Here is a 922746-nt window from a genome sequence, read left to right on the forward strand (position 1 = left end):
TTCGTTTTTGAATTGTTTAAGTATTTAAAAAATATAAAATAAAATATAAGTAGAATATGCAATCATTAATAGGAACTGGTGTTGCGCTAGTAACGCCATTTAAAAAAGACTTTTCAATTGATATCGAAGCATTGCAACGTATCGTTAATTTTTCGATTGATGGAGGAGTTGAATACCTTGTCGTTATGGGGACAACAGCTGAAAATGCGACCTTGACTCAATCCGAAAAAGAATTGGTTATTCAGACAGTAATAGATACTAATAAAGGTAGATTGCCTTTGGTTCTAGGTGTTGGGGGTAACAATACGATGCAAGTAGTGGAAGAGTTAAAAACAAGAGATTTTGCTGCATTTGAAGCGATACTTTCTGTTTCTCCTTATTATAACAAGCCAACTCAGGAAGGTATTTATCAGCACTTTAAAGCGATTGCAGAAGCTTCTCCAGTACCGGTAATTTTGTATAATGTTCCAGGAAGAACATCAAGTAATATGTTGCCTTCTACAGTGATTCGTTTGGCGAATGATTTTAGTAATGTTGTGGCGATAAAGGAAGCTGCAGGTGATATGGCTCAAGCCTTACAATTACTTAAAAATGCACCAAAAGACTTTTTAGTGATTTCAGGAGATGATATGATTGCTTTACCTATCGTTTTGGCTGGTGGAGCAGGAGTAATTTCTGTAATTGGACAAGGTTTTCCTAAAGAATTTTCAGAAATGATCCGTTTAGGATTGAATAGAAAAGTAAATGAGGCTTTTAAAACGCAATACTTTTTATCGGATTGTATTGATATGATTTTTGAGCAAGGAAATCCTGCTGGAATCAAGCAAGTCTTTCAAGCCCTTGGTATTGCTGACAACACGGTACGTTTGCCATTGGTAGCTGTCGATGATTCATTAGCAGAAAGATTGAACGCCTTTGTTAAAAGCAGTATTAAATTAGAGTAAGATTGTCGGTATTTTATTATACCAAAAAATATTTTGTAGTAGCTAAATTAATAACTAAATTTGCCACCGGAACTTCGGTGTGATTTTGCTTTGGCATAATTTGTCTAAGGGATCATAATAAAAGTAAGAATATGAAAAAAATAATATCTCTGTTAATTGTTGTTGTCCTTTTTAGTGCTTGTAGTGATTACCAAAAGGTATTGAAAAATGAAGACGTTGCGGCAAAATTTGATATGGCCACAAAGATGTATGAAGCTGGGAAATATTCTAAAGCGATTCGTCTTTTTGAACAATTAGCACCGTCGTATAGAGGTAAACCTCAAGCTGAAAAGCTTTTTTATATGTTTTCCCAATCTTACTATAAGACAAAACAGTATTATTTAGCAGGATATCAATTTGAAAGTTTTGCTTCGGGTTATCCTCGTAGTGAAAAAGTGCAAGAGGCGGCTTTTTTAGGTGCATTTTGTTATTCAAAATTAGCTCCGGTATATAGTTTAGATCAAGGGGATACAATAAAAGCTTTAGAGAAATTACAAGCTTTTATTGATAATTATCCTAATTCAGAATATATTGCTCAAGCCAATGAGGTAGTGAAAGTTTTGAATGGTAAGTTAGAGAAAAAAGCCTTTGAAAATGCCAAAGGATACAATACGATTTCAGATTATAAATCGGCATTAGTAGCGTTTGATAATTTTATTGCTGATTTTCCAGGTACACCACTTAAAGAAGATGCATTGTTTTATAAATACGATTCGGCATACCAATTAGCGATTAACAGTATTCCATCAAAAATGGAAGAGCGTTTACAAGTGGCTAAAGTAGCGTACAGTAACTTATTGAAGTTTAATGGTGCTACGAAATACAAAGAAAAGGCAGACGAGATGAATGCTAGGGTTGAAACAGATTTACAAAAATTTACTAAATAAAATAAAGTCATGGATTTAAAAAAGACGAATGCTCCTGTAAATACAATAACTTATAATAAAACCGTTATTGAAGAGCCAACAGGGAATGTGTATGAGGCAATTACCATTATGGCTAAAAGAGCAAATCAAATCAATTCTGAAATTAAAAAGGAATTGACTGAGAAGTTAGAAGAGTTTGCTACTTACAATGACAGTCTTGAAGAAGTTTTTGAAAATAAAGAACAAATTGAAGTGTCTAAATTTTACGAAAAATTACCTAAGCCACACGCTTTAGCAGTTCAAGAATGGTTAGACGGTAAAACTTACCACAGAAGTTCAAACAAATAATATAGTATAATGTCAGTTTTAAACGGGAAGAAAATTTTACTGGGAGTTTCTGGTGGAATTGCAGCCTATAAAACAGCCTCATTAGTACGACTTTTTATAAAAGCAGGTGCACATGTCCAAGTGATCATGACACCTGCTTCTAAGGATTTTGTAACGCCACTTACCTTATCTACCTTATCTAAAAATCCAGTACACTCTAGTTTTTTTAATCAAGATGATCAAGATGCTGTATGGATAAATCATGTTGAATTAGCCCTGTGGGCTGATTTCATGTTGGTTGCACCAGCTACGGCCAATACCTTGTCTAAGATGGCTACTGGGAACTGTGACAATCTTTTAATAGCTACTTATTTATCGGCTAAATGTCCAGTTTATTTTGCGCCTGCAATGGATTTGGATATGTATAAACATCCGTCAACCCTAGCAAGTTTTACCGCTTTACATCAATTTGGGAATGTGATGATTCCTGCTGAAAATGGGGAGTTAGCCAGTGGTTTATCTGGTGAAGGTAGAATGGCAGAGCCGGAAAACATTATCGCTTTTCTTGAAGCTGATTTAGAAAGTAAATTACCCCTAAAGGGAAAAAAAATATTAATTACGGCGGGGCCAACCTATGAAGCCATAGATCCAGTGCGTTTTATCGGAAACCATTCCTCAGGGAAAATGGGATTTGATATTGCCAATGCAGCTGCAGATTTAGGGGCTACTGTAGTTTTGGTTTCAGGACCGACGCACTATAAAGTCAAAAACAAGAGCATTAAGGTAGTGGATGTCGTATCGGCTCAAGAAATGTATGATGCTTGTCATGTATATTTTGAGGGTGTTGATGTGGCTATTGCTGCAGCAGCTGTTGCGGATTATAAGCCTAAAATGGTTGCCGTGCAAAAAATAAAAAAAGCCGCGGATGCCTTTACGATCGAGCTTGAAAAAACGAAAGATATCTTATTGTCATTGGGTGCAATCAAAAAAACACAGTTTTTAATTGGATTTGCATTGGAAACGGAGAATGAAATTGAAAATGCGAAGTTGAAAATTCAGAAAAAAAACTTAGATTTGATTGTTTTAAATTCCTTACAAGACAAAGGTGCTGGTTTTAAAAAAGAAACCAATAAAGTGACTTTTATTGATAAAAATTTTAAAATTGAGCCGATGGAATTAAAATCAAAAGAATCTGTTGCAGTGGATATTTTAAACAAAGTGATTTTGCATTTTACAAAATCCTAAAACAGTATAATTTCCGCTTCTTGTTATTATCGTAATGCTGTTTGTGCTAAAACCTAATATGCTCTTTCGTATGAATAAAATAGTTACTTTTTTAGTATTTTTAATTTTTGGCTTTGCACAAGCACAACAGCTAAATTGTACCGTAACTATTAATACGGATCGACTTCCTAATCCGAATCAACAGGTTTTTAAAACACTTCAGACCTCATTGTCTGAATTTGTCAATAAAACAGATTGGACGGGATCGGTTTTAAAGCAAAACGAACGAATCAATTGTTCGATGTATATTACCTTGTCATCTCAGAGTTCGGATCAATTCTCAGGAACTATTCAAATACAATCCTCAAGATTAATTTTCAATTCAACGTATTCTTCGCCAGTGTTGAATTACAATGATAAAGATTTTAGTTTTAGGTATACAGAATATGAGCCTTTGTTGTTTAATCCGTCGGTCTTTGAGTCTAACCTAGTTTCTGTAGTGTCTTTTTATAGTTACTTAATTTTAGCTATGGATGCGGATACCTTTCAAATGGGAGCAGGGAATCCATTTTTAGAAACAGCTCAGAATATTGCCAATGTGGCGCAACAGGGTAGTTTTAAAGGATGGAGCCAGTCTGATGGGATTCAGAACCGTTATTATTTAATCAATGACATGATTTCGCCTACCTATACCGATTTAAGGCAAAGCAGCTGGATGTATCACAGTGCTATGGATGGAATGAGTCAAGATTTAAAGACGTCAAAAGAAAAGATTAAAACCGCTATACTTTTGGTTGGAAAATTAAATTCAGTCAAGCCCAATGCTTTTTTAACACGGGTATTTTTTGATGCAAAATCTGATGAAATAGTGTCTGTTTTCTCAGGAGGGCCAAGTGTTCCTGTAGCTGATTTAATAGATGTTTTAAATAAAGTATCGCCATTGAATTCTAGTAAATGGTCGCAAATTAAATTTTAGTTGAATTTTTTATAATACATTCTCGTTAACTTTTATATTACAAAATTTCCTTATGATTACTTCGCTGTCAATTAAAAACTATGCCCTGATTGAAAAACTCACTATTGATTTTTCAAAAGGTTTTTCTATAATTACAGGGGAAACAGGTGCTGGTAAGTCTATTATATTAGGCGCAATCGGACTGGTTTTGGGAAAGAGAGCGGATCTTAGTTCGCTAAAGAATAAAGAAGAAAAATGTGTGATCGAGGCGCATTTTGAAATTTCTAAATACAATTTAAAAGAGTTTTTCGAAACAAACGATCTGGACTACGAAGAGGATACAATTATAAGACGTGAGATTTTGCCTTCAGGTAAATCTCGGGCCTTTATAAACGATAGTCCGGTAAACCTTCAAGAGTTACAGGATTTGAGTTTGTTTCTGATTGATATCCATTCGCAACAACAAACACAGGAGTTGTCAGACGAGGGAGTACAATTTAAAATCATAGATGCCATTGCCAATAATGGGGAAACCATTTTGGCTTATCAAAAAGTATTAAAGGCTTATAAGGCGGAGAAATCCAAATGGAATGCTTTGCTCAAAAAGCAAAGTGATTCTGGAAAAGAGCAAGAATACAATACTTTTTTATTGAATGAATTGGTAGTAGCCAAATTAAAGGCAGGAGAGCAAGAAGAGTTGGAGGCTGATTTTGAGAAACTCAATAATGTAGAGGTGATCAAAGAATCGATCGATAAAGCATTAGCTATAGCCAATGAAGAGCAATTCGGGGTATTCCATAATCTCAATGAAATCAAAACCTCATTGCATAAAATTGCGGCATTTTCACCTGACTACCAAAGTATATTTGAACGAATAAGTAGTTTGGCTATTGAGTTCGATGATGTTTCGAAAGAATTGCAAAATGCTACGGAGAAATTATTAAATGATCCAGCGCAATTAGAATTAATCAGTCAAAAACTGCAATTGATTTATAATTTGCAAAAGAAACATCAGGTGGTTAGTGTTGGAGAGTTGATTGAAATTCAACTTAAATTAGAAAGTGCAGTTACGGAATTGGGTAATATTGAGGAAGAAATTGCAGTGCTGTCCAAATCAATTGAACAAAAAACACTGGAGCTAGATGCGTTCTCAGTGGATATACACCAAAATAGAGTAGAGGCGATTCCGGTATTGTCGAATCAATTGATTGCGATATTGGAGACCTTAGGGATGCCAAATGTTCGTTTTAAAATGGAATTAGTACCCTCTGAAACCTATTTTCAAAATGGTAAAGATGAATTGGTATTTTTGTTTTCTGCCAATAAGGGAACTGATTTTGGATTGTTAAAAAAGGTGGCTTCAGGAGGGGAGATGTCCCGTATTATGTTAGCTGTAAAAGCAATCTTAGCGCAGTACTCCAAACTGCCGACTTTGATTTTTGATGAAATTGATACAGGAGTATCTGGAGAGATCGCTATTAGAATGGGAGAGATCATGAAAGAAATGAGTGCTACCATGCAAATTTTTGCCATAACCCATTTACCGCAAATTGCGGCAAAAGGGGATTCTCATTTTAAAGTATTCAAATCTACTGTTGATGATCAGACGCAATCAGAATTGAAGCTTTTATCTCAGGAAGAAAGAATTATAGAAATTGCACAAATGTTATCTGGAGCAGTGGTTTCTGATTCCGCTTTAAATCATGCTAAAGCCTTGTTGAACTAAAGAAATACTTTATATTTGCCAACTCAAAAACGAATTAAACAAACGTAAATAAGTTAAGGATGCGCCTTGATTAGAGGTGAGCTAAATTAACGAATAAACAATAAAGATATGATTATAGAACCTAGAATGAGAGGATTTATTTGTTTGACATCACACCCAAAGGGATGCGAGCAAAATGTAAAAAATCAAATAGCATACGTACAATCAAAAGGGGCTATTGCTGGCGCTAAAAAAGTATTGGTTATTGGTGCTTCAACAGGTTTTGGATTAGCGTCAAGAATTACAAGTGCTTTTGGATCTGATGCAGCTACTATTGGAGTGTTTTTTGAAAAGCCACCAGTAGAAGGTAAAACGGCATCACCAGGATGGTACAATTCTGCTGCTTTTGAAACGGAAGCTCATAAAGCAGGTTTGTATGCAAAAAGTATCAATGGAGATGCTTTTTCAAATGAAGTAAAAAGACAAACACTAGATTTAATTAAAGCAGACTTAGGTCAGATTGATTTGGTGATCTATAGTTTAGCATCCCCAGTTCGTTTGCACCCAGTTACAGGTGTGTTGCACCGTTCGGTTTTGAAACCAATTGGACAAACTTTTACCAATAAAACAGTTGATTTTCATACTGGAAAAGTTTCTGATGTATCTATCGAGCCTTGTACTGATGAAGATATTGCCAATACCATTGCGGTAATGGGAGGTGAAGATTGGTCGATGTGGATGGATGCTTTGAAAAGTGAAAATTTATTAGCAGAAGGCGCTACAACAGTTGCTTATTCTTATATTGGACCATCACTTACAGAAGCGGTTTATCGTAAAGGAACAATTGGACGTGCAAAAGATGATTTGGAAGCTACTGCATTTTCAATTACAGAAAGCTTAAAAGCAATCGGAGGTCAAGCTTATGTTTCAGTTAACAAAGCCTTAGTTACACAAGCAAGTTCTGCTATTCCGGTTATTCCTTTATATATCTCTCTTTTGTATAAAATCATGAAAGAAGAAGGAATCCACGAAGGTTGTATCGAGCAAATTCAACGTTTGTTTCAAGATAGATTATACAATGGATCAACTGTTCCTACAGATGATAAAGGTAGAATCAGAATCGACGATTGGGAAATGCGTGAGGATGTTCAAGCAAAAGTAGCTCAACTATGGTTGGATGCAACTACTGAGACTTTGCCAGCTATTGGTGATTTAGCAGGATATAAAAATGATTTCTTGAATTTATTTGGATTTGAATTTGCTGGAGTAGACTACGCGGCAGAATCAAATGAAGTCGTTAATATTGAAAGTATCAAATAAGAGACTTATATAGCATTAAAAATGAAAACCATCAATCAAAAGTTGATGGTTTTTTTATGGATATACCTTATCTTTGTTAAAATTTTGAGTTTAAAAAAATTGCCACTTTAATACTGCATATCCCACTATGGTTTTTTCTTTAATTATACCCGTGTATAATCGTCCAGATGAAGTTGATGAACTTTTAGAAAGTTTGTCAAAATCTGATTATAATGAAGCTTTTGAAATTGTTCTTGTTGAAGATGGATCTTCCATTCCTTGTAAAGATGTCGTAATGACCTATCAAGGAAAATTGAATATTTCTTATTATTTTAAAGAAAATTCAGGTCCTGGAGATTCAAGAAATTTTGGTATGCAAAAAGCCAGAGGAGATTATTTTATCATTTTTGATTCTGATTGTATTATTCCGTCTCAGTATTTAACAGAGGTACGAAAAGCATTAAATGAAAATTATGTGGATTGTTTTGGAGGACCTGATAAAGCTTTGGATAGTTTTTCGGATGTTCAAAAAGCCATCAATTTCGCCATGACATCATTTTTGACCACAGGAGGGATTCGTGGAGGTTCTGAAAAAATCAATAAATTTCAGCCACGTAGTTTTAATATGGGAATTTCCAAAAAAGCTTTTGAGGCTTCAAAAGGATTTGGAAATATTCATCCAGGTGAGGATCCTGATTTGTCGATTCGTTTGTGGAATTTAGGATTTGAAACGCGATTGTTTACCGAAGCTTATGTGTATCACAAACGCAGAATTGATTGGGAGAAATTTTCTATCCAGGTCAATAAATTTGGAAAAGCTAGACCGATACTAAATAGTTGGTATCCGGAACACAATAAATTAACGTTTTTCTTTCCTACGGCTTTCATACTTGGATTGGTATTGGCTTTTGTGTTATTAATATTCAATATTGATCTGTTTTTACAATTATATGTCGTATATTTCATAGTAATATTTCTTACAGCAAGTATTCAGAATAAAAGCCTTAAAATAGGCTATCTCTCTGTAATTGCCGTTTGGAAACAATTTTATGGTTATGGAACTGGTTTCTTAGAATCATTTATAAAAATTATTCTATTAAAGAAAAAACCGCAAGAGGCTTTTCCAGGAATGTTTTTTAAATTATAGTATGACAAAAGTTATTGGTTTAACAGGGGGGATAGGTAGTGGAAAAACAACCATTGCGAACTATTTCAAGGAAATGGGCGTTCCTGTTTACATCGCAGATGACCAAGCTAAGAATGTCATGCAGTCAGACGATATTGTAAATGCAATCAAAACGGTTTTTGGAACCCATCTTTTTGAAAATGATATTTTAAACAGAGCCAAATTAGCGGAGATTGTTTTTAATGATGCTGACCAATTAAGTAAGTTAAATGCCATTGTACACCCAGCCGTAAAAAAAGACTTTGAGGTATGGTTGTCAAAGAATACAAATTACCCCTATGTGATTTATGAAGCGGCCATTTTGTTTGAAAGTGGTCGATATAAAGAATGTGATGTTATTATAACCGTTACTGCCCCTGAAGAAATTAGAATTGAGAGAGTCTTAAAGCGTGATCATACTACACGTGAGCAAGTTTTAAGCCGTATGCAAATGCAATGGAAAGACGAAGATCGTATTTCTAGAAGCAATTTTGTAATTAATAACACAAATCTTAAAATCGCTAAAGAAGAAACTGTTAAAATTCTTAAAATTTTAAATATAAAACAAAATCAGTCTTAAATGTTAATATTTGGTTAATGTATTATTTAGTATATTGTTAAAATATTAATTTTGTTTCGATGAATAAATTATTTTTTAGAATACTTGTTTTACTGATGAGTTTATCCCTAATTGGGATTATTCTTGTTCAGGTGTTTTGGTTCAACTCCTCGTTTAAGAACAATGATGAACAGTTTAAATACCACGTTACCCAAGTTATAGGGAATGTTGCTGATAAGCTGGAAAAATTGGAAGAGTATAGTTACTATGCAGACTACAATCGTCTTAAGGAGAGTACAGGAAAGACGCCTAAAAAAGAAGATTTGTTAGAGGTTTATTATGTTCAAAGAAATTCAAAAACGAAACAAACCATAATATATAGTAATACGCTGTCTTCTGAAGATTATGGGATAAATAATTTATTGTTTAATAAGAAGTTTTCTAATGACAGGTTTAAAAGTTTTAATTCTAAAAGAGTAACTGAAGTTTACAATAATAATAATCTAATTGATCAAAGTTCATTAAATCAAACGGTTATTCCTGATTTGAAAATTGAAAAGTCTGGAAGTTTGGATATTTTGAGTAAGGTTCAGAGAGAAATTTCGGTTAAAGACTATGCAGATGCATTGCCTATAGACGAAAGAATTTCTAAAGAAAAGCTTCAAAGTTTATTAAAAAAAGAGCTTGCGGAATATGGTGTGAATACCAAGTTTGAATTTGGAGTGCTCAATAATGGATTGGCCACGAAGATCAAATCAGAAAGCTTTCATTATGATAAAGATGCTAGTTATCATGTGCCCATTTATACTGATAACGAAGGGAATAGCAAATATGAGTTATATGTTACTTTTCCTCACAAGAAGAAATTTTTATTGTCTGAATTATTGAGTATTACAATTTTATCAATAGTTTTTACATTAATTATAATAGTTGCCTATACAAGTGCGTTAAATCAATTATTACGTCAAAAGCATATTTCTGAAATTAAAACGGATTTTATTAATAATATGACGCATGAGTTTAAGACTCCTATTGCGACCATAAATTTAGCACTAGATGCCATTAAGAATCCGAAGATTATTGAAGACAAGGAAAAGGTCTTTCGATATCTGCAAATGATTCGGGACGAGAATAAAAGAATGCACGCTCAGGTTGAAAATGTACTTCGAATCTCTAAACTAGAAAAAAGGGAACTCGATATAAGTAAGGAACCAACTGCTATTCATGATATCATTGAGGACGCAATTGAGCATGTAAATTTAATTTTAGAAGACAAGCAGGGAACAGTGGTGAAACATTTAAATGCTTCTAGAACAACTTGTTTGCTTAATGAAGTGCATTTCACTAATGTGTTGGTTAATATTTTAGAAAATGCAATAAAATATTCACCGAATACTCCTGAGATTGAAATTTTTACAGAGAATGTGAAAGACATGATTTTGATAAAAGTAAAGGATAATGGAGTAGGAATGAGTAAGATAGCTCAGAAACGAGTTTTTGAGAAATTTTATAGAGAGCATACAGGAGATTTACATAACGTAAAAGGACATGGTTTAGGTCTTGCTTATGTAAAGAGAATAGTAGAGGATCACAATGGTCAAGTATATGTTGAAAGCGAAAAAGGAAAAGGTAGCACCTTTATAATAAAAATACCATTAATAAATTAAAATATGGAAAATAATAACAAAAGAATACTTTTAGTAGAAGATGACCTTAATTTTGGGGCAGTTCTTAAAGATTATCTAATGTTAAATGACTTTGAAGTTACTTTAGCTAAAAACGGTATGGAAGGTTTTGAGAAATTCAAGAAAGATGTATATGATTTATGTATTCTTGACGTAATGATGCCTTATAAAGATGGTTACACTTTAGCCAAAGAAATTAGAGAAAAGAACAGCGAAGTGCCTATTATATTCTTAACTGCAAAATCGATGAAAGAGGATGTGTTAAAAGGATATAAAGCAGGTGCTGATGATTATTTGAATAAACCTTTTGATTCAGAAGTATTGTTGATGAAAATCAAAGCAATTATTCAAAGAAAATCGGCTGATACAAAAGCAGAACAAGTTCAATTTGAATTCAATATTGGTAAATTCCATTTGAATTCTAAATTGAGATTCTTAACTTTTGAAAATGATGAGCCAATAAAATTGTCTCCAAAAGAAAATGAATTGCTTAAAATGTTGATTCTTCATGAGAATGATTTAATGCCAAGAGAATTAGCATTAACAAAAATCTGGAGAGATGATAACTACTTCACATCAAGAAGTATGGACGTTTACATCGCTAAACTTAGAAAATATCTAAAAGCAGATGAAGATGTTGAAATTTTAAACATCCATGGTGAAGGTTTCAGATTAGTTGTGAAAAGCAAAGTATCGGAATAACCCATCCATTTCAATAAAATATAAGCCCTGAGAGATCAGGGCTTTTTTTGTGGCTGAGTATTTTTGGCGGTCATAGGGGTGTAGGAAATAAAAACATTTGGCAAAGGGTAAGGGGGAATATAGTATTTAGTCTTTTTCTTCTAATTAGTTGTTGTCAAGAGATCTTGCCGTGGAATGTGAGGTTAGTTTATTCGATACTGTATGTTTTGGCCCTTTTAAGGCTAAGTTTTTGATTTTCGGAAATAGGTATTCAGTCAAACATTATTGAGGTTATTTTTAAGTTAGACTTCTAGTTGTTGCACTAGATACTTAAGAGTACTTAGCTGTTGATTTTATTTTAGCCTTTTGTATTTTTAATGGCACTTTTATACTCAAAACAGAAGTGCTTTTTCCAAATGTGTTTTTAATATTTGTACTAGATCTTCCGATGGGAATATTGGGAACCTGATTAAAGAAGGTGCGATAGCGATTTTTTTTCAAAAAAAAGCAAGAGTTATGTGGTCATAATAGAGGATCCTTTATGGTTTTTTTTGTTGGATTTTGAATCAATACAGGAGTGAAGTAGGAATTTTTGTAGGTTTTTTAAAATTATTTTTAAAAGAAAATAGTGTAAAATCTAAGTCGTTTTAAGGTAAAACTAATGGCGAAAAGGGAGTGTTTGATATTCGACCGATTTGTGATAAGTTAGTTGTAATTTTATTCTAAATCAGAGAGATAGGATTTGTTTAGATGGGGAAGGAGTAAAGAGAATCCCTTTGGGAGGAAGGCCTAAGAGAGGGAAGGATAGCGAGCGAAAGTATTTAAAGAATTATTTTTTTTAAAAAAATATTCGCAAGAATTTTAAAAAAGTATTTCAAATGTCAAAATTAATTGTACTTTTGCAACCGCAATAACAAAGCAGGCCCGTTCGTCTATCGGTTAGGACGCATGGTTTTCATCCATGTAAGAGCGGTTCGATTCCGCTACGGGCTACAGAGATTAAAACAAAAAAAAATGAGCACAAAGTTGCTCATTTTTTTTGTTTTAATATTTCCCCTCGGTATTGGATCAGTTGCAAAAATTGGGAATGAGAGCTCAAAAAGAGCTTTGATTCAGATTCTCTCTAAACATCTTTCTCAAAGTACAAATGAATGTAAATTGCCACGCCAAAACTTGTTGAAGTGGAGGATGTAAATTTGTACCCCTTTGACGTATATTCATCTAATTTTTCCTGAATTTCTTTTTTTGAATCTTTGGCAATGTGTGCTGAATCTAAGGTTAATTTTGAGTAGTACATTAGGCACTCTACTTTGTAATCCTTCATAATAGTTGATTGTTTAGTGTTTTTGGTTCAAATGATGGCTAACACAGAACGATGTGTTGATCTTGATGTTATGGTAGCTCTTTAGAGCTAAAGTACAAAAGGGTAAAGAATTACACAACAGAACTTTTGTAATTCTTTCTTTATTTTGTCAGAGTAAAGCCATTTTTTAACTTCGTTTTCTAGATTGTTTTTTTGTTACGTTTTTTTTTCTTCTGTCCATTATAGGGAATTGAATCCTCTAGTGTTATTATTTTTTAAAGCTGACTTTCTACTTTCGATAGTTATGTTATTACTATCTATGCTTAGAGGCATTGTCGTCACTATACTAATTTAAATAATTGTAGCGGTGATGAATGGAAAGTTCCTCGATATTATTGGTCTCTATGCTAAAAACGACGAGGGTGTGGAACTGGAGGATAGGGGAGAAAGTAACTTCATTTAAAATTATAGTTTCAAGATTATCCTAAAGCTTTCAGAAATGAGGGCTTTTTTATTGGTTTTATCTGATAAATGATTAGGAAAATAGTTAAACTAACTCTATTTTCGTGTTCTTTAAAAATACAAAGAAATTTTCTTTAAAAGAAAAACTTTTACTAGGGAGCACTGTTTGTCCTAAAAATGGCTCCCTGCCAGCTAAATGTAAGCGTATAATGAGAAGGAATTTCATGAGGTTATGGTAGCTTTTAACTAAATCGATTAAGTGATAGGTGGTATAACTTTTAAAGATTGGAGATCAAGTGTATACTTTGAAAATAAAATTAAACGGAATATAAATATAATGATAACAAAAACAATGGAAGGTAAAAGGACTGAACTACAGCAGAGGGACGGGCTAACCGTTTTAAGGAACGTGAAAAAAGTGAAATTGGCAATCATTGCCTTGTTATTAACTGTAAATGTCTTTGCGCAGTTACCTGCTGAACTGCTAAATCCAGAAATTGTTTCCTTGAACAGAATGCCAATGCGCAATACGGCTTTTAGTTTTGAAAATAAGGAAAAAGCCAAGCAATACGATAGAGAAAAATCGACTAACTTTTTCTCATTAAATGGTAGTTGGAAATTCAATTGGGTGCAAGATCCTAACCAGCGTCCTCAGAATTTTTTCGAACTTAGTTATGATGATACCAAGTGGACCAATTTTCGCATACCAGCTAGTTGGGAAGTGAATGGGTATGGTTTACCTATTTATGTTAACCAACCCTATGATTTTGCGGGCCATAATTTACGTTATGAAAAGATGAATCCACCTTTTGATATTCCAGTGAATAATAATCCTGTAGGTTCGTATCGTAAAAAAATTAATTTGCCTGCGAATTGGAAAGGGAAGCAGGTTTTTATTCATGTGGGGAATGCTAAATCCTGTCTGTTTGTTTGGGTAAACGGAAAAAAAGTAGGATACAGTGAAGACAGTAAAATGGCTGCCGAGTTTGATATTACCAATTTTGTGAAACCAGGAGAGAATTTAATTGCTTTTCAAGTATATCGTTGGAGTGATGCTAGTTATTTGGAGTGTCAAGACATGTTCCGTTTTTCTGGAATTGAAAGAGATGTTTTTTTATATGCCACTGAAAAGTTGAATATTCGTGATACTAAAATTATCAGCACACTAGACAATTCCTATACTAATGGATTACTGAGCATCAATGCAGAAATTGATAGTTATAAAAGAGAAAAAGGGCTATACAGTAAAAAAGACAGCATAACGGTTGAAGTGAGCTTGGAAGATGCTAAAGGAAATATAGTATATCAAGATAAAACAAAGGATTTTAAAACCGTATTAGGAAAATATAAAACCAATGTAGCGTTTGAAGGAGTTATAAAAAATGTTCAAAAATGGACAGCTGAAACGCCTTATTTGTATCGTTTGTATCTTACTTTAAAAGATGCTAAGGGAGCAGTATTGGAAGTGGTGCCACTTCGTATTGGTTTCAAAAAGATCGAAATTAAGGGAACTGACTTTTTAGTCAATGGTAAAAGAGTTTACATAAAAGGAGTTAACCGCCATGAACATCATCCAACAAATGGGCATACGCTTAGTAAAGAGGATATGCGCAAAGATATGGAGATGATGAAGAAGCTTAATGTCAATGCAGTTCGTCATTCGCATTATCCACCAGATCCTTATTGGATGGAGCTTTGTGATGAATACGGTTTGTATGTGGTAGATGAAGCCAATATTGAATCACATGGTCTGGGGTATGATTTAGATGTTACCTTGGCTAATAATCCACTTTGGAAAGAATCGCATTTGCAACGTATACAGCGTATGTATGAAAGAGATAAAAATCATGCAAGTGTGGTGACCTGGTCTTTAGGAAATGAAGCAGGTGATGGTACTAATTTTTATGCTGCTTACGATTGGTTGAGACAACAAACGACTTTGCCTATTCAATATGAAAGGGATATCAATTACGAAAAACCAAATGAAACGCATTATTCAGAGATTTTTTGCCCGCAATATATGACTCCAGATGAGTTGTTACGCTACTCAAAAAGTGATGCAAAATTACCGAATATCCAAAGTGAATATGCTCATATTATGGGGAATAGCTTAGGGAATTTTCAAGACTATTGGGATGTGGTAGAAAACAATCCTAAATTACAGGGAGGATTTATTTGGGAATGGATAGATCAATCTATTGATACCCTTAAGAATGGTAAGCGCATTAAAGCGTACGGTGGTGATTTCCCATTGGAAGGACCAGTTGATGAAAATTTAAGTGATAATGACTTCTGTGTTAAAGGAGTGGTTACGGCCTACAGAGAGATAACACCAATGGCTTTGGAGGTGAAAAAAGTACACCAAAACATTAAAACAAAATTCATTGGAGACAACAGCATCTCGATTAAGAACGCTTTTTTCTTTAAGAATTTGGATAATGTAATGTTGCGTTGGGTACTTATGGAAAATGGAATTGCCAAAGAAAAGGGAAGTATTACTACTATTTCATTGGAGCCACAAGAGCAGAAAGACTTCAAATTGGCAATCAAAACGGTTCAGAAAGCCGATAAAGAGTACCAATTGAATGTTTATTATGCACTAAAAACCGAAGAACCATTCTTGCCTAAAGGTTATGAAATTGCAGAAGAGCAATTGGTATTGAAAACATTGCCTTCTACTGTTTTTACACCAAGTTCAAAAAAGGCGCTACAAGTGAAAGAAACCAAAGAGCAGTGTGTGATTACAGGAGATAAATTTGAAGTAACATTTGATTTGAAAAAAGGAACTTTATCAGGTTATAGTGTCAAAGGGGAGCAATTTATAGAACAAGGGCCTAAACCTTCTTTTTGGAGAGCGCCCACAGATAATGACATTGGTGCTGGGTTTAATACCAAGTTAAGAAAATGGAGAGATGCCTATGATAATGGTACTGAAATGCAAGCGGCAGTTTCAAAGAATACGGACGGTTCGGTTCAAGTAAAATTCACTACTAAATTGGTGGAGGGCGAAGCCTCACATCAACAAGTATTCACTCTATACGGTGATGGAAATATCAAAGTAGATAATGAGTTTACAGCCATCACGGGGAAAAACAGCTTGTTGTTAAGGGCCGGAAATGATTTGGTGATCAATAAAAATTTCAATACCATCAATTGGTATGGTCGTGGTCCAGGGGAGAACTATTGGGACAGAAAGACCAATACGTTTATTGGTCAATTTAAACAATCAGTAGATGAACAGTATTTTCCTTATGCCAGACCGCAAGAAAGTGGAAACAAAACAGAAGTACGATGGGTAACTTTTGCTAATGCAAAGGGTAGAAAAATACAATTTGCCTTTATAGACAATTTATTGAGTTTTTCAGCCTTGCCTTATAATTTGGATGATTTAGATCCAGAAGCGCAAAAGAAACAATACCACAGTGGGGAATTGAACAAAAGAAATGAAATTTATTTGCATATGGATTTACAACAAACAGGAATGCAAGGAATGGACAGTTGGGGAGCTATGCCGCTAGAAAAATATAGAATTCCTTTTAAAAATTACAGTTACAGCTATTGGATGAAATGTGAGTAATTCATTTTGTAAATCTAAAATAGTGTACGTAAAGACAGTACAAACCAAGATAGAGTAAAGAGTCATAGAGACAATTGTTAATACAGGGGATTTTGAGAAAGATACTTTTTAATAAAAAGAATCCATTTCAAAGTCCTCAAAATAAAACCAATATTTTAAAAATGAAGAATATTTTTTTATTAGTTGTCCTTTTGGTAGGATTAACTTCAGAGGCACAAAATAAAGTCTCAACCAAAGGACAAAGTCCTGTGCTAGTTAGTTTTGCTAGCAGTAATGCTCGTTTTGCAAAAGAGGTAAAGCCAACGATTTCACCAGTTAGTACTTGGGCAACTACAGCCTGGAAAGGTGAAAAAGTGCATACGCAAATATTGGTTTGGGTGGATAAAGATTTGGCTAAATTAACGGTAAGTACCACTGATCTTAAAGCCAAAGATGGAAAGCAGATTGCTAAAACCAATGTGAAAACAGGTTTTGTACATTATGTGATTACAGATGAATTTGGTGGTGGTTGCGGTCACCGTAAACCAGAAAATTTTAAATCTTCATTAGTGGCTGATCCTATTGATTTAACTTCTAGCGTTGCTGTGAAGAAGAATGAACTACAGCCAATTTGGGTGAGCATAAGTGTTCCTGCTAATACCGTAGCTGGGCAATACAAAGGAACAATTACGATTAATGCTGAGAAAAAACACACTTTAGCTTTCTCTGTAAATGTGCTCGAGCACGTTCTACCGACTGCTGATAAATGGAAATTTGATTTGGATCTTTGGCAACATCCTGCTGCTATTGCTAGAGTGCATAAGGTAGATTTATGGAGTGCTGAACATTTCGAAAAAATGCGCCCGTATTACACCATGTTGGCCAGTGCAGGTCAAAAATGTATTACAGCCAGTATTATGAACGAACCATGGGGACATCAAACCTATGATGATTTTCCAAGTCTTATAAAATGGGTTAAGAAAAAAGATGGTAGCTGGGAATATGATTACAAACTGTTTGATCAATATGTTTCTTTCGTAATGAGTTGCGGAATTACTAAGCGTATCAATTGTTATAGTATGGTGCCGTGGAAATTATCTTTTCAGTATTATGATGAGACCCTTGCTAAAAACATGGAAATGGAAGCTAAAATTGGTTCGGACGAGTACAATGCATACTGGTCATCCATGTTAAAAGATTTTACGAAACATCTAAAGGAGAAAGGCTGGTTTGGTATCAGTACTATTGCGATGGATGAGAGACCGATGAAAGACATGCAATCGGTTATCAAACTATTAAAAGGTATTGATCCAGATTGGAAAATTGCCTTAGCTGGAAATTACCATCCAGAAATTGAAAAAGACATTTATGACTATTGTGTGGCCTCTAAATTTGAATTTGAGCCAGAAACGTTGAAAGCACGTATTGCCGCAGGAAAACCAAGTACTTGGTATACCTGTTGTGAAGAAAATTATCCGAATGGTTTTACTTTTTCTCCTCCTGCTGAACATGTATGGATGGGCTGGTATGCTGCTGCAAAAGGATTCACAGGTTATTTACGTTGGGCTTATAATAGTTGGCCTCAAAACCCAATGACGGACAGTCGTTTTACGGCTTGGCCAGCAGGGGATACGTATCAGGTGTATCCAGGTCCAATGACATCTATTCGATTTGAAAAGTTAATAGAGGGTATACAGGATTTTGAAAAAATACACTTACTACAGGAAGGTTTTAAGCAATCTGGAAATCAAGCCAAGTTAGAAGAACTCAATAAAATGTTAAGCACTTTTGACTTGAAAGCATTAAAAGATACGCCTTCAGAAAAAATAATTGATCAGGCCAAAGCAAAGTTCAATCGCTTCTAAATTGAAGCTTTGGCTCGGCTTTTTGTGATAGGTAATGGAGATAAATACCAATGCTTTTTACGAGTCAATAGAATATGTTTTCACAATTACAATTTGCTTTTAATATGGGCCTTTAGTAAATACCTACTAAAGGCCTATTTTTTTAGACGCTTTTGATTAAAGATAGTATAGCGCTATATTGGGACTTTGTTTTTGAAAATATTCTTAAAAAGTCGAGGTTAGGACAATGCAATTTTAAAAGCTATAAAAAGTTTTAGATTAGCTACTCATAAAGATCAATCATTTACTATTTCAGTGGATGAAAATTGTAATCGATATTGTGTAGGGGAGACTCCCATTTGTGAATTAAATAGCCGCGAGAAATAGTAAGGATCTTCAATACCAGAAAGCTCCGAAATTTCTTTGATCCGTAAATTTGTAAATTGAAGATTTTGACAGGCAATCTGTATTTTGAGATGATTTACATATTCTATTGGAGTATAGCCCGTCTTATTTTTGAATAGCATAGAGAAATGTGATAAAGATAAGTTGGCTTGACTGCTGATCATTTCCAATGTCAGACGATGTTGAATGTTTTCGCTGATATAGGCTATGGCTTTTTCTACGGGATCAGACTGTTGTTGCATCAGGCTTGCGCCAAAACGTTCGTCATAAAGGAAGGAACCTAAAATTTGCCATAATAAAATAGAGGCATAACCTGTGGTTGATTTTCCATAACCGAGTTGTAGGTTCTGATATAATTCATCAAAAAGGTTATTTCGTACATCACTGATGTAGATCATATTGTTCCCTGTGATTAATTTCTCATACAAACTACGGGCTAGATGAAAGCCACCTTCTCCTTTGAAATGGATCCAATAAATAGTCCATGGATCATCCTTATCGGCAGAGTAGGTGTGAGCCATTCCTAAGGGTACTATCAAGAATTGGTTAGGCATGATGGTATAGACTTTATCCTCAATTTTGCACCAGCCTTGTCCGGCGATACAATAAATCAGTATATTTTCCAGTGAACCTTGTTTTCTTTGTCGATAATGATTAGTCGCATGAGGATAGAATCCAATGTCGGTAGCATATAAAAATCCATTGATTGGATTAGAGGAGAGACGATCGATCACTAAATTAGGGAGTACAATGCTCTTTTGACCAGTAAATCCCTCCTTTTTTCGGACTGAAGTTTCCTTTCTTTTCATTTTTGCTTAAATCAGATAATTGTCCAGCAATATAGTGAGTTTTTCCATTTCATTCCAGGAGTTACAGTATTAATTTTATTTTCTGAAAAGAATTTGATCTTGATAGAGAAAGAGTAGTTTAAAGTTCTCTTTTGTTTTTAAATTCATTTCAGCAGGATTCTCAGTATAGCGTTTAATGAAAATATATGAAATGAAAAAAAAATGGTTTTTTATCTTTCCGTACTTGATAGTACTATTAGTTTCGACATTTGGGAGTGAGTCAATCTCGGCACAGCAAAATCCCGATACTTCAAATAAGAGTAATCTTTGGGGTAAATGGGGGTTCCAAGTTGATTCTCTTGATATAGGGATAAAGGAACAATGGTTTAATAAAAGATTGGCAGATGAAGTGGTATTACCTGGTTCCATGACCACCAATGGAAAAGGGAATGATGTGGATATACATACACCATGGACAGGGAGTATTGTTGATTCTTCTTGGTTTAAAAAAGACCAATATGCTTCCTATCGAAAGAAAGGAAATATCAAAATTCCATTTTGGTTGCAACCCGTAAAATACTATAAGGGAGCCGCATGGTATCAAAAAAAAATAAAGATACCAGTTGGCTGGAAAAATAAGAATATAGAGTTGTTTATTGAAAGGAGCCATTGGGAAACAACAGTCTGGATTGATGATCAAAAGTTAGGAATGGAAAATAGTCTTAGTACGGCCCATGTCTTTAATTTGCCCCAAACAATTACTTCTGGAGAACATGTAATCACGATACGCGTTGATAATCGTGTCAAAAATATTGATTTTGGACAAAATTCACATAGTATATCCGACCATACCCAAAGCAATTGGAATGGAATAATTGGTGAAATATCTCTTTCTGCCCGTTCAGGGGTGTTTGTGAAGGAGGTTCAGTTGTTTCCTGATGTGAAAAACAAACAGGTATTGGCTCGCGTACAGCTTACCAATACAACAGGGCAGGCCTACAAATGTACTATGGAGTTGAATGCGACCATACAAAATGGAAAGGGTGAAAAACTAAGTCCATTGCGTAAAGCTTTGGATGTAAAAGAAGGGAATACAACTCTTGAATTGGTTTATCCAATGGGCAAAAAACCTTTGTTATGGGATGAGTTTAATCCTAACGTTTATACGATGAAGGTTGCACTTTTGGAGGGAACTAAAAACAAGGATAGTAAGAGTACATCATTTGGCATGCGCAGTTTTTCCAAAGAAGGAACCCAATTTACCATCAATGGCAAACTAACTTTTCTTAGAGGCACTTTAGAGTGCGCTATTTTTCCAAAAACCGGATATCCGCCAACAGATCTAGAATCTTGGATGCGTATATTTCGTATTTGCAGATCTTATGGTTTAAATCATGTACGTTTTCATTCCTGGTGTCCGCCGGAGGCTGCTTTTGCAGCTGCTGATCTTTCTGGTTTTTACCTTCAAATTGAATGTGGCTCTTGGGCAAACCAAGGAGCTGTGATAGGTGATGGAGCTCCTCTGGATCAATATATTTACGAAGAAAGCGAAAGAATTGTTGAAGCTTATGGAAATCATCCCTCTTTTTGTATGATGGTTTATGGTAATGAACCCGATGGAAAGAATTCTACAAAATATCTTACTAATTTTGTGACGTATTGGAAAAACAAAGATGCTAGGAGACTCTATACATCTGGTTCGGGTTGGCCTGTAATAACAGAAAGTGATTATAACAGCACGGATAATCCACGTGTTCAGAGATGGGGAGAGGGTTTAAAAAGCATCATTAATGGTCAAGCACCTTCAGCTAATTATGATTGGAGAGATAATATTAAACAATGGAAAAACCCATCAGTGAGTCATGAAGTGGGGCAATGGTGTGTGTATCCTGATTTTAAAGAAATACAAAAATATACAGGTGTACTGAAAGCCAAAAATTTCGAAATTTTTCAGGAAACGCTAATGAATCATGGCATGAAAGATTTGGCGGATAGTTTTTTGATGGCCTCTGGGAAATTACAAACACTTTGTTATAAGGCGGATATAGAAGCAGCCTTACGTACACCTGGTTTTGCTGGTTTTCAGTTGTTGGATTTACATGATTTTCCTGGTCAGGGAACCGCACTTGTTGGTGTTCTGAATCCTTTTTGGGAAGATAAAGGATATGTAACAGGTAAAGAATTCAGTAGGTTTTGTAACGCGGTTGTTCCATTGGCAAGATTGAAAAAGATGGTTTATCAAAATGACGAAGCCATCAACGCAGAGGTGCAAATTGCAAATTTTGGAGAAAGGGCATTGAATGAAAATGTACGTTGGAACATTAAAGATGTAAAAGGAAAAATTATAGCGCAAGGAGAATTTGCAAAAAAAATAATTCCTCTAGGGAATTCCTTTATAGCAGGAGAGATAAATCAGTCCTTATCCTCTATAAATGAGGCAGGAAGATTTATAGTAAATGTTGCCGTTGGAAGTTATGAGAACTCATGGGATATATTTGTTTATCCTGCGGTTCAAAAAGAGATAAACAGTGCCGTATTGATCACGCAACAATTGAACGATAAAGCACTGGAAGTATTGAATAATGGCGGAAAAGTATTGCTTACAGTACCAAAAGGATCAGTAAGTAAGGATAAAGGAGGTGACGTAAAGATTGGTTTCTCTAGCATTTTTTGGAATACTGCTTGGACCAATAGCCAGCCTCCAACGACACTAGGAGTTTTATGTGATCCAAAACATTCGGCTTTCGATGAGTTTCCTACGCAGTTTCATAGTAATTACCAATGGCAAGATGCGATGAGTCATTCTAATGCGATTTATTTGGATAAAGTATCTCCAACAATGAAACCCATTGTTAGGGTAATAGATGATTGGGTAACGGCACGTCCTTTAACTTTGATTTTTGAGTGTAATGTAGGAAAAGGAAAATTGCTTGTTTCAGGAATTGATTTGCTTTCAGATAAGGAAAATAGACTTGAAGCTAGGCAATTGTTGTACAGTTTGAAAAAATACATGGCAAGTGAAAAATTCAAACCCAATGAGGAGGTTTCAATTCAAGTTATAGAATCCTTATTCGCGGCAAGTAAATAATGGAATAGATTCGCTTTCTCATGCAAATAATAAAATAATAACCCCTTAAGTTTTAGTTTTAAAACTTTAATAACATACAAATGAAACAAATATTAACAGCTGTCTTACTTTTATTTTTACTTTGTTCATGGGACTCTAAGGATAAGTTGGCAATGGATATAGCCGGAGAATGGACAGTGCAGTTAGATAGTACAGGCATTGGGCTGCAAAATGGATGGCAAAATAAAGCCTTTAAGCAAGTAATGCAATTACCGGGTACTACTGATGATGCTAGACTAGGAGTTCCTAACAAACTAAAGCCAAGTTTGAAGAGACCTCAATTGAGTCATTTAACTCGAAAAAACAGTTATTTAGGTGCAGCATGGTATACCCGTGAAATAACAATTCCTGATAATTGGAAAGGAAAAGAATTTATATTGAAATTGGAGCGTGTAATCTGGAAAACCAATGTTTGGATTGATGGCAAAGAGTTAGGAAGTGAGCAACATAGTCTAATTGCACCTCATTATTTTGACCTTACAAAATATCTAATTCCCGGTCAAACACACCGACTGACTATTCGTGTTGACAATCGAAAACAGTTTGATATCAGTGGAGATAATATGGGGCATGCTTATACCAATGACACACAGATTATTTGGAACGGTATCATAGGCGATATGAAAATAGAAGCCTTGGATCCTATTCGAATTACTAATTTGCAAGTAAATCCGGATATTGATTTAAGTACAGCGAAATTAACCATTACCCTAAATAATAATACGGACAAAACGGAAAAGGGAGTTTTAAATATTGTTGCGGTTAATAAAAAGAGTAAAATTGCTATCAATGCCCTTAAACAGAGTATTCAAATAAAATCAGGGCAATCTGAAATTGAAGTTGATTATAATATGGGCGAGAATGTAAAACTTTGGAGTGAATTTTCTCCAGAATTATACGAATTAAAAGCCCAGTTGAAAACAACAAAAAATAAATCATTCAGCTCAGTGGATTTTGGGATGCGTAAGTTTTCTAAAAAAGGTTCTGTACTTACGATAAATGATAAACCTGTGTTTTTAAGAGGAACATTAGAATGTGATATTTTTCCGCTTACAGGGCATGCGCCAATGGACAAAGAAGGGTGGAAAAAAGTATTTGTAACGGCTAAAGAATGGGGGTTAAATCATCTTCGTTTTCACTCATGGTGTCCCCCTAAAGCAGCTTTTGAAGTAGCTGACGAAATGGGTTTTTACCTGCAGGTAGAGTTACCGGTTTGGGTTCTTACTATCGGAGAAGATCAAAGAGTAACTGATTTTTTGTATGATGAAGCGCAACATATGATAGATGAATATGGTAATCATCCCTCTTTTTGTATGTGGTCCATGGGTAACGAATTGCAAGGAGATATGACTGTATTGACTAAAATGATGAACAGTTTAAAGAGTAAAGACCCAAGGCATCTTTACACCACTACTTCTTTTACTTTCCAAGAAGGATATGGGGCTTTTCCTGAACCAGGTGATGATTTTTTTATTACCCAAAGGACTAAAAAAGGATGGGTACGTGGACAAGGTGTTTTTAATAGTGAGTCTCCCACATTCAACAAGGATTATTCAACTTCAGTAGAAGGTATGAATGTGCCTTTGATTACACATGAAATAGGGCAGTATGCCGTTTATCCTAAGCTAGACGAAATTTCCAAATATACAGGCGTTTTAGAACCGCTCAACTTTAAGGCGGTAAAAGAAGATTTGGAAAGTAAAGGAATGATTAGTAAGGCAGCAGATTATACCAAAGCTTCAGGTAAATTGGCCGTAATACTCTATAAAGAGGAGATAGAAAGAGCCTTAAAAACCGCTGGAATTAGTGGTTTTCAATTGCTAGACTTACACGATTTCCCAGGTCAAGGAACAGCTTTGGTAGGCTTGTTGGACGCTTTTTGGGATAGTAAAAATCTAATTTCTGCTGCAGAATTCAGACAATTTTCCTCCCAAGTTGTACCTGTTATTCGTATGCCAAAAGCCACTTATATGAACAATGAACCTTTTGTGGCCAGTGTAGACGTGAGTAACTATTCTGCAACTGACTTAAATGATCAAATAATAGAATGGAGTGTCATGGATAATGCTACTATTTTGGCTTCGGGTACGACAACAACGACAATCTCTTTAGGATATAATCAAAAAGTTATTGATATCAATGAGAGTCTCCAAAAAATAACTAAGGCGACTAAATTAAAAATCCTTGTATCTCTAAAAGGAACTGATTATAGAAATCAATGGAATGTATGGGTCTATCCACAAAAGCAGACATTAGATTATGGAAAAGTAGTATACACTCAAAGTCTTAAGGAAGCTTACACACTTCTTAATGCAGGTCGTAGGGTATTACTGAATCCAGATTGGAAGAAAATTAAGGGCATCCAAGGGAAGTTTGTTCCTGTATTTTGGAGTCCTGTCCATTTCCCTAAACAAGCTGGTACTATGGGAGTACTTTGCGATCCAACGCACAAAGCTTTGGCTGCTTTCCCAACAGATATGCATACTGATTGGCAATGGTGGGATTTAAATATCCATTCTACAACTCTTATTATGGATAGTATTATCGGTGGTAGTCCCATTGTGGAGATGGTAGACAACTTTACAAACAACCGTAAATTGGCCTCACTTTTCGAAGGTACTGTAGGATCAGGAAAACTTGTAATTGCATCCTTTGATTTAGCTACGGATTTAGATAAACGTCCGGTTGCTAAACAAATGCTAATTTCCATACTTGATTACATGAATAGTGATTCATTTAAGCCTAAAACGATTAAAAACCCAGATGCTTTGAAATTAATTTTGATGGATGAAAAAGAAAAAGAATCGGCTGGGGGTTTTTATTAGTATAATTTAAATTTGGTCGCTCACATCCATTCCATTGGAAGAAATGGGGAATAATTTAACAGCGCGTTAAAGGAAATATTTTTTGTTAATTCCGAACATTTTTAATACATCAAAATATAGTTATCAATCAGATAATTTTAAATTTAATACGAATGAAAATTAAACTAATACTTGCAGCCTGTCTTTTTTTCTTGGCAGTAGATCGTACTTTTTCTCAAGATAAGAATGTTGATTTATCTGGTTCTTGGAACTTCAGATTAGATCGAGACAACAGAGGAGAAAAAGAAAATTGGTCAACGACCAAATTCTCAGAGACTATTCAATTACCCGGTACTACAGATCAAGGACATAAGGGAACAAAGACAATTGGACCCGATTACGGCATTCTTTCCCGTGTATACAAGTACGTGGGGCCAGCTTGGTATAGCCGTGAAATAAATGTGCCAGTAAAATGGAAAGGAAAAGATATCGAGCTTTTTCTGGAAAGAGTAATGTGGGAATCGAAAGTTTGGGTCGATGGAAAATTGTTGACCAAGCAAGACGCATTGGCTGTGCCACATTTGCATCGCTTAGGGAAGTTAAATCCAGGGAAGCATGTGATCACTATGAGAATCAACAATGATTTAATTTATAACATTGGAGATAAAGGTCATGTTTATACTGAATATACCCAAAGTATTTGGAATGGAGCTGTTGGGAAAATAGAATTGCGTCCAATAGAAAAGGTGCATATCGAAAATATGCAGTTGTTTGCGGATGCAGATAAAAAGGAATTGGAGCTAAAATTAAAACTTAAAAACCCGGCTCCAGTTAAAGTTGTATATGTAATTACTGATTTACAAACGGGAAAAAAAGTATTTACGACGCAAAAAATGCTTTCCAATACCGAAGAACAGACCCAAACATTGAAGATGGGGTTTCCAATCAAATTATGGGATGAATTCACCCCCAATCGATATGAAATCAAGGCTACACTTGGGAACGGAGATGAACAAAGTGCCAATTTTGGTTTTAGAAGTGTGAGTACTTCTGCCTCAAAGATTCTCATCAACAAGGCTCCCGTATTTATGCGGGGGAATCTCGATTGTGTACATTTTCCCCTAACAGGATATCCTTCCTGTGATGTTAAAGAGTGGGAGCGAATTTTTAAAATTTATAAATCCTACGGTCTTAATCATGTACGATTCCATTCCTGGTGTCCACCTGAAGCGGCTTTTGAAGCGGCGGATAGATTAGGTATTTATATTCAAGCCGAAACCATCTGGATTGACTACTGGATGACCGCAACACCTAAAGATCGTCCAGACATGTTAACAAAAGGGCTGCCAGAAGGTTTGGGTAAAAATCCTTCTGCTGATCAGTTTGTTCAACAGGAGTTACAACGCATGTTGGATGCCTATGGTAATCATCCCTCTTTTGTAATGCTTTGTATTGGAAATGAGTTGGGTAATTCCAATTTTGATGTGATGCAGCAATGGATTAAAAAGCTAAAAGAAAAAGATAGTAGAAGATTGTATGCTGTGTCAACGGCTAGAAAAATTATGCCAGTGGATGACTTTAGTGTTACCCATAATATTCCAGGAGTGGGAGGAACGTATGGAATTCAGGGACCAAATACAGATTATGATTTGGAAAAGAATTACTCCAAAAGTACTATTCCCATCATTGCCCATGAAGTGGGACAATTTCCTGTTTATCCTTTGTGGAGTGAAATAGATAAATATAAGGGAGTTTTGAAAGCCCGCAATCTAGAGAAATGCCGCGAATCAGCCATAGCGAATGGACTGGTAAATAAAGATGTCGAATTTCATGCCGCAAGTGGTGCTCAACAAAGAGAGTTATACAAAGCACTGATTGAAAATTTCTACAGAACGAAGTCTTGTGCTGGTTTTGAGATGCTCAGTATGCAGGATTATCAAGGACAGGGTGAAGCTTTGGTGGGCTGGCTTGATGTGTTTTATGATGACAAAGGGACTACTTCCCCAGAATATTTTAGACAGTACAATAATGCAATAGTCCCATTGGCAAGATTTAAAAAATTTGTATGGGAGAACAAAGAAAAGTTTACAGCAACAATTCAGATTGCCAATTACAGCGCTGCAGACTTGAAGAATGACGTACAATGGGAATTAATAACGACCGATGGGAGATCAATCGGTAAGGGAGTAATACAGCAAGCAATAATAAAAAGAGGTCAACTTCAAAGCATTCAAGAGATCAATGTTCCCCTAGCTGCTGTTTCGCAAGCGGTGGAAGCAAAACTAAAAATCAACATTCCCGGTACTTCCTACCGCAATGAATGGTCGCTGTGGATTTATCCATCAAATCTTCCTGAGATAGCCGCTTCGAAAGTTTTTGAAACGAATAAAATTGATGACATAACAATGGCAGCCTTGAAAAAAGGAGAGACAGTTGTGTTATATGCCGCTAAATTGGGTAAACCAGAATCCTTTAGACCATTGTTTTTTGAACCGCTATTTTGGTCCAATATATTTTTTCCTGGACAGGAAAATACAACTCTTGGTCTGAGTGTAAACGAAAAGCATCCTGCGTTTAAAAATTTCCCTTCGGCTTTCTATGGAGATTGGCAATGGGAATCAATAAGCAAGGGTAGGGCTTTTAAATTAGAGAATTGGCCAGCAGGCATAAAGCCTTTTGCGCAACCCATCAGTGATTTTCATATTAACGAAAAGTTGGGTTCTTTGTTTGAGTGTCGTGTTGGTAAGGGACGTTTGTTGGTTTGTGGTTATGATATTGAGAATAATAAGGGTGCTGTAGCAAAACAACTTCGATATAGCCTTTTGCAATATGTCAATAGCCGTGATTTTAATCCAGAGATTGCTGTAGAATTACCTCTTTTGCAAGCGACATTTCCTTTAATAAAGGAAGCCCAAAGCAAAGTTCCGGTGCCGGAAGAATTTGCCAATGCACTACTTTATGTAAAAGCGGGAATCAATGTATCAAAGGAAACGGGTGAATATCCTTGGAAGAAAGAAATGGATGTTTCGGTCTTGAAACGAAAAATGCAATACAATTTTAAGAATAATGAAAACCCTTCAATCTGGCGATGGGATGATAAAGCGGCTTGGTTTGCAAAAGAAATAGAAATAGAAATGAATGTACCTCAAGGCTTAATAGGGGATTTGTATGTGCATTTTTCTGATTGGAATAAGGAAGGAAGAGAGGCTAAAATCTGGATAGAAGGAAGAGAATCGGTTACTGGTCTATTGGATAAAAAAGGGAAGTGGGTTAAGTTATTTGTGATGCGTGAAGATACTAATGATGGTAAATTGATTTTACGCACTAATAGTCTTGCTGGCAGCAATGTGATGATTGATGAGTTAATTTTTGTGGAAAATAAATAACGGTAGTTTAAGTGTAAATATGCCGAGTAGTACTACTGTTTTAATAAGAAATATTAGTCTCCTGATGTGATTTTTGTGCATCGTAAAATCGCCAATAATGATGATGAGATTTTCCTGTAGAAATGCATGAAGAAACTCTGACTTTAAATGGAGAAGATGCTGTATTAATAGTTGAAATTTCTTGACCTATTTCAGGGATAAATGGCGACCATTGGAAAGCGGTGAAGAGCAATAAGAGTAACTTATAATCATAAGGTACTTTTTATCTTAAATCAGCCTACTGAGTTAAAAATTCACTCTGAAACTAATATTAGGGGTTAAGCCAAGTGATTTGTTGTCTACTTGGACGGCATCATTAGAATCATTTGGGTTGACTTTGTAATAGCGATTAATCACATTATCCTCATTCGTAAGGTTAAGTACACCCGCTGTTAAGGAAGCTTTGATTACAGATGATAAATTGAAATTATATTGTAATGAAGCATCTAAACGCATAAAATTATCTAGATTTTCGCTGTTGGGAGAAGCATAGTTGACCGTAGTCTGATTTCCGGTTTCTACGGTTTCATGACCCTCAACTGGTTTGGTGTACGGCTGACCATTTCTCCAATTATAACCTACAGATACTTTTATGTTTTTAAGAATGTCGTAATAAAAACCAAGCGACACAGAATGTCTTATGTCTACATTATTAGGGAAGGTAGAGGGGGTAAAAGCATCAAATTTGTAGTCATTTGTACTAAAGGTATAACTCAGCCAAACGCTATATTGACTGGCCGTTTTATTGGCTAAAAATTCAAGACCTTTAGCGGTATAACTTCCATTGGCACGAGTATATTGAAAGCTGTTATAAAAACCCTGATTGGAAGCTGTAATACCATCTACAATTTTGTAAAAGCCCGTCGCTTCGATATTGAGTTTGTTTTTATTGAATTCGACTCCAAAAGAAGCTTGCTTGCTCTTGGCAATAGGAATGTCTTTGTTGGTTACTAAAACCCAATGTCTTTTTTCAACACCTAAAAAATCATCTTCAAAATCGACAATCTGAGTAGTGGATTGATTTTTAAATTCCCCTTCTAGTTTTAAAGCAAATTCATCTGATAATTTTTGTCGAATGTTTATTCTAGGTTCTACCAATAGTGTTTCAAATTTTTGAAAATAGTTTAAACGCAAGCCCACTCTGAAATACGTGTTCTTTTTACTATATTCCATCTCTGAGAATACCGCATGGTTTAATAAAACATCTTTTTTAGTATTGGAGTAAAATGGATTACTGACCGTGGTTTGGCTTAACATCCCCGTCTCATTAAATTGATAACCAAGCAAGAAATTTAAGTGATCATCAACTTTGTAATACGTATTGAGTTTGACTCCTGTTTCCAGCACTTCATTTCCTTCCGTTAAACGCTGGTCTTCTTCCACTCGGTGATCCGTAGCCTCAATATTGTATCGGGACAAATAAGAGATCAAGTTTGTACTTAATTTTGAATTCCATTGTGCTTTCCAATTACCACCATAACCAATGTTTTTTTGTGATAGCGTACTGGTTTTAGACTGGGTTTCGCTTGAATGGGTAAGACGTTCTGAATAATCTAAAGCGTTGTTAATACCAATAATATTCGCTCTGAATTGATGTTTTTCATTCAAATCGAAAAGTAGTTTTGCGGTATAATCATAAAAGTAAAAATCGGAGGAGGCATTATGCTGATCGTTATCTGCATAGATTTCTGTATCCTGAAAACTACGGTCAAAATATTTAGTGTAAGTAGGGGATTTATACAAATCCGTAATAGAACGACGTCCAGAAATATGAAGTTCTACTTTTTTAGTGATAGGAATTTCTAAAAAAGCATCAGCACTAATACCATTAACACCTGCACCGCCAGAAAAAGTATTACTTATTAAATCTTTGGTGTACATATTAATCGTACTGGAAACGCCATCACTGTATTGCGCACTGGTTCCATTTTTAGTGACCACAACTTTGTTGGTAAGGTTAGGGTTGTAAGCAGATATTAGCCCAAAAAAATGGCCGGAGTGATACATTTTGATATTGTCCCAAAGTACCAAATTTTGATCATTAGTTCCCCCGCGCACATTTATATTGGCAATGCTTTCATTAGTGCTTTCAACACCAGGAAGTATTTGGACGGATTGTAAAATATCGGGATCGATGAGTCCAGGAAGTATGCCAAATTTTTTAGTATTTAAAACCGTGCTTCCATCGAGATATTTTTGTAATCCAGGAGTTAAGTAAACGGGTATTAAAACCTGATTTAACTCCTCGTTTTTGGTACAAAGTACTATTTTCTTGCACTTGTTTTGTTCCGAAAACAGTTCATTAGCTGGAAATTGAATCGATTCAAAACCCATATAGGAAATAATCAGGGAGGCTGTTATAGGGATATCTTGAAGGCTAAATTTACCGTTTTGATCTGTTATGATACTGCTACCATTGTTACCAACAACGACGGAAGCACCAACTAAAGGAGTTTTGTTTTCATCGGATAAAACAGTTCCACAGACGGATATCGTTTTGTTTAGCACCGAAACAGTAACATAGCGAGCATCTAGGGCTTTAAAGTTTAAAAGTGTTTTTGAATTTAGATACTCAATTGTTTCCGGTAAGGTAAAAGAAGTACTTGGTTTTTCCAGGGAGACAGCCGCTACATCTTCAACGGCATAGGAAAACTTAATGTTAAATTGCTTTTCAATCGAAAGAATTAGCTCAGTCAAAGGAACTTTTTTAGCCGTGTTTTGTCCATAACAAAAACTGCCTACGCACAATAGTAAACAAATTAGCCATTTATTTAAGACCATAGTTGTAAAATATAATAGTTTTCCCTTGCAGTTTGTAACTTAATTTAAGCGGAATGGTAACGGCTTGAAGTGCGATTTGCTCATTAGTATGTGTAAAACTTCCGGTAAACAGTTTGGAAGTATCTACTCCTTCCACTTTGATTTTGATATCATATTGGCGCTCCAGTTCTGCAATAACCTGGTCTAACGGAATTTTATCAAAACTAGATTCTTGTTGGAGCCATGAAGGGTTCTGTGCGCTAAAATCTTCAACAGTTTCGATCTTACCATTAAGAACTCTAAAGGTTTTGCCAGGGGGTAATTTAATAGTAGTATGGCCATAGGAGACACTTACCAAACCTTCGTAACACTTAACCTCGAAATAGTTTTTACGCTCTTTTACATTAAATTGTGTTCCTAAAACTTTAACGACTCCCGACGTGGTGTGTACACTAAAAGTTTGTCCTTTCTTTACTTTGAAAAAAGCCTCCCCTTCTAAAGTTAAATCCCTTTTGTCAGCCCATTTTTTGTCGTTATAACTTAGTTTTGAAGCGGCATTTAAGATCACTTGAGAGTGATCCGGTAGGCTAACTGATTTTGTTTGCGCTATTTGGGTTTCAATAGAGGTAATGGTATTAAAAAACAAGAAATAAGCGGTAGTGAATAGTACCAGCAGAGCAGCAGCTACACTGTACACTACTTTAAAGTTTAACGTTCTGATTTTTGTTTTCTTTTTAGTAAGATTCCTAGCTTCGAAAGCCTCCAAGGCAGCATGGGGATCTACTTTTGGAGTTTCCAATTGTGTTGCATAATGATTAATCTTTTCAAGTGTGCGCAAATCTTCCGATTTTTTCAAATCTTCAATTTCAGTACTTGAAAGCTCATTATTGAACCATTTTAATATTTCTTTTTCCTTTTTCATTTTTCCTCTCTATGTTTATAAGACAATTAACTTGTAAATTACCCTATACCTAAATGAATAAATTATATATTTTCTATTTGAGCTTTTAGTATTTGTAGCGCTCCAGACATTCTTTTTTCTACTGTTTTTTGAGAAATATCAAGTAAGTCTGCTATTTCCCTGTATTTTTTACCTTCTATTCTATTGAGTAAAAATACCTCTCGCTGTAGTTCACTTAAGGAGGCGATAGCTTTAGTGAGTTTAAGTTTGAATTCTTCTTCTTCGAGTAAGTATTCAGGACTTTGATTATGGGTGTCTAAGTTAGGGGTGTCCTTGGCATATCGGAACACCACTTTCTGATGTTTTACGGTATTTAGAAATAAATTAGAAATACTGGTAAACAAATAGGTTTTGACTTTTGTGATGTCAATTTTAGCACAATTCTCCCAAATTTTGGTAAAGGCATCTTGTACCAAATCTAATGCAGCCTGGTCATCACCACATTTGTAATAAGCAAAATTATTTGCTGATTGTACGTGTTTTAAATAAAAGTCTCTAAAGTGATTTTCTTCGCAAAGTGTACTTTTTTCGTCGCTCATAGAATATTACTTCATTTTTGTTGTTTGTAAATGTAAAATATTTTTCCAGAAAAAGAGAGGTGTTCATTATTATTGCTTTTAATTGAAAACCTTACGCAATATAGTGGTGAATTTTAGAGTTTTATGAGTTTGTTTGTAGTATGTTATGTTTTTTTTAAATTTTTTGGTAGGGTAAAAATGAACATGGTTGTCTTACTAGTAGAAAGGCGCTAAAACATCGCTTGTCAATTTAAAAATACATTAAATTTGAAGATTATGAAAAAATTAAAAATGGTTACGGGAATTGCATTGGTGGCGATCTTAGGTTTGACATCATGTCAAAATGAAATTGATGATCAGCAAGGAGATAATCCCAATACAAATTCAGTAAATTCAACCACTACAAAGAATCTTAAACGTACTTCGATGTATGATGGCTCATTTGATGATTTCTTAGACGGAGCATCATGTTCTTCCATTATATTACCGGTTACTGTTAAAGTAAATGGCGTTCAGGTTGCGGTCTTAAGCCAATTAGATTATCAACAAGTTATTTCTATTTTTGGACAATTTAATGATGATCAAGATACCGCTGTACTACAATTCCCTGTAAAAGTTAAATTAAGTGACTATACAGAGGTTACGGTTAACAGTCAAACGGAATATAATGCCATTCTTACTGCCTGTACATCAGCGGGATCTTCAAGTCAAGCTGCCATTTCTTCAGTAAGTATCGACTTCCCCATTACCATTCTAACGTATAATTTAAGTTTGCAACAAACGGGAAGTATTGTCATCACTTCAGAACAACAATTATATGCGTATATGGCTAATGTCAGCAGTACAGAATTATTCTCTGTTAAGTACCCTATTTCTGTGACAATTGGTGATGGAACTAAAATAACAATTTCTAGTGATGCTGAATTGCAAGCTGCGATCAATAGCTCTTTAAAAGTAGAAGAAACGATGGCCCTAGCAATTCAAAATGCCAAAAAATTAGAGCCTATTTTAGTTAACGGAAAATTTAAAATAGATTCATTTGTGAGCGCAGGAGTAAATTCAGCAGCGAACTACAAAGATTTTACTTTAGACTTTGCAAATAATTTGGCCATAACCGCTTCTAATGCATTGAGCACAACGGTCAATGGGACCTATGCGGTAAGTTCTGAATTAGAGGTGCTGCTAAAACTTAATTTCTCAGCGAATGCTTCCTTTGTTTTATTGAATAATACATGGAAAGTAACCAGTTTTACTGCTACAACACTCACGCTACAAAGTACAACTAATGCTGCCGTAACATTGGTATTGAAACAAATATAAAAGGATTTAATTGGTGATCTGTTAAGAACAGCTAAGAGTATTTGGCTGTTCTTAATTAAATTTAATAATAAAGATAATGATGAAAAAAACAATTTCTCTATTGGCAATTAGTTTGTTCCTCTCAGTGGTATCATGTTCAAAGGAAGATGATGGCTCAGATAATCCAGTGGCCATAAATCCGAATACCAATAAACAGCCAACGGGAAGTTCAGCTAACAATTTATTATCTGATAACAAGTTTAAGAGCATGGTGATCGAAGTGGTGTATGTAGAAGGTTTTGAACCAAGTGCTACAGCGATCAATAATTTTGTATCCTTTGTTACAGCGCGAACCTATAAGCCAAACGGTGTCCATGTTATAAAACGTGCGATACCCTCTACAGGGAATTCACCTTACACTAATGAAGAAATTGTAAGTATTGAAGATGCCAATCGAACCAAATACAACAATGCTGATGAAATAGCCGTCTGGGCATTTTTTGCAGATGGAAAATCCTCGAAGGATACGGACACAGCTGTTATTCTTGGGACGGCCTACAGAAATACTTCTTTTGTTATTTTTGAACAAACCATTCAGGGTTTAAGTGATAGTCCATTGGAGCCAAGCAGAAGTTTATTGGAGACTGGAGTTATTACTCATGAGTTTGGTCATATCTTAGGATTAACGAACCTTGGTACTGCTATGCAAAGTAATCATGAAGATGCAGAACATGCAAAACATTGTACTGAAAAAACATGTTTAATGTATTGGGCGTCAGAAACAGCCAGTGGTATGTCTAATATGATATCGGGCGGTGCTGCACCACAATTAGATGCCCAATGCATTGCGGATCTCCGTGCCAATGGAGGGAAATAAAATTTAAACAATTAGTTATATATGAAACAGATAAAAAGAATTTTTGGGGTAATCGCGTTATTTTTAGGTGTAATAACGACAATACAGGCACAACATAACCGTGTTCCTAAATCAAACGCGGGGATAAAAGGAGGTTATAGCTTAGCGGCCGTAAATTTTGATGGAGATGGAGAGACGGGACAACGCCACGGTTTTCATATTGGAGTTTATGGAGAGTCCTTTATCAGTGAAAGTTTTTCTATCCAGCCTGAACTGATGTACTCGCAGCAAGGATATAAAATAACCAATAGTGGAGGTACTTTTACACAAAAATTAGATTATATCAATTTACCTGTAATGCTTAAAGCCTATCCTTCTAGAAATTTCTTTTTGGAAGCAGGTCCTCAAATTGGATTAGCGGTTTCGCATAAAGAGGAATATGATGGGGTTTTTAGCGGTTCACAAGAATATGATCCTGATAGTTTTGATTGGGGGATGAACTTTGGAGGAGGATTCAAAACTGATTCAGGTATCAGTTTAGGAGTGCGTTACCACTTAGGTTTAGGAGATTTATATGAGGAAGGAAGAGCACAAAATAGAGTTTGGCAATTCTCTGTAGGTTTTGATTTTTAAGCTTCTTATCAAAAAAAGGAATAAAGAACCAGATGCTGGCATACATATTGCTAAATTTAGGTTTTACTATCATTTTCTAACTTAATAATTTGCTATGGTTTTACAAAATACCAATTCTCCAAGAAATATTTATTTAGCAGATGATGACGAGGATGATCGCGGAATGTTTGCCGATGCCTTATTTGAAATCGACAGTACGGCAGTCTTAACTCAAGCTCAAGATGGAAAACAGTTGATGGATATTATTTATGATCAGCAAGTTGATTTTCCAGAAGTTATTTTTTTGGACATTAATATGCCTAAACAGGATGGGCTTAAATGTTTGGAGGAAATAAGAAGTCAAGACGGGGATTTGAAAAAAACGAATGTTATCATACTTTCAACTTGTAATGATCCTCTAATTATAGAGAAAGCATTTGATCTTGGGGCAACATTTTATGCCGTAAAGCCTAGTACATTCAACGAACTGAAGTCGCTTATTGAAAATGTTTTACAAATGGATTGGTTTTCATTCGAAAAAAGTAATGCTAATTTTAGATTAATCTAGATTAGTGCGCAAATTTATCCTGCCCTTTGCGATGCAGAGGGCGGTAACTCAAATTCTCAAAGGAAAGCATATTGTTTTATTTTGCGATTTTTAAGGGTTTGATTATAAAGTAACTATACTAAAAAAGCTTCAGAGAAATCTGAAGCTTTTCTAATAATAATGGGTGAGTATTCGAAGACCTAAGCCGTTTGTTGCGTATACCTATAGGGATGTAACTTGAGGTATGCCCACCCGGTAGTGTTTACCTGTGATGGCTACTTCAAAGGCTTCGGACAACTCTTTCAGTTTGAATTCTTGACCTACTAAAAGGTCAAAAGGGTATTTGTGATGGCTATTTTTGATGAAATCAAGCGCAAAGGATAGATCTTCAGGAGTGTAATTGTGTAATCCTCTAATAGTAAGAAGATTTCGTACGATTAGTTCCGCATTGACCTGCGTTTTGGGTTGCGTGAATACGGCTCCTACCCACACTGCTGTACCACCAATGGATAGTAGCTCAAGTCCTTTTTCCATAACCTGAGGGATTCCTGTTGTGTCGATTACAACATCAATCTTCTGTTTGTTGGAAAGTTGTTTGTTTATTTGGTCTACAGTAAAACTCCCGTCAAATAATACTGTTGCTCCAAATTTTTTAGAAATAGCCAAACGTTCTAAATTGATGTCCAAAGTGTATACATTTGAAGCGCCCTTTTCTTTAGCCATTGCGCAAGCAGATAACCCAAGCATACCAGTTCCGGTGATCAGTACGTTTTTGTTGACCAGGTTTCCTGCCAAGCGAAGGGCTCCAGCAATTGTTGCGTGCGTGCAGTTTATAGGAGCGGCAACTCGGTTGCTTAAATATTCAGGTAGTTTGTAAACAGCGGTGCCTTCTTTTAATAAGCAGTGGGTAGCAAAGCCTCCGTTAAGACCATCTTCTGGAGTAAATTTACTATGACCATATTTATGAAGACCCTCTGATTTTTGGGGAATTCCTTTTTTAGACATTTCACTGTCGTGGCTGTAGGCATATACGCTCCAAGTTACGCGGTCACCTAGACTTAGGTTGGAATTGTTAAAATCTGTTTTTATGTTTTTTCCCATGTTTATAATGGTGCCTATGATTTCATGACCTAAGACACATGGACTAGGAGTGCTGCGTCGTCCTGTGTAGGTATGGATGTCGCTAGTGCAAATAGTGGTATAGGTAATTTGTACTAATATCTCTTGGTCCTCCACAGTTGGAAGAAGTAAGGATTCTTCTTTCATTGGTACGCCACTTTGGTTGAAAACGATAGCTGTGGCACAATTATTTTTCATATGCATATTTTATTATTTGTAACTATTTGGGTTTAAATATGTGTTTCTGTTTTGTTGAATCAAAAAAAAGGTAAAAATTTTTCAATGGAATTGTTATTATTTTAAGTTTTAAATAATTGTTACATTGAAGATATTCTTTTTTTTGGTTACTTTATGCTTCAAAATTAATTTTTTTAAATATAATATAAAAAAAAGTTTACTATTTGTAAACAATGATAACTTTATTTTTACCTTTGCGTAACATTTAAGGCTGTTTAATAGGTTATTTTTGCATGTATTAAACACTTTTTGATCATGATGATAAAGAAAATAAAATTTACAAATAGTAAAAATTTATCCACTGCATTACTCATAATAGCAGTATTTGTTTGTTATACGGGAATGTATGCGGTGAGGAAATCGTTTCTGGCTGGGAAATACATGGATTTGTCTTTTGGTTATGGTCTTGATGCAAAAGTCGTTCTGGTTATAAGTCAGGTTTTGGGCTATATGTTTTCAAAATTTATAGGGATAAAAGTAATCTCTGAAATGAAAAAAGAAAAAAGAGCAGTATGGCTTTTGGGCTTTATTACTTTTGGACTGGTAATGTTGGGTATGTTTGCTATCCTGCCCCCAAAACTAAAGGTATTGGCAATGTTTTTAAATGGTTTGCCATTGGGGATGGTATTCGGTATTGTATTTTCATTTATTGAGGGTAGAAAGAATACGGAGTTACTGGCCGCCGCCCTTAGTGCTACTTTTATTTTTTCTACTGGATTTGTAAAAACCATTGGACTTGTTCTGATGCAGGATTTTGGTGTAGACGAATATAATATGCCTTTTTTGACAGGCTTATTGTTTTTTCCTTTATTCTTAATTTCTGTATTTGTATTAAGTAGGTCTAAAGGGCCTAGTGAAAGTGATATTGCGGCACGATCAGAAAGACGACCTATGTTTAAGTCAGAGCGAAAAGCATTTCTTCTAGAGAATGGATGGGGGTATTTTGGGTTGGTATCTATTTATATACTACTTACTATTATAAGAGATTTCAGAGATAATTTTATTATAGAGTTTTGGGCTGAGCAGGGTTTTTCGGGTGCGCCACAAATTGTAACACTTACGGAAATTCCAGTAGCGATAGTAGTATTGATCATTGCTGCTGCTGGTATCCTTATCAAAAAAAACAGTACGGCTTTTAACACGGGTATGTACCTTACGGGCTTTGGAGCTATTATGGTTTTGGTCAGTACAATTTTGTTTGAGAAACACCTTATTTCTCCGGTAATATGGATGGTTATTTCGGGAATAGGGGTGTATTTACCCTATATATTGTTTCATTGTTTGATTTTTGAAAGGCTTATTGCGATGTTAAGTTTTAAAGGGAATGTTGGTTTTTTATTCTACACCGCTGATGCAGTAGGTTATCTAGGGAGTTTAATGGTCCTTATTCTTAAGGAAATATCAGGATTTAAACAAAGCTGGGTGCATTTCTTTATCAAGTTAAACATAGAATCAGCTGCGGCTTTACTAGTGATGACCATTTTTTGTTTAGGGTATTTCAATAGGCGCTTTGCTAAAAAGAGAGCAAGCAGTGGCTATGATTTATCCTTGGAGTATAAATAAATTTAAAAAGGAGAATGAAAAATAAATTTGATTTGATTGTTATCGGTGGTGGAGTTCTTGGGGCTTTTCATGCCTATCATGCAATTAATGAAGGACTCACTGTGGCTGTAATTGAAAAAGACAAGCAGCCTGTAAGTGCAACTGTAAGAAATTTTGGTCAAGTAGTACCATCAGGGATGGATTCCAAATGGCAAAAATTAGGTAGAGAAAGTTTGACGATATATAAGGATATTCAAAGTCAATTTGATATTTCTGTACGCAATAACGGTTCGGTTTACCTGGCTTCAAATGAGCAGGAGCTCCAATTGATTGAAGAGTTGCATAACATCAATAAAGGCAATGATTATCAATCGCAGTTGCTTAGCAAAGCGGACTGCTTGGAAAGGTATCCAGGTTTGAAGAGTGATTATGTGAAAGCAGGGCTTTTTTATCCGCAGGAAATAACCGTAGAACCACGCGTGATGATCAACCGTCTGTTGGACTATCTTACTGCTGAAAAAGGACTGGATTATCGTCCGGATACTAAAGTGGTGCAATGTGTGCGTAAAGAGGATGGAGTAGAAGTAACAGCGGCAAGTGGTGCCGTTTTTAAGGCCGCCAAAGTCATTTTGTGCTGTGGTTCTGAATTTAAAACTTTATATCCAGCACTATTTGCACAGAGCGACCTTGAGGTGAGTAAGTTGCAAATGTTGCAAACCAAACCCCAGCCAGGATATACATTGAAGGGATCAATACTTACTGGGCTTTCCATTCGTCGTTATGAGGCTTTTTATGAGTGTCCTTCTTTTGCAGGGATCAAAGCAACGGAAGTCCCCGATTCTTTTGAAAAGAAGTGGGGGATCCATATACTGTTCAAACAGGCTATGGATGGTTCTGTTATCATTGGAGATTCTCATCAGTACGCTGATGCTGCCAATATAGATGATCTTGACTTTGATCTTCGAGGGGATATTGATGATTTTATGATACAGGAAGCCAAGAAGATCTTCGACTTGCCGACATTTGAAATTCAGAACAGGTGGTTTGGGATGTATTCACAGTGTAAGGAGAACGATATATTTGAGCATACTATCGATGATCATATTCATGTGGTTACCGGTATAGGAGGGAAAGGTATGACAGGAAGTGCTGGTTTTTCAAAAGAGAATATTAAGAATATATTTAATTTACAATAGATGACGGATATAAAAATGGTCGTTTTTGATATGGCAGGAACGACAGTAAATGAAGACAACCTAGTATATAAAACAGTGCAGAAGGTGATTAATGAGCAAGGGTTTGAAGTAACTCTCGATGAGGTTTTAAAATATGGGGCTGGTAAGGAGAAGCATAAAGCGATAACGGATGTGCTTACCGCATGTACCAATACTCCGAATTTAGCGGTTGTGGCTGATGCTGCTTTTGCTCATTTTAAAATGGCATTGGAACTGGCTTATGATAAAAGCAGTGTTGTTACATTTGATGGTGTCGAGCAATTGTTCGATCTGTTAAGGGAAAAGAATATTAAAATTGTATTGAACACAGGCTATGATGCTAAAACAGCTAATAAGCTCATGGATAAGCTTGGCTGGATAGTAGGAAAACAAGTTGATGCGCTGATCACTTCCGACGATGTACAAAACGGACGTCCAAGTCCAGATATGATACAATTGGCTATGGTCAAGTTTGGAATTGTGGATGGAGCGCAGGTACTTAAGGCTGGTGACTCTGAAATTGATATCATAGAGGGTAAAAATTCTGGATGCGGAATTACCGTAGGTGTGCTTAGTGGAGCCCAAACAAAAGAACAGTTGGAGGTGGCTAACCCAGACTATATACTACAAGATGTGACGGAGCTTGAATCTATTTTATTCGGTTAGTTTACGCCCATTTTTGTGCTAAAAAAAAGAGTCAGTCTGTATTTAGGCTGACTCTTTTTTTTACATTGAAATAAAATAGATGACAAGGAATATGGAGTCACCATCGTAAATGTTTTTCGGTACATGGTTCAGACGTCCATCAAAAAATAAAGAATCGCCTTCCTCCATATCAAATTTATGAGTTTCTAGTTCATAGCGAACAGCTCCTTTGATCAGATAAATGTATTCAAATCCCTCAGTGGTCACCATTTTTCTTTTTGCTCCTTTATTTAAGGTCAATAGAGAAACCTGCATGGAGGACTTTTGTAAAGAATACGATAATACTTCTTCATAATTAAATCCCTCAGCAGCTTCTTCTTTGTCTATTGGCTTGTACGCTGCGCGTTTTCTAAAGATATAGCCAGGAAATTTATCGTTCTTGTAAAAATCATTAAAAAAGCTATTTAAATCAATCTCTAAAGAACTGAAAAGTTGTAATAACGAGGGAAGTGTTGGGAAGACTCTGCCATTTTCAATTTTTGAAATCATAGCAATGCTGATTCCTGATTTCTCAGAAAGGTCATTCAAATTCAGGTTTTGCTCTTTTCTGATGTCTTTTATTTTCGATCCAATCCAAATAGCAATAAATTCTGAGTCACTCATAGAGTCTTGGTTTAAAGATGATGCAAATATATTCTTATTTGGTGAAATTCATTAACATTATCAGTAAATCAAATAGGAATTAATAGAGGAATAATCTTAAATAAAATGGGTTTATTGTTTTAGTTTACCTATTTCCTTGTTTCTTATTTTAGGAGCAATTTCATCTCCAAAAGTAAGATCTGGGAGTAAATTAGCACCTAGTTCGTTAGGAGCTGTTCCCACCCATTCACTTTGTTTTCCTTCTATTTTTACGGTGAAGGTGATGGGATTAATTGTTAAAAAGGAATATAAGGAATCTCGGTAGGGACAAGTAGAAGAAATCCATGGATGTTCGTCGTGTATTTTTTGTGAATACATTTGGTGTTTATACTTTTCACCTACCCAATAATAAGATGCTGAATTAATATGAACGTAGGTTATTCCCTTGGTTTTTAGTAACGCATCTATATGGGTGTGTCCGTTGATGGCCACTAGGATTTTATTGGAAAACTTGGACAGAATGTCTTGAACTTCTTCGGCATTGTCTACCGCTAAAGGACCTAACAAAGGTTGGTGCGAAACAATTACAATAGGTGTATTAATAGTTTCTAATTGGTTTTTAAGCCAGCTTATTTGTGCTTCTCCTATATAGGCAGGATAACCTCCTTTGCGCGTTGGAGATCCTTTTTCGTTGCCGTTTAAAAAGATGAAGCTAATACCCTCTATTTCTTTGGTGTAATAAGGTGCCGGCATCCCCCAATAATCGACACATTGCTGATGCGTATATCCTGAATCGGTATCGTGATTTCCAATAACGTGTAAAGCGGTAGGATGCGCGTTGTTGAAATGATCAATGATTTCTTTGTTCTTTTTACCTGGATAGGCAAAATCACCTAGTTGAAAAATGGCATCAACATGATGCTTTTTAGCCTCTTTGGTAAAGGCCTGCAAGCGTTGAAGGCCATCATGCATCACATCATGATGAAGATCGGTAATTAATCCAATTCTTATTGCTGCTGCTGGCGCTGTATTTTTAAAGTTACTAAAAGCAATTTCAGGTAATGAAAAAGCCAAACAGGAAACGGCAGTTGTCTTGATAAAGTTTCTGCGGCTGTTGTTGTTTTGTTTTAATTCTTCTTTATTCTTTGTCATCTCTGCAGCTTTTTATGAATTAATTTGGGTTATAAATACTAATGGCGAATATAAACAAAATTTTCTTTTAAGGAAAAATTTTTATTTTAAAGAAAAAACAATACTTTAGTAACCTTAACTTTAACTAGTTGTTGTTGCTTTGTGGAAGTTAATCGATTAGTGTTGATGGTTTTTTAAACTAGAAGAAATAGCGCCATGAGGCTTATAGAAAAATTTAATAATACGGTCCAAGAACACCCTGAGCAAATAAGGGTGGATGATCCAGTTGTTTTTAATCAATTATATACAGACTATTGGCAAAAGCTATATGTCTATGCCTTTAAAGTTTTGCAAGATCAACGGATTTGTGAAGATATGGTGCAGGAGATTTTTTTAGCCTTATGGAAAAACCGACAACATATAGTAATTGATAATGCCTCGGCTTATTTCTACCAGGCGGTAAGATTTCAATTGTATAAAAATTTTAGGGATAAAAAATTAAAGCCACTCGATATCGATAAATTTAACGACTATCACGCTGCTAATGATCTCTGTCAATCTTTGGATAGAGAAGATTTGGAACGCGAGGTGGTCAGTAAAATCGAAACACTTCCTGTAAAGTGCAAGGAAATATTTTATTTAAGTAGGTTTGAAGAACTCACCCATGATGAAATCGCCCAAAAACTCAATATATCAACCCGTACGGTAAAAAATCAAGTAAGCCGAGCGCTTAGTTATTTAAGATTGAATTTTCGCGATGCCTTTTTTCTTTTGACTTACCTACTATGGCGCCAGCTATAATGCTGCTTAGCGCTGCAAATTTCAAAATAATTTAAATTTTTTATTAGATGTTATGGTACCTCCTCTTTTAAAAGGGTACTACCTATATAAACATCTAATAGATTTCATAAAAAAATCTCTTCTGTTTTTAAAGCATATAAAAAAGAATCATGACACATTTAGAAATACAAAAGCTTATCGATAACTATTTAGAGGGAAATTGCTCTGAGGAAGAAAAAAAGCTCCTAGATGGTTTTTTGGATTCCTATCAAGAGGAATCCATAATTGGTCATGTAACTGAGGAATCCAAAACCGCAATGGATCTGCGTATGAGGAAAGCTTTGGACGAACAAATGAAGGATGAAAATGAGGGCAATAGGCTGTCATTTAAAAAGGGTGTAAAGCAGTGGTATAAGTATGCTGCTGTTTTGGCAGTAGGAATGATTAGCTTGTTGGGTATAGTGTATTTTCCGAATCAAAATAGGTCACAAACATCCTCTGAAACCAGTCAAAAGGAGGTTGTTTTGCAGTTAAGTGATGGTACAAAAAAGGTTATTACGGGAGCGGGAAGTGAGGACCTAAAAGGGGAAAAAGGAATAGCGATAACTATTGCTAAAAACAATACAGTAGTGTATCAAAATAGTGGATTGGATTCAAATAAAAGCTTGATGTATAATACTTTGGTTGTTCCCTATGGTAAGCGATTTAATATTGAACTTTCTGACGGCACCAAGGTGTATTTAAATGCAGGAACGACGTTTAGATATCCAGTTCAGTTTATAGGGGGAAAATCACGTCAAGTTTTTCTTGATGGAGAGGCCTTTTTTAAAGTAACCCACAACAAAAAAGATGCTTTTTTGGTGCAGTCGGGAGATTTACAAACCAAAGTGTACGGGACCCAATTTAATATATCGTCTTATAAAAATGATCCGGTTCAAGATGTTGTTTTGGTGGAAGGCTCTGTTGGGGTAAAAGTGATAAAAGCAGCCCATAAGGAATCAGAAGTTTTGTTAAAGCCCAATATGCTGGCTTCTCATGTGCAACAAAACGGAACTCTAGTAACGCAGGCGGTAAAAGTGGATAAATATATTGCTTGGACAACTGGAGTATTGTTCTTTAAGGAAGAGCGTTTTGGCGATATTCTTAGGCGTTTACAAAGGCATTATGATGTGGAAATAAACAATAAAAATACCACACTTGAAGAAGTTCGTTTTACGGGCACTTTTGATGTGGAGAGCATCACTCAAGTGCTGGATGTTTTTCGCACCTATGGCAGTATGCATTACTGTGTAAAAGGAAATAAAATTACAATTACTAATTAACTAACCAACCAAAAAAAAACAAGAAAACATGACATGAAAAAAGAAAAAAGAATTGGAAAATGCGACAACATTCCCCAATTCTGAAAATTGATTTAAAACGATTGCGAACCATTAAAAATCAAGCAAAAATATGAAAAAAATTACAATTGATATATTGCAGAGATGTAGTATTACTCAACTAAATTTAAAAAGGAGACTAACACTATTTTGTTTGTTGATTTCTTTTTTTAAAATTCAAGCCAATAGTTACTCACAGAATGTAAAAGTAAGTTTGAATCTTCAAAACACAACGGTGCAAAAGGTGTTTGAAGAAATAGAAGGAAAAACAGACTTTAAGTTTTTTTACAAGAAAGAAGCTGTCGATTTAAATAGAACAGTCTCTATAGCGGTCAGCAAAAAGGATTTGTCTTATGTTTTACAATTGTTGTTTAAAGGCACCAATACCTCTTATGAGGTGCTCAACAAGCAAATTATGATTAAACAGGGATCAAAAGTAAATGCTGTCAAGGAAGACAATACAAAATCAAAAAGTGAGAATCTTCAAAAGACGGTTTCAGGAAAGGTTGTGGACGCAAAGGGCTTACCCTTACCAGGAGCAAGTGTGATGATCAAAGGAACTACAAAAGGAATCCAAACCGATTTTGAAGGAAGTTTTGCCATTAATGTTGACAAGGGAGAAACTTTGGTGTTCTCTTATGTAGGCTATATATCACAGAGTTATGTAGTGGGAGAGTCAAATGTTGTAAAAATTATTTTAAAGGAAAACTCTAGTGAATTAACCGAGGTGGTGGTAACGGCCTATGGTAAGGTAAAAAAGTCTACTTTGACAGATGCTGTATCTTCCATTAATGTGGATAAACTTCAAGATAGACCCATTAGAACGCTAACTGAAGGATTAATAGGATTGGCTCCAGGGCTTAATATTAGAATGCCTAGTGGTGCCCCTGAGAGTAATCCTACTATAAATATTCGTGGGTTTACAGCCATTAACAGTAGTGGATCACCCTTAATTCTAGTAGATGGTATAGAAAGACCTATTGAAGATGTGAATCCAAACGATGTAGTGAATGTTTCTATATTAAAAGATGGAGCTGCAACGGCTATTTATGGATCTAGAGCGCCTTATGGAATTATTTTGATTACCACCAAAAATGGAAAAAAAGGAAAGCTGTCTGTTGATTATAGAAACAATGTTAAGATTGGTAGGTTAGTAATGGCCCCAACACAGCCAGATTCTCCAACATGGGCACGCTACATCAATGAAGCGCAATTGAATGGAAGACCAGATGGTACGGGTACTGTAGGAGTGGATGATTTAACCATACAACGTATGGGGGCTTGGTTAAAGCAAGATTGGAACAATACTGCTTTTGACGAATTAAGAACTCAATTTGGTGATAAGGCTCAGCAGTATATCGAAAATGGTCAATTTCCCACTACTAATGCTGGATTTAAGTTTTGGACAAGAGAACAATCCTTTGCCACCAATAAGCTGTACGATTCTTATTTGAAAAAGTCCTCCATTAGTTCTCAGCATGACGTAAGCTTCTCTGGTGGAGGTGATAGGGTTAATTATTACTCCAGTTTTGGTTTCACCGGTACAGATGGTATGCTTCAAGGAGATACCAATTTCAATAACCGTTATAATTACCATGTTAAATTAAATTTTGAAGCTGCAGATTGGTTGGATCTTCGAACTGATGTTAGTTATGTACGCCAAGAAAACCAAGGACCTAATTATAAGGGAGCCTCTGCAGGGGATGCAGGTAGTGGTAGTGCCATTGCCGACTACGGTGGAATTTTTAGTTCGATGACTCAATATTTTGCTACTCCTTTAAAAGTGCCTTCAGGAAGTACCTATTCGTGGATTTTAGGTGCTGCCGGAATCTTGGGAGAAGGAGGACTGATCAATAATACACGTAATGATCTAACATTATCGGCCGGAGCTACTATAAAATTAGCAAAAGGGTTAGAATTAAGCGGTGATTATACCTTTAGAAATAGAAATTCAGAATTTGCTAAAGTAGATAAGATCGTTTTTGTTGAACAACCAGACGGATCCTTGGTACAAAATAGCCGTTCAGCCAATGTGAGCCGAACAACAAAATCATATAGTATAGAAAATTATGACTTTATTAAGTTCAATGCGCAATACCAAAGAACTTTTGCAGATAATCATAATTTATTTGTGCAAGTGGGTATGCAGGCAGAAGAGAATGGTTATAAATCTTTGACGGGAAGTCGCGACGGCTTGTTTGCTCCAGATGTAAGCACCTCATTGAGCACGGCCTCCGCTAACCCACAGGTGAGAGATAATTTGTATTCTTGGTCTACTTTAGGATACTACGCGGTATTGACCTATGATTACAAGCAAAAATACTTAATTAAATTCGCGGGTCGTAGGGATGCCAGTTCCCGTTTTTCACCTGATGCGCGCTGGGGAGCTTTTCCTTCGGTTTCAGGAGCTTGGAATGTTGCCAAAGAAGACTTTTGGCCACTTAAAAACGTAATTTCTATTTTTAAGCCTAGAGCGTCTTGGTCTACTTCTGGAGATTTGGCCTCTGCTGGTGGAGGTAATTATTATACCTATTTACCAACCTTATCTTTAGGGACAAGTGGTGGAACTTTGTTAGGGGGGAATTTTGCTAATGTGGCAACACCACCAGGATTAATCAGTTCCACGCTAACTTGGGCTAAACCGGAAACGATAGATTTTGGATTGGATATCACGGGATTTAATAACCGTCTAACAGTGGGATATGATTGGTACCAACGTACCGTTAAAGATCAGGTAGGACCACCTAATCCACTTCCTCTTACTTTAGGTACAGGAGCGCCAAGACTTAATAACTCTGTTTCAGAGACCAGAGGTTGGGAGTTGTCATTGTCTTGGAACGATCAATTTAATTTAGGAAAAAGCCCTCTTCGTTATAACGTAGGATTTCAGATGAGTGATTACATCGGTTATGTTACAGAATACTCCGAAAATAAAACAGGTGTGCGATCTGGTGTTTGGACTCCAGGGGAATTATTTGGACAAAATTATGTGTATAAATCAGCTGGTGTTGCCCAATCACTTTCGGACTTAAAGAAGGGAACTTTGACAGGTACTTACAATTACCCTGGTTATATACAATACAAAGATTTAAATGGAGACGGGTATATTAATTCAGGTAATGGAGGATTTTGGTATTCTCAAGGAGATAGCCAGCCAAATGGATTTAGTTATCCGAGAAAAAGTTATTCCATTACACCGTCGGTTAGCTGGAAAAACTTTTCCTTCTCTGCTGTTTTGGATGGTGTTTTACAGTGGAAAGTCTACAACAGTACAGAATATGTTTGGGGTACTAGAGCAGGTGCCGATTTGGCCTATTTCTATACACCCGCTTTTAAGGAGAGTACTGATTTAGGGTATTGGAGACCAGATAATACCAACGCTTTTTTCCCTTCTTTTAATACAGGGAAAGACCTTGCTACGGACCAATATAGTTTAGACTTATCTCATTTGAGAATCAGAAATATAACCATTGGTTATGATTTCCCAGAACAAATGTTGAAAAAGGCAAACCTAAACAAGTTAAGATTCTACGTGAGTGGTGAAAATCTAGGCTTTGTGTATAGTAAATCGTTCATTAAATATGATCCAGAATTATTGAGTTCAGGGGTTAATGGTTATCCTCCTTTGAGATACTATTCTTTTGGAATTAATGTCGGTTTATAGCGTAAAGAAATTGTTGATATAAAAATATAAAACATGAAAAATAGTAATAATGAAATGAAGTGGTTAGGAAGGCCAAAAGTATGGTTAGTCCTTATGCTAGGTGTATTGCTTACGGCTTGTTCTGAAGATTTTTTAGATAAAAGCCCTCAAGATTCAGTAGCTGCAGAAAGTTTTTTTCATACAGCTGCTGATTTGCAGACTTATGTAAACGGTATGTATTCTAGATTGGCTCCCCAGTACAATACACAGGGGGGAACTGGTTTTTTAGGAGGAGGAAATAGTAATATCGGATTGGATTTAAATTCGGATATGATGATTTTTCAGACCACCATCACCAGTAGTTTGAATAGATGGTCTACGGCTTCTGTGGCCCCTGATACAGATAGTAATTGGAGCAGTCGTTACACCAATATTCGCCAAGACAATTATTTCTTGCATTATGCTGATTTAAATGCAGAGAAAACCGATGCCGCTAAGCATTATATTGGGGAAGCCTATTTTTTTAGAGCTTTTGACTATTTTAATTTACTGACTCGTTATGGAGATGTTCCCCTTGTGACAAAATTGCTTACCGATAGTGATACTGATCAATTGTTCAAACCTAGGGATTCCAGATATGATGTAGCCAAACAAATTATTAGTGATTTGGATAAGGCGATAAGTATGCTGTATTGGAAAGGCAGTGGAGAGGCAGCCATTGAAGGAAGAATAAACAAAGAATCCGCCATTACATTAAAAGCCAGAGTAGCCCTATTCGAAGGAACATGGGAGTACTATCATGGGAAGAAAAGTACGGCTTTTGCTGTTTCAGGACGTAATGGAGTGGAGTTTCTAGAAATGGTTGAACCTGCTGTACAAGAGTTAATCAATCATCAAGGAACTGCAATATATACCGCAGGGGGGAATAAAACCAAAGCCTACAACCAACTTTTTGCGCAGGATAATGTCTCTAAAATAGATGGCGTGTTTCTGTACAAGGTGTACGACGCTTCTAAACTTACATTAAGCCATAACTTTTTCTTTAAAATTTTAGATTCAGGTCCTTCTATTACCAACCATTTGGTGGATATGTATTTAAATAATGATGGTTCCCAACAGCTATTGACTGGGGCTTATGCAAAAACATTAAATACTTTATCGACTTCTTTGGATCCTAGGTTTAGACAAACCGTATGGACTCCTGATAGAGGACCTCAAAATAAATTAGAAGGACGTGGAGGAGATGGAGATCCATTTAGATATCCAATTATTGCTTCTCAAGCCCCTTATACTTCTATTGGTTTTACATCAACAGGCTATAGAAATTTCAAAGGAGCAGTTCTAGCGCAACAAGCAACCAAAGGAGAAACGGATGATATACTAATGCGATATGAAGAACCATTGCTTTGCTATGCTGAAGCAAAGGCGATGTTAGGAAAGTTAACGCAGGCAGATTTAGATAAAACCGTGAATTTAATTCGCAGTCGTGTAGGGATGGTTCCTATGAATTTGAGTGCAGGTAGTACTTTTACGTATGATGAAACCTACGGATTTGACCTTGCAGAAAGCCCATTAGTAAATGAAATACGTAGAGAGCGATCTGTTGAATTTGCATTGGAAGGTTTTAGATTGGATGATTTAAAGCGTTGGGCAGTATATGATAAAGTAATAAATGGATATCAACCTAAAGGGGCAATGCTTCAGGAATTTGTGGATTATTTTAAGCGAACTCCAGCGCAAGTAGCACTTGATGCAGGAACCAATGAAGCCTTGTGGAGTCAGATTAGAAAAGATGGCTACTTGAAAAATGAGTTTAGTTTGGTTTTGGGAACCAATATTCAATCCCATGCCAATGGACGTATGAATCCTTGGTTTAAAAATATTGATTTTCAGCCAGGAGGAAGAGGTTTGTTTATCGAACCAAAGAGGGATTATTTGAGTCCTATTCCACTCCAAGAAATAAAATTATATGGAGCCAACAATGCCCAACTAGCACAAAACCCAGGTTGGAATTAAGATGAATTTAAAAACACTAATTATGAGATTAAATATAAAATATCCGGCCATTTACATCACCATATTGTCTCTGTTCTTTTTTTCTTGTGATCCACGAGTGGACTTAGATGATTCTGTATGGGGGAATACTGCCGAAATTACAGCCGTTTCTTTATTTGAATATATAGAAGTGACCAATCAATTAGGCTTAAACGAACCCGTAACAGGTATTCAACAGCGAAGTGTATCGGCTACCGTTGTCATTAATAAGGATAATGCAGGTATTAGCGGTACTATAGGAGAGAATCCGACGGTTACCATTACGGTGGCTTCAACTGTGGATCTAACCAAAATCGGGATTCGGTTTTCGCATTTTGCTAAAAACATTACACCTGTTGAGGGAGCAGTAGCTGCGGGAGTCATAGGGGATTTTTCTAAAGGTCCTTATAAGTATAAATTATTGTCGGCAGATGGTTCCGTACGGTATTGGACGATAAAATTTGTAAAACTTTAAAACTTTAAAATTTGGTTTTGGGTTTGTTTTTAAAGGCTGAAAGTTCCTCAGGGAGCTTTCAGCTTTTTCCCTGTTATATTCCTTAGGTAAAAGAAGTGTAATAGGAATGTATTAAAAAAAAAATGGTGTGTCAATTTATAATCTATTAATGAAATGAAAAAATGTTTTCTGGCTTTAATGTTAAGTCTTTTGTTTTGCAATGTTTATGCTCAATACTCAGGTATAGTGTATCATGATGCAAATGGAAATGGAGTGCAAGATAAAAATGAAAAAGGGCTAATAAATGCGGTGGTATCTAATGGATTCCAGGTGGTGAAAACCAACCAGAGTGGGCGTTTCACACTTCCCTTTTGGGAGAAAGCAAGGTTTATTACCTTGTATACCAGCCAAAATCAAATAAGTGATCACTATTTTGTTCCCATCAAAAAACAAAAGCAAACCTATACATTTGCCGTAAAGCTGGTTCCTAAAAAAGAAAAAGTATCGTTAGTTCAAATTTCAGATACCGAAACCTTTGAGCATGGGGACTGGTTGGAAAACATAAAAGCCTATAGCGCCATAGAATCGCCTGATTTTATAGTACACACAGGGGATATCTGTTATAAATCGGGTATGAAATGGCATGCACAAGAAGTAAATGCTAAAAAATTAGGAGTACCGATCTATTATTGTTTAGGGAATCACGATTTGATTGAAGGGAGCTATGGAGAACAATACTTCGAGGAAAAATTTGGCCCTGCTTGGTATGCTTTTCAAAAAGGAAATGCCTTATTTGTCATTACGCCCATGATGGGAGGGGACTATAAACCAAGTTTTACCCAAGAAGAAATAGGAGGGTGGTTACAAAATCTACTCAACGCTTATCCAAAGAATATGCCTAAATATTTTTTCAACCATGATATTCTATCCAATGGAGAACAATTTGAATTTAAAATTAATGACACTAAATCAATAAGTCTTAATGATTATAATTTGAAAGCTTGGGTTTTTGGGCACTTGCATTGCAATTATACCAAAACTCTGGAAAAGAGCAATATCAAATCATATGGGACTTCAACTACTGCAAAAGGAGGAATTGACCATTCACCTTCTTCCTTTAGGGTAATAGATGTGGATAAAGAAGGAAACAGCAAATCTCATTTGACTTGGACCAATGTGGACGATGCGGTGCAAATTGTATCACCTAATGAACATACGGTTAGAAAAACGGAATCAGGTCTTATACCTATTTCAGTAAATGCCTATAGTTCCAATGCTAAAGTCGATAGTATTAAATACACGATGTATGATGTAGCAAAACGTGCCTGGGATGTAGCGGTAACGGATGAAGTAATGGAACATTTACAACCACAATCCGATTGGAATTGGACAGCCAAATTTAAACCGGCAGCCAATGTTCTAGAGTATCGAATGGTGCTTAATGTCTATTTTAAAAATGGCAGGATTGTCAAAAAACAGCACTATTTTTCTATTAAAGCTTCCGCTGAAAAAAGTATAGATTTGACAGCCGATTGGAGTAATCTTGCTGGAAACCCGGAGCATGATGCCGTTTCAAAGTTCAAGCATACTCCAGAATACGAATTAAAATGGGTGAGTAACATTGGAAGTAATATTTTTATGAGTTCTCCCGTAATTCGTAATAATTATGTTTACACGGCTAGTTTTGATGATGGAAATGGGACCAATAATCATATCGCATGTTATAATACCCATGATGGTAAAGAAGTCTGGAAGTTCCGAACTAAAAATGGAATTAAGAACCAAATAGTACTTTCAAATCAGCACATTATTGGTACCGATTCACAAGGAATTACCTATGCATTAGATTTAGAAACGGGTAAACTAAAGTGGGAGAAAGACCTCAATTACAAAAGAGCACCAGGTTTTGTTTCGGGATTAGTAACCGATGGAGCAGTAGTGTATACGGGTTTCGGAAAATCTTTAGAAGCCATAGATGCTCAAACTGGGGTAACTATTTGGAGAAATATGGATTGGGATGGAGGCATGGGATCTACCCCTACGATGACAATAGCTGGTGATGTACTGATCGCTTCAGCGAATTGGGGCGCTTTGTATGCACATGATATAAAGACTGGAAAATTAGTATGGAAAAGAAGCGATAATGGTCTTCGATTTAGAAATGGGAATGTACTATACAAAGACAATAGTTTATGGGTGTCGGAAAATTTGGAAGGTAAAGCAGGTGCTTTACATCAATTGGATGTCAAGACAGGTAAAACTGTTAAGACTATGACAGTTCCATTACAAACAAGAGCAACGACTACACCTATTATTACAAAGGATAAGGTATATATCGCTGGATCAGAATCCGGAATAGCATCATTTAAAAGAGATAATGGCGAAAGAATATGGAACTTTGATGTATTGCCAGCTATTTTTTATACACCGCAATATTATGAGAATGAAGAACAAAGTATTGAAACCACACCGATATTAATTAATGATGCACTACTCTTTGGAGCTATGGATGGTTGGATCTATAATTTGGATGCTAACTCAGGAAAGGTGCTATGGAAAAATTATGTAGGTGCTCCTATACTAACTAGTGCGGCGGTAACAGCAGCGGGTTTCTATATCTGTGATTTTGCAGGTAACCTTTATCATTTTGTAAATAAATAAAAAAAAATAGCCTCCCTAGTACCAAAAGGAGGAAACGCACTATTAGTTAACCATAAATAAAGAATAAATAAAAATGAAGAAGAAGAATTTAAAACGAGGGGGCGTAGTGTTGTCTCTTTTTACCGTATTTTTTTTAATGGGATGTAACGCGCAAAAAGCAACATTGTCAGAGAGAGGAAAAGCAAATAAATTAGCCAAAAGAATAATTGTTATTGGCTTGGACGGATTAAGTATTGATGGTTATAAAACAGCTAGGCATCCGAATTTAGATCAGTTAATGGCCAATGGAACATTGTCATTGAGTACCCGACCAGTAATGCCGTCGGTTACGCTTCCTAATTGGACGAGTCATTTAACCGGAAGTGGACCCGAACAACACGGAGTAGATAGTAACTCATGGACGGTTAAGGAACATATATTAGCTCCAATTGAACAGGACAGTGAGGGATATTACCCTTCTGTTTTTAAAATTTTAAAAGAGAGGATACCCAATATGCATATTGGATATTACTACAATTGGGGAAATTTGATCAATTCAATCAATCGAAAATATTTGGATGAAGTTAACTTTGAAGAAGATGACAAGTTTCAAAAAAATTATAATTTAGCTTTTGAATTTGCAAAAAAGCATCAAGATACCCCTTCTTTAATTTTTCTTTATAGTGTACATACTGATCATGCAGGTCATAATCATAAATGGATGTCAACAGAGTATATTACGGCTATAGAAGAAGCGGACAAAGGAATAGGAGAGTTGATCAACAAATTGAAAGCTCAAGGCTTGTATGACGATACTCATTTCATGTTGATTACAGATCATGGTGGAAAAGGGTATGGGCACGGCGGAATGAGTCCTGTAGAGATGCAAGTACCTTGGGCGGTGACCGGACCAGGAATACAAAAAGGACAAATATTAGCTGAACCTAGTAATAATAATGATACAGCTGTGGTGATAGTACGCCTTTTTGGTATTACAGAAAAACCAAAAGCATGGACAGGTGAAGTGCCAGAATCTATTTTTGAAATCAATCAAGTAAATAAAAAAAAATAAAAACAAATGAAATCTAGTTATCGCAATATATACATTGTACTGTTCTCTTTTTTTATTTTTGGTAAAAGCTATGCCAATTTATCCTTGCCTTCTATTTTATCCGATAATATGGTTTTGCAACAAAAATCAAAGGCAACGATATGGGGATGGACCACAGTTTTAGAGGAAACCATCACCGTAAGTGGTTCTTGGAATAATGTAGAAGTAAAGGGGAAAGCTAAAAATGGAGTTTGGTCCATACAATTACCTACGCCAATTGCCGGAGGACCTTATAAGATTACCATTAAAGGACATGAGGCTATAGTGCTTAAGGAAGTTATGATCGGGGAGGTTTGGCTGTGTTCAGGGCAATCCAATATGGAGTGGGCTGCAGCAGCGGGAATAGATAACGGTAAAGAGGAGATCAGTAAGGCTAATCATCCTAATATTCGATTTTTTATAGTGCCAAGAAAAATAGATACGATTGCTCAAAAAGATGTACAATCGAAATGGGAAATATGTACTCCAGCAACCATGAAAGATTTTAGTGCGGTAGGTTATTTCTTTGGAGAGGAATTAGAAAAAAAGCTACAGGTTCCTATTGGATTGATTGGTTCCTATTGGGGTGGAACATCAGTTGAGGTGTGGACAAGAAAAGATTTAATTACAAACGATACTGAATTGGCTACGGCAGTTAATGATCTTTTGGAACCTAATTGTTGCCCTCAAAAGCAAGTAGGTCAAGTCTATAATGGTATGATATACCCTATAATCAATTATGATATAGCTGGAGTTTTGTGGTATCAAGGTGAAGCCAATAGAATGAATACCACTTATTACAGAACGCTTCCCTTATTAATTGATTCTTGGAGGAAAGATTGGAAGAAACCATTTCCTTTTTACCTAGTGCAATTAGCCCCTTTTAAATACGAAGATAATGAGTTTTATGCCCCTCTAGTTAGAGATGCCCAGTTTCAGACGATGCTTACTGTGCCTAATACAGGGATGGTGGTGACTAATGACATTGGAAATGTGAAAAATGTACATCCCACAAATAAAAAGGAAGTGGGTAGACGCTTATCACTTTGGGCATTAGCAAAGACCTATGGCGTAGAGAATTTGACCTATAGTGGACCTGTTTATGAATCAATAAAGGTATCTAAGGATAAAGCAATAGTGAAGTTCACTCAAACAGGGACTGGTTTAACAAAAAAAGGAGAAGAGCTAAAAGAATTCTATATTGCAGGAGAGGATAAAGTATTTTATCCTGCTAAAGCAGAAATTAAAGGAAAAACGGTAATAGTTTATTCTTCAAAGGTAAAGAAACCAGTAGCAGTCCGTTTTGCGTTTTCAGATACCGCTTTGCCTAATTTGTATAACAAGGAAGGGCTTCCTGCCTCTGCTTTTCGTACAGATAAGTGGTCCCTTAAAAAGAGGTAACAAAAACAGTATTTAGTCAATCACAAAAAAGCCTGAGAAATCTTATTTCTCAGGCTTTTAATTATTCTAGTAGCCCTTAGGAAATGATTCACGAACCATTTTGTGGATGATTTAAGGATCGTAAAGGGCAAGATGATTAATTCAAAATTTTTAGATTCTCCAAGAAATGATGAGTTAATATATTTAGGATATAGCTTGTAAAACGTTTTGATAGAATTATTACGTTTTAGAAAAAGAAATAACCAACAGATAATTGAAAAACTCCGTTTTTATTTTTACTAGAAAAATTATCTAAATCATTAATATCAGTTAATCCCAGATTATATCGTACCCCAAAATTAAGTCCGTTGTCAAGTTTATAGCCTAAGCCAAAATTAACACCAAAATCCACAGTTTTAAATGAATCTTTTACATCTATCTTTTCATTTTTAGCAGAAAGTAAAAAACCTATTTGCGGTCCAGCTTCAACACTCAATCCTTTTGTTAAGTAATATTTTCCCATTAAAGGAATGTTCAGATAACTTAAGGCAATTGTATTATCATTGAAACCGTATCCCTGACCAGAATACATTAATTCAGGTTGAAAAGAAAATTTATCTGAAATGGGAATTTCTGATAAAACACCAAAATTAAATGCTGTTACAACATCAATACCTTTGGTATTGTCTCCGCTGATAGTTGCAAAGTTTAAACCTCCTTTAGCACCAAATTTAATTTCTTGGGCAGTAACATTTGCAAATCCTAAAACTGTAACAACAGCTAGTAATAAAATTTTTTTCATAAAAAGTGATTTGAATTATTTAGCTCCAAAATTCGCATAAGAAAAGTTAGAAAAGGTGTCAAAAGCTTAAAACTGTCTAAATTGGCACCTATTTACGGGTGTTTTTATATTCATTTGGAGTTTGACCCGTAACTTTTTTAAAGGCTTTATAAAAAGTGGTTTTTGAAGTAAACCCAGATTCTAATCCCATCGTCAATAAATTGTAGTTTTCATATTCGGAATTTGCGATCATTTCCTTGACAGCTTCAACCCGATAGTTATTTATATAATGGGCAAAGTTGTCTTCTGTTATCGTGTTTATAATTTGTGAAACATATCCCGCGCTTATGCCAAGTTTTTCCGCGACTTTTTCTCTGTTTAATGTACTGTCCGTATAAATGTGCTGCTCTTTGCAAAGAAGTTCCAGTTTTTGAAAATAAAGATTATCTGATGTAATAGATTCCCTATATTCTTCAGCTGTACTATTTTCCTCCATTTGCAGATTGCTGTACGAAATAGCGAAATCATGATTTAGAAAATTATAAACAGCATCTTTGTTTTTGACCAGTTTGTATTTGTAAATACCTATGTAAGCTGTCCAATGGATTATGAAGGTTACAGCCAAAGCCAGAACATTGATAGTAGGAGAGATGTCAAATTGAAAAAATAAGCCGGCCAGACAGGTAATAAGATAAGCGAATACCAATGAAGAAATAATGGTCAATAAGGTAATTACCCATTTTTTTTCCTGTGAATCTTTTAAATATCTTGCCATAAAATAAGAGTAAAGCAGTAAGAACGGAATGAATGTAAGAGCTAAAGTAAGATGGACAAAACCAAGTATTTTGATTACATCAATGCCAGACTCAGGAATAGTATAAATTCCTGCAACATAATCAAGATCTTGTGAAATAGTAAGGACAGCGGAATAAGCAAATGGAATAAAACACCAATAAAATTTTGGCTTGTTTTGTACAGGATCATCAATCCGGTTTATGATAAACAGGAATAGGAAAGCAGGGATTAGAAAAACCCATTCAATATGGACAATAAAGCATAGAAATGGATAGGGAGTGCATGCATCTTCAACCTCAAAAACGTGATTCAGTAAAATTATAGAAAGTGTAAATAGTAAGTAGGCTAGATATTTATTTGAATTACTATTGAATAAGGAAGACTTTAAAATAATGAAGCCTAAGACTATTCCCTGAAAAATCGCAATATTTAAAAGTGTTGTATAAATCAATTTTTTAATTTAAAAGTTGTGTTTAAAATTTATTTTGGGATATCACAGTAATGAGTCATTTTTTAAAACATAGCTTATTTCATACGAATTTGTAAGGCGAATTTATAGTAATACTGCTGAACTTTCTTAAGGGATTAAGAAATGATTAACTAAAATAACCCGCTTCCCAATGCATTCTTATGCAGGCAGTGTGGATGTCTTCTGACTTGAACCCGCAATCTGAATCAGACATTGTTATGTAAAATCAAATTAACAAAAAAGCTCCAGATTTCTCTGAAGCTTTCTATTGGTTGTGGAAAGTAAAAAAAACGAAATTATTTTACTTTTATAAGTTTAAGGGTAAATTCCATTTGCGTATCCTTATGTTGGAAGTAATCATCTAAAGAGGGCCATACTTCATGGTCTGGTATAATACCATGACCTTCTGGTTGATTATCCTTTTTGGGTGCGTCTTGTACTAGATTTACAATTGAAAATTGCGTTTTTATCTTTGAATTGGGAAGCTCATAGACTAGTGGTGAATGTCCATTGTGAACATAGTAGCCGCCAGCGGTCTCTACACCAACTATGGTAACATTTTGAACATACCCTTTTACCAGAGAAGCAAAATGTGAAGCAGCTGATGCTACATTTTCATTAATCAAAAGATACAGATTGCCTTTAAAAACAGGTGACTTAGGATGATAAACCGGATTGTATTTTTGATTTTGCAGGCTTATATTGTTTTTGAAAACCGGATACACATCTTTTAGGTATTCTTTTCCCTTTTTTATGGAAAGACTATCCATTGGTTGCGATGTTGAAACACCCCAGAAATATTTTTCGAAAGGTAAAAAGTTGGGATCAAAGATTATAGTAGCCTTTACATTTTCTTTGAAAGGTTTATCCGTAAGATACATTACAGGCTGTTCAAAGTTAGGATCACTGCCTCCAGGATTATTTCTAACATCAATTACCAGATTAGGAATCTTGTTTTTATCCAGCCCGCTAAAAACGCTATCTAAAAATTGAACATACGTTTCGAACTTAGGATCGTCCGATCCGTATGCCATACCAAACCATCTTAGATTTAACAAACCTATAGTCGGATTAAGCATCTGAAAGCTATATGGAGGCTGCTTTTTGAAATCTATCAAATCAGAAACGGGAGCACTAAATCTATTTTTAATGTTTGTTTCTCTTTGAGACAGGCTTACCGCAGGAAGTATCTTTTTTTCAAGAGATGTAGATTTTGGTGAGTGGTATTCTATAATGAATTCATTACAAAGACCATATTCTAGCAGATAGTTTATCCCAAATGATTTATCTACACTTGACGATAACTTTTCTGTAATGGTATAACCATCTGCGGTATAATATTTATAAAAAGATCGCATCAATTGTACATCATTTACGCCGTTTATACTTTTTATCCTCGAACCGGCTGGTATATCCGATGATTGACCATCGAAAATAATTTGCCCGTTAATATAGATAAGTGGATAAGGGAAAAATGATTTTTGTCGATTCAGAAAATGTATTAAATCAAGATCAGGGATGGTATAGTTATGTACACTTCCTTCATAATCGGCCAGGTGTAGTAGTATTTTGTAAAATTCGATAACGCTCAGAGGCTTTTTAATACTTTTAATGGTCGTGTTGTAAAGGCTGTCTATTTGTTTTTTAGAGTGATATTGGTATAAGCCGGAATTTGCTTTTTCGTGTATGCTAAGAAGTACTTTAAGATCCTTTTGCAGCTGTTTTTTTGAAAGCATTTTATTGTACAGCATTATGCTATCCTTCATGTCCTGATCAAAACTTTGTGCCTGAATTTTACAGGACAAGAAAAAGAACAATAGGATTGTAAAAATGGATATCAGATTTTTATTATTCATAAACACTTAGGTATAGGTTATACAATTATGAGAGCAGATCTGGACATAATTAATTTATGATGAACGCTAAATTTGAGACTTTAAGCTACTATTGTTTAATGTTATTTGCATTAAAAAAAAATAGTAATAGGTCTACTTTTTTAGAGTTTAATCCAAAGTCCATCATATTATTGAAATCTATTTTTAAGGACTCCTGATTGTTAAGATATCTTTCTAAAGTCAACAATTTTTCTTGAATTTAAGATCTCAATTTTGCTATAGATCTAATTTTTCAAAATCTACAATTAGGTGTACGTCATTTTTATTATTGAGTTGGTCTATTAAAATCGAACCAAATGCATACAAAGACTTTACTTTGTGTGTTTTACATAAGTTTACTTTGTCTTTAGTATGATTTTCTATTAAGTTCATTTAGATTATTTATATTTCCAAAATTACATAAAAAAAATACATTTCTATTTTCTACGGATTAGTTTGGCCTTTTTCAACGTCAGTTTTGAAGAAAAAACAAAGCAATAATAAAGATCTATACTAGCTAGCACAATTGATTTGTCAAGTCCAAATAAGGGGATTAATTAAGCCTTAAAGTCGCCGTAGTCACAGAACGTTAAGCTAGATTACTATATTAACGATAAATAACGACTTATAATTCTGACTTTTTTAAGTAGTAATTCTAACATAAACTTTAGAATTTAAAACTGAATTTGTATATTGTTCTGCTAAAATTAACGATGCCAAGCACATACATTTTAAAATATCTGGCTTCAAAGTCTTTCAGTTCATTTTAATAGAAATCATCTAGATTATGAAAAATTCATTAATGCTCTTCATTGCATTCTTAGCTTTTACAGCCTGCTCAAAACATCAAGGAAAAAAAAATAGTGCGATCACTGGAATAGATTCCACATTGCGACCTGGTGATGATTTTTTTAAATATGTAAATGGAAAATGGTACGATTCTGTACCAATACCGGCATCTCAAGCTGGAGTTGGTGTTTATATGTTTATGAATTACCCACAACGAATGCGCCTACAAGGAATATTGGACAGTATTTCGCAAAGTAAGAATCCAGCAGGAAGTATAGCACAAAAGGTAGGAGACTTTTATGCATCAGGTATGGATACTGTAACCATTGACAAACGCGGTTATGCACCTATCAAACCCCTACTTGCCAAAATAGAAGCCATTAGCGATTTACCGTCCTTAATGAACTTTGTAGTTAATGAAGTAAAAGTGAACAATTCTTCTATTATAGGTTTTGGAGTGTCACCCGATGATAAAAACAGCAGTATGAACATTGCTCAAATCTATCAAACGGGTATAGGTTTGCCTGACAGGGACTATTATTTCAAATCAGATTCATCAACTGTTGCCATACAGGAATCGTACAAAAAATACATAGCGACATTATTTCAACAAACAGGGAGCAATGCCAAAGAGGCTAAAAAGAATGCTAATTTGGTTTACGATATGGACAAACAACTCGCCGTTTCGCATAAAACAAAAGTGGAACTTCGGGATGTGCAAGCAAATTATAATAAAATGGCTGTGAGTGATCTTGTAAAAAGACATCCCAACATAGACTGGACTAGTTTTTTAAATAATTTAGGTGCTCAAACCGATTTCATTAATGTAAGCCAACCTGCCTATTATGACGCCCTTAATAAGCTCTTAAAAAGCATCCCTATTGCTAATTGGAAAATTTACTTGAAAGCAAATTCGATAGAAAGATATGCAGATGATTTGAGTAAACCTTTTGTAGATGCCGCATTTGAGTATACCAAAGTACTTTCCGGTCAAGCTGTTCAAAAATCACGTGGCGAAAAAATGGCTAATGTCGTTGACAATTACTTAGGCGAAGCGTTAGGTGAACTATATGTGAAGAAATATTTTTCAGAAGATGCCAAAAAAAGGATGTTAATCTTGGTGAATAATGTGCAAAAAGCCTATGCAAAAAGAATTGATAAATTGGAATGGATGAGTCCTAGTACCAAACAAAAAGCTAAAGAAAAATTGTTCGCCATTACTAAAAAAATAGGATATCCAGATAAATGGAAAGATTATAGCAATGTACGTATAGCTAGGGATACCTATTTTGAGAATATGGTTTCGGCCGCTACAGCTGCGTATCAATTTCAATTGGCAAAATTGGGCAAGCCAGTCGATAAATCAGAATGGTATACTACACCTCCAACAGTTACCGCATATAATAACCCTACTGCAAATGAAATTGTTTTTCCTGCAGGTATTTTACAACCCCCATATTTTGATAACAATGCAGATGATGCACTTAACTATGGAGGAATTGGAATGGTTATAGGTCACGAAATAACCCATACTTTTGATGATCAAGGTGCTCAATATGATAAGGATGGCAACTTAAAAAACTGGTGGACAAAAGAGGATTATGCAAAGTTTAAGTCAAGAATACAACAGGTTATTAATTTGTACAGTACCTATACCGTTTTAGGCGATTTACACATTAATGGCGCTATGACAGTTGGCGAAAATACGGCAGATATTGCTGGAATAGCAGTTGCCTATGATGCTTTTAAAATGACCAAAGAAGGACAGGGGAACACCAAAATTGACGGTTTTACTCCAGATCAACGCTTTTTTATCTCTTTAGCCAAAATATGGAAAGTAAAAATGAAAGACGAGTACCTGCGTTTGTGGATTAACAATAATCCACATTCTCCACCAAATTGGCGTGTTAATGGTCCTCTAATGAATACTACACCGTTTTACGAAGCATTTAATGTACAAGCTGGAGATAAAATGTTTTTGCCCAAGAAAGACAGAATAACAATTTGGTAGTGGCCTAGCGCTCCGAAGTGTTTCCATGAAAAGATGCGCAAATGTCGCTGTGACCTTTGCGCATCTTTTTTTGGTTTCTTAGAAATTGTAAATTTTATAAAAGCCTCCTAACTTTATATGTTTATTAAATATCACAAATCTCAATTGCCTTTTTTAAAGAGGCTATTTTGTTTTTTTGTTTTGGAATAAATTCTTGCCCAACAAAACCAGTAAAACCAGTATCGGCAATAGCTTTCATTATGGTACCGTAATTAAGTTCTTGTGTTTCGTCAATTTCATTACGTCCAGGAACTCCGCCAGTATGATAATGTGCAATGTATTTGTGATTTTCTTTGATCGTTCTAATTACATCTCCTTCATCGATTTGCATATGGTAAATATCATAAAGCAGTTTGAAATTTTCCGAATTGATTCGTTTTGCTAATTCAACTCCCCAAGATGTTTTATCACATTGATAATCCTTGTGGTCAATTTTACTGTTTAGTAATTCCATTACTAAGGTCACCTGATGTTTTTCTGCTAAAGGAATTAATTTTTGAAGACCAAGCACACAATTATTCCAACCTTCTTCATCTGTTTTTTCTCTTTTGTTTCCGCTAAAACAAATTAGGTTTTTATAACCAGCTTTAGCAACGATTGGAATCATTTCTGTATAATTTTTAATCAGTTGCTCATGAAATTTCGTATCATTGAAGCCATCCGCAAGATTTAGTTCGGCACCATTACACATAGTGGAAACAAGGTTGTATTTTTTTAATATTGGCCACTCTTTAGGACCAACCAGATCAATGCCGGTAATTCCAATTTTTGTAGCTTCCAGGCAGAGCGTTTCAATATCAAAATCGCTAAAGCACCAACGGGCTACCGAATGATTAATTTTTCCCTTCAACGTATTCGAATTTAAGTTAATTTCTTCTTGAGGATTGGCCAAAGCCAATAAATCTTGCGGGATTCCAAAAGCCACAGTTCCTGCAATAATACTTTTTATGGCAGTTCTTCTATCAAAAGTTACACTCATTTTTTTGTTTTTTTAAGTCAGTATTGCTATTTACGAATGTCTTTTTAATACGTATTAATTGAAAATGCTTCTCTTCTTTCCATTTACAAAATATTAAAATAATCCCCTTGTTATTATTGATGATTTAATTATCAATGACTTACAATAATAATGAAAAAATTATATATTTGGAAATAAATAATGTGTGATATTTATTACACATATCTACCCAAATTTGGATGGCTCTGTCTGGTTTTGTCGAAAATCAAGGGTATCTGTGTTTATCCGACAGTGATTATAGGCGAAATTAAGCGAATTTTGGTATATTTAGAAGCACCATTTAAAGTTGAAATCGGGACTATTTTATCGTTCGAAGAGTATCAAAGGAAACTAAAAGAAAAACCGAACTGAAAAGGGGCAACACGTTAGAGATTATCTTAAAAAAAGGCGTTTATAGAAAAAAATGTATAAAAAGAAACTTTACCAAAAATAATAAAACCTAAATGTTGTAAAAATGGCAGAAAGTAAAATTATAGTAAGAATGTCTAAAAGTACTGGAGTTTATAATAAAAGGAATAAGTATGAAATACTCTTAAATAATGATTCTAAAGCTGAACTTGATTATGTAAATAGCAAACAAATATTTAGGGCAGAAAGCGGAAGAAATATTATCAAGATTAAAAATGAAAATACTACAATTGTAAAAGAGATAAATATGAAAAAGGGTCAAGATGTAACTTTTACGATTAATGCAAGTGTAACATATAAATTAAGTTTAGCAATTATGGTTGGAATTGCAATTACAGGATTAATTATCCAATTGGTAATTGCGAAAAAAGTAATATTACCTTTAATTTTTATTCCATTAATCCCGTTGCTTTTCGTAAAAAAAGAAAATTTCCCAAATAGTTTTGAGATAACAAGTAGTAAATAAGACATTCGCTAACTGCTGTTTGATGATGTGGCGGGTTTAGTCTTAATTTAAAGGAGGTTTTGCACTTGGAAAATTAGTGTTTAACCGAAAATTTTGGCTTCCTTAATCCGGTAGTGTCTCAGAGTTAGGGATATATGATTTTGCATTTCTAATATGTTCAAATAGAATAAATATTCGTAAGAAATAAGTTTAAGATGAACAGTAATGCTCATTTTTTTTTGTTTTAATATCGTCTTAAAAGAACTAAAATGAGCACAAATACTATCTCGTGTTCCAGAGTTAGTGATGGTAGGTATGAAATCCCATTTAGAAATATTTGTCACTAAAACTTAACTTGTTTTTCTTTACACTGAATTATCATAATTAAATTTTTTGATAAAGTTTTATTTGATTTTTTTATATTTATACCTTTTACTTCTTAATCTAATGAATAACACAGAAGAACCTATACCACATAATGAACTAGCGCGTCTAGCAGCATTAAAACGTTATAATATCCTTGACAGCTTACCTGAAAATGCATTTGATGATGCAACTAAACTCGTTTCTTATATCTGCGGTGTACCAATCGCCCATATTTCTTTCATAGATGAGAGCCGACAGTGGTTTAAATCTGAAATTGGAATAGGCGTATCGGAGGTACCAAGGGAAATTTCTTTTTGCAGGTACACCATTATGAATTCGCATATGGTTGAAATACCGGATACCTATTTAAACGAACGATTTAAAGATGATCCCAACGTTACTGGTGGGTTTAAGGTAAGATTCTACGCAGGAATTCCGCTAACAACTCCCGACGGTTATAATATAGGGACTATTTGTGCAATAGATCATGTTTGTAAAGAACTTAATGATAATCAACGCAATGCACTATCAATAGTTGCAAAACACGTAATAAACCAGTTAGAATTAAGAACAAAAAATATTGAACTAGACGCACAGAAGAAAATTGCCGAAAGGGCAGTGTTGGCAAAAGATAATTTCTTAGCCAATATGAGTCATGAAATCAGAACTCCTTTAAATGCCATAATTGGTTTTACAGACCTTCTGGTTCAGACCAAGCTAGATTCTATTCAGCAGGATTATATTGGCAGTGTTCAAATAGCAGGAGAAAATCTGCTTTTGATAGTGAATGATATTTTAGATCTTTCGAAAATCGAATCAGGAAATTTGGTTATTGAAGCGCAGCCATTCAGTTTAAAAAAGACCCTAAAACATATTTATAAGTTATTAAAAGTAAAGGTTCCGAAAGGGATTGAATTTAATCTTTTTCTAGATGCGGATATGCCTGACATTGTAGTTGGTGATCAGGGAAGATTAAACCAGATAATAGTGAATCTTACAGGGAATGCACTCAAATTTACAGAAGAAGGTGAAGTAACGGTCTCTGTAAAATTGGTAGAAGAAACAGATGATCATTATTCGCTCCGATTTTCAGTTAAAGATACTGGTATCGGTGTACCTGAGGATAAGCTTGTAACTATTTTTGAACGATTTAAGCAGGCGGAAGAAAGCACCACGAGAAGATTTGGCGGTACAGGACTTGGTCTGAACATTGTTAAGCAATTAGTTAAATTGCATGATGCTGAAATTCAGGTAAAAAGTAAAGAGGGTAGAGGTTCAGAATTTTTCTTTGTGTTTAATTATAAAAAAGTAAAATTGACTGAAACAAAAGATGATACATTTTCCGAAGAGAAATTGGGTAAACTTAAAATACTTCTTTGTGAAGACAACTTTCTAAACCAGAAATTGGTCAGGAGCGTTATTCATAATTTTGGTTTTGAATTGGATATTGCCGAAAATGGTGAAGCAGGAATAGAATTTTTATCGAAAAACAACTATGATCTTGTTCTAATGGATCTTCAAATGCCTTTTAAAGATGGTTATCAAACTACAGAATTTATACGGAATGAAATGAATCTAACCATTCCAATTATTGCTATGACAGCACACTCTCTTGTGGGCGAGCAGGAACGTTGTTTTGATGCCGGAATGGATGATTATGTATCAAAACCGTTTAAGCAAGCAAGGCTTTTACAGGCTATTAAAACTGTGATGAAGAAAGATGTCAACGCTCTAAAGAAAAGAAAAATAGATTTTTCTTATTTAGATGAGATGGCATGTGGTGATCCAGAGTTTAAAAAAGAAATGGTAACTCTTTTTATAGAAAAAATCCCCATTGAATTTGTACAATTAGAAGAAGCATTTAATGGTAACAACAGCGATAAAGTAAAGAAACTGGTACATAATATGAAGTCTAGCTTAGATATATTTATGCTTAACGATCTTAGTAATGGTTTGTCTATTATTGAGGATGAAGCTAGACTGGGGCAGTTTACTGCCAAAGCTGAAGATCAGATAAATATATTAAATTGTGGAATTACTGAGGTAGTTAAAATTCTAAATGAGCTATGATAAAAGAGAAATATACTCTAGCTTTACGTTAAATCCAAAATTTATAAAATTAAATCTGCCTCAAAATTAAATAACCTATGAGAATCATTTTATCTGAGGATAATGATATGCTACGTAAATCATTGTCCTTTTTCTTAGAGTCTAAGGGGTTTACTGTTGATCAGTTTTCTGATGGAAAAGAAGCTTTAGACGCAATTGAAACAAATAATTACGACTTGATCCTGACAGATATCAACATGCCAGGAATAAGCGGTATGGAAATCACACAATATGTTAGAAAAACGATAGGGTCTGATATTCCAATCATTATATTTACTTCGTCAGGGGTAGAACAAACTGAATTGGATTCATTCGATATTGGTGCAAACGAATTTATTGCCAAACCTATTAGTCCAGCGGTGCTTTTAGTGAGAATTAATAAATTACTAAAAACACACGTTTAATGAAGTTTCTATATTATATAATTGGATGCCTCTTTATTTCGCCTCTTGTATTTGGACAGGATATTAACATTGATGAAGTCATTGCTCGCTCAAAAAGTGAAGTTGAAAAAGGCAACTATGATACTGCTCTATCGTTAATTGAACCATTGAGTGCAAAGTTTCCTGAGAATGAAGAAATAAAAGTTTACACGGGACGCATTTACAGTTGGAAAAAAGACTACAATACCTCCATAAAAATATTATTGCCCATGGCAGACCGGACTAATCCTAGCCCTGATGCTTTATTGGCCATTATTAATACTTATTTTTGGTCGGAACAATTTGATAGATGTATTAATTATTGCGATCGCTATTTAGTTATTGAACCAAATTCGCTTGATGTTTTAAAGATTAAAGTAAATTGTCTTGAAAAACTCAATCGTGATAAAGAAGCATTGGCTATTATAGAAAAAGTATCCATTACGGATAACAGCACTCAGGCCTTTAGAGGATTTCGAACACTTATTGGCAGGAAGGCAAAAGATGCAATATCGGTTTCTTATTTAAATATTTCTACATCTGAGCCCGGACAATCGCCATTGCATTATGGTTATGTTGAATATTCTCATAAGTATACTAAATCAGCACTTGTTGGGCGTGCTAATGTAGGGCATGTAAATGGCGGTACACAAATGTTGTTTGAAGCAGATTATTATCAAACTTTTTCAAAAAAAAACTATTTATATGTAAATGGAGGTTTTTCAACTGGAGAGACTGTATTTCCTGTAGCAAAAGCTGGTGTTGAATATTATTTTGTTCCGCATAAAATATTTGATTATGCCTTGGGTGTGAGGTATATGCATTTTGAAACAGGAGACGTAACCTTGCTAACGGGGCAGATGGCATATCATATTGGAGCCAATACGATTGCCTATAGACCTTATTACGATACAAGAAATGAGTTATTTTCTCATGTTTTGAGCTTTCAGAATACAAATGAAGAAAAAGAAAGGATCATAAGGTTAGAGCTGCAATATGGAAATGTCCCATACCTTTATCTTTATAATAGTCTTACACAGCCTCTAAAGTCTTACAGAGTCGGTGTACAATATCAACATCGTTTAGGGGATTCTTTTTTTGTCAGACCTATTTTTCTTTATGAGTATGAAGAATATGTACCTGATCAATACAGAAATAGATTTAATTTTCAGGTAATCCTAACTAAACGCTTCTGATATTATGAAATTATGGGAATTTTATAAGAGCGGAACCTGGATAGAGCCATTTCTAACGCTGTCAATATGCGTGTTTATACTAACTTCATTTATTCTTTATCTCTTGATTATTATTAGTCGAAGTAGAAACATTAGAAGAAACAGGTTTGTTACCCAATACAATAAAGTTATTGAAAATTTAATGTCTTCAGTAGTTTTTCTTGGGACGCCTTTTTCAGAAATAAAAAAGGATGAAAATTTTAGCAAGCTTTTTTATAATACTTTTTTCAAACAACTTATGATCGACTCTATTATGAATCTTCATAAAAACTACGAAGGGAATTATGCACAAAAGTTGGAGCAATTTTATAAAGATTCAGGATTAATAGATGACTCCTTTAAAAAACTTAAAAGCCTGAAATGGGAAGTAAAATGTAAGGGAATTACTGAACTTGCCGAAATGAAATGTATTGAAGCTTTAGACATAATATTAAATGCATCAAAAGCACGAAATAAAATTTTAAAAATTACAGCCATAAATGCCTCTATTAAATTAGCAGGTGCAAAAAGTATGGCATATCTCACAGCGCATCCTTATCCTATAGATGAGTGGACTCAGATAAATATAATAAATGCTTTCAAAAAGCATGATATTGGCGATACTAAAGGAGTTGAATTATTGCTTGAATCTCAGAATACAACTGTGATTGCATTGGGATTAAAGCTTATTAAAGAGCTTAAATTGACACAAAAAATTCCTTATGTAACAAAGTTAGTAGCCAATACTCCAGATACATTAATAAAGTACGAAGCACAAAACGTACTACAGATATTAACCGTTTAATAGAATAAACGAATGACTTTTTTTACTACCGAACTATCATTGTTTTTTGAGGGGTATCTATTGCTTATCATTGGTTATGCGGTACTGATTATGTCTTCTTATCTTATATTAGCCTATCTTTCTACTAGAGAGCTTAGGGAATATCTCAAAAAGAATAGTTTTGTTGATTATGATGTGCTTCTTACAAGTGAATTTGCGCCAAGCCTTTCCCTAATTGCTCCTGCTTATAATGAGGGCTTTACTATTGAAGAAAATGTAAAATCGCTACTTTCCCTTAATTATAATAATTATCAGGTTATTGTGGTGAACGATGGAAGCAAGGATAATTCTATGGAAATCCTGGTTAAAACCTACGATCTTGTTGTGACAGAACTTAATATTCATCCAAAAATAACAACAAAAAAGGTTAAAAGTATTTATGTTTCCAGAAATGCTGCTTTCAAAAAACTGATCGTAGTGGATAAGGAAAATGGAGGTAAAGCCGACGCGCTGAATGTTGGGCTTAATATCGCCCAGAATCAATATGTGGTTTGTATTGATGTTGATTGTATTCTGGATAAAAACGCATTGCTTAAGTTGGCAAAACCTTTTTTGGAATCTTATGGCAAACGTACTATCGCTACTGGTGGGGTAGTTAGGATAGCAAACCAGTGTGTTATTAAAAATGGTCGTCTAGTTGAGGTAAATATTCCGGATGTGATGCTTCCCAGAATACAGGTTTTAGAATATTTAAGAGCATTTCTTTTGGGGAGAATGGCATGGAGTAGGCTAGATGGGTTATTACTCATAAGTGGTGCGTTTGGTGCATTTGACAAAGAGATCGCTTTACTGGCTGGGGGTTATAGTACAAAAACTGTGGGAGAAGATATGGAACTTGTGGTGAGAATGCGCCGTTATATGCTTGAGAATAAAATACCCTACGGGGTTAGTTATATACCTGACCCTCTTTGTTGGACAGAAGCCCCCGAAGATTTTAAAATTTTCAAGAAACAGCGTAGCCGCTGGATGAGAGGAACAATTGAAACACTTAGTTTACACAAAACAATGTTTCTGAATCCTAAATACAAATTGTTGGGCATGATTAGTGTACCCTACTGGACATTGTTTGAATTCCTGGCTCCAGGAATTGAATTTATAGGTCTTGTAATAACAATTGTATTTATTTTATTGGGTTTACTTAATTGGCATTTTTTCATATTGCTTGTCCTATTTGTTTACTTTTTTGCTATCATGTTTTCGGTTATCGCTCTCTACAGTGAAGAGCGTAGCTACCATAAATACCCAAAGCAAACTGATTTTTTCAAACTTTTGATAGCGGCTTTCATAGAACCATTGTATTTTCATCCTCTAACGGTATACGCCGCCCTTATGGGTTATAAAGAAAAAATTATGGGAACAAAAGGTTGGGGAGAAATGACTAGAAAAGGTTTTACAAAGAAATAAAAATAGGAATTTCGTGAACTCTAAAAGAGAACATGGAAAAGTTTTTTTTAAGTTAAGTTTAAATAAATATATAATTAATTTTTGTTCATTTATTTCGTTTGTTCATGTTACATGAACAGTCTTATATTATGAACATTAATTATAATTTATAAAAATTAACTATTATATTTTGCTTTAATTCCAATGATTACAGGAGGTGAGTCAAATGGTAAAAATAAAGAACATCGAAAAGGTGATGGATTATTCTCAGTAGCTCTAAAAGGACAATTCTCGAACCATTTTCAAGATGATTTGAAGAAATTGAATCTACTAATATATTAACTAGTGAAATTAAAAAATTAGCTTAACCTTTAATGCACTTTTAGTTTGCATATCCACACTATAAAACTATTGAAAGAATTTGGCCAATTTGCAAATTATAAAAATACGGATGGTGACGAGGAATACCAGTGATAAGTTATATTCTTAAAAACACGAAAAATCCTGTTGTAGCACTACTGTTTTACTATATTTGTTTCTAACCAAACAGAAGTTTTTTTACAAACTGATGTTGGTGGTAATTATAACAAACATACTACAATGACAATAAGACAAGTAATAATTATAGTTTTGACAATTTCAATTTTGACAAGTTGTAGGCGTGGTTACAAAGTTGAAGGGGACAAAGTTTATTATGAATATTGGAATGAAGGAAGTGGACAGAATAAGCAATTGATTGAACAAGGAGACGCAAAGACTTTTCAAAAGTTAACTTTTGACTGTGATTGTGACTTTGAATTCGGGAAAGACAAAAACCACTTGTTTATAAATGGAGAGCTTATCAAAAGCATTGACCCAAACACTTTCAAATTTGTTGGGAACTATATTTTTAGAGACAAAGACTCAGCTTATTTTTTTGGATTTTACAACAACTTGAATGATTGTGCTATTAAAGGAGTTAATCCAGACAAAATAGAGTTGATTAAATATCCTTGGGCAAAAGCAGGAAATGTACTAATTAATGGAAGAAACACAATCTATCTTGATGACATCAGTGATTTTGACCCTCTTGACGATGATTGGGGTAAGACACAAAAACACATTATAAATAACAACAAAATTTTATACGGAGCTGACGTAGCAACTTTTAAATTCACTAGTTCTTTTCAAGGAAAAGATAAAAATTACAATTATGAATTTGGGGCTATTAATGAAGATGATTTTAAAAAAACAGATTTTAAAACGTTTGATTTTGATAAGAAAGATATCTGCGAAACTGAACCTATCGTGTTTATTGATATTTACGACAGTTTAGTTTCATATATCGAAGATAAAAATAAAACAATTGCGACTGTAGAAAAACTGAAACAAAAGGGTTTCATAATAAATAATATTAGAGATTTAGATTGGACAGGAGAATCAAAAATTATCAGAGTTTCTTTGACAAATACTAAATGTAATTGCATTGTGGAGAAACTTTACCGTTACGATTATTCAAAACCTTCTGAAACAAAAAACATGTTTAAAGTGACAGAAAGAATACACTGTGAACCGAAAGTGAAATAGTATATCAAATAACTGCCACCAACCGCTACTACCACGGATTAGGGCAATTGGCTTAATTGAAATATTGTTTTGTATTTGGGATGATTTGGCAAATCCAAAGAATGAGCTTAATTTAGTCCCAATCCTGGTGTAGTACCAGAATGTAAGCGGTCATTGTATATCACACTCAAGAATCAAACCCAATTTTTATATCAGTCACATTACGCACTACAGTAAATAAATATACCTTGTATTTTATAGTTCACTAATTTCAAGCCTGTATCCTTTGCCGCGTACAACAACAATTTTTATATTGGGATCAAATTCCAGTTTTTTTCTAAGTTTTGATATGAACATATCTAGACTACGTCCCACAATAACGCCTTCATCTTCCCATATCTCTTTTTGAATTCGGCTTTTCTCTATAATCTCGTTGGGAGATAATGCAAGAATGAGCAGTAAACGGGTTTCCTTTCCCGTTAGGTCTATTGTCTTTCCATTTGCAATAAGTTTCTTGTTTACCGTATCAAACAACGCCGAGCCCAAAGTGATCATATTGGTATGCTCACAGTAAGATAAAGTCTTTTGCGGCTTTAAAGATCTCAAAAAAATAAAACCGAAAAATCCTAAAAAAGATAGGCTGCCCAGAAGATATCCATTATTAACTATATTTATGCTTGTTGGTTTAAATTTAATAGTAATCCTATAACAGGCTTTGGGCTGCTTTCTTCCTATACAGGCTACAATATTATCTTTCTTGTTTTCGGATATAGCATATCCATAGACTACACTTGAATCGCTACAGTTCAAAACGTTAACAATGTAATTACTTGCAAACGGGACTTTGTCCAAAAAACGACTGGTCGTATTCATTAAACTGTCCGGTTGAAAAGTAAAGTCATTCTCAAAACTAATCAGATATTCATTTTCCGCAATTTTTTTCACTGGTAGCACTCTTGATGTACTATCGCCTGACTGTAGAAGTATTTCATGTCCAATTCTGCGGAGCAAAACTTCTCTTCTAGCAAAGTTGAAGTCATCACTTTCCTCACCACTAAAAGCAGCACAGAGTACACAAATAAATGAGAGAAATAGTAATCCGAACACGTATTTGCGTTTTCCTGAAAGGAGATTTCTGCTATTAAACATAGTGTCAAGTTTTTATTTACAAAGTTTACATTTTTATTTACAATTTTAAGCTCACAATCAGCAAAATAGTAAAGTAATTTTGCTTGATAAACTTAAAAAAGAGATAAAACGATATTATTAATTAAAACAACAAGATCATGAAAAAAATCATTTATGTGCTGATCTTATCGCTGGTTGTGGTAAGCGGGGTGGTATTTGCCAATCGTGAAATTAAAAATGAAACTCCAAAAAAGTCAATCCCAAAGGCGCTAGCTGTTGCTGAAAGGAAAGCTGCATTAAAAAAATGGGAAGCTACACCTGATGGTATAATGTACAAAAAATGGGAAGCATCTGCTGCAGGTAAAAAAGTGCATGCCAGTGTTACTAAAATAAGCAAGTCCATTAAGGATTATACCAATATGGACGCAGTTGTAACCTCTCTTTCTCTTCCACCAGGCTCAAGATTAGGTTTTGGTATGATGGTCAGGATTAATGGTGAGGATTATATTCTTGCTTTTGGAACAGAAAAGCTTGGCAAGAATATTTTGAATATTAACAATGAATTTGAGCAATTACATAGACTAAAAGTTAACGACAAAATAATTATAAGAAGCCATCACATATCGCAAGCGCCAAAGTATTCATATCCAATAATATCGGGTGACTATGTAGAACTAGATAGTAAAATAATTTATAAACGTGCACCTCACAAAGGCGGTTGCTAAATAAATAAATTATGAAATACGTTTTCATATATATACAAATTGCTTATTGAATATATGTAAAATAACAAGCCCCTAAATGGGGCTTGTCGAATCTAAAATTTTAGACTTTATTTATTTCTTTTTTAATGATACATATGACTGCATGGCGACAGAACTTAGTATGAAAAATATTCCAGCATAAAAAGATGCATTTACAGACTGGCTTTCGTTAAAAAAAGTAAAAGCAATCACAATAGCGTAAATCGGCTCTAAATTAAAAGTAAGGTTTACAGTAAAAGCAGGGATCTTTTTTAATACTTCGGCAAATAGAACATACAATCCCACTGTGCAGAATAATGACAGTAAGATAAGATAAACAAAATCTGTTATATTTGGAAACACAGTTTCAGCTGGAAAAAAATAAAGATACAAGGGCATTACAATTAGCAAAATAATTGAGCCGGCAGCCATTTGATAATAATTGATGATTCTGCTGTCATACAAATGAACCATCCTTTCATTATAAATAGTATAAAGAGCTGCAAATGCTGAAGAAATCACTCCCAGAATAATACCTAGCTGGTAAGATGCATCAAAATGGAATATAAGGCTGATCCCTACCAGTGTAAGGACACTTAGCAGCAGCTCAGTAAATTTAAATTTAGTTTTGTCGATCAGAGGCTTGAAAATTGCCGTAAAAAAACTTGTCAGACAATAACAGATCACACCAATAGAAATATTTGAATATTTAATGCTGGCGTAAAAAAATACCCAGTGGACAGTTATTAATATTCCAATTTTGCCAATGGAAAATTTTTCGACATACTTGATTTCCCTGCCAATTTTTAAAAATTTTACAATAATAAATAATATAGCTGTTGAAAAAAGAACTCTATAGAATGTCAACAGACCTTCGTTTAGAGTTATAAGTTTGCCAAATACGCCAGTAAATCCTGCTAAAAATACAGCAAGATGTAATAAGAAATATGAATTTTTCATGAATTTTTGTGCCAGTTATGGCAGATTTTAATATTATCAATAAAGCATACAAAAGCTTTCGGCAATTTTGCCGAAAGTATGCTCCGTTAAATCAAGAGATACTATTAAAATCGAGGTGGAGGAAGACAGCCTTTTCTGTTCATAGTTGCAAATATAATTTAAATTATAAAAGACGAAATGAGACTTAGGTATAATTTTAAAAGTTAGAGTAAAATATAGAAACTGCAAATTAGGTTTTCAACATATATCTAACTTAGTGATAGGGTCCGAATCCCATCTAGTCAAGTTAACGGGATTTTTGAATCACTTTATTTTTCTAAGATAAACTTTCTTATGTATAGAAAAAGGGCATAAAAGAAGACCTATCTCATAAAAATATAGGTCATTTATCTTGTAGCGCGGGAAGCATTCAAATATCTAACCAGTTTTGCGAGGATTATTATAGTATTATAGCATGAGCATCTTAATTTTAAACTATTATGATAATCTGTTTGAAGAAAAAAAATAAAGTACTCTGCTTTGTACTATAAAACTATTGAAAGAATTTGAGTAAATCACAGATTAGAAAAATGTAAATGGTAAATACCTGTGATATGTTGCATTCTTAAAAACACGAAAAATCCTGTTATCATACTACTGTTTTGCTATATTTGTTTCTAACCAAAGGGAAGTTTTTTCACAGACTGAGGTTGTAGGCAATGCAAAGTAAGACTATTCAAAACAATTTTTAAATTAAACCAAAATGAGCATTAACTTTTTTTCTAACTTATTTCTTTGGTTATTATTAATAATTTTGCCAGAAATGGTATTTTCCCAATCGGCCGACTATACCATTCAATATGTAAAGTTTGAAAGTCAGGGAGTCACTCTTGCAGGATCGATTTTAGTGCCTAAAAAAACATTTGCAGCAGTTGTAATTGTTCATGGATCTGATCCTGTAAAAAGAGAAATGGAGTTCGCTAAACGTCTTGCTAAAGAAGGTATTGCTGTATTGACATATGATAAACGAGGAGTTGGAGAATCTGGTGGTGTATATGTAGGACCATCTGTTGGTACGAATAATATTGACACTACTAATCTTACTTTATTATCTCAGGATGCAAATGTGGCAGTAAATATATTTAGAACCTATCTGAATGATAAAAAAATACCTATTGGATTAGTCGGCTTCAGTCAGGCAGGATGGATAATGCCAATTACGGCAAGCAAAAATCCGCAAATAGAATTTATGATTTTATTTAGTTGCCCCACAATTACGACTTTAGAGCAACTTAGATTTCAATTTTATACTAATGGAAACAATAATTTTTGGGAAAATCACACAGAATCAGATGCTCGTGAGCATATTAAAAATGATCCTGACAAATATCAATTTACTGCTACTGACCCTAAAACTTCCTTGAATACGCTTTCAATTCCAGGGCTTTGGCTTTTTGGTGAGAAAGATATTCAAATTCCCGTAAAATTGTGCATAGAGCAATTAAATGCATTTAAAGTTCAAGGCAAGCCTTTCGAATATACCTTGTTTTCAACATTAGGACACAATACTGTTTCTGGGGATAGTACAGTACCTTTTGATATTTCAATTCAATGGATTAAACAGAAAGCTTTGAATATTGCGAAGGCTAAAGTAAAATAAAGCGCGGTTTACAATAACTACTATAGTAGAGTTGGGTAAGTAGCTTAATGCAAATTACAATTTAATATTGAGTTTTTTGCGGCTCTTTAAAAAACTTTTTAGAGACGGGCATTGTTTAATAAAGGCGCTTATCCAGTTAGTGAGACACTACCATAAAAAAGGATTCCGCTCTATTTTATCAAAAAAATCATAAAACATATTAAAATAGTTATCAGCTTGATTAATGCCAAACTTACTAACTCCATAATAATAAATTCTTCTTAAATCTTCTTTTGCTTCGCTACTTAGATAATAGCTATAGATTAGGCAAATCTTTTTTAAGTTCGGCTAACATTTCTTCTTTAGTTTGTTTTTTTACAAAACCACTTTTTTCTCCCTTATCTATTTTAGCTCTAACAAACTCATAGTATTCTTCTTGTGAACGAGCTTGTTTAATCAAATAGTTAATAGCTTCACTTTTACTACTAAACTCTTCGTTATTAACCTGATTTTTTAACCACTCTTCATTAGGGGCAGTTAATGATATACTTTGTCGTGTCATAATAATAATAGTAATAATTGTAGTTTGGTGTAAATTTGCACCAAAATTTTGAATTTGAAAGCATATTTCTAGATGAACTAGTTTTTTTAATTGTTTGGTAAGTTTTATTTTGCAAAAAATAAAGATTTGTAAAATGAGACCACAATAGTCAAAATAGTTGACGTTTTTCCTCGGTATCTATTTTGGTGGGATATAGATGGATGGATTATAGTATACTTGATATTGAAAATAATAAAGTTATTGTAATAACTTATAAATGATTTGAAAATGTTTAGACGAGAAAGCGAGTTTCAAATTAGATAAGATTTTTTTACACTTTGAGAGTTGGTTTTTATGTTAAAATATTCATTGGTAGTAGGATAAGATTTAAAAAGAAAATCAAAATTTCTTAACTTTGTTTTGTATGAGTAAAAATCTTTACATAATTGCTGGTTGTAATGAGTGGGGAAAACTACAACTTCATTTACCATATTACCAGAAATTCTAAATTGTAAAGAATTTGTGAATGCTGATGAAATCGCAAAGGGACTTTCGCCATTTCAACCTGAGCATGTCGCTTTTGAGGCGGGGAGAATAATGTTGAATAGAATATGAATTATTGTCGAATAATGAAGTATTTGCGTTTGAAACAACCTTGGTACCAAAAGTTATAAATCAAAGGTTCTCCTAGCTCAGGAAAAGGGATATAAAGTAATACTGTTGTTTTTTTGGTTGAATGATGTTGATTTAGCTATTGAAAGGGTGAGAACGAGGGTTAGAGAAGGTGGGCATAACATTGAAACAGATGTTGTTAAGCGGAGATATATAAATGGAATTACAAATTTATTTAATATATATTTGCCAATAGTTGATGAAGCTATAATTTTTGATAATACAAATAGTAAAGCAGAATTAATTGCTCAAAAAACATTAGGGAATAATATTGAAATCGAGGATAACATTAAGTTTGAGAAACTAAAAAATAACGAGACATGGAAAAAGGTCACAAAACAACACCGACTCAGAAGAAGATTATAGACGCAATGGATAAGGTTTATGAGGATTTAATAGCGTTCAAAAAAAGAAAAAATAGCGATTTAGTCGTTATGAAGGATGGTAAAATTGTGAGAATAAATCCTCATTCATTGTAGGTGATATTTCAATGTAAAGCGATAGCTCTCAGAAATGAGGGCTTTTTTTTTAAAAAGAAATGTGCTTCTTCTTTATTTGCGCTTTACCCAATATTGATCTTCCGATATCTTGTTATAACGGAAAATGATAATGAGCAAAATAAAAAAGCTCCAGATTTCTCTGAAGTTTTTTGTCTGAGTAGCCCTAACGGGACAATTCTCGAACCATTTTCAAGACGATTTGAAGAAATTGAATCTAATTTTTTAATTTGCGAAACTAAAAAATTGGCTTAAGCTTTAATGCACTTTTAGTTTGTATATCAAGAGTATAAAAGATTTTTTAGCTAAATTTGTGATATGGGAATAATTGACAAGAATATAGATAACTTAAAAAAACTTTGTATAATATACAATGTGGAGAAAATGTATCTATTTGGTTCGGCAGTAAATTCTAATTTTAATGACAAAAGTGATGTTGATTTACTAGTTAAATTCAAACCAATTGAATTATCACTCTATTTTGACAATTATATAAATTTCAAAGAGAAACTCGAATCTTTGTTTGGTCGTGAAGTAGATTTACTGGAAGAACAAACTTTAAAAAATCCAATCTTGATTAAATCAATCGATAACTCAAAAGAACTAATTTATGGATGAAAGAATTCTCAAATGGTTATTTGATATAAAATGTCCATTGATGAAATAAATGAATTCTTCCAGAACGAAGAAAAAGATTTTTTTAAATATAAAAATAACATAATGCTCAAAAGAGCTGTTGAAAGAAATCTTGAAATTATTGGTGAAGCAATTAACCGAATAGTTACTCGTGACAACTCTTACAATGAGAAAATCACAAACTCAAAATCCATAATTGGCCTCAGAAATCACGTAATTCATGCTTATGATAATATTTCTGATGAAAACATTTGGTCTATTTTGACTAATCACTTGCCAAAATTAAAAATCGAAATTGAGAATTTAATTCAAGAAGCTGAATAAGTACTGCTAACAGTTACAATAGATTTTGGCAATTGGCGTAATTGGAAGTTGGTTTTGTATTTGAAATAATTTACTTCGCCTTTCGTTATCGCTTGGGTGACAATTTGAAAACAGGACTATTTTTTTTATTTTTTCATACAACCGATTTATTACCACGAACTTAGTGTGAACAATCGCACTGCAAAAAAACTTAACGGGACTCGAATCAATTTTCCTTGAAAACACTGATAGTTTGTGTTCTTTTTAAAATTAAACAAAATTTATCGAACCAAAAAAAGCCTGAAAAATCTAGTTTTCTCAAGCTTTAGTTTTTTATAGTAGCGGGAAGCATTCAAATATCTAACCAGTTTGTAGAAGATTATTATGGTATTATAGCATGCGTATGTTAGTTGTAAAATATTACCATATTTAATATGAAAAAGAAAAGTACTCTGCTTTGAATTATAAAACTATTGAAAGAGTTAGAGCAATTCACAAGTTATAAAAATGTAGATGATGGATACCTTTGATATGTTGCATTCTTAAAAACACGAAAAATCCTATTATAACACTACTGTTTTACTATATTTGTTTCTAAGCAAACAGAAGTTTTTTCACAAACAGAAGTTAACAATCAGCTTTGGAATCATGCTAAAAAAACTCAAAGAAATTTAAATATGATTAAACGGGTTTTTATACTTGGATTCGTATTGACTCTAGGCCAAACTTTACTGTACTTCATTTTTGTAAAATTAGTTCAGTTAGCAGAGACAAAGTTAGCAGCAGAAAATAGCGGACAAATTACTGATGCAATATTTCCATATATAGTTCTTATCTTTTTTGAAATTGTTTTGATCCAAAATATATTGTCTTCAATAGTTAACAGAAAATTGTTTACTTGGACTATGTATGTGCTATCAACAATATTTTTGTTAGCATCATTTTTCAAGCCGTTTAGTATATGGCCATCTTTGCCATTTTGTTTAATAGTTACTTTACTTTTATTAAGTTATGTAATTGTAGAGAAGCATTATGAAAGAGTAATCAATAAGCTCATAACATAACAAGCGTATGACTTCTATATCTCAACACCTTGCAAATAACTTAAAACTTGGAAAAAATGAAAAAGATATTAAAATCATTCACAATTATCTTTTTGTTTATAAATATTAGTTGCGAAGCACAACAAATGGTTCTAACAACAAAGGATGTTTTTAAGCTAAAAGAACAGGGACAACAATTTATTAACAAGCCGTTAAAAAATCTTTTGAAGGAAATAAAGCCTGAGATAAAAATGGGTTATGGGAATAATGAAGAAGGTCATTCTTATTTTGCTTTTAAATTTATAACATTGGAGCAAAGAAAAAAAAATGAAGGAAGTAAAGAAGATCATGTGTCATTATATGTTTATGTAAAAGAGGCTCCTATTGGCTGGGATTTTAATAAAAGGCCGAAAGGGAAAGAAATTGAATGGACAAAAGAAGATATTGAAAAATATGGTAATCTTACCGTAATCCGAATTAAAGTAATTCAGCCAATAGAGGATTAATAAAATTCAACATTAAGATTCTAGCTCTCCAAAGTGTTCTTATGAAAAGCTCTGTGAATGTTTGCTGTCTTCGCATCCACAATGAATCAGTTTTTTTTAATGCACCTGATCCGTTTTTGTTTTTTTAAAGAAATATAAACGAAAAAAACTCCAGATTTCTCTGAAGCTTTGTCTTAGTAGCGGGAACAGGACTCGAACCACTTTAATTTACTTCCAGTGCAATTCCAATGCGAAACAAGTTTTTTCTCCTTTAGTGATGCTGAATGTTGCTGTGGTGTGATCATCGTCTTCACTTTCATGAATGACTACTTGATCATTTAATGAAAGCTCTTTCATGAAATTCATCTCGAAGCTTTTCACCTCTTGTTTGAGTATTCGTTTTGCATCTACGTGGTCTAGACACCATTCCAAATATTTGACATTATTAACGTGATTAACAATGTCTAGATCAGATAAATAAACTGTTTTTTCGAAAACGGCTTCCTTATCATGATTTATGTTAATTTTAGAAAATCCTTCCGTCGTTGCTCTTTTTTCGGGATACAATTCAAAATGTTCATAGGGTAGAGCCAATGCTTCTGGGCGACGCGCTTGTGTATTGAATACCGCCCAATAGGTTTCGCATCCTACTATTTTTTTTCCGTTAACGTACATTTCTAATGCACGAACCGATCGTGAATTTTCTAAGCTATTGATCCAGGTTTTTACCGTAACAACATCCTGCCATTTTGGTAAAGCTATTACTTCGACACGCATGCGACTCAATACCCAGGCTTGGTGGAATTCTTGCATGTCATAAAAACTGATACCACCAACTTCAGAATGTGCTGCAGCAGTTAATTGTAAAATATTACAGAGATCCGTATATTTTAGGTATCCAGTTGGTGTACATTGGGTGAAATTAATTTCCCACTCTTTGCTTAGAATTGAGGTAAAATCGGGTGATATTGGCATTTTGTAATTTTTAGATGATAGGTAATCGATGGTATAGTTGTTACTTCAATAGACCTTCTATATAGTGTATAATTTCTTTTCTATCCGCAGCATAATTAAACCATTTAGTACTTTCGTTTCGTTTGAACCAAGTAAGTTGGCGTTTGGCAAAACGTCTGGTATTTTTTTTAATTTCTTCAATGGCAAACGGTAATGTGAATTCTTGGTCAAAATAACTAAATAATTCTCTATATCCGACCGTTTGTAGCGCATTTAACGCTTTGTTAGGATACAATGCTTCAGCTTCTTCTAATAAGCCTTGTTGTATCATAATATCGACACGCTGATTGATTCGATCGTACATCAGTTTGCGATCTGCTTCTAATCCTATTATAATAGGAGTGAAGTTTCGGTTGTTTTTTTTCTGATTTAGAAAAGAGGAATAGGCTTTTTGAGTTCCGATACAGACCTCTACAAACCGCATCATGCGCTGTGGATTTAGTAAAGTTTGTGGATTCTCTAAAGTGATTTTTTCAAAATAAGCAGGGTCTAAATATTGTAATTGCTCTTGTAAATAAGTAATTCCTAACTTCTCATAATTAGCGTTTACTTCGGTTCTGACGTCAGGGTTTATTTCTGGAAATTCATCAAAGCCTCTTAAAACAGCATCAACATATAGTCCTGATCCTCCAATGAGCACGGCAAAGTCATTTTCTTGGAACAATTCTTCCAGTGTACCTAAAGCTTCCTTTTCATAATCGCCCACGGTATAGTTCTCGAAAATTGATTTATTTTGGATAAAGTGATGTTTTGCTGCTTGTAATTCGTCTGGGTTAGGTACAGCAGTACCAATAGTCATTTCTGTGAAAAACTGACGGCTGTCACAGGATACAATTTCGCAGTTGAAACGCTGTGCTAAAGCAATACTTAAGGCTGTTTTTCCTATTGCTGTTGGTCCGACGATGGTGATTAAGTATTTCATATATTTTAGTCCAGATGAAACTGGATTGTGCTATTTGTATTGGTTGGGGTTTATGAGAACAAAGGTAATAGTTCTTTTTGGGTCTTTGTTTCCTATTGGTATCAAGTAATGGTGTAGATCCAGCTGGCAGTTGGGTCACAGCTTTTCTATTGGGGCAATGTCTCTCCACATTCATAACAATATTTTGCCTTGTCAAAATGTACTTGTGACTGGCATTTAGTACAGGTCTTTTGGTTACTCACTGCATTGTTTTTGAGGCTGCTTTTGGCAAATTCAGCTGTCACAATTCCAGTGGGTACAGCGATGATGCCATAACCCATAATCATGACCAAGGAAGCTAAAAATTGGCCTAGAGGTGAAGCAGGTGAGATATCACCATATCCTACTGTAGTTAGGGTAACAATAGCCCAGTAGATCCCCGTCGGAATGCTGGTAAAACCACTTTCTTTCCCTTCTACAACATACATTAAGGCGCCTATAATTACAGCACTAATCACCACAAAGTAAATAAATACCAGTATTTTTTCCTTACTCGCTTCTAAAGCCTCTTTAAGCTGGAAGGATTGTTGAGAAATTTGTGGAATATGTAGGATCTTGAACAACCGGAAGAAACGCAGTACTCTGACGATGGTTAAAACATTGGTGGCTGGAAAAAAGATCGATAAATACATAGGCAGTATGGCCATTAAATCGATAATACCATAAAAGCTAAAAGTATACTTTATGGGTTTTTGTATAGAAATGATTCTCAGTATATACTCTATAGTAAAGAATATGGTGATAATCCATTCAAAAACCACTAGGTAGGAGTGGTACTTTTGGTTGATGCCTTCTACTGTATCGAGCATCACCAATAGGACGCTTAATAAAATCAAACCCAATAGCACTAAATCAAACATTCGGCCCCAAATGGTATTGGTACCATAAAGGACAATTAGCGTCTTTTGTCTAAAAAGGTCGTATTTGGTTTTAATTTTTGTCATACCCACGAAGATAGGGAAAGTTATGCTGTATTAAAAATGAAGTATTTTTAGTGATTTGCTTTTACGGATGTAGTTTTGAATAATGTTTCGTACATCACGGTTGTTTTGCATCGGGATTAAAATATTTTTTAGAATGTCAATATTGGTGATTTGATAATTCAAATCATAATAGGCGTATCCCTTATACACCCCGTTTTCAATCAAAACAGCACTACGTTCATTTATGTTTCTACCTCGGTCAAGGAGAATCATACTTTTGTTTTCAAAACTGTTTTCTGAAATAAATTGCTGAACACGCGCATTGTATACTTCAGGTGTTACTTCGCCAATACAGGCGCCGTCACATTCTTTTATTTTATACTGAAAACATTCTTTTTTGGTCTGGTATAATCCAGTGAGTTTTTGGCACAAATGATATTTAGAACTGTATCTAAAGAGCATGTTTTTACCCTCTTGTAAGGTGGTAAAAGAGGTGATTTCTTTTTTGCGACCGTCTGCTTTCTCGAGCTTCAGAATCATATAACCATTAGCATCTTTTTCAGCATATAAGGCATAGTGAAAGATGGTTTTTCGCTGTGAACGATTGTATTTGGGTCTATTAATTTTGATCTCTTCGCTTTCTTTCAAAAGCGCAATTAATTCACTACCTGTTTCATCATAGGTTATGGTGAAAACTTCGGCTTGGATTTTCTTGCTTTTGGTGGTGATTCCAGTAAAATGTTGATTAATTCTCTTTTTGATGTTTTGGCTTTTCCCAATGTAGATCAACGTTCCATTTTCATTATGGATGTAATAGATACCTGTTTTAGCTGGCATTTGGGCTAAAAGATCTTGCAATTTGGGTGCAATTCCTTTTTCGACTTCTAGTTTTATAAAATCTTTTACGATCGTTTTTTCTAAGTCTTTTTCTAAAAGCATTTTGAATAACTTAATGGTCGCCATAGCATCACCACTTGCACGATGTCTGTCTGCCATTGGTATTCCCAATGCGCGAACTAGTTTTCCAAGACTATAGGAGGGTTGTTCTGGGATTAATCTCTTCGCCAATTCAACCGTACAAAGGGTTCTGGCCTCAAAATTATAGCCCAAACGTCTGAATTCCGTACGTAAAATACGGTAGTCGAATGAGGCATTGTGCGCCACAATAATACAATCGGAAGTGATTTCTATAATGCGTTTGGCAATTTCGAAAAACTTAGGAGCCGTTTGCAACATGGCATTATTGATTCCTGTTAATTTAACCACGAAAGGCTGAATCGGAATTTCAGGGTTCACCAAAGTAATGAACTGGTCGACTACTTCATGGCCATCAAATTTATAAATGGCGATTTCAGTAATTCCTTCCTCATTAAACTGGCCTCCAGTGGTTTCTATGTCGAGTATTGCGTACAAATTAAGTGTTCAGTTATGGGTAAAGAAGTTTTATGATGCTTCTTTACAATCGTTATTTACTATTAGCGTCCTCCAAAAATACTACTTCCAATGCGGACCATAGTGCTACCTGATGCAATAGCCAATTGATAATCACCAGACATTCCCATCGATAGCGTTGAAAATTGATCCATGGTAAAAGGGTACTGTTGCGCCTCTTTACTTTTTTGTATGGAATCAAAAATAGCTTTTAAATGGCTAAACTCTTTTGTGACCTGATTCTGATCGTCTGTAAAAGTGGCCATTCCCATCAGCCCTAAAATACGAATATTTTTTAATTCTTTAAAATCGGATGCAGTCAATAGGTTGTTTAATTCGTTTTGGTCCAGACCAAACTTAGTTTCCTCCTCAGCAATATGGATTTGAAGCAAACAATCTATCGTTCTGTTGTTTTTGAGAGCTTGTTTGTTGATTTCCTGTAATAATTTCAAACTATCTACTCCATGAATCAAACTAACAAATGGAGCCATGAATTTGACTTTGTTCGATTGAACATGTCCGATCATGTGCCACTGAATGTCTTTGGGCATTTGTTCATATTTGTCTAACATTTCCTGGATTTTGTTTTCTCCAAAAATGCGCTGACCTGCCTCGTAGGCTTGCATAAGATCTGAAACAGGTTTTGTTTTAGAAACCGCAACTAAAGTTACGTGTGGCGGTAAGCTAGACTTAATAGTATGTAAATTGGATGCTATGGACATGGTGTTTCTTTTTTAGGAAAGCATAAATTGTTTCGCAATTTTCTCTGCTTTTTTGCTCTCGCTATAATCATAAAAACCTTCTCCAGATTTTACGCCTAGTTTTCCGGCTCTCACCATATTGACTAGTAGTGGGCAAGGTGCATATTTAGGGTTTTTGAAACCGTCATACATAACGTTTAAAATGGCAAGACAAACATCAAGACCAATGAAATCAGCTAATTGAAGAGGTCCCATTGGGTGGCCCATTCCTAATTTCATCACAGTGTCAATCTCATACACTCCAGCTACTTTATTGTATAGGGTTTCGATGGCTTCATTTAACATCGGCATCAAAATTCTGTTGGCTACAAAGCCTGGGTAATCGTGGACTTCAACAGGCGTTTTACCTAATTTTTCCGATAAATCCATAATGATTTTAGTCACTTCGTCGCTGGTATTGTACCCACGAATGATTTCGACCAATTTCATAATAGGCACCGGATTCATAAAATGCATCCCAATAACACGTTCTGGGTGTGCCACTACGGCTCCGATTTGCGTAATCGAAATCGAAGAGGTATTGGTAGCTAAAATGGTACTATGAGAACAAGCTTCGTTTAGTTGCTTGAAGATATTGAGTTTTAATTCTACATTTTCAGTAGCCGCTTCAATTACTAAATCAACACCCACTACACCATCTTTAATATCGGTATAAGTGATAATGTTGGTAATGGTTTTGGCAACATCTTCTTGAGTAATGGTTCCTTTGGAAAGCATTCGGTCTAAGTTGGCAGCAATAGTAGCCATTCCTTTATCTAATGATTTCTCAGAAACATCAATTAGTTTTACCACAAAACCACTTTGTGCAAAGGTATGAGCAATTCCATTACCCATTGTTCCTGCACCAATTACAGCTATAGTCTTCATATAATTTTGGTATTTGAATTTTAAAAGTTAAGGTTTAAAGCTACTTAGAAATAGACTTTAAACCTTAAATATAATGCGTTTATATTGCTCTTTATTTGTCGAAACAATCGATAATTTGATACGCTACTCGTAAGGCATCTGTCGCTTGTTCAAGGGTAACCACTGGCGTAGTATCGGTTTGTATGGCATTGGCAAATGATTCTAATTCGTCCAATATAGCATTGTTTTGCTCTACATCTGGATTGGTAAAATAAATTTGTTTTTTTATACCTTCTGCATTTTGAAGGATCATATCAAAATCTCCTGGAATTTCCGGTGCATCTTTCATGCGAACCACTTCACATTTCTTTTCTAAAAAGTCAACTGAAATGTAAGCATCTCTTTGAAAAAAACGTGTTTTACGCATGTTTTTCATTGAAATTCTACTGGCAGTTAAATTCGCCACACAGCCATTTTCGAATTCAATTCTGGCATTGGCAATATCAGGAGTTTCGCTAATTACAGAAACACCGCTGGCGTTAATGTTTTTTACTTTTGATTTCACAACGCTCAAAATGGCATCTATATCATGTATCATTAAATCCAGTACTACAGGAACATCTGTACCACGAGGATTAAACTCCGCTAGACGATGTGTTTCAATAAACATGGGATTTTCGATCATGTTTTTGGTGGCAATGAACGCAGGGTTAAAACGTTCCACATGACCTACCTGGCCTTTTACATTATATTGATTGGCTAAAGCAATAATTTCTTCAGCTTCTTCAACAGTGTTGGCGATTGGTTTTTCTATGAAAATATGTTTTCCTGATTTGATGGCCACTTTTGCACACTTATAGTGTGAAAGTGTTGGGGTTACAATATCGATTACATCAACAGCGTGGATTAATTTTGCAATAGTACTGAAGTTTGTATAACCAAATTCCTTTGAAATTCTTTCGGCATTTTCCTGATTTTCGTCGTAAAATCCAACTAATTCATATTTGTCAGATTGTTGTAATAAACGTAAATGTATTTTACCAAGATGACCAGCACCTAAAACTCCCACTTTTAACATGATATGTATTTTAAAACAAAAATATAATTTATTTGTTGAAAGTAAAAGTTTAGTTACCACAAAGTCTAATATTATTTTAACAATTACAAGCAACAGGATACACTTCCTTTTTCTGGCAAGGTAGTAGACTGGGTTTTAGTTCATTCTATTTTTGGCTTTTTTTTGAAGTGCTAGCTGAAGCTAGTCGTGAAAGTAAGACCGATTTTTGGATTTTATTTTGAAGTGGGGTAATTGGATTTTAATTGGGCTTTATTCAAAAAGAGAGGACTTATTCGGAAGGAATAATTTTAAAAAATGGACTAAGGGATAATCAAACCATTTGAGTGGTAATTCATTGGCGTTTTGTTAGGTTTTATGGGAGATTCTCCGTTGAAAACATTCTTAGAGAAAGCATTTAAAATTGATTTTCTTTCTTATTTTTGCTAAAATAAATTAAACCAATTTTGAAAGATACAGCCAAACATCAAGGACTTCGCAATCAGTTAGTAAGCACTTTAGAACAAAAAGGAATTACAGATAAGGCGGTTTTAGATGCGATAAAAAAAATCCCAAGACACCTTTTTCTGAACTCCAGTTTTGAAGATTATGCTTATCAGGATAAGGCTTTTCCGATAGGAGCGGGGCAGACTATTTCCCAGCCTTATACGGTAGCTTTTCAAACGCAGTTGTTAGAAGTAAAAAAAGAGCATAAAGTTTTGGAAATTGGTACCGGGTCAGGATACCAAACGGCTGTTTTATGCATGCTTGGAGCTAAGGTGTATAGTATAGAAAGACAAAATGAGCTTTTCAAACAAACATCCAATTTGTTTCCAAAATTAAACATTCGTCCCAAACACTTGTCTTTTGGAGATGGTTACAAAGGTTTGCCTAGTTATGCACCCTTTGACAGTATTATTGTGACCGCTGGCGCACCCTTTATCCCACAGCCTTTAATGGCTCAGCTTAAAATAGGAGGTCGATTGGTTATTCCTTTAGGAGAAGACGTTCAGATCATGACTTTATTAATTCGTAAAAATGAAACGCAATTCGAAAAACACGAGTTTGGAGAGTTTCGATTTGTTCCTTTATTAGAAGATAAAAATTAAAATAAAAGCCCGTTAATTCGGGCTTTTATTTTGAAACCAATTCTATCGCTCTGAGTAAATTTGCTTTTTCGATTTGCAGTATGTACTGAACGAAGAATGATTTATCATGGGTACTTTGACATTGTTCTAGTACGGATAAATAGTGGTTTAACTGTATTTCATCCCCTTGTATGGTCGCAAAAACATAGCCGTTTTGTAACAATATCCAGTTCATTAATACCGTTGCGATTTGCACATTTCCATGTTCAAAGGGGTAAATAGTCATGATTTTTAAATGGGCCTCGGAAGCTAAAACTATCGGATGCACATTGTTTTTGTGGGTTTCGTACCAAGTGAAAAAGGAACTCATTTCACGTGCGATTAAAGGATCGCTTTTATATTTTCCCGAGTTTTCAGGCTTGATCCCTCTTAAAATCACAGAGTGAATGCTGAGGAATTCTTTTTCGGTTAGCGGAGCTTTTTTCTGATTGAGGTCTTTGATATACCCTACGGCTTCTTGCAGATTGACCGCTTCAAGGTGCTCTTGCATGCTTTTTCTAGGGATGGTCAATCCTTCATTGATGACTGATTTTGTTTCTTGTAAACTTAGAGAGTTGCCGTTTAAACGGTTGCTTTCCGCAATAAATTCTAATTCCAATATTTTGGATATGCGGTGTAAGTCGAACTGTTGAAAAGAGAGGATTTGATTTTTTAAATCTTCAATTTCATCTAAGGCGGATTGGATGGTGGATAAAACCGCCGAGTTCATTCTTTTTTTGTTGTTTTGGATCTCTTGTTCGACCAGGAGCAAGGCCTTTAATGCAAATTCTTCTTCGCCAATTTCGGATAAGATTTTTTCTTTGAGCCAAGCTACCATTAAAGTTTCATAATCGATGGCTAAAAGTTGAGCCAGTTTTGCAATTTGGTCTTTGGTAGGTTTTCTAGTTCCCGATTCAAACTTGCTGATGAGTGCTTGGTCGATACTGAGTATTTGGGCCACCTCACGCGTTTTTAACCCTTTTTGCTCTCTTGCGTTTTTAAGAAGTGATTTCATTTATATGATTGAAATTGTCTTGACTAATTTAGTCATAAAATTTTAGATAAAAAAAGCAATACGGTTGAGGATTGCTTTTTTGACTGTTATTTTGGTGGCAGTGAGCCATCTTTTCTCATTTCAGCTACTACGGCTTGCATGATGGCATCTACGGTCTGTCCTACATCGGTTACGTGCTGTGATTTGGTAGTTCCGGTCCAAATTAATTTATTTTCTTTCAATGAGAAAACATTGGTTTCTACTAGATACGAAAGTGTTTCCTGATAATAACCTGGATCATAAAAGTTAGGCGAGTACATACCGTACCAGTTTCCAAAACCATAACCATACATTCCTGCATATAATCCATCGAATCCACCATAATATAGTCCTGTATAGGTCCCAGGTACATAATGGGTTTCTTTTTCGGTGCTCACTAAACGCAGGGTAACAACACCATCAAAATTTTCATTTTGCAAAATTTTCAATTTTTCTTCTTTAGTAAGATGTGCCGTTGTCTCGTTTAGGAAAGGATATGACGTTTTGAAGATAGGATTACTAGCGGCAATTCGATTTTCAGAAGTTCTTCTGGTGGCTTCGTCTTTTACTAAAACAACAACTAAAACTTTTTTAAAATTTTCTTTAGCGACGGTAATTGCTGGATCCCTCCAGCTGTTTACGATATACGTATTGCTACCGCAACTAGAAAGAGCCAAGGATACGATGAACAAAAAGAAGTAGTTTTTCATGTTTTCTAGTTAAGTTGTTTGTAGTAAAAATAACTATAAAATGAATACACTATTTAGTTGTACGCTTTTTTTATTCGATCTAAGTCCCGTTTGGTGTCTTGTTCTTTTAATGATTCACGTTTGTCGAAATTTTTCTTTCCTTTACAAAGACCAATTTGCAATTTAGCAAGTCCTTTCTCGTTGGTGAAAAGTTTTAAGGGAACGATAGTTAGTCCTTTGGCTTGAACACTTTTTTGAAGTGTTTTTAACTCTTTTTTATTCAAGAGTAATTTTCTTTCGCTTCTGGATTTATGGTTGAATTGATTTCCAAAGGTATACTCTTCGATATAGGTATTGATAGCAAAAAGTTCATTATTGCTAAATTCACAAAAACTCTCGGTAATATTCGCTTTGCCTAATCGTATCGATTTGATTTCGGTTCCGGCTAAAACAATTCCAGCAGTATAAGTATCGATTATCTCAAAATCGAATCGAGCTCTTTTATTAAGTATATTGACTGTTTTTAACATAGGGCACAAATGTAAAACAAAAATGAAAAACTTTAGTGAAATATAATATAATTAAAGGCTATTTTGCGCTATTCTGCTGTTAATTTATATGAAAAGTCTCCTGAATTGTGTGTTGCAGACAACCAGATAAACCAAGGCAGAAGAAAATGAAAAGGAGTATACATAGTGGAAGCTCGCTTTCAAGTTAGGCTCACTAGTGTGAAATAGGGTATAGGTATAGCCCATCAGAATTAGCGACTTGTGTTTTCTTTTGGATTTAAAATTTTATTCTCCTAAGGAGTGAAGTGATTTAGATGGCAATTGCCTAATTTTGCAAAAAAAAAGACCGTACTTTTTGAGTATGGTCTTTTTGGTATCATTAAAAAAAAAACAGAAAATGCAAAATCAGTCTAAAGATCCTTTACATGGAATAACACTTCAAAAAATAGTAGAAGCATTAGTGGCTCTTTATGGTTTTGATACTTTAGCAGAATTAATTCCGATAAAATGTTTTACTTCAAACCCTAGTGTGAAGTCAAGTTTAACTTTTTTAAGAAAAACGGATTGGGCGCGTAAGAAAGTAGAAGAATTATATGTAAAATCGCTTCCTAAATTCCCAGTATAAATTAATTTAATTTATACGAGATCATGATTCCACCACCATAAGGTAACCATTCACCGCTTTTATTGAAATTTTTGGCTTTTTCGTAACGTCCAGGTGTTCCATCATTGTAGTAACCATGATAAAAACCTTGATGCCAACCTCCGCTAACAAAGCAATCCAACATAAATTTGTCGCTTAGCTTTTTTTGGTAGCCTAGTGTAGCTCCTAATCTGTAGCCAATTCCTTTTTCGTATTTGTTGGTGTCCCAATAGTTCCATTTTTGAATTTCGTACACATCGCCTCCAATATGACCACCAAAGTAAACACCGTTGAACTTTTCATTGAAATGGTAACGTACTTCAGGAGTGAACGTAGCTAGTTTCATTGGTTTTTTTCCGTCAAAGGATTCCCAGAAAGAGGCTAGTACATCAACGTTAAAAGTTAATTTCTCGCCAATACTGGTTTCAACTGCTATATTTGGAGCTCCGACTAAAGCAGTAAGCGCGTTTGCTTTTATGTATGTTTGACTTTGGGATTGAATTGAAAATAAAAGAACGATTAGGGCAAATACTTTTTTCATAAAATCGAGTAATCACTAGCAGTTAGTTAGTTTAGTTTGCTAGTTTCGGGTGCAAATATAACGTAACGAAGTAAATTGTATTGCTGGAAAATTAAATTTTAACAGGAATTGATTGAAATGATCTATCCAGCTTAATTATTTTCGGTCTAGTAAGGAATAAATAACCTTATCAAGGAAAGTGCCCTCATAAAATTCAGCTTCTTTTAAATGGGCTTCTTTTACAAAACCACATTTTTGCAACACCTTTTCTGAAGCAAAATTTTCAGGATCAATAACAGCTTCTATAGAATGCAATTGCAAAACCTCAAAACCATACGTAATGAGTCGATTGACTGCTTCTGGAATAATACCTTTGCCATGAAATTCAGGTAATAACATATAGCCAATTTCAGCGCGATAATTTTCGGGTTGTATACGGTAGTAGCCAATAATACCCAGTAACTTAGGATCGTCTTTTAAGCTGATTCCCCAATTGATGCCGATATTGTTTACGATTTTATCTTCAATCATAGCAATATGTTCCAAAGCCTCTTGGGCTGTGGTCACCAAAGGTCTAGGGATGTATTTCATGGTTTCAGGATTGGAACGCAATTCGAAAACTTCATGAATATCGTTGTCTGTAATTCTTCTTAAGACCAAACGTTCTGATTCAAGAACAGGGAAGGGTGTAAAATTGAATGTTAGCATTTTCTAAAGTTATAAGAGGTGGATACTGAATTTTGCTTGGAAGGATTGGTTTGCATCTAAAATTAAAATGCCTTCTTTTTGAAATAAATCACCTGACTGTTCAGTAGTATCCGAGTAGCCGAACCAGGGTTCGATACAGATAAAGTCAGCTTGTTCTACAGTCCAGATTCCTAAGCTTGGAAAATCTTCAAAATCCACCTTTAGATAGGGGATTGAATTTTCGACTAGAGTGAGGGAATTGGAGGTTAAGGTTTTAAAAATCAAGGCGTCATTTTTGAATAATTCATAAGCCAAAGGCACTTGATTGTCAGTAGTTTTTAAGGTTTTTGTTTTATCTGAAATCAGGCCATCCTCTAAAAGATGAAATTGTAAAACTTCGTCTTTTTCAAATACCATCGCATAATTTTCAAAACCTTTAGGTAAGGCAATGGCGGGATGTGCCCCTAAAGAAAAAGGCATTTTGCCGCTGTTTTTATTGAGCACTGTATAGTGTATAGTCAAGGCTTTTTCTTCAAGGGTATAGCGAAGTTGTAATTCAAATTCAAAAGGATATTTTTTTAGCGTTTCGGCATTGGATTCTAATGAAAAAGTAGCGCTGTTTGGGGTCTGATCAATCAGTTGGAATTCCATATCACGAGCAAAACCGTGTCGAGGCAACTGGTATTGTTTTCCGTTAATAGTATAAGTGTTGTTTTTTAAAGTACCGACAATAGGAAAAAGGACCGGTGAATGTTTGCCCCAAAAATCAGGATGACCCGACCAGATGTATTCTTTGTTTTGATTATCTTGTAAAGAAAATAATTCTGCACCTGCCTGTTTTATAGACGCTTTTAATCCTGAATTTGCTATAGTTGTAATCAAAATAATATGTTTGAAATATGTTAATGGAAAGGAGTGGTAAATATATTTGATATATTTTATTTTTTTAGGAAAAACGCTTAAATCTTTTTTTGATTGGATTTGTATTAAAATTGAATTAAAGGTTTCTGTTTTCTCTGTAAATAGCTTTTTTTTTCATTAATTTGCTAGATAAACAGCTAAAAAATATGAAAATTAAATCCTCGAAAGCCTTATTGACCATGGCTTTGTTTGTTGGGGTTTCTTCTGTTTGGGCGCAGCAAACGCCTGCCACAACAGCAGCAAATCCAGTTAATAATTATAATTACCACGATGCCTTTGCGCCGAATTTTTATACTAAAAATGGAACAAGTACGCGCTCTGCTAGCGGTCAGCCAGGGGTTGAATACTGGCAAAACAGAGCGGATTACCAGATTTCGGTACGATTAAATGCAGCGACAAACGAGATTGTAGGTACAGATGAAATTACCTATACCAATAATAGTCCAGATAAGATGTCGTTTGTTTGGCTGAATTTAGATCAGAATTTATTCAAAAGCGATTCAAGAGGAAGTGCTGTAGTACCTTTAACGGGAAGTCGTAACGGTGCCCAGGGTCAGGTTTTCGATGGTGGGAATAAGATTAAATCAGTAAAAGTGGTTTCCGTTGGAAAGAAAAAAACGGATATCGAAGCAAAATATGTCATTAGCGATAGCAGAATGCAAATTTTTCTACCTGAAGAATTAGCATCAAAAGGAGCGGCTGTAAAAATTAAAATAGAATTTTCATTTATTGCGCCTTTTGAAGGTTCAGATAGAATGGGCGTTTTGGAGACTAAAAACGGTAAAATTTTCACCATTGCACAATGGTACCCACGTATGTGTGTGTACGATGATGTCAGAGGATGGAACACAGCGCCTTATTTAGGAGCTTCTGAGTTTTATTTGGAGTATGGGGATTTTGATGTGAAAATTACAGCTCCAGCCAATCATTATGTAGTAGGATCTGGCGCCTTGTTAAACGGTTCAGAGGTTTTGTCTGCAGAAGAGTTTAAACGTTACAAAGAAGCTTCTTTGAGCGATAAAACCGTTATGATTCGCTCGGCTGACCAAGTGAATGCTGCCGCTGGTGCTGCTGCCGCTGGCGAAAAAACATGGCATTATCAAATGAAAAATTCTCGTGATTTTTCTTGGGCATCTTCACCTGCTTTTATCTTAGATGGAGCAAAAATAAACTTACCAAGTGGTAAGAAATCATTGGCTTTATCTGCTTATCCAGTGGAGAGCGCAGGTACTGCTGCTTGGGGACGTTCTACAGAATATGTAAAAGCGTCCATAGAAAATTACTCTAAAAGATGGTTTGAATACCCTTATCCAGCAGCGACAAACGTAGCAGGAAATGAAGGTGGAATGGAATACCCTGGGATTGTTTTTTGTGGATGGGAATCTAAAGGACAAGATTTGTGGGGGGTGACCGATCATGAATTTGGTCATATTTGGTTTCCTATGATTGTAGGATCAAACGAGCGTTTGTTTGCTTGGATGGATGAAGGTTTTAATACCTTTATTAATTCATTAAGTACAGCAGAATTCAATAATGGTGAATATAAAGAAGAAGCTACGGACTTGCATAAAGCCGCGGAATCTTTTACAAGACCTGATTTAGAAACCATCATGAGTTCTCCTGATAATATGAAGGAGGCGAATATTGGGATGTTGTGTTATTTCAAACCAAGTTCAGGTTTGGTTATTTTAAGAGAACAAGTATTAGGAAAAGAGCGTTTTGATATCGCTTTCCGTACCTACATTGAACGTTGGGCTTACAAGCATCCAACACCAGATGACTTTTTCAGATCTATGGAAAATGTCGCGGGAGAGGATTTGAGTTGGTTCTGGAGAAGCTGGTATGTAAACAACTGGAGTTTTAATCAAGGGATCAATTCCATTAAATATGTGAAAAACGATCCATCTAAAGGGGTTGTGATTACAGTTGAAAATTTCGATAAAATGCCGATGCCAATTGTTTTGGATGTTAAAACCAAAAGCGGAAAAGTCACCAGAGTGAATTTACCGGTAGAAATTTGGCAACGTAATACGGTTTGGTCATTTAAACATAAGTCAACGGAAGAAATTGAGAGTATTACTTTAGATCCAGATCATGTTTTTCCAGATCATGACCAGACCAATAATGTTTGGACTGCGGCAACGGGTACTATTGAGAAAGATGTAGTATTAGATGCTTATTTAGGCTCTTTTATGACGTCAAGAGCACCGATAAAAATTGATTTTACAGAAAAGAACAGTGTGCTGAATGTCGAAATCACTGATTTTCCAAAATTTTCTGTGACCGCTGTGGAAAATGAAAAAGACACTTTTCAGTCAACAAGTGCTGGATTGAAGTTTAAATTCAATGAAAATAAAACAGGATTTGATATGATTATTCTAGGGAATGGGGAGAAAATACCTTTTACTAGAAAATAGAATATACCCCCGTAGATGATTTGTAACCCGTTAATTAGTAATGATTAACGGGTTTTTTAATGCGGTAAAACTAACATTTAGCTAAAAAAATGTTAGAATTTTTATTTTTTGTTTTGTGAATTAAAAAATAGTGTACTTTTGCACCAATGAATAAGACAAGTTTACATATAACTTCTTTGTCACGGACAAAATTACCTGCTACTTCTCCCGAAGTACGGATACTATCTCTATAGTATTCACAGAGTTTTTCGTCGCGTATTTATTTATTACCATTTTTCATTTTGAAATCAACTCATTTGTCCATAGGACAAACATATCCTAAAAGTTTTAATTATTGTTATTTTTTTCTTAATCAAATGTCTGATTCAGAGAAAGTAAGCTATGTTTTATTTAATTTTATGGGATTGATTTTTGGATTTCAAAAAAAACAATTTGTTTTTATTTTTAACTCTAACTTCAACTATTGAAATGAAGATCTCTATTGTTGTAACTCAAGAAGAACATTATAAGTATGCGCAGGAAATTTGCGATACGATAGAATCATCTGCCTTGTTAAGAGGTACGGGGATTGCTAAAAGAACTCCTGAGTACATTCAGAAAAAAATGTCCAACGGTGATGCAATGATTGCTTTGGCGGACGATAAGTTTGCTGGATTTTGTTATATCGAAAGTTGGCAACACGGAAAGTTTGTAGCGCATTCAGGCTTAATTGTACACCCAGATTATAGAAACTTAGGCTTGGCCAAAAAGATAAAATCAAAGGTTTTTGATTACTCGTTGAAAAAATACCCAGAGGCTAAAATCTTTGGTATCACCACAGGTTTGGCGGTAATGAAAATCAATTCTGATTTAGGGTACAAACCAGTTCCGTTCTCTGAGCTTACTACGGATCCGAGTTTTTGGTCGGGTTGTAAGACTTGTACGAATTATGAAATTCTGCAAAGCAAAGAAAACAAAATGTGTCTGTGCACCGGTATGTTATACGATCCAAAAGAAAAACAAAAAGATCCACCAAGACATCCTTTTAATGAAGCAGTCTTGAATAGATTAAGAAAAATTAAACAAGCATTATTCTTAAATAAATCACTGTTTTTCGGTTTTTTATCGTAGAAAATGGAATAAAAAAGAAATCTCAAACTTGCTAAATACGAAAGTATTGGCCTAAATTATAAAAAATGAAAAAAGTTGTATTAGCTTATAGTGGAGGATTAGATACCTCGTATTGTTTGAAATATTTAAAAAATGAAAAGGGTTACGAAGTGCATACTGTACTAGTAGATACCGGAGGGTTTGATGCAGAGGAATTAAAAGCTATTGAAGAAAGAGCTTACGAATTAGGAAGTGCGCAACATGCGAACTTAACTATCGTAGATAAATATTATGACAAAGCGATTAAGTATTTGATTTTCGGAAATGTATTAAAAAACAATACCTATCCATTATCAGTAAGTGCAGAGCGTGTTTTTCAAGCTATTGAGGCGATTAAATACGCTAAAAAAGTAGGAGCTAGTGCTATTGCTCACGGAAGTACAGGAGCTGGAAATGATCAGATTCGTTTTGATTTGATTTTTCAGACCATCGCTCCAGAAATTGAAATCATTACACCGATTAGAGATTTGAAACTTTCTAGACAAGAAGAAGTTGATTATTTGTCTAAAAATGGGGTACACTATTCTTGGGAAAAAGCGCAGTACTCTATCAATAAAGGACTTTGGGGAACTAGTGTTGGAGGAAAAGAAACTTTAACATCAAGCGAGCCTCTACCAAGTGAAGCTTATCCTTCACAATTACAAAAAGAAGGAGAAGAAAAAGTGACTTTGCATTTTGAGCAGGGAGAATTGGTTGGGGTAAATGGTAAAACAGATAAACCTTCTAATAATATCGTTGCTCTTGAGAAATTAGCCAATGCTTACGCAATTGGAAGAGATATTCATGTTGGAGATACTATTATTGGAATTAAAGGTAGAGTTGGGTTTGAAGCAGCAGCGCCTTTAATCATCATCAAAGCGCACCATTTATTAGAGAAACATACTTTAGGTAAATGGCAACAATACTGGAAAGAGCAGTTAGGAAACTGGTACGGGATGTTGTTTCATGAAGGTCAGTTTTTAGATCCAGTGATGCGTAATATCGAAACCTTTTTGCAAGACACTCAGAAAACAGTAAACGGTACCGTTACTGTTTCTTTAAAACCATACCATTTTTCATTAGATGGAATCGAGTCTAAAAATGACTTGATGAACACTGGTTTTGGTCAGTACGGAGAAATGAATAATGCTTGGACATCTGATGATGCCAAAGGATTTATTAAGATACTTGGAAATGCACAAAATATATTTTCATCAGTAAATCATTTAGATCATGATTAATGTAGGGATCATTGGTGGTTCTGGTTATACAGCCGGTGAACTCATCAGAATTTTAATGTATCATCCCCATGTAAACATCGATTTTGTTTACAGTACAACCAATGCAGGTAAATCCCTTTCGGTGGCACACCAGGATTTGATGGGGGATATCGAAATGAATTTCACCGATACGGTGAACCCGAATGTCAATGTTGTTTTTTTATGTTTGGGTCACGGAAAATCCATTTCGTTTCTAAAAGCAAATCAATTCGCAAGCCACACTAAAATCATCGATTTAGGAAATGATTTTAGATTGAATAAAGATGCTCATTTCGAGGGGAAAGATTTTGTTTATGGATTACCGGAATTGAATAAAGCGGACATTAAAAAAGCCAACTTTATTGCCAATCCAGGTTGTTTTGCTACAGCAATTCAGTTGGCTTTATTGCCTTTGGCTCAAGCGAACTTACTTAATAATGATGTGCATATTAATGCGACAACTGGAAGTACTGGAGCTGGAGTTTCATTATCTGAGACTTCGCATTTTAGTTGGAGAAACAACAATATGTCACATTACAAAGCCTTTGAGCACCAGCATTTAGGGGAGATTGGGGAGAGTTTAGTACAGTTGCAGGACGACTTTGATAGTGAATTGCTTTTTATTCCCAACAGAGGCGATTTTCCAAGAGGAATTTTTGCCACGATGTATACTGTTTTAGATGAAAGTCTAGAGTCTACTGTTGCTAGATACCAGAAATTTTACAAAAATGAGCCTTTTGTAACGGTGACCACGACCAACATCAATATGAAACAAGTCGTTCAAACCAACAAATGTATTATTAGTTTATTGAAAAAAGGGAACCGGATTTTGATTACCTCAGTGATTGATAACTTAACCAAAGGAGCTTCTGGACAAGCCATTCAAAACATGAATTTAATGTTTGGATTAGAAGAAACTACTGGTTTGCACTTGAAACCAAGCGGGTTTTAAAGCGTAATCAACACGATTAATCGAGTAAACAAACAAACGTTCAAAACATTAAACGAAGAAAAAATGAATTTATTTAACGTATACCCACTTTACGATATTACTCCTGTAAAAGCATTAGATTGTACCATTACAGATGATAAAGGAGTGGAATATTTAGACTTATATAGCGGACATGGCGTTATTTCGATTGGCCATACGCAACCTGATTATGTAGCCAAATTGAAAAATCAATTGGATAATCTTGGATTTTATTCCAATGCGATTCAGAATCCTTTACAGGTGGAATTGGCGCAAAAGTTAGGAAAATTGTCAGGATTAGAGGACTATGAATTGTTTTTGTGTAGTTCGGGAGCGGAAGCCAACGAAAATGCTTTGAAACTGGCTTCTTTTCACAACGGAAAATCAAGGGTAGTCGCTTTTGATAATTCGTTTCATGGAAGAACCTCTGCAGCTGTGGCGGTTACCGACAATAAAAAGATAGTAGCGCCGATTAACGCACAACAAGAGGTTACTTTTTTACCACTTAATCAAATTGAATTAGTAGAAGCGGAACTGGCTAAAGGGGACGTGACGGCTGTAATCATTGAAGGAATTCAAGGGGTTGGAGGTTTAGATGAGGGAACTACGGAGTTTTTTCAGGCTTTAGAAAAAGCGTGTAAAAAACACGAGGTGGTTTTGATTTTGGACGAAGTACAATCAGGATACGGAAGAAGCGGAAAATTTTTCGCCTTCCAACATCACGGTATCAAAGCAGATATTATTTCAGTGGCCAAAGGAATGGGGAACGGTTTTCCAGTGGGAGCGATATTAATTGCACCACATTTTGAAGCAAGTTTTGGCTTGTTAGGAACCACTTTCGGAGGAAGTCATTTGTCTTGTGCTGCTGCCATTGCGGTTTTAGATGTTATCGAAGGACTGAAATTACAAGAGAATGTAAAAGAAGTTTCGGCTTATTTCTCAGAGCAAATCAAACAAGTGCCTGGAATCAAAAAAGTAAAAGGAAAAGGTTTGATGTTGGGTATTGAATTTGATTTCGACGTGAGTGCGTTGAGAAAAAAACTAATCATCGAGAAGCATATTTTTACAGGAAGTGCCAATAACAAAAATCTGTTGAGAATTTTGCCACCGCTTACTGTGAAAAAAGCGGATATAGATACTTTTATTGTAGCTTTAAACGAAAGTTTAATAGAGCTAAAAAATTAAGTAAAGATAGTAATCCCGCCCGAAGGTTTTGAAATCACCTTTGGGTTGGTGATAGGCTATGATTGCTGCATACAACCAAAAAAACAACCACTATACCTTATGAATCCATTATCAATTGAAAAGCGCAATCTGGTTTTGCGCTCCATGGCAAAGCTGGTCGAGCAGGAGAGGACCCATCTTATTTTAACCAATAAGGAGGATTTAACAGCATATGCCGGCGAAGATCTAGCAATGGAAGAACGCTTAAAAGTAGATGATAAAAAAGTCGATGAGATGATTTTATCGTTAAACCAATTGGCTTCTCAAGAAGATCCTGTAGGGGTGGAACGTTTTCATTTTGTTCATGATAATGGCATCAGAGTGAGTAATAAAACGGCCGCTTTTGGTACGATTTTGATTATTTATGAATCCCGTCCTGATGTAACCATTGAGGCTGGTGGAATTGCTTTTAAATCTGGAAATAAAATTTTATTAAAAGGTGGAAAAGAATCGTTAAAATCAAATCTAAAGATTGTCAGTTTATGGCATCAGGCTTTAGAGGAGAATGGTGTTTCAAAAGATTGGGTGGAGTATTTGAATTTTAATCGCGCCCAGACCCAAGCTTTTTTAGAAAAGCCAAGTCAGAAAGTGGATTTAATTGTGCCTCGTGGTGGTGAGCAGCTTATTGCTTTTGTAAAAGCACATGCTTCTTGTCCGGTAATTGTCAGTGGACGTGGTAATAATTTTGTTTACGTTCATGAAAAAGCGGATACGGATTTGGCATTGAAAATAATTTTGAATGGGAAAACGTCTAAAATTTCAGCTTGTAATGCAGTTGATAAAGTTTTAATAGATGCTAAATTACCCAATTTCGAGGGTTTTGTGGCGATTTTAATCGAAGGGTTAAAAGAGTTTAATGTGACTGTTGTTGTGGACCAATCCTTAGCGCAATTTGAACATACGGAGCCTATAGAAAATGAGGATATTTGGTACGAAGAGTTCCTAGATTATAAAATAGTCATTGGCAGCATTGAATCAGAGGAAAAGGCTATTGAAAAAATTAACAAATATTGTGGAGGACACTCTGCTGTTATTGTGACAAAAGAGGATCAGGCCGCCCAAGAATTTATGGACGCTGTAGATACTGCAGCAGTTTATCACAATGCATCAACGCGTTTTACAGATGGAGGACAATTTGGTTTAGGCGGAGAATTAGCCATCAGTACTGATAAGCTACATCAAAGAGGCCCGATTGGTTTACAACATTTGGTAACCAATAAATGGTACGTTTACGGAGAAGGACAAATTAGATAGCGATTTTTATTTTGAAATTGATGGTATAAAAATTCAGATTCTTAGCCACTTAGAATCTAAAGAATAAAACGAAATGAGTAAAAAAAGGATTTTATTAAAAATAGGAAGTAATACCTTAACCAAAGAAACCAATCATATTTCTAGAGGAAAAATTGAGGATATTGGAATGCAGATTGCGGCGCTGAACAAAGACTATGAATTTGTTATTGTGAGTTCTGGAGCTATTGCCGCTGCTAAGCAGTTTGTGAAATTGGAAAGTAAGGGGAAGGAAATAATAGTAAAGCAAGCTTTGGCTTCAATTGGACAACCTCATTTAATGCGGATTTTTCACGAGAATTTTAGTGATCTAGGTTTGTTGACTTCACAATGTTTATTGTCGTATTCGGATTTCGAAAAAGAACAATCCAAAGTGAACATTGTCAATACCATTAATGTTTTAGTAGAGAACAATTATATTCCGATTATCAATGAAAATGACACGGTAGCTACCGATGAGATTCAGTTTGGAGATAATGATAAATTAGCGGCATTAGCAGCTGTTTTATTAAAGGTAGATATTTTGATCATTGCCACCAATACAAGTGGTATTTATACCAAAGCTTCTATTGATGATGACGTTCCTCAAACCATATCTTTGGTGGATGATTTGCAACTGTTGGAAAAGGAAATCGGAACCTCAAAATCATCACACGGTACGGGCGGCATGCAATCAAAAATTGAAGCAGCAGCCATTGCTAAAGCAGCCAATATTGAAACCTGGATCGTCAATGGGCTAGAAGATAATTTTATTTTGAAAGCTTTAAAAAACGAAATTCCTTTTACAAAGATTGTGTAATGCAAAAGAGTAGGATTCCTAATCTTTAATAAAAAACAGAAAACGATGAACTATATTTCAATTCAAGATATTAACTCATTATCAAAATGGGTAAAAAGTGCGTTAAAAATCAAAAAGAACCCACTAAAAAATCAAAACTTAGGAAAAAATAAAACACTGGGAATGCTTTTCTTTAACCCCAGTTTAAGAACGCGTTTGAGTACTCAAAAAGCGGCAATAAACTTAGGGATGAACGTTATGGTAATGAATTTTACCAACGAAGGCTGGACCTTGGAGTTCGAAGACGGAGCGATCATGAATTCGGGCGCTTCAGAGCATATTAAAGAAGCGGCTGAAGTAGTGTCACAGTATTGTGATATTATAGCCATTCGTGCTTTTGCTGGTTTGGTGGATAAAGAAAAAGATTATGCTGAAACAGTAATTTCAGGATTTTTAAAACATGCTACCGTGCCTATAGTCAATATGGAAAGTGCTGTTCGTCATCCATTACAATCTTTGGCTGATGCCATTACAATGGAAGAGTACAAAACCAAGCACAAAGCAAAAGTGGTGCTTTCATGGGCGCCACATCCAAAAGCTTTGCCTCAGGCAGTAGCGAATTCTTTTGTGGAAATGATGCAAATGCAAAAAGATATGGACTTTGTCATTACACATCCAGAAGGTTATGAGTTGAGTCCGGAGATCACTAAAGATTGCCAGATCGAATACGATCAAAATAAGGCATTTGAAAATGCTGATTTTGTGTATGTGAAAAACTGGAGTAATTTCAACGATTATGGAAAAGTAACCAACTTAGATCCAAGTTGGACCGTTACGGCTGAAAAAATGGCTTTAACCAATAATGGGAAATTCATGCATTGTCTTCCTGTTCGTCGTAATGTAATTGTGAGTGATGAAGTGATCGATAGTGAAAATTCTATTGTGATTCAACAAGCCAATAACAGAACGTATTCAGCTCAATTAGTTTTACAGAAGATCTTAAAAAAGTTGTAATTAGAGAGGTTAAAGTTTCAGAGGCTGTGCAAGCGAATATTTTGAATGAAAAAGGGGTGACGCCTGATAATTTTAACAGTTCATAACCTTAAAGTATGCAAGTTACAGTAATAAAAATAGGCGGAAACATAATCGATAATCCAAGTGAATTAGAACAGTTCTTAACGGACTTCTCTAAAATAGAAGGCTATAAAGTTTTGGTTCACGGTGGTGGAAAATCGGCTACAAAAATGGCGCAAAGTATCGGTTTAGCTCCTCAAATGATAGAGGGGCGACGTATTACTGATGCGGCCATGCTCGAAGTGGTTGTGATGATCTATGCCGGACAAATCAATAAGGATATAGTGGCTCAATTACAGGCAAAAGGGGCTAACGCTCTTGGCTTGTCAGGAGCAGATGGGAATTTGATTCAGTCCACCAAACGCAATCATCCTACAATTGATTACGGTTTTGTTGGGGATGTAAAGCAGGTGAATGTGGCTTTATTGAAAACCTTGTTGGAAATTGGAATTGTACCGGTTTGTTGTGCTATAACGCACGATAAAAACGGACAATTATTGAATACCAATGCCGATACCATAGCTAGTGAATTAGCTATTGCCTTGGCTGAAGTTTTTGATGTGACCTTGACCTATTGTTTTGAAAAACAAGGTGTTTTGCAGGACTCCGAAGATGATACATCTGTGATTACGGCTATAAATGAAGCTTTGTACAAGGAGTTAAAAGAGCAAAAGGTTATCCATTCAGGCATGATTCCTAAATTGGATAATTGTTTCAATAGTTTAGCAAAAGGCGTTCAGCGAATCAAAATAGGACACCATAGAATGTTGCAAGACCCAGCTGTTTTGCATACAACCATTACATTATAGCAGAAAAAAGTTGCTAAGTTTACAAGAAACTAAGACTTTTGCAGTCTTAGAACTTCATAGTCTAAGCACCTCAGACTTAATAAAAAATGAAAAACATAAAAACCCTTACCCAAGAGGCCATTATATTATTAAAAAATCTAATTGAGACCCCTTCGTTTTCGAGTGAAGAGGAGCAAACAGCACTTTTAATTGAAAATTGGTTCCATCAAAACGAAATTCCTTTTAAAAGAGAAAATAATAATGTGTGGGCTTTCAATAAATATTTTGATCAAAACAAACCTACACTTTTACTGAATTCGCATCACGATACGGTAAAACCCAATCAAGCTTATACTAATGATCCGTTTAAACCCATCGAAAAAGACGGTAAATTATTCGGTTTGGGAAGTAATGATGCGGGAGGATGTTTGGTCTCTTTATTGGCTACTTTCGTTCATTTTTACGAAAATCAACAGCTGCCTTATAACTTGGTTATCGTGGCCTCTGCTGAAGAAGAAAGCAGTGGAAAAAACGGTTTAAACAGTGTTTTAAAACATTTGCCAGAATTGGATTGCGCTATAGTGGGGGAACCTACTTTGATGCAATTGGCAGTAGCTGAAAAAGGCTTATTGGTTCTGGATGTAAAAGTAAAAGGAACAGCTAGTCATGCTGCACATCAAAACGAAGATAATGCCTTATACAAATCAATTCCAGTAATGGAATGGTTTAAAAATTATAAATTCGATAAAATTTCTGAAGTGTTAGGTCCTGTAAAAATGACCGTAACACAGATTAATGCTGGAAAACAGCACAATGTAGTACCTTCAGAATGTGATTTAGTGATTGATATTCGCGTAAACGATTGTTACTCGAATGCCGAAATACTTGAAGTAGTAAAAGCCAATGTAGCGGCTGAAGTTACACCTCGATCCATGCATTTGAATGCGTCATCTATTCCAATAGCACATGATTTGGTTCAAGCCGGTATCGCTTTAGGAAGAACAACTTATGGTTCGCCAACGCTTTCTGATCAGTCCGTTTTAAGTTGTCAATCTCTAAAACTAGGACCAGGGGAAACCTTACGCTCACATTCGGCTGACGAATTTATTTTTATCAACGAAATAGAAGAAGGAGTCGCTTTGTATATTCAAATACTAACTGATTTCTTTAAAATATAATTTCACCAATTGATCCTTAGCGGGTTTAATAAACCTTTGGGATTTTGAAAAAAAAATGACCTATGAAACTTTGGGAAAAAGGAATTGCAACAGATAAACAGATCGAACACTTTACCGTTGGAAACGATAGAGAACTTGATTTAGTACTGGCTAAATATGATGCATTAGGATCTATTGCACATGCAAAAATGCTAGGACAAATTGGACTTCTAACGGCTGATGAAACCAATTCATTAGTAGAAGCTTTACAGGAAATTATTACCGATGCCGAAAAAGGAAATTTCGTGATCGAAGATAGTTTTGAAGATGTGCATTCTAAAATTGAATACCTACTTACGGTAAAACTAGGCGATGCTGGAAAGAAAATCCATACCGCTCGTTCGCGTAACGATCAAGTTTTAGTTGATGTGCATTTATACTTGAAAGACGAGGTAAAAGCATTAAAGGAACAGGTAAAAAGTCTGTTTGATTTGTTAATGCAATCTGCAGAGAAACATCAAAATGTCCTATTGCCAGGGTATACGCATTTGCAAATTGCCATGCCTTCTTCATTTGGAATGTGGTTCTCCGCTTATGCCGAAAGCCTTATCGATGATATTACGATGCTTAATGCAGCGGCAAAAATTGTAGATCAAAACCCATTGGGATCGGCTGCAGGTTATGGTAGTTCGTTTCCAATCAATAGAACCTTCACTACAAAAGAATTAGGTTTTGAGACTTTAAAGTACAATGCTGTTGCCGCACAAATGAGTCGTGGTAAAGCAGAAAAAACTGTCGCTTTTGCAATGAGCAGTGTGGCGGCTACCTTGTCTAAATTTGCTATGGATGTTTGTTTGTATATGAGTCAGAATTTTGATTTCATCAGTTTGCCATCGCATTTGACAACAGGTTCAAGCATTATGCCTCATAAGAAGAACCCAGATGTGTTTGAGTTAATTCGTGGAAAATGCAACAAAATTCAAGCTCTACCGTACGAAATTACATTGATCACCAATAATTTACCAAGTGGTTATCATAGAGATTTACAACTTTTAAAAGAAGGATTGTTTCCAGCGATTCAAAACTTAAAAGCCTGTTTGGATATTGCTATTTTCTCTATAAAAGACATTACGGTAAAAGACCATATCCTAGACGATAAAAAATACGATTATCTCTTTACGGTGGATACTTTAAATGAAATGGTGGTGGCAGGTATGCCTTTTAGAGATGCTTATAAAGAAGTAGCCGAACAACTAGAAAACGGGACCTTTACCTCTCCAAAAGAAACCAAGCACACACATGAAGGAAGTATCAATAACTTGTGCTTAGAAGCGATAAAAGAGAAGATGATGAAATCTTACTAATGAGAAAATGCGTTATGAGTTTCATAACGCATTTTTTTTGTTCCTATAATGCTTTATTTGTAAGACAGAAAAATCAGCATAAATACATTATATTTGATACTCTTTATTATAATGTAATGCTATGACACAATTTGAAGAACAAGCTACTGAGAAGCTTTTTGAGAAAGGCCTCATTACGCAAGAACAGTTGGTGCAAGTAAAGGCCTATCGCAGTTTAGGTATTTTTTCGTTGCATGCTGAATTACAGGCATTGCTGTATTTGTCGGTTGTATTGTTCACCACTGGAATCGGAATCTTGATTTATCAGAACATCGATACCATAGGGCATATGGCTATTTTAGGCTTGTTGTTCCTAGTCATGTTAAGTTGTTTTTATTTTTGCTTTACCCGATCTAAGGGATTTCAAAAAGCAGAAACTACCTTTGAGAGTCCCATTTTATCCTACCTGGTTCTGGCTGCTAGTATACTGAGTTGTATTTTTATAGGCTATTTGCAATTTCAATACAAAACCTTCGGGACACATTATGGTTTGGCTACTCTCATTCCCACAATAGTCAGTTTCTTTTGCGCTTACTATTTTGACAACAAGAGTGTTTTGACCATAGCCATTACGGGTTTAGCTGCCTATGTTGGGCTTTCTGTTAGACCTCAGGATCTACTAAATAATACTACTTTTTATTCGGATCAAAGTCTAGCTTATTGGGCTGTACTATTGGGAATCTTATTGATTCTTTGGACCATCTATAGTACAAGAATAGCGCTAAAAACGCATTTTAGCCTTATTTTTTTAACTTTTGCTTTGCACCTCATTAGTCTTGCAGCGCTTAGTAATTTAATAAACTCCTATATCGGTATTGGGCTGGTTTTTGCCGTGGTTTTGGCTGGTTCCTCCTATTATTTTTATAAAGTGAGTCACGAGCTTGAAGCAATTTCGTTATATATCTTCATGATTATTTATGGGTATGTTGGTTTGAATATTGTTTTATTTAGAATCTTTGAGAATATTGATTTTTCGGCTATTTGGGAGTTATTTGTTTTCTTATTGCCTGTTTATTTCATTGGTTCTATCGTATTGTTTATTAAACTCATTAAGAACTTCAATAAAGAGCTAGCCAAATGATTGCACACGAAAAACAATTTTTAGATGATTTGGCTTTGCTGGAAGAAGCAGACTCTTTACAAAAAGGAGGATTTATAACTAAAGAACAAAGAGAGTCCATTAAAAAGAATTTAGCGCATTTTAAAATGCACCATAATATTTTGGTGCGTTTGGGATTCTTTTTGTTGGGGTCCTTTTTATACGGATCAATTTGCGGGGCGATTTCTTTATTTGGACTCAGTGGAGAGCAGTTTTTTTTCAATATTTGCTGTTATCTTTTTGCTGGAGTTGGTTTTGCCGGTGCAGAATTTTTAACCCAACGAAAATACTACAGTCATGGATTGGATGACGCTTTTATTTTGGGGGCCATTTTGAATGTAGCTATAGCGGTTGGTATTACAACAGATGGGCATGAATTAACGGTTGCCTTTTTCGCCTCATTGGCATCTTTTGTATGTTATAAGAGGTATTTGCATTTAGGAGCGATGCTTGTTTTTTGTTTGGCTTGCAGCGCTGTACTGTGTTTGGGCTTATTGGAGTGGGGAAGCCTGGGAAAAATGATTTTGCCATTTGTTGTTTTAGTGGTTTCTGGTGTTTTTTATTTTTTTACCAAAAAAGCAATGAACCACTTGAAACAAAGTTACCATTACAAAGGTCTTTTATTGGCCAACAGTTTTTGTTTGATACTGTTTTATCTTTCCTGCAACTATTTAGTAGTCAGAGAGCTTTCAGTAGTGCTTTTAGGAAATGAAATTCTTCCAGGAAATGATATTGCTTTTGCAGTTTTCTTTTATGCTTTCACAGCTATAATTCCAATTGTTTATTTGTTTCAGGCTTTAAAAACAAAAGATAGAATACTGCTTTGGATCAGTTTTTTGGCTATAGGATTTTCGATGTACAGCATCCGATTTTATTATTCCGTATTGCCCATAGAGGTAGTGTTAACATTGGGCGGATTAGTTTTGTTCGCCATAGCCTATTTTATGATAAAAAAGTTAAAAGATAAGGAAACAGGATTGACCTTTACACCCGATAGACTCCATGAGTCAAATGCCTTTTTAAATGCCGAAGCTTTAATTGTTGCTTCAACATTCGGAATGAAACCAGAAGTAAAACCAGTCAATCCGATGGAATTTGGAGGTGGAGGTTTTAGTGGTGGAGGTTCAGAAGGAAGTTTTTAAAATAGAAGTCACAGATTAAAAAGAGAGTGTTGCTTTTAATCTGTGACCAAAATACAATTAGACTTTAGCTTTTAAAGCCTCTGCGTCAATATCGCTATGAGAAACATGATAAACGGCTTTTTCGTTTTTGATTAAGATCAATTGTGGCGATTCGTGATAGACATCAAATCGGCTCGCAATTTCGTTGGAGATATCGCGGTGCTCGATTAAGTCTAGAAAATAAGCCTTAACTTTATTGTCCAAAGCAAATTCTCTTTCGAATTGTTTTAGCGCCATTCTACTAATACTGCAACGCGTACTGTGTTTAAATATAAAGCTAGGGCTATCGTTAGATTCCGTTTGAATTTGGTCTAATTGTGTTAAATTAGTTAAGGGAATCCAGTTTATTTTTGATTCTGCTGCTTTATTTTGGTCAGAATCTCCAAATAGTGAAGTTAGAAAACTCATATTTTGTCGTTATTTATGACTTTTTGGCGTTTAAAATTGCTGAAATGTGAATTTATAGCGCCATTTTGTCTGTTTTTATACTGTGGAATGTAATTTGAGAAATAATAAACAAAGTTACTTATTAAAATAGAATCATAAATCATAAATCAAATAAAGATGAACATAAATAAATTTACAATCAAATCGCAAGAAGCTATACAGCTTTCTCAGCAGTTGGCTCAACAGTATGGTCAACAGCAAATAGAGAATGAGCATATCTTCAAAGCTATTTTTGAAGTTGATGAAAATGTGGCACCATTTATTTTGAAAAAACTCAATGTAAACGTGCCTTTGTTTCTTCAAATTCTAGATAGCACCATTCAGAGCTTTCCAAAAGTTTCTGGAGGAGATGTTATGCTTTCTAGAGGAGCAAATACCACTTTGAACGAAGCGGAAATCATTGCACAAAAAATGAACGATGAGTTCGTTTCTATTGAGCATTTAATGCTGGCTATTTTTGCTTCGAAAAGCAAAGTGGCGCAAATTTTAAAAGACCAAGGTGTTACCGATAAAGGATTAAGAGCGGCTATTGATGAATTGCGTAAAGGAGAACGCGTTACTTCTGCCTCTGCTGAAGAAACGTATAATTCATTGAATAAATACGCCAAGAATCTAAATGAATTAGCCCGTACAGGAAAATTAGATCCTGTTATTGGACGAGATGAAGAAATTAGACGAGTATTGCAAATTTTAACGCGTCGAACTAAAAACAACCCGATGTTAATTGGGGAACCTGGAGTGGGTAAAACCGCAATTGCTGAAGGTTTGGCACGAAGAATCGTCAATGGTGACGTGCCAGAAAACCTAAAGGATAAAATTGTGTTTTCATTGGATATGGGAGCCTTGATTGCGGGTGCTAAATACAAAGGAGAATTCGAAGAACGATTGAAATCGGTGGTAAAAGAAGTGACGGCAGCCGAAGGCGATATCGTCTTGTTTATAGATGAGATTCATACTTTAGTAGGTGCAGGTGGAGGAGAGGGCGCAATGGATGCGGCTAATATTCTAAAACCTGCCTTAGCTCGTGGAGAATTAAGAGCTATTGGAGCTACTACTTTGGATGAATATCAAAAATACTTTGAAAAAGATAAGGCGCTTGAACGTCGTTTCCAAAAAATTGTCATTGATGAGCCTGATACCGAAAGTGCGATTTCCATCTTACGTGGAATCAAGGAAAAATATGAGACACATCATAAAGTTCAGATAAAAGACGAGGCAATTATTGCAGCAGTTGAGCTTTCTCAACGTTATATTACCAATCGTTTCCTACCGGATAAAGCGATTGATTTAATGGATGAAGCTGCTTCTAAATTGCGTATGGAAATCAATTCAAAACCAGAAGAATTGGATGTTTTGGATCGAAAAATTATGCAATTAGAAATTGAAATCGAGGCCATAAAACGTGAGAAAGAAGAAAGCAAGCTCAAAGTTTTGCATATGGACTTGGCTAATTTGAAAGAAGAACGAAATGAGATCTACGTGAAGTGGAAATCGGAAAAAGATGTGGTAGATGGAATTCAGGCTGTCAAATTAGAGCTTGAAGACTTTAAACACCAGGCCGATCGTGCCGAACGTGATGGTGATTACGGAAAAGTAGCCGAGATTCGTTACGGAAAAATTAAAGAAGCGCAAGAAAGACTAGAAGGCTTGTTGAAAGAGCTGCACGAATATCAATCAGGACATTCTTTGATCAAAGAAGAAGTAACCCGAGAAGATATAGCAGAAGTTGTAGCCAAGTGGACTGGTATTCCAGTGATGAAAATGCTGCAAACCGAAAGAGAAAAACTCTTGCATTTGGAGGATGAGTTACACCGACGTGTAGTAGGTCAAGAAGAAGCCATCGAAGCAGTAAGTGATGCTGTAAGGCGAAGTAGAGCTGGTTTACAGGATATGAAAAAACCGGTGGGTACCTTCCTGTTTTTAGGAACTACGGGAGTCGGTAAAACGGAGCTAGCAAAAGCTTTGGCGGAATATTTATTCGATGATGAAAATGCGATGACCAGAATTGATATGAGTGAATATCAAGAACGTCATAGTGTGAGTAGATTAGTTGGTGCACCTCCAGGATATGTAGGTTATGATGAAGGTGGACAATTAACGGAGGCGGTACGTAGAAAACCCTATTCTGTAATTCTGTTAGATGAGATTGAGAAAGCGCATCCAGATACCTTTAATATTTTATTACAAGTATTGGATGAAGGGCGATTGACCGATAACAAAGGTCGTTTGGCTGATTTTAAAAATACGATTATCATCATGACTTCTAATATGGGAAGTCAGATTATACAAGAGAAATTTGAAAATTTAAAAGGGGGTATTGAAGCTGCTACGGAGGCAGCCAAAGTAGAAGTGCTTGGGTTGTTGAAACAAACCGTGCGTCCGGAATTTATAAACCGTATTGACGAAATTGTATTGTTCCCACCTTTAACAGTGGCTAATATTACTCAAATTGTCGGTTTACAATTGAAAAGTGTGACTAAAATGTTGGCTTTACAAGGTATCACCATGGATGCAACTCCGGAAGCAATTACCTATCTAGCCGATAAAGGATTTGATCCGCAATTCGGAGCAAGACCCGTAAAACGTGTGATACAAAGAGACGTTTTAAACCAATTGTCGAAAGAAATTTTGGCAGGGCACATTACAACCGATAGTATTATTTTATTAGACGCTTTTGATGGTCAGTTGGTTTTTAGAAACCAGACACCAGAAGTAGCCCAATAAGGTTTCATTTTTGATAGTTTAGAAGCATCAGTCGTAAGGCTGGTGCTTTTTTTTTTAGCTATTAACTGTAAATCAGTAAAATACTACTTATTTTTTGAAAGAATTTGTATGTATTTTGGAATTAAGTTCAGATCTTTACATAAACCGACTTAGGTAAAAAGAGCGTCGGGTATAAAACAAATTAAAATCAAATCATATGAACAATATATTTAGAGGTTTAATAGCAGGTTATGGTGCGAAAAAGTTAGGTGGTGGTTGCTTTGGAACTATTTTCGTTTTTATTATCATTTGGGTAATTTTAGGGCAATGTAGTTAAAATGGAATACAGAAAGTCTCATAGGAATATTTGCTTAAATTGGTATAAAGAGAATCGAACAAAAAGTGTTAGATTCGCATAAAATAACAATATGCATTAATTCTATTGGGGTAGAGCCCAGACTGTCTTAGTGTAATTCCAAAAACAAATAGAATGGCGTCAGGGTTTTTCGTTTTATTAGATGATATTGCAGCAATTATGGATGATGTTGCTGTAATGAGTAAGGTTGCCGTAAAAAAAACAGCAGGTATTTTAGGGGATGATTTGGCAGTGAACGCCGAAAAAGCTTCAGGCTTTATTTCTTCCAGAGAACTTCCTGTATTGTGGGCCATTGGTAAAGGTTCTTTTATCAATAAATTAATCATTTTGCCTATAGCCTTTTTACTGAGTGCTTTTTTGCCTGTGGCTATTATTGTGATCTTAGTATTGGGTGGGCTTTTTTTAGCCTATGAAGGAGCAGAGAAGATATTTGAATTTTTCTTTCCTCACCCTCATGCGAAAGTACACCTAAGCACAGAGCACCTAACAGAAGAAGAAATTTTAGCTACCGAAAAAGAAAAAATAAAATCTGCGATTGTGACTGATTTTATATTATCAGTGGAAATCGTCATTATTGCCCTAGGGACTGTCATTGGACAACCGATTTTATCACAGATTATGGTGGTGTCCATTATTGCAATAGTAGCAACTATTGGGGTTTATGGAATCGTAGCGCTTATCGTAAGAATGGATGAATTGGGTTTAAAACTTATTCAAATGAGTAAAAAAGAACGCAGTATATCCAAAACAATAGGGAATCTACTGGTACAAGCCCTTCCAAAAGTGATTCAGAGTTTATCAGTAATTGGGACCATCGCTTTACTCTTAGTGGCGGGGGGTATTTTTGTTCATAATATAGAATTCTTCCATCATTTAGTTCCGCAATTGCCAGCTGTGGTAAAAGAATTTATCATAGGACTTGTTATTGGCTTTTTAGTTTTGGGGGTAGTAACTCTAATAAAGAAAATATTGCCTAAAAAAGAAACAGCGGCCTAAGGTTGTTGTTATGTACTACTATAACACCAGTTGTGAGGCTGGTGTTTTTTTTGTTTTATACCCAAGCGGCCTGCTGATTTTTAACCACTGTTTTACGGATTATAGTCTCGGGCAATAGTTGAGTATTTTGGGAGTAGAAAAAGCGAAAGAAAAAGAGTTTTAGTAGAGAGTCAAGACCTGAAGAATGTCGTTTTTATTAAAAAAAGGTAGGGGTTGCGTGAATTTTTTTGATGAAATAACCTCTTGGTTTATAGTTGTTTATCGGTTGGTGTAAAATATTTAACATTTTTTAAAAGCAACCAAAGCAATCCTTCTTCATCTTCATAGTAATTAATAACAAATAATTATTTTATGAAAAAGTTTAAATTAAAATCAGTTTTAGTGGTATTGTTCTTGGCAACAGCATTGGTTTCATGCAGTAATGATGATGATAAAGTAACGGCTCCAGGAGAAAGTACAAAAAATGCTTTAGTGACAGAAATTAAAGGACCAGAAACTGGAAAAGTAAACGAAGAGTTGAGTTATGATGTGACTTTTATCGTGGACAACGCTTGTGGAGAATTCAATAAATTCACAGAAGTAACTTTAGGTACTGAAAAAGGATGGCAAGTTGAAGTTAAATACCCAGGTGGAGTTTGTACACAACAAGTGCCAGATCCTAAAAAAACCGTTTACAAATTCAAATCGGCTACAGCAGGAACTTTTGAAATTAAATTCAGAAAATCAGAAACTGAATTCATAACACAAAAAGTGATTATTGAATAGTCTGTAAAAATATAATAAGTGGCTTACTAATCTACTGTTCTTGGCTTTGCCAATTTTTAAACCGTTTTATTCTTGTTTCTTTTGATCAAAAACCATTGAAAAGAAATATTTATAAAACGGTTTTTCGGTTACTATCTAGAAAATTAACTATTTTTGCAATCTAAAAATTTTAAGTCATGCCGAATAAGAAATATAAAATTGCTGTTATTCAGTTGAACCTAAATGATGTTGCTGAAAACAACTTGAAAAAATGTATCAGTTGGGTTCGAGATGCAGCAACTAAAGGTGCTGAAGTTATTTTGTTACCAGAATTGTATAGTAGCCACTACTTTTGTCAAAGTGAAGATGTTGATAATTTTGCTTTAGCGGAACCTTTATATAGTACTTCATTTATAGCTTTTAGCGCTTTAGCTAAGGAATTGGGAGTGGTAATTATTGTTCCTTTCTTTGAAAAAAGAATGGCAGGAATATATCATAACAGTGCTTATATTATCGATACAGATGGATCGGAAGCAGGATTGTACCGTAAGATGCATATTCCAGATGATCCTCATTTTTATGAAAAATTCTATTTCACACCTGGGGATTTAGGATTTCAAGCTATTGAAACAAAAAAAGGAAAAATAGGAACGTTGATCTGTTGGGATCAATGGTATCCAGAAGCAGCTCGTATTACTGCTTTAAAAGGGGCAGAGGTGTTGTTTTACCCAACGGCAATTGGATGGCATCCTAAAGAAAAAGAGCAATATGGTGAAAATCAATATGGCGCTTGGATGAACGTGATGAAAGGACATGCTGTTGCAAATGGTGTATTCGTAGCTGCTGCCAATAGAATTGGTTTAGAGCAATATATAGACGGTACCGATGGAATTCAGTTTTGGGGAGCTTCATTTATTGCAGGGCCTCAAGGTGAAATTTTAGCACAGGCTTCACACGATAAAGAAGAAATTTTGATTGCTGAAGTAGATTTAGATTTACAAGAAAATGTGCGTCAAAACTGGCCTTTTTTCAGAGACAGAAGAATTGACGCCTTTGGAGATATTACCAAAAGAGCGATTGATTAATTCAGTTTAGTTCATTCGTATAAAAGTAAAAAGGGGCTATTTCAAATGAAACGGCCCCTTTTTGCTTGGTTTATCTCGTTGTGAAAAAGGAGAACTTATAGAGCAAAAAAAAAACAGTAGTAAACTCTCGCTTACTACTGTTTAAAAATGTGTACTGTATTGTTGTTAATCCTGTATTACTTTTCAGGACTAGACACTATAGTAATTAGTTTACTTTGAAAGTAACTCTTCTTACGATTTGACGTGCTTCTTTTGATTTTTTGTTCACAGAAGTATCTTCACCGTTTCCACTAACACTTAATCTAGACTCATCGATTCCAGCGTTAACTACAATTTTCTTCACTGCTTCAGCTCTTTTTTGAGACAAAGTTTGGTTGTATGAAGTGTTTCCAATTTCGTCAGCATATCCGATGATAGAAGCCGATTTTGATGGATTGTTTTTTAGGTATTTCACTAAGAAATCAACACCAGATAAAGAAGTATTGGTTGGTTTTGATGAGTTAAAATCGAAGTATACATTTACGTATCCACTGTTAATTAATTCTTCAACTGTACTATTAGTTGCTCCTTTACCATTTTGACCATAAGTCTTTTCTAAGTAGCCTTCTAATTCATCTGGAACACCATTTTGATTGGTATCAATAGATTGTCCTTTTGTGTTTACTGCTACTCCAGTGATAGAGTTTGGCTCTAAATCATATAAATCCGCTACACCATCTTTATCTGTATCTATAAGACCGGTTTCGATTAGTTCAACTCTTTGTTCTAATGCATCGTATTTGTCTTCTTCTCCAACCCAGTCAGCATGTTTCTGATTTTTACCTAAGTAAACAGTCAAACCAACAGAAGCATTAAGTAAAACACCATCGAATGAACCCGTTGTTGTTTGACCCATTCCGTCAAAATTCCAGTTTTGTCTTCCGTTAACGATTCCACTAAGATCTCCAGTTAAAGCAACACGATTGCTAAGTTTAACTTGTCCTGTCAAACCAACGATTCCGTGTGCTATGTAGTCTAGTCCATTAAAACCATCGTCAGATCTTAATTGTGAAACTCCAAATCCACCGTGAGCTAATAAACCAATAGTGTTGGTCCAAGTTTCAAAGTTTAATGCTCTACCAATGTTTACAACCCCTTGTAAGCTTGTTCTAAAAGCTTTAGTGTCAAAAGGTGCTGTATTGTCGCGTTCTTGAAATTGATCGTATCCAAGGTCTAATTTCAAACCAAATTTAGGGCTAAACATATAGCGTACTCCTAAATCAGCATGAAAAGGATTTAATGTTGACGTAGAGTAACCAGGAGTCAATGCTCTAGTTGGTTTGTTAAGACCGCCATTAAGTTCGATAGACCATTTATTAAAAGTAGGTTGATCAATAGTACTTGCAGTGGTCTTTGCCATGTTCTGTGCACTTGCCGTAACTGCCAGTAATAAAAGTGATAAGGAAGCTAATTTCTTCTTCATAATATCTGAATTTTAAGTTGATTTTTATTGTTAAACTTAAGGCAAAAATAGAATTCAGCTTTTAGATACTGTTGTATTTGGTCTTACATAATTCCCATCTTTTGGGTTTTATTTAGGTAAATTAGTTAATGAAATCAAAACGTTTGAACAAAAATAAGGGCTAAATGCAAAATTTAGCCCTTATTGATTGGATGAGTAGAGGGTTATTTTAAATCGGGTTGGTATATTTTTAGAGTGCCATCTCCCTCATTACTAACGACTAACAAACTTCTCTTGGTCGGACTTTTAGAGGCGGGAATAAAAAGAATTCCCTCTGGAGCATCACCGGTTTTTACCGTTTGTAAATATTGTGGTGAAGTTGGATTTGTCACGTCGTAAGTCATAAAAGCGTCAGATCTTTCTAAACCAACAAACAATATATTGCGATTTCCCATAGTAACGGCAACTACCGCTTCTGGTTCAGAGCCTTTATCATCGCTACGTTTGTCATCGTAGGTTCCCAATTCGGTTGTTTTTTTGTCGACCTCATTTTTACTATCGTACACTATTTTTCCAGTATTCCCGTTCCATATAGAGAAAGAACGCCCTCCAAAAGCGACCATTTGATCAAGATCTCCATCGTTGTCCGTATCACCCATATCGGCAATAAGATTCAATCTTCCTAAATTAGGTTCTAGTTTTAAAGTGGCCGCATCAGGAAAAGCTGTGGCATCCAGTTTCATGTCTTTCATTCTCTTAATGTCAGTGTAAGCAGTATATTCTCTGGCGTCACCTTCATTTGCTGTTACAAAATAAGGAACGTTATTGGTAGAAAAATGACTAATTCCATCGGGCATAAACATTCCTTTTACTTTCCATGGATTAAAAGCGATTTTGTCATCTTTGTCACTAACATCAATGGCGTTTTCAGCAGTATTAAAATCTTTAAAACCTAGTGGATAAATGGCGGTAATGGTTTTTGAGGCCAAATCTACTTTGGCTACTCCATTATTTTCTTGTAAAGTGATCCAAGCTGTTTTTGAATCATCAGAAATAGTGACATATTCTGGTTCGATGTCCTGAGCGAAGCTTTTTGCAAACTTTGAAATTCTAAACCCCTCTTTTTGTAAAGTTGCGGCCTGATTGCTAAAAGAACTAAAATCTAATGTGGTAACCGTATAATTATTGGCCACTTCAATAATCGATATGGTTCCGTTTGGATCTTGTGAATAATCGGTATTGGGTTCGCCTTCATTAGCGGTCATTATATATTTTCCGTCTGCTGAAAAAGTAATCATATCAGGTAGAGCGCCTACTGTAATTTGTTTGATTAGGCTATAATCTGAAGTGTTAAAAAGAACTACTTTTCCATTTCCTTGTTTGTTGAGGGTTGATTCTAGTGCTACAGCTAATTTCCCATCATGTACAGCAACGCTATTAGAGGCTCCTTCATAAGGACTTAAATCAATTTTTCCGATTTTAGTTGGTTTTGTTGGGTCGGATATATCAATGACATCAATTTGGTTGGTTCCGCTATTGTTTACTGTGAAAAGTTTTTTGGTCTTTTGGTCATAAGCTGAGATTTCTGCAGCCGCTTCACCTCCAATGGTTATGGAACCGATTTCTTTAAAGGTTGCCGGGTCTTCATTTATAACGACTTCAGGTTCCTGGTTGTTTGAGTTTTCATCCGTATTACAACTTGTTGTAAGTGCTAAGAGGGCTAGTAATGAAATGCTTATTTTTTTCATTTTTATGTTTTTTGTGTTTTGCCAAATGTAATTAGCAGAACTTACGCCCACATTAAGGCTTCATTATTTAATCTTTAACTTAATTTTTGTCAGTTTTAATTACATATTTTTAATTTGAGCTCATTGGACTATTTTATAATCCTTTTGAATGATTATCTTTGTGCACTTTCAAATTTAGAACCTCTTTATGTCAACAAATAATAGAAGATTTCCAGCAGAATGGGAAAAACAACAAGGAATTGTATTGTGTTTTCCGCATAATGGTAACGACTGGCCAGGAAAATACGAAGCTGTTCAATGGGCTTTTGTAGAATTTATAAAAAAAGTAGCCACTTTTGAAACTGTTTTTTTGGTGGTAGCCGACGAAAAATTAAAAGAAAAAGTGAATGAAATGTTGGATAGAGCACGTGTTAATCTTGCCAATATTTCGTATGTTATTCATAAAACCAACAGAAGCTGGATGCGTGATTCTGGGCCAATAGTGGTTAAAAATGGAGAGGGGAGAGAAGCGTTGAATTTCAATTTTAACGGTTGGGCAAAATACAAAAATTACCAATTGGATAAATTTGTTCCAGGTAAAATAGCCGATTGTATTGATGTTCCCTTAACACAAGTAATGTACAAGGGTAAACCTGTAATTGTAGAAGGTGGAGCGATAGATGTGAACGGAAGAGGGACCCTATTGACTTCGGAAGAATGTTTAATGCATCCAACTATTCAAGTGCGAAATAAAAATTTCACTAAAGAAGATTACGAAGCTGTTTTTAAAGAATATTTAGGGGTGACCAATGTAATTTGGTTAGGTGATGGAATAGAAGGAGACGATACCCATGGACATATTGACGATTTATGTCGTTTCGTTAATGAAGATACTATTGTGACCATTGTAGAAACAGATCCAACGGATGCTAATTACAAACCCTTACAAGACAATTTGAAACGTTTGCAGAATGCGAAGTTGGAAGACGGGAAGTCGCCAGTGATTGTAGCATTACCAATGCCAAAACGTGTGGATTTTGAAGATTTGAGATTGCCAGCGAGTTATGCTAATTTCTTGATTTTAAATAATTGTGTTTTGGTTCCTACCTTTAATGATAGTAATGATCGCGTGGCGTTGAATATATTGTCAGAATGTTTCCCTGATCGAGAAGTAATCGGTATTAGCTGTATCGATTTTATCTGGGGATTTGGAACTTTACATTGTTTAAGTCAACAGATTCCAGCCTAATGATAAAGCAATAGAGTATTAAAAATAGTATTGCTATGTGCAATAATATATAGGTATAAAAAAAAATCTTGTTAGTTGCCTAACAAGATTTTTTTGTTGTTATATCGGTTAAGATAAGTCATCTGCTCTTCATTGTCTCACAAAAGGAGGAAGTAGTTGGCTGGAAACTTCTCCAAAACCAATACGGACTTCATTGCTAGTGCAATATCCTCTCATGATCACAGTGTCATTATCTTCTATGAATTTACGTTCGCTACCGTCGTTTAATTGTATTGGATTTTTTCCGCCCCAAGTGAGTTCTAGCATAGAACCAAAGCTATCTGGAGTAGGTCCTGATATAGTGCCTGAACCCATCATGTCACCAGAATTAACACGACAACCATTTGAAGTATGATGTGCTAATTGTTGGCTCATGGACCAGTACATATATTTAAAATTCGATTTAGAGATTAGCGTTTCCTCTTTGTCCAATGGTTTAATGGAAACTTCTAAATTGATATCAAAAGCTTTTTTTCCTTTGGTTTGTAAATAAGGAAGTGGTGCTGGGTCTTGTTTAGGTCCTTTTGTTCTAAACGGCTCTAAAGCATCCATAGTAACAATCCATGGCGAAATAGAAGACGCAAAGTTTTTGGCTAAGAATGGTCCTAAAGGCACATATTCCCATTTTTGAATATCTCTAGCACTCCAATCATTGAGTAAAACCATCCCGAAAATATAATCTTCGGCTTCATAAGCAGGGATAGGTTCTCCCATTATGTTCGCGTCGGTGGTAATAAAGGCGGTTTCAAGTTCAAAGTCAATTGATCTTGAAGGACCAAAAACTGGAGAGCTTTCTCCATTGGGAAGTGTTTGTCCCATTGGTCTGTGTACCGGTATTCCAGAAGGAATAATAGTGGAGCTTCTTCCATGGTAGCCCACAGGAATGTGCAGCCAATTAGGTAATAAAGCATTTTCTGGGTCACGGAACATTTTTCCAACATTGGTCGCATGCTCTCTACTGGAGTAAAAATCGGTATAATCACCAATTAAAACCGGCAATTGCATCTCAACATCCGTAATTTTAAAAATAACAATATCTCTATCTTTTGTAGAATCTCTTAATTGAGCATTGTTACTATCGAATATATCAGCGATACGGTTTCGAACCAGTCGCCACGTTTTTTTGCCATCTGAAATGAAGTCGTTCAGCGTGTCTTGCATAAACATATCATCAGTTAAATCAATACCTGAAAAATAGTTTAATTGTTGCAAGGCCCCTAAATCTATAGCGTAGTCGCCAATTCGTGTACCAACAGTCACTATATTTTCTTTGGTAAGAAAAACACCGAAGGGGATGTTCTGAATAGGGAAATCGCTATTCTCTGGTACATCTAACCATGATTTTCTTTTGGTATCGTTGGCTGTTATCGGCATGTGAATGTTAATTATTTGTTGAAAAATTACTTGTCAAATATATCATAATCTAACTGTATGACAAACGTTTTTTTGTATTTTTGCAGGAAATTAACGAAAAACGAAAAAATGCAACGCGACGAACAAATTTTTGATCTTATCCTAGAGGAACAAGATAGACAAATTCACGGATTAGAACTTATCGCTTCAGAGAATTTTGTAAGTGATGAAGTAATGGAAGCAGCTGGTTCTGTTTTAACTAACAAATATGCTGAGGGATATCCTGGCAAAAGATACTACGGCGGTTGTGAAGTAGTTGACGTTATTGAGCAGATTGCTATTGACAGAGCTAAAGAGTTATTTGGTGCTGAATATGCAAACGTTCAACCTCACTCAGGTTCTCAAGCCAATACTTCAGTGTACCATGCTTGTTTGAATCCTGGTGATACGATTTTAGGTTTCGATTTATCTCATGGTGGTCACTTGACTCACGGTTCTCCAGTAAACTTTTCAGGTCGTTTATATCGTCCAGTTTTTTACGGTGTTGATGCTGAAACAGGTCGTTTGGATTACGATAAAATTCAAGAAATTGCGACTAAAGAACAACCAAAATTAATCATCGCTGGAGCTTCGGCTTATTCTCGTGATATGGATTTTGAGCGTTTCAGAGTAATTGCAGATAGCGTAGGAGCTATTTTATTTGCTGATATCTCGCATCCTGCAGGACTTATCGCTAAAGGATTAATGAACGATCCAATTCCTCACTGTCATATTGTTTCTACAACAACGCACAAAACCTTACGTGGACCACGTGGAGGTTTGATTTTGATGGGGAAAGATTTTGAAAACCCACAAGGATTGAAAAATCCAAAAGGTGAAATCAGAATGATGTCTTCATTGTTAGACCTTGCGGTTTTCCCTGGAAATCAAGGTGGACCTTTAATGCACATCATCGCGGCTAAGGCAGTTGCTTTTGGTGAAGCCTTAAAAGATGAGTTCTTTACTTATGCTATGCAATTGAAAAAGAACGCAAATGCAATGGCAGATGCTTTTGTAAAAAGAGGATACAATCTTATTTCTGGTGGAACGGATAATCACATGATGTTGATTGACTTAAGAAATAAAAATATTTCTGGTAAAGAAGCTGAAAACGCTCTAGTAAAAGCAGAAATTACAGTTAACAAAAACATGGTACCATTTGATGATAAATCACCATTTGTTACTTCAGGAATTCGTGTTGGAACAGCGGCAATCACTACACGTGGTTTAGTTGAAGAAGATATGGAGACTATCGTAGCTTTAATTGATAGAGTACTTTCTGATCATACTAATGAAGCAGTTATCGAAGAGGTAGCTAATGAAGTGAATGAAATGATGAGCGAAAGACCAATTTTCGTTTTCTAAATAAAAAAACAGTTCAATTCCGATCACTATCGGGATTAAAGTTTCAAGTTTAAGGTTTTGTGATTGCGGAAATAACGTAGGGCAAAACTTTAAACTTTTTTTAGTTCTATCCGAACTGAAAAAGGAAGCAAAAAAATATAATAAAATACAAAGACATGGGAGTACTTCGATTACAATTACCAACGGACCCAAGATGGGTAAATATTGTAGAGAAAAATATTGAGGAGATTTTGACTGATCACGCTTGGTGCGAGCAAAAAGCGGCCACAAATGCGATCACCATTATTACCAATAACTCGGAGCATCAGGATTTGGTAAAAGACTTATTGGCTCTAGCCAAAGAAGAAATCGATCATTTTGAGCAGGTACACAATATCATTATCAAAAGAGGGTTAAAACTGGGGCGGGAGCGAAAAGACGATTATGTGAATGAGTTGTATCAGTACATGAAAAAAAGCAGTGACGGAAGCAGAGTCTCGAGCTTAGTGGAACGATTATTATTCTCTGCCATGATCGAAGCCAGAAGTTGTGAGCGTTTTAAAGTTTTATCTGAAAATATCAAAGACGAAGAATTATCGGTATTTTATAGAGAGCTAATGGAAAGTGAAGCAGGTCATTATACCACTTTTATTACCTATGCTCGTAAATATGGAGTTGGAATTGATGTTGAAAAACGTTGGAGAGAATGGTTGGCTTACGAAGAATCCATCATTGCCAATTACGGAAAAGGGGAAACCATTCATGGTTAGTCTTTAAAAGGTTGATCAACAGCGAATCAAGTTGGGAAGTATAACTCAAATAAAATATAAAGTAATATGATGACAATTGTAGAGGCAACGGTTAGTGATATTCCTAAAATTCAAGAAATAACAAGGCAAACTTGGCCAGTGGCCTATGGTGAAATTTTATCAGAAGCCCAATTAAAGTACATGTTGGATTTGTTTTATTCCGATGAGGCTTTAACTGCATCTATTACCAATAGAGAGCAATTGTTTTATTTGATTTCGGATGCCGGATCCATAGTAGGATTTGTTGGAATCGAACATCAGTATAAAGGAGAGGCCATAACCAAAATTCACAAAATATACCTGTTACCCCAAACCCAAGGAAAAGGAATCGGTAAAAAAGTGATCGAGGCGATAGAGAAACTAGCTTTAGAACAACACTCAAAAGCGTTATTACTAAATGTAAACCGTTTCAATACTGCTTTACACTTCTATAAGAAAATAGGTTTCGAAATGATCGAGGAAGTCAATATTGCTATTGGCAATGGGTATTTAATGGAAGATTATATCATGCAAAAGCAATTATAAAAAATAGAGATTCTATTTGACTTTTACCCTTTGTTATCCTTTTTGAATAAGGAGCAAGCCAATTAAAATAGAGTCTTTTAAAGAGAGTACCAATTAGAGCCAGTTTTGTACTGGCTTTTTTTTAGGTCTTTAACTCACGATGATATCATGGGTGAACAATAATCCTTTTACTTCTTGTAAAGCAAAAACAGCCTTCTTTACTTTAGTTTTGGATGGGTCGATGGTATAATGGTAACTCGTGCTAAAATCAGCTTTGTTGGCGATGGCTTTAGTGAACTCTGCACGGTATAAATCGCACTGATCAAATAAGACAGAGGTAAGATCCGTTGCCATAAAGTCCACAGCAACCAAACTGCAGTGGTTAAAGGTGGTTCCTTTAATCTTTAAGGTATAAAACTTAGAGAAATCTAATATACAATCGTAAAAATGAACTTCAAAAATGAGTTTATCACACATGGCGAAATTCACTTCTTTGATTTCGCAACGATTAAAAGTGACTGTTCTAAAAGCCACATAATTGATTTTAGCTTCACTAAAAATACAATCATTAAAAACGCAATCAATAAAGGTAACGGCTAAAAAAGTACAGGCGGAAAAATTACAATTAGTAAACGTACAGCATTCAAAATCCTTGAAATTGACCTCGTCTCTGGTATAGATAATGCTGTTGTATGCTTTGTCAAGGAGATATTCCGATTCTTTTTTCAAGGCTGCTTTTGCTAATTAATTGAGCGTGAAAAGATACTAAATAAGGAAGTATTTAATAGCAAAAAAACGAATAATTTGGGTGTTGAAAAACGCTTGTTTTTAAAATTATAGGAAAAATAGGGTAACAATTTTACTAAATCCTAACGCTGCTTAAAAGTCTTATTTTTGTGAATTTGATATTTTTGAGGTCTTTAAATGATAAGTGCTTAATTTTAGGCCCTATATTTTATTAAAACTTATTGATTTTTGATTTGATTTATTTTGTTATACTATTATTTTGATATAGCTTTACACTAATTTAAAATTAAAACGTAACAATTTATATTATATGGAATCAACAAGAAAAGAACATGATTTTTTAGGAGAATTAGACATTCCAAATCATTTATATTATGGGATCCAAACTTTCAGAGCTGTAGAGAATTTTAATATTACAGGAATTCCAATTTCAAGAGAGCCTTTGTTTATTAAAGCCTTGGGATATGTAAAAAAAGCCGCTGCTTTAGCCAATAGAGATTGTGGTGCCATTGATCCAAAAATTGCAGAAGCGATTTGTTACGGAAGTGATCAGTTGATTGCGGGTAAATTCGATCAAGAATTTGTGAGTGATTTGATTCAAGGAGGAGCAGGAACCTCGGTTAATATGAATGCCAATGAGGTAATTGCCAATATTGGATTAGAATACCTAGGTCATAAAAAAGGGGAGTATAACTTTTTACACCCTAATAATCATGTCAACTGTTCTCAGTCTACCAATGATGCGTACCCGTCGGCTTTTAGAATAGCGCTCTATATGAAAATGGAAAGCTTCATTAAAACCTTAGAAGGTTTAGAAGTTGCTTTTGCTGCAAAGGGAGAAGAGTTTAAAACTGTTTTAAAAATGGGAAGAACGCAATTACAAGATGCGGTTCCGATGACTTTAGGACAAGAATTCAGATCGTACGCCACTACAATTGGTGAGGATGTTCGACGATTGAGAGAAGCGCAAAGTTTGGTTTTAGAGATCAATATGGGAGCTACTGCCATTGGTACTCGAGTAAATGCACCTGAAGGATACCCAGAGATTTGTGTTAGTTATTTAGCTAAAGAAGTAGGGATTCCATTAACGCTTTCTCCAGATTTAATTGAAGCTACTGTAGATACGGGAGCTTATGTACAAATTATGGGAACCCTTAAAAGAACGGCCGTAAAAATTTCTAAGATCTGTAATGATTTAAGACTGTTAAGTTCTGGGCCAAGAACTGGTTTCAATGAAATCAATTTACCAGCGCGTCAGCCAGGTTCTTCGATTATGCCAGGTAAAGTAAATCCGGTGATTCCAGAAGTAGTGAACCAAACCTGTTTTTATGTTATTGGACAAGATTTAACCGTTACTATGGCGGCTGAAGCAGGACAATTGCAGTTAAATGTAATGGAACCTGTTATAGCTTTTGCGATGTTTACTTCTTTAGATTACCTATCTAATGCGATTCAGACCTTAGTTGACAAATGTATTAATGGTATCACTGCTAATGTGGATCATTGCTACAATATGGTCATGAACAGTATTGGTATTGTAACGCAATTGAATCCTATCTTAGGCTATGAGGAAAGTGCTAGTATCGCTGGTGAAGCCTTAAAATTGAACAAAAGTGTACATCAAATTGCTGTGGTCGAAAGAAAGTTAATCACACAAGAAAAATGGGACGAAATTTATGCATTGGATAATTTAATCCATCCTAAGTTTATCACAAAATAGAGAATACCATTCTTTGAGTAAAAGCCATCAATTTTTGATGGCTTTTTTTACGTTTATCCTTTTTTGCCCCAATTTTCTTTTAAGAATTTTTAAAAGAAAGTTGGGGCTTGTTTTTTGTTTCATAGAGATCATTATACAAAACCAAAGTAATAGTTTGGCAATTTGTTCCGTCGATCACGACTACTTTTCTTTTAAGGAGCAGTTTTGAATTTTATTTTGGTTTGATTTTTTTAAGTGTTTTAAAATCAAAAACATACAGGGTGTTTGTTCTTGTTTTGAGTGTTTTTTTGCTTTGGAATAAGATTCCAATGATCATAATAAAATCATAATTATAAAATTTTCTGAATTGTTTTTTCAAGTCAATTCCTATTTTTGTTTGCTATAGATCAATTAATATGAAATTACTGATAGTCGAAGACGAACCTAGTCTTTTATCCATTTTACGTAAAGGATTTGCGGAGAATAATAACGAAGTAAGCGTTGCTCTTGATGGTAAAACAGCTCTTGAGATGATTCATAATTATACTTTTGATGTGGTCATTTTAGATGTAATGTTACCGGATATAAACGGTATTGAAATCTGTAGAAGATTACGTGCAAGCAAGAATTTTGTGCCCGTTTTACTTTTAACAGCCTTAGGAACATCAGAGAATATTGTAACAGGACTTAATGCTGGAGCTGATGATTATTTGGTTAAACCCTTTAAATTTGGTGAACTCGATGCAAGAATAAATGCATTGCATCGCAGAGCAAATCAAGAAACGGAAAAAATAGATATGATAACCATTAGTGATCTAGAAATTAATGGACGTACCAAGACGGTGAAAAGAGATGGGGAATCGATCATTTTAACGGCTAAGGAATTCAAATTACTATATTATTTGTCTAAAAACAGCGGTAGAATAGTCTCTCGTGATCAAATTTTAGACAATGTTTGGGATATTAATTTTGATATGAATACCAATGTTGTAGATGTATATATCACTTATTTAAGAAAAAAAATAGATAAACCTTTTGACACCAAACTTATTCATACGATGAAAGGTTTAGGTTATGTTATAAAACCATAAAATGGATATTAGAAAAAAAATTACTTTTACTTATGTAGCTCTTTCTACTTTTAGTACCCTATTGTTGTGTATCATAATCTTTGCGTTGTTCAGAGAAAATAATCGATATTATTTTTTAAAACGATTAGAAGATAGAGCGAAGATTGTCTCTTCCATTCATTTTCAAAAAGATCCTGAAAAAATTAAATATTACAGCAATCTTAAAAAGAACGGGCTTGAAGAACTTATTGAAGAAGAAGAATTTGTTCTTAGGATAAATAGTGAGAATAGTTTTGACTACAACACCAATCTAAATTTGCCCAATGCGTTTTATACTAATGTTTTAAAAACAGGAAAAGATTTTTTTGAAATTGATAATAAGTATTATCTAGGACAAGTCTTCACAGAAAACAATCAAAAATACATTGTTATCGTTGGTGCTAGAGATAGAAAAGGAACAGCCACCACCATTTATATTGTGAAAATAATGCTTTTTGGAGGTATTGGTTTTGTGTTATTGACTTTCTTTTTAGGTCGATTTTTAGCCAAACGTGTTATTAATCCTGTGGCAAGAATTACAAGAGAGGTAAATAGAATTAGTGCTTCTAATCTTCATAACCGATTGCCAGAAGTAGAAAATTCAGATGAAATTTCAGATCTGACGGCAACATTTAATGATATGTTAGATCGATTAGAGACTTCTTTTGAGATACAGGCCAATTTTATCAATAATGCTTCACATGAATTAAAAACGCCAATCACCACTATAATTGCCGAATCTGAAATTATGCTTTTGAAAGAAAGAGGTGTTCCGGATTATATTCAATCGTTGGAAAATATTCACAGCCAGGCTTCAAGATTAGGGAATTTAACCGAAAGTTTGCTAAAGTTGACTCAAACAGGCTATGATGGGAAAAAGCAAGTGTTGGATATTGCGAGAATTGATGAATTGTTATTAGAGGTGAAATCGGATTTGGATAAGATTTATCCTGATAATCGTGTGAGCATCAAACTCAATTTTGCTCCAAAGGACTCTAATTTGCTATTAATTCCTTGTAATAAGCCCTTACTAGAGTTGGCCATTAATAATATTATTACAAATGGAGTAAAATACTCGGATAATAATGAGGTATTTGTCATGCTTTCTGCGAATCAAGAAATGATTAAAATTGCCATTAATGATATCGGAATAGGTATTCCTCCAGAAGATATCCCTCACTTATACGAACCTTTCTTCAGAGGAAAAATAGCCGCCAAATATATCGGATATGGCTTAGGACTTCCTTTGGCTTCAAAAATTATCCGCATGCATGATGGTGAAATTCAAGTGCAATCGGAGCAGAACAAAGGGACTATAGTGACTATTATTTTTAAGAAGGAAAAAAATAAAAAATTCAACATTAAAAATTCTAATGTTGAATCTTAGGAAATTCTAATCTTAACTTAAGATAGTCCTAATCTTGGAGAAGTTATTTTGTAGGTATAAACTAAACAATTGTACTTATGAAAAATTTCTTAATACCTACAACCTTAAAAGAGGATACTATTAGTGCTGTAAAGTCAGCGATTAATCAAGCGAAAGAAACGCCTTTCGAGATTATTTTAATGTTGGTTTCCGATACGCCTGATACCTTTTCGTCTTCACATTTTTTGCGTGAAATGAGAACTGGATTGACCACAAGTCAGGAGGAGGTTTTGGAAACCTGTAGATACATTATCGAATACACCCCTAATTGTAAAATAAAGGTTCACAATCAGTACGGACTTTCCTCTCCCATTTTCAAACATATAATCGATGCTTTTGATGTTAAATTGGTTATTATGAGTCAGTCATATAAACAAGAAACAAAAAGAATTCATCAGTATTTGTTGCAATTAGCAGCAAATCATAAATGTCCCATTTTGCATTTAGGCACTGAAGTAAACAAAGACGATTTTAATAAAGCACTTTATATTGAAAATGGCAGCGCCAATATGCATGTCAAAGATGTTCAACAATTTTTGAGCAAAAATTTTTCCTATGAAATTGTAAGCCAAACGGCCAATTTTGACGATAATTTTGATGAGTTTGCCCCTTGTTTATCTGAGGCCATTTCAAAATATGATATCGATTTGTTGGTAGAAACTCGTAAGGGCGAAAAAATCAAATTCAAAAAAACAAAAAAATTAAATGTAAATGAGCAATTAGGACTTCCGGTTTTGTCGCTCTATGAAGAATTGGTATAAGGCCGAATTCTTTAAAAAAGTAAGTTTAATTTAAAGCGGGAAAATATGCTATTAAAGAAGAACATTCCAATGAAATATGTGCTTGGAAAAATTAAAGTAGAATTAGGGCTGGTGATGGCTTATACCATATTGTTTGAGCTTTTTCATCATTATTTCATCAATATTGCTGTTGATATTCCTATTGCCATCCCTACTATGATTGGTACGATTATATCTTTGTTATTGGCTTTTAAATCGAACCAAGCCTACGATAGATGGTGGGAAGCCCGAATTGTTTGGGGAGCAATTGTAAACGATTCCAGAACATTGATTCGCCAAATGTTGACTTTTTATAAGGATTCGGATTTTTCTGTAGAGGCAAGCGAATTCAGGGAAAATTTCACCAAAAGGCAAATAGCATGGTGTTATAGTTTAGGAGAGTCTTTACGACATAAAGATGCTATAAAACCGATTAAAGATTGGATTAGTAAGGAGGAATTACAGTTTGTGAAAAATCATCAAAACATTCCTAATGCCATATTATTGCTGCATGCAAAAGACCTAAAAATGGCCAGAAAGGATAAAAAACTTAACCCATATCAACAAGTTGAAATAGACAAGACCTTGACAAGATTATGTGATGCAATGGGAAAATGTGAGCGTATTAAAAACACCATTTTCCCAACAACATACAGTATGTATATCAGAATGACTTTGTGTTTATTTGTCTTGTTACTGCCTTTCGGATTAATTGATTTGTTGAGTTGGTTTGCAATTCCATTGATTACCATTATTGGAGGTGCTTTCTTTTTGATTGAAAAAATGGCTATTCATTTGCAGGATCCTTTTGAAAATAGACCAACAGATACACCGGTCACAGCAATTTCAAATACGATCGAAAAGAATTTAATGCAAATGTTAATCGAGTATCAAAGTGAATTTGATATTATTAAAGAATTTGATCTTAAACCTGAACCTAAAAAAGTGGAAAGCAACGCTTACTTTGTTTTATAAATGAATTGATTTTGGTTGGTCAATTTTGTTAGCTGGACAACACTTATTAAAAGTGTTGTTCAGCTTTTTATATAGGGAACTAATGAAGTAATTTGCCTAAAATTTGTATCGATTGTCTGAGCTCGTTGGACCACGGCAATCCAAAACTCAATCGCATGCAATTTGAAAATTGATTTTGAAGGGAAAAGATACGACCAGGGGCAATACTAATGTGATGTTTCATCGCCAAGTGGTAGAAAACGGCTGTATCTATTTTTTGATCCAGTTCGACCCATAGGAAAAAACCACCCTGAGGCTGGCTTACTTTGGTTCCCTTTGGAAAAGATTCTAAGATGGTATTGATGTAGTTGTTACAGTTGTGATTCAATATTTGCCTAATTTTTCGAAGATGATTCTCGTATCGACCGTTTTTCAGGAAATCCCCCACGACTTCATGAGTAATAGTAGGAGAGGAGAGTGTATGGTAAATTTTATTTCGAAGTATTTCTTTTTTGAATTTCCCAGGAGAGACCCATCCCACGCGGTAGCCTGGCGCCAAAGTTTTGGATACCGAACTACAGCAAAGCACGATCCCGCTTTCATCATAGGTTTTACAGTTGGTAGGTCGGCTAGAGCCAAAATATAAATCACCGTGAATATCGTCCTCAATTAAGGGGATGTTGTAAAACTCCATGAGCTTCACGACCTCTTTTTTATGTTCGTTAGGCATCATGCTTCCAGAGGGGTTGCTAAAATTACTCACGAGCAAACAAAGGCTTACTTTTTTAGAAGAAAGTGCTTTTTTTAAGGCTTCTAACTCGATTCCGGTGGTCATATTGGTAGGTAATTCCATAATGTACAAACCTAAAGATTTTGCCAATTGCAAGATTCCAAAATAAACAGGGCTCTCGGTAATAATGGTATCACCGGGTTTGGTCAAAGTCATTAAACAATGCGATATGGCACTGGTACAGCCAGGCATGGTAATGATATCCTCTTCTTGTAAAGTACCGCCCCAGGTAAAAGACCAGCGTGCAATTTCTCTTCTTAAGTTCGGATTACCCTGTATTTCTTCATAGCTAGTACCACTATTGGGAAGTGATCGCATCGCTTGAATCATTCCTTTATTTAGTTTGGCAATAGGCAAAAGGGCATTGGAGGGGAAGCCCAAAGAAAGCATGGTAATGTTTTTGTCTGTCATATTGCCGTAAACTTGATCGATCAAGTCCTGCCTGTCAATATTTTCGGATCGTAAAATAGGACTGCTTGATGAAGGTTCTGTTATGATTCTTGACGATGTATTACTCACGTAATAGCCCGATTGGGGTCTTGATTCAATGAGCGATCTGCTTTCTACTTCGTAATACGCCTTACTTACGGTACTCATACTATAGCCTGTTTCAGCACAGACTTCCCGAATTGAAGGTAGCTTGTCTCCAACATTTAAGACGCCTGATTTTATTTGTTTTTCAATTCGATCCGCAAACTGTAGGTATAAGTAATTTGAATTTTTCATAAAAAAAATAAACTGTTATGCTGCAATTTACAAAAACTGTATCTGTATTGCTGTTTTATTTTTAAGAAATTTGCTTCAATAGAAAAACAACCCAAAAAGAAACCGCCTTGAAAACAACAAAATATTATATCGCTGCCATTACCTGCTTCATCATCTGGGGATTTTTTAGTTTGGTCTTAAGGCCAATTCATGACTATGCTTCTTTGGATATTTTATTTTATCGTGTCTTTAGTTGCAGTATCCTGATGTTGTTTATTGCTTTTACTTTTAAAAGAAAAAGAATAAAAGAAGCCATTGCAACGTTTAAAACGTTTTCTCCATCAGAAAAGCGCAAAACCATTTTATTGAATATAGGGGGAAGTGTTTTTTTAATGGCCAATTGGTTTACCTTTATTTATGTCATGAATCACGTAAGTGTAAAAGCCACATCTTTGGCCTATTTGGTTTGCCCTATTTTAACCACCTTATTGGCTTATTTTATTTTACATGAAAAACTATCTAAAACGCAGTGGATGGCTGTGGGATTAAGTATTTCAGGTTGTTTACTTTTATCCTATGCCAATATTATGGACATGCTTTTCAGCATCATTATAGGCTTTACCTATGCCTCTTATCTAGTGAGTCAACGTGTCAATAAAGGTTTTGATAAATTTATTATTTTGACTTTTCATATCACTTTGGCGGCTTTGTGTTTGTTGCCCTTTTATCCAGCCTATAGTGGCCCCGTGCCAACAGCATTCAAATTTTATTTCTGTATTGAAACCATAGCCATTTTGTTTACGATTTTCCCCTTGTTTTTAAATTTGTATGCACTCTCAGGGATCAATTCTTCAACAGTTGGTATGTTATTAAATATTAATCCTATAATTGCTTTTGCCTTGGCTACCTTGGTATACAAAGAGCAAATTGGCCCTTTGCAAGTTGCGGCTTACGGCATTATTTTACTGGCTGTTTTGGTCTTTAACTCGCATCATCTTTTGGCAATCAAAGGCAAAAGCAAGTTCTTATCAAAAAGTTCTTTATAAGAAAAGGCTTAAAATTATCAGAATCTTAACAGCATCATAAGACAGGAATGAGTATTTTTCATTGCTGTTTTTTTGTTTAACGGCATTCGTGTTTACGTTTAATTTTCGATCTGATTCCCTATTGCCATGAAAAATACCAAACTCCAAGCTTTTATTCCCTTATTCTATTTAGTGTGGTCTGATGATTTGTTAACGCAACAAGAGTTTGTCACGATTCAAGAATTTATACCTACACTTACTTGGCTTTCTGCTGAGGAAAAAGAGCAACTTATTTCTAAAGTAGATGTGGGAAATCCACCTTCTCGCCATGAGCTTGAGCAGTGGAAATTAGATATAGAAAAAAGCCTTCTAAATCAGTCGGATGTACTGTCTCTCTTTGATGTTGTGCGAGTATTATCCCAGCAGGATCAAGATATAGTATCAGCAGCCACCGCTTTTGCAAAATTAGAAAATGACTTAGGTATTTTAGGAGAGGAAGTCATTCAGAATTTTAAAACAAAAGAAAGCTCACTTACCGCAAACTCGCTAAGCAGCAGCCATTTTGATACGACCCAATTAACGGCCATTTTAGATGGTAAAGAAGCGGCTATCATTAAAAGAGTAAAGGCGATTATTTCCCGACCGGAATTTGCCTATGAAACCTCGACCTCTACGGAGGTTTACCGTGAAAAGGTGTACCACTGGTGTAAAATCCTAGCAGCAGAAAATTTAGGGAATATGGCCTATCCCAAGCAATATGGAGGAGGAGAAAACATAGCGGATTATTTTGCCATTATGGAAACCTTAAGTTATCACGATTTAAGTTTGGTAATCAAATTTGGTGTTCAGTTTGGACTTTGGGGAATGAGTGTGCAATCATTAGGAACGGAAAAACATTATGCTAAATATTTAGAAGATATTGGTTCTCTAAAACTACCTGGTTGTTTTGCTATGACCGAAACTCATCATGGCTCTAATGTAAAAGGCCTCGAAACGACGGCTACTTACCATCATCAAGATCAAAGTTTTACCATACATACCCCTAATAAAAATGCGCAAAAAGAGTTTATTGGTAATGCTGCGCTTCATGGGCAAATGGCCACGGTTTTTGCCAAACTCATCATTGATGATCATGATTATGGGGTAAATGCTTTTGTGGTGCCCTTACGAGATGCCAATGGGAATACCTTAAAAGGTGTGACCATAGGAGATTGTGGACATAAAATGGGCTTAAATGGAGTGGATAATGGGACCATTAGTTTTGATCAAGTGGTCATTCCAAAAGACAATATGTTGGATCGTTTTGCCTCAGTGAACGATAAAGGAGCATTTGAAAGTCCAATTCCCAGTGATAACAGACGCTTTTTTACGATGTTGGGTACTTTGGTGGGTGGGCGAATTGGTATTCCACGTTCGGCTTTATCGGCTGCGAAATCAGGCTTAACTATTGCTATTCGATATAGCGATGAGCGCAGGCAATTTGGACCAGAAGGCGGATCAGAAGTACCGATATTAAATTATAGAATGCAGCAGCGTCGACTGCTTCCTCATTTAGCCACGACTTATGCCGTGCATTTTGGTCTGCAGTACCTCACCAATCGTTTTTTGAAGAAAACCGAAGCAGAAATGCAAGAAATTGAAGCGCTTGCCGCTGGAATGAAAGCGTATTCGACCTGGAGTACCCGAGCGATTTTGCAAGAATGTCGCGAAGCCTGTGGGGGTAAAGGTTATTTATCTGAAAACAGAATTAATGCCCTTAAAAATGACACTGAAATTTACACCACCTTTGAAGGGGATAATACGGTTTTGATGCAATTGGTGGCGAAGAATCGATTGGCTGAATTTAGAAAATCATTTGGAGAAATGGGCTCTTTAGGGCTGATTCAGTATGTGTATGAAAATGCCAAAACGGCTATTGCCGAGAAGAATCCCTTAGCAACACGTAAGACGGATGATGAGCATTTACTTGATGGCGCCTTTCATTTACAGGCTTTTCAGCATAGAGAAAAAACCATTTTGGCATCGGCTGCCAAACGCATTAAAAAATTAATTGACGATGGCCTAGCGGCTTATGATGCTTTTAATGTGGTGCAACATCAGATGATAGATGTGGCTCAGGCCTATTTGGAAAGAGTTATTTTGGAGCAATTTCAAATCGCGATAGAAAAAGTGCAAGATCCGGCCTCCAAGGAAGTATTGACCAAACTAAGTCAATTATATGCGCTTTCACAGCTTGAAAAAAATAAAGCTTGGTATCTGGAAGATGGTTATATGGAAGGGGTGAAAACCAAAGCCATTCGTAAAATGGTCAATCAGCTTTGTTGGGATATTAGACCAGCTGCGGTTTCTTTGGTGAATGCTTTTGATATTCCGGAGTCTTGCTTAGCGGCGCCAATTGCAGTACGATAATTTTCATTTTATAGGTAGCGTTTGTTATATTTGTCTACTTCAAAATTTATGTAGCCCAACTTGAAAAATTATATTCCTTTCCTTTTACTAGTTTTAGTGCAGCTTCCTTTTTCTGTTTATGCAGCGGATAATACAACTACTGTCATGGCGGAGTTAAACGAGGCTTTGAAGAATAAAGAGCATTATGTGCAATTAAAAGAAGAACGTATTCTAAACTTCAAGAAAATCAAGTCAGCTGATTTAACGAAACAACAAGTATACAATTACAATAAGACTCTTTATACGGAATATCAAAAGTTCAATTCAGATTCGGCTATCTTTTATGTAAAAAAGAACCTGAAAATTGCCAATGAGCTTCAAAATAAAGATTTACAAGATTTGGCCCAATTGCAATTGGCTACACTATATTCTTCAACAGGAAAGTACTTGGAATCTGAAGCCATTTTAAAAAGTCTACATAAAAAACAATTGTCTGCGAATTTACTTCCGGACTATTATCAGGCCAATACAGAATTTTATGAGCATTATGTGGCCAACAGTTATGATCAAAAGTATATAAAGAAAATAGAGCGTTATCGAGATTCTTTACTAGGGGTATTGAATCCAGAAACATTACCCTATAAGATAGCCAATATTCAGCGGCATATTTTTCATAAACAGTTGGGTATTGCAGAGAAGGAATTGCTGTATCTGCAAAAGACCAGTAGTGAAGATAGTCCGCAATTTGCGATGATCGGCTACCTTTTAGGAAGTCTTTATCAGCGACCAGATCAATTGGAATTAAGGAAAAAATATTATGCGCTCTCGGCTATATCGGATATTAAACATGCTATTAAAGACAATGCCTCCCTACAAGAGCTGGCTTTGATTTTTTACAAAATTGGAGATGTGGATATGGCCTATAAATTGACACAGTCGGCTGTTGCAGATGCACTTTTTTGTAATGTGCAATTCCGTACGCTACAAATGTCTCAAGTGTACACTATCATCAATACTGCTTATTTAGATAAAGAGGCCAAAAGAAAGCAACAACTTCAATTGTATCTTTTATGTATTAGTATACTTTCCGTTTTTTTGATCATCGCGGTGGTGTATGTCTACAAACAAATGAAAAGGGTCTCGAGAATTCGGGAAGAACTTTTTAAGACGAGTGAAAAGTTGGTTCAATTAAATCAAGATATTACCGCAGCGAACAATCAATTACAGGAACGCAATGCCCAATTATCAGAATCAAACCATGTCAAAGAGGAGTATATTGCGCATTTTTTTAATCTCTGTTCCACCTATATCAATAAGTTGGAGAATTATCGCATTAGCTTAAACAAAAAGGCGACTGCCAAACAATTTGATGAACTCTATAAAATTCTTAAATCAACTACTTTGGTGGATAATGAATTAGAGGAATTGTATAAAAACTTCGATAGTATCTTTCTCAATTTATATCCTAGCTTCGTGAAAGACTTCAACGCCCTGCTGATTCAGGACGAACAAATTGTCATCAAACAAGGTGAATTATTGAATACAGAACTTCGAATTTTTGCTTTGATCCGTCTGGGCATAACCGATAGTGTAAAAATTGCAGCCTTTCTGCGTTACTCTTTAAGTACCATTTATAATTACCGAACCAGAGCGCGAAATAAAGCGATAGTTTCTCGAGGTGATTTTGAAGAAATGGTCATGAAAATCGGCTTAATTAGCTTAAAAAACGAATAAAATATTGTGAAACCACTACTTTTTCAGTGGTTTATTTTTAGTTAATAATCTGTTGGTTAGTCTGTTGTGGTTTTATTTTGCTACTTTTTTTTCTGTGGAATTAAAACACGAGCGATATCGTTTTAGCTTTACAATCTTATTAAAAGCAATTTTTGATTGTACATTACCCTAAGGGGAAATCAAATGCTTATTAAATTAAAAAGTTATGTATAAAAATGTTAAAGCGATTGTGGTTTTGCTTTTGTTGAATTCATTCGGTGTTTATGCTCAGCACAAAGTTCCCGTCTATCTAGATGATCAAAAACCGATTGATGTGCGTGTTGAAGATGCTCTTTCAAGAATGACTATCGATGAGAAAATTGCCATGATTCATGCCCAATCAAAATTCAGCTCACCAGGGGTGCCGCGTTTGGGAATTCCTGAAAATTGGATGACCGATGGACCTCACGGAATTCGTACAGAGGTTTTGTGGGACGAGTGGGATCAGGCAGGCTGGACCAATGATTCTTGTATTGCCTTTCCAGCGCTTACTGCTTTATCAGCCACTTGGAATAAAGAATTGGCTCATTTATATGGAAAATCACTAGGGGAGGAAGCGCGTTATCGTAATAAAAATGTACTATTAGGACCAGGGGTTAATATTTATAGAACCCCACTCAACGGTCGTAATTTTGAATATATGGGAGAAGATCCTTTCTTGACTTCCAAAATGGTAGTGCCCTATATTAAAGGAGTACAAACCAATGGGGTGGCGGCTTGTGTCAAACATTTTGCGCTTAATAATCAGGAAACCAATCGAAATACAGTAAATGTGGTGGTGGATGATCGCGCGTTATATGAAATTTATCTGCCAGCATTTAAAGCGGCAGTTCAAGAAGGTGATGCCTGGGCCATTATGGGAGCCTATAATAAATACAAAGGACAGCAATGTTGTCACAATGAGTTTTTGTTGAATGATATTCTTCGAGGAGAATGGGGATTCAAAGGGGTGGTAGTTTCGGATTGGGGAGGTGTTAATGACACTAAACAATCCATTTTTAATGGTTTGGATATGGAATTTGGTTCTTGGACCAACGGACTTTCTTTAGGAGCTAGTAATGCTTATGATAGCTATTATTTAGCAAAGCCTTATGAAACGATGATTAAAAATGGAACGGTAGGGACCAAAGAACTAGATGAAAAGGTACGTCGTATTTTGCGTCTGTCTTTTTTAACTACAATGGACAAAAACCGACCTTTTGGATCGTTTGGTACCCAGGAGCATGCTCAAGCAGGTTTGAAAATTGCTGAAGAAGGAATTGTATTGCTTCAAAACAAGCAAGCTATTTTACCTATAGACCTTTCTAAAACCAAAAAAATCGCAGTTATAGGAGAGAATGCCATCAAGATGATGACCGTCGGAGGAGGAAGTTCTTCTTTGAAGGCGCGCTATGAAATTACACCGCTTGAAGGATTAAAGAAAAGAATAGGGAATCAGGCTCAAATCCTGTATGCGCGTGGTTATGTTGGAGACCCAACCAGTAATTATAATGGGGTTGTGGCAAAAGTGAGTTTAGAAGACAAACGTACTGCAGCTGAATTAACGGCTGAAGCGGTACAAGTAGCCAAAGAGGCTGATATCGTTCTTTTTATTGGAGGAACAAATAAAAGTGACTTTCAAGATGCAGAAGGCTATGATCGTAAAGATTTAGGACTTTCGTACGGTCAGGATCAGTTGATTAGCGCCTTGCTTAAAGTCAATAAGAAGATTGTTTTTGTAAATATCTCTGGAAATGCTGTGGCTATGCCGTGGGTAAAAGAGGTGCCAGGAATTGTTCAAGGCTGGTTTTTGGGTACAGAAGCAGGGACTGCTTTGGCCGCTGTTTTGGTAGGAGATGTGAACCCTTCAGGAAAACTATCCTTTACTTTTCCTGTAAAATTATCCGATAATGGCGCGCATGCTTTAGGGGAGTTTCCAGGTGGTGATGAGGTGGTCTATAAAGAAAGTATTTTTGTCGGTTACCGTTGGGCGGACAAGCAAAAGGCAAAACCTTTGTTTTCTTTTGGTCACGGTTTAAGTTATACCACTTTTGAATATGGAAAAGTAACGGCTGATAAAAAACAAATGAGCGCTGGAGATCAGATTACTTTCTCTGTTCAAGTAAAAAACACTGGAAACCGTGAAGGGGCTGAAGTAGTTCAATTGTATATCAGTGATTTAAAATCTTCACTGCCTCGTCCGATTAAAGAATTAAAAGGTTTCGAGAAAATTTCGCTTAAGGCAGGCGAAGAAAAAACAGTACGTTTTACTGTAGACAAAACGGCTCTTAGCTTTTTTGATGATAAAAAACATGATTGGGTTGCTGAGCCAGGTGTCTTTGAAGCGCTTGTGGGAGCCTCTTCTACTGCAATACAATCTAAAGTGAGTTTTTCACTTCAATAATTTTATTCTTTTGGGAATTGTTTTTGGTCGTAAAGCTGCAATAGTAAAAATTGCAGCTTTTTTTTTAAGCCAGCTTTTGAATGGTGGATTAATAGTGTAATTTTAGTAAAAAGTGTATCAGATCAACGAAGTAGTAGAATGGTTTAGAAAATCATCAAGGCCAAAAGAAGTAGTTTAAATAAAAACAGCTGTGGTATAAGTGTGGGATTAGGGTTATTTTGTTAAATGACAATAGGGTGTTTTTAAAACTTAGAATAATATTCTTACTTTAGCTGAAATCAAAAAAGTAAAATCAACCCTTAACGACCATAAGAATCTTATGAGCTTAATTTCTTCGGATATTCAACCCAAAAAACATTATGAAATTTTAGACGGTCTACGTGGAGTAGCCGCCATTATTGTAGTAGCATTCCATGCTTTAGAGGCCTTTGCAGGTGGAAATCGCTTCGTGCAACTCATTAATCACGGTTACCTAGCTGTAGATTTCTTCTTTCTATTATCAGGATTTGTGGTGGCGTACGCCTACGATGATCGCTGGGAGAGAATGACGCAATGGGACTTTTATAAACGACGTTTGATTCGTTTGCAACCTATGGTGATTATGGGAATGGTTATTGGCGCAGCCCTGTATTATTTTCAGGCTTCAGATATACTGTTTCCACAAATTGCAGGAACGCCTTTATGGAAATTACTCTTAGTGCTGGTGATTGGTTGTACTTTGCTTCCGATTCCCGTTTCAATGGATATTAGAGGTTGGAGTGAAATGCATCCACTAGACGGACCTGCATGGTCGCTGTTTTTTGAATATATTGCCAATATTTTATATGCTTTATTCGTTCGTAAATTCTCTAACACCGTACTGGCTATTTTTGTTTTTATCTTTGCGTGTTTACTGCTTAATTATACGGTTATGGGACCAAAAGGAGATGTTATAGGCGGCTGGACCTTAAGTTGGGAGCAGATGAACATTGGTTTCACCCGTTTATTATATCCGTTCTTTGCGGGCGTTTTATTGTCTCGTTTAGGAAAATTAATTCACTTAAAAGGAGCTTTCTGGATTTGTACTATTTTAATCACGACCATTCTTTTTATTCCTAGAATAGGGGATGAGAATAGTTTGTGGATGAATGGTTTATACGAGTCGTTTTGTATTATCTTACTGTTTCCTCTGATTGTGGTTATTGGTGCTGGAGGAGAAATTAAAAACGCCTTTTCACTTAAAATATGCAAAGTTTTTGGTGCGATCTCTTACCCAATTTACATCATACATTATCCGTTAATCTATTGGTTTACGGCTTGGGTAGTGGATAATAAAGTTTCTTTAGCAGATGGATATCTTATGGCAATTGGTGTGCTGGTAGCCAGTATTGTAATCGCCTATTTGTGTTTGAAATTATATGACGAACCAGTACGCAATTGGCTTCAAAGTAAAGTTCAAAAAAGAAAAGCCTTGGTGACTCAATAACCAGCGGATTACGGCATTTGGTTATCGATAGATACTAGAAAAGGGATAAAACTTCAACTGAAGTTTTATCCCTTTTTTTTATTTTTGCATTGCCTTTACAGCGCTGCAGGAGGTCTTATTCTAAAATCAATTGTCCCAAAGCTTCTTTGCTGAATCCTTTTAATTGATCAGTCTGGCCTGCTTTGATTTTAGCCACCCAATTTGGATCAGATAAAAGAGGTCTTCCAACGGCAACTAAATCAAAATCACCTCTATCAAAACGTCTGTTTAATTCTTCTAAGGAAGTAGGTTCTGAGCTTTCTCCAGCAAAAGCGCCAAAGAAATCACTTGAAAGTCCTACTGAACCCACGGTAATAGTTGGTTTTCCAGTTAGTTTTTTAGCCCAACCAGCAAAGTTTAAATCAGATGCTTCGAATTCTGGTTCCCAGAATCTACGTTGAGAACAATGTAAAATATCCACTCCAGCGTCAACAAGAGGGGTAAGCCAAGCTTCCATTTCTTGCGGATTTTTAGCTAATTTATAGTGGTAGTCCGAAGGCTTAAATTGCGAAAATCTCATGATGATGGCAAAATCCTCACCGACTTGTTTTCTAATTTCTTTTACCACTTCAATAGCGAAGCGATTGCGCTCTGGTAATGTTTTTCCACCGTAGATATCAGTTCGTAAATTGGTTTCTGCTCTAAAGAACTGGTCAATTAAATAACCGTGTGCCCCATGAATTTCAATGGTATCATAACCTAATCTTTTGGCATCAGCTGCTGCTTGTCCAAAAGCCAGTATAGTGGCTTCTATATCTTTTACCGTCATGGTATTTCCGTTATTGAAATCAGGTCTGTTTAGGCCAGATGGACCTTCAAAGGGAACAGGTGGTACCCATCCAGAATGATGATTGTCCATGATCCCCATATGCCAAATTTGTGGTCCCATTTGACCACCTGCAGCATGTACCTTATCAATAACTTTTTTCCATCCTTGTAAAGCCTGATCCCCATGGAAATGAGGAACATTGGCATCGTTTGATGAAGAAGCTCTGTCGATCACAGTTCCTTCTGATAATATCAATCCTACTTCACCTTGTGCTCTTTTTTCATAGTAAGAGGCTACTTGGTCCGTTGGAATTCCGTTTGGAGAAAAAGAGCGCGTCATAGGCGCCATTACGATTCTATTTTTAAGATTTAACGTTTTTAAGTTAAATGGCGAAAACAGGTTGTTTGTACTCATAGTAATTTACAAATTAGATTGAATTAATTTACTAAGTGCTTCAAAGGCACCTTCGTTGCGTTTGTAATAAGTCCATTGTCCAACACGTTTGGATTCTATAAATCCAGCACGTTGTAAAATAGACAGGTATTCAGAAACAGTCGATTGTGTAAGGCCTGCTTTGGCTTGTATTTGTCCTACGCAAACACCGTGTTCAAATCCTGAATGCTGGAGTTGTTCCGGAAAGTTTATTTCGGGTTCTTTTAACCATTCCAGCATTTGTAATCTGGATTTATTGGAGAGTGCCTTAAAGATTTCGATATGTTCCATGGGGCAAAGATATCGACTTTTCCCGATATGTCAATTTAAAGAAGATTATTTAGCAAAATTTTATGATCAGGGGTAGAGCCTCTTGCGTTTTTAAAATGAACAGACAAGCTTGAAACTATAGTGGGAAGGTGTTATATTTGCTTGGAAAAAGCTATTTGTAAACAAGGAGATAATAGGAGATTAGAAAGGATTGTGTTTTAAAACTCATCAGGTGAATAAGGTTGAGATCTTATCATTGTAATTCTTGAGCGTTCCACTCCAGGTTTAAAATAGCCTTAGTCCATAAACAGTTAGCCCCAATCTAACGTATTAAACTTAATCATTTATGAAAAAAACAGTACTTATTTTAGGATTTTTATGTGCAGTCAGTATCAGTTCAAAAGCACAGGTGGTGGGAACGGATGTTGGAGATATTGCGCCGGAAATAGATTTACCCGATACAAAAGGAAATAAAGTAGCCCTGTCTTCTTTAAGGGGAGAATTGGTATTGGTGGATTTTTGGGCCTCTTGGTGTGGACCTTGTCTTAAAGAACAGCCAGAGTTATTGAAATTGTACCACACTTATCCGAATCAACTATCGATTTATGGCGTTTCAATGGATACGAAAAAACCAGCATGGATAGCGGCCATAAGCAAGAAAAAATTGCCCTGGACTCAAGTAAGCGATTTGAAATATTGGAGTTCTCCAGTGGTTAACGATTATCAACTACAATCGGTACCCTTAAACTTTTTGGTAGATAAAAATGGTATTATTCTCGCCAAAAATATTCATGGAAATGCCTTGAGTGACCTGGTTAAAAGTTTGCTTGTGCCCTAAAGAAATAAAACTGCTTTTAGAAAAGGATAAAAAGTCGATGGCTTTGAGCTAAAAAAAAGCTTCTCATTGGAGAAGCTAGTTTAATCGGTCCATAGGATCTCGAACTCCACCGTAACTTGTTTTTAACATTTCTCTTATTTGAAATTGCGTTTTATTTCTAGTGACACTGCTCCATTGGTTAAAATCAAAAATATGGATTTGTTGCGCATTGGGATTGGTCACAAAAGAAAGTCTGGAAATTGAATATTTGTAAGGCTTTAATTCATGTGAAATATGACGATTGGGCACTACAACCAGTATGGTTTCCCAAGTCAAAAAATCCTTAGGAACATCCTCCCTTTGGGTTAAACCAAGTGATTCAAAAAAAGCAACTATTTTTTGATCATTCAGTTTATCAATTTTTTTATCAATTTGCTTAATAGTGCTATGAAGCAAATTTTCATCTTTTATAACACTCATAACAGTAGGGTTTAATTGAAATTTAAGATAAAATTACATTAAAAGACAATAATTTTTTGCGCTAGTGTCCGTAGAATGATTCTAAATGTTAGAGGCTGTTTTTAACTCAATGTGTTTCAGTCTGAAAGTTAATTTTTAACGCATTTTTAAAAGACTAGAAATAGGACAATGATTGTAGTCTTGATTGTTTAGCATTTTCGTCTAGGAGAGATATGGTGTTTTATGTTTGATTTTCATAACTTTGTATTATGAATGATCAAATCCCTGCTCAGATTGTTGATTCTCCTGCTTCAGATTTAAAGTTAAAAGGCTTTAAGGTATACAAGGCAAATGGTGATGATAATAATATTCCGACTTATAATCGTCGTGATTATTACAAGATTTGTATTATTACCAGTGAAAGTTTCGTGCACTATGGAAATAGAAGTGTAGCAATCAATGGAACCGTATTGTTTTTTGGAAATCCTCATATTCCCTATTCTTGGGAGCTTATTTCACCTTCTTATCATGGATATGCTTGTGTTTTTACTGAAGGATTTTTAAATAAAAATGAGCGCTTAGAACGGCTTCAAGAAACTCCTTTTTTTAAAAGTGGGGGAACCCCAGTTTTTCCTTTGTCAGCTGATCAAAAGGTATTTGTGGATTCCTTGTTTGAAAAGATGATTGAAGAACAAGAAACGGATTATGTATTTAAGGACGATTTAATTCGCAATTATATCAATCTGATTTTGCATGAATCCATGAAAATGCAACCTACAGAAATTTTCTTTAAACACAAGAATGCTTCTGCACGAATTACTTCCTTGTTTTTAACTTTGTTGGAAAGACAATTTCCTATAGAAGCTAAAAATGAACCTTTGGTCTTAAAAACACCACAAGATTATGCACAAAGTCTTTCGGTGCATGTAAATCACCTGAATCGCTCTGTCAAGGAAGTAACAGGTAAATCGACTACAGCTCATATTTCGGAAAGAATTATTAACGAAGCTAAAGCTTTGTTACAGCATACAGATTGGAGTATTTCAGATGTAGGGTATTCCCTTGGTTTTGAATATCCAAGCTATTTTAATAACTACTTTAAAAGGCTCACCGGTACAGTTCCTAAATCACTAAGGGGCTAAATTGTTTCATATTCTTAAGTTTTTGTTTGATTATTGTTATTTCTGGAGGTTTTATCAGAAGTACATTTGCCTGAAAATTAGGTAGTAGTAATTCCGGATCGGGTTTTTAGAGCGAAATACAACCTTAAAGGCATATTCTTGCTTTTTAGATAGAGTTCTAAGCGGATTGTAAAAACAAAAAAGTATGAAAGCTTCAGAAAATCAAAACACAGCAAGCATCTTTCCAAAAGGTGATTTGGCTCCCGCTGCTTACTTTACAGGAAAAGCATGGGTACAGATGTTAGTACCGAATGATCCCATCTTAGATACGGCCGTTGGTCATGTCGTTTTTGAAGCGGCAGCGCGGAACAATTGGCATACGCATCCTGGTGGTCAAATCTTAATCGTGACACAGGGAACAGGTTTTTATCAGGAAGAGGGAAAGCCAATTCAATTGTTGAAAGTAGGTGATGTGGTCAACATTCAGCCTGAAGTCAAACATTGGCATGGAGCTACTCCAGAGGGTGAATTTGCCCATATAGCCATTAGTTCCCATACGGAGAAAGGGATAGTGGACTGGTTGGAGCCTGTAACGGATAAGCAATACGACAACTTTAAATAAATTAAATAATAAAAGCGCTGTTCTGGTTTGCTTCTGTACAGAGCGTTGCAGCTGTTAGCCTATTTTAAATAAAAAATCAATCAAAAAAAAACAATTTTATGACAACATTTGATACTGCAGTGATTGAAGAGGGGAAAATTCCTAGTGAGTATATAACAGGTGATGTTTCGTATAAAAAACAAAGTAGCAATATACATCCAGAGAATACGGTAATAAAGGAAGTGTCTTTTGTAGCTGGCTCGAGATGCAATTGGCATATTAATCGAAGCTTACAATTATTTATTGTAACCGATGGTATTGGTTATTTTCAAGAGAAAGGGAGTGCTATGAGGTTGGTTCATAAGGATGAGGTGGTAACAGTTTTACCAGGTATGGAGCATTGGTATGGTGCTACACCCTATAGTCGCTATGCGCATATCGCGATTGTAACAGAGATCGATAAAGGACCAGGTATCTGGTTAGAAAAAGTAACCGATGAGCAGTACGATAGTTTCGGGAAATAAATAGTAAATAATTGATAATTAATGAACTAGATATTTGTTTTGGATTGCCTCCACTTTTTTGAAGTACCAGAATGCTATGGTGGTACTTTGGACGTGGAGACCAGCTCGAGCGCTTATAACGCCATAAAAAAGCTAATTTCATAGAGGAGGACTGACTTTAAGTAAAAGGCAGTCCTCTTTTTTTTGTTTTCTTTTGAAGGATTTTGAAGAAAAAAAATGTAGCAATCATTAAAACTTTATACAATTAAAAACTATATTTTTGGAAGTGCATAATTAACAGCGCTATCCCTTGAATAAACACTCGATTCCTACTTTAACCGTTGGTCATATACTTGGAGAAGAAACTCTAGGCATTACTTTATTTCGCCATAGTGTCAAGGGACGAAACGCTTTTGAACAACCACATAAACATGATTTTTTTATGGTGTTTTTTGTGGAGAAGGGTTCAGGGGTGCATAATGTTGATTTTACCCAGCATATCGTAGCGGATAATCAGGTTTATTTTATTCGACCAGGTCAGGTGCACAATTGGTTGCTGCATGTAGAAACAAGTGGTTTTCAACTGATGCTTTCTCCTGAGGTGATGACTGTTTTTTCTAATTTATCTCCTTTTTCCTTTTATGAGCAAAGTGTTGCTTCTTGTCTTTCTTTGTCTGATAAAGAGTTTCAAGAATTCAAAAGTCATCTGTTGGAATTAGAATTGGTGTTGGATCATGAGGGGGTACTGGTAAAAGAAATTGCACTACTTCGCTTGCATTTACTGCTTAAATTACTACAAAACGATTATTTGAAGGCATTTCCCGAGTATGAATGTGCGACTAAACCTGAGAAAATGATCAACCGATTTAACGCTTTAATTGATACTTATTTTAAAGAAGAATCTTCTGTTCAATTCTATGCCGATAAATTAAATATTACCCCTAATTACCTCAATATTCTTTGTCAGAAGTATGTAAAGATGCCTGCTGGAGATTTAATCAAAGAAAGAACAATACTCGAAGCGAAGCGTTTGTTGAGTAGTACTGACTTGTCTATTAAAGAAATAGCGTACCAACTCGGTTTTAATGATAATGGATACTTCAGTAAAGTATTTAAAAAATACACAGGAAAAACACCTGGAGATTTTAAAGAAAGTTATAATTTTTACCATCCTTATCATCAATAGTACAGTTCTGTTGTAAATTTCTAAACGATTTTTGTAAAACTAAAAAAGAAGAATTGTTCTAGAGTAAAATGAGCTCAGGGCAAGCGCTAAGGTTTATGAAAAAAGGACAAAAAAGAAGTACGGTAATAAGTTGTTTGATTTTGAATGTGCTATTGGTCGTAGGCTGCTCTTCTAAACAAACGGAAATAAACCTAGTTCCAATGAACAATCAAACACTTTTTGAAGCAGTGGGTGCTGGAGATCTTGAGGGAGTGGTAACTCTTTTGAAGCATAAGCCAGCCTTGGAACAAAAAAATAATCAAGGGCAGACCCCCTTAATGAAAGCACTTTATAGCCATCATAATGCAATTTCTGTACTGTTAATTCAGGCAGGAGCTGATGTAAATGCGCAAGATAAAATGCTCAATAGTCCCTTTTTATATGCGGGAGCAGAAGGTAATCTAGAAATAGTAAAATTAGCTTTGGATCATGGAGCCCGATTTGATGTTTATAATAGATATGGTGGAACAGCACTCATTCCCGCTGCTGAGAGAGGGCATTTAGAAGTAGTAAAACTCTTAGTGAACACACCAAATTTCCCCAAAGATCATATCAATAATTTGCAATGGACCGCTTTATTAGAGGCTGTTTTATTGGGTGATGGCGGTGCGAACCAGCTAGGGGTGGTGAAAGCATTGATTGCGGGAGGTTGTCGGGTGAATATAGCTGATAAAGAAGGGATAACGCCTTTGGGTCATGCCAGAAAACTCGGTTATAAGGAAATGATAAAAGTATTAGAACAAGCAGGAGGAAAATAAAATACACTTTATGGAAGATAATAAAATTAGTAGAAAGAAATTCTTAGGATTAGGAGCTGCTGCTACAGGGGCAGCATTGTTTTCAGGTATTGGTGGGAATGCGGTTGCGCAAGTATTACCTGAGAGTAAGGAAGCAGCGGTTTTAAAGGATTATCTTTTAATCAATGTGAGATTGGAAGATGGCTTTGAATACAATGAAAAAAATGAAGTGGTAGCTACTAAAACAGCCCTGTATACTATTCATATTGCTGATGGTAAGATTAAAAGTATCAGTACGACAAAACCTGCTTTAAAATTAAAGACGGTGGATGCTAAAGGACTTTTGATGCTTCCAGGTTTTAGAGATATGCATATTCACATTGACAAAACCTATTACGGTGGAAGTTGGAATGCCGCGCCAAGAAAGGGATACACTATAAAAGATATGATCGTGTTGGAGCAAAAAATCCTCCCACAGTTATTAGTTGATTCTCAACATAAAGCAGAAGAAGCCATTAAGCTTATGCAAAGTCAAGGGAGTTATTTTGCTCGTTGTCAATGCAATATTGATCCTGTTAGTGGATTGAAAAGTTTGGAGCATTTATTGGCTGCTTTGGATAAAAACAAAGATAGTTTTGGTTGGGAAATTGTTGCGTTTCCACAACACGGAATTTTGTATTCACAGTCAGAGTCTTTATTGAGAGAGGCAGCTAGCATGGGGGTCGATTTTATTGGTGGATTGGATCCTACTAATGTAGACGCTAATTTGGAGAAATCACTCGATACAATGTTTCAAATCGCTTTGGATACCAATAAAGGGATCGATATACATTTGCACGAGTCACCACCCTCTGGTCAAGCGGCCATTGAATACATTATTAAAAAAACAGCAGAAAACAAGCAATTACAAGGGAAAACCTATATCAGCCACGGTTTTGCTTTGGCAAAAATGGAGCAGAAAGAGCTAGAAAAAGTGGCGGAACAAATGGGAGCTCTGGGCATAGGAGTGGTATCAACAATTCCATTTGGAAGAACAATCATGCCAATTCCGACCTTGAAAAAGTATGGCGTAAAACTGATGACTGGAACCGATAGTATAGTGGATCACTGGGGGCCTTTTGGGGATTGTGATATGCTAGAAAAGGCTAAATTAAGCGCACAGCTTTATGGTTGGACAGATGAGTTTGGTTTGAGTCGTGCTTTGCATATTGCTACTACAAACGAAATATTGCCACTAAATGATGCAGGAAAACGCGTATGGCCAGCAGTGGATAATGAGGCTACTTTTGTTTTGGTAAAAGCAAGTTGTTCTGCTGAAGCTGTAGCGCGCGTACCGAAAAGAGAAGGGGTGTTTTATAAAGGAAAAAGGATTGCTGGGCCCATGGAAGTTTAGTGGTGTTTTTGTTCTTGAATAAGGAAAATACGGAATTTTAAGGTTCTATTATTACCAATAAATAAAGCTAAGTCGTAAGAGGTCAGTATCTTCGATTTAGCTTTTTTTTGTATGCTTTTTTATATTTAATATTAGGTTCAATATATTGATTTATATATGTTAATGTTATTTGTATTAAAGTGTAAGTTTAAGTTTTTTTTGTTATTGAAAAGAGTGATGCTTATCTTGATTTTTTTTAAATTAAAGGATGAAATTTTATTAGAAGAAAGTGTTATTATCAAAGTAGCCACAGCGGCAGATTTAAAAGGGATATTAAAATTACAAGCTAAAAATCAAACGGCACAAGGAGGAAGTTTATCTGATGAGCTAAAACCGGAACAGATCGAGGAAATGATAAGTGATACGCCGCAAATTGTAGCACTGGCTGAGGGAGAGGTTGTGTTTTTTTTGTTAACTACTTTTCTATCAGTTAATCAAAGGTAAGATGTGTCTATGGTAGATGCTATGTTTGCGTCTTATGGAGGTGGGAGAGATGTTTGTATATATGGACCGATATGTGTGAGTAGTACACAACGCGGTCAAGGTTTGGCGCGATTGATGTATAAAGAGCTGTTGCATCAGGAGCCAAATCGTGAAGGAATTCTTTTTATAAAAAGTGACGATGAGGCTTCATTAAGAGCGCATGAAAAAATGGGGATTAATAAGGTGAGCAGCTTTGTTTTTAATACCGCGAATTTTGAGGAGTTTGCCTATTCTTTTTCCTTGAAAAAAGAGTGATTTATGCCATAGATATAATCGATAGTGGAATTATAAAGTATTCTTAATGAAGATGTTTGCGTTGTTTTACTGAAGTAGATGTTTAATTAGTGTTTTTGAAGGTGATACTTGGTTTGAGTAGGTAGAAATTAAGAGAAAAGTCACTTTGTTAGCCCTATTTTGAGGTAGGAAATCTGCTGTAATTTTAAAATGATAAAGAGAAAAGCACCAAGAAAAAGCAGTTTAATGTTACTCTTTTTGTAGCATAGGAATCTGCCTAATTTAGTTTTTATATAAAATAAAGAGTACTTTTGTCCTTGTGAAATGGATGTCCATCATATTGTCAATTTATCTACTAGCAGTTTCAAATATGCCTTGTGCGGATTTGGAAGTGAATAGTGCTGCCCATCAAACAGCTCAATTTTCAGCGGATAAAAATCATTTACACGATAAAGAAAACGATTTGTGTTCGCCATTTTGTGCCTGTAATTGCTGTGGTGCTCAAATTTTGACGCATCAATTAGCGGAAACGTTTAATTTTCAAGTAGTTTATGCTATTATCAGCATACAATTGCCAACCTATAAGTCAATTTATACTTCTAATTTCTTCGGAAGTATTTGGCAACCACCTCAAATAGCATAATGATACTCGAGTAATTTCGAGTTAGAGAGTTGTGGGCTTTCCACAGTATTAAATAGACAAAAAGTTGTCTCATTTCTCACGTCATTATATTTTTAAAATGTTAGATAAAATCATACAGTTTAGTATAAAGAATAAGTTCATTATACTATTGTTTACCCTTGCCTTAATTGCTTGGGGAAGTTACTCAATAAAAAATTTACCGCTCGATGCCCTGCCTGATGTTACCAATAATCAGGTTCAAATCATTACTACAGCACCAACTTTGGCTAGTCAAGAGGTTGAGCAATTAATCACCTATCCCTTAGAGCAGGCTGTCAAAACGGTGCCTAAAATTATTGAACTTCGTAGTATTTCTCGATTTGGACTGTCCGTGGTAACGGTTGTCTTTGAAGATGATGCCGATATTTACTGGGCCAGAGAGCAGATATTTCAGCGCATAAAAGAAGCGGAGGAAAATATTCCGGATTATGCAGGTTCGCCAGAATTGGCACCAATTTCCACAGGTTTAGGCGAAGTGTATCAATATGATGTTTATGCTAAAAAAGGCTATGAACAGAAGTACGATGCCATTAAGTTGCGCACCATTCAGGATTGGATCATCATTCCGCAATTACAAGGGGTGAAGGGAATTGCAGAGGTGAGTACCTGGGGAGGGAAATTGAAGCAATATGAGATTGCAGTGAATCCAAATGCCCTAAATAGTTTGGGGGTTACCATTACAGAGATTTTTGAATCCTTAGAGAAAAACAACCAAAATACGGGGGGCGCTTATATTGAAAAAGATCAATATGCTTACTTCATTCGCGGGGTGGGAATGGCCAAAGGAATTAAGGATTTGGAAAATGTAGTGGTAAAGAACCGTAATGGTGCTCCCGTGCTAATCCGTGATGTAGCAGAGGTTCGTGAGGGAATAGCCTTGCGTTATGGTGCTTCGACCAAAGATGGAAAAGGGGAGATTGTATCTGGTTTGGTTTTGATGCTAAAAGGTGAAAATTCCAGTGCTGTCGTGCATAGAATCAAAGAAAAAATGATTCAGATTAATAAAAGCTTACCCGAAGGAGTGGTGGCTGAAGCCTTTATCGATCGAGAGAAATTGGTCGATAATGCGATGGGGACAGTGACCAAAAACTTGTTAGAGGGGGCTTTGATTGTTATTTTTGTATTGATATTGTTTTTAGGAAATCTAAGAGCAGGTTTAATTGTAGCCTCTGTGATTCCTTTAGCGATGCTTTTTGCTGTGATTCTCATGAATGCTTTTGGGGTCAGTGGTAATTTAATGAGTTTGGGGGCTATTGATTTTGGAATCATAGTCGATGGGGCTGTGATTATAGTGGAAGCGACCATGCATCATTTGCAAAAACTCAAACGTAAAAAAGAGCTTTCACAAGAGGAAATGGATACTGAGGTATATAACTCAGCTTCAAAAATTAGAAATAGTGCGGCCTTCGGAGAGATTATCATTTTGATTGTGTATCTACCTATTTTAGCCCTGGTGGGCACCGAAGGAAAAATGTTTAAGCCTATGGCTATGACCGTTGGTTTTGCGGTCATAGGAGCCTTTATTCTGTCCTTAACTTATGTACCGATGATGAGTGCGCTGTTTTTATCGAAAAACACAGTGCATAAAGAAAACTTCAGTGATCGAATGATGGCTTGGTTTGAGCGTTTGTATACTCCTTTTTTAGTAAAAGCATTGCAATTTAAAAAAGTAGTCTTGGGGCTTGCTTTAAGTTTGTTTGCTTTAAGTCTTGTTATTTTTCAGCATATGGGAGGTGAATTTATTCCCACGATCGAAGAAGGAGATTTGGCTATTAATGCGACAATAATGACCGGTAGTTCCCTTACTCAAATGATCAAAACCACTACGGAATATGAAAAGATATTAAAGGCAAGATTTCCAGAGATCAAAACAATTGTCTCTAAGATTGGTAGTGGTGAAATTCCCACGGATCCGATGCCTATTGAAAGTGCCGATTTGATTATTGTGCTAAAAGATAAGAAGGATTGGTCGGGAAAATATGATAACTGGGAAGATTTAGCGCATGCCATGAAAGAAGAAATGGAAGTGATTCCAGGGGCAAATATTGAGATCTCCCAACCGATTCAAATGCGTTTTAATGAACTCATGACAGGAAGTCGAAGTGATATCGCTATCAAGATTTTTGGAGATGATCTTGAGGTCTTGGACGCTAAGGCCAATGAGTTGATTTCGAAAATTAAGGGTATTGAAGGAATAGGTGATTTGAAAGCTGATAAGGTAACTGGTTTGCCACAGATTACCATAAAATACGATTACGATAAAATTGCATTATACGGATTGAATATTTTCGATATTAATCGAATTATTCGTTCTTCATTTGCAGGAGAAAGTGCAGGGAAAATCTACGAAGACAACAAAAGATTTGATGTGGTGGTTCGTATGAATCAGGAAAACCGAAGCGATATTAATGATGTCAGTAATTTGTTTATTCCGCTTCCAAGTGGACAGCAAGTTCCCTTAGCGCAAGTGGCGACTGTCGAGTATGAACAAGGTCCTGTGCAAGTGAGTCGTGAAGATGGGAAACGAAGGATTTCAGTCGGTTTGAATGTTCGTGGTCGCGACATTAAAAGTGTGGTAGAAGAAATCCAGCAAAAATTAGATAAAGAATTAAAACTTCCGGCAGGTTATTACGTGACCTACGGGGGACAATTTGAGAATCTAGTAGAAGCTACACAACGACTTTCAGTGGCTTTACCGATTGCTTTAGGATTGATCTTGGTCTTGTTGTATTTTACTTTTAATAGTTTTAAACAAGCAGCTTTAATTTTTACGGCTATTCCTTTATCGGCTATTGGAGGTGTTTTAGCGCTTTCCATGCGCGGTATGCCTTTTAGTATTTCTGCGGGGATTGGTTTTATTGCCTTATTTGGAATTGCGGTATTAAACGGAATCGTGTTAATAACCTATTTCAATCAGCTCAAAACAGAAGGAATAACCGATCCTTTGCAAAGAGTCTTGATTGGAACCAAAACCAGATTACGCCCAGTGCTTATGACAGCGGCTGTGGCTTCTTTAGGATTTCTGCCTATGGCCTTATCTACAAGTGGAGGAGCAGAGGTACAAAAGCCTTTAGCCACTGTAGTTATTGGAGGTTTGGTCTCGGCGACCTTATTGACGCTAATTGTTTTACCAATTTTGTATTTACTATTGGAAAAAGGGATCAGCCGTAAAGGGGGAAAAGAGTTGAAAGAAGGAGAGCAAGAAATTTAAAAAGTAAAAAATGAAGAACACCGTATATGGTTTAAACACCAAAAGCTTAGCAAATTTTAGGGTAATTCCTTTGCAAGGACTAGCCTTAATAGCTTTTTTGTTAATCTCTACTTTTTCGTGGGCACAAACCAAGGAAGCGATCAGTTTAGAAAGAGCAATAGCAATGGCCAAATCGAATAGCATCGATTTAAAGATGGCCGATAAAGAAATCGAAAAACAAATCGTACTAAAAAAGACAGCCTTTGAGCCAGAACCTCTGGAGGTGCAATATCAGGGAGGGCAATTCAATAGTAGTGATTATGATCACAACATATCGATTCAACAGTACTTCCCTGTGGGCAAAATAACCAAAGCCAATAGACAGTTGCAGGAAGAGCTTGTCAAATTAGCGGAAAAACAAAAGGCATTGTCGGCTTATGAAATAGAAAAAGCCGTAACCTTGGCATACTATCAATATTTGTATGGACTTTCAATCCAGCGATTAAACTCGGAATTAAATGCTATTTATACCAGGTTTTTAAAAAATGCTGAATTGCGTTTTCAAACAGGAGAGAGTGGTCATATTGAGGTGATTAGTGCCAAGGTAAAAGTAAAGGAGATTGAAACTCAAAAAGCCCAATTAGACTATGATTTGGCTATTTATCAAAAACAGTTGCAATTTTTTATGCAAACCGATCAAAATATAGTACCCGATGATAAGACAGCCTTACAGTATACGCTTTTAGAAGGGCAGGGAAATGGCAAAGCGGAAGCTTTGGTGTCGGATTATTACCAACAACAAATTTCGGTTTACCAAAAAGAAGCCAATACTTTTAAAGCCATGAGAACGCCAAAAGTAGGCTTGGGTTATTTCGCACAGACTATCGATACAAAAGGCTTGTTTCAAGGTTTTACAGCTGGTCTACAGATTCCTTTGTTTGGAGGTGTAAACACAGCCAAGGCAGAGGCCTCTGCTATTAGTATTGCCCAATCGCAATTGGCTTTGGATAAAAGTAAGTTGACCTTAGGTCTGCAAATGCAGGAATTGGAAAACAATTTTGAAAAGCAGAAAAAAGCGCTTGAGTATTACCAAAAGGAGGGTTTGCAGTATGCCGATCAAATCATCACTACGGCTCAGAAAAGTTATGCTAATGGGGATATGAGTTACTGGTCTTACATTAGTTTTTTAAATCAAGCTATTGATATTAAAAAGCAGCATGCAGAGGCCACACACAACTTTAACCAAAGTGCTATAGAATTCCAATTTCCATCCATCAAAAACAATTAAAATGAAAAATAGTTCAACTTATATAACACCAATATCAGTTCCTTCAAATTCTAAGGGAGCAAAATCGATACTACAGACTGTGTGCTCAATTCGAACACTAGCTTTGTTTTGTGTTACTTCTTTGGTTTTTACCCTAGGGAGTTGTAAAGAAAAGAAAGAAGAAGTCCATGAAGAAGAAAAGTCTCAGACAGAAGTAGTACTGACTACCTCTCAGTTTAAAACCGTTGGAATCGAAACGGGAGCCATAGAAAATAGAAACTTAAATAAAGTCATAAAGGCAAGTGGATATACCACAGTTCCGCCTCAAAACTCAGCGGAAGTAGCGACTTTAATAGGAGGGACGGTGAAAGATATTTTGGTTTTAGAAGGCACTTATGTAAACAAAGGAAAAGTTTTGGCTACGATTCAAAACCTAGAAGTGATCGAAATGCAGGAAGATTATCATTCCGCTATGGCCAATATTGAATATTTGCAATTGGAATTTAATCGTCAAAAAACATTAAGTGATGAAAATGTCAATCCTAGAAAGACATTTCAAGAAGTAAAATCAAAATTAGCAGCTGAAAGAGCTAGAGCGCAAGCGGCTAAAAATAAGCTGGAAGCTTTACATGTTGGTACCAAAGGCAGTTCTTCTGTAGTGCCTATAGTGGCACCAATCAGTGGTTATGTAGGTAAAATTAATATTGCCAAAGGCGCTTACGCTCAAACGGGAGTTTCCTTGTTTGAGGTAGTAGACAACAGTCAAATGCACTTGGATCTCAATGTTTACGAAAAAGACTTGGGGGCTATTTCTATTGGCCAAGTCATTGATTTTGTATTGACCAATCAATCCAATAAGTCGATCAAAGGAAAGATTTTTGGAATCAATAAGTCATTTTCGAATGAAAGCAAAACCGTAGCGGTACATGCTAAGATTGATCCAGCAGATGCCAAAGATCTAATTTCAGGAATGTATGTTTCGGCTAATATTAATATTTTGAACGCAACGGTTCCTTCTTTACCAAAAGATGCTGTAGTAAGAAATGCGGATAAGTATTTTGTCTACATTCAAGAAGAGGGACATAAAGCGCATGATGATCATCAAGACCACAAAACAGCAGCAAAAGAAGAGACGCATGACGAAATACATTTTCGAGCAATTGAAGTGGTGCCAGGAACGACAGATTTAGGTTTTACAGAAGTAAAATTTGTAGAAGCAATTCCAGCTGATGCTAAAATTGTCGTGAAAGGAGCTTTCTATTTGCTTTCTGCTATGAAAGGTGGAGGAGAGCATAGTCATTAAAAAGAGCTTTTCCAGTAGAGGAAAAGTACGAAAAAAGAGGTAACTTTAGAAAGTGTTTACGGGGCGATAGTCAGTCCTAAGCAGAGTAGAAATACCCCACTTACATTGAGTGTAAGTGGGAAAACTTGAAATTAAAAATTTGAAACCTTTTTTATGGAACAGCAACAAATAAATGGAAAGAGCATCAAACAGCAAAAGATCCATGCGGCATGTTGTTCGACTCATGAGGATCATAATGATGTTGATGATCACGGACATCAACATGAGCAGCATAATGACCAAGGGATGTTTAAAATGTTTTTACCGGCCCTGATTTCATTTGCTTTATTAGGCATAGGTCTTGGGTTTGATCACTATTTTCCTCAAAACTGGTTTTCAGGATATCTCAGAGTGGGCTGGTATGTCATGGCGTACTTACCCGTTGGAATTCCAGTTTTGCAGGAGGCATTTCAAAGTATTAGAAAAGGCGATGTGTTTTCGGAATTTTTTCTCATGGGTATTGCTACCATTGGGGCTTTTGCTATTGGTCAGTATCCAGAAGGCGTTGCCGTTATGTTGTTTTATGCCGTTGGAGAACTGTTTCAAACGTTGGCTGTTAGCCGAGCAAAATCCAATATTAAAAGTTTATTGGATCAGCGCCCTGATGAAGTGAGTATTCTCGTAAATAATGTGGTGACCCGAGTAAAAGCGGCCGAAGTATCCATAGGAGCCATTATTCAGCTTAAATCAGGAGAGAAGTTGGGTTTAGATGGTCTATTACTCTCGGATAGGGGTTCGTTCAATACCGCTGCTCTTACAGGTGAAAGCAAGCCTGATACCAAAGTAAAAGGAGAAACGGTTTTAGCTGGAATGATCAATGGAAATACCATGACGCAAGTGAAAGTTACGACCGCCTATAATGACAGTAAACTTTCTAAAATTCTAGAGTTGGTTCAAAATGCGACGACTCAAAAAGCGCCAACGGAATTATTCATCCGAAAATTTGCGAAAGTATATACCCCAATTGTAGTGTATCTAGCTCTAGCGATTTGTCTTTTACCGGTATTTTTTGTGGCCAATTATGTTTTTAGTGAGTGGTTGTATCGTGCCTTGGTATTTTTGGTTATTTCATGTCCCTGTGCTTTGGTGATTAGTATTCCCTTGGGGTATTTTGGAGGAATTGGTGCTGCGAGTAAAAACGGAATCTTATTTAAAGGAAGTAATTTTCTAGACAGTATGGCTAGCATCCAAAACGTAGTAATGGACAAAACAGGTACCATGACCGAGGGTGTCTTTAAAGTGCAGGAGGTGGTTATTTCAGCTGATTTTGATCAAAAAGAAATACTGCAACTGGTCAATGCACTGGAAAGTCATAGCACACATCCAGTGGCCACGGCTATTCATGATTTTGTAGGGGAGCTTAATCCTGAAATTGTGTTGGTAGATGTGGAAGAAATTGCTGGGCATGGATTAAAAGCCCGTATTATGGAAAAAGAATTGCATGTAGGGAATTTTAAGCTCTTAGATAAATTCAACATTGCCTATGACATAGATCCCAATACCATTGTGTACACCACCATTGCCATTGCCTACGATCAAAAATTCGTTGGCTATTTGACCATTGCCGATACGATCAAAGAAGATGCGCTCCAAGCCGTTAACCAACTAAAGGCTTTAGGGGTTAAACTAACAATGCTTAGTGGAGATAAGGCTAGTGTGGTGCAATTTGTGGCCAAACAGCTCGGTATTGTAAATGCCTTGGGAGATTTACTACCAGAGGACAAAGTACAGGTGATCAATACTATAAAAGAAAAAAAGCAGACTGTTGCTTTTGTTGGAGATGGTGTTAATGATGCTCCAGTGATTGCTTTGAGTACGGTAGGCATAGCTATGGGAGGGTTAGGGAGTGATGCTACTATCGAAACTGCTGATGTAGTGATCCAAGATGATAGGCCCAGTAAAATTCCTATGGCTATAAACATTGGCAAACAAACCAAAAAAATTGTTTGGCAAAATATTACTTTGGCGTTTGTGATCAAAGCGGTCGTTTTGATCTTGGGGGCTGGAGGACTTGCCACAATGTGGGAAGCCGTTTTTGCAGATGTCGGTGTAGCTTTGTTGGCGATAGTAAATGCCGTCCGAATTCAAAAAATGAAGTTTTAAATTCATTGCGATAGACAAAGGCCCAATTTCTAGTGAAATTGGGCCTTTGCATTTTAAGTGATCGGCTGTAAAACGCTGCGCTGAAACTAGGACTAGCTCACAGATTTAGCTAAAAATTTAAAATTGTAGTGATCTGGTTGTGGAGTAGCCGTACGACTGTTTGATTGCTTTTCGCCGGTATTTGGGTGGGGTACCAATTTCGATTTGGAGGGACAATAATGAGTAAGCCTTCATCAGTCCCTAGAGCAGAAAAAGCGGTACTATTGTCGTTCTTAGCAAAGAAGGAAAAGTGGTGTTTTTGGATCAGTTCTTTTCCTAAGGCTAAAGGGTTTTCATGAACGATGCCAATTTCGCTGAGGTTCAATATGGAAGTAGAATCAAATGGTTTTGTTTGTGCATTGTTCAGCGTATGTCTGGCGATGAGCTCTAATAAATTACCATTATTGTCGTAGAAGTAAACGGCATTAGCATTCCAGTTTTCAAATGTAGCGATGACGTTTTGGTCTTCGATGGGGATTAATTCAACTTTATGGGAGCACCAGTCAATGGCTTGGCTGAGCTTATTCATAGGAATAGTGAAGGCAAAATGATACAGGGAGTCAAAATCGGGATTTTCAACAAATTTTAAAATGGAGGTGCCTGCCTCAAATGAGACGAAAGCAGTGTCTTTTTCTATAATGGAAAAACCAAGTGTCTTTTGATAAAAGGCCGTGGTAGCGATTAGGTCTTTTGTTTGGATTTCGAGTTTTTCTATTTTCATAGTATTGGTTTTAGGGTTTAGGTGGAGTATTTAAAAGTCTTGTTGTGATAGTGCTTTTGAAAAAATGCTGTACACAAATTTAATAAATGAACTTAGCGGTGCTGCGTCAAGATCATTCTATACTTCTATGTGGCCATCAAAAATGAGTATGGAAAAATCTCATTTTTGAACCGATAAAGTATAGTTTAAAGCTGTTCGACTCTTAAATTAAAGAGGTGTAAGGCAAAAAAAAAGTGCTAAATCTTTTGATTTAGCACTTTTAAGAGTGATGTTGATCGTAAAAGTTACACTTTTAGAGGACTCAATATTAATTGTTTTGCTCTGCTATGGAAGCTTTGTTAAGCTTAATGATTCTTATTTTTTTATTGGTGTTATCTGCTAAAAATAGACGGTCATTAAGTTGGGCTACACTGACAATACTTCCAAAAGGCTGCACTCCCATTACATCGGACGTATTGAGTACGGGATTGAAGTTACGATTGAGAAAATCTGATTTTTTATAAAGACGAAGGTAATTGGCACTACCAACATTTTCCGTGCTGATAGCCCAATCCAAACTAAAGTTAAGGGCAATTGGCTTAGCTTGAAAAGGGGCTGTAACGGGTTTCATTGGTTCGACAAGGGAAGCTGCGGCATGTTTTTTAATAGCAGCAATGTCATAATATAAAAAGCTTTTAGCATCTCTTCCAGCTACAACTAAATTTCCAGCTTCTACATCCATAGAATAAGTTTCCTTGTAACCATTTAGTGTATTTAATTTGGCAATTGGCGTTAAATTCCAGATGCTTGTTTCGGTAATTTGTGATGTTTGAAATACTTTTATCGAAGTATTTTGTTCTTTAACAAATAGTAATCCATCTTTTACCGTAACACCATAAACACCCACAAAAGTTTGCCACCATTGACCGTTTCCAACGGTACTAATTCCTATGTTTGTGATTTCATCAAATACAAAAAGCCTTGATTCCCCTCCAAGATAAATTCTTCCATTATCAATACAAACTGACGTAAGATTTGTTAGCGGAATGGTGGTTGCCTCTTTGGTATAGGCTGTAATGGTTTTGATATGATCCAAAGTGACGGCATTGAAAATTTCCAATACATTACCATTACAGATGTAAAGTTTGTTGTTGGCTATGGTGATGCCTTTAGGATCGAATGTTCCGCTACCATTTCCAATTTGACTGGCTGTAATGGATGTTTCTTCGGTTGGATAGTAATAAGCATAATTGGTCGATTCACCCTCTGCATTGTCCTTGCTACAATTGGTAAAAAGACAAAGTAATAATAGTAAAAACGGTATTTTGTTCATGATAGTTTTATAGGTTATTTCCATGTTCCTTCTCCTTTATATTTTACTAAAAATGGATTTTTAGGATCAACGGTAAAGACAGGTTTTTTATAAGTACCGCTTAGGTAAGCGGTCTTGGTGTATCCTTTAAGAATGTCTGGATCTGTAAAGGGAAGATCATGGATATGAATAAGGTATTTGTAGAACTGCGTTAACATTTCTTGTTGACCTCCACCTTGGCCACTATTGGCTAGGTTACTACTGTGATTATAACCAGAATGATGTGAATATTCATGAGACCAAACCGACATATCACCTTTCCAGTGACCCGTTACATAACCCGATTCCCATTGCGAGGCCAAAGCACCACCGCCCCAAGCAGAATCTCCACCAACCATGGCCATATTCAGGTTTCTGGTATCTATATAGGTTTTATAAGCTTGCTCAATTTGTTCTTTGGTGAGATAATCGTAAACACCATCCACATCGTCAGCATTTCCGTGCCAGTTTAATGCACCATTGATTGCTGTTCCAGCTGTTGCGGCCTGTTCTTTTTTGTATCGATCAAAATTCATGAAAGTATCATAATACAAAGGATGGCTAATGGCGTAGGAATAATTGATAATCATAGCAATAGCTTCTTTAGCCAGAACAGGGTTCATTGGTAAATATTTACCATACTCGTTGATGTGATATTGAGCACTGAATTGTACCAATCGCGATGATTTTATTTTTTGGAATTTAGCAAATAAAGGATCCGTTGACTCCACTGAAAATTCAATAGCGCCAGAAGAGAAGCCTGAAATTTGATCAATAGTAACGGTTTTGCCATTTTCTAATAGATAATCATTTTTTCCTGCTACTAAAGGAATCTGATGAAAAGAACGATGGAAAGCAGGAACGTTTGTGAAATTGTAAATCAAAAAACGCTTGTCATAATTAGGCAATTTGGCATAGATTCTCACATCAGTTAGACCAACAGGAGAATAAAGGGATACTTGTACAGAATCTTTTCCTTTTTGAATAATTTGCATGGGCTGGTTCACACGAAACCAACGATCCTTATTGTCATACATTCTCGAAGAAGGCTCATCATCTTCAAACATGGTCATCGGTTGATTGCCAGCGGGTAGGTTTGTGGCATCGATGCTAGGCAAATAATTGGGCTTGTAATTGTCTCCTTCACTTCCATTATCACTACAGCCAAAAAGGACCGTGGAGAGTAGGACAAAGAGGAGAAAATTGAAATTGTTTTTTCTCATTTTGTTTTGTTAATGTTAAATTTGGGGCTTATTTTTAATAAGCTGCAAAAGTACCAATAAACTGTATAAAACAATAGAGTTTATTAAAAAAGATAAAGAAAATTCGTGCTTATTTTAGATTGGTTTAATGCTCCAGATCTTGGTAAACGGCAGCTGCTTCGTCCTCTATATGTCCTTGGAGGTGAGGTGAAATAACGAAGACTTACTACCACTAAAGGGGCCCGTGCGTAAAGCGTTGTAGAGCTGTTTACTGAAAACAGTTCTAAAATCTTTTTAAGATTACCGCGGGCAGCTCAAGTGAAAAGGGCTTCTACTTCAATAGAAGTAGGCCAAAGGGAAGGGGGGGATTAAGATCCCATTGGAGGCAACTGTCACCAATGGGAACTTGGTAGGTCCTAGTGAATTTTAAATCCTCTAGGTTTTAGCGCTAATAGTGGCTTGGAGAATCCCTATTAGCTTTTATGATGTTCAAGTGTTGGATGCATTTTATTTTTTTTCAATGGTAAGGCTGGTGTACAAACCGATGATAACCAAGATTACACCTAATAAAGTATACCAACTAAGGGGTTCATTTACCATGAAATAAGCAATTAAAAAGCCGAATATCGGACATAAAAAAAGCCAGTAAGAAGCTTTGATGGGGTTAATTTTTAAGAGGTACAACCAAAATTGTACCGCCCCAATAGAAACCGCTAAGGCCAACCAAGAAGTAGAGAACCAAAAATCGCTATCAAAAATATTTTTAGCAGGTTCGTAGGTAAACCATAACACTGGAAGTAGAAATACAGCCCCAATGATGGTTTGCCATCCATTGATGGTCAGTATGTGTAGCCCATTCCAGTTTTGACTGGAATAATATAGGGTACCCAGTGAATACGCGATCATACTGATTACTAAAATAAGGATACCGCTGGGGGTTGCATAACTGCTTTGTAAAAGGGGATAGGCCGCTAAAAAAACACCTGCTAGACAAAGAATTAAACTAAGTATATTTTTAAACTTGATTTTGTGAGATAACCAAATCGCCGAAATCAAAACAATAAATACAGGATTAGTGGCTACAGCTAAACTTCCCAAACCAGCGGATACTTTTTGCATGGCTACCACATATAAACCCAGATAAAAGGTAATATTGAACAAACCATAAATACTAATTTGCACCCATTCTTTTTTCTGTGGAAGGCGTTTTGCCATTAACAGATGTGAGATAATAAGCATAATGCTTCCGGCCATTATAAATCTAAAAATCGAAATCACAAAGGGCTGGGCAGATTGTAATCCTATTTTGGTAGCCGTGGAGGCCGATGCCCATAAAAAGGCAAAAACAATTCCTGCAAAAATGATTTTCCATTCTTTGACTTTACGGCCAAGAGGGATCCTTTTTTCTGTGGTCAACATTTTAGGTGGTAGTGTTTTTTTCTTTAGTAAAAAGTAAGGTTTCTATCTGTGATAAATCAGGATTGAATTGCACAAAAGAGGCTGGAAAGCCAGGTTTTATTTTTCCAAATTTGTTCTCCATACCAATAGCGCTGGCTACACGTGAAGTTGCCATCTGAATAGCTTCATCTGCCGAAACGGCTAAATGGTTATAGGCATTTTGTACCGCTTCTAACATCGAGATGGTGGCTCCGGCCAAATTTCCATCCTCATTTCTATAAAAACCATTGTCTAAATGAGCATCAAAATTGTCCCATTTAAAGTTGGCTACTTTACGACCTAAAAACGTAGCATCACTAATCAAGAAGAATTTATCTTGTTTTAACGTATAGGCTATTTTAGCAGCAGCGTAATCACAATGCGCACCATCTAGAATAACTGGAGCGTATACCTTTTCATTTTCAAAAGTAGCTCCAACCAAACCAGGTTCACGATGTCCAAATTGAGTCATGGCATTAAATAAATGGGTAACGAGTTTGATTCCTTTCGAGAAATAAGCTTGCGCTTCTTTATAAGTAACAGTGGAATGTCCTATTGAAAGGACAATGTCGCTATCAAGTAACATTTGAAGTTGTTTGTCTGTAAAACATTCTGGAGCAATGGTCATGACTTTGATGACATCTTTACCCAATCGAATAATCTCTTCGAGTTCTTGGTCTGTAGGTTTGCGTACCTGATCAATACTATGAGCCCCACGTTTTAATGGATTCAAAAAAGGACCTTCCAAATGCATACCAATGACCCCATTGTCATGTTTTTTCATATAAGCACGAACGGCTTCAATTCCCTGAAGAATGGTTTCGTGAGAAGAGGATATCAAACAAGGAAGCATATGGGTAGTACCATACTGAAGACTTGTTTGATAGATGTCTTCGATAGTGGCTTCAGTAGGCGTTTGACTAAAATAATGCTTTTCTCCACCGTTGATTTGAATATCTATAAATCCGGCGGCAATATGGTTTCCTTTTAAATCAATCGTTTCAATATCATTTGGGATTTCTTCTTGTATTGAAAGTATAATTCCGTTCTCGACAATAATGACTCCGTTACTAATGATTTCATCACCAGTATGTACAGTAGTATTGATAATCGCTTTTTTCATTTTGATTCAGTATGTAAAATAAAGCCCTTGGGAATGGAAGATCCACAAGGGCTAATAGGGTTCTTTATTTCTTTATTGATTTTCTTTTTTTGGTAGGTTTTTTGAAAGTATCTTTTCCGTCAGTTAACCATTTTAGAGAAAAGCTCACAAATTCATTTTTAGTGTATTCATCCTTTTCGAAGAAAAGACCGATGTCTCCATTTTTCAGAACAGTAAGAGACGAATAAGCTGAAGGACCCGCATATATTGTTTTTCCTTCTGTCCATGTTTTCCCTTCGTCATAACTAACACGAACAGTCATGTTCATTCTGTTTTTTTCCATTTTAGCATTTGAAAAAAGGAGGCGGTTTTTGTCAGATCCATCTGCTTTGGCGCTGTATCGAATGATTTCCCCATTGCAACCTGGATCCACTAAGTTGGGTGCTGCTTTTGAGTCCCACGTTTTTCCTTGATCTGTTGAAGTATGCACATAGCGCATTCCACCTTTGTTCACTCTGGCGTTGATCATCCAAGTTCCATCTGCTAATTCGATAATTTTTGATTCATCAGCGGGTTTTATAGGGGTATCGATCAAAGACCATGTTTTTCCGTGATCATCACTACTAAAAATATGCAAGCCCTGTTTTAAATTCACCAAAGTATGGATCAGCTTTCCACTTTTCGTTTGCGCACCACGTCCCGAGGTGATGAATTTAAAATCATTATGCCATTCTGGTTTACTGATTTGACTGGTGATATCTTGTGCTTTACTCCAGGTTTTACCATTATCCGCACTCTTTACTACGTGTAAGTAAAAAACATCTTTTTCCTTATCTAAGTCCATATAATTATAGAACAAGAAGATTTCATTGGTTTGATGATCCACAATCATAGAAGGATCTGAGGCAGATTGACCAAAAGGATAATTCACTACCGTTTCAATGGCAGACCAAGTTTTACCATTATCGGTACTTCTGCGTTGTACGATGTTAATGTCTTTGCTAAATTTTAAGTCTCCACAACCCGGTACACGTTCGTCAATGGCTGCGATAAGATCACCATTAGGAGCGGTCACGATCGAAGGGATTCTAAAGCATTGAACATCTTTCACCATAGAGGTGTTGAATAAATCTTGATGTGAGATTACCCCATCTGCAATTTTATAGGTTTCATTTTGAGCATAAAGTCCTGTAGCAGCAATTAGTAAAAAGGATATGAAAATTTTTTTCATGATAAAACGGGTTTATGATTATGTTGTATTTCTATATAGGGGAGATGAAATTCCTCTGCATAAGGTTTCCTATACATTCTGTAGTATTGGTACAGGCAAAGAACTGTTGAAAGCCTTAGTTCCAATAATTAGACCAATATATTAATTTTATTTATTTAAGTGTTCATTTAATAGTTGTAAACAGTACCATTCCTGACGTGGTAGGTGGAAGGGGCCTTTAAAAAGATTACCCTTTGCTGTTTGAGCTACAGTTCCATCTCGGTGAAGGTACCCAAACCATTCACCCTTTTCTTTATCATGGAATTTGCTATAAGCGTAATCATGAATCATTTTGTGCCACTGAGCATATTTTTCATCTCCTGTAAGGGTATAAGCCAATAGAGTGGCAATAATAACTTCATTATGAGGCCACCAAAATTTCATGTCTTGCCAGTATTCCTGAACAGGTTTACCGTATACGTCGACAAAGTACATGATTCCCCCGTGTTCTTTGTCCCAACCGCGTTCCCACATATAATCCAACATCTTACAACCTAATGCAATCAAATGAGGATCATTGTTTCTGTATTTAGCTTCATGCAATATAAACCAAGCGCCCTCTATCGCATGACCAGGATTCAAGGTGCGTCCGTCGATATGATCAATTATGGAACCGTCTGGAGCTACTTGTTCCATGACACATTTAATATCGTCCTTGACAAAATCTCGTTCTATTTCGGCGATCCATTTGCTAATCCATTCATCGCAACGTGGGTCTCCAATATTTTCTCTTAACTGTTGGGCTGTATTGATCATGATCATCGGTGCTCCAATTCCTTTTGAGGGGCGTACCGCTGTATATTTGGGTTCTAGTAAACCTGGAATACTGGTGTATTTGATGCATTCTCCAAACAACTGACGTGCTTGCTTCGCAATGGCTTGATCTCCACTGGCCTTGGCATAGGCACTCATGGCGATCGCTGCAAAAGTTTCGGAAAAATAATAACGACGTTTGCGAATTGGTCTCCCGTCACGCGTAACATGAAAGAACATTCTGCCATCGGTATCAAAACAATGTTTGTTCATGAAATCAATTCCAGATTTGGCTCCTTCCAACCATTCTTGTTTGGGTTCGATTGTATTGTAAAGAGTCCCCAACATCCAAGCAGCTCTTCCTTGAAACCATACTGATTTGTCGTCATCAATTAAATCACCATTTCGATCACGCATTAATAAATAGCCTCCATGAATGGGGTCCACTGATTGAGGAAACCAAAAAGGTATAGTGTTGTTTAGTAATTGGTTCTGGTAGAAATCTTTTAGATTTAACAGATCAGTTTTTGAATAGCTCATTTTAGTATATTTTTAGACTGGTGCTTTTTGTTCACCAAGTGTTGATAGTTTGTTGTTTGTTCGTGATTTTAATGACTGTGCCAATGGGTTTCTTTTTTTAAGATTAATTTAAAAAGAGCTTACTTTTTTATAGGGACACCAGAGTCCACTTCTATTGAAAAAGTAGAACAAGGAAGCTGGGCTTCATTGACTAAATTTGCTGTGGTATAGGGTTTCCATGCGTATAAAACGGTTTTTATGGTTTGGTTTTCAGCAATAGAGAGTACCACTTGGTTCTTACTAATGCGGGCTTTGGATTCGATTCGGTTGCCTTTTTCGGTGACTAGTTCAAAACCTAGTACTTCCTTCTCATTGGCTGTCGCTAATTGTTTGGCATTGGAAAAAGAAAGTAGAATTTCATTTCCTTTTTGTATGGCTTTTAAAGGAGTTGGGCCATTGGCTGTCACTGCTTTTCCATAGCTGCCTTTTAAGGCGAGTAAAGCCAAGCGCTCTGCAACTTGTTTTTTCCTGATGGGATGAACATCGGTAGGATCTCCAAAATCCATACTCACAGCCATACCACTATTGGGAATTTTCTTTTGTATATTGTTTTGTGCTGCTCTAAAGCCAGGCCAGGTTGGTCGGTCTATACTCGACAATTGTACATAGTAAAAGGGTAGGCTAGTGCCCCAAGCTTTACGCCAGCTTTGGACCAATGTGGGCATTAAATGTTCATATAATTCTATGTTATGAGCATTGCTTTCTCCTTGATACCAAAGGAATCCTTTAATAGGAAAGTCGGTAAATTGGGTGACGCCGGCTTCATAATTATAAGCGGGTCCATAAGGATGTCTCTGTTTGGAATTAGTAGCATTTTTTAGGTTCATATCAGCACGAGAGCGCACCCATGGCATCAGAAAATCCGATTTTCGCCAATTGCTTAACACATCCACTACTTTGTCATCATGTTCTAAGGTGTAACGATCGATCCAAGATTCAATTGGTGAACCGCCAACGGCTACCTCTATTAAACCTACCGGTACGTTTTCTTCTTGGATGATGCGTTGACCGAAGTAAAAGGCTATGGCTGAAAAATCTTTGGCACTGATAGAATCACAGTTGGCCCAATTTCCAGAAAAGTACTTCAATTGATTGGTCTTAGCCAAAGTAAGAGAATCCCATGGTATGTCATCGGTTTCTTGAATGGCTTTAAAATGGAACAAGCGCAGTTTAATATTTTGCTTGGCGTTTTTCACTTCAGCGGCTCCATGCTCTGATTTAAGTAATGGAAAAGCCATATTCGATTGACCTGAGCAAAACCACACATCACCAATTAAAATATTTTTTAGTACGATATGTTTGTCCTTAGAGGAAATCGCTATTTGATGAGTGCCACCAGATTTAAGGGCGGGAAAAATAGCTTTCCATTTGCCATAGTTACTGGTTGTAACTACTTTTTTAATCGTATTGAAGGTAATTTCCACTGGGTCACCACCATTGGCAGTACCATAGATGACAATGGGTTGGTTCCTTTGTAATACCATATTATCACTAAAGACAGTAGCCAATTTTAATCCCCCGAAATCCTGCGTTATATTGCTATAAACGGTTTGAGCCAATATACTTGCGCCTTCTTTTATGGGATGCAAGGCATCTGGAAAAAGATCAGGACGTGGGTATAAATTTTCATGTAGATCAATTAGACCTACAGCATTTGCTTTAGCGACCGCTGTGATATGTTCTTGAATTTGCCAGAACCAATCGCGAGTACCTGATTTAAATCGCGGATGCTCATTAAATATAGGGGTCATGCGACAGATGTATAATTTTACATTTGGATTTTGTTTTTTTAAAGTATCCAACAACCAAGAGTAATCGGCATCAAAATCTTCTTTGTAGTTAGGCCAGTTTCTAGGATCAGTATCATTTAATCCTAAATGAATAATAGCAATATCTGGTTTATAGGCAATAGCACGGGCACATGCTTCTGTTTTATAATAGGGTGTACTTCCTTTTTTCAAAAGAGTGGCTCCACTATGACCAAAGTTTTTTACCTCATATTTACTGCCCATCAATACCTGAAGTTGCGAAGGATAGGATTCCGTAGTGGCGTCGGTCAGTAAATAACCAGCGGTCACAGAATCTCCTATACACGCTATCTTGGTCAGGGGCTGTTGGGCGAACATTTCAAGATTGAGAAACATTGAAATGAAAAATAGGGATAAAAAGATACTTTGTTTTCTTTTACTCATTTTTTCCTAGAATAGTGTTACAAATAAGGCATTTTAAAAGCTGGGCAAAACCAATGGTTTTGCCCTAGCTTAAAAAAACCAAAGCCAACTAAAAATTTCTTATATCAAAAAAAGATGTTATTTATTATTGTTTATACGCCTGCAAAATCATTGACTTTTGGACGCAGAAAACTAATTTGAACGATTAAGGCAACCAGTACAACTCCGGCCATCAAGGCAAAACCAGAACCCAAAGTTCCTGAATCTGCTGATTTACCTAATAAGGAAGTGACCAAGGCTCCACAACCCACTCCTGTCATATTGAGTATTCCGTAGGCCGTTGCACGGTGTTTAGAAGAAACGAATTGACAGATGATCGGCATATTATTAGCATCGAACATACCATATCCGATACCAAAACATAAAACGGCGCCCACCACATGAAATAAGGAACTTCCAAAACCAATCAGTAGTAAGGCTGGAATGGTTAAACTCAAACCAATAGCACTGGTATAAACTCTTCCTTTTATATTTTTTTGTACCCATTTATCGGATAAAATACCACCAAAAATTACCCCAATTAAAGAAGAAAGTGAAATGGTAATGGTGGCTATAGGACCAGCCTGATCCATGGAAATACCTAAGTTGTCTGAAAATAGGGTAGGTAGCCAATTTTTGGTTGCCCATCCTGGTAAACTGATGATCGCGAAATAAAATAAAATGACCCAAAAAGAAAGGTTGGTAAAAAGCAAGGCCAATCCTTTAAAGAGAGAATCCTTTTGTTGCTGAGATACCGCAGTTTTTACTTCCTTTACTTTTTTCTCACTTAAAAGGAATACTAAAACAACAGAATAAATAACTCCTATAATTCCAAAATAATGAAAGGTTGTATGCCAAGAAAATTTTGCAGCGATAGTAGCACCAAAACCTCCTAAAGCAGATCCTACATAAAGTCCAGTCATATGAATTCCAATGGCAAGAGACCGTGTTTTCTGCTGATGGTAATCGGCAATTAACGATAAACCTGCTGGAATATACAGCGCTTCACTAACTCCCATAAGTGCTCTTAACCAATAAACTTGATTATAGGTTGTTGCATAACCCATGGCATAGGTAACGGCTGACCAAACAAATAAACTGCCTATGATTAACCATTTTCTATTTAATTTGTCTGCGACAATTCCTGATATGGGACTCATTAAAGCATAAATCCATAGAAAGATAGCCATCAAACGTCCAAAATTTTCACCGGAAACTAATTCAGGTATGTCTGCTTCCATAGATGGTCTCATGGTCGCTAACATTTGCCTATCCATATAGTTCAGTAAGGCTACAATCCACAACAAGGCGACTACTAACCAAGGATAATATTTAGAGTTTTTCATATTTTGGTATGCTTTAAAAATTTATTAATAGCGCTGCTCTTTTAATGTCCCTTAGTGGATAGTACCTAGCATTACATCAGGGGTACGAATTCCGGGCTTTATTTCTCCATTTGATAAAACAATTTTACCATTCCATAGCGTTGCTGTTGTAGTTACTTGGGCAAGAAAGGGTAATTCGCCTATCTTTGACCATGTATTGGTACGGGTGTTGTATAATAAAATAGCGTTGTAAAATCCTTTATGCGTGGTGTTTAATATGTTTTTATCGGCAATAAGCCTTGATTTTTCTTCTTCTGAAGTGGCTTTTGCGATTTGCGATAAATAGGTTTCAATTTTATGAAATGTAGTACCGTTATCACCACCTACTATTAAAATATTTTCTTTTCCTATGGCTACTCCAGCACCGGCTGAAAAGCAGGTTGTGCCTTTGTCATCTTTTATGTTGGCCTTATTCTCCCAAACTTGTTTTTGTAAATCAAAAGCCAAAGTAGTATTGTGTAAATCGCTGATGCCCGAAGGTGTTTTTGTTCTACCTCCAATAACATAGATGGACGCTGCTTCAGAATCATTTTGTACCACTACAAGCGCATTTGCTAAAGCAAAAGGCAAGTTGGGTAAGACTTTCCATACTGGTTTTTCTGCCTTTAAATCTAGGCTGAAAACAGCATCCGAGGATGTTGTAGCAAGATCTCCACCAAGGGCATAAACAACATTGTCCTTATGAGTAAGGGCTATATTGGTTATGGCTAGTGGAAAATCAGGTAAAGTTTTAGTTTCCACTTCATTTTTATCGCAATTCCAAGTGAGTAAATACGCTTTATTGGAAAAACCATTTTGATTTTCACCGCCTACATAAACGATACCCGAGTTTGTAGTGGTAGTACCTGCATAGGCGATAGGTTCGGCTAATCTAGCCTGTACTTTTTTATTCCAAGTATAGTGATTCCCTTTTTTTTGCAAGACATGAATTTCATCTGAATAATGTTTTTTTCCACCCTCCCAAGGCATTTTATCTTGAAAATTGGCTCCGCCTGCAACGATTAAAACATCGTTACTTACACCATTAATTGGCCCCGCGAATCCCAAGGAAAGACTTCCATCTGCATTTTGCAAGTGAGCAGCTTTTTTCCATTCGACTTTTGAGATAGTAGCTTTTTGAGAAAACCCAACTGTTGTTGACATAATAAAAAGAGTAAGGATTAGGTAAGAAAATGATGTATTCATAGTGTTTGTTTTAGAGAAAACGAACTAAGATTATTTTGATTTAAAAGCATCGAAATCTAAGCTTGCCACATCTTTTTTGAATAACTCAAATTGTTCGGCTGACATGTTTTTAACGGGTAATCTAAATTCCCCTAAATTTTGACCTACTAATTTCATATAGGCTTTACCTACTGAGATACCACCATATTTACCTAAAAAGCGAATCATATCAATTGATTTTTGTTGAAGCTTACGTGCTTTAACCAAATCGTTCGCATTAAAGGCATCAATTAAATCATAATATAAAGGAGCGGCATAGTTAAAAGTACTTCCTACTGCACCTTTAGCACCCAATACTAAGGCCGATAACATGTTTTCATCACGTCCCCAAAGCATATCGAATTTTCCGTCTTGATAACTCATACAGCTTTGGAAGTCCATGAAATCTTCGTGTGTATATTTTACTCCTGCAAAGTTTGGAAGTTTACCATCTAAGGCTCTTACCAAATCATACATAGCAATGTTCACTCCTGTTAATACTGGGATGTGATAATAATAGAAAGGCATATTAGGAACACTTTCGCCCACTTTAATACAAATTTCAGCTAGTGTATCTACATTTGATGGTTTAAAGTAAAAGGCTCCTGTTAAAGAAACAGCGTACAAACCAATTTCGTAAGCATGTTTAGCTAAATCAATACAATCTGCTAAGCAAGTTCCTCCAAGAAAAACCATTACTTTAAAATCAGCATCGTGATTGGAACAGTCTGCCCAAGCTTGTGCTACTGCTTTCTTTTCTTCTAAGGTAATGGATACACCTTCTCCTGTAGAACCATTAATGAATGCTCCAGTAACTTTGTTTCTTTTTAAAAAAGCATAGTAAGCAGGAATTAAGCTAACATCTAATTTTCCGTTACTATCAAATGGGGTGAAAGGAGCTGAAATAAGACCTTGTAAGTGTTCGATTTTCATGATGTTTTGTTTTTTTGTTTGTTTTTTTTATTTTGATTTATAGAACTGGAAATTTATAAAATCACCAATCTAATGTTTAAATTTAATGAGACTAAAACGCATTAACGCAGTTTTTTTGTAGAATAATCATACTCTTGAAATACTCTGGTTAATTATACTATTGTTAAAAACTTATTTAGTCCTTTACTATTGCTTGTTCCTGTGCTAGGAGTTTAGCAGCGATGCGTATCACATGGCTGTTTTTTTAGCAATGAAAAAATATTTTTTTAATAATGAATTGGTATTGCCGTCTGCTATCTTGATAGGATGTCTTTTACTACCGTGCTGCACTTATTTTTCGGACTATTCTTTAGATTCGCTTTTTTTCCAACAACTTGTTTAGGGCTGTTTTGTTTTTAGATTTGAAAGCTACAGCATTAAAAGCAGGCTATTTGTAGCTGCAGATAAAAGCTGTTTTGTTTGTACATAATATGTATAAACAATTTCATTACTAAAAGAAACTAAAAGTAAAAGAAAGTTTAATAAGTACTGTTTGGTAGAATAATCAGCGAAACAATTTATTATAACATTGTAAAGATATAAAATATTTTAATATGAAAACAAACGTTATTAAAATATTTTAATAATTAAATACATTATAATGAAATTTAACTGTTAATATAGGGAGATAACATCTTTTCTTTTATCACGCAACATGCGCCAATAACACCAGCACGACGGCCTAAAGTAGATTTTTTAAGTTTCATATCACGATTAACCAGTCCTAAAGAATATTTTTTTAAGGCTGATTGTATAGGTAGGAGGGCAAAGTCGCCTAATTGGGCAAAATCACCACCCACCACTAATAAATCGGGATTGAATATGTTGAGTAATATGGATAGGTAACGTCCCATATTTTCACTCTGTTTGGTAATTAAATCGATACATAAAGTATCTTCCAGTTTAACAGCTCCAGTAATAATGGCATGGTGCTGAAGGATAGGAGAGTTATCATCGAGGACTACTTTGGATTGTTTTCCTTCTGCGATAGCTTCTTTGAATTGATTGATGAGGGCCCAGCCAGAAATTTCGGTTTCTAAACAACCTAATTTCCCACATTGACACATAATGTTGTTATTGAAAATCGTACTATGTCCAAATTCTCCAGAATAACCCGATTTTCCATAATACAGCTTTCCATCGGTAATCATTCCGATGGCCACACCCCAACTATAATTGACAAAGATGATGTTTTGTTCATCGTCTACGACACCCTCACAGTATTCACCAAAAGTCATGGCACGAGTATCATTTTCTAAATGAACAGGTAAATCTAATTGCTCAGAGATAATTTCGGTCAAGGGTCTGTTTTCGCTAAAGAAATAGTTGTAGCTAAAACCTTCCATAGAATTGATACGACCAGAGAAGTTGATGCAAACACCCACTATCATTTTTTTCTCAACGGAACTATCCTCTATAAAGGAGTTGATTAGTTCACAAAAGGTAAGTAAAGATTTTTGGGTATTCTCTAAGATAAACGAAGTGCCGAGTTCAACACTAACCAATTCGTTTTTTATATTTTGTAGTCCAATAGACATACTTGAAATTCCTACTTCTACACCTAAAAAGTAGGCACAGGTCGGGTTGATACTATATAGAGAAGGTCTTCTTCCTCCACTATTGGTAATTTTCCCCATATCCACCACATAACCTTCAGCTAACAATTCATTTACAGCTTTGGTGATTGTAGGTACACTAGATTGTAGTTCAGTACTTAATTCAGCCATAGTAGAATTACCGCCAGACAATAAACGTTTGGTAATGGATTGCCTTAGCATATGCCATTTTTGACCAGATAGGGTTTTATCTTTACTAACGTCTAATAAATCTTTTAAGCTCATCGTTCTGTTGTTTAGTAGTTTCTGGGTATGTCTTGCAAATCTAAGGTATTTTTTAAATAATAATACAAATTAACTTGCAATATTAAAATATTTTTCTATTTAAAGCGATATAATAAAAATCAAATAGCAGAAAAAGGATTTGCTAGTAAGTGTTTGTATTAGATATTTAAGAAGAGGAGGAAGATAGGTAAATATTTTTAGGAATCAAGCCAGTTTTTGAAATTACTAATTTCTTTTTTGCTTAGTATAATAGGTTCAGTATCAGGTAAAGATACATTGAGTAGTAGTTCTATTTTTTGGCTAGAGTGCTTCACGATTTCTTGAATCGTATTTCTGTTGAGGATATATTTTCTGTTTATTTTAAAGAAAAGCTTGGGGTCTAGTTTGTACTTTAGGTCTTTAAGATTGCTATTGTATAAGTAACTGTTACCGGAATCGGTACTGATAAAAAGGTGCTTTCCAGTGGCAAAAAAGTACGTAATGCTGCTGTCATTAATCGATAGGAGTTTGTCTCTATGATTAACTAAAAAGTGATGTTGTATATTGTTTTGGTTTTCAATTTCAACCAAAGACTCCACAATGGGGTTGGGGTTAAAGCTTTCTTTTATGTTTTTGTATTTGGCTAAGGCTTCTAATAAATCTTCTTCTTCATAGGGTTTAAGAAGGTAATCAATGGTGAAATGCTTAAAGACTTTAACGGCATAAGAATCATAAGCCGTTACAAAAATCACTGGACATGAAACAGTAGTTTTTTCGAAAATATCAAGACTCTTACCGTCTCCCAGATGAATATCCATGAAGGCGAGATCAACCGTGTTCTCATTGAAAAACACCACCGCATCTTTCACTGATTTAATTAGTGTGATGGCACTAATAGGAATGATACTTTGCTGTTCGAGAATTGATTTTAGATAGTTTGAAGCGAGGTATTCGTCTTCAATAATGACTATTTTCATTTCGATTTTTTTCTGGCAAAGGTAAAAAAAAGCTCCGTTAAAAAACGGAGCTAGTATTCTTATAAATCGGGATTGTTTAATTTGGCATCTTTAGGGAAGGGTAGTGTATATCTCGGATCATTTTGGATCAAGGTATAAGCATCTCCATCGACAGTATGTATGATTTGTTTTTGAGAAGTTCTTCTTAAATCAAACCAACGATGTCCCTCTACAGCAAACTCACGTTGTCTTTCTTGACCTATAAAATCAAGAAGTTGCGTTTGTGTCATGGTAGCAAGCGAATTACTTAACTGATCATAAGCGGTAGCATTGTATCTGTTTTTGATAAAAGCCAACACAGTTGTTCTTGCATTAGGAAGATCACTTAATTGCGCTGCTGCTTCCGCTTTTGTTAGGTACAATTCAGAAGTTCTAAGCGTACTTTTTTGGGAGATTTCACCTCCTTTTTTAAAGGTGAATCTACTTCCGCTTGCTTGATAATATAACGTAAAACGTAAGTCATTTACTTTATCATATGCTCCTGTTAAACTAGGGGATGCATAAGAACCTCCCTTTAAACGGTTTTCAAAAGTATCCTCTAGAGCCAATATAGATTCTGCTCCATCATAATTGCTAGGCATTGTAGCTTTAGTGTTTAAGTCGATTAACGCATTTTTATAGCTCAGTGCTTTATCTGCCGCCTCGATTGCTTTAGCCCACTGATTTTGATACAAGTAAACACGAGATTCAAAAGCATATAGTGCCGCTTTTGAGAAACGGTAGTTCAGTCCTTTTATTTGCGTATCTAAGTTGAGCAGTTTTTGAGCTTCTTGGTTATCAGAGATTACCTGGCTGTAAATTACCGCTACACTTTCAGGGATGTAAGCTTGCTCTAAATCTATTTCTAAAGCTAGTGGTACCCCTTTGTCCGTTGCAGCAGTAGCGGCATTATAAGGTTTACCGAATAAGTTTACCAAATCAAAGTAGGTTAGTGCTCTTAAAGCATAAGCCTCTCCAATTAATTGATCTCTTTCCGCAGAAGCACTTAATTTTTGACTTGCTTCGTTGATAATTACATTGGTATAAAAAATAACATTGTATAAGTCTGCGTACTGAAAACTCTTGGTGATTTTATCAGGGTTGGCATCTTTCCAGATATGGACATCTCTGTAGAATACAAAATCATCTGTAAATTCACTAAGAATCAATTCGTCTGTACGTACAGCAGTCAGTGATTTGTGTTTTGGATAAACAGAATAGGCTTTGGTCAATACGGCTCTGAAGTCTGGAAGTGTTTCCGGAATTACAATACCCACTGGTTGTACTTCAAGATAGTCATCACAACTTACTGTGGCGATGGCTGCACCAAAAAAGAATATGTATTTTAATATATTTTTCATTTTGAATCAATTTAAAAAGTTAGATTACATCCTAAAGTGAATGATCTTGGGATTGGTTGAGCGTAGATGTTTCCAAAAGTTTCAGGATCAAAATAACCTTTGTAATCAGAGCTAATTACAAATAAGTTTCTTCCTTCGATACTGAATCTAACATTATCCATAAACATTTTCTGACTTGCTTTTTTAGGTAATGAATATCCTAAACGAACACTGCTTAAACGCATATAACTCATTTCATGTACCCAAGTATCTAAATAATTGTAAAAATCTATTGGAGTGGCATCAGCGAACCATTGATTGGCCATCCATGAATCTCCAGTCCCAGAGTCTTTACCTGTAATGCCTGGTAGATTTGATCCCGTATTAGAAGGTGACCATGCATTTAAAATGTCTGTAGTATAATTTTGACCACGGTCTACTTTTGTTCCGTTATAATTAGGTCTTTCCACAACAGTTTGCTTAAGGTTGAAAGTAGTAGCAATAGTCAGATCAAAATCATGAATTTTAAAAGTATTGGTAAAACCTCCGGTGAATTTAGGATCTAAATCACCTACATAAGTAAACAAATCTCTTGTTTGCTCAGCAGTAAGTGTTGATGTCGCTAATTCTCCTGGTAAGAAATCTGCATAAGGATCATATAAACCAAAGAAGGTTTGTGCATTTACTGTTTCCCCTTTTTTATTTACAAATAAAGGATAACCATTTTCATCAATTCCATTGGTTTTTAAAGCAAAAACAGCGTTAACCGGAAGTCCTTCTCTTGAGGGTAAAAAACTATTTGATCTTACTTGGATACGATCAACATTGCTCTTGTTATGAGCAAAATTAAGGGTAGTATTCCATTTAAAATTAGGGTGATTAATATTGGTAGTCGACAAGGCAATTTCATATCCTTTATTGGTTACTTGTGCCCAGTTGGCATTTGTAAATTCAAAACCGTTTTCAAGAGCAAGAGATTGCAAACCGATTAGATCAGTACTTTTTCTTCCGTAAACATCGGTAACGATATTGATGCGATTATTAAACAAACCAAGATCCATTCCCATATTGGTATTGGCAGTTTTTTCCCATCTCAATTTATTATTTGGAGGTGAAATTACCGTAATAATAGGTTCTGATTGTCCTGGTAAAATAGTAGTTGTTTTGTATTCTCCAACAACAAAAGGGGATGTGCCTTTATCGATGTTTCCTTGTAAACCGTAAGAAGCACGTAATCTTAAGTTAGATACTGTTTCATTATCTTTTAAGAACTCCTCTTGAGATACTAACCAAGATCCAGAAGCGGCCCATAATGGAAGGTATCTGTATTTAGGATCTACACCAAATAAGTTGGAGCCATCGTAGCGAACACTTCCAAAGAAAGTATATTTTTTATCGTATGTATATGATGCAGTAGCAAAAAAGGAAGCAAATGCATTTTCACCTTCATTTTTTAAGTAGGATCTGTATGTGGCATTATTGGCAAAATCTTCATTAGGGAAGATAATTGGAATAGTGGTCAATGTTTTGGGATCAAAACCAAAACCTTTCGTATTGATAGCCGTGCTTTTGTTTCTTCTCATTTCACTTCCGACCATAACTTCTAACTCATGTTTTTCTGCAAAAACAGTGTTGTAGTTCAACATGGTTTTCCAGTTGTATTGGAAAAAGTCAGAGTTTGAATTTTGAATAATTCCACCATTAGGAAGAAAGTAAGAAGCCACTCCATTTTTAAAGTAACGCGATTTTTCTCTTTCTTTTCTAGTGAAATAAGTTTCTTTACCAGCATATTTTTCAGAAGAATTATTATCAAGCTGTAAACCCACTTGTGAGCTTAATTTCAAGCCTCTTGTAATCGTATAATCGATATCAAGTACGGCTTTTATAGACCTTGCATTTAATTCATAATTCGTATTTTCTCTTTCCTCTAAGATATTAAAAGGTACGTAGCGACCTGAATATCCACTAATGTCTTGATCATATTTGTAAGTTCCATCAGCATTAAATGGAGTCAAATAAGGGTTTACATTTCTGGAGTAGTTGGCAGGATTGGTAAAGGCATCCGTATCGGTAATGTATGATTTCGTTTTACTTTGGGTACCAAATATTCCAATACCAACACGTAATTTATCGGTTACATCAAAGTTGTTTTTTAAAGTAAGGTTGTATCTGTCGAAACCAGTTCCGATAGAAGCTCCTTCTTCATTATAAGTTCCCAACGAGAAGTAATAATCTGATTTTTCTCCACCGCCTGACATGCTTAAACCGTATTGTTTGTTTATAGCACTTTGATACAATAAGTTTCCCCAATTGGTATTGTTGTTTCTTAAAGCATTAATCGCATTTTGTGTTTGTCCACTTAGCGATGAAAATCCTCCTGCTCTAAAGGTGTCTAATTCATTATTCTTGTTCAGAATACGAGCAATTTCACCGTTTGTATCTCTATAGGTTAAATCCTCTCTAGCAGCCATTGATAGTTCTAGGTCTACTTTCTGTGAAGCATTTAATAAGTTTAATTTTGAAAAGTCAGGTTTTTGAGTCACGAAAGTATTGGCCGTGAAATTAACTTTCATACTCCCTTTTTTTCCTTTTTTGGTCGTTACCACAATTACACCATTTGCAGCTCTTGCTCCATAAATAGCAGTAGCAGCAGCATCTTTTAGGATGGTAATGTCTTTAATATCATCTGGGTTTAATCCCGCAATAGAAAAGTTAGTCAATACATCAATATTGTCCTTGTCATAATTTTTAGGAACATCATTACTTTCTAATGGCAAACCATCCAGAACCCATAAAGGATCTTGAGCACCGTTAAGTGAAGCCGTACCACGAATTCTAATTTTGGCTGCCGTTCCAGGTGCTCCTGTTTGCTGCGTAACCGCTACACCAGCAACCTGTCCAATTAACATTTGGTCTAAACTTCCAACACCGGCTTGTTTGATATCGGTCATATCGACTTTAGCCACAGCAGAAGTCAATTTTCTTTTTTCAATTTTTTGGTAACCTGTTACCACTACTTCTTTTAGTTCACTTAAGTCTGCTTTTAAAGCAACATTATAGTTGTTTTGTCCAGTGATTTCGATGGTATAGGCTTGGTATCCCATATAGGTAACTCGAATACTAGTAGTTGCATTGTTTATTTTTAATTCAAAATTTCCATCAAAATCAGTAACCGTTCCGATACTAGCGCTTTCGATAACACCTTTTTGTTGGGTACTATTGGAAACCGAAGAATTCTCCACATAAACAGTGGCACCAGGAATGGGTAACTTGTCTTGCGCATCGATTACTTTTCCGGTAATCGTTCGTGTTTCTTGGGCATACCCAACCACCGTCAGGAAAAAGCTCAAGATGTAAAATAATTGTTTCATTTTATGGTTTTAATTAGGATGATGTATTATAGTGTGCTGCTTAAAGCTCTTTCGATGCGTTGAATCAAATCAACATAATGGTTTTGTGTTTCTTGATTACCAATATTCTTCTTTGTTCTCAACAATTGTAAAACTTGTCTTAATTCTCCTTTTTTATCAGAGGTAACTTCTGAAACCCTCTTCAATGAAGATTGATTGATATTACGTGCCATTTTGGATTCCTCTAGTGTATTACACAACTGAGGCATGTTTAGGTTGTCTTGTAATTCAATAATTCTTTTACCATCTGTTTTTTCAAAAAGCTTGTTAGTTGACACAATCAACACATCCACATAATTTTTTTGTGTCATACGTTCCATGATTGTCAACGATTTGTTTTGGATCGTAGGAGCAAAAATGTGCTGATGTAGTGTTTTGAATAATTGTGTTACCGTAAAGACAGTTTCTTTGGCTTGATTGCGTTGGTATAATTCATTTTCCGTAATGCGCAATAAACGATCATCTCCAAGCATACTGTATAAAATACCGTATTGTAATTCTCTAGCTAGGGTATAAGGGGTATACTCATAAGGTCCCATTGGAGAATCCTTTAAGGGATTCGTTTTGTCTAATATTGGATTAAAAAACAACCACTGAGGAATAGTGATACTGTTTTTCAATAAATAGGCTACAGCTCTTTTTTGGATGTCAGCCGGAACTGGGGTATAACTTGCTTTATGATCACCGTGAACAGTAGTGTTCAAATAGACGCCTCCAATATTATTTAAGACGTGTCTGTTGTAAAGTTGCCATTGTCCTATCGTTCCAATATACAGTTTACCTGTTTCATAATAAGACTCGTCTTTATCGTAAGTCCAATCTAAAATGTTATTGACAACACGTTTCAAGTTTTTAAGACCGTATTCACTTGCTTTCATCGCATCGTTACCTAAATCTTCTGATTGTGAGCGGGGATCGATAGTACCGTCACCGTCTTGTTGTTCTCCATAGAAATAAATAGGATCATCTTGATGTTTGCTAATTAGGCTGTTTAAGGCTGTGTGTTCTTCTTTTTGGTCCCCAAACCATCTGTATCCCCATTCGATAGCATATTTATCATATTCACCAATTTTTGGTGTAATGGCTTCTACATGATCTTCAGGTTGAGCGATGTAGTTGTAACGAGCGTAATCCATGATCGATGGAGCTGTTCCACCCATTTTAGCCGTAAATTCTTTAGAACGAAGCGATTCAACGTCATAAGCAAATGAAGAACCCATATTGTGTTTTAAACCAAAAGTGTGTCCTACTTCGTGAGAAGATACAAATCGAATGGCTTCACCCATATGTTCATCACTAAATTTATTACCTCTTGCTTTAGGATCAATTACGCCAGTTTGGATGCGCATCCAACTGTGTAAAGAGGTCATTACATTGTGCCACCAGATAATATCTGATTCAATGATTTCTCCACTTCTCGGATCTACAACTGCAGGTCCCATAGCATTCGATTTTGGAGAGGCTACATAGGTAATTACAGAGTAACGTACGTCATCAATATCAAAATCAGTATCTTTTTCTGTAGGTTCTATAGCGATCACCGCATTTTTAAATCCCGCTTTTTCAAAAGCAACTTGCCAATCACGAACTCCTTCTATAATATAAGAGCGCCATTGTTTAGGTGTTGAGGGATCGATATAATAAACGATTTGTTTTTTTGGTTCTACCAGTTCCCCTTTGCGGTATCTTTCGATATCTTCGGTTTTAGGTTCTAATCGCCAACGAGTGATCAATTTCTTTTCACGCATAGCATGTTGGTCATCACTAAAATACCAGTGTTTTTCGGTAAAATATCCGATACGATTATCCGAAAAACGAGCTTGCATTGGCACTTTATCTAATAATATGATATTACTAGTAACACCAAGGGTTACCGATAGAGCAGGTCCTCCACCTTCACTGATAGAGGTAGTCAATTGTGATTTAACGACTATGTTTTTTGGGAACGATTTAGCGTACTCTATATAGGATAGATCTGATTTTACTGAACCACCAAAACCAATATTGCTCAAAACATCGTTAAAACTTTTTTGTTTTCCGTCAAAAATTTTGTTGGCTTTGATTACCACTGAAGTGGAATCATTGTTTTTAGTTTCGATATCAAAGACCTCTATAATAGATTCTGAGAAGTTATTATGAACAGAGGTGGTGATGGCATCTCCTTTTGGAGAGGAAACACTAGGAACTGAAGATTTTACCCATACTTTTTTGGCTACAAGGTCTTTATGAAAAGTAATGACTTTGTTTTCATAATTCATTCCTTTATTAAGTCCGGCCTCATTGACTTGCATTGGGACATTTGAAATTTTATTAACCACAAGAAATTCTCTTTGAAAAAGAGAATCATTTATTTCAAGATAAAGATCAGTTTTAACTTGTATGATGTTAAATAGGCCTTTTTTAACGGTACCGTCTTTTAAAAGATCGTTATATTTTTTGCCTTTTTTGTTGCTTGTTGAATCCTTAACTTGTTCCGTTTTAGTTTCTTTGCTTTTTTTGTCTTTTTTCTGCGCAATAATTGTACAACTATTAATCAATAATAGGAGTATAAATGTGTTTTTCAAATTTTTCATTAATGCCTTTTCCCTCATTTGGAGTTAAGTTTAGGTTAATTTTTCGCCTAAAATATTGTATCCATTACGTTAAAAAAAACAAAATGGAGTGAGTGGCTTTTTTTTGGGAGTGAATGCTTTTTTTATTCAATTAAGGGTAAAATACAGACAAAAAAATCATCCGTTTTATAGGTCTCAAAATCAGCTTTTGAATAGTAGCTATAAATACTTTGTAGGTACTTATGACCGAACTTAGACGGCTTGTCGAAGTTTTGTTTTTCATTTAGATTATTGGTAATCACCACCTTGTTTTGATCAATGATCACATTTATTTTTAATGGAGTTTCATCAGAAGCAATATTGTGCTTGATGGCATTTTCTATTGCAATCTGGAAAGATAAGTAGGGTACTTTTTTGGTCAAGACACTATCGTCTTCTATTTCAATAGTAAAATCAAATTCGTCTTTAAATCGGGTTTGTTGTAGAAAAATGTATTTTTCTATAAAAAGAAGTTCTTCTTTTAAGGGTACAATATTTTGTTCGGGTGGATGAATTAAATACCGATAGATTTTAGATAGATTCAAAGTGAATTTTCGCGCTAAAGCGGTATTGCTATCAATTAACATATACAGCGAATTCAAGGAATTAAATAGAAAATGTGGATTGATCTGCTCTTTTAATTGTTGGAGTTGCATCAAGGCTTTTTCTTTCTTTATTTTTTCATTCTCCAGCCGTAGTTTGTTCTGTTCTTTGGATAAAGCTTCTTTTTCTAGGAAACTTTTACGCTTAAAAAGGGTAAATAGGTAGAAGAAGACAAGCAGAATAATCGTGGTAATCAAATAAATGAAGGAGGCATATTTTTTTATGGCATAGACATCTTCGTTGGAAATTTTTTCAGGTAAATTAACCGCTATATACCAGTTAGTGTCTTTAACCTGCAGGGGTGTGGTATAGCGAACAATGTCGACACCTAAATATTCAGATAGCGTTATTTTTTTTGTAAAGTTTTCTGGAGCTGAAGCCGTTAGGGTGTCTTGAGCAGCTAGATGAGCCATTTTGAAAGCATTCTGCTTTAAAAATTTTGCTTCGGGATGATAAAGAATTGTACCTTTTTTGTCAAAGACAAAAGCGTAGTTGGTTGCTTTTTGATCAACGGTTGAAAAATACAATTGTAGGGCGACTAAATCTACATCATAACCATAGCGCACTAGGGTCCCATTTTGGGTGTGATACGTAAAAGAGAGGCGCCAAAAGAAGTTTTGACTGTCTTTAATGATCGTATTGATTTTTGTCGTCGCTTTATTCTGGGCGATAAAATCGCGTATATTCCCCTTTTGACTGGGGGTGTTTACTAAGTTAGTGAACACTATTTGACCGTCACTGATCTGGAACCAGTTGTTTTTGATGAGTTGATGATCATCATGGATGGCACTGATCACTTTTAAATTATCGGCTAAGTTTTCAGGGGTACTAATGGCAATAACTCGCGCTACTTCTTTTTCAGTTTCCAAAAAGCGTGAAAACTCTTGGGAAACGACTTCTTGCTTTTTAACCAAGTTACGTCGGGCCACATCAGCATTCGATTTTTCGGTGATTTGCGTGATTAGGTTGCTTAATATGTAAATAGAAAATAGGGTAACAATAATAAAAGCAATTCCTAAAATAAAGAAGTTACGTCCAGAAAGACTATGTTTTAATGTAAAATTCAAGGGTGTTTTTTAAAAATAAAGAAGGCAAAAACCTTAGGCCAATGGGCTATTAATTTTTTTGCAAAGATACCTTTTTTATTTAGGGGCTTTTTAGTGTATTATAAATCGTATCTATCAGTGTATCAGTTATTTTTATAAATCAACTAAGTCTTGTTAATTAAGGTGTAATTTGGAGGTGTTCCATTTTTTTACCCACTAAAGTTTTTTCTCCAATAGCTTTGAATCCTAATTTTAGGTATAGTTTTTTAGCTGCTGGTTTTGATTCCTCTACTAGTAAACCGATAGGCTGCTTCTTTTGATGGACGTAATGCTCGATGAGAAACTGCAATAATGCGGAGCCTATACCTTTCCCTTGGCATTTAGGATCAACACCTAAGGTGTCAATATAATATTCTCCCGGCTGTGTTTCATCTTCGGGATTAAAGTCTTTATTGAAATGTGTTCTTACATAATCAATGACAGGGGCTCTTAAGGTGCCTAGTTGGGCTCCATCATAGACATTAACTGCTGCTACAATTTCGTTGTCTTGTTCCACAACAAAACAATTTTGATAGGAATATTGATTGTTTTCTCTTGCTACAAAGTGCAATAGAAACGCTTGGGCTTTGGTATAATTTTCTTCACAAATGAATTGATAAACAATTTCTTCCATTGCTAAAAGTAAATAGGTTGCAATAGATGGAGAATCCTCAAGGGTAGCTTTTCTAATGGTCATAATAGGAATTTTTAGAAGGGTTAAATCAACCGAAATTTTATTTTTATCTGATGTGAGAATGTTTTTGTTTGTTGACGTTAAAATTATTGGAATCCTAGACAGCAGACTACGACCATTAAAAACCTTTTTTAGCCATGTTGGGTATCATAAGGCTGTTTTACTTGCTGCAAATTTATTAAATATAGCCTGCATTAACTATACTTGGCTTTAAATTAATGCTTGTTAAAAATAGTATAGAAGTACAATGGACGTGACTAAGTTTAAAAAAAAACCGTCTCCCATTTATATTGAGAGACGGTGAACTTCTGTTATAACTGAGCAGTCCAGCTCAAACCGCTGATATCGGTTAAGGTAAGCGTATAGGACCCTTTTTGAGTCTTAGGTAAAGTATCTAGGGGAATTTGAATGGTGGCTTTTGCCCCAAGGGGAATAATCAAACTATGCGCTCCAGGTTTTACTTTGGCCACATAATTATTGTGGATAAAGCTAAGAGGGAGTTTGGCTAAATCACTTCCCTGATAGTCGAGTAGTTTTTTTCCGGTAGCGTCTTGAAGGCTAATGCCAATCAAAAACGATCCATAAACATCGGCACCCTCTACGCGATACACTTGAAAGCTCAACTCTTTTTGATCTACTTTTAATTGGCTGATTTCAAGCTTAGGTTTTACAGATTTATTATGTAATGTTCCAAAAACACCTCCATGAAAATATTGGTTGGTGTAGAGCGTAAGACCAAAAATAAAAACAACAATGGTCAATAGTATACCTTTATAAGCGTTCAATTGTAAAGGACCAGAGCCTAGAAATCGGAACCATTTTGTTTGTGTAAAAGGGTACTTTTTTTCAAGAAGATAGGCGTCTAAAGACCAATAACTACTGCCGGTTAGAAATAAACTAAATCCAGCTGCTAGACCTAAAATACCGATTTGCCATTCGTCTAAACAAGTAGTGCCAATCCAGCCAGAAGCCAATAGAATACCTAAGGCCAATAAGAAAATTCCAATACTCATTAGTCGCGTAAAAAGACCTAGAATCATGGCTAAGCCTACAATCCCTTCAATGATGGTAAAAGCTACCATGTTAATCCATAAGGCATCAGGATGTGTAACCAGATATTCGATAACGGGTTTTAAACCTAGAGAATTCGGTAGAAAATGATTAAACTTTTCGCCTATATAACCAGCTTCTTCCGGAATTAATTTGTTTTCTAAGATAAGTCGCCTCCAAAAGGCAGAGAAATAGGTCCAGCCCACGACCAAACGCAGTGCTAAAGTGGTAATAGAAGCTGCGTCAAAAGTTTTTTGATGTTGCATATTGTTGTATGTATTTTAAAAATAATAGAAATTGTTTTAAACCCAAATCGAAGTGATAGGTGGAGCAATTTTCAAATTTTTAAATACGATAAACAGGGCAGGGTAGGTAATGGATTTTTTATTGAAGTGCAAAATAGGATCGATACGTTCTTTTGGAAAAACGATATTTTCTACCACTTGATAAAAGGACGATTGAACTGGAGGGAGTATAGGTGCTTGAGGTGCTGTAAAAGCTTTTTTAGTCAGAGTGTTTTTCTTTAGTACGCTATGGCTACATGACTCTTGAGTAGGTAACGGGCTTTGGCTCTTTTGAGAAACTTCTACAATTTCAACAGAGACAAAATGTAAAATTGATTTTTTAACCTGACAATTAGAAAAAGCATATACCAAACCCACCACCAACAAAAGTTGTTTGAGATAGCCTAGGAAAATAGTAGTGCCTTTTAATTTCATGCCATAAAAATAAGACTAAAAATAATTTTTTGTACTATTTTTATAGAAGATTAACAGTAAACGTTTTTAGAAGGCAGTAGTTGTGGAGGAGATAAGAAGCTCTTAATTTTCCTAAATAAAGGATTCATAGTGTAAAAAAGAAGTCATAAGTCCGTTTGAAAAAAGGTGGCCACAAAAAAGGGACAGCATGCTACAAAGAAGTTTTTAAAATTGGACCCAGCTAAAGAAAGTAATTTATGAAGCAATTGTATCTAAAAATGCTCGTATTATCGTTAAGCTTGACTTTGTTTTCGTGTGAAAAGAAACCACCAAAACCAGTAGAGAAACCTTATCAGGCAGGCGTGATTTTATCTTTTGATGACGCTTATGTAGACCAGTGGTATGAAGCAGATCTGGCGTTGAAAAAGTATGGATGGAAGGCTACTTTTAATGTGTGCAAAATTGATTCCATAGGGGCTCCACAAATTCAAAAACTCCTTCAAATGCAAAAAGAAGGACACGAAATTGCAGGTCATGGGTACCATCATTACAATGCCTTTAAGTTTGTGAATCAATTTGGGATCGATGCCTATATGAAACAAGAAATTGAGCCCATGATGGCTTCCATGAAAGAAAAGGGCTTTAAAGTAAGCTCATTTGCTTACCCTTATGGGGAAAGGACCGATGCACTGGATAAGGTCCTATCGAGTAAATTTAAAGTGATTAGGGGAAGAGCCTTTGGTGGTGAAGTACCAGAGAAACAAGACAGCTTTTTTAAGAATTCAAAGATTGTATTTGCTTTTGATATTGATAATAGTCACCTCCATTTTAGTATTCCCTATCTTTTGGAATTATTGGACTATGCTAAAAAGAACAATAAAATTCTGCTCTTATGTGGCCACAAACCCGTAAAAAATGTGACACAAAATTATCAAACTAAAATTGAGACCTTAGCGTTTATTTGCAAATACATGAAACTTAACGATCTTAAGTTTTATAGACAATCGGATTTGGATGATTTACTCAGTGAAAAGAAACAGAGCAAAGTACTGGCTCGCCAGTAAGTAAGAACAACAACGGCTATGAAAAGGGGGATTTGTTGTCTGCTGATAAAGATCCCTTTGGTAAAAAACGTAAAAGAGTATTGGTTTTTAGTGTTTCAAGGATGTTGTTCTTACTTAAACGAGTATTATTCCTTAATCAGCACAATGGTTGCTTTATAACCGGTACCCACATTCCATTGACTAGACTCAATAACCACTCCTTTCTCATCATACACCTGAAATTCGGCAGTATTAGGTGAAGCAAAACCCTCGTTAAGTGCTTCAAAGTCAATTTTATTTACACCAGGTACTAATTTTATTTTAAAACCTTTAAAATCGCCATCCAAACTCACTTCAGGTTCAATGACCTGATCATTCAAATATACTTTGATTCTATCACCGTCTACATAAGCCGCATCTCGATAACGGATCGTAGAGGTAAAGGATTGCGTTTTAAAACTTCCTAAAAATTGGTTGCGTCTATAAAAGATACCTTCAGCATTTGACTCTTTTTTATATAACTTACTGTCCTTGAACAATTCCTCAGGATTGACTTGCAAAGGGTCTGCTTCTTTGATAGGAGCAGGTGGGTTTATTTTTGGTGAGAGAACTAAAGGGGGGATAACTTCTTTAACCTTGGAGCGTTTAGCCGGAATAGCTTTTCTTTTATTATTAAGTTCGTTCTGTGCATGCCCTTGTAGTGCTAATGCCATCATAATCATTACAAACAATATCCTTTTCATAGTAATTCAATATTAATATACTAGTTCAGCTTTAAGTAGCGTAACCCTTATGTAGTAAAACATTTAATTGTGAAAAATATTGCATTAATTATCAAAAAAAAGTAGGCTAAATTTAGGGTGTTTTAATTTCCGGTCGTCTTAGGATCCGATAAATTTTCACTATATCGGGTGACTAAAAAAAAAGAGGAAGCCTCCACTTATGGAGACTCCCTCTTTAGAGTTGTAGTTTGGCACCCCAAAAAGGGTCCTTATAGAAAAACGTTTAGTTGTGTTTTTGCTACGGTTTAGTTGATTGCTCCTCCCAAAGCTTTGTATAACAAAACTTGTGAGTCCGCATTCTTTAGTTGGATGTCCACAAAGTCTAGTTCAGCCTGAAGTTTATCTTTTTGTGCGCTAATGATTTCAAGGTAATTAGCATAACCACTCAAATACAGATCATTGGAAACGTTTACTGCTATTTCAAGGTGTTCGATCTCTTTTGATTTATAGGCCAAAACATCCTGAAAAGCTTCCGTTCGGTGTAATAAGGCACTTAATTCATTGTACGCCGTAGTGATGGTGTTCTGATATTGCAAAAAGCTAATCTGTTGTTTTTTGTTGCTGACAAAAAACTCATGTTTGATTTGGCCCTTGTTAAATATAGGAGCTGAAAGACCACCAAGGAGTTGCCAGGCAATGGATTCGCTGTTAAAAAAGGTGGAGAACGAAAAGGAGTTCAGTCCAGCATAAGCGCCCAGATTTAAAGTGGGGAAAAAAGCAGCACGAGCAGCCTTGGCATCTGCCTGGCTTGCTGCTAATTCAAAATACGCCTCCGCCACATCGGGTCTTTTATGAATGATGGAGTCAACACTTATTTTTTGATTTAATACTTCTAGATGTCCAGATAAAAAGGCTTTGCTTCTTTCAACAGTACCACCATATTCTCCCAAAAGGTTCAATAAGGCTTTTTCTGTTTGATCAATGCTTAGGTCTAATTGTTTAGCCTCTGCCAGAATGTTGTTGTTCTGCGCATTGAACTGCTGTACCGCCAATTCTGTTGCTTTACCAACCGATCTTTGGGCAGAAATAATATCAAGAGCGCGTTGTTGGGTCACGAGATTCCTTTTATAAATAACCGCTTGGTTGTCCAAAGCGATTAGTTTGTAATAAAGCGAGGCAATATCGCTAAGAAGTCTGGTTTGTAATAATCGCATTCCTTCTTGTGAAGCAAAAAAACGTTGATGAGCGGCTTTTTTTCGATTGCTCAGTTTTCCCCATAGGTCCGCTTCCCAAGATACTTTTCCAGCCAAAAACAAATTTGGGGTAAGATCAGTGGCAATTCTTTGTTTGTCGCTAATGTTCTGGGACAAATTAGTATCGAAGTTTCCTACGCCGTCCATAGTGTATTTACCATAGTGCGTTCCGGTCATATCGGCCAGAATATCAAAAGAAGGCAATAAGGCCAGCTTGGCTACTTTCAAATGCGAATTGGCAATGGCTATTCTTTCCTGCATGATTAAATAGTCAGGATTTTGAGCAACAGCTTTGTCTAGTAATTGCTCTAATAGCGGATCTTTAAAATAAGTATCTGTTCTTAAGGCAATAAAAGCTTCCTGAGATGCTGCTTCTTTTTTGCGTTGCGCATCAAAATGCTCCGGAAGTGCTTTGGGTTTTTGCTGCTCTGCCACCTTAGGGACAGAACAGCTTGATAGAGCTAAAGCAAAAGTCATCATTACAATTGACTTCGCTTTGATGCTCTTACCATAGCGTAAAACATTTTTTATGGTAAGAGGTGTATTAAGTGAATTTTTCATTATTTAAATTTATTTTTTCATAGCTTTTTCCATTTTCGCGAACAGGATATAAAGACCAGGTATAATCAGAAGTCCAAAAACAGTTCCGATAAACATTCCTCCAGCAGCAGCAGTACCAATAGAACGGTTACCAATAGCACCGGCTCCAGAGGCAATACAAAGAGGGATAAGTCCAGATATAAAAGCAAATGAAGTCATTAAAATGGGTCTGAAACGAAGTCTAGCACCTTCAATAGCGGCTTCGGTAATGTCTTGTCCTGCCTTGTTTTGTGCCATGGCAAATTCCACAATCAAAATGGCATTTTTGGCCAGTAGTCCTATCAGCATGACTAAGGCTACCTGAGCATAAATGTTATTGTCTAATCCTACTGCTAGTAGAGCAAGGTAAGAACCAAAAACACCAACTGGGAGTGATAAAAGTACAGGGAATGGTAGTAATAAACTCTCGTATTGGGCTGCAAGTAATAAATACACAAACAGTAAGCACAAGGCAAAAATGTAAATGGTTTGGTTTCCAGAGAGGATTTCCTCTCGGGTCATACCCGACCATTCCAGTTCAAACTTGTTAGGGAGTTTTTCGGCCGCGATTTTCTCAACAGCTGCAATGGCTTCTCCCGAGCTAACGCCATCGGCAGGTTCTCCATTGATCATCGCTGACATGTACATATTGTAACGGGTTAAGACTTCTGGACCATAAACACGTTCTAGTTTCACGAAGGTTGAAAAAGGCACCATTTCGCCAGCATCATTTTTAAGATACATATCCAAAATACTTTCTGGATTTTTTCTAAATTGTGGACTGGCCTGGACCATTACTTTATACATTTGAGAAAAACGAATAAAGTTGGTGGCATAAAAGGATCCCAACATGGTCTGTAGGGTGGACATCGCATTGTCTACAGAAACACCTTTTTTGGCAGCCAGATCATAATCAATATGGATTAAATACTGAGGGAAAGTGGCGTCAAAACTCGTAAAGGAATTTTGTATTTCAGGGGAAGCGTTTAATTCTTTGATAAAGTTTTTAGTCACTTCATCTGTGTTGGTAATCGAACCTCCTGATTTATCAAGTAAACGCAATTCAAAACCACTGGTATTTCCAAATCCAGGAACAGTAGGTGGAGCGAAGATTTCGATCTGTGCATCCGATATACCCTTGGTTTTTTCATTTAATAGGGCGATAAGTTCATCGACAGAAATATCTCGATCTTTCCAACCTTTCAAGTTGATCATACCCATTCCATAAGAAGCTCCAGCAATTTCAGTAACAATACTATAACCAGCAAGAGTCGTAACGTTGTCTACTCCTTCAATTCCTTTGGCAATACGGGTTACTTCATCGAGTACTTTTTCGGTACGTTCTACCGTAGCACCTTGTGGTGTGGTAACACTAACATAAACCATTCCCTGATCTTCAGAAGGTATAAATCCTGAAGGTAAGAATACCGAGGTTCCCCAAGTAAGAAGGCAGAATAAAACCAATAGTCCTATGGTCATAGAGCTTCGGTCTGCAAATTTAGAAAGTACTCGGATGTATTTGGTGGTGATATTGTCAAACCACGCGTTGAATCTTGCAAAGAAACGATCCAGTAGCGAGGTTTTCTTTTTATTAGGGTCGTGCGCTCTAAGCATAATGGCACATAGAGCCGGAGTCAATGTAAGAGCATTGATCCCTGAAATAACAATACTGATGGCCATGGTGAGCGAGAATTGTCTATAGAAAACACCAACGGGTCCACTAAGGAAAGCTACTGGTATAAAAACAGCCGCCATTACAATAGTAATAGCAATTACAGCGCCTGTAATTTCTTTCATGGCGCTTATAGTGGCCGGTAGCGGTTCCATATGCTCTTCGGTAATTTTAACGTGCACGGCTTCCACCACCACAATGGCGTTGTCGACGACAATTCCGATCGATAGTACCAAAGCAAATAAGGTAAGTAGGTTGATCGAGAATCCCATCATGGACATAAAGGTAAACGAACCAATCAGGGCTACTGGTACAGCCAATACAGGAATAAGGGTAGAACGCCAGTCCTGAAGGAATAAGAACACAACAAAAGCCACAAGAAGAAAGGCTTCTATAAGGGTTTTGATTACTTCATCAATGGAAGCATCTAGGAAACGAGATACATCGTAAGCAATATTGTAATTCATTCCTGGAGGAAAAGAAGTTTGTTCTAATTCCGCCATTTTTGCTTTGACGCTGGCAATCACCTCTGAGGCATTAGAGCCTGGGCGTTGTTTCAACATAATAGAAGCCGATGGTTTTCCATCTGTTTTGGAAACCATACCGTAGCTCATAGAGCCCAATTCGATTTTAGAAATGTCTTTTAATCGTAGGATAGTACCATCTTGATTGGCTCTTAAAGGAATTTCTTCATACTGTTTAGGTTCGAAGAATTTTCCTGAGTACTTGATTACATATTGAAGTTGACTGTCTAGTTGTCCTGAGGCTTCACCCACTTTACCTGGAGCGGCAGAAATGTTTTGCTTCTGTAGTGAAGCGATCACTTCATTGGCGGCGATGTTATACGAAAGCATTTTTTGTGGATCAAGCCATACTCGCATTGAATACTCTTTTTGCCCCATGATTTCGGCACGTCCTACACCATCAATACGTTTTAGTTCTTGAAGAATGTTGATATCCGTGAAATTGAATATAAATTGTTCGTCTTGAACTTTATCAGTACTGGTTACATTGAGGTACATCAACATACTGTTGACCTCCTTTTCAGTGGTAACCCCAGCGCGTATAACCTCTTCGGGAAGTTCATCCAGGATAGTTGTTACTCTGTTCTGGACGTTTACCGCTGCCAGATCGGGATCCGTTCCTACCTCGAAGAATACTTGGATAAGAGTTAGACCATCGTTTGAGGTAACCGTTGACATATAGGTCATTCCCGGTACACCATTAATGGCTCGTTCTAAAGGCAGTGCCACCGCATCGGCGGATACTTCAGCGTTTGCACCAGTATATTTTGCTGTTACGGTTACCGATGGTGGAACAATATCAGGGAATTGTGTAATGGGCAGCTGGAATAAGGCTAATAGTCCCAGCAATACGATCATAACCGAAATGATTAATGACAATATTTTTCTTTTGATAAATAACTCTATCATTTTAATTTTGTTTTTTTAAGGGTACTTAACTAGAAGATTACAAACTCGCGCTTTCAATTTGTTTCATAGCGATCTTGTCTCCATCTCTTAATGATTGTGTGCCTTCTTGCACAATAACATCATCTTTCTTTAATCCTTTGTGCAGTATGTACACATCGTCAAGGGTGCTGGCAATACTAATGTTGGTCATTTTTACGATACCTTGTTTGTTTACCACAAAAACAAATTGCTTGTCTTGAATGGAGAATACAGCCTTTTGAGGGATCAGCATGACATTGGTTCTCGGCTCAGAAATAATTAATTTCCCTGATGTTCCATGTTTAATAAAACCATCTGGGTTATGAAACTTAGCTTTAAATTGAATAGAACCTGTCTCTCTGTCAATTTCTCCATCAGCACTTTTTAGTTCTCCTTTTCGATCATACACCACACCGTTTGGTAATACTAGTTTGATATCTCCATTGGTATTAAAGCTTTTGTCGGTCATCATTTGAAAATAGATATTTTCAGGGATAGAGAAATAAGCATAAACATCATCTAACTGGGAAAGGGTGGTCAGTAGAGAACCATTTTCTACTAGACTTCCTTCTTTGAAAGGAATTCGGTCTATGGTTCCTTCAAAAGGTGCTCTTATTGCCGTAAAACCGATTTGCTGACTGATAGATTTTTTTTCTGCCACAGCATGAGCAACTTTAGCCGATGCAGCATCGTGTTTTGCTTTAGATAATTCCAATTCTTGATTGGCAATTACTTTTTTAGTGAAAAGCGTTTGGGCTTGCTCGAGCTCTACAGTCGCAATTCTCAGGTCAGCGATCGTGCTTTTATATACGGCTTGGGCTTTGATTAGTTGTATTTGTAGTTCGGCATCGCTGATCTTAAAAAGAAGCTGTCCTTTTTTTACTTTTTGACCCTCACTAACAAAAACTTTGTCTAATAATCCTGGTATGCGGACGTGAATTTCAACATTGTTTTTGGCGTGTACATCGGCAACAAATCGATTGGATACGATGGTGTCAGTTAAGCTGATCTTGTACACCGGTAGTGTTTTGATATCGCTAATGTCTTTCTTGGCTTTGTCAGCACAAGAGGTAAGAAATAAAATGGATAAACCATACAATAGAAATTGCTTTTTGTAAATGTTCATAATGAATTTTTAAAGTATTATATAGAAATAGATGCTCCCTAAACATCAGGAATAGGGAGTGGTAAAACGTTAAATTTTGAAAATGGAATAGGCGGCAGTGCTCCCCTTGAAAGGGCTGCCGTTTTGCAGAAGTTTTTTTTACAAGACTATAAGCTCTTTTGCAGGAGGCTTATATAGGCCATGCAAAAGGGTTTAGGGTATAAAAAGAACGAGACTAAAATCTAGAAAAGTTGGTATAAATGTAAATGAGAATGTAGCTGAACCTGGTACAGATTAGCCATACCGTAGATTAGCCCATTTTTTAAGATCTTGAAAGGAACCAGTTCAATGCAGTAAAGACTCTTTAGTATAGAACTAATGGAACCTGCAGTACGATTTTTGAGATTGTTTTTCGATACAAAATGAATGTCTAGATCACCAGACATCGAGAGCGTATACGATTCTATTTGAGGTATTTCTAAAGCTAGAAAAAGCTCTTGTGCCTGACCACTACTTCGTTCAGAAGGATATTTATAGAATTCTGAGCTGCCTAGAAAGGAGAGCAAGAATAATAAAATAATAGAGATGAACTTAAAGTGTTTCATGGTTCGGTAGACAGATTCTTTTCTTTTTACGAGCTAAATAAAGGGTTAAAAATAGGATATGGCGCCAAATATAGTAATTTACGAAGTTAATGTTTATTAAAATTTCTTTAAATAATTGGTCTTGAAAAGAATATAATAACTAGTTGCTTTATTTGCAGTGCTTTAGTTTATTATTATTGTGGGATTGATTTCTTAGTGTTTCCAGAAAGAGTTATAACGCACTGATCTAGAAGTAGCCGTATTTTGCTCTCTAGCAAGAGAAAGCCTTCTTATTATAGGGGTTTGTGACCTAATTCAAATAGACTTAAGGCAACTGAGTTTTGTTTTGCGGGAGGACTTCATCCTTGTTTTTTTGATGGAATGTCACCCTATTACAGGTCAATTTATTTACAATGTTTTAATGTTTTGCTAGGCTACAGTTTTACGGATTAGTTTAATTTGCGCCCTGTTTCTGTGAGTTTGCAAGTGTCAGAGGCAGTTCATTCTCTGAAAAGAGCTAAGACTTAGTGAAAGAGATCAGAATCTGAGGGTAATAAAATTCGTGCTATTTGTTTCTAATAAATTATTATCTTTCTTTTCTAATAAAATGAAATTCTTTTAAAATAATTAAATATGAAAGGTAAAAGGTGGGTTGTTTTGTTTGTAGTTCTTTTTAGTGTGGGGGCATTTGCTCAAAAAAACAGAAAAGTGGTTTTTATCATTGCCGATGGTATTCCTTATGATGTGATTCAGTCGCATAGTATGCCCAATTTGAAAAAAATGGTAAAAAAAGGAGCTTTGGTTGAGGCTTATGTAGGGGGTGAAAAGAATGGCTATTCTCAAACACCAACTATTTCTGCCGTTGGTTATAATAGTTTGCTAACGGGAACCTGGGTAAACAAGCACAATATATGGGATAATGATATTGCAGCGCCAAATTATAATTATTGGAATGTCTATCGTTTTTTTAAAGCACAATATCCAAACAAAAAAACAGCCATTTTTTCTACTTGGGAAGACAATAGAACCAAATTAGTGGGGAGTGCGGTAAAAGAGGCTGGTAATTTACAACCTGATTTCGTTTTTGACGGTTACGAACACGATAAGGTTCAATTTCCACATGATAAAGACGGGCATTTTTATAATAAAATTGATAATTTTGTGATCGAAAAGGCCTGTGAGACTTTTAAGAGTTCAGCTCCAGACCTGTCTTGGATTTACCTAGAGTATACAGATGAGATGGGACATCGTCATGGGGATAGCCCAGAGTTTTTCAATGCGTTGAATCAACTCGATGCGCAGATCGGAAAATTGTATAGTACGATCGAACAAAGGGAGAAAAACAATAACGAAGAATGGATGGTCATTTTAACAACAGATCACGGACGTGATACTTTTGGTTTTCATCATGGAGGACAAACCAATAGAGAACGCAATACCTGGATGGCGACCAATTATGCGGGGATGAACCCTTATTTTAAGAAACAACAACCCGGAATTGTAGATATTGCACCAACCATTTTGCGATTTTTAGACGTGGCCATCACTCCAGATCAGCAATTTGAAATCGATGGTGTACCGATGATGGGAGAGCTATCGGCTATTAATCTTTCCATGAAAAAGAAAGACAATAAATTAGTCTTGAATTGGACACCTATAACGGGCACTGGAAAGGCAAAAATAAAACTAGCTACCACGAATAAGTTTAAAGAAGGTGGTGCAGATGAGTATAAAGATGTTCAGGAAGTGGATGTAAAATCAGGACATGCAGAAATCGATATCACCACTGCTCAATCTGATTTTTATAAAGTGGTGGTAGAAATGCCCTATAACACATTAAATCGCTGGTTGTTTACTAAATAGTAGTTTACTGCTGTCTATACTATAGGGGTATCGTATACTGCATGATTTATAAAAAAGGATTTAAAATTTAAAAGGAAAAGAAGTGAATAGGATTAAAAAGACGGTGGTCATGATTATGGGATTATTTTTTGTGGCTATGTATGGCCAAGCACAAAAGAAAGAGGTTGCGGCTAATTTCAATGTGCTTAGTAAAGCACAAAAAAAGGAAGGTTGGCAATTGTTGTTTGATGGTAAAACGACCAAAGGATGGCATACTTACAACAAAACGGCTTTAGGATCTGCTTGGAAAATTGAGGATGGGACTTTACATCTGGATGCTTCTCAAAAAGACGGTTGGCAAACCGCAAATGGAGGGGATATCGTATATGACAAAGTTTATAAAGATTTTGCGCTAAAAATGCAATGGAAGGTTGCTAAGGGCGGGAACAGTGGTGTGATGCTTTATGTGCAAGAAGAAAAACAATATGAGTATCCTTGGCAAACAGGGATAGAATGTCAAGTGCTCGACAATCAATACCATGGAGACGGTAAAATTGACAAATGCCGAGCGGGAGATCTGTATGCATTAGTGGGCTGTAGTGAAGATGTGTCCAAAGGAGCCAACCAGTGGAATGAATTAGAGATCATCAGTAATCATGGTAAAATAGAGGTGACTTTGAATGGAAAAAAGGTAATTTCTACTTCAGTGTGGGATGAGAATTGGAAGCAATTAATAGCGAAGAGTAAATTTAAAGACATGCCCGGATTTGGCAGTTTTCAAATGGGAAAGATTTCTCTTCAGGATCATAATGCGGAGGTTTGGTATCGAAACATCATGATTAAAGAACTACCATAAAGGACTATAAGACGGCGGCCTAATTCTAGGAGAATAGCGGAATATGCCCCAAATGAATTGAGCCTAGTGTTATCTCTTTGGAGATAATACTAGGCTCAAAATGTTTTATAAAACGTCGCTTTTAATTCTCTGAGAAAGCTCCTATTTGTTGTAAATGTTTCTCTGTTTGGTATTTATTGAAATTATCCCAAGTTGGAGCAGCAGTTGTTTTTTGTCCGTACATGGCATCCAAGCAAATATTGTTGTCTTTGTATTTATCGTGTAAAACAGCTAAAATTTTAAAGAAAAATTGGTCTAGCATAACAATAGCTTCAAATTCAGACTTTAAGGTGTTGTACTGCGGATCCGATGAATTTAATAGCTGTAAGAGATCAAGTACTTCTTTCTTTTCTTCTTCATTGATTGTAGTGGTGTAGCCTGATTTTAAAGTTTTAAAAACCAAGTTGTTCCAAATCACACTGTCGTGTCCCCATTGTATATCGGGTAAATGCAAGGAGTGCTCACAAATGAGAATAATTGCAAAAAGAACATCGTTTAAGTAGGCGGCAGGAAACTCGTCAAAACTTCTGAATTCAAAACCGCTTTGGTACATTTTTTCTTGATTAAAATCAAGACCTACGTCAGAAAGTAATTCGTATTCCATTTCTGCTTCAATCTGATCGCGCCACCAAATGTTTTGCTCTTTATCAAATTTCAGTAGTTTTCTAAAATCATCCACATTATAGGTTAAGATTTTACCTTTTGGCATGGCTTTATTATAAGTACCTACGCCTATATAGCGAGACATGGCATTTCTCATCGAACCCAAAGTGAATTTTTTATCTAAACTGTAGGTGTCACTTATAACGCCCATAATGTCTGGACTGCCCAAAGTAGCGATGAAAAACGGCTCAAACCATTGCAATAAATAAATGGCATTGGCATGTGTCTTTTCAAAAGCATCATAATCTACAATCCTGCTATCTTGTGTTAGAGTGGGTAAGGTAATATGAAAATGGTAGGTTCCATTGTTAAATAAAACTAGGTTTTCTTGATTGGTCATGAACATATTAAGTCCATTGTTGTACTCAGGGAAACTTAATTTTCCACTTAGTACGGAGGATTCATTGATTTTATCAAGGAATAATTTTTTGGTGGCTTTTAATTCTTTACAAGAATCAATAACGGTTCGATTTTCAAAGTATTTGGTTACAAATTCGATAGCATCACCATCAAAATGAACAGCCCCCATCGTTTTGTTTCTTTGGGTAATCATGCTTTGAATGTTGTAGGGTTGCTGCTCAAGGAAATGTTCCATGATGGACTTTCCTAGGTATTGAGGGTTTTCGATTGGCTCTGGAGCCTGCTCAATAATTGCCGCGTCCTCAACTAATGGTTTTTCTACCGATAATGTTTTGTGCTGGTAATTGATATCCAGCTTTTCCAGCGAGTGACTGTTGATCATTCGACTTACTTTATAGTTTTTAGCCAAATCAAATGCTTTTTCGAGCACTGGGGCTAAACTATCTGGTTTGTAACATTTTCTATAATCAATACTGTATTTCTCAAAACCAATTTGTTCTTGTATAAATTCACCAGAAACTATTAGGGATTCTTCAAATTGCATGTAAGTTTCATTTTCTAATCCTATTCCCCAATAATATTTTGTTGTCTGATTGTCTTTCATTTATACTAGTTTTCTTTTTAAGGTTAATTAAAATTATGTAAAGGCATTGTTTTTTTTTAATCGGAAACAAGAGTTTAATTCATTGTAAGCCAATGATTAAAGTCTTTTGAGGGATGAAACCGTAGGGTTCGCATCCATGAAAAAAGTTTTTTTTACTTTTAAAATTGAAGGAGTCTATACGTTAGTCTCAGAAATTTGTACCTGTATCGACTGAAAGATTGATAAAAGAGTAAAATTTTATAATGGGGTTATAAAATCACTATTGTTATTAATTACTTTTATATCAATAATTTAAATAGAAGGATAGCTTAATTATGACTTTTGCTATGCTTGTTTTCCCAAGTTGCAAAAGTAGTACTTTTTTTTGTTATTCGCAAGTGCTTAATGTGTTGATTATCAATAAGGGGGATAAAGCCTTTGTGTAATCAGGGATTGTTTTTATTTAAGGATGGTAATAAAACACATATGACGAGTATAATTCATCTTTCCACCAGTCTTTTCTAAGTTCTGAGAAGTAGTTGTAATTCAGCTTTCCTGCCTGCGATTGCAGGGGGTAGACTACCAGACCGTTCTCTCGATAGGCTTGGTGTTCATCTGTTTCGGGAACAATAGGAACAATATGTCCAGAGAGTCCTTTTTCTCTTCTTTTGGCACAAATAATTCCGATGCCCCCATGGGTATTTACTTTATTTTGTATTTCATCAGCTGTAGCGATTTCTTCCCATCCAAAAAAACCTCCCCATTGTGGAAACCAATCGGTAAGGGCACTGGAGTAAATGCGGTCAACAGTCTGTCCGAAAATAGCTACTTGTTCCTGTCCCGAGGCCAACTTTTCTAGAGCGGTCTTGTTCCACCAAACTGTTGGGAGGTATACTTTACTGTAATAACAATAATCATAGGCATACACATTACAATAGGTGTCGTCAACCGTTCTCTGGTATCGGAGATTATGAGCAACATCGAGTTTATCAATGAGTCGGCCTAAACTTTCTTTTTTACTAGCAACATTAGTCAAATCTCTATAGGGAATACTAGGATCTACCATAGGATGTTGTTTTCTTTTTACAGAACCTAATTGAGAATCTATATGAGGGAATAAATCAGCTTTTATTATTGGATTATTGGATATAATATGATTCGTTAGTGGTAACGATGTTGTTGGTAGGGTATGTTTTTCCATCTTGACTACTTAAAATTAATTGGCCTAACGTTATTAATATTGACAATTTGTCTAACGAAATTTGATTAACCAAAAAGTAAATATAAGGATTTTAAGTTTTACCCAAAAAGTTAAAGTTAAAGTTATTGGCATTTTTTGCGGTATTTTGAAGATTATTACTGCTGTTTTTTGTACAAAGAAAGTCAAGGTTAGCGCCTGATCCTTGGGTTTATTTGGCTTTTAAATATTCTTTCGAAATTTTTCTCTGGATCACATCACCCCAATAAACCGAACGTTTGTAATTTTTTTCATTCCCTAAAAACAAACTATGGAAGACTTTGTTTCGGACTTTGCGAAATTGAGGAAACAGATTGGGCAGTGGAATTTTAGCGATCTGCAGTCGGTCGCTGGTTTCTTTGTCCAATAGAAAGCGAACAAAACTCGTATGTAAGTAGTGCAGCGTTTTCTTTTGATAGACTTTTTGAAAAACATTAGAAACCAAGGATTCTTCCTCTAGGGCTTTGGCAAGTGTTCTGGAGTCTTCGTCAGCAGAAAGCTGAGTGGCGGTCCATAAGTAAAATAGTTCAGTAGCCTCTTTTTTATTGTTAGGAAGATAATCTGCAGGGATTCCTAGCAGGTACCCGACATATTTCCAGAGATGAAAAACACCAAGTTCTTCTTTCTCAGAAATACGAAGGCCGAGTTGGTGTAATCCATGCATATAGATTAAGCTAAATCCGATACTAGTGGCGACCATGTCTGCAAAGTTGATCGGTTCTCCCCATGTTTCTTTATCCCAGTCTGGACACTTTTCTTTGATCATGATTCTGGAAAAGGAATGCATCATTCGCGTTCTGAAGATATACTGATAGCCTTCTTGATCGGGCTGTAAAGCTCCATTTCGAGTGACTTGAATCCAGAAGTCTAATGTATCGGTTATTCTTTTGGCAGCTCCTTTTTTTAAAGCTCCTGTATAGATTAAGGGTTTGTTGAGATAAGCATAATCATAGCCCCCCATAAGACTATAATCGCGTAGTGCGATTAAGGCATTGGTTCCACTGCGCATGGATAAAGCACTGCCGTGAGTAACGAGCTCTTGATCTAACCAATCGGGAATTTCCTGCATCTGTAGCATCATTTTCTTTGTGCTTTGTGGAAAATCATCCTCAGCTGAAATGGTCGTTTTGGACAATTCTCGAATAGTGGTATAGGCTTGTTGAAAATCCTTTCCATAAAAGATTTCTTTGGAGGCCTGATCCCCCAAAAGATCATATTGGGTTCTTATGAATTGGTAATGATCAAGCGCTTTAGGATTGATAGTGGCTCCAGACCATTTTATGAGTTCATTACCATTGCCTTTTTTCCAAAAATACGTAAAGTGCTCCTCCATATGAAATCGGGATTAGGGCCGCTCGCTTGAGTCAGCCTATGATTTATCTAAAAATACAAAAAAAAGCAAGCGCAGGACAGTCTTAAATATTTTTTTATTGATTCACTTGAATTGGGTGCTTTGCAAGGGAGAGCGCTGTAGTTTTTGTAATACCTAGGCTTTTGTTTTTCATGGAAAGGCTGCTTTTAAAATGCACTAGTAGGCCAAGGTTATTGTTTTAAAATGGTAGAGAGTTGAATTGCTGATCTTTAGTGTTTTGTAGTAAAAATAGTTTTATATTAGCCCATGGAACAGCTTAAGTTCGCAACCATGTAGATCAATTGGGATAGATACCTTGTTTTGTAAGGGGAGTAAAACCGTACGCTAACTGAAGTGTCATCCTAGCTTGAAAATAAATAAACCAAAATTAAAATGCGATCCCAATGAAAATAGTTTTGAATTTCATGTTTCTAATTCTAATAGTTTGTAATACTTCTGGACAACAGACTAAAAGGATAAAATCAGAAGATGTACAAAGTAATTACAATATTCAAGACAGTGTTTTGGTAAAAACAAAAGATGGAACCATAATCTCTGTCATGGTGGTGCGCAAAAAAGGAGATGAAAGTGCAAAACCAGTAATACTTCAATCCACCATATACGTAAGAGATAAGGGCAGAGATCTGGTTAAATTAAAGGAAGCTGTCGATCATGGATACATCGGCGTAATAGCTTATGCAAGAGGAAAAAGATTTAGTCCCGATGAAATATTTCCATACGAGAATGATGGAAATGATACCTACGACGTGATTGATTGGATTAGTAAACAAAAATGGTGTAACGGAAGTGTGGGTATGTATGGGGGGAGTTACAACGGTTTTACCCAATGGGCTTCTTGTAAAAAGAAAGTGCATCCAGCTCTTAAAACTATCGTGCCTGCAGTAGCTGCAAGACCAGGGCAGGGGCTACCCATTGAAAATAATGTTTTCATAAATCCCAATTATGAATGGGCCTTTTATGTGGGGAATAACAAATCCCTAGATACGATAGCGGGTAATGATAGACAGCGTTTTAGAACCATGCAAAACAAATGGTGGGAGACAGGAGCAGCATATCGTAAATTAGACAGCATTGATGGAGCTCCCAACAAATGGTTTCAGCGGTGGATTAAACATCCTTCTTTTGACCAATATTGGCAAAGTATGACGCCCTACCAAGAAGATTTTGCCCATATAAACATTCCTGTTTTGGCATTTGAAGGGTATTATAACGATGGACAAAGTTCAGGTTTGTATTATCTACGAGAACTTCAAAAGTATAGCCCGCAAACGCAAGCTTATCTCATTATTGGACCCTATGGACACTTTGGTACCCAAGTAGGAGGAGAGGCTATTTTAAATGACTACAAAGTGGATTCGGTGGCCTTATTCAATATCACTAAAATTACCTATGAGTGGTTTGATTACATTTTAAAGAAAGGAATAAAGCCATCGATGTTAAAAGACAAAATTAATTATCAAGTGATGGGGGCCAATGAGTGGAGAAGTGCTCCATCCATTGATAAAATGAGTAATGGTTTTCTACACTTTTATTTGAGTACCAGTAAAACGGGAGAGTTCTTTGCTTTGGATGCCAAAAAGCCCATTAAAAAAGCTTATCTCTCACAAGAAGTTGATTTTAAAGACAGGGAAAATAGTACCAATGCTTATTATTATCCCGACCCTATGATAAATAAAGGAGCAGATAGCAGTAGTGGTTTTAATTTTGTCAGCGAGCCTTTGAAAGAAGCTCTACTACTAAATGGTTCTTTTTTAGGGGAGATAAAAGCGAGTATCAATAAAAAAGATTTCGATTATGGGGTAACCTTATATGAAATAATGCCAAATGGGGACTATTTTCATTTGTCTTATTATATTGGTAGGGCCAGTTATTCAAAGGATATTACTAAAAGAACATTACTTGCACCCAATACTATTGAAACGATTCCCTTCTCCAATACCCATTTGGTCAGTAAAAAATTAAATAAAGGAAGTCGATTGCTCATTCATCTTGACGTAAACAAAAATTCATTTTCAGAGCTCAATTATGGAACAGGTAAAACAGTTACCGAAGAAACCATCAAAGATGCGAAAGAACCCTTAAAAGTAAAGTGGTATAACGATAGTTTTGTGAAGATTCCGGTATTGAAGATTCCCTAACAAAAACAATAGGCTTACCTCTTAGTTTATGTACTAGTAGAAGCATACCTTGACTAATAAGAAGCAGGTAGGGTGATCTACAATTAATTTCCTCGAATTATCTTTTCAACGTTTTCTTTTGTATGCTCTGTCTGACCAGAACAATTAAAGGTCGGGCAAGCTTTATGCTATTTCACTAATCCTTATCCTTGATTCAAAACAAATTCAAACAGTTGTTTGTTTTGAGGATAAAGAACATTTCTCTTTTGCCTTTTAGTTGCTCAAATAGTCGTTAAAAAAGTTTACTATTTGTAAACAATGAAGTTTTGGTAGCATCGCTTTATTAACCACTACAAGCGAAGGGTTCCCTTGTTGGCTAATTAAAATCCCACTTTAAAATTGGCAATTTCTCCTGTATTTAAAGGGATGCCGCTATGCTTTAGGTCTACTTGTATCGGGAGTCTTTTTACAAATCCTTAACAAAGGAGTACTTGGAATTTCCTTTTCTTTAACAATTAGATAATTTTCATTTATTTACTATTTATAAAAATCATTGTTTATTTGCTGTGATAAATTTAATATTTGTAAACAAAATAACAATGAAAACATTTTTTAAAGCAATTTTCATTTTTTCAGTTGCACTTTTTACATCAAACATGTTTGCTCAAAAGGCTACGATAAGTGGTACGGTAACCGACGCGCAATCGCCATTGCCAGGAGCCACTATTATACTCTCTAATAATCAAAAAGCCACAACGGATTTCAACGGTTACTTTACCATACAAGATGTAAGAACGGGGAGTTTTGAATTAGAGATCTCCTATATAGGCTACGAAGTAAAGCGTATTAAAGTAGCGCTTAAAGACGGTCAGAAATTGGATTTAGGGACTATTGCTTTAGCAGCAAATTCAAAAGAATTAACGGAAGTTGTGGTAAAGGGGATGAGTCTTCGAAATAGTGAAGCCAGAGCCTTGAGTATGCAAAAAAAATCAATGAGCATTGTCAATGTAATTGCTGCCGATGGGATTGGAAAACTTCCGGATCGTAATGCTGCAGAAACAGTGCAACGTATGCCAGGAGTTTCTATTGAAAGAGACCAAGGGGAAGGACGTTTTGTTTCAGTGCGTGGATTGCCGCCTTTTTGGTCTTCCACCACTATTAATGGTAACAGAATACCAACAGCCGAAGAAGAAACTACTTCAAGAGCTACGGCCTTTGACTTTTTTCCTTCAGATCTGATTGCCTATGTGACCGCTACAAAGGCCCTTACTCCTGATATGGATGGGGATGCCATTGGAGGTAGTGTCAATTTTATTACCCAAACAGCTCCCGCTAAAAAAACATTTAAAGCAAGTGTTTTTAGTGGCTACAATCAAAAGGCCGATAAAGGAATTTATAGTGGATCTGTCACCATTGGTAATAAAAGTAAAAATGGAAAATTTGGATATATTTTAAATGGTACCTATTGGGATAGGAATTGGGCAACGGATAATTACGAGGCCAGAAGACAAGGAGATCAAGGGGTTTACCGCTTAGAACTTAGAGATTATACGGGTATTAGAAAAACCACAGGTTTGAATGGAGCTATGGAATTCAATCCTTCATCCAAAGATAAAATATATCTAAAAGCTACTTACGGGGGACTTTCGGATACGGAAACACATTACAAACACAGAATTAGATTTGACAAATTCAATAAGGATACCAATGCGCTAACAGTGGAGCAACAGAATATTCACAACGAATTAAAAACGCAATTTATTGGCCTGGATTTAGGAGGGAAACATCAATTGACCAAGGGTACTTTGGATTGGAATCTAGCTTCTTATAGAAATAGTTTTAGATACGGGAATATTCCCAATGCAGAAGACAACAGTTATTTTTTAATTCAATTCAACCAAACTGGAGTTGGGGTTAAACCAGAATACTTTAATACGGTGCCTTCATCCAGTGGAGGAGCAGGTGGACCAAGAGCCTATTGGGCAGCGGATGGAGGAATGTTAGATCCTAAAAATCCAAAATCAGTATTTGATTTTTATGCTGATCCGAACTTTAAAACAGATCCTACAAAAATGAAGTTCTCCACTTTGGAACTCTATAAAATTAGTATTGTTGAAAGAGATAATATTATTGCGGGTGTCAACTATGAGCATAATTTTAATGAAAATCTTAAAATGAAGTTTGGAGCTAAATTAACCGATAAAGATCGTATCGCTACTTTTAGAGATGAGTATTACAGTTGGACCGGATCGGCTAACCCTTATTTATCAAACTACAGTCAGGACTTAATCCAACAGCCTGGAGGAGTAGATTATTTTAGAAAAGAAACAGGAACGACCATAGGAAATAGTTTTGGTCCGGTGTTATCGCCCAATGGTATGAATAATTTATACAATACATCGCAAGCTAATTTGGTTTTAAACACGGCAGATTCTCAAATTCCAGAATTAGGGAAAGGTTTAGGAAGGAACTTTAATGTTGGGGAAACAACTTCTTCTGTGTATGCGATGTCTACATATTCTATTTCGGATAAATGGACCGTATTAGGAGGAGTAAGACTAACCAATACCATTACACAAGTAACTGGGAAAACGGTTGAAAATGATAAGGTAGTGGATGCTAATAACACCAAAACCTACACCTCGGTACTTCCGATGCTACATGTGAAATATGCTCCAATGGAGAATTTAAATGTTCGTTTTGCTACGACCAGAACATTTGCGAGACCGAACTTTGGAGATATCTCTCCTGCGGGTTCGCTTAACACCATTGATGGGGAATACGCCGGAGGAAATCCAAATTTGAATCCGACTTATTCGTGGAACTTCGATATGTTAGGAGAGTATTTTCTTGATGAGGTAGGGGTGATTAATGCAGGGGTTTTCTATAAATCCATTACGGATCCTATTTTTGATGATACTTATCAAGGGACCATAAACGGAATTTCGGATATCGAAATTAGTTCTCCTAAAAATGGGGGTAATGCCTGGATAGGCGGAATAGAATTTGGAATTACAAAACGATTCAGCTTCTTACCAGGATTTTTAAAATATTTGGGAACGCAGTTTAATGCTACACTGATGAATTCGGAGATGACTCTTGGTCAAAATACGAATAATCCAAGTGGAAGAAAAGTGTCTACTCCTTATCAAGCCAAAGAACTTTACAATTTGCAATTGTTCTATGAAAAGGGAGGTTTTAACGTAAGAGCTGCTTTTAATCATAAGGGAGCCTATGCCGTAAGTTTTGATGCCAATGCAAAAAATACAGATATAAACGATATTTATTATGGTAAGTACAATTCTCTTGATTTTTCAGCCTCTTACAAAATAGGGGATCATTTCACCCTATTCAGCGATGTAAATAACGTTCTAAATGAACCGTTGATGTATCACTTTGGAGAAACGCCAAATCGACCAAAACAAGTAGAGTATTACGGAATGAAGTTTAATCTAGGTCTTAAATATAATCTTTAGACAACTTTAAGTTAACCCTTTGAATGTAAGTAGGTTTTATTTTTACAGTTTATTTTTTTTAAATCGACTATGTTCAAGGGTTTTTAAACCACAGCTTCTTCGCTCAATTTCACATCACAATTATCACACTAATAGAAAGAAACTAATGTCCAAAAAAGCATCTAATTTCAGGTTCGTCTTAAAAACATCTATAGCAGCGTTTGGCACCTATTTTTGTATGTACGCCTTCAGAAAGCCCTTTACGGTGGCTACATTTGACCATATGGCTTTTTGGGGAATTGATTATAAAATATTATTGATTTTGGCCCAGGTTTTAGGGTATACTTTTTCTAAGTTTTTAGGAATCAAAATCATATCAGAGCTAAAATCATCTAAAAGAATTTTGTGTTTGATCAGTTTTATTGCTATTTCTGAGTTAGCCTTATTGGGGTTTGCGCTGGTGCCAGCACCTTATAATATTGCGTTCCTCTTCATAAATGGACTGCCATTGGGAATGATTTGGGGAATTGTTTTCTCTTATATAGAAGGAAGAAAAACCACAGAGTTATTAGGTGTTATTTTATGCTCCAGTTTTATTGTATCCTCAGGCGCAGCAAAATCAGTTGGGACCTTTGTGCTGCAGGTATTGGGATGCAACGAGTTTTGGATGCCATTTGTTTCAGGATTGATTTTTGTAATTCCTTTGGTGCTTTTTGCTTTATTTCTAGAAAAAATTCCAAGCCCTGACGCTGAGGATTTAGCTTTAAAATCAAAAAGAAAGCCCCTAGGGAAAAAAGAGCGTGCTAAATTGTTCCAACAGTTTGCTTTTCCGCTAACGATCATTATTGTATTTTATGCGATGCTAACAGCCATGAGGGAATTCAGAGATAATTTTGCTAGAGAACTTTGGGATATGTTAGGGTATAAAGAGAGTATCTCGATCTATATGTATTCGGAGATTCCTATTGCTATATTGGTACTGGTTATTTTAGGGTTTTTAGGAAGTATGAAGAACAATTATAAGGCTTTCAAAAATTATCATTTAGTATTATTTTTAGGTTCAGTACTCATCGGAATAACGACCTTTTTGTTTCAAAAGCATCTCTTGTCTCCATTGCCGTGGATGATCATTTCGGGATTTGGGATGTATGTTTGTTACATACCGTTTAACGGATTGTTTTTTGATCGCATGATCGCCACATACAAAATTGATGGAAATGCAGGATTTCTGATTTATATCGCCGATGCATTTGGTTATCTAGGAAGTGTTTTGGTTCTGTTTTTCAAAAATTTTGCCGACAAGAAAATTTCCTTATTAAGTTTTTTTACCACTTGTATTTATCTGTTATCTTTTGTGGGCATAGTAACGACAATTATGTCCTACCATTATTTTAAGAAGAAATTCAAGAAAACAATTAAAATTAACACCAGCCCTTTATACAGCTAAATAAAGGAAGAATTAAAATAAAAATAAATGACACACATGAAAAAGAAATATGATTTAATCATAGTTGGATCAGGAGTTTTAGGCACATTCCATGCTTATCATGCCTTATTAAAAGGAATGTCGGTAGCTATACTGGAAAAAAACAGCAAACCTGAAGGCGCTACTGTTAGAAATTTTGGACAGGTAGTACCATCAGGAATGGATCAGAAATGGCAAAATTTCGGAAAAGAAAGTCTTGCTATATATAAAGATATTCAATCCAAGTTTGATATAAATCTGCGTCAAAACGGTACTGTTTATTTGGCATCCAATGAAGAGGAAATGCAATTAATAGAAGAGTTAAATCAAATTAATATCGCCAATGATTATACGTCAAATTTGCTGACAAAGGAGCAATGTTTGGCAAAATACGATGGTTTGCGTGCGGATTATTGTATGGGAGGTTTGTTTTTTCCACAAGAGGTGACCGTGGAGCCTTCGACGATGATTCACAAATTGCATCAATACATGATCGCGAATCTGGGACTAGATTTATATACCAATACGACCATTGTCAATACCGAAAACCGATTGGATGAGGTAGTAGCGACTACAGCCATTGGATTGGAATACCACGCTTCAAAAATCATTATTTGTAACGGTAGTGATTTTAAAATATTATATCCTGAAATTTATAACAATAGCGACTTGGTGGTTTCTAAACTTCAAATGTTGCAAACCAAGGGTCAAAAGAATTATAAATTAGATGGGTCTATACTCACGGGATTAACCATTAGAAGATACGAATGTTTTGAGGAATGTCAATCGTATGCTGGAATCAAGGCAAAAGAAGATCCCAATAGTTTTGAGAAAAAGTATGGTATTCATATCTTGTTCAAGCAAGCCATGGACGGATCGGTAATTTTGGGAGATTCGCATGAGTACGCTCCTGCAAAAGATATCGATTCATTGGGATTTGATTTGAATATGGATATTGATAATTTCATGATTGAGGAAGCCAAAAAAATAATTGATTTGCCTACTTACGAAATACAGAACAGGTGGTTTGGTATGTATTCTCAATGTAAAACCAAAGATATTTTCGAGCATACCATTGGAGATAACATTCATATCATCACCGGTATTGGAGGTAAAGGAATGACTGGAAGCGCAGGATTTGCTAAACACAATATCGATAAGCTTTTTAATCTTAGATAAACATAATTTTTACTACTCGCCGAGCATGTAATGCACATGTAAATAAAAAAAAATAAATACGATAGAAAATGAAAATTAATGAAATTGAAATGGTTGTTTTTGATATGGCCGGAACCACAATTGATGAGCAAAACATAGTTTACAAATCCTTGCATAAAGCGATTACTAAATTTGGTTTTGATGTTTCTCTTGAAGAGGTATTGGCTGTAGGAGCAGGAAAGGAAAAACATCAGGCTATAACCGATATAGTAAAACACCTGAATAACCACGACACTCAAATAGTCAATTTAATCTTTGATTATTTTAAAGAAATATTAGATCAGGAATACCTCACGGCTACTGTTTTACCCATTGATGGAATTGAATTGGTGCTGGAACATCTTAAAAAAGATGGGATAAAAATAGTTTTGAACACGGGCTACAATAGTCATGTGGCCAATACCTTATTGGAAAAATTAAATTGGCAAAAAGGACTTCAGTTTGATGCCTTAATAACGGCCAGTGATGTGAAACAGGGACGACCTTTCCCAGATATGATTTTTAAAGCCATGCAATTATTTGGGATTGTAGATGCTTCTAAAGTGCTTAAGGCAGGGGATTCTGCTGTGGACATTGAAGAGGGGAAAAATGCCAAATGTGGTATTACTATTGGCGTTTTATCGGGTGCACAAACAAGAATACAATTAGAGGAGGCAAAACCAGATTATATACTGGATTCTCTTGCATCATTCTATACTATATTGAATTAGCAATAAAAAATATTGAATTAGTGTTTTGTTTTTTCTAGAAGGTTATCTCTTTTTTTAGGAGGTAACCTTTTTTAACTACTACTTTCAGAATAAAAATACAATACCAACATAATACAATTCTCAGTAGTTCTATTTTCTGGGACATGGGGAAGTCTTCCATTAAAACATAAGGAATCGCCTTCGTTAACCAGTACTTCGACATCGTCGATAAGGTAAGTGACGCTTCCTTTGATAATGTATTTAAATTCCCAAGCGTCGGTAATCACCTTTTCACGTTTGCAATTGGGTTCAACCTCCAGAATGACCGCTTCAAAACCTATAGAATTAATGCTTTTACTAAAAATGTGATGGTAGTTAAAACCTTTCGTTTCCGCCTTGTCTTCTTTTTCTATTTTTTGGTAATCCTCTTTTTGAATATGAATGTACTTGGCATTTTTGGTATTCTCAACCCCTTCAAAAAAGAAACTTACATCGGTGTTTAGAGATTGTATCAGTTCAATTAAAACGGGTAAGGAGGGAATGGTTCTGCCGTTTTCAATTCTTGAAATCAAACCATTACTAACACCAGCTCTATTGGCAACCTCGTGTATGGTTAAGGCATTTTTTTTTCTAATTTCTTTTAACCTTTTTCCAATACCAATTAAAAAATCGTCCATAATAAATTCTTCAGTTTAAAACGTAAATATAATACAATTAGAACTAAAGGTTCTGTAGTATCTAAGAATAAAATTGGGTTTAATTTTTTTCAGTTGTAACCAAATTAAGGGGCACTAAGGAAAACAAAAAAGCAAATGAACAAGACTAAGGTTGCCATTATTTTTATGGATGTTTGCCTTCGTGTCAAATAATGATTTGCAGTAGTGTTATTCCTTCTTCTTACTGAAATTTTGGTATCTTTGTGAATATCAGTGCCAAGTCCATGAGGGCTGCTGAGAACAGACAGTAGGTTGTACACAATTATTCACATCTAAAAATAGAAAGCATGGAATCAACTTCTCCTCAATTCGATCCTGCCAAGTACAAAAAAACGACTCATGACCAATGGCAAGAAGCTGCAGCAGCTTGGTGTCGTTGGAGCCCTACGCTAAACAACTGGCTTGGAAAAGCAACAGAGAAAATGTTAGAAATGGCTGAAATTAGTAATGGACAACAAGTACTTGATGTGGCTGCTGGTGCTGGAGAGCCCTCGATTACCACGGCTAAAAAAGTGGGCGTTGCAGGTCGTGTTTTAGCTACAGACATCTCTTCTAATATTTTAGATTTTGCTAGAAAAATGGCTCAGGAAGCCGGAGTAAGCAATATCGAGACAAAAGTGATGGATGGTGAAAACCTTACACTTGATGATGCAACATTTGATGCGGTTATTTCTAGAGTGGGACTCATTTATTTTCCGGATCAACAAAAGGCCTTGAAAGAAATGTTGCGGGTATTAAAGCCTGGTGGAAAAGTAGCCGCAATTGTTTATTCAACCCCTGATAAGAATTTATTTTTCTCTGTTCCTGTAGGTATTATTCGCAACCGTGCTAAATTACCAGCTCCATTGCCTGGTCAACCAGGACCTTTTAGTTTAGGTGGGCCTGGTGTAATTGAAAATGCATTTTTGCAGGCAGGTTTCAAAAATGTGAAGGTGGAGTTTATAGATGCACCGTTGATGTTTCCATCAGCAAAAGAGTGTGTGCAGTTTGAAAAAGAATCATTTGGCGCTTTGCATCAGATGATGAGTAGTTTATCCGACTTGGAGAAAGAGGCAGTTTGGAAAGATATTGAAAGAGAATTGGAGCGATTTGAGGGAGAAAAAGGTTTTATTGGTCCTTGCGAAATGGTGGTGGCTGTTGGCGAAAAAAGTAACTAACCCGTATTTATAAAACTTGTATATGAAATTATTACTTCAGTGGACAATTATTATTCCGGCGCTAGCTTGGATTCTTTTTTTTAGTGGACTTATCAACCAGAGTAGCTTTTTTCAAATTGTAGCGAGCATACTGCTTATACTCAGTGTGATGTCAGCTGTACATCATTCTGAAATTATAGCCGAGCGAGTAGGAGAGCCCTATGGAACCATTATTTTGGCCATATCAATAACTGTAATTGAAGTTTCCATCATTGTATCTCTTATGATCTCAGAGGGAGCTGAAGCTGCTTCATTAGCAAGAGATACTGTATATGCTGCAACTATGTTGATTCTTAATGGGATCATTGGACTCTGTCTTTTAATTGGAGGTCTGAAACATTACGAACAGAATTTTTCTGCCTCTTCTGTAACCATTGGCTTGGTTTCACTGGTTTCGATTATCGTGTTTACCTTGGTGTTCCCGACCTTTACTGAAAGTGTTGCAGGATCTTATTATTCCATACCCCAACTTGTTTTTGCCTCTATTGCCTGCTTGGTTATTTATTGTTCCTTTTTATTTGCACAAACCAGTAGATACAGGCAATATTTCTTGACCATTGGGGCTGATGAAAATGAAGAGGTAGCTGAGCCAATAAGCATCAATAACAGTCTTTTTGCGACCAGCTTTGTTTTTTTGATCATCAGCTTGGGTATTGTGGTATTATTGGCTAAAACGCTTTCTCCTACTATTGAAAGTATTATTACCAGTTATAATCTACCAAAGACTTTGGTAGGGGTGGCCATTGCAGCCATTATTTTATTACCAGAAGCCATTGCGGCCATCATAGCAGCAAGAAAAAACAGATTGCAAACCAGTATCAATTTGGCCTTGGGTTCTGCTTTGGCGAGTATTGGATTGACCATTCCTAGTGTTGCAGTAGTTTGTATCCTTACGGATATGCCTATTATTCTTGGACTTGATATCAAATCTATTGTATTATTAGGGTTGTCCGTGTTTACTGTAATGTTGTCGTTAAGTAGCGGGAAATCCAATATTGTGTACGGAGTTGTGTTGCTTGTAAATTTGTTTGCTTTTGTATTCTTGATGATCTATCCTTGATACATAAAGAAAAATGGTGTACCTAAAAAGGGCTACAAGGATATATTTTATGCTGTACCACCAGATTAGAACGATTAAGAAACAACAGTAAAGTTTATAAATACCTATGGAAGGAGTTGAATTCAATTCGCTCATCATGGGAATAACCAGATTCTAAGAAAAATATAAAGAACAAAAAGAAGCCCATTTCCAAAAAAGGAATGGGCTTCTCAACTTGTGACTAACAGCATTAGTACTTAAATCATTTAGGCTATTAAAAAAAAGAACCGGCCAAATTTCTTTGCCGGTTCTTCAAAAAACGAATATTTAAGTTCCTTTGTAACCTGGATTTTGTGCATCCAATAAAGTTTGATCACTAGTTAAAGTGCTTAAATCTATTGGCCAAAGTATTTTGTGGTTTTGACCAGAAATATTATCCAATACACCAGTTAAAGGCAAATCTTTTCTGAATACTAAAGGATTTCCGGAAGCATCTTGCATACGACGTAAGTCATACCAAATTTTAGCTTCGGCAACAAATTCTTTTTGTCTTTCAGCGAAAATAGCCAATTCGTTTTGTTCGAATGAACCATTTGTGTAAACGGGAGCAACGCCTCCACCACCAGCATAAGCACGGGTTCTAATGGTATTAATATCTGCAGATGGGTCTTGACCTTGTTTGTTTTTAATCTCGGCCAACATTAAGTAAGCTTCTGATAAACGGTATATAGGGAAATCATCTGTGAAGGCACGAGCGCCGTCAACAACTGTACCGATAAATTTACGCAAGTTAGTGGCGTGAACCGCTCCTTTGTTGAAGTTTAAGAAGGTAACATTAGCTCTGGTATCCGCCGCATCGTATTTTTGATATAAAGCGTATTTGTATTCGTAGCGAATAATAGTTCCACCTCCATTTACCTTTAATGGATCACTGGCAGGGATGGCTACTCCTTTGTCGTCAACATAACCCGATAATGGATCTGTAATAGCATAAATGAATTGGCCATAACTATTAGATGCCTCCCCAAAACCATATCTCAAGGCAAAAATAATTTCATTATTTCCTTTAATGGCAGCTGTAGCAGCTGAATTAAACACATTTGCAAAGCTTGGTTGTAAACTATATTTTGGAATAACCGCTTCTACCGCAGCTCTAGCAATTGCTAAATCAGCCGTAGTAGTTGCTGGTGCTGCTCCGTCAATCTTAACTTTAGCAGACCATAAGTATACTTCAGCCTGCAACATTTGAGAAGCTCCTAACGACCATTGCGCTTTTTGCATTTTGTTGGTATAATCTCCAGCAAAACTAGCAACTGATTTATTAACGTCCTCTTTGATGAAGTCTAAAGTCTCTTTTTCAGTCGCTGTACGTGGCAAATAAGCCTCTTGAGCAGTTGTAGGCGTGCTAATGGCTACTTTCGGTTCTTTCGCTAGTGGCACTCTTCCAAAAGTGCGATACAATTGAAAATAGTAAAATGCTCTTAAACCATAAGCTTGTCCTAAATAGTAATTTTTGTCTGAAGACGCTAAATATTCTGCTTTTTCTACTTGGTAAATGAAGTTGTTTACTTGATATATAGCGAAATATAATCCTGCCCAGCTAGAGATACCAGGTGAAGATTCTCTTAAATCTTGAATGATAATAGATCCTGAGTTCAAAGAAGCAGTTCCAGTAAAACTAGTACCGTCTCTTAAAGTACCTCCTCTAAGTTCTCCTAAGTTAAACAATGTAAACTGAAAACTTCTAAGTTGGTTGTGTAAGCCTACCATAGCTCCATCTACTTGTGAAGGAGTTTTCCAAAAACTTTCACCAGCGTAATAATCTTCTGGAGCCAAATCCAGTTTATCGCAAGCATTAAACGTAATTGATAACGTCACTAATGCAATTCCTATTAATATCTTTTTCATGGTTTTTTTTTATAAAGTAAATTGAGCACCTAAAATTACTGTACGTGGCAATGGATAACCTCCTGCAACGGATGTTCCATTTACAGTTGTCTCTGGTGAGAATAGAGTTGATTTACTGAAGTAGCCTAAATTTTGTCCTGTCAAAGTAAGTCTAATGCCTTCAATTTTTAACTTAGTTAATAAATCAGCAGGTAGTGAATAAGATAAACTCACTTCACGGAAAGCTAAATAATCAGCTTTGTTATAGAACATACTTGAGGTACGGAACGTATTGTTTTTGAATAACTGATCCGCCCAGTAGTAAGTTGGATATTTAGCATTAGGGTTCTCAGGGCTCCAAGTATCTTTTACATCTTGTGTTGTATTGAATGTTCCTTGGGCATTACTTAAGAACCAAGATTTAGGTCCGTCGTATTGAACAAATCCTAAAGCATAGTCAAATCGAGAACTAAGTGTGAAACCTTTGTATTTAGCATGGAAACCAAAACCACCTGTTACTTTTGGTACCGTACGACCCATATACTGTCTGTCAAAACTATTGATAATACCATCTCCATTGACATCTTTCCATTTTACATCACCTAATGCAATTGGATAAGCTAAGGCTTTTTGAGCAGGAGTCATAGCGTTAAAAACATCTGGATGTACCAAAGTTTTAGCACCCATTAAATCTTTTAGTTGTAAGGCGTAATCGTCTAATTCAGCCTGAGTTCTGATGATCCCTTCGGCAACAAAAGCATAAGCTACATTTGGATCTTGACCTTCTTGTAAACCATTAACCCAAACTAAATTACCATTGGCATCATACACTTGAGTAGCATTAGTAACATTGTTACCAGGATTTACTACTCTATTGTTTTCTAATCCATTGCTAGGTAATTTTAATATTTTGTTTGTATTGTAGGCAACGTTTGCAGAAACATCTAAAGAGAAATCAGCAGTTTTAACAGCCTTAAAGTTCAATTCTGCCTCAAGACCTCTGTTTTGCATGCTTCCAAGGTTGGTCGTAATGGACGTTAAACCTGAAGTTGCTGGAAGACTAAAAGTAGAAATCTTATCTGTTGTTTTTCTGTTGTAAAAAGCAACAGTAAGATCAAGTTTATTGAATAAACGAGTATCTACACCAAACTCATAAGTCGCTGAACGTTCCCATTTTAAATCAGGAAAAGGAAGGCCGCTTTGTTGAAAACCTACAATTCCGTCATATTTAGCTGGTAAATCGGTAGTGCTATTATACAATTTCCCTGGGCCGTAAATTCCTTGTAAGTCGTAAGCACCAATACTGGCAACATTTCCATTTTCACCGTAACTAGCTCTTAATTTCAAAGTGTTTACTATTTTAGAATCACGTAGGAAGCTTTCCTTATGCATATTCCAACCCACAGATACACCAGGGAAATTACCCCAACGGTTGTTTAGTAATTTAGAGTAACCGTCTCGTCTAGCTGTTAAGGTTAACAGGTATGTTTCGTTAAAATCATAGTTGATACGCGTAAAGAAAGATATGATAGTTTGTTCTGTGTGGAAGGTATCTATTCTTCTTTTGTCTTTATCAGCACTGGTGTATTGTAAATCCATAAAATCATCAGATGGAGCACCTGAACCTGAGGCAGACAATCCTTTTTGATAAATGTTATAATATTCTGTACCCACCATGGCATCCATATGATGTTTGTTGTAGGAAGCATTGTAACTTAAGGCGCCATTATAGGTTTGACTAAAGTCTTTTGCATAGGCTGCACTTGAAGAACGGGTTTTGTTGATGTTGCCTGGACTTTGTAAATAATCTTTGTCGAAAGCTTCATTAAAACTTTCATTATAAAACCAGTTAGCACTAGTTCTGAAGCTTAGGTTTTTTAATAAATCAAATTTGAAAGCCTGAGTCAAAGTAAATTTGTCTGAATTATTTTTACGGATAAATTTGCCATCATTAACCAGAGGGTTACCGTCAGCAGCATCACGCCCAATTAATAGCTCTCCATTAGCATTGGTACCTCTCATTGTAGGAGGGGCTCCTAAAGCACGAGTCAAATAGTTTGCTTCGGTATCAGCTGTGCTTAGACCAGGCCTAGTGGCATCTCTCCATTTGGCATCTGCAAAGTTTACACCAGAAGTAGAAGTTAACCAAGATTTGATTTTATATTCGCCATTAAAAACAAAGGTAAGTCTCTTGTAAAAAGTGTTAATTGGTAAGCCTTGTTCGTCATAAGAACCGAAACCAGCATAATAACTACCTTTCTCATTACCACCAGTCATGGCAATATTTAGATCTTTGGTGATACCTTGAGGTCTAAGTGCATAGTCTTTATAGTTAAAGTCTTTGTACAGAATTTCTTTGTTGGTACCGTTTGGATCGTAAGCTCCCGCTGCATTTGTTTTAACCGGATCGATCATGCTCTGCCATCCTTGACCCAATAGTTCTTGATTGGCAGCATTTCTAAACATCGGGCTCCAAACCGCAGAGGCAGTTTTATTACCATCAAGAATGTTTCCGTTTGCATCTTTATAAAGATTTCCAGTACCAAAAGGACCAGTGGAGTTAAGTTGCGTCAGACGGCTAGGATCATAAGATCCTGAAGTTTGAATAGCTTTTCTGGAGTAAGCTAAATAGTCGCGAGCATCTAGAAAGTCAAAAGGAGTATTTAATGTATTTACACCCAATTTTGAATTTATAGTGATGTTAGAAACACCCGCCTTTCCTTTTTTAGTGGTAATCAAAATTACTCCATTATTGGCTCTAGCACCATAGATAGCAGTCGCCGAAGCGTCTTTTAAAACTTCGATTGAGGCAATATCGTCTTGGTTGATATCACTAAATCCAGTTCTTACAAAACCATCAACCATTACCAAAGGGGATCCTGTACCATTGTATTCTGTACCACCACGTAGAACAATAGTAGGTGAAGCACCTGGTCTTCCTGAAGCCTGCTGTACTCTTAAACCAGGTACAGTTCCAGCTAAAGCCGAAGCAGGATTAGAACGTGTTCCCGTTTCTAATACTCTATTGTCTAGTTTAGATACGGAACCTGTTATTTTTGATTTTTTTTGCGTGCCGTAACCTACGACAATTACTTCATTTAAGTTTTGTCCTGATTCTTTTAAAATAACAGTAATGGTTCCATTTCCAATATTTACTTCTTGCGCATCCATACCAATATAGGAAACAACAATTTTTGTCGCATTATCAGGAACTTCAAGGGTAAAATTACCCGCAAAATCTGTCTGTGTTGAAATAGTAGTTCCTTTGACAATAATATTAGCTCCTGGTAAAGGGTTTCCTGTTGCATCAACTACTGTACCTTTAATTTGTTTTTGTATCAAGGACAATTTAGTTGTAACTGCTTCGTTTTCTACTTTAACTATTCCGTTTATTTCGGATAAATTAAGCGCATGCGTGGACTCTGATGCCGATACCTGTATAGTAAAAGGTATTAAAAATAGGGGAGTCAATTTGATAACGTTCCCGAATTTCGGCGCAAGCCAATAACTTTTCGGCTTGCCTTTTGGTAGTAAATTCATACTTTTGTCATGGTTTGGTTAATAATAATTTTCCTTCGTGGTCATGTTTATTTGTTTTTCCAGTCTATATCCTTAATCTTTAAGGAACTAGCCAGCGATGTTCGTAGCATCTGCTGGTTTTTTTTTGTGAAACAAAAAATATTTGTAAAAGGGGGTTTCCCTTTTTTGTCAAACTAGGGCGCTATTGCGTTTAAAATTTATTTTAATTTTAAACAAGATTCATCTTTTTTCTCTCTCATGTTTTGCTCTTATTTGGTTAATAATTATAAATTTCATTTAAAGTGTTCAGATAAAAACTTCCTTCTTTATATGTATTTGTACTTACTATTATTATTTCTAATGATGTAATAATGTTCAAGACTAACTATTGTTAAAAGGTTGGGGATCCCTTTTTTTGATAGCACTGGTATTTCCATTTTTGTTCTATTGAACTAAAACAATTTCTTAACATTTTAATTAGAAGAAAAGGCGGATGATTTTGAAATAAACCGAGCTATTTGATCTAAAAGATTGTTATCATGTTGTAAAAGTATAAATTTTTTTAATAAATCAAATTAATTATTAAAAAAATTTATTAATTAATATTTAACATTGCTTTTAGTTGCTGAATACGTTGGATAGTAGAGAATTTGTTGAACAATCAGATTTTATTGAAAAAACATTTATATATGTTTTTCCTTACATAGATATACCTATATATCATGTGCACGAGCACATTTTTACTATTTGGGTTGTTTAATTAAAATATTTGGTATAGCTTCGTCAGTATTAAGACAGCAACAAGATTTCGTAAATTTAACTAAATATTAGCTGTTTTTTTTGGACGATTGGGAACAAATGAAAGTGATGAAATGCCTAATTTATTAACGTTTCAAGGTTTGGTAAAGAATTTCATTTGATGAAAAACATCAAAATGATGAGCTGTAAAAAGAGGTATAATCGATAACCTTTTGGTTCTTGGTTTTCTTTATTTCTTATAATAAGGGACACATAACGAATTTGGCTTCTTATGACGACAATGGAGATGCGGTTACCCATTAAGGATAGGATAAACTAAAAGGATTTAGCCTTATGAGTAAGTTAGTACTTACAAAATAACCTTTGAAAAGCTAGGCCATTATGGACTGAAATCCGCTTTTTTAAATGTTTGGACGTACTTTTGGGATAGCTATTTTAAACAGGGTAAATCTTACAATTTAAAATTATAAATAGCTTGGTAATGAGTTTGTTGAGTATAAGAAAGAGTGTTTGTTTACATTATGAGTCACTATATAAATGCATAATGTTACCTAATGCATTTTCTTTTTTGACTAAAACGATAGAGTAAGCTGATCAATAGGTTAAAGATATTCTAACAACTAAATCTGTAAAAGGAATATAATAATTTGTAAAAAATATAAGTATGAAAGATTTTAAAAAAGGCAATTGGTTTTATTTGGTACAGTGTGCGATACTCTTGTTTGCAGGGGTGAATGCCTATGCACAAATTAAATTAAAAATAGTGCCCGATAGTTTGTTTTCTACTTACTATGAACAGCGAGTTTCTCATTTTAGAAGCTTGCCCGAAACAAAAGGGGATATTATTTTTCTTGGAAATAGCATCAGTGATGGAGCAGAATGGGCAGAATTATTTTCTGACCATCGTGTGAAGAATCGTGGTATAAGCGGAGACGTAAGCGCTGGGGTTTTGAACAGAATAGATGAAGTTGTCAATAGAAAACCAGCAAAGGTTTTTTTACTCATCGGTGTTAATGATTTGTCTAGGAATATTTCCACCGATACCATTTTTAAAAATATTACCAAAATCGCTTCTTACTTGAAACAGGAATCTCCTGCGACAAAATTGTATGTGCAAAGTTTGTTACCTGTAAATGAGTATTATAAGAAATTTGGAAGCCATACCAATAAAGGAGAGCAAATCAGGCAGTTAAATGCTAATTTGAAACAACATGCAAACGATTTTCAGTATACCTATATAGATCTACATACTTCCTTTTGTGATGAAAATGGAAAGTTTAAAAAAGAATTGACCAATGATGGTTTGCACCTCAAAGGCGAAGCTTATTTAAAATGGAAGCATTTAGTTTTCCCCTATGTGTTTGATTTGGAAGCAAAACCTGCTTTATTGCCCAAGCCACAGCAGTTAAAATGGAATGCAGGCACTTTTTCCCTGGCTTCACCAACCACAATTCTGGTGGATGATTCGGCTTTAGCCAAGGAAGGTTTGGTTTTGAAAAAAGCTATGGAGGAAAAAGGATTGCAGGTGAAATTAGGAAAGAAAGGCTCGGGAGCAGCTCATTATATAGAACTTCGTTTAGGAACTGTAACGACAGCTGTAAATCAATCAGAGGCCTACGAGTTGGAAGCAACTGTGGATAAAATAATACTTACCGCCAATACGGCTCAGGGCGTATATAATGGTATTCAAACTTTATTGCAGTTAATGCGTGACAATACTTATGTAGATGCTGTTGAAATCAAGGATTGGCCTGCCTTTGCGTGGCGCGGATTTATGGTTGATGTTGGAAGAAATTTTCAATCGATGAAACTCTTAAAACAACAAATTGATGTGATGGCCGCTTATAAATTAAACGTTTTTCATTTTCATTTTACCGAGGATATTGCTTGGCGTTTGGAAAGTAAGTTGTATCCGCAGTTAACGGCACCAGAAAATATGCTTCGAGATAAAGGCGAGTATTATACCGAGAGTGATTTAAAAGAGTTAATTGCTTATTGTAAAGAACGTCACATCACTTTAATTCCTGAAATTGATGTACCGGGGCATAGTGCAGCATTTGAACGTGCGATGAAAGTGGGAATGCAAAGTGATGCGGGCTTAGAAATTGTAAAAAACATCATGAAAGAATTTTGTGCTACTTATGATGTACCGTATTTGCATTTAGGTGCTGATGAAGTAAAAATCACCAATCAGAAATTTTTGCCAGAAGTGATTGCTCTAGTAGAGCGTTTAGGAAAAAAAGTGATTGGATGGGAACCAGGGGGAAATTTTAGTGATGGGGTCATTCGTCAGCTTTGGATGGAAGGTGCAACAAGTGTGAGTAAGAATAAAAATATAAAGTATGTCGATTCAAGACATTTGTATTTAAACCATATGGATCCCTTAGAAAGTGTAGTGACTATTTTTAATCGCCAAATATGTAATTTAACACAGGGTAACGAAAATGCATTAGGGGGAATTGTATGTGTATGGAATGATAGAGCCGTGGCCAATGAAGAAGATGTAATGACGATGAATCCGGTCTATCCTGGTATGTTGGCTTTTGCAGAACGTAGTTGGCAAGGCGGTGGATACGCGGGTTGGACGGCAATCATCGGGCAACTGGAAAGCGAAAAGGCTAAAGCCTTTATCGAATTTGAAAACCGTTTGTTGGATCAAAAAAAGCAATATTTTAAAAACTTAGCTTTTAATTATGTGAAGCAATCCAATTTAGTTTGGGATCTTTATGGACCTTTTGACAACAAAGGTGATTTAAGTAAAACTTTTGCACCTGAAAAAGGAAACTTTAATGCCTCAAAAGAAAAAGCAACGTACAAAGTTACGGGAGGGACCATAGTGATGAGACATTGGTGGGCGCCACTAATTTCGGGTGTGATCGAACAACCAAAAGAAAACACCACTTGGTACGCTCAAACACAAATTTGGAGTGAAGAAGATAAAGAACAAGAATTTTGGATTGGTTTTAATAATTTTTCTCGTTCCATGAACACCGATTCTCCAAATGCTGGCACTTGGAATACTTTAAATAGTGCAGTTAGGGTAAATGGTAAGTTGATGAGTCCTCCACTTTGGAAACACGCAGGTCAAAAAGGAAATTTAGAAATACCTTTAATTGATGAAGGATATGAATTTAGAGAACCAATGAAAATTAGCTTAAAAAAGGGATGGAATTTGGTTCAAGTAAAATTGCCAGTAGCTTCGTTTAAAGGACAAAATTGGCAGAATCCAGTAAAATGGATGTTCACTTTTGTACCTATAAGTGAATAAGTGATTTTCTTGAAAAAACCTGTACTTCATGAGGTTATATGTGATATCGGTAAAATTACTTGTTTGAACTTGTAAAATTACGTAAATTTGATCAAAAACAAAACTATGGCAACTTTACAAGGCACTAAGAAAGCTGCAAAGCTTGAAATTCCAAAAATTGGTAACCCGAGAACTGTGCGTCATTTTTTAGAAGAACATACTATCGGTTCTACTTACTTCAATGCATTGAAATCCGTTTCAACTTTGAATGATAGTGTAGTTTCTGATTGGTTGCATATTAGTTCTAAAACATATCAAACTTATAGAAAGGAAGGAGTTCTGTCTAAAGAAAACACTCAAGAGCATGTCGTTTTGTTACTTGCCTTGTATCAACATGGTGAAGAAGTTTTCGAAACAAGTGAGAATTTTGATAAATGGTTAATTTCGCCCAATTTTTATTTATACAATAAAGCACCTAAAGATTATTTAGGAACGATCACAGGAATTAAAATTATTGACGATCGACTAACTGCAATAGAATTTGGTGATAATATTTAGGCTATGAATGTATATAGAATAAGTAGCACTAAATATTTGAAAGAATTGACTGCATCAGGAGCAGAAAATAGGTGGAATAAAGAAAATGAATATGTAATATATACTGGTGGCAGTCGTTCTCTGTCTACCCTTGAACTTGTTGTTCATAGAGCAGCAATAAAAATTACAATTCCATATAAACTAATGGTGATTTCTATTGCAGATGAACCCGAATTAATAAAAGAGGTAGGAAGTGACTTGCCTAGCAATTGGAGAACGGAGGCTGCTTATAGTGTTCTTCAGGAATTAGGGTCGAAGTGGTATCAAGAGAAAGAAAGTTTAGTTTTGAAAGTGCCCTCAGCACTAATTCCCCAGGAGAGTAATTTTGTAATAAATACTAGGCATCCTTTATTCTTCTCAAAAGTTTTATTGGTAGAACAAGAAGATTATATTTGGGACGCTAGGCTTTTGTAAAGAACAAATACGTAAAGATGGATAATCCAAAGACATATTTGATCAGTGGTTCAATCCAAAATAATCTTACGTACTGTATTTGGTCCTGTAATTAGATCAATGTAATCAATATCCGCTATAAAAAACAGGGAGAATCTTGCTTAAGTTTTACAGTAAGCGTTTCTTTGACTGGTAAAAGTAGTATTATAACCTGTATGTAATATTTAAATTTAATTATGTGCCTGTCCCAGTTCCTATATCATTGATTATTGGCAGGGCGCATAAAAGAAAATCATATGCTCAAACTCGGAGTAATAAGTGGTGTTTGTCGTAGATCAGTCTTAGTCGTTAATTAAAAGTACAGTAGAATGGCTTTAACTTTGGGAAAATGTAAGGCGGTCTATTATAACAACTATTTTATGATGTTAGTGATGGAAAACTGTGTCAATACGACAGATTTAGTTAAATAAGAAATAATAAGATAATCCATCATAATAATTGAATTGTCCATTCTTTTTTATGAATGCTTGAAATAATTTCGATTGTGCGAAATAACTTAAATTATTCCCTTGTGAATAAGGATAAAAAAGAGCGCAAGCAGGTATTCTATAATAACAAACGTCGAAGTTAGGTGAGAGACAATGTCGTTTTATTGCAGAAAAAAAATGATTATTTTTTAATGAAAAAAGCAATTAATGATTGAAGATGCCAACCAACAGATTTTGTTGTATTTACCCAAAGATTTTAAAAGAAAAGAAGAGACTCGTATCCACGTAAGTTCCTTCGAAAGAGATCTCATTAGAAAAAGTAAAATTTTTGATGTGATCGATCAGTGATGTCTACCAAAAAACAGCTGTTACGTAGCCATGGTATAGTGCTCTTTATAGGTAAGTTCTCTTAGTTATAAATAGGCGACTGTCTGTGCTGTGTATCGGTAAGCCCCTATCGTATTTCCCTATTTTTTTTCAGCATTAAAGCATTGGATGATTTTCTATGTTTTAAAGTTAAACGCGTGTAATGCAGTGATGTATAATGCGATTATAAACCAAAAAAACTAACTAATTAACGAGCGTCAATTAAATTTTGAAACAATTTTTATGAATAGAACAATTACATTTATGAAGTTTACAACCAGCAGTAAAGTCTATCTTTTGCTTATGTTTTGCTTTTTTAGCCTTTTGGGAAATGCGCAAAGTAAAATAACCATTAAGGGAAAACTTATTGACAAAGAAACGTCAAGACCAATAGAGGAAGCAACAGTCTATATTACGACAGTTAAAGATTCCACCATTATAGATTATACCGTTACCGATAAAAGTGGAATTTTTAAGTTCGAAATTAAAAAGATTGGCGTTCCTTTCTTTTTGAAAACAGATGCTTTAGGTTATAAAACGCATAAAATCAAAGAAAACGCTCTTGGCGAAAGCAAGGACTTTGGTGTTTTTTCTCTTTTGAAAGAAGAAATAGTACTTTCGGAAGTGGTGATTAAAAGCGAAGCACCGCCGGTTAGAATCAAGAAAGATACTTTGGAATTTAATGCAAAATCGTTTAAAGTTCGCCCTGATGCGAATGTGGAGGCTTTAATTCGACAGTTGCCAGGTGCGTCTATTGATGAGAATAAGAAAATTACCATCAATGGAAAAGAAGTAGATAAGATTTTGGTTAATGGGAAACCGTTTTTTAGCGAAGACGGAAAAATAGCACTTCAAAATCTATCAGCGGATATGATTAAGAAAGTGCAGGTTTCCAATACCAAAACCAAGGAAGAAGAAATGAGTAAACAAGCGTCAACTTCGAATACTGCGACAATCAACTTAACTTTGGCGGAAGATAAAAACAAAGGAATTTTCGGAAAATTCATGGGGGGCTACGGTACTGATGACCGTTATGAAACTAGCGGAATTGGTAGTTACTTCAAAAACAAGCGACGTATTACGGCTATTGCATCATCGAACAATATCAATGCAACTGGATTTTCGATGGATGATGTTTTTGACAATATGGGAGGAGGTCGAAATAATGGGGGTATGAGATATAGCGGTAGTTATGGTAATAATGCTCCTCCATCGGGGATTACTCGTTCGACTACCTTTGGGGTGAACTATGATGACGAATGGATAAAAAATTTGAATACGCATACCTCTTATAATTATAAGAATTTGAACAATGAAAATAGCAATAGAACCTCTAGGTCAGATTTTTTGCCAACAGGAAACATTTTCACCACTTCAGAGAGCAAAAGTAATCAAGAGACAGAATCGCATAATGTGGCAACGGAATTTGAGTATAAGGTCAATGACAAGACCACAATTTACATGAATCCTAGTTTTGCAAAATCAACTGGTACTAGTAATGCTAGCTATGAGGGGACTGCACGAGATGATAACAATAATTTGCTGAATGAGAACAGTAATAAAACAAGTTCTTCTACTGATTCAGGAAATTTTAATAACTGGATGGGCCTTTACAAAGGATTCAAGAAAAAAGGACGATATCTTAATGTTGGCATGAACAATAGTAACTCGAAATCTGACGGTAATTCCATCAACAATTCACAAACCTTATTTTTTCAAGACACAACACCTGATGATATCCGAAACCAAAATGTGCTTTCGAAAAGAACAAGTGATAATATCGGTTTCAATGCGCAATTTTCGGAACCTGTAAGCGATTCTTTGTCGTTAATGGTTGGGGTTAGGACAAGTTTCAATAAGAGCAAAGAAGAGATCAATACTTTTGATTTTGATACGGCAACGGATAGGTATTCGGATAAAAATGACCTGTTGTCTAATCATTTTGATTCGAAATCAAACCGCGTTTCTCCCTTTGCTGGATTGATGGTGCGTAAAAAGAATCTTTGGATGTATCTGTCGGTAGGAACTTATTTTCTTCAGGCTGATTATCATTCTAATTATTTAAATAAGAACACTAATTTAACCAGAAACTTTGGTCTTCCAGAAGCAAATATCAACTTGAACTATACTTTCCAGAAAACAAAAAACTTTTATGGATACTATTCTCGAAATTATACTTTACCTACTGCTGCTCAGATTTTGCCTGTAGAAAATCTGGCTAATCCCTTAAATACGGTGATAGGAAATAGTGATTTGGAGATAGGAAAAAACCACTATGCCAATATTAATTTTGGAAGTCGTAATACGGCAAACCAAACAAACCTTTCGATCTTTTCAAATGTAAACTATAGGGACCGTGACATTGCTTCTAGTACCGTTTATGATGAAAATGGAAAGCAAAAAACAACTTATGTTAATATTTCAGGAAATTACAATGTTAACCTTGGCAGTAACTGGGATAAGACAGTGAAGAAAGAAAGCAATACTTACAAATATTCATTTAGACTTAATGGAGGCTTTGATTATCAAAAAGGATTTACCAATGCAGAATTGTTTACAGCTCAAATAAAAAGTTTATCTCCAACAGTTTCTTTCTCCTATGATTATGGAACATTTTTCACGCTTCGTCCTTCTTATACTTTTGCCTACAGAAAAACGGATTATAGCAATTATAGAATAGAAGAGACTTCAAACAGGGAACACAATATTAAGTTAGAGGCGACCAATTACATTTACAAACAATGGGTGTTTGGAAATGATTTTAGCTATAATTACAACTCGAATATATCGGGAGGTTTCAAAAAGGATTTTTATCTATGGAACACTAGTTTGTCGTATAAAACCAAAGAGGATACCTGGATTTTCAAATGCAAAGTTTATGATATTCTAGACCAAAACCAAAGCGCTACGCGTACCATAACAGCAACCTCGATAGTGGATGCTCAAAACACTGTTTTAAAGCGCTATGCTATGTTTTCAGTGACGTTCAAATTCAAGAAATTTGGAACTAAACTAGAACCAGTAGAGGTGAAATAAATAGGTTCTTTACTAAAATAAATAGGGTTTGACTTTTCATTAAAGTTAAACCCTATTTTGTTATCATTTATTTTAGAATAAGCTAAAAAGAACGATTAAATTTCGATTTCACTTCCCATTAAGGGAACACGGCATTTAAAGCCGTAGGTGTTTTGAATTTTAATTCGCAATTCGTCAGCTGGTAGGTTTTCCCCATGTACTAAATAAACGCATTTTGGAGCATTTTCAAGGGCAGAAAGCCAGTTCAGTAGGTCTTGTTGATCCCCATGAGCGGAGAGTCCTTCTATTTGAAAAATGTTGGCCTTTACATTATAATATTTTCCATATATTTTTATGGCATCAGTACCTTCTAAGAGTTTTCTTCCACGTGTACCTTCGGCTTGATAACCTACAAATATGACCGTCGTATTTTTAATGCCAATATAATGTTCAAAGTACGATAGTACACGTCCTCCGGTCACCATACCACTAGCTGCAATGATTACTTTGGGTTGTGGATCTCCAATAATTCGGACGGTTTCATCGTACTCAGAGACAATGCTAAACATGCTACACATTTCATGACAGTCATTAACCGAGAGTTTATGCCATTGTAAATTTTCTAAAAATACGTGCAAGGCATTAGCGCCCATTGGTGTATCCAATATATATGGAATATTGGGAATTCTCCCTTCTTTTTTAAGTTGCCATATTAAAAACATGATCGATTGCGCACGCTCTACCGCAAATCCCGGAATGATTACCGTTCCTTTCTGCTCTATAGTGGTATTGATAAGTTTCGCTAGTTCTTGCTTTACATCTAGATCAGGATGTAATCGATCTCCATAGGTGCTCTCCAGAAAGAGATAATCACCCTTAGTAGGTTTTGTTGGAGGAAACATCAAAACATCATCATCTCGACCGATGTCACCAGAGAAAACCAAAGTTTTGCCTTCAAGAGTCACGGTAATGGTACAGGCACCTATGATATGCCCTGCCGTTTCAAAAACGGCGGAGATATCTGGGGCAACCTCTATAGATTTCTTTGGTGGTATGTCTTTGAAAAAAGGAAAAACGTTTTGAGCTTGCTCTACCGTGTAGAGTGGTTCTGGGTGCTCATGTTTGGAATACTGTTCCTCGTTGGCTTTACTAGCTTCCTCTTCTTGAATTTTAGCACTGTCTAACAGGACTAATTTAGCAATGGACTTGGTCGGACTCGTGCAATATATTTTCCCAGTAAAGCCTTGATCTATAAGGCGAGGTAGCCAACCACAGTGGTCTAGGTGACCATGGGTCAGTAGGACACAATCTATGGTGGAGGGTAAAATGGGTAAGGGGTCCCAGTTGTATTCTCTTAGGGATTTAATACCTTGAAAAAGTCCACAATCAATTAGTATTCTAGTGTCGTTGCTTTCTATGAGGGTTTTTGAACCGGTAACAGTTCCTGCACCTCCTATAAATTTAATTTTCATCTTAAATAAGTTTACAAATTTGTGAGGCTTCGCGCAATACATTTTTGATCCGGTTTTCACTAAGTCCAATTTGATAAAGGCTTTGTGAATTGTCAGTAAGATCTTTTACCAGTATTTGGTCCAGCATAAGCAATTGCTCTTTTTCAACCATAGATAAAGTAGTGAGACAGGTGATTGGATATAGGGCTCCTTTGTCTATTTTGTCCTTAATGTTGTTGTATTGGGGATAATCCCAACTTAAGAGTGAGAGTCCGCTGCAAGTAGCAAAATCTTGGGCATCTTTTGTAAATCGGTTGTTGGTTACAATAATGCAGGAACTAATGATTTCACTATTGGAAAAAATAGTGTGCTGCCTTGCTTTAAGATCATTAAAACGAGAGAGAATGTACATGGGAACTTTTACATCTGAAGAGCCATCTCTACTACCATGAAATTTACATTCCACCATGGCTATCATATCATCCTTTAGAATAGCAATATCAACTTCATGTGATACACATCTTCCCTGCAGGGTTAAGTTAGTTTTGGTGCTAAATCCATCTGCTTCAAATAATCTGGCGATGAATTTTTCAAAGTAAAATCCTGCTGGTCCAAGCATTTGTAATGCCAATCTAATATTGTAGCGTGCTGCATGTCCCTTCGATCCTTTTTTTAAAGTAGAAAAAGCCAGTTTGTATATTTCTTTGGTGGTAATACCATCATACATGCGCTTTTCTATTTCAGCCAAGGATTCATTTATAAGATCTGCAGTGGCTCCCGATTTTTCAAGAGACAGTCTTAGTTTTCTTTTATCGAAAGGTACTTTGTGGCCTGAATGCTTCGTTATTTTCATAATTGACAATAGGTTATGTCAACTGATCTGGTTTACTTGATTTGGATCAGTTGATGTTGAATTATACTTGTTGTATGTAACAATAAAACTTGCTTTTGGCATTTGATCATTACAATTCAGTTCATCAGTACGCTAGGATTTCTATTTATGGATTACATAGTAATAGTCCTTTTTTGTTACAAACACCAATCTTAATTGGTTGATTCTTTGTTAGTAGGCAAAATCGGTCAGGGCGTAAACAATAGAAACAGATTTATTTTAAACTTATACAAGCCTGGTTACGATTTAGGTAGTCTGTTTGTAAAACAATGGAGGTAATCTTCTTTCTTTTGATTGTGCTGATTCCATTGCTTTTATTTTTAATAACTTTTTGAAAATGGACGGTTTTTCTGGTGAAAACAAATCATTGTACTAACAAATTTCGGAAAATGTTTTTGATAATCAATGTTTTATAGGCTTGATTTTATGTGATAGCGTTATTTCAACCCAATGATTAAGCATTTCATTGCGCTAGAGGAGTTTTGTGTTAGATAGGGATATAGTACAATGCTATCGAATATGGGTTATGCCGGAGAGAAAACACTAGTTTAGGCATGCAAATTAGGATTTAAATGTTAAGATTTGTAAATTAGATTGTAGTTTTAACGCATTGAAGGTTAGATTTATACATGATGAATTAGTAGGGGTAGAGAAAACTTAACGATTTTAATAATTTACGCAATGAAAACAAAATTAAATTTAAGGATTGGTCTGCTTTTTCTAATGATAATTATTCTTTCGTTAGTAAGTGCGTATTATAATTTTTCGATTGAAAAAAATACAAAAAACATTTTAGAGGCCAATTATAATACTTTGGAGTACTCAAGAAACATGCTTCTTTCCCTAGATGAAATTAATTTGGATAAAGAAAAAGCTATCGTTGTATTTGAAGCTAATCTGAATAAGCAAATAGGGAATATTACGGAATCCGGTGAAGATAAGGTAACCTATAATGTACGGAATCGTTTCAATTCTTTGAAGAAAAACCAGAATGATGAACTCTTAAAAAGTCAAATTCGTCAAGATATTTTTCAAATTATGAAATTGAATATGACGGCTATCGAAAAGAAAAATGATTTGGTCAAACATACTACTGAAACGGCTAATTTTTGGATCGCCATTTTAGGTATTTTTAGTTTCTTAATTGCTTTTAGTGTGGTGATGCAGTTGCGAGATGCTCTCGATAAAAAAACATATCTTAAAAAATAAATAGTAGGGTGCCAAATTTGATTAGACGTTATTAAGTATCTAAATTTAGCGTTATAGATAACCGTATTTCTCTTTCTTATTAAGGGGGGATTTTAACCAAATCTCTTTGATTTGGAAACGACGTGGTATGTGCAAACTTTTGAAGTATTTGATCAATCTTTTCTTGATTGATTTTTTTTATTCTTCTATTTTTTTGATTGCCCTAAGTGCTAATCCAAAAGCATGGGTAAAGGTCCTTTGTTCGGTTTCTTCTATCGCCTATTCTTTTCTGCCTATGTCTATTTTAAGGGACTAGACAAGTGGGTGAGCTGTTTCTTATATCCAACTCGGTTTGTATTGATTTTGCATAATGGCAATTATTAAGTAGATAAAGATAATATTGAATTATTAAATATAGTTTGGTTATTCTAATTTTCAATTTGCAAAACTGAGTTAATTTAATAAAATAATTATGAATTTGGTAGTGCAGTAAAATGCTTTGAAGAGTAGTTGATTTAGAAAACAAAGGGAGAGATTTCAATCAAGTATAGGCAAAAGCGTGGTTAGTATTCTAATTTATAAAAAAACCAAAAAACCAACAGAACATGAAAGCAAAACTTATTACCTTATTAATAGCGGTTTTAATCAGCTCGCAGGCAATAGCGCAAAAGGACTTTTTAAAAGAAAGTAAAGTCGATAAAGACAAACGAATGGAATGGTGGAAAGATGGAACTTTCGGTATGTTTATCCATTGGGGATTATACTCGGTACCTGCAGGACGCTATCAGGGAAAAGTTTCCACAGCGGAGTGCGCAGAATGGATTATGAATGACGAGAAAATACCAGTTTCGGAGTACGAGAAGTTTGCGGATGTGTTTGATCCGGTTAAGTTTGATGCTAAAAAATGGGTGTCCATCGCTAAAAAAGCAGGTGTAAAGTATATTGTTATAACTTCGAAACACCATGATGGTTTTTCTTTGTGGGACTCCAAGGTATCGGATTATACGATGACAAAAGCCACGCCTTTTAAACGTGACATTTTAAAAGAGTTGAGTGCTGAGTGTAAAAAGCAAGGAATCCGTTTTTGTACTTATCATTCTATTATGGATTGGCATCATCCGGATGCTAACGGGAAGAATCCAACTGACTGGGTTAAATACAGAGAAGAATTTCTTAAACCGCAATTGGCTGAAATTATCAACAACTATCATCCAGGTGTTATGTGGTTCGATGGGGAATGGACTGATAAATGGACTGAGGATCAGGGAAAAGACTTGTATAACTTTTTAAGGAATTTGGATCCCAATCTAATTGTCAATAATCGAGTAGGAAAGGGACGCAGCGGAATGCAAGGCATGAATAAAACTGAGGATGCTGTAGGGGATTTTGGAACTCCTGAGCAAGAGATTTTAGGGAAAGCCAGTGACCTAGATTGGGAATCATGTATGACCATGAATAAATCGTGGGGCTTTAAGCAGGATGATCATAATTGGAAATCGGCAGATATGCTTATTCACAACATTACTGAAATTGTGGGTAAAGGGGGAAATTATTTACTAAACGTTGGCCCAACAGCTCTAGGAGAAATACCTGCAGAAAGCGTTGAACGTCTGGCAGAAATAGGGAAGTGGTTGGACAAAAACGGGGAAGCTGTTTATGGAAACAAAAAAGGCTTGTCAAAAGAGAACTATCAGGGGTATTCGACAATCTCAAAAGATGGAGGCAATCTTTATTTGTTCGTTGACTCTAAATCTACCCAACCAGTGGTATTGAAAGGATTAACGGATAAGGTTGTATCTGTAAAAGTGCTATCCAACAATAGCCAATTGAAATTTAGTAAATCCGGTGATGCATTATCGACAGTCATTCCTGGGAAGGACTTAGGACAGTACATTACTGTATTGAAAGTTAAATTGCAGAAATAAGCAGTGTTCTTATTATCGAAAAAACGGTAAAAAAAACACTAATGATGAATCTATGATAATTAGTACTCAATGGGTTTGATGAATTTTGTGTCCAATAAGGGAACCATAAGCGGGGGTTGTTTGGTATACCAAGAAAGAGACGAAAGATTGAACCCAGTAGTACTATGTTTTTGCTGGAAAGGCGGAAAGAACACAAATGAATAATCATAAAAAATAAGACGCATATGAGGAAGATAGTATTAGCGCTCTTGATTGGACTCGGATTTGCGATGGGGACTCCAAGTAGTTTGGTAAAAAGAAAAGCAACTTTAGTGACGTCAACTCAAAAGGCCCCTTGGGTATACCAACCTTCAGTGAATAGTAGTAACAACACTATCGATGTCGCAATTACTATTGATACAAAAAATACGCAGCAAACCATTAATGGTTTTGGTACTTGTTTTAATGAACAAGGATGGACATCGCTCTCTGAACTTAATGATAGGGACCGAAAGGCAATATTCAATGAGCTTTTTGCTCCTGGTGTCGGAGCCAATTTTACCATCTGCAGGATGCCTTTGGGAGCAAATGATTTCTCTTTAGATTGGTATTCTTACAATGAAAAAGCAGGTGATTTCAATATGGAAAATTTTTCAATAGAGAATGATACCAGAACTTTAATTCCTTTTATAAAAAGTGCACAACAAGTAAATCCAAATCTTAAAATTTGGGCATCACCTTGGAGTCCTCCTTCCTGGATGAAGACCAATAAACATTATGCCTCAGTTTCGCTTAAGAAGGAAGTGAATACCCAATACAACAATGGACTGCCAGTTGAACGACAAGGTAAAGAGGGAACAGATATGTTTATTCAACAAGATCAATATTTGAAAGCTTACGCGTTATATTTTTCTAAATTTATTGATGCTTATAAAGCTCAGGGCATTAAAATATTCGCTGTAATGCCGCAAAACGAATTTAATTCACCTCAGGTTTTTCCAAGTTGTTGTTGGACCCCCAAAGGATTATCTACTTTTATAGGTCGTTATCTAGGTCCGGCGATGAGTAAAAAAGGGGTGGACGTGTTATTAGGTACGATGGAACGTCCTGATCCGACTTTGGTAGAAACGATTTTAAAGGACTCAAAAAGCCGTCAGTATATTAAAGGTGTCGGTTTTCAGTGGGCTGGCAAGGAGGCATTGCCTTTTATTAATGAAAAATATCCTAATCTTAAATTGTATCAATCAGAACAAGAGTGTGGTGATGGCGCCAATAACTGGGCAGGTACACTTCATTCTTGGGATTTGATGAAACAATACTTGAATAATGGTGTTTCGGTCTATGAATATTGGAATACTTCTTTACTTAAAGGAGGAATCAGCCGTTGGGGATGGGCTCAAAATTCTTTGGTAGTGGTGGATAGTGTGACGCAGTCATTCTTTTATACACCGGAATATTATTTAATGAAACATGTGAGTCATTTCGTTAAACCGGGAGCGAAGAAGATTAAAACTGGCGGTACAAATAGTGAGGTTTTGGCATTTATTAATCTGGATAAAAGTGTAGCAATTGTTTTGGCTAACCGTTTAAATGTGGATAAACAGCTAAAAATACAAGTAGATAAACAATCCTATTTGGTGGATTTAAAGGCTAATTCATTCAGCACACTTAGTATTAAGTAAAATCAATAAGCAGATATGTATTCTCTTTGTTTTAATTGTACCTGTTGTTGGAGCGTCAAATTGGTTAATGTATGGTAATTTTTGGTTAGCAATTTTAGTTATATTTGAAGAGAGGTTGACAAATCAGGGAGAATAGTTTTTTAAATAAAAGTATATAAAGAGATTTCATGAATATTAAAAATTTTGCAATACTACTATTGGTGGCTGGAGCTGTTTTTTCAGCAAATGCACAGACTTTCAAGGCTGTAAATGAGTTAGCACAGAGACGTACGCCGTGGTTATCAAAAAAACTGATTTTTTCGGCCATACCAAAAGAAGACGACAAAGATGTCTTTGAATTATCTACTAAAAATAACAAAGTATATATTGCCGCAACAGATGCCAACACAGCTTCCTCTGGATTAAACTGGTATCTGAAATATTATTGTCACCGCAATATGTCACATATGGGAGACAATCTTGCAGCGGTTGAAAAATTACCAGAAGTAAATAAAAAAGTAAGGATTACATCTGCTTTTCCTGTTCGATATGCGTTAAACTATTGTACCATCAGTTATACGATGAGTTTCTATACATGGAAAGATTGGGAGCGTGAATTAGATTGGATGGCGCTAAATGGAGTGAATCTGATGTTAGCTCCTGTAGGAATGGAAGCGGTTTGGCAAAACACCATGAACCAATTGGGATTTACTAAAAAAGAGGTGTCGGACTTTATACCAGGGCCTGCTTTTGATGCTTGGTGGTTGATGGGAAATATTGAAGGCTGGGGAGGCCCGATCTCACAAACGATGATTGACCAACAAGCCACATTAGAAAAAAAGATTCTGGGGCGTATGAAAGAACTTGGAATTCAACCCGTAATGCAAGGATTTTATGGAATGGTTCCCACTACTTTGAAAAACAAAATGAAAGTGGATGTTATCGATCAAGGCAAATGGGTGTCTGAAGGTTTTCAGAGACCTGATTTTTTATTGCCTGCTGATCCGATGTTTAAGAAAATAGCAGGCGTTTATTATACGGAAATGAAAAAACTCTATGGGAATGATCTTCATTTCTTTGGAGGGGATCCTTTTCACGAAGGGGGAAGTTCAAAAGGAGCCGATCTTTCCGCTTCTGCCAGAGAAATTCAGCAACAAATGAACCAATACTTTCCTGGCAGTACGTGGGTACTTCAAGGGTGGCAGCAGAATCCTTCCAAGGGATTATTGGATGGATTGGACAAATCCAAAACGTTGGTAATTGAACTATTTGGTGAGAATACAGCTAATTGGGAAGAACGCAAGGGATACGATGGTACTCCTTTTGTTTGGAGTAATGTGAGTAATTTTGGAGAAAAAGTAGGGTTGTATGGTAAATTACAACGTTTCGCCAATGAAGTACATAGAGCTAAAAACAGTCCTTATGGTACTTTTTTGAAAGGGATTGGGATCATACCAGAAGGGATCAACAACAATCCAGTAGCCTATGATTTCATGCTGGAGATAGGTTGGCATAAGGATAAAGTAGAAGCTAAGGAGTGGATAAAAGATTATGTAAAATATCGTTACGGTAAAAGTAATGAGACATTGCAAAAGGCTTGGCAAGTATTTTTAGAAACAGCCTACAGCAGTCCAGAAATTTATCAAGAAGGCCCCTCGGAATCTATTTTTTGTGCCAGACCTTCACTTAAAATAGAAACTGTTTCGTCTTGGGGAACCCGAAAAAGAAATTATGATATCCAAAAATTTGCGAAAGCAGTCCAACTTTTTTGCTCAGTCTCGAAAGAATTTGAACAAAGTGAAACCTATCAGGTGGATAAAATTGATTTCGTAAGACAAGTGCAAGCCAATAATGGCGATCTAGTTTATCAGAAAATGATTGACGCGATTAGGGCCAAAGAGGTGAATGCTTTTGTAGGCGCTTCTAATCAGTTTCAAAAAATGATTATTCAGCAGGATGCTTTATTGAATTGTAATACTCGATTTTCGCTCTATACTTGGTTGAAACAGGCCCATGATTTTGGAAATTCAGCAGTAGATAAGGAAGTAGCCTTGCGAAATGCTAAACAGCAAATTACCTTTTGGGGACCTATTGATCCGAAAACAGCTTTACATGAATACGCCCACAAAGAATGGGGAGGCTTATTAGGGTCTTTATATCTGGATAGATGGAAATCATTTACAACAGAACAGCTACAGCTACTCAAGAATCAAGCAGCCGTTGCGCCAAATTATTTTAGTATGGAAAAGCAGTGGACAGAGACGAAAGATTTGTTTTTGCCAAAAGTATTAGGGCCGAAGCAGCAAGACGAGTTAATAGATACTATTTTATCTCAGCAAATTTAAGAGACTGCTGTATTGTCTATAGGCGAATCAGGAGCTGTTATTTTGTGGACACCAGGCGAGGGCAAAGGCTTGATGCGAAAAAATAAGGTTTAAAGCAGCGATCGGATTTTACTTTTTTTGTAAGTTTACAGTCCTTTTATTTTTAGAGAAGAAAAATCTAAGAAAAAAGCTAAAACGTACCTACCTTATAAAATTGTTGGAAACAAAAAAACACTTTAAACTCTCAGAACTTAGCAGTCTTATATTGGAGACGATTAAAAATAAGTTCGACAGTATTACCTATTGGATAATAGCTGATGTGACCAACCATTCCTATAAAGTAGATAAAAGATATCATAATTTTGATTTGGTTGAAAAGGATAGTCATTCCAATAATATAATTGCCAAAATATCCGGCAAGGCATGGGGAAATGGTTCTACAGCTATTTCCAATTTTGAAATGAATACAGGTCAAAAATTCACTAATAATATTAATGTTTTAGCACAAGTAGCTGTTGAATACCATCCGCTGTATGGTCTATCTGTTGTTTTAATTGATGTAGACCCCAATTTTACGATCGGTGTCTTAGAGCAGAGAAGAAATGAAACCCTTCGCCGATTGGTAGCTCAAAATGAGTACATAGAAAAGGTAGGAGATGGTTATCAAACTAGAAATAGTGGGTTAAAGCTAAATGCGGTAATTCAGAGAATTGCCTTGTTGTCCTCGGTAAACTCTGCCGGAAGTGAAGATTTTAAACATACCCTTAAAGCGAATGATTTTGGTTATCAATTTTTCATAGACGATTATAATACCATAGTGCAGGGTGAGAATAATGCCAAATTATTTTTGAATAAACTTATTGAAATTTATAACTCCGAAGTCCAATATGATGCAGTAGTGATCACTAGAGGTGGAGGAGCTCAGACCGATTTTCTAATGTTTGATGATTATGAAATAGGAAGAGCTGTTGCCAAATTTCCAATTCCCATCATAACGGGTATTGGCCACCAGAAAAATACCAGTATTGTAGATTTAATGGCTCATACGCAAACCAAAACGCCAACCAAAGTGGCCGAGTTTATTATAGCGCATAACAGAAGTTTTGAGCAAAATATTCTTTCTTTTCAAAAAACAATTGTCATTAAATCACAACAATTATTTTTACATAATTTTCAATTGCTGGGGTATTTGAACGGTGCTATTGTAAATAACACTAGAGATATAATCGCTCAAAGAAAAGATGAAATTGTTGCTGTAAATCAAATTACAATTAACAGTTCGAAGTCCATCCTTTTTAATAATCACAAGCTGCTGGTACAAACCGGTTCACAGATACTCTCTAAGCCTAAAATTATTTTATACAACCGGATCAATGATATAAAAAATACGATCCAAAATTTAAAAACATTCAGTACCCTTTATCAAAAGAATAAAAAAGGAGAGTTAGGGCATTATGTTTCCATAATCAAAATGATGTCTCCTGAAAATATATTGAAGAAGGGGTATGCGATTATAAAAGTCAATAATGAAATTACAAGCAATCCTGATGACTTAGAAATAGGAAAGGATATTGAGATCCTACTTGCTAATACAATTATTAAATCAACCGTTAAACAAAAAACAAAATACGATGGAAAAGAAAATAACCATAACCTATGAAGAGGCTTATAAAGAATTAGCAGCAATTGCATCTGAAATTGAAAATGAAACCATCTCTGTTGATGTACTAGCGGTCAAAGTAAAAAGAGCGGCAGAGTTAATAACCTTCTGCCAGACAAAGCTTAAATCAACGGAATCGGAGGTAAATAAAATCATTGCGCACATGGAAAATTCCAATCAATAATCAAATGATGTAATTGACTTGAGTTTGTTATTAATTATTGCAAAAACTCAAGGTGTTTCTTTTAGCAAAAAAAAAGTTTATGCTTTTCAACATAAACTTTTTAGTGTGGGAATAAATATATTTTTTTAATTCGTACCCGCTGCACTTTTATCTACCAGAAATAATAGTTCGCCTGAAACTGGTTTGATTAATTGCATTGGATAAGTCGCAGGATTGTAAGCTCCTTTGGTTACTTCTTTCAAAGCTGGCGCTTTTTTCTCACCAAAAGCGACCACAACAATCTTTTCAGCTTTATTGATTAGTGGCGCAGTAAGGGTAATACGGTGCATTTTTTGAGGTTCTAGGTAATAGGCAGCAACCCATTTATTTTGTTCCTCTAAAACGGCCTGACCAGGAAAGAGTGAGGCAGTGTGTCCGTCATCTCCCATTCCTAATAAGATAAGATCAAATTTTCCTTCATCTCCTAAGACTTCTCTAATGGACTGTTCATAGGTAAGGGCATACTCTTCAGGTGTCACACCCTCTTTATACATCTCAAAAATATTAGCTTTTGAAATAGGGACATGGCTCAGTAAGGAAGCGTAAGACATTTTCGCATTACTAAGATCATCATTAAGTGGTACCCAGCGTTCGTCACCCCAGAAAATAAAAACTTTACTCCAGTCTATCTTATTTTTGTAATCGTCAGAAGCTAATAATTTGTAAATTCCTGCAGGAGATGAACCTCCTGTAAGCACGGCTGTGAATTGGCCTTTTTTAGCAATTGCTTGCTGAGCTGCTGCTACAAAAAGATCCGCAGCTACAGTGTTAATTTCGGCTGTATTATTGTATATCTGTATCATCTAAAACTTCTTCTTTTATGTGGTTTTGTATGTTCGGAATCCAAGCATGTCCCTGTCGAGCTAATAGTTCGTCAGCTGCCTGAGGACCCCAACTTCCTGCTTTATAATTTGGAAAATTGGCTGGTGCTGTATTTTTCCATACCTGTTGGATGGTATCAATAGCATCCCATGCTTGTTCCACCTGATCCCAACGCATGAATAGTGTAGGATCACCTGCTAAAGCATCAGCGATTAAGGTTTCATAAGCTTCTGGTGACATGGTAGAGCAGGCGAAATAATCAAATACCATTTCTGCTGGTCTCAAAGAAAGTGACAGACCTGGTTTTTTGGTCATAAACTGCAGCTTGATATCCATTGCAGGTTGAATATTGATAATCAATCTGTTTGGCGTCATACCTTCTTTTCCGTAAGAGAAAGAGGAATGCGGAACAGGTTTAAATTGTATAATAATAGAAGACTGTCTTTCTTCCATTCTTTTACCTGTGCGCAGATAAAAAGGAATCCCTTGCCATCTCCAGTTATCCAAATAAACCTTCATGGCCACGTAGGTTTCGGTATTAGAATCAGGAGCAATTCCTTTATCCTCACGATATCCAGCAATTGGACTTCCTTTTATTTCTCCTGAATCGTATTGCCCTCTTACGACATAGCGATCAACTTCTTCCGGTTTGATGCGGCGAATCGATTTTAAGACATCGGCTTTACGGTTTCGGATATCATCGGCTTGTAATGAAGCCGGCGCTTCCATAGCGGTCATACATAAAATTTGAAGCAGATGGTTCTGAATCATATCTTTTAATGCACCAACTCCTTCGTAAAACCCGCCGCGTTCTTCAACACCTACTTCTTCTGCTACTGTAATCTGAACAAAATCAATGTAGTTACGGCTCCATAAAGGTTCAAACATCGAATTTCCAAAACGGAAAGCAAGGATATTTTGAACGGTTTCTTTACCTAAATAATGATCGATTCTGTAAATCTGTTCCTCTTTGAAAGTCTGTGAAAGCATTTCATTAAGTTCAATCGCAGAAGTTTTGTCGTAGCCGAAAGGTTTTTCAATAATAATTCGATCTTGTTTGGCATTAGCAGCAAGACCTATTTTTTTAATATTATTGGAAATTGTCCTGATGAAAGAAGGGGTGATCGAAAGGTAAAAAAGACGATTGGCACGTTCTCCAAAACTCTCTTCAATACCCTGTATCTTCTCATTTAATCTTTGGTAAGATTCTTCTTTGTCAATATCCAGACTGTGATAGCTAATGTTCGAAAGGAATTTTTCTGTTTTAGGGTCAGCAAGACCTTTTCTTCTTGAAAAGGTATCTAGATTTTCTAAAACATAGTCGCGGAATTCATTATCACTTTTTTCAGCTCTTCCAAGTGCGATGATCTGAAACTTCTTCGACATGCGGCCGTCAAGGTACAGATTTTGAAATGCAGGAAAAAGCTTTCTCTTTGCTAGGTCTCCGGTTCCTCCAAAAATAACAATGATTGTTGGATTTATATTTTTGAGCTTACTCATTTGTGTGTTGCGTTGCTTAAAGTTCTTTATTCAGACCATTGGGTGTGAAAAACACCTGTGGTATCAATACGTTCGTAGGTATGAGCTCCAAAATAATCACGCTGTGCTTGAATTAGATTTGTTGGAAGGCTTTCAGATCTGTAGGCATCAAAATAAGCTAATGAATTCATAAGCCCAGCTACTGGTAATCCTTTTTGAACCGCAAATTGAATTACAGCTCTCATTCCTGCTTGACTGTCTGTTAATTTTGAAGCGATTCCAGCATCTAAAAGGATATTAGGTAAATCTGCTTTAGTGGCATATGCTTTTCTAAAGTCTTCTAAAACAGTAGCACGAATAATACAGCCTCCACGCCAAATTTTGGCAACAGTTTCTAAATTTAATCCGTAGTTGTATTCTTTAGAAGCGGTATGAAGCTGTGCTAATCCTTGTGCGTAAGTGATCAATATAGAGAAGTGTAAAGCTGATTTTAAGGCCGCAATTGCTTCATTTGTATTGACATCAGTCTGCTTAGTGTTCCAAACTAATTTCGTAGCAGCTTCAATTCTTTCAGGTTTAGTTTTAGACATATCACGCATAAAAACGGCTGCATCGATAGTCGGAACCGGTACTTGTAAATCCATAGCGTTCTGAGAAGTCCATTTCCCTGTCCCTTTAGATTTAGCCCAGTCCGAAATTTTATTAATTAGCCTGCTTCCGTCTTCGTCTTTTTCTTTTAAGATACTTGCCGTAATTTCGATCAAATAGGATTTAAGGTCGGTTTGATTCCACTGTTCAAAAGTTTTTTGAATAGTATCCTCATCCAAATTATACCCTCTTTTCATTAGGTCATATATCTCAGAAATCAGCTGCATGATACCGTATTCGATTCCATTGTGAACCATTTTTACATAGTTTCCAGCAGATCCGTTTCCTAAATATTCAACACATGGTTCTCCATCCACTTTTGCGGCAATCGCTTCAAAAATAGGACGAAGTCTTTCGTATGCTTTCTGATCTCCACCAGGCATCATAGCAGGACCGAATCTCGCTCCTTTTTCACCACCTGAAATTCCCATTCCAAAGAAATGGATTCCCTTGGCAGATAATTCCAAAAATCTTCTGTCTGTATCGGTGAAATAAGTATTACCACCATCGATTATAATATCTCCTTTATCTAAATGAGGAAGTAAGCTTGCTATTGCGCTGTCCACAGGTTTTCCTGCAGGAACGAGTAACATAATAGCTCTTGGCTGTTGGATAAGCCCAACAAAGTGTTTAACATCTGTTGTAGCTTCAATGATATGATTAGGGTCGGTTTCCTGCTGAAGAGAGTTAACCTTTTCGGTATCTAAATCTAGACCTGCTGCCGCAAAGTTATGGCTTGCAATATTTAATAGTAAGTTACGGCCCATTACACCAAGTCCTACAATTCCAAAATCAAATTTGCTCATAGTTTTCAATTAACTAAAATTATTATAAAATGCTTTTCCAAAAAAAGAGTAAGAATAAAAAAGGTAATCCTTTTTTATTCAGCTGTTTGGAGAAAGAAAAGTTTGTTTTAATCTTATACTTTAAGATCTACCGCGCGAAGTTAAAGAAAATTGCTGAAACATTATAAGATTAACAAGGTTCTGTGCGATCTAAATATAAGTTTTGGCTTTGCATTTTTTTAATTCTTATTGAGATTCTCATAAAAATAGTATCGTTAATGGAAGTGTGGTATGTGGTCAGTTTGGATAAGAGAAGTTAAATTAGAGATGGAGGAAAAACACTTCGTCTTTTTAAATTTACCTGCCCTTGCAATTTTATGTTTGGTTCTGAAAAAGGAAAGGTTATTCTAAGAAATATGCGGGATAGTTTTTTTGATCTTATTTCAAATCTATTTTAAAGATAGGATCAAGTAATTTTAGATTAAAGGTACATAAATTGACTGATTAGGGGCGTTTCTTTATGGCTATTAGAGGTGTTTTGCCTTGGAAAAGAATATAAGAAACAGATCAAAATTGGTTGAAATCAACCGTACAATAGGGTACAGTTAACTATAAAAAGTATTGTTCTGAGAATGTATTTCCTTTTTTATAGAATAAAACAGCAACAATAGCGTTTTTAAACAAAACGATATTATGGGCTTATTTGATTTTATGACAGTGGAAATCGCTATGGATTTAGGAACAGCGAATACATTAATAATATATAATGGAAAAATTGTAGTAGACAGCCCTTCGATTGTGGCTAGAGATATAAGAAATGGAAAAATTATCGCTGTAGGCAAAGAAGCTAGTTTAATGCAGGGAAAAACGCATGAGAATATTAAAACAATACGACCATTGAAGGATGGTGTTATTGCAGATTTTGATGCCTCAGAGAAAATGATCAGCTGGTTTATAAAAAATATACCTGAAATAAAAAAGAGTTATTTCAGTCCAGCACTGCGAATGATAGTTTGTATACCCAGTGGTATTACTGAGGTGGAAATGAGAGCCGTAAAAGAGTCTTGTGAACGGGTAAACGGTAAAGAAGTGTATTTAATTCATGAACCTATGGCTGCTGCCATTGGAATGGGTTTGGACGTTATGGAACCCAAAGGAAACATCATCGTTGATATTGGAGGAGGAACTACAGAAATTGCTGTTATCGCTCTAGGAGGGATCATTTGTGATAGATCTATAAAAATCGCTGGTGATGTTTTTACCAATGATATTCTTTATTATATGAGAACGCAGCACAATTTGTATATAGGAGATGCTTCCGCAGAGATGATAAAAATAGAGGTTGGAGCTGCTATGGAAGAACTCGAGGATGCACCAGATGATTTAACGGTTCGTGGAAGAGATTTACTTACTGGGAAACCAAAAGAAATACTGGTTAACTATAGGGAAATAGCCAAAGCTCTTGATAAATCCATACTGAGAATTGAAGATGCTATTATGGTAACACTTTCAGTAACTCCTCCAGAACTCGCTGCGGATATTTACAATACGGGTTTGTATCTAGCAGGAGGAGGAGCAATGCTTCGTGGTCTTGATAAACGTATTTCACAGAAAACGGATTTACCAGTCTTTATCGCAGAAGATCCGTTAAGGGCCGTGGTTAGAGGAACTGGAATTGTATTAAAAGATATGGTTAAGTATAAAAGTGTATTGATCAAATAGCTTGCTAGAGGAGAACAAAGGTAATTTGTTGGGGAGTACAAGCTTTTTAATTTTGATAAAGTGGAGTAGATTAAAAGTTTATGAAATAGAATTGAGGGATAAAGTGAAATTCGTAGGCAGCGTTAAGAGAAATATTTTGAATTTGCTATCTGTTTTGTTAATATATTCCATGTTTGCAAATAAAATCAGAGTATCTTTGGCAACTATTTAAGATAAAGAATCTGCAGAGATCCAACGGCTCTCCTTTTTATAACACACCATCCCAGTTTAGATTTATGAAGTTGTAATAGACAAAACTTCATCGTAAACAATAACGATTGCTAATGCTAATTCTTTTTAGGTTTTGCATTAGCATTCACAACCCACCTTAACAGCTATACCTTATGACATTGATATCTAAAGAAAAATTTTCTGAAGTTACGGGCCTTTCTAAAATTCCTATTCCTGGATTATCTTCTTATTTAATGAAAGTATTAAAAATTAATAATTTAAATACTATTGTAGAAGAAGGTGGTACCCTAGAAGGGGCAGACTTTGCTAATTATGTTTTAGGGAAAATTGGTGTAAAGGTGCAATTTGATGCTGGTGAAATGCTCAATATTCCTAGTGAAGGAGCTTTTATAGTGGTAGCCAATCATCCCTATGGAGGTATTGAATCATTAGCTTTATTAAGTACACTTGCCAAAGTTCGTCCCGATACCCTGTACATGGGGAATTTTTTATTAACGGAAATACCCAATCTTAAAAAATGCATTATTGCGGTAAATCCATTTGAAAACGTACAAAACTCTGCCAGTATTACGGGATTAAAAATGACGCTAAAGGCATTGGCAGAAGGTATTCCTGTTGCCATATTTCCAGCGGGAGAGGTTTCTTCTTATGATTTTAAGGCTAGTGAAATTACAGATCCAGAATGGCATCCCGTAGTGGGGAAAATTATCTCCAAGGCTGACGTACCTATTTTACCGATTTATTTTCATGGAAATAATGGTTTGTTCTTTAGTATGTTAAAATCAGTTCATCCGATGTTACAAACATCAAAATTGATTTCGGAACTCTTCAATAAGCAAGGACATGCACTAAAGATGACTATCGGAAAGCCTATTTTATTAGCTAGGGAAAGAGGTAAGGCTTTCGATCCTTCACTATTAAGTAGTCTTAGAAGCAAACTGTATGCACTCAAAAATCAATCCCATAATTGATCGGTTGACGCATGAAAATGCAATAGATCTTGTCAAATCGTTTTTAAATAAGCATAAATGATAAAAATCTATTGTTTTGGGGATTGACACCGGGCTACTTTGGCTATGAAAAAATATATAATATTTAGTACAAGTAGTTCTAATTTACTGATACTGAATATAAATAGGTTTCGGTGCGAATTGCAATAACTCCTCAGGAGTATATAAACTCTGTCCGTTTTTGGTGTCATTTTTATAGAATAGCTTAAAACCCGTAAATTGAACGGGCTCCGCATAAATCGCCCTTTGGTACGTTGCACGTTTTAGTGCTTTGCTGCCAAAACCATCCATATTCATGACGATTTGAACCTCTGGAGAAGTTTTTATGTTTTGATAATCAGTTACCATTGCTTTGGTGAATCGGTGGATCACTACTATTTTAGGAGGCAGATGATTTTCTTTTACAATTTTAATTAGAATGTCAATGGCTTCATTAATTTCGTTTGCGGACAATGTTCCTATTTTGCTTCCAGGTATTTTTCCATTTTTCATAGCAAATTCTGGGTCAATGCCTAAATGTACATTTGGTTTTTTAAGATAGTCTATCAAAGTAGAGACTTCTTCTTTCACAGTACTTTGGCCTATTTGAACATCCAAAAACACTAGACCGTTTATGGATTTAGCCCAAGTCATAATAGTATCTATTTGACTAAATGGCATTCGTAGGCGGTATTTATTGTTTTTACCCGGTTGGCCTTGAGCAGTAATGGCAATATAATGTAAGGCTGGGATGCTAGGGGTGCCCTTATCGGCAAGTTCCCATTGGGCTGCTTCTTGTTGTAGTTTTTGTAACATTTGATCTTTAGGTAGTTCTCCAAGGATTCCCATTCTTTTGGAATAGAGGTTGCCATAAAAGGCTATGACTCTTTTATAAGGTAGTATAGCCCCAGGTAGCGGATAAGGGGCTTTGTTTTTCCATTTTCCAGAGGTATCGGTATGCTTTAGCGCGTGTACTCTCTTGTTGTAATCGGCGGTATCGACAAGAGAACTGTCTTTTTTGAGAACGGGGCTAATTGTTGTGGTAGGGATCGGCTTTTGTGTTTTTTGCTTTTCTTGTTTTTGCTGACAGCCTGAACTAAAAAGAGCCAATAGGCCTAAAAATGAGATACAAAACAAAAAGGTATAGCGATTTTTCATGGTGTTATAAAATAATGGTGATCGATCTTGATCGTTTCAAATTAGTGGCCTTTTCAAAAGAAGTGAAATTGTTCTATTTTGTCGTTGGTACGACCAAAGGATAATACTTCATTTCAGACCCTTTACAATGGTTACTTTTATTTAGTTTCCTTTCAATAAATTGATACTTACCGTAGCGATATCAGCTTCTGGAAATCGTTTAAAAATGGATTTATCAGGGAATAATTCCGCTTCAGCAGCCACTTTATTAAAGACTTCTATCTCTACGATATACTGGTCGGAAAAACCATGAGTGGCATCATAAGCTGTTGCAGGCGTCTTTCCTAAATTACCAGCAGCAAGTTTTGGATCTATGGTATGTAATTCAATCAAGAGCAAACCAAATTTGCGAACATAGGGGGACCATTTTTGTAAATGCTCCAAGAGATTATCTTCTACTAGATTGTTGCTGATTCTTTGCCCTCTGTAGGCAAAGGCACCAGTAGAAGTACTGATTCGATTCTCGTTGATCTTTTTTGGATTTTTCCAAATGCGGTTGTGATCTAAAAAAGTCCTAACGTTAAGTAAATCTTTGAGGTCAATATTATAATTTTCTCTCAAGTCATCTGAAAGCAAATCAGGTCTTCCAATATCTCCCCAAATCACCTTTGCCCAAATGTCGGCCTTTATGAGATTAGCTCTTGTTACTCGTAGGGCAGCTTGATTATAATCGGCTCCAACTAGAAACAATGGATATTCATCAAGCAGTTGTCCTCGTAAGGTTTGCCTGTCGATTACTTCAAAAATATGTTGCAAAAAAGCGCCATTACCACAGCCCATATCCAAGATTCCTTTAGGCTGTTGCTCAATAGGGAGGTTAAAAAGACCAATAATAATATCATCAACAACTTTAAAATAAGTGTCGTGAGCACCGCCGCTTCCCCATACGTTCATTTCGCGATCAACATGAATTTCGTTTTCGCCATCGGCTACCATTCTTAAGACCGCTGGATCGCCAAAAATTAATTCTTCGATTTTGGCAAATGTGGGTAAATAAGAAACGGTAACCCCATAGGCACTGGCTCTTTTGGCAAAAAACAAACCCTCTTCGGTAAATTGATAATTGCCGTTTTTTTCCAAGAACCACCCCAGGTGTACAAAAAAGTCTAATATTTTTTTAAAATTTTCAGGAGATTTATGAAACTCTTCTGGCTTGAAAGAGGTCTCCATAAAATATTTGTGAAACATCCCATTCATGGCCAAACGCACTATGGTTGGACCGATCAAATAACCTTCTATATGTTTTAAAATCTGGTCCTGAATACTATTGGTCAAGGGATCATCGGAGGGGATAATACCATATTTTTGTTTGTATTTTTCAAATATGACATTGAGTTTTTCAAAGGGTACATCTTCAAAGAGTCGCCCATGATACGCAATAGAAAAATGAAGTAAATCCACAACATCCTCATAGAGATGAAACAATGAAAAGGCAATTTCGGTCTTTTCATTTACGGAGATCATAATTTCCTGAGTACGGTTATCGATCTGATAATCTAAAAAACCTTGTGAAGCCAAAATCCGCAAACCAACATTGAGATAACCTTCATTAGCCTTTGAAGCCGTTACAAGTTCCTTCAATTGTACATGCTTTTTGTTCAGAATAAATTCTAAAATGGCATGTTTCTTTAGTGCTATGGCTACTGGCGCAACAGCTAAACCATCAAGATGCTTAAAAATGGAACTACGGAGTTCGGATTTATTGATCATAGTAAAAGAATGAAGGTTTGTTAAAAATAGTGATTTTTTTTAAATGGGGACCTTTCAGTTTTGCCCTATTTAGATACTCGGCTTTATTTTTATGATTTGGCAGTATCGCTTTAAAGTATTGTTAAAAATACGAAATTTAAATGTGCCTTTATTAGCATTTATCCATTGATAATGCAGTTTGTTTTGCTTATAAAGGATTTTTAAAAATAGTGTTATTTCAAAAACAACCTTTGTTGTTTATGAAAAATCTTACATTACCAAAAAGGAAGTGTAAGTCTTAATCCTCTTGTTTTTAGTAAATTAAAAATTAGAATTAATTTAATTAACATTTTTTTTGCAAAAAAAACTCTTAAAGTTTTTGGGTTAAAATTTTTGATATACTTTTGTCCTATCAAACTACTAGGATTAATGGAGTTATTGACATTCAAGGCCATTTTGATTTTGAAAGAGCTTGAACTCTTTAGGAATCTATTCCAAATAAAAAGTGCTGCCAAAAAATCTTCAGTCTGTAAATCATAGCTGTTTTGATCAAGATGAATCCTTAATCTTAGGGATGAAATTTTATAAAGACCAATCTAAAAAATAGTAATTCAAAAATAAGTGAAGATGAAAAAACGAATGCGTTGCCGTTAAAAAAATACCATTTCTGTGGGAACAGAAATGGCGAAGTTTAAAGAAATTGTACATCTCTATAAGGAAAGTAAGAGTGGAGTAAATCCATTTTCGACTCCCTTATTTATTAAACCAAAATAAAGTAATGATAAAAATAATAAATAGTTATGCATGGTTTTGCATTTTGTTAATTTCCATAGGGATTAACGCTCAAGAGACCAAAGCGTCAAGTCAATCCAAACTGGACGGAACCGTTATCGATGCAATTACAAAGGAGCCTGTTATTGGGGCTTCCGTTAACATTAAAGGGACTACACAGGGGGCTGTAACCGATACACAGGGAAAATTTCACCTCCAAACACCACAAAAATTTCCTTTTACGCTGGTGGTAAGTTATATGGGGTATAAAAAATCGGAAGTGGTTGTCAATGGAAATTCTGTTACCGTAACGCTTTCTGAAGATCAAAATGTATTGTCTGAAGTAGTGGTTACTGCACTTGGGATTTCAAAAGAAAAGAAATCATTAGGATACACTACCCAGTCCCTTAAGGCGAAGGATTTAGAGAATACAAAAGAAACCAATTTTTTGAATGGTTTAACAGGTAAATTGGCGGGAGTGCGTATTACCAATTCGCAAGGTGATATGGGATCTTCCCGTATCGTTATTCGCGGTGAAACTTCTATTTCTGGAAATAACCAACCCTTATTTGTAGTGGATGGAGTTCCGGTAGATAACTCGCAATTGAACTTTGGTGGAGCTACCCGAGATTTTAAAAATGCGATTGCCGATTTAAACCCTAATGATATTGAATCATTAAGTGTGCTAAAAGGACCTAATGCTGCTGCGCTTTACGGATCCCGTGCTGCTCATGGTGTTGTATTGATTACTACAAAATCAGGGAGAGGTCAAAAAGGACTAGGCATAAGCTTTAGTTCAGGAATAACGATCTCTAAAGTAACCACTTTACCTGATTTTCAAAACTCATTTGGACAAGGGGCAAACGGAAAATTTAGCTATGTAGATGGTAAAGGTGGCGGTATTAATGATGGAGTTGATGAAAGCTGGGGACCTAAACTGGATGGGCGCCTTATTCCTCAATTTTATTCAAATGGTCAAGCAGTGCCTTTTGTGGCTCATCCGGATAACGTGAAGGATTTCTTTAATACAGGACTAACTTTTGATAATAGTATTGCCGTGGCCAAATCAGATGAAAAATCAGATTTCCGTTTAGGGGTAAACAATCAAAAGCAATTAGGGACAGTACCTAACAGTGAAGTAAATAAAACCAACTTTACGATTAATTCGAATTATCAAATATCCAAAAATATAAAAGTAGGGGTAACGGCTAACTATATAGTTACCGACGCTCCAGCCTTGCCAGGTGGTCCATCGGGTAACCGTGCTGCTGGTGTAATGCTACAGTTTCTTTGGTTCGGACGCCAGGTAGATATCAATCAGCTTAAAAACAATAGAGATGTGAACTGGAACAATAGTTATTATAGCAACCCGTATTGGAATGCTTATTATAACACTACTAGTCAGCAGCGTAACCGTATCATAGGGGATATCCATTTGGATGCCAAGATTATGGATGGATTACATTTCAAATTTCGCACTGGAGTGGACTATTATAACGATCGTAGAAAATACACCATTAAATATGGTACAAATGGAACTCCTTTTGGATCATATGCGGAAGATGCTTATACGGTAAACGAAAGAAACACAGAGGGAATTTTCCACTATACCAAAAAACTAAGTGAAGATTTTAGTTTGGACGCTCTTGCTGGATTCAATGTGCGTAATCATAGCGATGCCAATAATTATCAAAAAGCACCTCGTTTGGCTGTGCCTGACTTGTACACCTTAACCAATTCACGTGATCCATTGACTTCATCGAACTCATTCTCAAAATTGAGAGTGTACAGTGGATATGCTTCAGCTCAACTGGGGTATAGAAATTATGCCTTTTTGAACTTGACCGCTCGTAATGACTGGTCATCGACATTGCCAAGCAGTAATCGTTCTTATTTCTATCCTTCTGTTAATGGTAGTTTAGTTCTATCGGATGCTTTGAATATCAAAAGCAATACACTGGACTTCTTAAAGCTACGTGGTGGTTGGTCAGAAGTAGGTAATGATGCCGATCCGTATCAATTGGCTACGGTTTATAATTTTCAAACCGCATTTGACGGGAATCCTATTCAAACCTCTTCGCAGAAGAAGCTCAATGAGAATTTGAAACCAGAAACAACTCGCTCTACCGAATTGGGTATCGAATCTTCCTTCTGGAAAAACAGATTGCATTTTGATGTCGCTTATTATAACACCAATAGTTTTGACCAGATTTTAGAAATCAAAACCACTAGTGCCAGCGGTTATAATTCACAGTTAATCAATGCAGGAAAAATAAACAATCATGGTGTAGAAGTTCAATTGGACGGAAGTCCTATTCAAACCCAAGATTTCAAATGGAATGTAGGGGTAAATTATGCAAAGAACATCAGCAAAGTGGAGGTTCTTGACTATGATGGTCAGATTCAAAACTATACTATCGGATCTTCTGGAGGTGTTGATGTATTGGCATCGGTTGGACAAGCCTATGGTGCACTTTATGGAACGGCTTATCTGCGTGACGCGAATGGAAACATAGTAGTGGGTACTAATGGATTGCCGAAAGCGGATCCACAAAAAAGAGTATTGGGACATTATACCCCAGACTATTTAGCAGGTGTTACCAATACATTGACTTATAAAAATCTTGAATTATCATTTCTTATTGATGCTAGTGTAGGTGGGGAGATTTTCTCGGGTACGAACAGAACAGGAAATTATACAGGTGTGCTAGAGCAAACTCTTCCAGGTCGAGATGCAGCCAATGGTGGATTAAGTTATTATTATCCAGGGAACAATACCGCCAATGGGAAAAGCTTGTTGACAGGGGCATCGGCTCCAAGTGGTGTAACGCTATATGATGACGGAATGATCTTTCAAGGCGTATATGCCGATGGAGCTCCCAACAGTCAAGTAATTAGTGCACAGGAATATTACAAAGGTTCTTATAATATCAGCGAAGCTTATATTTACAGTTCTACTTTTGTGAAACTAAGAGAAGTAAAACTGACCTACAATTTCAATAAGAAGCTAATTAAGAAGCTTGGATTTGAAGGAGCAAGTGTTACCGCTGCAGGTCGTAATCTTTTATTTATCTACAAAGACGTGCCCAACATTGATCCTGAATCTGCCTTCAGTACAGGAAATGCTCAAGGCTTGGAGAGCTTAGCTTTACCAACGACTAGAAGTTTCAGCCTTAATGTTAATCTTAAATTTTAAACACACATCATCATGCTAAAAAAACTAGCCTATATAACGCTATTTGCAGTGGCTTTGAGCTCCTGCAGTGAGAACTTGGATGAAATTAATAAAAATCCAAATGCCACGGAAAAACCACTGGCGCCTTTCCTTTTAACAGGAACCTTAAAACAGGGAGCTGACTTGTATTGGGGGTCAGAGAGTAATTTTAATTCCTCTTTGTTATTTGTTCAGCACTGGGCAAAAATTCAATATACCGAACCAGATCGATTCGACTTGTCCAACAATTCTTTTACATCTTTGTGGAATACAGGCTATGCCACCTTGATTACGGATTTGAATACGATTCTGAATTTCTCAGATCAGCAGGCCAATTCAAATTATAAAGGGATCGCACTGACCTTACGCTCATGGACGTTTTTATTGTTGACTGATGCTTATGGTAGCATTCCGTATAAGGAAGCAGGTCTAAAAGTAACACCGGCCTATGACACACAAAAAGAAGTTTATGTGGGATTGCTTGAAGATTTGAAAAAAGCTCAATCCTTATTAAGTACCACAAATGGTGAAGTAGTCGGAGACTTGGCTTATAAAGGGGATATTACAAAATGGAAAAAATTAGTCAATTCACTTCGTTTGCGTATCGCCTTGAGAATTTCGGACAAAGAACCTGCTTTAGCTAAACAAGCCGTGATAGAAGCTACAAGCGATGCTGCAGGAGTAATTAGCAGTAATAGTGAAACTTTTAAATTTGTTTATACCAGTTCACCACAACAAAACCCTGCCTCAGCCTGGTTCGAAACACGTGATGATTTTCGTATTTCGAAGACCATAGTGGACAAATTAAATGAGTTATCCGATCCACGTTTAGCGGTTTACGCGCAGTTGCCATCAGATCCAAGTGTAGGTAAATACGTTGGAGGGGCTAATGGATTGTCCAATAGTGATGCCAATAGTCAAGGTTTTGCGAAAACGTCAAAACCGGGTACTTACTTTTTGACTTCGTCTTCACCGGCTGTAATGGTTTCGTATTCCGAAGTATTGTTCAATCTTTCTGAAGCAGCAGCCCGAGGGTATATTGCGCAAGATGCAGAGCAACTTTATAAAAATGCCATTACAGCATCGTTTAACCAATTTGGTATTACTGATGCCACCATAATTGCTAATTATCTAAATCAAGCAACAGTGAAGTACGATGCAAGTAATTATGCCAAATCAATAGGTACACAAAAATGGATTGCATTCTTTGGACAAGGTCTTGATGCCTATGTGGAGTGGAGAAGACTGGACTACCCAGTATTAAAAGCGGGTCCAGCTACTGTTTTGGATGGACAGATTCCTTCACGTTTCTTTTATCCAGGTACAGAACAGTCCTTGAACGGTCAAAGTTACCAAGCAGCCGTAGCGGCGCAAGGAAAGGACCTGTTGACGACAAAACTATGGTTTGATGTCAAATAAATAGGATTCCGAGAGGGATACGTATTCAAACAGCTGGTTTTTGAATAGTAAAATAAGGCCAGTAAGGGATTGAACTCCCTACAGTTCAGCATAAGAAAAAAGACAACTCAATATATTTTTGAGTTGTCTTTTTTTTATTTTAAAGGTCTAAAGGTTTATTAATTGTACGGGGCTTAGAATACGTTTTTGTAAAGCACAGCGCACAACATTTTTAAAAGCTTTAGGATTAATTGGGAGCAGTAATTAAACAGGGAAATTACTTTTCTTGCGAGTTAAAAAATGCATCACTATCCATGCTAATAAATAAGCAGAACCACACATGATAAAGATAATATTGTAACCAGCGGTTATATTTCCTAACAGTTTATAATGATCTAGGATCATACCAATTGCCAAAGGAAAAAGGATGCCTCCAACACAGCCTGCCATACCCCCAATACCCACAACCGAACTGATATCCTTTTTGGGAAAATAATCGGATACGGTTGTAAAAATATTAGCACTCCACGCTTGATGTGCCGCTGCGGCCAAACTGATTAAACCAACGGCTACCCATACATTTTTGGTGAATTGTGCCAGCATAATAGGCAGCACACAAACGGCAATAAAAAACATAGAAGTTTTACGAGCTCTATGTATGTTCCATCCTTTTTTGATCAAATAAGAAGATAAAAAACCACCACCAATACTACCAATAGTTGTGGCTGTATACACAATGACCAAAGGTAAACTTGGTTTCTTTAAATCAAGATTAAAAGTATCGGAAAAATAGGAAGGTAACCAGAACAAAAAGAACCACCAAACAGGATCGGTTAATAGTTTTCCAAAGATAAAAGCCCAGGTTTGCTTTATCTTAAACAAAGCAATCCATTTAACTGGCGCTTCAGTTTCGACAACGAGTTCATTATCACTGTGAATATAATCGAATTCTTCTTTGGATAATTTTTTATGTCGGCTAGGGCTTTCATAGTATTTCCACCAGAAAATCAACCATATAAAACCAATACCTCCTGTAATAATAAAAGCTTCTGGCCAACCATAAGCGCCTAAAATGGCAGGAACCATGATAGGAGCCACCACGGCACCTACATTGGCCCCCGAATTAAAAATTCCAGTGGCCAGAGCACGTTCTTTTTTAGGAAACCATTCGGCTACCGATTTTATGGCTGCAGGAAAATTACCAGCTTCGGCTACGCCTAGACCAACTCTTGCTAAACCAAAACCAAAAGTACTTTTAGCAAAGGCATGTGCCACTGCCGCAACACTCCAAAAGAATACCGATACCGAATACCCTAATTTAGTTCCTATTTTATCAATCCATCTTCCAAAACCGATAAGACCAATGGCATAGGCAGCAGAAAAAGCCATGACGATATTACTATAATCGGTTTCTGTCCAATGGAATTCTTTTTCTAATGTTGGTTTTAGCAAACCAATTACTTGCCTGTCGATATAATTAATAGTGGTCCCAAAAAACAGTAAGACCAGTATACCATAGCGAACTCTTTTTTCTGAAGGTATATTCATTTTAAGAATTTTTACAAGATTGAATTAGCATAGTGACCTTTTTGATATAATTGGAAAGGGCTTCAAAATGGCTTCCTTCAATCATATCAGTTTTCAAAAGTTTACTTCCCATACCCACAGCGCAAACTCCGGCATCAAACCAAGATTTTAGGTTTTGCACCTCTGGCTCTACACCGCCAGTAGGCATCAATAGAAGGTCTGGAAAAATGTCTTTTATAGATTGAATATAAGAGGGACCAACTAAATTTCCTGGAAATATTTTCACTAATGTGGCGCCTAAAGTTTGTGCTTGATGAATCTCAGTAGGGGTTAAACAACCCGGTATCCAGGCCAGGTTGTGCTCTAAAACTATATTGGATACTTCTGGAGAAACAATAGGACTTACCACAAAATCGGCTCCTAAGGCTATAAAATCTTTAGCAGATTCAGCGGTTTTTATCGTACCAATACCCAACAATAAATCGGGCATTTCTGTTGCGGCAATAGTTTTTAATGCTTTAAAATTAGTTAAGGCATTTTCACCACGATTGGTATATTCCAGTACACGTATACCGGATTGATATAAAGCTTTCAATATATCGATACTTACCACTTTACTGTCATTATAATATAAAGGCAACAATCCAGTTTGACTGATTTGTTGAATAACTAGTTCTTTTTTATTCATTTTGATGTATTAACTGTTCAATTTCTTCTGCCTTAGATGTGGTAGCATCTCCTTTTATGAATAATTTTTGATAGGCCGCTCTTGCCGCAAAGTCCACTATTTCTTGAGGGTTTTGTTGATGAACCATTCCATAGATAAGCCCTGCCATAAAACAATCCCCAGTTCCCACTTTATCTATGGTAGCAGTAGTAAACAAAGTTTCGCTTTTATAAAGATTCTCATGCTGATACAAAGTCGCAAAATACTTTACACTTTCTTGTTCGTTAAAACGAAAGGTATTGGCAACAGTATGGCAGTTGGAATATTTTTCTAAAATTTTCTCAGAAGAATCACGGGCTTGTTTTTCTAAATAAAGATCCTCACCAGCTGCTATTAATTCTGGGTCAATGGCGATGCCCAGCATTTTTTCTGCGGCCCAGATATTACCCATAATAACATGTGCGTAATGCGCCAGCTTAGGCATTACTTCTATGGGATCAACACCGTATTTCCAAAGTTTTTCTCTGTAGTTTAAATCCAAAGAAATGGTAATTCCTTTTTTTGTTGCTACCCTTAGTGCTTCTTCACATAGCGCTGCGATAGTGCTATTTATGGCAGGTGATATGGCAGTAAAATGAAACCAAGAAACGCCTTCAAAAATTTCTTCCCAGTTGATACTCGAGAGTTGTAGCTCTGAGAAAGAAGAATACTTACGGTCATAAATAACCCCTGCATTTTTAACATCTGCTCCTTGACTCAGATAATACGTTCCAATTCTATCCCCAGATTTAACTATAGCGGCCGTATCAACACCCATTTCCTTATAGTAATCCAGAATTTTATCCGATAGAAAATGGTCGGGTAGGGCGGTGCAATAGGCTACAGGAACATTCCATTTGGCCAGCGCTAGTGCAACATTACTTTCCGCTCCGCCTACATAAGCAGACATATGTTGTTGATGGGGGAAATTCCCCCCCATACTATATCTCAACAGGATTTCCCCAAAACAAAGTACTTTACCCATGATCAGTTAGGCTTCGTTACTTGGTTTTCCAATCGTAGCCAAGATTCCTCCGTCTACATAGACTATATGTCCGTTTACAAAATCACTGGCTTTAGAACTTAAAAAGATGGCAGCCCCTTGTAAATCCTCAGGATCTCCCCAACGACCAGCTGGTGTTCGGCCCATGATAAACTCGTTAAAAGGATGTCCGTTTACACGAATAGGTGCAGTTTGACTTGTAGCGAAATAGCCTGGGCCAATTCCATTGGTTTGGATATTGAATTTAGCCCATTCCGTAGCCATATTTTTAGTTAACATTTTTAGCCCTCCTTTTGCAGAGGCATAAGCACTAACAGAATCTCTACCCAATTCACTCATCATAGAGCACATATTGATAATTTTTCCACCTCCACGGCTAATCATTCCCTTTGCGACATTTTTAGAAACAATAAACGGTCCTGTTAAATCAACTTTTATTACCGCTTCAAAATCGGCCACTTCCATTTCGATAATAGGGGTTCTCTTGATGATTCCTGCGTTGTTGATTAAGATATCAATAGGACCTACTTCGGCTTCTATTTTGTTGATTGCAGCAATTACAGCGCTTTCATCAGTTACGTCAAATATATAACCGAAGGCTTCAATTCCTTCCGCTTTATATTCGGCAACAGCATTCTCTACAGCTTCTACAGAGGAATGATCGTTGACAACAATTTTGGCTCCTGCATGTCCAAGTCCTTTGGCCATAGCCATTCCAAGACCGTGTACTCCTCCGGTAATAAGGGCTGTTTTTCCGGTTAAATCAAATAAGTTAATTGACATTTTTTTCTTTTTTTTTGTTAATAGTTCTTTTCTTTTTTTGTGATATAATGGTAGACTACATACTCAGTGGCTATTGGTTTAAATAAAGACATAGGTATAGCCGTCAACACCATAAAATGGGTTGATCAGAGGATGTTGATCTAAAATTTTAGAGGTAGGTTACTCGGATTTTATTTTACATTGATCAGTAGGGGTGATTGAGTTTCTTTATAAAAACGATCTAAATAATCAAACCATTGTTTGGCAGAGGTAATTGTTCCTGCTCTATCCCAAGCTGCTCCAGTGTAGTAAACAATTGGTTGGTTGTTGGTAACGGTGGTTTGAGCTAATATTTGTTCTTTATCAATCCACATTTTGCTTACTGCTGTGGTCAAGATGGATCCTACTCCTGTAGTACCATATTCAGTAGAGGTTGGTTCCCAATACCCCATAACGCCTTGTTGCTCATTTAAGGCAATAACCCCTGTTTGCGGTCGTCTAATGATACCTACAACTACAGGCATGGGTTTGTTGTCATCAAATGTATAGGTGTTTTCGATACGATTAAGCTGTGAACCAGCATCTAAAGAAATCGTTTTTACCGCTTTTGCTTTTGTTCCTCCGGCATTCCAAGTATCATAGATAAGTTGAAATGTAGTTCGTAAAGGGCCATTGTCTAACACTTTCCACTGATGATAATTGGCCGAATAACGAATGGTATCTTTGATGTAGGGAGCCATATTTCCGGCACCTAAAGAAAAACCGACATGGTAGTAATCCATTCCGTCTCCATGATCGATGTGATAGTCAGCGCGTTTATAGCGATCATTAAGGACCATTTTAGGGCTTCTTTTGACCCATACATCAAAACCATAGGCATCTTCTTTACTATTTTCGATGGCTTTACCGTACGCACGAAAGGCTATTTTGTCGTTTTCCCAAGCAAAATCATCTTTGCGCTCGGGTACATAACGACCATAGGTCTTGGTAGTGAACGTTTGCGACTTTCCTTTTTGGATGAAAAGGTTTAGTGAAGATTTAGCTTTAACAGTAACTTGTACTAATAGGTTTTGAATCGAAGGAAGCCCACGATGTTCCAATTGAAAGGGAAGTTGCTTTTTCGTTAAGGGATCGATCACCACAAAATTAGCAGTGTCTATTTGGGGATAACGGGCGATAACCGTTTCCCATTTTACGGCAATAATTGCGTCTTTTCGTTCCAGTTCCGAATGGTTCTCAATGGTAATGCTTGCTTTTGTTTGTGCCAATATTCCCAGAGGAAATATAAAGGCACTACAGATAAAAAGTTTGATCAATTTCATAGTCAATTATTTTAAATCGTTAATAGCGCAATGGTCCATATCTCCGTAATCTAAATTTTCTCCAGCCATTCCCCAAATAAAAGTATAATTGGAGGTTCCTGCTCCTGAATGTATCGACCAGTTCGGCGAAATCACGGCTTGTTCATTTTGCATCCAGATGTGTCTGGTTTCTTGAGGTTGTCCCATAAAGTGACAAACGCTTTGATTTTCAGGAACTTCAAAATAGAAATAGGCTTCCATGCGTCTGTCGTGGGTATGGGCTGGCATCGTATTCCAAACACTGCCCGATTTTAGTTCGGTCATACCCATTTGTACTTGACAAGTTTGCACCACACTGTTGACTATTAATTTGTTGATGATCCGATGATTGGCCGTTTCCATTGTGCCTAATTCTACAATTTCAGCATCGGCTTTGGTTATTTTTTTAGATGGGTATTGATGATGAGCGGGAGCAGAGTTCAAATAAAATTTAGCAGGAGCACTAGGATCCACCGATTCAAAGAAAACTTCTTTGACACCTTTTCCAAGGTACAAGGCTTCTTTATAATCGAGTTCAAATCGTGCTCCATCAGCGGTCACAATTCCCTTTCCCCCAACGTTTATCATCCCAATTTCTCTTCTTTCTAGAAAGTAATTTGCTTTTAAGTCAGTAGGATTAGGTAGGGTCAGTTGTTGGTTGACAGGCATGGCACCCCCTATGATATAACGGTCAAAATGAGATAAAGTCAATCGTAGCTCATCTGCTTTAAAAACAGTTTCAATTAAAAAATTTTCACGTAGGTTTTCAGTGTTCATTTGTTTTGCTTCGGTGGGGCTTACCGCAAAACGACTTTCAAAAGTGGAATTCATAAGTATTATTTTGTAATGATTAAGGTGTTATTTTTGGTCATTATTTAGGTGAAAAACTGCAATAAAAGTGTTGCTTTATCGCGTTTTTGTTCGGTATTCTAAAGATGTAAAAAAGAGTTTAAGTGGACATTCGCCTAATTAATTGTACGGGTATAGTAGTTGTCTCACTGACCACTGTAGTCTGGATTTCATCTGTTTTTTGGGTTAGTTTTTTGATCAATTCTTCCACTACTGTAGTGGCCACTAAAGCAGGGAATTGTTCTATTGTTGTGATAGAGGGTCTGATGATTGCGGTTTTGGAATCATTGGAATAGCCTACAATCTTTAGCTGATCAGGGACCGTAATATTGTTTTCACGGGCAAATTCTAGCACGGCAATGGCACTAGCATCATTGGATGTGAAAACGCCATCAGGTTTATTTTCACCTTTGAAGAGTATTTGCATGACGTTGCGAGCGTTTTCGTGTGTTAGTTCCTGATAGAAAATCAGGTCCTCCTTAACGGGAATGTTGAACTGCGTCAACGCTTTTTTGTATCCAGAGGAGCGTTCGATATACAGGTTAGAAGTCAAGGGGCCAGAGATATGGGCAATTTTTTTGCAGCCCAATTCCAATAAATGTTGGGTGGCTAAATAACCGCCTCTGAAGTCATCTCCCTTAATAGAACTGGCTTGATAAGGTTTTGTAGGAACCCTATCATAAAAGAGCAGCGGAATATTATTATTGACAAACACATCAAAATGACTAAAGTCTTCCGTATGAAGGGTGCAGGCAACGATTAAAGCATCCACTCTATAGGAAAACATAATGTCAGCCTGTTCTTTTTCTACGGCTATAGCATCATTAGACTGGCAAATAATTAAGTTGTAGCCCAGTTGATGCAATTTGATTTGCAGGGTAGTGGCCACTTCAGCATGGAAAGACATCGATATGCAAGGTACAATTAAGCCTATGGTATTGGTTTTGTTACTGCGTAGACTTGAAGCCATTAAATTGCGACGATAATCTAATTTTTCAGCCATCTCCAATACGCGTTTTTTCGTAGCCGCTTTTACATAGGTACCATTGTTTAATGCTCTTGATATAGTCGAAGGCGAGAGGTTTAAGGCCTCTGCGATATCAATTATAGTGTTGTTGTCTTTATGTTTTTTTTCTTTTGACATGAGCTGTTAGCTAACTATTTTGTTGTGCAAATAGATTATTTAGATTTTCTTTTTTTAGTAGTTGGAAAGCCTTCTTATGGCTTAGGGTCTTCTAGTTTGGCTAAATACTCACTAGGCATGCAACCATAATGTTGTTTAAAGGCTGTTGAAAAATAAGAAGGCGAGTTAAAACCACACATATAGGTGATTTGGGCAATCGTATAACGCTTACTCTGCATGAGTTCAACCGCTTTTTTAAAGCGTATTCTCTTTATAAAATCCATAGCGGATTCACCGGTGATGGCTTTGAGTTTTAAATAAAGATTAGAGCGACTCATGCCTATTTTTTTGCTAAACTGATCTACTGAAAATTCAGAATCAGCCAAATGATCTTCCACTATATGGATGGCCTGTTTTAGAAATTCTTCATCAAGGGTATTGAAAGCAATATTCTCAGGAACCATTTCTTTTCCCACAGAATAATATTCTTTAAGCCGTTTACGAGAACGCAAGAGGTTCGTAACCTTTGCGGCTAATAAAGGAGTTGAAAACGGCTTCGTAATATAATCGTCAGCGCCCATTTCCAATCCTTTTATTTGCTGACTGGTTTCAGTTCGGGCCGTTAAAAGCATGAACGGGATATGGGATGTATTGATATTTTGCTTGACACGTTTGCAAAAATGAAGACCGTCGAGTTCAGGCATCATAACATCACTAATAATGATATCAAAGGGTTGCATTTCCAATAGTTCTAAGGCCATTTGACCATCATAAGCTACGGTGACCTCATATATTTTGCTAAAATAATCCTGTAAATAATCTATAATCTCTTTATTATCATCTACAATAAGTAGTTTAATAGGTTGATCCCTTTCAATGATTTCACTTTGCTGCATGAGCAAAGAATCTTCTGTAGCCAATTCATTATCTGTTATAATAGATAATTCATATAAAGAGCTTTCGACTTGCTGATCATTTTTGTAAACTTGGTCAAGGGTCGGAATCGTTACGGTAAAAGTGCTTCCTTTTTCTTGGGTACTTTCGGCCGAAATCTCGCCATGATGTAATTCAACCAAACGTTTGGTAAAAGCCAAACCAACGCCTGAACCTAGATTCATTTCACGATTGTTTACTTGGTAAAAACGGTCAAATACTTTAGATAAATCTTCTTCGCTAATTCCGACACCTGTATCGGCAACTTTTATTTGTATGGTATCATTTTTCTTTTCCAATTCCACATGAATATGCTGACCGGCTTTGGTGTACTTAAAGGCATTGGATAAAAGATTGAATAAAATCTTCTCCATGGCATCTTTATCAAAATAAAATAAGAGTTGTGGTTCAGTAGAGTGGTAGCTGTATTGAACGCCATTTTTCTCAGAAAGCGGTTTAAAGGATTCGAAAATTTCCTGAGTAAAACTCACGATATCTCCTTTGCCTACTTTAAGTTGTCGCGTTCCCATTTCGGTTTTTCTGAACTCAAACAACTGATCTACCAAATTATAAAGCCTTTTAGCGTTAATAAACATCAATTCATGTTTCTTTTTGGTTGTTTTATCTGCAAATGGCATCTTTAATAACTCTTCTAAAGGAGCTAAAATCAAGGTTAATGGCGTGCGTAACTCGTGTGAGACATTAGTGAAAAAGTCCATTTTAACCTGGTTGATATAACTCACTCGTTCTTTATCGATTCGTTCGAGTTTTAATTGTTGCAAGGCTTTTATACGCTCGGTTATCATTCTAAAGCCAATATAGATCGCTGTACCCACTATGGCGATCAGCAGTAAGTAAAACCATGCTGTTTTATACCAAGGCGCCAGGATTATTATTTTTAAACTTCTAAGGGTACTCATTTCTCCATTAGGACCAACGGCTTTAATTTGGAAGTTGTATTTTCCTGCAGGTAAATTGCTATAGCTGATCTTCAATTCGTCCGTACGCTGCCAATCCTTATCAATACCATCCAATTTATAATAGTAATAAGTACGATTGGAAGAGATATAATTGAAGGTATTAAAGAAGATACTGAACTGTTTGAATTCCGGTCCAATTTCCAATTCTTTGCTTTGATCAATATGTTCTTCGAGTATATTAGTATCATCGCCAACGGCAACCGTTTTATTTAAAACTTCTAATGCAGTAAAGCTTAGTTTTAAGGGAAGTGGCTTTTGTTTGATCATGGACGGATAGAAATAAGAAATTCCTTTTATCCCCCCAAAAAGCAGCATACCGTCTTTAGCTTTGCAAAAGGCATATTCATTAAATTGTTTATTCTGTAAACCATCACTTTTATCAAAAGTTTGCACTGTACTCTTGTCGGGGTTAAATTTGATCAGTCCTTTGTTGGTTGAAATCCATAGATTTCCATCCTCATCGGGAATGATACCGTAAATCGTTTCTTTTATGAAATTCTTTCTGGCATTTAAACTCATAAAGGATTCTTGTGTTTCATCGTACAAACGCAATCCTTCTCGGGTACCAATCCAGATTCTATGCTGTTGATCTTCGGTAATGCAATTGACAATGTCATCACTTAGTTTTCCTCGTTCAATAGTACCGAATAACATCGTATCAGGATAAAAAAGCGTAACGCCGTTGGTGGTTCCAATCCAGATGCGGTGTTTACTGTCCTCAAATAGAAAAGTAATATCATCGGAACTAGGACGTTTACCAGCCTTGTCTAAATGGATGTGGGTAAAAGATTTTGTTTCTGGATGAAATTGATCCAAGCCTGATCGAGTTCCCACCCAAATGCGTCCTTTACTATCTTTTAGAATGCTATAGACCAAATCGCCAGCAATACTGTTGGCGTTATTTTCATCGTGAAGAAAGCGCTGTACAGAACCCCCATTAGGGTTGAGTACATTCAATCCTCCGTTATGGGTTCCAATTAATACATTACCATTATCATCAAATTCGATGGCTTTGATATTGTTAGAACTTAAACTGTTGGGATTGCTTTCGCTATTAGAAAAATAGCTAATGGTATTGGCATTTTTATTCCAATAATTTACCCCTTTATCATTGCTTCCAATCCAAAAATTACCTTTAGCATCCTGCTTGATGACCCCAATAACTTCATCATTTAAAGAAGGTTTTCCGGAGTTTTGACTCAAAAGGTTAAATTTGATATCGTTTTTATGATAGTAGTTAAGACCGCCATAATAGGTCCCTAACCAAATACCATTTTGTTTGTCCTTAAAAAAACAACGCACTGAATTTTGACTGATCGTATAAGGCTGCGATATTTGATGGTTGTAATTGGTAAAAGAATTAGTCTTTGGATTAAAAATAGTAAGTCCTTTAAAACTTCCCATCCAAATATTGCCCTCGGTATCTTTCCCTATACATCGGATATTATTATCGGCGATACTATTGGTTCCAGCATGATGTAAAAGAGTAGAGATTTGTCCATTTTCAGCATTATAGCGGATAACACCATCGCCTTCAGTGGCCACCCATAGTTTTTTGCCCTCAATATAAACGGTGTTGATATACGGCTTTTTAGGACCAAGATCAATTTTGGTTAATTGATGTGTATTGGACTTTAGCTTAAAGAGACCCACATCGGTACCTAGGATAATTTGGCCTTGCCAAAGTCCGATGTACGCAATTTTTTTAATTTCATGCGATGAAGCATTAAATTTAATGGGAGTAAAATTTTCGTCTTTAGGAGACAAAACAAAGACATCTCCTGTAATGGATGTAGCCCAGATTCGATGCGCGCTATCCTCTGTTATAGAAGAGATAAACCATTCTCCTAGATCACGAGGCAGTTGGTAATTGATAAAGCTATCGGTATTGTAATTGTAAACACTAATACCTTTATTGCCACCTACCCATAATTGTCCTTTATGGTCTGTAAATAAACTTCGGATGTAATAGGATTGTAGACTTGTTTTAATATTCTTAACAGGTCGATATACTTTAAAACCTTTACTATCATAGCGATTCAAACCGTCTTGGGTTCCAATCCAGATAAAACCGAGCGTATCTTGCTGAATGGCAAAAACCGAGCTTTGCGACAAACCTTTGTCGACCGAGATATTTCGGAAATAGCGATCCTGAACTTGTGCATGACTTTTGTCTGCGAAAAGTACAAGGTAGAAAAACGCTATAAAAGCAATCGTTTTTTTCATAAAAGTTAGCATTACAATGATTTTGTTTGTTTTATCTCTTTACAAAGGAAATGATCCTCTAAATTAAGCAAAAAGAAATTTATTTAGTTGTTTTAATTTTTGTCATATTTAGCGACATCTGGCAACTCGTCTATTGTTTCTTGTTTTTGTACTTTAGTGCCATCCATTTCTAACAACATGGAACTTCCTATAACTTTAGGAGCATATTTTTTCCCCTCAAATTCAATAGGTAAGGTACCGTAGTTGAACAAAGATTTTGTGCTTTTATTAGCTACTTGTAAGGTTGCGATTTGATCACCGTCTAATTGGGCTTGAATCTCCCAATTGCCAACTTGAAAATGGGCTAACCCATCTTTATTGGAAAGGGTTTTAATGACTACTGTTTTACCGTCCTTAACTTGTATAATGGTAAGGAATCTGAATTTTTGTTTGGCCTCTGAAGTAATTCCAGCATGCCATTGATCTTTAAATTCTTTGATCTGACCTTCATCATTGGTGACTTTATTCCAGTTAACGGCCGCTTGGTAAAATTGGTTATGGACAACCATTTTTAAGGGACTGTTTGCAAATACGCTAGCCGTTACGTTTCCTAAATCGGTTTGTACCGAGAAATTTTGCTGCAGGGCATTGGCTGAATTTTCTCCTACTATGGTATAATAAGGGCAATGAAATTGAGTCGTCCATTTTACAGGATTTTTGGCTTCTAATTCATCGTACAATACAATGTATCCATCTTTTAGTTGCAACATATGTCTGCGATATAAAGTGACGCCAGATTCTCCATAACCATTGGCTTTACTAGGGACAACATTGATTTGTTTGAATCGGTCTAACCAAAAATCGCTCTTAATAGCACCATAAGCATTACTAGCATCACCTAAGGCATATTGAATATGTTGGCCTGAAATAGCTCTAGGAATCCATCCGTAACCTTCTTCTCCAAGTTTTTGATTCAGACTATCGGCCAAAATGGTATTATAGGCTTTTGATGATCGGTAATATAGAAGGTTGTGTTTGTCGCTAAAATTGCTGTAATAACCAGTTCCTCCAAAGATGACTTTACCTTTAAAATTGATGGTAAAGGCATTTTGCGACGCATGACCGTGACCTGAAGAGCCGAAGGGACTGCTGAACAAATAGCTACTAAGACTTTTATCGCCATGAGCCAAATCTTCGTGCATGGCCACTACACCAACATCGCTAAATTTGCGTGTTTTAGGCAAAGTAGTGGGTGAGGTAGCGGGTAAATTTCTATTGGGTTTATAGTTCAATAATCTAAAGAACAAGAAATCGTCAGTACCGTGATAGTAGCTCGGATAATCCCTTTTGATTTCACCTACATACCAGTTTAGGTATGGATTGTTCATTTTGTAAGTTAGGGCATCTGCAAACCACGCTTCACCTTTTACGATATAGGGAATATTTTCCCACATATCACCAATAGCTGTACTTGCGGCAGCATTTGGATGTGTATAGAGCATATAATACGGAAGATTTTCCATCCACGGCAGTTTAAAATAATCCACTCCGCTAAAATCGCCAAACATTTGTGATAGGTATACAATGGATTTAAAATTGACTCTGAAATATCCATTTCCTTCGTGCCATCCGCCATCGGTAGTACCTAAAACAGGAAAACGTGCTGACCATACTTCATACATATAGGTTAACCATTCCTTGGCCTCGGGAACATCGTTAATTACGGCCACTGTTGCAATGGCTAAGTTGCGTAAAGTGATTTGCCAAACGTGATTATCACTTACATGTAGTTCAAAACGGTTGGGTAAATGATTGTAAACGCGCTTTGCTCTTAGGGTAATGATATTTTTAAAAAGATTTTTTTCTGCTGGGCTTAAAAAGGCATAACCCGCATCGTAAAACCATCCTAAAGCTTCTAGTACGGCACCACTTGTAAAATCATCCCCTGTAGCCAAACCATCAGGGTTCATGTTGGCAATGTTTAAGGCTCTGCGTTTAGCGTCTAAAATAAAACGTTCGTCTTTTGTTAGTTGATAAGCGATGCATAAATTGCGAATAGGATTACCCACTGCATCACCAAAACCGTGATACATTCTTTCAATTATGATTTTTTTCTCTAACTTATTTTTACCCGTGGTATCGATTACCCTTTGTGGTTTCTCTGTTGGGAGTGGAGCCAGCATAAGTTTTTCAGCATAAGTGATAAACTTTTTAGCCTCAGGATTGTTTAAATTATTGCGATAGAAATCTTCTCCAATGGTATGCATGTTCCATAAAAGGGGATGTGATCCTTCGTTGCGTTTTAAAACTGCACTTATAGGTGGGGCTACTTTTTCATTGGCGAATTTGGCATCCACGACAAAATCGTAAACAGGTGACCAGGTCCACTGGGAGGAGCCTTTTAAGGCATACGCATATTTCCAAAACCATTTTCCAGGTTTTAAAGCCTGATGTAAGGGGTAAACAGCCCAACGTTGTTCCTCACTCTTGATAAGGTCTTTTTTGAAGTTTTGATCGCTAGCCAACATGACTTTGTAGCGCACCTTACCAATATTTGGATCTTCGGGTACTTCGCTACCGCTTTCCATAGGTTTTACCATTTCTTTACCATTAGTAGCTGGCCAAAGAAGAGCAGGAGCATTAGTTGGAACGGTTATGCCGTTAACAGGGTAAGGCCATTCACGTACTCTAGAGTGTAATTTTTCCGCTGTTAACTTGATCACAGCTGGCTGTTGCTGCGCGAAAACAGTAAGAGCGATGAAGGATATCAATACGGTATATAGATTTTTCATAAAATTATTCTTTAGCTAAATTATAGTCCTGAATTAAAGGAATCACCATTGCTTTTACACCACTTTTTTAAGTAACGACGCAGGGCTATTAGTTCTTTTTTGTGTGTTTTATTTACCGCCAGATTGGTGATTTCTCCAGGATCTGTTGATAGATTGAAAAGTTGTTCTTTTAGATCTCCTTTGTTGTAGACAATGTATTTGTAATCCTTGGTGATAACAGCTCGTCCACTAATGTTTAAAAGGGTTTCATTATCGGCGAAATCAGTTTCAATAACTAAAGTATCGCGTAGTTTTTCAGAGGGATTGCTTATTTTTTTACTGATATCAATTCCTTTTAAGTAAACGGGTTTTGGAACTCCTGTGAAACCACAAATCGTTGGAATAATGTCAGTACCATTACAAACTAACATATCGTCTGTTCGGCCATTCCATTGTCCAATTTTAGAAATAATAAAAGGGATTTTGGCGGACTCTTCATATAAAACCTGTTTCTGATTCCAACTGTGACCCGCATATCCATCACCATGATCGGCTGTAAAAATGATAATAGTATTTTTTTCCATATCATATTTTTTTAACGAAGCCAGTACCATTTCGATATAACGGTCTACTTTTTCAACTAAGCGATTGTAAGCCCAACGGTATTGACGCCATTGATCGGGAGTCCAATTCACAGAAGGGTAGGTTCTAGGACTTACTTTTTGTTGATCGCGGACAATTTTAGGTTCATTTGCGGGGATTTGCCAGTTGGCAGGTAAGGGGGGACATTGATCAGCGGGGGGAGCACTTTGTAAAACATCCATTTTTAAATCTTCTCCGCGTGCCCATTCACAAATATCATGCGGATTCAAAAAGGACGCTACCAGTAAAAAAGGGGTGTTTTTATTTTCTTTTATAAAGCGAGCACAAAATGAAGGTGTCGCTGCATCGTTATAATCTTGGAAATTGGTATTTTCGATGAATTCAAAACCATGTTGACTTTTTTTGGACGTAGGAACTGGTAAATGCCATTTGCCTACATAGCCTGTTTTATAACCTCCGTTTTGGAAAATCTTACCCATCATCAGTAGTTCATCTGGCCATTGTCCATCCTTTTCAGGAGCGTTTCCAATAAAACCATTTTCAAAAGGCATTTTCCCACTCATGATTGAAGAGCGAGAGGGTGAACACAAAGGTTGAGCACAATAGGCTTTGGTAAAACGAACGCCATTTTGAGCGAGCTTATCCATCGCTGGTGTGTGCAAATCTTTGTTGCCGGCAATACTCATCGCGTCAGCAGTTTGCTGATCGGTCATAATGATTAGAATATTGGGACGCTCAGCGGTTTGTGCCCAGCTCAAAGTAGGCATATAGAACACTGCTAAAAGTCCTATAAAGAATATGTTTTTTTGAAACTTCATAGCGACCTATTTAATAGATTATTTTTAGGTTTGTACACTCTTAAATACAAAACGAATTTAATCATCTAGGTTATAGGAAGGTTTAGATTTTGTACAAAATGCTATTAAATTTAGCTAAATTCCATAAAAAACTGCTGATTATAACTATGATTGTCAATAGTTTTAATCAGCAGCTTACTAATTGATGCAAATATTCTTGCAAAGTTTTATATAGTGACGTATTGGGCCTTTTGGAACTTTTGAAAAGCATTGGCACAGGCGCCTAACAAACCGGCTCTATTGCCAAGAGTTGCTGCTACGATCTCCGTATTGGAGAACGAAACTGGAATGGCAGCCGTTTTTACCCTTTGTGTTAATTGATCAATATAAAATTGACCTGCTTCGCTGATTCCTCCGCCAATGATTACTTTTTGCGGACTAAATATGTTGACACAATTGACAATTCCCGCGGCTAAATAATCAAAATGATGTTCCATTGTTTGGATAGCATGGTTCTCATTTTCTAGGTATTTTTCGATAATCGTTTTACCGTCTATGTCTTCTGCAGCATTCAGATTCAACGATTTGTAATATTTGATTAAGGCCGTAACGGAAGCATAGGTTTCTAAACAACCACGTCCACCACAAGCGCAGGGTATTCCGTTTTGCTGAATTACAGTGTGTCCTAATTCTGCACCTCGGTTTTTATAACCGCCAAATAGTTTTTTATCGATCATAATAGCTCCGCCAATTCCAGTTCCAATCGTTAGAAAAATAGCATCATCACTATCTTTGGCTGCACCGTACATCAGTTCGGCAAGTCCCATTAAGTTAGCATCATTGTCAATGACGATATCATATCCCGTTAATTCGTTTAGAATTTTTCCTAAGGGTAATTGTTCAAATCCAGGTAAATTCACTCCGCCACCCACAATAACATCATTTTCGATAAGCCCAGGGAAACCAATTCCGATACCCACTATAGGTTCGTCTAATTGATCCGTACATTGTGTAATTGCGCCGACAATTAGGTTGATAATTTCTTCTTCGGTTTTAGCTTCACTAAGTGAAACTAAAAAAGAGAATAGAATTTCTCCCAGTTCATTAACAACGCCACATTTAAGTGAAGTACCACCAATATCGATCCCGATTGCATACGATTTTGATATTTGTGTATCGTGTAAGGTATTCATAATGTTAACTTTAATTTGTTATTATCTTCTTCTACAAACAATTAATGCAGAACGGCAAGTTCTGCATTAATGTCCAAAAAAGGACTAATTTTATAAAAAAAATAAAGGCTTATTTTAAGCTAATCCGTATTAGGATTTAGGTTTATTTACAGATTTTGCAAAATCCCTCCACAATTGAAATTGCTTCGGATTCAAAATTGCTTTCTCTCTAATGGTTATTTCTTTTTTCCAAGCTTCTAGCTTCTCTTGTCTTTGGTCATAAAAAAGTGCTGGGTCCTCTTTAATAGCCTTTTGAGCTTTACCGTTTTCAGCAATAAGATCATGCATTTTTTGTCTGTTGATAGGACTCAGTTTCATCACCGTAAAGATAGAGTCTCTTAGCACTTTCATATTTTTAGGCTTGTCTTGTCCAAAAGAAAAAGTACTAATCAATATCATGCTCAACACGATTATAATTTTTTTCATCATTTTAGGTTTTTAGCTAATTAGTTAATTATTTTAAAAAGCAAAGGCTATGGCAGCTGTTTGATTTCCGATCAATTCTTTTGGTGTTTCGATCACAACAGAATCTCCTTCTTGCTTCCAATTTAGGTTTTTACCAGTAGAAAGCAATGTAAGTTTTTTTCCTTTTGCTGGTATATTTCCTTTCCATTGTAGGGTTGCGGGTATGCTTGTTCCTTCTTTAATGCAAAAAATGGCGTATTTCTTTTTCCCATCTTTTGATTGTGTAAACCAAGTTAAACCATCGTTATAGTTTTCGGTAATTCGGGTTCCATAAATAGCTTCTCCATTTACTTTGAGCCAAGCGCCAATTTCTTGTAGCGGTTGATCAACATACTGCGGAAACTCGCCTTCAGGTGTTGGTCCCCAGCCTAAAAGTAAATTGCCGCCTTTAGCAACTACCTCGGCCAAAGTGTGTATGATCCAAGTGCCAGATTTTATCTGGTTTTTTTTTGTATACCCCCAACCTTTAGCCAGAGTAAGACAGGTTTCCCATGGATCTTTTAACTGTTCTTTAGGTATGGTCAACTCCGGTGTACGGTAGTTTTCATAAGGTCCATGTATCGTTCTATCGACTACTAAAATACCTGGTTGTTTTTCTCTAGCCATTTTGGCTATGCGCGGTACATCTACATCTTGCGGGTAAGGTGGATAATTGGATTTGCTACTTTGTACATAGGCTTTTTCCATTTCACCTGGCTGAGGATTACGTACCCAGCCTCCATCTAACCATAAAATATCTACTTTGCCATAATTGCCCAAAATTTCACCGATTTGATTATAAGTAAAATCTTTGAATTTTTGCCATTGCTTTGGAAATTCGTTAGTATTATAATTGGCATTGCGATTTACCGTTGCAAAACGAGGCCACCAAAAGTACGCTGAATGCCAATCGGGCTTAGAAAAGTAGGTACCAATCATCATCCCTTGTTTGCGGTAGGCATCAAAAATATATTTGGTTACATCGGCTTTTGGATTACTGGCAAATGGACCATTGGTAATTTTAAAGTCATCCTGTTGGGTATCAAACATAGAAAAACCTTCGTGATGCTTAGTGGTAAACACCAGATATTTCATCCCTGCATTTTTTGAAATCTCAGCCCATTTTTCAGGATTAAACTTAACTGGATTGAATTTTTTGGATTGGTCCCAGTACCATTTTTTATATTCCTCGTACGTTAGTGTAGTGTCTCTTCGTTTCCAAAGTTCGTTAACCAGTGGCCAGGATTCGTTCATGGCTTTTAGACTGTAAAGTCCCCAGTGTAAAATAACCCCAAATTTTAAATCCTGCCATTTGTCTAGTTTTTCGCGAACTAATGGATCTGTAGGATACTCGTATTGGGTAGAAGCAGCATGAATATCTACTTGAGCAGTCGCCGATATAGAAATGACTATTAAAAGAGATAAAAAAAGTTTTTTTAACATGATTTTATAGGCTGATTTTTACAGTTAATGTTTAATAACCAGGGTTTTGACGAGTAATCCCTTTGTTTACATCTGTTTCGTTTGTCGGAAAAGGATATAATTCGTGTTTGTTTTTTATAAAGTTGTCCGATGCAGGGTAAGGATAAGTAGGACGAATTAGTAGCACTGCTGCTTTCGTTTCTGCTATCTTCTCCGCTAAGATCCCCCAACGAACTAAATCGGCTCTACGCATTCCTTCGCCAGAAAGTTCCCAAGCTCTTTCTTGTTGTATGGCTTTTAGAAAACTCGTTTTATCTAAGCCAGTAAGATTAACTTGTACAGCGGTTGGTTTGGTTAAAAGTGTTGCTGTTGCAGTGGCTCCTGAGCCTTTTCCGTCAGTACTTGTAATGGTTACGGTCGGTACAGAAGTATAACCATCACCAGGGCGCATTATCGCAATTGTGCCAATAGCACCACCAGTTGCTAGTGTTACTACACCCGCTGCAGCATCCGTACCGCCACCACCGGTAATTTGAATAAGAACATTAGCAGCAGCTGAATATCCTGTCCCTTTATTTCCGATAGTGATAGCAATACCGCTACCTGCGATATCTGTACCAAAACCTCTTCTTCTTACTTGATTAATGGCATCGTATGCAATTGCATTTGGACCTTCATTTAACTCATTTTCGACTTCAGCACGCATTAATAACAAATCAGAATAACGCATAATGACCCAATTGATGTTAGTACTAATCCTCTCTTGAGGCGAATTGGTTTGATATTCTCTACTCCATTTGGCTGTTGTCCACGATTGATCTTGGTTGGTGGTGACACGAGGAAGCTTATTTCCAAGGGCATCAATAATATAAGTTGCAATTGAAAAATCTCTACGCTTATCAGCTGTATTAAAGCTAGTATAGAATGGTTTAGGGACTATACATCTAGCTGCAGTACCACCATAGAAACTATTACTAGCAGTAGGTGCAGCTGGCGCATTGAAATAACCAGACCAAGAAGTGTTCGCTAAATTGGTTCCTATTGCAGGATTGTAAAAAGCAACTTGAAAAATGTTTTCACTAGGTTCTAAAACGTGTTGACACTGATTTTTAAACACTTTAGAATAAGATGGGTTTAACTTATATGGATTTTGAGCCATAACATCATTAATCTGTTTTTGTGCCAATAGGTAGTAATCTTTGTAATTGTCCGGACGTTTGATGGTTCCGTCTGCTCTTAATGAATATCCTCCTGCAAAAAGGGCAACTCTGGCTAACATGGCTTTTGCTCCCCATTTATTGATACGTTCATCTACAGGTGTAGCGTCTGGTAATACAAGAGATGCTTCCTGCATGTCTTGTAAAATTTGTGTATAGATTTCATATCGATCCACAAGACCTTCTGTAAAATTATCTCCTGTTTGTGAGCTTTTAGTTTTAAAAGGAACATCTCCCCATAAACGTACTAATTCAGAATAGTAAAAACCACGTAAAAATTTGGCTTCTCCGACCATTCTATTTAATTGGCTTTTTTCACTTTCGGTACCAGTGGTATAAAGCTTCATTTGTGGTATTTTTTCAATCACTACGTTTGCCCTGTCTATCCCACTGTACAATTGACTCCATACCGTGTAAAAAGTTACCGTTTTGGAAATACCTTTGTAGTGTGGTATTGTTCTCCAATCAACATCGGTATCTCCACTAATTTGGATAATGTCAGTATCTGTATCAAAAACTTGAGGAATATTCCATCCATAGGTATCTTGAAGTGACATAGTTTGATATACTCCTAAGGTTGCCATATAGGCTTCATCTACACTGGAGAAAAAATTAGCTGATGTAAAATAAGAATATGGAGTTGTTTCTATCTGATTATCACAAGAACTAAGAGGAAGCAGCAGAGAAGCTACAGCAGTAGCTAAAATTGCGTTTAGGGAAAATATTTTATTTTTCATTTTCTTTAAATTTTGAATTATAGTGAAATATTTAAACCTGTAATAAAAGATTTAGATTTTGGATAAGCGCTAAAATCAACTCCAGGAGTTAAGGCATTATTGATGATACTTACTTCAGGATCGTAACCTGAATATTTAGTAAATACATATAAATTATAGGCAGTGAAATAAAATCTCATATTTGAAATTTTTGTTGCATTTAGCCATTTTTTAGGTATAGTATACCCCAAGCTTATATTATTGATACGTAAAAAAGAACCATCTTCAATAATATCGCTATACAAACGACCTGTAGCATTTCCAGTGTACACCGGATTGGTTTTTCCTGCGTTTAAAGCCGTTAACTCGGTTGGGTCCGTTACGACTTGTCCAGCGGCATTAATGGTAGACCATCTGTCTGCAAATATGGCTAATGTATTTAAGTTTTCTTGATTAAGACTCGCGTTGTTCAATACATTGGCATTATAAATATCATTGCCTACAGTAAAGTTTAGGAACACACTTAAATCGATTCCTTTGTAGGTAAAGGTATTATTTAAACCACCTGAAAATTTAGGATTAGCATTACCTATTGCAGTTCTGTCTAGATCGTTTATTACTCCATCTGGCACACCTTGTGGACCACTAATATCTTTGAATTTTATAAATCCAGGTTGGACTATGACATTATCTTTAACAGCATCTGATTTTAAAGCATATGTTTTATTTGTTGTATTGTAATCAAAATCACTTACTTGATACAAACCATCACGAACATAACCGTACATGATACCTACTGGTTTTCCTACTTCTAATATATAGTCGTTGACATTAGGAGCATAACTATTGGTTAATAATGACGTTTCACCATCACTCAAACTAAGCACCTTGGTTTTGTTAAAAGCGATGTTAAAACTGGTATTCCAAGTGAAATCTTTTCTCTTAATATTGGCAGTATTTAAAGTAAATTCGAGGCCACGGCTAGAGGTGGATCCAATATTTTGGAACTGATTTGTAAAACCGGCATTGGCAGGGATACGAGTGTTATAAAGTAAATCTTTAGAACGATTATCATACCATTCGGTAGTAAGAGTGATTCGTTGTTTGAAAAATCCTAAATCTAAACCTAGGTTAGTGGACTGTGTTGATTCCCATTTCAAGTTTGGGTTAGGGAGATTTTTCTGAAATGCAGTTATGATTGTTTTATTATTGAGAGGATAAGATCCGGAATCGAAAATACCTAATGCGGCATAATTAGCTATTCTATTATTTCCTGCCTGACCATAACTTACACGAAGTTTTAAGTCAGAAACGGCTGTTACATTTTTCATGAAATCCTCATTTATGACTCTCCATGCTGCAGATACGGCTGGAAAATAACCCCATCGGTTCTGAGTACCAAATTTAGAAGAACCATCCGTTCTGATGCTTGCTGAGAATAAATATTTATTGTTAAAGGAATAGTTTGATCTGGCGAAAAATGACATTATTTTATCATCTTGCGTAAGTGATGTTGGAATTCCCGGAACAGTACCTAGATCTAATCTATCCCAACCTAAATTTACTGTAGGAAAGGCTGAAGCACTAACTGACAACGCTTCAGAATAATTATAAATATACTCTTGACCAGCAGTGATGTCAAACTTATGTTTTTTGTTGAACGTATTGCTGTAGGTAAGTGTATTGTTATAATTAAAACGATCTGAAAGGATACTGGTAATTCCACCATTTGGACCACCACTTCTGATCGCTTGAATACCTGAACTGTCATTGAAATATTTGCTTTTAGTAGTATTATCCGTAAAACTGGCTAATCCTCTATACACTAAATGCGGAGTAAGGTTGTATTGAAGTTGAACACTTGCATTGAGAGACTTATTCACTGATTCTCTATGTTGACTCGATATGGTAACCAATGGGCTTTGTAACGCAAGACTGGTATCCAATGGATCCAATAAATAATCTTCAAGATCATCATCTGATCCTAATAGGCCATTAATAGTACGATATCTGAAAACGTTTTGTAACATGCTTAATCTTGGATTTCCACCTTCGCCTGTATCTAATCCTGTAACTTTTTGAGTGGAATAATTAACAATACCACTAATCGAAAACTTTTTACTTACGTTATGGTTAATCGATAATTTGGCAATATTTTTTCTTGAGGCACTTCCTATCATAACACCCTCATCGTCATTAAGAGAATAGAAAATATTAAATTTAGTTTCATTTGAACCGCCATTAATACTCAATTTATGGTACTGGCTCACTACTGGGCTTCCAAAGATTTCTTTTTGCCAGTTTTTACCAGGTCTATTGGTATAAAGTGATGGTAGCTGATCAAAAGCACCATAATTTTTTGTAAATGCGGCTAGTTTTATAGGATCACTTGCAACTCTTTCATAGGTTAGTAGAGCAAAATCATATGGATTCAGTACTGGAATTTCAGATGTAACTTGTTTTATACCTGCATAGGTATCGTAATTAATACTCACTTTTCCTGATTTTATTGACTTGGTTGTAACTAAGATTACTCCGTTTCCACCTTGGGCTCCATAGATAGATGTTGATGAAGCATCTTTTAATACATCTATCGATTCAATATCCATCGGGTCTAAAAAACCTAATCCATTTGTTTGAGGCACACCATCAATAACATATAAGGGTTCATTACTTTGTGTGATAGACATTCCACCTCTAATTTTAATTGAAGGTTGTGATCCAGGTGTTCCATCAGACATCGTTACTTGCATACCTGCTATACGACCTTGTAAAGCCTCGGCGACATTTTGTACGGGAGTTTTTGCGAGTTCTTCACCTTTGACAGAAGATATAGCTCCGGTAAGGTCTTTTCTGGATTTTGTTCCGTAACCGATTACAACTACCTCATCAAGATTATTGGTATCGTCGAGTAATTTAGTATTGATAGTGGTTCTATTATTAACAGGTACTTGAGTAGATTTGGTACCAATAAAGCTAAATACCAAGGTGGCATTGGCTTTTACTTTAATTTGATAATCACCATCCATAGAAGTAACGGTGCTATTTTTGGTTCCTTTTTCAGAAACGGTTGCCCCAGGCAGCGGCATACTTTGAGCATCCGTTACTACACCTTTTACGGTAATAATATCTTGCCCATACATCACTTTACAAGTGGCCAGTAGCAAAAATAAAAATATAGTCTTTTTCATGATTTTTTGTTTAAATCGGACTAAGCTTTAGCTTACTTCCTATTTGATGTTATTTCAGTTGAATTTTCGTCTAGCTAAATAATCTGTTACTCTTTTTTATTGCCCTCTCAAGAGGTATTGATCAAATGATCTAGGCAAATGGATGAGTGAAATTTCAAAATTGCTTTTGTAATAAAATGATTCAATGTACTGGATAGTATCATTGCCTCAAATACTCAATTGTTAATTTTGTAGAAAATTATAACATTTTATTAACGTGAGAAAGGGGCAGGGGTATTTTCCGCTTGTTGAATAAAAATAGATTTTGTTGGGTGTGGTTCGGTTGTTTTAACATGGTCATGTTTTTTTTTGATTTAATTAAAACAAATGTATAAATCGGGTCCAGATGACAGTTTTGAATACGTCCAGAATGCTATTGATTTTGATTAATATAACGTTTTCGTTAATTGAATATTTGTTGTTAGTCAGTATTTTAGGCTTTTTTCTAGAATTTTTTTTTTAAAGAAAGTACCGTAAATACTAATGTTTTTTGAAATAGGAGGTGTTTTATAAAGGTTAATTGATGGAAAATATAAAGTTAAGTTCCGCAGTTGTTTTTAAAGGGGATCGGTAGCTAAAAATAAAGCGTTACTTTTTAATGATTAGGATAAAACGTATTAAAACTTTGAGGGTAATACATTTTGAGATTCCGTCAGAGAGGTGTTTCCAATAAATGAAGATAGAGAGGCTTCTTTTGGTTACTCACCTTGAGGGAGGAGCTTCTTTTTTTGTTCATCCGGATTATAGGGACAAAAAAAACGGCATCTAAAATTGCTTTTAAATGCCGTTTGGGTGGGGAATTTTACTCGAAGCTAAAGTTTCTTAGTTCTTCAGATCGGTTTTAATTTGCGTTTTTTTGCCATCAATGCTGATTTCTAAGCTAATGATTCCCTTTTCGAAATCATTACCAAGATTGGCTTTAATGCTGATTTCGGGTGCTTTTTCACCATCGTACGGATAAACGATACTAACAAATTGTTGTGTTTTATCATCGTTTTTAGGTTTTTCGAAAACAAAAGCCGGTCTTTTTGATTCTTTTTGGTAAGTATAAGAGACCTTTCCTTCTTCTTCGTTAAGCACTACTTTGTCTGTATTTAAGGATTGTATCAAAAGGTTGTTACCATCCGCATAAGTGGTATAAACTCTATTTTTAGCTTTATCAAAAACGGGATTGCTGTCTTCTTTTAACTGAAAATGAGTACCTATATTTCCGGTGGCTTTTCCAATAGCTTTATCTATGATGACAAAATACTTCTGGTCGATGAAAATCACAGTGCGCTGGTGGTTTAAATCTTCATAACTAGGGTTGGTATAGGTTAATACATCTAAATTCTTACTGGTTTTCCAGTTGTTTTCTTGGGCTTTGGTAATGATCATATCACGGTTGTCCAATGTAAGGGTAGTATGTACCCTTGTTTGACGGTACCAGTTTCTCATTTTTGTAATTTCGGCATCTCCGCTGTACACATATGATCCAGCATCAGGCGTGAAATTGCGTCCTTTAACCCAAAGCTCGAAAGTACCATTATCCGGTTGGGCATGAAACTCTCCCGGAGGGCTGGCTTTTAAGATTAAAATGGTCGATTTTTCATCCCAGCCATTTCGGAAAGTGTAAAATCCTGCAGTATGCAACGCATTAGAAAACCAGTTTGGTTTTTGTCCAGATTTACCTTCTGTGGAGAAATATTGGATGAACTGATTTTGTGGAAACAGTTCAGACCAGGAGCTGAATTGTTTTATCCTCAATTCTTTTTTTGCCAACCAAGAATCTCCAAACATGGGTTGGTTGTAATTTGGAAAAGTTATATTAATGAACGCCATGACCATTTTTTCTACAGTTTCCTTATAGCTAGTAGGAAATTCGCTTTCAATGCCTGCTTTTTGGGCTCCTTTAAAGGCTTTTGCAAAAATATCAATGCTAGCAGCGTGGTATACTGGGGATAATTCGAACTGCAGACCATCGGGATAAACTTGTTTCTTGATTTCAGTGGTAAGTACCTCTATACCCACTTTGCGCCAGTTGGCTGCGTTTTTAAATTCAGGGAAGGTTGCCCCTGCAAATAAAGTACGCTGGGCTTCAAATAGGCGATGGTTACCCTCGCTGGCAAAATGATTAGATAAGTAATCCGCTTGTAGGTGGTAATTTCTTAAGAATTCCATTAAGAAATCAGGCGTAAAATGAGGTGAATTAATAAATATACTCACTATAGGGACCAGGCTTTGGATCCTGTCTGATACTTCTAAGGGTCTCCAAGCAAACTTGTCATTATCAGAAGATAATCCTAAGGGATTTTTCTTTGACCAATCTGAAAATTGAGCGATCCATTCTTGAGCATATGCTTCGTTTTTAGTGTTTTTGTAAGTCAAAGCCATGGGTAACCACCATTTTAATCGGTGTAGTTGCCAACGTACTTCGTTATCTTTTATAGGCCAAAGCTGCCAGTTGATGTCTTTACCGAAATCAAAAAATCCGTAAGCTTCCTGCGTTTTAAAACGGTGTAACAGGGCGTTGGCTACAATCTCTTGGTTTTTGGCATCAAGTGGACCCTTTGTATCCACCGGTACTTCCAAATTGCTAAAATCAGGTTGTTTTGAACCTATTTTGGTTCGATAATACTGTAATAAAGCTGTAGCTGCTTCTTGATATTGAGCTGTTTCAACGGCTAGTTTTACTTTTTCTAGGCCTACATAAGAAAGATTGATCGCATCAAAACTGGATTGGGTAAGAGTTGAGGGCTGCTGCGCCTTTATAGGTAGGACAAAAAGTAAAAAACTAGAAAGAGTCAATACTTTTATTGATTTATAAAATGTTGGTTTCATAACTTTAATGTTCTTAGTAGGTTGCCTATTATTTGAGGTCGTCTTCCCACGTTAGTTATACAAATTAGCTTTTATTTCGCTTTTTTTGCCATCTATGATTAGGCTAAGATCGAGGTTCCCTTTTTCAAAATCATTGCCAGCATTTACTTTAATGCTGATTTTTGGAACTTTATTACCATCGTATGGATACACTATACTTACAAATTGTTGCGTTTTATCATCGTTTTTAGGTTTTTCGAAAACAAAAGCAGGTCTAGGTATTTCTTTGGCATACACATAGGATACTTTTCCCTCTTCTTGATTGAGTACTACTTTGTCTGTGTTTAAAGACTGTATCAAAAGATTGTTGCCGTCTTCATAAGTGGTATAAACGCTATTATTTGCACGATCAAAAACAGGATTACTATCTTCTTTTAATTGAAAATGAACGCCTAAATTTCCGGTAGCTTTTCCAATAGCTTTATCTATGATGACAAAATACTTCTGGTCTACGAAAAGCACAGAGCGTTGATGGTTTAAATCAGTATAACTTGGATTGGTATAGGTTAGTACGTCTAGGTTTACACTCGTTTTCCATTGATTTTGGTTGGCTTTGGTAATGACCATATTCTGATTGTCTAAGGTCAAAGTCGTATGTACTCTTGTCTGACGGTACCAATTTCTCATTTTTGTCACTTCAGCATCGCCACTGTAGATGTAACAGCCTGTATCGGGTGTGAAATTTCGTCCTTTTATCCAAAGTTCAAAAGTTCCATTATCGGGTTGGGCATGAAACTCTGCAGGAGGACCAGCCTTTACAATCATTACGGTCGATTTATCGTTCCATCCGTTTCTGAAAGTATAAAATCCCGCGTTTTCCAGTGCAGTTGACAAGTAAGGAGTAGCATCTTCTTTGCCGTCGGTAGCGAAATATCTTAGTAATTGATTATCCGGAAATAGTTTTGCCCAAGTTTGAAATTGCTTTATACGTGACTCTTTAGTGGTAAGCCATGAATCGCCAAACATAGGGTTGTTATAATCAGGAAAAGAAATTTTTGCTGTTGCCACCGCCATATTTTCGATGGTTTTTACATAGCTTTCCGGAAACTCATTGGCTACACCTGCCATTTTAGCTGAGTTATAAGCTCTCAGGAAAATTTCAATACTGGCTACATGATAAGTTGGCGAAAGCTCCCATTGTATCCCATCAGCAAAGACCTGTAATTTTATTTCACGGTTAAGGACTTCGATACCACTTTTACGCCAAGTTTCTGCATTTTTAAGTTCTGGAAAAATACTGCCAGCACCTAAAACTCTTTGTGCTTCGAATAACAAGTGATTGCCCTCTTTGCTATAATGGGCAGGGATGTAATTGGCATGTTGGTTAAAAAGGTTTAGAAACTCCAATAAAAAGGCGGGTGTGAAGTTTGGCGAATTCACAAATAAATTAAAAGTTCCCGGCAAACTTTGTACACGCTCAGAAACTTCTAAGGCACGCCAGGCATAACGATCATTTTCTTTGGATAAGCCTAAAGCATTTTTTTTAGCCCAATCCCTGAACTGAAAAATCCACTCTTTGGCATATTTTTCATCACCGCTACTGCGATAGGCCATTCCCATTGGTTGCCACCAGGTTACACGATGGAGTTGCCAACGTACTTCATTGTCTTTTACAGGCCAATATTCCCAGTTGATGTCTTTTCCGTAATCATAAAAGCCATATCCCTTTTGTGGCTTAAACAGATGTAATAAAGCATTATCAGCTTTTTCCTGATTGGCTTTTCCAATATCTTTTCCTCTAAAACGCGCTTGATCACCTATATTAAAATCAGGATTTTTAATGTTTTTTCGATTGCGATAGTAGGTAAGTAAGGCTGTAGCAGCATCATCGTACTTAGCTTGAGAAACGAGACTGTTTACTTTTTCCAATCCGGGAAAAGAGAGGTTTATGGTGCTGAAACTTTCTTTCTTTATACCGATTTGCTGTGCCTGGCTCAACCAAACAGTGCTTAGTATAAAAAAAAGGAGGATTATATTTTTTGATTGTGTCATCGGTTTGTCGTTAAAAGAAGTTTGTTTTTTTTCTTTAAAGGTTTAGGTTTTCCTTTATATAATTGGTTTTACCATTAATGACTACTGTGATATCAATGATTCCTTTAGCGAGATCATGCTGAGGATTTTCAGTGATTTTTACTGTAGGGACAACGCTACCTTGGTAGGGATAAAGTAAAGAAATAAAACCTTGAGTGGTGGTGTTATTTTTGGGTTTTTCGAATACAAAAGCGGGACGACTAGTTTCATTTTGGTATTGGTAGGATACAAAACTAGGCTCTTCCATTAGCCTTACCTGAGCTGGATTTAGGATTTGTATCAAAAGATTATTGCCATCACTATACTGAGTGTTGATACTATGGTTTGAAGTATTGATAATCGCTTTGCTATCTTCTTTTAGATTATAATGAATCCCCAAATTGCCTTTACCCGTTCCCAGGGCTCTATCAATAATGATAAAGAAATTTTCATCAATAAAAAAGAAGCTGCGTTGATGACTTAAGTCCTGGTAGCTTGGGTTTACATAAGAAAGCAACTGTTGTGCACCCTTTGGTTGCCATTGGAGTACTTTTGCATCATTAAGGATGTTTTTGTTGTCAAGGGTTAGGGTTTGATGTGCTTTGGTGGAACGGTACCAATCTCTTTTTGCATTTTCTTGATTGCCAACATTGGCATATATAAAGCTACCGGAATCAGGAGTAAAATCACGTCCGTTAACCCATAGGACAAAATTGCCATTATCGGGATGGGAGTGAAACTCGGCAGGAGGTCCCGCTTTTATTTGCATTACCGTGGACTGGGTGCTCCAACCACTTCTGAAGGCATAAAATCCTGCATTGGGTAGGCTACTTGAAAGATAGTCAGGTTGTTCACCAGATTTTCCAGCCGTAGCGTAATATTGAATGATTTTATTCTTTGGGAAAACTTTTGACCATTGCTCGTAGCTCTTGACCATTGCAGTTTTGGTGGTAGAAAAAGAATTGCCATAAAGAGGAATGGTATAATCGGGGAAGGAATATTTTCCTACTGCTACTATCATTTTCTGAGTTAAATCACGGTAACGCTCTGGAAACTCTTTTTCTGCATGATTCAATTGTGCAATTTGCAAGGCATTTAAAAAGATGCCAATGGTACCAATATGATAGGAAGGCGATAGTTCAAACTGTACACCATCTGCTAATACCTGTTTGTTTATTTCTTCATTTAAAATCGTTATCCCACTTTTGCGCCAAGTTAAGGCTTGTTTCATTTCAGGGAATGAACTACCAGCATACATCATATGAAGGGCCTCATACAATCGATGATTGCCAATATCAGTATAGTTGGACATTACATAATTGGCCTGCTGGTTGTATGAGTTTAGAAACTCCATTAAAAAAGCGGGTGTGAAATGGGGAGAATTTAGGAACATATTAAAATATCCCGACCAATGTTTAAGTCTAAAGGATACTACAAATGCCTTCCAAGCATAGTCTTTATCATCTGGGTAGGCTCCTTGTTTGTTTTTCTTAATCCAATCGCCCAGTTCAAATACCCATTCTTTGGCATATTGCTCATCACCAGTGTTGCAATATACAATTCCTAAAGACTCCCAAAAAGCAGTTCGATGTAAAAAGGTGGTAAGGAGTTGATCTTGTACAGGACGATATTGCCAATTGATATCTTTGCCATAATCATAGCTAGGGTACCCTTTATGAGGTTTAAACTGGTGCTGTAATATTGCATTGGCTAATGCTAAGGTGTTAGCATTAGGTTTTTTATTGGAAAGGTTTTTTATATCGGAGGTGTTAAAATCCAAATGTTTGACATCGCTTCGTTTACGATAGTATTGCAATAGTTCTTCACCGGCTTGCTGATACTTTTTAGTTGCCACCAAGGCTTTTACATTTTCAAGACCTTTATAATCGAGGTTGATCCCATCGAAACTCGATGGGTCTATTTGTGCTTCTTGTGCAAAAATGTTTTGAGCAAGAAGCAAGATCAATGTAAAAAAGAAAGCACTTTTTTTTGGAATCATCTCTATCGTATGTATTATGATTTTGTAGAAAAATCAATTTTTTTAATAGTAGCGTACCTTTTCAGAGCCTCTAAATAGTAATAATCGGCGTAATCAAGAGGTGTATCTATTTCTGAATTATATAAAAAAGCACCGACGCTGTGTTTTAGAAGAAAATAATTATTCTCACCTGGCTTAGCCAAATAAGTATCGGATGATAATGATTTTAAAATGTCTTCAGCATAATCAGCATATTTTTTACCGTCTTTTACCTGAGTACTTAAATCCAATAAAGCCGAAGCTATAACTGCCGCTGCCGAAGCATCTCTTGGTGCTAGTTCTGCAGTATCCATGGCATTATGCACATCAAAATCCCAAACAGGTACCTTATCTTTAGGCATACGAGGATGGTTCATGATAAAAGAGGCAATATGTTCAGCCTGTGCTAAAAATTTAGGATTTTTGGTTTTGGTGTAACAGACCGTATAGCCATAAAGTCCCCATGCTTGACCACGAGCCCAAGCAGAATCGTCGGTAACACCTTGATGCGTTGCTTTACGCAATACTTTACCTGTTTTAGGATCATAGTCTACGAGATGATATGAACTATAATCTTTTCTAAAATGATTTTTCATAGTAGTTAAAGCATGTGTGCTGGCGGATTTAGCATAGTCTGGTTTGTTAAACTCATTGGCACTCCAATACAAATACTCCAGATTCATCATATTGTCTATAATGACAGGATAATGCCACCAAGGGAAATCCCAAGAACGTATGGTTCCTACTGTTGGGCTAAAGCGGGCATTAAGATTGGCCGCACCATCTGCTAACACGGGAAGATAAATTTTATCGCCCGTAATTCTGTAGGCATTACCATAAGAACAATACAACATAAACCCTACATCATGTGTGTTTTTTATATTTCGGATAGAATCCAGAGCAAGGGTGAATTTTTTAGCCTCTTGAGCCAAGTTCTTATCTCCGGTGAGTTCATAACCGTACCAAAGACTTCCTGGAAAAAAACCAGTGGTCCAATCGGTTAAACCTGCTAATCTTACCGTTCCATTTGGATTGACAGAACGTGGGTTTTTACCTGGTTGGTAAGTTTGAGCTGCTTTGTTTAATTGGAACTGAATTACTTCGGTTGTTTTTTTAAACCAAGTCAAAGAGGGATCATTCTCAATGGGTTTTGCAAAAGAACTTAAGCTAATGGTACAAATAGCTAAAAAGAGGTTTAAGGTTTTTTTCATAGTTTAATTGTTTATATCTACATTCAGTTTGTTTGAATATTTAATAAAGCGAAGTTAAACTGGAGTTCAAAAACGGTCTTTCAAATTCTGGTATAAATGTTTTGAATTTGTGCAAACATAGTAGGCGAACCTTTATTTGGCACCATTGGAATGTTATTTACTTCTCATGAAGTATGATTTATATGTTTTCGTTTGGGAGGTCAAGAGGAGATTGTGTATAGTGGTTAAGGAATAGTAAAGCACAGTCCATTTGATGCGAATACTTCTATAGTAACTATCTGTACTCTTGATAGTGCGAGTTTTAAGGAATTTAATCCGGACTATCTATAATATCAAAACCGGTACCTTTTAGTCATCCGGTGATGCAGTACATTTGCTTGATAAAATTAAAATCTATGGAATTCTATAGTCTACTCGAAAGAATTGTACAGGATCACGAAGTACATGCCAAATGGTTGAACACACTTTCTTTTATGGAAAATGCTGGAGCCAGAAAAATATCAGCTTGCGAACATCCTACAAAGGTAAGTTTAATACAATTGAAGCATGCTGCCGAGGAGCATCGTCACGCTTATTATTTAAAAAAGCAGATAGGAAAAATTAATTCCAACTTTTGCAAAACCTATGAAAGTTCAGAACTACTTGCACCAATCGGTACGAGACAATATCTAGACGCCTTAGATATAAAAGCCTGCCGCTATCTTCGAAAAGCTTTTGAGCTTAGCAAAGAAGAGTTAAAATTTGCGGCCTATCTTTTTGTGACCTATGCCATTGAAGTACGTGCAGATGAATTGTATCCTGTTTATCAAGAGGTACTGGAAAAAAAATCGTCTAAAATCATGGTAAAATCCATCATTTTGGAAGAAGAAGGTCATTTAGAAGAAATGATCCATCAACTCAATGAATTTGCAGAAGATTGGACGATTCATGCGGAGCATATTCTGGAAATTGAAAAAGAATTACATCAGCAGTGGATCAAAGCCATTACTAAAGAAGTCACGCAGCTCAAGTATGCCTAACTCTTTTCGATAATGATTCCTGATTTTTGAGCTATGAACTTCAAAATACTTGAATTGTAGAAGGAACAGCAAAAAACAAAAACAAAACAAAGTAAGTAGTACAAAACAACTAATAATTTAAAGATAATGGATCAAAAAGCAGCAATTAGAAATGATTGGACCAAAGAAGAAATAGAGCAAATTTATCATCAACCTTTAATGGAATTGATCTATAAAGCAGCAACAGTTCATCGTCAATGGCACAATCCCGAAGAAATACAGATGTCTACCTTGTTGTCTATTAAAACGGGTGGTTGTGTGGAAGATTGTTCCTACTGTGGTCAGGCTGCACGTTATCATACCAATATTAAAGTGCAAGCTTTATTACCCACAGAAACCGTAATTGCCCATGCCCAAAAAGCAAAAGACAATGGTTCTTCTCGTTTTTGTATGGCTGCGGCTTGGAGAGAAGTAAGAGATAACCGTGATTTTGACAGGGTTATTGATATGGTAAAAGGGGTTAATGAATTAGGATTGGAAGTGTGTTGTACCCTAGGGATGTTGACCGAAAACCAAGCGGTTCGTTTACAAGAAGCAGGTTTGTATGCTTACAACCACAATTTGGATACTTCAGAACAATATTATGAGGAAATCATTTCTACACGAACTTTTGACAATAGAATCAACACCATCAATAATGTTAGAAAAGCCGGGATGACGGTTTGTTCAGGCGGAATTATTGGATTGGGAGAAACACATATAGATAGAATCTCGATGCTTTTAACCTTAGCCACGATGCCTAAACATCCGGAATCAGTGCCGATCAATGCCTTGGCAAGAGTGGCAGGAACTCCGCTTGAGGATAATGAGAAAGTGGACAGCTGGGAAATGGTAAGGATGATCGCTACGGCCAGAATCGTTATGCCTTCCTCTATGGTTCGTCTGAGTGCAGGACGTATAGAAATGACAGAATTTGAGCAGGGCTGGTGTTTTATGGCAGGAGCTAACTCTATTTTCACAGGAGAAAGAGAAACCTTACTGGTTACACCAAATCCTGGAGTTTCTGAAGACATGCAAATGTTGAAAACATTAGGGTTAAAACCAATGAAAAGAGAAACTTCAGCCTGTTAAAAGGGAGCTGTTTCCTATATTCTTTAAAAAAATCACCGATTGTAGGCATTCGTATACGAATCTACAGCCAGCAGATGAAGCCGTCAAGTGACGTTTTTGTGGAATAGGGGGTGTGTTGGCTTTTTCAATCTAGATATAATGTTATATTTGTTTTTAAAATTTTCTGCAACGACTAGTACGTTTTAAATTAAAAATAAATGAATCTCTGCTTGAGAATCAATGTTGAGCCACAAGCAGAGATTATAACCCACTACATTATAGTATGAATTCTTCTTCTTCTTTAAACCAGCAGCGTATTATTTGGGCTGATGTTCTTCGTTTCATTGCCATGTTTATGGTAATTTGTGTGCATTGTACCGATCCTTTTAATATTTCACCTGCTGCCAGATTGAACCCTGAGTATAATTTCTGGGGGACCATTTACGGATCTCTATTGCGTCCGTGTGTTCCCTTATTTGTGATGCTAACTGGAATGTTACTACTACCGGTTAAAGAAGAAATGGGGGTTTTTTATAAGAAAAGAATAAGCAGAGTGGTCTTTCCTTTTTTAATTTGGTCCGTGCTCTATAATTTGTTTCCTTGGTTTACTGGTATACTGGGGTTTGAACCGTCTATGGTAACTAAGTTTTTTGTGTATGCTGGAGATTCGCCTTCACAGGCTTTGGGAGATAGTTTGCGCAATATTGCCATGATCCCTTTTACCTTTACCGCCTTATGTACCCATATGTGGTATATTTATTTGCTAATTGGACTTTATCTTTTTATGCCTGTTTTCTCGGCTTGGGTGAAAGGGGCTACTGATAAGCAAAAAAGGATGTATCTATATATTTGGGGTATTACACTCTTTTTACCCTATCTGTATGAATCTTTGACGACTTATATCTTTGGCGCTTGTCCTTGGAATGGTAGATTTGACCTGTTTTATTATTTTGCTGGATTCAATGGTTATTTACTTCTAGGACATTATTTAGCAAAAGGAAACAATTGGAGTGTTTCTAAAACCATGTTGATCAGTATCGTATTGTTTGCTGTTGGTTATGTGGTGACCTACATTGGTTTTGGACGTAAAGTTGCGGATCCAAACTCAACTGAGGAGCAAATTGAATTATTTTTTCTGTATTGTACACCAAATGTATTCTTGATGACCATTGCCGTTTTCCTAATGGCTCAGAAAATTAAAATAAATAGTCCGTTTTGGATCAATATATTTACCAACTTGACCAAATGCGGATTTGGGATTTATATGGTGCATTATTTTTTAGTAGGGCCAAGTTTTATCCTTATTGATTTATTACATGTACCGGTTCCCATACAAATTCCAGTAGCGGCAATTATAACTTTTGGTTTTGCTTGGTTGTTCACAGTACTTGTATATAAAGTACTACCAACAAAAGCGAAATGGATAATGGGATAGTGAGCAGTATAAAAAGCTTTCGCCGTTGAGGATGAGTTAGCATTAGGCTTTTAAAATTATAAAGTAAAAGACAGACAAAAGATAGGCAGTGTATATAGTATATAACTGCCTATCTTTTTTTATGGTTTGTTGCTAATTTCCTTGGATGTACCTTTGCTCAGTTATGGTCATAATGAGACGCGTTTACATCGAGTTCAAACAAATAGGGTACCTTGTAGGCTTAAGTATATAATTAAGGGATAAAAACAATTTATATGCTTTAGCGTATAATGAAGATTCTGGAGGGTATTTCCTCTATGAATGCGATAGGGAAAATTAAAACGAGTTAGGTTTTACAAAAGTCTTCGCTGTTTAGAAAAGTACTAATTTAATGAGTATACCAAGGACAGCCGCGATAAGAATAATATAGGGTTCCTGAATTTTTTTTATATAAAGTAAAGCTAAAATACTAAAAATGGCAATTAGTGTAGTGGGTATATCAATTAGGCTTCTTTTGGCTATGACAATGACTGATCCTACTAGAGCGCCAACGACTGTAGCTGTAATACCTTCAACAAAGGCTTTGACCGGTCTGTTTTGTGCAATTTTTTTGAAAGAGGGGGCCATGGCAATGGTAAAGAGGTAGCAAGGTAAAAAGGTGGCTAATGCCGCTACTAAAGCGCCGAGAAATCCATTTACCAGATAGCCAATAAAACCTACTGTGATCACCACCGGACCAGGTGTGATCATGGCCACGGCAACAGCATCCAAAAATTGCTGTTCTGTTAGCCATTGATTTTCGATGACAACACCAGCATGCAAGAACGGAACTATGGCCAGCCCACTTCCAAAGACAAAGGTACCGGCTTTGGCAAAGAAAATGGCAATTTTAACAAGTGCGCTACTTTCATAATGCCAAAAGGCGAATTGAAATAACACTATGGAATTCACGGTTTTACCGTTCCACCATTTTGGAGGTGCTTTAACCATCATGTATAAAAGTCCAGCGGCTATAAATAATAAGACTTGTTCTTGTTCGGTACCATAGGTTATGATTATGGCTAAGGCAAAAAACAGCCACAGTAACCATTTAGATTTAAAAGAGGTTAGGTTGAATTGACCAATCGATTTTATCGTGAGTCTATAAGAACTCAGGGCTATAATTCCAATAACTGCCGCACCTACGCCGTAAAAAACGGCTTGGATCCACGACAGCCCTCCATATAATTGGTACACCATCCCTAAGAGCACTACCATTACAAATGAAGGCAATACAAAGGCAAAACCGACCAATGTAGCGCCAAGAATTCGGTAATGTACGAATCCAAGATAGATACCCAATTGAGCTGCCAAAGGGCCTGGGGCCAATTGAGCGAGTGCCAAACCTTCTTTGTATTCTTCCTCTGAGATCCACTGACGGTTTTCTACTAGATCTTTGTGCATATAGCCCACTAAAGCTACTGGTCCACCAAAGCCAATAGTGCCTAATTTTAGGAAGTAAAGCACTAAGGCTCTTAAACTGTATTTTTGATTTTCTTCCATAATTTTTTTAAAAAGCAATTCCCAATTGTAAACCAACGGTGAATGTTGCAGGATGATCATTTCCAAAACGTAGAGGTAAAGGAACTGCAACAAAGTAGCTGCTGCTTTTATTTTTTATTACCGTTTTGTTGATTACAGGTGTTAGACCATATCGGCCAGAGCTCTCAAAAGCCATTCTACCGGCAAAGGTATATCCATGGCCTAAAGCCACTAAAACACCTGGATGAAACACAATGTGTGTTACTTTATCGCTATTCCCCTGAATTTTAATTTGGGGTACGATTTCAAAGGAAAAACCAATTTTATCACTTTTCCAGATGTTAATTCCAGTGGGGAAACCAACGGCATAATAATCTCTGAAATTTAAATTGGTCTGCTCACTGCTAGTGGTAAGTAGGGGATGATAAATCCCAAAATAGCCTGTTATTTTACGATAAGTTTCTTGAGAAATAGCTGTCTGGCTTAAAAGCAGGAGTACAAAAAGGTGGATAGGTTTCATAGCAATACTATAGTTTTGATTCAAAGAACAAAACTAGGTAGGGTGAACCGCTATAAATAGAAGCTTATTTACCTTTTGTATCAGGATTACTTTTTTGTGCTTTTTTACGGTAAGAAGATGGTTTTTTGCCAGTGTGAAGTTTAAAAATCCTCGTAAAATGACTTTGGTCTGAGAAACCGGTCATATAGGCGATTTCAGTTAAACTATAATTCGAATTTTCAATATATTCAATGGCTTTTTCAATTCTTAATTTTCTGACGTATTCACCAAAATTTAAATCTTCAAAGTATTTGGAGAATTCCCTTGACAAATAGGAAGGGTTTAGTTCTAAATCACTTGAAATTTGTTTTAAATCGAAAGTAAATTGGGTATCAATTTGGTCCTGAATCATTTCTTTTAATTCCTTAACCCAGGATGGTGTTTTTTTGTTTTCAGATTTTTTATCATCTAAGAACTTGTGATAAACTTGATGCAATAGATTTTCAAAAGGACTGTTTTGAAGATGATTCTGTTTGTACAAATGTGTGGCCCAACTGTAGAGTGCATCGTACAGCATCATGCCTGTGTCTAGAAGCTCATTGTCGTTGGTAATGTTATAAGATAGTCCAGCTGAAATGGCCCATAGTCCAGCAGACTCTTTTGCAATATCATGTCTGTCTGTGTCCGCGCCACGGACAATCCCTGCTATAATTTTTATGGCAGGATCATCAATTTTATATTTTTTGACAATATAGTCAAAAGTGCTGTGCCCGTCATAATGTGTATATTCGACATTAGGAAAATCAAAGGGTATGGCATCAAGTTCTTTTGCCATGGGTATGACTTTATTATAAGAAACATAAATGAATTCAGCTTCTTTGTCGATAAATTTTCTGATGAGCCAAGGAGAGGCTATGCGGTCTATTTTAGGTCTTTCTCTTGTGATCCATTTCATAATATCTTCTTATGCTTTTAAAATAATACCAATATAAAGTGATACTAATTTACAGTTCTTTTTTGAACTTTTATCAAAACGATACAATGTTATCATTTTGATAAGGATATGAAAAGGTGATCAATACGGTTATGTTTCCTAAACAGAGTGTATACGGGCTTTAACGCATGTATTTAACTGTAAAGTTAATAGTGGTATGTAATTTGGATATAGTGTTTTGTATTTCTAATAATAAAACATTTAATAGTATTAATAATAAAGGAAATGCGTTAAATCAAATATGAAAACCAAACAACACACTATAGAATTTTCAGGAAAAAACGTTCAGTTGTCTGCTCTGTTTTCAGAGAAAACAGCCTTATTGCTTAAAGGTCAATCTTCTGAGAAGCAACCAGACTTTGCCATAGAAGTCGCTAATACCAGCCATGTTTTTTGGGTAAAAGAAATTTGCGAGGTGACTTTGTTATCTGCTGTGGCTAGGGGAACAGGTATCTCGGGGCGTTCCCCTGAGACCCTTGAGGCAAAAATGAACAAAGGTGAAGCGGTCATTGCTTTTGCATCAGATGGTAAGTGGGCCGGTTTCTCTTTTATCTCTGCCTGGGATCACGATCGTTATGTATCTAATTCTGGATTGATAATAGCACCTCAATTTAGAAATACAGGTCTTGCCAAGAGGATTAAAAGAAAAATTTTTGAGTTGAGTCAGCAAAAATATCCCGACGCAAAAATATTTAGTCTGACCACTGGGTTGGCGGTAATGAAAGTGAACCATGAACTCGGTTTTCAGCCAGTAACTTATAATGAGTTAACTACTGATGAGGTTTTCTGGGAGAGCTGTAAATCTTGTGTCAATTGCGCAATACTTATGAGTAAAGAAAGAAAGAATTGTTTATGCACAGCGATGTTGTATGATCCAAAACATGATACAACTGCATAGGATAAGAGTAGTTTTTTGAAGAGAAAGTGCAGCCTACGAAAAGAAAAATGTGGTGTGCTCTGTTAAAAGCACACCACATTTTAGCCATTGCTATCTATTTAATTAAATAGGGTGCTATTTTTTTACTGTACTCACATTGATACCAATCTCGATATCTTTACTGATCATCCATTCTGCAGGATCAGCTTCTGATGCTCCAAATTTGATATTCCAAGCAGTACGGTCAACAGTAAATTTTGCTTGTAGAGTCAAAACGCCGTCTACTATAACCACTTTTGCAGGGAAACTCACATTAAGGGCTTTTCCTTTAAGAGTAAGGTTTCCGCTGACGGTTTTGTTGGCTCCTTCGATAGCGTTTTTAGCAGCAGGGTCTAAGGAAGTAACTTTAGTAATTTTAAAATCGGCAGTTGGATTTTTCTCTACATCAAAAAAATCAGCGCTTTTTAAGTGTGCTTCTAATTCTGAATATTTTTTATCTTTTTCTGTTACTGAAGCAGGGTCTACTTTAATGGATTTCATGTCGATTACAAAGTCCCCTGCAGTAAGTTCTTCACCTTCGACGGATACCTCACCTGATTTAAGGGAAAGTGTTCCCCAACGTGGTGCAAAACCTCCTTTGTGAAATGCTTTCCAGTCTACTTTAGAGGTTTCCAAATTCACGGCTACTATTTCTCCCTTTTTTTCGGCAACCTCTTGTTCCTCCTGAGTTGTTGTTTCTTTTGAAGATTTCCCTCCACATGCCGTCAAGAATAATGTAAGAGCTGTTAATGTCAATACATTTAATTTTTTCATGTTAATGTGTTTAATTAATAATGAGTTACTAAATAATTTCAAAGGTTTAAATTATGGAAATTTTCCGACTTGTTTAGCTGTAGCATGCAATTTTTTTAAAATTATTATATTTTACAAGCCAGTTTTTGATCAGAAACACACCATTGGTTAAGCTCAATTTCTCCTATTCTTAACACTCAAAAGCAGTAGCGTTATTGGAAGTTGATAGAAACAAAGCCTAAGAAATAACTTGACAACTACTTAATACTTTTGGCCTCGCCACATTAGCTGTAATAAGGAGTAAAATAAAGAAGACTGGCTTTGGCAAAGAGGAGTTATAGGAAACAATAAATAAGTACAGTTTCTGATGAAAGAGTTTTAGTAGTAAAAAAATGTGCTATAGTTAGTAGCACATTTTAGGTTAATATTTATGGGATTAGATAAAATTACATCCCCTGCTCATCATTGAGCTCTATTTCTTCAGATTTCTTGGTGTGGTTTAATTTTTTCTTTAATTTTTTTTCGTCTTTTCTATTGAAATTCATTAGTATAAATAGGAGTACAATAGCACAAAAGACGACCACAGATACTATAAACCAATTGATTTCCATGATGTTTTTATTTAAGTGAATCGCATAAAAAAATTAGAATCAATATTTATAATTAAACGTTCTAAGACTTAAAAATACTGCTTATTTTATCAGCATCATAATGTTGTATGATGTCCTTACAGCTTGTCAATTGAATCAACAGTAGTAAGTAGAGTTCGGGCTTAAAAAAACAATCTTTTTACTAAAAAAACATAAACTTTAAGCTAAATACTTGGTTTTAGTAAAGTTACAAAAAAACAATAGAGAGTGCTATCTAATTAGCATATTGTTAAGTAGTTATGTGTATATAGGACGGCTTATAAGTACTCTTGAACAATGGTCACGGCTTTGATCATTTCTTTTTTAGTAAATCGAAAAGCGGGACCGGAAACACCTATAGTGGCGACAATTCTTTTGTTTTCAAAAACCGGTAAAGCAATACAGTTGAGTTCTTTTTCCAGGCGCTCAAAATCATCTGCGTAACCATTGTGAAGAACGGCCTTGAGTTTAGTGGCAAGCTGTCCTGCTGCATCGGCATCCAATGAACGCAGGATGTAATCCTTTAAATGTGCTGAGTGAGCCATAAAAACATTACCAATGGCAGAATGTGTAATCATAAATTCTTTTCCTAATTCAAGACTAATTCGAACACTACGGTCAGGATCACACTTTAACTCATGACGTATGTGTGAGCCCATTTGTATAGATAAATAGGATGTTTCCCCTGTACGTTCTGTTATACGTTGTAAAAGGGGTTTAAAGCGTTGTTTGAGTAAAGGTACGGACACCGTAGGAGGCATAAGCATATGCATCTTATCGGTAAGTTGGTAACGAGGAGTGAGTTCATCCTGCTCTATATAACCCAATTCGAGGAGGGATTTAAGGAAATGATGAGCCGTAGTTTTTTTGATCTGTAAGTGATCTGCAACATCCTGTAAGCGAACCTTATTTCCGTTTTGGGCAATATACAGGAGGATTTCCATTGTTTTTTGTACCGATTGCAGCATAAGTTCATTTATATGAAACAAATGTACTTTAAAAAGCCAAGTACTTGTATACAAGTTCAATTTTTTTGAATTTTGTAGTATAATTAATAAACATAAGATGGAATCATTAATAGGAAGAACGGCCCTTATTACCGGTGCAGGAAAAGGACTTGGTAAAGCTATGGCTTTAGCCTTGGCGGCAGAAGGAGTAAATTTAGGTCTAATAGGGAGAACCACTGCAGATCTGGAAAAGTTAGTTAAAGAATTGAATACAGTAAACTCTAATATAACCGTTGTACATGCAACTGCTGATGTCGGAAATTACAAAGAGGTTAAAGCTGCGGTAGCTAGCGTTACAACAGCCTTACAAACAATCGATATTCTAATCAACAATGCTGGTATATTTAAAAACGGTGGGATTTTAGAATTGCCCGTAGAAGAGTGGGAGCAGGTTTTTCAAATCAATGTTTTGGGAACCTATTATATGCTTCATGAGGTGTTACCTTTTATTAAACTACAAGGAAAAGGAGACATTATAAACATAGCCTCTACGGCTGGCTTAAAAGGGAGCGCTGGTATGAGTGCTTATGGAGCTTCAAAAGCGGCGGTGATCAATCTTACGGAGTCTGTGATGCAGGAAGTTCGTAAATCCAATATTAGGGTTACTACTGTAAACCCAAGTACTATTGCAACCGATATGACACTAACTGCCGGATTTACCGATGGTAATGTAGAAAAAGTGCTTCAGCCCGAAGACTTGGCCTATTTAGTGGTCAACCACTTAAAATTACCACAGCGGGCTTTTGTAAAAGAAATAGGATTATGGTCTACCAATCCATAATTGTTTAGGGCATCTTATTTAATAAAAACCATTTTACGAACGAGTAAAATGGTTTTTTAGCTTTTGACCCCATGCTAAATATAGCGTAATTTCTCTTCTTCGATATCTAGATAATGCATTTGTCTTCTAATGACAGATTCGTCTAAAGTTTGATCTTCTTTGTTCTTATTTCGTAGCCATTGTCTTTGCTGGTTTAATAAATCCAGATAGATCACCTTTAGCTCTTCTCCAATGGATTCATCGTCGATTCCGTTACTATGCTGCTCCCATTTTAGAATTAACTGTTGCAGTGAAGGATTGCTTTCTATCTGATCGTTATAATTAGCCTTTAAATACTGGGAAGCATGTTCGGCTAATTCTTTTCGCAGGGCATTGTACGCTTCATCTCGAGGTAAGGCATCGTCAAGAGTAGGAAATGTAATTTTTCTAATAAAATAGGGTAAGGTCAATCCCTGAATTAATAAAGTCAAAAGAATAACAATAAAAGTAATGAATAAAATAAGGTTGCGTTGGGGAAAACCGTTACCATTATTGAGATACACCGGTATGGATAAGGCAGCGGCCAATGAAACCACCCCTCGCATTCCGGTCCAACCGAGTATAAAAGGTGTTTTTAAACCAGGATTTCTATCATCAGCTACCGTTATAAAATTACGAGCAATTAGTGTAACAAGTACAGCACCATAGGAAGACAATATTCGACTCACCATCAAAACAACTGTAATCACAACGCCATACCCAATTGCGGTTGTGATACTCACTTCTTCAAGACCTTTAGTAATTTGAGGTAAATCCAATCCGATGAGCATAAATACTAATCCGTTTAAGATAAAACAAAGACTTTCCCAAACATTTATTCCCTGCAAACGGGATTTGCTACTTAGGAATCGATGTCGGTTATTAGACAAAAGTAAACCACCACTTACGACGGCCAAAACACCCGAACTATGTACTTCTTCAGCAGCCATGTATATAATGTAGGGGGTAAGGAGTGACAAAACGATATCGGCATTAGCATCGGTTGGCAAGTATTTGTGCGCTTTCATAAACAACCATCCAATCAATAAACCAATGCCTACACCTCCAATAATCATCCAGCTAAAGCTCATAGCGGCTTTGTAAAAGATAAATTGCTCAGTGGCTACTGCAATCATGGCAAATCTGAAAATGATTAAGGAAGAGGCATCGTTGAGTAAACTTTCTCCTTCTAAAATAGAGGAGATGGTTTTGGGTACTTTAACGAATTTCAAAATAGCTCCAGCACTTACCGCGTCTGGTGGTGATACAATTCCGCCCAATACAAAACCTAGAGCCAATGAAAATCCTGGAATAATATAATTAGCTACTAAGGCTACAGAAAGTGCCGAGACAAAAACTACGACAAAAGCAAAACTGGTAATAATACGACGCCAACGCCACATTTCTTTCCACGAAACGGTCCAAGCTGCTTCATATAATAGTGGAGGTAGGAAAATAAAGAAGATGAGTTCGGGTTCGATGTTTATAATGGGTACACCGGGAATAAAACTTATGACTAATCCTGCTAAAACTAATAGTATAGGATAGGCTACCTTTATTTTATTGGCCAGCATAATGAGCAATAAAATGAGGAGTAGTATAGCGAGATAAAAGGGGAAGTTTTCAAGCATTCTTTTTGGTTTCTATTTAATAGTAAATACCTTGTGACCGTTTGCTAATCGGGTGGAGTATCACTTTAAGGACGTTTAGTTATTGATTTTAAATGTTATAGTTGGTCTATTCTTTGATAAATAGTAGGGTCGTGTTTTTTAATTTTAATTTTCACATATTTTGAGGCAGGCATATTACTGTCCGCGACCACATTGTTAACCGAGACCAAAACGTTCGTTTCAGGAAAATAAGTAACCGTATTTTTTTCAGGAATTTGATAAGAAACAATAATAAATAAAGGAGCAATTCGTTCGATATCATCATCGTAGTTGAATAAATCGACCTTGTCACCAGGTATGAATCCTGCTTTTTCAATATCGGTTTGATTCATAAAAATTACTCTGCGCTCATTTTTTATACCACGGTAGCGATCATCAAGACCATAAATAGTGGTATTAAACTGATCGTGTGTTCGAGTAGTGGCCATCATATACTCGTCGGAAGCCAGTTGATTGTTTGGTATTTCGGTTAAGGTAAAAGGTGCCCGATCTCCAAATTCTTTGGTGATAAATTGTCCATCACGTGCTGCATTGGGCAAATAAAACCCTCCTTTTTCTCGTACTCTGCTATTATAATTTTCAAAGCCTGGAATGCATTTTTCAATGTCATCTCTCACGGCATCATAACTATCATGATAGGCTTGCCAGTTAATAACCGATTTTTTCCCAAGTGTTTCCATGGCCATTTTACAGACAATCTGCGTTTCATTGATGAGGTTATCCGATACAGGTTTAAGGATTCCTTTGGAGGATTGTACCACACCCATAGAATTTTCAGTCGTTATAAATTGCGCTTGACCATTAACCATATCCAGGTCGCTTCGTGAAAGCGTAGGTAATATGATCGCTTCTTGTCCATGAATAAGATGAGTGCGATTGAGTTTAGTGGACACACATACCGTTAAGTTGAGTTTTCGTAATGCACTGGCTGTATAGGTCGTGTCTGGTGTTGCCGATAGGAAGTTACCTCCCATGCAGAATAGTAATTTTATTTTTTCTTCCTGCATGGCTTTAATAGCACGAACCACATCATAACCATGTTTACGAGGAGGATTAAAACCATAGAAATCCTGTAAACGATCCAGTTGTTCGTCAGTAGGTTTTTCATCAATCATCATGGTTCTGTTTCCTTGAACATTACTATGACCTCGAACAGGGCATACCCCAGCACCTTGTTTACCAATACTTCCTTTAAGTAATAAAATGTTTAGAATTTCTCTAATCATGGCTACGCCATTGGGTTGCTGTGTAAGCCCCATTCCCCAACAAACAATAATTCGTTTTTTGAAGGCTATTATTTCAGCTGCTTCATAAAGCGCCTCTTTAGTAACACCCGAAAGCGCTGCAAGCTGATCCAGGTTATATGTTTCAAATTGTTTAAGAAAGGTTTCATATCCGGTCGTTTTTTCTTGAATGAAATCATGATCAAATACTTCTCCTGGATTTTTCTTTTCAAATTCAATTAATATAATTTCAAGGGCTTTTAATAGCGCCATATCCCCATTTATTTTTACAGGTAGAAAAAGATCTGCCAGTTTGCCACCGTTTCCAATAATCCCGTTGATTTCCTGGGGATTACGAAATCCCATTAAACCGGCTTCAGGTAAGGGATTGATCGCAATAATTTTGGCTCCATTTTTTTTGCCTTTCGCTAAGGCACTCATCATTCTTGGTGCATTGGTTCCGGGATTTTGACCAATAATTATAATAACGTCTGTATCATAAAAATCGTCCAATGTGACCGTACCCTTTCCAATTCCAATGGTAGGGCGTAGCGCTGAGCCAGAGGTTTCGTGGCACATATTAGAGCAGTCCGGCATATTGTTGGTGCCATATTCTTTTGCAAAGAGTTGGTAGAGAAAGGAGGCTTCATTACTAGTTCTTCCAGAGGTATAAAACGCTGCTTGGTCGGGGGAGGCTAATGCGTTGAGGTGTTCAGCTATTTTTTTAAAGGCATTGTCCCAACTTATGGGTTGATAGTGCGTACCCTTTTTAGGTAAATACATGGGCTGGGTGAGTCTGCCCATCTTACCAATTTGATAATCGTCTAATTGGGCAAGATCATAGACGGAATTTTCTTTGAAAAAGGCCGCTGTAACTTTTTTGGTAGTGGCTTCTTCAGCCAGAGCCTTAGCTCCATTTTCACAGTATTCGCCCAGAGCTGATCGGTCGTCATCTGGGTCAGGCCATGCACAACTGGAACAGTCAAAACCGCCAACCTGATTCATTTTAAACAACGCTTTTGTTCCACGAACAAGCGTTTTTTCTTCAATAAGATCACTAAAAGCCGCTAAAACAGCAGGTACACCAGCGGCCCATTTTTCAACTTTTGTTAATCTAAGATCTAAAAGCCTATAGGGATTTTCAGCGTTGGGTTCTTTTTTTAATTGATCATCAGTATTCTCTTGGTTTTGATCTTCTTTCATGGCTGTTGTTTTTAATTGGCATGTTAGTAGAGATTTTGAATCATTTTGATTTTATTTTTTGAATCATTTTCTAGTGTGAATTCACCCTAAATGTTTTTAATTCTTATTTGAAGTCGGTATGATTACTCCATCGGTGCAGTGGTATATATTAACTCGATCTTCTTTAAGAAATCCCAAAAGGGTAATATTCAGTTCGATGGCCAATTCTAGAGCAAGGCTTGACGGGGCGCCAATAGCCGCTACAATGGAGATGCCAGCCATAGCTGCTTTTTGAATTAACTCAAAACTGGCTCGACCGCTAAGAAGTAAAATATGATGATTCAATGGCAGTAAGTTAGTAGCCAGAGCGGAACCGATTAGTTTGTCCAGAGCATTATGTCTCCCAACATCTTCTTGCAAAAATAAAAGTTCACCTTCAGTGCTAAAAAGCCCGGCTGCATGAATACCTCCCGTAATAGCAAAACTGCTTTGAGCGGTTTTTAATTTTTTGGGTAGTTGATACAGTATTGCTGTTGAAATAGTTAGTGTGGGATGGTCTAAAAGATTAAAAGCACTAACGGTTTTGATGGATTCAATAGAGCTTTTTCCACAAACGCCACAGCTCGAGCTGGTATAAAAATTTCGGTCTGATTGCATCAAATGTGGAATGAAATTTTCGATGAGGTCTATCTGAACAATATTCTTTTTTTGAAAGGTGCAGTCCGTTTTTGTATGATAGGCTTTTTTTACGTCTTGATAGGAAGTAATAATCCCTTCTGTGAATAAAAAACCAACTGCAAGATGTAAATCATTTCCAGGGGTGCGCATGGTAACAGAGATATTCTTTTGTGTTTTTTCAGTCTCCGTTCCGTAGCAGATTCTTATTTCGAGGGGTTCTTCTACAGAAAGAACATCTGAGAAGGACAAACTTTGGGTTCCACTTACCTTTCTAATGGATACATCTTTAATGGAAACTAATTCCGAGTCCTTCATTTCCATAAAAAGTCATTAAAAGTTGATACGTAAATTTAATAAAAAAATCAATATAAAAGGAGGTCCATATTGGTGACTTAATTGGTTTAATTTAAGCTGGAAAATTTATCCTTTATGAGAATTATTTCAAAAGGAAATTGTGTATTAGTAGATTATGTAGAGGTATATCCCTGTTATTTTAATTGAGATGATCCTTACAGTAAGATAAAATGAGCCTCATAACAAAGCAATACTAAAATATAAATTTTACTTTTATAGGATAATAAGCCAGTAGTACAAAATCATGGAAGAGGAACAAGACGATAAATTAAAAACAATAAGCTATTCAGGAATATTTCTCTCCTGCTTTGCTGATTATAGTGAGAAGTGTATCCATTCTACGCCTGAGCACGTTTTGGTTTACTTGTACTCCGGCGAACAGCTGATAGAGGATAGAAACAAAAAAATAATACTGCAGGCCGGTGAATGTGCTTTTATCCGAAGAGACCACCGTTTGAAAATGTACAAAAACAGTAAAGGCGAAGAGTTATACAAAGGCATTTCGTTAACATTCAAACGAAATGTGTTACGTGATTTTTACAGCAAAATGAACAAATCAGATATGCCTACAGCTGCTAAAGTCTCTGATGAAAAGGTTTTTAAGTTAGAGCCAAGTCCTGCAATAGAAAGTTTATTTCAATCCCTGACACCATATTTTGACAGCAACATACAACCAACAGAAGGTGTTACTCATTTGAAACTATTGGAAGGGATTTATGCTTTATTAAACAGCAACGAACAACTCTATCCAATACTTTTTGATTTTGCGGAACCGTGGAAAATTGACCTTTTGGAATTTCTCAGCAGCAATTATATGGAAGAACTTTCAATGCAACAAATTGCTTCGTTTACAGGACGAAGTTTAGCCACTTTTAAAAGAGATTTCAAAAAAATAAGCAAGCTCACACCTCAAAAATGGCTGATCAAAAAACGCTTAGAAATGGCGTACATAAAACTAAAAGAAGAAAAGAAAAAAGTTAAAGACGTTTATATGGAAGTGGGCTTTACAAACCCTTCTCATTTTTCAACCGCATTTAAAAAGCAATATGGTGTTTCACCAACAGAAGTTTAGTTAATTAACTTCTTTGTCCTTTTTTAATCTCCCAGAAGGCTGTTCGTTTTTAATTTTTTCGCGATGCTGCATGCCCCATTTTGTCATAGCCCCGACGACTTCTTCAAGAGTATGACTGTAGGGTAGGAGTTCGTATTCTATGGTTACCGGATAACCATTTTCTACTTTTTTGATGATAAAACCATTCATCTCCAATTCTTTTAATTCGCTGGAAAGAACCCGTGCAGAGATTCCTGTGACCTGCCTTTGAATTTCGGTAAAACGTTTGTTTCCTCTTGCCATGGCAATGATAATCATCAGTTTCCATTTACCGCCAATGACATATAATGCATCTGAAACCGCCATTAAAACTTTATTGCATTCTTCTGTGAATGCTTTGTTATCTGCTTGATTTTCTTTTACTTCATCCATAGCTATACTGTTGGTTACTCGCTAACCTTTAGGTAACGACTAATAAATTGTAAGTAAATATAATATAATTTTGGCTTGTAATAATTACAGGAAATAAATTTTCAAGTTTAAATTAAAAAACAAAATTATGACGTTAGAAATGTTAAAAACAAAAGAAGATTTAAGAAACTTAATTGACGATTATGCTTATTTAAGTGATGACAAAAAAATCACCGAAGTGATGGATCTATTTACTCCAGATGTTAGGTATAAAGTTTTTATGGGTGGTGTTTTGGTGGCCGATGTTGCCGGAAGGGAAAGTATGGAAAAAGATTTCAACTATCATGCTTCTCTTGTAAAAACCTATTTTACACTCAATGGTCAACATACTGTAAAAATCAATAGCGAAATGGCTACCGGAGTTTCTTTTACTCAAATCAAGATGATCAGGGAGGTTGAAGGAAAGGCTATTTTGACGGATTACAGTGTAAAATATGATGATTGTTATGTGTTTCTAAATGGAAAATGGTTGATTAAAGACCGTGTGGCTCATTTTCTGATTATAGAAGCAAGAACTATTTCCTAGTTTGTTGAGCTTTTCAGAAAGATTCTATGAGCCTCGCAGTAAAGCCACTGCGAGGCTTTGTTTTTAACTTTGCATTGTTAATCTTAATAGACAATGAAAACAGCAACAATATTCGAACGATTAAAAAAAGGAGAAATCATTTTGTCAACTGATAATGAAGCATACAAAATGCTTGAAGCTTCATTTGTAACAAAGAAATTAACGCTTCAAATGAATAACGCATCAGATCCTGCCGAAATCAGAAATTTGTTAAGCCAAATTACCAATACTGAAATAGACCAAAGTGTAACGGTATTTACACCATTGCATATCAATTATGGAAAACATACCAAGATTGGTAAAAATGTATTTATAAACTTCGATTGTGTTTTTCTTGATTTAGGAGGTATTACTATAGAAGACAATGTCTTGATAGCGCCGAGGGTTAATTTATTATCCGAAGGACATCCCACTTCAATCCAAGACAGACATGCTTTGATTCCAAAACCAATTCTCATTAAAAAAAATGCTTGGATTGGTGCCAATGCAACCATTTTACAAGGCGTAACGATTGGCGAAAATGCTATTGTAGCAGCGGGATCGGTGGTTTCAAAAGATGTTCCTGACAATAGCATCGTGGGAGGGATTCCTGCGAAAATTTTAAAAACAATTTAATTTAATGAAAATGAAAAAAACGTTGGTAATCGCAATACTTCTTCTTTTAACAGGGCAAGTATTTTCACAAGACAAAAAATCAAAACCAAAAAAAATGGAAACAGCAGCACATTATACCTTTCAATTAAGTGATAAGGTAAGCCGTCAAAAAGTATCATTCAAAAACCGCTATGGGATTACACTTTCAGGTGATTTATATCTTCCAAAAAATGCTGGAAAGGGACCACTTCCAGCTCTAGCCATTAGCGGGCCTTTTGGAGCAGTGAAAGAACAATCTTCAGGATTATATGCGAACCAAATGGCAGAGCGCGGATTTTTAGTTTTGGCTTTTGATCCATCTTATACAGGAGAAAGCAGTGGTGAACCAAGAAATGTAGCTTCTCCAGAAATCAATACTGAGGATTTTAGTGCTGCAGTTGATTTTTTAGGATTGCAGAAAAACGTTGACAGGAATAAAATGGGTATCATCGGGATTTGTGGATTTGGCGGTTTTGCATTGAATGCAACGGCTATTGATAAGCGAGTGAAAGCCGTTGCTACGACAAGTTTGTATGATATGACCCGAGTAATGTCGAAAGGTTACAATGATGCTGTTACGCCTGAACAGCGTACCAAAACCTTGGAAAGTTTGAGCCAGCAACGCTGGAAAGATGCTGAAAAAGGAAAACCTGCCGCTGGTCCAAGAAATTTACCTGAAATATTGAAAGGTGACGAGCCGCAATTTGTAAAAGAATATTTTGATTATTACAGAACGCTACGTGGTTTTCATGCTAACTCTGTGAACTCAAATGGAGCTTGGTTGGTAACCAATCCAATATCCTTTATGAATATGCCGATACTATCGTATGTAAAAGAAATTTCACCAAGACCAATGCTTTTAATCGCAGGAGAAAATGCGCATTCTAGGTATTTTAGTGAAGATATTTTTAAAGAGGCAAATGAACCAAAAGAGTTAGTAATTATCCCAAATGCTGTACACGTAGATTTGTATGATAAAGTAGATGTTATTCCTTTTAATAAATTAGATGCTTTCTTTAAAGAATATTTGAAATAATAATAGATACCTGAAATTTTATCAAACGGAGTATAAAACCCATCCATCGTTTTTAGGTGGATGGGATGTAAGCGACACATTAACCTTGATAAAGTTTGTCTTTTGATTTAAAGAACAGCCTGATGATGCAAAAAGTACAGTCAGGCTCTAACGAATAGATCTTACCATTTCATTTCTCCAGTATTCACTTTTGCACCAATCATTAAGGCAGTTTCAAAAGTAAGTGCTGGGTATTTTGTTTTCAAAGCAGTAATTAAAGCTTCTGATGTTTTATTGGTTTTTAAAGATTCTTCGTAGAGTTGAATGTAACTTTTGGTATGATTAACAGCGGATATATCAAATGGAGAATCGGAATTAGCATGAGCCGGAATTACAATTTCAGGTTTCAAAGCGGCGATTTTATCTAAAACGGAAATCCAGTTTTTGCGGGCTTCAGTAGTTTGAGCATCAGCCATCCATAAATGAAAAGTTGTTCCAAAAACATTGATTCCGCCTACAACTGCTTTGATAGAAGGAATCCATATAAAAGTCTTGTTCGGGAATTCTTCCAAACCGATGATCTCTAATTTTTTGCCTTCCAATTCAATACTATTTCCTTTTAAAACCTGTGGTAAAACAACATTAGAGGTAATGGCTTTTCCTAATCGCTCTCCCCAGACATCTAATTTTTTTTGAGCTGTAGCCTTGATAGCTTCTACTGAAGCAGGTGAAGCATATGCGACTACTTCTGGAAAATATTTTTTGAATATTTCCAAGCCAAAATAGTAATCAGGGTCAGCATGAGATACATAAATAGAGGTTAATTTTTTGCCACTTTCTTTAATTTCTTGGGCAACTTTTTCGGCATCCTCCAAAGTAAATTGGGCATCAATTAGAATCGCATCTGTTTTTCCTGATACAATTACCGATGCTACACCAAAACTATTTTCTGCTGCGTTATAAACTTGAAGTTTAAAATCGTTAGTTTCGATTTTTTTGAAACTTTGTGCTTGTGATTTCATACTAATTAAAGTTAAGGTTGTTACAAATAATATTGAATAATTCGTTTCATTTTTCTCGGATTTTAAAATGAATAGAGCAAAGTTGTCGTTATCTACTGCATCTACTATCCGAAAAACATTAAACTAGTTTAATAAATTAGATTATATATGAATTAGTCTTATTTTGTTTGTTTAAATAATTGAATATTAAATGTATAGAATAATAATGTAAAGTTGGTAGAAAATGAGATACAAAAACATTAAACTAGTTAAATAAAAAGTAGTCATCAAAATAAAGTAAAACAGTAAGAGTGAAATTGTAGTGATGCAGCTGTGTAGAGAAAATCAGCTGATTAATCCTAGGTGAAATGCTGTAAACAGAAAACGTAAATTTAGAACACTCCAATATCTTGGAAATTAAGGTACAAGAACAACAGATTAAGCAATAGACTTGTAGGGGGTAGCATAAAAAAATGCTAGACTCTTAAAGGAATCTAGCATTTTTACCACTAAAGAAGTTTGTTTTATTTCTTGACTATTTTATCAGTAAAGAGTACTTTGTTGTTGGCACTTAAAGCATAAATATAAACGCCTCTTCTAAGGTGGCTTACATTTATTTGCACAGTGCTTTCAGTTGTGTTACCCGTTATTTCAACTGGTACCGTAGCTAAAAAGCCAAAGATATCGTATAATTTTAGGGACATGTTTTTTGGGCTATCTGTTTTGATGGTAAAATAGACAAAGTCAGTTGCAGGGTTAGGGAATGCTTTGACTGAAAGTCCCGGGTTTGTTTGTTCATCTTTTGGTGATAAAGCTTGTACAATAGTTACGGTAAAAGAACAACTGCTTGTATTACCTGCGGCATCAAGTACTTTAAAAGTATTGGTTGTAGAGCCTAATGGGAAAATACTTCCCGATGGCAACCCGGATGTTTGTATAACCGTGAATTCAGAACAATTATCAGTTCCGACTGGAGTGGAATAGGTTACTATTGCACCATGTAATTTACCCTCTTTTTTCTGGGTAATGTTTTCAGGGCAACTCAGCGTTGGTAATTCATTGTCCGTTACAATTACATTAAATGAACAGTTTGCTGTATTTCCAGAGGCATCGGTTACTTGAAATGTATTGGTTGTTATTCCAATTGGGAATACATCGCCTGAGGCCAATCCTGTGGTTTGAACTGTGGTTGCCCCGGGGAAATTGTCAGTTCCTATTGGGCTTATATAGACAACTTTGGCGCCACAAATTCCTGTATCATTACTTTGTGATAGTGTTGGCGGTGCTATAATAACAGGTGCTTTTGTATCTGTTATGGTGAGAGATTGACTAACATCAGCGGCGGCTAAATAATAGTCATTTCCTAATTGAGAAGCCGTAATGGTCACAATCCCAGCGCTAAGTATTTGCATTTTTCCATTAATAATTTTTGCAATAGCTTCATCAGAACTCGCATAAGTTATCCCTAGCCCAGATGTGGCCCCTGCATTTAGATCATAAGTTGTAGCATCATCAGTAATAGTAATGGAAGGGAAGTTGATGTTTTGCGCTGCTTTTTTAAGATCAAAACGGGCAATAACAGGTCCGTGATCAGATGTGGTATTGATATAATTGGAAATATCCAAACGGGGATCGTAAACAGCAACAGAATTGGGGATGTAATCGTTTGTCAATTCATTAGAAATAATAATGTGATCTAAAAAGCCTCCAGATGCCAAGTAGCTATAAGCTCCTGATCTGCTGATTTCTAAAGTTAGAGCATTGTAACGATCTGTGTCTTCGACCATTTTTTGATAGGAGGAAGGGTTAGGTGTAATAACAGATACATCCACATCATCATTATAATCGCCTAAAATCATAAAGTTGGCATTGGGATATTCTACATCTAAACTGTCCTTTAAAAGTTCAGCATCGTATTTACGCATATTGTATTTTGAAATATCACTTCCACTATTGGCACGGCCATGAAGATCAATAATGTTCATTTCCTTTTTAACCCCATTAATATTGGTTTCAATATTCACTAAATAAGGCAAACGTCCTGAAGCAAAAAAACTAGAGCTGTTACCCCCGGGATAATTTGGTAAACTGGCGTTTCCTGCACGAATATTATCATATAAATTGTTAAACATAACATGGGTTTTGTTTACTTTGGTTGTTTGAGTATTGTAAATAACAACCAATTTTTGAGCAGGGAAAAGAGGATCTGGTGGCGTAAAGGAATAAGACCAAGCTGGCGAAATACTTTTGTCAAATGTTTTACCGTTGACGCTTATTTTTTGTATTAAACTATCCAAAGCAGACTCATCGGATACTTCCTGAACGACATAAACATCGGCATTTAATTTATTCATTACTTTGGCTACATTCTCCACTTGCAAAGCATCATCAATTGGACCAAATTCTCCGCTTGTTCCCACTACATTACTTCCAAAAAATTCTAAGTTGTAACTTACAATGTCAAAGGTTTCAGATTTAGGAAAAGACGAACCGGTCAAAAAACCTATTTGCTGGTTGAGTCCAGTAGAGGTAACCGTTAGCGAGCCTTCTAAATTTAAGGCTTTTACAGTAGGGGCAAAACGGGTGTAGACCGTTTTCCCTGCTAAGGCATCGTTTGCTGAAATAATAAGACTTGATTGAAAATTGATATTGTCAATAGCTAATTGATAGTTGGATGGTGCTGTGATGGTAAAGTCACTAAAACCTCCAGCCATGAAAATAAAAGATTGACTATCTGAGGTTGAATTTGGGTTTGTTTCGCTAAAATTTAAATTAGGATTTGAGGCTAAAAATGTTGCTTCATTGGTTATAGTTACATCATCTATTGTCCATTCGGCAGCATTTTCTCCACCGGAGGCGGTAGTTTCATATACCCAGGCCACATAAGTATTATTGGTTTTATAAGCCTGTAAGTTGATAAAGTTAGAGGATTTAAATACCCCAGTGGTGGAAGGGAAATCACCTTCAAGTTCTGTCCAGGTGGCCGTTTCAGGGCTACTTGTTCCATCATAATTAACAGAAACCATTAATTTTAAGTTTGGACCAGAGTAGAATTTACGGGCATAAAATGACAATAATGGAAATTTATCAAAACTATCCAAACGTAATTTAGGCGAAATCAACCAATCCTTACTAGGGCCATTTTCGGAGTAACCGTTTATTAATACAGCTGCAGGTGAACTATTAAAACGACTACTGGTACTGGCCCATTTAATTTTATCGCCTACAACACTGTAAGACGTCCAGCCACTGTTGGTCAGTACATTTACATCATTAAAATTTTGAAAATAAGGATTGATTCCAACACCGGATAATCCAATCGTTTTAGTACTCGCACCAAGGGTTTGATTGGTTATTTGTCCTGAAAAATTACCCGTAGTATTTGGTGTAAATCGGACATAAACCGTAGGAGTATTGTCAGCATCAAAATCTTGCTTGTCAAAAATTATAGAAGATTGAAAACTATCGTTTGGATTTTTTGAAAGGGTAAAATTATTTGTGGCAGTTACTGTAACGCCATCATTGAGGTGAAGTCCTTGAATTTGATAGCTAGTGGTTTTGGATTCAAAGTTTTGTTCTATAAAGCCAAAATCCAATGCGTTTTTTGATATTAATAGAGAAGGAACAACAGTATTAGACGTTCTTACATTCAATTGATTGCCGTCGGTTTGAAGATTACCGAAAAAATCCTCTGAGATAGAATAAAGGATGTAAGGAGTATCAATTGTTAAACCGGATATGTTTTTACTATAAATCAAGCTGGGGTCAGTTACCTCAAAAAGACCCGATTGAAAAGCGGCATTTCCATTGGCATCGAGACCAGATTTGATTTGGGCAGCACTAGGTTTTGAATTACCAGAGGCTACCAAGACAAAATAAGTTTTCCCGATTTCGTTTAGTTGAATTGAAAAATCAAAACCATTAGATAAAATGTTTTCTATTTTTGGATACCCTTCAGTGTAAGTGGGAGGGGTAAGATCATTTTGAATGCTAATATTGTCAATGGCAAAAGAAGGACGAGATCCAGCTCCTGAATTTTGTTTAGAAATCCATCTCAACTGAACAAGTTCTTTATTATCGCAGTCTGCTGGCAAAATGATATTGATGGTTATTGGGTTTAAAGCTGCAGTTACGCCTGAAGTTATTTGTTTAACAGTAGTACTTAAATAGGAGGTTGCGGGCAGTGTATTAAAAACAGCTGCATCGCCTATTCGATATTGTAAAACCATTTCATTGATACGAGTATTGTTTAGGCCATCATAAGGATTGCGAATGACCATTGCATCATATTGTACTGCAATACCGGACTTTCCCAGAGTATTAATCGCTAAAGCAATCGTTAGGTCTAAGGATCCGGAGTTTAAAAATCCAATTTTGCCATTATAATTGTGGATATTCCCACTTGTAGTAGAAGCTGAGCTACTTGCGTTTAAGAGTTTATCTCCCAGTAAAATCGCATTTGTACTGTATGAACTTCCCGGTGCAGTACTAGCAGTCCATCCTTGAAATCCTGTGGGATAGGTAGTTGAACTGTGTGCTAATGAAGAAAAATCTTGTACATAGGGTAAATTTTGCGGTACTGGCGCTGTTCCTTGGGCAAAGAAGGAGGTGGAGAAGCAACAAAAAAGCAGTAAAAAAGCCATTAGATGGCGAGTTTGGTAAAAGTGTTTCATATGGTTAAGAGTTTGGTTTCATAAATCAAATATAACTGCTTTAAAGTTAAGTCATTATTATAAAATTTATATGTTTGTTGCTTTGATTAATTGCTTTTATTTCTGATAAATATCCAAAACGAGCAAGATCTCCATTTGGTGAGAATGCTAGAACAGCCAGTTATTACTAAAGAAAAATAGTGCAAAAATTAGAAAAAAGGTTTAGAATGCTTCACATTAAATCTATGTTAAAAGTGTTTCTGCATTTTAATATTAATTTGAACTTTGTAAAACTGTTTAATTAATAAAGGATGATTATGGAAACGCAAATTATTGAACTGGAAAAAAAATATTGGCAGGGAATGGAAAACCACGATTATGAAACGGTAAAGAAACTCACTCATTTTCCTTGTATAGTGGCCGGAAAAAATGGGGTACGTACTGTGGATGAGGCTAATTTTAAAAAAATGTTTGAATCAGGGGAGGGCGGCAAAATAAAAATATTGAATTTTTCTGAGATCACTTCGCAATTAATTGCCGAAAATACTGCGGTGGTAGCATACGCAATAGAATTAGGGGTAGCTGATGACAAACAAAAAGCGATGAAATGTGCCTGTACTTCGACTTGGATAAAAGAAAATAACAATTGGGCTTGCGTATTGCATAGTGAAACTGAATTGTCTCCATCACCAATTGTGTGATAGCTGTGATAGAACCATGTTTTGTACCATTCCTTTTTTAACTTATCTTCGCTCTTTATACATATGTGAGTACGTTTACTCATTTAAAAATCTAATTTGTGAAGAAAATACAGGAAGACGTAGAAGAGAATCAACTTAAACGTGGGTTGACTAACCGCCACATTCAGTTAATAGCCTTAGGCGGATCAATAGGAACAGGTCTTTTCCTCGGCATTGGTCCAGCGGCTGTATTAGCAGGACCATCTGTTATTTTAGGATATACTGTTGCAGGAATTATCGCTTTTTTTATTATGAGACAACTTGGTGAAATGGTTGTTGAAGAACCTGTGTCAGGAAGCTTTAGTCACTTTGCCTATAAGTATTGTGGTTCTTTTGCAGGTTTTGCATCAGGTTGGAATTATTGGATTTTATATATTTTAGTTAGTATGGCTGAGCTTACAGCCATTGGTGTTTATGTGCAGTTTTGGTGGCCTGAAATTCCATTGTGGGCATCCAGTTTATTTTTCTTCCTGGTGATTAATGCTTTGAATTTTGCCTCCGTAAAAGTTTATGGAGAAACTGAATTTTGGTTTTCAATAATAAAAGTTGTCGCAATTATTGCCATGATCCTCTTTGGTACTTACTTACTAATAAGTGGTACGGGAGGAGAGCAAGCTACAATTCATAATTTATATAACGATGGAGGCTTCTTTCCAAAAGGTTTCTTTGAAAAAACGACAGCTGGTAGTTTTCAAGGTTTATTAGCCGCAATGGCGCTAATTATGTTTTCGTTTGGCGGTTTAGAACTAATTGGAATTACCGCTGCTGAGGCAGAAAATCCAGAAAAAAATATTCCAAAAGCAACCAATCAGGTGATCTATAGAATCCTAATATTTTATGTCGGTGCATTGGTGATTTTATTTGCTTTGTCGCCCTGGCAACAAATTACTACAGATAGTAGTCCATTTGTAATGGTTTTTCAAAATTTAAATGGAATGGAATTTGAGTTGTTTGGGAACAAAATATTTTTTACACGCCTTATTGCCAATGTGCTTAATTTAATTGTATTAACCGCAGCTTTATCCGTTTATAATAGTAGTGTATATAGTAACTCCCGTATGTTATATGGTTTAGCAGATCAAGGTAATGCTCCTAAGTTTTTAAAGAAGCTAAACAAACAATCGGTACCAATTAATGCCATTTTAATTTCTTCTTGCTTTGCAGCCATCTGTATTTTGGTAAATAAAGTAATTCCAAAAGAGGCTTTTAGTATTTTAATGTCTTTAGTGGTGTCTTCTTTAATTATTAACTGGGTTATGATTTCTTATACACATCTAAAATTTAGACGATCGAAAGACAAGGAAAACACAAAAACTAAGTTTCCTTCATTATTTTATCCGGTAAGTAATTACATCTGTTTGTTCTTTTTATTGGGTATTTTATCAATCATGTGGATCACTAACATGAAGTTATCCGTAGAATTAATTCCTATCTGGTTGGGTATTCTTTTTGTATGTTATAAAGTCTTTAAAACAAAACAATAAGTAGTTTTTACTACATCATTCATTAGTAGGTATTGATTGTCAATTTGTAGTTGATTTTCAATACCTTTTTTGATACTATGTTTTCGTTTTTAGGGTCAACAGTAGGTCTTTTTACCGTCATCCATAAAAACTATGACAAGGGTCGCGCTGTTTGTACTATGTGGTAGTCAGTTTTGATCCCTCTCGTAGATCCTCCTCGATTGGGAAGTTTTCGCAGAGACGGTATTTAATCGGCAGCTGTTCCATATAAAGATACGACCCACCTCCGGGGAAGTATCCGAATAAAAAAGGAACTGATCTTCGCAAGAGTTCCAGGAATGATCATCATTTTTCCTCGCAGTGTACCGCGAACTGCAATTTCACCAACTCTTTCCGGTGGAACTGCCATCTTCATACCAAACCAGCCAAGTTGTTCCTTCGTGTATTCAACAATCTCTGGTTTGGTAAACACGGGACCAGGACTCAGACAACTCACACTAATGTCTTTTTTTCTCAACTGATGGCGCAAGCCATAACTGAAAAAGATGACCGCCGATTTAGTTGCTGAATACATGTTTTTGCTAGGAATAGGGGCAAGTCCCGCCATACTTGCAACATTGAGTATATAAGACGGTTTATTTTTTTCTAGAAGTGGCAACAAGGTAAGAGTCAAGGCCATGCACGACTCCACATTAAGACGTACCATATACCGCAATGAATCAAGAGGTAGGGATAAGTAATCCTTTGGCCCACCCAACCCGGCTACATTGCAAAGCATTTTTAAGTGTATATTTTTGCTTGTACACCATCTAGCGATTGAATCGGCAGTTGATTCGTGCTCTAAATCTAGTTTTAATAATTCAACATGAACGTTGTAATCTTTTTCTAATCTTTCTTTTGCCTTATCCAACGCATCCTGATGACGCGCAATGAGGATTAGGTTAAATTTCCTTTTTGCCAGAGCCTCGGCAATGCTATAACCAATTCCCTTGCTACCACCAGCAACAAGAGCATAATCTGAATGTTCAGTACTTATGTTGGTCGGCTTCACATAAGACATGGAATCAATATTTGCTTGCAGAAGGCGCAACTCCTCTTTCTGTGCACTGACAGGTAAAGCGGTTAAGAGCAGCCCGATGAATAAAATAATAGTTTTCATTTACTTATTTCTATATCAGCAATTTAAGTATTATTTCGGCAAGTTTTAAGGAAAGGCTAAGAAATTTATCTAAGTAGATAAATGGGGATTATTATTGGCTCTATTTCTCTCAGATTATTAGGAAAGGATAATATGTGATGGTATTTAATGATCTTATTTTTGCTTTTCTCTGAGCGCTTTTTCTGAGGCCTATCATCATTTTCCGATTGTGCAAGTACCACTTGCACAAATTGCTTGGTATCAATATATAAGCCTTGTTAACCAAAGGGAAAAATTTAGCAGAAAGGGCTTTTATATAGGAGAAACAGCCAAAAAGCAATGGAGTAGAAGAGATACAAACTGCTTGTTTCTAGGGTAAAAGCTGATTAAATGACACCAAGAAGACATAAAAACCGTTGCTTATCAAAATGGCATGTATTGGTAATGCATTGGTATCTGGTATCATTAGTCTAGGTTTTAATTTTGTCAGATAAAAATTTTAAAATTAAAGTAAATGAATAAGGCATTATTATTAATTGATATACAGAAAGAATATTTTGAAAATGGGGCATTAGAACTTGTAAAACCAATTGCTGCGAGTGAAAACGCCAAGAAACTGCTTGAGCATTTTAGAAAAGAAAATAGTACTGTTGTTCATATCCAGCATATATCCGCAGAAGGGGTTCCCTTTTTTGTTTCTGGAACAAAAGGGATTGAAATCCATGAAAATGTAAAACCTTTAGTAGGGGAAAAGGTAATCACTAAACAGTTTCCTAATAGTTTTAGAGATACTGATTTACTGGAATATCTTCAGTCAAAGGAGATAACGCATTTGGTAATCGCGGGAATGATGACTCACATGTGCATCGACGCAGGGACAAGGGCTGCTGTTGACTTTGGATTTGAATGTACAGTTATTGGAGATGCTTGCGCTACAATGAATCTTCAGATCAATGGTCAGGATGTCAAGTCTGCAGATGTTCATAATGCATTTTTGGCGGCACTAGAATTCTTTTATGCAAAAGTCACATCAACAGAAGAGTATTTGCTGTCATAAAATAAAGGGTAAATAAGGAATCACTTGATAAGGAGCTGTAATTTATTATGGCTCCTTTTTTTGATATGAAGTAATTTGTAAATGAAGTTGTAAATTTGCTTTAATTATAATATTCGATCATACGTTAAAAAAGTAGAAGAAACGGATTTCAATAGGTTAACTAATTGAATAAAATGAAAACAGTTAAATTTCATAAAACAGAATGTGGTGTTGAAGTGCTTCTCAATGTGTTGCATGGCGATATGCTGAGTGATAGGTATTTGGAGCGCGATACTTATAATGCTGATTTTTTTGAAATATTGCTTTTCAAAACGGCCAAGGGATCCCTGATTTTAAATCAGCAGAAAATCAATATAACGGACAATACAATTGTTTTTATTTCTCCTTTTCAAAAAAGACAATGGGCTTTGGAGAAAGAGGGATTGGATTTTACTGTTCTGGTTTTTCAGGAAAATTTCCTTAATGACTTTTTTTCAGACAAATTCTTTACGTACCGCCTTCTGTATTTCTATCAGTTGAATTATCCTTTACATATTAGTATTAAAAAGGAAGAACTTGAAAAAGCACTTGACCAGCTGATGGAAATCAAATCTGAACTAGTCAATAGCAGGACAGACAGTATTCATATTATACGATCTCTTACTTATTACCTACTTTTGAAGTTTAATAGAATATATGCTGATGCAAATAATCTTTCAATTGACAGGGCAGAAAATAATTTCGCTTACCAGTTTAAACAATTACTGGAAGTAAATATCAGGGAGAAGCAACGGATTGATTATTATGCAGGCTTGTTAAATGTGAGCAGGATTACAATTAATACTTCTATAAAAAAGCAGTTTAACGTTACTGCAACAGAACTCTTAAAACAGAGATTGCTTTTTGAAATTAAAAATGACCTAATACACTCTGGAAAGACTATTGCTGAGATTGCTTATGATCTTAATTTTTCTGAACCAGGACATATGATGCGATTTTTTAAAACTCAGACGGGGATAACCAGTAGCCAGTTCCTCTCAGATTACCAAAATGGTATATTTTCATAGTATTTTATAAGGGTGTTGCAGAATAAGATAAATTTGCAACAAAAGAATTGCTGTTCTTTAAATGAAAGTTTACAGCATGGCCAATACATTTAAATCTGCCTCGAGGCAGTCAATTTTTTATTATGTTCAAAAAATACAAGTCCAATAAGATATATTATCAAAGTACAATAGCACTTGCAGGGCCTATTGTAATTTCTCAGCTCGGACATACTCTGGTGCAGACCGTCGACACAGTTATAATAGGGCATTATGCAGGAACTATATCATTGGCAGCAGTCTCGTTGGTCCATTCTGTTTTCATGGTGGTTTTGGTAATTGGATTAGGGATTGCCTACGGCTTAACACCTTTAATTGCACAAGAGAATGGAAAATCAAATTTTAAGAAATGTGCCGAGCTTCTTTCAAACAGCCTGTGGCTTAATATAGCATCAGCAATTTTACTTTTTTTAGCAGTGTATTATGGTTCTATGTTTGCTATGCAGCATGCAGATCAGGATCCTCAGGTTGTAGAAACAGCAAAACCATATTTACTTATTTTAAGTTTATCTATTGTGCCTTTAATGATATTTCAAACTTTCAAACAGTTTGCAGAAGGGCTGGGTTTTACAAAACAAGCAATGTCCATAACGATATGGGGAAATGTGCTCAACGTAATTATCGCAGTGATTCTGGTAAAAGGAATGTTTGGGATTGAGCCGATGGGAGTTCGCGGGGTAGGAATTGCAACATTGGTAGATCGGGTTTTAATGATGCTGGTTATGATATGGTATGTACTTCGATCAGAGAATTTTAGAGTTTATATACAGCATTTCTCGGTTAAGTTTGTTGATTTTTCAAAAATTGTAAAAGTGGTAAAAATAGGATTGCCCGTGGCTATGCAGTATGTATTTGAAATTGGAGCATTTGCAGTTGCTGCTTTAATGGCCGGTCACATTGGTGCAATTGAACAGGCTGCTCATCAGACAGCAATAACCCTTGCAGCAATGACCTATATGATGGCAGGAGGAATTGCATCGGCGGCAACAATTAAAGTCGGAAATAGTTTTGGAAATCAAAACTACAAAAGACTCCAAAGCTTTGCTTATTCATCGTATCATTTAGTTATCATTTTTATGATGTTTTTTGCTGTAATTTTTACACTCTTTAATCAATATTTACCTTATTTAATAACAAATGACATAAGTGTTGTATCGCTTGCTTCACAATTATTGATAATTGCTGCGCTATTCCAGCTCTTTGATGGTACACAAGTGGTTGGACTAGGAACATTAAGGGGAATGGGAGATGTAAACATTCCTACTTTTATAACCTTTGTTGCTTATTGGCTTGTTGGCTTGCCTGCAGCTTATATTTTAGGTATTTATTTCAATTCAGGAGTAAAAGGAATCTGGTATGGCCTGACACTTGGTTTGTTAACATCATCTGCCTTGCTGTATTTAAGATTCAGATATGTAATGAAGAAAACCTTGGAAAAATAATCTAAGAACAATAATTAATTAACTTGATTATAGTCAACTTTTTTTAGGACAAGGCAGATTGTTTATCCAAAATGAGAAAGTAAGCTAATATCGTAGCTTTTTGGATGATATATACTCGATGCATATTTCTATTTGATCGTAAAAACACATATAGTTGATTAATCAAGAAGCAGTTGTGTTGCAAAGCCAGAGCAAGTATTTTTTTAATTAAGTTAAATCTATTTTTCTTTAGTCTAAATAAGGCTTAATGTTTTATATTTGCACGAAATTATAAAACACACTTTAAAGTGAAGCATTTCGTTCTATTATTTCTCCTGATAACCAGTACTATTTCTGCGCAGCAACATTTAGTAAAAGGGCGTGTTATCGAAAGTATAACCCAAAAACCACTGCAAAGTGTCACGGTTTTGGATGTAAAATCAAATAAGTGGACTATTACGGACGAGGATGGAAATTTTGAGATCAAATTAAATGACACTAAAGAGTTTAATTTGAATTTTAGATTGTTAGGAAAACAGGAGGAAAATGTAACCTACACCGTAGAACAAATATCCAGACCAATACTTGTAGAACTTGAGAATGACGATTTGAGATTAAAAGAAATTATAGTTTCTGCCCGAAAAGGTAAAAATTTCTCAGAAATTACCATGGGTAGAGAGGTAATTAATCAGGTTCAGGCTTTTTCAATTAGTGACGTTTTGGAACAATTACCAGGGCAGGCTACCACTAATTTCGATATGAACGAATTCAAAACAATTGCTTTTCGAACCGTTAAGCCAAATCAGATTGCTAATACTGCTTATGGCAATAAATCCTTTGGTACTGCTATTGTTGTAGATGGAATTCCGATTTCAAACAACGAAAATATGCAGTCCTATGGAGGGAATTACGGAGACCCTTTCTCTCCAAATACGCTTGGTTTTGGTGATTCTTCAGGCAGTGATTTTAACGGTTATTTTTCTAATGCAAATTACGGAGCCGATCTAAGGCAAATCTCAACAGGAAACATAGAAAAAATAGAAGTCGTTCAGGGTATTCCATCTGCAAAATATGGTGATTTAACTTCTGGATTAATTAAAGTGGAACAAAAAGCCGGAAGATCCCCCTATAGAATTTATACTTCTTTAAGAGACGGTACAAGTGAATACGGATTTTCAAAAGGATTTAAAATCAGTGATAAAGCAGGGTTTTTAAATACCACAGTAAATTTCACAAAATCGAATTCAGAGCCACGTGTTTCTTATACGAAGTACAATAGAGTGAATACTAATTTTATGTGGAGCTGGTCTAATAAAAACATTCGAAATTCATTTTCAGTAGATTACGGTTTTAATAATGATGATGTTAATTATGAGGCTGAAGGGACGGATGATAAAATTGTAAAAAACAAAAAAACGGATATTTCGATTTCGAACCGATTCAAAATCAATTTTTCTAAAGGTTATTTTGATAATTTAGACATCAACTTTAACTTAAAATATGGTGAACAATTAACCTACGAATCAAAGCTTGTAAATATTGGCGGAACAATAGTAGGCACAAGTACAACTGAAGGAGTTTATAATGGAACCTATACATTACCGAGCTATACCTCAGTTAAAGAGGTTGAAGGTATTCCAATTTCATCTTTTTTATCTGCTGATTTATATAAAACATTCTCCACGGGTACCTGGATGCACAATATGGCATACGGAACTTCTATTAGAATGAGCGACAACAAAGGGCGTGGCCGTTTAGGAAATCCGGAGACAATGAATAGTACTTTTACCAATGGTAATGGTGGTTCAGGACAAGCCTTCCGACCTTATAATTATGGGGACAATATATTGGCGGAATATCAACTTTCCTTTTATGCCGAAGATAATCTTGTGAAAAATTGGGATCGCAGCGCGTTAAATATTAATGCCGGTTTGCGTTATGACAATCAATATGGTTATTCTTTTTTGGCACCACGTATTAATGCCTTTTATGCGCAGGATAATTTTAAGATCCGAGGAGGTTTCGGATTAACCTCTAAAGCACCTTCTTTAAATCAGGTTTATACAGGGCCGCGTTATTACGATGCTGTTTTGGGAGATTATCGTTTGCCAGGTTATTACAACTTAGGGGTTGTTCAAACCTTTATTGATTATTCGAATAATGAAAATTTGAAACCTACAAAAAGTTTGCGTTCAGAAGTTGGGTTCGATTATAAACTGCCTTTTGGAAATATAAGCATCACCGGATTTTATAATAATTTATATGACGGAATCACCAGTCAAATGCTTCCAACAACGCGTCAGGTTGCCGATTTGCAAATTAATTACAATGGAAATCAGACTCCTACCTATGCCATTACAGGATATTCTCCTTTTTACTATTTACAGACACAGTTAGTAAATAAGTATTTATCTACAGATAAAGGAGCTGAATTTTTTATGAGTTTTGACAAATTGCCCATCAAAAATGTCACTTTTGATCTTAATGGTAGTTATATAGAAACAACAAACAGAAATGATATTGATCGTTATTACCGTTCTACAAATACAACCAGTAAAGAAAAATATGGCGTTTACCAGCCTTATGATGAATTTTACAGAAGCTTTAGTTTAGCCGCAAATCTTAGTTATCATTTGCCTAAAGTAGGGTTGGTGATTGCAATGAGAAGTGAGCATTTTATTATAAGTGATAGTAATTATAACAAGGATAATATATTGTATGCTTATCTGGATGAAAATTTAAATAAGGTTATGATTCCTGTGCAGGACCAGACTAATACAGCGCTTTACGGGCATCTTTTAAGTCCTAAGTCGGTTTATGATACTGAACTTCAAAAAGTGTATCATAATTTTAATCTGCGTATTTCAAAAGATTTTCTTAATGGCTTTCGATTCTCATTTTATGCCAATAACTTTTTAGATCTGAAACAAACAGAGATTGCGCTTGTTAATGGCAGTTATGTAAATCGAATAAAGCCTGATATGGTTCAGTTATCATTTGGAACCAAAATCGAATACCAATTTTAAATCTAATTTTATGAAAAATGTAATACTCTTGTTTGTTATTGCAACTACGCTTTTCTCCTGTACGATCAATGATGATTTTGGTAGTGGTACAAATTTGCAGCCTGTTTCTTTTACGGTAAATTTAAAATACGATAGTGATCAGTACAATGGTTTAGTGGTTGCTGAAGGAAGCGTTGTTTTAACCAATACCAACACAGGAGATAGCTATACTGCAATTTCAGATGTTTCAGGAATTGCCAGTTTTGCCAATATTCTTCCCGGTACGTATAATGTAACTGCTACTAAATCGCTGACAAGGAGTGAGTTTTTGAACTTATTTCAGTTTGCACCAACAACAGCCACAGTATTATTTAACGGGTCACAGGAAAAAGTAATTGTTAATGCTAATATTAGCTCAACAAATCTAGAGTTAAAGTCTGCAAGAATAGGAGACCTGGTCATAAAGCAAATCTATTATTCCGGTTCACACGCTTCACAAGGTGCTGTTTTTAGGGATCAATTTATTGAAATCTACAACAATTCCAATGAAGTCATTTATGCTGATGGATTGTATATCGGACAGCTTTATGGTAAAATCAATACAACAGTAAGCTCTTATACATTAGCAAATGGACAATATGATTGGAGCAAATCAATTGGAATGACTTCCGGATCAGATGCCAATACTAAGAATGTTTATGCTGATTATGTAATGAAAATACCAGGTTTAGGAACTCAATATCCAATTAAGCCTGGAGAGAGTATTGTTATTGCACAAACAGCCATAAATCACCAATCACCTTTGGTTGATAATACAGGAATTCCTTTGAGTGTTAAAAATCCTGAGCTGACACTAGATTTAAGTACTGCTGATTTTGAAGTGTATTTAGGAGATTATCTCTTGTCAAGAGGTAAAGATGTTTTTCGATATGATATTCAGAATCCTGCTGTTAAAGATATGGAAATTGCCTATTGGGGACGCGCCGGATATGAGAGCGGTAACCAGGATTTTTTAATAGATAATCCGGGAAGAGACAGTTTTGTTATTTTCCGTGCTGACGATTTTGATAAATTTTTAGATTATTCAGATCCTTCGATTACAGTAATAGACAGTAAAACGAAATTTTTTGTTCAAATTCCGACAAAGGATATTATAGATGGTGTTGATTTACAGCATTTCAGTCTGAGTACGCAGAGGCCAAAAATGTTGCCATCGGAAATAGATGCTTCTTTTACGAATTGTGATGCTTCGTATAATTCTCAATCTGTGATTAGAAAAACAAAAAGTACGGTCAACGGGCGTATCATTTTAGAAGATACCAATAACTCGGCTGCTGATTTTGTAAAATTGGCAAAGGCAAATCCAAAGGGTTTTGCCAACTAAATTATTAATGTAGAAATTAAATAACAGTGTGTTATTTTTATTTTCAAACCATTTAGAATCTTAAAAATGATTTCAAAAAAAAGTTTACTATTTTTTCTACTACTAGTAAGTTTCGCTGTTCAGGCGCAGCTTACAGATAGTTTATTGGTAAAGCAAAACTCATTCTACAGCGATATTCAAGTTCGATTATTTGAAACACCGTTATTTTTTACTTCCGAGAATTTAAGCGATTTTACGCAGACTCAAATTGATTTTGAGCAAAAAGCAATGCCTTTTAAACGTGTACAAACTGCTGACAAATCAACACAATATACTTTTTCAACTCAAGGGATTTTCAATATAAAAGCCCGACTAAGACTCTTTGGGGATTTTACATTTAATCAAAAGACGGAAGATGGACTTGGATATAATCTCACCACTGAACGCACTGAGAATCAAAATGTACTTTCACCTAATTATTTTTTTGCTCCCAAAAAAGGAAACTGGGAAATTCAAAATTATTCTTTAAACGGAGGATTGTCTTATCAATTAGAGAATAATATGCTCTTGGGCGCAACGGTTTTTTATACCAACAGTAAAAATTATCGAAAGATAGATCCTCGTCCACAAATTGCACTGAGTAACTATGGCGGAGAACTTCATGGAGGATATGTTTACCAGAATCATCGTGTTTTTGGCTCTGTGGGAATGTCCAAAAAAACAGAAACTACTGATATTACTTATGTAGATGCTACTCAAAATGCACCGGCATATCCGGATACCTTTACGACTTTTTCTTCAGGGTACGGGCGGGTTGTTTTTAACTCCTCTTACAATAAATATATCTTTAATACCATCGATAAAAATTTTGGTTTAGGCTATCAATATCAAAATGATAGAAACAGTCTGAGTCTGGCTTACAAATTCAATAAATCGATGCAGGATTTTTATGGAAAAGATGCCAACGGCAATATTTATATAGAGAAGGATTTGATTCAGTACCGTTACCGTTATTATTCCAATACGGCAAAACTGAATTTTTACCACGATGGAGAATCAAAAGATTACAAATTGCAATTGGAATACAGTTCTGGCCAGGGAGATAATTTTTCAGTGGCTGAAAATGGACAAAACTTTCGAATGAATCTGGATCGTTTACAATTCAACAGCGGGATTATTAAAAAAGAAAACGATCGTGTGCTTTATAATTTTGAACTCAATGCTGCTTATTCGAAACAAAAGTATGTTGATCTATTAGGCAGTACCCATAAAAAGCTGAATACTTTAGAGCTTCAAGGAGTGTTCAATAAAGATATTTTCGCTAATGAAAACAATAAATTAAATCTTGAGTTTGGTATTGTCTATTACATACCGCTTGATGAAGAACTAATCTATGAACCCATTTCGTCGAATACTTCATTTGCTGATAATGTGATCATTCCGGATCATGCTTATGACAGTACTTCAAAATTACAATCGAACTTAGTTGCCAATTATTATATCAAACTGCCTAAGAAAAAAACACTTCAGCTATTTTTGAATTGTAAGACCTTAACGGCATTAGATACAAAATATCTGCAGTATTCACCTGAATTGAATACTAAAGCCAGTACTTATTTTAATGGCGGTATTTCAATAAATTATTAAGTTTTATAGTCAATCAAAGGGGAATAAATAATATTTTTGTATTCCACTTGATCTAATAGTCAATAGTACCACAATGAAAAAAATTCCTGCTCTAATCCTTCTTTTATTACTAAGTATAACATTTGTTTCTTTAAGAAATTATAATCCGGACAATGGAGCCTATTATTCTATATCCGAATTAAAAAAATTATACAGCAGTGGTGATCACAGCAAATGGCCTAAGGCTACCCTTGATAGTTCAGTGGTAGATTTTGAAGATATTGGCGTGCTTCCAGAAGTGACATTTCCGGCTAATAATCCTTATACAAAGGCCAAGAGAGAGTTGGGTAAAATGCTCTTTTTTGATCCAAGACTCTCTGGTTCACAACAAATTTCCTGTGCTTCCTGTCATGATCCTGAATTAGGCTGGGGAGATGGAAAACGTGTTTCTAATGGGCATGATCGAACAGCAGGTACCCGAAATTCGAAGCCTATTATCAATGTGGCTTTTTCTAAAATGCTTTTCTGGGACGGACGCGCTGCAACTTTAGAAGAGCAGGCAAAATTTCCTATTGCCGATGTTAAAGAAATGAACAATCACATGGATATTGCGGTGAAGAATATTCAAAAAATAGAAGGATATAAAAAGTTTTTTAATAGTGCTTACGGGGATGAAAAGGTAACAGAGGAAAAAATTCTCCAAGCAATTGCAACTTTTGAGCGTACGGTAGTAAGTCGAAAAAGCCGTTTCGATAAATTTATCGAAGGCGATACTACGCAGCTTTCTGATAAAGAGATTAATGGATTGCATTTGTTTAGAACAAAAGCAAGGTGTATTAATTGTCATAATTCTTCTTATTTTTCAGACAATCAATTTCATAATGCAGGATTGACGTATTACAAAAGAAAATATGAAGATTTGGGCAGGTACAATATTACGCAAAACCTAGCAGATGTTGGAAGTTTTAAAACGCCTTCATTAAGAGAAATTGTGCATACTGGCCCCTATATGCACAACGGTTTATTTCCGCAGCTAAGAGGTGTTTTAAATCTATACAATGCCGGAATGCCTAATCTTAAACCAAAAGGTGATCAGGTTAACGACAAATTATTTCCGGTAACATCGCCTTTATTGAAAAAACTAAATTTGAATGAAGAAGAATTGCAAGATTTAGAAGCTTTTCTAAAAAGTATAAGTCCAGGAATTTACCGAGAACCGGCCCCTGAAGAATTTCCTAAAAGGAAAGAAAAAAAGGAGGTTAAAAGTAAAAATAGTTCCGTTGCTATAAAAGCCCCTATCGAATCTGTGGATGAAAAATCGATATAATTTAGAAAGAAGATAAGAGCTTGTTTTGTTGTAGTTCAAATATTATTTATTTGGCTTGCCCTCTTCTTGCTTCTGAAGATGCGTCTTCGGCTTGTCCGTATTTCCAATAAGAATAGGTTTGCCATTGGTTTCTGGGTAAGTCATTATCATTTCTGAGTTTTTCCTGAATTGCGCCTGCAACTTGATATTCAGCCGCTGCGAAAATAAATTTGCTTCCAGAAGGAAAATCTTCGGTTTTAAAAGAACTCGCGAGTTCTGAGGTTTTACCAGGGTGGCTATTGAATTTCCATACAATTTCAACTTTTTCAGGTTTCTTTAAATCAAGTACGTCCTCTGAACTAAAAACTTCAATAATTGCTTTTCCTTTGGCATCAGAAGGTAAAGATTCCAATATTACACTAATAACAGGAAGGGCAGTATGATCACCTATAAGTAAATACCAGTCTGACACCACAAATAAAGGCTTTGTTTTTACTTTCATAAAAACGCCAAGTTCATCTCCGCTTTGAGCATTACCTGCCCATTTTGAAGCGGGTCCGCTGTCTCCATGTGATACAAAATCAACAGTCATTAAATTTTGTTTGATATCAAGATCACGAACGGTATAAGTACGGGTTAATCCGCGGTTTTCTGCATTTCGAATCCCAGGTTCAGGCAAAAGAATCGCTTGTTCTTTATTCTGTGGTATTAAAATTTTATTATTGTCACCAACTCGTGCATCAGAAAAAACAGCCATATCTTCACCTTCAAGAATAATTCGGATATAGTTTGGGGTTAAAAATGTTTTTGTCTTCACTTTTAAGACTCCCTGCATCATCTTAGGCTTTTCATTATTTTTGTTTTCAAGCATAATTATTTGATTTTATGTTTATTAATTCAATATTGTATTATTAGGACTGTAATACTCGTACTTTTAGTTTGAAGTAGATTTAAACAGCAATTTACGCTTTATTTGAAGTGTTAAATGAACTAATCTACCAAAATGAGTTTACAACTGATATATAGAGATTTTCAATCGATTAGTTTTCTATTAAAGTGGCATTTAGTGTTTTCGACCAAAAAACTACGGTGTGGGTAATCCGGTGTGTTTTCTAGAAAAAACGCAAAACAATTATCCGGTCTGCGTTTGTTATTAAATAGAAGGTAGTGAGCCTAATAAATAGCTCCATTCCTTTAGATTGGCATATATACTTAGAGCAGTGTAGAAACTATTGTTTGTTGTTATAATTAAAATTTTCAGCAGACTCATCAGCTCTTTGATTTAGAAGGGTTTAAGTTTAGTTATACAAAATAAGCAATAAAAATCCAGATATTTGCAAACTATAGTTATATTTGTAACCGTTATAATTATAACTAAATTAAAAATGGAAAGAAAAATAGCTGTTGAACTCAATAGCACAGATCTTATAAAATATGCCTTGTTTAAAGATTATTCATTGCCAGAAGAATTAGCATTTCTGAATCTTACCCAGGAAAGAATTTTAATGACCGTAAAAAAATCTGTTAATGTGTCAATGGTGTCTATTTCCAGAGCTATAGGTTTGGAGAAAGGGCCATTTTCTCAAACCGTTGATAAACTGGAAGAACTTGGATTGTTAGAAAGAGTAAGATCTTCTTCTGATAAAAGAATAGTTTGTTTGTTTTTGACAAAAAAAGGAGAGTTGCTTGCTGAAAAAGTAGAAGAGAGTATGGAGAATCATTTTTCTGACAATATAAAGACACTTTCCGATAAAGAACTAAACGATTTATACCAGTCACTGGATACCTTAAAAAAAATTGCTGAAACTTTAATATCTAAATAAGAATATGAATAAAATGCCAATTAACAAAACGGAACACTTAGTATATACATTTTTAATGGTTGTATTTATGGCCAGTGTAATGACAACTTACAATGTAATATTGCATAATGGTTTTACATTGGAAAGTTTAAAAATTGCCTGGTTAATGTTTCCTTTTACTTTTGTTACCGCTTTTTTATGTGAATGGTTTCTGGTTGGCAGGCTGGCGATGACGCTTGCGGATAAAATCTTAAAAGAAGAGGATTTACTGCTTAAAAAAATACTAATAACAGCTTTTTGTTTTGTTACAGGGATGGTTGTATTGATGTCATTTTTCGGTCCCTTACTTGCAAACGGCTTGTCATCAAATTTAGTTGAAATATGGATAAAATCGATTCCTGTTAACTTTGCAATGGCTTTTCCTCTTCAGGTAATTATTGCTGGTCCTTTGGTAGGGTTTGTATTTAGGAAATTTTTTCCAATAGGTACAATAGTTGTTCCTGGTGAAGATGCCTAATTAGGGTATTAAAAAATGTATTTTTTGAATTAAAAGCGTTACATATAGGGATCTTGATATACTAACTTAGTCTTCAAAGAAAGTTAAGAAATAAACTCTAATTTTAACCAACGCGAGAACTGCTTGCGGCTATAAAAAATTAGTATGAATACAACGACCTTAAAGCAAAATGATGAGAAGACTAAAAAAGTTCTGCCTATTATTTTAGCTACTTCTATTTTTATGCAAATGCTCGATTCAACCATCTTGAATACGTCATTAACTTCTATAGCTAAGGATTTAAATGAATCGCCTCTGGATATGCAGAATGCAATTATTAGCTATGTTCTGACTCTGGCACTTTTTATGCCGGTCAGTGGTTTTTTATCGGATAAATTTGGTACGAAAAAAGTTTTTATTTTCGCTTTATTTCTCTTTAGCGTTGGATCTATATTTTGTTCGCTTTCTGAAAATTTAACGCATTTGATTTTTGCCCGTATCGTTCAGGGTATAGGAGGAAGTTTAATGACACCAGTTGGGAAGCTGGCGCTCATTAGAACGTTTCCCAAAAAAGAATTGTTAAAGGCTATGAATTTTGCGATTATTCCCGCTTTAATTGGGCCTGTCTTAGGCCCTTTGGTTGGGGGATATATGGTCGATTATTTATCCTGGCACTGGATTTTTTTAATCAATATTCCATTTGGTATTATTGGTATTATTTTAAGTCTGAAATTTATGCCCGATTATAGGTCTAAAATAATCGATTTTGACTTAAAAGGTTTTCTCATTTTTGCATCAGCTTCATTGCTATTGTCTATTTCGTTGGAGCTATTTGGCAGTAGCATTCGTATCTCACCCGTTTTAATGCTATTAATGGGCGGTTTTTTGATGTTTTATTGGTATTATCGACATGCAGCAAAAGACAACAATCCAATTTTTCCTTTGAATTTATTTCAGGTACGGACCTTTCGAGTCGGTATAGTGGGCAATTTAGTTACCCGTTTGGGGTTTAGTTCTATCCCTTTGTTATTGCCAATGATGATTCAGATTGCTTATGGACAGTCGGCGGTTACCTCGGGATGGATTATTGCGCCTATGGCTCTGACAGCCATGTTCGGAAAATCGGCAGTGATTAAAATTTTAAACACATATGGATATCGAAAAACGTTAATGTTAAATACTTTTATAATAGGTGTTTTAATTTGCTTTTTGGCTATTCCATCAATTCATACATCAATTTATTGGTATGTGCCAATCATATCAGCATTAGGTTTTTTTAACTCTATACAGTTTACTTCTATGAACTCGATTTCTATTGCTGATTTAAGATCATATCATACCAGCAGTGGTAATTCTTTGGTTTCTGTTAATCAGCAGTTGGCTATTGGTTTTGGTATTGCTTTTGGACTCTTGATACTTAAAATTTTTCAAGGTGATGTAAAACTTATTCATAACGAAATTCATAATGCTTTTAGGTATACCTTTTTGGTTGTAGGGTTTTTAACTATTTTGTCGGGATTGGTTTTTAGAAGGCTGCATTTTAAAGACGGTGATAATTTAAAATCAAGTAATTAATGAAAATGGGAGTAGATTACAAGATGATGAAAGAAGACTACAATGGACGAATTAGAAACATGGAAAGAGAATTTTCGTTGGTTGTTAATGAAAAGGATAGTTTGAAGGACTACTAGTTAAGGGCATTGACAACCTTATTTAGCTTAATGAAACTTATGTAGATAGGGATTTATCAGATAAAAGGAGTCTGATTGGTTTAGTTTATCCTGAAAATTTCACGATTCGAGAAAATAAAATACAAACCACTACAGTAAACAAAATCGACTGCCTTTATTTGTTTGATTAATAGTGAGTTGAAGTGTAAAAAAAAACGGGACAAAAGATGATTTATATCTTTTGTCCCGTAAAGTGAAAATATGGGACAAATTTCACATCATTTTATGGAGGATTTAAAGAAATTGACTTACTAGATTTAGTGTCTGTCTTTCATTGGCTTTATGAATTTGGTTTGGATGTCCTGCTGGGGATTGATGGATTTTTTTTTAGTCTATTTCAAAACCAATCTTTAGTCTTTTAGTAATCGATTGTAAAAACTATTTGATAAGTAAATTTTTATAAATAACTCCGTCTTTTATAATCAGTAGTAAAGTTTTGTCATAGTCTTCTAGTATATTCAAATTAATAAGCGGATTACCGTCTACCAATAAAACATCGGCATAAGCACCTTCTTCTATAACACCCAGCTTTTTGGGATAGGGATTACGTGGGCCACTCATGGCCAGCAATTCCGCATTTGTAGAGGTAGCCATTTTTAATATTTCATAAGGGGTATAGAAGCGCAATAACTTTACAAGATCACCTGCTCTTTTTACCGAATGTTCAGGCTCGAAAAGGCAATCGGTTCCAAATGCAGTTTTAATGTTATATTTTTTTGCAAAATTATAGGCTTTCTCAGTACCGCTCATCATAGTTTGCTGTTTTATGCGGTTAGGTGAACCATCAGCATAAAGGCTCTTACCTTCGTCGATAAAAGGCTGCAGACTTAGCCATGCTTTTTTTTCGGACAGCATTTTTGCTGTTTCATCATCAATAAGCTGGGCATGATCTATACAGCGCACCCCGGCGCGTAATGCAGTTTGTATGGCTCTTGGCGTGTAAGCGTGTACGGTAACATAGGTACCCCAGTTTTCAGCTGCATCAACAGCAGCCTTCATTTCTGCTTCTGTAAACTGAGAGACATCCAAAGGGTCATACGTTGAAGAAACACCACCGCCGGCGGCCAGTTTTATTTGTGTAGCACCAAGGCGCAACTGCTCACGTACACGTTTCAATACCTGATCTGCTCCATCAGCGATTATGCCAAAATTGTAACGTTCAGTAAAGTCAAGGCTTGCCGTCATATCTTTTGGAACAGCGTTTGGACTAAGGAAGTCGCCGTGGCCTCCGGTTTGGGAAATCATCGCACCGGAGGGATAAATACGCGGACCTATAATCAAACCCCTGTCTATTGCTTTTTGCAGGCCGACTGCTGGACCGGCAAGGTCCCTGAAAGTAGTAAAACCCTGCATCAGGTCTTTTTCCGCGGACTTCATAGCAATGGCAGTAATGTATTGTATATCGCTATTCATGAGTTCTGCGACGCTCATGGATTCCATCATGATATGGGTATGGGCATCAATAAGGCCCGGCATCAAAAATTTTCCTTTACCATCGATAATGGTTGTATTTGTACTTTTATCGGTTGGGATTGGCGCCGTGGAAATTTTGCTGATCAGATTATTGACAATCAAAATATTGCCAGTAATTGTTTTCTGGTCTTTGCCGTTAAAAATCTGGGTGTTGTTGATAAGGATTGTTTTTTGAGCGGTTGCATAAAATGAACTCAGAAGAATTGCAATTGTCACTAATTTTAATTTTGTAGTGGTCATATTTATGGTGGTTTGTTAAAATTAAAAAGTACTAATATAGTAAATATTTTATTACATTTTTGAATTGCTCTGGGAGTTTTCTGCTTGAAGAATGTACAAAAGCTAATCTATTATTTAATAAATTTTTTAACGAAAAATGGCGCCAATTGAAGACAATTGACGCCATTTGGCTGTAGTGACGAATAAGTGACAAATTACGCATCATTTTATGAAGGATTTAAAGAAATTGACTTCCTACAGGTAGACGCTGTCTTTATATGTCTGCAGTATTTTGGTTTGGATGTCCTGTTGGGGATTGCTATGTTTTTCGGCATATGACAATGAGCGGATGAAAATTTTTTCTATTCAAAATTTATTGATCTGAGAGTAATTAAAAAAATATAACCATAGTTCTATTTAATCCATTTTTCGATTGTTTCAATAAATTCTTTTTGCTGGTCTACAAATAAGTAATGTGAACAATTGTTAATAATTTTGAAGTTTTGACTTTTGACTATTTTCCTCAAATCACTTATTTGCTTGCTTGAAAATATGTTGTCTTGTTGACCGTAGATTGCAAATAATCTTACATTACCCTTTTCCAATTCTTTTAAAATCGTTTTTGTATCAATATTGTTTTTGGCTTCATTTTTATAGAACAAAATTGGCGCTTGTTGATTTCTAATGTTATTTTTATAAAATTTACTTTCCTCGTAATGTCTACGTAGTTTCTCCGCTTCAATTGTCGGAAAAGGCATTTTGAAAAAGTTATTTAGACTTGCTATTTCAAAGCATTGTTTTCTATATTCGGCGGAATTTTTATTTGAATTTTCTATTTCGTAGATTTTTGAAAACATCAAAGTGTCTTTTTTTTCTTGAGAAATAATTTTGGTTGATTTCAGAATGTGGTCATACGTTTCTTGTTGAGAAATCAATGCTCCTGCGAGTATTAAAGCATTTACTTTTTCGGGGTTTTGTTCTGTGTAAAGTGTCCCAATTAGGCCTCCAAAACTATGTGCAATCAGATTTGCTTTTTTTATTTTATACTTCTGAAAAATTTGGTTTAAGTCTTTAATTGCTTCTTGATAAGTGAAAGTTGCAGTTGTATCGATTGATCGACCTTCTCCACGTCTATCATAAACGATGACATAAAATCCTTTTTCTGCTAATTTTTGAGCAGTTGTTTCTTCAAAAAGTGTTGAATTTCCACTCGGTCCACCATGGATGAAGATAACTGAAGGATTTTTACTTTGTCCATATGATTTTGAGTAAATGCTTTTTGTTTGACCACATATTGAAAGTGATGTTAGGAAAGAAAATAGAAGTAAATATATTTTTATCTTAATAATTAACATATATTAATAAACTTTCGTTATCATTTCATCTATAGGCAAACGAACTTTTTTCGTAGCTGCCATATAGTCTTTTTCTGAATCACGATATCCTAAAGCGAGGATAACTACGGAATGCAGCCCTTTCTCTTTCAAACCCAAAACCTCATCGATAATGGAAGCACTAAAACCTTCTATAGGAGTGGCGTCTACTTTTAATTCTGCTGCAGCAATAAGTGCAGTTCCTAGTGCAATATAAGCCTGTTTGGCCGCCCAAAGTGCTTTTTGATCAGCATCAATAGCAGTAAAATAGGCACGCAATCCATTTCCAAATCCTGATAAGGCACCAGCATCAAGACCTCTTTGTTTTTCTGTCATTGCCATGTAATCGTCAATGTAACGCGAAGTCATGTCAGTGAATGCAGCAAAAACCAACAAATGAGAGCAAGAGCTAATCTGTCCATTATACGAATCAGCACCTAATTTCTTTTGGATTTCTGGATTGCTTACAACAAAAACGCGGTAAGATTGCAGACCACAGGAAGATGCTGAAAGATTTATAGCCTCTAAGATCTGATCGACCTTGTCTTCTGTTACTTTAATGTTATTGTAAGCTTTTGTGGCGTAGCGCCATTTTAAATTTTCTATCAAATTCATTACTATGTCTATCTTAAATTTTGGCAAAGATAAATTATATTGTTTTCTTTTTCGAGTTTTTGAAGTGCTCTAGGTAACTCCAAATCAATCATCTTAGTTCACTAAAGAATATTTATCTGTTTTCCTTCATTATTATATTTGTTTAAGGATTAATATTCTTTAAAAATATTTCTTAAAAGAATATTTATCTGATTTTAAGTGTAAATAAAAATATTTAATCTTTTATTTTTAAATTTGCAGGGTAAAAAAACTAAATATTATCATCAGATGAAAGCGAACATACAAGAAGATAGGGGAATAAACGAAAAGCAGGATATTGAAAACACCCAAAATACAATCCACAATGATTTTGCATTCACACTAAAGAGCACTTGTTTAGATGAAAACTATCACCCCTCAAGTCAAACGCGTATGACAACCAATTTTGCAAACTTGGCTAGAGGAGCTAATCGCCAACAAAATTTACGTAATGCCTTAAATATGATTAACAATCGATTCAATGCATTGGCTCATTTGGATAATCCAAAAGCTGATCGTTACCTTGTAGAACTTGAAATCATCACAGTAACGATGAGTATTGATGATAAGAATGGTATTAACAATCTGCCGTTGATTGAAGTTTTAAAAACGAATATTTTTGACCACAAGACTAGCCAGCGTATCGAAGGTATCGCCGGAAATAATTTTTCTTCTTATGTTCGTGATTATGATTTCAGTATTTTATTGATCGAGCACAATAAAAATAAATCCAATTTTTGTATTCCTGAAAATTTTGGTGATTTGCACGGAAAACTTTATAAATGCTTTGTGAGTTCAGCCACTTATAAAGAGCACTTTAAGATGTCACCAATCATTTGTCTAAGTGTATCGAGCAACAAAACTTATACTCGCACTGAATATCAGCATCCGGTTCTGGGTTTTGAGTATCTGCAGGATCAGTATTCTATCACTGATGAATATTTCTCTAAAATGGGCTTAAAAGTTCGTTTTTTCATGCCTGCGAATAGTGTGGCACCGATGGCTTTTTATCATTCCGGAGATCTACTTGCTGATTATACTGATCTTGGACTAATCAGCTCAATCAGCACGATGGAGACTTTCCAGAAGATTTATCGCCCTGAAATTTACAATGCAAATTCAGTGGCTGGAAAAATCTATCAACCTGCTCTTAAACACGAAGATTATTCGCTGACTCGCGTGGTTTACGACCGCGAAGAGCGCGGCCGACTGGCTGTTGAACAGGGTAAATATGCAGAAGAGCATTTCATTAAGCCTTACAAAAGTCTCCTAGAACAATGGTCTGCTAATTTTACCCTTTAATTGATTACAACGCATTAAAATTATACTATTATGAAGAAATTATTATTACCCACCTCTATTGTTGGAAGTTTACCCAAACCTGCCTGGCTTGCACCACCCGAAAAACTTTGGTCACCATGGAAATTAGAAGGCGATCAGCTACTTGAAGGGAAACAAGATGCGTTGCGCATTTCTCTGCAGGAACAGCAATTGGCAGATCTAGATATCATTTGTGACGGTGAGCAGACACGCCAGCATTTTGTAACGACTTTTATCGAGCATTTAAGCGGTGTAGATTTTGAAAATCGTAAAACAGTGAAAATCCGTAACCGTTATGATGCGAGTGTTCCAGTGGTTGTAGGTGAGGTTACACGTCAAAAAGCAGTTTTTGTTGAAGATGCTAAATTTTTACGTAAACAGACTAACAAGCCTATAAAATGGGCATTGCCAGGCCCACTGACAATGGTTGATACCTTGTACGACGACCATTATAAAAGCCGGGAAAAATTGGCGTGGGAATTTGCGAAAGCACTCAATGAAGAAGCAAGAGAACTTCAAGACGCGGGGGTAGATATTATCCAGTTTGATGAACCTGCATTTAATGTGTTCTTTGATGAAGTAAACGATTGGGGAATGGCAGCATTAGAAAGAGCCATTGAAGGTTTACACTGTCAAACTGCGGTTCATATTTGCTATGGTTATGGAATACAGGCAAATACTGATTGGAAAAAGACATTAGGTTCAGAGTGGCGACAATATGAAGAAATTTTCCCGAAAATTCAAAAATCTAAAATTGATGTGGTGTCTTTAGAATGTCACAACTCCAATGTGCCTTTAAATTTAATGGAACTTGTTCGCGGTAAAAAAGTAATGGTAGGTGCCATTGATGTGGCAACCAACACTATAGAAACACCAGAAGAAGTAGCTAATACCCTGCGTAAAGCCCTTGAGTTTGTAGATGCCGAAAATCTTTACCCTTCTACAAACTGCGGTATGGCCCCGCTATCTCGAAACGTAGCTAGAGGCAAGTTAAGTGCTTTAAGCGCAGGAGCAGAAATTATACGTAAAGAACTTGGGATTTAGTCTCAATGTATTAATTAGAATATGGTTTCCTTGTTTGAAGCCTGCTATCCGTAGAATTAAACAGAACGACTCTGCGGACAGACTAATGAATCTAGAGAATCCACGTTTATCTGCGTAAGATATTTTTGTAATCTTGACTCTACGGAGGAATAATATTTAAAACACATTGAAGAAATTATTAGAAGTATTTAAAAAAGCAGGTTTCGACGGTTTCCTGTTAATGATAGCCACCATGATTCTGATGGCTTATTTTTTACCAAAGCCAGGCATGGTCAAAGAACCTGTTTCGCTGGAGGAGATTGCCAATGCAGGCGTTTCCTTGATTTTCTTGTTTTATGGCATGCGACTGAGTGTTGAGAAACTAAAAGCAGGACTTTTCAATTGGAAAATGCACATTGTCGTCCAGTTGACAACCTTTTTATTTTTTCCGCTCATTGTTTTGGCATTTCGCCCGTTGTTTGTCAATAACGGCTTCGAGCTGCTTTGGCTGGGTGTATTTTTTCTGGCAGCTTTACCGTCTACAGTATCCTCTTCTGTGGTCATGGTTTCCATCGCCAAGGGAAACATTCCCGCAGCCATTTTCAATGCGAGTATTTCCAGTTTGATCGGAGTAGTGGTTACGCCGCTCTGGGTTGGGCTGTTTATAGCTTCTGTAACAGGTGATTTTGATGTCACTCAAATCGGCTTAAAGTTGATTCTACAAGTCTTGCTGCCTGTCATCATTGGCATAAGCCTCAATTCCCGTTTCGGGGCCATTGCCGAAAAATACAAGAAACAGCTCAAATATTTTGATCAGACAGTTATTCTAACGATTATTTACACGTCGTTTTGCAAGTCATTTTCCGAACATCTTTTTGAAGGGTTCACCGCCCTTGAACTTGCTGGACTCGCTGCAGGGATGATGGCGTTGTTTTTTGCCGTATTCTTTTGTGTCGGACTACTCAGCCGCTTGCTTGGCTTTTCAGATGAAGATCGTATTACTGTCTTATTTTGCGGGTCTAAAAAGTCATTGGTGCACGGCACCGTCATGTCAAAAGTACTTTTTCAGCACAGTACCATTACCGGCATCGTATTGCTGCCGCTCATGCTTTATCATGCCTTGCAATTGATTGCCGCTAGTATCATCGCTCAGGGTATGGCTCGACGAAAAGAAGTATAATTTTATTTATGACGTGGCCCTTTATCTTTTTTCGATAAAGGGCACCAAGGATAACGCTCCCTGAAATAAAATAATGCCTTTTAGATTTTTATACTTTGAAAATAAACTTTTCAGCATGTTATGTTTTTAATTTCTGTAAAATAAGATTTTTGTGTTGTTTTTGGTTATATTTGAAGAATTTTATTCTGTTTTTTGGAGTAAATTAAACCTGTTTAAAGTAAAATATTCTATGGAACAAATAGACGATATTGATCTTCAGTTATTAAATATACTACACGATAATTCTAAATACACTGTAAAAGAGCTTGCTAAAATGGTAAATCTTTCAGCATCGCCTGTTTTTGAGCGGATTAAAAGATTAGAGAACAGCGGTTACATTAAGAAATATATAGCCTTGTTGGATGCAGAAAAACTAAACAGAGGGTTTATTGTTTTCTGTAATATTAAACTTAAACAGCACGATCGTAATATCGGGAATCAGTTTGTTAGTGATATTATGAAAATAGAAGAAGTTGTAGAATGTTATAATATCTCAGGTGATTACGATTTTTTAATGAAAGTTTCTGCCAAAGATATGAAGCATTATCAGGATTTTGTGTTTAATAAATTGGGATCAGTGGAAAGTATAGGCAGTACCCAAAGTACCTTTGTTATGTCGGAGATAAAAAATCTGTACGGATAGTTCCGCGACGGCTTATTTATTTGAAATTCGCCATAGCTTTTGTGACAGCAAATGTATTAAGTCGATTTTGGAATTATTTTATATTTAATATCAAAAAACTGCAATAAACCAAAAGAGAAAAAAAAATCTATATCCTTAACGGGACTTCGAATCATCGTTCAGCTTCGATTAAATATTTAATGAAGCCACTTTTAGATTGTTTATTTCAAACAGTCTAAGGATTTCTTATGAAAAATTCGAACCATGAAATGTTAGCTTGTAAAGGCTTGAAAAATCTACATATTAGTGCATAAAAAAAGAGACAACTATATAATAGTTGTCTCCTTAAGTGACCATAAAGAACAAATTACGCACCATTTTATGGAGGATTTAAAGAGATTGGCTTCTTGGAAGTAGAGGCTGTCTTTCTATGTCTTTACTATTTTGGTTTGGATGTCCCGTTGGGGATCGATATGAAATTGTCTCAAATTTTTAAATTTGTTTGATGTGTTTGATATATCCGAACCTAAATTCGTCAGGCCTTGATTTTGTTATATTTCAGTTTTTCATAATCATCATGTGCTACGATTTTGACACAGAACTTAAATTAGTTTTTTTCCTATAATCTACCTGGTAATTTCCATAGTCAGTTAACCACAATATTTAATTAACGCATTATCATATGCGAGCACTTACTGATCAATTGTATTTATTGTCATATTTCTAATTGTGTCTGCATTGCGGACCCAATTAGAAATGTTTTTTTATTATCACTATCTGTAAATAGATTCGATTAAATATATTTTATCATTACTTAAAGTTGCTTTTTATTATTTTTGTCTTTAGCGGATATTTAATGGAATTATTATTTATAAAGACTAAACTTTAAAAAAAAGATAATTTAGTTTGATTATAATGGCATACTATGGAGAAAAATAATAATATAACAATTATTGAAACTGATTTACTTAACGAGCTATCTCAACTTGTTGAGCAAACTCAGCAAAAAGTTATCGTTCAAAATAATAGTACTTTAACATTGCTTTTTTGGGAAATTGGTTTCCGAATTAATGAAACGATACTTCAAAACAAACGTGCAGAATACGGAAAACAAATTGTGCCGACAGTGTCGGCACAATTGGAAAACAAATACGGAAGAAACTTCGAAGAAAAAAATCTTCGGAGAATGATGCAATTTGCAGATCAATTTACAGACAAGGAAATTGTCGTGACACTGTCACGACAATTAAGCTGGTCCCACTTTTTAGCTATAATACCTATCAAAAATACAGAAGCCAAATTATTCTATGCAAACCAGGTGTGCGATCAATTAATGAGTGTTAGAGATTTACGCAAGCAAATAGCAACAAAAGCTTTCGAACGTACCACGATAGCAAACATTCAAACAACCCCATCATCCGATAATTTACAATACACATTTAAAGATCCATATTTATTAGATTTTCTAAATTTAGGAAATGCTTATTTAGAAAAAGACTTAGAGCAGGCGATATTGGATGAATTAGAAAAATTCATTCTTGAATTAGGAAAGGGATTTACTTTTGTAGAACGTCAAAAAAGAATGATTATAGATGGTGAAGATTTTAATTTAGATTTACTTTTTTACCATCGAAAGCTAAAACGGTTAGTAGCCATAGAATTAAAATTAGGAAAGTTTCAAGCTAAACATAAAGGACAAATGGAGTTGTATTTACGGTGGCTAGATAAATACGAAAAACAAGATGGAGAAAAGACACCAATTGGGTTAATTCTTTGTGCAGAAAGTAGTCGTGAACAAATAGAACTGCTTGAAATGCATAAAGATGGCATAATGGTTGCTGAATATTGGACAGATCTACCTCCTAAAAAACAGTTTGAAGAAAAAATACATTCGTTGTTAGCTGAGGCTAAAGAAAGAATAGAAAGGAAATATCTGTCAGAATGAAAAATTAAATTTATCTCAATTGTGTCCGCAGTGTGGACACAATTGAGATAAAAAAAGGGACTATATAACTTTCCTGACTCAAAATTCAGTTTACTGATGATTATTTAATTTTTTAGTTAAAGAATTTTGGTTCTGTCGCATCTGGAATACCTTTTTAACTTTGGTTATTTAAAACTAACAAAAAATGAATACGAAAGGTTATTGCTATCCAAAGTCTATCATTCTGCAGGCAGTATATTTTAAGCTTAGGTTTACTTTAAGTTATCGAGATGTTGCAGAAATAATGAAGATTAGGGGCGTGATTCTGGATCATGCTACGATCCAACGGTGGGTTTATAGATTTACGCCTTTCATTGAATCAGAGATGAAGAAGAGAAAGGTCAAAGTGGGGGCAAGCTGGAGATTGGATGAAACCTATATCAAGGTAAAAGGTATTTGGTGTTATTTGTACAGGGCAGTAGATAAATTAGGTAATACGGTTGACTTTCTTTTGACTAAAAAAAGACAGAGAATGAGCGCTCAGTCTTTTCTAATTAAAGCAATTGGTAATAACTACAAACCAAGAGTAATAAACATTGATAAAAGCGGTTCTAATACCGCAGCGATCAAAGTATATAACAAACGTTCATTTTCAAAGATTGAGATCCGACAGTGTAAATATCTCAATAATATTATTGGACAGGATCATCGTTTTATCAAGTGGCGAATACAAAATGGATTAGGCTTTAAAAGCTTTGAATCGGCAAGACGAACATTGGGTGGAATTGAAGTTGTGAATATGTTGAGAAAGAATCAGATGATTGAACCAGGGATAACTATGTTTAAATCATTCTGTAAATTGGCAGGCTAACTTTTAAATTACTTAAATTCTTATATTTGATTTTGATAGATGCGACAGAACCAAAGAGAAAAAAATCCTATATCCTTAACGGGATTTCGAACCATCGTTCAGCTTCGATTAAATCTTTGATAGCGCCACTTTAAGACTGTTTATTTCAAACAGACTGAGAATTTCTTGTGAAAAAATCGAACCACAAATATTATTATGCTGTGAAGGCTTGAAAAATCTACACATTAAGGAATAAAAAAAGAGACAACTATTTGATAGTTGTCTCCTTAAGTGACGAAAAAGGGACAAATTACGCATCATTTTATGGAGGATTTAAAGAAATTGACTTACTACAGATAGTGGCTGTCTTTGAATGTCTTAAGGAATTTGGTTTGGATGTCCTGTTGGGGATTGAAGTAAAAATCTAATTAATTTTATTTATAATTTTGCAATGCAAAATATAATTGGATAATTTAAAATTTATTTAAAGTATAGAAACATTAGCTAATAAGCTTTAAGTCATAATCATTTTTAATATATAATATGATTTGAGTTTCTACCGTTTATAAAGTTCTTAAACAGGACACTATGAAAACTATTAGCTTTACCCGTTAAGAATTATATGATCTGGTTTGGAAAAAAAATCTGGGGCAGATCAACTCCTTATATGGTCTCTCAAGTTACGGTGTTCGACAGGCTTGTGCCACACTTAAAGTTCCACTGCCTCATGCGAGTTATTGGATACAGCTCAAACATGGCTATAGTTGGGTTGCAAAACTCTCAGAGCCTTATCAGGGGCCTGAATCAGTGGAGATTCTTAAGAAGAAATACGAAACGAACATACCTTTGCCCATTGCTTCACCAATAGTTTTACTAACAAAAGAAATTGAAAAGGATTCCAATGCGCCGCTGAAGGTTCCCGACAAGCTCATTAAACCTCACAGGCTTATAAAGATTACTAAAGACAGTTGGGATAAACGTAAAAAAAATAAAAACTACAAAGAGCAGGATCCTGATGTACTTTTTTTAAATGTGGACGACGCGCATATGTCAAGAGCATTACGCTTTATGGATGCACTGATAAAATTACTTCAATATAGAGGACATGATTTTATTAAGAACCGGTATGGGGATACAGTGGCAGTGGTCGATGGGATTGAAATCGAATTATATCTCAGGGAAGCCACCAAACGCATACCAGCCAAAGATCGCTACAGTAGTTCGGAGCTGGTGCGCACGGGCGCTTTTATTTTTCAGATAGGAAAATATTCCGAGCAGAAGGAGTGGAAAGACGGAGCGACTGTATTGGAAGAACTGCTTGCCAGAATTGTGGCTAAGCTGGAGCTCATTGCCAAGAAGAAAAAACAATGGAAGGAAGATTACCTTATTAGCCAGATTGAGCGTGAAAAGCAAGAAGCCGTTAAGAGGGCTATTGTCGAACGAAAGCAAAAAGAGGTTAGGGACTTCAAGGCGCTGCTTGAAGGGGCTGGGCGATTTGATGAAGTGACCAAACTCCGAAATTACGTAAACGCAGTTCAAGAAAGTGCAGATCCTTTAAATGAGCAGCTCCAGTAATGGATCAGCTGGGCTAGTGCAAAGATCAACTGGATGGATCCGTTGATGGGTAGCCCTGATGAAATTTTTACTCAGGAGGATCTTGAGCACTATAGAAAATGGTAAATGGCGCTTATAACGCGAAAATAGATGCAAACTGTTTTAGTAATTTTGCATCACTTTCTATTTTTATTGATATAATTCAATGCTTCTTTTTTAATATCATTATTTGTTTTTATCCTATTTGAAAATATCCATTGGTTTGTTTCAGACTTCTTAAAATAGAGTCTTCTACCGTTTTTAAAATGTGGAATATCGTTAGAGAAGTCATTTTATAAATAGATGATCTACTCATTTTTAAATATGTTGAAAGTTCTTTAATATCCATTGCATGGTCTTCTTCCACAATTGGCTCAATTGTATTGAGTTTTGCAATGGCTTTTTCAATTCCATTTAGTTTTTCTAAAATTAGTTCAAAAGGATTTACCATTTTTAAAAGAAAAATCGAACAAATAAAAGTGGCTGCAAAGAGACTTTGTATGATGAATGGATATTCCGCTACAAAGTCCATTTGTATAGCTTAATTTTTCGTGCTTTTTTATGTTACTTATTCACTCTCTGTACTTTGAAGTTGTTTTGATGAAGATAACTGCCTATTTATTGTTAAATTATTATTAAACTGACGGAACATATGGAGTAAACATGAACATATTGAGTGTTTTATGTGTATATTCGTTCAAAAAAAATAAAGACATAAAAAAGGCTGAAATTTAATTATTCAACCTATTGTACTACTTAATTTTTTACATCTTCTATTAATATTATTTAACAGCTTTATTTGAACACTTTATAAAAAAAAACGAAACACTTTAATAATCATGAAAGACAGTAAAACTCAGGTTTCTTCGTTGTCAGGGCAATTCTTTGTCATTCTTTTTTCTCTATGCCTTTCTTTTTCAGTCTTTGCACAGAAAGTCACAATTAAGGGATTCTTTGAAAAGGTACCAGATGGCGCCTATATCTTTCTGCCAAACAAAAATTTTGATAGCAAAGAAGAAAATTGTGCTTTTCCAATTCCTATAGATTCAAAAGGAAATTTTAATCTTAAAATTGACATTTCGGATCCTCAAATAGCCGCTCTTGCCTATTACATTGAAAGTACGAGGACCTTTATGTCATGCGATTTATTCTTATCACCTGGAGATGATTTTCGTATTGTAATTGATTCATCACTAAAAGTCGAAAATGTTAAAATTACGGGTACACATCAAGAGAATAATCAGCTGCTAAATTCTTTGTCACGGTTTGATCAGGGAAAATTTAAAGGAGATACTCTTCCAGATAGGGTTTATAAAGAAATTGAAGGCATTGTATTGTATAATAAAAGTGTTCTAGATAAATATATTAAAACACACAAGCCTTCAAAGGAATTTATAAAAACATGGCATATTAATCTGGATTATTTAGCTCCTGAAGCTTTCTACTTCTTTGAACAAAACAATAAATACAGTAATCAAGAGGCTTATGCCCGTAATTTGGATAAATGGAAAGAACGTCGCGAGCAATTATTTTCCAAAATTAAAATAAGTAACGATCAAGCTATGAACGCTCCATTTTATCTGCAATTTGTTTATGATATTCTGGGACGTAAGAAGGAAGAACTTTGGAAAGAGGCTTCAGGAACTAATCAAGAGGTCTTTTTTAAAGAATGGTATAATGCTTCAGTGGAAGAAGGTGGTAAGCTTTTGCGTGATGATATGACCAATATATTGACCGAGAAAATTATCCAAAAATATTATACAGGGAAATCTGCTGAATATGCCTATGCGGTCTTTTTTACAAAATCTCTTCATGATGAAAACAATAAAAATTTACCACAAATTTTCGAGAATTTCAAAAAGCAGTTTCCTAATAGCAAATATATTGTTCAATTTGAACCCGTAATTAATAAGATCATTGAAAACAATAAAAAAACGCTGAATAATAAAATGCTTTTTGTCGACAAAGGGAGTCAGTTAAAAACCTTTGAAGAAGTTATCAGCCAGTTTAAAGGGAAAACTGTTTTGATTGATATGTGGGGAACTTGGTGTGCACCTTGTCGACAACAAATCACTGAGCACAGCCAAGCTTTGCATGAGTATTTCAAAGGTAAGGACATGCAATTCCTATATGTAGCCAATCATGATAGCCATAATTCTGAAAACTGGAAAAAGTTCATAGCATATGAAAGTTTGGAAGGGTTCCACATTCTTGCCAATGAAGCCTTGACTCAAGATATTATGACTAAAGCCAAAGGGGAGGGGTTTCCAACATATATAGTGCTAAATAAAGACGGCAGTTACGAACTTTCGAAAGCAGGATATCCTATGAATAGGGAAGTACTGATACAGCAGTTGGAATCCGCAATTGCCAAGTAAAACTTTAAACTTATAAGATTTGTAAAAAGTAGATAATGTCACACAATTTTTTCGGATATGTATAAAAAAGTAAAATCGAGTACCTATTTGCTTTCATAATTTGATAAGACAAATTGTGCACCAAGTACTAGGGGGATTAAATCGGCAACAATCCTCCGGAATTTCCCACAGTAATCTTTGACAATTTGCAAGATCTTGTACCTAAAATGGGGTCAAGTACAGAAGGAAAAATAAATGCGATTGTTGCAACTTTAGACAAGTATAAATCGGGAATATCTATCTTAAAAAAAGAATCAGGTGATGGTTCATATGTAAAAATAGCAATTAAGCAAACCACAATAAATGGAATTACAAATTATCAACTAATTAATTGTCCATGACTATAAATAATTTACAATGAAAAAAATAATTAGATTTTTAATGCTATTTTTAATAGCAACATTTCTCTATAGTTGTAAGGGAGTGCCAATGGTACAAACGACAAGAGAGATGAAAGAATTAAAAGTTAATGAATCAAAATTTGTAAATAAACCACTTAAATATTTGCTTAAAGAAATAGGTCCTCAAATAAAAACCGGTATAGGACAAAATGAGGATCAATTCTTTTTTAGTTTTAGATTTACCACTTTAGAACAACAAAAACTAAAGCAAGGAAGTTTAGATGATAGAGTATCTCTATATGTTTATGTAAAGGAACGTATTGACTGGCAATGGGAAAAAAGACCTAAAGGAATTGAAAGCGTTTGGACAAAAGAAGATGTCAAAAAATATGGGGATCTTATTGTAGTTAGAATAAAAATAATTAAAAAAAATAATATTCAATAGGCATTAGATTAACATGATCATTAAGATTGTACTAAGAAAACAGAAACAAGCTACAACCCCAAAAAAGTTGTAGTTTGTTTTATACAAAATGGCTAACAGGTTCTGGTGGTTAACCTTTGAATAAATTTGAAGGTGATACGCTTTTGTAAGAGAAAATGGAAAGTCAAATACTAGCGTTTTTGGTATTGGGTTTTCTATTTTTGTTGGTTTTTCCTGAAAATAGTTAGCTATTGTTTTTAATTTTTGGCTTAACCTAAATGTGAACAATAACCCTAATTCTAATAGAAGCTACATCATACCCATACTGATATTGGCAGAAGTTTTTTTCAACATCTAACTTTTCTATTTCATCAACTCCAAAATTTTACATTCCGTGAATAATGAAAATGGTTATAATTCAACATTCTTCTTTGATATTCAATAATTCCAAACCAACTATCTCTTGTAGTAACTCTTTGGGATGTTTTTTTATTTATCAATTGTTTCCATAATCCAATTTAAACAAACTTCGGAATCCATAATTGACCAAGAATGTGGGTTTTTTGAACCGTCTAATCTAATTCCTTTTCCTTGACTAACTATTACTTTTGCATTTTCATTCCCCATTATTTTTAATTGGTTTATCATTGAGATTATGTCAATGCCATTCCAGTCATTTAAATCACGATGTCTTTGATTTATTAGCCAGTCAGTGTCCAAATCGGTAAACATTAAAAGAGGCATTTTTTTTAAGTATTTTGCATTTCCACCATCTTTTGCTCCAAAGGAATAAATAGAATGTTCTATGTACTTTTTAGGAAATTTTTCTGGTGAACCACCATAAATACTGTCACAATTATTTTTAATCCATTTTGCTTCATCTACTGCTGGTTGATAAATATTTCTTTCTATTTCTCTTTCACAATATTTATAAAATCTTGCTTGGTCTAAAGGAGCATCTAATGCAAAAACACCTTTAGGGATTAGAAAAAAAATCTCAGGATTTTTAATTGCTCTTTCAGCATAAGTTAAAGAAATCATTGCACCGCTGGAAAGTCCACCGATTATAAATTTTTCTTTTGATACTTTATGCTTTTCAACAATTTCATTGAAAATTTTATCTAACAATTTGAATTCTGCTTCTCGATTATCTGTTCCCCAATTTATTGATGGAACAATTACCATAATTCCTTTTTCAACTGCTGTTTTTTGAAGAGTTATTTGTTTTAATGTATTTTCAACAAGTTCTCCACCAGAAGGAATAATGACTAAAACTCCTTTAATGTTAATTTTTGGAAGATATTTATAATAAAATAGTTCTGTAGAGTTTTCATCATTAATGTACAATTCGGAAATATCAGTTTTTGAAACAGATATTTTCTCAAATTCTTGTGCTTTACAAGACAAAAAATTAAAAATTAAGGCAAAAATTAGTATGTTTTTCATTTTTCGGGTTTTTCGGTCAAAATATCGCACAACTTATTTTTTGGAGCTATACAATGACTCAAATAACATCATTTTTAACTGACTTTATGCCATAAGTTAGTATTTATTTCAGATAAATATAGGAAATATCTTTATTAATTTATACTGTTGTAAAGATAAAATATACTAATTATTTATATAACATATTTTCGGTTCTGTCACATCTAAAACTAAGTTTTATCTTTTTTAAATTCTTAAACTCATCAATACGAAAGGTCATTTCTATGTAAAATCTATTATACTGCAGGCAGTATATTTTAAGCTTAGGTTTACATTAAGCTATCGGGATGTTGATGAGATCATGAAAATGCGAGGAGTACTTGTGGATCATGCCATGATCCAACGCTGGGTTTATAAGTTTACACCTTTGTTTTATTCAGAGATGAAAAAGAGAAAAGGCAGAGTAGGGAAGAGTTGGAGAATGGATGAGACGTATATCAAAGTAAAAGGTATTTGTTGTTATTTATATCGAGTGGTAGATAAATTAGGTCATACAGTAGATTTTCTTTTGACCAGAAAAAGAAAGAGAATGAGCGCTCAGTCTTTTCTAATTAAAGCAATTAGTAACAACTGCAGGCCAAGAGTAATAAAGATTGATAAAAGCAGTTCTAATACGGCAGCGATCAAAGTTTATAACAAGTGTTGGTTCTCAAAGATTAAAATCCGACAGTGTAAATATCTCAACAATATTGTAGAACAGGATCATCGTTTTATCAAGTAGCGAATACAAAACGGATTAGGTTTTAAAAGCTTTGAATCGGCAAGATGAACATTGAGCGGAATTGAAGTTGTTCATATGTTGAGAAAGAATCAGATGATTGGACCAGGGATAACTATGTTTAAATCATTCTGCAAATTGGCGGGCTAACTTTTAAATTACTTAAATTCTTATATTTGATTCTGACAGATGCGACAGAACTAAATATTAACTTAATAAAAAATTTAAATGCATAAAAAAATATTTTTTTTAGTTGGAGTGTTTGTATTATTTGGGTATGGATATAATAGCCAAAATGACAAATGGATTGTTGATATGAAGCAAGAAACAAACGATTCTATAATTCTTAATTTTAGTTATGTAAACCCAAACTTATATTCAATTGATAGAGTTCCTCTTTTTAAAGAAAAAACAATACGAAATTATACCGGAGTACCTATTAATGACTCTATAGCATATTATGTTAATAATGAGGAAGGTTTACAGTTTTATTGGGATTTGTATAAAGCGAATGAGTATAGTAAAAGTGATTTTTTGAAATTAGTTAAAGAGATTGATATAGATACTCTAAAGTTTTCCAAAAAACCTATAAAACAAGGTTTTGTTTCTATCGTTGGATTTTATAAAAACAAACAGTTTATTATTGCAGATGCCAATAGAAATCAAAGATTTGATGATGACGTTAAATATGAATTTGATATAAATTTCAGAAACCATGCATCAGATAGCTTGGATGTTTTAAATAAACTGCCTCTTACTGAATACAGCTATGAATTTTATCATAAAGGTAATATTCAAACTTATAAAAGAAAAATAATTTTATTTCCTAGCAAGTATCTGATACGTTACCAACAAAATGGAAAACAATTAGAATATCTATCAAGTTATAGATTCAAAGATTATTGGAAAGGAGAACAACTAATAAATAATAAGATTTACGAATTTTATTACCAAGCTCGTGACAACAATTTTGGAGCAATATATATTAAACCAAAAAATGTTCCTTTTAGTAAAGATGAATATTTTAACAACCAGTTTATGCACTATTCTAATGATACTATTGCAATTGGAGATGGTTATTTTAAAATAGATAGTATCAATAAAAATATATCAAAGCTATATTTAAGAAAAGTAAAAGAGAATAAAGGAAAATATGGGCAAGAAATCGGAAGCTATTTTAAAAACAGAGTTATTGAGGATTTAAATAATGGTCATTTTACTACAGACTCGATATTTAAAAAACGAAAATATACATTAATCGACTTTTGGGGTACTTGGTGTGTTCCTTGTCTAAAAATGAATCCAAAATTAGTAGAGCTCCAAAATAAATTCCCTACGAAATTAAGTATTATAAGTATAGCAAGTGATGTAGATAAAAAGAAAGTTAAAGAACATGTACTAAAAAATAGAATGAATTGGACACATGGATTTATAAACATGAATAAAAAAAGTTTACTTTTTAAGGATTTATCCATACAAGCATATCCGACTTATATTCTGCTAGATTCTAATGGGAAAATTTTAATGAGAGGAAGTAGTTTAAAAGAATTTGAGAAAATTGAAAATAGTATAAAATAATTTTTCATGAGCATTAATTCAAAGTCTCTTTTTCAGTATTTGGAAAAAGAAGGAATATAAGTTGATAAAAAGGAGTTTCTATTCCACATTGAATTGTATGATAGACAAGCTTTTTCTATGCATCAGGAATTTTAAGGTGCATTCATTATAAATTGCCTGAGGTGAGAAATCAGTTCACAAAAAGACATTCACTTCTACTGTCGAGAAAGTCTTTTTACATTACAATAGGTAGAGCCTCTTTGACAAAATGCCATGCTACATCATTTTATCAAACAGGCTGTGATTTAGTTTGTAAGGGATATTGGTCATCCCTTTGGTTGTTTTGTATGGAGTTCTTTTCTTTGTGAGAGGTTGACCAAAGAAAAGAAGCAAAAGAATTAGGGTTTTATCATATACTTTAAGATTAATATTTACTCAAATATTCTTGGGTAGACATATTGTTGGTTTTGACTTTATCTGGCATAGGAGTTTTCCAATAATCCAATCCCTGCGTTTTCTTCCATGTTAAAATCTCGGTTTAATGTTGTGGCTATCTTTTAAGTCTTTAAAAATGCGGTTAGAAGGCTTTTTTTTGCACTCCTGGAAGTTTTCTAGCTTGTGCTAATCAATAAAGATATACTACTTCTTTGATTTTTTGTCTAAAATTTATATGGATAATCTCTCCTTTCTTCCCTAACATCTATCCAAGTCAGCGTATTGCGTTCAGACCATCTTGTTTGCTACCATTTAAACAATGACTTTCTGGTTAAGAATATTTAAGCTTAAGCTTTTTTCTTTTTTAAATTAAAATAATAATTAAAACCAAGACCTATAGTCCATTTCGTAGTAACTGTACTTTTATTCTCATTAAGTTTATTAATAGCTTTCCCCAGTTCAGTTCCTTGAAGATCTAAAATAAAACACAAAGAATCAGGGTTGTTATCAGATAGATCAAAATTATAACCAATTCCAATACCAAAAGATTTGCTCCACTCCTTAACAATTTTTCGCTGATTCGTAATTAAATTGCCCGTATTGGAAAAAGTGCTAAAATTTCCATGTGCTTCCATATTTGAAATTAAAAACTTAGGAAGAATTACAAAATAAGAATCAAGTTCTTCTATATTGCCTAATATTATTTTAGGGCAAATACTAAAATTAACAGAAGTCACGGATCTAGTATACTCTTCAGTAATCCTATTATTCTCATCTCTTTTTGTAAAATCTTGTAAAGCACCAATTATCCCGCTAATTTCTATTTCCGGCCTAACATGTTTATGTAATCTAAACTCTCCACCAGATTTAAAATTTAAAAAAACTGAATTGGAAAAATCTGTGTGAATAAAAGTTGCAATACCAATATAAGACCTAACTACTTGGGCATTAGTCCACGTAAAACAAAATAGAAATATGATTGCTATAACTTTTTTTTTCATATTTGGGTTTGAATTAGTCGTCTCAAAGATAATATTATAACAATGCAAACAAATTAAAAAGATATATTTTCTTACAACAATAAAAGTTTGGTTTTTAGGGGCAATATGAGATTTAAATTTGTACTAAATCATTAATTAACCACTATGTTTCATCAATGTAGTTGACACTTTCCTGACACTGAAAAAAAGTATGTAGGTTGAAAAGTTAAGGATTGGTTTTATAATCTAAGTCTTTTTTCAACTTGCAGAGTTAGTAGGACACTGACCTTTTTAGATTTCACATGGCAGTTTTGAAATTAGAATAAGGCTTGTTTTTATTATTGGCTTGTGTTAGTGTACCTTACTACAAGCAATTATGACAAATTAATCGATAAATTTCTGATAGTAGTGGTGTACAATTCGTATCCAATTATAACTAGAATTGATAAGTGCACTTAAATCCTAAACTTGTACTAGCAATTTGATTAGATTCGATAATAGGCATGAAAGACAATTGCTCATTTACATTAAACTGTGATAAGGCGGCGTCGATATTTGCATCAATTATATTCAAAACATAAAACCCTACTACAAACAAAGCAGATAAATCTCTATTTCTTTGAAATTGTTTTTGAGCATTTATTAATTGACTTTCAGTTAATCTATTTAAAGATACTTGATCGCTTGTATATCCTTCGAGTCTTCTTTTATATTCATCTCGATAAATGTTATAATTCTTTTGACTATCTATATAAAAATAAAGACTGGTCCCTATTGCGCCATATACAAGAGGCATTTTCCAATATTTCTTATTATATGCTTGCCCCAATCCGGGTAAGATCGCAGAATAAAAGGCTGCCTTGGCAGGTCGCAGGGGATCAATAGGTTTATACTGTAAAGTATCATTTGTAATAATGTTATTTTTATTTTGTGCCATTAGAGGATTTAAACTAATATTTGCAAAAAAGAGTAAGAAAAGAAAGTGTTTTATCATTAAGATTTTTTAACGTGAACTTTGATTAGAATTTAGAGTTTGGCAATTTTTGAGTTAGCAAAGAAACTGCATTTTTATTATAAAACTGCTTTTATTGGTAGTAGATGTAAGAAAAGTTATTATGAAAAATGTTCTGTAAATTTAAAAGCGCTAGTTTATTTTTGGAAATAACTATTCAACTCTCATTTTTAATAGGGTGTATTAGGAGCCATTATTTTTTAATTATTCCATTTTCAAAATTTACAACATCTACGAGATTTCCGCTTATATTATATGAGTTTAAACTTCCATTCCCACTTTTTAATGTCCCTTTTTGTAAAACTTTACCATTCCCATCAAAACATGAGATAATTTCCATTAGTTTTCCATTTTCGTAAAGTCTTTCTGTAAAAATATTTCCATTAGAATGATACCATAGCCATGTTCCAATCATTTTACCTGATGATAAACTTCCAATTCCTTCTTTATTACCGTTATCATGAAAAAAAAGCCATTGACCATCTTGTTTACCTTCTTTAAATTTTCCAATTTGCCATAATGTTCCATTTTCATGATAATTTTTCCAAAGACCTACCTCTTTATTATTTTTGAACGAGCCAATTTCATAGATTTTTCCACTTTTATAATAATTTCTCCATTGACCATTTTTTAAATTTTTGACAACTCTAAATTTAGCTTCTAATTCGCCAGTTTCATAGTAGGTTCTGGTTGTATTACAGGAAGTTAATGAAACAAACATTAAAATAATTAGAAGAATTTTTCTCATTGTTTTTATAGATATTGGAGTTTATGCCTACTAATTACTAGCTAGTTTAATGTTGTATATTTCTATTGTACTAATTGGTTATCAAATTTGTAATGTTCTTGATTACCATGAACAAAATTTTATCAGAACTCTTTATTTAGGCTTTCAAAATTGAAATAGAATTAACAGACAAACTTAATGAGAATGATTTAAAATTAAGTACGGAAACCCGTAAAGTAAGTTTTAAGTGTTAGGGTGATGTTTATTTTAGGATTACTGCTATTACGTCGATCACAACAGGAATTAGATCACTTAAAGAAACCTGATTTATTTCCTGAATAAAAAGTACACTTTGATGCGGAATCGTGGAGTATTTCAGTCGGAATAAATGAATATCATAGTGTTTAAATATTGGAGGAGAAAATGCATTATCAAGTCAAGCTAGAAATAAGCTTCCAATTAGTGACAAATAACCTCAGTAAATATTTTAAAAGCATTTAAAAAATAATTTTCCTCTATAATTTTTTAAAGTTAAATGTTATAGAGAAAGATATTGACTACAGTGAATCTAAATTGACAACTGAAAGGGTTTTACAGATGTTAAGGTAAGAGGGCCTAGATGTAACTCATGAACAAGCAGAGCAAATTTTGGATTTCCTGATAAAAATTGCTAATATAGTCGTGTTGAAGCATTTAATGGGTACAAGATGAGCAGGGTAGCAGATTTATATGTAAGGGTTAGTACAGATGTGCAGGCTGAGAAGGGGTTTTCACAACGTAATCAGGAGGAAATGCTGCGAAAATATTGTGTTATTAATCATATAGTGATACGAAACGTTATTTATGAAGATCATTCAGCAAAAACTTTCAATAGGCCACAATGCAAAAATTTCTGGGTAATGTGAAAAAATATAAAAACAAAATTAATCTAGTTCTTTTTATTAAATGAGACAGGTTTGTCGTAATGCTGGAGACGCTTATCAAATGATAAATCTGTTAAGAAAACTTGACTAGAGTCCCAAGGCATATAGTAGCCACTCGATTTGGGTGTCCCTAAAACAAGTTGATTTTCGTATTTTATCTTTCTGCACCTGAAGTTGAGATCGAAGTTAGAAATGTAAAATTCTTCGTTTTAGACTATCTAATATATATGCTTGATTTTTGCTGTTCCACAGGTTTTTGTATTGATCCGAATTTAGGTTGTAATCCAGGTATAAAAAAATAAATCCCTATATATCAAATATATAGGGATTTTAGTGACCCTTACTGAACAATTTACAAACCATTTTATGAATGATTTAAGGAAATTGGCTTATTTTTCTATCCATTTGTAAGATAATTATCTTTAATTTTTGTTCCGAAGCGGTTTGTTTGTATTGTTGGGGTTTAATGTTAAAAAATCTTAAGAATGTGATTTCACTAATTCAATAATGAAGCTATTACTTATAATTAAATCAGATTATATGTCTTAAGTATTTAAACGAAGAATCTTAATCAGTTTTTAGTAAAATTAAATAATAGTAGTGAGATTATTCAGGTCAAAATGCGATAATCATTTTTGTTAATTTTCGATGTAGATAGATACGTTTAAGCTCAGTTGGTAATTGTGGTTCTTGTGATGTCAATAATTGGTTTATTTCGAAAACTAATTAGCTAATTCTTAACTATAATATAAAACAGGCTATAAATGAAGATTTGTAATCTTTACAGTTCAGGGATTTAAACTATAGAAAATGATTTAATTATTCTTTAGTAATGTTGTTGATTTAATAGTCGTAAAAGAGGATTTGTAACTATAAATTTATATATACAAATTTGCATATATGCAAATTTGTATATATATTTGTATATGTAAAATTTAAAGTCATGATAAATAATATAACAGGCTCTCCAGTGGAAGGAAGTAATTTCTTTGGGCGAGAAAAAGATTTAGAATATATATGGAAACACATTCAAAAAGGGAATTCAGTAATACTTTCCGCTCCAAGAAGAGTTGGTAAATCCTCTTTAGCAAAAAAAATAATACAGCAGGCTAAAGATGCCGGGTGGAATACATTGGAAATAAATTTAGAAGAAATTAAGTCCGAAGAGGGATTTTTAAGAGTTTTTATAACAGAATTACAAAATCAGGACTGGTGGGAAAAGACAAAAAACAAATCATCTGCAATAATTGAAAATTTATTATCTGGCTTCAAGATGTCAGGAGAGGCATTTGGTGTAAAAGCTAGTTTTGAATATCAGAAAGGCAAAGAAGATTCTTATGATAGTTTAAAGAAGCTACTAAATCATGGAGAGGATACATTGATAATGGTAGATGAAGTAACCGTTTTGTTAAATAGCTTTATCGAAAGTGATCCCGTTAATGGAAAGAGAAATGCCGAGTTTTTTTTGAATTGGCTGCGCAGTTTTCGACAGACTTCAGGAACTAAAATTCGCTGGATATTTTGCAGTTCTGTAGGCATTGATAATTTTACAAGTCAACATCAGCTGAGCCATACTTTTAATGATGTTGATCCTTATCCAATTGGTGCATTTAAAAGAGATAAGGCAAAACAATTACTACAAGAGCTTGGTAAATCTGATAACATGGTATTACTAGATGAAATAATTGAATATAAATTAGATAAGTTAGGCTGGTTACTACCTTATTTTATACAGATTTTGTTTTTTAAATTTTTTCATTTAATAGAAGTCGAGGGGCGAGAAATTAAAATTGGAACCGTCGATGAAGCTTACAACTTATTATTAAATGAAAAGCATCTTAATACTTGGGAAGAAAGACTAAAAGAGTACAAAGAACTAGAGGATTATGCTCGTAAATTATTAAAACGACTTTCTAATATTCCAGAAGGGGAAAGCAGAAATGTACTGCTGTCTTTTTTAAACTCAATAATTAATGATCAAGAAAAAGCAGAAGGTATATTAAGTCAACTGATATATATGTTAAAAAATGATGGTTATTTAATTGAAGAAAATTCTAAATATAGTTTTCGCTCTCCTCTCTTAAGAGATTTTTGGTATAATAGATTTTCGAAATAATGGATAAAATTAAACACATATCATTAAGCCAATTAGGCTTATATAATCCACAGAGATTGGATGATGAAACAGTAGAAAGTTTATTTGTTGTAAGGCAAAAATATTTTCAATTATTAATGGATAAAATTAATAAAGAAAAGCCTAATAGTATTCCGCAGCACCATTTGTTTATTGGTCAAAGAGGAATGGGAAAAAGTACTTTATTAAAAAGATTGGAAGTAGAACTAAGAAAACAGAACTCAACATTTATTCCGTTACTTTTTCCGGAAGAACAATACAACTTAAATAAACTCTCTGAATTTTGGTTAAATAGTTTAGACGCGATGGCTGATGTTTTGGAGTTGCTAAGGCGAAAAGAGGAAGTTCAGTTAATTGATTCAAAAGTTAAAGAACTTGAAAACATCAAAAATGATGAAGATTTAGCTAAACAAGCTTTTCAATTTTTGATAGAAATGTCAAAAAAAATTAATAAAAGAGCAGTATTGTTAATTGACAACATGAGTTTTATTTTTGACAGACTTGATAAAAATGAGCAGCACGTTCTGCGTGCTTGGCTAATGCAGAATGATGCGCCAATTCTTATTGGAGCAAGTGCAGTAGAAATTGAAGATACCTTTGATTATGGAGCCCCATTTTATGATGCATTTCAAATTAGCTATTTAAACAAATTAAGTTTTGAAGAACTTTTAGAAGTTTTGAATAATTTGGCAAAAATCACCAATGCGCAGGAAGTTATAATAAATATCCACGAAGAAATAGCACGCTTAAAGACTATACATCAGCTTACGGGAGGAAATCCAAGAACAGCTGTAATGCTTTTTAAAATTATTGTAAAAGGATTTTCAAAAGAAATCAATGATGATTTAGAAGCGCTACTTGATGAAATAACACCATTATATAAAGCTAGATTTGAAGAATTATCTGTTCAAATGCAAATAATCGTGGATGCAATCGCTTTAAATTGGGATCCAATAAATCTGGAACAATTAAGAAGCGAGACTAGATTAGAGAATAATCAGCTTTCGCCTCAATTAAAGCGATTAGTAGAATTAGGGTGGATTGAAAAATTAGATGCATACAAATCTAAAGGTAATGCTTATCAAATTAGTGAGCGTTTTTTTAATATTTGGTTTCTAATGCGTCGAAGCAGCAGAAGACAAAAAAAAGAACTTTATTGCCTCTCTAAATTTTTAGAAACTTTTTATGGAGACGATCTTCATTCCGTTGCAATTAAGAGTTTATCAAGAGAAAGCAGAAGTCTTAATGATATTACTTATAAATTGGCATTAGCAGAAGTAGTGAAAGATATAGACTTAAAAAATCAGCTTAAAGATAAATGTCAGAAAGATTTAAGAGATGAAGCGAAAGAAAACTCCAGCATATATGAGCAGTTTGGCTTGGAAAGAGATCCAAATGTAGAGAGTCAAAACCATCAAACGTATTTAGAACTTGAAAAGCACTTCCTAGAGTTTACTACTAAAGAGAAAACTAATGCAGAAGCTTGGTATAATTTAGCGTTTACCTATCAACATTTAAATAAAAATCAAGATGCTAAAAATGCGTATCTAAAAGCAATCGAATTAAATGGCAAATTGGGAGCCGCCTGGAATAATTTAGGAAACATCTACTGGCATGAATTCTTGCTTAAGGATAAGGCAGAGGAAGCTTATTTAAAAGCCATAGAAATTAATAAAACTTCAATTGACCCACTTTTTAATTTAGCATTATTCTATCATTCAGAATTAGAAAAGTACGAAGAAGCTGAAAAACTTTACTTGAATGTCATTAAGCTCAATGCAAATGATTCAGAAGCCTGGTATAATTTAGGGACTTTATACCTTCTTAATCTACAAGATTATGAAAAAGCATTGAAATCCTATTTAAAAGCAATTGAACTTGATCAAAATAATCCACTTGCTTGGAATGTTTTAGGGAATTTATATCTTGACCATTCGCAGGATTATCAAAAGGCCGAGAAGGCATATAAAAAAGCAATTGAATTAGATCCCGGTGCAAATTCACCAAAATATAATTTAGTTTTTTTGTATAGGGATAAAATGGATAAGGTTGTTGAGGCGCAGAAGTACTTTAGTAAATTAGAAATTGATAAAAAAGCCGCGGATAGTTACTGGCTGAATAAAACCTTATTTGAACTATATAAAAGAAATGAAGGTACTGCGGGAGAACACCTTGAAAATGCATTTAATGAAGTAGAACAATGTCTTCCTCTTTTAACCCAAGATGACTGGTGGCGTTTCGGTGCGGTTGTAATTAAATTAGGATACGGTAATTGGCTTACAAATATCCTTGAATCTAAAGGATTGAATATTATATTAGCACCTTATTATACAGCCATTAAAGCATTGACAGAAAAGGATATTGAAGGTTATTTAAACAGCAGAGCTGTTGAAATACGAGAACCAGCAAGAAAGATATTGCAGATAATGAAAAAATATTAAAAAACACTTGCTACAGGAGATTTACGAAGTAGACTTATTTAAACATTGCTTTGAATTTGGAAAGTTTAGGTAAATCCGAAAATTAAGTTCAATCTAACTCAAAAACTCTTCTAGAGACTAGCGTTAGCAAAAATTATAAAAAAATGAATTTCACAAAAGAGCAATTACTTGCAATAAATGAACTAACCCAATATATTGTTGATTTTGATAATTATTTTGGCGATTATAAAGATGAGTTTGTATTTACAGATGAAAGAGTAAAAGAAATAATTGATAATAACGAAGATTCCGATCGCGCAGATCAATTTACATAACGATCGCGCAGATTTGTAATCTGTGCCCGCAAAGCAATTCCGCATTAATGAGCATAGTTTTACAGCATAAAAAAAAAGCTCATTTCATTTTGAAATGAGCTTTTTTTGTGATCTCAACGGGACAAATTTCCATAAATTTTATTGAGGATTTGAAGAGATTGGCTCAATACATGGAGTGCACGTCTTTGTTTGGTATTGTAAATTTGGTCTAGATGTCCTGTTGGGGATTGAGGGAAAATTATGGAGTAATTCCTATTTGTTTGATACTCTTTTAGTTTTTTATAAAGTTTTACACTATAATCGTATCTTTTTATTATTAACATTTAGTAGGCAGTGATTGGCGGCGTTTAGCTATATGATCACAAGAAAACGGTTGCAATAGCTAATCTAAAAATTATTTGATACAGTTTAGAAACAGGTATTTATATTGGATGTGTTTTTTTATTTAAAAACTAATTTGCCGCTTAAAATGTGCAATTATGGAAAACCATAAAATATCTTAAGAAGAGTTTTATATGTTTGGCAAAAGTGACATCAATTATCAAAAAATATCATGAATTTATAACAGATTAATTATTAAGTATGGCAACAACAGTCAATAATGCTTTTGATACATTTATGAAAGATATTGTTCGTTTGGATAACGATCGAAATAATGTAGCCAAGAAAAGTAAAAATAATTTGGTTGCAGAGATAGAAAAGTTCCCAAATGATGGAAAATTTCTAGACTTTTATACTGATTATATGAGTATTGATTACGGTTCTTTCTCACGTAAGACCAAAATAAGACCTTTGGATGACATTGATTTAATGATTGTGTTACATGCAAAAGGTAACTGGAGAGAAGAAATTGAAGTAGGTTATAGAATTCGAGTCAAACAAGAAGCTAATAAACAATTGGCACTCTGTAATCCTGGAACTGACGTACTCAATTCTATAAAGGTTATCAATAAATTTAAAGAATACTTAGCAAATGTTCATTCGTATAAGAAAGCAGATATTAAAAGAAATCAAGAAGCTATAACTTTAGAGTTAAACTCCTACGAATGGGTATATGATATTGTTCCATGCTTTTTAACAGCTCCCGATCTCGGTAAGACATTTTTCCTAATTCCAGATGGAACTGGAAATTGGAAAGCTACTGATCCTAGAATTGATAAGGAAAGAACTTTAAAAATTAATAATAAACAACAAATCTCTGTTCTTGACGCAATCCGAATTATGAAATACTGGACTAAACGCCGTACGGCATCTACGATGGGGTCTTATTTTCTTGAATGTATGATTTTAAATTATTATGATGCTGTAAATGTCACTAGTACTATATACATTGACCGGGAATTACCTAATTTGTTTGCATATGTATATAATCAAATACACAAAACTTTGTATGACCCTAAAGGATTTCAAGGTGACCTAAATACACTAAATTTGACCGAAAGAAATTCAATCCAAGAAAGAGCAGAACTGGACTATAATCGTTCTAAAGAAGCAATTGATTTAGAAACTAACGGAAAGCAAAAAGAATCTATCGAAAAATGGAGAGAAATTTTTGGTCCTGAATTTCCAACTTATACAAATTAAAAAATGAATACAATAAAAAAAAATCAGGAATTGCCTCAAAATTTACTATTACTGAAAGCGCAAAGGGTAATATATGCTACTGCTAAAAAAATATATAGATGGCAGCTTACTGTTACAATTATTGTAGTAGTCATTTTAAACTTTCTGAAGCTAAATCAAAAGAACTTTACTGATATTGACTTAACATCTTATATAGCTTTAGTTTCTGTCTCTATAACTTTAATTGATTTACTTTTTTTATCAGGTTATTTATCAAAGTTTAAAACAAACGGTGCAAAAGTTCAAGAATTATTTGACTGCCGTATATACAATATGGAATGGAATGAAACAAATAGTGGAGATATGCCCGAAAACTGGGTTATAGAAGAAGCTGAAAAGAATTATGTCCATAATCCCAAAGCTCCCGTGACTAATTGGTATCATATTGATCTTGATAATCTAAAAGAGGAGGAGGCAATACTCCGTTGTCAAGAAACAAATTTGGAGTATGATCGAAAGTTGAGATTTCATTTCAAAAATGATTGTATAATAATATGTTTAGTAATTGTCGTCAGTTCTTTTATCATAGCGACAATAGTTAATGCTTCATTAAAAGGTTACCTAACTAATTTTATTGCACCTACCTTACCTTTAATTGTAATTTTAATAAAACTAATTTTAGACAATCAAAAAGCAGTTAAATCATTGGAAGAAGTAAGGAAAGCAGCTAGAAAACTTCGTAACTCAGAGAATCCAACAATGAATCAGTTAAGACAAGTGCAGGATAAGTTGTATTGCAGTAGAAAGGACAGCACATTGATACCTGAGAATTATTATCAATATCGCAGAACAAAATTGGAAGAATCAACAAAAAGTAATGTTGCAAAACAATTATAAAATACCACTTTTGCATTGTAGAGTATGCTTGAAATTAAACCGTAGTGCAAACTAAATATAAAGAAAAACTATTCATTCAAGAGTCAGCAGGTTTAATTTCTAAGTTGGATCCATTTTATTGAAAACTGATCTTCAATGGATGTTTCAGCAAATGTATTTGTAATAGGTGAAAAAACGCAATCTTTAATTTGTTATAAAGCTGCATATTTTTCTACTAATTTTTTAGAATTAGTTTTTGCAAACTTCATTTCCCATAATTCTGTAACAGTCTCAATAAGGTTAGCCAAAAAATAAGAATTATATTTGATTACTAATGAAAGTATTATAATATCAACATTAGATCGCTGGTCGACTCCTTATGTATAAACTAAGTTTGTAATTGCTGTCGGTGATGAATGTGTATGAACTGACATAAGTTTATAATACGCTTTAAAATCGGGTAAATTTATTCCACGTTTTTCGGCAATTTCGAATTGTGTTAATATTGTACTTTTTTTTCCATTCACTATTAAATTCATTGAGTTTTTATCTAATAATTGAAAATTTGGATTATTCTCAATTTTGATTTTGTATTCATTCTTTTTTTTATTCAGATAATTTGCACTTTCATTTTCAAAAAGTAGTTGATTAAATATGATCTCGATTGAAATATAATCGTGATATTTTAAAATATCTGTTCTAAGTTCAAATTCAAGGTCTGAATTTTTTTCTGCAATTAAATACCAAAATATATTGGAAGTTTCTATCAAATTTCGCGACAACGATAGAATTGAAGATACATCTAAATATTTTTCATTTTCAGTTGAATATTTATTTTCTGGAATAAGTTTAAGAATTGAGAAACAATTGTCAATTATTTTGGCGAGATAATGAGTAGATCGAGTCTTTCTTTCATCATGGACATACAAACCGCCAAAATGCTGAGATAAATCGCAGCCAATCTCTGTCAAAACTATAAAATCATCTAATACAGTTTTTATTTCTTTCAAAATTATTTCTTTTTAATGTTAATATGAAATTGTAAAATAATAGCAGTTAACATGTCTTCTCATTCTTTAAAACAAGTTAAGCATTGATAATCAATGTTTTAAATACAATTGTGGAATATTTGATTTCCACATCTTACATTCAGACAAGATATTATAGATTCGATCATCAATTTTTTCTTCCGCATAAACATCAATCTCTATTATCCTTCAGACAGAGTCAATTTTTTTCTCAATTTCTACATTGAAATTTGATTGTTTTAATATTACTCCAACTTTATTCTGCAAATCTTTCCAATCATGGGGATCCTCAGTTATATTCATTGTTTTTTGCATTTTAGGTTATATACTTAATCTTATGAATTGAAAAACACACTTTTAAATCTAATGAATTAAAAATAAGTTTTGTATTTTCTTAAGAAAATCAAATTCACATTGCATTTGATTTCAACTTTTTTATACGAGTTATAGTTAGAGTAAAAAAGGAAAATCAGAAGAAGGAAATTTAGTGTACAAATAAAGGGAAGGTCACTTTTTCAGTGTTCAGGTGACCTCTAGTAATTTTACATTCGATATAATGATGCCCAAGAAAGGCAGCATCTACTGAACATTCTGTCATATTGTCGAAATAATTATCGAAATTTAAGTTCAATTGTTTAAGATCTTCCGCTTCTTTACCTGAGTTTCGTCCAAACCATTCTATTTTTTCAAAATCTAATTTTATATAGGATCTCTCATTTTTCAACAATTTAAAATGAATTTTTTTTCCTCTTGGAATTGATGTTGAATTAGGATAATATCTCTGCATACCTGACCTGTCTTCGTTGGATATAAAACATTGTAAAGTTATTTCTTTCTCTTTAATTTCTAAAGATTCGGAAGCGCTTACTTTAGATATAAAAGGCAGAGAGTGCAAATATTCTCTCCAGTTGAAAACAAAAAAGGGGTAGGTCAGATTAGAAGTTATTTCATAGACCATTTCTTTGTTTTGTGAGTTTTGATAAAACGAATAGAATTCTTTTTTTAAATCGAGTAGTTTTTTAATATTATAGCCAATTAAAATACAGTTATCATCAGCTTTCGCTTGAAGTTTAGCCGCCATATCAGTATGTAAACTCGTAGTTGTAAGTTCCTCACATCCTGCGATTCCATAATATGACCATAAAACTTTTTCATCTTCGCCATAATCAATTCCTGCTCTAATTTTAAGAGGCTTTAATTCATACTGAGTCATAATCTTTGATAGTTCGACCGAAACGAATTGTGTTAAAACAGAAACTGCATTAAGAGCATTTATTACAGCATCATTTGGAGTTTGGTCTCTTCTTACAAACTGGAGAAAAATTCCATCACCCTGAAGCCTATGAACATGACCTCCAAATTGATTAGCAACTTGAATTGCTAAAGTCAGAAGCGAATCTTTTATAAGTCTGACTTCCAGTAAAGTGTATTTGTCAATTAATCGTGTTGACCCTTTTATGTCTACAAATGCTGAGACACAATGATGAGTAAGGTAATCAGTGTTGGTTAGAGTAGAAAAATCCGGATGTGAACCAATTGTTATAGTTGAAAAAGCATCTTTATTTTCTCCGAAATATTTTTTTAAATATTCTTTGTCATAATTAAATAGCACTTTAGGACCGTCTATTGGAGTGGGCATATTTAGACTGTTAGAGTAGGATCTTTCATTGATAGCAACAACATTTTGGGTACTAAAAAAAACAGTTTGCCGACCTTTCATTAATTCAGGTGTGATTTTAACTTTTTTAGACAATACGGCTTCAAAATCTTCTTTATAATTTTCGAATAAGTTCATAATTAAAATAATATGATAAATAATAATAAAATAGCGATTAATATCAGTTCAGCATATATGCATTTCATGGCCGTTTCCAAATTTTTATATTTGGTCTGGAGTCCTTTAGCTAAGTAAAATGCCTGATTGGACATGTCATGTTCAACATTTAAATCAGTCTGCTTTAAAAATGATTTTCGAAAATTCTCTGGGTTTTTAAATTCTGATACAGAGTTAAAGAAAATATGGGAGTGATATCCGTCACTGCTTGAATTTCCAGATAAAATAAAAGGATAAACAGATTTTAAAATAAAGACCATGGCAGAGATACAAAGAAGCGTTAGTAATACAATTCCAATATCAAAAAAAATAGTGTAACCGCAACCAATTAAATCTTTAACCTTGGAATAGTTAGCCACTATTGCACCGATTAAAAAAGTATTCATGGCAAGAAGAAAATTTCCTTTGGTATTTGCCCCTGTAATATAAATATCAAATCGCTGTATTATAAATTTGGAATGATCTCGTTCATTTGTCATTTGTACTGGTATCTTTTGTGGATCTTCAGGTTTGGTTTTCATAATGGGTAATATTAAATTAGTTAATAATAGGAATTAAGGCAAAATTGGCTTTTTAAAGATTAGTGATCTTACGGAAATCCATAATCCATTAGAAATTGGCGTAGGCAAGTGTAATCAAAAATAAAAATTAACCAATAAGTAATTATACGTGTTTTACAAGAACTCTTACAACACAGTATAAAATTTTGATTTCAATTCTTTCTAGGCTAGAATAAGTAGGAGATTACGTTGCTTTCTGTTTACTTTATTGCTGAAGAATTTTCCAATGAGTAGATAATCTTTTTATTGTGTATGACGTTTTACTTAATACTGTATGAAATACTTTTTAATTAATTATTTCATTTGTATAAAATATTCATTAGAAAATCAAATACCTTAAATTATATGAAGTCAGCCTATTTATACGTTCGTGTAAGTACGGACGAACAAAAAAGAAAAGGTTACTCCTTGCCAGAACAGGAGGACAGACTACTGAAGTATTGTAAATATAAAATGGGCTTTTAATCAAGTTGCCAAGAACGATCATAAAATATCCGAAATAATTAAAATAGTTAATGATAAAGGATTAGTATGCTCAAGGTCACACTTTTCAGGATTTTACATAATCCTGTTTATTGCGGGCTTATTCCAGTCACACTAGATTCTGGTGAAGAGTATATGGTAAAAGCATTACACGAGCCATTGATATCTGAGTCTTTGTTTAATCAGATTCAGTCTGTTATTAATATAAGAAGAAAAACTACTTCAAAAAGAGATGATTTACAATCAATGTTTTTTCTTAGAGGTTTTTTAACCTGTCCTGGTTGTGATCGAAAACTGGGCGGAAGTTTTTCAAATGGGAGATCAAAAAAAAAAATATCCATATTATCATTGCCATAATGGTTGTAGAACAAGGATAAATGCAAGATTTCTTAATGATTGCTATGAAAATAAGCTTCAACAATTGGTTCTTTCAAATAACGTTATAGAATTATTTAAAGGAATTTTGGAAGACCGAAATATAAAGACACAGAAAGCAAGTTATTTATATGCTCAAAAAGTATTAGAGAGGAAAATAAATGAGGAGAAGCTGACCCTTTCTCGAGGCAGAAAAGGGTTTATAGCTGGAATATTAAAAATTGATGACTATAACGAATTAAAAAAAGAGAATCAAGTCAGCACCAAAAACCTTAAAAAGGAAGCGCGTGATATTACTGTTAAATTAAAAGCTTATGATAGAAAAAATCAAATAGAAGAAAAAGCATTAGTTGAAATCTTTCAAAGATTTTCTGAATTTGAGACTTCAGATAAAAGACATCTTGTAAATCTTATTCCGCCGACTGATATTGATTTTAAAACAGGAGATCTATCTTTAGATTTAAATCTAGCATTTTTAAAAATACTATCAAAAAAAAGAAACCGAAAAACTAATAGAAAAAATGAATTTCATTGAGAGGACTGTTTCAGTAGAGAAAGCCGTTATTATTCTTTCCAAGAACAGCATTCAGGTAGATGAGAAAGAAACTAAAATTATTTTGGAGTTATTATATTTATTATCAAAAAATTACGATAAACCAAAAGAGAAAAAAAACTATATCCTTAACGGGATTTCGAACCATCGTTCAGCTTCGATTAAATCTCTAATAGCGCCACTTTAGGACTGTTTATTTCAAACAGTCTAAAAATTCCCTGTGAAAAAATTGAACCGTAAATGTTAGGCTGTAGAGGCTTGAAAAACCTACAAATTTGTGTATAAAAAAAGAGACAACTATTTGCTAGTTGTCTCCTTAAGTGACCTCGACTGGATTCAAACCAGTAACCTCTTGAGCCGTAATCAAGTGCGCTATTCAGTTGCGCCACGAGGCCATTTCTTAATCTTTCTACATTAGGCTAATTTTTTCAGCTTTAATGTGTGTTGATTGCGGGTGCAAAGATAGACATAAAAATGAAACACACAAGTCTAATAAGGGATATAATCTGTTTAATTTTTATGTGTTATTGTTATTGTATTGATAATGTACAAGTTGGTTGAAATAGTAAATAAGATCTATTTCTTTCGAAAAATCACGTAGAGCAAGTTCGTTCTTTTTTATGATGGATTTCTGTTTCGAATCTTAGAAAATAACGACCATTCTAAGTACAACAAAATAAAACCTAATGAAAAAGCAATGAGCCCGATACAATATCGAGCTCATTAATATCAAACGTAATTATAAATCCGTTTAACATTTTGGGTGTGGTCTATTTGTTTTTGGAGATTTTTAGTTCATATTACTACACACCTGCTGTTAAAAAAAATGTAGAAACTGCTACAGATAGGTATATTTGATGTTGACCATCACAGCATTTTTTAGTTAATAACTAAAATCAGCGTACTTATGTTTAAGAAAATCAAGACTCCCTATGGCTAATTCGTCGGCATCGTGTAAGGAGTTCTGCCATAAAGAAACGGCTTGTTGCATGCCGGGAACGGAGGAAGAAAAATTCTCTAGGACAAGATTACCTTCAAAATCAATCTCTTTTAGGGCTTTAAAGAGCTCATCCCAGTTTATAGTTCCTTCTCCTGGCATGCCTCGGTTACTCTCAGTAATATGCATATGTTTTAGTAATTTGCCTGATGCTATTACAGGATCATAAAAATTATTTTCTTCAATATTCATATGAAAAGTATCAAGATGAACTGCCAGATTTGGCATGTTTGTTTTTTCAATGAGTGCTAAAACATTTGCAGCCGTATTACAGATATAACTTTCATAACGATTTATGGGCTCTATCCCAATTGTTATTCCAAGTTTTTGTGCATAAACGGCAGCTTGTTCCCATACTTCTACAATAATATTTTTTTCATTATCAGTAACGGGCTTTCCTGTAAATACACCAATACCGCCATGTAATACACCTCCTAAAAAAACGGAATCCAAAGTAGCTGTTTTATCCAGAGCTTTGCAAATTAAGGTTAAAGCTTCTTTGGGATAAAAGGGAATATGTGCTTCTTTGGGAAGATTGAGAGAACAGACGACATCAAGGTTATTTTTCCTAAGTTGTTTTTTTACCGCTTGTGCATCAAATTCCATACTATTAGGCAAAAGGATTTCGATGAGATCAAAACCGTTTTGAGCCGTTTTTTCTATAGCATATTGTCCGGCTTCGGCGGTCCACAAAGGCGGTATCCAAGAAAGGAGCGAAGCCCCGAATTTTATTTTCATAGTATTGTTTTTAAGTTAAAATACCCACCACTCTGAGCGTACACCAAAGTAAGTCCCAATCCTTTTTTGTCCGGCTTGTTGTAAAAACGGGGAATACATGGCATTTTTTGCATAATCATTATAACGCGATACTTCGGCGATAAATCTTATATGTGGCCGTGCCCATGGACTGCGTTCGGCAGTAGGTACAATAGTAGGGGCAAGGGCAAATTTGACCAAGGAAGCAGTTGGGTTGTCACTATCTTTTCGCGCTGTGTAATGAAGCTCAGAGACCAGATGAAACCAATTAGTAAGATAATAAATTAGTCTGGTACCTACCGCGAGATCCGTTTTATAATTGTAGATGGACCTGTTATAAAAGTCTAGAGCCTTACCGCTGGTGTCAGCTCCCCCTTTACTTTGGGTGTAAACAGCATAAGGATTAATACTGATCCTGTCTGAAAGATTGAGCATCAGATGTTCTACCATGGTTAGGGAATAAGCACCTTTATAGGTTTGGTCTTCCAAACTTGGCGCACCAAAAGTACGCCAAGTTTGTGTATTGCCATTGTCACCGCCATTAGCAATACCCGTTCCATAACGAATAGCGAATTGGTTAAAAGATCCCTTTTTACTTGTTTGAAGTTCGGAGTTTATTTTAATTCCTGCTACGAATCCATGATCAGCGGGAAAGGCTGGATTGGCATTTTTGTGTACCTCTGGGACATGATGGTATTCGGCCAGTAATTTTATAAGGTGTTTTTTTGATATCGTAAAACTATGCTCGGCTACGATAACTTCGCGCTGTCGATAGGTAAGGTTCTTACTTCCTGATATAATATTAGAATACGAATAAGGAGGTGTAACACTGGCTGATGTTGTATCTATGGCTGCAGGGAAAAACATAGAGAAGGACGAGTTCTTATATTTTATACCAAACCCTTGTGAGGAATGATCATCAAAATAAAAATAGTCAGCAATGTGCACATCATCATAACGCATGTATCTTGCTCCAGCCCATACAGTCCATGGACTTCCTGCAATATTACGAGCTTCCACAAAAGCTTCGGGTAAACTAACAATCATACCGTCCGTAGAGCCCGAGTTTACATTTCCCAAAAATGTACCATTGGAGGAGTAAAAAGCAAGTCTTACCTGAAAATCAATTTCCGTACTGTCTTTATTGGCCGTGACAGGCATAAAATGAAAGGATGGAAGCAAGTCTACATAATCACCTTGATCCATTCTTCCTCCGAGGGAACCCTGATTCAAAAGGTTTAATTGACGCCCTGTATGGCCTTCAATATTAGGAGAATACCCAAATCCTATTCTTCCTGTAGTTCCAAAGGAGAAATTTTTATTTTTGATGACAATCTGACTTGTTACCGAGAGCGTATACAGTAGTAAAACAGCCGTAGTTATAGACTTGCAAAAAGCATTGGATATCATAGACTGATTTCATTTAGAACTTTAGTTGGGATACCTAATGTTTTGGGTTTGTAATATTTTGTAGCAAATAAGAGGATCACTAGATAACAAACAATAGGCAACAAGTAAGCATAAGCAATGTTGGTATTGGCCACAAATCCCATAATAGGAGGGAATACCGCACCACCAAACATAGCCATAACTAAAAAAGAAGAGGCTTGTTCAGTTTTGGTTCCTAATTTTTTCAGACCAAGACTAAAAATAGTGGGATACATAACACTTAAAAAGAAATTCAACATAATTAGTGCTGCGAAAGATACCCATCCAAAACTTTGAGAAATAACAATACAAAGGACCATATTACAAATGCTATATAAGGCCAATAGTTTATTAGGAGCGACATAACGCATTAAAAAAGTTCCTATAAAACGCCCCACCATCATCATGGCCATACTTAGTGAAAAATAGTAAGCAACCTGATTATCTGCAAGCCCCGTTTTTTCTACTCCATAATTAATAAAATAAGCCCATGTACCCCCTTGTGCGCCAATGTTAAAAAATTGGGCGGCTACGGCCCACATAAAATGACGCTGACGGTATAAAGGAGCATTTGTTATTACATCAGGATGCTGCAAGTCAGTGGTGTTTTTTCCATGCTCACTGTGAGGATCTTTTAATGAAGGTACTTTTACAAACCAGAAAGCAAGTGCAATAGTAAGAATTACGGCTCCAATGATCATGTATAATGTTTTAACCGATTCCAGACCTTCAGTCCCTTTGGTATTGAGTATAAAAAAACCACCTAAGAGAGGTCCAATAATAGCACCTAATCCGTTAAATGATTGAGCGAAATTAATACGTTGATCGCTAGTACGTTCATCACCTAATGATGCCACAAAAGGATGTGCAACGGTTTCAAGAGTAGCAAGACCCGATGCGAGTATAAATAAAGCTACTCTGAAATAAGTAAAAGATTCGTTTTGTGCTGCGGGTATAAATAAAAATGCGCCAAGAGCATAAAGCAGCAGCCCTAGTAGTACACCTTTTTTATAACCATATCTTTTCATGAAAAGTCCTGCGGGAATGCCCATAACGGCATAAGCGCCAAAAATAGATAATTGTACCAATCCCGATTCTGATTTACTAATGTGCAATACATTCTGAAAATGTTTATTAAGTACATCACCCATGGTAATGGCAATGGCCCAAAATAGAAACAATGAGGTTACAAATATGAAGGTAATGGTGTATTTTTTCTCGGTAAATTTAGCTTGTGACATGTTTATAGCGATTATTTTGTGGTTAGTTGTTTAAAGTTGAAGGCAAGCCATTTCATTCTCATGTCGAAAAGCTTCAAAATCATTTAGGTTATAAGAAGGGCAGGCTCCTTCTTTAGAGGTAATAAAACCGCCCAAAGCGGTAGCCTGTTTCATGATTTCCTGCGGATTTGAATTGGTTATTCGTCTAGAAAGAAATCCTGCTAAAAAGGCATCTCCACTTCCTACCGTGTCGGCTATTTTTACAGGTACGGCGGGAGCTTGATAATGATGCTCTCCATTATAATAGATAGCGCCTTTGCTGCCTTTACTGATCAATACTTCTTTAATATTAAAAGTGTCTTGTATATAACGAATACTGTCGTCCTCGGTCAAATAATCTTTAGCTAAAAAATCTAAAATAAGCCTAAGTTCTGCTTTATTCATTTTGACAAGATCGGCCTTGAAAAGTAGTTCTTTAAGAACAGGAAGCAAATAGAAAGGAGGTCTTAAATTGACATCGAATACTTTAAATTTGGCAATTTCCAAAAGCTCAAAAAGGGTGTTACGTGATACTTCACCTCTGGTGATAAGACTTCCAAAAACAAAAGCATCAGCATCACGCACTTTGTTGATGTAATCCTCTTTGAATTCGATAAAATCCCAAGCAACCGGTTTGATAATATCATAATGAGCTTCATTGTGCTCGTCTATACTAGCAATTACAGTTCCGGTAGGGTATAGGTGATCTATTTGGGTATTTTCAGTCGAAATATTCCAATTGTTAAGTTGCTTCATAAGGTCGCTTCCGAGTTCATCATCTCCAATACGGCTTATCATATGGGCATCAATTCCCATTCTCATTAGATTGTAAGCCACATTAAAAGGAGCTCCGCCAGCGCGTGCTCCAGAGGGAAAGATATCCCATAATACTTCTCCATAACAATATATAGATGACTTGGTTGGTGTTTGTTGTTTCATAATTAATACAGGTTAAACGTTTAAGCAAATTAATAAATAAAAAAAGTGTGGTTAATTTCTAAGTTGTGAAGAATCCTTAATATGCATTTGGGCATCTAGTACAATGCTTTGAAAAGGCAGTAAGGGATCTGTAATTTTATTGTGTAGCAGTTCTACAGCAGCAATCCCAATATCGGTTAAGGGCTGGCTTACATAAGACAAGGGTACACTAAAGAGTTCATAGGCTTCGGTCTCATCAAAAGCCACAACTGCAACATCAGCTGGAATAGCTACGCCCAATTTCATAAGTTTTTTCAAGCCAGATATGGCCAGTTTATTACTGGTAAAAAAAACAGCATCAGGTTTAGCATCTGATTCAAACAAATTGCTAAAACCATTGTCAATACCCTGATCTATATGATCTTTATGAATAGTCAGTATATTACTGCTGGAAAATTGTAAATTATTTTTTATTAAGGCATCTTTAAATCCCTCAGTTCTTTGAATCAAATGATCCAACATCGTTTCATAAGCCACCAGAAGTATGTTTTTACGTTTCTGCTCTATAAGATGCTCCGTAACTTGATAACTGATTTCATAATTATTGATTCGAATGTTGTCAGCTTGTATCTTTGGGAGGTAACGATCTATGAAAACAAAAGGTATATTTTGCTTTTGTAATTTTAGCAGACAAGCTTGGGAATTTTCAACAGGCGCAATAATCAAACCCTCGGCCTGGCGATGGTAAAACATGTTAATAAGGCTTTCAAATTTCTCTTTATTTTCGTCAGAACTTCCAATAATGAGTGTGTACCCTTTTTTATTGGCTTCGTTTTCAATTATTCGTGCTATTTGCGAGAAGTAAGGATTCGCAATATCGGCCACAATTAATCCGATGATGTTCGTACGTTGTGTTTTTAGATTTTTGGCCGCTATGTTGGCACGATAGTTAAGTTCTTCGGCTGCTTTAGTGACTTTATCTGCAGTTTCTTTCCCGATGCGGCTTCCTACTTTATTATTAAGCACATAAGAGACTGAGGCGATAGATACCCCTGCTTTTAATGCTACATCTTTTATGGAAACTTTTTTCACTATAACGTTTTCTTGAGGGCAAATATAATAAAGTTAAACGTTTAAGCAAATTTTTTGATAATTTTTTCGAATAATTTTTATGCATTACATTAATTAAAGGGTAAAAATAGTTGGATATGTAAAAAAAATAGGTAAAAAATTAAATGTTTCGCATACGTTAAAGACTACAATTTGAAATTGTACTTTCAAATTATAGCCAACGTACTAGTTTAATTAATAGGTTCAGGTATAAAAAAGGGGGGGGTAAGGCGGGAGTCAAGTGGAGAAAGAAAAATTGATATGTACGGGTACTTTGACCATTGGAAGGCCAAAGTAAATTTATTGATTCTTGTAAGCTATTTAAAAGAGGAGCAGCCCCGATTTGGTACAGCTGGTATGTCAAAGCAAAGTAAGTGAAAAGGGTAAAAGCTTACTTTAATTTACTTCAGTCCTAGCTTGTACAAAATCGATGTTAACTGCTTGTCTTTCTGTTATTGGCGCAAATATTTCTCGTTTTCTAGTAAGTACACCATCGCCTCTTTAACAGCTTGTGTGGAGTTTTTAGGATTAAAGCCCAATTCTTTCCTTGCTTTTGAGATATCAAAGTCTTGTTGAAGTCCTGAAAACATGGCAATATCTTTGGTACTCAACAAAGGAGCTTTACCATTTATCCGACTTCCAATTTCCATGAACCAAGCAATTGTAAATAACATCGATCTTGGAACTGTCATAGGAAGTTTTATTTTTAAGTTTGGAAATAACTCCTGTGCAATTTGAGTGGTCTCTTTTATGGAGGTACACTTTTCATTTGCTAATATATAACGTTCTCCATTTTTTCCTTTTGTGGCTGCTAGATAACAGCCTTGGGCGACATCCTTTACATCAATCCAATTTAAAGTAATCTTTGTTTCGACGGGTATTTGCTTGTTCAGGATTAAAGAGATAATATTATAAGAAACACTTAAAGGTCTAAAAGCTGTGCTGCCAATCATTGCAGATGGTAAAACGGCAACCAACTCTATCTTGTGCTTTTTAGCCAGTTCAAAAGCTAACTTTTCACCGTCATTTTTTGAATTGTAATACATGTCCCTTCGGTCAGGATTTTGACCATAGCTTTCTTTGGTAGGTAGCTTTGAATAATTTAGAGCTGCAATAGAACTGACGTACACGATTCGTTTTACGCCCGCTTCCGCTGCGGCTTCAACCATATTTCTTGTGCCTTCAAGATTGACATCATAAATTTCTTTTTTCGGGTCTTTGGCCCACAGTTTAAAGACAGCTCCAACGGCATAAAAGGTTTCTACACCTTGTAAAGCTTTTACAAGGGATTGTTTGTCGGAAATATCGGATTGAACTACCTCGCAATTTAAACCAAGAAAAGGTTCTTTGTTTTTGATGTTGCGAACCGAAGCTCTTACTGGAATGCCTTTACTAATAAGTAATCTAATCAAGTTGTTGCCAAGGTGCCCATTTGCACCTGTAACCAATGCTAAATTTTTCTGTGCCATTTTATTGTTTTATTAGGACACAAAGTTGCGAAGTGATTACTTTAATCTACTTCACAAATGTTACTTAATGATTTGCTTCCTGATTCTACTCAAGCTTTTAGGGTTCATTCCTAAAAACGAAGCAATGTATTGAAGAGGAACATTGTAGAGGATTTCAGGGTAATTATCTACTAATTTTTGGTAACGTTGTTCTGCTGTTAAGGTTGCTAGATCTTTTGAGCGGTTTTCGTTATAGGTAAGGGATTGTTCAAATACCCAAATACTAAAATCTTTGAAGGCCACACTACTTTGAAGAAGAAAATCCAAGTCTATTTTGGTAATTCTCAAAAGCTCGCATTCCGTAATACATTCTACATTTTCAATAGCTGGTGTCTGGTTGATAAAATTGGAATAGGACGTAAAAAATCCTGGTGGGCAGTTTATATGTGTGGTAATTTCATCACCTAATTTATTGTAATGAAACAGTCGCATAAAACCAGATAGAACAAAGTAAAGATGCTTAGGGATTTTGCCTTGCTCTTCGATAATTCGATTTTTAGGAAATAATACGGGTTCAAAGTACTTTTCGCATAATTCTTTGTCGTGCGTGCTAAGTACAATTTTTTCACTTATCAGGTTCAATAATTGATCGTGCATTTGATAGTATTAGAAGGAATCCTGCTATTTTAGGCTATTGTTTGATTTGTGGCTAATTTATTTACCATAGTGTTAAAATGGTATAATTACATCCTTCCTTATTGGGTTTGTGAGGAAAACGATTTTCTTCAAGCGAAGGTAAGAAATATATTGAGTACACTTAATTCGTTTTTCTGAAAAAGAAAAAGTGTTACTTAAAAATAGAAGTCATTCCCGTTTTTAAAATGAAAGGGTAGTGCTGTTAAAGCGCATAAAAACAGGGGTTTAACGGGTTTATGATCGCTTAAACGAGTTATTTTTTTTTATAGCATTTTGTGTTTTAACTTCGTGCAATATTCCCGCTTCTGCCTATTTAATCTTACTCATATTGTATGGCAATTTTTAATTTATTAATTAAATATTTGACAAAATGAAACGATTAATTTTACTAGCGATTGTACTTTTTTTTACATTTAGTTGCAGCAACGAGCCTGTAAGTGAAAATTCAGAAGTTTCTACATCTTCAACACCTTCAGCATCTAGTGCCAAGCCTTCATCTGCTTCTACAAGTCAATGGGGGGATTATAGTATATCTGTTACTGTTAGTGCAGATGGAACAACTTGGACGTATACTATAACACGTCTTAAAGCAAATGCAAAAGATTTAAGCCATTTTATCATCGACTTAAATAATTGCGGAGATCAAAGCCCGAGTTTTGGAGATATTATTTGGGCAACTGTAAACGGAAGCCCTGCCAATTTAGAAGCCACAGAAGGCTCAGGTACAACCTGTAACCCACAAGCTATAACAAACAATTTTGTTAAATTCAATGATCTTCAGTCCGCAACATCTTGGGTATTGGTTTTAAAATTTGATCGAGGTTATAGTATTGATACGACCACCATTGCGTGGATTAAAGCCGGTACTTCGTGTAATCAAGGAACTATTTCTGGACCTGGATGTCCTATTGAACAATATTGTTCATTTTCACAAGGATATTTCTTTGCCAATGGAGCATTAAATAATGGATCAAGCTTGTTATGGGTAAATGGTCTTACTATTGGTGGAATTACCTATACACAAGCCCAAGGTATGACTGCATGGGATATTGATAAAGGTCAAGGTGGAGATCAGACGATGAATGGTTTCTTCCAGCTTGGAGCAGCACGTTTAAGTGGTGTTGCAAGTCAAGTTGCTACTGAAGCTACAACCATAGATGCTTATTTTGCAGGATTAGATATTTTTACAACGGATGTAACAACAACGGGCAATAATCCTTATACTTATTTTGATTTACCTGACGTATCTAATGGTATTACTAAAAACCAGGTTATTGCAGCCGGTAGTAGCATAGGTTCATTTATTGACGCTAACCATTGTCAAGACTAATTAATTATTTTGTGCCTTGGTGCTTGTAAGGAAATAATTAGGATCTGAAAAATGATGTCACCTATAACTGATCAAGTAGCTTATACAGATATCGTTAGCTATGTTTCTTGCTGAACTAAGACAAGTAAAAACCTCCAAAACGTTAATTTTGGAGGTTTTTAGTTTTAATTCCATAGGTTAAAAGTAAAAAAAACATAAAAAAAGACAAAACGTTGATCGTTTTACCTTTTTAGTAGCGTGATCTTTTTTGTTTTTTCAACCTAGAGGAAAATAGTTCTAGTAGCTACTTTTCAAGATCATGGGATTTATCTTCAGGTGAAACAGAATCTAAATTAGTTTACTTGCTTTTGCTTCCTGTCTCTTTAAGAAATAAGGTAAATAGGATGGCAAAACAGATTCCGATTATCCAAAACCAAACAGATTGCTCGAAGTGACCGATTTTATCGGTTACCTCGGGTAATTTATTACCATAAATTTTAGCAAAAAGCGGCCCAAGTAAAGAGGTTACCCCAAAAGTAATAAAATTCTGTACCCCTGTAGCACTTCCTTTAACGTAGTCCGGATTAGCCTCTTTAATTACCGAGTAAGGGATCATAGCCACTCCTGAAAAGACGCCAAAAAGTAGCAGTGAAATTTTAGGAATGATCAATTGTGGAGCATATAAAATTTGTAATAATATAAGTACCATTGCTATACAGCCAAATAGAATTACAGGTTTTCGTTTGCCAATTTTATCGGTTAACATACCCATCAATGGACAACCAATGACCCATCCTAGTGATGCCATGGCGGCGGTCATAGCGGCTTCATTTACTGTATACCCTAAATCAAGTTTAAAATAAGGAACAGCCCAAGTCATAGCAAAAATGGTGGTAGGGACAAATAATAAGCCAGAAATCAATCCACTTAACCAAGAATCTTTATTGGTAAAGATAATTTTAAAAGGCTCAAAAAAAGAAGTTTGTTTATGATCACTGTTTTCCTCTATGGTGTGTTTTGGCGTAACGATAAGCATAGCAAAGGCAGGAATAATACATAAAACTCCCGAAATAATCCAAAAACTAGAAAAAGACATGCCATTCTCTAACATTGGAGCAACGATAAATTGACCAGCTGAACCACCTAGCATTCCAATACATTGCGTAAATCCGATGGCCGTTGCTAAGTATTTAGATGGAAATCCTTTACTGGCCAAATACACACAACCAGGAAAAGCAAAAGCGCTTCCAGCTCCTTGTAATAAACGGCCCGTCTCACCGACAAAACTAGAGGAAACCACAAATAATAGGCATCCTATTCCTAGTATGAAACAACCTGCAAACATAGAATATCTAGATCCAAATTTATCTAAACAAATTCCAGCTATCAAAGCGCAAATGGCATAGGTATAATAATAGCTACCCACTAAAGAAATAACATCGATTTTTGAAATAGAAAATAATTGAGATAAATCGCTAATCATTAATGAAGGAGCAGATCGGGTGGCGTAATCGATGAAATAAAACACTAATCCCAATATCCAAGACCAGATAAAAAGTTTTTTTGAAGTTTGCATTATTCTGTTTTTTTGATGCGTTACGACGACAATTTCTGAAGAATATTTATTGATATTCACATTAGCGTTGTAATCGATTGCAAAATTACAAATAATTTTGAAGAGAACGAGATTAAAAAGAATGGAATATTCAACATACTTTCCTCAGGTTTTAAATGATCATTGAAGTAGTTCATATTCAAAGATTTTGAGTTATACATTGTATATAGTATGTTGCCAAGTGTTTTCATTTGTTTAAAAATGGTGAAACCCTTCTCAAGCGGTAAAGTTGTATTTATGGTATCTTCTCCCAAAGAATTCACAAACCAATTAGGACGTGAATAGTTTTATTTGACTTTTACTTATTCTATTATGATAAATAGATAATTGTCAATTCTATGAATTTGCTGTTTATCACATTATGACTCATCTTTCTGTAGTAAAGCTTGTTTGTCCTAATTTTTTGGGCATATGTTTTTTTTATATTTAAAGACGTTGTAAACAAATAGTTATGTTTTTTACCTATTTGTTTGATTTGTCTCATTAATAGAGAATTAATCCAATTTTAGACTCTGCTTTTACCTATAAATTTGTGATAATCAAACAGTAAGTGAGTGCTTAGTTTTTTATGAGTGAGTACTTACTTCTGATATAATCAAATAATTTAGATACTAAGAAATGAATAATCCTATTATTGAAAAAATTGAAGCTATTCTGGTTGATTTACCCACAATTCGCCCGCATCATCTCTCGATGACCGTTATGCAAAAACAAACTATGGTGATCATTCGTTTGTTTTGTAGTGATGGCATTGAAGGAATTGGAGAAGCAACGACAATTGGTGGATTGAGTTACGGAGAGGAATCTCCTGAGAGTATGAAACTCAACATCGATAGGTATTTTGCCCCCTTATTAGTTGGTCAGGATGCTACTAATATTCACAAAGCAATGTTTTGGATCGAGAAAAACATCAAAGGCAATCGAATCGCAAAATCAGGAATTGAAACAGCTCTTTTGGATGCACATGGAAAACGATTGGGGGTTTCTGTCGCTACATTATTAGGAGGCGCAATTACCGATACTTTACCCGTTTTATGGACATTGGCTAGCGGGAATACACAACAGGATATTGAAGAAGCCGAACATCTTTTAGCTATTGGAAGACACCATACTTTTAAATTAAAAATTGGATGGCAAGCACCGGAAATTTCAATTGCCCACGTTGCCGCTATCAAAAAAGCAATGGGAGACCGAGCAAAAATAACGGTAGATGTAAATCAGGCTTGGGATGAAAGTACGGCAAAAATAAGTATTGCTAAACTTCAAGAAGCAGGAATTGATTTGATCGAGCAACCTATAGTGAAAGAAAATTTTGAAGGGTTGGCCCGTTTGACCAAAATGTTTACCGTACCTATTATGGCCGATGAAGCTTTGAATGATAGCACAGATGCTTACAAATTGGCCAAAATAAGAGGAGGAGATGTTTTTGCATTAAAAATTGGAAAATCAGGAGGATTACATAATGTATTAAAAGTGGCTGCGATTGCAGAAGCTGCTGATATTGGTTTGTATGGCGGTACTTTATTAGAAGGAACAATTGGTTCTGTGGCGTCGGCACATGCTTTTAGTACTTTGAAAACAATGTCATGGGGAACGGAACTTTTTGGTCCCTTATTATTGACAGATGATATTGTAAAAACTAAAGTAGAATTTTCGAATGCTTCAATGAAGATTCCACAAGGTCCGGGCTTAGGCTTGGAATTAGATTTAGAAAAACTCAACCAATATAAACGTAAATAAAAATTAGCAGCATGTTATTCCACGTAGAAATGACCGTAAAAATTCCACATGATTTAGATGTGAATTTTGTGAATGAATTAAAAGCAGAAGAAAAAGCAATGTCCCAAGATTTACAGCGAAGTGGAAAATGGGTAGACATTTGGAGAATTGTAGGAAAGTATTCGAATATCAGTATTTTTAATGTAGAAACCCCTGCAGAGCTTCATGAGATTCTAAGCAAATTACCCCTTTTTCCTTTTATGGAAATAGAAGTAAAATCATTATGTAAACACTATTCTTCTATTAAAGAAGGAGAATTGTAAAGCAATTATAATCAACCAAAAAGAAACTATAATAAATTAAAAAATCAATATCATGACTAGAGCACAAATAGATGAAGTACTTCAAAAAATTGAAAGTACAGAAAAGATTGAAGGTGGAAGCGATAGAGCAAAAGTGATTGTCAATAGAATACTACGCGATTTGTTTTATACCATCGAAGATTTAGACATCCAAGCAGATGAAGTTTGGACAGCTGTTAATTTCTTAACGCAAGCGGGACAAAATGGGGAATATGGCTTAATTGCAGCTGGTCTGGGATTAGAACATTTTTTAGACTTACGCATGGATGAAGAAGAGGAAAAAGCTGGAATGACAGGAGGAACGCCAAGAACGATTGAGGGACCACTTTATGTTGCAGGCGCTCCAAAATCAAAAGGATTTGCTCGTTTGGACGACGGAACTGAAGTAGAACAAGGAGAAATTCTTTTTATGCAAGGAAAAGTTTTAGATGATAAAAACAATCCAATTCCGAATGCATTAGTAGAAGTTTGGCATGCTAATTTAAAAGGGAATTATTCTTATTTTGATCAATCGCAAAGTGACTTTAATTTACGAGGGACAATTGAAACAGATGAAAACGGAAGTTATCAATTTCGTAGCATCCTTCCTTCCGGCTATGCAGTTCCTCCCGGAGGATCAACGGAATTACTTTTAAGCGCTATTGGCCGCCACGGAAATCGTCCATCTCACATTCATTTCTTTGTTTCAGCGCCAGGCTGTAGAAAATTAACCACACAAATTAACTTTGAAGGAGATCCCTACTTATGGGACGATTTCGCTTTCGCAACTCGTGAGGGTTTGGTTCCTGATCTTACTATAATTTCTGATCCAGAAAAAATCAGAGAAAAAGGCTTAACTAAGTCTTTCTCCTCAATCGATTTCGACTTCACATTACACAGTGAAATTGAAGGTATTCACGATGCAGATGTAGAGCGATTGAGAGCCGAAGCTGTAGCATAATATAAAAATAAGGGGTCTATTGCTATTTTCCGAAATCTTTTTGGACATATAGAATCTTCTTGAGAAGGAGCAAATTGAATCGATTTACTTCACTAGTCTCATGAGGCTTTTATCCGAAAATGACTCCGGAGCGGGTGAGCTATGACTACGAAATAACAAGACTAATGGAAAAATTAAACAAAGAATACGTAGAGAGTCTGCTTCAACACGATGTCGCAAAAGGTTTGTATCGTCATAAAAGAGAATCCTTTACCGATCCAGATTTATTCGAATTGGAAATGAAATACATTTTCGAAAATAATTGGATTTATTTGGCACACGAGAGTCAGATAACTGAATTGAACGATTATTTCACGACATACATTGGCAGACAATCCATCTTTATTTCACGTAATAAAGAAGGCGAATTGAATGCTTTTATCAATGCATGTAGTCATAGAGGAGCACAGCTTTGCCGTTATAAAAAAGGAAATAAATCAACTTATACTTGTCCGTTTCACGGTTGGACTTTTAATAATTCTGGAAAACTATTGAAAGTAAAAGACGGAAAAGATGCCGGATATCCCCAGGGATTTAATACTAATGGCTCTCATGATTTAAAAAAAATTGCGCGATTTGAATCTTATAAAGGATTCTTATTCGGCAGTTTAAATCCAGATTCTTCCTCACTAGAAGAATATCTGGGAGATACCGTAAAGATTATTGATCAAATGGTAGATCAGTCTGAATTTGGATTGGAAGTAGTGAAAGGATCTTCTACATATACCTACGACGCCAACTGGAAATTACAAATGGAAAATGGTGCCGATGGTTACCATGTGAGTTCTGTGCATTGGAATTATGTGGCAACAATGGGCAACCGTAAAGAAGAAGGGGTTCAAGCCGTAGATCCTAACGGATGGTCAAAAAGTGTGGGCGGTGTATATGGTTTTGAAAATGGACATATGCTGCTTTGGACCAAAATGCTAAACCCAGAAGTGCGCCCCTTGTACAGCCAGCTTGAAAGGCTAAATAGTACACTTGGTGAAGAAAAAACAAATTTTATTATCAACGAGACACGTAATCTGGCAATTTATCCAAATGTATATCTAATGGATCAGTTCTCTACTCAAATTCGTGTGCTTCGTCCTATTGCTGTAAATAAAACAGAAGTGACTATTTACTGCTTTGCCCCGAAAAACGAACCTGCGGCTGATCGTGCGTTACGTCTTCGTCAATATGAGGATTTCTTTAACGTAACGGGAATGGGGACACCTGATGACCTGGAAGAATTTAGATCTTGTCAGGAAAGTTATTTATCAAAAGCGATGCCTTGGAACGACGTTAGCCGTGGTGCTGAGCATTGGGTTTATGGTCCGGACGAGCATGCTGATGCCATGGGAATAAAGCCAAAAATAAGCGGAAATAGAAGTGAAGATGAAGGTTTGTTTCTGATGCAACACCATTATTGGGCTGAAGTGATGAAAGAAGCCTTGGATAGCGAGGAATTGATTAACCAAGAAAGCAATTTGTAAAATGACTAATTACGATAAAATACAAGCATTTCTTTATCAAGAGGCCAGACATCTGGATGACAAGCAGTGGGATGAATGGCTGGAGTTATATGATGATAAAGTAGAATTTTGGATGCCGTGCTGGGATGACGAAGATAATTTGACAACAAATCACCAGACCGAGGTTTCCTTGATTTATTATCCAAATCGACACGGTTTAGAGGATCGCATCTTTAGAATAAGAACCGAGCGTTCCAGTGCTACGCTGCCCGATACGAGAACAAATCACATGATTTCGAATATTGAAATTATTGAAGAAAATAATGAAGAAGTTAAAATACGTTTTAACTGGAATACATTGAGTTTTAGATATAATATAGTAGATCAGTTTTTTGGATGTTCTCTCTATACTTTGAAAAAAGTAGGAGATTCATTTTTAATCACAAATAAAAAAGTCATTCTGAAGAACGATTACATTCGACAGATTTTTGACATATATCACATTTAATACATAAAAGTAATGGCGAAAATAGCATTAAACTTTGAGGACGGAGTTACCCGATTTATAGATAGTTTGTCCAATGAAACTTTAGCAGAAACGGCTTATCGTGTAGGGATAAATATTCCATTAGATTGCGCTGACGGCGCTTGTGGTACTTGTAAATGTAAAATGAGATCAGGAAATTTCGATGCGGGAGACTATATCGAGGAAGCTTTATCTGATGAAGAATTTGATGCAGGTTTCGCCCTTGCTTGTCAAGTAAGACCAAAATCTGATCTTGTGGTAGATATTTTGGCGAGTTCTGTTGCTTGTAAAGTTAAATCTACAGCTGTCGGTACAGAAATCACGGAACTAAACCAATTATCTTCGGAAATATACCAATTAAAGTTGCGTGCTACAGATGGCAGCTCCTTTGAATTTCTTCCGGGACAATATGTAAATATTCAGGTTCCGGGAACTTCACAAACCAGATCGTATTCGTACAGTTCACAACCCAATACAGCTACGGGGGAGTTTTTAATCAAACTAGTACCGGGAGGATTGATGAGTACCTATCTAAAAGAAGAGGCAAGTATCGGAGGTGAATTAAATATTATTACGCCATTGGGAAGCTTTTATTTAAGAGATGCTAAACGTGATTTAATTTTTATTGCAGGCGGAACAGGTATTGCCCCTTTTATGGCGATGCTTGAAAAACTAAAAGCCGAAAAGAATACAACGCCAATTCATTTGTTTTACGGAGCAACCACTGGAGAAAACGTAGTAGAGCTGGAGCGTTTAAAAGCATTTAGTGAAATTATGCCCTTACAATTATTCACCTGTACTTCCGACGAGCAGGTAGAAGGCCATGATAAGGGTTTTGTTACACAGTGGATTAACAAAGAGAATTTGGGTAACAAAGCCTATGATATTTATATCTGTGGACCAAATGCCATGGTAGAAGCAGTAAAAACTACGTTGGATAAAGAGTCCATTCAACATGTTAATTTTTACATGGAAAAATTTGTTCCAACAGGCCAAGAAAATGTGCAATTATAATTTTTTAAAAAGAAAATATGCTTCATCCCAATAGATTTTTAGGAAAAGTGGCTCTGGTTACTGGTGCCGCCCAAGGAATAGGAAAAACGGTTGCATTGCAACTTTTAGAAGAAGGGGGTTCGGTTGTATTAATTGATCGTTCGCCAATAGTAAATGAGATCGTCTCACAATTAAGTGAGGAGCAAAGAAATAAAGTACTCCCAGTAGTGGCTGATTTAGAGCAATTTTCAGGATTTCAGTCGGTAGTAGCACAAGCCGTTGTAAAGTTTGGAAGAATAGATATTTTGATTAACAATGTAGGGGGGACCATTTGGATGAAACCTTTTGCTACCTACGAAGAAGATCAAATCGAAAAGGAGATTCGGCGTTCACTATTCCCCACTTTATGGGGCTGTCGTGCAGTTCTGCCGGTAATGTTAGATCAAAAAGGAGGTGTAATCGTGAATGTTTCTTCCGTGGCAACCAGAGGAATTAATCGTGTTCCTTATGCTGCGGCAAAAGGTGGGGTTAATGCACTTACCGCAGCGATGGCATTTGAGTATGCTGAAAAAAACATACGGGTAAATGCTGTTGCGCCAGGAGGAACCGAAGCTCCAGAACGCTTGATTCCACGAAATGAAACGCCAGATTCGGATCAAGAAAAAATATGGAAACAAGAAGTAGCCAATCAAACTACCGAATCGAGTTTAATGAAACGCTACGGAACAATTGAAGAGCAAGTCTCAGCGATACTTTTTTTAGCATCGGATGAAGCTTCTTATATCACAGGAATTACCATTCCGGTTGCGGGTGGTGACTTGGGTTAATAAAAATCAGAAAAATGTCAAAAATAAAAATTGGGAACACCGAACTGAATTATGTCCTTGATGATTTCAAAAAGGAACAAACAGTAGTTTTTTCTAACTCATTAGGAACTGATTTGAGTATGTGGGATAAACAGGTAAAACTACTTGGACAGGAGTTTAATATCCTACGATACGACACTAGAGGTCATGGAGAAAGCGAAAATACGGGAGGGGAGTATTCTATTGAAACGCTCGGCAATGATGTATTGGATTTATTAGATTACCTAAAAATAGACCAGGTAATTTTTTGTGGATTATCAATTGGCGGATTGACGGGACAATGGTTAGGAATTCATGCACCAGAGCGGTTAGAAAAGCTGATTCTTTGTAATACGGCGGTGAAAATTGGAAACAAGGAAGGTTGGAATAGCCGAATAGAAACGGTTCAGGAAAACGGCTTGGAAAGTATTCTTTTAGGGACTAAAGAGCGTTGGTTCACAGCTGATTATGTAGTTTTAAATAAAGAAGAAGTTGATGTCGTTTTATCGAAATTTGTGCAAACCCCATTAGCCGGATATATTGCTTGTTGCGCTGCAGTTCGGGATGCTGATTTTACGGCTGAAGTTTCAGAAATTTCGACACCAACTTTAATTATTTCCGGAACCGAGGATTTGGTTACAACCGTAAAAGATGGTGATTTTTTAATGGAAAAAATCACGAATTCGTTTTTGGCTGTTCTAGAAACGGCTCATATTTCAAACATTGAAAAGGCCGATGATTTTACAGAATTACTTATTGAATTTATTAAAAATTAAACTATGAAACAAGTTCCACAAATAACAACAGAACAAGCCGCGGCATTAGTAAAAGATGGTGATACCTTATTACAAGGTGGTTTTGGGATGACAGGAAATCCAGTCCATTTGATGAATGCTCTATCAAAAACAGCAACTAAAAATATCACTTTTATAGGAAACAACGTAGGGGAAGCAGGAATTGGAGGCGGACGTTTGTTGCGCAATGGACAGTTAAAAAAAATGATTGGTTCTTTTTTTACCAGTAATCCTGAAGCGGTAAAAGCAGCTCAGGACGGAGTTGTGGAATATGAATTAATACCGCAAGGTACTTTGGCCGAAGCTTTAAGAGCAGGGGGAGCAGGTATAGGAGGTTTTTATACGCCAACAGCCGCAGGAACACCAATTGCGAAAGGCAAAGAAATGAAAGTTATTGATGGTGTGGAACAGGTTTTTGTAAAAGGAATCCGTGGAAACGTAGCTTTTATCAGAGCATGGAAAGCGGATACAGCTGGAAATTTAATCTATCGCATGACGGAACAAAATTTCAATCGTGCAATGGCCACAGCAGCTGATTTAGTTATTGCTGAAGTGGAAGAAATAGTACCAGAAGGTAGTTTAGATCCAAATTACATTCACACACCTGGATGTTTTATAGATTACTTGGTTCAGGCTACACTTACTCTAGAGGATTTAGGTTCGTCGGCATCAGTTAGTAAAGGCAAAAAAGTGAGCGAAGATCGTATGAATATGGCCAAACGCGCCTTAGAGGAATTAAAAAAAGGTGATGTAGTTAATTTGGGTATTGGAATTCCAACTTTAGTTGCTGATTTAATTACACCACAACATGGTGTTATTTTACATACTGAAAACGGAATGTTAGGCGTTGGTCCAGAGCCCGTAGATGGAGGAGGAGCAATGCATTATCCGGTTAATGCGGGAAAAATTCCAGTTACGGCATTAGCAGGAAGCAGTTATTTTGACAGTGCAGATTCTTTTGCCATGATTCGTGGAAAACATGTGGATATTGCTGTAATGGGCGGTTTAGAAGTGGATGAGCATGCGAATCTGGCCAATTGGGCTGTGCCGGGACAACCTTTATTAGGCGTTGGCGGAGCGATGGATTTGGCCTCAGGTGCAAAAACACTGATTATCACAATGAATCACAATAACAGAGACGGAAGTTCTAAAATTGTGCCTACTTGTACGTTGCCCTTAACAACATTGGGCTCAGTTGATATGGTGATTACAGAATTGGCTGTTTTTAAATATATTGATGATAAATTAACTTTAATAGAATTAATGCCAGGTGCTACATTAGAAGAAGTTAGAGAAAAAACAGAAGCAAAATTCGTTGAGCAATTATCATGATAACGGCAATGCTTCATTACTGGAGCAAAAAGCAAATCTTCCAATAGAAGAACTATAATTTAAAACCAAGAAAAAATGAGTATAGAAGCCTATATAATTGATGGAATCAGAACTCCCATAGGAAGTTTTGGAGGTACACTTTCAGCTGTGAGAGCGGATGATTTGGCCGCAATTGTCATTCAAGAATTAGTTCATAGAAATCCAAATATTCCAGTTGAGGCCATTGATGATGTCATCTTAGGCTGTCACAATCAGGCAGGAGAAGACAATCGTAATGTGGCGCGTATGGCAGCATTACTGGCAGGATTACCTGTTACAGTTCCAGGTGAAACAGTTAATCGATTATGTGCATCAGGGATGTCTGCCATTATAGGTGCAGCAAGAGCGATTAAAGCCGGAGATGGTGATGTTTTTATTGCAGGCGGTGTAGAACATATGACACGCGGTCCATTAGTGATTTCAAAATCATCAAAACCATATGGAACTGATTCTAAAATGGAAGATTCCAGTTTTGGATGGCGTTTTGTAAATCCTAAAATGAAAGAATTGTATGGGGTAGATCCTATGGGAATTACAGCTGAAAATTTAGTGGATTTGTATAATATTAGTCGTGAAGATCAAGATATTTTCGCTTACAACTCACAGGTAAAAGCAGCTAAAGCCCAAGAGAATGGTATTTTGGCGCAAGAAATTATTCCAGTTAATATCCCTCAACGTAAAGGAGAACCCATTGTTTTTTCTAAAGATGAATTCATTAGAGCCGGTACAACTATAGAAACATTGGGTAAACTAAAACCAGCTTTTAAAACAGACGGAACGGTTACCGCAGGAAATGCTTCGGGATTGAATGACGGTGCTGCGGCTACTTTTATAGCTTCTGAGAAGGCAGTAAAAAAATACAATTTGAAACCATTAGCTCGAATCGTAAGTTCGGCTGTGGTGGGTGTTGAACCACGAATTATGGGAATTGGGCCCGTTACAGCAACACAAAAAGCATTGTCCAAAGCTGGATTAACTTTGAATGATATTGATATTATTGAATTAAATGAAGCCTTTGCAGCGCAGAGTCTTGCATGTACAAGAGCTCTAGGACTAGATGATAATGATTCGAGAATTAATGTCAACGGAGGTGCAATCGCTTTGGGGCATCCATTAGGAGTTTCAGGAGCCAGAATTCTATACAGTGCCGCTTTATCGTTAAAACGTTTGCAAAAACGATATGCTCTGGCAACCATGTGTATTGGCGTGGGACAAGGATACGCGGTAATTATTGAAAGAGTGTAAAACTATAAAAGGCTCGTAATCTAAATAATTTCAAGATGAGCAAAAAGAAAGACATACTTGAGGCCGCTCTAAAGCTGTTTACAGAAAATGGCGCGCGAGCTACTTCTACAAAATCAATTGCTTCTGAAGCAGAAACTTCAGAAGCCTTGATCTTTAAGCATTTTGGAACCAAAGAAAAATTGCTCGAGGAAATTATTAAACAGGGCTATCAAGAGGCAACAAAAATAATTGCCAATTACTTGAATGACCAAAAGGGATTGGAATATATATTAAAAATTGTTGAAGTTCCCCGAGTTTTGGTCGATTCACATCCGGATTTTTGGAAAATGCAACATAAAATCATGGCGTTAAATTTGGTTTCTCAAAGATACCACGACATTTTCATGAGGCCTTGTTCCGAAAAGCTGACAGTAGCTTTTTCGGAATTACACTATAAAAATCCAATTTTGGAAGCCGAATTACTACTGCTTTATATCGATGGAATGTGGAAACGTTTTGCGTCGCAACAATTAGATTCTAAAACTGAAAGGGCCTTAACAGTACTGCTACAACAGAAATATAGAGAGGCGAATTAAGTTTAAAAAACAATAAGATACAGATAGAATAAATTAAGTTTTGTTGTTAGGAACGTTGCTAAGCTGACTAATTATGAAACATAAACTAAATCCCCATGAAGAATAACGATCAAATTACGAAATCAATTTCATTAGAAAAATACGGTATTAAAGGGGTTCACGAAATCATTCATAATCCATCCTACGAACAGTTAGCCCATAGTGAGTTAGACTGTAAATTAAAGGGGTGTGAGAAAGGACAAATTTCTGAACTTGGAGCGATAAATGTGATGACAGGGGATTTTACCGGTAGGTCACCTAAAGACAAATATATTGTCAAAGATCAACTTACTGAAAATACAATTTGGTGGACTTCTGAAAAGGCAAAGAATGACAATAAACCTATTACACAAAATACTTGGAATGCCTTAAAAGAAACAACTATTAAGCAATTATCTGAAAAAAGAATATATGTAGTGGATGCTTTTTGTGGCGCCAATGAAAATTCACGTCTAAAAGTTCGTTTTATTATGGAAGTGGCATGGCAAGCGCATTTTGTGACCAATATGTTTATTCGTCCGACGAAAGCTGAATTGGAAAATTTTGGTGAGCCCGATTTTATTGTCATGAATGCTTCTAAAACAACATTCAAAGATTATGCAAATCATGGATTGAATTCGGAAGTATATGTCGCTTTTAATTTAACGGAGAAAATACAATTAATAGGAGGAACTTGGTATGGAGGGGAAATGAAAAAAGGAATGTTTTCTATGATGAATTACTATTTGCCTTTACAAGGAATCGCCTCAATGCATTGCTCCGCTAACAAGGGAAAAGAAGGTGATGTTGCTGTTTTCTTTGGACTATCAGGTACAGGAAAAACGACATTGTCAACCGATCCGAAACGTGAATTAATTGGAGATGATGAGCATGGCTGGGATAATGAGGGTGTTTTCAATTTTGAAGGCGGGTGTTATGCGAAAACAATTGATTTAAGCAAAGAAAACGAGCCTGATATTTACGCTGCTATCAAACCAAATGCTTTATTGGAAAATGTAAGCTTAGATGCCACAGGTATCATCGATTTTAAAGATGTGTCCGTTACGCAAAACACGAGAGTTTCCTATCCAATTGAGCATATCCAAAATATAGTAAAACCGGTTTCTAAAGCGGGACACGCAAACAAAGTGATCTTTTTAACGGCTGACGCTTTCGGAGTATTGCCAGCAGTAGCAAAATTGACCGCCGAACAAACCAAATATTACTTTCTTTCAGGCTTTACTTCAAAATTAGCAGGAACAGAATTAGGCGTTACCCAACCGGAGCCCACATTTTCAGCTTGCTTCGGAAAAGCATTTTTATCCTTGCATCCAACAAAATATGGAGAAGAGCTAGTAAAGAAAATGAAAGAGCACCATTCAACGGCTTATATGGTAAATACTGGTTGGAATGGAACTGGAAAAAGAATCTCAATAAAAGATACCCGAGCCATTATTGATGCGATCCTCGATGGTTCCATTGAGAAAGCACAAACTAAAGTAATTCCCTTTTTCAATTTAGAAGTGCCAACCTCCTTAGAGTACGTAAACCCTACTATTTTAGATCCTAGAAATACGTATGCTGCTGAATCACAATGGTCTGATAAAGCAATTGATTTAGCGACTCGTTTTATCCAAAACTTTGCGCAATACACTGATAATGAAAAAGGTGCTGGATTGCTAAATGCCGGTCCACAACTTGAAAAAGTAGAAAGTTAGATTTTTTTTGATTACATAACCGCTATTAAAACAAACAGGAAATTAAGTAAAAGCCAAATTCGATAGAATTTGGCTTTTACGCTTATAAAACTCACTTGCTTCTAAAGTTTAGTTAACCAGTATGATGTCTTGCACAAGGTCATTCTTATCTTAAGTAAAGGATAAACTTAGCTCTAAGTTAAGCGATGGGAATAAGCAAGAACTAACAATTATTGTGAATTCAGGTTGCCCCTTCAACAAGCTAACGTTGGGAACGTATTTGGAGATCGGGAAGTGTTAAACGGTATTGTACACTATAATACATTATTCATTTAACATAAAGATAATTCGATAATTAAAGTAGTTAAAATAGAACTTGAATATAAAATAGAAAAGCCTTGACAAAATGCAAGGCTTTCCAATGTATTGCTTGTCGCAATTATTTACCAATTACCCAGCCTAAGGTAAGATTGCCAATAGGTGCAAATTCCGTATTGTATTTATCTATATTTATTCCTGCTCCTAAATGGATTTCAAGATTAAAATTTCCTTTATAAGTACGTTGAAATCCCCAAAGTGGAGCTACTGTAAAAGATGAAGAATAGTCGCCATATTCTTCATTTGTCGAAATTGATTTAAAATTATAATATGCAGATAAAGCCACAAAATTTCCTGAATTGTGAGCGGTTCTTTTTCCTTTAGAAGCTCTTTTTTCAAGATTATAATAATGACGAACCTGCTCATTAATCATAGGGAATAGATATACATTTGATTCATTATAATAACTATTTTTACGGTAACCCGCTCCTAAAGAGGCTTCAGAGTACAAGGTGTTTTTATCTGATAAGCCATGTTCGAAAACGAACCCTGGAAATAAGATGTTAATTTTAAATTGATTTTTGGTAACAGTTGTCGGAGCTTCATCTTGAGCTTGAATAGCATTGGCAAAAAGGACTGATAAAAATAAGAATAGGTATTTTTTTTTCATATTTGGGTTTGAATTAGTTACCTCAAAGATAATATTATAACATTGCAAACAAATGAAAAATATATATTTTCTTACAATAATAAAAGTTTGAATTTTAGCATATATGAGATTTAAATTTGTACTAAACCATTGATTAAAAATAGGTGTAGTCTATTAGGTCTGCGTGAAAAAATCGAACGATAAAAAGTCAAACTTTGAAAGCTTGATAAAGAAGTTTTTTTGGGGATAAAAAACGGGACAACTATATAATAGTTGTCCCGTTAAGTAACTTTACAGGATAATTTATAAACCATTTTATGCAAGATTTAAAAGAAATTGGCTTACTTTCAATTGAATTTGTATAATAAGTTATTGTACTTTAATTCTAAAAGAGGTTTAATATTCTGTTGGGGTTAAAATGTTAAATAATGTTTTAAGAAAAGAGATGTGAGAGAACTTAAAATAACGCATTTAACTTTTTTAAATGCCTAAATCTATAGTTATTTCTTTTAAACGCGTCTGATAAGCCTGCAGGTAATTTCTTTTTGTAGTATCATTAAGGAAAGAAGCTGCAGTTAATTCCGTAATCTTATCTGACTGCGAAAGCATCAAATCAAAAATGCCATTCAAAACGTTATTACTGATTCCCGCTTTTTCCGCTAGAAGGGAAAATTGATGTTTTATTTTTCCCTGTGCCCATTTTTTTGGAAGCAGTCCTTCATCTAAGGCGAAAATTTTATCTTCAATATGAATACGGCTGTTGAGCAGATCATAAGCTGGGCTTAAGCGATAATCTCCCATCGGAGTTTCTAGTATAGAGAAATTTTTATAATGGGCGTCACCATTAGAGAAAAGATAATTAAAAATAAGAATCTTTAAAAGTTTTGGTGCTTCAAGTTTATAAGCTGGTATATATTGGTGCATTAATTCAAAAAGCTCTAAATAATTTCCCAGATATTTATAATGTTCATCATGAGTTTGGGGTGTTCTTCCTGCTAAAGAGGCAAAGTCATCCTGTGCAAGTTTTGTACCGTCTTCTTTTACATCAAATCGTTTGGTAATATAGGCAGGAGATCCGTCATTAAAGAAAATCAATGCATTCTCTGCTGTCTCAATTCCATAGACTTGACGTGCAATTTGCATAGTTAGATGTTCATTTGCAGGCATTTGATCTGAAAATCTGGCGGCATTTGGAATAGGTTTCAGAATATAGGTACCTCGTTCCTGTTCACCAATGAGTCTAAGTTTATTTTTATCAAGTAGGACAGAAAATTTTTCCTGTACTCCAGAGATAGACATTCGCTGACGGTTTTCTTCAAAGAGCTGATTCATTTCCAAACTCGAAGCAGGTGAGCTATATGGTAATATATGTGATACTTTTTTGCCACGAAATACCCTAGTTAAAGCAGTTCTGCTGTATGTGGAAAAACCCTCTGCTAGGGTGCCTGGACAATTTTTTATTTCGGGTAAACTCATTACTTTTATATTTTTATTACTCTCACTGCACCTATACTATCATTTTTTGCGGTTGTCATTAACAGTCCAAAATAATCATTAAGATCAATTTTGTTATATCGGCATACAACTTGTTTATTTGATCCTTCTGGAAGTATATTGTAAAAAAAAGCAAATAAGAAATCTGAATGATATTCTCTTTTATTTTTGGGCAGGGTGAGACTTATTGCAGGTTTATTATTGTCGGCAAACCAAGAATCATCATATTGAAATGTAAAGCTTCCATTATCATGCTGAGTCAATACCCCAGCTTTCTCATCTTTGAACAATATGGCTGCACTTCTCATTTAGCTGTTTTTGTATTTTTAAGTGTTAGACTAATTTCCATTCCTAATACATCTGCAAGTTTTGAGAGAGTTAGAAGAGTGGGGTTGCCTTTTCCACTCTCAAACTGTTTAAGAGTTCTCAGTCCTACACCAGAGAGTTCTGCTAGGGTATCTTGAGTGACTTGAAGCATCTCTCTTCGTTCTTTTATAGCTCGTATAAGTTTAGTAAAGTGCATTGTATTACTCTTTTTTATGTAAAAATAGCACTTTTTTTGAAATCACAATAAAAAGAGCTTTAAATGGCACTATTTAACGTGTTTTTACTTTGGGATCGATGTTTTACTTTAAAAGTGCTATTTACTGCACTATTTTGAAGGTTTTTACAATAACTAATATCTAATTATTGAAGCTTTTGATACTTTTTTCTTTTGAGACTAACTATATATGTTTAATTTTTGCTATTCTACAGGTTTTCATGTTGGTCAAAAAAAAATAGAACCATAATAAATTTAAGCTTTAAAAGATTGATAAATAGTTATTTAGAGTCGATTAATAAATCGTTTTTTGGAAGACTGGAAGAGATTGGCTTACTGCATGTAGGTATTGTCTTTGATTGGCTTTATGAATTTGGTTTGGATGTCCTGTCGGTGATTGAAGGAAAATCTACTTGATTTCGCAGATGATTTTAAAGAAAATTTTATTTAATAATTTATTTAAAGTATAAACAGAGACCGTTAACTTTTTTGGTAAAAAAGCTATCCTCTTCAATATTTGCCAGGGTACGTTTTCTTCCTTAGGTAATTACAAATTTAGTAATCGCAGCAAATGCAAAAAAAAAGAGAGACAGTCCCAATAATGTTTCTGAATATCATCTGAATCAGTATCAGCGTAATGTATCAAGATTTTCTGTGTTCGAGATTGAAAATTATTAAAAAAATATGATAAAAAAAGAAGGAAAGCTCATCTTGGCAAGCACTACCAGATGATTTGGTTTAAAAAGGCACGCGACAGGTATTTTGTTAATTTTAAAGCGTACGATATTGACCTAAATACTCTCTTCAGGCACTTATGGTATCGATACAGATTTCAAATGAAAAGATCAAAACAGTACTCTTTAGAACCATTATAAAATATGAAATCTCGAAGAAACAAGGGGTAAATGATTATTAATAAGCACAGTACTACTAATAATTTTATAGGGAATTAGTAATAATTATGTTATTTTTTGTGAAGACAGGCCAAGTCGGTTTTATTTTTTGTAAATTAAAAATCTAACAAATAATATTATGACGACAAAATTGCGAATTTCACTTATCAATATTCATGGGCTTTTAAAAGCTTCAGGACTTGAGATTGGTCGAGATGCTGATAATGGAGGACAAACTAAATATGTTTATGAACTGGCTGAATTTTTATCACAACATGATGATGTCGAACATGTAGATTTATTTACAAGGCTAATTGACGATAAAAATCTTTCTCCGGAATATGCAGTACCTATTGAAGCAGTTAATAAAAAATTAGACATACGAAGAATTCCTTTTTTAGGGAAAAAATATAAATCAAAAGAAGAATTATGGGAAGGGCTTGATACTTTTGTTAGTGGAGTGGTGCAGCACATTAAAATCCATGATATATTTCCAAACTGGATTCATTCCCATTATGGTGATGCCGGATACGCGGCAAGCGAATTATCTGCAATATTAAATATTCCATTTGCTCATACGGGACATTCTCTGGGTTTTTATAAAAAGAAAAAATTGTTGGAAAGCGGAAGGAGTGAAGAAGAACTTGAAAAGAAATTCAAGTTTAAACAAAGGATAGAGGCTGAGGAAAAAACACTTGAATTGTCTGAATTTATAGTTACTTCAACAGAGCAGGAAATTGAAACTTATAAACCCTATAAAAATTTTGCGTTAGCCAAATATCATGCTATTTCACCGGGAATAGATACCAGTAAATTTGTTCCGTATTATCATATTGAACAAGATTCAAATAAACAGATGAAGGAGGAGCAAAGAAAATATTGGGTTGCCGAAACCATCTCTAAGTTTCTTACTAATCCGCACAAACCTTTTATTCTGGCTCTTTCAAGGCCTGATCGTCATAAAAACCTTCATACACTAATTGAGGTTTATGGTAAAGATAAAGAACTTCAAAGTATTGCCAATTTGGTCATTTTTGCTGGTATTCGTAAAGATATTTCGCAAATGCCTGAGTCTGAAAAAGAGGTCCTAACGGATTTACTATTGTTAATGGACAAATATGATTTGTATGGAAAAATGGCAATTCCGAAAAAACATGATGTAGAAAATGAAGTTTCGATTATTTACCGTTATGCAGCCGAAAAACGAGGCGTATTTGTAAATTTGGCCTTACACGAAAACTTCGGATTAACAGTTATCGAATCTGCAAGTTCTGGATTACCTGTTGTAGTTACTAAAAACGGCGGTCCATCAGAAATTATTCCAACTTGTCAGAATGGAGAATTAGTAAACCCTCAGGATGAAAACGAAATAAAAAAAGCACTTAGGAATATCTTAACCAATGAAAATCAATGGAAATATTATTCGAATAATGGAGCCATTAATATTCAAAAACATTATAGTTGGTTAAGCCATGTCGATCAATATATTGATCTTGTGAATGAAAATTTGTCGTTATCTTCAGGTTCAGGTATCAAAAAGCAACATTATCCTAATATCAATATTGGAAGATTAAAACGAGAGGTTGAAAACCTATTAGTTTCAGATATAGACGGTACACTAATCGAGCCTAAACTGAATAATCCAGGTCTGGCAGAGTTGAATTCACTCCTGACTAATCGCACCGATAAAATGGCTTTTGCTTTAGCATCAGGAAGAAATTTAACGCTGATTAAAAAAGTGATTAAGGAAGAGAAATTGCCAGTGCCGGATTTTATTATCTGTTCGGTAGGAACTGAGATTTATTATACAAACGGTACCGATTATATTTTAGACAAAGGTTGGGCTACATTTTTGTCAGGCCGCTGGAAAAGAGAGGATGTTGAGAATCGTATAAAAGGAATTTCCTGGATGCGATTGCAGGAAGAAGAAGCTCAGAATCCTTTTAAAATTTCATTTTATTATGATCATGAAAAATACAATCATGAGGAATTAATAAATGCTCTGGGTAATGGATGGTATAAAATAAATATTATTCCGAGTCACGGACAGTTTATAGATTTTATTCCCAAACGAGCTTCGAAAGGAAATGCTATTAAATTTTTATGCCGTAAATGGGCCATTCCTTTATCGAGTGTAATTGCAGCAGGAGATTCAGGAAATGATGTCGATATGTTCAGAGGTTCTATTAAAGGAATTATAGTAGGTAACCGAAGTTTAGAATTGGCTAATTATGAAACAACAAAAAGCATTTATGTCGCAAAAGAGCCAGCCTCTTCCGGTATTATAGAAGGATTAAAACATTATAAGATAATTAAATAGATCATAATATGTATTCAGGTTCAGGATTTAGTAATTGGGAAATAGGAGACGTTGATGTATTTATTGATGAAAATGGAATGCATCATTTATTTCATTTGATTATTCCAAATCATGATTATATTGCCCATGCAGTATCAAAAGATGGCCTTTCTTGGAAAAGGGTAAAAAACGCCCTGTTTGTTGGAGATCCCGGAGAATGGGATGACGATATGTTATGGACCATGAATGTCAGTAAAAAATCGGAAGGCACAGGATATGAAATGTACTATACAGGTCTAAAACGCAAGGATAAAGGAATTATGCAAAAAGTGGGCAGAGCAGTTTCTCCTGACTTAATTCATTGGACAAAAGACAATCAGTATGGTTTACCCCTAAAAAGTAACGCTCCTTATTATGAAAGCAGAGATAACAACCCGCGAGAATGGCTCAGTTTCAGGGATCCTTATAAATATCAATTTGAAGGAGAAGATTACTTACTAATTTGTGCCCGCAGCGCAATAGGGCCAACATATAGAAGAGGCTGTATTGGTGTAGCCAAAAGGGGTGAAAATGGTTTTGTACTTCAAAAACCATTGCATATTGCCTATGTATATGATGATATTGAATGTCCTTGTGTGGTAGAAATAAAAGGAATGCATTACCTGCTTGGTTCCATTCGGGAAGATGTAAAAGTGCGTTATTGGTTTTCTCCGGATTTTAAAGGAGAGTATCATGCCTTTCATAATAATGTACTAATGCCACAAGGGAATTATGCAGCAAGAATTGTAAAAGAAGGAGAGCATTATCTGATTTACAACTTTTATTTCGTGGGAGGAAACGTCAATACACTCCGCGTAATTCCGCCACCAAAACAGCTCGATATTGATAGTAATGGAAGATTATTGTTAAAAACCTATCACCATTGGAAAACTCTTTATCAGAGAACAATTCACCAAAAAAACTTACCCATTCCGGGTCCTATTTTAGGAAACCCTACGGCAAATTTTGTTGTTGAAAATGAAAATAAATGGCGAATTGGCTGTCGAAGCGGATATGAAGTTTTTTGCTTTGAAAAACCGTCAAATAATTTTGTTTGGGAAGGTAAATTGGCCGTTGAAGGAATGGGAAAAACAGGCTTTGTTATTGAATGTGACAAGGAGGGAACGGCCTATTATATATCAATTGATTTTGTAAACGGTTTTGTTCAGTTCAGGGCCTGGGGCTTTAATGAAAAGGATGTAAAGAATAATTTTGTTTTTGAAGATATTCAAACCAACCAATTTGAAATAGTCGAAAATAGGGAAATTTATTTTAAGATTATTCGTTACGGAAATTATTATGAACTCTCTATTAATGAAGTGGTGAAATTAACATTGCTGGATTTTAAATATAGTGAGGGCAAGATTGGAATATATGTTTGTTCGGCAATAGTATCATTAAGTGACTCAAAAATTCATGTCATTCCTGAACCGGAAAATGAATATGCCACCGCAGATCCTAATAAATCATTAGATGAATATAATAAAATAGCGCAAGCCTAACAGGTTCTTAGCTACTCTCACTATTCTTTTATAAAAAAGTGGACCATTTATGGGATTACATTTACAAATGAGTTGGTATGGTTTTGTTCAATATTTAATGATGTTCAATGTTTTTGTAATAGAAAATGGAAAGTGAAATCTAGCGTTTTTGGTATTGGGATTTTCTATTTTTGTTGGTTTTGCCTGCAAATAGTTTGCTGTTGTTTTTAATTTTATACTATTGTAAGATTTTTTATGATCTATTCCTCTTCTCGAATTTCATGGGATACAAATGGCAAACATTACATCCGAAACGGATTATACGATAACTTACCCAATACCGCGTTGAAAATAGTTCCAAGCCAAAAGGGATTAGAGATTTGTTGGAACAAGCCTATTTGAAACACAAAAATAAAGGCCCCATCACTTTTGTTAACGATGGTGGTGTTGAAAATGTAAACACCACGGTTCAAGATTTTATTGATACAAACAATCAGACATCAAACACTTAATTGCTCAAAAACACATTCCTTTTTCTAATTCTAAAATTGAGGCGTTCAATATAATCATCAAACACCAGTTTTTGATGCTAAAGGGATTAATGTCTCAACATTATACAATGAAATTGATAATATTTGATTTTTTTAGTGAACAGATGATTGGCAAGATTGGGGTTTTGGCATTATTTAAAAACTGTTTTTGTATTTGAGAGATTTGGCAAATCCAAATAATGCGCTTAATTTAGTCCCCATGATCACCAAGTCGTAAACCGTTAACGGATATTTTTAAGATACAAATCATAATATTGACACATAATAAACAATATGTCCAGCGAATTTATATTTTTTTTCAGCGCTTTAGGAGCTTTTAATGGTTTACTACTTTCAGGTTATTTTGCCTACAATGCTAAAAAGAAAAAATTTTCAAATTATTTCTTATCACTTCTTTTTTTTGTATTAAGTATTCGGGTTATAAAATCTGTATTTTTCTATTTTAATCCTCATCTATCAAACATTTTTATTCAGATTGGACTTTCAGCCTGCGTACTTATTGGTCCATTTCTTTATTTATTTCTAAAATCAAATTTAGATAATAAAAAATCAAATTGGCTTATTCATATTTTACCATACATAACAATTATAAGTATAGTGGGTATTTTGTATCCTTATCTTGATCATCGTGTTGTTTGGACTAAATGGATCGTAAAAGCTATTTATTGGCAATGGTTCATTTATGTTGTTTTATCTTTTAAATACAACCTACCAATACTAAAAAAAATAAAAACTAAAGAAAGTCTAAAAAAAATAGATGTTTGGCATATTAGTATTTATTTGGGAACATTCCTTATTTGGTTGGCATATTATATCGCAGCATATACTTCTTATATTGTTGGGGCTTTATCATTCACATTTATTTTTTACTTAATGGCTTTGCTTTTGATTTTTAGAAGCAGCAAAGAATCTACTTTTTTTCAGGAAAAAGAGAAATACAAAGACAAAGAAATTGACATTGATACATTGGAGCTGATTGGTCATAATCTTTCTATTATTGTTAAGAAAGAGTTATACTTAAAATCTAATTTTACACTTGACGAAGCCGCAAAAGAACTGAATGTAACAAAACATCTATTATCTCAATATCTGAATGTGATACTCGGTAAATCCTTCACCAATCTCATAAATGAGTATAGGATTGAAAAAGCAAAAAAGTTATTGGAAACTGAAAACAACCTTACTGTGGAAGGTATTGGATATGAAAGTGGTTTTAATTCAAAATCAACTTTTTTTACCACATTTAAAAAAATCACAGGAAAAACTCCAACCGAATACCAAAAAATGCCTGTAAAATGAGTTCGTTTTTATAACATCGTACTCCTTTATTATAAACCAAAACCTCTAAGTTATTTCTTCGGCACATATTTGCATGTAATTTAAAAATTAAAAAACGCAAATATGTACAAAGTAATATCAAAGTTCAGACTACCGCTTTTAATAAGCACTTGTTTATGCTTATTCTCTCCCTTTGTTTTTTCGCAAAACAAAATCCTATTTGTAGTTTCTAATCAGGACTACTATGGAACTTCACAGATCAAAACTGCTAATCACTTTGGGGAGATTGTTGTGCCCTACGACGTATTTTCAAAATCAGGATTTACTATAGATTTTGTAAGCCCAAAAGGCGGAGCTGTTCCAATCGGCTATATCAATGCTTCGGATAGTATTCATAAAAAATTCCTATACAATAATTTTTTTATGAATAAACTCAAGACTACAATGAAACCTGCCGAAGTCGTTCCTGAAAATTATAGTGCGATTTTTTATGGCGGCGGCGGCGCAGCTATGTATGGCGTAGCAGAAAACATTATCATTCAAAACCTTGCAAGACAGATTTTTGTAAATAACGGGGTAGTTTCGGCTATTTGTCACGGTACGGCAGGCTTGGCGTATTTGAAAGACGAGGCAGGTAAATCACTCTACAAAGACAAAAAAATAACTGGTTTTGCGGATAAATTTGAAGACAAACAAGGGGAATATTACAAAACATTTCCTTTTTCCATTGACGAGGCTATTAAAAAGAATGAGGGCAACTTTGTGCATTCTGATAAATTAGGAGGAGGTTTTTATGTGGTTGATGGCCGGTTTGTAACAGGGCAAGACCCTAGTGCTGCCTCAAAAATGGCTTCCGAAATAATCACTCTTATAGAAAAAAACAAACCTGTTATACAACAAGAATCCATTAGAAATTTGGATAAAGTATTCTCTGAGTGGGATAATTCTAAGTCTAAACCGGGCGTAGCAGCAGGTCTTCTAAAAGAGGGCCAAATTGTCTATGTAAAAGGTTTTGGCCGTGCAGATATAACCCACGAAATTCCCATCAATACAGATACCAGATTTCAAATAGGGGCTATGACTAAGCAATTTACGGCCTTTACTATTTTATTGCTGGAAGAACAAGGGAAATTATCTTTGTCTGATGATGTGCGTAAATATATTCCACAACTTCCTGATTTTGGTTCTAAAATTACCATAAAACATTTACTAAGTCAATCCAGTGGTTTGCACGACTTTTTGGCTCTAAAAGAAATTGCAGGTTGGCAAGAAAAAGATATTTTTACGCAAAAAGACGCTTTGGATTTAATTTTCCGACAAGAAGTATTGGATTATGAACCAGGAACAAAATTTTCGCAGACTTCATCAGGGCTTATTTTATTAGCTGAAGTAGTTAAACAAGCGACAGGTCAAACACTTGCTGAATTTTCTCAGCAAGTTATTTTTCAACCTTTGGGGATGACCAATACCTTGTTTTACGATGATAATGAAATGATAATACCTAATGTAGCTGTTTCGTATCAAGTATCTAAAAACGGATTCAAGAATAATCTTATCAATCATTCTATTTTCGGGACTACCAATCTTTATACTTCGGCGGCAGATTTGGGCCGTTGGTATCTCAATTTTGAGAAACCCAAAGTAGGCAGTAAAAAATTGATAGAAAAATTGGCTTCCCCGGTTACTTTAAATGATGGTAAAACTACTTTTAATCCAACCTCAGGAAGACTTTTGTATGGGCAACAGTACGTACATGCAAAACGTGGCGTTCCAAAAATTTGGACGTATGGTTTAGAAGGCGGTTATGCAAGCAATATTTTCATATTTCCCAATCAAAATGTTACTTCGTTTGTGCTTGGAAATAACAATCGATATAACGGTAGTCTTGCTATGAACATGGCTATTGAAGTACTTGGAAATGTTTTTCCACAACCGGCAAGTATTGACTTTAGTAAGCTTAAAAGCATAAAAATGACACCTCAACAATTAGCAGCATACAATGGCTTTTATTGGGATAATGATAGAATGTCAGGGCGCAGGGTTTTTGTAAAAAATGACACTTTACGCTATCAAATATTGGGCAGTGCAACTGAAAGTTTGTTAGTACCTGTTAAAGACAAAAAATTTCAAATGGTGGTTGATGGAGACGATGTAATTATGGTCGAATTTCGTAAGGAAGGTGACCATTTTAAAATGATTTATACTTCTGGTGAAAGCGACCAGTATGCCTATGAATACTACAACCCAAAAACATATTCTACAACAGATTTAAATGAGTTTTCAGGTAACTATTATTGTAGAACTTTAGGAGCAAGCTATACACTGGCTCAAAATGAAAAAGGCTTACTCACAAGTAATAAGAATCAATCCATCATCAATTTTACTCCCATTAAGTCAGATTTGTTTCTGTGTAGTGTAAGAAATTTGGGAGGCATTCGGTTTGTTCGTGATAAGCAACAAAAAATTACAGGATTTTATATAAATTCTGATAAGATTAAGAATTTACTTTTCGAAAAAATCTAATAATAATTTTAAAAATTTAAAGCTATGAAATTCTCTAAAATTGTATTAATACTATTAACGATAATTTTCCAAAGTACTGTCTTTGCACAAACAGCAAATAAGAAATCTGAAAAAGGACAGATTGAAGAAACTTTGATGCACTACATTGATGGGACTGCAAATGCAGAACCTGAAAGGCTACAAAAAGCCTTTCATCCCGATTTCAACCTTTATTCTGTTGCAAAAGATAGTCTGAGAATTTGGAAAGGACAAGAGTATGTCGGCAACTTCAAAGATGGTAAAAAATCAAACCGTATTGGACGCATCCTATTTATTGATATTGAAAATGATGCGGCTATTGCAAAAGTGGAGATTCTCATGCCAGAAAATCAGCGTAATTATACCGACTATTTTTTATTATTAAAATATGAAGACCAATGGAAAATTATTCACAAAAGTTTCTCTTGGAAAGTTTTAAATAAAGAAGGCAAAAAATAAAAGCAAAATAAACAAAATGAATAGACATGTTATAAGTTTGACATTACGATTGGTATTAGGATCGAACTTTTTATCTGCTTCTGTTGCACACTTAAAATTGTGGAAATTTTATGTAAAAGAACCATCAAAATAACCTCCTGGATTACAAATAATTGGTTCTGTCGCATCTGAGAATAACTTTTATCTTTGGAATTTTATCCAGGCGAAAAATGAATACGAAAGGTCATTGCTATCCGAGGTCTATTATATTGCAGACAGTATATTTTAAGCTTAGGTTTACATTAAGTTATCGGGATGTTGAAGAGATCATGAAAATGCGAGGAGTTCATGTTGATCATGCTACCATTCAGCGCTGGGTATATAAGTTTGCCCCGTTAATGGAGATGCAAATGAAGAAACGTAAAGTACTGTTAGTGGTAGTTGGAGAATGAACGAGACTTATATTAAGATTAAAGGGCAATGGTGTTATTTATATAGGGCAGTTGATAGGTCTGGCTATACAGTTGATTTCTTATTAACTAAGAGAAGGCGGAGGATGAGTGCCCAGTCATTTCTAATTAAGGCAATAAGTAATAATTGTCGCCCAAGAGTAATAAACATTGATAAAAGCGGTTCTAATACTGCAGCGATCAAAGTCTATAACAAACGTTCTTTCTCAAAGATTAAAATCCGACAGTGTAAATATCTCAGCAATATTGTCGAACAGGACCATCGTTTCATCAAGTGGCGCATACAAAACGGATTAGGTTTTAAAAATTTTGAATCGGCCAAACGAACGTTAAGCGGAATTGAAGTTGTGCATATGCTTAGAAAGAATCAAATGATTAGACCAGAGATATCTATGTTTAAATCATTCTGTAAATTGGCAAGCTAATTTTTAAATTACTTAAATTTTTATATTTTATTCTGACAGTTGCGACAGAACCCTATTTCCTAATAAAAGATAGCTGTAAAGCTTATTTAAAAATTACGCTTCGGAATTACGGGAACAAGCTTTAAAAGCAGGAGCGGGTATGTCTCGAAAGATTGCTAGGGACAATATAATTCGTCATTTGGGAGAAATTTATGAGCTATCAGATGTCTTAATGAAACAAAGAATTGCAAGGTTATTTTTTCCTGAGAAAGTAATAGTGTATGAAAATATTCTGAATATGCTGCCAGAATATATAAAAGAAATATTTGGGATGAAATTAATAAAAAATAGTTCAATTACAGAGGAAGATATATCTACTGATGAGATGATAAACCATTTTCTAAATGAGATCGCTTTATTAGCATTTGAACAATAGTTAAAAATACTTTAAGGAAATATAAAACTTTATATCTTTTCTATTTTTGGTGTTCGAATCCTGTTAAGTTATCGAAGGCTAATTTTAAATTTATCTAATTTTTCATGTAAATACTTATTTTTTGATGTGTTTTTCTTGTTTCAATATGATAAAAAAAAAGAAAAATACTTCAAAAATAAGTCAAACTCATTTATTAATAGGGATATATGAAAAAAAAGGCGCCAATTGTCTTCAATTGGCGCCATTTGGCTTGTCACCCATAAGGGACAAATTACGCATCATTTTATAAAGGATTTAAAGAAATTGACTTACTACAGGTAGTGGCTGTCTTTCTATGTCTTAAGTAATTTGGTTTGGATGTCCTGTTGGGGATGGTGTACATTTTATATCTAATTTTTATTTTTTAGATATTCGATCCATGTTTGCCACAAAATTAATAATATACCCCGGCTTGTATTTAAATATATAAGGCGGGATTTTTGTTTTTATTTTGAATATTTTTTTTAAAAATAATTAAATTAAAATACGTTTACTGCTTATGAAAGATTGATCTTGTATGTTTCTTGAATTTGCGAAGAAGCTTGTGTTGGTGAAAGCTGTCCAATTTGAAATACTTTTTCAATAAAGTCAATACTTTCATCCAAGCAAGTATTTTCATTTTTCAAGTGGCTTGCAAAGTGGTTTGTTATTTTTTGAATAATCCTGGCGCTGATTAAATCAACCTGAGCGACATCAAAATTGCTTGTTTTCTTTCTCTGAAAAGCCAATTCGCTTGCCGCAATATCATTTAATTTAGCTTTTAACGCGTGGATAGTTGGGGCATATTTTCGACCATTTATCCATGTATTGAATTCTAATTTAATATCCTCAATAATAGCTTCTGCAGCAGGAATATGTTGTTTTCTTCTCTCAAGCGTATCATCTGTAACCTGAGACAGATAATCGAGATGTATTAAAGTTATTCCTGGAATTTGCGCTACATCTGGATTTACATTCCGTGGAATCGATAAGTCCAAAATCAGTAAGGGTTTCTTTCTGTTAAGTAGTACTTTGTCTATAGTTGGATTTTGTGCACCTGTTGCGACTATCAACACATCTGTCTGTTTTATTTCTTCTTGTAAATTCAGAAAATCCTTTACAATAACGTTTAGTTTTCCAGCTAATTCTATGGCCTTGTTCTTTGTTCTGTTTATAAGGGTAATATGGGTATTCTTTGTATGTTTTACTAAATTTTCGCACGTATTCCTGCCAATTTTCCCTGTTCCGAATAGTAAGATATTTTTATTTCTAATATCTTCTATATTTCGGATAATATATTGAACCGATGCAAATGAAACTGATGTGGCACCGGATGAAATTTCAGTATCTGTTTTGACTTTTTTGCTAGCCTGTATAACCGCGTTTATTAAACGATCCAGGAATGTATTTATCAATCCCTCACGTTTACTATTATTAAAAGCGATTTTAATTTGACTAACGATTTCAAAATCACCTAAAATCTGGCTATCCAACCCTGTTCCAACTCGAAACATATGGTTCACAGCTTCCTGATTCTTGTATATATAAGCAACTTGCTGAAATTCTTCTACCGAACCTTTGCTGTTCTCACAAAGTAGTTTGATTAATTCATATGGATGATTGGCAAAGCCATATATTTCGGTTCTATTACAAGTAGAAGTAACAATTAATGATTCTATACCTTCTGCCTTTGCTTGTAGCAAAACATCAGATTGTGCTTTACGATCCAAACTAAACTTCCCTCTAATTGTTGCATCTGCTTTTTTATAACTTAAGCCTAAAGCATAAAAAGTGGTATTTTTGGACATGCTATATTTTTCCATATTATGCTTTTCTTAAAGTTCAAAAAATTATTAATAGGTTATTGTAAAGAACACGCTGAAACTTCCTTTAATCCTAAAGAATAATGGATTCACACATAATTGCATTATAAGTTGCCAGCAGGATTTAAATATAAAACGCTACCTGAAAAATAGGTAGCGTTTAAGAGAAATTATTTTTGAACTATTGGAGTTCTAAGTGATTCTAAGACCGCAACAATATCTGTATAAAGCTCTGTATTTGAAGCCACACCATTTGCATTTGCAGCTGCTCCTACATATCCTTCAAATTTGGTATAATCCGCAGTACTTGATTTTGTCCCCATACGAGGATTTTTCGCAGGATCGTGCGCAGCTACCATATTCAAACCAGAATAGGTATTTACGGCATTTGTACCACCGGTGTTAAACGAAAAGAAATCAGTCAGATTGTCTGATAGTTTAGCAATATTTGTAGACTGGGTAGTTCCTGTTTCGGCTAATACCGGGGCAAAATGCGCTTGTAGATTCCCCGCTGCATTCGACTGAACATCGGCAACAATTAATCCTATAGTTGAATTTACCACCTTGCGGAAACTCAAACGCCCCTGCTCGATCATTTGGCCAGCGTTATCTGGATCTGAAACCATTTTAGTTCCGCCTAATCTTTCGTAAATAGATGCCTTTACAGGAGGAGTTACCGGGGCGTCATCATCATTACTACTGCACGAAGCCAGGGTTGCAGAAGCTGCGAGTAATACACTAAGTGTAATTTTGGAATAAATTTTCATAATAAAAATATTAAAGGTTAATTAAAAAAACGGTTTAGTTTTTGAGACAATCTGTAGCTCAAACTATTTTGATTCACTGGACAAACTTCTTTGCCAGCCAAATTTTCTGGTAAAATATAACGCTGAGCATCATAATGTCCTAGGGCTATCAACTGGTCAAATACTTTTTTAGAATTAGTGATCTTGTTGTTATGGAAGTAAACAACCACATTTCTTTTTACGATTATAGAATCAGAGGTTAATCCCTTGATAGATCTCAAATCTGAACATATTTGTTTGGCTTGCACCGAATCTATATTTGTTTTAAAATCAATTCGGCTTACCTGCAGATTTGGGCTTTCATAAACAGCAGGCTTAGCAGTAATAATGTGGAATAGAAAAATGGCAAAAAATAGTACCAAAATGATCAATCCCGTCCAAAGGCCTTTTTTAATAAATTTGTTAATTTTCATAAAGCTGATTTTTAAAATGATTTTAGGTTTTCTAGATCATATACGAACCCTTTTTTTGCTTGGTTTTATTTAAATCGATGAAATAGTAGTTTAGATTTATTTTAAATAACAACACGCTGAATTACAGAGTATTTTAGAAAACTCTCGCCAAATTAAACCCAAAGAAAATATCGCCCTTGGTCCAGTCTCCCGTAGTTCTTCCAAGATATCCGGCTTCATCAATGGCTTGAGAACTGGTAAAATGCATTTGAAAAACGTGTCCGCCGGTTTCCAGGTCAAAACCAATGGATAATGGATTTTTATAAATAGAATTTGACGCCCTGTTTAAGTGTGCCGCATAATCCATATTCAATGACCAGCGTTTTGCAAACTTGTATCTACCACCAAAGCCAATGGCATATTGTGAATTGCTCTGTTCGGGGTCGAGCACAAAATTTTCATGGAAAAATGATGGAACTATTTCTAAAGATAATTTTTCGGAGAATTTTCTGGAAATTAAAAGCTGGGCTACATAGGTGAGCCTATTTTTAAATTCAAGTTTAGGATATAGACTTTCCTTTAGCGTGTTGTTGATAGACAAACTATTAAACCCTGCAATAGTCACCGGAAATCCGTCTTTTATTTGCGGCAATAACATATATTTTGTTGCAAAGTCATAAGCAAATTCACTTCTGGCGGCACTTATATTAATCCCCGGGGTCAATCCGTATATGAATTTTATTTGAGTGTTGGCATTATCCAGTCCATAGAATCCCTCAAAGCCGTCTTTTATAGAACCAAATCGGTGTGCTACAACAAAATACAAATCTCCTTTTGCCGCCAGTTTGGTCGATTCGAGATTGACAATCTTCAGAGCTTTAAATGCAGATGTCACCTTTTCTTTTGTGATTGGCGCTTCAACTCCGGATAATAGGTCGTCTTGCGAATAGGTTAGTAATGGAAATAAAAACAATAATAGAATGAGCTTTTTCATGTGGTTAATTTTAATTGTTATTTGTTTTGGTGTACAAGGGAGGATTGATCTATTTTAAATTCTTGTAAGAGCTCATCATATCCTAAAAACCGTCCTTTAATTTTTAGCATTCTGCCAATTGCAATGTCTTTGGGCAAACTGTCTTTGAAGGTTGCAAATATCTTTTCGCCAATAACGATTCCCTTACTCGCGGGTTCAACAGCTGTTACAATTGCAGTTACTTCAATTGTTTTGTCCTGATATTTGACAGTAGCAAGGCTGTCATTGAAAGTAAATTCTTTTTCGAGTCCTTTAACCGTTACAGTATAATCTGCAGTTTCTGATTCGATATTTCTATGACCTTTGTAACTGTAGAGGTAAATTGAGATCCCAGTTATCAGGAAGAGGGGAATAATAATAAGTATTTTTTTTCTCATGGCTGGTTTTTAGTATTTGGATTATCTACGTTAAAAAATACCTATTGGATTTAAATGATCAAATATGACTGTTATTAAATCTGTATGATCCATTTCACCGTATATGATTTCAAAATGCTTTAAATATTAAAATCATTTAGCCTTTCTAAAACTAAAAACCAATCCCATGAATTTAAAAACTCGTTTGCTTATTCCATCATTTGCTTTACTATTAGTAAGTTGTACAGATGATAATCCCAGTACTTTAATTGACACTCCACCAATTACCGGCGTTGCCGCATACAATCAGAATGTGAAATCCATCATTGATAATAATTGTGTTGTCTGCCATGCAGCTGTTCCCAAAAATGGGGCACCTATGTCCCTGGTTACTTATGACCAGGTTAAAAATGCGGTCTTAAATCGCGGGCTGCTCAATCGGATTTCTTTAGAAAATGGAAATAGTTCATTAATGCCACAGGGAGGGCCAAGATTGCCTCAAACCACAATTGATGTTATTAAAAAATGGGAACAAGATGGATTATTAGAGCAATAATCCATAGTAAAAAACATGAAAAAAATCATAGTAATGCCAATGATATTGGCTTCGTTCCTTGTTTTTTCGCAGGAAAAAATATTAACTAAATCATCAACAATCACTTTTGAAGCTTCGGTCCCGTCTTTTCAGCCGGTTTTAGGAACCAATACCAATGTAACTTTTGTTTTAAATCCGGCAACAGGTGAAATTGCATCCTTAGCCATGATAAAAGGATTTCAGTTTGAAATGCCTTTAATGGAAGAACATTTCAATGAAAATTACATGGAGACCGATAAATATCCGAAAGCTATTTTTAGAGGGAAAATAGAAAAGTTTGATTCGAATAATTTAACTGAAGATTATAAAGATTACCTAATAAAAGGAAATTTAGAACTTCATGGGAAATCAAGAGATATAATTGCCAGTGCAAAAATCACCAGGACAGGTTCCCGAATTACTATTATTTCAGATTTTACTGTTAATGCGAGTGATTTTGGTATTCCAATTCCATCGCTTATCAAGTATAAACTTGATGATAGAGTAAAAGTTCAAATTATTGCTGTTTTAAAATAAGCGAAAAAAATTAAAAGGATTTTAAAACTAACATAATATAAAAGAAAACCATGAAAAAAATTATACTCTTTGCAATGCTTTATGTTTGCTCTATTGGTCTCGCGCAAGAAAAAATGATCAGTAAAGCAGGTAAAATAACTTTTGAAGCATCTGTTGCTTCTTTTGAAGAAGTAAAGGCAGTGAATACTAATGTCACTTTTGTATTAAATCCGAAAACAGGGGAAATTGCAGCTTTAGCCCTAATGAAAGGATTTCGCTTTAAAGTAGCCTTAATGGAAGAACATTTTAATGAAAATTATATGGAGAGCGATCAGTATCCAAAAGCAACATTCAAAGGGAAAATAGAGGCCTTTGACCTGGATAACCTTAGCGCAAATCCTAAAGATTTTATCATAAAAGGTAAATTAGAACTTCACGGAAAATTCAAAGACATATACATCCAGGCAAAGGTAAGCAAGTCTATATTAGGAATTAGTATTCTATCAAATTTTACCGTAATAGCCAGTGATTTTAATATAGAAATTCCAAGTCTGGTTAAAGGTAAGCTATCCAATAAGGTAAACATCTTAGTCGATGCAGTTTTAAAATAAAAAATCTAAGATGGAACAAGAAATAAAAGTTGAAGAGGACTTTACTATTGTCTGTTTTCAGAATGACAGTTCAGAACCTTTTTTTACGCGCTGTCAATTAAACAGTGCTCTAATACAGTTTCATTTCGTACTGAAGGGTAATGCCAAATTTTCGTCCAATGATGTTAATTATGATTTGGAATTGAATGAAGAAAAATCATTGCTGTTGTACAATGCACAATGGGATTTGCCACTTCATTTAGAGCTTTCTCCAAATTCGTGGGTCATTTCTGTTATTGTTTCGATTAACAAATTTCATGCACTGTTTTCTGTTGACACAAGTTTAATTACTTTTTTAAGTCCTGACAATAAAGTTAAAAATTATTATAAAAAAGCAAATATCAGTCCGTCAATGGCAATTGTTTTAAGTCAGCTTTTTCATTATAACCTTCATCCCTCTATAAAAAAACTTTATTATAAAGGAAAAGCATATGAATTGCTAAGTCTGTATTTTAACCGAAACGAAGATCCAAATGCAGAACAATGTCCATTTTTGATTGATGGCGATAGTGTTTTAAAAATAAGAAAAGCAAAAGAAATCATTATTGAGAATATGGCTGAACCACCTGGTTTACAGGAATTGGCTGATGAAATTGGCCTAAATTTGAAGAAACTAAAAATGGGTTTCAAACAAATTTATGGCGATACTGTATATGGCTTTCTATTTGATTACAAAATGGATTTCGCCAGAAAGTTATTGGATAGTGGCTCTTATAATGTAAATGAAGTGGGCTTGAAGATAGGTTACAGTACAGGAAGCCACTTCATTGCGGGATTCAAGAAAAAATTTGCCACAACTCCGAAAAAATATCTGATGTCGATTAATACGAATTTTTAAAAGACATAGAGTATATTGATTAAAGCCAAGTGCTTAAAACATAAAGAAAAAAATAATGAAAGGCATACTATTAGTAAACTTAGGATCACCGGAAAGCCCAACTACAAAAGATGTAAAACCATATTTAGACGAATTTTTAATGGACAAACACGTGATCGATGTTCCGTATTTGTTGCGAGCTTTTTTAGTTCGTGGCATTATCCTGAGAAAAAGACCGGAAGAATCTGCACATGCTTATGCTAAAATTTGGTGGGAAGAAGGTTCTCCGTTAGTGGTGCTATCTGAAAGAATGCAGAAAAAAGTACAGTCTTTAGTAAATGTTCCGGTTTCGTTGGCAATGCGCTACGGAAGTATGACAATTGAAAAAGGGCTACAGGAATTGCATGATAAAGGAGTCACAGAAGTATTACTTTTCCCTTTGTATCCGCAACATGCAATGGCTTCAACATTGACAATTTTGGTTAAAGCAGAAGAAATTCGTAAAAAGAAATTTCCACAAATGACTTTTACCGATGTTCCTGCGTTTTATAACAAACCCGATTACATCAAGAATCTGGCTGATTCTATCCAGAAACATCTAGTTGGATTCGACTACGATCATCTGTTATTCTCGTATCATGGAATTCCGGAGCGTCACATTCGCAAAACCGATGTAACCAAATCACATTGTAAAATTGACGGCTCTTGCTGTAACACACCTTCGCCGGCACACGATTTCTGCTACCGTCATCAATGTTATGAAACAACAAGGCAAGTCGTAGAATTATTAGGACTTCCAGCTGATAAATACAGTTTGACTTTTCAATCGCGTTTAGCTGGAGATAAATGGTTAGAACCTTATACCGATGTTGAAATTGATAAAATGCCAGCAAAAGGGCTCAAGAAATTAGCAGTGGTAACTCCGGCTTTCGTTTCAGATTGTTTAGAAACGCTGGAAGAAATCGCCATGCGCGCCAAAGAAGATTTTGAAGCAAAAGGGGGAGAGAATTTCTTAGCGATTCCGTGTTTGAATGATGATGATGAATGGTGTCAGACCGTGAGTAATTGGATTAATGACTGGGCTAGATAAATCTAAAATAAGAGCATAGAACATTACATTTACTATTTCTAGCTAGATTATCTAATCTTTTGGTTAAATCCCCCAACTTTTGCAACTGATCTGTAAAGGCTTTAAAAATCTACATATTAGTGCATAAAAAAAGAGACAACTATTATATAGTTGTCTCCTTAAGTGACCTCGACTGGATTCAAACCAGTAACCTCTTGAGCCGTAATCAAGTGCGCTATTCAGTTGCGCCACGAGGCCAATATTTTTAATCTTTCTACATTAGGCTAAATTTCGTAGCTTTAATGTGTCTTGATTGCGGGTGCAAAGATAGGCGTAAATGTGAGATAAACAAGCATAAAATAACATAAAAACAAAAAAAATGAACATTAAAAACTATATACGTGATATTCAAGGTTTTCCGAAAGAAGGGATTTTATTTAAAGATATAACGCCTTTGTTAAATGACCCTGCAGCAAGGGCAGCAAGTTTGTTGATCTTAAAAAATGCTTTAAAAGAGCAGCAAATCGATAAAGTTGTAGGAGTGGAAAGTCGTGGTTTTTTCTTTGGGGTATTACTGGCTCAAGAGCTGAATGCAGGATTTGTACCAGTGCGTAAACGGAATAAGCTTCCCTACGAAAGAATTTCAGCTTCATATGAGTTGGAATACGGTTCGGACACTTTAGAGATGCATAAAGACGCAATTAAGCCGGGAGAACGTGTTTTGGTTCATGATGATGTTTTGGCTACGGGAGGAACAGCAAAAGCGGTTTGTCAACTAGTGGAGCAATTAGGAGGAGAAATTGTGCAATGCAATTTTTTAATGGAATTAAGCTTTTTGAGTGGAAGAGAAAAAATAAAAGACTATCCCATATTCGCTGCGATTACCTATTGAAAAGTGATTTAAAAAAAAAATCCCAATTCTGAAATGATTCAGAATTGGGATTTATAAGTATGCGTATGATTTTATCTTAAACTTGCTCCAAGCTCAGTCTCAAATGCGGTTTGCAATTTTGACATGATTTTGTCGATTTGAGTATCGGTAAGTGTTTTTGTATTGTCCTGAATGGTAAAACTCAAGGCATACGATTTTTTACCCTCTGGAAGTTTCTCTCCTTCGTATACATCAAATAGATTGATATCTTTTAATAACGATTTTTCGGTTTGTTTAGCCAAATTGTAAATGCTCTCATAAGTGGTGTTGTGGTCAATTAACAACGCTAAATCTCTGCGAACTTCAGGGTACTTAGGAATTTCACTGTATTTGATTTTTCCAGTGATGATTTTTAAAACTAGATCCCAGTTAAAATCTGCATAATATACATCCTGCTTAATTCCAAAATGTTTTAATATCGATTTTTTAATAACACCCATTTCCACTAAGATGTCATTGTTGTAAGTAATGGCCGACCCTTCTGAAAAGATATCAGACTGAACAGGAGTATTTGAAATTTTTTCAATTCCTAAACGTGATAAAATACCCTTAACATATCCTTTTAATAAAAAGAAATCAGTGCTTTTTTGTGGATTGGTCCAGCTTTCTTTGTTTCTGTTTCCAGAAATCATTAAAGTTAAATGTTTGTGCTCTTCATGTCCATTAAGGTACTTATGATAGGACTTCCCAAATTCAAAAAGCTTTAAATCAGCGTTTTTTCTGTTGATGTTGTATGAAATCGCTTCTAGTCCTGAAAATAATAATGATTGGCGCATTGTAGCCAAATCACCACTCAAAGGATTAAGAATGGTTACATTGTTTTCTTCTTTTAAGACAGCTGATAATTTGGTATAGGTAGCTGTAGTCAAAGAATTGGCCATCATTTCATGAAAACCTTGCGAGTTTAACTGTGAAGCGATGGTATTCTGTACTTTATAATCTTCTGTTCTTGGTGAATTAGCCACTGTTGCATTTAATTTCTTAGAGAAATTAATATTGTTGTAGCCATACACTCTTAAAATCTCTTCAATTACATCAATCTCGCGTTGTACATCAACACGGTAGGCTGGAATTGTTAAACCTAATCCTGATTCAGAAACACTATTTACTTTAATATCTAAAGAAACTAGGATCTTTTTGATCGTATCTTTTGGAATTTCTTGTCCAATGATTTTGTAAACATTAGCGAAATTCAATAGAACAGGGAAATCCTCTATTTTTTTAGGATATACTTCTACAACATCAGACGTTAATTTTCCACCCGCTACTTCGATAATCAAAAGTGCTGCTCTTTTTAAAGCGTATTCGGTTATAGTAGGGTCAATTCCTCTTTCGAATCTAAAAGAAGCATCTGTGTTCAATTGATGTCTTTTAGCAGTTTTACGAATGCTAACAGCATCAAAGTAAGCACTTTCTAAAAAGATAGAAGTGGTTCCTTCAGTTACTCCAGATTTTTTTCCTCCGAAAACTCCTGCAATACAAAGTGGTCCTTTTTCGTCGCAAATCATCAAATCTTCTTTGTGAAGTGTTCGTTCAACATCATCTAAAGTTGTGAACTTAGTTCCTTCAGGAAGCGTTTTTACAAGTATTTTTCCGTTGATTTTTGCGGCATCAAAGGCATGAAGTGGTTGACCTAATTCATGTAAAACATAATTAGTAACATCTACAACATTGTTTTTTGGTGTTAATCCAATCGCTTTTAAGCGATCTTGCAGCCAACTAGGTGATTCCTGAACGGATATACCAGAAATCGTTACACCGCAATATCTAGGAGCCAATGTCGGTTCTTCGACTACAACATCAATTTTTAAAGTACGCATATCGACTCTAAAATTGCTCACCGAAGGCGTGATTAATTCAATGTTTACGCCACGTTGTAACATACCTGCTCTTAGATCACGAGCAGTTCCAAAATGACTCATCGCATCGGCACGATTGGGTGTTAGTCCAATTTCAAAAACTTCATCATTTACGACTTTAAATACCTTAGCAGCTGGAGTTCCTGGCGCTAAGCTGCTATCTAAAACTAGAATACCATCATGACCAGTACCAAGACCTAATTCGTCTTCGGCGCAGATCATACCATGGCTTTCTTGTCCTCTAATTTTTCCTTTTTTAATGGTGAATTCAGCACCGTCTTTATCATATAAAACGGTTCCGATAGTGGCAACTGGTACTTTTTGTCCTGCCGCAACATTTGCTGCACCACAAACAATTTGAATAGGTTGATCCAAACCAATGTTTACCGTAGTAACTTTTAGTCGATCTGCATCAGGATGTTTTTCACAAGTAAGTACGTGTCCTACAACAATTCCTTCTAAACCGCCTTTAATCGACTGGTATTTTTCGACAACTTCTACTTCCAGACCTAAATCTGTCAGTAATTCAGAAGTTTGCTCCGATGGCCAGTCTGTTTTAATGAATTGTTTTAACCAGTTGTAAGATATTTTCATGTTAACTATTATTATTCTTAAATGAGGATACAAATATAAGGATTGCGTATTGGAGTAAGAAACAATTTATTTGGTTTTTTTGCCCTGATTTTATTAAAAAATAGAAGCAAGAGAAATCCACAAATTTCGTTCTGTTGGAGGCTTTTTTAAGGCTCTACTTAGTAAAAAAATCACAGTGATAGTGAGGGTTTGATTTAGACCTAACAAGGAGATGAGAATAACGCTCGGGCTGCCATATCTCAAAAGCAGAGACAAGGAAACTAAAAAAAACTGATTTAACCAGGAGTTAAATCAGTTCTTCAACATGTTTTTTAATGTTTTCGGCTATTTTTTTAGTCGGTAAATCATTTTCATCCTCTCCAAACGGGTCTTCAATTTCTTCGGCAATAAGCTCTAAACTCGCCAGTACGTAAAAAATAAAAACCACTACAGGAGCCACATAGTAGCCAAGACTAATGGAATAGCCAAAAGGCAAGGTCATGATATAAAAGAAAATAAATTTTTTGATAAAAGCGCTGTAAGAGTAGGGAATAGGGGTGTTTTTTATTCTTTCGCAGGCACCACAAATATCAGTAAAAGATTGTAATTCTTCATTGAGAATGATGAGTTGTTCACCAGTAATCTTTTTTGAATTATATAAATCATTGATCCTATGAAACATCATTCTCTTTACCTGATTGGGTTTGTGTTTGTGATGATCAATTTCTAGGTCTACATCATCAAAAAGCTGTTTTCCGGTTTCAGAATCGTGAAGATGCTTGTGTAAAATAGCAGCGTAGGTAGGGATGAATTTTCTGAAAAATTTTCGATCATTTTCATCTTTCAGCATAGCGGAGAGTTTAATAGCCAGATTGCGACTATTATTGACAAGGCCTCCCCATAACTTTCTTCCTTCCCACCAGCGATCATAAGCAGTATTGGTTCTAAAAACAAGTAATAATGAAATAACAAAACCTAACATTCCGTGCATAATTGGAATATTCTGTATGTAATCATTCTTCCCGATTTTAAAATATTCTACTTCGAGATAACCCACAGTTGCCGAGTATATGCCTATAGCAATCATCACCGGAAATAATTTTCTAACGGTATCTGATTTATGAAAATGAAAAATAAATGTAAACCAGTCTTTGGTGTTATACGAAATCATTACGGTTTGTTTTTAAACAAATTTAAATTAAAAATTAATAGTACCTGCAAGTTCTTTTAAAGCAATTTCAGATAATTTAGCCTGATATTGTGCATTGCTATAACGCACTTTGGCATTGACATAGTTTAATTGTGCTGTTCTAAAATCAAGTGTAGTGATCGTTCCTATTCTAAATTTGTCTAAAGTAATGTCTAAGTTTTGCTTGGCAATAATCTGATTGTCTTCTTCTAAAGTAATCAATTCTAAATTGGTTAAGTAGGTTTGAAAAGCAGTACTTAATTGGGAGTTCAACATCATGTTTTGTTGTTCAATAGCCATTTGCGAATTCTCAATTTCTAATTTCGCTACTTTTTCATTTCGGTGTTGATTAAAACCATCAAAAATGTTTAGTGATGCATTAAAACCGTAGTTTAAACCTCTTGCGGATGCTTGACTTGTAAAGCCTAAGCTAGATTGACTTTCTGAAAAATTGTATCCAGAGGTTAGATTTACAACAGGATAGCGGTCCGCTTTTACCTGCTTCAGCTGTAATTCAGCGATACGCTTGTTGATGATTTGAGATTCTAAAGCAGGATTTTGCTTTTGAGCTAATTCCATCAAATCGAGTAAAACTAGTTGATTGTCTACTCTAACCAAATCCACTACTTTGAAATTGATTTTAGGATCTCTCGCTAAATATTGGTTCAATAAAATCTTAGCATTGGCATAGGATTCTTTTTGTCTTAATAAAGCAACTTGGTCTGAATTTAAGTCAACTTGAGCGTTTAAAACTTCAAGTTTTGAGGCTTTACCAATACTGAAACGGTTTCTAGCCAAGGTTAATCGTTGGTTCGAAATCACTATAGTCGTATCTAAAGCAGCTAATTGTTGTTGTTGCTGAACCAGATCATAATAGGCAGAATTTACCTGGCCAATTTTCACTAAAATGACTCTTTTTAATTCTGAATCTCCTAATTTTTGGAGTTCTTTTAACTGATCCAATTTGGCAAACATTTTCATTCCATCGAAAACAGTCCAACCTAAGCTGACACCATAATTTAAACTGTTATTTTTGGCATTATTCAAAGAGGTGGTTGTTCCGTCTTGACGCGTTTGCGAGGAGTTTTGGATGCTATTATTGTCGGTAATTGATGCCGTTGCCGTTGGAAGCATTCCGGCATTTCCAAGGGTGGTATTGGTTTGGTTTATCTTAGAATTGTTTTTAGCGATCTTAATTTCAAAATTATTTTCTAAGGCTATATGCATAGCTTCTTCGATAGTTAAGACTTCTTGAGCGCTTGCTTTTGTTATACAAAACAAAAACAAAACGAGACTTGTTATGATAGATTTAGTTTTCATGTGATCAGATGGTGTGCTGTGAAGTCCCTTTTATAACGGAATTCACAGCTTCTATATTATTTCAAAATTTACAATCAATTACTTACTTGCTTTTTCATATTCTTCAATATGATCAAATTCAGGATAATGTTTTCTAGCTTTAGACCACATCAAATAAATAGCTGGAATGACAAATAGAGTCAAGGCTAAGGAGAAAATAGTTCCTCCAACAATTACAACTCCCATTCCAATTCTACTAGTAGAAGCGGCACCAAGTGACATGGCAATTGGTAAGGCTCCTAAGGCAATGGCCAAACTGGTCATTAAAATCGGACGTAAACGTGCTTCTGAGGCTTCTAGAATAGCGTCTAGTTTTGGTTTTCCTTGCTCTCGCAATTGATTGGCAAATTCCACAATCAGAATTCCGTTTTTGGTTACCAATCCGATTAGCATCACGGTTCCAATTTGACTAAAGATATTCCAAGTTTGATTGAATAACCACAGTGAAAATAAGGCTCCTGCTACTGCCATTGGTACTGTTAAGATGATAATCAGTGGATCAATAAAACTTTCGAATTGCGCTGCTAAAATCAAAAAGATCAACAACAAAGCCAGTCCAAAAGCAAAAGAAGTATTGGAACTACTTTCAACGAAATCTCGGGATTCACCACTTAAATCAGTAGTAAAGCTTTCGTCCAAAACTTTTGTTTTTATTTGGTCCATGGCTTCAATACCATCACTAATACTTTTTCCAGGGGCTAAACCTGCTGAAACTGTGGCCGACATATAACGATTGTTATGGTAGAGTTGTGGAGGATTACTTTGTTCTTCGATCGTAACCACATTGTCCATTTGGATCAATTCCCCATTTTTGTTTTTGACGAACATCGAGGTTAAATCCAGCGGTTTAGAACGGTCTTTTTGATCAAACTGTCCAATCACCTGATATTGCTTTCCGTTTTTAATAAAGTAACCAAAACGTTGTCCACTCAAGGAAAGTTGCAAGGTTTGGGCAATATCAATAATGGAAATGCCTAAGCTTTCGGCTTTAGCACGATCAATACTAACATTTATTTCGGGTTTATTAAATTTTAAGTTGACATCCGTAACGGAAAAAACATCGCTTTTGGCTACTTCGTCCATGAAAACCGGAATCTTTTCTCTTAGTTTTTCAAAATTGGGTGCTTGAATAATGTATTGAATAGGCAAGCCACCACGTCTGTTTACGGCAATGGTCGGTTGTTGAATTACCGAAGTTTTGGCGTCTGGGTATTGCTTGGTTAATTTGGTTAATTGATCGGCTATGTCCTTTTGAGATCGCGTTCTTTCACCTGGTTGTTTTAGTGAAAGTCTGATAAAACCAGTGTTTACAGCAGAAGCTCCAAAACCTGGTGCTGTGATCACTAAACTTACTTTTTTCTCTGGAATAGAATCATCCACCAATTTTGAAATTTCCTGCATAAAGCGGTCGGTGTATTCGTAAGAAGAGCCTTCTGGCATGGTCATACGCATGGTCACTGAACTACGATCATCATAAGGAGCAGTTTCTTTTGGAAGTATAGTGTAAAACAAATAGATCAAGCCAAAACAGACAATTAAAATAGGGAAACTAAGCCATTTCTTGGCCATGAAACGATTTAAAGCATCAGCATAGCCACTGTTTAATTTTTCAAAGAAAGGCTCAGTTCGAACGTAGAATTTTGATTTTTTTTGCTCGCCACCTTTCATTAAATACGCATTTAACATAGGAGTTAAAGTCAGTGATACGAAGGCCGAAATTAATACCGCGGCTCCGATGACTACACCAAATTCCCGGAAGAGTCGTCCCACAAAACCTTCTAAGAAGATCACAGGTAGAAAAACCGCTGCCAAGGTTACCGAAATAGAGATAACAGCATAGAAAATTTCATTAGAACCTTTGATGGCTGCCTCAATAGGTGACATACCTTCTTCTACTTTTTTGAAGATGTTCTCCGTTACTACGATTCCATCATCCACTACTAGCCCCGTAGCTAAGACAATAGCTAACAAGGTTAAGACGTTGATCGAGAATCCAAAAAGCCACATGATGAAGAACGTCGCAATTAAGGAAACGGGGATATCAATTAAGGGCCTGAAGGCGATAGCCCAGTCTCTAAAGAACAAATAGATAATGATGATTACCAAAAGGATTGAAATTCCTAAGGTTTCTGCTACTTCGAGTACCGATTTTTTTACGAAAATCGTATTGTCCAGCGCTATGTTTAGTTTGATATCTTTGGGTAAATCCTTTTTTAAGGCTTCGTACTTTTTATAAAACTCAGTCGAAATATCCAGATAGTTAGCTCCCGGCATCGGGACAATAGCCAAACCAATCATCGGAAGTCCCGATTGACTCAGTTTGGTTTCGATGTTTTCGGGGCCTAGTTCAGCGCCACCAACATCGCTTAGACGAACAATTTTGTCTCCATCAGTTCGAATGATTATGTTGTTGAATTCTTCTGGTTTGGATAGATTTCCAATGGTTTTTACTGTTAGTTCAGTATTATTTCCAGTTAATTTACCAGAGGGTAATTCAACGTTTTGTGCATTCAAAGCATTTCGCACTTCGGCAACAGTGCAACCATAAGCAGCTAATTTAACGGGGTCAATCCACAAACGCATGGCGTAACGTTTTTGTCCCCAAATTTGTACTCCACTAACCCCTGGGATCGTTTCTAAGCGCTGAGAAATTACGTTTTCAGCATAATCACTTAATTCTAGGGAGCTTCGACTATCACTTTGAATGGTCATTGAAATAATAGCATCACTATCCGCATCGGCCTTAGAGACCACTGGAGGTGCATCAATATCTTGTGGTAAACTTCGAATGGCTTGTGATACTTTGTCACGTACATCGTTTGCTGCTTCTTCTAAATCTTTATCTAGATTAAACTCTATGGTAATATTACTGCTTCCTTGATTACTCGAAGAAGTAATGTTTCGAATTCCATCAATAGCATTAACAGCTTTTTCTAGAGGCTCTGTAATCTGTGATTCAATAATGTCGGCATTGGCTCCCGTGTAATTGGTTCGAATAGAGACTTGCGCTGGATCAATCGAAGGGAATTCTCGAACCCCTAAGAATGTATACCCAATCATACCAAATAAAATAATTAAAAGGTTCAGTACAATGGTTAAAACAGGTCTTTTTATACTTGTAGTGGATAAACTCATTATGATGTTGGATTTTTGATTTTCAGTAGGAAATAGCAATTTTTTTTTAACTTAAATTGGGCTATTTTGACACTGTAAAATCAATAATTATTTTATTTTAACTTTTATAGGAGCATCGTTCTTTAAAGACATTACACCGCTAGTGATTAAGGTATCACCTGCTTTTAGTCCTGATAAAATTAAAATAGAAGCATCTGTTCTTGTTGTTGCTTCTACCATAACCTCTTTGGCTTTGCCCATATTGGCGATGTATACTTTTTTACCATCTTTCACCGGTACGATGGATTCTGAAGGCACTACAATAGCATCTTGGATGATATCTAAAGGTAGCTTTACATCGGCAAATGTACCTGGTAAAAGTGTGCCATCCACATTTTCGGCAATGGCACGAATTTGTAAAGTACGAGTGGCTACAGCTACTTCAGGCTCAATGGCATATATTCTTGCGGTATAGGTCTTGGTCGATCCAGAAACCATAAATTCTATAGTAGAACCTGTTTTTACTTGTGTTGCGTATTTTTCTGGGATAGAAAAAGTGATTTTTAGTTTTCCACTATTGACTAGTTTTGCGACCAATATACTTGGTGTGATATAGGTTCCTGGAGAGATATAGCGTAAACCAATTTTTCCTGAGAAAGGAGCTTTTACTGCGGTTTTTGCAATTTGAGCTCGAATCAATTGGCTTTGGGCTTGGGCAGAGGCATGATCTGCTCTTGCTATATCAAATTCTTCTTGGCTAATGGCCTCTTTTTGAAGTAATAATTTTGCTCTTCTTTCGTTTTCAGCAGCCAAACCTTCTCTAGTCGCGGCTTGTCTTAATTGCGCTTTTAGTTCTAAGTCATTGACCTTGAAAAGGACTTGGCCTTTATTGACATAACTACCTTCATTAAAGTAAATGCCTTCAACGATTCCTGATACTTCACTGTGTATTTCTACCTGTTCATTAGCTTCAATTGATCCGGATAAGGATAAATTGTTATCAAAGGTGGCTGTTTTTACGACAATACCAGTGACCGTAGTAGGTGAACCTTTATCTCCAAACTTTTTCGATTCTTCATTTTTACTTTTGTTAGATATAACTCTGTAGCCAATAAATCCTGCGAGTCCAATGATAAGTAGAGCGTAAACTAGATTTTTTACTTTCATAAAATTGAGGTAATTTTTCTTTAAGGTTTTGTTTTAGTAAGCTTACAAATTTAACTTTTTGAACCGAAAACGAAAGAGCTTCGCTTTTATTTAACGTTTGTAGGTGTAAATCTTTGTTTTGGCCGTATAAATGTAAATTTGGGTGGTTGATTATTTGTTTTTCGCAAAAAATTAACGGTTTTTGGATTTGAGGGTAGAAGAAATGAAAACGTTTTTGTTACATCCTAGATATTGGTGGTTTTATGGGTTTCTTTTTTTTAGGTATTTGAATTTAATTTTTTCTTGGAGAGACTAAGTATTCATTTGGTCTGAAAAATAGAAGGTTAAAAAAACAGCTTGATAATTGTGAGAATATTTCCCTGTATTTCCTCCGTTTTACTTGTGGTTTATCTATTTTATTTGTAATATTGATAAGATTAAACAGAACGATCTCTGTTTTGTGAGAATTAGACGTGTTTAAAAGAGATGCTCCTGAAATATGTAGGTTTTTTGGTTGCTTTTCGGTTGTGAAGACTAATTTTTAGAATAGATTAATTAACAAATGTTTAGGTGTTTCTTTTGTTTTAACCCCAAAAATGCCACTCTATGAAGAAAAAAATACTAGTTAGTTTGTGGATTACCTTATTATTCTGTGCCGTTTGTTTATTGTTTTGGAATAATGAATATAAGTATAGTCTTCCTACACCAGTTCCTAAAAATCATCACGATGTGGCTATGGGGAGTACAATTGATTTAGGGAAATGGGGGCTTGTTAAGAATAAAGCCGTTTTTATTCATTTTTTTAATCCTGATTGTCCTTGTTCTCGTTTTAATGTACCGCATGTAAGTGGGTTAATTAAAAAATATGGAGATAAAATTGATTTCAAAATTGTGGTACTCAATAAAGAGAAATATTTTACAGTAGAGGAAATCCAGAAAAAGTTTAAGGCTAAGATACCCGTATTTTTTGAGGAAGATATGGCCAAGCAATGTGGTGTTTTTTCGACTCCTCAGGCTGTGTTAATTGATGCTTCTCATAAATTGTACTTTAGGGGAAATTACAATAAAACGCGTTATTGTACCGATGCTAGTAGCAATTACGCGCAAATGGCTATTGATTCTTTATTGGGGCAAACGGCTGCTCCATCGTTTGATTTTTTGGCACTAAGAGCTTACGGCTGTTCTTTGCCAAAATGTACTAAATAAGATTGATCTAATATTATTACTATTAATTTATGAAAAGAAAATCCAATTTGAACGAGCAAGATTACTTGTATAACTTCAGCTCTTCGATGAAAGAGAAATCGGATAGTATTATTCATTTTGTTCTTATTATCTATTTCCTTTTCGGTGTGGCTATATCCTTTAAATACGATACTTTTGAGGTTGGAGTAGGAGTAGGTACCTTGAATTTGTTAATGTTTTACTCAGCAAAAATTCTGCTCAAAGATTCTAACTTTTATCAGTACGTCTTAGGGGTGGTACTGGCTATTTTTATGGCCCAGTATATTTACCAGATGCACGGTTTGTTTGAGATGCACTTCACTGTTTTTGTTGCTAGTTCGATTTTAATTATCTATCAAAACTGGAAATTGCAAATCCCCCTTACTATATTAGTGATCCTACATCATACGATTTTGGCTTATGTTCAAAATGTAATGTTTAGTGATATAAATGGGCCACAAATCTATTTTTCTCAGGTTAATTTTGATTTAGAAACCCTCATCATTCACCTTGTATTGGCTGTGGCTGTTTTTTTTATGAATGGCTATTGGGCGTATTATTTTAAAGAACACAGCCAGAGTCATATTTCAAAAATATCGGATGACTATGAGTTGGAAAACAGTAAATTAGCTTCGGATACCTACAGCTCATTAGCGGCGACTAAAGATTATCATGATTTTGTTCATAAAGCATCTATAGATTTAAAATCACCTGTAAACTCTGTTTTACAACTCATTGACGTAACCAAAGGGCAGACGGATAATGATCATCTATTGAGTTATTTAGAGATGATGAGAGAAAGTGCTAAAAAAATTGATGCCTTAGTCAATGACATTCATGTGAAGGCAAACGATAGGAACAGTGGCAGGAAATAAAGAAAACAGAGGATTTTTGTTAGCTAATGTAATTCCATATGTTTTTCTTCTTAGTTAATTCAAGAAAAATGAGTTTTAAAACCGCATGTTCTGGTTTTTGCAAAGCAGCATCTTCTTTTAAAATTTTCATAGCATAATTTCGTGCTAAGAGTAAAAGATCGCGATCACGGACAATATCGGCTATTTGAAGATTTAAAACACCACTTTGTTGGGTACCCATTAAATCACCAGGACCGCGAAGTTTCAGATCCACTTCGGCAATTTCAAAACCATCATTGGTTTGGACCATAGTTTCCATACGAGTTTTACTGTCGGTGCTTAATTTATGACTGGTCATTAAGATACAATAACTTTGCTCTGCGCCGCGACCAACACGACCTCGGAGCTGATGAAGTTGTGATAGACCAAAACGCTCGGCACTTTCAATAATCATTACACTGGCATTGGGTACGTTTACCCCAACTTCAATAACTGTTGTGGCCACCATAATGTTGGTTTTTCCCTCAGAGAATCGTTTCATTTCAGCATCTTTATCGGCTGGTTTCATTTTACCGTGTAAGATGGAAATAGCATATTGTGGCAACGGAAAATCACGTGAAATACTTTCGTAGCCATCCATCAAATCTTTAAAATCCATTTTTTCTGATTCTTGGATCAAGGGATAGACAATATAAATTTGTCTTCCGATGGCAATTTCATCTCGTAGGAATTTCCAAACTTTCAGTCGGTTGCTATCAAAGCGGTGTACCGTTTGAATGGGTTTTCTACCCGGAGGCAATTCGTCAATAACTGAAATGTCTAAATCCCCATACAAACTCATGGCTAGGGTTCTGGGAATAGGAGTAGCGGTCATGACTAAAACGTGTGGAGGAATTTGGTTTTTCTTCCATAATTTGGAACGTTGTTCAACACCAAAACGATGTTGCTCATCAATGACGGCCAAACCTAAATTATGAAAAACTACTTTGTCTTCTAAAAGTGCATGTGTTCCGATTAGGATATGTAAACTACCATTTTCCAGTTCTTCATGAATGATTCTTCGGGCCGCCGTTTTGGTGGAACCCGTGAGTATTTTAATATTGATGTTTAGGGTTTGTGCTAATTCGGATAAACCAATAAAATGTTGATTGGCGAGTATTTCTGTGGGAGCCATCAAACAAGCTTGAAAACCGTTATCAAGAGCAAGTAACATGCTTAGAAAGGCTACGATTGTTTTTCCTGAGCCCACATCACCTTGCAATAAGCGGTTCATTTGAGCATTACTTCCCATGTCTGAACGGATTTCCTTAACCACTCTTTTTTGCGCACCAGTAAGTTGAAAGGGCAAATGATTTTGGTAAAATTCGTTAAAATAATTACCTACTGTGGTAAAGGGATGTCCCTTTATTTTGTGCTTGCGAATTAAGTTTTTAGTGATTAATTGTAACTGAATAAAGAACAATTCTTCAAATTTCAATCGGAATTGTGCTTTGGCTAATACAGCGGTGCTTTTAGGGAAATGGATGTTGAATAAAGCAGCTCTCTTGGAAATGAGGCTTAATTCTTCAATTAAATAAGATGGAAAGGTTTCCGTAAATAAAGCTTGAGTTTCGATAAACAACTGCTCCATCAATTTATTAATCGTTCGATTTGAAATTCCTCTATTGGCTAAGGTTTCTGTTGAGGGGTAAACTGGTTGCATGGCTGAACGAAGACTTTTTTCGTGTTCAGTCAACAATTCAATTTCGGGATGCGCCATACTGAACTGGCTGCCGTATAAAGCACATTTTCCAAAAATGACAATAACTTCATTAAGTTTTAAGCTCTCGCGTACCCATTTGTGTCCTTGGAACCAATTCAGGTCAATTTGTCCAGTATCGTCTACAAAGGTAGCGACCAAACGTTTTTTATTTTTGGCAAACTCAACGGTCTTTATATTGATGATCTTGCCGATAATTTGAACTTCGGTACCTGTGTTCTGGAGTTCATTTATTTTGTAATAACGAGTCCTGTCAATGTATCTATTGGGAAAAAAATTAACTAAGTCCAGGTAATTATGAATCCCTAATTCCTTACGAAGCAATTGACCGCGATTCGGACCAACGCCTTTTAAGTATTCTATTGGGGTTTCAAGGAGATTATTAGACATTTTAAGACTTCTTAGGTTTTTAGATGGTTGGATTTTAGAAAATACTGTATAGGGTTTTGGCTCCTTTTTTAGTAGTTGGCATTCTTTTGTCTTTTGGAAAAGCGAAGATAGATTTTAATTGGGAAATTTGAAAATCTATTCTGTACTCCGTTTTTTTTATTTCAAGCTAAAGCTTTACTGTTTTGCATATTAACTAATCGTTAACTTAACGAAATAAGGCGCAACTATTTTATGAAGATAGTATCTTCATACTATTAACCCTAAAATTAAAAAAATGAAAAACTTTACATTTTTAATTGGATGCTTTCTGATGCTTGCTTCTTGTTCGTCTAAGGATTCGGATGACAAAGCAATAGTTTCAGATTACCACGGAAAATGGACTAATGTTATCGCAGTTAAAGATCTTACTAATCCTTACGTTTGGCGGGAGTCTTATGAGTTTAATAGCGATAATACGTTTACAAAGACTAGAATATATAAAAATGTTACCACAGCAGCAGCTGGAACCTTCCAAAACTATGCTGATGAACGAGGAATTAATTTAGTGTTGACCTATACTACTGCTAGTACTTTAATATTGAATTGTTCATCTGGTCTGGTAGAAAGTTTGACTATAAATAAAGCGGGCTACTTAGACAATAACGGACGTATGTGTGACGCTGAGGCAACTTACGAGAAAACGAAATAAAAAGTGTAAATTTGCTACACTCAAAAAGTATTTAATGGTATAAATTAAATACTTTTTGTTTTTAAAATTAAACAATTAAAATGACAACACACTTAGCACTTTTACGCGGTATCAATGTATCGGGACACAATATGATGAAAATGGATGCACTCAAAACGATGTTGGAAAACATGGGGTTTCAAAATGTGGTGACCTATGTGCAATCTGGAAATGTTTTTGTAGATACAGAAGAAGAAAGCGCTTCGAAAGTGAGCTTTATGATCAAACAGGAAATTTTTAAGGTTTTTGGACATGATGTACCCGCTGTAGTGATTGCCAAAGAAGATTTAGAAGCTTGTTTTAAAAATAGTCCCTTTTTGAAAGAAAAAGAGGTAGATACCAAAAAACTATATGTGGCTTTTGTTTCTGTGGCTTTGAAAAGTGAAAACATAAACGACCTTAAAATTAGTCAGTTTAAACCTGATGAAGCCAGTCTTGATGGCAATAGGATTTTTATTAAATATGCAGTAGGTGCTGGAAAAACAAGGTTTGACCAGAAGTACATCGAGAAAAAACTAAATGTAACCGCGACCATTAGAAACTGGAATACGGTTACCAATTTGTTGCAAATGTATTCGGAGCGCTAAAATAGTAACGTACCCGTAGCCTTAGTACAGTCTAAGGCTTTTGGCACTACAAGGAATTGTCTTTTGAGATACTTAAAAAAAATTAAGAGGCTATTTGGGTAGTAGATCACAATACCAAAATCCAAAATCAAAGGTATCGCTGGCCGTAGTATCACAGGCGGTATTGGATGAATCTTCGTTTTTGGGTTTTTCATATTTTCGATAAACAGTTTCTCCTATTTCAAATGCGATAGGTTCTGAGAAAATAGGACCGTCAAAGGTAAAGGTGTGAAATTCACCATTTTCTCCACAAACATCCACATTTTCAGGTAAATCATTAATGAAATTTTGATCGATAATTCGACCGACAAAACTTTGATCTAAGTAGCGTTCGTTGACGCAAACCACTATGGTTTTGAAGCCCAAAGCAATAAATTCCTCAATAAGATTGTGAGTAGGAATCTTCCAAAGTGGAAAAACACCTTCAAAGCCTATTTTAGCTAATTGCTCTTCACGATATTTTCGTAAGTCTTCTAAGAAGATATCACCAAAGATAGAATGAGTAACGCCTCGTTGTTTTATTTCTGTCAAGGTTTCCGTCATCACCTCCTCGTACATTTCCATGGTAGGCATTTCTGGAATTTGCATAATTTTTAATGGGATACCAATGCTTTTTGCTTGAGCCTCCAGTAATTCAACACGAACACCATGCATGGAAATTCGTTGAAATTGCGCATTGACACTCGTTAACAAACAGTCAATTTGGTAAGCTGGATTTTGTGAAATTTTGTATAAGGCGAGAGCGGAATCTTTTCCACTGCTCCAATTAAATAAGGCTTTTATAGGTGTTGACACGCTGTTGTAATTTTATGAGGTAAACTTACGAATTTCATTCGATTTGTTGATGAAACCTTTGTAACTTTGAAAATTGCGTCCAAATTTATTTCCATGAAATACCTCTTTTTATTTATTAGCAGTTTTGTTTTCGCGCAGCAAACTCAATTTGTCGATTTCAAATCGGTTAAGGGAGATTTGGTGCTAAATGCACAGGAAAAATCGGTCTCAGGATCGGTGCACTATGAGTTTGAGGTTTTGAAAGGGGTGGATACACTTAAAATGGATGCTAAAAACATGGAGTTTTTCCAAGTCCAAATCAATGAGAAAGAAGTGATTTTTGTCAATACGGGCAAGGAATTACAGTTTGTATATCCCTTTAAAAAGGGGCAGTATCGTTTGACTTTTACCTATAGAGCCAAACCCAAACAAGCGTTGTACTTTGTGGGTGTTGAAAACGGAGAAGCGCAAATCTGGACACAAGGGCAAGGAAGATATACCAGCAATTGGTTTCCTAGTTTTGATGATGTGAATGAAAAAATGATTTTTAGTTTAGGGATTACCTATGATAAAGGCTATGAGGTGGTTTCTAATGGTGTTTTAAAGGAAAAGACTGCCAGAGGGAACGACATGCATTGGCAATATGAAATGAAGCAGCCAATGAGTTCCTATTTGCTCATGCTTGCTGTGGGGAAGTATACTAAAAAGGAAGGACTTGCCAAATCTAAGATTCCGTTAGAGTACTATTTGGAGCAGAAAGACGAAAGTTGTTTTGAACCAACCTATCGAAATTCAAAGCGTATTTTTGATTTTTTGGAGAAGGAAATAGGGGTGAAGTATCCTTGGGGAATCTATAGAGAGATTCCGGTTCGTGACTTTTTGTATGCTGGAATGGAAAATACGACTACCACATTATTTGCTACACGTTTTGTAGTGGATTCAATAGGTATTGAAGATCGAGATTATAGCAATGTTGATGCCCACGAATTAGCGCATCATTGGTTTGGGGATTTGATAACCGCCAAAAGCAGTACGCATCATTGGCTTCAGGAAGGTTTTGCAACCTATTACGCTTTATTGGCTGAAAGGACTATTTATGGTGATGATTACTTTTATTCAAAATTATACAATACGGCCCAACAGTTAAAATTTGCATCGAGAACAGACACAGTTCCGGTGTTAAATGCTAAAGCTAGTTCCTTAACTTTTTATGAAAAAGGAGCTTGGGCACTGTTTGTTTTGCACGAAGCAATTGGAGACAAAGCTTTTAAGAAAGCGATAAAAAGTTACCTGAAAAAATACAGTTATCAGACGGTGGAGACGCAAAATTTCTTTGATGAAATTAAAAAGGTATCCCGTTTTGACTTGGATAAATTTCAGAAAATCTGGTTGGAATCTACGGCATTTGATACCGAAACAGCAAATGTTTTGTTGTCGAAAAATAAAGCCATTCAAGTTCGTCTAGAAGTGGATAAAGTAAAGAAGCTACCTTTGGTTGAAAAAGAAGCCTTCTTGAGAAAGACATTAGAATCCGATGTTTATCAGTCGGTGAAAGAGGCTGTGGTGGAGCAATTAGAAGCAGAAAAATATGAGGCAAAAAAGCCGCTCTTGCAACTAGCTTTGCAGACTCAAAAACCACAAGTGCGACAAGCTGTTGCGAGCACTTTAACCAAAATACCTGAAGATTTTAGAGTAACCTACGAAACGCTACTAGAGGATCCATCTTATCAGACCCAGGAAATTGCCTTGTATTGGCTGTGGAAAAATTTTCCGGATCATCGGATTGAATACCTCAATAAAGCTAAAAATTGGATTGGTTTCAACGACTTTAATCTGCGTACCTTATGGCTGTCTTTAGTGATATCAACACCAAATTACAGCAATGACTCACAGGCGCTAATGGCCGAATTAATAGCTTTTTCATCTACTAAGTATGAGGCTATAACGCGACAAAATGCACTGGAGAAATTAATTGCTTTTAAAATCATTAACGATCAGGTTTTAACTAACTTAGTCAATGCAACAACACATCATATGTGGCAATTCTCTAAATTTGGACGAGATACAATCCGATTTTTATTAAAAAAATCAGAGATGCGTGCTTCGTTTGAAAGAATTTTGCCTAATTTGACCCCTGATGAGCAGTTGCAATTGAACCGTTTATTAAAAGAATAAAGGAGTAAGATAGTACCTCCAATAAAACACTTTAAGAGCAGGCGGTATAGCAGGTTTTATGGTGGTTTGCAGCGGACTATTTTTGAATAATAAAAATCCAAAAACTAAACCTACAATAAATTTATGAGAGCATTGGTTATTTCTGGTGGTGGTAGTAAGGGCGCATTTGCCGGAGGTGTAGCACAGTATCTAATAGAAGAAAAAAATCACGAATACGATTTGTTTTTGGGAACTTCTACGGGAAGCTTGCTGATACCACATTTGGCATTGGGTCATATCAAAAAAATCCATTCCGTTTATACTAATGTGACGATGAACGGTATTTTTAATATTTGTCCGTTTGTGGTTAAAAGTAAAGATGGAGTTGAAATCGTAACGATTAACCATTTTAATGTGTTGCGTCAATTCTTTAGAGGAAAAAGAACTTTTGGAGAGAGTAAAGGTTTGCAGAAGTACATTAAAAATAATTTTTTATTATCCGACTTCAATAAACTTAAAAAACTCAATAGCGACGTAGTGGTTACGGTGACCAATTTGACCAAAAATGAAGCGGAGTACAAATCGGTTAAAGATTGTACTTACGAAGAATTCTGTGATTGGTCTTGGATTTCGAGCAATTATATTCCGTTTATGAGTTTGGTAACCAAAAACAATTACGAGTATGGTGATGGTGGGTTTTCGAGTTTGGTGCCCATCCGAGAAGCAATCAATCGCGGTGCCACGGAAATTGATGTGATTATTCTAGAGACCGAAGTAAACATGAATAAAACGGTTATTGGTAAAAATCCATTTTCACTAATGATTGATTTGTTTCGAATAGCCTTAGATCAAGTGGAGAAGCACGATATTGCAATAGGGAAGCTAATGGCTAATAATAAAAATGTAAAACTAAATTTGTATTATACGCCCACAAAACTGACCAATAATGCACTGATTTTTAATAAAGAAGTGATGAAGCAGTGGTGGGAGCAAGGCTTTGAATACGCTCAGAATAAATCTGAGATTATGAGTGACAATAGGTAGTAAAAAAAAAAGGGATTAACGGTTTTTGATTTGAATTAAGATCAATCAAAAACCGTTAGCTATAGAGTTGTTTTTACCACAATTGGGCTACCTCATTTTTGATATAACTCAAAGCAGCATTACTAGGGGATTGTTTTTCTAATAAATCATTCAAAATTACTTCACGTAATTTATCAGCACTGTCTACACGTTCACTCATTGCCGCTTTGCGAATGATTTGAATGGTAGAGTTCTTGGCTGCTGTAATGATAGTCCAACAGTCTTCAGACAGGTAAATTTGCTGTGTTAAATTGTGTTCAAATTCTTGCTCGATTTGGTCGATTACAAAGTTTTCGTAGTCGTGTTTCTCGTTAGAGATCGGTACAATTCTAATGAGTAATTTAGTCAAATTGATTCGCTCTAAATACAGGGTCATACGTTCGTAAGCTTGTAAACGAATCGGTAAAGATTCCTTATGCGCTTCTCTGTTTAATAAAAAATTGCGCTTTTTGTCATTGTTTTTAATGTGCAGTTCAAAAAAACTGTAGGCCACAAATCCAGTAACGATTGCAGGTAACGTATAACTGGCTAATTCAATAATTTTTGTAAAATCCATTGGGTGTCATTTTTCAACAAAAATATACTTTTTGTAGAGAAATCCACTTTAAAATTATTGTAATAACCAAAAGGGAAGGTTACTTTTGTACTCCGCTTTAAAAGAAGCGTGAAACACATAGTGATGGAGTCGTATATTATATTTTTTCTTTGTTTAGCAGCTTTCGCTGCAGGGTTTATTGATGCTATTGTAGGAGGAGGAGGTTTGATTCAGACTCCGTTGGGCTTGATACTATTGCCTAATTTACCTGTTTCAACGGTCATTGGTACTTTAAAAATTCCCGCTTTCAGCGGAACCGCATTTGCCGCCTTTCAGTATATGAAAAAAGTGGTAATTCAATGGAGGTTGTTGCTGATTATGATGGTTTTAGCTGTTCCCTCAGCCGTTTTGGGGTCTACTTTATTGATTTATGTGAGTAATGATTTTATGAAACCACTTTTACTTGTGGTTTTGTCTCTTTTATTGATCTATACCTATGTAAAGAAAAATTTTGGACAACAGGTCGTTAAAGAGCATTCACCTAAAACTCAGATTTTCTATGCTGTTAGTATTAGTATGATTGTGGGCTTTTATGATGGATTTATTGGTCCTGGAACTGGAAGTTTTTTAGTGGTGGCTTTTATTGCCTTAATGGGGTTCGATTTTTTACAGGCTTCTGCAAATGCAAAAATGGTCAATTTGGCTACTAATTTTGGTTCGATTGGACTGTTTGTGATAAAAGGTAAAATCATTTGGTCCATCGCTTTGCCCATGGCAGCAAGCAATGCTTTTGGAGGTTGGCTGGGGGCAAAATTGGCGATCAATAAAGGGAATGGTTTTATTCGGGTTTTCTTTTTGGTGGTCGTGATGTGTACACTAATTCGATTTGCGTATGACGTATTTTATAAATAGGCTGTCAAAAGCAGCAAGTTGTTGATTTAAAAGAAAAAGGAATCTTAAGCAGTGAGGCTTAAGTAAAACTTAGTAGCTAATTAAACGATTAATTCTTAATTTTGCATAAAAGGAAAAAAATTCATGCGTAAATATATTGACCAGCTCAACGAAGCACAACGAGAACCCGTTTTACAAAAGGACGGGCCAATGATTATTATTGCTGGTGCAGGTTCGGGTAAAACTCGTGTTTTGACGATTAGAATTGCCTATTTAATGAGTTTGGGTGTTGATGCTTTTAGTATTCTATCCCTTACCTTTACCAATAAGGCTGCTCGTGAGATGAAACACAGAATTTCTGATATTGTAGGAGCTAGCGAGGCCAAAAATCTTTGGATGGGAACTTTTCACTCGATTTTTGCGCGTATTCTTCGTTCAGAGTCAGAGCATTTAGGGTATCCCTCTAATTTTACTATTTATGATTCACAGGATTCCGCTCGATTGATTTCTTCGATTATCAAAGAAATGCAATTAGATCGTGATGTATATAAACCAAAACAAATTTTAGGACGTATTTCAAATTATAAAAACAGTTTGATTACGGTAAAAGCCTATTTCAATGATCCTGAGCTACAAGAGGCTGATGCTATGGCTAAAAAGCCGAGACTAGGGGAAATCTATCAACAATACGTAGATCGTTGTTTTAAAGCAGGAGCTATGGATTTTGATGACTTGTTGTTGAAAACAAATGAGTTGCTAACTCGTTTTCCAGAGGTCTTAGCAAAATATCAAAACCGCTTTCGTTATATATTAGTAGATGAGTACCAAGATACCAATCACTCGCAGTATTTGATTGTAAGGGCTTTGTCTGATAAATTTCAGAACATCTGTGTGGTAGGGGATGATGCGCAGAGTATTTATGCTTTCCGTGGAGCCAATATCAACAATATTTTGAATTTCCAAAAGGATTATGAGGGGGTAAAGATGTTCCGATTGGAGCAAAATTACCGTTCAACTCGAAATATAGTAGAAGCTGCTAATACCATTATTGATCATAATAAAACCAAACTGGATAAAATTGTTTGGACGGCCAATGATTTTGGTCCCAAAATTAAAGTACACCGCAGTTTGACTGATGCGGAAGAAGGTCGATTTGTGGCCAGTACTATTTTTGAGCAGAAGATGCAAAATCAACTGCACAATGGTTCCTTTGCTATTTTGTATCGTACCAATGCACAGTCACGTGCAATGGAGGATGCTTTGAGAAAAAGGGATATTCCGTATCGAATTTATGGAGGATTGTCTTTTTATCAGCGTAAAGAAATCAAAGATGTTTTGTGTTATTTGCGTTTGGTGATTAATCCTAAAGATGAAGAGGCATTGATTCGTGTGATTAATTATCCAGCTCGTGGAATTGGGGATACTACAGTTGAAAAACTGACCATTGCAGCCAATCATTACAAACGTTCGATTTGGGAAGTAATGGTGAACATTGATAAAATCGATTTGAAGTTGAATTCAGGTACGAAACAGAAACTTAAAGATTTTGTGACGATGATTCAGAATTTTCAAGTCATTGATCAGAATCAAGATGCTTTTTATGTTACAGATTATGTAGCTAAAAAAACAGGATTGGTTCAAGAACTTAAAAAAGATGCTACCCCAGAGGGGATGGCAAAAGTGCAGAATATCGAAGAGCTTTTAAATGGTTTGAAAGATTTTACTGATGGTCAGAAAGAAATTGACGGCGCTAGAGGAGCTTTAGCGGAGTTTATGGAAGATGTTGCCTTGGCCACTGATCTAGATAATGATACCTCGGATGAAGATAGAGTAGCCTTGATGACCATTCACTTGGCAAAAGGCCTTGAATTCCCGCATGTTTTTGTGGTAGGAATGGAAGAGGATTTGTTTCCTAGTGCTATGAGTATGAGTACTAGAAGTGAATTAGAAGAGGAACGTCGTTTGTTTTACGTAGCTTTGACAAGAGCAGAGCACCAGGCATATTTAACCTATGCGCAATCTCGTTACCGTTGGGGAAAACTAACCGATAGTGAGCCGTCTCGTTTTATTGAAGAAATCGATGGTCAATATTTGGAATACATGACCCCACCAGAGAGTAACTATCGTTACAAATCGCCTATTGATGGCGATATATTTGGAGATGTCGATAAATCGAAATTGCGATTGGCAAAACCAGTAGCCACTGCGCCACCCAAACAAAGCAGTGCTAATGAGCCAAGATTGGATAGTAATCTTCGTAAATTAAAACCAGTAGTGGGGGCTAATCCCAATAATGCAGCTCCTAATTTGTTTGATAACAAATTAACCATCGGAAATATTGTGATGCACGAACGTTTTGGAAAGGGAGAGGTAGTCAATCTTGAAGGGGTTGGAGGAGATAAAAAAGCCGAAATCAAATTTGAAGTGGGTGGGCTTAAAAAGCTGTTACTTCGATTTGCTAAATTGGATGTTGTAGGTTAGGAAATGTTTTCCGTTTCAGGGGTAAGGATGTTAAGATATCGTGATCTTGGAAATAAATTAAACTTTAAACGAATAACGAAATGGCTGAATTTATAAAAATATACCCGGATAAACCTAGCGAAGCTGCAATAGCGAAAGTGGTAAAAGTACTTCAGAATGGTGGTTTAGTAATTTATCCGACTGATACCGTGTATGGATTGGGTTGTGATATTACCAATTCGCGTGCTTTGGAAAAAATTGCTAAAATAAAAGGTGTTAAATTAGAAAAAGCTAATTTCTCCTTTATCTGTCATGACTTGAGTAATCTTTCTGACTATGTGAGGCAAATTGATACGGCGACATTTAAAATTTTGAAGAGAGCTTTACCAGGGCCTTATACTTTTATTTTGCCAGGAAATAATAATCTGCCAAAGGAATTTAAAAAGAAAACCACCGTTGGTATTCGTGTACCGGATAATAGTATTGCTTTAGAAATTGTAAGACAATTGGGTAATCCAATCGTTTCCACCTCGATTCGTGACGAAGATGATGTAATTGAGTATACTACAGATCCAGAATTGATTTTTGAAAAATGGCAGAATCTTGTTGATCTTGTTATTGATGGAGGTTATGGAGATAACGTGGGTTCAACGATTATTGATCTTTCAGAGCATGAACCGGTTGTGATAAGAGAAGGAAAAGGAGATCTTAGTATATTGTAAATTACTGATTATTAGATTGTTATATTGTTAAGGGTTGGTTTTGTTTTTAACAGGTAAGAAGATTGTAGAAGAAAAGTATAATTTGGCCTATTTTTTGTAAATAAAAACTTAATTTGTCTGAAATTAAAAAATAAATTACTAATTTTATTCATAGTTAAAATTTAGTTAGTTAATTTAAAAATAATGCTATTCTTAGTTATATTTAATTGGTTATTAAAAAAAAATTAAGGATACATAGAAGCAGGTCAATTTGGCCTGCTTTTTCTGTTTAATAAAGTAGGTATAGAGATAGCTTCAGTTATTTTCATTGTAAAAAATAAGAGCATAAAAAAAAGCAGGTCATGTAGACCTGCTTTTTCTATTTAATAAAGTATGTGAAAAACGTCGATTATTATTTCGATTGTTTTTTCATTTCTTTTTCAATCATATCATAGAATTGATCGATTTTTGGCATAACAACAATACGAGTTCTTCTGTTACGACCTCTATCTTCTGCAGTATCATTAGATACTAAAGGTACATAAGAACTTCTACCAGCTGCAATTAATTTTGCTGGATTAACTCCAAGTTCATTTGTTAATACACGTACAATAGAAGTAGAACGTTTAACACTTAAATCCCAGTTGTCTAACAAAACACCATTGCTTTTGTATGGAACAGTGTCAGTGTGACCTTCAACCATACATTCGAAATCAGGTTTGTCATTTACTACTTTTGCAACTTTAGCTAAAACACTTTTCGCTTTATCGTTTACATCATAGCTTCCGCTTTTGAATAATAATTTATCTGCAATTGAAATAAATACAACTCCTTTTTCTACATTGATTTCGATGTCTGGATCATTAATTCCAACAGCTCCTTTTAAGCTAGTAACTAAAGCTAAAGTAACACTGTCTTTTTTAGTTAAAGCATCTTGAAGTCTAGATATTTTTAAATCTTTTTCTTTTAGGCTTTCTAAAGATTTTTCAAGATTTTCAGCTCCTTTTGTTGTCAATACAGTTAAATCTTTCGAAGTACTGATTAAGTCTTGATTGTGTTCTTTGTAACTTGCAGCAGTAGCAGCTAATCCCGCTTTTTCTTCTAAACAAGAATTTAATTTTACTGTACAAGAGTTTAATAAATCCTGTGTTTCTTTGTTTTTAGCTTCTAAATCAGCATATTTCTTTTTCGAAACACACGAAGTTAAGGCCATTAATACGGATAGTGCAATTACTATTTTTCTCATAGATTTTAAATTTAATATTAGTTGTTGATTTACAAATTTAGTTTTTAATATTTTGATAAGTGTTAAAGATTTCTTTAAATACGCCTATTTTCTTGACGTAATGCAAGTATACAATGCTTTTTACACTATAATATTGTTGCAGTTGAAAGTCCTTCCTTTTTTTTAGGTAAAGTAGTGATACCTTATAAAATGAAAAATGTGCTTGAACGATGGCCCAGGTATGTTTGAATTTGCCTTGGGTTAAAAAACGAACGCCGGCAATTCCATCGAGAACCATTCGGGTTAAGATGATAAAAAATAATCCTTTTTTCGGTAAATTTTTCACCAACATTAATAAGGAGTTTCTAAAATTTAAATACGTTTTTCTAGGATTTCCTTGTTGCAAAGTTGCTCCGCCAACATGGTAAACAACAGATTGTGAATTGTATTTAATAATATGTCCTTCGTTTAAGGCACGCCAGCATAAATCAATTTCTTCTTGATGCGCAAAAAAGCTTTCGTCAAAACCTTCTAGTTCGCGATACACTTCTTTTCGGATAAAGAAACAGGCTCCTGATGCCCAGAAAAGCTCGCAATTGTCATCATATTGGCCGTTGTCCTTTTCGATGGAATCAAAAATTCGTCCACGACAATAAGGAAAACCATATTTATCAATAAATCCACCTGCTGCACCGGCATATTCAAAGTATTCTTTATTTTTGAAATCAAGAATTTTAGGTTGAATGATAGCGGTTTGTTTTTCAGAATCAAATGTGTGAAGGATGGGTTTAAGCCAATTTTCAGTGACTTCAATATCGGAATTGACTAAGGCATAAATTTCAGCATCAATATGTTTTAAAGCATCATTGTAGCCTTTTGCAAAGCCATGATTACCACTGTTTACAATGATTGTAATGCTTGGAAAATGTTCTTTGATAAAATTGATAGAATCGTCTGTAGAAGCATTATCGGCAACATAGACCGTAGCTTCTTGGGAAAATTGAACCACAGAAGGTAAAAATTGTTCTAACAATTTTACGCCGTTCCAATTTAAAATGACAACTGCTATTTTATCCAAAAGTATGTATTTAATTTAGTTTGTTTATTTCTTATAATCAGGCAATTCTCTTAGGAATTGATATCGTTCATTTTCAAAATCCATCTGGCAAAAAAAATGACTCAATCCGTTCGTTACATACAAAAACCGTGCCTGCATTGTCATATTATAGCGGGCGATTTGATCGAAAGTAGCTTGTGAGATTTTAACCTCAGGGGCCTTGCACTCTACTAATATATGTATAGAACCATCAGAGTTAAACACCACTACATCATATCTTTTTCGTAATCCGTTGACTGTTAAAACTTTTTCAACGTTAACGAGTGATTTTGGATATTTTTTCTCATTCATTAAAAAATGAACGACATGTTGGCGAACCCATTCTTCTGGGGTAAGAATGATAAATTTTTTCCTGATTTCATCAAAAATAGACACTTTATTTTCGCTATTTTTGAATCGAAAAGTATAGGTAGGAAAATTTAACTGCTGCATGGCGCAAAAATATAAAATAGTTTTTAGGTTTCTGGGGTAAAGTTTTAAGTTATTGAAACAACAACAGCCTGAAACGTTAAACTTGAAACAAAAATAGATGGACGAAGTTGTAAAAATTGTTAATGATATAAAAGCGGGAAACATAAAACCTATTTATTTTTTAATGGGAGAAGAGCCGTATTATATTGACAAATTAGCTGAGTATATGGAGCAGCATATACTATCAGAAGAAGAAAAGGGATTCAATCAGACAGTGTTGTACGGAAGAGATGTAACGGTAGAAGAGATTGTTTCAACGGCCAAGCGCTATCCTATGATGGCTGATCGTCAAGTAGTTATTGTGAAAGAGGCTCAAGACTTATCCCGAACGATAGATAAAATAGAATCCTATGTGATTAATCCAATGCCTACTACAGTGCTGGTTTTTTGTTACAAATACAAAACTCTTGACAAACGTAAAAAGGTCACCAAGCTGTTGGCTCAAAATGGCATCGTATATGAAAGTAAAAAACTTTACGAAAACCAAGTGGGTGATTGGATCAAACGTGTGTTGGCGGGAAAAAAGTATACAATTGATCCTAAGGCAAATGCAATGTTGGTGGAGTTTCTGGGAACGGATTTGAGTAAAATAAATAATGAGTTAGAAAAATTACAGATTATTTTACCCCAAGGCACGGTCATTACGCCACAACATATTGAAGAAAACATCGGGTTTAGTAAGGATTACAATGTTTTCGAACTTCGAAAAGCTATTGGAGAGCGCAATCAACTCAAAGCGTATAAAATTGCGGAAAATTTTGCTCATAATCCCAAAGAATACCCAATTGTAATGACTACTGGATTGGTTTTTGGTTTTTTCGTACAGCTTTTAAAATACCACGGACTTAAAGATAAAAATCCTAAAACTGTAGCAGCTGCAATTGGTGTCAATCCCTTTTTCTTAAAAGAGTATGATTTGGCAATAAAGAATTATCCGATGAGAAAAGTCAGTCAAATTGTAGGGGCTTTGCGTGATGTTGATGTTAAAAGTAAAGGAGTTGGCGCCAATGCCTTACCTCAGTCGGATTTGTTAAAAGAAATGCTGTACAAAATATTCAATTAAGCCGTAAATATTCACGATATTTGCATTTCTAAAAATGAATGACATTAAAAAATAATTACGCAATTTATGGGAATGAATAAAAATACCATTTTAGGATGGGCTACTTTTATAATGGTACTTATGGGTTTGTTGCTTATAGGTCTTGGAGCTTTTAGATACAGAGATGTTTCAGGCTGGGGATTTGTAGCGGTTGGTGTTGGTTTTTTTGCTAATGCCTGGGTTTTTAATGCTTTGAAAGGTAGGGTTTAACTAAATCAATTGCCTTACGATTAGCGGAATTTAATAAAGAATAGAATAATTAAAATAAAAAATAAATTAGTATGTCAGACGATAAGAAAGTAATTTTTTCGATGTCAAAATTGAGTAAAACATACTCAAGCAGTGATAAACAAGTACTGAAAAATATCTATTTAAGCTTTTTCTATGGAGCTAAAATTGGTATTCTAGGTTTAAATGGTTCTGGAAAATCTTCTTTATTGAAGATTATTGCAGGAGTAGATAAAAATTATCAAGGAGATGTTGTTTTTGCTCCAGGGTATACCGTTGGGTATTTAGAGCAAGAACCACAGTTAGATGATGAAAAAACGGTTATTGAGATTGTTCGTGAAGGTGTTGCTGAAACAATGGCAGTTCTAGAAGAATTCAATCAAATCAACGATAGTTTTGGTTTGCCAGAGGTGTACGAAGATGCAGAGAAGATGGAAAAACTAATGGATCGTCAAGCACTTTTGCAAGATAAAATTGATGCATTAGGCGCTTGGGAAATCGATACCAAATTAGAAATTGCTATGGATGCTTTACGTACTCCAGATGGAGATACGCCAATTAAAAACCTTTCAGGAGGTGAGCGTCGTCGTGTAGCTTTGTGTCGTTTGTTATTGCAACAACCTGATGTATTGCTTCTTGATGAGCCTACCAACCACTTGGATGCGGAAAGTGTGCTTTGGTTGGAGCAGCATCTAGCACAATATGCAGGAACTGTAATTGCAGTAACGCACGATAGGTATTTCTTGGATAATGTGGCAGGTTGGATTTTAGAGTTAGATAGAGGAGAGGGTATTCCATGGAAAGGGAATTATTCTTCTTGGTTAGATCAAAAATCAAGCAGAATGGCATTGGAAGAAAAAGTAGCTTCAAAACGTCGTAAAAACTTAGAGCGTGAGCTTGACTGGGTTCGTCAAGGTGCAAAAGGTCGTCAGACCAAGCAAAAAGCGCGTTTACAGAATTACGACAAATTATTAAACGAAGATCAAAAACAACTGGATGAAAATCTAGAAATTTATATTCCGAACGGCCCTCGTTTAGGAACCAATGTGATTGAAGCTAAAAATGTTGCCAAAGCTTTTGGAGATAAATTATTGTATGATAATTTAAATTTCACTTTGCCACAAGCTGGAATTGTTGGGGTTATCGGACCAAACGGTGCTGGTAAGTCTACTATTTTCAGAATGATTATGGGAGAGCAAGAGCCAGATAGCGGTGAATTTTCAATTGGAGAAACAGTAAAGATTGCTTATGTAGATCAAGCGCACTCTAATATTGATCCAAACAAATCGATCTGGGAGAATTTTGCAGATGGTCAAGAATTAATCATGATGGGTGGACGCCAAGTAAATTCTCGTGCTTATTTAAGTCGTTTTAATTTTGGAGGAAGCGATCAAAATAAAAAAGTATCTATGCTTTCTGGAGGGGAACGTAACCGTTTGCACCTTGCGATGACTTTGAAAGAAGAAGGAAACGTACTTTTGTTAGATGAGCCTACCAATGATTTAGATGTCAATACGCTTCGTGCACTTGAAGAAGGTCTTGAAAACTTTGCAGGTTGTGCGGTGGTTATTTCTCACGACAGATGGTTCTTAGATAGAATTTGTACACACATTCTAGCTTTCGAAGGAGATTCTGAAGTGTATTATTTCGAAGGTGGTTTCTCTGAATACGAAGAAAACAAAAAGAAACGTTTAGGTGGTGATTTAACGCCTAAGCGTCTGAAATACAAAAAATTAATCAGAAGTTAATTAACTGATTGATCCTAAAAAGGAAGCCTCAAACTTAAAAGTTGAGGCTTTTTTTATGGGGTATCTAAAGAGAAATTTAGGATTATAAAAACTTTGATTTTACTTCCGAAGTAGGACTCATGCAGCTTTCTTTTTTTCCATACCAACTGTACCTATTTTTAGCGATGTAGTCGTATGTCAAATTGCGGATCTTTTCGGGTAGAATTTTACAAATGGAAGCTAAAGTAAAAAATCCGCCTAAATCTTTTGCAATTTCGATTACTGCTGAGGATTTGTAAAAATACGCAACACCGGGATGGTATAAAATAATGCTGTCTATTTTATTGGGATCGACTCCTATATAGTTACAGATTTTATTTCCCAATTCTGATTGTAAAGGAACAAAGCGAAAAATATCCTTTTGATCATGTTTGATAATAAACTGCACAGCGCTGTTGCATAAATTGCAAACGCCATCAAAGAGAATTATTTTTTTATTTGCAGGTAAGTCGATCATGGTTGTCAAGTTTCGGATTTAGATTTCAAATTCTTTGGAAATACTGGCTATTGATTTTATCTATCAAAAACAAATACGTGATCAATTTTAAGGATTAAAAGTAGCTTCTATAGTTAATCTTTAAGCGATTATTTTTAATTTTCGATCTTGAGAGCTGTTTGGGGAAATATTTCCCATACAATCGCTTTATTTTAATTCTTGATCTTTTTTTTCTTTTTTTAAGTCAAAATATCCGAGCTTGAATAGAGATGCAGCTGATAATTATTTTTTAGCGGCTTCTACTAATTCCAATTCATCCAAACTTACCTTTGAGGTAAATACGCCGTAATTGACAGTGGCTTTATTTTTTTCAATAACATCGATACTACCGACAGCTCTTCCATCTAACATTCTTACTCGATCACCTACTTTTAAAATAGGTTTAGGTTTCTCGATAACAGGTTTTAGTTTCTTCTCTTTCTTCTCTTTTCGGATCTCTTCTACTTGAACGGAAACTTCAGCAATCACTTCTTTTTTCTTTTCAACTATGGCCTTGGCTTCCTTCGGAGTTGCTTTTTTGCGTTTTGAATTTTCAATTTCAATAATTTTTAAAAACTCTCCGATCAGCTCTTTTTTATTTTTATTATTGAAGTACTTTTCTGAGATGTCTTCTATTTTTTGTCCAATGTAAATGGTTTTCTGATTGCTGTCGTATAATTCTTGATAGCTTTCTAGTTTTTGTTTGATTTTTACATTGATGTTTTCCATTTTTTTACTTTCCTCACGAGCTCTGGTTTCTTCTTCTTTTAAATTGATAGAAGTTTTTTCAAGTTTAGAACGCTCTTTTTGAAGGGTTGCAATGGTCTTGTCAAAGCGAACTTTTCCGACTTCAATTTTCTTTTTAGCACGATTAATTAAACCAAAAGGAATACCATTTTTAAGGGCTACTTCAAAAGTAAAAGAACTTCCGGCCTGACCTAAAGCTAGCTTATACATCGGTTCTAATGATTTTTCATCAAACATCATGTTGGCATTTGTAGCAAAAGGTAATTCGTTAGCTAGAATTTTTAGATTGGAGTAATGGGTGGTAATGATCCCGAATGCTTCACGATGATAAAATTCTTCTAAGAAAATTTCCGCTAAGGCACCTCCTAATTCTGGGTCAGAACCCGTTCCAAATTCATCAATTAAAAACATGGTTTTCTTATTGCATTTCTTTAAGAAGTAATTCATGTTTTTTAAACGATAGCTATAGGTACTTAGGTGATTTTCAATAGATTGATTGTCTCCAATATCAGTCAAAATGCGATCAAACAAAAAGGTTTCACTGCGTTCGTGAACCGGTATTAGCATACCTGATTGCAGCATTAATTGCAGTAAACCAACTGTTTTTAGCGAGATTGTTTTTCCTCCTGCGTTAGGTCCAGAAATTACAATAATTCGATTGTCTTGTTTTAATTCTATGGTTTGAGGATGCGTGATGGCATTCTTCTCTTTGTTGTTTAGGTATAAAATTGGATGATAAGCCTCTCTAAAAAACAAACGACGTTCCTCGGTTATAGTAGGTAATATTCCATTTATTCTATTGGCGTATTTGGCCTTTGCAGCAACGACATCAATATCGCTTAAAAACTCTTGGTATTCAATCAAAAGCGGTAAAAAAGGACGGATGGCGTTGGATAATTGTTTTAGTATTTTGGTGATTTCTTCTTTTTCTTCGTACTCTAAGTTGCTTAGTTCTCGAGAATATTGAAGCGTAGTTTCCGGTTCGATGTACGCAATACTTCCCGTTTTTGAACTGCCTAAGATAGAACCTTTTACCTTACGGCGATACATAGCTAAAACCGCTAAAACTCTACGGTTTTGCACAAAACTTTCTTTGATGTCATCGAGATAGCCAAGACTGTTGTACTGGGTTAGGGCCGAACCAAAACTTTGGTTTACTTTTCCGCGGACGATATTCATGCTCTTGCGAATATCGAGTAATTCCGGTGAAGCGTTATCTTTTATCTCTCCATATTTATCAACTATGGCATCTATTAGAGTGACAATCTCTTTGGTGTATTCTACTCTAGAGGCTCTGGTGTTTAAATTCGGGTAATAATCATCAAATTTTTTAAGGAAATTCAATAAAAAGTTGGCCGTTGAGGAAAGTGTAGCGATTTTTCTAAAACTACCTACTTCTAGGAAGCTGTCTTCAATAGCTAAAAATTTAATTTCGTGTGATATGGCGTCAAACCCGTGATTGGGAATGGCGTTATTATTTTGAAATGAAGAAACGTACTCTGAGGTTTGCATTAAGGCTTGCATCAGGGTTTCTTTATCTCTAAAGGGGGTGATTTCTAGTGCTTTTTGTTTTCCAATATCGGTATTACAGCTCGCTGAGATAGTTTCTAGAACGGTTGGAAATTGTAAGTCTTGTAAAGTTTTTTCGGTAATGGATATCATTATATATCTTAAGTTGTAAAGTTCAAAGTTACAAAGTTTTAAAACTAAATAGCAGTATTAATGGGGACTTTGAGAAAAACTTTGCGTAATTTGTATAAAGTTTACAAAAAATGAAAATTAATCTTTCGCCAGAGTGGCAAATTGTTTTAAAGGATGAAATTGAAAAGGCCTATTTCAAGGAATTGTTATTGAATTTGGACCAGGAATATCAAAAGCATAGCTGTTATCCACCGACAGACTTAATTTTTTCAGCCTTTAATCAATGTAGTTTTACTGATTTGAAAGTGGTGATTATTGGGCAGGATCCTTATCATGGGGTAGGTGAAGCCAATGGATTGAGTTTTTCTGTCAATGAGGGAGTTCGGATTCCTCCTTCCTTGCGTAATATTTATAGAGAATTAAACGATGATATGGATTCTGTTTTTATGCCTAGTTCGGGTAACTTAGAAAAATGGGCCAAACAAGGAGTGTTGCTTTTGAATGCGTCCCTAACCGTTCGAAAAGATAGTCCCAATAGTCATAAACATTTGAAATGGAATCTTTTTACCGACGCGGTTATTCAGGCCATTTCAGAGCAAAATGAGAATATTGTTTTTCTATTGTGGGGAGGTTTTGCGCAAAAGAAGGGGCTAAAGATCGATCGTTTGAAACATTTTGTTTTAACATCGGGTCATCCTTCGCCTATGAGCGCGAATCAAGGAAAATGGTTCGGGAATAAACATTTTAGCCAAACCAATACTTTTTTAAAATCCAAAGGGATTACCACAATCGACTGGTTGTAGTGTATATGAGGTAAAACGATACCGCTTTTTATAATGGCATCCGGACTAATAGTCAAAGGCGTGATCTTCCATTATAAAAAGCGGTATTTTTTTTATTTTTGAATATCTTTCTTAATAATCTCGTCTAAAACAGCTTTGTTTTCGTAGTTGATTACTTTTAGGATTACTTCTTGATTTTTTACTGTTTTTCCTTCTATAATGTATAATTTTCCTTTTTTGAAAGGAACATTACTTTGGTCAAAATCAACATCACCAAATTTTAAAGTATTTTTAATGTCTGCAGTATCAATCCATTTTTCATTTAAAGTTTGGATGGCTTTATCTGAATATTGAAAAGGTTTTGTGCTTAGGTTATTCAAAACTCTTGCGTTTGGAAAATAGTTGCAACGGGTATCTTTTCCACTGAAAACAAGACCTACAAAAAAAGAACCGATAACCAAACCAATTAAATAATAAGCAAAACGATGTACGAATTTCATGGAATATTTTTTTTGCAAAGGTACATTAAAGTTCCTTTAGAATACAAGTAAATTAATATCGTTATCTGGTAAATCAAACCATTCGGCAATCGCTTTGTTGGTTAAGATTCCATGATACAAATAGATTCCATTTTTAAGTCCTTTATCGCATCTAATTGCGTTTTCTAACCCGCCATCTTCGGAAATCTGAAGTAAGTAAGGGGTGAGAATGTTGCTAATGGAAAGAGAAGCTGTTTTGGAATATCTAGAAGGGATATTGGGTACACAATAGTGTAAAACATTGTTTTTGATAAAAGTGGGTTTCTCATGAGTTGTAACTTCCGAACTTTCAAAACAACCTCCTGTATCGATACTTACATCTACAATGACTGCACCTTTTTTCATGTGTTCCACCATAGTTTCAGTAACGACTATGGGACAACGCTCGTTACCACGCATCGCACCAATGGCAACATCACAACGTCTTAAGGCCTTTAATAAGGCTTTTTGCTGGATGGTAGAAGTAAAAATGCGTTGGGGTAGATTATTTTGTAAACGGCGTAATTTGGTGATAGAGTTGTCAAACACTTTAACGTTTGCACCTAAGCCAATGGCTGTTTTGGCAGCAAATTCACCAACAGTGCCAGCGCCTAAGATTACCACTTCAGTAGGAGGGACTCCGGTTATATTGCCAAATAGAAGCCCTTTTCCAAATTCATCTGTAATCATCAATTCTGCTGCGATGAGTATGGAGGCTGTACCGGCAATTTCACTTAAGGATTTTACAGCTGGATAGGATCCGTCTTCATCTTTAATGTATTCAAATGCGAGTGCGGTTATTTTTTTTAAGGCCAAAGCTTCAAAATAAGACTTTTTCTTGGTCTTTAATTGTATGGCCGAAATAATAATGGTTTCCGGATTGATCATCTCTATTTCAGCCAAAGTAGGCGGTTCTACTTTGAGTAATAAAGGACAGCCAAAAACTTTTTTAGTATCTTTTGTTACTTCTGCACCTGCATCACTGTATTCTTTGTCGGAATAACTGGAGCTTTCTCCAGCTCCTGATTCGATCATTACGCGATGTCCTTCATAGGTTAAGGAATTCACAGCATCTGGAGTCAAACAAATACGACGCTCTTGATAACTAGTTTCTTTAGGTATTCCTATGAAAAGTTCCCTCCTAAATCGGCCAATTTCCAGTTTTTCTTCCTGTGGCAGCAATTGTTGTTTCGTAAATGGAGTTAAGGTTATTGACATGGTTGGTGCAAAATATTAAGAGTACAAATTACGTAAAAAGTTTTAAAAACACTGTGAATATTCTGCTAATAGTGCATTAAAAATTAGGCTATTATTTTTTTCATTTTAATGTCGGCTCTTTCGTAAACTGCTGCTTCTAGAGGAACTTCAATAAAACCAAATTTTCGATACAAATGAAGAGCTGGTAATAAGCTTCGGTTGGAATACAATAGTAATTTTTTAATGTTGTTTTTTTGAGCCACATCCATACAATGTAACAACAATTGATTGCCTATCCCTAAGCCTTGTGCTCGGTCTGAAACGGCCATTTTACTCAATTCAAAAGTAGTGTCGTCTATTTTTAATAAGGAAACAGTTCCGAGAATCTCGTTGTTGTATTTGGCGTAAAAAATCATCCCACCTTTATCAATGATCTCTTCTTGGGGATTCGAAAGGGTTAAGTGGTCTTTTTCTTCTACTTTAAAATACTTGCTGAGCCATTGGAGGTTCAAGGTTTTAATAGCGTCCTTTAAATGGGGGGCAAAAGGAATTATTTCTACGGTGTTTTCTGGAGTCATTAGCTAATAAATGGAGTGGTTTTACAGGAACTTAGAAGTACTGTGCTTGGGCTATCTCAAAGAGAACAGCTTGTTTGTTATTTTAAACTTAGGTTAGTTGTAGTGCTCTTTTTCCATCAGCCAATAGTGAAATGGTAATCACTGCATGCTCCTCAGGGATTAAACTGGCGATTTTCTCTGACCATTCAATGAAACACCAGTTTCCAGAATACAAATAATCATCCACACCCATGTCAAGAGCTTCTGTTTCTTTGTTGATACGGTAAAAATCAAAATGATAAACGATTTGATTGTTTGCAGCGTCGTATTCATTAACTAAAGAAAAAGTTGGACTACTTGTGGCGTCTTGAACGCCTAGAGTTTTACACAATTGTTTGATTAAGGTAGTTTTTCCAACACCCATATCTCCATTAAAAAGGATGATTTTTTTTGGATTTTGTGCCAGAATTTGTTCGGCTACTTCTTGAATTTGATCTAATGAAAAAACGATATTCATTCTTACTTTTGTTAAATTTTATTTTCTTTTGGCCATTGATTTCATTGATTTATGCAGCGAAAGCAGCTTGATTTTAATAAAAATCAATGAAATCTATGGTTTCATACTAAAGCTTTATTTTGGGTTAAAAACCAAAAAGGGGATAATCATTTCTTCTAAAGAAATACCACCATGTTGATAGGTGTTTTTGTAATAACTGACATAGTGATTGTAGTTGTTTACATAGGCTAGAAAGAAATCATTTTTAGCAAAAATAAACGAACTACTCATGTTGATGGCAGGGAGTCCAATTGTTTTAGGTTCCTTTACTACATAGACATCTTTTTGTTCATAGGTTAAACTACGACCTGTTTTGTAGCGCAAATTTAAACTTGTATTTTTATCTCCAACTACTTTTGAAGGGTTTTTTACATTAATAGTACCGTGATCTGTGGTGAGGATTAATTTGAAACCTAGGAGTTGAGCTTGTTGAATGATTTCTAAAAGAGGTGAGTTTTTGAACCAACTCAAGGTCAAGGAGCGATACGCTTTGTCGTCTGAAGCCAGTTCCTTTACCACTTCCATCTCGGTTTTGGCGTGCGAAAGCATATCCACAAAGTTATAGACCACTGTGACCAAATCATTTCCTTTTAAGGCTTTGAAGTTTTCGGCTAGTTTTTTACCGCCAGCGTAATTAGTAATTTTAAAATAGTCCTCCTTAATATTTAAGCCTAAACGTTTTAATTGAGCGGAAAGGAATTCAGCCTCATAAAGGTTTTTTCCTCCATCTTCAACGTCATTTTTCCAATATTGTGGAAATTGCTTTTCCATCTCAGTAGGTAATAAACCAGAGAAAATGGCATTTCTAGCATATTGAGTAGCCGTAGGTAGTATTGAATAATACGGAACCTCTTTTTCTAATTTGTAATAATTAGCCACTACTTTTTCAAAAGACTTCCATTGGTCGTAGCGCAAATTATCAATTACGACAAACAAAATAGGTTTGTCCTTCTTTTTGATTTCCGGAACAACTAATTCTTTGAATAAGGTGTGTGATTGCACGGGTTTGTCTGCTTTTGGAGCAAACCAATCTTCATAATTTCTTTCGATGAATTTACCGAATTGTGAATTGGCTTCTACTTTTTGAGATTCTAGAATTTCGACCATGGCTTGATCGTTGATGTTTTCTAATTCCAACTCCCAGAAAACTAGCTTTTTGTATAGTTCTATCCAATCTTCATAGGAGTTGACCATAGCCATTTCCATAGAGATTTTACGGAATTCTTTCTGGTAATCTAATGTTGTTTTTTCAGAGATTAACCTCGAATGGTCCAAGTTCTTTTTTAAGCTCAATAAGATTTGATTCGGATTGACCGGTTTGATCAAATAATCTGCGATTTTAGAACCAATGGCTTCTTCCATGATGTATTCTTCTTCGCTTTTGGTAATCATAATCATGGGTATAGCCGACTTTTTTTCCTTCATTTCTGAAAGCGTTTCTAAGCCGCTCATTCCGGGCATATTTTCATCAAGAAAAACAATATCAAAATTGTCTTCTTCAAATAAAGCAATTGCGTCTAAGCCATTGTTACAAGTGGTTATTGTGTAGTTTTTTTTCTCTAGAAATAATATATGTGGTTTCAAAAGATCGATTTCATCGTCGACCCAAAGTATTTTAATTTTATCCATAAACAATCTTAATTTTAATGCAATTTAAAAGTATAGAACTTAAAAAGTATTAAAAATAGTATAAAATTCAGAATAAGAAATGGTGTTTTTTTTGTGAAGGAATAAAAGGTGATTTGTGGGGGCTTAAAAGGGTGTTAAAGAGGGCTTGTTTTTTAAATTAAAAACGCAAAGCTCTTTATAGTTATTTACTTATATTTGTTGACCTAAAAAAAGAACCAAATAGTGACTCATATCAATAAGTTAAAAATATTCAATGATCCCATTTATGGGTTCATTTCCATTCCGAACGAACTTATTTACGACCTAATCCAGCATCCGTATTTTCAGCGTTTACGCCGTATTTCGCAAATGGGTTTATCGTATTTGGTTTATCCTGGGGCTAATCATACTCGTTTTCATCATGCTTTGGGCTGCATGCATTTGATGCAGAAAGCAGTAGAAACGCTTCGTTTTAAAGGGGTAGCCATTTCAGCTGAGGAAGAAAATGCTTTATATATTGCTATTTTATTGCACGATATCGGGCACGGGCCGTTTTCGCATGCGATGGAAAAAAGTATAGTGGAAGATGTCAATCATGAGGCGATCTCGTTATTGTTTATGAATCAGTTGAATGCGGAATTTGACGGAAGACTTAGTTTGGCGATTCAGGTCTTTAAAGGAGATTATCACAGGAAATTTATGTTACAATTGATCTCTAGTCAATTGGATATGGATCGAATGGATTATTTAAAAAGAGATAGTTTTTATACAGGGGTTGCCGAAGGAAATGTAAATTCTGAACGTTTGATTCAGATGATGAATGTAGTGGACGGGACTTTGGTTATAGAAGAGAAAGGAATTTATTCCGTAGAGAAATTCCTACTGTCTAGACGATTGATGTATTGGCAAGCTTATTTGCATAAAACAAGTTTAGTCGCAGAGTTAATTTTGATGAAGGTTTTAAAGAGGGCTAGAGAATTAACCTTAAAAGGTGTTACTTTAACCTGTAGTGAGCCTCTTTTGTATTTTATGCAAAACAAAGTAGCTCTGGAGGATTTTAACGCTGAGAAGTTAGATTTATTTGCTCAATTAGATGATTTTGATATTATTAGCGCTTTAAAAGCCTGGCAAAAACAAGATGATTTTATTCTTTCTACCTTGAGTAAAATGCTGATCAATAGAGACCTGTTGAAAATTAAATTGAGTGCGGATAAGATTCCAATGGAAGAATCACAATCTTTGAAAGAAGAATTCGCTAACGAGCATCATATTACACAATTAGAAGCGGGCTATTTCATATTCAGAGGTAAAATAAAAAACCAGGCGTATAGTAAAGAAGCAGAACCAATACGAATTTTGAAAAAAGATAAAACTATTGAGGATGTTGTAGAAGCATCTGACCAGCTGAATTTGAAATCGTTATCTAAATTGGTGACAAAATATTACATCTGTTTTCCAAAACAACTTATCTAAAATTAATATTTAAAATCTATTTTTTATATTTTTGTCGCAATGAAATTTACAGCAGAACAAATAGCAGGAATTTTAGAAGGAGAAGTTGTTGGGAATCCCCATGCAGAAGTTTCTCGGTTATCTAAAATAGAGGAGGGAGAAGAAGGATCACTTACTTTTTTGGCTAATCCCAAATATATCAATTACATATATACTACAAAAGCGTCAGTAACGATTGTGAATGACAGCTTTATACCTGAACAGGAAATCACCACCACTTTAATAAAAGTAGAAGATGCTTATGCCTCTTTTTCTAAGCTTTTACAGTTTTACAATCAAGTAAAATTGAATAAGAACGGAATAGAGACCCATTCTTTTATGTCTGAAGGGACTAAGTATGGCGAAAATTTGTACTTAGGAAGCTTCAGTTATATTGGACAAAACGTAGTTTTAGGGGACAACGTAAAGATCTATCCGAACAGTTTTGTCGGAGATAATGTTGTTATTGGAGATAATGTGTATATTTTTGCAGGCGCTAAAATTTATTCTGAAACTATCATTGGAAACAATTGTACCATTCATTCCGGGACTATTATTGGTGCGGACGGTTTTGGTTTTGTACCCAATGAAGAGGGAGAATACAGTAAGGTTCCTCAAATCGGGAACGTGGTTATTGAAGACAATGTTGATATTGGAGCCAATACGACCATAGATAGAGCGACTCTTGGTTCAACGATCATCAGAAAAGGAGTTAAATTAGACAATCAAATTCAGATTGCGCATAATGTAGAAATTGGGAAAAACACGGTTATTGCAGCGCAATCAGGTGTTGCTGGTTCTACAAAAATTGGCGAAAACTGTATGATTGGCGGGCAAGTAGGTATCGCAGGTCATTTAATTATAGGGAATAATGTTAGACTGCAGGCTCAATCAGGGGTAGCAAGAAACATTAAAGACGATGAAATATTGCAAGGGACACCGTCTCTTGCCTATACTGATTTTAACAAATCGTATGTGCATTTCAAAAATCTACCTAAAATTGTTGCCGAAATTGATGAATTAAAAAAACAAATAATAAACCCAAAAAATGGAAATAATGGTTAAACAGAAGACCATCAAAAATGAAATTTCACTAACAGGAGTTGGATTACATACTGGGAAAGAAGTTACCATGACTTTTAAACCAGCTCCAATTAATAATGGTTTCACTTTTGTAAGAGTAGATTTGCAAGGCCAACCAGTCATTGAGGCTGATGCTAATTATGTGGTTAATACGCAAAGAGGTACTAATTTAGAGAAATTAGGTGTAAAAATTCAAACTCCAGAGCACGTTTTAGCGGCTTTAGTAGGTTGTGATTTAGACAACGTTATTATAGAATTAGATGCTTCAGAACTTCCAATTATGGATGGTTCTTCAAAGTATTTTGTTGAAGCTATTGAAAATGCTGGTATCGAAGAGCAAGAGGCTAAACGTAATGTTTATGTGGTAAAAGAAGTTATTTCCTTTACTGACGAAACTACAGGTAGCGAAATTTTGGTGATGCCAAGCGATGATTATCAAGTAACTGCAATGGTTGATTTTGGTACTAAAGTTTTAGGTACACAAAATGCAACGATGAAAAGTATAGCCGATTTTAAAGACGAAATTGCAAATTCTAGAACTTTTAGTTTTTTACATGAATTAGAGTCTTTATTAGAGCATGGATTAATAAAAGGTGGAGATTTAAATAACGCTATTGTGTACGTAGATAAGGAAATCTCGGATGCTACGATGGAGAATTTAAAGAAAGCCTTTGGGAAAGATCAAATTTCAGTTAAACCAAATGGTGTTCTAGATAATCTTACTTTGCATTATCCAAACGAAGCAGCCAGACACAAATTATTAGATGTGGTTGGAGATTTGTCTTTGATTGGTGTGCGAATTCAAGGAAAAATTATTGCGAACAAACCAGGACATTATGTGAACACTCAGTTTGCTAAAAAGCTGGCGAAAATTATTAAAATAGAGCAAAGAAACCATGTGCCTGTTTATGATTTAAATCAAGAGCCCTTGATGGATATTCATAAAATTATGGCTGTTTTACCTCACAGACCTCCATTTTTATTGATTGATAGAATTATTGAGATGTCTGATAATCACGTAGTGGGAATGAAAAATGTAACGATGAATGAAAATTTCTTCGTAGGACATTTTCCAGAAGCACCAGTGATGCCAGGGGTTTTAATTGTAGAAGCAATGGCACAAACAGGAGGGATTTTAGTGTTAAGCACGGTTCCAGATCCTGAAAATTATTTGACCTATTTTATGAAAATAGACAATGTCAAATTCAAACATAAAGTGTTGCCTGGTGATACTTTAATTTTTAAATGTGAATTGATTTCTCCTATCAGAAGAGGAATTTGTCACATGCAGGCCAATGCGTACGCAAACGGTAAATTAGTAACTGAGGCAGAATTAATGGCTCAAATAGCTAGAAAACAATAATAAATTAATCATTTTTATTGTTTACGTTTGTTGCCCAAATTAGATTATTTTAATTTAAAATATAAAACTTACAGATGAATCAACCATTAGCATATGTTCATCCCGGCGCGAAAATCGCTAAAAATGTTGTAATTGAGCCCTTTACGACAATCCATAACAATGTTGTTATTGGAGATGGTACTTGGATTGGTTCAAATGTGACCATCATGGAAGGTGCTCGAATTGGTAAAAATTGTAATATTTTTCCAGGAGCAGTAATCTCTGCTGTGCCACAGGATTTAAAATTTGGTGGAGAAGATTCACTTGCTATCATTGGTGATAATTGTACCATTAGAGAGTGTGTGACCATCAATAGAGGTACTGTTGCATCTGGGCAAACGATATTAGGAAATAACTGTTTGGTTATGGCTTATGCGCACATTGCACACGATTGTGAAATCGGAAACAATGCCATTATTGTAAATGGAGTTGCTTTAGCAGGTCACGTTGTGGTGGGTAACCACGCCGTTATTGGAGGTTTGGCTGCTATTCATCAATTTATTCACATTGGAGATCATGCTATGATTTCAGGTGGTTCTTTGGTGAGAAAAGATGTGCCGCCTTATACAAAAGCAGCAAAAGAGCCGTTATCTTATGTAGGAATCAATTCAGTTGGTTTAAGAAGAAGAGGATTTAGTACTGAAAAAATAAGAGAAATTCAGGAAATTTACAGAATTTTATACCAAAAAAATTACAATACAACACAAGCTTTAAGTATTATTGAAGCAGAAATGGAAGCCACTCCTGAGAGAGATGAAATTTTAGATTTTATTCGAAATTCGTCAAGAGGAATTATGAAAGGGTATTCTGGAAATTATTAAATTTCAGGAGCAATTTTTATAATAAAAAAACAAAACATTAATTAAAATATACAATATAATGGCATCTACATCAGATATTAGAAACGGATTATGTATTAAATTCAATCACGATATATATAAAATCGTTGAATTTCTTCACGTAAAACCAGGAAAAGGTCCAGCTTTCGTAAGAACAAAATTAAGAAGTTTAACTACAGGAAGAGTATTAGATAATACCTTTTCTGCAGGACATAAAATTGACGATGTTCGTGTAGAAACGCATACATATCAATTTTTATATGCTGAGGGAGACGAATTTCATTTTATGAATACAGAGTCTTTTGAGCAGATTTCTTTGAATAAGGCCATTTTAGATGCGCCTGGATTGTTGAAAGAAGGAACAAATGTAATGGTTCAAGTGAATACAGAAACAGATTTACCGTTATCAGTAGATATGCCAGCATCTGTAATTCTTGAAGTTACTTATGCAGAACCTGGTGTTAAAGGAAACACAGCTACAAACGCAACTAAATCAGCTACTGTAGAAACAGGAGCAAGTGTGAATGTACCTTTGTTTATCAACGAAGGAGATAAAATTAAAATTGATACTGCTTCAGGTTCATACATGGAGCGCGTAAAAGAGTAGTTTATTGATTAGATCATTTGTCAATGGGTCAATTAGAAATGGGAGCACAGCAACATTTTGAGTATTCCTTTTCTAATTGACACATTTTCTAATTGACACGTTTTCTGATTGATAAATTTTCTAATTAAAATATATGAAATTTCCAAAAGTTCACTCTTTACGAGAAATTGCAAATTTGCTTGATTGCGAATTTATAGGCGACGAAAATTTTCCAGTTCTAGGCATGAATGAAATTCATGTTGTAGAAGCGGGTGATATTGTTTTTGTTGACCATCCAAAATATTATGATAAAGCTTTACAATCGGCAGCTACTATTGTTTTAATCAACAAAAAGGTAGATTGTCCAGAAGGTAAAGCTCTTTTAGTTTCTGACGATCCGTTTAGAGATTTCAATACCCTAACCAAACACTTTAAGCCTTTTCAAGCAACCAATGTGGCCATAGCAGTATCGGCTACTATCGGAGAAGGAACGGTAATTCAACCCAATTCTTTTGTGGGAAACCATGTAACAATTGGAAAAAATTGTGTGATTCATTCTAATGTTTCTATCTACGATTATACGGTAATTGGAGATAATGTGATTATTCACGCGGGAACGATCTTGGGAGCTGATGCTTTTTATTATAAAAAAAGAGCGGATGGTTTTGATCAATTGATCTCTGGAGGTAGAGTAGTAATTGAGGACAATGTTGGAATTGGTGCGTTATGTACCATTGACAAAGGAGTTACGGGGGATACCACTATTGGTGCAGGAACAAAGATTGACAATCAGGTGCATGTTGGACACGATACCGTAATTGGAAAGAAATGTCTGATTGCTTCGCAAACCGGTATTGCAGGTTGTGTGATTATTGAGGATGAAGTAACACTTTGGGGACAAGTAGGGACTACCAGTGGTATCACTATTGGAACAAAGGCTGTTATTATGGGACAGACAGGGGTAACCAAATCGGTTGAAGGAGGAAAATCTTATTTTGGAACACCTATCCAAGAATCAAGAGAAAAGTTAAAACAGTTGGCTAATATCAAAAAGATTCCTGAAATTCTAAATAAATTGAAATAATATGTCTATTAAAGAATTTGTTCAAAAATTTTATAAGTCTGATGCCTTAATTGATTGCGAAGTAATGAAAACTTATTTGCATCCAGAGGTCATCGTGGAATGGAATAGTAGCAAAGGATTGATTCAGATGGATTATGATGCATTGCTAGAAATGGCCAATGAATTAAGTCGTGCATATGTGCGCTCAAAAGTTAGGATTAGCCATATTTTGGCGGAGGAAGATTTGGTATCGATACGATATTCACATTTTGTGAAAACTATCGAAAATCCAAGGGAAGAGATGTTGCTGGCTCATTTTTCGACAATTTGGCAAATAAAAGACGATAAATTGTATCGTGGTTATCAAATGAGTCAATTTTCTTAATATTTTTTGATGACAAAAAGGTTAGAATAAGTTACAAAACCTTACTTTTGCATCACAATTTAAAAAACTACATAAAATATATATCATGAGTGTATTAGTTAATAAAGATTCCAAAATAATTGTTCAAGGATTTACAGGAAGTGAAGGAACTTTCCACGCTTCTCAAATGATTGAGTACGGTACTAATGTTGTGGGTGGTGTAACTCCAGGTAAAGGAGGAACTAGCCATTTAGATCGTCCAGTTTTTAATACAGTAAAAGATGCTGTTGATCAAGCTGGAGCTGATACATCTATTATTTTTGTACCACCAGCTTTTGCAGCTGATGCAATTATGGAAGCTGCTGATGCTGGAATTAAAGTAATTATTGCTATTACAGAAGGAATTCCTGTAGCAGATATGATTAAAGCAAATAGTTATGTTAAAGAAAGAAATTCTAGATTAATTGGACCTAACTGTCCAGGAGTAATTACTCCAGGTGAAGCTAAAGTTGGTATTATGCCAGGTTTTGTTTTCAAAAAAGGAACAGTTGGTATTGTTTCTAAATCTGGAACTTTAACTTATGAGGCTGCTGACCAAGTGGTAAAACAAGGTTTAGGAATTACGACAGCGATCGGAATTGGTGGAGATCCAATTATTGGAACTACAACTAAAGAAGCTGTTGAATTGTTAATGAATGACCCAGAAACTGAATTGATCATTATGATTGGTGAAATTGGAGGTCAATTAGAAGCTGATGCTGCTAAATGGGTTAAAGCTGATGGTAACCGTAAGCCAGTTGTTGGTTTTATCGCTGGAGAAACTGCTCCTGCTGGTAGAACAATGGGGCATGCAGGTGCTATTGTTGGTGGTTCTGATGATACTGCTGCTGCTAAAAAACAAATCATGAGAGACAACGGAATTCATGTTGTTGATTCGCCAGCTGAAATTGGTAAAAAAGTAAAAGAAATATTAGGATAATCTCCGATATTTAAAATAAAAAATTCCAAAAAAGTCTCAATATTTTGTTGAGACTTTTTTTACATTAATAGAATGTTGGGAATCAATAGACACTTAGGGGTTTCGTATTTTGAAAACGCGGCAGCTTGGTAATAAAAAATAAAAATTATGTACAAAGAATTAGAAAAGTTTAAAGTAAGCAACAGTTTTACTTTTACTATTGAAGACAGTTTAGAACAAGTTTGTAATGCTCCAGAAGCAGGTGCAGGTGTTTTTGTTGTTTATGCAGTTGAAGGTGATGCAAAAGAACTAATCATGGTAGCTTCTACTGGAACTGTTCAAAATGATGGCACTTTAAAAAGTAAAAACGGTGGTTTATATGATAAAATCGTAAACGGACATCAATTTGCAAAGACAGGAAGAAAATATTCTTGGCCAGCACAAATGAAATTAGAAGGTATTGCAGCACTTGAAGTAGTTTGGCATGAAACTTTCAATGCTGATGTAAAAGCAATTCCAACTGCTGTTGAAGGACAAGTTCTGCAAAATTTCTTAGATGAAAACGCAAGATTACCAAGATGGAATGTAGCTTTCTAAGCTGTATTTTGATAAAAATTCAAAAGCCTTACTAGTAATAGTAAGGCTTTTTTTATGGCTGAATGCTACTCCAATCTCTTTCGTTACAAGTTCATAAGATTTTTTACTATAGAATAGTTGTTGTTTGTAGGTAATAACTTATGAAAATAAGCTTTCAAGTGAAGTTTAAAAAAACAAAGAATAGTCTAGATCCCTATGACCGCCGTAGTTTAGGTGGTTTTTAGATTATGAAAAGGCTTCTTTAGTGTAAAAAAATTGGTTTTAAAGGTTTGCTTTTATATATTTATCGAACAGAATGAAAATATAATGTTAAAAAATTATATTCTCTTCATTCGTATGATTGTACTGTTATAAGAATACCTGACCCCAACTAATTATGAAAAGCCAAACGTTACCATTGAGTTCTTTTGATGATCTTTCCCTTTGGGGAAATCTGAAGGAAGGAGACGAGAAATCATTTTCGATGTTATTTGAAAGATATTATGGAGATTTAGTGCGTTATGGAAATTCGCTTTCACCTTATACAGAAAAAGTACAGGATTGTGTACAAGATGTATTTGCCGATATTTGGGTTTATAGAAATTCTCTGCAAGCTACTGTTGTGGTAAAAGCGTATTTATTGGCTAGTGTTCGTAAACGAATAGCCCGTTTGCAAGAGCGGGATCATATTTTTCGAAAAGTAGCCAGTACTGATTCTATCGCTTTTTTATTAGAATTTTCAGTAGAACATAATCTTATCGATGACGATTATGCAACCAAGGAAAAGGTCAATCATCTCAATCGTTTATTGAATGAGCTACCAGCACGTCAAAAGGAAGCATTGTACTTAAGGTATCATCAAGGGCTAACTGTGGAACAAATCGCAGAAATGCTAGAAGTAAACTATCAATCCGCCAGTAACTTGCTGCATCGTGGTTTACTCAACTTGCGTAAAGAATGGAAGGGGAGTTTGCCGTTATTGGTGCTCCTATCTTCAGGTAGTTTTTAGTTTTTTGAAAAAAAAAGTAAAAAAAATCACCATCAGCTGAGTATGGAATCAAAAAGCTGTCCTCTATGTTTTTGTAACCTTATCTTTAGATGCAAAAACGCAATACATATATCGAACTAGAAGATTTTTTAGCCGACGAATCATTTCAGAAGTGGATTTTATTACAAATCGACGAAAATGGTTGGGAGGAATGGACTTTAGAAGAGCTGCATCGAGCCAAATTGGTTCAGGAGGCCAGATTGTTGTTGCTAGCTATGAAAGTCTCAGATACGGCTTTGTCTTCAGCTGATATCCACAGGGCGTTACAAGCGACCTGGGTTAAAATTGAACAAAAGGAAAATCAGAACAATTTAACACTGCACTCCAAAAAGAAATTTTTTAAGAGGTACATACTCAGTGGTGTTGCCGCAAGCTTATTTTTATGCTCGATGTCGGTTTGGTTGTATCAAAACCATTTCAGTGCAGCTCATAAAGAGGTGACGTACAAGGAGCTTATTGATGAAAATAGAGAGGGCTTGGTAGAACAAACTAATAATTCAAATAAGCCACAGATTATCACCCTATCTGATGGTAGTTCTGTATTGTTACAACCCAATAGTAAATTAAGTTATCCTAAAATCTTTATTGGAAACGAAAGAAAAGTGTATTTGTCGGGAGAAGGTTTTTTTGAAATTAGTAAAAATCCTAAAAAACCTTTTTACGTTTATGCTAACGAGATTATTACCAAAGTAGTGGGGACTAGTTTTAGGGTTAGAGCCTATGAGGATCAAGAAGATGTAGAAGTACTTGTTCGTACCGGTAAAGTAAAGGTCATATCTAATGATTTGGTGGCCAAACCCAATCATGAAGTGATTGTTTTACTCCCTAATCAAGCACTGCGTTTCGTTCGCAGTGAATTAAGCTTTAGCAAAATCACCAATATTACACAGGACCAAGCCTTAGTGCGCAGTGTGGGTAACATTGAACAATTGAGTTTTGAGTTTACCGATATTCCGATAGCTCAAATTTTCGAAACCATTGAACAAGCTTATTTGGTTGATATAGATTATCCTAAAGATAAATTAAAAGATTGTCATCTAACGACTTCACTTAGCGATCAACCACTGACTGAAAAACTGAAGATTTTATGTCAGAGCTTAGGAAATAATACCACTTTTGAAATGAATGGGAATCAAATTATAATCAGCTCTAACGGATGTAATTAAGGATCTATCTAACTGTAATTAGATGGGGAAATTAGGGCTTAAACGAACTTTTTTGATGTAAATTCCTTAAAAATTAATTATAAATGTAAGTATTTTACTTTTATTGTAGATTGAGTTAAGTTAAAATAAATAAGAATTGCCTATGTAAAAGTCAGTACAAAAAAAAAGTGTCGAAATGCTGTAACATTATCGACACTTATAAATTGAATTGCTCTCTGTAAAGAGTAAGTCATTGTGTTTCTTAGAATACGCTTGTAATAGTATTAATCAAAACAAACCAAAATTATGAAAAAACCAGTTGTTAAACAACGATTACTCCATCGAATCATGAAAATAACACTATTTCAGTTTGTCTTAGCACTTGTGTTTTCAAGTGTCACTATGGCAAATAATGTGAATGGGCAAAAAAAATTGGATACCAAAGTGACTATTAGGGTAGAGAATTTGACTTTAGACAATACCTTGTCAAAAATCGAGAAATCTGCACATGTCAAATTTTCCTATAATTCAAGATTACCGCAGCTCAGTAATAAAGTGAGTATAGAGGCTAATCAAGAAACACTCTCTAGTATATTGAGCCGAATTTTGGCGCCATTTAATATTACCTATTCAGAGATTAGTAATCAGATTATTTTACAAAAAAGTAACGCTTCAGATCCCTTTGCTGATGTAGATAATCATGAATCATTGTTTAGCGTATTATCGGCAGGGCCAACGATTAAAGGAAGAGTAATGGATGCTAGTGGAAGTCCTTTGCCTGGAGCTACGGTAATGGCCAAAGGAACTAAAATAGCTGTATTAACTGATTTTGACGGTAATTTTTCCATTGAAATGCCAGCCAATACAGATCGATTGGTGATTTCTTATGTAGGTATGGAAACTAAGGAAATTGGGATCGAAAATACATCTGCAACGATTGTTTTAAATGAGATAGGACAAAATCTAAAGGAGGTTGTGGTTACCACAGGTTATGAGAAAACCTCAAAAAGAACCTTTACAGGGGCTATCAGTAAAATCTCTGGATCAGAATTGAAAGTAGATGGAGTAGTGGATGTGAGTAGAATGATTGAAGGTAAGGCTGCAGGAGTAACGGTACAAAATGTTACAGGAACTTTTGGAACTGCACCTAAAATTACCGTTCGTGGATCTTCTTCCATTTTTGGAGATACTAAACCTTTATGGGTAATTGATGGTGTAGTTCAAGAAGATATTATTAATATTTCTTTCGCGGATTTAGCATCTGGGAACTCAGAGACTTTATTGAGTTCTTCTGTTGCGGGTTTGAATTCGAATGATATTCAAAGCATTGAAATTCTGAAAGATGCATCAGCTACTTCTATTTATGGTTCAAGATCATTAAATGGTGTAGTGGTGGTCAATACAAAGCAAGGACGTAGAGATGCGCCATTAAAAGTGAGTTATTCTGTGGAAAACACGGTAAGAAGTGTCCCTAATTATGCTCAGTATGATATTTTGAATTCGCAAGAATCCATGAGTATTTTGAAAGAATTAGAAGGATTTAGCGGAGATGGTAAAGGTTTCTTGGATATTGCTTCATCATTGAATGGAAGATTTGGAGGAGTGTATAACATCATGTCCAAACAAATTGATACCTATAATAAAACAGGCGGTAAGTTTGGGGTTCGAAATGACGAAGTGAGCCGTAATCAATTTTTAAAGAAGTACGAATTGGGTAATACTGATTGGTTTGGTGTTTTATTTAGACCTTCTATTACTCAGAATCATTCCTTGAGCTTTTCTGGTGGAGGAAAAAACAACACCTTTTACGCTTCACTTGGTTATTATACAGATCCGGGATGGACTGTAGCGGATAATGTAAAGCAGTTGACCTCGAATATAAAAGGAACCTTTTTTATCAATGATAAATTAAATATTACCTTATCTACTATGGGGTCAGTACGTAATCAAGTGGCTCCAGGAAGTTACGAAAGTAAGTCAGATCCTGTTTATGGAAGTGTGAATAGGGAGTTTGATATCAATCCTTTCAAATACGTTTTAAATACTAGTAGAACCTTAAGACCTTACGATGAAAATGGAAATTTAGAGTATTACAGAAATAACTGGGCTCCTATGAATATCCTTAATGAGCTTAAGAATAATACACTGGATATTAAAGTAAATGATATCCGTTTTCAAATGGATCTAGATTATAAGGTAAACAAACATTTAACCTATAATCTGACGGGATCTGCGCGTTATGCTAGTACTTCAAGAGAACATAAAGTGTATGAAGATTCCAATGTGGCTGCGGCTTATAAAGCAGGTACTTCTTTGAGTTCAGAAGGTGAGAATTCAATAGTTCAAGAGGCTAATATTTTTCTATACCAAGATCCAAATAATTTGACAGCACCAAAAGTATCGGTATTGCCTAATGGCGGATTTTTAAGGAAATTCACCAATGACATGACCTCTTATAATATTAGAAATAGTATTAGCTACAGAAATACTTTAAATGAGAAGCATGAGTTAGAAGGCTTCTTTGGTACGGAATTGAGATCAGTAGATAGAAGCAGTGATAATTTTACTGCAGCTGGACTTCAGTTCGATAGAGGGCTTACGGCTTTTATTGACCCAAGGCTGATTGAGAAGATGGTAAATGACGGAGATTCCTATTATGGATTTGATGCGGAAAGAGAAAGAACAGTTGGTTTCTTTGGAAAGATGGGTTATACCTATGATCGTCGTTATACTGCTTCTCTTACGGGACGTTATGATGGTTCGAATAGACAAGGAAATAGTGGTTCTAATCGCTGGTTACCAACTTATACGGTTAGTGGAAAATGGAATGTGACGGAAGAGAACTTCATGAAAGATGTTAAAGTAATTAACAATTTAGCTTTAAGAGGTTCTTATGGGTTAACTGCTACGGCTGGGCCGGCTACCAATTCACTAGCGATTTACAAAAGTTTTATTGCCAATCGTTTGTTTTTGGCCAACAGAGAATCTGCCATATCGATTGAAGAACTACAAAATGGAGATTTAACTTGGGAAAAACAATTTGAAACCAATATCGGTTTGGATCTAGGTATGTTTAATAACAGAGTACAATTTGTAACCGATGTTTACAGACGTAAAGCTTTTGATTTGGTTGATTTTGTGACCACCTCAGGAGTTGGAGGAGAAAGCATTAAACAAGGGAACAATGCGGATATGGAAACAAAAGGTCTTGAAATAGGATTCACGACTCAGAATATAGTGACCAACAATTTTAAATGGTCGACTTCGCTTAATTTCTCTGTTTATGATCAGAAAATTACCAAATTACAAAACAAACCATCTGCCTTTAGTTTGGTAAATGGAAACGGTGGAAATGCCTTAGGAAGCCCTAGAAACTCGATTTATTCGTATGAGTTCACAGGACTAAATAATCAAGGTTTGCCAACTTTTAAATTGCAAGACGGAGCTGAGAACAATATGACAGATGCGGATTTTCAAGATACAGAAAATGTGACTAAATACTTGAAGTATGAGGGGTCTATTGAGCCTAATAAATCTATTGGTTTGTCGAATACTTTTACTTACAAAAGTTGGTCGCTATATGTGTTTGTAGTGGGATCAGGAGGAAATAAAGTTCGTTTGAATCCAGTCTATGATAGCGTTTACGATGATTTAACAGTGTTTACAAAAGATTTTACCAACCGTTGGATAAATCCTGGTGATGAGAACAGCACCAATGTACCGGTGATCGCGGATAAGCGATTAATACAAAACAATGGGGGAGAGCGCACCTTAGCAAAAGCTTATAACACCTATAACTATTCAGATGCTAGAATTGCAGATGGTGATTTTGTAAGATTGAAAAATGTATCCTTAAGTTGGGAGTTTCCTAAGGATTTTAAGAAAAAGTTAGGTGTAAGTGCATTTGCAGTAAAAGGATCAGCAGTGAACCCTTGGTTGATATATTCGGATAAAAAACTCAATGGTCAAGATCCAGAATTCCGTAACACAGGAGGTGTAGCTTTTCCAATTACATCACAATACACTTTTACTCTAAACGTATCATTCTAATATAATTGATTATGAGAAATATAAAAATAGTTTTATCTCTATTACTACTTGTTGGAGTTAGTAGTTGCGATGAGTTTCTTTCGGAAACACCTGATAATAGATTGCAAATTGACACACCAGATAAAATTTCAGAACTTTTGGTAGACGCCTATCCAGACGGTACTTATATGGAGATTGCTGAAACGATGACCGACAACGTATCGGACAATAAAAGTAGCTTGGTTAATATTAATAATGTTCAAAACTATAATTGGGAATTACAAGACGATCAAACTGGTAGAGATACACAGGGATTTTATTGGAATGCTTGTTATAAAGCCATTGCTACAGCAAATCAGGCCTTGGTAGCTATAACGGAACTTGGAGATACACCTGAGTTAAATCCTCAAAAGGGAGAGGCTTTGTTGGCTAGGGCATATGCTCATTTTATGTTAGTGTCCTTATGGTCTAATCGTTATAATCCCGCTACGGCCGCTACGGATTTAGGAGTTCCTTATATGACCAAGCCAGAAACTGTTTTACTAGGTAGTTATAAGCGACATTCAGTAGAAGAAGTTTTTAATTTCATACAAGCAGATATTGAAGAAGGACTACGTTATGTGACTAACGATTACAGAACAGACTATTTGAAGTATCACTTTAACAAAGAAGCTGCTAAGGCTTTTGCAGCTCGCTTTTATGTAGCTAAAGGAGATTGGAAAAGAGTACTTGAACTTACCGAAGGACTAGGGAATAAGCCGGTTGGAAAACTAAGAGACTGGGTAGCATTTAATGCGTATGATTTTCCAAATAAGCCAATAGAATATGCGAAAAATACTCAAGTTACTAACCTGTTAGTAGGATTTCCAAGTTCTATTTGGGGTAGAGGAATTTCGGGTAATCGATTTTATTTCACTAGAGCTAATGAGAACGATCGTATACTAGGAGCTCCTACTAATATTTTTAATAAAAGATGGCTGATTAGCATCGCGATACAAGGCGCAAGTGGGGCTAATGTTGGTGTGTTTAAATTTGATGAATATTTTAAGTATTCTAATCTGACGGCACAAATTGGACGTCCTTTCACAGGAATGGTGCTTTTCTCTAACGATGAAATGTTTTTAAATCGTATCGAGGCTCATGTGATGACCAATCAATTAGCAATTGCCAACGAAGAACTGCAATATTTTTTAGGAACCAGAACAGATCAGTTTAGTGCCACGGATGTATTGACCAAAGAAAAAGTGTTTGCTAAATACCCTGTTATTGCTGATGAATATACCCCTTTCTATACTATGACCCCAGAACAAACTTCTTATATCAAAGCAATTGCTGAGGCAAGAAGAAGAGAGTTTTTACATGAAGGACTTAGATGGTTTGATATTAAGAGATTTAATTTAGTCGTAGAACACAATACGTATAATCAACAAGGCCAAATATCTAGAAATAACATTTTGGTTAAGGATGATAAGCGTCGTGCGATTCAGATACCACTAAATGCTTCTAATAATGGAATTGAAAAAAATCCGAGATAAATTTAATTTAAATCACTATGAAATTAAGTAAACAATATAAAAATATAGTACTGGTAGTTGGATTTTTGACACTAGTGTCCTGTTCTCATGAAGATCAGCCAAAAGAGAGTATGCTGAATTTTACACCACGCGAAAAAACGGATTTAGACAGATGGATTGATCAAAATTATATTGATCCGTACAATATTAGCGTGCAATACGAGTGGAATCAAAATGTAGTAGATAACAAGAGATATTTGTATCCACCAGCAGTGAATAAAGTGCAACCAGCGCTAGAGATAATCAAAAAAATATGGATTGATAGTTATACGGCTGTTGGAGGGAAAGATTTTGTTAAAATCATTGCACCAAGAGATTTTGTATTAGTGGGAGGAGTGAATGTGAATCCAGACGATGTCTCTAATACGTTAGGATTAGCGGAAGGAGGAAAGAGAATTTCGCTTTTTCAAGTAGATTTTGTGAATCCTAAGAGTCGAAGTAGTGTTTCTCGATTTGTACACACTATTCAACACGAATATGTACATATTTTGAATCAAACGAAAACTTTTGATGTGGAATCATGGTCAAAAATAACTCCTAAAGACTATAGTTCAGATCCTTTTAGTATGTCGGATGCTGAGGCGAGAGATCTTGGATTTATCAGCGCTTATGCCCGATCAAATTATATGGAGGATTTTGCTGAAACCGCTGCTATAATTTTGCTTAGTTCAAAGTCAGAGTATGAGGCTTTATTGAACAGTGTAGCCACTGAGGAAGCTTATGATGCTTTGAAGAAGAAAGAAGCTTTAGTGGTACAGTATTATAGAGATGCCTTTAATATGGATTTTTATGCCTTGCGAGATGAAGCTCAAAAGAATACCACGGCAGTCCTAAATAATTAAAAATTTAAAAAAGAGAGAGTTATGAAAACTACATATATAGGGAAGTATTTGATGCTTATTTTTTTGATGTTGCAATTAAATAGTTGTGTGAGTACAGATGCTGAACAAAAGTTTGATCTAACGCCAACGGAGCGCTTGAATAAACAAAAAAAAGAATTAAATGATTTGTTGCTTTCCTCTGAAAATGGATGGAAAGCGGTTTACTATACAGATGATAATCAATTGGGTGGGTTTACCCATTTGTTTAAATTTTTACCTAATGGAGAAGTAAGCATGGCTTCTGATTTTGATAAAGATACTGCGGTGTACAAAAGTCAGTATGAAATTCAACTGGGAAGTACAGTAAGTGTTGTTTTTACGACAAAAAACAGAATTCATCTGCTTTCAGATGCTAATAATTCGCCTCTGGCAGCAGGGAAAGGATTTTTGGGTGATTTTCAGTTTTTGTACTATGGTCAGGAGAACAGCGATCTTGTTTTTAAAACCAATAGAACCATTAAAGAGGTTCGTTTTGTAAAAGCTACTGCACAAGACTGGACTGATTTAGCAAAAAACACGCTAATGAGTGAGAATATGGTGGGTACTATTACTAGTCCGCTATTCAGAACACTTGAAACTACAGATGGCGGAACAGTTAAAAAATATGAGTTTAATTTTAATTCAGTTACGCGATTTGGATCTGCTGTTCCTTTAGGAGATGGAAATTCAGGTACTCTTAAAACAGCTATTGCTTATACTCCTGCAGGGATAACAGTAAAACCGGCAGTGGTTGTGGGAAGTCAAAGTTTGACGGATTTTGTTTATAATGCCACGGATAAAAGTTTTGTTGCTACTGGAGCAAACGGTGCAACTGCAGCGATAAAATTTACAAATGCACCTCCTAGATTAACAGACGATTATAAATTATTGTTGGATGGAAATCCTCGAATAGGATTATCCTACATCGCGGCTAATCTTTATACGGCTGCTAGTACTTCACCTTATTGTAGATCTCTCTTAGATAAGGCTAATGCAACCTTACCAGCTAATCAAAAAATAGCTAGGATTGAAATTATATTTAATGATCCAGTGAATGGGGACTACATAGCCTACCAATTCACTGGAGGGAAATCTCCGATATATCATTTTATTCAAAAAACTGAAGATGCAGCCAATAAAACCTTAATCTTAAGTGATGATGGTTGGATAGGTACTGCGGCAGCTAGAGCTTTTTTGAAAGAACTGGATAATGAGATTACAAATTCTAAGGGATTATATATTAAAAAAGAAAGTTTCACTATTACGTATAGCAATGTGATTTACACCTATGCAAGTGCAGCAAGCTCTTTTAGAATTACTAATTATAGAACATAGTTTTTACTTTGGTTTGTTTTTAATTTTGGATGAAAAGCGACTCTAATTGAGTCGCTTTTTGTATTATTATAGGGGAAGGTGTAACTGTTTTGTAAAGAAAATTATCAAATAATAAAGGCTACGTTAGGATTGTTTAAAGGTAATTGCAATACTTATTTTTTTAAAAAGGGAATTATCATATATTTGACATGTCATTCAGAGGTCTGGTAAAACGCTATATTTTGTCTTGCTGCTCAAGCAAGGGAAAGATAACGGGGACACAGCAAGAGCTACATAGGAGCGGAGCGAACTGGCGAAGAAAACAAATATTAAAATTAATTTTGAATATGAAATTACTAGAAGGAAAAGTTGCCATTATTACAGGTGCTAGTCGTGGAATTGGAAAAGGAATTGCGGAAGTTTTTGCTAAACATGGAGCAAATGTTGCTTTTACGTACAGTTCATCTGTTGCTTCTGCAGAGGCTTTAGAGGCTGAATTGAACAGTTTAGGAGTTAAAGCAAAAGGATACCAATCCAATGCAGCAGATTTTAACGAAGCGCAGACTTTTGTTGATGCTGTTTTAGCTGATTTTGGAACAGTTGATATTTTGATTAACAATGCCGGAATTACGAAAGACAATTTATTGATGCGTATGTCTGAGGCTGATTTTGATCAAGTTATTGATGTGAATTTGAAGTCTGTATTTAATATGACTAAAGCGATTCAAAAAACTTTCTTAAAACAACGTTCAGGTTCTATTATCAATATTAGTTCGGTAGTGGGTGTTTCTGGAAATGCAGGACAAACGAATTATGCTGCCTCAAAAGCAGGTGCAATTGGTTTTACTAAATCAGTAGCTTTAGAGTTAGGTTCTCGTAATATTCGTTGTAATGCTATTGCTCCAGGTTTTATCGAAACGGAGATGACTGCGAAATTAAATGAGGATGTAGTAAAAGGATGGAGAGATGGAATTCCATTGAAACGTGGAGGAACTGCTGAGGATGTAGCTAATGCTTGTCTTTTCTTAGCTTCAGATATGAGTGCTTATGTTACAGGGCAAGTACTTAATGTTTGTGGAGGAATGTTAACTTAAGAAGTTAAGAACTTCTAAGTTTTTTGTATATTGTAATAGCAATAGTACACATTTCCCAATTATTACACTTTAAATATGACCACAAACACGATTCTATTATTAGTGCTTTCTTTAGTAATAGCGGGCGGTTTGTCGTATTTACAATATTTTTATAAAGCCAAAAACAAATCCAATGTGATTTGGTTTTTGGCTTTTTTGCGTTTTCTAGCTATTTTTGGTCTGTTGGTTTTATTGATTAACCCTATCATCACCAAGAGTACACTGGAAATAACCAAGCCTCCTTTGGCTATTGCGGTAGATAACTCGAGTTCAATAACCGCGCTAAAAGCAGACAAAAAGGTTTCGGAACTGTACCAAAAGATAATATCAAATCCTGCTCTTAAGGAAAAATTTGATATGCAATCCTATCAATTTGACGCTGAGTTTAAAACTTCGGATCGATTTGATTTTAAAGGAAAGCAAACCAATTTAGATGAAGTTGCAAAGAATTTAAAAAGCATCAATAAAAATCTGATTTTCCCAACGGTTATTATAACCGATGGAAATCAAACTACAGGAAACGATTATGTATATCGTTTTGATCCTGTCAATAAAGTTTATCCTTTGGTTGTGGGAGATACAACTACTTTTTTTGATTTAAAAATCAATCAGCTTAATGTCAATAAGTACGCTTTTCATAAAAATAAATTTCCAGTTGAAGTTTTTCTACAGTATGCTGGGGATAAAAGTGTAAACGCGGATTTTAGCATTTCACAGGGTAATATGGTGGTAGCCAAAGAAAAAGTTGCTTTTTCAGCAGCAAAAAAAACAGCGACCTTAAATTTACTTTTACCTGCGGATAAAATAGGACTACAGGTTTTTAAAGCGACTATTTCATCTCAAGCAAAGGAGATAAATAGTTACAATAACAGCAAGAATTTTGCTGTTGAAATCATCGATCAAAAATCAACAATTGCCATAGTATCATCGATTAATCATCCTGATATAGCAGCTTTAAAGCGGTCGATTGAAGTGAATGCACAGCGTAAGGTGATCTTGGTCAAGCCTAACGATATTAGCGCCTTACAGGAGGCTGCTGTTTTGGTTCTCTATCAGCCAACAACTGCTTTTAAGGCTGTTTTTGACAACAATAAATTAGCGGGAAGAAATACCTTTATCATAACAGGTAGTAATACCGACTTTAGTTTTCTCAACCAGCAACAAAATAGTTTGGTTTTTAAAATGAGCGGGCAAAGAGAAGATTATTTAGCTGAATTTCAATCGCAATTTAATTTGTTTGCGATAGATAATATGGGTTTTGAAAATTTTCCTCCCTTGCAAAATTTGTTTGGGACCATAAGCACCAATGGGAACGTATCGGTTTTGCTTTCCTCTAAAATCAGAAGTGTCTCAACAAATGCACCATTATTGGCTTTTGTTGAGAATCAAGGAAAACGTACTGCTTTTCTTTTAGGAGAAAACAGTTGGAAATGGCGCTTACAGAGTCATATAGATAATCAGTCCTTTGAAAAATACGATGTTTTTATCGATAAAATAATTCAGTATTTGGCCTCAACAACTTCTAAAAAATCATTGGTGGTCACGCATGAGAGTTTTTATAATTCAGGAGAAGCGATCGTAATCAGTGCGCAATATTTTAATAAAAATTATGAGTTTGATGAAAAAGCCAGATTGAGTATTACCCTTACCAATGCAGAAACCAAACAGGCTAAAAACTATGATTTACTAAAAGGAAACAATTCTTTTTCTGCAAATTTAGATGGTTTAGCGGCAGGGAAGTATAATTTTTCAGTAAAAGAATTAAATTCAAATAACGTTTATTCGAGTCATTTTGAAATCTTGGATTTTGATATTGAGAAACAATTTGTAAATCCAGATGTTTTAAAATTGAAGCAATTGGCTCTACAAACCAAGGGGAAAGCCTTTTTTGAGAATCAAGTAGATGATTTAATGGCTAACCTTCTAGAGAATAAAGAGTATAAAGCTATAGAAAAGTATGTGCTTACCAAAACACCGGTAATTGATTGGGTTTGGTTGCTAGTTCTAATTGCTGTTTTCTTAACTACGGAATGGTTTGTTAGGAAATATAATGGGTTGTTGTAGGCTAAGTATAATTGTCATAAGAAGAGTTGCAAACGAACTACCCTTTAGGCCGGTTGTAGTGACACCTTAGAAAAACAATCGAAAAAGATAAATCTTAAAAATTATATAGTGGATTTTAGGCTAAAAGTATTTTACACCGTTGCGCTCCGTCTTAACTTTACTAAGGCGGCAACGGAGCTATATATTTCACAGCCTGCAGTCTCTAAACATATTCAAGAGCTTGAGGAAACTTATAAGATCAAGCTTTTTGAGCGAAACGGCGCTAAGATTGCTTTAACGCCCGCTGGAGAGATACTTCTAAAACATACCAAAGACATTTTTGAAATTTACCGAGAAATTGACTTTGATATGAGCTCTTTCATTAGCGAACGCCAAGGTTCTTTGAGGTTAGGGGCTAGTACGACCATTTCGCAGTATATTATTTCTCCTGTTTTGGCGAGATTTCATCAAAAGCAAAAAGATATTAAAGTGAATTTGCTTAATGCCAATACAGAACAAATTGAAACGGCTTTAATTAACAAGGAAATTGAAATTGGTATTGTGGAAGGGCAATCTAAAAATCAGGCCATTAAGTATATACCGTTTTTAAAAGACGAGCTGGTTTTGGTTTGTAATACGCATAACCCTTTAGTCAAGCAAAAGGAAATTTCGTTAGAAGATTTAAAGCGCATGAAATTTATAACAAGAGAACGTGGTTCTGGAACACTTGAAGTTATAGAGTTTGTTTTGAAACAAGTTGATTTTAAGTTAACTGATTTGCAAATTGAAATGCAATTAGGTAGTACAGAGAGTATAAAATCATATTTGCTCAATTCGGATTGTCTTGCCTTTATGTCTATACATGCTGTAAATAAGGAGCTTAAGAATAATGAATTGATGGTTTTAGATGTAGAAGGTTTAACAGTGGAAAGGTATTTTTACATCATTACTTTACAGGGAAAATCAGATCCTTTGTCAGAGTTGTTTATCCAGAGTATTTCATCTTACTATAACTTGAAGTTATAATCGATTGTATTTTACGATTGGTAAATGAGGGATAAAGAGTAGACCTTTGTAGTAGAAATTTTAAATTCTTTATTTTGAAAACGAAACCGTATTCTGGCGCACATTTATTCGAAGTTCACACCTATATGCAGCAAGCAATTTTTGCTTTGGTTGTGGTGTTGTGTTTGTTTTCCGTAATCTCACCGCCAATTGCTTTATTATTGGGTGTGGTTATGGTAAATGTGTTTGGAAATCCATTTGTAGCATTCAACAATAGAGCCATTACTTTTCTGCTGCAATTTTCGGTTATAGGATTAGGATTTGGGATGAATGCTTCGACTGCCTTAACCGCGGGAAAAGAAGGTTTTTTATTAACGGTCTTTTCTATTTTTAGCACCTTACTATTAGGAACATATTTGGGAAAATGGCTGAAGACGGATCGAAAAACTTCGCATTTAATTTCTTGTGGTACGGCAATTTGTGGAGGAAGTGCTATTGCGGCGATTTCACCGGTAATCAAATCGAACGAAAATCAAACCTCTATCGCATTGGGTGTTATTTTTATCTTGAATTCGGTTGCCTTGTTCGTTTTTCCTTTTATTGGACATCAGCTTGATTTATCACAAAAAGAGTTTGGACTATGGTGTGCTCTTGCTATTCATGATACGAGCTCCGTTGTCGGTGCTGCTAATAAATATGGAGTTGAAGCATTGCAAATTGCCACAACAGTAAAATTAGCCAGAGCTTTATGGATTATTCCAATATCGCTGCTGACCGCCTTACTTTTTAAAAGTAAAGATGCTAAAATTAAGATCCCTTATTTTATTGGATTGTTTGTTTTGGCTATGCTTTTAAATACTTACGTTCCTCAAACGGCAATGATCGCACCGCAAATAGTATCGATTGCTAAAATTGGATTGACGGTGACTTTGTTTTTAATTGGAGCCACCTTAAATGTTAGTACTTTAAAAGCAGTAGGAGTGAAGCCATTATTGCAGGGGATTTTTTTATGGGTGTTTATTGCGGGTTTGGGTTTGGCTGCCATATTGTATGTAGGTTGAATTTGTGAATACATAATTTATGGGGTGAAATAAAAAGAAAAATTAAATTAACATAATCTTCATCAGTATTCCTTTGAATTATCCTTAAATAAAATAAATTTGCAGCCTAATAAAATTTGTAAATGAAAAACTTTAAAATGAAACCAAAACTAATCGCATTTTTTGCATTGGGAATAGGATTTTTGACATTATCATGGGGGATAGTAGGGCACGAAAGGATTAATAAAGCTGCTGTTATGGCTTTACCTCAACCCTTGCAGCTGTTTTTTTATAATCACATTGATTTTATAACGCAAGAGGCTTCAGTTCCAGATATTCGTAAATATGCTTTGAATTATAAGGATGAAAATCCGAGGCATTATTTTGACATGGAAAATTTTGGTGCGGTAGACAGTATACCTAAAACTTTAGAAGAAGCCAAGAAAAAATACGATGCCAAATTCTTAAATGACAATGGGATTTTACCTTGGTATATTGAAGATATGATGGTGAAGCTTACCAAAGCTTTTAAAGATAAAAACAGAGCTGAAATCTTGTTTTTGGCGGCTGACTTAGGACATTATATTGGAGATGCTCATATGCCTTTGCATACGTCTAAAAATCATGACGGACAATTGAGTGATCAAAAAGGGATACATTCACTTTGGGAAAGTAGATTGCCGGAATTATTTGCTAAAGATTATAAATTAAATGTACCACAGGCGCAATATTATAAAGATGTTCATAAGGCAACTTGGGATATGATTAATGATACTCATAGCTTAGTTGACGTTTTGTTAGCTGTAGATAAAAGACTAAGAACTTTACCTGGAAGCAAAGTTTTTGTTGTTGATTCTAGCGGAAAAGTGGTTAAGAATAAATATAATTCAGCTAAATTCACAGATGAGTATGCCGCGAAATTGCATAACGATTTAAATGGAATGGTGGAAAGTCAGATGAAAAAAGCCATTACCGCAACAGCTAGTTTTTGGTTTACTGCATGGGTAAATGCTGGAAAACCAGATCTAAGTAATTTAGATTCAAAAGAATTGACTAAGCGAAACAGTAAAGCACTGAAAAAAGACATGAAATTGTTTCATGAAGGAAAGCTTTTTGGAATGAAAAATCAAAATGATTAAGGTCTTTTTTTAGTTTCCATTTTAGCTATTGTTATAAAAGTAAAAGCCTCAAATTCATTTGAATTTGAGGCTTTTCTGATTTAAGATATGGCTTATTGTTTTTTACTTTTGGTATTTCTTTTGTTTGAGCATTTCTGACGCAGTTTGATAAAAAGAAATCGTCGCGTTTACCAAATCAGTTCTCTCGGTTTTTACCGGGATTTCATCATAGAAAATTTGATACTCTGGAGCAATCCCTGCTTTTGGTTTTAGTCTTAAATCAAACTGTTTTACCTCTTGTTTAGGGGATAAAATGGTTAAGACATTGTCTTTTATCAGTCCTAAATCTTGATAAGTAGCGATAAAAGCCCTTGGTTTATAATCAGGTTTTAGCACATCTTGACCAAAGAATTTGCTTTCGTAGTTGAAATGCAATAATCCAAATAGGGTGGGCATCACGTCAATTTGTGACATCAACTGATTGAATTTTGCAGGTTTTGCATTTGGTGTATAAATGAATCCTGGAATTCTGTATTTGTCCATTGGTAATTCTGTTTTTCCGGCGCTTGAAGCGCAGTGATCGGCAACGATTACAAAGACAGTGTTGTTGAACCAAGATTGTTTACGGGCCATATTAAAGAATTTTCGCAAGGAATAATCCGTGTATTTTACGCCACCATCTCTCGATTTACTATCACCTGGAATATCAATCGTATTGTTTGGATAAGTAAAGGGCCTGTGATTGCTCACAGTCATGATGTGATTAAAGAAAGGTTTCTTTTCTTTAGCCTGAGCATTCATGATACGTATGGCTTTGTTGGCCATGTCTTGGTCACAAACACCCCAAACGTTCGAAAAGGTAACTTCGTTTTTTGTGAAATTGGACTTGTCAATAATATTATAACCGTTACCGGAAAAGAAATCCTTCATATTGTCAAAGAAAGAATCTCCGCCATAGAGGTAGTTGACGCTGTATCCTTTTTTGCTAAAGATGGCTCCAGTGGAGAATTTATTTTTATTGTCTATTCTTTTTACCACACTTTCTCCTGCAGTTGGGGGTAAGCATAAAGTCACGGCTTCAAGACCACGTACAGTACGGTTTCCTGCGGCATATAAATTAGTGAACTGCAAGCTTTCTTGTGCTAAACTATCTAAAAACGGTGTGATGTTTTGTTCGTTGCCATAGGCTTTCATAAATTCAGCACTATAGCTTTCTATGGTGATTAAAACAACATTCTTATGGACTTCAAGGGAATCACTCGTGATTTTACGTGTGGTGTAGGCATTGGATATACCAGGAAGTTGCTCTTTTAAAATAGCATGGGCTTTTTCATCAGGAAGTGTTCTGTAGAATTTTAGATAATCTAAATTTTTATTCACAAAAGCTAAGTAAAACTTATGTAATCCATTTGCTTCTAATTCATTGACGAAAACGTTTTTAGAGTCTTCTGTTTTAGCTAGGCTCGGAATAGCGATCAAAGAGAGGATAAACAAAGCGGCGTAGATCAGGGTAATTTTTACCTTCTGGTTAAAAGTAGGTATCTTATCGATATAGTCGGTTGATCTTTTAAGGATAAAATAGGTAACTACGGCTGTTATCAAAAACAGGGCAGAAAATAAAGGGATAACGGGATAAGACTGCATGATGTTTCCAATGACCTCATTGGTATAGATCAAGTAATTTACGGCTATAAAGTTATACCTCACGCCAAACTCATTCCAAAAGAAGTACTCGCTAAGTCCATTTTGCAATATTAATAAGACATATAGAAAGATGACAAAGGCAAACAGCCAAAATCTAATTTTGTCTCTTCGTTTTGGAAGAAAGAGTAAAAGAGCAAATAAAGCGGTTTTAATCCCGATAAAAATTAAAACAATTTTAGGTAAGGCACCACCATATTCATCAACTATACTTTTGCCTGAAGCCACATATAAAAACAAGACAAGAAGCAAGCCTAGTATAATATAACCAGAAGGTTTGTTGTATTTCGTATTGGAGATAAAAATGAGGTACAGCCATAAAAAAGCACTCGCTATGACAAAGACAAAGGCATCAGAAATGAGACCTAAACCGAAGATTTTGACAGTTTCAAGAAAGGTAAAAGAACTTTGTGTAATGGGATGAAAAAGCAATACAATTCGTATAATAAGGCTTACTGCAAAATAGAAAAGGGCTAAATTGTAAAATGGGGATAGTTTCTTGTATAGGCTCATGAATGTAATATTTATTTTTTGGCAAAATTAACGCAATAGATTAGTTCTATATTAAGTAAGGATTTACGTTCGCTTAATGGTTTCTTAATATTTGGTTAAGATAATGTAATTTTGGATTATTCAAAATGTATTAATCATTTTTGGACTACAAAATATATATCTTTGACTATTAAATAATCATTAAACAGGGAGGTCAATGCATATTTTAATCGTCGAAGATGAGTTGGGTATCGTTCAGTTTTTGCAACAAGGATTGGAAGAAGAGGGATATCGAATTACTGCTGCAAATGATGGACTGAAAGGCTTTGAGTTAACTCAAAAGCATCAATATGATCTGATTTTACTCGATTGGATGTTGCCTAAGATTAATGGTTTGGATTTGTGTAAAGCCATTAGAATTACGGATCAAAAGACACCTATTATTTTTTTGACTGCTAAAGATACGGTGCAAGAAACTGTTAAGGGACTCAGGGCAGGTGCAAATGATTATATAAAAAAACCATTTAGTTTTGAAGAGTTGGTGGAGCGAATTAAAATCCATTTTAGAACTGAAAAAACAGTGCAAACTCTTGTGTTAGGAAATATACAAATAGATTTAGCTAAACATATTGTTTTGAGTAAGGAAACTGAGGTATCGCTGACCCAGCGGGAATTTGAGTTGTTGACTTATTTAATTAAAAACAAAGGAAAGGTTTGTACGCGAAACCAGATTTTGAAAGATGTATGGGGGATTCATTTTGAGTACGATACGGGTGTTATTGATGTTTTTATGAATGCCATTCGAAAAAAACTCAATCTAAAGATTGAAGAAGATTATATAAAAACAATCCGTGGTATTGGTTATATCGCTAACGACCTATAGATGATGCAACTTTCTTTTAAAAATAGAATTGCTTTAAATTATATTGTGACTACAGGCTTGTTGGTTTTTGTGGTTTTCGCCCTTATTTATTCTATTGTAAGACATACAGTCTATAGGCATATTGATGATAATATTAAAGTTGAAGTACAGAATCATCTCAGTGAAATTAGAATTGAGAAAGGAAAAATAGTCCTCATTGATCAGGAAGAATGGAATGAACGCGAACATAATGCAGTAGATGTTAATCCTGTTTTTGTTGAGTTTTTGGATTTGAACAAAAAAATTATTGAAAAATCACCCAATCTGAAAACTCAGAACCTATTTTTTGCTGATACAGTAGAAAGCTTAGAGTTGTTCGATACAAAAATGGGAGATAATAGCATCAGGCAAATACAGGTTCCACTTTATATTGAGTCAAAAAAGATTGGGTATTTGGTCGTGGCAATGTCTCTAGCAGACTCTCAACTGGTGCTTAATAATTTGTTTGACACCTTGAGTTTTGCGTTTCCTGTTATTCTTATACTGTTGTTTTTTATTGCCCGTTTCTTTGCTGGAAGAAGTATAAAACCAATAAATACCATCATTAAAACATCAGATATTATTACAAAGGATAATCTGAAAATAAGAATTCCCTTGCCTGAGACTCGAGATGAATTGTATACGCTTTCCACAACCATCAATAATCTTTTAAATCGTATTGAAGAGGCCATGGAACGAGAAAAACAATTCACTTCAGATGCCTCACATGAATTAAGAACTCCTTTAACCGTTATTAAAGGGACACTTGAAGTACTGGTTCGTAAACCTCGAGAAAGCTGGGAGTATGAAGAAAAAATTAATTTTTGTGTAGTAGAAGTGGACCATTTAAGTATAGTGGTAGATCAACTTTTATTGTTGGCGCGTTTTGAAAATCACAATCAAAATAGACAAACAGAATCGGTCTATTTAAATGCCTTAATTCTGGATGTAATGACCTTGAATTCGGAGAAAATAAACAAACGAAAAATTAATTTTAAATTAATGGCCGATAATGATTATTATATTGATTCGGATAATTATTTAGTGGTCACTATTCTTAGGAATATTATTTCGAATGCTTTAAAATATTCGAATGACAATGGAGAAATTTTAATTGCTCTTTTCAAAGAGAACAATCAGATCGTTTGCTCTATTTCGGATAAAGGGATCGGTATTGTTGCGGAAGATTTGGAGTCGATTCTAAATCCTTTTTTTAGATCAAATTCAACAGAGCATCCAGAGATCAAAGGAACTGGATTAGGATTGTCCATTGTGCAACGTATCACAGCATTACTTCATATTGCCTTTGAAATTGAGAGTGAGATTGGCCATGGAACCACGGTAAAGTTGCGCTTTGATGAAAATTAAAAAAAGTAATCTCAGCATTAAAATCCTTGTAGAAAGCAGGCTCAGACCTTTTATTTAACAATAAACTATCGTTAAGTTAAATTAAAAATTGCTTTTTTATGAAATTAACTAGTATATTTGCAAACGAATCAAAGAATTACAAAACAAACCCAATCATGATTTCTATTCAATTACATCATCATCATTTCCATTATTGCTCTCAAGCGATGTGTTAATGATATGCATGTAAATCATCATATTTTAAAACCCGTTTGAGTACATCAAACGGGTTTTTTAATTCCAATTCTTTGTGCTCAAACTATTAATCCAACTAAACTAAAAAAAAATGAGTACGTTAAAAATTGCCATTCAAAAATCAGGTCGCCTTAATGAAGACAGCATTCAAATTCTAAGGGATTGCGGTATTTCAATTAACAACGGGAACGATCAACTAAAAGCGGAAGCGTCTAACTTCCCTTTAGAGGTTTTGTATTTGAGAAATTCAGACATTCCACAATATTTAATTGATGGAGTAGTAGATTTGGCTATAGTAGGAGATAATTTATTGGTTGAAAAAGGCAAACACATTGAAGTAATTCAGAAGTTAGGATTTTCGAAATGTAAAGTTTCTGTAGCTGTTCCTAAGGCTTTTGAGTACAATTCGATTCAAGATTTAGCAGGTTTACGCATTGCTACTTCTTACCCTAATACCGTTAATGAATATTTTAATTCTTTCGGTTTAACAGTCGATATTCACCAAATCTCAGGTTCGGTAGAAATTGCACCCAATATTGGTCTTGCAGATGCTATTGTGGATATTGTTTCAAGCGGAAGTACCCTGTTTAAAAATAATTTAAGAGAAGTAGAAGTGATTTTGAAAAGCGAGGCTGTTTTGGCGGTTTCACCAAAGGTTTCTCCGGAAATTCAAAAACACATCGATACTTTGAAATTCAGAATCCAATCGGTTTTAAGAGCTAGAAATTCAAAGTACATTCTTATGAATGTCCCTAACGATAAAATAGAGGAAATTGGAAAAATCTTACCGGTGTTACGTAGTTTGACTGTTTTGCCATTGGCACAAGAGGGTTGGAGTAGTGTGCACTCAGTAATTGATAAAGATACTTTCTGGGATGTAATCGATCGATTGAAGGAAGCCGGTGCTGAAGGAATTTTAGTTTGTCCAATCGAGAAGATGGTTCTGTAGGTTTACCTTCAAAATAAACAGTAAAAGTCCAGAATCAAAATGCTAGAGAGCATGTTGATATTTGAGAGTCAGGACATTTAATTAAAGCTATAATTGACATGAATAAAATAGATAATCCAAAACCAAATGTTTGGTCAGAAATATTAAGAAGACCAACCAAAACGATAGATGATGTTGAAGTTACGGTTAAAGAGATCTTCAAAGAAGTACAGAAAAAAGGCGATGAAGCTGTCGCTAAATACACCTCAATATTCGACGGAATCACTTTAGATACGTACGAGGTTACTGAAGAGGAAGTCCAAGAAGCGATTAAAGAGATTTCAAGCGAACTTAAAGAAGCCATTGCGTTAGCAAAGGAAAATATTTATAAATTTCACAGCGCTCAGAAAACAGAGCGAATTTTTGTTGAAACGACTAATGGGGTGAAATGTTGGCAGGAAAAAAGACCTATTCAAAAAATTGGTCTGTACATTCCTGGAGGAACAGCGCCTTTGTTTTCGACTGTTTTAATGCTTGCCGTTCCCGCTGAAATTGCAGGTTGCAAAGAAATTGTATTGTGTTCTCCACCAGATAAAACCGGGAAAATTAATCCCGCTATTTTGTACGCGGCTCAGTTATGCGGCGTTACTAAAATAGTAAAAGTAGGGGGGATTCAAGCTATTGCAGCGATGACCTTCGGAACAGAGTCCATACCCAAAGTATATAAAATTTTTGGACCAGGAAATCAATTTGTAACGGTAGCCAAACAACTGGCGACTCAGTTTGGAGTAGCTATAGATATGCCAGCGGGTCCTTCAGAACTATTGATCGTTGCAGATGATACAGCAGTTCCTGCTTTTGTCGCTTCAGACTTATTGTCACAGGCAGAACACGGTGCAGATAGTCAGGTGATTTTAGTTTCGACTTCAAAAAAACTAATTGAGGCTGTCGAAAAAGAAATTCAAACACAAATTGAAGTGCTTCCAAGAAAAGAGATAGCGCAAAAAGCCATCGAGAACTCTAAATTAATTTTTGTTGAAAACGATAAAATTGCCTTAGATTTAATCAATGAATATGGTCCAGAGCACTTTATTATTTGTTCCGAATTTGATGATTTTTATAGTAATGGGATTATAAACGCAGGTTCCGTTTTTATTGGGAATTATACGCCAGAAAGCGCAGGAGATTACGCCTCGGGGACCAATCACACTTTGCCTACTAATGGATATGCTAAGAATTACAGTGGTGTGAATTTGGATAGTTTTGTAAAGTCAATGACGTTTCAAAAAATATCAGAAACGGGAATTCAGGCTATTGGAAAAGCTATTGAAATTATGGCTGAAGCAGAGGGCTTACAAGCACATAAAAATGCGGTAACACTGAGATTGGCGAGTTTAGAATCCAAATAATTTTAAAAATGAAAACAATGATTTCCTTTGATATAAATACCATAACACGTGAAAACGTAAAAACATTAAAACCGTATTCTTCGGCACGTGATGAGTTTGAAGATTTTGATACAGCTGAAATGATTTTCTTAGATGCCAACGAAAACCCATTTCAAAATGGCGTAAATCGATATCCAGATCCACAACAAAATTCGGTTAAGGCTATTTTGGCCAAACGCAATGAGGTGAAACCAAGTCAGATTTTGCTAGGAAACGGAAGTGATGAAGTACTAGATTTACTTTTTAGAGCTTTTTGTGAGCCGAAGATTGACAATATAATTTCGTTGCCACCGACCTACGGAATGTATAGTGTACTGGCTAATATAAATGCAGTAGAAAATAGAGAAGTTTTACTTTCTACCGATTTTCAACCACAAGTTGAAAAGATTTTAGATACGGTTGATGAACGTACAAAAATTATTTTTCTTTGTTCTCCCAACAATCCAACAGGGAATTCTTTCTCAGATGAAAGCGTGGTAAAATTGCTTCAAAACTTCAATGGTTTAGTGGTTATTGATGAAGCGTATATTGACTTTTCAGCTAAGGAAAGTTGGTTGATAGAAATAGACGAATATCCCAATTTAGTGATTACACAAACACTTTCAAAAGCCTATGGATTAGCGGGAATTCGTTTGGGAATTTGTTATGCTTCTGAGGCGGTAATTGCGGTTTTAAATAAAATTAAACCACCTTACAATGTCAACGAGTTAACACAGCAAAGAGCGATTTTACGTTTAAATGATTCGGATAAAATACAAGAGGAAATAGCTGCTATTATTGAGCAAAGAGAAGAATTACTTAAAGTTTTGCTTGAGGTTAGTTTTGTAGAAAAAGTATATCCGACAGAAGCCAATTTTGTCTTGGTAAAAGTGGATGATGCCAATAAAAGATATGATGAATTAATTGCCAAAGGAATTGTAATTAGAAACAGAACGACCCAACCTCTATGTGAAAATTGTTTGCGTTTCACTATTGGAAATCCAGAGGAGAATACAGTGTTAATTAAAGAACTAAAGTTGTTGAAATAATAAGTAAAAGTTCCGACAGTGTGTAATGGACGGTCAGGACTAGAATAGAATAAATTATGAAAAAAGTACTTTTTATCGATCGTGACGGAACGATGGTTTTAGAACCAGAAAATTATCAATTAGATAGCTTGGATAAAGTTGAATTTTATCCGAAAGCTTTTCAATATTTGGCTAAGATTGCCAATGAATTAGATTACGAATTGGCAATGGTAACCAATCAGGATGGTTTAGGAACCGATAGTTTTCCTGAAGATACCTTTTGGCCTACACAAAATTTCATTATTAAAGCTTTTGAAAACGAAGGGGTTTCCTTTAATGAAATTTTCATAGACCGATCATTTCCTGAGGATAATGCGCCAACGCGCAAACCGAGAACGGGGATGTTAACCAAATATTTAAATAATCCAGAATATGATCTAGCCAATTCATTTGTTTTAGGGGATCGTTTGACTGATGTAGAGTTGGCTAAAAACCTAGGAGCAAAAGCTGTTTTTATCAATGATAATGATGGGATTGGTAGTAATGAAATTTCAACTAAACGTGAGGAATTAAACGATACAATTATACTTCAAACGATGAGTTGGAAGGAGATCTATGAGTTTTTAAAATTAGAAGAACGTTCGGCTAACATTACGCGTAAAACCAACGAAACCGATATTTTTATCAATTTAAACTTAGACGGTACTGGAAAAAGTAAAATTGAAACGGGTATTGCGTTTTTTGATCATATGTTAGATCAAATTGCGCGTCACGGACAAATGGATCTAGAAATCCTTGTTAAAGGAGATTTAGAGGTAGATGAGCACCATACAATCGAGGATACGGCTATTGCTTTAGGAGAAGTTTTTGCCAAGGCTTTGGGCAATAAATTAGGGATCGAACGTTATGGCTTCTGTTTGCCAATGGATGATTGTTTGTCGCAAGTAGCCATTGATTTTGGAGGTAGAAACTGGTTAGTGTGGGAAACGGAATTTAAACGTGAGATGGTGGGTAAAATGCCTACAGAGATGTTTTACCATTTCTTCAAATCTTTCTCAGACGGAGCAAAAGCCAATATCAATATCAAGGCTGAAGGAACCAACGAGCATCACAAAATTGAAGCGATTTTCAAAGCTTTTGCTAAAGCGATAAAAGTCGCGGTAAAAAGAGATACAGAGAAAATGATTTTGCCTTCGACAAAAGGAATGTTGTAGAAGGTTACGAATAGGTTTAGGTTGTTTGAAAAATTAAAACTTTGAAATTAAAAAGAATATGGATGCTGAAAAGTTTGCAGAAATGTGGATACAGTCTTGGAATTCACATGATTTAGTTGATGTCTTAAAACATTATTCAGAAGACATTGAAATTACCACACCAATGATAAAATTAGCCGGTGGAATTGAAAGCGGTTCTCTTCAAGGAAAAGAGCAGGTGGGAGCCTATTGGGCTAAAGCTTTAGAGAAGGTTCCAGATTTGCATTTTGAACTGATTGAGGTAACTTCTGGGATTAATTCGGTTGCCCTTTATTATAAGTCCATTATGAATAAAAAGGCTATTGAAGTGATGTTTTTTAATGAACAAGGATTGGTCAATAGAATGCATGCCTATTATACGGATCTATAAAATAGAAATTGTTTCAAATTAAACTCAAGTGGATAATTTGAAATGTGAAAGATAAGTAAATGAAAATTGTTATTATAAATTACGGAGCAGGAAATATTCAGAGCATAATGTTTGCCATTGAAAGGCTTGGATTTAAAGCTATTTTGAGCAATAATGTTGCAGAAATTAAGTCGGCAGATAAGGTTATTTTTCCTGGTGTAGGCGAGGCAAGTTCTGCTATGAAAAAATTACAGGAAAGTGGTTTGGATCAATTGATTCCGAGTTTGAAACAGCCTGTATTAGGAATATGTCTGGGGATGCAATTGATGTGTAGATCAACTGAAGAAGGTCATACCAGAGGTTTGGGGATTTTTGACATTGATGTGATTAAATTCACTTCAAAAGTAAAAGTACCACAGATGGGCTGGAATCAGATCTATAATTTGAAAACTGATTTGTTTAAGGGGATACCGGAAAATGAATTCATGTATTTAGTGCATAGTTTTTATGCTCCAAATTGCCCTGAAGCAATCGCTACTACTAATTATGAACTAGAGTATGCATCCGCTTTGCAAAAAGATAATTTTTACGGAACACAATTTCATCCGGAAAAAAGTGGCGCTGTGGGGGAGAAAATATTAGAAAACTTTTTAAAAATATAATTTGAAATCTAAAGTCCTATTGATTTTAGGATTTCAAACATTTAAGACTTAATGAAATGAGAATAATACCAGCTATAGATATCATTGACGGAAAATGTGTTCGTTTATCAAAAGGAGATTATGATACTAAAATCATTTACAACGAGAATCCACTTGAAGTAGCCAAATCATTCGAAGCGCACGGAATTGAATACCTGCATTTAGTTGATTTAGATGGAGCAAAATCAAGTAAGATTGTCAACTATAAAATATTGGAGCAAATTGCTTCAAAAACAAAGTTGAAGATTGATTTTGGTGGTGGATTAAAATCAGATTCCGATTTAAAAATCGCTTTCGAGAGTGGTGCTAACCAGATTACAGGAGGAAGTATTGCAGTTAAAAATAGAGCTATTTTTGAAAAATGGATTGCGGAATATGGATCGGATAAAATTATCCTTGGAGCAGATGCTAAAGACGAAAAAATTGCTGTGTCAGGTTGGTTGGAAGATTCAGATGAAGATTTAATCCCTTTTATTGAGGCGTATCAAACCAAAGGAATTCAGTATGTTATTTGCACGGATATTGCCAAAGACGGTATGTTGGAAGGGCCGAGTTTTGATTTGTATGGTAAAATTTTGGAACAGGCAAAGGGTGTAAAACTAATTGCTTCTGGTGGAATCTCCACTTTTGATGAATTGCCAAAATTAGCAGAATTAGGTTGTGAGGGGACGATCATTGGAAAAGCGATCTATGAAGGAAGAATCAGCTTAAAACAATTGGAAAATTATATCATAGGGAAATAAGAAAGTTAGAAGATTAGAGTGGGTTATACCTGATCTAAAAAACTAATGATCTACTTAATACATTTAGAAAAATGTTAGCAAAAAGAATTATACCGTGTTTGGATATAAAAAATGGAAGAACGGTAAAAGGAGTAAATTTTGTAGATTTACGCGATGCAGGAGATCCAGTTGAATTAGCAGAAATTTATTCGGCAGAAGGTGCTGATGAATTGGTTTTTCTGGATATTTCGGCCACCGAAGAAAGGCGTAAAACCTTGGTCAATATGGTGCGAAGTGTTGCAGAGAAAATCAACATCCCTTTTACGGTTGGCGGGGGAATTTCCTCTGTTGAAGATGTTGAAATTCTGTTGAACAATGGAGCAGATAAAGTTTCGATCAATTCATCGGCAGTAAAAAATCCGCAGTTGATTAATGAGTTGGCTCAGAAGTTCGGAAGTCAATGTGTAGTGGTTGCTATTGATGCAAAACAAATTGACGGACAATGGATCGTACATCTAGTAGGCGGTAAAGTACCAACAGCGCTCAACTTATTTGATTGGGCTGTGGAAGTGGCTCAGCGTGGTGCAGGTGAGATATTATTCACTTCGATGGATAATGATGGTACAAAAAACGGTTTTGCCAATGAAGCTTTGGCTAAATTGTCTGAATTGATTAATATTCCTATTATTGCCTCTGGAGGTGCTGGAAACATACAGCATTTTGTAGATTCATTTAAAATCGGAAAAGCAGATGCAGCTTTGGCTGCTAGTGTTTTTCATTTTAAAGAAATCGAAATCAAAACCTTAAAGGAAGAATTGAAAAACAACAATATAGAAGTCAGAATCTAAGTCTAGGTACTAGAGCAAAGAGAATAAACTATAGCACTGAAAGTAAAAATGTAGTATTCCCGATGTACAATCGGAATCCTAAAATCTAAAATAAAAATGAAAGTAGATTTCACAAAAAGCGCACACGGATTAATTCCGGCAATCATTCAGGATTCTGAAACAAAAAATGTTTTGATGTTGGGATATATGAACGAAGAATCCCTTCAAAAAACATTAGAAACTCAAAAGGTTACTTTTTTCAGTCGTTCCAAACAAAGACTTTGGACTAAAGGTGAGGAGAGTGGAAACTTTTTGAATTTGGTAGATATCAAAAACGACTGTGATGGCGATACACTTTTAATTCAGGCAAAACCTGTAGGTCCAACTTGTCATACCGGAGCTGACACTTGTTGGCAAGAAGAAAATAAAGAGAACTTTGGTTTTATTTCAAGTTTAGAGCAAACTATCAAAGTTAGAAGAGAAAATGCTGATTCTGAGAAGAGTTATGTGGCTTCTTTATTTGAAAAAGGAATCAATAAAATTGCACAGAAAGTAGGTGAGGAAGCTGTAGAAGTGGTAATTGAAGCTAAAGATGATAACGACGATTTGTTTTTGAGTGAAAGTGCAGATTTATTATTTCATTACTTGATTCTACTTCAAGCTAAAGGCTTTGAGTTAAATGATGTTGTAGAAGTTTTGAAGAAACGTCAGAAGTAGTTTTTAAATTATAATTGATTATACATTGCTAAGCCTTCATGAATGAAGGCTTTTTTTATTCCTATAGATTAAAGTTTACTGAGAAATGAATTAGAACGTTCTTTGCAAAGAGGTTTTTTAAATGGCGTTGTTTTGCATGAAAAAGGTTTGCAGAACCCTATAATTATTATGGGAAAGAATTGCAGAACGATCGGGGACTAAATAGGACGGCGATGGATTATCGTCAATATGGGCAACATCCTATTAAGGGGTGAGTTAAAAAGTTATGCTAAGAAAAAGTTGAGTTTTTAATTTTAAATAGATAACGGTTGGATAATGAATAGAGAATAAATTTGCCGAATACCACTTACAATAATTTAATAAGATTAATCCAAATGTGTACATTTGTTAAAGATTAGTTGGTTTAAGTACCTTATTTATTATAAATATATATATGTAATGAAAAAATACTTTGGTAGCGTTTTTATCGCTTTTTTGGTTGGTTGTAATGCCAATGCACAAGGACTTCTTAATAAGTCAGAAACTATTTTCACACATCAGGATTCTTTAAGAGGAAGTATTACAAAAGAAAGAGCATGGTGGGATTTAAAACATTATCACTTAAGTGTAAAAGTAAATCCGGCAGATAAAACAATTACGGGTTCTAATACGGTTCGTTACACTGTTTTAACTCCGTATGATAAAATGCAAATCGATTTGCAGGAACCTATGCAAATCTACAAAGTAACTCAAGAGGGTAAAGAATTGAAGTTTGAGAGAGACGGAAACGCTTTCTTTATTCAATTAACAGCAGCTCAAAAAGTAGGTGAAACCAAAGAAATCATCATTTCTTTTGGAGGAAAACCAAAAGAAGCCATTAACCCTCCATGGGATGGTGGAATTACCTGGAAAAAAGATAAAAACGGAAATGATTTTATTGCATCCTCCTGTCAGGGTTTAGGAGCTAGTGTTTGGTGGCCTAACAAAGATCATATGTATGATGAAGTGGAAAATATGCTCATTAGTGTAAACGTGCCAGGAAATCTAACAGATGTTTCCAATGGAAGGTTACAAAGTGTCAAAAAAGAAAAAGACGGAACCAAAACCTTTAATTGGTATGTTTCAAATCCAATTAATAATTATGGTGTTAATATCAATGTTGGTGATTACGTAAATTTTTCTGAGAAATTCAAAGGAGAAAAAGGCGATTTGGATTGTAATTACTATGTCTTAAGGGATAATTTAGCTGTTGCTAAAGAGCAATTTAAAGATGTTCCAAGAATGTTAAAAGCTTTTGAAAGTTGGTTTGGCCCATATCCGTTTTACGAAGACAGTTATAAATTGGTAGAGGCACCTTACTTAGGTATGGAGCACCAAAGTAGTGTTACGTATGGTAATGCGTTTAAAAATGGATATTTAGGCCGTGATTTGAGTGGAACTGGTTGGGGGTTAAAATTTGATTTTATTATTATTCACGAATCGGGACACGAATGGTTTGCCAACAATATCACCTATAAAGATATTGCCGATATGTGGATTCATGAGAGTTTTACCAACTACTCAGAAAGTCTTTTTGTGGAGTATTATTACGGAAAAGATGCTGGTGCCGAATATGTAAGAGGATGTAGAAAAGGCATTAGTAATGATAAACCAATCATTGGAAATTATGATGTAAACAATGAAGGATCTGGTGATATGTATCCCAAAGGTGCTAATATGTTGCATACTATCCGTCAAATTGTAAAAGATGATCAGAAATGGAAAACAATTTTAAGAGGTTTAAACAGTACTTTTTATCATCAAACAGTTACAACAAAACAGATTGAGGATTATATGAGTGCCCAGGTAGGAATAGATTTGAATAAAGTTTTCTCGCAATATTTAAGAACAACTGATATTCCAACTTTTGAATATTATTTTAAAGATGGGCGTTTAGGGTATCGTTGGTCCAATTGTGTCAAAAAGTTTGATATGCCAGTAAAAGTAATTTTAAATGGCGTAGAAACCTGGTTGAAACCTACAACGGCTTGGAAATCAGAAAAAATAACGGCTGATGAATCAACATTAGAAGTAGATAAAGACTTTTATGTCGCGAGCTATAATATTACACAGTAAGCTTCTTTTAGTTTAATAGTTATAAAAAAATCCCAAAAGCCAAGTTATTGGCGTTTGGGATTTTATCGTTATAGTGTCCTATGAATTAGATCTGGCGGGAGTTAAGTTACTGTTCTCTTAACAACTGTGTTATTTAACGACTATTTAATTGCGCTTTTTCTTTGATTATATCCGCAATTTTTCGGTTTTCAATTTTACTTTCTAACCATGAAATAATATCTAAGTATAAGAAAGCCCTTTTCTCGTAGGTGTTTTTCTCTAGTTCAATAAAACGCAAACGCATCTTAATGAATTCCTTTTTAATATCGGTAGGGTAAAGGTTGTTTAAGTTTTTTAAGAACTTGATGATTTCCTTTTGAACCTCATGCAAGTCGTTCATTTTTAATAAAAACTTGTAGGTGTTTTTAAGATGATTCTCTAAGTAATAATCTTTCCCTAACTCATAATGCGCAATCAACGACAATAGTCTAGCAAAACACATTAAATCTTCGCGCATGCTTAGATTTTTATTGTTGATGATTTTATCTAAGTAATTAATACACTCTGTGTACTTTTCACTTCCAAAATAAATAGAGGCAAATTTATAATAGAACAACATTTCGTGATGCTCATCAAGATGCTCATTGTGAAGCTTTATCTTATTTAAAATTTCAGGAATCAAGTATTCGCTTTCTGCAAAAGTTCCTTCTAGTATATGCAGGTTAAGCTTGTTGTTGTATACATATAAGAAAGATAGGGAAGCTACGTTGTCGTTTACCGGAAATTTAGGGTCTTGAATTGTTTCTTCTAATAGGGTTAAATACTTTTTGAAATTCGATTTGTATTTCAGCATATAAAGCGACTCTAAGAAGTAGTGGTTTCCTTTTAAGAAGAATACAGGGTTCTGATAAATCATATTGGGATGATCATAAAAAAGAGTCACCCACTTATAGGCGTATTTGTAACTGGCCAAGAAATCCTGTACCAAGAAACTGCGCCAAAGGTTAGCATTGTAAAACCAATACTTTTCACGGAATCCAAATTTACTTTCGTCTAATTTGGCAATGTGTTTATTGAAATAATCATCTATATACTTATATTCTTCATCACTTTTTACATAACCCGTTTTTAACATGATGCCGTATAGTTGAAGCGACAAATTAGACAACTTACTTGAGATGGTATTGCGGTAATTCAATTCTTTGGCCTGAATGACCAATTCATCAGCACGACCTTGAATACTGCGGGTAATGTACTGTGATTCGATGAGTTTTTCGAATTCGACTATCTCATAAGCCATTAATTTTTCATCATTTTCAAGAGCAATGATTTTGGTCTTATCTAGAATTTTTAAACTCTGTTTGTATAATCCTTTATTGTATAGAATAACGGCAAAATCTATTTGTTCACGCAATTGATAACGAATGTTCTGGCTAGGAATATTCAATCTGATGCTGACTAATATTTGCTTGTATAGGTATGATTTTAAGTTAGATAACTGCACTTTCTTAATGATACCACTCTTTAAAATTAGTTTCTCATCATAGTGTTCGGACTTATCTAAAATATTAAATAACTCGATAAATTTAGTATTCGAGCTCGTTTCTAAACGACTAGCAAAAATTTTAAACTGCCTTTTTTCGGACTTGGAAAGTGATTTTATTAATACAAATAAAAAATCTTTTTGATGGTTAGCCATTGTAAAATATAATAATGTAACTTATTGATTTTTAGATTGTTAACATGTTATAAATTGTTTTATGAACAGTATAATTTCATTAAAATGAATTTCATAATGAAGTAGTACAATATATATTTGTTATCAAGATGTGAAATTACATTAAATAAATGAATATGAATAGAGAGAAAGTTCAAATTTTTGACACCACTTTGCGCGACGGTGAACAAGTTCCAGGATGTAAGTTAGATACTAAGCAAAAATTAGTAATCGCAGAAAGACTTGATAAAATGGGAGTTGATATCATCGAAGCTGGTTTTCCAGTGTCAAGTCCGGGCGATTTTTTATCGGTCTCTGAGATTTGTAAAATTGTGGAAAATGCGACGGTCTGCGGACTAACGAGAGCCGTGAAAAACGACATTGATGTTGCTGCAGCTGCTTTAAAGCACGCTAAGAAACCTAGAATCCATACCGGAATCGGAACCTCAGAATCTCATATACTCCATAAATTAAATACCACTAGAGAAGATATTATCGCTAGAGCAAAATTTGCAGTATCTCATGCTAAATCTTATGTAGAAGATGTTGAGTTTTACGCAGAAGATGCCGGTAGAACGGATAATGCTTTCTTAGCAAGAGTTTGCGAAGAAGTGATTAAATCTGGTGCTACAGTATTGAATATTCCTGATACAACAGGGTATTGCTTGCCAGATGAATACGGGGCAAAAATTAAGTATTTAAAAGAAAACGTAAAAGGTATCGAAAACGTGATCCTTTCTTGTCACTGTCATAACGATTTAGGAATGGCAACTGCTAACTCTATTGCAGGAGCAATTAATGGAGCACGTCAAATAGAATGTACTATTAATGGTATTGGTGAAAGAGCAGGTAATACGGCTCTTGAAGAAGTGGTGATGATTTTTAAACAACATCCTTATTTAAACTTAGATACCAATATTAATACAAGAGAGTTAAATGAAATGAGTCGATTGGTTTCTGAAAGTATGGGAATGATCGTTCAACCAAATAAAGCTATTGTTGGAGCGAATGCATTTGCGCACAGTTCTGGAATTCACCAAGATGGTGTAATTAAAAACAGAGCGACTTACGAGATTATGGATCCATTAGATGTGGGTGTTAATGAATCTTCGATTATTTTGACAGCAAGAAGCGGAAGAGCTGCATTGGCATACCGTGCAAAAAAGGTAGGATACGAACTTACTAAAGTGCAATTAGATATTGTATATGTTGAGTTTTTGAAATTCGCCGATATTAAAAAAGAAGTAATAGATGCTGATATACATCAAATCATTGAAGCAGCTAAAATCCAGGGAGAATTAATTAGAAGCTAGGTTTAGAAAAAAAAGAAGATTTAAATACATAAAGAACGAGACGTTATGAATTTGAAAATAGCAGTTTTACCAGGAGATGGTATTGGACCAGAAGTAATTTTACAAGCCAAAAAGGCATTATATGCCATTGGTGAAATGTACAACCATGAATTTGTTTTTGAAGAGGCGCTTATGGGAGCGATCGCTATCGAAAAAACAGGGAGTCCACTACCAGAGCAAACTTTAAACCTTTGTTTGAATACGGATGCCGTTTTATTCGGGGCCATTGGGGATCCTAAATATGATAATAATCCAAATGCAAAAGTTCGTCCAGAGCAAGGATTGTTAAAGCTTCGTAAGGAATTAGGCTTGTTTGCTAATATTCGTCCTATAAAACCGTATAGATCGTTACTAGAGTCTTCTCCTTTAAAAAGAGAAATTATCGAGGGAGCTGATTTTACTATTTTCAGAGAATTAACAGGAGGTGCTTATTTTGGAGACAAAACATTAAACGAAGCAGGAACACATGCTTCTGATTTATGTGAGTATTCAGAAGAAGAAATCTCTAGAATAGCCCATTTAGCTTTCAAATCGGCTCAAAACCGACGCAAGAAGTTAACTATGGTGGATAAAGCAAATGTTTTAGAGACCTCAAGATTATGGAGAAAAGTAGTTCAGAAAGTGGGCGAAGGGTATCCAGATGTGGCTTTAGACTTTTTATTTGTGGATAACGCAGCGATGCAAATCATCTTAAATCCAAAACAATTTGATGTGATTTTGACAGAAAATTTATTTGGAGATATTCTATCTGATGAGGCAAGTGTTATTACAGGTTCTATAGGTTTATTGGCTTCAGCTTCTTTAGGAGAAAAAAATGCGCTTTTTGAACCAATTCATGGTTCTTATCCGCAGGCAAAAGGAAAGAATATTGCCAATCCAATTGCGTCGATTTTATCGGCAGCAATGTTGTTAGAGCATTTTGGTTTATTCAAAGAAGCTAACGTCATTTATAAAGCAGTGGAGAAAGCAATAGAGTTTAAGGTAGTTACGGAAGATTTGCATCCAGAGTCAAGCTTTGGTACAAATGAAGTAGGGGAGTTTGTTTCTAATTTTATTTTAAGCAAAGATGACCTACTATATTTTAATAATGACAATGTTCATATCGGACAATCGACAATAGTTTAAGGTTTTTATTAAATTAATGTTATTAATAACAAGAAGTAAGTGAAATGTTGAGATTTTATTTTTTTTGTACTAGAAGTTTTTATACTTTTGTGACACTAAAAATTAAAAGATGCAAATCTCAATTATTATTACTTCTGTCGTTGTTGTCAATGTGATTCACACATCTGCATCGGGAATGGTATAAATATAATTGAAAAACTATATAGAAAACCTTCCAAATACTGGAAGGTTTTTTTTTGAATTAAAATTAAAATAAAAAATACATAATGGAATTAAATAAGTACAGCAAAACCATCACTCAAGATCAAACACAACCTGCAGCTCAAGCGATGTTGTATGGTATTGGTTTAACTGAAGAAGATTTGAAAAAAGCACAAGTAGGTATTGTTAGTATGGGTTACGATGGTAACACGTGTAATATGCACTTGAACGATTTAGCAAAGGATGTTAAAAAAGGTGTTTGGGATGCAGATCTAGTTGGACTTATTTTTAATACTATTGGTGTAAGTGACGGAATTTCAAACGGTACGGAAGGAATGCGTTTTTCATTGGTTTCTCGTGATGTAATTGCAGATTCTATTGAAACCGTTATGGGAGCGCAATGGTATGACAGTTTGATTGCAATTCCAGGTTGTGATAAAAATATGCCGGGAGCTTTAATTGCAATGGGAAGAGTAAATCGCCCTGCGATTATGGTCTACGGAGGAACAATACACTCTGGAAAATGGAAAGGGGAATCTTTGAATATTGTTTCGGCTTTTGAGGCATTAGGAAAAAAGTTTAACAATACCATTTCTCCTGAAGATTACAAAGGGGTTATTCAAAATTCATGTCCAGGTGCTGGTGCTTGTGGTGGTATGTATACAGCCAATACGATGTCTTCAGCAATTGAGGCATTAGGAATGAGTTTACCGTATAGTTCTTCAAACCCTGCTTTGAGTCAGGAAAAAAGAGACGAATGTATTGCTGCTGGAAAAGCCATTAGAAACTTATTGGAAAAAGACATTAAGCCAAGAGACATTATGACTCGTGAAGCTTTTGAAAATGCGATTACATTAGTAGCGGTTTTAGGAGGTTCAACAAATGCCGTAATGCACTTAATTGCCATGGCACATTCAGTTGATGTGGAAATTACCATAGATGATTTCCAAAAAATTAGTGATAAAACCCCGGTGCTTGCAGATTTAAAGCCAAGTGGTAAATATATGATGGAAGATTTACATGCTGTTGGAGGAGTTCCTGCAGTAATGAAATATTTATTGAAAGAAGGATTGATTCATGGAGATTGTTTAACGGTAACAGGAAAAACAGTTGCTGAAAATTTAGCTGCAGTTCCAGATTTACAAGACGGACAAGAAGTGATTCATGAAATTCAAAAAGCATTAAAAACAACTGGAAATATTCAGATTTTGTATGGTAACCTTGCTTCTGAAGGATGTGTTGCTAAAATTAGTGGAAAAGAAGGGGAATATTTTGAAGGACCTGCTGTAATTTTTGAAGGTGAATTTGATGTTATTCCTGGTATTCAAGCCGGAAAAGTAAAACCAGGTGATGTAGTCGTCATTAGGAACTGTGGACCAAAAGGTGGTCCAGGGATGCCTGAGATGCTCAAGCCTACATCAGCGATTATTGGTGCTGGATTAGGAAGTAGTGTTGCGCTAATTACAGATGGTAGGTTCTCTGGAGGTTCACATGGATTTGTGGTTGGACACATAACACCAGAGGCTTATGACGGTGGTGGTATTGCACTAGTAAAAGATGGTGATTTAATCGCTATTGATGCTGTGAAGAACACTATCGATCTTAAAATATCAGATGCAGAATTTGCCGAAAGAAAAGCCAACTGGGTACAGCCAGCTTTAAAAGCGACAAAAGGAGTTTTACTAAAATATGCGAGATCGGTTTCAAGCGCTTCTACAGGTTGCGTTACCGATAAATAATTATTCAATAACCATATCAAAAATCAAGGGTAAGGCAAGAGATAAAAAAAGAGAAAACCCAGGTTTGATTTTTTAGGCTCGAGATAACCAACGAAATTGATTTTTGAAAAAACATATATATTATGAAAATATCAGGCGCTGAGGCTGTTATTAGATGTTTGTTAGCAGAAGGAGTAGACTTGGTTTATGGATATCCAGGAGGTGCTATAATGCCAGTTTATGACGAACTATATAAATTTCAAGATCAACTGCACCATGTTTTAGTACGTCACGAACAAGGGGCGACACATGCTGCACAAGGATATGCACGTGCTACTGGAAAAGTAGGGGTAGCTATCGCTACTTCTGGACCAGGGGCAACTAATTTAGTTACTGGAATTGCAGATGCTCAAATAGATTCTACTCCAATGGTATGTATTACCGGACAAGTAGGAAAGCATTTATTGGGTTCTGACGCTTTTCAAGAAACTGATATTATTGGAATTTCAACTCCAGTAACCAAATGGAATTACCAAGTGACGGAAGCGTCTGAAATTCCAGAGATTATTGCCAAAGCGTTTTATATTGCGCGTTCTGGTCGTCCAGGTCCTGTTTTGATTGATATTACTAAAAATGCTCAGTTTGATGAGTTTGATTTTAGTTATGAAAAATGTACTGGAATTAGAAGTTATATTCCAGTTCCGAAATTAAAATTAGATAAAGTGGCTGAGGCTGCTGCTCTTATTAATAGTGCTAAAAAACCTTTTATTGTTTTTGGACAAGGAATTATTTTAGGTCAGGCTGAAGAGCAACTAAAGGCTTTAATTGAGAAGTCTGGAATTCCTGCAGCTTGGACTATATTGGGACTTTCTGCTTTGCCAACTGATCATCCACTGAATGTTGGAATGTTGGGAATGCACGGAAATTACGGTCCAAATTTACTGACTAACGAATGTGACGTCTTAATTGCATTGGGAATGCGTTTTGATGATCGTGTGACGGGAGATTTAAAGACTTACGCTAAGCAAGCCAAAGTAATTCACTTTGAAATTGATCCAGCGGAAGTGGATAAAAATGTTAAAACAGAAGTTGCTGTTTTAGGAGATGTAAAAGAAGCTTTAAGTGCTTTATTGCCGCTTCTTAATCAAAATTCTCACGATGCTTGGCATAATGAATTCAAAGCCAAACATGAGATAGAATTTGACTCTGTTATAAAAGAAGAGTTAAATCCAACCAATAATAAAGGTATTTCTATGGGTGAAACTATGGAGATGATCAACAAACACTCTAAAGGAGATGCTATTATCGTATCAGATGTTGGGCAACACCAAATGTTTGCTTGTCGATATGCTAAATTCAATTCGACAAAAAGTAATATTACCTCTGGAGGTTTGGGAACAATGGGATTTGCTTTACCAGCTGCAATTGGAGCTAAAATGGGAAGACCAGATCGTGAAGTTGTAGCTATTATTGGAGATGGAGGTTTTCAGATGACCATCCAGGAATTAGGGACTATTTTTCAAACAAAGGTACCCGTGAAAATTGTTATTTTAAATAATGAGTTCTTAGGAATGGTACGTCAATGGCAGGAATTGTTTTTTGATAATCGCTATGCGTCAACCAAAATGATCAATCCAAATTTTGTTGCCATCGCTGAAGGGTATCACATTAAATCTAAAAAAGTAACGCAAAGGGAAGATCTAGATGCTGCTGTAGCGGAAATGATGGCTTCAAAAGATTCTTATTTCTTAGAGGTTATGGTAGAGAAAGAGAATAATGTATTTCCAATGATTCCAACAGGAGCCTGTGTTTCTCAAATTAGATTAAGCTAATAAAAAGTTTCGGATTTTTAAGTTTTAGGTTGCGAAACCGGACTCTTGAAATCAGATAACCTTTAAACAAAACAACATGGAAAATAAAATGTTTACCATATCGGTATACTCAGAAAACAACGTGGGATTGTTGAATAGAATATCGGGAATATTCTTAAAGCGTCACATTAATATATTAAGTCTAAATGTTTCAGAATCAGAGATAGAGAATGTTTCTAAATTCATTATTGTAGTAAATACTACGGAAAAATGGGCACAGAATATTGTAGGGCAAATCGAAAAACAAATTGAAGTAATTAAAGCGTTTTATCATTTAGATGAGGAAACTATTTTCTTAGAAAATGCGTTATTCAAAATACAATCAAGTCTGTTGTTTGATGAGAAACAGATTCAAAATATCATCAAAGAAAGTCAGTCGCAAATTGTGACGGTTTCTCGTGATTTCTTTGTGATTTCAAAATCAGGAAGACGTTCAGAAATTGAAGAATTGTACGCAAAGCTAAAACCTTACGGGATCATGCAATTTGTACGTTCAGGTAGAATTTCGGTTTCCAAAGAAAAAATGGAAATTTCAACATTGTTAGATTCATTTCAATAATATCACTGGTAGGGTTGGTATTATACGATCGCAACTCCACTAAAAATTAATCAATTATTAAATTACACATTCATTAAATATTTTTAAAAAAAATGGCAAATTATTTCAACACATTACCACTTAGATTACAATTAGAACAATTAGGCGTTTGCGAATTTATGGAGCAATCAGAATTTGCAAATGGAATTGCTGCTCTTGCAGGGAAAAAAGTTGTCATTGTAGGTTGTGGTGCACAAGGTTTGAATCAAGGTTTAAACATGAGAGATTCTGGCTTAGATATTTCATATGCATTGCGTGCAGATGCTATCGCTGAAAAGAGAGCTTCTTATAAAAATGCTACTGAAAATGGTTTTACTGTAGGTACTTATGAAGAATTAATTCCAACTGCTGATTTAGTGTGTAATCTTACACCAGATAAACAACATACTGCTGTAGTGACTGCTATTATGCCATTAATGAAAAACGGTTCTACTTTGGCTTATTCTCACGGTTTTAATATCGTAGAAGAAGGAATGCAGATTCGTAAAGATATTACTGTTATTATGTGTGCTCCTAAATGTCCAGGTTCAGAAGTACGCGAAGAATATAAAAGAGGTTTTGGTGTACCAACTCTTATTGCTGTTCACCCAGAAAATGATCCAAACGGTTTAGGTTTAGATCAAGCAAAAGCTTACGCTGTAGCTACTGGAGGACATAAAGCAGGAGTTTTGAAATCATCATTTGTAGCTGAAGTAAAATCAGATTTAATGGGTGAGCAAACTATTCTTTGTGGTTTGTTACAAACTGGTTCTATTTTATGTTTCGATAAAATGGTAGAAAAAGGAATCGAGGCTGGATATGCTTCAAAATTGATTCAATACGGATGGGAAACTATTACAGAAGCGTTGAAACATGGAGGTATTACCAATATGATGGATCGTCTTTCTAATCCTGCAAAAATTGAGGCTTATGAAATTGCTGAAGAATTAAAAGACATTATGCGTCCATTATTCCAAAAGCACCAAGATGATATCATGTCAGGCGAATTCTCTAAAAACATGATGATTGACTGGGCTAATGATGATGTTAATTTATTGACTTGGAGAGCTGCAACAGGACAAACTAACTTCGAGAAAACTGCTCCACAAGAAGCTGCAATTACAGAACAAGAATATTTTGACAATGGTGTTTTAATGATTGCTATGGTTAAAGCTGGTGTTGAGTTGGCTTTTGAAACAATGACTGAAGCAGGAATTATTGAAGAATCTGCTTATTATGAGTCATTACATGAATTGCCTTTGATTGCGAACACTATTGCAAGAAAGAAATTGTTTGAAATGAATCGTGTTATTTCGGATACAGCAGAATATGGTTGTTATTTATTTGACCATGCTTGTAAGCCATTATTGACTGATTATATGAAAACTGTTGAAACAAACGTGATTGGAAAATCATTCTCAAGTTCAACTGGAGTAGATAACGCTATTTTAATTGCTGTAAACAAGGAAATTCGTCAACATCCTATCGAAGAAGTAGGAGCGTGGTTGAGAGAATCTATGACAGCAATGAAAAAGATTGGATAATAATAAATTAGGAATTACCACACATTTGGGTGTGATGGAATTTGCACTGTATCTCTGTTTTAGGTAATATTTTGAATTAGTAAGCACTTATTAAAAAAAACGATATAGCGGCATATTGCATTCACTTAACTTCGACTGCGTTGTGAGTTAGGTGAAGGTAATCCTAAGATTAGGAGTGTGTTTAGTTTTAAGGACACTTGTCATAATTTTGATTTTAATTAATAAAGATGCTGCTATTTTCAAAATAGACTAAAGCAGGGTAATGTCGAATTACAGAGTTAATTGTTATTGAAATTGTTAAAAATGAAAAGGCCTGATATTTATTTATCAGGCCTTTTTTGCGATTAGTCTATTTGGGGGAAAATATAAAAATTTATATTAAATACATTAAAAGATAATATTTTATTTATTATGTGTTTTTTTTTGGTAAAATTTATGAATTAAATAATTTCAAGAATACGATGAGATTTAATACATTTATAGAAAAATTCAACAAACTATGAGTTATTATAAAATTGAAAATTTAGAACAATATTTTAAACATTACAATAAGTCAATAAGAGAACCAAGAAAATTTTGGGGAAAAATAGCTGAAGAAAATTTTACTTGGTACCAACAGTGGGAAAAAGTAGTTGATTTTAATATGGCAGAAGCAGAAGTAAAGTGGTTTACTGAAGCAAAAGTTAACATTACCAAAAATTGCATTGATAGACATTTAAGCAAAAGAGGAGAGAAAACGGCAATCATTTTTGAGCCAAACGAACCTTCTGAAAGCGCACTACATATTACATATAACGAATTGTACGAAAGAGTTTCTAGAATGTCGAATGTTTTGCGTGAGCAAGGTGTTCGAAAAGGAGACCGTGTTTGTATTTATTTGCCAATGATTCCTGAATTAGCGGTTGCTGTTTTGGCTTGTGCCAGAATAGGAGCAATTCACTCGGTTGTTTTTGCAGGATTTTCAGCTTCTGCTGTTGCTGCTAGAATTAACGATTGTGAGTGTAAAATGGTGATTACTTCTGATGGAGGTTATAGAGGAAACAAAACAATTGATCTAAAAGGAATTGTTGATGAAGCCTTAGATACTTGTCCTACTGTTTCTACAGTTTTGGTGGTAAAAAGAACTAAAACTGAAATCAAAATGAAAGAAGGTCGCGATGTTTGGTTGCAACCCTTGTTAGACGCAGCATTAGATAATAGTGTGGCTGAAATCATGGACGCTGAAGATCCTTTGTTTATTTTGTATACTTCAGGATCTACAGGAAAACCAAAAGGAATGGTTCACACTACCGCAGGGTATATGGTGTATACCGCTTATACTTTTAAAAATGTATTTAATCACGAAGAAAATGATATTTTCTGGTGTACAGCTGATATTGGTTGGATTACAGGTCACTCTTATATTTTATACGGACCACTATTAAATGGTGGAACTACTGTGATTTTTGAAGGAGTACCATCATATCCAGATTTCAGCCGTTTTTGGGAAGTTATTGAAAAACACAAGATTACGCAATTCTATACAGCGCCAACAGCGATTCGTTCATTGGCAAAAGAAAGTTTAGATTATGTTCAAAAATACCCTCTAAAATCACTTAAGGTTATCGGGTCGGTTGGAGAACCAATCAATGAAGAAGCATGGCACTGGTTTAATGACCATGTAGGGGATAAGAGATGTCCAGTTGTGGATACTTGGTGGCAAACGGAAACAGGTGGAATTATGCTTTCACCGATTGCTTTTGTAACACCAACAAAACCAACCTATGCGACTTTACCACTTCCTGGAATTCAGCCTGTTTTAATGGATGAAAAACGCAATGAAATTGAAGGAAATCAAGTAGTAGGTAGTTTGTGTATTAAATTTCCGTGGCCAGGAATTGCCAGAACGATTTGGGGAGATCACCAAAGATATAAAGACACTTATTTCTCTGCTTTTCCAGGTAAATATTTTACAGGAGATGGTGCATTAAGAGATGAAGTAGGTTATTACAGAATTACCGGTAGAGTGGATGATGTGGTGATTGTTTCTGGACACAATCTAGGAACGGCTCCAATAGAAGATGCTATCAATGAGCATCCTGCAGTAGCAGAATCGGCTATCGTTGGATTCCCGCATCCGATCAAAGGAAATGCTTTATATGGTTTTGTAATTTTGAAAGAAACAGGAGAATATAGAGATAGAACTAATTTAAGTAAAGAAATCAATCAACATATTTCAGATCACATTGGACCAATTGCTAAGTTGGATAAAATTCAGTTTGTTTCTGGTTTGCCAAAAACACGTTCTGGAAAAATCATGCGTAGAATTTTACGTAAGATAGCTGAAGGAGATTTTTCTAATTTTGGAGACACTTCAACTTTGTTGAATCCTGAAGTTGTCGAAGTGATTATGAACGAAAGAATTTCTTAATTCAGATACTAGTTAAAAACAAAATGCCTCTTAAATTTTTAAGAGGCATTTTTATTTCTATCGAAAAGGATTTTATTTGATTCCTAACCTTGATTTTAGTTTTAAAAACAAAAGTGAAATTCTATAAGCATCCTCAGAGGAAGAATTTCTGTCGCTTTTTGGGATTTTATAAATTTCACATAAATCGTCTAGTGAAAACTGTTTGTCATTGATATCCGTTAATTTTCTATACATGACATCAACGTCTAAGGCTTCATTTTTTAATCGACCACAATCAAGACGTTCTAATGCGGCATTCAACATTTCGATATCAAAATTAATATGGTGACCAATTAAAACCGCATTACCTAAAAAATTCACAAACGCTTCTATGGCATTTGGTTCGGGCATTTTTACCATTTTACTCTCAATGATGAATTCATTGGAAAGTCCGTTATCGTGTAAAAATTTGTATTGCAATAAAACAGCTTCAAAACTCTCTTTAATAACAATGCTGTCTTCAATTACTGAAAAAGCACCCAACGACAGGATTACATCCTTGTTGGGATTTAAGCCAGAAGTCTCTGTAGATAAAATTACGAATCTATTGGGTTTTGTTTCGAATTTATTAAGGTAGTCTTTCCAAAACTCCGGATACTCTTTATTAATATTTTTGAGCCAGTCTAGCATATTTACGAGAATTGGGTGAGTTGAAATTTACTCTTAATTAATTCCTCAAGGTCTTTCATTGGGGTTAAAGCATTTTTTAATTTCTCACGATCAGTTTTTGACATTTCAGTAATGTTGATATACTGTCCTGAGTCATCATTCTTTAAACCTTCAACAGTTCTGAATTTTGATAAAGTTAAAAAAGCTTCCGCACAACTTAAGTATATTTCAGCGTTTTTAGAGTCTGTAATGGCTAATTGTTTGAATCGTAAATTGGTGTTTTTTATTCCTTTGATGTTGGCATTCAAAATCAGTAATCTTGCAGCGTCAATTAAAGGCATTAAAGCGCGCGTTTTGATGTCAAACTTTGTTTTATGAGGACCTTCTTCTTCAACGATGAATTTTTTGAAGAAACTTAAAGGTGAATTCTTTTTCAAGGCATCATTGCCTAAAAAATCAAAAAACAAAGTATTGTTAACGGCATTTTTGAAAATAACATTTTCTATAACTTCTTCAATTTTAGGCTCTCCAAAAATGATCTCATAATCAAAGAAAATGCTGCTTAAGTCATTGCTGTTCTCACCTGGAGTATTCATCCAGCTGTTGTATTGTTTGGTCCAGTCAGTTAGTGATTTACACCAAAGCATATTGCTTCCCATATGTCCGTTTGGACAAAGCTCATATCCTACTTTTTCCAATATAGAAGTGGTTCTTTTGGCTAATCTTAAAAAATAATCTTTTACTTCTCTGTATTTTTCAGGTGTGACATCTTCAAAAATTAAGATGCTATCTTGATCAGTTAATAAAAGTTGTTCTTTACGTCCTTGACTACCAATACTTAACCAAGCAAATCGAGCAGGGGGTGAGCCTAGGTCTAAAATAGATAATTCGACAGCACGCTTAATAATGGCTAGGTTGATTTCACTAGCGATATTGCCAATATGTGATATTGGAATGTTTTTCTGAATCGAATTTTGGATTAAATCCGACAAGCGATCTCTGATCTGTTTTAAGTCCTTAGGAAGTTGTGAGCGCTTAATTTCTTTTATTAAAACACCAGGGTTACTAGCTTGAGCAACAATTAGATCATGCTCGGAAATAATTCCTTTAACAGCAGATTTATTGGTACCATCTTTAGTTACACATAGGTGCGTTACATTGTGTTTTAACATTAGCAATTGCGCCTCTGCCAAAGATACATTTTCAATAACAGTAACCACAGGAGACGACATGATTTTATCTATCGTTTCTGTGATTGGAAAACGTCCAGTGGCTATTTTTGATGATAAGTCAGCGTGAGTGACAATACCAATAGGGTTATTTTTTGCGCATACAATAATATTGTCTACCATGGAATCAGTCATTAACAGCGCAACATCTTTTACGATTTTATCTGCCTCAGTAGTCAATGGTGAATTGTTGTAGCTTAGTGATTGTATGTATTGCATTTCTGATTGCTGATCGACATAAAAGTCGTTATCAGTAAGCATTTTTCCATTAGAGCCGACATTGTCTTTTGTATGTCTTGAATTGGTTGCAAAACTCTCCAACAAAAAGTTCAAAACATCAGAATTATTAGCAACAAACGGTCTGAAAACAGCGATTGGAATAGCATAAATGATACTTTCTTCACGCGCTTTGGCCGTCATCATGTAATTGTTCTTTGCGAAAAAAGGTCTCAAACCAAAAATATCACCTTCGTGGCATTTGTTGATGATCGTTTCTTCTGCATCAGCAATAGTGGTTAAATTGATAACCCCAGAGGCTACCACATAAAAACTATCATGAAGCATGTCATTGTTTTGAAATAGCACAGTGTGTTTCTCTAAATTGATAACACGAATGTTTGTAGCTATGTCAGATAATTCCTGAAAAGTTAAATTATCAAATGGCGGGTATTCTTTTAAAAAATCGGCTATATGCTCAGCAATTGTATTCATACGTTTGATAATTTTTTTAAAGTATCGATTGTAAAAATAATAAAATAAAGTCGTACAATGAAAGCATCTTTATTAGAATCTGATTATTTTGTGGAAATGCAAAATTTTATGAAATTAAAGGCTTTTAATTGTCTTTTTTCCATTTTCTAGGCGGCATAATGCGTTTAAATACTTTTTCACCAACGACGACATTCGTTTTTTAAGCTAAAAAGCAATGAATGAGTAGGTTCTAAAATATTCTATTTTACATAATATAAATTATGTGTCAAAATATATACATTATTAAGGTAGGTTTAAGTTGACTTTTTGATACCTTTTCGGAATAAAAAAAAAGCATCACGATTTGTGATGCTTTTCCTTTAATTCTTTATTTTATTTTAATTTTTTCAAATAAACAGATTTACCGTTTAGCATCACGCTAATTTCTTTGTTTTTTTCTGAAAAAGTGGTTCTTAGTGCATTTCCTTTGAAAACCGTAATGTCTCCGTAAACTTTTCCAGTTTCATCAGAAACGTATTCATACAATACTTTTTTATTATCAGGTTCAATGCCCAGTTTATAACTTGAAAATTTTGTTCCAGTTAAATTAAATTCTTGCTGAGTGTCGATAATTTTGTCATCAGCGTAAAAATTAGTTACCGTTTTATTTAAAGTGATGTCTGGATAATATTTATTGACTTTTTTAAGAAGTTCATATTGCTCGATGCTGGCTTCTTCTTTTTTTGAGGTAATGGTTTGAGCAAATGTTGCTGTGGTAAAAATAACCGATAATACTAAGATGTACTTTTTCATAATTCAATAATTTAAGATTAGTGTTTTTAAATGTTTGTCAGAATTCAATGAATGCGTAATCCATCATGGCCTTTGTTAAAAAGACTATTAATAGTACAACAAGATATGAAATCTTTACCTTTGCAGAAAATTAAAAGCACTTTTTTAAGAAAATGACAACAAAAAAATATATTAAGCTAATTCTGATTTTAGGTTCATTAACAGCACTTGGCCCTTTTTCTATTGATATGTATTTGCCTGGTTTCTCGGGTATTGCTAAAGATTTACACACTACAGTTGCCAAAGTTTCGATGAGTTTATCGAGTTATTTTATTGGAATTTCAGCTGGACAATTACTTTATGGACCACTATTGGATCGTTTTGGAAGAAAAAAACCTTTGTTTATAGGTTTGATGGTATACATTTTAGCATCTTTAGGATGTGTTTATGTTGCTGATATAGATTCTTTTATCTTCTTGCGTTTTGTTCAGGCTGTGGGTAGCTGCGCTGCAACAGTGGCTTCTGTGGCCATGGTAAGGGACTTGTTTCCGGTAAAAGATATTCCCAAAGTATTTTCTTTATTAATGCTTGTTGTGGGGCTTTCACCAATGCTAGCGCCGACAATTGGAGGTTATGTTACTGAAGATTATGGTTGGCATATGGTTTTTTTAATTCTGATGTGTATGGGGATTTTAATTTTAATCGCTTCACAAGTTGGTTTGCCTAATACGTACAAACCGGATACCTCTATATCCTTAAAACCAAGACCGATCATTTTGAATTTTCTAAAAGTGCTTAAAGAGCCTCAGTTCTATACTTATGCCTTTACAGGTGCTGTAGCTTTCTCTGGTTTGTTTTCGTACGTAGCAGCCTCCCCTATCGTTTTTATGGATATTTATCATGTGGATGCTAAAACTTACGGTTGGATTTTTGCTTTTATGTCTCTTAGTTTTATTGGTTCAAGTCAGTTGAATAATATCTTATTAAAGAAATATACGAGTGAACAGATGATTTTCGGAGCGTTAATTTCGCAATCCTTTATTAGTATTGTCTTTTTAATACTCTCACTTAATAATCTATTGGGCTTATATGAAACAATTGGTATGTTGTTTTTATTCTTGGCATGTTTGGGTATTTCTAATCCTAATACTGCAGGACTAACCATGGCACCTTTTGCGAAAAATACAGGAAGTGCTTCGGCTTTAATGGGGGCTATTCAACTAGGTTTAGGAGCTTTGGCTTCATTTGCTGTTGGGGTTTTTGTTAAAGATACTGTAGCACCAATGGTGGCTATTATGTGTACAACCACTATTGTGGCTTTTATTATTTTAAATGTAGGAAGACGTTCTATCAAAGAAAAAGTGGAAGTTGGTTCGGGTGATGATGTAATGATTGGACATTAATACATTAGTGTATCTCGTTAAAAATCAATTAATAACGTTTTTAGTATTCTTTATTTTATTAATTTTATAGTGTTTAAAAGAGATGGAATCCAGAGACCATTTGAAAAACGGGGCGAAACTGAAAAGCCACACGAGTAGGAAATAAATACTTATGTATTATGCCGAAGTATGTTATTGAAAGAGAAATCCCAAATTTAGGTGAACTGACAGCGGATCAATTAAAAGGTGTTTCGCAGGCTTCCTGTGGTGTACTGAATCAATTGGGGACACAAATTCAATGGTTAAATAGTTATGTTACCAAAGATAAATTGTACTGTGTCTACATTGCACCAAATGAAGAAATGGTTTATGAACATGCTAAATTGGGTGGTTTTCCAGCCAATTCAGTAAGTCAGGTTTTAGGGACTATAGATCCTACAACCGCTGAATAATAATGATAGTTAAAGTAAAAAAGAGCCAATTGGCTCTTTTTTTATTGTCTTTTATTGGGTCTGATAATCATTCTCAGTGATTGATCTCTGGCGAAATAAGCCACCATCCAGTTGTAGAAAGTGTTTAGTCTATTGCGGTACGTGATCAAAGAGATTAAATGTATAAACAGCCAAATGATCCAAGCAAAAAATCCTTTAAAATGCCATTTGGGACTTGGTAAATCCACTACAGCCTTGTTCTTTCCAATAATTGCCATAGAGCCTTTATCGTTGTAAACAAAGGGTTTTAGGTCTTTGTTTTGAACCCTTGCTTTAAAGTTCTTAGCCAAATTCACTCCCTGTTGAATAGCTACTTGAGCCACTTGTGGGTGCCCATCAGGAAAGTGTGGGTCACCAGCTAAGATGGCTGTATCACCAATAGCATAGATGTTTTCAAAGTCGTTTACTTTGTTAAAAGCATCTGTAGCCATACGTTTTCCACGTCCATAACTTGTTTGAGGTATTCCTTCAAAAGCTTTGGCGGAAACCCCTGCGGCCCAAATAAGATTTTTCGTTTTGATGGTTTCACCATTGGCAAAATGTACGGTATCGTCTATGTAGTCTGTAACGCGGGTGTGTAGTTTAACTACAACCCCTAATTGTGTAAGTGCTTCTAGTGTATCTTCTTGTGAAGCTTTACTCATCGGAGAGAGTAGTGCGTCTCCCCCATCAACTAAATAAATATTACTGGCGGTTGTGTCTAATTCAGGGTATTCCTTAAGTAGAATATTTTTTCTCATTTCGGCAAACATACCCGAAACCTCTACTCCTGTTGGTCCTCCACCCGCCACGACTATAGTCAACAATTTACGGCGCTTTCTAATGTCTTTCGTTATGGAGGCTTTTTCGAGATTTTTGAGTAGGGTATTTCGCATTTCGATGGCATCATTTAAGGTTTTCATCGGAATGGCGTTTTTCATTACGTTTTCCATGCCAAAGTAGCTGGTTTCAGCGCCAGTGGCAAAGACCAAATGATCATAGGGTAATTCTCCATTGCTGAGGATTACTTTATTTTCCGCGGGCACTACAGAGAGTAGTTCTCCCAAGCGAAATTGCAGGTTTTTTTTACCTGCAAAAAACTTTCTGAAAGGATAACTGATACTAGAGGGTTCTAGAAATGCAGTGGCTACCTGATATATAAGTGGTGGGAAAAAATTATAATTATTCTTATCTACAAGGGTGACTTGAATTTGAGGATGGTTTACAAGCTCTTTTGCTAGATTGATGCCTGCAAAACCACCTCCTATGATGACTATTTTCATATAGCGTTGTTTATAGGTATGTCTTATTTAAAATAAATACCTTATAAAAGTACAACATTAATGTTCAAAGTCAAAAGTTGAAATAATTACTTTTTGAATTTTTTAACAGGTTTTTCCGTTACTTCAACTTTGTTCTGTAAAACGTAATTGGCTAATAATTTTTCGATTAATTCCTCTTTGGTAAGATGATGAAAAACAGTTTTAACTTTTGTCTTTAAGTCAGTTGAAATATCGTGATTGGGTTTTGTTTTGAAGATTTGTTTCGCCCATAAAAGTGTATTGTTTTCTTCTAAACTCGCTACAGTAGGTTTTTTAAATTCAGTAAATTTTAATCCTAATTCTCTTTCAAATTCAGGAATTTCTGCTACTTCTTCTTGTTGTAAAACCGTCAATGAAAGTCCTTTCGCCCCTGCCCTAGCCGTTCTTCCACTACGGTGAACGTAAGTTTCATAAGCGTCCGGTAAGTGGTAATTTATTACGTAAGAAATTTCTTTAACATCTATTCCTCTAGCGGCTAAATCAGTCGCTACTAGAATATTGATATGACCCTCACGAAACTGCTCCATGATTCTATCTCTAATTCCCTGAGATAAACTTCCGTGGATGGCTCCTGAAGAAAAGCGGTTTATGGCTAGATTTTTAGCTAATTTGTTGACTGCTGCTTTTGTTTTGCAGAAAATAATACCGCGTTCACCGTCTCTTGAATTTAAAAAATGCATTAAAACATCTAGTTTTTCAATTGCATCCACCACGATGTATTCGTGATCAATTCCTTGGTTACCAACTGTTTCCATATTGGCGCTCACTTGAACTACATTTTTATTTAAGTAATTCTGAATCAACTGCTTGATTGTTCCTGGCAAAGTAGCAGAGAACAATAAAGTACGGTGTTTTTTAGGAAGTTCAGCTACGATTTCATCTAAGCTTTCTTTTAGAATCGACACCATTTCATCGGCTTCGTCTAATACTAAAAACTGTGTTTGTTTTAAGTCAATTGCCTTGCGTTGTAATAAATCAATTAAACGTCCTGGAGTAGCTACCACGATATGTGTTGGAGCGCTAAGGCGTTCAATTTGTGGTTTTATTGGAATTCCTCCGCAAGTTGCTGCAATAGAAATGTTAGGAATGTGTTTTCCAAAATCTTCTAAACTTCGAAAAATTTGATGACCTAATTCTCTAGTGGGAACTAAAATAATGGCTTGTACAACTGGTGATGTAGTATCAATCAATTGTAATAATGGCAATCCGAAAGCGGCTGTTTTACCGGTCCCTGTTTTGGCTAAACCAACAAAATCATGGGTTTCAGTTAAAAGTAATGGAATTGTTTTTTGTTGAATTTCTGTTGGTTCAACAATGTTCAATTCGCTTAACGCTTTTAAAATTGGTGCTGAAATTCCTAATTCTGAGAATTGTTTAGACATTGTTTTTTATTTTATGTTGTACAGCTCTTATTTAGTGCTGTATGTTGTTTTGTTAAAATGGTTCTTAGCGACCCATTAAGTTTATTGAAATACTATATTTCAACGTTGCTGCTTTGCTTATAACTAACTTACTCTTTGTTCAAGCTTTAGACTTGGACAAAGAGCAAGTAATTTTTGAAACCATTTTAAGATAATCAATCTGGTTCATTCATGATTTTCTCACGATATTTTTTACCGATCAATAAAACCATTTTTAATTTATAGTCGTCAATTAACCATTCACGGTAGTTTTTACTACACTGGCTCAAACATTTTGCATAACGTTTGATACGGCAATCAATATCATCGTCTAGTTCTTTTCCTAACGATTTTGCTTCTTGCAAGGTTTCTGTATTGTCGACACACATCGATGCATGTTGTTCAAGTGACTTATCTAAAACTACTTTCGAACGTAAATTTTGTTTGATAATAAGTTTGTGTTCTTCATCAACATCAAAAGTAACGTCAGCAGTTTTACTGAATTTCGCACGTAATTCGGGCGGCATGCTGTATTTAAAGTACAATTCGATTTCGGTATCATCACGAAGATTCTCGAGATAGAATTCAGGTGATTTAAAGATGTGTTGCCAGTTAACAGGCTCGCTCCACAAACCAAAACGTGCTGCATTATTACCTAAATCAATCACAGTAAACTCGTCTTTACCAGGTAATTTACGAGAACCACGACCAATCATTTGGTAGTATAAAGTTAACGATTTTGTTGCTCTGTTTAAGATAATCGTTTCCACTGTTGGTTCGTCAAAACCAGTGGTTAAGATTCCTACAGAAGTTAAGATAGCATCTGGTGTTTTTTTGAACCAATGTAGAATGTCTTTTCGCTCTTCTGCACTGCTGGTATTATCTAAGTGTCTAATGTCATAACCTGCTTCTCTAAAGGTTTCATATACATACAATGACGTATGGATACCGTTGTTGAAGATTAAGGTCTTTTTACCCAAAGAACGCTCGGTATAGGCATGCAATAATTTTTCTTGCATGATGGTGTTGGTATACAAATCATCAGATGATTTAACGGTATAATCACCATTAATACCTACCTTTAAAGAGGTTAAACCTACGTCATAACTATAGGTAGTGGCTCTAGCCAAGAAACCTTGAGCAATCAATGAACTAATGGTATCACCCACTATAAGTTCATCGTAGCTTTGGTGCATGGGTAATTTTATATTTGAACTCAAAGGTGTTGCTGTTACTCCAAGAATAAAAGCGTTTTTGAATGAGTTTAATAATTTACGGAATGAATTGTAATGTGCCTCATCAATAATCACTAAACCAATATTGTCTAGATGCAGTTTTTCATCATTAATACGGTTTTTTAAAGTTTCTACCATCGCCACAAAACAAGAGTACTCATTTTGATCTGGAAGTTCCTTTACCTTACTATTGATGATTTTATTGGTAACGCCAAACCCTTTTAACATTTTTGAGGTTTGTTTACATAGTTCGATACGGTGTGTTAAAACCACCACTTTTTTATCGTTATTGGCTAAATAACGACGAACGATTTCAGAAAAGATAACGGTTTTTCCCCCTCCTGTTGGTAATTGGTACAATAAGTGATGTTTCTGAGGAGCATTGTCTAAACGCTCAAAAATGGCATCAATATCGCCCTTTTGGTATGCATAAAGTTCTTTTTTCTCTTCTCTTTCTATTTCTAAAGTGTTTTGAGACATTTTTGATTTTTGGATTTTTGCAAAAATACACCTAAAAAACAGTTATTCGTGTTATTTTAACCAAAAATAAATGATTTTTTTAAATAAGATTTTTTATGAGAAGTACTTTTAGAAGTCAATTTTGTCTGAAATTGCTTCGAATTCGTGCTTGTTTTTCCACTTTTGCTCGACTGTTTCTTCCTGAATGGTTTGTATGCGGCCTTTAAATTCGGACAAAAGGCCATTCGAAATAATAAAAGTGATGGCCTGCTCAAAGGAGTTCAGCATGCTCTTATAGAATAAATCTTGTTTAATATAATTTTGGGAGGAATAGGTTTGCGCTATTTCGATATTATATAACATTATATCAGCAATGACAAAAGGATCAACTCCCAACGAAAGGAAATGTTTAATGTATTTTTGAGCGACCGAACGACGCATTTTTGCCTTTGGTCGTGATTTGGTATTTTCCTTTTTGATAGGGAAATATTCGTGCGAGATTTTGATTTTAGCCTCCTGCAAGAGCTTGTCTTCTTTAGGATTAAAAACAAAATCGTAATACACTTTTACCGGACTAAATTTTTCATACAACTCAATAATTTGTTCTTCCAGTTGCGCTTTGTTTAAATCCCCTAAATATTTTTTTAAATCACGTTTACTCATTATCAAAGTTTAAGTACACAAAAGTAAATTACTTTCTTGATTCATACCTCAAAAACCAACGATATTACTTAATTTTGCCTCCATAAACTCAAAAAAATATATTCATGCTCAAGATTTTTAAAGTTACCGCAATTTTAGAAGGAATTTCTTATTTAGCTTTGTTTGCCAATATGTTTGTAATTAAAACGAATAATCCAGAGCTCTACCATACTATATTACGTCCGTTAGGAATGACGCACGGTGTCTTATTTATAGGATATGTGATTTTGGCTATCTTGCTTAGAAAATCTCAAAATTGGAATTTAAATACATTTGGAATTATCTTGATTGCTTCTCTAATTCCTTTTGGAACTTTTTATGTGGAGAAGAAATATTTAGAAAATAATGCATAAGCTTTTGGATAAAATATTCAACTTTTTATACCCTCTTTTTAGAGATTGGGGAATGAGTCGCAATTTTGCGTCTTATGCTAGTCTCATTTTTAATATTGTTATTTTAATCGCATTTGCTTACGGTATTTATTACTTAGCCAAGTTCGTTTTGGTTACGCTGACGGCTGTTTTTGCGCAACGGACCAAAACTAAATTTGACGATTATTTAATTCATAATAAAACAACCAAATACACTGCCTATTTAATTCCGTTTTTCTTTATTTATAAAGCTGTCCCTATTATCTTAGATAAATATGAGTACTGGGAAGCTATTTTTGGAAAAATAGTCGGGGTGTATATTGTTTTGATCAGTTTGTGGATCATTAGAACTATTTTTAATGCTTTACGAGATTACTTAAAGCAAAAACCAGAATACAGTGATAAACCTATTGATAGTTTCATTCAGGTAATCATGATTGTGCTTTGGATTTTTGGAATTGTCTTAATCATTTCTAAATTGTTTGGAATAGAAAAAGGCGAATTACTGACCATTTTAGGAACGTTATCGGCTATTATTATCTTGATTTTTAGAGATACAATTTTAGGATTTGTATCCAGTGTTCAGGTAGCGATAAATGATATGGTTCGTATTGGCGACTGGATTACCATGGAGAAATTCGGTGCCGATGGAGATGTGATTGAAATCAATTTAACCACCGTTAAAGTGCGGAATTTTGACAATACCATTACCACGATTCCTACTTACGCCTTAAGTTCCGATTCATTTCAGAACTGGCGTGGTATGCAGAAATCGGACGGAAGACGTATCAAAAGACATATTTTGATCAAAAGCAGCAGTATTCGTTTTTTGAATAATGATGATTTAAATCATATGAAAAGGGTACAATTGATCAGTTCTTATATTGAAAGCAGACAGGCTGAGATTGAGAAATACAATGGTGTTCACGACATAGATAAAAGTCTATCGCTTAACGGACGCAACATGACCAATTTAGGCTTGTTTAGAAAATACATCATTCAATATTTAGTAACGCATCCAGGTTTGAATAAAGATATGCACATGATGTGTCGTCAATTGCAGTCTACTGCACATGGAGTTCCCTTGGAAATTTATGCTTTTTCTAGTGATAAACGTTGGGCGAATTACGAATACATTATGGCTGATATTTTTGACCATATCATGGCTTCTGTCATCTATTTTGATTTGGAAATCTTTGAATTACCTTCTCAAATTGGAAAATTAGATTAGGTTTCAGATTTCAAGTGTATAGTTTGGGCAATTAAACTGCTAGTAGTAGTGGTAGCACCTACTGTAAACTTGAAATCTGAAACTTTTTTTTTACTATTTTTTCACTTCTTCAAAAACAAACTTTGTTTTATCGTAATCAATAGTACCTGGCATAAAACAAGGTAAATTCATATAGGTTCCTACTACCCCATTTCCTAGGAATAGTTTGTTTTCTTTTTCTAACAAAGCCAAAGGGATTCTTTTCCAACTACCGCCATTTGAAATATAATGGTAATCTCCTCTTAGGGTATTTCCTTTTATATCTCCTCTTACATCACCGGAATCTTTTCCGATCTTATAATACGCTATTTCGTAGCGACCATAGAAACGTTTATCGTTTCTGTTGATCACAAGTGTTGCGGTATCTTTATTATGTACAGCACGATAATAAACCTGATTATATTGGTTTTTTTCGTCTTTCGAATGACAAGAAACAAGAAGAAGCAGTACTAAAGCAAGCGGTAGTATTTTTTGAGTCATTGGTTTGTTATTTTGTTTTTCTAAAGGGCACTACTGTACGCATTTTTAGCATTGAGGATAGGATGACTTTAGAGACGGTTTTTAACGTATTCAATTTGTGTTTTTCCGTGGGCTTTCGGTTTTCCGTCTTCTCCTAAATTAACCATGGTCACGTGATCAATGGTAATGATGGTTTCTCGGGTCATCATATTTCTCACGGCACATTTTAAAACCAGTGAAGTAGTACCAAATTTTACGACATCAAGTCCAATTTCTATAATATCTCCTTGTCTTGCGGAGCTTTTGAAATTGATTTCCGACAGGTGTTTGGTCACTACTCTAGGATTTTCTAGTTGAATGATGGTATATAAGGCAAGCTCTTCATCGATCCAAGCCAATAATTTTCCGCCAAATAAAGTTCCGTTTGGATTTAAATCTTCGGGTTTTACCCACTTTCTAGTGTGAAATCGCATATTTTTATTTTATATAAACAAATGTAGGTTTTTCGTACGGGATTTTTTTTTAAATTTAAAAGAAAAACCATGGAAGATAGAGACCAATTTTTAGCAGAGTTTAGAGGCGGAATTTTAGGCACGGTTAACGCTCAATCTTCAGCAGATGAGCTGTTCCAAAATCAAACCATCAGGCCTATTTTGAAACTCCAAAATGATTTATTTATTGCTGTTTTTCTTAACTACATCAATAAAAATAAAGCTGACTTTTATTCCTATACGGTTGAAAAGAAAATGCAAACTATTGAGAACTCCATTCAAAAAGATATCAAGTTCCGAAATTCTCTCAAAGGAATTATTATGGGGCTTTTTACCCTTGAGGAATACACCATCTACATTCAAAATTCATCGAGTTTAAATAAGAGGATGATGAATCTGCTTATTGATCGTTTAAAAAGTCAGGTTCAACTATTTGAAATGCAATCCAATTCTAATTGATTTTAGAATGAAAAAGCACGATTTAATACTAAGGTGGGTTGCTGCAGAGCTACTTGCCTTAGTTTTCTTGAGTATGATTCTTAGTTGGGCTACTAAATTAAGCTTACTGTTCGGTGCGCTATCTTGAAAATCAATTGAGTATCACCAGTTGTGTTCGCCATTGATTTTTTTCTACTTTTTAAGTACTTTTATGGGGTATTATTTTATTAGTTCATATGATTATAAAAGAAAAGAATAATTGGTTTAAGATGCTTTTTGAATGGAAAGGTTCCGTTTTACCACAACTTTTGCCAAGACTGTCGTTATTATTGCTTTTTTCGCTATTGGTAGTCTATTTTAGACCATATCTATTGCAATACGATCTACACATCAATCCCGCTATCTTTACCTTATTCGGAATAGCATTGGCGATCTTTTTGGGTTTCCGCAATAGCGTGAGTTACGATAGGTTCTGGGAGAGCAGAAAACTTTGGGGCGCATTGCTCAATGATACACGATCTTTAGCTAGGCAGTGTTTAACACTAATCCCTGATAAAGACTATGAAGTCCAGCGTGTGAACTTCATTAATTTGTTGATTGCCTTTGTATATGCCTTAAAACACCAACTGAGGAAGACCAATTCGGATCAGGATATGGAACGCCTGCTTTCAAAAGAGCTTAAAGCAACTCTTGAGCAGGTCCATTATAAACCGATCATTATTTTGAAGGAATTAGGAATTTGGGTGCAAAACGCAAAATCTGAAGGTAAAATTGACAGTGTCACTCAGTTGGCTTTTGAAGAGAATTTGAATAAACTCTCCGATATAGTAGGTGGATGTGAACGAATTGCCGGTACACCAATCCCTTATACTTACAGTGTGTTATTACACCGAACGGTTTATATCTATTGTTTTTTATTGACTTTTGGTTTTGTAGAAACCATGGGATGGATTACCCCATTTATCATCGTTTTTATAGCCTATACTTTTGTAGCCTTGGAGGCTATAGCGGATGAATTAGAAAAACCATTTGGACTACAACCTAATGCGTTGGCTTTAGATGCGATGTCAGTGATGATTGAAAATACACTTTTGGAATTAAACGGTAAAAAAATAAGTCCACTAGTTCCTCCTGCAGATTATTATATTACTTAAAGTTTAATTTTTTTGTCTCAAAGGAACTACGGCTGGATCAATAAAACGTAGAGGGTTATCGAAAGCATAGTTGTATGGACTAAATCTTCTCATTTTTCCGCCATCGGGTATATGTTCATCCAACGACAGATCGCAGGGTCATAATTAAGGTCTTCTTAGTCGTAAAAGTTCAGCACCAGCTTGTCTTAGATATCTTTGCCATTGTACTTATACTTATAGGGTTCTGTAAACCTTTTTTATATAAAATAACTCCTTGCTAAAAATCTCAATATAAAGAACGTCCAGTTGTATTTCCCTGTAGTACGAAAGTAGATTTAGTTCGGTTATTTTTCTAATAAAATAATCTGCTTATTTTTGCCCACAAAAAAAGCCCTCAGAAATGAGGGCTTTTTTTGTTATTGCCTTGTCCTAAAAAAAGTTGACTATAATTAAGTTAATTATGTCAACAGAAAAGAAAGGTCTAAAAAGACCGTTACCTCCACAAACTTTCAGTGAAGTCTTTAAAAGGCTAGTTATAAAAGAATTTGAACAGGGTTTATCTACTAAAGCAGAACTTCGCAGAAGGTATAATATCCGTGGACATGCTTGTATTGATAGATGGTTAAAAAAATATGGTAAATTTACCTATCATAACAAGTTAACCCGTGGAAGACCTATGAAAGACCCTCAATCTCAACGCATCAAGGAACTAGAAGCACAAGTGGCTATAAAAGAGCAGGAATTATTGGTTTATAAAAAGTTTGTAGAAATAGCTGAACGTGAGCTGAAAATAGAAATTGTAAAAAAGTCTGGTTCCAAGCAGTCCAAGAAATAGGTCATATTTACAGAATTAGTCCTGGTAAAATATGCCGATTGTTTGGTTATAGTAAACAAGCCTATTACAAACGAAAAGCGCATGAGGAAAAGTCCAGTATTAATAAAGAACATCTTAAATCTTTGGTACTATCCATACGTCAAAAACTACCAAAAACGGGAAGCAAAAAGCTTTACTTTATGCTAAAAGATGATCTTAAGAGATATGAGATAAAAATAGGCAGGGATAAATTAATTAATTTTTTAAGAGAAGAATATTTATTAGTTCCTAAAGCTAGGAGGTATTATAAGACCACTAATTCTAGACATTGGATGCGTAAATATCCGAATTTAATTAAAGAAATTAAGCTTAGTGCACCAGAACAAGTTTGGGTAGCAGATATTACATATCTAAGAATTAAAGATAAAACATATTACCTGCATTTAATAACTGATGCATATTCTAAGAAAATTGTAGGTTATTGTTTAGCGGATAATTTAATGGCATCTTCTACATTGGAAGCGTTAAAAATGGCTGTTAGTAATAGAAAATACAGTGAGAATCTTATACATCATTCAGATAGAGGACTTCAATATTGCAGTAATGAGTATACCCAATATTTAACTCAAAACAATATTCTTATAAGCATGACGCAAAGCTATGACCCTTATGAAAATGCAATCGCAGAAAGGGTCAATGGAATTTTAAAAGAAGAGTTCGGGCTATTCGAAATCTTTGAAAATTTTGAGAACCTAAAGAAACAAGTCGAAGAATCTATTTTAAACTACAATCAAATTAGAGTGCATTTATCTATAAATATGTTAACTCCAAATCAGGCACATTTACAAAATCAAATCAAACTAAAAAGTTGGAAAAAAATAAATCGGAACAAAACTAATTCTATTCCGATTTAGCTAATTTTACATTACTAATCAGTCAACTATTTTCAGGACTAGACATATTGAAATAATATTTTATAAAGAACTAGCTTTAATTCTTACGATTTTACCGTCCTTCATGACAACTAAATCACTGTTAGTTTTCTTTTTAGACTCAATCAATTTTTCATAAACTTTATCCATTGCGTCTATAATCTTCTTCTGAGTCGGTGTTGTTGTGTGTTCTCCCATGATTCATTATTTTTGAGTTTATCGAACTTGATTTTATGTATAACTTCAATATCGTTACCTAACGTTTTTTGTGCAATCAATTCAGCCTTGCCAGCTGTATTATCAAAAATCAATGCCTCATTAACTATCGGCAAATATATATCAAATAAATTTGTAATTCCATTTTTATACCGTCGCTTAATAACATCGGTTTCAATATTATGCCCACCATCCTGAACCCGGAGCTTAACCCTCTCAATAGCCAGGTCAACATTATTCAGCCAGAAAAACAAAAGTACAACTTTATAATCTTTTTGCTGAGCTGTAATAACTTTCTGTTTATAGCTTTTCGTTGCTAAAGTTGTTTCAAAGGCAAACACTTCGTTATTCGCTAATAATTCATTTATTCTGTGAAGCATTATTCTGCCCGCTTCAAAAGCTACCTCTTCAGGCTGAAATGGCGAAAGCCCTTTGGCTATTTCATCAGCATTTACAAACTCCTTACAATTTAATATTTCAGGAAGTATTGTAAACGAAGCAGTTGTTTTACCCGCTCCATTGCAACCTGCGATTATATAAAGATTTTTACTCATTACTACAAAGATAAGAAATTTCAAATTTAATAAATACTATTTTTAGAAACTTGGAAAATAACGATTATTCATCTCCCGTTGGTGTGAACGATGTCTTAAACCAAAAGGATAGTAATTGTTTTCTTACGTGACTTAAAGAACGTGTATTCTACGGCTTTTAATTTAAGTAAAACACATTATAGGCATAATCGTCTCCAGATTTAGTAAAATTATTAAATATTTTGAAGGCAAAAAAAAGCGCATTAAGTCCTAAGATTTAATACGCTTTATAATTATAAGAAAGAATAGTTACTCTTTAGACAACATCAATTCTTTGATGTATTTCACTGGAGCACTTCCAAAACTTAGGAATTTTTCATGAAATTGTTTCAAGTTGAATTTAGCGCCTTCCTGTTTTTTAAGCTCTTCTCTTAAGTTGTAAATTTCAGTATAGCCTGTGAAATACGAACATAATTGCACCTGTGATAAAGTAACACGTTTCCATTTCCCATCGGCTTCCGCTTGTTGTTGAAAAGCTTCTCTTGTCAATAGTGTTAGTGCTGCTTCTTTAGACATCTCCTTAGTGTGAACACTAATGTCTAGGATCGTATTACAAGTGGCTCTTAAATTCCATTTATAGTACATTAACCACATTTCATCAGAGTTTTTATAACCACTTTCCAACATCATTTTCTCAGCATAAACAGCCCAGCCTTCTACCATAGCACCGTTTCCTAGGATTGATTTAATGATACTTGGTGATTGATTGCTGTATACCAATTGGGTATAATGTCCAGGTACTGCTTCGTGGATGTTTAGGATTTGAAGAATGTAATCGTTGTATTCTCGTAAATAACTCTCAGCATTTTCGGCAGTCCAACCTGCCATACTTCCTACGTTATAGTACGTATTAGCGTTTTTATCATATGGTCCTGGTGCAGAAATAGACGCACCAGCAACACCGGCCATATAGGCAGGTTCTTTGCGAACCACTAATGGTTTTGAGGGATCAATATATAGTAAATCTTTAGCTTTTACATAAGCGGTTAACTCTGGAATTTGTTTTTCAATTTCAGATTGAAATTTCTCAGGAGTGGTATGTTGCAAAGAAATTTTATCGATTACTTGTTTGATTAAATCAAGTTTGTCAGTTGGTTTAGAGGCATTTCCTTTGTACTTGGTCCAAAGTTTATCCGCTAATACAAACATTTTATCGTGCAAGTCCTTTTTGTGATCTACAGCAATTTTAAAAATTTCATCGGCTGTATAGCTAGATTGTATATCAAAATTGAATTTTTTAGCATATAAAGCAGATCCTAATCGGAAAGAACGAGGCGTTTTATTAGGTAAAGCTTTCAGCCAAGCTGCATAGTCAGCGATAGTTTTGGTGGCCACTGCAGCTCTATCGAGCATTTGTTTTTTCTCAGTAGCAGTAAGTTTACTTTTCTCTAATGCGGCTTTTAAATCGGCATCAAAAACAGTAGAACCGCCTAAGTTCTGAGCAATGGCCAATTCGGTGTGTTCAATAGTAGGGTTTTTGATGTTCTTTTTAGCGGCTTGATAATAAGCTGGAATGGCGCTCATTTTGGCATTAAAGGCACGTAAACGAACTTCTAAAGTTTCGTATTTTCCATTCAAAATTTCTGAGAAAGCCCCGCATACATTGTATTCTGCAGGATTCCATTCTCCTGATTTCATTTCCTTGATGCTGAAAATGGTACCTTCTAGTTGGTTTTTAATCAAATGAAAGTCCGTCTTGTTATTGTCGGATAAATTTTCAACGTCAAATTGTTTTAAAGAATCGAGTTGCGCTTGAATAAATTCAAGTTGTTTTTTTTCTTCATTAGGATTTGGAATGGATAAGATACTATCGTATTTATGATAGCCCACTCCAGAAGCCCAACCTGGATTAATTTTCCATAAAGAGGTTACAAAGCCATCTTTGTAGTGGTCAAATTTACCGTCTAAGGCTTTATCTTCGTTATACTTAGTACTTTTATTACAAGAAAAAAGTAAGCTAATCGCAAAAACCGAAACAAATAGTTTTTTCATAAGTTGATTTTTTTATGGTTTAAAGATAAAAAAAATGTTCTTTATGCAAAACTGTTTATGATTTGTAATTAATATTTCAATAAATTTAATAAAACTTCTTCGAAACGATTTTTTGGTAAAAACTGATCTTCTAAGGCTTTGGTAAAAGGAATAGGAGAATCTAAACTAGCCACTCTTTTTACTGGAGCATCTAAATGTTCGAAACATTCTTCCATAATCAACGCAGAAATATCGCTAGCGATTCCGCCGAATAGTGTGTCTTCTTGATAGATAATGACTCTACCTGTTTTTCTTGCTGATGCAAAAATAGTTTCGGTATCCAAAGGTTGTAAGGTTCTTAAGTCAATTAAATCCGCCTGTATTACGGGGAATTTAGCCAAAGTGGCCAAGGCCCAATGTACAGCAGCTCCAAAAGCAATAATGGTTACCGAGTTCCCCTCTTTTAATAAAGCTGCTTTACCCAGTGGAAGTGTATAGTAATCCTTTGGGACATCCTGATAGATACTGCGGTACAATTGTTTGTGTTCAAAGAACAGTACCGGATTGGGATCGTTTATTGCGGCATTGAGCAGTCCTTTCGCATCGTAAGGAAAAGCAGGATAGACCACTTTTAAACCGGGTGTTTTAGTGAACCAAGCTTCATTGGTTTGGGAATGAAACGGTCCTGCTTGAGTGCCTCCGCCACAAGGCATACGAACTACTACATCGGCCTTTTCGCCCCAACGGTAATGCGATTTAGCCAACAGGTTAACAATAGGGTTAAAACCAGTAGAAACAAAATCAGCGAACTGCATCTCGACTATGGCTTTGTAACCGTTAATGGATAGTCCCATAGCCGCGGAAACCACAGCGCTTTCACAGATCGGTGTATTGCGTACGCGTTCTTTACCAAATAAGTTCACAAAACCATCGGTTATTTTAAAAGCACCACCGTATTCGGCGATGTCTTGTCCCATAATGATCAGGTTTTCATGGCGTTGCATGGATTCTTTTAGACTGTTGCTTATGGCATCAATAAAACGAATATTTTCAGTAGGAGATTTTGGTTTAATCTCTTGATCTATAAACTCTTTGTATACATCATTTAATTCTTCGCTATAGCTTGGTACAATGTCGGGTTCGTCATTAGCCAAAAGCAGATGTTCGTCTATTTCTTTTTTAATTTCACTGTGTAAAGCAGTATCTTCAGCTTCAGTAAGTACTCCTTGTTCAATTAAAAATTGTCTGTAATTTTCCACGGGATCTTTGGCAGCCCATGCTTTCATAAGTTCTTCGGGGACATATTTAGTGCCGCTAGCTTCTTCATGTCCACGCATTCTGAAGGTTTTAAACTCTAATAAAACAGGTTTTGGATTTTCCTGCATCTCGGCTTTAAGCTGTACTATTTTGTTATAAACTTCTAAAATATTATTGCCGTCCATAATGTAGCTCTCTATGCCGTAACCTATGCCTTTATCGGCCAGGTTTTCACAAGCGTATTGCTCGTTTGTAGGGGTTGAAAGGCCATAGCCATTATTTTCTATGATAAACAATACAGGCAACTGCCAAACGGCTGCAATATTTAATGCTTCATGGAAATCCCCTTCACTGGTTCCTCCCTCACCGGTAAAAACAGCTGTGATTTTTTTATTGTGCTGTAGTTTATTGGCCAAAGCAATTCCGGCAGCCACTCCCATTTGCGGTCCCAAATGAGAAATCATCCCGATAATATTATATTGCTGTGTTCCGAAGTGAAAACTACGGTCTCTACCTTTTGTGAAACCATTGGCCTTTCCTTGCCATTGTGAAAAAAGCCGATACAAAGGAATGTCTCTAGAGGTAAAAACTCCTAGATTTCGATGCATCGGCAATATATATTCCGAAGGATCTAAAGCGGCAGTAACACCAACAGAAATGGCTTCCTGCCCTATTCCAGAAAACCATTTTGATACTTTACCTTGTCGAATAAGAATAAGCATCTTTTCTTCTACTAGGCGAGGTTTTAAAAGTCTCTTGTATAAATCGAGTAATTGAGTATCGGTGAGGTTTTGTCTGTAAAAGATCATTTGGTTATCGTTTTTTAGTATTTCAAAGATAGAAAAATATAACAAAATGAATTAGTTTTGTTAGATATTTTACAAACTAAATAGCGCTAGTAAGCTGAACCAAAAAGAGATAAAGTGTTTGGCTAAAAAAACGGAGTCACAAGCATCAAAGCTCTTCCTGAATTTTACCAATCAAAGTGATCTTTTTTGTTGCGATCCTAGTGCACAAAATAAGGGGCTAAAATATCTTCAAAATGGTAGAGCCCTTCTTTTTTATCAGCTAAATTTTCCGCCACAAATACCACTCCACTACCAAAAGCTTCGCGGGATATGCTTTCGTGGATGATGCGGACAGTTTGAAAGGGAAAGCCAAAAACAACTTCATGTTTCCCTACAATGCCTCCAGCTCTTACGGAATTAATGTCTTCTTTCTCTACATCAAGCACTTCGGCAATTTTCAGTGCTGTCCCCGATACACCATCTTTGCCTTTGAAGTGCTCTTCAATGATTTCAATATCCACCCAGGGTGCAATTTTCTTTAAAAACTTAGAGGCAAATAGTAAATAGTTTACGCCTAGAGTGATATTGGGACTCCAAAATACAGTGGTTCGTTGCGAAAGAAATTTTAAAAATTCCTTTTCTTTAGTCGTGTAATGGGATATGGCCGATATAATTTTTATTTTTCGCTCCGTTGCGGCCTCGCCATAAGTGTGTATTCCAGCGCTGGATGAAAAATCAATGATTATGTCTACGGGTTGCTCGTCTAAAAGTGTGGTAATGGGGGTAGATTCGCTGGAGTATATCTTCCCTCCTTTGGTGGTATCGATGCCTAAAAAATCGGCGATGCCGCGATGCTCTAAAACCATGCTCTTTTTTAAAACCCATTCCAGGGAAAAAGTGGGGTGTTGTAAAAGTACTGAAGCTACTGCTTTTCCTGTTTTTCCAAATCCGATTAATCCTATTTTCATAAGTATGTTTTTTATAAAACTAGTGATTTTTGAAAGTATATTGGCCGATTTATAGAATTATTAACATGTATTTACGCTGTAATGGTTCTTAAAATTCAGAATTGTCAAAATAAATTATTGTTACATTTTTATTAAATAGTGGTGGATAAATTTATTTTTCTGTTAAAAATTAAAATTCCAATATAAAATATTCTCTACCTTTGTTTTGGAAAGGATTTCTAAATCCTTTTATCTTTAAATAAAAAATGTAAAGTATGCAAAACATTCCTAGTGTAGACTTACGTGATTTCCTTTCGGACGACCCGAAACGTAAACAAAAATTTGTAAATGAAATCGGCAGTGCATTTGAAAACATTGGCTTCGTAGCCCTAAAAGGTCATTTTTTAGACGATCAATTAGTAGACGAACTTTATGGTGAAATTAGAAAATTTTTCGCCTTGCCAGTAGCTACTAAGCATGACTATGAAATTCCCGGAATTGGTGGTCAAAGAGGTTATGTTTCTTTTGGTAAAGAACATGCTAAAGGACGAAAAGAAGGAGATTTGAAAGAATTTTGGCATTTTGGACAGTATGTGGACCAAGATTCAAAATATGCGGCGCAATATCCAGACAATGTTGAAGTAAAAGAACTCCCTCGTTTTAATGTAGTGGGTAAAGAAGCTTATCAAATGCTTGAGAAAACAGGTATTTATGTGTTAAGAGCCTTGGCCTTGCATTTAGGTTTAGATGAGTTTTACTTTGACCAATACGCCAAAGAAGGAAACTCTATTTTAAGACCTATTCACTATCCTCCTATTACTTCAGAGCCGGAAAATGCCATTCGTGCTGCTGCTCACGGAGATATTAATTTGATTACCCTTTTAATGGGGGCTCAAGGAAAAGGATTGCAAGTTCAAAATCATGACGGAGATTGGATTGATGCTATTGCAGAAGACGATCAGTTAGTGATCAATGTTGGTGATATGTTGTCAAGACATACCAATAATAAGCTAAAATCAACGATTCATCAAGTTGTTAACCCACCAAGAGAATTATGGGGAACTTCACGTTATTCGATCCCGTTTTTTATGCATCCTGTGAGCGATATGCGCTTAGATTGTTTAGAAAACTGTATTGATGCTGAACATCCAAAGAAATTTGAAGATATTACAGCAGGAGACTTTTTATACGAACGTTTAGTAGATTTAGGTTTGATAAAAAAATAAAAGTTTAGCACTCAATTTTTTAAATTCCAAATTCCAAGCTATCAAATTGGGATTTGGAATTTAATTTTTTTATACGATAATTTAAAGTTTAATTATGGACTTACACGAACAATTAAAAAAATTATTTCCAGATCATGTTGCCTCTAATGAACCAGAAGAAGTTCATCAGGAAGACCATGTGCTTTATATTCAGAAGGAGCCTATGATTTGCAAATTCGAAAAAAGAAAAGGAAAAGCCACCACAATCATTGAAGGTTATGAAGGCTCTGACGAAGATTTTAAAATTCTAGCCAAAGAGATTAAAACAAAATTAAGTGTTGGCGGTACTTTTAAGGATGCTGCTATTATCATTCAAGGTGATTATAGAGATAAAATTATGGCTATTTTAAAAGAAAAAGGATTTAAAACAAAACGTGTGGGAGGATAGAAAGTTTTAGGCAGTTTAAAATTTTACAATGCTATTTTTTAGTAAAGTTTTTTTTACCTTAGAACCTTAGTACTTCAAAACCTGATAAGCTTAATAAAATGATACAAAAATCAGAATTAATACTGAATCCAGACGGAAGTGTTTATCACTTAAACCTACTTCCTGAACATATAGCCCACGATATAATTTTTGTTGGAGATCAGAACAGGGTGGAAAAAATTACACAGTTTTTTGACTCCATTGAATATTCTACTCAAAAAAGGGAATTTAAAACCCAAACGGGGATTTATAAAGGGAAAAGAATAACGGTAATGTCTACCGGAATCGGTCCCGATAATATTGATATTGTTTTGAACGAGTTAGATGCTTTGGTAAACATCAATTTAGAAACTCGTGAACCCAAAGAAGAGTTAACTTCGTTAAATATAATTCGAATTGGAACTTCAGGTTCCCTGCAAGCGGATATTCCTGTGGATAGCTTTGTGATGTCTAAATTTGGATTGGGACTTGATAATATGCTCCGCTCCTATTTGATCGACCAAGTATCCCATGTGGACATAGAAGAGGCTTTTGTAAAACATACCCAATGGGATAGTAAAAAAGGAAGACCTTATGCAATTGCTTGTTCTGAAACCTTAGAAAAAATTATCGAATCGGATCAAATGTTTAAAGGAATTACGGCGACAGCTGGTGGTTTTTACGGACCCCAAGGCAGAATCCTGCGTTTGGATATCCAAGACGATCAATTGAATGCTAAAATGGATAATTTTAACTTTGATGATCATCGCATTACCAACTTAGAGATGGAGACGGCTGCTATTTATGGTCTATCGGCACTTTTAGGACATAATGCCTTGTCATTAAATGCTATTATTGCCAATCGGGCTTCTGGAACTTTTAGTGAAGATCCGTATAAAGCCGTAGATGCGCTTATTGCCTATACGTTGAATAAATTGGTTGCCAATAAGTAGGATGTAAAGGCATGGTGTAAAGTACGTTTGGAAACGTTTTAGGTTCATTTTTATAGGTTTATTTTTTTAATTTAAAAACTAATATTATGTATTTAAGAGTTGCAAGGCACACGAATAACTTGGAGAAAATAGAAGATTTTTATGTGAATATTCTTGGTTTTCAACTTTTAGGTGTTTTCCAAAATCATCACAAACACGATGGATTGTTTATTGGAAAAGTTGGATTAGACTGGCATTTTGAATTCACCAAATCTGATAAAGCAGGCCATCAGGTCTTTGATCAAGATGATGTGATAGTGCTTTATCCTAAAACAATTTTAGATTATAATGAGTTGGTAGATAGATTAGAACATCATCATATTTCAAGTATAACTGGACCTCATAATTTTTGGAACGAAAGTGGAAAAATGTTTCTGGATCCAGATGGTTATCGCATTGTTTTATCGCCATTGAAAGCCGTAATAGATGAAATTAATTAGTAAATTTAAGAATGCAAGAAACACACAAAAAAATTGTATTTAAATATTTTAGTGAGTATTTAAAAGAAACGGTTATTGAGACCATGTGGGCAGAAATTATTGATTTAGAAAAAGGTCTTTTTAAATTGGATAATATTCCTTTTTTTGGTCCACTAGTGGCTACCGACGATCTTTTTTATGCTCAATATAATGAGACGGAAAAACGTTTAGAATATAAAGAAACAATTGAAACCTCTGGAAATTCAATTGTTCAGATTTTAATTTTAGAGGAAGGTTTTGATAAAGAAATCATCAGAGATAAACTCAAAGCCATCAATTGTTTGTCTGAGGCCTTAAACGATACTTTTCTTGCTGCTGAAATAGCCAGAGATATTGATTACTCAATTGTAAAAAGTGTCTTAAATGACTATGAATCCCATTCAATAATAGAATTTGCGGAACCTTGTCTCTCTGAAAAACATCGAACTGATTTAGTAAAAAATTAATCCCAACCCACTTAGATAGGTGTATCTAACTCAATAAAAAAGAAAACCATAATGAAAACTGTAAAAATTGTAGGTGTTCCAGAGCACTTTAATTTACCATGGCATTTGTGTCTTGAGAATGGCGAATTTGAAGCAGAAGCCATTGATTTACAATGGAAAGATGTTCCTGAAGGTACCGGTAAAATGTGTCAACTACTTCGTGAGGGGCAGGCGGATATAGCTGTTATTTTAACTGAAGGAATTATAAAAGATATCGCAGCGGGTAACCCTAGTAAAATTGTGCAAATTTATGTGCAATCTCCTTTGATTTGGGGAATTCACGTGGCAGCACAATCAGATTTTCATAGTGTAAAGGAGCTTAAAGATAAAAAAGTGGCTATTTCTAGACTTGGTTCTGGCTCTCAATTGATGGCTTATGTCAATGCGCACGAAAATGGATGGGATACCACTAATTTGAGCTTTGAAATTATCAATACCATTGATGGTGCTGTGGAAGCCTTAACTAAGGGAACTGCGGATTACTTTATGTGGGAACGTTTTATGACCAAACCCCTAGTGGATCAAGGGATTTTCAGACGTGTAGGCGATTGCCCTACTCCATGGCCTTCGTTTGTGATTGCCGTGCGCGACGAATTCTTAAAAGAGAATCCAACTGCTATGGAGAAAATCTTAGCGGTCATCAATAAAAAGACGACTCATTTTAAGCAAATACCTGATATTGATACCACTCTATCCCAACTTTTTAAGCAAAAGAGAGCCGATATCCAAGAGTGGTTAGGTTTAACGCAATGGGCGCAAAAAAATCTAGAAGAGAAAGCCTTTATAGAAATTCAAAATCAATTATTTGATCTGGGAATTATTGATAAAAAAGCTACTTTTGTTCAAACTGTAAAAGCACTGTAAATACTGCTTTTGATTCTTATGATAAATTTTCCTAAAATTGACTTTCCGCAATTAAAATCCAAATTACAGGTGAAATCACCTTGGGATAGGGTGATTATTATGGTGTTGAGTCTTTTGATTACCATTCCTATTTTTATCATCTTGCATCAAAATCTAATTGATTTGCATTGGGCGTTCAATTTAGATCGTATTTTTATTTTTATACTTGTCTTTGCTGTTGTTTTCTTCCTTTTAATGTTATTACGAACGATCATCATAGTGTGTATTGCCTTGTATCTATTGGTTTTGTTTTATGGAACGGTGATTGGTAATTATGGTTTTAATGAGATCTCGGAAGATTATAATTCGATGATCTATACCATGTCAGACAACCCTTTTCCACAAGATATTATTGTGGCCAAATTGTTGCCGTTTCCCAATAAAACCAAAATCATCAATGCCATAGAATATCAAAATCCCAAAGTGAGGAATTTCGCTATTATGGCAACTACCAAACACTTTAAAGGGTTAAAGGGATACGCTGACTATAGAACCATTATTCAGTGTTTTGCCGTTTTTAAAGAAATTAATGGTCGCTGGAATTATGTGAACGATCCCAAAGAAGGAGATTATATTGCTACGGCTAGCGAGTCATTAGAGTATTATTCAGGAGACTGTGATGATCATTCTATTTTGATGGCAGCGGCCATTCGTTCTATTGGAGGAACGCCAAGGCTGATACACACCAAAGGACATATTTATCCTGAGATATTGATAGGTTCTTTAATTGATCTAGAAAAAGTCAATTATTTGATTAAAAATGTGCTTTTTGTAAAAGAAAGTTATGATAAGAAGATTCATTATCATATTGATGAACGCGGTCAAGTATGGATGAATCTTGATTATACGGCGAAATACCCTGGTGGTCCTTTTCTATCGGAAGAAATTTTAGGAGCGTTAACACTCAATTAATGCGAGCGATATATTTCATAACTATTTGGTTGTTAAAATTTTGGGACTATTAATATTAAGTTAATATATTTTTTTGTAACTTTTCATCATTAACTTTTAATCCAAAAACCATGAAAAGATCAAACTTATTTATCTTAGGAGTTGTATTGCTAACCGTCGTAATGATTTCGTGCCATAAGGGACGAAATAAATTAGTAGATACCTGGAAAATTACTGCAGTTGAAGCGAAAATGCCGCTTTCAGATTCTGCTAAAAATGTAATGTTAACCAAGGGGACTCTTACCTTTACAGAGGATGGACACGTAAGTGGATACATGCAAAGTGAAATAAATAATGGTACATACGCTTTAACAAAAGGGGGGAAAAGTTTAGTCATTAAAGATGAAACAGGAACGCCTTATCCTGCTGCAAGTACCATAACAGCTGATAAGTTGATACTGGACATGAAAGAGATGAAAATAACGCTGGACAAAAAATAATTTAAAAGTTGATGTTATTACGCTTTACATAATTAGATAAACCTTCAAAAGTAATTTTTTGAAGGTTTTCTTATTTTAAGTACTGCCCTGAACGAAATATATAAAATTGAAAAAATCCATGAAAAAAGAATTGTTACCCAAAGAGCAAGAAGAATTATTGAGTCTATTGAAAAAGCGATTTGAGAAAAACAGCCAGCGTCATGAAGGTTTAGACTGGTATAAAGTACAAACCAAATTGGAAGCCCATCCACAAAAGCTATATGCGCTGCACGAAATGGAAGCCACTGGTGGGGAGCCCGACGTAGTGGGTCATGATCAAAAAACAGATGAATACCTATTTTTTGACTGCGTATCAGAAAGTCCTAAAGGACGAAGAAGTGTGTGTTATGACCATCAAGCATTAGAATCAAGGAAAGAGCATAAACCTAAAGATAGTGCGCTTCATATGGCTCAGACTATGGGTGTCGAGCTTCTGACAGAACAAGAGTATCGCCAGTTGCAGCAATTGGGAAAATTTGATGCAAAGTCCTCAAGCTGGATCCAAACGCCAGAGGCCATTCGAAAGCTCGGAGGCGCTATTTTTTGTGATTTCCGCTATGATCATGTCTTCGTATATCATAATGGTGCTGAGTCTTATTATGCTGTTCGTGGATTCCGAGCTTCACTAAGGGTATAAGGGCTAAAAGCAGAGTAGCGTGTACCACTAAAGCATTGAGGTGTCGAACAGTTAAGAATTAATATATTGTTTAAAATACTGTATAGCAGCGTGTTAGTTGTGTTAAAATTAGAATTATCTTAGCAGTAGCAAATTATTGGTGTGTAACATTGATAAAAAAGCGGATAAGCCGAAAACCGAACAGAGTAGGCAATAATTTTTTTACAACATAAAATGGAACAGCAAAACACCGCACCTACCCCAGCGACTATTATGGAAATTGGATCAGGATTTTGGGCCTCAAAAGTTCTTTTGTCCGCATTAAAATTTGAATTGTTTACCGTTCTGGCTTCCAAGGGGGCTTTGACGGCAGCACAGATTAAAAAAGACTTTAATTGGAAGTGTACTGAAAGAAATGTTTACGATTTTTTGGATACGCTAACCGGTTTTGGTTTTCTTAGCCGAGAAGGTATTTTGGAAACCGCTAGCTACTCCAATGGTAGGGATACCAACGTTTTCTTAGATAAAAACAAACCCTCGTATATAGGAGGAATTCTCGAAATGATGAACGACAGACTCTATGAGTTCTGGGGGAACCTAGAAGAAGGATTGCTGACGGGAGCTCCACAGAACGAATCAAAAGTAGGGGGAAATCTTTTTGAAAATCTCTATAATGATACAGCACGATTAAAGGGATTTGTTCATGCCATGACGGGCGCTCAATTAGGAGGATTTATTGCCTTTGCTGAGAAGTTTGATTTCTCAAAGTATAAAACCCTTACCGATGTGGGGGGGTCAGCAGCTATGTTATCACTGATGGTGGTGCAACGTCACCCTGATATAGCTTGTACTACCTTTGATTTACCCGCCATTGCCCCTATTGCCAACGAAACTATTGACCAATATGGATTGAGTAGTAGTGTAAAAGTGGTTAGTGGTGATTTTTTTACTGATGCTATTCCGTCTGCGGATATCGTCACTATGGGTAATATTCTTCACGATTGGAATGAGGAGATCAAATTGAACTTAATGCAAAAAGCGTATGATGCCTTGCCAACTGGTGGGGCCTTTGTGGTTATTGAGAGTATTATCGATGAGCAAAGGAATCAAAATGTCTTTGGTATGATGATGAGTATTAATATGCTTATAGAAACGGGTGATGGTTTTAATTTCACCTTTGAGGACTTCAAAAAATGGGCAAAAATAATCGGTTTTGCCTCGACTGAACTTTTACCATTGGCAGGAGCGACAAGTGCTGCTATAGCCTATAAGTAGAACGGTACAGGCTCATTTAGAAGCTTTTTCTTTCGAGCGCTTTGCGCTTAATTATAAATGGTTTGTTTTTCTGAGATTTTACAAAGGTAAAGGCAAGAAAAACAAACCATCAATAAAAGGCTTTTAAACTTATAAAAGCATGCTTAATAAAAAGCCTGAGGCTATAGTGACGGCAATAGTTACCAGGCCGGGAATCATAAAACTGTGGTTCACTACATATTTACCAATTCGTGTGGTACCGGTACGATCAAAATCCATGGCGGCCACTAAGGTCGGATAACCAGGTAATATGAAATCGCCATTTACCCCTGGAAACATGGCTATCAAATGGGGTTGACCAATTCCTAAAGACAAGCCTATGGGCATCATGATTCGAGTAGTGGCTGCCTGAGAAAAGGTTAGTGCACTCATGATCACCAAAGCCAAAGCAAATGTAAAAGGGTATTCCGAAGTAATATCTCTAAAGGTGCTTTCTATTAAAGCATCGTTGGCGGACATAAAAGTAGCGCTCATCCAAACCACACCCAATACCGAGATCACCGCAGTGGCCATCGCGGTAAATAAACTCATTTTGGAGACTAAGACAGGAGATGTTTTGGTAATGAGCATGATCAAGGCTGAGGCGGATAGGGTAACCATGATAATCAAGCCCGTCAGGTTGATAACTCCGTCAGCCCCTACTGCAAATCCAGCCTCTCCTTCTCCGACATGGGGAAGAAATTGTGGAAAAGCACCAAAAAAGATAATCAGTAGTATCGCAAGAGCAAAAATCAAAACAGCCGTTTTAGCACCTGGTTTTATTTCTCTATTGGATTCAGATGTTTTATCGATACTCTCTGCAAATTCAGGATCTTTCATTTTCGCAAGGAACTCTGGGTCTTCATTGAGTTCTTTGCCTTTTTTCCATACCGATATGACTCCAGCAATAATACCAATCAAACAAGCCGGTATGCAAACTTTCATGATGTCCACCACCGCCGTGGAATATGCTAACACCGCAGCTAATGATGCTGTTGCTGCGCTCATGGGACTTCCGGTAAGTGCCATATGAGAGGCCACAACCGATATACTCATGGGCCGCTCAGGTCGTATTCTTTTTTTGGCTGATACTTCGGCTATAATAGGAAGTAGTGAATATACAATATGCGCTGTACCTGCAAACAAGCATAAGAAATAAACCGTGAAAGGAGCAATAAAGGTGATGTGCTTGGGATTACGGCGAATAATTTTTTCGGCTATACTGACCAAATAATCTAGGCCTCCTGCGGCCTGTAAGGTGGCCGCTGTGGTGACGATGGCTAAAATGATAAGTAGTACCGCTATAGGAGGTTCGGCTGGGCGCATATTGAAAAATAGCACAAAAATGAGTAGTCCTATCATTCCCATTACCCCTAGTCCAATTCCTTTGAGCCTAGACCCAATCAAGATCATTGCCAATAGTATGGCAAATTGTACCAGGATCATGAAGTGATGAATTTAGGGTTTATCAGATTATCAATGGAATAAATTTCATCCCATTTTTCTTGTGTGATTACTTTTCGCTCTATCACGGCAATTTGATGCACACTTTTATTCATTTTTAAGGCCTCACCTGCTATACTAGCACTTTCTTCATAACCTAAGATAGGGTTTAATTGGGTTACAATGCCAATACTGTTCATCACCATATTGTAACAATGATCTACATTAGCGGTGATACCGTTGATGCATTTATCAATTAAGGTTTGAATCGCATTGGATAGGTAATCTAAAGAGGTGAACATGGCAAAAGCAATAACAGGCTCCATTACATTCAACTGCAGTTGTCCTGCTTCGGCGGCCATAGTCACGGTTAAATCTTGCCCAATCACATAAAAACAAGTTTGGTTCACCACTTCTGGAATTACGGGATTTACTTTTCCTGGCATGATCGAAGAACCTGGTTGACGCGCTGGTAAATTGATCTCATTAAGACCTGTTCTTGGTCCAGAGCTTAACAGTCTTAAATCGTTACAAATCTTAGAGATTTTCACGGCTGTTCTTTTGAGGGTTCCCATAATTTGTACATAAGCACCTGTATCCACAGTAGCCTCAATTAAATCAGGAGAAAGCGTTAAAGGGATCCCTACTTCTTTAGCCAAATAACTAACACAAATCTCCGGGTATCCTTCTGGTGCATTTACTCTAGTACCAATGGCAGTGGCACCCATATTGATCTCTAAAACCAAACTTTGAGCGTCTTTTAATCGTCGAACATCCTCGCCGATGGTGGTGGCATAGGCTCTGAATTCTTGTCCTAAAGTCATCGGAACTGCATCTTGTAATTGCGTTCTTCCCATTTTTAAAACAGTATTAAACTCTTCCCCTTTTGCTCGAAAAGCGGCTTCTAAGCCTTCTAAGGTTTTAATAAAATGTTCCATTTTGTAATAAAGAGCAATTCTAAAAGCAGATGGATAAGCATCATTGGTACTTTGGGAAAGGTTTACATGGTTATTGGGATGCAGATGTTCGTAAGCTCCTTTTGGGTGTCCTAAATATTCCAAGCCCAAATTGGCAATGACTTCATTAGCATTCATATTGGTAGAGGTTCCTGCCCCACCTTGAATAAGATCACTGATAAACTGATCGGTAAACTCTCCAGCAATTAATCGGTCGCATGCATGTAGGATGGCTTCGGCTTTTTTAGGCTCCAAAGCGCCAAGATCTCTGTTGGCCATTGCTGCCGCCTTTTTTACATAGCCAAAAGCTTTAATAAATAAGGGTTCTGATCCGATAGGAATCCCTGTTATGTTAAAGTTTTCTTTGGCGCGTAAGGTTTGTACACCATAATAAAAACGGTTTGGTATTTCTTTTTCTCCAAGAAAGTCATGTTCTGTACGGAAGTCACTCATAATGTTATGGATTAAATTAGTAATAGCGCTTTAAAAACGGAAGAAAAAATCCTGTAATTCTTTTTTGTTTTTTGTTTTGGTAAGTCCAAGCATCAGTAATATTCGTGCTTTTTGCGGGTTGAGATCATCAGATACGATAGTGCCCAGCTCGTCATCACTAGTTTCACCATCCAGTACTACTCTGCCTTCTAAACATCGACTCGAACGGCATACAGCTATATTGGCCTTAGTGGCTCTTTTAATAGCTTCAGTAAAAGCCTTTGAGAAATTACCATTCCCTACTCCTGCTATGACGATCCCATCTACCTTCTGCTTTACCAAATAATCGATATAGTCTGCTGACGCATCGGCATACATAGATACAATTTCGATGGTAGGCAATTTTGTCGTATTGTTTACTTCAAAAGGGCCTCCTTGAGCGGCTTCTCTTAGCGATGATTTATAATATTCCACATGTCCATCATAGACTTCACCTAGCGGACCAGAATTGGGCGATCTAAAGGCGTTGACTTTAGTGGTGCTGGTTTTGGTTACTTCTCTAGAATCATATATAGACTCATTGAAGGAAACCAATACCCCGCGCCCTTTGCTCTTGGGATTAGCTGCCACCGTAATAGCATCAAAAAGATTTTTCGGGCCATCAGCACTGATAGCTGTTGCAGGACGCATAGAACCCGTAATAACAACTGGTAAATTATGGGGAACTACTAAATCGAGAAAATAAGCTGTTTCTTCTTGGGTATCGGTACCATGAGTAATCACGATACCATCGGCCTGGTCTTTACTAAATATTTCATTAATACGACTGGCTAACTTTTTCCATATGTCAATACTCATATCCTGACTACCGACTGAGGATATTTGTTCTCCGCTGATCGTGGCGATTGAATTTACACTAGGGATACTTCCAATAAGATCGGATACCGGAATTTTACCTGCGGTATAGCCCGCTCTATCGGAAGCTTTTCCTTGACCAGCAATGGTACCACCTGTGGCCAGTATGATGATTCTTGGTTTTTGTTGCGAAGTAGCTACTGTTGTTACGAAGCACAACAAGAAGAGGAATAGTAATTTTTTCATTTTTTGATTGTTTATTGCATTAATGTTGTTAGAAATTAAAGAGCATACCAAAATTGAGACGAATTGCATTGGCTCCTTGTGTACTACCGTTATTGTATTGCAGTTCTTTGTAACCAAACTGAGGCTCCAGTCCTATGGTGAGGGAATCAAAGAAATCGTACGAAGCGTTAAAAGTAAATTGGTAATTGGTCATTTGATCCCATCCTGCTTGCGTAGTTCCTCCCTCTGAGAAATGGTTATAAGAGGTCATCAGCATGGTATGGAATTTTTTATTCCAATAACGTTGATAAGATATAAAACCTGCATGAACTGGCAGCAGATTTAGTTTTCCTGAAAGATCCGCTCTTGCAAAACCATCGAGTCCAGAGCCTCCCACTGCTAGAAAATAATCGGCGATCCCCTTGCCTATTGACCATTGTGCTTGTAGGTTATTGACTAGTCCTGATTTTTTTCTAAAAAATATACTGGTAATGGCGGTAAGCCCACCAGCATTTTTGGAAGCAAAGTCAAAATCGGCTTCTCCAGCGGCTATATTTTTTGAATCATAAGCGATACTGCGATAAAGACCTGCTAATTTCATAAAGCCAGTATTATCGAAGGTATATCGTATACCTGCTACAGCATCAGGAACTCTAGAGGGCGCATAGTCGACTCCAGCGGCAGGGCTTAGTGTATAGTCATACAAGCGACGGGGTTCCATATGTTCTGCGGAAATTTCAAAAGCAGTGTGTCCGTTTTCTTTGAATTTTGCGGTATAGCGAATCTGTATCCTACGCGATAGAACCATTCCAGTAGGTCCATCCCAATCTAGTAAAGAGGCAGGCCAGAGAGAAGAATCTCCGAAATTAGACCAATTCTGTCCCACCATCCAATGTTCGTATTGTATCCAAGCGTGTCGTAACCTGAATTGAGAGGTTTTGTTTGCCCCTTCAAAATCAGCTTCTAGCATTGATTTTAATTCTTTTCCATTTTGAAGTTGTATGGTGCTTACAAACCGCAATTGCGATTGTCTCATATCCATACTAAAAGCGGGTATGTCCTTTCCTAATACATCATTTTGATGAATAAGGAATGAACTATTACCATCTAGGTTTCCTTTGAGGTCATAAATTCCATTTAATTTAAGCCTACCGGTAAGTCTAGCAGTTACTTTTGCCTTTCCATTTAAAGAGTCCTTTGAAGATACGGCCATTAACTGTGCGCTTAAGTTGGGGCTTAGTAGCATAAAACAACAAAAAAAGCCAAGTAATAAAAGTTTGTTTTGCTTCATAACGTATTAAAATTATTGCGGGGATAATACTAACGGTTTACTTACTTCTTTTTGATGTGGTGAATGCTGCTCTTAATAGTTTAACAACTTGTCTATAGTCCTTGGCTGTAATTTTTTCCAAATTAACAGCGGGATTGCTTTTGTGGTGATGAGGATAGGTCTAAAAGGTTGGGAGAAATTGGTTTTATTACATACGATCCCTTTAAAGGAAACCAAAACTTCAGTTGTAGCCCAAGTAGTCTTATTACATAATGAAAGTAGTCTGTAAGATAATGTCTTTCTCATGCTATTTCTTTGTATTAAAGTGAAGCTATAATAAGCTGGCCTACACAAATATAAGCAAAATAACTTCTTAAATCTTACAAAAAAATGCAAGAAGTGTTAAATTTTCTTAATTAGTCTTACAAATTCGTAAAGTAATTAGTACTAATATGTAACGCAAAGCAGTTTTGTTTGTCTAACTATAGACGATGGCTATTTTAACGATGTTTTTTATTCTTAATGAGATTTCCTGTCTGTTTGCCTTAGTAGTGAGAGATAGACCTTGAAAATGTGCAGAGACTTAGTTTCATATTAAGAGGAAATCGATTTATGTTCTAGAATAAAGATTATTCTTATATTAGCGAACTGTTTTAAAAAAAGTTAAAACATGTAATTCGTTTACTAGTGGTCTTTTATGATTATTGGTGACCATTATGCCAAGTTAACGACAAACCAAAGAAACCAAAAAATACCTAATCTATATCAATATGAAAAAAAGACCGGTTTTATTAACATCTTTACTCTTTATTTGTTTTTCAGCTACCACTAGCTTTGCTCAACTCAGTTCGTCAAAAATTGATTCCTTGATGGAAGATGCCTTATTAAAATTCAAAGTAGCTGGCGCCTCAATTGCCGTGGTTAAAGATGGAAAAGTAATTCATCTAAAAGGATACGGAGTTTCTTCCATTGATTCGAAGAAAGCAGTAGATCAAAACACTAATTTCCAAATTGCTTCCAATAGTAAGGCCTTCACTACGGCGGCACTTTCTATTTTGGAAGATGAAGGCAAATTGAAATGGACTGATAAAGTAAAAGAGCACCTGCCTGAGTTTAAAATGTACAATGATTATGTAACCGAGAATTTTAATATACAGGATTTGTTAACGCATCGCAGTGGTCTTGGATTAGGTGTGGGGGATTTGATGTTTTTTCCTGACGGTTCGGACTTTACTATTAAAGATATCATGAATAGTTTTCAATATTTCAAACCAGTTTCTGCTTTTCGTACCAAATTCGATTATGACAACCTACTTTATATAGTGGCAGGAGAAGTAATTGCCCGAACAAGCGGTATGAGTTATGAAGCCTTTGTTCAAAAACGAATTCTTACCCCTTTACAAATGAATCATAGTTACGCAGGTAAAAGTTTGATGACCGATAAAAACAATTTGGCTATCTCCCATTCATCCGAGTCCGGAACAATAAAAGCGATTGACTGCATGGATGTTCAGATCAATAGTGCTGCAGGAGGGATTTATTCTAATGTAGAAGACATGGCCAAATGGATGATCGTACGCTTGAATAAAGGGAAATATGGAACAGATTTGAAATCGGAGTTGTTTTCTTTAAAAAATCACAATGAAATGTGGCGTATACACACGGTTGAAGAAACGGATCAAAACCCAAGATACAATTCTCATTTCAGAGGTTATGGATTAGGTTGGGAATTGACAGATCAGAAAGGAAATCTACAAGTATCACATACAGGTGGTCTGCCTGGAATGTTATCCGTAGTGACGATGTATCCGGATTTGAATTTAGGGATTGTTATTTTAACCAATACCGAAAATGGCGGTGCAGGTGTTTTCTCTGCAGTGAACAATACAATTTCTGATAGTTACTTAGGTTTAGACGATTTTGGTTGGACTGATAAAATGGTAGAATGGATGAAGGAAGGTAAAAATGAAGGAGATGCGGTAACTAAAAAAGTATGGGAAAAAGTAAAAGCCTCAAAAAACATAAAGGTGAGAAACCTGGACTTTATAGGTGTTTATGAAGATAAATGGTTTGGTAAAATGGAAGTGTTTGAAAAAGATAAACAGTTATGGCTTAAATCCTATCGATCACCTAAACTCAATGGCCCTATGGCTTTCTATAATGCCAATACCTTTGCAATAAAATGGGAATATCAAGCTATGAATTGTGATGCCTTTGCGATGTTCTCGCTAGATGAAACTGGTAGGGCACAATCCATTAAAATGAAAGGGATATCGCCAAATATTGATTTTAGTTTTGACTTCCAAGATTTAGATTTAAAAAGGGTTGAGAAGTAAGTTTTAAAAGAAAAGGGGTTTAGGAGTTGATCCAGCCAAGAAAATACTAAGTAATGATTTAAAGCCAAGAAAAACATGAAAAAAATAATTCTAATAACTCTTATCTTAATCGCGCAATTCTTTTATGGGCAAGAGAAAGTGGTTAGAAAACCTGAATATGTAATTCTGATTAACAATGAGGTTACTTCAATGGAAAAACTTAATAAATATGCCGCCGATGGTTATGTTAAATCCATGAGTAAAGGTGTCTCTGATCAGGAAAGAGATGAATTAGCGAAGAAGCATGGAGATAAGATTGGTGATAAGGAGTTAGTAATCATCGTTACTCTTCTTACGGAGCAAGAAAAAATTGAAAGCGATAAAAAAATCCGTGTCCTACCAGTAGTAAGTAAAAATACCGTGGTTGATGAGGGATATATTTTGAAAGTAAATGATAAGGCAAAAGATTTTGTCTTAAAACTTATCGACGGAAAAGAAGTAAAACTTTCTGATTTAAAAGGCAAGGTTGTTCTGGTGCATTTCTGGGCTACTTGGTGCGGACCTTGTTTAATGGAGTTTTATGATATCCCATCGAAAATCATCGAACCCAATAAAAATAATAATTTTGTGTTTTTGGCTATTTCTAGAGGGGAAACACAAGAGGTTGTCTTAAACAAAGTACTGAAATTAAGAAAAGACGGAATGGATTTTAATTTTGGTATTGATCCAAATTTGAAAATCTGGAAGGAATATGCGACCCATTCAATTCCAAAAAATTATTTGATAGACCAAGAAGGTGTGATCAGATTTGTATCAACAGGGAATGCTCCTGGAAATGTAGATAAAATTGCAACCGAAATAGAAAAATTGCTATCTAAATAAAACAAAAATAGCAGCTATTAATTGTGTGGAAAGGGTTTACGTAAAACAGTCCGTGCTCCGTATCGAAAAGCTAGTGCTATCACAACAACATAAAACACAATCAAACTCCATTAGAAATAGTGGAGTTTTTTTATTTCTCATAGCTAGCTGTTGACCAAGCTAATCAATAATTCATTGAGAGAGTTTTTGGTGTTTCATCCAATAATGCAAAAGTAGTTGGCTACTGGCAATCTTTTGTCTTAAATTTGCACCGCTGCTAAAAATAGCAAAGTACTGAAATAGAATATACTTCGTAACTCTGAGGATAGAGAACTAAAGCAAGAATTAATGGTTAATTTACCATTAGGATTAGTAGTATAGTTATTGGTTTAGTTTTTTATATAAAGAAAGTGAAGATTGAGTTAAATAAAAGGAAGTGAATAGAATGGGAAATGAACAAGCCAGCTGGATTAGCTGTCACGAATGTAGAGGACGCGGTAAAAAAAGTCGCGGACTCACCAAGAAAGCGCGACTGCAATACCAGAGGGCATTGGAACAGTTTGAGGTAAACAAAGGTAAAGGAACAACACCTGTTCAGCCTAAGGGTCATCTGTATACTTGTTTGAAGTGCAATGGATCTGGCTTGCTTAGCTCCACCACTGCCCCACTAGCCGATAAAGAAAACCTTCCGCATCTCGCGATTATTGGAGCTGGTATAGGTGGCGTGGCTCTTGCGGTGGCTTGTTTACATCGCGGAATCCCTTTTACACTTTATGAGCGTGATAATAACTTCGAAGCTCGATCGCAAGGCTACGGACTCACTTTGCAACAAGCAAGTAAAGCTATTGAAGGATTAGGTATTTTTTCTCTAGATGAAGGAGTAATTTCCACCAGACATGTGGTTCATACCACTGAAGGGAAAGTAATTGGGGAATGGGGAATTAGAAAGTGGATACTGTCTGATACGCAATCGACTCTTAAGCGTACCAATGTACATATCGCCCGACAATCTTTACGTTTAGCTTTACTGGAACAACTCGGTGGTCATCAAAGGGTACAATGGGGACATCAATTAATGGATTTTCAGGAATCTGAAAATGGCAGTATTATTTTAAACTTTCAAGTAAACGGAGATGTAAAAAATGCCAAGGCCGACCTTGTGATTGGAGCTGATGGAATTCGTAGTGCTGTACGTCGATTGCTTATCGGGGAGGATACTACTCCTTTGCGTTATCTAGGTTGCATTGTGATATTGGGTATTTGTCCGTTAGAGGCTCTTGAAGGTCTTGATAGTCCACTACTCGACTCGGCTACTGTATTTCAAACAGCCAATGGCAATGAGCGGATTTATATGATGCCTTATGCGTCAGATTCGGTCATGTGGCAACTTAGTTTTCCAATGACGGAAATGGAGGCAAAAGAATTAAGTGCCAAAGGAGCTCAAGCGCTAAAAGAAGAAGCTTGTCGTAGAACGCAATGGCACAGTCCTATTCCTGAAATTTTAGCCAATACCTTGGAAGCACAGATTTCTGGTTACCCTGTTTATGATCGAGAATTATTAACATCAGAATTGTTGGCAAAAGCCAAGCAAGTGACACTGATCGGAGATGCTGCCCACCCTATGAGTCCATTCAAAGGACAAGGTGCCAATCAAGCGCTGTTAGATGCACTCACGTTGGCTCGAGGTATATCAAAAGAATGCAGGGCTTCATCTGACTGGCGAATAGCGGGATTGCGAAAAAGTGTACTCGCAGACTTCGAATCAGAAATGTTAGAACGAAGTGCTACTAAAGTGAAAGATTCAGCAGAGGCTGCACAATTCCTACATTCTGAAATTGCGCTTCACGAAGGTGATGAGCCCAGAGGGCGTTGTCTCAAGAGAAAAGAGTTGTAAAAGGGGTTAAATAGAATAGGCATAAACCCCATGAATGAACAATAAAAACATTCTAAATTTTCACAATAAAGTATTTCTGTCTAAGCCAAAAGGCAACATTCACTAATGCAATTAAAGCAGGTACTTCTACTAAAGGACCAATAACGCCTGCAAATGCTTGTCCACTATTAATTCCAAAAACTCCGATGGCTACGGCAATAGCTAATTCAAAATTATTACCTGTGGCTGTGAAGGCTATGGCTGTGGTTTTTGAATAATCGGCACCTAAGTATTTTCCAATACCAAAACTAATCACAAACATAATTACAAAATAAATAAGCAGTGGTAGGGCAATACGTACAACATCCATAGGGATTTGAAGCATCAGTTTTCCTTTAAGACTAAACATAAGGATGATGGTAAAAAGTAATGCAACTAAGGTTATGGGTGAAATAAAAGGAACATATTTGGTTTCGAACCACGTTGTCCCTTTCCATTTAATAAGTGTGTAGCGACTGATAATACCAAGAGCAAAAGGAATGCCTAAGTAAATGCCTACGCTCTGAGCGATTTGCCCCATACTAATGTTAACCTCAAAACGATCATATCCAAAATAAGAAGGAAGAATACTAATAAATAGATAGGCATAGACGCTATAGAGTAAAACCTGAAAAATACTATTGAGGGCAATAAGTCCTGCAGCATATTCCCTGTTTCCGTCCGCCAAGTCATTCCAGACGATCACCATGGCAATACAACGTGCCAGCCCAATTAGAATAACCCCTATCATATATTCTGGGTAACCATTTAAAAAGAGTAAGGCTAGTGAAAACATTAAAATAGGTCCCACTATCCAGTTTAGAAATAATGATGCACCCAATACTTTAGTGTTTTTAAAAACTTGTCCCATTTGCTCGTATTTTACTTTTGCTAATGGTGGATACATCATTAGGATCAATCCAATGGCCAGCGGGACATTGGTTGTTCCACTAGAAAAAGAATTGATAAATGCAGTACTCGATGGGATAAAATAACCTATGGTAACGCCAAGTACCATTGCCAGAAAAATCCATAGGGTTAAAAATCGGTCGAGGAAGCCTAATTGCTTTGGTGGCACTAAGAGGGCGGTGTTTTTTACTAACATACTAATGCTTGATTTGTGAGAAAACATAAAACATTTCAGTTCCAATTTGAATACTGCGTTCTCGATATACTAGTTTTTGCTGCGGGGTTCCATCCGAAATTTTCGGATCTTCAAAAGTAACGGGAATACGTTTTTCTGCACCTGGAATATAGGGACATCCTCCATCGGCTTGAGAACAAGTCAGTATAGCAGCAAACTCATTTTGGGGGTTAAAAGTAGCATCATACACCTTAGAAAAACCAATGATAGGATGCTGGTCGGCTGAGAATTTTATGGAATAAACAGGGTTTTTACCTTCCGCTAGGGTTTCGATTTTAAATCCGCTATCCCCTAATGTTTCAATGACCATCGGGAATAAAGCGGTAGTTTCTGTTCCTCCAGAGTAGCAAAACACATTTTTTACTTGATAAAAAGCACTGGCCGTTTGAGCCCATACCTGAGACAAATGACTTCTTCTCGAATTGTGGGTGCAAATTAGATTGAGTCTTATTTCTTGTTGGCAGTTTACTTTCTCTTGAATGTAGTCAATTAAAGGTTGCAAGATCACTTTTCTTTCTGTTGAGATTTGATTAAAATCAAAAGAGCGAACTAAATCTTGTATTTCGGTATATAACATGGTATTGGTTGTAAAAGTTTTTATGATCGTCTTACTCCTTAACAACAACTTCCTCCTGGTGTGCAAGAATTAGCACTGTCGGTATGTAATTGCGTTAGTTTTAACTTTGGTTTCTCTGAAGGCACGCCACATTGTTCTTGAGCTAAACAAGCGGTATGTTTATTTAATAAAGTGAAATGCTGCCCATTAAAATCGAGGTCATATTTACCAATTGTAGTATCCTGATATTCCACTTCAATTTCAAGATCTTCGATCCCTAAAACTTTTTGGGAAAGTTCAATGATGTGAATAAGTTTTTGAGGTTTTAGCCTGTGTTCATAATCATTGGCATCCCAAAGTTGAAAATTGGCCACCGTCTCTTTTCTCACTACCCCTCCGCAGTCAATGAAATTCTTAGTAATCAAACCCACTTCCGTTACGTGGAAATATTCAGGAACAAAGGTTCCGTTTGGCAATTCAAAGTTTACAGCTTCTACTGTTTTTAGTACTTCTTTAATTTGTGAAAGTTTCATAATTGGTGTGTTTAAAATTTAACAACATTCATTTCTTTTTTTCTGTAGATGATGGGTAATGTGTTCAAAAAAGCCCTTTATTTTGTCTAATCCAGGTTCGTTGATACAATAGCAGATAGCATTACCCTCAATGTTTCCCTTAATCAGACCTGCATTTTTCAATTCTTTCAAGTGTTGTGATACCGTCGGCTGAGAAAGAGGTAATTCATTTACGATATCTCCACAAATGCAAGTATCTACTTTTAAGAGATATTCCATAATGGCTATTCGGGCAGGATGACCTAAAGCTTTGGCTAGAATAGCCAACTCGTTTTGATTTTCTGTAAAATGATCTGTTTTAGTAGCTCCCATTGTTTTATATTTATATTGCAATATTACGATAAAGATAGAAATAAATACAACTTTTAACATTTATTTTAATTTGGAAAAAAGTATTTTAGGTCTTTAGTGATAAAAAGTCCTCTGTTTGTTAAGGGAAAAGGGGATTTCTTTTTCTACGACATTAGACAATTACAGTACTGGTAAAAATAGCAAAACTACACCATTTAACGGTGTAGTTTTGTTTGCAAAGCCTTGTTAATTAGAGTAATATATAGGGTTGTTTCAATGAATAATACTAATCCAGATAGAGTTACTTTTTAAATTTGATTTGCCATTTAATTATTTGACTTTCTTTACTTCTTATGAGTACTCTTAACCAACCCTTTTCTGTTTGTGGTAAAACTTCAATGGTGGTATTTTTTGGATTTCCAATCAACTTAGCTACTTCCACCTTCCAATTTGCTCCATCATTTAATCCAGCAATTCGTAGTTCATAAGGATCACCTCCAATAATTTTACTAGAGCCAAACAAGCTGTTTTCTTTCCATTCTTCCTTTGTTAAATCAATCATTCCTTGAGTGATATGTTGCGAAGTAGAAACAACTACAGGATGATTTGTTTTAGCACGAACCGCTATCACTTTACAAGATTCTGCAGGTAATTCCCCTGAAATACTAGTGGTAATGTCAGCAATTGGTTTGTTCTCCCAAAAATCGAACGCATAATATCCTGATTTTGATTTCAACTCTGCCCAGGCGGTACTACATTCAATTTTTTTAGGCGTTAATTCCCAATTATATAAGCCGATGACATTTCTTTCGGTTCCAGATTTCGCATCCGAAGCCTTCCATATTGAAGGCAATGATTTTTCAAAAGCATCTACAGGACGAGCAATTCCCGTGTGAGAAGCCATGCAGCGTTTCATAATTTCAATACGTTCGGTCGGTAAATCGGGTACCCAGTCACTGCTTAAGAAAAACTGTCCCGAAACGGCCACAAATGAAGGAAGTAATCGAGCTCTAGTAAGTGAACCTATTCCTTTGGCTGAACCATCTGCTGTAGAGGTGCCACTCTCTCTTAACATAGAAGGGTCTGGATCATTCCACCAAATTCTGCCATTTAAAAAATACAATCGTGAAGCACGGATGGCTCCAGTTCGAATACTTTCTCCATCGTGATTGAAATCAGGTCCTATGCGCATAGCGTCGACCAAACCTATGGATGCCCCAAAGGATCTCATGTTTTGACTTACACAACAGCCAGATAAAAAGACCTTGTTAGCTGTGGCATTTCTGATAAGCTTTAATCCGTTTCGAAAAGCCTGAATCTGGCTGATTAAGGGATCAAATAAGGGTTTGCTATTCCCGATAGTATCATTCTTATACCCATCATTGATATAAACCTGTTCTGTGACTGTACCAGTCCATAATCCGTCCATTTTAAAGTAGTTATACCCCCAACCTTGAAGTGTTTTAGAAACATAGGAAATATGGTCTTGAACTTTAGGATTAGTTAAATCCAATGAGGTTCCGCCCCATTTAGTTTCATATGGTTTTCCGTTGGTGCGATAAGCAAACCAATCCTGCCTGTCTTTATATTCTGGATCTTGATGATTTCTGGCAAAGGGCATCCACCAAATACCGGCCGATAAACCAGCATTCATAATGGCTTTTGCAGTAGGAGCCATTCCGTTAGGATAGCCCCCTATTTTTTTGCCTTCACTTGTTCCTCGCACTCTATCAAAACCACGTCGAGGACCATTAAAATTACCTCCATCTTGCCATTCGTCGTCAATCTGAATTACGCCAAGACCATAGGACTTTAAATTATCCTGAACATATTTGGCCATTTCAATTGATGATGCTTCACTTCCAGCACCACCATTTTTCTCAGAGTACCAGGTACAATAGACGGCGGAGCGTTCACGGAGTTTAATTTTATTTTGTATTGCCAGTGCATCTGCAAATTGTTCCTCCCCTAAACGCGCATCGTCGAAGTAGCCAACCACTAAGGTTTCTGTGATTTCTTTCTTTCCGCTAGGCAATCGTAAATGACCATAATCAATCTGAGCTTTTATTTCAACAGCATTATTCTTGATTCCTGAGAATAAAACACCACTACCCTTCTCATTGGTTAGCCAACCTGTAACTACACCATTTCTAGAAGAAGGATCAACTGTCGTTAAAAAGACATAACTTCCTGGGTTTTTATCCGCATCAAGCAGTCCACCAGTCCCTAATGTTTTTAATTGATCTGCATTTTTGCCCAAATCCGCTACAAAAGAAAGAGGGTTTAATTTTTGGATGTCCAAAAGCTCTTTCCCTTGATTATTTAGGGTCTGACTTACAAATAAAAAAGGGGATGACGGATAAAGAGCGAATGAAAATTCCCCTCCATCTGCTGTCATAATATATAATGCAGTTCCTTTTCCAAAGGCGGGATTTGTAATTTCTTTTTTCTTAGCAAGACCAACAATTCCATTAGGGAGAACATTCTTTAAAAATGTTTTCTTGGTCGATTGCGAAGCAACCTCGAGGCTTTTAGTTAGTGGATTATAGTTTACAGAAATGAATTTGTTAGCAATCGAACTATTGGTTTCATTGAATGGTCTCTTTACTGTTTTGGAGAAGGTAGTATTGGGTATTGGAGGTAAATGATCACACAATCCCACTGCAGGGAATGCTAATAGTGCCAATCCTATAAAAATTGATTTTTTCATTTTAGGTTAGTTAGGTATTACTAATTTTATTAATATTTATGAATGTTCTTTTTTAAATTACAATGCCGTACTGTGGGGCAATTTCTTGCGGGTCGCTTAATTTTACTTCAAAAATATCCTGTTGAACGTATTCATATAGAATCATTGCTTCTTCCTTGCCTTTATTCTTGACATTTTAAAAATGTTCAGATAAACATAGCAGTTCACTCTTCTCATCTTAATTATGTGTTATGTTCTGTTCTGGTATGTATGTCAAAATAAATATAAAACTTTTATCTATAAAATCAGCTCCACTATCTATGATTTTTATAACAATTTATTCTATAATAGTGTTTTATGAGTTGATTAGCAGTCGTAGATAAAAAACGGCTGATGTAATAAAAAGACATAAAAAAAAACTCCGGTTTGGGAGTTTTTAGATGGTTCTTACTAAATTATATATTGTTAAAGCTGTAATGAGCTCATACTTTTTTCTTTTTCCTCATTATTTTAGTAGCCGCAATATAGAGGCCTACTAGTACTAAAAAATGAATTAAATAATACTTAGGTTCTCACTTTCCATTTACCACTGAGAATACACGATTCCTTCTTACTTTGTTTAAGCCGGAGACGTCAATTCGCTTTTACTTTTCTTCCTTTTTCTTCTATAATCAGTAGTAAGACCGCGTTTATAGTTATCGTATTAGTTTGAGATAGGCACTATAAACATCATCCTTAATAGAGGTACGAAGATAAAGTTCGTTTTCGTCTTTTGTTTTAAATTCAAATTGAATTAAAGCTGCCTCAGAATAATAAAACAGGTAATCGTCTTCCGCAAACTCAAGATTCGAAATAGGTTTGGTTGTTAATTTAATTTCGAATGCTATTTCACCATTGGTTATGTCTAATTGAAAAAGTTTTCCTTTACGAGTATATCCCCAAATATTATCACTTTCCTCAATAATGTATTCTATAATCTCATCTTTAAAGTCCGTTTTCCAAATCTGAGTTCCCGTTTTTGAATCTACAGCATAAATAGATGAAACTGTTGGACCTTGTGCTGCAAAATATACTTTTTTGTCTTTGCAGAATATACGTTCCTTAATGTTGTGCTGATTTTCTTCTAGTTTAAATTGCCATAAAATTTCTGGCTTATTTGGACTTAAGGCAAAAACGACATCTTTTTCATTTGCTACAAATACATTTTCGCCATCAGTAACGGGTTTTCCTTGTATAGCTTCCTCAAAGTTTTTTTGATAAATCAATTTTCCTGTATTGGCTTCAAAGCTATATAAACTTGTCGCGCTTTGGGTAAAAACTTTGTTGTCAAAATAGAGAACAGGAGTATGATTATCTGAAGGATCTAGCTTGTAGTTCCATATTGAACTTCCATCTTTTATGTTCAGAGCATAAATGGTATTATTTGGATTTTGGGTGGTGATATATAGTTTTCCATCGTTTATCACTGGAAGCTGATCTTTTAATATAATTTGATCTGTACTATTGCCTAACCTTGATTTCCAAAAAACAGCTCCGGTTTGGTTGTTAATTGCGAAGATTTCACCATTAATAAAGGGAACATATACAACTCCATCCTGTAAAGTTACTTGATTTGCGCACATTTCTGTGTTTGAATCAGTAGCTTTTACGGTCCAATTGATTACTTCGGATTCTAAATTAAATGAGATTAGGGCGCCGTCGTAGTCATATATAAGGATTGATTTTTCGTCTAATGGTACCTTTTTAAGCGGACTAATAGCTTTATTAGAGACCATATCATTAGCGGTTAAGACGGTGTTATTAGAATCATTAGTTTTGCTGGGTTTTGATATAGTTGGCGTTTGCCCAAACATATTGATAGCAGTAAATACAGATAAAAGAGTGATTAGGTTTTTTTTCATTTTTAAAATTTGGGTTCTTTGATTTATTTCTTAGCCATAAAGAAGCCAAGGAAAACATTATCAAAGTCAAATGTAGTAAAAAATTACTACAGCATTTTAGAAGTGTTAGGTCTTTGAATTGTGAATTTGAGTTCCAAAGAGAAGAAATAGAAAAGAAAAAAATGAGGATATATAACAACTTTGAATTTTACATGATTTCCATTTTATAAAAAAAAAGGATAAAAAATTGCGCAACCAAATAATTGCACATATATTTGCAACCATATAGTAGCGAATAAATTAATAATGGAAATAAGACGAGATATTTTTCAAGCAATTGCTGACCCAACTCGACGAGCAATTATAGGACTTATCGCTATACAAGCCATGACTCCTAATACTATTGCAGAACATTTTGAAAACAGTCGGCAAGCAGTTTCCAAACATTTACGCATACTGACAGAATGCGAATTAGTAAAGAAAGAATTTAGGGGAAGAGAAATATACTACTCTTTAGAAATAGAAAAAATGAAAGAGATTGACAAATGGCTGGAACAATACCGAAAAATTTGGGAAATCCAATTTAATCAACTCGACAATGTATTATCAACACTTAAAAAAAATATAAAATGAAAAACAATTTGCTATTTGATTTTACCGTTGACAAAACAACAAAAACGGTAGTCATAAACAGAGAATTTGCAGCTGAACTTCCACTTGTTTGGGATGCGTTTACCAAAGCAGAATTACTGGACCAGTGGGTTGCGCCTAAACCCTGGACATCCAAAACAAAATACATGAATTTTGAAGTTGGTGGACGAAGATTTTATGCCATGGTAAGTCCAGAGGGACAAGAGCGTTGGTCTATACAGCAGTATACCTCCATTACTCCAAGAACTAATTTTAAAATGCATAATGCTTTTGCGGACCAGGATGAAAATCCTGAATTGCCAGGTTCTGATTGGGATTATAATTTTAGTGAACTAAACGGCCTAACTAAAGTGAATATTGTTATTTACAATGAATCTCTTACCCGTTTAGAGAAAATGATTGAAATGGGCTTTAAAGAAGGTTTTACAATGTCTATTGATAACTTAGAAAAATTATTGACAACTTTGTAGAAAAGACAGTTGAAAATAGATCCGTAGGAGAAACGGAGTAATAAAAAAAATACTGAATAAAATAAGAAAAGCAGAAACGAAAGTTTCGGCTTTTCTTATGGACTGTCAGGGACAACAATCAAACACTTACTGTCCATCTTTGTGTTTTTTGAAAGTATAAAACTAAATATTTGGTAAAATAGCGTTTGTGATTGATCTAATATTTTCTTTCGAAAGAAATACCATTGAATCTATATACACCGCTTGGACTTGCAGCTCCAAGCCACAATTCATAAGACATAAAAAAACTCCTTAATTTCTTAAGGAGTTTCTTGGTGGGCGATGAGGGGTTCGAACCCCCGACCCCCTCGGTGTAAACGAGGTGCTCTGAACCAGCTGAGCTAATCGCCCTATTTTACTAGGTTGCTATCGTTTGTGATTGCGAGTGCAAATATACAGTTAGATTTCGTAATTCCAAGCATATTTTGCAGCAATTTTTAAATAAAAGTGTTTTAATGATTTCTGGTCACTTAGAAAATGTAATTAAAAATATCATTAGTTCTGATCCTGAATATGATAAGAAAAATAGAAACAGAGTGTATTTCTTAGATTGTTAACCTAAATTAAATAGTTTTTGATTAAAAGTAGATCAGAATTTACTAAATCTTGGAAAAAAAGGAGTTGATTGGTAAAACGAAAGAGCTGAAAATAATCAATTATTGCAAAATGCTGTAATTTCTAAATGAGGATACGGGTAGTTGTGAAGAGTTTGTTTAGGAGTTGACTTTGTAAAGATTGTATAGAAATTTAATGATATAGCTCCAAGAAGTGCTTTTTATTTTATTTTTAAATGTACTATTTAATTGTAATAAAATATTTGTTATATTCGTTTTGGAGAAAGATAATCGTTTGATACAAAGTACGTCATGAAAAGTGATGGTAATACTATTTAATCATTGACGAATGCTACGATCCAAAAAAACAAAACATTAAAAAAAATAACCAATGCAGGAAAAAGAACTTACTGAATTAAATGATCAAGAATTATTAGACAAAAGAAAAAAGATAAAATCTGCTCATACTACAAATTCAGTGATCATTGGTGTACTTATGGGGGTTATAGTGTATAGTGTAGTAAAAAACGGTTTTGGCTTTTTTATTTTGTTTCCTTTGATTCTAATCTTTATCATTATTAAAAATTCAAAAAAAGACAAAGAGATAGGAAATAAGGTAGAGGAAATAGTGAAATCTAGAAATTTATAATATAAAATGAATAATAGCTGTCAAAATTGTAATCAGATTATTAGTACCAACTTCTGCGGTAATTGTGGACAAAAGAAATACAAAAGAATTGATAGAAAATATATTTGGGATGAGATTCAATACACTTTTTTGCATACCAATAAAGGGTTTCTCTATTCCATAAAAAGTATTCTGAAAAATCCTGGAAAAACGGCAAAAGAATTTGTTGACGGAAATAGAGTAAATCATTACAAACCTATTTTATTGGCCTTTGTTTTGAGTGGTATTTCAGCGTTTATATCTTATAAAGTATTAGGGATTTATGATATGATGGGTACGTATTATGCGGAGCAATCGATTAATTCTGCCTTTATGAATGACTATATGACGATAACATCAAGTTATAGTTCTTTCATAATGCTACTGTTAATTCCCTTTTTTGCATTTTTTACAAAATTAGGTTTTAGAAAATGGGGACATAATTATTATGAACACATAGTTTTAAATTCCTACGTCCTCTGCTATTATACCCTATTCTATATTCTTTTAGTCTATCCTTTGATGTTTATATTTAAAGGGAATATTGGGTTTTTTATATCATTGACAAGTTTGTCAATGTTGGCTATTCTTTTTATTTTAGTTTGGTTTTTTAAAGAATTATATCCTGATAAGTCTTTAAAAAGTGTAATTGGTCGAGTTGCCTTAACAATTGTGCTGATGACTATAGGTTTTGCGTTACTTATAGTTTTAATAGCAAGTGGAGTGTCAATTTACGCTGCGAATAATGGACCTGCAGGATTAGAGTATATAAAGGCCAAATAGTACTTAGTTAATCACATAGATTTAATAAGCGTTATTTGTTTTAAAATATTGCTTTCTAAACAAGCTAAACTTTAGTGAAGAGGCTGTCTAAAAATTATTTTTTTGGACAGCCTCTTTCTATAACAAATCCCTCTCATCTTTAAAAACACACAAATTCAAAATGTAAATACTGATAATTATATAATTACAAGTTTGAATTCTATAAAAACAATCAGTTTATAGCCTTTACTTTTAATACAACTAATATCTAGATTAGGCTAATGTGCAGTGCATTTTTTTCGTTGCCTGTTTTAACAGAAAATAGTACATATGGATTTTTACACTTTTATTCAGTTAGTCGTTGTTTCCATCGCAGCAACATCAGCAATGACATTATTTAGTTACGCTGCATCGACAAGATTCCGGGAGTTGTATAAAGAACCCGTTCTATTAGCATATGTGCTAATAAGATTAAAATTTGACTTGCCAATTAAATCGACTATTGGGTGGTTATTGCATTATGTAATTGGATTTTTATTTGTACTGGGATATCATATACTATGGCATAAAAATATATTGCCAATATCTATTTTAAGTGCTTTATTATTAGGTGTTGTTAGTGGAATCATTGGCATATTAAGTTGGACGTTTATTTTTAAAATAACAAATCATGAGCCTACTGTTGATTTTAAAGGATATTATCTTCAGTTATTTGTTTCTCATATTATTTTTGCTGCTGTAGCCACAGCAATGTATTCTCTTTTCTTAACCATCTTATTTTTAGTAAAATCTAGTTTCATTATATAATCATGATGCGAAAAGAGGTTCTAACAAGCCAAAGATGTATAGTACCAAAAATTATAAGTCAAGTATAAGAGGTTTAAAATGCTATACAGCCTTATGAAGTCTTTGAAATACTAAAATTTACAGTTGTTAAATTTTTGTAGGCCCGATCTATAGATTTTGAAAACGTAATTGCGTCTGAGATGCCTTGGTTTTAACAGTCTTGAAAATGAGATTGTTATATTTTGTTGTGAATATTTGCGTAGTTAAATAACTACGTATATATTTGTAGTCAAATAACTTCATAATGAATTTAAGACGAGACGTTTTTCAAGCCATATCAGACCCGACAAGAAGGGCTATACTCCTATTGGTAACTTCGCAATCAATGACAGCAGGCGCAATAGCCTCTAATTTTGACACCGCTAGGCCAACAGTTTCGAAACACCTGCAAATACTCACAGAATGCGAATTGCTTAAGCAAGAGCAAAACGGAAGAGAAATACACTACCATTTAAATCCTCTAAAGATGAAAGAAGTAGCCGACTTCATTGAACCATTCCGTGAAATGTGGGAAGAGCGATTTAATAAATTAGAAATCATAATGAAAAATTATAAACCAAAAGAATAGATGAACTATGGAGAAAAAAACAAAAATAAATGCCCAAGACGGTAAGCAGGAAATAGTAATTACAAGGGAGTTCGATTTGCCATTGGAGTTGCTTTTTAAGGCCTATGTAGAGCCCGAAATTGTTGAGCAGTGGATGGGAACGAAAGTATTGAAATTAGAAAATAAAAAACACGGCAGTTACGAATTTGAAACAACCGACACTAAAGGAAATGTGGTTTTTAAGTGCAATGGTGTAATGCACGAGTTTTTTCCGAATCAGAAAATCACAAGGACATTTGAAATGGAAAATACGCCTTTTCCTGTTCAGCTTGAGTTTTTAGAATTTGAAAAACTAACTGATGTCACTAGTAAACTCACTATACAAATCGTATATAAATCAGTTGCACATAGAGATCAAATATTAAAGTTACCCTTTGCTGAGGGTGTTAATATGGCTCATAATCGATTACAAGAAATAGTAAACAAATTAAAATAACACATTATGACAAAAAGAATTAAAATTATCTATTGGATTGCTACGCTCTGGTTAGCATTAGGAATGCTGTCAACTGGTTTGGTGCAATTATTAAAGCTGAAAGAGTATTCAGATATGATGGCACATTTGGGGTATCCGCTTTATTTCTTAACAATAATTGGCATATGGAAGATATTAGGTGTTGTAATTGTGCTTATTCCTAAATTTCCATTGCTAAAGGAATGGGCTTATGCAGGCTTCTTTTTTGCTATGTCGGGAGCTGTTTTTTCTCATTTAGCCATTTCGGATGATGTTAAAGAATTATTCGGACCTGTTTTGTTGTTGATTTTAACTGTTATATCTTGGTATTTCAGACCAGAAAACAGAAAATTGAACGCACTTGCTGTTGTGACGGCTGCCAAATGAATGTACGATAAAGACCAAAAAAAAACTCCTTAATTTCTTAAGGAGTTTCCTGGTGGGCGATGAGGGGTTCGAACCCCCGACCCCCTCGGTGTAAACGAGGTGCTCTGAACCAGCTGAGCTAATCGCCCTATTTTACTAGGTTGCTATCATATGTGATTGCGAGTGCAAATATACAGCTAGATTTCGTATTTCCAAGGGTATTTTGAAAAAAAATGAAATATTTTTTACCGATTTTACTTACTGATCTCTTTTACAGCTTTTTAATATTAATGAAAAAGCAGCTCTTTTTTTAATTTTTCTTTCAAATCTTAAACTTGAGGCCTAATTTGGAATATTCTTTTGTATTCACTGGCTATAGTCATACATTTGCAAACCTTAATTGTATATACAAATGGCAAGATATAAAGAGAATGATTTACCAAAAGCGAAGTTGAATTCCAATTCACTACAAAAAGCTTTGAAAATATTTAAGTACGGTAAAAACCATAAATGGAAGTTTTTTGTGGGGCTTGTTTTTTTACTGCTAACTAGTGCCACTGCCCTAGCCTTTCCAAAGTTAATGGGGATGTTGGTTGATTGCGTGACCAACAAAGATTTAGATAAAGCAAATCAGATTGCGATAGCCCTTATGGGAATACTTGTATTGCAAGCTATTTTTTCTTTCTTCAGAATTTCTCTTTTTGTGAACTTTACAGAGAATTCCTTATCAAACATTCGTTTTGCCTTATATGAAAATTTGGTAAAATTGCCAATGTCATTTTACTCACAAAAGCGTGTTGGTGAATTAAATAGTAGAATCAGTGCAGATATCTCACAATTACAAGACACTTTTACCACAACCATTGCCGAATTTCTTCGTCAATTGATTCTAATTATTGGCGGTTTTATTATTCTAGGAAATATTAGTCCAAAACTAACTTTAATGATGTTGGCTATTGTGCCTATTGTGGCTGTAGCTGCGGTAATCTTTGGAAGATTTATTCGCAAGTACGGTAAAAAAACACAAGACAAAGTAGCAGAAAGTCAAGTTATTGTGGAAGAAACATTACAAGGAATCAGTAATGTAAAAGCATTTGCAAACGAATGGTACGAAATCGAACGTTACAAAAGCAAAATTAGAGAAATTGTTAAAATAGCCATCAAGGGTGGTCAATACCGTGGGTATTTCGCTTCTTTTATTATCCTTTGTCTTTTTGGTTGTGTTGTAGCGGTAGTTTGGTACGGTATTACTTTGACTATTAAAGGAGAGGTACAAGGTGTTGGAGATTTAATTTCATTTGTGCTTTATACGACATTTATTGGTGCTTCTTTCGGAGGTATCGCTGAGATGTATGCTCAGATTCAAAAAGCGGTTGGGGCAACCGAGCGTGTTTTTGAGTTATTAGAAGAGGTTCCTGAAAAGATCAATTCGACTTCAAAAATCTCAACCCAAAAAATCAAAGGAAACGTTACATTTAAGAATGTAGCTTTTAGTTATCCTTCTCGTAAAGAAATTGAGGTTTTAAAGAATGTAAACTTTAGTGCTGAATTTGGTCAAAAAATTGCCATTGTTGGGCCGAGCGGAGCTGGAAAATCGACGATATCTTCTCTTTTACTACGTTTTTATGATATTTCTTCTGGGGAAATTATCATTGATGGAAAAAATATTTATGATTACGAATTGGAAAATCTTCGTGGTAATATGAGCATCGTACCTCAGGATGTTATCTTATTTGGTGGAACCATAAAAGAAAACATTGCCTACGGAAAACCTGAAGCCACAAACGAAGAAATTATGCTAGCAGCCAAACAAGCAAATGCATTGAACTTTATTGAAGGTTTTCCTGAGAAATTCGAAACTTTGGTTGGGGAACGTGGTATCAAATTATCGGGAGGACAACGTCAGCGTATCGCTATCGCACGAGCCTTGCTTAAAAATCCAAGTATTTTGATTTTGGATGAAGCTACATCTTCATTAGATAGTGAGAGTGAAAAATTAGTTCAGGAAGCTCTAGAGGTTTTAATGGAAGGAAGAACGAGTATTATTATTGCGCACCGTCTATCCACTATTAGAAACGCGGATAAAATTTTAGTATTAGATAACGGAAAGATTACCGAGGAAGGAACCCATCAGGAATTAATTAACCTTGAAAACGGAACTTATAAAAACTTGAGTAATCTTCAGTTTAGCAATTCTTAATTAAAACAATCATAAACAACTATTTTTTTAATGAACAAATCTTTGCAGAAAAGCATTCTAGCGGCAGTGTTAGTAATGTTAAACGTATGTAGTGTCCTTGGGCAAGAAAAACCTTTTAACGTCGTAAATTTAAAACCAGACGGTTCACAGTATATTAAATTCGGAATGAATCTTCAGGTTTGGGGAAGATATTCAGAATTAAATCCAGGAAGTAAAATTGGAACTACTCAGGTAGATGAAGCCTATGATATTGTCATCAGACGTTTGCGTTTACAGGCTATGGGAATGTTGACAGAGAATATTTTCTTTCATCTTCAATTGGGTCAGAATAATATTAATTTTCAGCAAAATGCTGGTCCTTCTAATGCACCTCTTTCTATTTTAGATGCAGTAGGGGAATATCATTTTAGTAAAAAGCTGCATATTGGTGGAGGTCTAACTTCATGGGGATCTGGAACAACGCGTTATTCTTCAAATAGCTCTTCAGCTCAACTTACTTTAGATACGCCAATGTATCAACAAGTTATTAATACGTCATCAACTTTTGGGAATAGAAATTTAAGTATATATGCTAAAGGAGACTTAGGAAAATTTAATTATCGTGCTGCCATTACCAATCCGTATAGAAATTCAGCGAATAATTTCGGAGCCAATTCAACACTAAGTACAGAAACGCCAAGAGCCCAGTATTCTGGGATTTTGACCTATAACTTCTTAGAGAAAGAATCAAGTGAAGATGCGTACCATAAAGGAACATACTTAGGAACAAAGAAGGTATTTAATTTAGGATTAGGGTATTTAACACAAGCTAAAGCGATGTGGCATTCTACTCCGGAGGCAACGGTTGCGTATAATGATATGAAAGTTTTAGGTTTTGATGTTTTCTACGATAGTCCAATAGGTACCGATGGTTCTGCTATTACGGCTTATGCTGCTTACAATAATGCTGATTATGGTAAGAATTATATTCAGCCCGTTTCAGTACCTAATCCTGCTATAACAGACAATACACTTTTGAATGGTTCTGGAAATGGCTTTATTGGTGTGGGTACCGGAAATATCTATTATGCACAAGTGGGTTATTTGTTTAAAAAATCAGCTGACGGAGCCAATAAAGGACGTTTTCAGCCGTATGCAGCGACTCAGATTGCTGCTTTAGAAGCTTTAGATACGCCGATGACCATGTATGAATTAGGAGCGAACTATTATACAACTGGTACTTTTGGTCCTAAGTTCAGTATCAATTATCAAAATAGAGCTATTTTTGATAAATCAGTAGCGACAACAAAATACGCACAAACAGACCGATTAGGAATGGTTGTGTTACAATGCCAAGTTTCTTTCTAAACAAGATGGTGTAAATAAACATCAATAAAAATAATATGCCCCCAAAAAGTGAATTACTATTTGGGGGCATTTTTATATTAATCGAAGATTGAGGTCAAAAACTATTTTCCTTTTCTTCTATTACGCTCTGCTTTAATCATCGATAATTCGCGGCTAGTTTGACCAGCTACCGAAGTGTTTTCTTCAGCACGACGAATCAAGTACGGCATAACATCTTTTACGGGGCCAAATGGTAAGTATTTAGCAACGTTGTATCCGTTTGCAGCTAAATTGTAGCTGATATTATCACTCATTCCATACAATTGACCGAACCAAATTTTAGGGGTGTTCTTTTCGATTCCTCTCTCTTGCATCATTTCCATCAATTTATAAGAGCTCAACTCATTGTGAGTTCCTGCAAAAATAGACATCATCTCTAAGTGCTCTAACATATACTGCACAGCAGCATCATAATTGATATCAGTAGCTTCTTTAGATACACAAATAGGAGAAACGTAATTCTTTTCTTCAGCCCTTTTGTTTTCTTTTTCCATATAAGCACCACGAACTAATTTCATTCCAATAAAAAAGCCTTCTTTTTTAGCAATTTCATGTAATTGTTTTAAATAGTCCAAACGGTCCCAACGGTACATTTGTAAGGTATTAAAAACAATGGCTTTCTCTTTGTTGTATTTACGCATCATATCGGTAACCAATTCGTCAGCGGCATCTTGCATCCAACTTTCTTCACCATCTATTAATAAAGCCACATCTTTTTTGTGTGCTTCGCTACAAACTTGATCAAAACGAGCCACTACTCTATCCCACTCTGCCTGTTCTGCTACAGTTAAAGTTTGTTTCTCTCCTAATTTCTCATATAATTCAAAACGGCCAAAACCAGTTGGTTTAAAAACGGCAAATGGAATTGCTAAACGCTCTTTTGCAAATTCTATCGTTTTTAAAGTCATTTCTAAGGCAGCATCAAACTGCTCTTCTTCTTCTTTTCCTTCAACAGAATAATCTAAAACAGAGGAAACTCCTTTAGTGAACATTTTATCCACTACTGTAATACAGTCGTCTTCGTTTACACCACCACAAAAATGGTCAAATACAGTTGCACGAATTAATCCTTCTACGGGAAGGTTTGCTTTGATGGCAAAATTTGTAACAGCAGTCCCTATTCTTACCAAGGGTTGACTGTCGATCATTTTAAAAAGAAAGTAAGCTCTATCAAGTTCTGTATCGCTTTTTAACGAAAATGCAACTTGAGTGTTATCGAATATTTTTTCCATTAAGGTCAGTTTTTTATGCAAATATAGAGAGAGTTTTGAATATTGTTTACTAAATGATATCATATTTTTGAATATCACTAACTAGAATTGTCAAATATGAGAAATGGATTAAGCCAGAGTTTAGTCCTTTCTAAAAAAGGTAGACTTTCAAAATTTAAAACAATTGGAGCTAAACTTCTCTAGTTTGATATGTTTTAAAACAAATTAGACCAAAAGTTTGAATATTATTTAGTGAAAAATGCCTTATTTTGCGCTTTCAATTAACTACAGAAATATGCAATCTATTCAAGCCAATAATTACCTCGTTCATTTTAATGAAAATGCTTACGGAGCTTTAAATACACATTTAAAAGAAAATAAATACTCTAATTTGTTCATTATAGTAGATAACGAAACAAATGAGCATTGTTTGCCTAAGCTTTTACCCTTACTTGAAACGGATTTAGCTATCGAAATTATTGAATTTGAAGCAGGAGAAGTTAATAAAAATATTGAAACTTGTATTCAAATCTGGAATGTACTTACAGAGTTAGGTGCTGATAGAAAATCACTGGTGATTAATCTGGGTGGTGGTGTTGTGACTGATTTAGGAGGATTTGTAGCTTCTACTTTTAAACGTGGAGTCGATTTTATACATATACCCACTACTCTATTGTCTATGGTAGACGCTTCAGTGGGTGGAAAAACGGGTGTGGATCTTGGAAATCTTAAAAATCAAATTGGGGTTATTAACGTACCGCAAATGGTTTTAATAGATACACAATACCTTGAAACCTTACCACAAAGTGAAATGCGTTCTGGTTTGGCTGAAATGCTCAAGCATGGTTTGATCTACGATGCTGCGTATTGGAAACAGTTTTTAGATTTAACGGCAATCGATTATGCAGATTTTGATGAGTTAATTTATCGTTCTGTTGAAATTAAAAACGAAATTGTGATGCAGGATCCAACAGAAAAAAACATCCGAAAAGCATTAAATTTTGGCCATACTTTGGGGCACGCTATAGAAAGTTACTTTTTAGAAAGCGAAACTAAAAAAACATTATTGCACGGAGAAGCGATTGCCATTGGGATGATTTTGGAAAGTTATATCTCTTTGCATAAAAATTTAATCTCTCAGAGGGAGTATACAGAAATTAAGACAGCCATTCAAGGTATTTATGATGATGTGAAGTTTGAAGAAAGTGACATCGATCCGATCTTAGAATTGCTGATTCACGACAAAAAAAATGAATACGGTTTAATTCAATTTGCGTTAATCGAAGGCATCGGAAAGATTAAAATTAACCAATCGGTTGAAAATAAATTGATTCTAGACGCGTTTCAGGATTATAAATCTTAAACTTTTTTTAATAAAAAGCATTGCATTGGGTATATATTATTTTTTACATTTGCCGCATGAAAACAAACACTAGTCAAAGACGTTTTAGCTCTTATAGAAACCGCCTCAATAGTTCCTTATTAAGGATGTTGAATCGTTTTTATAATAGTAAAGGTCCGTTTTGTTTTGATGTTTTTCAATATTCGAAGGCAGAACATGAAAAACTGGAAATTAGATTTGCCAATATCAGGGTATGATTTTTAGATTTAGCACCGTTTACTAAATTTAAAATATCACTTAAAACATTCACAAATAAATGAATACTAAATATTCTGATTTAATCAATCAAACCTACTATTTCCCACAAGAAGAATTCAAATTAAATAAAGACAACTTACAATTTCACAATATCGATTTGATGAAGTTGGTTGAACAATATGGTACACCATTAAAGTTTACTTATTTACCACAGATCTCGAACAATATCAACAAGGCAAAAGCTTGGTTCAGAAAATCGATGGAGAAGAATAAATACGAAGCGAAATATTATTATTGCTATTGTACTAAGAGTTCTCATTTTGAATACATCATGAATGAGGCATTTAAAAATAACATACACGTAGAGACGTCATCTGCTTTTGATATCAATATCGTTGAGAATTTGTTGGAAAACGGTAAAATCAACAAAAGTACTTATGTGATTTGTAATGGATTTAAGAGAGATGAATACATCACTAATATTGCACGATTAATCAATAACGGACATAAAAACACTATTCCAATTATTGATAATTATGAAGAGCTTGATTTACTTCAAGCAGAAATTAAAGGGAAATTCAAAATTGGAATTCGTATTGCTGCTGAAGAAGAGCCTAAATTTGAGTTTTACACTTCAAGATTAGGTATTGGATATAAAAATATTGTTTCGTTTTATAAAAAACAAATTCAGGAAAATGATAAGTTAGAGCTTAAAATGCTTCACTTTTTTATCAATACTGGAATCAACGATACCTCTTATTACTGGAATGAGTTGGTAAAGTGTATTAAAGTATACATTGCCCTTAAAAAGGAATGTCCTACTCTAGACGGTTTGAATATTGGAGGTGGTTTTCCGATTAAAAACTCGTTAGCATTTGAATATGATTACCAATATATGATTGATGAAATTATCAATCAAATTAAAATTGCTTGTGATGAAGCTGAAGTGGATGTTCCAAATATCTTTACTGAATTTGGATCTTTTACAGTAGGTGAAAGCGGTGGAGCGATCTATCAGATTTTGTATCAAAAACAACAAAATGACAGAGAAAAATGGAATATGATTGATTCTTCATTCATTACCACTTTACCAGACACTTGGGCGATAAACAAACGTTTTATTATGCTAGCCATAAACCGTTGGAATGATACCTACGAGCGGGTTCTATTGGGAGGTTTGACTTGTGATAGTGATGATTATTACAATTCTGAGCAAAATATGAACGCGATTTATTTGCCGAAATATAATAAGGAAAAACCCTTGTATATTGGTTTCTTTAATACAGGAGCATACCAGGAGACCATTGGAGGTTACGGTGGGTTGCACCACTGTTTAATTCCGCAACCTAAACATATCTTAATTGATCGAGACGAAAACGGTATTATTGGTACTGAAGTTTTCTCAGAACAGCAAACTTCTGACGATGTTTTAAAGATTTTAGGGTATACAAAAAAAATATAAAAAAAAGCTGCAAATTGAAAAGCTACTAGCTATAAAATTATTAATTTGCATAACATCTTAAAAGAGGTAAAAACTTTTAATTCAAAAAAAAAACAAAAAAAAAATAGAAGAAAATGAAAGGACCAATCAGTCAATTTATTGAAAAACATTATTTACACTTTAACTCTGCTTCGTTGGTTGATGCTGCTAAGGCATACGAACAACAATTGGCAAATGGTGCAAAAATGATGGTAAGTATGGCTGGCGCTATGAGTACAGCAGAAATTGGTAAAATTTTTGCCGAAATAATTAGACAAGATAAAGTACAGATTATTTCTTGTACCGGAGCCAATCTAGAAGAAGATATCATGAATTTAGTTGCGCACTCTCACTATGAAAGAGTACCTAACTACCGTGATTTAACGCCAGAGGATGAATGGGCTTTGCTAGAAAGAGGATTAAATCGTGTAACTGATACTTGTATTCCTGAGCATGAAGCGTTTCGTCGTTTGCAAAAACATATTTATAAAATCTGGAAAGATGCTGATGATGCAGGAGAACGTTATTTTCCACATGAATTCATGTATAAAATGTTGTTATCTGGTGTTCTAGAAGAATACTACGAAATAGATCTAAAAGATAGCTGGATGTACGCTGCAGCGGAGAAAAACTTGCCTATTATCGTACCAGGATGGGAAGATAGTACAATGGGGAATATTTTTGCTTCATACGTAATTAAAGGTGATTTAAAAGCTTCTACTATGAAGTCTGGAATTGAGTACATGGTATTCTTATCAGACTGGTATCCAAAGAATAGCACTAATGGTATTGGATTTTTCCAAATTGGTGGTGGTATTGCTGGAGATTTTCCAATCTGCGTGGTGCCTATGTTGTACCAAGATATGGAAATGCATGACATCCCGTTTTGGAGCTATTTCTGTCAAATTTCTGATTCAACAACTAGTTATGGTTCTTACTCTGGAGCAGTTCCGAATGAGAAAATTACTTGGGGTAAGTTAGATATTAAAACTCCAAAATTTATTATTGAATCGGATGCAACAATTGTGGCACCGTTAATTTTTGCTTATTTATTAGATTTATAATATAATTTATGAAAAGAGTTATAGTTGATTACGCTAAACTTACCAATGAAATTTTAAACCTTTTAGTAGAAAAATTTCCTGATGGTTATGATGATTCGGACGTGATCCGTTTTAGAAACGCTAAAAACGAATTGATCGAGGCTGTTGAAGTTCGTACTGAGGATACTATTTATTTAGTAAAAATTAGTACTAAACTTGCAGATAGAATTGAAAATTACGATGAAGATGATGATATTGACGTAGATGTTGATACGATAGTACCGGTAAAAGGACTTGATCTTGATGAGGAAATTGATGAAGATGAGGATGAGGACACACTTGACAAGCCAGATACTGATGGTGGAGATGATGAAGATGACGATCATGACAAAGAGGATATTGCTGATGAAGATGATGATGAAGACGACGAAGAGTAATTGATTTCGTTCAAAATAAACTAAAGGAACTCCTACTGGAGTTCCTTTTTTATTGATTTAAAATGTTACCCTTGTATAGTGTTTCTCCTAAAATACCCGGCCAATGAATTCAGCAACATTACACGCTCAATTAAAAGAAAATTTCGGATTTGAAAAATTCAGACCCAATCAGGAAACCATCATCAATACGGTACTTTCGGGACAGGACACTTTGGCTATTATGCCTACTGGTGGTGGAAAATCGATTTGTTTTCAATTGCCTGCCTTAATTTTGCCAGGAATCACCATCGTGATCTCCCCTTTGATTGCACTGATGAAAGATCAGGTGGATAGTTTAAAAACAAATGGGATCTCTGCTTGTTACATCAATAGCAGTCAATCTAGCGAAGAGCAACAGTTTTATATTGAAAATTTAAAAAACAATACTTTTAAACTGGTTTATATAGCACCAGAAAGCCTGTCCTATTTAGATGTTGTTTTCAATGAGTTAATTGTTAGTTTGATAGCGATTGATGAAGCCCATTGTATCTCCTCTTGGGGTCATGATTTCAGACCAGCTTATACTAACTTAGGTTATTTAAAAAGTCGCTTCCCTTCTACTCCAATCTTAGCTTTGACTGCTACAGCAGATAAAGCAACGCGTACGGATATTACCAAACAATTGAATTTAAGAAATCCCAAAACTTTTGTGGCTTCGTTTGATCGAAAAAATTTGAGTCTTGAAGTGCGACCTGCGTTGGATCGCGTCAAACAAATTGTAGATTTTATAGCCAAGAAACCAAATGAATCGGGTATTGTTTATTGTTTGAGCCGAAAAACGACGGAAGAACTAGCAGGGAAATTGAAAAAAATTGGCGTTAATGCCAAAGCGTATCATGCAGGTTTAGATAATAAAATTCGTTCTAAAACCCAAGATGAGTTTATAAATGATGATTGTCAGGTGGTTTGTGCTACGATTGCATTTGGAATGGGAATAGACAAATCTAACGTTCGTTGGGTTATTCATTATAATTTACCTAAAAATATAGAAGGCTATTACCAGGAGATTGGACGTGCCGGACGAGACGGACTACCAGCAGAAACCGTTTTGTTTGAAAGTTATGCAGATGTTATTCAGCTTCAAAAATTCGCTTCTGACGGGTTGAACTCAGAGGTACAGCTGGCCAAATTAGAGCGTATGAAACAATATGCCGATGCGCTGAGTTGCAGACGGAAAATTTTGCTTTCTTATTTTGGTGAATTGGTGAAGGAAAATTGTGGCAATTGTGATATTTGCAAAAATCCTCCGATTTTTTTCGATGGTACTATTCTCGCACAAAAAGCACTATCGGCAATTAGTCGTTTAGATCAGTCGGAACCCCTAGCGGTTATTATTGATTTTTTAAGAGGCTCGAAAAACGCATATATCCACGAAAAAAATTATCAAAGCTTAAAAACCTACGGAATTGGCGCTGATATTTCCTGGTACGACTGGAATCAGTATTTGATTCAGCTGATTAACCTAGGCTATTTGGAAATTGCCTTTCATCAGCATAATAAAATACTATTGACTTCTTTTGCCCAGAAAGTTTTGTTCGAAGGGGAAAAAGTGCAATTGACCGCTGTTGTGAAAAAAGCAGTAGACAAAGATGAAATGAAAGAGTTGGCCGTCAAATCCACAAAAAACTCCCTTTTTGAAACACTTCGAAAACTGCGTTATGAAATTGCGCAGGAAGAAGAAGTGCCGGCTTATGTTATTTTTAGTGATGTTGCTTTAAGACAGATGGAAAGTTTGAGACCAATGAGCGATGAAGAATTGATTTCCATCGATGGTGTTGGGAAAGCAAAATTAGAAAAATATGGCCCCGAATTTATAAAAACGATTATTGCCTTTGAGAAAGCAAAAAAAACGAAGACGAAACCAAAAAAAGAAAGTAGTACCTACAGAACGACTTTAGATCTTTTTCAAACCGGTCTTCCTCTAAACGAAATTGCCAAAAGAAGAAAGTTAGGGGTTTCCACTATTACCTCACATTTGGCTAAATTATATGTGGATGGAAATGATATTGATTTGGATCAATTTGTTTCCAAAGAAGAAGTCATGCAATTGCATAAAGCACAAATTGAGCTAGATTACCCAGTGGCCTTAAAACCGTATTATGACCATTTTAAAGAAAAGTTGTCGTATGAAAAAATTAGACTAGGTTTGGCCATCGTGGAGCGGAATAAATAAAAAGTGAACTAGAGAATTCTCACCTTTAAATAAAAAGGAAAATCCTGTGAAATTATAATTCCACAGGATTTTTTTATACTTAAAAAGGAAGCCTTTTTACAGATAACGCTCTTGAAATACTTTTTGATGGTGTTTTTGATGACCGATAGTCACCACACCCAAAGCACGAACAGAGATTTGATTATTAGAAGCGGTTCCCATTCTTTTGAGTTGTTCATCTGAAAAACTTTTAAAAAGTAATAAAGTAGAATGTCTTAGCGCTGAAAATTCAGTCAGTAAACTTTGGATACTTCTGCTGTTGGCATTGGTTTGGTCTACATAATCATTCTCTTCAAAACCAGGAAGCGGCGTTTTGTCATTTCTGGAAAAACGCAAAGCACGGTATGCAAAAATACGTTCAGCATCCATTAGGTGTTGAATGATATCTTTGATCGTCCATTTTCCTTCTGCATAACGATAATCAAATTTATCCATGGGAATATTTTGAACAAACTTGATAAAATCATGTAGAGAGATCTCTAATTCTTCGATCAAATTAATATTTCCAGCTTCTTTTACATAAGTTGCAAAACCACCTGAATATTCATTTTCTAATAATTGCTCTGAATTCATATCCTACTCTTTATATTATACTTTTAAAAATCGAACTTTTAAGCTGAATTTCTACTGGCATTTGTGTTACCGAAAAGTGATCTTGTTACGATTTTCTCATATACTTTAATCAACTCTTCGTTTTCTGCTTTGTCTTTGTTTAATTCATTAATTCGCAACAAAGCATATTGTTGTATTGTTAACAATGGCAGTACAATACGCTCTCTTATTTGAATCGATGCTATACCATCAGGATAATTTTCCATTAAGGTCTTATGTCCAGCGATTTTCAATAATAGACGTTTGGTTTCCATGAACTCATCGTAGATGATTTGCCAGAATTCACCAAACTCAGGATCTTTTCTCATATAGGCTGTTAAAGGTAAAAAAGATTTTGCCAATGACATCATACTGTTTTCTAAAAGCGTTTTAAAGAAAAGTGAATTGTGATAGAGATCATGTACTTTATCCCATTGATTGGTATCTTCAAAATGTTTTAAAGCAGCTCCTACTCCGAAGAATCCAGGTACATTTTGTTTCAATTGACTCCAAGAACCTACGAAAGGAATCGCTCGTAAATCAGCAAAATCTAAAGATTCCGATTTGCTTCTTTTAGAGGGGCGGCTTCCAATGTTTGTTTTAGAGTAATACTTCAATGTACTCATCTTTTCTAAATACGGGATGAATTTAGGATGATTTTTAAAACTCAAGTATTTCTCATACCCTAAATCAGCCAATTGCGTTAGAATTTGCGTTTCATCAGCACTTAATTCATTTTTCTCTTTGCTGAAAACTTGATTGGTTACCCCTGCAGTCAATAGGTTTTCAATATTGTAACGACAAGACTCTAAAGTTCCAAAATTTGAACTAATCGTTTGTCCTTGTACTGTGATCTGAATTTCGTTATTTTCAATTTTTGGACCTAAAGAAGCATAGAATTTATGTGTTTTTCCACCACCTCTTGCTGGAGGTCCTCCACGACCGTCAAAGAAAATAGCTTTTACGCCATATTTTCTAGACATTTCGGTTAGGGCAATTTTAGCTTGATAAATACTCCAGTTAGCCATTAAGTATCCACCATCTTTAGTTCCGTCAGAGAATCCTAGCATGATGGTTTGTTTGTTGCCTCTTTCTTGTAAATGTGCAGCGTACTCTGGATTAGTATATAATTGCTCCATGATTTCATGTGCTTTTTGTAAATCATCAACTGATTCAAAAAGCGGAATGATATCAACAGTTGGGTTTTCCCAATCGTTTAAACGGATCATAGCAAAAGTTTCCATTACGTTTAATGCGCTTTCATTATTACTAATGATATAACGATTGGCACCAAACTCACCATTGCGTTCTTGAATCGTTTTTATAGCTTGAATAGATTCTAAAGTAGATTTAGTGATATCATCGTTAAAATCAGCAGGATTTAATTGCCCTTTAACCTTGGATAAAACAACTAATTTTTCGGTCTCTGATAATTCAAAATAATTCGCAGGGAATATATTAGAACCAGAATTCAAATAAAACTTGACCACATCATTAAAAACAGCATCATGAATTTTACTGTTTTGACGAATGTCTAAAGTAGCAAAATGAAATCCGAATAAATTGATTTTTACTAAAAACGCTTCCAATTCATCCAAATATAAAGACTGATGTTTCTCAATAATTATAGTGCGAATTTTATTTAATTGTGTCAGTAATTCCTCCAAGGTGATGTAAATCTCTCCTTTTGAATAAAAGACTGAACGGTAAAGCTTGTGTTCAAGTTCAGCAACTAAAGTGTCTACTCCTGAGAAAGTTAGTTTTCGTTTTAGATTTCTCATTTCAACATAATAACACTTCAAAATAGACGTGCGCAAACGCTCTGCTACTTTTAGGGTTATTTCTGTAGTGACAAAAGGATTTCCATCACGATCTCCACCTGGCCAAAAACCAAGTTTGATTAATTGATTCTGGATGGCTTTTCCTTGCAGAATATTTTTTTGTAAATAATGGACAATTTCTCCAGAAGTGGCATAAAAGACATTTTCCAAATACCAGATCAAACTCACCGCTTCATCATAAGGATTTGGTTTTTCATTCTGGATGAATGGTGTTTTACCCAATTGTGCTAATAATTCTTTAATCTTCAATAAATCATTAGAGCGAATGGCTTCCGTTAAGTCGTTAATGATTCCTAAAACGGGACCAGGGTAAAACTGCGTAGGATGAGCCGTTAAAACGGTTCTTACATTGAAGTTCTCTAGGAATTCAATTAGTTCGTCGTCTTTTTCCTTAGCGTCTGATTTTTCTTTAATATCGCGTAAAGAACCACGTCCTTCCATATTGTTAACGGAAGAAAAAGCAGCATCTTCAATGGCATCAAATAATACAATTTGACGTTCTATGTATTGAATAAATCGAAACATTAAATCGATTTTTTCCGTTTCAGAAGCGTCATTTAAGAATTTATTAGAAAAGAAATCCAAAATCTCTTTTGGTGTTTCTTGTTTTTTAAATCCTGTTTCGCAAGTCTCTGTAAACAAAGGCAGTAGTACACCTGTGTTGTCAATAGAGTCAAATGGTAATGTTATAAAAACACTATTATAAATGTGGTATTTTGAGAGAACATCCTGATTAAAGCGTTCAATTTTTGGTAACGTGTACATAATCGTGTTGTAGTTGGTTAATTAGTCATAAAAAAACCCCAAGAATAAACTTGAGGTTATATTTTGATATAGCATTCAAGAAAAAATTACATATTTTTAAAAATAGTATGCATCAAACGCTTCTTATCGTTGATACTTTCTTCAAGAGAAATCATTGTTTCTGTTCTATACACGCCTTCGATATCATCAATCATGAAGATAACCTCTTTTGCATGTTTTGTATCTTTTGCTCTAATTTTGCAAAAAATATTAAATTTCCCTGTCGTTACAGAAGCTACTGTTACGAATGGAATCTGATTGATTCGCTCCAATACAAATTTAGTTTGAGACGTATTGTTAAGGAATACACCCACATAAGCAATAAATGAATACCCTAATTTATCATAATCTAAGGCTAATGAAGATCCCATTATTATTCCTGCGTCTTCCATTTTTTTTACTCTAACATGTACTGTTCCAGCAGATATCAATAGTTTTTTCGCAATGTCAGTAAACGGAACTCTCGTATTGTCTATTAACATATCTAAAATCTGGTGATCTACTTCATCTAAACGAAATTTACTCATAATTCTTTAATTAATATTACTAATTGCTATTACAAAGTATAAAAATATATATAAAAAACAACAAATTCACATAAAAATTAACTTTTTATCAATCCGTTAACAAATTTAACATTTTTATTTAAATAAAAATCTGCCTTTTGATTCAATTTCGGAAAGTTACTGTGATCATCGGAATAAATAGCTTCTTTACCATCATATTCGTAATGCCCAAAATAATTTTCTAATTCGCCTACTTGAACTATGTAAGCATTAAATTGAATCTTATTTTCAATCAATTCTTCTTTGTATTGTGCGGCAAAATTCGTTATAATTTCAATACCATCATAATTTATTTTGATATTTTTATACATAAAATCATAAAAAACGACTTTATTTTGTGAAATATTCAAATAATCATCAATTCTATTGCCAACTAAATCGTTTTCGCTAAGGAGCTTAAAACTCGCTACAAGCGAGAAGAAAATGTACTTTCGAGTGATTTCACGCTCGTAATCATTCGCAAAATGACCTGCTTCGAATAAGATGGTCGGTACTCCTAAATATTGGAACGTATCCCCTATACAATTGAGGTTAAATGAATCATCGAAACGTCCTACTTGATTAGGGATGTACTTTTGTAAAACATCATTAATACCCGCGATGAGATTAATTGCTTTTAATCTGTTTTCATTTATTTCTCTTGCTTCATTGTAAGAAGGTGCTAAGAATGAAACAGTTGCTGGTTTTCCAGTTGACCCTGCGCCAAAAATGGTACGTTGATCGTGTAGGTTAAAGCAGTAGTGAGGTTTGAAAGACTCGAATTCCTCTCTTAAGATCTTGCTTTCTGGTTGAGTAAGGTTTTGGGAATCACGATTAAGATCTACTTTGTTAGCGTTCTCACGCGTATAAAGTGTGGCACCGTCTGGATTTAAAATCGGAATAGCATAAAAAGTAAAGGTTTTAAGTAATTTTTCTGCTAAATCTGAACCACTGTTCAATACGTTGATGAAGTCAAAAAGCGCTTTTGTTGTAGTGCTTTCATTTCCGTGCATTTGTGACCAAAGGTAGATACGGGTTTCTCCTGTACCGATTTTGTAACTGTATATAGGTTTGTCTAAAACCGATTTACCTATAATTTTAACGTGATCGTTTTGATTAATTTTATCTAATAAAGGTTCAATATGATCCAAAGTCAAGTAACGTCCTGATATTGATTCTTCCTTGTATTGGTTAAATAATTCTTCTAAATTCATTGTCTTTTGATTAGTTTACAAAAGTAAACATCTTTATTTTTACAATTGTAAACAAGTAATAATTAAGATAATTTAGAAATGTAAACATCCTTTTAGCTTTATAAGAGGTGTTTTTAATGGAAAGTGTTAACAATTGTTACCGTTGTTAAACTTAAGAGTCAATTTACTATATATTAGATAGTTGGAATTGACTACCTCTAGTTTTAAATTACATTAATTAGTGAGCGATTTCCGATTTACAACTGTAAAATAGGTTATTCAATTCCTTTTAATTACATTTGTAAACACTCAATTTGATAACAATAATTTACAATGGTAAACATCGATGATTTTGTAAAACGATTAGAAATTATTCTGGATTATTACGGTTTAAACGCTTCTTCTTTTGCCGATAAAATTGGTGTGCAACGCTCTAGCATGTCTCACCTACTTTCAGGTAGAAACAAACCTAGTTTAGATTTTGTATTAAAAATTCTAGATGTTTTCCCAGAGGTAGATCTCTATTGGATATTAATAGGTAAAGGAAGTTTTCCTAAACGAAGTGAAGAAAGTACCGTAGAAAAAACAAGTCCTATTTCAGAAATGGTCAATCCGATTGCTCCTACTTCACCAAATGAAAATTTGGTTGCAGGAGATCTGTTTTCTGAAATTCCATTGAGGGAAGAAATAAAGCCACAAGTTAGAAATGTAGCTGAGGCTAAAAACTCAAATTCAAACACTCAAGAAAGCGAAATTGAGAAAATTGTTTTTTTTTATAAAAACGGGACATTCAAGGTGTATATCCCGTAATTTGAAAATTAGCGCGTTTTTGAAGAATTTTAAAAATAAATTTCATTTAAGCGATTCTCAGGCAAATGAAAAAAAACAAGAAATTAAAGTTGAAATCCGTTTTCTGGTATTTTTCCGACCACCCCTTCGTAATGATTTTTTAAAATCAATAAATCTGCAGAGTAATCACCAGTTGGAAAAAAGGGCTTGCCTAAGTTGACTTCTTTTCTTCCCCAATCAAAAGCTACCGGTACTATAGGTACATTTGCCTTAAGGGCGATAAAATAAAATCCAGATTTTAGTTCATTCACTTTTTTACGTGTCCCTTCTGGAGCAACAGCTAAACGAAAAACTTCCTTTCTAGCAAAAATAGCCGCAATAGAGTCTACTTTATTCAAACCACCTGATCGATCTAAAGGCTCACCTCCTACGCTTCTAAAATAGTAGCCAAAAGGAAATCGGAACAATTCTTTTTTTCCTACCCAGTTCATTTCCACGCCAGAAATACCACGAGTAAAAATTCCCAAATAAAAATCGTGATTACTCGTATGTGGCATCACCATCATCACACATTTTTTTACTTCAGCATTTTCAATACCCACTATTTTCCAGCCCATTAGCTTTAAAAAGATGAATTTGTATAATTGTTTCTTCATTAATATTCCATGTTTACTGCAAAATAAAAGATTTAAAATGTAAATTTGAGTAAAAGCCGTACAAAATGATGCAAAAAATACTCAGTTATCTGATTCCTATAAAAATATTCAAGAAAAAATCGGCTAGGAGCAAAATTATTGAAGTTACTTGGGCTAATGGTGAGTTGGTTTTAGATTCGCAAAACACTAATTATTCTTATGGAAGTTTGCAACGTATATTAAGATACGGACTTCGTAATATTGGTTACAACTCGATTCTTAATATGCAACATATTTTATTGTTGGGAGTTGCTGGCGGAAGTGTGATTAAAACCTTAGTGGATGAGATTGGATATAAAGGTAAAATTACCGGAGTGGAAATAGACGCCGATATGATTCAAATTGCAAATGAGTACTTTAATCTTAATCAAATAAAGCAATTAGAGATTGTTATCGATGATGCTTTCGAATTTGTTTTAAAAACGAAGAACCAATATGATTTGATCATTATAGATGTTTTTGAAGATATTAAAATGCCTAATTTTTTATTCGAACGCTTTTTTAGCGAGCGAATTTGTGCTCTTTTGAAAAACAAAGGATTTGTACTTTTTAATACCATGATTTTGGATGAAACGCATAATGTTCGAAACAGAAACTATATGGCAGAAATTAATGCTAAACTGTTTAGGTCAAAAATGTTGCCCCGAATTGAAGTACATAATGAACTGATCATCATTGAAAAAATTGACTAAATCTGAAACCCTATGAAACGCCTTGCTTCCATTTTAAAAGCACTACCTGCTACTAAAGTACTGGATTCGACTCTAGAATATTCACAGTACATTCCATTGGACTTATCGACTGCCAATGAGGAATTAGTGCAATCAAAGCCTAAAAACGCTACTGAATTTGAAGGTTTTATCACTGATTTTTTAGAAAAAAACCAGGCTAAAGTAGCCTTTGGAGGGTACATAGAGGGACGAACTTTGTATCAGCGAAGTACAATTTTTAAAAATGAGTCCATTCCTGAACGTAACATTCATATTGGTTTGGATTTATGGACAAAAGAAGGAACGGCTGTTTTGGCAGCCCTTGATGGTAAGGTACATAGTTTTAAAAACAATATTGGTTTAGGAGACTATGGTCCGACTATTATTTTGGAACATGAAATTGAAAATGAAAAGTTTCATACTTTATACGGACATTTATCGTTTGAAAGTATAGAAGATCTTACCGTTGGGGCATTCTTTAAAAAAGGAGAGCAAATAGCGGCTCTAGGAAATTCAGCTGTTAATGGTGATTATGCACCACATGTTCATTTTCAAATTATACGAAATATGCAAGAATTTTGGGGTGATTATCCTGGTGTTTGTAATTCGAATGATTTGAATTTTTATATAGAGAATTGTCCCGACCCCAACTTATTATTAAAAATAACATAAATAGTTATGAAGAAAGCAGGATTGATTATATGTTTGTTGTTGTTAATTGGATGTAAATCCAAAAACGTTAGTAGAGACACCGAAAGTCTTAAAATTAAGAAGCTAGCGGCTACTGAGGTTAGTGCAAATCAACAAAAAAAGGCCTATGAATTAGGTAAACGAGTTTTAGCTACGTGCAACACCTCTAAGTTTAAACCTTTTAATGAAACGGAAGTGACCAAGTCGGTGATGGAAAACACCACTGAAGAGCGTTTGACTAAAACTTGTCAAAGATTTAGACAGTATTATGGAAGTTTTATTGATTTAAAATTAGATGGTGTATACAAAACTAAGCATGAGGTGATTTACCGTTACCATGCGTTGTATACTAAAAAAATTGCCAACAAAGAACTACGTGTTTTTGTAGATGAGAACAACTTAATATCGGCTATAAAATCAATGGATTGGGATCAAAGTTTTGATGCTAAAATAACTGAATAATAAATTAACTATGAAGATAAAAATACCGCTGTTTGTATTACTATTTGTTTCCACCTTCGGAACTGCTCAAGAAACCATAACGGTGAAAGATTCAAAACCTTTTCGGGCAACCCCAAGTTATACTTTCATTTGTGAAAAATATGCTTTTAGTGGTGAAACAAATGTTCAAATTGGTAAAACAGACAAAGGGGGTATTTTAAAATTGACTATTGCCACGGCTAATGACAAGATGAGAATTTCGGGTGGGGTTTATGTAGATTTAGCCAACGGAGATGTTATTGCCTGTGTGGATAAAAAGATCAATGAAGCGGCTGATGGTAAAACCTCTAGCTATTATTACTTTACTCCATTGGAAATGAATAAGCTAAAACAAACCGATATCAAGGCTATTCGATTTATTATTACAGGTAGTTCAAATGTCTTTGGCAATCAAACGGGTTACTTTACAACCGAGAACAAAATGGCTTATTTTTCGACAGCCTTCGATAAATCAAAAAAAACATACGATACGGCCAAAGAAATTAGCCTTTTATAAATTGCGGATTACAGACTACTCCTGTGACTACACCTTAATACTATTGCTATGAATGCTAACGAAAGCTTAATTACAAAATTCTATACTGCATTTTCAAAGGGTGATGCTAAAACCATGATAGAATGTTATCATCCAAAGGTTCAATTTAAGGATCCAGTTTTTGGCTTGTTAAAAGAAAAACAAGTTTCGAAGATGTGGGAGATGCTGATCTTAAAAAGTAAAGGCCAGATAAAAATCGAATTTTCCAATATAAAAGCTACAGAGACTACTGGTTCTGCGAATTGGGTGGCAACCTACCATTTTAGTAAAACCAATAGAAAGGTTATTAATGCAATTTCAGCGGAATTTGTTTTTCAAGACGGTTTAATCATTAAACATGTGGACCACTTTGATCTTTGGAATTGGTCCAAACAAGCATTTGGAATCTCTGGTTATTTAATGGGGTGGACCGGTTTTTTTCAAAATAAAGTACAAGAACAAGCTTTATTGTCATTGAAGAAATTCCAGGAATCTTAAGTATTCCTCCTTACTAATGCGATAAAACACTAGAATTAAAAGAGTACTAAAAGCAAACCCAGCAAATTTTAAAAACATGCTGGGTTTATTTTTAACTGTTGTCTTGTATTTAGCTTTTAAACCAGCCTTTCACTAGTTCATCTTCAAATGAATTCGCGTTTTTGTGCACGAACTCATTAGTGTCTTTGTTGTAGCTATAATCTAAAGCCCAAGTGGTATGGTGTTTCGCTAATTCTTTTATACTTTCACATACAAAGGCAATTTCTTCATTTGTCGTGGTGGGATGTATTGACATTCTGATCCATCCTGGTTTTTTGATCAAATCGCCAATGGTAATTTCATCAACCAATTTATTGGAGGTTTCCTGATCAACGTGTAATAAAAAGTGACCATAGGTTCCCGCACAACTGCATCCTCCTCTAGTCTGAATACCAAATTTATCATTTAGTAATTTTACGCCTAAATTAAAATGAAGGTCTTCAATAAAAAAGGAAACTACTCCTAAGCGCTCTTTGTGTTGTCCTGCTAGAATTTTAATATTGGGTACAGCTCCCAATTCGTCAAAAATGAAGGTTACAATCTCGTGTTCTCGTTGCAAAATGTTCTCAATTCCCATTTCTTCTTTCAGCTCAATTGCTAGAGCTGTTTTGATGACTTGCAAGAAACCTGGAGTTCCTCCGTCTTCACGATCCTCAATATTGTCTACATATTTGTGTTCTCCCCAAGGATTAGTCCAACTTACGGTTCCTCCTCCAGGACAATCTGGAATGATATTGTGGTATAGTTTTTTATTAAAAATTAAAACTCCTGATGTACCTGGTCCTCCTAAAAATTTATGCGGAGAAAAGAAAATAGCATCCAAATACGATTCCGAATCTTCTGGGTGCATATCGATCGGTACGTAAGGTCCTGAACAAGCAAAATCTACGAAACAAAGCCCATTGTGCTGATGCATTAATTTGGCAGCTTCATGAAATGGTGTCTTTAAACCCGTTACATTGGAGCAAGAAGTGATCGAAGCAATTTTAATGGTTCTATTTTTATATTGCTCTAATAGTATTTCTAAATTGTCTAAACTAAAAAGTCCTTTTTCACAGGAAGGAATAATCTCAACATCGGCAATAGTCTCTAACCATGAGGTTTGGTTGGAATGATGCTCCATATGAGAAATGAAAACCACTGGTTTTTTCTCTGCTGGGACTATCGTGCAATTTTTTAAGTTTTCAGGAATTTTTAATCCTAAAATACGTTGGAATTTATTGATTACTCCGGTCATTCCAGTTCCGTCAGTAATTAAAACATCATCTTCATTAGCATTGGCGTGTCGCTTGATAATGTTTCTGGCATGATGGTACGCTTTTGTCATGGCCGTACCTGACACTGTCGTTTCGGTATGTGTATTGGCTACAAAAGGACCGAAATCATTAAGAAGTTTCTCTTCAATAGGGCGATATAGTCTTCCGCTGGCAGTCCAATCAGTGTAAATAATCTTTTTCTTTCCATATGGAGAGGTAAATTCCTGATTAACCCCGACTATATTTTTTCTAAAGTCTTGAAAATAAGTTTCTAAAGTGATGGTATTATTTTTGCTATTCATTATGATGCCTGTGTTTGATTGCAAATATATTGCTTTTTTCTAGAATTGCGAATTTATCAATTATAAACTATAAACGGTAAACAAGCCTTCGATATTTTTAATTAAATACTCTTTTTATTAAGTAATTTAGCAGAATATTCTATCGGATTAATAGGCAATTAAAAGTTTAACAATACTATTTATGGAAAATGTATCAGTAGCTACTTTTGGTGGTGGGTGTTTTTGGTGTATAGAAGCTGTCATGCAGCGTTTGAAAGGGGTAGCGGCTCTAAAATCGGGATATGCTGGAGGTTTTATCAAGAATCCTCCTTATCGAGAGGTCTGTACAGGCCGAACGGGTCATGCAGAGGTGATCCAAGTAACGTTTGACCCTGCCATAATTTCATATCATGACTTAATTTTCATCTTTATGACTAGTCATGACCCTACAACATTAAATCGTCAAGGGGCCGATAGCGGTACGCAATACCGTTCTATTGTTTTATATCATGACCAGGAACAAAAGGCCATTGCACAACAGGTATTTGTGGAAGTAAAGCCTTTTTATTCAGATCCCATTGTAACGGAATTAATTCCTTTTGAAGTCTTTTATGAGGCTGAACAGGATCATCAGAACTATTATAATAACAATCAGGAGGCGCGTTACTGTCAAATTGTAATTGATCCGAAAATAGAGAAGTTAACTAAGATGTATGCCGATAGGTTAGCGGACTAATCGATGTAATTATTTAACTATTTTGGCTCTATTATAGCTCGTACAGCCTTAAAGAAAGAAAAAATTGGAATGAAAAACTTAAAAATACAAAACAGGTTTACGGCTGAATTACCGGCGGATCCTAAGGAAACAAATGAAGTTCGACAAGTTTCTAATGTGCTTTTCTCCTATGTAGATCCAACAAAAACAGCCCAGCCCAAATTAATTCACGCCTCTGAAAGTGTAGCAGAAATGGTGGGTATCTCAGCAGAAGAAATAGGGTCCAAATCCTTTTTGAATGTTTTTTCAGGTAATGAAATTCTGGAAGGAACGCGTCCTTATGCCATGTGTTATGCAGGACATCAGTTTGGTAACTGGGCTGGACAGTTAGGAGACGGTCGTGCCATCAATTTGACGGAAGTAGAACATGATAAAGCCTTTTTTACCCTTCAATTAAAAGGAGCAGGAAAAACACCTTATTCCAGAACAGCGGATGGCTTGGCGGTGCTGCGTTCCTCTGTTAGAGAATATCTATGTGCTGAAGCCATGTTTCATTTAGGGGTACCTACTACTCGATCGCTTTCCTTAATGCTTTCTGGGGATCAAGTTTTACGTGATGTTTTATACGACGGAAATCCCGCGTACGAAAAAGGTGCTATTGTCTGTCGTGTTGCGCCTTCCTTTATTCGTTTTGGTAGCTTTGAAATGTTAACAGCCAGAAATGAACTTAAAAATTTGCAACAACTTGTTGACTATACTATAAAATATTACTTTCCTGAAATCAAAGGAGAACCTAAGGAACAGTATATAGAATTGTTTAAAAAGGTAGCGGATCAAACCCGCGAGATGATACTGCATTGGCAGCGTGTTGGTTTTGTACATGGGGTAATGAATACAGACAATATGTCGATTCATGGTATCACCATTGATTATGGACCATACGGCTGGTTAGATAACTATGATTCCAATTGGACACCCAATACAACTGATAGGCAATTTAGACGATACCGATTCGGGAATCAACCTCAAATTGCACAGTGGAATTTGTATCAATTAGCCAATGCTCTTTATCCATTAATTAATGAAGCAGCGCCACTGGAAAAAATATTGGAATCGTTTATGATCGATTTTGATTCCGAGTATAAGGAGATGTTTTTAAGTAAATTAGGACTCTTTACCTCTACTGAAAACGATGGTGAATTGATAAAGAATCTAGAAGCTGCTTTTGAGTTAACAGAGACCGATATGACTCTGTTTTTTAGAAATTTGAGTAATGTCACAAAATCTGACTCTACAGTAAAAGCAATGGAGAAGATTCAAGATTCTTTTTACATACCCGAAGAAATTAAAGGACCTATTTTAGAAAGCTGGCAAAAATGGTTTTCTCTTTATAGTGAAAGATTGCAAGGGGAAAAATTGGATGACAGCACACGTGCTAGTAAAATGAATCAGATCAATCCAAAGTATGTACTGCGAAATTATATGGCTCAGTTGGCTATAGAGGCAGCAGATCAAGATGATTTTTCGTTGTTAAACGAGCTTTACGTACTGCTTCAAAAACCTTATGACGAGCAACCTGAATATCAAAAATGGTTTGCAAAACGACCTGATTGGGCTCGCTCAAAAGTAGGTTGTTCTATGCTTTCCTGTAGTTCTTAAGGAGAGTAAAAAACATAAAAAAAAGGATCAATCAAGCGAATTCGAGAGTGTTTCATTAGTGCACTTGAATTCGCTTGAAGGGATCCTAGTATAATTTAGGCGATCTTACAATTGGCTTTTTCTGTAATATGATTGACAATCATACTAGCGTGAATACGAGAGTTTTCAATAAACCATTTATGAGTTTGCATTCCTCCACAAACCACTCCTGCTAGAAACAATCCTTCTAAATTGGTCTCCATAGTTTGGGGATTGTAGCTAGGTGTCTTTAGTTCGTCATTAGAGAGGTGAATCCCCATTTTTTCTAGAAAACTTAAATCAGGTTTATAGCCTGTTAGCGCCAGGACAAAATCGTTTTCCAATTCTATTGCACCAGTTGGTGTTTCGATAATAACTTGATCTTCTCTGATTGAGGTAATATTGGATTCAAAATACGCCTGTATGCTTCCTTCAGAAATTCTATTTTCAATATCAGGTTTTACCCAGTATTTGACTCTGTCGTTGATGGCGTTTTTACGAATAACCATAGTGACATTGGCTCCTTTTCGCCAGCATTCTAAAGCGGCATCCACAGAAGAATTATTAGCTCCTACCACCACTATATTTCTAAAAGCAAATTCATGTGCTTCTTTGTAATAATGACGCACTTTGGGAAGCTCTTCTCCTTCTACCTTCATTTCAAGGGGAATATCGTAGAAACCCGTAGCAATGATCACGTTCTTGGCTTGGTAAGAGCTTTTACTAGTAGTAATCTTAAAAGAATCATGCCCAATTTTAACCACCTGCCTCACCTCTTCAAACAAATGAATTGAAAATTTAAAATAACGATGAATATTTCGATAGTATTCTAAAGCTTCCTGACGTCCTGGCTTTGGTGCTAAACAATTAAAAGGGATGTCTCCAATTTCTAAGCGCTCAGCAGTCGAAAAAAAAGTCATGTACAAAGGGTAATTGAAAATACTGTTTACAATAGCGCCTTTTTCGATAATCAGATATCGTAAATTTTTCTTTTGAGCTTCAATGGCACAAGCGAGTCCAATAGGACCGCCTCCGACAATAATCAAATCATAATCTGTCATAAGTGCTTTATTTTTCCCAATCTTTAAAAGGAGTTTTACTCAGATAGGCATTGTAATATCTTGGATCATTGGTTACTTCCTCCCCTAACCAACTCGGTTTTTCGAAAGCCTCTGTTTCTGACTCTAATTCAATCTCTGCCATGACTAGGCCTTCATTTTCACCGTAGAATTCGTCTATTTCAATTACATGTTTCCCTGCTTGTACTTCAAAACGCGTTTTTTCTATCTTTCCTTTTTCGCAGAGCGCCAATAAGGCTTGTGCTTCAACAAGTGGAATTTCATTCTCCCATTCAAAACGAGACATGCCACCTTGATGGCTAATTCCTTTGATGGTTATAAAGCCTTTATTTCCCTTAATTCGAACACGAACAGTTCTTTCAGGAACTGAACTCAGATATCCTTGGGCAATGCTATTTTGAGTAAAAGCATATTCTTTAAAATCATTTGATTTTACCAGAAACTTTCTTTCAATTTCTATCATTTTTGGATCTAAATTAATTTTTCATTGCAAGTTACTCAATTTAATTTAGTCTTAAAATCCAGAAGAGCTAATGTTATCGATTTTAATAGAATCCGACATAAATAACTAAAAACTAGATGAATAACATTAAAATAACCAATTCGTAATGTATTATGTATTTATTTTTTTGTTAAATTTGATAGAATCTTAATTTCATAACTTATGTCTAAAAAAGCACTTTATCTATTAGGCATTGCAATAACGATCATTTTAGGTACTTTTTTGTATGAAAAATTTTGTTGCAATTGCTGTATGAAAACACCTGCTGTCGATACTGAAAAAGTAGTAGTAGCGGTGGCTCAGGACGCTGATTTTGTCCCTTTTATTTTAAATGGTACAGGAATTGACTATCATAGCCATGATAACATCAAGTTTCTGAAAAGTAGTTCGATGGTTATTATGCCTCTTCGCGATTCTGTAGCTATAGGTATTGAAAATCTAAAAACATTCTTAGCAGCGAACCCAAAACAAAAAGTGACCATTACGGGCTATGCAACAACGGATGAAAAAAACACCACTACTTTTGAGAATTTGGGTTTAGCAAGGGCAAATGATGTCAAGAGGTACTTTATCTCAAAAGGGTTGATTGCTTCTCAATTTGATACAAAAGGTCAAATTATAGATAAGTTAAAAATGGATTTGGACACACTCTTAGGGCCTGTTGAATACAAATTTGAGGCCATAGACACAACTTCAGTCGCATCAGATCAGTGGAGTGCTCTGAAAGACAAAATCAACGCAGAAGCGCTAATTTTGCATTTTAGCACTAATAAAAGTAGTGATCAGTTGAGTGGTCTTGAAAAACAAAAAGTGGCTGACATAGCCAAGTATATGGATCATGTAAAAGATGCCGTTGTTTTAATAGTTGGACATACAGACAATGTAGGTAACCGTGAGGCTAATGTTGTCTTGGGACAAAAACGTGCAGAGTTTTCTAAAAACTATTTATCTAAAAATGGTATCGAAGCTGCTCGTATTACAACCGAATCAAAAGGCCCTGATGAGCCAATTGGTGAGAATACAACCTCTGAAGGTAAAGCCAACAACAGAAGAACTGTTATTACTATAAAATAATTAATCAAAAACATACTATTATGAATATACCTTGTATCTTAATACCTGCTCTAGTGGGTTTAATCTGTGGAATTTTAGGCTATTTATTAGGGAAAATGAACGCAAAAGGAGATGATTCACTTGCCTTGTCACTACAAGCTGATTTAGATGCCTGTAAAGCCAATACCAAGAGTTTAAATGCTAAAATAGCATCTTTAGAAACAGATTTGGCGAATCAATCAAAAGGATCTATACAATCCTTTGCTGGTAGCCTTGCACCTGCTGTACTTTTTGATGGCGCTTTGGCCGCAAAAGTGTTGGGACGTAAAATAAAAGAAAATGATTTGAAAATAGTAGAAGGAATTGGGCCAAAAATAGAAGAGCTTTACCATAAAGCGGGTATTAAGACCTGGTTGCAGTTAGCCGAGACCCCTATTTCAAAATCACAAGCTATTTTAGATGCTGCAGGAGAGAACTATGCTATTCACAATCCAGGTACCTGGGCTAAGCAAGCATTATTAGCTCATGAAGGGAAATGGCAAGAGTTAAAAGATTGGCAAGAGACTTTAGATGGAGGAAAAGAATAAAACCAAACATGACTATAACCAAAAGAACTGGCCTCAAAAGCCAGTTTTTTTATGCCTTGTTTAGAAAAGTGGACGCCCAGTCTTTAGTTGAATTATACCATAACTGCCCATGAGAAACTTCCAGTGGACAATCAAAATTATTGGTATAAAGAGCGCCAGTACCTAAACCTTGTGGCATTGGACTGTTTTGCATATAGGTCCATTGAGCGATAGCGTTTAATCCAATATTACTTTCTAGAGCCGATGTAATCCACCATCCAATATTGTATTTATTAGCCAAGGTGATCCATTGTTGAGTTCCACGAAAACCTCCAATGAAGCTTGGTTTTAGAATTATGTATTGCGGCTTAATTTGCTGCAACAATTTTTCTTTGTCCTCAAAGGAAAATACGCCGATTAATTCTTCGTCCAATGCAATTGGAAAAGGACTATTGGCGCACAGATCCGCCATGGCTTCTGTATGGCCTTTTTTAATTGGTTGTTCAATGCTATGTAATTGAAATTGATTCAACTGACTTAACTTGTCTAAAGCTTGATTTAAAGCAAATGCCCCATTAGCATCCACTCTTATTTCGATTTGTTCAGCCGAAAAGTGACTGCGTATAAACGCCAATAAGGCTAATTCTTTTTCAAAATCGATGGCGCCAATTTTGAGTTTAATACACTTAAAGCCGTCTCTTATTTTTTCTTCAATTTGCTCTTTCATGAAAGTGGCCTCCCCCATCCAAACCAGTCCATTTATCGTAATTGACTTTGAGTATTGGGTAAAATCAGAGGGAAATAAGACGTAAGGGGCTTCGCTCTTTAGCGACAGAAAAGCCATTTCTATTCCAAATTGTATAGAAGGAAATTCCAATAGAGCTTCCCACAGTGCTTTTTCTCCTAGATGGATATTCTGGCAAGCCCAAGCCAATTTCTCTTGGTAATCGTCTCGATCATCAGCGCTCAAACCACGTAGTATACCGCACTCTCCTATTCCTTTTTTACCATTTTCTTCCAGAACAATAAACCAAGTTTCTTTCTGAGTCAAAATGCCTCTTGAAGTTCCTGAAGGGCGTTTAAACTCGAGCATGTATTGATGGTAAGTTGCTTTCAAAGGGATAGGTATTTAGGTTAATTGGATCGGCAAGGATCTTATGATATGGTGCTGCGTCTGTTGTAATTGTTCTTATAGCTCCCAAATGCGAAGCATCAGTAAATACTATTGAAGTAATTTAGTCGTATAGTTTTAATATTTTATCAAAATCTGTGGATGGTAAACCTGCTTTTTGGAAAACCGTAAAGTCTTGTTTTGTTTTTTCTTTCCAGCTCAAGCTATCGGTCACGTTTTGAGTTTGATATTTCTTATAGATGTTTTTTGCCTCACTAAAATTATCATAGAGCAAGTAAACATGCGCTAAGTTTAGTTTTACCAATAACTCTGTATCATCTAGCTTTTCGCCTTCTTTCAAAAACTTAAGTGCTTTTGCAAATTGTTTGGTTAAAATGTAGCAGTACCCCAAATTACTATAATCTAGCGCAGTGGCCTTGCCATCATTAATGATGGTATTGATTTTAGGTATTGCTTCGTTGTACTTTTGCAATTTGATCAAAGTAGCCACTTGAGATCGTAAATCATTATACACATTCTTAGAGATACTCACATCGTTATAACACAGATTTCCAAAATCTTTGTAGGCTTTAGTTTTTTCTATAGCCAATAATTTCTGGAACTCATTATAACGATACTGTTTGGTAATCTTATCGAGAATACAAACACAAAAATCATCTGAATTGGCCATTTTTTGCGCCATGTTAGAAGTCTTGCACAAGCTAATAATTTCCTTTTTATTGTCTTGATTCCAACCGCGATTAAGTTTAATGTCTACCCAAGGTACTACCTCTAGAACTACTTTTTGTTTCAGGATCCAATTTTTACTTTCAAAACCAAACCAAATGGCCGTTGTGTTTTGTTTCAAACAAGACGATTTGTCTAGTGATAGTCGTTTTGCATCTTTTCCTAGTGGCTCTGCCTGAGCATAACAGGCTTGATCTGTTTTACCATCCACAATGTATTTTTGAGCTTCTTCTTTGGAAGTAAAAAGCGCATAGGTACAGGTGTCATCGCCAGAGATTTTGGACATTAGGAATACAGCACCTGCTGAACCTTGTCCAATACCATAAGGGTCTGGAATAGCTTTTAATATGGAGACCAGGCTATTGGTCATTTGTTGATTTTCATCTAGAAGGGTAATTCTGTAAACAATTTCAGTGGTACCAACAGGAAGATCTTCCGCTTTAAAGGTAACACGATCACCAGCAGCAACAATAAGTTCCTTTGTGGTAGCACGCGCCTTGTCCCAATAACCATCTTTTTGCGCAAAAGTGTTGAAGGAAAGGGTGATAAAAAGAAATAAGAGTACTCTTTTTAAACTCATGTTGAAAAATTTAATTGGCAATAAGGTCAGCTGTTTTTATCTGCTTCTAGTCTTTTTTTAGCTTCTTTTTTGATGTTTTCCTCCTTAAAAACGACTTGTAAAAGAAGCCTAACTATTTCTAAGAAGGAAAATTATTATTCCAGATAATGAACTATTTTATAGTTCGATGGACTCTCCTATTTTCAGAAGCATTAAGTCTTTCCCTTTATCGAAAAACTGACGAATAGCTTCTTCGTGATTGATTTCGATATAACCGAAAGTATCAAAATGACAACCGACAATTTTATCACATTCAATGAAATCAGAAGCAATAATAGCGTCTTCTATATCCATAGTAAAATTATTTCCAATGGGAAGAATGGCTAGGTCTAATTTAGTACGCAACGGAATCAGTTTCATATCCATTGTTAGGGCTGTATCACCCGCTATGTATATGTTTTTGTGTTCTCCTTCTATCACAAAACCACCAGGATTTCCACCGTTGCTTCCGTCAGGAAATGAGCTCGAGTGAATAGCGTTTACATATTTCACTTTTCCAAAATCGAATTTCCAGCTTCCACCGTGATTCATAGGGTGCGACTGAAAACCAAGATTGGCGTAATAAGTAGCAATTTCATAATTGGAAACAATAGTAGCGCCAGTTCTTTTGGCAATAGCTTCAACGTCTAAAACGTGATCTCCATGCGCATGTGTTAGTAAAATATAGTCCGCTTTTAAGGTATTTATGTCTATAGCTGCAGCCTGAGGATTTTCAGTGATAAAGGGATCAACAATAATATGTTTTCCTCCAACTTCTATTCCTAAAGAAGCGTGTCCGTAAAAAGTAATTTTCATATTTGATACAATTTTAAAGTTGAACTTATCTTTTATCTACCTCCCATAAAAAGATTAACAATAATGTCTGAAATCAAGGAAACCATACATAAGGTTAGTAGCAAAGAAAGTAAAAATGTACTTAGCGCTAATTTCTTTAACTCAGGATCCAACAGCTTAGGGTTTTGGTTTTTATAAACGGTAATTAAATGTTTAGTTAAAGGGATATAAGCCAATAAAAACAAGTACTGATCAAAGTGGTACTCACTTAAAATAGCAAAAGCCACAACCAAAATCATTGCCCCTACGATTAAAAAATAGTGGTATTTTTTTGCTACTTGGCCTCCCATTTGCACCACGATGGTATTTTTTCCTGATTTTCTGTCTGATTCCTCATCACGCATATTGTTTAGGTTTAAAACCCCAACACTCAACAAACCGATCGCAATCGCTGGCAAGATCAAAAGTGGATCTACTTCTTTTGAATATAAGAAGTTTACTCCTAAGGTACTCACTAAGCCAAAGAAAATAAAAACAAATAAGTCTCCAAATCCTCTATATCCATAAGCAGAGTTTCCTACTGTATAGCGAATAGCTGAAATAATTGCCGCGATTCCAAGGAACAAGAAAAAGAGGGAATAGGTAAAATTGGTTTCACCAAAAGCGAAGTAGATTAAGATAATTGCCGATAATAAAGTCAGTAAAGAAGTTATTATGATGGCCTTTTTCATGGCTTGAGGTGTAATTACCCCACTCTGAATAGCGCGTTGTGGTCCTACTCGATCTGCATTATCTGTTCCTTTTACACCATCTCCATAGTCATTAGCAAAATTAGACAAGACTTGTAAGCCCAACGTTGTAAGCAGGGCAAATCCAAAAATCTTCCAGCTAAAAACTTCAGTTGGAGTATTGATAGTTGCCGTTGGGTTAGATAAAGCATAAATACTTCCCACTATGATTCCAGAAACGGATAAAGGTAATGTGCGCAATCTAGCGGCTTCAATCCAATGTTTCATTATATTTTCTTTTGTTTAATTTCTATTTCAGCATGCTGAGTCTCCAATATTGTATTTTGCTACTGCAATTCAAAAAAAAGAATCTCAAAACGATGTTTTTTTTAGCTGCTTATGGCAACCATTTATTTTCTCCGAAATTGGGTTTTCTTTTCTCTAAAAAGGCATTTCTACCTTCTTTTGCCTCTTCGGTCATATAAGCCAAACGAGTAGCTTCACCTGCAAAAACTTGTTGTCCTACCATACCATCATCAGTTAAATTCATCGCGAATTTTAGCATTTTGATAGAAGTCGGTGATTTCTGCAAAATCTCTTGTGCCCATTCGAAAGCTGTATCCTCTAACTCATCGTGTGGAATAACTGCATTGACCATCCCCATATCCATGGCTTCCTGAGCGGAATAATTTCTTCCTAAAAAGAAAATTTCACGGGCTTTTTTCTGCCCCACCATTTTGGCTAAGTAAGCAGATCCATATCCACCGTCAAAACTAGTGACATCAGCATCTGTTTGTTTAAAAATGGCATGTTCTTTACTCGCTAAAGTCATATCACAAACCACATGTAAACTATGTCCACCACCTACAGCCCAGCCTGGTACTACTGCAATGACTACTTTTGGCATAAAACGAATTAAACGTTGTACTTCAAGAATATTGAGGCGATGTTGACCATCTTCCCCTACGTAACCTTGGTGTCCACGTGCATTTTGATCACCACCACTACAGAAAGAGTATACACCATCCTTTGTTGACGGCCCTTCAGCAGAAAGTAAAACCACTCCTATAGAAGTATCTTCTTGTGCATCGTAAAAAGCTTGGTAGAGTTCTGAAGTGGTTTTTGGGCGAAAAGCATTTCTAACATTAGGTCTGTTAAATGCGATTCTCGCAACTCCGTTACATTTTTTATAGGTGATATCTTCAAATTCTTTGGCAGTTATCCAATCCATTTCTATTTGTTTTATTTTAATAATTATAGTGTAAAATTAAAGCATTTTTACATTTTTACCTACTCATTTTGTGCGAAGTCTTTTGTAAAACAACTTTAGATCGTGACAATTCCAAATTACTTACAAAAAATAACTTTTTTTAACATAGGGATTAAAAAAAAAGAAGTACTTTTACAACCTAGTAATCAACGAGATACATTTTATTTTGTTGGTTTAAGATTGATTTTCTTTCACTGATTTATTAACCTAAAAAATGATTTTTTTGAGAAAATTTAAAAAATTTGTCGCTCATTTTTTCATGGTATTTATTAGTACACCTTTAATTAATGAGCAAATGATTTATTCATTTGTTGAAACTTCAAAAAGTAAATAGTAACACCTAAGGTTAACGGATAGAATTGTTTACAGTATTAGTATAGAAATGATTACGAAAAAAGGAAAGCATGCTAATTAAAACTTTCTATAAGTTATTTTATACAACCAATGGAATAGCCGTGAAATTGACTTTTTGCTCTTAGGATTGATGATATAGATTATTTAAAGACATACCATGTAAAGAAGTAAACTCTAAAATTTTTAAGGCCTTTGCTTTTTTAATGGATTCAAGTTATTTTATTTCTGTTTTTTTTAATTACAATTTTTTTAAAACTGAATAAAAAAGAGAAAGGCTACTCGTAATGGGTAGCCTTTCTTGTATGTCTTGTTAGTTATCCTTGATCAGATAAATTCCGTCTTCTTTTATTTCGATAAGTTTATCTCTATACAAAGCGCCAACGGCTTTTTTAAAGGTCTTCTTACTCATTTTTAAAACGGTTTTAATATCTTCAGGGTGAGAGTTGTCATTTAAACGTAAAAAACCACGATTCGCTCGCAACTCATCTAATATCTTCTCGGCATTTGGTTCGATACTTTGGTATCCTTGTACCTGTAAGGCAACGTCTATTTTATTATCAGGACGGATATTTTTGATGTAACCGCGCATTCTATCACCTGTTCTAATGGCGTCATCATATACTTCATCTTTATATAACAAACCTTTATGCTGCTCGTTGATGATCACATTGATACCAATTTCGGTAATATGCGAAACGATCAAATCAACTTCTTCGCCTTTCTCTACAGTCAAATGATCATTGCTTAAAAACTGATTGGTCTTACTAGATGCTACCAAACGATTGGTTTTTTCATCCATATACAGATAAACCAAATAGCGTTTGCCTTTTTCCATTGGACGTGCTTGTTCTTTAAAAGGAACCAGTATATCTTTTTCCATACCCCAATCCATAAAAGCACCTACCTGATTGATGTAATTCACTCTCAATAGTGCAAATTCATTCAATAAAATATAAGGCTCAAGTGTTGTAGCAACCGGACGTTGTTCGTGGTCTAAATAAACAAAAACGACAAGCTCTTCGCCTATCTCAAATTCGTTTGGAACGTATTTATTGGGTAATAATATATCGTGAATTCCTTCTGGGTCTTTTTCAGGATTACCTAAAAATAAACCAACTTTAGTATCACGTAGTATGGTAAGTGTATTGTATTTTCCTATTTCAATCATATTCTTGAGTTTCAAAGTTGAAAAGCAACTGAGTTTCTAAGCGGCAAAGGTACGAAGTTTGGAAATGGAACAAAGAAAAATGTGTTATATAAAAAACAAGTGTGTGTCATTTTCTTGCTTTGTCTTTTTTTGATTAGATTTGAGATACTAAAATCAATACCCAACCAATGAAAAAAACGACTTTCTATTGCCTACTGAGCTTTCTATGTTTTACACAAGTTTCCATTGCTCAAGTTGCGGAGGATCTGGAAATAAAAAAAATGATCACAGAGATCAAGTCAGAAAACCTTGAAGCAACAGTAAGAAAGCTTGTCTCTTTCGGAACAAGACACACTTTAAGTGATACCAAGAGTAAAACCAGAGGTATTGGTGCGGCGCAACAATGGGTAATATCTCAATTTGACCAATATGCGCTTGCCTCTAATGGAAGATTAAGTGCAACTATCGATTATTTCAGCGTTAAAGCAGATGGAAAACGAATCAAAAACGATAGTCAACTTGGTAATGTAATGGCTACCCTAAAAGGAACTGATCCTACTGATGATCGCGTACTGATCATTAGTGGTCATTTGGATTCTCGTGTTTCTGATGTGATGAATGTAAAAGCGGATGCTCCAGGAGCCAATGATGACGGATCTGGTGTGGCTGCAGTTATGGAACTGGCCAAAATAATGAGTAAAAGAGCGTTTCCAGTTACTATTATTTTTGTGGCTGTAACTGGCGAAGAGCAAGGATTGTATGGCGCTAGACATCTGGCTGAATTGGCTAAAGCCGCCAATTGGAATATCATAGCGATGCTAAATAATGATATGATTGGAAATAGTTTATCCAGTGGAACTCATTTGAGAGACAATACACAAATAAGAGTTTTTAGTGAGACAATCCCGTATCTAGAAACCGAAGAAGAAGCTAAAATGCGAAAAGCAACCAATCGGGATAATGATAGCCCGTCTCGTTTATTGGCCCGATATATTAAAATGGTGACCGAGCAGTACGTCGATCAATTGAAAGTGAAACTAGTCTACCGTAATGATCGTTTTTTACGAGGTGGTGATCATACCCCCTTTAGTCAAAATGGCTTTACAGCGGTTCGCTTCTGTGAAATGAATGAAAATTTTGATCATCAACATCAAGATTTAAGAACAGAGAATAATACCCAATTTGGAGATCTGCCTGAATTTATGGATTTTGACTATCTAAGGAAAAACACCTGTGCTAACTTAGCAACTTTAGCCAATCTTGCCTGGTCCCCTAGAGCCCCAGAAAAGGTAGGTATAGAAGTAAAAAACCTCTCTAATTCATCCACTTTTTCCTGGTCTGCACCTCAAGGGAAACCCCAATACGGTTATCAGATTCTAATGCGTGAAACGTCTTCCGCTGCTTGGGAAAAAACCTTTTTTGTAAAGGATACTCAGGTAGAAATCCCTTATTCTAAAGACAATTATTTCTTTGCTATTCAAACTGTAGATGCTTTAGGACATGGCAGTTTGCCGGTCTTCCCTACTCCGATTCGTTAGGAATAAAAATATAGTGTAAAAATAAAGCGTCTACATAATGTAGACGCTTTATTTTTTTATTGAAACAAGAGCTGGTCGCTAGAAAGATGCTGTTTGATAAGATAAACTGTAGGGCAAGCCTAGCTTTATTTACATCATTAGGTCAGCTCCTTAAAATATTGTTTCAAAATGACATCGTTCACCGCCGTTGGAGTGAAAATTTCTAAAATACTTGGAGCCTCATTTGAAGCATATAATGAAGAGAGATTTTGCTCTAAGGAAGCCTCGTTCTTAGCTGAAAAATAGTTCATTTGGTACATTTTGGCCAAATGTTCTGCCGTTAGCTGATGCGAAGTTTCAAAATAAGTATTAAAAACAGGCTTTTCTTCATGACCGGGTAAAATTCTAAAGATACCCCCCCCTCCATTATTAATCAAGATGATTTTGAAGTTTTTGGGGATATAGGAGTTCCACAGGGCATTACTATCGTATAAAAAACTAATATCACCAGTGATGAAGACATTTTGTTTTTTGTTGGCAACAGCAGCGCCAATTGCCGTTGAAGTACTGCCATCAATTCCGCTAGTGCCGCGATTACAAAAGACTTCAATAGAAGGATCTATGTCAATTAACTGTGCGTAACGAATAGCTGAACTGTTGCTAATTTGCAATTGACTATTTTTCGGTAAAGAAACCAGTACTTTTTCGAAAACTTTAAAATCTGAAAAAGGTATTTTACTTAAATAAGCCACCTTTTTACTTTTTCGTAATTGGTAAATCTGGTCTATAGTAGAAAAGTAATCGCTTTCTACAAAAGCAGTTTTAGATAACAGTTCCTTAAAAAAAGTATTGGGCTGCATAACCAAATGCTGTGTTAGCGCATTGAAGGTATCATAGGCACGCAATGTATCGATATGCCAATGTTCTTTGGGTTTGTACTTTCGTAAAAAAGCTTTGACGCGTTTGGATACAATCATCCCACCAAAGGTTAACAATACTTCTGGTTGAAAGCGCTTGAAATCAACCTCTTCGAAAGGCGTAATTAAAGTATCAATACTATTGATAAAAGTGGAATGGTGTACATTAGACGTGGTTTCTGTAAGTACTACAACAGAGGGATCTTGGGCTAATTTCTCGATAATTTCCTGATCAATACTAGCGGCTTCATTTACTCCAATTAAGACTAATTTACTCTTGGAAGTATTCCAGATGTTTACAAAATCATCTCTATTTTCGAAGTTTTTTACTTCTTCTACGACCACTGCATCACTTATTTTTGGTTGAACAGAAAGGGTGTCTACAGTTTCATACAAAGGTTCTTCAAAAGGAGCATTAATATGAACAGGACCTTTTTTGATCATAGCCATTTCAATGGCTGTATTGATTTTTAAATCATTTTCATCGGAAGCTTCTTCATTCAAATTGGCATTGAAAACACTATGGTTTTCAAAAACGTTTTGTTGGCGAATGGTTTGACCATCACCAATATCAATTTTGCTTTGAGGACGATCAGCTGAAATCACAATTAAGGGAATCTGACTATAAAAGGCTTCCGCTACGGCTGGATAGTAGTTTAATAAGGCAGAACCTGAAGTACAAACCACTGCTGTGGGTACTTTGGTTTGTTGTGCGATACCCAAGGCAAAAAAGGCCGCACAACGTTCATCTGCTATACTATAACAGGTGAAATGAGGGTTTTGGGCAAAACCTATCGTTAACGGGGCATTTCTGGATCCAGGAGAGATAATGATATTAGTTATTCCTTTTGCTAAACAAACTTCAATTATGCTTTGTGCAAGCGGTATTTTGGGGTAAATCATTCGGTTACAATATTTTTACGTCTATACTGTTGGATAGAGGTTTATTTTTTTATGTTTACGGACTAAACATTTTTTTACAAACACAAAGTTACAAACTTCGCACTTGATTTTGCTTATAAATGCTGACATATTAAGGTCGCTTTTAGAAAAAGGGAATATATTTGTAAAAACTAATTTTTGGTCCAAATAAACTCAGTATGCGTTTTTTATATCTTTTTTTCATCTTCCTTTCACTGCAAACTATTCATGCTCAAAATCAGTTTGTTCCTGATGACACACCATATAAAACAGCCTTAGAAACGAGTAAAAGACAAGGGAAGCCACTTTTTGTCATGCTTTATGCGGATTGGTGTCCGCATTGTAATGAAATGAAAAAGCAGGTTTTCAGCGATCCAACAGTAATGGACTTTTTAACGAAGAATTATGTCTGCGTTTGGAAAAATGTTGAAAAAGAAGAAGGAATGGCACTCAAAAACAAATTCAAGACCACGTCCTTACCGGCCATCTTATTTCTAGACAGCAACGAAACACTGGTCTATGCTTTAAAAGGAGAACTAAAAAAGGAAGAGTTTATGACTGAGGCTAATTATGCCATGAATCCAAAAATGCAATTGCCTTATGTAGAAAAAGAGTTTCTTGCTGATCCGAGTAATGTAATGAAGTATTTCACTTATTTAAATATACTAAAAAAAGGAAGGGATAGAATCGAGTTATCATCTCCCACACACCTTTATCTCAAAACACAGTCAGAAGCGCAATTAGTAAGTGAAACCAATTGGCGTGCTATCGCCAATGGGGTAACCGATATCAATTCTAGAGAATTTCAGTACGTACTGAATCATCAAAAAGATTTTGCTGCTGTAGCTTCTCAAGAGCGTATTGATCGTAAAATCGAGAGTATAGTTCATGAATTACTTCGTCCCTTAGTTGACAATCTAGACACAATAAACTACGATAAACAAAGAAAAGTAGCCAAATCAATTCGTTTGCAAAAAATTGATGCGATCGTTTTTAAATATGATTTGACTTTAGCTGAAAGAACTGAGAATTGGTCGCGTTACAAAAAAGTGAGCCTTGAAGATACACAACAATTAGTTTGGAATGATGCTAATTTTTTAAAAGACATTGGGCAGGCTTATTTAAAACACATTAGCGATACCAATAGCTTAAAACAAAGTATTTCGTGGGTAAAACATTCTTTAGAGTTGAACAATGCTTATGACGGAAACTTGCTTGTCGCACGACTTTATGCTAAAATAGAAGATAAAAAGCTAGCCTTGCAATATGCTCAAGACGCTAAAGAGATCTGTACGGAAATGACATGGAATACCAAGGAAGTAGATACCTTGCTGACTGAATTAGGTGCCCAATAATAGCCCTATAAGATAAAGACAATAATTCGCTTACCAATACTATTACAAATTACTATGAGCTTACTCCTTAGACCCGCTGCATCAAACGATCTAGAAAAAATCCTAGATATCGTCAATTATTCGATTAAACATACTACTGCCAATTATAGCTATGATATTCAGACACTAGAAGTTCAGACCAAATGGTTTGAAGACAAAAAAGAGAAGAATTTACCCGTGGTTGTGGCTGAATTGGACGGTGAAGTAGTTGGTTTTGGAAGTTATGGACAATTTAGAGAGAAAATTGGGTACCAATTTACGGTTGAACATTCCGTTTATGTGGTGGAAGACATCATAGGGAAAGGAATCGGATCAAAATTACTAACAGAATTGATTCGCTTAGCAAAAGAGCAAGGTTATCATGTGATGATTGGTGCCATTGATGCCGATAACGCAGGAAGTATCGCTTTTCATGAAAAGTTCGGTTTTGTAGCCACTGGAAGAATTCGTGAGGTAGGTTATAAATTTGATCATTGGCTTGATTTAGTTTTCATGCAATTGATGCTCAAATAAGCTCAATTCTACAATTGAACTATGCGATAGTACTCCTAAAAAACGTTATCAGAAGCATAATGAAAAAAAATCCACAACCTTGACTATTATGTTCAAGATTGTGGATTTATATCTTCTTTAGTTTTTTTTTAACTAGCTTTTGATCCAGTTGATAATGGCTGGGTCAGTTGGCAATGTTTTAGGTTTGATTACTTTTACCAACTCCCCTTTTTCATTGATTAGGTATTTTTGAAAATTCCATTCTACTTCAGAATCTTCTAAACCATTTTTAGATTTTTGCGTTAAGAATTTATAGACTTCACACATATCATCTCCTTTTACAGAAACCTTGTCCATCATTGGAAAAGTTACCCCATAATTTTGTTGGCAAAAAGTTTCAATTTCTTTATTGGTACCTGGCTCTTGTGATGCAAAATTGTTTGCTGGAAAACCTACAATTACGAATCCTTTATCTTTGTATTCTTTGTAGATCGCTTCAAGATCTTTGTATTGAGGAGTTAATCCGCACTTTGAAGCCGTATTGACAATCATAACTTTTTTGCCCTTTAGGGAAGCAAAATCAAAAGGATTCCCAGATAAATCTTCAACCTTGAATTGGTAAATTGTTTCTTTTGCCATGACTTTATCTTTTTTAGATAATTTACTTGTTTTAGTTTGCGCTTCCAGCTGTGTTCCTAATAAGCAGAAGAGGCTACAAACTATAAATGTTATTTTTTTCATTGTGTTATTTTTTATAAAATTAATCAAAATCTGTTGGACGGAAAGTGTTTGAGTGCATTATTTTTATTAAACATACGTTAAATAAAAAACTGAAGCCTAACGTTAATCAGACGTTAGGCTTCCCCCCCAATTCAAACAAATCAAATCATAAATAAAACTATACAATTGAAAAAAGAATTCAATATTAAATGAATTCTAGCCATACTCATCTCGAAAACGCTTAAAAATGACGTTTGTATGAAATCCCTTTTTCCCTTGATATTAAATCTCTCCTTACGGAGAAGGTGCAACATTCACAGATTGATATTGAACTAATCCTTTACGAAGAGCACTAGAGCAAAAACTAGAAACGGCCAAAACACCACTTAAGGCAACAATCAAAATTTTTAGTTGATTTAGGTTTTTCATATTGATTTTTCTTTTGTTAAAACTTTATTTCTATATTTTTCCTGTAAATAACCAATACACTATCCTCTTCTGCAGAACGCATTTATAGAGACAAAGTGCTAAATACCAAAGGATTTTATTTTTTTATGCTATTTTAAGTGATATTATTATTGCATTACAATAGCAGATACGTAAAGTGTACTCTTTTGGTTTTGAAAAAGGTATTTTTTTTTTGTTTTTTCTTCACGAACTCTTATTTTACTAGGTTTTATGCTGTTAAATAATCTGTGATTATCAAAAAAAAATAATTTATCTTTATCACGAGGTACGAAAAAAGTTTATCAGAATAGTGTTTCAATTTAAAAAAAACAACCTATGACTCAAGAAGAATTGTTAGTATTAATTTACAAGAAAGACGAAAGAGCTTTTACCCATTTATATGATATGTACTCCAAAAGTCTTTTTTCGGTAATCAACGTATTGATTAAAAATCGAGAAGAAGCCGAAGATGTTTTACAAGACGTTTTTGTAAAGATTTGGAAAAACATCGATACTTATAATGAGAGTAAGGGACGTTTTTATACCTGGATTCTCAATATTGCCAGAAATAGCTCTATCGATCAATTGCGATCTAAAAATTATAACAACAGTCAAAAAAACCTTTCCTCTGATAATTTCGTAAATCTATTAGAAGACAGTAATAAACTAGTTAATAAAATCGATACCATTGGGATTCAAGAATTCGTAAAAAAATTGAAGCCAAAATGTATTGAAATTATCGATTTATTATTTTTTAAAGGATATACCCAACAGGAAGCCTCTGAAGAATTAGCCATTCCTTTGGGAACAATTAAAACACAAAACAGAAACTGTATTAACGATTTACGTAATTATTTAAAAATATAATGGAAGCAAAAGAATACATAGAATCCGGAATTCTAGAACTATATGTTTACGGCTTATTAACCGAAACTGAAAACCTAGAAGTTGCTCAAATGGCCAAAAGCCATCCTGAAGTAGCAGATGAAATTCTTTCTATTGAAAAAGCTATAGTGGCCTTATCCTCTAGTTTCTCTCCTTTTCATTCCGTAGCCAATTTCGAGAGAATTAAAGCTCGTTTGGCACTAAAACACACTCAAGTAGTCGAGATGAAACCTACTTCAAGCTGGACCCAATACGTGGGTTGGGCTGCTGCCGTAGTGATGTTATTAGGTCTTGGGTACCAAACCGTAGAAATAACTAAAACCAAAGCTGCTATCGCAACTGTGGGTCAAGAAAAAAATAAGATAGAGAGAGATTATGCTTTTTTGGACCAAAAAAGCGCTCAAATGGAGAAAAGTCTAAGTATTGTTAGAGATATTAAAAACACCGGAGTAACGCTGGGTGGTCAAGCAGTTTCTCCAAAATCTTTTGCCAGAGTATATTGGAATAAAGAAACTAAAACCACGTATATAGATGCTGCTGGTTTACCAGAGCCTCCAAAAGGTATGGTGTATCAGGTTTGGGCGCTTAAATTAAGTCCTGTTCTTACCCCTACCAGTATTGGTTTATTGAGTGATTTTGACAAAAATGAACAAAAAATATTTGTGGTAGATCCAACCATTTCAGCAGAGGCCTTTGGAATTACCTTGGAACCTGCTGGAGGAAGTCTAACTCCTACCATGACACAATTGTATACTTTAGGAAAAGTGTAAATTAAGTCTTATCCCCTGTAAAACGCATATTAATTTATTTTAATGTGCGTTTTTTTATTACTTTTAATTCATATAAATCCTTAACAACAAGTATTTTATGAGCGGAATTTTACTTTTAAGAATCGCAGTAGCGATTATATTGCTCACGCATTCTGTTTTCGGAATGTTTAATAATGGTATTCAAGATTTCGGAAATCTATATCTCAATCAGATTGGCTTCGCTCCTTTTGGCGTGTTATTGGCTTGGTTGATTAAATTATCGCATGTCGTTGCTGCCGTCCTTTTGATTCTAAATAAATACATCAAACTCGCCGGATTTGTCACCATCTTCATTTTAATTATGGGTATTATTTTGGTTCATTATCCAGAAGGTTGGTTTGTCGTAGGTGGCGGAAGAAATGGCGCTGAGTATAATTTTCTGCTCATTTGCACCCTCTTGGCCATCATGTATCCCAATGGCTATCAAAAAAATAAGTAAGCTATAGTATTTGAGTGATCACTAATAGGGCATTTCTCTTTGCGTTACCCAATCAGGTAAATTAGAGATTCAAAGTTTTATAAACAAAAAAAAATAGGTTCAACGAAAGTTGAACCTATTTGATTATACAATTGACTGTTTATTTTTTATAATACTTTCGGTATTTAGGATAGGTAATGATCCCTATTAAACTCATCGTTCCTAATGAATACCAGATCCAGCTTAGTGAATGTGCTTCTCCACTGGCGTAAGAGTGTAGGCCTACTAAGTGGAAGTTTACTCCGTAATAAGTAAATAAGATAGAAACAAACCCAAACATACTCGCTAAATTAAAGAACCACTTGCCTCTTAACGAAGGCACAAAACGTGCGTGAATGATAAAAGCATAGACCATAATAGAGATTAATGCCCAAGTTTCTTTTGGATCCCATCCCCAGTAACGTCCCCAACTTTCGTTAGCCCATTGTCCTCCTAGGAAGTTCCCAATGCTTAACATGATCAAACCAATGGTCAAAGACATTTCGTTGATATAGGTAATTTCTTTAATGTTTAAACTCATTTTAGCTTTGTTCTTTTCATTGGTAAAGAAAATCAATATCAAGGCTACAAAACCTAAAATCATTCCCAGAGCGAAAGGCCCGTAACTTGCTACGATAACCGCTACGTGAATCATTAACCAGTATGAGTTAAGAACAGGTTGTAGATTAGCAATTTCTGGATCGATCCAGTTCGCGTTTGCGGCCATAAAAATCATTGAAGTAACAAAGGCAGCTGATGCTACAGTAAGTTTTGATTTTCGATCAAAAGCCAATCCGAAGAACATGGTTGCCCAAGCTACGTATACTATCGCTTCGTAAGCATTACTCCATGGTGCATGTCCTGAAATATACCAACGAGCAATTAAAGCTAGTGTATGAAAACCAAATATGATTCCAATTAAAATATGAAAACCGTTTACCGTGATACGTAAAAACTTTTTCTCAAAGAAGATATTAAACAAGGTAAAGATCAACATAAAAATACCCGCAAGAGAATACCAATAAAACATTTTTGGTAAAATGTTATAGGTATTATAGGCTATCTCCAAATCGATTTTCTTTTCGCTTGGTCGTACTTTACTTCCAAATTTCTTTTGAAAGCCATTGATACTTTCTACTAATTGATCGGCATTTTTGAAATCTTTAGAAATAGAACCACTATTTAAGGCACTAAAATACAAAGGTAAAACCTGCTTTACATAGATAGAATCCATGCCTTTTAATCCAGCGTTATGCAATTCAAGATAAGAAATCCATTTATTGTTGGGATCATTTGGAATAGGGAATATTTTAAGGATACTTCCACTTAAAGCCGATTCCATTAAGTTTACTTTTTTATCAGTTTCGATAAAACCCTTTTCAAAATTATTTGGATTGGCTGCTTTATAAGCAGCATCTAAATAAGGTGAAAGTTTGTAATTTCCATTAGCATCAAAAAACTTAACAAAAGGAGCATATTTTGCAGCTTTGTCAATACCGATAATCTTACGAATACTATCATTCTCTGGTTTGATATAGATAATAGGCACCTGGATCCAAACTTGAGCATATTGAGTCATCGATAAAAAAACCTGATCAGAATTCATCCCATTGTAATTATCTTCATGACTTACTTTACGAAGTAATTCAGAAGAGAACGTATTGATAGGCTTCATTCTTCCTCCAGCATCTTGAATAATCAAACGACCGAATTTAGCTGCATGTTCTTTTGGTGCTTTATATATAGACAATAAAGAGTCTATTTGTTTTTCACTTGGTGGAGCTGTAACGTGATTAGCGTGATCGTTAGGATCAGCAGCGTGATCATGATCGTGACCAGGTGTGTGCACGTGTGGTGCTTGCGCAAAACCACTCAAACCGATCATTAAAACCAAAATGGTAATCAGTTTTTCTTTTTTCTTTTTCACCACTTCTAATTTGCGTTTCAAATCAGCAAAACGAGAATATTTGGTGAACATAATAGCCATTAATCCGAGATACAACAAGAAGTATCCTAAATACGTAATGGAAGTCCCCCAGAAATCATGGTTAACGGACAATACAGTTCCTTTTTCATCTGGATCAAAGGACGATTGAAAAAAGCGATATCCTTTGTAATCTAATACGTTATTCATAAAAATATGGGCATCAAAACTTTCTGTTGAATCGATAACAGTCACTTTACTCTCAAAAGACGAGTAACTTTTTTCTGTTCCAGGATACTTAGTGGCAATAAAATCGTTCAATTTTACTTTAAAAGGCAAAATATAGGCTTTACTTCCGTAAAATAAAGAATATTCGATGTTGCCAATTTTAACTGTCTTGGGCTCACCAATACTACCTTTAGAACCTAAAAGGCGTACTTCTTTTTCTTGACCATCTGCTTTGATTTTTACAATTAAAGCATCATCATGAGTTTTAGCCTTATAATCATTGTTGGATTCATAGTCAATAATTCCTTTTACAGCAGGATCTGGAAATACAATTCTAATATCACCAATACTATATAAGGAACGCATCATCAAAGGTTGTACATTATCTTTGGTTACATTTCCTTGGAATTTATCGGCCATTCTCATAAAACTTCCTTCAAAAGGCGTTTGAATGGTGTATTTTTCGCCAGTGGTGTTGATGTTAATCGCACCATCAGTCGGTTTGTTCAAAGCAAATAAAACGTTGTGGATGTTTTGAACTTCTCCATCTTTTAAGAAATGTTCCTCACGTCCACCAGATCCAGCTTCCACTAACTTCAAGTACAGCGTCCCCTTAGGATCAGGTTTCACTATTTCTTTAGCCCCCATGATGTAGTTTTCGTAGGTTACTTCGAAAGGAGTCTCGTCAAACTTACCTGAAATCGTAAAGTCATTATTGGTTACCGGTGATAACAAAAGGCTTTTTTCAAAAACTCTACGTTTCATTTCTCCTTTGTATTCACCATCAGCAAAGACCGTCAAAAATGTTTTATCAGAATAAATTTGATTTTCAGCAGCACCTTCACGAATAGGCATCATTCCTTCATAGCTGATGTAGCGTGTAAAGAAAGCACCAAGAAGAATGAAAATAAAAGCAATATGAAGCAATAAAGTAGCCCATTTTTCCTTTTTTAATAATTGATAGCGTTTGATATTTCCGATGAAATTGATCATAAAAAAGACCATTATCGCCTCAAACCACCAGGTATTGTAAATTAAAATTCTGGCTGTATCAGTATTATACTTGCTTTCGACAAAAGTACCAATACCCATGGTGATCGCAAATGTTAAAAAAAGAACGGCCATTAATCGTGTAGAAAACAAAAAAGAGAATATTTTTTTATCCATTTTTAAGGAATTACAGTGTATAAAAGTGGCACAAAAGTACTTAAAAATGTTGAGTTTCAATATTTGCCATTTGTTAATTAAAACCAAAAATATCCACTGATTTCAGCCAAATTCTTAAAAACTTGCCTTTGTAAATCTAAAATTATGATTAATGATTTATTTGTTGTTGTTTTTACAGAACATACAAGAGGTGTTATGAGAATTCATTATAATGAAAAATATGGGCATACGGCTCTATTGCATATTTATGTCCTGTTTGGATAAGTTCTTGTTGTTTTTATGGATTTAATCAATTTTATATCCTTCATCAGTAGTTTTGTCCCGCCTAACCGCCAATTTCTTTCTTTTCTAGATCTCAGTCCTACTTAAGTAATGCATATAATATATATATATTAGCCCCACCTCCTTTGTTTATTGGTATTGTGTTAGTTAACCACTAAAAAGTAAGATTTTTTATAGGCAAAAATTTGTTTTATCTATAAAAAAATCCTTACTTTGTGTACTACTTAACTAGTACACTAAAAAACTATACTATGATCAACATTCAACACTTAACATTTCAGTACAAAAAACAAGATCCCTTGTTTACCGATTTGTCCTTTCAGCAAGATTGTGGTTGCATTACTGGCTTACTTGGCAAGAACGGTGCTGGGAAATCAACCTTACTCAAGCTGATATCAGGTTTATTACAACCACAGACAGGTATCGTAAGCATCAACGGCTTCAAACCTTTTGACCGTTTGCCAGACTTCTTATCTGATGTGTATATGGTCCCTGAAGAGTTTTCTTTTCCGTCGGTCTCCATTGCTCGGTATTTGAAGGCTTCTGCCCCATTGTATCCAAAATTCGATTATGAAAAAATGGATAAAATTCTTAACGAATTTGAATTAGATCGCAAAAAAAATCTCAATGCACTTTCTCATGGGCAACGTAAAAAATTTCTAATTGCCTTTGCTTTATCCACGAATTGTAGTCTATTGATTTTAGACGAACCTACCAATGGTCTAGATATTCCATCTAAAAGTCTGTTCAGAAAAATTCTTGCTAGTTCAGTTTCTGAGGAACAATTGGTTATTATTTCGACTCATCAGGTAAAAGATGTTGAGACAATAATTGATAAAATTGTAGTACTCGACCAGGGAAAAATTGTTTTTAATGAAGATATTTCTAATATCAGTCAGCAATGGCAGTTTAAAACCGTTCCGAGTTTGACTGGTATAACAACGCCAATCTATCAGGAAAAATGTTTAGGAGGGTATCGTATACTTCAAGTGACTGATCATCAAGAGGAAACAGAGATAGATATTGAACTTCTTTTTAATGCTATAGTCAATAAAGTAACCTTAAAATCTGAAAGCCATGCAGTTTAATAACTATTTCAATTGGGGGCGTTTTTCCCGTTTGTTAAAGCAAGATTTAGTAATAAACAAGACAAAGTATTTTCTTACTATTCTTGGACTAGGCTTTATAACCTACGTTTTATCCTATTGGTTTTTTAATGAGAGTAAGGATAATATGATTCGGTCCAGTTTTTTGGTTTATTCCTGTTATCAGACTTGCTTTTGGTTTTATATTATAGCTGTTTTACTTTTTGTAGGTACTGCGTTTCCTGATTTGGGTGATCAAATCAAGACTAATAACTTTTTACTTACTCCTGGCTCTACACTTGAAAAAGTGATGCTTCAGTTTCTAATTAGAATCGTTTTTTTTATTCCAATAGCATTGTGCCTGTTTTGGATAGCGATCCGTTTGGCAAAAGCATCCTTGACTCCCGGGGATTCAGGATTAGACCCGTCTTCAATCCCTAATTTCCAGTACTGCTTTTTGCAAGCTCAAGATGTTACGCGCGAAATTATTCGTATTGAGGGGATAATTTTTATTATTTTTGGACCTTTTTCTTATGCTTGCTTTCTTTTTGCAGGAGCAACTTATTTTAAACGCTATGCGTTACTTAAAACAGTAATTACTTCAGTGATGCTGTGGGGTATTTGTGTGCTAATCATGATACTACTCTCTCATGTTTTTTACCCAATGGAGACCAATGGTTTTCATGTCAATTTAGGGCCCTTTCCTATTACGGAGCATTTTGATGGTTACCGATTAGCTTTCATATTACTATATATATCTTCTTGGATATTCTTTTTGTCTTTTGCTTATTTTAAATTAAAGGAAAAGGAAGCTTAAAATGGATTTTAAATCAACAAAAGGGATTTACCTACAAATAGTAGATAACCTCTGTAGACAAATTCTCGAGGGGCAATTACAGTCAGGTGAGAGGGTCGCTTCGGTTAGGGATTTGGCTGCCGAATTTGAAGTGAATCACAATACAGTGATGCGTGCTTATACTCATTTACAGGAAGCTAATATTTTTGATAATAAACGAGGCGTCGGTTTTTTTATATCCGAGAATGCCTTTGAACTTATAAAGGCTAGTGAGAGAGCTAGTTTTTTCAAGCAAGACTTACCTGATTTTCTCGTTAAGGTAAAACTTTTAAAACTAAACAGTACTGATCTAAACGAATTAATATTAGCTATTAAAAACAACGACTATGAAAACAAGTAACTATATACTTTCTATTTTTTTAATTTTTATTTTTGGTGGTATACTCTTCCTTTTTATAGGAGCAAAGTATTTCAATGATACTACAAATGAAAATGTGATTTCAGAAAAAAAAGCTTTGAAGCCTTTTTCTGTTGTTGTTGCTGAGTCCGGATCTCATTTTATTTTAAAAAACGGACCTCAAAATAGTATAAGTCATAGTTATATGAAAGCCAACGTTCCTAACAAAGTACGTTTTACTGTTCGCAATGATACCCTTTTCGTTTACGCTGTAAAAGAGCAGGAGTTAAATAAAAAAGCCATATCCAAAGAAGGGAATTTTACATCAACTAGTTTTATTTTTTGCAAAAATTTAAAAAGCATAGTAGCTAAGGAAAACGCTAGAGTCTATTTAGATAAATTTGAATCTGACAACCTAAATATTCATTCGAATAGGGCAAAAGTAAGTTCGATTTACAACAAAAACGCTACTGTATTTGTACAAGCCAAAGATTCAGATATTAATTTTAGTGGAGGATATATTGATAATTTAAATATTAAATTGGATCATTCAAGGCTAAGTGTAGCATTGAAAAAAAGAACACTTCGTTTATCGGGTAGTTTGAAAAATAACACTGGAGCTACTTTTACCATTTGTAATAGCATTGATCTTGATGTTGATCCAACAAGTAATTATGATTTTGTCAATACTATAAAGTAAAAATACCTTTGTCTTTTATAGTTTGATTTTAAAAGATGAACAGAGATGAGTTTATTAAAATAAATATACTGCTTTAGGATTCAATTGAGTTATGAGCAAAGTCTGTGTCATCGTCTAGTGACACCGGCTTTGTTCTTTTTATAAAATAATTAAAGTACAGTTTGTTTTTAATAGGCTATTATGGCGTTTTCTTTGGTGGTTTAATTCAATTCCAAGTTCAGTTAATATCTGGCAAGTCTTATAGAAAACATCATTTAAAAAGGACAAAGCCCCTAAAAGCAATCAACTTTAAAAAAAATAATACTAATTTTGCACTATGATTCGGATAACGTTAATTGGTTCTGGAAATGTTGCGCAACATTTAATAAAAGCATTCACTACATGTGAACTTGTGGAGGTCGTACAAGTTTTTTCCAGAAAAAAAGAAGCGCTAACTCACCTACTCGATGAGCGTAAAATTATAACTGATTTTACTTCTTTAAAAGAATCTGATTTATGCATTATAGCGGTTTCTGACAATGCTATTGCAGAGGTTTCTGAAGAATTACCCTTTGATAATCAGTTAATAGTTCACACCTCTGGAACTACTTCTATGGATAGTTTAGATGCTAAGAACCGTAGAGGGGTATTTTATCCTCTACAAACTTTTTCTAAAAATGCAGCTGTCGATTTTTCTGTAATCCCCATTTGTTTAGAAGTTGAAAATCAATCCGATTACGCTGTTCTGCAAACCGTGGCTAAAAGTATTTCTAATGCCGTTTTTCCAATAAGCTCCGAACAACGAAAAGCCTTACATGTTGCCGCTGTTTTTGTCAATAACTTTACAAATCACTTGTATCAATTGGGTCAGGAAATTTGCCAAGAGCATCAAGTTCCATTTGAGATTCTAAAGCCTTTGATACAGGAAACTGCAAAAAAAATAAATACACTCGATCCTATTGATGCTCAAACGGGTCCGGCAAAACGTGATGACAGTAGTACAATTGAAGCACATCTTGCCTATTTAACTCATGAAAATCAACAAAATATCTATAAAATAATAACCCAATCTATACAAAATAATGGCAAAAAGTTATAAAGAAATAATGAATGACATCACTACGTTTGTTTTTGATGTTGATGGCGTACTAACAGACAGTTCCGTTTTTGTAACCAATGAAGGAGAAATTCTTCGTACGATGAATATTCGTGATGGTTACGCTATGAAAGCGGCGGTTGAAAGTGGCTATAACGTATGCATTATTTCTGGAGGAAGTAACGAAGGCGTTCGCGTTAGACTACGCAACTTAGGAATAACAGATATTCATTTGGGTACTCCCGATAAAGTAGAAACCTTTAAGGAGTATACTGAAGTTTACAATATTAAACCAGAGCAGGTATTGTATATGGGCGATGATATTCCTGATTATCATGTAATGAAATTAGTAGGGCTACCAAGTTGTCCCCAAGATGCAAGTCCTGAAATTAAAGGAATTTGCCGTTATATTTCACATGTGAAAGGTGGAAAAGGTGCTGCCCGAGATGTGATCGAGCAAGTGATGAAAGTACAAGGTAAATGGATGGAACATTTTAGCGGAAAACACGACTAAAACTAGCTTTTAAGCGTCGTTTCTAAATAAAAACCTCCCTTTTAAACCCTCTTTGTTGAAGTACATCATTTTAGCAAAGAGGGTTGTCTCTTAAAAAGTAGAACCTTAACCACTACGAACTTTATAAAAAATGAAATTCCTCAAACTCATTCAATACCAAAACCTACTACTGCTAGCAAGTATGCAGCTTTTATTTCGATATGCCTTTCTAGAACAACAAAATATTCCTTTAGCCTTAACCGATTGGCAATATGCACTACTGGTTTTAAGTAGTCTTTTATTAGCGGCAGCGGCCTATGTTATCCATGCTATATTTGATAATGGAACCGATTTGATTAACAAGCCACATCAGGCTGACAACGGTAAAGGAATATCCGAAGCGACTGCTTATAACCTTTATATTGGATTAAATATTAGTGGTGTGCCCATTGGTTTTTATTTAGCGAATGTCATTTTAAAACCTAGTTTTGCTTGCTTTTTTATCTTAGTGGCTTCACTATTCTACTTTTATGCTACTAGCTTAAGACAGATCATGATTCTTGCTAATTTTATTATCGCTTTATTAGTTGCGCTCAGTATTATTGTCATTGGTGTTTTTGATCTTTTTCCAGTGATTAATACGGAAAATCAGGCACAGATGGCAAGCCTGTTTTCTATCTTAACTGATTATGCTTTATTTGCTTTTATGATTACATTCATTCGAGAAATAGTTAAAGATCTAGAGGAAGTAAACACACATTACAACAAAGGAATCAATACTTTACCAATTTCCATAGGAATTGGACGTACCATAAAAATTACCATAGCCATGGCTATAATTCCTTTTATTTTATCCTTATTATATATCAATACGTATTTTTTGCAAAACGGTCTTCTACTGAGCACCTTATATGCATTTGCCTTTGTTTTAGCTCCTCTATTGTATTTTATAGTAAAAATATTTGGCGCGAAATCCAAGTCAGAATTCCACCATTTAAGTACCGTTTTAAATCTTATTCTTTTCTTCGGTCTATTATCCGTTCTAGTGATCACCCTTAATATTATGTACAATGCTTAAAGAAAAACTAAAGAAATACACCCTAATTCTAGCTTCAGGTTCTCCGCGCAGACAACAGTTTTTCAAAGACTTAGATTTGGATTTTGAAATCCGATTAAAAGAAATTGAAGAAGTATATCCTCCGGAATTAAAAGCTGTTGAAATCACCAACTATTTAGCAGAGTTAAAAGCAGCTGCTTTTGATGGAGAACTGCAAGAAAACGAAATTTTGGTGACCAGTGATACCATTGTTTGGCACCAAAACAAAGCTCTAGGAAAACCAAAAGATGCTCAGGAAGCCTTTGATATGATCAAATCCTTGTCCAATACGACGCACGATGTGATTACTTCGGTTTGTTTTAAGACTAACACTACTTCGACCCTATTAAGCGATGTTACCCAAGTAACCTTTAATAACCTATCGGACGAAGCTATTTTATATTATATAGAAAATTATAAACCTTATGACAAAGCGGGTGCTTATGGTATTCAGGAATGGTTTGGTTTTATGGCAGTTGCGAAAGTAGAAGGTTCTTATACCAATGTTATGGGCCTACCGACAGCTAAAGTTTACGAATATTTGAGTACTTTAGTCTAAAAATAAATTTATGTTTTCTTTCAAAGAATATAGCCAGGAAATACTGGCTACAGGAATTCTGCTTTTCTCTCTAGTTTGTCTTCGAGTGATTATTGCCAAATTAATACGTAGCTATGCCAATAGTACACATTTACTAGAGCATCGCACTACCTTAGTGATTAAGTATATTCATTTGCTAATTAATATATTAGTTATCATTAGTCTAATTGTAATTTGGGGAGTGGAAACGAAAGACATCTTTATGTACCTTTCTTCCATTATGACCGTAATTGGGGTAGCTATGTTTGCACAATGGTCCATACTGAGTAATATAACCTCTGGGATGATTTTGTTTTTTTCTTTTCCTTTTCGCATTGGAGATACGATAAAAATTCATGATAAAGACTTCCCTATTGAAGCAGAAATTGAAGATATCAGTGCTTTTCATGTCAATTTAAAAACCAAGGATGGCGAGAGAATCATTTTTCCAAATAATTTATTGCTACAAAAAGGCATTTCCATTATGACCGTGCCTTACGAAGAGAAGGAGTTTTTTGATTAAAAAGAACTGATACAACCCTAAGGAACTTCCTGTATGAAGATCCTTAGGGATTTTTTACGCAGTATCCTTAAGACCTAGAACTAATATAAGGATTCGTCCTTAGTACAAAAAACGTTAACTGATTTTGATCCTGTAAATTAGTCTGCATTCCTTCTAATGCTGTTGTTATTTTGCGTATATTCATATCAGGATTATCTGTTCATAAGTCAAAGCAAAGTGGATGTTTAGAAACAAAAAAATAGTGTTTTTTATTTTGTTATGCTTTTGCATACAAAGCATTCATGCCCAAGTTAATAAACCAAAAAAAGACAGCACAGAAGTCTATAATAAGATTAAAAATTATTCCAAAAAGAATAAATTCACCCAGACTGTACACAAACTTTTTTTCCGATCCATTCGTCCTAAAAAGAAAGATGTTTCCCTCCTACCTATTGATACTACTAGCTATGATGGGAAAATTATTCGAAAAATAAACATCGTCACTTTAGATCCATTTGGACACTCTATTTCCGATACGACTATCATGCCTCGGAATTGGGGAGAAAGGACAGGGAATAAACTTCATTTAAAAACAAAAAAAATTGCCATTTATAATTTGTTGTTATTTCGAAAAAACACACCCTATGATGCCTATAAAGTTCAAGAATCGGAACGTTTAATACGTGCTCAGAAATATGTTACCGCTGTTAGAACCTCAAGCAAGGTAGTGGGAATAGCTGCTGATTCAGTGGATGTAACCATTCGCGTTTTAGATTCTTGGAGTACCATTCCTAGGTTTTCTATATCCAGTAACAAAATGGCTATTGGAGTCAAAGAAAAGGACTTTTTTGGAACTGGGCAGCAACTCGATTATCGTTTTAGCCATCGGTTTTCTGATGGAGCTCAAGGCAATGATTTTACCTACACCGTTCCTAATATTGCCAACACCTATATCGGTACCGTCTTAAGGTATCAAAATGATCTAGACCAGAATTATACCAAAAGTATTAATATCGAAAGAGTTTTTTACTCCCCTTTAACCAAATGGGCAGGAGGTGTTTATGTCGGTCAGAATTTTAGAAGAGATACTTTGCAGGGGGCAGATCTCAAGTATGCTCGACAACCTTTTAAATACAATTTTCAGGACTTTTGGATAGGTAAGGCAACCAAAGTCTTAGAAAACGAAAATCACGAAATCACTAATTTAATTATCTCTGGACGGTTTTTAAATATCAATTATAAAGAAAAGCCATCGATAGCTTATGACTCCATAGCGTTCTATAGTGATGAAAAATTACTCTTAACCGGTATTGGGTTCAATACTCGTAAGTTTGTTAAAGACAGTTATATTTTTAGAAATGGAATGGTTGAAGACGTACCTGTTGGACGAATATACGGTATGACGGTGGGCTACCAATACAAGAACAACTTATGGAGACCGTATTTAGGAGCACAATTTTCATTTGGGAATTACTATAAATATGGCTTCCTTAGTACCAATTTTGAGATGGGGAGCTTTTTCTATAAATCCAAAAGTTATCAAACGGCCTTTGCTTTTGAATCAAATTATTTCACCAAGCTCTTCAGTATCGGCAATTGGAAACTAAGACAATTTATAAACCCTAGATTCGTTTTAGGAATCAATCGTCAAGCTTCCATAGGAGATGCATTAAATATCAATGAAGATAACGGATTAGCTGGATTTAACAGTGCTCTTTATGGTACTAACAAAATACTTTTATCCTTGCAAACTCAAACCTATTCCCCACATGCGGTTTTAGGATTTCGTCTGAATCCTTTCCTTAATTATTCGATTGCCGTTTTAGGGAACTCAAATGATGTCCTCGCGCGAAACAAAGCCTATTCTAAATTTACTATTGGTTTATTGGTGAGCAATGACTACTTAGTATTTAGTTCTTTTCAAATTTCACTCTCCTACTATCCAACTATTCCCCTACAAGGAGATAACCTGTTTAAAACCAATACTTTTCAAACTTCTGATTTTGGAATGCAGAAATTTGACCTCACAAAACCCAAAATTGTGGATTATAGATAAAGGTAAAAAACAGGAGTTTGATCTTCTTCTCTAGAAAAAATGATTATTTTTTTTTCTTACTGCAAAGTCTACATAATGCGCTAATAATCTAGATATTACCTAGAATTATAAAAAATCAACACTCGTTAAAACACCTGTTTCATCGACGAAATACATTTGCTATTTCATTTTTGGCACAGTATATGAATATCACTAAACAACATTAAAAATTCAAAACAATGAAAACAATTAAAATAGCAATCGCCGGATTATTCCTTTTGGTTGCAAATGCCACACAAGCTCAGGTATCCGTTAGCGTTAATATAGGAACGCCTCCAGCTTGGGGACCTGTAGGATATGCCCAAACAGAGTATTATTACCTACCAGACATTGAAGCGTATTATGATGTTAGGGCTTCACAATTTATTTATTTTGGTGGGAACACCTGGATTAGAGCAAATCGTTTACCAAGACAGTACCGTAATTATGATTTATATGGTGGTTATAAAGTAGTGTTGAACGATTATCACGGTAGAACTCCTTATGCTTATTTTGATAGACATAAAGTAAGATACTATAAAGGATACCATGGAGCTCCTCAAAGACCTCACAGACCAAGTCCTTCTAGACCTTCTTATGGTTATAATGATCGTTATGATAACAATAGATACGATAAACACAATAATAAACACAATAATAAACATTATGACAAACACGATAAACACGATCGTCATGATGATCATCACGGAAGAAGATAACTAGTGATGAAATACAGTTAAAAAGCTGTCTGAGAAATAAAATTTTCAGGCAGTTTTTTTTGCTTTAAAAATTCTTAAAAAAGCGAGCGAATAACTAAATATTAACAGTTCATTTAAATACTCTTCAAAGATATAATTAGTATTTTTGAAGCTCTTTCCAAAATTCTAAACCATTATGCAAAAAAAACGAGTACAAATACTTCTTCTATTTTTAATAGGTTTTCAAATTACTTTTGCGCAACAACCCCAAAAACCAAGTTCTGTAGAGATTTACAATCAAATCAAAAAATTAAATTTCTTAGGGTCCATTCTGTATTTAGCGGCACATCCTGATGATGAAAATACCCGTTTAATCTCCTACTTTTCAAACGAAATAAACGCACGAACAGGGTATTTATCCTTAACTCGTGGAGATGGTGGTCAGAATTTAATAGGTCCTCAATTACGTGAATTATTAGGGGTGATCAGAACACAAGAATTAATTGAAGCAAGAAAAATAGACGGAGGTGAGCAGTTTTTTTCGCGTGCTAACGATTTTGGTTTCTCCAAGACAGCAGACGAAACTTTAGAAATTTGGGATAAAGACAAAATTCTTTCTGATGTGGTTTGGACCATTCGAAAGTTTCAACCCGATGTGATCATCAATCGATTCGATCATCGCTCTTCAGGTACCACTCATGGGCACCATACCTCTTCGGCCATGTTGAGTGTGGAGAGTTTCGATCTAACCAATAATCCTAACGTATACCCTGAACAATTAAAATATGTACAACCTTGGCAGGTAAAACGCCAGTTTTTTAATCCGTCTTGGTGGTTTTATGGAAGCCAGGAAAAATTTGATGCAGCTAATAAATCTACTTTTAGCAAATTAGAAACAGGGGTTTATTATACAGGAATCGGGAAATCAAATCAAGAGATAGCAGCTCTAAGTCGAAGCCGTCATCAGTCTCAAGGTTTTGGTAGCACGGGAGCTCGTGGCCAGGAAACCGAATATTTGGAATTGATTAATGGAGATCGTCCTAAAGAACGCGACCAATTGTTTGACGGAATAGATACCAGTTGGAACCGTGTTAAAAACGGTAAAGCGATTGGAGAACTGGTTGCTAAAATTATTGCCCATTATGACTTCAATACTCCATCGGCTAGTATACCGGATTTAGTAAAAGCTTATACCTTGATAGAATCTTTAGAAGATGAGCACTGGAAATCGGTCAAATCAACAGCCATCAAAAATATAATTGCCTCATGTGCAGGCTTATATTTGGAAGCTGTAGCCAGTGAACAAGAAGCAACTCCAGGTAGTGTTATATCACTAAGGCTAGAGGCTATTAATAGAAGCCCTATTGCTGTGCAATGGATCAGTACCACCACACTACCCGATCAGAAAACGACGCTGCAAAACACTCCTTTGCAAAACAATATAGGGCAGAAGATAAATGCTCAAATTCAACTTCCAAGTTCCCTTGACTATACACAGCCCTATTGGCTAAAGGAAAAAGCCACCATTGGGATGTATACCGTCTCTAATCAAGAAAACATTGGCATTGCCGATATTATCAGAGAAGTTAAAGTCGTTTTTAAAGTTAAAATTAGTGGTGTTGAAATTCCGTTTGAACGTACAGTTGTCTATAAATACAATGATGACGTAAAAGGAGAAATGTATAATTTTCTGGATATTGTGCCAGAAGTAACCACCACAATTTTAGAAAAGGTACTCCTTTTTAAGGACGCTAAAAGCAAAATGATTCCAGTAAAAGTACGCGCTGGAAAAGATGGTGTTCAAGGTAATTTACAACTTGAATTACCTAAAAGTTGGATGGTTTCTCCCAAGCAAATTCCTTTTGCCTTAGATCGAAAAGGATCTGAACAAACCTTTTACTTTGAAGTAACACCTCCTGTGAATCCAGAGCAAGTGATGGTCAGAAGTGTTGCTGTAGTAGACAATAAACGTTTTGACAAGGATCAAACTATTATTGACTATAGTCATATCACCAAACAAATGGTTTTAAAACCAGCAGAATCAAAATGCATCAGAATGGATTTAAAAACCAGCGGAGATGCCATAGGTTATATTATGGGTGCAGGAGATGAAGTTCCAGAAAGCTTAGCGCAAATGGGCTACAAAGTAAGTATTTTAAAACCGGAAGAAATCACGCCTGAAAAACTAGATTCTTTTGCGGTAGTCATTACAGGAATTCGTGCTTACAATACGGTAAATGCCTTGGCGAACAAGCAAAAAATACTATTTGATTTTGTGAAAAGTGGTAAAAACATGATCGTACAATACAACACCCCTGGCGGATTGGTTACCGATAAAATTGCCCCTTACTCTTTAAAAATATCCAATGATCGTGTGACAGAAGAAAATGCAAAAATTACGTTTCTAGCACCCAATCATCCTGTTTTAAATAGTCCAAACCAAATCAGCAGCAAAGATTTTGAAGGATGGACACAAGAACAAGGTTTATATTATCCAAATCAATACGATTCGGCCTTCACACCTATTCTATCGGCGCATGATAAAGGAGAGTCTCCAAAAAATGGTGCTCTTTTAGTAGCGCCATACGGAAAAGGATATTATATTTATACGGGTTTAAGTCTCTTTAGAGAGTTACCTGAAGGTGTTGCTGGAGCTTATCGTCTGCTTTCCAACATCATTTCGTTAAAGCAACCTATTGAAGCGCCTAAACCACCTATAAAAAAATAAACTCCTCTCTATATGGAAGCTAAAAAAACTAAAAAATGGAAAAAAAGCTACACCTACGTTTTGGTAGCCAATGCAATTTACATTTTGATTTTCTTCTTAATCATGGAATTATACTCATAACCTATGCAACTATTTGATTGGATTGTACTGATTGTTACCCTTTTGTTTATCGTTGGATATGGCTCTTGGAAAACCAAAGGGAGTAAAAACGTCGAAGATTTTATTTTAGGAAATAACGAAACGCCTTGGTACACCGTGGGGCTTTCGGTAATGGCCACACAAGCCAGTGCCATTACTTTTTTGTCTACACCAGGACAAGCCTATCACGATGGAATGGGTTTTGTACAATTTTATTTTGGATTGCCCATTGCTATGATTGTCATCTGTGTGACTTTTATTCCGCTCTATCATAAAAATAAGGTCTTTACAGCTTATGAATTCTTGGAAAAGAGATTTGACCTTAAAACACGTTCTCTAGCGGCCATCTTATTTTTGGTGCAAAGAGGTTTAGGAACTGGTTTGACTATTTATGCTCCTGCTATTATTTTATCGGCTCTTTTAGGTTGGAACTTAACCCTCATGAACATTATCATTGGGGTTCTGGTGATCATTTATACCTTTTCAGGAGGAACCAAGGCGGTAAACGTCACCCAAAAGCAGCAGATGTTTGTGATCATGTCTGGAATGTTCATCACCTTTTTCTTGATTTTACATTATTTACCCAACGATATGACTTTCAGCAGTGCTTTGCACATCGCTGGGGCTAATGACAAAATGAATATCGTTGATTTCTCCTACAATCCAGAGGAAAAATATACCTTCTGGAGTGGAATTACGGGAGGTTTTTTCCTAGCTCTTGCTTATTTTGGAACGGATCAATCTCAGGTTGGCCGTTATTTATCAGGAAAATCCATTCGTGAGAGTCAAATGGGATTGATCATGAATGGCCTTTTAAAAGTGCCGATGCAATTCTTCATTTTGCTCACAGGAGTAATGGTTTTTGTTTTTTTTCAATTCAATCCTGTTCCCTTAAATTTCAATCCGAACAACAAAATTGTGATTGAAAAATCACCCTTTAAAAATGAGTACCACGCCCTAGAGAAAAAACTAGAAACGCTTTCAGAGGACAAAAAAGTAATCAATTTGTTGTACATCGATCAGTTGAATCAAGATTTTGACAATCCAATCTTGCGCAAAGAACTCGTTACTTTATCCAACAAGGAGAAAGATTTACGAGACAGGGCCAAAGAAATCATTTTAAGAGCGGACAGCAACAGTGAAACCAACGATAAAGATTATGTCTTTTTCCATTTTATCCTGCATTATTTACCAAAAGGACTAATTGGGTTATTGTTGGCGGTAATCCTATCGGCTGCCATGTCCTCTACTGCCTCAGGCTTAAATGCCTTAGCTTCTACCACTGCTATTGATATTTATAAGAGAAATTTAAAGTCTGAAAAATCAGAGAAACATTATCTTCATGCTACCAAATTTTTCACTTTGTTTTGGGGAATAGTGGCCATTCTTTTTGCCTGTGTGGGGACCTTGTTTGAGAATTTAATCCAGTTGGTCAATATTATCGGTTCTATTTTCTACGGAACGGTACTAGGGATCTTTTTGGTCGGATTTTATTTCCGACGCGTACAGGCTAAAGCGATGTTCTATAGTGCCATTATCAGTCAGATTACCATTTTTGTGATCTATTATTTCATGATTTACATCTATCCGAGTGGACAAGAAAAACTGGGGTATTTATGGCTGAATTTCATAGGTGCTATGCTAACTATTATACTAGGGCTGTTGATGCAATTTGCTTTTTTCAGATCCAACCAGGATCCTAATGAAATTGTAGTGGACTATGTTGAATCTTAAACAAGAAGAAATTTGGCATTATCAAACAGATCCTATTAGAACGGCCCTAAAAATAAGTGCTCATTCCTACCGAAATACCACTTAAAACATTCGTTATTTTAAGTGGTTGTATAGGGTTGTATTCTTGGTTTGGCGTATAGTTTGTTTTGGAACTATTTTTCTATCTTTGAGTACCTAACTATTTATAATTTAGCACCTAAAAAGCATCATTATGAAAGATTTAAAGAATTACAGCAATAAAACAAAAGCCGCTTTTATTTTACTTATTGTTATGTTGCTGATCATTTTGAGTAATTTTAATACGCTCCAAAACTCTAAAAAGGTAAACGAGAATATTAATGCCATTTATAAAGATCGTTTGGTTGTTGCTCATTATATCTTTCAGTATGCTAAAGAGCTGCACTATATTCAAACGGAATCTCAGAAAGTAAATCTTAGCGATAATGTAAAACAAGCAGAAATTGGCAAGGCGTTACAGACCATTCGTACCCTTGACGATTTGTATGTAAAAACCGTCTTAACGCCAAACGAAAAAGCACACTTTGAGTCTTTCTTGAATCTATGCAAAAGCGTCGCTACACACACTCAAAATAAAAACTGGAATCAAATCGGCATAACTAGTGATCAAGCTTTAAAAACACTTGACCAATTATCCGATATTCAAATAAAGGAAGGAAAACTGAAACTAGCTAGTGCTAACGCTATGTATTCAGGTAATAACAGTTTGGGGCAATTACAGATTGCTTTACTGATTATTCTCGGAGGCATAACCTGTTATTTGTTAATCATAAAGAAAACAAAGAAGACTATCAAAATTCCTGAGCCTCCAAGCATGAATTAATTATCTATTTCTGCTAGTTTAGCAATCCTTTTTTAGCTCAGCATCAAGCTTTGTTTTACGTTACTGTTCTCTCTATGTATTACAATAGGCATAAAAAAAATCCAAATTTCAATGTTCTATTGAAATTTGGATTCCTTAAGGTACCTCCTAGTGTCTGAGTATTATCTACTCCACTCTGCAATACTCTCTTTATTCATTTTTACATAATCTTGATTGTTTGCAGCTTCAGCAGCAGCTAAGGAAACTTTTGCAGTTTCAACTGCACCGGCCTTATCACCTTGTTTGGCTTGAATCAATGATTTCAATCTTGTTAAGTAATACGGTTTGTCTGTACTCATATCGACTGCTTTATCTACATATGTTCTAGCTGTATCTAGGTTACCATTTGATTGAAATAAATATTGTGCTGCAGCAAAGTAATCATTCCAAGTTGGTCCAGCCAAAACTTTTTCGATACTAGCCGTAGCATTTTTTGCCGTAGGAACTTCAAATTTTAAAGCTACATGAGAGTTTTCCCAAGCCATTTCTAAGTAAGCAAAATTTGGATCTAAACCATTAATTCCAATAGTAAAAGTATCTAAAGGAGTTGGTAAAGCATCTTCTTTTACTGTCGTTCTTAAGGCAACATAAGAATCACTCCAGTTTTCAGGTAACCCCCAATTGTCAGTAGACAGATAAAAAATCACTTCCCAGCTTTCAATTTTAGGAATGGTATAAATTGCATATTTTCCTTTTTTCAAGGTTTTACCATCAATGACCACGTCATCACTAAAGTTAATGATGGTATTTTCATTAGCGCCTGTTCTCCATAATTTTCCAAAAGGAACTAAATTTCCAAAAACAGCTCTACCTCTAGCCGACGGCCTTGAGTAGGTTACTTCAACATCTGTCAAACCAACAGTTTGTTTAATATTAGCCTTTGGACTGGCTTGTGGTGTTCTTATTTGCGCTTCAGTAGCAAAAGGTGCCAAGATTATGGCCAATGCAATAAGTACTTTTTTCATTTTATCAGTTTATTTATTTTGACCAAATTTACAAATTCAATTAGCGAACAAATGTTAAAATTTACATAATTCAAGCAACTAATTCTGATATTTTTTTTGCATTCAGCTCCTCGAAATGATTGATAATCAGATCTGCACCTGAGAGATCTTGCATTTTAGAATGAAGACTATTATATCCTACGCAATAAATACCCGCAGCTTTAGCTGCTTTTACACCATTTGTGCTGTCTTCGATGATAATGCAATTTTCTTTTGGAGCTACAGACAGTGAAGCGGCATGCACAAAAATGGCAGGATTGGGTTTGGATTGCGGAAAATCTTCACCACTGACAATATGCGAAAAATAGGGATGTAAATTGAATCGGGTAAAAACACGCTCAATGGTTACTTTAGATGCCGAAGAAGCCAAAATTAATTGGATTCCGTTAGCATACAGTTCTTTGATCAAATTCTCAACCCCTTCTAACAAATGCAAATCATCCTTAGTGTCAAACGCATCGTTAAAAATATTTCTTTTTCTCTGAATCAAATCCTCCACCTCATGCTCAATGGTTGGAAAAAATCCCTTCAAGGTTTGAAAGGTATTTCGAGTAGAGAATCCCGTGAAGGAGGTATACATTTCTTCGGATACCTCTATGTTTAATTCTGAAAACTGTTGGTAATAAGCGTAACGGTGAACGGGTTCTGTATCTACAATTACACCATCCATATCAAAAATTACTGTCTTTATCATTTTTAAGATTCTTTTTTAAGTAAATGGCGAATTACGGTTTCGGCCATATGCAAACCAAACAAACCTGGCATATAACTGTTAGTACCGTAAAAGGACTTTTTAAAGTTTTTACCGTCGGTTAATTTCAAACTCTTTTCATCCTGAATTTCAGAAGAAAAAACCACTTTCAATTTGTTGATCTTCATTTCTTTTAAACGCTTGCGAATCGCTTTTGAAAAATAGCAATTCACGGTTTTAGAAATATCAGCCACTTTTACTTTTGAGGCCAACATTTTACCACCAGCGCCCATGCTGCTAATGATTTTAACTCTTTGACGTTTTGCTCCAGCGATTAAGTTTAATTTTGGCGTAATACTATCGATACAATCCAAAACGTAATCAAATTCTGGTGTCACGATCTCAAAAGCTCTTTCTGGTGACAAAAATTCTTGAACCCTAATCAGTTTTAGCTCCGGATTAATATCGATCAAGCGATCCCCTACTATGGTTATTTTTGGTGCCCCTACTGTGGAATGCAAGGCTGGCAATTGTCTGTTAATATTGGTAATATCAACCACATCTCCATCGACAATAGTCATACTCCCTACTCCTGCTCTTGCTAAGAACTCAGCTGCAAATGATCCAACACCACCTAAACCTACCACCAAAACATTTGCATTTTGCAAGTTTTCTAATCCTTCTTTTGTAAACAAAAGCTCGGCTCTTTCCGTCCACTCTGCCATATATTTCTTTTTGTTATATTTTTAAATATTGTTTCAAATTTGTTTTATCATCACTTTTAAACTAGCGCTTCGTTTTGAAATACCACTTTAAAATTACTTGAGATAATATCGTTTAATTCACTACTACACAATTCTTTATAGTTTGATGCTGCATCATAAACGTCACCTATGGTTCTGTTCATGATATCAGTTTCCAAGAAAAATCGATCATTGGGCGTATTTTTAAAAACACTTTGCAGTGCTGGGTTCTGCATCAAATCTTTTCCAAAGGAAAGATAAAAGCCTTCTTTGATCAGCTGCGCTGCAAGTGGTGCTTTTTTAGCAAAACCATGAATGATCATCGGCACCGAGATCTTCATTTTTTTCTTCAAGGTAATCAGTTCTTGAAAAGCAGCCACGCAATGAATCACTACAGGTTTTTTATATTTTTGCGCCAAGGCCAATTGTTTTTCAAAAACCAAAAGCTGTAGCGCCAATGGTTGTTCTATTTTTTTATCTAAACCGCATTCTCCTATGGCCAGGCAATTTGGGGTTTGTATTTTTTCTTCAATAATCTTCAGATCGAGTTCCAATCGATTCTCTTCTATATACCAGGGATGAATTCCAATAGAATAATAGGCAATAGCCGAGTCGAATTCATGTGGATATTGATTGACCAGCTCTAGAACGTTCCCTTGATTGGTAACTTGATGTGTATGTAAATTAAAGAACTCCATTAATGAAAGTTTTTAACACCCGCTTTAATTTCAGTTTTCAAATCGTTTTCTAAAGGAACAAGCGGACAAGAATATTTATGATTATAGGCGCAATACGGATTATATGCCTGATTAAAATCGATAGCCATTTTAGTCCCTTTAGGAATTTTTAATTCAATATATCGCCCCCCTATATAACTTTCTTTACCTGAGGTTAAATCTGAAAAAGGCAAAAACAAATAATCTTTAAATTCTTCCGTTTTAGTTAGCTCGATGTTTTGATAAATATTCAATTTATGTGCAGTTCCCTCTAGGGTAAAGTATAAAGTACCGTATTTAATATATTTGGGGGTTCTTGCTCCGGTGGTTTTCATTTCAAACACTTTTTCATTCTTCGCCTTCTTAAATTTTGCGATCACGAAATACTTGCTATTGATTGGATAAAAATCTAAGCCCTTAAAATTCTTAAAATCTTCCTCCATCAATGGACTCTTCTTTGAATCAGCATATTCACTGTTTATTTTGGTCTGAAATTTTTCTGCATCCGCTTGTGAAAATTTATGTTGAGCAAAAGAAGAGCTTACCATTAACAAAGCGAAAAAAGCGACTATATTTTTCATCATAGAAATTTTTAGCAAAAATAGCTTAAAACTAACAAAGCAACAACTGCTGTTCCTTACAAAGTTTTCTAACTTTGTGGCAAATAACTCTTTTATATGCTCAAAAGCGCTTTTCACCACTACCTCAATAATTTTAAAGGATTTTCAAGAGAAATCTGGATACTGACCATCGTTACATTTATCAACCGTGCCGGCACTATGGTACTCCCATTTTTAAGTAAATATTTGAAAGAAGATCTTGGTTTTTCTTACAATCAAGTGGGTTGGATTATGGTGGCCTTTGGTTTAGGCTCGATGCTTGGATCCTGGTTAGGTGGAAAACTATCGGACAAAATAGGTTTTTATAAAATTATGGTTTTTAGCCTATTTACCACAGGAGTGTCGTTGTTTTTTGTACAATTCATTACCTCTTTTGTGGGGCTTTGTATCGCCATGTTTGTTTTAATGGTGATCGCGGATATGTTCAGACCTGCCATGTTTGTTTCTTTGGGCGCTTATGCTAAACCCGAAAACAGAACGCGTGCTTTAACCTTGGTGCGTTTAGCGGTTAATTTAGGTTTTGCTGCTGGACCAGCCTTAGGGGGTTTGATTATTATGGGAATGGGATACTCTGGTTTGTTTTGGGTCGATGGTGCCTCTTGTATTATTTCCATTACCATTTTTGCTTTATTGGTAAAGGAGAAGAAAAAAGTTGCCTATGAGGATAAACAAGAAAGTGCTCCCCAGACCAAATCTGTTTTTCAGGATCGTATCTTTTGGGTTTTCCTATTTGTGAGTTTTGTTACCGCCATGATTTTCTTCCAGCTATTCACTACTCTACCTTTGTATCACAATGAAAAGTTTGGTTTGTCTGAGTTACAAACGGGCTTACTAATGACTTTAAACGGACTCTTGATCTTTGCTTTAGAGATGCCAACAGTGGGCTATATGGAGCGTAAAGGTTTTCCTAAAATCAAAATCATTATTATCGGCTCCTTTATTATGGCCTCAAGTTTCTTTTTGCTTTTAATCAATGTTTGGGCCGGAATCTTAGTCATTAGCATGGTGTGCATTTCCATTGGTGAAATTCTAACTTTCCCCTTTTCGAATGCTTTTGCTTTAAGTAGAGCTCCACATGGGCAAGAAGGTCGTTATATGGCCCTGTATACCATGAGTTTTAGTTTAGCTCATATCGTGAGCTCTAAAGTTGGCTTCGAAATTATTACCCGTCTAGGCTATCAAATGAACTGGTCTTTCATGGCTTGTATCGGTGTTTTGGCTACGATTTGTTGTCTCTGGATTCGAAAAGCTTTAGTCGCGGAAAAAATGATTTAAATTTAACGATCTATTTAAAATACTAATCTTCAATTTATTACCTTTATATTGAAGATTTTTTTACGCCTAATTCTATCTAAACTTGTTTTATAGTTAAATAACTGCTTTTATAGTTGTGTAACTATAAAAATAGTTGTAAGTTTGATTTAAAATTAGAAAACATGCAGAAGTTAACCAACAAAGAAGAAGAAATCATGCACATTCTATGGAAGCTTAAAAAAGCTTTCGTAAAGGAAATACAGGCAGAAATCACCGAAGATCAGCCGCATTACAATACCCTTTCAACTATTGTCCGCAATCTGGAAGAAAAAGGTTTTGTTGGACATAATGCTTTTGGAAATACACACCAATATTACCCGAAAATATCCTTAGAAGCCTATAGCAAAAAGTATATCAATACGGCGATCGACAATTACTTTAATAGTTCTTATAAAAATATGGTTTCGTTTTTTGCTAAAGAAGAAAAAATCTCAGCAGCGGAGTTACGTGAAATCCTAGCCATGATTGAATCACCAAAAGAAGAAAAATAATCATTTATGGAAGCACTTTTTATCTATATCGCCAAATCCAGTGGACTAGTTGTTTTATTTTATTGTGCTTACCATTTTTTATTAAGGAAAGAAACCTTCTTTACTAGCAATAGATGGTTTCTGTTGAGTGGTTTGTTCACCTCTGTGCTCTTACCGTTTCTTGTTTACACCAAAATTATTTGGCTTAATCCTTCCCCCATTGAAGCTGTAGATTATGCCCCCCCTTTTATTTCACAAACGATAGAACAAGAACATTTCGAGGTGAATTGGAATTATGTCTTAGTGGCTATTTACGCATTAGGTTTAGTCCTTTTTCTGGTAAAATTTGCCCTAGACTTTTACAGTTTGCGTTCGGTTCTAAAAAGCAAAAAAATACAACAACAGGCTGATTTTAAATTTATCGATACCCATGAAAACATTGCTCCTTTTTCTTATTTCGATTATATAGTGTACAACTCATCAATGTACACGGCAGTAGAATTAGAGAGTATTATTGAACATGAAAAAGTGCACAGCCAACAAAATCATACCCTAGATGTATTGATTTCAAGAACGTTCTGCATACTGTTTTGGTTCAATCCGATTGCTTGGTTGTATAAAAAAGCCATAACTCAAAATTTAGAGTTCATTGCCGATAAAGAAGCTGCACAAAAAATAGCCGATAAAAGAGCATATCAATACACGCTTTTAAAAATAACTACACATGAAAATTGTATCCCCATTACCAATCATTTCTATCAATCATTAATCAAAAAACGAATCATCATGTTAAACAAAAATCAATCAAAGAACAGTAACTGCTGGAAGTATATTGTGGTAGCTCCTGCACTCGTTGGGTTTGTGCTTTTATTTCAAGTAGAAGTCATAGCAAAAGAGAAAGTGTTAGTAACAAAAGTAATTTCTAACAGACTAACTAAAGAGCTAAATACTTCCACGGAAGTGTATAAAATTAGAAAGAATACCACGGATCAGGAACTAAAACTGATGGCGGAAAACTTAAAAACAAACCATAACATTGAGGCTGTTGTATCGGATTTAAAACGTAATTCCAAAGGAGAACTAACTGGAATTAAATTAGTAATGAAAAATGGCTCAGGTGAAGCAAAAACGGTAAAAATTAACGGAGACCTAGCCATAAAAGATTGTGAAATTATCATTGAAACTGATGAGACTGGGATTAAAAACATCAGCATCGTTAGTGATGGTAATATGGAGAATTCTAAAACACTTCAAGTAGTAAATACTGAAGTAAAAAATATTCAAAACTCTAATACTAATAATGATGTTCAAACTAATCATAATGTTGACACAGATCATAATTCTAATGTTAGTACAAATACTACTGTAAACACTACTACAAATTCAAACGAAAATACCGTTCAAGTAAGCACGAAAAAGATTGGCTTCTCCAATTCAATCATAGTAGTTAATGGAAATAGAGTAAGTTCTGATATAAACATTAACCATATCGATCCAAACAAAATAAGTAGCATTACCATTGTAAAAGGAGCCAATGCTTATGCAAAATACGGAAACATTGGGAACAATTCCGTTGTTGAAGTGATAACAAAGACTGCAACAACAAAGAATGACACGGAACCAGCTCAGGAAAAAGTGGCTAATCAAACTAAAAGCTCTTGGTCGGTAGGTTATGGGGCAAATTCCCCTACTAATGTGGTAAAAGTCATAAAAGACGACAAAAGTACGGACGCCAAAAAAGCACTCATTATCATTGATGGTAAAGAAAGTAACTTTTCAGACCTAGAGAAAATTAATCCTGAGAATATTAACTCGGTTACCAATCTTGTTAGTAAAAGTCAGCCAGATCAAATACGAAAAGAAGCTTTGGCAAAATATGGCGAAAAGGCGGAAAATGGGATTATTGTAATAGAAACAAAAGAATATTTCGATAAAAAACATAATTCTTCAAAAAAGTAAGCACCATTTTAATCCGTAGAAATCATGCAAAAGTTAACCAATAAAGAAGAAGAGATCATGCATATCTTATGGAAGCTTAAAAAAGCATTCGTGAAAGAAATTCAGGCCGAAATAACAGAAGAACAGCCGCATTATAATACACTTTCCACTATTGTGCGCAATCTCGAAGAAAAAGGTTTTGTGAGACATAATGCCTTTGGAAACACCCATCAATATTATCCAATGGTAAGTATCGAAGAGTACAGTAAAGGATTTATGAGTACAGCAATTGATCATTATTTCAATAGCTCTTATAAAACTATGGTTTCTTTTTTTGCTAAAGAAGAGAAAATCTCCGCAGCAGAATTACGAGAAATCTTAGCTATGATCGAATCGCCAAAAGAACAAAAATAAGGATTATGGAAGCAGTATTCATTTTTATAGCGAAATCAAGTGGATTGTTAGTGATGTTTTACTTTGCCTATTTTTTACTATTGCGCAAAGAGACCTTTTTCAATAGCAACAGATGGTTTTTATTAGCTGGTTTAATAACGTCTGTGGTTTTACCATTTTTAGTGTACACCAAAGTGATTTGGGTGGACCCTACTCCACTACCAGCAATGCAGTATGCAACAGTTGGTCTGCCACAAACAATGGAAAAAGCATCTTATGAAATCAATTGGTACTTAGTTGCATTGGGTATTTATTCCATTGGATTTCTGGCGCTTATAATCAAATTTGCCATCGATTTTTATAGTTTAAACTCCGTTTTAAAAGGGAAAAATATCAAACAACAAGCTGATTTTAAATTCATCGATATTCAAGAAAATATTGCACCCTTCTCTTATTTTGACTATATCGTATACAACTCATCAATGTATACTGCCACAGAATTAGAAAGCATTATCGAACACGAAAAAGTGCACAGCGATCAAAACCACACTATGGATGTTTTGATTGCGAGAATATTCTGTGTTCTATTCTGGTTCAATCCTATTATTTGGTTGTACAAAAAAGCCATTCTTCAAAACCTTGAATTTATAGCCGATAATGAAGCCTCCAAAAAAATAGCCGACAAAAAAGCGTACCAATACACGCTTTTAAAAATAACAGCTCATGAGAGTTGCGTTTCAATCACCAATCACTTTTATCAATCATTAATCAAAAAACGAATCGTCATGTTAAACAAAAATCAATCAAAAAAGCGAAATTACTGGAAGTTTTATGCTATTATTCCAGCGCTTGTAGCCTTTGTGTTACTGTTTCAAATTGAAACCATTGCGCAAGAGAAAAAAGAAAACCAGCAAGTTACTGAAAAAGAAAATCCAAGAGATGTATTTAAAATTCAGAAAAACACCACAGATCAGCAGCTAAAAGATATTGCGGAAGAATTAAAACAAAAATACGATATTGATGTAGCTATTTCTGATTTAAAAAGGAATTCAAAGAACGAATTAACAGGTATTAAAGTAGATATTAAAAGAGGAGCCTGGCAAAATCAAACGATTAATATTCAAAGTTCAGAAGCCATTAAAAATTGTGGAATTATCATTACAACGCAGCCTAATGGAACCAAACTGATCAACGTAGTGACTGATGGAGAAATGGATAGACCAATACATACTAAAGGTAAAATAGCACAAGCGGATTATCTATACTCGCCTAAGGAAGAGCGCTCATCAATAGCGCCCCCAGCCCCACCAGTTCCACCCGTACCTCCAGTGTTTCCGAATGGTCCACTACCAAAAGCACCAGAGCCAGATATGTCAAAAATGCCAAAGGCTCCAGCGTCTCCTGCCAATCCAAATGACAAAACAGCCATGAAAAAGTTTGAAAAAGAGATGGCTGCCTTTGAGAAAAAAATGGAAGCTTATGAACCTGATATGTCAGCTTATGAGAAACAAGTAGACGAAATAATGGAAAAACGTTCTGCTATTTTTGATAAAGAAATGGAAAAATTTGAGCTTGCTATGGAGAAATACAATCAAGAGATGGAACAGTTTGGTCAATCCATAGGTGAGCACTTCCAAGGCAATGAAAGGGATTATAACCTAAACATGAGACAGTACGAGAAAAACATGAAGATTTATGAGAAAAACATGAAGTTACATGAGAGAGAGATGAAAAAACTGGAAAGATTAAACAAACGAACCTAGTTTTTTCTTCCTGCATACACACCTAGAAGACTTTGCCTAATCGCAAGGTCTTTTTTTATATCTTTGCCCCTAAATAAATAGGATATGTATAAAATATTGGCCAAAATCAATAAGCTTCTTTTACCCAACTTCACCAAACAAGGTTTAGATATTGCTAAAGCAAAAAAATGGCAAATGGCAATTATTGGATACCGCTATTTTGTTACCACCCGTGCCTTAGGATAGTCTTAGTAATCTATAATTTTAGACTCTACAACAATTACAAAAAGTTTTTTTTTGCACTGCTATCTGAAAAGAAAAAAAACAATAATTACCCGCTTAAAAACACAGTTTTTTTTGCTCCACCACTCTTTTCCATGAAAAATAAAGATTTTAATATCCCTCCTATTTACGCCGTATTGTTAGCCATTATCAGTGTACAATGTGGTGCCGCTATTGCCAAAACTCTATTCCCTACTATTGGAGCCGCTGGAACAGCCTCCATTCGAATCGGGGTTTCTGCCATCATCTTAGCTTTGGTTTACCGACCAAATTTAAAAGCCATTACAGCGAGCCAATGGAAAATAGTAGCTCCCTATGGTTTGTCTTTAGGGGCGATGAATTTGATCTTTTATATGGCTATAGAACGGATTCCAATTGGACTTGCAGTTACTCTAGAATTCATTGGTCCTTTATTAGTAGCAATAATTGGCTCTAAACGACTCGTTGATTACTGCTGGGTTCTACTAGCTGGAGCAGGCATTGTTTTAATCGCTCCCTGGTCAAATGACAACGTCGATATTTTAGGGGTTACTTTTGCATTTTTGGCGGGTGCCTTTTGGGCCGCTTATATTGTCTTAGGAGGAAAGATTTCTCAAATTATGAATGGTGGTCAAGCCGTATCCACTGGAATGTTATTTGCTGCCGTTTTAATTCTGCCTTTTGGTTTGTATGAAAACGGATTAGCCAATCTAACACCAAAACTTTTTGGAATGGGCGTTGCCCTTGCTCTTCTATCAAGTGCTATCCCTTTTAGTTTAGAGATGAAAGCATTAGGACAGCTTCCTGCTCGCACCTTTAGTATTTTAATGAGTTTAGAACCGGCCGCAGCTTCTATTTGTGCTTTTATATTTTTACAAGAACATTTGACTTTTTATGAAATACTAGCTGTACTATGTGTCGTTATCGCTTCAGCAGGATCTACTTTAACAGCAAAAAGATAAAAAATACCCCCTAATAGGGTTAAAACAAAAAAAGTCCTTAAAAACAAGGACTTTTTTTGAAGGCATAAGTTTGTACCTATATTAGCTTTTTGGCAATAAAACGGTATCAATAACATGTATTACGCCATTAGACTGATGTACATTAGCAATCGTTACCTTAGCAGCATTTCCACTTTCGTCACTGATATATAAATCTTTCCCTTTCATCCAAGCAGTTAAAGTACCACCACTAACTGTTTTTAGAGTTGCTTTCCCTTTACCCATTTTAATTGCTTTAGCAACATCAGCAGAGTTCATATTTCCAGCTACCACGTGATAGGTCAAAATATTTTGCAACATTTTGCTATTTTCAGGTTTTAATAAGGTTTCCACTGTTCCGGCTGGTAATTTATCGAACGCAGCATTTGTTGGGGCAAAAACTGTAAATGGTCCTTTACTTTGTAATGTTTCCACTAAGCCAGCAGCTTTTACAGCAGCAACCAAAGTAGTGTGGTCTTTTGAGTTGACTGCATTTTCAATAATATTTTTGTTAGGATACATTGCTGCTCCACCAACCATTACTGTTTTTTGAGCAAATGATGTAAATCCAAATCCTAGGGCCAAAATCGCTACAGCCAAAAATTTTCTAGTTTTCATAATAAATGTTTTAAGTTATAAGCTCATTTACGGTCTAACTTTCCTTTTGGTTTTTGATAAAGCGCAAAAAGAACACATAAAAAACAAAAAACAGTCAGATACAACTGTCAAACAAGCTATTATAGAATATTTTTATTTTGAGTTATTTATTAAATAGGTCATGCTGCTGTATTAATTTTATTACTAACTTTAGATATAAATGGAATCGTTATGGGAAATCTACCTATGAAAATAAGAAGTAAAAAGTTAACTACAAGAGTTGATTTAACGGCTATGGTGAGTGTTTCTTTCTTGCTTATTATTTTTTTTATGGTAACTCTTGAGCTTAGTAAACCGAAAATTATGGAATATCATTTGCCTAACTGTAATGGAGAGCCTCCAATAAGAGAATGCAATAAACCCGATGAAAACAGAATTTTAACTCTATTACTAGATGGTAACAATACAATAGTAAGTTATATGGGATTATTATATGCTCCTATTGAAAATCCTAAGAATGTAGCCTATGGCAAGGACGGAGTTAGAAAGGAGTTACTAAATATTAATAAAAGAGTTAAAGAATATTCGTCCAATATTGGTTACCCAGGAATTGGAGTTACCGTAATTATAAAACCAAGTAAAAAATCCAATTACGGAAATTTAGTAAGTATTCTTGATGAAATGGACATAACAGGTATTAGGTCCTACTCTATTGTAGATTATTACACTCCAGAAGAAGCGAAATTACTAGCAGCAAATAAAAAATAAATTCTATTCTCAAAATATCTTTTCAAGCCTAGGTAGAAGAGGAAATATTCAGATTTCCGATTCAATACACGCTAAAAAAATCCAAAAAAAAATCCCACATTGCTGTGGGATTTTCTATTTAGAGGAAACTAAGAATTATTTTTTCTCAGTTTTTTCCATTTTAGCTTTTAATGCAGCTAATACATCATTACTATCACCTAAAGTTGCAGCTGGTGCGTTTGTAGATGTAGAAGAAGTATTTTCAGTAGCTGTTTTCACATTTTTCTCTTCTTCTTCACGGAAGATAGCAGTGTGAGAAGCAACAACTCTTTTGAATTCTTTGTTAAATTCGATTACTTTGAAATCAGCAGATTCTCCTTTTTTCAATTTCTTTCCGTCTTCTTTTTCAAGGTGACGAGTAGGAATGAAAGCAACGATATCATCTCCGAATTCTACAGTAGCTCCTTTGTCAACGATTTCAGAAATTTCACCATTGTGGATAGTTCCTACAGCGAAAGAATCTTCGTATTGATCCCAAGGATTAGCAGTAGTTTGTTTGTGACCTAAAGATAATTTACGTCCATCAACATCTAATTCTAATACTACTACATCAAGTTTCTCACCAACATTTACAAATTCAGATGGGTGTTTGATTTTCTTAGTCCAAGATAAGTCAGAGATGTAGATTAATCCATCAATTCCTTCTTCTAATTCTACGAAAATACCAAAGTTTGTAAAGTTTCTAACGATACCTGTATGTTTAGAACCTACTGGGTATTTAGAAGTAATGTCAGTCCATGGATCTTGACTTAATTGTTTGATACCTAATGACATTTTACGGTCATCTCTATCTAAAGTTAAGATAACAGCTTCAACAACATCTCCAACTTTTACGAAATCTTGAGCAGAACGTAAATGAGTTGACCATGACATTTCAGAAACGTGGATTAAACCTTCAACACCTTCAGCAACTTCGATAAATGCACCGTAATCAGCGATTACAACTACTTTACCTTTTACTTTATCACCAATAGTTAAATTAGCATCTAAAGCATCCCATGGGTGAGCGTTTAATTGTTTCAATCCTAATTGAATTCTTGTTTTCTCATCATCGAAATCAAGGATTACAACGTTTAATTTTTGGTCTAATTCAAGAACTTCACTTGGGTGGTTGATTCTACTCCAAGAAAGGTCAGTAATGTGAATTAATCCATCAACACCACCTAAGTCAATAAATACACCGTAAGAAGTAATGTTTTTAACAACACCTTCTAATACTTGTCCTTTTTGTAATTGACCGATGATTTCTTTTTTCTGTACTTCGATATCAGCTTCGATAAGCGCTTTATGAGATACAACAACGTTTTTGAATTCGTGGTTAATTTTTACCACTTTGAATTCCATCATTTTGTTTACATATACATCGTAGTCTCTAATTGGCTTAACATCAATTTGAGAACCAGGTAAGAAAGCTTCAATTCCGAAAACGTCAACGATCATACCACCTTTAGTTCTGCATTTTACAAAACCATTAACGATTTCTCCTGTTTCGTTTGCAGAAATAACTCTATCCCATGATTTGATAGTACGTGCTTTTCTGTGAGATAATACTAATTGACCTGTTTTGTCCTCACGGATGTCAATTAATACTTCTACTTTGTCACCTACTTTTAAGTTTGGGTTGTAACGGAATTCGTTCAATGAAATAACACCTTCCGATTTTGCGTTGATATCAACGATAACGTCTCTATCTGTAATTCTAACAACTACACCTTCAACTACTTCTTCTTGATCTGTAGCGATGAAAGTTTTTGATACTAAGTCTTCGAATTCTTGTAAGTTTTTCTCATCTACTGCATCGATACCTTCTTCGAAGTTATGCCAGTTAAAATTTGCTAAAAACTCTTCTTGTGATTTTAATTGTTCAGACATGCTGATAAAAAATTTGTATTCTGTTTTTCTTGAGTTTCTTAAAGCGATAGAAAAAACAGAAGTTGTTTTACATAAATAGTTGATACCTAAAGGAAACTCTTCTCTGCCAAAAGGTGTGCAAAATTAACACATTTATCTGAAATAGCAAAATAAATCTAAATGATTATCAGTCAATCCTTCAGGAGTAGCTCTTTTTGGGTGATTAGGCATTAAAAGTCTTGATTTTGACCCTAGTATATAAAATCCTATAGCGTGTTAAGTCGCAGCCTATTTTTCTTTATTTTTACCTTATGACAATAACATTAGACGAGATTAAGGCAAAAATAGAGGACTTCCATAAAAACGGGCAAGTCATCAATGCTATGTATTGGCTTTTAAAAAAGTACAGACTAAAAAACACCAACCTTAAAGCCATAGTCTTTAGGGAAAAAGCAGAACCTAGTTTTATACTAATGACCACTGAAGGCGACTTTGGCAAGCCACAGATCATCCGAATTCCAGAAAACACTTTCGAATTCCCCTTAGAATTAATGCTGATTCTTATTGCCCATGAAATGGTTCACGTTCATCAAAAGACTGTAAAACCCTATGTATTAGACAAAAACGAAAGAGAATGGCAGGCGTATTATGAAATGAATTTTCATGTTTTATTTCCACAAGTTCCCGAAATCTCTAATTTCCATAAACGATTCTTTGCCAATAAAGGATTAGAATACTATGAGCGAATGGGTAAAGGCTCTGAGCTACAACTGAAGTACGCCGATCAGAAAAAGCAAGTCGAAGATTTGATTGCTAGATTAGGCTAGACAGTAAAAACAACAAACCCGACAGCTTAAAAAATTAGGCTAGTCGGGCTTGTGATCAAAATATCTTTGTTTTAATGACTCAAATTCTCTATTTCCTTTGGATCATGTTTATGCTTAAATAATACGGCAAAAGCAATCGCAATCACTAAGGCATAGGCTGCAAACGACAACCAGATCATATGCCAGTCTTTCATTAAAATTGGATTGGTGAAAATCCCATCAGTAGAGATAGCATTGCCTTGTCCTTTTACGAATTCTAGCATTTTAGAATTTGTGGCATCAGTTTGCAAGAATCCAGCTAATTCAGCTGTATTGGAGAACGACTTTGTAAAGAAACGATCAATCGCCCAACCTGAAGTTAAACTTCCTAGAACCGCTCCTACTCCATTGGTCATCATCATAAATAAACCTTGAGCAGAAGAACGTATCTTAGAATCTGTATTGCTTTCTACAAATAAAGAACCTGAAATGTTAAAGAAGTCAAAGGCCATTCCGTAAACGACGCAAGACATAATAATCATCCATAAACCTGATATAGGATCCCCAAAAGCAAAGAGTCCGAAACGCAGCACCCAAGCTAACATACTAATCAACATTACTTGTTTGATTCCAAAACGTCTTAAGAAAAATGGAATAGCTAAGATGAATAGTGTTTCTGATACCTGAGAAATCGACATAATAATAGTCGAATACTGAATCACAAAAGAATCCGCATATTTTGGAAAATGTTTGAATTCATCTAAGAAAACATCTCCATAGGCATTCGTTAATTGTAAAGCGCCTCCTAAAAACATAGAGAATACAAAAAACAAAGCCATTTTATAATCTCCAAATAATTTAAAAGCTTCCAGACCTAGAGTTTCCACTAAAGAAGCATCCTCTTTCGTTAAACGCTGTGGTTTACATTTAGGTAATGTAAAGGCATAAACCCCTAAGATCAAGGCTCCTATACCAGCGATGTAAAACTGATATTCAGTAGCTTTACTACCACTCAAATTCGTGATCCACATCGCTACAATAAAACCAATAGTTCCCCAAACACGAATAGGCGGAAAATCCTTTACTATGTTTTTATTATTTAATTTTAATGAAGTATACGAAATGGAATTACTCAAGGCAATAGTGGGCATATAACAACACATGGCTATAAACATCACATAGATAAAATTGTCTGGAGTGGTAACATGAGCAATACCAAATAAAACTAAACCATATAGGATATGTAAAGCTCCATATAATTTTTCGGCATTTATCCATCTATCAGCAATAATACCTGTCAAAGTAGGCATAAACAAAGAAGCAATTCCCATGGTTCCGAAAACAAGACCAAATTGAGTACCTTCCCAATTTTTAGTTCCAAACCAATAATTTCCAATTGTAATAAGCCACGCTCCCCAAACAAAGAACTGAAGAAAGCTCATTATAATTAACCTGTTTTTAATTCCCATATGATGAAATTGTCTTTTTAATAAAAATGAAGCGGTAAAACTACCATTAAAAATAATATCTACAAAAAATTACGCTGTTTTTACAACATCGTTTACTAATTCTAATACAGCTGCAAACTGCTCTTCCCTACTTAAGTAAGAATTATCTATCTCAATGGCATCATCAGCAATCACCAAAGGAGAATCTTCACGGTGTGTGTCAATATAATCTCTTTCCATTACATTTTTTAAAACATCTTCATAAGATACATCGTCGCCTTTTTGTTGCAATTCATCAAAACGTCTTTGTGCGCGCGTTTCTGCACTGGCTGTCATGAATATTTTTAGTTCCGCGTCGGGAAAAACAACCGTACCTATATCTCTTCCATCCATTACGATGGCTTTATTTTTTCCCATTTCCTGTTGTTGCTCAACTAATTTAGAACGCACCTGAGAAACTTCAGCCACTTTACTCACGAAATTGGAGACCGTAATTGTTCTAATTTCTTTCTCAACGTTTTCACCATTTAAAAACATCTCAGCAAAACCCAAGTCAGTATTAAATTTAAATTCCAATTGAATATTGGGTAACGCATCGATTAAGGCTTTTTTATCAAAAAGATCAACTCCTATAAATTGATTTTGCATAGCAAAATAGGCAACAGCACGATACATCGCACCAGTGTCTACATACACATATTCTAATTCTTTTGCTAACTGTTTTGCTAAAGTACTTTTTCCTGTCGATGAGAATCCATCTATTGCAATAGTAATTTTCTTCAATTTATTCTATTTTAATTTCTACTTGTCTACTGTTTTTATTTCTTCCTTGATCTAAGCCTCTTAAGACAATTTAATCTCAGGTCCTCCAATCTTCTGCTTGTACATATAATAATGCCTTTAAGACACATTGTAGACACAAAACAGTTGCAAAGATAACCTTCTTAGTTGTTATATGGAAGATTAAAATCAGAATGAAAACCATTATTTTAATCCCATAGGCTGGCTTTTAAAACCCCCTATCCCTCGTCTTTTTACAACTTCTACGATCCTTCTTTCTCTATAGATGAAAGTACAACAATATTTTCATACTAAATTCATTAGGAAATTAAACTTAAGCATTACTTTAACAAGACGATCCGATCAAACCATCAAACGACTCTAGGACGACCTAGTACTTCGGAGGTATTTTACCCTTCATAAAGGCACTACTTTCTAAAGCTCACCTTATGGATTAGGACATCAAAAGACCAAAATAAGTACAACAAAATCTCATAACAATCTGTATCACTTATTTCCTTAAAACAACAAAAACCGCTCTAGCAAGACAGAACGGTTTTTGTTTACCACGGTTAAGAGGTTTCTAATAATAAATATCCAGGATGATATTTGATTTAGAAGTATCGACTATTTTTTCAATTTTTTTAAAAAAGTGTTCATTTATCATCGGGCATCCATGACTATTGCTAATATAATAATCCTGCTCCTCTTCTGGAACGGCGGAATAATGATGTAAAACAATAGCTCTTTTAATAGCATTGCTGTTGGTTTCATCTAAACCAGCCAGCCGATAGGCTTTTCCAAATATGCCACTATATGATTTTCCAACCGAATACCTACCCAATGAAGTAGAGTTGGAATTGGGTATATTACTAAATTTTAGACTTCCCTTTATTCCAGTCTCTGACCCAGATCCATGTGCTACCAATCCTTGATCCAAAATTTTGTTATTTACCAGATCATAGACAAAAAAGCGATTTTTACCAGATGGTATTCTCATATCCACTAAAAAGGCAATTTTAGTATTGTATTTAGTACCCGAATTAATTAAATCCTTTAGTACATCTACTCTAGTATTAATTCTCTCAATATCTACACTGGTAATCGTGGTTTCTTTTTTACTATAGGCTTTGGAGCCTCCTAAAAAACCGGCCGTTACAAATAAAAATAAATAAAGTATTTTCATATATTAATTCTTGAAAATTTAAAACTCAATTAGGAAGACGGTTTTACTACTTTGGCACATTTCACATTAGGACTCTTTAAATTTCAATCCATTCTTTTCAAAATCTAATCCTACTGAAACTCCTCAGCATTCATACCTTCTCTCCACTTTCAACTCACTCCCAATTAACCTTATATCCTAAGCATTACTAAAATGCATTTTCAGGAAAAAGTACTACACTTAAAACAACCTACCATAAAGTCTTATGCTCTATCGGAACTATTTCTTTACGCGTTGATCCCGCACTCCTTATCCGCACAATGGTCTCTTACAAGAAAACACCACTGATGACCTCGGTTATTTTCTATCAAAATCGACTACCTTATAAATCCCATTCTACTTCTTGAAAAATCGGAGCAGGTCTAAGTAGCTCCTTTTCACTATACAAAGGTATTATAATTTACATAATATGCTTCAAAATTTTACATAATTTACTGTTATGTAAGTATTTACAGATTTTTTTAAGCCTTAGAACCTCATTCCACCTAGGTACAACACTTCCTTTTAATTTGTCGCAAAGAAACCAAAACGTCTTCAAAATAAAAAAACATAAACCACTGTTTAACACATTTTTAAGTTGATTTTATAATTACTAAACGCTTTGTGCAAAATAATAGTACAAAAAGCGCTAAATTTAAGACACAAAAAAACCAAAGTCCAAGATGAAGAAACTCAAATTGGACTTTGGCAGGTATAAAGTAAGTCGTTAAACCAAACTTTTTATTTCAGTTGTTTTGCATTTTTTACGCTTTGATCAGTCAAAGCCAATGCCAACACTTCACTCATTTCTTTTACATAATGAAAAGTCAAGCCTTCTAGGTATTCCGGTTTGATTTCATCAATATCACTTTTATTTTCGTGACATAAAATAATTTCTTTAATATTGGCTCTTTTGGCAGCAAGGATTTTTTCTTTAATTCCACCCACTGGTAAAACCTTTCCACGAAGCGTGATCTCCCCTGTCATGGCCAAACTTTTCTTTACTTTCTTTTGCGTTAACAAAGAAACCAATGAAGTCAACATGGCAATACCTGCACTTGGTCCATCTTTTGGTGTCGCTCCTTCTGGAACGTGCAAGTGGATATTGTATTTCTGAAATAACTCAACACTAAGGCCTAACTTTTTCGCATTGGCCTTGATGTATTCTAAAGCAATCGTTGCTGATTCTTTCATAACATTTCCAAGGTTTCCAGTAATAGTCAAAGAACCTTTCCCTTCAGAGATTAAAGACTCAATGAATAAGATATCTCCTCCAACACTGGTCCATGCTAAACCGGTAACTACTCCAGCAACATCATTGTTTTCGTATTTATCACGTTCTAATCTAGGCACTCCTAAAACCTTAACAATATCTTCGTCTGTGACTTTTTTATTGTATTCCTCTTCCATAGCAACCGATTTGGCAGCATTACGAATCACTTGAGCAATTTTAGTTTCTAAGTTACGAACTCCTGATTCACGAGTATAGCCCTCTACAATTTTTTCCAATTGTTTCTTTCCAATGCTCAAATCTTTAGTGGTTAATCCATGCGCTTCTAACTGCTTTGGTAAAAGATGTCTTTTGGCAATCTCCACTTTTTCTTCAATGGTATACCCAGACATTTTGATAACTTCCATTCTATCACGCAAGGCAGGCTGAATGGCCGACATATTGTTGGAAGTGGCAATAAACATTACTTTAGACAAATCGTAACCCATCTCTAGGAAATTATCATAGAAAGAACTGTTTTGTTCTGGATCTAAAACTTCCAATAAAGCAGAAGAAGGATCTCCACTATTTCCACTAGATAGTTTATCTATTTCATCTAATATAAAAACAGGATTGGAAGTCCCCGCCTTTTTTAAACTCTGTATAATACGCCCTGGCATGGCTCCAATATAGGTCTTTCTGTGTCCACGGATCTCCGCTTCGTCACGTAAACCACCCAACGAAATACGTACGTATTCACGGCCTAAAGCTTCTGCCACTGAACGACCGATAGAGGTTTTACCAACTCCCGGAGGTCCTGTCAAACAGATAATAGGAGACTTCATATCGTTACGAAGTTTCAATACTGCCAAATGCTCGATCATTCTCTTTTTCACTTCTTCAAGTCCAAAATGATCTTTATCTAATATTTTTTGTGCAAATTTTAAATCAAATTTATCTTTAGAATACTCACCCCAAGGCAATTCTAAAAACAATTCTAAATAGTTACGCTGAATACCAAAATCAGGTGATTGTGGATTCATTCGACGCATTTTAGACAATTCCTTCTCGAAATGTTTTTGCGTTTTTTCGTCCCATTTTTTAGTTTTGGCTTTCAAGCCCATTTCGTCCATTTCTTCCTCTTGCGAAACGCCTCCCAATTCTTCTTGAATGGTCTTCATTTGCTGATGTAAGAAATACTCACGTTGTTGTTGGTCTAAATCAAAACGAACCTTAGACTGAATGTCATTTTTCAATTCTAATTTTTGCAACTCTACGTTCATATAACGTAACGTTTCAAGTGCTCTTTCTTTCAATCCGTTTATTGAAAGCAAACCTTGCTTTTCTTTCACCGATAAATTCATATTGGATGAAACGAAATTGATCAAAAACGATTGGCTTTCAATGTTTTTAATTGCAAAAGTCGCTTCTGAAGGGATATTCGGACTCTCTTTGATGATTTGTATCGCCAAATCTTTAACAGAGTCTAAAATAGCCGTAAACTCGCTATCATCCTCTTCTGGACGCTCTTCCACCACCTCTTTTACAGTGGCAGTGATATAAGGTTCTTCCGAAACTACTTCGTCAATTTCGAAACGTTTTTTCCCCTGTAGTATTACAGTAACATTACCGTCTGGCATTTTTAAAACACGCAGAATTCTGGCTACAGTACCAATTTTATGAATATCATCTTTTGATGGATCCTCGTCTTCTTCATTAATCTGAGACACCACTCCAATGATTTTTCCAGCAGCATTGGCGTCATTAATTAATTTTATCGATTTGTCTCTACCTGCTGAGATCGGAATAACCACTCCAGGAAATAAAACAGTATTACGTAAAGGTAAAATAGGTAACGAAGGCGGTAGCTCCTCGTTATTCATTTCCTCCTCATCTTCGGGAGTTAATAATGGAATTAATTCGGCTTCTGAATCGAATTCTTGAAGTGACAGATTGTCAATAGTAAGTATTTTATGATTTGACATAATAATATATAAGTCGTTTTGTCATTAAAAGTTTAATCCTAACTGTAAATACACCCTTGTATTACTGTGCTTTTATTTAAAACTCAATAAGAACCTCATTTACAAGATAGGCCATAAAATTAGACAATCATTATGCCAAATCCAACAAAGACGCTTTTGAAATTTGGTCATGACACCAATTAACTTATGAAAACACTCGGTTTAAAAAAAAATACAATTATTTTTATCAAAAGTGTAACAAAGCCAAAAAAGTAAAGTCCTTATAGAAAACTAGCCAACCCAATTTGAATATAAACAACCAAAATATCGAAGAATTAATCGCTCTTTGTAAACAATACGATCAAAAAGCGCAGTTTGAGGTGTACAATCGCTACTGTAAAGCCATGTATAACGTCGCCTATCGTATTGTAAAGGATGAGCATTTTGCGCAAGACGTCATGCAAGAAGCGTTCTTGAGGGCTTTTACCAAAATAAACGACTACAAACAAGAAGTAGCCTTTGGGGCCTGGCTAAAAAAAATTATGATCAATTATAGTATTGATTTTTATAAAAAGAATACGGCCTTTCATATCGAAGATTTAAGCAAGACACTGTATAAAATAGAAGAAAATGACAGTTTCTTTTCTGAAGACATCGATTTTAATTCGCTTAAAGTCAAACAAGTTTTAGAAGCCATCTCCCTCTTAAAGGACAGCTACCGTATGGTCTTGACTCTTTTTTACATTGAAGGTTATGATCAAGAGGAGATTAGTGAGATTTTAAACATCAGTTACGCCAATTGTAGAACAACCCTGAGCAGAGCCAAAGAAAATTTACGGAAAAAATTAGAGGAATATGAGAGCTCCAGTAGTAAAATTCCAATCTCTTTAAAGGTAGAAAACCAACAAAATTAGGATATATGAAAAAGGAAAATGACAATTTAGATCCCTTATTTAACCACTTTAAGGACCAGTGGGACATACAAGAATTAGCTGCTGATCATCAAATGGACTTCTTAGCTAAATTAAGTCAAAAGCAACCGAGTAAGAAATATGGCTGGATAACCGCTATAGCAGCTTCCATTGTTTTGCTGTTCGGTATCACTGTCTTTTACACCAATGAAAAACCCAAAGAATTTAAGTTTGCCTCTAACGAAACCAAACGGACGGATTCTATTTTCAATGTGCTCATAGATGATGAATTAGTCAAATTAAAAGAAAAAAGTTCACCAGCAAATGAGCAAATTATCAACGATGCACTCCAACAAATGAAAGTGTTTGATGCCGATTATACTAAAATCATCAAAGAACTTCAAAAGAATGGGGAGAACAAACAAATCATTTATGCTATGATCAGCAACCTACAGACCAGAATTTCCTTTTTACAAACAGTATTACAGCGAATTGAAGAAAACGAAAACTTAAAAAACACCACCCATGAAAAAACATTATAACCTGTTTATTGTACTCCTTTTGATTCCTTTTCTAGGATTTTCAAATGATGACACTTTTATTTCAAAGCAAAAAAACATCAAAAAAACCTATATCGTTAATTCAGATGCAGGGATCAATATCGACAACAAATACGGAAATGTCTCTATCAGTACTTGGAACGAAGATAAAATTGACCTGGATATCATCATCAAAGTAAGTGGTGGAAATGAAAACTGGGTCAATGAGAAATTAAATAGTATAGATGTCGATATTACGGCCCTAAAATCTATGGTTACTGCTCTTACTAAAATAGGTAACTCTGCGCTGAAAAGCAAAGGCAGTAGCAATAGTTTTGAGATTAACTATGTGCTAAAAATTCCAAAAAACGGAACTGTAAAAATTAATAATAAGTACGGCAATGTTACGGCACTTGATTTGCAATCTACTACAGATATCAGCTGTAGGTATGGAAAAATTAATCTAGCCAGACTCAATGGTCCTACTAACCGCATTCAGATAGATTATTGCCAAAACTCTTCTATTGAATATATTAAAAGTGGAACAATTGAAGCGCGTTATTCCAACTTAAAAATCAACACTGCTGGTCATTTAAACCTAGACACTAATTATAGCGATCTAAACTTAATAGAAGGCCAAGACATTAAATACGATTGCAATTATAGTACTTTTAAATTCCAACGAATTGGTTCCATCAATGGTACTGGAAATTATTTAACCATCGGCATTGCGGAGATTTCAAACAGCCTAGCTATCGGAACCAACTACAGCAAAATAAATATTGGAGCAGTAACCGAAAAAGCAAATAACATCAACATTACTTCCGGATATTCCGATGTTTCATTAGGTTATGCACCTAACTATGCCTTTGATTTCATCATCAGTACAAAATACGGAAACATCAAAAAGGATAATGACTTGCAAATTGGCCTGAATGAAACGAAAAGTAGTTCAAAAAAAATAAGCGGCTATTACAAGAATAAAGGGCAAAATAAAGTAACGGTAGCCTCCAATTATGGCAACGTAAGTTTACTCAAAAAAAACATCAATCAATAAGCTTGCTTGCTTTAGAAAGAAGACCAAAAGCTAAATCCACTAAAGGCGTTTCATTTATTGAAGCGCCTTTTTTGGTATTCTTCTTAATAGAATAACGGCAGCTACAAAAAACACACCTAAAATTACAAATGCCGTACGCGGACTTCCCGTTACTTGATCAATGATTCCGTAAATACACATTCCAATCACAATACCGATTTTTTCCGTCACATCATAAAAGCTAAAAAACGAAGCAGTATCTTCTGTTTCAGGCAATAATTTTGAATAAGTAGAACGAGATAACGCCTGAATTCCTCCCATTACAAATCCCGCAGCGGTTGCCATAGCGTAAAAATGTATCGGTAATACAATTAAGAATGCCAAAGCACAAAAAATAGCCCACAGACAGTTAATAAAAATAAGCGTTGGAATATTTCCAAATTTAGCTGAAGCTCTTGAAGTTAAAACGGCTCCAACCACCGCTACTAATTGAATAATCAAAATACAAATAATCAATCCAATAGTACCTTCTTCTTTAGAAGACCATTGAATTTCCTGAGCACCAAAATAAGTGGCGACCAACATTACGGTTTGTACGGCCAAACTCGAAACAAAAAAACCTCCTAAATATCGTTTTAACGGAACATTTTCTTTCAATATTGCCCAAACTTTCTTCAACTCTTTGAAACCATTAAAAATAACCGATTTCGTTAATCTATCGTCCGTTTCTTTATTTCCCTTTGGCAAATAATAATAGGTATATTGACTGAATAAAATCCACCAAACTCCTACCATTACAAACGAATACCGCATTGCCTTCATAGCCGCTTCTCCGTCTGTACCACTAATTCCAAAAAGCTTAGGTTTCATGATCATCGCTAAATTGATAATCAATAAAATTACGCTCCCTATATACCCTAATGAATATCCTTTGGCACTAATTTTATCTTGTTGCTCTACAAAAGCAATATCGGGTAAATATGAATTATAGAAAACTAAACTTCCCCAATACCCTATTAATCCAAGGAAATAGAGAGCTAAACCAACATAAATATTTTCTAAATCAAACCAATATAACCCCATACAAGATAGAGCACCAACATAGCAGAAAAATTTCATAAAGGCTTTTTTATTTCCCACATAATCGGCAATACCCGATAATAAAGGCGATATAAAAGAAACCACCAAAAAGGCCATAGCGGTAATAAAACTAATCAAGGCTGAGTTTTTAAGATGCAAACCAAAAACATCAATATAATGGTCACGTTCAGCAAACAAAGCTTCGTAGAAAATAGGAAATACTGCCGAAGCAATCGTTAGGGTATATACAGAATTGGCCCAATCATAAAATGCCCAAGCATTTAACAATTTTTTATCTCCTTTAGGTAAATTTTTCATAAAACACTTTGTTAATAAGCTGCGAATTTATCTCTTTTTTATTAAGAATTGATTATTTAAGCGTTAAGAACGGTCTCTTTTTTCAAAAAAAAAGCCATCCTAAAAAGAATAGCTTTTACAATTATATATCAATCAGCGCGATAGAAATAATTCTATCTCACAATGCCTACTTTTAGTGCTGTGGCTTTTGCCTGAGGAATTAACGCTTTTAAATTAGCAATTCTGGTAGCATCAGAGGGATGCGTACTCATGAATTCAGGTTGTGCTGCCCCTCCTGACTTGGCCGCCATTCTGCTCCAGAAGGCAATGGCATCATCTGGATTGTATCCTGCAATGGCCATAAGGGTCAGTCCTATCTTATCGGCTTCACTTTCATTATTTCTGCTAAAAGGAAGCATCACTCCTACTTCAGACCCAACGCCGTAAGCTTGTGCAAATATTTGTCTGGTCGCTTCTGATTTATTACTGGTCACTGCTCCTAAAGCTACTCCTCCCAACTGTTGCAATTGTGCGGCACTCATTCGCTGTGCACCGTGATTGGCTAAAGCATGCGACACCTCGTGACCTAAAACGGTGGCTAAACCTGCTTCATTTTGAGTAATAGGCAATATACCGGAGTAAACCACAATTTTACCTCCTGGTAAACACCAAGCATTTACTTCTTTATTGTCTACTAATTTATACTCCCAGCGGTAATCTTTTAAATATTGAGTTTGACCTAAATAGGTTAAGTATTTTTCGGCAGCAGCTTTGATTCTCATCCCCACTGTTTCAACCCTTTTAGCATCTGCAGTCCCTGTAATAACCTTGTTTTCTGTTAAAAACGTGTTGTACTGTTGAAAAGAAGAAGGAAACAACTCATTGTTTGAAACAAAATTTAAATCTTTTTTTCCTGTAACAGGATTTGTAGCACAACCAACAAGAACAGCTACTGAAACCCCTACTAATAGATATTTTTTCATGATTTCGATTTTTTAGACCTAACAAAAATACAACTAATTATTATTTTTGACTTTACATAATCCCCATAAAAATTCACATGAATTTACTTACTCCCCAATAATATGAAGTTCCGTAAATTCTTTATCTATTATTAAAAACTGATTCGCTTCAAATGCTAGTGCATCAAAGACTACTTTTTCATTGTCAATCTCTATTTGAGTCACCTTAAAAGGCAATCCAATTAAATTGATTATGTACTTCGTATATGGCGTATCGTATTTTCCTTCCTTATGCAGTTGCACGATCAGTTCCTTATCCTTGCCTATGGTGGCGAAAGATAAAAAGCTGTAACGTCCTTTTTTATAATCGTAACCATCTTGAGCGTCTTCATAAACAACGGATTTTTCTTTACCAAGCTTGAAGTACAAATCGAGCGTTAGTTCATCAAAAGCCAATTCTCCAACATATTGTTGTACAGGGTATTTGGGAATGATGGCACCTGCTTTGACAAAAAGCGGAATTTCATCAAACTTAGTATCTACCCATACTTCTCGGCCTCCAGTCGTTAACTCATTGGTCCAATAGTTATACCATTCTCCTCGGGGAATGTACATACGTCTTCCCAGTGCATTAGGTTCGAGTATAGGACAAACCAATATTTGATTTCCAAAAATAAATTCATCATTGCGATAATGGGTTTGAGTGTCCTCTTGATCGTAATACACCAAGGGCTTCAGCATCGGAATTCCTTCGACGATATATTGCCAAAACATTGTATACAAATAAGGTAGTAATTGGTAGCGCAAACTCACAAATTTTCGGGTAATGGTAATCACTTCTTCATCAAATGCCCAAGGTTCTTGATTGCCATGATCCCCTGAAGAATGTGTTCGACAAAAAGGATGAAACACCCCCAACTGAATCCAACGGGCATATAATTCACCTGTGGGTTGTTCTGCAAACCCTCCAATATCCGAACCAGTAAAGCCCATTCCTGAAATAGACATGCGCTGTACTTGAATATTGGCAATCCATAAGTGCTCCCAAGTCGCTACATTATCCCCCGTCCAAGAAGAGGTATAACGCTGCGCTCCCGAATAAGCCGATCTTGTAATGACAAAAGGACGTTTGGGATAAGCGTATCGTTTTACCCCTCTATAGGTGGCTCTAGCCATCTGAGTGCCGTATATGTTATGCGCTTTTCTATGACTGCAGGGATTTCCATCGTACACATGGCGTACATCCATGGGGAAGGTTTTATTAGGAACCTCCATTACGGCTGGTTCATTCATATCGTTCCAAACCCCTTTGACTCCGATATCTGAAATTAATTCTTTAAACAAACCTGCCCACCATTCTCTAACTGCGGGATTTGTATAATCTGGAAAATTACATTCGCCAGGCCAAACTTTTCCTTTCATATACGGTCCATCTGCTCTTTTACAGAAATAATCTTTCTCTAGAGCCTCTTGATAAACCCAATAATTTTCGTCTATTTTAATTCCAGGATCAATGATTACCACCGTTTTAAAACCGTCTTGTGCTAGCTCAGCCACCATTCGTTTAGGATCAGGAAAATACTCTTTACTCCACGTAAAACAGCGAAAGCCTTCCATATAATCAATATCCAAATAAATAGCATCACAAGGAATTTTAAGCTCCCTGAATTTTGAAGTAATCTCCTTTACTTTGCTCTCGGGATAATAACTCCATTTGCATTGATGATAGCCTAATGCCCAAAGAGGCGGGAGCTCCGGTTTCCCAGTTAAGTCCGTATAGGTTACCACCACATCCTGCATTTGTGGACCGTATATAAAGTAGTAATTCATCTCACCGCCTTCAGCCCAAAAACTAGTCACATTTCTTCTCTCTTGACAAAAATCAAAAAAACTTCTAAAGGTATTGTCGAAGAAAATACCATAGGATTGTTTGTTTTGTAAACCGATATAAAAGGGAACCACTTTATACAAGGGATCTTGATCTTTTTGATACGCATATTGATCCGTAGCAAAATTCTCTAATCTTTTTCCCTTCAAATTCATTTGAGTGGCCTTGTCTCCAAGTCCGTAAAAACATTCTCCATCTTTCGAAGATTTACTCATTTTTACAATGTTCCCACCGTATTCATAGCTCTCTTCCCAATGAAACCCTAATTCATCTTCTAGAATCAACTGATCGCTTAGATCATATATAGACAGACGAAGATCTGCTTTTTGGATTTTGCATTTTACTTTACTGGTTTGAATCTGGAAATAAGTATCTTCCTCTGTTAATGCTAAGGCATTATAACCATGAAGCTGTCTTTTATCAATAGCATAAGAAAAGTCACTGCTAAAATAGCCCTTGGTTGTAAAACGGAACCGAAGTAAACTATCTCGAAGAATAGTGACTTTTAAAATTACTTTATTGGCGGTACGAAAAAAAATTGCATCCCCTTCTTGCTCATAGGAAACAATATTGGATGGATATAAATCGCCTTTGTATTCTAGTGAAGTATTGGTAATCATAATGCTAATAATTAAGTTACAAGAACACTGACTCGTTCTCTCAAACATACAAAAAAAGAACCTAAACGACTCGTTATAAAAGGATTATTCACGAAAACGTTTTTTCTGCTAAGCTGATCAATTCGGCTGCTAAAAATTATCAATTCTATAATTTAAACCGATTAAATTATAGAATTGATAGTATAAAAAACTAGACTTATTTTGAGACAAAAGAATAAACTGTCACCCCTAGAGGAGGTAAGGTTAATTCAATTGAATAATCCCTTCCATCATAAGGCGAAGCCTCTATTTTTAAACTTTCCCTATGGCCTACGCCGCTTCCTCCATAAAGAATAGCGTCGCTATTAAATAATTCCACTAAACTCCCTTTTTGTGGCATTCCAATACGGTATTTCTCTCGAACTACTTGCGTAAAATTACAAACCACTACTAAGTACTCTTTTGGATTATTTCCTTTTCTGATGTATGATAAAACCGCATTTTGATGATCGGAATAGTTAATCCATTCAAAGCCATCCCCTGAAAATTGTTTTTCATACAAAGCGGGCTGCGTTTTATACAATTGATTCAAATCGGTAATAATTCTTTTGATCCCTGAGTGACTGCCGTACTCTAGTAAATGCCAATCGAGGCTTTTCTCAAAGCTCCACTCATCACTTTGTCCGAATTCACAGCCCATAAACAATAACTTGGTTCCGGGATGCGTAAACATATACCCGTACAACAATCGTAAATTGGCAAATTTTTGCCATTCATCGCCCGGTAATTTATTCGCTATTGCTCTTTTCCCATAGACCACTTCATCATGCGAAAACGGTAACATGAAATTTTCGGTGAAGGCATACGTCATGGAAAAAGTCAACTCATTTTGGTGGTATTTACGATACACCGTTTCCTTCTGAAAGTAAGCTAAGGTATCATGCATCCAACCCATCATCCATTTCATACCAAAACCTAAACCTCCAACTGAAGTGGGTCTTGACACCATTGGAAAAGAAGTACTTTCTTCAGCAATGGTCTGAACTCCTTCGAAATTAGAATAAATTACTTCATTAAACTCTTTAAGAAAACTCATGCTGTCCAAATTCTCTCTTCCACCATAAATATTGGGTTCCCATTCCCCGTCCTTTCTGGAATAATCAAGATATAACATGGAAGCAACCGCGTCCACTCTTAATCCATCCACATGATAGTGTTGCAGCCAAAAAACAGCATTACTAATCAAAAAAGCACGAACTTCATTACGTCCATAATTAAAAACGAGACTTTTCCAATCCGGATGATACCCCTTACGACGGTCTGGATGTTCATACAAATGTGACCCATCAAAATAACCCAAACCATGGGCATCATCAGGAAAATGAGACGGTACCCAGTCTAAGATTACCCCTATGCCGGCTTGATGAAATTTATCCACTAAAACCATAAAGTCTTGTGGTTTACCAAAGCGAGAGGTCGGTGCAAAATAGCCGGTCAATTGATAACCCCATGAAGGATCATAAGGATATTCCATAATAGGCATAAATTCAACATGCGTAAAGCCTGTTTCTTTAACATACTGCACTAGATCATCCGCAAGTTCTAAATAAGTTAAAAAACGATTATTAGGACCGCGTTTCCATGAACCTAGATGTACTTCATATACGGAATAAGGTCTGGTTAAAGCGTTATGTTCTTCACGAGATTGCATCCACTGCTCGTCTTTCCACTTATAATCTAAATCCCATACCACAGAAGCCGTATGAGGTGGTTTCTCACAATATAAAGAAAATGGATCTGCTTTTTCTGTGACTACTCCATCGATATTCGATTGGATTTTATATTTGTACAAGGTTCCTTTTTCAATATTGGGAATAAAGCCTTCCCAAATGCCCGAGGAATCCCAGCGAACCTGCAATAAATGCTCACCTTGCGTCCAATAATTAAAGTCCCCTACAACAGAAACGGCTTGAGCCGTAGGCGCCCAAACTGCAAAATAAACGCCCTTTACGCCTTGAACTTCAATTAAATGTGCGCCTAATTTTTCATACAACTTAAAATGCTTTCCAGCTTTAAATAAGTCGATATCAAAATCAGTAAAAAGAGAATGCGTGATGACGTTGCTCATATTTGGTTTTTAAGGCAATAATTATTATTTTCTTTTATTCAATTCTAAAGTTATCCATCAGGCAGACGCCTTTTTTAATCACAACAATCCCGTCTTTTATACTGTACAATTCATTGGTGAAATTATCCAAATGTTTGCCCCCGTTGATATGAACATTATTGCCAATGCGGACATTCTTATCGACCAAAGCGTTTTTTATAAAACAATTCTCACCGATTCCCACATGATTTCTATTACTAGTACTGTCCTGACTCATCTCCTCCAAATCTTGATAAAAATCATTCCCCATCACATAACAATTCTCTAAGATTGTTCCCTCTCCTATTCGGGCACGAATACCAATCACAGAACCCCTAATCTCTTTAGCATTAATAACACAACCTTCGGATATTAAGGATTGATCTATAATGGAATTTTTGAATTTTGATGGTGGTAGTAGACGTGGTCGGGTAAAAATTTTATTGTTGTTATCAAACAAATTAAACTCCGGAACATCAGCGGTCAACCCTATATTGGCTTCAAAGAAAGACTCAATGTTTCCAATATCTGTCCAATAACCTTCGTATTGATAACTTAAAATTTTATGTTTGCCCACGGCTTGAGGAATGATTTCTTTTCCAAAGTCTTTGGTTTCTGGATCTGCCATTAACTCTTGCAATAGGTTTTTGTTGAAAATATAAATCCCCATGGAGGCCAAATACTTTTTCCCTTTGGCTTGCATCTCCTCACTTACTTCCGATTCCCAGTCCGGTAAAAGAGAGGCGTCTGGTTTCTCAACAAAAGCTTCTATACAGCTTTCATGATTGGTCTTAAGAATACCAAACTCTGGTGCGTCTTTAGCGTTTACGGGTAAAGTGGCTATGGAAATTTCCGCATCAGCGGCAATATGTGCTTCTAACATCTCGTTAAAATCCATCTGATACAACTGATCGCCTGATAAAATCAAGGCATAATCAAATTCATGTTTGAGAAAATGCGACATACATTGTCGCACTGCATCTGCGGTACCTTGAAACCAAGTTGGATTATCTGGTGTTTGTTCAGCAGCTAAAATATCGACGAAAGACTGGCTTAGAATACTAAAATTAAAAGTGTTTTTAATATGCGCATTTAATGAAGCAGAATTAAACTGCGTCAATACAAAAATTTTAAAAATATCAGAATTAATACAATTCGATATCGGAATATCGACCAGCCTATACTTTCCTCCAATGGGCACTGCTGGTTTTGATCTTGTTTCTGTTAATGGATACAAACGGGACCCTTGTCCTCCTCCTAAAATAATAGCAATTACATTTTTCTTTTTAAATCTCATTTTTCTCAATAATTAGGTTGTATATGTCGATATATTCTTGGCAAACTCTTTCCCAGGAATGGTCAGTTCCCATTCCTACTGCTCTAATTTTATTGAAATTACTTTTATCCTCGTATAAATGAATTCCTCGATTTATGGAATAACAGATATCCCCAACCGAAGCTTGATCATGGCAAATACCATTACCGTTATCCCCATAATCTATTACAGTGTCCTGTAAGCCTCCTGTCCTTCTCACTATAGGAATCGTACCATAACGCAAAGCATAAAGCTGATTTAAACCGCATGGTTCTACTCTAGAAGGCATTAAAATAAAATCTGAACCCGCATAGATCAAATGCGCTAATTCTTCATTATAACCAATAAAAACATTGTAATTTCCTATATGGTCCTCCCTTAATCGTACTAATTGTGATTCAATTTCCGAATTTCCTGATCCTAGAATCAAGATATTGATATTTTGAAAGTTTTCAGACAAAGCCAATGCAGCAGCTTGAGGCAATAAATCCCCTCCCTTTTCTTCAAACAAACGACCAATAAAACTAAACAGTGGTTTTGTCGGATCTAGTTCAAATTGCTCGCAGAGTACTTCTTTGTTTTTTTGTTTTCCATATGTTGCGTTTTCTATGGAATAATGCTCCTTGATCATTTGATCTTTAGAAGGATTCCAAACTTCAGTATCAATACCATTTAAAATCCCTTTGGATTTGTGGCGCACCGATTGAAACAAGCTTTCCAAGCCATTGGCTGATCGATTAATTTCATTCAAATAGCTTGGAGAAACGGTAGTCACAGCCCCGGCACATTTAATTCCCACAGCCAAAGAGTTGATGCAAGATCCCCATTCCAAAAAGCCAACATGTCTCAAATCAAATTGAGGTAGATAATGCAATTTGTCAAATCCAAACCAACCTTGGTACAAACCATTGTGAATGGTCAATACGGTTTTGATATTGCTTAAACGTTCATATTGATAGCTATACTTGAGCAGGAATGGTATTAGTCCAGTATGATGATCATGACAATTGATTATCTCCGGAAGACTATCACGAGTTGAAATCCAGTCTAAAGTGGCAATTTGAAACGAAACAAACCGTTCAATGTCATCTTCATAACCATAAACGTTTGGACGATCAAACAATTCTTTGATGTCAATTAGATATAATTCGTATCCGAGTTGATCGCTCGTTTCTTTTAATACGCTATAGGGAAATTCAAAATTCCCCAAGCGAATTGTTCCCCAGTGTACTGGCTCAAAACCGTGCTCCTTTTTAAACTTTGTATCATATCCTGGTACGACAACACCAACTTGATGGCCTGCCTTAGTCTGGTACTTTGGCAAGGCACCCACGACATCGGCTAGACCACCAACTTTTGCCATGGGGTAACATTCTGCACTTACATGAAATATTTCCATTCTTTAATTTTATAGACTAACATTTAGAACCTATCACGAATTGTCTTTTTTAAGCAAACATCTATTAATTGTATTACTTTTATGTTTTTTAAAATTAGGTGAAAAAACTGTAGCATCAAGGCTTCAAAAAAAATTTAATGATATGGTAAAAAAGGCTCCCAATCCTACTCAAAGTTTAAAAATTCCTCAGTTTATCATATTCACAAGTAAAGTATGCGTTTTTATTTCCAAAAAATTGGTTACTTCCTATGCGTCAAGGCTTTTCACAACACCTATAAAACATAAGGTTCCCAAAAGAGAATTGGATATGGATCGTAAAAGCCTTCAAAAAACGCTCTACGTATCTGCCATTAAAAAGAGTATCACAACCTATGAATACGGGAAAAGTGAGCGAAAAATACTACTGGTACATGGGTGGTCAGGACGCGGAACACAGCTATTTAAAATCGCCGATGAATTGTTAAAAAATGGTTACGCAGTGGTTAGTTTTGATGCTCCAGCACATGGAAAATCTAAAGGAAGCACTACGATTATGTCCGACTTCATTACCTCTATTCTTGAAATACAAAACCAATATGGTCCTTTTGATATCGCTATTGGTCATTCCTTGGGAGGTATGTCAGTACTTAATGCCATAAAAGATGGTTTAGTCGTTGATAAAGCTATTATTATTGGTAGTGGTGATATAGTCCAAGACATACTAGACGATTTTATTTCAAAACTAGGTTTGAAACCTGAAATAAGTCAACGCCTATGTGCTTATTTTGAAAACAAATACCAACTCAAAATGGATGATTTTTCTGCCTACAGAGCCGCTCAAAAAGTCGAAATTCCTGTTTTGGTTATCCATGACAAGGACGATCCGGAAGTACCTGTAAAAGCAGGTCTTCACATCCATGAGCATCTTAAAAACGGGAGTTTATACCTCACAGAAGGTTTAGGGCATAGAAAAATCTTAGGAAACCACAATGTGATCCAAAAAATCATCGCCTTTATTAAAAAATCTTAAATTTGTTATTCGTAAAGTAATCACTTCTAAAGAAAACGACAATGGATTTATTTGGAGAAACAGTAAACTGGGAAGTTAAACTAGAACCCATACTAACGAAATACACGGGAAGAAAGCATCCTTTGGACTATCAAAACACCTATCAATTATTAGTGATGGTCGTGTTATCGGCACAAGATTCAGATGCGAACATCAATGCTATAGCACCGGCCTTATTTGAAAAATTCCCTACTCTTAAAAGTTTGTCTGAGGCCACTACTGAGACCTTTACACCTTATATTACTAAAGTTCGAAATTATACAACAAAAGCGCAGTGGTTATTGGAAATTGCTAAAACCCTCCAAGAAGATAAAAACATTCCACTAAACATGCAGGGATTAACAGCCTTAAAAGGGATAGGACGAAAATCCGCTAATGTCATTTTAAGAGAAACCCATCAACCCGCTGAAGGCATTACTGCCGATTTACATGTAATTCGAGTAGCGCCGAGAATCGGAATCATTAAGGAAAGCAAAGACGGTATTAAAGTAGAGAAAGACCTCATGCAGGTACTACCCAAAAGCATTTGGTCTGAAGTAGGTATGGCTATTTCTTTTTTAGGAAGAGAAACATGTAGACCAAAACCCAAATGCGAAGAGTGTATAATGGCTGATTCTTGTCATTATTACGCAACAGTAGTCTGTTAATAGCCCTATTTTCTTCTGGTGTCAATCAAATAAATAATCTTCCACCCCTTTTCGTCTTCAAACAATGTGAAGCTATTTACCCCAGAGTGACTGAGTTTATCATTAATATAAAATTCATAAGGTGTCCAAACTTGAGCCATAGTACCATCGAGGGCTATAGTATAGCCTAGAATTTTCTCGTAAAACTTAGTGGTTGCAGGAATTTGGGCAATGGATTTACAAAATTCGTCGACACTTTCCTCTACTAAACTATTTCCCTTAGTAGTGCTTTCGCTAATAGACTGTAGAATAATTTTATCCGCACACACTAATTTTAGCCTACTTGTATCTCTTTGATGAAAGGCTTCAAAAAACAATTCAATTGTCTTTTGTACTTCCTGTTTCTGCGCATGAGAAAAAAATCCCAATAACAAACAAGCCATTACCATATATCCTTTCATATCCACAGAATTAAATTTTTAAAAACTATAGCTTTTAAATTGATTCACAATACTATACACCAAACTGACTCAAGTGATGCTCTAGATGTTTGGCAAACATATTATTCCACTCAATCGCTGTCAACTTTCCAAAAGAATCAGACTCTTTTCCCTCAAATTCATTAGTCCCCAATTCCTGAGTTCTATTGATATAATCAATTAGTCTCTTTTTTTCCACTTCAAAATCTTTAGAGGTAGTAATGATAAACTGGGGAGCAGTATGCTTGTTTTTTCCATAGGGTTTTTCCCCTACCACACTATTTTTGACCATTAATTTTAAAATAAATTTTACAAAAGCATTCGGTATTGGATGTATATTCTCATACGCCATTTCGTAGGATACATTGCAATGTGCCAACATTTTTCCCGCATCCATTTTACCCCAAAGTGCTGGTGAACTTGGAGAAAGCTGATTAATTCTATTGATCAATACTGTACAATCGTCTTTTGAAAAAACATTTTTCATACCCTATTACTTATTTAAATTTAAAAGAAGAACAAATGTATCAAATTTCCCATTACAACATAATCCAGACCCTATTTAATCTCCAAAGCAGTAAATATCTTAAGCTTATTTCACTAAAAACTCATTAGGTCTTTTGTTTAGGATCTGAAAGAAACTAGAACTGAAGGCTGGCAAACTTTTGTAACCTACCAAATAGCCGACTTCTGAAACCGTATAGTTTCCTGTACTTAAGTACTCTACTCCTTTAATGATTCGAACTAATTGAACGTACTTAGCAATGGTAATGGCGGTCTCTTTTTTAAATAATCGCTCTAAAGATCGCAATGACATATTATTTCTTTCTGCGATTTCATGGACCAATAAATCACCACCAATATGATCGATGATAAAATTACTTATTGCTACTAAACGTTCATCATTGGGAACGGGAATATTTAGAGAAATAGCCTCTTTAAAAAAAGTAGGCAATCCCACTAGAACGGCATTTAGAAAAGCTTCTTCCTCGAGAGAATGTTCCGATATTTTACTCCACTTGGCTGCGTAGGATATAATTTCTCGTAGCACGGATGGAACGGAAAATATCCTCAATTGGTCATAGAAATTTCCCTCTTCAGCAATGGAGTAAAAAATGGTTCTCAAGTTGATCGTTTCAGAAACCGCTGTCGTTCTATGCGGTACATTAGATGGTATCCACGCCGCATGGTTTTGTGGTAGCAGATAAATACGCTCCCCCACATGCAAGTATTGAAACCCTTTTATCACATAGACTAGCTGCGCTCTTTTATGTACGTGTTCTTCGGTATCGTGTATCCAATTATCCTCAAACCACACATAGGCTTTTTTGGGAATATAATCGACTAATTCACTTGGCTTCACAAACTGTTTTTCCTCTTTCATGTTTTGTCGTTTTAGATTAAACATATGGCAAATTTAATCATAACAATCATCTTAAATTTGCCTAATAAAAAAATAATGATGAAAAATAGTGAAATAAACAGCCCAAACAAGACAGGCTTTTCTTTCGGACTCTTGTTACCATTCTTAGGAATACTACTACTTGCCTCTACCTTACGCGCCCCTATAACAGCACTTGGACCAGTTTTAACCGAGATTAGTAAGGCTTTGCAACTCTCCAATAGTGTAGCTGGATTACTAACTACCATCCCCTTAACCGCCTTTGCCTTATTATCTATTTTTGTAGGACAGTTATCTAGAAAACTGAACATAGAGAAGTTTATTCTATCCTCTATTATCCTATTACTTATTGGATTGTACGTAAGAATAATGGGGACTGTCACGACTTTGTTTTTAGGCTCAGCAATACTCGGTATTGCTATTTGTATCGGGAATGTTTTAGCTCCAGGCTACATCAAGAAAATATTTCCTAATCAATCAGGAATGGTGATCGGTTTCTATTCTGTTGCAATGAATCTTACAGCAGCACTTGCCTCTGGACTGAGTATTAGTATCGGCAAAACGACGGGCCTTGGTTGGAAGGGGTCTTTAGGAATATGGATCTTAGTGGGTTTCTGTTGTTTAGTATTATGGACTCCCCTCGCCTTTAGAAAATCAACCAAGCTTGAAAAAAAAGAAATAACAAAAATCAGCCAAAATATATTCAAATCATCTTTAGCCTGGCAGATAAGTATTTTTATGGGACTCCAATCTTTATTATACTATTGCATTGTAACTTGGCTTCCTATGATGTTACAGCAATATGGTATGGTAAAAGAAGAAAGCGGATGGGTTTTGTCTTATATGCAAATGGCCATGCTTCCCGTTACTTTTCTTGGTTCAATAATTGCCTCCAAGCTCGCTAATCAAAAAATCTTAGTGACCATTGTTGGGGCCGCAATGTCCAGCAGCCTATTGTTGATACTCTTTTTTCACTTGCAATATATTTATGCTGCAGCTGTCCTTTTTGGAATGGCTTCAGGATTGGCATTCAGTCTTTCCATGATGTTCTTTGTACTGCGAACCAGAGAAAGTCACATCGCCACTAGAGTATCAGGTATGGCGCAATCCATTGGCTATCTTTTAGCGGCATTTGGACCTCCTATATTTGGTAGCTTATATCAGTATACAAAAAACTGGGACTTCTCCTTATATTTCCTCTTACTTATTGTAATCATAATGATTTTCAGCGGTTTAAAAGCAGCTGCTAATCGATTTATAGAAAAATAAAAAAGAATAAGCTGAACTCCCCCCAAATAGTATTTTATTAATTGGGGGGAGTTCCATTTCTTACTATGTATTTTTCATGTGCTTTGAGTAGTTATTAAAACAGACCATCGTCTAGCACCTATTCTTCTTTAGATCGTTATTGATTGTGTCACTTCCTGAGCATGCATTGGATTTTTCCAATTAAAGGCTACCCATTTTTTGAACCATGAAAAGAGAAAATCAATATTACAAACATGTTTTATTTGTGCTTGATAAAACCAATTGGATAAAAGGGCCCCTGCACCCACTGGAACGAAAAAAGTACGAATAGCTATAAGCACATCAATAAAATAGTTTGACGGTGTAATATTTCGCACTACTTAAAAAACATATATTAGCCGTTAAAAAACCAAGTTCTGAGAATTACTTAAAACAAAAAATATATTTAGAATTTTCAAATAACAGATTCTCATCAAGCTATAATACTACCCTTAATAATCACGCTAATTCTGATTCAATAAATATACCCTTGAGATTTTCTCTTACTTCAAAACACTATAGTACAGACAATAAATAACAACTCTCTGAGAATTGGGTAAAACGTAATTTTCATTTACAATTCCTAAATAACGGATTTTTGAACCAGTGTATGCAGTGGTACTCCAATGGTGATAATTCTTCTTGGGTAAGAATTTTAGCCCTTTGGATTTAAGATTTCCAAACTGGGCAGAAAACAAAAAACCCCGTTTCGTTAGAAACAGGGTTTTCAAAAGAAAGGCGACGACATACTCTCCCACATAACTGCAGTACCATCTGCGCAGGCGGGCTTAACTACTCTGTTCGGGATGGGAAGAGGTGAGCCCCGCCGCAATAACCACCTTAAGGTCGTTTTGCAATGGGTGATTAACTTATTGTCAATCAACATTACACAATATCTTAACATACTGAGATAAAGAAAAAAGTATTTTTTAGAAAGTTTCTCCCCCTGACCGGAGTCAGGGGAAAAGGTGTACATAAGCTTACGGATTATTAGTACTACTCGACTATGACATTACTGCCTTTACATCTATAGCCTATCAACGTGGTCATCTTCCACGATCCTTAAAAGAAATCTCATCTTGTGGTGGGTTTCGCGCTTATATGCTTTCAGCGCTTATCCCTTCCAAACGTAGCTACTCTGCGATGCTCCTGGCGGAACAACAGATACACTAGAGGTTTGTCCAATTCGGTCCTCTCGTACTAGAATCAGATCCACTCAAATTTCTTGCGCCCACAGTAGATAGAGACCGAACTGTCTCACGACGTTCTGAACCCAGCTCGCGTGCCACTTTAATGGGCGAACAGCCCAACCCTTGGGACCTTCTCCAGCCCCAGGATGTGACGAGCCGACATCGAGGTGCCAAACCCCCCCGTCGATATGAGCTCTTGGGGGAGATCAGCCTGTTATCCCCGGCGTACCTTTTATCCTTTGAGCGATGGCCCTTCCATGCGGAACCACCGGATCACTATGCTCTACTTTCGTACCTGATCGACCTGTATGTCTCTCAGTCAAGCTCCCTTATGCCATTGCACTCTACGCACGGTTACCAAGCGTACTGAGGGAACCTTTAGAAGCCTCCGTTACTCTTTTGGAGGCGACCACCCCAGTCAAACTACCCACCAAGCAATGTCCCCCGCAATCGCGGGGTTAGGCCTCAGATAAACAAAGGGTTGTATTTCAACAATGACTCCACAACGCCTAGCGACGCCACTTCACAGTCTCCAACCTATCCTACACATCATTTATCCAAGGTCAATACTAAGCTATAGTAAAGGTGCACAGGGTCTTTTCGTCCCACTGCGGGTAAACGGCATCTTCACCGTTACTACAATTTCACCGAGCTCATGGCTGAGACAGTGTCCAGATCGTTACACCATTCGTGCAGGTCGGAACTTACCCGACAAGGAATTTCGCTACCTTAGGACCGTTATAGTTACGGCCGCCGTTTACTGGGGCTTCAATTCAATGCTTCTCCGAAGATAACATCTCCTCTTAACCTTCCAGCACCGGGCAGGTGTCAGGCCCTATACTTCATCTTACGATTTTGCAGAGCCCTGTGTTTTTGATAAACAGTCGCCTGGACCTCTTCACTGCGGCCAGCTTGCGCTGGCGACCTTTCTCCCGAAGTTACAGGTCTATTTTGCCTAATTCCTTAGCCATGAATCTCTCGAGCACCTTAGGATTCTCTCCTCGACTACCTGTGTCGGTTTGCGGTACGGGTACTTATTACCTGAAGTTTAGAGGTTTTTCTTGGAAGCCCTTAGGCGCACTATCTCTTTGTCCGAAGACTCCGAGTACTATCGTATTTCCCCAAGCCGCGTGGATTTGCCTGCGCAGCTTATAGGTAGGTACTTCAACGAACTATTCCGTCAGTTCGCGGCGCTTTCATCACTCCGTCACCCCATCACAGTAATAAGTAGTACGGGAATATTAACCCGTGGTCCATCGACTGTCCCTTTCGGGTTCGCCTTAGGTCCCGACTAACCCACAGCTGATTAGCATAGCTGTGGAAACCTTAGTCTTTCGGTGTGCGGGTTTCTCGCCCGCATTATCGTTACTTATGCCTACATTTTCTTTTCTAACCGGTCCAGCAGGCCTTACGACTCACCTTCAACCCTGTTAGAATGCTCCCCTACCACTCCGTAAATAAATACGAAATCCATAGCTTCGGTAATATGTTTATGCCCGATTATTATCCATGCTCGTCCGCTCGACTAGTGAGCTGTTACGCACTCTTTAAATGAATGGCTGCTTCCAAGCCAACATCCTAGCTGTCTGGGCAGACAAACCTCGTTCTTTCAACTTAACATATATTTGGGGACCTTAGCTGATGGTCTGGGTTCTTTCCCTCTCGGACTTGGACCTTAGCACCCAAGCCCTCACTGTTGTGAAACATTATATAGCATTCGGAGTTTGTCAGGAATTGGTAGGCGGTGAAGCCCCCGCATCCAATCAGTAGCTCTACCTCTATATAACTTTGTGCACAACGCTGCACCTAAATGCATTTCGGGGAGTACGAGCTATTTCCGAGTTTGATTGGCCTTTCACCCCTACCCACAGGTCATCCGAAGACTTTTCAACGTCAACCGGTTCGGTCCTCCACTGTGTGTTACCACAGCTTCAACCTGCCCATGGGTAGATCACACGGTTTCGCGTCTAACACTACTGACTAAAGCGCCCTATTCAGACTCGCTTTCGCTACGGATCCGTGGCTTAACCACTTATCCTTGCCAGCAACGTTAACTCGTAGGCTCATTATGCAAAAGGCACGCCGTCACCCCACTAAAGGGCTCCGACCGCTTGTAAGCGTATGGTTTCAGGATCTATTTCACTCCGTTATTCACGGTTCTTTTCACCTTTCCCTCACGGTACTGGTTCACTATCGGTCTCTCAGGAGTATTTAGCCTTAGCGGATGGTCCCGCCAAATTCAGACAGGATTTCTCGTGTCCCGCCCTACTCAGGATACCACTATCTATTATACTCGTTACCCATACGGGACTATCACCCTCTATGGTGTCACTTTCCAGTAACTTCCGGTTCCTTGTACATAAAATCTCGTGGTCCTACAACCCCAACATTGCCGTAACAACATTGGTTTGGGCTAATCCGCGTTCGCTCGCCACTACTTACGGAATCACTTTTGTTTTCTTCTCCTCCGCCTACTTAGATGTTTCAGTTCAGCGGGTTTGCCCACCTATCGGTGTACTATGTCTTCAACATAGTGGGTTGCCCCATTCAGGTATTTACGGATCAATTCGTGTGTGCCGATCCCCGTAACTTTTCGCAGCTTATCACGCCTTTCATCGCCTCTGAGAGCCAAGGCATCCCCCATACGCCCTTATTTTGCTTATTGTACCAATCATAAATTAATATGACCGTTTTTTTTTATCTCCTGTTACGTATAACAGAAAATGCTTTCTACTTTTTATTATTTTCTTATCTCAATATGTCAATGAACTTTTATCCAAAACTTTCGTATCGAATCAGTGGAGAATAACGGAGTCGAACCGTTGACCTCCTGCGTGCAAGGCAGGCGCTCTAGCCAGCTGAGCTAATCCCCCATTTCAATTGTAGAAACTGAATTCAGATCTTAGACCTGTATTCCATCTAATCTCTTTTGGTGAATTCCAACTTCTAGAATTTCCTTTTTCTTAAGTTTAAATAGTTGTCTCGGACAGACTCGAACTGTCGACCCCTACATTATCAGTGTAGTACTCTAACCAGCTGAGCTACGAGACACTCTTATTCTTAAAAATTTATTATTTGAACTAACAGCAAGAGTAAAATAGTCTTAAAATCATGACCTATAAAGCTTCTTCTTTTTTCCTTACCGTGTTGATAAATCAACTAACACTAAGGCTCTAGAAAGGAGGTGTTCCAGCCGCACCTTCCGGTACGGCTACCTTGTTACGACTTAGCCCTAGTTACCAGTTTTACCCTAGGCAGCTCCTTGCGGTCACCGACTTCAGGCACCCCCAGCTTCCATGGCTTGACGGGCGGTGTGTACAAGGCCCGGGAACGTATTCACCGGATCATGGCTGATATCCGATTACTAGCGATTCCAGCTTCACGGAGTCGAGTTGCAGACTCCGATCCGAACTGTGACCGGTTTTATAGATTCGCTCCTGGTCGCCCAGTGGCTGCTCTCTGTACCGGCCATTGTAGCACGTGTGTAGCCCAAGGCGTAAGGGCCGTGATGATTTGACGTCATCCCCACCTTCCTCACAGTTTGCACTGGCAGTCTTGTTAGAGTTCCCGACATGACTCGCTGGCAACTAACAACAGGGGTTGCGCTCGTTATAGGACTTAACCTGACACCTCACGGCACGAGCTGACGACAACCATGCAGCACCTTGTAAATTGTCTTGCGAAAGATCTGTTTCCAAACCGGTCAATCTACATTTAAGCCTTGGTAAGGTTCCTCGCGTATCATCGAATTAAACCACATGCTCCACCGCTTGTGCGGGCCCCCGTCAATTCCTTTGAGTTTCATTCTTGCGAACGTACTCCCCAGGTGGGATACTTATCACTTTCGCTTAGCCACTGAGATTGCTCCCAACAGCTAGTATCCATCGTTTACGGCGTGGACTACCAGGGTATCTAATCCTGTTCGCTACCCACGCTTTCGTCCATCAGCGTCAATCAATTAGTAGTAACCTGCCTTCGCAATTGGTATTCCATGTAATCTCTAAGCATTTCACCGCTACACTACATATTCTAGTTACTTCCTAATAATTCAAGTTTAACAGTATCAATGGCCGTTCCACCGTTGAGCGATGGGCTTTCACCACTGACTTATTAAACCGCCTACGGACCCTTTAAACCCAATGATTCCGGATAACGCTTGGATCCTCCGTATTACCGCGGCTGCTGGCACGGAGTTAGCCGATCCTTATTCTTACAGTACCGTCAAGCTGGTTCACGAACCAGTGTTTCTTCCTGTATAAAAGCAGTTTACAATCCATAGGACCGTCATCCTGCACGCGGCATGGCTGGATCAGGCTTGCGCCCATTGTCCAATATTCCTCACTGCTGCCTCCCGTAGGAGTCTGGTCCGTGTCTCAGTACCAGTGTGGGGGATCTCCCTCTCAGGACCCCTACCCATCGTAGCCTTGGTAAGCCGTTACCTTACCAACTAGCTAATGGGACGCATGCTCATCTTTTACCGTTGTGACTTTAATTATAAAATGATGCCATTTCATAATACTATGAGGTATTAATCCAAATTTCTCTGGGCTATCCCTCTGTAAAAGGTAGATTGCATACGCGTTACGCACCCGTGCGCCGGTCTCTAGTTCCGAAGAACTATACCCCTCGACTTGCATGTGTTAAGCCTGCCGCTAGCGTTCATCCTGAGCCAGGATCAAACTCTTCATCGTATATTGTTGATCTAATAAATTAGATCGTATTGTTATTCGAATCAGTCTCTATCGGTTCATTTAATTAATCTCTCGATTATCTTACTCTTTGTTATTTGTTTTAACATCTCTGTTAAAACGGCTGTCAATTCAATATGTCTACGAACGTGTCTTTTTTGTTTGTCGCTTATATCTCAAAGCGGCTGCAAAAGTAGAAAAGTTATTTACAACTGGCAAGAAAAATGTGAAGTTTTTTTTGAAGACTTTCGTCTCATTTAAACTTCTCTTTCCAACCAATCTCTCAATGAACTTTCGCATGTCTTGCGGGCTGCAAAACTACTCCTTTTATTGGGTTATTCAAGCTTTTAATTGAGTTAATTTGCAATTATTTTGCAGACGGACCCTAAGGCACTGACTAGGTGTTTTTTACAATTCATTTATTTTTCACCTCTTTTGGTCTTATTCCTATTGTACATCCCTTTTTTGAGTAATACCAACAACCCACCTACCTGTTTTCACCCGAAGATCTTCCTGATTCCTCCCTCTTTCACTCCCAACACCATCCAAAATACGTTTAAAAATACCTTCATCTTGCCACATTTTTCAATCCAGAACCAACAACCTAGAAAATGATCATCAAAAAAGAGTACTAAAATTGCTAAATACACAGTCGCCGTCATCAAAATGGGTCGACAAAACAACCTGGCGTTATTCCTATCGAGAGAAGAAAATAAAATCAGAATGCCTTATGAGAAAAGAAAACTGATTTGATCTCAATTATCCTAATCCTATCATCCCAATAAAATGCCCACTGATTTTTTTAAATTCGACTATACAAAAAACAGAAGTAACACTCCACTGCTACCCAAGCTAAGAAAACAATTCACAAACACTAACATTCACATGATTTCTTACCATCTGTTTAACAGCTGCTACTTCTCTTTAAGCATTTTGATTGTACTGAAAATTATAAACCCACTAAAAACTATAATACTCCCTAAAAAAGACAAACACAACACAACACAACACAACACAACTGGAACATACAACACTTCCCACTTGTAAGCTATTGGATTTGTTAGATAATAATCAGGATTATTATGATTTATAAAATCTGAAAAAACACAATAAAGAAACGGAATACAAAACATTAAAAACTGAGCAAACTGAACGGCATATCGTATATATTTTCCAATAAAAACATAACCTAAACCAATTACGAGGTAAATCACCATAACAAAAAATGCAAAATCTCTAGCTGAAACAACAAAGTATGTATCCTTAACATTTAATATCTGTGTATTTTCACTAATTAGTAAATACAAACAAATAAGTAATCCAACCATAAAATACAAATACGATATACCCCTTAGCCTTTTCATGTTTTATAATTCAGCGTTTCTTATAATTTAGATCTAAAACTCTTCCATTTCTAACTGGTTCACTTTTTCAAAATAAATACTTTAAACAAAACGAAGATACTAACCATTTTACTAGTATTTTCCATCATCGATACGTATAATTTTAAATCGCCCTATGATCCCATCAATAGACAGGCCAATATTCAAAGCCACTCAACCATATAAGAATACACCAAATGAGATTCATTCACAAGAAAAATTTCATCTGTAATTTTCAAATAACAGATTCTCATCAAGCTATAATACTACCCTTAATAATCACGCTAATTCTGATTCAATAAATATACCCTTGAGATTTTCTCTTACTTCAAAACACTATAGTACAGACAATAAATAACAACTCTCTGAGAATTGGGTAAAACGTAATTTTCATTTACAATTCCTAAATAACGGATTTTTGAACCAGTGTATGCAGTGGTACTCCAATGGTGATAATTCTTCTTGGGTAAGAATTTTAGCCCTTTGGATTTAAGATTTCCAAACTGGGCAGAAAACAAAAAACCCCGTTTCGTTAGAAACAGGGTTTTCAAAAGAAAGGCGACGACATACTCTCCCACATAACTGCAGTACCATCTGCGCAGGCGGGCTTAACTACTCTGTTCGGGATGGGAAGAGGTGAGCCCCGCCGCAATAACCACCTTAAGGTCGTTTTGCAATGGGTGATTAACTTATTGTCAATCAACATTACACAATATCTTAACATACTGAGATAAAGAAAAAAGTATTTTTTAGAAAGTTTCTCCCCCTGACCGGAGTCAGGGGAAAAGGTGTACATAAGCTTACGGATTATTAGTACTACTCGACTATGACATTACTGCCTTTACATCTATAGCCTATCAACGTGGTCATCTTCCACGATCCTTAAAAGAAATCTCATCTTGTGGTGGGTTTCGCGCTTATATGCTTTCAGCGCTTATCCCTTCCAAACGTAGCTACTCTGCGATGCTCCTGGCGGAACAACAGATACACTAGAGGTTTGTCCAATTCGGTCCTCTCGTACTAGAATCAGATCCACTCAAATTTCTTGCGCCCACAGTAGATAGAGACCGAACTGTCTCACGACGTTCTGAACCCAGCTCGCGTGCCACTTTAATGGGCGAACAGCCCAACCCTTGGGACCTTCTCCAGCCCCAGGATGTGACGAGCCGACATCGAGGTGCCAAACCCCCCCGTCGATATGAGCTCTTGGGGGAGATCAGCCTGTTATCCCCGGCGTACCTTTTATCCTTTGAGCGATGGCCCTTCCATGCGGAACCACCGGATCACTATGCTCTACTTTCGTACCTGATCGACCTGTATGTCTCTCAGTCAAGCTCCCTTATGCCATTGCACTCTACGCACGGTTACCAAGCGTACTGAGGGAACCTTTAGAAGCCTCCGTTACTCTTTTGGAGGCGACCACCCCAGTCAAACTACCCACCAAGCAATGTCCCCCGCAATCGCGGGGTTAGGCCTCAGATAAACAAAGGGTTGTATTTCAACAATGACTCCACAACGCCTAGCGACGCCACTTCACAGTCTCCAACCTATCCTACACATCATTTATCCAAGGTCAATACTAAGCTATAGTAAAGGTGCACAGGGTCTTTTCGTCCCACTGCGGGTAAACGGCATCTTCACCGTTACTACAATTTCACCGAGCTCATGGCTGAGACAGTGTCCAGATCGTTACACCATTCGTGCAGGTCGGAACTTACCCGACAAGGAATTTCGCTACCTTAGGACCGTTATAGTTACGGCCGCCGTTTACTGGGGCTTCAATTCAATGCTTCTCCGAAGATAACATCTCCTCTTAACCTTCCAGCACCGGGCAGGTGTCAGGCCCTATACTTCATCTTACGATTTTGCAGAGCCCTGTGTTTTTGATAAACAGTCGCCTGGACCTCTTCACTGCGGCCAGCTTGCGCTGGCGACCTTTCTCCCGAAGTTACAGGTCTATTTTGCCTAATTCCTTAGCCATGAATCTCTCGAGCACCTTAGGATTCTCTCCTCGACTACCTGTGTCGGTTTGCGGTACGGGTACTTATTACCTGAAGTTTAGAGGTTTTTCTTGGAAGCCCTTAGGCGCACTATCTCTTTGTCCGAAGACTCCGAGTACTATCGTATTTCCCCAAGCCGCGTGGATTTGCCTGCGCAGCTTATAGGTAGGTACTTCAACGAACTATTCCGTCAGTTCGCGGCGCTTTCATCACTCCGTCACCCCATCACAGTAATAAGTAGTACGGGAATATTAACCCGTGGTCCATCGACTGTCCCTTTCGGGTTCGCCTTAGGTCCCGACTAACCCACAGCTGATTAGCATAGCTGTGGAAACCTTAGTCTTTCGGTGTGCGGGTTTCTCGCCCGCATTATCGTTACTTATGCCTACATTTTCTTTTCTAACCGGTCCAGCAGGCCTTACGACTCACCTTCAACCCTGTTAGAATGCTCCCCTACCACTCCGTAAATAAATACGAAATCCATAGCTTCGGTAATATGTTTATGCCCGATTATTATCCATGCTCGTCCGCTCGACTAGTGAGCTGTTACGCACTCTTTAAATGAATGGCTGCTTCCAAGCCAACATCCTAGCTGTCTGGGCAGACAAACCTCGTTCTTTCAACTTAACATATATTTGGGGACCTTAGCTGATGGTCTGGGTTCTTTCCCTCTCGGACTTGGACCTTAGCACCCAAGCCCTCACTGTTGTGAAACATTATATAGCATTCGGAGTTTGTCAGGAATTGGTAGGCGGTGAAGCCCCCGCATCCAATCAGTAGCTCTACCTCTATATAACTTTGTGCACAACGCTGCACCTAAATGCATTTCGGGGAGTACGAGCTATTTCCGAGTTTGATTGGCCTTTCACCCCTACCCACAGGTCATCCGAAGACTTTTCAACGTCAACCGGTTCGGTCCTCCACTGTGTGTTACCACAGCTTCAACCTGCCCATGGGTAGATCACACGGTTTCGCGTCTAACACTACTGACTAAAGCGCCCTATTCAGACTCGCTTTCGCTACGGATCCGTGGCTTAACCACTTATCCTTGCCAGCAACGTTAACTCGTAGGCTCATTATGCAAAAGGCACGCCGTCACCCCACTAAAGGGCTCCGACCGCTTGTAAGCGTATGGTTTCAGGATCTATTTCACTCCGTTATTCACGGTTCTTTTCACCTTTCCCTCACGGTACTGGTTCACTATCGGTCTCTCAGGAGTATTTAGCCTTAGCGGATGGTCCCGCCAAATTCAGACAGGATTTCTCGTGTCCCGCCCTACTCAGGATACCACTATCTATTATACTCGTTACCCATACGGGACTATCACCCTCTATGGTGTCACTTTCCAGTAACTTCCGGTTCCTTGTACATAAAATCTCGTGGTCCTACAACCCCAACATTGCCGTAACAACATTGGTTTGGGCTAATCCGCGTTCGCTCGCCACTACTTACGGAATCACTTTTGTTTTCTTCTCCTCCGCCTACTTAGATGTTTCAGTTCAGCGGGTTTGCCCACCTATCGGTGTACTATGTCTTCAACATAGTGGGTTGCCCCATTCAGGTATTTACGGATCAATTCGTGTGTGCCGATCCCCGTAACTTTTCGCAGCTTATCACGCCTTTCATCGCCTCTGAGAGCCAAGGCATCCCCCATACGCCCTTATTTTGCTTATTGTACCAATCATAAATTAATATGACCGTTTTTTTTTATTTCCTGTTACGTATAACAGAAAATGCTTTCTACTTTTTATTATTTTCTTATCTCAATATGTCAATGAACTTTTATCCAAAACTTTCGTCTCGAATCAGTGGAGAATAACGGAGTCGAACCGTTGACCTCCTGCGTGCAAGGCAGGCGCTCTAGCCAGCTGAGCTAATCCCCCATTTCAATTGTAGAAACTGAATTCAGATCTTAGATCTGTATTCCATCTAATTTCTTTTGGTGAATTCCAACTTCTAGAATTTCCTTTTTTTTTAAGTTTAAATAGTTGTCTCGGACAGACTCGAACTGTCGACCCCTACATTATCAGTGTAGTACTCTAACCAGCTGAGCTACGAGACACTCTTATTCTTAAAAATTTATTATTTGAACTAACAGCAAGAGTAAAATAGTCTTAAAATCATGACCTATAAAGCTTCTTCTTTTTTCCTCAGCGTGTTGATAAATCAACTAACACTAAGGCTCTAGAAAGGAGGTGTTCCAGCCGCACCTTCCGGTACGGCTACCTTGTTACGACTTAGCCCTAGTTACCAGTTTTACCCTAGGCAGCTCCTTGCGGTCACCGACTTCAGGCACCCCCAGCTTCCATGGCTTGACGGGCGGTGTGTACAAGGCCCGGGAACGTATTCACCGGATCATGGCTGATATCCGATTACTAGCGATTCCAGCTTCACGGAGTCGAGTTGCAGACTCCGATCCGAACTGTGACCGGTTTTATAGATTCGCTCCTGGTCGCCCAGTGGCTGCTCTCTGTACCGGCCATTGTAGCACGTGTGTAGCCCAAGGCGTAAGGGCCGTGATGATTTGACGTCATCCCCACCTTCCTCACAGTTTGCACTGGCAGTCTTGTTAGAGTTCCCGACATGACTCGCTGGCAACTAACAACAGGGGTTGCGCTCGTTATAGGACTTAACCTGACACCTCACGGCACGAGCTGACGACAACCATGCAGCACCTTGTAAATTGTCTTGCGAAAGATCTGTTTCCAAACCGGTCAATCTACATTTAAGCCTTGGTAAGGTTCCTCGCGTATCATCGAATTAAACCACATGCTCCACCGCTTGTGCGGGCCCCCGTCAATTCCTTTGAGTTTCATTCTTGCGAACGTACTCCCCAGGTGGGATACTTATCACTTTCGCTTAGCCACTGAGATTGCTCCCAACAGCTAGTATCCATCGTTTACGGCGTGGACTACCAGGGTATCTAATCCTGTTCGCTACCCACGCTTTCGTCCATCAGCGTCAATCCATTAGTAGTAACCTGCCTTCGCAATTGGTATTCCATGTAATCTCTAAGCATTTCACCGCTACACTACATATTCTAGTTACTTCCTAATAATTCAAGTTTAACAGTATCAATGGCCGTTCCACCGTTGAGCGATGGGCTTTCACCACTGACTTATTAAACCGCCTACGGACCCTTTAAACCCAATGATTCCGGATAACGCTTGGATCCTCCGTATTACCGCGGCTGCTGGCACGGAGTTAGCCGATCCTTATTCTTACAGTACCGTCAAGCTGGTTCACGAACCAGTGTTTCTTCCTGTATAAAAGCAGTTTACAATCCATAGGACCGTCATCCTGCACGCGGCATGGCTGGATCAGGCTTGCGCCCATTGTCCAATATTCCTCACTGCTGCCTCCCGTAGGAGTCTGGTCCGTGTCTCAGTACCAGTGTGGGGGATCTCCCTCTCAGGACCCCTACCCATCGTAGCCTTGGTAAGCCGTTACCTTACCAACTAGCTAATGGGACGCATGCTCATCTTTTACCGTTGTGACTTTAATTATAAAATGATGCCATTTCATAATACTATGAGGTATTAATCCAAATTTCTCTGGGCTATCCCTCTGTAAAAGGTAGATTGCATACGCGTTACGCACCCGTGCGCCGGTCTCTAGTTCCGAAGAACTATACCCCTCGACTTGCATGTGTTAAGCCTGCCGCTAGCGTTCATCCTGAGCCAGGATCAAACTCTTCATCGTATATTGTTGATCTAATAAATTAGATCGTATTGTTATTCGAATCAGTCTCTATCGGTTCATTTAATTAATCTCTCGATTATCTTACTCTTTATTATTTGTTTTAACATCTCTGTTAAAACGGCTGTCAATTCAATATGTCTACGAACGTGTCTTTTTTGTTTGTCGCTTATGTCTCAAAGCGGCTGCAAAAGTAGAAAAGTTATTTACAACTGGCAAGAAAAATGTGAAGTTTTTTTTTAAGACTTTCGTCTCATTTAAACTTCTCTTTCCAACCAATCTCTCAATGAACTTCTGCGCTGTTGCGGGTGCAAAACTACTCCTTTTATTGGGTTACTCAAGCTTTTTATTGAGTTAATTTGCAATTATTTTACAGACGAGCCCTAAGGTACTGACTAGGTGTTTTTTACAATTCATTTATTTTTCACCTCTTTTACTCTTATTCCTATTGTACATCCCTTTTTTGAGTAATACCAACAACCCACCTACCTGTTTTCACCCGAAGACCCTCCTGATTTCATTCCCTTTTACCCCCTCCACCATCCAAAACACATTTAAAAATACCTTCATCTTCCGGTATTTTTAAATCCAGAACCAACAACCTAGAAAATGATCATCAAAAAAGAGTACTAAAATCACTAAAGACACAGTCGCCGTCATCAAAATTGATCGGTAAAACAACCTGGCATTATGCCTATCGAGAGAAGAAAATAAAATCAGAATGCCTTATGAGAAAAGAAAACTGATTTCATCTCAATTATCCTAATGCTATCATCCCAATAAAATGCCTACTGATTTTTTTTAATTCGACTATACAAAAAACAGAAGTAACATTCCACTGCTACCCAAGCTGAGAAAACAATTCACAAACACTAACATTCACATGATTTCTTGCCGTCTGTTTAACAGCTGCTACTTCTCTTTAAGCATTTTGATTGTACTGAAAATTATAAATCCACTAAAAACTATAATACTCCCTAAAAAAGACAAACACAACACAACTGGAACATACAAGACTTCCCACTTGTAAGCTATTGGATTTGTTAGATAATAATCAGGATTATTATGATTTATAAAATCTGAAAAAACATAATAAAGAAACGGAATACAAAACATTAAAAACTGAGCCAACTGAACGGCATATCGTATATATTTTCCAATAAAAACATAACCTAAACCAATTACGAGGTAAATCACCATAACAAAAAATGCAAAATCTCTACCTAAAACAACAAAGTATGTATCCTTAACATTTAATGTCTGTGTATTTTCACTAATTAGTAAATACAAACAAATAAGTAATCCAACCATAAAATACAAATACGATATACCCCTTAGTCTTTTCATGTTTTATAATTCAGCGTTTCTTATAATTTAAATCTAAAATTCTTCCATTTCTAACTGGTTCACTTTTTTCAAAATAAACACTTTAAATAAAACGAAGATACTAACCGTTTTACTAGTATTTTTCATCATCGATACATAAAATTTTAAATCACCCTATGATCCCATCAATAGACAGGCCAATATTAAAAAGCCACTCAACCAAAGAAGAATACACCACAAGTTAACAACAATTTAAAATTTTGACAAAATACCAACCAATGAGATTCATTCACAAGAGAAATTTTATCTGCAATTTTCAAATAATAGATTCTCACTGAGCTACTAATAGCAGCTTATGGATCACGCTAATTCTAGATTAATATATTCTTACAGGAAAATCCACACTTTAATCCAAAGCACTATAGTATAGACAATGAATAACAATCCTCTGAGAATTGGGTAAAACGCAAATTTTATTTATAATTCCTAAATAACGGAATTTTAAACCAGTGTATGCAGTGGTACTCCAATGGTAATAATTCTTCTTGGGTAAGAATCTAAGCCCTTTGGATTAAAGATTTCCAAAACGGCTGAAAACAAAAAACCCCGTTTCGTTAGAAACAGGGTTTTCAAAAGAAAGGCGACGACATACTCTCCCACATAACTGCAGTACCATCTGCGCAGGCGGGCTTAACTACTCTGTTCGGGATGGGAAGAGGTGAGCCCCGCCGCAATAACCACCTTAAGGTCGTTTTGCAATGGGTGATTAACTTGAGCTAATCAACATTACACAATATCTTAACATACTGAGATAAAGAAAAAAGTATTTTTTAGAAAGTTTCTCCCCCTGACCGGAGTCAGGGGAAAAGATGTACATAAGCTTACGGATTATTAGTACTACTCGACTATGACATTACTGCCTTTACATCTATAGCCTATCAACGTGGTCATCTTCCACGATCCTTAAAAGAAATCTCATCTTGTGGTGGGTTTCGCGCTTATATGCTTTCAGCGCTTATCCCTTCCAAACGTAGCTACTCTGCGATGCTCCTGGCGGAACAACAGATACACTAGAGGTTTGTCCAATTCGGTCCTCTCGTACTAGAATCAGATCCACTCAAATTTCTTGCGCCCACAGTAGATAGAGACCGAACTGTCTCACGACGTTCTGAACCCAGCTCGCGTGCCACTTTAATGGGCGAACAGCCCAACCCTTGGGACCTTCTCCAGCCCCAGGATGTGACGAGCCGACATCGAGGTGCCAAACCCCCCCGTCGATATGAGCTCTTGGGGGAGATCAGCCTGTTATCCCCGGCGTACCTTTTATCCTTTGAGCGATGGCCCTTCCATGCGGAACCACCGGATCACTATGCTCTACTTTCGTACCTGATCGACCTGTATGTCTCTCAGTCAAGCTCCCTTATGCCATTGCACTCTACGCACGGTTACCAAGCGTACTGAGGGAACCTTTAGAAGCCTCCGTTACTCTTTTGGAGGCGACCACCCCAGTCAAACTACCCACCAAGCAATGTCCCCCGCAATCGCGGGGTTAGGCCTCAGATAAACAAAGGGTTGTATTTCAACAATGACTCCACAACGCCTAGCGACGCCACTTCACAGTCTCCAACCTATCCTACACATCATTTATCCAAGGTCAATACTAAGCTATAGTAAAGGTGCACAGGGTCTTTTCGTCCCACTGCGGGTAAACGGCATCTTCACCGTTACTACAATTTCACCGAGCTCATGGCTGAGACAGTGTCCAGATCGTTACACCATTCGTGCAGGTCGGAACTTACCCGACAAGGAATTTCGCTACCTTAGGACCGTTATAGTTACGGCCGCCGTTTACTGGGGCTTCAATTCAATGCTTCTCCGAAGATAACATCTCCTCTTAACCTTCCAGCACCGGGCAGGTGTCAGGCCCTATACTTCATCTTACGATTTTGCAGAGCCCTGTGTTTTTGATAAACAGTCGCCTGGACCTCTTCACTGCGGCCAGCTTGCGCTGGCGACCTTTCTCCCGAAGTTACAGGTCTATTTTGCCTAATTCCTTAGCCATGAATCTCTCGAGCACCTTAGGATTCTCTCCTCGACTACCTGTGTCGGTTTGCGGTACGGGTACTTATTACCTGAAGTTTAGAGGTTTTTCTTGGAAGCCCTTAGGCGCACTATCTCTTTGTCCGAAGACTCCGAGTACTATCGTATTTCCCCAAGCCGCGTGGATTTGCCTGCGCAGCTTATAGGTAGGTACTTCAACGAACTATTCCGTCAGTTCGCGGCGCTTTCATCACTCCGTCACCCCATCACAGTAATAAGTAGTACGGGAATATTAACCCGTGGTCCATCGACTGTCCCTTTCGGGTTCGCCTTAGGTCCCGACTAACCCACAGCTGATTAGCATAGCTGTGGAAACCTTAGTCTTTCGGTGTGCGGGTTTCTCGCCCGCATTATCGTTACTTATGCCTACATTTTCTTTTCTAACCGGTCCAGCAGGCCTTACGACTCACCTTCAACCCTGTTAGAATGCTCCCCTACCACTCCGTAAATAAATACGAAATCCATAGCTTCGGTAATATGTTTATGCCCGATTATTATCCATGCTCGTCCGCTCGACTAGTGAGCTGTTACGCACTCTTTAAATGAATGGCTGCTTCCAAGCCAACATCCTAGCTGTCTGGGCAGACAAACCTCGTTCTTTCAACTTAACATATATTTGGGGACCTTAGCTGATGGTCTGGGTTCTTTCCCTCTCGGACTTGGACCTTAGCACCCAAGCCCTCACTGTTGTGAAACATTATATAGCATTCGGAGTTTGTCAGGAATTGGTAGGCGGTGAAGCCCCCGCATCCAATCAGTAGCTCTACCTCTATATAACTTTGTGCACAACGCTGCACCTAAATGCATTTCGGGGAGTACGAGCTATTTCCGAGTTTGATTGGCCTTTCACCCCTACCCACAGGTCATCCGAAGACTTTTCAACGTCAACCGGTTCGGTCCTCCACTGTGTGTTACCACAGCTTCAACCTGCCCATGGGTAGATCACACGGTTTCGCGTCTAACACTACTGACTAAAGCGCCCTATTCAGACTCGCTTTCGCTACGGATCCGTGGCTTAACCACTTATCCTTGCCAGCAACGTTAACTCGTAGGCTCATTATGCAAAAGGCACGCCGTCACCCCACTAAAGGGCTCCGACCGCTTGTAAGCGTATGGTTTCAGGATCTATTTCACTCCGTTATTCACGGTTCTTTTCACCTTTCCCTCACGGTACTGGTTCACTATCGGTCTCTCAGGAGTATTTAGCCTTAGCGGATGGTCCCGCCAAATTCAGACAGGATTTCTCGTGTCCCGCCCTACTCAGGATACCACTATCTATTATACTCGTTACCCATACGGGACTATCACCCTCTATGGTGTCACTTTCCAGTAACTTCCGGTTCCTTGTACATAAAATCTCGTGGTCCTACAACCCCAACATTGCCGTAACAACATTGGTTTGGGCTAATCCGCGTTCGCTCGCCACTACTTACGGAATCACTTTTGTTTTCTTCTCCTCCGCCTACTTAGATGTTTCAGTTCAGCGGGTTTGCCCACCTATCGGTGTACTATGTCTTCAACATAGTGGGTTGCCCCATTCAGGTATTTACGGATCAATTCGTGTGTGCCGATCCCCGTAACTTTTCGCAGCTTATCACGCCTTTCATCGCCTCTGAGAGCCAAGGCATCCCCCATACGCCCTTATTTTGCTTATTGTACCAATCATAAATTAATATGACCGTTTTTTTTTATTTCCTGTTACGTATAACAGAAAATGCTTTCTACTTTTTATTATTTTCTTATCTCAATATGTCAATGAACTTTTATCCAAAACTTTCGTCTGGAATCAGTGGAGAATAACGGAGTCGAACCGTTGACCTCCTGCGTGCAAGGCAGGCGCTCTAGCCAGCTGAGCTAATCCCCCATTTCAATTGTAGAAACTGAATTCAGATCTTAGATCTGTATTCCATCTAATTTCTTTTGGTGAATTCCAACTTCTAGAATTTCCTTTTTTTTCAAGTTTAAATAGTTGTCTCGGACAGACTCGAACTGTCGACCCCTACATTATCAGTGTAGTACTCTAACCAGCTGAGCTACGAGACACTCTTATTCTTAAAAATTTATTATTTGAACTAACAGCAAGAGTAAAATAGTCTTAAAATCATGACCTATAAAGCTTCTTCTTTTTTCCTCAGCGTGTTGATAAATCAACTAACACTAAGGCTCTAGAAAGGAGGTGTTCCAGCCGCACCTTCCGGTACGGCTACCTTGTTACGACTTAGCCCTAGTTACCAGTTTTACCCTAGGCAGCTCCTTGCGGTCACCGACTTCAGGCACCCCCAGCTTCCATGGCTTGACGGGCGGTGTGTACAAGGCCCGGGAACGTATTCACCGGATCATGGCTGATATCCGATTACTAGCGATTCCAGCTTCACGGAGTCGAGTTGCAGACTCCGATCCGAACTGTGACCGGTTTTATAGATTCGCTCCTGGTCGCCCAGTGGCTGCTCTCTGTACCGGCCATTGTAGCACGTGTGTAGCCCAAGGCGTAAGGGCCGTGATGATTTGACGTCATCCCCACCTTCCTCACAGTTTGCACTGGCAGTCTTGTTAGAGTTCCCGACATGACTCGCTGGCAACTAACAACAGGGGTTGCGCTCGTTATAGGACTTAACCTGACACCTCACGGCACGAGCTGACGACAACCATGCAGCACCTTGTAAATTGTCTTGCGAAAGATCTGTTTCCAAACCGGTCAATCTACATTTAAGCCTTGGTAAGGTTCCTCGCGTATCATCGAATTAAACCACATGCTCCACCGCTTGTGCGGGCCCCCGTCAATTCCTTTGAGTTTCATTCTTGCGAACGTACTCCCCAGGTGGGATACTTATCACTTTCGCTTAGCCACTGAGATTGCTCCCAACAGCTAGTATCCATCGTTTACGGCGTGGACTACCAGGGTATCTAATCCTGTTCGCTACCCACGCTTTCGTCCATCAGCGTCAATCAATTAGTAGTAACCTGCCTTCGCAATTGGTATTCCATGTAATCTCTAAGCATTTCACCGCTACACTACATATTCTAGTTACTTCCTAATAATTCAAGTTTAACAGTATCAATGGCCGTTCCACCGTTGAGCGATGGGCTTTCACCACTGACTTATTAAACCGCCTACGGACCCTTTAAACCCAATGATTCCGGATAACGCTTGGATCCTCCGTATTACCGCGGCTGCTGGCACGGAGTTAGCCGATCCTTATTCTTACAGTACCGTCAAGCTGGTTCACGAACCAGTGTTTCTTCCTGTATAAAAGCAGTTTACAATCCATAGGACCGTCATCCTGCACGCGGCATGGCTGGATCAGGCTTGCGCCCATTGTCCAATATTCCTCACTGCTGCCTCCCGTAGGAGTCTGGTCCGTGTCTCAGTACCAGTGTGGGGGATCTCCCTCTCAGGACCCCTACCCATCGTAGCCTTGGTAAGCCGTTACCTTACCAACTAGCTAATGGGACGCATGCTCATCTTTTACCGTTGTGACTTTAATTATAAAATGATGCCATTTCATAATACTATGAGGTATTAATCCAAATTTCTCTGGGCTATCCCTCTGTAAAAGGTAGATTGCATACGCGTTACGCACCCGTGCGCCGGTCTCTAGTTCCGAAGAACTATACCCCTCGACTTGCATGTGTTAAGCCTGCCGCTAGCGTTCATCCTGAGCCAGGATCAAACTCTTCATCGTATATTGTTGACCTAATTACTTAGATCGTATTGTTATTCGAATCAGTCTCTATCGGTTCATTTAATTAATCTCTCGATTATCTTACTCTTTATTCTTTTGTTTTAACATCTCTGTTAAAACGGCTGTCAATTCAATATGTCTACGAACGTGTCTTTTTTGTTTGTCGCTTATATCTCAAAGCGGCTGCAAAAGTAGAAAAGTTATTTACAACTGGCAAGAAAAATGTGAAGTTTTTTTTGAAGACTTTCGTCTCATTTAAACTTCTCTCTCTAACCAATCTCTCAATGAACTTTCGCATGTCTTGCGGGCTGCAAAACTACTCCTTTTATTGGGTTATTCAAGCTTTTTATTGAGTTAATTTGCAATTATTTTGCAGACGGACCCTAAGGCACTGACTAGGTGTTTTTTACAATTCATTTATTTTTCACCTCTTTTGGTCTTATTCCTATTGTACATCCCTTTTTTGAGTAATACCAACAACCCACCTACCTGTTTTCACCCGAAGATCTTCCTGATTCCTCCCTCTTTCACTCCCAACACCATCCAAAATACGTTTAAAAATACCTTCATCTTGCCACATTTTTCAATCCAGAACCAACAACCTAGAAAATGATCATCAAAAAAGAGTACTAAAATTGCTAAATACACAGTCGCCGTCATCAAAATGGGTCGACAAAACAACCTGGCGTTATTCCTATCGAGAGAAGAAAATAAAATCAGAATGCCTTGAAATCTATAGATCTTTAAAAACCTTTCTCGTTTGAAGATTTTACAACAATCCTAACAGGGATTAACAAACAAAAACTCGACTCCATATAATTCCAGAACTCTAGACCATAAAGCAGACAACACCAAAGAATATTCCTATTTACAGCTAATTAAAAGCTGTTTTTTCTAAATAATCATTTATATACTATTTATCCTACAAATAAAAACAACTCAAGAAGTTTAATCATTCCTAAGATTACTCTTCAATAAAAAACACAGTTACCATTAATCCATTATTTCCATACAAAACCACAACAACACCTACAGTATCATGTAAAAAGAAAAAAAAAGAAAAAATCAACAACTAATAGAATTACAATCTCAATTGTACAGATAGGATACGAAAAATAATTTTTAAATCAATCTTTACAAAACACAGCACAACAAGCCAAACAATAGAATGATTTCACTTCCCCTAAAATAGAGATCTTTAAAACAAAAGACGATTAAACGATAGTTGACGTTTTTTTTAAAAACGAAAGCATACCAACCAACCAATACCCATTTTCTGATTTATTTCAAACACGCTGAGATTTACTCACAACCGAGTTTTTATTTTCAATTCCCAATAACTGATTTTTAAGCAGGAGCTCTAACAATAAAGAAACACCTGTAATCCTGAAGCAATATATTGTTACGATTTTCTCTTACTTCAAAACACTATACCATAGACAGTAAATAACAACCCTCTGAGAATTGGGTAAAACGGAAATTTCATTTACAATTCCTAAATAACGGATTTTTGAACCAGTGTATGCAGCGTTACTCCAATGGTAATAATTCTTCTTGGGTAAGAATTTTAGCCCTTTGGATTTAAGATTCCCAAAACGGCAGAAAACAAAAAACCCCGTTTCGTTAGAAACAGGGTTTTCAAAAGAAAGGCGACGACATACTCTCCCACATAACTGCAGTACCATCTGCGCAGGCGGGCTTAACTACTCTGTTCGGGATGGGAAGAGGTGAGCCCCGCCGCAATAACCACCTTAAGGTCGTTTTGCAATGGGTGATTAACTTGAGCTAATCAACATTACACAATATCTTAACATACTGAGATAAAGAAAAAAGTATTTATTAGAAAGTTTCTCCCCCTGACCGAAGTCAGGGGAAAAGGTGTACATAAGCTTACGGATTATTAGTACTACTCGACTATGACATTACTGCCTTTACATCTATAGCCTATCAACGTGGTCATCTTCCACGATCCTTAAAAGAAATCTCATCTTGTGGTGGGTTTCGCGCTTATATGCTTTCAGCGCTTATCCCTTCCAAACGTAGCTACTCTGCGATGCTCCTGGCGGAACAACAGATACACTAGAGGTTTGTCCAATTCGGTCCTCTCGTACTAGAATCAGATCCACTCAAATTTCTTGCGCCCACAGTAGATAGAGACCGAACTGTCTCACGACGTTCTGAACCCAGCTCGCGTGCCACTTTAATGGGCGAACAGCCCAACCCTTGGGACCTTCTCCAGCCCCAGGATGTGACGAGCCGACATCGAGGTGCCAAACCCCCCCGTCGATATGAGCTCTTGGGGGAGATCAGCCTGTTATCCCCGGCGTACCTTTTATCCTTTGAGCGATGGCCCTTCCATGCGGAACCACCGGATCACTATGCTCTACTTTCGTACCTGATCGACCTGTATGTCTCTCAGTCAAGCTCCCTTATGCCATTGCACTCTACGCACGGTTACCAAGCGTACTGAGGGAACCTTTAGAAGCCTCCGTTACTCTTTTGGAGGCGACCACCCCAGTCAAACTACCCACCAAGCAATGTCCCCCGCAATCGCGGGGTTAGGCCTCAGATAAACAAAGGGTTGTATTTCAACAATGACTCCACAACGCCTAGCGACGCCACTTCACAGTCTCCAACCTATCCTACACATCATTTATCCAAGGTCAATACTAAGCTATAGTAAAGGTGCACAGGGTCTTTTCGTCCCACTGCGGGTAAACGGCATCTTCACCGTTACTACAATTTCACCGAGCTCATGGCTGAGACAGTGTCCAGATCGTTACACCATTCGTGCAGGTCGGAACTTACCCGACAAGGAATTTCGCTACCTTAGGACCGTTATAGTTACGGCCGCCGTTTACTGGGGCTTCAATTCAATGCTTCTCCGAAGATAACATCTCCTCTTAACCTTCCAGCACCGGGCAGGTGTCAGGCCCTATACTTCATCTTACGATTTTGCAGAGCCCTGTGTTTTTGATAAACAGTCGCCTGGACCTCTTCACTGCGGCCAGCTTGCGCTGGCGACCTTTCTCCCGAAGTTACAGGTCTATTTTGCCTAATTCCTTAGCCATGAATCTCTCGAGCACCTTAGGATTCTCTCCTCGACTACCTGTGTCGGTTTGCGGTACGGGTACTTATTACCTGAAGTTTAGAGGTTTTTCTTGGAAGCCCTTAGGCGCACTATCTCTTTGTCCGAAGACTCCGAGTACTATCGTATTTCCCCAAGCCGCGTGGATTTGCCTGCGCAGCTTATAGGTAGGTACTTCAACGAACTATTCCGTCAGTTCGCGGCGCTTTCATCACTCCGTCACCCCATCACAGTAATAAGTAGTACGGGAATATTAACCCGTGGTCCATCGACTGTCCCTTTCGGGTTCGCCTTAGGTCCCGACTAACCCACAGCTGATTAGCATAGCTGTGGAAACCTTAGTCTTTCGGTGTGCGGGTTTCTCGCCCGCATTATCGTTACTTATGCCTACATTTTCTTTTCTAACCGGTCCAGCAGGCCTTACGACTCACCTTCAACCCTGTTAGAATGCTCCCCTACCACTCCGTAAATAAATACGAAATCCATAGCTTCGGTAATATGTTTATGCCCGATTATTATCCATGCTCGTCCGCTCGACTAGTGAGCTGTTACGCACTCTTTAAATGAATGGCTGCTTCCAAGCCAACATCCTAGCTGTCTGGGCAGACAAACCTCGTTCTTTCAACTTAACATATATTTGGGGACCTTAGCTGATGGTCTGGGTTCTTTCCCTCTCGGACTTGGACCTTAGCACCCAAGCCCTCACTGTTGTGAAACATTATATAGCATTCGGAGTTTGTCAGGAATTGGTAGGCGGTGAAGCCCCCGCATCCAATCAGTAGCTCTACCTCTATATAACTTTGTGCACAACGCTGCACCTAAATGCATTTCGGGGAGTACGAGCTATTTCCGAGTTTGATTGGCCTTTCACCCCTACCCACAGGTCATCCGAAGACTTTTCAACGTCAACCGGTTCGGTCCTCCACTGTGTGTTACCACAGCTTCAACCTGCCCATGGGTAGATCACACGGTTTCGCGTCTAACACTACTGACTAAAGCGCCCTATTCAGACTCGCTTTCGCTACGGATCCGTGGCTTAACCACTTATCCTTGCCAGCAACGTTAACTCGTAGGCTCATTATGCAAAAGGCACGCCGTCACCCCACTAAAGGGCTCCGACCGCTTGTAAGCGTATGGTTTCAGGATCTATTTCACTCCGTTATTCACGGTTCTTTTCACCTTTCCCTCACGGTACTGGTTCACTATCGGTCTCTCAGGAGTATTTAGCCTTAGCGGATGGTCCCGCCAAATTCAGACAGGATTTCTCGTGTCCCGCCCTACTCAGGATACCACTATCTATTATACTCGTTACCCATACGGGACTATCACCCTCTATGGTGTCACTTTCCAGTAACTTCCGGTTCCTTGTACATAAAATGTCGTGGTCCTACAACCCCAACATTGCCGTAACAACATTGGTTTGGGCTAATCCGCGTTCGCTCGCCACTACTTACGGAATCACTTTTGTTTTCTTCTCCTCCGCCTACTTAGATGTTTCAGTTCAGCGGGTTTGCCCACCTATCGGTGTACTATGTCTTCAACATAGTGGGTTGCCCCATTCAGGTATTTACGGATCAATTCGTGTGTGCCGATCCCCGTAACTTTTCGCAGCTTATCACGCCTTTCATCGCCTCTGAGAGCCAAGGCATCCCCCATACGCCCTTATTTTGCTTATTGTACCAATCATAAATTAATATGACCGTTTTTTTTATTTCCTGTTACGTATAACAGAAAATGCTTTCTACTTTTTATTATTTTCTTATCTCAATATGTCAATGAACTTTTATCCAAAACTTTCGCTTCGAATCAGTGGAGAATAACGGAGTCGAACCGTTGACCTCCTGCGTGCAAGGCAGGCGCTCTAGCCAGCTGAGCTAATCCCCCATTTCAATTGTAGAAACTGAATTCAGATCTTAGATCTGTATTCTATCTAATTTCTTTTGGTGAATTCCAACTTCTAGAATTTCCTTTTTTTTCAAGTTTAAATAGTTGTCTCGGACAGACTCGAACTGTCGACCCCTACATTATCAGTGTAGTACTCTAACCAGCTGAGCTACGAGACACTCTTATTCTTAAAAATTTATTATTTGAACTAACAGCAAGAGTAAAATAGTCTTAAAATCATGACCTATAAAGCTTCTTCTTTTTTCCTCAGCGTGTTGATAAATCAACTAACACTAAGGCTCTAGAAAGGAGGTGTTCCAGCCGCACCTTCCGGTACGGCTACCTTGTTACGACTTAGCCCTAGTTACCAGTTTTACCCTAGGCAGCTCCTTGCGGTCACCGACTTCAGGCACCCCCAGCTTCCATGGCTTGACGGGCGGTGTGTACAAGGCCCGGGAACGTATTCACCGGATCATGGCTGATATCCGATTACTAGCGATTCCAGCTTCACGGAGTCGAGTTGCAGACTCCGATCCGAACTGTGACCGGTTTTATAGATTCGCTCCTGGTCGCCCAGTGGCTGCTCTCTGTACCGGCCATTGTAGCACGTGTGTAGCCCAAGGCGTAAGGGCCGTGATGATTTGACGTCATCCCCACCTTCCTCACAGTTTGCACTGGCAGTCTTGTTAGAGTTCCCGACATGACTCGCTGGCAACTAACAACAGGGGTTGCGCTCGTTATAGGACTTAACCTGACACCTCACGGCACGAGCTGACGACAACCATGCAGCACCTTGTAAATTGTCTTGCGAAAGATCTGTTTCCAAACCGGTCAATCTACATTTAAGCCTTGGTAAGGTTCCTCGCGTATCATCGAATTAAACCACATGCTCCACCGCTTGTGCGGGCCCCCGTCAATTCCTTTGAGTTTCATTCTTGCGAACGTACTCCCCAGGTGGGATACTTATCACTTTCGCTTAGCCACTGAGATTGCTCCCAACAGCTAGTATCCATCGTTTACGGCGTGGACTACCAGGGTATCTAATCCTGTTCGCTACCCACGCTTTCGTCCATCAGCGTCAATCAATTAGTAGTAACCTGCCTTCGCAATTGGTATTCCATGTAATCTCTAAGCATTTCACCGCTACACTACATATTCTAGTTACTTCCTAATAATTCAAGTTTAACAGTATCAATGGCCGTTCCACCGTTGAGCGATGGGCTTTCACCACTGACTTATTAAACCGCCTACGGACCCTTTAAACCCAATGATTCCGGATAACGCTTGGATCCTCCGTATTACCGCGGCTGCTGGCACGGAGTTAGCCGATCCTTATTCTTACAGTACCGTCAAGCTGGTTCACGAACCAGTGTTTCTTCCTGTATAAAAGCAGTTTACAATCCATAGGACCGTCATCCTGCACGCGGCATGGCTGGATCAGGCTTGCGCCCATTGTCCAATATTCCTCACTGCTGCCTCCCGTAGGAGTCTGGTCCGTGTCTCAGTACCAGTGTGGGGGATCTCCCTCTCAGGACCCCTACCCATCGTAGCCTTGGTAAGCCGTTACCTTACCAACTAGCTAATGGGACGCATGCTCATCTTTTACCGTTGTGACTTTAATTATAAAATGATGCCATTTCATAATACTATGAGGTATTAATCCAAATTTCTCTGGGCTATCCCTCTGTAAAAGGTAGATTGCATACGCGTTACGCACCCGTGCGCCGGTCTCTAGTTCCGAAGAACTATACCCCTCGACTTGCATGTGTTAAGCCTGCCGCTAGCGTTCATCCTGAGCCAGGATCAAACTCTTCATCGTATATTGTTGATCTAATAAATTAGATCGTATTGTTATTCGAATCAGTCTCTATCGGTTCATTTAATTAATCTCTCGATTATCTTACTCTTTATTATTTGTTTTAACATCTCTGTTAAAACGGCTGTCAATTCAATATGTCTACGAACGTGTCTTTTTTGTTTGTCGCTTATGTCTCAAAGCGGCTGCAAAAGTAGAAAAGTTATTTACAACTGGCAAGAAAAATGTGAAGTTTTTTTTGAAGACTTTCGTCTCATTTAAACTTCTCTTTCCAACCAATCTCTCAATGAACTTCTGCGCTGTTGCGGGTGCAAAACTACAACCTTTATACGGGTAAACAAGCTTTTTAAACCACTTTCTGCTTTCTTTTTTACGCTTTTTTCTTAACGCACTGATAACACTAAACTTACCCTTAGTCCTGTTTTCTATTTTATACGAATTTTCCCTAGCGACCTACGGTTATCACAACAACACTACTAAGAAAACGTCCCGTTTTATTGAGTTCGCAGCTCATTCGCCCCTTTCTTAGCAATTTTTCAATACTGCTATTACAGCATTTCTTCAGTTTCAGCCCCTATGAATCTCTTTTACCCCTCCTTCACTCCCTTTCACCCCTTCAAAAACTCATAGCCGCTTCTTATACTCAGTGTCACTCCTTATTATATACTTCCAAAATGGTTAACTGAATAAAAAACTCCTTATATGTCTTATATAGTAAATACTATAAAACACCCTACCTATATATAGCACGAAACCCAACAGCTTTTACAAACTGTTGGGCTTTCTATACTATATAGTAGGACTACTTTTTATTAATCACTTTGGCCTTTGCTTGCCAATGATTCATCAGCTCATCGTAGTTCACTGGATTGGCTGGTTTCTGATTCACCAATCGACCCGATTCAAATCCTCGCAAAAGAATAGTCTCTATCAAATAATCCTCATTAGATTCAAACGGCTTGTATTCCGTTTTCAAACTGATATCGAACAAATTCGCCGTCGTATTGGATACAAAAGCCTTAAAACCGCTCTTCAAGGTTCTAATTAATTCATAAGTGGTTATTCCAGTTTGTCGATGAACCAACTTCACCAAGATTTGACCTTGTTTACGCGAAAGCTTTTTAAGCCTAGCTTCAAACTCATTATTCAAGTAGTCTTCCACAATTTTAAAATACTTTTTCTTTTCACGATTGGTTTGTAAACGTGCCATTCCTCTATTCAAAGCTGTCAAACGATCTGCAGCTAACTTCGCATACGGATACACTTTGTATACTCGGTTTTGCAGAATCAAGAATTGCTTCTGTGCTTCTGGATCCAACTTTTCTTTAGAAATGATAATCTCCGGCAATTCAATAGTGTCACTTAAAATAGAATCTTGCTCCGTAAGAACGTAACCCATCTCTTGACTCTTTTTAGGTGTGACTTGCGCTTGACTTGCAAAAGAAATCAATACAAGGAATAATATACAGTAGGATAATCTCATTGAATCATAATTTAAGTGTAAAATTATATATTTATATACAACTCTAATACCAAATTTATAAATTAGCAAAAAAATATTTTATGAATACTAAATCTATCTTAAAAGATACCTCAATGGCTTTCCTAGAAAGCTACCTTAATAACGCCTCTCCTACCGGATACGAAAGTGAAGGGCAAAAGCTTTGGATGAATTACCTTAAACCTTATGTAGATACTTTTATTACCGATACTTATGGAACGGCAGTTGGAGTCATCAATCCTGATGCACCTTTTAAAGTGGTGATCGAAGGTCATGCCGATGAAATTTCCTGGTATGTTAACTACATTACAGATGATGGATTATTATATGTAATACGAAACGGTGGTTCTGATCACCAGATTGCTCCTTCTAAAAGAGTACATATTCACACTAAAAAAGGAATTGTTAAAGGCGTTTTTGGCTGGCCAGCGATCCACACAAGATTACGCGACAAAGAAGAAGCACCAAAAATCAGCAATATCTTTATTGATCTAGGTTGCGAAACCAAAGAACAGGTTGAAGAAATGGGTGTTCACGTAGGCTGTGTGATTACCTATCCAGATGAATTTATGATCCTTAACGAAAACAAATTTGTTTGTCGTGCTATAGACAACAGAATGGGTGGTTTTATGATTGCCGAAGTAGCACGTTTGCTTCATGAAAACAAACAAAAATTACCTTTCGGATTGTACATTGTCAATTCAGTACAAGAAGAAATTGGTTTACGTGGTGCAGAAATGATTGCACAAACCATCAAACCTAATGTTGCTATTGTTACGGATGTTTGCCACGATACTACTACTCCGATGATTGATAAAAAAGTCGAAGGTGATCTTAAAATGGGAAAAGGTCCAGTGATCGCTTATGCTCCAGCGGTTCAAAACAGATTGCGTGACTTAATTGTGGCTACTGCTGAGGAAAATAAAATTCCATTTCAGCGTCATGCTACTTCACGAGCAACTGGAACTGATACCGATGCATTTGCTTACAGCAATGGTGGTGTAGCCTCTGCTTTGATTTCATTACCTTTGCGTTATATGCATACCACTGTAGAAATGGTACATAGAGAAGACGTTGAAAATGTAATTCAATTAATTTACGAATCACTTTTGAAGATTGAAAACAACGAAACTTTCTCTTATTTCAAATAAGACATCATTATAACATTTAATTCGGCTATTAGAAATAATAGCCGAATTACTTAATAGAACAAAACATGAAGATATTATTACTCGAAGACGATTTTACTTTATCTAAAGAGATTTCAGCATTTTTTGTTTCCAAACAATTCCAATGTTTCCCTTATTATGATGGCTCTTTATTACTAAAGAAGTATTTTCCATACGAATATGATTTGATTGTCCTGGACATTAATGTTCCCGGAATAAATGGTATCGAAGTGTGTAAAAGCATACGTGAAGTAGACAAAAAGACCCCCATCATCATGTTAACTGCTTTTAGCGACATCGAAGATAAATTGACCTCTTTTGCTAATGGTGCAGATGATTATTTGGTTAAACCTTTTCACTTTGAAGAATTATACGCTAGAATCACCTCTCTACTAAGACGAAAGGAAATCCCGCAGCAAACGGAGAAGAAAATCAGCATACATACTTTGGATATTTTTGAAGACGATATGAAAGTGTATCGTATGGGACAAGAAATCAAACTCACCCCAAAAGAATTCAAACTCATCCTTACCTTAGCACATGCTAAAGGGAAAGTTTTGTCCAAACAATTCATTGCGGAGAAACTTTGGGATTACCATATCGAAACCAATCAGAATACTATTGAAGTATATATTAATTTTCTAAGAAAGAAAATCGATAAAGATCACCAAACCAAACTGATTCGCACCAAAATTGGCTACGGATATTATCTAAGCGATCAGGAATGACTTTAAATAATCGAATATCACTTTTAGTAAGCTTACTCTTTACCATCCTTTTCGGGTTGGCTTCTACTTTGATATTTGTTTTATATTCTAATTTTAGAAAAGAAGAATTTAGGGATCGTCTGGAAATCAAAGCGCTTTCAAACATCAAGCTTTTAGTCAATGTTAAAGAACTTGACGATCAGCTTTTGAAAATGATTGACCAAAACTCCATCAATAAGTTATATGACGAAAAAACCTTAGTCTTTGATTCCAATTACAAACTAATCTATAGTAGTATTGATGATGCAAAAATCAATTGGTCCATTGAGGATTTAAAGTACTTAAAAAAGCACAAAACCTTTTTCAAACAACAAGGCGACTATGAAGTGTATGGTGTTTTTTATGATACCAAAGACAAAGATTTTTATGCCTTAATATCCGCTACGGATGATTATGGTAAAAGGAAACTACTCTTTCTTCGTTATACTTTAATCATCTCCTATATCTTTTTCACTTGTATTTGCTGGGTCCTAACCTCCTTTATGGTAAAAAAGGCTATGAATCCCTTACGTGCATTTCATCAAAAGATTAAAAAAATCAACGAGAACAATCTTGACACTCGTATCCAAGCCAAGTCAAATAAAGACGAAATTGATTTAATTGCTAATGAATTCAACTTCATGATGGATCGAATTGAGATCTCCTACCAAAAGCAAAAAGAATTTACCGCACATGCGTCACACGAATTAAGAACGCCCCTTTCGAGAATTACCTCTCAAATAGAAAATGTGGTAGCAGACCCAAAAACAACTTCAGAAGGTAAAACGTTTTTACAAACCATACTAACAGACATCAATCAATTAACAGCCCTTATTAACTCCTTACTGATCTTATCTAAGATCGACAATAAAAACGATGAAAATAAAGAGTTCCATCGTATGGATGAAATTCTATTTTCAGCCATCGAAAAACTAAACAAAAGTTTTCCTGACTTTGTTATTTTATTTGAAATAGAAGAAAGTGAAAATTTAGATACCGCTTTAGAAATTGAAGGCAATAAAAACCTATTGGAAATCGCCTTGAGTAATGTGTTAAAAAATGCTTGTGTGTACGCTGATAACAAGCAAGCCAAAGTAAAAATTAGCACAGCAGAAAATCAGTTAATCCTCTCTATCTCTAATACAGGAAAGACATTAAGTAAAACAGAACAAGAACATCTTTTTCAACCTTTTATGCGTGGAGAAAATGCCAAAGGCATCACTGGATTTGGACTAGGATTACGAATTGTTAACCGCATTTTAGTACTTCATAATGCTAAAATTATATATCGTATACCTGAAGAAAACACTAACCTTTTTCAGTTGTTTTTCCACTAATCACCTTCCATTTACCAATAGCCCAGCAACCTTTTTTAAGTGCTTTTTAAGGCTAATGTTAAGGCGTCTTAAAGTCAACAGCTAGCATCTTTGTATCAAATTAAAATGATACAATGAAACAGCTATTTGCCTTATTACTCCTGATTTCTCTAAATCAAGTAATCTCAGCTCAGAAGTCCCTCACCCTACAAGACTGCGAGAGTCAATTCTTAAAAAAGAATCTTTTTCTATTGGCCTCTCAATACAATATTGATGGCGCCAAAGCACTCACCATTCAGGCTCGTATTTGGGACAACCCTACCCTTACCGCTGCATTAAATGCCTATAATCCGGAACGCAATCACTATTTTGATGTTGGAAAAGAAGGCCAAAAAGCTTTTGGTATTGAACAATTAATCTATTTAGGAGGTAAAAAGCGCAATGAAGTAAAACTCGCCCAAACCAATGAGCAATTAGCAGAACTACAATTCAACGACTTATTAAGAACTTTAAAACTACAATTACGCAAGAGTTTTTATACTGTTTATTACAACAGTAGGAGTCTGGAAACCACCGACCATCAACTGGCTCACATCGAGGATTTAATTAACTCCTATTCAGCTCAAGAACAAAAAGGCAACATTCCCTTAAAAGACGTTGTACGCTTGCAATCCTTGTACCTCAATTTTAAGAATGAACGTTTGCAAGTTGTTGCCGACAACATTGAAGAACAAGCCAACTTAAAACTGTTACTCAATGAGACCGAAACAGTAATTCCGACTGCTACGGATGTCGATTTCAATAAATATTTGATCAGCATTCCTTTTGATCTCAAAAACATGGAAAATATAGCGATAACCAATCGCCCAGATTACTTAGCCAAACAAAAAGACATTGAGGCCAATGCTTTAAATGTCAAATGGCAAAAGTCACTTTCTATTCCTGATATTACCCTAGGGGCCACCTATGATCAACGCTCTGGTGCCTTTAACAAGGAAGCCAATTTAACCTTGGGTATTCCTTTGCCGCTCTGGAACAAAAACAAAGGAAACATCAAACACGCTCAAAGCATTTTAGAGCAATCAAAAGTGGAAAAGCAAAACTTTGATTTGCAATTGGAAACAGAAATCACTTCAGCATGGAACAAATGGGAGGAATGTCGCAAAAACTATGCGGTAATAAAACCAACCATTAATACCGACTTTGATGCCGTTTATAATGGCATGTTAACCAACTTCCAGAAGCGAAATGTCCCCTTATTGGAATTCACTGATTTCATGGAAAGCTACAATCAAGCCTCGATTCAAGTAAACGAAATCAAGAAAAAGCTTGTCCTTTCTGGAGAAGAACTCAATAGCACTATCAACAAAGACTTATTCTAAATTCTAAAACATAATGAAACATCAACTAATTATAGTACTTGCTTTAGCATCCCTATCCCTTGCTAGCTGCAAAAAGGACGTCGATAATCCACAAACCAATACCTCTTTTGTCTTAAGTGATGCCATGCTCAAAACCACAACAACAGCTGTGGCACAAAAACAAGCCGTCAAAAATGAATTGAGCTTCTACGGAAAAATTACCGCCGACAACAACAAAGCCATAGACGTCTATCCACTAGTGGGTGGAAATGTACTCAAAGTAAATGTAGAATTAGGGGACTATGTCAAAAAGGGACAGGTTTTAGCCACCATTAGAAGTACCGATATTGCAGACTTTGAAAAGCAAGCCATTGATGCCAAGAGTGATCTGTTGGTCGCTAGAAATAATTTACGAGTGGCTCAAGAATTATTTGAAGGTAAATTAAATTCTGAGAGCGATGTATTACAAGCCAAATCAGAGGTAAACAAAGCGCAATCGCAATTGGCAAAAATTCAAGAAACCTATAAGATCTACAATATTAAGGCAGGATCTATCTATGAAGTCACAGCCCCTATTAGTGGTTTTATCATTCAAAAAAGTATTAATCAAGACATGCTTTTACGCAATGACCGATCTGAAAACATCTTTGATATTGCCGAAATAAGCGAAGTTTGGGCGATGGCCAATATCAATGAAATAGATATCAATAAAGTAAAGCTAGGTATAGACGCTGCGGTAACCACCTTGAGTTATCCTGATAAAGTTTTCAAAGGAAAAGTAGATAAGATTTTTAATGTTATTGATCCCGAAACCAAAGCGATGCAAGCTCGTATCAAATTAGCCAACCCTGGTTATTTATTAAAACCAGATATGAATGCCAGCATCAAATTATCCTTTAATGAGGATAAAGAACTCATCGCTATACCAAGTAAAGCCATCGTTTTTGATAAAAGCAAAAATTTTGTCATGATTTACAAAGATCGTCATAATATTGAAACCCGACAGGTTGATGTATATAACGTGGTGGGAGATACAACCTATCTCAGCAGTGGTTTACAGCAGGATGAGAAAGTCATTACCAACAACCAGTTATTTATTTATCGCGCACTAAACGATTAAGACATGAACAGATTCATACGAAATATTATTGCTTTTTCACTCAAGAATAAAGCCTTTACCTTTTTTTGGGTCGGAGTATTAGCCGTTGCAGGTTTTATCTCTTTTAAAAACATGCCTATTGACGCTTTTCCTGATGTCACCAATACCCAAATTATCATCATTACGCAGTGGAATGGAAAAAGCGCTGAGGAAGTTGAGCGTTTTGTAACCTCACCTATTGAAATATCGATGAACTCCGTACAAAAAAAGACGAGTGTTCGCAGTATAACCATGTTTGGTCTGTCGGTGATTAAAATCATTTTTGACGATGGCGTTGATGATACTTTTGCCCGTATGCAGGTCAACAATTTATTGAAAAACGTTTCGCTTCCTGAGGATGTAGAACCCGATGTCCAACCCCCTTATGGACCTACTGGAGAAATATTCCGCTATATCGTTAAAAGCGATAGCAGAGATAGTAGAGAATTATTAACCTATCAAAACTGGATCATCGACAAACAACTTCGCGCGGTTCCAGGTGTGGCTGATTTAAATGTATTTGGAGGCCAAGTAAAAACCTATGAAGTAGGTGTTGATCCTATAAAACTAGCCAAATACAACATTACCCCTCTTCAAGTATACAATGCTGTGAATACAGGCAATTTAAATGTGGGAGGTGATGTTATTGAAAAAAATGGGCAATCCTTTGTGGTTCGTGGTGTTGGTCTTTTAAAATCCATTCCGGATATTGAAAATATCATTGTAGATGATGCTCACGGTAATCCTATTTTAGTAAAAAATGTCGCCACGGTATACCAGAGCTCCATGCCTCGAGTGGGGCAAACCGGCATCGGTACCAATGATGATGCTGTTGAAGGAATAGTGGTAATGCGAAAAGGAGAAAACGCTCAAGAAACTTTAGCTTTAATTAAGGATAAAATAAAAGATCTAAACGACCATATTCTTCCCAAAGACATCAAAATTGACACCTTTTACGATCGCGACAATTTAATGAATTTCACCACCCAAACGGTGATGCATAATTTATTTGAAGGGATTATTTTGGTGACTTGTGTGGTGTTTCTGTTCATGGCCGATTGGCGAACTACCTTTACGGTTTCGATTGTGATTCCCTTATCACTATTATTTGCCTTTTTGTGTCTAAAAATGATGGGGATGAACGCCAATTTACTGAGTTTAGGAGCGGTGGATTTCGGAATTATCATTGATGGTGCCGTGGTGATGGTCGAAGGCTTATTTGTGGTTCTAGATCATCGGGCTCATCAACTGGGGATGACCGCCTATAATAAAATCGCCAAAGGGAGTTTAATTAAAAGAACAGGAACTGAAATGGGAAAAGCCATCTTCTTTTCTAAACTGATCATCATCACAGCCTTACTCCCTATCTTCTCTTTTCAAAAAGTAGAAGGTAAGATGTTCTCTCCCTTAGCCTTTACATTAGGATTCGCCTTGATGGGAGCCTTACTTTTCACTTTGACGCTAGTACCTGTTTTATCGCACATACTACTCAATAAAAATGTAAAAGAAAAAAACAATCCCTTTGTGAATTTCTGGAATCGAATCGTCAGTACAGGATTCGCATGGACTTTTAAACATAAAATAAAATCATTAGTGGTTTCGATATCGATCATCGTCATCACTTTCTTTTCAGCTACTTTTCTAGGAACTGAATTTTTACCACAGTTAAACGAAGGAGCATTATGGGTAACAGCTGAATTACCCATGAGCACCTCTCTGGCTGAAAGTGTTAAAACAGCGGCCATGATTCGAAAAGAACTACAGGAATTTCCAGAAGTAAAAAATGTTTTATCCCAAACCGGTAGAAGTAACGACGGAACAGACCCTAATGGATTTGGTTTTATACAATTACAAGTAGATTTAAAACCAAAAGCCCAGTGGAAGCGAAAAATCAATATGGATGAGCTCATCAATGAAATGGACCAAAAGCTAAAAGTACATCAAGGAATCACCTATAACTATTCCCAGCCCGTAATTGATAATGTTGCTGAATCTGTAGCGGGCTTCAAAGCTTCCAATGCCGTTAAAATATACGGAGATGACCTCGATAAACTAGATGAATTGTCCAATGAAGTTTTAGCCAAAATCAAAACGATACCAGGTATAAAAGACGTCGGCATTCTTAGAAATGTGGGACAACCTGAAATAAGTGTAATATTAGATCGAGAAAAAATGGCCGCCTATGGCGTTACCTTAGGAGATGCCCAGGCTGTTCTTGAACTGGCCTTTGGAGGAAAGACAGCAACTCAGAAATACGAAGAGGAGAAAAAGTTTGACGTTAGAGTTCGCTTTTCCAAAGAATACCGTAAAGATGAAAAAGATCTAGCAGAACTTAAAGTACCCACTATTAGTGGCGTAAAAATTCCTTTAAAAGAAATCTGTGACATCAAAACCGTCACTGGACCTGCTTTCATTTACAGAGACAATACCAAACGTTTTATCGGCGTAAAATTCTCTGTGCGTGATCGAGATCTAGGAAGTACAATAGCCGAGGCACAGAAGAAAGTCGCTGAGCTCAAACTTCCAACAGGTTATAGTGTCGGCTGGACAGGCGAGTTTGAAAACCAAGTACGAGCCAGTGCTCGTTTGGCTCAAGTGGTCCCTATTAGTTTAATTGGAATTTTTGTACTGTTGTTTGTGTTATTTGGTAACATTAAAGATTCCTTACTTGTTTTAACGAATGTTCCCTTTGCCATCATTGGAGGGATCATGGCCTTGCATTTGACCGGTATGAATTTCGGTATTTCAGCAGGAGTTGGATTTATTGCCTTATTGGGGATTTGTATCCAAAATGGGGTGATCCTTATATCGGAGTTTCATCACAATTTAAAGGCCAAATTCTCTCTCGAAGAATCCATTTTCAGAGGGGTAAAAGCCCGAACAAGAGCCGTGGTGATGACTGCGCTAATGGCCTCAATAGGTTTAATGCCAGCAGCCATATCTACAGGAATTGGTTCAGAATCTCAAAAGCCATTGGCCATTGTTATTATTGGAGGATTAGTCACAGCAACCATTTTAACCTTGATGGTTTTTCCCATACTTTTCTGGATCTTTAATCGCAAAAAGCACGCTCCTATCGCGTAATACTAAAAAACAGAAAGAATGATTGATTAGGTTATTGTATTAATTCATGTTTAAAGCGAAAAGCACCATTTTTTAAATGGTGCTTTCTCATTTTATAACTTTAAAGTAGCAGTCTTCATCACGAACACCAAAAGTGTGTAAAAGCAGAAACGACCTTCTGCTCAGGAAGATCGTCTCAAATACTAACTCAAAAACTATTTTATTCTAAACTATTTCTTTTTTTTTATTTGTAGGCTTTCAAAATGGCAATAGCTTCCGTTGCATTGGATAATTCGGCATATTTTAAAGCAGTAAGGCCTTTATCATTTTTATTTTCTGGACGAGCTCCGTTGGCCAATAAAACTTTAATAATCTCCACTTTATTATAACGAGCCGCAGTCATCAAAGGTGACATATCTATCGTTAATTCATTTACATCCGCTCCGTACTCTATAAATTTTTTCACTATTTCAATATCGCCTTTACTAATAGCCACATTTAATGGTGTTGCGCTATATTTTGAGAATACAACTTGTTCTTTTCCTACTACTTTGTGATTTGAAGCCATTGAAACATTTGCAAAGGCTACTAAAGCTAGTCCTAAATAAATAACTGATTTTTTCATGATGATTGTGTTTTTTGATTGATTAATGATGATTTTTAAATTCTTATGTAAATGTACTGTAATTTTCGTATTATGCATTACATAGTACTGTGTTTTAACTATTTCTTAACATTCAATTAAAACACGCTCCTTAAAACAAAAACTACTCAATACAGTATAACTAAGAACTTACTATACAAGACGGCATAAAATCAAAAATGTTACACTTATTCGAAAAAATTATTATTAATTTTATTAAATTACTTCGAAAAACAAAATTTAAAGCTTTTGTTTTTTAACTTTACTTTATAAAACGACTACACTATTGTATCGTCATTCATCCACGTTCATTAGCATCTAATACCAAAAAACCAATTAATAACTTAAAACCACTTTGTTATGGGAATCATCAAAAAAATTCTTATTCTATTAATTTTAGTTTTGGCCATAGTATTGATTTCGGCTTATTTCATGCCCAAAAATTATGCTATTGAAAGAGAAATTACCATCAACAAACCTGTTGATAGTGTATTCAATTATGTGAGGTTCCTCAAAAATCAAAATGAATTTAGCGTTTGGGCTAATATGGATCCCAAAATGAAATCCACATTTCAAGGAGATGACGGTTCGGTTGGAGCGATATCTGCTTGGGAAAGTGAGGTAAAAGAAGTTGGAGTTGGTGAACAAGAAATTACCAAAATAATCGAAGGTAAACGGATCGATTTTGCGCTTCGCTTCAAAAAACCTATGGACGATACTGCTATTGGATTCATGTCAACACAAGCCGTTTCAATCAATCAAACCAAAGTAAAATGGGGTATCAGCGGTGTCATTCCTTATCCTATGAATATTATGTTACCCATGATGAAAATGGATCAAATGATTGGTAATGATCTTCAAAAAGGATTGGATAATCTAAAAACCAAAATGGAACAATAAAGCGCAAAAAAAAGCCACAGCTTAAAAGAAGGATAAAAACCTTTATCTCTTTAAACTGTGGCTTACATTATTTTTTTTATTACACTTTATCCGAAAGATAAGCTTCTACATTTTTCTCAATGCGCGAATCAATCTGATCAATATCTGCTTTTACAAATTTCTCTCCTAAGATTTTCTCGTATAATTCGATGTATCTTTCAGAAACAGAGGCTATGTATTCTTCATTCATGTCTGGAATCTGTTGTCCTTCTTGACCTTGGAAACCATTTTCGATTAACCAACGACGAACAAACTCTTTAGACAATTGTTTTTGCTCCTCACCCTTGTCTTGTCTTTCTTGGTATCCATCAGCATAAAAATAACGAGAAGAATCTGGTGTATGAATTTCATCAATTAATACAATCACACCTTCTTTAGTTTTACCGAATTCATATTTAGTATCGACTAAGATCAAACCACGACTTGCCGCTATTTCTGTTCCTCTTTGAAACAAAGCACGTGTATATTTCTCTAATACAATATAATCTTCTTCACTTACAATTCCTTTTGATAATATGTCTTCACGAGAAATATCTTCATCATGAGAACCATTATCGGCTTTGGTAGTTGGTGTTATGATCGGCTCAGGAAATTGATCATTTTCCTTCAAACCTTCTACCATAGTTACCCCACAGATTTGTCTTTTTCCTAAAGCGTACTCACGAGCGGCATGTCCTGAAACATATCCACGAATAACCATTTCCACTTTAAAAGGTTCACATAAGTGTCCAACAGCAACGTTTGGATCTGGAGTAGCGATCAACCAATTCGGTACAATATCTTGGGTTAATTCCATGAATTTTGTAGCGATTTGATTCAAGATTTGTCCTTTATAAGGAATTCCCTTTGGTAAAACCACATCAAAAGCAGAAAGTCTATCTGTAGCAACCATTACTAGAAGGTTGTCATTGATATTGTAAACTTCTCTAACTTTCCCACGGTAAACTGATTTTTGATTCGGGAAATTAAAATTTGTAGTTGTAATTGTATTGCTCATTATCCTTAGTTGTGTTGTGTTTTACGAATGCAAATTTAAAACTATTTAAAAGAGCAAACAAAGAAAAAAAAGAACTATTCCGTATTCGTTTTAGGGTTTATTTATAAAATGACTAGGGGACGTTAAACGTCCCCTGTAAATTATGGTTTTAAAAGAGTCGAATTAAATAAATTCAAGATTCGACTATATTCATCAATCCAAGAATAGGTTTCCTTAAACCCATGTGCTTCAACAGGGAAAGAAGCTAACGTCCAATTCTTCTTTTGCAACTCAATAAAACGTTGTGATAAACGAACAATGTCTTTGTATTCTACGTTATCATCCACCATTCCATGTAACATCACTAAATTCCCTTTTAAATTGTCCGCATAATAAATCGGTGAGCTTTTCTTGTAAGCCTCTGGATCTGTTTCAGGGAAGTTCAAAATATTACCAGTATACCCATGATTATAGTGTGCCCAGTCCGTAACCGAACGTAAGGCCGCTCCTGATGCGAATTCACCCGGAGTAGTTAACATCCCCATCAACGTAATAAAACCTCCATAAGAACCTCCATAAATTCCTACTCTGCTAGTCTCAATTCCATAATGGTCCACCAAGAATTTCTTCCCATCTAATTGATCACTTAAATCTTTTCCCCCCATGAAACGATAAATCCCCGTTCTAAAATCTCTACCATATCCATCGCTACCTCTATAATCAATATCCAAAACCGTATAGCCCAGGTCAGCTAACATATTATAAAACATATACTCTCTGTGGTATGTACTCCAATAGTTATGGGCATTTTGTAAATAACCAGCTCCGTGAACAAAGATCACCGCAGCTTTATTAGCATTTTCTGCTTTAGGTGTATATAATCTAGCGTTTACAGCCGTACCATCTTGCGCTTTAAATGTAATCACTTCAGGAGTTCTCCATTGGTATTTTTTGAAGCTTTCAGACACAGACGATGTAATTTGTTGCAAAGCTGTATTCTTTTTATTGTCTGCTATATAAAAATCCCAAGGAATGTTTTTATACGAATAACGCACTAAAAGTGTTTTTTCATCAGGAGACAACACCACTTCATGCGCACCATCCTTGGTTAAAAGAGGCTGTAATACCCCATCTTGAACCGCTAGCTTATAAAAATTTCTATTTCCGGGATGCGTAGTATTGGTCGTTAAATAAAATGTTTTTTTATCTTGAGACAATACCACATCGCGAACTTCCCAATTGCCACTAGTGAGTTGGCTTTTCTTATTACTTTTTAGGTTATAGGTATACAAATGTGAATAACCTGTAGCTTCCGATTGAAAATAAACTGTTTCATTGTCTGCTAAAAAACCTAATACACCCGAATCAAAAGCATACGAAGGAATTCCGGGGCCAGCAATCCAAGCTTCATCATGCTGATGCTCAATCTCTTTAAAACTTCCATTTTCAAGATTCAAACTCACCAACCATCTGTCTTTGTTGTCCTGACTTCTGATTTCAACAATAGCCAATGAACCGCTTTCATTATACACTGGCGCCTGAGCAACAATGAGTTTATCTTCTTTCTCTTTACCTTTTAGATTATCGTAGTTTTCATAATACTTAGGTAAATCCTGAATATGACTCAATTTAGAAAAATCAACATAATACACCGAATCTTGAACTATATCATAGATCCCGAATTTCGTTTTAACCAAATTAGCCGTAGATACCTTCTCTTTGGTATCAGGAGTTTGATTGTACCCATCATCGGTAATAAACACCTCCATTTTTTCTCTTTTCACATCTGCTTCTTCCACTAAACTAAAAGTAGCAAACTTACCATTTGGATTGCCCTTAAGATTATAAAAGTTATCTTTTCCATAGAAATACTCCTTTGCAAAATCGGACTTAACAGTTCTACTTTTAGCAACATTCCATTGCTTTTTTGCTTCCTTGTCTCTAATAAACTGAAACAATTCTTTTTGTTGGGTCTTCAAATAAGAATCTTTTTCAGCCGTTTTATCTTTTTTAATCCCTTTGCTAAAATTCGTTAGCTGCAATACTGTTCCTTCCTTAGCATTGTATTGAAAGAGATTATCATTTTGTTGAAAAAATAAGATACCAGAGCCAGCACCCACCTCTAGATTAGAAATACGCGTACTTTGCTGAATGATCTTTTTAACCACCTTAGTACTGATGGTATACGAGTATAAACCACCGTTATCCACGTAATAAACCAAATCAGATCCTGCCTTTCTTTTAAAATCAAGTTTAGAAAAAACCGCTTCTTTCGCTTCAACCAAAACCGGTTTTAGCCCTCCTTTTTGCCAAGAATAGGTACTGGCTCCAATGTCTTCGGTAGGATTCCATTCAAAATACACTTTTTTACCATCTAAGGACCAACGTCCATTTGTGGGTTGATTTCCAATAAAAGATTCTCCTTTCATTATCTCTTCTAATTTCAGGCTTTGGCTATTTACTGAAATGGAAAAAACAAAAAAGGCAAGGATAGAAATAGTTTTTTTCATGCTAGTGGTTTGTTTAAGAAAACAAAAATACACTTTGAAAATTACTAAAAAAATGTTTTTATCATTTACAATTGAATTCCTTTGCGCTATGTGTATCAAACAAAAAAAATCCTTGAAGAATTATCTCCAAGGACCTTATTTTTTTTATAAAAGTCTAAAATTTTAGCACATGGCTACCAATTTTATGATTAACTGACAGCTAATTCTTTATTTAAAATTTTAGCAGCAATATAATTCGCTACACCGTCCTCAGCATTGGTCTTAATAACTTCTAAATGAGGTAAGGTTTCTTTTAGCAAAGCAGGAGCATTACCCATGATCAAGCCTTTTCCAGTTAAAGATAACATCTCCACATCATTAAAACCATCCCCAAAAGAAACGACTTCTTCCAAAGAAAACCCTACTCTTTCTAATACTTTTTCAATGGCTGCTGCTTTGTTGACAGATTTATCCATAAACTCTAAACAAGTTGGTAAACTGAAAGCATGGTGCAATTCATCTGAAGATTGCTCCAAAACAGCCTCTTTTAAAGTGACTAATTTTTCATGATCGTCATGAGAAAAGAATATTTTAATGGCGCTAAAGTCTTCAAGTGTTTTATAATCTACCAATTCGGGAAGATATTTTAAATCCGCTTGATAAGCATTTAACTTTTCGTTCATTCTGTTGGTTTGCCAAACATTTTCCTTGAATAAAACCACGGTGATTTCAGGGTCAATTTCCACGTTTAAAGCTGCTTTTACCACATCACTTTTTAAGTCAAATGCAAAGAGCTCTTCCTTTTCAGGTGAATGTACTCTGGCGCCGTTTGAACTTACCAGGTAAACGGGAACCTCTAGAGTATCAATAATAGCCATCGCATCTAGATGATGACGACCTGTAGCTACAATTAATAGGTAATTTTGACTGTGAAGCTCTTGAAAAATGGATTTGGTGTAAGCTGATATTCTGTGTTGTGGATTCAGTAAAGTACCGTCTAAGTCACTTACCACCACTTTTATATTTTTAAGTTTAGTCATATTAAAAATCAAATATTTATGATGCGCAAATTTACGGTTTTAGTCGCAGAAGAACAAAGATTGGCTATTGATAAACCCCAAAATAGCCTAAGTTTATTATTTATTTAACGATTAGACTAACAATTGATTTCAAATTACTTAAATTTTAACAATCCTCATTTCACCCTACTTACAGTTCATAGCACTATCCTTACTTTCAATCTTCATTGCTTCTAATATCGAAGCACAAATTGTTCGCTTTTTTCTTTCTTGCTTCACTACACTTACCATCCTTTTTTACTTTAATCGAAACCTGAAGACATTGTTTCAAACTCCTATTTTAAAAAACGATATCCCTTACGAATCAAAAAAAATATTCGTTTTATCCCTTTCTATAATAGAACTGAACAAAACGAATATGATCTGTTTTAGTATTAAAAACCACAGATTAAAAAATTAAAGTGATCATTGCGCATCAGCAAAAAATATTTTAATCTGTGGTTAAATCCCTTCACGATATTAATCGTGATTTTCTATTTGTTTATAAGCGTCAATCACTTTTTTCACTAATCGGTGACGTACAATATCTTTATCATCAAGATAAATAATACCGATACCATCGACATCTTTCAAAACTAGAATTGCTTCTTTTAGTCCTGATATAGTCCTGCGAGGTAAGTCCACCTGACCTGGATCCCCTGTAATCATAAACTTAGCATTTTTCCCCATACGGGTTAAAAACATTTTCATTTGAGAATGCGTCGTGTTTTGCGCTTCATCTAGAATTACAAAGGCATTATCAAGAGTACGCCCACGCATAAAGGCCAAGGGGGCAATCTGAATAATCCCTTTCAAAATATAATCTTCGAGCTTCTCGTTGGGTAACATATCGCGCAAAGCATCATAAAGCGGTTGCATATAGGGATCTAATTTTTCTTTCATATCACCGGGTAAAAAACCTAGATTTTCTCCTGCTTCTACCGCTGGTCTTGTTAATATGATCCTTTTAACTTCCTTATCTTTAAGTGCCTTAACAGCCATAGCCACCCCTGTGTAGGTTTTCCCTGTTCCAGCGGGTCCAACAGCAAATACCATGTCATTTTTTTTAATGGTATCCACTAGCAGTTGCTGGTTAGGAGTCATGGCTTTTATAATTTTACCACCAACGCCATGAACCAATATTTTGTCATGATCTAATGATTTTCTATCATCTAGACCATCACTCATTATTACACGTTCAATTACATTATCATCAATGTTATTGTATCGGGTAAAATGAAGCATAAGCCTTTGAAATCTCTTTTCGAATTCATCTAAAACTTCTTTTTCGCCAAATGCCTTCAAGGTCGTCCCTCTTGCTACTATTTTAAGCTTTGGGTAATACCTTTTAATTATTTCAAGATGAGTGTCTTGAGCGCCCCAAAAGTCTTTTGGAGCGATGTCTATGAGCTCGATTATTCTTTCGTTCAAATGAGGTAGTTTTAAATTAAAATTAAATCTTTTCTATAAATAAAGGCTGTCGGGTATCTTTTCATTTGCCAATGTTTTCAGTAGCAGTCACAGTAGGGTTCATTTCCATCTACTTCATTCTTTTTCTCACAGGAAATTGAAACCAATAACTGAGACATTTATTATAATTTGTCTTTTCTTTCTTGTATTTTTGAATTTACTATTACTAGCTTTGCACTTCTCAAATTTAATAAAAATTAGATTTAAATACTACCAATAGTTATAAACAAAATGATGTCAATAATTACCCTTACTACTGATTACGGCTTAAAAGACCACTTTGTTGGTTCGCTCAAGGGTAAAATTCTATCCGAGTCTTTGGATGCAACAATTATTGATATTTCACATGATATTGATCCATTCAACACAGCCGAAGCCAGTTACGTTATCGGAGCCGCTTATTTGAGTTTCCCAAAAGGAACCGTTCACTTAATTGGGGTTGATATTGAACGCAATAAAGAGAATCAACACATTGCCATGCAATGGAATGATCACTACTTCATTTGCGCGGATAATGGTATTCTAAGCATGTTGACACAAAAGATAGTGCCACAAAAAATCGTAGCCATTAACATCCACGATCGCTTTCCGCCAGAATCAAGTGATCTAGATATCTTTATCAAAGTAGCTTGTCATATCGCAAAAGGAGGTCTATTGAATGTCATTGGTAAAGAGATACAGCAAATCAAACAAATCACCGAATTACAAGCCGTACTTTCCAATGATGGAAATTCATTAAAAGGTTATGTCATTTATATCGATCATTTTGGAAATATTGTGACCAATATCTCTAAGAAGCACTTTTTGGAAGTAGCCAAAGGGCGTCGCTATGAAATTGTAATGAAACCTAAAAACATCAAAACAATCTTACCGAATTACTCTTCCATTGCTACCTCTGAGAAATACCCCATAAAAACCTATGAGGGTGAAAAACTAGCGGTTTTTAATGAAGCTGGTTTTCTAGAAATTGCCATTTTCAGAAGTAACCCTTCTAAAGTAGGTTCAGCCTCTAGTCTTTTAGGATTGAACTATAGAGATGTTATTACCATTAATTTCTTGGCTTAAGACTACCCCGAGAGCTCTTAACCTGGACCAACCATCCTATTATTTTCTTCAGCCAACGCAAACGGTTTTTAGCCCATTGCCTACTCTATTACCTCGATCCTAACGAAGAAACGACAACTACAAAAGAAGAAGCCTTATTTTGCAGCTGCCCCCTATGGGCTCTACTAGCCATTTGTTTTTCCCTAAAAGGACCCACCCAAGACAAAACAGCAACCAATAAGCTTTTATAAAATTTTCATTTTTGCTAAAAAGAACAATCTATTTTGGTATTTTTGCGCCCTTATAAGCCCATTTTCAAACAAAAAATTAAACTCAAAAATCTAAACCCCCTAAAGATGCTTGTTCGAATAGTAAAAATGAGTTTTCATGAAGAAAAAATTCCTGACTTTTTAGCGAATTTTGAAATTGTGAAAGAAAAAATACGAAATGCCGATGGAAATCGTTTTTTAGAATTGTATCAGGATAAAAATGACCCATGTATATTTTTCACTTATAGCTATTGGGAAACCGAGGCCGATTTAGAAAACTACAGGCAATCAGCACTTTTTGATAGTGTTTGGACCTATACTAAAACACTATTCAATGCCAAGCCTGAAGCGTGGAGCGTAGATAAGTTAGTTACTTTGGCTTAAAAATAGCAAGCTACCCCGCTTGGCTAAAACAACAAACAGCGACCCCAGCTACAAACAAATATACCTTACACATGAAATCAATTATTTTTCGAGAAATAAAATCCTTTTTTGGCTCTCCTATTGGCTATTTGGTTATTGCCATTTTCCTAGTGAGCAACGGACTCTTTTTATGGGTCTTCGAAGGAGACTACAATATCTTAAATTCAGGTTATGCAGATTTAACCCCCTTCTTCACTTTAGCGCCTTGGATTTTAATCTTCTTAATTCCGGCTGTAACGATGAGAAGTTTCTCTGATGAGAAAAAACAAGGAACCCTAGAATTGCTTTTAACCAAACCTTTATCGATTTGGGAAATTGTAAACGGAAAATTTTTAGGCTCACTCCTGCTTATCATCCTAGCCATCATCCCAACTTTTATCTATGTAAAAGTAATTTCGAACCTAGGATCTCCTGTAGGGAATATTGATATGGGCAGCACCATCGGTTCTTATTTTGGATTGTTGTTCCTGGTAGCAGCCTATAGCGCTATTGGAATCTTTACTTCTACCCTATCTGAAAATCAGATTGTCGCTTTTATCCTTTCGGTTTTCTTGTGTTTTTTCTTTTATTTTGGTTTTGAAGGTATCGCAACACTGCTTCCTTCAGCAGCTGGTATAATCTCAGCCTTTGGCATGCAAGACCACTTCAAAAGTATGAGTCGAGGCGTTATCGATACACGTGATGTGATCTATTTTTTAAGCATTACCGTATTGTTTCTTTCCTTTACCGTTTACCAATTAAAATCTTTTAAAGCCTAATGAAAGTAGCTACTCAAAACAACATCAAGACATTAGGGATTACCGTATTTGTTTTAATCGCTTTAAACCTCTTAGGAACTTTGTTTTTTCATCGCTTTGATTTAACCAAAGACAAACGATATACCCTATCAGAAACCTCACTTCAGATCATCCAACAGGTTAAAAACCCCTTATCGATTAAGATTTATATGCAAGGTGACTTGCCAGCGGATTTTAGACGCCTGCAACAAGAAACAAAACAATTAGTAGAAGAGTTTCAGGCCTATAATAAAAACATCGTTTTCGAATTCGTAAACCCAATGGAAAACGAAGACCAAAGCATGGATATAGCCAAATCACTTTTCCAAAAAGGACTTACCCCTATCAACATTACCGTTGACGATAAAGGCAAACAATCCCAAGCCATGGTTTTTCCTTGGGCAATTGCGGTATACAACAATAAAGAAGTCAATATCCCATTGCTAAAGAACAGAATGGGCGCTTCTACTACAGAAAAAGTGATGGGATCAATTCAGCACTTAGAGTATTCTATTGCCGATGGGATCAACAAAATCACCAAAGACAGACAAAAGAAAGTAGCCATCTTAAAAGGTAACGGTGAGATGCGTGAAATTCACCTTGACAAGATCCTAAGACAAATTCGCGAAAGCTATTATATAGGACCTTTCACCTTAGATTCGGTTTCCAACAATTCAACAGCCACTCTAGAAGCATTAAAAAAATACGATTTAGCGATCATCACTAAACCAACCGAGACTTTTTCCGATGAAGAGAAACAGGTTTTAGATCAGTTTATCATGGGTGGAGGTAAAACCTTGTGGTTAATTGATCAGGTGGCAGCCGATATGGACAGCTTATACAATCAGTCTGGGGCTACTTTGGCTTACCCCAGAGATTTGAACCTAAACGATATGTTCTTTAAATATGGATTCAGAATTAATCCTGATTTAGTCAAAGACGAAAACGGTAGTCCAATTAAGTTGGCTACTGGAGAACAAGGTACTGCTACCCAATACCAAGACTTCATTTGGAAATACGCGCCACAGGTAATTCCTACTGGTCACCATCCAATTGTCAAAAATTTGGGAGGCATAAAATTTGATTTTGCCAATCCAATCGACACCTTAAGAAATGGTATCAAAAAAACAGTCTTATTACAATCCTCCGCCTATTCAACAAAAGTAGGAACCCCTGCTGAGATCAATTTGAATATAGTAACAGAGAAAACTTCACCTGAGGATTATCTTAATAAAGGAAATTTAGCATTATCGGTTTTACTAGAAGGTAATTTTCATTCGGCTTTCGAAAACCGTGTACTCCCTTTCAAAGAGGCTAACTTTATAGCCGTAGGCAAACCAAGCAAAATGATCGTGATTGCCGATGGAGACTTGGCCCGAAATCAACTAGACAAAAATATGATGCCAGTGGAATTAGGTTACGATCAACGTACCGGAAACTTATACGACAACAAAGATTTCATGATGAATTGCATCAATTATTTGTTAGATGATACTGGACTTATTAACATTAGAAGTAAAGATGTGGACTTGCCCTTATTGGATAAAGAGAAGGTTTTTGAACATTACAACCTAACACAATTCATAACTATCGGACTTCCAATTCTTATTTTATTGGTTTTCGGATTGGCATTTACCTACATCAGAAAAAAGAAATACAGCAAATAGATGTTAATAAAAAATTTGCGAAACTAAGATTGTTTACGATATATTTGTAAAATCTAGCGTAGTTGAGAAAAAACTAAAGAAAAGAGCAAAAAAATAAAACAAAAGAGATGAAATTTATAGTATCGAGTTCGTACTTACTAAAACAATTACAGGTATTAGGTAGTGTTATTAACAGTAACAATACGTTACCTATTTTAGATAATTTTTTATTTGAACTAGACCATAATGAGTTGACAGTTTCGGCATCGGATCTTGAAACCACAATGTCTGCTACATTATCAATCGATTCTACAAGCAAAGGAAGTGTAGCTGTTCCAGCTAAACTTTTACTTGAAATTTTAAAAACGTTTCCAGAACAACCTTTAACCTTTACTGTTGAAGACAACAATACCGTTGAAATTAGTTCTAATTCAGGGAAGTATGCTTTGGCTTATGCAGCTGGAGAAGAGTTCCCTAAATCAGTACACTTAGAAGATCCATCTGTAACCTTGGTTCCTGCTGATGTATTGGCAACGGCAGTAAGCAAAACTATTTTTGCTGCTGGAAATGATGATTTACGTCCGGTAATGTCTGGAGTTTTCTTCCAGTTCTCACCAGAAGGATTAACTTTTGTAGCTACAGATGCTCATAAGCTAGTAAAATATGCTCGTACGGATGTGAAAGCCTCTCAAGTAGCGGATTTCATTATGCCAAAGAAACCTTTAAATATCTTAAAAAGTATCCTAGGAAGTTCTGACGCTGAAGTAAAAATTGAATACAATGATTCAAATGCGACTTTCTCATTTGATAATTATATTTTGATGTGTCGTTTAATCGACGGAAAATACCCTAATTACGAAGCGGTAATTCCTAAAGAGAATCCTAATAAATTAATGATTGACCGTTCTTTATTTTTAAGTTCAGTGAAACGTGTTGCGATTTTCTCAAACAAAACTACACACCAAATTCGTTTAAAAATTGCTGGAGCTGAATTAAACGTTTCTGCAGAAGATATTGATTACTCTAACAAAGCAGAAGAAAGATTGACATGTGATTATCAAGGAGATGATTTACAAATTGGTTTCAACTCTCGTTTCTTAACAGAGATGTTGACTAACTTGCAATCAGACACTATTATGTTAGAAATGTCATTACCGAACCGAGCTGGAATTTTAACTCCAGTAGATGGTTTAGAAGAAGGAGAAACTGTTACCATGTTGGTAATGCCTGTAATGTTAAACAGTTAACATCAAAACTCATTTTTGTTACAAAGAATATTTTTAGTTTCAAATTAAAAACATATCATTGTAAAAGAAATACAATACGCTATTAACCAACCATTTTTTATACCTAGAAACCGCAATTCTTTCAAAAGAGTTGCGGTTTTTTAGTTAGACCATAATCCCTTCTGCCTAAAGCAAAAACTAAAGTCAAGTTAAACTTTAACAAAACTTTCCAAAACCTCAAAGCTCTGATAAAACCTACTTTGCAAATATTTATTTAATTTTGCAGTATGAAAATAGAAATTTGGTCGGACATCATGTGTCCGTTTTGTTATATCGGAAAAAGACAATTGGAAACGGCTTTAGCGGAATTTCCAAATGGTGAATTTGAAATTGAATGGAAAAGCTTTCAGCTTGATCCATCTATTGAACCACAATCGGATAAAGACGTTTATACGTTCTTAGCCGAACGAAAAGGTATTTCAGTGGAACAATCCAAAGAAATGCACAAAGGAGTCACAGAACGCGCAAAAGAGGTTGGTTTGGACTATCGTTTTGACAAAGCTATTATCTCAAACTCTTTCACCGCACATCGTATCATTCAATTGGCAAAAACCAAAAAATTAGGCGATCAGATGGAAGAAATCTTCTTTAAGGCATATTTCACGGACGGAAAAGATTTAAACGATGCTCCAACCTTGATTGCATTAGCAGCGCAGGCTGGTTTAGATCAAAAAGAAGTACAAGAAGTAGTGGAAAACGAAACGCTGCACGCTAACGACGTTCAAAGAGATATAACCGAAGCACAGCAAATTGGAGTGCAAGGTGTTCCTTTTTTTGTTTTTGATCGCAAATACGCTGTTTCAGGAGCTCAACCAGTAGAAGCTTTTGTACAAACCATTACAGAAGCACAGAAAAAATAATTATTCCCACCGCTTTGACTTCGCTCAGCAAGACTCGCACTACTCTTTAGTATCAGCTCTAAACGAAGTCAAAGCAGTGTTATCAGCTACTTTAACTAGCATCCTTTACCTTAACAACAAAAAGTAGGATCACTAACAAGTAAGACTAAAAGAAAAACAACACTTAAAGGCCGTATTAAATCACGCCCATTTTCTGCATTAAAAACGTAGCACTTTTATTTTTACAAATTCCATCTCGTAGTCTGTAATCAAAATGCAGATCATTATCCTTAATTTCAACTTCAAAACATTGATTCTTTAAGATAGTCGGATACTCATTAGTGGTTAAACAAACTTCAATATCGTGCGTGGCAATCGCACCAATAGCCTTCTGTCCAATCACCTTTTTAACCACTTCAATAGTGCCGTTTCGTTTATCATCCGAGTTCGTTCCTCTCAAAATTTCATCTAATAAAACAAAAGCAGGTCCACCTTCTAGTGCGTCCATGATTTGCTTCAATCGCTTAATTTCTGCAAAAAAGTACGACTCACTATCGGCTAAAGAATCCGACAAACGCATTGAAACCAATACTGGCAATGGATGGATGTTAGCCTCTGATGCACAAACAACAGAACCAATACCTCCTAAAACCATATTCACTCCCAAAGTTCTTAAAAAAGTACTTTTACCTGACATATTAGAACCTGTTAAAATCACAAAGGATTGCGGGTAAAAATGAGTATCATTCCCTACTCTAGTAGCTGGATTCAATAAAGGGTGCCCCAAATTGGCAAACCCAATTTTATAATCAGTATTAATTTTAGGGAAAACAAAATCAGAATTATTATAGGCCAAATTAGCTAAGCTATTCAAAGCTTCAAATTCACCAATTATGGCAATCCATTTTTCAAGCTCCGTAGAATAATTATCCTTCCATTTCAAAAGCGCTTTTAAAACATGTAGATTATACAAAAACACGCCATTAAAGACCGTTGCGGTAACAAAATTATTTATGGTATCCATTCTAGCAAACAATTCAGACAAATCTTTTAAATGGGTACTCGCTGAAGCATTTTTAAAAATAAGCTGCTGTTGCAACTCTTTCAATTTTTTGGATTCAAAAGTTTCTGTTTCAATTTTCGCTACCAGCAAACTGTATTGTTTGATGATTTTATCCACATGATCAGCTTTTGCGATTTCGGATTGAATTCGTTTAACTGCTTTTCCTAACACGATCAAATTGGCTATAAAAACATAGCTCAAATACGATAACAAAATAATTTTAGAAGTAATCAAATAGGCCGTTAATAACCCAAAAAACAAAGCAGGCATAGCTATTGAAAGTACAACTAAGACTTTAGGTAGTGCATTATTTTTAAATGAATTCCAATAAATTAAAGCATCAAAAGAAGCTTTAGTGTCTTGACTAATGGTTGCTAATGCTAAAAAGTCGTGACGCCAATCCAATTTCGTTTTTAGCTCATTGATAGCCTCCTGGTTCTCTACTATATTTTCATTAGGAAGCAAGGCCAATAGTTGATGAGCCAGGGTTCTTTTCCCCACAAAAGTTGCCGTCCTATTCAAATTCTGAAACAAGGAATTTTCGCCGAACACATCCAAATCATAGGCATAGGGATGATGAAAATCATTGAATTCTATTCCATTTTCAAAAGGTGTTTTTTCTCTATTTAAATAGGCAATCTCCTTTTTGTTGATATTTAAAAGTGCTGTTGTAAGCTGTTTTTCAAAAGACAGCCGAGAATGAATTCGCATTAAAAAAAGAAAACCTACAAAGGACAAAAAAGCAAAAGCCACATACAGTATATCATCTGTTTTGATGTAGTTGTACATCAAAAACAAACATAGAAACACACTTAAAAGACGTAAAATACTTATAGCATTAAACCTCTTATTGATTTTCTGATACACTACTGTATAATGAGCAACCCGGCTTTGATATAGATTCATTTTTAAAATTTGATGAACTACAAATATAGATCATAACGTTAAAAAACTGCCATTAAAAGCTACAAGAATTAAGTCTCATGCATCACTAATATAGGAATCGCCACTTCTTTGGTTATTTTTTTACTAAAACTAGATTCGAAAATACTCTCAAAGAAGCTTTTCTTATGAGTAATGGTGGTTAAAACATCCACATCTTTATATAGAATAAAATCAAGAATAGTCTCTTTCACTTCATCGCTCGGTAATACCAAAAACTCTACATTATCACTAGCAAACTCCTTTTCCCATTCTTTTACGGTAACATCCGAAACATCCGAATTAGAAGTTTTGACATACAAGCTTCTCACCTTTGCATTGGTTTTTTGGGCTATTTCTAATACTTTTCGAAGTTCCGCCTTATCTTTTTCACGATAACGTGTGGTAAATCCAATCGTTTTAATTTTCTTAAATTTAGCATTATAAGGGATACACAAAACAGGAACTTCAACTCCAGAAATCACAGAGTTTGTATTGGAACCAAGGAAAAACCGAGTCCAATCTGACGCGCCAGAGGTCCCCATAATCACAAAATCAATTTTATCTTCTGCAACAGCATTTTTAATATTAAAGAGCAAATCACCATCCATTAAACGGTGCTTGATGATAATCTCTTCTAATTTACGTTCAGCGGCAATAGCTCTGAGTTTAGGAATCTCATCTTTAAACATTTCAAATTTTGCTAATTCGATCGAACTATAAATGGCCGCATAGTTTTCAGGAAAAAATTGACTATCATAAACTGGAATCTCAAAAGTATGTAACAAAACAAGCTCAGCATTGACAATTTTCGCAAATTCCAAAGCATGTACGAAGGCATTTGTTGCGGCTTCGGAAAAATCAGTGGGAAACAATATCTTTTTCATTTGATTATTCTGTTTAGAGGTTCGTTTCTCAAATTTAATCATTCTACAAACAAAACAAGCTGATAATTATCAGTATTTTAACATTAAATAATCTTGTTAAAATGAAATCGTGAAATTTTAAAGTTCAATTCTATCCCTAGTTCAAATTCGCAATTTTCCTCCTTTTTTTATACCTTTGCCCCATGATAAATCAAGATTCTATAGTTGCATTGGCTACTCCATCAGGAGCTGGCGCTATTGCTATAATTCGAATTTCAGGTGCTGAAGCCATCACTATCGGAAATTCGGTTTTTAAATCCATAAAAGACAAAGACTTAACCAAGCAAAAAACACATACTTTGCATTTAGGTCATATTGTAGATGATACAAAAACCCTTGATGAAGTTTTAGTTTCGGTATTTAAAGGCCCTAACTCCTATACAGGTGAAAACACCATTGAAATATCATGTCACGGTTCTACTTATATTCAACAGCAAATCATACAGTTATTACTCCGTAAAGGGTGTCGTATGGCCGATGCTGGAGAATTTACGCTACGTGCTTTTTTGAACGGAAAACTTGATTTATCTCAAGCAGAAGCGGTTGCCGATTTAATCTCGTCTGATAATGAAGCTTCTCATCAAATTGCTATGCAACAAATGCGCGGTGGTTTTAGTAATGAAATAGCTAAACTACGTGAAGAACTTTTAAACTTCGCATCGCTGATCGAACTAGAATTAGACTTTGCAGAAGAAGATGTTGAATTTGCAGACAGAACACAGTTCTATGAACTTTTAAATAGAATTGAGTTTGTGTTAAAACGTTTAATTGACTCATTTGCAGTTGGAAACGTTATTAAAAACGGTATACCAGTAGCTATTGTTGGAGAACCAAACGTTGGTAAATCTACACTACTTAATGCTTTATTAAATGAAGAACGCGCCATTGTTTCTGACATAGCAGGAACTACTCGAGATACCATTGAAGATGAACTCGTGATTGGCGGAATTGGATTTAGATTTATTGATACAGCGGGTATACGTGAAACGACTGATGTTGTAGAAAGCATTGGTATCAAAAAGACGTTCGAGAAAATCGAACAAGCACAGGTTGTTATATTTTTGTTTGATAGTGTTGAGTTTAAAACTTCAGGATTGAAGTTAAAAGTCGAACTAGAGAAAATAAAAAATCAATTTCCGCTAAAGCCACTGATTATTATTGGTAACAAATCTGACAGATTAACTAACCATGAAATTACAAACTTAAAATCTGAAATTCCAGAAATTTTAATGCTTTCTGCAAAAGAAAACATTGGTGTTGATGATCTGAAGAGTATATTACTTTCCTTTGTCAACACTGGAGCACTTCGTAACAATGAAACTATAGTGACTAACACAAGGCATTATGACTCCCTACTAAAAGCGCTAGACGAAATTATGAAAGTAAAATTCGGACTAGAAACGAATCTTTCAAGCGACCTAATTGCTTTAGATATTCGTGAAGCTTTATACCAGTTTGGGTTGATCACAGGCCAGGTCTCCAATGATGAATTACTAGGAAACATCTTCGCAAACTTTTGCATCGGGAAGTAACTTCTTTTTAATTTAATAGGATTTAAGGCTTTACTCTTTTTATCATATTACTAAAATTCTATTGGAAGAAAGCAAATCACTTAAGTAAAAGAAACAACAAGTGCATAGTTTGCACAAGTTCAAACCAAAGGAGAATAAAATTGAAGACACAATATTGAATACTGCAAAATTAGAAACTAATATTTCCGTTATCCATTGTATACATATAACCGCCCCTAAAAGTTATAGTGACACTCTACCTAAATAAAAACACGCTTCAATAAAAAAAAACTCTATAAATAATTACTATCCTTTATCTTTACAGTAGTAATATAATAATTAACTTTATTAAAGCATAAAAACAATGGAAGCCATAATATTACATCCTAAGAACAAAACACAATTATCTCTTTTAAAAAATTTAGCAAAAGAAATGGGAATGCCCTTTGAAACAAAAAAAGAAGATGAAATAATAGTCGGTTATACTCCAAACGGCCAGGCTTTTTCTGTTTCTGAATATAACAAAAATACACAGAATCGTATTGATGATATAAAAGGTGGAACCGCTAAAACGTCTACTTCTGAACAAGTATTAAACCATATCCTTAAAAGATAATTGTTTGGTAATCTAGAGCTAGACAAGAGTTCCAAGATAGTTATGATTATATCTTTTAAATAGGTAGTGTCTCACTAACTGTCTAAGTGGAAAACGTTATTACTGAATTAGTTTCTATTGTGGAAAGTATTTCGAATATGCCTTTTAAACATCCTAAAGAACATTATTTTTATTCCAAAATGGAGTTACAAAATAATCTACCTGATTGGTGATATTGACATTACAATATTATCTATTTTTAGTACTTCTCAAAACTCAATGAAAATTAGTATCTAACTAAAAGATAAAAATCCTGTTCAGAATGAATTTTCTATCTGTTTGGATTTGCAAATTAAAAGCACTTTAAAGCTTAAGCTTTATTTTTGAGTCTTTTGAAAAATATCTCTTTGTTTTAGTTTGCGATATTTTACTTGGATTTGTACCTAGATTGTACCTCTCCATCTGTACACCTTGAAAATATTAGTGTATTAATTTCTGCATCGAAAACAAATCTTACAGGGTGTTGTTTTTCCAGAGGGTGCAAGTCCCTTATGAGCGGATTGAAATAATGCTGTCTGATGTGAATAAATGGTTAAAAAAAGAAAACTAGAGATATCCTAATAAAAAAATAGCCACTGGAGGTGCACTTTATATCTTTTTTTTGATTACTAACTTTATTATTCTAATTATTTTGACAGCATGGTGTCTCGATTTTTCATGATATACAAACCATCCTCCAATGGCACCAATCAAACTTCCAATCAAAACATCTATTAAACGACTTGTTATCAGTTCTGTAGGACTTTGAGCTAATGGATTGGATGCATCAGCTAACAGAATCGTCAAAGGTGTAATAAACAGTACTGCAAGTGTGTAATTTCTTGTTACGGTCGACTCTATAATAAATTGAAGGATTACAATAGCTATACATATTCCTAAAGGATCTTTTAAAGTAGATAAAATTATCCAACACAATCCCATACCCAGCGCAGTTCCTAAAACCCTATAAAACCCTCTTCTCCAAATATGATGAGCGGTAGCTCCCTGCATGACTGCCAGACATGAAATAGGTATCCAATAAGGCTTGTTAAATCCACACAAGTGACCAATCAGTAAAGAGGCAAACATAAAAAATCCTACTATGAAAGACTCCGCATAATCCGCATCTTTTTTGAAATGAACTTCCTTGAGCATGCCCGAAGTTTCTTTTATAATATCAGGTTTTCTTATAATTAAACTATAAGTCAATGCAAGAAAACATGCCAAAATTGTTCCTATCGCTATTAACCCAATTTTTTCAGGTATTTTTTCTAAATTAAAAGGTATCCCACTTGCCAGAGCAGCTAACATGATGAAAAAGAAATTGCCTGGAGGACTCATTTTAAGCCATAATGAAAACCAATGAATTATAATACTAAAAATACCGAAAACAAGACACGAAATAATAGGGTTAAAACTAAATATGATTCCAATACCAAAAGAAATCAAAAAGACAAAGGAACAGATAAGCATCTTTGCCATTCTAGCTACAAAATTTGAATTTGTTGGCATATAAAGTATTACCAAACCTGCCAAGCTGACCGTGAGTGCCGATGAGAACATATTCATACCATACCCAACAAACATAGGAATGCCCACGCATAATGAGGCCAAAACCGGAATAGACCAATGCCTATTGTTAGGTTTAAGCTTAAATACTTCTTTTAATTCCTGTTTCAGAAATTCTTTTTTGTTACTGGACTCGCTCATGCTACTTTATTCTGCTTATTTTTAGGGGATTTCGAATTCATAATCCCACGTTATGGATGTGGTGATTATTTTTCCTTTGATGTTATTCGTTTCGCACTGTCTGCGGCGCAAATTAGTCCGGCTGTCAACATAATAACGTCTTTCAAGACTAATCGTCCTGCACCTGATAAATAGGGAAACTACGAACTAAATGACTACTTACGTCCTAACTGACTTCTGAATTCTTTGGGGGTAAGTTCAGTTCTTTTTTTAAATAAACGCGTAAAATAAGCTGGATCTTCAATATCCAGTTCGTACGAGATTTCGGCAATTGACATTTCAAAATTACGCAGGTAAATTTTAGCTTCATCAATAAAAAAATTAATAATAACGTCTTTTGGTGATATGCCAGAAACATCCTTACAAATTCGGTTAAGATGTCCACTTGAAAGATCTAAACGGGAAGCATAATCTTCAACGCTTATCTTAAAAGATTTCATTTCCTTTATCAATTGAACAAAGCGTCGGTAATAAATTTTATTCTTATTATTAGAAAGATGAACTGCAGATGAAGTGACAAATATTCTATACAAACGCAACAACATCATTCCCACCAGGTATTGTAAAGCGAGTTGCTTACCCGGTAATTCAGAATAATATTCATCGATGCATTTATGAATCGTCGCCAGCGCATCATTAATTAATTTATCATTTTCATCCAGCTTTGAAATATGGATTTCGTCTATCTTATTGATAATATCCGTATCAAGCTTTAACATATTCTCCAAAGATTTATCATAAAGGGAGATTACCCATCCTTTGGCATCCGCATTCATACGTAAACCATGACTAATATTTTTTGGCATTGAAAAAAAAGAAAGGCCTTCCACAATTTGACTTTCGCCATCAATAATTAGTTCCAGAGAGCCACTTTCAAGCACAAAAATTTGAAAAAGATCACTGTGAATATGAGGTTTTATGAACCATTCGTGGCGTTTACCAGTTATCTCCATAGGTGTAATATGAATAATATCCCTAACCATATCGATAGAGTTATCACCATAAATTCCCTTAAAAAATAATTTATTTCCCATATAGTCTTTAAATTCAAAAGCTCATTCGTCACCTATCAAAGATACTACAAATACAACTATATCGTTTGAGCGCTGTTTCACAATTTTTAGATAGAAGAAAAATACTTTGTGATATTCTAAGACACATTGGTCGTATTCAATTTTGAAAGTCGGCTTAAAAATAGGGCCACAAAAACCAAATAGACGATCGCCATACTCATAGCAATAGTATAACCGTCTAAACCTTTTTTTAAACTATAAAAAAATAAGCTCCCAATGATCGTGATGCCAAATGCGGATGAAAATTGTTGCACGGTTGAATATACACCTCCAGCCAATGCAGCATACTCTGCAGGAATTTTTTTAAGTGCATAATTTAAAATAGACGGTAAAAGTGTCCCTTGTCCCAATCCATACAATAAAAGAAACCAAGGAATATAATCCACATTTGCTTGGTCTCCCAAAGTAAGTACCTGCAGAACCAAAGAAACAATCATTAGAATACAGCCTATAATCAATAACTTTATACCATATTTATGCAATAATTTTAAAGCAATAAAGGAAGACATTAAAAAACCAATACCATTAAAAGTAAAATACTGGCTGGCCACATAAGGATCCAGATGTAAGGTGTTTTGGAACTGAACTGCACATATTAATAAATAAGAATTGTGCGCTCCAAAAAAAAATAAGGCTACTAGCAAAACCAAATTGAAACTTTTTATTTTAAAAAGATTCATATTCATTAAAGGACTGCTTTGATCTTGTGTTTTCTTTTTTTGATAGATCCAAAATAGATATAATAGCATCCCAGACAAAAACAGCAAAAACATTATTAAAAGGGAAAGCCCTTGCTCAGGCACTAAAGTAAGCCCGTAAATTAAACTTCCCAAAGCAATGGTCAATAACAGTACGCCAAGCAAATCAAATTTACCTTCTTTATGTAAGCTCGTCTCTTGCAAAAAGAAAAAAGAAAGAACAACAGTAACTAAACCAAAGGGGACATTAATCAAGAATATCAAGCGCCAACTTTCTTCAATAAAATGGTGTGCCACAAAATACCCCCCTAAAAATTGTCCCAAAATAGATGCAATACCCAACGTAATTCCGAAAAAACCGAATGCCAAGTTTCTCTCTTTGGCTTCGCGAAAAGTAACTTGTATTATCGTCAAGGTTTGCGGAATCATAAAGGCTGCAGCCACACCTTGAAAGAACCTAAAAAGTATTAATTGAAAAATGGTACCCGCGTAGCCACATAAAGCTGACGTAATGGTGAACGAAAGCATTCCAATTATGAATATTTTCTTTCGTCCAAAAAAATCTCCAGCTCTTCCTCCTGTGACGAGAAAAACACAATATCCTAACAGATAAGAACTGATCACTAATTCTGTATTACTGTCCGATGTCAAATACTGCTGTTTGATTTCCGGCAAAGCCATATTCACAATATATACATCGATTACCGAAAGTAAGGGAGCTATAAGTACAATAAGTAATGCTAGCCATTTATTGGTCTGCTTCATATTCACAAAAAAAATATTGAGTGCAATTCATTATTGAACTACACTCAACATGTTTAAAAAAAATTAAAATTTAAGAACCGTTGCAAACAAAACTCTCCATGTTCCTATCAAATTGAGATTACTTATTGCTCTTCCGCTATTATCAGCATTACCCCATTGGGCAGCTGAATATTCTACTTCTAAACCGAATTTTAAATTTTTAATGGGCGCTTCAATTCGTGGTGCTAATCGATAAATATAATTAATGGTTCTGGTCGATGTATTTCCTGATGCCGCCACACCCCCAACCATGTTCGAAAATCCATACACAACCGCTTTTCCTGAAATCGGATTATTAGCACCATCGTTTTGGCTAAACCCAGCAAAGAAACCAGGAATTATTTTTTTTGTTTTTCCGGTAAAATCAATCCAATAAGACTGTGTTGCCATTGTCGAATATGTTTCTAAGCCAGGACCAGAAGTGGGTGTATATCCTACATAGCCGCCAAGCATAATAAAGGATGTTGCGTTTTCACCATACATCGCTTCTGCTTTTACCGTCATTGACTTCGTTTCAAAACGTCCATACGCCATAACGGAAACACTATTGAGTCTTTCATTAGAAAAATCATTCGCTGACCCAGAACTTGTTTTAGGACGAATTTGTTCAAAATTCCCCGCTACACCTATGAGTGTATTTTTACTTTTATAACTGAACTGAACGTGCCCAGAAGGAAGCGAACTGTTTCTGTATGGAGCAGTATTCGATGTGAAATCTCTTTGTGAAACGGCTGCTACCATAAGATTAAAATTCGCATCTAATTTTTGAGTAAAACGGATCTGAGGATTTCTGTTGTACGGCATATAAGGTGCGCCTCCACTGAAATTAACTACTCCAGGAAACATTTCCGGAATGGTTAGCGGATGCCAAAATTGACCTATCCCTATTTGGGTTTTCTTCCAATCTAATGTAATCCAAGCATGTCTCAAACGAAATTCATTGATTCCTCCTTCTGCATTACCAAAAAAATCACCTTCGAGGAATCCTGCAGTTTTTGCTCCCAAAACATCAGGAGCACTTACCCTCACCCCTACTCTGGATAGCACATTCAGCATTTGAAACTTAGAGGCAGCGTTTCTGTCTTTGCCATTGGCATCAAAATCAACATCTTTTCCCCAAAGCACCACTGCCGCTTCTCTTACATCAACGGTCTGACGAGAATCAAATATCGCGTCATGTCGAATAAAACCCGAGAACTTAACATCAAAAAGGGGCTCTTTTTTCTCTGGTTGAATAGCCACTATACTATCCTTTTTTTTATTGATTTCTTGAGCATTAAGCAACACGGTTGTCCATAGCAAACCAGTAATTGCTACTATTTTTTTTAACTTCATTTCTTTGCTTTTTATTTTAAAAACCCCATTTATGGCGGATAAATACTCCAATTATAGATTTATTCGTTGGCTACAATGGGATCTAATTGAATCGGTTCTTTTTTATGAAACACTACTTTATTGTCCTGACTGTGTTTCACATTGATAAAACAAACCGCCAACGCTCCTATTACTCCAGGAACAGCAAATGCAACAAAATTCAATTCAAAAGGCAATCCTAAACTCAGCAAAGCGCCTCCTAAAATTGGGCCTAAAATAGCACCTGTTCTCCCTACTCCAGAGGCCCAGCCAATTCCGGAAGACCTAATATTTATGGGATAAAATTGTGCTACATAAGCATAACAAAGTATTTGGGTCCCAATAGTTGTTGCTCCTGCAATTGCAATTAAAAGGTATAATACAAGCGTAGAATTTTTGAAACCAAGTAAACTCAACGAGATTGCAGCAACAGCAAAAAAAGAAATCAAAACCGTTTTTAAATTAAATTTATCCCCAAGCCATCCACCACCTACTGCTCCTATCATCGCTCCAAAATTCAGTACTAATAAAAAAGTAAGACTGGATCCTAATTCATAGCCGGCTTTGCTCATTAGTTTTGGCAACCAGGAATTTAGACCATACACCATCAAAAGACAGGTAAAAAAAGCAATCCAAAACATAATAGTACTTGTTGTCCTATTTTGTTTAAAAAGTTGTGAAACACTGGCTCCAGCTGCTTTTGATTCTCCTGAATCTAAAACATCACCAGTTGCGGGAAGATAAGTTGGCTCAATAAGCGAAAGTATTTTTTTAGCCTCATCAGTTCTTTTTTGTTTCACCAAAAAACCTACAGAATCGGGTAAAAATTTAATAATCAAAGGCAATAAAAGCATGGGCAATAATCCCACATAAAAAACCGATTGCCATCCAAAATTTGGTATCAAAAAGATTCCTAATCCAGCCGAAAGCATTCCTCCTACAGAATAACCACTAAACATGAGTGTTACCAGCGTACTTCTGATTTTCTTAGGTGAATATTCGGTCATTAAAGCCACAACATTGGGCATCACTCCCCCAATTCCCAATCCTGCAATAAAACGACAAATTCCAAATTGTAAAGGCGTCTCTACAAATCCATTTATAAAAGTGAATCCACTGAAAATGGATACACACATAATAATTGCTTTTTTTCGTCCAATACGATCCGATAGTGTTCCAAATATCAAAGCTCCAAACATCATCCCAAAGAGCGCGTAACTCCCCAAAGTCCCCGCTTCTAGGGGTGATAAATTCCACTTTTCCATAAGCAATGGTAACACTACGCCATAAATAACAAGATCGTACCCATCAAAAATGATGATTAAAGAGCACCAGAATAGTACGGTCCAGTGAAATCGATTAAATTTAGCGTTATCGATTAAGTTATGAATATCAATTTTTTGCATAATTTTTTTGGTTATTGGTTAGTTGGTTAATTCGATATTATAAATAATAGACTGTTATTATGGTTAAGCCTTTTTCACAAATTTCTCCATATAAAAATTTGTATGTTTTAACTGGATTTATGCCAAGTCATCCTTTGGATTCGTCCACTATATTTAATGCATCATTTCATGATGCTGTTTGTCATTTAAAGAACAAGTTAATTGCTAATCATCAGGAATTCATCAATCAAACACGATACATATTATTCAGCATCTTTACAACATAACAACAAGATCATTAATAAAACTTAATAATAATTACACAAAACACAATTATTACCTGTTTTTTATATTGATATACAAATATTGAAATTATTCAAGATGAAAAATTGTTCTTTTGCATCAATAACAGGACAAATCAAATGTTTTGTAGAAATTGATGGTAAAAAAAAGTTTTAAATCTATTCTTTACCAATAATGAAGAGGAAAACTAAAAAAACAAAGGAGGGAATAACACTTTATAAATCAGACTCATAAAAATAGTCTTGATATAAAATGTATACATCAACAATTGGATTAATGCGGTCTTGAAATGGAAAAATTAAATATTATTTATTTGGTCCTATTTTGCATCGAAATAAATAACTCCTAAAAGTGATTTTAGTCGAAATCTCTTTTACTTTTGCCAAATGTTAGAAATTCTTTACCAAGACGAATATATTATAGCCATTAATAAACCAAGTGGATTATTGGTTCATAAATCATTTTACGCGCGAGATGCAAAAGTTTATGCAATTCAAGAATTGAGAAATCAAATAGGAGGACAACATGTTTACCCTATTCATCGGTTAGATCGCAAAACATCAGGTGTCTTGTTATTTGCATTAAATAAAGAGGTTTTGAAAATTATGAATGATCGTTTCGCCACTCGCGAAGTCGAAAAAAAATATTTAGCTATTTTACGTGGTTGGTCACCTGAAGAACAAACAATTGATTATGATCTAACAAATGATGATGACATTACACAAAATGCCATAACATACTTTCATCGTTTGCAAAATGCCGAAGTTGAGTTAGAATTTAATAATCGACCAACGTCTCGATATTGTTTGGTAGAGGCAATTCCTGAAACTGGACGTATGCATCAATTACGAAAACATTTTAAACATATTTTTCATCCCATTTTAGGAAGTCGTCCACATGGATGTAACAAGCAGAATAAATTATGGTTGGAGAATTATGAACTGAAAGGAATGATGCTTCATGCACATCAGTTAATTTTTAATCATCCAATAAAAAATGAACAACTAATTTTGAATGCAAAAATTAATGAAGAGTTTAGCAGAGTAGGTACTATTCTTAATCTCGATTTGAGTAAATATAAATAGTATAATAATTAGTGAGTTATTGTTCTAACGAAAGTAATTTTTCGAGTGCATATAACACTGACATCTTCTAAAAAACCTTTTCGACAAGTCCTGCAAAAAGCCCAATCTTATCCTCGATTCATCACTCTTTAATTCCATTACATAAAAATAGACTGATCAAAATTTTTTATTAAAATTCATGCAAATAGATTTAAATTATATTTCTATTTAAATCTATTTCTTTTTTCTTTTTTTATAAGACGGTAAGTACTCCATTAACTCGGAAACAGGGCTAATAAAATAACATGATCTGATTTCTGGACATTCTTTTTCAAGACTATTAATCACGCACTTCCAATTCAAAACAAGCATTCGGTTGTGGTCTAAATCAGTTAAATCCCATTCCCAAATTTAAATCATAATTGATTATTATTTTAAACTTTACTTCATAGGGCCACAATGAGTGATCTCAACGAAATCACTTATAACTATTTAGTAAAATTAATTGCTCCTTTTAAATTGAAAAGTGGTGACCAAATACTTTAAAAACAAAAAACTCCAAATGGTACTCTATGATTCATTAGTTTGAATCATCTGTACCTTCCCACTCCCTATTTAATTTTGATAACTACTTTCCCTTTCGCACGTCCGCTTTCTACATAGGCTAAAGCTTCATTCGTATTTTCGAAAGAAAATATTTTATCAAGAACTGGTTTAATTATTCCAGATTCAATAAGTGTTGTTATACTACCTAATTGCTCGCCATTGGCTTTCATAAATAAAAAGGAATAATCTACATTTTTATTCTTCGCTTTTTTACGAATACCTGAACTTAACAATGACAATACTATTTTTACAAACCAGGGTGCTTTAATTTCTTTGGCAAAATCTAACGTTGGCGGCCCTGAAATCGAAACAAGTTTACCTCCAGATTTTAGAACACTCAATGATTTTTCGAGAGTCTTTTGATCCTGACTATTCAAAACAACATCGTAATTGCTCAACCTCTTTTCGAAATCACTATTCTTATAATCAATAATAAGATCAGCGCCAAGTGTGGTAAGGAAATCGAAACTATTGACACTTGCAGTAGTTGCCACTATAGCGCCCAAATGCTTGGCCAACTGAATCGCAATTGTCCCTACGCCTCCTGAACCCGCCTGAATAAATACTTTTTGACCTTCTTTGATTTGTGCTCTTTCTACCAAAAACTGCCAAGCGGTCAATGCCACTAACGGAATAGAGGCTGCTTCTTCCATAGAAATATTTTTAGGCTTAAGAGCAATATCTCTTTGGTCTATCGAAATAAATTCAGCAAATGTCCCAATCCTTTGATCTGCAGCTCTGGCATAGACTTCGTCTCCAACTTTGAACTTTTTTACATTTTTCCCAACTTTTGTAACGACTCCAGCTACATCATGTCCTAAAATTAAGGGCAGTTTATACGGTAAAATGAGTTTAAATTCTCCTGTTTTTATTTTGGAGTCTAAAAGATTAACTCCTGCTGCATGAATAGCAACTAAAACATCATTATCGTTTACCTCTGGCACAGGCCTTTCGGCAAGCTGCAAACTTCCCTTTTTACTATACTTATTAATTATAAATGCTTTCATTTTAACTGTTTTGGAGTTCATATTATTGCTTTAAGCTCGCGTATATCTTTTTCGGATTTACCAAATCGAAAGCCAGTTTTGGGAAAAACCTACTTACGTAGTACAATATTTTTGCATCACCCACCCGAATGGTAAATTGATCTTTTTTAATTCCTGATATAAGTGCTTTTACCAATTGTTCAGCAGTCATTTTCTTATCGTTTCTTTGAGCCGTCATCTCTGTTGCGACAACAGGTGGTAGTAACTCAAACACTTTAACATTGCTGTCTAGTATCTGTAAATTCTTTCTTAGTGTTCGTGTATAAAAACTTAAGGCTACTTTTGTTGCCGAATAAGTTGGTTCTTCTAAAGCGGGTACCAAACTCAAAATAGATGTGGTATTTATTATAGCACTTTCTTTTCTTGATTTCAGCATATCGATAAACAGTGTATTGAGACGTATAACGCCAAAATAATTAATGTTCATTTCATACATCGCATTCTTTAAAATTTGCTCATTTGCAATTCCTAGATTGAGCATCGGACTTCCAACGCCTGCATTATGGTATAGAATATCAATTCCGCCCAAAGAAGTTACTTTCTCAAAAAGCGCTACAGCATCATCTGGATTCTCAACATCACTTTTTATAACGATCAATGATGAAAGCATTTCTTTTGCCGCATCTAGTTTAACCTGATTTCTCCCTGTGATCATAACCTTAGCTCCTTCTGCTAAAAATTGTTTTGCCGATTCTAAGCCAATACCAGAAGCTCCTCCAGTAATTAATATCGTTTTTCCTTTTATATTCATATCTAAAGTTATTTAAAAAATTGCTTTGAATCACCCACTGGAACATCAAACTGATTTTTTTCTAAAGCCAGTAATAACTCATCCGCAACTTCCTCTGGCGCAATACCATTAGCACCGCCTATTTCCGCTGAAAACTCTGTATTGACCAATGGAGGATAGACTTCATATATCTGAAGATTTTTCTCTTCTTCATACGTATATCTTAAAGCGACTGTATAGCTGTGCAATGCCGCCTTGGTAGCTCCATATGTTGGTACTAATTTATGACTGCCGAAAACAGCAATTGATGAAACGTTTACAACTGCAGCTTCACTTTTTTGAATTAGATGTGGTAATAAAAGTTCAGTGAAATGAATTACGCTCAAATAGTTTGTATTGATCTCTATAGCAGCTTTTTCGTGCGCGTTTACAGTTTCATTTAATAGATAACTAAAAGCAGCACCTGCATTATTGATAATGATATTTACCTCAGGATAGTTTTCCTTTAATTGTTTTGCAATTCGAATTCTATCTGCCTCTAAAGATAGATCACCTTGTAGGGCCACAGCATTATCCAATTGTTCTAAAGCACTTTGTAAACGCTGCTCATTACGTCCGTTTATAATTATTTTATTGCCTGTAGCATTCAGTTTTTTCGCTATTGCCAATCCTATTCCAGCGCTTCCACCACTGATAAATACAGTATTTCCAGTTGTTTTCATTATATCATTATTTAAATTGAAATTCTTACTACACTAATTTTCTATTTGGATATCAAGTAGTCTTTTCTATTTATTTCAGACTTTTTAGTCTATTCTTAAATATACTTTTTAGTCTATTTTACGGTAAAAAAAATCATATTACGTATTGTTCAAGTTCAGATTTTAGACTCTTAATAAGTCCTTGCATGGGTTTCGCTGTACCCATCACTCTACACATTACAATCCCGCCTTCAACTGAAGCAACTAATTTAAAGGCAAAAACTACTGGATCAAGAGTATTCGAAAATTCACCATTACTAATTCCTGCCTGAAGCAAAGCTGTTATTTCTTCCTGTCCATTTCTAAATACTTTGGCCACTTTTTCTTTTATAAACGGATAATTATCATCAGCCTCTACAGCTGTATTAAATATTGGACATCCACCACTAATATAGGTTTGAATAGGATTCTTGTAAAAATCCAGAAAGGCAAATATCTTAGCTTTTACCGTTTTTCCATTGTAAACTGCTGATCTAATTTTGTCTGACACCATCTTAAGCGATAAGTCAATCACTTGTTCGGACAAATCTTCTTTATTTTCAAAATGGCCGTACAAACATCCCTTTGTAAGTTTTGTCGCCTCAAGTACATCATCAATACTTACTCCTGAAATACCTTTTTCATTGTAAAGTGGTACTGCAGTTTCGAGTATAAATTGTTTAGTTCTTTCAGCCTTTGTCAACATCATCTTTTAAATTTGATTACAAATATACTAAATAGTATATTTTAAAAACAAAAACATTAAGATAACTTTATAATTTATCTCCAATCCCTATACCTCTAATAAAACGCTTATGACATAATTGTTTCGTATTAATACTCGTTATAATACTATAACCATTTTATAAAAAAATGGAGGCGTCCATAGTTTCATTCTAATAACTTTAGTATTCGTTTTACCGTAAGGATCCTTAAATCATTTAAATAACATGCAACTAACTGAAATCATAATAGAAAAAATTAGAAATAAAGGCCCTATTTCTTTCTGTGATTTCATGGAAATGGCATTGTATTACCCCACATTGGGATATTACACTTCACAAAAAGATAAGATAGGAACCCAGGGGGATTATTATACAAGCTCCAACCTTACTCCACTCTTTGGTGCTATCATAGGACGCCAGCTTGAAGAAATGTGGGAAATGACCCAAAGAGAAGCCTTTACTATTGTCGAATATGGAGCAGGTACAGGAAAACTTTGCCATGACATCCTGAATTACCTTAAAAGCAATCCTGAATTTTACGACAAGTTGCAATACTGCATTATAGAAAAAAGCCCTCAGCTACGCCAAAAGGAAAAAGCTCTGCTATATGAAAAAGTAAATTGGTACAATTCCATCGGTGACATCCCTAAATTTACCGGCTGCATCCTCTCCAATGAATTAGTAGACAATTTTGCTGTACACCAAGTACTCATGCAAGAGGAACTAAAGGAAATCTTTGTCGATTATAAAGCTGGTTTTATAGAATTACTTAGGCCTGCCCCAAAAGAACTCAGGGAATATCTGGATGAACTCGGTGTGGTATTACCAAAAGGATTTCGCACAGAAATAAACTTGCAAGCTACTGAGTGGATACAAGAGATTTCCTTGTCTTTAAAGAAAGGGTTTATCATTACTATAGATTATGGTTATCCTTCATCAGGCTTATATTGTAAAGACAAAAGTTGCGGCACTCTAGTATGTTATAACAAGCACACCATAAACGAGAATCCTTATTATGATATCGGGAATCAAGATATCACATCACATGTTAATTTTTCCGCTCTTTGCCATTGGGGCCTAAAAAATGGGTTAGAATGTTGCGGATTCACAAATCACGCTGACTTTCTATTGAGACTGGGATTTAAAGAACTTCTTAGAAAATCGGTCTCCTCAGATGAGGACCCTGTAAGCGCCATCAGAAAAGAAATTTTACTTACACACACACTGCTAATGGATATGGGACAAAAATTCAAAGTTCTTATCCAAAAAAAGGGAATACCAGATCGCCTGCTTTTAGGCATGAATCTCCTATCCACTAAATAAAGCATTACATTAGAACTATGCTCCATACCGCTTATTAATCTAGTAAGCAGCGAATAGACTGCTACTGTTAAATTGGTCAGTTTGAAACTCTAGGATCACTTTGTTGGGAATTTTTAAAGAAATTCTGTAAATGGTGCAAAATGATTACAACACTTATTCTTCTGAAACAAATACAGAAACAAGCGTTATTCAAATCCTCCATTATTTAAAACGGCTTGTATTTAGTCGGCTTTGAATTTGCTGTTCCAATGTAACATCAGTAACAACGTTACAATTACGCAAGAAGCTACACCTTCAAAAAATATGCAAATCGCATAGGTAGATACAGAGGGATTTCCTCCAAACATAAAAGTCTTAGATAATGTTTTAACATAAACATCCCCACCTCTTGCATAACTGTAAATAACCAATCCTATTATACTAAATACGACACTTAAAAAAGAAGTTACCATTGCAGATACAGCATTGGAAACAAAAACGTTTTTGCCCTCTGCAATATTCATTTTTATTGTTCTGTTAACACCGTACAAAATGAAAAATACGTTTAACAATCGTAAATAAAATAGATGGGAAAGACCTAACAATTCCATTAATAAAAAGAAGATAGCGATTCCCGAAAAGATATAAAATCCATTAAGTATTTCTTTAGGTATTTTCATGACAGACCTTGTTTAAATTCATTGAATTTGACATTGAAGATAAACAAAATAAAGATTAAAAAGTTCTACTATTTCAAGATAAGATTATAACATTTCCATGGTCTATTCAAAATACTTGAACTTAGGAGCTAAAATAGCAAGTATAGGTGTGTCCTATCATTACCAGTAATGACAAATGTTCTAATTGCGATTTAACTTGAAAACTATGGCAGAACGGACGCTATACCCTATATAAATTAGAGGTTGTCTTTTGACAACCTCTAATTTTAGAACAACCTGCTTAAGGAACCTAACGATAATGCGCCAACTATTAGATAACCTTCCTCAACTAAGCCCTTTTCTATTACTCCTCTCCACCATTCATAAAAGTCATCAAAAGGGTATAAGCGTTTTTAATCACAATCTTTGAAGATTTATTTATAGCTGAAGATTTAATTTGTCTAAAACCATCACTGGTCGTTCCAGAATCAACCTGTACCATTTTGAATTTATTTTTTCCTATACCTGAAAAAACAAAAAACTTACCTTGCCATCTTACTACTGCATCTTCTGGAACTGTAATGGCCTTTTCGTTATCAAATTCAGCTTCTGCATTAATGAAAAGCCCGGGTATTAAGGCCTTGTCATATTGGTTTACTTTGCAAATAACCTCTGCTGCACGATCATCATTAAGACTTTGATTGATATAAGCAATTTTGGCTACATATTTTTTTGACGGATTACCATTAGTAAAAGCTGTAACGTTTTGTCCCACTGATAGTAAATGAATATCTTTTTCAAAAGCATTCATCACAAGAACCACATCACTCATTTCCATAAGTTCAAACATCATGTCGGTTGGGGAGATGTACTTTCCAACATTGACATTGATCTTCGAAACCAAACCATTTACTGGTGAAACAATACGCACTGTTTTACTAATATTGGTGGCGGTTAGTGATTTGGCATTAATACCAACTAAGGCCAATTTCTGAGATAGTGACGCCATGTCAATACGTTGGGTTTGCATCTCTGTCTGCGTTTGCTCATACAATTTATCACTGCTTGCTTTTTTAGCATTCAGTTCTTTTTGTCTGTTAAATTCGCTTTGTGCCAATTGAAATTTTTCTTTAGCTGTTAGATAATCCTGTTGTAGTTGTATGTATTGCATATCTTCTACAACGGCTAACAACTGACCTTTTCTAACATGCATACCTGCCATTAAATCAGTCTTCTTGACATAACCTCCTAAAGGAATACTAATACTCACCACACTTTTGGGCGGTACCGTTACTGTTCCTTGAAGTTGCAATATGCCCCTAACATTTCTTTCCTCGGGATTGCCCACAACCAAATCCGCATTCTTAATTTGTTGGGCACTTAATTGAATCGTGTTTTCTTGCCTCTGTGCTTCTGCACTATTGGCTTGCTCTTTTTGATCTCCTTTGCAAGAAACCAAGAATAAAAGCCCAACTATCGTGATAATATATGTTTTCATTATGTTATAAATTAGTAAGAGTTTGGAAATTAATAACCGCCTTATTGTAATCATTAATACTATCGAGATATTCATTTTTTATAGTGATGGCCTGGTTCACCACCAAAACCCATTGCAGGTAATCAATATCTCCATTTTCTAACTGACTGTTGGCCGCATCGATGATAACCGACGCATTCTTAAGTCCTTCGTTTTCATAATAACTCAGGCTTTCTTTATACTTTTCGACTTCACTTATCGCATTGGCTATTTCAGTGTTCATTTCGATTTGCACCGTTTCAGCCATCATCTTAACATTTTCATATTCCATTTTCGTCGCTTTATTACGTGCAGACTGACTCGAAAAGAATAAAGGAACAGACAATCCCAGATTCACATAACTAAACCTATGACTGCTGTCATAATAAACTTCTTGTCCCGCAGCAGTTGTTTGTGCTCCCGTAATACTTAGATTGTTATAACCTACGGTAATGTCCGGCATCATCTTGGCCTGTTCCGTTTTCCATTTCCATTTAGAGGCTTCGGCTTCGTGATTTGAAAGTTGGATCTGCGGAAGTTCCGCTGTATTTACTTTTTCGTTAGACGAAACCGTAAAATCATTCTTGATAGTACTTGCTGAGGGCACATGAATAACGCCGTTATCCTGAAGGACAGTATTAAATGATTTCAAGGTAATGGCAATGTCTTTATGGACCATTGTGAGTTGATTGGTATAAAATTGTCTAGCAGACTGAGAAGCGCTTTTTTCAAGCACATTGGTTTCTCCCGCCTTATACCGTAAATCCGATTTTTGTTCCATCAACCTGTAAATAGAATCGGCGTACGTCAGTAATTCCTTTTTACTATTGAGCCAGATATAATAGTAAAACAAGTTTCTCACATTCGACTTAATTTGTTGTGCCGTTAACTGAGAGTTCGCTTTTGCCACCTGATAGTTTTCTATCAAAACTTTCTTCTGATTACGGTACAAGGTTGGAAAAGCAAAAGTCTGACTCACACCAAAACGCGTATCATTAATCCCACTGTTAAACTGCCCATAATCCGCATCTAAAGCCAATTTTGGAATATCATAGCCTGATTTTTGTAAGTGTTCTTTTGATTGTTCGTTCAGTCGAGCTGACTTTACTCTTTTATTATTCCCAATGGCTATTGATAACGATTCCTCAAGAGAGACAGGACTCTGTTGTGCCTGTACTGAAATGGTAAGCAACAAAGCCACCACTACTAAAGTCAATTTATCCATTTTATGTTTTTTGATTTTTTTAGAAAATACTTTGGTATGAAACGTCATTAAATAAATAGCCGGTAGCACAAATAAAGTCAGCAAAGTAGCCGTTATCAATCCACCAATAACTACCGTTGCTAGTGGTCGTTGCACCTCTGCTCCTGCACCATTACTTAAAGCCATGGGTAAGAATCCCAAGGAGGCCACAGCAGCAGTCATCAACACGGGACGCAATCTGTTTTTTGTTCCAGTAAGGATAATTTGAAACGGGTCTGTTATGCCCTCCTGTTTCTGTATTCGGTTGAATTCGGATATCAAAACAATACCGTTCAATACCGCTACTCCAAAGAGCGCAATAAAACCAACTCCAGCAGAAATACTAAAAGGCATATCGCGCAAGGCCAACCCAAATACGCCTCCAATGGCTGACAATGGAATTGCGGTAAAAATGATAATACCTTCTTTAAAAGATCGAAACGCAAAATACAACAAGGCCAAAATCATAAATAAAGCAGCAGGTACAGCAATCCCAAGACGTGATTTTGCCTGTTGTAGATTTTCAAAGGTACCGCCATAGGTAATATAATAACCCGGATCAAACTTGATCTGACTCTCGACCTTTTTCTGCAATTCTTCGACTATAGATTCTACATCACGTCCTCTTACATTAAAGCCCACTATAATTCTTCTTTTCGCATTTTCACGTTGGATCTGATTGGGACCTTCTACTTCTTTGACTGATGCTACTTGATACAGTGGGATCTGCGTTCCAGAACGTGTCGCAATTAATAGATTACGAACATCCGAAATATCTTTTCGTCCGCTCGCTTCAACTCTCACCACCATATCAAAGCGTTTTTCTCCTTCATAAATACGTCCAGCTACCGCCCCTGCAAAAGCTGCATTAACCGTTTGATTGATATCGGATACATAGATGCCATATTTGGCCATTTCAGCCCAATCGTAATCAATAACGATTTGTGGCATTCCGGTCACCTTTTCCACATACAGATCGGTTGCACCATCGACCGTTTGGCTAATCGCTCCTAATTGCTCTGCATATTGGGCTAACTTATCTAAATCTTCTCCATAGATCTTACAAACCAGATCCTGTTTGGCTCCCGTCATCAATTCATTAAAACGCATTTGCACCGGAAATTGAAAGCCTGTGGTCACCCCTGGAGCCACCTCTTTCACAGTTGCCGTCATTTTATCTGCCAACTCCTGAAAAGAGGAAGCGCTTGTCCATTCTGATTTATCCTTGAGTACAATAATCATATCTCCACCTTCAATGGGCATTGGATCCGTCGGTATCTCCGCACTTCCAATCCTGGAGACTACTTTTTCTACTTCAGGATATTTGTTTTTAAGTGCCCTTGATATTTTTTGGATGGTTTCGGTTGTGGTCGAAAGGTTGGTTCCCAGTAATAGTCGCGTTTCTACAGCAAAATCTCCTTCTTCGAGTTGTGGAATAAACTCTCCTCCCATTCTGCTAAAGAGCACTAAGGCAAGTCCAAACAACAACACTGCGCCCATCACGATACCTTTTCGAACTTGCAGTGCTTTGGACAACCAAATCTCATAGAAGCCTTCTAATTTAGCCATGATTCTATCGGATAGATTTGGTTTATGGCTTACTTTTTTGCTGATCAGCAAAGCACTCACCATAGGTACATAAGTAAGCGATAATATAAAGGCTCCTAAAATAGCAAAGGCAACGGTTTGAGCCATAGGCTTGAACATCTTACCTTCAATTCCTTCAAGCGATAGAATAGGAAGATAGACAATCAAAATAATGATTTGTCCAAATACGGCCGCATTCATCATTCTTCCTGCTGAACCCGTAACCTCCTTATCCATTTCCTCTTGTGAAATCGTATTGACTCCTTTGTACTTTTTAGCACTATGTAAATGATGTAATATGGCTTCGACAATAATCACGGCGCCATCGACGATCAAACCAAAATCAAGCGCACCAAGACTCATTAAATTACCACTTACGCCAAAGGTGTTCATCATAATAATGGCAAACAACATCGCCAGTGGAATAACCGAAGCCACGATAAACCCTGCTCGTAAATTCCCTAAGAAAAGTACCAATACTAAAACCACAATCAATGCGCCTTCAATTAGGTTTTTCTCCACAGTACCAATAGCGTTGTCTACCATTTTCGTGCGATCCAAAAAGGGTTCTATTTTTAAACCTTTTGGGAGCATCTTTTCGATTTCAGCAACACGTTTTTTTACATTTACAATGACGTTACTGGCATTTTCTCCTTTCAACATCATGACAATTCCCCCTACTGCCTCTCCTATGTCATTTGTGGTTAAGGCGCCATACCGTATAGCAGAAGACATTTTGACCTCGGCAATATCTTTGATTAAAATCGGTGTTCCGGCTTGGGTATTTTTGACAATGATATTCTCGATATCCTTTATGTTGCGAGTAAGGCCGACACTGCGGATGTACAGCACCGTTGGTCCTTTTTCAATATACGCCCCTCCCGTATTTTCATTATTACTGCTTAGTGCGGTAAATACTTCTTTGATGGTAAGGTTTTGCGCTTTTAACCTCGAAGGATTCACGGCAATTTCATATTGCTTTAGCTTGCCACCAAAAGTAGCCACATCTGCAATACCAGGGGTACCTAAAAGTTGTCTACGAACGGTCCAATCCTGAATTGTACGCAAATCTTCTAGAGAATATTTGGTTTCGTAACCCGGATCTGGTTTTAGCACATATTGATAGATTTCGCCTAATCCAGTAGTGGCTGGCGCCATTTCGGGAATACTAGCGTTCTCCGCAATTTCTACTTTCTGTAAACGTTCCGCCACTTGCTGACGAGCCCAATACACATCGGTATCATCATCAAAAACAATGGTTACAAGGGAGAGCCCAAAACGAGAAATACTACGACTTTCTTTTAGTTGTGGAATATTACTAATGGCCTGTTCGATCGGAAAAGTGATCAGACGTTCCACATCTTCTGCTCCCAAAGACGGAGCTGTTGTGATAATCTGTACCTGATTGTTAGTGATGTCAGGAACGGCATCAATGGGTAAACGGGTTACTTCAAACACGCCATAGATGATCCATAGCAATGTGAAGACTCCAATTACCAGTTTATTGTTAACTGAGAATTGTATGATCTTATTGAGCATAATATGATTTAATTTTTTGAAATAGTATTGGGATGGCTAAAACATAGAAATGACTTAACCACAATAAAAAATCGTAGAAAATTAAATTAAGCTACAGGAGGTCTGAATACTGAAAAGAAAGCAGGATTTGAGAACAAATTAGTGGTATACGGAATACCATTGAATGGATCGTATCCTACCCTAAAAGGAATATAAAAGGAAGGTTTATCTGCTGGAACAAAAACAAGTTGAAAGGAAGCGCTTGAAATATGCTTAAAAGGAAGCTGCATATCACGGTCAGTATCATCATCATTTAGATCTTCTCCCCAATAATGCATTTCTAGAAAATCAATAAAAGAAACATTACCTCTTTGTTGATGCTCACTAAAGTGCTCAAGTAATACAGGCAATTTATAAAATTGCTGAAAGAACCCAATATTGGATACAATTAAAAAAATGAATATGTAGATAATAACTTTACGCACATCACAAATTTAGTCGATACCTCAAAATAATCCGACATTTTAAACACGATCCAAGCCATTTTTATCATTTAACCCCCATAACCAAAGGTAAAATCATTTTATGCTATCAAAACTCATAAAATATTGAAGTCTTATCAAGACAATAACCTTTTTAAAAATGATTTTAACATAGACTAATAAATTAGTAGATAGTATACAGAAGTAACTCAAAACAAAGAGCTGTCTTTTCATTGCTATTTTACGAATGCTACCTTGTCTTCATAGATTCCATCATATCAATCTTAATAAGTTCCTATGATGTTTCAAATTTCAGTAACTTAAAAAAAATGATGGGTTAACTTATAAATCAAAGCAGACATTAAAGAGGTTATGGGTATGGTAATAATCCAAGCGATGACAATGTTTCTTGTTAGTCCCCATCGAACAGCTGATAATCGTTTTACCGAGCCTACTCCAACGATACCTCCAGTAATGGTATGAGTAGTGCTTACCGGAATTCCCAACATGCTGGTTGAAAACAACGTAATGGCTCCTCCTGTTTCGGCACAGAAACCTTGAAAAGATCCAATATGGGTCAATTTAGAAGCCATTGTTTTTACAATTCGCCACCCTCCAAGCAAGGTACCTATTGCCATGGCCGAATGTGATGCAATCACAACCCAAAGTGGAATGGCATCCTCAGTAGTCAGCTTTTCTGCAGCAATGAGTGAAACAAAAATAATTCCCATTATTTTTTGCGCATCGTTTGAGCCGTGGCCAATGCTATAAGCAGCAGCCGAAATCAACTGTAATCTTCTAAACACCATATTTACAGGTTTCCAAGCCATATTTTTACAGACATGCATTAGAATTATGGACAATGTTATGGAGATAAAAGCTCCTATTAGCGGTGCCAGCACAATAAAAATAATAATCTTACCTATGCCCGAATAAAAAACAGAGTCAAAGCCAGCAGCTGCAATAGCCGCACCAACAAAACCTCCTATCAACGTATGAGAAGAACTTGAGGGAATACCCAATAACCAAGTTAACAGATTCCAAATAATCGCTCCAATAAGTCCACACATCACCACTTCTAAGGTCACAATCTCTGGATGAACAATTCCTTTACCTATGGTATTAGCCACATGTAATCCAAAAATTAAAAAAGCAATAAAATTAAAAAAAGCTGCCCATACTACTGCCTGAAAAGGCGTTAATACTTTTGTTGCCACAATAGTTGCAATTGAATTTGCAGCATCATGAAAGCCATTGATAACATCAAACACCAAGGCTAATGCTATTACAATAATTAAGAGTGTCATCATTAAATTTTTAAAAATTATTCAATAACAAAAAGAAAGACTTTATACTTTAATAAAGAGCTCAATCATAAATTTTATTGCTAAGAAGTAATTTTAAATTTAATTATTTAGAGAGTAAAGTTAAGATGGGAGTAAAATGTAAAAAACTACATTTTTGTTTGTCGAATTTTATGGTTAAAGTATAAAGAGAGATTATCCAATTCTATTTACAAAGTTATCTAGATTTTGACATTTACGACAAGAACATTTTCTATTTAGTACATTTTAACAGGATAGTGTTTATATATTAAAATATCCGATTAAATCGAATTATAATTCAACAGAAAATTCTGATTTTAACGGAACATTTAGGTTAGACCGAAAATTTAAAAATACCCCAAAAGACATTGCGTTATTTATAAGAGTTATTCTTTCTCATAATAAATAATGAAATAAACCATTACTAAATTGAGGCAAAAAGAAACACTATTAGTGATTATTATGGGAAGGTCATTTCTCAAAACACCATAAATAATCCAGACCAAAATTCCAAAGGTTAGAATACTAAAGGTTTTAAGTGAAATTTCTTTTACTTTTTTGGTTTTCCAAACTTTCAGAATTTGAGGGATGACCGATAGAGTCACACAAGTTCCCGCAAAGAGTCCAACGATATCTATAAAGTTCATAATTTTAAATTTGATGAGTTATCACCCTCTCTTCGCCTAAATTGTTTGCTGCTCTAGTAAACTAAAAATATAGATTCAAGCACAAATACAGCCTCTTATCGTTTGATACTTTTTTATATTCAATTAGCTTTTTTACCCGCTGCTAGTTGAGCAAAACTTGTCATGATCAAGCGTGCACCACAATTTAAAGATTAACAGAACAGCCAATCTTCTGCTTTTTCAGAGTGTAAAAAAATAGCCAAACAAACCATACACCAGACTAAGCAATATAAGATTTACTATTTTGAATTTATACTTTATAAGTAAAAGTAGAGAAATTAAACTCCAACCTAATGCCATCCCATTAAAATTATTTAAAGAAATCACTTTATTAGAAAATAAAATCCCTTCCCCTAAATAAAAGGCAAGATTCACAATAACTCCAACAACAGTTGCAGTCACTAGCGATAAAACTGCTTGAACTGTTTCACTTTTTTGAGACTTCTCAATCAATGGAGCTCCCATGAAAATCATTATAAAATTAGGCAGAAATGTAAAATAACTCGCTGCCAGTAAACCAATAGTTCCCATCAGTAGAGAGTTATTAAAATGATTAAACCCTGCCATAAAACCAACATATGATAATACAATAACCAAGGGCCCCGGAGTCGTTTCTGCCAAAGCAAATCCATCTATCATTTGTGTTTTAGAAAGCCAGGCTAATTTATTGGTTACCAAATTGGCTACATAAGGAATCACTGTATAAGAGCCACCGATGGTAAGGAATGCCGTTTGGGTAAAAAGCAATGAAAGTTTATGCCAAAACAATTTATCGGCAAGAAAGAATGTTATCCCTAAAAACGGAATAAGCCATAGAACTATAAAAACAACAAGTTGCTTAATTGTTGTTCTTAAAGATTTTTTAGGTGAGGTTTGATCACTATTTACATAATATAATTCCTCATGATTTTCAGATACCTTCTTCCCTTTCTTGAAGCACATAAACGATGGAGCAACCACACTAATTAGTACACCTAAAATGATAACCCCCACCAATAACAATGGTGTTGAAACATGAAGGAAATAAGAGAAAATAAATGCAGAAAACGCAACAAAATAATGTAAAAAACTAAGGAGTGATTTATGTCCTACTTTCCATGTGGCGTAAACAATAATAGCCAATACTGCAGGTTTTAAACCATCAAAAATAGCTATTAGTAAAGGCGTATTCCCGTAGAGTGCGTAGATAATACTCAAACATAGAAGAATGAGCATCGATGGCAAAATAAAAAATACCCCAGCTAGAATACCTCCTCTAATTCCATGTAACTTCCATCCAAGGTAAATCGCTAATTGATGCGCTTCAGGACCTGGCAGAATCATGCAAGTATTAAGTGAACTAAAAAACTTACTTTCACTTACCCATTTCTTTTTTTCTACCAAAAAGTCGTGCATGATCGTAATATGACCAGTTGTTCCTCCAAAACTTATCCAACCTAGTATAAACCAAAAACGAATTGCTTCTGAAAAATTGGGCTGCTGAATTTTACTTTCTTGTACTTTGTGCATTTAAGATTGGATTTCAACTTGGTTTGCTAATTTGCATCCAAGCATTTTTACATAATGTAAAAAACAGATCTAGAGAAAATTAATCAAAATTCTGCAATGTCTTACTTGACTATATGCATAAAAAAAGTCTTCAGATATCGTAGCGTATTGGGCTAGTAAGCTTATGTTTTACGAACGTGGTTTAGATAAGGTTCTATCGTACATAATAATACTTCCTGCCACAGCCACGTTTAAACTTTTCTCTGATTTAAACTTTACTAAATGATGGCATTTATCCATAGCTTTTGTAGACAAACCATGGTCTTCAGCTCCCAATAAATAAACACAACGTCTTGGATGTTCGAAGGTTTCTAAATCTGAAGCTTTATCATCTAATTCAACACCTACCAACCGCGCACCTTTGGGTAAGTTTTCAAAAAAAGCTTCAAAAGTGTCGTAATGAAAATAAGGAATTGATTTTACAGCATTATGCGTATCACAGGCTTGTTTGGCATATCGATTACCGATAGTAAATATGAAAGTAGCACCTAAGTTTTGAGCTGATCTCCACAGCACACCTAAATTTTCTGGTGTTTTACCATTTTGTATCCCTATCCCGAAGTATTCATTTATAAAATTATCATTCATAAAGGCAAAAGTACAAACTGTAAGTACATAAATCAATTGTTTATTGAGGTAAAACCGCTCTTTTATCCTTATTCACTTTCTTCAGCTTGCTTAAAAATGAATTTTGTCACACTTTTACTATTTGCAAAAAGTAAATAACCAATCAAAGCTTTCACGAAATAAGCAACAATCCACTTTGAATTTTCAAAATCTATAAATAAAGCGCTTTGTTTCAAAAATTCAAAAATAGTTTCACATAGTATTGGAATACTACCTACTAACATTAATCCTCCAATCACGGCAACTGAAATATTAAGTATTGTTGAAGCTTTGATATTCAAATCAATCTTTTCCTCCATATTTCTTTCAAGTTTCAGCTTAGTAATTATCCACTCAGGCCTAAAGACCAATAATCTTACTATCAACAAATACACTACCAAGATAAAAATTAAAAGAAATGCTATTTCTATATAATTAGTATTTCCATTCTTAAATGTTGCATAAATTGTTGAGCAGAATTGCGGAACAACCGTCAAGCTTGAAAATAATATTGATATTCCCAAAATCTTTATTAATATTATCCAGAATGTATTTGTTTTCATAGGATGGTGTAAATGGTGTAAATAGATAGAAATGTTCAATTATAATTCGGAAAGAAAAGTATCTCTTGTTTATGGTTTGTTTTAGTTGAAATTCTACTCTCTTTCAAACAAATCCCTTCTTCATCTTTGGCTGTACAGTAAATTAGAAATTCATCAATAAGTTTATTGTTTTTGTCTCTGATCGCGATTTTGGAGAGTTCTCTGTTGGTATAATAAAAATACTGCGTGTCGAAAGTCGTAAAATTATCTACTATTTTTTCAATAGTTCCATCCGTATGATAATGATAAATGGCCTCACTTTGCTTGTATTGCTTTTTAGTATAACAGCTGATTCGTTCACGGTTTTTAGGTTTCCAGCGCGTTTTACAATAACAAGGTTCTTTATCGGGATATGATTCCACGACAAACCATAATTTCTTTTGAGTTTCTTGCAATACATTCCCCAACGAATCAACCGTTTTGGAGTATTTAATGCGACCATTTCTAGTGAAGACCATCTGCTTTTTATGCAGTAGCTTTTTCTGATTATTTACTATTAAATACACTTCTTCCGTTGCCGCTTTTATTCCTTCAGGCAACAGTCGTTTCTTAGTGTCCTTTTTGGTAGCACAGGCTTGTATCGCAAAGAGCACCATTAAAACAAATAAAACTCTCATAATTCTACAGTTTAGTTTTATACTAAGTTACGGATTTAAAAAAATTTACGACAGCAGCGAAATTCCTCACTTTTATGTTGGACCAATAGTAAATACAATACGCGCGCTATAGTTATCGACAGGAGTTGTAACAGAAACGCCCCTAAGTCGAAGGTTTAAAGTAATATTAGTCACAGTAGCTAATGACAAAACAGCAGTCATTCTGAATAGCTCGGAATCAATTGTTGTAAGCTCCTTAACGGGCCCTGCCATATTTGGGGTCATACTACATAACACACATAAACCGGATCCATTATCTATTTTTTGCACATCAATTTTTAAAGAACTATGCCATATTGGATAGTCTTCATATCTAACTGAAACCTTACCCGTACCCAAAAGAAGCGGTACAGTCACGTTTAATTTGAACTGACCAGAGGGGCTTGCATAAGTCCCCCCATAATCAGATCCTGCTTCAGTAATTGCTGGAACAACTGGTGCCCAATCTGAACCTGTTACGGTCAGCGTCTGAGATTGAACTATAACGCATAGTAACAAAGCGCCCACTACAGACCATACTCTTACAGGTGATTTTATTCTATTTCTGATATGGGATTGTTTCATCATCTTTTTAATCACTAAAAGTATAGGTTATGGTAATGATTTTACTAGTCGTTTTTACCAATTTCGCGTAATCATCAACTTCTAAAGAAATCGTCAATAAATGTCCATTACTACTACCCATTCCCGTAAAAGCGCCACCAATACCACTTATAATTGTAGTCGGTGAAGAGCTTAGTGTCGTTATACCTGTTGAAGTCCCTAAGGTTCCTCCACCACTACCGCTAGCCGCCGCCGCCTCAAGCTTTATCAATAATCCCGGGAATGGCGGATCAATTTGAGCCTTAACAGTTCTTCTAGTAACTCCTTTTACAGCAGATGTATAGTTTAACCATTTTGTAGCATTTACAGTGGGAATGATTAATGACCTACCTGCCTCTGAGGGAACTACAAAACTAAAAGAAACAATACTCGTATTAGGCTCAATATCAAGCATGGCCACTTCCGAAAGATTTAAATTAATAGCACGACTTCCAGTTGTAGTTGTTTGTGCTGAAAGCAAGAAACTGCCACTAAAAAAAAGGAATACCCCCAAACCAAATTGAATCGAACTGAAAATCATTTTTTTTCTTTTGAAGTGTTAAAACCTACTCGCATTGGTTTTTGTAAATATTTTATCTCTTTTTCTTTTTTACTAATTTTGATCTGAATTTCCTTATCTTCATTGGGATTGAGTGTTACATTTAATTCGTCCGTATGAATTTTATATTTACGATCTAATCCGTTCCGATATACTTTTAACTTCCATTCCCCTGGTCTTAGATATGTAAAATCAAAAGGCTTTGTGATATCACATATTTTCCTAAAAACTTCACTATCTGATGTTATCTCAATAATTACACTTTCTCCTTTGGCCTCATGATCTTTGTCATCAAGTAACATACTTCCTTTCATACTGGAGGCTTTTGTAATCCCAAAATCAAAATAATTTGCCCCTTCTTCTATGGCTACTTTAGCAGGAATAGTAATGTTCGTAATATCTTTTATATCCAATGTCTTTTGTTCGACTTCGAGAAAATAAGCATCTGGTTTTACATCTTTAAACAGAAAATGCCCTTTACGATCAACAACAGTAGAATAAGGCCCCAAATGAAGTTTAATACCCTCTGATTGTGTACTTCCTAAATTAGCGATATTTCCTTCAAGAAAACCATACTCTTTGATTTTTTTTATCGGGGCATTGATGTCCAAAATATAGCGTAATGAAAAGGAAAAATCTTTATTGGCAATTTGTCGCTGCGCCATAGCATATCGAGAAACAAGATTGATTTGCTGATTTGGAGAAACTCTATAATTTAAGGAGAGTTCAAAAAGATTTCTATCGGCATAATAGTCCTCCAAATAATAGGTGTTTTGATAAAATACTGACGCATCCCATTTATTGTAAATTAGCGCATTGATCCGTCCTCCATATAAAAATTGCTGTTCATCCTTCATCGCATAGCGATTCACTTTGGAATAACTACCAAAAAGACTTATCGAGTTTCCTTTGTTGTTATAACTAAAGTTTGTCGTATACATCGAAGATCTACCTGTTGAATTAATCAAAAAATTGTTTGTTTCCGCAAAAAACATTTGATAATTGATGGAAAACTTGCCGATATCTTGCAATAGTTCAATACGATTAAATCTTTCTTTATAAAAGAACTGTTTTTTATCCATTCGATCTTCATATTCTTGATTTCCGCTAAAGAAAGAAATCGAACCCTTTTTTAAATAATTATAACGTAGTCCTACTTGAGAACTTTCACGATAGGGAGCTGCACCATAGAGTGTGTCTCTTTCAAAGTTTCTAGCATCTTTTTGATAATTAGCAGACAGGTTTAGTTTGGGCAGAATTTGGTAATTAAGGTTAGTCGTGAAAAATCGAGTATTAGTATAATACCCTGCAAAATGAGGCGAGGCATAGATATAACTCACATTGATATTGACATTTTTAAAATAAGATTGCGCTTGCAGTTGATAGGCGTCTCCCCTTGTTTTATCATTACTACTTATAGCATATTCTCCTTGTATATCCACCTTTTTAAAAACATTAGTCTCACCAGCCACATAATGCAAATGATTAACCTCTAAGACATCTCTTCGTTTAAATAAATAGCCGTAGCGAATGTTATTTTTGGCATTAAAATTCACTTTAGTATAAACATTAAATTCTTCATCAATATCTTTGAAAAAGCGTGGCCGAGTATAAAAACTTCCAACTTCCAACTTGTTGAATTTTTGTTTCAATTCTATACCTCTGCCATATCTTGAGAATTCAGTTAAAAATGATGAATGAAATACCTTATCCCCCAGATGAATATAAAAGTCCTTCGATTGATAATTGATAAAATACTCTTCATACTGTGAAAAGGCTGTAAATCCAAAGCGGTCCGGACCTACAGCTCGGAATTCAAGAAATTTAGAATTTTCTTCATTCAAAGATCCCTTCCCATGAATTTCTCCCTGAAAACCCGTTTTAAAATCCTTCTCCCCTTGCCTACCCATATAGGTTGCGATGACCTTAATAGGAAAGCGCAGCCAGATATCTTCATTTACTTGAAAAACAGGAATAACGTCTGTTCGCTGCGAGGCAAAAACAGGCGCAATCGTGTCATTTTGTAAAGCAGCCGTAAGTTTGATCAGATTTTGTGAGGGTTTCGGCTGTTTACGCTCCGTGAGTTGATAGGCACTTATTGTGGTAGACATTCCCGGTAGTAGCCCAATGGGATTATCACCTTTTATAAAAGTCCCAACGGAAGGGGTAATAAAAACATTCTCTTTAAGATTTCCTTCATTTTTTACAGCAAAAAAACTATGAATAGTATCTCCTGCTTTGACGTAGCTTGAGGTTGAAATAGCTTCAATTGAGATTCGTTGTACTTGATTAACCTTGACTATTAAATCTTGTGAATAAACACTCTTATTGGTTTTATCGTTCAGCTTTAGGCTGATGCTGTATTCCCCTTTTGATGAATTAATCGGTATTTGTATAGAAACTAAATATATCTTGGTTTCATTTGCTGCTATAGTAAATTCATAAGGGACGGCAGCTAACCCCCAACCTTTCGGCAACGTATTTTGTGGAGTGATGCCAATTTCTTTAGGGGATGGATTGGTAATCTTAAACACCAAAGTCTGTACCTTACCAGGGGTAAGAAACTCATACTGATTAACAAAATCAACTTTGAGTTGTTGCGCCTGAAAAATATAAGGAATAATAAAAAATAATATTACAATTATTGTTTTATTCATTAGGGATCTTTAATTCAATATTGATTCCAAAAACATGGTCTTCCGCACTATTGGCCAGTATCGAAGCATTATATTTCCCAGGAGGTATTGAACTTAAATCTATTTTAAATAGTTTAGAATTGTTTGGCAGTAAACTCAGTAAATCACTTTTTAACGTTCCTTTTTTACTCCCGTCCTTACTATCAAATAATTCAATGCTTGCTTCAACGGTATGAAAAAGTTCTCCATTATTTGAAATAGCAATTTCTAAGAAATGCTTTCCTTCGGCTTTACTTAAATTAATAGCTTCAAAAGTCATCAAAGCATTCGCTGGTTTTTCATTCGTGGTAATGATTTGAATACTATAACGAATCATTGTTTTTAACTCAATTCCTCCCTTACTATTAGTGGGTACAATATCATCAACAGGTTCCACCATGACCACACTCCAAAAACTACCGGCTAGGGTATTCTCAGGAATAATAATCTCATACGAAACATTCATTTTACCCTTACCTTCTATTTTTAATAAATTGGTATTTAATTTGATCCATTTTAAATTACTTCTCTCATTTTTTCCGTACTCTTCATAAAAGGAAGCACCTGTTGCATTGTAGCTATAATCTTGTTGATAAAGCTTTACATTTTGAGCAACCTCAGAAGTGTTTTCAATGGTAATCACTCCTTTTTGCAAGGTTCCCTCTTTTAGCTTGTAATTATGTGTCAAACCATTCGTAATCACAATACTTGCGAACAAATTACTATAGACGAAGAAAAGGGTAATAAAAAAGATTGTTTTTTTAAAAGTCATTGTTTAGTAGGTAAAATATTTTCGAGATGGAACTAAACAAAAAAAGTGCCTCCTGATTTTATATAAGCGACACTCTTTTTATTTAAAGTATAATTTTAATCCATACAATTTTTAGTTTTCAGCAATGGTATATGTAATGGTTGCTACGGGTACCGACGCAAACAAACCTGCGTAACTACCAGCTACTAATGAATACGTTAAATTATGTCCGTTGGCAACATCTCCTGTATATGACGCTCCAATAGCCGTTACAATATCTTGATCGGCAGCAGTAAGTGTAATAGCATTTCCAGCAACAGCCCCACGTGTTCCTCCTCCTAATCCAGATGCTGCAGCGGCTTGAACGTTTACACTTAATCCAGGTATTACTGCACCTATTTTAACAGATACTTTAGCAGTTTTTAAGGCTACCGACGGAATGTAAGAATAGTTAAGCCATAAACTTGTATTGTTAGCTGGGGCTACAATAGGTAAACCTGCCTCTATAGGAGCTGTAAAAGGCATCAAAATACTTTTTGATCCAGCTGGTTCAATATCTACTATAGCAACGGTAGGTATTGTAATTCCTATTGTGTGCGAATCTGTAGCAAGGTCTTGCGCATGTGTTTTTCCAACAATAGCTATTAAAAATACAGCAGATAGAATTTTAAATGTTTTCATACGAATTTATTTATGTTTCATACAAAAATATGCAATAAATAAATACGTTTAACTAAAACACTTGAATTATAATCAACTTTTTCTGAACAATATTTATCTAATTTTTTATAATTATACAGAATCTCGACACTTAATTTGCACTATTGAGTTAGTGTTTAGTTTAAAAATTCAGCCTTTTTTTCTTGATATGTAGCCTTGAAGTCTGGCTACTTTATGCTATCTGGTAATACTTGCCTTTTTAAAGTTCAAACACTCCCTCATTCCGATTCAAGATATAAAAGAAAGCAATTGCATTACTACAATTGCTTTCTTCAGTATTGAGAAATAACTTGTTTCTCAATACCTATTAAACACTATTAATCATGAAATCATTCATTTTAATATTCAAAGTAACAATTTGAATAACATTCCAGCAAGTACAACTTAAAGTTGTACCCCTATTGGACCCTAATCCCTCCTTATTCTTTCTTAAGAAACTATTCGGTTTATACTTTTCCACTTGGAGCTATTTTCATATTCATCACTCATAGGTTTTTCTTTCCATCCCTTCCACTTCATTGTTTCCAACCTGCTCTGATAGTATTAAGAATTTTTCGCATTTACTTAAGAGAAAATCATTATCCTCTTTATTCTTGTTTTTCAAATCTTTATGCAGAATCATCGCGCTGCTGGCTGATAGCAGTTGATAGCAAACTCTTTCTTTCTCAATACTTAAATCAAATGGAAGCTCAATAATATCCAAATAGTAAAGCAGAGAAAAGAGATAGTTTATAGTATTCTTATTGGGATGATATCCTAAAAACAAATCAATAAGTCCTACTATAACCTGTTTAACACCTTGCTGAAGTATTGAATTGGTAATGAGAGGTACTTCTGGTTCATGGTGTTCTTGAGCGAGAACTAGATAACGTTTTGCTGCTAGAATACGATTCTGCCAATACTTTTTTGAAAACTCTAAATCTCGTGCAGCGCCAGAAGTTTTCCAGCTTATGGGATGTAATGAATTATAATAGGTCAAAACCCCATTGGTAGTAATAGCATCAAAAAAATGTTTTTGATTTTGACTTTGCTTGCGCAAGTTTTGCATTCTATGATGTAGAATTGTTAGTTGATATTGATTATCAAAATTATCACGGATAATGGATTGTATTATGGATATCGCATTTTCCTTATATTCCTCTGTAAGCACTAACAAGTAAAAATGGTAGCGAGGAAGCCTTTTTCTGAAATACGTGCCATTGTCTTCTCTTTTTGTCTCATGAACTATATTGTAACCAAAACAATAGATGACACGTGTTTTTAAAGTGCCCGTTATTAGGTTACTTATATTCGATAATGCCAAATCCATTATATAATGAGATTGAACTTTTTCAGTAAAAATGGATTTCCCCAGAAAACGTGGATTACGGAACACTTCCATTTTCTTCTCGCAATATATAGTCCATTCTGAAAACAGCCTATCGAATTCATTACTCAATAATTCAAACTTCTGCTTTACTAGCTCAAGTTCTTCAGAGCTTATTTCAACCCTACCGAATTTTTGATCTTTATACTCATGGGCATTAACAAGCATGCCTAGCATTTCCAGGTCTTCTAATTTCTCCAAATCCAACAGCTCTTTTAAATGCGGTGCATAGGCAGTGATTCTTTTATAATCTGCAAGTATACTCCCAAAAGAAGTATCCGTTTCTTCTCCAAATTTTCCTCCCAACAGTGCTATATAGCAACTGATAAGCGACCAAAATGCACGATACATTTCTACCGCAGCTTTAAGATTCTCTTTATTTTTCATATGGAATACTGCGAACTGAAAAACTTCCATAGTAATTTCTTTATCTTCTTTCAAACTAAGCGTAGCTTTTATAAGCAGCTCTTTTGAATTAGGATTAACAGGACAGAATACTTTATTGTCTGATTCATAATAAACCAATTCATTAACTGTACAATGACGAATGAGATAAGGATCTCCATTTTTAAATCCATGGGAAGCATGAGTAGCGTTAATGAATCTAAAAACAAAATGAGAATAGGTCTTTAGTACTTTCTTGGCATTGTGCTCCATAACATTACTATCTTGTCCACAATTCTTTTTCAGGATAAATGTGATGACAATAGGCGTCTGCTGTTGTTTATCAAAACTGATGTAAATAGTCCCTGCCTCGACAAAAACGAGCAGGTCAGTAATCGCCTTTTCCAATTGCTCCCGCATTGGATAGGATTCTGGAATTCTTAATTGATGCTCCATAATTTTACTTTTTTGATTGTTACATGTCCGAAAATTTGTATTTTTGTTAAACACACAGCAAGTACGTAATAGATTGTACCGTACCGAACCAATCGGACTTGTATCTTACCAATGCGCGCTTGTATTTTACCAACACTGAAAATTTTTCAAGAATTTTAAATATCTTTGAACTATGAGCACAGCAGCAAAACCAAAACATATCGGAAGGAATATAAGCCGAATTAGAGAGCTTAAAGGAATGAAACAAGAAGCATTGGCTATTGCAATTGGTGTTAGCCAACAGTCTGTTTCTCATATTGAAGGGAGTGAGAATGTTGACGACGATAAATTAAATGCTATTGCTGAGGTTTTAGGAGTCACAGCAGAAGCTATTAAAAGCTATAGTGATGAAGGTGTCATTAATTATTTTAATAATTTCCATGATAATAGTTTTACACATGGTGCATTCAATGCAAATCATTGCACATTTAGTCCATTGGATAAATTAATCCAATCTCACGAAGAACAGATCAAACTTTACGAGCGTCTGGTTCAAGCAGAAAAAGATAAAGTGGAATATTTAGAAAAATTACTAAAAGTGAAATAAGCTTTTATAAAAGACATATTAATTCCAAAGAAGAGGCTCGCAAGATCCTCTTTCTTGTTTTTAGAACATAAATTATATCAAGTCTCACAAAAATAGAACATCATGTGATGGCTCAACTGTAAATCAAAAACTCAATTTAATTTTTTGGCACAAAAAAACCTGCCGATGGCAGGTACTTCTTGTACTTTATTCAGTATGTTAAACTACTTCAACATTTACTGCATTCGGGCCTTTTTTACCTTCTGCTACTTCATAACGAACTTCGTCATTCTCACGAATATTTTCTGTTAAACCAGAAACGTGAACAAAAATTTCATTTCCACCGTTTTTTGGTGTAATAAATCCAAAACCTTTTTCTTCATTGAAGAATTTTACCGTACCTTCTTGCATCTTAATATATTTTTATTGGACGTAAATATACTAGAATTAATTTCACAACACAGAAAAATAAGCAATTACACCTAAAAAAAATAACTAATCCCCAAATTACCTACCTATTTAACCGTTTTTTTCGGTCTTTTTTGGATATCCATGTCCCTAAACAATACTTTAATCAGTACTGTTAAATCAGATTTTAGGTCATTTTTGTTCTAGTTTGTACGTTTTCTTTCTTCTTTTCCTGTGAAATATCCTAGTATGCCAGCACCGCACCATTTTTTTTTTCACTCCCTACTAATTCCTCTTGCATTCTATTAGAAAACATTAAGGACATATTATAAAAACACCAACAAAATAGTTATTTATCTGTACTATATTCATTGTTGTTGTTTTCTCTCTCTTTATCAAAATACAATCCCATTTCAGCTAATGTCGGTTCTAATCTAGCTGATAAAAAGCGTAATCTTACTTTCGATGTCGTAATAGTAGGAAACTCTAGTAATCGTTTAAAACCAATCGTCGTTCCTTCGGTTGCCTTTTGCCATTGCTTGCCATTCCAATACTCAAACACAAACTTCTCTACCCTTTGTCCAATACTGATGTTTTCCTGAAGCAGTAAAACGTTAAATGTTTTTTTCTCCTTTAAATTGATCTCTATCTTATTATTACTTCCCTTCATTGAAAAGGAAATATGTGAACCATCATTATTATCAAGCAAAGGTTTTATGTTTTTTACTAGTCCAGCTCCTTTAGAACCATTTAAAAGATTCACTTTAAAAATTGCATCCAATTGCTCTTTCCATGCTTTTAGGGCAGTAATATCAAAATCAGATATCAACCCTCGTGTATCTGGTGGAATATTTAATAAAAGCACTCCATTTCTCCCCACAGAATGAAAGTAAATTTCTTTAAGATACTCTGGTGTCTTAACTTTATTGTCCTCTGCTTCATGATAAAACCACCCTGGCCGAATTGATACATCCATTTCGGCCGGATACCATTTTAATGCATCTCCATCTTTTAGTTGACTACGGCTTCCTAAAACTTGGCCTCTATTATTTCCAGATGGTGGCTCATCAGCTTTAGTTTGTGAACCTTCATTAAATTTATTGTTTTTTCCAACAGGTACTACGCTCCATTCTTGCTCACGACCGTGGCCCGTCTCTGTTCCTACCCAACGTACATCTGGTCCCGAAACAGCAATCACTGTTTGCGGTTGTAATTTTCGGATATGCGCATACCATCTTTCAAAATCATATACTTGCTTTTTACCATTCGGCCCTTCACCATTAGCGCCATCAAACCAAACTTCATCTACTTTCCCGTATTGAGTCAGTAATTCCGTTAATTGATCGATAAAAAAATCATTGTAAGCTTCTGTTCCGTAAGAGGCATTGTTTCTGTCCCAAGGCGATAAATACACGCCAAACCCAACTCCTAACTCCCTACACGCATCGGCCACTTCTTTAACTACATCTCCCTTGCCATCCCTCCAAGGACTACTTTGCACAGAATAGGATGTGGTCTTAGTGGGCCATAAACAAAAACCATCGTGATGTTTTGCCGTTAGAATAACCTGTTTGATTCCAGCATCTTTGCAAGCCTTTACCCACTGTTTTGCATTCAAAGCCGTAGGATTAAACAATTTAGGATCGTCTTTCCCTTCTCCCCATTCTCTACCGGTAAAAGTATTGATCCCAAAATGGATAAAGCCTGTTAACTCCAAACGCTGCCAACGTAATTGCTGAGGAGAAGGGGTAATAGTAGCTGCAATTTTTACCACTTCTTCCTCCGACATAGATTGATGGATAGGCACAAAATTTTTTGTTTGTGCAAAACCACTCGTAATGATCATACTTATTAAAAACACCAATTCACTTCTCGTTGTCATTATATATTCTATTAGATTATTCGAAAATTTTAAATAAAGCCCACAAATAAAAATTACATTTTATTCAATAATCAGTTTAGCTGACTTCACCTTGCCCATCTCATCTGAGTAGCTTATTACATAAATACCTGATTTAAATTTACTGATATTAACGTCCAACTTTTTCTGATTCATTAAAGGTTGTGTCAGTACTTGTTGACCACTTAAATCAAATATTTTAAGAGTGCCTTTTCTTTCTATGGTAAAATCCACTGTAAAAACGCCATGAGCTGGATTAGGATATACAGCAAGATTAGTACTCTTTTCTGTGCTTACTTTCTCATCAATGACCTCATTAAACATGCTCATCCTAGCACCAATAAGTTCTTCTTGAACATTGGCATTCATCACGGTATTTAATGCTCTTAAAAGGGACAATTGGTTGGTATAATCAACATCCGTTGCCGTATCCCAATACATGATACCAGCCAAGGCCATATCCCTTACATATTTCGTTTTGGCAATGATGGTTTGTTGCCCATTGAAAGTCATATCTTTTACTGGAGGTACATTCATACTGATTTGATCTAGTGAAGGATTTAGCGTTGGATATTGGGTAACTATCGCTCTGTAACTCGCCGTACTTTTAGAATTATCGGTGGCCGCAGCAAAAAATGGTACTCCCATAATAAGTTTTTGCGCTGGGAAACCATAAGTTAGCATGGCGCTCACATTATTGACAAATTCAGCATAAGGAAAACGGTCAGGACTCGGTCCGTAGGACTGGATTGAAACATAATCTAGCGCTGAGATGGCCGCAGAACTGATATTATAATACAAGGGGTGCAAGGTCACACTAAAAGTGGAAGTGGAAGACAGAGCAGTATTCAAAGCCAAAATGGTAGCATTATAATTCGACCATTCCTGAGTGGTTAAACACCACTCAAAATCTAAATCAACGCCATCAAAACCATAGGTATCTACTATATCTTTTACCTTATTAGCAAAATTTGTTCTCGCTGCGCTTGTTGTCATCATGGTTTTCCAATCACCACCACTAATACCTAATCGAATTTCTGCCCCATTATATCCCGTCATGGTTTGCTTGAGACCATCCAATACGCCTAACCAGGTTCGTGAATCTTTTCCAGGTTGTAGGGCATCATCGTATTTCCAATATGCACAAGTTTTCGTTTCATTCCAACTATCCACCACAATTGGATTATTCTTAATGTTCGTAATCTCCCCGCTACTTAATGACAATAAACTTATGCTCGTTTCATCAAGTTTACCGTCAAAATTTACTCCTAATTCAAAATTGGATCTACTAAAAGGCCCCGATGTAGGGAGCAAACCATCACCATTTTTATATGAAAGGGGAACTGAAATTCCATCAACGTATAGTTTAACTTGTTGATTTGCTCCTGCGTTTCCAGCGTAGGTCACCGCAACGTGGTGCCATCCACCAGCAGCAATTCCTGAATTATCCGCCGTTACATAATTATCTGCACCATTGGAAAGATGAAAAATCAATTGATTCGTAGCGACATCTCCTAATTGCAAATCAAAATTTTTAGTTGCTGATTCATATTTTCTAAAAATACTACTGTTCTGAACCCACTGATCAATATACACCCATGAGGCAAAAGAAAAAGTACCAACTCCTCCATTGGCTTTATTGAGTAAGTCAGCTCCACAGTTCATCGAAGCACCCGAACCTGAAAAATCCATAAGGCCATCTCTAGAAGCATAACTATCTAGATAGACCGCGTTTGTCAGTACGCCATCGTTAATGGGATAATCAAAAAACAGATCTCCATTGGCATAAGGACTGGTTGTTAAATACACAAGATCATTATTGTTTCGAACATACTCTTCACTCACTTGTCCGCTCTCATAAAAATTAGATCGTATATAGCTACTTACAATTTTGTATTGAAAGGTACTATTATCCGTAACGGGTACAAGGGAAGCACCAATTAGCGTACCTGGATAAAGATTTTTTGTATCCACTAGGTTACTAGCATCCTTATCCATCTTCCAATAGGAAATCAGATTGGCATATAAGGGATGGTATTTATTAATGGTGTTCTTCCTTTCAATGTCATTTGTTGTGAGCGCAAAATTCCATATTTTGACTTCGTCTATACGACCATTAAAGCTTTTCCCAACTTCAAAAGCTCCAGTGGTATTGGCGGTTGTCGTCGGAAGAGTACCATTTCCGGAAGAATAAGTAATACCCGTTGTAACTTGAGTTCCGTTGATATAAATTCGCACCATATTATACGCTGTTTTCGTCCCATCATAAGCCATGACGATATGATTCCATTGTCCCACTGCTATAGCCGAATTATCCACTTGAGCATAACTATTGCCATTATTCGCCACGTGGAAATACAATCTTTTTGTTGAGGATTGTCCCAGTTGGATATCTATTCTATTTTGAGCAGGAAGGGTCGCAGCCGTTTTGCTGAAGATATAACTGTTGACACTCCAAGAACTTATATAAACCCAAGCTTCAAAAGAAAACTGATTTACTCCATTTAATTCACTAATATTACCAAAGGTAGCATAACTACTTGTTGTCCCCGAAAGGGCAATACTCTGGTTGGTTGTCTGGCTTTTTACTACCTGGTTAATGGTCAATAAAAAAGCAATAAGTAATACTCTCTTCATAAGAAGTTATTGTTTTTGGTTAGTAATTGTTGTTTTTTAATTCATCTATAACTATTCTATTTTAATTAGTATTCTCTAAGATCAAATCGCCGAACTGATCCTGATATTAAAAGTCCCATCTTTTTTATTACTGTCACTATTTTAGGCAAAAAAAAAGACTTGTTGGGACAAAAATGCAATAGGAGTTGTTACCCCTTTTCCTTCTTTATTTCTTTAGCATTATAGTAGTAGTTTCACTTTTCAAATCTTTAGAAGCAGCTGTCAATACAAATTCTCCCTCTTTCTCTGGAGCTTGTATGATGATTTGACATTTTCCGTTAAACAACGAACGTTTCCAATTACCATCCAGACAATTATCCGCTTCATGGGAACTCGGATCTCCGTTACCTACACCCAAAATACGTCCCTCGCCAGCAAGAGTAAACTCAACCAAATTCATGGCATCAGGAACCTCTCTACCTTTAGCGTCTAGAACAGTCACATTGACAACCGACACATCATTCCCGTCAGCCTGAATCGTTTTACGGTCTGGAGTCAAAACAATTTGATAGGCTTTATCTGTGGTTTCCACAGCCGTACGAATCGTCTTGCCGCCTTTAAAACCAATAGCTTCTAATTTTCCTGCTTCATACACCACATCCCATTCTAAATGTCCATTTCTTGGCATCGTCTTTTTACCCAAACTTTTGCCGTTTAGCAATAGTTCTACTTCATCGGCATTACTATTACACCATACGTTTACTTTATCTCCTTTTTGATGACCATTCCAATGCGGATAGATCTTGATCACATCTTTATCAGTCCACCAACTTTGATAATAGTAGTAGGTGTTTTTTGGAAAACCACAAACATCCATTATTCCAAAATGAGAATTAACATTAGGCCAAGTAAAGGGAGTCGGTTCACCACGATAGTCAAAACCAGTCCAAACAAAACCTCCCATTAGCCAAGGACGTTCTACAGTAAATTTCCACCATTCTTCAGCTCGCTGTCCCCAAGCAGGTTTGTTCAAATCATAATCGGGCAAATAGCCTTTTATGGAATCTTTGGCATACATCCCTCTAGAGCTTACCATACTGGATACTTCACTAAAAATGATCGGTTGTGTGGGATGTTCTTTATGATAATCGTCTAATTCTTTAATGTGATAATTAAAACCTCTTACATCCATCTCTTGGTTAATACCCTGAAATTTAATCCCGTTATTTCCTCCGTATGTACTTAGTCTTGATGGATCCAGCTCTCTTTGACGTTGCACTAAAGTATGGGCCATACGTCTTCCCAAATCAGTATTTTGAACTCCGGTCTCTTCATTTCCAAGACTCCAAAGCATAATACTGGCATGGTTACGATCTCTTAAAATTAATTTTTCAAATTGTTCTAAATATTCTTTACCTGTACCAATTACTCGAATTTCATCTAAGACCATCATCCCTAATTTATCACAGGCTTCTAGAACAGATTTTGAGGGTGGGTTATGGCTACAACGGTAGGCGTTTACCCCCATTTCTTTGAGTAATTTTATGCGGTAGTACACTAAGGCATCTGGTACTGCAGTCCCAACACCTGCATGGTCCTGATGCACGCACATCCCTTTGACTTTCATGGATTTTCCGTTGAGAGCAAAACCTTTTTCTGCATCATAAGTAAAAGTTCGAACACCAAACTGGGTTTGTGTACTATCTGTGGTGACACCATTCTTTTTTACAATAGAAACCAATCGGTATAAATGAGGAGCTTCCACATCCCATAATTCAGGTTTATTGATCGATAACTGCTGAACGGTTTGACCCACTTCATTATTTTTAACGGTAAGTTTATCGGTCACTGATTTGGTGACTTTCACTCCATTGGCATTGATCACATAAGACTCCACTGCGCAATCTACTGTGCTACCCTCTTGATTCTTTACAGAAGTTTGGGCTTGCACCACCGCTTTTGCTTTTTCAACTTTAGCCGATACGTAAACACCATACTCGGCAATATGCAAAGGATTAGATGTTTCTAAGAAAACATTCCTGTAAATACCCGCCCCTTCATAAAACCAACCTTCGTATTGAGTTGCATCCACGCGAACAACAATAACATTGTCTTTTGAGAATTCAATAAAATCTGTAATATCAAAAGAACTTTCACTATAACCACTAAAATTGCTACCGATGTAATTGTTATTTACCCAGATCTTAAAATCTCTATAAACCCCTTCAAAACGAATGACAAATCGCTGCCCTTCTTTGTCCTTATCTACAGAAAAGTGTTTTCTATACCAACCAATACTATTATCTGGATAAAAACCACCAACGGGTCTATACCCGTGACTTTGAACATCAAAATGATCCTTATACTCAAAAGGCAATTCTACCGCCCAATCATGAGGAACGTTAACTGTGCGCCAATTATCATCCTTGAATCCTGGTACAATACAACCACCTCCACCTCCAGCAATGGTGAAATTACGAACGATCCCATAGTCAAAATCTTTAGCAGGATTGTTAGCGCTTCCTAAATGGAATTTCCAATTTTTATTTAATGAAACGACTTCTCTTGTTATTAAGCCCTTTTTTTGCTGCGCGCTAATAGTGGACATAAAAAGACATAACATAAAGAGGGTGATACTAAAAGCGATTCGATTCCTTATCATTTTATTTTTATTTATTATATTATTAAACTTCTATTAGTTTGGCCCACCTCCTTTTCAAGAATTTCATATCATCCACTCCCTTTTTACATAAAAAATTTTTTATTGGATCTCCGCAGCTGGCCAAAATAGTTCTCCATACTGTCCTTATCGGTACAGAGATACTTGAGAGTATGATCTTGGAGTACACAAGGCCAGTCTAATGTGACTGCCTTTCTTGCCTCTCTGTATTCTAGTTAATTAATCAAGAACATCAGACATTATGCTGTTGGGTGTTAGTACTGTTCTATAAGAACACAAAGACTAAACTTGTATTCCAAAACTAGCTATTAAATTGATCCTAAAGAATTTATACGGGTTACAAATACGTTACTGAGGTACTACATTTAAGTTACATCAATAGCTAATAACAAACGCAATCAACTGATAACATACTAGTTAAACAAAAAGCCAAGGTTAACATTGAGTCAATTGTAACCAAGGCTACTTTTACGCCGATACCCCTCCTATATGATTCAAGTTGTAATCAAAAACAGGCCGAAATCCCTCTCGTCTAATCTTTAGAATGCCTCTCCAGAGCAAAGCTGTCCATGCCGTGTTTTCATTTTTCAACTTCCCGTTGCCTACAAGGCTGACTGTAGCTCCCAATAGTTGTTTTTAAATTTAGGATCGGTTGAGGAGCTTCTTAACCGAAGACTAAAATTTTATTCTGTCCCTCTTGTGTTGCATTTTCCGTAAACAAAAAAAGTTCATTGAAACGAATTTCAATAAACTTTTTTAAACGGTATCAACCATCCCTACCTACTTATGCTGCCTTATTCACCCGATATGTCTTGCATAAACTGTTTTCCAGAGGTATCTGTAGGTATATCTAATTTCTTTCGCAGTCGGTGTCTTGCTACTTTTACTGAGGTCAAAGAAATCCCGAAAAGAGTTGCGATATGTTGAGACGAAAAATCAATTAAAATCAAGGCACATAATCTAATCTCACGCTCACTTAAGTTAGGATACTTATGCTTTAAACTTTTAATAAATGTTGGATGCACTTGATTAAAAAGACTATAGAAACTTTCCCAATCTGCATCCAGTATAAAACTATCATTTATATGATCGACAATATTTTCTAAACTCTTTTTATCTATACTTTTATTTTTTAATTCTGTTTTGAGTTTATCTTTAATATCGGTCAACAAATTGTTTTTATGCATAGCACGTAAGGTATTGTTAGTAAGCTCGTCAATTTTAAAATTCAATTCATCTTCTAATTTTCTTTGTTTTAGTGTTTGGTTCTGTTTTTCAAATTCTAACATCGAAATTTTATCTTGGGAGATTCGTTGTTCTTGCTCTTTCACCTCAATGGTTTTCAGATCCAAAAGTTTCTGAAGCTTTTCTCTTTGTAATTGAATCGTAGAGGTCCTTAAACGGTAAACAAATATTAACATCCAAATAAACCCAGCAAATAAAATAATCTTAACAATAGTCCGTTGCCAAAAAGTCGGTTTAACTACTATTTCTAATGTAGAATACTTAGAACTCCACAACTGTGCATTATTAGTTGCACGAACTTTCAGTTGGTATGTTCCTGGATCTAAATTAGAGAACGATATTTTATTTTGACTACCTAGCTTTTGCCAATTATCATCCAATCCAACCATCAGAAACTGATATTTAATACTACTTCTTGAATACAATTCAGCGGAACTAAAATTGACATTCACTAATTTACTTCCCGCCTCTATAACCACCGTATCGTCAGTAATTTCAGAAAATGAGGTAGTTGATTCGCTTTTTTCGTTTACAGAATTAACTGAAGTAAAATAAACATGAGGAAAATAGTTGACATCTTGTAGTTTTTCAGGATTAAAGTAAGATAAGCCAAATACCCCTGCCATCATAATTTGTCCTTTAGCATCTAAACTCGCAGCACCCCCATTAAAAGGAAACACTCCATCGGCAATTCCGAAATTCGTGATATTGTTTTTCAAATCTATTTTTGTTAATCCTACATTGGTACTAAGCCAAATATTTTTCTGATTATCCTTTACTATACCGCGTATTAGTGCTCCTTTAATATTCTCTCCATTAACGATCTTTTCAAACTTCCCTGTCTTCCTTATATACTTCGTTAATCCGTACCCATAGGTACCGATCAAAATGGAAAAATCATCGGTTTCACCTATAGACAATATGTTGTTCCCAACAAGAGAATTAGCATTCCCTTCCACATGTTTATAGCTAAACTTAACAAAACCACTCCCCTTCTTTTCAAATCTAAAAAGTCCGTCTATTGTTCCAATCCACATACTTCCCGCTATGTCTTTATAAATACAAATAACCTGATTGGAATTGGATAATCGATTGGAAGACAATACTATTCTATGGATTAATCTTAACTCTTTATTGTAGACATGAATGCCTGCCCTATGCCCTACCCATATATTGCCATCAGCATCTTCAGCAATTGAAAAAACGCCTTTAACATCCCTCGCACCAGCTAAGGTTAGAAATTGCCCTCGTTTTAAATCATATACATTTACTCCTTCTCTAAGGGTACCCGACCAAACTCTTTTAGCACTATCTTCAAATAGAGAAAGCACAATGTCCCCTTTAAATCCAGCACTAGACCCATTATCTAAAAATACACTTAAGGCTTTTGTTCTAGGATTATAGCGACGAAGACCTGTTCGTCCAGCTGTCAACCATATATTTTGATCACTATCTTCAATTACCTTTGATCCTTGAGGGTCTTGGGTTAGAAACTGAAAGTTTTTGGCTGGAATATTTTCTATTTTATAATTCTTGCGAAAAATAGAAACGCCACCGTGTACGGTCCCTAACAAGATAGCTCCATTTAATGCGGGTTGGATGTCGATAATGGAATTATCTGATATAGAGTACTCATTACCGAAGTCAAACATATAATAATCGAAACTCTTTTTATCTTGAACATATAAATTTAGTCCCCCACCATCGGTACCAATCCAAACGTTTTTACCCTCCGCATACACTCGGGTTACCACATTATTATTAATAGTCTGCCCGTTGCCTTTTTCCCCTTTTTCAAAATGTAAATTAGTACTATTTTTAATTGTGTAACGATAAAGACCATTGCCATTGGTGGCTACCCAGAGATTACCAAACGGATCCATTGACATATCATTGATAGGGCCAGCTTTTCCCGATTGTACAAAACCAGTTACTTTAACCACATTATTGGCTAGATTCAATATTTCCCCCTGATCGGTCGCCAACCAAAATATAGCATCACGGCCTTTTACTATTTTGGTCACATATCCTTTATCTTTAGGTAGGGATATGATGGCAATGGAAGAGGCTATAATCTGACCTTTGCTATCTACTTTCATCCGAACCACAAAATCTTTCATTCCACTTATCAAAAGTTCATTTCCTTGGCTCGCGGTGATACACAAAATATTAGCACTTAACAGCTGGTTAGCCTTTTTTACAGGACTGATCACCTTCACAAAATGATCCGTTTTTCGATCTAGAAAATAAAGTCCATACTCTGTACCTACCCAAATATTCTTATGTACATCTTCAAAAAACTGATTAATATTATTGTTTCGTCCCACCTCATATACTTTAGCAACTTCCCCATCAAATTGATTGATTGCAATTCTATTTCCTACCCAAAGTATCCCCTCTGCATCTTGCATTACAGCAGTAGTTCTATTGGCTAACAATCCCTGTTGTGAAGTAATATGCTTAAATCGTAAAGCATGAGTTTGTGCATATAAAGCACTTAACTGTATAAAAAACAAACCAATCAACCATTTTGTTAACCTTAATTGTAGTATCATATTTTATATCATGTATTGATTATCAAGGAATTAACTATTTATATGTAACCTTAAAGTTTCGTATATGTAACCCTGTTGTACCCCTGTAATATTAACAATTATTTAATACATATTTTAAATTTGTGGTAAATATTTTCTATTCGTAATACCTATTACACAAAAAAAATTACAAAAGATGAATTTTATCACAATCCCTTTAATTCCTAAATCAAAGTCAAGAAAGAGTAAATTACCTACTTGTTCAAAAGTAGTTATAGGCGCTTTGCTTTTCGCAACAGTTTCTTGTTCGATCAACCAAAAGCAGGTGATTAAAAAGCAAAAGCCCAACATAGTCTTCATTATGTCTGATGATCATGCCTATCAAGCCATTAGCGCCTATGACAATAAATTATTACAAACCCCCAACATAGACCGCATAGCAAAAGAAGGAATGTTATTTACTAATGCTTGCGTCACCAATTCCATTTGTGGGCCATCAAGAGCGGTAATTCTTACAGGAAAACACAGTCATATCAACGGAAAAATTGATAACCTAAGTAAATTTGACACCACCAATGTCACCTTTCCACAATTACTTCAAAAAGCAGGTTATCAAACGGCTATGTTTGGCAAGTTGCATTTTGGGAACAATCCCGAAGGATTTGATGAATTTAAGATTCTACCCGATCAGGGCGATTACTATAATCCACAGTTTATCACCACAAAAGGAGATACCACCATTACAGGTTATGTTACCGACATTACCACAGATTTAACCTTAGACTGGTTACAGCACCGTCGAGATAAAAACAAACCCTTTTTATTGATGTACTTGCATAAAGCACCGCACCGTCCATGGCTACCTAAAGAGAAGTATTATAAAGAATTTACTAAAAAGAAATTTCCTTTACCCGAAACCTTCTTTGATGATTACAGTACACGCTCCTCTGCTGCCCAATCTGCAGAAATGAATATCCTAAGGGATATGCTACTGACCTATGACACTAAAATCGAGCGATCTGTACTTGATCGTCTTGGCATAGAGGAACGAAGCTTAAATACAGGCTTAAACAGAATGACCAAAGCCGAACGTGCAGCATGGGATGCCGTCTATGGACCAATCAATGACGAGTTCTTAAAAAACTATCCAAGCATGAGCCCTAAGGAGCTAATGACATGGAAATACCAACGTTATATGCAAGATTACTTGGCTACTATTGCCTCTGTAGATGAAAATGTAGGCAGGCTTTTAAACTATTTAGATACAGAAAAACTTTCCGAAAATACTGTGGTGGTCTATACCTCTGATCAAGGTTTTTACCTTGGCGAACACGGTTGGTTCGACAAACGTTTTATGTACAACGAATCCTTTAGAACACCACTATTAATCAAATGGCCAAATAAAATCACCCCTGGCACTACAGAGAATGAAATGGTTCAAAATCTAGATTTTGCACAAACCTTCTTAGAAATAGCAGGTGTTAAAGCTCCCACTGACATGCAAGGAAAGAGTTTGGTCCCCTTATTGACAGGCAAAAAAGAAAAATGGGATCGAGATGCTGTATACTACCACTACTACGAATACCCAGCAGAACATGCGGTAAAAAGACACTACGGTATTGCAACAAAAGAATACAAATTGATGCATTTCTATTACGATATCGACGCTTGGGAATTATACGATAGGGCTAAGGATCCTAATGAGCTTCATAATGTATTTGCCGATCCAGCGTACCAAGATATAGCAAAAATGATGAAAACTAAACTACTAAAGCTACGCGCTAAATATAAAGATTCCGAAACTTTAGACAATCACTATATCCAAATCTATAATGATCGGAAATCAGCAAAAAAAACAAATCACAGTGACTTTTTAGAATAATCATTTTAACTCTTGAAATATTAATTAACCAAATACATTTTTTTTAAACTAACTAAATCACAAATTTATGAGCAAAAGAAGTTTGATTCTATCATTTCTTTTTATTCTTACCGCTAGCAGTACATTGCTAGCACAAGTAAAAGTGGTAACCGGAAAGGTTACAGATGAGAAAGGATCGCCAATACCTGGCGTAAATATACTTAGTAAAAACACTCCTAAAGGAGCGGTGTTAACTGACTTTGACGGTAAATACAAAATAAATGTCAATAAAGGTGATGTCTTGCTTTTTACATACTTAGGTTTTATAAACCAAGAAAAAACGGTTGGTACACACCAAATCCTAAACGTATTGCTTAAACAAGATAACCAGGAATTACAAGAAGTGGTCGTAGTTGGGTATGGTTCTATGCGTAAAAAAGACCTTACAGGTGCTATTGTTTCCTTTAAACCCTCACGAAATGAAGCCGCTATTGCGACCTCTTTTGATGACTTATTACAAGGAAAAGTTGCAGGGGTTAGCATCTCAACAGGTGGTTCAACTCCTGGTTCAGCAGGTTCTATCATTATTCGTGGGGCCAACTCACTTCAAGGAGACAGCCAACCTTTGTATGTTATTGATAACGTGCCTCAATCCGCTACTGGTCAAACCATGCGTAATTCAAGTGGAGATTATCAGCCTACACTGGATCCATTGGCAGGAATAAACCCTAAAGACATTGAAGATGTTCAGATCTTAAAGGATGCCTCTGCCACGGCAATTTACGGCTCTCGTGGTGCTAATGGTGTTATTTTAATCACCACCAAAAAAGGAAAAGCTGGAAAAGCAACCATTCGCGTCAGTGCCAATTTTTCTGTTGCTGAACCAACCAAATTTTTGGATCTAATGGATGTGCGAGAATATGCTACTTTCTGGAATACAAAGTACCCATCCGACCAAAGATTTGTTATCGGTGACGACGTCAAATACGTTTATACTGGTGTTGACGCCAATGGCGTAAATACAAGAAAAGAAACAGTCATTCCTAATAGAGATTGGCAAAAAGAAGCCACTCGAGCCGCTTTCTCTCAAGATTACAATTTGAACATAAGTGGAGGCTCTGAAAATACAAAATATAATTTTTCCACTTCTTTAAAAAATGTAGAGGGTATTGTTAAAAATACCGGTTTGAAACACGGCGATTTTCGATTAAATTTAAATACAAATATCAACGATAGACTGTCCTTAGGATTTCAGCTTAGTGGTTACCTAAGAAAAAACAACATGATGTCGGGTGGAAATACCGTTGGTAGAGTTTCTGGAGGCCTTTTATCCACAGCGGTAAGTTCAGCTCCATTTGATAGACCTCAAGATGATATTACTTTTGCTACAGATGTCGACACTAGAGCTACCGTATTAAGTTGGATCACCGATTATGACGATATTACTAATGAAAACCGATTCTCAGGGGCTTTTGATGCTAACTATAAAATTTCTAAAAGTCTTAAATATACCTTTAGAACTGGTGGTAACTTAAACAATGTCGAAAGAAAAAATTGGTATGGCTTACCTTTATATAATGGTTTCATATACAATGGATATTTAACACAAGACAATTTAAAACGCAGCAATTATAATGTTGAAAATCTACTATTCTTTAATAAAGCTTTTGGAGCAGTCAACATCGATGCTACAGCAGGTGTAACTTATGATGCCTATCAATTAGCAAGTACAGGTGCTGTAGGAAAAGGTTTTGCTTACACTAATTTACGTTCAAATGGATTACACACAGCATCGAGTATTCAAATTTTGCAACCTGGTCAAAGCGATTACCAATTATTATCTTATTTAGCGCGATTAAATGCCTCTTTTTTCAATGGTAAATATGTGCTTACTGGTACGATGCGTGCCGACGGAACTAGTAAATTTAGCCCAGAAAACAGATGGGGATATTTTCCATCATTTGCCTTGGCATGGAATGTTACTCAAGAGAATTTTGTAGCCAATCACCTTGCCTGGTTAAACCAATTTAAACTACGTGCAGGATACGGAGCCACGGGAAGCCAAAACATAAGCCCTTATTCCACCATATTTGGCTATGGCGCTCCAGGTGTAGGTTATGCAACAGTTGCTGGAGCTCAAATCCAGGGCTTAGGTGTTAACGGAATCACGAACCCTAATTTAAAATGGGAAAGCACACAATCAGTAAATGCAGGGGCTGACTTTGGTTTTTTAAACAACAGAATTTCTGGATCAGTAGATCTTTACAACAAAACAACAAAAGATTTATTAATCAATATTGACATCCCAGGTTCTACTGCTTTTGGTCAACTAACGGTTAACAGAGGAGAAATCGAAAACAAAGGAATTGAGGCTGCTTTAAATATTGAGGTTATCCGTAAGGAAGATTTCAAATGGAGTATTGGTGGAAATGTTGCCTTCAACAAATCTACTATTAATAAAATAGGAAGTGCGGCAGGAACTTGGGGTGCTCTCGGAACACAAACCGCCTTTTTGGGTAACACTGCAGGAGATCACTTCGGAGCGGCCAATATCTTTATTGAGGGCGAAGCTCCTGGGCTTTTCTACGGGTTTAAGACAGATGGCATTGTACAAACAGGAGATACTTATACTGTAGGGGCCCCTTTTGCAAGTTCCACTGCCCCAGGAAATCTTAAAGTGGTAGATGCTAACGGAGATGGAGTGGTTAATATTACGGACAAAACCATTATTGGAGATCCTAACCCAGACTATACCTATGGATTTCAAACTAGTGTCAACTATAAGCAATTAAGTTTAAGAGCTTCGTTCTCTGGTGTACAAGGAGGTGATATTTTAAATGCCAATAATCGTTATACCAACTTTGCTAATTTTCAAAACGGAGACAGAAACATGAATCCTGAAGCCATTGCCAATGCTTGGACCACTACAAATCCATCCAACCAGTATCCTTCTATTAGCAGTACTGTTGTTAATGGAAATATTTATGACAAATATCTGGAAGACGGAAGTTACTTAAGATGCACGGATATCACTTTAGGATTTACTTTCGACCAAGACATCGCTAAACAATTAGGATTAAGTAGTATCGACATATTTGCCGCTGCAAAAAATCCATTTACTATTAGCCATTATAATGGTTATGACCCTAGCAGCCGATCTTTCAACTTTGATCCCCTAAGAAGAGGACTTGATCTTTATTCTTTCCCAGTACAAAGACAAATTATTCTAGGTCTAAATTTAACGTTTTAAAAAATTAAGCTATGAAAATGAAATTCAATATAGTGAACTTAGTACTTGTTTTAGTATCCATCATGAGCACATCCTGCTCTTTAGATGAAGATCCTAAATACAGTTTAACTTCCACCACTGTTTTCAACAGTCAAACCACCGCCGAGTCCGTTATCATGCAAAACTATGGTTGGTTAGGAAATAGTAGTCTTTATGGGCAACAATTACATGAAGCCACCTTAAATAATGGTATTTATTGGGGAAGAAGTGATGGTGATCGTTTAGAAACTACGGCTAGATTTAATATTTACGCAGCAAATGCCTCGGTAAGTCTTGTATGGGGAGGATTCTATAAAGTAATCGCAGAAAGCAATTATTTAATGGATGGAATGGCGGGTTCTACGCTATCGGCGGCCTATAAAACTAGAGCCATTGCACATGCTCACTTTTTAAGAGGATTTGCTTATTTTCAATTAGCCAACTTGTTTGGAAAAGCCGTTATCATCACCGAAACGCTTTCAACAGACAACCTACAAAATCCACTAAGTGAAAGAACGGCGGTATATGATCAAGCCGTTAGTGATTTAGTATTTGCAGCAGAAAACCTACCCTTAACCGAAAGTATGAAAGGGCTAGCAACAAAAGATGCCGCTAATGCCTATCTTGCTAAATGTTATTGGATGATGGCCAACCACGCTCAAGCAGATGGAACAGATGCAACTGCATTGTATAAATTAGCAAAGACTTATGGTGATAAAGCCATTGGAAAATTCACTCTTGCCACTAAATATTCCGATTTATGGGTGACACATAGTAATTCTACAGAATCGATATTCCAAGTTAACTTTACCGATGCTATTGGTATCAACCTACGTGCCTCCTTCAATTTTGGACCAAGTAATGGTGTTAGAATTGCTGCACTTCAACCGTCATTTGGTAACATAAAAATGGACCGAGCATTTTATGACCTTCATCGTGGTACTTACCCTGATGATCCACGTATGGCTTCTACCTATTTATCGAAATTTGTAAATGGTTCCAATACGGCCCAAACCTATTGTGCTTATCCTTTGTTTAACACCGGAACTCCTACGGCTCCAGTTATTTACGATGTATATGCTTCAGCTGCTCGAAATGCAGGAAGTACACCGACAAATCCGGATTATGACTTTAACGATACTAACATTCCTCTTTCGGTTCGAAACACTTGGAAAAACACTACGGCTAATGAAAAATCATTAAATCCGTTGAATAACAAGATGCTCTCTACTGTAATTGCCAATGCGCAATACGATCCAAAAAACTTAATTCTATTCCGTTATGCCGATTTACTGCTATTGATGGCAGATGTTGAAAATGAATTAAACAATAGTGGACAGGCACTAATTTATTTAAATCAAGTTTTGACCCGTGCAAGAACATCTGTTGTAGGAGCTACCTATCCACGAGTTCAAAGTGCCTTGAGTCAAAGTGAGATGCGCGATAAAATCTTTTTTGAAAGAATGTTCGAAATGGCTGGAGAACCAAACATGTTTGAAGAGATTCGTCGCAGAGGAACTACTTATTTGAAAAAAGTACTTGATCTTCATAATAACAATAAAAACATTCTCTTTAGATACAATTTAGAAGTTACCAATGGTGTTACTTCTGGACAATTCAGAGATTACATTTATAATAATGGTGCGATCACAGAAGATTTCCTAAAAAAGAATTTGTTCCTTCCAATACCATTGGGTGAGATAAACTCTAATGAAAAAGTAGCTCCAGAAGATCAAAACTTTGGTTATTAACGTCTTTTTGTCCCAAAACAACCTATAAAATTCAACTGTCCTCAACTAGTGTTTCACTTATTGAGGACAGTATCTATTTGAACCATTGATAATCCAAAGAGTCCAATTGTAAAATAACTTTAATCAAGGTATTTTCTTCCTCCTTTGGCAATAAATGCTTCTGATTTTATTACGAAGTAATTGAAGATAAGCACGGCTTGCGGAGTAGATTCATTGTTCTTTATTGAGATTGCTAAATGCTTTGACCTAATTGATATTCACTTTACTAGTCAGCTATCTATATGGATAGTCATTATTATAATAGCTCAATGCTAAATAATTATTGTGCTTTTTAATTTTGATAAAATGACATCGCAATATGTAACATTGGACTGCTTAAGGTTGAAATATTGTCTTCGTGGTGATATTCCCGTATTGTAAACGTTGACTTAATGAATTTTAAAAAAACAGTATGATTTACAAAATTTGGTTTGTTTATAAAAATTAGCTTCATGTACGACGATCAACTACCGTCAATGCTGGAATGAACTGGGATTTATTCTTTCTTAGTTTTTGTTGCACTTTCTATAAAAAGATCAAATAAAAAAATATTTTAATATTTAAGGATATTTTTTACTAATTATTTAAAAACTATGTTAGTTTTGTAAGTATATACTTTAATTACATTAAGAAGCACAATAATGAGTTTAAAAGATTTATTAGACGTTAGTAAAAACAAAACACTTTCAGGTCAAAAATGGCACCTGTTAAGGCAATCCATCACCAAGCGTTTATTATCTCAAGGTAATTTGACAATTGCTGAATTAAGTATCGAGCTACAATCCAGTGTCCCTACTGTAACCAAAGCTATAAATGCATTATTAGTCGAAGGCTACGTATTGGATATGGGAAAAATTACCAATAGTGCAGGAAGAAGACCTTCTCTGTACAGTATCAACCCAACTTGTGCTTACTTTTTAGGGGTCGAAGTAGGTCTTTCAAGTATCTCGTTTGGATTGCAAAATATAAAAAACGAACTAGTCACCGTGGAACTAGGAACTTCTTTTACTTTAGAAAACACTCAAAGTTCTCTATTGGAGTTTTGCAACTTAATCAATTCCTTTATAAAAGATAGTTCGGTAGAGAAAAAAATGATTATTGGTGTTTGCATCAACTTCTCAGGCCGTATCAACTCAAAGGAAGGTTTTAGTTACAATTATTTCTTTGACGAAAACAGACCTTTAACCGAAATCATTTCCGAACAAATAGATCTTCCCGTTCATTTGGAGAATGATACCCGTGCCATGACTTTTGGGGAATACTGTGAAGGTGTAGTCGATGACGAGCAAAACATCATATTTGTTAATTATAGCTGGGGTGTCGCCATTGGAATGATTACAGATGGAAAACTATCTTATGGTAAATCAGGCTACTCTGGAGAATTTGGCCACAGTACAATTTTCAACAACAATATTATCTGTCAATGCGGAAAAATGGGTTGCTTAGAAACAGAAATTTCTGGCTGGTCTTTAATCAATCAATTCAAAGAAGCTATAATACAAGGAAGACAGTCAAAAGTACAACTCGACGATAACTCTCCCATCCTACAGCACCAAGCCATTATAAAGGGAGCTCTCCATTTAGAAGATAGTCTGTGTATCGATTTAATCACCCAACAAAGCGAAAAAATGGGTCGCTATTTATCCATACTGCTTAACATATTCAATCCCGATTTATTAGTCGTAGGTGGTGATTTTGCCCAACTGGGTGATTTTGCTTTATTTCCTATTCAATCTTCCTTGAAAAAATATTCTTTAGTTCTGGTCAATCGTGATATGAAATTAAAAAAATCTACATTAGGTAGTCATGCTGGTGTCATTGGTGCCTGTTGCCTTATCAAAGAAAGGATACTATCTCCCTACATCAGCAATTAAATTTCACTTTATTTAAAAAACTTATTAAAACTTTTTAATAAGTTTAGTGTAGATGTTAAAATATTATGTATATTTACAATGCTTAAATAAATTATTTTACTATAATTTCCCTAGTTATATTTATTTAACTCCTTTTTATCTTGATCTGTTTCGTATATCAAAAGGGTATTACTCGCATATCGTAAAATAACACAACGACTGTAAGTAGCATTTAAAACCGCTTATTACCCTCGAATATTTTTTTAAATAAAAAAATAAAACAGCCCTAACCAAGTTGCTTTGAAAAGAGTTCTGTCAAAAAAGGAAAAACCAGAATAGCAGGAAAATTAAGTTCTTATTGTAGTAAAAATTGAAGATCAAGATATTAAATATCAATACAAATTCATTTGTAACAAAATTTTATTTTCTAATCATAAAAAAAGCCAGTCAATGCTGGAAACATTGCTGGCCAGTTCCTTTTAAGGGAACAGTGATTCGGAAATGAATAAATAGACCTTTAACTAAGTTATTATTAACCAAACCATTACAAAAGTATGAAATTATTACCAAAAGGCAAACCTAAGACTTATAGGTTTACTAAACCCGGAAAAGTTATTCAGTTAACTTCTACGTTGCTCTTACTGTTTACTATGCAACTAGTTGTTGCGAAAACCGGAAAAAACAATGTCATTACGTATAAAAATGTAACGAAAAATAACCTAGCTCAGAAAAAAGTTACGGGACGAGTAACCAACGAAAAAGGAGAATCTTTGCCTGGTGTAAATATTGTCGCCAAGGGAACTACAATTAGTACATCAACGGACTTTGATGGAAATTTCGCTATTGAAGTACCTGATAATGTCACTACTTTAGTCGTTAGTTATATTGGTCTTCAAGAACAAGAAGTGGCCATTGGTTCTACGCCGCTTACTATTGTTTTGAAAGAAATAGGTCAACAAATGAATGAAGTTATCGTCGTAGGATACGGTACTCAAAATAGAAGAACCTTAAGTACTGCCGTTTCTAAACTAGATAAAAAAGTACTTGAAAACGTTCCGTATTCCAACGTAACCCAATCCCTACAAGGAAACGTTACTGGGTTAGTCGTTAAAACAGCTTCTGGACAACCTGGTAAAGCCTCTAATATTTTAGTTCGTGGAGGAACCTCTATCGATAATCCAGCGGGAGCTACTCCATTGTACATCGTAGATGGTGTTCTTCGTAATCAAATAGATGATATTAACTCTTTTGATATTGCATCTCTTCAAGTGTTAAAAGATGCCGCTGCTACTTCTATTTATGGAGCGCGCGCTTCAAATGGTGTTATTATCATCACCACTAATACTGGTAAAGCGGGCAAACTTAAGGTCACTTATAATGTCTCTACGCAACACAGTCAAATTAATAAAAAATATGACTTTATGAATGGTGGCGATTATATCAAATTCCAACGTTCAGGTATCTACAATGCTGCCGAACTTGCAGGGCTTACCACTACAACAGGTATTGCAAGATTAGGGCAATTAACAGGAGCAACACCTGCTGGAACAGGGAACAACCTGCAAAACAATACGCCATTTGCTACTTTGCTAAAATCCAATCTATCATCTGATACCGTTGGACAATTGCAAGCCAAAGGCTGGCAAGAAGTAGCTGACCCTCTAAATCCTGCTAATACCATCATGTACAAAAGTACCAATTGGAATGATGTATTGTTTCAAAATGCCGTTACTCAAAGTCATAATCTTGGTTTTAGTGGCGGTAGCGATACTGGCGTTTTTGATTTGAGTTTAGGCTATCTAAAAGGAGATGGTATCACCATATTTACCGGTTACCAACGATTTACGGGTAAATTAAATGCATCACTGAAAATTGCAGATAATTTCACGATAAACGGTCGCGTTTTATATTCCAAATCAAGCAACAATCAAGTAGTAGCCAATAGCGTTGTTTTCAACAGGTATTTAGGAAACTCCCCAACTACCAAATTATACTTAGAAGATGGTAGCTTGGCCCCTGGTCAAAATAACATCAACGGAAATCCATTGTATCAAATGGGTAAAGTCAAAGGGATCAATGAAAACAATAAATTGCAGATGGGTGTAGATGGTGATTTAAAAATTACTAAAGATTTAACGTTCACTCCTTCCCTATCTCTTTATAGTGAGAATGAAAATGATAATACTTTCCAACAAGCCTTTTTGAGTGGAAGTAGTGGTTTAGTAGACAATACACGTATGGCTACTCGTTTAAGTAATCAAATTGAACAAGTGCAATACGAAGGGGTTTTCACTTACAACAAAATTTGGGAACAAGTTGGTGACTTCAATGCAAAATTGGGAGTGTCTAAATTCGATAGAACCATAAAAACGTTTAATGCCTCAGGAAAAGGAAGTCCATCTGATTTGGCACAAACTTTAGATTCCTCTCCAATTCCGGTTTCTGTGTACAGCAACAATACCAAACTGGTCTTAAACAGTGTTTTTGGCCGTGTTAATTACGATTATAAAGGTCGTTATTTTGCTACAGCCTCTTTCCGATACGATGGAGCATCAAGTCTCGGACCTGATAATAAATACGGTTTCTTCCCTGGAATATCAGCAGGATGGAACCTACAAGAAGAAAAGTTTTGGAGCCATGTAATGCCTAAATTTGCAACCTCTTTCAAACTTCGTGGAAGTTATGGAGTAAATGGTAACTTGGGTACTTTAGGCGATTTTCAAGCTGGAGGATTATATTCTGGTACAACAAATGGCCTTCCAAATAGTTACAATGGACAATCGGCCATAATCAATTCGCAAATTGCCAATCCAGGTTTAAAATGGGAACAATCAGAAACGGTAAATGCTGGTTTTGATTTGGGAATAAACGAAGATAAAATTAGAGTAATTGGAGATTTCTACAACAAACTTACCTCTGACCTATTAACCAATTTAACGCTTCCTTCTAACAGTGGTTTCTCTACCGTTTTAACCAATCTTGGAGGATTAAGAAGTAAAGGTTTCGAATTAGAAGTTATTGCTAATGTTTATAACCGAAATGATCTAAAAATTAATGTGGGAGCAAACGTTTCTCATAATACCAACGTAATTGAGCAGCTTCCATCTAATGGTAATATCAACAATAGAATTGGTGGAACTGAAATTTGGGATGCTAAAAGCGGTGCCTACACTTATGTGGGAGGTTTGCAAGAAGGACAAAAAATTGGTAATTTTTATGCCCACAAACAACTATCGATTCTTTCTACTCAAGCCCAAGCAGATGCTTATAACGCAACTACTCATGATACCTATGTAACCAAAACGGCTGCTGGAGGTGGTAATCCAACTGGCAAAAAATTCCCTGGAGATGCTATATTTGAAGATACCGATAAGAATGGTGTGATCGATAGTAGAGATAGATCCTATATGGGAAATATGTTCCCTAAATTCGTAGGAGGTTTTAATTTTGATGCGGCTTATAAAGGATTTGCTCTAACAGTAAGAACAGATTACTCTTTAGGAGCGACAATCTACAATGAGGCTAGAGCTCGTTTCTTAGGTCAATTTCAAGGAAACTACGGATTATTGGCAGAAAGTGCGCAATCTTGGCAAAAAGAAGGTGATGTTACCAATGTACCTCGTTACCGTTGGGCAGATCAAACCAATCAAAACAATTTATTTAGATCAGAAGCCAGCGGTGCTGCATACAATACCAATATGTTTCAAGGAAACAGCCGTTATTATGAAAGCGGAGATTATTTGTGTATAAGAGAAATTACTTTTAGCTATAATTTCCCTAAATCAATAATAGAAAAAGCAAAATTAAACTCATTGCGTGTATATGTAACAGGAAGTAACTTGTTCTACTTTACTAAGTACAGCGGTTTAAGCCCTGAAGTACAAGGAATAGATGGAGGATCTAGTTTAGCACTTAGTGCTGCAGGATCTACTGGTACTTATCCAGTTCCTAGAAACATTATCCTTGGTTTAAATATCAGTTTGTAAATTTTAATACTAAAATCATGAAAAAGAAATTTCTTTTATATACCATACTTTTTGCAGGCCTCTCCCTATTGAACTCGTGTCAAGATAACTTGGAATTATCCTCTGAAAGTGTGATCACCTCTGATAGTTTTTGGAAAACCGAAGACGATGCTAAAGCTGGGGTAAACGGCATGTATGTTAATTTTAGAGTCCAAACCCAACAAAATTATTATTTATTGGGTGGCGCTAGAAGTGCTGAAATAACCAGTGGCGTTCAATCACCACTAACGCTAGCCAATTATTACAACAACAACTTAACACCTCAAAACATTGATGTGGATTGGGCTGGCTTGTATACGGTAGTTCACCAAGCTAATTTGATTTTAAAATATGTTCCAAAAATTGCTTTCAGTCCAACAACAGCAAAAGAACAAAAAAGGTATTTAGCACAGGCATATTCCATGCGTGCTTTATGTTACTTTATCATGGCTCGTTCTTGGGGTGGAGTTCCAGTGGTTACCGAACCAACTGAAAACACCAATCAATCGCAATATATTGTTCCCCGTAACACCTTAGCAGAAACCTTTGCTTTTATAAAAGCAGATATCGATTTGGCTATTGCTAATTTTCCAGATTCAGGAACCAATACTACCCAATTATCCCTATCGTCAATTTATGCCTTAAAAGCGGACGTCAATTTATGGACTGCTAAACAATTAGGCGGAGGGGCAACTGATTTGAACCTCGCTTTAGCGGCTATCAATGCAATCCCTTCCACTCCAACTTTATTACCTAATTTTAAAGATGTTTTCGCTTATGACAAAAAGGGCAACGCGGAAGTTCTGTTCGCTGTTCGTTATTCTGTAGCGGATTTACCATCTAATTTAGCGGATAACTGGAATTCTTTTATGTTTGTTGGTCCAAGTGATTTTGCGCCTTTAAGTGCTGCACAAGCAACCGCTACTTTTGGAACTTTAGGAACTGGAGCAGGAAATGCGGGTATTTCTAGAGTACAACCGGATATCACACGATTTAACTTTGCGACCACAGACAGTAGAAAAAATGCGACTTATTTAACCCTTTACAACGGTACGGTTCCTGTAGTAACAGGTTTAGTGAAATACAACGGAACAGTAGATGGCACCACTAGAAGATTTGTGAGTGATATTATTATCTACCGCTGGGCAGATGTTTTATTGATGAAAGCAGAAATCAAAAACGCTTTAGGGCAAGACCCAACAGCGGAAATGAATTTGGTGATGAAAAGAGCGGATGCTTCGGCTTCTTTCACCAATGTTTCACCAGCTGCTAACGACAATGTTATCTTAAATGAGCGTTTAAAGGAATTAGCCTTTGAAGGTAAAGCTTGGTGGGATTTAGTTCGTTTTAATAAAACCAACTTGGTTCCTTCTATGACAGCCAATAAAGAAGTATTGTTCCCAATCTCTCAAAATACGATTAACTTTAATCCAAAAATCGTTCAAAATCCACTTAGCAAATAGGCAATAGTACTATTCGATTTAAAATTAGACTGGGAATCTTTAAAATTCCTAGTCTAATCAATCAAACTTTATAAACGTCCAGTGCAAGCTGAAAAAGATAAAATAGTCTATTTAGAAAAAGTATTAAAGGAAAAGTGACCTTTATAAACACATTAATCCCGAAGAAGAGGCTCGTAAGATCCTCTTCTTTGTTTTTAGGACATAAGGTATTAAGTATCCTCAAGTTTCAGACAAAGCAGCCTACATCCCTTATTTAAAATTTAATTTTATAATCCGATATCTCTGCTGAGTATACTAATCCTTCAATGCCTTTAGGCATTCCCATCTCATAGGGTGAAGGTGAAATCCATTGACTTTTAACTCCCTCAATGGCCATAGTTCCCTTGTTATCCAAAGTAACAAAGGCGTACAATGGATCTTTGTAAGCGGCGATGTTGGGTAAATTGGGATAGTCTTTATAAAAAGCTTCTGCAAAACGCTCCTTGCTGGCAAATTTGCTAGACATCCATTGATAAGACATACTATTGATTTCTATATAATCAATCCCATTTTGATGATGGTGATAATCAAGGTGATTGTGTCCATTGAGACAACAGATCACTTTGTCTTTCTGAGCTTCCATTATTCTTTGCAAAGTCAAACGGTTTTTAACGCCCCATTGATAATGCCATAAGCTTTGATGAGAAAAAACAATAGTGGGTAATTTGGTCGCTTCTAGATCGGCTTTAAACCACTCTATTTGCTCATCGTTTATAAAAGTGGAAATACTATCATCCACGTAAAAATTAGCCTTATTATAGTTGATAAACTTTCCGTCCTCATATAAGAAATTAGCATCCAAAACAATGAAGTGATAATTATCAAAGTCATAGGAATAATAGGTTTTGGGCATACCCCAAAAATCCAACATCTCTGCTTTGGAGTGTCGGTCCATATCGTGATTCCCCAGCACATGGTATTTAGGTCCTTTGTAGGTTTCCCATATCCTTAGAAAGTCTTTATTTTTATTATCTGCCATACAAAAATCCCCCATTTGAATAATGAAATCCACTTTTCGATCCATGGCTTCCTTAATAAAGGTTTCCAAGCGGGCGTCCGCATCAGGCATTAAGTCCTTGTGCACATCAGTCGCGATACCAAACCTCAACGTTTTAGATTTCATTTCTGAGACAATAGGCGGAGTAAAAGACAATAAAGTGGTGGGTACCATCGTGGCTAAAGCTCCAACACCCATTTGATTTATAAATTTTCTGCGTTCCATAGAAAAAACAGTGTTTGTCGTTTTCAATAATAAAAAATAATTTCATACCACCAGCCCTCTAAACCAGTGATATGAAATCAATAAATTGTAGTAAGAATAAAGTCATCATTAGACTTCTTTAAAAACTATAAAGTCTATTTAAAACTATCCAGTACTGCTTTACCTCTCCAGCTCTGAGGTGCCTTCAAACCTAGAATCCAGGCCATAGTAGCTGCCGTATCATAAGTGATGATCACATCTTTTATTTCATGGTTCTTTTTTACTCCTGGACCACTGATTACCCACGGAATCTCTACCTCAGCTAAAGATTTACCACCATGACCTTTTCCTGTTCCTCCGTGATCTGCCGATAAGATAACAATCGTTTCCTCTTCAATACCGGCCTCTTTAATCGCTTGTAAAACTTTTCCAATTCTAGCGTCCACTTTCTGAAGTTGCGCGTAATACTCTGGTGTATTGTGACCTATTCCATGTCCTGTATTGTCTGGTTCACTTAAGTGAATAAACGTTAATAAAGGTTTCTCTTTTTTAATCACCTCAGCGGTCTGCTCTGTGGTAAAATCATCATCTCCTTTTCCCGGAATGACGAAACTAATAGCGTCTTTTTCAATTAGTGGTCCAATACCATCCCATGAATATACTACTGATGTTTTAGCCGAAGCACGTTGCTCTCTAATTACACTAAAAATAGAAGGAAATAATCCGTACTGCGTGACAACAGCAGAAGGGATTTCTGGTGTAGCACTACCCCATTCTGTATAACCATGTTCCGTAGATCCTGCTCCCATAATCATCGAAGCCCAATTCACGGCACTTGATGAAGGCAATACTGCTCTGGCTTTTAAAGACCATGAACCTCCTTCCATTAATTTCTTTAAGTTGGGCATATTAGCCTGTGGTACTGCGTAGGCACCAAAACCATCACAGCCTATTAAGACGATGTGTTTGGCTTTTTTTATTTGAGCATCTACTTGAAAAGACAAGCAAAGTATACAAAGTGCAATAAGTTTATTTTTCATTCGGATTTTTTTGGGTTTAAATTTGAAATCTATTTTGTTATGATTTGAAAAAACACAAGCTCTAATATCTGCATTTACTACTAGATAGTCCGAAAAAATATGGAGTTCTGTTTAAAACTCACATAATCTTACCTTCTTGTTAAATAATAGCAGCATCTACCTTTAGGCCCTATCTGAGAAAAGAGCCCTGTTATCGTATCGCTTTCTCTAATGCCAAAGAAGACTACCCTTATGGGCAGCCTCTCTTTACTTTCTAATTCTCTAATGTTTAACTGTTTCTTTTAGTTACCATCCTGGTGCTTGTTTTAAATTTGGATTCACCACTATAGCACTATTGGGTATTGGGTAGTAATAATATTTGGGATCAATAAAGGATTTGGGTTGACTGATATCAGCATTCATTCCGATAAAACCATGATCTCCTTCTGTGAGATAAAAACCACCATCACTAACATAATATTTAATTAAGGCATCTTTATTAGGAAGGGCTGCAATTGGTGCAGTTTCTGTTGGAGAATTTAATATGGCAATATCTGCTTTACCATCCCCCGTTACATCTATTGCTCCAAAAGCGGGCACATACATACCGAATTGTGCCTTTGCTAAAGTAGGACCAGCTGCCCAACGATACATATCAGTCTCTCTAAATCCTTCGCAGGCCAATTCAACTCTACGTTCTCTTCTAATTTCTAAGATTACCCCTTTATTAGCCCCTTTCACGTTTGGATAATAATTGGCTTGAATGGCATCTGGATTTGTATTGGCCGTAGCCATATTAAGATTGGGAATGTTCACACGATCCCTAATCAACTTAATGCTTTTATCCACGTCCATTTGTGTGATCGTACCTAGTTCTGCTTTCGCTTCTGCATAATTTAATAAGATCTCTGCATAGCGATACAAAGCCATATCAGTTGGTGCATCCCATTGTGATTTATCCTTATCATCATGGAGGAACTTTTGTTGGGTATACCCGCCATAGGTCGCTCTCACTAAAAATTCACTAGAGGTATTGGGTTTAATATAACCTGGAGCCATAAAGGTTTGTTTCATTCTAGGATCTCTGTTGGCAAACACCTCTGTATAGTTCTTTTTATCAAAGTTCGTGATGTCCGTAAATTTAGAACCGTCTTTCATTAAATAACTATCTGCTAATGACTTGGTTAAACCCCAATAAGCATCTACTACAACTCCATGAGTCTTCCCTAGTGTTTTATCAAAATCCAATTGTAGTATAACTTCTGGATTAGAGCTCAAATCTTCTGATTTAAACAAGTTGTTATAATCATTATCGAATTTTCCTGTGCTATAGATCGCAAATTTATTGCTATTGATAATCTCCATACTAGCAGCAGCCGATTTAGCATAAAAGACATCAGCATCCGCTAATCCCAGTTCTGTATGGTATTTTCTAAACGAACCTTCATAAAGACAGAATCTTGAGATTTCAGCCAAAGCTGCCCATTTGGAGATTTTCTCTCTAGTGTTAGTCGCCTTACAATGTTGCGCTGCAAATTCTAGATCTTCCATAATTTTATTCACTACAAACACTCTAGAGTCTTGTGTTTTGTATAACAGATCGGTGTCCGATGTTTCCAAAGGTTGATCGTACCAAGGCGCCATTCCATTGGCTTTAATTTTCTCAATATAAATACGCGCTCTAGTATACCGTGCAAATCCAACAAAATGATTGATCTCTGCTTCAGGACCTACTACTTTTTTATACTGAGCCAAGAAGTAATTGACGTTTCGTAGAGAACCCCAACTCCAGGAACCACTGTTGGCAGAGCTCATCATTCCCTTTAGTTTACTGGCTAATTGATCCCCTTCCGAATACCTAGTTTGATCATCGGTAGATAAATCTCTAGAACTAGCACTCATATAATCATAAAAACCGTTGGTATAGGTTTCTAAATCTTTTACTGAATTAAAAAAAACAGGTTCACTGATATCTGTAGTAGGAAACTTTTCTAAAAAGTCCTCTGTGCAACTTAGACAAGAGAAGACCAAGACCGTTAAAATTGAAATATATTTTTTCATTATGTTGTTTGATTAAAAGGTTAAGGAAAGCCCTAATGAAAAGGTTCTTTGAAATGGATACCCATCTCCTTCTAGATTCTCAGGATCCAAATACTTGAACAATTTGGTAAATTCAAATAAATTCTCCCCACTAAAATAAATTCTCAGATTGTCCACACCCACTTTCTGTAATGTTTCACCAGGAAGCGTATAACCAAGGGTAATGTTTTTCATTCTGATATAAGAGGCGTCTTGCAACCAACGTGTTTGTGTCAAACCTGCTTCAGCAAAAGGTCCTTCCGCTACATATGATTTAGGTCTTGGATAAAACGCATCTCTGTTTGTTGGCGTCCAGTGGTTGTTATAATTCTCTTTGGTCACACTACCCCATGGCGTAGCAAAGGCAGACCAAAAATATTGTCTAGAACCACCCCAGCCTTCAGGATAATAATCTCTTTTTCCAACACCTTGAAAAAAAGCTCTTAAATCGAAATTTTTCCAACTACCATTTAAATCAATACCAAAATTATAGTGTGCCGCTCCATTCCCTATTATCTTACGATCTCCAGGATTGGCCAAGGTCTTATCCCCAAAGCTTATTTTACCATCCCCATTTAAATCCGTGAATTTATTATCTCCAGGTAAAGTAGGACGTGTACTTGGGTAAGAAGCTACGTCTGTATTGTCTGGACCAAAATCAATTTCTTCTTGTGTCTGGTAATAGCCATCAGTAACAAATCCCCATATCTCACCAATTTCTTGTCCTACATAATACTGGCCAAGACTGCCTGTTGGATTGTCAAACTTTTTAATAATCGATTTACTATCACTTAAGTTCACTTTTATCCCATACTTAAAATCACTACCGGCTACAGCAAATTGATCACGCCATCCCAATTCAAACTCCCATCCTTTAGTGAGTAAGTCGGCTGCATTTTCTGTAGGCACTCCTGTTCCAAGTACTCCTGGTAATTCCTTTCCTGAAGTTAACATGTCAAGAGTATATCGGTGGTAGTAATCAAAACTGGAGGTTAATCTATTGTGAAGAAAAGCTAAGTCAACTCCACCATTAATTGTTTTGATAGTCTCCCAGGTTAACGTAGGAGATACCAAACCAGGGCTGGATACATAGGTTACCGGCTTACCCCCAATTAAGGCAGATGTTTGAGCGCTTTTTAAATTAGCGATATACGGATAAGCTCCCACATTTTGGTTCCCCAAGGTTCCATAAGAACCTCTGAACTTCAACAATTCAATAGTTGAATTCTCTTTTAAGAAATTCTCTTTGGAAACAATCCAAGACAAAGAAGCGGATTGATTAAATACCCAACGGTCCTTTTTAGGAAAACGAGAACTTCCATCATAACGTCCATTGTACTCAAAGATATATTTATCATCATAAATATAATTCAATCGATAAAAAAGCCCTTGTACAGCCCAAGCCGATTTGGATTGCCCTACTACAGGTATACCCGTTGCCAAATTCACTGTAGGTAAATCTGTTGAAATCAACTCTGTTTTACTTCCATTGATATTGTTATAACTAAAATCTTCTTGATTGTATCCCCCTAGTATATCGAAATAATGCTTGCCTTTGAAAGTATGGGTAAAGGTTCCAAAAAGGTTATAAGTGTTGGTGTTTTCATACCAATTGTTAAAACTTGCCCAAGGCGTGGTGCTTCCCGTTATTAACGTACGACCCGGACCATCTGAATAACTCACAGGAGTATCATAGGCCTCACGCAAACGGTTTAATCTTTTAAAACTTGCATCAGCTGTTATTTTTAATTTATCTTTAAAAAACTTCATGTCCGCTGCAAACTTCGATTGATAGGTATTTTCCGCAGTATCATAATTTCCAGCTTCTAAACGTCCAATAGTACGGGCGTAACTGTAAGTATGAGAGCCGTCGGGATTAAATAAGGGATCTAAAGTAAAGCGGGTATTCACTTCCCCTATAAATCCAGAACCCGTTGCATTAGACTCGTCGTAATCATTGCTATAAATCCAAGTGTTATTACTTAAGGTAAGCCAATCCGCTAGTTGATAAGTCCCTTTGGTTCTTAGATTGTATCTTTTAAGAATATCGGTATTGTAGGCATACAATCCTTCGCTGTTGACACTCTCCACGCCAATATAAAAACTCCCCTTCTCTGTCTTCTGCGATATGTTCATATTCATCGTTTTAGTAAAGGCTGTTTTCTTAAGCAGTATATCCCTCCAATTGGTCTGATGAAAATATTGATACAGTTCTGGTTTAGACGGATCGATTCGAGTAGCCGGAACCAATCCTTCACTTACTTTTTTGGCATAATCCAAAGACTCATCAGAGTATAAATCGTACCACGGCACTGCCATAACATCTTTAAAACTCGCCACCTTAAAAGGATCCATTTCATATTCTGGCCCTCTACCAATAGTTCTCATACTGGTATTGGTATTGATGGTCACCTTCAACTTATCCGTTGTGGCATTTTTGGTGGTCACTAAAATCACCCCAAAAGAAGCTCTAGATCCGTAAATAGAAGCAGAAGCAGCATCTTTTAAAACCGATACCGAAGCAATGTCGTTTGGATTCATTCTCCCCAAATCATTTTGAGTAGCGGCTATCCCATCAATCACAATCAAAGGCTCACCCCCTGAAAGGGAATTAATCCCTCTAATATTAAAACTAGCCGTAGCCCCTGGATTTCCTGCTGGCGTAACATTTAAATTTCCAACGGCACCTTGCAAGGCTTGTCCCACACTTAGTACAGGTCTACTCTCAAAATACTCCGTACCTACTTGGGCTACTGCTCCTGAAAGATTCACTTTCTTTTTAACACCATAACCTACTACCACCACCTCATCTAGTTGGTTGTCGTCTTCTAGTACGATATTGACCAAAGCGGCGCTGCCTACGACCACTTTTTGTGTTTTGGTCCCCATATAAGAGAAAACCAAAACATTCCCTTTAGTCGCCTTAATGTTATATCTACCGTCTAAATCCGTAGTCACAACATTTTTGGTCCCCTCCACCAGGATATTGACTCCTGGTAATGGCATTCCAGCTTTATCGGTCACAATACCCGAAATTTCATTTTGTTGTTGCTGTTGTATTGTATTACTTTTTTTGCTTCGAACTGCAATTGTAGCATTGGCTTGCGTCTGCAACAGCATAGCGCAGAACACAAAACCTATAGTTTTGGCTTTTAAATGATACACTTCTAGTGGACTACACCTAAAATTATTTGTTTTTTTCATAGTAAGATTTTAGCTTTATTAATTAAAGTACTTATTGAAATAAGCTGATCCTGTTATAAATTAATCAGATCATTATCTTAATTTTAAATAAGTGCTTCTTATCGTCTTTTTAATGGATTAAAATTGCACTCCAACCTTTGGAAACTTTTTAATATGATCCCCAATAAACCCTTTGTTAAACAGCATCACTTGAGACACTTTGATCGGATAATCTTCTCCACCATTATCGGCAAACAATAAAAGCTTAGCTGTACTTAAAGCATTTTTACCATCTAGAGATCCCAGAGTCGGACTCGACATAATTTCTACGCCATCCACATACAAAAGAAGATTAGGTGATTCTTTAGAGATTACAATTCTATGCCATGTATTCACTCTTATAGTCCCGGCCCAACTACTTGGTCCTCCATTGAACCAGAAGCCTAAGGATGGATTAATATAAAGAGAACCATCTGCATCATTAGCTTCCCTTGGTTGTAGTAGATTCACATAGTGACCTGCTGAAGTAGAAGGCACATTAATGTCCATTATTAAAGTATAATCGTTCACCTTTGTTCCTCCGCCTGTAGCCGAAAGACCATGATTCATTTCATACCAACTTCCTAGGTCAATTAATGATGCTCCATCTGTTGCTGTTATTCCTTCAACTGCCGTTTGTATCTTACCACCAGCTAACACTAGATTCTTGCCTTTAGTTGCTTTGGTTAAATCAGTAGCCAAATCAAATCGCCAATCCCCTACCAAATCTTTATTGAGATCGATACAGGCCTTACCATCATCGTAATAACTAATTTTAAAAGTGGTGCTTCTTACCGATGGCGTCATAAAGCCATCAATCCCCACATCATTATAAGTTACGGTAATATCGTAAGTAGCCGATTCATTTGCTTTTATCCCTAAGGAAGCTGGAGTGGTAATCCAAGTACCCTCATATCCGTATCCTTCTTTATAGTCGGATGCCTCAGGGCGGTCATTTCTGATGAAGTTCACGATGTTGGTTACTTCTTCTTTGCTGCCTTGTTTGGTTACGACAATCTTTTCTGGTTTTTGCTGGGTCCAGATCGCTAGTTTGATTGGTTGACATTGATTGTAACGTTCTTCTTTTGCAGGATCATAGCTTATAGAATTGGTTTCCGTCGACGTATAAGGTTTAGTAGTGTTAGGATTGTTGTGAAAAACAAGCACTTTGTCCTTTCCCTCTAAGCGGGTATCGGGTCCTGTCACTGCAGCTCCATTGTCCGCACTACAGGATAAAACTACTACCGCTACAACGAGCAATAGAGAAACAAGACTAATTCTTAATTTAATTTGTCCCATAATTTGTTTTACTTTCATCTTTTTATTCTTGGTTTGATTACTATTCATATGGTTATTCCTTTTTTAATTCTTCTCCTTTTATTATTAATCTAATTCGTTAGGATTATCCAAAACAACAGTATAGTAGAGTGGCTTATTTAAATGCTTTATTTAACACTATAAGAACTCCCCCTGTTCTACTATACCTGATGCTAAACTCACTCTAACTATAGCTTGTTGATTACCTCTGGTCTCCCGAACTAGATCTCTTTATACGGCCTGTTGCGATCTTAATAGACACAATAATCCTCTTAACATTCCCATATCTTTTTTTTTAAGATTCAGGAACACTTTACTTAATACTACTGTTTGGACTATTGATTGGAGCATCCAAGCTGGAAGATCATAGAGACTTCCTTATTGCGGATGTACTACTCGAGGACTATATCGTAAGAGAGAAGAATTAGTTTATACATCTGTGAATTAGTTTACGCTTTATTATTTTTAATTATCAATCACCCTTTAGAATCGGAAAGTGTTATCATCTTTTTCCGGTTTTTTGTTAACTAGTGATTCCTCAATTTTGAAAAAAATTACTTCATAGGCTTTTTTATTTGGTTCGTTTATAGTGTGGTTTTATGTTTAATTACTTTAGCAGGGACTTGCTTCAAAACAGCGAATACTTCCCTTTTGTTATTTTCATTCTTTATTTTTTATCCTGCTCTTCCTTTAGGGGTTCTAAATCGATCTGCAACTCTGGAGTCTTGGTTCTACGTTATGGATGCTCTCCACTGCTCTTCTTGTCATCGACCAATACTTTTTTACTATTTGTAAATTTTTCATTTTCCCTTGGCATCCGATTCATATTAATTTTTAGCAAAAATAGTACGCTTATTGAACAATCAAATTAACTAAATGTAAAATAACCATTAATAAAGTTTACAAATAGTGAATATTTTTTTCTACTAACAAAAAACCCAGTATTTTTGAAAAGGAGAACCATACAGCTTGTTGACTCTTCTTTATTCCTGTCTAAAGCATTGTTTTTGGTGGGGTTTACACGGAGAATAAAATAAAACTTAGGATAGTAATCTTACAGAAACAAAGCGTAGGCATACGGATCCTATTAAAAAGCCAATTATTACAAATAGTAAATAAATATCAAACTTAATGACAACAGAAGCCAGAGCAATGGTGTTTACTGCCCAAGGCCAACCATTCGAAAATAAGCCTATCCAGCTAAACAATATTGGCATCAATGAAGTACTGGTCCGTATTGTTTATACCACAATCTGCACCAGCGATCTCCATGTCTACACCGGAAAACACAGTTCGAATCATCCCTGTATTTTAGGTCATGAGATCATCGGAGAAATTGTCTCTAAAGGAAAAAAAATCAATATCGATTATAACGGTCATCTATTGAGCAAAGGAGATCTCATTACCTGGAGCCTATATACTCATGACACAAAAAAGGACAGGAGTAAAAAAGGACAGGCTGCAAAATCAGAGACCCTTTACCATTACCCAGATAACAGTACCTCAGCTCAGAACGAATTATATGGAGGATTTGCGACCCATTGTGTATTAAAGAAAGGAACCATCATTTTCAAACTACCCTCCTTTTTAAGTCCCAAGCAAGCAGCCCCATTAAACTGTGCCCACGCCACCATTGCAGCAGCCTTGCGACTCACTGGCTACTTAAAAGATAAAAATGTACTCATTACGGGAACCGGTATACTGGGTTTATCCGCCAGCGCCATGGCCAAGGAAGGTGGTGCTCGACATGTTATGGTGATGGATAACCATCAAGAGCGTTTGGAGTTTGCTAAAAGATTTGGTGCCAACAAACTTATTGATAGTAGATTATCGACCTCTGAAATCAAATCTGCATTTCTTTTCAGAGAAAAAATTGATGTTGTTATCGATACTAGTGGCAACTCTTCCTTCATGGAAAAAGGACTTGAGCTACTCAGTACTGCTGGAACCGCTGTATGGGTTGGTAGTTCCTATGAACAGATGGCCACACCAATAAATGCCGAACTAATCCAAAAGCATCTTTTGACTGTAAAAGGGCTGCAACATTATACGCCCAATGATCTTGGCTTTGCTATGGACTTTGTGGCGAATCACCATGCCCAGTATCCTTTTGAGCTATTGGTTGGGCAAGAGTTTTATTTAGAAGAACTCTGCTCTGCCTTTCAAACGGCCAATTCGGAAAAACATTATCGCGTAGGGGTAAAACAATAGCATGAGATTTATACCTTTAAGTAAAGCTGTAGATAAGGCACTCTTATTATCTATAAAAAAGAGTTTTAAAAACTAATAGGATTAGCTTTTTTTTATACTAAGGACTGCTCACAAAAAAACCAGGACTTGTTTTTTAGTCCTGGTTTTGTGATTAAGAAACCTTAATCTGTTTTTTTGGTTGAGACAAGCTTACGTCTTTTTTGTTAATGGTTACTTGTAGCACTCCATTGTCATATTTTGCATTGATTTTATTTTCATCTGCATTATCGGGTAAAGTAAAGCTTCTCGAAAAACTACTGTAAGAAAACTCTTGACGTTTATACTCTTTAGTATTTTCAGTATGTTCTTCTTCCCGCTCACTACTAATGGTGAGTATACCTTGTTCAATATCTACCTTAAAATCGTCTTTATTCATCCCTGGAACAGAAAGCTCTAATCTGAATTGATCATGGGTCTCGGCGATATTCACTGGCGGAACATTCATCCTGCCATTAAAAAAAGCATCATCAAAATCAAATAGGTCTGAAGTAAAAGACCTGTTGGTTAGGAAATCGTTTCTTAGAAATGGAAATGCTCCATCTCCATTTCTTCTTTTTGCTATTTGTGTCATCGTTTTTACTGTTACATTTAATACCTAGTTCTTAAATACCTAAAAACACCAGAAAACCGTTTTTCTGTGCTTTACCTATCCTAGTAGAACCTAATAAAATTACAGTACTTATGTCTTGAATTATTACAGAATTTCACATCGATTTTACAACTTTATAACAAGCTGTAATCCCTTGTAAAACAACTCTTATAGCCCTCCCTTAAAACGAGTTAAAAAACTAATATTCGCACTTAGACAGTGCCTCTTTACTACTCAAAACGCACTGGTTTGTAGGCGGCAAGCGGACCTGGTTTTCTCACGATAAGCTGCCAGAGATTCAGACGACGAGATCGGAAAGAAGCAGCCGAGCTACAGAGGTAGTAGTTCCACATTCTATAAAAAACAGCACTGTACTTTCCTTGGAGTGTCTCCCAAGCGCTTACAAAATTTTGCTGCCATGCCATTAGTGTATTGTCATAGTGTAGTCCTATATTTTGCAAATCTTCGAAGATTAATTGTTTTTCCATGGCTTTACCTATCTGGGCCATCGAAGGGATCACGCCATTAGGAAAAATATATTTATGAATCCAAGGGTCAATGGCCAGTTCTGTTTCATTACCTGCAATAAAATGCAACAAGCAAATGCCTTCATCAGTTAGGTTCCGGCTCACTACTTCCATAAAGGCTTTGTAGTTTTTATAGCCCACATGTTCCAACATCCCAATGGATACGATACGATCAAATTGCTCCTGCACATCTCTGTAATCCTGAAATCTAATCTCGACTTCCAAACCCTCACAGCGTTGGATAGCGATTTCTTGCTGTTCTTTGGACAAGGTAATGCCAATAACCTTTACCTGATAATGCTTGGCTGCATAATAGGCAAAACCTCCCCATCCACAACCGATATCCAATACCCTTTGACCGGGTTGGAGATGCATTTTCTCGCAGATCAGTTTTAATTTTTGCTCTTGTGCCTCTTTTAATGTGGTCACCCCATTCCAATAGCCGCAGGAATACATCATTAAGGGATCCAGCATTTTGGAGAATAAATCGTTCCCAATATCATAATGACTCGCTATAGCGCTAAGCGCTTTTGACTTGGTCTGAAGATTAAAAAGTTTGGCTTTGATGATATGCAACTTAAGCAGAAATCCAGAGGAGAATTCCTTTTCGGTTTGTTTAGAAAAAAGCAGAAAGAAAAATTGATCCAGCGCTTGACACTCCCACCAACCTTCCATATAACTTTCCCCTAAGCCGATTGAACCATCACGTATCACACGACTGTAAAACTTTGGGTTTTGCACTTGGATGTCATAGGACTCGGGACCGTTTATGGTAATGCCTGCTCCCGATAACAACTTTTCGATTATGGCTCTATCTGCGCTCATAAACCTGTATCTTAAATTAATTATACTTGCATTTCAATTAATTTTTACAACCTCATTGATCATCATTGCTTTCTACTACAAAATTAAGAACTAATTACAAATCTACAGTATCTAACAAGGCTAAGATTACAACACAAAATATTTATTTTCAAGACTTTAAACAAATCCCTAGAACCGATTTTAGATCAGATGTCCATTATGGAAGCAACTCGCATCGTTATTTTGTAATATTTAGCCCTTAAAATGTAACAAAAAATAGCTCCTAACTATTTACATTTAAGCGTAGTATAACTCTTGTGAAGGGATGACCGTTTTGTCGTTTTTCACTACTTATAGCAATTAGTAATATTTATTAGCAACATCATGATACAAGTAATTAGCGCACCAGATAATGTCGCTGCTTTCAGAGCCATGGGAGCAGTAACCAAAGATGATTACCAATCTACCATCATTCCCGTAGTGGAACGCTTGGAATCACAATTGAAGAAAATTAATTTTTTATTGGTAGTAGAAGACGAAATTGACAGTTTTACCACCAGCGAATGGATGGAAGATGCCCTGTTGAGACTCAAAAGCATTGGCAAATGGGATCGGGCAGCTATCGTTTCTGATTCAGACAATATCCTTTCCTTTACCAATAGCTTTAGCTATATCGTTCCGGGAGAATTCCGTGGTTTTAAAACCGCTAAATTTAACGAAGCCTTAAACTGGGTAGAAGGCAATTGACCTCATTTGATCTCTATTACTGAGCCCATACAGCAGCTACATATCCAAAAGAAAAAAAAAGAGCAGGATAAGATCGTTTTGATTCCTATCCTGCTCTTGTTAATTTAAGCAATACAATGTCTTGATTCTCCTTTTCATTTAATCCAAAAGAACCAGACGTCTTGAACTTCTCTCTTTTGAGTAGTCCCTATTTCCTTTATTCTAGATCCGCTTGCACTTTTTTTTGAAACGAGAGTATCGCAAATAAAAGTAATGGCAAACACCAATTGGCAGACCGCTCTATAAACTCCACAAAGGGTTCTCCTGAAATTGGACGGCTCAGAGCAGTAAGGAAAGCCCATAAGGCGGCCCAAAGCAACACTTCTCTAATGGGATAAACCAAGACAATAAGAGCTATAACAATATCTAATATCCCTATAAAAGGCATTAAAAAAATGGCCTGCTCAGCAGTAAATCCAAAGCCCTTAAATAAGGGTATCCATTTGGGATTCATCCCAAATGCTACAATACCATGACCTAAAAAAGTCCCAAAAACCCCCAGACGTGCAATCCATTGCAACAGGTTTACCCCTGAATTCCAGCGTGCGATTTCCCCTGATTCTATATTTTTTATTTTCATTTTTACTTTATTTTTTAGAATTAAAAAAGCTAAGCTATTCGCTTAATCATTTTCTAAGCACCTGGTTTCAATATCAACAAGGAACTGTCTTTCTGTCCACCAACCGTTATTTCTACGGTATATACCTCTTTCTTGTATTTTGACATATTTTGGGTGAACTTAAATCCTTCATCCGTTTTGCTCGTCTTTTGCTTGATAATTACTTTTCCTTTTTTATCGTAAATTTTAATTAGCGCTTCACCTTGATAAGGAGATTTATATTCCAAATCAAATCCATCAAGTGTGGGGTAAGGGGTAATCAGCATCGGATAAAACTCCTTCACAACGGATTTTTCTCCTGCTGCGCTTTCCTGTTTATCATCGCTGCCTTTAGTCAAATAAAAGCTATCTAAAATATTCCCATTATTATCATAGGTGGTATTGCGAATACTATTCTTAGTCACATCAAATTTGCAAAGGTTGTATTTACTTTGGAACACTTCTATGAACCAATTGGCTTTCCCTGAATAAAGAGGTGCACCAGCTCCACCGCAAACAATTTCGCAACGTCCCTGACCTGGCTCACTTCCATATTGTGCAACAGGAACCGTTGTACTTACATTCCTGTTCAAGGGCTTAGTGCGTTCATACATATGATCATGTCCGTTCACAATTAAATCTACTCCATAATCGTCAAAGGCTTTCCACCAAGTACCAAAATATGGATCCATTTCTCCTGCATGTGCTCCTATGGTGTAAAAAGGTCTATGGAAGAAAATAATCTTCCATTTCATATCGGCATTGTCCTTCAATGTTTTCACCAACCACTTGTATTGCTCCTCATTGCCGGCATCTTCTGAATTCAACGAGATAAAAAGCGCCTCTCCATAGGTAAAGGAGTAATACAGATTGGTTCCCTTTTCTGGTGCTGATTTTGGCAATTCAAAAACATTTTGATAGGTCGGTACACTTGCTGCATCGTGATTACCCATAGAATGAAAAATCAAATTGTTTTCTATAAATGTTTTTCCATTTTTAAACCAATTCTCCCAATCGGCTGTTGACCCGCCATTGTTTACAATATCACCACTGAAAATGGTAAAATCAGGTGTTATATTATTGGCAAGACTAGCCACTTGGTTCCAGATTTTCATACCCGAACGACTATCCCCAATGGCTAAAAAGGAAAAGTTCGTGGAAGAAATTCGCGGAGCGGTTTTGTATATTTTTTTTGTACTCCAAAGCCCTGATTGGGAATCAAATAATTGATAATAAATAGTGGCATTGGCTTTTGCTTTTGGAAACGTATAATTGAAAAAATTATCACTATACCCTTTTCTTACTACTGCTGTAAAAATACCCTTCTCATAACTTTGGGTATACCCCCATTTAATTTTGTCGGCCGTACCCGAACTGCTCCAAGTGACCGTTAATCCTTCTAAGGGGTTCTTGCTACTTCCCCAACGGATGTGCTCTATAGACATCACAGCTTTATTAGTTGCACTAGCCGTTGATCCTGCTTGTGCATACATGTTTGGGCTAAGAACGCCAAACACTACAGTGCATAAAATAGATTTTAAAATTTTCATCCTTATTCCTTTTAATTCTTTTATTTGTTTCTTACTTACTAATCCTGTCCATCGAAAGTTCTTCGACTTTGCACATAGACCTAATACGCTAGTTTCAACACACCCCCTTTTACCAATAGCGCATGGTCTAGCCTAAAATCAGCTACGCTATTTCCATTAAATTCCACGGATTTAATCTTATCATCCGTCGCTTTTCTGTTGTGTGTTCGAATCTTCAACTTCTTACCGTCTCCAAGTTTTACCACTACCTTATCAAACAAAGGCGAGGTGACCTCATACCAAGGTTCTCCAACCGATACAGGAAAAAGCCCCATTGAAGCCAATACATACCACGAACTCATCGTTCCGTCATCTTCATCCATCTCAGGCAGGAAACCTTTAGGATCCCTTTTAAAAATTCTACTCACAATGGGTTGAGGATATTCTGCGTTCCCACCATACAAATGTTTAGTCTCTTTGGTCAGCATCGTCGTTACCACCTGTTGTGCTAAATCAGGACGTCCTAAACTATTAAAAATAAAAGGAGCGTGAAGCGATACTTCGTTACCTTGATTATTGAGACTGTTGGTGAAAAAATACTCCAGTTGCGCTGCTAACTTCTCTTTTCCTCCTACACTTTTAGCCATTTCTTCTAAGTATTGAGGTAGCAACCAGCGGTATTGCCAACGCGATCCCTGATACAAACCGTTATCTCTCATCTTGCTATATGAATTATCAGGAGTCATAAACTCTTTTTCCCAAGTAGTCTTAAACAAACGATCTGCTTTTTCACCATAAGCATGAGCATCTTCTGTTTTTCCTTCGATTTTAGCAATCTGACTCATGGACCATAAATCAACACAAGTCTCGAAGGCCTGATCGGGTCTTTTGATTTCTAAGGCATCCACCTCTTTTTTAAGGCCATTGTAAGCCAATCCCAAATCAATATCCGTAATTCCTTTGTTGTACGCATCCAGTAAAGTAGCGATGGTATGCTCCGTTCGCACTGTAGGGGAAGATTCAAACGGAGTCGCCCATGACTTTTTTCCATACACATAAAGACGACTAAGTGACTTACACATGTCTTTCATCTTTTCTGGTTCTAGTAAAGTAATAACCGGAAACTTCGTTCGATACGAATCCCACATGGACCACGAACTATAATAGGTAAAATCTTGTGCCGATTGAATGCTTCCATCGGTAGCCAAAAACTTTTTATTCCAAGAAGTAGCGTTCATCGGACTCAAAAAAGTGCGGTATAATGAAGTATAAAAAAGAACTTTATCATCGGCTGTTCCTCCCCTTACCTCAACCTTACCCAGTAAATCTTCCCATAGATTATGGGCCGTTGCTTTTATTTTTTCAAAACTCAAAGGACGAACTCTTTCGTTTTCCTCTCGAGCCGTTACCATATCAATAGGAGATACAGCCAATCGAATCTCTATGGCTTTAGTCTTATCACTATCAAAAGAAAACTCCAACAACTCTTTGGTACGTGCTATTTCTTTAAAGGGACAGCTGGTTTTGAGATTAAAATAGAGTTTGTATTCCCCAGCATCACAGGTGGTACCCGTTTTGACGAAACCTTCAATTTCCGTATCGGAAACCACTTTAAATTCGGTCTCACGGATACCCGTAAAAGAAGAGGCTACATTCAATGTCATCACACCTTCTTTTCCTTTTGGAAAATAAAACCGTTCTGCTGCCACATTTTGAGTGGCCGTCAATTCTGATTTCACGCCGTTGTCTAAAGCAACAGTATAATAACCCGGACTAGCCTTTTCAGTTGTTTTTATCAACTTAAGCTCTGTATCCTTTGCTGCAGGTTTAATACTTAAATTTCCCCCGTTACCTCCACAGCCAATTCCCGATAGACGGTTCATGGAGAATCCAGATATAGTATTGACACTATAATCGTAACCACTGTGACTTCTGGGTTTTGTGTCTGGGCAAACCCGAACCATACCATAAGGTACGCAGGCGGCTGGATCGACTTGTCCATTGTCTCCGCTGGTTCCAATAAACAAATCTACATACTTATTGTGTTGCGCTTGAAGGGTAGCCAAGGGCGCGAACAATATTCCATAAAGGAATAAATGCTTATATTTCATTAGTGTAATTCGTTAGATCATTAATTACATAGTATTGCAATTCTTTTGATTAATCATTTAATTCTATCAGGGGGTATTCCCTTTTAAAAAAACTACTTCTCCTTAGTAACCTTTAGCTCTTTTAAGTACAATGGGATTGGTTTTCTCTCCATTGACTTTTTGCCACAACTTCCAACTATTGTTATCGAGTCTCTCTAGCGTCCAATCTTTTTTTGGATCAACCAATTTTTTCTTTACGGATAAAGGAAAAGCATTGGCGGCACGAGCATCTTCCCAAGTTCTGATCACTTTGAAAATAGCTTCTTTCTGAGGACAACTTTCAACATCTTTTTGGTTTAGAGTCAATGAATATGTCGAACCAATCCCTACTGAAATGGCCTGTACATGTTCGTATTGTTGCACTGTAGAATTGGCTGTAATTGGAAAATTACCTCCCATACCTACTGGAAAAAAGTTGGCATAAGTTACATCACGTAAATCCTTACCTTGACTCGTAGCGCTTCCCCACTCTCTGGTATCAATATCGTATAGGTTTTTACCCCCTCCGACATTCCAGATGCTTTGATAATGCCATGAACCTTCGGATAAAGTAGCCCCTGTAAATCGGATATCAGCAATTTTGTGTTCTGCTGCTCTTTCAAACATTTTTCTAAAAAAACGTTTTGCAGAATAATAACCGTGTCCATTGTTAAACAAAAACTCTTGACCGTCAAAATCATAATAACCTAATCCATTGATATAAGCAACATCAGCATAATACTGGGCTATTTTATCTTGCAACTGCATATTTGGAATAAGTCCATCGTATCCGTAATTGATCGTCACCTGAAGTTTATATACTGTATCTTTCACTTGATGACTTGTTGGAGTCGTTTTCCAATAGCCTCGTTTTACATTTAAAAGGCGATATGGTTTTTGATCAGAAACACCCAAATAATGAATCAGTTCTTTTCCGATTTTGATCATATTCAAATTTTTGCTATGACCTTCCCAACTACCGATTTCTTCAAGATGCTTAGGGTCATCCACTGTAATGATAGTATCCGTTGCACTAAGACTATTAGCCAACAAACGCTTTTGTTGATAGCATAAACTATCGCTTGGAATCGGACTTGCATCTTTGGTACCAGGAGCCAACGCATTTGTAATGGGTGTTCTTCCTATGGTAATGCCGTATTTCGCAGCCATATCAGAGAACTCCTTATGTGATTTATTACCAGCTGTTAACTTCAAAGACTTTTTTTCAAAATTCTTTCCATCAATGTACCCTTTATTACCACGATCAGGTCTTAAAAATTCTTGATCATATAAACTGATGGCCTTAAAACCTAACCTAGAAGTATACGATATAATACTATCATACAAACCACCACTAGTGATCGCATCGGGAACAAAAGCAGCAGGATCTTTCACCCATTTGCCTTTAATGGTAGGATGAGGCAAGCCTTCGGATACTACTATGTTTTGTACCACATCCATCAAAGCGGTATGATCTGGACTTCCCCATAAGGCTACCGAAGAACCTATATAGTCCACTCCTGGCAATGGCTGCACTTGTATGTGGTTTGGAATATTGGCTGGCATATGGGGAATTAAGGAATAAAATACTTCCCTGTTGAAAGTTCTGTCTCGCGAATGGTAGTTTAGTGATACTCTTCCTTTGTTGTCCACCATAGCGGCATTACCATACAAAATTCTGTAATAAGGCTCCTTATGGGCATAAAAAGCAACATCACTGATTCCATCTCCACCAAGAGAGAAAACTTGACCTTCGCGTAAATGAGCAGGTAATGGAAAACGCTTAGCATCTGGACTGTGGATAATATATTGAAAAGGCGCTGCATCGGCTATCGTTTCTGAGGTACCTCCAAGTGTATTGTCATTTAAAGCCAACATACCAATAGCGTAATTCCCTACTTCAGTGGTATCACGAGCCACCCCTATGATCTCTCCAAATAAATTAGTGATATTGGTATGAATGCTTCCCCATTGAACATCATCAACCCCGTTACGAGGACTTAGCGATTGTAAAGTCAATTTAAAATACTTTGCTTTGGCTACTAATAAAATCTTAGCCGTTGAACCATTAGGATAACTAAGAGTAAGCACATTACTGGTCTTATTGTAAAGGGCTTTATTGGGTTTGAAATACACATTTTTCTTAGTGTTATACAGAGACAATAATGGTGAAGGCTTATCGGTCGGACTAAACTCTTTGTTGGGCGTAACGGTGGTGTTTTTCATACTACTGATAAATCCCTTATCGTTGATATGAATTTTAAAATAATTCGTTTTAAAGTCCCATTGTGCTTTTGCAGAAAAATTAAAAACGACTAGTAGTACCACTAGCATCGCTTTAAAATTTCTATCGGTTTTTAATTTCATGTTTTTTAATTTAAGTAGTTTAATAGCATTCTATGGTTGAAGAGTTTTAATCATTTATCACATTAAGGCACAATTGGACCACTATTTTAAGGTGCTGGTAAAAATTCCAATAGTCCTCCTTTTAAAATTTCACCAACAGCTACAAAGGGTTGATTTAATGTTTTTCCATTCCATTTCACTGTTGTCAATAGTTTGTTTTGTGCTGGATCTTTAGCCGTTATTTTCAATCGCTTATTTCCTGGCAATTTCAATGTGACTTCTTTAAAATGAGGTATCCCTAAGGCATATTCCCCTGAGGCTGGAGTAAGCGGATAAAAACCCAATGAGCTGAATAAATACCAAGCTGACATCTGTCCGCAATCATCATTACCCGATAAACCATCTGGCTTATTTTTGTAATTGGCCGCTAGTATTTCAGCAATGCGTTCTTGTACTTTATCCAAGCGGTCGGCATAATCATACAGATAGACATAATGGTGGCCGGGCTCATTATCATGACGATAATGCCCTTTGTCAAAATTTTCGTCTAGTTTTTTTACAAATTGCTCTTTACCTCCCATTAGGTCAATCATCCCTGGAGCATCCTGCATCACACAGAATCTATAAGTCCAGCTTCCTCCTTCAGTAAATCCAGCGTCAGCTTGGTCCCAAGAACCATCTGATTTACGCGCCTGAAAGAACCCAGTGGCAGGGTTAAACAGCTTTTTATAGTTTTTAGAGCGTTGCATTAACAGCTCATAATCCTCCATATAACCAAGTCCTTTGGCCATTTGAGCAATACAATAGTCGTCCATAGCAAATTCCAAGGTAACCGCAACGGATTCATTCGTTTTATCTGAGGCTACATAGCCAGACTTGATATAGTTGGTTAATCCCCCTCGTGCTTCATAATTACCATTCCAAAGATGACGGTCTCCCCACCGATAACTTTCATCATTACCAGGAGGGGAAAAGGCATTTTTGCGAATAGCCTTATAGGCCTCTTGTACATCATATTTTCTAAAGCCGTTTACATAAGCATCGCCGATCACAGCATCGGCATGCGTACCGATCATGATATTGGTATAAGTAGGATTGGGCCATTTTGGTATCCAGCCCCCTTCTTGGTACATTTGTGTCAAAGAAGCCATCATATCATCAACTCTCTCGGGATTCGTCAATAAGAGCCAAGGGTGCTCCGCACGAAACGTATCCCATAAAGAATAGGCACTGTATGAAACTCCAGCATGAATTTTCTCGTCAAAAGGACTGTAATAATGTCCATATTCCGAGAATTCACGCGGATACTGCATGGTCCTAAAATAAGCGGTATAAAAGATCGTTAAGTCATCCTTTGATGCGCCCTTTATAGTTATTTTATCTAATTTTTTGGCCCATGCTTTTTTTACTTTTTCTTTTATGGTTTCAAAAGAAGCCCTTTGAGGTATTTCAGTATTTAAGTTGATTTCGGCCTGTGTCTCACTGATGAAGGAGGAACCAATTTTGATTTCTACTAATTCCGTTCCAGGGGCAAATTCGATATAACCTCCAACATGAGCGCCTGCTTCACTTTTTTTGTTTTCAGAGATTAGATTCCCATTCCAAGTACCATAGGCCACAAAATCTTTAGAGAATTTGAGTACATAACAGCCTTTGAAATTGTTCAATTTGGGGCCTAGATGACTGTCCTGACGCTCTTTATTATAGATGCGTATCTCCTTTTTGTCAGGGAAAATTTCAATACTACCACCCTCTTTTTCTCTTCCCGCTTCAAGGAACAAAATAGCTTTTTCCTTTTGCGGGTAATGTATCTTAAAATAGGAACTTCTTGATGTAGCAGTAAACTCAGTGGTCACGGTACTGCCTCCCTTATCTTTATACCCATTCTTATAGTAATAGGGCGTAGCTATCTCACTGGATCGCTCTAGTTGTACAGCACGCTCTTTAGATGCAATTTTCAGTTTCTGCGTTTGAGGCATCAAAGTCATAAACCCATAATCCCCCATCCATACCGCAGGTTGATGTGTAGCCATGAAACCCAACAACTGCGTATCCTTATAATGGTACATTGTCCTAGAAATACCGTTGATACGAGTCATCGCACACCACTGTGTCATCCCAAAGGGTTCTGTCACCGCTGGCGTGGTTCCTCCGTACTCGGTAGCGTCCTCACCAGTGGTACCAATAAACATATTGACATAGTCAATGGGCTTTTGTGCATAGTTCACCCCTACACTCAATAAAAGTAAAAGCAAAGCAGTATGAATTGTTTTAAATTTCATTTTATAGGAGCGTTAAATTTTTGTTTTTTTGTTTACTCCGGTCATTTCAAACACCAACTCTCCTCCCTTTAACAATTCATCAAAGGTGATGTAGGTACGATTGAGTTTAGTTCCATTCAAAGACACTTCTTTTACATAAATATTTTTAGCAGACAGTTGATTGGCTTTTACCGTAAACTTTTTACCAGAAGGTAATTTTATGGTGGCTTTATCAAATAGTGGTGCTCCTAATTCGTATTGTCCAGAAACCGGATCCATTGGATAAAAACCCAAAGCGCTAAACACATACCAGGCGCTCATTTGTCCTGTATCTTCGTTACCACATATCCCCTCTGGGGTATTGTCGTATAAGGTAGTCAGTACTTGATTGATGTACTTCTGGGTTTTATGAGGTTGTCCTACTTTGTTGTACATATAAATAGTGTGATGTCCTGGCTCATTTCCGTGAGCGTATTGCCCAATCAAACCCGATATATCACCCGAAGTATCTTTACCGTGCAATTTAGACGACATCCCAAACAAAGCATCAAGACGTGAAGCCAATACTTGTTTTCCGCCCATCAGAGAACCTAATCCGTCCACATCATGAGGTACAAAAAAAGTCCATTGCCAAGCATTCCCTTCACAATAGTCATCCTTCCTGTGTTCAGAACTTAAAGGATTAAAAGGAGTACGCCAACTTCCATCCTTTGTTTTTCCTCTAGCGAAAAGGCTACCAGGATCAATCACATTTTTGTAATTGGAAGCTCTTTTGCTGAAATAATCGAATTCTTTAGGATGATTCGTCAGTTGAGCAAATCGTGCAACAGCCCAATCATCATAAGCATATTCCAAAGTACGCGCCACCGATTCCATTTCTAGATCCGAAGGTACATAACCGTATTTTTTATAATTCTTCAAACCGACAAAGTAGCCCATTGAAGTACCGCAACTGTCTTTCATCATGGACTGGGTCATGGCCTCCATCGCCAATTGCGTATCAAAATCTTTAATGTCATTCAAATAGCAGTTGGTGATCATGGGCATGGAATGCAGGCCTATCATTTGATAGGTTTCCTGACCAGAAAGTGTCCAAATAGGCAATTGACCTGCATATTTATAATGTTCTAAAGTCGTCTTTACATAATCTTGCATCACAGTGGGCTGCAAAACAGCCGTTAAAGGACAAGCTGCACGAAAGGTATCCCACAAGCCAATCACTCCACCATAATAAGGAAAACCATTGGTTTGATGTACTTTTTTATCGGGGCCTCTAAAGCGATAATCCACATCCGAAGATAACACAGGATACATCATGACATTGCGAAAGGAAGTATAAAACAGTTCCTTTTTCTTTGCATCTGGCGTTTCTATTTCTATTTGTCCCAATACCGAATTCCATTGATTGGAAGCTTCTTCTTTCACCTGATCAAAGTCTTTCTCTTTTACTTCGGCTTCTAAATTTTTACGAGCTCCCTCCATATCCACCCCTGAGATGGCAGTTTTAGATACTAGAACACCTTTTTCATCTTCAAAGGACAATATCGCTTTTACATTCCTTCCTTGAGTAGCCGTTATGCCGTCCTTTCTCTGGTTATCGAGATAAAGCGTACATTTTTTGATGGGAGAAGAGAACTTGGTGTAGAAATACACATGTTGCTCCGGCGCCCAACCATTTGAAATTCGGCTTCCTCTAATGGTATATTCATCTACTTGTTCAAAATTGGAAGTATAAACCGTATCCACATCATGCTCTGGTTGAATAGTACAGGCACTTTGAGAGCCATACTTTAAATCAATAATTACAGGTATTGTTCCCCCTTTTTTGTAACTATAACGTTGAATACCGCAACGAAGAGAAGCGGTGAGCTCTACTGCCAGTTGTTTATTGTATAAATCTACCGAATAATAACCCGGCTCCGCCTTCTCGTCCTGATGGTTAAAAGGCGATTGGAATTGCTGTGAATTTAAAATTTTGATACTGTCAGTGTTCTGATTCAAACGCAACGGCATAAACAATATATCCAAAAAATCGGCACAACCCCCTCCACTTTTGTGGAGGTGACTAAAGCCTAAAATTGTTTTATCATCGTAATGGTAACCTGAACCCGATGCACGTGTATCAGCCCCTATTTGCATCATGCCAAATGGAACCGAGGCCACGGGAGCAACACGACCATTGCCCCCCGTACCTACAAACATATTGACCTGACCTGTAAGATCGCCCTTTTTATCACAGGCTATTAATACGCTCATGCATACACAGCCTAAAACCAATTTTGATAGTATTTTTTTCATTAGAAAACTTTATAGGAATCCCCTTGAATGGTTAAAGAATTAAAACTTCCTGTAGACTTATTAGGTTGTCCACCACCTACATAGATTTTAACCTCCTTAGCTGTCTGCGTCAAATTTCCTAGATTGTCCGTTAAAGCCAGTTCTTCAGGACTAAGGGTGAAACTTACTTTTGTAGATTCCCCCTTTTTCAAATGAATTCTTTTGAATCCCTTTAACGATTGAATAGGCACACGTGTGCTGTTATCTTGACCGTGTATCAAATACAATTGCACCACTTCATCTCCATCCATTTTACCCGTATTGGTCACTGTTGTGCTCACTTGGATATCAATTCCTGTTTGAACTGTTTGAGCATGCTCCAAAGGACCATAGCTAAATTTAGTATAACTCAAGCCGTAACCAAACGGATATCTAACCTCCCCTTTAAAATAACGGTAAGTACGGTTGGCCATTGAATAATCTTCAAAGGCTGGCAAATCTTTATCGCTTTTATAAGTCGTCAATGGCATACGTCCTCCTGGGTTGTATTGACCAAAAAGCACATCCACTATCGCGTCTCCTCCAGCTTGTCCGCCATACCATGCTTGCAAGATCGCATCCACATTTTGACTTTCCCATTGAAAATCCATAATAGAACCCGACATATTCACTACAATCACAGGACGTCCCGTCTTTTTCAAGGCTTTTAAAAGTTCGGTTTGTACTGCTGGTAATGAAATAGAAGTACGGTCTCCACTAGCAAATCCAGAGAAACCACCAGCTCCAGCATCCCCAGCTTCTCCTTCAAAGTCGGCACTAATACCTCCCACAAATACGATCACATCAGATTTTTTAGCCTGTGCAGCCACCGCTTCAAATGAAGGTGCGTCTTTCAACTTATCCACAAAACCCACCCCTTTGGTATACTCGATTTTAATTTTATCCCCAAAACGTTTTTTCAAACTAGTATAAGGCGTACTAATTTCACTTGGCGTACCAAAATAATTGGCTAACTGTGTATGACCATTATCTGCATTGGGGCCAATTAAAGCGATACTTTTTATTTTTGAACTAGATAACGGCAATATGTTCTTTTTGTTTTCCAACAGCACCATGGACTCCTGCGCCATAGTGTAGGCGTGTTTTTTGTGTGCAGGACTTTCAATCACTTCCCTACCAATTGAAGCATAAGGCACTTTATCGGCTGGATCAAACATGCCTATTTTAAATAAGATCTTGAATAAACGCGTTAACGACACATTGATGTCACGTTCTGAAAGAAGACCTTGTTTTACACCATCTTCAAGCAGTTGATATAAATCTCCACATTCTAAGTCTGTCCCCTTTAACAAAGCGTCACTAACAGCCGCCGTATTGTTAGCATGTGTTTTGTGATTATTGGCAAAATCATTAACTGCCCAACAATCTGAAGTCACATACCCCTCAAACTTCCATTGGTTGTGCAATATATTAGACAATAATAAACTGTTTCCACAACAAGGTTCTCCATCCAAACGATTGTAGGCGCACATCACCCCATGAACCTTGGCTTTGGTAATAAGTTCTCGAAAAGCAGGTAAATAAGTATCCCAAAGATCAAAAGCTGAAGCTTCTACATCGAAAGAATGACGATTGTATTCTGGACCACTGTGTACTGCATAATGTTTGGCACAAGCTACAGCCTTCAGGTATTTTGGGTCATTTCCTTCCAATCCATGTACAATAGCTGATCCCATCTTAGCGGTCAAATAAGGGTCTTCCCCATAAGTTTCCTGCCCTCTACCCCATCTAGGATCACGAAATATATTGATATTTGGTGTCCAATACGTCAGTCCACGGTAGATTGATCCTGTTTTACCATTGCGCATATCTTCGTTAAAAAGGGCACGTCCTTCCGAAGAAGCAATATCGCCCATTTTCTGAAGTGCGGCTGTATCAAAAGTCGCAGCCATACCAATGGCTTGTGGAAAAACGGTCACTTTTTCACTAGTACGCGCAACACCATGCAAGGCTTCATTCCACCAATTGTATGCCGGTACGCCTAGTCGAGCAATAGCTGGAGACTGATGTTTCATCATACGTACTTTCTCCTCCAAGGTCAATCTTGATATCAAATCTTTAATTCTTACTTCCATATCCAAGTCTGGATTACGAAAAGGAAAATTCATGTTTTGTGCTTGAAGACTTCCTATAAAAAATAGGCTCATTACTAAACTCACATAAATCCATTTGGTCTTAATCGTCATTTTTGTATTATTTAATTGGTAGTATATAATAGCGTATCGTTATTTTTATTTAGGGTTTCGGCACTTTGAGGATAAGGCATCACTTCGATCGCTTTTATAGTGGCTCCACTGGCTGTTTGACGCAATCCAAAAACCAAAACATTCTTTTTCTTATTCCCAAAATTCAACCAACATTCCGGTAAGTAAAACTCACGTTGTGGTCCTGCTTCCCAGTGACGTCCTATATTGTGACCATTGAGCCACATGTATCCGTTACCCGATGCATTAATTTTGGCCAACCATGGCATCCAAACTTTAGGATCTATTTCAGGTAAGGAGAATTCTACGCGATACCAAGTCAAAAGTCCGGTAGGTTCACTTTGAGGCTGAATTCCATTTCCTTTTCGAGGAATTTCACTCACTACATCCAATTCTATTTGTTCCCAATTCTTTGGCGAGAATCCCGCTTCTGTCCACCCCTTGCTTACCCCTGCAAGCTCAGCAGCATATTCCCATGTTAAACGATGCGTGATACTGGCTTCTACAGAAGAAAGTCCTCCCTGACGAATTCCATTCAATTCTTCCATCGGTACATAACCATGGGCGTGACCAAGGCTTTCATAAACCACTACAATTTCATTATCCCCTTCTTTGAGTAATCCTGATACATCGAATCGATTATCAAATTCATTGGGACGTATGCGATCAAAGGCACCACGAGTCAACCAGGTTTGCGCGTCAGCCTTGTCTGGAAAAAGACGTTTGGCCAGTTTCCCATTAATCTGAGCCGTCACGATATCACGTGTAAACATATTGAACAACAAAAAGTTTTCCTTAGCTGCTTCCACTGCACTGAGTTTCACTTTAGCGCGATACAGACTGTATCTGAAATCATTAATCCCCAACTCAGCTAAAGAAACTTCAGTAGGCAAAGGTTTCCATTTGGCCTCTGATACGGGATCTTGAGTTCGTAGTGCAGTAGCGATACGAATCGGTGTTATATTAACCACTGGTCGAACAGGCTCCTTGGGATCCAATAGATACCATTTACCCTCTTCGGGCTTACTCCCTGGAGGAATAACCAATACTCCAGACCCTAGACCTGATAAATTAAAATCAACTTCAAAAGGGGCTATAGCTGATGTAGCGCTATTAACGGCATCTCCCGCTTTGATGAGCACTTTTTCACCATTTTGATTTACATTGTACATGGGTTCTGTTGATTGAGCAACCTTACTTGGTACTATAGTCGTTCTACCACTGATCCCTTTATCAGGATCGGTATTGTGCAAAAAGACAAACTTCGTTCCATCCGCTGCGATTCGTACTCCCCCGAATAGTTTCTCAGGAGCGGATTGCAGTTCACAAGGTCCCCCTACAGATCGCGCTAATTTGGGCTCATATTCTTTGATGAATTCGCCTAAGGCTTTTGCTGCAAAATATTTAGCACTAGTAGCACCACTTTCTCTAATAGCTGCATTATAGTCATAACTAGTAGTCATTCCTCTGGCTCCCCAACCGTCAAAATGCGTTCCTCCAAAAAACATATAATAATTGATTCCAGTACCACCACCGAGCATGGTCATTAAACCTATAGCTTTAAAATGACGTGCATCTGAGTAGTGTTCCTCGCTCAATCTCCCGGTTACTGTTGAAAACCAACCTCCTTGCAATTCCGTTACAAAACCCGGCGCATCTGATTGTCTTTTGCGAAGATCCACCATACGACGTGCACAACTTGGAGCATCACTCTGATCTACATAGTAGTTATCACAATCAAATACCTGAGACAGAACAGCATCCTTACTTGCTCTAGTTTCCCCTGTAAGACAAGTAAAAATAGGAACGTCTATCCCATTATTTTTTGCAGAATGGTACAAAGCCTTTAGAAAATCAGCTTTGTTTTTAGTACCGTGCGCATCGTATTCGTTTTCAATTTGGAACATGATAATTCCTTTTTTTCCTTTTGGCTTACGCGTAATTTGCTCCTTGGCCAATACTTTAGAAACCGCATCATACCAATGTACGGACCACTTAACATGCTCAGGATCGGCTCCACGAAGCCAAAATTCTCCTTTACCAGGACCAAACTTGGCCAACCAACGTGGGTATCCTCCCCCAGACCATTCCGCACAGAGAAAAGGACCTGGACGCACTATGGTATACAAACCAAACTCTTCTTGAGCCATTTTCAACCAGGCTTTTAAATCTTTAAAATCGAACTTCGAAACATCCTTAATACTGGATGGCATAGTACGTTCATGCCAGTTCCATGGGATATACGTCTCTACGGTATTGAACCCTGCTTCTTTTATTTTTTTGAAACGATCGCGCCACAACTCTTGTGGGCATCGGAAATAATGAAAAGCAGCACTATAAATAAAAACGTCCTTCCCTTCAATGGTCATGCAAGATCCATCGTATCGGACACGATCAGGGTGTGGAAATAATTTAGTGGTAATGGGATCCTGAGTAATGGTGTTGCTGTTGCTTGCACTCGACAAATTACTACTCAAAACCATTAAAATAACGATCGTTATTATTTTTTTCATGGCTTACTTATTTGGTTTCTTCTTTTTCTGTGTTGATCAATTATATTTTCCAGATCGTCGATCCATTGGCTTTTACCTTCACTTTTTTCCACTTTAGAAAACTTGTAGTCCCAAGTGCTTTACTGGCCTGTTCCTTATTTTCAGCGAGTATGGATACCTCTGCATCAAAAGACGTAGGATTAGTGATTTCAAGTGTCACTCCTGACTTAGTACGTTCGAGGACTTTCGCTTGAACATGGTCAAAAACATAGGTGCGATCAATATCTGTACGCACATAAATACCTGGAATTTCAATGGCCATTAAGGCACCGTTGGTCTCGTTCCATCCCGTCTTCCCTCCATCCCCACGTGAGCCACGACTGTCAGCATCACAATAGGTAAGACGTTCGGTAATCTGTCCATTAGGTTGAATTCCTTCGGCATGCGCATGTATAACATCACGCATCAATTCCGCATAACGCTCATCCCCTGTGGCACGGTAAATCTTAAATAAGGGATCACCTGAGGATGTACAGAATCCAGGCGCACCGTGTTTATTTTGGGTACTGGCCCAAACGGCTCCAGCCAATTTTGCTCCTAGTTTTGCTAGCGGAGTATCTGGAGGCAATACATAGTCAAAGGAAACCGTCCAAGTGGCACAAAGATTGGCTAGATTACGGCTCTTTTCCAACCAGTTTTTATCTCCTGTTAATTCGTACATACTCATCAATGAAGTCATCAGGGCAGCAGCCGTTTCTGAATCAGAGTTTTGTAAAATATCGGCACAGGCTCCTGTGGTCATTCCATTTTTTAAGAAGTCTGTATAATAATAATCAGCAGCCTTTTGTGCCATTTTCATGTATTCTGGTTGTTGATAATATTCTGCTGCCAGTGCTAATCCTCCAATAGCCATCACGCCGCTAGAGGAATTGAAAACCGCAATATCTCCTGTTTTAGTATTGACAAAATTCCCCCATTGTCCATTTTTATTCCAAGTCGTCACAAAGGCATCTGCCAATTTTTCAACTCGTTTTTCCCAATCTGGATTTATTTCGCTTCCATGTCCTTGTTCTTTCATCAAATTAAACTGTTTGATCATCCAGTACAACACATCGGCATTTTTACGTGTTAAGGCCACCTCTGGCATTTCATCGTACCCTTCACGGCCAAATACTTTCCCATCATGATTCAAGGCTCCATAGAAATAACCCGATTCCCCTTGTCCTAAGGTTAATCCAAAGTCAAAGGTTTGCTTTACACGAGTACGGTGCATTTCATCTCCTAATGCCAACATCGGATACGTATTCATTAAACCACCAATCCATCCAAAAGAAATCCAATTGGCATTTTCAGGACAATAGAATTGATATTTATCGTCCGAGTAAAAACGTTTGTCTATATCGTTACACATCAAGCGAGATACCTCACTAGAAGGCATCAAGTTACGTGGCGAATTTTTTCCTGTTACGTCCTTTCGCACACTCATAAATTTCTCCATCAAATCAGCCACATTATTAGCCGGGAACTGATAGATACGCAGGCGAATGGTTCTTTCTTCTCCAGCTTTCCAAGTGATACCACGATCAGGACTTTTGCTGAATCCAATAAATTCAGGTTTTTTTTCTCTTACCCCAGGTGCACTAATCACCAATGAAGCAAGCGTACGATCCGTATTTTCTTCTACAATAAAACCATTGTCGATGATTTGATCTTTGTTAGGAATTCCTTGTTCACTTAAAACAATAAACCCTTTTTTGTTCTTTCTGTCAAAAAAACAGATTCCAGGGGTGGTAGTATTACTGGTATGGACGTCCAATCGAGAACGCTCACCCCCTATTGGTGATAGTTGCGGTACCGCTGTGGTGGTTTGTGGCAGATCCTTTTTGTACATATCGCTTCTGTCCATCCCTGTACCATAACCTCTGTCCACAATTCTATTTCTATTTCCATCATAAACCGATGCGGGAATCATTACATAATTATCAGCACTCCAATTGTAAAAATCAAAGGCCACTGCTACTCCGGCAGCACTCACTTCACCTTGTTTAAGCTTGTAGGTAATGACCAAATCAACCGCTTCTTTATCCCCTTTGACAGGCTTAGCATCCATTTTATAGTCCCAACTTCCCTTTGCCTTTGTAGCCCCATCGGTTCCAATCAAATTTTTCTCTGCCAGTTTAGCTTCATCGTATTGACAACTTAAAATTCTAAAACGTCCGTTTAACTTAGTCAGTAGTTTATTTACTTCTGCATTTGTACTAGACTCCTTGGCCTTGGAAGGCAACCAAGAAGATGTGCTTTGAGCATTCATTAATCCAACTGTGGATACAAAAGCGGTAATCAGAATAAAATTCTTCATTTTTTGTGTCATCATTATTTTTTAATACTTTCTTAGTCTACTCCAAAATTTTTATTCGGGGTTGGCCCCATAAAAAGCAACAGTTTTCCACCTGATTTGATATCTTTATAATCGAGATAACATTTAGTATATCCTTTTCCATTTAACTCTGCTCGCTGTATGTAGCGATTCACCAAAGAATTGTTTTTCGCTTCGATCACAAATTTTTTCTCTGCTGCATGATTATCATCAACCCCCATACTTATTTTATCAAATACTGGACTTGTTATTTCAAAACGAGGATCCCCTGGACAAACCGGATGTATACCTGAAGCGGCCAGTACATACCAGGCCGACATTTGTCCTACATCTTCATTCCCTACCAATCCTTCCACTGAGTTGTGATAGGCACGGGCACAAATTTCACGCGTCCATTTTTGAGTAAGCCAAGGCGCTCCCAGACGGTTAAACAGAAAAGGAACGTGGTGTACGGGTTCGTTGGCGTGATTATAATAATCGTTCCACATCATGTTCTCCGGTGTTTGTTCGAAGAAGTACCTTAGGTCTTCAATCACTTTTTCTCTACCTCCCATTAATTCTGCCATCCCTTTCACATCCTGAGGCACAAACCATCCTTGCTGATAGGGATTACTTTCAACACAACCATAACCTTGAGCGGTTCTACCTTCCTTAGGCCATTGCCCCCAACTTCCATCATTATTTTTAGCTTTAAACCAATTCACTGAAGGATCAAATATATTGCGGTAATTTTGTCCCTTCTGCGCATATATTTTTTCATCTTCCGTTTTATTCATCAACTGTGCAAATCGAGACATACACCAATCTGAATAAGCATATTCCAAGGTTTCCGATATAGCGCCATTCACATAACCCTTTTCTCCATTACCCAATTTATCGACTGTTTGTTTTGACAATTGATACGCTCTATCCACATCGTAGTTTCGTATGCCTTTAACATAGGCATCCGTGATGACCGACACGGCGGGATTACCAACCATACACCCACTATAGGCATTTAAAAACTCCCATCTTTCTAAATAGTCATGCCCACTCTCATCGGCTAGAGTCACCAAAGAATTGACCATATCATTAACCACATCAGGTCGAATAATAGTCAATAGTGGAAATTGACTTCGAAAAACATCCCACCCACTAAAAACGGTTCGTTTGACAAATTTATTGGTCTGATGAATTTGTCCATCTCCTCCTGTATACTTCCCGTCCACATCAGTAAAACAACGCGGATCAATCATGGTATGATAGAGCGCAGTATAAAATATTGTTTTATCGGTAACACTACCACCTTCAACCGTCATCTTGCCCAATGCCTTATTCCATAAAGCAGTGGCGTTTTGTTGCACCTTCTTAAAATTAAAATCTTTAATTTCTGAGTTAAGATTTTTTCGAGCGCCTTCCATACTGACAAAAGAGATCCCTACTTTCAAGAGAACTTCTTCCTGCTCTTGGGTGGCAAACTCCGAAAAGAAACCAAGATGTTTACCTCTTTTTTCTTTACAGCCTTTCAGGATTTCTGCTTTGGCCACCTGATCTCTAAAAAGATCACTTTCTATGTCTTCTCTTTTTCTTTTCCAATCATCAGGAATATGGGCTGACCATACCCCATAATTCAGCAGAGGTTTACTAAACTCCGCATAAAAATAAACGGTGTAATCGGCTTTACCATCTCCATTACCCCAACCACCACCCTCCGGTGTACATTTCATCCATCCTTGTATGCTATGATCCCCCAACACTTTTACATATTGCTCGGTGGAAGTGCCACCCACTCTTCTGGCCAGATCTATCTGAATACGAGATTGCTGATGCTTTGGAAAAGTAAATTTTAAAATTCCACTGTGTGCAGCTGCTGTTGCTTCTGCACGAATATGATAATCCGTCAAGGTAGCAGCATAATAACCTGCCTTAGCTACTTCATCTTCCTTTGCATAACGAGACCGATAGCCTTCTTCGGGATGAGAAGCCCTACCCGAGGATGTTTTTAATGCGCCAACAGTCGGCATCACCAAAAAATTGCCCAAATCACCATACCAACCAATACCACTCATCTGAGTAAAGGCAAATCCTTCCAAAGTAGCATGCTCATAACTGTAACCAGGACCATTATCCCCTCCCGTAATGGTATTGGGACTGATCTGCACCAGACCAAATGGCGTTGTAGCGCCAGGAAAAGTTTTTCCCAAGCCATGAGAAGCACCAGCCTTTTTAGCCGAAGTACTAGCTCCGATAAAGGGGTTTACAAAGTCAGCAGGCTTCTTTTGCGCCTGGCCTTGGTACACTATTGAAATAAAAAAAAGAGACAGATAAATTATCTTCATATTTTTAATTTGTCATTTAACTTTTACTACTCAAGCTGCTTTTGTTTTATGGATCTAACGGCCTATTTTTTTTGAAGGGGCAATTTTACCCCTTTTTTTTATCATATAATCATCACTAATGTTAAGAAAAAAACGTGTTTTACACCAGGTTCTATTTCCCGAATAAGGTGATTTCAGAAATTCCAGCATTCCCACCTGATACTTTATTAATGGTAATTCTAAAGTATTTTACTTTCTTGCGATTAATTTCTACCGGTTTAAAATCCCAGCCAGTTGATTCACGCTCATATACAACGATCCAATTGGTACCATCTTCTGAGAGCTCTACCCTATGTCCGTATAACGAACTATCTTTCTCGAAAACAATTCTGCTCGCTTTGATATGTACGGGGTTATTAAATTTTAAAGTTACGCTCTGAGGCATAGCAGCAGTTGCTGCCATCCACCAACTACGATCATCTGCGTCGCTTACATTCGCTACCGGATAAGAGGCATGTGTACTGCTTGCTATAATACTATCTGGCGCTAATTTAGGAAGCGTTAATAATTCTCTCTCTCTAGAATTTAATTTTTGCACCACACCATCTTCTTCATTACCTAAGTACGGATTATGACTACCGTCGGCCAATAAAACACCTGTAAAGGGAATACTGTTTACAGACGCCTCACCCTCTTGCAATCCTTCACCTTTGGCTTTGATTGTAATTTTCCCTGCCTGCTTGCTAACTCTAATAAAGGCAAAACCAACTCCAGCTTCCACCACTTGATGGCTGATTCCTAGGCGCTCTATTCCTTCACCTATTAATTGCCCCTCTCCACTTACTGAAAGATCAATTGTTGCCGAAGAATTTTGTACCAACGTACCGTTCTGGTCGCAAACTTTAAAGTAAACCGGAATCATATCACTACCGTCGGCAATCGGTATAATACCATTGTCTTGAATCACTACTTCTATATGATGAGGCTTCTCAGCAGTATGCACCACATGAGTGGCAACCACTTTACCATTCACGATTCCCTCAGCTTTTAATTCACCTGCTTCATAACCATCCACTTTAAATACAAATTCAGGACTTCCTCCTTTACTCACTACATTTGGTCGTATAAGAGCGCGTTCGGTACGTGTTTGTACACCAATCAAGCGCTTATTTCTGTACAATACAACTTGATCACAATTGGAAAAAACTGTAATTTCACGAGCGGCCGTTTTCATGGCTGCGCTACTGTTATGCGAAGCAATAAAAACCATTGGCCCTGAATATAAGCCCTCTTGATTGATATTTTTATCCCTCATACTTTGCAACATATAGTAACTAAATTTTGGATAACGGTTCACGTCCACTTCTCCCGATAACATAGTATCTTCACAACATCCACGGTTATAATCATTGTAACTCCAAAGGAAGTGCCCTCCACTTCGTGGATTGGCATCAAGCATACACCAATCAAAATACCCTCTTCCTTCTAAATGCTCATAACGTGTCGTACATTGTTTTAATAATTCTTCTTCATTCTCTGCCAAACTCACACGTGGTTTTTCTCCAACACCATCTCCCCATTCACGAGAGAAAAGCGGCGCTATAGCAATCTGATCCTCCAGATAATTACTCATCACATCACCGTCTTTAGGCGAACGTCCCACTTGCTTATAAAAGACGTCATAATGTCCTAATACATCTTTATATCCAAAATAATCACCAGCGGTATACATTTGATCCCCTGGGTATTCTTGATGGGCTATATCATATAATTTTTTAGAAACTGCTCCAGCAATCGCGTCTGGATAATGGGTTTCGTTTAGTGCGGTTTCCCATAATATAATCGAAGGATGATTTCTGTCACGTCTAATCATAGAACTTCCCAACGCATACATACGATCCATAAAAGTGGGGCTCTCATTAAAGTATTGCCAACCCGGGATACATTCCACTACCAACAAACCATATTTATCGCAGGCATCCAAAAAGGCAGGGTCATTAGGATAGTGCGCTGCTCTCACTGCATTAAATCCACCTCGTTTCATATCCATTACCTCTCTCTCCTGCATCGAATTAGAAGCCGCATCACCCACATAAGCAAACGACTGATGACGGTTTGCCCCTCTTAGATATAAATGTTCACCATTTATAAAAAACCCTTCGTCTCTGGTAAATCGTATGGTGCGGATACCCACTAGCTGTTGTACTTCATCGATCACTCGATTCCCTAGCTTTACTTGTACTTTCAAACTATAACGATTAGGGTTATAAGGATGCCACAGGCGAGGATTTTTAACGCTCATTTCCGAATCTATGTAAGCACCTGAATTGGCTTGTACGATGGCTTTGGTTTCTTTTCGGCTGACAAGCTTTCCTTTCTCATCTAGTAATGAACTTACCACAACAGCCTTTTGAGCCATTGGAGACTCATTGCGTAAATGCGTCACTACTTTCACCTCTGCTTGCTTTTTACTAACTTTAGGATAGGTTACAAACACCCCTCCTGATTGAGCTCCATTACCCGATACCGGATCTGTTATATACACAGGATCTGTAATCATCAAAGAAACATCACGATAAATACCGCTATAGTAGTAAAAATCTAGATTTTTTTGTGGTTTTCCCGGTGGTGTGAAAGGATCCGGTTCTGCAGATACTCGTACCGCTAGTACGTTATCTCCACCGTAATTGATGTTGTCGGTCAAATCGGCCACAAAACCAATATAGCCACCGTGGTTCGTCGCGACCTCTTTTCCATTGAGGTAAACTTTACAAGAGGTCATGACCCCTTCAAAGGATACCCAAATTTTCTTGCCTTTATTTTTTGGTGCAATAGTAAAATGACGGCGGTACCATCCTATTCCGTTATAGATTACGTCTCCTCCACAATGTTTTCTCTCCAATTGCATAATGTGCGGAATGCTCGCTGGTATCCATTTAGATTCATCAAAACCAATTGACTCACCTCCTTTAATGTCACCTCTATAAAAGCCCCAATCAGTATTCATACCGTACTGAACTCGAGGACTATTTTGGGAATAGGTCTGCTGTGCAGCGCAAAGAGTTATTAAACAAAAAATAAAAAATGTCTTCAATTTAAACATAACCTTTTTGTAATTCTATTTATTAATTTTATGTAATCCTTAGTATTATTGGAAACTCAATACTTTGATGACGAATATGTAAATCGTTTTAGTATTGTATTCAACAGGACGATTTTTTCTCTTATTCTAGAAGCCAACTTCCTAACTAACAAGTCAATACTACTGCCAACTAAATTAAATTTTTTACCTGATCGATAAAAATACATTATTCTATAGTATTCCCTAAAATAAATAGTAAAACAACTCGTTTTCCACAAAATCGCCAACCAATATTCCAATTCATACCCTCCCTCAATAAAACCAACAAAATCAATAGTTTACTGAGTTACTTATACTTAATTTTTGACTTAAAAAACCTTACTTAAAGGTTTACGTAAATTCTCCTTAATCTCTTAATTTATCCCCTAACTTTTTGGGACTATACACTAGATAAAATTTAAATGTTCAAAAAAATATCTAGTGCTGTCTGGTTTCCTTTTTTTAAACTAAAAACAATTCCTAAAATTTTAAATTCTTTTTTATCGTTTGTCCATTCTACTTCCCTTTCGTAATTCCGCTTTCGTTAAAAGCATCCACTGTATAAACATATTGCGCATTTTTATCCAAACTCAAAATGGTTGCCGAAGTATCTGCATACACCTGATGGTTCAAATACATTTTGTCTTTAGTCAAACCATAGCGAACGATATAACCAGTGGCGTTTGGTACTTTATCCCAACTCACGGTTACTTGTTTGCGATCTGTCTCTTTCCTTTCTACTTTAATGTTGACTACACGATTGGGTAATTTGTCATTTCCTTTTCCGAAAATGCGAAAACCACTGATAGCAAACTTCCCATCAGGTGTATGGTGATTGGTTATTTTGAAATAGCGTCCTTTCACAGCCTTAGGTAATTCAAAATAATCGTGTGAGTAATCATTAACGTTATTTCTTTTGTCAACCAAAACCGTCCAATTTTTCTTGTCGTTTGAATATTCAATTACATATTGATAAGGTGTATACTCCGCTCTACCCAATAACTCGGTATCTTTATCTGCAAAATTGATTTGAATCGCACGAACGCTATAGGCTTTTTCTAAATCTAAACTTAACCATTCGTTTTTCTCCCCTGTTTTAGCGCTCCAAAAAGATCGAATATTTTCATCGACTGCATTTTGCTGATTATAACTGCCTAAAACCGATGAAGCTTCTACCTTTTTATTATACGAAAGCAGCATCCATCCCGTAAATAAATCGGTATTCCCTTTTAGATCTTTATTGGGTATGTAATGGGGATAATCCGCCAAATAGGAATTGGAATACAAATTATTCTCTTTATCAAAACCAGCTGGAATCATGTTAATTCGTCGCTCAAAGAGATGGTAAATATTCACGCCAACGGTTCCAGTATGCCAATAATTGCCATAATTATCTTGAAAAGTGTTACCGTGTCCGGCACCAAAAGCAAAACCAGTTGCTTTGTAGGCATACGGATTGTGTTTGGCTATGGTATAAGGTCCTAGGGGATGATCACCAATATAAACTGCATCGTTATATTCTTTTCCCTGTAAAGGCGAAGCATATTGAAAATAGTACTTTCCTTTGTATTTATTCACCCAAGCACCTTCCAACCAAGGATTAGGTATATCCAACAATCGATCCTCTCCTTTGTTTTCCCAACCGTATTGGTCTAGTTTTAATTTCATCATAGGCTTAATTTTACCTATAGGCTCAAAGTTATTCTTAGTATCCAATTCAATCCCATATAGAGGTAAATTATCAGCGCTACCATAATACAAATACATTTTTTTATCGTCATCCAAATACAAACAAGGATCTGTAAAACTGCTGAAACTATAGTTTCGGATATAGGTCCATTTTCCAGATTTTGGATCAGCCGTTTTATATAATTTTTGACCAGCCGCCATAAAATAAACTTCACCATTCATTACAACGGCAGTGGGTGCATATTCTTCCCAGGGCAAATCATTTGTGGTGATAAAATCCCAAGCAATCATATCTTTCGAATGCCAATACCCTCCTGATTTAGAAACAAACAAATAGTATTCTTTTTTGAACACTAATATAGTGGGATCAGCTCCTTCACGATAGGACTGAGTTCCTGAAATCCTTCCCCAATTGTCTTTTTTAATACAAAAACGGTAATTAATATTGATGGGGTTACAATACGTTGTTTGTGCATAGAAATCATTTGCTAAACCTAACGAAAGTGCTCCGATCAAGAGGAGCTTCAATCTCATTTCTTTTATTTTCGAAACTGCTATTTTCATTTTTATCTTTTAATTATTATCCCCTACAGTGGGAGTCATGCTTTGTTCTATTTCTTTTTCAAAAGCAAACAGGCACCTCCACCTGGAGCTAAATTCACTGTGATCGTTGCTGATTTAGTAACATTCTTTTTATCAACCTGAAAGGCTTCACGATTGGTCAAATAATGCGCCTCTTTACCGTCTTGCACCAAAGTCAATTCATAATTCCCTTTTGGCAAAAAGGAAAGCGGGATTGTAAGTGTTCTTGCCTCCTCATTGGTTGCTGCACCAACTAGGAACACATCATTTTGGTTCTGTCGCATCATGACGATGTACTCTCCAATTTTTCCGTCTAAAGTTTTACTCTCTTTCCACGGCATTTTTTCCTCCGAAATAAAACGAAGTAAATCTGGATACTTTTTATAAAATTCAGGAATATCTGGAATGATGGTTGCCCCTGAAAAGACAATTAATGTACGAGCCGCTTCAGAAACTACTGTCGACGGAACTTCTTGACTATTATCAACCCTAGTGGTTTTCCCTTGACGAAGATCGAACATCCCGTTATTCATATCAATTGGACCTGCTAGCATATTAACAAAAACGGTAGTCACAAAAGTTTTGGGTTCAAAAACATGATGTCCATCCAACTGAGCGAAACAGAATTCTCTGGTTACAGCATTGGGCCAGGTTCTCATTTGTCCATAAGGATGAACAGGTCCATCATGGAAATCAACTAGTAGATGGTTCTTAGCGCACAACGCCGTAATCTTTTGTGTCCAAATGTTCTTCTCTTTGGGTGATCCTTGCATAAAACCATATTTAACTCCGGAAGCTCCCCATTCTCCATATTGTCTCAAGGTTTGCTCAATGTCATACTTCTTTCCCCCCACATCATTAAGATACACCCAAACCCCAACATTCTTTGACTTTCCATATGCAATTATTTTTTTTACATCTGTAGCCTTATCTCCTTTTGTCGGATCCGAATTTGCTCCAAATTCTGGACCGTACCAATTGGCGTCTAAAACCAAATGTTTAAGCCCTTCAGCCGAGGCAAAGTCAATCATCTTAACCCATGAAGGATAGGACATTTCATATTTAAAATCCCCAGCTATGGCACCATCAATGCGCCAATCCCATACGGCTACTCCAGGTTTTACCCACGAAAAATCGTAGTCGGATGAAGGATCTGGATTTAATAATTCGATCAAGTGTGAATCCACCAAAGCCCCAGGGGTTCTACCAAAAAGGATTACTCGCCATCCTGATACATACTCCCCATCCACCTCATCTGAGGCCGGTGCAACCGAGAAAATATTTGTTCCTTTTTGGGTAGTTAAAACCAAGGGTGTACCCCTGATGAGCTCTGCTTCGTGTAAGGCCATATAATGATTTTTATCAGCCTCAACAGTCATCACTGGTAGGTAATTTCCTTGACAATCTGATATTTTTTTCGGCCCTATATTATGATTCTCACCATTGTAAAACCATGAGGTATAGTCTCCATTGAAATGGTAAGTAGTCATTTCTGAAACCGTTTTTACATTCTTGTCAGTAAAAACGTAACGAAAAGCCATTCCTTCATCATACAATCTGAAGATAATTTTTAAGTTGGAAGCCGAATTGTCTTTCCCTAAGAATAAGGTCATTTCATCAAATTTGTCGGCAACTATAGCACGTTTCCCCCAGACAGGTTTCCAAATAGTATTGATTTTTCGGTTTTCAACCTTATGGATCATCCAGCCTTTTGAGGAGGCCTTTCCATCAAAATTTAAGCCTATCTCTGATGGTTTAAGCAGTATTTTTCCATCAGCAGTAAACCAATACGTCAATCCCTTTGTTGGGGATTCTGATACATTTATTTTTAACTTTTTACTAGGTGACATCAAGACATAACTTTTCTGTGCATAGTTTGATCCGCTAAGCAACATAAAAAAGCAACACACTAAAAAAGACATTTTTACAAGGATATTTTTTTTCATTCTAAACTTATTTACATTCTCTAATTACGATATCTTTTAGTCGGGACTTTGGGAATACTTTTAAATCTTTAATAATCCCTTCCTCAACCCGACCTTCCACGGTGGTATTTTTTGGAGCGTTCAATTTAAACTTTACATTCCAACTTTTACTCCAAGCTGGCAGCAGTACAATTTTATCTCCTTCACACTGCATGATCATAAACTGTAAAGCAGTCATCATATTGGTAGCATGGCATTGCTCAGGAGTCCAATCGTAATTGGGACCAAAAAAACCAGGAAAGCGATAATTCTTAGCTGTATTTCTAGCTCTTTCACCAACCATCTTTTGTGCCTGGTCACTTAAACCTAATACAGCCGCCTGAATTACATTTTGCTGCCATCCATAATCTTCTGGATGCTGACGTTTTACCCACGTATTGCGTCCTATTTCCAATGTTTTATCATCCGAAAGACAACTATAGGCGCGATAAGGAAATATTGGATAGAGTTCAGGATTCTCGGAATTGGCTAGATTTGAAAATTTTTCTGCGGGTAATAAACGCGTTGCTCCGTTTTCTGTTATCATGGGTACAGCAGGTAAATCATTCATTGTTTTAAGCCACTGCTTTTTCTGTTTTGCGTTTTGTGTTAAAGGCAATAAGCGATTTCCAATAGAGCGGATACCCACAATTTCAGGAATGGGATTAACAGCAGAATGCCAGGTTTCTAATGATTGGGCAGGATCAAAAAGAATTTTTCCATCGCTTCCCCTTTTCCAATGCTGATCAAAAAATGTCATGATTTCGGCGGCGAAGGGTAAAAGCGTCTTGGAGAGAAAATCTTTATTTTGAGTAGCATCATAATAGTCCAACATCATAGCTACCACTTCTATGCCTCCTTGCCAGTAATATCGTATATACGTATTATCCGTTAGGCCATCAGGTTTTCCTTTTCGGTCAAAACCATAATTTACATCGGTGTAATTACCCCAAAAATACATCGTCTCTGGAAAGAAAGCTCCTTGGTGTCCATAATAGTTTTTCGTAGCTGCTTTCCTCAATGCAAGCGCTTTACTATACATCTCAAAAACGGGAAGCATCATCTCATAGTCACCACTAGCTAACATGGGCCAATACGCCAAGCGTGTGTTTTGCCACCAGTAAGCACCACCCCATGCCCTATAATCAGGATCGAGTCCTTCAACCGTAAATAGGGATCCATTGAACTTGATGGGTAGGTTACCTCTTCCTGCACAAGCCGTTACAAAACGCTGTAAATTGTATGCCCTAGAAACCTCAAAAGCCGTTTTATCAGTAGAAGCAGTTACTTCCATTTGATTCCTATTCCAGAAAATATGCCACCAATTTTGATGTTGTTCATAACGCTGGTCTGAAGTCATTTTAATCGTATTGGCTATCTTCTCAGTAGCCTTCAACCAATCCTGAATATTTTCGGATTGATTGGTCACTGCATAAATTTGAACGCTAAAAGAGGATGACGCTTTTTGGGATTCTAACTCCGTATTTGAAACAGCTTTCATCTTGTCTGCTCTGATTATCGCTCCAAAATTACGGTTCAAAATCGGATCAGTCCCCTTTGCAATTTCGCTCCCCAAACCTGTTAGTTTTAGGTTCCGTTCCCATTGCGATTCGACATTATGATGACACCACGCCAATTGTCCCTCTTTGAATGGAAAAAAGACATCCGCATTCACCCGAATTTTATCGGTTTGATTCCCATAGGCTGATTTTATTTCATTTAAATCTCCTATTGTATTTAGTTCACGATTCTTAGTTCTCCAGTTCTCCACCATTACTGTAGCCTTTATGGGCTTATCGCTCTGACAATCCACTTGAACTACTGGATGATTGGCATCCACCCAAATGCGCAGTTTAGATGTAGCTGTTTTGATTTCGATCACCCCGTCAGCAAGATTTAACCTTTGCGAAAACAACTGACCTTCAGTAAAAATGGAAGGAGTCGTTTTGATACGAATACGTCCAATTTTTAATAAACGATTAAATTCATCAAAGGAATCCGATTTCCCCAGCAACAATAACAAATCTCCATTGGGTTCCACCCACACATTGGTTCCAATATCTCCATTTCCTAAAGGCATAGAACCCATTGCATTTTTACTTGGTGAATCCCAGCTAACCTCATATTGACTAACATTCCACCCTACCTCCTTTTGAGAATGATGAGCTGAATTAGATTTTCTTTCCTTTATACTTTGTCCTATTATTGTACAGCTACTGTACAATAGGATGCTTAAAAACAGTCTTCTTTTATTCATATTAGAAATCTTAACTTTTTTAGGCTACTATTAGTTAAAAATAAACCACTCTAAATTGCACAAGGTGGTTGTTTTTTCTGCTTCGTTTGTGTTTTTAAAAACCAAAACTATGGCATGTTTACCACTGATACTCTTAATCTTTGAAGAATGAATGGAATAAGCTACACTGTCTTTCATCTCTTTCATTTCACAAGTACCTATTAGCTCACCGTCTGCTTTATCCAAACGGATTTCAATAATTCCTGCTGCATTATTTCCCCAGGTTTTACAACTAAAAGAGCTTGCTTTTTTAGTGGAAAAATCAAAATATTTCCAGGTTGCTGTATCACCATTTCGAATATCAGCCAAGTATTCTACCACTAGATCATTGGCCGGTCGGCGGTCTGTTACGTATACATTTCCAGACATTAAGCAGGCACGAGCAGCATCCATTCTCAAGGTTGGATCAATCACACTGCCAATTCCTTGTGTAGTCATTTCCACTTCGTCGATTGTACCATCAGCATTAAAAGTAATGGGTTCCACACAAGCTTTGCGCATCGTAGCCATTCCGTGGGTCGGTCGGTGATAAAATACATACCATTTTCCGTTGATTTCGGTTATACAACCGTGATTATTTACAAGGTTTTTTCCACTTCCAAAATTGTCAATAATCACACCTTTGTAGGTGTACGGCCCTAATGGATTTCTACTTGTTGCATACGATAATGTTGGACAGGCAGCCTCACCATGTCTTTGATGGCTTGGATAAACGAAGTAGTAAATCCCATTTCGCTTTCGAACGGAACTCCCTTCATTAAAAAAATGTTTATCATAAGTAACCAAATTTTTGTGAATCTCTCCTTCAATAGCTGTCATATCTTTATTCAATCTTGCACCATTTGCATTGGCTTGCCCCCAAAACAAGTAGCCTTGACCATCATCATCAATAAAAACGGACGGATCAATTCCAAAAGCACCTTTGATTTTTTTTCCCTCTTTGAAAGGTCCATAAGGTGAATCTGAAGTGGCAACCCCTTCGATCTCATCCTCATTTCCACCATCTAAACAATAGTACAGGTAATATTTCCCATCCTTGTAAATACAATCCGGTGCATACAAAAATTTGCTTGTATAATCTGTTTGCTTACCTAATCCTTGTGTGGCAAATGAATTTTGATCGACTTCCCAATTAATCAAATTAGAAGAAGAAAGTACATTGTACGAATGCGAACACCACCCGCTTCCCAATTCATCTCGAGAACCATATATATACACTCTCCCATCTGGCATTTGTCGAGCTTCTGGATCCGCGATATATACTCCAGGTGGACAAATTGGATTTAAAATTCGAGCTGATAGCCCTTTATCTAAAACTGCCACTTTCTTTTTTTTAGTGTTTTGCGCTTGCCCACTGAGCACCGTAAACACTAAGCCTAATAACAAAAAATTAATCTTCCTCATCCTTAATTTTGTCTGTTCAAACTTGCCAAAGCAAAGCTTTTAAATTCGAAATATTGGTTACCCTTTTTATCTTTATGCTTCTTATGCCTATCACTACCTTACTTGTTGAGTTTCTCAAACATAGTAATGGCGGTATATAGTACTCCTGCTTCTCCTCTAAAAGTTCCAGATCCTCTTGGTTTATTATCTACAGAATACCATTCGTAGAAACCATTATTATCCTTCACTCTTTTGACCATAGGCAACATTTGTTCATAGGCCTCTTGTACAAAACCGTATTTAATTAACTGCTGAATCATACGTGCTCCAAACCAAGTCCAATCCCCTCCATTTTGATAGGTGTACATTGGATTCATTTCTTTGCTTACAAAATAACCATTGGGATAAGGCGGATACAAAGTCAATCCTATGGATCCAGCTCCCGCTTCTTTGACCCTTTTAATCATTTCATCTATAGATACTTTTACTTCTTTCTTGCTTAATAATCCTGCTTCAATAGCAATGGCCGTTCCTCCGAAATAATAAATACTATTTTCATCAAAACTAGCAGGGAAAGGAGAATCTTTAAGATAAATATGAGGGATAAATTTTTGTGCTTTTGCGTCCCACAAATGTTTTCTCACATTTTGGGCTATTTGTTTTTTAATTGGATTCCATTTTTTTTGAGTTGTTGGAATGATTTCCACTAGATTATTCAAGGCAATGACAAACATGGCATTATCGTAGATGTCAATTGCCATATGAGTATTGTGATCTAATTTAACACCCCATCCATGCTCGGGCTGTATGTCTCCCCAGTCTGCAGTAGTGGCACCTGTAATCAATCCATATTGAGAATTAAACCTATTTTTCATGAGGAAATCCATAGCCCATTCCAATCGTTCTGCCACCGTTTTATCCCCCACTTTCTCAGTCAAAATGGTTGTATCGTCTGTTAGTTTTATGTATTTATAAACCGCCTGTACCAAAGAACTCTCTTGATCTGTTTCCACGGTGTTTTTATGAGCGGCATATCGCGTTTCTAATTTGGAATAGGAAAACTCATAAGCTACTTCACCTGCTTTTTCTTTAGGAGTAAAGCCATCGATAATGTTTCCATCTTCTCCTTGCATTCTACAAAAAACCAATAGGTTTTCTTTCAAAACTTCTTTGGAATTAACGTGAGCGGCCAATTCAATAAAAGTATTGTAATCTCGAATCCAAACCTCACTGTAGCCATCTCCTGCATTGAATCCGGTTTTCATTACCGCTGTGGCCTTGGCTTTTACAAAGGAAAAATACATTTCATTTTTTGCTTTGGCCGACTCTAGTTTTGCAGCAGCATTTTTTATTTGTGCATTGCTTGAACAAGCAAACATTATTCCCAATAGGGAGGCTTGATATTTATTCATCTTTTAGTCCTTTTGTTAGTTAATAGCCATAACTATTTCGAAATAATTATGAGATCACTTCTGGTTCAGAAGCTGAATCGGTTGGTTAATTCCTTTTCTTGTTGAAACTGAAAATTCAATATAGGATATGCTCATAAAGCCTTAATCATTCACTCGAATGATTAAGGCAAAATATAAAAAACAGTCTTATGGTAATTCTTCGGCCTTTTATTTAATTACCGATGTAATGGTTTTGATTTCTCCATTTACCTTTACTTTTACTTGGGTTGGATTTGCAGAACTTACTTTGTAAGAAGTTACTTTGCCATCACGCCATTTACAATCCACTGTAAAACCGCCACGCGCTTTTAATCCTGAAAAAGACCCCTCTGTAGCCATACTTTTAGAAATGGCTGGTAACAGTTGTATTTCACCAGCATGACTCTGCAATAACATTTCTGCAATGGCACCGCTGATGCCTAAATTTCCATCTATTTGAAAAGGCGGATGAGTAGTGAACAAATTGGACATTGTATTATACGTCAGTAATCCTCTTATCATCATACCTGCTTTCTCTCCTTCACCCAGTCTTGCCCATAAGGCACAACGCCAAGGCCATGTCCAAGAACGTCGACTGTCCCCAACAGTTGATTCTACCGTGAAGGGAGTGTTTTCATTTTTTCCGTAATTACCACTTCTACTGCGTAAGGATATAGTAGCTGCCTTAGCAAATTCAGGTGTTTTGTTTACACTAATTTGACGGCCTGGATAAACAGCAAACAAATGTGAGGTATGACGATGTTGATCATCTGCATCATCCCTGTCTGTTTGCCATTCTTGCAACTGTCCCCACTTACCAATTTTGTTCGGAGCAAGCTGCGTTTGCATTTGAGCCACTCTTGTTTGATATTCATTGTCGATGTTCAGTGCTTTGGCAGCTTCTAGGTAATTCTCAAAAAGATCCCAAACCAATTGCTGATCGTGCATTACGCCATCTTCTCTTGGACCATGCTCAGGTGACCAACCATCTGGAACCATTAGGCTACCATCAGGCATTTTCTTTAAACGATCTTCCCAATATTGACATAATTCTTTCAAAATAGGATAGGCTGTTTTTTCTAGATAGGATTTGTCCTTTGTAAAAGCCCAGTGTTCAAATACGTGCTGTGCATACCAGGCATTAGCAGGGATGTTCCATTCCCAACCATTCCCACCAAAAATACTTTGGCTGGTGCGTGCGGTCCATCCTCGTGTTTTATCTCCAAAGGCTTTACGAGTGGCAATGCGACAAGGTTCCTGTGCAGCCACAATAAAATCAATTAACGGAAGCTGACACTCAGATAAATTAGTCGACTCTGCAGCCCAATAGTTCATTTGAATATTGATATTGTTGTGATAATCACTAGCCCAAGCTGGTGAATTGCTATTGTTCCATAAGCCTTGTAAATTAGCTGGTAAACCTCCAGGTCGTGAAGAACTCACTAGTAAATAACGACCATATTGAAAGATGGTTTCTTCAAGATCTGGATCAATACCTCCTGCTGCATATTTTTTCAAACGAATATCGGTAGGCAATGTCAACAGTGCTGCGCTTGTTTTCCCTATATCCATTTTTGCAGCACCCGTAAGTCTCGTAATATCTTTGGTATGTCTTTCTAACAATTTTGCATAACCCAATTTTTGAGCAGTCGCCACTTCTTTTTCAATTTGTGGCATAGGATCTGCACCTCGCCAACCTGCAGTGTAATCGGGTTTGTAATTAGTTCGCGCATCTACCATTAAAATCAGCGTATTACAATTGCTAAATACTAGGTTATTGCCTTCTACATGAGATTCACCGCCTTCTTTTACGAGTCGCAACTTTGCCGCATATCTTAAGTGATTGGGCATCTCTCCAATAAAACTTACGCCATTTGCATCGGCTACACTAATAGCGCCCTGTGCTGATTCCAGCGAAATTTTCCCCGAGAAAGCACCCTTTTTACTTGCGGTATACTTGAAAACCATGACCTGATCTGGATGAGAAGCAAAGGCTTCACGAGTAAACTTTGTACCATTTATTTCAAAAGAGGTAGTATGAATTCCAGTGGTGATATTCAATGAACGTTGGTAGGCTTTTGCTTCATCACTATGATTAAAGCTTAGTACAAACTCGCCAAAGTTTCGGTAACTACCAAAACCATGATCACCTGTTTCATATCCTCCATCCCAATTGTTATCACCGCTCCAAAGACTTTGTTCGTTGAACTGAATATGCTCGGTTTTAACATTGCCAAACAACATAGCTCCTATTCTACCATTACCAATAGGTAAAGCTTCTGCATCCCATTTTTTTGCCGCTTGCGTATACCACAGTTTTAATGGTGGGTTTTCGATTGCTTGCGAACTACTCGTGATCAAGACCATCAGGCTAACGAGTATCAATTTCCTCTTTATCATTTCTGTTTTTTTGTAGATTATTTCGTGCACAATTTACATTAATTTACCACACTCTTATTTTTTGCCTACCAGTTTTCACGATCTCTAATGGACCTGGTGAAGGATTTTTTACATTGCGTTTCTTTCCTAAATAATCGGTATCAATTTTTAAGGGCGAACCGTCCACATTTTCAAAAGCTAGGTTAGGAATAATCGCTTTGGTCAAAGATCCTGTACTCACCAGATTTCTCTTTTGCTTACTTAACCAATCTTTATCCATCGTAATTTCCAAATACATTTTATCCCCTTCCGAAATCAACTTAGCCCCCGTATCAAAAGTTTCATTGGTTATGAAATTCTTTTCCACTGCTTCTGTGTCTGGTACATTTTTCAACTTTTCTTTGGCCTCAGCACTGATCTCACCAAAACTTCTTTGTTTATTTCCTGCCACTGCTCTTACGGCTCCTTTTGTATAGACATTACCATCAAAAACTACCGGCAAAATATTTTTCTTATACTGGCTAGCATTCCCTCCATCTACAAACAAATTGTTTACGAATTGAATATCCCCAGCTGGGTTGTCGTGCAAGGCTTCAACATTGGTATCATGCGCTTTATGGTAAGGAGTTAAACGGCTGTCGTAGGATACTACATCCATTTTTCCTCCAAAAATATTGTGGACAAAAGCCGCTCCACTTGAATTCATCAGCAAACTTGTTTTCGATAGCAAGATATTATTGCTCACTAACATTGGGCCATGATCTACCTCTAGAAAAATATCCAAGCCATTATCGTGCATCACATTGCTTTTTACTTGTACCCCTTGAGCCATCCAATCGAGCCAAATCCCCATATTAGTTTTGTAAATATGATTATTGTTGATCTGAACATCTACAGCTCCATGGAATTTAATACCGGCCATTTCAGCCCCATCAAACAATCTTCTGACGTGAATATCGTGAATGGTATTCCCCTCAATGGTGCTATAGGCACAGCCCATGCTTCCCACTATACCCGTTTGTTCACAATACGCAATGGTGTTATTACGCACTTGGTGTCCACCAATACTTCCTTTGTTCCATCCAAACTTTAAAGCTCTATTGATTGTTCCCACATAACCTTCTGCCGACTCGGTATCTTTATTATCAAAAGCATCTCCGTATTTTCCCAAGGCAATCCCTACACATTTGGAATATAGTATCGTATTGTTTTCAATCACCCAACCTTTACTCCAATTGGTTCCAATAAGTCCCATTTGTTCTGCTGTTGGTGGTGCCCAATTGGTAGCGGCTTGCTGCATCACAAAACCACGAACTGTTACAAAATTAGTAAAGGGCTTTTCAGGATAAAACACTTTTTGACGCACATTGATTTCTACTGTTTCATTATTAGGATCTTTATCTTTAAACTGGGCCCATATCGTGGTAGTATTACCGTCTACTTCTGCCCACCAAAGTGTATTTTTTGCATCGGCGGCTTTCATAACAGGTTCTTTGGTCAATCCTTCCATCAACCAATCTCCGTTGAGGTATACAGCTCCAGTATGATAAGTGCTCCCTTTAGGTCCCCAATACCAATCTCCACGGATCAAGTCACTATACGGATTAAATTGTCCAAAAAAACTATTGGGTATTTTCACCATCCAAGTATCATTGGCTTGTTTTACCCATCCTTTAATAATTTCCGAACCCTTGATCTCTACTTTCTCTCCTTTGGCTGCTTGATAAACAATTCGCTCATTATCGGAATTCCCCCCGCGTGGTGGTGTAATTTGTTCACGATAAATACCCGCATGAACAGTAACTACGTCACCTGGCATAGCCAACTTAGCCGCTGCTCCTATCGTTTTTAGCGGTTTTGAAATTGATCCTACATTCTTATCGTCCCCATTAACGGAAACGTGATACTCTTGATGAATTACTTCTAAGGCGGAAAATTTGTCTTTTGCAAAAACAGCAAGACTACATAAAACAACTGCTGCAATGATTATTTTTTTCATACTTTTTTTATCGTTATTAATAGCTACTTTTTTTAGCAATTCCCACAGAGACTCTTCTTATTTTACCTTGATTTCGATTTCTCCGTCCTCTAATCCTTTGGACTCCACCTTTAAAATTATTTTGCCATTTTTAGCTGATTTTGCTTTTACAATCGCCAACATCAATCCACTGAAAGCTGGACGTGTTGGGCTAGGAAAGGCAATCAGACTAGTTGCATCACCATTATCTGTGGCGACGATTTCGCCTTGGCCTTTTACTTTGCAATGGATTAGGTTAGTAGCATCGGGTACTAGATTACCCTGGGCATCTGCCACCATAATCTTGATAAAAGCAAATTCATTTTTGCTAAAATCGATACTTTCTTTTTCTATGCTTAAAACCAATTTGGCTGCTTTTCCTGAAGTTTTCACAAAGGATGTTGCCCAATCTTCTCCGTTTTTATACGTCACAACTTTCAATTCCCCAGGTTCGTACACCACATCATTCCATCTCAAACGGTATTCACCTGCTTTTCTTTGGATTCTTCCCTGTGATTTCCCATTCAAAAACAACTCCGCTTCATCCCCAGTGGTATACACTAAAACAGGAGTCACTTTACCGATGCGTTCTGGAAAATTCCAATGAGGCAGTATATGAGCCATTTTTAAATCCGGTCTCCAACGCGATTGATACAAATAGTATCGGTCTTTTGGAAATCCAGCCAAATCTACCATCCCAAAATAGCTGCTTCTTGAAGGCGGACGATTGGTCTCTATTTTTTTTAATTTTTCTTTCTCCATTTCTAAAGCTTCCTTGTCAAGACCAGAGAAGTTTAGCAAAAGTGTAGCATCACTATTAAAAGGGGTTGGTTCTCCTAAATAGTCAATGCCGGTCCAGACAAATTCACCTGCAATAGCAGGATATTTATCAAGAGCAGCAAATTCTTGGTCGGGCAATGAACCCCAGCCTGGTGCTGAAGCATCATAAGAAGACACTTGAAAAGCTTGGTCGAAATAGATTCCTCTCGAACTCATCGTTGAGCTAGTTTCACTTCCGTAGCCTCCCAAATTCTCATGACCTTTAAAATTCAAAAACTTACCATATAAATCTGGCCCTCCATAAGCATCTCCCGAGGCGTAATTCATTCCATGCACATCCACGTTGAGCTCTACTCCACTAAAAGCAGTTTCTTTTGGTAAAGAAATACCACAACTAGCAGGTCTGGTCGTATCGTATTTGTGAATGATATCACGCATCTGGGCAAAGAGCTGAAATTTCTCTGGAAGATGTTGTTCTGGGATTTCGTTTCCAGAACTCCATAAAATCACCGAAGGATGATTACGGTCTCTTTTGATTAAATCTCCTAAATCCTTCTCGTGCCATTTTTCAAACCAGCGTGAATAATCATTTTTACTATTGTTGTCTTTTGAAATCATAAAACAATCAAAGGCTTCATCCATAACCAAAAATCCCATTTTGTCCGCCAAGGTTAATAAACCTGGCGCTGGAGGATTGTGAGCTGTACGAATGGCATTGGTCCCCATTTCTTTCAAAATAGTCAATTGCCTTTCTAGAGCGGACATATTGAAAGCCGATCCTAAAGCCCCCAAATCATGATGGTTACAAGTTCCGTTAAGTTGTACGCGTTTACCGTTTAATAAAAAGCCATTGTCGTGCGTGAATTTGATAGTTCTAATACCAAAGGGTGTATCGTTTACATCAACTAAGTTCCCGTTGCTGTATACTGATACTCTAGCCAAATACCGATTGGTTTGTTCTAAACTCCATAATTTAGGTTTGTCCACCAGCAGATTTACAATGACTTCATCGCTTTGATTGGCTTCTACAATTTGTAATTGTTTTGGGATACTGGCTACTTTTTTGCCAGCAATATCATTTTGGTCCAATTCAAAGATGTCCACACTATAACCCGCTGTTGTTTTTCTGGAAACATTGTTTTCTAAAGTTACCGCCACACTTACCGTAGCCGTTTGTGCTGAAATCTTCGGAGTGGTTACAAAAGTACCCCACTGCGCCACATGGACTGGGTTGACCTTCAACAAACGAACGTCTCTATAAATTCCAGCTCCTGGATACCAACGTGAACCCAATTGTTCAGTATTGAGTCGAACGGCTACTACATTCTCTTTTCCGTAGGCAATAAAAGGCGTTAAATCCACACGGAACGAGCTATAACCATAAGGTCGCTCTCCCGCCTTTTTCCCATTTATATAAACCTCAGCATTAGCCATCGCTCCATCAAAATCCAGATAAAACTGTTTCCCTTTTTCCCAAGTAGTTGTCATGAAATGTTTGCGGTACCATCCTATTCCTCTCCAAGGGAGTTTACCCGTATTCCCATCCAAATCCATTCGAAAAGGACCTTCAATTCCCCAATCATGAGGCAAACTGAGCTTACGCCAATAGATATCCGAGAAAGAAAGTGATGAAGGTGAAACCGAATTCTTTATGAGTTCATTTTTTAGAAGCACACCACTTTCGTTAAACAATTCAATTTCGTTAATTTTAAGTGGCTCATCCTTTGGTTCCTTGCTGTAGGTGATTTTGACAAAACGATAATTACCGGGCAATTTTCCCCAGGTCTTCTGATCATTACTGCCCTCCACTAAGGCCAATTTAGAATCGATATTTGAAATCGTATTGACTTTTTGAATCAAAGTGGACACCAACGCGTCCACTATGATCCAAGGCTTTTTATCTGAGTAAGCAGGAAGCCAGTGCGTCTTTTCATCGCCATCCATAGCCAAATAAGGTGAATAAGCAAATCCGAGTTCCTCACTAGAAGATGAAAATTTAAATTTTCTCAAGCCGGGTCCAGGTTCGGGAATTCTCGAACCGTCAGCCTGCATGCCATAACGTGCAAATAACCAATCGTTATTAAAATTTTCTACTGACCGCTGTTGCTGGCCAAAAGAATAATGCAAACAAAAAATGGCCACCAAGCCTAAGTATTTCTTCATTCTCAATTCTAATCTATTTGTTAACTACTCTATTATCTGCTTTTTCTGCAGTTAATACCTCAGCTATCCACTTCCCTTTCCCGTCTTTTTGGGTGTAGAGTGTCCAGCTATTGGTACTGTTTTGTTCTACTTTAAATTTATCGGTCGTACTTTTAAAAGCTTCCTTCTGCTTAGCTGTGAAAACATCTGCCTCACTAGCGGTTTGCCATGCTTTTAATGCTTTAAAAATTTGAAACTTCTCTGCGTTTTTCTCTACAGTTTCTTGACTCATCCCCAACATATATTGTGCACCCCATCCAATGGCTTTACACTGCAAGTTGTGTGCCACTTCAGCCGTTTTTGGAAACCCTTGAATCCCAAAAGTACCCGGCATATAACTGCTTTCAAAAACATAACGCATGTCTTTTCCTTCGATTCCCCATTTCCCTGTCTCTGGATTGAACATATGATTGCCTCCACCTAAGTTAATCGTATTCATATACAACCAGTTTCCTTCTGATGGTCCTGCCCCCATTACACGAATATAAGGATTTCCGTGTTTGGCTGCTTGATCAAACATACTTCTGAAGAATCTTTTGTATGAATAATAACCATGACCTTGATACAAACAGCTTTCCATACCGTCAAAATCGATAAAATCCATCGAGCATTCATTTAATAAATCAGCATAAGCTCTTCCGTACGTGTCCTGCAGTATCATATCAGGCATCAATCCTGAATAACAGTTGGCTTTTAATTTAGACACATCATCTCCTTTTTTGTGTGCTAAAGCAAACGTTTTATAATATCCTCTTTCCACTCCAATCAAAGTATACGGACGTGTTTTAGTTACTCCTTTGTATTGAATAATCTCATCACCAATCTTCAAAACATTGACATTATATTCCCCTCTTTCGTTCAAATATAAGGTATCCTTTACCACAATGTCAGTATCATTAGGTGCCACATCTTTATCCAATTGAACCGTAAATAATTTCAACAGATTTTTATTGGGAACAGGCGTCACATCAGAACTATTGGTTTGGATGAATTCACATAAGGTATGTACTCCGTATGCAATTCCTTCTTTTTTCAAACGTTGTCCAAAAAGACGAATATCTTCAGTTTTACCGTTGGCGAATTTTCCTTTCATTCCTCCTAAACGATTACCCGGATTATAGTAATACTCCGCATAACCACCGCCTTGACCTTCATCCTGTACTGCTCTGAATCCAATTTGTTTGGTATAACTAATTAAACTGTCATGAACCCCGCTCCAAGCCACATCCGGACGGTTATTTTTAGGTGATTTGATCCATTTTCCATTATCGGTAATATAGGGTAAACCTTCGGCTTTCACCATGTTCTCAATTATCGAAAGGGCTATATTATCTGGGCAAGCATATAAGGCTACAGCTGAATTGAGTAAGTCTACGCCTTCTAAACCATCCACCACCATATGTTGAGGATCTGTATGAAAAAGAATATCAGTGTCAATGGTTTTAGAAATAGTATGCGCTTTACGACGATCTCTAGAATGATACACGATATATGAACCATATGCAGGTTCTAACATAGCGCCATTTCCACAAGTCATTCTGTAATATTCTTCAGGATGTGAATAAAAGGCAACATCATTTACTCCATCGCCCCCAATTCTGAATTTTTGTCCTTCTTTCAAATTCGAAGGTAAAGGATACTTTACCGGATCTGGAGAGTGAATATAATAATGCATCATTTCCAAGGCATCACCGTTGGCAGGTAATCCAGTAGTAGTATTGTCATTTAATCCAAACATACCTATGGCAAAATTGTCATCACGAACCACACCGATCAATTCCCCTATAGTTTTAGAAATGGTCGTTTTAACTGGTCCCCAAATCACATTGTCTACACCTCTTCTATTTTTCAAATCGATCAATTCCATTTTGAAATACTGCTCCTTTGGCGTAATTTTCACAAGGGCTTCCGATCCGTTCTCGTATTGGAAAGTCCACACACTAGTTGCTTTATTATAAGCAACTGACTTGGGTTCAAAAGTTTGTTTTTTGGCCCAAACATGTAAGGCTAATAAAGGAGAACTCTGACCTTGAGCAATGTATTCCTTATTGCGTTTTATATCTTTTATACTGCTAATAAAACCTCTTTCATTGATTGAAATAGAGGCGTATTTGGTCTTTAACGTAATATCTTTCGAATACCCGCTCTGAAATAGCATAAAGGCTACCACTACTATTAGTTTTCTCATTATATAATGCTTTTTGTTTTTATTTATTGGCTATTGTCAAAGGTTTGGTCAGTTGCTCACTAATCCACTTCCCTTTTCCTTCCTTTTGTGTATACAAGGTCCAAGTGCTTGAATTCTTTTGTTCAATTTTGAATTTATCTGTAGTACTTTGGAAACTTTCTTTTTGTTTATCCGTAAATACATCGGCTTCACGAGCGGTTTGCCAAGCTCTAATGGCTTTGAAAATTTTGTATTTCTCAGGGTTTTTCTCCACTGATTCTTGACTCATCCCTAACATATATTGTGCGTTCCATCCAATAGCTTTGCACTGTAGATTATGAGCCACTTCCTCGTTTTTAGGAAATCCTTGAATTCCGAAAGTCGCAGGCATATAATTGCCGTGGAAAACATAACGCATGTCTTTTCCTTCAATACCCCATTTTCCCGTTTCAGGATTAAACATATGATTTCCTCCACCAATATTACAGGTACTCATGTACAACCAATTCCCTTCAAAAACACAAGAACCCATCACACGTAAATATTCAATTCCGTTTTTCTTCGACTGTTCAAACAAACTTCTAAAAAAACGTTTAAAAGCATACTCCCCATGCCCTTGGTACATACAACTTTCCAATCCATCAAAATCAATATAATCCATTGAAGTTTCTTTTAACAAATTGGCATATGCTTTTCCATATTGATCCTGAAGTTCCATATTAGGAATGAAGGTAGAATAACATGTTCCCTGCATTTTAGATACAAGATCTCCTTTTTGATGTCCCAACATAAAGGTTTTATACGCTCCACGTTGTACGCCAGTTAAAGTGAAAGGACGTGATTTAGTCACGCCTTTATAAGTGATCAATTCGTCTCCAATCTGGAGCACATTAAAGTTCTCTTGATGCCAAACTCCTTTTTCATTCAAATACATGGTGTCCTGAACTCGAATAGCGGTATCCTTTGCTGTGATGCTTTGGTCCAGTTTAACACTATACAATTTGCTCAAATTTTTGTTAGGAACAGGAGTCACATCGGCGCTATTCCCTTGTACAAATTCACATAAAGTATGCACACCATACTGCAATCCTTCTTTCTTCAACGAAGCACCGAACTTTCTAATGTCCATTGTTTTTCCATCTTTAAATTTTCCTTTCATTCCTCCAAAACGATCGCCAGGATTGTAATAATACTCGGAATATCCGCCCCCTTGTCCTTCGTCTTGAACACCTTTGAATCCAATTTGTTTCGAGTAACTCACCAAACTATCGTGAACCCCACTCCAAGCAATATCCGGACTGTATGCTGAAAAATCCTTAATCCATTTTCCTTTATCATTGGTGATATACGGCATGTTTTCTTGTTTCACTATCGTTTCCAAAACACTTAATCCCAATTGATCAGGACAAGCGTACAAGGCTACTGCTGAATGCAACAAATCCACATCTTTTAGTCCTTCTACTACTTGGTGATGTCTTTTGTTAATCGGGAACAATGGCATTAACGAATAAAAGATAGTGTGTTCTTTTCTTCTGTCTCTAGCATGATAGGCTATTTCAGTTCCATATTCTGGTTTATACACTGCTGCATTTCCATAATTAATACGGTAATATTCTTCTGGTTTTGAATAAAAATCAATATCGCTATGACCAGCTCCTCCTAGCGAAAGACGCTGACCCTCTTTCAAATTCGATGGCACCGGATATTTCTTTACATCGGGAGTATGGATGTAATAAAACATATCATACAAATCATTGTCCACTGGAACTCCAGCCGTAGTATTATCATTTAAACTAAAGGCTCCAAAAGCGAAGCTTCCATCACGAACCACCCCTATAATTTCCCCGATAGTTTGAGAAATCGTAGTGCGGTAGGGTCCCCAAATCACATTATCCACATCGCCTCTGTTCTCCATAGCCACCAGCTCAAAACGGAAATACTTTTCTTTGGAGTTGACTTTCACCGTGGCAATAGTTCCGTTAGGGTATTTCAAAACAAATTGTCCTGTTGTGCTATTGTATTTTGCTTCAGTTGGATCTAATTGTTGGCGTTTGGACCATATATAAACACTCATCAATGGTGATTTTTGCGTTTTAGCGCTATAGTCTTTATTAGTCTTTAGGTCTTTGATACTCGTTACAAATCCTTTATCGTTAATCGAAATTGACGAATATTTATTCTTCAAAGTGATATCACTCGAATACCCATTTTGGAATAGCATAAAAGCTATTAACATCAAAAAATTTCTCATTATAATCAGTTAATTTAATATTGGTTATTGTTATTTCTTAGCATTAAAATTCTTCCATTGCTGGACTTACTACCTTTATAGCACCATCCTTTTGAATATTTACTATTACTTTTTGTCCTGCTTTTACCTCCACTTTTGGCCATTTCACAAAGGCCACATAACTCATAGGAGTTTGTGTTTGCTTCGCCGTTTCTGCCATTACAGCTACGTTGGCATCGTAGGCCGTCTTGTTTTCAAGTAAAACCGCTGCTGTTCCATCGTTCATATCTTTCATTAGTTGAGCTTCAACATGGTCAAAAACCACCATTTTTCTTGTATCGGTTTGCACATAAAGACCTGGAAGTTCCAAGGCCATAAATGCCCCATTAGTTTCACACCAAGAGTTACGAGTGTTGTAATAATTACCAATAGTTCCTCTTCCTTCCGCATCGGAAAGCTGGATACGCTCCATTTCAGTACCTATACCGTGGTTCGTTGTTGGATGACCTGGCATGTCCATCGCTTCCACATTGGCATGCTGAATGTCTCTGATCAAGTCCGCATATTTTGTATCTCCTGTAGCGCGGTATAATTTGAATAAATAATCCCCTGAAGCGGTACAAATACCAGGAGCGGCATGTTTGTTTTGTGTACTGGCCCAAATAGCTCCAGCCATATTGGATTGGTTTTTCCCAATCTGACTTTGCGCTGGAAAAATAGGATCATACGAAAATGCCCACGTCGAGCACAAGGCCGCCTGTACTTTTGCTTTTTCCAACCATTGGGGTTCCTTTGTTACATTGTACAGGGCCATCAAAGATTCTAAAAATCCAAAACAAGACTCAGAGTCGGCATCTTGAGAAATATCCCCACAATGTCCTGTAGTTAGTCCTTGCTTTTCAACATCTCTTTTGTAATAATACGCAGCCGATTCTTTGGCTGTTTTCAAGAATTCTTTGTTTCCAAAATACATTGAAGCTACTGCTAAACCTGCTGGAGCAATAGCACCCGCCGTTGAGTTAAACACGGCTACCTCACCTGTCTCTGGAACGATATATTGACCGAACTGACCGTCCTTTTTCCAAGTATTGACAAAAGCCTGCGCTAGTTTTTTAGTAGCGGCTTCCCATTTGGGTTTTATTTCATTAGTATACCCTAACTCTTTGTACAACATCAAATGTTTAGTCATCCAAAGTAAGGCGTCAGAGTTTTTACGCACCATGGCTTGCACCCTGGGATAATCCTCATGTTGTCTTTCAGGACGAATATCTCCTGCCGCGGTGATACCACCAAAGAAATACCCGCTTTTCCCTTGTAATTTATCGATAATGAAATCAAATTCAATTCCCACTCTTTCTCTTTCTTTCGTATCGTTCAAAGTCAACATCGGATACGTATTCATCATCCCACTGACCCAACCTAATTGATAATCATTTCCATTTTCAGGGGCATAATATTTTCCAGCAGGAACTTCTACCCAATGCGTTGAAGTGATGCCCGTAGCTAAGGCCACTTGTTTGCTCATTGGAACTAAATTCCTTGGAGTATTGGCTCCACTAAGTGCTTTACGAACCTCCATGAATTTGTTTAACAAATCAGGAATGGATTTCGCTGGAAAAGCATATAATTTAAAGTTTAAGGTCAACTGATCACCTGCCTTCCAATCGGCAGCTTTATCTTCACTGGGGAAAAAATCCCCAAAACCAGTACGTAATTTTCGCATAGCAGGTGCACTCACTGCAATAGATGCAAGTGATCTAGTCTCATTCTCACGAACTGAAATACCAGAATTTCCAAGACGGGTTTGTTGCTCGGTTAATAAGATAAACCCCTTTTTTAACTTTGGTGAATAGAAACAAACCGCAGGTGTGGCCATATTACCTGTTTGCAAATCAATCAAGGACGGTTTCGTTGGATCGGGAGATAATTGCGGATCATTAGAAAAAGTCAAGGGTACCTTAGGATTGTAATACATATCCTTAGGCATTTTAGGCATATACCCATTTCCAATGGTACGGTAACGATTCCCATTATAAATAATGGCAGGAATCATCACATAATTTTTTGTGCTCCAATCACTAAAATCAAATTGAGTAGCTACGGCTGTTTCTTTGGCCGTTCCGCTTTCCAATTGAAAAGCGACACTCACATCCAACACTCCTGAGTTCGTCCCTGAAGCTGTAACAACAGATGTCCAATGGGCTGCTCCAATTTGCAACTTTCCTTTTTCAATAACTTGGGAACTTTTTAAATCAGTTCCTGTGTACTGGTTCACCAGGGGCTTGAAAGCCCCTTTCAATTCTTTTAGAAAATCATTGACGGGTTGGTTTTGCTTTTGTGCGATCAACTGTCCCGTTATACTTAGGGTCAGTACCAATGACAGTACACTTATTTTATGTCTCATTTTTTCTCTTTTTTATTTTTCAAGCAATAGTATCAATCCCGATTTCCCTTTGATTTCTCCAATATTTTTCAAATCAATTTTGTTAATTCCAGCCTGTAGCTTTTCAATTTCTGGCGCTGATATCTTAGTGGGTTTAAAACCTAAAACACTTTCATTTATACTAAAATTGGCCTTTTGAGCAGCCTCACTCCAGTTGGCAATAGTTACAAGGGCTTTATCCGTATTTTTGTTGATGTAAACTGTTGTTGGCAGATTGTGATTATCCGATTTTATAGGACAATTGGTATCCCAATAGCCATACATTTGAGCCTCTTTCATACCAAAACCATCCCATAAATGCCATAAAGGCTTTGGGTTTCCACTCCACGGAATTCGTGGCAACATGCCAAAAACCATTCCTCTGAATTGATTGCGTGCATCAAGCATTTCACTCATCATTCCAAAGGGTATTCCAGACATTTCCACCAACCAAAAATCGGAACTGTGCTCATCACCAAAACTTTCACCTAACCAAGTTCTGTCTACATAAGGCAATAAGTCCATATACAACTGTATGGAATTAGCAAAACCTGCATACGGATTATTGTGATTCCAAGAGTGCATGTCAATAATTCTACGTTTACCATCTGCATCCAAAATTCGTCTGGCTCTTTGCAATGTATTTCGATCTAAGGCACTATCATCGATATAAAAACCATCTAATCCAATATTGTTGACCATCCAATCCAAACCTCCTAAAAAGTAGTTGTTCCAGCGAGAATCTGGAGTAGTAATGACTGAAATGTCCATTTCCCCTTTGTAAGGACCTTCATTGAATGCGTTGTACCACGCAGGGATGTAATTTCCATCAAAGTTATTCACTAACCATTTATCCGGTCCATTAGGATGAATTAAGGTTTTAGTATCTTTTCCCGGACCATCAAAAATCACTTCAGATCCCAAACTTTTTAAAGCCCAGATTTCCGGCGTATGAATGGTCAATTCACGAGTGGTATAATACGCACGTACTTTGATATTCTCCTGATGCGCTTTTTGAATAAATTTGGCCATATCCCCAACAGACGCATCATGATAAGGATAATTAATATAAGGGTAAACATCTTTTTTATGGTGAATGGTAATGTAATTCGCTCCTGCTTCTTTGGCCTCCGCAAGGTATTTATTACTCAAATCCGAATTCGAGTGATAGATACGCTCTGTGGCTTCTGCATATAAATTTAAAGGCTTTACAGGCGTTATCAACATTTCAAAATTATAATACAACTGTTGCCCTTTGCTGAGCATTCTTTCTCCACTATAGGCAGTAAGTAAGGCTTTGTTGCTGTTTTCAGTAACCGAAATAGCGCCTTTACCACTGTTGCCCCAAGAAGTAGGTAAATTTAATTTTCCTAACGCATAATACACGTTGACAAGTGGACGCACAAAATGCTCATCTTTAAACCTGAAATTCAAACCAGCGTTAACGGCTCCAATCCATATTTTATCTTGATTTTTTGTTGTGTCCCATTTCCAATTAAAATTCTCATGTGTTCTAAAACCTCCCGAGCGTCCTAATCCCATCATATAAGTGGACGATTTTTCCGTATAAGGCACTTCAAGACGAATATCCTTGATGTCCGTATTGTTTAGTGATTTTAACTGAATATTGAAATCACAAAAACCATCAAACTGAAAATCACCTGTACAAATCAGTTCGAAATTTTTACTTTTTGAAATGGTTTGCCAACGCGCATGAGTCTGGTCAGACTCTACTATTTTTGTAGTTTGTGACTTCAGTATTTCTGCGCCGTTTTTAGTTTCAATTACCAAACGAATCTCATCGCTTAAAATCGGATTGGATATCGACTTGTCCAATTGGTTACTTTGATTGTAATGGGTTGTAATGTTTTTTGGTAAACCCATAGACGAAAGCTGAATTTCACCTCCAAGATATTTAATGGTTTGGGCTGAAACCGTTACTGGGATGTAGGGTTTTGTTGGTGTATTGGCTGTTCCCCCTTCATAGTTTAACCAACGAAGACGACTCTTACGCCAACCTTCATTCTCCCCATGGTTCGCTATCGTTTTGGCGTCCACTACCAATTCTATGGCTATACTAGTAGCTTCTTTATAGGCTGGCTTTACCGATAGCGTTCCTTTGTAGGTCCCAACAGCCGAAGTCGGTGTATCCAATCCAATCCAGAAAGCCTGTAATTCTCCCTTAGGAACCGAAACTGCCTTGGTAAAGGATTTTCCGTTTTTATCGATTCCTCCTAAATTAAAACAGGTAAAAGAAGCTGCTTTTATCTTATCGCCTTTTTCATTTTTTAAATCTGAAAAAGTAATTTTTACATTCTCTAAATTCACAGAGGGCGCAAAGACCCCAATCTGAAAGGTAAAAAATTCACCCGCATTAAGATCATCTGTAAAAATAGTTCTTTGCTCTTTTTTGCGTTCTATCCAAGATTTTGGAAGAAAAAGTTTAGAACGGATATCGTTTTTTCTGTTCTCCGTAAAACAAAAGTAACCTTGCTTAGGGTTTTCCTTTACAAGCTTATTGACTTCCTCTTGTGAGGCTTTAATTCTCATTACAGATTGCGATTCATTAACCATCCCTTGACGGTTTAAATCGTCAAAGGCGTTGGTATGCTCCTGCGCTTGTGCAACAGCTGAAATCAATAATAGCCCTGCCGCTACAAAAAAACACCTTATTTTTAATTCAAAATTCTTTTTCATTTATTCTTACAATTAAAATCTATTCCCTACCATTACTTACTGATCCATACATCTTATTGAGTATTCGCATAACCTGATGTTTTTGGGCTCAAGCTACAAAAACACGAAGTACCTACTGCACCAGACTGCCCATCTTTACTTTTTCTTAACTTTTTCTAAATTCCAGTTCAAATAAACCCTTCCATAAAGTTATCCTCTTTCATTTTTATTAACAGTTCGTAAACGTTCTCATTTGCCCAAAACAAGCTTTCGACAACTCCATTTGCCCTCTCCATTATACGCCTTATCTCTCTTCTAATACTATAGGAACTTGTTTTTTAGCAACCATAACTTTAATTGAATTCCTACTTCTGGTCTTTCAAAAAACATACGCTAGCGTTACATTATCGCTTGTATCTTTTTTGAATATTCCTTTATCGACATCCCTAACAAGCCACTGATCAGTTTCTAAAACAACCCACATAGCCCCTTTTAAAGAGTACTTTTTTTTCCTACTTAAATAACACATCAAATCTGCTCCGTCCGCATTCCACGACAGAATGCAGACTTTGCAGATTTAACGGTTACAAACAAAAAAAAACCACCATTTTTTACTTAAACGCATTAGGACAATTCGACTACAATCAAATATCCCAATACTTCAAGCTTACTTATTTCAATGGGTCAAAAGTTCCGCCCCATTCATTGTTTTGCTCTATTTTAGCATTTCTGTTAATATCATTAATATTGATGGCATAAAACCAGTGCGTCAAACTCAAATTGAATTTCCATTCCGTTGGATTACCATCAAAACTTTGAAGATATTGGATTTTGAATTTTGCACGTGTGGCAGCATTTTTCATATCACTTGTATAATCAAAATTTGCAACATCGGCATTATCTTTAATGACTATTTTGATAGCTGATCTTGAACCTAGAGCATTTAAAATATCAAAACGTTTTAAACGTCTTAAATCTCCAAAACGTTTTCCTTCAAGGGCGAACTCAACAAAACGCTCTTTAATATAAGCCTCTCTGATATCCGTTTGAGCAGTAGCAGTGATACCACCATTGACAGCAGTAACACCTGCTCTTTGCCTGATCTTAGTCAATACATCTAAAGCCTCTGCAGTTTTCCCTGTTTCATTGGCACATTCTCCATAGTTCATCAATACTTCAGCAAAACGCAACTCTACCCAGTCCAAACCAGCATTGTAAACTGTTGCTTTTCCAATAGTTTGATCGATCCCTTTTATCGGGTGAAATCCAGCTACAGCAGCCGTCCCCACTCCAACTCCTGTTTCCAAATAAGCCATACTACTATTGAAGCCTGCCTTATTTTCATAAGTACTCCAATATCTCTTATTTCCTTGCAACACACCATCAATATTTTCTTTTGAAGGATATATAGTTCCTGGACAGAAAATAGTGGCATAAAAGCGATCATCAAGATTTGTATACAAATCGGTCATAAATTGTTGATCAAAACTATCTGTCCCCGCCTGTGCCGCATTAAATACTAAGGCTGTACCGTCCTTTTTTGGATAGGCAGTAAGCAATGGTAAATAAGGTTGATTTTGGTTCGACAAATCTTTAGTCAACGGTTCTGGACGTGGTCCTCCATTGAAGAAAGTATGGTCAGGGAAATAAAATTGATTGACCATAATCACCTCTTTGTTATTTTCGGATTGCCAGATATCTGCATATTTAGCCACCAATCCTTTACCCGCAGCCACACACATATCTACTGCTGCTTTATTAGCTGCATATGCTGTTTGCCAACGTGCTTGATCATTTGAAGGATTGAATAGTGGACTTGCATACCACATCAAGATTTTTCCTTTTAAAGAAGCAGCAGCTAATCTATCAATTCTCCCGTAGTCTCCACCAGTCCAAGTAGTTGGCAATTTTGCAATCGCAACATCTAAGTCGGCGATAATCTGAGTGACACACTCTGATGTTTTATTTCTTGGTACAAATAAAGATTCTCTGTTATTTATATCTTGTGATTTTAGTATCAAAGGAACACCTCCAACAGATCTAACTTTATTCCAATAGTCCCAAGCTCTCCAAAATAAAACTTGACCTTCTAATTGGTCTTTTTCTGTTTGCGATAAAACCGTTATCGTAGGTAACTTTTCAAGAAAAAAGTTGATCCTTTCAATAAATTTATAACTGAACTCACCTGCCGCGCCATTTCCTTGCGCATCAAGGATTCCACGCAAATAATTACTCATTGAAGTGGGCTTGTTAGCCGCTTCATCTGACCCGTCCCCGTTCACGGGCCAACCAGGCATCTCACCACCATGTATATCTGATACATAGGCCTTAATCATCACAGGATCACTAAATACATTATCAGGTGTAATGGCATCCGTATTTTCGTAATCCAACTGGCAAGAAGTGACAGCAAGTGCTCCAACAAAACCTAAGGCTACTAAAGTTAATATCTTTCTCATTTTTATTGTTTTTGTACTATTTTTCATCATATACTAATTTAGAAACCAACATTTAAACCTGCACTTAATGATCTCATTATAGGATAACCAACAGAGTTACCTAGTTGTGGATCCCAATATTTATTGAAGCCACCGATCACAAATAAATTTGATCCGGTAACAAACACTTTCAAATTATTAATCTCTTTAATACGAGAAAGTTCTTTGAAATTGTATCCAAATGTTAAGAATTTTAGACGCACATAATCATTCTTTTTGAACCAGAAATCTGAATCGTAGTCTCTGTAAATAGAAGAAGCACTATTGTATAATGGTAAAAGTTGAGGCAATGAAGCATTTGGATTTTCAGGAGTCCAGCTATCATTTACTAGACCACTATACATTCTTTGAATCTCTACACCACTCATTAAATCTTTATTGGATTTTAACGACCCAACGCTACCAGAAAACACTACATCAAGATCGAATCCTTTGTAGCTTCCCCCTAAGTTCAATCCAAAATTTACTGGATTATTATTAGGTGCTATAGTCACCCTATCATAAGAGTTAATCACATTATCTGGAGTACCATTAGGACCGCTGATGTCCTTATATACAATCATACCTGCTTTGGGTGTATATCCATCAATTTTATATCCTGGATGAGCGGCATTAAAAGCAGCTGCTTCCGCATCTGAACGTAAAAACTGATCCACTGAATAGCCTACAATTCTATTAGTTTCTTTTCCGACAGGAATATCAATCTCCTGTGCGTTAGTGGCATAATCTTGTGTAATTACTTTGTTCCAACCATAAGTCACATTGACGTTTCCATAATAATTCAACTTGTTAATATGGTTATTGTACCCTAACGTAAATTCGATTCCTCTAGCTTTAATTTCACCGTAATTTTCTTTTGGAAGAGTACCACTAAAAGAAGTAGGTACACTGGCGGTTCTTGCCCCTAAAATATCGTAAGTATCTTGAATGTAATGTTCTAAAGTTGCGTTCCAATGTTTAAGGAATTCCACATCAATAGCAAAGTTATAACTCAATGATTTTTCCCAAGTTATATTAGGGTTGATGATGTCACCATAGTAAATTCCTACTGAAGGCGTTGGAGTCGTTCCAAAATAAGCAACATCCCCTTTTTTGTATGAATTCTGCCATTGCCATCCTCCTACTGCATCATTACCAGTAAGACCAGCGGAGGCACGTAGTTTTAAGAAACTAACTGTGTTTTTGTTAAAGAAACCTTCTTCCGAAATAACCCATCCCACAGATCCTGCTGGGAAAAACCCCCATTGATTCCCTTTAGCAAAATTCATAGAACCATCCTCACGGAAGGATCCACTCACTAAATATTTGTTAGCATACGCATAAGAAAACTGTCCTACAACAGATTTACGCCCATTTAAATAACTAGTGTCTCCACCTGCAGCAGTATCTGCTCTTGCATTACTAAATGCCCAGAATTGATCTGTGGTATATACTGGATTTTTTTCTCTTTGACCATACACACTTGCACCACCAGCTTCGAATTTTTCATATACCAATGTTCCTTGAATCGCATGTTTATCAAAAGTGCGATCATAGCTCAACTGCAAATTCACTTGATAGTCGTTACTCCAAGATGCCTTTTTGTATAGATAAGGATTGGTAAAGTTAGCTGTTGTTGCATATCTGATAATATTAGCATCTCTTGTATCTACGATGTAGCCATTTGCACTTTGAGGTAGTACCGCCAATGGATAAAACTTTCCATATTCATCATTATGTGAATTGGTCCATGAAGCTATATAAGTTGCTTTAGCACTTAAACCCGTAACATAAGGAATCTTGTACGTCAAACTAAGGTTCATATCGGGTTTAAAGGTATCAGTGGTTTCATAACCTCCCATATTTTTAGATTCACCAGCTGGGTTTCCATACGCCCATCCTGTATAAGTGAACTTTCCTCCATCTGTAAGAAAAGGTTGCCAAGGCTGCCAAACACTCAATTTTTGATACATAGGATCAGAACCTTCCAAGTGATCTGCGGTATTATGCGTTTTACTAAAAGCCATTCCCGCATAGAATTGCAAATTATCGGTAACTTTTACAGTCGTATTAAAACGAACATTTGTTTTTTCATACTTATACGATTCTAAAAATGATTTGTCTTTCACATTGGAGATACCAGCAAAGTATTTTATTTTATCGCTACCCCCACTAAGACCAAAATTCTGAGTTTCAATAGAGGGTGCTTTCCAAAGTTCTTTAAGATGATCATAACCATAACCACCATTAATTGTTTTCAAATGGTCAAAATCAGCTTGCGTATAATAACCCGCATCAGTACTAGGATACATACGATTATATAGTTGTCCTAACTCTACAGCTGAAGTCAAAGACTTCCCTTTTAATCTAGAATCCTGACCATAACTGTAAGAGTAATCAATTTTCATTTTTCCAACTTCTCCTTTTCTAGTGGTCACCACTATTACCCCACCGGCCGAACGAGATCCATATACGGCTGCAGCAGCAGCATCTTTAAGTACCGTAATTGTTTCTATCTCATTTGGCGCTAGATTGTTAAAATCTCCTGAGCCTTTAATGGCTCCGTCAATTACATAAAGCACATTTTGGTCATTGAAGGAAGAGCCCTTACGAATTGTAATTGAGGGCTGGCTACCTGGAATACCTCCAGGAATACCAACATTAACCCCTGCCATACGCCCCGCAAGAATATTTCCTGCAGATGTAGTGGCCGCTAATCGTATATCTTCCGAAACTTTCATAGTTACCACAGATCCGGTGATGTTTTTCTTTTTCTGGCTAGCATACCCTACTACCACAACCTCATTTAAGGATTTTGAATCGGGCGTTAATTTAATTTTAAAGGAACTCTTGCCATTGATGGACAAAGTCTGTGTTTCGTAACCGATATACGTGATGACCAATGAACCATTTTCCGGTGCTTCTAATGAGAAAGCGCCATCTAAGTCGGTTATTGCCCCGTTGGTAGTCCCTTTAACAAGAACATTAACTCCCACCATAGGAACGCCTTTTTCATCCACAATGACACCAGAAACTTTAACGTCCTGCATTGCTTCCGAAGATTTGTTTTTTTCTCCATCCATCGTTTCTTTGATCACTACCCCATTCATATTCACCGGTATAGCGTTTGCTAAAACCGTTGAATTTAGAGCGAGTGATGCCATAACCATAAAAATGATTTTCTTTTTATTGTACATAAAAAATATTTTTTAAATTTTTAACTATGGTAAATTCTACTCTGGAAGAAGTTTTTGCTATTTTAGCGGCTTCTTTCAGAATTCTACTGCTAGAGTATTGAGAAGAACTTTAAATTGGGAGGCCTCGAACGCCTCTCAATTTTTTATTTAATCCCAAATAGGCAGTTCAAGTCAAGTGCTGTCTTTTGTCATGTTTTAATTGGTTTTAGGTTAATAGTTTTTATTTAGAGTGGGTTTAGGTTTATTCCCCACTTGTCGAAAATCAATTTAAAGTTCTACTGGTTCTACTGTTATTTATTCTGTCTTTATACTATTTTTTTTTCATCCTGAGGATATTACACGGCCTGCTCACGGCTACTAATACTACCAGAAAATAGAATATAAGGCCACTAATACGCCGCTTATAATCATCGCCCCTACAGCAAAACCATTACTAACTCGAAACATCTTAGTGTCAATCTCCAGTCCTTTTGCTTTAAGCCCCTTCTTCGCATCGTATAAGCTGATGACAATCATCAATAAAACACAGATCACAAATACAAAACCCATTCGATCCAAAAAGGGAATCTCATAAGCCATTGTTTTATCCTTTTGCTCTACCAAGGTCGCAAAACCGGTAGAGCTTAGGAATTCCAAATTCATAACATGAGGTAAAAACTTAAATACAACTGATAATACAAATCCTCCAATAGTGGCAAACATCGCCGCATTAGAACTTGTTTTCTTCCAAAAGAATCCTAAAATAAACATCGCAAAAATTCCTGGACTTACAAATCCTGTATATTCCTGTATGAATTCGAATCCTCCTTTTTTGTCTATTCCCAATAAGGGTGCTATAATCACCGCAACAAGCATAGCCACTACTACCGTAATTTTCCCTACCTGTACCATCTTCTTTTCACTGGCGTTCACCTCAATCTTCTTCTTGAAAATGTCCAGCGTAAAAATGGTGGAAATACTATTCACTTTACCGGCTAAGGAAGCTACCACCGCTGCAGTTAAGGCCGCAAATGACAATCCTTTCAATCCAACAGGCAATAAATTCAGCAATACTGGATAAGATCGATCAGGATTGATCAGGCCATCAGGACCCAACATTTCCGTTTGTAATCCCCCTTTTGTATAGATCACATAAGCTGCAATCCCAGGTAAAACCACAATAACGGGCATTAATAATTTTAGAAAAGCAGCGAATAGAATTCCGCTTCTAGCCGTCTTCAGATCCGCTCCTAAAGCTCTCTGTGTAATGTATTGGTTACAACCCCAATAGTTTAGATTGACAATCCACATCCCTCCAAATAATACCGTTAAACCTGGTAAACTTGGGAAATTGGCGTCTTCTTTTTTAAAGATCATATGAAAATGGTCCCCGGATTGATTCAGCATATAATTGAATCCTTGTACCATACCGTGTTGTCCGTTTAATTCTGCTACTTTGTCTAAGGCCAAATAGGTGGTTACTAGACCTCCAAAAATCAAAAACACAACCTGAACTACGTCTGTATAACCAATCACTTTCATTCCACCTAATGCAATAATAATCGAGAAAAACGCTAATCCATACATGCACAAATCAATTTGAATTCCTGAAATACCGTTAATGGCTAAAGCCCCCAAATAAAGTATAGAAGTCAAATTCACAATCACATAAAGCAACAACCAAAAAACAGCCATAATCATCGCTACATTCTCATTATATCGCACACTTAAAAACTGCGGCATGGTATAAATTTTATTCTTTAAATACACCGGAATAAAAAACACCGCTACAATGATTAAAGTCAAAGCTGCCATCCATTCATAAGTAGCAATAGCCAATCCCATCTTGAATCCATTTCCTGACATAGCAATGAATTGTTCTGAGGAAATATTCGATGCAATCAAAGAGGTTCCAATGGCCCACCAAGTCAAAGAGCCTTCTGCCAAGAAGTAATCATGAGAGGCAGAAATCGATTGTGTTTTTTTTCGCATATAAACGGAATACCCATATCCTGCTACGATAAAGAAATAGACAAGAAAAACTAAGTAATCGGCTAATTGTAAAGTATTCATGAATTTTTTTTTGGTTTATGTTAGTTAAATGCTTTGGTTATTGTACGTAAAAATGATTCATACACTTTTTGTTTCTTTTCTTTTTCTAAAAGGGAATTAATTTAGCTCACACTATTTTAAGCAATGGACCGTTCGTATCTTCTTTCAAAAAAAAAATGTTTTCTTTTATTTAAAATTGAACTTTAGCCTATTCCGATCCATTTTCCCTTTCATAAAAAAGAAACTCACAAACATTTTTATAAAAATACATTACTAAGTAATATTTACTAAAAAAAATGTTAAATTATTAAAAGATTCTAATTAAAAAATGTAAAAATAACACTTTATATAACCCCCAACTAAATCGAACAAAACCAACACCTTACAAATATTTATTTCCAATTAAGTTTTCTTAAAAAAGTTACTTAAAGGTTTAAGTAACTTTTCTGTTTTTCACTAATTCGGGGCGAATTTCACATAATTTCAGCAGTAAAACCTTACTTAAAAAAGCTAGTAACTGCATGGAAAACACCATAATAAATTTAAAATTGACTTAAAGAGTAAGACCTCTAATAAAAAAATCATAAATTAGTGTTCTCGAGCACAGAATACCTTCGAATAAAATCTAATTTAGCGAAATATTTAAAATTGAATCCAAGTAAGCAAGCCTGTAAAATGAACAATAGAATAACATTAAAAAAAATCGCAGCCGAGTTTAATGTCTCTATCGCTACCGTATCCAAAGCATTAAATGACAGCCATGAAATCAGTTCCAAAACAAAGGAAAAAATCAAAGATTTTGCCAAAACTCACAACTACAAACCCAATAAAGTAGCCTTAAGTCTACTTAATAAAAAAACCAAAACATTAGGGGTTATTATCCCTAATATTATGAATAGCTTTTTTACAGAAGTATTTGTGGGTATAGAAGAAAAAGCCACCGAATTAGGCTATAATTTAATTTCGTGTATCTCTAACGAATCCTATGATAAAGAGGTCAATACAGTGGAACTATTAAAAAGTGGTACCATTGATGGTTTCATTATTTCTATAGCCGAAGAAACCCAAATCAAAAAGGATTTCGCTCATTTAATTGACGCGATCGATCAGCATGTACCTATTGTTTTATTTGATCGTGTAGCAGATGAAATTAACTGCGATAAAGTTATTGTCAATGATTTTGAAGGAGCAAGACATGCTACCGCTCATCTAATCCAAACGGCTCGTAAAAAAATTGCCGTAGTGTCTATTTTGGACAACTTAAGTGTGGGCAAATTAAGAGTTGAAGGATACAAACAAGCTCTTAGGGATCATAACATGGAGATCGACGAAAAAATAATAGTACGTATCAACAAAAAAGAAGACATTCAAACCACCATGAAAATCATTCTTTCAGACAAAAGCATTGATGCTTTATTATGTCTTGAAGAAAGTTCAGCGATCCAATGTTTACAGTTGATCAAATGCATGAATTACAAAATTCCTGAAGAAATGTCTATGGTTTGTTTTACCAATGGAAAATTGCCACAACACGTTAGTCCAAGCATAACCACTATAAGCCAACATGGTAAATATATTGGAGAAACAGCTACCTCTATGCTCATCCAGCGTTTAGAAAGTGACCAACAAATCGAATTTACCACTCGAATTATTAAAACCAGCCTCATAGAAAGAGAAACAACACTGCCTTTACTCTAAGGGGTTCTTTTCAGTGTTCAATACCTCCCTATTAGATGTTAATGAAAAAAGTATTAATCTAGCTTGCGTTAAAACAGAGTTTAATACCGAATACTGTCTGCTGCTCAGCTCTAACAACACCCTCTACCTCCTTTTCATCAGTCGGATAATTCTCCTTTAGAAAGTCACGCCCCGACCCAACAAGCTAATTAACCCCAACAAAATAGGCTTGTCCCATACCCTAAGTGTTTTTTACCTTTACTTTATCCCCCCGTTAAGCAAAAAAAACACTAAAACACTATTCTTCAACAAACTACTAACTTATTCTGTAAGGCTTCAGTACTTATTTCTTATCTTTATACAACAGGTAAAATAATAAATATTAAAAATATTGGATATGAGTACTTATGTAGTTAAAATTCTGGACGCATTTTTCATTACCCATGATGTGAAGTGCTTCGTGGTGGAAAAACCCACCCATTATGATTTTATCCCTGGACAAGCAACCGATGTTGCTCTTAACCTTCCAGGCTGGGAAGATAAGGTTCGCCCTTTTACTTTTACTTGTTTAAAAGAAGATGACCATCTAGAATTTATGATCAAAATATACACCGATCATGATGGGGTTACCAATAAACTTGGGGAAACCAATGAGGGAGCGGAACTTCTGATAAGTGATCCTTTTGGGGCCATTCAATACAAGGGGCCAGGAGTTTTTCTTGCAGGCGGAGCCGGCATCACGCCCTTTGTTTCCATCTTTAGAAATCTTTATACCAAAAAACAACTCGATGGGAACAAACTTATTTATTGCAACAAAACATCGGAAGACGTTATTCTAGACGCAGAGCTGCAAGAAATGCTTAAAACCGATTTTATCAAAGTTTTTACACGCGAGCATGTTATTGGATTTGTTGGACGTCGCATTGATCGCGATTTCCTAATTGAAAATATTATCGACTTCGGGCAACATTTCTATTTGTGTGGGCCCGATGAATTTGTAAAAAACATCACGGAATTACTACTCCATCTCGGGGTAAAACCAGAGACCCTTGTCTTTGAGAAATAAATTTTCTTTGCAATTAACTTTTAAAACCTTATCCCATATGCAAAATAAAGAGTACGACTTATTACTTCAGTCTCTAGCTTCTCCTTTAGATTATTCAGAGGGCTTTTATCTCGTCTATGTTGAAGTACCTGTACCGAACACGAGCATCAAGAAAATCATTTCGAAACATGCTAAAGTGATTTCATCATTGGAGTTTGGTTACTTATGCGAAATGCCTATGCAAGCTATCCCTGAAGTAGTGCGTTCTTTGTCTGTAAAAAATCACGCCATCTATCAAATTGTTCGCTTAGTACGTCTCTCCAAAAAAAGCTGATTGGGATTCAGCACCCACACTCGAAAGCGAACAAAAATAGCTAAATATAGCGCAGGTTCTAAAATGCCTATTGGTGATCAAGTTTGCTTTATGCCCAACTTGATCCACCTAGCTGTTTTGTTTTAATCGAAAAAAATCATACCTGCTTTACTTTTAGTTTTAATTTCACGTTTAATTCAAAACAAAACTCACAGGTGCATAAGCTTTGAGATCGAAAGCAAACGATCCGTTGATAATTTTAATGGATTTCCCTATTACTTCACCACGCAGATTGACAGGTGTTGCTTGTGTAAATACAGCTCCTTTAGGTAAGGTAACCTGTACCGCTGCTGAGCTACCACCTTGTTCCCACAAACGCAAAATAGTGCCTTTCCCATCCGGATTCTCACCAAAAGCCGTTAGTAAAACACCGCCTCTTGAAATCGCAATACCTTTCTTTTTTAAGGGTAACTTACCCTCCATTCCTTCAGCAACTCCTGTTAATAAAGGCAAACGAGCCTCCCAGGCATTTTGAACCAAATTAGGCACTGTCTTGCTTTGTTTATCCACTGGCCAGATACGAACCTTTTCACTCCAGGAACCCTCTTGCCATAAAGGGAAGTTGGTATTCCACATATTGTTGTATATGTTAACAAATACCGCAGGTATTGTAGGTTCGTGTTCCAAAGCAAACTTCCATAAGCCTGGTTCCCCAAGACTCACCAAAGGAGAATCTATGGGTGCTACTGCCACCCCTGACTTGTCTTGCCCTGTAATAGAAACTCCCGAATTGACAGCCATCAAATATTTATTGGTTCCCGAAATAATGTCTGTTGAGGGATTAACTGGCCCACCCAGGCGCCCCACAGTGAAAGTAGGTTGCTGAACTGAAAAAGGAAAACAAAGCCATCCGCCCTCAGCTTGTTTGTCTGCTGTTTTGTCTGTAACAAACCACTCTACATCTACATAGGCCGCAGTTCGTGGGAAGGTAAAACTTAAGGTATACCCCTTTGCAAAACCTTTCGTATCCACTGCTGTTAAAGTGGCGATATCGGCCACTTCTGAATGCGTAACTGCAATTTTCCAATCATTAGGGGTAAAGGTCAAATAAGGTGCTTTTTCAGCTTTAATCATACCTGGTTTACCCAGATCATTTAATCCCCAACCGTCTTTAATTCGACTGTATTCATTAAACCATTGATCTACTTCATTGGTACTGAAGCGCTCGTGCAAAAACTGACCTACTGCATATTTCGACGATTGATCCACTAATTCACGACCTGTTTTTTTCTCAATTAATGAGGCTATTCCACCTCGGCTGAGATCAAAAACAATTTTAAAATAAGGGGTCTCAAATGCTGTTTGGGTATCCTTTGTAAGGGTTAGTTCCTTTAATTCCTTTTGAGAATAAGTAACATATCCCGAGGCTTCAATATCTTTCACATAAAAAGAGGATCCTTTTTTCCATGGGTTCTCAATGATTGCTGATCTTTTCCAAGGCAATGGATTGTAGACTACTAAACGTTTCCCTTGAACATTTACGGACTTTGCCAATGCATCCAAATGACCTTTTAGTTCTTCACTAACTAGGGTATTGGTATTGCGTATGTATTGACGTTTTTGGTCGTATGACTTCAACCATTTACCCTTACTTCCTCTTCCGGTTTCTCTTGCATCACTATTTTTTAATGTGGCGTAATCTCCATTTTCAGGTAGGGCTTCTGCTGCCGCTTCTGCCATCCATTTTTTCCAATCTTCACCATAGCTATAGCGTGGACCATATTCGGCGTTCATCCCCCATGTATGCTCCGCATACAAAAGGCTTTGCTCATAGGCTTTGGCCAGTTTTCCTGATATGGATCCACTATCGACACCCCAAATATTCATTTGGGTGTGCAGTCCATCCAGCACTGATTCTAAAGGACGAATGTTTCGTGCTATTTTTGTTTCTTGAGGATTTGAAAGTAATCCCTGAATCCAAGTATCAGGTGTATCTCCTTTTACGGTAGGCAGATCGGGATTTTCAGCCAAAACGGCTTTAGCAAAATCATCAAGGGTTCCAAAATGAATTTTTACCCCAGGCATCTCTTTTTTGGCATATACCAATAAATCATCTATCTCTTTCTCAGAAGGAGGTCCATGATTATCACCCGTCATTTGCATGGCCAAATAATTCTTACTAGGCCACCCTTTGGTTGGTTTAATATCAGAACCGTATAGCGCTGTATAATTACATAATACCTTCGAACCATCTGCGCCTTCCCACCAAAACAATTCTGGAAAACGTGGATACTGGCTAGCGGGATTACAACCCAATTGCAAGAACTTTATACCGGCATGATGCAACAAAGAAGGCAATACCCAAGAATGGCTTGGTACGTCCGTCATTTTAGCGCTAATAGGCAAAGGAAGTCCATAAGTACGACTAATCTGAGAGGAATACCCAAGTCCACGAACCAAATCCTCATAATCCAGTGACTCGGTATGCGTAGTAAAAGCCAATCCATGCACTGCAATTAGTCCCTCTTTAATGGCTTTTTCTATCCTAGCTTTGCGCTCGGGATTCTGTAAAGGTCCTAATATTTGCGCTTGAAGTGGCCAGCCCGGTACAGTCCAAGCAAATTGTTTTTCTTTAGGTAAGGTTCTACTTTTTTCAATTACTCCCAAAGCCTTATCCATCATCTCTTCTCGATAACGTTTAAAAACATTTTCTGGCAAATCCGTAAATCCTAAATCAAAGTGGGTTTTAAATACCACCCATACATCAGTTACTTTTGAATTAATTGGATTACTATTTTGCTCTTGTGCAAATGCTCCTGATGTTACAACTAGGGCGACAAAAAGTATTCTTATTCTTTTCTTCATACCTTTTTATACTAATTAGATTTGCGCAAACTTTATAAGGCTCACTACTTTTATTTTATCAATCAACGAATACTAGATTTTAAACATATCAATACTCTTGGCCTCTTTATACTGGACTAGATCACTTTTCATATGTTCATACATATAAACAAATATATTTTTTTTTAAGATCAATTCAAACAATTCAACTATATTTTTCTGATTACGAATAGAATACAATAAACTCTATTCCATTATATATACATAGAAAAATTACTTGATTACTCGAGCTCGGTCGAAAGAAAATGTTAATTGAATACTATTTTTTTAGAGTACATAGGAATGACAAGTCCTTAATAGTAGTAGTAGTAGTAGTAGTAGTAGTAGTAGTAGTAGTAGTTTATTCTTTTGGGTCATTAAACATATTGCACTTCATTTAAAATTTTCGGGCCAATATATGGACTTAAGCCGTTTTTAGTAACGACCTCAATTTTTTCGTTCTTGAACAGTTTTTCAAACAAATCATAAACTGCCATGTAATTATCAAAATTTTCTTTATCCGGTTCAAAATCAATCAGCAAGTCAATATCACTTTCGCTGGATTGCTCGTTTCGAATGTAAGAACCAAACAAACCAACATTTCGAACACCTAATTTCGAAAGCTCCAGCTTGTTAGATTTCAACGTTTTTAAAATATTATCTTTTGTGGTCATTTCAATCTTTTAGTTAAACATATAAAACATGGCTTTTCAAGTAGATTTACTAAAACCTGAACTACACTTGAATACTGAAATCTAATAAACATACCAATCTCTACTCATTATTTTATGAATATTGTAAGGTAGCATCCGCTTTGAAAACAACTCTATTTTCAATATTCGACTTGGTCAAAAATCCGTAATAAACAGACAACCAGCCTTATCAACCAGAACAAAAGTATAATTTAAAACAAAGTAATACCTTAATCCTATAACTTGCAAGTGCAAGTTCAATTTTCAATAACAGTAACCTATGCATTTATACATCCAACTAATCCTCTATAGAACATTCAAAAAAAAAAACAGATTTTAATGTCAAATTAAAAAAGGACAACTTCATTTTAGAAACAAAAAAACTTCCAAAATCACTTGATTTTTGGAAGTTTAAAATTTTATTTACTGCTAGTACACTACTTGCAAGTCATCTTTCTTATTGTGTTAAAAACAACTTCAAATGAAACTTGAATATCTACAATTTGTAGTGTAGAGGCCTTCGTTCTTTAATCTTGAAGTTCTAATGTTACGACGTAGGCACGATGATCAGAGGCCACTGCATTATCAATAACTTCTTTACTTAACACTTTCCATTTCTTTTTAGGCGAGAACATGATGTAATCAATTGTATCGGTTGGTTTATCAGATGGCCAAGTTTTTAGCGGATTTTTTTCATCATAGGATGTTCCCCATTTCTCTAATAAAATTTTCATCGGATTACTCTCTGGATACGAGTTCAAATCTCCTGCTAGAATGGTTGGGTATTTATTTTTTGCAAATACCTCATTGATTTTTTTTACTTGATTAGTTCGATCCGTTTCTTCTTTTTTATAATCCAAATGCGTCCCCACAAAAGCAATGGTATCTTTAGAGGGAAGTACCGAAACTATCTCCACTGCATTTTTAGGTTCGTTCCCTTTAGTATAAGGCAAATTGACATTTCGAGAAGAAACAATAGAGTGTCTTGACAAAATTCCTTCCCCATATTCTCCTCCATCAAAATCCATCGACTTGGCAAAAAGACCACTCATTTTTGTTCTAATAGCTAGTTCCGTCACTAAGTCATATTTCTTAGCACGGTTGGTTTTAAAATCCACTTCCTGCAGGGCTACAAAGTCTGGATTGGCATCATTAATTACTTTGGCAATTACATCCAAATTAAAATCACCTTTCATGGTTTCTCCATGATAGATATTGAAGGTCATAAATTTTACTATTGTTTTACTTTTTGCCTCTTTTTGTGCAAACGATACATTCATTGCCAATAAGAACAGGGGTAACAGAATTACTTTACGTTTCATGATTTAAAATATATTTAAGATTAAGTTTTACTAAATGGGTCCAGAAACGAACCCGTCATGACAATCGGCCCAAAAACAAACTGCTAGTCCTTCTTGCATGCTAACAAAAAAAACGAGTTAAAATACTGCTATCTTAACTCGTTTCTACTTTTTCCTTTTTCCAATGAATATGCTTTATTATTTCGATTAGACCTTAACCTAATTTTCAGCTATACTACCACCTTCTAAAGGAAACTTAAAGCTGTTAAGCGTTACTTATATATTACTGTACCATAATTTCATCTACAAATAACCAAGCAGCTTCATGCTCCCCAGGGTGACCTTTTGGACACTCCCCTAAATTCTTGGCTGTAACACGAATCACTTTCGCTTTTTGCTCAGCAAAATTGGCTGTAAAATCTTTTAATTGTGTATCTCTACCTGTAGCAGGAATTGTATTGGCAACTGTTTTTATTTCTTTAAAAGTAACGCCGTCTTGTGATACTTCAAACTTTACCCATTGTGGTAAAAATACCCATTGACCCCAATTTTGAATACAACCCAAGCTAATGCTACTAATAGAAGTGCTAGCACCCAAATCGATTGTAGCTACTACATCTTTACCATTGAATCCATGCCATTGTTTACCGATATCTTTAGTACCTCTAAAACCATCCGATAGTGTATTAACACCATTGGCTGCATAGTAACGGCTAAAAGGATTTGCATAGGTCACCGCTTTTCCAGTAGCCTTATTAAAGGTAAAGGATTGTTCAGCAGGTTTTGTATTCATTACCTTTCCGCGCAATACCATGATGGCTTTTACCGTCATAGAAGTATTCACAACAAAAGGCTTTTCATATTTAGTACTTCCCGCGTCAGGTATACTTCCGTCTGTTGTATAGTACACTATGCCTTCAGTATTTTCTGTTTCAAGGGCAATAGAAAGTTGGTTATTTTCTACAATAGGCTTAATGTCTACTTTGAAGTTTCCTTTAGAATAGTGCAAACCTTTTTGCTCAAAACCAACTAAATGTGGTTGCAAACGATCTGTAAAATTATTCCAATTACGCTGCTCTTTGGTAGACCATAGTACCTCTGCCAATGCCGGCATACGAGGAAGAATCATGTATTCTACCTGTTCAGCTGTTGGAATGTATTCGGTCCATAAATTCGCTTGTGAACCTAAAACTCTCTTACCTTCCTCTGCTGTTAATTCTGCAGGAATCGGCTCATAGCTATATACTTTCTTCAGCGTATTAAATCCTCCAATTGCTGCAGGCTCTGTTTCAGGATCTCCTTGATAATGGTCAAAATAAAGTGGATAACCTGGCGTCATCACAACATCATGTCCCATTTTAGCTGCTTCAATTCCTCCAGCTTCACCTCTCCAGCTCATCACTGTAGCCTCAGGAGCTAATCCACCTTCTAGGATCTCATCCCAACCAATCATTTTTCTACCTTTCGAAACTAAGAATTTTTCCATTCTGCGCATGAAATAACTCTGCAATTCATTTTCGTCTTTCAATTGCTCGTTCTTCTTCCTAGCCTGACACTTCGGACACGTTTTCCAACTTGTTTTGTCTACTTCATCCCCTCCAACATGAATATATTTTGAAGGGAAGATCTCCATCACTTCTTTCAATACATCTTCTAAAAAGGTAAAAGACTGATCATTTCCAGCACAAAAAGCATTCTCTACTTTACTAGCGTAGAAGTTTCCAGATTGTCCAAAACTATTCTTCGCATTACAAGACAGTTCAGGATAAGCCGCCATAACCTCCTCAGAGTGTCCTGGCATCTCGATCTCAGGTACTACCGTAATATTTCTTGCCGCAGCATAAGCCACGATATCTTTTGCCTGCTCTTGTGTATAGTAACCTCCATAAGTAGCTTTACTTCTATCGGCATTAAATTCAATTTCAGCCCAGTTCCAAGGTTTTCCCCAATCATCTACACGCCAAGCAGCTTGTTGTGTCAATTTAGGATATTTTTTGATTTCTAAACGCCATCCTGCTCCATCTACTAAATGCCAATGAAAAACATTCATTTTATAAGTAGCCAATAGATCGATAAATTCTTTTACCAATTCAGGTGCAAAAAAATGACGACTTACATCCAACATCATTCCTCTCCATCCAAAACGAGGATAATCCTTTACGTCCATACTTGGAATTTCGACCACGGCATTCGTTCTTGAAAAAGGCATAGTTTGTAATAAGGATTGTACCCCATAAAACAATCCTTTTGAAGTATTAGCCTTAACGGTAATCTCATTTGGATTTACCGATAGTAAATAGCCCTCTTCTCCTATTTCATTATTTTTTTCGATGCTAAAAACGATCGCTTTTCCTTTGCTGTTTTGATTCTTTAATTCAAAACCACTCACTTTTTTCACATACTCGGTAAAGAAATGCACTACTTTGCCTGCTTCTTTGTCCTTAGTTTGAATTTTAACCACCGTGTTGTTGTCAATAACAAAACTACCCTGTTTGATAGCAATGCTTACCGGTTGTGGTATAATATGGACCGCTTGCTGCGCTTGCGAAAGCATGGCACAGAGCAACATTCCAGATAAAATTACTTTTTTCATTTATTTCTATTTTTGAATTTTAAGTAAATCGTTACATCATAATTGATTTGATGTTAGTCGAATTTTACAACTGAAAAATTCGACCCTATAAAATAAAGACAGTTCAAATGAACTGTCTTTATTAGATTATGTTGTGATTACTCTTTGAAATAATTAGCACCCCAAATCGTATATCTTTTTTTCATGGTTTCAATTTTCGTTTGAAATTGCGACCAATTCTTACTTTCTTTAGAAGACCATAGTACTTCACTTAAAGCACTCAAACGTGGGAAGATCATGTATTCTACTTTTGCAGGATTCGCCATATACTCTGTCCACACATTTCCTTGAGCTCCTAAAACAAGTTTTCCTTGTTCTGCGTTCAACTCTTTAGGAATTGGCTCATAGCTGTATACTTTTTCCAATGGTAAAAATCCACCGATAGTCACTTCCTTATCATTTTTAGTTTGTGAATGATCTAAATAAACATGGCTACCAGGAGTCATAATTACTTTGTGGTTTTCTTTTGCTGCTGCAATTCCACCTTCTTCACCTCTCCAACTCATTACGATGGCATTTGGTGCAAGACCACCTTCTAGGATCTCATCCCAACCAATTAAAGTTCTACCTTTCTTATTGATGTATTTTTCCATACGCTGAATAAAGTAACTTTGAAGACCGTGTTCGTCCTTCAAGCCTTTTTCTTTAATCATCTGCTGACAAAATTCACTTCTTTTCCAAGCATCCTTAGGCGATTCATCACCCCCTACGTGAATATATTTTGAAGGGAATAAAGCAATCACTTCATCCAAAACATCTTGTAAAAAGTTAAACGTATATTCTGTTGGCGCATACACATCAGTAAAAACACCCCAAGTCTCTTGAACCAGTTTCGTTTTACCAGCGGCTAATTCTTGTTTGCTTCTTTCCGAAATCATATTGGCTGGAATAACCGTTTTTTCGTTTGGAAAACAGCTCAACTCTGGATAAGCAGCAATAGCAGCACTACTGTGACCTGGCATCTCAATTTCTGGAATTACCGTGATAAAACGCTCTGAAGCATATTTCACAATGTCTTTTACTTCTTCTTGCGTGTAAAAACCACCCTCTGGAGTATTATCGCTTCCTTTACCTGGATATCTTCCTACGATAGATCCATTTCTTTTAGAACCTATTTCAGTAAGTTTAGGATATTTTTTGATTTCAATTCTCCATCCTTGATCTTCAGTTAAATGCCAATGAAAATAATTCATTTTGTGTAAAGCCAAATAATCAATATATTTTTTAACAAAGGCTACTGGGAAATAATGACGTGCAACATCCAACATAGCTCCTCTGTATTCAAAACGAGGTTCGTCACTCACTGTTACCGCTGCAATGGTTAGATTACTGCTTTTTTCCACTGGTAATAATTGAACCAATGTTTGCATACCGTAGAAAGTCCCTTGAGGAGAATTTCCGATAATTTCAACCCCTTTTTTACTTGATTTAAATCTATAGCCTTCTCCCTTAAGTCCAGTAATACCTTTCTGGCTTACCAAGCTAATGCTGTTTGCAGTTGCCTTTTTTACAATTGGCAAAGAAAATCCATAATAATCTGACAAATAATCATTCAAAAAAGCTGCTGTTGCGTTATCCTGTGCATTGGCAACCACCAATTTTGTTTGTGAACTAATCACGAAATTTTCGGTGTTACGTACAACACTAACCGGTTGTGGAATGATATTTACTTCTTGTGCAAACGACAACGTACTACATAAAAGAAGTGAAAAGAAAAATGACTTACCCATATTTATTATTTAATTAATTATTGCTAAACTTTTAAACTCAATATTTATTTTCTATTTGTACTCATACTGTCAAGCCGCTTCAATAGCAGTTTATTTTGCAGTTTTAATAAATATCGATTACCACCAACTACAGGCTACTAAATCGTTTTTCTATTAAGATCAGAGAAATACTTATTTCTCGCTATTCCTATTCCATTAAGATCACAAACAACATTATAAACACGCTATTGAGCACTGCTCTTAGTTGTTTGTGAATCTTAGGCTATTTTGTATACGCTACGGCAACTTGTTTACTACTACCTAAACCATCCATACCTAACTCAATTACATCTCCTGCTTTGATATAGATCGGCTCTGGTTTGATTCCTAAACCAACTCCTGGAGGTGTACCTGTACTAATGATATCGCCTGGTAGCAATGTCATGAACTGACTTAGGTAATGTACTAAAAACGGTATTTTGAAAACCAAATTAGAGGTATTACTGTTTTGGAATTTCTTCCCGTTAACTGTTAACCACATTGGTATATTATTCACATCTGCTATTTCATCCTGGGTTGCCAAGAAGGGTCCAAGTGGGGCAAATGTATCGCTCCCTTTTCCTTTTGCCCATTGTCCACCACGCTCAATTTGAAAAGCTCTTTCACTATAATCATTAAGCAAAGCATAACCCGCTACATAATCTAAAGCTTCTGCTTCTTCCACATAACTCGCTTTTTTACCTACTACAAAGGCTAATTCAATTTCCCAGTCAGTTTTCTCACTACCTTTTGGTATGATAAGATTATCATTTGGTCCGCATAAAGAAGTAGTCGATTTAAAGAAAATGATAGGTTCTGCTGGAATTGGAGCATTAGTTTCGTGACAATGATCCACATAATTCAATCCAATACAGATTATTTTAGAAGGTCTCGCAACAGGAGAACCCAAACGAACCGAAGCATCTACTTCCGGTAATACAGGATTACTCTCTAATGCTTTTTTTAATTTTTCTAATCCATTTTCTTCAAAAAATGCTTCATTGTAATCCGTTACTAGAGAAGAAACATCAAATCTTTTTTCTCCTACTAAAATACCCGGTTTCTCTTTTCCAACTTCTCCAAATCGTATTAGTTTCATTTTATTACTTTTATTATATATTATACTTTCTCTTATTAATCTCCAAAAATCCCCTTACTCCATTACATACACGGTACAACTTCTTGCCCCATGTGCTCCAATGACTAGGGACTGTTCGATATCGGCCGTTTTAGAAGGTCCTGCTATAAAAGCGCCAAAGCCTTCTTTTGCTACCTCTACTATTTCATAAGCATGATGCATCGTATTGACAATGTCTTTTTTCTCAATGACCAAAATCAAATGCTGGCAGATAAAAGGAAGTAGTCTGTTGATCATCTGGCTTTCAAACACCCAGACCGCACCATTTTCAGCTACGCCCACCGTGCCACTAATATAGGCTTTTTCTACTTTTTCTAATTCTGTCGCAGAGAGAAAAGCCACTTGCTCGTCTGTATCTCCTAGTGCTGCTATTGTATTTACCACAAAATTTTCACTGTCTTTGTCGGCTATCAATTGTGCTTTCAGCACCGCTACATCCGAAATCAACTCTACTTTGCCACCAATACCTTCTAGAACTGTTTTAAATTGTACATAAGCATCCTGGTAATCAATAACACTCGCTATATCTATAATAGGCAATTCAACCAACTCAGGTTGGTTAAAAGCTATTGCATTTAATATAATTTCTCTTGCACTCATATACGCTGCTTCTCTGCTGTTTTATTTTTGGTTTTTACCATTTTTCAAATACCACTCCCTAAAAGATTCTTTAGGGGCTGCTGGCATTTCTCTATGTTTGAACCAAACATTAAATTTATTGTTGACCATAAAAGGAGAAAAACGCATCACCCATCTTCCCATTTTTCCCATGGCACGATAGACTTTAGGATTCGACAACACTAGATCCATTCCCTGCATGCCCAATTTCTTACTGGTCTCTACATACCCTTCGTTGACAATCACTTGTCTCCACTTCCACAACTGCTCGTGAATATTAATTTTTACCGGACAGACATTGGTACAACTACCACATAAGGTCGAGGCAAAAGGTAAATCTGCATTGGCCTTCATATCCAAATTTGGATTTAAAATCGAACCGATCGGTCCAGCCACTGCTGTATGATAACTATGTCCACCACTTCTACGGTACACTGGACAAGTATTAAAACAAGCCGCACAGCGAATGCATTTTAACGAATTTCTAAAATCTTCCCTTCCCAATTGTTTGCTACGCCCATTATCTACAATGACAATATGCATTTCTTGATTGGGTCTGGGCTTGTGAAAATGGCTCGAATAGGTGGTAATGGGTTGACCGGTTGCACTTCTGGCTAATAACCTCAAAAACACCGCAAGATGCTCTGCCTTTGGAATTAATTTTTCAAAGCCCATACAGGCAATATGTACAGGGGCTGTATGCGCTCCCATATCCGCATTACCTTCATTGGTACAAACCACAAAACCTCCAGTTTCTGCTATTGCAAAATTGACCCCCGTGATCGCTAATTGAGACTCTACAAACTTATTACGCAAGTGTTGTCTGGCTGCCTCTGTTAAATATTGAGGATCATTATTCCCTTTTTCGGTTTGTAAATGCTCATGAAAAGTAGCGCTTACATCCTCCTTTTTTAAGTGAATTGCTGGCAGCACAATATGACTTGGTGGTTCTTTTCTAAATTGAACAATGCGTTCCCCTAGATCCGTGTCCACCACTTCTATCCCTTGCTCTTGCAAATATTCATTCAAATGGCATTCTTCGGTAAGCATACTCTTGCTCTTGACAATTTTCTCAATACCGTGCTTTTTGATGATGTTATGAACGATCACATTGTGTTCTTGAGCATCCGCAGCCCAATGTACTTTAATGCCATTAGCTGTGGCCTTTTCTTCGAACTCTTTTAAATAATTGGAAAGATTGGACAACGTACGGTTTTTGATCTGTGATCCCCATTCCCTTAGTTGTTCCCATTCCGGTAAACCATGAGCAGCCTTGTCCCGCTTCTCACGAACAAACCACAAAGTTTCGTCGTGCCAATCGGTTCTAGGCTCGTCAGCTATAAACTTTTCCGCTAAATCAGCGTGTTTTACCGTCATACTTTTTATATTCTTTTTACTCTTTATCAGAGACTAATTTTATTTCTTTTTTATAAGCAACTATTCAAAATCTCAGCAATATGTATGGTTTTCACCTTACTGCCTTGTCTTCTTAATAATCCTTCGAGATGCATCAAACAACTGGTATCTCCTCCTGTGATATAGTCCACCTCATTACTTTGGTGTTCTTGTATCCTATCCTTACCCATTTTTACGCTTACTGCTTCTTCAAACACGCAAAAAGTTCCGCCAAAACCACAGCATTCATCAGCGCGTTTTGGTTTACTGAGTTCAATGCCATCCACCATTTTCAACAATTGCTCCGGCTTTGAAAATTCAGGTAGCATTCTTTCAGTCATCGAAGAAAGATGTAATCCTCTTTGTCCGTGGCAACTATTGTGTAGACCTACTTTATAAGGGAAACGAGCCGTACTGCTTTCTACCTTTAAGATGTCGGTTAAAAATTCCGTGAGTTCATAAACCGTATTGCGAATATGCGCCGCTTCAGTAGGACGCTCAGCGTCATGTAAATGCTCTTTCACATGCAATACACAACTTCCTGACGGGGCTACGATATAATCAAAACCAGCAAAATTCTTCACAAAATTGACATCACAACCCTTACTCAAACTTGAAAAACCACTATTGGCCATAGGCTGACCGCAACAGGTTTGCTCCAGGGGGAAAGTCACATCACATCCCAACTTTTCTAGCAGTTGTAAAGTGGCAATACCCACATTGGGATAAAACTGATCTATATAGCAGGGTATGAATAAGGCAACCTTCATGCTCAATTAGTTATTTAATTTAATAAATCCTCCATCAATTGGATAATCACAACCAGTAACAAAACCAGATTCATCACTACATAAAAACAAGGCTAAAGCCGCTACTTCGTCTGGCTTAGCCATACGTCCTATAGGCTGTGACTTGGATAATTTTTCAAACATTTCTGCTTCCTGACCTGGATAATTCTTAGCAATAAATCCATCAACAAAAGGCGTATGTACACGCGCTGGAGAAATTGAATTACAACGAATGTTTTCACTCATATAATCTCTAGCTACTGATAAAGTCATTGCCATTACAGCACCTTTAGCCGTAGAATATGCAAAACGATCTGGAATACCTACCCAAGCAGCAATAGAAGCCATGTTTAAAATCACCCCTCCACCTGCAGCTCTTAACTGTGGTACAGCGGCATTCAAACAATTGTATACTCCTTTTACATTCACATTCATAATGCGGTCAAAATCTTCTTCAGAAGTTGTATCCACCTTACCTACATGCGCAATTCCTGCATTGTTTACCAAAACATCCACAGCTCCAATTTTTTCAAATGTAGCCACTACGTCTTGGTGGTTGGCAACATTACAAGCATGTGAGAATACCTTTCCTCCATTCGCCTTTATTTCCTCAACAGCCGTTTGGGCGCTTTCTTGAGTTAACTCCACGATGTGAACTTCAGCTCCTTGCTTAGCAAATAAAACTGAAATGGCTTTCCCTATTCCGCTACCTCCACCGGTAACTACTGCTTTTTTGTTTTGTAATGAAAACATATCTTTCTTAATTTTTTGACAAACAAATCTATCCAATAAGCTACTTAAAACAAATGGTGTATCTCCTTATGATACTAGACTATCTGACTATTTTTATAAAACCTCTATTAATAACTATAGATCACTGCTCTTTTTACAAAAGTAAATAAGCAGTGATCTCCTTAAACTTAAAACTATAAACTACCTATAAAGATACTCCTCTTTTCCATGGAATAAAATCATCTTGGTTCAATAACACTGCCTTTGGTATAATTTCACCACTGGCTGCCTTAATGCAATACTCCAAAATGTCCTCTCCCATTTCTTCAATACTCTTTTCGCCGCTAATGATCGGTCCACAATCGATATCGATAATGTCACTCATTTTCTGCGCCAAAATAGAATTGGTTGCCACCTTAATCACCGGACAAACAGGATTACCAGTTGGTGTTCCTAATCCTGTAGTAAACAAGATTAAAGTGGCACCCGCTGCAGCTTTACCTGTTGTTGCTTCCACATCATTTCCTGGTGTACACACCAAACTCAAACCTGCTTTTGTTGCTGGTTCAGTATAATCCAATACATCTACCACTGGAGCTGTTCCTCCTTTTTTAGCGGCACCTGCGCTTTTTATAGCATCGGTAATTAAACCGTCTTTGATGTTTCCTGGTGATGGATTCATATGAAAACCTGATCCCACCTTATGTGCCAAAGCATCATAGGTTTGCATCAAATCAATAAATTTCTTCGCTACTGTTTCTGTGGTACAACGATCGATTAGATTCTGTTCTACACCACATAATTCTGGAAATTCAGCCAATAATACTTTAGCGCCTAAGCCTACTAATAAATCGGATGCATACCCTACAGCTGGATTAGCAGAAACACCACTAAAACCATCACTACCACCACATTTAACCCCAACGCACAATTCACTCAATGGCGCTGCTTCTCTTTCTAATTTATTGATATCAATTAAACCTTCGAATGTTTGTTTAATCGCATCAGCAACTAATTGCTCTTCACTTTTAGCTCCTTGTTGTTCAAAAACCAATAAGGGTTTATCAAAAGAAGGATTTTGTTTTTTTACATCGTTTACAAAATCCTGTATTTGTAAATGTTGACATCCTAAACTCAATAAAGTGATACCAGCCACATTGGGATGATTCGCATAAGAGGCTAATAACGCACTCAATGTTGCGGCATCCTGACGTGTACCGCCACAACCACCTTGGTGATTTAAAAACTTGATACCATCAACATTTTTAAATACACGATTGGCTTTATGATTAGGAGCCAACTGTACATTTATAGCATCTAGACTTTCTCCTTTTTGATAAGCATCTAATAAATAATGGGTATACTGTGTATACTTATCACTTACCGAATAACCTAATTCATTGTGCAAGGCCTCACGGATGACATCTAAATTTCTGTTTTCACAAAATACCGTCGGTACAAACAACCAATAATTAGCCGTTCCTACACGTCCGTCATTTCTTTTGTATCCTTGAAAAGTTCTGTCTTTATACTTCGAAACATCAGGAGCTTGCCATGTAAAATCAACATCACGATACTGATAAGGTTCCGCAGCATGTTTAAGATTCTCTGTTGTCATTAGGCTACCCTTGGCAACATCATGTTGCACTTTTCCAACCAAAACTCCATACATAATCACCTCTGCACCCGCACTTAAATCAGTTGTATAAAATTTATGCTTTGCTTTAATAGTGTCTTCTAGGATATACGTCTGCTCCTCAAAAGTAACGCTTTCTCCTTTTGCCAAATCCGTTAAAGCCACCAGCACATTGTCTTCTGGGTGCATTTTCACCACCAATCTTTTAACTCCGTTTTTCAACATATTATATAATATAGAATTTATGCTTTATTTGTTTTGTGTCCATTAAATGCAAACAATAGTATTACAGTAAAACAAGCCAGTGGCACAACATAGCCATTCTGAATGCTTCCTGTCATATCTGAAATCAATCCTAAAACCGGCGGAAGTAAGGCTCCACCTACTATTGACATTACAATCAAAGAGGATCCAATTTTTGTATTGTGTCCTAGACCATCAATACCCATTGAAAAAATAGTTGGAAACATGATACTCATGAAAAAGGCAATCGCTACTAAGGTATACACCACGATCATTCCTGTTCCAAATATGGCCAATAGGGTCAAGCAAATATTGATGATGGTATAAATGATCAATAATTTCCTTGGTTGTATGTATTGCATGAAGAAGGTTCCTGCGAAACGCCCTAGCATAAATGCTAAACCGAAAAAACCTAAAAATTTAGCTGCAGCATCTTCCCCTATACCAGCTGTGGTAGTGGCCATTTTAATAAAAAAACTAGCCACACAAACCTGTGCTCCTACATAGAAAAACTGCGCTAAAATTCCCCAACGCAAACGCATCGATTTCAAGGCTCCCGCAAAACTAGCGCCATCTACACCTTCTTTATTTTCATCTTTTACATCGGGCATATTGGTAAAATAAAACACTACCGCTACGGCCAAAATAATCAGTCCTAAAATCAAATAAGGCATCTTAACACTTGCCGCTTCTTCCACTACATAAGCATGTAATTCTGCAGCTGGCATCATACTAATCTGCTCTTGCGTTAAATTTTTATTCGATAAAATCATCGGCCCCACATAGGCAGGTGCTATAAAAGCAGCCAGTCCGTTAAACGACTGTGAGAAATTTAATCTTTTGGTTGCCGTTTCAGCAGGCCCTAAAATGGTTACATAAGGATTTGCTGCTGTTTCCAAAAAAGTAAGTCCGCAAGCAATCACAAATAAGGCACCCAAAAAGTAGATGTATTGTAATGAATTGGCAGCCGGAACAAACAAAAGCGCCCCAATACCAAACAAAACTAATCCGATTAAGATTCCCGACTTATACCCATACTTTCGCATGATAAAACCTGCTGGCAAAGCCATTACGAAATAGGCAATGAAAACAGAAGAATCCACCAAGGAAGATTCCAAGTCTGTCAGATTAAATGCTTTTCTTAAGTGAGGAATAAGGATCGGATCTAAATTGTGTACAAAGCCCCAAAAGAAAAACAAACTGGTCACCAATATAAAAGGAAACAACCATTTTTTATTTTCTTTAGAACTAACCTTATCTTGAGCCTCTATTTGAGTTGTTAATGCCATATCTTTTTTATTAATTTTATACTTTTTTGGAGTGATAAAAGTATAATGCTTGATGTATATTTATTAATTCAATATTACCCTTGTTTAATTAGTAATTGTCTTTTCTGAAAATATTACAGTCAAAACAATTAAATTTAAAACGAATGGGGAATATATTTGTTTTCAACTGAACCATCTTCATACAAATCGACAATCGCATATCCTGGAGGTGTTTGTCTGTAAAAGCTTTTTCCTGCTGAATCTTTATCCCCTGGCTCCCACCAAAAACCACTCATAGCACCGTTGCAGAAATACTGTACATTATTATACTCTGCTTGGTCTAACAAATGAATGTGTCCAGAGAAACAACAGATTTTCTTGTCTTTGTGTTTGTAAAACAGATCACTAATATATTTAGCATCGGTATGATTTCCTCCATCCACATGTGTACATACACCTAGGATAGGAAAATGACTCATCAAAAGTACAGGTGTACCCGCTGGAATGGACAATAAATCCTTCTCCAACCACACACGTTGTTCTTGATCCAATTCACCGCCACCATTGTTGCTGTCCAAGATCACAAAATGCCATCCTTTTTTATCGAAACTATAATAACGATTTGGAATCCCTAATTGTTTTACCACATAGTCTTTTCCGTACATCGGATCCTTTTTATCTGGTGCAGCCCACCACATATCGTGATTCCCAAGACAACTGTGGATCTCATAATCACTTATGCCTTTGGTGGTATCTTTCCAAACCTGCCATTGTTCATTGACTCTCTCTCTGGTAATATTCCCATAATCCGCAGCATAAATACTATCACCACCATTCAAAAAGAAATCTACTTTATGCTTTTTAACCTCTTCTAAACATTTTTTAAAACGCTCAGGAGCATTCTCTTCTGGACGAATATGTACATCGGTGATATGCGCAATACGCAATACTCTTTTGCCTTTTCCTTTTACTTTCTCTCTATCATCCTCTTTATGCTCAGCAGCAGAAACGATAGACCCTGGACCACCTAATACTACTGCTCCAGCAGTCAAACCCATATACTTTAATACTTCTCTTCTTTTCATCTTTAAATTATAATATAGTTGGTTGGTTAATAATTTTTCTTTTGATCAGCACCAAAAGACACTCCCAATTAAAAAGAGAACTCTAGGTGTTGACCTAAACTTATTTTACTGAATAAGGTCTATCTTTAGCCGAAACACCCCAAGTTTTAGATGGCGTCGCTCCCATAGTGAAAACCAATTCTCCACCCTTCATGATATCGGCATGAAGTATATAACTTTTGGTATACGCTTTTCCGTTTAAAGTCGCTTTCTGGATGTAAATATTCTTTGGACTATTGTTCAACGCTTTTACTGTAAAGCTTTTTCCACCTGCTAAATTCAAGGTTGATTCATCCATAGTTGGACTACCGAAAACGTACAGTCCATTAAAAGGGTTTACAGAATACATTCCCATTGCACTCCAAATGTACCAAGCAGACATTTGTCCTACATCCTCATTTCCGCATAATCCATCATGCTTGTCACTATACAAATTATCTACAATGTAACGCACTTTCTCAGCTGTTTTCCAAGGTTGTCCCACAAAATTATACAAATACGAAATGTGGTGACTTGGCTCGTTTCCGTGCGCATATTGACCGATCAAACCTGTAATATCACTGGAAGCCTCTGCCCCCATATCACCTGTAATGGTAAACAAGGTATCTAGTTTTTTAATAAAGCTTTTTTCTCCACCCAACATCGCAATTAGTCCTTCAACATCGTGAGGCACCAACCAAGTATATTGCCAAGCATTCCCTTCAGCAAAATCGTCTTTCATATGTGCTGAATGAAAAGGATCAAATGGTGTTCTCCACTGGGTATCACTCACTTTTCCACGTACAAAAGTGGCTTTAGGATCATAATATTTTTTATAGGCTTTGGAACGATTAATGAAATAAGTATAATCATCCATTTTCCCCATCTTTTTAGCCATCATGGCAATAGCACCATCTGAAATAGCATATTCCATTCCTATAGCCACAGATTCTTTCAAACTATCTGCTGGAATGTAGCCTATTTTTTTAACCCAATTCAATCCACGGTCATCCTGCATTGCAGTAGCTTTTACCGCTTCGAAAGCCAACTCACCATTAATGCCTTTGATGCCTTTTAAATAGGCATCCACCACAATCTGAATTGCACTGTTTCCAGGCATACAATAGGTTTCATTCCCCATCAAATGCCAAACTGGAAGATGTCCAGACTCTTGATAGATTGCCAACATGGAATTGATGATATCCGACACTTTTTCTTCTTGAGTCAAAGTAAGCAAAGGATTAGCTCCTCTGTAAGTATCCCACAAAGAGAAAGTCGTCAAATTGGTAAATCCTGCTGCCTTATGCACTTGCTTGTCTGAACCATAATAATCACCATTACTATCGTTGTAAGTAGAAGGAGCAATCATCGTGTGGTACAAAGCCGTATAGAAGGTTTTCATTTTGGCAATATCGTTTGATTTTACCTGAATTTTATTCAACTCTTTATTCCATTTATCATCCGCCTGAACCGCTACTTCTTCAAAATTCCAACCTGAGATTTCTTTTTTGATATTCATCAACGCATTCTCTGTACTCACTGATGAGATACCCACCTTAATTTTGATCACCTCATCTTTAGAAGTTGAAAATTGAAGCACTGCTTTAGCACTGTCTCCCAAAACCACTTTGTTGATCATCTCTCTTGTATTGTTATACAATTGGATTTTTTTAGCAGGCTTTGACAAAATTGCTGCAAAATAAATTCTTTGATCAGGAGCCCAACCTTTTGAAAAACGATACCCTTCGATCAACGTATCATTTTTAACTCGGATGTACGTATCTACAGCTTTATCCCATCCAATTCCTTCTGCTAAATCCAAAACCACATGCGATTTATCCGAAGCAGGAAAGGTATATTTTTGAAAACCTACCCTTTCAGAAGAAGTCATTTCGGCTTTGATCCCGTTTTTCTTTAAAATAACGGAATAGTATCCTGGTTTGGCTACTTCATCTTTGTGATCAAATCCAGAGATATATCCATTGTCCATGTCTTTGGCCGTTCCTTTCTTTAAATTCACTTTTCCTACTGCAGGCATAAAAAGCACATCTCCAAGATCCCCAATTCCTGTTCCACTCAAATGCGTATGTGAAAATCCAATAATAGTAGGATCTGAATAATGGTAACCTGAGCACCAATCCCAACCTTGTGAGATATTCACAGGCCCCAATTGTACAGCTCCAAAAGGTACGTTAGCCCCCATAAAAACATGCCCATGAAAGCCTGTTCCAATAAATGGATCTACATATTGTGTTAAATTTTGCTTGTTGGACTGACTGTGCGTTTGTAAGCTACAAACTCCTAGAAGGGCAAAGAATGCGGATTTTAAATTTTTATTCATTTTTTTAAACTTTTATTTTATCACCAAGACTTCAATACGTAACGTTTTTTTGTCCTTGTTATGCTATTTATCTCTTATTTTATTCTCTTTAAGCTACTTACACTACTTACTGTACTATTTCAAAACTGGCTTCTAACTGCGCATCTCTGGAATTCGAACCTATTTTTAGCGTATAACTTCCCTGGTAAATCTTGAACTTTTTTTGAGTATCATCCCATTTCTGAAGTTCTTCTAAGGGAATTTCCAAACTCACAATTTGACTTTTTCCTTTGGCAATACTTACTCTTTTGAATGCCTTTAATTCTTTGATCGGCATCCTAGCTACATCGGGATATTCAATATATACTTGAGCTACCTCATCAGCATCATAGGCTCCGGTGTTCACAATTTCTATCTGCATCCCTATTGTGGTTGCAGTAGTTTTTACCTCCTTGGGGTGTTCTATCCAACTGTACCCAAAAGTGGTATAACTTAATCCAAAACCAAAAGGATATTGTACTTCTTTATCAAAATAACGGTAGGTTCTACCTGCCATAGCATAACTATTGTAATCAGGTAAATCACTAAAAGATTTGTAAAAACTAATTGGCAAGTGACCCGATGGTGATACTTTTCCAAAAAGCAGATTAGCCAAAGCCGTTCCCCCTTGTTCACCTGGATACCAAGCAAAAACAATGGCATCTACATAAGGTTCAATAGCAGAAATATCTACTGCGCTTCCACCAGTAACCACAGCCACAAGAGGTGTTTTGGTTCCTTTTCTAAGCGCTTTAATATAAGCAATATGCGAAGCCGGTAAATCCATGTTTTTTCGATCTCCTTTACCATCAGCCAAGAAAGCATCTCCTTCTTCTCCCTCATAAACAGGAGTAAAACCAATAACAGCAATGGTTAAATCGGCCATGGAAGCAGCCCAAACACCTCCAAAATTAGTGGTATCGGTAAAATCACAACCCATATCGTACTCTACTCGAGTATCCGGATCCACTGCGCCAGCAATTCCTTCTACAAAATTTACGGCCTTATCTGATATACCGTGGTAATTCCCTAACAAAGCATCCAAAGAAGCTGCATTTGGTCCCACCACAACCATCGATTTATAATCCTCTTTTTTCAAAGGCAAGAGTTTTACTTTCTTCTGCCCTACTTCTGCATTTTTTAACAATACCATACTTTGCTCAGCCATTTTTCGACTAAGATTCCTGTGGTAGGTATTGGCTATACTGTCGATACCATACTTACGGTACGGGTTATCTTCTGCTTTATCGTAAAAACCTAATTTGAACTGCGTACGCAAAGTGGGCGCCAAAGCATTATCAATATCTTTTTTGGTGATCAGTTTTTGGTTCAGCGCATTGATTGCATCTTTTTGCAATAGTCCACTACAATCCATATTGATCCCTCCCTTGATAGCCGCAGCTGCCACAGTTACACTGTTGGGTAGCGTTTTATGACTCTCGTAAATATCTTGTAATGCCCAACAATCGGTCACTACATGCCCACCGAATTTCCATTCTGTACGCAAAATATCGGTTAATAGTGTTTTTCCAGTACAACAAGGTTCTGAATTCACGCGGTTATAGGCGCACATCACGGTTTCCACCTTGGCATCCACCAATTTTTTGAAAGCATATAAATACGTTTCTCTCAAGTCTTTTTCATCCACGATAACATCGATCGAATGTCTATTTTTTTCAGGTCCACTGTGCACTGCAAAATGTTTGGCGCAGGCCGCGGTTTTCATGTATTTAGCATCCGTTCCCTGTAATCCTTTCACATAAGCCGTTCCCATTTTCCCAGTAAGAAAAGGATCTTCTCCATAGGTTTCCTGTCCTCTTCCCCAACGAGGATCACGAAATATATTAATATTAGGGGACCAAAAATTCAGTCCCATATATTGCAAACGACGGTCTTTAGCCACCGCCATATTGTTCTTTGCTCTAGCTTCAGTTGAAATAGCAGTAGCTACCTCATTTAACAATTGATCATTAAAAGAAGCTGACATTCCGATAGCCTGTGGAAAAACAGTCGCTTTACCCGCTCTAGCTACTCCGTGTAAAGACTCATTCCACCAGTTGTATTGGGGAATATCCAAGCGTTTCACAGCTTTACTTTCAAAACCCAAAAGGGAAATTTTCTCCTCAGTGGTGAGTTGCTTCAACAAATCCTCTACTCTTTTGTCAAGAGATAAATTTTGATTTTTGTAAGGCATGGCCTTTTGTTGTGCTTGGGCAAAACCCATCGCAAGACAAAAAATCAAGACAAATCTGTAACTTTTTAAACAATTCATTATGGCAATCACTTTAAAATTAAATTCTATTTTTTAGAATTTGAAAGATACCATGACTTTCGCTTAAATAATGCTTCGATTTTATCTAACTTTAATCACTAATTGCCCTTATCTGCTGGCTAAAAACATAAAAGAGATGCTACATAATGTAAACATCTCTCTTACTACCAAAACAATTTTCTTTTAACAATCAATAATAGCCTCTACTTCCCCATCTACAAATCCTCTTCTTTATTTTTCTTCTTCAACAAAAACATAATCAGTCCGAAGGCAGTGAATAACAACCCACAATAGAAATTAACCTCTCTTTGGTATACCTGACTATTGAAAAGAGCGGCATACCCTATCAGTAACAAACCAATAATCAGGAAGAAAAGCCCGATCACAAAACGCAAATCAAATAATTTGTTCATAGTAAAAGCTTTTAGAAAAAGATGATATTAAACACTAGAGTAACCACTAACACTATTATCCCAAGCCAAAGTGGGTTTTTATACCAAATCTTATTGGAATCTTTTTGTTTTGGGGTAAGGCTATACACCAAACCAACCAATTCTTCTTCTGGTTTAGGTTGCGTTAGCAAACTAATCAATACAGTGACAAACAGACAAGCTAAAAATGAAATCCAAGCAATATTAAACGCTTGTCCTGTTCCAGAATAATACTCATGCAAATTGGCTATCCAACCTCCTTTACCTTCGGCTACAGTCAAACCATGGGTTAGCGCTGCGGTGCCAGTACCGGCCAGTAACCCCCAAAAAGCCCCATGACCTGTGGTACGTTTCCAAAACATCCCTAAAAAGAAGGTTGCGAAAAGTGGGGCATTGACAAAACTGAAAACCAGCTGCAACAAATCCATTATATTATTAAAACCACGAGCCACATAAGCCGTAGCAATTGAAATTAATATTCCGGCCACCGTAGCGGCTTTTCCGACATAGTAATAATGTTTCTCAGAACCGTCTTTCTTAATATGAGATTGGTAAATGTCAAAGGTCCACACCGTATTAAAAGCCGTAACGTTACCCGCCATTCCACTCATAAATGAGGCAATTAAGGCTGTAATTCCGACTCCCAATATCCCATTGGGATACAGTTTTTGCAACAATATAGGCAATACCATATTATAATTGGCATCCCCATTGGCAATTCTAGGAAGCTCAAAGCCCGTAAATTTATTTTGCAAGGCTAGGATAATGATCCCAGGAAGAATAACAATCATTGGCATCAATATTTTAGGAACTGCTGCAATGATCGGTGTTCTTTGTGCGTCGGTCAAATTTTTACTGATCATGGCTCGTTGTACTACTAAAAAATCGGTACACCAATAGCCAAAGGCCAACACAAATCCAAGACCAAATACCATACTAAAAGCGTCTACTCCCATCGGATTATGGCTTGGGCTATCTAAACCTTTCCATACGTGTAGTTTCATATCATCCACATTTTGAACAATGCCTTCCCAGCCCCCTACTTTATCAAGACCAATAAAAACCAAAGGAGCGATTCCCAATACAATCAAAAAGAATTGCAAAACTTCGTTATACACAGCACTTGTAAGTCCTCCTAAGAAAATATAAATAAACACTACAGTGGCCGCTACCCAAATGGAAAGATCAAAGTTCCATCCCAACATCACTTCCATCAACATGGCTAAAGCATAAAGAGAAACCCCCGATGAAAAAACGGTCATCACGGCAAAGGTGAGAGCATTGAAAGTTCTGGTCTTTTCGTCAAAGCGAAGTTTTAAATATTCCGGTACACTGCGCGCTTTACTCCCATAATAAAACGGCATCATGAAAACGCCCAAGAAAATCATAGCCAATGCAGCTCCCAACCAATAAAAATGGGCGGTGTACAATCCATACTTCGCACCATTTGCGGCCATACCCAACACTTCTTGTGCACCTAGGTTTGCAGAAATAAAAGCCAAACTGGTAATCCATAACGGAATATTACGGTTACTCATTAAAAAATCGTTTCCCGTTTTCACTTTGCGTTTGAGTACAAAACCAATCCCAATTACAAAAACAAAATAAATGCCAATAATGAGATAATCAATTAATTCTAATTTCATAGTAATCGTTCTTTGTATTATTTGTTTTTCTTGTTTATTTCCACTCTGTTCTTAGCTGCTGTATTCCCCGTGCTGAACCTAAATAACCTTTTTTACCAGCGCTGTCCTTACCCTATAGATGAAGCACCCTCCCATTGTTTGATGGGCAAAAATTGGACTAAGGACAAGTTCCAATTTTCCTGTAAAAAAACCTCCGACGGTATAGCACTAGCCGGAATCCACACTACATTTTCTTTTTTACAAACCTCTTGAATCTCCTCCAAGGCCACAGCTAAAATCAGAAAATCCGCTCCAGCATTGATAAAGAGCCTGGCTTGTAGGACATCTTTAATGGTTCCCACTCCAAGGAGCATCTCAGGCAGTTCAGCATCTCGGTATTGTTTTAATGCCATGAAAATTTCGAAAGAATTAGCATGCCGGTTGGTAAACTCAAATACCCTCATACCCTTTTCATAACAGCCACGCATTACATTTTTACACAGCAATAAATCCGTATGGGTAAAAAAGGGAATGAATTCTTCCTCTAAAATTCGATACTGGATTTCCGATGGTTCTAAAATGGCCATATGCTGATTTTATTTTATTATTAAAAAACAAATTAACGGATGATCCTACCGCTGCCTTTTTGTTTGATAATCATTTCAACTTCATCCCTTGAAACAACATTCATGTCCCCCACTACACTGTGTTTGATCACACCACAAGCTGTGGCATATTCTATTACTTCTTGCAGCGGCTGTTTTTGATGCAAGCCATAAATCAATCCTGCCATAAACGCATCCCCTGCACCAATACGTTCAGCGATATTATCTATAGTATACTCTGAGGAACAAACGATATCATTGTTGTGCCACAAATATCCTGTATAGCCATTAGAGGATGCACTCTTTTGGTTACGCATGGTCATGGCAATATATTTCAGATTGGGTAACTTTTCTTTCAATAAAGCACAACTACTTTCTACCAAATTATCCTTATCAGGATCAATATCGAAATACAATTTTGCTGAATCAACATCTGCTAAAACCACGTCGCAATACCTCAGCAATTTTGGCATTATTTCACTGCTGGATTTTCCATATTGCCATAAAGTACTTCGGTAATTAAAATCAGCTGAAATCATAAGACCATGTTGTTTGGCTTCTTTCAAAGCCGATAAACAAACGGCCGCCAAATTTTCGTTTAAGGCCGGCGTAATACCACTCCAGTGAAACCAATCCCCTGCTTTAAAAACGGTTTCCCAATCTACCTCTTCTTTTTTCAACCTACTGAAAGCCGAATAATCCCTATCATAGACTACCCTTCCGGGTCTGGCCCCAACACCACTCTCATAATAATAAAGTCCAACACGACTGTTTTCTTTTTCTAAAACTGTCGTGGCAACCCCATAACGATGAAGTTGAAAAATTCCTGATTGTGCAACGCTATTGGAAGGTAGAGCGGTTAAGTAACGCACCTTTTTCCCAAGTAAAGAAAGTGAAACAGCAATATTGGCTTCTGAACCCGCCCAATGCATCTCCAAATTTTCAGCCTGTACCATTTTTTTGTTCCCCGGTGGGGTTAACCTCAATAGGTATTCGCCGAATAATACGATTTCCTTCATCCTAAATTGCTTGTTTTTTCTATTACTATTGGAGTCTAAAATGAGACATGTCCATGCCTTTAATGCCGACATCGACTATAAATAAAGCCCCACTATCGGGATAACGTCGCAATTGCTCTTGATCAAGTCCGACTCGAGCCGTGGTAATCAACAATTGCTGCATGTCTTTCCCTCCAAATGCACAAGAGGCAACATTGGGAGCATCAAGGCTAACGATCCCTATTAACTCCCCGCTAAAAGGATTATACCTGTTAACACAACCACTACCCCACATAGCAACCCATAACATGCCTTGCTCATCGATAGTCATCCCATCTGGCGTACCATTAGCCTGGGTCACTTCAACAATAATTTGCTCATTAGAAATCGTACCTTTGATCAAATCAAAGTCATATTTTTTGATATTAAAATCGAAAGAATCGATATAATACATTGTTTTATTATCCTTGCTCCAACAAATACCATTAGAGACTTTTCGATTGGGTATTTTTTCTGTCCAACTTTCTCCATCAAAGCAATACAAAGCGCCTTGCTCTCCTTTTGCTTCTTTATGCATGGTTCCGATCCAAAGTCTGCCATAGGCATCACATTTACCATCATTAGACCGATTGTCGGGTTTATCACTTTCGAATTGAATCAGCTCTTTTATAGCACCCGTCTGAAAATCGAACGAGACTATACTACTTTCCAAGCCCAAAACTAGTTCAGTACCTTCAAGTGGCACAACAGTTCCTACTCGTTGATCAAGCTCCTTTTCTTCTACTAGTTTAGTAATGGGATCCACACATCCCACTTTCTTCCCTTCTATATCCACATATAAAAATTTATTCCAGCCGCTGTGCCAATGTGCCCCTTCTCCAAGGAGCATACTCGTTTTACACAGTGGTAAGGCTTTCCATTTTTGTATCCATCCATTCCTCATACTTTCCTATTGATCTTGCATTAAGGCACTACGTCCACCATCTAATAAATAAGTGACACCACTGGCAAAAGAAGCATACTCACTGGCCAAGAACACACACCATGCGCCCACCTCTTCTGGAGTACCTATCTTTTTTACAGGATGCAAATCAATTGTCCTTTGTCGTTCTTTTTCTGGATCGGCAAATCCATCAAACCATTTTTGATTGCCTGGGGTCTCAATAAAACCAGGAGCTATACCAATGGTTCTGATGCTGGGCCCCCATTCTATGGCCAAACTTCTTACTAATCCAGTTAGGGCAGTTTTGGTCACATTGTAGGGAAAGCACCCTGGAATGCTTGAGTAAGCATGATTGGATGTCATAATGATAATCACACCTTTATTTTTTTCCAACCAAGGTTTACATAATTGAGCCAATCTCCAATGTGCCGTGAGATTTAATTCATGGTTTCTAATCCATGCCTCTTCACTACAATTTTCAGCCCCTTCAAATACATTGGCGCCAGCATTAGTAATAAGAATATCTATTTTTCCAAATTTCTTAGTGGTTTGCTGAACCAAACTTTCCAAATCATCGGCTCGTGTCACATCGGCTTGGTGGTACAAAACCTCTTGTTGAAACTCCTGTACACCAGTAATAAATCTCTTTGCTTCTTCTGAAGTAGATCCTTGCAAGCCACAACCCGAAACATGGGCACCCGCTTTAGCAAAAACAACTGCTATAGCCGCACCAATTCCTGAGGTTACCCCTGTTATCAATACTACTTTATCCTTTAAATTTATTTCTAAAGCCATAATTACATTCTATAAATTGAGTATCACATTTCTCTATGAACAAATTGACCTAGAAAGGACTGATACGGTTAACAAAAGCATAAAATTATAACTTTAAACGTAAAACCCTGGCCTTGGAATTAAAACACCTGGATGTTTTTCCATTTCTTCTTCTACCAAATCGACTCCAAGACCCGGTCTATCACTCAACTGCAGATGTCCATTGTGGATCATATCTTTTATCGGATGCGTAATAACGGTATCTCTCCAAGGCACATCATTATACATGAATTCCTGACGGAAAAAATTAGGAATTGAAGCACATACGTGAGCAGAGGCTAAAGTGGATAAAGGTCCATTAGGGTTGTGTGGTGCTAGTAACACATTATAGGCCTCCATCATGGTTGCCATTCTTTTCATTTCTGATGGTCCTCCACAACGTGTGATATCGGGCATCATAATATCACAAATATTTTTTTCTAATACCGGACGAATGCCGTGTCTGGTATAATGTCTTTCTCCTACACAAATCGAAACATTGGACGGGATACGTTCACGCATAGCCCTTAAGGTGTCAGCGCTTTCAGGACCTGCTGGTTCTTCATACCAGGTAATATCTAATTCCGATAAACGCTGGGCCATTTTTACCGCCACACGATAATTCAACATGGCGTGAGTCTCGATCATAATATCAAAATCAGGACCTACCGCGTCGCGTACTGCCTTGCTCACATTAAAGGCCAAATCCTGTTGCTCTGCAGTCAGGTGCAAATTAGAAGATAAATCTTCCCCATATAAATAATTAGTATGCGCAAAAGGATCAAATTTTAAGCCCGTGAATCCTGCCTCTTTTACTTTTTTGGCTTGAAGGGCATAATCCTCAGCATTGTGTCCTCCACCGGTGAACCAATAATTGGCATACAATAAAATATCTTTTCTAAAAGCACCACCTAGTAATTCATAACAAGGAGTACCCAGTACTTTCCCTTTCAAATCAAGCAAGGCCATGTCAATTCCACTAATGGCACACATACTGGCTCCATAAGGTCCGATCCAATTAAGATCACGGTATAATTTTGTCCAGATAAAATCGGTTTTCATCGGATCAAGTCCAATGATTCTTTCCCCCACATGTTTAGCGGCATTATACACAATTGGACTTCCTGGCCAATTGGTTGCTTCACCCACACCAGTATGTCCAGTATCGGTATAAATTTTCAACATTGTCCAGTTGTATTTAACCCCTTCTACCAACCAAACTTTTACATCTGTAATTTTCATAATATTTATATTTTATTTATTAAAACAGGTAAATCGGCTGCTTAAAGAAAATCTCGACCCCCCGATTCTATTCCCATTAAACAGCCTCACTATACCTTTTTAATTATTTTGAATTAATTTTATAATAGCTGTCCCTTTAGCATTTTTGGACGTGTTTTTGGTTCCTGCAAAATTCCCCCAGCTCAAACTCCAATAATCCCATTTGTCCATAATCAACAATTCTTGCTGACCTGATTCCAATATGTTCATTTTTGTAGCTTGTAGCCCATTTGAAGATACTGCAATTTTTTTATTCCCAGCAATCAAATTCATAGTCAAAACATGCTCCTTGGTTCCTCTGTAGATTTCACTTCCTTTCATATCGGCTTTAACAGGATCAATCGTGCCTTTTAAATAATAATCAGACATTGCTTGGGCAACATCATAATTAGGTTGTTCGCGATACGTTTCTTTAACAGCAGAAAAACGTTTGGCTGTTCCTTCATTAGCCGATTGATGATCCCCTGGATAAGTACTCCAATACCCTTTACGTTTCCATTCTAAGGCATCAAAAGTATTGGCAACTGGTAAAGCCACTCCTACCTGCCAAGTGTATTCTGGAACATTATCTACTTCATAATCAATTTTTATAGTACCATCCGCTTGATAAGTAGTAGTCATTTTTACCGGATACTCATCGATCGTCCCACTAGAAGTAACCACAACACTACCTTTATCCTTGGTATTTATCGTTGCTGTACTTACCTTATAAACACCCGAGTAAACACCTTCACTTTCCTTAAATGCATCTGGCTGTTTAGGTTTATTTACAATCACTCTTGCACCCGCTGTTAGCAATTGCTCCCCTTTTTGTTCAGCCGTTAAAAGTTCACCTGTAACAGCATCCAGTTTTACCACTAGACCTTGACTTTCTAAGCTCATCACCTTGTCCGTCTTTTTTACATTCCACTTCAGTTTAGTAGCCTCTATTTTAGAAGTAATCTCTTTATTCCATGTTAGCTGTTCTTCATCTATCAGATTGTTTTGCGCATCATAAAATTGCAAAAGTATAGGCGTAGTGCGATCACTAATGGCTACTTTAATTACACCCTCTTCATGCGGTTGTAAAGCAGGCATTACTTGGTCAAAACTTTTTCCGTTCACTGTAATTTTTAACCTGATTAGATCTAAAGAAATATGATTAAAACGGTTTTTAACCGGGACATTTAAAAACGAATCCGCTGTCGTAGCATCAAATTTTGTTTTTAAAACGCGAATAGGCGAATAGGCTTTTTTTGTATTCCAAAACTCTGTTTTTTCTCTTCTCCAAACGTCTATAAATCCCCATGGTCCATAACCTGTTACCTTATCTTTTAAATGAAAAGTTTCATCAGTCATTCCCCAAATAGCGCCTCCTAAATTACCTGCAACATCAAAACGATTGGCCCACATAATATCTAAACTTTGTCCCCAAAAATCTTTTACATTTGGATCCGTTTTTAACAATGTTGTATTGTAACAAGCCACATGGGCCCATTCATCACTCAATAATGGTAGCTTTTCGTGCTCCATATTTTTGTATTTCAAACCAAAGTTTTCCTCGCCTGTACCCTCATAATCTGGATAATGGGCAACGGCTATATCAAAACATTGTTTGTCCAATTTAAAAGCAGTGGCTGGCCAAGACCAAGAAACTGGCCTTGAAAGATCAACCGATTTTACAAAGTCATACTCTTTTTGAAAATTGGTTCCATAACTGCTTTCATTTCCTATAGACCACATAATAACAGAAGCATGGTTCCTGTCATGATCTATCATCTCGCTTAACTGACCCAAATATCTAGAGGTAAAGGCTGGATCGTTTTGAGTTTCCCCTAGTTTTTTATACACTCCTTCTCTCCAATCATTCACAAAACAAATAGCCGTTTCTTCCTGCACATAAATACCGTATTTATCAGCAAATTCTAAGAAATCTTGTGAAGGTGGATAATGTGAGGTACGAATAAAATTCAAATTAGCTTTTCTGGCCATGGCCACATCCAAACTATCATAATGACGGTTGGTACTTCTTCCCAATAAAGGATGCATATCATGTCGACATCCTCCACGCAGTTTGATCGGCTGTCCGTTTACCAACACTCTTTTTCCATCGACTACCACCTTTCTAAAACCAATTTTCTGCTCTATTTTTTCTTCACTTTTTCCAGCGTTAATTAATTCCGCTTTCAGTGTATACAAATAAGGTTGCTCCTGATTCCATAATATAGGATTAGCCACCTTTACCGAAAATTTTCCTTCGCCATTACTACCCAAATCAAAAGATTGTGTCTGCTCTAAAATCACTTTACCTTTGGCGTCATACAATTGAAATTTAATTTTACTATTCCCTTTGGCTTTGCTTTTGGCTACATTTAAAGAAAGTGTCGCTTGTTTAAAATCAGTGCTAAAATCAGTTTGGATATAAAATCTATTGATATAATCAGTAGGAACCACCAATAATTGCACTTCTCTTAAGATACCACCAATAGGATGAAAGGCATAACCTGATGCATAGGAGATATCGTCCGCTCTGTCGGTTACCCCAACATGAACCACTGCAGTTTTTCCAGGCTCAACAAAGGCACTAATATCAGCATCCCAAGCGGTAAACCCTCCGAAATGTTCCCTTACAAAATGGCCATTTACAAAAACTCTTGCGTAACTGTAGACTCCGTTAAAACGGATCATTGTCGTCTTGTTTTTGGCCGTTGCAGGTACTGCAACTGTGGTTCTATAAAAGAACTCCTTGTCATTTTCTACTTTAAAACCTTGCATCGCGGGCTCACCAGGTACTAGAATCTTTTTCCAACTTCCCGTATTGTCTTTCCAAACTTCCGCACTTGGACTCATGTTGATTTCCCAAGTACCGTTTAAACTCGTCTTCGCCTTTACAACATCACTGGTCTGCGATGGAATCACGGCCAAAGCTTTCCTTCCTTCGGCAATAAATTGTTGTGCATTCATGAGCTGTGTCGTGACTGCAAAAATTAAAATTGTAAAAATATTTTTCATCCGTTTATTTAATTGTAATTAATATTTTAAATTATGGTCTATCTACTTTTATTCGTATCCGTTTTTCAGCACAATCCACCCGCCTTTTTTAAATTTCAATTCGATAAAGCCATCCGCAACTTGTTTGGCTTCTGCCTGATATTTAGAATGGACGAACCACGTTTTAAAAGGCATTTTTAATTTGGTTATTCCTCCTTGTTCGGCCACAATTTTCACTTCATCAACCAAACCTTCTTTTTTTGCAGCACTAACCAGAAAAGCGCCTTCTGCACGGAGTTTATCAAAAGTAATATCTTTCCATGCAGCAGGAACGGCAGGCATCACTTCTATAAAACCTGCATAACTTTGCAATAACATTTCTTGTATACCAGCGGCAAAAGCAAAATTGCCTTCAAGGGTAAAAGGACGGTATTGAAATTTTGAATATCCTGATTTGGTCTGATCTCCATTTACATGAAAACTATTTTTAAGACAAAAAGCCTTGGCAAAAATTTCTAAATCTTTAGCCGCACCTTCTCCATCTTTAGCTCTTGCTTTTATGTTACCCAACCAAGAATACGAATAGCCACACCAGTAATCAGGTCCAATCTTATCTAACAAGCTAATCGTATTTTTCATAACAGATTGGGCTTTTTCACCATCTTCCCACTTAATCAGACTTAATGGATGTATCGCTACCAAATGAGAAAAATGCCGATGAGATTCCTTATAAGGTAATGTTGGCGCAAACATCATTTCATTATTTACCGTCAGGGCATAATCCGGAAATTCTTTTACTATTTGTCTCCAATGAATTGCTTCCTGTTTTAGTCCCAGCTCATCAGCCAATTCTGCTGCTGCTTTGAAAGTAAAAATCATCAGCCCTAAATCATAATTGGTATTCTGATTAAACCAAGCAGAGATATCATTGTCATTGATCTCTGGGCTAGAACTAATGGGTAATTTGCGAAAGCCTTTCTCATCTTTTACCGTGATCCCTTCCAAATTCTTTGCAACATCCTTAATCCATGGGTATGCTTTTTCCTTTAAGAATTTACGATCCATGCTATAACGCCATTGCAAATAGTAATGATGCCCTAACCATGCGGATACTGTAGGAGAAAATGAATATTGAATCCAACCTCCCATTTCGGTTCCGTCTAAAGTTGTTACACCTGGTACAGCCAAACCGTCTGTTCCGAAAAACATTTTTGTATAGCGTTTATAATTGGCTTTGTTTTCTTCCAAATGATCAATATAGCCCATCGCTTCTTCCATATGGTTACCACTATAAGAGGGCCAATAACTCAACTGTGTGTTGAGATCATGGTGATAATCCCCTTTCCATGGTGGTAAACGTCCATTATCGGCTGTCCAAACAGCCTGCAAAGAAATAGGCGGGGCACCTCTTCGGGCTGCTGACCCAAACTTATATTGCTCCAAATACCATTGCTTTTCCAATAAGCTGTCCGGTAGCTCAATTGCGGACTGATTCCAAAACTTCGTCCACCAGGACATATGACTACTCCAATCCCTTTGGTAACCACGACGCATTGTTTCTTTGACAACACTAGGGGCAATTGGATTTAATTTTTTCTTTGGATATTGAGAAGAAATACTCCATACACCTTCTAGAGTCGAACTATTTATTTTTTTCCAGCTTACACTTATCTGATACGTAAATCCTCCCCAACCTTTTTGCTCATAAGTAATGGTATTTCCTTGCTCGGTAACTTTTCCCTGCTCATACCCTAACCGTGCTAAGTCATCACCACCCACTGGATCACCAGACACCTTTACTTCACCTTGATATCTGGGCGCAATTAAATGAGGAACAAACTCCTTTTTAAGATTCTCAAAACGAAACCATCCAACGGGTTCTGTAGCATGTACAAAGGTTTTCAAAATTGTTCCATTCTCCCATTTCACTTCGCATAAAGCCTTTTTAAGAGAAAGATTTACAGAGGATACTGCTCCCCAATTTTGAACATCAAATTCCAAAGAACCTCCTGGTATTTTACTCGGGGCAGGTTCATTGTCATAAGGCGCATCAAAATATTCCTGTACAATACCATACTCTTTCTTTTTTACCTGTTGCTCCACCCACTTATAGCTAAACTCCTTACGGTGTATGCCTTTCATCGGTCGCATATCCCATAGATCTGCACGATCCAATGACATACGCAAATTATTGCCCTTTTGCCAGACTAAGGCTCCCACCATTCCATTTCCTAGAGGAATGCCTTCATCCCAAGTTGTTGAAAGACTCGTAAAATGCAGATCATGCCCGTTGACAGGTTGTGCTTTGGTCATCAATTGCTGCGCATCTACCACAGCAACCATACACGCAAAAATTAGAAATACGAAACTCTTTTTCATCTGTTTTTAAAATTGTAATTGATAGCTTGAATTTTAACTTAATCTATATAGCTGATACTCTTTTATTTTAAAAAATTAGTTCCCTACCCCAATCTCGCTGATATAGGCTTCCTCTATAGCTTCCACTATTTCAAGCTTGACATATCTTGCCTTTACAGGAGCAAAGTCAGCGATCTTCAAATCAGCATTTTTTTGCCAATTGCCTTCTTTACTTATAATGAAGGTATTTTCTGCTTGGGCGGTAGAGACAATATATTTTGTAATAACACCTCTATAGCCTGTTAGCTGCGCAGGTAGGTAATAGAACTTGCTAATCATTTTTTCTTCTCCTAAATCCAATATTACAAAACGAGGTTTTGCGGGAGCAAATTTCCAATAGGTTTGAAATGGAGCAAAACCACCTCTGTCACCCACTAGATCACTGATCCCATCGATCATCACATTGGCCTTTTTCTCATTAAGCAAAGTCGCTACCGGAGAACCATCATCAGCAGGTCCTTCTGGCAGTACTACTGCCTGGCCATTGGATGAGGATAGGCCTACGGCTTGAATATAATTCTTTATAGAAGCGGGTTGCTTTGGAAGCGCTAACCTTTTACTATCAGGTTTCCAGCTCATGCCGATTTGTTTTAAACGTTCTACGACTTCCTTGTCAAAAAGTCCATCGCGATTAGGTCCAATATTAAGCATAAAGTTACAGTACAATGGCACTACTCTTTGTAACTTGTCTAAAGCGTAATCCAAACTTTTTACTTCCTTAGGCGAAGTAGGATGCCAAAACCATCCGTTACTAATGGTCAACGCCATTTGAGAAGGAAAAATATTATTACCTGGAGGATACACTCCTTTTGGTCCTTCGTAATAAATAATATCCGTTTGCAAATTGCTATTACCGTTATGCTCAGAAACAAGACAATTGGGTTGCAATTTTTTTATATGATCATAAATGCGTTGGTAGGAAATTAAACGATGACCCATCTTCCAGTTCCAACCATCAAAAATAATCATCGGTATTTCTCCATAATTAGTCAGTAATTCAGTCAGTTGGTTCATCACAAACTCTTCTTCTTTCGGTCCTCCGTTTTCAACACCATTGTGACGGTCCCAAATAGAGAAATACAAGCAAGGTTTTAAACCACGGCTGCGAAAAGCTTTTACATATTCAGCCACCACATCCCTTTTTACAGCACTGTTGGCAACATCGTAATCCGTGTATTTACTATCCCAAAGACTAAAACCATCGTGATGTTTCACTGTTAGAATACCATAGGTCATTCCTGCTGCTTTGCAAGCCTCGGCCCATTGATTACAATCTAGTTTTACAGGATTAAATATTTTAGGATCATGATTGGGACTTGCCCATTCTTCATCGGTATAGGTACCCATGTTGAAATGCATCATTACACCAAAACGAAAATCTGTAAAGGCAGCTTGAAGTGTATAAAGGTCCTTCTGCTTGTTGGTTTGTGCATTAGCGAACAGTACAGTTGCACAGACAAAAACGCTTGATATAATTTTTTTCATCGGTTTACTTAATGCTAAGTGTCAATTTTCCTTTTAGCGTTTTTCCTTTTGTTTTTATACGGCCATCTGTAAAAGGTGAACCGTAGAAAGGCTCAGAACCTCCATTGCTATAATCGGTAATCAACCATTGTATATGCTCATCTTGTAACCAACTTCTAGAAGCCTGGGTACCATCAGACGATACTTTAGTACTGTTTCCTGTTTTATCCTGCAATACTGCCGATTTAATTGCTCTTTTTGTCGAACGGAAATCATTGCTTCCTAAATCATTCGCATCATCTTTCCAATCACCCGTTGGAACCACTCTTGACTCCTCAACACCATTTACATGTTTGGCATTTAGCAGTGCTGTTCCATCGTTTCTAGCGATGTCATTTTCGGGATATACAGTGAATTCTCCTTTTCGTTTCCAGCTTAACTGCTCGAATTGTTTTGGCAATTGCATTAACAATCCGTACTGATAAGGACTTACATCGTAATCACCACATTCTACTTCATACTCCGTTACCAATTTCCCATCGTTTGTAAATAAATAGGATTGTTTTCCTTTGACATCGATATAGGTTGTGTTCATGCTTACTTGAACACCTTGAGCTGTTTGCGAGCATAGTATATCTTTGGCAAACAAAGTATAAAGCGGATAATTTTTTACCGGATAAATATTGTTTTGATAGGTCTCTCCAGCCACATTGGGTTTTCCTCCATCTTCACGATTCATAGGTACCATGCAAAATACTGGCCCCTGCGTTAATACCACCTGGTTATTCTTTGTTGCACTGCTAATGATTCCCGTTATCTTATTGATTAAGTAGGTCACATTACCCTGTTTTACGGTTATGGCCGCTTCATTTTCAGAAAAAGACACCGCTACTTTATCCTCTGCTTGCTCCACTATCGTTTTATTTTCATATTTCTCCTGCTCGGCCACGAAGCCACGTGGATCGGTAAACGAAACATCTAATTCCGTAAGATCTTTAGGGGTTGGAATTCTTAAAATTCCTTTAGTTCGAGCGGCTATAGTTGACGAAATAGATTTCGAAATTCCGTTGATTTTTACTTCGATCTTCACCTCTTTTAGCGAAGTAAAATCGTAACGATTCTCTAGAGTCAATTCCACATATCCTTTAGGTAATGTTGCCCAATTTACCTGAGTAACACGAACGGGAGAATAGGCTTTTTTAACGCCATAATATTCTGGTTTTGGTCTTCTCCAAGCATCCAGAGGCCCCCAAGGACCATAACCTACAATTCTTCCGTCTGGCATGTGAAAGATATCATCGATACCACTCCATATAGCCCCTCCTAAATTGCCTTTATGGTTATAAATAGCATCATAAAATTGTACAAGCGGCTCATTGTAAGCACTACGAACACCAGGATCAGACAATAATTCTCTACGGTTATAGGTCGTTAAATGCGCATACTCTCCAAACAAGGTAGGACGTGACATGGTATCGGTTGCTGTTGGCCCATTGATACCTGGATAATGGTAATTGGCAATATCCGCTTTACTTCCTGCATTATTAAAACCTCCCCAACATTGATCGTGAAAACTCGTTGGTCTTGATGGATCCATTTGTTTTACTACTGCATTTACTTTTTCCCAAAGCGGGCTCCATTTGGATTCGTTCCCCAACGACCACATGATGATCGAAGGATGATTACGTCCTGCCAAAACATTATCCATATTAGCCCCTACCATAAAAGGTAGAAATTTCTCATCGGTATAGTTCCATAATCTCCAAATTGGTGATGCTCCGTGCTCAATCCAAGTCAATGAAGCTTCACTTTCTACAAATAATCCCAACTCATCACAAGCATTCAAAAACTCTTCTGACGGCGGATAATGTGAAGTACGGATATAATTACAGTTTGCTGCTCTGAATAACTCAGCATCTTTTCTATCCAATTCAGGTGAAATACTTCTCCCTGTCAAAGGATGAACAGAGTGTCTGTTAACCCCATGTAATTTAATCGGTTGTCCATTTACCAAGACCTGATTTCCTTTAACCACAATTTGACGGAAGCCCACTTTTTGTTCATTGGTTTGCTGTTTGATTCCGTTGACCACTAAAGCGGTTTGAAGGGTGTACAAATAAGGATGTTCCGGATTCCACTGCTTTGGTGCTTGGATTGTCCAAGTCGTTTTTACATCAGTACTTCCCATACTAGTGATCCCTGAAGCCACTGCTGATGATTTTTTGGCCACGGTTTTTCCATTGGCATCCAAAAGTGTAAACTCCAATTGAGCATTGGCCGCAATTGGTGAATTATTTAAAATACTGTTACCAATAACCAAGGTGGCATTTCGGTATTCCTTATCAAAGACTGTCTCAATTGTAGGTGAAATAACATGTACTGGAGCTACAGCAAACAATGTCGCTTTTCTTAACAATCCTCCAACGGTATGGCAAGCATACTGTGAAGTACAAGCCAAACGATCACTAATGGTCAAGGCCTGAACTTCCACCTCAAGTACATCGTTTTTATAGTTCAAAGCCGCACTAAGATCTACTTCAAAAGGAACAAAACTGCCTTCATGTTCGCCTAGTTTTTTACCATTTAGTTTTACTAAAGCGTGTGAACTCACACCATCAAAACGAATCTTAATCTGCTTTCCTTTCCAATCGGCAGGAATAGCTAGTCGCTTGGTGTACACTGCAGTCTGCCCTTCATTTACCGTATAACCTTGCATTTCCCATTCTCCTGGAACTTGGATGCTTTTTCCCTTTAGCGGCTGTTCTTTTATACTGAAGTCCCAACTACCATTTAAAGAAATTTGTGAGGAACTAACTCCGCTAAGAGTCGAGGCCAATGGAGTCATTACTGGTACCTCAAAGCCCAATATTTTTTTTGCTTGTGCCGCTGCTTGATTAAAACAAACGAAACAACTTAAAACAATTACACTTATAATTTTTTTCACTTTACTAACAATTTAAGTTTTTTTACGGTCCCGAAAGACAATATGTATTACTCTATATCAACACATTACAAAGAATAAAAGCACTATTGGGTTGCTCTTACATAATACCGTAAGTATGGAATGCCTCAACGGTGCTCATCCCTTCTTGTATTTTTTTCTGAACCATCTTCTCTCCCCTAGCCTTTTCTATAGCCAAACGAAACACTTCTTGCTCAGCTTCTTTGGGTACTACACAAACACCATCAATGTCCCCTAGTATAATGTCCCCTGGATTAATACGTACCCCTTTCATTTCAATAGGTACTCTAAAATCAATTACCTTTCCACGAGGGGCCTGATCTTGGGCATAACGTCCATAAGAAAAGGAAGGGAAATTCAATTCCAAAATTCCTTTAGTATCTCTTGAATAGCCATCTACAACAGCGCCAGCTGCTCCCAGTATCTGTGCCCTGGTAGCCATCAGTTCTCCCCATAAAGCATAAGATGGGGAAGAGCCCGTACATACATATACTTCATTTTTTTTCAAATCATCCAAAGCTTCCAACATCAACCCAAAAGGTCTGTTTAAAACAGGATTATGACTACTCGAGTCCGAAACTACGTCGGCTTCCAACACAGTCATAGCACGGCCAACAACGAACATATCGTCACGTAAAGGCTGTATTTGAGGTGGAAGAAATTGATTTAGTAATCCCATTTTGTCCATAATATCCCCTACAACGGCAGTGTAAAGTTCCTTACGTACTATATCAAAAAGTTCATCATCATTCTTCCAAAATGCAGTTTCCATATCTCTATTTTTTTTATTTTTTTTCTAAATCGATTTATTAACTCTCTCTTTGAAACATAAAAGCTAACATCATTAGCCCTTTTTTTTCATCTCTACAGCGGTATTCACTACTACTAAGAAACAAATTCAAAAATACAACAGACCTTCTGTTGGTAGCTACGTCCAGTTAACTAATACTTAAACTATTTTAATCATTTTTTATTAAAAATATTAAAATAATGTTTAATATTGCTTAAGTTAAAATTCCATCAAGACTACTTTTATTATGAAAGCGATACTCATCGAACTAGCGCCTCAGCATTCTTCTTTAATTGCGATCAAGCAGGTTAAAGAAGATGATTTTAATGCTACTTTTCATTTTCATGATTTTTGTGAACTCAGTTTTGTCAAAAAAAGTAGTGGAAAAAGACTCGTGGGCGATAGCATTACCAACTTCTATGATGGTGATGTGGTACTTATGAGTCCAAACCTTCCCCATATGTGGTATGGGGATACCAATCCTCTTCTTAAAACAAACAAATCTGTTGAAGCTATCGTTTCGCATTTCCCGCTTGACTTTATAGAAAAATTGTGCAATCACGATAAGGATTTGTCCAAAAAACAACATCTTTTTGAAAAGGCTAAAAGAGGAATTTGTTTCACTGGTAAAACCAAAAGCAAGATAAGTAAACACTTAGAAAAAATGCTTGACTTAGAAGGTCTACCACAAATGATTGAGTTTCTTAAAGTAATCAATATTATGCTCAATACTGATGAGTATGAACTGCTTGCCGGTATTAGTTACAGTCATACCTATAATGAAAAGGATACCCAGAGAATGAATCAGGTTTACAAATACATTATGATGAATTTCACCAAACCCATTTCTTTGGACACCATCGCCGCTATTGCTAACATGACGCCTCCAGCTTTTTGCAGTTTTTTCAAAAAAAGAACCCAAAAATCCTTCACTCAATTCTTGAACGATCTAAGAATTGGACATGCCTGCAAACTTTTACAAAATGAAAGACTCTCGGTTTCCGATATTTGTTTTGAAAGTGGCTATCAAAATTTCGTCAGTTTCAATAAAAATTTCAAAGAAATAATGGGTCAAACTCCAAGTACTTACAGAAAAGAACATTTGCTTTCATTTAGCCATTATTAAGTCAAAGTCCTTTGAGTTGTCTCTTTTGATAATCCCATTCTTATTCCTTATGAAAAAAGCATTTTTATAACATAGACCATTACTTATTATTTGAATATTTCTTTTGGTGCCACACCTGTCCATGATTTTGGAAGCTCTTTTAAACCAAATATTCTAGAAATCACCAGAGCCGTATTTTTGTTACTGTTGTAAAAAGCATTTGTTACACCTAGATTTTTAATCTTTGGCCCCGTGATTGCCCAAGGTACTTGCATCTCATTCATACTTACCCCACCATGACCATATTCGATCCCTCCATGATCGGTTATCAACAAAAAGTAGGTGTCCTCAAAAAGATTTTCTTTCTTTAACTGCTCAACAAAGCCACCAATGGCTTTATCTGCTTGTTCAATTGCAGAAATATAGGGATCCGACATCCACTTATGCGCATGCCCAGCATGATCTGTATGTACACTATATAAAAATACTAAGGTTGGCTCTTGTTGATTTTTAACGATAAAATCAAGGGCCTTTTGGTAATTATTACTGTAGCCGTCATTTTCTTCAAATGCCACTTCATCCAAATATTTTTTGTTCATTGGATTGATCAACTCTGCCCAATTATAATAAAATGCCGTTTTGGCTTTTGGTTTTGCCGTTTTGAGTACTTTGAATATAGACGGGGAATAGCCCTCTTGATCTATCTCAATGGCTTTAAGAGGATGCGCTTCTAATGTCCAATTATTGGCGGTGATGCCGTGCTCTTCTGGTCCAGATCCCGTTAAGTGGCTGGTCCAATTAGGCAAGGTGACCGATGGCATCACCGGGCGGGTCGTTACCGAAATTACTCCCCTTGCAAATAATTGGTCAAGATTGGGATGCTTAATTTTATGGAAGCCTTCTGCACTAAATCCATCAAGTCCTAAAATGACTACTCTTTGTGCAGTCATATTCTGAGCAAGACCAAAAAGAAGCAAAATAGCGCAATACACTTTAATTTTTTTCATGATTATATTGATTAATTATTAGATTAAAAACCACCTCTCGACAACTGTCTCAAGGTGGTTAATTCCATTTATTTAGTATAAACTAATTCAAAAAAGCAGGTTAACACTAATTGCCGTATCCTGGATTTTGAACCAATTGATTTCCTTTGATATCAAATTCACGCCCCGGAATAGGCCATAAATAATCTTTGCTGGCAAAAACTCTAACTCCTCCTGCATCTACAAGTCCATTTAAAATTCCTTCAGCCGTTTTCCAGCGTCTGATATCGGTATATCTAGTGCCTTCTAATACAAGCTCAATTCTACGTTCATGTCTAATCACCTGACGCATTTGCTCTTTAGACAGCCCTGTAGCAATAGCCGGCATGTTTACAGATGCTCTAGCTCTGATTGCATTAATGGCATCATATACTGATTGATCGGGTCCAGATAGTTCATTTTTGGCTTCAGCATAGGTCAAGAGTATTTCGGCATATCTGAAGATGATAGCATTAATCCCTCCTCCAACGGCATCAGAAGGTGGATCAAACTCACCTGTTTCATCATAGACGGTATATTTTTTGAACATAAATCCACCAAATTCACCCGTATGATTCACAATCCCATTGATGGTAGCCCCAGGAACAGAAATAGTTTGTTTTAACCTTGGGTCTCTATTGTCGTAGGGTTTAGTGGAATCATACAAAGGAGATACCGCCTTAGATTTACCGTCAATCATTTCATAGTCATCCACCAAATTCTGCATTGGAACTATAGAAGACCAGCCTCCGATGGTATAACTGGCCAAATAAAGTCCGAAAAAGTTCCCTTGCTCTGGAGATTTGAATTGTACGTCAAAAATCACTTCTTTATTATTTTCATTGGCTTCACGGAATAATTCTCTATAATTAGGAAACAGCGAATAGCCCATAGTCATCACTTCTTGCGCTACGGTCGCTGCCTCAGCCCAACGCTCATTATACAGCAAAACTCTGGCTTTTAAAGCTAAGGTAGCGCCTTTGGTTGCCTTACCCACTTCTGACTGAGTAGTAGGCAATAATGCGGCAGCCTCATCCAAATCAGTAATAATTTGCTTGATCACATTTTCCTTAGTATCTCTAGGTAATTGACCATCTTCTAATTTTGGACTTCCTAAAACAATAGGCACTCCTCCATAGAATTCTGTTAATCTGAAATAGAAATAAGCTCTTAAAAACAAGGATTCTCCTCTAACTGATTTTTTAAAAGCATCATTAAGGCCAGGTACTTTTTCGTAATTATCCAAAACTACATTAGCTCTACCGATACCACTATAACAATCCCTCCACATCCAATCAATAGCACCGCCACTTCTTGGATTGTGCGTTCCATCTGCAATGGCTTTATAACCTTCCCATGGATAGTTACCATAGGCATTATCAGACAGTACATCATAATAAATATAGTTTCCTTCTATGCCTGCCAATGTGCTGTATTCCCCATTTACTGCTAAACGAACATCCGCTTCTGTCTTCCAAAAGGTCTCCGAAGAAATCTGCGTACTGGAAGCCACGTCTAAAACGTCATTAGTGCAGGAGCTCAGGACCAAAAATGTCCCCATGATTAATTTTACATATGTTCTCATATTGTATTTTTTTAATTTTTTCTGTTGCGGTTATAAAGAAAGGTTCAAACCTATAGAATACACTTGTACATTAGAATAGGTTCCTCTACCTCCAAAAGCATCTCTTTCAGGATCTAATCCTCTATACTTAGTAATAGTGATTGGATTAGTAGCATTTACATACACCCTAAATTTCTTAATATGTGTTTTTTTCAAGAAGGCATCCGGCAACGAAAAGCCTAGCTGAATATTTTTCATTCTAAGAAAAGAAGCATCTTGAAGAATAAAGGATGAAGTTCTCCAAGCATTATTGAGATAGTTACTCGATCTTACCAATCTTGGATATTCGTTATTTGGTTTTTCTGCAGTCCAAGAATGTTCTACCCAAAATTGGGATATTCCCGCATTGTTAAAAAATGGTTTTTGCTCTTCTTCAGTAATTGCACTTTCTCCTTCAACCCCTACCCAAAGCATAGAGAAATCAAATCCCTTGTAAGAAGCTGAGACATCAAAACCATACGTGTATTTCGGTAAAGATTGACCAACGGCCTGTTTGTCCGAATCATCAATTTTACCATCTTTATTTAGGTCTTCAAATTTAATATCTCCTGGCTTTGCAGTTGGCTGTGCTCCATGAGCAGTTACCTCTGCAGTGTTCTGAAAAATACCTGCCATTTTGATCATATAGAACTCATTGATAGAACTACCTTCCGCTAACCTTGAATAAGTACCAATTTGTGGTGCCTCAATTTTAGTCACCTCATTATCGTTAACGGTAAAGTTCGCACTTAGGTTATATTTAAACTCCCCAAAGTTATTCTTGTGGTTGATTAAAAATTCAAACCCCTTGTTTTCTACCGATGCTAAATTCACCAAAGGAGGTGCCAATCCGCCCACAACGGAAGAAATAGTAGTAGGACGCAAAATACCTGTAGTCGCCTTCTTATAGTAATCGGCCACCATTTCCAATTTCCCGTTGAAGATGGTCATATCCACTCCAAAATCGGTTTGAGTAGAAGTTTCCCAAGTGATGTTTGGATTCGACAAATTGGTTTGCGCTGCGCCACCAGCCAAAACACCACCATAAGAGTATTGTTGTCCTAGATTATAAATAGAACTATACTGTCCTGGCCCTATATCTTGGTTCCCAAGTTCCCCCCAAGATGCTCTTAATTTTAAATTGTCTATAAAGCCAACATTCTTCATAAAGGCCTCTTTTGAAATATTCCATCCCGCTGATACAGAAGGGAAAGTTCCCCATTTATTGCCTTCACCAAAATTAGAAGATCCATCGTATCTTAAATTGGCTTCAAAAAGATATCTTCCATCAAAGTCATAATTTACACGTCCAAAAAAAGACTGAAGTCCAAAATCAGTAGATGATCCATAGGCCTGCGGATTTAAAGATCCCGCGCTTATTTCATGAAGAGCGTTACTTGGAAGTCCTTCCTTATACCCTGATAAATCTTTATACTTACGACTCTCTTGGCTAAAACCGCCCAGTACATCCAAACTATGACGTTCCGCAAAAGTCTTTTTATAATTTAAGGTTGTCAAAAAAGTAATATCTCTTCTTGTACTATAACTTCTACCAGCAGATAAAGGATTACCTCCCACACTTAAATTATACACACTAAGATCTGTAGCTTTAACCAAATCTATTTGAGGTCTGAAAACGTCATTTAGATTATTATAATTATCCATTCCAAAAGTGCTTTTTAACTTTAAGCCTTTAATAAATTCGTATTCCCCAGATAAATTAGCAGTCAGTTTTTCATACTCCGTTCTATTGTCCCCTTCCAATGCACCTGCTAGAGGCTGCGTAGCACTCTGAAAACCAATCCATGGATACGTATAACGTCCATCAGCCAAACGTGGACTTTGCATAGGCAAAGCTCGGTCTGCCCAACCGATTACTGTACCAGATCCTGTAATTGGTGCATTGGTCACATCATGTCTTCCTGAAAGTTTTAAGGAATAGCTAAATTTATCTGAGATCTTTGTATCTAAATTCAATCGAGCTGAGTAATTCTTGGTATCAGTCCCCAACACCACTCCAGTTTGGTCAATATGCCCTACTGAAAAAGAATAAGTCGTTTTATCTCCCCCGCCTCTCACACTAAGGTTGTGACTTGAAATTTGAGCCTGGCGGTACAAAACATCTTGCCAATCTGTATTGGGATACAGATAAGGATCTGTTCCTGTTCTGAATTTATCAATATCCGCAGCTGAATAAGCTGGTGTCGAAGTTGGGGATTCATTAAATAAAGCCAAATTATACAGTTCCATAAATTGAACCGAATTCGTTACATAATTCTTTTGTCGAGTCGCTACTTGAATACCGCTATACCCATCATAGTTCACTTTAAATTCACCATGTTTTCCTGCCTTAGTGGTCACCAATACCACACCATTGGCTGCTCTAGATCCATAAATGGCAGCCGATGCCGCATCTTTCAAAATCGTAATGCTTTCAATATCTGCAGCATTAACATCGCTAAGACTACCGGTTAAACCATCCACAATCACCAAAGGATTACTGTTACCTAGGGTTCCTGTTCCTCTAATTCGAATGGTCGCCTGATCCGCTCCAGGCTGACCTGTGTTTTGCGTCACCACAACTCCAGATGCCTTACCCGCTAAAGCTTGTGTGGCATTGGTGATAGGTCTGTTTACAGCATCATCTAGTTTCACAGTAGATATGGCTCCCGTAAGATTGGCTTTCTTTTGCGAACCAAAAGCACGCACCACAACCTCCTCCAGTTTAGCAGAATCTTCTGTTAACCGAATCACTAAATTCTTTTGATTATTTACGGCAAGCTCTTGCGTTTTGTACCCAATAAAACTAAACACCAAAACACTCTTTGGCGGCACATTTTTGAGAACAAAACTACCATCTATATCGGTAGTTGTTCCATTATTGGTTCCTTTAACGATGACATTCACCCCTGGCAATGGTAGCCCTCCAGCCGAAGCTATCAATTTTCCTTTCACACTTTCGCTCTGAGCAAAGGTCAGATTCACCAGGAATAAGGCAAACAGAATTAAAAGGCTTTTAACTTTTACTTTCATAATTACTTGGTTTTTTTGTTAATTATTAGTTAATTTAAAAAACCAAAACTAGCCAAACATTAACAGGCGTACCTCCTCTCAATTATCAAAATCATTCTCTATATTTGCTCTATATTACTTATTTACAAGATGAAAGCAAATTTTAGAAAGTTAGAAGATCCCATCGGGCAAGCTTTTCACATCCGAAAAGACAAGCTTACTCATTTTAATGACAAATGGCATTTCCACGATATGCTCGAACTGGTGGTCATCCTAAAAGGTCACGGAAAAAGGTTTGTTGGTGACTCCATCGAAACCTTTTCAAAGGGAGATGTAATTTTAGTGGGAGAAAAACTATCCCATGTTTGGAGAAGTAATCCACCCAAAGACATTACTTCAACCAAAATGAAATGTTCGGCCATTATCATTCAATTTCCATCAAGTTTTTTAGGAAGTAAATTTTTAGAATTACCCGAATCGATTAAACTCAAGGAACTTTTTAAAAATGCAGAAAGGGGCATTTCATTTGAGAATGAAACGGGAAAAAAGTTAACCGACAAAATTGAAAAACTATTTGAAGTTGAAGGTATGCAGCGGCTGCTGTCCTTTTTGGATGTACTTGATTTTGCTTCGCACTCCTCTGATTATAAATTACTGGCAACACCTTTATTTAAAGAAACCATATTCAACAGTGATTTAAAAATCAACAAGGTGTTCGAATACATTATGGACAACTTTGCTAATCCCATCACTTTAGATGAAGTGGCAGAAATTGTTTCCATGAACAAAAGCGCCTTTTGCCGTTACTTTAAAAACAGAACCAAAAAGACATTTTCGTCTTTCTTAAATGAAATACGAATTGGCTATGCCTGTAAATTAATTAGAGAAGATAATTACGGTATTACGGAAGCCGCGTATTTAAGTGGTTATAATAGTCCGTCCCATTTCAACAAACAATTTCGTCTCATAAAAAAAATATCTCCTACCAAATTTCATCAAGATTCAAAAGATATTATATAACAGTGCACTAGTTCAAAAAAATAATAGAACAAACTCAAGCTGCCTGCGAAAAAGAAGGTTTGCTTTCCTATACCTTATAGTTGAAAACAGTTTCTTTTATACTTAGACACTTATCTTAAGTTTGTCCCACCATTATGCAGTTCTTCCTCTTCCTAGAGGAGAACCTACTATTTTAGTTGTACTATCGCACGACTATTTCATCGATAAATACCCATGATTCACCACCGGCAGATGGATGCCATTGCGGTAATTGCTTCGTCCCTTTTATCTCGAATTTCACATAACGAATAGCGGTTCTCAGTCCTTTAAAAGAAAATACTTTAGTAACCTCCTCTTTTTCTTGATTCCCTTGAGTCATCACTTTTCCAATGGACACAAAATCCTTTCCATTCTCAGAAACGAGACAGTTTACTTCCTCTGGATGTAGTATCCAACTTTTTGGATCCCAAAGCGAACTAATTTCAATACTCTGGGCAGCAACGGATTTCTCTAAATCTACCATAACACTAAAATCTTTTCCGCTCCATCCGAGCCAATGTATTTTATAATCACTTGCGCCTCTAACACCATTGGTTAGGTAATCCAAATTTCCTCCACTATAGTTTGGTGAAGGTTTTGTATCGGCACTTACCTTTCCCTTGAAAGCCAAATTCCCTTTTACCTGAACCTCTAAAAATCGTTTACTGCTTTGGTAATAGTCTTGAGGTGAAAGTCCCGCCTCATTTAAATGATCGACTTTGGCCTCTTGACAAACCTTATTAAAATCTTCTAGTAGTTGCACCATGACAGGATTCACAGTAAAATCACCGTCTTTCTGTACATACCATCCTCTTGATCCAAACATATCGTTTTTACCAATTTCCATAATAGCAAACTGCAAGGGTAAACGCGCCACTTTTACATGTAACAATTGCGCTGGGTCATTTTGAGCCGCCTTTTCGGCATTGTCAAAAAACGTATTGTATTGCTTGATATTCTCCTGTGATAAAAAGCTGTTTTGATGACTTGTTGGATGTTCGTATATATCCAGTCTGTCGCCACTTTTCTTCAATTCGCTTTCCAGCTGATCGCTATACTTTTTGATCCAAGGCGCTGCTTTTCCATAATAGCCTTCTAAAAATTCAGTACTGATTTGCGCAGCATCCGCATTTGGATTCCACAATAAACGAGAGAGTAAATATACTTTTAACTCTGAAAATTCAGAACCCACAGCAGCATTCGCCTGTTGAAAATGGGCTGAAACATTATTGTTTACGAAAAACTGAATATTGGGTTGTAATACGTGTAAATTAGGAAAAGGACTTACCGAATTGGCAAAATCAATATTGTAATCCCATAGGTAAATATACTTGCATATTTTGCCCCAATCAATAATGTCATTTTTAAAGGATTCACTTGTTTTATCTTCTTCAATCGATTTGCTTCTATTGAGTTCAATCGTACACAACATCACTTGGACATTTTGGGCAGGTTTGGTCAGCACAGGCGCTTTTCTTGAATATTGATAGGCTAAGGTCGAGATTATTTTATCTGGAAATTCTTTGGCCACTTCATTGACAAAACGGATAATGGGCCCTGCGGGACTACCTTCCTCTGCGATAGTCTTATTACACTTTTCGCATTGGCAATAAGAAAAATTATCATTCTGACTCACCGACCAATATAACTTAGAGGGTTGTAGTAGCATTTCTTTTTTCAGTTTTTCAATAGCCAGCTTCAATACTTGTGGGTTGGACACACACAACTGATCCTTATTTCTTTTACCATTCATCTCGGCAAAATATTCTGGATGTGGTTTAAAATATTCCTGCCAAGGCACTAGTTTTTCAAAGGTATGTACGTAATAACCTTTAGCAAAGAAATCATCCACAGTATGCAATCTGTTCCAATCTAAGAACTCCTGACCCACTGCTTTATCGACGATGTATACAATTCGAACATCATTTTTGGGTTCATCTTTCCAATTGATCTCTGGCAATACGATATCCTTTGATTGTGGTATTTCTTTATAGGTTGCGCTATAATAATGACATCCCAGATACTTTTCGAGCAGGCTTACTACCGCATAAAGGCAACCTTTATGGCTTCCTCCTTGAATATAAAGTCCTTTATTTTTAGTGCTTATCGAAAATCCATCAACATTGGCAATGGCTGGACTAACCTCAATATAAATTCCATTTTTTCCTTTATTAAGTGCGCTACCAATGGGAAGTTCAACTCCCGTAATTAAAGCCATATGCTTTTGCAAAAGCAAAGCGGCCTGTTGTTCTGCCTCCCGAGCTTTAGAAGAAACGACAATCATATAATTGCTTTTTCCTTTTATAATCAAAGGTAAACTCTTGGCAAAAGCATTAAACTGAAGACTCAGTAACACCAAACAAAGCACAATCTTGAATGCGTTTACTGCCCTAGGGGGATGACTCCTTTTTTTCATAGGTTTAAGGTTAGTTCTTGTTAATAAAAAAGGCGAAGTTGATCCCTTATGATATCAACTTCGCCCTAGTGAAATGGTTAATTATTTGTTTAGATTTTCAAACATCACAATAGCGGTATACAAAACACCCGCTTCTCCTCTGAAAGTTCCAGATCCTCTTGGTTCATTTTTTACAGAATACCATTCGTAAAAACCTTTGTTATCTTGCACACGTTTCAACATCGGCTGTACTTCTCTATAGGCCTCTTCTACATAACCATATTTGATTAATTGTTGAATCGTTCTAGCTCCAAACCAAGTCCAGTCACCACCATTTTGGTAACTATAAACAGGGTTCATAATTTTGTTTACAAAATAGCCATTAGGATAAGGTGGATAAAGCGTCAAACCAATAGAAGGTGCTCCTGCCTCTTTTACCCTTTTTACCATTTCGTCTAAAGAAGCTTTTACCTCTTTTTTAGTCAACAATCCCGCTTCCATAGCTACCGTTGTACCTCCGAAGTAGAAAATGTTATTTTCATCAAAATCAGCTGGGAAAGGGGAGCCATTTAAATACAAGTGAGGAATATACTTTTGATTTTTACTATCCCAAAGGTGCGTACGTGTATTTTTGGCTACATCTGTTTTAATTTTACTCCATTTGGCTTTCGTTGCTGGCATCATCTCCATCATATTATTCAAAGCCACAATAAACATAGCATTGTCATAAATATCACAAGCAATATGAGTGTTACCATCCACATCAACACCGTATCCTTCTTCCGGCTGTACATCTCCCCAATCAGCGGTTGTCGCTCCGGTAATTAAACCATATTTAGGAGTATAACGGTGTTTCATTAAAAAATCCATTGACCATTCTAATCTTTTGGCTACGGTTTTATCTCCTACTTTTTCAGTCAAAATGGATTTGTCTCCCGTTAATTGAATGTATTTATACACTGCCTGAACCAATGAGGTTTCTTGATCGGTTTCTACTGTATTTTTATGAGCCGCATATCTTGGCTCTAATTTAGAATACGAAAAATCAGTCTCTCCTTTTCCTATTTGTTCTTTAGGTGTATACCCATCTATTATATTACCGTCCTCGCCCTGCATTCTAAAGAACACTAAAAGGTTTTCTTTTATATCTTCCTTTTTGGTCACCTGTGCCGCCAATTCGATAAAGGTATTATAATCTCGAATCCATACCTCACGGTAACCATCTCCGGCATTAACCCCCGTTTTGATCACTTCCAAAGCCTTGCTTTTTACCAAAGGCATGTATTGATCATTTTTAATTTTCTCAGATAATTTTTTGTCAATTACCACTTTTTGTTGTGCCGTAGCGCTCAATACCAATGTTAGAGCTGCTACTGAAGAAAGAATTTTTCTCATTTGTAAATAAATATTTTTTTTTCAAACTGGTCAGTTGCTTTAGTTCATTGTCCTTAAGACAAATGAGCTCTTGGCAACTTTTCCATTTATATCATTTTAATTATAGTAAGCCTACCTGTTGGCTACCCCTTTATTGATTTGTACTCATTGATGGTGGTGGTGTTTTCACACCCCAGTTTTTGTTAGGATTTGCACCCATATCAAAAAGCAAAGTTCCACCGTCTGTTAATTTTTTACGCTCTATCCACGCATTTTCCACTTTTTCACCGTTGAAAGAGGACGATTGGATGTACCTATTTTTCTTCGAATTGTTCTTGGTTTCTATCACCAATTCTTCTCCTTTATAATATTTTGGATCCAATTTAATGGTCACCTTATCAAACATCGGACTTCCAAATTGGAAGGTCGGGTTCATGGCTGCATGTCCCTGAACATCGAACAATCCCATTGACACCATCACAAACCAAGCGCCCAATTGACCTTGGTCCTCATCTTGTCCAAAGCCGTAACCATGAAGAGGTTCTGCCCCATAGAATTCGTCACAAATCGTGCGCGACCATTTTTGGGTGAGCCAAGGTTTACCTGAATAATTAAACAGAAATGAATGGTGTAAACAAGGTTGATTCCCATGGTTGTATAATTTTTCCAATCCAGAGAAACTGTCTATTCCCTTACCGCCACCAAAGGTTGATTTTTGGCTTTCGTCAAAGGTGGTCTCCAAACGTTTGTTGAACAGCTCTAAGCCTAGGGTTTTAATTAATCCCGCTGGATCTTGCGGTACATACCAAGTATACTGATAAGCGTTAGCTTCTTGGAATCCTCTCCAAGCCTGCATCGGATTGAAATTCTCTATGAATTTTCCATTTTCATAACGTGGTCGGATGAATTTGGTTTCTGGATCAAAAATGTTTTTCCAATTGCCTGCCTGTTTGGTCAGTTTTTCATAATCCTGTTTCTTTCCTAAGGCTTTAGCAAATTGAGAAACACCATAGGATGTATAGGCAAATTCAAGGGTGTGTGAAGCTCCAAAATTGAAGACCCAACCGTTGGCTAAAGTCGTATCTTTCGATGGGATATATCCTTCCTTGACAAAATAGGCCAAGTCGTATTTTCCAGAACCAAAAGGTCGATTAGCATAGCCAGTTTCGTTTTTATAGGCAATATCATAAGCCTCTTGTACGTTAAAATCACGAATGCCACTGTTATAAGTTGCGGCAATCATCAAACCAAAACAATTTGTTTGCACCCCATTAGCATGCGCCCCGGCAGCAATTCCATCATGTAACCAACCTGTTTCTTTGGCAAAATCAAGATTAGATTGAATGTACTCACTCAAATAATCAGGGTAAGCCAAGGCCCAAAGTTGTCCCAAATTCCAAAATCCACCCCAAATACCATCGGTGTTGTAGTGATTGTACTTTGGTTTTCCGTTGGTATCCAGTGCAATCTGACCTATTTTTCCGTCATGTCTAGGATAACTTCCGTTGGCATCACTGGCCAAACCTCTGCCTAAAAGCGCATGATAAAGTCCTGTATAGAATTTTACTTTATTGATACTGTCTTTGGTTTCGACTTTAATTCTTCCTAATTTTTCATTCCATTTCTCATGTGCTGTTGCTCTAACCGCATCAAAGGTTTGATTTGTAGCTTCCGTTTTCAAATTCAGTTTAGCGTTGGCAATACTGGTATAAGAAAGTCCAACTTGCATTTGAACCACCTCTGATTTTTTAGTGGCAAAATTCACATACATCCCGTTCCCAATTCCCTTGGTTTGGTTTTGATTGTCAAAAGTTTTATCTTCTACAAAGGCGCCATAAGATGTAGGGGTTTTATCCATCTGAATCACAAAATACATTTTCACTCGCTTGTCGGGATCACAGAATTTTAAATACTCCGGATAGGTTTCTATGCTTCCTTCTAAAGTATTTTTACCTGAAAGCTTCATTGTGGCTTGAGTCACTCCACTGCTTTCCCCCTGACGATGTCCAATATCGAAAATAATACGCGATTCTTTGGACTCGGGAAAAGTGTAACGGTGAAAACCAACTCTTTCCGTAGCCGTTAATTCGGCTTTGATACCGTATTCTTTCAGAAAAACTGAATAATATCCCGGTTCCGCATGTTCTTCTTTTTTGTCAAAAGTCGATCGATATCCTGTCTCTGGCTTTTCCAGAGTTCCTGGCGTGGTTTGTAGTTTTCCTGTTACAGGCATAGCCACCAAACCACCGATTTGGAATTCGTGAAAATGACCAAACCCTTCAATGGAGTGATGACGGTCATCGTAACCACAAGGCGCCCAACTTCCCCCACTGCCATACGCATTGGTATGTGGAGCCAATTTGGCCATACCAAAAGGTAAAGAGGCTGGTGTGTAAAAAAACCAACGTCCGTGTACCGATCCAATTTGTGGATCGACCCAAGCAGCCGGATTAAAATCGTCCTTTTTCTTCGAACAAGAAAAAAGTGACAGCAACATGGCAAAAAGTAATACTGTTTTAAAAAGGTATTTCATATACTTATTTATGCTAATTAAAATTGTTGTTATTGTTGTTCTTATGTTATTACATTTTCAATATAAACTCCGAAACACCACTTCCTACCATATGGATTTCAGCAGTATTTGATTTTTTTTCTCCTGAGATAGGCTCAATAATAAACTGTGGATTTAACGCCTTCCAAATAAATTGAGTTTGCTGTGGAGATTTCTCTGGATTGAACAAACGCATCAATAAGGTTCCATCCTCCTTAGGTGTCAAACTCGTCACTACTATTTTGGAATTAGTCAATTCAAACAGATTCGAGGGTAGTTTTACCTCTGGGCGAATGGTCATTCCAATCAAGGCTTGTGTAAACTCTGTAGCCTCTTTCTCCATATCTACGTCATTGACTTCTCCGTGAGGTCGAAGTGCATACTTGAAATGAACAAGCCCTTGTTGATCTGCTTTATAATTGGTATGCCAATAATTGTTCATGGCATAACTGAACCAAGTAGAAGTGGGTTGCTCCGATTTTTTCCACTGCTTGTGGTTGGGTATTACCTCTTTGCGCTCATCAATAATACTGTTGGGTTCCACTAAAGGCGACTCCAACAACATCCACTGAATACCTTTGTCCTTACTCGAAACATCTACCCATCTACGACCATATAGAAAATCCATATTAGAGCCCTCCAATTGATCTTTCAAAAATTCCATAGCGCCATAACCTGCATCTAGAGTGGTTTTGGTCAGTTCTGTATTGAAAGGGTAGCCAAAGTGTACACCTTCTTTGCTTCTAACCGCTTTTTTGTCCAAAATGTTTTGAATCAATAATTCATCACTTCCGCTGTAAAGCGAAAAAATGCGCTCCAATTTCGTTGCCCCTGGTGCATCAGACACTACCGAAATCACTGTCATAACAGGCCCTTTCTCGATAACTTTAACTTGAATATTAGCGTTGGTTTGTGCCTCCTCGGGATTCAATCCTGGAACGTACCAATAACTGTTTAGTCCTTGATTTTTGAACTCACCAGCATAGTTAAAATCCGAAACTGTTTTCAAATTGGTAATACTACCTTTGCTTTTGTCCCAGCTAAATTCAATTTTTCCATTGGATAAAGAATTTTCGCCCAAAACAAATTTACTGCTCAGCGCAGGTCCTTTTTGGTTGGTAATTTCATAAAAGGCCGTTCCGAAAGCAGGTACATCTTTGGCTACAAAGGCCAGTTTTCCGTTACTTAGCTTTTGCAGTGGTAAAATATTTCCTTTGGCATCTTTTATAGATTTTCCCTCCACGTCGGTTTGTAACAATACCAAGCCCGTTCTTTTCCATGAAGAGGTATTAAAAACGGCTACTTTTTTAGAACGAGAATCACTAATTTGCTCTAGCAAATTTTTCTCTAAGTCCGTAATTTGACTATCTGCATCGAGCATAAACTGCCTTTTGATGCGCCATTGTTCAGTCACAAAAGGGGCATCAGGATCCGTGGTACTGTTGTGAGCCCCCCAAGTATGCTCATGAAACATAATAATATTTCGCCACGCTTGGTAGAAACTTTCTTGATTGTACTTTTTAGGATCCAACATCGAATAAAGCGTACTTAATTGTTGCAGGCGCAAACTATTGACTCTGTTTTTCCCCTCTTCCTCTGCAGTTGAAAGAGCACCGTCTTCCCAATAGGGAGTCAAATCTCCTTTTACGGTTGGAATTTGATCGCCATACTTTTTTTCAAAAGCGGCAAACATCTTCTCTGTTGTATTTAAAATCAATTTTGGAGAAGCATATTTTTCGTTCCAATTTTTAACGAAATCAGAACTATTGGGTTCGATCGGACCATTGTCCGCTACTATATTAAAACGCCATTGAACCATATCATAAGGATACCGATTCTCGGTTAATTCATTGAGGTAATCTGCAATCTTTTTAGGTCCTCTTTCATTCAAATTACCAGGTTGCATTCCATGCCATGAAGAGTAGCCTTTTGCTCCAGCCCAGAACAGTACTTTTTCTTGTCCCGAAGGTGAGGCCCACCAAACAGGTTTATCGCCCCAATTCTTTAAGAAATGTCCCGCTCTGTCTCCCCTATAAGGATGATCTAACCCCATAAAATTGGATCCAATGGAAAAGTATCTTACACCACCTTTTGACAGTGCTGTTACTGTTGACCAGGCAAATCCTGGCACATCGGAAATCATAGCGCTGTTAATGGTAAAACCGAACTCCTTACGCAGTTTGGCCGCATAGTCCGTGTAATGAAACATTTCTTCTGCTTGACTCATCCCCGTTAGCATGTTGACATACAAAGCCGAGAGGAAAATATCTCCATTTTTTACCGCAGCTACAAAATGCTCTTTTTGCTGAGGGGTTGCCACTTTCAAAAAATTCTCAACTGCCCAAATAGATTCCACATTCCATTTGAACTTGGCCTCCTCAGGATACGATTTTGTTTTTTCGATCATCGCCAAAGCATCCACTATATTTTTATTGTGAATTTTAACGATCTCAGGCTGTAGATCCGAATACCCAATATCGGTATGGGAATGATGCAATAAATGAAGCTCTCTGTAGCGAACAGGTTTTAGGGTAACATAGTCATCCATAAAAACTTTATCCCCCCTAATCACCTGCACTTTGATTTTTTCTTCCTTCTTTACTGCGGCAATGGGAATGTCAAACGAATTGATCCCGTCTTTAGCGGTATAGTTATAATTTTCTTTGCCATTGATCTTCACCTTTACAGCTTGATCCTTACCAAAATGTAAAACCGTAAGAGCAATAGGTTGTGTACCGTTTTTGAGTAGAAAAGGCATAGGAATAACTTTTACGTTTTCTTCAAAGGCAAATTTGAAGCTCATAAACCAATCATTGCTTTGCTGATTCTGTCCCACAATTTTGATACGAACCGATTGTCCTGGTTTTACTTTACTACTTGGAAGTCGCAAAAAAGCATAACCTTGAGCGTCATTTGCACCATCTAATTTGATTTGTTGAAATACCAAGGCTGATCCGTCATCGGCTTTGAAGATCCAATTGGGCTTTTGATTTTTGGGTAGTGTGGTAAAAGTCAATACTTTTTTGTCGTCCACATACAGATCGAACTTTCTCTCCCCACTACTGGTTCCTGTAGAATGTCCCGCTACCCAACTAAAATACACATAATCGCTTTTACTTCCTTTTGGAACAGTAGCCGTTTCCCATTCTATGGTTTTATTCCCATCGGTACTTCTGGTTAATAAAGCTACAGTTGCATAGTCCTGAAAAGCCGAATTATAGGTGATGTTTTCCCCGCTGATTTCCTTTGAAAAACCATTAATCCAATTTATTTTGCCAAAATACGGCACTTCTTTTTGAGCTGATATAATTTGCACAAAGAATATCAGCATTAAATAGCAACTTTTCTTTACAATCAATCTTACTTTAGATATATCCATTGTTATTCTTTTAGCTTGTAGTCCTCTATTAAATCATTGTACAACTCCTTATAATCCACTTTAGGGATAGCACTCCCCATCGCTGCCAATTCTTTATCACCATCAAACAACAAAGGAAAAAAGTGACTATCGAGCACCTGATCCTGAGCCATGGGTGGAAAGGTATGCAAAGCGTCCATCCTATAATACCCATCAGTATTCCCTTGGGTGAAAGCGCTCATGGCGTTGAGCACCGTTGCCCTTCTTGGTCGATCTGAAGTGTTGGCATAAGAACCATGCATCGTTAGCGGATGATGGAAACTAGCGTATCCTTTTGGCAACTCATTGGCCACTCTTTGATCAAAAGCCTTCAATTGTTCTTCACTTAAAACCTCTTTTACCGCCTCCATATCCCCTGTCAATCCCGTAATGGGAAGTAGTCCCCATTTATGGCTTCCTGGAACAAAATAAAGACAACCATTCTCTTTGTTGGCATCATCCAAACCAATCCAACACGTCAGATGGTGCATGGGTTTTGTAAAGGTCCAATAGGAATAATCCTGATGCCATGCCACTACTCCACCATGTTTAGCGGGTTTGCAAAACAATTGGTCATGGAAAAGCCGAAACGATTGCCCTAACAATTGATAGGCTGCCATACGAAAGGCTGGCGCCCACATCAAATCATGAAAACCGGCTGTTAAACGCCATGCGCCAATGGCATGAAAAAGTACTTTATTAGGATCTTCTGATTCGTTGCTCTCATAGTGATAAAATAACTTTTTGTCCTCTTCCTTTAAGGTTTGCAATTGGACTAGTTCCTCCTTGAGTATGTCTACTTGCTCTTCACTCAAAATTTTGATCCCTTTGATAAATCCGTCTTTTTTAAAAGCCGCTATTTGCGCTTCAGTCAACAGATAAGGTTCCCATTCTTTGGCCGACTGCGGTTGTACAAACAGCTTTCCTATGGGATGGCTATATTGGGCTAAATCTTTAGAAAAATCTACATTCACATTTTCCATAACTATTCTTTTTAAAACCTATAAAAGCACTTGTTTTTTATTTACTGTATCTTTTGTTGAGCAGCTGCATCATATGACAGTTAATATCCCATTGATCCGCTACGGGTGTATTGGTAAAAGGCAAATGAATCATATAGGGTGCAGGACCGAACTCCGTAGTAATGGTTAATACCTCCTTTTGTGCGTTCTGAGCTTCTTTTACAATAGTATCCCACCATCTTAAGTGTGCTTCCAACTCGGTAGCAAATTCAGCCAATCGAGGATCAATTATTTGAGCACTTTGTGCATGTCCTACTCTGGAATGAATATGTTCAACATGTTGACAAGCTAAGGCAACAGCCTCTTCTTGGTCTTCTAACAAACTTTCGGCTACGGTACACCAATGAGAAAAATCAGCTGTGATTTTTAAATCAGGTAGCCTTTTTAAAAAATCATAAGTGATATGTGCCGCAAACAAGGCCTTGTTACGGTGCGTTTCATGACATATGATAATGCCTGTCTCTTGTGTAATACTGTTAGCAGTTGCGAACAAGTCCGCATTCTGTTCAAAACTGAAGTAATCCTTACCTGTTTGAGCATTAATTTTTACAGGTTGAGCTGACACTAGTATACGGAGCTCTTTTATGTAATTTGCCTTGTGCAAGTCAAAGTCCTTTTCAAAAGATTGATAGTACTGACCAATCAATTTTAAATCATTATTTTTCAAGGCTTGCAAAATCAGTTTTTGTTCCGCTGTATCTTCTGGCAGAGCCGCTTCGATTCCATCGTATCCAGCCCGCTTCACCTTTTGGCAAAAGCTTTCCCAATCCACATTTTCTGAACCCCATCTCGGATAATAAAATGATAACCTCATACTTTATATGTTTTGAGTTTCTTCTATACTTTCCACTTTTGTAGTTTTTGCTCCATTTTGAGCTTGCACATTGGAATTCCAAGATTTTTCTATTTCTTCCAAACTTTTTCCTTTAGTTTCAAACAATTTCTTTTTGGCATAGGCAAAAGAAAGAATACAAAAGAAAGAGAAAATAAAAAAGGTAGTAGCAATTCCCAAGCCGTCCCTCAACAATGGAAACAACATATTGACAATCCAATCCGAAACCCACATAGTCATGATACACATCGACAAAGCGGTCCCTCTGATATGGGTAGGAAATATTTCAGTGGAGATCACAAATTTTAATGGCCCTAGAGAAAAGGCAAAGAATAAAAGGAATAAGATAATACTAAAGAGCATGAACCAACCTGTTATGTTCATCAAGAAACAAAAACCGGTCAACGCCAATGCAAAAGCAGCACATAAAGAACCAATAATATATAAAGGTCTACGTCCCCAACTATCTACTTTAGAAATGGCAATAAATGTAAAGAGCACATTCGCCGAACCTAAAATTACCTGATAGAACAAAGCATCACTAGTGACAATACCTGCCGATTTTAGTATGGTAGGTCCGTAAAAAATAACCCCATTGATACCACTAAATTGTGACAAAGCAGTAAGTACCATGGCCAATGTCAATAATTTACGCAAAGGCAAACGCAACAATTCTTTATAACCACCCGATTTTTGACTGGCCATTTCTTTAATCGAAGCCAACTCTAATCTTGCTATTTCCTCTCCATTTATTTTACTTAGAATCCCCAAAGCTTCTTCGTTTTTTCCGTACTGTACCAACCAACGTGGACTCTCAGGAACAATTAACAATAACAAACAAAATGCCGCTGCTGGAATTACACCCACTAGAAACATTCCACGCCATACATTGTCAACAAACAACCAATGCAGTAAACCACTTCCTTCACCGGCATGTGCCGTCGCGTATCTTTGTAAAAATAAATTACTAATATAAGCCGCCAAAATCCCTACGGTGATGGCCAATTGATAAAATACCACTAATTTTCCACGTTTGTGCGAAGGGGCTACTTCTGAGATATACAATGGGGATACGTTCGAAGCCACACCTACACCCATTCCCGCTAGAACACGAAAAACAATCAATATGGCGTAAGCCTGTGAAAAGGCGAAGCCAACAGCACTGATTAAAAACAATACCGCTGAGATAGCCAATACTTTTTTTCTTCCAATTTTATCACTGAGGTACCCTGAAAAGCCTACCCCAACAATGCAACCCAATAAAGCGCAAGACACAAATAATCCTTCTTGAGCTGATGATAATCCGTATTGTAATTTCAATGGTTCAATAATACCGCTGACAACAGCCATATCAAACCCGAATAAAAAACCTCCCAAAGCCGCTATAAGCGTGATGAGAAATATAAAATAATTGGTTCCTTTTGTTTCCATAATCGTTTTTGGTTCTTTAATAAAAATCATTGTTAATAGTGAATTCAATTTTTATTCTCTTATATGCTAGTTAAAAGTGCACTATAGTGGTTCATATAATGCAATACTTTAGCCATTTAACACCAACTGTCTTTTACATATGAAACCACCACAAACGCTTTTTTGTCGCCTTTGTAATTGATTTTGTATTTGGGAACATTGGCCGGGATAACAAAAGTTTCCGCATATTTAAATTCCTGTGAATTTTTCCCCGCACTTACCTCTGCTTTATCCCCTTCCACTAGCATACAAATATGACAGTGACCCAGAGTTTCAATTTCAATTTCTCCTGTAAATTCATAACGATCTACGGCATAAAAGTGATCTTCATGCGTAGGCAAACTTACTTTTCTACCGTTTGTGAATTCTTTCTCCACAGTTTGTTTAGAAATAAATTCGTCCACGACGCGTTGCCCTTTCCTGTCAAAATAAACATTTTTGAATCCATGCTCTACATTGATAGGACGTGGTTTTCCATCCAATCCTGGTCGTACCCAGTCGTACATTTTGAAGGTAAAAATATAAGGCGTACTACTAATTTCTAAGACCATATTATTGATCCCTGAAGCATGAATAGTGCCGTTTGGAATCAAGAATAAATCATGTTTGTTTGCCTTGTGTTTCAGTACGTATTTCTCAATATCAATGGCTTCTGATTTTTCTTGCGATTCGATCAATGCCGCTTTAAATTCTTCGGGATTAATGTCTTCTGTAAAACCTAAATAGACATCGGCATCCTGCTCACAATCTAAAATATAGTAGGTTTCATCTTGAGTAAAGCTTTCACCAAAATGTTCTTTGATATACTCGGGACGTGGATGGCATTGCACCGAAAGATTTCCACCATTATAGGTGTCCAAATAGTCAAAACGAATTGGAAAATCATTTCCAAAACGAGCAGCAGCATTACCCAATACTTTTTTATTGTCTTGGAACATTAAATAGTCAAAAGATACTTCCAACAAATGGTTGTTTCCTTCAAAAACAATTCCGTTCTCCGGCGTGATTAATTCAAAAGACCAAGCATAATTCACCTCGTCCTGATTCAAATCGGCAATCCGATTTTTCATCCAATGACCACCCCAAACTCCAGCCTCAAACCAAGGACGAGCACGTAAGGGTCCTTCTAACATATGATCCAATGCGCTTCTAAAATCACCACCTTGCATCCACGTAATTTCATCGATACGTTGCTCATCGACTATATAATCGATTTTTGGTAACAACTGTGCTTTATGTGCGCTGAGAACCGGCCATTCAATAAAGTACATTCTTTTGTAAATTTGCGAATAAACCAAAGTATCTGTAGATCCCATATTTTTACTTGAACCCGCTCTCATTCGGTATTGAATTTCATTCTTAGGCACATCTACATAAATCAATTTTCCTTTCCAATTGGCTAATGATGCTCCCGTTCCATAGACAATACAAATATCCGCTGTGGAATCTGCTTGCAATAAATTCAATTTATCGGTATCGAAAAAATCAGCCAATTCTCCCAAATATCTATTTCCAAAAACTGGATCATCTCCATTTAGATTGGGTTTGATCATGGCCTCAATTTCTGAAGAGGATTTCAAACAAGACTCAATATCGTACCAAAGTACGTTGAGCTTTTTTTCAGTTAAAACAGCATTCAAATGCATTTTAAAATTTTCCCAAAGAACTCCTCCAAAACCGTCAATAACTACTGTTTTTTGTTTAGCAATCGCGTTTCCTAAGGATTTAAATCCCACAAAAATTTCAGCATTCGTATTTAAAGAAGGAAATACATTGTAACTCCCATCGGTTTTTACAACCTTATTAACTGGTAATAAAGGCTGCGTGGTTTTTCTTTTAGACTGAATCGTTTTCTCCATTTCTAATTTGTTTTGTTTTTCTGCTATAATGGTGGCGCCTCTCAAAATACTTTGCTCGGCATCATCACAGAAAATAATATTTAAATTCGTTTTTAATCCTTTTAATTTTGCATTCAAAGCCGGCATAAATAGTGCCTTAGCTTTTGAAATATTTCCCCCAATTACCAGCTCTTCACAACTAAATTTGTCTAACCACGGCAAAAGAAAGCTTCCCATATTAGCTCCAAAATCAGCAAAAACGGCATTGGAAATACTGCTATTCAATTGGGCAATGGCTTGTACTGAATCGCTATATTCACCTGACAAACGATTGTATTGCGCCAAAAGCCAACGAGTAGAAAAATAGTCATCGGCTGTAGCGTCCAAAAAAGTTTGATTGTAAAAAACACCTGTTTGTGGAATATCCTCATGGCTTTTCACAATAGCCCCCTCTATCATAAAGGCGGATCCAAATCCGGTTCCTAAAGTCAAAAAAACAGTTCTTTTACTACTTAATTGGTGACGGAAATAAGCCCCTTGACCGAAACAATCTGCGTCATTGGCAAAAACAAAAGGAACATCGCTTAATCCTGCACCATTTTTCAGTGCCTGTTGGATGTCAACACCAAAAGTACTTTCGAACTTGCCTCCAACTCCTCTGATTTCACTTACTCCCTTCTCGTAATTGAAAGGTCCTGGAAATGCAATTCCAACTGCATCAATCAAATCCCCTTCACTTATCAGCTCATTCATACAACTTGTGATAGCCGAAACAATAACAGTAGGTTTTTCTTGAGAATCGATAGCCCTTCTCGCCACCAATAACCCATGATTTTTGTTAGCATGATTTTCTATCACACAAACAGTAACATGGCTTCCCCCTACATCAATCCCTATTTTTTTCATTTATTAAATGCTGCGTTTGATTTCGATGGTATAGGTAAACCAGTCATTTCGGTAATAACAAATATTGTATTCTATTGGTTTTCTAGCCGTATCTAACACTAGTCTTCTTCTTTCCAAAACGGGCTGATCTTTTTCAATTTTCAACAAGCTCGCAATTCGTTTACTAGCAGCAATAGCTTTGAGCTCCTCTTGTGAATACACGGGAACCACATTGTACTTATTACCTAATATTTCATACAAGGGAGTCTCAAAATTTTCCGCTATAGAAAGACCAATTCGCGGATGAAAATAAGATTCAAAATACACCATCGGACTATCATCTATACTACGCGTACGTTGTAAAAACAACACTTCATCTCCTTCATTAATTTGCAGCTGTTTGGCTATTTTAGCACTGGCTGGAACCATTTCCACCTTCATGGAGAGATTTTTAAACGCCAATCCCATATCCTCCATCTCATGAGTAAAACTCATCCAATTGTTCAAATTGGTAGTAATTCTATTTTGAGATACTCGTGTGCCAGAACCTTTCTTGCGCACTAATAATTTTTCATTGACCAAAATGGCAATTGCCTGACGTAAGGTATTACGGGATATCCCCCAACGCTTAGCCAAATCAACTTCTTTTGGAAACAACTCCCCACTTTTAAAGTCAGGATGTTTGATCAGTTCACGAAGTAATTCCTCCACTTGTTTGTGCAATGGAACTTTACTGTCGTGATCCAATAACGGTATTTTGTTCATATGTTCATACATATCACAAAAATAGTTTTTTTATGTTATGAAAAAAATATTTTTATAAAAATGTAAGCAACTGATTTATAAATACATTCATCACACTTCGTGTTTTGCTAAAACGTTATAGCAAATACCTTGATTTTCAGACATTGAAGCAAAAATGACAGTTTCATTCTACCTAAAAAAAAGCGTATGTTCCTAATATCACTTAAAAAAAGAGCTATATTAGCCTATTGAAAAAATTAGCCTTATATCCCTTTTATTAACCAATGATTAACTTTTACATCAAAACATGAATCCACCTATTGGATACTTCATTCTCTCTTCAGGGCGTTTTTCTTGTAGACCACAACCCTTACAGAACACCCCATAACTAAGAATCTATGACATCCAGTACTAAAAAAAATGGAGCTTTGGAAAAGAAAAACAAAATCAAAACAAATAAACCGATCTAAAGCATTTACATCACATTCTTTGTGACTTACTGCTACTTTCAAATACAGTTATTTATCTATATTTGTTTTTTTTATTAAATCGATTTAGTTCTTGGCCATGTACTTTGAATTTTAGTTCACTAGAGCTGTTGCAATTCACGCTGCTACTCCATAATTAATAGACCAATCAAAACCATACTATGAAAAGAAAATTATTTACCTTTTTTACCCTTTGCATTCTTACTTTGTCTTTTGCTCAAAAAACACCAAAGGCCATTAAAGTAACCTACCAAAGAAGTTCCAACGGCAAACTGATGAAAAATCAAGATCCCTTATTGGTATATGCTTCTCAAAAACTGAGCTTAATTACTTCAGACAAAAACATACAACAAAAGGCTGCTTTTCCATTTGAACAAACTTTTGTTGCCTTTAATACCCATACTATTTCGAAATGGGCCCAATTAGCTCCAAACAAATCCATTCTCAATCACGACAGTGAAGCCTTGGAAAAACAACAATTTCAATTTACCACCGAAACCAAAAAAATTCTAAATTTCACTTGTAAAAAAGCGATAACCTCTGTCAACTCCAATAAAATTGAAATTTGGTATACCACAGAATTGGGCATTAAAGGGGGACCTAGTGAACTAGGACAAGGCTTAGGTTTGGTACTAGAAACCATACGAAATGGAAATAGTACCATGACCGCTACGAAAATCGAGTCTTTAAAGACTCTACCATCACTTCTAGCACTACCTAAGGTTCAAGAAGTAGACCAATTGACCTACAAAGATTTACTATGGAAAAGCCGTTTTACTAATGTCTCTGTTTTTAATAAAGAACAAATTCATTTTGTAAATGATGCCAAATCCAATGACAGTATTTTACGATTTGCTAGCGGAACTATTATTGTTAAAAAAGTAAAATTGCCTGCCATAAAAAAAGGAAGTACCATTTTTGTCGATGTGGTCCAACAATCCAACGGGGATGCTTATGATAGAACAGGTTCTGTTTTTATGATTCCAACCGATAAAAAAACCTCTTTCCTTGACGGCTTAAAAAATGGAGCCAAAGTATTACCTATCTATGAGAACGGTAATGGTAAACAATACCAGGGTGTAGTAGCTACAGAAAATTATACACCTTTATTAGAATTGATGCGTTTTTTCACTCCTTTTGGCGTGAAACACTTCAACTATTTACAACTAAAAAACAAAGTTTGGCAGGATAGTGTTTACTACCGTCAGGACATTTCTCTTTTGCAACCTAAATTGGACAATCAAGAAGTCTATATTGGTATGTTCATTGGTAATTACGATGCAGGTGGGCATAAAGCGAGTTTGAACATTTCGATTCACCAAGGCGAAGACAACAATACACAAGCGGACTATATTTTACCACTTTTCAATACGCTAAACGTAATGGAAATGGCGGGTCAAGAATACGCCACCATGTTCGACAATGACAAAGGAGTAGAAATGATTTTTGAAGTACCAGCAGGTTATAAAAATTTCAAATTAAGTTACACCACCACTGGTCACGGAGGCTGGGGAAATGGAGATGAATTTCTACAGAAAAAGAACAGTATTTTCATTGACGGAAAAGAAGTTTTTGGATTTACACCTTGGCGTACAGACTGCGGTTCGTACCGATTGAGTAATCCTGCTTCTGGAAATTTCGGAAATGGATTGTCTTCATCAGATTTAAGCCGCTCTAACTGGTGTCCAGGAACAACCACCAATCCTAACCTTATTGATTTAGGAAACCTTACTCCAGGCAAACATAGTATTCGCGTTTCGATTCCAATGGGAAAACCAGAAGGAACTAGCAGCAGTGCTTGGAATGTTTCAGGATTCTTAATTGGAGAAAAATAAGCCTAAACACTTTCAATAACTCATGGATTACAGCATCCATAACCACAAAAACAAGTCTATTAAAACCATTAAAACTTTAAATAAACATGAGAAAAATGACGCTTTGCCTACTGTTCCTCTCGATGAGTTGGATGACCATACAGGCACAAACCTACACCCCTACAGAGGGAAATCTGAAAAACAGAAAGGCTTTTCAAGACGATAAATTTGGAATGTTTATTCACTTTGGTCCTTACAGTGTTCTGGGCAATGGTGAATGGGTTATGACCAACCAAAACATCAACGTGACAGCATATGGAAGATTGATCAATGTATTTAATCCTCAAAATTTTGATGCCAAAAAATGGGTGAGTTTAGCCAAAGCTGCTGGCATGAAATACATTACTTTTACCACTCGCCACCACGATGGTTTTAGTAACTTTGATACCCAATTATCAGATTGGAAAATTACCAATACTCCTTTCAAAAGGGATTTACTTAAAGAATTGGCTGACGAATGTCATAAAGAAGGCATCAAATTGTACTGCTACTACTCACTTTTAGACTGGACTAGAACCGATTACCAATACGAAACAGGAAAAACTGGAAGAGGAACAGGTCGAACTAAAAAAAGCGATTGGGACAGTTACATCCGTTTTATGAAAGGGCAACTGACTGAAATATTGAGCAATTATGGTGAAATATCAGGAATCTGGTTTGACGGACATTGGGATCAATTGGACAACGACCATGACAAAAGCTTGACTTCAAAGGTAGATTGGCATTATGATGAAATATACAAATTGATTCACACAATTCAACCGAACTGTTTGATTTCAAACAACCACCACTTAACCCCGATTCAAGGAGAAGATTTTCAAGCCTTTGAAAAAGATTTACCAGGTGGAAACTCTACTGGATTTGGAGGGCAATCGATCTCTCAATTGCCTTTAGAAACTTGCGAGACTATGAACAATTCATGGGGATTTAGCATCACGGACAGAAAATTTAAGTCAACTAAAGACCTACTACACTACTTAATTAATGCCGCGAGTTTAAATGCGAATTTCCTTTTAAATGTTGGACCAATGGCCGATGGATCTATACAACCTGAATTTGTTGACACTTTGAAAGAAATGGGAACCTGGATGCAAAAAAATAGTAAGAGTATTTATGGTACCAGAGGTGGTGTAATGAAAACGCAAGACTGGGGCGTATTTACCGCCAAAGACAAAACTTGGTTTGCTCACATTATCAAAACGCCAAAACAGGCTGATTATATTTTCATCCCTGAGATGAAACAAAAAATTAAAAAATGTTATTTGATGGACAGTAAAAAAGAGCTAAAATTCAAACAACAACCTGAAGGAACTTTTATATACCTTAATGGTATCCAACTAGATGCAATCGACACTATCGTCGAATTGCAAATACAGTAATTTTGATAAGCCACAATTTTCTCGAACTTTGTGGCTTATTCTCTTTTCAATAAATTAATACGCAACATGCTTAAAAAAATTCTTTTCATCTGTTTTTTGGTATCTATGACGACCCAAAAAACAAACGCGCAATCTACTTTTTCAGCCGAAAAATTCCTAAAACACGACACCTATTTAGCTTCTGACAAGCTAGAAGGACGCCTTGCTGGAACAAAAGGTAATAATATAGCTGCCGCTTATATCAAAAAACATTTCAAAAAATACGGCCTAAAAAAATTCAATAACGATTATTATCAGCCCTTTAAAATATTTATTAAACCAGGTATCAACAAAATGAAATCCGACAGTGTCGCTACCCAAAATGTAGTGGGTTATATCGAAGGATCTGATGAAAATCTAAAAAAAGAATTCATCGTCATTGGCGCTCATTACGATCATTGGGGATGGGGCGGAACAGGCTCTGGTAGCAAGAAAAAAGACACCTTAGCCATTCATAACGGAGCGGATGATAATGCCTCAGGCGTTTCTGCTTTACTGTCTATTTTAGAGGAATTACATCACGCTAAAACTGCAACAAAGAGAAGCATCATCTTTATTTCCTTCAGTGGAGAAGAAGAAGGATTATTAGGTTCTAAGTACTTTGTTAACCACTTACCTGTTGCTAAAGAGGCTGTAAAAGTGATGATCAATATGGATATGGTTGGTCGTTTGAACGACAAAAAAGAACTCTCTATGGGAGGTGCTGGTACTTTTCCAAATGGCGTGGAATTGATGAAAAAATTAGGGGAAGGCAGCGGGCTAAATCCTCTTGTTTTTGCTGGAGATGTTGGAGGTTCCGATCACGTTAGCTTTTACAAAAAGGACATCTCTGTTATCGGATTACATACGGGTGGACATCCACAGTACCATACGCCGGAAGACGATAGCCATTTGATCAACAGCGAAGGCGGTGTATTGGTTTCTCGCTACATTTACAATGCTTTAACGGCTATTGCCAATTACGAACAACCTTTGTATTTCATCAAGCAAAATTAACAACAGTAGACTTGCTCTAATAGCCTTATAAAGACTTTAGAACGATTCATACAAGACCAGAAGCAAAATAGATCTTACAATAGAAATCGGCGAACTGCGGTATCCTAAACTGCAAGTTCGCCGATTTTTTTATGTCCAATCGTTTCACATTAGTGCATCCCTTTATCTCATTTCTTAAACGATACCGCCCATTGCACTTCTTTAGTACTTGGATTTTCTAACACCAACACTTTTAAGGAATCGCTATCAGGATGATTCTCCCATTTAGCGGAAGCTGCATCCGAGTCCATTTTTAGGTTTTTCCATTGATTAGCCGCAATGACAATTTTGAAAGACTCCCCTTCCACTACGGTTACTTTTCCAGATAGTATTTTGCTGTTTTTGTTCCAATTCAATTCTTTTACATCCAACCATCCTTGCAAAATATGACGATTGGTAGACAATAATTGCGGAACCGATTCTACTTTTTTGACGGCGTACATGGTGCACTCCATACTGTTCAAGGCAGAGCTCAAAGTAGCATCCCCTTTTACTTTTCCAACGAATTTATTTTTCCAAAAATCATACACATAAAAATCGCCTTTAGGATCTAATTCCAATCCTCCCTCAACCATCGATTTGTTCAACGTTACCGAAATAGTCTCCTTTTCACTACCACTATTAAACAAAGTCACAGCATGCCAGTTGGGTGTCAATTCCAAATCATATACTCTTGGATTTTTCTGACCTAAAAAAGCATCAACAGGACGAGGACTCTTGAGTCCAGCATACATAGGATAAATTCTAGAAATATCATGTACCATATCAGGGGTTAACATACTAAAAGGCGTTGCCAATTCCAGACGACCACTAGTCAGTGCTAGCATGGTTACTAAAGATTGCCTTACTGGTTCGTTATGCGTATGGATCGCCTTACTATCTGGATAATAATAAAAAACCGAACGTGACTTGTACCATCTCAATCCACCAGTGCTGATGAACTGAGGCTCAAAAGCGTTGTTGTCCCACGCAGTGCGCTGAATATCCACTATCCCAGCAGTCACATCCAAAGTAGGACGATCACTCTCTCCTAAAGCACGTTCGTGCAAACGACCCTCAGGTCCTAAACCTTCGCGACTTAAGGCAAACAATTGGCGGTAAGCCGAAGTAGTAGTCGCTAATTTATCGTCAAATCCCCCTTGTGGATTCCAAGCGGTTTCTGGATAATCAAATTTAATTCCAATCATGCCGTCTTTTCTCAAGCGTTGCCACATGGCCAAGACATATTTCTGAAATTCTTTATCGGTATAATCGTAACGCACATTAGGCTGATGATGACGATGATACAAATGCAATTGACTAATATCATTGTTGAGCATCCAGTCTGGATGTGCCAGAGCAAAATCATCTGAAGGCATACTGGCTTGAAAATAAGTAAAGGGAACACCATTACGTTTTTTTACTGCTTCACACCATTTTGCAAAAGTATCATAAGGCCCCGTCAAATGACCAAACTTACTCCAATGAGCATCATCCCACCAGCCTTGTTCTGTATTACCATCTGTATAACAATACGAATCCGGTTCCAGTCGAACAGCGATCTTAGTGTATTTGGCCAAACCACTTTTTTGAGCATTGTCCAATTCTTCGATCAAGGCCGTTGCATTATTGATATCCTTACCTCCGCTTAAATTTCCAACTGCCCAACCACACAAAGTGGGAAAATCATAGACATTAGGATGCGCATTATTGGCTTTACGCAAAGCCAAACCATAGTTTTCTAAAGCGATATACGGATTAGCCTCACCCACTGCTAGGTAATAAGTATCAGGAGCCCAATACTGTTCATTCTTTTTAACCAAACGTCCCACAGGATCATTCATCGTCAAGGCTATCGTTGATTTCTCTTTTTTATATAGGGTGTTCGCGTAATAATTCTGGTATTTCAAACCACCCCAAACCAAAGTCTGGCGCTTTCCATTGACTAAAGCAGTTAACATCATGCTATTGGTAGACTCTCTATCCACATTCTCCAATACCTCTGGCATGGTCACACCAGCAGCCCCATTCAAGGTTTTTACAGAAGTAATTTGTGTCTTAGGAAACAAGCTAGCATTGGAAAATAATTCCGCTTTCATCAAACGACAATCATAACTCATCGTGTTTTTCATCCCTACTTGATACTCCAATACTCCCGCATCATCCAAAAGCGTTAAGGCAAAACGATATTCAGGAAGCACTTTAGTATTTCCAGTAAAATACAATTCCAATCGTTTTCCTTTTTGATCTACGTTTTGGACATTTTTCTCCTCATAGGAAATTTTAAGTTTCCCAATTCGATTATTGCCATACACAAAAGGCGAGTTCCAATTGTCTGCCGAGAGACGGGCATTTTCGAAGACAACAAGATTATCCTTTTTATTGGTTAAACTGTAATTTCCTGTTTTAAGATTAATTGCTACGGCAATTTTGTTATTGGAAAGTTGCAGTACTGAATCTTTCATTACCAACTGCGTTTCTGTCTTTAGATTTTTGGATTGTGACCATCCTAACAAGGGAATAAACAACAATCCTAATATGATTTTTCTCATCTGATTTACTTACTATTTCAAGTCGCTATAACAACAAAGCTCCTCTAAAATTTTCTTAGTTAAAATAGCATATTAAATTATTATGATGGACTATTCTATTATGCGTAAAAATAAAAATGGATTATGTTATTTTAAAAATAACGTAATCCGTTTTTACTATTGATTCTCGCTAAGGATAGCTACTATTGTTACTTAATAACATGTATTATCCATTTCACCTGTACTGAAACTTTTGTTGGTTAGAAAAAGAGCTAGCCCAACAAACAAAAACCCCAGAGTCAAGAAATATCCTGAATCTGGGGTTTTAAAATTACTAACAAAATATTAACTTAAAAAAAACTTAGTTTACGTCCCAGAAAATTTTGGTAGTCAAATTGTCTTTAGCACTTACTTTAGCATAGTTTACACTATTGTATGTTCTTTCAGAATTTGGGTAAGTCCATCTTACTGGCGGCTCTTTTTGTGTACTAGAGTTATCAGGTAAGAAAGTCAAAACTGGCAAATTCGTTCTTCTCAAATCTGACCATGCATCATCATACATAATAATATTATAATGAATGTATCTTTGAGAAGCGATCAATTGCATACGAGCTTGATTCGTTGTCGCAAGATCAAAATTCACTCCTGGTTTAGCAAGATAAAGCATCATATCAGCATCCGTTGGAGCTGCTGTTGTTGGTAAAAACACTCTGTCATTTGATCTTGACGGTATGTCTACACAATAGAATTGAGCCGATTGTTTTACTGCATTTTCGTAAGCCATTTTAGCAGCTGGAGCATTTCCAGTTCTTACGTAATACTCCGCTAAAAGTAAATTCATCGCTGCAGCATTTATTAATACTCCTGGAAACCATTGGTTACGGCTAAAAGTAGAACGATTGTAAAATGCAATAGTAGCATCCACAGACAGTAACTTCGTTTGCGCGTTAGCATCCAATAATTGATTCAAACCAATAAACGCTTTATTTGGCTCTTTTGTTCCTGGCTCAAACATCCAAGGTAAACGGGGATCACCATTAGCATTCATATGATCAATCATGGCCTTTGGAGCTGCATTGATGAAGTTGGATTCTATACCGTCTCTAAATCCTGATGAATCTAAATCAGAATCCTGTGTATAGATTTTAAATTCAATATTATCAGCATTAGTAGTCACAATATCACCTGCTGCAATAATCTGCCCCATCTCAGCATCATTAGCCAAAGTGGTTCCTGACACTCTGTTTAACATACGCAAACGCATAGAATTAGTGTATTTTAACCACTTAGTGAGATTCCCTTTATTAATCAAATCTTGCTTTGCAAATTCTAAAGTGATCTTAGGAGTCAATGCAATCGTTTTCAACTCAGCTGAAATACTTTTCAAATCTGCCAACATCTTAGTATAAAGTTCCTCTTGAGTATCATACTTAGCAGATGCCGCCGTATAATCTCCACCAGTGGAACCGATTTTCCCTGCTTCAGAAAATGGAATATCTCCAAAGTTATCGATCATTTTTTGAGTGTGCTCATACAGGTATACTGTAGCTGTAAGCATGTATATTCTGTTTTCTACTTGTTCGGCAGGAGTTAACGCAGCATTTACTTTTTCTAATTCTCTGTATTGAGCCACAGCGGAATAAAATCTTCCCCATCTATCAGAAGGAGCAGCTCCTACAACAAACATATTGGTTCTATTTTGAACTCCATGCGCTTGTGTATAATCAAGAGTCGTTCCTTGAATAACTGTAAAGTAATTCCAATAAGCTGGAATAGCATCTTCCCAGTTACTTTGTAAAAATCCAGCGTATTGCTTAGGCATATTCGTTTGCAACACTGTGGATGGATCCTTATAAGCATCCTCAAAATCCGATTTCGTACAGGAAGCAAACAAAACTGCCGCCGACGCCATTGATATATATAATAATTTTTTCATGTGCTATTTTTTTTAAATTACGCTTATAAAATTAGAAAGAAGCTCTCAACATTGCTCCAAAAGTTCTAGTAGCGGGAGTCTGACCAGCATTATTAATGTTTTCAGTCCATCTTGAACCTGCTGTAGTTGCCTCAGCATCCATATCTTTAATAGAACGATAGAAGTACAATAAATTACGTCCAAAAGCAGACAAAGTAACTTTAGAAGCTCCCATTCTTTGAGCCCAAGCAGCTGGTAAATTATAAGCCAATGATACCTCTCTCAATTTAATGTAGTTATTTTCTTGGATATACTCTTTGTATTGAGATCTTCCAGAGTATTTAGGACCACCCCAGTTGTAAGTCTGATTGAAGTATCCTGCTTGAGAAATTACATTGTTGTTTTGAGAACCATCCAAAGTAACCCCATCCATCACCATACCGTCTCTGTACAACAATTCGCCATTAGGTCCTGCAGTTGAACTATTTGGTACTTGAATACCTTTTCCACTAGCATCTTGATAGTACGTTAAACCACCACGATCATTTGTACTGTAGTTTAATGTTTCTTTAGTCAAACCTCTTGATTTCATCCATTCAATTCCTGTTGGCATCAAATAACCGCCATAAGAATAATCAATATTTACATCTAAAGTTAGATTTTTGTAGGTAAAACTATTCATTAAACCTCCTAAACCTTTTGGCATAGCATTACCATATTTTTGCCATTTATCTCCATCAATAACGTAATATCCGTCAGCATCCACTAATTGTTTACCATTAGCATCTACTTTAATTGGGTGAGCATATAGACCTCCCATTGCCTCTCCAACTACCGATTTCAATTGAGCACCATCTTCGTAATCAGCATGCAACAATTCAGTAGCTCCATTAGCTAACTTGGTAATTTTGTTTTTGTTTTTCGCCCAGTTCAACGTTACATCCCAAGAGAATGACTCTGTTCTTATTGGCGAAGCAGTCAACGCAATCTCTATACCTTGGTTACTTAATTCACCAACGTTAGCCAAGATAGAAGTAGCTCCTGTAGTAGGCGCCAATGTTAAATCCAAAATTTGATCCGTTACGTGTGCATTGTAATAAGAAAAATCTAATCCTATTCTTCTATCAAAGAATTTAGTTTCGAAACCAAGTTCGTATTCATTTTTCATCTCTGGTTTGATACTTTCATTTCCATATTTGGATTGTGATTCAGTGATCAAAACAGATCCTGTCGTACCTTGAGATCCTAATGATGATTGATTAAAAGCAACATTGGCTCTATAACGATCAGGATAATTTCCTACGATACCCCATGATGCTCTCATTTTAGCATAATTGATCACTTCTGGTAATTTCACCGCGTCCGACAAAACAAAACTTGAATTCACAGAAGGATAAGTAAAGCTATTGTTATTTGGATTCATTGTAGAAGTACGGTCTCTTCTGAAAGTTCCTTCAACAAATAAATAGTTTTTGAAACTAGCATTCACAGTTCCAAATACCGCATCCTTAACCGTCTCATATCTTGTAGACGAACTCTTAGGCATGTTTACAGAGGCATTCATATCATACCATCCTTCAACACTTAATCCTCCGTCTGTCCATCTTGTCAATGTAGAACCAGTTTCTTTTGTACCTGAATAACCAGCCACAGCTCCTACTTCTAAATCTGGACTGATCTTTTTAGTGTAAGTCAATAATAAATCTCCATACATGATGTTGTAATCTTGAGAATTCATCTCAAAACTTCCAGGACCATTACCATACAACAACGGTTTATCAACTGCGCTTCTTCTTTCTACATTCATTGAAGTCAAATCCGTAGAAAAACGACCACGAATTT

Annotated in this window: 684 protein-coding genes, 13 tRNA genes, 12 rRNA genes and 3 pseudogenes (2 of these 712 cut by a window edge); 353 read left to right on the forward strand and 359 right to left on the reverse strand. The window is 36.0% G+C overall.

Translation table 11 applies throughout. The annotated features are described in order from the left end of the window. The 13 genes from AC51AA_RS01245 to AC51AA_RS01305 form a co-directional block, all read left to right on the forward strand. Positions 1-42, forward strand: the 3' portion of a protein-coding gene (locus tag AC51AA_RS01245; RefSeq protein WP_500703930.1) for a DUF6913 domain-containing protein. Its footprint begins 471 nt before the window's first position; the window shows 42 of its 513 coding nt (coding positions 472-513); the start codon falls outside the window, past its left edge; its stop codon occupies positions 40-42. A gap of 14 nt (positions 43-56) precedes the next feature. Continuing rightward, positions 57-944, forward strand: a complete 888-nt coding sequence (dapA, locus tag AC51AA_RS01250; RefSeq protein WP_500703931.1) for a 4-hydroxy-tetrahydrodipicolinate synthase — start codon at positions 57-59, stop codon at positions 942-944. Between the two features lie 131 nt (positions 945-1075). After that, positions 1076-1870, forward strand: coding sequence for an outer membrane protein assembly factor BamD (locus tag AC51AA_RS01255; protein ID WP_500703932.1), 795 nt, complete (start codon positions 1076-1078; stop codon positions 1868-1870). A 9-nt stretch (positions 1871-1879) separates the two neighbouring features. Further along, a complete protein-coding gene (locus AC51AA_RS01260) occupies positions 1880-2197 on the forward strand; it encodes a DNA-directed RNA polymerase subunit omega (RefSeq protein ID WP_008463064.1) in 318 nt (105 codons plus the stop codon). A gap of 9 nt (positions 2198-2206) precedes the next feature. Continuing rightward, a complete protein-coding gene (gene coaBC / locus AC51AA_RS01265) occupies positions 2207-3421 on the forward strand; it encodes a bifunctional phosphopantothenoylcysteine decarboxylase/phosphopantothenate--cysteine ligase CoaBC (protein ID WP_500703933.1) in 1215 nt (404 codons plus the stop codon). 70 nt (positions 3422-3491) lie between these two features. Further along, entirely contained in the window at positions 3492-4376 is an 885-nt protein-coding gene (gene porD / locus AC51AA_RS01270) for a type IX secretion system protein PorD (protein WP_500703934.1), read from the forward strand. A 52-nt stretch (positions 4377-4428) separates the two neighbouring features. After that, positions 4429-6081 carry a DNA repair protein RecN gene (recN, locus tag AC51AA_RS01275; protein WP_500703935.1) on the forward strand — a complete coding sequence of 551 codons (1653 nt, stop codon included), beginning with the start codon at positions 4429-4431 and terminating at the stop codon, positions 6079-6081. Positions 6082-6189: 108 nt separating this feature from the next. After that, on the forward strand, positions 6190-7380 hold the full coding sequence (gene fabV, locus AC51AA_RS01280) for an enoyl-ACP reductase FabV (RefSeq protein WP_500703936.1): 1191 nt from the start codon (positions 6190-6192) through the stop codon (positions 7378-7380). Between the two features lie 127 nt (positions 7381-7507). Continuing rightward, the gene (locus AC51AA_RS01285) at positions 7508-8506 is read left to right on the forward strand and encodes a glycosyltransferase family 2 protein (RefSeq protein WP_500703937.1); all 999 of its coding nucleotides are present in this window, start codon (positions 7508-7510) and stop codon (positions 8504-8506) included. Between the two features lies 1 nt (position 8507). Then, positions 8508-9104: a dephospho-CoA kinase gene (coaE, locus tag AC51AA_RS01290; RefSeq protein WP_500703938.1), complete on the forward strand. Its 597-nt coding sequence runs from the start codon at positions 8508-8510 to the stop codon at positions 9102-9104. Positions 9105-9163: 59 nt separating this feature from the next. Beyond that, the gene (locus AC51AA_RS01295) at positions 9164-10750 is read left to right on the forward strand and encodes a sensor histidine kinase (protein WP_500703939.1); all 1587 of its coding nucleotides are present in this window, start codon (positions 9164-9166) and stop codon (positions 10748-10750) included. 3 nt (positions 10751-10753) lie between these two features. Next, positions 10754-11470, forward strand: coding sequence for a response regulator transcription factor (locus AC51AA_RS01300; protein ID WP_428229234.1), 717 nt, complete (start codon positions 10754-10756; stop codon positions 11468-11470). 900 nt (positions 11471-12370) lie between these two features. Then, positions 12371-12442: transfer RNA gene (locus tag AC51AA_RS01305), tRNA-Glu, on the forward strand. Positions 12443-12572: 130 nt separating this feature from the next. Here AC51AA_RS01305 and AC51AA_RS01310 read toward each other — a convergent pair. Further along, positions 12573-12773: a DUF4177 domain-containing protein gene (locus AC51AA_RS01310; protein ID WP_500703940.1), complete on the reverse strand. Its 201-nt coding sequence runs from the start codon at positions 12771-12773 to the stop codon at positions 12573-12575. A 778-nt stretch (positions 12774-13551) separates the two neighbouring features. Between AC51AA_RS01310 and AC51AA_RS01315 the strand changes: the two genes are divergently transcribed. After that, complete coding sequence (locus AC51AA_RS01315; protein ID WP_500703941.1) at positions 13552-16791, forward strand: glycoside hydrolase family 2 TIM barrel-domain containing protein; 3240 nt, start codon at positions 13552-13554, stop codon at positions 16789-16791. Between the two features lie 161 nt (positions 16792-16952). Next, positions 16953-18635, forward strand: coding sequence for a DUF4091 domain-containing protein (locus tag AC51AA_RS01320; protein ID WP_500703942.1), 1683 nt, complete (start codon positions 16953-16955; stop codon positions 18633-18635). Positions 18636-18910: 275 nt separating this feature from the next. On the opposite strand, the gene AC51AA_RS01325 is transcribed toward AC51AA_RS01320, so the two are convergent. Then, positions 18911-19828, reverse strand: a complete 918-nt coding sequence (locus tag AC51AA_RS01325; RefSeq protein ID WP_500703943.1) for an AraC family transcriptional regulator — start codon at positions 19826-19828, stop codon at positions 18911-18913. A 190-nt stretch (positions 19829-20018) separates the two neighbouring features. Here AC51AA_RS01325 and AC51AA_RS01330 point away from each other — a divergent pair, with 190 nt between their 5' ends. The 3 genes from AC51AA_RS01330 to AC51AA_RS01340 all read left to right on the forward strand — a co-directional run bounded on the left by AC51AA_RS01330 (position 20019) and on the right by AC51AA_RS01340 (position 29124). After that, positions 20019-22895 carry a DUF8487 domain-containing protein gene (locus AC51AA_RS01330; RefSeq protein ID WP_500703944.1) on the forward strand — a complete coding sequence of 959 codons (2877 nt, stop codon included), beginning with the start codon at positions 20019-20021 and terminating at the stop codon, positions 22893-22895. Between the two features lie 80 nt (positions 22896-22975). Next, positions 22976-25759: a glycoside hydrolase family 2 protein gene (locus AC51AA_RS01335; protein WP_500703945.1), complete on the forward strand. Its 2784-nt coding sequence runs from the start codon at positions 22976-22978 to the stop codon at positions 25757-25759. Positions 25760-25911: 152 nt separating this feature from the next. After that, positions 25912-29124, forward strand: a complete 3213-nt coding sequence (locus tag AC51AA_RS01340; protein ID WP_500703946.1) for a DUF8487 domain-containing protein — start codon at positions 25912-25914, stop codon at positions 29122-29124. Positions 29125-29409: 285 nt separating this feature from the next. Here the strand turns inward: AC51AA_RS01340 and AC51AA_RS01345 are convergent, their stop codons facing one another. The 3 genes from AC51AA_RS01345 to AC51AA_RS01355 form a co-directional block, all read right to left on the reverse strand. Beyond that, positions 29410-31944, reverse strand: coding sequence for a TonB-dependent receptor (locus tag AC51AA_RS01345; protein ID WP_500703947.1), 2535 nt, complete (start codon positions 31942-31944; stop codon positions 29410-29412). After that, positions 31931-32845, reverse strand: a complete 915-nt coding sequence (locus tag AC51AA_RS01350; RefSeq protein WP_500703948.1) for a FecR family protein — start codon at positions 32843-32845, stop codon at positions 31931-31933. Before AC51AA_RS01350 ends, AC51AA_RS01345 begins: the two co-directional genes overlap by 14 nt. A gap of 62 nt (positions 32846-32907) precedes the next feature. Next, positions 32908-33423, reverse strand: coding sequence for an RNA polymerase sigma factor (locus AC51AA_RS01355; RefSeq protein WP_500703949.1), 516 nt, complete (start codon positions 33421-33423; stop codon positions 32908-32910). A 255-nt stretch (positions 33424-33678) separates the two neighbouring features. Here AC51AA_RS01355 and AC51AA_RS01360 point away from each other — a divergent pair, with 255 nt between their 5' ends. The 4 genes from AC51AA_RS01360 (at position 33679) to AC51AA_RS01375 (ending at position 36737) form a co-directional block, all read left to right on the forward strand. Beyond that, positions 33679-34722: a hypothetical protein gene (locus AC51AA_RS01360; RefSeq protein WP_500703950.1), complete on the forward strand. Its 1044-nt coding sequence runs from the start codon at positions 33679-33681 to the stop codon at positions 34720-34722. A gap of 76 nt (positions 34723-34798) precedes the next feature. Continuing rightward, positions 34799-35578, forward strand: a complete 780-nt coding sequence (locus tag AC51AA_RS01365) for a membrane metalloprotease (RefSeq protein ID WP_500703951.1) — start codon at positions 34799-34801, stop codon at positions 35576-35578. A 21-nt stretch (positions 35579-35599) separates the two neighbouring features. Then, complete coding sequence (locus tag AC51AA_RS01370; protein ID WP_500703952.1) at positions 35600-36190, forward strand: porin family protein; 591 nt, start codon at positions 35600-35602, stop codon at positions 36188-36190. Positions 36191-36284: 94 nt separating this feature from the next. Beyond that, positions 36285-36737: a response regulator gene (locus tag AC51AA_RS01375; protein ID WP_500703953.1), complete on the forward strand. Its 453-nt coding sequence runs from the start codon at positions 36285-36287 to the stop codon at positions 36735-36737. A 201-nt stretch (positions 36738-36938) separates the two neighbouring features. On the opposite strand, the gene AC51AA_RS01380 is transcribed toward AC51AA_RS01375, so the two are convergent. Further along, positions 36939-38033 (reverse strand): zinc-binding dehydrogenase, encoded by a 1095-nt coding sequence (locus tag AC51AA_RS01380; protein WP_500703954.1) that lies wholly within the window; start codon positions 38031-38033, stop codon positions 36939-36941. A 294-nt stretch (positions 38034-38327) separates the two neighbouring features. On the opposite strand from AC51AA_RS01380, the gene AC51AA_RS01385 reads away from it, so the two are divergent. From AC51AA_RS01385 to AC51AA_RS01395, 3 genes are read left to right on the forward strand one after another with little or no spacing between them, the layout of a single operon-like run. Next, entirely contained in the window at positions 38328-39635 is a 1308-nt protein-coding gene (locus tag AC51AA_RS01385; protein ID WP_500703955.1) for a DUF5690 family protein, read from the forward strand. A 14-nt stretch (positions 39636-39649) separates the two neighbouring features. Then, positions 39650-40810, forward strand: coding sequence for a TIGR03364 family FAD-dependent oxidoreductase (locus AC51AA_RS01390; RefSeq protein WP_500703956.1), 1161 nt, complete (start codon positions 39650-39652; stop codon positions 40808-40810). Next, the gene (locus tag AC51AA_RS01395) at positions 40811-41494 is read left to right on the forward strand and encodes a phosphonatase-like hydrolase (protein ID WP_500703957.1); all 684 of its coding nucleotides are present in this window, start codon (positions 40811-40813) and stop codon (positions 41492-41494) included. A gap of 60 nt (positions 41495-41554) precedes the next feature. Here the strand turns inward: AC51AA_RS01395 and AC51AA_RS01400 are convergent, their stop codons facing one another. Next, on the reverse strand, positions 41555-42136 hold the full coding sequence (locus AC51AA_RS01400) for a helix-turn-helix domain-containing protein (RefSeq protein ID WP_500703958.1): 582 nt from the start codon (positions 42134-42136) through the stop codon (positions 41555-41557). A gap of 111 nt (positions 42137-42247) precedes the next feature. Then, positions 42248-43267 carry a metallophosphoesterase family protein gene (locus AC51AA_RS01405; RefSeq protein WP_500703959.1) on the reverse strand — a complete coding sequence of 340 codons (1020 nt, stop codon included), beginning with the start codon at positions 43265-43267 and terminating at the stop codon, positions 42248-42250. Between the two features lie 195 nt (positions 43268-43462). On the opposite strand from AC51AA_RS01405, the gene AC51AA_RS01410 reads away from it, so the two are divergent. From AC51AA_RS01410 to AC51AA_RS01445, 8 genes are all read left to right on the forward strand, one after another. Beyond that, positions 43463-44047, forward strand: coding sequence for an RNA polymerase sigma factor (locus AC51AA_RS01410; protein ID WP_500703960.1), 585 nt, complete (start codon positions 43463-43465; stop codon positions 44045-44047). Positions 44048-44196: 149 nt separating this feature from the next. Next, on the forward strand, positions 44197-45348 hold the full coding sequence (locus tag AC51AA_RS01415; protein WP_500703961.1) for a FecR family protein: 1152 nt from the start codon (positions 44197-44199) through the stop codon (positions 45346-45348). 130 nt (positions 45349-45478) lie between these two features. Beyond that, positions 45479-49069, forward strand: coding sequence for a SusC/RagA family TonB-linked outer membrane protein (locus AC51AA_RS01420; protein WP_500703962.1), 3591 nt, complete (start codon positions 45479-45481; stop codon positions 49067-49069). A gap of 33 nt (positions 49070-49102) precedes the next feature. After that, positions 49103-51064 (forward strand): RagB/SusD family nutrient uptake outer membrane protein, encoded by a 1962-nt coding sequence (locus AC51AA_RS01425; protein ID WP_500703963.1) that lies wholly within the window; start codon positions 49103-49105, stop codon positions 51062-51064. Between the two features lie 22 nt (positions 51065-51086). Beyond that, positions 51087-51557, forward strand: a complete 471-nt coding sequence (locus AC51AA_RS01430; protein WP_500703964.1) for a DUF5018-related domain-containing protein — start codon at positions 51087-51089, stop codon at positions 51555-51557. Positions 51558-51710: 153 nt separating this feature from the next. After that, positions 51711-54197, forward strand: a complete 2487-nt coding sequence (locus AC51AA_RS01435) for an outer membrane protein assembly factor BamB family protein (RefSeq protein ID WP_500703965.1) — start codon at positions 51711-51713, stop codon at positions 54195-54197. 73 nt (positions 54198-54270) lie between these two features. Further along, positions 54271-55248: an alkaline phosphatase family protein gene (locus tag AC51AA_RS01440; RefSeq protein WP_500703966.1), complete on the forward strand. Its 978-nt coding sequence runs from the start codon at positions 54271-54273 to the stop codon at positions 55246-55248. Between the two features lie 6 nt (positions 55249-55254). Then, positions 55255-56667: a sialate O-acetylesterase gene (locus tag AC51AA_RS01445; RefSeq protein ID WP_500703967.1), complete on the forward strand. Its 1413-nt coding sequence runs from the start codon at positions 55255-55257 to the stop codon at positions 56665-56667. A gap of 226 nt (positions 56668-56893) precedes the next feature. Here the strand turns inward: AC51AA_RS01445 and AC51AA_RS01450 are convergent, their stop codons facing one another. From AC51AA_RS01450 to AC51AA_RS01465, 4 genes are all read right to left on the reverse strand, one after another. Continuing rightward, complete coding sequence (locus AC51AA_RS01450; protein ID WP_500703968.1) at positions 56894-57448, reverse strand: porin family protein; 555 nt, start codon at positions 57446-57448, stop codon at positions 56894-56896. An 88-nt stretch (positions 57449-57536) separates the two neighbouring features. Next, a complete protein-coding gene (locus AC51AA_RS01455; RefSeq protein ID WP_500703969.1) occupies positions 57537-58673 on the reverse strand; it encodes a helix-turn-helix domain-containing protein in 1137 nt (378 codons plus the stop codon). Between the two features lie 314 nt (positions 58674-58987). Next, positions 58988-60457 (reverse strand): S41 family peptidase, encoded by a 1470-nt coding sequence (locus AC51AA_RS01460; RefSeq protein WP_500703970.1) that lies wholly within the window; start codon positions 60455-60457, stop codon positions 58988-58990. Positions 60458-60802: 345 nt separating this feature from the next. Beyond that, a complete protein-coding gene (locus AC51AA_RS01465; RefSeq protein WP_500703971.1) occupies positions 60803-60958 on the reverse strand; it encodes a hypothetical protein in 156 nt (51 codons plus the stop codon). Positions 60959-61352: 394 nt separating this feature from the next. On the opposite strand from AC51AA_RS01465, the gene AC51AA_RS01470 reads away from it, so the two are divergent. Next, the gene (locus tag AC51AA_RS01470) at positions 61353-63365 is read left to right on the forward strand and encodes a M13 family metallopeptidase (protein ID WP_500703972.1); all 2013 of its coding nucleotides are present in this window, start codon (positions 61353-61355) and stop codon (positions 63363-63365) included. A 124-nt stretch (positions 63366-63489) separates the two neighbouring features. Here the strand turns inward: AC51AA_RS01470 and AC51AA_RS01475 are convergent, their stop codons facing one another. Further along, positions 63490-64383 carry a hydroxypyruvate isomerase family protein gene (locus tag AC51AA_RS01475; protein WP_500703973.1) on the reverse strand — a complete coding sequence of 298 codons (894 nt, stop codon included), beginning with the start codon at positions 64381-64383 and terminating at the stop codon, positions 63490-63492. A gap of 493 nt (positions 64384-64876) precedes the next feature. On the opposite strand from AC51AA_RS01475, the gene AC51AA_RS01480 reads away from it, so the two are divergent. The 7 genes from AC51AA_RS01480 (at position 64877) to AC51AA_RS01510 (ending at position 73179) form a co-directional block, all read left to right on the forward strand. Continuing rightward, a complete protein-coding gene (locus tag AC51AA_RS01480) occupies positions 64877-65296 on the forward strand; it encodes a hypothetical protein (protein ID WP_500703974.1) in 420 nt (139 codons plus the stop codon). Between the two features lie 426 nt (positions 65297-65722). Further along, complete coding sequence (locus tag AC51AA_RS01485; protein WP_500703975.1) at positions 65723-67711, forward strand: GAF domain-containing hybrid sensor histidine kinase/response regulator; 1989 nt, start codon at positions 65723-65725, stop codon at positions 67709-67711. Positions 67712-67788: 77 nt separating this feature from the next. Further along, the gene (locus tag AC51AA_RS01490) at positions 67789-68154 is read left to right on the forward strand and encodes a response regulator transcription factor (RefSeq protein ID WP_500703976.1); all 366 of its coding nucleotides are present in this window, start codon (positions 67789-67791) and stop codon (positions 68152-68154) included. Continuing rightward, positions 68154-69368: a YaiO family outer membrane beta-barrel protein gene (locus AC51AA_RS01495; protein ID WP_500703977.1), complete on the forward strand. Its 1215-nt coding sequence runs from the start codon at positions 68154-68156 to the stop codon at positions 69366-69368. The genes AC51AA_RS01490 and AC51AA_RS01495 overlap by 1 nt, the downstream gene beginning before the upstream one ends. A 181-nt stretch (positions 69369-69549) precedes the next feature. Further along, on the forward strand, positions 69550-70191 hold the full coding sequence (locus AC51AA_RS01500; protein WP_500703978.1) for a hypothetical protein: 642 nt from the start codon (positions 69550-69552) through the stop codon (positions 70189-70191). Between the two features lie 12 nt (positions 70192-70203). Continuing rightward, positions 70204-71634 (forward strand): glycosyltransferase family 2 protein, encoded by a 1431-nt coding sequence (locus tag AC51AA_RS01505; protein ID WP_500703979.1) that lies wholly within the window; start codon positions 70204-70206, stop codon positions 71632-71634. 579 nt (positions 71635-72213) lie between these two features. After that, the gene (locus AC51AA_RS01510; RefSeq protein WP_500703980.1) at positions 72214-73179 is read left to right on the forward strand and encodes a DKNYY domain-containing protein; all 966 of its coding nucleotides are present in this window, start codon (positions 72214-72216) and stop codon (positions 73177-73179) included. A 234-nt stretch (positions 73180-73413) separates the two neighbouring features. Here AC51AA_RS01510 and AC51AA_RS01515 read toward each other — a convergent pair whose 3' ends face one another. Beyond that, positions 73414-74307 (reverse strand): winged helix-turn-helix domain-containing protein, encoded by an 894-nt coding sequence (locus tag AC51AA_RS01515; protein ID WP_500703981.1) that lies wholly within the window; start codon positions 74305-74307, stop codon positions 73414-73416. Positions 74308-74444: 137 nt separating this feature from the next. Here AC51AA_RS01515 and AC51AA_RS01520 point away from each other — a divergent pair, with 137 nt between their 5' ends. After that, positions 74445-75011, forward strand: coding sequence for a hypothetical protein (locus tag AC51AA_RS01520; protein ID WP_500703982.1), 567 nt, complete (start codon positions 74445-74447; stop codon positions 75009-75011). 111 nt (positions 75012-75122) lie between these two features. On the opposite strand, the gene AC51AA_RS01525 is transcribed toward AC51AA_RS01520, so the two are convergent. Beyond that, positions 75123-75989 carry a DMT family transporter gene (locus AC51AA_RS01525; protein WP_500703983.1) on the reverse strand — a complete coding sequence of 289 codons (867 nt, stop codon included), beginning with the start codon at positions 75987-75989 and terminating at the stop codon, positions 75123-75125. A 742-nt stretch (positions 75990-76731) separates the two neighbouring features. Here AC51AA_RS01525 and AC51AA_RS01530 point away from each other — a divergent pair. Continuing rightward, on the forward strand, positions 76732-77628 hold the full coding sequence (locus AC51AA_RS01530) for an alpha/beta hydrolase family protein (RefSeq protein WP_500703984.1): 897 nt from the start codon (positions 76732-76734) through the stop codon (positions 77626-77628). A gap of 295 nt (positions 77629-77923) precedes the next feature. Here the strand turns inward: AC51AA_RS01530 and AC51AA_RS01535 are convergent, their stop codons facing one another. Continuing rightward, positions 77924-78169 (reverse strand): ribbon-helix-helix domain-containing protein, encoded by a 246-nt coding sequence (locus AC51AA_RS01535; protein ID WP_500703985.1) that lies wholly within the window; start codon positions 78167-78169, stop codon positions 77924-77926. Between the two features lie 403 nt (positions 78170-78572). Between AC51AA_RS01535 and AC51AA_RS01540 the strand changes: the two are divergent. From AC51AA_RS01540 to AC51AA_RS01555, 4 genes and pseudogenes are all read left to right on the forward strand, one after another. Next, positions 78573-79186: pseudogene (locus AC51AA_RS01540) on the forward strand (ATPase). A gap of 449 nt (positions 79187-79635) precedes the next feature. Next, complete coding sequence (locus AC51AA_RS01545; protein ID WP_500703986.1) at positions 79636-79935, forward strand: nucleotidyltransferase family protein; 300 nt, start codon at positions 79636-79638, stop codon at positions 79933-79935. A 30-nt stretch (positions 79936-79965) separates the two neighbouring features. Next, complete coding sequence (locus tag AC51AA_RS01550) at positions 79966-80277, forward strand: HepT-like ribonuclease domain-containing protein (RefSeq protein ID WP_500703987.1); 312 nt, start codon at positions 79966-79968, stop codon at positions 80275-80277. Positions 80278-81376: 1099 nt separating this feature from the next. Further along, on the forward strand, positions 81377-81805 hold the full coding sequence (locus AC51AA_RS01555) for a hypothetical protein (RefSeq protein ID WP_500703988.1): 429 nt from the start codon (positions 81377-81379) through the stop codon (positions 81803-81805). Positions 81806-82012: 207 nt separating this feature from the next. Here AC51AA_RS01555 and AC51AA_RS01560 read toward each other — a convergent pair whose 3' ends face one another. The 7 genes from AC51AA_RS01560 to AC51AA_RS01590 all read right to left on the reverse strand — a co-directional run bounded on the left by AC51AA_RS01560 (position 82013) and on the right by AC51AA_RS01590 (position 88798). Beyond that, positions 82013-82759, reverse strand: a complete 747-nt coding sequence (locus tag AC51AA_RS01560) for an acyl-[acyl-carrier-protein] thioesterase (protein WP_500703989.1) — start codon at positions 82757-82759, stop codon at positions 82013-82015. Positions 82760-82799: 40 nt separating this feature from the next. Further along, a complete protein-coding gene (gene miaA, locus AC51AA_RS01565) occupies positions 82800-83720 on the reverse strand; it encodes a tRNA (adenosine(37)-N6)-dimethylallyltransferase MiaA (RefSeq protein ID WP_500703990.1) in 921 nt (306 codons plus the stop codon). A 146-nt stretch (positions 83721-83866) separates the two neighbouring features. Continuing rightward, entirely contained in the window at positions 83867-84703 is an 837-nt protein-coding gene (locus tag AC51AA_RS01570) for an ion transporter (protein WP_500703991.1), read from the reverse strand. A gap of 30 nt (positions 84704-84733) precedes the next feature. Further along, positions 84734-86095, reverse strand: coding sequence for an exonuclease domain-containing protein (locus AC51AA_RS01575; RefSeq protein ID WP_500703992.1), 1362 nt, complete (start codon positions 86093-86095; stop codon positions 84734-84736). 62 nt (positions 86096-86157) lie between these two features. Beyond that, complete coding sequence (locus AC51AA_RS01580) at positions 86158-86835, reverse strand: YggS family pyridoxal phosphate-dependent enzyme (protein WP_500703993.1); 678 nt, start codon at positions 86833-86835, stop codon at positions 86158-86160. A 12-nt stretch (positions 86836-86847) separates the two neighbouring features. Beyond that, positions 86848-87741: a 3-hydroxyacyl-CoA dehydrogenase family protein gene (locus tag AC51AA_RS01585; protein WP_500703994.1), complete on the reverse strand. Its 894-nt coding sequence runs from the start codon at positions 87739-87741 to the stop codon at positions 86848-86850. Positions 87742-87832: 91 nt separating this feature from the next. Next, the gene (locus tag AC51AA_RS01590; RefSeq protein ID WP_500703995.1) at positions 87833-88798 is read right to left on the reverse strand and encodes a Gfo/Idh/MocA family protein; all 966 of its coding nucleotides are present in this window, start codon (positions 88796-88798) and stop codon (positions 87833-87835) included. Between the two features lie 443 nt (positions 88799-89241). On the opposite strand from AC51AA_RS01590, the gene AC51AA_RS01595 reads away from it, so the two are divergent. Next, positions 89242-89883 carry a protein-L-isoaspartate(D-aspartate) O-methyltransferase gene (locus AC51AA_RS01595; RefSeq protein WP_500703996.1) on the forward strand — a complete coding sequence of 214 codons (642 nt, stop codon included), beginning with the start codon at positions 89242-89244 and terminating at the stop codon, positions 89881-89883. 25 nt (positions 89884-89908) lie between these two features. Here the strand turns inward: AC51AA_RS01595 and AC51AA_RS01600 are convergent, their stop codons facing one another. From AC51AA_RS01600 to smpB, 3 genes are all read right to left on the reverse strand, one after another. Continuing rightward, positions 89909-90916 (reverse strand): helix-turn-helix domain-containing protein, encoded by a 1008-nt coding sequence (locus tag AC51AA_RS01600; protein ID WP_500703997.1) that lies wholly within the window; start codon positions 90914-90916, stop codon positions 89909-89911. An 86-nt stretch (positions 90917-91002) separates the two neighbouring features. Continuing rightward, positions 91003-91644 carry a hypothetical protein gene (locus AC51AA_RS01605; RefSeq protein ID WP_500703998.1) on the reverse strand — a complete coding sequence of 214 codons (642 nt, stop codon included), beginning with the start codon at positions 91642-91644 and terminating at the stop codon, positions 91003-91005. A 53-nt stretch (positions 91645-91697) separates the two neighbouring features. Beyond that, on the reverse strand, positions 91698-92153 hold the full coding sequence (gene smpB / locus AC51AA_RS01610) for an SsrA-binding protein SmpB (protein WP_500703999.1): 456 nt from the start codon (positions 92151-92153) through the stop codon (positions 91698-91700). A 376-nt stretch (positions 92154-92529) separates the two neighbouring features. Between smpB and AC51AA_RS01615 the strand changes: the two genes are divergently transcribed. Then, the gene (locus AC51AA_RS01615) at positions 92530-92757 is read left to right on the forward strand and encodes a VF530 family protein (protein WP_500704000.1); all 228 of its coding nucleotides are present in this window, start codon (positions 92530-92532) and stop codon (positions 92755-92757) included. A gap of 1 nt (position 92758) precedes the next feature. On the opposite strand, the gene AC51AA_RS01620 is transcribed toward AC51AA_RS01615, so the two are convergent. The 3 genes from AC51AA_RS01620 to AC51AA_RS01630 form a co-directional block, all read right to left on the reverse strand. Next, the gene (locus AC51AA_RS01620; protein WP_500704001.1) at positions 92759-93316 is read right to left on the reverse strand and encodes a DUF3575 domain-containing protein; all 558 of its coding nucleotides are present in this window, start codon (positions 93314-93316) and stop codon (positions 92759-92761) included. Between the two features lie 135 nt (positions 93317-93451). Continuing rightward, positions 93452-94003, reverse strand: a complete 552-nt coding sequence (locus AC51AA_RS01625; protein WP_500704002.1) for a GNAT family N-acetyltransferase — start codon at positions 94001-94003, stop codon at positions 93452-93454. A 9-nt stretch (positions 94004-94012) separates the two neighbouring features. After that, positions 94013-94864, reverse strand: a complete 852-nt coding sequence (locus AC51AA_RS01630) for an aldose 1-epimerase family protein (protein ID WP_500704003.1) — start codon at positions 94862-94864, stop codon at positions 94013-94015. A 185-nt stretch (positions 94865-95049) separates the two neighbouring features. On the opposite strand from AC51AA_RS01630, the gene AC51AA_RS01635 reads away from it, so the two are divergent. The 13 genes from AC51AA_RS01635 to AC51AA_RS01695 all read left to right on the forward strand — a co-directional run bounded on the left by AC51AA_RS01635 (position 95050) and on the right by AC51AA_RS01695 (position 110632). Next, complete coding sequence (locus AC51AA_RS01635; RefSeq protein WP_500704004.1) at positions 95050-97320, forward strand: M1 family metallopeptidase; 2271 nt, start codon at positions 95050-95052, stop codon at positions 97318-97320. A gap of 468 nt (positions 97321-97788) precedes the next feature. Then, entirely contained in the window at positions 97789-98430 is a 642-nt protein-coding gene (locus AC51AA_RS01640) for a GNAT family N-acetyltransferase (RefSeq protein ID WP_500705665.1), read from the forward strand. A gap of 65 nt (positions 98431-98495) precedes the next feature. Next, positions 98496-99689 (forward strand): argininosuccinate synthase, encoded by a 1194-nt coding sequence (locus tag AC51AA_RS01645; protein ID WP_500704005.1) that lies wholly within the window; start codon positions 98496-98498, stop codon positions 99687-99689. Continuing rightward, a complete protein-coding gene (gene argC, locus AC51AA_RS01650; protein ID WP_500704006.1) occupies positions 99682-100659 on the forward strand; it encodes an N-acetyl-gamma-glutamyl-phosphate reductase in 978 nt (325 codons plus the stop codon). Before AC51AA_RS01645 ends, argC begins: the two co-directional genes overlap by 8 nt. 63 nt (positions 100660-100722) lie before the next feature. Then, positions 100723-101862 (forward strand): aspartate aminotransferase family protein, encoded by a 1140-nt coding sequence (locus tag AC51AA_RS01655; protein ID WP_500704007.1) that lies wholly within the window; start codon positions 100723-100725, stop codon positions 101860-101862. 99 nt (positions 101863-101961) lie between these two features. Then, positions 101962-103155, forward strand: coding sequence for a glutamate-5-semialdehyde dehydrogenase (locus AC51AA_RS01660; RefSeq protein ID WP_500704008.1), 1194 nt, complete (start codon positions 101962-101964; stop codon positions 103153-103155). Between the two features lie 73 nt (positions 103156-103228). Continuing rightward, positions 103229-103990: a glutamate 5-kinase gene (gene proB, locus AC51AA_RS01665; RefSeq protein WP_500704009.1), complete on the forward strand. Its 762-nt coding sequence runs from the start codon at positions 103229-103231 to the stop codon at positions 103988-103990. Between the two features lie 45 nt (positions 103991-104035). After that, complete coding sequence (locus AC51AA_RS01670; protein WP_500704010.1) at positions 104036-104983, forward strand: N-acetylornithine carbamoyltransferase; 948 nt, start codon at positions 104036-104038, stop codon at positions 104981-104983. A 95-nt stretch (positions 104984-105078) separates the two neighbouring features. Then, positions 105079-105852 (forward strand): acetylglutamate kinase, encoded by a 774-nt coding sequence (gene argB / locus AC51AA_RS01675; protein ID WP_500704011.1) that lies wholly within the window; start codon positions 105079-105081, stop codon positions 105850-105852. Positions 105853-105938: 86 nt separating this feature from the next. Beyond that, positions 105939-107009: a M20 family metallo-hydrolase gene (locus AC51AA_RS01680; protein WP_500704012.1), complete on the forward strand. Its 1071-nt coding sequence runs from the start codon at positions 105939-105941 to the stop codon at positions 107007-107009. Positions 107010-107071: 62 nt separating this feature from the next. Next, positions 107072-108352: an argininosuccinate lyase gene (gene argH, locus AC51AA_RS01685; RefSeq protein WP_500704013.1), complete on the forward strand. Its 1281-nt coding sequence runs from the start codon at positions 107072-107074 to the stop codon at positions 108350-108352. Positions 108353-108473: 121 nt separating this feature from the next. Beyond that, a complete protein-coding gene (locus AC51AA_RS01690; protein WP_500704014.1) occupies positions 108474-109472 on the forward strand; it encodes a DUF2157 domain-containing protein in 999 nt (332 codons plus the stop codon). Continuing rightward, positions 109469-110632, forward strand: coding sequence for a hypothetical protein (locus AC51AA_RS01695; RefSeq protein WP_500704015.1), 1164 nt, complete (start codon positions 109469-109471; stop codon positions 110630-110632). The genes AC51AA_RS01690 and AC51AA_RS01695 overlap by 4 nt, the downstream gene beginning before the upstream one ends. Positions 110633-110689: 57 nt before the next feature. On the opposite strand, the gene ytxJ is transcribed toward AC51AA_RS01695, so the two are convergent. Next, positions 110690-111079 (reverse strand): bacillithiol system redox-active protein YtxJ, encoded by a 390-nt coding sequence (ytxJ, locus tag AC51AA_RS01700; RefSeq protein ID WP_500704016.1) that lies wholly within the window; start codon positions 111077-111079, stop codon positions 110690-110692. A gap of 156 nt (positions 111080-111235) precedes the next feature. Here ytxJ and clpB point away from each other — a divergent pair, with 156 nt between their 5' ends. From clpB to AC51AA_RS01720, 4 genes are all read left to right on the forward strand, one after another. Next, the gene (gene clpB / locus AC51AA_RS01705; protein ID WP_500704017.1) at positions 111236-113842 is read left to right on the forward strand and encodes an ATP-dependent chaperone ClpB; all 2607 of its coding nucleotides are present in this window, start codon (positions 111236-111238) and stop codon (positions 113840-113842) included. 469 nt (positions 113843-114311) lie between these two features. Beyond that, positions 114312-115193 (forward strand): DUF808 domain-containing protein, encoded by an 882-nt coding sequence (locus tag AC51AA_RS01710; protein ID WP_500704018.1) that lies wholly within the window; start codon positions 114312-114314, stop codon positions 115191-115193. A 351-nt stretch (positions 115194-115544) separates the two neighbouring features. Beyond that, on the forward strand, positions 115545-115958 hold the full coding sequence (locus AC51AA_RS01715; protein ID WP_500704019.1) for a hypothetical protein: 414 nt from the start codon (positions 115545-115547) through the stop codon (positions 115956-115958). A 176-nt stretch (positions 115959-116134) separates the two neighbouring features. Beyond that, positions 116135-117022, forward strand: coding sequence for a carbon-nitrogen hydrolase (locus AC51AA_RS01720; protein WP_500704020.1), 888 nt, complete (start codon positions 116135-116137; stop codon positions 117020-117022). Positions 117023-117227: 205 nt separating this feature from the next. Here the strand turns inward: AC51AA_RS01720 and AC51AA_RS01725 are convergent, their stop codons facing one another. Both AC51AA_RS01725 and AC51AA_RS01730 read right to left on the reverse strand, forming a co-directional pair. After that, the gene (locus AC51AA_RS01725) at positions 117228-118484 is read right to left on the reverse strand and encodes an OmpA family protein (protein WP_500704021.1); all 1257 of its coding nucleotides are present in this window, start codon (positions 118482-118484) and stop codon (positions 117228-117230) included. Positions 118485-118687: 203 nt separating this feature from the next. Further along, positions 118688-120211, reverse strand: a complete 1524-nt coding sequence (locus tag AC51AA_RS01730; protein WP_500704022.1) for a choice-of-anchor I family protein — start codon at positions 120209-120211, stop codon at positions 118688-118690. A gap of 187 nt (positions 120212-120398) precedes the next feature. On the opposite strand from AC51AA_RS01730, the gene AC51AA_RS01735 reads away from it, so the two are divergent. After that, positions 120399-121439, forward strand: coding sequence for an agmatine deiminase family protein (locus tag AC51AA_RS01735; RefSeq protein WP_500704023.1), 1041 nt, complete (start codon positions 120399-120401; stop codon positions 121437-121439). A 129-nt stretch (positions 121440-121568) separates the two neighbouring features. Here AC51AA_RS01735 and fahA read toward each other — a convergent pair whose 3' ends face one another. Beyond that, positions 121569-122852 (reverse strand): fumarylacetoacetase, encoded by a 1284-nt coding sequence (gene fahA, locus AC51AA_RS01740; RefSeq protein WP_500704024.1) that lies wholly within the window; start codon positions 122850-122852, stop codon positions 121569-121571. Positions 122853-122960: 108 nt separating this feature from the next. Between fahA and glyA the strand changes: the two genes are divergently transcribed. The 3 genes from glyA to AC51AA_RS01755 all read left to right on the forward strand — a co-directional run bounded on the left by glyA (position 122961) and on the right by AC51AA_RS01755 (position 125548). Further along, the gene (glyA, locus tag AC51AA_RS01745) at positions 122961-124235 is read left to right on the forward strand and encodes a serine hydroxymethyltransferase (RefSeq protein ID WP_500704025.1); all 1275 of its coding nucleotides are present in this window, start codon (positions 122961-122963) and stop codon (positions 124233-124235) included. A 155-nt stretch (positions 124236-124390) separates the two neighbouring features. After that, a complete protein-coding gene (locus tag AC51AA_RS01750) occupies positions 124391-124984 on the forward strand; it encodes a MiaE family protein (RefSeq protein WP_500704026.1) in 594 nt (197 codons plus the stop codon). A gap of 66 nt (positions 124985-125050) precedes the next feature. Continuing rightward, on the forward strand, positions 125051-125548 hold the full coding sequence (locus tag AC51AA_RS01755; RefSeq protein WP_500704027.1) for a GNAT family N-acetyltransferase: 498 nt from the start codon (positions 125051-125053) through the stop codon (positions 125546-125548). Positions 125549-125677: 129 nt separating this feature from the next. On the opposite strand, the gene AC51AA_RS01760 is transcribed toward AC51AA_RS01755, so the two are convergent. Next, complete coding sequence (locus tag AC51AA_RS01760) at positions 125678-126256, reverse strand: pentapeptide repeat-containing protein (RefSeq protein ID WP_500704028.1); 579 nt, start codon at positions 126254-126256, stop codon at positions 125678-125680. A 328-nt stretch (positions 126257-126584) separates the two neighbouring features. Here AC51AA_RS01760 and aspA (AC51AA_RS01765) point away from each other — a divergent pair, with 328 nt between their 5' ends. The 5 genes from aspA (AC51AA_RS01765) (at position 126585) to AC51AA_RS01785 (ending at position 132262) form a co-directional block, all read left to right on the forward strand. After that, entirely contained in the window at positions 126585-127994 is a 1410-nt protein-coding gene (gene aspA, locus AC51AA_RS01765; RefSeq protein ID WP_500704029.1) for an aspartate ammonia-lyase, read from the forward strand. Between the two features lie 395 nt (positions 127995-128389). Beyond that, entirely contained in the window at positions 128390-129064 is a 675-nt protein-coding gene (locus tag AC51AA_RS01770) for a response regulator transcription factor (RefSeq protein WP_500704030.1), read from the forward strand. Between the two features lies 1 nt (position 129065). Next, on the forward strand, positions 129066-130469 hold the full coding sequence (locus AC51AA_RS01775; protein ID WP_500704031.1) for a HAMP domain-containing sensor histidine kinase: 1404 nt from the start codon (positions 129066-129068) through the stop codon (positions 130467-130469). Between the two features lie 77 nt (positions 130470-130546). Beyond that, positions 130547-131269: an adenine nucleotide alpha hydrolase family protein gene (locus tag AC51AA_RS01780; protein ID WP_500704032.1), complete on the forward strand. Its 723-nt coding sequence runs from the start codon at positions 130547-130549 to the stop codon at positions 131267-131269. A 45-nt stretch (positions 131270-131314) separates the two neighbouring features. Next, a complete protein-coding gene (locus AC51AA_RS01785) occupies positions 131315-132262 on the forward strand; it encodes a bestrophin family protein (RefSeq protein ID WP_500704033.1) in 948 nt (315 codons plus the stop codon). 79 nt (positions 132263-132341) lie between these two features. Here the strand turns inward: AC51AA_RS01785 and AC51AA_RS01790 are convergent, their stop codons facing one another. Further along, positions 132342-133757 (reverse strand): aminotransferase-like domain-containing protein, encoded by a 1416-nt coding sequence (locus AC51AA_RS01790; protein WP_500704034.1) that lies wholly within the window; start codon positions 133755-133757, stop codon positions 132342-132344. A 107-nt stretch (positions 133758-133864) separates the two neighbouring features. Between AC51AA_RS01790 and AC51AA_RS01795 the strand changes: the two genes are divergently transcribed. From AC51AA_RS01795 to AC51AA_RS01815, 5 genes are all read left to right on the forward strand, one after another. After that, entirely contained in the window at positions 133865-134782 is a 918-nt protein-coding gene (locus AC51AA_RS01795; RefSeq protein ID WP_500704035.1) for an EamA family transporter, read from the forward strand. Between the two features lie 126 nt (positions 134783-134908). Beyond that, positions 134909-137170: an acyl-CoA dehydrogenase family protein gene (locus AC51AA_RS01800; RefSeq protein ID WP_500704036.1), complete on the forward strand. Its 2262-nt coding sequence runs from the start codon at positions 134909-134911 to the stop codon at positions 137168-137170. Positions 137171-137230: 60 nt separating this feature from the next. Next, positions 137231-138883: a SusR family glycan utilization regulator gene (gene susR / locus AC51AA_RS01805; protein WP_500704037.1), complete on the forward strand. Its 1653-nt coding sequence runs from the start codon at positions 137231-137233 to the stop codon at positions 138881-138883. A gap of 205 nt (positions 138884-139088) precedes the next feature. Then, positions 139089-141305 carry a glycoside hydrolase family 3 C-terminal domain-containing protein gene (locus AC51AA_RS01810; protein ID WP_500704038.1) on the forward strand — a complete coding sequence of 739 codons (2217 nt, stop codon included), beginning with the start codon at positions 139089-139091 and terminating at the stop codon, positions 141303-141305. A 319-nt stretch (positions 141306-141624) separates the two neighbouring features. Further along, positions 141625-142770: an acyltransferase family protein gene (locus tag AC51AA_RS01815; protein WP_500704039.1), complete on the forward strand. Its 1146-nt coding sequence runs from the start codon at positions 141625-141627 to the stop codon at positions 142768-142770. Between the two features lie 115 nt (positions 142771-142885). Here the strand turns inward: AC51AA_RS01815 and AC51AA_RS01820 are convergent, their stop codons facing one another. Continuing rightward, entirely contained in the window at positions 142886-143992 is a 1107-nt protein-coding gene (locus tag AC51AA_RS01820; protein WP_500704040.1) for an NADH:flavin oxidoreductase, read from the reverse strand. A 6-nt stretch (positions 143993-143998) separates the two neighbouring features. Further along, entirely contained in the window at positions 143999-144301 is a 303-nt protein-coding gene (locus AC51AA_RS01825) for an ArsR/SmtB family transcription factor (protein WP_500704041.1), read from the reverse strand. Positions 144302-144626: 325 nt separating this feature from the next. Here AC51AA_RS01825 and AC51AA_RS01830 point away from each other — a divergent pair, with 325 nt between their 5' ends. Continuing rightward, positions 144627-145118: a TlpA family protein disulfide reductase gene (locus tag AC51AA_RS01830; RefSeq protein WP_500704042.1), complete on the forward strand. Its 492-nt coding sequence runs from the start codon at positions 144627-144629 to the stop codon at positions 145116-145118. A gap of 75 nt (positions 145119-145193) precedes the next feature. Here AC51AA_RS01830 and AC51AA_RS01835 read toward each other — a convergent pair whose 3' ends face one another. After that, the gene (locus AC51AA_RS01835) at positions 145194-145577 is read right to left on the reverse strand and encodes a hypothetical protein (protein ID WP_500704043.1); all 384 of its coding nucleotides are present in this window, start codon (positions 145575-145577) and stop codon (positions 145194-145196) included. 248 nt (positions 145578-145825) lie between these two features. On the opposite strand from AC51AA_RS01835, the gene AC51AA_RS01840 reads away from it, so the two are divergent. From AC51AA_RS01840 to AC51AA_RS01900, 13 genes are all read left to right on the forward strand, one after another. Further along, entirely contained in the window at positions 145826-146698 is an 873-nt protein-coding gene (locus tag AC51AA_RS01840) for a helix-turn-helix domain-containing protein (RefSeq protein WP_500704044.1), read from the forward strand. Positions 146699-146882: 184 nt separating this feature from the next. Beyond that, on the forward strand, positions 146883-147299 hold the full coding sequence (locus AC51AA_RS01845) for a (R)-mandelonitrile lyase (RefSeq protein WP_500704045.1): 417 nt from the start codon (positions 146883-146885) through the stop codon (positions 147297-147299). A 98-nt stretch (positions 147300-147397) separates the two neighbouring features. Continuing rightward, on the forward strand, positions 147398-147802 hold the full coding sequence (locus tag AC51AA_RS01850) for a cupin domain-containing protein (protein WP_500704046.1): 405 nt from the start codon (positions 147398-147400) through the stop codon (positions 147800-147802). Positions 147803-148091: 289 nt separating this feature from the next. After that, positions 148092-148967, forward strand: a complete 876-nt coding sequence (locus AC51AA_RS01855) for a helix-turn-helix domain-containing protein (protein WP_500704047.1) — start codon at positions 148092-148094, stop codon at positions 148965-148967. Between the two features lie 95 nt (positions 148968-149062). Beyond that, positions 149063-149764, forward strand: coding sequence for an ankyrin repeat domain-containing protein (locus AC51AA_RS01860; protein ID WP_500704048.1), 702 nt, complete (start codon positions 149063-149065; stop codon positions 149762-149764). A gap of 10 nt (positions 149765-149774) precedes the next feature. Beyond that, complete coding sequence (locus tag AC51AA_RS01865; RefSeq protein WP_500704049.1) at positions 149775-151136, forward strand: amidohydrolase; 1362 nt, start codon at positions 149775-149777, stop codon at positions 151134-151136. 204 nt (positions 151137-151340) lie between these two features. Continuing rightward, complete coding sequence (locus tag AC51AA_RS01870) at positions 151341-151619, forward strand: hypothetical protein (RefSeq protein WP_500704050.1); 279 nt, start codon at positions 151341-151343, stop codon at positions 151617-151619. A gap of 9 nt (positions 151620-151628) precedes the next feature. Then, positions 151629-151913: a GNAT family N-acetyltransferase gene (locus AC51AA_RS01875; RefSeq protein WP_500705666.1), complete on the forward strand. Its 285-nt coding sequence runs from the start codon at positions 151629-151631 to the stop codon at positions 151911-151913. Between the two features lie 307 nt (positions 151914-152220). Continuing rightward, positions 152221-152535: a DUF6660 family protein gene (locus tag AC51AA_RS01880; protein ID WP_500704051.1), complete on the forward strand. Its 315-nt coding sequence runs from the start codon at positions 152221-152223 to the stop codon at positions 152533-152535. 97 nt (positions 152536-152632) lie between these two features. After that, the gene (locus AC51AA_RS01885) at positions 152633-155785 is read left to right on the forward strand and encodes an efflux RND transporter permease subunit (protein WP_500704052.1); all 3153 of its coding nucleotides are present in this window, start codon (positions 152633-152635) and stop codon (positions 155783-155785) included. A 10-nt stretch (positions 155786-155795) separates the two neighbouring features. Beyond that, on the forward strand, positions 155796-157052 hold the full coding sequence (locus AC51AA_RS01890; protein ID WP_500704053.1) for a TolC family protein: 1257 nt from the start codon (positions 155796-155798) through the stop codon (positions 157050-157052). Position 157053: 1 nt separating this feature from the next. Next, positions 157054-158334 carry an efflux RND transporter periplasmic adaptor subunit gene (locus AC51AA_RS01895; RefSeq protein WP_500704054.1) on the forward strand — a complete coding sequence of 427 codons (1281 nt, stop codon included), beginning with the start codon at positions 157054-157056 and terminating at the stop codon, positions 158332-158334. 153 nt (positions 158335-158487) lie between these two features. Continuing rightward, complete coding sequence (locus tag AC51AA_RS01900) at positions 158488-160476, forward strand: heavy metal translocating P-type ATPase (RefSeq protein WP_500704055.1); 1989 nt, start codon at positions 158488-158490, stop codon at positions 160474-160476. A gap of 109 nt (positions 160477-160585) precedes the next feature. Here AC51AA_RS01900 and AC51AA_RS01905 read toward each other — a convergent pair whose 3' ends face one another. The 20 genes from AC51AA_RS01905 to AC51AA_RS02000 form a co-directional block, all read right to left on the reverse strand. Then, positions 160586-161236: a VOC family protein gene (locus AC51AA_RS01905; RefSeq protein ID WP_500704056.1), complete on the reverse strand. Its 651-nt coding sequence runs from the start codon at positions 161234-161236 to the stop codon at positions 160586-160588. A gap of 307 nt (positions 161237-161543) precedes the next feature. Next, entirely contained in the window at positions 161544-162572 is a 1029-nt protein-coding gene (locus AC51AA_RS01910; protein WP_500704057.1) for a hypothetical protein, read from the reverse strand. Next, positions 162563-163789 (reverse strand): hypothetical protein, encoded by a 1227-nt coding sequence (locus AC51AA_RS01915; protein WP_500704058.1) that lies wholly within the window; start codon positions 163787-163789, stop codon positions 162563-162565. The genes AC51AA_RS01910 and AC51AA_RS01915 overlap by 10 nt, the downstream gene beginning before the upstream one ends. Before the next feature lie 486 nt (positions 163790-164275). Further along, positions 164276-165187, reverse strand: coding sequence for a DMT family transporter (locus AC51AA_RS01920; RefSeq protein ID WP_500704059.1), 912 nt, complete (start codon positions 165185-165187; stop codon positions 164276-164278). Position 165188: 1 nt separating this feature from the next. Then, complete coding sequence (nagA, locus tag AC51AA_RS01925; RefSeq protein ID WP_500704060.1) at positions 165189-166328, reverse strand: N-acetylglucosamine-6-phosphate deacetylase; 1140 nt, start codon at positions 166326-166328, stop codon at positions 165189-165191. Between the two features lie 64 nt (positions 166329-166392). Then, positions 166393-167538, reverse strand: a complete 1146-nt coding sequence (locus AC51AA_RS01930; RefSeq protein ID WP_500704061.1) for a sialidase family protein — start codon at positions 167536-167538, stop codon at positions 166393-166395. A gap of 147 nt (positions 167539-167685) precedes the next feature. Next, the gene (locus AC51AA_RS01935; protein WP_500704062.1) at positions 167686-168870 is read right to left on the reverse strand and encodes an AGE family epimerase/isomerase; all 1185 of its coding nucleotides are present in this window, start codon (positions 168868-168870) and stop codon (positions 167686-167688) included. Positions 168871-168989: 119 nt separating this feature from the next. Continuing rightward, positions 168990-171101 (reverse strand): GDSL-type esterase/lipase family protein, encoded by a 2112-nt coding sequence (locus AC51AA_RS01940; RefSeq protein ID WP_500704063.1) that lies wholly within the window; start codon positions 171099-171101, stop codon positions 168990-168992. Positions 171102-171232: 131 nt separating this feature from the next. Then, entirely contained in the window at positions 171233-172465 is a 1233-nt protein-coding gene (locus AC51AA_RS01945) for an MFS transporter (RefSeq protein ID WP_500704064.1), read from the reverse strand. A gap of 51 nt (positions 172466-172516) precedes the next feature. Next, on the reverse strand, positions 172517-173689 hold the full coding sequence (locus tag AC51AA_RS01950) for a galactose oxidase (RefSeq protein WP_500704065.1): 1173 nt from the start codon (positions 173687-173689) through the stop codon (positions 172517-172519). 30 nt (positions 173690-173719) lie between these two features. Next, entirely contained in the window at positions 173720-174640 is a 921-nt protein-coding gene (locus AC51AA_RS01955; protein ID WP_500704066.1) for a dihydrodipicolinate synthase family protein, read from the reverse strand. 647 nt (positions 174641-175287) lie between these two features. Then, positions 175288-176520 (reverse strand): ROK family transcriptional regulator, encoded by a 1233-nt coding sequence (locus AC51AA_RS01960; RefSeq protein ID WP_500704067.1) that lies wholly within the window; start codon positions 176518-176520, stop codon positions 175288-175290. Positions 176521-176717: 197 nt separating this feature from the next. Then, on the reverse strand, positions 176718-177476 hold the full coding sequence (locus AC51AA_RS01965; protein WP_500704068.1) for a LytR/AlgR family response regulator transcription factor: 759 nt from the start codon (positions 177474-177476) through the stop codon (positions 176718-176720). Between the two features lie 59 nt (positions 177477-177535). Continuing rightward, the gene (locus AC51AA_RS01970) at positions 177536-178855 is read right to left on the reverse strand and encodes a RagB/SusD family nutrient uptake outer membrane protein (protein ID WP_500704069.1); all 1320 of its coding nucleotides are present in this window, start codon (positions 178853-178855) and stop codon (positions 177536-177538) included. An 11-nt stretch (positions 178856-178866) separates the two neighbouring features. Beyond that, entirely contained in the window at positions 178867-182205 is a 3339-nt protein-coding gene (locus AC51AA_RS01975) for a SusC/RagA family TonB-linked outer membrane protein (protein WP_500704070.1), read from the reverse strand. A 26-nt stretch (positions 182206-182231) separates the two neighbouring features. Next, positions 182232-184835, reverse strand: coding sequence for a zinc-dependent metalloprotease (locus AC51AA_RS01980; RefSeq protein WP_500704071.1), 2604 nt, complete (start codon positions 184833-184835; stop codon positions 182232-182234). A 104-nt stretch (positions 184836-184939) separates the two neighbouring features. After that, on the reverse strand, positions 184940-186505 hold the full coding sequence (locus AC51AA_RS01985; RefSeq protein ID WP_500704072.1) for a histidine kinase: 1566 nt from the start codon (positions 186503-186505) through the stop codon (positions 184940-184942). Between the two features lie 157 nt (positions 186506-186662). After that, entirely contained in the window at positions 186663-187220 is a 558-nt protein-coding gene (locus AC51AA_RS01990) for a GNAT family N-acetyltransferase (RefSeq protein WP_500704073.1), read from the reverse strand. 308 nt (positions 187221-187528) lie between these two features. Then, positions 187529-188533 carry a TQO small subunit DoxD gene (locus AC51AA_RS01995; protein WP_500704074.1) on the reverse strand — a complete coding sequence of 335 codons (1005 nt, stop codon included), beginning with the start codon at positions 188531-188533 and terminating at the stop codon, positions 187529-187531. A gap of 36 nt (positions 188534-188569) precedes the next feature. Continuing rightward, entirely contained in the window at positions 188570-188986 is a 417-nt protein-coding gene (locus tag AC51AA_RS02000) for a hypothetical protein (protein WP_500704075.1), read from the reverse strand. Between the two features lie 257 nt (positions 188987-189243). Between AC51AA_RS02000 and AC51AA_RS02005 the strand changes: the two genes are divergently transcribed. Next, the gene (locus AC51AA_RS02005) at positions 189244-190029 is read left to right on the forward strand and encodes a polysaccharide deacetylase family protein (protein WP_500704076.1); all 786 of its coding nucleotides are present in this window, start codon (positions 189244-189246) and stop codon (positions 190027-190029) included. A 125-nt stretch (positions 190030-190154) separates the two neighbouring features. Here AC51AA_RS02005 and AC51AA_RS02010 read toward each other — a convergent pair whose 3' ends face one another. From AC51AA_RS02010 to AC51AA_RS02030, 5 genes are all read right to left on the reverse strand, one after another. Beyond that, positions 190155-190751, reverse strand: a complete 597-nt coding sequence (locus AC51AA_RS02010) for a hypothetical protein (RefSeq protein ID WP_500704077.1) — start codon at positions 190749-190751, stop codon at positions 190155-190157. Between the two features lie 284 nt (positions 190752-191035). After that, on the reverse strand, positions 191036-192544 hold the full coding sequence (locus tag AC51AA_RS02015; protein WP_500704078.1) for an efflux transporter outer membrane subunit: 1509 nt from the start codon (positions 192542-192544) through the stop codon (positions 191036-191038). A 9-nt stretch (positions 192545-192553) separates the two neighbouring features. Further along, a complete protein-coding gene (locus tag AC51AA_RS02020) occupies positions 192554-195667 on the reverse strand; it encodes an efflux RND transporter permease subunit (protein WP_500704079.1) in 3114 nt (1037 codons plus the stop codon). A 37-nt stretch (positions 195668-195704) separates the two neighbouring features. Continuing rightward, the gene (locus tag AC51AA_RS02025; protein ID WP_500704080.1) at positions 195705-196811 is read right to left on the reverse strand and encodes an efflux RND transporter periplasmic adaptor subunit; all 1107 of its coding nucleotides are present in this window, start codon (positions 196809-196811) and stop codon (positions 195705-195707) included. A gap of 221 nt (positions 196812-197032) precedes the next feature. After that, the gene (locus AC51AA_RS02030) at positions 197033-197395 is read right to left on the reverse strand and encodes a hypothetical protein (RefSeq protein WP_500704081.1); all 363 of its coding nucleotides are present in this window, start codon (positions 197393-197395) and stop codon (positions 197033-197035) included. 612 nt (positions 197396-198007) lie between these two features. On the opposite strand from AC51AA_RS02030, the gene AC51AA_RS02035 reads away from it, so the two are divergent. Both AC51AA_RS02035 and AC51AA_RS02040 read left to right on the forward strand, forming a co-directional pair. After that, on the forward strand, positions 198008-199237 hold the full coding sequence (locus AC51AA_RS02035) for an alkaline phosphatase family protein (protein WP_500704082.1): 1230 nt from the start codon (positions 198008-198010) through the stop codon (positions 199235-199237). 82 nt (positions 199238-199319) lie between these two features. Further along, complete coding sequence (locus tag AC51AA_RS02040; protein ID WP_500704083.1) at positions 199320-200072, forward strand: 3-keto-disaccharide hydrolase; 753 nt, start codon at positions 199320-199322, stop codon at positions 200070-200072. 121 nt (positions 200073-200193) lie between these two features. Here the strand turns inward: AC51AA_RS02040 and AC51AA_RS02045 are convergent, their stop codons facing one another. The 3 genes from AC51AA_RS02045 to AC51AA_RS02055 all read right to left on the reverse strand — a co-directional run bounded on the left by AC51AA_RS02045 (position 200194) and on the right by AC51AA_RS02055 (position 204287). Further along, positions 200194-201738, reverse strand: coding sequence for a hypothetical protein (locus AC51AA_RS02045; RefSeq protein ID WP_500704084.1), 1545 nt, complete (start codon positions 201736-201738; stop codon positions 200194-200196). 442 nt (positions 201739-202180) lie between these two features. Next, the gene (locus AC51AA_RS02050; RefSeq protein WP_500704085.1) at positions 202181-202918 is read right to left on the reverse strand and encodes a hypothetical protein; all 738 of its coding nucleotides are present in this window, start codon (positions 202916-202918) and stop codon (positions 202181-202183) included. 208 nt (positions 202919-203126) lie between these two features. Continuing rightward, positions 203127-204287, reverse strand: coding sequence for an oxygenase MpaB family protein (locus AC51AA_RS02055; RefSeq protein WP_500704086.1), 1161 nt, complete (start codon positions 204285-204287; stop codon positions 203127-203129). Positions 204288-204709: 422 nt separating this feature from the next. On the opposite strand from AC51AA_RS02055, the gene AC51AA_RS02060 reads away from it, so the two are divergent. From AC51AA_RS02060 to AC51AA_RS02080, 5 genes are all read left to right on the forward strand, one after another. Next, positions 204710-206464, forward strand: a complete 1755-nt coding sequence (locus tag AC51AA_RS02060; RefSeq protein WP_500704087.1) for a CocE/NonD family hydrolase — start codon at positions 204710-204712, stop codon at positions 206462-206464. Positions 206465-207042: 578 nt separating this feature from the next. Continuing rightward, complete coding sequence (locus AC51AA_RS02065; RefSeq protein ID WP_500704088.1) at positions 207043-209919, forward strand: TonB-dependent receptor; 2877 nt, start codon at positions 207043-207045, stop codon at positions 209917-209919. A gap of 145 nt (positions 209920-210064) precedes the next feature. After that, a complete protein-coding gene (locus AC51AA_RS02070; RefSeq protein WP_500704089.1) occupies positions 210065-211345 on the forward strand; it encodes a DUF5690 family protein in 1281 nt (426 codons plus the stop codon). Between the two features lie 36 nt (positions 211346-211381). Further along, the gene (locus AC51AA_RS02075) at positions 211382-212542 is read left to right on the forward strand and encodes a TIGR03364 family FAD-dependent oxidoreductase (RefSeq protein WP_500705667.1); all 1161 of its coding nucleotides are present in this window, start codon (positions 211382-211384) and stop codon (positions 212540-212542) included. 68 nt (positions 212543-212610) lie between these two features. Continuing rightward, entirely contained in the window at positions 212611-213291 is a 681-nt protein-coding gene (locus tag AC51AA_RS02080) for a phosphonatase-like hydrolase (protein WP_500704090.1), read from the forward strand. Between the two features lie 71 nt (positions 213292-213362). On the opposite strand, the gene AC51AA_RS02085 is transcribed toward AC51AA_RS02080, so the two are convergent. Beyond that, positions 213363-213947 carry a helix-turn-helix domain-containing protein gene (locus AC51AA_RS02085; protein WP_500704091.1) on the reverse strand — a complete coding sequence of 195 codons (585 nt, stop codon included), beginning with the start codon at positions 213945-213947 and terminating at the stop codon, positions 213363-213365. 326 nt (positions 213948-214273) lie between these two features. On the opposite strand from AC51AA_RS02085, the gene AC51AA_RS02090 reads away from it, so the two are divergent. Both AC51AA_RS02090 and AC51AA_RS02095 read left to right on the forward strand, forming a co-directional pair. Further along, the gene (locus AC51AA_RS02090; protein WP_500704092.1) at positions 214274-215143 is read left to right on the forward strand and encodes a class I SAM-dependent methyltransferase; all 870 of its coding nucleotides are present in this window, start codon (positions 214274-214276) and stop codon (positions 215141-215143) included. Positions 215144-215165: 22 nt separating this feature from the next. Continuing rightward, on the forward strand, positions 215166-216242 hold the full coding sequence (locus AC51AA_RS02095; RefSeq protein ID WP_500704093.1) for a calcium:cation antiporter: 1077 nt from the start codon (positions 215166-215168) through the stop codon (positions 216240-216242). 306 nt (positions 216243-216548) lie between these two features. Here AC51AA_RS02095 and AC51AA_RS02100 read toward each other — a convergent pair whose 3' ends face one another. Further along, positions 216549-218129: a RagB/SusD family nutrient uptake outer membrane protein gene (locus AC51AA_RS02100; RefSeq protein ID WP_500704094.1), complete on the reverse strand. Its 1581-nt coding sequence runs from the start codon at positions 218127-218129 to the stop codon at positions 216549-216551. A 9-nt stretch (positions 218130-218138) separates the two neighbouring features. Next, positions 218139-221648, reverse strand: coding sequence for a SusC/RagA family TonB-linked outer membrane protein (locus AC51AA_RS02105; RefSeq protein WP_500704095.1), 3510 nt, complete (start codon positions 221646-221648; stop codon positions 218139-218141). Between the two features lie 1402 nt (positions 221649-223050). On the opposite strand from AC51AA_RS02105, the gene AC51AA_RS02110 reads away from it, so the two are divergent. From AC51AA_RS02110 to AC51AA_RS02125, 4 genes are all read left to right on the forward strand, one after another. Further along, the gene (locus tag AC51AA_RS02110; protein ID WP_500704096.1) at positions 223051-225654 is read left to right on the forward strand and encodes a family 20 glycosylhydrolase; all 2604 of its coding nucleotides are present in this window, start codon (positions 223051-223053) and stop codon (positions 225652-225654) included. Between the two features lie 105 nt (positions 225655-225759). Beyond that, positions 225760-226191 (forward strand): Xre family toxin-antitoxin system antitoxin, encoded by a 432-nt coding sequence (locus tag AC51AA_RS02115; protein WP_500704097.1) that lies wholly within the window; start codon positions 225760-225762, stop codon positions 226189-226191. Positions 226192-226194: 3 nt separating this feature from the next. Beyond that, complete coding sequence (locus tag AC51AA_RS02120; RefSeq protein WP_500704098.1) at positions 226195-226644, forward strand: RES family NAD+ phosphorylase; 450 nt, start codon at positions 226195-226197, stop codon at positions 226642-226644. A 1076-nt stretch (positions 226645-227720) separates the two neighbouring features. Continuing rightward, positions 227721-230513: an outer membrane beta-barrel protein gene (locus tag AC51AA_RS02125; protein WP_500704099.1), complete on the forward strand. Its 2793-nt coding sequence runs from the start codon at positions 227721-227723 to the stop codon at positions 230511-230513. Between the two features lie 95 nt (positions 230514-230608). On the opposite strand, the gene AC51AA_RS02130 is transcribed toward AC51AA_RS02125, so the two are convergent. Together AC51AA_RS02130 and AC51AA_RS02135 are read right to left on the reverse strand one after the other, a co-directional pair. Beyond that, the gene (locus AC51AA_RS02130) at positions 230609-231964 is read right to left on the reverse strand and encodes an MBL fold metallo-hydrolase (protein WP_500704100.1); all 1356 of its coding nucleotides are present in this window, start codon (positions 231962-231964) and stop codon (positions 230609-230611) included. Between the two features lies 1 nt (position 231965). Further along, complete coding sequence (locus tag AC51AA_RS02135; protein ID WP_500704101.1) at positions 231966-232796, reverse strand: ATP cone domain-containing protein; 831 nt, start codon at positions 232794-232796, stop codon at positions 231966-231968. Between the two features lie 720 nt (positions 232797-233516). On the opposite strand from AC51AA_RS02135, the gene AC51AA_RS02140 reads away from it, so the two are divergent. The 6 genes from AC51AA_RS02140 (at position 233517) to xseB (ending at position 241756) form a co-directional block, all read left to right on the forward strand. Next, on the forward strand, positions 233517-234044 hold the full coding sequence (locus AC51AA_RS02140; protein ID WP_500704102.1) for a hypothetical protein: 528 nt from the start codon (positions 233517-233519) through the stop codon (positions 234042-234044). A 584-nt stretch (positions 234045-234628) separates the two neighbouring features. Next, entirely contained in the window at positions 234629-235948 is a 1320-nt protein-coding gene (locus AC51AA_RS02145) for an alpha-L-fucosidase (RefSeq protein ID WP_500704103.1), read from the forward strand. A 224-nt stretch (positions 235949-236172) separates the two neighbouring features. Then, positions 236173-237609, forward strand: a complete 1437-nt coding sequence (locus AC51AA_RS02150; protein ID WP_500704104.1) for a glycoside hydrolase family 30 protein — start codon at positions 236173-236175, stop codon at positions 237607-237609. Positions 237610-237776: 167 nt separating this feature from the next. Continuing rightward, complete coding sequence (locus AC51AA_RS02155; protein WP_500704105.1) at positions 237777-239933, forward strand: alpha-N-acetylglucosaminidase; 2157 nt, start codon at positions 237777-237779, stop codon at positions 239931-239933. 196 nt (positions 239934-240129) lie between these two features. Further along, complete coding sequence (gene xseA / locus AC51AA_RS02160) at positions 240130-241572, forward strand: exodeoxyribonuclease VII large subunit (RefSeq protein WP_500704106.1); 1443 nt, start codon at positions 240130-240132, stop codon at positions 241570-241572. After that, positions 241544-241756, forward strand: a complete 213-nt coding sequence (gene xseB / locus AC51AA_RS02165) for an exodeoxyribonuclease VII small subunit (protein ID WP_500704107.1) — start codon at positions 241544-241546, stop codon at positions 241754-241756. Before xseA ends, xseB begins: the two co-directional genes overlap by 29 nt. A gap of 125 nt (positions 241757-241881) precedes the next feature. On the opposite strand, the gene pgl is transcribed toward xseB, so the two are convergent. From pgl to gnd, 3 genes are read right to left on the reverse strand one after another with little or no spacing between them, the layout of a single operon-like run. Continuing rightward, a complete protein-coding gene (pgl, locus tag AC51AA_RS02170; protein ID WP_500704108.1) occupies positions 241882-242598 on the reverse strand; it encodes a 6-phosphogluconolactonase in 717 nt (238 codons plus the stop codon). Continuing rightward, on the reverse strand, positions 242579-244117 hold the full coding sequence (zwf, locus tag AC51AA_RS02175) for a glucose-6-phosphate dehydrogenase (protein ID WP_500704109.1): 1539 nt from the start codon (positions 244115-244117) through the stop codon (positions 242579-242581). The genes pgl and zwf overlap by 20 nt, the downstream gene beginning before the upstream one ends. Before the next feature lie 26 nt (positions 244118-244143). Beyond that, positions 244144-245550, reverse strand: a complete 1407-nt coding sequence (gene gnd, locus AC51AA_RS02180) for an NADP-dependent phosphogluconate dehydrogenase (RefSeq protein ID WP_500704110.1) — start codon at positions 245548-245550, stop codon at positions 244144-244146. Between the two features lie 672 nt (positions 245551-246222). Here gnd and AC51AA_RS02185 point away from each other — a divergent pair. Together AC51AA_RS02185 and AC51AA_RS02190 are read left to right on the forward strand one after the other, a co-directional pair. Further along, positions 246223-247251, forward strand: a complete 1029-nt coding sequence (locus AC51AA_RS02185; protein WP_500704111.1) for a rod shape-determining protein — start codon at positions 246223-246225, stop codon at positions 247249-247251. Between the two features lie 383 nt (positions 247252-247634). Beyond that, positions 247635-248453 (forward strand): lysophospholipid acyltransferase family protein, encoded by an 819-nt coding sequence (locus AC51AA_RS02190; protein WP_500704112.1) that lies wholly within the window; start codon positions 247635-247637, stop codon positions 248451-248453. A gap of 144 nt (positions 248454-248597) precedes the next feature. Here the strand turns inward: AC51AA_RS02190 and AC51AA_RS02195 are convergent, their stop codons facing one another. Together AC51AA_RS02195 and AC51AA_RS02200 are read right to left on the reverse strand one after the other, a co-directional pair. Beyond that, a complete protein-coding gene (locus tag AC51AA_RS02195) occupies positions 248598-249629 on the reverse strand; it encodes a hypothetical protein (protein WP_500704113.1) in 1032 nt (343 codons plus the stop codon). 141 nt (positions 249630-249770) lie between these two features. Next, positions 249771-251378 carry a class I SAM-dependent methyltransferase gene (locus AC51AA_RS02200; RefSeq protein ID WP_500704114.1) on the reverse strand — a complete coding sequence of 536 codons (1608 nt, stop codon included), beginning with the start codon at positions 251376-251378 and terminating at the stop codon, positions 249771-249773. Positions 251379-252135: 757 nt separating this feature from the next. On the opposite strand from AC51AA_RS02200, the gene AC51AA_RS02205 reads away from it, so the two are divergent. Beyond that, a complete protein-coding gene (locus tag AC51AA_RS02205) occupies positions 252136-255324 on the forward strand; it encodes a SusC/RagA family TonB-linked outer membrane protein (RefSeq protein WP_500704115.1) in 3189 nt (1062 codons plus the stop codon). A gap of 12 nt (positions 255325-255336) precedes the next feature. Then, positions 255337-256761, forward strand: coding sequence for a SusD/RagB family nutrient-binding outer membrane lipoprotein (locus AC51AA_RS02210; RefSeq protein WP_500704116.1), 1425 nt, complete (start codon positions 255337-255339; stop codon positions 256759-256761). Between the two features lie 243 nt (positions 256762-257004). Here the strand turns inward: AC51AA_RS02210 and AC51AA_RS02215 are convergent, their stop codons facing one another. The 19 genes from AC51AA_RS02215 to AC51AA_RS02305 form a co-directional block, all read right to left on the reverse strand. Further along, positions 257005-258288: an MFS transporter gene (locus tag AC51AA_RS02215; protein WP_500704117.1), complete on the reverse strand. Its 1284-nt coding sequence runs from the start codon at positions 258286-258288 to the stop codon at positions 257005-257007. Between the two features lies 1 nt (position 258289). Beyond that, the gene (locus tag AC51AA_RS02220) at positions 258290-258955 is read right to left on the reverse strand and encodes a bifunctional 4-hydroxy-2-oxoglutarate aldolase/2-dehydro-3-deoxy-phosphogluconate aldolase (protein WP_500704118.1); all 666 of its coding nucleotides are present in this window, start codon (positions 258953-258955) and stop codon (positions 258290-258292) included. Beyond that, on the reverse strand, positions 258948-259958 hold the full coding sequence (locus AC51AA_RS02225; RefSeq protein WP_500704119.1) for a PfkB family carbohydrate kinase: 1011 nt from the start codon (positions 259956-259958) through the stop codon (positions 258948-258950). The genes AC51AA_RS02220 and AC51AA_RS02225 overlap by 8 nt, the downstream gene beginning before the upstream one ends. A 6-nt stretch (positions 259959-259964) precedes the next feature. Continuing rightward, a complete protein-coding gene (locus AC51AA_RS02230; RefSeq protein WP_500704120.1) occupies positions 259965-260759 on the reverse strand; it encodes a gluconate 5-dehydrogenase in 795 nt (264 codons plus the stop codon). A 170-nt stretch (positions 260760-260929) separates the two neighbouring features. Beyond that, positions 260930-262060 carry a BT3233 family polysaccharide utilization protein gene (locus tag AC51AA_RS02235; protein ID WP_500704121.1) on the reverse strand — a complete coding sequence of 377 codons (1131 nt, stop codon included), beginning with the start codon at positions 262058-262060 and terminating at the stop codon, positions 260930-260932. Between the two features lie 6 nt (positions 262061-262066). After that, positions 262067-262909 carry a 5-dehydro-4-deoxy-D-glucuronate isomerase gene (kduI, locus tag AC51AA_RS02240; protein WP_500704122.1) on the reverse strand — a complete coding sequence of 281 codons (843 nt, stop codon included), beginning with the start codon at positions 262907-262909 and terminating at the stop codon, positions 262067-262069. A gap of 118 nt (positions 262910-263027) precedes the next feature. Next, a complete protein-coding gene (locus tag AC51AA_RS02245; protein WP_500704123.1) occupies positions 263028-264071 on the reverse strand; it encodes a LacI family DNA-binding transcriptional regulator in 1044 nt (347 codons plus the stop codon). 74 nt (positions 264072-264145) lie between these two features. Beyond that, positions 264146-268189 (reverse strand): hybrid sensor histidine kinase/response regulator transcription factor, encoded by a 4044-nt coding sequence (locus AC51AA_RS02250; protein ID WP_500704124.1) that lies wholly within the window; start codon positions 268187-268189, stop codon positions 264146-264148. A 92-nt stretch (positions 268190-268281) separates the two neighbouring features. Further along, entirely contained in the window at positions 268282-270960 is a 2679-nt protein-coding gene (locus tag AC51AA_RS02255) for a DUF4962 domain-containing protein (RefSeq protein WP_500704125.1), read from the reverse strand. Positions 270961-270980: 20 nt separating this feature from the next. Beyond that, positions 270981-272360: a sulfatase family protein gene (locus tag AC51AA_RS02260; RefSeq protein ID WP_500704126.1), complete on the reverse strand. Its 1380-nt coding sequence runs from the start codon at positions 272358-272360 to the stop codon at positions 270981-270983. A gap of 206 nt (positions 272361-272566) precedes the next feature. Next, complete coding sequence (locus tag AC51AA_RS02265; protein ID WP_500704127.1) at positions 272567-273532, reverse strand: ROK family protein; 966 nt, start codon at positions 273530-273532, stop codon at positions 272567-272569. 129 nt (positions 273533-273661) lie between these two features. Continuing rightward, positions 273662-273997, reverse strand: coding sequence for a hypothetical protein (locus AC51AA_RS02270; protein WP_500704128.1), 336 nt, complete (start codon positions 273995-273997; stop codon positions 273662-273664). A gap of 33 nt (positions 273998-274030) precedes the next feature. Further along, positions 274031-275458, reverse strand: coding sequence for an alpha-L-fucosidase (locus AC51AA_RS02275; RefSeq protein ID WP_500704129.1), 1428 nt, complete (start codon positions 275456-275458; stop codon positions 274031-274033). A 31-nt stretch (positions 275459-275489) separates the two neighbouring features. Then, positions 275490-277391, reverse strand: a complete 1902-nt coding sequence (locus tag AC51AA_RS02280) for a RagB/SusD family nutrient uptake outer membrane protein (protein WP_500704130.1) — start codon at positions 277389-277391, stop codon at positions 275490-275492. Between the two features lie 17 nt (positions 277392-277408). Continuing rightward, complete coding sequence (locus tag AC51AA_RS02285) at positions 277409-280561, reverse strand: SusC/RagA family TonB-linked outer membrane protein (RefSeq protein WP_500704131.1); 3153 nt, start codon at positions 280559-280561, stop codon at positions 277409-277411. An 861-nt stretch (positions 280562-281422) separates the two neighbouring features. After that, positions 281423-283420, reverse strand: a complete 1998-nt coding sequence (hepC, locus tag AC51AA_RS02290; protein ID WP_500704132.1) for a heparin-sulfate lyase HepC — start codon at positions 283418-283420, stop codon at positions 281423-281425. A gap of 51 nt (positions 283421-283471) precedes the next feature. Beyond that, complete coding sequence (gene hepC / locus AC51AA_RS02295; RefSeq protein ID WP_500704133.1) at positions 283472-285451, reverse strand: heparin-sulfate lyase HepC; 1980 nt, start codon at positions 285449-285451, stop codon at positions 283472-283474. A 34-nt stretch (positions 285452-285485) separates the two neighbouring features. Continuing rightward, complete coding sequence (hepC, locus tag AC51AA_RS02300; RefSeq protein WP_500704134.1) at positions 285486-287468, reverse strand: heparin-sulfate lyase HepC; 1983 nt, start codon at positions 287466-287468, stop codon at positions 285486-285488. A 14-nt stretch (positions 287469-287482) separates the two neighbouring features. Further along, complete coding sequence (locus tag AC51AA_RS02305) at positions 287483-288697, reverse strand: glycoside hydrolase family 88 protein (RefSeq protein ID WP_500704135.1); 1215 nt, start codon at positions 288695-288697, stop codon at positions 287483-287485. Positions 288698-289092: 395 nt separating this feature from the next. Here AC51AA_RS02305 and AC51AA_RS02310 point away from each other — a divergent pair, with 395 nt between their 5' ends. From AC51AA_RS02310 to AC51AA_RS02320, 3 genes are all read left to right on the forward strand, one after another. Next, positions 289093-289716, forward strand: a complete 624-nt coding sequence (locus AC51AA_RS02310; RefSeq protein ID WP_500704136.1) for a hypothetical protein — start codon at positions 289093-289095, stop codon at positions 289714-289716. A 126-nt stretch (positions 289717-289842) separates the two neighbouring features. After that, positions 289843-290826 carry a biotin synthase BioB gene (gene bioB, locus AC51AA_RS02315; protein ID WP_500704137.1) on the forward strand — a complete coding sequence of 328 codons (984 nt, stop codon included), beginning with the start codon at positions 289843-289845 and terminating at the stop codon, positions 290824-290826. Positions 290827-291088: 262 nt separating this feature from the next. Continuing rightward, positions 291089-292240, forward strand: a complete 1152-nt coding sequence (locus AC51AA_RS02320) for an acyltransferase (RefSeq protein ID WP_500704138.1) — start codon at positions 291089-291091, stop codon at positions 292238-292240. Between the two features lie 351 nt (positions 292241-292591). On the opposite strand, the gene AC51AA_RS02325 is transcribed toward AC51AA_RS02320, so the two are convergent. The 3 genes from AC51AA_RS02325 to AC51AA_RS02335 form a co-directional block, all read right to left on the reverse strand. Next, on the reverse strand, positions 292592-293761 hold the full coding sequence (locus tag AC51AA_RS02325; RefSeq protein ID WP_500704139.1) for a chromate transporter: 1170 nt from the start codon (positions 293759-293761) through the stop codon (positions 292592-292594). A gap of 7 nt (positions 293762-293768) precedes the next feature. Continuing rightward, positions 293769-294260: a hypothetical protein gene (locus tag AC51AA_RS02330; RefSeq protein ID WP_500704140.1), complete on the reverse strand. Its 492-nt coding sequence runs from the start codon at positions 294258-294260 to the stop codon at positions 293769-293771. 64 nt (positions 294261-294324) lie between these two features. Continuing rightward, entirely contained in the window at positions 294325-295194 is an 870-nt protein-coding gene (locus tag AC51AA_RS02335; RefSeq protein WP_500704141.1) for a chromate resistance protein ChrB domain-containing protein, read from the reverse strand. Between the two features lie 280 nt (positions 295195-295474). Between AC51AA_RS02335 and AC51AA_RS02340 the strand changes: the two genes are divergently transcribed. Continuing rightward, positions 295475-296131 carry a GNAT family N-acetyltransferase gene (locus AC51AA_RS02340; RefSeq protein ID WP_500704142.1) on the forward strand — a complete coding sequence of 219 codons (657 nt, stop codon included), beginning with the start codon at positions 295475-295477 and terminating at the stop codon, positions 296129-296131. 114 nt (positions 296132-296245) lie between these two features. Here AC51AA_RS02340 and AC51AA_RS02345 read toward each other — a convergent pair whose 3' ends face one another. The 3 genes from AC51AA_RS02345 to AC51AA_RS02355 all read right to left on the reverse strand — a co-directional run bounded on the left by AC51AA_RS02345 (position 296246) and on the right by AC51AA_RS02355 (position 298499). After that, the gene (locus AC51AA_RS02345; protein WP_500704143.1) at positions 296246-296923 is read right to left on the reverse strand and encodes a YceI family protein; all 678 of its coding nucleotides are present in this window, start codon (positions 296921-296923) and stop codon (positions 296246-296248) included. 425 nt (positions 296924-297348) lie between these two features. Further along, positions 297349-297513: a hypothetical protein gene (locus AC51AA_RS02350; protein ID WP_500704144.1), complete on the reverse strand. Its 165-nt coding sequence runs from the start codon at positions 297511-297513 to the stop codon at positions 297349-297351. 296 nt (positions 297514-297809) lie between these two features. After that, positions 297810-298499 (reverse strand): IclR family transcriptional regulator, encoded by a 690-nt coding sequence (locus AC51AA_RS02355; protein WP_500705668.1) that lies wholly within the window; start codon positions 298497-298499, stop codon positions 297810-297812. Positions 298500-298596: 97 nt separating this feature from the next. Between AC51AA_RS02355 and AC51AA_RS02360 the strand changes: the two genes are divergently transcribed. After that, complete coding sequence (locus tag AC51AA_RS02360) at positions 298597-299319, forward strand: 3-ketoacyl-ACP reductase (protein WP_500704145.1); 723 nt, start codon at positions 298597-298599, stop codon at positions 299317-299319. Between the two features lie 74 nt (positions 299320-299393). Here the strand turns inward: AC51AA_RS02360 and AC51AA_RS02365 are convergent, their stop codons facing one another. The 3 genes from AC51AA_RS02365 to fdhD all read right to left on the reverse strand — a co-directional run bounded on the left by AC51AA_RS02365 (position 299394) and on the right by fdhD (position 304411). Then, entirely contained in the window at positions 299394-300968 is a 1575-nt protein-coding gene (locus AC51AA_RS02365; protein ID WP_500704146.1) for a Na+/H+ antiporter, read from the reverse strand. Positions 300969-301063: 95 nt separating this feature from the next. Then, complete coding sequence (locus tag AC51AA_RS02370) at positions 301064-303433, reverse strand: FdhF/YdeP family oxidoreductase (RefSeq protein WP_500704147.1); 2370 nt, start codon at positions 303431-303433, stop codon at positions 301064-301066. A gap of 96 nt (positions 303434-303529) precedes the next feature. Beyond that, on the reverse strand, positions 303530-304411 hold the full coding sequence (fdhD, locus tag AC51AA_RS02375; protein WP_500704148.1) for a formate dehydrogenase accessory sulfurtransferase FdhD: 882 nt from the start codon (positions 304409-304411) through the stop codon (positions 303530-303532). Positions 304412-304688: 277 nt separating this feature from the next. On the opposite strand from fdhD, the gene AC51AA_RS02380 reads away from it, so the two are divergent. Then, positions 304689-305516 (forward strand): helix-turn-helix domain-containing protein, encoded by an 828-nt coding sequence (locus AC51AA_RS02380; RefSeq protein ID WP_500704149.1) that lies wholly within the window; start codon positions 304689-304691, stop codon positions 305514-305516. Here the strand turns inward: AC51AA_RS02380 and AC51AA_RS02385 are convergent, their stop codons facing one another. After that, on the reverse strand, positions 305517-305927 hold the full coding sequence (locus AC51AA_RS02385) for a winged helix-turn-helix transcriptional regulator (protein WP_500704150.1): 411 nt from the start codon (positions 305925-305927) through the stop codon (positions 305517-305519). Positions 305928-306054: 127 nt separating this feature from the next. On the opposite strand from AC51AA_RS02385, the gene AC51AA_RS02390 reads away from it, so the two are divergent. The 3 genes from AC51AA_RS02390 to AC51AA_RS02400 all read left to right on the forward strand — a co-directional run bounded on the left by AC51AA_RS02390 (position 306055) and on the right by AC51AA_RS02400 (position 308200). Continuing rightward, on the forward strand, positions 306055-306492 hold the full coding sequence (locus tag AC51AA_RS02390) for a nuclear transport factor 2 family protein (protein WP_500704151.1): 438 nt from the start codon (positions 306055-306057) through the stop codon (positions 306490-306492). Positions 306493-306585: 93 nt separating this feature from the next. Next, the gene (locus AC51AA_RS02395) at positions 306586-307146 is read left to right on the forward strand and encodes a sugar O-acetyltransferase (protein WP_500704152.1); all 561 of its coding nucleotides are present in this window, start codon (positions 306586-306588) and stop codon (positions 307144-307146) included. Between the two features lie 94 nt (positions 307147-307240). Beyond that, positions 307241-308200 (forward strand): alpha/beta hydrolase, encoded by a 960-nt coding sequence (locus tag AC51AA_RS02400; RefSeq protein WP_500704153.1) that lies wholly within the window; start codon positions 307241-307243, stop codon positions 308198-308200. Between the two features lie 161 nt (positions 308201-308361). On the opposite strand, the gene AC51AA_RS02405 is transcribed toward AC51AA_RS02400, so the two are convergent. Both AC51AA_RS02405 and AC51AA_RS02410 read right to left on the reverse strand, forming a co-directional pair. Further along, on the reverse strand, positions 308362-309201 hold the full coding sequence (locus AC51AA_RS02405) for an MBL fold metallo-hydrolase (protein ID WP_500704154.1): 840 nt from the start codon (positions 309199-309201) through the stop codon (positions 308362-308364). A gap of 503 nt (positions 309202-309704) precedes the next feature. Then, on the reverse strand, positions 309705-313853 hold the full coding sequence (locus AC51AA_RS02410) for an HYR domain-containing protein (protein ID WP_500704155.1): 4149 nt from the start codon (positions 313851-313853) through the stop codon (positions 309705-309707). Between the two features lie 296 nt (positions 313854-314149). Here AC51AA_RS02410 and AC51AA_RS02415 point away from each other — a divergent pair, with 296 nt between their 5' ends. Further along, positions 314150-314533 (forward strand): nuclear transport factor 2 family protein, encoded by a 384-nt coding sequence (locus AC51AA_RS02415; RefSeq protein ID WP_500704156.1) that lies wholly within the window; start codon positions 314150-314152, stop codon positions 314531-314533. Between the two features lie 98 nt (positions 314534-314631). Continuing rightward, positions 314632-316056 carry an amino acid permease gene (locus tag AC51AA_RS02420; RefSeq protein WP_500704157.1) on the forward strand — a complete coding sequence of 475 codons (1425 nt, stop codon included), beginning with the start codon at positions 314632-314634 and terminating at the stop codon, positions 316054-316056. A 226-nt stretch (positions 316057-316282) separates the two neighbouring features. On the opposite strand, the gene AC51AA_RS02425 is transcribed toward AC51AA_RS02420, so the two are convergent. Continuing rightward, positions 316283-317194: an SDR family NAD(P)-dependent oxidoreductase gene (locus tag AC51AA_RS02425; protein ID WP_500704158.1), complete on the reverse strand. Its 912-nt coding sequence runs from the start codon at positions 317192-317194 to the stop codon at positions 316283-316285. A 169-nt stretch (positions 317195-317363) separates the two neighbouring features. Here AC51AA_RS02425 and AC51AA_RS02430 point away from each other — a divergent pair, with 169 nt between their 5' ends. The 8 genes from AC51AA_RS02430 (at position 317364) to AC51AA_RS02465 (ending at position 328054) form a co-directional block, all read left to right on the forward strand. Then, a complete protein-coding gene (locus AC51AA_RS02430; RefSeq protein WP_500705669.1) occupies positions 317364-317552 on the forward strand; it encodes a DUF1016 N-terminal domain-containing protein in 189 nt (62 codons plus the stop codon). 135 nt (positions 317553-317687) lie between these two features. Beyond that, positions 317688-318230, forward strand: coding sequence for a cysteine hydrolase family protein (locus AC51AA_RS02435; protein ID WP_500704159.1), 543 nt, complete (start codon positions 317688-317690; stop codon positions 318228-318230). Between the two features lie 173 nt (positions 318231-318403). Continuing rightward, positions 318404-319276 (forward strand): AraC family transcriptional regulator, encoded by an 873-nt coding sequence (locus tag AC51AA_RS02440; protein WP_500705670.1) that lies wholly within the window; start codon positions 318404-318406, stop codon positions 319274-319276. Positions 319277-319398: 122 nt separating this feature from the next. Beyond that, positions 319399-320754 (forward strand): MATE family efflux transporter, encoded by a 1356-nt coding sequence (locus AC51AA_RS02445; RefSeq protein WP_500704161.1) that lies wholly within the window; start codon positions 319399-319401, stop codon positions 320752-320754. A 287-nt stretch (positions 320755-321041) separates the two neighbouring features. After that, entirely contained in the window at positions 321042-323759 is a 2718-nt protein-coding gene (locus AC51AA_RS02450) for a TonB-dependent receptor (protein ID WP_500704162.1), read from the forward strand. A gap of 10 nt (positions 323760-323769) precedes the next feature. Beyond that, a complete protein-coding gene (locus AC51AA_RS02455) occupies positions 323770-325122 on the forward strand; it encodes a DUF4876 domain-containing protein (protein ID WP_500704163.1) in 1353 nt (450 codons plus the stop codon). A gap of 66 nt (positions 325123-325188) precedes the next feature. Then, positions 325189-326748 carry a DUF6850 family outer membrane beta-barrel protein gene (locus tag AC51AA_RS02460; protein ID WP_500704164.1) on the forward strand — a complete coding sequence of 520 codons (1560 nt, stop codon included), beginning with the start codon at positions 325189-325191 and terminating at the stop codon, positions 326746-326748. 73 nt (positions 326749-326821) lie between these two features. After that, positions 326822-328054 (forward strand): cytochrome-c peroxidase, encoded by a 1233-nt coding sequence (locus tag AC51AA_RS02465; RefSeq protein ID WP_500704165.1) that lies wholly within the window; start codon positions 326822-326824, stop codon positions 328052-328054. Between the two features lie 46 nt (positions 328055-328100). Here AC51AA_RS02465 and AC51AA_RS02470 read toward each other — a convergent pair whose 3' ends face one another. After that, entirely contained in the window at positions 328101-328904 is an 804-nt protein-coding gene (locus AC51AA_RS02470; RefSeq protein ID WP_500704166.1) for a siderophore-interacting protein, read from the reverse strand. A 514-nt stretch (positions 328905-329418) separates the two neighbouring features. Between AC51AA_RS02470 and AC51AA_RS02475 the strand changes: the two genes are divergently transcribed. From AC51AA_RS02475 to AC51AA_RS02485, 3 genes are all read left to right on the forward strand, one after another. Continuing rightward, positions 329419-329856, forward strand: coding sequence for a MarR family winged helix-turn-helix transcriptional regulator (locus AC51AA_RS02475; protein WP_500704167.1), 438 nt, complete (start codon positions 329419-329421; stop codon positions 329854-329856). 4 nt (positions 329857-329860) lie between these two features. After that, positions 329861-330352 (forward strand): DUF2798 domain-containing protein, encoded by a 492-nt coding sequence (locus AC51AA_RS02480; protein ID WP_500704168.1) that lies wholly within the window; start codon positions 329861-329863, stop codon positions 330350-330352. Positions 330353-330496: 144 nt separating this feature from the next. Further along, positions 330497-331906 (forward strand): MFS transporter, encoded by a 1410-nt coding sequence (locus AC51AA_RS02485; protein WP_500704169.1) that lies wholly within the window; start codon positions 330497-330499, stop codon positions 331904-331906. Positions 331907-332439: 533 nt separating this feature from the next. On the opposite strand, the gene AC51AA_RS02490 is transcribed toward AC51AA_RS02485, so the two are convergent. The 3 genes from AC51AA_RS02490 to AC51AA_RS02500 all read right to left on the reverse strand — a co-directional run bounded on the left by AC51AA_RS02490 (position 332440) and on the right by AC51AA_RS02500 (position 335741). Continuing rightward, positions 332440-333774, reverse strand: coding sequence for a metal-dependent hydrolase family protein (locus AC51AA_RS02490; protein ID WP_500704170.1), 1335 nt, complete (start codon positions 333772-333774; stop codon positions 332440-332442). A 392-nt stretch (positions 333775-334166) separates the two neighbouring features. Next, positions 334167-335108, reverse strand: coding sequence for an alpha/beta hydrolase (locus tag AC51AA_RS02495; RefSeq protein WP_500704171.1), 942 nt, complete (start codon positions 335106-335108; stop codon positions 334167-334169). Positions 335109-335111: 3 nt separating this feature from the next. Further along, positions 335112-335741 carry a nitroreductase family protein gene (locus AC51AA_RS02500; RefSeq protein ID WP_500704172.1) on the reverse strand — a complete coding sequence of 210 codons (630 nt, stop codon included), beginning with the start codon at positions 335739-335741 and terminating at the stop codon, positions 335112-335114. A 267-nt stretch (positions 335742-336008) separates the two neighbouring features. On the opposite strand from AC51AA_RS02500, the gene AC51AA_RS02505 reads away from it, so the two are divergent. The 7 genes from AC51AA_RS02505 to AC51AA_RS02535 all read left to right on the forward strand — a co-directional run bounded on the left by AC51AA_RS02505 (position 336009) and on the right by AC51AA_RS02535 (position 344292). Further along, on the forward strand, positions 336009-337061 hold the full coding sequence (locus AC51AA_RS02505) for a DUF1852 domain-containing protein (RefSeq protein WP_500704173.1): 1053 nt from the start codon (positions 336009-336011) through the stop codon (positions 337059-337061). A gap of 30 nt (positions 337062-337091) precedes the next feature. Continuing rightward, on the forward strand, positions 337092-338123 hold the full coding sequence (locus AC51AA_RS02510) for a methionine synthase (protein WP_500704174.1): 1032 nt from the start codon (positions 337092-337094) through the stop codon (positions 338121-338123). A gap of 166 nt (positions 338124-338289) precedes the next feature. After that, entirely contained in the window at positions 338290-339282 is a 993-nt protein-coding gene (locus AC51AA_RS02515) for a bile acid:sodium symporter family protein (protein ID WP_500704175.1), read from the forward strand. 229 nt (positions 339283-339511) lie between these two features. After that, positions 339512-339964 (forward strand): Lrp/AsnC family transcriptional regulator, encoded by a 453-nt coding sequence (locus AC51AA_RS02520; RefSeq protein WP_095929232.1) that lies wholly within the window; start codon positions 339512-339514, stop codon positions 339962-339964. 904 nt (positions 339965-340868) lie between these two features. Beyond that, positions 340869-341888 (forward strand): PDDEXK nuclease domain-containing protein, encoded by a 1020-nt coding sequence (locus tag AC51AA_RS02525; RefSeq protein WP_500704176.1) that lies wholly within the window; start codon positions 340869-340871, stop codon positions 341886-341888. 184 nt (positions 341889-342072) lie between these two features. Then, entirely contained in the window at positions 342073-342738 is a 666-nt protein-coding gene (locus tag AC51AA_RS02530; protein WP_500704177.1) for an IS6 family transposase, read from the forward strand. 825 nt (positions 342739-343563) lie between these two features. Continuing rightward, positions 343564-344292, forward strand: a complete 729-nt coding sequence (locus AC51AA_RS02535; protein WP_500704178.1) for a hypothetical protein — start codon at positions 343564-343566, stop codon at positions 344290-344292. A gap of 214 nt (positions 344293-344506) precedes the next feature. On the opposite strand, the gene AC51AA_RS02540 is transcribed toward AC51AA_RS02535, so the two are convergent. Next, positions 344507-344842, reverse strand: a complete 336-nt coding sequence (locus AC51AA_RS02540) for a hypothetical protein (protein WP_500704179.1) — start codon at positions 344840-344842, stop codon at positions 344507-344509. A 307-nt stretch (positions 344843-345149) separates the two neighbouring features. On the opposite strand from AC51AA_RS02540, the gene AC51AA_RS02545 reads away from it, so the two are divergent. Next, positions 345150-346688: a TlpA family protein disulfide reductase gene (locus AC51AA_RS02545; RefSeq protein WP_500704180.1), complete on the forward strand. Its 1539-nt coding sequence runs from the start codon at positions 345150-345152 to the stop codon at positions 346686-346688. A 396-nt stretch (positions 346689-347084) separates the two neighbouring features. Beyond that, positions 347085-347513 (forward strand): hypothetical protein, encoded by a 429-nt coding sequence (locus tag AC51AA_RS02550; protein WP_500704181.1) that lies wholly within the window; start codon positions 347085-347087, stop codon positions 347511-347513. Positions 347514-347981: 468 nt separating this feature from the next. Here the strand turns inward: AC51AA_RS02550 and AC51AA_RS02555 are convergent, their stop codons facing one another. Further along, positions 347982-348938: a hypothetical protein gene (locus AC51AA_RS02555; RefSeq protein WP_500704182.1), complete on the reverse strand. Its 957-nt coding sequence runs from the start codon at positions 348936-348938 to the stop codon at positions 347982-347984. A 229-nt stretch (positions 348939-349167) separates the two neighbouring features. On the opposite strand from AC51AA_RS02555, the pseudogene AC51AA_RS02560 reads away from it, so the two are divergent. Together AC51AA_RS02560 and AC51AA_RS02565 are read left to right on the forward strand one after the other, a co-directional pair. Further along, positions 349168-349845, forward strand: a pseudogene (locus AC51AA_RS02560) (IS6 family transposase). Positions 349846-349923: 78 nt separating this feature from the next. After that, positions 349924-351273 (forward strand): TlpA family protein disulfide reductase, encoded by a 1350-nt coding sequence (locus AC51AA_RS02565; protein WP_500704183.1) that lies wholly within the window; start codon positions 349924-349926, stop codon positions 351271-351273. A gap of 761 nt (positions 351274-352034) precedes the next feature. Here the strand turns inward: AC51AA_RS02565 and AC51AA_RS02570 are convergent. The 3 genes from AC51AA_RS02570 to AC51AA_RS02580 form a co-directional block, all read right to left on the reverse strand. Further along, positions 352035-352688, reverse strand: coding sequence for a hypothetical protein (locus tag AC51AA_RS02570; RefSeq protein WP_500704184.1), 654 nt, complete (start codon positions 352686-352688; stop codon positions 352035-352037). A gap of 415 nt (positions 352689-353103) precedes the next feature. After that, entirely contained in the window at positions 353104-353661 is a 558-nt protein-coding gene (locus AC51AA_RS02575) for a DUF5683 domain-containing protein (protein WP_500704185.1), read from the reverse strand. A 211-nt stretch (positions 353662-353872) separates the two neighbouring features. Continuing rightward, positions 353873-354427, reverse strand: coding sequence for a toxin-antitoxin system YwqK family antitoxin (locus AC51AA_RS02580; protein ID WP_500704186.1), 555 nt, complete (start codon positions 354425-354427; stop codon positions 353873-353875). A gap of 686 nt (positions 354428-355113) precedes the next feature. Between AC51AA_RS02580 and AC51AA_RS02585 the strand changes: the two genes are divergently transcribed. The 6 genes from AC51AA_RS02585 to AC51AA_RS02610 all read left to right on the forward strand — a co-directional run bounded on the left by AC51AA_RS02585 (position 355114) and on the right by AC51AA_RS02610 (position 362678). After that, positions 355114-355311 (forward strand): recombinase family protein, encoded by a 198-nt coding sequence (locus AC51AA_RS02585; RefSeq protein ID WP_500704187.1) that lies wholly within the window; start codon positions 355114-355116, stop codon positions 355309-355311. Positions 355312-356272: 961 nt separating this feature from the next. Beyond that, positions 356273-357445, forward strand: a complete 1173-nt coding sequence (locus AC51AA_RS02590; RefSeq protein ID WP_500704188.1) for an AAA-like domain-containing protein — start codon at positions 356273-356275, stop codon at positions 357443-357445. Further along, positions 357445-359904, forward strand: a complete 2460-nt coding sequence (locus AC51AA_RS02595) for a tetratricopeptide repeat protein (protein ID WP_500704189.1) — start codon at positions 357445-357447, stop codon at positions 359902-359904. Before AC51AA_RS02590 ends, AC51AA_RS02595 begins: the two co-directional genes overlap by 1 nt. Positions 359905-360047: 143 nt before the next feature. Further along, positions 360048-360218 (forward strand): hypothetical protein, encoded by a 171-nt coding sequence (locus AC51AA_RS02600; protein ID WP_500704190.1) that lies wholly within the window; start codon positions 360048-360050, stop codon positions 360216-360218. Positions 360219-360800: 582 nt separating this feature from the next. After that, complete coding sequence (locus AC51AA_RS02605; protein ID WP_500704191.1) at positions 360801-361802, forward strand: hypothetical protein; 1002 nt, start codon at positions 360801-360803, stop codon at positions 361800-361802. Between the two features lie 3 nt (positions 361803-361805). Next, on the forward strand, positions 361806-362678 hold the full coding sequence (locus tag AC51AA_RS02610) for an S-4TM family putative pore-forming effector (protein WP_500704192.1): 873 nt from the start codon (positions 361806-361808) through the stop codon (positions 362676-362678). Between the two features lie 356 nt (positions 362679-363034). Here the strand turns inward: AC51AA_RS02610 and AC51AA_RS02615 are convergent, their stop codons facing one another. The 3 genes from AC51AA_RS02615 to AC51AA_RS02625 form a co-directional block, all read right to left on the reverse strand. Further along, entirely contained in the window at positions 363035-363667 is a 633-nt protein-coding gene (locus AC51AA_RS02615; protein WP_500704193.1) for a DUF5677 domain-containing protein, read from the reverse strand. A 502-nt stretch (positions 363668-364169) separates the two neighbouring features. Further along, a complete protein-coding gene (locus AC51AA_RS02620; protein ID WP_500704194.1) occupies positions 364170-365480 on the reverse strand; it encodes a nucleotide-binding domain-containing protein in 1311 nt (436 codons plus the stop codon). A 2-nt stretch (positions 365481-365482) separates the two neighbouring features. Then, complete coding sequence (locus AC51AA_RS02625) at positions 365483-366040, reverse strand: Pycsar system effector family protein (protein ID WP_500704195.1); 558 nt, start codon at positions 366038-366040, stop codon at positions 365483-365485. A 384-nt stretch (positions 366041-366424) separates the two neighbouring features. Between AC51AA_RS02625 and AC51AA_RS02630 the strand changes: the two genes are divergently transcribed. The 4 genes from AC51AA_RS02630 (at position 366425) to AC51AA_RS02645 (ending at position 367677) form a co-directional block, all read left to right on the forward strand. After that, entirely contained in the window at positions 366425-366544 is a 120-nt protein-coding gene (locus AC51AA_RS02630) for a recombinase family protein (RefSeq protein ID WP_500704196.1), read from the forward strand. Between the two features lie 66 nt (positions 366545-366610). Continuing rightward, positions 366611-366919, forward strand: coding sequence for a recombinase family protein (locus tag AC51AA_RS02635; protein WP_500704197.1), 309 nt, complete (start codon positions 366611-366613; stop codon positions 366917-366919). After that, the gene (locus tag AC51AA_RS02640) at positions 366846-367472 is read left to right on the forward strand and encodes a hypothetical protein (RefSeq protein ID WP_500704198.1); all 627 of its coding nucleotides are present in this window, start codon (positions 366846-366848) and stop codon (positions 367470-367472) included. The genes AC51AA_RS02635 and AC51AA_RS02640 overlap by 74 nt, the downstream gene beginning before the upstream one ends. Next, positions 367459-367677 carry a PTS sugar transporter subunit IIBC gene (locus AC51AA_RS02645; protein ID WP_500704199.1) on the forward strand — a complete coding sequence of 73 codons (219 nt, stop codon included), beginning with the start codon at positions 367459-367461 and terminating at the stop codon, positions 367675-367677. The genes AC51AA_RS02640 and AC51AA_RS02645 overlap by 14 nt, the downstream gene beginning before the upstream one ends. A 134-nt stretch (positions 367678-367811) precedes the next feature. Here the strand turns inward: AC51AA_RS02645 and AC51AA_RS02650 are convergent. The 8 genes from AC51AA_RS02650 to AC51AA_RS02685 form a co-directional block, all read right to left on the reverse strand. Then, positions 367812-367885, reverse strand: a tRNA-Arg gene (locus AC51AA_RS02650). 488 nt (positions 367886-368373) lie between these two features. Then, positions 368374-369225 (reverse strand): sugar phosphate isomerase/epimerase family protein, encoded by an 852-nt coding sequence (locus AC51AA_RS02655; protein WP_500704200.1) that lies wholly within the window; start codon positions 369223-369225, stop codon positions 368374-368376. Positions 369226-369240: 15 nt separating this feature from the next. Next, a complete protein-coding gene (locus AC51AA_RS02660; RefSeq protein WP_500704201.1) occupies positions 369241-370653 on the reverse strand; it encodes a carbohydrate porin in 1413 nt (470 codons plus the stop codon). Continuing rightward, positions 370650-371912 carry a sugar MFS transporter gene (locus tag AC51AA_RS02665; RefSeq protein ID WP_500704202.1) on the reverse strand — a complete coding sequence of 421 codons (1263 nt, stop codon included), beginning with the start codon at positions 371910-371912 and terminating at the stop codon, positions 370650-370652. The genes AC51AA_RS02660 and AC51AA_RS02665 overlap by 4 nt, the downstream gene beginning before the upstream one ends. Positions 371913-371942: 30 nt before the next feature. After that, positions 371943-372869 (reverse strand): carbohydrate kinase family protein, encoded by a 927-nt coding sequence (locus AC51AA_RS02670; protein ID WP_500704203.1) that lies wholly within the window; start codon positions 372867-372869, stop codon positions 371943-371945. A gap of 51 nt (positions 372870-372920) precedes the next feature. Beyond that, positions 372921-373940, reverse strand: coding sequence for a LacI family DNA-binding transcriptional regulator (locus tag AC51AA_RS02675; RefSeq protein ID WP_500704204.1), 1020 nt, complete (start codon positions 373938-373940; stop codon positions 372921-372923). A gap of 470 nt (positions 373941-374410) precedes the next feature. Further along, positions 374411-375427: an NAD-dependent epimerase/dehydratase family protein gene (locus tag AC51AA_RS02680; RefSeq protein WP_500704205.1), complete on the reverse strand. Its 1017-nt coding sequence runs from the start codon at positions 375425-375427 to the stop codon at positions 374411-374413. 60 nt (positions 375428-375487) lie between these two features. Then, entirely contained in the window at positions 375488-376063 is a 576-nt protein-coding gene (locus tag AC51AA_RS02685; RefSeq protein ID WP_500704206.1) for a Crp/Fnr family transcriptional regulator, read from the reverse strand. 409 nt (positions 376064-376472) lie between these two features. Here AC51AA_RS02685 and AC51AA_RS02690 point away from each other — a divergent pair, with 409 nt between their 5' ends. Then, positions 376473-377432, forward strand: coding sequence for a hypothetical protein (locus AC51AA_RS02690; protein ID WP_500704207.1), 960 nt, complete (start codon positions 376473-376475; stop codon positions 377430-377432). 337 nt (positions 377433-377769) lie between these two features. Here AC51AA_RS02690 and AC51AA_RS02695 read toward each other — a convergent pair whose 3' ends face one another. Further along, a complete protein-coding gene (locus tag AC51AA_RS02695; RefSeq protein WP_500704208.1) occupies positions 377770-378987 on the reverse strand; it encodes an MFS transporter in 1218 nt (405 codons plus the stop codon). A 657-nt stretch (positions 378988-379644) separates the two neighbouring features. Between AC51AA_RS02695 and AC51AA_RS02700 the strand changes: the two genes are divergently transcribed. From AC51AA_RS02700 to pckA, 12 genes are all read left to right on the forward strand, one after another. Further along, positions 379645-380766 (forward strand): muconate/chloromuconate family cycloisomerase, encoded by a 1122-nt coding sequence (locus AC51AA_RS02700; protein ID WP_500704209.1) that lies wholly within the window; start codon positions 379645-379647, stop codon positions 380764-380766. 11 nt (positions 380767-380777) lie between these two features. After that, positions 380778-381068 carry a muconolactone Delta-isomerase gene (gene catC, locus AC51AA_RS02705; protein WP_500704210.1) on the forward strand — a complete coding sequence of 97 codons (291 nt, stop codon included), beginning with the start codon at positions 380778-380780 and terminating at the stop codon, positions 381066-381068. 52 nt (positions 381069-381120) lie between these two features. Beyond that, a complete protein-coding gene (catA, locus tag AC51AA_RS02710) occupies positions 381121-382047 on the forward strand; it encodes a catechol 1,2-dioxygenase (protein ID WP_500704211.1) in 927 nt (308 codons plus the stop codon). Positions 382048-382211: 164 nt separating this feature from the next. After that, on the forward strand, positions 382212-383561 hold the full coding sequence (locus AC51AA_RS02715; protein WP_500704212.1) for an SRPBCC family protein: 1350 nt from the start codon (positions 382212-382214) through the stop codon (positions 383559-383561). A gap of 1 nt (position 383562) precedes the next feature. Continuing rightward, the gene (gene benB / locus AC51AA_RS02720; protein ID WP_500704213.1) at positions 383563-384048 is read left to right on the forward strand and encodes a benzoate 1,2-dioxygenase small subunit; all 486 of its coding nucleotides are present in this window, start codon (positions 383563-383565) and stop codon (positions 384046-384048) included. Between the two features lie 12 nt (positions 384049-384060). Continuing rightward, positions 384061-385080: a benzoate 1,2-dioxygenase electron transfer component BenC gene (gene benC, locus AC51AA_RS02725; protein WP_500704214.1), complete on the forward strand. Its 1020-nt coding sequence runs from the start codon at positions 384061-384063 to the stop codon at positions 385078-385080. 17 nt (positions 385081-385097) lie between these two features. Then, the gene (benD, locus tag AC51AA_RS02730; RefSeq protein WP_500704215.1) at positions 385098-385886 is read left to right on the forward strand and encodes a benzoate diol dehydrogenase BenD; all 789 of its coding nucleotides are present in this window, start codon (positions 385098-385100) and stop codon (positions 385884-385886) included. 14 nt (positions 385887-385900) lie between these two features. Then, positions 385901-386680, forward strand: a complete 780-nt coding sequence (pcaD, locus tag AC51AA_RS02735; RefSeq protein WP_500704216.1) for a 3-oxoadipate enol-lactonase — start codon at positions 385901-385903, stop codon at positions 386678-386680. A gap of 3 nt (positions 386681-386683) precedes the next feature. Next, entirely contained in the window at positions 386684-388030 is a 1347-nt protein-coding gene (locus AC51AA_RS02740; RefSeq protein WP_500704217.1) for a 3-oxoacid CoA-transferase, read from the forward strand. A gap of 75 nt (positions 388031-388105) precedes the next feature. Continuing rightward, a complete protein-coding gene (gene pcaF / locus AC51AA_RS02745; protein ID WP_500704218.1) occupies positions 388106-389314 on the forward strand; it encodes a 3-oxoadipyl-CoA thiolase in 1209 nt (402 codons plus the stop codon). A 35-nt stretch (positions 389315-389349) separates the two neighbouring features. After that, positions 389350-389889: a TetR/AcrR family transcriptional regulator gene (locus AC51AA_RS02750; RefSeq protein ID WP_500704219.1), complete on the forward strand. Its 540-nt coding sequence runs from the start codon at positions 389350-389352 to the stop codon at positions 389887-389889. A gap of 95 nt (positions 389890-389984) precedes the next feature. Beyond that, a complete protein-coding gene (pckA, locus tag AC51AA_RS02755; protein ID WP_500704220.1) occupies positions 389985-391625 on the forward strand; it encodes a phosphoenolpyruvate carboxykinase (ATP) in 1641 nt (546 codons plus the stop codon). Between the two features lie 418 nt (positions 391626-392043). Here the strand turns inward: pckA and AC51AA_RS02760 are convergent, their stop codons facing one another. The 4 genes from AC51AA_RS02760 to AC51AA_RS02775 form a co-directional block, all read right to left on the reverse strand. Continuing rightward, on the reverse strand, positions 392044-392592 hold the full coding sequence (locus AC51AA_RS02760; protein ID WP_500704221.1) for a hypothetical protein: 549 nt from the start codon (positions 392590-392592) through the stop codon (positions 392044-392046). A gap of 459 nt (positions 392593-393051) precedes the next feature. Next, positions 393052-394047 carry a HipA domain-containing protein gene (locus tag AC51AA_RS02765; RefSeq protein WP_500704222.1) on the reverse strand — a complete coding sequence of 332 codons (996 nt, stop codon included), beginning with the start codon at positions 394045-394047 and terminating at the stop codon, positions 393052-393054. Between the two features lie 5 nt (positions 394048-394052). Next, a complete protein-coding gene (locus AC51AA_RS02770) occupies positions 394053-394373 on the reverse strand; it encodes a HipA N-terminal domain-containing protein (RefSeq protein WP_500704223.1) in 321 nt (106 codons plus the stop codon). Next, positions 394370-394588 (reverse strand): helix-turn-helix transcriptional regulator, encoded by a 219-nt coding sequence (locus AC51AA_RS02775; protein WP_500704224.1) that lies wholly within the window; start codon positions 394586-394588, stop codon positions 394370-394372. Before AC51AA_RS02775 ends, AC51AA_RS02770 begins: the two co-directional genes overlap by 4 nt. 1050 nt (positions 394589-395638) lie before the next feature. Here AC51AA_RS02775 and AC51AA_RS02780 point away from each other — a divergent pair. The 7 genes from AC51AA_RS02780 (at position 395639) to AC51AA_RS02810 (ending at position 405436) form a co-directional block, all read left to right on the forward strand. Continuing rightward, on the forward strand, positions 395639-397819 hold the full coding sequence (locus tag AC51AA_RS02780; protein ID WP_500704225.1) for an HAD-IIB family hydrolase: 2181 nt from the start codon (positions 395639-395641) through the stop codon (positions 397817-397819). 8 nt (positions 397820-397827) lie between these two features. After that, positions 397828-399339: a glycoside hydrolase family protein gene (locus AC51AA_RS02785; RefSeq protein WP_500704226.1), complete on the forward strand. Its 1512-nt coding sequence runs from the start codon at positions 397828-397830 to the stop codon at positions 399337-399339. Between the two features lie 803 nt (positions 399340-400142). Continuing rightward, complete coding sequence (locus tag AC51AA_RS02790; protein WP_500704227.1) at positions 400143-401168, forward strand: helix-turn-helix domain-containing protein; 1026 nt, start codon at positions 400143-400145, stop codon at positions 401166-401168. 102 nt (positions 401169-401270) lie between these two features. Then, on the forward strand, positions 401271-403670 hold the full coding sequence (locus AC51AA_RS02795) for a serine hydrolase (protein WP_500704228.1): 2400 nt from the start codon (positions 401271-401273) through the stop codon (positions 403668-403670). Positions 403671-403694: 24 nt separating this feature from the next. Next, positions 403695-404147, forward strand: coding sequence for a nuclear transport factor 2 family protein (locus AC51AA_RS02800; RefSeq protein WP_500704229.1), 453 nt, complete (start codon positions 403695-403697; stop codon positions 404145-404147). Between the two features lie 209 nt (positions 404148-404356). Next, positions 404357-405021, forward strand: a protein-coding gene (locus AC51AA_RS02805) for an IS6 family transposase (RefSeq protein WP_500704230.1) whose coding sequence is annotated in 2 segments (ribosomal slippage) — positions 404357-404552 and positions 404552-405021 — 666 coding nt in all. Because the reading frame shifts where the segments join, the coding sequence is not laid out codon by codon here. Between the two features lie 139 nt (positions 405022-405160). After that, the gene (locus tag AC51AA_RS02810) at positions 405161-405436 is read left to right on the forward strand and encodes a hypothetical protein (RefSeq protein WP_500704231.1); all 276 of its coding nucleotides are present in this window, start codon (positions 405161-405163) and stop codon (positions 405434-405436) included. 536 nt (positions 405437-405972) lie between these two features. Here AC51AA_RS02810 and hemA read toward each other — a convergent pair. The 5 genes from hemA to AC51AA_RS02835 form a co-directional block, all read right to left on the reverse strand. Further along, positions 405973-407277: a glutamyl-tRNA reductase gene (gene hemA / locus AC51AA_RS02815; RefSeq protein ID WP_500704232.1), complete on the reverse strand. Its 1305-nt coding sequence runs from the start codon at positions 407275-407277 to the stop codon at positions 405973-405975. Between the two features lie 170 nt (positions 407278-407447). After that, positions 407448-408044 (reverse strand): globin family protein, encoded by a 597-nt coding sequence (locus tag AC51AA_RS02820; protein ID WP_035688600.1) that lies wholly within the window; start codon positions 408042-408044, stop codon positions 407448-407450. A 17-nt stretch (positions 408045-408061) separates the two neighbouring features. Then, on the reverse strand, positions 408062-408496 hold the full coding sequence (locus AC51AA_RS02825; RefSeq protein WP_500704233.1) for a hypothetical protein: 435 nt from the start codon (positions 408494-408496) through the stop codon (positions 408062-408064). Between the two features lie 133 nt (positions 408497-408629). Then, complete coding sequence (locus AC51AA_RS02830; RefSeq protein ID WP_500704234.1) at positions 408630-409469, reverse strand: DUF5777 family beta-barrel protein; 840 nt, start codon at positions 409467-409469, stop codon at positions 408630-408632. A gap of 17 nt (positions 409470-409486) precedes the next feature. Next, positions 409487-409885 carry an OB-fold protein gene (locus tag AC51AA_RS02835; protein WP_042566874.1) on the reverse strand — a complete coding sequence of 133 codons (399 nt, stop codon included), beginning with the start codon at positions 409883-409885 and terminating at the stop codon, positions 409487-409489. Between the two features lie 166 nt (positions 409886-410051). Here AC51AA_RS02835 and AC51AA_RS02840 point away from each other — a divergent pair, with 166 nt between their 5' ends. Genes AC51AA_RS02840 through hemH form a run of 5 tightly spaced genes read left to right on the forward strand, consistent with a single transcriptional unit; the run spans position 410052 to position 413511 of the window. Continuing rightward, positions 410052-410420, forward strand: a complete 369-nt coding sequence (locus tag AC51AA_RS02840) for a hypothetical protein (protein ID WP_500704235.1) — start codon at positions 410052-410054, stop codon at positions 410418-410420. Between the two features lie 15 nt (positions 410421-410435). Further along, positions 410436-410975, forward strand: coding sequence for a YceI family protein (locus AC51AA_RS02845; protein WP_500704236.1), 540 nt, complete (start codon positions 410436-410438; stop codon positions 410973-410975). 50 nt (positions 410976-411025) lie between these two features. After that, on the forward strand, positions 411026-411565 hold the full coding sequence (locus AC51AA_RS02850) for a YceI family protein (protein ID WP_500704237.1): 540 nt from the start codon (positions 411026-411028) through the stop codon (positions 411563-411565). 10 nt (positions 411566-411575) lie between these two features. Then, positions 411576-412442 (forward strand): helix-turn-helix transcriptional regulator, encoded by an 867-nt coding sequence (locus tag AC51AA_RS02855; RefSeq protein ID WP_500704238.1) that lies wholly within the window; start codon positions 411576-411578, stop codon positions 412440-412442. A 55-nt stretch (positions 412443-412497) separates the two neighbouring features. Then, the gene (gene hemH, locus AC51AA_RS02860; RefSeq protein WP_500704239.1) at positions 412498-413511 is read left to right on the forward strand and encodes a ferrochelatase; all 1014 of its coding nucleotides are present in this window, start codon (positions 412498-412500) and stop codon (positions 413509-413511) included. Positions 413512-413674: 163 nt separating this feature from the next. On the opposite strand, the gene AC51AA_RS02865 is transcribed toward hemH, so the two are convergent. Then, positions 413675-413748 (reverse strand) — tRNA-Arg (locus AC51AA_RS02865). 121 nt (positions 413749-413869) lie between these two features. On the opposite strand from AC51AA_RS02865, the gene AC51AA_RS02870 reads away from it, so the two are divergent. Next, entirely contained in the window at positions 413870-414382 is a 513-nt protein-coding gene (locus AC51AA_RS02870; protein WP_500704240.1) for an adenine phosphoribosyltransferase, read from the forward strand. Positions 414383-414453: 71 nt separating this feature from the next. On the opposite strand, the gene pheT is transcribed toward AC51AA_RS02870, so the two are convergent. The 5 genes from pheT to AC51AA_RS02895 all read right to left on the reverse strand — a co-directional run bounded on the left by pheT (position 414454) and on the right by AC51AA_RS02895 (position 423682). Next, positions 414454-416874 (reverse strand): phenylalanine--tRNA ligase subunit beta, encoded by a 2421-nt coding sequence (pheT, locus tag AC51AA_RS02875; protein ID WP_500704241.1) that lies wholly within the window; start codon positions 416872-416874, stop codon positions 414454-414456. Between the two features lie 286 nt (positions 416875-417160). After that, a complete protein-coding gene (locus AC51AA_RS02880) occupies positions 417161-418024 on the reverse strand; it encodes a bestrophin family protein (protein WP_500704242.1) in 864 nt (287 codons plus the stop codon). Between the two features lie 27 nt (positions 418025-418051). Then, positions 418052-419362, reverse strand: coding sequence for a TolC family protein (locus AC51AA_RS02885; RefSeq protein ID WP_500704243.1), 1311 nt, complete (start codon positions 419360-419362; stop codon positions 418052-418054). Positions 419363-419440: 78 nt separating this feature from the next. Then, positions 419441-422536, reverse strand: coding sequence for an efflux RND transporter permease subunit (locus tag AC51AA_RS02890; protein ID WP_500704244.1), 3096 nt, complete (start codon positions 422534-422536; stop codon positions 419441-419443). Between the two features lie 87 nt (positions 422537-422623). Then, the gene (locus tag AC51AA_RS02895; RefSeq protein WP_500704245.1) at positions 422624-423682 is read right to left on the reverse strand and encodes an efflux RND transporter periplasmic adaptor subunit; all 1059 of its coding nucleotides are present in this window, start codon (positions 423680-423682) and stop codon (positions 422624-422626) included. Positions 423683-424267: 585 nt separating this feature from the next. Between AC51AA_RS02895 and AC51AA_RS02900 the strand changes: the two genes are divergently transcribed. Continuing rightward, entirely contained in the window at positions 424268-424867 is a 600-nt protein-coding gene (locus AC51AA_RS02900; RefSeq protein ID WP_500704246.1) for a TlpA family protein disulfide reductase, read from the forward strand. A gap of 29 nt (positions 424868-424896) precedes the next feature. Beyond that, positions 424897-425760 carry a hypothetical protein gene (locus tag AC51AA_RS02905; protein WP_500704247.1) on the forward strand — a complete coding sequence of 288 codons (864 nt, stop codon included), beginning with the start codon at positions 424897-424899 and terminating at the stop codon, positions 425758-425760. 19 nt (positions 425761-425779) lie between these two features. Here the strand turns inward: AC51AA_RS02905 and recG are convergent, their stop codons facing one another. Beyond that, positions 425780-427921: an ATP-dependent DNA helicase RecG gene (gene recG, locus AC51AA_RS02910; protein WP_500705671.1), complete on the reverse strand. Its 2142-nt coding sequence runs from the start codon at positions 427919-427921 to the stop codon at positions 425780-425782. A gap of 241 nt (positions 427922-428162) precedes the next feature. Here recG and AC51AA_RS02915 point away from each other — a divergent pair, with 241 nt between their 5' ends. Then, on the forward strand, positions 428163-428576 hold the full coding sequence (locus AC51AA_RS02915) for a hypothetical protein (RefSeq protein WP_500704248.1): 414 nt from the start codon (positions 428163-428165) through the stop codon (positions 428574-428576). 80 nt (positions 428577-428656) lie between these two features. Beyond that, entirely contained in the window at positions 428657-429202 is a 546-nt protein-coding gene (locus AC51AA_RS02920; protein WP_500704249.1) for a DUF1697 domain-containing protein, read from the forward strand. A 90-nt stretch (positions 429203-429292) separates the two neighbouring features. Here AC51AA_RS02920 and AC51AA_RS02925 read toward each other — a convergent pair whose 3' ends face one another. Then, positions 429293-430036: a Dph6-related ATP pyrophosphatase gene (locus tag AC51AA_RS02925; RefSeq protein ID WP_500704250.1), complete on the reverse strand. Its 744-nt coding sequence runs from the start codon at positions 430034-430036 to the stop codon at positions 429293-429295. A 93-nt stretch (positions 430037-430129) separates the two neighbouring features. Here AC51AA_RS02925 and AC51AA_RS02930 point away from each other — a divergent pair, with 93 nt between their 5' ends. Both AC51AA_RS02930 and AC51AA_RS02935 read left to right on the forward strand, forming a co-directional pair. Next, positions 430130-432190 carry a M1 family metallopeptidase gene (locus AC51AA_RS02930; protein ID WP_500704251.1) on the forward strand — a complete coding sequence of 687 codons (2061 nt, stop codon included), beginning with the start codon at positions 430130-430132 and terminating at the stop codon, positions 432188-432190. Positions 432191-432313: 123 nt separating this feature from the next. Next, the gene (locus tag AC51AA_RS02935; protein WP_500704252.1) at positions 432314-433213 is read left to right on the forward strand and encodes a patatin-like phospholipase family protein; all 900 of its coding nucleotides are present in this window, start codon (positions 432314-432316) and stop codon (positions 433211-433213) included. Between the two features lie 73 nt (positions 433214-433286). Here the strand turns inward: AC51AA_RS02935 and AC51AA_RS02940 are convergent, their stop codons facing one another. Next, positions 433287-433808, reverse strand: coding sequence for a DUF7935 family protein (locus AC51AA_RS02940; RefSeq protein WP_500704253.1), 522 nt, complete (start codon positions 433806-433808; stop codon positions 433287-433289). A gap of 123 nt (positions 433809-433931) precedes the next feature. Between AC51AA_RS02940 and AC51AA_RS02945 the strand changes: the two genes are divergently transcribed. The 3 genes from AC51AA_RS02945 (at position 433932) to AC51AA_RS02955 (ending at position 437860) form a co-directional block, all read left to right on the forward strand. Further along, a complete protein-coding gene (locus tag AC51AA_RS02945) occupies positions 433932-434699 on the forward strand; it encodes a sulfite exporter TauE/SafE family protein (RefSeq protein WP_500705672.1) in 768 nt (255 codons plus the stop codon). A 123-nt stretch (positions 434700-434822) separates the two neighbouring features. Next, on the forward strand, positions 434823-437159 hold the full coding sequence (locus AC51AA_RS02950; protein ID WP_500704254.1) for an ATP-dependent helicase: 2337 nt from the start codon (positions 434823-434825) through the stop codon (positions 437157-437159). Positions 437160-437239: 80 nt separating this feature from the next. Further along, positions 437240-437860, forward strand: a complete 621-nt coding sequence (locus AC51AA_RS02955; protein WP_500704255.1) for an L-threonylcarbamoyladenylate synthase — start codon at positions 437240-437242, stop codon at positions 437858-437860. Between the two features lie 391 nt (positions 437861-438251). Here the strand turns inward: AC51AA_RS02955 and AC51AA_RS02960 are convergent, their stop codons facing one another. From AC51AA_RS02960 to AC51AA_RS02970, 3 genes are read right to left on the reverse strand one after another with little or no spacing between them, the layout of a single operon-like run. Then, complete coding sequence (locus AC51AA_RS02960; RefSeq protein ID WP_500704256.1) at positions 438252-439085, reverse strand: OmpA/MotB family protein; 834 nt, start codon at positions 439083-439085, stop codon at positions 438252-438254. 37 nt (positions 439086-439122) lie between these two features. Next, the gene (locus AC51AA_RS02965) at positions 439123-440142 is read right to left on the reverse strand and encodes a glycosyltransferase family 2 protein (RefSeq protein WP_500704257.1); all 1020 of its coding nucleotides are present in this window, start codon (positions 440140-440142) and stop codon (positions 439123-439125) included. Between the two features lie 24 nt (positions 440143-440166). Beyond that, positions 440167-440613: a type I restriction enzyme HsdR N-terminal domain-containing protein gene (locus tag AC51AA_RS02970; RefSeq protein WP_500704258.1), complete on the reverse strand. Its 447-nt coding sequence runs from the start codon at positions 440611-440613 to the stop codon at positions 440167-440169. A gap of 97 nt (positions 440614-440710) precedes the next feature. On the opposite strand from AC51AA_RS02970, the gene holA reads away from it, so the two are divergent. The 3 genes from holA to ettA all read left to right on the forward strand — a co-directional run bounded on the left by holA (position 440711) and on the right by ettA (position 443730). Further along, entirely contained in the window at positions 440711-441715 is a 1005-nt protein-coding gene (gene holA, locus AC51AA_RS02975; RefSeq protein ID WP_500704259.1) for a DNA polymerase III subunit delta, read from the forward strand. A 66-nt stretch (positions 441716-441781) separates the two neighbouring features. Then, positions 441782-441964 (forward strand): CAL67264 family membrane protein, encoded by a 183-nt coding sequence (locus tag AC51AA_RS02980; protein ID WP_500704260.1) that lies wholly within the window; start codon positions 441782-441784, stop codon positions 441962-441964. Between the two features lie 71 nt (positions 441965-442035). Next, positions 442036-443730, forward strand: a complete 1695-nt coding sequence (gene ettA, locus AC51AA_RS02985; protein WP_500704261.1) for an energy-dependent translational throttle protein EttA — start codon at positions 442036-442038, stop codon at positions 443728-443730. 82 nt (positions 443731-443812) lie between these two features. Here ettA and AC51AA_RS02990 read toward each other — a convergent pair whose 3' ends face one another. Together AC51AA_RS02990 and AC51AA_RS02995 are read right to left on the reverse strand one after the other, a co-directional pair. Next, positions 443813-444226, reverse strand: coding sequence for a thiol-disulfide oxidoreductase DCC family protein (locus tag AC51AA_RS02990; RefSeq protein ID WP_500704262.1), 414 nt, complete (start codon positions 444224-444226; stop codon positions 443813-443815). Positions 444227-444487: 261 nt separating this feature from the next. Beyond that, the gene (locus AC51AA_RS02995) at positions 444488-446653 is read right to left on the reverse strand and encodes an endonuclease MutS2 (protein ID WP_500704263.1); all 2166 of its coding nucleotides are present in this window, start codon (positions 446651-446653) and stop codon (positions 444488-444490) included. Between the two features lie 110 nt (positions 446654-446763). On the opposite strand from AC51AA_RS02995, the gene ung reads away from it, so the two are divergent. Next, a complete protein-coding gene (gene ung, locus AC51AA_RS03000; RefSeq protein ID WP_500704264.1) occupies positions 446764-447435 on the forward strand; it encodes a uracil-DNA glycosylase in 672 nt (223 codons plus the stop codon). A 92-nt stretch (positions 447436-447527) separates the two neighbouring features. Here the strand turns inward: ung and AC51AA_RS03005 are convergent, their stop codons facing one another. The 5 genes from AC51AA_RS03005 to porX form a co-directional block, all read right to left on the reverse strand. Beyond that, positions 447528-447914, reverse strand: coding sequence for a DUF4258 domain-containing protein (locus AC51AA_RS03005; RefSeq protein WP_500704265.1), 387 nt, complete (start codon positions 447912-447914; stop codon positions 447528-447530). Positions 447915-447950: 36 nt separating this feature from the next. Next, a complete protein-coding gene (locus tag AC51AA_RS03010; protein ID WP_500704266.1) occupies positions 447951-449150 on the reverse strand; it encodes an alanine dehydrogenase in 1200 nt (399 codons plus the stop codon). A gap of 83 nt (positions 449151-449233) precedes the next feature. Further along, positions 449234-449707: a GNAT family N-acetyltransferase gene (locus tag AC51AA_RS03015; RefSeq protein ID WP_500704267.1), complete on the reverse strand. Its 474-nt coding sequence runs from the start codon at positions 449705-449707 to the stop codon at positions 449234-449236. An 88-nt stretch (positions 449708-449795) separates the two neighbouring features. Further along, the gene (tsaE, locus tag AC51AA_RS03020; protein ID WP_500704268.1) at positions 449796-450203 is read right to left on the reverse strand and encodes a tRNA (adenosine(37)-N6)-threonylcarbamoyltransferase complex ATPase subunit type 1 TsaE; all 408 of its coding nucleotides are present in this window, start codon (positions 450201-450203) and stop codon (positions 449796-449798) included. A 114-nt stretch (positions 450204-450317) separates the two neighbouring features. Next, entirely contained in the window at positions 450318-451871 is a 1554-nt protein-coding gene (porX, locus tag AC51AA_RS03025; protein WP_500704269.1) for a T9SS response regulator signal transducer PorX, read from the reverse strand. Between the two features lie 222 nt (positions 451872-452093). Here porX and AC51AA_RS03030 point away from each other — a divergent pair, with 222 nt between their 5' ends. The 20 genes from AC51AA_RS03030 to AC51AA_RS03125 all read left to right on the forward strand — a co-directional run bounded on the left by AC51AA_RS03030 (position 452094) and on the right by AC51AA_RS03125 (position 476542). Further along, positions 452094-453323 carry an HD domain-containing protein gene (locus AC51AA_RS03030; protein ID WP_500704270.1) on the forward strand — a complete coding sequence of 410 codons (1230 nt, stop codon included), beginning with the start codon at positions 452094-452096 and terminating at the stop codon, positions 453321-453323. Between the two features lie 39 nt (positions 453324-453362). Continuing rightward, positions 453363-454406, forward strand: a complete 1044-nt coding sequence (gene lpxD, locus AC51AA_RS03035) for a UDP-3-O-(3-hydroxymyristoyl)glucosamine N-acyltransferase (protein ID WP_500704271.1) — start codon at positions 453363-453365, stop codon at positions 454404-454406. Beyond that, positions 454399-455787 carry a bifunctional UDP-3-O-[3-hydroxymyristoyl] N-acetylglucosamine deacetylase/3-hydroxyacyl-ACP dehydratase gene (locus tag AC51AA_RS03040; RefSeq protein ID WP_500704272.1) on the forward strand — a complete coding sequence of 463 codons (1389 nt, stop codon included), beginning with the start codon at positions 454399-454401 and terminating at the stop codon, positions 455785-455787. Before lpxD ends, AC51AA_RS03040 begins: the two co-directional genes overlap by 8 nt. A 74-nt stretch (positions 455788-455861) precedes the next feature. After that, on the forward strand, positions 455862-456647 hold the full coding sequence (lpxA, locus tag AC51AA_RS03045) for an acyl-ACP--UDP-N-acetylglucosamine O-acyltransferase (RefSeq protein WP_029270176.1): 786 nt from the start codon (positions 455862-455864) through the stop codon (positions 456645-456647). A gap of 58 nt (positions 456648-456705) precedes the next feature. Then, positions 456706-457272: an elongation factor P gene (gene efp / locus AC51AA_RS03050; protein WP_500704273.1), complete on the forward strand. Its 567-nt coding sequence runs from the start codon at positions 456706-456708 to the stop codon at positions 457270-457272. Between the two features lie 133 nt (positions 457273-457405). Beyond that, the gene (locus tag AC51AA_RS03055; protein WP_500704274.1) at positions 457406-458335 is read left to right on the forward strand and encodes a UDP-3-O-(3-hydroxymyristoyl)glucosamine N-acyltransferase; all 930 of its coding nucleotides are present in this window, start codon (positions 457406-457408) and stop codon (positions 458333-458335) included. 1 nt (position 458336) lies between these two features. After that, the gene (locus tag AC51AA_RS03060; RefSeq protein ID WP_500704275.1) at positions 458337-458699 is read left to right on the forward strand and encodes a nuclear transport factor 2 family protein; all 363 of its coding nucleotides are present in this window, start codon (positions 458337-458339) and stop codon (positions 458697-458699) included. Positions 458700-458784: 85 nt separating this feature from the next. After that, entirely contained in the window at positions 458785-459657 is an 873-nt protein-coding gene (gene sucD / locus AC51AA_RS03065; RefSeq protein ID WP_500704276.1) for a succinate--CoA ligase subunit alpha, read from the forward strand. A 147-nt stretch (positions 459658-459804) separates the two neighbouring features. Further along, positions 459805-460233, forward strand: coding sequence for a hypothetical protein (locus tag AC51AA_RS03070; protein ID WP_500704277.1), 429 nt, complete (start codon positions 459805-459807; stop codon positions 460231-460233). Between the two features lie 376 nt (positions 460234-460609). Then, on the forward strand, positions 460610-461221 hold the full coding sequence (locus tag AC51AA_RS03075) for an RNA polymerase sigma factor (RefSeq protein ID WP_500704278.1): 612 nt from the start codon (positions 460610-460612) through the stop codon (positions 461219-461221). A gap of 89 nt (positions 461222-461310) precedes the next feature. Beyond that, positions 461311-462426, forward strand: coding sequence for a FecR family protein (locus AC51AA_RS03080; protein WP_500704279.1), 1116 nt, complete (start codon positions 461311-461313; stop codon positions 462424-462426). Between the two features lie 285 nt (positions 462427-462711). Further along, a complete protein-coding gene (locus tag AC51AA_RS03085) occupies positions 462712-466455 on the forward strand; it encodes a SusC/RagA family TonB-linked outer membrane protein (RefSeq protein ID WP_500704280.1) in 3744 nt (1247 codons plus the stop codon). An 11-nt stretch (positions 466456-466466) separates the two neighbouring features. Then, entirely contained in the window at positions 466467-467969 is a 1503-nt protein-coding gene (locus tag AC51AA_RS03090; protein WP_500704281.1) for a RagB/SusD family nutrient uptake outer membrane protein, read from the forward strand. Between the two features lie 17 nt (positions 467970-467986). Then, positions 467987-468850: a substrate import-associated zinc metallohydrolase lipoprotein gene (locus AC51AA_RS03095; RefSeq protein ID WP_500704282.1), complete on the forward strand. Its 864-nt coding sequence runs from the start codon at positions 467987-467989 to the stop codon at positions 468848-468850. 21 nt (positions 468851-468871) lie between these two features. Then, positions 468872-470203: a DUF4302 domain-containing protein gene (locus AC51AA_RS03100; RefSeq protein ID WP_500704283.1), complete on the forward strand. Its 1332-nt coding sequence runs from the start codon at positions 468872-468874 to the stop codon at positions 470201-470203. Between the two features lie 326 nt (positions 470204-470529). Continuing rightward, the gene (fabG, locus tag AC51AA_RS03105) at positions 470530-471276 is read left to right on the forward strand and encodes a 3-oxoacyl-[acyl-carrier-protein] reductase (protein ID WP_500704284.1); all 747 of its coding nucleotides are present in this window, start codon (positions 470530-470532) and stop codon (positions 471274-471276) included. Positions 471277-471351: 75 nt separating this feature from the next. Further along, the gene (locus tag AC51AA_RS03110; RefSeq protein ID WP_500704285.1) at positions 471352-473379 is read left to right on the forward strand and encodes a hypothetical protein; all 2028 of its coding nucleotides are present in this window, start codon (positions 471352-471354) and stop codon (positions 473377-473379) included. 108 nt (positions 473380-473487) lie between these two features. After that, positions 473488-474384, forward strand: coding sequence for a LysR substrate-binding domain-containing protein (locus tag AC51AA_RS03115; protein WP_500704286.1), 897 nt, complete (start codon positions 473488-473490; stop codon positions 474382-474384). A 125-nt stretch (positions 474385-474509) separates the two neighbouring features. Further along, positions 474510-475424: a YeiH family protein gene (locus tag AC51AA_RS03120; protein ID WP_500705673.1), complete on the forward strand. Its 915-nt coding sequence runs from the start codon at positions 474510-474512 to the stop codon at positions 475422-475424. 137 nt (positions 475425-475561) lie between these two features. Beyond that, positions 475562-476542: a zinc dependent phospholipase C family protein gene (locus AC51AA_RS03125; RefSeq protein ID WP_500704287.1), complete on the forward strand. Its 981-nt coding sequence runs from the start codon at positions 475562-475564 to the stop codon at positions 476540-476542. A 102-nt stretch (positions 476543-476644) separates the two neighbouring features. Here AC51AA_RS03125 and AC51AA_RS03130 read toward each other — a convergent pair whose 3' ends face one another. Then, positions 476645-478735 (reverse strand): LTA synthase family protein, encoded by a 2091-nt coding sequence (locus AC51AA_RS03130; RefSeq protein WP_500704288.1) that lies wholly within the window; start codon positions 478733-478735, stop codon positions 476645-476647. A gap of 196 nt (positions 478736-478931) precedes the next feature. Here AC51AA_RS03130 and AC51AA_RS03135 point away from each other — a divergent pair, with 196 nt between their 5' ends. From AC51AA_RS03135 to AC51AA_RS03190, 12 genes are all read left to right on the forward strand, one after another. Continuing rightward, on the forward strand, positions 478932-479597 hold the full coding sequence (locus tag AC51AA_RS03135) for a response regulator transcription factor (RefSeq protein ID WP_500704289.1): 666 nt from the start codon (positions 478932-478934) through the stop codon (positions 479595-479597). Further along, positions 479598-480983 carry a sensor histidine kinase gene (locus tag AC51AA_RS03140; protein ID WP_500704290.1) on the forward strand — a complete coding sequence of 462 codons (1386 nt, stop codon included), beginning with the start codon at positions 479598-479600 and terminating at the stop codon, positions 480981-480983. 325 nt (positions 480984-481308) lie between these two features. Further along, complete coding sequence (hisG, locus tag AC51AA_RS03145; protein WP_500704291.1) at positions 481309-482166, forward strand: ATP phosphoribosyltransferase; 858 nt, start codon at positions 481309-481311, stop codon at positions 482164-482166. A gap of 98 nt (positions 482167-482264) precedes the next feature. Continuing rightward, on the forward strand, positions 482265-483554 hold the full coding sequence (hisD, locus tag AC51AA_RS03150) for a histidinol dehydrogenase (RefSeq protein WP_500704292.1): 1290 nt from the start codon (positions 482265-482267) through the stop codon (positions 483552-483554). Between the two features lie 17 nt (positions 483555-483571). Beyond that, a complete protein-coding gene (hisC, locus tag AC51AA_RS03155; RefSeq protein WP_500705674.1) occupies positions 483572-484621 on the forward strand; it encodes a histidinol-phosphate transaminase in 1050 nt (349 codons plus the stop codon). 56 nt (positions 484622-484677) lie between these two features. Beyond that, the gene (gene hisB, locus AC51AA_RS03160) at positions 484678-485814 is read left to right on the forward strand and encodes a bifunctional histidinol-phosphatase/imidazoleglycerol-phosphate dehydratase HisB (RefSeq protein ID WP_500704293.1); all 1137 of its coding nucleotides are present in this window, start codon (positions 484678-484680) and stop codon (positions 485812-485814) included. A 58-nt stretch (positions 485815-485872) separates the two neighbouring features. Further along, the gene (locus AC51AA_RS03165) at positions 485873-486223 is read left to right on the forward strand and encodes a nuclear transport factor 2 family protein (RefSeq protein WP_500704294.1); all 351 of its coding nucleotides are present in this window, start codon (positions 485873-485875) and stop codon (positions 486221-486223) included. Between the two features lie 59 nt (positions 486224-486282). Then, positions 486283-486864 carry an imidazole glycerol phosphate synthase subunit HisH gene (hisH, locus tag AC51AA_RS03170; protein ID WP_500704295.1) on the forward strand — a complete coding sequence of 194 codons (582 nt, stop codon included), beginning with the start codon at positions 486283-486285 and terminating at the stop codon, positions 486862-486864. A 56-nt stretch (positions 486865-486920) separates the two neighbouring features. Then, positions 486921-487646, forward strand: a complete 726-nt coding sequence (gene hisA, locus AC51AA_RS03175) for a 1-(5-phosphoribosyl)-5-[(5-phosphoribosylamino)methylideneamino]imidazole-4-carboxamide isomerase (protein WP_500704296.1) — start codon at positions 486921-486923, stop codon at positions 487644-487646. A 71-nt stretch (positions 487647-487717) separates the two neighbouring features. Then, positions 487718-488473: an imidazole glycerol phosphate synthase subunit HisF gene (hisF, locus tag AC51AA_RS03180; protein ID WP_500704297.1), complete on the forward strand. Its 756-nt coding sequence runs from the start codon at positions 487718-487720 to the stop codon at positions 488471-488473. A 90-nt stretch (positions 488474-488563) separates the two neighbouring features. Then, on the forward strand, positions 488564-489169 hold the full coding sequence (gene hisIE, locus AC51AA_RS03185) for a bifunctional phosphoribosyl-AMP cyclohydrolase/phosphoribosyl-ATP diphosphatase HisIE (RefSeq protein WP_500705675.1): 606 nt from the start codon (positions 488564-488566) through the stop codon (positions 489167-489169). A gap of 438 nt (positions 489170-489607) precedes the next feature. Beyond that, positions 489608-491263: a M1 family metallopeptidase gene (locus tag AC51AA_RS03190; protein WP_500704298.1), complete on the forward strand. Its 1656-nt coding sequence runs from the start codon at positions 489608-489610 to the stop codon at positions 491261-491263. Between the two features lie 133 nt (positions 491264-491396). On the opposite strand, the gene AC51AA_RS03195 is transcribed toward AC51AA_RS03190, so the two are convergent. Continuing rightward, on the reverse strand, positions 491397-492941 hold the full coding sequence (locus AC51AA_RS03195; protein ID WP_500704299.1) for a hypothetical protein: 1545 nt from the start codon (positions 492939-492941) through the stop codon (positions 491397-491399). Between the two features lie 155 nt (positions 492942-493096). Here AC51AA_RS03195 and AC51AA_RS03200 point away from each other — a divergent pair, with 155 nt between their 5' ends. From AC51AA_RS03200 to acs, 7 genes are all read left to right on the forward strand, one after another. Next, complete coding sequence (locus tag AC51AA_RS03200) at positions 493097-494272, forward strand: 2-isopropylmalate synthase (RefSeq protein WP_500704300.1); 1176 nt, start codon at positions 493097-493099, stop codon at positions 494270-494272. Between the two features lie 45 nt (positions 494273-494317). Then, positions 494318-495436, forward strand: coding sequence for a 3-isopropylmalate dehydrogenase (leuB, locus tag AC51AA_RS03205; protein ID WP_500704301.1), 1119 nt, complete (start codon positions 494318-494320; stop codon positions 495434-495436). Between the two features lie 266 nt (positions 495437-495702). Next, on the forward strand, positions 495703-497376 hold the full coding sequence (ilvD, locus tag AC51AA_RS03210; RefSeq protein ID WP_500704302.1) for a dihydroxy-acid dehydratase: 1674 nt from the start codon (positions 495703-495705) through the stop codon (positions 497374-497376). Between the two features lie 122 nt (positions 497377-497498). Further along, positions 497499-499187 (forward strand): biosynthetic-type acetolactate synthase large subunit, encoded by a 1689-nt coding sequence (gene ilvB / locus AC51AA_RS03215; RefSeq protein WP_500704303.1) that lies wholly within the window; start codon positions 497499-497501, stop codon positions 499185-499187. Positions 499188-499263: 76 nt separating this feature from the next. After that, positions 499264-499785: an acetolactate synthase small subunit gene (gene ilvN, locus AC51AA_RS03220; protein WP_500704304.1), complete on the forward strand. Its 522-nt coding sequence runs from the start codon at positions 499264-499266 to the stop codon at positions 499783-499785. Between the two features lie 92 nt (positions 499786-499877). Then, positions 499878-501347, forward strand: coding sequence for a ketol-acid reductoisomerase (ilvC, locus tag AC51AA_RS03225; protein WP_500704305.1), 1470 nt, complete (start codon positions 499878-499880; stop codon positions 501345-501347). A gap of 499 nt (positions 501348-501846) precedes the next feature. Then, positions 501847-503757 carry an acetate--CoA ligase gene (gene acs, locus AC51AA_RS03230; RefSeq protein ID WP_500704306.1) on the forward strand — a complete coding sequence of 637 codons (1911 nt, stop codon included), beginning with the start codon at positions 501847-501849 and terminating at the stop codon, positions 503755-503757. Positions 503758-503829: 72 nt separating this feature from the next. On the opposite strand, the gene AC51AA_RS03235 is transcribed toward acs, so the two are convergent. The 3 genes from AC51AA_RS03235 to AC51AA_RS03245 all read right to left on the reverse strand — a co-directional run bounded on the left by AC51AA_RS03235 (position 503830) and on the right by AC51AA_RS03245 (position 507137). After that, the gene (locus AC51AA_RS03235; protein WP_500704307.1) at positions 503830-504426 is read right to left on the reverse strand and encodes a 3'-5' exonuclease; all 597 of its coding nucleotides are present in this window, start codon (positions 504424-504426) and stop codon (positions 503830-503832) included. 2 nt (positions 504427-504428) lie between these two features. Beyond that, positions 504429-506345: a DUF294 nucleotidyltransferase-like domain-containing protein gene (locus AC51AA_RS03240; protein ID WP_500704308.1), complete on the reverse strand. Its 1917-nt coding sequence runs from the start codon at positions 506343-506345 to the stop codon at positions 504429-504431. A 372-nt stretch (positions 506346-506717) separates the two neighbouring features. Further along, positions 506718-507137, reverse strand: a complete 420-nt coding sequence (locus AC51AA_RS03245; RefSeq protein ID WP_500704309.1) for a hypothetical protein — start codon at positions 507135-507137, stop codon at positions 506718-506720. Between the two features lie 152 nt (positions 507138-507289). On the opposite strand from AC51AA_RS03245, the gene AC51AA_RS03250 reads away from it, so the two are divergent. Together AC51AA_RS03250 and AC51AA_RS03255 are read left to right on the forward strand one after the other, a co-directional pair. Then, positions 507290-508519 (forward strand): multidrug effflux MFS transporter, encoded by a 1230-nt coding sequence (locus AC51AA_RS03250; protein WP_500704310.1) that lies wholly within the window; start codon positions 507290-507292, stop codon positions 508517-508519. 158 nt (positions 508520-508677) lie between these two features. Further along, positions 508678-508950: a DUF4242 domain-containing protein gene (locus AC51AA_RS03255; RefSeq protein ID WP_500704311.1), complete on the forward strand. Its 273-nt coding sequence runs from the start codon at positions 508678-508680 to the stop codon at positions 508948-508950. 41 nt (positions 508951-508991) lie between these two features. Here the strand turns inward: AC51AA_RS03255 and AC51AA_RS03260 are convergent, their stop codons facing one another. From AC51AA_RS03260 to AC51AA_RS03275, 4 genes are all read right to left on the reverse strand, one after another. Continuing rightward, positions 508992-510251, reverse strand: a complete 1260-nt coding sequence (locus AC51AA_RS03260) for an NAD(P)/FAD-dependent oxidoreductase (protein ID WP_500704312.1) — start codon at positions 510249-510251, stop codon at positions 508992-508994. Positions 510252-510337: 86 nt separating this feature from the next. Continuing rightward, entirely contained in the window at positions 510338-511672 is a 1335-nt protein-coding gene (locus AC51AA_RS03265) for a DEAD/DEAH box helicase (protein WP_500704313.1), read from the reverse strand. A gap of 194 nt (positions 511673-511866) precedes the next feature. Further along, complete coding sequence (locus AC51AA_RS03270) at positions 511867-513405, reverse strand: DEAD/DEAH box helicase (protein ID WP_500704314.1); 1539 nt, start codon at positions 513403-513405, stop codon at positions 511867-511869. Positions 513406-513513: 108 nt separating this feature from the next. Further along, a complete protein-coding gene (locus tag AC51AA_RS03275) occupies positions 513514-514047 on the reverse strand; it encodes a DUF6155 family protein (protein ID WP_500704315.1) in 534 nt (177 codons plus the stop codon). Positions 514048-514151: 104 nt separating this feature from the next. Here AC51AA_RS03275 and AC51AA_RS03280 point away from each other — a divergent pair, with 104 nt between their 5' ends. After that, entirely contained in the window at positions 514152-514439 is a 288-nt protein-coding gene (locus AC51AA_RS03280; protein ID WP_500704316.1) for a DUF3817 domain-containing protein, read from the forward strand. Next, entirely contained in the window at positions 514432-515688 is a 1257-nt protein-coding gene (locus AC51AA_RS03285; RefSeq protein ID WP_500704317.1) for a mechanosensitive ion channel family protein, read from the forward strand. Before AC51AA_RS03280 ends, AC51AA_RS03285 begins: the two co-directional genes overlap by 8 nt. Before the next feature lie 93 nt (positions 515689-515781). Here the strand turns inward: AC51AA_RS03285 and AC51AA_RS03290 are convergent, their stop codons facing one another. Both AC51AA_RS03290 and AC51AA_RS03295 read right to left on the reverse strand, forming a co-directional pair. Then, complete coding sequence (locus AC51AA_RS03290; protein ID WP_500704318.1) at positions 515782-516207, reverse strand: hypothetical protein; 426 nt, start codon at positions 516205-516207, stop codon at positions 515782-515784. A 68-nt stretch (positions 516208-516275) separates the two neighbouring features. Then, the gene (locus tag AC51AA_RS03295; protein WP_500704319.1) at positions 516276-516659 is read right to left on the reverse strand and encodes an acyl-CoA thioesterase; all 384 of its coding nucleotides are present in this window, start codon (positions 516657-516659) and stop codon (positions 516276-516278) included. A 69-nt stretch (positions 516660-516728) separates the two neighbouring features. Here AC51AA_RS03295 and AC51AA_RS03300 point away from each other — a divergent pair, with 69 nt between their 5' ends. From AC51AA_RS03300 to AC51AA_RS03310, 3 genes are all read left to right on the forward strand, one after another. After that, positions 516729-517136: a glyoxalase gene (locus AC51AA_RS03300; protein ID WP_500704320.1), complete on the forward strand. Its 408-nt coding sequence runs from the start codon at positions 516729-516731 to the stop codon at positions 517134-517136. Between the two features lie 215 nt (positions 517137-517351). Then, positions 517352-518269 (forward strand): bestrophin family protein, encoded by a 918-nt coding sequence (locus AC51AA_RS03305; protein WP_500704321.1) that lies wholly within the window; start codon positions 517352-517354, stop codon positions 518267-518269. Positions 518270-518708: 439 nt separating this feature from the next. Next, positions 518709-519976 (forward strand): IS3 family transposase gene (locus AC51AA_RS03310; RefSeq protein WP_500704322.1). Its coding sequence is split into 2 segments (ribosomal slippage): positions 518709-519048 and positions 519048-519976, totalling 1269 coding nucleotides; the frame shifts between segments, so codons are not numbered across the junction. 173 nt (positions 519977-520149) lie between these two features. Here AC51AA_RS03310 and AC51AA_RS03315 read toward each other — a convergent pair. The 4 genes from AC51AA_RS03315 to AC51AA_RS03330 form a co-directional block, all read right to left on the reverse strand. Then, positions 520150-520764, reverse strand: coding sequence for an ATPase (locus tag AC51AA_RS03315; RefSeq protein WP_500704323.1), 615 nt, complete (start codon positions 520762-520764; stop codon positions 520150-520152). A 288-nt stretch (positions 520765-521052) separates the two neighbouring features. Beyond that, positions 521053-522795: a DUF885 domain-containing protein gene (locus AC51AA_RS03320; RefSeq protein WP_500704324.1), complete on the reverse strand. Its 1743-nt coding sequence runs from the start codon at positions 522793-522795 to the stop codon at positions 521053-521055. A 68-nt stretch (positions 522796-522863) separates the two neighbouring features. After that, entirely contained in the window at positions 522864-524840 is a 1977-nt protein-coding gene (locus AC51AA_RS03325) for an alpha-ketoacid dehydrogenase subunit alpha/beta (RefSeq protein ID WP_500704325.1), read from the reverse strand. A 197-nt stretch (positions 524841-525037) separates the two neighbouring features. Then, on the reverse strand, positions 525038-525787 hold the full coding sequence (locus AC51AA_RS03330; RefSeq protein ID WP_500704326.1) for a 4-hydroxy-tetrahydrodipicolinate reductase: 750 nt from the start codon (positions 525785-525787) through the stop codon (positions 525038-525040). Positions 525788-526041: 254 nt separating this feature from the next. Here AC51AA_RS03330 and AC51AA_RS03335 point away from each other — a divergent pair, with 254 nt between their 5' ends. The 10 genes from AC51AA_RS03335 to AC51AA_RS03380 all read left to right on the forward strand — a co-directional run bounded on the left by AC51AA_RS03335 (position 526042) and on the right by AC51AA_RS03380 (position 533617). Then, the gene (locus AC51AA_RS03335) at positions 526042-526992 is read left to right on the forward strand and encodes an isopenicillin N synthase family dioxygenase (RefSeq protein WP_500704327.1); all 951 of its coding nucleotides are present in this window, start codon (positions 526042-526044) and stop codon (positions 526990-526992) included. A gap of 94 nt (positions 526993-527086) precedes the next feature. Next, a complete protein-coding gene (locus AC51AA_RS03340; RefSeq protein WP_500704328.1) occupies positions 527087-527419 on the forward strand; it encodes a translation initiation factor in 333 nt (110 codons plus the stop codon). 98 nt (positions 527420-527517) lie between these two features. Next, positions 527518-528390, forward strand: coding sequence for a nucleoside phosphorylase (locus AC51AA_RS03345; protein ID WP_500704329.1), 873 nt, complete (start codon positions 527518-527520; stop codon positions 528388-528390). 86 nt (positions 528391-528476) lie between these two features. Next, positions 528477-528869, forward strand: a complete 393-nt coding sequence (locus tag AC51AA_RS03350; RefSeq protein WP_500704330.1) for a VOC family protein — start codon at positions 528477-528479, stop codon at positions 528867-528869. An 11-nt stretch (positions 528870-528880) separates the two neighbouring features. Further along, positions 528881-529354 carry a DUF4265 domain-containing protein gene (locus AC51AA_RS03355; RefSeq protein ID WP_500704331.1) on the forward strand — a complete coding sequence of 158 codons (474 nt, stop codon included), beginning with the start codon at positions 528881-528883 and terminating at the stop codon, positions 529352-529354. A 51-nt stretch (positions 529355-529405) separates the two neighbouring features. Continuing rightward, positions 529406-530257 (forward strand): substrate-binding domain-containing protein, encoded by an 852-nt coding sequence (locus tag AC51AA_RS03360; protein ID WP_500704332.1) that lies wholly within the window; start codon positions 529406-529408, stop codon positions 530255-530257. Positions 530258-530275: 18 nt separating this feature from the next. Continuing rightward, a complete protein-coding gene (locus AC51AA_RS03365) occupies positions 530276-531208 on the forward strand; it encodes a transglutaminase-like domain-containing protein (RefSeq protein ID WP_500704333.1) in 933 nt (310 codons plus the stop codon). A 110-nt stretch (positions 531209-531318) separates the two neighbouring features. Continuing rightward, entirely contained in the window at positions 531319-531687 is a 369-nt protein-coding gene (locus AC51AA_RS03370; RefSeq protein ID WP_500704334.1) for a hypothetical protein, read from the forward strand. 118 nt (positions 531688-531805) lie between these two features. Beyond that, on the forward strand, positions 531806-532363 hold the full coding sequence (locus tag AC51AA_RS03375) for a DUF4256 domain-containing protein (protein ID WP_500704335.1): 558 nt from the start codon (positions 531806-531808) through the stop codon (positions 532361-532363). Between the two features lie 213 nt (positions 532364-532576). After that, entirely contained in the window at positions 532577-533617 is a 1041-nt protein-coding gene (locus tag AC51AA_RS03380) for a methyltransferase (RefSeq protein ID WP_500704336.1), read from the forward strand. 129 nt (positions 533618-533746) lie between these two features. Here the strand turns inward: AC51AA_RS03380 and AC51AA_RS03385 are convergent, their stop codons facing one another. The 5 genes from AC51AA_RS03385 to AC51AA_RS03405 all read right to left on the reverse strand — a co-directional run bounded on the left by AC51AA_RS03385 (position 533747) and on the right by AC51AA_RS03405 (position 539122). Then, positions 533747-535081, reverse strand: coding sequence for an anaerobic C4-dicarboxylate transporter family protein (locus AC51AA_RS03385; RefSeq protein ID WP_500704337.1), 1335 nt, complete (start codon positions 535079-535081; stop codon positions 533747-533749). After that, the gene (aspA, locus tag AC51AA_RS03390) at positions 535078-536487 is read right to left on the reverse strand and encodes an aspartate ammonia-lyase (RefSeq protein WP_500704338.1); all 1410 of its coding nucleotides are present in this window, start codon (positions 536485-536487) and stop codon (positions 535078-535080) included. The genes AC51AA_RS03385 and aspA (AC51AA_RS03390) overlap by 4 nt, the downstream gene beginning before the upstream one ends. A gap of 30 nt (positions 536488-536517) precedes the next feature. Further along, positions 536518-537567: an asparaginase gene (locus AC51AA_RS03395; RefSeq protein WP_500704339.1), complete on the reverse strand. Its 1050-nt coding sequence runs from the start codon at positions 537565-537567 to the stop codon at positions 536518-536520. A gap of 28 nt (positions 537568-537595) precedes the next feature. Continuing rightward, the gene (locus AC51AA_RS03400; protein WP_500704340.1) at positions 537596-538837 is read right to left on the reverse strand and encodes a DcaP family trimeric outer membrane transporter; all 1242 of its coding nucleotides are present in this window, start codon (positions 538835-538837) and stop codon (positions 537596-537598) included. A gap of 72 nt (positions 538838-538909) precedes the next feature. Further along, positions 538910-539122: a hypothetical protein gene (locus tag AC51AA_RS03405; RefSeq protein ID WP_500704341.1), complete on the reverse strand. Its 213-nt coding sequence runs from the start codon at positions 539120-539122 to the stop codon at positions 538910-538912. A 464-nt stretch (positions 539123-539586) separates the two neighbouring features. On the opposite strand from AC51AA_RS03405, the gene AC51AA_RS03410 reads away from it, so the two are divergent. The 3 genes from AC51AA_RS03410 to AC51AA_RS03420 all read left to right on the forward strand — a co-directional run bounded on the left by AC51AA_RS03410 (position 539587) and on the right by AC51AA_RS03420 (position 543886). Beyond that, a complete protein-coding gene (locus AC51AA_RS03410) occupies positions 539587-541152 on the forward strand; it encodes a serine hydrolase (RefSeq protein WP_500704342.1) in 1566 nt (521 codons plus the stop codon). 75 nt (positions 541153-541227) lie between these two features. Further along, positions 541228-542013, forward strand: coding sequence for a TlpA family protein disulfide reductase (locus tag AC51AA_RS03415; RefSeq protein WP_500704343.1), 786 nt, complete (start codon positions 541228-541230; stop codon positions 542011-542013). 424 nt (positions 542014-542437) lie between these two features. Further along, complete coding sequence (locus AC51AA_RS03420) at positions 542438-543886, forward strand: FAD-dependent oxidoreductase (protein WP_500705676.1); 1449 nt, start codon at positions 542438-542440, stop codon at positions 543884-543886. A gap of 52 nt (positions 543887-543938) precedes the next feature. On the opposite strand, the gene arsB is transcribed toward AC51AA_RS03420, so the two are convergent. The 6 genes from arsB to AC51AA_RS03450 all read right to left on the reverse strand — a co-directional run bounded on the left by arsB (position 543939) and on the right by AC51AA_RS03450 (position 551057). Next, positions 543939-545009 (reverse strand): ACR3 family arsenite efflux transporter, encoded by a 1071-nt coding sequence (gene arsB, locus AC51AA_RS03425; RefSeq protein WP_500704344.1) that lies wholly within the window; start codon positions 545007-545009, stop codon positions 543939-543941. A 1-nt stretch (position 545010) separates the two neighbouring features. Further along, positions 545011-545625 (reverse strand): low molecular weight phosphatase family protein, encoded by a 615-nt coding sequence (locus tag AC51AA_RS03430; RefSeq protein ID WP_500704345.1) that lies wholly within the window; start codon positions 545623-545625, stop codon positions 545011-545013. A 38-nt stretch (positions 545626-545663) separates the two neighbouring features. Further along, the gene (locus AC51AA_RS03435) at positions 545664-546137 is read right to left on the reverse strand and encodes a DUF6428 family protein (RefSeq protein WP_500704346.1); all 474 of its coding nucleotides are present in this window, start codon (positions 546135-546137) and stop codon (positions 545664-545666) included. A gap of 18 nt (positions 546138-546155) precedes the next feature. Continuing rightward, positions 546156-546488, reverse strand: coding sequence for an ArsR/SmtB family transcription factor (locus tag AC51AA_RS03440; RefSeq protein WP_500705677.1), 333 nt, complete (start codon positions 546486-546488; stop codon positions 546156-546158). A gap of 280 nt (positions 546489-546768) precedes the next feature. Then, a complete protein-coding gene (locus tag AC51AA_RS03445) occupies positions 546769-549177 on the reverse strand; it encodes a glycoside hydrolase family 36 protein (protein ID WP_500704347.1) in 2409 nt (802 codons plus the stop codon). Positions 549178-549851: 674 nt separating this feature from the next. Beyond that, positions 549852-551057: an outer membrane protein assembly factor BamB family protein gene (locus AC51AA_RS03450; protein ID WP_500704348.1), complete on the reverse strand. Its 1206-nt coding sequence runs from the start codon at positions 551055-551057 to the stop codon at positions 549852-549854. A gap of 291 nt (positions 551058-551348) precedes the next feature. Between AC51AA_RS03450 and AC51AA_RS03455 the strand changes: the two genes are divergently transcribed. Then, positions 551349-551669 (forward strand): ArsR/SmtB family transcription factor, encoded by a 321-nt coding sequence (locus tag AC51AA_RS03455; RefSeq protein WP_500705678.1) that lies wholly within the window; start codon positions 551349-551351, stop codon positions 551667-551669. Then, a complete protein-coding gene (locus tag AC51AA_RS03460; RefSeq protein ID WP_500704349.1) occupies positions 551666-552157 on the forward strand; it encodes an SRPBCC family protein in 492 nt (163 codons plus the stop codon). The genes AC51AA_RS03455 and AC51AA_RS03460 overlap by 4 nt, the downstream gene beginning before the upstream one ends. A 312-nt stretch (positions 552158-552469) precedes the next feature. On the opposite strand, the gene AC51AA_RS03465 is transcribed toward AC51AA_RS03460, so the two are convergent. Next, positions 552470-552547, reverse strand: a tRNA-Val gene (locus AC51AA_RS03465). 594 nt (positions 552548-553141) lie between these two features. Between AC51AA_RS03465 and AC51AA_RS03470 the strand changes: the two genes are divergently transcribed. The 6 genes from AC51AA_RS03470 to AC51AA_RS03495 all read left to right on the forward strand — a co-directional run bounded on the left by AC51AA_RS03470 (position 553142) and on the right by AC51AA_RS03495 (position 556473). Further along, positions 553142-553399 (forward strand): FUSC family protein, encoded by a 258-nt coding sequence (locus AC51AA_RS03470; protein WP_500704350.1) that lies wholly within the window; start codon positions 553142-553144, stop codon positions 553397-553399. Positions 553400-553405: 6 nt separating this feature from the next. Continuing rightward, on the forward strand, positions 553406-554200 hold the full coding sequence (locus AC51AA_RS03475) for a DUF3667 domain-containing protein (RefSeq protein WP_500704351.1): 795 nt from the start codon (positions 553406-553408) through the stop codon (positions 554198-554200). Positions 554201-554509: 309 nt separating this feature from the next. Then, on the forward strand, positions 554510-554986 hold the full coding sequence (locus AC51AA_RS03480; protein ID WP_500704352.1) for a hypothetical protein: 477 nt from the start codon (positions 554510-554512) through the stop codon (positions 554984-554986). 283 nt (positions 554987-555269) lie between these two features. After that, positions 555270-555593 carry an ArsR/SmtB family transcription factor gene (locus tag AC51AA_RS03485; protein ID WP_500704353.1) on the forward strand — a complete coding sequence of 108 codons (324 nt, stop codon included), beginning with the start codon at positions 555270-555272 and terminating at the stop codon, positions 555591-555593. 7 nt (positions 555594-555600) lie between these two features. After that, positions 555601-556068, forward strand: coding sequence for an SRPBCC domain-containing protein (locus tag AC51AA_RS03490; protein ID WP_500704354.1), 468 nt, complete (start codon positions 555601-555603; stop codon positions 556066-556068). Between the two features lie 6 nt (positions 556069-556074). Further along, a complete protein-coding gene (locus tag AC51AA_RS03495; RefSeq protein ID WP_500704355.1) occupies positions 556075-556473 on the forward strand; it encodes a DoxX family protein in 399 nt (132 codons plus the stop codon). Between the two features lie 50 nt (positions 556474-556523). Here the strand turns inward: AC51AA_RS03495 and AC51AA_RS03500 are convergent. Then, positions 556524-556601: transfer RNA gene (locus AC51AA_RS03500), tRNA-Val, on the reverse strand. Positions 556602-556864: 263 nt separating this feature from the next. On the opposite strand from AC51AA_RS03500, the gene AC51AA_RS03505 reads away from it, so the two are divergent. Both AC51AA_RS03505 and AC51AA_RS03510 read left to right on the forward strand, forming a co-directional pair. Beyond that, on the forward strand, positions 556865-558652 hold the full coding sequence (locus tag AC51AA_RS03505) for an ABC transporter ATP-binding protein (RefSeq protein WP_500704356.1): 1788 nt from the start codon (positions 556865-556867) through the stop codon (positions 558650-558652). A 30-nt stretch (positions 558653-558682) separates the two neighbouring features. Beyond that, positions 558683-559999, forward strand: a complete 1317-nt coding sequence (locus AC51AA_RS03510) for a porin family protein (RefSeq protein WP_500704357.1) — start codon at positions 558683-558685, stop codon at positions 559997-559999. Positions 560000-560100: 101 nt separating this feature from the next. On the opposite strand, the gene AC51AA_RS03515 is transcribed toward AC51AA_RS03510, so the two are convergent. Continuing rightward, entirely contained in the window at positions 560101-561270 is a 1170-nt protein-coding gene (locus tag AC51AA_RS03515; RefSeq protein ID WP_500704358.1) for a proline dehydrogenase family protein, read from the reverse strand. Positions 561271-561544: 274 nt separating this feature from the next. On the opposite strand from AC51AA_RS03515, the gene aroB reads away from it, so the two are divergent. From aroB to recQ, 5 genes are all read left to right on the forward strand, one after another. Further along, entirely contained in the window at positions 561545-562612 is a 1068-nt protein-coding gene (aroB, locus tag AC51AA_RS03520; protein ID WP_500704359.1) for a 3-dehydroquinate synthase, read from the forward strand. A gap of 295 nt (positions 562613-562907) precedes the next feature. After that, positions 562908-564311, forward strand: a complete 1404-nt coding sequence (locus AC51AA_RS03525; protein ID WP_500704360.1) for a type III PLP-dependent enzyme domain-containing protein — start codon at positions 562908-562910, stop codon at positions 564309-564311. A gap of 113 nt (positions 564312-564424) precedes the next feature. Next, positions 564425-565393: a deoxyhypusine synthase family protein gene (locus AC51AA_RS03530; RefSeq protein ID WP_500704361.1), complete on the forward strand. Its 969-nt coding sequence runs from the start codon at positions 564425-564427 to the stop codon at positions 565391-565393. Between the two features lie 8 nt (positions 565394-565401). Next, the gene (locus AC51AA_RS03535) at positions 565402-565809 is read left to right on the forward strand and encodes a DNA primase (RefSeq protein WP_500704362.1); all 408 of its coding nucleotides are present in this window, start codon (positions 565402-565404) and stop codon (positions 565807-565809) included. Positions 565810-565912: 103 nt separating this feature from the next. Further along, positions 565913-568021 (forward strand): DNA helicase RecQ, encoded by a 2109-nt coding sequence (gene recQ, locus AC51AA_RS03540; protein WP_500704363.1) that lies wholly within the window; start codon positions 565913-565915, stop codon positions 568019-568021. A gap of 96 nt (positions 568022-568117) precedes the next feature. Here recQ and AC51AA_RS03545 read toward each other — a convergent pair whose 3' ends face one another. The 4 genes from AC51AA_RS03545 to AC51AA_RS03560 form a co-directional block, all read right to left on the reverse strand. Then, entirely contained in the window at positions 568118-568633 is a 516-nt protein-coding gene (locus tag AC51AA_RS03545) for a DinB family protein (RefSeq protein WP_500704364.1), read from the reverse strand. A gap of 38 nt (positions 568634-568671) precedes the next feature. Further along, entirely contained in the window at positions 568672-571257 is a 2586-nt protein-coding gene (locus tag AC51AA_RS03550; RefSeq protein WP_500704365.1) for a phosphoenolpyruvate carboxylase, read from the reverse strand. Between the two features lie 86 nt (positions 571258-571343). Beyond that, complete coding sequence (locus AC51AA_RS03555) at positions 571344-571823, reverse strand: Lrp/AsnC family transcriptional regulator (RefSeq protein WP_007805990.1); 480 nt, start codon at positions 571821-571823, stop codon at positions 571344-571346. 77 nt (positions 571824-571900) lie between these two features. After that, positions 571901-573055, reverse strand: coding sequence for a M14 family metallopeptidase (locus AC51AA_RS03560; protein WP_500704366.1), 1155 nt, complete (start codon positions 573053-573055; stop codon positions 571901-571903). Positions 573056-573367: 312 nt separating this feature from the next. Here AC51AA_RS03560 and AC51AA_RS03565 point away from each other — a divergent pair, with 312 nt between their 5' ends. Continuing rightward, positions 573368-573844, forward strand: coding sequence for a helix-turn-helix domain-containing protein (locus AC51AA_RS03565; protein ID WP_500704367.1), 477 nt, complete (start codon positions 573368-573370; stop codon positions 573842-573844). 83 nt (positions 573845-573927) lie between these two features. Here AC51AA_RS03565 and AC51AA_RS03570 read toward each other — a convergent pair whose 3' ends face one another. Further along, a complete protein-coding gene (locus tag AC51AA_RS03570) occupies positions 573928-574479 on the reverse strand; it encodes a 1-acyl-sn-glycerol-3-phosphate acyltransferase (RefSeq protein WP_500704368.1) in 552 nt (183 codons plus the stop codon). A gap of 65 nt (positions 574480-574544) precedes the next feature. On the opposite strand from AC51AA_RS03570, the gene AC51AA_RS03575 reads away from it, so the two are divergent. Genes AC51AA_RS03575 through AC51AA_RS03595 form a run of 5 tightly spaced genes read left to right on the forward strand, consistent with a single transcriptional unit; the run spans position 574545 to position 577431 of the window. Next, the gene (locus tag AC51AA_RS03575) at positions 574545-575210 is read left to right on the forward strand and encodes a spermidine synthase (RefSeq protein WP_500704369.1); all 666 of its coding nucleotides are present in this window, start codon (positions 574545-574547) and stop codon (positions 575208-575210) included. A 12-nt stretch (positions 575211-575222) separates the two neighbouring features. Further along, complete coding sequence (locus AC51AA_RS03580; RefSeq protein ID WP_500704370.1) at positions 575223-575900, forward strand: peptidoglycan DD-metalloendopeptidase family protein; 678 nt, start codon at positions 575223-575225, stop codon at positions 575898-575900. A 6-nt stretch (positions 575901-575906) separates the two neighbouring features. Next, positions 575907-576380 carry a hypothetical protein gene (locus tag AC51AA_RS03585; protein WP_500704371.1) on the forward strand — a complete coding sequence of 158 codons (474 nt, stop codon included), beginning with the start codon at positions 575907-575909 and terminating at the stop codon, positions 576378-576380. A 10-nt stretch (positions 576381-576390) separates the two neighbouring features. Further along, positions 576391-576915 (forward strand): hypothetical protein, encoded by a 525-nt coding sequence (locus AC51AA_RS03590; RefSeq protein ID WP_500704372.1) that lies wholly within the window; start codon positions 576391-576393, stop codon positions 576913-576915. 48 nt (positions 576916-576963) lie between these two features. Further along, on the forward strand, positions 576964-577431 hold the full coding sequence (locus tag AC51AA_RS03595) for a nuclear transport factor 2 family protein (protein ID WP_500704373.1): 468 nt from the start codon (positions 576964-576966) through the stop codon (positions 577429-577431). Between the two features lie 109 nt (positions 577432-577540). Here the strand turns inward: AC51AA_RS03595 and AC51AA_RS03600 are convergent, their stop codons facing one another. Beyond that, positions 577541-579028, reverse strand: coding sequence for an aminotransferase class V-fold PLP-dependent enzyme (locus AC51AA_RS03600; RefSeq protein ID WP_500704374.1), 1488 nt, complete (start codon positions 579026-579028; stop codon positions 577541-577543). Between the two features lie 181 nt (positions 579029-579209). Here AC51AA_RS03600 and msrA point away from each other — a divergent pair, with 181 nt between their 5' ends. Further along, entirely contained in the window at positions 579210-579743 is a 534-nt protein-coding gene (gene msrA, locus AC51AA_RS03605) for a peptide-methionine (S)-S-oxide reductase MsrA (protein ID WP_500704375.1), read from the forward strand. A gap of 69 nt (positions 579744-579812) precedes the next feature. Then, positions 579813-581381, forward strand: a complete 1569-nt coding sequence (locus AC51AA_RS03610; protein ID WP_500704376.1) for a protein adenylyltransferase SelO — start codon at positions 579813-579815, stop codon at positions 581379-581381. Positions 581382-581476: 95 nt separating this feature from the next. Here the strand turns inward: AC51AA_RS03610 and AC51AA_RS03615 are convergent, their stop codons facing one another. Together AC51AA_RS03615 and AC51AA_RS03620 are read right to left on the reverse strand one after the other, a co-directional pair. Next, complete coding sequence (locus AC51AA_RS03615) at positions 581477-582460, reverse strand: YpdA family putative bacillithiol disulfide reductase (protein WP_500704377.1); 984 nt, start codon at positions 582458-582460, stop codon at positions 581477-581479. A 7-nt stretch (positions 582461-582467) separates the two neighbouring features. After that, on the reverse strand, positions 582468-582941 hold the full coding sequence (locus tag AC51AA_RS03620) for a CYTH domain-containing protein (RefSeq protein ID WP_500704378.1): 474 nt from the start codon (positions 582939-582941) through the stop codon (positions 582468-582470). A gap of 201 nt (positions 582942-583142) precedes the next feature. Here AC51AA_RS03620 and AC51AA_RS03625 point away from each other — a divergent pair, with 201 nt between their 5' ends. Continuing rightward, positions 583143-584054 (forward strand): OmpA family protein, encoded by a 912-nt coding sequence (locus AC51AA_RS03625; protein WP_500704379.1) that lies wholly within the window; start codon positions 583143-583145, stop codon positions 584052-584054. Between the two features lie 20 nt (positions 584055-584074). Beyond that, positions 584075-584620 carry a hypothetical protein gene (locus AC51AA_RS03630; RefSeq protein ID WP_500704380.1) on the forward strand — a complete coding sequence of 182 codons (546 nt, stop codon included), beginning with the start codon at positions 584075-584077 and terminating at the stop codon, positions 584618-584620. 49 nt (positions 584621-584669) lie between these two features. Here the strand turns inward: AC51AA_RS03630 and AC51AA_RS03635 are convergent, their stop codons facing one another. From AC51AA_RS03635 to AC51AA_RS03660, 6 genes are all read right to left on the reverse strand, one after another. Then, positions 584670-585716 (reverse strand): o-succinylbenzoate synthase, encoded by a 1047-nt coding sequence (locus AC51AA_RS03635; protein WP_500704381.1) that lies wholly within the window; start codon positions 585714-585716, stop codon positions 584670-584672. A 118-nt stretch (positions 585717-585834) separates the two neighbouring features. Beyond that, positions 585835-587037 (reverse strand): tetratricopeptide repeat protein, encoded by a 1203-nt coding sequence (locus AC51AA_RS03640; RefSeq protein WP_500704382.1) that lies wholly within the window; start codon positions 587035-587037, stop codon positions 585835-585837. Between the two features lie 156 nt (positions 587038-587193). Further along, a complete protein-coding gene (locus tag AC51AA_RS03645; RefSeq protein WP_500704383.1) occupies positions 587194-587871 on the reverse strand; it encodes a metal-dependent hydrolase in 678 nt (225 codons plus the stop codon). A 32-nt stretch (positions 587872-587903) separates the two neighbouring features. After that, positions 587904-588866, reverse strand: coding sequence for a 1,4-dihydroxy-2-naphthoate octaprenyltransferase (gene menA, locus AC51AA_RS03650; RefSeq protein WP_500704384.1), 963 nt, complete (start codon positions 588864-588866; stop codon positions 587904-587906). Positions 588867-588975: 109 nt separating this feature from the next. Continuing rightward, positions 588976-589809, reverse strand: a complete 834-nt coding sequence (locus tag AC51AA_RS03655; protein WP_500704385.1) for a 1,4-dihydroxy-2-naphthoyl-CoA synthase — start codon at positions 589807-589809, stop codon at positions 588976-588978. Positions 589810-590512: 703 nt separating this feature from the next. Further along, entirely contained in the window at positions 590513-591370 is an 858-nt protein-coding gene (locus AC51AA_RS03660) for a CvfB family protein (RefSeq protein WP_500704386.1), read from the reverse strand. Positions 591371-591537: 167 nt separating this feature from the next. Here AC51AA_RS03660 and AC51AA_RS03665 point away from each other — a divergent pair, with 167 nt between their 5' ends. Further along, positions 591538-592887 carry a M20/M25/M40 family metallo-hydrolase gene (locus AC51AA_RS03665; protein ID WP_500704387.1) on the forward strand — a complete coding sequence of 450 codons (1350 nt, stop codon included), beginning with the start codon at positions 591538-591540 and terminating at the stop codon, positions 592885-592887. A 137-nt stretch (positions 592888-593024) separates the two neighbouring features. On the opposite strand, the gene menD is transcribed toward AC51AA_RS03665, so the two are convergent. Then, positions 593025-594686, reverse strand: a complete 1662-nt coding sequence (gene menD, locus AC51AA_RS03670; protein ID WP_500704388.1) for a 2-succinyl-5-enolpyruvyl-6-hydroxy-3-cyclohexene-1-carboxylic-acid synthase — start codon at positions 594684-594686, stop codon at positions 593025-593027. Between the two features lie 197 nt (positions 594687-594883). Here menD and AC51AA_RS03675 point away from each other — a divergent pair, with 197 nt between their 5' ends. Together AC51AA_RS03675 and AC51AA_RS03680 are read left to right on the forward strand one after the other, a co-directional pair. Further along, positions 594884-596059 (forward strand): thioredoxin family protein, encoded by a 1176-nt coding sequence (locus tag AC51AA_RS03675; RefSeq protein ID WP_500704389.1) that lies wholly within the window; start codon positions 594884-594886, stop codon positions 596057-596059. Positions 596060-596113: 54 nt separating this feature from the next. Next, positions 596114-596611 carry a GNAT family N-acetyltransferase gene (locus AC51AA_RS03680; RefSeq protein ID WP_500704390.1) on the forward strand — a complete coding sequence of 166 codons (498 nt, stop codon included), beginning with the start codon at positions 596114-596116 and terminating at the stop codon, positions 596609-596611. 132 nt (positions 596612-596743) lie between these two features. On the opposite strand, the gene AC51AA_RS03685 is transcribed toward AC51AA_RS03680, so the two are convergent. Next, complete coding sequence (locus tag AC51AA_RS03685; protein ID WP_500704391.1) at positions 596744-597331, reverse strand: glutathione peroxidase; 588 nt, start codon at positions 597329-597331, stop codon at positions 596744-596746. Positions 597332-597604: 273 nt separating this feature from the next. Next, positions 597605-597739: a hypothetical protein gene (locus tag AC51AA_RS03690; protein ID WP_500704392.1), complete on the reverse strand. Its 135-nt coding sequence runs from the start codon at positions 597737-597739 to the stop codon at positions 597605-597607. A gap of 354 nt (positions 597740-598093) precedes the next feature. Between AC51AA_RS03690 and AC51AA_RS03695 the strand changes: the two genes are divergently transcribed. The 3 genes from AC51AA_RS03695 (at position 598094) to AC51AA_RS03705 (ending at position 599890) form a co-directional block, all read left to right on the forward strand. Beyond that, on the forward strand, positions 598094-598624 hold the full coding sequence (locus AC51AA_RS03695) for an RNA polymerase sigma factor (RefSeq protein WP_500704393.1): 531 nt from the start codon (positions 598094-598096) through the stop codon (positions 598622-598624). Then, positions 598624-599412, forward strand: coding sequence for an anti-sigma factor (locus AC51AA_RS03700; protein WP_500704394.1), 789 nt, complete (start codon positions 598624-598626; stop codon positions 599410-599412). The genes AC51AA_RS03695 and AC51AA_RS03700 overlap by 1 nt, the downstream gene beginning before the upstream one ends. Positions 599413-599509: 97 nt before the next feature. Beyond that, positions 599510-599890: a DoxX family protein gene (locus AC51AA_RS03705; protein ID WP_500704395.1), complete on the forward strand. Its 381-nt coding sequence runs from the start codon at positions 599510-599512 to the stop codon at positions 599888-599890. 139 nt (positions 599891-600029) lie between these two features. Here AC51AA_RS03705 and AC51AA_RS03710 read toward each other — a convergent pair whose 3' ends face one another. After that, positions 600030-603227, reverse strand: a complete 3198-nt coding sequence (locus tag AC51AA_RS03710) for a cytochrome c biogenesis protein (RefSeq protein WP_500704396.1) — start codon at positions 603225-603227, stop codon at positions 600030-600032. A 533-nt stretch (positions 603228-603760) separates the two neighbouring features. Between AC51AA_RS03710 and AC51AA_RS03715 the strand changes: the two genes are divergently transcribed. From AC51AA_RS03715 to AC51AA_RS03780, 14 genes are all read left to right on the forward strand, one after another. After that, complete coding sequence (locus AC51AA_RS03715; protein WP_500704397.1) at positions 603761-604597, forward strand: ABC transporter ATP-binding protein; 837 nt, start codon at positions 603761-603763, stop codon at positions 604595-604597. Then, a complete protein-coding gene (locus AC51AA_RS03720) occupies positions 604587-605411 on the forward strand; it encodes a hypothetical protein (RefSeq protein WP_500704398.1) in 825 nt (274 codons plus the stop codon). Before AC51AA_RS03715 ends, AC51AA_RS03720 begins: the two co-directional genes overlap by 11 nt. Before the next feature lies 1 nt (position 605412). Further along, a complete protein-coding gene (locus tag AC51AA_RS03725; protein ID WP_500704399.1) occupies positions 605413-605790 on the forward strand; it encodes a GntR family transcriptional regulator in 378 nt (125 codons plus the stop codon). After that, positions 605777-606487: a hypothetical protein gene (locus AC51AA_RS03730; protein ID WP_500704400.1), complete on the forward strand. Its 711-nt coding sequence runs from the start codon at positions 605777-605779 to the stop codon at positions 606485-606487. The genes AC51AA_RS03725 and AC51AA_RS03730 overlap by 14 nt, the downstream gene beginning before the upstream one ends. A 316-nt stretch (positions 606488-606803) precedes the next feature. Beyond that, the gene (locus AC51AA_RS03735) at positions 606804-607565 is read left to right on the forward strand and encodes a Rossmann-like and DUF2520 domain-containing protein (protein WP_500704401.1); all 762 of its coding nucleotides are present in this window, start codon (positions 606804-606806) and stop codon (positions 607563-607565) included. Next, positions 607549-608076, forward strand: a complete 528-nt coding sequence (locus AC51AA_RS03740) for a KdsC family phosphatase (RefSeq protein WP_500704402.1) — start codon at positions 607549-607551, stop codon at positions 608074-608076. Before AC51AA_RS03735 ends, AC51AA_RS03740 begins: the two co-directional genes overlap by 17 nt. 130 nt (positions 608077-608206) lie before the next feature. Continuing rightward, on the forward strand, positions 608207-609133 hold the full coding sequence (locus AC51AA_RS03745) for a geranylgeranylglycerol-phosphate geranylgeranyltransferase (protein WP_500704403.1): 927 nt from the start codon (positions 608207-608209) through the stop codon (positions 609131-609133). Continuing rightward, positions 609126-609710, forward strand: a complete 585-nt coding sequence (locus AC51AA_RS03750) for a Maf-like protein (RefSeq protein ID WP_500704404.1) — start codon at positions 609126-609128, stop codon at positions 609708-609710. Before AC51AA_RS03745 ends, AC51AA_RS03750 begins: the two co-directional genes overlap by 8 nt. Positions 609711-609720: 10 nt before the next feature. Then, the gene (locus tag AC51AA_RS03755; RefSeq protein ID WP_500704405.1) at positions 609721-610251 is read left to right on the forward strand and encodes a mechanosensitive ion channel domain-containing protein; all 531 of its coding nucleotides are present in this window, start codon (positions 609721-609723) and stop codon (positions 610249-610251) included. 220 nt (positions 610252-610471) lie between these two features. Further along, entirely contained in the window at positions 610472-612286 is a 1815-nt protein-coding gene (locus AC51AA_RS03760; protein WP_500704406.1) for a hypothetical protein, read from the forward strand. A 218-nt stretch (positions 612287-612504) separates the two neighbouring features. Next, positions 612505-613023 (forward strand): hypothetical protein, encoded by a 519-nt coding sequence (locus tag AC51AA_RS03765; RefSeq protein ID WP_500704407.1) that lies wholly within the window; start codon positions 612505-612507, stop codon positions 613021-613023. Between the two features lie 175 nt (positions 613024-613198). Further along, complete coding sequence (locus AC51AA_RS03770) at positions 613199-615730, forward strand: PIG-L family deacetylase (RefSeq protein WP_500704408.1); 2532 nt, start codon at positions 613199-613201, stop codon at positions 615728-615730. Positions 615731-615853: 123 nt separating this feature from the next. Beyond that, on the forward strand, positions 615854-617602 hold the full coding sequence (locus tag AC51AA_RS03775; protein ID WP_500704409.1) for a sodium:solute symporter family protein: 1749 nt from the start codon (positions 615854-615856) through the stop codon (positions 617600-617602). A 211-nt stretch (positions 617603-617813) separates the two neighbouring features. Then, positions 617814-618443, forward strand: coding sequence for an MCP four helix bundle domain-containing protein (locus tag AC51AA_RS03780; protein WP_500704410.1), 630 nt, complete (start codon positions 617814-617816; stop codon positions 618441-618443). Between the two features lie 161 nt (positions 618444-618604). Here AC51AA_RS03780 and AC51AA_RS03785 read toward each other — a convergent pair whose 3' ends face one another. The 5 genes from AC51AA_RS03785 to AC51AA_RS03805 form a co-directional block, all read right to left on the reverse strand. Then, a complete protein-coding gene (locus tag AC51AA_RS03785; RefSeq protein WP_500704411.1) occupies positions 618605-619447 on the reverse strand; it encodes a DUF2911 domain-containing protein in 843 nt (280 codons plus the stop codon). A 70-nt stretch (positions 619448-619517) separates the two neighbouring features. After that, positions 619518-620180, reverse strand: coding sequence for an HAD family hydrolase (locus AC51AA_RS03790; RefSeq protein WP_500704412.1), 663 nt, complete (start codon positions 620178-620180; stop codon positions 619518-619520). Positions 620181-620182: 2 nt separating this feature from the next. Then, a complete protein-coding gene (locus AC51AA_RS03795) occupies positions 620183-620902 on the reverse strand; it encodes a tRNA threonylcarbamoyladenosine dehydratase (protein ID WP_500704413.1) in 720 nt (239 codons plus the stop codon). Positions 620903-620958: 56 nt separating this feature from the next. Beyond that, positions 620959-621618 (reverse strand): TatD family hydrolase, encoded by a 660-nt coding sequence (locus tag AC51AA_RS03800; RefSeq protein WP_500704414.1) that lies wholly within the window; start codon positions 621616-621618, stop codon positions 620959-620961. Further along, positions 621618-622217: a DUF1684 domain-containing protein gene (locus AC51AA_RS03805; RefSeq protein ID WP_500705679.1), complete on the reverse strand. Its 600-nt coding sequence runs from the start codon at positions 622215-622217 to the stop codon at positions 621618-621620. Before AC51AA_RS03805 ends, AC51AA_RS03800 begins: the two co-directional genes overlap by 1 nt. Positions 622218-622313: 96 nt before the next feature. On the opposite strand from AC51AA_RS03805, the gene AC51AA_RS03810 reads away from it, so the two are divergent. From AC51AA_RS03810 to AC51AA_RS03840, 7 genes are all read left to right on the forward strand, one after another. After that, positions 622314-623531 (forward strand): MDR family MFS transporter, encoded by a 1218-nt coding sequence (locus tag AC51AA_RS03810; RefSeq protein ID WP_500704415.1) that lies wholly within the window; start codon positions 622314-622316, stop codon positions 623529-623531. Positions 623532-623692: 161 nt separating this feature from the next. Continuing rightward, positions 623693-624061, forward strand: a complete 369-nt coding sequence (locus tag AC51AA_RS03815) for a BlaI/MecI/CopY family transcriptional regulator (RefSeq protein WP_500704416.1) — start codon at positions 623693-623695, stop codon at positions 624059-624061. Positions 624062-624067: 6 nt separating this feature from the next. Then, a complete protein-coding gene (locus AC51AA_RS03820) occupies positions 624068-625999 on the forward strand; it encodes a M56 family metallopeptidase (protein ID WP_500704417.1) in 1932 nt (643 codons plus the stop codon). Positions 626000-626023: 24 nt separating this feature from the next. Beyond that, complete coding sequence (locus AC51AA_RS03825) at positions 626024-626392, forward strand: BlaI/MecI/CopY family transcriptional regulator (protein WP_500704418.1); 369 nt, start codon at positions 626024-626026, stop codon at positions 626390-626392. Positions 626393-626397: 5 nt separating this feature from the next. Then, a complete protein-coding gene (locus tag AC51AA_RS03830) occupies positions 626398-628134 on the forward strand; it encodes a M56 family metallopeptidase (RefSeq protein ID WP_500704419.1) in 1737 nt (578 codons plus the stop codon). Positions 628135-628218: 84 nt separating this feature from the next. Beyond that, positions 628219-628359: an SsrA-binding protein gene (locus tag AC51AA_RS03835; protein ID WP_500704420.1), complete on the forward strand. Its 141-nt coding sequence runs from the start codon at positions 628219-628221 to the stop codon at positions 628357-628359. Positions 628360-628490: 131 nt separating this feature from the next. Next, positions 628491-629336, forward strand: coding sequence for an EamA family transporter (locus tag AC51AA_RS03840; RefSeq protein ID WP_500704421.1), 846 nt, complete (start codon positions 628491-628493; stop codon positions 629334-629336). 81 nt (positions 629337-629417) lie between these two features. Here the strand turns inward: AC51AA_RS03840 and AC51AA_RS03845 are convergent, their stop codons facing one another. Further along, a complete protein-coding gene (locus AC51AA_RS03845) occupies positions 629418-629972 on the reverse strand; it encodes a fasciclin domain-containing protein (protein WP_500704422.1) in 555 nt (184 codons plus the stop codon). A gap of 210 nt (positions 629973-630182) precedes the next feature. On the opposite strand from AC51AA_RS03845, the gene AC51AA_RS03850 reads away from it, so the two are divergent. Beyond that, positions 630183-630719, forward strand: coding sequence for an ExbD/TolR family protein (locus tag AC51AA_RS03850; protein WP_500704423.1), 537 nt, complete (start codon positions 630183-630185; stop codon positions 630717-630719). A gap of 135 nt (positions 630720-630854) precedes the next feature. Here the strand turns inward: AC51AA_RS03850 and rpsA are convergent, their stop codons facing one another. Beyond that, positions 630855-632630, reverse strand: a complete 1776-nt coding sequence (gene rpsA, locus AC51AA_RS03855; protein WP_500704424.1) for a 30S ribosomal protein S1 — start codon at positions 632628-632630, stop codon at positions 630855-630857. A 290-nt stretch (positions 632631-632920) separates the two neighbouring features. Here rpsA and AC51AA_RS03860 point away from each other — a divergent pair, with 290 nt between their 5' ends. Further along, a complete protein-coding gene (locus tag AC51AA_RS03860) occupies positions 632921-633436 on the forward strand; it encodes a hypothetical protein (protein WP_500704425.1) in 516 nt (171 codons plus the stop codon). A gap of 71 nt (positions 633437-633507) precedes the next feature. On the opposite strand, the gene AC51AA_RS03865 is transcribed toward AC51AA_RS03860, so the two are convergent. From AC51AA_RS03865 to lon, 4 genes are all read right to left on the reverse strand, one after another. Further along, positions 633508-634884, reverse strand: coding sequence for a nucleoside permease (locus AC51AA_RS03865; RefSeq protein ID WP_500704426.1), 1377 nt, complete (start codon positions 634882-634884; stop codon positions 633508-633510). 69 nt (positions 634885-634953) lie between these two features. After that, the gene (gene cmk, locus AC51AA_RS03870; RefSeq protein ID WP_500704427.1) at positions 634954-635646 is read right to left on the reverse strand and encodes a (d)CMP kinase; all 693 of its coding nucleotides are present in this window, start codon (positions 635644-635646) and stop codon (positions 634954-634956) included. 580 nt (positions 635647-636226) lie between these two features. Beyond that, complete coding sequence (locus tag AC51AA_RS03875; protein ID WP_500704428.1) at positions 636227-636829, reverse strand: murein L,D-transpeptidase catalytic domain-containing protein; 603 nt, start codon at positions 636827-636829, stop codon at positions 636227-636229. Between the two features lie 759 nt (positions 636830-637588). Further along, entirely contained in the window at positions 637589-640042 is a 2454-nt protein-coding gene (gene lon, locus AC51AA_RS03880; protein ID WP_500704429.1) for an endopeptidase La, read from the reverse strand. 284 nt (positions 640043-640326) lie between these two features. Between lon and AC51AA_RS03885 the strand changes: the two genes are divergently transcribed. From AC51AA_RS03885 to AC51AA_RS03895, 3 genes are read left to right on the forward strand one after another with little or no spacing between them, the layout of a single operon-like run. Further along, the gene (locus AC51AA_RS03885; protein ID WP_500704430.1) at positions 640327-640935 is read left to right on the forward strand and encodes an RNA polymerase sigma factor; all 609 of its coding nucleotides are present in this window, start codon (positions 640327-640329) and stop codon (positions 640933-640935) included. Between the two features lie 5 nt (positions 640936-640940). Further along, complete coding sequence (locus AC51AA_RS03890; protein ID WP_500704431.1) at positions 640941-641474, forward strand: anti-sigma factor; 534 nt, start codon at positions 640941-640943, stop codon at positions 641472-641474. Beyond that, on the forward strand, positions 641458-642528 hold the full coding sequence (locus AC51AA_RS03895; protein ID WP_500704432.1) for a hypothetical protein: 1071 nt from the start codon (positions 641458-641460) through the stop codon (positions 642526-642528). Before AC51AA_RS03890 ends, AC51AA_RS03895 begins: the two co-directional genes overlap by 17 nt. A 54-nt stretch (positions 642529-642582) precedes the next feature. Here the strand turns inward: AC51AA_RS03895 and AC51AA_RS03900 are convergent, their stop codons facing one another. From AC51AA_RS03900 to AC51AA_RS03925, 6 genes are all read right to left on the reverse strand, one after another. Next, positions 642583-643905 carry an MFS transporter gene (locus tag AC51AA_RS03900; protein WP_500704433.1) on the reverse strand — a complete coding sequence of 441 codons (1323 nt, stop codon included), beginning with the start codon at positions 643903-643905 and terminating at the stop codon, positions 642583-642585. Between the two features lie 152 nt (positions 643906-644057). Then, a complete protein-coding gene (locus AC51AA_RS03905; RefSeq protein WP_500704434.1) occupies positions 644058-644867 on the reverse strand; it encodes a M48 family metallopeptidase in 810 nt (269 codons plus the stop codon). Between the two features lie 87 nt (positions 644868-644954). After that, the gene (locus tag AC51AA_RS03910) at positions 644955-647354 is read right to left on the reverse strand and encodes a glycoside hydrolase family 31 protein (RefSeq protein ID WP_500704435.1); all 2400 of its coding nucleotides are present in this window, start codon (positions 647352-647354) and stop codon (positions 644955-644957) included. Positions 647355-647550: 196 nt separating this feature from the next. Then, the gene (glgB, locus tag AC51AA_RS03915; RefSeq protein WP_500704436.1) at positions 647551-649461 is read right to left on the reverse strand and encodes a 1,4-alpha-glucan branching protein GlgB; all 1911 of its coding nucleotides are present in this window, start codon (positions 649459-649461) and stop codon (positions 647551-647553) included. Positions 649462-649495: 34 nt separating this feature from the next. Then, positions 649496-650776, reverse strand: a complete 1281-nt coding sequence (locus tag AC51AA_RS03920) for a glucose-1-phosphate adenylyltransferase (protein WP_500704437.1) — start codon at positions 650774-650776, stop codon at positions 649496-649498. Further along, entirely contained in the window at positions 650766-652193 is a 1428-nt protein-coding gene (locus AC51AA_RS03925; protein ID WP_500704438.1) for a glycogen synthase, read from the reverse strand. Before AC51AA_RS03925 ends, AC51AA_RS03920 begins: the two co-directional genes overlap by 11 nt. A 142-nt stretch (positions 652194-652335) precedes the next feature. On the opposite strand from AC51AA_RS03925, the gene AC51AA_RS03930 reads away from it, so the two are divergent. Both AC51AA_RS03930 and AC51AA_RS03935 read left to right on the forward strand, forming a co-directional pair. Beyond that, positions 652336-653202 carry an alpha/beta hydrolase gene (locus AC51AA_RS03930; RefSeq protein ID WP_500704439.1) on the forward strand — a complete coding sequence of 289 codons (867 nt, stop codon included), beginning with the start codon at positions 652336-652338 and terminating at the stop codon, positions 653200-653202. 41 nt (positions 653203-653243) lie between these two features. Next, positions 653244-653888 (forward strand): endonuclease III domain-containing protein, encoded by a 645-nt coding sequence (locus AC51AA_RS03935; RefSeq protein ID WP_500704440.1) that lies wholly within the window; start codon positions 653244-653246, stop codon positions 653886-653888. Positions 653889-653893: 5 nt separating this feature from the next. On the opposite strand, the gene AC51AA_RS03940 is transcribed toward AC51AA_RS03935, so the two are convergent. The 3 genes from AC51AA_RS03940 to AC51AA_RS03950 form a co-directional block, all read right to left on the reverse strand. Further along, complete coding sequence (locus AC51AA_RS03940) at positions 653894-654328, reverse strand: nuclear transport factor 2 family protein (protein WP_500704441.1); 435 nt, start codon at positions 654326-654328, stop codon at positions 653894-653896. 52 nt (positions 654329-654380) lie between these two features. Then, positions 654381-654833: a DUF1569 domain-containing protein gene (locus AC51AA_RS03945; protein WP_500704442.1), complete on the reverse strand. Its 453-nt coding sequence runs from the start codon at positions 654831-654833 to the stop codon at positions 654381-654383. 105 nt (positions 654834-654938) lie between these two features. After that, positions 654939-655730: a helix-turn-helix domain-containing protein gene (locus AC51AA_RS03950; RefSeq protein ID WP_500704443.1), complete on the reverse strand. Its 792-nt coding sequence runs from the start codon at positions 655728-655730 to the stop codon at positions 654939-654941. A 24-nt stretch (positions 655731-655754) separates the two neighbouring features. On the opposite strand from AC51AA_RS03950, the gene AC51AA_RS03955 reads away from it, so the two are divergent. Further along, positions 655755-657017 (forward strand): CynX/NimT family MFS transporter, encoded by a 1263-nt coding sequence (locus AC51AA_RS03955; RefSeq protein WP_500704444.1) that lies wholly within the window; start codon positions 655755-655757, stop codon positions 657015-657017. A 751-nt stretch (positions 657018-657768) separates the two neighbouring features. Here the strand turns inward: AC51AA_RS03955 and rrf (AC51AA_RS03960) are convergent. From rrf (AC51AA_RS03960) to AC51AA_RS04065, 22 genes are all read right to left on the reverse strand, one after another. After that, positions 657769-657878, reverse strand: a 5S ribosomal RNA gene (rrf, locus tag AC51AA_RS03960). 127 nt (positions 657879-658005) lie between these two features. Then, positions 658006-660890, reverse strand: a 23S ribosomal RNA gene (locus AC51AA_RS03965). Between the two features lie 134 nt (positions 660891-661024). Then, a tRNA-Ala gene (locus tag AC51AA_RS03970) sits at positions 661025-661098 on the reverse strand. Between the two features lie 104 nt (positions 661099-661202). Beyond that, positions 661203-661276 (reverse strand) — tRNA-Ile (locus AC51AA_RS03975). A 126-nt stretch (positions 661277-661402) separates the two neighbouring features. After that, positions 661403-662916, reverse strand: a 16S ribosomal RNA gene (locus AC51AA_RS03980). 1932 nt (positions 662917-664848) lie between these two features. Beyond that, a 5S ribosomal RNA gene (gene rrf, locus AC51AA_RS03985) occupies positions 664849-664958 on the reverse strand. Positions 664959-665085: 127 nt separating this feature from the next. After that, positions 665086-667970 (reverse strand): 23S ribosomal RNA (locus AC51AA_RS03990). A gap of 134 nt (positions 667971-668104) precedes the next feature. Continuing rightward, positions 668105-668178: transfer RNA gene (locus AC51AA_RS03995), tRNA-Ala, on the reverse strand. 105 nt (positions 668179-668283) lie between these two features. Then, positions 668284-668357 (reverse strand) — tRNA-Ile (locus AC51AA_RS04000). Positions 668358-668483: 126 nt separating this feature from the next. Beyond that, positions 668484-669997: ribosomal RNA gene (locus tag AC51AA_RS04005) — 16S ribosomal RNA — on the reverse strand. Between the two features lie 909 nt (positions 669998-670906). Further along, positions 670907-671341, reverse strand: coding sequence for a hypothetical protein (locus AC51AA_RS04010; RefSeq protein ID WP_500703412.1), 435 nt, complete (start codon positions 671339-671341; stop codon positions 670907-670909). A gap of 614 nt (positions 671342-671955) precedes the next feature. Next, positions 671956-672065, reverse strand: a 5S ribosomal RNA gene (gene rrf / locus AC51AA_RS04015). 126 nt (positions 672066-672191) lie between these two features. Continuing rightward, positions 672192-675076: ribosomal RNA gene (locus AC51AA_RS04020) — 23S ribosomal RNA — on the reverse strand. 134 nt (positions 675077-675210) lie between these two features. Beyond that, positions 675211-675284 (reverse strand) — tRNA-Ala (locus tag AC51AA_RS04025). Positions 675285-675389: 105 nt separating this feature from the next. Then, positions 675390-675463, reverse strand: a tRNA-Ile gene (locus tag AC51AA_RS04030). A gap of 126 nt (positions 675464-675589) precedes the next feature. Further along, positions 675590-677103, reverse strand: a 16S ribosomal RNA gene (locus AC51AA_RS04035). 1644 nt (positions 677104-678747) lie between these two features. Further along, positions 678748-678857, reverse strand: a 5S ribosomal RNA gene (gene rrf, locus AC51AA_RS04040). Positions 678858-678983: 126 nt separating this feature from the next. Continuing rightward, positions 678984-681868: ribosomal RNA gene (locus AC51AA_RS04045) — 23S ribosomal RNA — on the reverse strand. A gap of 133 nt (positions 681869-682001) precedes the next feature. Continuing rightward, positions 682002-682075, reverse strand: a tRNA-Ala gene (locus tag AC51AA_RS04050). A 105-nt stretch (positions 682076-682180) separates the two neighbouring features. After that, positions 682181-682254: transfer RNA gene (locus AC51AA_RS04055), tRNA-Ile, on the reverse strand. A gap of 126 nt (positions 682255-682380) precedes the next feature. Next, positions 682381-683894, reverse strand: a 16S ribosomal RNA gene (locus AC51AA_RS04060). Together the 16S, 23S and 5S rRNA genes with 8 tRNA genes alongside form the textbook arrangement of a ribosomal RNA operon. 799 nt (positions 683895-684693) lie before the next feature. Beyond that, the gene (locus tag AC51AA_RS04065; RefSeq protein ID WP_500704445.1) at positions 684694-685374 is read right to left on the reverse strand and encodes a DUF4294 domain-containing protein; all 681 of its coding nucleotides are present in this window, start codon (positions 685372-685374) and stop codon (positions 684694-684696) included. An 80-nt stretch (positions 685375-685454) separates the two neighbouring features. Here AC51AA_RS04065 and AC51AA_RS04070 point away from each other — a divergent pair, with 80 nt between their 5' ends. The 6 genes from AC51AA_RS04070 to AC51AA_RS04095 all read left to right on the forward strand — a co-directional run bounded on the left by AC51AA_RS04070 (position 685455) and on the right by AC51AA_RS04095 (position 694206). After that, the gene (locus AC51AA_RS04070) at positions 685455-686543 is read left to right on the forward strand and encodes a M42 family metallopeptidase (RefSeq protein WP_500704446.1); all 1089 of its coding nucleotides are present in this window, start codon (positions 685455-685457) and stop codon (positions 686541-686543) included. Positions 686544-686608: 65 nt separating this feature from the next. Next, a complete protein-coding gene (locus tag AC51AA_RS04075) occupies positions 686609-687289 on the forward strand; it encodes a response regulator transcription factor (protein WP_500704447.1) in 681 nt (226 codons plus the stop codon). Continuing rightward, positions 687286-688644: a sensor histidine kinase gene (locus AC51AA_RS04080; protein ID WP_500704448.1), complete on the forward strand. Its 1359-nt coding sequence runs from the start codon at positions 687286-687288 to the stop codon at positions 688642-688644. The genes AC51AA_RS04075 and AC51AA_RS04080 overlap by 4 nt, the downstream gene beginning before the upstream one ends. A gap of 113 nt (positions 688645-688757) precedes the next feature. Beyond that, the gene (locus AC51AA_RS04085) at positions 688758-690005 is read left to right on the forward strand and encodes a TolC family protein (RefSeq protein WP_500704449.1); all 1248 of its coding nucleotides are present in this window, start codon (positions 688758-688760) and stop codon (positions 690003-690005) included. 13 nt (positions 690006-690018) lie between these two features. Then, positions 690019-691104 carry an efflux RND transporter periplasmic adaptor subunit gene (locus AC51AA_RS04090; protein ID WP_500704450.1) on the forward strand — a complete coding sequence of 362 codons (1086 nt, stop codon included), beginning with the start codon at positions 690019-690021 and terminating at the stop codon, positions 691102-691104. 3 nt (positions 691105-691107) lie between these two features. After that, positions 691108-694206: an efflux RND transporter permease subunit gene (locus tag AC51AA_RS04095; RefSeq protein ID WP_500704451.1), complete on the forward strand. Its 3099-nt coding sequence runs from the start codon at positions 691108-691110 to the stop codon at positions 694204-694206. 223 nt (positions 694207-694429) lie between these two features. Here the strand turns inward: AC51AA_RS04095 and AC51AA_RS04100 are convergent, their stop codons facing one another. After that, the gene (locus AC51AA_RS04100; RefSeq protein ID WP_500704452.1) at positions 694430-694810 is read right to left on the reverse strand and encodes an ankyrin repeat domain-containing protein; all 381 of its coding nucleotides are present in this window, start codon (positions 694808-694810) and stop codon (positions 694430-694432) included. A gap of 378 nt (positions 694811-695188) precedes the next feature. Here AC51AA_RS04100 and AC51AA_RS04105 point away from each other — a divergent pair, with 378 nt between their 5' ends. Continuing rightward, positions 695189-695728, forward strand: coding sequence for an SRPBCC family protein (locus tag AC51AA_RS04105; protein WP_500704453.1), 540 nt, complete (start codon positions 695189-695191; stop codon positions 695726-695728). Between the two features lie 79 nt (positions 695729-695807). Here AC51AA_RS04105 and AC51AA_RS04110 read toward each other — a convergent pair whose 3' ends face one another. The 4 genes from AC51AA_RS04110 to AC51AA_RS04125 all read right to left on the reverse strand — a co-directional run bounded on the left by AC51AA_RS04110 (position 695808) and on the right by AC51AA_RS04125 (position 701721). Beyond that, positions 695808-696764 (reverse strand): phosphoribosylaminoimidazolesuccinocarboxamide synthase, encoded by a 957-nt coding sequence (locus AC51AA_RS04110; protein WP_500704454.1) that lies wholly within the window; start codon positions 696762-696764, stop codon positions 695808-695810. 140 nt (positions 696765-696904) lie between these two features. Further along, complete coding sequence (locus AC51AA_RS04115) at positions 696905-699253, reverse strand: alpha/beta hydrolase family protein (RefSeq protein ID WP_500704455.1); 2349 nt, start codon at positions 699251-699253, stop codon at positions 696905-696907. Positions 699254-699441: 188 nt separating this feature from the next. Further along, positions 699442-700272, reverse strand: coding sequence for a Cof-type HAD-IIB family hydrolase (locus AC51AA_RS04120; protein ID WP_500704456.1), 831 nt, complete (start codon positions 700270-700272; stop codon positions 699442-699444). A 498-nt stretch (positions 700273-700770) separates the two neighbouring features. Then, complete coding sequence (locus AC51AA_RS04125; protein WP_500704457.1) at positions 700771-701721, reverse strand: PhoH family protein; 951 nt, start codon at positions 701719-701721, stop codon at positions 700771-700773. 273 nt (positions 701722-701994) lie between these two features. Between AC51AA_RS04125 and AC51AA_RS04130 the strand changes: the two genes are divergently transcribed. From AC51AA_RS04130 to AC51AA_RS04155, 6 genes are all read left to right on the forward strand, one after another. Further along, positions 701995-702825 carry an SAM hydrolase/SAM-dependent halogenase family protein gene (locus AC51AA_RS04130; protein ID WP_500705608.1) on the forward strand — a complete coding sequence of 277 codons (831 nt, stop codon included), beginning with the start codon at positions 701995-701997 and terminating at the stop codon, positions 702823-702825. Between the two features lie 335 nt (positions 702826-703160). After that, positions 703161-703457, forward strand: a complete 297-nt coding sequence (locus AC51AA_RS04135; RefSeq protein WP_500704458.1) for a putative quinol monooxygenase — start codon at positions 703161-703163, stop codon at positions 703455-703457. A gap of 71 nt (positions 703458-703528) precedes the next feature. Then, the gene (gene gldF, locus AC51AA_RS04140; protein WP_500704459.1) at positions 703529-704254 is read left to right on the forward strand and encodes a gliding motility-associated ABC transporter permease subunit GldF; all 726 of its coding nucleotides are present in this window, start codon (positions 703529-703531) and stop codon (positions 704252-704254) included. Further along, positions 704254-705939, forward strand: a complete 1686-nt coding sequence (gldG, locus tag AC51AA_RS04145; RefSeq protein WP_500704460.1) for a gliding motility-associated ABC transporter substrate-binding protein GldG — start codon at positions 704254-704256, stop codon at positions 705937-705939. The genes gldF and gldG overlap by 1 nt, the downstream gene beginning before the upstream one ends. Before the next feature lie 107 nt (positions 705940-706046). Next, positions 706047-707165: a DNA polymerase III subunit beta gene (gene dnaN, locus AC51AA_RS04150; RefSeq protein ID WP_500704461.1), complete on the forward strand. Its 1119-nt coding sequence runs from the start codon at positions 706047-706049 to the stop codon at positions 707163-707165. A gap of 266 nt (positions 707166-707431) precedes the next feature. Beyond that, positions 707432-708064: a DsbA family oxidoreductase gene (locus tag AC51AA_RS04155; RefSeq protein ID WP_500704462.1), complete on the forward strand. Its 633-nt coding sequence runs from the start codon at positions 707432-707434 to the stop codon at positions 708062-708064. Positions 708065-708239: 175 nt separating this feature from the next. On the opposite strand, the gene AC51AA_RS04160 is transcribed toward AC51AA_RS04155, so the two are convergent. Together AC51AA_RS04160 and AC51AA_RS04165 are read right to left on the reverse strand one after the other, a co-directional pair. Further along, positions 708240-710012: a MutS-related protein gene (locus AC51AA_RS04160; protein WP_500704463.1), complete on the reverse strand. Its 1773-nt coding sequence runs from the start codon at positions 710010-710012 to the stop codon at positions 708240-708242. 68 nt (positions 710013-710080) lie between these two features. After that, positions 710081-710914 (reverse strand): universal stress protein, encoded by an 834-nt coding sequence (locus tag AC51AA_RS04165; RefSeq protein ID WP_500704464.1) that lies wholly within the window; start codon positions 710912-710914, stop codon positions 710081-710083. A 182-nt stretch (positions 710915-711096) separates the two neighbouring features. Between AC51AA_RS04165 and mnmE the strand changes: the two genes are divergently transcribed. After that, positions 711097-712485, forward strand: coding sequence for a tRNA uridine-5-carboxymethylaminomethyl(34) synthesis GTPase MnmE (gene mnmE, locus AC51AA_RS04170; RefSeq protein ID WP_500704465.1), 1389 nt, complete (start codon positions 711097-711099; stop codon positions 712483-712485). Between the two features lie 343 nt (positions 712486-712828). Then, positions 712829-713080 carry a DUF2683 family protein gene (locus AC51AA_RS04175; protein ID WP_500704466.1) on the forward strand — a complete coding sequence of 84 codons (252 nt, stop codon included), beginning with the start codon at positions 712829-712831 and terminating at the stop codon, positions 713078-713080. A gap of 627 nt (positions 713081-713707) precedes the next feature. Here AC51AA_RS04175 and AC51AA_RS04180 read toward each other — a convergent pair. From AC51AA_RS04180 to AC51AA_RS04205, 6 genes and pseudogenes are all read right to left on the reverse strand, one after another. Continuing rightward, positions 713708-714808 (reverse strand): FUSC family protein, encoded by a 1101-nt coding sequence (locus AC51AA_RS04180; protein ID WP_500704467.1) that lies wholly within the window; start codon positions 714806-714808, stop codon positions 713708-713710. A 65-nt stretch (positions 714809-714873) separates the two neighbouring features. Then, positions 714874-714987: pseudogene (locus AC51AA_RS04185) on the reverse strand (DUF417 family protein); the annotation flags it as partial. Between the two features lie 15 nt (positions 714988-715002). After that, positions 715003-715881, reverse strand: a complete 879-nt coding sequence (locus tag AC51AA_RS04190; RefSeq protein ID WP_500704468.1) for an AraC family transcriptional regulator — start codon at positions 715879-715881, stop codon at positions 715003-715005. A 116-nt stretch (positions 715882-715997) separates the two neighbouring features. Continuing rightward, positions 715998-717383, reverse strand: coding sequence for an MFS transporter (locus tag AC51AA_RS04195; protein ID WP_500704469.1), 1386 nt, complete (start codon positions 717381-717383; stop codon positions 715998-716000). A gap of 63 nt (positions 717384-717446) precedes the next feature. Then, the gene (locus tag AC51AA_RS04200; protein WP_500704470.1) at positions 717447-718757 is read right to left on the reverse strand and encodes a DcaP family trimeric outer membrane transporter; all 1311 of its coding nucleotides are present in this window, start codon (positions 718755-718757) and stop codon (positions 717447-717449) included. 59 nt (positions 718758-718816) lie between these two features. Beyond that, the gene (locus tag AC51AA_RS04205) at positions 718817-720181 is read right to left on the reverse strand and encodes an MFS transporter (protein ID WP_500704471.1); all 1365 of its coding nucleotides are present in this window, start codon (positions 720179-720181) and stop codon (positions 718817-718819) included. Positions 720182-720849: 668 nt separating this feature from the next. Between AC51AA_RS04205 and AC51AA_RS04210 the strand changes: the two genes are divergently transcribed. Beyond that, positions 720850-721548 carry a pseudouridine synthase gene (locus AC51AA_RS04210; RefSeq protein WP_500704472.1) on the forward strand — a complete coding sequence of 233 codons (699 nt, stop codon included), beginning with the start codon at positions 720850-720852 and terminating at the stop codon, positions 721546-721548. Positions 721549-722138: 590 nt separating this feature from the next. Here the strand turns inward: AC51AA_RS04210 and AC51AA_RS04215 are convergent. From AC51AA_RS04215 to AC51AA_RS04230, 4 genes are all read right to left on the reverse strand, one after another. Beyond that, positions 722139-723140, reverse strand: a complete 1002-nt coding sequence (locus AC51AA_RS04215; protein ID WP_500704473.1) for an NADP-dependent oxidoreductase — start codon at positions 723138-723140, stop codon at positions 722139-722141. Positions 723141-723162: 22 nt separating this feature from the next. After that, positions 723163-723930: an SDR family oxidoreductase gene (locus AC51AA_RS04220; protein ID WP_500704474.1), complete on the reverse strand. Its 768-nt coding sequence runs from the start codon at positions 723928-723930 to the stop codon at positions 723163-723165. A gap of 8 nt (positions 723931-723938) precedes the next feature. Next, a complete protein-coding gene (locus AC51AA_RS04225) occupies positions 723939-724631 on the reverse strand; it encodes an SDR family oxidoreductase (RefSeq protein ID WP_500704475.1) in 693 nt (230 codons plus the stop codon). Between the two features lie 133 nt (positions 724632-724764). Next, positions 724765-725358: a TetR/AcrR family transcriptional regulator gene (locus AC51AA_RS04230; protein WP_500704476.1), complete on the reverse strand. Its 594-nt coding sequence runs from the start codon at positions 725356-725358 to the stop codon at positions 724765-724767. A gap of 241 nt (positions 725359-725599) precedes the next feature. Between AC51AA_RS04230 and AC51AA_RS04235 the strand changes: the two genes are divergently transcribed. Further along, a complete protein-coding gene (locus tag AC51AA_RS04235; RefSeq protein WP_500704477.1) occupies positions 725600-726697 on the forward strand; it encodes a class I SAM-dependent methyltransferase in 1098 nt (365 codons plus the stop codon). Positions 726698-726918: 221 nt separating this feature from the next. On the opposite strand, the gene AC51AA_RS04240 is transcribed toward AC51AA_RS04235, so the two are convergent. The 16 genes from AC51AA_RS04240 to AC51AA_RS04315 form a co-directional block, all read right to left on the reverse strand. Next, positions 726919-727356 carry a hypothetical protein gene (locus AC51AA_RS04240; RefSeq protein ID WP_500704478.1) on the reverse strand — a complete coding sequence of 146 codons (438 nt, stop codon included), beginning with the start codon at positions 727354-727356 and terminating at the stop codon, positions 726919-726921. Between the two features lie 343 nt (positions 727357-727699). Beyond that, positions 727700-728833 (reverse strand): efflux RND transporter periplasmic adaptor subunit, encoded by a 1134-nt coding sequence (locus AC51AA_RS04245; RefSeq protein WP_500704479.1) that lies wholly within the window; start codon positions 728831-728833, stop codon positions 727700-727702. A 4-nt stretch (positions 728834-728837) separates the two neighbouring features. Beyond that, the gene (locus AC51AA_RS04250; protein WP_500704480.1) at positions 728838-733220 is read right to left on the reverse strand and encodes a CusA/CzcA family heavy metal efflux RND transporter; all 4383 of its coding nucleotides are present in this window, start codon (positions 733218-733220) and stop codon (positions 728838-728840) included. Positions 733221-733306: 86 nt separating this feature from the next. Further along, positions 733307-733609 carry a hypothetical protein gene (locus AC51AA_RS04255; protein ID WP_500704481.1) on the reverse strand — a complete coding sequence of 101 codons (303 nt, stop codon included), beginning with the start codon at positions 733607-733609 and terminating at the stop codon, positions 733307-733309. Between the two features lie 392 nt (positions 733610-734001). Further along, positions 734002-734988: an inorganic phosphate transporter gene (locus tag AC51AA_RS04260; RefSeq protein ID WP_500705609.1), complete on the reverse strand. Its 987-nt coding sequence runs from the start codon at positions 734986-734988 to the stop codon at positions 734002-734004. Between the two features lie 404 nt (positions 734989-735392). Continuing rightward, entirely contained in the window at positions 735393-735653 is a 261-nt protein-coding gene (locus AC51AA_RS04265) for a SemiSWEET family sugar transporter (RefSeq protein WP_500704482.1), read from the reverse strand. Positions 735654-735872: 219 nt separating this feature from the next. After that, on the reverse strand, positions 735873-737201 hold the full coding sequence (gene chrA, locus AC51AA_RS04270; protein ID WP_500704484.1) for a chromate efflux transporter: 1329 nt from the start codon (positions 737199-737201) through the stop codon (positions 735873-735875). Between the two features lie 168 nt (positions 737202-737369). Next, positions 737370-737828 (reverse strand): RNA methyltransferase, encoded by a 459-nt coding sequence (locus AC51AA_RS04275; protein ID WP_500704486.1) that lies wholly within the window; start codon positions 737826-737828, stop codon positions 737370-737372. Positions 737829-737896: 68 nt separating this feature from the next. Continuing rightward, entirely contained in the window at positions 737897-738409 is a 513-nt protein-coding gene (locus AC51AA_RS04280; RefSeq protein WP_500704487.1) for a hypothetical protein, read from the reverse strand. 35 nt (positions 738410-738444) lie between these two features. Next, on the reverse strand, positions 738445-739065 hold the full coding sequence (locus AC51AA_RS04285) for a hypothetical protein (protein WP_500704489.1): 621 nt from the start codon (positions 739063-739065) through the stop codon (positions 738445-738447). 72 nt (positions 739066-739137) lie between these two features. Continuing rightward, positions 739138-739668 carry a hypothetical protein gene (locus AC51AA_RS04290; protein WP_500704490.1) on the reverse strand — a complete coding sequence of 177 codons (531 nt, stop codon included), beginning with the start codon at positions 739666-739668 and terminating at the stop codon, positions 739138-739140. A 7-nt stretch (positions 739669-739675) separates the two neighbouring features. Next, entirely contained in the window at positions 739676-740227 is a 552-nt protein-coding gene (locus AC51AA_RS04295; RefSeq protein ID WP_500704491.1) for a hypothetical protein, read from the reverse strand. After that, positions 740224-742902 (reverse strand): COG1470 family protein, encoded by a 2679-nt coding sequence (locus AC51AA_RS04300; protein ID WP_500704492.1) that lies wholly within the window; start codon positions 742900-742902, stop codon positions 740224-740226. Before AC51AA_RS04300 ends, AC51AA_RS04295 begins: the two co-directional genes overlap by 4 nt. Then, entirely contained in the window at positions 742895-743692 is a 798-nt protein-coding gene (locus tag AC51AA_RS04305) for a WxL protein host-binding domain-containing protein (protein WP_500704493.1), read from the reverse strand. Before AC51AA_RS04305 ends, AC51AA_RS04300 begins: the two co-directional genes overlap by 8 nt. 111 nt (positions 743693-743803) lie before the next feature. Then, on the reverse strand, positions 743804-744352 hold the full coding sequence (locus tag AC51AA_RS04310; RefSeq protein WP_500704494.1) for a hypothetical protein: 549 nt from the start codon (positions 744350-744352) through the stop codon (positions 743804-743806). Between the two features lie 520 nt (positions 744353-744872). Next, positions 744873-746597, reverse strand: coding sequence for a hypothetical protein (locus AC51AA_RS04315; RefSeq protein ID WP_500704495.1), 1725 nt, complete (start codon positions 746595-746597; stop codon positions 744873-744875). A gap of 172 nt (positions 746598-746769) precedes the next feature. Between AC51AA_RS04315 and AC51AA_RS04320 the strand changes: the two genes are divergently transcribed. Next, on the forward strand, positions 746770-747183 hold the full coding sequence (locus tag AC51AA_RS04320) for a helix-turn-helix domain-containing protein (protein ID WP_500704496.1): 414 nt from the start codon (positions 746770-746772) through the stop codon (positions 747181-747183). Positions 747184-747381: 198 nt separating this feature from the next. Here the strand turns inward: AC51AA_RS04320 and AC51AA_RS04325 are convergent, their stop codons facing one another. The 5 genes from AC51AA_RS04325 to AC51AA_RS04345 all read right to left on the reverse strand — a co-directional run bounded on the left by AC51AA_RS04325 (position 747382) and on the right by AC51AA_RS04345 (position 758566). After that, the gene (locus AC51AA_RS04325; protein WP_500704497.1) at positions 747382-747573 is read right to left on the reverse strand and encodes a cold-shock protein; all 192 of its coding nucleotides are present in this window, start codon (positions 747571-747573) and stop codon (positions 747382-747384) included. A gap of 346 nt (positions 747574-747919) precedes the next feature. Then, positions 747920-749452 carry an alpha-L-fucosidase gene (locus AC51AA_RS04330; RefSeq protein ID WP_500704498.1) on the reverse strand — a complete coding sequence of 511 codons (1533 nt, stop codon included), beginning with the start codon at positions 749450-749452 and terminating at the stop codon, positions 747920-747922. Between the two features lie 60 nt (positions 749453-749512). Beyond that, positions 749513-752107, reverse strand: coding sequence for a LamG-like jellyroll fold domain-containing protein (locus AC51AA_RS04335; protein WP_500704499.1), 2595 nt, complete (start codon positions 752105-752107; stop codon positions 749513-749515). A gap of 205 nt (positions 752108-752312) precedes the next feature. Beyond that, on the reverse strand, positions 752313-754748 hold the full coding sequence (gene galA, locus AC51AA_RS04340) for a beta-galactosidase GalA (protein WP_500704500.1): 2436 nt from the start codon (positions 754746-754748) through the stop codon (positions 752313-752315). Positions 754749-755560: 812 nt separating this feature from the next. Next, positions 755561-758566, reverse strand: coding sequence for a ligand-binding sensor domain-containing protein (locus tag AC51AA_RS04345; protein WP_500704501.1), 3006 nt, complete (start codon positions 758564-758566; stop codon positions 755561-755563). 175 nt (positions 758567-758741) lie between these two features. Here AC51AA_RS04345 and AC51AA_RS04350 point away from each other — a divergent pair, with 175 nt between their 5' ends. The 6 genes from AC51AA_RS04350 to AC51AA_RS04375 all read left to right on the forward strand — a co-directional run bounded on the left by AC51AA_RS04350 (position 758742) and on the right by AC51AA_RS04375 (position 772784). Then, positions 758742-760427 (forward strand): sulfatase family protein, encoded by a 1686-nt coding sequence (locus AC51AA_RS04350; protein ID WP_500704502.1) that lies wholly within the window; start codon positions 758742-758744, stop codon positions 760425-760427. Between the two features lie 67 nt (positions 760428-760494). After that, the gene (locus AC51AA_RS04355) at positions 760495-763656 is read left to right on the forward strand and encodes a SusC/RagA family TonB-linked outer membrane protein (protein ID WP_500704503.1); all 3162 of its coding nucleotides are present in this window, start codon (positions 760495-760497) and stop codon (positions 763654-763656) included. Between the two features lie 11 nt (positions 763657-763667). Continuing rightward, positions 763668-765425, forward strand: a complete 1758-nt coding sequence (locus AC51AA_RS04360; protein WP_500704504.1) for a RagB/SusD family nutrient uptake outer membrane protein — start codon at positions 763668-763670, stop codon at positions 765423-765425. 680 nt (positions 765426-766105) lie between these two features. After that, positions 766106-767338 (forward strand): ROK family transcriptional regulator, encoded by a 1233-nt coding sequence (locus tag AC51AA_RS04365; protein ID WP_500704505.1) that lies wholly within the window; start codon positions 766106-766108, stop codon positions 767336-767338. Positions 767339-767871: 533 nt separating this feature from the next. Then, on the forward strand, positions 767872-771303 hold the full coding sequence (locus AC51AA_RS04370; RefSeq protein ID WP_500704506.1) for a SusC/RagA family TonB-linked outer membrane protein: 3432 nt from the start codon (positions 767872-767874) through the stop codon (positions 771301-771303). Between the two features lie 17 nt (positions 771304-771320). Continuing rightward, positions 771321-772784, forward strand: a complete 1464-nt coding sequence (locus AC51AA_RS04375) for a RagB/SusD family nutrient uptake outer membrane protein (protein WP_500704507.1) — start codon at positions 771321-771323, stop codon at positions 772782-772784. Between the two features lie 253 nt (positions 772785-773037). Here AC51AA_RS04375 and AC51AA_RS04380 read toward each other — a convergent pair whose 3' ends face one another. The 5 genes from AC51AA_RS04380 to AC51AA_RS04400 all read right to left on the reverse strand — a co-directional run bounded on the left by AC51AA_RS04380 (position 773038) and on the right by AC51AA_RS04400 (position 781691). Continuing rightward, positions 773038-774045, reverse strand: a complete 1008-nt coding sequence (locus AC51AA_RS04380) for a metallophosphoesterase family protein (RefSeq protein WP_500704508.1) — start codon at positions 774043-774045, stop codon at positions 773038-773040. A gap of 134 nt (positions 774046-774179) precedes the next feature. Then, the gene (locus tag AC51AA_RS04385; protein WP_500704509.1) at positions 774180-775064 is read right to left on the reverse strand and encodes an alkaline phosphatase family protein; all 885 of its coding nucleotides are present in this window, start codon (positions 775062-775064) and stop codon (positions 774180-774182) included. A 285-nt stretch (positions 775065-775349) separates the two neighbouring features. Further along, the gene (locus tag AC51AA_RS04390) at positions 775350-777104 is read right to left on the reverse strand and encodes a RagB/SusD family nutrient uptake outer membrane protein (RefSeq protein WP_500704510.1); all 1755 of its coding nucleotides are present in this window, start codon (positions 777102-777104) and stop codon (positions 775350-775352) included. Between the two features lie 12 nt (positions 777105-777116). After that, positions 777117-780326, reverse strand: a complete 3210-nt coding sequence (locus AC51AA_RS04395) for a SusC/RagA family TonB-linked outer membrane protein (RefSeq protein WP_500704511.1) — start codon at positions 780324-780326, stop codon at positions 777117-777119. 117 nt (positions 780327-780443) lie between these two features. Continuing rightward, positions 780444-781691: a LamG domain-containing protein gene (locus tag AC51AA_RS04400; protein ID WP_500704512.1), complete on the reverse strand. Its 1248-nt coding sequence runs from the start codon at positions 781689-781691 to the stop codon at positions 780444-780446. Between the two features lie 1101 nt (positions 781692-782792). On the opposite strand from AC51AA_RS04400, the gene AC51AA_RS04405 reads away from it, so the two are divergent. Next, entirely contained in the window at positions 782793-783872 is a 1080-nt protein-coding gene (locus AC51AA_RS04405) for a zinc-binding dehydrogenase (protein ID WP_500704513.1), read from the forward strand. A 151-nt stretch (positions 783873-784023) separates the two neighbouring features. On the opposite strand, the gene AC51AA_RS04410 is transcribed toward AC51AA_RS04405, so the two are convergent. Then, on the reverse strand, positions 784024-784482 hold the full coding sequence (locus AC51AA_RS04410) for an Hsp20/alpha crystallin family protein (protein ID WP_500704514.1): 459 nt from the start codon (positions 784480-784482) through the stop codon (positions 784024-784026). 248 nt (positions 784483-784730) lie between these two features. After that, positions 784731-785852, reverse strand: coding sequence for a cyclopropane fatty acyl phospholipid synthase (cfa, locus tag AC51AA_RS04415; RefSeq protein ID WP_500704515.1), 1122 nt, complete (start codon positions 785850-785852; stop codon positions 784731-784733). Positions 785853-786215: 363 nt separating this feature from the next. On the opposite strand from cfa, the gene AC51AA_RS04420 reads away from it, so the two are divergent. Next, positions 786216-786578, forward strand: a complete 363-nt coding sequence (locus AC51AA_RS04420) for a SpoIIAA family protein (RefSeq protein ID WP_500704516.1) — start codon at positions 786216-786218, stop codon at positions 786576-786578. 196 nt (positions 786579-786774) lie between these two features. Here AC51AA_RS04420 and AC51AA_RS04425 read toward each other — a convergent pair whose 3' ends face one another. From AC51AA_RS04425 to AC51AA_RS04550, 26 genes are all read right to left on the reverse strand, one after another. Continuing rightward, complete coding sequence (locus AC51AA_RS04425; RefSeq protein ID WP_500704517.1) at positions 786775-787197, reverse strand: hypothetical protein; 423 nt, start codon at positions 787195-787197, stop codon at positions 786775-786777. A gap of 53 nt (positions 787198-787250) precedes the next feature. Further along, positions 787251-788765 (reverse strand): metallophosphoesterase, encoded by a 1515-nt coding sequence (locus AC51AA_RS04430; RefSeq protein WP_500704518.1) that lies wholly within the window; start codon positions 788763-788765, stop codon positions 787251-787253. An 80-nt stretch (positions 788766-788845) separates the two neighbouring features. Continuing rightward, entirely contained in the window at positions 788846-790855 is a 2010-nt protein-coding gene (locus AC51AA_RS04435) for a glycoside hydrolase domain-containing protein (protein ID WP_500704519.1), read from the reverse strand. A 102-nt stretch (positions 790856-790957) separates the two neighbouring features. Beyond that, positions 790958-793240, reverse strand: a complete 2283-nt coding sequence (locus AC51AA_RS04440) for a hypothetical protein (RefSeq protein ID WP_500704520.1) — start codon at positions 793238-793240, stop codon at positions 790958-790960. An 86-nt stretch (positions 793241-793326) separates the two neighbouring features. Next, positions 793327-795501, reverse strand: a complete 2175-nt coding sequence (locus AC51AA_RS04445; RefSeq protein WP_500704521.1) for a GH92 family glycosyl hydrolase — start codon at positions 795499-795501, stop codon at positions 793327-793329. A 12-nt stretch (positions 795502-795513) separates the two neighbouring features. Continuing rightward, positions 795514-797778 carry a GH92 family glycosyl hydrolase gene (locus tag AC51AA_RS04450; RefSeq protein WP_500704522.1) on the reverse strand — a complete coding sequence of 755 codons (2265 nt, stop codon included), beginning with the start codon at positions 797776-797778 and terminating at the stop codon, positions 795514-795516. Then, positions 797778-800003 carry a glycoside hydrolase family 3 C-terminal domain-containing protein gene (locus AC51AA_RS04455; RefSeq protein ID WP_500704523.1) on the reverse strand — a complete coding sequence of 742 codons (2226 nt, stop codon included), beginning with the start codon at positions 800001-800003 and terminating at the stop codon, positions 797778-797780. Before AC51AA_RS04455 ends, AC51AA_RS04450 begins: the two co-directional genes overlap by 1 nt. A gap of 11 nt (positions 800004-800014) precedes the next feature. Beyond that, complete coding sequence (locus tag AC51AA_RS04460; protein WP_500704524.1) at positions 800015-802534, reverse strand: beta-galactosidase; 2520 nt, start codon at positions 802532-802534, stop codon at positions 800015-800017. A gap of 40 nt (positions 802535-802574) precedes the next feature. Beyond that, positions 802575-804872, reverse strand: coding sequence for a glycoside hydrolase family 76 protein (locus AC51AA_RS04465; RefSeq protein WP_500704525.1), 2298 nt, complete (start codon positions 804870-804872; stop codon positions 802575-802577). A gap of 32 nt (positions 804873-804904) precedes the next feature. Beyond that, positions 804905-807208, reverse strand: a complete 2304-nt coding sequence (locus AC51AA_RS04470) for a GH92 family glycosyl hydrolase (protein ID WP_500704526.1) — start codon at positions 807206-807208, stop codon at positions 804905-804907. A gap of 151 nt (positions 807209-807359) precedes the next feature. Next, the gene (locus AC51AA_RS04475) at positions 807360-810194 is read right to left on the reverse strand and encodes a glycoside hydrolase family 2 TIM barrel-domain containing protein (RefSeq protein ID WP_500704527.1); all 2835 of its coding nucleotides are present in this window, start codon (positions 810192-810194) and stop codon (positions 807360-807362) included. Between the two features lie 630 nt (positions 810195-810824). Continuing rightward, a complete protein-coding gene (locus tag AC51AA_RS04480) occupies positions 810825-812561 on the reverse strand; it encodes a discoidin domain-containing protein (protein ID WP_500704528.1) in 1737 nt (578 codons plus the stop codon). A gap of 47 nt (positions 812562-812608) precedes the next feature. Next, a complete protein-coding gene (locus AC51AA_RS04485; protein WP_500704529.1) occupies positions 812609-814525 on the reverse strand; it encodes a glycoside hydrolase family 97 protein in 1917 nt (638 codons plus the stop codon). A 7-nt stretch (positions 814526-814532) separates the two neighbouring features. Then, positions 814533-816800 carry a DUF5703 domain-containing protein gene (locus tag AC51AA_RS04490; RefSeq protein ID WP_500704530.1) on the reverse strand — a complete coding sequence of 756 codons (2268 nt, stop codon included), beginning with the start codon at positions 816798-816800 and terminating at the stop codon, positions 814533-814535. 30 nt (positions 816801-816830) lie between these two features. Beyond that, positions 816831-818243, reverse strand: coding sequence for a family 43 glycosylhydrolase (locus AC51AA_RS04495; protein ID WP_500704531.1), 1413 nt, complete (start codon positions 818241-818243; stop codon positions 816831-816833). A gap of 98 nt (positions 818244-818341) precedes the next feature. Beyond that, positions 818342-819634, reverse strand: coding sequence for a glucosidase family protein (locus AC51AA_RS04500; protein WP_500704532.1), 1293 nt, complete (start codon positions 819632-819634; stop codon positions 818342-818344). A gap of 207 nt (positions 819635-819841) precedes the next feature. Further along, the gene (locus AC51AA_RS04505; protein ID WP_500704533.1) at positions 819842-822052 is read right to left on the reverse strand and encodes a glycoside hydrolase family 95 protein; all 2211 of its coding nucleotides are present in this window, start codon (positions 822050-822052) and stop codon (positions 819842-819844) included. A gap of 43 nt (positions 822053-822095) precedes the next feature. Continuing rightward, positions 822096-824030, reverse strand: coding sequence for a right-handed parallel beta-helix repeat-containing protein (locus AC51AA_RS04510; RefSeq protein ID WP_500704534.1), 1935 nt, complete (start codon positions 824028-824030; stop codon positions 822096-822098). Between the two features lie 57 nt (positions 824031-824087). Continuing rightward, entirely contained in the window at positions 824088-826991 is a 2904-nt protein-coding gene (gene galB, locus AC51AA_RS04515) for a beta-galactosidase GalB (RefSeq protein WP_500704535.1), read from the reverse strand. 13 nt (positions 826992-827004) lie between these two features. Then, positions 827005-829218 carry a hypothetical protein gene (locus AC51AA_RS04520; protein WP_500704536.1) on the reverse strand — a complete coding sequence of 738 codons (2214 nt, stop codon included), beginning with the start codon at positions 829216-829218 and terminating at the stop codon, positions 827005-827007. A gap of 19 nt (positions 829219-829237) precedes the next feature. Continuing rightward, positions 829238-831448, reverse strand: a complete 2211-nt coding sequence (locus tag AC51AA_RS04525) for a hypothetical protein (protein ID WP_500704537.1) — start codon at positions 831446-831448, stop codon at positions 829238-829240. Between the two features lie 43 nt (positions 831449-831491). Continuing rightward, entirely contained in the window at positions 831492-833831 is a 2340-nt protein-coding gene (locus AC51AA_RS04530) for a hypothetical protein (RefSeq protein WP_500704538.1), read from the reverse strand. A 12-nt stretch (positions 833832-833843) separates the two neighbouring features. Next, positions 833844-836546 carry a hypothetical protein gene (locus AC51AA_RS04535; RefSeq protein WP_500704539.1) on the reverse strand — a complete coding sequence of 901 codons (2703 nt, stop codon included), beginning with the start codon at positions 836544-836546 and terminating at the stop codon, positions 833844-833846. 650 nt (positions 836547-837196) lie between these two features. Continuing rightward, positions 837197-838984, reverse strand: a complete 1788-nt coding sequence (locus AC51AA_RS04540) for a RagB/SusD family nutrient uptake outer membrane protein (protein WP_500704540.1) — start codon at positions 838982-838984, stop codon at positions 837197-837199. 38 nt (positions 838985-839022) lie between these two features. Beyond that, positions 839023-842199, reverse strand: coding sequence for a SusC/RagA family TonB-linked outer membrane protein (locus AC51AA_RS04545; protein WP_500704541.1), 3177 nt, complete (start codon positions 842197-842199; stop codon positions 839023-839025). Between the two features lie 363 nt (positions 842200-842562). Continuing rightward, on the reverse strand, positions 842563-844251 hold the full coding sequence (locus tag AC51AA_RS04550) for a sodium/sugar symporter (RefSeq protein ID WP_500704542.1): 1689 nt from the start codon (positions 844249-844251) through the stop codon (positions 842563-842565). A 654-nt stretch (positions 844252-844905) separates the two neighbouring features. On the opposite strand from AC51AA_RS04550, the gene AC51AA_RS04555 reads away from it, so the two are divergent. From AC51AA_RS04555 to AC51AA_RS04565, 3 genes are all read left to right on the forward strand, one after another. Next, entirely contained in the window at positions 844906-845928 is a 1023-nt protein-coding gene (locus tag AC51AA_RS04555) for a LacI family DNA-binding transcriptional regulator (RefSeq protein WP_500704543.1), read from the forward strand. Between the two features lie 376 nt (positions 845929-846304). Continuing rightward, a complete protein-coding gene (locus AC51AA_RS04560) occupies positions 846305-846973 on the forward strand; it encodes an FAD-binding oxidoreductase (RefSeq protein ID WP_500704544.1) in 669 nt (222 codons plus the stop codon). A gap of 37 nt (positions 846974-847010) precedes the next feature. Further along, positions 847011-847286: a hypothetical protein gene (locus tag AC51AA_RS04565; RefSeq protein ID WP_500704545.1), complete on the forward strand. Its 276-nt coding sequence runs from the start codon at positions 847011-847013 to the stop codon at positions 847284-847286. Between the two features lie 171 nt (positions 847287-847457). Here the strand turns inward: AC51AA_RS04565 and AC51AA_RS04570 are convergent, their stop codons facing one another. From AC51AA_RS04570 to AC51AA_RS04700, 27 genes are all read right to left on the reverse strand, one after another. Continuing rightward, the gene (locus AC51AA_RS04570; protein ID WP_500704546.1) at positions 847458-850130 is read right to left on the reverse strand and encodes a glycoside hydrolase family 38 N-terminal domain-containing protein; all 2673 of its coding nucleotides are present in this window, start codon (positions 850128-850130) and stop codon (positions 847458-847460) included. Positions 850131-850525: 395 nt separating this feature from the next. Further along, positions 850526-850822, reverse strand: coding sequence for a nucleotidyltransferase family protein (locus AC51AA_RS04575; protein ID WP_500704547.1), 297 nt, complete (start codon positions 850820-850822; stop codon positions 850526-850528). Between the two features lie 545 nt (positions 850823-851367). Continuing rightward, positions 851368-852162, reverse strand: a complete 795-nt coding sequence (locus tag AC51AA_RS04580) for an endonuclease/exonuclease/phosphatase family protein (RefSeq protein ID WP_500704548.1) — start codon at positions 852160-852162, stop codon at positions 851368-851370. A 262-nt stretch (positions 852163-852424) separates the two neighbouring features. Beyond that, the gene (locus AC51AA_RS04585; RefSeq protein WP_500704549.1) at positions 852425-854734 is read right to left on the reverse strand and encodes a glycoside hydrolase family 20 protein; all 2310 of its coding nucleotides are present in this window, start codon (positions 854732-854734) and stop codon (positions 852425-852427) included. A gap of 137 nt (positions 854735-854871) precedes the next feature. Continuing rightward, positions 854872-856503, reverse strand: a complete 1632-nt coding sequence (locus tag AC51AA_RS04590; RefSeq protein ID WP_500704550.1) for a beta-N-acetylhexosaminidase — start codon at positions 856501-856503, stop codon at positions 854872-854874. Positions 856504-856765: 262 nt separating this feature from the next. Further along, positions 856766-857620 carry a fumarylacetoacetate hydrolase family protein gene (locus AC51AA_RS04595; RefSeq protein ID WP_500704551.1) on the reverse strand — a complete coding sequence of 285 codons (855 nt, stop codon included), beginning with the start codon at positions 857618-857620 and terminating at the stop codon, positions 856766-856768. Between the two features lie 54 nt (positions 857621-857674). Beyond that, a complete protein-coding gene (locus AC51AA_RS04600; RefSeq protein ID WP_500704552.1) occupies positions 857675-858259 on the reverse strand; it encodes a LutC/YkgG family protein in 585 nt (194 codons plus the stop codon). A 21-nt stretch (positions 858260-858280) separates the two neighbouring features. Beyond that, positions 858281-859654 (reverse strand): lactate utilization protein B, encoded by a 1374-nt coding sequence (locus AC51AA_RS04605; protein WP_500704553.1) that lies wholly within the window; start codon positions 859652-859654, stop codon positions 858281-858283. 50 nt (positions 859655-859704) lie between these two features. Continuing rightward, positions 859705-860442 (reverse strand): (Fe-S)-binding protein, encoded by a 738-nt coding sequence (locus AC51AA_RS04610; RefSeq protein ID WP_500704554.1) that lies wholly within the window; start codon positions 860440-860442, stop codon positions 859705-859707. A 6-nt stretch (positions 860443-860448) separates the two neighbouring features. Then, positions 860449-861213, reverse strand: coding sequence for an SDR family NAD(P)-dependent oxidoreductase (locus AC51AA_RS04615; RefSeq protein ID WP_500704555.1), 765 nt, complete (start codon positions 861211-861213; stop codon positions 860449-860451). Positions 861214-861397: 184 nt separating this feature from the next. Continuing rightward, the gene (locus AC51AA_RS04620; RefSeq protein ID WP_500704556.1) at positions 861398-863053 is read right to left on the reverse strand and encodes a UxaA family hydrolase; all 1656 of its coding nucleotides are present in this window, start codon (positions 863051-863053) and stop codon (positions 861398-861400) included. 17 nt (positions 863054-863070) lie between these two features. After that, the gene (gene fucP / locus AC51AA_RS04625; RefSeq protein ID WP_500704557.1) at positions 863071-864360 is read right to left on the reverse strand and encodes an L-fucose:H+ symporter permease; all 1290 of its coding nucleotides are present in this window, start codon (positions 864358-864360) and stop codon (positions 863071-863073) included. Between the two features lie 134 nt (positions 864361-864494). Beyond that, the gene (locus tag AC51AA_RS04630; RefSeq protein ID WP_500704558.1) at positions 864495-865424 is read right to left on the reverse strand and encodes a metallophosphoesterase family protein; all 930 of its coding nucleotides are present in this window, start codon (positions 865422-865424) and stop codon (positions 864495-864497) included. A gap of 100 nt (positions 865425-865524) precedes the next feature. Beyond that, positions 865525-867783, reverse strand: coding sequence for a GH92 family glycosyl hydrolase (locus AC51AA_RS04635; protein WP_500704559.1), 2259 nt, complete (start codon positions 867781-867783; stop codon positions 865525-865527). Positions 867784-867889: 106 nt separating this feature from the next. After that, positions 867890-870073 (reverse strand): glycoside hydrolase family 3 N-terminal domain-containing protein, encoded by a 2184-nt coding sequence (locus tag AC51AA_RS04640; RefSeq protein ID WP_500704560.1) that lies wholly within the window; start codon positions 870071-870073, stop codon positions 867890-867892. Positions 870074-870288: 215 nt separating this feature from the next. After that, a complete protein-coding gene (locus AC51AA_RS04645; RefSeq protein WP_500704561.1) occupies positions 870289-870486 on the reverse strand; it encodes a hypothetical protein in 198 nt (65 codons plus the stop codon). Between the two features lie 11 nt (positions 870487-870497). Next, positions 870498-872150: a sodium:solute symporter family protein gene (locus AC51AA_RS04650; protein WP_500704562.1), complete on the reverse strand. Its 1653-nt coding sequence runs from the start codon at positions 872148-872150 to the stop codon at positions 870498-870500. Positions 872151-872257: 107 nt separating this feature from the next. Next, positions 872258-872716 (reverse strand): beta/alpha barrel domain-containing protein, encoded by a 459-nt coding sequence (locus tag AC51AA_RS04655; protein ID WP_500704563.1) that lies wholly within the window; start codon positions 872714-872716, stop codon positions 872258-872260. A gap of 32 nt (positions 872717-872748) precedes the next feature. Next, positions 872749-873753, reverse strand: a complete 1005-nt coding sequence (locus AC51AA_RS04660; protein WP_500704564.1) for a PfkB family carbohydrate kinase — start codon at positions 873751-873753, stop codon at positions 872749-872751. Between the two features lie 25 nt (positions 873754-873778). Then, positions 873779-874675 carry an SMP-30/gluconolactonase/LRE family protein gene (locus AC51AA_RS04665; RefSeq protein WP_500704565.1) on the reverse strand — a complete coding sequence of 299 codons (897 nt, stop codon included), beginning with the start codon at positions 874673-874675 and terminating at the stop codon, positions 873779-873781. A gap of 6 nt (positions 874676-874681) precedes the next feature. Beyond that, positions 874682-875470 (reverse strand): SDR family oxidoreductase, encoded by a 789-nt coding sequence (locus AC51AA_RS04670; protein WP_500704566.1) that lies wholly within the window; start codon positions 875468-875470, stop codon positions 874682-874684. A 93-nt stretch (positions 875471-875563) separates the two neighbouring features. After that, positions 875564-876730: a mandelate racemase/muconate lactonizing enzyme family protein gene (locus tag AC51AA_RS04675; protein WP_500704567.1), complete on the reverse strand. Its 1167-nt coding sequence runs from the start codon at positions 876728-876730 to the stop codon at positions 875564-875566. Between the two features lie 99 nt (positions 876731-876829). Further along, positions 876830-879760, reverse strand: coding sequence for a glycoside hydrolase family 2 protein (locus AC51AA_RS04680; RefSeq protein WP_500704568.1), 2931 nt, complete (start codon positions 879758-879760; stop codon positions 876830-876832). A gap of 48 nt (positions 879761-879808) precedes the next feature. Continuing rightward, positions 879809-882118, reverse strand: coding sequence for a glycosyl hydrolase family 95 catalytic domain-containing protein (locus AC51AA_RS04685; protein ID WP_500704569.1), 2310 nt, complete (start codon positions 882116-882118; stop codon positions 879809-879811). 75 nt (positions 882119-882193) lie between these two features. Beyond that, positions 882194-883642 carry an alpha-L-fucosidase gene (locus AC51AA_RS04690; RefSeq protein ID WP_500704570.1) on the reverse strand — a complete coding sequence of 483 codons (1449 nt, stop codon included), beginning with the start codon at positions 883640-883642 and terminating at the stop codon, positions 882194-882196. A 4-nt stretch (positions 883643-883646) separates the two neighbouring features. Continuing rightward, positions 883647-886565: a glycoside hydrolase family 2 TIM barrel-domain containing protein gene (locus AC51AA_RS04695; protein ID WP_500704571.1), complete on the reverse strand. Its 2919-nt coding sequence runs from the start codon at positions 886563-886565 to the stop codon at positions 883647-883649. 97 nt (positions 886566-886662) lie between these two features. Next, a complete protein-coding gene (locus tag AC51AA_RS04700) occupies positions 886663-887355 on the reverse strand; it encodes an RraA family protein (RefSeq protein WP_500704572.1) in 693 nt (230 codons plus the stop codon). Between the two features lie 265 nt (positions 887356-887620). Between AC51AA_RS04700 and AC51AA_RS04705 the strand changes: the two genes are divergently transcribed. Beyond that, on the forward strand, positions 887621-888499 hold the full coding sequence (locus AC51AA_RS04705; protein ID WP_500704573.1) for an AraC family transcriptional regulator: 879 nt from the start codon (positions 887621-887623) through the stop codon (positions 888497-888499). A gap of 86 nt (positions 888500-888585) precedes the next feature. Here the strand turns inward: AC51AA_RS04705 and AC51AA_RS04710 are convergent, their stop codons facing one another. The 3 genes from AC51AA_RS04710 to AC51AA_RS04720 form a co-directional block, all read right to left on the reverse strand. Next, positions 888586-889485 carry an alkaline phosphatase family protein gene (locus AC51AA_RS04710; protein ID WP_500704574.1) on the reverse strand — a complete coding sequence of 300 codons (900 nt, stop codon included), beginning with the start codon at positions 889483-889485 and terminating at the stop codon, positions 888586-888588. Between the two features lie 106 nt (positions 889486-889591). Next, positions 889592-891088, reverse strand: coding sequence for a RagB/SusD family nutrient uptake outer membrane protein (locus tag AC51AA_RS04715; RefSeq protein WP_500704575.1), 1497 nt, complete (start codon positions 891086-891088; stop codon positions 889592-889594). Positions 891089-891118: 30 nt separating this feature from the next. Next, entirely contained in the window at positions 891119-894139 is a 3021-nt protein-coding gene (locus tag AC51AA_RS04720; protein WP_500704576.1) for a SusC/RagA family TonB-linked outer membrane protein, read from the reverse strand. A gap of 129 nt (positions 894140-894268) precedes the next feature. Between AC51AA_RS04720 and AC51AA_RS04725 the strand changes: the two genes are divergently transcribed. After that, positions 894269-895138, forward strand: coding sequence for an AraC family transcriptional regulator (locus AC51AA_RS04725; RefSeq protein ID WP_500704577.1), 870 nt, complete (start codon positions 894269-894271; stop codon positions 895136-895138). 181 nt (positions 895139-895319) lie between these two features. On the opposite strand, the gene AC51AA_RS04730 is transcribed toward AC51AA_RS04725, so the two are convergent. The 9 genes from AC51AA_RS04730 to AC51AA_RS04770 all read right to left on the reverse strand — a co-directional run bounded on the left by AC51AA_RS04730 (position 895320) and on the right by AC51AA_RS04770 (position 911685). Further along, positions 895320-897572 carry a glycoside hydrolase family 20 protein gene (locus tag AC51AA_RS04730; protein ID WP_500704578.1) on the reverse strand — a complete coding sequence of 751 codons (2253 nt, stop codon included), beginning with the start codon at positions 897570-897572 and terminating at the stop codon, positions 895320-895322. Positions 897573-897653: 81 nt separating this feature from the next. Beyond that, positions 897654-898946 (reverse strand): glucosidase family protein, encoded by a 1293-nt coding sequence (locus AC51AA_RS04735; protein WP_500704579.1) that lies wholly within the window; start codon positions 898944-898946, stop codon positions 897654-897656. A 130-nt stretch (positions 898947-899076) separates the two neighbouring features. Continuing rightward, a complete protein-coding gene (locus AC51AA_RS04740) occupies positions 899077-901458 on the reverse strand; it encodes a GH92 family glycosyl hydrolase (RefSeq protein WP_500704580.1) in 2382 nt (793 codons plus the stop codon). 49 nt (positions 901459-901507) lie between these two features. Then, positions 901508-904855: a glycoside hydrolase family 38 N-terminal domain-containing protein gene (locus AC51AA_RS04745; RefSeq protein ID WP_500704581.1), complete on the reverse strand. Its 3348-nt coding sequence runs from the start codon at positions 904853-904855 to the stop codon at positions 901508-901510. A 2-nt stretch (positions 904856-904857) separates the two neighbouring features. Continuing rightward, positions 904858-905856, reverse strand: coding sequence for a phytanoyl-CoA dioxygenase family protein (locus AC51AA_RS04750; protein WP_500704582.1), 999 nt, complete (start codon positions 905854-905856; stop codon positions 904858-904860). 37 nt (positions 905857-905893) lie between these two features. Further along, the gene (locus tag AC51AA_RS04755; RefSeq protein WP_500704583.1) at positions 905894-906709 is read right to left on the reverse strand and encodes a sugar phosphate isomerase/epimerase family protein; all 816 of its coding nucleotides are present in this window, start codon (positions 906707-906709) and stop codon (positions 905894-905896) included. A 3-nt stretch (positions 906710-906712) separates the two neighbouring features. After that, positions 906713-908158, reverse strand: coding sequence for a sugar porter family MFS transporter (locus tag AC51AA_RS04760; protein WP_500704584.1), 1446 nt, complete (start codon positions 908156-908158; stop codon positions 906713-906715). A 116-nt stretch (positions 908159-908274) separates the two neighbouring features. Further along, on the reverse strand, positions 908275-910941 hold the full coding sequence (locus tag AC51AA_RS04765; protein WP_500704585.1) for an ROK family protein: 2667 nt from the start codon (positions 910939-910941) through the stop codon (positions 908275-908277). Between the two features lie 3 nt (positions 910942-910944). After that, entirely contained in the window at positions 910945-911685 is a 741-nt protein-coding gene (locus AC51AA_RS04770; RefSeq protein ID WP_500704586.1) for a GntR family transcriptional regulator, read from the reverse strand. Between the two features lie 628 nt (positions 911686-912313). Here AC51AA_RS04770 and AC51AA_RS04775 point away from each other — a divergent pair. The 3 genes from AC51AA_RS04775 to AC51AA_RS04785 all read left to right on the forward strand — a co-directional run bounded on the left by AC51AA_RS04775 (position 912314) and on the right by AC51AA_RS04785 (position 916440). Beyond that, entirely contained in the window at positions 912314-913987 is a 1674-nt protein-coding gene (locus tag AC51AA_RS04775) for a GLPGLI family protein (protein ID WP_500704587.1), read from the forward strand. A gap of 86 nt (positions 913988-914073) precedes the next feature. Next, on the forward strand, positions 914074-915405 hold the full coding sequence (locus AC51AA_RS04780; RefSeq protein ID WP_500704588.1) for an alpha-L-fucosidase: 1332 nt from the start codon (positions 914074-914076) through the stop codon (positions 915403-915405). A gap of 66 nt (positions 915406-915471) precedes the next feature. Continuing rightward, positions 915472-916440: a M20/M25/M40 family metallo-hydrolase gene (locus AC51AA_RS04785; protein WP_500704589.1), complete on the forward strand. Its 969-nt coding sequence runs from the start codon at positions 915472-915474 to the stop codon at positions 916438-916440. A 167-nt stretch (positions 916441-916607) separates the two neighbouring features. On the opposite strand, the gene AC51AA_RS04790 is transcribed toward AC51AA_RS04785, so the two are convergent. The 3 genes from AC51AA_RS04790 to AC51AA_RS04800 form a co-directional block, all read right to left on the reverse strand. Further along, positions 916608-919010, reverse strand: a complete 2403-nt coding sequence (locus AC51AA_RS04790; RefSeq protein WP_500704590.1) for an alpha-amylase family protein — start codon at positions 919008-919010, stop codon at positions 916608-916610. Positions 919011-919350: 340 nt separating this feature from the next. After that, on the reverse strand, positions 919351-920925 hold the full coding sequence (locus AC51AA_RS04795) for a SusD/RagB family nutrient-binding outer membrane lipoprotein (RefSeq protein WP_500704591.1): 1575 nt from the start codon (positions 920923-920925) through the stop codon (positions 919351-919353). 31 nt (positions 920926-920956) lie between these two features. Further along, positions 920957-922746, reverse strand: the 3' portion of a protein-coding gene (locus tag AC51AA_RS04800; RefSeq protein ID WP_500704592.1) for a SusC/RagA family TonB-linked outer membrane protein. It continues 1531 nt past the right edge of the window; 1790 of the gene's 3321 nt are visible here — the last part of the coding sequence; its start codon lies off the right edge, out of view — the gene reads right to left on this strand; it ends in the stop codon at positions 920957-920959.

The sequence above is a fragment of the Flavobacterium sp. OHVDL-2026-0007 genome (assembly GCF_059882335.1).

What these genes read in the sequence shown, in the direction of transcription:
- AC51AA_RS04435 (WP_500704519.1), bottom strand. Translation starts at nt 790,855, where the DNA reads ATGAAATATAAGCATTTATTCCTTTATGGAATATTGTTCGCGCCCTTG.
- AC51AA_RS04525 (WP_500704537.1), bottom strand. Translation starts at nt 831,448, where the DNA reads ATGAGAAATTTTTTGATGTTAATAGCTTTTATGCTATTCCAAAATGGG.
- AC51AA_RS02500 (WP_500704172.1), bottom strand. Translation starts at nt 335,741, where the DNA reads ATGAATTTGATAGAAAATTTAAAATGGCGCTACGCCACAAAAGCTTAC.
- AC51AA_RS02070 (WP_500704089.1), top strand. Translation starts at nt 210,065, where the DNA reads ATGTCCAAAAAAGCATCTAATTTCAGGTTCGTCTTAAAAACATCTATA.
- AC51AA_RS01480 (WP_500703974.1), top strand. Translation starts at nt 64,877, where the DNA reads ATGGCAGAAAGTAAAATTATAGTAAGAATGTCTAAAAGTACTGGAGTT.
- AC51AA_RS01375 (WP_500703953.1), top strand. Translation starts at nt 36,285, where the DNA reads ATGGTTTTACAAAATACCAATTCTCCAAGAAATATTTATTTAGCAGAT.
- AC51AA_RS01435 (WP_500703965.1), top strand. Translation starts at nt 51,711, where the DNA reads ATGAAAAAATGTTTTCTGGCTTTAATGTTAAGTCTTTTGTTTTGCAAT.
- AC51AA_RS04530 (WP_500704538.1), bottom strand. Translation starts at nt 833,831, where the DNA reads ATGAGACATAAAATAAGTGTACTGTCATTGGTACTGACCCTAAGTATA.
- AC51AA_RS01255 (WP_500703932.1), top strand. Translation starts at nt 1,076, where the DNA reads ATGAAAAAAATAATATCTCTGTTAATTGTTGTTGTCCTTTTTAGTGCT.
- acs (WP_500704306.1), top strand. Translation starts at nt 501,847, where the DNA reads ATGAGTTATTATAAAATTGAAAATTTAGAACAATATTTTAAACATTAC.
- AC51AA_RS02995 (WP_500704263.1), bottom strand. Translation starts at nt 446,653, where the DNA reads ATGATATCCATTACCGAAAAAACTTTACAAGACTTACAATTTCCAACC.
- AC51AA_RS03535 (WP_500704362.1), top strand. Translation starts at nt 565,402, where the DNA reads ATGAAAAGAGTTATAGTTGATTACGCTAAACTTACCAATGAAATTTTA.
- lon (WP_500704429.1), bottom strand. Translation starts at nt 640,042, where the DNA reads ATGTCAAATCATAAAATACTTACTATTGACAATCTGTCACTTCAAGAA.
- AC51AA_RS01890 (WP_500704053.1), top strand. Translation starts at nt 155,796, where the DNA reads ATGAAGAACACCGTATATGGTTTAAACACCAAAAGCTTAGCAAATTTT.
- AC51AA_RS02245 (WP_500704123.1), bottom strand. Translation starts at nt 264,071, where the DNA reads ATGTCAAAAGAAAAAAAACATAAAGACAACAACACTATAATTGATATC.
- AC51AA_RS03285 (WP_500704317.1), top strand. Translation starts at nt 514,432, where the DNA reads ATGCATAAGCTTTTGGATAAAATATTCAACTTTTTATACCCTCTTTTT.
- AC51AA_RS01370 (WP_500703952.1), top strand. Translation starts at nt 35,600, where the DNA reads ATGAAACAGATAAAAAGAATTTTTGGGGTAATCGCGTTATTTTTAGGT.
- AC51AA_RS02220 (WP_500704118.1), bottom strand. Translation starts at nt 258,955, where the DNA reads ATGAATAAAAAAGAACTAGTTATTCAACAAATCAGTCAAACTGGATTG.
- AC51AA_RS02400 (WP_500704153.1), top strand. Translation starts at nt 307,241, where the DNA reads ATGGAAACAGCAGCACATTATACCTTTCAATTAAGTGATAAGGTAAGC.
- AC51AA_RS03625 (WP_500704379.1), top strand. Translation starts at nt 583,143, where the DNA reads ATGTCTAAAAAAGCACTTTATCTATTAGGCATTGCAATAACGATCATT.
- AC51AA_RS01670 (WP_500704010.1), top strand. Translation starts at nt 104,036, where the DNA reads ATGAACTATATTTCAATTCAAGATATTAACTCATTATCAAAATGGGTA.
- ettA (WP_500704261.1), top strand. Translation starts at nt 442,036, where the DNA reads ATGTCAGACGATAAGAAAGTAATTTTTTCGATGTCAAAATTGAGTAAA.
- coaBC (WP_500703933.1), top strand. Translation starts at nt 2,207, where the DNA reads ATGTCAGTTTTAAACGGGAAGAAAATTTTACTGGGAGTTTCTGGTGGA.
- AC51AA_RS04570 (WP_500704546.1), bottom strand. Translation starts at nt 850,130, where the DNA reads ATGAAGAAAAGAATAAGAATACTTTTTGTCGCCCTAGTTGTAACATCA.
- menA (WP_500704384.1), bottom strand. Translation starts at nt 588,866, where the DNA reads ATGAAACATTGGATTGAAGCCGCTAGATTGCGCACATTACCTTTATCC.
- AC51AA_RS02890 (WP_500704244.1), bottom strand. Translation starts at nt 422,536, where the DNA reads ATGAGTTTATCCACTACAAGTATAAAAAGACCTGTTTTAACCATTGTA.
- bioB (WP_500704137.1), top strand. Translation starts at nt 289,843, where the DNA reads ATGGATCAAAAAGCAGCAATTAGAAATGATTGGACCAAAGAAGAAATA.
- AC51AA_RS03335 (WP_500704327.1), top strand. Translation starts at nt 526,042, where the DNA reads ATGCAAAACATTCCTAGTGTAGACTTACGTGATTTCCTTTCGGACGAC.
- AC51AA_RS01900 (WP_500704055.1), top strand. Translation starts at nt 158,488, where the DNA reads ATGGAACAGCAACAAATAAATGGAAAGAGCATCAAACAGCAAAAGATC.
- AC51AA_RS03415 (WP_500704343.1), top strand. Translation starts at nt 541,228, where the DNA reads ATGAAAAAAATAATTCTAATAACTCTTATCTTAATCGCGCAATTCTTT.
- AC51AA_RS03370 (WP_500704334.1), top strand. Translation starts at nt 531,319, where the DNA reads ATGAAAAGATCAAACTTATTTATCTTAGGAGTTGTATTGCTAACCGTC.
- AC51AA_RS02915 (WP_500704248.1), top strand. Translation starts at nt 428,163, where the DNA reads ATGAAAAACTTTACATTTTTAATTGGATGCTTTCTGATGCTTGCTTCT.
- AC51AA_RS04260 (WP_500705609.1), bottom strand. Translation starts at nt 734,988, where the DNA reads ATGACACTCTTAATTATTGTAATAGCATTAGCCTTGGTGTTTGATGTT.
- AC51AA_RS03730 (WP_500704400.1), top strand. Translation starts at nt 605,777, where the DNA reads ATGAAAACAAGTAACTATATACTTTCTATTTTTTTAATTTTTATTTTT.
- AC51AA_RS04330 (WP_500704498.1), bottom strand. Translation starts at nt 749,452, where the DNA reads ATGACAACGAGAAGTGAATTGGTGTTTTTAATAAGTATGATCATTACG.
- AC51AA_RS04685 (WP_500704569.1), bottom strand. Translation starts at nt 882,118, where the DNA reads ATGAAAAAGAGTTTCGTATTTCTAATTTTTGCGTGTATGGTTGCTGTG.
- AC51AA_RS04730 (WP_500704578.1), bottom strand. Translation starts at nt 897,572, where the DNA reads ATGAAAAAAAGGAGTCATCCCCCTAGGGCAGTAAACGCATTCAAGATT.
- AC51AA_RS02960 (WP_500704256.1), bottom strand. Translation starts at nt 439,085, where the DNA reads ATGAGAAAAATAGTAATTGCACTATCCGTATTAATGGCCTTAACTTCG.
- AC51AA_RS01390 (WP_500703956.1), top strand. Translation starts at nt 39,650, where the DNA reads ATGAAAAATAAATTTGATTTGATTGTTATCGGTGGTGGAGTTCTTGGG.
- AC51AA_RS03740 (WP_500704402.1), top strand. Translation starts at nt 607,549, where the DNA reads ATGGCAAAAAGTTATAAAGAAATAATGAATGACATCACTACGTTTGTT.
- AC51AA_RS02455 (WP_500704163.1), top strand. Translation starts at nt 323,770, where the DNA reads ATGAAAAATGTAATACTCTTGTTTGTTATTGCAACTACGCTTTTCTCC.
- mnmE (WP_500704465.1), top strand. Translation starts at nt 711,097, where the DNA reads ATGATAAATCAAGATTCTATAGTTGCATTGGCTACTCCATCAGGAGCT.
- clpB (WP_500704017.1), top strand. Translation starts at nt 111,236, where the DNA reads ATGAACATAAATAAATTTACAATCAAATCGCAAGAAGCTATACAGCTT.
- AC51AA_RS03660 (WP_500704386.1), bottom strand. Translation starts at nt 591,370, where the DNA reads ATGATTGAAATAGGAAAATACAATACACTTACCATACTACGTGATACT.
- AC51AA_RS01345 (WP_500703947.1), bottom strand. Translation starts at nt 31,944, where the DNA reads ATGGTCTTAAATAAATGGCTAATTTGTTTACTATTGTGCGTAGGCAGT.
- AC51AA_RS03715 (WP_500704397.1), top strand. Translation starts at nt 603,761, where the DNA reads ATGATCAACATTCAACACTTAACATTTCAGTACAAAAAACAAGATCCC.
- kduI (WP_500704122.1), bottom strand. Translation starts at nt 262,909, where the DNA reads ATGAATTCCACTTTTGAAAGTCGTTTTGCGGTAAGCCCCACCGAAGCA.
- AC51AA_RS01970 (WP_500704069.1), bottom strand. Translation starts at nt 178,855, where the DNA reads ATGAAAAATATATTAAAATACATATTCTTTTTTGGTGCAGCCATCGCC.
- AC51AA_RS02360 (WP_500704145.1), top strand. Translation starts at nt 298,597, where the DNA reads ATGGAATCATTAATAGGAAGAACGGCCCTTATTACCGGTGCAGGAAAA.
- glgB (WP_500704436.1), bottom strand. Translation starts at nt 649,461, where the DNA reads ATGAGCAACGTCATCACGCATTCTCTTTTTACTGATTTTGATATCGAC.
- AC51AA_RS04080 (WP_500704448.1), top strand. Translation starts at nt 687,286, where the DNA reads ATGACTTTAAATAATCGAATATCACTTTTAGTAAGCTTACTCTTTACC.
- AC51AA_RS02195 (WP_500704113.1), bottom strand. Translation starts at nt 249,629, where the DNA reads ATGAAAAATCGCTATACCTTTTTGTTTTGTATCTCATTTTTAGGCCTA.
- pheT (WP_500704241.1), bottom strand. Translation starts at nt 416,874, where the DNA reads ATGAAAATATCTTACAACTGGTTAAAACAATTCATTAAAACAGACTGG.
- AC51AA_RS04465 (WP_500704525.1), bottom strand. Translation starts at nt 804,872, where the DNA reads ATGAAGAATTTTATTCTGATTACCGCTTTTGTATCCACAGTTGGATTA.
- AC51AA_RS01360 (WP_500703950.1), top strand. Translation starts at nt 33,679, where the DNA reads ATGAAAAAATTAAAAATGGTTACGGGAATTGCATTGGTGGCGATCTTA.
- AC51AA_RS04795 (WP_500704591.1), bottom strand. Translation starts at nt 920,925, where the DNA reads ATGAAAAAATTATTATATATATCAATGGCGTCGGCGGCAGTTTTGTTT.
- msrA (WP_500704375.1), top strand. Translation starts at nt 579,210, where the DNA reads ATGGAAAATGTATCAGTAGCTACTTTTGGTGGTGGGTGTTTTTGGTGT.
- AC51AA_RS02230 (WP_500704120.1), bottom strand. Translation starts at nt 260,759, where the DNA reads ATGTCAATTAACTTATTTGATTTAACCGGAAAAACAGCCCTTATTACC.
- AC51AA_RS01295 (WP_500703939.1), top strand. Translation starts at nt 9,164, where the DNA reads ATGAATAAATTATTTTTTAGAATACTTGTTTTACTGATGAGTTTATCC.
- AC51AA_RS03745 (WP_500704403.1), top strand. Translation starts at nt 608,207, where the DNA reads ATGAAATTCCTCAAACTCATTCAATACCAAAACCTACTACTGCTAGCA.
- AC51AA_RS03795 (WP_500704413.1), bottom strand. Translation starts at nt 620,902, where the DNA reads ATGGCAGAGTGGACGGAAAGAGCCGAGCTTTTGTTTACAAAAGAAGGA.
- AC51AA_RS01770 (WP_500704030.1), top strand. Translation starts at nt 128,390, where the DNA reads ATGAAATTACTGATAGTCGAAGACGAACCTAGTCTTTTATCCATTTTA.
- AC51AA_RS01395 (WP_500703957.1), top strand. Translation starts at nt 40,811, where the DNA reads ATGACGGATATAAAAATGGTCGTTTTTGATATGGCAGGAACGACAGTA.
- AC51AA_RS03620 (WP_500704378.1), bottom strand. Translation starts at nt 582,941, where the DNA reads ATGATAGAAATTGAAAGAAAGTTTCTGGTAAAATCAAATGATTTTAAA.
- AC51AA_RS04500 (WP_500704532.1), bottom strand. Translation starts at nt 819,634, where the DNA reads ATGAATAAATATCAAGCCTCCCTATTGGGAATAATGTTTGCTTGTTCA.
- AC51AA_RS02840 (WP_500704235.1), top strand. Translation starts at nt 410,052, where the DNA reads ATGAATTTAAAAACTCGTTTGCTTATTCCATCATTTGCTTTACTATTA.
- AC51AA_RS04565 (WP_500704545.1), top strand. Translation starts at nt 847,011, where the DNA reads ATGCAAAATAAAGAGTACGACTTATTACTTCAGTCTCTAGCTTCTCCT.
- AC51AA_RS01840 (WP_500704044.1), top strand. Translation starts at nt 145,826, where the DNA reads ATGAATGATCAAATCCCTGCTCAGATTGTTGATTCTCCTGCTTCAGAT.
- AC51AA_RS03675 (WP_500704389.1), top strand. Translation starts at nt 594,884, where the DNA reads ATGCGTTTTTTATATCTTTTTTTCATCTTCCTTTCACTGCAAACTATT.
- AC51AA_RS01640 (WP_500705665.1), top strand. Translation starts at nt 97,789, where the DNA reads ATGAAGATCTCTATTGTTGTAACTCAAGAAGAACATTATAAGTATGCG.
- AC51AA_RS02630 (WP_500704196.1), top strand. Translation starts at nt 366,425, where the DNA reads ATGAAGTCAGCCTATTTATACGTTCGTGTAAGTACGGACGAACAAAAA.
- AC51AA_RS03765 (WP_500704407.1), top strand. Translation starts at nt 612,505, where the DNA reads ATGAAAACAATTAAAATAGCAATCGCCGGATTATTCCTTTTGGTTGCA.
- AC51AA_RS01910 (WP_500704057.1), bottom strand. Translation starts at nt 162,572, where the DNA reads ATGGAAATAACCTATAAAACTATCATGAACAAAATACCGTTTTTACTA.
- AC51AA_RS02225 (WP_500704119.1), bottom strand. Translation starts at nt 259,958, where the DNA reads ATGGGTAAAGTACTTTGTTTTGGGGAAATCCTGTTGAGATATAGTATG.
- AC51AA_RS03445 (WP_500704347.1), bottom strand. Translation starts at nt 549,177, where the DNA reads ATGAAAAAATCAATTTTTATAGGATTGGCACTATTAGCATTCCCTGCA.
- AC51AA_RS03240 (WP_500704308.1), bottom strand. Translation starts at nt 506,345, where the DNA reads ATGAATACAATTGCTGAGCATATAGCCGATTTTTTAAAAGAATACCCG.
- AC51AA_RS04190 (WP_500704468.1), bottom strand. Translation starts at nt 715,881, where the DNA reads ATGGGAAATAAATTATTTTTTAAGGGAATTTATGGTGATAACTCTATC.
- AC51AA_RS01775 (WP_500704031.1), top strand. Translation starts at nt 129,066, where the DNA reads ATGGATATTAGAAAAAAAATTACTTTTACTTATGTAGCTCTTTCTACT.
- AC51AA_RS01520 (WP_500703982.1), top strand. Translation starts at nt 74,445, where the DNA reads ATGAAAAAAATCATTTATGTGCTGATCTTATCGCTGGTTGTGGTAAGC.
- AC51AA_RS02345 (WP_500704143.1), bottom strand. Translation starts at nt 296,923, where the DNA reads ATGAAAAAATTAAATGTATTGACATTAACAGCTCTTACATTATTCTTG.
- AC51AA_RS04390 (WP_500704510.1), bottom strand. Translation starts at nt 777,104, where the DNA reads ATGAAAAAATATATTTCAATTTTAACGGTCTTGGTCTTCTCTTGTCTA.
- AC51AA_RS02905 (WP_500704247.1), top strand. Translation starts at nt 424,897, where the DNA reads ATGAAAAGAAAATCCAATTTGAACGAGCAAGATTACTTGTATAACTTC.
- AC51AA_RS03060 (WP_500704275.1), top strand. Translation starts at nt 458,337, where the DNA reads ATGTCTATTAAAGAATTTGTTCAAAAATTTTATAAGTCTGATGCCTTA.
- AC51AA_RS03920 (WP_500704437.1), bottom strand. Translation starts at nt 650,776, where the DNA reads ATGAGATTTAAAAAGAAAAATGTAATTGCTATTATTTTAGGAGGAGGA.
- AC51AA_RS02330 (WP_500704140.1), bottom strand. Translation starts at nt 294,260, where the DNA reads ATGAAACCTATCCACCTTTTTGTACTCCTGCTTTTAAGCCAGACAGCT.
- recN (WP_500703935.1), top strand. Translation starts at nt 4,429, where the DNA reads ATGATTACTTCGCTGTCAATTAAAAACTATGCCCTGATTGAAAAACTC.
- AC51AA_RS02845 (WP_500704236.1), top strand. Translation starts at nt 410,436, where the DNA reads ATGAAAAAAATCATAGTAATGCCAATGATATTGGCTTCGTTCCTTGTT.
- AC51AA_RS02885 (WP_500704243.1), bottom strand. Translation starts at nt 419,362, where the DNA reads ATGAAAACTAAATCTATCATAACAAGTCTCGTTTTGTTTTTGTTTTGT.
- AC51AA_RS03245 (WP_500704309.1), bottom strand. Translation starts at nt 507,137, where the DNA reads ATGAAAAAGTACATCTTAGTATTATCGGTTATTTTTACCACAGCAACA.
- AC51AA_RS03130 (WP_500704288.1), bottom strand. Translation starts at nt 478,735, where the DNA reads ATGAGCCTATACAAGAAACTATCCCCATTTTACAATTTAGCCCTTTTC.
- AC51AA_RS02460 (WP_500704164.1), top strand. Translation starts at nt 325,189, where the DNA reads ATGATTTCAAAAAAAAGTTTACTATTTTTTCTACTACTAGTAAGTTTC.
- AC51AA_RS04545 (WP_500704541.1), bottom strand. Translation starts at nt 842,199, where the DNA reads ATGTACAATAAAAAGAAAATCATTTTTATGGTTATGGCATCACTCGCT.
- AC51AA_RS02495 (WP_500704171.1), bottom strand. Translation starts at nt 335,108, where the DNA reads ATGTTAATTATTAAGATAAAAATATATTTACTTCTATTTTCTTTCCTA.
- AC51AA_RS03485 (WP_500704353.1), top strand. Translation starts at nt 555,270, where the DNA reads ATGAATTTAAGACGAGACGTTTTTCAAGCCATATCAGACCCGACAAGA.
- AC51AA_RS04575 (WP_500704547.1), bottom strand. Translation starts at nt 850,822, where the DNA reads ATGACCACAAAAGATAATATTTTAAAAACGTTGAAATCTAACAAGCTG.
- AC51AA_RS03575 (WP_500704369.1), top strand. Translation starts at nt 574,545, where the DNA reads ATGATGCAAAAAATACTCAGTTATCTGATTCCTATAAAAATATTCAAG.
- AC51AA_RS01430 (WP_500703964.1), top strand. Translation starts at nt 51,087, where the DNA reads ATGAGATTAAATATAAAATATCCGGCCATTTACATCACCATATTGTCT.
- AC51AA_RS02055 (WP_500704086.1), bottom strand. Translation starts at nt 204,287, where the DNA reads ATGGAGGAGCACTTTACGTATTTTTGGAAAAAAGGCAATGGTAATGAA.
- AC51AA_RS01980 (WP_500704071.1), bottom strand. Translation starts at nt 184,835, where the DNA reads ATGAGGGAAAAGGCATTAATGAAAAATTTGAAAAACACATTTATACTC.
- AC51AA_RS01990 (WP_500704073.1), bottom strand. Translation starts at nt 187,220, where the DNA reads ATGACCATTAGAAAAGCTACCCTTGAGGATTCTCCATCTATTGCAACC.
- AC51AA_RS02475 (WP_500704167.1), top strand. Translation starts at nt 329,419, where the DNA reads ATGGAAAGAAAAATAGCTGTTGAACTCAATAGCACAGATCTTATAAAA.
- ilvB (WP_500704303.1), top strand. Translation starts at nt 497,499, where the DNA reads ATGAAAATATCAGGCGCTGAGGCTGTTATTAGATGTTTGTTAGCAGAA.
- AC51AA_RS01350 (WP_500703948.1), bottom strand. Translation starts at nt 32,845, where the DNA reads ATGAAAAAGGAAAAAGAAATATTAAAATGGTTCAATAATGAGCTTTCA.
- AC51AA_RS04010 (WP_500703412.1), bottom strand. Translation starts at nt 671,341, where the DNA reads ATGAAAAGACTAAGGGGTATATCGTATTTGTATTTTATGGTTGGATTA.
- AC51AA_RS03680 (WP_500704390.1), top strand. Translation starts at nt 596,114, where the DNA reads ATGAGCTTACTCCTTAGACCCGCTGCATCAAACGATCTAGAAAAAATC.
- AC51AA_RS02655 (WP_500704200.1), bottom strand. Translation starts at nt 369,225, where the DNA reads ATGAAAATAAAATTCGGGGCTTCGCTCCTTTCTTGGATACCGCCTTTG.
- AC51AA_RS03475 (WP_500704351.1), top strand. Translation starts at nt 553,406, where the DNA reads ATGAATAATAGCTGTCAAAATTGTAATCAGATTATTAGTACCAACTTC.
- AC51AA_RS03590 (WP_500704372.1), top strand. Translation starts at nt 576,391, where the DNA reads ATGAAGATAAAAATACCGCTGTTTGTATTACTATTTGTTTCCACCTTC.
- AC51AA_RS02440 (WP_500705670.1), top strand. Translation starts at nt 318,404, where the DNA reads ATGAAAACAGTTAAATTTCATAAAACAGAATGTGGTGTTGAAGTGCTT.
- AC51AA_RS04605 (WP_500704553.1), bottom strand. Translation starts at nt 859,654, where the DNA reads ATGACGGTAAAACACGCTGATTTAGCGGAAAAGTTTATAGCTGACGAG.
- AC51AA_RS03790 (WP_500704412.1), bottom strand. Translation starts at nt 620,180, where the DNA reads ATGATAAAGACAGTAATTTTTGATATGGATGGTGTAATTGTAGATACA.
- AC51AA_RS02380 (WP_500704149.1), top strand. Translation starts at nt 304,689, where the DNA reads ATGGAAGAGGAACAAGACGATAAATTAAAAACAATAAGCTATTCAGGA.
- AC51AA_RS03955 (WP_500704444.1), top strand. Translation starts at nt 655,755, where the DNA reads ATGGCAAATTTAATCATAACAATCATCTTAAATTTGCCTAATAAAAAA.
- AC51AA_RS03470 (WP_500704350.1), top strand. Translation starts at nt 553,142, where the DNA reads ATGCAGGAAAAAGAACTTACTGAATTAAATGATCAAGAATTATTAGAC.
- AC51AA_RS04645 (WP_500704561.1), bottom strand. Translation starts at nt 870,486, where the DNA reads ATGAACAAATTATTTGATTTGCGTTTTGTGATCGGGCTTTTCTTCCTG.
- AC51AA_RS02550 (WP_500704181.1), top strand. Translation starts at nt 347,085, where the DNA reads ATGAAAAAAATAATTAGATTTTTAATGCTATTTTTAATAGCAACATTT.
- AC51AA_RS03640 (WP_500704382.1), bottom strand. Translation starts at nt 587,037, where the DNA reads ATGAGTTTAAAAAGAGTACTCTTATTTCTTTTTATCACCCTTTCCTTC.
- AC51AA_RS03090 (WP_500704281.1), top strand. Translation starts at nt 466,467, where the DNA reads ATGAGAAATATAAAAATAGTTTTATCTCTATTACTACTTGTTGGAGTT.
- AC51AA_RS03315 (WP_500704323.1), bottom strand. Translation starts at nt 520,764, where the DNA reads ATGAGTAAAAATCTTTATATAATCGCAGGTTGCAATGGAGCGGGTAAA.
- AC51AA_RS04520 (WP_500704536.1), bottom strand. Translation starts at nt 829,218, where the DNA reads ATGAGAAAACTAATAGTAGTGGTAGCCTTTATGCTATTTCAGAGCGGG.
- AC51AA_RS02785 (WP_500704226.1), top strand. Translation starts at nt 397,828, where the DNA reads ATGTATTCAGGTTCAGGATTTAGTAATTGGGAAATAGGAGACGTTGAT.
- AC51AA_RS02255 (WP_500704125.1), bottom strand. Translation starts at nt 270,960, where the DNA reads ATGAAAAATCTATATACCGTATTGATATCCTTCATCGCTCTTACTGTT.
- AC51AA_RS04240 (WP_500704478.1), bottom strand. Translation starts at nt 727,356, where the DNA reads ATGAAAATACCTAAAGAAATACTTAATGGATTTTATATCTTTTCGGGA.
- AC51AA_RS02090 (WP_500704092.1), top strand. Translation starts at nt 214,274, where the DNA reads ATGGAATCAACTTCTCCTCAATTCGATCCTGCCAAGTACAAAAAAACG.
- AC51AA_RS02075 (WP_500705667.1), top strand. Translation starts at nt 211,382, where the DNA reads ATGAAAAAGAAATATGATTTAATCATAGTTGGATCAGGAGTTTTAGGC.
- AC51AA_RS04220 (WP_500704474.1), bottom strand. Translation starts at nt 723,930, where the DNA reads ATGAATATAAAAGGAAAAACGATATTAATTACTGGAGGAGCTTCTGGT.
- AC51AA_RS03940 (WP_500704441.1), bottom strand. Translation starts at nt 654,328, where the DNA reads ATGAAAGGATATATGGTAATGGCTTGTTTGTTATTGGGATTTTTTTCT.
- leuB (WP_500704301.1), top strand. Translation starts at nt 494,318, where the DNA reads ATGAATTTGAAAATAGCAGTTTTACCAGGAGATGGTATTGGACCAGAA.
- AC51AA_RS04235 (WP_500704477.1), top strand. Translation starts at nt 725,600, where the DNA reads ATGCAACTAACTGAAATCATAATAGAAAAAATTAGAAATAAAGGCCCT.
- AC51AA_RS03930 (WP_500704439.1), top strand. Translation starts at nt 652,336, where the DNA reads ATGGTAAAAAAGGCTCCCAATCCTACTCAAAGTTTAAAAATTCCTCAG.
- AC51AA_RS02685 (WP_500704206.1), bottom strand. Translation starts at nt 376,063, where the DNA reads ATGCACGATCAATTATTGAACCTGATAAGTGAAAAAATTGTACTTAGC.
- AC51AA_RS02105 (WP_500704095.1), bottom strand. Translation starts at nt 221,648, where the DNA reads ATGAATTTACTACCAAAAGGCAAGCCGAAAAGTTATTGGCTTGCGCCG.
- AC51AA_RS04355 (WP_500704503.1), top strand. Translation starts at nt 760,495, where the DNA reads ATGAGCAAAAGAAGTTTGATTCTATCATTTCTTTTTATTCTTACCGCT.
- AC51AA_RS04155 (WP_500704462.1), top strand. Translation starts at nt 707,432, where the DNA reads ATGAAAATAGAAATTTGGTCGGACATCATGTGTCCGTTTTGTTATATC.
- AC51AA_RS02115 (WP_500704097.1), top strand. Translation starts at nt 225,760, where the DNA reads ATGGCAACTTTACAAGGCACTAAGAAAGCTGCAAAGCTTGAAATTCCA.
- AC51AA_RS04425 (WP_500704517.1), bottom strand. Translation starts at nt 787,197, where the DNA reads ATGAAAATAAAAAATATAGAATCAGGGGAAATCGCACGCTGGAATTCA.
- AC51AA_RS03755 (WP_500704405.1), top strand. Translation starts at nt 609,721, where the DNA reads ATGTTTTCTTTCAAAGAATATAGCCAGGAAATACTGGCTACAGGAATT.
- AC51AA_RS03055 (WP_500704274.1), top strand. Translation starts at nt 457,406, where the DNA reads ATGAAATTTCCAAAAGTTCACTCTTTACGAGAAATTGCAAATTTGCTT.
- AC51AA_RS01885 (WP_500704052.1), top strand. Translation starts at nt 152,633, where the DNA reads ATGTTAGATAAAATCATACAGTTTAGTATAAAGAATAAGTTCATTATA.
- AC51AA_RS02000 (WP_500704075.1), bottom strand. Translation starts at nt 188,986, where the DNA reads ATGAAATTAAAAGGCACTACTATTTTCCTAGGCTATCTCAAACAACTT.
- AC51AA_RS02405 (WP_500704154.1), bottom strand. Translation starts at nt 309,201, where the DNA reads ATGAAATCACAAGCACAAAGTTTCAAAAAAATCGAAACTAACGATTTT.
- AC51AA_RS03400 (WP_500704340.1), bottom strand. Translation starts at nt 538,837, where the DNA reads ATGAAGCAAAACAAACTTTTATTACTTGGCTTTTTTTGTTGTTTTATG.
- AC51AA_RS03345 (WP_500704329.1), top strand. Translation starts at nt 527,518, where the DNA reads ATGATACAAAAATCAGAATTAATACTGAATCCAGACGGAAGTGTTTAT.
- AC51AA_RS04670 (WP_500704566.1), bottom strand. Translation starts at nt 875,470, where the DNA reads ATGGCTTTAGAAATAAATTTAAAGGATAAAGTAGTATTGATAACAGGG.
- AC51AA_RS02760 (WP_500704221.1), bottom strand. Translation starts at nt 392,592, where the DNA reads ATGAAAAAAAAATACCTATTCTTATTTTTATCAGTCCTTTTTGCCAAT.
- AC51AA_RS03690 (WP_500704392.1), bottom strand. Translation starts at nt 597,739, where the DNA reads ATGAAAAACCTAAATCAACTAAAAATTTTGATTGTTGCCTTAAGTGGT.
- AC51AA_RS04345 (WP_500704501.1), bottom strand. Translation starts at nt 758,566, where the DNA reads ATGATACTACAATTAAGGTTAACAAAATGGTTGATTGGTTTGTTTTTT.
- AC51AA_RS01325 (WP_500703943.1), bottom strand. Translation starts at nt 19,828, where the DNA reads ATGAAAAGAAAGGAAACTTCAGTCCGAAAAAAGGAGGGATTTACTGGT.
- AC51AA_RS02825 (WP_500704233.1), bottom strand. Translation starts at nt 408,496, where the DNA reads ATGAAAATTAACAAATTTATTAAAAAAGGCCTTTGGACGGGATTGATC.
- AC51AA_RS02955 (WP_500704255.1), top strand. Translation starts at nt 437,240, where the DNA reads ATGGCTGAATTTATAAAAATATACCCGGATAAACCTAGCGAAGCTGCA.
- AC51AA_RS04560 (WP_500704544.1), top strand. Translation starts at nt 846,305, where the DNA reads ATGAGTACTTATGTAGTTAAAATTCTGGACGCATTTTTCATTACCCAT.
- AC51AA_RS04580 (WP_500704548.1), bottom strand. Translation starts at nt 852,162, where the DNA reads ATGAAACGTAAAGTAATTCTGTTACCCCTGTTCTTATTGGCAATGAAT.
- AC51AA_RS02850 (WP_500704237.1), top strand. Translation starts at nt 411,026, where the DNA reads ATGAAAAAAATTATACTCTTTGCAATGCTTTATGTTTGCTCTATTGGT.
- AC51AA_RS03705 (WP_500704395.1), top strand. Translation starts at nt 599,510, where the DNA reads ATGAGCGGAATTTTACTTTTAAGAATCGCAGTAGCGATTATATTGCTC.
- glyA (WP_500704025.1), top strand. Translation starts at nt 122,961, where the DNA reads ATGCAACGCGACGAACAAATTTTTGATCTTATCCTAGAGGAACAAGAT.
- fahA (WP_500704024.1), bottom strand. Translation starts at nt 122,852, where the DNA reads ATGCCGATAACAGCCAACGATACCAAAAGAAAATCATGGTTAGATGTA.
- AC51AA_RS04295 (WP_500704491.1), bottom strand. Translation starts at nt 740,227, where the DNA reads ATGATTTTCAGTTCGATTCAATTTGGTTTGGGGGTATTCCTTTTTTTT.
- AC51AA_RS04455 (WP_500704523.1), bottom strand. Translation starts at nt 800,003, where the DNA reads ATGACGATTAAGACCAAATGGATTTATGTGAGTTTAGTAATGAGCCTA.
- AC51AA_RS03720 (WP_500704398.1), top strand. Translation starts at nt 604,587, where the DNA reads ATGCAGTTTAATAACTATTTCAATTGGGGGCGTTTTTCCCGTTTGTTA.
- AC51AA_RS04400 (WP_500704512.1), bottom strand. Translation starts at nt 781,691, where the DNA reads ATGAATAGTAATCAAACCAAGAATAAAAAGATGAAAGTAAAACAAATT.
- AC51AA_RS04225 (WP_500704475.1), bottom strand. Translation starts at nt 724,631, where the DNA reads ATGAAAACAACTGGAAATACTGTATTTATCAGTGGTGGAAGCGCTGGA.
- AC51AA_RS02260 (WP_500704126.1), bottom strand. Translation starts at nt 272,360, where the DNA reads ATGAAGTTTCAAAAAAACATATTCTTTATAGGACTTTTAGCAGTGTTC.
- AC51AA_RS02415 (WP_500704156.1), top strand. Translation starts at nt 314,150, where the DNA reads ATGGAAACGCAAATTATTGAACTGGAAAAAAAATATTGGCAGGGAATG.
- AC51AA_RS04505 (WP_500704533.1), bottom strand. Translation starts at nt 822,052, where the DNA reads ATGATAAAGAGGAAATTGATACTCGTTAGCCTGATGGTCTTGATCACG.
- AC51AA_RS01835 (WP_500704043.1), bottom strand. Translation starts at nt 145,577, where the DNA reads ATGAGTGTTATAAAAGATGAAAATTTGCTTCATAGCACTATTAAGCAA.
- AC51AA_RS02520 (WP_095929232.1), top strand. Translation starts at nt 339,512, where the DNA reads ATGGAACAAATAGACGATATTGATCTTCAGTTATTAAATATACTACAC.
- AC51AA_RS03865 (WP_500704426.1), bottom strand. Translation starts at nt 634,884, where the DNA reads ATGGGAATTAAAAACAGGTTAATTATAATGAGCTTTCTTCAGTTCTTT.
- AC51AA_RS03600 (WP_500704374.1), bottom strand. Translation starts at nt 579,028, where the DNA reads ATGAATAGCAAAAATAATACCATCACTTTAGAAACTTATTTTCAAGAC.
- AC51AA_RS03800 (WP_500704414.1), bottom strand. Translation starts at nt 621,618, where the DNA reads ATGGAGTTCTTTAATTTACATACACATCAAGTTACCAATCAAGGGAAC.
- AC51AA_RS03925 (WP_500704438.1), bottom strand. Translation starts at nt 652,193, where the DNA reads ATGGAAATATTTCATGTAAGTGCAGAATGTTACCCCATGGCAAAAGTT.
- AC51AA_RS02205 (WP_500704115.1), top strand. Translation starts at nt 252,136, where the DNA reads ATGATAAAAATAATAAATAGTTATGCATGGTTTTGCATTTTGTTAATT.
- hisA (WP_500704296.1), top strand. Translation starts at nt 486,921, where the DNA reads ATGAGAATAATACCAGCTATAGATATCATTGACGGAAAATGTGTTCGT.
- AC51AA_RS01580 (WP_500703993.1), bottom strand. Translation starts at nt 86,835, where the DNA reads ATGTCCATAGCATCCAATTTACATACTATTAAGTCTAGCTTACCGCCA.
- AC51AA_RS03360 (WP_500704332.1), top strand. Translation starts at nt 529,406, where the DNA reads ATGAAAACTGTAAAAATTGTAGGTGTTCCAGAGCACTTTAATTTACCA.
- AC51AA_RS01340 (WP_500703946.1), top strand. Translation starts at nt 25,912, where the DNA reads ATGAAAATTAAACTAATACTTGCAGCCTGTCTTTTTTTCTTGGCAGTA.
- recQ (WP_500704363.1), top strand. Translation starts at nt 565,913, where the DNA reads ATGAATTCAGCAACATTACACGCTCAATTAAAAGAAAATTTCGGATTT.
- coaE (WP_500703938.1), top strand. Translation starts at nt 8,508, where the DNA reads ATGACAAAAGTTATTGGTTTAACAGGGGGGATAGGTAGTGGAAAAACA.
- menD (WP_500704388.1), bottom strand. Translation starts at nt 594,686, where the DNA reads ATGATTTACCCCAAAATACCGCTTGCACAAAGCATAATTGAAGTTTGT.
- aroB (WP_500704359.1), top strand. Translation starts at nt 561,545, where the DNA reads ATGCAATCTATTCAAGCCAATAATTACCTCGTTCATTTTAATGAAAAT.
- AC51AA_RS02895 (WP_500704245.1), bottom strand. Translation starts at nt 423,682, where the DNA reads ATGAAAGTAAAAAATCTAGTTTACGCTCTACTTATCATTGGACTCGCA.
- lpxA (WP_029270176.1), top strand. Translation starts at nt 455,862, where the DNA reads ATGAATCAACCATTAGCATATGTTCATCCCGGCGCGAAAATCGCTAAA.
- AC51AA_RS01570 (WP_500703991.1), bottom strand. Translation starts at nt 84,703, where the DNA reads ATGACAAAAATTAAAACCAAATACGACCTTTTTAGACAAAAGACGCTA.
- smpB (WP_500703999.1), bottom strand. Translation starts at nt 92,153, where the DNA reads ATGTTAAAAACAGTCAATATACTTAATAAAAGAGCTCGATTCGATTTT.
- AC51AA_RS04130 (WP_500705608.1), top strand. Translation starts at nt 701,995, where the DNA reads ATGTCAATAATTACCCTTACTACTGATTACGGCTTAAAAGACCACTTT.
- hisC (WP_500705674.1), top strand. Translation starts at nt 483,572, where the DNA reads ATGATTTCCTTTGATATAAATACCATAACACGTGAAAACGTAAAAACA.
- AC51AA_RS02585 (WP_500704187.1), top strand. Translation starts at nt 355,114, where the DNA reads ATGAGCAGGGTAGCAGATTTATATGTAAGGGTTAGTACAGATGTGCAG.
- AC51AA_RS02155 (WP_500704105.1), top strand. Translation starts at nt 237,777, where the DNA reads ATGAATATTAAAAATTTTGCAATACTACTATTGGTGGCTGGAGCTGTT.
- AC51AA_RS01385 (WP_500703955.1), top strand. Translation starts at nt 38,328, where the DNA reads ATGATGATAAAGAAAATAAAATTTACAAATAGTAAAAATTTATCCACT.
- AC51AA_RS03275 (WP_500704315.1), bottom strand. Translation starts at nt 514,047, where the DNA reads ATGAGTAAACGTGATTTAAAAAAATATTTAGGGGATTTAAACAAAGCG.
- AC51AA_RS01335 (WP_500703945.1), top strand. Translation starts at nt 22,976, where the DNA reads ATGAAACAAATATTAACAGCTGTCTTACTTTTATTTTTACTTTGTTCA.
- AC51AA_RS02610 (WP_500704192.1), top strand. Translation starts at nt 361,806, where the DNA reads ATGAATACAATAAAAAAAAATCAGGAATTGCCTCAAAATTTACTATTA.
- AC51AA_RS04635 (WP_500704559.1), bottom strand. Translation starts at nt 867,783, where the DNA reads ATGAATAAAAATTTAAAATCCGCATTCTTTGCCCTTCTAGGAGTTTGT.
- ilvC (WP_500704305.1), top strand. Translation starts at nt 499,878, where the DNA reads ATGGCAAATTATTTCAACACATTACCACTTAGATTACAATTAGAACAA.
- AC51AA_RS03825 (WP_500704418.1), top strand. Translation starts at nt 626,024, where the DNA reads ATGCAAAAGTTAACCAATAAAGAAGAAGAGATCATGCATATCTTATGG.
- AC51AA_RS04280 (WP_500704487.1), bottom strand. Translation starts at nt 738,409, where the DNA reads ATGAAAACAAATACATTCTGGATAATATTAATAAAGATTTTGGGAATA.
- AC51AA_RS03735 (WP_500704401.1), top strand. Translation starts at nt 606,804, where the DNA reads ATGATTCGGATAACGTTAATTGGTTCTGGAAATGTTGCGCAACATTTA.
- AC51AA_RS01725 (WP_500704021.1), bottom strand. Translation starts at nt 118,484, where the DNA reads ATGAAGAAGAAATTAGCTTCCTTATCACTTTTATTACTGGCAGTTACG.
- AC51AA_RS03380 (WP_500704336.1), top strand. Translation starts at nt 532,577, where the DNA reads ATGGAACAGCAAAACACCGCACCTACCCCAGCGACTATTATGGAAATT.
- AC51AA_RS03830 (WP_500704419.1), top strand. Translation starts at nt 626,398, where the DNA reads ATGGAAGCAGTATTCATTTTTATAGCGAAATCAAGTGGATTGTTAGTG.
- AC51AA_RS01415 (WP_500703961.1), top strand. Translation starts at nt 44,197, where the DNA reads ATGACACATTTAGAAATACAAAAGCTTATCGATAACTATTTAGAGGGA.
- AC51AA_RS01605 (WP_500703998.1), bottom strand. Translation starts at nt 91,644, where the DNA reads ATGAAAAACTACTTCTTTTTGTTCATCGTATCCTTGGCTCTTTCTAGT.
- AC51AA_RS01470 (WP_500703972.1), top strand. Translation starts at nt 61,353, where the DNA reads ATGAAAAATTCATTAATGCTCTTCATTGCATTCTTAGCTTTTACAGCC.
- AC51AA_RS01940 (WP_500704063.1), bottom strand. Translation starts at nt 171,101, where the DNA reads ATGAGTAAAAGAAAACAAAGTATCTTTTTATCCCTATTTTTCATTTCA.
- AC51AA_RS04075 (WP_500704447.1), top strand. Translation starts at nt 686,609, where the DNA reads ATGAAGATATTATTACTCGAAGACGATTTTACTTTATCTAAAGAGATT.
- AC51AA_RS01555 (WP_500703988.1), top strand. Translation starts at nt 81,377, where the DNA reads ATGAAAAAGATATTAAAATCATTCACAATTATCTTTTTGTTTATAAAT.
- AC51AA_RS04535 (WP_500704539.1), bottom strand. Translation starts at nt 836,546, where the DNA reads ATGAAAAAGAATTTTGAATTAAAAATAAGGTGTTTTTTTGTAGCGGCA.
- AC51AA_RS01425 (WP_500703963.1), top strand. Translation starts at nt 49,103, where the DNA reads ATGAAAAATAGTAATAATGAAATGAAGTGGTTAGGAAGGCCAAAAGTA.
- AC51AA_RS02120 (WP_500704098.1), top strand. Translation starts at nt 226,195, where the DNA reads ATGAATGTATATAGAATAAGTAGCACTAAATATTTGAAAGAATTGACT.
- AC51AA_RS02665 (WP_500704202.1), bottom strand. Translation starts at nt 371,912, where the DNA reads ATGTCACAAGCTAAATTTACCGAGAAAAAATACACCATTACCTTCATA.
- AC51AA_RS01825 (WP_500704041.1), bottom strand. Translation starts at nt 144,301, where the DNA reads ATGGAACATATCGAAATCTTTAAGGCACTCTCCAATAAATCCAGATTA.
- AC51AA_RS03140 (WP_500704290.1), top strand. Translation starts at nt 479,598, where the DNA reads ATGATGCAACTTTCTTTTAAAAATAGAATTGCTTTAAATTATATTGTG.
- AC51AA_RS02780 (WP_500704225.1), top strand. Translation starts at nt 395,639, where the DNA reads ATGACGACAAAATTGCGAATTTCACTTATCAATATTCATGGGCTTTTA.
- AC51AA_RS02680 (WP_500704205.1), bottom strand. Translation starts at nt 375,427, where the DNA reads ATGGCACAGAAAAATTTAGCATTGGTTACAGGTGCAAATGGGCACCTT.
- AC51AA_RS03530 (WP_500704361.1), top strand. Translation starts at nt 564,425, where the DNA reads ATGAAAGGACCAATCAGTCAATTTATTGAAAAACATTATTTACACTTT.
- AC51AA_RS02580 (WP_500704186.1), bottom strand. Translation starts at nt 354,427, where the DNA reads ATGAGAAAAATTCTTCTAATTATTTTAATGTTTGTTTCATTAACTTCC.
- AC51AA_RS01495 (WP_500703977.1), top strand. Translation starts at nt 68,154, where the DNA reads ATGAAGTTTCTATATTATATAATTGGATGCCTCTTTATTTCGCCTCTT.
- AC51AA_RS02005 (WP_500704076.1), top strand. Translation starts at nt 189,244, where the DNA reads ATGCTCGTATTATCGTTAAGCTTGACTTTGTTTTCGTGTGAAAAGAAA.
- AC51AA_RS02870 (WP_500704240.1), top strand. Translation starts at nt 413,870, where the DNA reads ATGAACATTAAAAACTATATACGTGATATTCAAGGTTTTCCGAAAGAA.
- AC51AA_RS03820 (WP_500704417.1), top strand. Translation starts at nt 624,068, where the DNA reads ATGGAAGCACTTTTTATCTATATCGCCAAATCCAGTGGACTAGTTGTT.
- AC51AA_RS04195 (WP_500704469.1), bottom strand. Translation starts at nt 717,383, where the DNA reads ATGAAGCAGACCAATAAATGGCTAGCATTACTTATTGTACTTATAGCT.
- AC51AA_RS04420 (WP_500704516.1), top strand. Translation starts at nt 786,216, where the DNA reads ATGATACAAGTAATTAGCGCACCAGATAATGTCGCTGCTTTCAGAGCC.
- AC51AA_RS01950 (WP_500704065.1), bottom strand. Translation starts at nt 173,689, where the DNA reads ATGAATACATCATTTTCTTACCTAATCCTTACTCTTTTTATTATGTCA.
- AC51AA_RS01585 (WP_500703994.1), bottom strand. Translation starts at nt 87,741, where the DNA reads ATGAAGACTATAGCTGTAATTGGTGCAGGAACAATGGGTAATGGAATT.
- AC51AA_RS04395 (WP_500704511.1), bottom strand. Translation starts at nt 780,326, where the DNA reads ATGAAAAAAACAAATAATTTTAGGTGTAGTCCACTAGAAGTGTATCAT.
- AC51AA_RS03270 (WP_500704314.1), bottom strand. Translation starts at nt 513,405, where the DNA reads ATGTCTCAAAACACTTTAGAAATAGAAAGAGAAGAGAAAAAAGAACTT.
- AC51AA_RS02600 (WP_500704190.1), top strand. Translation starts at nt 360,048, where the DNA reads ATGAATTTCACAAAAGAGCAATTACTTGCAATAAATGAACTAACCCAA.
- AC51AA_RS03510 (WP_500704357.1), top strand. Translation starts at nt 558,683, where the DNA reads ATGAACAAATCTTTGCAGAAAAGCATTCTAGCGGCAGTGTTAGTAATG.
- AC51AA_RS03725 (WP_500704399.1), top strand. Translation starts at nt 605,413, where the DNA reads ATGGATTTTAAATCAACAAAAGGGATTTACCTACAAATAGTAGATAAC.
- AC51AA_RS01915 (WP_500704058.1), bottom strand. Translation starts at nt 163,789, where the DNA reads ATGAGAAAAAACAATTTCAATTTTCTCCTCTTTGTCCTACTCTCCACG.
- AC51AA_RS01660 (WP_500704008.1), top strand. Translation starts at nt 101,962, where the DNA reads ATGAATCCATTATCAATTGAAAAGCGCAATCTGGTTTTGCGCTCCATG.
- AC51AA_RS02795 (WP_500704228.1), top strand. Translation starts at nt 401,271, where the DNA reads ATGTACAAAGTAATATCAAAGTTCAGACTACCGCTTTTAATAAGCACT.
- AC51AA_RS01315 (WP_500703941.1), top strand. Translation starts at nt 13,552, where the DNA reads ATGATAACAAAAACAATGGAAGGTAAAAGGACTGAACTACAGCAGAGG.
- gldG (WP_500704460.1), top strand. Translation starts at nt 704,254, where the DNA reads ATGAAAGTAGCTACTCAAAACAACATCAAGACATTAGGGATTACCGTA.
- AC51AA_RS02920 (WP_500704249.1), top strand. Translation starts at nt 428,657, where the DNA reads ATGACAACACACTTAGCACTTTTACGCGGTATCAATGTATCGGGACAC.
- AC51AA_RS02930 (WP_500704251.1), top strand. Translation starts at nt 430,130, where the DNA reads ATGAAATACCTCTTTTTATTTATTAGCAGTTTTGTTTTCGCGCAGCAA.
- AC51AA_RS02215 (WP_500704117.1), bottom strand. Translation starts at nt 258,288, where the DNA reads ATGAATATACCTTCAGAAAAAAGAGTTCGCTATGGTATACTGGTCTTA.
- AC51AA_RS03350 (WP_500704330.1), top strand. Translation starts at nt 528,477, where the DNA reads ATGTATTTAAGAGTTGCAAGGCACACGAATAACTTGGAGAAAATAGAA.
- AC51AA_RS04735 (WP_500704579.1), bottom strand. Translation starts at nt 898,946, where the DNA reads ATGAGAAAAATTCTTTCTTCAGTAGCAGCTCTAACATTGGTATTGAGC.
- AC51AA_RS02810 (WP_500704231.1), top strand. Translation starts at nt 405,161, where the DNA reads ATGTCTCGAAAGATTGCTAGGGACAATATAATTCGTCATTTGGGAGAA.
- argH (WP_500704013.1), top strand. Translation starts at nt 107,072, where the DNA reads ATGAAACTTTGGGAAAAAGGAATTGCAACAGATAAACAGATCGAACAC.
- AC51AA_RS02095 (WP_500704093.1), top strand. Translation starts at nt 215,166, where the DNA reads ATGAAATTATTACTTCAGTGGACAATTATTATTCCGGCGCTAGCTTGG.
- chrA (WP_500704484.1), bottom strand. Translation starts at nt 737,201, where the DNA reads ATGCACAAAGTACAAGAAAGTAAAATTCAGCAGCCCAATTTTTCAGAA.
- hisB (WP_500704293.1), top strand. Translation starts at nt 484,678, where the DNA reads ATGAAAAAAGTACTTTTTATCGATCGTGACGGAACGATGGTTTTAGAA.
- AC51AA_RS02080 (WP_500704090.1), top strand. Translation starts at nt 212,611, where the DNA reads ATGAAAATTAATGAAATTGAAATGGTTGTTTTTGATATGGCCGGAACC.
- AC51AA_RS03365 (WP_500704333.1), top strand. Translation starts at nt 530,276, where the DNA reads ATGATAAATTTTCCTAAAATTGACTTTCCGCAATTAAAATCCAAATTA.
- AC51AA_RS01960 (WP_500704067.1), bottom strand. Translation starts at nt 176,520, where the DNA reads ATGAGCTTAAAAGATTTATTAGACGTTAGTAAAGATAAAACCCTATCT.
- benD (WP_500704215.1), top strand. Translation starts at nt 385,098, where the DNA reads ATGCTTCATCCCAATAGATTTTTAGGAAAAGTGGCTCTGGTTACTGGT.
- AC51AA_RS04410 (WP_500704514.1), bottom strand. Translation starts at nt 784,482, where the DNA reads ATGACACAAATAGCAAAAAGAAGAAATGGAGATGGAGCATTTCCATTT.
- AC51AA_RS04690 (WP_500704570.1), bottom strand. Translation starts at nt 883,642, where the DNA reads ATGAAAAAAATTATATCAAGCGTTTTTGTCTGTGCAACTGTACTGTTC.
- AC51AA_RS03165 (WP_500704294.1), top strand. Translation starts at nt 485,873, where the DNA reads ATGGATGCTGAAAAGTTTGCAGAAATGTGGATACAGTCTTGGAATTCA.
- AC51AA_RS03780 (WP_500704410.1), top strand. Translation starts at nt 617,814, where the DNA reads ATGAAAGATTTAAAGAATTACAGCAATAAAACAAAAGCCGCTTTTATT.
- AC51AA_RS03665 (WP_500704387.1), top strand. Translation starts at nt 591,538, where the DNA reads ATGAAAAAAACGACTTTCTATTGCCTACTGAGCTTTCTATGTTTTACA.
- AC51AA_RS02470 (WP_500704166.1), bottom strand. Translation starts at nt 328,904, where the DNA reads ATGCTTGAAAACAAAAATAATGAAAAGCCTAAGATGATGCAGGGAGTC.
- AC51AA_RS02465 (WP_500704165.1), top strand. Translation starts at nt 326,822, where the DNA reads ATGAAAAAAATTCCTGCTCTAATCCTTCTTTTATTACTAAGTATAACA.
- AC51AA_RS04630 (WP_500704558.1), bottom strand. Translation starts at nt 865,424, where the DNA reads ATGAAAAGAAGAGAAGTATTAAAGTATATGGGTTTGACTGCTGGAGCA.
- AC51AA_RS02945 (WP_500705672.1), top strand. Translation starts at nt 433,932, where the DNA reads ATGGAGTCGTATATTATATTTTTTCTTTGTTTAGCAGCTTTCGCTGCA.
- AC51AA_RS03125 (WP_500704287.1), top strand. Translation starts at nt 475,562, where the DNA reads ATGAAACCAAAACTAATCGCATTTTTTGCATTGGGAATAGGATTTTTG.
- AC51AA_RS03700 (WP_500704394.1), top strand. Translation starts at nt 598,624, where the DNA reads ATGGAAGCAAAAGAATACATAGAATCCGGAATTCTAGAACTATATGTT.
- AC51AA_RS01285 (WP_500703937.1), top strand. Translation starts at nt 7,508, where the DNA reads ATGGTTTTTTCTTTAATTATACCCGTGTATAATCGTCCAGATGAAGTT.
- AC51AA_RS03290 (WP_500704318.1), bottom strand. Translation starts at nt 516,207, where the DNA reads ATGACTCAAAAAATACTACCGCTTGCTTTAGTACTGCTTCTTCTTGTT.
- AC51AA_RS03595 (WP_500704373.1), top strand. Translation starts at nt 576,964, where the DNA reads ATGAATGCTAACGAAAGCTTAATTACAAAATTCTATACTGCATTTTCA.
- AC51AA_RS03110 (WP_500704285.1), top strand. Translation starts at nt 471,352, where the DNA reads ATGACCACAAACACGATTCTATTATTAGTGCTTTCTTTAGTAATAGCG.
- AC51AA_RS01780 (WP_500704032.1), top strand. Translation starts at nt 130,547, where the DNA reads ATGAAAAATTTCTTAATACCTACAACCTTAAAAGAGGATACTATTAGT.
- AC51AA_RS01830 (WP_500704042.1), top strand. Translation starts at nt 144,627, where the DNA reads ATGAAAAAAACAGTACTTATTTTAGGATTTTTATGTGCAGTCAGTATC.
- AC51AA_RS04320 (WP_500704496.1), top strand. Translation starts at nt 746,770, where the DNA reads ATGAGCACAGCAGCAAAACCAAAACATATCGGAAGGAATATAAGCCGA.
- hisG (WP_500704291.1), top strand. Translation starts at nt 481,309, where the DNA reads ATGAGTACGTTAAAAATTGCCATTCAAAAATCAGGTCGCCTTAATGAA.
- AC51AA_RS01485 (WP_500703975.1), top strand. Translation starts at nt 65,723, where the DNA reads ATGAATAACACAGAAGAACCTATACCACATAATGAACTAGCGCGTCTA.
- AC51AA_RS01330 (WP_500703944.1), top strand. Translation starts at nt 20,019, where the DNA reads ATGAAAAAAAAATGGTTTTTTATCTTTCCGTACTTGATAGTACTATTA.
- AC51AA_RS02855 (WP_500704238.1), top strand. Translation starts at nt 411,576, where the DNA reads ATGGAACAAGAAATAAAAGTTGAAGAGGACTTTACTATTGTCTGTTTT.
- AC51AA_RS02765 (WP_500704222.1), bottom strand. Translation starts at nt 394,047, where the DNA reads ATGAGTTTACCCGAAATAAAAAATTGTCCAGGCACCCTAGCAGAGGGT.
- AC51AA_RS04780 (WP_500704588.1), top strand. Translation starts at nt 914,074, where the DNA reads ATGAGAAAAATGACGCTTTGCCTACTGTTCCTCTCGATGAGTTGGATG.
- AC51AA_RS04405 (WP_500704513.1), top strand. Translation starts at nt 782,793, where the DNA reads ATGACAACAGAAGCCAGAGCAATGGTGTTTACTGCCCAAGGCCAACCA.
- AC51AA_RS02990 (WP_500704262.1), bottom strand. Translation starts at nt 444,226, where the DNA reads ATGATCGACTTACCTGCAAATAAAAAAATAATTCTCTTTGATGGCGTT.
- AC51AA_RS04485 (WP_500704529.1), bottom strand. Translation starts at nt 814,525, where the DNA reads ATGAAAAAAAATATCCTTGTAAAAATGTCTTTTTTAGTGTGTTGCTTT.
- AC51AA_RS04450 (WP_500704522.1), bottom strand. Translation starts at nt 797,778, where the DNA reads ATGAAAAAAATACTATCAAAATTGGTTTTAGGCTGTGTATGCATGAGC.
- fdhD (WP_500704148.1), bottom strand. Translation starts at nt 304,411, where the DNA reads ATGGAAATGAAGGACTCGGAATTAGTTTCCATTAAAGATGTATCCATT.
- AC51AA_RS01810 (WP_500704038.1), top strand. Translation starts at nt 139,089, where the DNA reads ATGTATAAAAATGTTAAAGCGATTGTGGTTTTGCTTTTGTTGAATTCA.
- AC51AA_RS04720 (WP_500704576.1), bottom strand. Translation starts at nt 894,139, where the DNA reads ATGAAAGTAAAAGTTAAAAGCCTTTTAATTCTGTTTGCCTTATTCCTG.
- AC51AA_RS03905 (WP_500704434.1), bottom strand. Translation starts at nt 644,867, where the DNA reads ATGAAAAAATATCTATTAGTAGGGGTTTCAGTAGCTGTTCTTGTTGGT.
- lpxD (WP_500704271.1), top strand. Translation starts at nt 453,363, where the DNA reads ATGAAATTTACAGCAGAACAAATAGCAGGAATTTTAGAAGGAGAAGTT.
- AC51AA_RS03355 (WP_500704331.1), top strand. Translation starts at nt 528,881, where the DNA reads ATGCAAGAAACACACAAAAAAATTGTATTTAAATATTTTAGTGAGTAT.
- AC51AA_RS03570 (WP_500704368.1), bottom strand. Translation starts at nt 574,479, where the DNA reads ATGAAGAAACAATTATACAAATTCATCTTTTTAAAGCTAATGGGCTGG.
- AC51AA_RS04785 (WP_500704589.1), top strand. Translation starts at nt 915,472, where the DNA reads ATGCTTAAAAAAATTCTTTTCATCTGTTTTTTGGTATCTATGACGACC.
- AC51AA_RS03685 (WP_500704391.1), bottom strand. Translation starts at nt 597,331, where the DNA reads ATGAAAAAAATAACATTTATAGTTTGTAGCCTCTTCTGCTTATTAGGA.
- AC51AA_RS03040 (WP_500704272.1), top strand. Translation starts at nt 454,399, where the DNA reads ATGGTTAAACAGAAGACCATCAAAAATGAAATTTCACTAACAGGAGTT.
- AC51AA_RS04300 (WP_500704492.1), bottom strand. Translation starts at nt 742,902, where the DNA reads ATGAATAAAACAATAATTGTAATATTATTTTTTATTATTCCTTATATT.
- AC51AA_RS04290 (WP_500704490.1), bottom strand. Translation starts at nt 739,668, where the DNA reads ATGAAACAATCCCATATCAGAAATAGAATAAAATCACCTGTAAGAGTA.
- AC51AA_RS03875 (WP_500704428.1), bottom strand. Translation starts at nt 636,829, where the DNA reads ATGAAAATACTTTATTTATTTTTATTTGTAACGGCCGGTTTTTTAGGA.
- AC51AA_RS04110 (WP_500704454.1), bottom strand. Translation starts at nt 696,764, where the DNA reads ATGAGCAATACAATTACAACTACAAATTTTAATTTCCCGAATCAAAAA.
- AC51AA_RS01845 (WP_500704045.1), top strand. Translation starts at nt 146,883, where the DNA reads ATGAAAGCTTCAGAAAATCAAAACACAGCAAGCATCTTTCCAAAAGGT.
- AC51AA_RS04085 (WP_500704449.1), top strand. Translation starts at nt 688,758, where the DNA reads ATGAAACAGCTATTTGCCTTATTACTCCTGATTTCTCTAAATCAAGTA.
- AC51AA_RS03515 (WP_500704358.1), bottom strand. Translation starts at nt 561,270, where the DNA reads ATGGAAAAAATATTCGATAACACTCAAGTTGCATTTTCGTTAAAAAGC.
- AC51AA_RS02510 (WP_500704174.1), top strand. Translation starts at nt 337,092, where the DNA reads ATGAAGAAATTATTATTACCCACCTCTATTGTTGGAAGTTTACCCAAA.
- AC51AA_RS03560 (WP_500704366.1), bottom strand. Translation starts at nt 573,055, where the DNA reads ATGAATTTAGAAGAATTATTTAACCAATACAAGGAAGAATCAATATCA.
- AC51AA_RS04175 (WP_500704466.1), top strand. Translation starts at nt 712,829, where the DNA reads ATGGAAGCCATAATATTACATCCTAAGAACAAAACACAATTATCTCTT.
- AC51AA_RS04285 (WP_500704489.1), bottom strand. Translation starts at nt 739,065, where the DNA reads ATGAGAGTTTTATTTGTTTTAATGGTGCTCTTTGCGATACAAGCCTGT.
- AC51AA_RS02190 (WP_500704112.1), top strand. Translation starts at nt 247,635, where the DNA reads ATGACATTGATATCTAAAGAAAAATTTTCTGAAGTTACGGGCCTTTCT.
- AC51AA_RS03330 (WP_500704326.1), bottom strand. Translation starts at nt 525,787, where the DNA reads ATGAAAATAGGATTAATCGGATTTGGAAAAACAGGAAAAGCAGTAGCT.
- AC51AA_RS04095 (WP_500704451.1), top strand. Translation starts at nt 691,108, where the DNA reads ATGAACAGATTCATACGAAATATTATTGCTTTTTCACTCAAGAATAAA.
- hepC (WP_500704132.1), bottom strand. Translation starts at nt 283,420, where the DNA reads ATGAAACCAACATTTTATAAATCAATAAAAGTATTGACTCTTTCTAGT.
- AC51AA_RS04620 (WP_500704556.1), bottom strand. Translation starts at nt 863,053, where the DNA reads ATGTTGAAAAACGGAGTTAAAAGATTGGTGGTGAAAATGCACCCAGAA.
- AC51AA_RS02565 (WP_500704183.1), top strand. Translation starts at nt 349,924, where the DNA reads ATGCATAAAAAAATATTTTTTTTAGTTGGAGTGTTTGTATTATTTGGG.
- AC51AA_RS04180 (WP_500704467.1), bottom strand. Translation starts at nt 714,808, where the DNA reads ATGAGCGAGTCCAGTAACAAAAAAGAATTTCTGAAACAGGAATTAAAA.
- cfa (WP_500704515.1), bottom strand. Translation starts at nt 785,852, where the DNA reads ATGAGCGCAGATAGAGCCATAATCGAAAAGTTGTTATCGGGAGCAGGC.
- AC51AA_RS04700 (WP_500704572.1), bottom strand. Translation starts at nt 887,355, where the DNA reads ATGGAAACTGCATTTTGGAAGAATGATGATGAACTTTTTGATATAGTA.
- AC51AA_RS03085 (WP_500704280.1), top strand. Translation starts at nt 462,712, where the DNA reads ATGAAAAAACCAGTTGTTAAACAACGATTACTCCATCGAATCATGAAA.
- AC51AA_RS01680 (WP_500704012.1), top strand. Translation starts at nt 105,939, where the DNA reads ATGAAAAACATAAAAACCCTTACCCAAGAGGCCATTATATTATTAAAA.
- AC51AA_RS04665 (WP_500704565.1), bottom strand. Translation starts at nt 874,675, where the DNA reads ATGAGGAATGGATGGATACAAAAATGGAAAGCCTTACCACTGTGTAAA.
- AC51AA_RS02940 (WP_500704253.1), bottom strand. Translation starts at nt 433,808, where the DNA reads ATGGATTTTACAAAAATTATTGAATTAGCCAGTTATACGTTACCTGCA.
- AC51AA_RS02135 (WP_500704101.1), bottom strand. Translation starts at nt 232,796, where the DNA reads ATGAAAATAACGAAGCATTCAGGCCACAAAGTACCTTTCGATAAAAGA.
- AC51AA_RS04365 (WP_500704505.1), top strand. Translation starts at nt 766,106, where the DNA reads ATGAGTTTAAAAGATTTATTAGACGTTAGTAAAAACAAAACACTTTCA.
- AC51AA_RS01935 (WP_500704062.1), bottom strand. Translation starts at nt 168,870, where the DNA reads ATGAGCTATTCAAAAACTGATCTGTTAAATCTAAAAGATTTCTACCAG.
- AC51AA_RS04475 (WP_500704527.1), bottom strand. Translation starts at nt 810,194, where the DNA reads ATGAATACTGATTGGGGCTTTTATAGAGGTGACATTAAAGGAGGTGAG.
- AC51AA_RS03815 (WP_500704416.1), top strand. Translation starts at nt 623,693, where the DNA reads ATGCAGAAGTTAACCAACAAAGAAGAAGAAATCATGCACATTCTATGG.
- AC51AA_RS03250 (WP_500704310.1), top strand. Translation starts at nt 507,290, where the DNA reads ATGACAACAAAAAAATATATTAAGCTAATTCTGATTTTAGGTTCATTA.
- AC51AA_RS02670 (WP_500704203.1), bottom strand. Translation starts at nt 372,869, where the DNA reads ATGAAACAACAAACACCAACCAAGTCATCTATATATTGTTATGGAGAA.
- AC51AA_RS01695 (WP_500704015.1), top strand. Translation starts at nt 109,469, where the DNA reads ATGATTGCACACGAAAAACAATTTTTAGATGATTTGGCTTTGCTGGAA.
- AC51AA_RS02525 (WP_500704176.1), top strand. Translation starts at nt 340,869, where the DNA reads ATGGAGAAAAATAATAATATAACAATTATTGAAACTGATTTACTTAAC.
- hemA (WP_500704232.1), bottom strand. Translation starts at nt 407,277, where the DNA reads ATGGAAAAATATAGCATGTCCAAAAATACCACTTTTTATGCTTTAGGC.
- AC51AA_RS04705 (WP_500704573.1), top strand. Translation starts at nt 887,621, where the DNA reads ATGAAAGCGATACTCATCGAACTAGCGCCTCAGCATTCTTCTTTAATT.
- porX (WP_500704269.1), bottom strand. Translation starts at nt 451,871, where the DNA reads ATGGATAAAATTAAAATACTTTGGGTCGACGATGAAATCGATCTTTTG.
- AC51AA_RS02015 (WP_500704078.1), bottom strand. Translation starts at nt 192,544, where the DNA reads ATGAAAAATTCACTTAATACACCTCTTACCATAAAAAATGTTTTACGC.
- AC51AA_RS02200 (WP_500704114.1), bottom strand. Translation starts at nt 251,378, where the DNA reads ATGATCAATAAATCCGAACTCCGTAGTTCCATTTTTAAGCATCTTGAT.
- AC51AA_RS03015 (WP_500704267.1), bottom strand. Translation starts at nt 449,707, where the DNA reads ATGACTCCAGAAAACACCGTAGAAATAATTCCTTTTGCCCCCCATTTA.
- AC51AA_RS03435 (WP_500704346.1), bottom strand. Translation starts at nt 546,137, where the DNA reads ATGAAACTTTCACAAATTAAAGAAGTACTAAAAACAGTAGAAGCTGTA.
- hisH (WP_500704295.1), top strand. Translation starts at nt 486,283, where the DNA reads ATGAAAATTGTTATTATAAATTACGGAGCAGGAAATATTCAGAGCATA.
- AC51AA_RS03305 (WP_500704321.1), top strand. Translation starts at nt 517,352, where the DNA reads ATGATTATAAAAGAAAAGAATAATTGGTTTAAGATGCTTTTTGAATGG.
- AC51AA_RS01310 (WP_500703940.1), bottom strand. Translation starts at nt 12,773, where the DNA reads ATGAAGGATTACAAAGTAGAGTGCCTAATGTACTACTCAAAATTAACC.
- AC51AA_RS03760 (WP_500704406.1), top strand. Translation starts at nt 610,472, where the DNA reads ATGTTTAGAAACAAAAAAATAGTGTTTTTTATTTTGTTATGCTTTTGC.
- dnaN (WP_500704461.1), top strand. Translation starts at nt 706,047, where the DNA reads ATGAAATTTATAGTATCGAGTTCGTACTTACTAAAACAATTACAGGTA.
- AC51AA_RS02270 (WP_500704128.1), bottom strand. Translation starts at nt 273,997, where the DNA reads ATGAAAAAAATTATAATCGTGTTGAGCATGATATTGATTAGTACTTTT.
- AC51AA_RS03490 (WP_500704354.1), top strand. Translation starts at nt 555,601, where the DNA reads ATGGAGAAAAAAACAAAAATAAATGCCCAAGACGGTAAGCAGGAAATA.
- AC51AA_RS01530 (WP_500703984.1), top strand. Translation starts at nt 76,732, where the DNA reads ATGAGCATTAACTTTTTTTCTAACTTATTTCTTTGGTTATTATTAATA.
- AC51AA_RS03890 (WP_500704431.1), top strand. Translation starts at nt 640,941, where the DNA reads ATGAAAAAGGAAAATGACAATTTAGATCCCTTATTTAACCACTTTAAG.
- AC51AA_RS02485 (WP_500704169.1), top strand. Translation starts at nt 330,497, where the DNA reads ATGAATACAACGACCTTAAAGCAAAATGATGAGAAGACTAAAAAAGTT.
- AC51AA_RS04250 (WP_500704480.1), bottom strand. Translation starts at nt 733,220, where the DNA reads ATGCTCAATAAGATCATACAATTCTCAGTTAACAATAAACTGGTAATT.
- AC51AA_RS01615 (WP_500704000.1), top strand. Translation starts at nt 92,530, where the DNA reads ATGCAAAATCAGTCTAAAGATCCTTTACATGGAATAACACTTCAAAAA.
- AC51AA_RS01865 (WP_500704049.1), top strand. Translation starts at nt 149,775, where the DNA reads ATGGAAGATAATAAAATTAGTAGAAAGAAATTCTTAGGATTAGGAGCT.
- AC51AA_RS04120 (WP_500704456.1), bottom strand. Translation starts at nt 700,272, where the DNA reads ATGACTAAACTTAAAAATATAAAAGTGGTGGTAAGTGACTTAGACGGT.
- benC (WP_500704214.1), top strand. Translation starts at nt 384,061, where the DNA reads ATGGCGAAAATAGCATTAAACTTTGAGGACGGAGTTACCCGATTTATA.
- fucP (WP_500704557.1), bottom strand. Translation starts at nt 864,360, where the DNA reads ATGGCATTAACAACTCAAATAGAGGCTCAAGATAAGGTTAGTTCTAAA.
- AC51AA_RS04540 (WP_500704540.1), bottom strand. Translation starts at nt 838,984, where the DNA reads ATGAGAAAGATATTAACTTTAGTAGCCTTAGGTTTTGTTGGAGCACTT.
- hepC (WP_500704133.1), bottom strand. Translation starts at nt 285,451, where the DNA reads ATGACACAATCAAAAAATATAATCCTCCTTTTTTTTATACTAAGCACT.
- AC51AA_RS02235 (WP_500704121.1), bottom strand. Translation starts at nt 262,060, where the DNA reads ATGAAATTGATCAAACTTTTTATCTGTAGTGCCTTTATATTTCCTCTG.
- AC51AA_RS02740 (WP_500704217.1), top strand. Translation starts at nt 386,684, where the DNA reads ATGAAACAAGTTCCACAAATAACAACAGAACAAGCCGCGGCATTAGTA.
- benB (WP_500704213.1), top strand. Translation starts at nt 383,563, where the DNA reads ATGACTAATTACGATAAAATACAAGCATTTCTTTATCAAGAGGCCAGA.
- AC51AA_RS03630 (WP_500704380.1), top strand. Translation starts at nt 584,075, where the DNA reads ATGAATATACCTTGTATCTTAATACCTGCTCTAGTGGGTTTAATCTGT.
- AC51AA_RS01560 (WP_500703989.1), bottom strand. Translation starts at nt 82,759, where the DNA reads ATGCCAATATCACCCGATTTTACCTCAATTCTAAGCAAAGAGTGGGAA.
- AC51AA_RS04470 (WP_500704526.1), bottom strand. Translation starts at nt 807,208, where the DNA reads ATGAAGATAATTTATCTGTCTCTTTTTTTTATTTCAATAGTGTACCAA.
- AC51AA_RS04595 (WP_500704551.1), bottom strand. Translation starts at nt 857,620, where the DNA reads ATGAAACTAATACGATTTGGAGAAGTTGGAAAAGAGAAACCGGGTATT.
- AC51AA_RS02900 (WP_500704246.1), top strand. Translation starts at nt 424,268, where the DNA reads ATGAAGAAAAAAATACTAGTTAGTTTGTGGATTACCTTATTATTCTGT.
- AC51AA_RS04380 (WP_500704508.1), bottom strand. Translation starts at nt 774,045, where the DNA reads ATGGAACGCAGAAAATTTATAAATCAAATGGGTGTTGGAGCTTTAGCC.
- holA (WP_500704259.1), top strand. Translation starts at nt 440,711, where the DNA reads ATGGACGAAGTTGTAAAAATTGTTAATGATATAAAAGCGGGAAACATA.
- AC51AA_RS03005 (WP_500704265.1), bottom strand. Translation starts at nt 447,914, where the DNA reads ATGAAATTCGTACATCGTTTTGCTTATTATTTAATTGGTTTGGTTATC.
- AC51AA_RS04610 (WP_500704554.1), bottom strand. Translation starts at nt 860,442, where the DNA reads ATGAAGGTTGCCTTATTCATACCCTGCTATATAGATCAGTTTTATCCC.
- AC51AA_RS02595 (WP_500704189.1), top strand. Translation starts at nt 357,445, where the DNA reads ATGGATAAAATTAAACACATATCATTAAGCCAATTAGGCTTATATAAT.
- AC51AA_RS01625 (WP_500704002.1), bottom strand. Translation starts at nt 94,003, where the DNA reads ATGCTAACATTCAATTTTACACCCTTCCCTGTTCTTGAATCAGAACGT.
- AC51AA_RS04760 (WP_500704584.1), bottom strand. Translation starts at nt 908,158, where the DNA reads ATGGAAACAAAAGGAACCAATTATTTTATATTTCTCATCACGCTTATA.
- AC51AA_RS01440 (WP_500703966.1), top strand. Translation starts at nt 54,271, where the DNA reads ATGAAGAAGAAGAATTTAAAACGAGGGGGCGTAGTGTTGTCTCTTTTT.
- AC51AA_RS04770 (WP_500704586.1), bottom strand. Translation starts at nt 911,685, where the DNA reads ATGAACAAAATACCGTTATTGGATCACGACAGTAAAGTTCCATTGCAC.
- AC51AA_RS02950 (WP_500704254.1), top strand. Translation starts at nt 434,823, where the DNA reads ATGCGTAAATATATTGACCAGCTCAACGAAGCACAACGAGAACCCGTT.
- fabG (WP_500704284.1), top strand. Translation starts at nt 470,530, where the DNA reads ATGAAATTACTAGAAGGAAAAGTTGCCATTATTACAGGTGCTAGTCGT.
- AC51AA_RS03480 (WP_500704352.1), top strand. Translation starts at nt 554,510, where the DNA reads ATGGATTTTTACACTTTTATTCAGTTAGTCGTTGTTTCCATCGCAGCA.
- AC51AA_RS04765 (WP_500704585.1), bottom strand. Translation starts at nt 910,941, where the DNA reads ATGAAAAAAATAGGGATTGATGTAGGGGGAAGCCATGTTACTGTTTGT.
- AC51AA_RS04755 (WP_500704583.1), bottom strand. Translation starts at nt 906,709, where the DNA reads ATGAGGTTATCATTTTATTATCCGAGATGGGGTTCAGAAAATGTGGAT.
- AC51AA_RS03845 (WP_500704422.1), bottom strand. Translation starts at nt 629,972, where the DNA reads ATGAAAACTAGAAAATTTTTGGCTGTAGCGATTTTGGCCCTAGGATTT.
- hisD (WP_500704292.1), top strand. Translation starts at nt 482,265, where the DNA reads ATGAATAAAATAGATAATCCAAAACCAAATGTTTGGTCAGAAATATTA.
- AC51AA_RS02275 (WP_500704129.1), bottom strand. Translation starts at nt 275,458, where the DNA reads ATGTTAAAAAAACTTTTTTTATCTCTTTTAATAGTCATTTCTATATCG.
- AC51AA_RS02125 (WP_500704099.1), top strand. Translation starts at nt 227,721, where the DNA reads ATGAATAGAACAATTACATTTATGAAGTTTACAACCAGCAGTAAAGTC.
- AC51AA_RS01800 (WP_500704036.1), top strand. Translation starts at nt 134,909, where the DNA reads ATGAAAAATACCAAACTCCAAGCTTTTATTCCCTTATTCTATTTAGTG.
- AC51AA_RS01420 (WP_500703962.1), top strand. Translation starts at nt 45,479, where the DNA reads ATGAAAAAAATTACAATTGATATATTGCAGAGATGTAGTATTACTCAA.
- AC51AA_RS03075 (WP_500704278.1), top strand. Translation starts at nt 460,610, where the DNA reads ATGAAAAGCCAAACGTTACCATTGAGTTCTTTTGATGATCTTTCCCTT.
- AC51AA_RS01895 (WP_500704054.1), top strand. Translation starts at nt 157,054, where the DNA reads ATGAAAAATAGTTCAACTTATATAACACCAATATCAGTTCCTTCAAAT.
- AC51AA_RS01600 (WP_500703997.1), bottom strand. Translation starts at nt 90,916, where the DNA reads ATGAAATCACTTCTTAAAAACGCAAGAGAGCAAAAAGGGTTAAAAACG.
- AC51AA_RS02010 (WP_500704077.1), bottom strand. Translation starts at nt 190,751, where the DNA reads ATGAAAAGGATATTGTTTGTAATGATTATGATGGCATTAGCACTACAA.
- AC51AA_RS01735 (WP_500704023.1), top strand. Translation starts at nt 120,399, where the DNA reads ATGTCAACAAATAATAGAAGATTTCCAGCAGAATGGGAAAAACAACAA.
- AC51AA_RS02395 (WP_500704152.1), top strand. Translation starts at nt 306,586, where the DNA reads ATGAAAACAGCAACAATATTCGAACGATTAAAAAAAGGAGAAATCATT.
- AC51AA_RS03805 (WP_500705679.1), bottom strand. Translation starts at nt 622,217, where the DNA reads ATGAAAAATATAGTCGCTTTTTTCGCTTTGTTAATGGTAAGCTCTTCT.
- AC51AA_RS01815 (WP_500704039.1), top strand. Translation starts at nt 141,625, where the DNA reads ATGAGCTTAATTTCTTCGGATATTCAACCCAAAAAACATTATGAAATT.
- AC51AA_RS04305 (WP_500704493.1), bottom strand. Translation starts at nt 743,692, where the DNA reads ATGACTTTTAAAAAAACAATCTTTTTTATTACCCTTTTCTTCGTCTAT.
- AC51AA_RS03945 (WP_500704442.1), bottom strand. Translation starts at nt 654,833, where the DNA reads ATGAAAAATGTTTTTTCAAAAGACGATTGTACAGTATTGATCAATAGA.
- AC51AA_RS02695 (WP_500704208.1), bottom strand. Translation starts at nt 378,987, where the DNA reads ATGCAAACTTCAAAAAAACTTTTTATCTGGTCTTGGATATTGGGATTA.
- AC51AA_RS02185 (WP_500704111.1), top strand. Translation starts at nt 246,223, where the DNA reads ATGGGCTTATTTGATTTTATGACAGTGGAAATCGCTATGGATTTAGGA.
- AC51AA_RS01300 (WP_428229234.1), top strand. Translation starts at nt 10,754, where the DNA reads ATGGAAAATAATAACAAAAGAATACTTTTAGTAGAAGATGACCTTAAT.
- AC51AA_RS04745 (WP_500704581.1), bottom strand. Translation starts at nt 904,855, where the DNA reads ATGGATATATCTAAAGTAAGATTGATTGTAAAGAAAAGTTGCTATTTA.
- AC51AA_RS02350 (WP_500704144.1), bottom strand. Translation starts at nt 297,513, where the DNA reads ATGGAAATCAATTGGTTTATAGTATCTGTGGTCGTCTTTTGTGCTATT.
- AC51AA_RS03405 (WP_500704341.1), bottom strand. Translation starts at nt 539,122, where the DNA reads ATGAGAAAGACATTATCTTACAGACTACTTTCATTATGTAATAAGACT.
- nagA (WP_500704060.1), bottom strand. Translation starts at nt 166,328, where the DNA reads ATGAAAAAAGCGATTATCAATACTACTGTACATACTGGTGATGAAATC.
- AC51AA_RS03610 (WP_500704376.1), top strand. Translation starts at nt 579,813, where the DNA reads ATGAAAAACTTAAAAATACAAAACAGGTTTACGGCTGAATTACCGGCG.
- AC51AA_RS03785 (WP_500704411.1), bottom strand. Translation starts at nt 619,447, where the DNA reads ATGAAAAAAGTACTTATTGCATTGGCCATAATCTTGGCACCTTTTGCT.
- argC (WP_500704006.1), top strand. Translation starts at nt 99,682, where the DNA reads ATGATTAATGTAGGGATCATTGGTGGTTCTGGTTATACAGCCGGTGAA.
- zwf (WP_500704109.1), bottom strand. Translation starts at nt 244,117, where the DNA reads ATGAGTAAGCTCAAAAATATAAATCCAACAATCATTGTTATTTTTGGA.
- AC51AA_RS02445 (WP_500704161.1), top strand. Translation starts at nt 319,399, where the DNA reads ATGTTCAAAAAATACAAGTCCAATAAGATATATTATCAAAGTACAATA.
- AC51AA_RS03810 (WP_500704415.1), top strand. Translation starts at nt 622,314, where the DNA reads ATGCTCAAAAGCGCTTTTCACCACTACCTCAATAATTTTAAAGGATTT.
- AC51AA_RS01905 (WP_500704056.1), bottom strand. Translation starts at nt 161,236, where the DNA reads ATGAAAATAGAAAAACTCGAAATCCAAACAAAAGACCTAATCGCTACC.
- AC51AA_RS02590 (WP_500704188.1), top strand. Translation starts at nt 356,273, where the DNA reads ATGATAAATAATATAACAGGCTCTCCAGTGGAAGGAAGTAATTTCTTT.
- ung (WP_500704264.1), top strand. Translation starts at nt 446,764, where the DNA reads ATGAAAATTAATCTTTCGCCAGAGTGGCAAATTGTTTTAAAGGATGAA.
- AC51AA_RS02800 (WP_500704229.1), top strand. Translation starts at nt 403,695, where the DNA reads ATGAAATTCTCTAAAATTGTATTAATACTATTAACGATAATTTTCCAA.
- AC51AA_RS04655 (WP_500704563.1), bottom strand. Translation starts at nt 872,716, where the DNA reads ATGGCCATTTTAGAACCATCGGAAATCCAGTATCGAATTTTAGAGGAA.
- AC51AA_RS03895 (WP_500704432.1), top strand. Translation starts at nt 641,458, where the DNA reads ATGAAAAAACATTATAACCTGTTTATTGTACTCCTTTTGATTCCTTTT.
- AC51AA_RS01550 (WP_500703987.1), top strand. Translation starts at nt 79,966, where the DNA reads ATGTCCATTGATGAAATAAATGAATTCTTCCAGAACGAAGAAAAAGAT.
- AC51AA_RS04375 (WP_500704507.1), top strand. Translation starts at nt 771,321, where the DNA reads ATGAAAAAGAAATTTCTTTTATATACCATACTTTTTGCAGGCCTCTCC.
- AC51AA_RS04675 (WP_500704567.1), bottom strand. Translation starts at nt 876,730, where the DNA reads ATGAAAATTACAGATGTAAAAGTTTGGTTGGTAGAAGGGGTTAAATAC.
- AC51AA_RS01645 (WP_500704005.1), top strand. Translation starts at nt 98,496, where the DNA reads ATGAAAAAAGTTGTATTAGCTTATAGTGGAGGATTAGATACCTCGTAT.
- AC51AA_RS01465 (WP_500703971.1), bottom strand. Translation starts at nt 60,958, where the DNA reads ATGAACTTAATAGAAAATCATACTAAAGACAAAGTAAACTTATGTAAA.
- AC51AA_RS04245 (WP_500704479.1), bottom strand. Translation starts at nt 728,833, where the DNA reads ATGAAAACATATATTATCACGATAGTTGGGCTTTTATTCTTGGTTTCT.
- AC51AA_RS03195 (WP_500704299.1), bottom strand. Translation starts at nt 492,941, where the DNA reads ATGGCTAACCATCAAAAAGATTTTTTATTTGTATTAATAAAATCACTT.
- AC51AA_RS02970 (WP_500704258.1), bottom strand. Translation starts at nt 440,613, where the DNA reads ATGCAGCAGTTAAATTTTCCTACCTATACTTTTCGATTCAAAAATAGC.
- AC51AA_RS04215 (WP_500704473.1), bottom strand. Translation starts at nt 723,140, where the DNA reads ATGAAAGCATTTATAATTAATAAGTATAGTAAAAAGGGAAGTTTGCAG.
- AC51AA_RS03750 (WP_500704404.1), top strand. Translation starts at nt 609,126, where the DNA reads ATGCTTAAAGAAAAACTAAAGAAATACACCCTAATTCTAGCTTCAGGT.
- hemH (WP_500704239.1), top strand. Translation starts at nt 412,498, where the DNA reads ATGAAAGGCATACTATTAGTAAACTTAGGATCACCGGAAAGCCCAACT.
- AC51AA_RS04490 (WP_500704530.1), bottom strand. Translation starts at nt 816,800, where the DNA reads ATGAATAAAAGAAGACTGTTTTTAAGCATCCTATTGTACAGTAGCTGT.
- AC51AA_RS03525 (WP_500704360.1), top strand. Translation starts at nt 562,908, where the DNA reads ATGAATACTAAATATTCTGATTTAATCAATCAAACCTACTATTTCCCA.
- porD (WP_500703934.1), top strand. Translation starts at nt 3,492, where the DNA reads ATGAATAAAATAGTTACTTTTTTAGTATTTTTAATTTTTGGCTTTGCA.
- AC51AA_RS02265 (WP_500704127.1), bottom strand. Translation starts at nt 273,532, where the DNA reads ATGAATACCTTACACGATACACAAATATCAAAATCGTATGCAATCGGG.
- AC51AA_RS03420 (WP_500705676.1), top strand. Translation starts at nt 542,438, where the DNA reads ATGGGAAATGAACAAGCCAGCTGGATTAGCTGTCACGAATGTAGAGGA.
- AC51AA_RS04385 (WP_500704509.1), bottom strand. Translation starts at nt 775,064, where the DNA reads ATGAAAAATAAACTTATTGCACTTTGTATACTTTGCTTGTCTTTTCAA.
- aspA (WP_500704338.1), bottom strand. Translation starts at nt 536,487, where the DNA reads ATGAGTGACTTCCGTACAGAACATGACTTTCTTGGAGAAAAAGAAATA.
- AC51AA_RS04510 (WP_500704534.1), bottom strand. Translation starts at nt 824,030, where the DNA reads ATGAAAAAAATAATCATTGCAGCAGTTGTTTTATGTAGTCTTGCTGTT.
- AC51AA_RS03495 (WP_500704355.1), top strand. Translation starts at nt 556,075, where the DNA reads ATGACAAAAAGAATTAAAATTATCTATTGGATTGCTACGCTCTGGTTA.
- AC51AA_RS04615 (WP_500704555.1), bottom strand. Translation starts at nt 861,213, where the DNA reads ATGTTTTCATTACAAAACAAAAAAGCAGTAGTTACCGGTGGAGGTAGC.
- AC51AA_RS02635 (WP_500704197.1), top strand. Translation starts at nt 366,611, where the DNA reads ATGCTCAAGGTCACACTTTTCAGGATTTTACATAATCCTGTTTATTGC.
- AC51AA_RS02620 (WP_500704194.1), bottom strand. Translation starts at nt 365,480, where the DNA reads ATGAACTTATTCGAAAATTATAAAGAAGATTTTGAAGCCGTATTGTCT.
- AC51AA_RS04790 (WP_500704590.1), bottom strand. Translation starts at nt 919,010, where the DNA reads ATGAGAAAAATCATATTAGGATTGTTGTTTATTCCCTTGTTAGGATGG.
- AC51AA_RS03325 (WP_500704325.1), bottom strand. Translation starts at nt 524,840, where the DNA reads ATGATCTTTTACAGACAAAACCTCACCGATACTCAATTACTCGATTTA.
- AC51AA_RS02065 (WP_500704088.1), top strand. Translation starts at nt 207,043, where the DNA reads ATGAAAACATTTTTTAAAGCAATTTTCATTTTTTCAGTTGCACTTTTT.
- AC51AA_RS03835 (WP_500704420.1), top strand. Translation starts at nt 628,219, where the DNA reads ATGTATAAAATATTGGCCAAAATCAATAAGCTTCTTTTACCCAACTTC.
- AC51AA_RS04710 (WP_500704574.1), bottom strand. Translation starts at nt 889,485, where the DNA reads ATGAAAAAAATTAAAGTGTATTGCGCTATTTTGCTTCTTTTTGGTCTT.
- AC51AA_RS02085 (WP_500704091.1), bottom strand. Translation starts at nt 213,947, where the DNA reads ATGGACGATTTTTTAATTGGTATTGGAAAAAGGTTAAAAGAAATTAGA.
- AC51AA_RS02645 (WP_500704199.1), top strand. Translation starts at nt 367,459, where the DNA reads ATGAATTTCATTGAGAGGACTGTTTCAGTAGAGAAAGCCGTTATTATT.
- galB (WP_500704535.1), bottom strand. Translation starts at nt 826,991, where the DNA reads ATGAAGAAATACTTAGGCTTGGTGGCCATTTTTTGTTTGCATTATTCT.
- AC51AA_RS02980 (WP_500704260.1), top strand. Translation starts at nt 441,782, where the DNA reads ATGGGAATGAATAAAAATACCATTTTAGGATGGGCTACTTTTATAATG.
- AC51AA_RS03645 (WP_500704383.1), bottom strand. Translation starts at nt 587,871, where the DNA reads ATGAAAATTACTTTTTACGGACACGCTTCTTTAGGAATAGAAGTTGGA.
- AC51AA_RS01955 (WP_500704066.1), bottom strand. Translation starts at nt 174,640, where the DNA reads ATGAAAATCGAACACTTACAAGGTCTTATTTCAGCTCCTTTCACCCCA.
- AC51AA_RS03010 (WP_500704266.1), bottom strand. Translation starts at nt 449,150, where the DNA reads ATGTCAATAACCTTAACTCCATTTACGAAACAACAATTGCTGCCACAG.
- AC51AA_RS03860 (WP_500704425.1), top strand. Translation starts at nt 632,921, where the DNA reads ATGACAATAACATTAGACGAGATTAAGGCAAAAATAGAGGACTTCCAT.
- AC51AA_RS01590 (WP_500703995.1), bottom strand. Translation starts at nt 88,798, where the DNA reads ATGTTAAAAGTGGGAGTTTTAGGTGCTGGTCATCTTGGTAAAATACAT.
- AC51AA_RS01490 (WP_500703976.1), top strand. Translation starts at nt 67,789, where the DNA reads ATGAGAATCATTTTATCTGAGGATAATGATATGCTACGTAAATCATTG.
- AC51AA_RS04100 (WP_500704452.1), bottom strand. Translation starts at nt 694,810, where the DNA reads ATGAAAAAATCAGTTATTTATTTAGGACTAGCTTTAGTAGCCTTTGCA.
- AC51AA_RS01460 (WP_500703970.1), bottom strand. Translation starts at nt 60,457, where the DNA reads ATGAAGGATAGCATAATGCTGTACAATAAAATGCTTTCAAAAAAACAG.
- AC51AA_RS02370 (WP_500704147.1), bottom strand. Translation starts at nt 303,433, where the DNA reads ATGAAAGAAGATCAAAACCAAGAGAATACTGATGATCAATTAAAAAAA.
- AC51AA_RS04090 (WP_500704450.1), top strand. Translation starts at nt 690,019, where the DNA reads ATGAAACATCAACTAATTATAGTACTTGCTTTAGCATCCCTATCCCTT.
- galA (WP_500704500.1), bottom strand. Translation starts at nt 754,748, where the DNA reads ATGATAAGGAATCGAATCGCTTTTAGTATCACCCTCTTTATGTTATGT.
- AC51AA_RS01710 (WP_500704018.1), top strand. Translation starts at nt 114,312, where the DNA reads ATGGCGTCAGGGTTTTTCGTTTTATTAGATGATATTGCAGCAATTATG.
- AC51AA_RS04210 (WP_500704472.1), top strand. Translation starts at nt 720,850, where the DNA reads ATGTTAGAAATTCTTTACCAAGACGAATATATTATAGCCATTAATAAA.
- pcaD (WP_500704216.1), top strand. Translation starts at nt 385,901, where the DNA reads ATGTCAAAAATAAAAATTGGGAACACCGAACTGAATTATGTCCTTGAT.
- AC51AA_RS04160 (WP_500704463.1), bottom strand. Translation starts at nt 710,012, where the DNA reads ATGAATCTATATCAAAGCCGGGTTGCTCATTATACAGTAGTGTATCAG.
- AC51AA_RS01655 (WP_500704007.1), top strand. Translation starts at nt 100,723, where the DNA reads ATGAATTTATTTAACGTATACCCACTTTACGATATTACTCCTGTAAAA.
- AC51AA_RS01355 (WP_500703949.1), bottom strand. Translation starts at nt 33,423, where the DNA reads ATGAGCGACGAAAAAAGTACACTTTGCGAAGAAAATCACTTTAGAGAC.
- AC51AA_RS04775 (WP_500704587.1), top strand. Translation starts at nt 912,314, where the DNA reads ATGAAAAGAAAATTATTTACCTTTTTTACCCTTTGCATTCTTACTTTG.
- miaA (WP_500703990.1), bottom strand. Translation starts at nt 83,720, where the DNA reads ATGAAATACTTAATCACCATCGTCGGACCAACAGCAATAGGAAAAACA.
- AC51AA_RS03850 (WP_500704423.1), top strand. Translation starts at nt 630,183, where the DNA reads ATGGGAAATCTACCTATGAAAATAAGAAGTAAAAAGTTAACTACAAGA.
- AC51AA_RS03910 (WP_500704435.1), bottom strand. Translation starts at nt 647,354, where the DNA reads ATGATTACCAATACTTCACTAGAATACAAAGGCGATTTATATCCATCC.
- AC51AA_RS03710 (WP_500704396.1), bottom strand. Translation starts at nt 603,227, where the DNA reads ATGGATAAAAAAATATTCTCTTTTTTGTTTTCTACACGATTAATGGCC.
- AC51AA_RS04445 (WP_500704521.1), bottom strand. Translation starts at nt 795,501, where the DNA reads ATGAAATTTAAAACAATTCATACTGCTTTGCTTTTACTTTTATTGAGT.
- AC51AA_RS04715 (WP_500704575.1), bottom strand. Translation starts at nt 891,088, where the DNA reads ATGAGAACATATGTAAAATTAATCATGGGGACATTTTTGGTCCTGAGC.
- AC51AA_RS04740 (WP_500704580.1), bottom strand. Translation starts at nt 901,458, where the DNA reads ATGAAATACCTTTTTAAAACAGTATTACTTTTTGCCATGTTGCTGTCA.
- rpsA (WP_500704424.1), bottom strand. Translation starts at nt 632,630, where the DNA reads ATGTCTGAACAATTAAAATCACAAGAAGAGTTTTTAGCAAATTTTAAC.
- AC51AA_RS01730 (WP_500704022.1), bottom strand. Translation starts at nt 120,211, where the DNA reads ATGAAAAAAATAAGCATTTCATTACTAGCCCTCTTAGCACTTACAACA.
- AC51AA_RS04165 (WP_500704464.1), bottom strand. Translation starts at nt 710,914, where the DNA reads ATGAAAAAGATATTGTTTCCCACTGATTTTTCCGAAGCCGCAACAAAT.
- AC51AA_RS02390 (WP_500704151.1), top strand. Translation starts at nt 306,055, where the DNA reads ATGACGTTAGAAATGTTAAAAACAAAAGAAGATTTAAGAAACTTAATT.
- gldF (WP_500704459.1), top strand. Translation starts at nt 703,529, where the DNA reads ATGAAATCAATTATTTTTCGAGAAATAAAATCCTTTTTTGGCTCTCCT.
- AC51AA_RS03460 (WP_500704349.1), top strand. Translation starts at nt 551,666, where the DNA reads ATGAAAAACAATTTGCTATTTGATTTTACCGTTGACAAAACAACAAAA.
- AC51AA_RS01750 (WP_500704026.1), top strand. Translation starts at nt 124,391, where the DNA reads ATGGGAGTACTTCGATTACAATTACCAACGGACCCAAGATGGGTAAAT.
- AC51AA_RS01445 (WP_500703967.1), top strand. Translation starts at nt 55,255, where the DNA reads ATGAAATCTAGTTATCGCAATATATACATTGTACTGTTCTCTTTTTTT.
- AC51AA_RS03320 (WP_500704324.1), bottom strand. Translation starts at nt 522,795, where the DNA reads ATGAAAAAACTATTTGTTTCGGTTTTTGCGATTAGCTTACTTTTTTCT.
- AC51AA_RS01920 (WP_500704059.1), bottom strand. Translation starts at nt 165,187, where the DNA reads ATGTTGACCACAGAAAAAAGGATCCCTCTTGGCCGTAAAGTCAAAGAA.
- AC51AA_RS03775 (WP_500704409.1), top strand. Translation starts at nt 615,854, where the DNA reads ATGCAACTATTTGATTGGATTGTACTGATTGTTACCCTTTTGTTTATC.
- AC51AA_RS03450 (WP_500704348.1), bottom strand. Translation starts at nt 551,057, where the DNA reads ATGAAAAAAAACCTAATCACTCTTTTATCTGTATTTACTGCTATCAAT.
- tsaE (WP_500704268.1), bottom strand. Translation starts at nt 450,203, where the DNA reads ATGAATATCGTTTTTTCATTAGATCAAATTCAAGAAGTAGCCGAACAA.
- AC51AA_RS02210 (WP_500704116.1), top strand. Translation starts at nt 255,337, where the DNA reads ATGCTAAAAAAACTAGCCTATATAACGCTATTTGCAGTGGCTTTGAGC.
- AC51AA_RS02575 (WP_500704185.1), bottom strand. Translation starts at nt 353,661, where the DNA reads ATGATAAAACACTTTCTTTTCTTACTCTTTTTTGCAAATATTAGTTTA.
- arsB (WP_500704344.1), bottom strand. Translation starts at nt 545,009, where the DNA reads ATGTTAGTAAAAAACACCGCCCTCTTAGTGCCACCAAAGCAATTAGGC.
- catA (WP_500704211.1), top strand. Translation starts at nt 381,121, where the DNA reads ATGACTAGAGCACAAATAGATGAAGTACTTCAAAAAATTGAAAGTACA.
- AC51AA_RS04495 (WP_500704531.1), bottom strand. Translation starts at nt 818,243, where the DNA reads ATGAGGAAGATTAATTTTTTGTTATTAGGCTTAGTGTTTACGGTGCTC.
- dapA (WP_500703931.1), top strand. Translation starts at nt 57, where the DNA reads ATGCAATCATTAATAGGAACTGGTGTTGCGCTAGTAACGCCATTTAAA.
- AC51AA_RS01410 (WP_500703960.1), top strand. Translation starts at nt 43,463, where the DNA reads ATGAGGCTTATAGAAAAATTTAATAATACGGTCCAAGAACACCCTGAG.
- AC51AA_RS01720 (WP_500704020.1), top strand. Translation starts at nt 116,135, where the DNA reads ATGCCGAATAAGAAATATAAAATTGCTGTTATTCAGTTGAACCTAAAT.
- proB (WP_500704009.1), top strand. Translation starts at nt 103,229, where the DNA reads ATGAGTAAAAAAAGGATTTTATTAAAAATAGGAAGTAATACCTTAACC.
- AC51AA_RS04350 (WP_500704502.1), top strand. Translation starts at nt 758,742, where the DNA reads ATGAATTTTATCACAATCCCTTTAATTCCTAAATCAAAGTCAAGAAAG.
- AC51AA_RS03550 (WP_500704365.1), bottom strand. Translation starts at nt 571,257, where the DNA reads ATGTACACGTTACCAAAAATTGAACGCTTTAATCAGGATGTTCTCTCA.
- AC51AA_RS04460 (WP_500704524.1), bottom strand. Translation starts at nt 802,534, where the DNA reads ATGAAAAAAATAATAACGATCGTTATTTTAATGGTTTTGAGTAGTAAT.
- AC51AA_RS02050 (WP_500704085.1), bottom strand. Translation starts at nt 202,918, where the DNA reads ATGGAAAAACATACCCTACCAACAACATCGTTACCACTAACGAATCAT.
- AC51AA_RS02555 (WP_500704182.1), bottom strand. Translation starts at nt 348,938, where the DNA reads ATGAAAAACATACTAATTTTTGCCTTAATTTTTAATTTTTTGTCTTGT.
- AC51AA_RS02410 (WP_500704155.1), bottom strand. Translation starts at nt 313,853, where the DNA reads ATGAAACACTTTTACCAAACTCGCCATCTAATGGCTTTTTTACTGCTT.
- AC51AA_RS02715 (WP_500704212.1), top strand. Translation starts at nt 382,212, where the DNA reads ATGGAAAAATTAAACAAAGAATACGTAGAGAGTCTGCTTCAACACGAT.
- AC51AA_RS03375 (WP_500704335.1), top strand. Translation starts at nt 531,806, where the DNA reads ATGAAAAAAGAATTGTTACCCAAAGAGCAAGAAGAATTATTGAGTCTA.
- AC51AA_RS02305 (WP_500704135.1), bottom strand. Translation starts at nt 288,697, where the DNA reads ATGAAAAAAACCTTAAACCTCTTTTTAGCTATTTGTACCATTAGCTTA.
- AC51AA_RS03935 (WP_500704440.1), top strand. Translation starts at nt 653,244, where the DNA reads ATGGATTTATTTGGAGAAACAGTAAACTGGGAAGTTAAACTAGAACCC.
- AC51AA_RS03295 (WP_500704319.1), bottom strand. Translation starts at nt 516,659, where the DNA reads ATGCGATTTCACACTAGAAAGTGGGTAAAACCCGAAGATTTAAATCCA.
- AC51AA_RS02280 (WP_500704130.1), bottom strand. Translation starts at nt 277,391, where the DNA reads ATGAAAAATAAAATATTTTCCCTAAACGCAATTTTAGCTACTGCTGTA.
- AC51AA_RS03410 (WP_500704342.1), top strand. Translation starts at nt 539,587, where the DNA reads ATGAAAAAAAGACCGGTTTTATTAACATCTTTACTCTTTATTTGTTTT.
- hisF (WP_500704297.1), top strand. Translation starts at nt 487,718, where the DNA reads ATGTTAGCAAAAAGAATTATACCGTGTTTGGATATAAAAAATGGAAGA.
- AC51AA_RS02490 (WP_500704170.1), bottom strand. Translation starts at nt 333,774, where the DNA reads ATGACCACTACAAAATTAAAATTAGTGACAATTGCAATTCTTCTGAGT.
- AC51AA_RS04070 (WP_500704446.1), top strand. Translation starts at nt 685,455, where the DNA reads ATGAATACTAAATCTATCTTAAAAGATACCTCAATGGCTTTCCTAGAA.
- AC51AA_RS03255 (WP_500704311.1), top strand. Translation starts at nt 508,678, where the DNA reads ATGCCGAAGTATGTTATTGAAAGAGAAATCCCAAATTTAGGTGAACTG.
- AC51AA_RS02310 (WP_500704136.1), top strand. Translation starts at nt 289,093, where the DNA reads ATGGAATTCTATAGTCTACTCGAAAGAATTGTACAGGATCACGAAGTA.
- efp (WP_500704273.1), top strand. Translation starts at nt 456,706, where the DNA reads ATGGCATCTACATCAGATATTAGAAACGGATTATGTATTAAATTCAAT.
- AC51AA_RS03900 (WP_500704433.1), bottom strand. Translation starts at nt 643,905, where the DNA reads ATGAAAAATTTACCTAAAGGAGATAAAAAATTGTTAAATGCTTGGGCA.
- AC51AA_RS04600 (WP_500704552.1), bottom strand. Translation starts at nt 858,259, where the DNA reads ATGAGTGCAAGAGAAATTATATTAAATGCAATAGCTTTTAACCAACCT.
- AC51AA_RS01320 (WP_500703942.1), top strand. Translation starts at nt 16,953, where the DNA reads ATGAAGAATATTTTTTTATTAGTTGTCCTTTTGGTAGGATTAACTTCA.
- AC51AA_RS04725 (WP_500704577.1), top strand. Translation starts at nt 894,269, where the DNA reads ATGAAAGCAAATTTTAGAAAGTTAGAAGATCCCATCGGGCAAGCTTTT.
- AC51AA_RS03655 (WP_500704385.1), bottom strand. Translation starts at nt 589,809, where the DNA reads ATGGATTGGATAACTGCCAAAGAATTTGAAGATATCACCTATAAAAAA.
- AC51AA_RS04440 (WP_500704520.1), bottom strand. Translation starts at nt 793,240, where the DNA reads ATGAAATTAAAAACCGATAGAAATTTTAAAGCGATGCTAGTGGTACTA.
- AC51AA_RS01965 (WP_500704068.1), bottom strand. Translation starts at nt 177,476, where the DNA reads ATGAAAATAGTCATTATTGAAGACGAATACCTCGCTTCAAACTATCTA.
- AC51AA_RS04585 (WP_500704549.1), bottom strand. Translation starts at nt 854,734, where the DNA reads ATGAAAAAAGTAATTTTATCTGGAATGTTGCTCTGTGCCATGCTTTCG.
- AC51AA_RS02790 (WP_500704227.1), top strand. Translation starts at nt 400,143, where the DNA reads ATGTCCAGCGAATTTATATTTTTTTTCAGCGCTTTAGGAGCTTTTAAT.
- AC51AA_RS01850 (WP_500704046.1), top strand. Translation starts at nt 147,398, where the DNA reads ATGACAACATTTGATACTGCAGTGATTGAAGAGGGGAAAATTCCTAGT.
- AC51AA_RS04335 (WP_500704499.1), bottom strand. Translation starts at nt 752,107, where the DNA reads ATGAAGAGAGTATTACTTATTGCTTTTTTATTGACCATTAACCAGGTA.
- pcaF (WP_500704218.1), top strand. Translation starts at nt 388,106, where the DNA reads ATGAGTATAGAAGCCTATATAATTGATGGAATCAGAACTCCCATAGGA.
- AC51AA_RS04205 (WP_500704471.1), bottom strand. Translation starts at nt 720,181, where the DNA reads ATGCAAAAAATTGATATTCATAACTTAATCGATAACGCTAAATTTAAT.
- pckA (WP_500704220.1), top strand. Translation starts at nt 389,985, where the DNA reads ATGAAGAATAACGATCAAATTACGAAATCAATTTCATTAGAAAAATAC.
- AC51AA_RS03120 (WP_500705673.1), top strand. Translation starts at nt 474,510, where the DNA reads ATGCAGCAAGCAATTTTTGCTTTGGTTGTGGTGTTGTGTTTGTTTTCC.
- sucD (WP_500704276.1), top strand. Translation starts at nt 458,785, where the DNA reads ATGAGTGTATTAGTTAATAAAGATTCCAAAATAATTGTTCAAGGATTT.
- hepC (WP_500704134.1), bottom strand. Translation starts at nt 287,468, where the DNA reads ATGATTCCAAAAAAAAGTGCTTTCTTTTTTACATTGATCTTGCTTCTT.
- gnd (WP_500704110.1), bottom strand. Translation starts at nt 245,550, where the DNA reads ATGAGCAAATTTGATTTTGGAATTGTAGGACTTGGTGTAATGGGCCGT.
- AC51AA_RS02700 (WP_500704209.1), top strand. Translation starts at nt 379,645, where the DNA reads ATGAATAATCCTATTATTGAAAAAATTGAAGCTATTCTGGTTGATTTA.
- AC51AA_RS01450 (WP_500703968.1), bottom strand. Translation starts at nt 57,448, where the DNA reads ATGAAAAAAATTTTATTACTAGCTGTTGTTACAGTTTTAGGATTTGCA.
- AC51AA_RS01880 (WP_500704051.1), top strand. Translation starts at nt 152,221, where the DNA reads ATGTCCATCATATTGTCAATTTATCTACTAGCAGTTTCAAATATGCCT.
- AC51AA_RS03300 (WP_500704320.1), top strand. Translation starts at nt 516,729, where the DNA reads ATGGAAGATAGAGACCAATTTTTAGCAGAGTTTAGAGGCGGAATTTTA.
- AC51AA_RS02660 (WP_500704201.1), bottom strand. Translation starts at nt 370,653, where the DNA reads ATGATATCCAATGCTTTTTGCAAGTCTATAACTACGGCTGTTTTACTA.
- AC51AA_RS03440 (WP_500705677.1), bottom strand. Translation starts at nt 546,488, where the DNA reads ATGGGAGCTACTAAAACAGATCATTTTACAGAAAATCAAAACGAGTTG.
- AC51AA_RS03200 (WP_500704300.1), top strand. Translation starts at nt 493,097, where the DNA reads ATGAATAGAGAGAAAGTTCAAATTTTTGACACCACTTTGCGCGACGGT.
- AC51AA_RS01475 (WP_500703973.1), bottom strand. Translation starts at nt 64,383, where the DNA reads ATGAGTGTAACTTTTGATAGAAGAACTGCCATAAAAAGTATTATTGCA.
- AC51AA_RS04200 (WP_500704470.1), bottom strand. Translation starts at nt 718,757, where the DNA reads ATGAAGTTAAAAAAAATAGTAGCAATTACTGGTTTGCTATGGACAACC.
- AC51AA_RS02775 (WP_500704224.1), bottom strand. Translation starts at nt 394,588, where the DNA reads ATGCACTTTACTAAACTTATACGAGCTATAAAAGAACGAAGAGAGATG.
- AC51AA_RS02540 (WP_500704179.1), bottom strand. Translation starts at nt 344,842, where the DNA reads ATGGACTTTGTAGCGGAATATCCATTCATCATACAAAGTCTCTTTGCA.
- AC51AA_RS03615 (WP_500704377.1), bottom strand. Translation starts at nt 582,460, where the DNA reads ATGACAGATTATGATTTGATTATTGTCGGAGGCGGTCCTATTGGACTC.
- AC51AA_RS04315 (WP_500704495.1), bottom strand. Translation starts at nt 746,597, where the DNA reads ATGGAGCATCAATTAAGAATTCCAGAATCCTATCCAATGCGGGAGCAA.
- AC51AA_RS02335 (WP_500704141.1), bottom strand. Translation starts at nt 295,194, where the DNA reads ATGAAATGGATCACAAGAGAAAGACCTAAAATAGACCGCATAGCCTCT.
- AC51AA_RS04265 (WP_500704482.1), bottom strand. Translation starts at nt 735,653, where the DNA reads ATGAACTTTATAGATATCGTTGGACTCTTTGCGGGAACTTGTGTGACT.
- AC51AA_RS02880 (WP_500704242.1), bottom strand. Translation starts at nt 418,024, where the DNA reads ATGATTTCGTATAACACCAAAGACTGGTTTACATTTATTTTTCATTTT.
- AC51AA_RS02935 (WP_500704252.1), top strand. Translation starts at nt 432,314, where the DNA reads ATGAGAGCATTGGTTATTTCTGGTGGTGGTAGTAAGGGCGCATTTGCC.
- AC51AA_RS01690 (WP_500704014.1), top strand. Translation starts at nt 108,474, where the DNA reads ATGACACAATTTGAAGAACAAGCTACTGAGAAGCTTTTTGAGAAAGGC.
- AC51AA_RS02025 (WP_500704080.1), bottom strand. Translation starts at nt 196,811, where the DNA reads ATGAACATTTACAAAAAGCAATTTCTATTGTATGGTTTATCCATTTTA.
- ilvD (WP_500704302.1), top strand. Translation starts at nt 495,703, where the DNA reads ATGGAATTAAATAAGTACAGCAAAACCATCACTCAAGATCAAACACAA.
- AC51AA_RS04065 (WP_500704445.1), bottom strand. Translation starts at nt 685,374, where the DNA reads ATGAGATTATCCTACTGTATATTATTCCTTGTATTGATTTCTTTTGCA.
- AC51AA_RS03190 (WP_500704298.1), top strand. Translation starts at nt 489,608, where the DNA reads ATGAAAAAATACTTTGGTAGCGTTTTTATCGCTTTTTTGGTTGGTTGT.
- AC51AA_RS02140 (WP_500704102.1), top strand. Translation starts at nt 233,517, where the DNA reads ATGAAAACAAAATTAAATTTAAGGATTGGTCTGCTTTTTCTAATGATA.
- ilvN (WP_500704304.1), top strand. Translation starts at nt 499,264, where the DNA reads ATGGAAAATAAAATGTTTACCATATCGGTATACTCAGAAAACAACGTG.
- AC51AA_RS02625 (WP_500704195.1), bottom strand. Translation starts at nt 366,040, where the DNA reads ATGAAAACCAAACCTGAAGATCCACAAAAGATACCAGTACAAATGACA.
- AC51AA_RS02035 (WP_500704082.1), top strand. Translation starts at nt 198,008, where the DNA reads ATGAAAGGTAAAAGGTGGGTTGTTTTGTTTGTAGTTCTTTTTAGTGTG.
- AC51AA_RS02505 (WP_500704173.1), top strand. Translation starts at nt 336,009, where the DNA reads ATGAAAGCGAACATACAAGAAGATAGGGGAATAAACGAAAAGCAGGAT.
- catC (WP_500704210.1), top strand. Translation starts at nt 380,778, where the DNA reads ATGTTATTCCACGTAGAAATGACCGTAAAAATTCCACATGATTTAGAT.
- AC51AA_RS01405 (WP_500703959.1), bottom strand. Translation starts at nt 43,267, where the DNA reads ATGACAAAGAATAAAGAAGAATTAAAACAAAACAACAACAGCCGCAGA.
- AC51AA_RS03095 (WP_500704282.1), top strand. Translation starts at nt 467,987, where the DNA reads ATGAAATTAAGTAAACAATATAAAAATATAGTACTGGTAGTTGGATTT.
- AC51AA_RS01620 (WP_500704001.1), bottom strand. Translation starts at nt 93,316, where the DNA reads ATGAAAAAAGTATTTGCCCTAATCGTTCTTTTATTTTCAATTCAATCC.
- AC51AA_RS01535 (WP_500703985.1), bottom strand. Translation starts at nt 78,169, where the DNA reads ATGACACGACAAAGTATATCATTAACTGCCCCTAATGAAGAGTGGTTA.
- AC51AA_RS04750 (WP_500704582.1), bottom strand. Translation starts at nt 905,856, where the DNA reads ATGGAAAATGTGAATGTAGATTTTTCTAAAGATTTAGCCCAATATAGC.
- AC51AA_RS03340 (WP_500704328.1), top strand. Translation starts at nt 527,087, where the DNA reads ATGGACTTACACGAACAATTAAAAAAATTATTTCCAGATCATGTTGCC.
- AC51AA_RS04550 (WP_500704542.1), bottom strand. Translation starts at nt 844,251, where the DNA reads ATGAATACTTTACAATTAGCCGATTACTTAGTTTTTCTTGTCTATTTC.
- AC51AA_RS02425 (WP_500704158.1), bottom strand. Translation starts at nt 317,194, where the DNA reads ATGAAAACTATTATTTTATTCATCGGGCTGCTCTTAACCGCTTTACCT.
- AC51AA_RS02100 (WP_500704094.1), bottom strand. Translation starts at nt 218,129, where the DNA reads ATGAAAAAGATATTAATAGGAATTGCATTAGTGACGTTATCAATTACG.
- AC51AA_RS02830 (WP_500704234.1), bottom strand. Translation starts at nt 409,469, where the DNA reads ATGAAAAAGCTCATTCTATTATTGTTTTTATTTCCATTACTAACCTAT.
- aspA (WP_500704029.1), top strand. Translation starts at nt 126,585, where the DNA reads ATGGAATCAACAAGAAAAGAACATGATTTTTTAGGAGAATTAGACATT.
- AC51AA_RS03235 (WP_500704307.1), bottom strand. Translation starts at nt 504,426, where the DNA reads ATGCTAGACTGGCTCAAAAATATTAATAAAGAGTATCCGGAGTTTTGG.
- AC51AA_RS02020 (WP_500704079.1), bottom strand. Translation starts at nt 195,667, where the DNA reads ATGATAGAGTTATTTATCAAAAGAAAAATATTGTCATTAATCATTTCG.
- AC51AA_RS04555 (WP_500704543.1), top strand. Translation starts at nt 844,906, where the DNA reads ATGAACAATAGAATAACATTAAAAAAAATCGCAGCCGAGTTTAATGTC.
- AC51AA_RS02480 (WP_500704168.1), top strand. Translation starts at nt 329,861, where the DNA reads ATGAATAAAATGCCAATTAACAAAACGGAACACTTAGTATATACATTT.
- AC51AA_RS03950 (WP_500704443.1), bottom strand. Translation starts at nt 655,730, where the DNA reads ATGAAAGAGGAAAAACAGTTTGTGAAGCCAAGTGAATTAGTCGATTAT.
- AC51AA_RS02030 (WP_500704081.1), bottom strand. Translation starts at nt 197,395, where the DNA reads ATGAAACACTTTAAGTTCATCTCTATTATTTTATTATTCTTGCTCTCC.
- AC51AA_RS02150 (WP_500704104.1), top strand. Translation starts at nt 236,173, where the DNA reads ATGAGGAAGATAGTATTAGCGCTCTTGATTGGACTCGGATTTGCGATG.
- AC51AA_RS01510 (WP_500703980.1), top strand. Translation starts at nt 72,214, where the DNA reads ATGACAATAAGACAAGTAATAATTATAGTTTTGACAATTTCAATTTTG.
- AC51AA_RS03430 (WP_500704345.1), bottom strand. Translation starts at nt 545,625, where the DNA reads ATGTTATATACCGAAATACAAGATTTAGTTCGCTCTTTTGATTTTAAT.
- AC51AA_RS02130 (WP_500704100.1), bottom strand. Translation starts at nt 231,964, where the DNA reads ATGAAAATTAAATTTATAGGAGGTGCAGGAACTGTTACCGGTTCAAAA.
- AC51AA_RS02060 (WP_500704087.1), top strand. Translation starts at nt 204,710, where the DNA reads ATGAAAATAGTTTTGAATTTCATGTTTCTAATTCTAATAGTTTGTAAT.
- AC51AA_RS02320 (WP_500704138.1), top strand. Translation starts at nt 291,089, where the DNA reads ATGAATTCTTCTTCTTCTTTAAACCAGCAGCGTATTATTTGGGCTGAT.
- AC51AA_RS03580 (WP_500704370.1), top strand. Translation starts at nt 575,223, where the DNA reads ATGAAACGCCTTGCTTCCATTTTAAAAGCACTACCTGCTACTAAAGTA.
- AC51AA_RS01380 (WP_500703954.1), bottom strand. Translation starts at nt 38,033, where the DNA reads ATGAAAAATAATTGTGCCACAGCTATCGTTTTCAACCAAAGTGGCGTA.
- AC51AA_RS04230 (WP_500704476.1), bottom strand. Translation starts at nt 725,358, where the DNA reads ATGATGTTGACAAAGGCTGAAAGAACTAAACAATTTATACTCGAAACT.
- AC51AA_RS03505 (WP_500704356.1), top strand. Translation starts at nt 556,865, where the DNA reads ATGGCAAGATATAAAGAGAATGATTTACCAAAAGCGAAGTTGAATTCC.
- AC51AA_RS01260 (WP_008463064.1), top strand. Translation starts at nt 1,880, where the DNA reads ATGGATTTAAAAAAGACGAATGCTCCTGTAAATACAATAACTTATAAT.
- AC51AA_RS02385 (WP_500704150.1), bottom strand. Translation starts at nt 305,927, where the DNA reads ATGGATGAAGTAAAAGAAAATCAAGCAGATAACAAAGCATTCACAGAA.
- AC51AA_RS02545 (WP_500704180.1), top strand. Translation starts at nt 345,150, where the DNA reads ATGAAAGACAGTAAAACTCAGGTTTCTTCGTTGTCAGGGCAATTCTTT.
- AC51AA_RS02690 (WP_500704207.1), top strand. Translation starts at nt 376,473, where the DNA reads ATGAAACGATTAATTTTACTAGCGATTGTACTTTTTTTTACATTTAGT.
- AC51AA_RS01820 (WP_500704040.1), bottom strand. Translation starts at nt 143,992, where the DNA reads ATGAGTACAAACAACCTGTTTTCGCCATTTAACTTAAAAACGTTAAAT.
- AC51AA_RS04275 (WP_500704486.1), bottom strand. Translation starts at nt 737,828, where the DNA reads ATGAATGATAATTTTATAAATGAATACTTCGGGATAGGGATACAAAAT.
- AC51AA_RS02285 (WP_500704131.1), bottom strand. Translation starts at nt 280,561, where the DNA reads ATGAAAAAGACTATATTTTTATTTTTGCTACTGGCCACTTGTAAAGTG.
- AC51AA_RS04310 (WP_500704494.1), bottom strand. Translation starts at nt 744,352, where the DNA reads ATGAAAACATTTAAAATTCTATCTGCTGTATTTTTAATAGCTATTGTT.
- AC51AA_RS02435 (WP_500704159.1), top strand. Translation starts at nt 317,688, where the DNA reads ATGAATAAGGCATTATTATTAATTGATATACAGAAAGAATATTTTGAA.
- AC51AA_RS01975 (WP_500704070.1), bottom strand. Translation starts at nt 182,205, where the DNA reads ATGAAACAATTATTTTACATCTTGAGCTTTTTCCTGACGGTGGTTGGG.
- AC51AA_RS03840 (WP_500704421.1), top strand. Translation starts at nt 628,491, where the DNA reads ATGAAAAATAAAGATTTTAATATCCCTCCTATTTACGCCGTATTGTTA.
- AC51AA_RS02365 (WP_500704146.1), bottom strand. Translation starts at nt 300,968, where the DNA reads ATGCTTGAAAACTTCCCCTTTTATCTCGCTATACTACTCCTCATTTTA.
- AC51AA_RS02605 (WP_500704191.1), top strand. Translation starts at nt 360,801, where the DNA reads ATGGCAACAACAGTCAATAATGCTTTTGATACATTTATGAAAGATATT.
- AC51AA_RS02835 (WP_042566874.1), bottom strand. Translation starts at nt 409,885, where the DNA reads ATGAGAAAAAAAATACTTATTATTATTCCCCTCTTCCTGATAACTGGG.
- AC51AA_RS04430 (WP_500704518.1), bottom strand. Translation starts at nt 788,765, where the DNA reads ATGAAAATTTTAAAATCTATTTTATGCACTGTAGTGTTTGGCGTTCTT.
- AC51AA_RS03070 (WP_500704277.1), top strand. Translation starts at nt 459,805, where the DNA reads ATGTACAAAGAATTAGAAAAGTTTAAAGTAAGCAACAGTTTTACTTTT.
- AC51AA_RS01505 (WP_500703979.1), top strand. Translation starts at nt 70,204, where the DNA reads ATGACTTTTTTTACTACCGAACTATCATTGTTTTTTGAGGGGTATCTA.
- AC51AA_RS03585 (WP_500704371.1), top strand. Translation starts at nt 575,907, where the DNA reads ATGAAGAAAGCAGGATTGATTATATGTTTGTTGTTGTTAATTGGATGT.
- AC51AA_RS02355 (WP_500705668.1), bottom strand. Translation starts at nt 298,499, where the DNA reads ATGCTGCAATCGGTACAAAAAACAATGGAAATCCTCCTGTATATTGCC.
- argB (WP_500704011.1), top strand. Translation starts at nt 105,079, where the DNA reads ATGCAAGTTACAGTAATAAAAATAGGCGGAAACATAATCGATAATCCA.
- AC51AA_RS04370 (WP_500704506.1), top strand. Translation starts at nt 767,872, where the DNA reads ATGAAATTATTACCAAAAGGCAAACCTAAGACTTATAGGTTTACTAAA.
- fabV (WP_500703936.1), top strand. Translation starts at nt 6,190, where the DNA reads ATGATTATAGAACCTAGAATGAGAGGATTTATTTGTTTGACATCACAC.
- AC51AA_RS03385 (WP_500704337.1), bottom strand. Translation starts at nt 535,081, where the DNA reads ATGATCCTGGTACAATTTGCCATACTATTGGCAATGATCTTGATTGGG.
- AC51AA_RS03770 (WP_500704408.1), top strand. Translation starts at nt 613,199, where the DNA reads ATGCAAAAAAAACGAGTACAAATACTTCTTCTATTTTTAATAGGTTTT.
- AC51AA_RS03695 (WP_500704393.1), top strand. Translation starts at nt 598,094, where the DNA reads ATGACTCAAGAAGAATTGTTAGTATTAATTTACAAGAAAGACGAAAGA.
- AC51AA_RS01500 (WP_500703978.1), top strand. Translation starts at nt 69,550, where the DNA reads ATGTCTTCAGTAGTTTTTCTTGGGACGCCTTTTTCAGAAATAAAAAAG.
- AC51AA_RS04325 (WP_500704497.1), bottom strand. Translation starts at nt 747,573, where the DNA reads ATGCAAGAAGGTACGGTAAAATTCTTCAATGAAGAAAAAGGTTTTGGA.
- AC51AA_RS03265 (WP_500704313.1), bottom strand. Translation starts at nt 511,672, where the DNA reads ATGTCTAAACAATTCTCAGAATTAGGAATTTCAGCACCAATTTTAAAA.
- AC51AA_RS03395 (WP_500704339.1), bottom strand. Translation starts at nt 537,567, where the DNA reads ATGAAAAAATTACTATTCCTCTTCTTGTTGTGCTTCGTAACAACAGTA.
- AC51AA_RS02530 (WP_500704177.1), top strand. Translation starts at nt 342,073, where the DNA reads ATGAATACGAAAGGTTATTGCTATCCAAAGTCTATCATTCTGCAGGCA.
- AC51AA_RS02250 (WP_500704124.1), bottom strand. Translation starts at nt 268,189, where the DNA reads ATGAAAAAAACGATTGCTTTTATAGCGTTTTTCTACCTTGTACTTTTC.
- AC51AA_RS02325 (WP_500704139.1), bottom strand. Translation starts at nt 293,761, where the DNA reads ATGGAAGAAAATCAAAAATACAGTTTAAGAGCCTTAGTGCTTTACTTC.
- AC51AA_RS01365 (WP_500703951.1), top strand. Translation starts at nt 34,799, where the DNA reads ATGATGAAAAAAACAATTTCTCTATTGGCAATTAGTTTGTTCCTCTCA.
- AC51AA_RS01400 (WP_500703958.1), bottom strand. Translation starts at nt 42,136, where the DNA reads ATGAGTGACTCAGAATTTATTGCTATTTGGATTGGATCGAAAATAAAA.
- AC51AA_RS04480 (WP_500704528.1), bottom strand. Translation starts at nt 812,561, where the DNA reads ATGAAAATAGCAGTTTCGAAAATAAAAGAAATGAGATTGAAGCTCCTC.
- AC51AA_RS02045 (WP_500704084.1), bottom strand. Translation starts at nt 201,738, where the DNA reads ATGAAAGACAATCAGACAACAAAATATTATTGGGGAATAGGATTAGAA.
- AC51AA_RS01545 (WP_500703986.1), top strand. Translation starts at nt 79,636, where the DNA reads ATGGGAATAATTGACAAGAATATAGATAACTTAAAAAAACTTTGTATA.
- AC51AA_RS01635 (WP_500704004.1), top strand. Translation starts at nt 95,050, where the DNA reads ATGAAAATTAAATCCTCGAAAGCCTTATTGACCATGGCTTTGTTTGTT.
- AC51AA_RS03555 (WP_007805990.1), bottom strand. Translation starts at nt 571,823, where the DNA reads ATGAGTAAATTTCGTTTAGATGAAGTAGATCACCAGATTTTAGATATG.
- AC51AA_RS04640 (WP_500704560.1), bottom strand. Translation starts at nt 870,073, where the DNA reads ATGAATTGTTTAAAAAGTTACAGATTTGTCTTGATTTTTTGTCTTGCG.
- pgl (WP_500704108.1), bottom strand. Translation starts at nt 242,598, where the DNA reads ATGATACAGATATACAATAATACAGCCGAAATTAACACTGTAGCTGCG.
- AC51AA_RS01715 (WP_500704019.1), top strand. Translation starts at nt 115,545, where the DNA reads ATGAAAAAGTTTAAATTAAAATCAGTTTTAGTGGTATTGTTCTTGGCA.
- AC51AA_RS01945 (WP_500704064.1), bottom strand. Translation starts at nt 172,465, where the DNA reads ATGAAAAACTCTAAATATTATCCTTGGTTAGTAGTCGCCTTGTTGTGG.
- AC51AA_RS03565 (WP_500704367.1), top strand. Translation starts at nt 573,368, where the DNA reads ATGGTAAACATCGATGATTTTGTAAAACGATTAGAAATTATTCTGGAT.
- AC51AA_RS04135 (WP_500704458.1), top strand. Translation starts at nt 703,161, where the DNA reads ATGCTTGTTCGAATAGTAAAAATGAGTTTTCATGAAGAAAAAATTCCT.
- AC51AA_RS03135 (WP_500704289.1), top strand. Translation starts at nt 478,932, where the DNA reads ATGCATATTTTAATCGTCGAAGATGAGTTGGGTATCGTTCAGTTTTTG.
- AC51AA_RS04590 (WP_500704550.1), bottom strand. Translation starts at nt 856,503, where the DNA reads ATGGGTAAGTCATTTTTCTTTTCACTTCTTTTATGTAGTACGTTGTCG.
- AC51AA_RS04650 (WP_500704562.1), bottom strand. Translation starts at nt 872,150, where the DNA reads ATGAAATTAGAATTAATTGATTATCTCATTATTGGCATTTATTTTGTT.
- AC51AA_RS02145 (WP_500704103.1), top strand. Translation starts at nt 234,629, where the DNA reads ATGAAAGCAAAACTTATTACCTTATTAATAGCGGTTTTAATCAGCTCG.
- AC51AA_RS01930 (WP_500704061.1), bottom strand. Translation starts at nt 167,538, where the DNA reads ATGAAAAAAATTTTCATATCCTTTTTACTAATTGCTGCTACAGGACTT.
- AC51AA_RS01785 (WP_500704033.1), top strand. Translation starts at nt 131,315, where the DNA reads ATGCTATTAAAGAAGAACATTCCAATGAAATATGTGCTTGGAAAAATT.
- AC51AA_RS04105 (WP_500704453.1), top strand. Translation starts at nt 695,189, where the DNA reads ATGGGAATCATCAAAAAAATTCTTATTCTATTAATTTTAGTTTTGGCC.
- AC51AA_RS03100 (WP_500704283.1), top strand. Translation starts at nt 468,872, where the DNA reads ATGAAAACTACATATATAGGGAAGTATTTGATGCTTATTTTTTTGATG.
- AC51AA_RS03080 (WP_500704279.1), top strand. Translation starts at nt 461,311, where the DNA reads ATGCAAAAACGCAATACATATATCGAACTAGAAGATTTTTTAGCCGAC.
- AC51AA_RS01525 (WP_500703983.1), bottom strand. Translation starts at nt 75,989, where the DNA reads ATGAAAAATTCATATTTCTTATTACATCTTGCTGTATTTTTAGCAGGA.
- AC51AA_RS02340 (WP_500704142.1), top strand. Translation starts at nt 295,475, where the DNA reads ATGAAAACCAAACAACACACTATAGAATTTTCAGGAAAAAACGTTCAG.
- AC51AA_RS01875 (WP_500705666.1), top strand. Translation starts at nt 151,629, where the DNA reads ATGGTAGATGCTATGTTTGCGTCTTATGGAGGTGGGAGAGATGTTTGT.
- xseB (WP_500704107.1), top strand. Translation starts at nt 241,544, where the DNA reads ATGGAAAAGAAAATAACCATAACCTATGAAGAGGCTTATAAAGAATTA.
- AC51AA_RS02820 (WP_035688600.1), bottom strand. Translation starts at nt 408,044, where the DNA reads ATGAAAATTTATTCCAAAATTACACTTAGTGTATTACTCGCAGCTTCT.
- AC51AA_RS04115 (WP_500704455.1), bottom strand. Translation starts at nt 699,253, where the DNA reads ATGAAAAAAACTATTTCTATCCTTGCCTTTTTTGTTTTTTCCATTTCA.
- AC51AA_RS02770 (WP_500704223.1), bottom strand. Translation starts at nt 394,373, where the DNA reads ATGAGAAGTGCAGCCATATTGTTCAAAGATGAGAAAGCTGGGGTATTG.
- AC51AA_RS01860 (WP_500704048.1), top strand. Translation starts at nt 149,063, where the DNA reads ATGAAAAAAGGACAAAAAAGAAGTACGGTAATAAGTTGTTTGATTTTG.
- AC51AA_RS01755 (WP_500704027.1), top strand. Translation starts at nt 125,051, where the DNA reads ATGATGACAATTGTAGAGGCAACGGTTAGTGATATTCCTAAAATTCAA.
- AC51AA_RS01995 (WP_500704074.1), bottom strand. Translation starts at nt 188,533, where the DNA reads ATGCAACATCAAAAAACTTTTGACGCAGCTTCTATTACCACTTTAGCA.
- AC51AA_RS04360 (WP_500704504.1), top strand. Translation starts at nt 763,668, where the DNA reads ATGAAAATGAAATTCAATATAGTGAACTTAGTACTTGTTTTAGTATCC.
- AC51AA_RS04680 (WP_500704568.1), bottom strand. Translation starts at nt 879,760, where the DNA reads ATGAAAAATATTTTTACAATTTTAATTTTTGCAGTCACGACACAGCTC.
- AC51AA_RS02570 (WP_500704184.1), bottom strand. Translation starts at nt 352,688, where the DNA reads ATGAAAAAAAAAGTTATAGCAATCATATTTCTATTTTGTTTTACGTGG.
- AC51AA_RS02750 (WP_500704219.1), top strand. Translation starts at nt 389,350, where the DNA reads ATGAGCAAAAAGAAAGACATACTTGAGGCCGCTCTAAAGCTGTTTACA.
- AC51AA_RS03545 (WP_500704364.1), bottom strand. Translation starts at nt 568,633, where the DNA reads ATGAATTCAGAGCAATTATTAGAAAATGAATATTCAGGTGGTTTTGCA.
- AC51AA_RS03280 (WP_500704316.1), top strand. Translation starts at nt 514,152, where the DNA reads ATGCTCAAGATTTTTAAAGTTACCGCAATTTTAGAAGGAATTTCTTAT.
- AC51AA_RS02110 (WP_500704096.1), top strand. Translation starts at nt 223,051, where the DNA reads ATGAAAGATTTTAAAAAAGGCAATTGGTTTTATTTGGTACAGTGTGCG.
- ytxJ (WP_500704016.1), bottom strand. Translation starts at nt 111,079, where the DNA reads ATGAGTTTTCTAACTTCACTATTTGGAGATTCTGACCAAAATAAAGCA.
- AC51AA_RS01515 (WP_500703981.1), bottom strand. Translation starts at nt 74,307, where the DNA reads ATGTTTAATAGCAGAAATCTCCTTTCAGGAAAACGCAAATACGTGTTC.
- AC51AA_RS01790 (WP_500704034.1), bottom strand. Translation starts at nt 133,757, where the DNA reads ATGAAAAATTCAAATTACTTATACCTACAGTTTGCGGATCGAATTGAA.
- AC51AA_RS03260 (WP_500704312.1), bottom strand. Translation starts at nt 510,251, where the DNA reads ATGAAAATAGTCATCATAGGAGGTGGTTTTGCAGGCATCAATCTAGCA.
- AC51AA_RS04660 (WP_500704564.1), bottom strand. Translation starts at nt 873,753, where the DNA reads ATGAAGGAAATCGTATTATTCGGCGAATACCTATTGAGGTTAACCCCA.